An 898,268-nucleotide genomic window follows, 5' to 3' on the forward strand; every position below is an offset into this window, starting at 1 on the left:
CAGTGGTGGTTCGACTCCCAGCGGGCCAGCAGACTGGTCGCGACGATCGTCGACAGCGCCAGCGCCGCCTGCCGCTGGCCGGTCGTCATCGTCGAGTACCGGCTCATCGGCAGGAGCGCGCCGAGCAGAGCGACCAGGTACTCCTCTGGCCGGATCGGCCAATGCTCCTGACTGCACCCTGTCGCGATGTCACGCATGCGCGCTGAGATCCCTGCGGTGCGCGCGAGATTTCCAGTCAGCTCCGAAGCCTCACCAGCGAGGAGCCCGTCGCTGCCGATGCTCATCAGTGGACTGGAGGAGAACCACACCAGCATCGACTCGTACTCTTCGTCGGTCCATTCGAAGACCTGGCACAGCGCGCTGGCCTCGATCATCGCGAGGTCCTTGCACACGTGGCCGTAGTGGGCGCTCTCGAAGTCGATCAGAACAGTACGCGGCCGCTTCTGAGCGTCGACATCGGTGCACAAGATGTTGTCGAGATGAAGGTCGCCATGGCACAGCGAGAGCAACGTGTCGAAGTCACGGAGTCCAGAGCTGAGGGAGTCCAGCAGCCAGGAGAGCTCCCCGGTTCCGAGCTCGGCGACCTCGCTGGCAAGCCAGGCCGGATCTATCCAGCGATCAACCCCCAGCACGTTCGCGGGTCGATCGAGATCCCCGGCGCAGCGGATCGGCGGGGCGATCCACTTCTCCTTCATGAGTTCCATCCCGAGGTCGCTCCCCGAGGCGACGACCCTGGCGATCTCGGTCTCCGCCCAGTTACGCGGAGATTGCTTGTCGAAGACCGGCGCCGGACGAAGCACCGGATACTCCGCGCGAAGATCGATCCGGTCCCGGCGAACATGCGCGAGCCATGGCTTCAAGGACACCAGCGACAGGCGGCCGACCGTGTCGCTCACCAGCGCGGACTCGTCGGTCGAAGAAATCCACTCCCGCAAGGTCAGCGGATTGTCCTCTTCGTTGAAGACATACGAGGTCTGAATCGCCCGCAGCGGACTCCCGTCCTCGCCGAGGTACATGTCCATCGGATGCGCGACGCACTCGCTGGGACGATAGCTCTGATGGAGTCGCCGGGCGTAGGCGTCGAAGTTGCGCACCTCGCGGGTGATCTTGTCCCGATCGTCGATCTTGAGAATCGCGAAGGGACCGTACCGGTTACTCAGGAGGTACGTCGGGACTCGCCGCCCGCGGAACAGGTTGCCGTGGACGGTGATCACGTCGCCAGGGGCGAGCCCCTGAGCGGCGGCTGCCCGAAGTACCGGACTCGGAACCATCAGGCGGCCGAACGAGTCGCTGGTGATGAGACTGCCACGCAAGGCGGTGTCCGCGGTCCCTTGCCACGGGTTCGACGCGACGCGTACCCGATCGACCCGGCTGAGCAGGTCGGTGAGGCCCTTCTCCCAGTAGTCCAGGCTGAGATCGCCGGCATTCTCCGAGGAGGCCTGATAGATGAACCGCAGCATCCAGCCCGCGCGCGCCGCGTCCCACCCACAGACCGATGCCAGGGCGTAGCACCCACCTTCAGCCTCCGGCCCCGCCTGCCACCCACTCAACAGCATCTCCGACCAATCCTCGCGATCGGCTCGTTTGAGACCGCGGAACGCCGGCGCGTCGTCACTCTGGATCCGACCGTCGTAGTAGCTGTCGGACGGGCTCGAGGGATTGGGACCGGCCAGCATCAAGTACGTGCCCACGGCCGCCAGAACCCAGTTGCGCATATAGACGAACCGGCCCAGCACAACCGGCGTCACGTTCGATGCGATGCGCACCACGGCCTCGGCCGAATCCAGCAGGAGATCGCGATCGCCGTCGTCGTACCGGTGACTGATCAAGACACAACTGATGTACCCGAGGAGATCGATCTGCACCTGGGGCTGATTGGTGGCGAGGCCGTCCTCGCACTGCCAGAGCTCGTGGTTCAGCAGCGCCGAAGCGAGCCAGAACAGCCTCGCGCGGTCACCGCCGCCGACCTTGAACGCCATCGCCCGCGACTCGCGGGTGGCATTGACGAGATCCACTCTGCGGGCAGCAACTCCGCTTTCCTCGAAGATCGACGCAAGCACACGGCAGTCTTCTTCGAAGAGCTGGCCCAAGTCCCGCTCGATGATTCCGGAGCGACCCAACTCGATGTTCACGTAGGCTTTCAGGCTCGCCAGCACCCGAGCCACCGGCTCCGTCGTCGACCAGGACGGGAACAGGCCCCTCAGGAAGGTTCCGGCATCCATCGCTTCCGCCGCCGGCCTGCGATCCGTCGCGACCGATTCGTCAACCGCGACGCCGCCGGTGGTGTCGGTCCGTAGGTACTGCGACAAGATCTCGTCGAGACGGGACCACGGGGCGTCTTCGACGATCGGCGGCTCATCGAGGACCACGATGTCGGTTTCGTCGACACCCAGCGCGCGAAGATTGGCGAACGAGAACTTCGACGCCTTGAACATATGCGCCGGCATGTCACCAGATGGATATGATCCGGACAACACCGAATAGGCTGCCCGGAATAGCACGATCGCTCGCTGATCAGCTCCCTGTTCGCGAAAGTACGCACCGAGACCGTTGAGCCCGGCACTCATTCGATAGGCGACGCGATCGACATCTTTGTCCGGTCCGTAAGAAAGCAGAACGTTATAGGCAGACTTCACAACCCCCTTGTCTTCCATCGACTCGACATAGCGAGCCGCTGGATATTCGGACGGAAAAACAGATTTCGCCCATTCGACCCATACCTGTAGATCCATGGAATTTCCCCCCTACCCGCACAGGCGAGCAACATGCGGCCAAACTCACCCCCGGCCGCTTCCCCTTGGCCGGAACTGTAGCGGACCCGGTACCACTGAGCGAGATCACAGACACGGTCCGTCGACATTCGTCCATCAATGTGCGCTTGGCGAACGATCTGCCGAACCGACTTACGTCGAGACCTTGCGGTCGGTGACCGCCCCGTCGAGCAGACGGCGGGTTATCCGGCTCTCCTGTCCGATGTGTGGGTGATGATCAGCCCGATCCATGGATGTGCAACAGGCAACGGTGGGTGGGAACCTGCTATTGCCTGTCCCCAGTCACGAGCGCCTGTCCTCACACCCCCGCCGCCCCCGGCCCCTCGGCGGCCGCGCGCCGAGCAGACGGCGGGTTATCCGGGTTGGCGGCTGGAACGTCGAGTCGTGGATCGGGGCTGCGTTTGGTCGCCGAAATCCATGACTCGAGGAGCGTGAGCGCCTGCGGCACGGCGGTCGGAAGGTCGCCGGATCAGCTCAACCCGCCCACACATGCAGCATAAGAGCCGGATTTCCCCGGCAGTTGGTCAGTCGACGTTGACCGCGACGTACTTGATCTCCAGGTACTCGTCGATGCCGACGCTGCCGCCCTCGCGGCCGAGGCCGGACTGTTTGACGCCGCCGAACGGCGCGGCGGGGTTGGAGACGATGCCCTGGTTGAGGCCGATCATGCCGGCCTCGAGCCGTTCGGACACCCGGAGTGCGCGGCTCAGGTCCTTGGTGAACAGGTAGGACACCAGACCGAACTCGGTATCGTTCGCCATCCGCACGGCCTCGTCCTCGGTGTCGAACGCCGTCAGCGGCGCGACCGGCCCGAAGATCTCCTCCTTCTGCAGCCGGGCACTCCGCGGTACGTCGGCCAGTACCGTCGGCTGGAAGAAGTACCCGTTGCCCTGGGCAACCGCCCCGCCGGTCAGCGCGCGAGCGCCCTGCGCGATCGCGTCGGCGACCAGATCGGCCACCTTGTCCCGCTGCTTCCCGTCGATCAGCGGGCCGACGTCGACGCCGTCCTCGGTGCCACGGCCGACCTTCAGCCCGGACATCCGCTCAGTCAGCCGAGTCGCGAACTCGTCCATTACGGACGACTGCACGTAGATCCGGTTGGCCGCCGTACAGGCCTCGCCGCCGTTGCGCATCTTGGCCAGTATCGTGCCTTCGACAGCCTTGTCCAGATCCGCGTCCTCGAACACCAGCAGCGGCGCGTTCCCGCCGAGCTCCATGCTGGTCCGCAGCACCTGGTCCGACGCTTGCTCGAGCAGCTTGCGGCCGACCGGGGTCGAGCCGGTGAAGGAGAGCTTGCGGGCACGGCCGTCACGGATCAGCGGCTCCATCACGCCGCCCGCGTCGTGCGTGGTGACCACGTTGAGCACGCCGGCCGGGAGCCCGGCCTCGGTCATCAGCTCGGCCAGCTTGAGCATCGACAGCGGCGTCTGCGCGGCCGGCTTGATCACCATCGTGCAGCCGGCCGCGACCGCCGGGCCGATCTTGCGGGCACCCATCGCCGCGGGGAAGTTCCACGGAGTGATCAGCAGGCACGGGCCGACCGGCTGGCGCATCACCAGGAAGCGGCTCGCACCGTTCGGCGCGATCTGGTAGCCACCGTCGATCCGGACCGCTTCCTCGGCGAACCAGCGGAAGAACTCGGCCGCGTAGGCGATCTCGCCCTTGGACTCGGCGACCGGCTTGCCCATCTCGAGCGTCATCAGCAGCGCGAGATCGTCGGCCCGCTCGGTCATCAGCTCATAGGTACGCCGAAGGACCTCGCCACGTTCCCGCGGCGCCGTCGCGGCCCACTCGGCCTGTGCAGCGACCGCGGCGTCCAGAGCAGCCATACCGTCCGCCGGGCTTGCGTCGGCCACGTCGCAGAGCGTCGTACCGGTGGCCGGGTCCTCGACGGCGAGGGTCCGGCCGCCCTCGGCCGCCACCGACTTACCGCCGATGAACAACTCGGTCGGACACGCCTCGACGACTTCGCGCTCTCGTGACATGAGCCTGCCTCTCAACTAGTCGGCAGTACCCAGATTAGGCCGTGGCTATGAGGGGCGGTGCGGACCTCGGGACCGTGCGGACGACCCGGGTCAGAGCAGCCGCCACGTTGCGGAGGATGGATGACCGGATCAGTCCGTCGAAGGCCAACGGGACGAGCATGATCTCGTCCGCGGTCGTCGCGACGACCAGCTCGCCCAGCGCGGCCGCCACGGTCGCACGGGAGCCGACGATGTGCCCGGGATAGTCCAGCAGCCGTTCGGCCCGGCCGCGCTCGCGTCCGGTCAGCGGGGGCTCCAGCAACCCCATCAGCTCGCTCGGCGTCGCGCGTATCCCCGCAGTGGCCAGGCGTGTCTGCACCCGGATGTACTCGGCGAACCGGATGACCGCCTCCTCGTCCGAGTCCGCTGCCACTACTCCAACCGTCGCAGCAATGTACGGCCGCGTTTTCGGCCCGGTCGGCTCGAAGTGCTCGCGGTACGCCGCCATTGCAGCAGGTGTCGTCGCCGCCGCGCAGTGATGCGCGAGGAACACCGGCAATCCACGTGCGGCGGCTGTCATCGCAGCAGCCGGGCGATCGGCCAGCACGAACACAGGTGGTGGCTGTCCGGCCAGAGACAGGCGTACGTCGCCTACCGGCGCCCGTCCTGGCGTTCCATCGCGCAGGAAGCCGCACAGCTCGTCCAGCCGCTGCGGAAACGTGTCGCGCGCACCACCAGCAAGTGCAGCCGCCGTACTGGGTGCGACGGTGCTTTGATCTGCTACACCGAGGTCGATCCGACCCGGGTACGCCGCAGCGAGCGCAGCGAACTGTTCAGCAACTACCAGCGGTTGATGGTTGGTCAGAAGGAGCCCACCGGCTCCCACCCGGATACCGTCCGTGCGCGCAGCCAGAACGGCTGCGAGCACCGCCGGCGCGGCACCGCCGACACCTCGGACGCCGTGCTGCTCGCCGACCCAGAATCGGCGATATCCGAGGTCGTCGGCGGTCAGTGCCACCTCCGCGGTCTCCCGAAGCGCGGCCGCAGCCGACTGACCGGGCAGCTGCGGGACGACGTCCAGCACAGAGTGAGCCGAGACTGGCAGTCCGGGAGCGACAGGGGTGAACACGCGACCACAGTCGCAGCGGCGGTCCGGATCCCGCATGGGGATTCGACCCCCATCTTCCGGCAGTTATGCCCCCATCCGGAACACGTGGCCCGGCACCCGAATTTGGGTGTTCACAGCCCTTGCCGCAGCCCTTGCCACGCAGGCAGTGTTCCCGGCGTGCCGGCGGGCCGTCACCCCCTGGTCGTCACGCCGCGACAGGCACTGATTGCGGAGGAAATATGGGGGCTGACTACCCATGCCCGCACCCAGGGGGCGGTGGCAGCCTGAGCGCGTGCTCAACTCCGCGATCCGCACCGACCAGCCAGAGATCTGGTGGTCCGCGGGCCTGCGGCCGCACGAACTGATCCACGCCCTCACCCGGTCCGCACCGGCCTGGGCCGAGTACGTGGAACGCAGCATCTCTCTCCCACCGAGCGCGCCTGCCGCCGGTCGAGACCCTGCAGGGACCGGTGTCACCGGCGGCCACACTTCAGGTGGGGCGGCCGCGACAGCGGGTGGGTCCGGCACGGACTGGCGGCAGGCGCTTATGCGTTGCCTGGAGCCGCTGCTCGACTCGGCTCGCCAGGACCTCGCTGCGGCCGGTCACACCGGAGCCGTCGCCGAGGAGTTCCTGCAACGCCAGGGCCTCCGGCTGGTGCAGCTGGCCGCACGGACGCTGGTCCTGGAGCTCGCCCGGGCCCGGGACCGCGGCGAGCTGGCCGGTGACACTCCGGCCGCACGCTTCCTGGACTTCACCCACCGGCTCGTCGGAGGGAGCGAGCTGGCGGAGTTCCTGGCCGCCTACCCGGTGCTGGCCCGGGTCCTGAGCGAGTCGTGCCGACAGGGCGTCGAGGGACACCTCGAGCTGGTGGCACGGCTCGCCGAGGACCGCGAGTCGCTGATCCCCGGACTGCTGGACGGCAAGGACCCCGGAGCTCTGACCGCGATCGAGCCCGGTGGCGATCCGCACCGTGGCGGACGCAGCACCGCGATCCTCACCTTCGCGGACGGTCAGCGGGTGGTCTACAAGCCCCGGTCGCTCGAGCTGCACGGCCACTTCAACATGTTCGTGGATTGGCTGAACACGCGATCCGCGCTGGGCATCCGCACGGTGCGGCTACTCCCCCGCGACGGCTACGGCTGGCTGGAGTACGTCGTCCACGAGCCGTGTACCGATCTGGCCGGCGTACGGCGGTTCTACCACCGGCAAGGTGCGCTCCTTGCGTTGCTGTACGTGCTCGACGGCACGGACATGCACTTCGAGAACCTGATCGCAGCGGGCGACCAGCCGGTGCTGGTCGACGTAGAGACGCTGTTCCACCCCAGTCAGTTGCCGCTGAACGCATTGAGCCTCGACCCGGCGTACCGCTCGCTGGTCGGCTCGGTGTACCGCACTGCGCTGCTGCCGCTGCTCGTGGCGGGTGAACACGGTGTCGCGGACGTGTCCGGTCTCGGCGGAGACGACGGCTCGATTGCCCCGATGAGCGTGGTCGACTGGGCCGACGCCGGGCTGGACTCGATGCATCTGGTACGGCGTCCTGGACGGACGCAGAGTGCCGCCAACCGTCCGATGCTCGACGGGCAACTGATGGAGCCGCGCGATCACGAGATCGCTGTGCTCACAGGGTTCCGGGCCGTGTATGAGGCGATTGCCCGGCACCGCGACGAGTTCCTCGGACCGGACGGAATGCTGGCGCGGTGCGGTGCGGACCAGATCCGGTTCGTGCCTCGCAGCACCCGCCTTTACACGAGCTTGCTGGACGAGTCGACCCATCCGGACGCGCTGCGCGACGCGGCGGGCCGGAGTCAGCTGCTCGACCTGCTGTGGGATGCGGACGAGTCGCTGCACGCAATCGTTCCGTACGAGTTGGCCGACCTGTGGGCGGGCGACGTACCGCTGTTCACCGCGCAGCCGGACAGCCGGGACGTGTGGGCGTCCGACGGCACTCGCATCGCCGACGTCCTGGCCACGCAAGGTCTGGCCGCGGTCGAGGCGAAGATCGCGAGCCTCGACGACATCGACGAGCACCGCCAGACGTGGCTGATCTCCGCATCTCTCGCCACGCGCCCGGAGCCGATCACGCACGCCAGCACGACCGCGCGACCACACGTGGGAGCGACCGAACCGGACCCTGAGCAACTACTGTCCGCGGCCGCTGACATCGCCGACGAGATCATGGCGCAAGTGGTCAGCGACAAGGGCGGTGCGGCCAACTGGCTCGGCCTCGAACTGCTCGACGACCACCACTGGGCCGTACGTCAGATGGGCGCCGGCCTGTCCAACGGCTACACGGGTACGGCGCTCTTCCTCGCGCAGGTCGGCGTACTGACCGGCGCGAACAAGTACTGCGAGTTGGCCCGCGATGCGATCCGTCCGATCCCCCAACTGCTCGAGGCCCTGGCCGGCGACCCGGAGTCCGCCGAACTGGTCGGCCCCGGCTTCCACGGGCTCGGGGGCATCAGCTACGGGCTCGACCGGCTGTCTGCGCTCCTCAGCGACCCCGACCTCGCCAACTGGCTGGCCGCGTCGCTGGAGCTCAGTGAACGACTCGAACCGGACCCCACCGAATTCCCGTCGTACGCCGAAGGCGCGGCGGGCGGGCTGGCCGCAATGCAAGCAGTACAAGGCTTTCCGGCCGCCGGCCGGCTGGCCGAGCGCTACGCGAATCACCTGGTGACAACAGTCGAGAGCGGACTCCGTGGCCGAGTAGCAGCGGACCACGGCTTCGCTCGCGGCTTCCAGGGAATCGCGTGGTCGCTCGGCCAGTACGGCGTACCCGGCGACCGGTACCTGGACGCAGCGCGCACGGCGGCCGATCTGGATCGCCGCGACGGCCGCAGTGGGAACGGTGGACCTGGCTGGTGCTCCGGTGACGCGGGAACTGCGCTGGCGCGCGCCGCGACCGGTGTACCCGCGGACCTCGACGCCTACCTGAGGGCCGCAACAGAACGACCGGTGCTCGCAGACCTCAGTCTGTGCCATGGCGAGCTCGGCGCGGTGGAGTCACTCGTGTGGCTCGCCGGACGTGAGTACCCAACTGCAGAGGCGGCACGGCGACGTCGTGCCGGGTTGGTGCTCGCGGCAGTGCAGCAGTACGGACCGCAATGCGGGACACCCCGTGCCATACCGTCTCCAGGCCTGCTGACCGGTCTGGCAGGGATCGGCTACGGACTGCTCCGACTTGCGTTCCCCGAACGGGTTCCGTCCGTGCTGTTGCTCGAACCAACCACCGGGTCGAGGTGTGGCACAGCACCAAAGCCCACACTGTGACAAGGGGAACAGCATGACCGCCCAGCACCACGATGTTCAGTCAAACCTTCCGGCCGACGCGCACTGCCCGGAGCCGGAGCGCACCGACCCACTCGGCCCGATCACGTTGCCGAAGCGGACCAAGGTCGGCGTACGGGCGATGGTCCTCGCGGGGACCGTCGGCCTGAGCGCGTTCGCGGCCGCGGCCGTCGTCGCGGCGCCCGACAGCATCCCGTGGACGACGATCTAGGTCCAGGCGCCTACGAAACGTTTGACGGAGTGGCCGGCCGCTGTCCAGAAGCGGTCGGCCTCCCGTCGAACAACCTGCGCTGACAACCATCCGTCGTTACAGTTGGCAACCATGCAGACCCGCTCGCCGACTGTCGTCGGCAGAGACCTAGAGATCGAGAGCCTTGACCGCCTGCTGGCCGAAGCCCGCGGCGGTCACGGTGGTGCGATCTTCCTGGTCGGCGAGCCCGGAATCGGCAAGAGCCGATTGGCCGCGACAGCCACCGCCCAGGCCCTCGACGCCGGCATGACGACGCTGCGCGGACGGGTCGGCGCGATCGGGACGATGGTTGCGTTCCGCCCGTTCACGGAGGCCCTGCTCTCACTGATCCGGCGCGGCGAGATGCCCACGACGGAGAGCCTCGGTCCGTACCGGCAGGTTCTCGGCCGGCTGGTGCCGGACTGGGACGACGGCAGCGCACACGCCACCGCTGCGTCACCGGTCGTACTCGGTGAGGCAGTACTGCGGCTGCTTGCCCTGGCGGGCCGGGATCACGGTTGTCTGCTGGTACTCGAGGACCTGCACGGCTCCGACCCGGAGACGCTGGCCGTGATCGAGTACCTGCTCGACAACTTGGACGAGCAACCGATCGCACTGGTCGCGACGCTGCGGTCCGAGACCTGCGCGGCGTACGAACTGGCACAGCTGTCGGCACAGCGTGGTGCGGCCGAGCTGACCGAGCTGCACCCGCTCGGCCGGAGCGAAGTCGCGGAGCTCGCCGCGGGTTGTCTGGAGGTCGCGGTCAGCGGCGTACCCGAACAACTGGCGGATCAGTTGTGGAGCGACAGCGCCGGAATCCCTTTCATCGTCGAGGAACTGCTGCAGGAGGCGAGCCGCAGCGGCCAGCTGCTGTCCGGGCCGGACGGCAGCGTGCAGATCGTCGACGACCTGCAGACGAACGTCCCGCCCGCGGTGGTGCGCAGCATCAGCAGCCGTACGGCGCAGCTCGGGTCGCAGTCGCGCGACATCCTCGTGCTGGCCGCTGTGATCGGGCACCGGTTCCCACTGAGCGTCGTACGCACGGCGACGGGGACGGACGAACGTTTGCTGCTGGCAACGCTTCGGGCCGGTGTCGCAGCCCAGCTGGTCGGGCCGGACGAGCCGGCGCCGGACTGGTACGCGTTCCGGCATCCGCTGACCGCAGAATCGCTGCTCGCCGGTCTCACGCCGACCGAACGCTCCGCCTTGGCCAGTCGCTGCGCGGACGCGGTAGAGGAGCTGCATCCCGGTCTGCCGGGCGAGTGGTGCCCGATGGTCGCCGAGCTCGCCGAAACCGGTGGCGACCCGATCCGCGCCGGGCGGCTGTTCGCACTGGCCGGGCGCAGGTCGTTCGACGACGGCTCGACCGGGTCGGCGGCCAACCTGCTCGACCGCGCGAACAGCCTGCTCACCGCCGATCCCGACATCAGCCACCGGGCCGACGTTCTCGGTTCGCTGCTGCTCGCGCTGAGTGCGACCGGCCGCTTCGAGCACATCGCCGCGCATGCCGTGACCGTCGACGAGTTGGCGGACCGCAACCTCGACAGCCGCAAGGTCGCCGCGCTGCACGTCCAGCTCGCGAACGCCGAGATGATGGCCGGTCGCTGGTCGGCCGCGCTGGCCCACGTCACGACCGCCCGGTCCCTGCTCGGCAGCAACGCCGGCGACGCCGACCTCGCGCCGGTGGACGTCGTCGCGGCGAACCTCGAACTCGCCCGCACGAGTCCCGGCCGGCTCAAGGCCGCCACCGAGCTCGCCACCCGCGCGGCCGCGGCGGCCGAACGCGCGAAGCTGCCCGAGGTCGCCTGCGAGGCGCTGCAACTGCTGGGCATCCTGGCCCGCGAACACGACCTCGACGAGTCGATCGACTACTTCCACCGGGCGCGGCAGGTCGCCGAGGACCACGCGATGACGTTCCAGCGGGTCGTCTCGCACATCCTCCAGGCAGGCACCATCTGCCTCGCCGAAGGCAGCATCCTCGAGCTGGAGCGGGCCCGTCAGCAGGCGCTGCGGATCGGCGCCATCCCGTTGGTGTACGAGGTGGACGGGATCCTCGGCCAGCAGGCGATCCTGCGGTCCGAGTACACACGCGCCGCAGAGATCATCGACGAGTGTCTCGAGGTCACTCGCCGGCTGCGGATGGGCCGGTCGGCGACGTACTTCCTGGCCACCAAGGCGATCCTCGAGGCGCACCAGGGCCGGCGGTCGGCGATGGAGTCGACGCTGGGCGAGGTCGCGAACTGGGGTGGCGAGCGGGCGTCGTACGAGCTGCCGTACTCGTACGGCCTGGCGCGGGCGTTCTGCGCGCTCCTGGAGGAGAACCGCGAGCTGGCCGACTCCGAGATGGCACAGGCCCTCGCGTACGACGCTCAGAACCCGACCACGCTGCACACAGCCGGAAAGAACGGTCTGGGGTTGTTCCTCGGCGTACTGTCCGGCCGGAACGGCTGGGCGCACTTCGAGGTCGTCACCGCGACCGCTGCCAGTGGGATGCGGTGGAACAAGCAGTTCGTCCAGCTGGCTCATGCCGTTCTGCTCGGGCGGGACGGACAGGTGGACGCGGCGAACGCGATGGTGCTCGCGGCGACGGAGACCGCGTCGCTGTACCCGATGGCGCACCACCTCGGTCTGCGACTGGTGGCCGAGCCCGCCCACGCGGACGGGTGGGGTGAACCGGTCACGTGGTTGCGGCGGGCCGAGGACTACTTCCACAACGCCGACATCCAGGCAGTGGCGAGTGCGTGTCGCAGCCTGATGCGGCAACTCGGTGCGACAGTGTCACAGCGGCGGAGCGGTTCGGAACAGGTTCCGGCGTACCTCAGGCAGATGGGTATCACCACCCGTGAGTACGAGGTGTGCCGGCTGCTGGTGGACCGGATCGGGAACAAGTCGATCGCATCCCGGCTGCACATCTCGCCGCGAACCGTCGAGAAGCACGTGGCCAGCCTGATGACCAAGACGCAGCAACCGGACCGGGAGGCGCTCAGCAGTTTCGCCCGGACCGTACTTCAGGACTAAGTTGTCGACTCACCCACCGGTATCCGCCAGTCGGTGGGGTCAAATGGACAGTATTTACGAACGCTCGCTATCTATACTGTGCGGGTGGCAGGCAAGGGGTCGGACATGAGCAAGGGAACGGTCGGCGGCGGCGGTACGACGATGCTGCGGCGGATCAACGTGGCCGCGGTCCTGGACGCGGTACGCCGCTCCGCGCCCGCACCGTTGCGCGTCGCCGAGCTGGTCGAGCGCACCGGCCTGGCCAGACCGACGGTCGCCCAGGCCGTTGACGAGCTGCTCGACGCCGGCTGGCTGCAGCAACACGGCCCCGACTCCGCGGACCGCTCGCTCGGTCGCCCGGCCATCCGCGTCTCACTGCGTGGCCGCGCCGCACCGGTGCTCGGACTCGACGTCGGCCCGCACCGGGTCACCGTCGGCGTCTCGGACCTGGCCGGCCGCAAGCTCTCGCTGGTACGGCGCTCAGGACCCGGATGGACCGCGCAGCAGCTGCTCGGAGTCATCGGTGAGGTCATCAACGAGGCCCTGGCCGAGGCCGAGGTGCCGGCCGAGGACATCGCCGCCGTGGTCGCCGCGAGCCCGGGCATCGTCGACGAGCACACCGGCCGGGTCCAGCTGGTCCCGAGTGTGCCGGGCTGGTCGGCGATCGACCTGATCAAACACGTCCGCGGTCTGCTCGACTGCCCGGTCATGCTGGACAACGACGCCAACCTGGCCGCGCTGGCGATCGCCGCCGCACGCGGCGGGACCGGCACGCTGCTGGCGGTCCAGTGGGGTGAGCGGCTCGGTGCGGGCATCGTCATCGACGGCCGGTTGCACCGTGGCACCGGGGCGGCCGGTGAGATCGGCTTCATCGCCACCGACACGGACGACGTGATCAACCCGGAGGACAGCCGCGGCCCCTTGGAGCGTGCGGTCGGCTCGGAGGCGATCGCCGCGCTGGGTCGTCAGGCCGCGCTCGACAACCCGCAGTCGCGGCTGGCCGAGCTGGGTGGAGAGCAGCTGGACACGGCGGACGTGTTCGCCGCTGCGGCGGAGCGCGACCCGGTGGCGCAGGCCGTCGTACAGCAGGTCGCCCGGACGTTCGCACGCGCATTGGCGCCGTCCGTGCTCGTGCTGGACCCGACTGCGGTGGTGATCGGTGGCGGTGTCGCCCGCGCCGGCGCCGTACTGCTGGACGCCATCTCGGACCAGTTGCGCCTCCTGACGCTCAACCACCCGAAGCTGGAGCTCTCCGCCCTGGCCGAGGACGCCGTGGTCACCGGTGCCATGCGGATGGCGCTCGACGAGGTCTGGCAACGCAAGCTGCCAACTCCAGCGATGACCAGCACTACCTAGTCATCACTCATTGTGCAAGTCCACTACAGACGATTACTGCCACGACCGTTTCAGTGGAATGAGCGTAAAGCACTCCGGGCGCTGAGGGGAAGGGTCTACCGGCGGACTGCGGCGGCGATGGCGTCGGGGCGGTCGAGGTGGACCAGGTGCGCCGAGTCGGCCAGGACCTCGACCGTTCCACCCAAGGTGTCAGCCAGACGTTGCTGGCCGGCCAGCCAGCTGCCGGCGGTGAAGCGCGACGTACCGCCGGTCGCCACCAGGAGAGACGTCGGAGCGATTGCGCCGACCGGACCGGCGACCAGCTTGGCCACCTCTGCGGCCAGCTCCCAGCTGCCCGCGAGCTCGTCCCAGAACAGCAGCCACGACCTGTCCCCGCCGTACCGTGCCTTGGCCGTTGCTTTCGACAACAGGTCGTGGTTCGACGTGCTGCCGAGCCGCACGATCAACCGTCGTACCGCAGGACCGAGCAGCTGCGGTACGCCGATCCGCCCGAGGAACCGCGCCGCCGAGCGAGCCACCCGGTCACCACGCGTCCCGGGATAGAATGCACGCCACCCCGTCTCCGACGTGAGGCTGCTGTCGACCAGCACCAACCGGGCCACCTCGAGCGGCCGCGTCAGCGCCCAGCGCAGTGCGGCCAGTCCGCCGATCGAGTGCCCGATCAGTCCGATCTCCGCATCGGGCCGTACGCCGACTGCCGTCCGCAACGCGTCGACGTCCGAGGTGATCGACGTACGCCACGGATCGATGACGCGAACATCCTCGTCCGGGAGCAACTCGACAAGCCGGCTGAACTCCTCCGGAGTCTCAGCCAGCCCAGGCAACACGATCCACGTCACGGCCATCGAGATAAAGCGTGCCTCAGAGCTGGTAATACTGTCCCCAGCATTAAGCAGACGAGCGCGACAGAGACGCGTTGCAGGATGCCTGGGGCATCCAGTTCGTTGCCAGTGAGGACGTCGCTCCCGGTCTGCAGGCCGAGCCACGTCTGCGTTACTGCGACCGCTCCGGCCAGTACGGCGACCGCCTTGCCCCACGGACCGCCCCAGCCGCTCTTGCGGAGTACGAGGACCGCGAAGACGCCCATGGCGATGCTGCCGAGACCTGCGAGGGTCGAGGTCACCTCATGGAGCACCAGCGCCACTCCGACCTGGCCGTTCGCCTCTGCCGCTCGGCACGCCGCACTGGCCGACGGTGCACAGTCCATCGGCGAGAACGAGTCGAACAACGTGCCGAGCCCGAAAACCGTCGTACTGATCAGCAGACCGGTCAGCTCCCACTGCGACCGCGCCGCCGGCCTGGCCAGCAGTACGGCGACCAGCAGCAACACGCCCGTAGCCAGGTCCATCCCGCGCGCGTAGAGACTCGTGGACTGGTCCCGCGCCCCCAGCTCGCTGAGGAACGAACTGTGGACGTCCAGCGGGAATCCGGCCGCCACCTCGAGCAGCAGGCTGCAGTACAGCACGCCGGCGGCAAGCATCAGATTGCGGATCAGGCGGTAAGGGACGGCGACCATGCACAACACCGTCGCATGTCAACCAAAGTCTTGACTGTGGCGTCAGCTGTACCGTCGAGGTAGTGCTAGGTCGACCGAAGTCGCAGCGAACTAGTGGGATGATCGGCTGGTGCGGTCGGAACAAGCAGCAGTGATCCCGGTGTGGCAGCACCGGGCCGCGGTCTGGGTGGGCCGCGTCGTCGTGCTTGCCTCGGTGTGGTCCTTCATCGCCATCCCGCTGCACGTGGGCGCGCCGAAGTTCGTCAAGCACGTCGATTTCGCGTTCGACTTCGTCGGCATCCCGGCCGGGCACACGATCTTCTCCGCCGTCTACCTCGCGGTGGTCGGCAGCGCGCTGCTGCGCGGCAAGCGCGCCGCCCTGCTCTGGGTGCTGTGGGTCTTCGAGGCGCTCTGGTTCCTCGCACAGGTCGCCGGGATCGCGTTCACCAGCGTCCGGTTGGCCAACCCGACGGACGCGGACCTGCTCCGCGACTTCGGTCCGGCCAGCGTGCAGGATCTCGAGTGGGGCATCGTCCAGGCGGTCGTGGTCGCCGCGATCGTCGCGCTGTTGTGGACGATCCGCGGCGCCTTCCCGGCCCGGCTCGCGCCCGGAAGCCGGCGGCTCGCGGTCGGCGCACTGGTGTTCGGCATGCTGATCTCGATCGCGGTCAGCGTCACCCTCACCCAGATCTTCCCGCGCACGCTCAGCGGGCAACGGCAGAAGATCGGCTGGGCGGTGATCGCCGCGCTCGGCCAGTCGCGCAGCAAGATGGGCGGTCACGAGGGCCACGGCTGGATCGGCCTGACCGTCGGCGCGATCTCGGCGGCCTCGCTGGTGCTGGCGTTCTGGATCTTCCTCCGCTCGGTCCAGCGGGTCCGGTACCTGACCCAGCCCGAGGAACTCGAGGTACGGCGCCTGCTCCTGCTGCACGGCGAGCGGGACTCCCTCGGGTACTTCGCCACCCGCCGGGACAAGGCGGTCGTGTTCGCACCCGGCAACGACGCCGCGATCGCGTACCGGGTGGTCAACGGCGTCAGCCTGGCCAGTGGCGATCCGCTCGGCGACCCGGTCGCCTGGCCGGCGGCGATCCAGCGCTGGCTCGCCGAAGCCCGTACGTACGGCTGGTCCCCGGCGGTGCTGTCGGCGAGCGAGGAGGCGGCGCAGGCGTACGTCGACGCCGGCCTCCGCGCACTGTCGATGGGCGACGAGGCGATCATCGACGTCGCGGACTTCACCCTCGAAGGCCGCACGATGCGACCGGTCCGCCAGGCCGTGACGCGGGTCCAGCGGGCCGGGTACCACGCCGAGGTCGTGCGGCACGGAGACCTGTCTCCGGAGACGCTGGCGCGGTACGTCCACCTTGCGGAGAAGTGGCGCGGCGCGCGGACCGAGCGCGGGTTCTCGATGGCGCTCGGGCGGCTCGGCGATCCGGCCGACTCGCGCTGCGTGATGGTGATCGCCCGGGACGCCGACGGCGTCGTCCGCGGGCTGTTGTCGTTCGCCCCGTGGGGTGTCCGGGGCGTGTCGCTGGATCTGATGCGGCGCGATCCCGAGTCCGTGAACGGGTTGATGGAGTTCATGGTGACCTCGCTGATCGACGCCTGCGGCGACCTCGGCGTACACCGGATCTCGCTGAACTTCGCGATGTTCCGGGAGATCTTCAGCGACGCCGAGCGGGTCGGCGCGGGACCGGTACTGCGACTCACGAACGCGTTGCTGACCGCGGGATCACGCTTCTGGCAGCTGGAGAGCCTGTACCAGTCGAACGAGAAGTACTTGCCGCGCTGGTCGCCCCGGTTGATGTGCTACTCGCGAGGCGCTTCGCTCGCGCAGGTGGTGCTGGCAGCCGGTACCGCGGAGGGCTTCCTGCCGGCGCCGCGGCCGTGGACCCGCGTCGACAGTGTCGAGGCAGCGGAGCGGCACGCGATCATGGCCGCGGACGGTCGCGCGTTCGCAACCGCCGTACACGAGCAGGAAGAGGAGTTGCTGAGGCCGGCGTTGCCGACGCGGAAGCTCACCGAGCAGGAGCAGATCCGGCGTACCAAGCTCGCCGAGCTCGTTGCTGCGGGCATCGATCCGTACCCGGTCGAGGTGCCGCGGACGGAGACGCTGGAACAGGTCCGGGAGCTGTACCCGAACCTGCCGCCGGACCATCACACCGGGCACACGGCGTCCGTGACCGGCCGGGTGCTGCGGATGCGGAGCCACGGCGGCCTCGCGTTCGCGCAGCTGCAGGACGGGCTCACGCAGCTGCAGGTGATGCTGACGGCCGAGTCCTGTGGCGACGTGCCGCTGGACCAATGGCAGCGACTTGTCGACATCGGCGATCACGTGAGCGTCACCGGCGAGGTCGTCACGAGCCGCCGGGGTGAGCTGTCGATCGCCGCGACGTCTTGGGTGATGGCGGCGAAGTGCCTGCATCCGCTGCCCGACAAGCGGAAGGGATTCACCGACCCCGAGGCGCGGGTCCGGCAGCGCCACCTCGACCTGGTGATGAACCCGGAGTCGCTGCGGATGATGCAGCAACGCAGTGCCGCAGTACGGGCCCTGCGCAACGGTTTCGAGACGCGTGGGTTCATCGAGGTCGAGACGCCGATGCTGCAGGCGGTGCACGGCGGTGCGAACGCGCGGCCGTTCGTCACGCACATCAACGCCTACGACACCGAGCTGTTCCTGCGGATCGCGCCGGAGCTGTACCTGAAGCGGCTGAGTGTCGGCGGGATGGGCAAGATCTTCGAGCTGAACCGGAACTTCCGCAACGAGGGCGCCGACGCGACCCACAACCCGGAGTTCACCTCGGTCGAGGCCTACCAGCCGTACGCCGACTACCACGTGATGCGTGAGCTCACCCGGGAGCTGCTGATCGAGGCCGCGACCGCGGTGCACGGCAAGCCCGTCGTACGCCGGGACGGCGAGGAGATCGACATCTCGGGCGAGTGGCCGGTCGTCACCGTCCACGACGCTGTCGGCCGGGCCGCCGGTACGGCGATCGACTCGGAGACGCCCGCGGACCAGCTCCGGGAGTTGTGCGCGGAGCACGGCGTCCACACGACGTTCGAGATGACGGCCGGCGAACTCGTCCTGGAGCTGTACGACGAGCTCGTCGAGCCGAACACCACGCTGCCGACGTTCTACACCGACTTCCCGCTCGAGACGTCCCCGCTGACCCGCAACCACCGCACGAATCCACGGCTCGCCGAGCGCTGGGACCTGGTCGCGTTCGGGGCCGAGATCGGTACGGCGTACTCCGAGCTCGTCGACCCGGTCGAGCAGCGCCGCCGGCTCACCGAACAGTCCTTGAAGGCCGCCGCCGGCGACCCCGAGGCGATGTCGCTGGACGAGGACTTCCTGTCGGCGCTCGAGTACGCGATGCCTCCGACCGGCGGTCTGGGCATCGGCGTCGACCGGGTCATGATGATGCTCACCGGTCAGAACATCCGCAGCACACTGGCGTTCCCGTTCGTCCGTCCCACACCACGGGACTGATGCCTTACCCTTGACCCTCACGGGTTGGGGAACCTGGGGGGTTGGGGTGGGGATGAAGTGCTGGGTTGCGCTCTGTGCCGGGGTGGGTCTGGTTGCGGGTTGCGGTGCGGAACCGGAGCCTGCGCCAAGTCCTGTCGCGACTTCTTCCAGTAGTGCCGCGCCCGCGCCGGCGTCATCGGTGCCGGCTGCGGGACCGTTGAGTGCTGTGGGCTATCAGGCCGAGCTGACCCGGATCGACCAGGTGCTGGCCGGGCCGGCGCGGGCGCTGACCCGGGTCCGGACGGCCGAGGGTCTGAGCGAGGCGGTGAGCACGCTTGCGGAGTCGCTCAACACGGTCGCGATCCGGCTGTCCGCGCTGACGGTGACGTCCCGGCTGACCGGCGTACATGCGCTGCTGCAGGAGCGCCTCGGTGTGGCGGCGACGCGGCTGACGAGCTCGGTGGAGAAGACCGAGGAGGACGCGCGCTGCGGTGGTACGGCGTACACGTCGCAGAAGGTGCAGCGGCAGTTGCGTGCTGACCTCAGCACCGCGCTCGTGCAGTTGCAGCGGCTCAAGCTGACGTTCGGCCGGACGCTGCCCGACCCCGGGCGTGCGCCGGAGCAGGTGCAACCCGACAACGGCGAGATCCTGGTACGGCGTGATCCGGAGGGGATGGGCCGGCTCAAGATCACCAACGGTACGACGAAGGACGTCGCGATCTCGATCATCAGCGACGGCAAGCCACCGGGTGCGCCACAGGTGATGGTGTACCTGCGGGCGACGCAGTCCGCGACCGTCAACCGGATCGGCGGCGCGTACCGCCTCTACTTCAAGAGCGGCACGGACTGGGACGCGGAGCGCCGCAAGTTCCGTTCGGACTGCTCGTTCAAGAAGTTCGACCAGACCTTCGGCAAGAACCAGGCCTGGCAGATCAACCTGCAACCCCGCCCAGGCGGCAACGCCGCCACCACCGAGGTCGAGGCGTACTAGAGGCCGAGCTTGTCGAGCAGGCCGCCGATGATGCCGCCGAGGAGTCCGGGGTCGTCCGGGTCGTCGGGCGGCGGCGGTGGCGGGGTCGGGGTGGTGGTTGGCGGCGCGGTGGTGGTCGGCTTCGTGGGGGGCGCGGTCGGAGTGGTCGACGCGGTCGGGCGGCTCGTCGGGCGGCTCGTCGGCGCGGTGGTCGCGTTGGTGGGGGGCGGCGCGGTCGGGACCGTCGGAGGTCGCTTGGTCGCGGGCGGGGCCGTGGGTTCGGTGGTCTCGACGACCTGCGGCGTCGCCGTCCCGGGGACGAGCGTCGGGTACGGCGTACTGGCGACGCCGACCGGAACCTGCGTCTCTCCCGGCTTGGTTGCTGTCGGCAACGGCGTCGCAACGGCACTGGGTGTCACCGAGGGGGTGGCGGCCGGCGCCGGGGTGGTCCGGGGCGGGAGTCCAGGGATGTTCTGCGTCGGCTCGCCGGGCTGCGGGCCGGCGATCGGCGCGGCCGGCTTCGGTCCGCCGCCGGGCAGTGGCAGGAACCCGGCGCCGATCCGCGGGCCGCCGAGAAGGGCGATGAAGACCAGCACGAGGTAGCCGAGCACCAGGACACCGGCGCCGGCGGCAGCCTGGCGACGACGCCGCGGTTTCTGCCAGGGCGGGCGGCGGGAAGCCGTGACAGACATCGGATTCACAAGACTCGGAGAGTATCGGTTGATGAGTCGTTTCAAACAGCCCTTGGAAGAAATTCCACGTCAAACAGAAACGTTTCGGGAATTCTGTGCCACTTACGCAGCCGTAGGAATGCAGTGCGTTAGCTGATCAGTCAGAGCAAGGCCTGGAGGCCGATCACGGACAACAGTCGGAGTTTCTCGGCGGCCTCGGTGTTCGGGGCGGCGGTGTAGACGACGATGCGCAGGTCGCTGCCCGGGACCGCGAGCACGTCACAGTCGATGTCGAAGGTGCCGACCTCCGGGTGCCGGATCGTCTTCCGCTCACTCTGGTGGAAGCCGACCAGCGGCTGGTCCCACAGTTGCGCGAAGTCGACGTACCCGGCGCGAAGTTCCTCGATCAACGCCCGGAGGTCCGCGTCACGGGGGTACCGGGAGAGGGACGCACGCAGGTCGGTGACCATCGCGTTCCGGAAGTTCTGCTGCTGCTCCGGCGTCATGACGATGCGGTCGCCCGGCTCCACGAAATGCTTGTAGATGATGTTCCGCCGCCGCCCGTGCGACTGCGAGGGGTCGCCGATCAGCGCCGCGAACAGCGGGTTCCAGGTGATCATCGTCCAGGCGGCGTCACAGACGCACAGTGGCGCGCCCTCCAGTTGGTCCACGATCCGCTGCACACCTGGCGGGATGTACGCCGACACTTGTCCGGGCGACGGCTCGACCTCGCCGGCGAGCACGAACAGATGGTTGCGCTCGGCATCGGACAACCGGAGCGCGCGGGCCAGCGCGGTCAGTACCTGGGCCGACGGTGAGTCCGACCTGCCCTGCTCCAGCCGGACGATGTAGTCGACCGACAGCCCGGCGAGGTGCGCCAGCTCCTCGCGCCGCAGCCCCGGCGCCCGCCGCTTCCCACCGCAAGGCAGCCCGACCTCCGAAGGCGTGACCCGATCACGCCACGCGTGCAACGTCCTGCCGAGCTCGCCCATGTCCTCCAGTATTCCGGGCGGGACGCATTTCAGCCTGGTACTGCCATTCCCAGGGTGACTAGCATTCGATGACGTTGACGGCCAGGCCGCCGCGGGACGTCTCCTTGTACTTGATCTTCATGTCGGCGCCGGTCTCGCGCATGGTCTTGATGACCTTGTCGAGGGTGACCACGTGGACGCCGTCACCGTGCATCGCCATCCGGCTCGCGTTGATCGCCTTCACCGACGCCATCGCGTTCCGCTCGATGCACGGGATCTGCACCAGCCCGCCGACCGGGTCGCAGGTCAGGCCGAGGTTGTGCTCCATCGCGATCTCGGCGGCGTTCTCGACCTGTTCCGGCGTACCGCCGAGCACCTCGCACAGCCCGGCGGCGGCCATCGAGCAGGCCGACCCGACCTCGCCCTGGCAGCCGACCTCGGCACCGGAGATCGACGCGTTCTCCTTGTAGAGCACGCCGATCGCTGCGGCGGCCAGTAGGAACCGGACCACGCCGTCCTCGGTCGCCCCTGGCACGAAGCGCCGGTAGTAGTGCAGTACGGCGGGAATGATGCCGGCGGCACCATTCGTCGGGGCGGTGACGATCCGGCCGCCGGACGCGTTCTGCTCGTTGACCGCGAGCGCGAACAGGTTGACCCAGTCCATCACCTTGAGGGGATCGACCGACCACGGGTCCTGGCTGAGCTTCTTGTGCAGGGCGTGGGCCCGGCGCGGCACCTTGAGGCCGCCGGGCAGGATGCCCTCGGTCTCGCAGCCCTCGCGGACGCAGTCCTGCATCACCTGCCAGATGTGCAGCAGCCCGTCCCGGACCTCGTCCTCGGTCCGCCAGGCGAGCTCGTTCGCGAGCATCACCTCGCCGATCGACAGCTGCGACTCGCGACACCGCTCGAGCAGCTCCGCGCCGGTGGTGAACGGGTACTTCAGCGGGGTCGTGTCCGGCACGATCCGGTCCCCCGCGGCGGCGGTCTCGTCGACGACGAATCCGCCGCCGACCGAGTAGTAGGTGCGCTCCCGCAGTACCGCGTTGTCCGCGTCGCGGGCGACGAACATCATCCCGTTCGGGTGGTACGGGAGCGCCTTGCGGCGGTGCATGAGCAGGTCGGTGTTCTCGTCGAAGGCGATCTCGTGGGTGCCGGCCAGCAGGATGCGGCCGCGTTCGCGGATCGTCTCGACACGGGCGTCGACCGAGTGCGTGACAACGGTCTCCGGGTCAGCGCCCTCGAGGCCGAGCAGGACGGCCTTGTTGCTGCCGTGCCCGTGCCCGGTGGCGCCGAGCGAGCCGAAGAGCTGGGCCTCGACGGTCGTCGTCGCGGCCAGCAGGCCGTCGTCGGCGAGGCCGAGTGCGAAGGTGCGGGCGGCGCGCATCGGTCCCACGGTGTGGGAGCTCGACGGGCCGATCCCGATACTGAACAGGTCGAAGACACTGATCGCCATCGTGTGGAGGTTCCTTCCGGTCGTCGTTGACCGTTTGGTGTCCTCCCCGCTCTGTCAGGCGGATGCCTTCCAGAGGTGCCTCGCCCGCGCGGTGAAGGTGCCTGAGAGATTCTTGGGGAGAGTTGCTCCTACGGCGCCCGGTTCGTGTCCGGGTCTCTCCCGCACGGGTTCATGCGGCTGTTGAATTCACTGACGTTGTGGACGGTACGGCGGTCTCCGGGCCGGCGTCAATCCGGCCCGTGCGGACTGCCCAGATCTCGAAGAACCAGGTGAACAGCGGGGGAATGCTGGCTGCCAGCGCGGCCAACGTGACCGGCCAGGACCACCGCAACGGGCCGCGCACGGCCAGCACGGTGACCACGTAGGCGATGAAGATGCCGCCGTGGATCGGGCCGAAGATCTTGACCCCGATCTCGTTGTCGGACAGCACGTACTTGAACAGCATCCCGATCAGCAGTCCGGTCCACGAGATCGCCTCGGCGATCGCCACCGTCCGGAACCACGCCGCATGTTTGGTACTCATCAAGGCCCGACCCTAACAAGTCCCCCAAGCCGTGCTCCGGGTCGCACGGGGGCGGCTCCCTGATGCCTGCAGCAAGCGATTGCCGAAGGATCGGCGGCATGACGTTCACCCAGCGCGCCGTCACCGGCGCCGTACTGCTCGGCGTCGCGGCCGCCGGGCTGACCACGCTCCCAACAGCAACAGCAACAGCAACAGCAACCACGAACCGGGTGCAGTGGACCGACTGCAAACCCGAGGGCAAGGACGACCCGACCGAGGTTCTCGGCTCGCAGTGCGCGACGCTCCGGTTGCCGATCGACTGGCGCGATCCCGGCGGTCCCACCTTCGACCTCGCGATCGCCCGCCGTACGGCGAAGGTGCCGAGCGAACGCGTCGGCGTCCTCGTGTTCGGACCAGGCGGTCCTGGCGACTCGGGAGTCGACCGGATCAAGACCGGGATCGACCGGTTCAGCACGGACGTGCAGGACCGCTTCGACATCGTCAGCTTCGACCCGCGCGGTGTGGCGCGCAGCAACCCGGTGCGCTGCTCGGCCGAGCTCCTCAACAAGCAGCCGTCGCCGATCATCAAGAGCGCGGCCGAGTTCACCTCCACGATCACCTACAACCGGCAGCTGGCCACGGACTGCCGGGAGCACACCGGGCCGCTGTACGACCACATCGACACCTGGCAGACGGTGCGCGACGTCGACGCGGTACGGCGAGCGCTCGGCGAGTCCACGATCTCCTTCCACGGCAGCTCGTACGGGACGCTGCTCGGAGCGCAGTACGCCGAGACGTATCCGAACCGGGTCCGCGCGATGGTGCTCGAGAGCGTGAGCGACCACAGCTCGTCCACGACACGGGACTTCCTCGACGATCAGGCGGCCGCGGTACAGGACTCGTTCGACGAGTTCGTGAAGTGGTGCGACGCCACGACGACCTGTGCACTGCACGGTCGCGACATCCACGCTCTCTGGGCGGATCTGCTCGCGAAGTCGCCTGACCCGTTCACGCTGAGCTTCGCCGTGTTCCGGGCGCTCTACCAACCGCAGTGGTCCGCGCTGGCCGAGATGCTGAAGGCGGGCGGCACTCCCCCGAAGCAGGTGCAGACGGGAGTCGCGCCGTACCCGCTGGCGGTGTTCTGTCAGGACTGGAATCTGCCTGTGCGCAGCTACCGCGAGTACGCCGGACATCTCCAGCGGCTCGCACGGAACAACCAGGACCTGCGCTACCCCGGTCAGCTGATGGCTGTGTCCATCTGCCTCGGCTCACCGCCCGCGAACAACCCGCAGCACCAGCTGAAGGTCCGTGGGCTCAAGACGCCTGTGCTGCTCGCCAACGCGATCCACGACCCGGCCACCGGCTACATGTGGGCGCAGAGCGTGGAGCGTCAGCTCGGACGGTACGGCGTACTGCTGACGTACGAGGGCTGGGGACACGGGAGCTACACGAAGAGCCCGTGCATGAAGAGCACGATCGACAACTACCTGATCGCACGGGACGTACCGAAGCGCGGCAGCAGCTGTGCCGCCGTACAACCCGCCGGGTGACGGGTCAGACCGGTACGCCGGTCACTTCGAGCACCCGGTCGAGCTGATCACCCCGAACCAGCCGGCCAGACATCAGCCGGAGCTCGGCGCAGGCGCTCTCCAGCGCCTGCGTCTGGGTCCGGCAGTTGTCGACGAACCAGAACGGATCGTCCGGTTGCGGATCGTCGGCGTCGTCGATGTCGGCGTACCAGTGCCGGCTTCCGCAGTACATGACTCGCACTCGTAGGTTCATGCTGACTACTCCCCGTACCCGGGACCCTGGGTCCCCCCTGGACCCAGTCCGGGGCCGACTCGGCTGGCGCGGGCTCCGCGGCCCCCCACTGCCACGCGCCGAGCCGAGTTCGACCCTCCCCCGACCTGTACATCGTCGGGGAGCGACGAACGTTACTGTTCGTGACTGGTAATTTTGATTACCGCCCGCTGAGGTGGGACTTGGTCCACTGCTCGAGGCCGTCGGTGGTGATCGGGAGGTCCTCGGTGAGGATCTCCAGCCGGTCCTCGTGGACGACGACGTTGTCCTCGATCCGGATGCCGATACCGCGCAGCTCCGGCGGGACGGTCTCGTCGTTCGGGTGGAAGTACAGCCCCGGCTCGACCGCGAGCGCCATACCGGCCTCGATGGTGCCGGCGAAGTACGCCTCCGGCCGGGACGCGTCGCAGTCGTGCACGTCGAGGCCGATGTAGTGACCGGTCCCGCAGACGATGTACCGGCGGTGCTGCTGCCCGTCCGGGCCGAGCAGCTCGTCGAGCGAGACGTCGAGCACACCCCAGTCCCGCAGTCCTTCGGCCAGCACCCGCAGCGCTTCGTACTGGAAGGCGCGGTACGGCGCTCCCACCTTGACCGCCTCCAGCGAGGCGAGCTGTGCCTTGTGCACCAGGTCGTGCACCTGCCGCTGCGCCGCGGAGTACTCGCCGCTGGCCGGGAAGGTACGGGTCACGTCGGCGGTGTAGAGCGTGCGGGTCTCGACGCCGGCGTCCAGCAGGATCACGTCGCCCTCGTTCACGGCGCCGTCGTTGCGGACCCAGTGCAGCACCGGCGCGTGGTTGCCAGCAGCAACGATCGACGCGTACCCGACACCGTTGCCCGCGGTCCGCGCGCGCCGGTCGAAGGTGCCCTGCAGCCAGCGCTCGCCGCCGCCGCGGATCGCCTCCGGCAGCTCCCGCGCCACGTCGCCGAACGCGAGCACGCTCGCCGCGACGGCTTCACGCAGCTGGTCGAGCTCCCAGTCGTCCTTGATCCGGCGCAGCTCGGCGAGCGTCTGCCGCAGCGCGTTGCCGTCGGTGGGCGACGTCCGTACCAAGGCGTCCAGCATCGGCTCGACACCGGGCACCGACAGCATGAACGGGACCGCGCCCCGGACCGCCGCGGGCAGCTCCTCGATCGGGCGGCAGGCGATCTGCAGCGCGTCCGACCAATCCTTCAGCCCCGGCACCGGGCCGATCCACAGCTCGCCGTCGCGGGCGTTCGAGAAGAAGTCCGCCTCGTCCGGCCCGGCCGTCTCGCGAAGGTAGAGCGTCGCGTCGCCGTCCGCCGAGATGACCAGGACGGAGCCCTCGGCCTGGCAACCGGTCAGCCAGACGAAGTCGCTGTCGGCGCGGAACTGGTAGTCGGTGTCGTTCGACCGGACCGGCGCACGACCGGCCGCGAGCGCGATCCGGCGTCCCGGCAGCGCGGCGGCGAGCTTGCGCCGATGCTCCGCAGCGGCCTCGGCGAGCCCTTCCGGCACCGACACCGAGCGGTCGACCGGCCCCCAGCCACGCGAGACGAACTCCCGGAATCCCTTGGCGTCGATAGGACGGTAGGACTTCGGCGTCTGGTCGGTCCGGGCGTCATCGGTCATGAGCTGAGCTCCCCTTTGCAGCTGACGTTGTCAACTCATCAACTCAGGTTGTCCTGGGCGCGCGCAAGCCCTTATCTCGGAACGCCGCGAGGATGCCCTGTTCAGAGTCGAGCAGGTATTGGTGCAGGTCGGCAGCGGCCTGCTCGTACTTGCGGGCCTCGAGCAGCTCGAACAGCCCGCGGTTGCGCGCGATGTACGGCTCGTGCAGCTCGCGCGGAGTCGCGATCACATGGAAGAGGAGTCGCAGCTCTGCGAGCAGCCGGCCGGTCATCGCGTCCATCCGTGCGCTGTCGGCGAGCCCGATCAGGTGCTGGTGGAAGCGCATGTTCGCCGTACCGACAGCCGGCCAGCGGTCGGCGCTCGCGGCGGCCTCGGCAGCTTCGACATCGTCGTGCAGGGGGTCGAGCCGGCCGGCCGGGAGCTCCGGATCACGGTCCGCCAGACCGCGTACGACGTCCACTTCGAGGACGCGCCGCAGCCGGTACAGGTCGATCACGTCGTGCTCGTCCAGCTCCGGCACGAAGACGCCCCGGTGCAGCTTGTAGACGAGCAGACCCTCGTGAGTCAGCAGCCGGAAGGCCTCGCGCAGTGTGTTCCGACTGACCTCCAGGACCTCGGTCAGCTCGACCTCGGAGAGCTGCGCGCCGGGCGGCAACGCGCCTTCGGTGATACTGCGGCGCAGGATGTCCGCGGCGCGCTCGGCCGAACTGCTCCGGTCCAGTCGCGCGACGTCGGCCGCGACGGTCCGCAGCCACGCCTGTCGCCCAACGTCCGATCCAGTGTCCTCGGCCCCACCCGTACTCATGTCCGCATCATCTCAGCTGGGCAGGAAAAGTGGAACAAGCCTCTTGCAGGATTGTTCAACAATCCCTACGCTCGGGGCCAGGAGGTGGCACATGGACCTCAACGCGGACATGGGTGAAGGATTCGGCTCCTGGTCGATGGGCGACGACTCGGCGCTGCTCGATGTCGTCACCAGTGCGAACGTGGCCTGCGGCTTCCACGCCGGCGACCCGTCGATCATGCGCCGGGTGACGGCCGAGGCGGTCGAGCGCGGCGTCGCGATCGGTGCGCATGTCGGGTACGCCGACAAGGCCGGCTTCGGGCGCCGGTTCGTGGACATCGAGCCCGCCGCGCTGCGCGACGAGGTGGTGTACCAGATCGGCGCGTTGGACGCCTTCGCCCGGATCGCGGGCGATCGGGTCAGGTACGTGAAGCCGCACGGGGCGCTGTACAACACGATCGGCCACCACAAGGAGCAGGCCGCCGCGGTCGTCGCGGCTGTCGCGGAGTACGACAAGACCCTTCCGGTGCTGGGGCTCCCTGGCTCGGAGTGGCTCCGGCTCGCGGCCGAGGCCGGTCTGACCGCGGTGCATGAGGCCTTTGCGGACCGCGCGTACACGCCGGAAGGCACGTTGGTGTCCCGGCGCGACGCCGGTTCGGTGCTGCATGACGCGGACGAGATCGCGTCCCGCTGTACGGCGATGGCGACCGGGCAGCCGATCCGCGACATCGCGGGTGGCTCGCTGCTGGTCGACGCGGCGTCGATCTGTGTGCACGGCGACACTCCGGGAGCTGTGGAGATCGCCCGCCGGGTGCGTGGCGCGGTGGAGGGAGCGGGCGTGACCTTGCGCCCGTTCACCGGCTGATGCGACTTCTCCCCTCGGGTGATCGGGCGTTGCTGGTCGAGCTCGACGATCTCGACGAGGTGCTCGGGTACTACACGGCGCTGACCGCGGATCCGCCGGCGGACGTCGTCGACGTCGTACCGGCCGCGCGCACCGTGCTGGTCACGACGTCGGGCAGTCTCGACGTACTGTCTCGAGCTCTGCGCGCGGTGACCCCGATCGCCGGGGCGCAGACGTCGGGCGACCTGATCGAGATCCCGGTCGTCTACGACGGCGAGGATCTGCCGGACGTGGCGCAGCTGCTCGGATGCACGGCGGCCGAGGTGGTCGCCCGTCATACGGGGGACGAGTGGACGGTGGCGTTCTGCGGGTTCGCGCCCGGGTTCGGGTACCTGACGTCGGCCGGCTCGTGGGACATCCCGCGGCGGGAGTCGCCGCGGACGAAGGTGCCGACGGGCGCCGTCGCGCTTGCGGGAGAATTCAGCGGCGTGTATCCCCGTGAGTCACCGGGCGGGTGGCAGTTGATCGGCCGTACCTCGGTGCGGATCTTCGACTCCTCCCGGGAACCCGCCGCGCTGTTCCACCCCGGGCGCCGGGTCCGGTTCGTCGACGCGGGTCGTGGATGAGCAGCCTGACCGTTCTCGAACCGGGGCCCTTGGCAACGATCCAGGACCGGGGACGATCCGGCCAGGCGGCGCTCGGCGTACCGGCGTCGGGTGCTTGCGACCGGTCCGCCTACGCACTTGCCAACCGGCTGGTCGGCAATCCTGACGGTGCGGCCGCGATCGAGGTGACGTACGGCGGTCTGGTGGTGCACGCCGACACCGATCTCGTGATCGCGATCACCGGAGCGCCGTGCACCGGCGTACCGCTCAATGCGCCGACCACGCTGCGCGCGGGTCAGGTCTTGCGTCTTGGCGCACCGTCGAGCGGACTGCGGACGTACGTCGCCGTCCGCGGCGGCATCGACGTACCCGCAGTGCTCGGCTCCCGCTCCACTGACTTGTTGTCCGGTCTCGGGCCGGCGCCGCTCGTCGCGAATCAGACGCTGCCGGTCGGCTCGTCGGTCGAACCGATGCCCGGCGTGGACCTCGCTCCCGTCGCGCATCCGGCCGACGGGACGGTCGTACTGCGGGTTACGCCGGGACCGCGACGCGACTGGTTCACCGACGCGGGATGGGCGTCGCTCGTGTCGCAGCTTTATCAGGTGAGCAGCAACAGCAACCGCGTCGGCGTACGGCTCGACGGGGAGCCGCTCGAACGCGCCTGCACCGGCGAACTCGCCAGCGAAGGCATGACGAGCGGCGCCATCCAGATCCCGCCGTCCGGTACGCCGGTCATCTTCCTCGCGGACCATCCAGTCACCGGCGGGTATCCGGTCATCGCGTACATCGCCTCGGCGGACCTGGACGCGTGTGCCCAGGTCCGCCCCGGCCAACCGGTGCGGCTGCTCAGTTCGTAGTCCGCCTGCGCATCTCGTCGGCGAACGTGTCCTGGGCGATGCGCATCTTGGCGGCCTCTTCGGGGTCCCCGAACAGGGCCGGGATGGTGCTCGGGTCGACGTCGTCGACGTGGGTCTGCAGCCACCAGATGTTGCCCAGCGGGTCCCTCACCCGGCCGCCGCGGTCGCCGGTGATCCCGGAGGACATCAACTCGGTCACCACGGTCGCACCGGCATCGATCGCCCGCTGGTAGGTCCGCTCGACGTCGTCGACGTACACGCTCAGGAAGCTCGGGGTGTCCGGCCACTCCGGAGCCGCGTCGAACGTCATCAGGACCGATCCGCCGACGGTGATCTCGGCGTGCCCGACCGTGCCGTCCTGGTTCGGGAACCGTCCGCTCGTGCGGACCTCGAAGGTCTGCTCGACGAATTCCAAGAACTTGTCGGCACCCTTCACCACGACGTACGGCGTGATCGTCGACTTACCGCCTGGGATCTGCTCTGTTGTCATTCCTCCAGTCTGGACGAGGTAGCGGACAGGTTCTGTCCTATACGCTTTTGAACCGGCGAAGGTACTCCGTTGGCGTCGCGCCGAGGTGACGGGCGAACGCACGGCGCAGGGTCTCGTCGCTGCCGAGCCCGCTGAGACGGGCGGCCGCGGTGATGCTGTGCCCGTCGAGCAGGAGCTGCTGCGCACGGTCCAGCCGCACGCGTTCGACCCAGCGGCCAGGCGTGGTGCGGAACTCGCTCTGGAACAAGCGGGTCAGGTGACGCGGGCTGACCGCGGCCGCGGCGGCAAGGTTCGGCAGCGTGTGGTCGCCGGCGGGATCTGCAACGACTGTGTCGGCGATCGTGCGCATCAGCTCGCTCCGTGCCGGCGGAGTCGCCATCGCGGTCGAGAACTGCGACTGCCCTCCCGGGCGCTGCATGAACACCACGAGCTCACGCGCCACCGCTCTGGCCGTGTCGGCGCCGTGGTCCGCTTCGACCAGGGCGAGCGTGAGGTCAATGCCGGCACTGATCCCGGCCGAGGTCACGTACCGCCCGTCGGTGATGTGCAGCGCATCCGGAACAACCTCGACCTTCGGGTACTGCCGAGCCATCGCCGCCGCATGCCGCCAGTGCGTCGTCGCCCGCCGCCCGTCCAGCAGACCGAGAGCGGCCAGCACGAACGCCCCACTACAGACCGACGCGACCCTTCCGGCCTTCGCCGCCAGTGCCGCCGTTACGTCCAGCACCGCGCTCGGCACCTCATCCACGAGGTGATCGGCTCCAGCCACGACAGCTGTGTCAATCACCCCGGCTTCTTTCGGAGTGATCGTCCCGGCCAGCATCAACCCCGACGCAGCAGTCACCTGGCCACCCACCGCAGACACGAGCATCGTCTCGTACTGCCCGTTCCCCACCTGGTTCGCCTGGTGGAGCACCTCGAGCGGCCCGGTGACGTCGAGCAGCGTCACGCCGTCGTACACGACGAACGCGACCCGGCGGCGTGTCCGAATCTGTGGTTCATGTGGCGATAAGGACATGGCACCAGCGTAGCGATTCCCGCGAACCTGGAACCACTGAGCCCAGCGTTGCCACTGTGAAAGGACCACCATGACCGAGGAGATCGCCGGCATCCGGATCCCCGACAGCACGCTCGCCCGGGACGCGACCGAACTCGTCCGCGAGGCCGCGTCATCGCTGCTCTTCGACCACTCCCGGCGCGTGTACCTGTTCGGATCGCTCCGCGGCCAGGAACAGGGCCTCGAGTTCGACCCCGAACTGCTGTACGTCGGCGCGATGTTCCACGACCTCGGTCTGACCGAGCGCTACCGCCGTCCCGACCAGCGCTTCGAGATCGACGGCGCCGACGAGGCCCGCCGGTTCCTCCAGCGGCACGGCATCACCGGCGACGCCGCCGACCGCGTGTGGACGGCAATCGCCCTGCACACCACCCCGGAGATCCCGCTGCACCTGCCCGCCGAGATCGCCCTCGTCACCCGCGGCGTCGAACTCGACGTCCTCGGCCTCGGGTACGACGCCATCACCGAGGCGCAACGCAACGCCGTCATCGACGCCCACCCGCGCCCCGACTTCAAGAACCGCATCCTCGAGGCGTTCGCCGAAGGCATCCAGGACCGCCCGGCGACCACCTTCGGCAACGTCAAGGCGGACGTTCTGGAACACTTCGTGCCCGGCTTCCACCGCACGGATTTCGTGGACGTCATCAAGAACTCCTCCTGGCCCGAGTAGCCCGGGGGTTCCTTGTCCAGGAGGCCGGGGACGGGCCAGGATGGGCGGTATGACGGAGAGTTCTGGAACGCCAGGCATCGACAGCACAGTTCCCCCGAGCGGCACCGGATGCGTTGAGTGTCTGCAGGTCGACGGCTGGTGGTTCCACCTCCGCCGGTGCGCGCAGTGCGGTCACATCGGCTGCTGCGACTCCTCCCCCGCCCAGCACGCGTCCGGTCACGCCGACAAGACCGGCCACCAGATCGTCCGCAGCTTCGAGCCCGGCGAGGACTGGTTCTGGCACTACGGCGAGTCCCAGTACTACGACGGCCCCACCCTCGCCCCGCCGATCTCCCGCCCCGAAACCCAGCCGGTCCCCGGCGGCAACGTCCCCACCAACTGGCAATCCCAACTCCACCGCTGACCCGCGCGAGCTGGGCCTAGAGGACGAAGCCGGTAGGGAACGGGTCGTCGGGGTCGAGGAGGTAGTTGGCGGTGCCGGTGATCCAGGCTCGGCCGGTGACTGTGGGGACTACGGCGGGGTGCGGACCGACGGTGGTTTCTTCGATCAGGCGGCCGGTGAAGCGGGTGCCGATGAAGGACTCGTTGACGAAGTCGGTGTCGAGGGCGAGCTCGCCGCGGGCGTGGAGCTGAGCCATCCGGGCCGACGTACCGGTGCCGCACGGCGAACGGTCGAACCAGCCGGGGTGGATCGCCATCGCGTTCCGCGAGTCGGCGCCGTCGAGACCGGGCGCGGTGAACTGCACGTGCTTACAGCCGTTGATCCCGGGATCGAGCGGATGCACCGGACGGTCGGTGGCGTTGATCGCGTCCATGATGTCCAGCCCGGCCTTCAGGATGCGGTCCTTCTCGGCCCGGTCGAACGGGATCCCGAGCTGCTCCAGCGGCAGGATCGCGTAGAAGTTCCCGCCGTACGCCATGTCATAGGTGACGCGCCCCAGCCCGGGCACCTCGACCGACGCGTCCAGAGCATGCGAGTACGACGGAACGTTGCGCAAGGTCACGTGCTCGGCGCGACCGTTGCTCACGGCAACGTCCACGACGACGAGGCCGGCGGGCGTGTCGAGCCGGACCTCGGTCACCGGCTCCGTCACCTCGACCATGCCGGACTCGACCAGCACGGTCGCGACCCCGATCGTGCCGTGCCCACACATCGGCAGCAGTCCGGAGACCTCGATGTACAGCACGCCCCAGTCCGCGTCGGCCCGCGTCGGCGGTTGCAGGATCGCGCCGCTCATCGCGGCATGGCCGCGCGGCTCGTTCATCAGGAACAACCGCAGGTCGTCCAGGTGCTTGATGAAGTACTCGCGCCGCTCGGCCATCGTCGCACCGGGGACCACGCCGACCCCGCCGGTGACGACGCGGGTCGGCATGCCCTCGGTGTGCGAGTCGATCGCGGTGATGGTCCGGACGGACCTCATCCCTGCGCTCCACCGCTCAGGGATTCCACTGCCTTCTTCATGTCCTGCTCCAACTGCGCGACGTGCTCGGGAACCAGCGGCCCGCGCGGCGGTCGGCACGGTCCACCGAACCGGCCGACGTAGTCCATGCCGTACTTGATCGCCTGGACGAACTCGGTGCGCGAATCCCACCGGAACGCGGCGACCAGCGGCTCGTACAACGCGCGGGCCTCCTCCAGCTTGCCCTGCGTGGCGAGCTCGAACAACTGAACGGATTCCTTCGGGAACACGTTCGGGAAGCCGGCGAACCAGCCGGTCGCGCCCATCAGCAGCGCTTCGAGGGTCAGGTCGTCGGCGCCGGCGATCACGGCCAGGTCCGGCGCCAGCTCGCGGATCTCCAGGATCCGCCGGACGTCGCCGGAGAACTCCTTCACCGCGACGATGTTCTCGATCTGCGCGATCTCCGCGAGCAGGTCCGGGGTCAGGTCGACCTTGGTGTCGAGCGGGTTGTTGTAGACCATCACCGGCAGTCCGGCCTTCGCGACCTCGGTGAAGTGCGCGATCACCTCGCCCCGGTTCGCGCGGTACATCGTCGGCGGCAGGCAGAGAACACCGTCCGCACCGTCCTCGGCGGCCTTCTCCGCCCAGGCGCGGGCCTGGTGGGAACCGACCCCGTGGACGCCGATCACCACGACACCGTCGTCACCGACAGCCTCGATCGCGGTCTTCGCCACGGCGCGGCGCTCGTCGTCGGAGAGCGACGAGTACTCACCGAGAGACCCGTTCGGCCCGACGCCACGGCAGCCGTTGTCGACCAGCCAGCGGCAGTGCTCGGCGTACTTGTCCAGATCCGGGCGCAGTCCCGCCGGCGCCGACGCGTCCTCGGCGTACGGCAGCGCGGTCGCGACGATCACGCCGTCCAGCTTCTCGCTCATTGTTCCTCCATGGTGTCCAGCACGGTTTCTGGTGATTCCGCGACCTCGGCGTCCGCCAGATCCCGCAGCCTCACTGGTACGGCGATCGGTCGTTTCATGCTTGGTTCCGGTACGTCGCCCGGCGCGGCCAGCAGGGCTGCGACGGTGCGCGAACACACCCGCCCCTGGCACATCCCGAGCCCTGCGCGGCTGCTCAGCTTCATCGCCCGCCCGTCGTTCAGCCCGCGCTCCTGCGCTGCGGCTTCGACCTGTCCGCGGGTCACTTCCTCACAGCGGCAGACGAGCGTGTCCGCAGTACTCCAGCTCTTCCACCCGTCCCTCACGGGATAAGCCCGAGCCAAAGCCGCGGCAAACCGCCGCCCCCGCTCAACAGCCCCCCGAACACTGGCAGTCCCAGCCGCGTCTGACCCGGCGAGGGCGTGGTGGGCGGCGGTGGTGCCGGCGAGGGTGCCTTCTGCGGCGGAGAGGGCGGCGCCGCCGATGCCGGTGAGTTCGCCGGCCGCGAAGACGCCGGGGGTGCTCGTCTGCTGGTCAGCGTCGACGGCCACGGCCGGGCTGCCGTCGGGGCCGGTGGTGATCGTGCAGCCGGCCGAGACGGCGAGCTCCAGGTTCGCGGTGAAGCCGAAGCCGACACAGACGGCATCGACGTCCACCCGGCGTTCGCTGCCACGGATCGGACGCCAATCGCTGTCCAGGCGGGCGATCGTGGCAGCCTCGACGTGGTCGGTGCCGTGCGCGGCGATCACGGTCCACCCGTGGCGGAGCGGGATGCGATGGCGGGCGAGCAACGCGCCGTACCCGAAGGCCTCGCGGAGCTTGCTCGGGGCAACTAATGGATCGCTGGACCAGCCCTTGCGGACTGTCGTCAGCGAGTTGGCTTCGAGGAGCGCGACGACGTGGGCGCCGACGCCGACCAACGACTCGGCCACCGGGAGCAGGAACGGGCCCGTGCCGGCGACAAGTACGCGGTGACCGACGGCAATCCGCTGCCCCTTGGCGAGTGCCTGCGCGGCACCGGCGGTGTAGACGCCCGGAAGATCCCAACCAGGGAAGGGAAGGACGCGATCGTAGGCGCCGGCGGCCAGGACGACAGATTGTGCGTCGATGGCGAACGGTTGCCGGCCGCTGGCGTCTGCAGGCCCGGTCTGAGCCCAGAGCCGGAGACCTTCGATTGCCCACACCGAGGTGTCGGGCAGGTACGTGATCCGCGGATGGCTGACGAGTCGGTCCCGCTGCTCGGCGAACACCTTCCACTCGTGCTGCAGCCGATCCGGCCGCCGAGCAGCAAACTCCGCCGGCAACTGCCGGTTGTACTGCCCCCCGACAGCCCGCCCGTTGTCCACAACAAGCACCTCGGCCCCGGCATCCCCCGCCGCAACCGCAGCCGCAACCCCCGCCGGCCCGGCCCCCACCACCACAACCTCAAAACCCCTGCGCCCCTGCTCCGCCACGGTTGCCGCTGGGGAGGAGGTTGTGGGGAGGGCTGCGCCAGTCTGAGTTGTGATGGCGTCGCCGGGGGTGATGGTGCGTTGGCAGGCTCGGACATCGGGGAGGCCGTTGACTGTGACCAGACAGTCCTGGCAGGCGCCGATTCCGCAGAAGATCCCGCGGGGGCGGTCGTGTACGCGGGTGGTTCGCCAGGTGTCGCGCCCGTTGGCCAGTAGTACGGCGGCCACCGTCTGACCCGCGTGGGCCGCGACCGGACGCCCGTCGACGGTCACGTCCACGGCCGTCGGCGTACCGATCTCGGCCGGGTCACCGGACCGCGGGCGAAGGTATCCACTCATGCGGCGATCACCGCCGGACGGTCGACCCGGAACGGAGTTGGGTCAAGGTGCGGCGTGAGGCCCAGAAACTGTTCGGTGATGAGGCGACCGGTCGAAGGAGCCAGACCGATGCCCGCACCCTCATGTCCGGTCGCGTGCCACAGCCCGTGCACGCGCGGATCCGCACCGATCACCGGCAGGTGATCCGGTGCGTACGGGCGAAATCCGCCGTACGTCCGCATCACCGGCACGTCGCCGAGGAACGGGAACAGGCCGACAGCCTTCCGCGCGAGCTCCCGCAGCACCCGGACGCGCACCGCGTCGTCGAACCCGATCCGCTCCCGACTCGATCCGATCAGCACCGTCCCGGCCCGCGTCGACTCGACCACGGTGGACGTCTGCAGGTCGGCGTCCCCGCTGCCGACCGCGCCGACGTAGTCCGCGTCGTACACCTTGTGGCGCACGCACTCCGGCAGCGGCGCCGTCACGAGGATCATCCCGCGCCGGGGCAGCACCTCGATCGGCGCGCCGGCCGCCGCACTGAACGCGCCCGCCCACGGTCCGCACGCATTGAGCACCGCACCACAAGCGATGTCGCCATCCGATGTGTCCACGCCGACTACGCGACCCCGAGACTGCCGGATCCCGAGCGCGGTGACCCCCGATCTCACTTCGCCACCGCGCTCGCGAACCGCCGCCAGCAACGCCGTTGCTGCCAGCACCGGCTGTACCTGCGCGTCGTCCGGGTAATGCACGCCGATCGTCACCCTTGGCGTGACCAACGGCTCGAGCTCGAAGACCTCCGCGGGCGTGATCACCCGCGCGGTGACCCCGGCCGCGCGCTGCTTCGCCGCGAACGCGATCAGCGGCTCCGGGTCACCGGTCGCCACCACGACGCCACCCTTCGCCTCCCATTCCACGTCGGCGACCCACTCGGGCAGCCGGCCGCGGACGATCTCCCACTCGGCCCGGGACGCGACGGCGAGCTCCAGCTCCGGCCCCGGCTCCTTGTCCGACACCAGCACGTTGCCCTCGCCGGACGCCGTCGTCCCTGCTGCCGGACCGTCGCGGTCGATCACCAGCACCCGCACGCCGGCCGCCGACAGCGCCTCCGCGCACGCGGCCCCGACCATGCCCGCGCCGACTACCACCACGTCGGGTGTCGCGGACCGGTGCATGGCGGGCCTCCTCGGCAGGCGTTCGCTAAAATGAACGATACCGAGCGTACGCGTGCTCCGGGCGACCGGTCAATGCACTCAACCGGACCTCATCCGGACCTTTCCCGGAACTATCCCGGCAGGTGCGGCCCGCCGGCCGCCGTCGGGTACACGTCCGGCGGGTACTCGAGCAGCAGCACCGACCGTACCGGCCCGTCCACGGCCTCGTACGAGTGCGGCCCGGCGGCCCGGAACGCCAGGTAGTCGCCGGGTCCGAGCTCCTCGATCTGCCCGTGAGCGTTGATCCGCAGGCATCCCGACAGGACAATGTGGTGCTCGGTCCCCGGATGACCGTCGGACTGCTGGACCGCCTCCGGCCGGATCTCCTGGTTGTAGATCTCGAACAGCCCGCCCGGGTGCTCCAGCCGCCGCAGCATCCGCAGGTCGATCGCGTCGCCGGACAGTACGTCGACATCCGCGGACCGCACGAGCACCACGTCGGAGGCCGGTGAATCGGCCAGCAGCGCCGACACCGGTACACCGAGAGCGTTCGACAAACTGAACACTGTCTCGATCGTCGGGTTGCCCGCGCCGGACTCGAGCTGTGACAGCGTGCCCTTCGCGATCCCGGACCGCCGGGCGAGTTCGGACAGCGAGATGCCCTGTTCGTCCCGCCGCGCCCGCAGGTTCGTCCCGAGAAGTTTTCCCGCACCCATCGCCGTCACAGCCCGGAGCATGCCACATCGAGGCGGAGAGGGCGTCTGAGAACCCTGCGCCGTAGCGAGCAGGTGCTCGGCGGAGTGCCTCGGTGTGCTGGAGGGAAGGGTTCGATGCGGAGCATCGTTCCCTTTCCTCCAGTGCAGCGAGGTGCCCGCCGAGTGCCGCGCAGTAGGCGCAGGGTTCTCAGACGCCCTCTAAACTTCGGATCCGTTGTGCGCATCAACCTCATGAGAGGAATGGTGACGATGATCTACCCGAAGCTCCTGCGAGGCCTCCCGGCCCTCGTTCTGCCCTTGTCCCTGCTAGTTGCCCCGAGCTCTGCGACAGCCGCACCGACTGCGACCGCCTGCACGATGGACCTCGGTTCCGTGACCAGCCAAGGCGTCGTTCAATACCGCACCGTGACCGCCACCCAGCCCCTGTCCGTCTCCGCGGTCCAGCGGCAGGTCGAGGTCTTCGCCCCCGGCGAGGCCCGCCTGAGCACGATCTGGAACTGGAGCCGCAACCTGCCGTCGCTGGAGTCCGGCATCGTGGTCAAGAACACAGGTGTCATCGGACAGGCGTCGTACAACTCCAACACCGCCGAGCCGGCGGACCCGACGTTCACCCAGGTGAGCGCCGGCTGGGGCGCGTACTCGGCCATCGGCCTGTCGGTCGACGATGAGCGCCGTACGGCGCGGAACCAGTTCTACGGGCTCAGCAACGGGACGGTGCGCCGCTGGGTCATCAACTCGTTCGGCTGGACCCCGACCGGTCAGACCGGTGGCTTCAGCGCCGTGAAGACGTGGGCGTTGCTGGGCCAGTCCACGACGTACGACACGTTCCTGGCCACGACCCGTGGCGGCGCGCTGTTCACGGTCCGGCTGCCACTGACCAAGACGATGACGCCGGTCGTCAAGCAGGTCCGTTCGGGCACCTGGCAGGCGTTCGACTACCTGATCGCCCAGCGATGCGGCCAGGTGAGCACGCTCCTGACCGCGATCGACAAGGACACCGGCGCCGCGTACCTGTACGCGATGAGCCACGCGAACGGCCCGTCGACGGTCATCAAACTGCTGGGCAAGCTCCCCGGCACGTACACCGATCCGATCTACTTCCTCCGCACCAACGGCACCTATCTGCGCGGCGAGTGATCACGGGATGACGCGGCGCCTGCGCAGGTCGGCGAAGATGCCGTAGAACATCTGCTCGGTGTCGACGTACTCGTGGAAGCCGGCCCGGCGTGACTTCGAGGCATCGGCGAAGAAGTCGTAGTCCCACCCGAACACGAAGTCGGCGAACGGCCAGGACGACACCTCGGCGAACGACGTCGAGGTCAGGCCGTGGGACACCTGCAACTGCTTCCAGACCGGCTCCTTGTCCGCCATCACGTCCTGCAGTGACAGCTGCAGCGGCGGCGCGACCTCCAGGTCGAACCAGGCGCCGAGCTTGGGCCACATCTCGCTCCAGCGGAACAGGTCGCCGTTCGTGATGTTGAACGCCTGATTCGCGGCCGCCGGCGCGGTCGCCGCCCAGACCGTTGCCTTCGCCAACAATCCGGCGTCGGTCAGTTCGAGCAACGAGTGGTACGCGCCGGGCTTGCCGGGGAAGCGCAGCGGTACGCCGAGGTCCTTCGACAGCGACGCATAGACGGCGATCGCGACCGCAAGGTTCATCGGGTTGCCGAGCGCGGACCCGCCTACCACGGACGGGCGCAACGCCGACCACGTCCACGCCTTGCCCTGCTGACGTTCCTCCAGGAAACGCTGCTGATCGACATTGAACTCCGGCGGCAGATGCGGCGGATCGTCCTCCCGGGCCGGCGTCTTGAACGGCCCGAGATGGGCGCCGTACACCTTGTAGCCCTGCATCAGGCTGACGTGCCGCAGTCCGCGCGCGACCGGCTCGATCGCGTCGACGACGTTGACCAGCATCGCGAGGTTCGGCGCGACGAGCTCGGCCCAGGTCGGCCGGTCCTGGTACGCGACGTAGAAGACGTGCGTCACATCGGTGAGCCCGGACAGTTTGTCCCGGGTGTCGTCCGGGTCCAGCAGATCGACGGCCACCTGCCGTACCCGCCCAGGTACGTCGGTACCGCCGCGACGCGACAGCCCGATCACCCTCCAGTCGGGCAGCGACGCCAGATGCTCCACCAGATTCGTCCCGATCACGCCTCGGGAACCGACCACCAACGCAACGTTCTCCATACCCAACAGCCTTGCTGACCTGCGGAGATAAAACCAACGCATAGTTTTCACCGAAGCCATAAGCTGAAGACATGGCAACGCTTCGGCAGCTCGAGTACCTCGTCACCGTGGTCGACCACGGCTCGTTCACGAAGGCCGCCGAGCTCCTGCACGTCACCCAGCCCGCGCTCTCCCACCAGATCCGGACTCTCGAACGTTCGGCCGGTGGACCGTTGCTCGAGCGACTCCCCCGCAGCGTCCGCCTCACGCCGACGGGCCGCGCGATGCTCCCACATGCCCGCGCCGCCCTGGCCGACGCGGAACGGGCTCGCTGCGCCGCCCGGCAAGCCGCCGGACTCGAGGTCGGCGAGCTGCAGATCGCGACGCTCTACTCGATCACCTTGGGCGTGCTGCCGGCCGCGCTCCGCGAGTGGCGACGCACCCGCCCGAACGTCGGCATCCGCCTGTTCGAGCACCGGCACACCGACGAGCTCGTCGACGCGATGAACGCCGGCGAAGCCGACCTCGCCGTCGGCCCCGAGCCGCCGAACTGGCCCGGTATCACGCGTGCGCTCGGCACCGAAGAACTCGTCGTCGTGGTCGCCGCCGACGATCCCGCAGCGACCGGAGACACCGTCAAGCTGCAGGATCTCGCGGACCGCTCCTGGGTTCACTACGCACCAGGTCACGGCCTCGCCGACGTCCTCGACAACGCTTGCGCACAAGCCGGATTCGAGCCGCGCATCGCCGTACGGACCGAACAGACCGCCGCCGCGCCCGCGCTGGCCGCAGCAGGCCTCGGCCCCGCATTGGTCCCCGACAACATCCTGCCGAAGGACTTCGACGGCCACATCCTGCATCCGGAGCCCGCAGTACGCCGGATGCTCACGGCGTACACGCGCGGTGAACCAGATCCGCTCGCCGCCGCGTTCATCGACGTACTGTTTCGATCCGCGGGCATCCGGGCACGCGAAGGTGATGCCTGACAAAGAGTCGGACGCCACAGTCCTCCTGGCCGGTACGGCGAATCTCGCGATCGCGATCGCGAAGATCGTCGCCGGTCTGCTCTCCGGCTCGACCGCGCTGCTCGCCGAGGCGGCGCACTCCGTCGCCGACACGCTGAATCAGGCGTTCCTGCTGACCGCGCTGCATCGCAGCCGTAAGCCTGCCGATGCGCGGCATCCCTTCGGCTACGGGATGGAACGGTACTTCTGGTCGCTGCTCGCCGCGGTCAGCATCCTGGTGCTCGGCGCCGGCTTCTCGATCACGGAAGGCGTTCGCTCGATCCTCGACCCGCAGCCGATCGCGGCGCCGCAGGTGATCTACCCGGTGCTCGCGATCTCGTTCCTGTTCGAGGGATCGTCCTGGCTGCGCGCCATCGTCCAGTTGCGGCGAGAGGCCCGCGAGGCGGGCATATCGATCCGCAAGCAGCTGCGCCTCGCCGAACCAGCCGTCAAGACGGTCGCCTTCGAGGACTCGGCCGCGCTGATCGGCCTGCTGATCGCCGCGGTCGGGGTCACCATGGCCGTCGTCACCGGCGAGCACATCTGGGACGGTGCGGCATCGATCGCGATCGGCGTACTGCTGATGGTGGTCGCGTTCACGCTCGGCCGCGACAACAAGGCGATGCTGATCGGGCGTGCGCTGCCGGCCGAGACCCGGCGCGGGCTCCGCGAGCTGATCGGCGGCACGCCGGGTATCGACGCAGTCGTCGAGCTGCTCACGTTGCAGTTGGCGCCGGACCAGGTCCTGGTGGTCGCGACCGTCGACCTGGACGACTCCGAGACCACCGGCGCCGCCGTCGAGCAGCTGGCCGAGCAGATCGACAGGGACGTGCGCGAGGCGTTCCCGATGGTGCGCCACCTCTATCTCGACCCGACCCCCGCGGACGTGCGTCAGCGTTCGTCGTGACCCCAGTTGGCGACGATGACGGCGATCGGCGGCAGTACGGCGGCGACTGCGCTCATCCCGACGGCTGCCGGGATCGAGAACAGGCGTACGACGAACCACGCCAGGATGATCAGCGTCAGGCAGCTGCCCATCAACAGGACGTAGAGCTTGCGATTGTCGTACCGGCGGGCCATGTCAGACCGTCAGCGGGAGCTTCCCCAGCGCGGTGACCAGCGGGGACAGCTCAGGTAGCTCGGCGGCATGCTCCAACGCAGACGTCAGTACGGCGTCGTGGGTCGGCTGGGCCTGGTCGAGCAGCTCGCGGCCGGCCTCGGTGACCTCTGTGTAGATGCCACGCCGGTCCGTCGGGCACAGGTACCGCTGCAGCAGCTTGCGGTCCTCCAGCCGGTTCACCAGGCGGGTGGTAGCGGACTGGCTGAGCACCACCGCGTTCGACAGCTGGTTCATCCGCAGGTGGTAGTCGTCCTGCCGCGCCAGCACGTCCAGCACGCTGTACTCACTCACCGACAGCCCGTGCTGCTTCTGCAGCGCGCGCTCCAGCTCGTCCTCGATCCGGGCGTGCAGCGCCGCCAGGGTCCGCCACCCCTGCGCCCGCGCCTCCGCGGCGCCATCCGGTAGTCCCACGACACCTCCACTTGAACTTCATGCTTGCATGCGCAATCATAGCGCTTGTGCAATAGCCCGCGTATGCAACTATCGCGCACGCCGGTAACAGTCATAAGACTACATTCGAGGGAGAGAAGAACCCATGCCCGCGGCCTTGCTCGCGCTCGCTATCGGAGCGTTCGGGATCGGGACTACCGAATTCGTCATCATGGGGCTGCTGCCCGAGGTCGCCACCGACTTCGGCATCAGCATCCCGTCCGCCGGACTGCTCATCTCCGGCTACGCGCTCGGCGTGGTGGTCGGCGCCCCGCTGCTCACCGCGATCGGCTCCAAGGTCTCCCGCAAGACCGTGCTGATCGCGCTGATGGGCGTCTTCATCGCCGGCAACCTGGTCTCCGCGGTCGCCCCGTCGTACGGCGTTCTGATGACCGGGCGGATCGTGGCGGCGCTGTCCCACGGCGCGTTCTTCGGCGTCGGGTCCGTGGTCGCGGCGTCGTTGGTCCCGAAGGCGAAGCAGGCGAGCGCGATCGCGCTGATGTTCACCGGGCTGACGGTCGCCAACGTGCTCGGCGTACCGGGTGGGACCGCGCTCGGCCAGCAGTTCGGCTGGCGGTCGACGTTCTGGGCGGTGACTGCGCTCGGTGTGATCGGGCTGCTCGGCATCGTGTTCCTGGTGCCGCGGCAGGACACTACGGAAGGTCCTGGGCTGCGTAGCGAGTTGGCGGTGTTCAAGAACCTGCAGGTATGGCTCGCGTTGGCGATGACCGCACTGGGCTTCGCTGGGGTGTTCGCATCCTTCACCTACATCGCACCGATGATGACCGAGGTCGCGGGCTTCTCCTCCGGTGCGGTGACCTGGCTGCTCGTGCTGTTCGGCGGTGGGCTCGTTGTAGGCAACCTGCTAGGTGGCAGAGCAGCGGACCGGTCGCTGATGCCGAGTCTGTACCTGATCCTGGCGCTACTGGCCGCCGTACTGGTCGTCTTCGTGTTCACTGCGCACGCCAAGCTCCCCTCTGCTGTGACGATCGCGCTCTTCGGTGCTGCTGGGTTCGCCACTGTCGCTCCGCTGCAGAAACGAGTAATGGACAAGGCGAAGGGCGCTCCGGCGCTGGCGTCCGCGGCCAACATCGCCGCGTTCAACCTCGGCAACGCTGCCGGCGCGTACCTCGGTGGACTCACCATCGAGCGCGGCCTCGGCTACACAGCGCCCAACTGGGTCGGCGCTGCGCTGGCTGTCGCCGGTCTGCTTGTCGCCCTCGTCTCCGGCCTGCTGGACCGCCGCCACCCCAGCCAGGCCCCTGCACTAGTACTTGAAGGAAGCCACTGATGATCCCCGCCGTGAAGCTCAACAACGACGTCGAGATGCCCCAGCTCGGGTACGGCGTCTTCCAGGTCCCGAACGACGAAACGGCTGCTGCCGTGACGCATGCGCTCGACGCCGGCTACCGCAGCATCGACACTGCGACGGCGTACCAGAACGAGGCAGGTGTCGGTCAGGCGCTCGCTGCGTCCGGAATCGCCCGGAGCGACCTGTTCATCACCACCAAGCTGTGGAACGCGGACCAGGGCTACGACTCCACACTGAAGGCTTTCGACCAGAGCCTGTCCCTGCTGGGCCTGGAGCACCTGGACCTGTACCTCATCCACTGGCCGACCCCGGCACGCGACCTGTACGTCGCCAGCTGGCGTGCACTGGAGCAGCTGTACGCCGACGGTCGCGTGCGCGCGATCGGCGTCTCCAACTTCCAGCCGGAGCACCTGGACCGTCTCGCGCAGTCCTCCCGCATCACCCCGGCCGTCAACCAGGTCGAGCTGCATCCGTACCTGCGGCAGGACGAGGTCCGCGCGTACGGCGCTGACTTCGGCATCCGTACCGAGGCCTGGAGCCCGCTGGCGAAGGGCGGCGCGCTGCTCAACGAGACCGTGGTCGCCAAGCTGGCAACGCTCTACGACCGCACGCCGGCCCAGATCGTCCTCCGCTGGCACCTGCAGCTCGGCAACGTCGTCATCCCGAAGTCCGTCACCCCGTCCCGCATCCGCGAGAACCTCGACGTCTTCGACTTCACCCTCACCGAAGACGACCTCACCACCATCAGCACCCTGCACCGCGGCGAACGCACCGGCCCGGACCCGGACACCTTCAACGTCGCCTAGCGAGTCTTGGGGACGGCAATCACCACGGCGTTGCTGAGGTAGCCCGTTCCGTCCCAGTCTTCGCAGGTGACGAGCACGAGCCGCCCCCGGACACCCTGGCTGAAGATCTGCTGGGCCTGCTTGGCCAGCGCCTTCTTGCGATAAATAGCCACCGCCGTGACGACGTACTCGATCGTCCCGTGCCGAGTCCTGACGGAGACCCTGTCACCCGCCCTCAGCCGGTCCAGGTCGTCGAATGCGCCTCCGCCGGTGTGCACGGTGTGACCGGTGATGACCGCGGAACCCTTGGTCGCTCCCGGCCGGGCACCATCGGACCACCAGCCGACCAGCCGCGGGTTCGACGGCGGGATGAGTGAACCACCACGGGCGCGGATCGAGAGCACGCGCGCGGACATCCCGAGGCTGGGTACTGACAGCGAGATCGGGTCCCCGGGCCGGACCCGCGCCGTACTCAGGACCTCCGCCGGGGGTGTTTCCTGCGGCGTGGTCGGCTGAGTAGTCGGCTCAAGGGTCTGCTGCGAGGTAGAGCCTGGAGACGGCGTCCGGCCCGGCACGACGGACGTCGTACCGGGCCGCTGCGTCGCTGAGGACGGGCCGGCAGCGGGCTGCTGCCGACCTTCGTCAGAGTTGTTCATCCTGATCTGGACGTAACCGCCGATCAGGAGGAGTACGACGCCGACCGCCAGCGCCGAGATCGTCAACCACGACGATCGGGCACGACCCTGGCGGCGGCGCTTGCCGGATATCTCAGGCAGAGTGCTGTCCGCGACGCTGCCGAGCCTTCAGGACACCGGCGAACACGAGCAGACCACCGAGGGTCAGCAAGGCAATACCCCAGATGCTCTGGCTGCTGGTGGTCGCGGACGCGTTCTTCATCCCACCGGACAGACCAGCGTCGACATCGGTCGGAACCCCGACTCCGGGAGTGCTCGCAGTACTGGTCGGGCTCACCGACGGCGTCTCGCTCGGGGACTCGCTTGGCGACTCCGAAACGGTGACGGTCGGCTCGGTCGTGGGCGGAGTCGTCGGCTCGGTGGTCGGCGGAGTCGTCGGTTCCGTCGTGGGCGGAGTCGTCGGCTCGGTGGTCGGCGGAGTCGTCGGTTCCGTAGTCGGCGGAGTCGTCGGCTCCGTCGTGGGCGGAGTCGTCGGCTCGGTGGTCGGCGGAGTCGTCGGCTCGGTGGTCGGCGGAGTCGTCGGCTCCGTGGTGGGCGGAGTCGTCGGCGTGGTGCCCTTTCCGACGCAGAAGTTGACGTGGCTCAGTCCGTAGAACGGGTGCTGCTTGTTCTTCTCGTTCACCGGCGGGTGCAGGTTCACACCGGCGACCTGGCCGCCCGGTCGGTAGTCGTAGAAGTTCGCGAAGTCGCCGCCCTTGACGATGGCACCGAGCACGGTGCCGCCGACGGCGGCGAAGTCGACAACCGTGTTGCCGGTCTGGTCACCCTCGTGGTCGGGGTCATCGACGAGCAACGGATGCACAGTGAGAGTCACCGTGACACCGTCCTTGGTCTGGACACCCGAGTTCGGCGGGTCGAACTTGATCTCGGTCGAGCCCGGCACAAGTTCGGCGCAGGTCGGGTTGTCCGGCTTCACGATGCCGTCGGCCGAGGCGGACGGGGCCATTGCGAGGGTGACACCACCCAGGGCGAGCGCTACCGCGCCGGCTCCGCCGAGTAACGCGATCACGCGTGAATTCTTGGAGCGCTCACGTGCGCCTGCCGAAATGTCTTTCACAGTCTCCCCTAGGTCTGAGGCCAGTCCTTCGCGACCAGCAGATCGCCCGTGGACCCGGAGCGGTGTCGCGCAGCAGGACCAGGCGGTACAAGCCATTCGTCGTTCCTGGGACCGGTCGAACCGGCCTCCCCCAATAGGAACTCGACCTTCGAGAGTGTCGTGATCCGGACCACCATGCGCAAGTCTCAGCGCCACGACTCGCCGTGTTCCTTACGTTTCGCGACACACCGTCGCCGAGAGGGCCGAAGAGTAGTTGCCGGTCGCTACTAAAACACTGTTTTAGGCTCTGAGACGCTGTATTCGCTATGCTCCGGCAGGTGGCGCGCGAAGCGGATCGGAAGACCGCGCTGGGATCGGTGTGGCTGCGAGAGCAACCAGCACCCGTCCGGGCACAGCTGAGCCGGGACGACATCGTCCTGACGGCGATCAAGGTGCTGGACCGCGAAGGTCTGGACGCGTTCTCGATGCGGGTGATGGCGGCTGAGTTGGGTACTGCCGCGACGTCCGCGCTGTACTGGCGGATCGCGACCAAGAACGACCTGCTCGAGCTCGTCGTCGACACGGTGCTCGGCGACGCACTGATATCGGCGGAGGGCGACTGGCGTGCGCAGGTGACTGCTGTCGTGCAGGCGGCGTACCAGGCGCTGTGGGAACACCCGTGGGCCGCGCAGTTGCTCCCGACGCACGCCGGGCTCGGGCCGAACTACCAGGCGCTGACCGAACGGGTGCAGTCGATCCTCACCGACGCCGGCTTCAAGGGCACCCACCTGGACTCGGCGGTGTCGGCGATCTTCCACTACCTGATCGGGTCGGCGGTGACCGACTCTGCCTGGCTGTCGGTGGTACGGCGCAGCGGCCTGAACGAACCGCGCTGGGCGGCCAGGTCGGCGGACCGGATGGGCGTCGACGCCGAGCACCTCGCCGCGTACCTCAACCGCGAGAGCACCGCCGGCCCGGAGGCTCGCTTCGCCTCCGGGCTGCGGGTGATCCTGGTCGGCCTCCGCCCGCGCCAGATCTCCTAGAGATCAGCGAATGCTGATGCCGGGTTCTCGAAGGCGTCGGCGACGAAGCGGAGGAACGCGGCCGCCGTACCGCCGTCGCACACGCGATGGTCGAACACCAGCGACAACTGGGTGAGCTTGCGGATCGCGAGCTCACCGTCGACCACCCACGGACGGTCGATGATCCGGCCGACGCCGAGGATCGCGACCTGCGGGTGGTTGATGATCGCCGCGCTGCCGTCGACCCCGAAGCTGCCGTAGTTGTTCAGCGTGAACGTCCCGGACGTCAGCTCCTGCTGAGTCAGCCGGCCGTCCCGCGCCGAGGCGGTCAACCGACGGATCTCGGCGTCCAGACCGCGCGTCGTCAGTGCGTGGGCGCCCGCGACCGCAGGGACCATGAGGCCACGATCCGTCTGCGCCGCGAGGCCGAGGTTCACGCCGTCGTACTGGACGAGTTCCTCGCGCTCGGTGTCGACGTACCCGTTGAGCTCCGGGTACTTGAGCAGTCCGGCGACCACGAAGCGCGCCATCAGCGCGAGCAGACCTGGTCCGGGATCTGTTGCCGATCGCAACGACTCGCGGAGGTCGACCAGAGCGGTCGCGTCCACGTCGACCCACGTCGTCGCCTCGGGGATCTCCGACCGGCTCCGGCTGAGCGTCGCGATCACAGCCTTACGGAACCCACTCATCGGAGTACGCCGCAACTCAGGCAACCCGGTCCGCGCCTCGAAACCCACGGCAACGGGCTGCGTTGGGACTGTCTGCGTGGTGGAGGGCTCCGTTTGCACGCGGCGTGCGATTTCCAGCTCCACGTCGCGGCGGACGATCAGGCCGTCGGGGCCTGAGCCCGTCAGTGCGCGCAGATCCACCTCGGCGTCGCGTGCCAACCGGCGTACCAGCGGGGAGATGACCAGCGGAACCCGCCTTTCCGGAACTTTTTCCGCAGCAGGCGCAACACTTGTTCCGGAAACCCGCGGCCGGCGCCGACGTCCGGCCCCGCCGGACTCGGTCGTCCCATACCCGACGAGCACATTCCCCGACCCGGCCCGCTCCTCAGCCCGGTACGCCGCCCCGTCCGGATCGCCCACCGTGATCAGCGGTTTCCCGACCGGCACCGTCGTACCGGCCTCGCCGTGCAGTTCCTCGATCACCCCGGCGTACGGACACGGCAGTTCGACGATCGACTTCGCGGTCTCGACCTCCGCGATCGGAGTGTCGACGGCGACCACATCGCCGACCTTCACCAGCCACCGGACGATCTCCGCCTCGGTCAGCCCTTCACCGAGGTCCGGGAGAAGGAACGTGTTCACGAGTCCTCCCACTGCAGGTCGTCGACCGCGTCGAGGATCCGGTCGACGCTCGGGAGCTGGTACTTCTCCAGCTTCGGCGGCGGGAACGGGATGTCGAACGCGGTCACCCGCCGTACCGGAGCGGCCAGCGAGTGGAAGCACTTCTCGGTGACCCGGGCAACGATCTCCGACGACACGCTGGCGAACCCACTCGCCTCGGCCACCACGACAGCCCGTCCGGTACGCCGTACCGCCGCGCACACCGTCTCGTCGTCGAACGGAACCACCGAGCGCAGATCCACCACGGTCAGCTGCCGCCCCTCGGCCGCTGCGACCTCGGCCGCCTCCAGCGCGACCGGAACGGCCGGACCGTAGGCGATCAACGTCGCGTCCGCACCGTCCCGGCGTACGACGGCGGTGCCGATTCCCGGCTGCAACTCGGTGAGGTCGACCTCTTCCTTGGCCCAGTAGAGCTTCTTCGGCTCCATGAACACGACCGGATCCGGGAACTCGATTGCCTTGCGCAACAATCCGTACGCGTCCGCGACCGTTGCCGGGGTCACCACGGTCAGCCCGGGCGTGTGCGCGAAGTAGCTCTCCGACGAGTCGCTGTGGTGCTCGACCCCGCCGATGCCGCCGCCGTACGGGATCCGGATCACCATCGGCAGCTGCACGCGGCCGCGGGTCCGGTTGCGCATCTTGGCGACGTGCGAGACGACCTGCTCGAACGCCGGGTACCCGAACGCGTCGAACTGCATCTCGACCACCGGGCGCATCCCGTTCATCGCCATCCCGACCGCCATGCCGACGATGCCGGCCTCGGCCAGCGGGGTGTCGAAGCACCGCTTGTCGCCGAACTCCGCGGTCAGCCCGTCGGTGATCCGGAAGACACCGCCGAGCGCGCCGACGTCCTCACCGAACATCACCACCGACTCGTCGGCCGTCATCGCGTCCCGCAGTGCCTGGTTGAGCGCCTGCGCCATCGAGATCTTCGTGTGCGTCATCAGGCCTCCTCACGGGCGAGCTCGTCGCGGAGGAACGCGGCCTGCTGCTGCAGCTGCTGCGTCTCCGCGGCATACAGGTGGGCGAACAGATCCGCCGGATCCACCTCCGGCTCCGGCATCAAACCGTCGCGCAATTGCGCGGCGACCTCCACTGCGCCGGCCTCAGCAGTCGCCCGAACGTCGTCGTCCAGCCAGCCCTGCTGCTCGAGGTACGTCGTGAGGCGCTCGATCGGATCGCGGTCCAGCCACGGGGTGACCTCGTCGTCCTGGCGGTACCGGGACGCGTCGTCGGCGTTGGTGTGGGCCTGCACGCGATAGGTGTGCGCCTCGATCAGCTGCGGACCCTCACCTGCACGTGCTTTCTTTACAGCCTGTCCAAGAACGGCGAGGAGGCCGGCGAGATCGTTCCCGTCGGCGCGTTCGCCCGGGATGCCGTACCCGATGCCCTTGTGTGCGAGGGACGGCGCGGCGCTCTGCCTGGCGAGCGGCACGGAGATCGCGTACTCGTTGTTCTGGATGAAGAACACGACCGGCGCCTGGAAGACCGCCGCGAAGTTGAGGGCCTCGTGGAAGTCGCCCTCGCTGGTGCCGCCGTCGCCGACGAGCGCCATCACGACCGTGTCCTCGCCCTTCAGCCGGGCCGCGTGCGCGACACCGACCGCGTGCGGGAGCTGGGTCGCGAGCGGGGTCGCCTGCGGCGCCACCTTGTGCTCGTACGGGTCGTAGCCCGAGTGCCAGTCGCCGCGGAGCAGCGTCAGCGTCTCGATCGGGTCGACGCCACGGCTCATGATCGACACCGAGTCGCGGTACGTCGGGAACAGCCAGTCGCCGTCACGCAGCACCATCGTCGCCGCGAGCTGACAGGCCTCCTGACCGAAGGACGACGGGTAGACGGCGAGGCGGCCCTGGCGGACCAATGCGCTCGCCTGGTCGTTGAACCGGCGGCCCCGGATCAACTGTGTGTAGCCGTCGAGCAGGGCTTCCTTGGTGGGCAGCCGGTACGACGGGTGGTCGTGCGGTACGCCGTTCTGATCGATCAGACAGACGGGTTCCGCGGAGGGGAGCAAATGCTCCTCGACGGTCATGGACCCTCCAGCGCAGGAGACGGACGGTAGCCACATCGTCGTCCCTTCTGGCCAAGTGGATCTATAGCTGGAATTATTGAGAGACGTTTGGCCTGGACCCGAGCCGAGGAGGTCGTGCGAATGTCCGACGAGGTGATCGTCCACCGGGCCGGTCCTGGACAGATTGTCGTCGCTCCGGCGCTCGACGAGATCGATCGGCAGATCATCGAGGCGCTCGGGCGGGACGGACGGCTGTCGATCCGGGCCCTCGCCGACGAGGTGCACATCTCCCGGGCGAACGCGTACGCGCGGGTCGAGCGGCTCACGAACACCGGCGTGATCACCGGTTTCACGGTCACCGTCGACCCGCTCAGACTCGGCCTGGCAACGTCGGCGTACGTCACGCTGAGTCTCCGCCAGAGCTCCTGGCGCACCCTCCGCAAGCAGCTCCAGGCGATCCCGGAGATCAAGCACATGGCGCTGGTCGGCGGCGACTTCGACGCGATCCTGCTGGTCCGCGCCGCCGACAACGAAGGCCTCCGCCGCCTCGTCCTGGAGAAGCTCCAGGCGATCCCCGAGGTCCTGGCGACCCGCACGGCGCTGATCTTCGAGGACGTCGGGACGCTCTAGCAGCCGCAGGACCTGCGCAGGATCAGTTCCGTCGGGACGGTCAGGGCCTCCATCGCGTCCTCACCGTCGATCAGCCGGCGGACGGCCTCGCGCGCCACCAGCTCGACAGGTTGGCGTACGACGGTCAGCGGCGGCCAGGTGTACTCCGTTTCAGGAGTGCCGTCGAAGGCTGCCACCGCCACGTCCTCCGGCACGCGGACACCGGCCTCGTGGAGTGCCCGCAGTACGCCGATCGCCTGCAGGTCGGAGCTGGCGAAGATCGCCGTGGGCTCGGCCTGCAGCAGGGTCTGGGCGGCGCGATAACCGCCCTCGCGGGAGAACGTCGCCCGCGCGATCGGCCCCTCGGGGAGGCCCGCGGCGGTCAGCGCGTCGCGCCAGCCGAGCTCGCGTTCGGGATGGCCAGCGCCGCCGATCACCAGGCCGATCACGCGATGCCCGTGCGAGATGAGGTGCTCGACACCTGTCCGAGCGCCCTCGCGGTACGCCGGCCGCACCGAGCTGACTGTCGGCAGCACCCGGTTGATCGCGATCACCGGGACCTCGACGTCGTCCAGCGACGGATCCGCGGTCGGCGCCACCAGGACGAGCCCGCTGACCTGGCGCGTGAGCAGCTCGGCGATCTTCGCCCGCTCGGTGACCGGATCCCCGTCGGCGCTCGTCTGCAGTACGACGTACCCGCGGGCCGCCGCCTCCCGGTCGATCGCCTTCGCGAGCTCCGCGAACAGCGGGTTGCCCCCGTCCGGGGTGATCAGCCCGAACGTCCGCGTCGTACCCATCCGCAACGCCCGCGCGGTCGCGTTCGGCCGGTACCCGAGCGCGCGGATCGCGTCGAGCACCCGCTCACGGGTCTCCGGGGCGACCTTCCGCGGGCCTTCGTTCACGACGTAGCTGACGACGGCCGTGCTGACTCCGGCGTACTCCGCCACGTCGTTGCGGGTCACCGGATCCTTGGGCATGCAGTGATGGTACGACGGTTGACCGGCCCGGAAAGCGATTGCTAGCGTCTGTGTCTACACGAGTAGAAGGAGTCCACCGTGGCCAGACGCTATGCAGTCGCCGGGACCGGTTCACGAGCGCAGTCGTACATCCGCGCGATCCTCCAGGAGCACCCCGAGGAGGCGGAGCTGGTCGCCCTGCTCGACCCGAACCCGGGCCGGCTGGCGTTCCACCAGGGCAAGCTGACCGAACTCGGCGGCCCCGAGCTCCCGCAGTACGGCGCCGACGACCTGGAGCGGATGGTCAAGGAGCGGGCCGTCGACCGCGTCGTCGTGACCAGCCCCGACTACACGCACGCGGCGGTCGTTTCGCGGCTGCTGCGGGCCGGCGCGGACGTGATCGTCGAGAAGCCGCTGACCATCGACGCGGACGGGACCCGGCAGATCGTCGACGCGATGAACGAGTCGGGCAAGTCCGTCGTCGTCACGTTCAACTACCGCTACTCACCGCGGAACAGCGCGCTGCGGCAGCTGATCCAGGACGGCGAGATCGGGCAGGTCACCAGCATCGAGTTCCAGTGGGTGCTCGACACCCGGCACGGCGCGGACTACTTCCGCCGCTGGCACCGCGAGAAGAAGAACTCCGGCGGCCTGCTGGTCCACAAGGCGTCCCACCACTTCGACCTGGTGAACTGGTGGATCGCATCGACGCCGACCCGCGTGTTCGCCTCCGGCGGGCTGGCCTTCTACGGCTCCGACAACGCGGCGGCCCGCGGCCTCGGTGAGCGTCCGGCGCGCGGCACGATCGACGGTTCCGCCGACGACCCGTGGCTGCTCGACCTGCGCACCGACGACACGAATCGGCAGCTGTACTACGAGAGCGAGAAGTACGACGGGTACCTGCGCGACCAGGACGTGTTCGCTCCGGGGATCACGATCGAGGACAACATGTCCGTGATCGCGGAGTACGCGAACGGCGCGCGACTGAGCTACTCACTGAACGCGCACTCGCCGTGGGAGGGGTACCGCGTTTCCGTCAACGGCACCCTCGGCCGCGCCGAGCTGGAAGTGGTCGAGCGGGCCGCGGTCGTCGACGACCAGATCGACCCGAGCTACCCGTCCGACCGCGTGATCGCCGGCGACGTCCGCACCAACGGCGAGCGGCTCGTCCTGCAGAAGCACTGGGCGCCGGCCGTCGAGGTCGAGATCCCCCGCGGCGAAGGCGGCCACGGCGGCGGCGACCGTCTGATCTACGCCGACCTCTTCGTCGGTCCCGGCGACGATCCGCTGCACCGCGCCGCCGACGTCAACGACGGTGTCCGCGCCGTCGCTGTCGGCATCGCGGCCAACCAGTCACTCGCCAGCGGCCAGCCGGTCGTCGTCGCCGACCTCAACCTCGGCGGCTGGAGCAAGTAGACGCTTGCGTCCGAAGATCTGTGGGTCAGAGCCCTCGGATCTTCGGACGCAAGAGAATTTGTGTCGGCGGAACTACCAGGCGGCGGGCTGGCCTGGGCGGTGCGTGCCGAAGGTCCATTCGTAGCCCTCGGGGTCGGCGACGCGGCAGCGGTAGTTGCCCCACTTGGACAGCTCGGGTTTCCAGACCACCTCCGCTCCGGCAGCGGTTGCCTTCGTGAAGACGGCGTCGACCTCGTCTTGCGTGTCGAAGGCGATGTACATTCCGTGGCCGACGGTTTCGCCCTTGCGGGCGGGCCTGTCGTAGCCCTCCTCGTCGGTGAACAGCGTGAACGCGACCCCGCCGTACCGCATCTCCGAGTGCATGATGCCGCCCTTGTCGTCCGGGACCTCCATCGTGGTCTCGAACCCGAATGCCTTCTCGAGCCAGCGGAGTGCGCCGGGGGCGTCGCGGTAGCCGAAGTACGCGTGGAACGTTGCCGTGTTGGTCATGCATCCAGCATTGCCGGGGTAGCGGACAGGCCGCGGCCGCTACTCAGGCGGCCTCTCGTCTTGCTGCTCGTTGGCGGCGGAACCAGATCGCTAGGGCGATGCAGGGCACCAGGAGTCCACCGACGCCCAGGACGAGGAAGTCCCATTCCGCTCCGATGTGGTCGACGAGCCAGGCGAAGTTCTGCCCGAAGAAGCCGGTGACGAAGGTCAGCGGGAGGAAGACCGTGGCCAGGATCGTGAGCTGCTCGATCGTCGCGTTCTGCCGGACGCTGACCTTGGTCTGCTCGACACCGATCACTGCCATGTTCGCCTCCAGGACGGTGGCGAGCAGGTCGCGCTGAGCGGCGACCTCTTCGTTCACCAGGACGAGGTGGTCGTGCACGTCCCGGAAGTACGGCAGCAGGTCGGTGTCGCGGGCGCCGCGCTCCAGGGTGGCTAGCACTGCTAGCAGCGGGTGTACGGCGCGGTAGAAGTCGGTCACCTCGCGGCGCAGGAAATAGATCCGCTCGGTCGGAGCGACCGAACCGGCGAACACCGTCCGCTCGACCTCCTCGATGTCCCGCTCCAGTTCGGCGACGACCGGGCCGTAGCCGTCGACGACCTGGTCGAGGATCGCCCAGAGCACCGAACTCGTGCCGCACTCCAACAGCTCGGGCCGCTGCTCGAGCCGGATCCGCGCCCCGTGCAGGTCACTGGCCACGCCCTGACGGACGGTGATCACGAACGCCGGCCCGACGAAGACGCTGACCTCGCCGAAGTCCACTTCCTCACGCTCGTCGTCGTACCGGGCGGTGCGCAGGATGACGAGGCGGACATCGCCCTCGTACGGCTCGACCTTGGGGCGGAGGTGAAACGTTTGCGCGTCCTCGACGGCCAGCTCGTGCAGGCCGAAACTCTCCCGGACCTCGGTGAGTTCCTCGGCGGTGGGCTCGTACATGCCCAGCCACACGAACCCGCCGGCCCGGCAACTCGCGGCGGCGTCGGCGACCGACATCGCCTCGACGTGCTGACGGCGTCCGTCCCGGTAGTAAGCGCAGTCGATGATCATGGTGACCTCCTCCCCTGATCGTCGTCTTTCCGGCCGCCGGGGCAACAGGGGCCGCGAGAGAAGCGGGGGTGAACTTCGGTTCCTGTCCAGGCCGTGAGAAATGCGGCCCGAGTTCCTGGTCCGGCCGCCGACGGTCGACAAGGATGAAGGCATGGGACTACCAGTCGTACTGATGCCAGGACCGATGCACGAAGCCGTCGCCGCCGGGTTGGACGGTCACTGCGAGCTGATCCGGCTCTGGGAGGAGAGCGACCCGGACGCCGTACTCGCGGCCCGCCGGGACGAGATCGTCGCCGTCGCCACGGGCGGTACGGCGATCGACGGCCCGTACCTCGACCGCCTGCCCGCGGTCCGCCTGGTCGCGAGCTTCGGCGTCGGCTACGACCGCATCGATGCGACCGCCGCCGCCGAGCGCGGTGTGGTGGTCACCAACACCCCTGGCGTTCTGGACGACGAGGTCGCCGACACCGCACTCGGTCTGCTGCTGATGACCGTCCGCGAACTAGGGCAGGCCGAGCGCTACCTCCGCGACGGCAAGTGGGCCGGCGGCGGACCGTACCCGTTGACCCGCGCAACCATGCACGGCCGCCGGATGGGCATCCTCGGCCTCGGCCGCATCGGCCAGGCGATCGCCGACCGCGTCCAGCCCTTCGGCATCACCGTTGCCTACCACAACCGCAGCCCGAAGGACGTCGAATACCAGTACTACCCGTCCCTCGTCGAGATGGCCGCCGACGTCGACATCCTGATGATCGTCATCCCCGGCGGCGACACCACCCGCCACCTCGTCAACGCCGAAGTACTCAAGGCCCTGGGCCCCGACGGCATCGTCATCAACGTGGCCCGTGGCACCGTCGTCGACGAACAGGCTCTGGTCGACGCCCTCCGCACCAACACCATCCACGCGGCCGGCCTGGACGTCTTCGAACACGAGCCGAAGGTCCACCCCGACCTCCTCACCCTCCCCAACGCCGTCCTCCTCCCCCACGTAGGCTCCGCCACCATCCCCACCCGAACCGCCATGGCCAACCTGGTAGTCCAAAACCTCACCACCTACCTGACAACAGGCGCCCCCGTAACCCCCGTCCCCGAATCCACCCACCTACTCGACTGACCAGACCGCCCGCCAAGGGGATGGGTTGGTGGAAATCGTTGGCTGGCGGGTCGTTCGGCGTCGTAGCCTGCGGTTGAGACGGCGGGAGGTGGATTGCTGTGTATGAGGTTGTGGTTCCGTTGGTGGTTCGGGATTTGACGGTTGCGGATTTGCCGGGGTTGGGGGAGCCGCCGACGAAGGTCGTTGCTATGGGCAAGGAGTTGGAGCGGGTTCCGGCTGGGGAGGCTGATTATCTTGCGGTTTGCGGGCCTTCGGGGCTGCCGATCGGGTTCGGTGCGGTGGATTACATGAAGCCTGCAGGTGGGGCGACGTTGAACCAGTTGTCGGTGGTGGAGGCGTTTCAGTCGTGTGGGGTCGGGACGATTCTCGTTCGTGCGCTGGAGGACCGGATCCGCGCGCGAGGGCTGCCGTTTGCGGAGTTGGGTGTGGATGATGCGCGCCCGCGGGCGCAGCGGTTGTACGAGCGGCTTGGGTACGTCGTGAGCGGGAGCGAGCTCGGTTCGTGGGACGAGGACGCGCCGGACGGATCCGTCAGGCGCTACGAAACGACCATCACCCTGTTGCGCAAACAGCTGTAGTCACAGCGAGATCGGGTGGCCGTACTGCGCGACGTACGACTCCTGGTTCGGGGTCAGCGGCGTTCGGTCGACAGCGGTTCGGTAGAAGATGTCGTTGTCCATCCACCAGCGCCAGGTGAACTCGGCGAACGAGTTGGCGACTACGACGTACCCGCTGGATACCTGTTGGTAGTACGCGGCGTCGTCGGGGTCGAGGGTGAAGCCGGCGGGGAACGTTGTGCCGACCACGGCGGAGGTTCCGTCGTCGCCGAGGTACAGGAACCAGTGGTAGACCCATTGGGAGTCCGAGATCAGGTGCAGGAGACGGCCGCCCTCGACTGCGACAGTGAAGTCGCCGAGGTCGAAGTACGAGTCGGTGGCACTTCTCAGGCGGTCGCGTAGCCCTTCGCCCAGGAAGCGCGCGAAGTCGTCGGGCACGGTCGCGCGGTCCCCGAGAAGATCAGCCACAGCATCAGTCGAGAGGTCCCTGACGGCATCTTCGGAGGCGACCGCCAGGTAGTCCTCGGGATGGCGGGGCGCGTCCCGTAGCCATTCGAGGTGGGCGACGTCGACGGGCGCGGGCGGGAGCTCGTGGTAGCCGACGTACGTGGCGAGGATCCGCTCCGGGGACGTGCCGGGAACTTGGATGGTCACCCACCGACGCGGCAACTGGGCCAGAAAAAGCACAGGCCTACCGTCCCACAGCGTTGTTACTGTTCCAGAATGTCTGCCCTGTTGCCGCGATCGACGCCCGCTGCGTCAGGCGTGTCGGCCCGTTCGATCGTCGAGCTGCTGGATCGCCTCGAAGCAGAAGCCGTCGAGTGTCACTCGATCATGGTCGTACGTCGCGGTCACGTCGTCGCGGAAGGCTGGTGGGCGCCGTACTCGGCCGAACGCCCGCACCTGCTGTACTCGCTGACCAAGTCGTTCACCTCGATCGCCGTGGGCCTCGCGATCACCGACGGGCTGCTCGCGCTGGACGATCGGGTGGTGGACGTGTTGCCCGACCACGTTCCGGAGGACATCTCGGAGCAGGGCCGCCGGATCACCGTTCACCACCTGCTGTCCATGACGGCCGGCCACGCCGAGGACAGCCTCGAAGAAGCCTGGCGACTGGAACCGGGCGATCTGGTGAAGGGCTTCCTCCGTACGCCGTTCGCCGCGCCGGAGGGAACCGAGCACACCTACGACAACTCGACCACGTTCATCCTGGCCCGGATGGTGGAACGGGTCACGGGCCGCGACCTCCGGGAACTGCTCGACGAACGCATCTTCCAGCCGATGGGCATCGACCACGCCGAATGGGACCAGGTGGCGAGCGGCGCCGCGTTCGGATTCCACGGACTGCACCTCACCACCGAGGCCGTCGCCGCCTTCGGTGAACTGCTGCTCCGCGGCGGCCTCTGGCACGACCGCCAACTCGTCCCGCGCGAATGGGTCGAGCTGGCGACCAGCCGGCACATCGACACGCTGCCCCTCCCGGACTCGTGGCAGAACCCCGACTTTCTGGGCGGGTACGGCTACCAGTTCTGGCAGTCGCGCCACGGCTACCACGGTTACGGCTCCTTCGGCCAGTACTGCGTGGTTGTGCCGTCCCACGATCTGGTGGTCGTCGTCACCGGCTCCATCGAGCAGGAAGACCCCCTACCCGGTCTCTTCTGGGAGTACCTGTTGCCCGGCCTGGATGACACGGGAAGCCCTCAGGACGACGATCTCCTCGCTGATCGGCTGCGGCAGCTGTCCTTGGCGCCGGTGCCGGGTTCGGCGGCCCCGGAACGTTCCGTCAAGGCGAGACTGGACGGCTCCGCGGAGGATTCGCCGCTGCCTGACGGAACCGCGGTGCTCGTCGATCCCCTGGACGGTGGATGGCGTCTGCGGCTCGGGTCGCTCCTCGACTTCGCGGTCGGCCACGGCCAATGGCGGGAGAGTTCGCCGCTCGGCCGCCCTGTCGTCGCGGCCGGCGCCTGGCAGGGCAACACGTTCGTCGCCGAGCTGTACGTCATCACCACCCCGCACCGAGTCCGGCTCGTGGTCGATGCAGGGACAGCGGTGGCAACGTGGAACATCGTGCCCCTGACCGGGCCCAATCTGGTGCTGCATGTGCAGTCGCCGCTGATGACCCGGCCCGACGTCTCCTAGGTCTCAGCGGGTCAGGAAGGTCTCTTCCGTGAGGTGGGCGAGCTTCGCGGGGTTCCGTACGGCGTAGAGGCCGGCGATCTTGCCGTCTTCTACGTGCAGGACGGTGACGGTGTCCACCTCGCCGGTGAAGCGAAGGATCAACGCGGGTTGCCCGTTGATCTGGGTGATTTCGAGGGAGCCTTCGGCGAGGCGTTCCACGGCCAGGGCGAGGAGGCGGGCGACCTTTTCGGCGCCGACGACCGGGCGTGGGAGGGCCTGGACCACGCCGCCGCCGTCGCCCAGGAAGACCACGTCGGGGGCGAGGATGTCGACCAGGCCCTGGATGTCGCCGGTGTTCACCGCACGCTGGAATGCCTTCAGGGCGTCGCGCGTCTCGTTGGCGGAGACAACGCCGCGCGGGCGGCGGGCGGCCACGTGGGAGCGGGCTCGGTGGGCTACCTGGCGAACGGCTTCGGGCGTCTTGTCGACGGCCTTGGCGATCTCGTCGTAGTCGAGACCGAACACCTCGCGGAGGACGAACACGGCGCGTTCGGTCGGCTTGAGCGTTTCGAGGACCAGCAGCATCGCCATCGAGACGCTGTCGGCGAGTTCGACGTCCTCGGCGACGTCCGGCGCGGTGAGCAGCGGTTCGGGAAGCCACGGGCCGACGTACGACTCCTTGCGGCGACCGAGGGTGCGGAGGCGCTGGAGGGCCTGGCGGCTGGCGATCCGGACCAGGTACGCGCGGTGGTCCTGCACCGTGTCGAGATCCACCTTGACCCAGCGCAGCCAGGTCTCCTGCAGGACGTCCTCGGCGTCCGCGGCCGAGCCGAGGAGTTCGTAGGCGACGGTGAACAGGAGGTTGCGATGGGCAACGAAGGCCTCGGTGGCCCGGTCCGTACCGGTCATGAGCTGGTCTCCTCGTCCGCGCGTCGGTCACCCACCAGACGCCGCTCGGCCGGATTCTGTGACATCTCCGGCTGTATGGCGCTCGTCACGTCCTGAAATCGTCACGGGAGTCGCGCCGGCGGCATCTCGTGTTCGTCCAGTAGATCCCATGAGTGAGGACGACGACGATGGAACCCCGTATCGACCTGATGCAGCACGAACTCGGCGGCAAGCTCGCGAAGCGCATGTTCGCGGTCCACATGCTCGTCCAGCAGACCGGCCTGCCGCCTGCGACCCAGAATCTGGTGATGCTGCGAGCCAGCCAGATCAACGGCTGCGGAAACTGCATCGACATGCACGCGAAGGAGGCCGCGGCCGAGGGAGAGACCGCGACCCGGCTGAACCTGGTCGCGGGCTGGCGGCACTCCACGGTCTTCACCGAGGAGGAGCAGGCCGCGCTGGCGATGACCGAGGAGGCGACCCGGCTCGCCGACGCGTCCGAAGGTGTCTCGGACGAGACCTGGGCCCGCGCAGCGAAGTACTACGACGAGAACCAGCTGATCGGGCTGGTCACGCTGATCGCCATGATCAACGCGTCCAACCGCATGGCCGTCACCCTCAACCAGCTCGGCGGCTCCTACGAACCGGGTCTGATGACCGCCGCGGTCGACGGCTGAACAACCGGGGTTACTGGGCGGAGGTCTTGTCCAGGTCCCAGATGCGCTCGGTCTCCCAGGCGTATTCCCAGGCTTGGATGTCGGGGGGCTCGATGCCCAGACCGGTCAGGATGGCGCAGACCTGTTCGCGGTGGTGGTTGGCGTGGTTGATCGCCTGGGCGACGAAGATGCCGACCCGGGTGCCGCGGGTCTCGTTGTCGACGATGATCACGCGTTCGACGTCGATCGGCTGGGTCAGGAAGTACTCCCAGAGGGCGCCGGCCTCGGCGTTCCAGGTGGCCAGGGTCTCCAGGTCGGTCGCCGGTTCGCTGTCGACGTACTCGAGGGGCCGGTCCGCGATCCGGCGCAGGTAGCTGCCGTCGCAGCGGACGATGTGGTCGAGGGTCGCGAGAATGCCGCCGTACGTGCCGACGCCGGTGATCTCGAGCTGCTCAGCGGTCAGGTTCTGGGCGATGCAGAACCTGATCAGGCTCCCGGTCGCCCAGTTGTTGTGCCGGATCGGGTCGTACAGCACGTCGTTGAGTCCCATACCGGACCAAGGTAGCCGCGCGACGCTCCCCGGGGACACCGAATTTCCCCGGGGAGCCGGGTGTCAGCTCGCGGCGATGTTGACCATCCAGTTGATGCCGAACCTGTCGGTGACCATGCCGAACTCGTCGCCCCACATCTGCTTCTCCAGCGGGACCGTCACCTTGCCGCCGTCGGCGGACAGCTTCTCGTAGTAGCCGCGCAGCTCGTCGCCTTCGCCGCTGAGGCTGATCGAGATGTTCTCGCCCGGGTTGTACGGCATGCCCTGCGGCGTGTCGGAGGCCATCAGGGTGAACCCGCTCGGGGTCTCCAGCTGGCTGTGCATCAGCTTCTCGTCGTCGTCCGGTCCGTGACCGGCGCCGAACTCCTTGAAGGTGTTCGAGGACAGATCGCCGCCGAAGACCCCCTGGTAGAACTCCATCGCCGCGCGCGCGTCGCCGTCGAACTGGATGTACGGATTGAGCCGAGATGCCATCGAACTGTCCTTCCCCCACATCGGCCGGACCCTCTGGCCCGACCCCATGGTCCGCACAGTAGACCCGGCCGCCGACAGTTCGCGACCCCCTGAAACCCACCGTGCGGTTAAGGTCTCGGCATGTTGCTGCGACACATCACGATCGATGCTGGAGACCCCTACAAGCTCGCGCAGTTCTGGAGCAGCGTGACTGGCTGGCCGGTGGCCGACGGGGACGAGCCGGGAGACGACGAGGTCCTGGTGCAGGCGCCGGCACCTGCTCCCGGGATGCTGTTCATCGCGGTCCCGGAAGGAAAGTCCGTGAAGAACCGGGTGCACCTCGACTGGGGCCCGACGGAGCGTACGCGGGACCAGGAGGTCGAGCGGATCCTGTCGCTCGGCGGCACGATCCACGAGGACCACCGGGTCCCGGACGGCCGCGGCTGGGTCACCATGAAGGACCTCGAAGGCAACGAGTTCTGCGTCGAACGCAGCGACGCGGAGCGCGCCGGCTGAGCTAGCCACCCGTCGTGATCGAACGCCCACGTCCCGTCACTCGCGATCACGTGTGACGGGGTCGGGTTCCGGCATGGCCGGAATCTATCCAGGATTTGGGTCTTCGGGGATCCTGGGGTGGGGAACCGGGGGGTTCGCTCCGGGGTGTTGGGGGGTAGGGGCATGCAGCGAAATCGGGGGTCACCGCGTCATGTCAGTGTAGGAAGACGGCGACGGAGGCTGGGGGACGTCGAGATGTTGCATCAGGTGGGGGAACGGCCGGGTCATGCACACCACAGGAAGCCGTCCGCGCTGCGGGCCTTCTTGGGGTCGGTCGTAGCGATCGTCGTGACGCTGCTCGTGGTGGCGTTGCTCGGTGGCGTGCTCGTCGTACTCGATCCGCGGTCGACCAGCGCCGACACCACGGTCGGCGGGTCGTACAGCGTTCCGTCGAGCGGGCCGGGGCGCTACGGATCGGGCACGCTCGGCCCGTGGCAGAAGCTGATCCACCGGATCAGTCCTGAGGACCAGATCCGCGAAGTGCTCGCCTTCGACGGGGTCTTCATGTTCGGCGACAGCATCGCCGTCCAGGACAGCAGCGCGCTCGAGCGGCTGCTGGCGGATCGCACCGGTGACTCGATCGCCTTCCACGACTGGTCCGGGCAGCCGGCGTCGGCGGCGGTCGACGCGCTCGAAGAGTGGTCGCGTAGCTACGGTCTGCCGCGGCGGATCGTGATCGCTGCCGGTACGAACGACATCTTCGACCCGCCCGCGTTCGAGGCACAGGTCGAGCGCGCGCTGCGGATCGCCGGGCCGGACCGGACGGTGTACTGGGTGAACGTGTACGTGGGGCGCGCCAAGGTGTCGGCCGCCGTACGGGATGCCGATCTCGCCAACAGCGCCTGGATCAACCAGCAACTGCAGGACGCGGCGTTCCGGCACCCGAACCTGCGGATCATCGACTGGTCCGGGTTCCTGACGTCCCAGCCGAACCGCCCGGCGCAGTACCTCCGCGACGGCGTCCACACCAGCCAGCCGGTCGGGGGCTCGGCCCGCAACGAACTGATCGCGGACGCCGTCCGAACTCGCTAGCCGACATGCCAACCTGAGGGCCGACCTCCGCGTGAACAGAGCTGAGGAGGTAGGCATGTTCATCAAACGCTGGTCGACCTCGGCCGCCGTCATCGTGGTCCTGACCGCATTCCTCCTGGCGCTGCTGCACCTCGAAGCCCCGGCCGCACACGCGAAGTCAGCCGCACCGGTCGTCAGCTCGGGAACCTACGGATCCGGCGCGCTCGGATCCTGGCAGGCGAACAACCGCGTGATCTCGAGCAGCGCGGAAGTCCGCCACGTCGTCGCGACCGACGGCGTGGTGCTTTTCGGTGACAGCATCGCCGTACAGGACGGCGCAGCGCTCGGCCGGCTCCTCCGACAACAACTGGGTACGTCGTTCGCGCAGTACAGCTGGGCCGGTCAACCGACGTCCGCCGCAGTCGACGCGATGGCAGCCTGGGCCCGCGAGTACGGCCTCCCGCGGCGGATCGTGATGGCGGTCGGGACCAACGACATCTTCGACCCGCCCGCGTTCGCGGCACAGGTCGAGCGCGCGCTCCGGATCGCCGGCCCGCAGCGGACCGTGTACTGGGTCGACGTACAGGTCTCCCGGACCGATGAGCCGCCCGCGGTCCAGGTCGCCGATCAGCGCAACAGCGAGTGGATCAACCTGCAACTGGCGCAGGCGGCACTGCGGCATCCGAACCTGCGGATCGTCCGTTGGGCCGAGTTCCTCGCGGCCCGTCCCGAGCGGCTGCACACCGACCTGCGCGACGGCCGGCACACGACCGTGCCAGACGGCCAGAACGCGCGGAACGCCCTGATTCTGCAGGCGATCCGGCCCAACTGACGCTGCCCTTCCGGGCAACCGGAACCGAAGTCGCCGATCCGCGCAACTTTTCGGACCGCTCGCGGCATCTATCAGGTAGAGGAACCAATCTGACCTCGGGGGGGAACCGACGGCGACGTACCTGACAGGAGCTGACCGGCAGATTTGATGCCGGGTGCAACCTTCGGCGACTCGCTCCGCGTTCTCTGAAGTACCGCGTTTCTGAAGTACCGCGACTCAGCGACACAACCACTTGACTCTGTCCCGGGGATCGCCCCACCCGAATTCAGGTCTAGGCCAGAATAGGCATGCCCTCAGGTATGCGGGGAGGACCAACGATGCCCGCGAGACATCTGCGCACGTCCAGTACGACGTTGCGACTCACGATCGCACTGCTCGTGAGCACCGCCGTACTCGGCGCCGTACTGATGATCCCGTGGGGCGGCTCCGAGCCGGAGGCCGCTCCGGATCCGACTGTCAGCCACACACCCGAGCCGCCGACCGCCCCGCCGGCGCCGGTGCGGCAGAACGTCTACACGTGCCCGGCGTACAGCGGGATCGACCACGCGAACCCGGTCGCCAATCTCTACAAGGACACGTTCACGTGGGGTACGACGCCGCCGACCAAGGTCGGTGACGGCAAGGGGAACATCAACTGGCGGATGAACCCGCCCAACAACCCCAGCTGGTACATGTGGCTGCACTCGCTTCGTTGGCTGGGGCAAGGAATCACCGCCGCCGCGGCCGGCGACAAGGCCGCACTGCAGCGGGTCAGCGCGATCACCCACGACTGGGTCAAGGACAACCCGTACTCGTGGAAGTCCGACGTCGGCGCGTACGAGTCGACGATGCACCGCACCAACGTGCTGATCTGTCTGCGCCAGGCGGTGCTGTCAGGGCTGCACGTCGCGAAGCTGCCGCTGACGTACGCGTGGCTGGACAAGGCGCTGATGGAGCACGCGTGGTTCCTGCAGAAGAACTACAGCGGCGACTGGAACCACGGCACCGACGAGAGCCTGGCGCTGTTCGGGATCGGGTGCACGCTGCAGCGCGACGATCTGAAGAAGATCGCGTCCGACCGGCTGACGAGTGCGATCAAGACGTCGATCGACACGCAGGGCTCGACGAACGAGCAGTCGACGGCGTACGCGCAGTTCAACTACGTGCTCTGGGGGCGGGCGATCGACGTACTGCGTAAGTGCGGCGTCGACCCCGGTACGACGATCACGGCGCGCCGGCGGGAACTCGCGAAATGGCTCGCGCTGGCGACCAACTCGCTCGGGAACCTGCCGCAGCTCGGCGACTCCGAGGTGGTGCGCACGGTGCCCGTCACCGGGACGGTCCTCGAGTACGCCGGTACGCGCGGAGCCCGCGGGATCCGGCCGACGCAGCGGATCGGGATCTTCGACGCCGGGTACATCTTCGGGCGGACCGGATGGGGCGAGACGCGGCCGTTCACGCAGGAGTCGACGTACAGCATCCGGTTCGGGCCGTCGCAGAAGCTGCACGGACACAACGACCACACGTCGATCACGTACACCTCGCGCGGGCGCGACATCCTGATCGACGGCGGGCACGCCGGGTACAAGGTGGACGACTGGCGGTTCTGGGCGAAGAGTCAGTTCGCGCACAACGAGATGGTCGTGAAGTCGGCGACCGGACACCCGGAGACCAAGCTGGTGCGGTCGTCGATCAAGGCGACGTCGGAGTTCTACGAGCTGCACGACTCACCGGGGGCCGGGATCGACCGGACGCGGGACGTGCTGGTGCTGAAGGATCCCGATCTGATGGTGGTGCTGGATCGCGGTTCGTCGGCTGCGGATCAGGAGTACTCGACGCTGTGGCACCTGCCGGCGGACCAGAAGGTGGTTGTCAGTGGCAACGACAGGGCGGTGGCGGCGCGGCCGGGTGACACGGTGAAGACGACGCTGCTGCAGATCCCGTTCCAGCAGCAGACGACGCCGATCGAGGTGACGACCGGGCAGCAGGACCCGATCCAGGGATGGCACTACACGACGATCGACAAGCGGCTGCCGTCGCCGGTGGTGAAGTTCAACCGGTCCGGGCAGAACGCGAGCATCCTGTCCGTGATCGCGCCGACCCGCACCAACGCGACGGTGTCGTACACGACGTCGATGCAGGGCTCGCGGATGGTCGTGAACCTGACGGTCGACGGCGTGACGACGGTGATCGGTATCGCGGCGGACGGGACGATGCAGCGGATCAAGTAGGTGGTGAACCGCCACGCAGGCAGAAGTCCCCTTTTAGCGCGGATTTCGTCGATTTTGACGGGTTATGCCTGCGTAGCGGTTCGCTTCGGGCCTACCGGCCTCCAGTCGCTTGGCGGGTCCTCGCCGACGCGGCCGTCGACGGCCTCGCGGATCAGGTCGGCGTGGCCGGTGTGGCGGCCGTACTCCTCGATCAGGTCGCAGACCAGGCGGCGGAGGCTGGCGTGCCGCCCGTCCGGCCAGGTGATGTCGGCCGGCTGGTCGAGCCCGCCGTCGGCGATCGCCGCCGTCAATGTCTCCCGGGACCGCGCGACCGCACCGTCCCACAGCGCGTACAGCTCAGCCGGCGTGTTGTCGACGGCAGAGTTGAACTCCCAGTCGTTGTCGTCGCGCCAGCCGTTCTCCAGCCACGGCCCGGCCATCGGCTTCCCGCGGAACTTCACGTCGAACATGTAGTCCTCGTTCGCCGCGAGATGCTTCATCAACCCGCCGAGCGTGATCGACGACGCCCCGATCCGCGTGTTCAACCCGTCCGCGTCCAGTTCGTCGACCTTGTACCGGAACGTCGTACGCAACCGGTCCAGCGCCCCGACCAGATGCTCGACATCACTCCCCGCCAACGGCGGCTCCCACCACGGCGAAACCCACGCATTCTCACTCATGGCAGCACGGTAGATCCGATTCCGGACGCTCTCCTTCCGGAACCTGCAATACTCGCCCGCATGCAGCGATACGCGGGCGTGATCGCACGGTACGACGGGATGGTCGCGGTGGTCCGAGAGCAGTACGAGGCCTGGGATGCGCCGTACTGGAACCTGCCGAGTGGAGCCGTCGAGGACGGGGAAACCCCGGCGGACGGCGCCGTGCGGGAGCTACGCGAGGAGTCGGGGCTGGTCGCCGCGGCGGGAGATCTCGAGCTGGTGTGGACGACGCGGACGACCGCTGACGGTCGCGTCACGTCGCGGTCCTGGAACTACGTCGTGGACGTGAGCGATCCCGCGTTCGCGGTCGACGATCCGGACGGGTCGGTGATGGAGGTTCGGTGGGTCCCGGTCGAGGACGCCGTACTGCTGCTGGGCAAGATGCCGTACCCGCCGATCGCCGTACCCGCGGTCGACTACCTGGCCTACGGCATCCGCGGGCGGGACTGGGGATTCACCCTCTACGGAGAGACCTGGAGCTGGGATCAGTGAGCCAGCCCGTGCGTTCGTAGATGTTGCGGTCGCCGAGCCAGTCACGATACTCGTCGTACGACGACGCGCCGGCGTCCAGCACCGCCTGGTACAGCCAGTAGCCCAGCGCGCGCTCGCCCCGGGTCACGGCCTCTTCTTTGATCGCGAGGATCGTGTCGCGCGCGGCCGGCGTCAGTACCTCTCGGAGCGCCTCGGCCAACGGTCCGCCGCCGAGGGCATCCGGGCCGAACACCCACATGTCGACGGTCCACGTTTCATCCGCCGTTTCGTACTCGAGCTTCCAGTACTGCCCCCGCTCGTGCCGATCGCGCGCGTCGAGATAGGTGATCCGCCGTACCTGCGGTAGCTCCGCCAGGATGCTCATCACCGCGAACCCGTCCGCGACGCGCGGTTCCTTCGAGCGGATCTCCAGATCGATGTCCGGCGCCACCACGAGCTCGATCCCGACCGAGCCGACGACGGTCACCTCGCCGTACGTGCTCCATCGCTCGATCAGGTCCAGGTCCCGCAGCAGCTCATGCGCCGTCTGCAGGCGGGCCTCGGCGCGGGCGGCGCGGGCTTGGGCGGTCATAGGGTTCGCCGTACGACGACGTTGCGTTTGGCCGTCGTACGGTCCTCGGCGTACGTCGTGAAGCCGGCGGCGAGGAACGTGCTCAGTACGCCGCGACCGGGATCGCCGGGCATCGCCTTCACCGGGTACGCCTCCACGATCCGCGCACCCGAACTCCGCGCATACTCAACGGCCGCGTCGACCATCGGCGACATCAGCCCTCGCCCGCGATACCCGCTCTTCACGAACAGGCAGTTGATCGCCCAGATCGTCTCGTCGTCCGGCTCGTCGATCGGCAGCGTCCGCGAGTGGACGATCGCGGAGTACTCCGTCCGCGGGGCGACGGCACACCAGATCGCCGGGCGGTCCTCGACGTACCCGATGAGGCCGACCGGGACGCCTGCCTCGACGAAACCCTCAAGCGCGGCGCGGTTCTCGGCGCTCCCGTTCGCGGCGACGGTTGACGCCGGCAGCCGGCGGGCCATGCACCAGCACCCCCGCGTCCCGCCGCTCGGCCCGAACAACTCGACCAGGTCGTCCCACCGCGCCTGGTCAACGGGGTACGCCTCCATCCGCGCATTCAACCATGATTGATGTCAGCAACCCTGTCGGATCCGGAGCTCGGCGTTCGTTGCAAGGGTGAGCGGCGGCCGGAAGAGGTCGTCAGGACAAAGGAGTGGTGAGATGCCGCGGTACCTGATCTCGTTCGAGAAGGGCTCGATGGACCACATCCCGGAGGAGGACTTCCCCGAGGTGGGCAAGGCCTCGCACGCGGTCTGTCAGGAAGCGAAGGACGCAGGCGTGTTCCGGTTCGGCGGCGGGTTGAGCTACGACGACGGCGACGTGGAACACGCGGTGGTCGGCACCGACGGACTGGTCACGGACGGCCCGTACCTGGAGGGCACGGAACTCATCGGCGGCTTCATGACCGTCGACGTCCCGACCCGCGAAGAGGCCCTGGCCTGGGCCGCCAAGATCGCCGCTGCCTGCCGGTGCCCTCAGGACGTCCGCAAGTTCCTGCACGACCCCGACCTGATCGAGTGATGCGCGGATAGGGTGGCCGACCATGAAGAGCGAGCTCGAGTCCGTCGCCTGGCCGCCGGACCCGATCAAGACCGAGCGCCTCGTGCTCCGCGAGCCCGAGGCGCGCGATCGTACGGCGATCATCGAGCTGCTCGCGTCTCCCGAGGTCGGCACGTACATCGGCGGCGCGCAGTCCCGCGAGGATCTCGAGCGAAACATCCCAGAGGCACCGCGGCGCCGTACCGGCCTGTTCGTGGTCGACCTCGACGGAGCGATGATCGGCACCGTCACCCTCGACCAACGCGACCCGAACCACCCGGACCAGGTTCGCCCGGAGCTCGCGTCGGTCGAACTCGGCTACCTGTTCCTCCCGTCCTCCTGGGGCCACGGCTACGCCGCCGAAGCCTGCGCAGCCGCCCTCACCTGGTTCGCCGCAGCCCGCCCCGGCGAGCCAGTGGTCCTCACCACCCAGTCCGCCAACCTCGCCTCGATGCGCCTGGCAACAAAACTCGGCTTCACCGAGGCAGCCCGCTACGAAGCCTGGGGTTCCGAGCAATGGCTGGGCCTCTGGACACCCCCGGCCCGCTGATCGACTGTCAGCGCCAGGGATCGCCCGGGGTCCGGGCGTAGCGCTGCCAGGTGTAGCGCCACGGGATGACGGCCGCGATGACGACGATGAAGGAGCAGTTGAACAGTACGTCGCGCGCTTCGGTGCTCAGGTCGTTGGCGATCAGGTGGGGAATCGCGACCGTACCGAGCCAGATGACCTTCCAGGCCACCTCGAACAGCAGGATCGGCAGCATCCGCACCGGGTATCTGAGCCCGAGGAACGCCAGCAACGACATGCCCGTCAGCAGACAGGCGACAACTCCTTCCATCACCGGCAGCGATCGAACGTCCTGGAACAGAACCGGCCACTTGACCAACGCCAGCCCTACCCCCATGAACGCGTAGCCGAGCCTCATGACGTTCATCCGCCGGACAGTCAGCTCCTGATCGCTCCGTGGGCTGGGCGTTCGTACGCGCGGTTCGTCGCGGCTGGCGGCGCTGCTTTGTGCACTCATGGCGTGTATTCCCTTCCTAGTGATGGTGGCGGGTCAGCAGGCGCCGGCGCAGCCGGGCTTCGGATCGAGCGATGGTGTGGTCATGCTCCAAGGCTGGCGCTGAGTCGGAGGTTCGGCTACGAAGGTTGCTGTTTGTGGGAAATGGGCGTCAGATGAGCGTGTGGAGGACACCTCAGCGGCGGAGATTGCCGCGGTGCTCGAGAGGGTCGGGGGACGGCTCAAGCGACTGCGCGCGCAGCGCAGGATGACCCTGGCCGAGGTTTCGACAGCGACGGGGATCTCGAAGAGCACGATGTCGCGGCTCGAGACCGGACAGCGGCGGCCGACCCTGGAACTGCTGCTGGCGTTGTCGCAGGTGTATCGGGTGCCGCTCGACGACCTCGTCGCCGCGCCGGTGCAGGGCGATCCGCGCATCCGCCTCAGGCCGGGTCGCGTCAAGGGCCGGACGGTGATCCCGCTGACGCAACATCCCGATGCCACGCAGGCGTGGAAGATCGTCATTCCGACCAGCAAAGTCACCCCGGAGGTCAGGGCCCACGAGGGCCACGAATGGATCTACGTGCTGTCCGGCCACCTGCGCCTCGTCGTCGGCAACGAGGACTGGGTGCTCGGACCCGGCGAGGTCGCCGAGTTCGGCACCGAACAGCCGCACTGGTTCGGCAGCACCGGCCACGAACCCGCGGAGATCCTCAGCATCTTCAGCCGCCCCGGCGAACGGATGAGTGTCCGGGGAACGACACCGCACGTTTAGCGCAGGTGGCTCAAGGTGTGCCGCCCGGAGCCGCGTCAGTGTCTGATGCCCTGAGCATGCGCTCAGAGCTCGGGTCGTCGGATGGGGACGGGACGGCGAGGACGGGATCGCTGCCGCCTTGGTCGAGGCGGAACGGCGGGTACACGTCGGTCATCAGGGCCGCATAGCCGGCGACCCGGAGAGCCCAGCGGTTCATTCCCAGGATCACGTCGTACAGCGATCGGGGGTATGCGCCGGTGAAGGCCAGGATGACGGCCGCGATGATCACCAGGATCCCAACGAGGCCGCCGCTGCCGCCGATGTTCCACTGCCAGTTGTCGGACCGGTTCGCAGCCCACATTCCACCGCCGACGAAGATGCCGACGATGATGTAGTGCGGGATCGCGAGCAGCCACCACTTCACCAGGACCAAGCCTCGGGACAGGCGCTCGGGGTAGTCGACCGACAGGTGCGCGGGATAGTCCTCGACCTCGGCCAGCGTGAACGGCGGGTACTGGTCGGTGCCGAGTGCTCCATAGGCGTAGTACGTCACGCGCCACGACCACCGCATCACGCCGACGTTGTAGTTGAAGATGCCGCGCGGATAGCGACCGGTGAACAGGATGGCGAAGAACGCCACGACCGAGGTGACCATGAAGCCGATCCACAAGAACAGCAACACGACGTAGTGCGGGATCACGAGGATCCACTTGACCAGCCAGAGCCACCTGGACGATTTCGGATCCGGCGCGGCGTTCACATGCACCGGGTATGCCACAGATGTTGTCATCAGAACCATCTCTCAAAGGGATTGCACAACGAATGAAGTCGCGGCCGTCTGCTTCTCACCGCAGAGGTAGCGGGGGTGTGTCCTTCGACCTCGGGAGAGCCCGTTCTGGCCGCAGACGTAGCCGAGCGCGATGCTGTGGTTCTGCCGCTTGACCACCGGATAGAGGGTGACCGCTCATGTTCGCCATGCGACTGAGCTCCCTTTGCAGGCAGCACAAGACCCCGGCGTCCATGTCCGCCGACGACGGACATGCCCGACACCCCCACCCACGTACGCCCCGTGCTCCTCACCATCCTCGGGTGATCAGTCCCTGTCAACGTTGCAATCAGCCGCTCGGGAGGATGCTCGGTGATGCCTGGTGCCTGCTGGTCATGGACAGAGTCGATCACGAGGCCCATGCTGAGGTCAGCGCGGTCAGATCTTGCTCAGTGATCTTCGAGTCGTCACAGCCTCGTGGCCGCGCCGGGGGCATCCGCATGGGGACCGGGAGCTTGTTCATCGTCTCCACCATGGCGTTGATGCTGTTCAGGCAGGTGATCGGCGGTGCCCGCTGATCGAAAGCCAGGCACGTAACGGCCCTTCAGGCACCGCGCCACCAGCATCGCAATCCAGCCGGCTATTGCCGCGCTCAGGAGTTGAGCACGATGAACGTCACCGCACCTTCACAACCAATCTTCCTACGCACCTGGCTGCTCTGGACCGTAGGCTTCCTCGCCTTCCCGATCGCAGGTATCGCGGGCGACCTGGCCGCGGGCCGCGTCAACGACCCGCTCGCCGCGTTGCTCGGTGGCGTGGTCACCGGCGCTGTCCTCGGCACCGGACAGGTGCTGGTCAGCCGCCGACGGCTCGACCCACGCCGATGGATACCGGCCACCGCGATCGGCATGGGCCTCGGGCTCCTGCTCGGCGCAGTAGTCGTCGACTACGGCACCTCGCTCGGCGAACTCGCGCTGATGGGCTTCCTCACCGGCATCGTCCTGGGCGCGGCGCAGACACTCGCGCTGCCGGCCCAGACCCACCGACGGTGGGCATGGGCCGCAGCCCTGCCGTTCCTGTGGGCGTTGGGCTGGACCGTCACCACCCTCGGCGGAATCAGCGTCGAAAACCAGTTCACGATCTACGGCGCTTACGGAGCCATCACCTTCTCCGCGCTGTCCGGCGTACTGCTCCACTACCTGCTGCCGTATCGCGCCGAGGCCGGCCCGGCTCCGACACAGCCACGGATCGAGACCAAGGCATGAGCACACCGCAGCACGTCATCTTCGGCACCGGCGCGATCGGCCTCGCACTGCTCGAGGCGCTACAGCTCCGCGGTGAGACCGCCCGGCTCGTCAACCGATCCGGGCACGCGCGTACCCGACGACATCGAAGTCGTCGGTGGTGACGCCCGCGACCCCGACTTCACAACAGCCGTCGCCAAGGGCGCCCGCGTCGTCTATCAGACGCTCAATCCGCCGTACCCCGAGTGGACCGCGCAATTCCCTGCGCTGCAGAACGGTGTGCTCGCCGCAGCGCAAGCCACCGGTGCGCTGCTTGTCAGCATGGAGAACGTCTACATGTACGGGCGTCCCGCCGGCCGCACCCTGACCGAAGATCGCGCGTACGACGCACACACCAGGAAAGGCCAGCTCCGGGGACGCATGGCACGCGAACTGCTCGCCGCCCACACAGCCGGCCGCGTCCAGGTCGCGATCGGCCGCGCATCCGACTACTTCGGACCTCGAGGCGGAGCGCAATCCAATCTCGGCGACCGCGTCTTCCCCGCCGCCCTGGCCGGCAAGACCGCCACTGTGCTCGGCGACCCCGACCAGCCACACACCTACACCTACATCCCCGACATCGGCGAAGCCCTCGCCGTACTTGGCGAACACCCCGACGCCCCCGGTCAGGTGTGGCACGTCCCGAACGACCCGGACACTCGCAGCACCCGACAGTTGGTCGACCTCGCCTACCAGTACGCCGGGCAACCCCGCACGAAGCTCCGCGCCATGCCACCGCTGATGCTCCGCGCTCTCGGCCTGTTCAATCCAACGATCCGGGAACTCACCGAAATGCAGTACCAGTTCGAGGAACCCTTCATCGTCGACAGCACCAAGATCGCCAACAAACTCGACGTACACGCCACACCGCTCGACCAAGCCCTCACCAAAACCCTCGCCACCTACCGCCCCTGACCACGACGCTCGCCCGGGTCCGTGTCGAGCTGTGGTTGGGTGGCGAGATGCCCGACGACGTGCATTTCACCGCCAAGTTCCCCACGAAACGGATGGCTGCCGACTGCTTGTTAACAGACCAGGCCGGCCGGTTGCTGGTGCTTCAGCCGCCCTGCAAGTCGACCTGGGACATCCCCGGCGGCATGGTCGAACGCGACGAATCGCCACGCCTCGCCGCCCAGCGCGAGGTCCGCGAGGAGATAGGTCTCTTGGTCGAGCCTGGCAGCCTGCTGGCGGTGGATTGGATACCGCAGTCAGGAGACTTCACGGAGATCGTCGCGTTTCTGTTCGACGGCGGGGTGCTCGCACCGGCCGACATCGACCGGATCGTGCTCCAGCCGACGGAGGTCATCTCCTCCAGGTTCGTCACCCTCGACGAGGCCAGGCACCTCCTCGACCCAGAACAGTTCGCACGCGTCGCCGCCGGTTTCAACAGCCGACGGACTGCGGAAGCCATCTACCTGGAGAACGGCGTTCCACCCGGCGTTGCGAGTGCCTCGGCAACCGTCGTACGCCAGGATCATGTTCATGGAGGTCAGTGCCCGGCTGACCCGCTGGATCAACCGCCAGTTTCCTGAGGGCAGCGCGGAGGGTCACAGCAGTCGGTCGACCAGGCCGTCGACGTAGTCCGGAGTGAGTGGGCCTATGCCGAGCAGGACTCGGACATACATCGGGGCCAGGATGTGGTCCACCACGCCTAACGCATCGGGTGCTTGCTCGCCGCGTTCGAGAGCGCGATCGAGCATGGACTGCAGTTGCCGGGTGCGTTCGGCAAGGAGGTCGTCACCCGCCCGCTGGCCTTGGTCACCGTGGCTGGACAGGGCGACAGCCAGGCGTAGCAACGCCAGACCGTCGGGTCCGGTGATCTCGCGGGCCACCTGGGCCGCGTAGGTGCGCAGGTCGCCGGCCAGGCTCCCGGTGTCGGGCATCGGCGACTGGGCGTTGAGGCGGGTGAGCGCCACGTCGGTGAGCAGGGTTGCCAGGTTGCCCCACCGGCGGTAGATGCTGCTGTCGGCCACACCCGCTCGGGCTGCGACGTCGCCAACGGTGAAGTTGCCGTAGCCGCGCTCGTTGATCAGGTCGGTGACGGCCTGGTGGACCTCCAAGCCGACGCGGGCGCTCCGCCCGCCAGGCCGCCGGGCCGGCTCTCGCTCGTTCATGACCTCACCTTAACGCAGTCGCGACTTGCGTTTGTGAGGGAACTCTCCCTACACTCGCCTAACGCAGCCACTGGCTGCTTTAGTGCGCCCTGAGGCCGACGGTCGTGGAGAGGCGCAACTGACGATTGAGAGGATCCCCATGGCTGCATCGCCTGCGGCCGTAGGCAGTCGACCGAACCGGTCCGTGCTGCTCACGGTGACCTGCCTGGGCCAATTCATGGTCCTGCTCGACAACACGATTGTTGGAGCAGCGCTGCCTGACATGCAGCACCGGCTGCACACTCAACTGACCGGTCTGCAGTGGATCGTCGACGCGTACGTACTGCTGGTCGCCATGCTGCTGCTGTCCGGCGGTGTCTTCGCCGACCGCTTCGGCCGTAAGCGCGTGTATCTGACCGGCGTCGCGGTGTTCACCGCCGCGTCGGTGGTGTGCAGCCTCGCGCCCTCGATCGGCTGGCTGGTCGCCGGCCGGGTACTGCAGGGCATCGGGGCCGCGGCGCTGAGCCCTGCATCGCTGGCCCTGCTCGCCGCCGCCTATCCCGTGCCGCAGGAACGCATCAAGGCGATCGGGCTGTGGGCTGGATTCAGCGGAGTCGGTCTGGCCGCAGGCCCCGTGGCCGGCGGCGTACTGACAGAGGCCTTCGGCTGGCCCTCCATCTTCCTGGTCAACCTGCCCATCGGCGTGGTCCTGCTGCTGGTCGGTCTGCGCAGCCTTGTAGAGGCCCGCAATCCGAGCGCCCCCGCGATCGATGTCCCAGGGACGGTGCTGTCCGTTCTGGGGGTGGGAGCGCTGACCTACGGGCTGATCGAGGGTGGCGCCCGCGGCTGGACGTCGCCGGTGATCCTGGGCAGCTTCACCGCCGCCGTGATCCTCCTCGCTGCCTTCGTCGCCGTCGAAGCGCGTCGTTCCGCTCCGATGCTGCCGCTGCGGCTGTTCCGGCAGCGGCTGTTCACCGTGTCCAACACCGCCATGGTCGTGGTGGGGTTCGCGCTGATGGGTTCGTCGTTCTTCTTCTCCCAGTTCTTCGTGTACGTCCAGGGCAGCTCGATCCTGCGCGCCGGCCTGCAGACCCTGCCGGCAACCCTCGCCATGGTGATCGTCAGCCCGTTCGCGGGCCGGCTCGCCGCCCGGTACGGCTTCCGCATCGTGGTTACCACCGGCCTGGCCCTGGCCGGCCTGGGACTGCTGGCGCTCGGCATGGTGCACGCCAATACCGGCTACGGCAACGTGTGGTGGCGGCTGGGAGTCGTCGGCATCGGCTTCGCCCTGACCATGTCCCCACTGACCGGAGCCGCCATCCAAGCAGTCAGCCCGCAGGAAGGGGGCCTCGCATCAGGCATCAGCAGCACCACGCGACAGATCGGCGCGGTGCTCGGCGTGGCCGTACTCGGAGCCATCGTCCGCACCCGGCAATCCGGCGGCGCCTCCTTCGAGACCGGCCTCAACAGCGCCTTCCTCGCGGCCGGCGCCGTCACGTTGGCCACCGCCGTATTCACCGGCCTGTGGCTGGCCAGGTCCAAACCCGCGGAAGGCTCCGCGGCACCGCAACGCTCCACCGATCCAGATGCGGTCACCACCTCGAACGAGGCGTCCGCGAACAGCCGCTGACGACGACGCCTGTGTCCCGGCCCGGCCGCCCGGGCGCTGCCTCCGCACGTCTACGTCTGCCCTGTGCCCGGCCACCTCGATCTCACATGTCGCGTTCGGCGGTGAGCCGTCCAGAGGCGACGGCGTCGACGAGGGATCGGTGGTCGCGCTGGTTCTGGTCAGCGTAGGCGGCGGCGAAGGCGGCGATGGCCCTGTCGAAGACGTCGGAGCCGCCGAGGTAGGTGGCGATCGCGATCCGGTCGCCGGAGCGGGCGTGCGCGCGGGCCAGCGTCCAGCCGCAGGCCTCGCCGTAGATCCGCATGCCGCGCGGTTTCATGGCCTCGATGGGCATGGAGTACTTCCAGTCCCGCAACTGCCGGACGTAGTAGTCGTGGGGCTTGCCGTCCAGCCCAGTCTTGGCCCGCTGCCAGCCCAGGAAGATGTCGCTGGCCGCCTGCATCAGCCGCTGGCCCGCGACCACCCGCTCCCCCTGGTTGGCGTACTTGCCGGCGCCGGTGAAACGGCGGAGCACGGATTCTTCGGCCTCCTTGACCTGCAGGAACAGCGGGTCGGAGCCGTCGCGGCCGAGCATCAAGATGATCCAGCAGCGGGTCCCGACGCTGCCCACGCCGACGACCTTGCGGGCCATGTCAGCGAACTCGTACTGCTCCAGCAGATACCGCCGGTCGGTTTCCAGCGTCCGCCGGTACTTGCCGATCAGGCCAGCGAGCGACGTCTGGAACGCGGCCACGTCCTGCGCCTCGGGTATCAGCTCATCGACCGGCACCAGCAGCGGCGGGTCCGAGACGATCCGTGGCCGGCCGCCGACCACCCGGCACAGCTTGGCCACCTCCTGCATGCTGTCCCTGGTCCGCGCCTTAGCCATGCCCTTGTCCCACATCTTGCGCTGCCGCGCCTTCATCTGCGAGTCGAACTCCGCCCGCAGCTCGTCCATATCCGCATGCGCATACCAGACATCCAGGTTGGTCATCTTGGCGAAGGCCCGCATCGCCTGCCGGTAGCTGGCCACCGCGGCCATCACCACCGCGCGGCGGTTCTTGCCGCCGAACCCGTTCTCCCGCCCGGCCACCTCCAGGCTGGCCGCCAGCCGCTTGACGTCCCATTCCCACGGCCCGGGTGTTGTCTCGTCAAAGTCATTGACGTCGAAGACCAGGCGGCGCTCCGCAGAACCGAAGATGCCGAAATTCGACAGGTGCGCATCCCCGCACGCCTGCACCGCCAGCCCGGACACCGGCGTGGTGGCCAGGTCGCTGGCCATCGGCAGCGCCGCGCCGCGGTAGAAGGTGAACGGGGAGACCATCATCCGCCCCCGCCGCACCGGTATCAGCTCCGGCACCCGCGAGGCCGCCTGCTCTTCCAGCAGCCCCACCGGGTCCGGCCGGCCCGGCCGCGGGTCGAACACCGCATGACTTTCCCGCGGCACCGCAGCCCGGGCTTCTTTACCCCGCGCAGCACGCTCCGCCGGGATCATCTCCTCCAGGCCCGACTCCAGCTGATACCGCAACCTGCCCCCGGGCGGGGCCCCCGCCGTCACAACACCCATCATCGGCTCCTCTCTACGCGCTGCGCGCCCGGCCAGCTGAGCTGCTCGAACACCTCGACGCCTGGTCCGAGGCGATCATCGACGCCGCAGCTGCGCAGTACAGCGGGAAGGCACCCGCCTGACGCTCACCGGTTCGGGGCACCGACCGCAGCCAACGGCGTACGCGATGTGCGCTCACGGTCTAGTCGGTCAGTTGCTCGAGCGCCACGACGGTCGCAAGCAGGAGTGTCTCGTCCTCGTCCGGGGCGATCTCTACTCCGTAGGTGTCGCGGACCCGGAACCAGCTCTTCGAGATGTGGGCGATCGTGTCGCCGTCGCGTTTGATCTCGTACTCGTGGTCGACGACGTTGCCGTGTGCCTTGAGATCCGGCCCGTCGTCGACGTCGATATCGAAGCGGTCCCGGATGCCGATCAGCGCCTTGTGGACTGTCGCGATCCGCTCGCCGCCGCGCTCGATGGCCCTGTGCATTCATTACGTGCCAGGCCGGCGGGACAGCGCCCGCGTCGCCGTAGAAGGTGAGCGGGGGACCCGGCACCCGGCCGAGCGCCTGGCGGACCGGCCTTCCTGGTCGACGCCGTCGCCTCAGGGCGGCTTGCTTCCGTGCCAAACATCGGTCACCTCCCGCCGGTCCTCACTGTGGCGACGCGGCTAGGACGTAGGAGCGGTGGCGGCTTGGTTGGCCTCCTCGAGATCGTCGTCGGAGACTGTGTGCGACTCCGCCGTACCGCCCAGCTCCGTCAGCTTGGCCGAGACGGCGTCCGCTTCGCTCACCGGCGCCAGCACCCCGACGGCGGCCTTGCCACCGGTGAGCTCGGATCCGAGACGTTCACGGTCGGCCTTGTCCATACCGAGGCCCTTGTGGTGCAGCGCACCGGCAAGTCCACCGCCGACCACTCCGACAGCGAGGCCGACCGGGGTGAACAAGGCCAGCGCCACACCGATGCCGGCCCCCTTGCCAGTGCTGCGTTTGCCGACCTTCTCGGTCTTGACCTCACCTTTCTCGTTCAGGACCAGAACGCCGACCGCATCCTTGCTGGCGAGCCCGGAGTCCTTGAGGGCCTGCGCCGCGGAATCCGCCGTGGCCTCGTTCGCGAATAGTGCCAACACAACAGTCTTGTTTCCCATGGGATTTCCTCTACAGGTGGTATGTCGCAGATCCGCGACATACCCGTTCTAGTCCGCCGGCCAGACGCACCGCCTCACCCCCGACGGACGATCCCGGACACGGCGGCCCGCCTACCGTCGTTCAGACCACCATTGGCAGCCGCCTACCCGCGCTTAGCGACCGACGAACACACCTTGCTGACGGCAGGCAAGCACTGCGACGCACGGTCAGGGGACGGGCCGATGAGTGACGACGCGGTTGCCATTGCACGAGTGAGCGCGGCCAACCGCGGGGACGCCCGACCAGCCAGGGCAATGTCCTCCGCCCGTCGCCGAGGTTCTCGCAGCCTGGCAATGAGGCGGTTCCCGTCACTGCGTGTTTGACTGGTCGGACGAACGTCTTTGTCTCCATCCTCATTGTGGTCGCGGTGACGGTCCTGGCCATCGCGGGCATGCTGGTCGTGCGCCGTCATGCGCCGGACGGTAGTTTTTTCCACGACGGCGACCGCGCGGCCGGCGTGTTCGGCGTACTGGCCACCGGTTTCGCGGTCCTGTCAGGCTTCGTGGTGTTCTTGGCCTTCTCCAGCTACGACACCGCCCGCAGCGGGTCGGAACAGGAGGCGCTGATCGTCTCCCAGCAGGTCGAGACCGCGCAGTTCTTCCCGGAACCTGCCCGCAGCGAGCTGACCAATGAGCTGGTCTGCTACGCCCGCTCGGTGGCCGGGGTCCAGTGGGATCGGATGCAGGCCGGCACGCTGGGCGAGGAGCTGAACCCCTGGGCCGGCGAGATGTTCCGTACGCTGCAGACGGTCAAGCCGAGCAGTGCGACCGAGCAGTCGGCCTTCGACATCTGGCTGAGCCAGCGGCAGGCTCGCGAGGAGGCCCGCCGCGACCGCTTGCACGGCGCCGTCGGGGTGATCCCGGCCCCGCTGTGGGTGGTGCTGTTCTTCGTGTCAGGTCTCATCCTTTTGTACATGCTTTTCTTCGCCGACAGCGGCGAACGGGCGGTGGTTCAGGCCCTGATGGCGGGCACGGTTGCCTCCGTCGTCACGTCGCTGCTCTTGCTGCTGGGAGCGCTCGACCAGCCGTTCCATGAGGGCTTCGGTGGCCTTCGTCCCGTGGCCATGCAGCGAACGCTGCGGATCATCGATGAGGAGCTCGTGGTGGCCAAGGAGAAGGTGTCTGCTCCGTGTGATGCCCGTGGGAACCCGCTGTAAGCGCCCGCGATGACCCACCTTGACCGAGAACCGCCGCCAGGTACACACGTGGGATGTTCATCAACGGGGTAGGGGCTGCTGGGCGAGCAGCACGACCGCGGCGAGCAGCATGACGCCGCCCACCGATGCGAGCACATAACGCACGCGCTTCTGCTTGAACGTCGTGCCGATGCCGACCAGGAAGAGCACAGTGGCCAACAGCAGCGTGATCCGAACGTATTTGTCTGCCGCGAGCCCGGCGTGGTCGCCACCCGCGGTGGCTTCCTCGGCCATCTTGTCGAGTGCCGCGGCCTTCGCCAAGTCAGGCTGCACGTACTCCTTCATGAATGTCGGGCCGGGTGGCGCCGAGGGGTTGGTGTCCGGATTGGTGGCCAGCCACGCGTCGAAGGCGACTCTGAATTGGGGGCGGAAGCGACGCTCGGCGATCGCTTCCTTCTCCTTGTTGCCCAGCGTGTAGGCGGTGAACCACGCGTCGAACGTGCTCGAGTCGAAGTTGCGCAGCTCCGCCGCGGTCGCCAGCGCCCGGTTCGCCTGGACCCGCAGCGACGACGCCTGGGCGAGGTCGAGCCGGGACTCTGTGCTCCATTTGGCGGCGGAGTAGCCGGCCCAGGCTGTCACGATCGTGACGACCGACAGCAGCACAGCCTCGATCACCGGGATCGCGCGGCCGATGGCCTCACGAGCCCCATCCTCGTGGTCGTGGTCACGAAGCTGCTTGGCCACCTCCGACGGCGACAGTCCCTCAGGCATGACTCGAGGGTCTCCCGTCACGCGCGAACGCGCATCCTCCGCAGTGAGCGACCCGGATGGTTCACTCAGGCCGAGCTCGGACGTGGGGATGAGGAAACCCCCGGGCGAGGAACTGCCCTCTGACCTGGGGGTTTGGTGGAGCCGCCTGTCGGAATCGAACCGACGACCTTCTCATTACGAGTCCGCTTCCGTGAGCGTCCACTCGCCGACGACCCCCGATCCTGAGCGCCAATTGTGTCCAGTGGTCGAGGGTCGTTGACGGCTGTCCAGGGCCATCCGGGGGCCTCTCGGGGGCCTCGCTGTCCGCGAGATTCAAAGTTGCCGCCGACCTGTCCACCACGGTCCAGACAATGCATCCGCGCACCCCGCTCTGAGCCTGAACTCCGCCCAGCTAGCGCCTGGTCGTCCACCCCGATCCACACCGTTTGTTAGCAAATCCGTTAGCAATCGGCCTACGGCTCAGTCAGCGTGAACCTTCCGTCAGGTGTCAGAGCAGTCACCAAAACGACCACCGTGCTGTCGTCTGGAAGGCGGAGATTGAAGGCCTCGTCCAGCTCGCAGAAGGCCGCGAGATCCGGACCTTCCTCAGTCCGCGCGAGCCGTCCTGTTGCCTGCCAGCCCTGCTCTCCTACCGCGATCGTCACCGATACCGGGAATGCGGCCAGACAGGTCAGGCTGTTCGCCCACCACTCAAGCCGCGCGGCGGTCGCCACTGATTCCATGTGGCGATCCTGGCATGACAGCCCGACGTGCCGCCATGACGCGGACCAGCTCATAGACCACGTTCTTTGTGTCTTCCCGTCTGCCGTTCAGCCCACGCGTAGCGCGATCAGGAGACGCCAGAGGGGCCAAGATGGAGCGCCCCGCTGGACGAACGATCTTGGCCCCTCTGGTGGCTCCTGATAGGTCCTGACTGGGCTGAGCGGCAGGCGGGAAGACGCACCCCGCCCCACACCGAACCGCCGGCCAAAATCGGACCGTCATCCCGGAGTCGTGAGGCCCCCGCCGGAGGCGTTTTGTTGCTCTAGAAAGACACCGAGAGCGGGCGCGGGCGGTGAACGGCCGGAGGGCGCATGCGCACGCCCGCGCCGCGCGCCGAAGGCGCGCCTTGATCCATAAGAGCCAAATTCGGCAGGGCGCTCGGGTCAGGCGGCGCGGATTGCCTCGGTGAGTTCGCCGATATGGGCGATCACAGCGTCGGCTCCTGCGGTAGCCAGATCGGCGGCCTTGCCGGGCTTGTTGGCGTAGCCGATGCTTGCAGCTCCGATCGCACGGGCGGCCTGCACGTCAGTGGCCTGGTCGCCGATGAGGGTGCAGGCGTCCGGTTCCACAGCTAGGGCCTGGGCGGCTCGCTCGATCAGGTGCGGGCTCGGCTTCATGAGGGCTGGATCGGATGGGTCGCGGGCCTCGATGTGCTGGACGAGACTGGTCAAGCCGACTCGATCGAGGTAGGCGCGCACCGATGCCCCAGTGTTGTTGCTGACGATCGCGAGTTGTCGGCCAGCGTCCCGGCAGGCTGTCAGGAAGGCTTCTACGCCCGGGGTTGGTGTAGCGCTCTCGACGGCTTTGATCTCGGCGGTCTGGAGGGCTTCCTCGACGTGGCGGCCCAGCTCGGGAGATACCTCGGCGGCAGCGCTCAGGAACTCGTGCGGGCTAGCGATCGCAGACATAGCCGACGGCAGTTCGCCGACCTGGTCGAGCGCGAGACCGCGCAACTCGTCGGTGATCTGCGACGCCGGATACCCGGCGAACACCGAGCACACCGGACCGTCGAAGTCGAGCAGGATGACAGGACTACGGCGCAGGGTGGCGGCCAATGCTTCGGCGGTCACGGCTCGTAGGTCCGACCGAGCGTGCCCCAGAGACTGTCAAACCAGCGTCGCGCCTGCTCGATGTACTGCGAACCGGTGGCCCGGTCGCCGTCAGTCACCGAGTGATGGAACAGGACAGTGTCCTTGCCCACGGCATCGAAGATCGACACGTCCTTGCTGCCGATCTTCACCTCACGCTCAACGACCGGGTAGAAGCCGAAGAACAGCTCCTCGTCGTTGATCAGGTACATCTTGAACATCATCGACAGCGGGATGACCCGGGTCTCGACCTCGGTCTTCTGGACCAGCCCCAGCTCGCCAAGTTCGCGGATCGACTCCGCAATGGCTCCGGCTGACCGGTGCGCGATCTCGGCCACGCGGGCTCGGACCGCAGGGTCGTCGCCGGGCTTCGACCCGGCACGCGATGGAACGGCGAGCGGCTGGGACAGGTCCGGCAGCAGCAGGCGAATGGTGACCGACTCCGGCGTGAGTCGTCCGCGCCGGATTCGTTCGATCGGCTCCTCCAGTGCACCGAGCAGGGTCTCACCGGTTAGGCCCGCAAAGTCGATGGTGACCCGCGTCCGTTCGAACGCCTTCTCGATGTGCGGGCGAAGACCGACCGCCTGGTCGGCCCGGTCGCGAACGTAGACCCCGCTGCCGACTCTCGACACGATCAGCCCCTCGTCGCGCAGAACCTTCAGCGCCTGCTGAATCGTCATCCGGGCAACGCCGTACTGAGTCGCGAGCTCCTGCTGTGAGGGCAGCTTCTCCCCCGCCGTGAACTTCTGCGTCAAGATCCCGGCGCGCAGCGCAGTGGCGACCTGCCGATACGGCGGGCGTGTGTCGTTCGGGTCTAGCTCCATGGCCCCCAGCGTAGTACCTGGCTAGCCAGCCTAGGAATTTATCTGTCCAAATACTTGACCTGACTAGCCAGGCTGGTTACCTTGGTCATATTCCAGCCTGGCTAGTCAGCCTAGGCGGCCTATACAGAGGAGTAACAGTCATGGCGATGCCGCGCAAGATCAAGATCGAGTTCGGTGAGGTCTTCCCGTACGGCGTGTTCGCGGTTTCGGAGGTCACGCAGGTGCGGGACTTCGAGCGGTCGACGCGTGAGCGTCCGGTGTACGCGATCGATGAGGAGACGGGGCTGTCGGTGTGGTCGGTCGACGTGATGGATGGTGACCGGGACGCCCGCAAGGCGGACCGTCAGGTGTCGATCAAGATCCTGGCCAAGCAGCAGCCGGTGCTGCCGCCTCAGCCGCAGGGGATGCCGTTCACGCCGGTCGAGTTCGAGGGCATGACGGCTACGCCGTACATCGCTGAGAACGGCAACCGCCCGCGTCTGGCGTGGTCGTTCAAAGCCATGGCGGTACGTGCGCCGAAGTCCGCTCAGGCTCCGAAGGCGGCCTGATCATGGGTGAGCCGATCAGGGTGTCGATGGACGTGCACTTCGACGGGAGCACGGGCCGGATCGAGTCGGCTCTGAAGCGGAGCGTGTACGGGCCGTACGTGACGATCACGGTCGGGGACGACGGCTACAACCGGGTCACGCTGTACTGCCACGACCTGGCGGCGTTGACGACGATGGTCGAGGCGATCGACCGGGCCCGTCAGAGTCTCACGGAGGTGCTGGGGTTCCTGCCGAGTGGTGAGCCGTGCGCGTACGCGGACGTGTTCGGCTCGATCGAGTGGAACGAGCACGACCACGACGAGTGCCTTGAGCACCTGGTCGATGAGCCGGTGCCGTACGCGCCGACTCAGCTCGGGGCGGCGTGATGACCGCGCTGTTCGCGACACGTCGGGATCTGGACGGCTGGGCTGATGCGCTCGGCGCACGGAACGACGACGAGGCGTCCGCGGAGCTGCACAAGCTGATGGGCCGGTTGCTCGACGGTCAGGACCGGGTCCGGAAGGTGGCGCGGTCGTTGTCGAAGGCACCGAACGACGAGGTGCGCCGGTCGCTGGCGCTCGCTCTGGGCCGGATCGATCTGGCCGTCCTGGTGGTCGGTGAGGCGCTGCGCGGGTTCGCAGTGCACGAGAGGGGTTGAGAGCCATGGCGATCACTGGAGTGGCTGGTAAGCGCCGGTTCCTGGATCTGTGGGCGCGGGCGCTCGGGGTCGGCAACGACCTGGAAGCAATGGCGAAGCTGCGGGCGGTGATGAACGAGCTGGACGACGCCCGTTCGCAGTTGCAGAAGACGACTCGGGTGCTGGCCAGCGTGCCGGACCCGGACGCCAATGTCGGCGCAACCGGTGCGATGGACGCACTGGAGTCGACCTGGCGGAACCTGCTGGCCGTCGAACGACGGTTCGCGAAGCACGAGAGGGGGCGCAAGTAGTCATGGGCAAGATCAAGACTGGTCGCGATGCTGCCGGAGGCGTTCCGGTGGTGCGCATGCTCGCCTCGCTGCTGCGCTACCCCGGCGTAATGGGTCCGCTGCTGCTGACCGGATTCACGGCCTGGTGGGGCCTGTCGCACACCTGGGCGCACATCATCGCCACAGGCATCGTGCTTGGGCTCGTGCTGGGGGTGTGGCGGCTGCGTCGACCGCAGTCGTTCCAGCGGCTGGTGTGGTGGCGGGTCAAGGCATGGTGGCGTCGCTGGTTCACCTACGCCCCGAACTGGTGGTGGTGGATGGGCCGGTTCGGGCTCTCGATCAAGACCGAGGTCCGGGGATGGATCGTGCGCCCCCGGATCATCAAAGTCAGGTCCAACGCGTCCACGGATTCTCTGCTGCTGGACCTCCCGGACGGGATTACGCCGGCGGATATCGCCGACTGTGTCGACAAGCTCCAGCACGCGACCCGTGCCCGCCGTGCGACAACTCGGCAGGCGGATCCGGGCCAGGTGTGGCTGGACCTGTACATGCGAGACCCGCTGGTGAAGACGATCCCCGCCGTACCCATCCCGGAGAGCCTGCGGGTGGAGGACCTGGACGGGCTGGTGATCGGGTACGCCGAGGACGGTTCCCCGTGGCGGCTGCGGGTCCGTGGCACTCACATCCTGGTTGCCGGGGGCACCGGCTCGGGCAAGGGCTCGGTGATCTGGTCGGTACTTCGGGCACTCACCCCGTTTATCCGGGCCGGGCTGGTCGTGGTCCACGCGATCGACCCCAAGGGCGGCATGGAACTCGACTTCGGACGGGACCTGTTCTACCGGTACGAGGCCGACGACTACGAAGACATGGTGCAGCTTCTCGAAACCGCTGCCGACGAGATGGACGACCGCGCCCGGTACCTGCGCGGCAGGGCACGCAAGTTCACCGCGTCACCGCAAACCCCGCTGGTCCTGGTTGTGGTGGACGAGCTGATGCAGCTCACGACTCTGCTGCCGGGTCCGGACGGGCGGCGCCAGATGGGCCGGGTCGAGACCGCGCTCGGACGCCTGCTGTCCAAGGGACGCGGCCCCGGCTACGCCGTCCTGGCAACCGTGGTCGAACCCACCAAGGACATCGTCACCTGGCGCGACATCTTCCCCGACCGCATCGCGCTCCGACTGGGCTCGTCCTCGCAGGTCGACATGGTGCTAGGGGAAGGCCAGCGCGATCTCGGAGCCGAAGCCGACAACATCGCGCTGTCGCTGCCGGGTGTCGGGTTCATCAAGGTCGAGAACTCGCCCGTCCCGATCCGGGTGCGCGCCGCCTACGTCACCGACGACGAGATCAAGGCCATGGCCCGCGAGTACCGGTCTCCGCACCACCTCCGCCCCGTCGACACAACCACCGCTGAGCTGGTTGACGTCGACGAGCTGGACCAAGCCGACGAGACGGGAGAGGCGGCATGAACCGGCAGCAGATCCCGGGCCAACTAGAACTCGTCTTCGACGCCGCGCCGGAGCTGACCGACGACCTACGCGCCGAGTTGACCGCGCACGTCGTCCCCGGCTGGCAGGCCATGGGCGCATGCCGCTCGACTGGCGATGACACGTGGTTCCCCGACGAGACCGACACAACCGGCAAGACGAACGCGGTCGACCGGTGCGGGTTCTGCCCCGTCCGCCGCTCCTGCCTCGCCTACGCCCTCTCCAGCGGCCAGGAGTACGGGGTCTGGGGCGGCACCACCGAACTGCAACGCAACGTCGTCGCCCGCGACCTGGTCGACGGCGCCCCGGTCGTAGACGCCCTGGACGGAGCGACGCTGCTGCCCGAATACCTGTGGAGGCAGGCGGCATGACGGTCCGGCTCCGCGTCTCGGGTGACCCCGACGAGATCGAGGTCATGGTCAAGGTCCTTGGCGTGGTGTTCGACCTCACCGGCTCTGGCCGCCTCTACCCCAACCACGGCTCGACGGGGGTCCGCGTCTACCTCACGGCGCGGATCCCCTGGGCCGGTGAACGAGAACAACCGCGCCGAGGAGATGGTCACGAATGATCTCGACCCTGGGCCAAGTCGCGCCCGACGTACTACACGACCTGGCCGTCCGCAACGGCGTCTGTGTCCGCCCCGTACTGTCCCGGCTGACCGACACCGCGACCGGTGAACAGCTCGTGATCCCGATCCCGTGCGGCTCGACTCAGGAACGCCAATGCCCGCCGTGCGCCGACCGCGCCCGCAAGCTCCGCATGCAACAGTGCCGCGAGGGCTGGCACCGAGACGACGAGGTCCCCGCGGCTTCGGATGACGACGCGGACGAGGACACCGGCAGCGAGGACGAAACCCCTTCAGACGTTGAAGAATCGGCCCGCCGTGTCCGGTCGACGCGTCGCCGCCAAGATGCCCCGGACCTGCCTCGGGTACCGATGGACAACCGCACAGTGGGTACGACGTTCACCGCTCCGGACGGACGCACCTACCGCCCGTCCATGTTCCTCACCCTGACGCTTCCGTCGTACGGCAAAGTCGGCCCAGACGGGACACCGCTCGACCCCGGCAGCTACGACTACCACCGGGCAGCGATGGACGCGCTGCACTTCCCCAAGCTCGTTGACCGGTTCTGGCAGAACCTGCGCCGCTGCGCCGGGTACAAGGTCCAGTACTTCGCCACCGTCGAAGCCCAACGCCGCCTCGCCCCGCACCTGCACGCCGCCGTCCGGGGCGTCATCCCCCGCCAGGTCGTCAAGGACGTGGTCGCCGCGACCTACCACCAACTGTGGTGGCCCCAGTGCACCGAACCCGCGTACACCGGGGACGACCTGCCCCGATGGGACGACTACGCCGGCGCTTTTCTGGACCCTCACACCGGGACACCGCTGCCCACCTGGGAACAGGCTCTCGACTCGATCGGAGACGACCTGGCCGCAACCCCGGCGCACGTGGTCAAGCTCGGAACCCAGCTCGATTACCAAGGCATCATCGCGGACGCTGACGACAAGGTCGGCAAGGCAATCGGGTACCTGACCAAGTACCTCGCGAAGTCCATCGCGGACACCTACGGCGACGACGACACGATCACCACCGCGCAAGCGATGCACCTCGACCGGCTGCACCGCGAGGTCCGCTGGCTGCCCTGCTCCCCAACCTGCTCCAACTGGCTCCGGTACGGCGTCCAGCCCAAAGACGCAGAAGCAGGCATGCGCCCCGGCTGGTGCCCATCCAAGGCCCACGACCGGCATCACCTCGGGTTGGGTGGCCGCCGCGTGCTCGTGTCGCGTCAGTGGACCGGCAAGACGCTCACCGACCACAAAGCGGACCGGGCCGAAGTCGTTCGGCAGACCCTCGCCATGGCCGGTGTCGATATGCCCGACACCGACCGCTACGCCACGACAACCCAGCTCGAGGACGGCATGCCCCGGTTCATCTGGACGCCGGTCGACCGCAACAACGACGACGACCTGCCCACTTGGCACGGCGTGCTCACACGCGGCATCAACGAACGCATCCGGTGGCGAACCCAGTACGAGCAGGCCAAACAACGCGCCAACGGACCACCCGCCGACGCCCGTTCGGCAACTGACACCGATGACGCTGCCAACTCGGCGGCATGACCTGGGAGACGACATGACCGACACAACCCTCTGGAACATCGATGAGGTAGCCGCCTACCTCCGTGTCCCGGTTCTCACCATCCGCTGGCTACGGCAAGAGGGGCGCTTCGCTCCGGCGATCAAGGTCGGTCGTCGGCTGGTGTGGGATGCGCGAGACATTGCCACCTGGTTGGAGTCGCAGCGGGAAGTCGAGGCGGCCTGATGAGCGTTCAGAGACGCCTCACCAAGTCGGGCGAGGTCCGCTACAAGGCACGTGTCAAGTGGCACGGTCGCGAAGTTGCGAGCCTCACCTTCGAGCGCAGGAAGGATGCCGTCAACTGGGAGCGAGAGCAGACCCGAAAGCTTCGCCTTGGCGTGTGGATCGACCCCAAGCGTGGGCAAGTCCCGCTCTCCGAGGTAGTCGACGACTGGCTCAAGTCACGGCAGTCTAAGAAGCGCCGTACCCGCGAGGCCGACGAGGCGGACTGGCGTCTCCACATCAAGCCACGATTCGGCAACCTCCCGATTGCTTCCATCACGTCCGGGGAGGTGTCGAGCTGGCTTGGCGACATGATCAAGAAGGGCGGCTCGGCAAGCAGCGTCACTCGCTATCTGAACACCCTCCGGTCGATCCTGAACTACGCCGTCGCAGACAGCCGGATCTCGGTCAACGTCGCGGCGGCTGTCGAGGTCCCAAGCGGTGGCCAGAGCAAGCGCGAGGGCATGTACCTCACTGTTCGGCAACTGGAGGATCTGGCAGCGGCTTGTCACGGCCCGTACGCCGAACTGGTCCTCGTGCTCGGCATGGGTGGTCTTCGCTGGGGTGAGCTGGCCGGACTGCAGGTAGGTGACCTCGTCCATGTCCCGGGTCGTGGGCTCCGACTGCAACGGGCAGTCCTGGCAAGCGGTGCAGGCGGGGAGTTGTTCACGGACTCCCTCAAGAACAAGCGCGCTCGGACTGTGCCGCTCATCTCCGACGTTGTCCCGATCGTCGATCGGTGGGCCACCGGAAAGGACCACTCCGACTGGCTGTTCAGCGCCCCTCGCGGCGGACCTCTCAGCGAGGGCAACTGGAAGCGCTCGGTTCGCTGGACGGCAGCCACCCGCGCGATCGGCGTTCCCGGGTTCCGGGTGCACGACCTGCGGCACACTGCTGCGTCCATCTGGCTGGCCGCTGGAGCTGACCCGAAGGTGGTTCAGCGCATCCTCGGGCACGCCACTGCCGCGATGACGATGGACCTCTACGGCCACCTGCTAGACGACAGCCTTTGGGACGCGGCGCAGAAGGTCACTGACCACACCGGGGGCCTCTCGGGGGCCTCGAACGGCTCCGCCGCCGAAACGACAGAACCCCCGGGTGAGGAAACTGCCCTCTGACCTGGGGGTTTGGTGGAGCCGCCTGTCGGAATCGAACCGACGACCTTCTCATTACGAGTGAGACGCTCTGCCGACTGAGCTAAGGCGGCGGGTGCCGAGGCAAGAGTGTAGCGGGAGGAGGGGGAGGATTCCGAATCGGATCCTTGGGGAGGGGTACGGCGGGGGCGGGGTGTGGTCGGGGTCACCCGGGGGACGCGTGGGGGCGAACGCGACGTACGCCGGAACCGGGATGGGCCGGCGTACCGGAACCTGTGCGGGGTTGGATGCGTCGGAGGGGCGTTGAATTAGCGCGGGGAATGATTGTTTTAGGAAATGCGTTGACTTCGTTGTAGGTGCTGGGTGAGACTAATTCCCGCAAGCCAAGACCCTGAGGAGAAGATCGTGTACAGGACGCAGATCGCGAACGAAGCCTGGCGGCCCGGCCGCATGGCTTTGTCGGCGTGCCTGCGATCTGTGAGCGACACCTTCTACCACCAGCTCAGCCTGTGCACGGGCGGCCCGCCTGGGTGATCTCCGACTGGGAGACCTCCAGGAGCCGTCTGAGCCGGGTACCGGCAGCAGGCGGCTCTTTTCTTTTGCCCGGCAACGGGATTGGTTTCACCGATGCATTCTTCCGGTATTCACGAATATCGGCACGCACAATGACAACTGGACATTCATCGCATTTCTCCCGGCCTGTCGAAGGGCCGGGAGAGGACCAGCTGTAGGCCAGTGGCCAGGCCACCTCATTTGGGTTGAGGAGATCGGAGGTTCGAGTCCTCCCAGCTGGACCAGGCGCCCGCAGGATGCTCAGCTACCGGCCGAGCGGGCGCCACAAGCGTGCCCTGCGACGGAAATCCGCAGTACATCCGGCGCAGGGCACCGAACGCCCGTGGCTCAACCGGACAGAGCGCCTGCCTACGAAGCAGGAGGATGCAGGTTCGAATCCTGCCGGGCGTGCTGTGTCCGAGGCAGAAGCGGGCGATGCGCCGGGACGTGACCCCGGAGGAAGCGGGTTCGAGCCCCGCCGGACACCCTCGAGTACGACGTGCTCACGGAGCGTACGTCGTACGCCCGCGGCTCTGGCCCAACTGGGAGAGGCGCCTGGCTTAGAACCAGGAGGTTCAGGGTTCGAATCCCTGGGGCCGCACACACTGACCGACACCGAATTCGCCGACCTGCTGACCGCGGGTCGGGCACACTGGAAGGGAGGAGGAACCACATGAGCGGTGTGATCGTTCTGAACGCCTCGTACGAGCAGCTGCACGTCGTATCGATCCCGCATGCCATCCGGATGCTCGTCCGGGAGGTCGCCGTCGTCGAGGAAGCGCACGACGGCGCCAGCATCGGACCGTTCCCCCTCCCCCGCGTCCTGCGTCTCGTCCGGTACGTCGTGATGAAGTGGCGCTACGCCTCCGGCCGGCTGCAGTACACGCGGGCCGGCGTACTGAAGCGCGACAAGTACACCTGCGCGTACTGCGGCCAGCTCGGCGCCACCACGATGGACCACGTGATTCCACGATCACGTGGCGGTCGAGGTGAGTGGCTGAACGCCGTCGCCGCGCACGCGGAGTGCAACGAGAAGAAGGGCTCGCGAACACCGGAAGAGGCCGGCATGCCACTGCGGTGGCAGCCGTGGGTCCCTTCCCGTGCCGAGATAGCGCTCTGACGCGACACCCACCGGTGTCGCCGACGAGCGCGATGCCAGGTGGGCGACGGTGACCCACCCTCGGTTCTGACCCGAGGTCCCGCAGGTTCGAGCCCTGCCCTGGCAGCTGTACGTCGTACTCAACGAGATCTGTCGGAGGAACTCCTGGACCACTCGTAAATCGGCCATGCTCGCCCGGCGCGACGCTGCAGCAGCCAAGGCAGAATCGCAGGCAGCACCCGCCGAAGCCTCTCACGGCCACGTATCGCCAGAATCGTCGTCGGCTTCCAGTTCTGCTTCCGGGCGGGCCGATAGTACAGATCGCCGCCGGTCAAGGTGTGCACCCGCTCAACGATGTCTGCGTCTGTGGACTCAAGATTGATCCGTCCGCCATAGCGCCTGCTGAGGCTGAAACTACCCTCGCCCTCGATGACACCCGCGACCCAAGCGGCCGCCGGGCCGGAGAGTTTTCTCGAAAGCGGAGACGTCGCAGGCCAGGACACCTGACGAAGAGTTTTGCAAGATGCCATCTGGACTCTGCGGCGATTCCCCATCAGAGGCCAGAGCAGCTTGGCGAGCGGTTCGAGATGTTCTCGGCGCTTCACCTGCCACCCGTAGGCCTGCTTGTGATGTGGTTGCCTGCTGGCGACAGCCCCTATGTACCCGACGCCCGTGATCCGTTCGATGCGCTCGAGTACGTCGAGGTCGGTCATCACAACTCGAAGCGTCGACGAGGACACCGAACTGGTGAAGGTCCCCTCACCCTCGACGAGGCCAGCGAGCCAGGCGAGGGCGGACTCGGACATTGCCCGCAGCGGCGGCTGCGGACCGCCGTTGGCACACGTGCGGCATCGCACGGCTCGGCGAGACTTCCGAGCACCGCACTCTGGGCACGGAGGAGATACAAGGCTCTGTTCATGACACGCCGAGCACTTCCATCCAGACCAGGAAGTGACGAAGACACCCCCGCACGACCTGCAGGTGCGTACCTCGGGTGTGGGAAGGCGACGACTCATACCACACAACTATCTGTCGCCACCGACAGTTTCTGGAGATACGGAACCCTTGAAAACAAGGCGGAATAAGCCGAGCTTCGGCCTAACGGCAGCCGTTTCGAAAACGGTCAGCCCCTCAGCGGGCGTGCAGGTTCGAGACCTGCTTCCGCCGCCAAACTACGAACGAGAGGATGGGGAGATGAACGTGGAGCTTCCAGTTGAGCTGAGTGGGGCCAAGAGCTCCACGCTCATGTGGGCGCAGGAGTACGACGTGGATGCGAAGGCGCTGCAGCAGCTGCGGAACATCGCGGCGCTGCCGTGGGTGCACGGGGTTCGGGTGATGCCGGACGTGCACCTCGGTAAGGGCGCGACCGTCGGGTCTGTGATCGCGATGTACCAGGCCGTGTCTCCAGCCGCGGTCGGGGTCGACATCGGGTGTGGGATGGAAGGTGTCCTGACCTCGCTGACGGCTTCGGATCTGCCGGACGACCTGTCGGCGATCCGGTCGCGGATCGAGGCCGCCGTACCTGTCGGTTTCCGGGCTCACGAGAACCAGGTCGGCGTACGTCGGCTCGGGCTGGACCCGCGTCCGTGGGACCGGCTGTGGGGCGAGTTCACGAGTCTGCACGACGGGGTGCAGGACCGGGAGCGCAAGGCCAAGCAGCAGATGGGGTCGCTGGGCGGTGGCAACCACTTCATCGAGGTGTGCCTCGACGACGAGGACCGCGTGTGGCTGATGCTGCACTCCGGTAGCCGGAACATCGGCAAGGAGCTCGCTGAGCGGCACATGCGGATCGCCCGGGACCTGCCGCACAACGCGGATCTTCCGGACCGTGACCTGGCGGTGTTCCTGTCCGGTACGCCGGAGATGGACGCATACCGTCGCGACCTCACGTGGGCCCAGGAGTACGCCGCCCGGAACCGGGCCGTCATGCTCGCGCTGGTGATGGACGCGGTGCGGGGATCGTTCGAGGTCGACGTACGGTTCGAGCAGCCGATCTCGTGCCACCACAACTATGTGGCCGAGGAGCACATCGACGGGCTCGACCTGCTCGTCACCCGCAAGGGTGCGATCCGGGCGGGGCGCGGGGACCTCGGGCTGATCCCGGGGTCGATGGGCACCGGTTCGTACGTCGTCCGCGGGCTCGGCTCAGAGCGCTCGTTCTACTCGGCCTCACACGGGGCAGGCCGGCGGATGAGCCGCAACGAGGCGAAGCGCCGGTTCACGGTCGACGACCTGGTCGCGCAGACGACCGGTGTCGAGTCCCGCAAGGACGCCGGGGTGATCGACGAGATCCCGGCCGCCTACAAGGACATCGACTCGGTCATCGCCGCCCAGTCCGACCTGGTCGAAGTCGTCGCCCATCTCAAGCAGGTCATCTGTGTGAAGGGGTGAACAGGTTCCTGTCATGGTCAGGGGACACGGCAGGGGCCTGCTGGTGAGGTCCGCCTGCTGGTAGGGGCAGCGGTTTGCTAAACCGTCGGTCGGCTTCGGGTCGGCTCGCGAGTTCGAATCTCGCTCTCACCGCTGGGCGGCCGGGAAAGACCGGCCGCCCTGCCAGGCCCCGTACGTGGTTGTTCGCAGCTCCGCACACCGCGGGTTTGGGTAGTTCTTCGGAAGCGGGAACACGTCGCCGAGACCTACGTTGATGTGATGACGGTACGCGAGCGACTGCTGCAAGGCCTGCCCGTCGACGAGCGGCGGATCGACGTCAACGACGTGTCGACAGTCGTTCTCGAGGGCGGGGACGGGCCGCCGCTCGTGCTCCTGCACGGCGGTATCGAGTGTGGCGGGGTCTACTGGGCGCCGGTGATCCCACGGCTCGCGGAGCTGCACCAGCTCGTCGTACCTGATGTGCCGGGACTCGGCGAGTCCGATCCGGTCGCTCGGTTGGACCAGGCGACCTTCAACGGCTGGCTGAATGCGCTGCTGGAGCTGACCTGCGATCAGCCGCCGACCTTGATCGCGCACTCGCTCGTCGGGACCTTGGCCGCACGATTCGCGGCGACTCATGGCGAGCAACTGCAACGGCTGGTGTTGTACGGCGTACCTGGGGTTGGCCCGTACCGGTTGCCGATCGGGCTGCAGGTGATCGCTGTCCGGTTCGCGCTGCGTCCGTCCGAGGCGAACATGGAGCGCTTCGAACGGTGGGCGTTCGCCGATCTCGATTCCGTACGACGCCGCACCCCGGACTGGATGCACGCCTTCAGCACCTACACGCGGAGCCGCGCCCACGTGCCGCACGTCAAGCGGACGATGCGCTACCTGGTCACCACCTGCACCACACAGGTCCATGACCAGATCGATGTCCCCACGACGCTGATCTGGGGTGCGAAGGACCGATTCGTACCGCTGCGCCTCGCCGAGGAGGCAGGCGCCAGGCTTGGGTGGCCGTTGCAGGTGATCGGCGACGCCGGGCACGTCCCGCACATCGAGCGGCCCGCCGCCTTCCTCGAGGGAGTCACACGGACACGCGGCTGACGAACATTCCGATCCCCGAAGCCAGCTTGGCCGGGATCGCGGTCGGCTTCGCGCTTGAGCGGGTACGACCGTGGCGAATCGGAAGACGACCTGCCGGATGGTCGCTCGTCGCCGCCGGAGGCTTGGTCATCGCGGGCTCGTTGCGAGCGGCACGAACCACCGATCTGTCCAGCCCCGACAGGCTCGTCACCAGTGGGCCGTATGCGCTGAGCCGGAATCCGATGTACGTCGGTTGGGCCTTGATGCAGCTGGGGATCGGGCTGATCACCGGGTCCGGCTGGGTGCTCGCGACATTGCCGGCCGTCGGGGCGGGATTGCACCGGGATGTGGTCCGGGAGGAACGCAGGCTGCAAGAGAGTTTCGGGGACGAGTACGAGCGCTACTCGGAGAGGGTCGGTCGCTACCTCCCGAGGCGATGAGCAGGAGCGCCGTCGTTGGAGGGGCGGGGCGGGCTGTAAACCCGTTGCCTTCGGGCCTAGCAGGTTCGAATCCTGCCTTCTGCACGCACGACACAACAGATATGACAAGAGAGGAGGACCGGCCATGGCCGACCTCAGGAACAGAAAGCGAGTGCCTGGCGGCAGGACCGGTGCTCCGGTCCAGCAGGGTCACTCGATGCGACGCGTGCTGCTTGCCTGCGGGCATGTGCAGCGCGACCGGATCGCGCACCGCGGGGATCACGTGTGGTGCGAGGCCGAATGCTCCGACTGGATCCGCGTGGTCTCAGTCCAGGAGTAGGAAAGTTCCCCCTGGTGACGGAATCTCGCCGGGCCCTCCGAAGGCTCGGTTCCTGGTTCGACTCCAGGCAGGGGGACTCAGGACAGCAGCGGGTCGAAGTGGACCGCCAGCGAGACAGCCGCCTCAGCGCGCGCGGACAGCACCCGCACCCGTGCGTCATCAAAAGTCATCGGCGAGTCCAGCGCGAGAAGCCGCCGGTGGCCGATCGTCGTACCGCGGGCGATCTCGCTCCAAGCACCATCGACCAAGGCGTCCACAGCGAAGGCTTCGACCTGCTGGCCCGCCGTGATGTCCTCGCGCAGGTCAAGCACGTTGACCTCACCCGGCAGCGCGACAGGAGTGTCGTAGTACTCCCGCACCGCAGCGCCGAAAGCGGCCAGCGCCTCCACATCCGGATCCGCGAACAGCCCGCGCCGATCAGGCGGGATGTTCAGCAGCAGTACGGCGTTCCGCCCGACCGACCTGCGATAGATGTCCAGGAGCTCCGGCAACGACTTCACCGCCGCGTCCTCGGACGCGTGGTAGAACCACCCGGGCCGGATCGACACGTCGACTTCAGCCGGATACCACCGCAACTCATCAGCCTGTGCCACCAACTCAGGCCCCGCAACATCAGCCGCCGTCTGCTCAGCCACCATCCGCCCGTCGACGAACGGTACGACGCTCCACTCGGTCTCCCGCGCGAATCCGTCCTCGTTGCCAACCCACCGTACGTCGGGCCCGCCGATCGCGATCGTCGCGTCCGGCGCGAGCCGCCGGATCAGGTCGAACCACGCGTCGTACGAGTAGCTCTGCGCACTGCTCGTCGGATTCGCCCCGTCCAGCCAGACCTCGGCGATCGGCCCGTACGACGTCAGCAGCTCGTGCAACTGCTGAAGGTAGAACCGGTTGTAGTCGTCCACGACGTACGAGAACTCACCGATCTGCGAAGCGACAGCAGGACTGCCGTTCCCGTAATACCCACCCGGCGCCTTCTCCTGATAGAGATCCGCCGGCGAGAGATACACCCCGAACCCGAGTCCACCCGCCTGGCAAGCAGCCGACAGCTCCGCGACGACATCGCCCCGATACGGCGACGCGGCAACGGTATGCGGCAGGTACTTGCTCGGCCACAAGCAGAATCCGTCATGGTGCTTGGCCGTCAGGATCACGCTCTTGAACCCCGCGGACGTCAGCGCGGCAACCCATTGCGAGCAGTCCAGCGACGACGGATCGAACACCGCCGGATCGTCGACGCCGGTCCCCCACTCCAGGTCGGTGAACGTGTTCGGCCCGAAGTGCACGAACGCGGTCAGCTCCTGCCGCTGCCACGCGACCTGCCGCGGCGACGGGCGTACGGCGGAGGCATCGATCACAGCAGCACCTTTCCAGGATTGAACAAGTTTCCAGGATCGAACGCGGCCTTGATCCGCCGATGCAGTTCGAGCCCGACCGGCCCGAGCTCGGTCTCCAGCCAGCGCGCCTTCAGCGTCCCGATCCCGTGCTCCCCGGTGATCGTCCCGCCGAGCCGCAGCCCCAGCTGCATCACCGCGCCGAACGCCTCCAGCGCCCGCGCCTCGGCCGCCGCGTCGGCGGGGTCGAAGACGACGGTCGGGTGCATGTTCCCGTCACCTACATGCCCAGGGCAACAAATCAGTACGTCGTACTTCGCGCCGATCTCCGCGATCCCACGCAGCAGCGTGATCAGCTGCGACCGTGGTACGGCGACGTCGTCGATCAGCGTCGTACCCAACGGCTCCAGCGCGGAGTTCACCAGCCGGCGCGCTTCGAGCAGCATCCGGGACTCTTCCACGTCGGACGCCTCGGCGACGTCGACCGCGCCGTGGGCCGTGCAGATCTCCGCGATCCGCGCGACGTCCTCGGCAGCGCGCGGACCCCGGTCGGACTGGGCGAGCAGCATCGAGCCAACGTCCTCCGGGAGACCCATGTCCCGGTAGTCCTGGATCGCCCGCAGGGTCGGCTGGTCCAGGAACTCGAGCAACGACGGACGCAGCCCCGAGGCCATCACGGCGGCAGCGGCCGCGATCCCGTCCTCGATGGACCGGAACGTCGCCGCCGCGGTCAACGCCGCCTCGGGCGCCGGGCGCAACTCCAGCGTCGCCTCGGTTACCACTCCGAGCGTGCCCTCGGACCCGACGATCAGCCGCGTGAGGTCGTACCCGGCGACGCCCTTCGCCGACCGCCGCCCGGTGCGCACCACCTCACCGGACGCCAGCACCACTTCGAGTCCGCGCACGAAGTCCGACGTCACGCCGTACTTCACACAGCACAACCCGCCCGCGTTCGTCGCGATGTTCCCGCCGATCGTCGACATCTCCCACGACGACGGGTCGGGCGGATAGAACAGGTCGCGCTCCAGCACGGCGCGCGACAACTGAGCGTTCACCACGCCCGGCTGGACCACGGCAACCTGGTCCTCGGCGGAGATCTCCAGGATCTGCGTCATCCGCGCAGTCGACAGCAACAAGCACCCGTCGATCGCGTTCGCAGCACCCGAAAGCCCAGTGCGAGCGCCCTGCGTCACGATCGGGACGCCGAGCTCAGACGCAGCCCGAACCACCTCGACGACCTCCGCGGTCGACGACGGACGCACGAGCGCCCGCGGCACCCCGGCGGTGCAGAACTTCGCGTGATCGTTGCGATGGCTGTCCAGTACGTCGGGATCGTCGACGACGGCGTCGTCTCCTAGGACCGACCGCAGTCGGTCCACGAGCTCATCCCTCATCTTGCTCCGCGAGCAGCCGCAGAATGAGCTCCGCCCGGCGGACGCGCTCCCGTCCGAGGGCTTCCGCAGTACCGCTCAGATGCGCCCCGACCGGGTAGATGTTCGGGGCGTTCCGCAGGCCCATCTTGAGGTACACCGGCGCCGCCACCCGCACGACCTCCGGTACGTCGTAGAAGCGGACGTGGCCGCCCTGGTCGTCGGGGACCTCGATGTACATGTCGATCGGGACCGTCGTGACCGAGCGGATCTCCGCGAGTACCGGCACCGGCAGGTCGGTCGACACGTTCAGGCTGGTTGCGCCGAGCCGCTCGTACAGCCGAGCAGTCGGTGCGTTCGGCAACGGCATCAACACCGAGGTCTTCAGCACCAGGTCCGCGGGCAGCTCGCCCTCGATCTTCAACTGGCCCAGGAGCTCGAGTACGCCGATGTCGCCGACCAGCAGGCTCCGTACGCCGAGTTCGACCGCGCGGAACGCGTCACACAACGACGCCGCCATCTGGTCGTTGCCCCGCGCAACACCACCGACCGCGGCCGACACCTTGGCCTGACCACCGATGTCCCACGCACCGCGCGGCCCGAGGAACAGGCACACCTCGACTCCCGAGGAGGCGCCGAGCGAGAGCATCTCCTCGATCTCGCCGTCGGTCAGCATCATCACGCCGCTGCCCTGGGAGACCCGGTCGATCGTGATACCCCGCGACTTGGCCTCCTCGAGCACCGCGGTCATCACCCGCGGCCCTTCACAGGAAGGGATCTCCACCTTGTACGGCGACCCGTCGGGGAAGGTGCGGGTCGACGTCCCGCCCGGCCGGAAGCCGCGATCGGCCAGCAGGGCACGTGCTTCGCGAAGGTTCATGTCTCGCTCCAAGGTCCGAGTCGCCCGGCCCGCGTCAGGTCCCGCGCCGTACCGGTGATCTCGAGGTCGAATCGTTCGGCCGCCTCGGTCAGCAGGGCCGGTGTCACCATCAACTCGTTCGGCGACAACGTGTCCCTGATCCGGGCCAGCCGGAGCTCGGACCAGTGCCGCCGTCCGCACATCGTCACGGCCGCGAGTACGGCGGCCTCGTCGTCCTCCATCACCATCGGCAACCGCGAACGCCGCGCACCGCCGGCGCCCGAGGTCAGTGCGTTCACGTAGCTCGCCTGCAGGTCGATCTGCTCCAGCAGCCGCGCCGGGATCACGTCCGCGAGGCCGAGCCCGGACGCGTTCCCGTGCGAGGCCGGCGACAGCGAATGCACGCTGATCGCGGCGATCGTCGGCGACTCGAACTCGGGGATCCCGTGCACCCAGCACCGGCCGATCACGTTGGTGTCCATCCCGGCGCCGGACTTGTCCTTGCCCAGCTCGTCGACGACCAGGACGTCGAGCTCGTCGAACGGCAGCCGTCCGAGCAGGCCACCAGCCCTTTGCAGCAAGGCGTTCTCGGCCGTATCGGCGATCCCGTCGGCCTCGACCAACTCCACCGCGGCGGTGTGTTCCAGAGCGTTCTCGAGGATCGCAAGCCCGCCGAGGATCTTGCCTTGTGCAACCACCATCCGGGCGGCGGCCTCGATGTTGGCGCCGAGCGACGGGATGCCGCCGGCGTGCAGGGAGGCGGCGCCCAGGTGGTTGCCGAGTCCGATCGCGAGGATCTTCGCGATCCCGCTCTCGATCGGGCCGTGGAAGTCGGTGTGCGGCTTGACCCGGTTCACCAGCAGTACGCCGTCGGCCTTCGCGGCGATCGCGTCGTGGTGGACCTCGGTGCCGTCCGGCAGGGTGCCGACGACCACGGTCTCCATCGTGGCTTCGATGGAGCAGCCAATGGTCTCCGGTGTGATGCCGAGGCCTTCGAGCATCTCCCGCTGGCCGTCGGCGGTTGCGCCGCCGTGCGAGCCCATCGCCGGGATCACGAACGGTGCGGCACCGGCGTCCCGGAGCCAGTCGACGGCCGCCTTCACCACCGGCACCAGGTCGTGAATCCCCCGGCTGCCCGCGGTCACCGCGATCCGGGCATCCGGCACGATCCGTCCCCGGAGCGGTTCGAGCGCCGCGCGCGCGTCGGCGTACGGGTCCGCCGACGTCGGCAGATCCGAGAGGATCCGCCGGATCGGCGTGACCTGCGGGAGGGTCCCGGACGGCCGCAGTCCCCGGATCGCTTCGAACGGCCCCCAACCGCGCTCCGAAGCTGACATCAGTGGCTCTGGCGGCCGACAGCGGAGCCCGTGCGGCCGACGAGGAAGTCCAGGTCGCAGCCTTGGTTCGCCTGGGTCACGTGGTCGACGTACAGCCGGGCCCAGCCGCGATCCGTCGGCGGCGTCGGCGGTTGCCAGTCGGCGCGCCGCTTCTCCAGCTCCTCGTCCGGTACGTCGAGATGCAGCCGCCGCGCCGGTACGTCGAGCTCGATCCAGTCCCCCGTCCGCACGAGCGCCAACGGCCCGCCGACAGCGGCCTCCGGCGTGACATGCAGTACGACGGTGCCGTACGCCGTACCGCTCATCCGCGCGTCCGAGATCCGCACCATGTCGTCGACGCCGATCTCGGCGAGCTTGCGCGGGATCGTCATGTTGCCGACCTCGGGCATCCCCGGGTACCCGCGCGGCCCAGCGTTCTGCAGGACCAGCACGGTGTCCTCGTCGACGTCGAGATCCGGGTCCTCGACCGCCTTGTCGTAGTCCTCGATGCTGCTGAACACCAGCGCCTTGCCGCGGTGCCGCGACAGTCGCTCGGACGCGGCCGACTGCTTGATGACCGCACCGTCCGGCGCGAGATTCCCCTTCAGTACGGCGGTTCCCGCACCACTGCCGAGCGGATCGCCGACCGGCCGGATCACGGCGTACGTCTCGCTGCCGGGAGCGGCACCGGGGTACGTCGCCTCGATCCGCTCGGCGTTCGCGACGTTCTCGCCGATCGTCTTGCCGGTGACTGTGATCGCGTCGGTCTTGAGCAGCGGCAGGATCTCCTTCAGCACCGCGGGCAGGCCGCCCGCGTAGTAGAAGTCCTCCATCAGGTACTTGCCCGACGGCTGCAGGTCGACCAGCCACGGGACGCCGCGCGCCCACTCGTCGATGTCGTCCAGCGTCACGTCGACGCCGACCCGGCCGGCGATCGCCAGCAGGTGGATGACGAAGTTCGTCGAGCCGCCGATCGCCGCGTTCGCCCGGACCGCGTTCGCGAAGGCGTCGCGGGTGAGGACGTCGCTGATCTTCAGGTCTTCCTTGACCATCTCGACGATCCGCTGCCCGGACTTCTGCGCGATCACGTACCGGCGGGAGTCGACCGCCGGGATCGCCGCGGACCCGGTCAGCTGCAGGCCGAGCGCCTCGGCCATGCAGGCCATCGTGGACGCCGTGCCCATCGTCATGCAGTGGCCGTTGCTGCGCGACTGGCCGGCCTCGGCCGCCGCGAAGTCCTCGGCCGACATCCGGCCGGCGTTGAGGTCCTGCGTGAAACGCCAGACCGCCGTACCGGATCCGATGTCGCAGCCGCGGAATTTGCCGTTCAACATGGGACCGCCGGTGACGACGACGGTCGGCAGGTCGACGCTGGCGGCGCCCATGATCGAGCCGGGCGTCGTCTTGTCGCAGCCGGTCAGCAGGACGACGCCGTCGATCGGATTGCCGCGCAGCGACTCCTCGACGTCCATGCTGAGCAGGTTGCGGAACAGCATCGCGGTCGGCCGCAGCAGCGTCTCGCCGAGCGACATCACCGGGAACTCCAACGGGAACCCGCCGGCCTGCCAGACCCCGCGCTTCACCGAGTCGGCGAGCCGGCGCAGGTGCGAGTTGCACGGGGTGAGCTCGGACCAGGTGTTGCAGATCCCGATCACCGGGCGCCCGTCGAACGCCTCCTCGGAGAAGCCCTGCGACTTCATCCAGGACCGGTGGATGAACCCGTTGCGGCCGTGCTCACCGAACCAGTGGTCGAAACTCCGCCGTCCGGTCGACGCCGGCGTCGATTCACCGGCCAGGACGTCACCCTCGGCCGGGTCGTTGGTCGGAGGTACATCAGTCATCGCGACACCTCACCTGTGGTCACGGTTCCGTTCACCCGGCGAGTGATTCCGGCCGGGTTCGAGTCCTTCAGTACGTCGGGCAGCACCGCATCGGGAGCGTCCTGGTACACGACCGGACGCTGGAACCGCCGCGCCGCGGTTACCCCGACGCTGGTGTGGATCGAGCCGACTGTCGACGGGAACGGACCGCCGTGATGCTGGGCCCACGACACCGCGACCCCGGTCGGCCAGCCGTTCCACAGCACGCGACCCGCACGAGCGGTCAGCAGCGGAAGCAGATCGCGTGCGAGCTCGGCGTCCGCGTCCTCCGCGTGCAACGTCGCGGTCAGGTTGCCGTCGAAAGCCTCGACGGCTGCGCGCAGCTCGTCGGGCGAGGAGTACTCGACGACGATCGAGACCGGACCGAAGCACTCCTCGAGGATCTCGTCGCGGCGGGCGAGCAGCTCGGTCACCGTGGTCTGCAGGAGGGTCGCACCGCCGGAGGCCCAGACGCGGACGCCGTCGACCTTCTCGAGCCGGTCGAGACCGGAAGTGAAGCCGTCCTTGATCCGGCCGTTCAGCATCGGTGCCTCGGCGACAGCGCCGGCCGCCTCGGACAGCTGCTCCTGCAGACCGTGGCCTGCCGGGAGGAAGAGCAGGCCGGGCTTGGTGCAGAACTGCCCGACGCCGAGCGTGAACGAGCCGACGTACCCGCTCGCGATGTCCTTGCCGCGGGCATCGATCGCGGCCTGCGTGACGAACACCGGGTTCAGGCTGCCGAGCTCGCCGTAGAACGGGATCGGCTCCGGGCGCGTCACCGCGATCTCGTGCAGCGCCTTGCCGGCAGGGACCGAACCAGTGAAGCCGGCGGCGGTGATCCGCGGGTCCTTGAGTGCCGTGACGCCGACGTCGAAGCCCGAGATCAGACCGAACGTCCCGTCCGGCGCACCGGCTGCCTTCAGAGCCTCGATCATCACCTCGGCGGTCCGGACGGACAGCTCCGGGTGGCCCGGGTGCGCCTTGACGATCACCGGGCAACCGGCCGCGAGCGCGGACGCGGTGTCGCCACCGCACACGCTGAACGCGAACGGGAAGTTGCTGGCGGCAAACACCAGCACCGGACCGAGCGGCACGAGGACACGGCGGAGGTCGGGACGCGGGACCGGCTTGGCCTGCGGGTCCAGGGTGTCGATCGTGACTTCCAGCAGCGAACCCTCTTCGAGAGCGTCCGCGAACATCCGCAGCTGGCCGGTGCTACGGGCGACCTCGCCGGTCAGCCGCGCCTGCGGCAGCGAGCTCTCGCGCATCGCGATCGGCACCAGCTCGCCAGAGGCTGCATCGAGCGCATCCGCGACAGCGCGGATCCACCCCGCCCGGACGGCGGGCTCCGACGTACCGAAGGCAGGCGCCGCCGCGGCCGCCGCTTCCAGGACCTGCTCGAGCTCGGCGGGGGTGGTGTCCTGCGTCATCGGATTCCCTCCAGGTTGTCGGTTGCGAGGAACCCGAACGGTTCCCGTCCTGCGGCCACGGTATTCGTGAGGGTGCCGACCTCGTCGATGGTGATCGTGATGACGTCACCCTCGGCCAGTGCGAAGTCCAGCTCCGGGACGATCCCGGTGCCGGTCGCGAGGATCACGCCGTCCGGGAAGTCGTTCGGCAGGAACAGTACGTCGATCAGGTCCTGGAGCTCGCGCACCAGCTTCTCGGTGGACGTCGTACCGCTGAACACCTCGTCGCCGCCGCGGCGGATCACCAGGTCGATCCCGAGCTTCTTGGGGTCCGCGACCTCCCAGACCGGCCGGATCCCCGAGGCCAGCGCACAACCGCCCGCGAACAGCTTCGCCTGCGGCACGTACAGCGGGTTGACGCCTTCGATCGACCGCGAGCTCATGTCGTTGCAGACCGTGAACCCGACGATCTCACCGTGGCTGTTGGCCACGACCGCCAGCTCCGGCTCAGGTACGTCGTGACCGGAGTCCGACCGGATCCCGACCGGCTCGCCGTCGACCACCACCCGCCAGGCCGGCGCCTTCTGGAAGAGCTCGGGCCGGTCGGCGGTGTAGACCTTGTCGTAGACCGACTGCTCGCTGCTCTCCTCCATCCGGGCGCCGCGCGAGCGCTCGTACGTCACGCCCGCGCACCACACCTCGCCGCGACCGTCGAGCGGCGGGAGGAACGTCAGCCCTGCGACGGGCAGCGTCTCGCCGGCCTTGTCCACCTCCGCCCGCAGCTCCTCCAGGGACAGCCGGAGCAGTTCGGCGAAACTGTTCACCCCCGGCAGCGGAGCCACCGCATCCACGGTGCGTACACCGGGGACAGGGCGGCCGTCGACAGGAGACAGATAACGGACCAGGTGCATGGACAAACCCTTCACATTGACGTACCGAGCAGACCACGGGTGATCTGGAAACCGACGTTGCCGGAGGCAACCGCCTTGGGGACGAGCCGGCGACCGGCGACCGCGGCGACGATGTCCAGCCCGATCCGCGCCTGTTCGGTCGCGTCACCGGTGGCCACCGCATCCAGGTCGTCGCCGTACGTCGCGACCGTCTCCGGGTCGTTGCTGAACTCGACGACCGGGACGAACCGCTGCGCCGACAGGGTGCCGCCCGCGACATGCGCCAGGATCTGCTGGACACCCGTCGCACCGAAACCGGTCGCGGTCTCCATCCAGTCCGTCCCCGGCATCCGCATCACGTGCCACCCCGGCTCCGCGAACCGCTGCCCGTGCGCGATCGTCGGGCCCACCGGGTCCGCCGATCCGAACGCCGCAGTACGAAATCCGTCGTGTGCCAGCAACGCGCCACGCGACGACAGTACGACGGAACCGCCGGAGCCGACGATCTCGCGGCCGATCAGCGCGAGCGCCTCGGCGGTCGCGTCCGAGAACGGACCGCGGGCCTCCAGCGCGATCGTCAGCGCCCCGAGATCACCGGACTGCGCGACCGGAGCCGGCAGGTCGAAGCTGCCGAACCAGTCCTTCACCCTGTCGCCGACGGCGTCGAGACCGCCGTCCCCCTGGATGCTCGCCCAGCCGAAACGGGACGGATCCGCGCCGGCCTCGACCAGCCGGGACCGGAAGTAGTCGTTGTGCGTCTTCTCGCAGCCGTGCTCGAGAAGCAGGGCCATCCGCGTGTTCGGGTGCAGGAGGTAGCCGAGCATGATCCGCGCGAACGTCTCCTCGGACGCCCCGCCGCTGCTGCCACAGCCCTCGGTGTGCGGGAGCGCGACCATCCGCGTGACGGCGTCACCGGCCCACCTCTCCAGCTCCGCCTGGGCCGCGATCCGCAGGGCGATCTGACCGGAGCAGAGGCTGGTCGGCAGGATCAGGGCGACGGCCTCAGGCACCAACCGGTCGTCGACACGCAACAATTCCGTGGGTGTCCGGCTCTCGGAGGTCAGGCCGCGATGTGGCAGTCCGTCGAGCGGAGCGTCGCGGTCCTCGAGCGGGAGGTCGGCGAGCTTGCGGCTCATCCGGCCGTCGGTGGTGATCGAGATGCCCTCACGCGGACCGGTCTGCTTCCAGTTCCGCCAGATCGACACCTGGCTGTGGCCGGCTCGCTCGCCTGCACTCTTCTCACCGGACGCGACGCGGACGACGAGGTCGAAGGTCTCCGCGGTCAGGTCGGCCATCGACGTACCGGTCAGGTACTTGCCGGCGTCGACGTCCATCTCGGCGTGCAACCGCTCGTACCGCGCGCTCGTGGTGACGAACTTCAGCGTCGGGACGAACGGGAAGTTGGTGATCGATCCGTTGCCGGTGGTGAAGAAGATCAGGTTGCAGCCGCTGCCGATCTGGCCGGCCACCGACTCGAGGTCGTTACCGGGGCTGTCCATGAAGATGTAGCCGTCGCCGGGCAGCGGTTCGCCGTAGTCGATCACGTGGTCGAGCCGGACCTCGCGCGGCAGCTTGCGGGCGGCGCCGATCGACTTCAGCACGATGTTATAGAGCCCGCGGTACACGTTGCCGCCGGACGGGTTGCCCTCGGCGGTGTGCCCGTGCCAGCCGACGCGTTCCTTGAACGACTTGATCGTGGCCAGGAAACGCTTGGCGGTCGCGAGGTCGCGGACGTTCTTCAGCACGTACGGCTCGGCGCCGATCAGTTCGTCGGTCTCCGCGAGCACCGCCGTACCGCCGTGCCGGATGACCTCCGCGCTGACCTGGCCGGCAAGCGGGTTGGCCGAGATCCCGGAGAAGGCGTCGGATCCGCCGCACTGCAGGGCGATCTTGAGGTCCGCGAGCGGGACCTCCTCGCGCTGCTGCGCGTCGACGATTGGCAGCCAGGGCTCGATCAGCGCACCGGCGGCCGTCAGGTCGTGCTCGAAGCCTGCGCTGCGGGTGAAGTACGCGTGCGGCACCTTGATCGAGGGGTAGCCGTTCTCGGCCAGGAAGTTCTTGATCGCCTCGCCGGAGACCACGTCGCCCTCGGTGTCGACGATCAGGACCGCGCTGACGTTCGGGTTCAGCGTGAAGCCGCCGAGCGTGGCGAGCAGGAAGTGCAGGTTGTTCGGGACCTCGTCCTCGCCGCCTTCGGTGTGCGCCACCGGTACGACGCCGTCGCCCGCGGCCGCACCGTCGAAGCGCCGCGCCAACTCGGTGACGAACCCGCTGCTGCGCGAACTGGTCGCCAGCAGTACGACGTGATTTCGCGTCCCGGCCGGGCCCTGCTCACGGGGGTAGCCGAGGAACGTGCCGGGCTGCTCGACGCTGGTCACCTGAGCGCCGAAGCTCAGCGCCGACTCGTCCAGCTCGAACGGGTCGAGCGGCTCGTTGGTCGCACTCGGCGCCTCGGGCAGGCCGTCCACACCGCGGGCAGTGACCGCGGCGAGGCTGGTCGGCGTACAGACGTAATCGCCGGGGACCAGGTCACGGGAGGCGCGCGCGAACGCGGTGTTCCACGAGGTCAGCGCGTCGCCGGTAACGACCGGCACGACCACGAAGCGGTGCCCTTCGAGCACGGTGTGCGGCAGCGTGATCGTCGTACCGTCGAGCTCGACCTCGGTGCCGGCGTCCAGCCGCCGCGAGGCGATCGCAACGTTGTCGCCGGGCTCGGGCAGGACGCCGATCTGTTCGAACCTCACCATCGTTCGTGCCTTCCCATAGCTTGCTCGAGCCGAAATCGTGCATGATGCATGATTACCAGTGTTACCCTGCCGAAACCGACCGGTGGGGTCAAGACCGCGACCAGATTCCGGAGACACCTATGAGCGAGCCAGTGGCACCGGTGGACCGGCGGCTGCTCCGGCGGCAGATGCTCGCCGACGACGTGTACGAGGCCATCAAGACGATGCTGATGGACCACGTCATCCGGCCCGGGGCGCGGATCTCGATCGACGGGCTCGCGCGGGAGTTCCAGGTGTCGTCGACGCCGGTGCGGGAGGCGCTGGCCCGGCTGGAGTCGGAAGGGCTGGCGGTCAAGGAGCCGTTGAAGGGTTATCGCGCGACTCCCCTCCTCTCGCTCGAGGAGTTCGACGATCTCTACCGGTTCCGGCTCCTGCTCGAGCCGTGGGCGGCCCGGCGGGCGGCCGAACTGATCGACGGCGAGGGGTGCGAGCGGCTGCGCGCCGAGCTCACGAACGCGGTCGAGCCGACGTCGATCGACTACGCCGGGTACAAGTCGCTCACCGCGCACGACAACCGCTTCCACTCGCTGATCGCCTCGCTGTCCGGGAGCGAGCAGGTTCGATCGGCTTTCGAGCGAACCCACTGCCACCTGCACATCTTCCGGTTGCACTACGACCGCGACATCGGCCCCGAGGTCCTCACCGAGCACCGCATGCTGGTCGAGGCGATCACCTCCGGCGATCCGGCCGCCGCCGAGTCCGCGATGACCCGGCACATCGAGAACTCGATGACCCTGCGGTTGCGCCGCATCTACGAATGACCCGCCGCCCCTTCCCGCTGGCGGTGCCACCGGAGCTGACGGCGTACATCCTCGACTTCCACTGGGACGTCGAACGGCTGCACGCCCTCGACCTGCCGACGGTCGATCTGCCGGTCGCCGACCTGGCGCACCATCTCGACCTGCCGTTCTGGGCGTACGACGACCGGCCCTTCCAGGTCACGCCCCGTCAGGTCGCCGCAGATCCGGTCACGTACCGGGCGCAGTACGAACGCACCCTCGCCGCCGACCTCCGCCACCCCATCGACGTCGTCCACCGCCCCGACGACCGCATCACCATCCTGGACGGCGTCCACCGCCTACTCCGAGCAGAACTCGACCACCACCCGACCATCCCCGCCCGAGTCCTCCCCTGGCCCGCCCTGGACCACATCGCCGTTTCGTCCTGAGACGTCACTCCAGCGGCGCGCCGCCGTACGAGACCTCATTGCCGTCCGGATCGAAGAAGGTCGCATGCCGTACGCCGTTGTCGTACGTCTCGCGTACGGCGGGCTCGAGGCCGCGCTCGGCGATCGCACCAAGCACCGCGTCGAAGTCCTCGACGAACAACGTGTGCTGCGCGTGGCCGGCATGCTCCGGGACGACCTCGATGTAGAGGTACTGGTGCTCGCCGACCTCCCACACCGCCTCGATGTCGTTGGGGAGAAAGCTCGGCGGCGCCCCCAGCAGCTTCTCGTACCAGGCAACCGCGGTCGCGTAGTCACTCACGGAGATCCCCGCAAACAGGTCCAGAGCCATACCGGAGCCTACCTAACGGCCACGGCACTACCTTCTGTCCTTAAGGTCGGGGCATGAAGGTGAATCGGCTGGACCATCTTGTGCTCACGGTGGCTGATCTGGACGTGAGCGTGGACTTCTATCAGCGGGTTCTGGGGATGGGAGCGGTGACGTTCAAGGGTGGGCGGCGGGCGCTCACCTTCGGGACGAGCAAGATCAACCTGCATCAGGTCGGCCACGAGTTCGAGCCCAAGGCTGCGCATCCGGGAGCAGGCACCGCAGATCTGTGCTTCATCGTGGACGAGTCGATCGACCAGGTGCGGGCCGAGCTGGTCGCGCACGGCGTCGAGATCGAGGAAGGCCCGGTCGAGCGCACTGGCGCGACCGGGCCGATCCTCAGCGTGTACTTCCGCGACCCCGACCGAAACCTGATCGAGGTCAGCAACTACCTCTAGACCGGGGCGTCGCCGTGGTCCGGGATCTCGAGCTGTACGCCGCCCTGCAGCGCGGACTGATGCGCGTAGATACCGGGCAGGGTGTAGCGGGCAGAGACCCAGGCGTTGATCGGCGGGAGGGTCTTGTCGGCGACCGCGCGGACGAAGTCGTCGGCGAGGAAGTGGTGTGAACCCTCGTGGCCGTTGTGCAGGCCGGCGAACTCCTCCGGGAGGCGGGAGCGGTCGTGGACCGGGGAGAGACCGGACCGGAACGCGTCCCGCAGCGCCGGGTCGACGTTCGCGAGGTCCGCGTCGTCGAGTGAGCTGCTCGGCTTCGTCTCCATCAGGTGGCTGACGTCCTCGACGCCTTCCTTGTTCTGCCACAGCGTCGTGGTCGCGAGCTGCTCGAAGCTGCCCTCGGTGCCGAACACCCGCAGCCGCGACTCCCGGATGTGCGACGGGTACCCGACCCGGCGCATCTCGTTCGTCCGCATGATCCCGCCGTCGGCGAGCTTGAACAGTGCGGTCGCGTTCGAGAAGTCGTTGTCGAACTGGCTGATCTCCTTGTCGAAGACGCCGTCACCGCGGTCGTCCTTGACGCCGATCGCCGACACGTGGGTGGCGTGCTGACCGGTCACCGACAGAACATTGCCGACCGCGTGCGTCGGGTAGAGCAGCGGCGGGAACGACGCGGTCTTCTTCCAGTCGTCGCCGCCGGAGTACTGGTACGCCGAGTAGAACCCGAGATCCATGTCGTGGACGTAGTCGCCCTCGCTGTAGAACACCCGGCCGAACTGGCCGTCCGCCAGCTTCTGCCGGCAGTACACCGAGGACGGGTAGTAGTGGCTCGTCTCACCCATCATGTAGGTGAGCCCGGTCTCCTTCACCAGTTCGATGATGCGCGCGATCTGGTCCGCCTCGATCGCCATCGGGACCGTGGAGTACACGTGCTTGCCGGCCTCGAGCGCCTTGATCGCCATCTCGCCGTGCAGCCACCGCTGCGTGAAGATCGCGACCGCGTCCACGTCCGACTCGAGCATCTCCTCGAACGACGCCGTCGTCACCGAGACGCCCTGCTTGGCGGCCATCTCCGCGGCCCGCTCCGGGATGACGTCGGTCAGCCGCACATCGGACACGTCCGGGTGCGCGGACCACAGCCGCAGGAACGAAGGGGCGAACTGGCCGGCTCCGACCACACCGATGCTGATTCCCATGCGGAAGAGCCAATCACACATTTATGTTCCACGGAAGAACATATTCAGACGTTGGAACGTGTGGCCCCACCCATCCCAGCGCACTTTGAGCACCCACCAACCATTTCCAGCCCGGCAAAACGGTTGGTGGGTGCTCAAAGTTGGGTGGTTAGGGGTGGGTGAGGAGGTGCGGGTTGTCGGTGGTGATGCCGTCGACGCGCAGGGCGGCGGCCTTGGCGAGGGTTTCCGCGTCGGGGACGGGCCAGGCGGTGACGGACAGGCCGTTGGTGTGGAGGTCGGCGACTGCCTCCGGGGTGAGGCCGGCGATGCCGCAGAGGGACCAGGTGGCGCCGGCTGCGCGGGTGCGGGTGATGACCTCGGCGGTGTCCGGCGTACGGCCGAAGATGTGGCCCGTGGTCACGTCCGGGCACGCCTCCCGGATGGCGAGCAGGATCCCTGGGTGGAACGACGTCACCAGGGTGCGCTCGGCCAGCGCCGGGTCCGACTTGAGCGACTGGGCGAGCAGCGGTACGGCGGCCTCGGCCTTGACCTCCGCCTGGAAACGTACGTCGATCGCCGCGACCGTCTCGGCCCACGTCGGGACCCGCTCGCCCTCCCCGGCGTCCAGGGCGCGGAGCTCGGCGAGCGTCAGCTCCTCGACCGCGCCCGAACCCGACGTGGTGCGGTCGACGGTGGCGTCGTGCATGATCACGAGCTCGCCGTCCGCGGTGACGCGGAGGTCGAGCTCGATCTCGTCGCAGCCGTCCGCGACCGCCCGCCGGAACGAGCGCAGCGTGTTCTCCGGTTCGGTCCCGAGTGCGCCCCGGTGGCCGGTGATGATCACAGAACCTTCTCCTCGTAGAGACGTTTGACCTCTTCGCCGATCGCCTCGAGCCGGCCCGCGACGGAGGCGAACACCTTCTTCGGCTGCGCGTTGTCGGCGTAGATCTGCTGCAGCCCGGTGTAGATCTGCACGTTCGCGTTCCGCCCGTACAGCCGGATCGCGTCCTGCTGCCGCGCGTTCTCCAGCTGCGCGATCGCGACGCCGTAGTTCGGCTGCTCCGCGATCAGCTTCTTCAGCTCGGCGTCCTCGCGGGCCTTGTTCACGACCGGAAGGTACCCGGTCTGCGTCGTCCACCACGCCGAGTTCTCCGGCAGCGCGAGGAACTGCAGGAACGTCGCCGCGGCCTGTTTCCGCTCGGTCGAGATGTTCCGCAGCATCCCGATCCCGCCGCCGCCGGTGGCGATCCCGGCCGCGACCTCCGACGGGATGAACCCGGCCCCGACCTTGAACTTGGCCTTGGACCCAATGGTCTTCATCGCACCGGTCGACTCCTGGATCACGCCGACCAGCCCGTTCGCGAAGTCCGTACTCGGGCTGCTCGCCATGTACGCCGCGCCGAGGTCGTGCACCATCTGCCGCTGCCACTCGCCCGCGGCGACCGCGCCGGCCTCGTCGATGGTGACGTCGAGCCCCTTGGAGTACGCGCCGCCGAACTGCCAGACGTTGCCCTGGAACTGCCAGTCGCCGTCGATCTTCGCGAACGCGATCGTCCGCAACGACCGCCCGCCGGACTGCACCTTCGCGAGTTCGGGAACCCACGACCGCAGCTCGCTCCAGGTCCGCGGCACCCGGTCCGGCAGCCCGGCCTTCGCGAACGCGTCCCGGTTGTAGTACATGATCGGCGTACTGCGGGCGAACGGAACGGCCCAGCTCTGCCCCTTCACGACGTACTCCCCGAACAGTTTCTCCTGGTAGACACCAGGCCCGAAACCGTCGGTGAAGTAGCCGTTCAACGGTTCGAGCGCGTCGTTCAGGAAGAACCGTTCCCAGGTGACGTCCGACAGTACGGCGAGATCGGGCGCCTGCTTCGCGACCAGCGCGGCCGCGACCTTTTGCGCCACGTCGTCGTAGCTGCCCTGGAACTGCACCTCGACGTACACGTCCTGCTGCGAGTCGTTGAACTTGGCAACGAGCTTGTCGACCGCCTTGCCGTTCACCCCGCCGTACGGCGACCAGAACACGACCCGCGTGCGGTTGGCGTACTGCTTCGGCACGGACCCGGCCGGCTGCGAGTAGATCGCATCCACCGAACGGTAGCCACAGCCCGCCAGCGTGGCGCCGGCCGCGAGCCCCAGGAACATCCTGCGCTTGAGCATGCTCATCCCTTCAGAGCTCCGGCCGTGATCCCACCGACGATGTAGCGCTGGGCGATCAGGAAGATCAGCAGCATCGGTGCGAGCACCAGCAACGTGCCGGCCATGATCGTTCCCCAGGCCGCGAGACCTTCCTCGTCCTTGAGGATCAGCAGCCCGACGGGCAGTGTCCGCATCGAGGCGGTGTTGGTGACGATCAGCGGCCAGACGAAGTTGTTCCACTCCTCGACCGCGGTGATCACCACGACGGTGATCAGCATCGGCCGCGACATCGGCAGGACGACGCGCCACAACGTACGCAGGTGTCCGGCGCCGTCGACCGCTGCCGCGTCCGTCACTTCCGTGGGCAGGGTGAGGAAGTGCTGCCGCATCAGGAACGTCGCGAACGCGGACCCGATACCGGGGATGATCAGGCCGGCGTAGGTGTTGATCCAGCCCAGGGTCGCCACGGTCAGGTAGTTCGGCAGCAGCGTCACGTGGCCGGGCACCATCATCGCGCCGAGCACCGCGAAGAACAGGATCTTCTTGAACGGGAACCGCAGGTAGGCGAAGGCGTACGCCGTCAGTACGGCGTTCACCACCTTCAACGCGGTCCCGATCACGGTGATGATCGTGGAGTTCAGGAAGAACCGGTCGAACGGCGCGGCCTTCCACGCCAGGCTGAAGTTCTCCCAGGTCAGGTGCGGCCACCAGGCGGGCGGCCACTGGTAGATCTGGGTCGGCTGCTTGAACGCCGTGGACAGCAACCAGTACAGCGGTCCGAGGAACACGGCCGCCACACCGATCAGTACGACGTACTGGATCGCACGTGTCTTCATCGGTAGTGCACCCGCCTCTCCATCACCCGGGCCTGCACGGTGGTGACGACCAGCAGGATGACGAACATGATGATCGACAGCGTCGCCGCGCGGCCCGCGTTGAACGCCTGGAAGCCCTCGTTGTAGATCGACCAGCTCAGCGTGGTGGTGGCATCACCAGGGCCGCCACCGGTCATCACCGCGATCACGTCGAACGCCTGGAAGGTGCCGATCACCGTGGTGATCAGCAGGAAGAAGGTGATCGGGGCCAGCAACGGGAGCTTGATCGACCGGAACCGCGTCCAGGTCGACGCGCCGTCGATCGCGGCCGCCTCGTCGAGCTCCTTCGGCAGACTCTGCAGGCCGGCCAGGTAGATCAGCGCGGCGAACCCGACGTTCTTCCACAGGTAGACGATGACCAGACCCGGCAGCGCCCAGTCGGAGTTGTTCATCCAGTCCGGCGGCTCGGCGCCGAACGGTTCGATCAGCGCCCGCATCAGGCCGTAACCGGGGTCGAAGATGAACGCCCAGATGGTCGCGACCGCGGCACCCGACAGGATGTGCGGCGCGAACGCGATCGTCCGGACCGCGCCGCGGCCCTTCAGCGGCAGGTTGAACAGGAACGCCAGCGCCAGCCCGATCACCAGGCTGCCGACCACGATCAGCCCGGTGAACACGACCGTGATCCACAGCGTCTTGTGGAACGCGGGGTCGGTCAGTGTCCGGCCGTAGTTGGCCAGACCCACGAACTTCGGGCGGGCCGCGATCATGTTCCAGTCGGTCAGGCTGAGGAACGCGTTGTAGATGATCGGCCAGTACGCGAAGACCGCGATCACCAGCAGGTTCGGCGCGACCAGCAACGCGAACAGCCCGTACTCGCGCCGTCTCCGGCGCTTCCGCTGATCATTGCCGTCAGCAATTGTTCGTTCGTCCGGATGGGTCCGGGCCGGCAGGTCAACTACCGTCACACCGACCTCCTTGTGAGTAGCTCGAGCAACGCAGCGGACACTAGGGGCGTGGACGCCAGGATGCCTTGTGGAAAAGCAGTTTCAGGTCCGCGGACGACGGTGGCGCCGGCCTCGCGGGCGATCAGCGCGCCGGCGGCGACGTCCCACGGCTGGATCAGGTGCTCGTAGTACGCGTCCGCCGTACCGTCGGCGACCGAGCACAGGTCGAGCGCGGCCGATCCGCCGCGGCGGATGTCGCGGACGACCGGCAGCAAGTCTTGCAGAAGCGCTGCCTGCTCGGCGCGGCGATCCGGGAGATACGAGAAGCCCGTGGCGACCAGAGCCGACTCCAGTGGTGCCTGTCGCAGCGGACCGAGGCGCCGGTCGTCACGGAAGGCGCCGGCATCACGTACGGCGGACCACGTCGTACCGGTCCGCGGTTGGTGAACCACGCCGGCGAGCGCACCGTTCTCGTCCTCGACGGCGATCGAGACGCTCCAGTCGAGGCGGCCGTAGAGGTAGTTGACCGTGCCGTCCAGGGGATCGATCACCCACGTCAGGCCGGTGCTCGAAGGGCGCGAAGCACCTTCTTCACCGAGGAGTCCGTCGCCGGGACGGGCCGCGGTCAGGCCGTCGACGATCAGCTTCTCGGACGCACGGTCGGCCGCGCTGACCGGGTCGTTGGCCGAGCTTTTGGTCTCGACACCGGCCGCGTCGATCGACAGACTCCGCTGACGGGCCAGGAGCTCCTCGCCCGCCGCGATCGCCAGCCGGACGGCCAGTTCGCGCAGGTCAACGAGGTTCGGAGCAGCGGACATGCCGGTGAAATTATCACTGAACGATGGTTACGTATAGAGAATGAGTGTGATTTTCTCACCGAAATCACATTCGTAGCTCAATCGTCATCGTCGTTCCGGAGCCGTACGCCGGTGACGCCGTCGAGATCGTCCAGCGCGAGCACCAGGTTCTGCAGCGGTGGGCGCCCGGAGAACCGCATCGACGCCCGGACCTGCGGTCGCGGCCCGTCCAGGTGCACCTCGGTCCCGAGCACCGACGCCTCGAATCCCATCGACGTAGCGGTCGCCAGGATCGCCCGCAGCACGCCGGCCCCGTCGTCGTACCGCACCGTGACGATGCGGCGGCGGTCCGGTGACGGCAGGAACCGGCCGAGCCGCGCGAACGGGCCGACGGCAACCAAATGCAGCACGGTCGCCGCGACCGCGAGGACCGGCATCCCGGCACCACAGGCCATGCCGATCGCGGCCGTCATCCAGATCGTGGCCGCCGTGGTCAGCCCACGGACCACGTCCCGGCGCATGAAGATCACGCCGGCGCCGAGGAAGCCGACACCGGACACGATCTGCGCCGCGATCCGGGACGGGTCGAGATTGACGTCGGTCCCGAGTACGGCGCTGAAGCCGAATCCGGAGACCAGGGTGAACAGTGCTGCTCCGGTGCCGACGAGCGTGTGCGTGCGCATACCGGCGCTCTTCTGCCGCACCTGACGCTCGATGCCGATCACCATCGACAGCACGAACGCGATCAGCAGCAGAAGCAGCTCGGTCCACGTAGTAGAGGTTGCGAGTTTCATGATCCCAATCCTGTGCCCCGCCTACGCGGAGACCAGTCCAGCGGGGTCCTTTCCGGCGAGGAAGGCGGCGACGGCCTCAGCGGCGATCGTGCCGGCGCGGTGGGCGGTCTGTCGCGTGGCGCCGGCCAGGTGCGGCGTCATCACGATGTTCGGCGCGGTCAGTAGCCGCGATCCCGCGGGCACCGGCTCGGACGGGAACACGTCGAACGCCGCCGCGCCCAACTGCCCCGACTCCAACGCGTCCACCGTCGCGTCGTAGTCGAGCAACCCGCCACGCGCTGTGTTCACCAGTACGGCGCCGCGCGGCATCGCAGCGATCTGCTTGGCACCGATCATCCCGCGGGTCTGATCGGTCAGCCGTGCATGCAGACTGACCACGTCCGACTGCCGCAGCAATTCGTCGAGCTCGACCAGTTCGATGCCCTCGGGTGCTTGTTCGACGTACGGATCGGCGACCAGGACGCGGGCGCCGAACGCCAGCATCACCCGGGCGACCCGCTGCCCGATCGCGCCGTACCCGACCAGGCCCACGGTCGACCCGTCGAGCTCGAGCCCGCACTCGTCGTACGCGTAGAGATCGGAGCGCCACTCGCCCTGCTCCAGCGTCCGCTGCAGGCGCGGAAGGTTGCGCAAGGCAGCCATCATCAGCGCGACCGCGTGCTCGGCGGCCGCCACCGCGTTCCGTCCGGGTGTCGACGCCACGGCGATCCCCCGCTCGGCCGCCGCGGCCACGTTCACGTTCACCGGACCGCCACGGCACACGACCAGGAAGCGCAGGTCGGGTGCGGCGTCCAGGACCCGCTCGGTGAATGGTCCCATCTGCGTGACCGCGAGCTCGACCCCGGCCAGTGCCTCGATCAGCTGGTCCTCCGCGTCGCTCGCCTCGTCCACCTCGGCAACCCGCCCGTACGGCGTCAGCGGCCAGGGCAGCGTGACCTCACGGAACTCGAACGCGACGTCCGGAATCGTGGAGAGCGCCGCGGCCAGCAGGTCGTTCCGCACGAAGTGGTCGCCGGCGAGCAGCGTCTTGACGGTTCTCATCAAACTCCTGTGAAGGTAGGTGCTGGGTCGGACCAGCGTGGGCGGGCCGACTCGATGCGGCGCAGGTAGTGGGCGTAGCCCTCGGCGTAGAAGGCAGCGCGGGCCGGGTCCGGGTCGACTTGGCGGGTCTCCGCGATCCACTCGGCTCCGGCGCTGTCCGGGTCGATCGCGCGCCGCGCGCAGATCACCGCACCCCGCGCGGCGACCTGTTCGGCCTCGGCGGTGTGCAACGGCGCGTTCAGTACGTCGGCGAGGATCTGGGTCCACTCGCTGCTCCGGGCGCCACCGCCGCACACGGTGACGCGACCGGTCCAGCCGGCCGCGTCGAGACAGTGGCGTGCGGCGTACGCGATGCCTTCGCAGGTCGCCCGGACCAGGTCGGCCGTCGTCGTGGACAGCGAGATGCCGTCGACCGTGCCGCGGGCGCGGGTGTCGACGAACGGGGCACGTTCGCCTGCCTCCGACAGATAGGGCAGGACCGTGACGCCGGACGCGCCGGGCGGGCTGTCCGCGAGCAGCGACGGCAGCTGGTCGGTGGTGACGCCAACGAGCGCGAGCACGCGGTCGAGGGCCGCCGTACCGACCATTGCCGGCATCGCGCGGAGCCAGACTCCCGGCGTCCAGGTGCCGAGGAACAGGCCGGCGGGCTCGCCGTCGACGGGCAGCTCTCGCGTGATGACTTGGCAGGCCAACGTCGTACCGACTGTCAGCAGGGCGTCGCCAGGCTCGGTCACGCCGGCGCCTGCCGCCGCGGCCGGAAGATCGTACGGACCAGCGGAGACGCGGGTGCCGGGCGCCATACCGGTCGAGTCGTCGCGCAGCTCACCTACTGGTCCGGCGGCGGCAACAGGCGCGAGCAGGTGGCGTACGTCGGACAGGCCCGTGGCCGCGAGCGCCTCCTCGTCGTAGCTACCGGTCCTTGGGTCGAGGAACGGTGCCGAGGCGTCCGACACGTCCGTCGCGCGGACGCCGGTGAGCGCCTGCATCACAACGTCCTTGCAGTACGCCGCCGTACCGGCGCGCTCGATCACGTCGGGTTCTTCCGCGAGGACGGCGGACAGCAGCGGGCCCGATGCGCCGGGGAACATGCGGTTGCCGGAACGCCGGAACACGTGTTCCGCGACCCCGTCCGCGGTCCACCGGTCGAGGATCGCGCTGCTGCGCGCGTCCAGCCACGAGATCGCGGGGCGGACCGCCGTACCGTCCGGATCGACCAGCCACAGGCCGTCGCCCTGCGCGGTGATCGCGAGGACATCGGGACGCGTTCCGACGGCGGCCGCCAGCTCCCCGACCACCTCGTTGACCGAAGCAACGATCTCGGCCGTCTCGTGCTCGAACCGCCCCGAACCGGGACGGACCAAACGCGTCGGTCGAGCGGCCTCGGCCACCGGACGGCCGCCGGCGTCGAACGCGACGGCCTTCGTGACGGTGGTACCTACGTCAACGCCGATGTCCATGCCCATGTCGGCACTGCCCCCTCCTAGAGTTTGGCGACCTCCACGGTGGCGCCGTGGTCGCGCAGCGGTTGGATCAGGTCCTTCGGGGTCTTCTCGTCGACGATGACGACGTCGAAGTCGGTCAGCGGAGCGAGCCGGTGCAGGGCGGTGCGCTGCAGCTTGGCGTGATCGACCAGCAGCACCTTGGTCCGCGCCGAGCGCAGCATGGCCCGCTTGACCAGGACGATCTCCTCCTCCTGGTGGAACGCGTGCGTCGACGACACCGCGGACACCGAGCAGAACAGCAGGTCGGCGTGCAGCGCTTCGACCGCCTCAGCGCACGGCATGCCGCCGAACGAGTCATGGGTCGCCGAGTAGATCCCGCCGAGCGCCAGCAGCGTGACGTCCCGCAGTTGCGCCAGCTTGGTGATCGCCGGCAGGAAGTTCGTTGCCACGGTCAACGGAGCGATGTCCTCGAACAGGTCGACCAGGGCCAGCGCACTGGTCGAGTCGTCGAGCATCACCGACATCCCCGGCTCGATCATCGCCCGCGCGTGCCGGGCGATCGCCGCCTTCTCCGCGTGCGCGGTGTTCAGCCGGTACGCGACGTTGCTCTCGAACACGCTGGTCGGCTGCGCGCTGACCCCGCCGCGGTACTTCCGGACCACGCCTTGGCGCTCGAGCTCGTCCAGGTCGCGGTGCACGGTCATCACGCTCACGCCGAACGCCTCGACCAGGTCGTTCGCCGAGACCGAGCCGTGCTTCACGACGTACGCCGCGATCTCGGCCTGCCGGCGCGCCGGACGACTCAGTTCGGTGGTGTCGCCGTCGACATCCGTAGTCATGCCAGGGTCTCCATTCGCACAGGAGGAACGTTGTACGCCTCGAGACCCACTGTGCCGTCCTGCCAGCGCAAACGCACCAGCGCCGCGGGACCGAGCGCAGGTAGCAGTCTGCGGTAGTCGTTCAGTCGCAGACCGAGCACCCTGCACACGAGCAACCGGATGAGCGTGTTGTGCGCGACCACGAGGACCTTCTGACCCTGGTGCCGCTGCCCGATCTCGTCGAAGACCTCGCGGACCCGATCGGCCGCCAGGGCCGGGTCCTCGCCGCCCGGGAAGTGGTCCCGTACCGGGTCGAGCTCGAACGCCTTGCCCACCGCCGGCGGCAGCTCACTGAGCATCTTGCCCTCGGCCGAACCGAAGTCGACCTCGCGCAACCGGGCGTCCAGCGTGGGCGTCAGGCCGAGCATCTCGGCGGCCGGCGTGATCGTCTGCCGGGCACGCAGCATCGGCGACGCCCACAGCGCATCGGGTGCATAGTCCGCGGCCCAGTCCTTGAGTTGCTGCGCCTGCCGTACGCCGACCTCGTCGATCGGGAGGTCCGTGGAACCGGTGTACCGGTTGCCGTGGTGCCATTCGGTCCGGCCGTGGCGGGCCAGCACGATCGTCGTTCTCATCCCCTGTACCCCCGGCGGTCGAGTTCGGCGACGAACTCGCCGTACAGATCGTCAAGTCGCTGGCCATCCAGTCGTTGGCCGCGCGGCTCGAGGACGTGGTCGACGCGGACCATCCGTCGCGCCGTCCCGGTGAGATCGGTCCCGCCGGACGCGGCCAGAACCGCCATCCCGTACGCCGGGTCCGGGACGGCGGGGAGCTCTACCGGTACGCCGAGGACGTCGGCGCGGAGCTGATTCCAGTACCCGGCCCGGGTGGCACCGCCGGTGAGCGAGACCGAGCGGACCGGTTCGGCACCGAGCGTCTCCAGGTGCTCGAACGCGAGTCGTTCGATGAACGCGACACCTTGCAGCACAGCGGCGTACGTCTGCAGGTCATCGGTGGTGGTGCCGAGTGTGAACCGTTCGGCTTGCGGCGCGACGAAGGGGAAGCGCTCGCCGGTTTTGGTGAGGGGGTAGATGACTGCACCGATCGGGTGGGCGGCACGATCCAAAGCGTCGAGGTCGGCACCGGGAAGCAGTTCGGTGAGTACGCCGGCGCCGGTGCTGGACGCGCCGCCCGGAAGCCAGCCACCGTCGGGATGACGGTGGCTGTAGACAGCTCCGGTGGGGTCGGTCAGCAACTCGGTGCTGACGCCTTTGATGACGAGCGTCGTGCCGAGGACCGAGTTCCACGCGCCAGGAGCGAGGGCGCCGGCGGCGATCTGGGCAGCGCAGCCGTCGGTCATGCCGGCGTAAACGGGTACGCCGTCCGGCGTGCGGCCGAGCTCGGTGCCGGGGCGGACGACCTCGGGGAACGCGGCGAGCGGGAGGCCGAGTTTGTCGAACGCAGCGGCCGGCCAGGCGTCGGCGATCAGGTCGTAGCCGGTCTTGAGGGCGTGGCTGGTGTCGGTCGCGACCGGGTGGCCGACGAGGTGCGCCGCGACGAAGTCGGCGCTGTGGACCACGCGGCGGTCGGCCAGGTCGAGATCGAGGATCTTCGGGAGCGCCCAGGTGGGTTGCATGCTGGTCGCCCAGCGATCCGGGTCGGCGTCCACGATGTGGTCGCGACGGGCGGCCGCGCGCGCGTCGTCGTACATCAGAGCCGGGGTGACGGGGCGGCCGGCGCGGTCGGTCAGCAGGAAGGTGCCGGAGGTGGAGCAGATCGCGATGCCGTCGAGCCCGGTCGTTCCGACCTCCGCGAGGACCGCGTCGACGGCGGTCAGCCAGGCCTGCGGGTCCTGCTCGTGACGGACGCCGTCACGATGGCTGGTGAGCGGACGCGTTGCACGGGACAGAACGTGACCCTTGGCATCGGCCAGCACGGCACGCACACTTTGCGTGCCGAGGTCGAGCCCGATCCAGCCCACGAAGCGCCTCCCAGGTGAGTGTTATCTACATTGATAACATAACACCAGAAGACGATAAGAACGCACCAGGCCCTTGACCGAAGACGGACAAAGAACAGCTCCCGCAAGCCGGTCGGCCGGCGGGAGCCAGTGGATTCAACGGTCGGTCAGGAGTGCATCAGAACCAGGGCCGGGTCGGCCGTGGCCAGCTGGAGCCGGCCGGCGTCGACAGCGCCGCACGCGCCGATCGGACCGCTGCTGCGGCGACCGTTGCGGTTGAGCCAGAAGCGCCACCCCGCCGGGGCCTCGGGCCAGGCCGGGTCGGGCGTCCAGCCGACCGGCGGACGCCAGCCGGCCGTCGGCGGCTGCGGCCACTGCGGTGGCGGGTTGAACTTGTGCACGAGCGGTCCCTCCGGATTCCCCAGCGATCCGCTGAGCGGAACTGTCTGACAGATCAACGATCTGGCACACCGAATGTCACGGATAAATCTTCGTAAAGTTTCATCGGTGTACGGGGACCCATCTCAGCACCGAAACAGCGTCTCGGCAACCGTTCTCTCAACCACCGGACTGCACGTGCATCGGCAGAGGCATTAGTTGCCTCCTCCACAGCTACACGCCAGTTGTCCACAGCAACCGCCTGTATATCCACAGCTCCAGCCTGTTATCCACAGGCGAATCTGTGGACATCCGGCCTGTTACTCGTCGTACAGGCGGTCGTGCACGCGGTGATGGTCGGTGAGGGACTGGGCGAGGGTGTGGCCGAGGGAGCGGTAGGCCTCGAAGTCCCATTCGTCGTAGAACTGATCGCCGGTGGTGCGGCGGGGGAAGTCGGCGTGCTCAGCGGCGTACTGCTCGAGGTCCCAGTCGAGATGGCCGGCGAGGACGGCCTTGACGAAGAAGATCTCGGTCTTGTACGGCTTCTCCTCGCCCTCCTCCAACGGGTGCGTCGCGATGCCGTAGGCCCACGCGCGATCGGCGCGGGACTTGCCGCCGCGGGCCATCGGGGCCGGGTCGAGGCTGATCTCGATGCCGTGGTCCATCCGGGCGGTGGCGATCGCCTCGGCGAGCGCGGTGAAGCGGTCCTCGGCGTCGTTCGAGGCGTCGATCGTGATCACCTGCGCGGGCTTGCGGCGGAGTGCCTCGACCAGGCCGAGATTGTCGTAGTGGCCGCCGTCGGTCACGTAGATCCGGCGTTCGTACATCGACGGCGACCCGACCGCCTCGTGCAGCAGCCGGTACGGGCCGGGCTTGTCGACCACGCTGCCGACGTACCGGCGTACCTTCGCGATGAAGCCGGTCCGGTCCGGGAAGGCCGGCTCGGCGCGGTTGTTCCAGTACGGGTTCGGCAGCCACACGCCGAGCCGTGCATTGAGTACGGCGAGCAACAGGCGCACTGGCCGCGTCCGGGCGTTCACCCGGCCGGTCAGCGGGCTGAACGCGGCACCGCTGATCGCCATCGCCGCCGGCACCGTGACCTCGCGCTTGAGTACGTCGGCCTCGCGCTCGTAGTCGGCTGTCTCGCGCCGGCCGCCGTCCGGCAGCGACCGGTCCCCGACGATCCCGATCTGCTCGGCGTCGAACACGAACGGCACGCAGTCACGCTGCGTCGGCACGAAGTCCGGGTCGTCGACGTTCGCGACGCCGGCGATGACGAGCTGCGGCCCGCCCTCGATCGGCTTCGCCCAGTCCGAGTACCGCAGCCGCAGGTGGTAGTCGAGTCCGACCGCGGCGCCGTTGTCCTGCCGCGTCACCAGGAACGCGCGCGACAGCCGCTCCCGGTAGAAGGAGTGCAGCGAGGTCCGGTTCGCATCGGTGAGCAGTTTGATCGCGAGTGCGATCGCGACCAGGATCAGCGCGACGTTCCAGTCCTCCTGGTACGTCACGTCGGTCGCGTAGCCGCCGGTCCAGCGCAGCAGCGCGATGACGGCGGCGATCACGATGATCGCGCTGGCCGCCCACGGTGCGAGCTTGGTCCGCGCGAACACCAGCAGCCGTGCGCGCAGTCCGGTCGCCGCCTTGCCTTCGACGGTCAGTCCGTTCCAGACCGCTTTGCCCAGGCCGATCAGGACGACGACCAGCGCGCCGAACGACGCGACACCCTGTTTCGTTGGGTCGACCAACGCCAGCAGCGCCGACGGCAGACTCGGTTGGTCGATGGATTCGCCGGGGATCTTCCCCAACAGATAAAGGCCTCCCGGCACGCCGAGCAGCAGGACGGCGACCGGTACGCCGTACCGAAGCGTCACGTTGCCGATCGTGGTGAGGATCGTGCGGACGAGGTCCGGCATCCGCGCCCAGCGGTCCCAGACCTTCTCGATCAGGAACATCAGCGCGCTCAGCGCGAGCAGGAACACGGACATGCCGACGAAGAACCAGGAATCGTTCGGCCGCCAGTCCACCTGGAGGCCGGACGTGATCACCTTCTGGTCGGCGAGGAACCACCCTAGGACCCAGGCGATCGCGCGCAGCGTGATGCCGATCAGCAGCAGATTCACCACCAGGCCGAACAGCACCGACATCGCCGCGCGGAACATCGCCCGGCCGCCGGACAAGAGGTAGCGGGTCTGCCGGCGCAGGCGGGCCAGCTCGGGTGATCCCGGCGAGAACGGATCGGCGCAGGTACGACGAAGTACGTGGAAGGCCGCGGCCATGTACCCGCCGCCGCTGACGCCGATGACGGTCGACGCCTTGTCGTACAGACCGCGCTCGCGCAGCAGCTGCAGCGCACCGAGGCAGAACGATGCCGAGCGGATCCCGCCGCCGGAACAGGTGATGACGAGGCGGCCGGCATCCTTGCCGTCACGCTTCGCGCGCCGGAACGTCGCGGGCGGCGTCGGCTCCACGCCGTACCACTTCCGCTGACCGAAGCGGCTCGTCGCGAACAGGCATACGGCGAGGATCAGTACGCCGGCGACGAACACGACCCGCATCAACCAGGTGAACCAGCCGGTGGAGAGGTCGGCGCACGGGGCGGAACCGAAGTCGCCCCAGAGGATCAGGTTCTCGGCGATGTCGAGGACGGCGGCGACCATGACGATCCAGGACCCCGCGGCCGCGACCCGCTTCCAGGACTGGAGGTTCAGGAACCTGACGTACTTGTACGCCCGGTACGCCGTGTACACGGCCGCCAGGACGAACGCCGAGTCGACGAGGATCGAGAGCCGGCCCGGTGCCTCGCAGCCGGACGCCGATCCGGCCGCTTCGTGGACCGCGGCGCGCATCGGCACCTGCACGATTGCGAGGACGATGGCGAGTTGGAGCGTCGTGGTGAAGGTCCGTCGGCGGCCGATCTGCTCGATCGTGGCGTCGCCCTTGGTGCCGTCCGAGTCCCCGAGCATCGCCCCATCATGCCGGGGCGTGGGGTCTAGGCGACCCGAGCGTGATCGTCTGCGCGGGTCTCGCTGATCCGGGGCGGTACGTCGCCGCCGGCGACCGCCTGGTCGAGCGCGGCGAGTTCGGTGCAGGCGAGGGCGATGGCCTCGGCCTGGGTGCGGCAGCCGTCGGCGTACCAGTAGGGGTCGTCGGGCTGCCGGTCGTCGGCGTCGTCGATGTCGGCGTACCAGCAATCGTGCCGGTAGTGCACGACCCGAACCTTGAGCTTCATGTGCGGTGAGACGCCATCACCCGGCACAAGGTTCCGGCAGCCGACCTTTCGACGTACATCGAATGGGTGCTGTACCCGGAACTTGGCGTTCTGACGTGTCGTCCCAGCCCTCGTCAGCACAACGAACCGACGAAAGGAACCCCCAATGGTCAACTGGGGAAGGAAGACCAGCCCGGCCCAGCAGCTCGAGTCCGCCCAGGAACAGCTCAAGGGCGCGAAGCAGCACCAGAAGGACCTCAGCGAGTTGCGCGGGATGCCGGGCTACAAGGAGGCCCTCAAGTCCAGCGCCGACAACATCAACAAGGCCCAGAAGGCCGTCAAGGCGGCGCAGAAGGCCGTGCAGAACGAGCGCTGACGCCGGGTCCGCGGGTGGCGGACCATTCGATCCCTGTTTGAACGGTTTACAACGATGGCAAACTCGTTCTACAAACCAGGGAGATGGTCCGCCACAGCCCGGAGGTGTCCGTCATGAGGTTCGTCCGCCCCGTCCTCTGCACACTGCTCGCCGTACTCCTGATCGGATCCGTCGCCGGTCCCGCTCCCGCTGTCGAACGCGAGGAGAATGCTGTGACGTCGCAGACGTTCCGCAACCCGGTGAATCCGTCCGCGGATCCGTCGCTGATGTTCTACAACGGCAGGTACTACGTCGCGACCACGCGCGGCGACCGGATCGGGATCTGGTCGTCGACCAGCCTGGCGACGCTGCTCGTGCAACCCGAGCAGGTGGTGTGGCGGGACTCGGACACCAGCCGCAACACGCAGATGTGGGCACCGGCGTTCCGGCATGTCGGAAACCGCTGGTACATCTACTACACGGCGTCCGACGGCGTGGACGCCAACCACCGGATGTACGTGCTCGAGTCGGCCGGCGACGACCCGCTCGGTCCGTACAGCTTCAAGGCGAAGATCGCGGACTTCGGTGAGTACGCGATCGACGGCGAGCCGATCACGGTCAACGGGCAGCAGTACTTCGTCTGGACCGGCCCGGGCCGCGGACAGGGCGGCCCGGCGCAGCTGTACATCGTCCGGATGAGCAACCCGTGGACCGCGACCGGCGACCGCGTCGCGATCCCGGCCGACGGTGGGTGTACCGAAGTACGGGAAGGGCCGACCCCGCTGTACGGCGCGACGCGCACCTTCCTGACCTACTCGACGTGCGACACCGGCAAACCGGACTACCAGCTGTGGATGAAGAGCATCGCGAACGGCGCCGACCCGATGGTCGCGGCGAACTGGGTGCAGCACCCCGGCCCGATCTTCTCCCGCAACGACGAGACCGGCGTCTGGGGTCCCGGACACCACTCGTTCTTCAAGTCACCGGACGGGACCGAGGACTGGATCGCGTACCACGGCAAGAACACCAGCACCTACACATACTCGTACCGCACGACGCGGGTGCAGAAGATCACCTGGAACGCCGACGGTACGCCGAACCTCGGCCGGCCGCTCGCCGCGGGCGCGACCCAGAACCTGCCGTCGGGCGACCCTGGTTCGGCGAACTACTGGATCAACGACACCGACGCGGCCGTCGCCTACACCGGCGCGTGGAGCTCCGGGTCCGGCTGCGGCAACCAGTGCTTCTGGGGCAACGACCACTGGAGCTGGGAGCCCAACGCGACCGCGACGATCCAGTTCACCGGCACCCGCGTGGCTCTGCTGAGCGTGGCGGACACCGGCAACGGGATCGCCGCCGTCTCGGTCGACGGCGGACCCGAGCAACGGATCGACTACTACAGCTCGATCCGCGTCGGCGAGCAGCTGATGTACATCAGCCCGGCCTTGCCGTCCGGCCCGCACACCCTGAAGGTGCGCGTGACCGGCGACAAGAACCCTGCGTCGACCAGTGCGGTCATCAGCCTCGACCGCATCGAGGTCTATTAGGCGAACGTCTTGACGACGGTCCGGCCGTTGACCATGCGGAGGTGGCCGTCATCGGTGAGCTGGAGGACGCTGCCGTCGCGGCGGGTCTCGTACATCCAGGTGATGTCGCCGAACTTGTTGTTGTTGTAGAACGCACCGTTCGGGCCGACCGACCCGTACGACTCCGGCTGGTTCTTCACGCCGGTGCTCCACAGCGTGGTGGTGCCGTTCTTCAGCAGCACCAGATTGCCGGTGGTCAGGAACTTCAGCGTGTAGATCCGGTTGACGGAGTACATGATCACTTCACGTCCGGCCGGGTCCGGGGCATGCAGCTGGCTCTGCGGCATCAGCGTGCCGATCACCATGTGCCGGTTCCAGTTGGCCTTGCCGCGGGTGTTGTAGATCGCCAGGTTCCCGGTGTCCGGCAGCACCAGCTTGGCGCCGGCACTCTTGATGCTCATCGACCAGATCTTCGTCCGGCCGTAGATCATCTGCAGCGTCCCGTCCGTGCCCATCACCAGCACGGACCCGGCGCGCCCGGTCCCGGAGCTCCACAACCGCCACGACACCCCGCGCTGGAACAGCTTTGCCTCCCCACGCGTATCCATGATCAGCGTGAAGACCCCGCTCCGTGACTTGATGTACTGCCCGGCCATCAACTTCTGACCCGGTAGCAGCGTGTCCGAGACCGCCACCGTCTTCGCCTCGGCCGGTGCGCTTCCCACCAGCACGGCCCCACCCAACAGTGCCCCGACGGCCAGGACCCCGGCCACCAGTCGACGTACCATTCCGCACCCCTAGTTCGCTCAGTGTCTTATCAGTAGAAGATCTTGACGACGGTCTTCCCGTTGACCATCCGGAGGTGGCCGTCGTCGGTCAGCTGGAGGACGCTACCGTCGCGACGGGTCTGGTAGAAGAAGGTCAGGTCCCCGAAGCCGTTCACGGTGCCGAACGAGCCGTCCGGGTTGACCCAGCCGGACGCGCCCGGGGCGTTCTTCACGCCGGTACTCCACAGGACGGTGGTGCCGTTCTTGTACAGCACCAGATTGCCGGTCGTCAGGAACTTCAGCGTGTAGATCCGGTTGACGGAGTACATGATGACCTCGTCCCAGACCGCGTCCGGGCCGGCGAGCTTGCTCTGCGGCATCAACGTCCCGACCACCATGTGCCGGTTCCAGTTGGCCTTGCCGCGGGTGTTGTAGATCGCCAGGTTCCCGGTGTCCGGCAGCACCAGCTTCGCGCCGGCACTCTTGATGCTCATCGACCAGATCTTCGTCCGGCCGTAGATGACCTGGAGCGTCCCGTCCGTGCCCATCATCAGCACCGAGTTCCGTCGCCAGGTGCCCGAGGCCCAGAGCGGATCCTTCACTCCGCGCTGGTACAGCTTGACGTCGCCGGCAGGCTGCACGATCAATGTGTAGACCCCGCTCCGCGACCGGATGTACTGCCCGGCCAGCAGCTTCTGACCCGGCAGCAGGGTGTCCGATACCGCCACCGCCTTCGCCTCGGCCTGGGTGCTCCCCACGACCGCGACCCCGCCCAACAGTGCCCCGACTGCGAGAACCCCGGCCCACAACCGACGTACCATGTCGATCCCCCCTCTGTTCGTTTGTGAGTGCTCAGTGTCCTAGGCGGAGAGGTCATCCCTTCAGACCGGAGGCGAATCCGCGGATCACGTAGCGCTGCAGGACGAGGAAGAGCAGCAGGATCGGGAGCGCCGCGAGGACCAGCCCGGCGGCCACCAGCCCGTAGTTGGACGTGTACTCGTTCACGAAGGCGAAGACGCGGACCGGGACGGTCTCCCGGCCGGATCCGCCGAGGTACAGCAGCGGGGTGAAGAAGTCGTTCCAGATGTGTACGGCGTTGAGGATGAGCACCGTGCCCGTGATCGGCCGCAGCAGCGGGAAGATCACGTGTGCGAACGCCTGCAGATGGGACGCGCCGTCGATCAGCGCCGCGTTGGTGTAATCGGCCGGCAGCGAGCGGATGAACCCGGTGTAGAGGAACACCGTGAACGGCAACTGGATGCCCGTGTAGAACAGGATCATCCCCTGGTAGGTGCCGAGCAGGCCCAGGTCGTTGACCATCTGGTAGAGCGGGATCATCCCGAGCTGGAACGGCAGGATGATGCCGACCAGGAACAGGATGTAGAGCGTGTAGCTCAGGCGCGTCGCCGTACGGGCCAGGAAGTACGCCGCCAGCGAGCCCAGCACGATGAGCACGAGGACACTGCTCACCGTGATCAGGGTGCTGTTCAGCAGCGCCGAGCCGAGTGACGCCGACTGCCATGCCTCCCCGAAGCTCCCCACCGACGGCGGATCCGGGAGCGACAGCGGCTTGTTGGCGATCTGGCCGGGGTCCTTGAAGGCCAGCGTCACCAAGGCGTAGACCGGGAAAAGGAAGGCGATGGCGGCCATCACCATGACGACTTCCAGCACGAAGGTACGGGGCTTGTATTTCATGCCGCGGTCTCCCTCGAACGCAGGTACCCGATCTGGATGAAGGACACGGCTGCGACGAAGATCGCCAGTACCAGCGCCACCGCGGTGCTGTAGCCGAACTTCCCGAAGACGAAGGCCTGTTTGTAGAGGACCGTCGACAGGGTGTCGGTCGCGTACCCCGGGCCGCCGTTCGTCATCGCGATGATCTGGGTGAACAACGTCAGGCCACCGACCGTGGACAGCATGAGGTTGATGGTCACGGCCGGTGCGAGCAACGGCCAGGTGATGTGCCGGAACCGGGCCACGGTGCCCGCACCGTCGACCATCGCGGACTCGTGCAGCTCGGCCGGGACACCCTCGAGACCGGCCAGGAAGATGACCATCGAGTACCCGGCGCACTGCCAGATCACGGTGAAGGCGACCGACCACAACGCGATCGACGGATTGCCCAGCCAGTCCTGCCGCAATCCGCCGAGACCGATCGCCCCGAGGGCCGCGTTCAACCCGGCGTCCGGCGCCGGGTTGTACACGTACTTCCACAGGAACGACACCATCACGGGACTCACCACGACGGGCGCGAAGAAGATCACCCGCAGCACCATCCGGCTCTTGATACCGGTGTGTACGCCGAGCGCCAGCAGCAACCCGATCCCGTTCTGTACGACGACGATCGCCACCGTGAGCAGCAACGTGTTGCGCAACGCACCGAGCGCCTGGTCGTCGTGGAACAACTCCTGGAAGTTGTCCAGCCCGACGAACGACCGCTGCGCCCCGACCCCGGACCAGTCCGTGAACGCCGACCCGGCCCCGGAAAACGCTGGATACAAGACAACCAACGCATAAATCAGCAACGCCGGCACCGCGAACAACCACGGCGGAGCGATCCCGCCGCCCCGTCGCCGCGGTGCCTTCACAGCGTCCCGCCGTACTGCCTGAGCTGTGACCGTCATGCGCTCTTCCGGTAGGCCTCGTCCATCTTCTTCAGGGCGGCCGGGACCGTGCTCTTGCCGCCGAGGAGCTCTTGTACGACGGCGAAGTGGGTCGGCTGTACCTCGGCGTTCGGCCAGCGCTGGTCCATGAACGGGACCGCCTTGTTGTCCTTCAGGTACGGGAGGAACGGCTTCAGCACCGGGTCGACCTTGGCGTCACCCTCGGAGTACAGCGGGACGCACGCGACGGCTTCGGCCCAGGCGTTGACGACGTCGGGCTGACCGCAGTACTCGATGAACTTCTTCGCCTGCTCGGCCTTCTTGCTCTTCGCGCTGACCGCGATGCCGACCACCACGCCGCCGGGGATCCAGTTGTCGGCGGCGACATCCGTGGCCGGGAACGGGAACATGCCCAGGTCGTCCGGCGTCGGCGACGCCTGGCGGAAGGCTTGCAGGACCGCCGACACCTGGACGGCCATCGCGGCCTTGCCGGTGCCGACCATCGAGGTGGCCTGCTCGTACGTCGTCCCGTTCGGGTTGTCGTTGAAGAAGCCCTTCTTCTGCAGCTCGAGGTACTTGTCCATCGCGTCCGCCCAGCCCGAGTCCGCGAAGGACGCGGTGCCGGCGGTCATCTTGTCGTCGAAGTCCGGCGTCTTGGCGTAGACCGTGCCCGGGACGAGCGCGTAGTCGATGAGCTGCGTGACCCACGGGGTCTGGGCGCCGAGCGCGATCGGCACGATGCCCTTCTTCTTCAGCTTGTCGCAGACCGACAGCAGTTCCGACCAGGTCGTCGGTACGTCGACGCCTGCGGTCGCGAACGCCTTCTTGTTGTAGATCGCGCCGAGCACGCTGGTGCCGGGCGAGAAGATGAACGTCTTGCCGTCGTTCTGGAACGCGCCCTTGAAACCGGTCGGGATCTTCTGCGTCCAGGACTGGCTGCTGAGGTCCGCGAGCAGGTTCGCCTTGCTCAGCTGGACCATCGACATCGCACTGCCGTTGCCCGGGTAGACCGCGTGCAGGTCCGGGGCGTTGCCGGCCGCGAGCTGCGCGCGGAGCGCGGTCTGCAGCTGGTCGGCCGGCGAGAACGAGAGGTTGAAGTCGAAGTCCGGGTTCGCCTTCTTGTAGTCGTCGAGCGCCTTCCGCAGACCGGCCTCCTGACTGCCGGCGCCGATCACCTTGAGGGGGCCGCCGGACGACGAACTGCCGTTGCCACCGCCGCAGGCCGACAACGCACCGGCCAGACCGGCGGTGACGGTCGCGCCGCCGACGAGTTGCAGGAGCCGCCTTCGGCTGACGGACCGATCGAGTGCCATGGTTCCTCCTGAGCGCCGAAGTACCGGCCAAGAATGTGAAGTAACCGAAAGATCGTGTTACTTTTGTCACGGGGACGCTACGTACGGCCCGGGAGGGTGTCAAGACCTCGTTGAAAGGATTCAGTCGGGACCGGTGTGAAAAGCGCTCCACCAGGGTTTTGGGGCCTTGCCCACCTCGCCTGAGAAGATGGCCCACGTGCGCGTGAGACGAGTCCTCCTGGCCGGCCTCCTGCTGCTGGCCCTGGCACTCGGCGCCGGCAGTGGCTACTACGCGGGCGACTACCTCGACACTCCGGAACCAACCGCCTCCGGCACTGCCGGCCCCCTCGGCGAAATCTCCCCCTCCCCCACGCCGACGCCGAACGAGCCCTCGATCCCGGTGAAGACCCCGGTCCCGAACAACCTGGAGCCCCTCGAGACCGGGCTGGACTACGCCAACCACACCTTCACCGTGAGCCCGAAGGACGCGGAGCCCGTTCAGCTCTCGGTCGAGACGCCACAGGGCTGGCGGATGGCCACCAGGGATCCGAAGCGCCCCGGCGAGGTCAAGTACCTCGACAAGCTCAGGGAACGCGGCGTCCGGGTCGAGGCGGTCGCGCCGGCCAAAGAGACTCCCAAGGACGAGATGGCCCAGCTCATCGTCGACCTCAAGAAGAGCCAGGCGCCGGAGAACGACGTCCGCATCTCCAGCCAGACCACCGACGTGATCACCGGCGACGACGGCGAGTCCCGCTCGGTCGCCACGCTGATCTACACCTTCATCCCGAACGAGACCCTGCGCTACGTGATCGTCCGCTGGATCGCGATCAACGGCGAACTCACCAACGTGGAGATGAGCATCACCGGCCTCCCCCAGGACGCCCCGGCCCTCGACGAGGTCCTGCAGCGGGCGACCGCCTCGGTCAGCGAGGTCGGCTGACCCTTTTCACAGAATCGTTACGTATCCGGTGCAACCTCTGCGGGGGCTGAGGTGTCTTCTGTTAGTAGAGCTCTGGGGAGGTGGGGCATGGCGGGGACAGTGAGTAGACGCGCGATGCTCGGCGCCGGTCTGCTGACGCTCGCGGGCGTAGGCGGAGCCGGAGGCTACGGCGTCGGCCTCTTCCTCACCAAGGAGCCAAGCGTCGCTGGTACGGCGGCACCGCTCGCGGTGGGTTCCACCCCGGGTACGACGCCTAGCCCGACGCCGACCCCGACCGGGCCGCCGCGCAAGGTCACCTACGACAAGTCGCCGGCTCTCGAGGCCGATGACCTGAGCTACGCGACCCGGACCTTCACGGTGACCGACATGTTCAAGTCGCGGATCTCGGTCCGTGTCCCGTCGAACTGGGAGTACACCAAGCAGAATCCGCCGAAGAGCGGACGGTTCACCGACCGGACCAAGAAGCGCTGGATCCGGATCGAAGCCGGCTTCACGATCTCGCGGCCTCCCGCCGACTCGCTGACAGCGCGCCTCAAGCAGCTCGCGGGCATCTCGGCGAGCCAAATGGTGAAGGTCATTTCACAGGACGTGGAAGCGAACTACGCCACGCTCGCCTACACCTACGTGCCGGACGAGGAACTCTCCCCCGAGGGCGTCCTGCGCTACGTCATCGTGCGCTGGGTCGCGGACCACAGCGGCAACTGCGCTGTCGAGATGAGCTCCACAGGCCTCCCCCAGGACAAAGACGCCTTGCTCGACATCCTCGACCACGCCACCGACAGCGTCGAACGCCGAGACACCCCGCTGTCGGGCTAGAGCAGCCCCACGAGCCCGCGGCGACCCGCGTCAGACAGGTGTACGGCGCGTTGGTGGGGCGGCGCCCCGAGACTGGGGACGATTACCCACCCACAACAGCCAGTTGCACTCCCCACCATCCCAGGGGCGGGATCCGCAGTGCTTGCCCGTCAGCACCTTGAGCGCAGGTCAACCAGAATTCGCCTCGAAAGACGGTTGATCGGTGCCCAAGGTGGTCAGAGCCGACTCCGGCCGGCGGGACGGAAGGCTCTGCGCGGCGCCGGATCGCCCGAGCGCGGAACCACGCGCAGGGTGCACATCGGCGCCGACTTCATCGGCGCCAATGTGGTCGCAGGCCTGATGAATCTGGTCGGTCTGGGCACGCTGCTCGCACTGACGCTCTACTTGCAGGAACACCTCCACCACAGCGCGCTGCAGGCCGGGCTGGAACTGATGCCGGTTCTTCTGCCGCTGGCGGTTCTGGGGCCTGTCTCCGGACGGGTCACGGCCCGGTTCGGCCCACGGCTTCCGATGTCGTTCGGCCTGGCGCTGGGCGCCATCGGGTCCTTCAGTCTGCTCGCCGTACAGCCCACCGGTCGGTACGCCGCGGTCGTCCCTGTCGAGGTCTGCCTCGGCATCGGCATGGGTTTCCTCACCGCAGCCGTGGTCAACGCCGCCGTCGCCGCCCTGCCTCCGGACCGCGCTGGTCTGGCCAGCGGCGTCAACAACACGGCACGGCAAGGCGTCGGCGCCGTCGGAGTGGCCCTCTACGGCACCGCTCTCAGCCACTCCACTCCCTTTACCGCCGGCCTCCACACCTTGGCCTGGTTGGGCGGCGCCCTGTGGGTGCTGGGCCTGGGAATCACCTGGCTCACCGTCGAGTAGTACAACGGCCTAGCTGCCGTGCAGGAAGGGCAGCAGCCAGGCGAGCGTCTCCTCCGGGGCCTCCTCGGGCAGGAAATGGCCGGAGGCGACCGGGCCGCCGGTGACGTCGTCGGCCCAGTTGCGCCAGATGTCGATCGGGTCGCCATACCAGCGCCCGACCGAGCCGTCCTGCTCCCAGAGGACCAGCGTCGGACACCTGAGTTGTTTCATCGCCTCGACCTGGAGCCTTGCGAGTTCTCGCATCGACTGGTTGCCGGAGGAGGTGCTGTCACCGAACCCGTTGAGGTCGGTCGCGACGACGCTGAACTCCCGGGCAAGCACCGGCGCGATCCGGTGCCACATGACGTGCGATTCCGGGAAGCCGTGCAGGAGCAGGAGCGGTGGTCCGTCGCCACCGCGGCTGCCGTGAATGGCGGCGCCGGGTACCGGTACGTCGAACTCGTGGAAGGACTCGATCACGAAGCACGACGTACCCAGGCGGCCGAGTCGTCAGTCGGCCGGCCAGATGGTGCGGAAGATGGTGGAGCGCAGCCGGTAGAACCTGCGGCGCGCGGACTGGAGCAGCGCCGGCGACGGCCGGAGCCGTTCGGTCGGTAGACGCATGGGGGACTTCCTCAGTCGGAGTACTGCACCGAATCGGCGATCTCCGTGGCTCGGTAGACATCCGATCCGGGTACGACCACCTGTACGAGTAGCGAGCCGCCGTCCCCGTGATCGACGACTCGTTGGAGGAGCACGATATCGGCACCGAAGCAGTCGGCGGACAACCGGTCGGTTACTGAGAGTTCACGAACCATGTGCGGCAGCGGAGTGCCTTCGGTGCCGCACTGCTTGCCGTCCGGGACCGCCAGCTTCGACTTCGACACTCCGATGAACACGCCCGGCGTCTTCCCCGACCAGTCCGGATCACGGCTGACGCGGAACGCCGGAGCACTGCCGGTGCCACCAGGTGCGGTCCAGTCCGACTGGGCCATCGACTGCGCCCAGGCCTCGGGCAGCGTCACCGAGAATTGGCCCTCTGAGACCTGGACCATCTTGCGGCCCGAGAGGTACCAGTGGCCGCCGTACCCGACGCCGCCGCCGACCACCAGCGCCAGCAGAGCCGCAACCACCCATCGCCCGCGCCGCCGCTTCCTGGGCGCCGCCGTCTCCACCGCGGCAGTCTCAGCCTCAGCGGCGTCGGTCTCGCTGGCGTCGGGCTCCACCGCGGCGCTCTCCACCGCGACGGTCTCAGCCTCCGCGGCCTCCGACGGCTCGGCCGGTTTCACGATCGTCGGCTGGTTCTCGTCGCTGAGCGCGGTCTTCGCGTCCAGGTCGTCGGACGCGACGATCACTGTCTCGCGGGTCGAGAGCGGGAAGTCGCGCGTGTTCTCGTCGAGCGCGCCCACGAGCTGCCGCGTGAACGACTGCACGTCCGGCCAGCGCTTCTCCCGGTCCGGGTCCAGCGCCCGGACGATCGCCGCGTCGACCTGACCCGGCAGCTCGAACCCGAGTGAGCTCGGCGGCGGCGCGACCTTGACCCGGCTCGCGGCGCCCAGCCCGTCGACCTGGTGCGGGGACCGCCCGGTCAGAGCGGCGTACGCGACCGCGCCCAGCGAGTACTGGTCGGCGCGCTGGTCCAGCCGCTCACCGAGCGCCTGCTCAGGAGCGACGTACGACGGGGTGCCGCCGGGCATCGTGATGCGGGAGACCTCGTCGAGGGACTTGCCCAGCCCGAGGTCGGACAGCACCGCCCGCTCGCCGTCGTCGGTGCTGCGGAACAGGACGTTCGCCGGTTTCACGTCGCGGTGCAGCAGGCCGCGCCGGTGCAGCGCCTGCAGGCCGCGGCCGACCTGGACCACCACGTCGACGGCGTCGGCCAGCTCCAGCGGCGCCTTCTTCAGGCGGTCGGCGAGCGTGCCGCGGTCGGCGTACGTGAGCACGAGGAACGGCCGGCCGTCCTCGAGTTCGCCGACGTCGTGCACCTGGACGACGTGCTCGGACTCGACGCGGCGCAGGAACCGGCCCTCCTCGAGGAACCGATGCCGGACCGAGTCGTCGTGCCCCCAGTTGTCGGCAAGCACCTTGATCGCCACCTCGGCGTCGAGCTGCTCGTCATGAGCGAGCCACACCGTGGCGAAACCACCCGAGCCCAGGCGTCGGCGCACGACGTATCGACCGAGTCTGGTTGGGACCCCCATACAGGGCATTATGGGTCATTGGAGTGTCCTTCACCGGGGACCGATCACGAGCAAAGGCGCAGATGAGCGAGAGCACCAGTCCGACCGACGACCTCGCCACCCTCGCGGAGCAGGCGCAGGCGGGCGACAAGAACGCGATGGACGACCTGCTGCGGCAGGTGTATCCGCGCGTCCTGCGGATCTGCCGCAGCGTCCTGCCGTACTCCGCCGACGCTGAGGACGCCGCTCAGGAGGCACTGCTCAACATCGCCACCAAGATCAACTCGTTCTCCGGTCGTAGCAGCTTCTCCACCTGGGTCCACTCCGTCGCGGCGAACTCCGCGCGCTCGACGTACCGCAAGCTGAAGCGCACCGCCCAGGCCGCGCATAACCCCGAGCAGATGGAGAGGCCGGACCCGCGCACCACGAGCGTGATCGCGGGCACCCGCCTGGATCTCCTGGAGGCCCTGGAAACGCTGGAGCGGGACCGCCCGCAGATGGTCACTCCGCTGGTGCTGCGCGACGTCTACGGCCTGTCCTACGAGGAGATCGCCGCCGTGGTCGGCGCCCCGCTGGGCACCGTCAAGTCCCGGATCCACGACGCCCGCGAGGTCGTCCGCCCGCTGCTGCGCCCCAAAGACTGACCTGACACCGGCATACCCTCGCGGTTATGACCGCCCGGGGGTTGCTGCACAACGGTGACTACCTGAAGCTGCTCACCGGTCAGACGATCAGCTCGATCGGCTCCTCGATGAGCTCGTTCGTGTTCACGCTGCTCGGCCTGGCGATCACCGGTTCCCCGGTGCAGGCAGGTCTCGTCGGTACGTCGGCCGCGCTCGGCGGGATCCTGGCGGCGTTGCCGGGCGGCGCGCTGGCGGACCGGTGGAGCCGACGCAAGATCCTGATCGGGTACAGCCTGCTCGGCAGCGTCCTGTTCGGCTCGGTGGCCGTCGTGGGCTGGCTCGGCCACCTGACCCTCCCGCACCTCATGGTCGTCGGCCTGGTCAACGGCGCGGGCTACGGCTTGTTCATGCCCGCCGAGACCGGCGCGCTCCGGCAGATCGTCCCGCCGGAGGACCTCGGCACCGCGCTCGCCGCCGCCCACGGCCGGCAGAACCTGGCGCAGTTGGCAGGAGCGCCCCTCGGCGGCCTGCTCTACTCGATCGGCCGGGCGATCCCGATCGCGGTGGACGCGGTCTCGTACCTGGTGATGGCGATCATGCTCACCACCATCCGGCACCCACTGCCCGCCACGAAGCCCGAAGGCGGCGCGCACGAGCCGATGCTGAAGGCGATCCGTACCGGGTTGACCTGGCTGTTCCGCCAGCGCGACCTGCGGACGATCGCGATCGTCGCGACGCTGCTGAACTTCGCGGCGAACGGGACGATCCTGGTGCTGATCCTGAGCATGCAGCAGCGCGGCGTACCGGCCTCCGTGATCGGCCTGCTGGAGACGGCGATGGGGGTCGGCGGCCTGATGGGCGCGTTCGCGGCGCCCAAGCTGCTGGGCAGGTTCACCACCGGCCGGATCACGATCGTCGGCGCCTGGATCATCACGGTCACGTTCGCGGGTACAGCGGCGAGCACGCGACCCGTCGTACTGATCCTGCTTCCGGCACTGGCGATCTTCCTGCTGCCCGCACTGAACTCCGGCCTGTTCGGCTATCAGATGCTGATCACGCCGGACCACCTGCAGGGGCGGGCGCAGAGTGCGTTCATGTTCCTGTCCAACGGCGCGGCCCCGCTGGCCCCGTTCCTCGGTGGCCTGTTCCTGGAAACGCTCGGCGCGCGGGGCGCTCTGCTGATCTTCGGCGGGCTGCTCGCGATCGGCTCCGTACTGCTCACGATCAGTCGGCCGATCCGCTCGATCCCGTTGCTCTCCGAGGTCGAGGCGGCCTGATTCGGGGTCTCCCGTTCCGGGCCTGGGTGTGCTCAGATGGGGACCATGAAGAAGCTCATCAACGACCCGGCCGATGTTGTGAGTGAAGCGCTGCAGGGGATGGCGGCGGCGCACCCGGACCGGCTCCGGGTGGACCTGGAGAACCGGATCGTCTACCGCAAGGACGCGCCGAGACCCGGCAAGGTCGGGCTGATCTCCGGCGGCGGGTCGGGGCACGAGCCGATGCACGGCGGGTTCGTCGGGCTCGGGATGCTGGACGCGGCCTGCGCCGGTGAGGTGTTCACCTCCCCGGTGCCGGACCAGATGATGGCCGCGACCAAGGCGGTCGACGCGGGCGCCGGCGTACTGCACATCGTGAAGAACTACACCGGCGACGTGATGAACTTCGAGATGGCCGCCGAACTGGCCGCCGCCGACGCCGGCACCGAGGTGCTGTCGGTGGTGACGAACGACGACGTCGCCGTGCAGGACAGCCTCTACACGGCCGGTCGCCGAGGCGTCGGCGTGACCGTGCTGCTGGAGAAGATCGTCGGTGCGGCCGCCGAGGAGGGCCGCCCGCTGCAGGAGGTCGCGGACCTCGCGAAGCGCGTCAACGACAACGGCCGCAGCATGGGTATGGCGCTGACGTCGTGCACCGTCCCGGCCGCCGGCAAACCGACGTTCGAACTGGCCGAGAACGAGATGGAGGTCGGCATCGGCATCCACGGCGAGCCCGGCCGGCAGCGGCTGCCGCTGGCTCCGGCGCGCGACGTCGCCGCGATGCTCGTCGACCCGGTGGTCTCGGATCTTCCTTACCAGCAAGGCGATTCGGTGATCGCGTTCGTCAACGGCATGGGCGGTACGCCGCTGCTCGAGCTGTACCTGATGTACAACGAGGTCGCCCAGCTCCTCGACCGCGCGGGCATCACGGTTGCCCGCTCGCTGGTCGGCAACTACATCACCTCGCTGGAGATGGCCGGCTGCTCGGTCACGCTCCTGAAGGTGGACGACGACCTGGTACGTCTCTGGGACGCCCCGGTGAACACCCCCGGCCTACGCTGGGGCGCGTGAGCATGGGAGTCGATTCATTCGTCAGCTGGTTGCGTGATGTCGCTGTTTCGCTGCACGACAACGCGGCGTACCTGACCGAACTGGACTCGGCCATCGGGGATGCCGATCACGGCGCGAACATGGATCGCGGGTTCCAGGCGGTGGTCGGGGTGCTGGACGAGACGTCGTTCGACAGCGCCGACGAGCTGCTGAAGAAGGCCGGGATGACGTTGGTCAGCAAGGTCGGCGGGGCGAGCGGGCCGCTGTACGGGACGTTCTTCCTGCGGTTCGGGACCGCGCTCGCCGGGGCCGACCTGACGCCGGAGACGATCGGGAAGGGACTGCACGCCGGGGTCGAAGGGGTCCTTGCCCGCGGCAAGGCGGAGCTCGGCGACAAGACCATGTACGACGCCTGGGCGCCGGCACTGGAGGCGTACGACGCCGCGGTGGCGGGCGGATCAGACCTCGGTACGGCGCTCACTGCTGCCGCCGAGGCCGCGGCGAAGGGCCGGGACGCGACGATCCCGCTGGTCGCACGGAAGGGCCGCGCGAGCTACCTGGGTGAACGCAGCGCCGGCCATCAGGATCCCGGCGCGACGAGTACGACGCTGATCTTGGAGTCCGCTGCCCGAACGCTGCCATGATCGGGATCGTGGTGGTGTCGCACAGCCGCGCGCTGGCTGATGCGGCGGTCGGGCTCGCCGCGGAGATGGTTGCCGAGGACAAGCGCCCGGTGATCGCGGTCGCCGCGGGGCTGGACGCGACGACGTTCGGGACCGACGCGATGGCGGTCTCGGAAGCTCTTGGTGCCGCCGACAGTCCGGATGGCGTGCTGGTGCTGCTCGATCTGGGCAGCGCGGTGCTGAGCGCCGAGATGGCGCTGGAGTTCGTCGATCCCGAGCTGGCCGCCCGGGTGCGGCTGACAAGTGCGCCGCTGGTGGAGGGCCTGGTGGCTGCGGTTGTCACCGCGTCGACCGATGCGTCCTTGGATGCGGTTGCTGCGGAGGCCGAGCGAGGGCTGGCCGGTAAGCAGGATCACCTCGGCGTCGCCACCACCGAGACTGCTCCGGTTGTTGAGGCCGATCGCACCGTCGAGCTGGTTGTCGGCAACGAGCACGGCCTGCATGCCCGGCCGGCGGCGCGGTTGGTGGGGCTGGTCAACGGCTTCGACGCGGTCGTGGCGCTCACCGACCTGGACACCGGCAAGGGGCCTGTCGACGCGGGCAGCTTGAGCATGGTGGCGACGCTGAACGCCCAGCAGGGCCACCGATTGCGGGTGGGTGCGAGCGGCCAGCAGGCGGCCGAGGCGCTGGCGGCAGTCGAGGAACTGGCGAAACAGAACTTCGGCGACGGCTTCCCGGAGCTCGCTCCGGCGGGGTCGCAGCCGATTGGCTCAGCTCCTGGTGGGTCCGGGCTGGACGTGGCGATCGGGCCGGCCGTCCTCGCGGGGGCTCAGATCGAACTCGGTGATTATGTTGCCGGGGACAACGAGCTTGGCCGGCTGGACGACGCGCTCGCGACCGCGGGTGACCAGCTCCGTGAACTGCGGGACCTGCACGGCGACATCTTCGCGGCACATCTCGCCTTGCTGGGCGATCGCAAGGTGCTCGACGACGTACGAGGTTCGATCGCGGCAGGCGCATCGGCGCCGGCTGCGTGGCAGCAGGTGTACGGCGCGCTGGCGACTGCGTTCGAAGGGCTCGACGACGAGTACCAGCGCGAGCGAGCGCAGGACGTCCGCGCCGTACGCGATCGGGTACTGCGATTGCTCGTCGGAGTGACCGAAAAGGCGCCGACGGAGGGCATCCTCGTCGTACCGGAGCTGGATGCGGCGACTGCTGCCACTCTCGACGCGACGCGGATCGCGGGGATCGCCGTGCGGGCGGCGGGGACGACCGGGCACGGGGTGATCGTGGCTCGGTCGCGAGGGATTCCGTTGATCACCGGGATCGGGAACGTCGAGGTGCCGCCGGGTGCAGTCGTTTCCTTCGACGCCCGGACCGGCTCGTTCGAGGTCGCGCCCGACGAGGACCGGGTCCGCGCGACGATCACGGAGCGCGAGGGCGAGCGTTCGATCGCGATCGAGGACGCGGACCGGCCCGCCACCACCCGCGACGGTCGGACGATCGATGTGCTCGTGAACGTGGGCGTGATCCAGGATGCCGTCGACGCGCGCGGAGCGGACGGGTCCGGGCTGGTGCGCACCGAGGTGCTCTTCGGGGATCGCCGTACGGCGCCGACCGTCGATGAGCAGGTCGACGCGTTCCGCGCCATCGCACAGGCCCTCGGCGGCAAGCCGATCACGATCCGGACCTGGGACATCGGCGGCGACAAGCCGCTCCCGTTCCTCCCGCAGGACCGCGAGGCGAACCCGTTCCTCGGCGAACGCGGCCTCCGGGTCTTCCGCCGCCGCCCCGAACTGCTCCGCGATCAGCTCGAAGCGGTCCGGCGTACGGCGGCCGAGACGCCGGTGCACGTGATGTTCCCGATGGTGACGACCGCCGACGAGGTCGCGTGGGCGTTGCAGGAACTCGGCCCGCGGGACGGTCTCGAGGTCGGCATCATGGTCGAGGTCCCCGCAGCGGCGCTGCGCGTCGGCAGTCTCGCGACGGAGCTCGACTTCGTCAGCATCGGCACCAACGACCTCACGCAGTACACGACCGCTGCCGACCGGACCAACGCCGCCGTCGCACCGCTCGCCGACGGTCTCGATCCCGCCGTACTCCAGCTGATCGACCATGTCGTCCGCAACGCCGGTGTCCGCGTCGCGGTCTGCGGCGATCTGGCTAGCGACCCACAGGCCGCCGTACTGCTTGCTGCCCTCGGTGTCACCGAACTGAGCGCTGTCGGACCACAGGTGCCGTTGGTGAAGGCCCAGCTACGGCAGGCCGACCTGGGACGGGTCGACACTGCCGCTGTGCTGGCGGCTCGCGACGCGGCTCAGGTGCGCGGGCTGCTGTAGTAGCGCAGCTCTACCAGGTTGAAGCCGGAGGTGCGCTCTGGCTTGGCGGGGAGCGTGTAGCTCTCGCCGGGTTCGACGTAGGTGACGTCCGGGCTCGCCAGGTCCAGGTCGACGACCAGGGCCGGGTAGGCGCCGGTGCGCCAGGTGTACGACTCGCCGGCCTCAGGGGTGACGTGCTGGACGCGTACGTCGTCCTCGTCGACGACCACCTTGGCGGGGATCTCACCGGCCTCTTCGAAGCTGGACTCGGCGGGGACGCCGGCAACGCCGAAGTACGGGTCGCCGGAGGCCTCCTCGCCGAGGTCGAGCACCTCGATGAGGCGGTTGAGGTACAGCGCGTCGCCGTCGTTGGTGAGCATGTGCACCGGCGACACAGGCCGGTAGACCGAGCCGCCGACCGTCTCGCTCAGCTGTCGCGCCGGGCTGCCGTCCAGCCAGTCCATGTGGCAGGGCGAGGTCGAGAGGCACAGGACGACGTACGGGTTGTGGTGCAGGTGCCAGCCCTGGGCCTCGCCGGGCTGCAGCGACACCTCCCAGACGCGCACGCGTGAGTTCTTCAGCAGCACGCGGGTCCCGATCTCACCGAGCACGACCTCCGTGCCGTCAGGGGCGGTGACAGTAGTACCGGCGGTCATGCAGTCTCCTCAATTGGTCGTTCCATCGCGACACCGGCGAGCGTGGTGCCGTCCGGCATCGGTAGCTGGGCGGGCTCCACCTCGGTGAAGCCAAAAGCCTTGTAGAGCGGTACGCCGGGCAGCGTCGACATGAGTGCGAGGCGGGTGAACCCCTCCGCCCGCGCTGCGTCGGTGCAAGCGGTCAGGATCGCCCGGCCGAGTCCACGCCGCGTCCAGTCCGCGCGGACGAACATCGCCCTGATCCGGGCCGGCTCGGTCGCCGGGTCGAGCAGCCGTTCGTCCGCTCCCGCCGTACTCGCATTGAACAGCTTGTTCCGCCTGCTCCACCCACCACAGGCGACGACCTCACGACCCGCCTCCAGCACGTAGTAGGTGCCGTCGTCGATCAGTGCGGTGTCCAGCGTGGTGATGTGCTCGGCCGCGCTGGCTGTCTGTACGGCGTCGTAGTACGCCGGGAACTGCGTCTCCACCGCAGCCCGAGCCAACCCGGCCACCGCAGGCCCGTCGGCCGCCACCGCCAACCGCAATACAGCGTCCACACCCACAGGCTAGTTCACTCCGAACGGCGCTTCTTGGCCCAGTCTCGATACGCCAAGAACATGTTGCCTGCCGTCACCACGAGGAGAACCAGCAGCAAGACTGCACTGGGGTTCGTCAGGATGATGACGCCTGCGAACAGCAGCCCGGCGGCGAGGATCTTCGCCAGGCTCACGACCAACTCGCGGTCCGTCCGTGCCGGCGCAGCCGCGAACTTCGCCGCAGGCTCCGGACGGGGCTGTGGACGTCGCCGCACCGCAGCTGCTGCAGAACTCGGTACTCCAGACACTGGCTGACGTCGCCTGCCGCTTCCGCCGAACTTCCAGGCCAAGGCACCGACGGCAACGATGACGAACAGCACCGCAGTGGACAGATCCGCCTGCCCGGACACGATGGACCCACCGATGAACAAGCCCACGATCAGAACCGGCAGCAGCATCCAGCCGATCAGCGTCCACCCTGCCCGCCGTGCCTCCCTCGGGTCCGACTGGGGTTGCCGGGGCCGGATCGTTTCGGCCACGGTCGCTGCGAAGAGCTTTCCCATGGTTCTGAGTGGCGAGTTGGTGAGGTCCAGCATCACGCCCAGGCGGCCGGTGCCGGCCTCGGTCAGTTCGTAGTCGTCGGGGCCGTCGTCCTGCAGGCGCCGTACGACGAACCCCTCACGGATCAGCGTGTCCAGGGAGGCCTGGACCCGTTGGTTGCTCGCACCGGTACGGCGGACCAGCTCCGCCTGGGTCAACGGCGCGAACCGTAGGTGCTCCAGGAGCATGTGCTCCAACGCCGGATCGTTCCCCACAGGTTCCCCCCTCGACTGGCCCCAGCCTGATTCTCTCAGGTACTCGTGGTCATCGAACCCACACAGAAAGCTGCAGGAAGCTGCAATCTCGGTGCGGTGAAATGGGTGGACGGGCTGGTGGACATCTACCGGGTATGACGCTGATACCGATCGAGGCTCGGAGTGGGCCGGTGAGTGAGGGAGTCGTGCACGACCCACCACCAAATGCGCGCCGGGAGCGGTTCGAGCAGGTCTTCGCGACGCATCGGGAGGCGGTGCTCGGGTACCTGCGCCGCCGGACCGACAGCGGCCACGACGCGGCCGACCTGCTCGCCGACACGTTCCTGGTCGCCTGGCGCCGGCTGGACGACGTACCGCTCGACCCACAGACCAGACCATGGCTGTACGGCGTAGCGCGCCGGGTACTCGCCAACCACCGCCGCGGTGAGGGCCGCCGGCACGCATTGGCGACCAAGCTCCGTGGCGAGCTCAGCGACGCCGAACCGGCACACCCGCTGCTGGAGGACACTCCCGCGGCACGTGCCTTCCGCGCATTGCCGGAACAGGACCGGGAACTGCTGTCGCTGGTCGCGTGGGAGGAGCTCGACACGGGCCAGATAGCCACAGTCCTCGGCATCTCACGCAACGCCGTACGCATCAGGCTGCACCGCGCCCGGAAGCGGTTCGCCAAGTTGCTCACCGCCCCACTCGCGAACCGCATCGTGGTCGCTCTCAGCACTGAGTCCACCCTGAAAGAAGGGGTTTCCCATGAAGACGCATGACATCGACGCCGCTGTCCGCGGCCTCAACCCGCACCAGTCCACTGACAGCGTCTCGGACAACGCCTGGAGTGACCTTGCGGACGCCGTCACCACAGACGAGTCGGCTCCGGTAGTACGGCCCCTACGCCGCTCACAGCCCCGCCGGCTCGTGCTGGCCGCCGCCTGCACGTTGCTGATCGGCGGTGTGGTCGCGGCGACCGTGGTCAACCGCCCGGACCAGAACCAGCCGCAGGCGCTGTCGTTCACCGAACGCGGCGACAAGCTGATCGTTCGGGTGGTCGACCCGAACGCGGACCCGAAGCGCTACAACGCCGAGTTCAGGAAGATGGGCCTGGACGTGACGGTCCTGAGCGTCCCGGTGAGCCCGCCGTGGGTCGGCAGGATGATCAGCTTCAGCGGGCGCAACGACAAGGACATGGGCCAGCTCAGAATGCTGGAGCCGGGCGAGCAGTGCAACGGAACGCTGAACGCCTCGGACCCGGGCTGCCAGGAGGGTGTCGAGCTGCCGAAGAACTACGACGGCAAGACCGAGATCCAGTTCGGCCGCGTGGCGAAGCAGGGCGAGCTCTACGTCCACACCTCGTCGTCGGCGACGGACAAGGGTGAGGTGCTGGCCGGGCTGACGGTGAAGAACAAGACCATCGATCAGGTGCTGCCGCTGGTCAGGTCCCGCGGTGTCCGCGAGATCGAGTACCTGACCAGCGACGGCCCCAACCACGAGTCGGTGAAGTCCCCGCCCGGCAACTGGTACGTCGACGACGCCTCCGCGTTCGCCGAGGGCGAGGTCTCCTTGTTCGTCAGCCCGACGCCCGTCAAGTAGCTAGGAGCTGGAGCAAGCCTCCGGAGTACGTCGGACGCAGTACGGCCTCCACCCGGACGTACTGCGTCCGCATCGGTGTGAAGGTCGTCGTGTTGAGCCGGTCCACCGCCACGTCGTACGGCGTGGTGTTCTGGACCGGCTGCCACGTCTCACCGTCCAGCCACAGCACCTGCCAGGACTGCGGGACACGACACTGACCGGAGCCTGTGTCGTCGAACCAGTACGCCGAAACCTCGGACAGCTCCCGTACCGAGCGTAGGTCGTACTCGATCCATTCCGTCGTACCGCGGCGGTCCCACCAGGTGAAGCGCGGAATCGACGTGTCTGCAGAGGATTCCGGCGTACGGCCGGAATCTGGTGCCTCGAGCGAGTCACCGTCGTTCACGTGGGACGCGGTGATCCTGGTGCGGTAGCTCCACTCCTTGCCGTCTGCAGCGACCTGTGGGAACGACGTGACCCGCAGGCGGGCCGCACCCATCGGTATGAGGGTCACGGTCTCCACAGGTTCGTCTGACTGCGCTGGCCCCGGCTGGAGCAGTCCGACCACGTCCTCGGTGTCTGTCTCCCACTGCGGGATCCGCCGGGCCAGTGTGGTCAGTGCGAGCGGCACTCCGTCCGTGGTGAACGGGTTGTCGCCCGCCTCCCGTCGTACGACGTCGAAGGACGCGTCAGCGACCAGACCGTAGTTCCACGGCGATTCCGTGTAGACCGAGAGCTCCGGCCACTCGTCGGTACCGCCGATGCGCTCGTAGCGTTCGTCGATCTGCAGCGAGTAGGTCAGCGGGCCGCGATCGACCGACACCGAGTGCTGGTTGTCGTCCCACACCCGCGTCGTGGTGCGCATCGGCAGTGTGAGCTCGACGCGATCACCTGTGTGCCAGGTGCGGTCCAGCTTCATCCAGTCACCAGACGTCTGCACCGTCTGTCCGTTGACCTTCACCGTGACGTCCTGCGCCCATCCAGGACGCCTTAGGTAGAAGGGGAATCGGACCGGTCGCTGCGTCTGCACCGTGAACGCAATGGTGTCCGAGAACGGGTACTCCGTGTCCTGGACGACACTGACCGTCTCACCCGCTCCGACCGTCGCAGTCACCTTGCTGGCGGCGTACATCGACGCAGCGAGGCCGTTGTCCGTAGTGGCCAGCCAGAGCTCCTGCACGTAGTACGGCCAGCCCATGCCGTAGTTGTGCGGGCAGCAGCGGTACTGGTGTACGCCGTACTTGAAGGACTGCATCGCGAACGGGTTCTGGAACTGCCCGTGCTTCCGCCGGTCGTCGAGCTGCACGCTGTTGGCACAGGTGATGTAGTGCATGACCTGCTGCTGCGGGTCGTACGACGCCGGCAGCGAGTTGAACGCCAGCTCCTCACATCTGTCCGTCCACGCGACGTCACCGGTGAAGCGGGTGAGCAGCTCGCAGCTGTGCATCAACTCGACGATCCCGCACGTCTCGAACCCCTGACGCGGGTCACCGAACCCGGGTCGCGAGTTCTCGTCCCCAGCGAATCCACCACCTGGGAACTGGCCGTACAGCCCCATGACCGTCGCATAGTTCCGGTACGTCGCTTCTCGATGCTTGGCGTCTCCGGACAGCAGCCAGTACTGCAACGGCTCCCGGAAACCCTGCGCCAGGTTGACGTTGTGCCAGTTGGGAATGCCGTTGACGTAGTCCGCGGACCCGCTGTGCATCTTCGTCACCAGGTCGAGCAGCCACTGCTCCCCGGTGCGGTTGTAGAGCCAGTACGCGCTGTCGATGTTGTCGCCCCAGCGGAACGCACCCCACGACCGGTTGAACACCTCCGGCGGCTGCGTGTTCTGGAACCGCAGGTACTTCGTCATGAACGGAATGACCCGCTCGTCACCGGAGTACTCGTACCAGGACCGGAACGCGGCCAGCAGCGGCATGCCCGGCCAGAAGTCCGGACCGTTCTCCAGGGAGGTCCGCAGCCGCTCCGGACCGAACCACCCGTCGGCCGCTTGTGTCGCGAGGATCCCGTCCATCCACCGCTGTGTCCGGGTCAGTACGCCGCTGTCTCCGGTGACGTACCCGAGGTCGCCGAAGCCACGGAGCCAGTACGGCAGCTCCTCCCAGGCTCCCAGCGCCGGGTCGACCCAGCCGTTGGTCTCGTAGACCAGGAAGTCCGAGATCTCGTCGTACCGGCCGCAGAGCCCGTCGACCTGCAGCGCGAGTTGCTGCGCGAGCCAGCCGCGCGGCTCGATCGCACCGGGCGGGAGTTTCTGGAACGGGACCGGCCGGAGCGGGGCGCGCTGCGGGACGTAGTGCCCGCCGCGGCCGGCCGGTGGTCCGGACGGTCGGGCGGCGTCGGCAGGGGCCGGGTCGATGGCAGTCACGACTGCCGCCGCGGCGAGGGAGACAGCAAGGAAGTCACGTCGGGGCATTCCTTCTGGAGTGGGTTCGGGCATGGCGAGGCCTTTCGCGTGACGGGGGCGGACATCACTGTGACGGAAAGACCGCACACGTTTTCCGTCGTTGACAACGTAGGACTGACACCCGTGCCGGTCAAGATCAAACCGCAGGTCAGAAAGGTCTCCGAGTGGCTCCTGATACGCTTCGCCGAACGACCGGAAGGAAACAGGAATGAACAGGCCAGGCGTGCGGATGGTGGACGTCGCCGCGCTCGCCGGGGTGTCCGCCGGCACCGCGTCGAAGGCCCTCAGCAACACCGGCCAGCTGAGCCAGGAGACCAGGGACCGGGTACGCCGGGCCGCAGCGACGCTCGGGTTCACGCCCGATGCCCGTGGCCGCGCGCTCTCGTCCGGCCGGACGTACACCGTGGCGCTGCTGACCACCGACAGCTCGGGCCGCTTCAGCATCCCGATCATGCGCGGCGTCGAGGACGTGCTCAGCGCGGGCGAGCTGGCGACTGTCCTCTGTGACACCCGCGACGACCCGCTGCGCGAGCAGACCTACCTGCGTTCCCTTGTCGCGCGCGGCGTCGACGGCATCGTCGTCACCGGCCGCCGGACCGAGCCCCGGGCGCGCATCGACGTACCGCTGCCGGTTGTCTACGCGCTGGCCGCCTCGACCGACCCGGCGGACGCCTCGGTGATCGTCGACGACGCGGCCGGCGCCGCCGCCACCATCACCCACCTGCTCCGCCTCGGCCGCACTCGCATCGCCCACATCACCGGTCCCGCCCACCACCGCTCCGCCGCCGAACGCGCCCAAGCCGTCGCCACAACAGCGGGCACTGCTCTCTGCGGTGAGCCGCTCTACGGCGACTGGAGCGAACGCTGGGGCCGCCAAGCCACCGATCTGGTACTGCGTCAGCACCCGGACGCGATCAGCTGTGGCAGCGACCAGATCGCCCGCGGTGTCTGCGATCGCCTCCGCGAACTCGGCCACTCGGTACCCGAGGACATCGCGGTCACCGGCTACGACAACTGGCCCGTCATGGCGCTCGCCAGCCGCCCGCCCCTCACCAGCGTCGACCTCCGCCTGGAAGATCTCGGCCGCCGCGCCGCCACGCTCCTACTGGAAGCAATCGCCGGCAAACCACACCACGGCGTACTGGAACTCCCCACGCAGCTGATCACGCGTGAGTCGACCCTAGGAACCTGACTCCCGCCGCGGCTTAGAGGCCCACCGATACGCGTACGCGACCCAAACCACCGCGGGTACGCCGAAGATCGCCGCCGCGATCTCCCGCCCGAACACCAGGAACAACAACCCCGCCAGCACGAACGGCACCGCCAACCACACGGCTCCAGCGAACGCGGCCCACCGCCACTTCCCCGGCTTCCGCGCCGGCGGCGTGTACAACGAGGACACCGGCAACCCAGCCAAGGCGGGCTCCAACTCCCCATGCGTCGCCGCGGTGTTCAGCAGGTCGACCCGCCGATGCAACTCGCCTTCGTCCAACCGCCCGATCGCGAACTGCTCGGCCAACTCGTCCGAGACGACCCGCCGATCCTCGTCGGTCAATCGGATCGTGGCCATCCGCCGCCGAGCCGCCACGACCCGAGCTTCCTGCCCCGCAGCCGCAGCCATCCCCACCAGATCGGACGGCTTCACCGGTCGCCGCTCCGCCATCCGCCTCACCTCACACTCGTCCCTCCGAGTGTGCCAGACGTCCCGGAAGGCGTCTTCTGACGCCGCATCGGGCGCACTTGGTTGCCGGGTCCGGCAGAGACGCTGATCACAGATCCGGCACTCAACGTCGCGGCGCCACCGAGTCATCTCTGATCTCGACGGGCCGAACGGAGCCCCTTGACGATGGAGACGAGAACCATGAAGAAGACCCTCACCGCTCGCGTTCTGGCCGGCGCTGCGATCATCGGCGCCGCGGCGCTGGTCCTCGGGATCGCGCCGAGCGATGCCGCCGTTCCGGCCCGGACCGCCGCCGTCACCGCGCACGCCAAGCCGGCGCTCAAGCCGGCGAGCCTGCACTTCAGCTACAAGTGCTGGGGCCGCGGGAGCCACTGCAACGTCGCGGTCTACGCGCCGACGGGCTGGAAGTTCACCCAGCTCAGCCGGGAGCAGGCGAAGTTCACCGACAGCTCGAACACGTGGATGCTGCGCGTGAACGGCGGCCTCGGCGGCAAGGTCAGCACGAGCCGCGCCGCCGACCAGCGGGTCCACGCCCTGCACGGCGTCGCCGGCTTCAAGCTGAAGTACCGCGGCAACGGCAGCACGCCGTCGAAGGTCGGCTGGGACGCGCCGCGCGTCGCCTACACGCAGATCACCTACACCTACCGCGACGGCGCCCGCGGTCAGCGGTGGGTCGCCACCCGCTTCGTCGACACCTACGAGAACGGCCGCCGCGCGTACATCGAGATCACGGTCGCCGGTCGTCCCCAGGACCAGGCCGGACTCACCAAGGTGCTGACCGAGGCGACCCAGCGGGTGGCGCTGGTCGGCTGACATCCGCACCGCAGCGAACCACGGACAGGTGACCCGGGCACCAGCGGCGCCCGGGTCACACAACCGTCAGTTGAGGACGGAGGGCAGGGTTGCCGTCCAGGCCTCGCGCAGCTCGGTCAGCGGGACCTCGAACTGGTCCTGGACGTCGAGGGTGTCGCCGGTGATGACGCCGATCTTCGCGTGCGGGAAGCGGCGGGCGGTGCACATGTCGGTGAACCGCACCTCCTCGGTCCGCGGTACGGCGACGACCGCGCGGCCGGCCGACTCCGCGAACAGGAACAGGAACGGGTCGAGCCCGTCCGGCGCCCACACCCGCGCGCCGACGCCGCCACGCAGCGCGGACTCGACCAGCGTCTGGGCGACGCCGCCGTCGCTGATGTCGTGCGCCGCGTCGATCAGCCCGTCGCGGGACGCGTTGATCAGGATGTCGGCCAGCTGCTGCTCCGCCGCCAGGTCGACCGCCGGCGGCCGCCCGCCGAGGTGCCCGTGGACGACGTTCGCCCACTCGGACCCGGACAGCTCCTCCTCGGTCTCACCGAGCAGGTACAGCTGGTGGCCCTCCATCTCGGCCGTGAAACCGATCGGCGTACGGCGGGTGACGTCGTCGATCACGCCGAGCACACCGACCACCGGGGTCGGCAGGATCGCGGTCTCGCCGGTCTGGTTGTAGAACGACACGTTCCCACCGGTGACCGGGATGCCGAGCTCCTTGCAGCCGTCGACCAGGCCGCGGATCGCCTCGGTGAACTGCCACATCACGGCCGGGTCCTCCGGGGAGCCGAAGTTCAGGCAGTCGGTGACCGCGACCGGGCGAGCGCCGGTGGTCGCGACGTTCCGGAACGACTCGGCGAGCGCCAGCTTGGCGCCGGTGTACGGGTCGAGCTTCGCGAACCGGCCGTTGCAGTCGGTCGACACCGCGACGCCAAGGCCGCTGGTCTCGTCGACCCGGATCATCCCGCTGTCCTCGGGCTGCGCGAGCACCGAGTTGCCGAGCACGTACCGGTCGTACTGGTCCGTCACCCAGGACTTGTCACACAGGTTCGGCGAGGCGACCAGCTGCAGCAGCGTGTCCCGCAGCTCCGCGCCACTGCTTGCCCGCGGCAACTTCTCGGCGCCGTCCGCCTGCAGCTCGTCCTGCCAGGACGGCCGCTCGTACGGGCGGTTGTACACCGGACCCTCGTGCGCGACGGTCTCCGGCAGTACGTCGACGACCCGCTCGCCGTGCCAGTCGATCTCCAGCCGCCCGGTGTCGGTCACCTCACCGATCACGTCGGCCTGGACGTCCCACTTGGCGCAGATCTTCAGGAACGCCTCGACGTTCTCGGGGGTGACGCAGGCCATCATGCGTTCCTGCGACTCACTCATCAGGATCTCTTCGGGCGACAGCGAGGCATCCCGCAGCGGCACCTTGTCCAGCGACACCCGCATGCCACCGTCGCCCGCGCTGGCGAGCTCGGAGGTCGCACAGGACAGTCCGCCGCCGCCCAGGTCCTGGATGCCCTCGACGACGTTCGCGGCGAAGAGCTCGAGCGTGCACTCGATCAGCAGCTTCTCCATGAACGGGTCGCCGACCTGGACCGCCGGCCGCTTGGTCGGGCCGCCCTCCGCGAAGGTCTCCGACGCCAGCACCGACACTCCGCCGATACCGTCGCCGCCCGTCTTGGCGCCGTACAGGATCATCTGGTTGCCCACGCCGGTCGCGTTCGCGAGGTGCAGGTCCTCGTGCCGCATCACACCGACGCAGAGCGCGTTCACCAGCGGGTTGCCCAGGTACGTCGGGTCGAACACGACCTCGCCGCCGATGTTCGGCAGCCCGAGGCTGTTGCCGTAGCCGCCGACGCCCGACACGATCCCCGGCAGCACGCGCTTGGTGTCCGGAGCGTCCAGCGGGCCGAAGCGCAGCGGGTCCATCACCGCGACCGGGCGGGCGCCCATCGCGATGATGTCGCGGACGATGCCGCCGACCCCGGTCGCCGCACCCTGGTAGGGCTCGACGTACGACGGGTGGTTGTGCGACTCGACCTTGAACGTGACGGCGTACCCCTCGCCGATGTCGATGACGCCGGCGTTCTCACCGATACCGGCCAGCATCTTCCCGGCCGGCGTCTCCTGCGGGATCTCGCCGAAGCGCTTCAGGTGCACCTTGGACGACTTGTACGAGCAGTGCTCGCTCCACATCACCGAGTACATCGCCAGCTCGCAGCTGGTCGGGCGCCGCCCGAGGATGTCCCGGATCCGCTGGTACTCGTCCGGCTTCAGCCCGAGCTCAGCCCACGGCTGCTCGACGTCCGGGGTACTCGTGGCGTTGCTGACGGTGTCGGTCGACACTTTAGGACTCCTGCACTAGGTGGGACTCAGGTGAAACGGTAGCGGGCTGGTGGGAAGCCATCAGATGGGCCACCAGGAGGGGGACGGCGAAGCCGGTCATGATGGCGGGGAGGGCGACGCCGGCGTCGTTGAGGAGCATGCCGACGAGGCCGCAGGTGGACAGGGCCAGCAGGGTGGGGCGGACCATCGGGAGGCTGTCGTAGAAGGTGCGGTACGACTCGGACGGCACGCGGTGCGGCAGGAGCGTGCCCAGCATGCAGAGGACGACCGCGATGAGCATCGCCCAGCCGGCCGGACCGCTGAAGAACTGCACTGCCATCTGCAGCTTGCGGATCAGTACGTCGCTGACATCGCCGTCGAGGAGGCGGGCGACGAACGCGCCGAAGTGACTGCGCTGGTCCGGCGGACGCAGGTAGTCGAGGAAGGCGACCGCAGAAACAGCTAGTACGCCGGCCACGCCCACACCGATCAGTGCACGCAGTGAAATGCTCCCGCGCCACGTCAGCCAGGCCATGAGCAGTACGGCCGGGGTCAGCGCGATGATGCCGCCGAAGTCCGTCCCCCAGCCCGGTCTGCCGTCCACAACGATCGCAGCACCGCCGACGACCAGTACGGCGATCGCAGCCTGCACCCTGCTCTTGCTGATGAGCCTCTGCGCCGCGAAGCCCGCAGTGACGAGTGCTCCGACCGCCAGCGTCGCAAAGGTGGAGTTCCCGAAGCCGTAGAACCGTCCACCGATCACAGGCCCGTCAGCAAACATGCTGCCGACCTGCAGCGGCGTACCGAGCACACCGTCGACCAGCAGGATCAGGTACGCCGCTATCGCGAGGCCGAGGTACGCGTACTTCTTCAACACGACCTGTGCCACCAAAGCAGTCAGCGCACTGATCCCGATGATCACGCAGTACAAGGAGAACCCGGGTGACGGCCAGCGCCACCAGACGGTCAGTGTGGAGAGGAAGACTGCGAGGTAGAACCCGCCCTGCATCAGCAACGTGAACACCGCGGTACGTCGGGACGCGGGCGAGCGCCGGAACCAGAACCAGAGCAGCGCGAGCACCTCGGCCGCAACGATCGTCAGCGACACCGCGAACAGCATCGGCCGTGGCTGCTCGAACCGTTGGTTGGCGTCCAGCCGGTCCTCGATGACGGCCGCCGCATCGGTGTGACGGTCTCCGGTGAAGTGGATCTCGTTACCGTCCAGCGGAGCCGCGTCGGCGGAACCCGCCGGGTCGACATTCGCCGGAGTCCGGCCCTTGAGGACGGTCGCCGTCACGTCGGTGAGCTGGATGAGCCCCGGACGGCGAGTGCTGTCGCTGGTCAGCCAGCGCGGCCCGTTGTCCGGGGGCAACTGCATCGCGACCAGCGGCTCCTGATGCGCGTTCGCGAGCTCCTGGCTGACGCCGACCAGCAGGACCCAGCCGCCGGCCGCACGGGCCTGCGTAACCAGCTGAGCGACCTTCTCGCGCGCCTCGGCCCGTCCTTCACGTGGTGGCAGCGCACCGGCGTCGATGATCGCGTCCCCGCAGTCCGGCTTCGCCAACTGGGCGGGGTCGAACTCGGGCTGCCAGTGCCTGAGGGAGCCGTCCGTCCGGGCCAGTGCGACCGCAGCGCCCGGACCGAAGCCGCAGATGGAGTACCCGGTCTGGCCGAGGCGGCCGATCGGTGCACCCGTGTGGTGCTCGGCCTGGCGGTCGACGTACGTCTGCCAGTCGGCCACCTTGCCGTTGGTCACCGCGGGCAGGTCACCGCACGACTGGTCCGGAACACTTCCCCACGCCCGGGTGCCCGCGCTGATCGTCAGCCACCCGTCGATCGGACAGGTGTGCGGGCCGGCCGTCTTCACCGTGATCGAGCCCACGTGCGACTGGTTCACCAGCGCGGTCAGCTCCGGCGACGCCTTCACGTCGTTCCAGGTCAGTCCGGGTACGCCGATGACCACGACCTTCGCGAACAGGCCAGTGGGCTGCGCGGCCGCCGTACCGCTGCTCAGGAGCAGGACCGCCGCCGTGAGCAGCACGGCGCGGACCAGCCCGGTGAACCTCATCAGGAGGCGACGACGGCCTTCAGCACCGAGGTGAAGAAGCCCAGGCCGTCCGTGGTCGGGCCGGTGAGTGTCTCGACGGCGTGCTCCGGGTGCGGCATCAGGCCGACCACGTTGCCGCGCTCGTTGGTGATGCCGGCGATGTCGCGGTACGAGCCGTTCGGGTTGCCCAGGTAGCGGGCCACCACCCGGCCCTCACCCTCCAGCCGGTCCAGCGTCGCCTCGTCGGCGACGAACGAACCGTCCTGGTTCTTCAGCACGATGGTGATCTCGTGGTTGGCGTCGTAGTCGCTGGTCCACGCGGTGGTGTTGTTCTCGATCCGCAGCGTCTGGTCCTTGCAGACGAACTTGCGGTGGTGGTTCTTGATCAGCGCGCCGGGCAGCAGGTGCGACTCGCACAGCACCTGGAAGCCGTTGCAGATGCCGAGCACCGGCATCCCCTCGCCGGCCCGCTGGATGATGCTCTCCATCACCGGCGCGAACCGGGAGATGGCACCGGCCCGCAGGTAGTCGCCGTACGAGAATCCGCCGGGCAGGACGACCGCGTCCACGCCGTGCAGGTCCTCGTCGCCGTGCCAGAGCGCGACCGCCTCGGCGCCGGCCACCGCGGCCGCGCGGCGGGCGTCGGCGTCGTCCAGCGAGCCCGGGAAGGTGACGACCCCGATCTTCACTGCCCGTTCTCCACGTGCAGCGTGTAGTCCTCGATCACCGGGTTGGCCAGCAGCGTGTCGGCGGCCTTCCGGATCTCGGCGACCCGCTCCTCGGTCGCCTCACCGTCCAGGGTGATCTCGAAGCGCTTTCCCTGCCGGACGTCGGCCACGCCGTCGAAGCCGAGCCGGCCGAACGCGCCGTGCACCGCCTTGCCCTGCGGGTCGAGGATCTCGGGCTTGAGCATGACGTCGACGACAACGCGAGCCACTGACTACTCCAGGTTCGTTGCGGGGTGACGCCTGAATCCTACCGACCGCGCCGGGGATTGCCGCATCCTGGACTATTCACTCAGTACATACACGCGATGTATAGTTCTGGTCATGGCCACTGCTGAGCTCGTCCTCGGGCTGCTGTCCGCCGGCCCGGCGCACGGGTACGACGTGAAGCGGGGCCATGACGCCTGGTTCCCGGACAGCCGGCCGCTCGCCTTCGGACAGGTGTACACGACACTCGGGCGACTGGAGCGCGACGGACTGGTCGAGGTGATCGACAAGACCTCCGGCGGCGGGCCGGACCGGACCATCTACGCGCTGACGAGCAAGGGCCGCGACCACCTGAGCGACTGGCTCAACGACCCGGTGCCGCCGGCCTGGGGAAGTGCCGACGAGGTACTGCGGAAGCTCGTGGCGGCCATCCGGACCGGAGGCGACGCGGCAGGCTTCCTCGCCCGCCAGCGCGCCAGTCACCTGCGCCGGATCCGTGAGCTGCGGGAGACCCCGGCCGACGACGACCCGACCTCACCACTGGTCCGCGAGTACGTCGTGGCCCACCTCGACGCCGATCTGCGCTGGCTCGACAGCGCCCTGGACCGCATCTCCGAGCAGAGGGGGACTCGCTGATGAACGCCGCTCTCGAGCTGGAACGAATCGAGTACGCCTACCGACGCAACACAGCCCTCCGCGGCGTCAGCCTGCAACTCAAGCCGGGCGAAGTCGTGGCGGTGACAGGTGCGAGCGGATGCGGCAAGTCGACGCTGCTGCACTGCGCGGCCGGCATCCTCACTCCGGACGCCGGTGCCGTGCAGGTGGACGGCCAGGACCTGGCTGCTCTGCCGGAGGAGCAGCGTGCGGCGCTGCGGCGTACGAAGGTCGGCATCGTGCTGCAGTTCGGTCAGCTGGTGCCGGACCTGCCACTGGTCGACAACGTGGCGCTGCCGCTCCTGCTGGGTGGACATGAGCGTGGTGAGGCACACAAGGCCGCAATGAACTGGCTGGACCAGGTAGGCATCGCTGACGACGCCGATGCGGTTCCGGGCGAGCTGTCCGGCGGCCAGACACAGCGTGCTGCCGTAGCGCGCGCACTGGTCACCGGCCCGTCCGTAGTACTCGCCGACGAGCCCACGGGCAGCCTGGACAGTCGAGCCGGCCAGGAGCTGCTCGACGTACTGCTGGAGGCTGCCCGCTACCGAGGTGCCGCTCTGCTGATGGTGACGCACGACAACCTCGTGGCCGCGTCGGCAAACCGCGAGATCAGGCTGCGCGACGGCCTGATCCAGCACGAGGTGTCGCTCTGATGACACTCGAGACGCTGGTACAGCTGGCGCGCTCACGGACGCCGGCGGACCGCAGCCGGGTCCAGCTGGCCACAGCAGCGCTCGCACTCAGTGGAGCCCTCCTGCTCGGCGCACTGCGCATTGTCCGCCTGGGCAAAGGCGAGCTGAGCAACGATGTCTACAGCAACTACGTCGCCGAGAGCGGCCTCCGCTCCGGGCTGATCGCGATCCTGATCATCCTGGCCGCACTCACCGGAGGCCTGGCGGTCCAAGCCTTACGACTGGGTACGGCGGCCCGCGAACGGCGACTGACTGCGCTACGAATGGCAGGAGCCTCTCGGAAGCAGCTACGACAGCTGACCGTCACCGACGCGGCCATTGCTGGTCTGGCCGGTGGACTGCTCGCTGGGCCTGCCTACCTGGTCCTGAGCCTGCTGTTCGGCGCACTGCCCTTGATGGCCCGGGTCCTGCCCGGTGCAGAGCTGATGGACGCGGTCCTGTGGATTCCCGTCGTGGTGATGATGACGGCGGCCGGTGCGGTGATCGGAAGCCTCCTGCACCGCGACGGGCCCGTGTCGCGGCAACCACAGTCCGCGGCGCAGCGTCGTACCGGCATCATCGCTGGACCGGTACTGATCGCGCTCGGCCTGCTCACCTCGCCGTACATGGGGTACGTGGGCTCCACAATCGTGCTCGCCGGCCTGGCGCTGTTCTTCCTGAGCACCTCAGGAGTCTGGATCCGCGGGTTGGGGCGGCGGCTGCAGCGGTCCGGCGACCCGGCCAACCTGCTCACCGGCCTCCGGCTGGTGACCGACTCCCGGCCCGCCTCCCGGATCTGCATGCTGCTGGGGTGCTGCGGCTTCCTCGTCGGCACCATGGCGAACGGGATCGCGAGCGTCCAGGCCGACGCCGACGTGGGCGGTGCCCCCGTGTTCTACAACACCGGTTTCGGGCTGACGATCGCCGGGCTCGTCCTGGTCGCGCTGACCGCGATGGCCGCGCTGATCGTCGGTGTCGCGGACCAACTGGTCGACCAGCGTCGCCAGTTCGCCAGCCTGACCGCGCTGGGGGTGGACCTGCCGTTCCTCCGCCGGGTCATTCGCCGTCAACTGACCGTGGTTGCTGCTCCCGCACTGGCCGTCGGTCTGCTGTTCGGCACGGTGATCGGCATCAGCCGGGTAGCCGGCGGCGCGGTCGGGCCGTTCGAGCCCGGCACACTGCTGCTCGCGGCGATCCTGACGATCGCCGGCTGGCTACTCGGCCATCTCGGCGGCACCGCCGCCGGTTTTCTGCTTCGCAACCAACTGCGGGACGCACTCGATCCCGAGAATCTGAGGGCGGCCTGATGACCTCGACACCTTTGGCGGTCCGACCCGCGTTGCTGCTCGCGATGCCGAACCGGATCACACTGGTCCGGACCGTGATCGCGATGGCGCTCGCCACGTACGCGTTCTACACCGGCGAGCTGCTCTGGCTGGTGATCGGGTACGTCGCCTACTGGTTCGGCGACAGCCTCGACGGCTGGGTGGCTCGGCGCCGGAACGAGGAGTCGCTGTCCGGTGCGGTGTTCGACATCGTCTGCGACCGGGCCTGCTCGTTCCTGCTCGCGGCCGCGTTCATGGCGACGTACCCGGACACGATCGGGCCGCTGGCGATCTACCTGGCGCAGTTCGGCGTACTCGACACCATGCTGACGTTCTCGTTCCTGCTCTGGCCGTGGATGCTCAGCCCGAACTACTTCTACAAGGTGGACCGGCCGATCTACGTCTGGAACTGGTCCAAGCCGGCCAAGGCGATGAACACCGGCGCCGTGGTGGTCTCGCTGGTCGTCGCCGGCCAGACCGGCGCCCACTGGCTGCCGTACACCGTCGCGATCGCGGCCTGCGTGGTCAAGATCGTCTCGTCGTACCGGCTGGTCCAGATCCTCTGCGGACGCCAGGCCGCCACCCCGGGAGAGCCACGATCATGACCCGGTGTGACCCTGATCCCTCCCCCAACCGGGGCCGAGATCCGTGGCGGTGGCCGTGATCGCGCTTAGCCTCGAAGTTATGTGGGTGTGGCAACTGGTACTTGCGGTGGGCTTCGGGATCGGGTCCGCCGTCGTACCGTTCCTGAACGCCGAGGCGTACGTGCTCGGCGTCGGTGCCACCCACGCCCTGAACCCGCTGGTCGCCGCGAGCGGCGTCGCCGTCGGCCAGACCATCGGCAAGGTCGCGATGTTCCTTGCCGTCCGGTACCGCCCCGGCTACGCGGCCAGCAAGACCAAGGAACCGAAACCGGTCGACCTGGACACCCGCTGGGGCCGCATCGTCCAGCGCAACCGCGACCTCACCAAACGGCTTCTGGACGCGATGAGCGACAGCCGCTGGGGCATCCCGGTCACGTTGCTGAGCGCGTTCATCGGTGTCCCGCCGCTGTACGGCGTCGCGCTGATCGGCGGCGCCTCGCGGATGAAGACCGTCGTCTTCACGCTGTCGGTCCTGGCCGGTCGCGGCGGCCGCTTCATCCTGCTCGCGCTGGGCATCAGCGCCCTTTAGGCGTCGAACTTCCGCCCGGTCAGCTGCTCGTACGCCGCGATGTACGACGACCTGGTCCGCTCGATGATCTCGTCGGTCAACGGCGGCGGCGCCTCCCCGGACGTGCGGTCCCAACCGGACTCGAACTGCAGCCAGTCCCGGACGATCTGCTTGTCGTACGACGGCTGCTGCTTGCCCGGCGCCCACTCGTCGGCCGGCCAGAAGCGGCTCGAATCCGGGGTCAGCACCTCGTCGGCCAGGACGAGCGTCCCGTCCGCGCGGGCGCCGAACTCGAACTTCGTGTCCGCCAGGATGATGCCGCGCTCCTCGGCCATCGCCCGCGCCGTGGTGTAGATCCCGAGCGTGGCATCCCGCAGGGCAGCCGCCGTGTCCGCGCCGACGGTCGCGACCACCACGTCGTACGACACGTTCTCGTCGTGCTCGCCCAGCTCGGCCTTCGTGGCCGGCGTGAAGATCGGGGTGTCGAAGCGCGAACCCTCGACCAGGCCGCCCGGCAGCGAGATCCCGCAGACCGCGCCGGTGGCGTTGTAGTCGAGCAGGCCGGTGCCGCTCAGGTACCCGCGGACCACACACTCCACCGGATAGATCGCGAGCTTCTCGCACACCACGGCCCGTCCGGCGACCTCGGCCGGCACGTCCGTGGAGATGATGTGGTTCGGCACGTCCAGCTGCTCGAACCACCACAGGCTCATCGCGGTGAGCACCTTCCCCTTGTCGGGGATCACCGACTCCAGGACCCAGTCGAACGCGCTCATCCGGTCACTCGCGACCATCAGCAGGTCGCCGGACTCGAGCTCGTACAGGTCCCGGACCTTGCCGGAGTGGAGGTGCTTCGCACCGGGAATCTCAGGCGCCTGCGGAAGTGTGGTCACGGCCCCGATTGTTCCATCCGCCTACCTGCGGGCCCGCAGGGCCACCAGTTTCCCGCCGACGGCGAACAAGGCGTCACGGATCGTGCAGAGCACCGGGTTCTCGGTCTGGCCCAGGCGACCGACGCTGCGGGAGCGCTTCACCAGCTTGGTCGTCGCCGGCCGTCGTTCGGCGTCGTACGCCGTCAGCGCCGCCGACAGATCGCTGGTCCGTCCGAGGTGCCGGGCCAGCGCGCCGGCGTCCTCGATCGCGGAGCAGGCGCCGCGGCCCAGGTTCGGCGTCATCGCGTGCGCCGCGTCACCGAGCAGCACCACCCTGCCCTGCACGAAAGGCACCAGCGGCAACGTCAGGTCGTAGATGTCGTTCTGCAGGATCTTCTCGCTGCCCGCGATCAACCGCGGCAGCGGATCGTGCCAGCTCTCGAACACGGTCGGCTCGCTCTTGGTACCGGCCGGCCGGTTCGCGGTCCCGTACCAGTAGAACCGCCCGTCGATCAGCCGCGCGAACCCGAACAGTTGCCCGCGGCCCCAAGTCTCGCCACCGCCGTCGTCGAGATCCACGTCCGCGATCCCGCGGTACGCCGTGAACCCGGAGTACCGCGGCCCTGCGTACTGCGGATACAGCGCTCCACGCACCACGCTCCGGATCCCGTCGGCGGCCACCAGAAGCTCTGCCCGCAGCTCACCGTTGACCGTGACACCATCCACATCCTGCGTCACCGTCCGTACGTCGTACCCGGTCCGGACCGTTACCGCCGGACCGAACTCGGCCGTGATCAGGTCGTGGAGCTGCGCGCGATGGATCATCACCGGGAGCTCCATACCGAGATCGGCCGCGCCGACCACCCAACGGCCGTCGGGTTTACGCATCCCGGCCGGCTTGGCCTGCACCGACGCCTTCTCGACGCCCTTCACCCCGAGCTCCTCGAGTACGGCGACCGCCGACGGCCAGACCGAGATCCCGGCCCCAACCTCACCCAGCTCCGGAGCACGCTCCAGGACTGTGACCTGCCAGCCGCGCCGTTGCAGCGCGACAGCAGCGATGACCCCTCCGATACCCGCCCCGACCACGATCGCCGTACTCATGCCATCGACTCTACAGCTGTAGAGTTCGGCTGGGAAGTGCGAGACTGTGCGACGTGACAGGGCCTAAGCAGGTTCCGCGGGGTGCGGATCGGCAGGATGCCATTGCCGACGCCGCGATCCATCTCGTCGCGACCCGCGGGCTACGCGGGCTGACACACCGCGCCGTCGACGCCGAGGCGGGCCTGCCGCCGGGCTCCACGTCGTACTACCTGCGGACGCGGAACGCTCTGCTCACCGCGTGCGTGAGCCGGATGCTCACCCGGGACGTGGCCGGGATGCCGCCGGCCGGGGCGGATCCGGTCGAGCTGATGGTGGCGATGACGGCGGGACTCGCGCAGGATCGGCCGGACGATCTGGTGGCGCGGTACGAGTTGTCGCTGGAGGCGAGCCGTCAGCCGGAACTGCGGACCGCGATCGTCGAAGGCGGGCGGCAGTTGCGGACGATGCTCGCACAGTTGCTGGCCGGACTCGACGTACCCGATCCGGAGGCGGCGGCGTGGCCGGTCGCCGCGATGCTGGACGGACTGATGTACGACCGGGTCGCCGGGACCGGGACAACGCTCTCACCAGAAGCGTTCGAGGCCGCCGTACGACGCTCTGTCACGGCGCTGATCGCCGGGCTCAGAGACGGTCCGTGACCGCGACGAAGGTGAAGTAGCCGACACCGAGCAGCATGCCCACGTGGCCGAGGACGGACAGCCCGGCGCCGGAGCCCCAGGCGTCACTCTGCGCATCCTCGGAGTGCTTGCCGCCGCTCGGCAGCCAACGGGCCAGAAGCAACAATCCGATGACCGTCAGCAACCACCAACCGGCCAGCATGACCAGAGCGATCTCCCGCCGACCGGTGACCAGGGCAACGACCCAGCCGATCAGCGTGATCACTCCGACCACGGTGTGCAGCCGTATCAGCGTTGCGGAGTACCCGTGCCGGCCGGCGCCGTGACCGGTGCCGTCGACAACAGTCCCGCCGAGCCGGACGCGCGTGATCAGTACGACGACCGCCCCGAGGGCGGTCAGGAACCAAGTGACGTTCGACCATTCCACGCACCGATCCTTACCCCTCCCACCCCCCACGTGAACCATTCAGCGTGTCGTCCCACCCACCTCCCCCACCAACTTTGTGCACCCACCGCCCATTTTTCAGCGTCCGAAATGGTCGGTGGGTGCACAAAGTCTCTGCGTACGCGGGGGCGTACGGCGGGACGCCCGGCGGGCCTGAGTGTCCGCTCGGGGCCCGCCGGGCTGACTCGGTTCAGCTGGTTTGCGTTTGGCCCGGAACCTGCTGGGTTCCCTGGCCTTGCTGGGTTCCCTGACCTTGACCCTGGCCGGGGAGTGTGCCCTGCCCAGTGCCTTGGCCCGTGCCCTGGCCGGTGCCTTGGCCGTTGCCCTGGGGGAATCCGCCGCGCATTCCGCCGCCGGGGCCGCCGAACTGTCCCTGCTGGTTGCTGGTGCCGTCCCACGAGTGCCCGACCGCCATGCCGCCGAGGAAGGCCAGCACAGCAAGGATCGAACCGGCACCGGCCAGCACCAGATTGCTCGGCCGCCCACTGCCCTTCGCCACCTCGGACTGCTGTTCTGTCGGTTGCTGCGGCGCGGGCTGCTGGGCCGGCGGGGTCGTCGGGTTGTTCTGGGCGGCCTGCGCCGCCTGGAACTGGGCTTCTGCGGACTGTGTCATCTTCATGCTCCTGTTCCGGTGGAGAGGTCGTAGACGGTGGTGCTGCCGACGGTCTGGGACTGGAAGTTCTCACTGACCCAGGTGGCGATCTCGCTGGAAGTGCCGTTGCGGCCGCCCATCATCCCGCCGCCACTGCTCCCGATGAAGTAGTGGATCTTGCCCTGGGCAACCAGTTCCTTGAACTCGTCGAGCGACGGCGCCGGGTCGGTCCCGTTGAACCCGCCGATCGCCATGATCGGCTCGCCAGACGCGATCTGCAGCGGCGCGGCCCCGTTCGCGGTGAGTGCCGCGGCGGTCCAGGTGTACCCCTTCGCGCCCTGCTGCAGCAGCGTTATCAGCTCGCTGGAGACTCCGCTGATCCCGCCACCGCCGAGGAACCCGCCCATACCGCCACCACCAGGACCACCCTGCTGCTGCGTAGTACCGGTCCCGGGCTGCTGAGTACCAGTGCCAGGCGGCGTACCCATCCGGCCGCCGCCACCGAAGCCACCGCGTCCGCCCATGCCACCGGCCCCCGAGGGGCCGGCGGACGGCAGTGCACCGGCGTGCGCCGCACTGATCGTCTCGACCGAGTACGCCGTCGGCCCGGCCAGTGCGCTCACCGCGAGCAGTGTCGCCGCGAACAGCCCGGCTCGCCGAGCCGCCGTACGGTGCAACTTCAACTCAGGCAGCACCATCAGGAGCCCGGCCGCCACCACACCGGTCGCCAGAACGACCCAGCGCAACCACGGCTGCCACAACGGCGTCTGGTTCAGCAGTGCGAAGCTCCACCCGGCCGTCAGCAGGATTCCACCGGCCAACGTTGTCCGCGGCAACCATTCGGTACGCCGCTTCCAGAGCACCGCCATCGCCGCACCGATCAGTGCGCCGATCGCCGGAGCCAGCGCGATCATGTAGTAGCTGTGGATGATGCCCTGCATGTAGCTGAACACCAGACCGGTGACTACCAGCCAGCCACCCCACAGCAGCGCGAACGCCCGCTTCCGATCGGTCCGCGGCGCTTTGCCCGAGGCAACAACGAGCACGATCGTCGCGAGCAGAGCCGCCGGCAGCAGCCAAGCGATCTGCGAGGCGAACTCACCGCCGAACAGCCGCTGCACACCGGCCGCGCCGCCCCAGCCGGCGCCGCCCGTCCCGCCGCCGACCGAACCGGTCTCGTTGCCGTTCAACCGGCCGAGGCCGTTGTAGCCGAGGGTCAGTTCGAGAATGCTGTTCGTCGACGACCCGCCGATGTACGGACGTGACGAGGCCGGGATCAGCTCGACGATCGCGACCCACCAGCCGGCGCTCACGATCAGAGAAACCGTCGCCAGCACCAGGTGCACGAGACGCTTCCCGAACGCCGGCTTCCCGGCGACCAGGTACGCGATCCCGAACGCCGGCAGGATCAGGAACGCCTGCAGCATCTTCGTCAGGAACCCGAACCCGACCAGCGCACCGGCCAGTATCATCCAGCGCGCCGCGTGCTTGGTCGAGTCGATCGCCCGCGTCACTGCCCACGCACCGGCGCAGAGCAGCAGGATCAACAGCGCATCCGGGTTGTTGAACCGGAACATCAGTACGGCGACCGGCGTCATCGCGAGGATCGCTCCGGCCAGCAGGCCGGCGTTCGCGGAGAACCAGCGCCGTACGGACACGTACACGAAGCCGACGCTCGCGACGCCCATCAGCGCCTCGGGTACCAGCATGCTCCAGGTGTTGAATCCGAAGATCCGCCCCGACAGCCCCATCACCCACAGCGAGGCGGGGGTCTTGTCGACAGTGATGAAGCTGGAGGAGTCGAACGACCCGAAGAACCAGGCCTTCCAGCTCGTCGACCCGGCCTGCACCGCGGCGGCGTAGTACTCGTTCGCGTAGCCGTTCTTGGACAGGCCCCACAGGTACGCGATCGCGGTCAGCGCCAGCAGACCGCCGTACAGGACCTTGTCCCGGCCGAAGGTGAACTGCGTGGCGATCGCGCGAGGTCTTGTCGCCTCGACGGGATCGGACAGCGTTGCCATATCAGTTGCTCCGGGTGTTTTCGAGAACCGCCGGGGGTTCGAAGGAAGGGATGGTGGGTGCGTCGTCGTCGAAGACCCAGGCCTGGAAGAGGCTGAACCGGACGACGGTCGCGGCCAGGTTCGCGATGGTCAGGACGGTGATCTCCACCGCCTGGTGCGGCGCGGCGACCGCGGTGTGCAACAGCCAGAGCGACGCCGCGGTCAGGCTCCAGCCGATCCCGAAGGTGACCAGGCCGCGCAGGTGATGCCGCCAGCGGCCTTCCACGCCGCGGACGCCGAAGGTGATCCGCCGGTTGAGCGCGGTGTTGCCGACCGCGGTGATCAGCAGCGCCAGCAGGTTCGCCACCTGGGCCGGCATGCCCTGCCGCAGCACGAGATAGAGCAGCGCGTACGCCGCCGTACTCAGCACCCCGACCGCGCCGAACCGCAGGACCCGCGCGGCCATCGCGGTCCGCGGATCGAGGATGCGCGGCCGGCCGTACTTCTGCCGGATCGGCTCCAGGTCGAGGCGACTGCGCATCAGCCGGGCGATCCCCCGCAGGTCCTCGCCCACCGTCTTCGCGATTGCGACCCGGGAGTCCAGGTCGTCGACCCAGTCCACCGGTACTTCGTGGATCCGCAGCCCGGCCTGCTCCGCGAGCACCAGCAACTCGGTGTCGAAGAACCAGCTGGTGTCCTCCACCAGCGGCAGCAGTTCGCGGGCCACGTCGGCGCGGATCGCCTTGAACCCGCACTGCGCGTCGGAGAAGTGCGCGCTCAACGTTGCCCGTAGCAACAGGTTGTACGAGCGCGAGATGAACTCCCGCTTCGGCCGCCGGACCACCCGGGAGCCCTTCGCCAACCGGGTGCCGATGGCAACGTCACTGTGCCCGGCGAGCAGCGGCGCGACCAGCGGCAGCAGCGCGTTCAGGTGGGTGGACAGGTCGACGTCCATGTAGGCGAGCACCTCGGCGGTGCTTGCGGACCAGACCTGTTTCAGCGCGCGGCCGCGCCCGGACTGCTCGAGCCGGACCACCCGGACACCGGGCAGCTCGGCGGCGAGCAGCGTACCGATCTCATATGTCGCGTCCGTACTTCCGTTGTCCGCGATGCAGACCTCGGCCGGAAACGGGAAAGCGGTGTCGAGGAACTCCCGCAACCGTCTGATGTTCGGTCCGAGGTCGTTTTCCTCGTTCTTGACGGGTACGACGATCTCGACCCGAGGATGACCTGGAATCTGCATGTCACCGATGCTGGTCGGTGAACCTGAGTCAACCCCTGTGCGTGGCTGGCAACTTCCTGGGAGTCACCGCGTGCGACGGAGCCAGAGCAGGCCGAGCACAGGGAGGACGAGCGGCACGAAGCCGTACCCCTGCCCGAAGTGCGACCACACGGTCGCGTCCGGGAAGTCGTCCGGTACGGCGTAACTGAAGGCGCCGATCGCGATCACGCCGGCCAGCTCGATCGCGATCGCGGCCGTGGCGACCTTGCGCGACACCACGGTCGCCTTCGCCAGCGCGAACGTCGCGGCGCAATAGATGACCGCGGCAACGGCCGACAACAGGTACGCGATCGGGGCGTCACCGAACTTCGTCGCGATCTGTACGCCGGCCCGCGCGGTCGCGGCCAGCGCGAACACGCCGTACACCGCGATCAGGATCCGTCCGGGCCCGTGCTTCGTGGCCGCTGGATCGGTCACCTCAGACCGCCCACAGGTCGTGAAGGCGCAGCTCGAGGATCGGGATCACCAGGCAGGCGATGGCCAGCGCACCGGCACCCCACCGGCTGCTCTCGGCCAGCGCCCAGAACGCCCCGATCGGCAGGATGATCAGCGACCCGATCAGGTACCCGATGAAGAACGGCCCGGACACGTCCCGGTCGGTAGCGGCGTACTGCACGATCCCGACGACCAGTTGCGCGACCAGCCCGACCTCGACAACCCCGACCGCACCCAGCACAGTCCAGTCGATCCGCTTGTCCCGCGCCGCGAGCACGACGGCATACACCATCGCAGCCAGCGCCAACGCAACAAGACCCCAGGTAAGCGGTGCAAACACGAGTTAGAGGATGTCACCCGGGGTGTAAGCGGCTGCTTCCGGGTGGCGCTTGGCGAGTTCGTCGATCTTCGCGACGACGGCGCCGACCTGGGCGACGGCTGCGCCGGTGAAGGACAGGGGCTCGCCGACGATGCCGACGATCTGCTCCTCGGTGAGGCCGAGGCGACCGTCGGCGCCGAGGCGGTGGAACAGGTCGTTCGCCGCGAGGCCCTTGCGCAGGTCCAGCGCGGTGGCGACCGCGTGCTCCTTGATCACCTCGTGCGCGGTCTCCCGGCCGACACCGTTCTTCACCGCGGCCATCAGCACCTTGGTCGTGGTCAGGAACGGCAGGTACCGCTCGAGCTCCCGCGACACCACCGCCGGGTACACCCCGAACTCGTCCAGCACGGTCAGGAACGTCTCGAACAGCCCGTCCAGCGCGAAGAACGCGTCCGGCAGCGCGACCCGCCGTACGACGGAACAGAAGACGTCGCCCTCGTTCCACTGGTTGCCGGCCAGCTCGCCGGCCATCGACGCGTACCCGCGGAGGATGACCGCGAGACCGTTGACGCGCTCGCAGGACCGGGTGTTCATCTTGTGCGGCATCGCCGAGGAGCCGACCTGGCCCTCCTTGAAGCCTTCGGTGACCAGCTCGTGCCCGGCCATCAGCCGGATCGTGGTCGCCAGGCTCGACGGCCCCGCGGCCAGCTGCACCAGCGCGGACACGACCTCGTAGTCGAGCGACCGCGGGTACACCTGGCCGACGCTCGTCAGCGTGTGGCTGAACCCAAGGTGCTGGGCGATGTCCTGCTCCAGCTCCTCCAGCTTGGCCGGGTCACCCCCGAACAGGTCGAGCATGTCCTGCGACGTACCCACCGGACCCTTGATGCCGCGCAGCGGGTACCGCTCGATCAGCTCTTCGATCCGCGCGACCGCGACCAGCAGCTCGTCGGCGGCCGACGCGAACCGCTTGCCCAGCGTGGTCGCCTGCGCGGCCACGTTGTGCGAGCGCCCGGTCAGCACCAGCGCCGCGTGGTCGGCCGCCAGCTGGCCCAGCCGTACGGCGGTTGCCACCGCACGGTCCCGGACCAGTTCCAGGCCGGCGCGGATCTGGAGCTGCTCCACGTTCTCGGTCAGGTCACGACTCGTCATCCCCTTGTGGATGTGTTCGTGCCCGGCGAGCGCGCTGAACTCCTCGATCCGCGCCTTCACGTCATGTCGCGTGACCCGCTCGCGGTCCGCGATCGACGCCAGGTCGACCTGGTCGACCACTCGTTCATAGTCCTCGACGACCCCGTCCGGAACCGCGACCCCGAGCCGGCTCTGGGCCTTCAGTACGGCGACCCAGAGCTTCCGCTCGAGCACGATCTTGTGCTCCGGTGACCACAGCTCCGCCATCGACAGACTGGCGTAGCGCGCGGCGAGAACGTTGGGGATCCGGGGTTTGGTCACGAACCCCATTCTCCCAGACGGCGACTAGCTGACGGTCACCAGACCACAGAGCAGCGAACCGGACAGCGTGCACACCCGGTACGAGCCCGAGGGCAGGCCCTTCGGCATCGCCAGCGTGTACGGACCGGCGCCCGTGTACGACGGGATGCTCATCCCCATCTCACCCGTCATCCGGATCGCGTACGGCGTGGTCGCGTCGCCCGGGACCTTCGCCACCAGCGTGTACAGCGCCACCTCCGGCTTGGAGGCCGAGGACAGCGAGAACGTCACCGCGCGGAGCTGCTTGTCCGGGAACGAGGCGACGAACTGGCCGCCGGCGGTCTTGGTCAGCGTGGTCGCCGACTTCAGCCCCAGCGGGCCGGCCTTCTGGACCGGCGGCGCGGACGGCACCGACTCGACCGACGGCGGGACGACCTTGTTCGTGGGCACCGGGCTGTCGGCCACGGGCGCGTTCGAGGCCGGGCGGAGCGTCGGGACGATCGCGACGGCGCCGACCACAGCGGCCGCACCGATCACGGTCAGACCGGCGGTCCGGCGGCGCTTGCGGGTCTTGGCCGTGGTCAGAACGGAGTCGAAGTCTCCGGCGGACTCGGCGGCGCGGCGGTCGGCCAGCGCCTGCAGGTCCTCCTGCAGATCAGGCATGGTCGTCACTCCTCAACAGCAATGAATCGGACAGGGTGTCCCGGGCGCGGGACAGGCGCGATTTGACCGTGCCTTCCGCGATTCCGAGCGTGTCCGCCACCTGAGCCACGGTCAGGTCACAGACGTAATGGAGGACGACGACCTGCCGGGTCGGCATCGGCAGGCCGGCGAGAGCCTGCTCGAGATCACCGGTGTACCGGTCGGCGGGATCCGGGACGTGGTCGGCCGGCAGCCGGTGGAACAACTGCGTGAACCGATTGCCGTCCCGGTGCCTGTTCGCGGCCAGGCGCACGGCGACCAGGCGAACCCAGGCCTCCGGAGCGTCGTACCGCGACACCTTCTCCCAGCGGGGCACGAGCCGAACAAAAGCCTCCTGGACGATGTCCTCGGCCTCGGCACGTGACCCGGTCAGCAGCGAGATCACACCCACCAGCCGCGGCTGGTGGGCGCTGTAGAACTCTCGCAGCCCCTCCGTCTCCATACCCACCAACACCCCCGACCCGTCGATCCGGTTCCCTGTTTTCGCGATCAGTTTTCGTGACCCTATCCAAAGTCACTCTGTGTACATGAACAAGTTGACCACGTATGAGGCCGCTTGGCTGCTCGGCGGCGCACAACGAGCTGCACTGGTCATCTTCGTGGCGCTCGCCACCGATGGCCGGCTGGAGGTCGCGGACAAGCGGCAGCGGGTCAAGCTCGTTCGCTCCGAGGCGACGTACCCGGTCGAGGCGGCCGCGCTCGCGCTGGTCCCGGAGAGCGGTCTCGGCGTGGCGGACTTCCTCGCGCGGATCGCGGCGACCGGTGCGGTCAAGGACCTCGAGGCGGCCGTCCGTGCGAAGGGGCAGCTCCGGATGCTCCGCTGGTTCAGCCCGACGTACCGCGAACTGCTCGAACACCCCGGCACCGGCCTCCTGCGGGTCGCGGTGCTCGGCGTACCGGGGATCGAGGACGAGCGGCTGCGGGACATGTTCGAGCACCCGTTGCCGGGGATGCCGAAGATCGATCCGTTCAAGCCCGTGCGGGACAACACGATCGACGGCACGCTCGGCCCGACGACCGGCAGCGGGTACATCTGAGGTTCAGACGGTGATCTCGCCGCGCTCGGCCTTGAGGGCGATGTCGGTGCGGTGCTGGGAGCCCTTGATCCGGATCTGACCGACGGCTGCGTACGCGCGCTGGCGGGCCTCGGCGAGGTCCTTGCCGACGGCGCTCACCGCGAGGACGCGGCCGCCTGCCGTCACCAGTTCCTCGTCGTCGAGCGCCGTACCCGCGTGGAAGACGCGGACGTCGTCGCTCTCCGCCTGCTCGACGCCCGTGATCGCGTCGCCCTTGCGCGGGCTGGCCGGGTACTTCTTCGCGGCGACCACGACCGCGACCGACGACGCGTTCCGCCAGCTCAGGTCGCCGTGGTCGGTGAGCTTGCCGGTCGCGGCGGCGTACAGCAGGCCACCCAGCGGGGTCTTCAGCATCGGCAGCAGCGCCTGCGTCTCCGGATCACCGAAGCGGCAGTTGAACTCGATCACGCGCACACCACGCGACGTCAGCGCGAGACCGGCGTACAGCAGGCCGCTGAACGGCGTGCCGCGGTGCCGGAGCTCGTCGATCGTCGGTTGCAGGACGTTCTCGGTGATGTCGGCGACCAGGTCGTCCGGCGCCCACGGGAGCGGCGTGTAGGCGCCCATGCCGCCGGTGTTCGGGCCCTCGTCGTTGTCACCGAGGCGCTTGAAGTCCTGCGCCGGCTGCATCGGCAGCACGGTCGTACCGTCGGTGATCGCGAACAGCGACACCTCGGGGCCGTCCAGGAACTCCTCGATCAGCACCTGGTCGCACTCGGCCGCGTGTGCGAGCGCCTCCTCACGGTCCGAGGTGACGACCACGCCCTTACCCGCGGCGAGCCCGTCGTCCTTCACGACGTACGGCGGCCCGAACGCGTCGATCGCCGTCGCGGCCTCCTCCGGCGTCGTGCAGACGTACGCCCGTCCGGTCGGCACGCTCGCGGCGGCCATCACGTCCTTGGCGAACGCCTTCGAGCCCTCGATCTGCGCGGCCTCCCGGGACGGCCCGAAGACCGCGAACCCGGCGTCCCGCAGCGGGTCGGCCAGGCCGGCCACCAGCGGCGCCTCCGGTCCGACGACCACCAGATCGACGTCCAGCTCGCGCGCCAGCGCGACGACCGCGTCGTGGTCGGAGATGTCCACCGGACGGCAAACGATCGTTTGCCCGTCGTACGCCGGACGCAACACGGCAATGCCAGGGTTGCCCGGGGCCGCCACGACCTGCTCGACCTCCGGATCCTGGGCCAGCGCCCAGGCCAGAGCGTGCTCGCGGCCACCCGAGCCGATCACCAAGACCTTCACGGGCGATCAGCCTAGCGTGCCCTGGCGCTGGGGACCCCGGGCGGTGTAAGACTGCGCCCTTACTGGAGGTAAAGGATTGACTACAACAAGCTTGCCGGCGGGTGCCCGCCGCCGGCCGACACCGGCATCTCTGCTGTCCTGGCTGATGCTCGTGCCCTGCCTGGTGGTGTTCGCACTGTTCATCGTGTGGCCGCTCGGCAAGTCCGTCTCGCTGTCGTTGCACGGCTCCGACCTCTTCGGCCGGCCGGACGCGTACGTCGGGCTGCAGCATTACAAGGACATGCTCGGCTCGGCCGAGTTCCGGCACATCCTCTGGGTGACGTTCGCGTTCGTGCTGCTCACTGTGATCCCCGGCGTGCTCGGCGGTCTGGTCGTCGTGCTGCTGCTCGAACAGCACATCAAGGGCATCCGGATCTTCCGGACCGCGTTCGCGCTGCCGTTCGCGTTCTCGGTCGCCAGCGCCTCGGTCATCTTCGCCACCATCTACAACCCGGCGATCGGGCTCGCGAACGGTTTGCTCGGCCGGTTCGGCATCGATCGGATCGGGTGGCTGACCGACCCGTCCTGGGCGCTGATCAGCGTCGCCATCACCACGGTGTGGATGAGCATCGGGTACAACGTCCTGGTCCTGTCCGCGGGCATCGGCGCGATCCCGACCGAGATCAACGAGGCCGCCACGCTGGACGGCGCCGGCGGCTTCCGCGCGTCGCGGTACATCACGATCCCGCTGCTCGGCCCGCAACTGTTCTTCCTGATCGTCATCTCCACGATCCAGTCCCTGCAGGGCTTCGGGCAGATCAAGATCCTGACACCCGAGGGTGGGCCGGAGCAGTCGACCAAGACGCTCGTCTACTCGATCTACCACACCGCCTTCGCCAACAACGCCAGCGACTTCGGCGCCGCGTCGGCCCAGGCGATCGTGCTGCTGGTCATCCTGCTCGCCTGTACGGCGATCCAGTTCGGCGTCCTGGAGAGGCGGGTGCACTACAAGTGAGAACAGGTCGTGTTGTCACCTACGTGGTGCTGATCGGGGCCGCGCTCCTCGTGATCTTCCCGGTGTACTACGTCATCGCCGGATCGGTCATGTCACCCGGCCAGATCTCGTCGTACCCGCCGGATCTCTTCCCGCACGGGTTCTTCACCGGTAACTACAAGGGCGCGACGTCGTCGGGAACGCCGATCGGGCAGCAGTACCTGAATTCGGTCCTGCAGACGTCGATCATCACGCTGTCGCAGCTGATCACCAGCGTGCTGGCGGCGTACGCGTTCGTCTTCATGAAGATGTGGGGACGCACCCTGCTCTTCGGGCTCTTCCTGGCCACGCTGATGGTGCCGTGGGAGTCGATCGTGCTGCCGAACTACCTGACCATCACCAGCTGGGAGCTCGGCGGGCACGGACTGACCAAGACGTACGCCGGAACGATGATCGCGCTGGTGCTGCCGTTCCTGGCGAACGCGTTCGGGGTGTTCCTGCTCCGGCAGTCGTTCCTGCAGTTCCCGGTCGAACTGCGCGACGCGGCAACCATCGACGGCGCCGGGCACTGGCGGTTCCTCAGCCGGATCCTGCTGCCGCTGAACAAGCCGGCGCTGATGGCGGTCGGGCTGTACGTGTTCCTGTCCGCGTGGAACCAGTTCTTCTGGCCGTTGCTGATCGGCGACTCGGCGTCCCGCCGTACCTTGCAGATCGGCATCAGCCAGCTCAACGACGCGGAGGCCGCCGACCCGGGACTCATCCTGGCCGGCGTCACGCTGTCGATCCTGCCCACGCTGGCCATCGTGATCTTCGGCCAGCGCTTCATCGTCCGCGGGCTGACCGCGGGTGCGATTCGCTAGAAAGGTTGGTTCTCCATGAGATCCGTTCGACGTACGGCAGGTGCCGCGTCGCTGCTGGCGGTGCTGGCTCTGGTCGCCGCCGGCTGTGGTGGCTCCTCGGACTCCAAGGACTCCGCGAGCGGCGGGCAGGACGCGCCCGACGCCAGCGCGCTCGACAAGGCGAGCGGGGTCACAAAGGTCACCTTCTGGCACGGCATGAAGGGCGCGAACGGCGCGGCCGTCGACAAGCTGGTGAAGGCGTTCAACGCCGCGAACTCCGGCAAGATCGAGGTCACCGCGGTCTACCAGGGTGACTACGACGACACGATCACCAAGTACAAGACCTCGGTGCAGCAGGGCAACACGCCCTCCGTCGTACAGATCTACGACATCGGCTCGCGGTTCATGATCGACTCCAAGCAGACCGTGCCGGTGCAGAAGTTCGCCGACAAGGACGGCTACACGCTGGACTCGATCGAGCCGAACATCGCGAACTACTACTCGATCGACGCCCAGCTGAACTCGATGCCGTTCAACACGTCGATGCCGTTGCTGTACATCAACAAGGAAGCCTTCGTGAAGGCCGGCCTCGACCCGGCGAAGCCGCCGACGAACCTCGACGAGATCATGGCGGCGGCGAAGAAGCTGACCGTCAAGCAGGGCGGGAAGACCGTGCAGTACGGCTTCAACGCGGCGATCTACGGCTGGTTCGTCGAGCAGCTGATCGCCCAGTCCGGTACGACGTACTGCGACAACGACAACGGCCGCAAGGACCTCGCGACGAAGGTGAACTTCGCCGACGAGCAGGGCGTGAAGGTCGCGACCTGGTACCAGGAGATGGTCAAGCAGGGTCTGATGCCGAACACCGGCAAGAAGACCGACGACGCGCAGGCCGTCTTCAAGTCCGGTACGTCGGCGATGCACCTGGAGTCGACCGGTTCGCTGCGCGGCTACATCGATGCCGCGAAGGGCAAGTTCACGGTGATGACCGCGCCGTTCCCGCACCTCACGTCCGCGGACAGCGGCGGCCCGATCATCGGCGGCGCGTCGCTGTGGATCGATGGTCCCGGCCACTCCGACGCCGAGAAGCGCGCCTCGTGGGAGTTCGTGAAGTTCGCCTCCTCCCCCGCCCAGCAAGCCGCCTGGCACACCGGCACCGGCTACTTCCCCATCAACAAGAAGGCGCTGGACGAGCCGTCCGACAAGGCGTGGGTGGCGCAGTACCCGCAGTTCACCACCGCGATCACCCAACTCCACAACACCAAGCCGACCAACGCCTCCTCCGGCTGCATCCTCGGCGTCATGCCCCAGGCCCGCAAAGCCGCCGAAGACGGCCTGGAGAAAGCGGTCCTGGGCACCGACCCCGCCACCGCCATGAAGGCAGCCGCCGACTCCATCAAGCCCCAGATCGACCAGTACAACAAGACAGTCAAGAAGTAGCGCTTACGTACTGCAGCCGCCCGAGGACAAGCTCTTCGGGCGGCTGTCGTCATTTGCGCTGACTGAAGACAGGCCTGCTTTCCGCGCCTGCAACCAACTCGTCGTCGAGAACGCCGGTGTTCTGGCAGGCGGTCAGAAGCCACTGCCCGTCTTCTTTCGTCATGACCCACAGCGGCGTGCCCACGTCCGGACCATCGGGCGTCTGGTACACCTGGCGCACTTTGACCGCGGCGACGTCGGGGCGGATGAAGAGCACGTGCTCCAACTCGAACCTGACCGTCATGCCCTGCATCCCGCCGGGAAGCACCTGATGCGTGAAGGTCGAGATCGCCTCGAGGCCGAAGAGACGCTTGCCACCGCCCGTTGTCCAGATCGCATCCGTTCGGAACAGACCGAGGAACTCGTCGGGGAGCTCATTGTTCTGGGCGTGTTCGACCACAGAGATCACCTGCTCGATCGCTGCGATGTCGGCCTCGCGTGACGAGACGTCTGAAGTGTTCATGGGTTGATGGTGAAACATCAAGCAAACTTGAGGTCAAGACGTCGCAGGTATGGCGAGTACACCCGTTCCACCGCCTCGCGCACTTCCCCTTGTGGATAAGGGTTCTGGCCGCTGATCGATTTGAGCGAGACCGATTTGTGATCTAGAATAGAACGCATGTTCGAAGGCGACCTGGATGAGCTCGGCACCGCGGACCTGTTGGCCGCGGCGTCGGAGTACGGCCGGATCCAGGACCGGGCCGCGGTGCGGGTTCTGGAGGCGGCGCTGGTGTTTGCCGACCGGCACGCGGTGGTGTGGGGCGAGCCGCGGCCGGGCTACGAACAGATCCATGTGTATGGCGGTGACGGTTGTCCGGGGGTGGCGGAGTTCGCGCCGGTCGAGTTCGGCGCGGTGATGCGCATGTCGAGCGGTGCGGCCGCGGCGTTGATCGGGGAAGCGTTGGCGTTGCGGCATCGGCTGCCGAGGATCTGGGCCGCGGTGCTGGCCGGCGACGCTGTCGCGTGGCGGGCGCGCAAGATCGCGCACGCCTGCCTGGCGTTATCACTGGAGGCGGCCGCGATCGTCGACCGGCACGTCGTCGGGATCGTCGACACCGTCACGCCGGGTGCGCTGCAAAGGATCGTGAAGGCGGCGGTGTGGGAGGCCGACCCGGAAGCGGCGAAAGCCCAAGCGGAAGCGGCCGCCCGGACCCGGGGTGTGTTCGTGGCTCCGTCGGATGACCATGGCACGAAGCGGATCTGGGTCCGCGCCGCGGCCGGTGACGTGATCCGCTTCGACGCCACGATCGACGACCTGGCCCGCGCGTTGAAGACCCTGGCGACACCGACGACCTGGACCAGCGGCGCGCGAAGGCGATCGGCTGGATCTCCGACCCCGCAGCAGCCCACCAACTCCTCGAAGTCGCCCGCCACCTCGCCCGCACCCAGCCGGCCCACCCCCAGCCGGCAGACCCCACGCCAGCAGACGCCCAGCCCACCGACTCCCAGCCGACCCACGCCCGACGGACGCACGTCACCCCTGACGATGGGGCTGAGGACCGCGCAGAGGGCCGGGGTCACGGCGGCGACAACGGTGCGTACGACAGCGCGTCCGACGGTTGGGACGACGCTATGAATGACGGTCGGGATGACCGAGCGGACGACGGCGGGGATGACGGCGGGCACGACGGGGATGCGTTCACGCGGCTGGCCATGGCGGGCACGTTGCCGGGTCGGCTCGCGGCGATCAAGCGGGCGGCGTACAGCGACGGGCTCGGCGCGGGGAGCGGGCGGCGGAACCGGCACACCCTGTACGTGCACCTCACCGACCGGACGCTTGCCAGCGGCAACGGCGTGCTGCGGGTCGAGGAACTCGGGCCGCTGCTCGCAGGCCAGTTGACCGAGTTGCTCGGTCATGACCAGATCGTCGTGAAGCCCGTGATCGATCTTCAGGACCAGGTCAGTGTGCACAGTTACGAGATCCCGGACCGGATCCGCGAACGGGTGAGACTCCAGCACCCGACCGACATGTTCCCGTACAGCGGCGCCGAAGCCACCAGCCGGATGGATCAAGACCACATCACGCCGTACGACCGCACCGGTCCACCAGGACAAACGACCGCCGACAATCTCATACCGCTAGGCAGACTCCACCACCGCGCCAAGACCTTCGGCGGCTGGCGCAGCCGACGCCTGCCCACCGGCGCCGTCGACTGGACCAGCCCCCACGGATTCCGGTTCGTCGTCGACTACACCGGCACCCACCCGATGCCAACCACCTCCCACACGAGAGAACTCGAAGCGGTCGAGCGGCAGGCGGGACTGTCAGTGGGGGCTGAAAGGATGTGGCCATGGAACAGGTATTGAGTCGGCCGGAAGCGTCGGCGGCGATCCAGGACACTGGGTGGCGCTTCTTGCTGGGCACCTTGCGAACGTCGGTCCCGGTCGGGTCGTTGGCTCAGGCAATCGGCTTCGCAGCGGACGCTGTCGCGGTGTGCGGCGACGACGCCGACGCGCACCTTCGGGTCGATGCCCGCCCCGATCGGGTCGTGTTCACTCTGCAGTCGTTGGAGCACGCAGCGGTTACCACCCTGGATGTCGAGCTCGCGCTTCGGATCTCTGCTACCGCGGACAGGTCCGGATTACTGGCGGAGCCCGAAATCGGAACGGGGGCGCCGCGATCCGTCCAGATTCTGGAGATCGCGATTGATGCACTGGACATTGCCGGGATTCGGCCGTTCTGGAGGGCGGTGCTGGGTTACACCGGTGAGGCAGGTGCCGAGGGACCCGAGGATCCGCTCATCGACCCGTTCGGGCAGGACCCGGCCATCTGGTTCCAGCAGATGGACCAGCCGCGCCCGCAGCGCAATCGCATCCACTTCGACATCTGTGTTCCGCACGACGAAGCACCACGGCGCATCGAGGCCGCACTGGCAGCTGGGGGCCGACTTGTGTCCGCGACGCGTGCCCCCGCTTTCTGGGTGCTTGCCGACCTGGAGGGGAACGAAGTCTGCGTGACCACCTGGCAGGGCCGCGACGGCTGACCCTTCTTCCAACCTGCCGGTCTGGAACTGCAGGGAGTGCGACGTCAAAGGACCAGCTTCATACGCGGCGCAGACGTTCCTGCGCCACTGCCAGGCGTAGCATCCTCGGCTCCTCAGTAGTGCCAGAAGTAGCGACCGTCGGCGTTCCAGGTGACGGGGTCGGTGGTGCGGTTGGTGAAGGCCATGCCTAGGCCCTTGGCGATTTCGACTGTGCGGGTCAGTTGGAGGGCGTAGGGGTGCTGGTTGTCGTCCCACCACTGTTCGTACTGGGTGATGCAGGTTTGGTTCGAGTAGTACGGGTTGTTGCAGGGGTGGGGTGGGAGCCACTTCTGGAGGTGGCGGAAATGGACCGTGGTCGAGCCGTTGGGCGACTTGATGGTGCCGATGGCGTCCAGGCAGTAGCCGGCCGCCGGGATGGTCCACTTCACGTAGTGCTGGCGGCCGCCGTTGGGCGGGACGGGTTGCTGGTTGGTGCAGTTCGCGTCGCCGATGGTTTCGGTGGTGACGCGCTGGATCTGGGTGAGCGGGCGGCCGGCGCCGTCGTTGTAGCCGTCGAGGAGGACCCAGTCGCCGTCGTGGACGAAGTGCTCCGCGGACTTCGGCGGCCAGGCCTTCGGGTCGCCCCAGGAGATGTCGGACTCCGTCGTACTCAACGGAGTCCACGCCCACTGCCCGGCCGCCGTGCCGCCGGCGAAGTACTGCCCGGCCGACTTCTCGAACATCAGCGAGTACTGCGCATAGTTCTCCGTCGACGCGTCCGCGGTGCCGGGAACCAGCACCGCGGCCGCCGTCAAGCCGATCACCAAAGCGAGCTTCTTGAACACGGAGTGCAACTTTAGCCGAGCGCCTCGCGCAGCTTGGCGGCGAACTCGACCGGCTTGCCCGGCTGCCCGTACTCGTTGCCGAGGAAGCCACCGTGCCCGCTCGGGAACATGACCGGCGTCAGCCCGAGCCGCTCGGCGACGGCCTTTCCGCCACGACCCGCGAGCGCGTTGCCCGACTCCTCGCCGACCCCGACGACGATCCGGTCCGCTGCCTTGCCCAAGGCATCGAAGTCCGGCCGGTACGACGTACAGCCGCGCAGGTTCTGCCCGAGTAGGGCGTCGTCACGGGACCCGTCGTCGTCCACAGGCAGGCCGAACATCGCCGGATCCGGTGCGGGCTGCTGGGTGTAGTCGGCCGGAATCTCGCCCTCGAACGACACCAGGGTGATGAACTTCGCCATCCCGGCCCCCATGCCGTCGCGCTGGTACGTGTCGTACATGTCCGCGACCGCGGCCAGTGCGGCTTCGCTGTCCGGGAGGATCCCGGCGAGCGGCGGCTCGTGCGCGACCAGTGTGTGAATCAGGTCAGGGCGACGAGCAGTCAGGGCCAGCGCGTTCACTGCGCCGCCGCTGCTGGCGAAGATGTCCACGGGCCCGGCGTCCAGGTGCTCGATGAGCGCGGCGAGATCGGCAGCATGCTCGTCCGGCGACAGCTCACCCAGCTCACCGCTGCGCACGCTGCGCTCGACACCCCGCGGGTCGTACGTCACCACGGTGCGGTCCTCGAAGTGCGAGGCCAGGGTCGGGAATCCACTGGCACCCATCGGCGAGCCGATCATCAGCAGCACCGGCCGCTGCGCCAGGTCACCACGAACGTCGTAAGTCAGCGTCGCCCCCGGTACGTCGAGCGTCTGCGTCACAGGCTCCGGCATCACAGCACCTCCCGGTCCGGCCCACCCCCATTGGTCGGCCTCCTGACCGAGAGCCTAGGGCAGTCTGGTTAGCTGGTGGCATGACTGAGAAGCCAGAGATCGACTTTCCGGACGGGCCGCCGCCGGCGGATCTCGAGATCACCGACATCACCGTGGGCGACGGCGACGAGGCCAAGGCCGGTTCGCGCGTGAACGTGCACTACGTGGGCGTTGCCCACTCCACCGGCGAGGAGTTCGACGCGTCGTACAACCGCGGCGCCCCGCTGGCGTTCCAGCTCGGCGTGGGCCAGGTCATCCAGGGCTGGGACACCGGCGTCCAGGGCATGAAGGTCGGCGGCCGGCGCAAGCTCGTCATCCCGCCGCACCTCGGGTACGGCGACCGCGGCGCGGGCAGCGCGATCAAGCCCGGCGAGACCCTGATCTTCGTCGTCGACCTGATCAGCGTCAGCTGACGACCTACGCACCACGCCGGACACAGCAGCCGGCGGTGACCAGGAACTCCTGATCACCGCCGGCTGGTTCATTTCGTCACCGGATCGCGGCCGCCCGAATCACTTCCTGGCTGACCTTGTTCCCGGCGTCGTCGGTTGCCGTCGCCCGCAGCGAGATGTACGACGCACCCTTCGGCAGCCGTACGTTCGCCGACCAGTCGGCACCGGTCCGCGAGAGCGGAGCGGCCTGCCAGTTGGCGCCGTCGTCGTACGAGACCTCCAGCGTCGCGCCGTTGACCTTGCCCGCACCCTCGACGCCGGCGAGGTGGAACGCGGAGAGCCCGACGCGCTGCCAACTGCCACCCGCGAACGCGCCGTTCAGGTCCGTCGCCAGGTGGTAGTCGAGCTGGATCAGCGGCAGGTAGACCCAGTCGCTCGACTCGGTCGTCTGCGCCCGGAAGTCCCACGCGCTCGTCGTCTTCGTCCCGAGGCTCCACACCTCCGGCCGCGCGGTGTCCATCTCGAACCGGTAGTCCGCCCATCCGGTTGTCGCCGGTACGCCGGTCTGCACCGCCTGGAACGAGCTCTTCCGGACCAGCGTCCCGTTCTGGAACAGCCGCGTCTCCACCGTCGACTCGTCGTCCATCGCCCCAGTGACACCTTGGTCGCCGCTGCTCGTCGTCGGCACGTTCACCGCGAAGAAGTCACCGCTGCGGCGCGGGTTCCAGTACCCGGAGCCGACCCGCGGCCGGGCGGCCGGAGCGAACCACGAGTTCGTCTGCAGGCTCCGCGGCTTGTAGGTGTGCCGATCGCCCCGCTGCTCCCAGCCCCGCGGGTGGTTCGTCTGCTCGTACCAGTCGGTCCCCGCCTGCGTGGACACGTAGTCGATCCGCTGGGTCCCGAGGTGGATCGGCTCGGTCACCTGCAGGCACGGCGGCCAGAACCCGATCCGGCAGTCGGCGCGACTCTCGAATGCGAGCTCACCGGTCGGCCCGACGAACCGGTTGACGACCGTGGCCAGCTCCCCGGACCGCGGCGCGTACCGCAGGTCCGCCGGAAGCGCACCGGTGTAGGCCTTCACCAGGTCATACAGGTACGGCGGCGCCTCGGTACCCATCACCCGCAGCCGAACGTTGCCCCCGGCACCGATCCGCGCAACCAACGGTCCACCCTCGGCGGCCGTCAGCGAGTACACGGGCAGATCGGTCCCACCGGCGAGGTCGTAGTACTTGCCCGCGCCGTTGTTCACCACGACGAGCAACCGAGCTCCGGCGTCGCGAGCAGCAGTCGCCCGCGCGCTCGGCGTCACCACATCGCTCGCCGTCACGAACACGGCCTTCCCGCGAACGTCCTTGCCCACATAGTCCGCGGCCGCACCAGCACCGACGTACGCCGCAGTCAGCGTCGCCTTGCCGTCCCAGCGCTTCGAGCCGCGCTGCAGCAACGGGTGCAACTGCTTGAAGTCGACGCTCATCGACACCAGCGGCGACGTACGGCGCCAGCGGGACGAGAAGTCGTACACGCCACCGGCCACCGCGCCGGTCGGAGCGGCGTACACCTTGGTGACCACTGGCGTCGGCACGTACTGGCTGAGGAAGGTCGCGTAGTCGCCACCGATCCCGGAGTCGTGGTACCAGCCGGAGCGGCGATAGACGTCCTCACCCGGCAGCGGCGTGCTGAGCGTGATCGGGTTCGCCTTCTGCGCGTCGAGCGTGAGGTCGGTGTTCTTGCCGATCACGAGGTGCGGGTTGCCGACCAGCGCGACGCCGTCCTGCCCGTCGACCGGCAGCCAGGAGTACGCCGCGTACACGCCGGGCTCAAGGCGCTGCGTGGAGACGGTCCCGGTGGCGGGGTCGATCTCAAGCGTGCTGACGAACTGGTCGCCGTACTTGTACAGCGTCAGGAACCCGCCCGCAGGCTTGCCGTCACGCCCGGTCGCGTGCACGTTGAGGTCGTACCGCTCCCCCTCCATGACCAAGCCGACCGCGGTTTGCGCGATCTGCTTGCCGTCCTGCTCGGCGATCACGGTGCCCGAGTAGGTCAGGCCCGGCGTGGCCAGGTTCGGCGTCGCACTGACGGTGACCGAGGCGGTCCCGTTCGCGGGCACGGTGACCTGGGCCGAGCCGAGCGTGAACAGTCCGGCCGGCGCGGGCGTCGTACCGTCGCTGGTCACGTCCGTCGACAGGTCGAGCGTCGCCGGAGCGTCGCCGAGGTTCGTGTAGGTGATGGTCTGCTCGACCGGGGAGTCGTCGCCGTGCGGCCAGGTGTGGAGGCCGAAGTCGCGGGTCGCGGTCGCGTTGATCTTCCCGAAGGCGGCCGCCGGTACGTCGAGCCGACCGCCACCGACCTGGTACGCCGTCTCACCGGCGAGCGGCTTCGCGGTGCTGACCAGTGCGGCCTTGACCTGCTCGCCCGTCCAGTCGGGGTGCTTCTGGACGAGCAGCGCCGCGGCACCGGCGACGTGCGGCGTCGCCATCGACGTACCGCTGAGCGACTTGTAGGACCCGGTGCCCGAGGACTTCGCCGCGCGGGCCGCCAGAACGTCAACGCCCGGCGCCACGATCTCGGGCTTCACCGTCGCGTCGCCGAGGCGCGGGCCCATGTCCTGGAAGTACGCCCGCGCGTCGTCCTTGTCCACCGCGCCGACCGTGAGCGCGGACGCTGCCGCACCCGGCGAGCCGATCCCGCTGACCCGGCCATAATTGCCTGCGGCAATCACGAACAGCGCACCGGTCTCGGCGCTCAGCTCGTCGACCGCGAGCGCCATCGGGTCGGTTCCGTCGCTGGCCTCGGTGCTGCCGAGGCTCATGCTGACCACCTTGGCGCGGTGCGCGGCCCACTCCATTCCTTCGATGATCCAGGACTCGGCGCCGGAGCCGCTGTCGTTGAGCACCTTGCCGATCGCGAGCTGCGCGGCCGGCGCGACACCCTTCTCGACGCCGTTCGACGCGGCGCCGGTACCGGCGACCGTGGAGGCGACGTGGGTGCCGTGACCGTTGACGTCCTCAGTCGTCTCACCCGGGACGAAGCTCTTGGTTTCGGCGATCTGCCCCGCCACGTCGGGATGGGTCTGATCGATGCCGGTGTCGAGCACGGCGACCGTCGTACCGGTGCCGTCGAGGCCCTGGGCCCAGGCGTCCGGCGCGCCGACCTGGGCAACGCTCTCGGCCAGGCTGGCCTCGACCTTTCCGTCGAGGAACACCTTCTGAATCCCGGCGCCGAACTGGCCTGTGTTTGACGACAAAGAAGGCACCGCGGACCTAGCAGTGCTAGCGGTGATTCCGGACCAGAACTGCGAGGCCTCCGCCTTGTGCGCGGACAGGCCGAGGCCGCCGATGCTCTCCAGCGTGGCGCCACGGTCGGCGTGCTGCGGGGTCACCGCGGCGGCACGCAGGCCCGGGCGGTACTGCACGATCAGCGGGATCGACTTGACCGACGCATCGTCGTACCCCTGGTCGACGAGGGAGGTGACGTTGAAGAGTTCGGGGTCGAGACGGCCCGCGGCGAGGTACGGCAGCGCGACGTCCGGTACGACGTGCAGGTCGTCGCCGACCTGCTGGATCTGGACGCCTCCGGCGTTGCCGGCTGCCTGTTCGACGGCGGCCGTCGGCGGCCCGCCAGCCGTTTCGGTCAGGGTGACCACGTCGCCAGTGAGCAGCGTGACGCGGTGGGTCGATGGGGTGGGTGGCGCGGCATCAGGTACGGCGACGCCGTCGGCCTGCGATGGGGTCGTCGTGACCGCGGCGAGGGCCACGAGTACGGCGAGCCCACCGGCAACGGCGCGGGCGGATCGGGACATGGGCGGACCCTTCCTGGGGGATCTGCGGAACAGATGGCATGAACATGCCATGCCGCCGTAGACTGCCCAATGGCGGGATTGCGGCATGACATTTGTCCGCCACGCCGTACGTCACCGAAGGGCCCTCGAAGGAGCGCACGATGCTCGACGTGCTGGGATTGGATGCGATCGAGGAAGGCGCCTACCGGCGGCTGATCGCGCTGCCGTCGGAGTCGCTGGAGACCTTGGCCGCCGCGATGGAGGTCGAGGTCGCCGACGTCGCCGCTGCCCTCGACGGGCTCGAGGAGAAGGGCCTGGTGGCGCGGTCGACCGCGACGCCGGGCCATTTCGTCGCGTCCCCGCCGACGCTCGCGCTCGGGTCGCTGATCGTGCAACGCCAGGAGGAGATCCGGCGGGCGCAACTCGAGCTCGGGCGGCTCGCGGAGCAGTACCGGGGCGTGATGGCGGATCGCTCCGACACCGACGTGATCGAGGTGGTCCGCGGCACACAGGCCGTCGCGCAACGGTTCGGCCAGATGCAGCGTGGGGCGTCGGAGGAAGTACTGGCGCTGGTGAAGGCCTCGGTCGCGGTGGTATCCGCGGACGAGAACGTCGACGAGGATGCGGCGCTGGCTCGCGGCGTCACCTATCGGGTGGTCGTCGAGCGGGCGGCGTTCGCCAAACCCGGGTTCGTCGACCTGGTGGCCGAGTCGCTCAAGGCCGGCGAGCTGATCCGGGTGACCGGTGACCTTCCGCTCCGGCTGATCGTCGCCGACCGCTCACTCGCACTGTTGCCCTTGGCCCCCACCGCGGCGAACGCCGCCGGCGGCGCATTGCTCGTGCATCCGTCCGGACTGCTGGACGCGCTCCTGCATCTGTTCGACCTCGTCTGGGCGTCCGCCAACGAGGTGCTGCCCACCGCCGACGGCACCACCGAGCTCGCCGCCGAACGCCTCGACGACGTCGACGCCCGCATCCTCACCCTGCTGCTCGCAGGCCTCACCGACCACGCCATCGGCGGCCAGCTCGGTATGTCGCTACGCACGGTCCAGCGCCGGGTCAGCCAGCTCATGGACCGGGCGCAGGTCGTCACCCGCTTCCAACTGGGCCATGAAGCCTCTCGCCGCGGCTGGCTGGGCGTTTAATGATGGGGTAGTTGTACTCATCCGCCAGACGCGGCGGGCCGATTGACTGGTGGTATGAGTTTGACACGGTACGGCGCCCTGCTCGCGAAGGTGCTGCTGCTCGGGTTGTTGCTGTCGGCACTGATCTGGCCGGACCTCAGCGGGATCAAGGGGAAGGCGTCGACAGCCCGCCTGATCGTGTACCCGCTCGGCGGGATGATCCTGCCGCTGTGGTGGTGGGCGTACGGACGAACGCGGAGCAAGCTGCACCGCACGTTCCCTTGGCCCGCGGATCTGCTGATGACGCTGCCCTGGTTGATCGACCTGATCGGCAACCGGCTCAACCTGTTCGACACCGTCAGCTGGTGGGACGACGCGATGCACTTCATCCTGTGGGGCTTCCTCACCGCCGGCGTACTGCTGGCCTTCGCACCCCGCGACCTCTCGAGCGCCGTCACCACGTTCGTCGCCCTCGGTTTCGGAACGACCGCCGCTGTCGTCTGGGAGGTCGGTGAGTACGTCACCTTCGTCCGCGCGTCGCCCGAACTGCAGACCGCCTACACCGACACCCTGGGCGACCTGGCCCTCGGCACACTCGGCGCGCTGCTCGCCGGCCTGATCGTGAGCCGGGCACGTCGCGCACCGGTTACGTGAAACTCTAGGGGAACGGAGAAGGTTCAGTGCGTTTTGTGTTGGCAACCTGGGGATCGCGCGGAGACGTGGAACCGTTGGCGGGCCTTGCGGTGGCACTACAGGAGCTTGGCGCCGAGGCAACGGTCTGCGCGCCACCTGAGGAAGATTTCGAGGCCCTGCTGGAGCGCGCCGGCGTACCGATGGTGCCGCTCGGCCCGTCAGTGCGGTCAGTGGTGACGGCGCCGAAACCCGCATCGGGTCACCCTGCGTTCGCGCTGGCCCCACGGCTCGTCGCCGCACGGTTCGAGACGCTCTCTGCCGTAGCGCCAGGATGTGACGCGATCGTGGCGACCGGTCTGATGCCGGCTGGTGCACGGGACGTGGCCGACAAGCTCGGCATCGGCTACGTGCTCGCGGGCTTTCACCTGGGCGGGATTCCGTCGCAGCATTTCTCGCCCGGGGCACGACCGGGTATGCCGTCGCCGGCCGGCGAGACCGATCGGCGCGTGCTGTGGGAGCAGGATGCTCAGCGGGTGAACGAGTTGTACGGGCCGGCGCTGAACAGCCAGCGGGCCGCGATCGGACTGCCGCCGGTCGAGAACGTCCGCGACTACGTGTTCACCGATCACCCCTGGCTCGCGGCGGATCCGACTTTGTGCCCGTCGAAGGGCATGACGGATCTCGACGTCGTACAGACCGGCGCGTGGATCCTGCGTGACGACCGTCCGCTCCCGGACGAGCTGCAGGCGTTCCTCGAGGCCGGCGAGCCGCCGGTGTACGTCGGGTTCGGCAGTATGGCCGCACATGCGCCGAAGGACATCGCCCAGATGGCCATCGAGGCGTGCCGCGCTCACGGGCGCCGCATGCTGCTCAGCCGCGGCTGGGCCGAGCTCGCCGGCTACGGCGAGGACTGCTTCGTTGTCGGCGAGATCAACCAGCAGGCGCTGTTCCCGAGGGTCGCGGCGGTCGTGCTCCACGGCGGCGCGGGTACGACGACCACGGCCGCGCGAGCCGGCGTGCCACAGCTCGTCGTACCGCTGATCGCGGATCAGCCGTACTGGGCTTCCCGGGTCGCCGCACTGGGCATCGGCGCCGCACACGAGGGCTCCGCGCCGACCGTCGACTCCTTGTCCGGAGCACTCGGTGAAGCCTTGGCTCCGGAGGTCCAGGCGCGGGCCGCAACGGTGGCTGGTGCGATCAAGCTCGACGGTGCAACGGTCGCAGCGCAACTCCTTCTCGACGGTGCAACCACGGTGTCCTGACGACCCGTAGCTAGTCGACCGGACGGTGCAGGGCGTCGATCAGGTGGGTGACGACGGTGTCCGGCGAGCGGGTCCAGTCCGTGGTCAGGACGTGGTGGACTCGCCAGCCGGTGGTGGTCAGCGCGGTGGGGTGGGTGGTCAGCCGTTCCAGGAGAGTGTCGGCAGCGACTCTTTCGGGGGTGTCCACGAGGACCGCGAGGCGGTACCCGGTGTCTTCGGGAAGCTTCAAGGCGAGATCGCAGCGGAACACGGACTCCCCGACCGCGAGGTCGACCTCCACCCCGCGCGCCTCCAGGGCGGCCGCGAGTTGTTCGACGACAGGCGTCGGACGTGTGCCGACCGCCCGCGTGGCCCTCAGGCTGTACGACGTGAGCGCGGACTTCGCGGCGACCTGATCTCCTCGGGAGACGGCGGCGGCGTACCCGAGGAACCGTCGCAGCGTGTTCGCACCGTCGTTGTAGGTGTTGGTGATCGCGTCGGGCTCGATACTGCTGACGATGACCATGTGTTCGCGCGCCCGGCTGAAGATCACGTTCAGCCGCTTCTCGCCGCCCGACGTGTTGATCGGGCCGAAGTTCATCAGCATCCGGCCGTCGGGACCGGCCGCGTAGCAGACGCTCATCAGGATGATGTCGCGCTCGTCGCCCTGCACGTTCTCCAGGTTCTTCACGAACAACCCGGCGTCCTGCTCGCCGTGCGTCCGCACCTGCTCCGCCTCGTACAGCGCGGCGAACGCCGGATCGCGCTCCGCGAGCTCGTCCAGCGCCCGCTCGATCTCGCCCTGCTGCGCCTCGGAGAACGCGACGATCCCGAGACTCTTGCCGGTCCCCCGCACGAGCAACTCCTGCACCAGCGAAGCGATCCACCGCGCCTCGGCGGGATTGGTACGCCGGACGTACACCCCGTCGACGAGCCGAACCGCCGTGATGCTCCCGGCCAGCACGCTGTCGCACACCTCGGACAACGGTGAGTCGGCCCGCAGCGTCCACGGCGGCGCGGTGTTCGGCGGCAACCGGTCAGGAACCGTGGCCAGCTTGCCCTGGTAGAACGCCGCGTTGCTGAACGAGATCAACGCCTCAGAGCGACTCCGGTAGTGCCAGGTCAGCATCGTCGATGCCAGCCGCAACGCGCTGATCGAAAGGAAGCTGTCCTCGGTCAACGCGATCCCGACCTGTTCGGCGCCCTCGTCGTCCGCCTGCAGATCATCGGTTTCGCTCCGCACCCGGAAGTACGTCGTCGGCGGCAACTGCATCTGATCGCCGACGACGATCACCTGCGGCGCACGGTGCAGCGCCGGGATCGCCTCCTCCACAGGGATCTGGCTCGCCTCGTCGTACACCACGACGTCGAACGAAGTGGTCAACGGCAACGTGTCGGACACCGAGGACGGGCTCATCAACCACACCGGGCGCAGTACGGACACCACCTCGCCAGGCGCACCGGACGCGACGTCGCGGATCGACCGGTACCGCATCACCTTGCCGAACTCGTGCTCCAGCTCGCGCCGCCCGGTCGCGAACGCCTTCTTGCGTTCGCGGTCCTCCGGCGACATGCCGGTGACGCTGCGCTCGGAGTGGTCGACCTCGGCGAGGAACCGGCGCCGGACCTGCGCGACGACGACTTCCGCGTTGAGCGCGGTGAGGTCGTCGTACACCATGCTCAGCTCGCCGACGATCGCGTCGACGCGGTCCGAGGTCAGCTGCAACGGGGCAGCCGAGCGGGCACTCTCCCATTCCGCGGCACAAACGGCGTACTCGAGCTGGTCCGGGGTCGCATCCAACCGACGGAGAGCGGTGAGCGCGGAAGGCGTCAGCTCCCGAAGCTTGGGGCCGACGGCACGTACGACGGGACTCTCGGACGCCAGCCGATCGGCGAGCTTGCGGAGACCGTCGACCGTCAACGTGTCCCAGTGATCGGCGAACAGGTCCCTGGTGAGTTCCGAAGCGTCGTCGAGGGCATCCGCCAAGCGCGCGAGCTCGGCCGGGGCGCCGTCGTCGAGGACGAAACGCCAGTCCGGGATGCTCTTGCGGGCGGCGGCGAGTTGGTCGATCAGCTCGCGTGGATCATCTGCCGCCCACTGGTGGCGGGTCTGTTCGGTGTGTTCCGCGACGGCGGCCGAGGCGGATTGGGCGGCAACCAAGTCGGTGAGGATCTCGGTGACAGACGGCTGCACGGAGCGCGTCGTACTGTCGAAGCGGCTGCGGACAATGTTCTTCACGCGGCGCCAGTCGCCGCTGAGGAACGAGAACGCGCCGCCTTCCTTGCTCTGGGCAACCTTCAGCGCGGATCGTGCGTCGGCCCGCGCGAGCGGCTCCTTCCAGCCCGCAGCCTCCTTCCACGCGGCCCGTTCGGCGGCGACGAGCTTCTTCCGCTCCGCACCGGCGGCCGACAGTTCGCGAGCGGTCGCCGACCGCGGAACGATCGCCTCCACCTGGTCCAGCGCCGCCAACGGCTCCAGCAACCGTCCGAGGTGGGCCAGCCCGCGCACCTCCCGGACAGCCACGTCACTCGACGTAGACAGGGCGACCGCCACTGCATCCCACTTGGTGCGGAGCTCTCTGGCGGAGGTTGTCACGTCGGAGTCCCACCGGGCGAGGAAGGCGAGCGAGCTCCGCGCCAACACTCCACCGGTCGACGGATCGGCCGCCGCCAGCGCCTGAGCCACCTCCCGCACAGCTGCCTCAGCCGCAAACCACTCGTCCACAGCAGGCAGCTCGGATCCCTCAGGCGGGCTCCAGGCGTGATCGTGCAGCGAGGCGAGGCGGTTGACGAGGTCTCGGAGCCGCGGGCTGCCGGCCGCCAACTGGTTCTCGAAGGCATCCACAGTGGCCAGCAGGCGATCGACGCGCGCGACCAGCTCAGCACGCCGCTCGGTCAACGCATCCAGATCGTCCTCGGCCGACAGCCACGACTCGTACGTCTCCCGAAGACCGTGGATGAACGCCTTCTTGTCACCCTGCGAATCGTGGATCAGCGCACACAGGCCGTCCAACCGCCGACTCGCCAACCGCGCATGGACGACGTCCAGCGCAGCCCGCTTCTGACAGACGAACAGCACGCGTTTCCCGCGCGCAACGAAGTCCGCGATCAGGTTGGTGATCGTCTGCGACTTCCCCGTCCCCGGCGGTCCCTGGATCACGAAGCTCTCGCCCCGCCGCGCCCGTGCGATCGCCGCCACCTGTGACCCATCAGCAGGTACGACGAGATGCCGGTCGGCAGGCGGCAGCTCCGGCAGCGCACTTCCCACGGGTCGCGGTCGGTCCGAGAACAGCTGGTCGAACGACGCCGCGGACTCCCCGGTAGTCAGCAGTTCGTCGTAGTCGCGAACCAGCCCCAGCGTCCGGTAGTTGAAGTTCGCCAGCGACACCGCGCAGAGATCGACGTCCCAGGAGTACGGTCCGCCCTCGGTGTCGAGCGAGTACACGTCGGTCTCGAGCGCCCCCGGACGCCGCGGCTCAGCACCGAGCGCGATCCCGAGCGGCAGCGACTGTTGCGCGATCTGGGTCCGGAAGATCTGCACCCCGAGCGGCTGATAGTCCGTACGCCGGTACGAATACGGGTACTGCTTCCCGCCGAACCCGGTCGCCACGTTCCCATGCCGCCGCCGGTTGTACGTCCGCAGCCGCGTCATCGCCCGCTGCCGCACCAGGTCGATCCGCGGCTTCTCGCGCAGATGCAGCTGCAGCCCGGGCTCGGTCGCCTGGATCTCCTTCGCCAGCCGCTCGTGCAACTCCCGCAGCGCTCCAGGAGCCGACAAGTCGACAGTCTCCGGCAACGAGATCCCGTACAGCTGCCGCAGACTGCGCCGCAGCGTCGGATTGACCTCCGCGATCGGATCCGTGACCCGCAACGTGTACGAGTCCCGCACACCGCGCTTCTTGGTCAGCTCCACCTTCGCCAGCACCAACGGCGACGCGAGCCGCGTGTCCCGGTCGTTCTTCAGGTCGTGCCAGCGCAAGAACGCCGGCACCAGCCGCAGCTGGTCCTGCCCGTAGTCCGCACGATCCCGGCGCGCCGTGGAGATCAGCTTGTCCAGCGTGTTCGCGGCGTACGGCGCCTCGTCGTACCGGATCCACTTGCCCAGCGGCTGGGCCTTCTTCAGCAGGTGTTCCGCGATGTCGTCCCGCCAGGTGAACAGCTGCTCCGAGCGGATCGTCCGTACGTCGAGCATCAGCGGCACCGAGACCTCGGTGAGGTTCAGCGTCTGGGCGGTCGGGCGGAAGTTGATCAGCCGGTTCCGCCGGGAGAGGTCGAAGAGCCGGTCGCGGAGCGCACCGAGCACCGCCGTACGCCGGTCCGCGGCACCTTGGACGATCGCCTCGACGTCGAAGTCGAGCGGCTGGTCGCGGTAGTTCTCCAGCTGTTCGATCAGCGAATGGAGGTCCTGCGCGCGCCGGTGCCGATCGGACTCGACCATCTGCGCGGCGACCGAGACGATCACCGGGTGCAGGTCCGGATCCAGTCGATACAAGTTGCCGCGGGCATCGATCAGGGTCGCGACGTCGGCCGTCCTGGACAGGTCGAGACCGCAGCCGAGCGCGAGCAGCAACTGTCCCAGACTGAAGATGTCGGTGAGCTGATCGTGGTGCCCGACCACGTGCTCCCAGCTCTGCCACCCGGCCACCAGCGTCGGCGCCGCGATCGCGTCCGGAACCGGCTCGGGTACGACGGTGGTCTCCTGGCCGCCGCTGTCCCCCAGATCAAAGTCGGCCTGTCGATGCGCCACAACCTCAACAGCAGAAGGACGTTTCCCCTGCCGTGCATCGATCTCCTGGGTGGCCAGAGTCGGCCGGCCCGCATCCTCGGGCGCGAATCCCAGCCGGTTCTGCTCGTCGACCGCAATCCGATCCAGACCGCGCAACGGCGCGACCAACCCACGCTCGTGCACCGCCGCTGTCTCGTGGAACAGCGGCAGCACCGCCGCGAGCAACGCGTCGTTGCCCAGACCGCCCTGCGAGACGGCCAGCGCGACGAGATCCTCCGCGCTCATCCGACCACCTCCGCGGCGGCCTGCACGAAGCGTGCCCGTTCTTTGTCGCTCCACCCGAGCTCGTCGTCCGCGACATCGACATACCCAGGCAGTCCGGACCGTCGCGCGACAGCCAGCGACGCGATCAGACCGGCATCGCCGACCTCGGAATCAGCCGTGGCGAGATCGAGCAGCAGATAACACAGATAACGTTTCGTGGCCGCGGTCAACGGGCGTGGTCGCGGCAGTGGCGCTCCATCCACCGGCCGCACCGCCAACGGCTCGTCGAAGCGCACCGCTCCGCCAGGCACGCCGAGCGGTCCAGGCGGATCCGCGAAGCCGGCGGCCGCCGTGGCGATCGCATCGGTCCGCAGCCCGTCCGTGTGCGCAATCGCCGCGGCGAAGTCCCGACTCAGCTCACGCAACAGCACCGCGTCGAGTAGGTCCGGCGCGTCCACGTCGAGCGGACCGGTCACCAGTACCTCGACGTCCTCGCCGTCGAGCCAGTTCTTCAACGCCCACGCTCGTCCGACAGCCTCCGGGTGTGACGTCCCTCGACTGCCGGAGCGGAGATCCAGCGACTCCGCCTGCCGCAGGTACGCCGCGGGGTCCGCCGTACTCAGACCCGTCTCCAGCTTCAGCAACGCGCGGATCGCCGTACTCAGATCACCGCAGGCCGTCATCGCTCCCCGGTCCGCGAACAGCTCCGTCGCCAGCGACCAGCGCCGATGCGTCTCGAGGTACTGCGAGGGCGTCCGAGCGTCGCCCGCCGCCGCGTCAAGCAGCCGATCAACAGCGAGATACCCACCGTCCTCGGCCTGCCACAACAGTCGATGCGCCAACTCGTGCCCGATGACGGCCGTCAACTCGTCCTCGTCCAGCCGGTCGAGCAACGCCCCTTGGAAGAGGATCACCGCCTTGCCGGCCTGGTGGAGGTACGCCGCATTCGGCTCGCCACTCACCTGGTAGAAATCGACACCCTCGTCCAGCTCCAGCGCACGAACCGCCCGCTCCCCGGCCCGGAAGACATCCGGATGGACGTCGGCCTCCAAGCGGTACGCATTCCGCAGCAGGAGCTCGTCGAGCGACCCCTCCGGACCCCCGTGCAACGCCGCCCAGGCACGCTCGTCCACCTGACGGACAACCGCCAGGACAGACCGGTGATACCCGAGCGCTGACAACATGCTCGCCACCATAACCACCCCGACCGACGAATTCCTTCGGCCCTAGCGATCTGTAGGACGGCAGACCCCGTTGGCGGCTGCGCTGGCGGCCAGAGCTGCGGCCGCGGGGCTGTTCGTGGTCGGCGTGTCCTGCACCGACGTGTGCCGGCCGATCGGGACGACCATCGGCGTGCCGGCGACAGGATCCGGGACAACCTTGACCGCCAGCCCGAACACGTCCTGGACCACGTCCTCGGTGATCACTTGCGACGGGTTGCCCTCGGCAACGATCGCGCCGTCCTTCATCGCGATCAGGTGGTCACCGAACCGGCAGGCCTGGTTCAGGTCGTGCAGCACCAGCACGATCGTCCGGTCCTCCGACTTGTTCAGGTCGACCAGCAGATCGAGCACCTCGAACTGGTGCGTCAGGTCGAGGAACGTCGTCGGCTCGTCCAGCAGCAGGATGTCGGTCTCCTGCGCCAGCGCCATCGCGATCCACACCCGCTGCCGCTGACCGCCGGACAGCTCGTCGATCGGCCGGTCCGCGATCGACAGGACGTCGGTCGACGTCATCGCTTCTGCCACCGCTTCGTCATCGGAACGCGACCACTGCCGGATCCACCGCGTCCGCGGGTAGCGTCCGCGCCCGACCAGGTCCGCGACCGTGATCCCTTCCGGCGCCGTCGGGGACTGCGGCAACAGGCCGAGCTTGGTCGCCACCTCGCGCGTCGGGATCTGCTGGATGCTCTTCCCGTCCAGCAACACCGAGCCACGCGACGGCTTCAGCAACCGCGCCAGCGTCTTCAGCAGCGTCGACTTGCCGCAGGCGTTGGCGCCGACGATGACCGTGATCTTCCCGGTCGGGATCCGCACCGACAGGTCGTGGATGATCTCCCGCTGGTCGTAGCCGACCGCGAGACCGTCGGCTGCCAAGCTGTGTTCCACAGGGTTCTCCATCTTTCAGCCACCACTCCCGACACGGTTGGCCCGCGCCAGCAGGAACATCAGGTACGGCGCTCCGACCACGCCGGTCACCACTCCGACCGGCAATTGCGTCTCTCCGAACGCGTGCTGCGCGACCAGATCGGACAGCCCGACCACGAGCGCCCCGAGCAGGCCGGACGTGATCATCGCCGGCCCCGGCGACCGGGTCAGCCGGCGCGCGATCGGCGGCGCGACGAACGCCACGAACCCGATCGGCCCGGCCGCCGCCGTCGCCACCGCCGCCAGCAGTACGGCGACCACGATCAGTCCGAGCCGCGACACCTCGACCCGCAGCCCCAGCCCGTACGCCGTCTCGTCGCCGAGCTGCAGGATCCGCAGCTGCCGTACCAGGAACGCCATCACCGGCAGCAGGACGACGAACGTGACCGCCAGCGACCGTACGTTCGACCAGTCCCGCCCGTTCAGGCTCCCGGTCAGCCAGATCAGCGCCTGCTGCGCGATCTCCACCCGGGCCTTGGTCAGCAGGTACGACGTGATGCTGGTGGCGATCGCGCCGATGCCGATCCCGATCAGGATCAGCCGGTAACTCGACACCCCGTGCCGCCACGCCAGCACGTACATGATGAAGGCGGTCAGCACCGCGCCGACGATCGCGAACGCCGACACCGCGACCCCGGTGAGCCCGAGGGTGATGATCGCGAACACGGCGAACGCGCTGGCGCCGTACGTCACGCCGATGATGTCCGGGCTCGCCAGCGGGTTGCGGGCGATGCTCTGGAAGATCGCACCCGATAGACCCAGCGCCGTACCGACCAGCAGGCCGGTCAGCGCCCTGGGCAACCGCAGCCGGTTGACGATGAACTCGGTTGCCCGGTCGCCGCCGCCGAACAGGGTCTTCACCACGTCGATCACCGGGATCTTGAAGTCACCCAGCGACAGCGAGACACAGAAGGTCGCGAACACGGCAACAGCGAGGACGGCGATGACGACCAGTGAACGGGTCTTCCGGACCGCGCGCGCCCGGGCGATGACATGGACCGCTTCAGCGGTCATGGGGCCTCCCGTCCTGGACTGAGGAGCGGAGGGAGCGAAGCGACTGGAGCGACGAGGGAAGGACGGGAGTTACAGCCCCATGACCCGCCGCGACGGAGTCGCGGCATCAGAAGAGTCACAGGTCGGCCAGCTTTCGGCGGCGTACCAGGATGATGAAGAACGGGGCGCCCAGGACCGCGGTCACGATGCCGACCTGCAGTTCACCGGGCTGCGCGACAACGCGTCCGATCACGTCGGACCCGAGCAGCAGGATCGGCGCGAGCAACATCGAGTACGGCAGGATCCACCGGTAGTCCGGCCCTGTCACGAGCCGCGCCACGTGCGGAATGGTCAACCCGATGAACCCGATCGGACCCGCCGCCGCGGTCGCCGCACCACAGAGCAGCACGACGACCACAGCGACGAAGGCGCGGGCGAGTCCCACCCGCTGACCGAGTGACTTGGCCACGTCATCCCCCAGCGACAACGCGTTCAGCACTCGCCCGGAGAACAAGGCCAGCACGATCCCGATCAGGATGAACGGCGCCACCTGTTTCGCGATATCGGGGCCGCGGCCGGCGAACGATCCCACCGACCAGAACCGGAACTGGTCGAAGGTGTCGACGTCACCGATCAGCAACGCGGTCGTCAGCGACCCGAGCATCGCGGTCAGTGCCGCTCCGGCGAGCGCCAGCTTCACCGGCGTCGCACCCTCGCGCCCCATCGAACCGAGCAGGTAGACGGCGACCGACGCCGCGGCCGCGCCGAGAAAGGCCAGCCAGACGTACGCCGTCAACGACGACAACCCGAACCAGTAGATGCCCCCGACAACGAACAACGCGGCGCCGCCGTTCACACCGAGGATGCCCGGATCGGCCAGCGGGTTCCGGGTCACACCCTGCATCAGGGCCCCGGACAGACCGAGCGCGGCGCCGACCATCAGACCGATCAGCGTCCGCGGCACCCGCAGTGACCGGACGATCACGTGATCGGTGTCGGCCTCGTTGTAGTGCCGCAGGGCATCGATCACCGTGGACAACGGGATCTGCTTGGACCCGATCGCGATGCTGAGCAGCGACACGAGGACCAGCAGGACGACGCAACCGACCAGCCCGAGGACGAGGGTGGTCCGCCGGGTTCGGCGCGGGCGCGACGGGACAGCGGTCTCCGGGCCGGCTTCGACCATGGCAGTGGGCGGGGGCATTGGACTTTCGGGATCCTCTTAGGTAAGGCTAACCTCTAGATGCCTCAGAATAACCCGGGCGCCCTCGGGACCGCATCTGAGCCTCCCCTGCCAGAGTTTACGGAGAACCCACAGCATGACGACTGTGCTCGAGCGACCGATCGTTTTCGACTCGCTCCTGGCCACCGTGGCGGCCGTTGAGGACCTGAGCCCGCACCTGCGCCGCGTGACGTTCGTCGCACCGCGGATCGCGGAGGCGGTCACCGCCGGACCGGACCAGCGCATCAAGATCCTGCTCACTCCGCCCAACGGCAGTGCGATCAGACTGCCCTCCGGACCCGAGTGGTACGCCGACTGGTGCGCCCAGCCGGTCGACGAGCGCTTCATCATGCGGACCTACACCGTGCGGGCGCTCCGGCCGGAGGTGGCCGAGCTGGACGTCGAGTTCGTCCTGCACGGGGCCAACGGACCTGCGTCGGCCTGGGTCAGTGAAGCGGAGCTCGGCGACCAGGTGGGTCTCCTGCTGCCGTTCGCGGTCGACACGACCAGCACGAAGGGCCTGCTGCATTCCGGCGTCGACTACGTCCCGCCGGCGACCAGCGTGCGCCGGATCCTCGTAGCGGACGAGACGGCGTTGCCGGCACTGGCCGGGATCCTGGAGGAGCTGCCGGCCGCAGTACAGGCCACGGTGTTCGTCGCCGTACCGGATGCTGCTGACGTGCGGCCGCTGGCCGGCTCGGCCGAGGTCACGTGGGTGACTGAGGGCTCGTTGGTGGACGCGGTGAAGTCAGGAGCGCTGCCGTTCGACCCTGACTACGCGTGGGTCGCGGGCGAGTCGTCGATGATCAAAGAGGTACGCCGCCACCTCGTGAACGCTGTCGGGATGCCGAAGTCCGCGATCTCGTTCCAGGGCTACTGGAAGCGCGGCGAGGCGCACTGCTGATCCGGGAGAGCCGGAGGGCAGAGTTCCGGCCCTCCCGGAAGTTCCACTAGGACGGGTTCTCCGCGTGGGTCAGCGTCTCCCACGCGACGAACAGGTTGTTGGAGCCCGCCGGCCGGCGGGATTCGGTCAGCGCCTGGGTGTTCGCCATCGCGATCCCGAGGCGGGTGTGCAGCGCGTTGAAACCGACCTCGGTGATCGGTCCGAGCCCGCGGTTGAGCGTGCCCTTACAGAGCCACGACGGCACCGGCTCCAGGTTGCGTTCCCACTTCGACTGGAAGCCCAGCGCCTGCCGGAGCCGCTCACCGAACTCGGGGTACATGTCGATTCCCTGGATCCGCGCCGTCTCCAGCACGTGTGAGATCGACGAGATGCCGTAGCCGGTGTGGGTGAAGTCGCGGCAGGTCTCCTGAGTCAAGCCTGTCACGAACGTCCCCTGGCCCTGCCAGTAGCTGACGATCTTGTCGCGGGTGTTGAGGTTCTGGCTCGGCACCGTCTTCGGCAACGCGCCGTCGGACTCCAGATACACGTACGCCGGTACGCGCAGCCGGTAGAGCGCGATCGCCTTGTCGTAGATCGCCTTGTCCTCGAGGAACACCCCGATGCCCTGCAGTGCCTCGATCATGCTCAACTCCCAGTTCCCGTTGGAGTTCGAGCCGTTGATGATCTCGGGGACGTAGACGTTGCGGAGCATGGTGGCGAAGCGGCCGGAGTTCGGCCAGTTGCCGTACACGTGCTTGATGATCTCCGCGGCCTTCGGCCACGAGGACGCGGACCAGGCGGTCTGCAGGGGTGCGTTGCTGTTGGTGTGGTCCTGGATGGTCGCCGACCACGCATCCATCAACTGGATGGACTTCTGCGCGTAGCGGTCGTCGCGGGTGAGATACCAGAGCAGTGCGTCGGTGTACGCCGCGATGGCGTCCTCACGTTCGTCGGTGCAGCCGTAGTTCGGGTTCGAGTACGGGCCACACTCCACGACCGCGCGTGGTTTCGGCGTACGGGACAAGGAGGCGTATGCGCTGTTCTTCGCCTGGTTGAAGGCATTGGTCCACGGCTGCGCGCCGGCCTGCACCTTGGCGCGGACGAAGTCGAGCTGGGCCTGACTCGATCCGACACCGGGATGGATGAACGTCGCAGGTGCGTCGACTGATTGCGACGAGGCGGCTGCCGGACTGCTGAGGGTCCCGGCGACCAGCGCGGCACAGGCGGCGGCCAGGACGAAGGGCGTCTTTCGCATGGGCGGTGTCCTGTCTTCGGGGGCGGTAGGACAGCGGTTTCCACCGCAGTTTCACGACGCCCGACGACCGCGGTCAAGACCTCGCCGGTACCGGAACTTCCCTGGAACACAGCGCCCTTCTGTCCCATTTCCCATGGAACAAAAGGCGTTCCTGTCCCACTAGTGACCGAGCTGGCTGGTGATGCGTTCGACGACGATGCTCGTCGCGTAGCGCGTCGTACCCGGCGGCTCGACGTCGGTCCAGCCGCCGGTGTACTTCCGCGCAACCGCCTGCTCCAGCGCGAGCTCCGGATCCGGAACCAGGTCGTCGACCCGGCCCCGCAGCTCGACGTAGTACGTCGGCCGGGCCGGGTCGACGATCACCAGCGAGATCAACGGATTCCGCTGCAGGTTGCGCAGCTTCTGCCGCCCGTCCACCAGGCTGATGCGCACCCGCTCGCCGTCCCACAGGAACCACAGCGGCGTCACCTGCGGTTCGCCGCGTTTGCCGATCGTCCCCACCAGCGCAATCGCCGTCGAAGACAGCAGGTCATGAAACTCACCAGGAATCTCCACGGTGGCGAGAATAGGCTCAGTTGAGGGCGAGCTCACCGGCCTGGATGCCGGCCGCGTCCAGAAGGGCGGCGGCGGTGGTCGCTCCGATGCCGCCGAGCGGCTGGGCGCGGACCACCGCACGGGCGGCCGCACCGTCGAAGATCATCGTGAGCTGGACGGCCAGCGTGGACGGATCCTCCGCGCCGGCCTTCACCAGCTCGCGGTGGAAGAAGTCGGTGAGCTGCTGTTTGAAGTGCCGCGCCACCACCGACCCCGGGTGCTCGGGGTTCTTCAGCTCCACCGCCGTACTGACATAGGGGCAGCCGAGGTAGTTGCCCGCCGCAACGATGTCGTCCTGCCGCTCGAACACGGTGAGGATCCGCTCCCGCGGCGCACGGTCGTCCTCGGCCCCCGGATGCAGCAACGTCTGGTACGCCGGACCGCGGCTGGCCAGGCTCTCCGCGATCAGCTCGTCCTTCGACCGGAACAGCTGGTACATGGACTTCTTCGACACCCCCGCCGCCTTGCAGAGCGCGTCCACGCCGATGTTGACGCCGTCGCGGTAGAAGAGTTCGCCCGCGGCGTCCAGAAGCCGCTCACGGGGAGTTGCGGAAGTGCTCATGTCATCGAGGGTACCGGCTGGATTTGAAATCAGAAACCGATCGGTTTACGGTGATGGAAACAGATCGGTTTCCATCAAGGAGTTCCAGATGACCACACTCGAAGGCGCCGTTGTCCTGGTCACCGGCGGGCAGCGCGGGATCGGCAAGGCGATCGTCGACGACCTGCTCACCCGCGGCGCGGCCAAGGTCTACGCGACCGCCCGCAACCCCAGCCCGAGCACCGACCCGCGCGTCGTACCGCTGCCGCTCGAGATCACCGACCAGGCCTCGATCGACGCACTGGCCGCGGCCGCGCCGGACGTCACGGTGCTGATCAACAACGCCGGCGCGGGCTCGCCGGACAACTACCTCGACGCCCCGATCGAGGACGTCCGCGCGGTCTTCGAGGCGAACTTCTTCGGCCCGCTGCAGCTCACCCGGGCGTTCGTCCCGATCATCGAGCGCAACGGCGGCGGCCACATCCTGAACGCCCACTCGGCCCTGTCCTGGGTCGCCCGGCACGGCGCGTACTCCGCGACGAAGGCCGCGTTCTGGCTGCAGACCAACGCGATCCGGCTCGAGCTGCTGAACCGCGGCATCGGCGTCACCGGCCTGCACATGGGGTACGTCGACACCGATATGACGACCGCCGTGACCGCGCCGAAGTCCCGCCCCGAGGACATCGCCAAGCAGGCCCTCGACGGCATCGAGTCGGGCGCGCACGAGGTGCTTGCCGATGACACCGCCCGTGGCGCGAAGGCCTCGACAGCGCTCGACCTGACTGCCGTTTATCCCGAGCTAGCCGGCTGACACGTAGACGTCGCGGTCGCGGGTGTACTCCATGGCACCCGCGATCCCGTCGGCCACGTCGGCGCCGAGTTCGCGCTCGACGACGTACAGCGCCAGATCGATCCCCGCGGTGATGCCGCCCGCGGTGACGAGCGTGCCGTCGTCGACGACGCGGTTGGTCTTCAGCTCGGCGCCGAACGTCTGCAGCTCGGCCCACGCGCCACGGTTCGTCGTTGCCGCGCGACCCTTCACCAGGCCGGCCTCGGCGAGCAGCATCGAGCCGGTGCAGACCGAACCGATCCACTGCAGCGACGGCGCCAGCTCGGCGATCCGCGCCGGCACTTCGCCCCGACGCGCCTCGGCCCAGGCGCCCTTCTCCGCGCGATTCATCCAGCCACCACCCGGAACGAACAGCGCATCCGGCTGCCCGAGCCCCTCAGGCGCCTTGAACTGCAGGCCATGCAGCCCGGTCACCTCAGTCGGCCCGTCCAGGCCCACCAGCGCCATCTCGAACCCGGGCCGCCGCGAGGCGTGACTCCACACCTCGAACGGCCCCATCACGTCCATCTCGTCCACACCGTCGAACACCAGAATCTCGATCCGCATGCCTCAACCCAACTGGGGCGCGGCGACGGGAGCCAGTGGCCACGAGGCCGTGGTTCGCAAGATTCTGGCCACCTCTCGGCGCACGGTTGGCACCGCTGAGCGCTTGCTGCTCGCACCAGGGTCACCAGACCGCTACATCTGGTGGGGACATCCCGCCGCCCCTGGAGGTCCACCGTGAGACGTCCTGCCGCAGTTGTCACGACCCTTCTCGCCCTGTCCGCCGGTCTCGTCGTGACCGTCGTACCGACTCAGGCCGGTGCAGCAACCGGCTGCGATGCAGCGTCCGCCGGCTTCACACCGGTGCTGCAGCTCGACCTGCCCGAACGAGCCAACTACCTGAACACCACCCCGCCCTACAGCCTCGACCGGACCGCCGAGATCGGCTCCAACTTCGACCGTGTCGGCTACTGCCTGGAACTCGACGGGCAGTGGGTGTGGACGGCGATGGAACCGTTCAGCACCGACGCCCGCCGGATCGGTCTGCCGACCGGGCCGGGAGAGATCGTGCGCCAACGCGTCGGCGATCTCGACGTGCGATCCAACGTGCCCGGCGTGACCGAGGGCACGGGTCAGTCCGGCTACCTGGAGATGTGGCCGAACCAGTACGCGAAGACAGCGAGCGCCCAAGTGGCGAACGCGTCGGCGACCACGTACGACGCCGACGACAGCCCGACGACAACCCTCGGCTACGGCTCGTTCCAGGTCTCGCAGGTCGGGCCGACGCGGCCGTCGACCGTGCCCGCGAAGCCGGTGTTCGCGATCAACACCTTCACCCAGTCGGACACCAGCCTGCTGTCGCTCGGCATCGGCGCGAGGCCCACTGCCGATCCGGACTGGACGTTCGCCGACAACGCAGCGCAGTACACCCAACGCCGGCTGACGGCGTACGTCCGCACCTCGCTCGTCACACTGACCGAGTCGCCTCAGGACCGGCAGTTGGTGCCGCGCGACAGCAAGGGTGGCGCGACGGTGCCCGTCGCCGGCCGCATGACGGATCCACGGGTCAAGAGCGTGCAGTTGGCGGTGACCAGCAACGGCAAGACGGATCTCTACACCTCGGCGTCGAGGCAGTTCCGGTTCACGCCGCGGATCCGTGCGGGGTTGCACGAGTACACGTTCGAGCTGCGGGCGCTCGGTCGGGTGGTGGCTCGCCGCGAAGGCATCGTGTCCGGTGACGTGTACGTCGTCCAAGGGCAGTCGAACGCCGAAGCGTCGATGTACAACGGTGCCGCGAGTGGCGAGGAATCGCCGTACCTGCGCAGTTTCGGCAGTCCGGTCTCCGATCCGTCGATCTCCGCCGCGGACCGGGTCTGGGGTTACGCGACCGGCGACGTGTCCCGGCAGTCAGGTTCGGTCGGGCAGTGGGCGATCCGGATGGGCCGGCAGCTCGTCGACAAGTACAAGGTCCCGATCGCACTCATCAACGGTGCGCACGGCGGTCAGCCGATCAGCTTCTTCCAGCGCAACGACGCGAACCCCGACGACATCGCCACCAACTACGGCCGACTCCGGCAGCGTCTGACGGCCGCAGGCGTCATCGGCCACCTCCGCGGCGTTCTCTGGTACCAGGGCGAGTCCGACAACGACAACGCGGCCGTGCACGTCAGCGGCTTCACGTCACTCCTCCAGGACTGGCGCTCCGACTTCGGTACGACGCCGAAGTACTACGTCTACCAAGTCCGTACATCGCCCTGCAGCAACTCGACCAGTACAAGTCTGCGCGAGGCACAGCGCGAGATGGGTGACACGCTCGGCGTCACCGTGCTGTCGACCACAGGGCTGTCCGGCCATGACGGCTGCCACTACGCGTACGCCGGTGGCTACCGCGACATGGGCGACCACACGTACGCCGTACTGGCCCGCGACCTGTACGGCGGTCCATCCGCCGGCGTGGCTCCGCCGAACCCGCGCAGTGTCACGGCCAGTGGCTCACAGCTCACGGTCCAGCTGCGATCGGCCGATCCGCTCACCGTGGAGGAAGGTGTGGCTGCTGACTTCCGAGTGGATGGCGCTGCAGTCACCGTGACGTCTGTCGCTTACCAACCGGGCAAGCTGGTGCTGCAGCTGTCCGGTCCGCCAACAGGAGCGACTGCCCTCACCTACCAGGCTCATCTGCGTGCGGGTCCGTGGATCACGAACGCCATCGGCACGGGTCTACTGACTTTCACGCTGCCGATCGGCTGACCTCGGCGAAAAGGGCGGCCGGCTCACCGGCCGCCCTTGGTCTGATGTCGACGTACCGTAGAAGGCATGTCAGTGACAGGGGGGCCGCCTTCCACCCGCGAAGAGGAGGTGGAAGAGCGGGTCGGGCCGTACCGACTGATCCGACGGCTCGGACAGGGCGGCATGGGTGTCGTCTATCTGGCCGAGGGGCCCGAACACCAAGAGGTCGCGCTGAAGGTGCTGCGGTCGCACGTGGCGCACGACCCGATCGCGCGGGCCCGGTTGCAGCGCGAAGCGACCACGCTGCAGAAGGTGAACCACCCCGGTGTGGCCGGCATCCTCGACCACGACCTGGAGAGCGAGCGGCCCTACCTGGTGACCCGCTTCGTTCCTGGCCGCCCGCTGGACGAGCAGGTGGACGAGCGCGGACCGCTGACCCCGCGCAAGTGGCTCCCGCTGGCCGGCTGCCTCGCAGAGTCGCTCCAGGCGATCCACGCTGCCGGAGTGATCCACCGCGACCTCAAGCCCGGCAACGTGATGATGTGCAACGGCAAGCCGGTGATGATCGACTTCGGCATCGCACAGGCCGCCGACGACCTGCGACTCACCCAGACCGGTCTGGTGATCGGTACGCCGGGCTATCTGGCACCTGAGCTCATCGAGGGCGAGATGGTGTCGCAGTCCGCGGACTGGTGGGGCTGGGCGGCCACTGCGGCGTTCGCCGCGACCGGACGGCGACCGTTCGGCAAGGGACCGTTCGAGGCGGTGCTGGCCCGGGTCCACTCGGGACAGGCCGACCTGGACGGGCTGGACCCGCGACTGAAGTCACTGCTCGCCGCAGCGCTCTCACCGAACAAGGCCGATCGGCCTACGCAGGAAGAGATCATGACCGGCCTCAGCCGGTACGCCGAGGGTCGCGACGCGCTCCCGCCACGTGAGAATCAGACCGTGGCCGCCGTACCGCCGACCAAGCTGGTGACGAAGCTCATGCCGACCGAGGAGCCCGCGGTCGAGGAGCCGACGGGACCGACGCCGACCCAGGTGGCTCAGCTGGTTCCGCCGGTGATTCCGCCGCTGTCTGCGTTCACTCCGATCCGGGACAAGCTCCGGGACGCTGCCGCGAAGAAGCCGGTGGCGGAGGCACCTCCTGTACAGCCCGCGGGCTACTACGGTCCGTATGCGCCTGCGCCGTACCAGAGTGCGCCGCCGTACCAGAGTGGTCCTCCGGCGCCTTACCAGCAGCCTGCGCAGCCGGTGCCTGTCCCAGCTCAACCAGCGCAGCCGGTCAAGTCTCCGCCGACTGGTCGGCGTACTGCGGTCATCGTCGGCTTCATGCTCGCGCTCACCGGACTGGTCGCGCTGACTCCGGGGCTCGGCGCAGTTGTGGCCATCCTGCTGCTGGTGCTCGCCCGAACGGTGGACCGCTCGAGTACGGCGCTGATGCGGCGCCGCCAGGTCCGCGGCCGGGCGGGGAAGTCGGACGGCGTCATCGCGGCGGCCGCCAGCCCGCTGCAACTCGCGACCGCGGCCCTGATCACGCTGCCGTGCCTGATCCTGCCGCTGCTCACAGCGGTTGTTGTCGGCGGCATCGTCACCGCCGTGGCGGCCTCGACGTACGACCTCGACTGGCCGCCGCTGTCTGCTGTCGGGTTCGGGAGCGCTGCCCTCACGGCACTGTTCTGCTGCTGGTGGGGGCCGGGCGGCAGCTCATTGCGTCGTGGCGCACACATCGCAGCACGCAACGTCTTCCGCCCGCACTGGTTGTCCGCACTCGTCGCCGTCGTCCTGCTGGCCCTCGGCGGCCTGATGTTCTACAAGGCGACCCAGGGCGCCGGCGCCGACTGGGCGCGGTCTCCGATCCAGACGCCGAACATCGAGCGCCCGACGCTCGGCGACCTGCGCAACGCCCCGTTCATCCGGGACCTCCCCATCATCGGCAACTGACGACGGGGAGGTCCTCGGCTCAGCTCAGAGCTGGACGATCTGGCTGCGCTCCGGACCTACGCCGATGGCGGAGATACGGGCGCCGCTGAGGGACTCGACCGCGCGGACGTAGCTCTGCGCTTCCTTCGGCAGGTCCTCGAACGAGCGGCAGCCGGAGATGTCGTCCGACCAGCCGTCAAACTCTTCGTAGACCGGGACCGCGTGGTGGAAGTCGGTCTGGGTCATCGGCATCTCGTCGTGCCGGACGCCGTTCACGTCGTACGCGACGCAGACCGGGATCTTGTCCCGGCCGGTCAACGTGTCCAGCTTGGTGAGGACGAAGTCGGAGACGCCGTTCACGCGGGCGGCGTACCGGGCGATGACCGAGTCGTACCAGCCACACCGACGTGGGCGGCCGGTCGTCGTACCGAACTCGAAGCCCTGCTGCCGCAGCCACTCGCCGTCCGCGTCCAGCAGCTCGGTCGGGAACGGACCCTCGCCGACACGAGTGGTGTACGCCTTCACGACGGCCATCACGCGGTCGATCCGGGTCGGCGGGATGCCGGTGCCGGTGCAGGCACCCGCGGAGATCGCGTTCGAGGAGGTGACGAACGGGTACGTGCCGTGGTCGACGTCGAGCAGCGTGGCCTGACCGGCCTCCATCAGCACGGTCTTGCCGTCGTCGAGCGCCTTGTTCAGCAGCAGGCTGGTGTCGGCGACCATCGGCTTCAGGCGGTCGGCGTACCCGAGGAGCTCGTCGAGGACCTCGCGGATCTCGACAGCGCGCCGGTTGTAGACCTTCACCAGCAGCTGGTTCTTCTGCTCCAGCGCACCGGTGACCTTCTGCTCGAGGATCTTCTCGTCGTACAGGTCCTGGACCCGGATGCCGATCCGGTTCATCTTGTCGGCGTACGTCGGACCGATGCCACGGCCCGTCGTGCCGATCCGGCGGCTGCCGAGGAACCGCTCGGTGACCTTGTCGAGGGTCCGGTTGTACGGCGGGATCAGATGCGCGCTCGCACTGACCACCAGCCGCGACGTGTCCACTCCGCGCGCCTGCAGCGCGTCGAGCTCCTCGAACAGCACGTTGAGGTCGACCACGACCCCGTTGCCGATCACCGGGGTGACACCCGGTGTGAGGATGCCGCTCGGGAGCAGGTGCAGCGCATACTTCTCGGACCCGATCACGACCGTGTGGCCGGCGTTGTTACCGCCGTTGAACTTCACCACGTAGTCGATGACCTCGCCCGTGTTGCCGAGCAGATCGGTCGCCTTGCCTTTGCCCTCATCGCCCCACTGGGCGCCGACGAGCACGATTGCGGGCATCTCAGCCCTCCTGTGCTTTGAAACGGTGAAGCCCGGAGACGTTCACCGGACATTCATCCGGCAACGCATCCAGGCTCTTGCGACCAAATCCTACCGGACCGGGGCTCACTCGTTTCGGGCTTGTCCACAACTGTCCAGCGATCGTTTCAAGTCCCTGTTTCATCAGGTGACAGGTTGCCATTTTCCGTGATCGCGTGCACACTCTTAGTCAGCGGCCCGCCGAAACTGCCGCAGGGGACGGTTCCGGCGGGCCGCTGTCTCGTTCTCCGACGAGAACAGTCTCAGGCGCTGTCTCGTCCGACGCGGTGGCCGCGTCCTGGAGAACCTCGCGCACCTCGGCGAGGTCGACCTTCGTCGGGTTGACGACGACGACGATCTCAGGACCCCTGGCGTTCACCTGCGTGCTGTTCTGCGTGCTGTTGCACGGCGCCTACGAGGCTTACCAGCGGCGGCGGCTGGGTACTCGCAGGCGAGGGGAGAACAGCATGAACAGCAGCAGCGATCGGCCCCGCGAGGTAAGCGGTGAGGCGAAGAGGGCCGCAGCCAAGGCCGGTAACCATCCCGTGGTCGAGTGGGGGGCTCGCCTCGGCTACGGCGCGAGCGGCGTCCTGCACCTGCTGCTCGCCTACCTGACCGCACAGATCGCTCTCGGCGGCAGCGGACAGCAGGAGGCGAGTCAGTCGGGTGCGCTGGCGACACTCGCCGAGGAGCCGGTGGGACAGGGCCTGCTCTGGGTGGTCGCGGCTGGGTTCACCCTGCTCGCCCTCTGGCAGCTCACCGAGCTCGTCACCCGGCACGAGGCGTCCGACAAGGCGAAGGCCGGCGGCAAGCTCGTGGTGTACAGCGTGCTCGCCTGGACGGCCTTCACGTTCGCCTCGGGCGGGAGTACGTCGAGCGACCAGCAGACCAAGGAATTCACGGTAACCCTGATGGAGGCACCGGGTGGCCGGGTGCTCGTCGGTCTGGTCGGCGTCGCCATCATCGGCATCGCCGCCTACCACGTGCACAAGGGCTGGCGGGAACGGTTCCTCGGGGACCTGCAGGAGCACCCGGGTCGGTGGGTGGTCCTCGCCGCCAGGGTCGGCTACATCGGCAAGGGCATCGCACTGGCGGCTGTGGGCGTCCTCTTCATCACGGCAGCGATCCAGCACCGGGCGGGCAAGGCTGCCGGCCTGGACGGGGGGCTCCGATCGATGCGGGACCTGCCCGCCGGCACGGTCATCCTGCTCGCCATTGCGCTCGGCCTGGCGGCGTACGGCGTGTACTCCTTCGCGCGTGCCCGCTACGCGCGCGTCTGATCCTCCACATCGCCGCGACGCAGCCAGCACCAGGCCAGCAGGACCGCGACCGAGCCGTTGAGGATGGCCACCACCACGTCGCTGAGGAAATGCATGCCCCGGTAGAGCCGTGCCGTCCCGACGAGGAACGGGATCACCAGGCACACGCCGACCACCACGCTGCGGAGCACCGGGTTCGTGATCCGCAGGGCCATCAGCCCCAGCGTGAAGTACAGCGCGGTCGCGGCACCGGTGTGCCCGCTCGGGAAGCTGGAGGTCGGCGCCGAGACGTCCAGCTTCTCGACGTCGGGGCGCTCACGGGGGATGAGGAGCTGGGTGAAGAAGAAGACAATCCCCTGCAGGCTGATCGCGATGAGCGGCACGACCGCGAACCACCACTGCTTGGTCCGCCGCCAGACCAGCACGACCACGACCAGGCACACGCCGATGATGCTGACCGTCGCGCCCGTCCACGAGAAGAAGAGCGTGACCGCGTCACCGAACGCCGCGCGTGACGACTCCAAGCTCTTGCTGACGCTGTCCTCGGAGGCGCCCAGGTCCTTCAGCGGGCCGTCGGTGAGGAGCCAGCCCATCCCGACCACGACCAGCCACCACACCACGAGAGGGGCCAGTGCGCGGACCACCAGGTCACGGCCCGCCTCCTTGGCGGTGGGTCGGGACGTGTCGTCCTGCCAGCGGGTGAGGAACGCCATCAGTCTGGACCTTTCGTCGTGCTGCCGGTGGGGGTTGGCGGCCTCCAGCCCACAAAGCCCGCGTACGAGGCTGCTGTCAGCCCGCACCCGAGCAGCACTCCCGCCGTGACGTCGGACAGGAAGTGAGCGCCCACATACAGCCTGTCGGCACACGTCACGATCACCCAGACCGCGCCGAGACCGACCAGCAACCTCCGGAGACCGGTACCCACGAGGGGCCAGATCAGCAGCACGACCACGGTGACGACGATCGCGTTGTTGGTGGCGTGACCGGAGGGAAAGGAGAACCCGGCGTGCTGGGCGAACGGGTCGTCGATCTCGGGACGGGCACGGCGTACGAGAAGCTTGAGCACACCCGCGATGGCCCAGCCGGCGGCCATCGTCGCCAGCGCCCACCAGGCCCGCGTCCGAAGGTGCTTGCCGAACCAGACGTAGAGGCTCACCGGCAGGCCCAGGACCAGGTACATCACCCAGGGCTGGCTGATCACCTGCCACGTCTCGACGAACGACCGGAACCGCGGGTGGCCGCGGGTGTAGTCGGTTGCGGCGACGATGATGTCCTCGTCGAGCGTCACCAGCGGGTGGTACTTGGTGCGGACGAGGAACGCCAGCATAGCCAGCGGGACGGCGACGACAACCGCGTAGACGACCGCCCGCGTCAGCCGGCGCCAGGGGAAGACGGCGACGGGGTCCATGACGGCATCCTTGCACTGCCGGCCGCTCCCTCGGACGTTTTACGTGCCTACTGCAGCTCCTCCGGGCTCGCGGCCAGCCATTCCTTCACCCGGCGATCGGCCTCTTCCCGCGACACGTCCTCGACCTTCGTCAGGATCGCCCAGCGATGACCGAACGGGTCGATCACGGTGCCGAAGCGGTCGCCGGTCATGAAGGTCTGCACCTCCTCCACCGGCTTCGCCCCGGCCGCGACCGCCTTCGCGTACGTCGCGTCCACGTCCGGCACGTAGTGCACCAGCGACGAGTGCACCCACTCGCCGTTCGGCGCCTGCAACCCGATCTGCGGCATCTGGTCGCTCAACTGCAGCATCGAGTTCCCGAACTTCAGCTCCGCCTGACCGACCCGCCCGTCCGGCATGTCCTGCCGGCTGATCACCTCGGCTCCGAACACCGACTGGTAGAACTCGATCGCCTTCGGGCCGTCCGGCACGGCGAGGTACGGGGTCAGCGAGTGATAACCGTCGGGGATGGGGTTTACCGTGTTCGTCGTCATGACTCTTAGTCAACGCGGCGAGCGCCGTACCGGTCTTGTAAGAAAGCGACAGCCAGTGTGAGCACCTCACCGTCCGACAGCGAGAAGGGCATCCTGCATCCGCGGGAGCAGGCCCGGCACCGGACGCTGAGCCGGCTCGCCGCCGGGCCCGAGGTCGGCCGGTTCGTCGAGTGGTACTGGATCGTCGAGTGGGACCTGGACGAGCCGTACACGGCCGAGGTGCTGCCGTTCCCGAGTGTCAACGTGACGTTCGAGCAGCCGGGCGGCGCCTTCGTGAACGGGGTCTGCACCCGCAAGTTCGAGCGCGAGCTGCGCGGGCGCGGGCGCGCGTTCGGGGTGAAGTTCTGGGCCGGTGGGTTCGGTGCGGTGACCGGTCTGGACGTGGCGTCGTTCCGCGACCAGGTGCTGCCGTTGACAACGGTGTTCCCGGACGGCGATCGGCTGGCGGACCTGATGTTCGCGGCCGATTCCGACGTACGGCGTCGTGCCGTGTTCGAGGCGTTCTTGCGCGACCACCTCGCGCCGCCCGACCCGTCGTACGAGCTGGTCCGGGAGATCGTTTCAGCGATGGCGTCGGATCGTTCGGTGGCGCGGGTGGACCAGGTCACCGAACGGTTCGACGTACCGATCCGCACGCTACAGCGGCTCTTCCGGCGGTACGTCGGCGTGGGGCCGAAGTGGGTGCTGCGACGCTATCGGCTGCACGACGGCGCGGAACTGCTCGCCCAGGGCGAAGTCGCCGAGCTCGCGGAACTGTCCGCATCCCTCGGCTACTTCGACCAGGCCCACTTCTCCAAGGAGTTCAAGCAGCAGATCGGGCTGACGCCGGCCGAGTACGCGGCACGCGCCGCGGCCGAACGCCAGATCACCTACCGCTGAACTTCACGGTCATCGCCATCGCCGTTGCCGTCACCGCCGCTCCGAGTGCGACCGCGAAGCCGTACTGCGGGCTGTGCCCGTCGACGACCCAGCCGGCGAACGCCGAGCCCAGCGCCATACCTGCTGCGCCGCCCGAGTTCACCCAGGTGAAGGCCTGGGTCAGGACCGCGGAGTCGACGGCCGACTCGGTCAGCACCGCCGACAGGGTCTGGAACGGCGCGATCGCCAAGCCGGGAAGTGCCAAGGCGAACGCCGCGGTCAGCGGGCTGTGCACCGCGAGCAAGGGCAGACAGCTCACGGCCAGCCAGACGAAGGCGATGACGAACTGCGTCTCCGGAGCGGTCCGCCAGCGCCTCGCGCCGTACAGGAGTCCGGCGAACAGGCTCACCAGGCTGGTGATGCTGTAGAGCGGTCCGGCGAGGCCCGGCGTACCTCGTGCGACTGCGAACGCCGTGACAGAGACCTGCATGCTGCCGAAGAACAGGCCGATGCCGACGTTCGTCCCGACCAAGCCGACGAATCGCTTGTGCAGCAAGCGCTGGGAACTCTCGTGCTGACCGGACCTCCTCGGCGGCGGTGCAGTGCCCCGCTGCACTGCCAGCAGGAAGCCACCGGACAGCAGGAGACTCGTCGCAAGGACGGAACCTATCGCCGGACTGCTCGACGAGCTCACGATGCCGACCAGTCCAGGGCCGACCATGAAGGCGACGCCGACGCTGAACGCTTCCAAGGCGAACGCTGTGGACAGGAGCGGCGTGTCCCGGAGGGCGTGCGACCAGCGCGCCCCGGTCTGCGCACTCAGCTGCGGCAGCGATCCACCGGCGAGGACACCGGCCACGACGAGTGACCACAGCGACGCGTGCGAGACCGTGAGGCCGATGAGCAGCGCCATCGTCGTTGCGTGCGCCAGCAGCGTGACGGGCAACATCCGGGTCTGACCGAAACGGTCGATGAGCCGGGCGACCTGCGGTCCGGCGACCGCCTCGGCGACGGCGAAGCCGCCGGTGACGCTACCGGCCGCGGCGTACGAGCCGGTCGATCCGTGGACCAGCCAGACGATGCCGAGGCCGGTCATGGCGATCCCGATCCGGGCCGGGGCCGCCGCTAGGTAGAACTTCCACGCGCCAGGAGTACGCAGTACCGCTGCGTAGGTGTTGGCAGGCGCGTCTATCCGTCCGGTGAGAGCCGGCACGGTGAGACCTTCCGCTGCCCGAAGGGGCGGGGGACCCGACCGTGGGCGTCCAGCTTCGCCGGTCTGTCCGTCCGCCTAGAACCGTCCATGTTCGGCAGGAAGCGGGGACGCTCGCCCCCTGCCGGCACTGTCAACGGGCAGAAACCTTGATGGTTCAGGTTGACCGGAACATGGTACCGCCCTCGAGCACCGGCACCGAGTCGCTGCCGTCGACCTCAGCCGCGATCGCGACGTCCTCACCAAAGCCGTACTGCGTGAGCTCGCGCCCCCCGGCGCACTCGTGCAGGAGCGCGGGCAGCTCGTCCGCGACCGCGTCGTACGCCGCCACCGCCGCTCGTGCTTCCGGGGAGAGGTTGTCGCCCTGGAGCGCGCTCAGGAACCCGCCGGCTCCCCAGAGATCCTCGACCGCAGGCCGGAGCGACCCGTCCTTCCACCGCTCTCCTGCAGCGATCGCAACAACCTTGCGGCCGGCACCGTGCTTCTTGACCCAGCCCGCGGCGGCCCGCCGGTTGCGCAACGACACCGCCAGCACTGTCGCACCGCTGTCACTGAGCAGCTTGGCGATCGTCGAACCGTTCGGCGACGGCAGCACGAGCTTGGTGATTCCGGTCACTCGCCTGATCGACACCGGCGACAGACTGACGTCGTCGGGGCCTGCCTCGGAACGGCCGACGGCCAGCTTCGCGTCGTACTGCTCGGCGTACGTGACAGCCGTCTCGTCTCGCCATCGGTAGGGGTACACGTCGATCCCGAGGTCGGCCGCGACGGTCACCGCCGTCGTGAACGACAGCACGTCGACGACCGCGACGATGTCGCCGGCAACGACCCCGGCGCCCACCGGCCCCCACTCGAACCCGATGCCGAATCCGTCCTGCGCGTAAGGGCTGGTCACCCGGCAGATCATTCCGCCGGGCACCCAACCCCACAAGCAGGTTTCAGCTCAGAGCATCCGCCGCAGCCGGCGACGAGTCCCGCAGGAACGTGACACAGCGCTCGGCCTCGTCCTTCTCGTCGATGAGCGCCGCGGCCTTCCCGAGCGCCGCCAGCGCGCGCAGGAATCCACGGTTCGGCTCGTGCTCCCACGGCACCGGCCCGTGACCCTTCCACCCGTTCCGGCGGAGCAGGTCCAGGGCCCGGTGGTAGCCGGTGCGCGCGTAGGCGTACCCCTCGATCGTGCGCCCGCCCGCGAGCGCCCCCTCGGCGAGCACCGCCCAGGCCAGCGACGACGTCGGATACTTGGCCGCGACGTCCGCCGGAGCGGCCCCGTCGGCGAGTTCCGCCGCGGCCGGGTCGACCGGTAGTAGTGTCTCGGGTGGACCGGACAGCAGATTGTTCAATTCCATAAGCACATCTTCGCCGATCACGCAGCCGTACCGGCACGTGACCGTCTGGCGAAATCCGTTGACCGTTCACCCAGCGGCCACGGATGCTTGAGACCCTGCATCAACCGCCGTGGTTCCCAGCTACGGCCGGAAGGAGGCACCGGATGAGCGTCATAGTCCTGAACGCGTCGTACGAACCGCTGCACACCGTCTCGATCCAGCACGCCATCCGGATGCTGGTGCGGGAGGTCGCAGTGGTGGAAGAGTCGCACGGAGAGCGGACTATCGGCCCGTTTCCGGTCCCCCGAGTCCTCCGCCTGGTCCGGTACGTCGTGACGCACTGGCGCTACGCGGCCGGCCGGATGAAGTACAGCAAGCACGGCGTCCTGCGGCGGGACAAGTTCCGGTGCGCGTACTGCGGTCTCGAGAACGCCGACACCATGGACCACGTCCAACCCAGGTCCAGGGGCGGCCGCACCGAGTGGCTGAACGCCGTGGCCGCCCATGCCTCCTGCAACGAGCGGAAAGGCAACCGCACCCCGTCCGAGGCCGGCATGCCCCTCCTCTGGCAACCCTGGGTACCAACCCGCGCAGAGCTCGTCATAGACACATGACGGGCCTTTTTTATGCCCGCTTCCAGGCATCGGCTGCCCTCCGGACGCACCCTCGAGGTCACCACTGTCGCTGACCGCCCGGACCTCGCCCACGCCGATATCGACGTGGGCGACTGGCCGGCCTTCATGCGCCACAACCGCGTCTCCGAGGCCTACTTCGCCCAGACGGTCGAGACGTTCGCCGAGACCTGCCTGATCGCCACCTCCGACGGCAAGCCGGTCGGCGACGCCCACGCCGTCCAACTCTCCGGCGGCAACTTCCCCGCCGGAGGCTGGGAACAGTCGGTCGTCCGGGCGTTCACCGACGCCCGTCGCGGCGTCCAGCCCGACACCGCCTGCGCCCTGAACATCAGCGTCGCCCGGGATTTCCAGGGCGAGGGCGTCGCCGCCCTCCTCCTCGCCGCGCTCCGCGAGGCAGCCGCAGACCTTGGCCTCGACGCCCTCGATGCGCCCGTACGCCCGACGCACAAGCAGCTCGAGCCTTTGGTCGCGATGGACGACTACGCCTCCCGTACCCGCCCCGACGGTCTCCCCTTCGACCCGTGGCTGCGCACCCACGTTCGCGGCGGCGGCCGGATCGTCGGCGTCGCACCGGCATCGTGGGTGATTGCGGGATCCCTTGCCGAATGGCGTGCGTGGACCGGGCTTCCGTTCGGCCACAGCGGTCCCGTCGAGGTCCCAGGTGCGCTCGTGCCGGTGGATTGTGACGTCGTCGCCGATCGCGCGGTGTACGTCGAGCCGAACGTCTGGGTGCGGCACGAGTTCTCCACAGATTGAAAGTCGTGGGTCCGGACCGGGTCGGATCGCGGCACGTTCTTGGGCATGAATCCTCAACTTGCCGTGATGGCGTCGATCCGGGGTGGCGTGTTCACCCGGGCCGACGCACGCGCCTCTGGCTACCACGACGCTGACATCGACTCCCTGCTGCACTCCGGCTCCTGGCGACGGATCCGGCGCGGGACCTATGCCGCTCACCGTTCACTCATGCTCGTCACCGACGAGGTCCTCTACCTGCGCCGGATCTACGACGTCCTGCGCGCGAGCGGACCCGGCGTGTTCGCCAGCCATCAGTCGGCGGCGGCCCTGCACGCCTTGCCGGTCTGGGGTCTCGACCTGACCCGCGTCCACGTGACCGCCGCGGACGGTCGCTCCGGCCGGCTACGCGGCGTCCACCGGCACATCCGCGACCCAGTGGGGCCCGGCCTCCAACTGTGGAACAGGCTGCGCATGGCCTCTCCCGCCAGGGCGATCGCCGAGGTGGCCGCGACCGCACCACCCGCGCCGGCAGTCGTGCTCGCCGACGCCGCGATGTACGCCGGACTCGTCGACCGGCGCACGTTGAACCATGCGGTCACGCTGCTCGACCACGGCACCAAGCGAGCCTCCAGGGTGCTGGACCAACTCACCGGATCGGCCTCGATCGCCGAGTCCCGCCTGCGGTTCATCCTCGCCGGCGCCGGCCTCCCCGCACCCAGCCCGTCACCACCACCGGACTCCGAACCAGCCGATCCCGACGTCTCCGCAGCCGAAGGACTGTGGTTCCCCGACGAGCGCACGGTCGTCGAGTTCGAACCGCGTTTTCCCTTCTGGTGCGAGGAATTCGAGCCTTCCGTCGAGGAGCCGATCCCCGAGCCGGCCGCCGCCGACCCCGACGGGCCGCAACCCGTCGAGCACTGCTGGATCTCCTGGACCGACCTCGCCGACCCACCGACCGTGGCCGACCGCATCCGAACCACGTTCACCCGAGCCGCCCGGCGTACGGGAATCCGCCACTTCGACCTAGCCCGGATGTGACAGAAGGGCCCACCGCCGGTGGCGGTGAGCCCTTCGCAGACCCTCTACAGGAGGACCAGATGATGTCAGGCGTTCAGCGACGTACCCGTCGAGCGAAGGTCCTCGCACGCCTCGGCGACGCGCTTCGCCATACCTTCCTCGGCCGCCTTGCCCCACGCGCGCGGGTCGTAGGCCTTCTTGTTGCCGACCTCGCCGTCGACCTTCAGTACGCCGTCGTAGTTGGCGAACATGTGCCCCGCCGCCGGCCGGGTGAACGCGTACTGCGTGTCGGTGTCGACGTTCATCTTGATGACGCCGTTGTCGACCGCCGCCCGGATCTCCTCGAGCGTCGAGCCGGAGCCGCCGTGGAACACCAGATCGAACGGGCGCTCCTTGCCGACCTTGGCGCCGACCGCGTCCTGGATCTCCGCCAGGATCTCCGGCCGCAGCTTGACCGCGCCCGGCTTGTAGACGCCGTGCACGTTGCCGAAGGTCAGCGCGGTCAGGTAGCGGCCGTTGTCACCGGTGCCGAGCGCCTCGACCGTGGCCAGGCCGTCCTCGACGGTGGTGTAGAGCTTCTCGTTGATCTCGTTGGCGACGCCGTCCTCCTCGCCACCGACGACGCCGACCTCGATCTCCAGGACGATCTTCGCCGCGGCCGCCTGGGCCAGCAGCTCCTTGGCGATCTCCAGGTTCTCGGTCAGCGGCACCGCGGATCCGTCCCACATGTGCGACTGGAACAGCGGGTTCTCGCCCCGGGCGACGCGCTCGGCGGAGATCGCCAGCAGCGGCCGGACGAAGCCGTCGAGCTTGTCCTTCGGGCAGTGATCGGTGTGCAGCGCGATGTTCACCGGGTAGTTCTTGGCGACCTCGTGCGCGTAGGCGGCCAGGGCGACCGAGCCGGACACCATGTTCTTCACGGTGGAACCGGACAGGTAGTCGGCACCGCCGGTGGAGACCTGGACGATGCCGTCCGAGCCCGCCTCGGCGAAACCGCGGATCGCGGCGATCAGCGTCTGCGAGGAGCTGACGTTGATGGCCGGGTAGGCGAAGCGGTTCTGCTTGGCCTTGTCCAGCATCTCGGCGTAGACCTCAGGGGTTGCAATAGGCATGTCTCGCGGTACTCCTCACAACACAGTTCTTGTGGGTTCGGCTCCAGTATTGCTGCCGGGCACTTCGTCGGATCCGGCGGCCCACCTGCCGAACCGGCCCGGTGGCCGGGGAGCAATCGACAGGGATGTAGACCAGTTGATGAACAGGACAGGTCCAGTTCGTTGCGGCCCGATGACGACCGCGGGTCGAGCTCAGGCCGACCCGGTGCGCGGGCCGCGGGGGGTCAGGGCCATGTGCAGCCGGTAGCGGTCGGCGCGGTAGGCCGACCAGGACAGCTCGACGACCTTGCGGCCGGCGAAGGTGGTGCGCTCGAGGACCAGCAGGGGTGCCCGCCGGGCCACGCCGAGCACCCGGGCGACATGACCGTCGGCGTTGTCCGCCCGGACGGTCTGCTCACCGGAGGTGACGACGACGTCGTACTCACTGGCAAAGACGTCGTAGAGAGTGCCGAGCTCGCGGCCGAGCAGGCCGGGGAAGAGCGCGGACGGGTAGTAGCCGACCTCGTAGGCCATCGGCGACGCATCGGCCGTGCGGAGCCGCTCGACCCGGATCACCTTGGTGCCCTTCGCGACCCGCAGGCCCTTCGAGGTCTCGTCGGAGGCCTCGATCTCGCTGGCCGACAGCACCACGGTCCCGGGCTCCAGCCCACGGGCCCGCATCTCCCGGGAGAACGAGGTGAGGTGCAGCTGCGAGTCGACCTGCGGACCGGTGACGAAGGTCCCCTTGCCGTGCACCCGTTCCAGGGCGCCGGACTCGACCAGGTCGCTGATCGCCTGCCGGACGGTCACCCGGGAGACGTTCAGCTTGTCCACCAGGGCACGTTCGGAGGGGATCGGGTCCCCGGGATGCAGCTCGACGTCGATCAGCCGTTCCAGCACCGATCGGACCTGGGCCCGCTTCGTCGCCACCATGGAATCTCGATCCTCCAGACCTGGGCGGGTCTCGGGGGTGCCCCGGGACGCCGCTCACTGCTATCGTGCGCAGCATACCTGTTAAGACCAGATAGGACCAGTGATCGTAGTGGTGTCTGTCCCCGCCCAAGAGACCCGGATGGCGGCCGAGATCGCCGAGCAGCCGGCCGCGCTCGCCGCGACCTTCGAGCATGTTCTGCCGCTGCGGCACGACATCACCCGGCTGGCCGCCGGGCGCCGGAACGTGATCTTCGTGGCGCGCGGATCGTCCGACAACGCGGGGGTCTACGGCCGCTACCTGACCGAGATCCACGCGGGTCGGCAGGCGTCACTGGCCGCTCCTTCGGTAGCCACGTTGTACGGCGCGAACCTGGACCTCTCGAACTCGCTGGTGGTCGCGGTCAGCCAGTCCGGCGCGACCCAGGAGATCGTCGACACGGCCGAGTGGGCGAAGCGGAACGGCGCGGCGATCGTCGGCATCACGAACGACGGCAACAGCCCGCTGGCCTCGACGGCCGACGTCGCCCTGATCACGCAGGCGGGCCAGGAGCTCGCCGTACCGGCCACGAAGACGTACACGACGCAGCTGGCCGCGATCACGGTCGCCGTGGACGCGCTCGCGCCGCGGCCGGGGACGCTCGACGCCGACATCGCGCGGGTCCCGGACGCCGCGACCAAGATGCTGTCCGGGTCGGTCGAGGCGGCCGCCGACCTGCTGGCGGCGGCGCACGACGTGCTCGCGAGCGGTCGCGGACTGACGTTCGGCACGACGCTCGAGGTCGCACTGAAGCTCGAGGAGACCTGCCTGCAGCCGGTCCGCGGACTCTCGTACGCCGACCTGAAGCACGGCCCGATCGCGGTCGTCGACTCCGACCTGGTGACGATCCTGGTCGCGGCGGGCGAGGGTCCCGCGCTGCCCGGTATGACGGAGCTGGCCGGCATCGTCCGCGAGAAGGGCAGCAAGATCCTCGGCATCGGCGGCGACCCTACGTTCGCCTCCCGCTGCGACGTGAACCTGGCCGGTCCCGACCTCCCTGAAACGCTGGCGCCGCTCGCGCTGGTCATCCCGGCCCAACGCGCCATCGAGCTCCTGGCCCGCAAGCTCGGCCTCGACCCCGACGCCCCCCGCGGCCTCCGCAAGGTGACGCAAACCGACTGAACAAAGTGCTCACTCGGTGAGCACTTTGGGTGGAATCGTGGTGGTCATCAACCGGGGCAACACCTGAGAGAGGACCACCACGATGTTGCGAGGGCTTGCGACTGTCAGCTTCTACGCGGGCGACGTGAAGGCGGCGCGGCGCTGGTACGAGGAGTTGCTGGGGATCGAGGCGTACTACGCCGTGCCGTCCGCGGAGGAGCCGGCGTACGTCGAGTTCCGGTTCGGGGACTTCCAGTGCGAGCTGGGAATCATCGATGCCAAGTACGCGACCCACCAGGTCGGGCCGGTGGCGGCCGGGGCGATCGTCAACTGGCACGTCGACGACCTGGAGGGCACGCTCGCGCGGCTGCTCGAGCTCGGGGCGACGCTCAACGAGGGAATCGTTGAGCGAGGCAACAACACGGGCTTCCGCACCGCGTCGGTCGTCGACCCGTTCGGCAACCTCATCGGCATCATGAACAACCCGCACTACCTGCAGATTCTCGAAGAACTGAAGGCCTGACGGCGCGGGACGTTCAGAAGTCGATGCGCATGACCGCGCGGCGTTTGCCCGGCCGGCTCACCTCGACGAACCCGGCGTCGGCGAACGTGCCGAGAGTGCCGACCGATCCGCCGTCGACGAAGTCCGGGTAGCCCTCCACGGCGCGGGCACCGCGTTCACGGGCGAAGTCGGCGGCGGCTTGGGCGAGGGCGCGACTGATACCGCGGCGCCGGTAGCCGACGCGGGTGACGAAGCAGGTCACGGCCCACACCGTCGTGTCGGCCTTGTCCTCGTTGCGGTCCATCCAGGGGACGCGGTTGTCGCGGCGCAGCCTCGCGTGGTCGGCGCGCGACGCGACGGCGCACCAGCCGACGGGCTCGCCGTCGAGGTACGCGATCAGGCCGCTCGTGGTCTTGGCCTTCGGGTTGCCGCAGGCGGTCTGGTCGCGAAGCCGGGCGGCGAGTTCTTCGGGGCCTTCCGAGTCCCAGCTTTCCTTGGGCAGCATCCGGAAGCGTTGGCACGAGCAGCGCGAGGTGTCTCCTCTGGTACCGAAAACCGCCTTGAGGTCCTCGGCGGTCGCCTGGTTCGCCGGGACGATCGTGAGCTGTTCCGGGGCGATCGGTTCGCGGGAGCCTGAAGAACGAGGAACGGGCGTCCGCGGAGGTGCGGGGCGTGTCTCCCGCTCGGGCAGGGCGTCCAGCATGAGCCGGACGTCGACGGTGTCGCCTGCATCCAGTCCGTGCGGCTTGCGTACTGCGTCCTTCAGCGGGAGCACGTAGCTGCCGTCCTTCGGCCACAGCGAGGTCTTCCACTCGGTGCTGCCGATCCGGGCGCGAATCGGCAGCATTCCCCAGCCGTAGCTGGCAGCCGAGGCCACGGCCCGCAGCGCGTCGCCCTCCTCGTCGGGCACAGAGACGAAGTAGTACGGCGCCGGACCGCGCCACTCGATGACCTCGCCGCTGAAGGACTGCTCCATAGGTCAGATGCTAGGCCCGGTTCCGGACAGACCACTTCCGGATTCGGCGCCGAATTCTGGTCAATCAGAAGTTGCCGCGATGGGTGAGGGCGGTGGTGATCTGAGTCGCCGCTTGTCGAAGGTGCGGGAGGACCTCTTCGCAGAGGGACGTCGACGTCGAGCGGGAGGCGTGGGCCGAGACGTTGAGGGCAGCGATGATGCGACCACGGGAGTTGTGGATGGGCGCGGCGATGGAGCGGAGGCCGAGTTCGAGTTCCTGGTCGACGAGGGCGTAGCCGTCGGCGCGGGCCTGGGTGATGCTGGCGCGGAGGTCGTCCGGGGCCGTGATCGTGCGATCCGTGAGCGGGTCGGCCTGCAGGGTTTCGAGGTACGCCGTGAGGTCCTCGTCGGGCAAGGCGGAGAGGAGGACCCGGCCCATCGAGGTCGGGTACGCCGGCAGCCGGGCGCCGACCCCGAGGGCGACGGTCATGATCCGGCTGGTCGGCACGCGGGCGACGTACACGATGTCCGGGAGGTCGAGGGTCGCGATCGAGCAGGACTCGCGGGTCTTGGCGCTCAACTCCTCCATGAACGGGCCCGCGAGTTCGCCGAGGTCCAGGGAGGAGAGGTAGGCCCAGCCAAGAGCGAGGACGCGCGGAGTGAGGGAGAAGCGGCGGTTGTCGCTGCGTACGTAGCCGAGCTCCTCCAGCGTGAGCAGGATCCGGCGCGCAGTCGCGGGAGTGATGCCGACCGCACGGGCCACCTCACTGAGGGTCAGCGACGGCGCCTCGGTGGAGAACGCGCGGATCACCGCGAGGCCTCGCTCAAGACCCTGCAGAAACGTGCCTGTAGACGCGTCACCCGGCATCGGCTAGCCTGCTTTTCGTTGAAAGAAGAACTATTCGCTGAGCGAAATCCTAGCGGAGCTGCCGATGCCACGTCCAGCCGAGCCAACTGAAGCGCCGTCCGGCGCTGGGTTCGTGCACACGTTCCTGCCCGGGCGGGTGGTGTTCGGGGCCGGCACGCTCGACCGGGTCGCGACCGAGGTCGAAGCGCTCGGGGTACGGCGGGCGCTCGTGGTGGCGACGAACTCCGCGCGGGCAGCGGCCGACGTGGTCGCGGCGCAACTGGGTGACTTGTTCGCGGGCCGGATCGACGGTGTCGCGCAACACGTTCCCACCGAGGTCGCGGAGGGCGCGCGGGCGAAGGCACGCGAGGCCGGAGCTGACGCGGCCGTCGCCATCGGTGGCGGCTCGGCGATCGGGCTGGCCAAGGCAATCGCCCTCACCACCGAACGGGTGGTGATTCTTGCTGTGCCCACGACGTATGCAGGGTCTGAGATGACGCCGGTGTGGGGTGAGACGACAACTGGTCGCAAGAGCACCGGGACTGATCTGCGCGTACTGCCTCGGGTGGTTGTTTACGACCCGTTGTTGAGCCGCGGGTTGCCGTTGAAGGTGACGGCGGCGAGTGTGGCGAATGCGATCGCGCATTGCGTGGAGGCGGTCTGGACACCGAAGGCCGATCCGATCACCGAACTGACCGCGACAGAAGGACTGCGGTCGTTGAGCAGCGGATTGCGGGACGTGTTGCTCGCTCCCGACGATTTAGAGGCTCGAAGCAACCTTCTGTACGGCGCCTGCTTGGCAGGTTCAGCTTTGGCGACGGCCGGGACCGGCTTGCATCACAAGCTGTGCCACCTGCTGGGCGGCACCTACAACCTGCCGCACGCAGAGACCCACGCAGTGGTACTTCCTCAGGTTGCCCGCGTCAACGCTTCCTCAGTTCCACAAGCGAAAACGCGATTGGAAGCCGCCTTGGGCACAACAGACCTGGCAGGTGGATTGTTCGACCTGTTCCAGGCAGCGGGGGTGCCGACAAGTTTGCGGGAGCTGGGCATGACCGAGGCGCAGGTCGCGGAAGCCGCCGCGGCGTTCAAGCCGACGGACAACCCGATCCCGGTGACGGAGGACCTGGTGCGGGACATCCTGACCCGCGCCTGGTCCGGTACGCGACCTTGATGAGCGAGGAGACCGGATGGACCTGCAAGGAGATGATCTGACCGCAGCCGTGGTGGCCAGCTTCGGGGACAGCCCGAGCGACCGCTACCGGGAGGTGATGAGCGCCCTCGTGCGCCACCTGCACGCGTTCGCACGCGAGGTGGACCTCACCGAGGACGAGTACTTCACCGCGATCGACTTCCTGACCCGGACCGGTCAGATCTCGACCGGCACGCGACAGGAGTTCGTCCTGCTGGCCGACGTACTCGGGCTGTCGATGCTCACGGTCGGGCTGGGGAACCGGACGCCGCCCGGGGCCACGCAGTCCACTGTGTTCGGCCCGTTCTTCGTCGAGGGATCGCCCGAGGTACAGCTCGGTGGCGACATCTCGAACGGCGCTCCTGGACAGCCGTGCCTGGTGAGCGGGCGTGTCCTCAACACCAAGGGCGAACCGATCCCGCAGGCGCTCGTGGAGACCTGGCAGGCCGACGAGGACGGGTTCTACGACGTACAGAAGGAGCTCGACGGTCCACAGAACCGCGCCCATCTGACAACCGATGCCGACGGCAACTACCGGTTCTGGGCGGTCAGGCCGGTCGCCTATCCGATCCCCGATGACGGCCCGGTCGGCGAACTGCTCCGCGCAGGCGGTCGCGGCCCGATGCGCCCGGCGCACATCCACTTCATGGTCACGGCCCCTGGGTACAGCCGCCTGATCACGCATGTCTTCGCAGCGGGCGACGAATACCTCGACACCGACGCGGTGTTCGGCGTCAAGCATTCGCTCATCGCCGACTTCGCCGAACACCCGGCCGGCACCGAGGCGCCAGACGGCAGTACGCCGGAGCAGCCCTACTACACCGTCGACTACGACCTGGTGCTCGCCACCACCGAGGAGGCTCAGCAATGATCACCACAGACGTCCTCATCGTCGGTAGTGGCCCGGCCGGCGGTGCGGCCTCCCTCTTCCTGTCCACGTACGGCGTCGACAACATCGTCCTCACTCGGTACGGCTGGACCGCCAACACGCCCCGTGCACACATCACCAACCAACGCACAATCGAGTTGATGCGCGACGTCGGCATCGAGGACCAGGTCGTCGACAAGGGCACCGCCCACGACCTGATGGGCCAGACCGCGTTCTGCACCAGCCTGGCCGGCGAGGAGATCGGCCGGATCCGCACCTGGGGCACGCATCCACGCCGCCTGGCCGACTACACGGAGGCCAGTCCCTGCCTGCCCATGGATCTCCCCCAGACGCTCTTCGAGCCGATCCTGGTCAGCACAGCCGCCAGCCGCGGCGCGCGGCTCCGGTTCAACACCGAGTACCTGTCCCTGGAGCAGGACGACGACGGCGTCACCGCCACGGTGCGGGACCGGTTGAGCGACACGACGTACCAGATCCGCGCCAAGTACCTGATCGGTGCGGACGGCGGGCGGAGCAAGGTTGCCCAGGACATCGACCTGCCGATGGCCGGTGCGATGGACATCGAGGGCTCGATGAACATCGTGTTCGAGGCCGACCTGAGCCGGTACGTCGCGCATCGCCCGAGCGTTCTGTACTGGGTCCTCCAGCCCGGCGCGCAGATCGGCGGGATCGGCGCAGGCCTCGTCCGCATGGTCCGCCCGTGGAACGAGTGGCTGATCGTCTGGGGCTACGACATCAACCAGCCCGCCCCGGTGGTCGACGAGGCGATGGCGACCGAGATCGTCCACAACCTGGTCGGCGACGACACGATCGACGTGAAGCTGAAGGGTACGTCGGTCTGGAGCGTCAACCACATGTACGCCGAGAAGATCTCGAAGGGCCGCGTGTTCTGTATGGGTGACGCGATCCACCGGCATCCGCCGAGCAACGGTCTCGGCTCGAACACCTCGATCCAGGACGCGTACAACCTGGCCTGGAAACTCGCGCTGGTCCTCAAGGGCCAGGCCGCGCCCGAACTGCTGCAGAGCTACGACGCCGAGCGCGCCCCGATCGCGCGGCAGATCGTTGACCGCGCCAACAAGAGCCGCAACCAGTTCGGCCAGATCTTCCGGGCGCTCGGCATGACACCGGACGCTCCCGCCGGACGAACGATCGAGTCACGCAAGGACGACACCCCGGAGGGCGCAGCGCAGCGCGAGGAGCTGCGGAAGGCAATCGAGCTGAAGGACTACGAGTTCAACGCGCACGGTGTCGAGCTGGGGCAGCGCTACCGGTCGTCCGCCGTGGTCGACGACGGTACGCCCGAGCCGCCGTACGAGCGGGACCACGAGCTGTACTACCACCCGACAACCTGGCCCGGCGCCCGGATCCCGCACTGCTGGCTGACGCGCGGATCGGACACCCTCAGCACGCTGGACGTGGTCGGGAAGGGCCGCTTCACCCTGCTCACCGGCATCGGCGGCGACGCATGGGTGAAGGCGGCACAATCCGTGTCCGAGCAGCTCGGCGTACCGATCGAGCCGTTCGTGATCGGGCCGGGTCGTGAGCTGGACGACCTGTACGGCGACTGGGCGCGGGTGCGCGAGATCCCGGACGAGGGCTGTCTGCTCGTCCGGCCGGACGCGCACATCGCGTACCGCGCGTTCGACCAGCCCGACGATCCGACGGAAGCGCTCCGTCAGGCGATCGGTGCGGTGTTAGGCCGCTGACGAGGCGGCGGCCTCGCGGAGGATGCGGTCGAGGATCGCTGAGATCTCCGCGGTCTCGGCGTCCAGCAAGGTGATCAGCGCGACCCGCGAGGTCTCCGACCGCGCCTCCAGAGCTGCCGCGCTCAACGCACGCACCGTGCCCAGCTCGTGTATCAGTTCGTCCCACAGAGTGTTCATCAGCAAACCCCCATGTGTCCCGTCACCAACCCAGCGCGACGAGAAGCCTCACTTCTGTCTTACCGAGAACAACGGGCGCAAGCGGAGGAAGGTTACGGACTTGTCAACAATTCCCAGCTGTGGGCGGGGACGGGCGGGGTGTCTGCGAGCGGGAAACGCTGCTCCTGGTCCGAGATGTTCAGCAGCAGGAGGACCGATTGCTCGCCGTGGGTGCTGCGCAGCGCGAGCGACTCGTTGGTGAGATGCTCGACGGTCGTCCGCGCCCGGGTCAGCCACGGATGCCGCCGCCGTACGCCGATGAGTTCCTGGTGCAAGCGGTACGTCGGCAGGCCGTACGGCGCCAACTCGTTGGGCGACCCCGGGAACGCCGGCCGGATGGCGTCGTCCCCGCCGGCGCGGTCCTCCTTGAGACCCCGGAACGCCTGCTCGTCGCCGGAGTAGACGCTCGGTACGCCGGCGACCGTGAACAGGATCGCCAGCGCGTGGCCGAGGTGGCGTTCGTCCTCGAGCCGGGTCGCGAGGCGGGTCACGTCGTGGTTGCCGACGAACGTCTGCGGGACGAACGTGTCGAGCAGCGCGTTGTGCCGGCCGAGCGCGTACGAGAGCTCGTAGAAGTTGTGATCGTTGAGCGAACTCCAGATCGCCTTCCAGAGCTCGTACTGCGTGACGGAGTCGAGCCCGCTCTTCTCGACGTACGCGGCGTAGTCGCCGTGGATGACCTCACCGAAGTACCAGGTGTCGCGGTCCCGCGGCAGCACCTGGCGCCAGAACTCAGGCGGTACGGCGTACGCGACGTCCAGGCGCCACGCGTCGACACCGCGGTCGATCCAGAATCGCAGGACATCGCCGACGTACTGCGCGACGTCGGGGTTGCTGTGGTCGAGGGCGACGAGCTGCTCGTGACCCTCGAACGTGGCGAGGCCATCGGGTGTGCGCCGGAACCAGTCCGGATGGGCGAACGAGCTGGCGACGTGGTTGAAGACGCCGTCGAGCGCGACCCGGAGGCCGCGGGCGTGGGCCTCGGCGATCAGGTGGTCGAAGTCGGCCTCGTCACCCAGGCGCGGGTCGATCCGGAAGTGGTCGACGGTGTCGTAGCCGTGGGTTTCGGAGGCGAAGACGGGTCCGAGGAGGAGCCCGTTGCAGCCCAGGTCGATCGCGTAGTCGAGCCAGTTCTCCAGCTGCGGCAGGCGATGCACGACCGTCTGCTGAGCCGTCGGTTCGGCCGCGGTGAAGCCGAGCGGATAGATCTGCCACCAGATCGCGTGATCAGGCCACATATCGCCTCCTCAGAACCAGAGTAGGAAGTATCGCGATCAGGCATCCGATCACGGTGTCGATCAGGCGGTACCCGATCGTCGAGAGGCCCGGCGTACGGCCGAGGTCCATCAGGAGGACGACGAGCGGGGTCATGACAGTCGCGTAGGCCGCGTAGTTACGTTCCTTCAGCAGCGGTCGCAGCCCGGCGAGCACGCTGACCACCGCCACGATCGCCCACGACGGCGGCACCCAGAGTACGAGGGCGCCCCCGACGAGTACACCGGCGCAGGTGCCGAGACAGCGTTGTGTTGCCCGAAGCAACGATCCGCCGCGGCGCCGGACCACGATCACCACCGCGAGCGCGATCCAGTACGCCTTCTCCTGATGCCACCACACGCCGATCACCTCGGCCACCGCGAGCGCGGGCACCAGGCATACGGCGTACCGCCATCCCTCGAACCGATGCAGACTCCCCCACCAACGTCGCCACAGCTGTCCGTACGTCGGCACGCCGCCGGCCGGGGCACCCGGTGCCGAGAACGCAGCAGCCGCGAGCCCCAGCAGAATCGCCCACGCGACCCCGACCGCAAACCACCGAGCAACCTCCCAAGCGGCCCCGCCCAACCCGGTCGCCATCACCAGAAACGTGATGAACCGCGCCGTCGCGTCAGCCGTCCACCGACTGAATCCACCAACGACCGCCGCACCCGCAGCCAGCACCACCACCCCAACTGCGCCCACCCACCCCCGACCCCCCAACCACACCCCAACCAACGCGGCCGCCGTCACCACCACCCCCACGCGACTTTGTGCACGGGCCAACCACAAAGCGCGACTTTGAGCACCGACCAACCACGAAAACGGTCTGCGAATGGTTGGTGGGTGCACAAAGTTGGTGGCCAGGGCGCCGAGGGCGGCGAAGGAGGCGTGGGTCAGGTGGCCGGTGGTCACGCCGTACGTGATCGGGCCGGCCATCGCGAGGGCCGCGGTGACCAGCTGGGCCGGGACCACAGGTGTATCCCGGGACCAGTGGGCGACGTGGATGCTCATAGTAAGCTGACCTTAGCATTCTCAAGCGTCAGCGAGCTTAGGATAGTTAATGGAAGCTTATGAAACGGCTGTTGCGCTACGGCGGGCCAGCACGCGGTTGGCGTTGCGGCTGCGGGCCGAGCGGGTCGGGGACGGGCTGGGGAGCACAGGGGTCGCGGTGCTCGGGCAGTTGCATCGGCGTGGGGCACTGACGGCGAGCGAGATCGCCGCGGCCGAGCGCGTGCAGCCGCAGTCGTTGACGCGGGTGCTGGCGAGCCTCGAGGAGCAGCAGTTGATCTCGCGGCAGCAGGACACGCACGACCGGCGCCGGCACACGATCGAGCTGACCGATCGCGGGCGGCAGTTGCTCAAGGACCACATGAAGAGCTCGGATGACTGGCTCGCCGAAGCGATCGAAGAGCGCCTCAATCCCACCGAGCGCGCAGTACTCCAACTGGCGGCCGGGATCCTCGATCAGCTGCTCGACGGCTGACCGAACGTGTGCCGGCGGATCCAGGCGTGCATCGCGATCGCGGCCGCCGCGCTGGCGTTGATCGAGCGGGTCGAGCCGAACTGAGCGATGGAGAGCACGGACGTGCAGATCTGGTGCGCGTCGTCGGTGAGCCCAGGCCCCTCCTGACCGAAGAGCAGGACGCACTCCCGGGGCAGGTCGTAGGTCTCGAGCGGCACCGCGCCCGGCAGATTGTCGATGCCGATCACGGCCAGTGAACGCTCGGCGGCGTACGTCGCGAGGTCGGACAGCGCCGGCTGGTGGCGGACGTGCTGGTAGCGGTCGGTGACCATCGCGCCGCGGCGGTTCCACTTCCGGTTGCCGACGATGTGGACCTCCGACGCGAGGAACGCGTTCGCGGTCCGGACGACCGAGCCGATGTTCAGGTCGTGCTGCCAGTTCTCGATCGCGACGTGGAACGGGTTCCGCTGCCGGTCGAGGTCCTCGACGATCGCCTCGAGCTTCCAGTACCGGTACTTGTCCACGACATTGCGCCGATCCCCGGCCTCGAGCAGCTCCGGGTCCAGCCGCGGATCGTCCGGCCAGTCGCCCTCCCAGGGGCCGACGCCGATCTCGCTCGGGCCCACCATGTCCGCTCCCCGTACGTCGCTGATCAGCTCATGCACAGGTTGGGACGCTACCCTGTCCGCGTGCTTCCTCTTGTCGCGATGCTGATGCCGAACTGGATGGACCCGGAGTACCTCCTGCACTGGATGGGTAACTGGGCCCTCTGGGGCACGCTGCTGGTGGTGTTCATCGAGTGCGGGGTGCTGTTCCCGATCCTGCCCGGTGACTCGCTGCTGTTCGCCGTCGGCCTCTTCATCGCGCAAGGCTCCATCGACGTACCGCTCTGGCTGGCCTGTGTGCTGCTGACGATCGCCGCGTTCCTCGGCAACGTCTCCGGCTACTACATCGGCCGAGCCCTGGGTACGTCGTTGTTCCGCAATCCGAACGCCCGGTTCCTGAAACCGAAGTACATCGAGCAAACGCATGAGTTCTTCGAGCGTTACGGTCCGCGGGCCCTGGTGATGGCGCGCTTCGTGCCGATCGTCCGGACGTTCATCACGATCGTGGCCGGCGCCGGGAAGATGGACCCGAAGAAGTTCTTCCTCTGGACCGGGGTCGGCGCGGTGATCTGGGCACCGGGCATTACGCTGCTCGGCCACGCGCTCGGCAACGTCGAGTTCATCCACAAGAACCTCGAGGCCGCGCTGATCCTGCTGGTGCTGATCTCGCTGATCCCGATGGTGGTCGAGTATCTCCTGGCCCGCCGCCGCAACCGCAACAACAAGTCCGGCGACGCCCCGAAGCACGCCGCGCCCAAGCACCCGGTGAGCAACGGTCAGTGACCGAAAGGAAAGTGCGGCTCCGACCAAACCCAGTCGGTGCTGAGTAGCGACAGGTCGGCGGCCGCGACCGGTCCGGTCGGCAGCGGACCGACCACCTGACCGGAACCGAGTGAACAAGCCACCCGGATCCGGTCTGCCGCCTGGTACCAGACCAGCGCCCCCCGTGGCGCCGCCCCTTCACGGAGCAGGGCGTGGTGGTCGAGCCACCGAACCGCGTCGGCCGCGTCGTGCCAGCCGCTGTCGTGCGCATACCCGAAAGCCATCCGCTGGAACTTCAGCGGCCAGTCCAGCCAGGCCGCCGATCCGACGCGCTCCAACTGCCAATTGAGCGCCGCCTCGGTATCCCGCGGGTTTGCCACCCGCGGGACGTTCCCGCGTTCCACGACTACGTCCCCCCAGGCCATAGGTCCTCCCCGATCCCCCGTCCTCGGCCTACGTGCCGTGGCATGATCAGAATCCTGCCGAACCCGAATACACCCGCCGTACATTGACGCGTCAGCCGACCGCGGCCCCTGCGTCGAACCCGGCGAGCATGCGGCGGCACTCGGCTGCCGCCACGTCGTTCCCAGCCTGCTGCCACACGCGGGCAGCGCGTTCGAGAGTACGGCGGGCGTTGTCCAGGCTGCCCGTGGACAGATAGAGCTCACCGAGGTGCTGCGCCGCCTCGCCCTCGACGCTGCGATCGCCGAGCCGGTGGCCGATGTCCATCGCGTCCAGCAGGATCTTGCGCGCCGCGGCCACCTCACCGCGCTCCATCAGCGCCTGCCCGAGCAGCGCCCGGGTGTACGCCGCACAGTGGTCGTCACCCATCCCGTCGAAGATCGCGAGCGCCTTCCGGAGTTGCCGGACCGCCTCGTCGTGCCGCCCTTGATGGACGCGGAGGTCCGCGATCCGCCGCCGTACCTTCGCTTCCCGGTGGGCGTCGGCCCGCCGTACGGCGATCAGGAACGCCTGGGCCAGGAGACGCCGAGCCGTGACCAGGTCGCCGCGGACCAGGTAGACGTTCGCGGCCGCGGTCCGCGCCAGTGCCTCGGCGTTGGCGTTCCCGTCCTCGACGAACGCCTCGATCGCCTTCTCGTACTGCTCCAGGCCCTTGTCGCGCTCGCCGCGTTCCCGCAGCCAGGTGCCGAGCCCGACGGCGGCGACACCTTCACCGAGCCGGTCCCCGACCTCCGCGAAGGCCTGCGCGGCCGCGTCGAAGTGCCGGCGCGCGGTCTCCCAGTCGTCCTGGTAGACGGCGAGCTGGCCGAGGTTCCGGTGCATGATCGCTTCGCCGCGCCGGTCGCCACACGCGATCGCGCTGAGCAGTCCCTGCTGGTGCGAGCCGTTCCAGTCGTCGAACCCGGCCCGCAGGTCCAGGTACGGCCCCCAGGCTGCAGCGATCCGCCACGCGTGCTCGTGCAGCCCGTTCTGCGCCGCGGCGCGGATGGCCGGCACGAACGTACTGCGCTCACTGTCGAACCACGCGATCGCGTCGGTCTCGGTGAACGGCGACGGGTCCGGCGCCGTCAACGGGCCGGTGTGCTCCAGTACGCCGAAGTACTCGAAGGACAGACCGTTGTTGGCGCGCCGGATCTTGTTCAGGATCGCGTCGACCACAGCCTCGACGTCGCGGACCGCCTGCGCCTTCTGCTCGTCGTCGCCGACGCCGAGTGCGTGCAACCGCAGGAGGTCGTGGACGCGGTAGCGCGCCGTACCGCGGTGGTCGACCGAGCTGATCCGGACCAGGTTGACCTCGATCAGCCGATCCAGACTGCGTCGTACGGCGGCGGGTGACGCGACCGTCTCGAGCGCACGCGCGGAGAAGACGCCCACCGCGAAGTGACCGATCAGCCGGTACAGCCGGGCTTCCTCGGGGCTCAGCGCGCCGTAGCTCAGGTCGGCGCTGGATCGTACGGCGAGCTCACCGATGCTCAGCTCGTCCAGCCGCGACGTCTCGTCCCGCAACCGCCGCGCCAGCTCTCGTGCACTCAGATCGGGCCGCTGCGCCAGGCGGCTGCCGACGATCCGGATCGCCAGCGGCAGGTTCGCGCACGCCGCCAGGATCTCCTCCGCCTCGGGCGAGGACGGGTCGATCCGGCCGGTTCCGGCGACCGACGACAGCAGGAGGGCTGCCTCGCGGTCGTCGAACGTGTCGAGCGGCGTACTGTCCGCACCCGCCAGGTCCATCAGCCGGTTGCGACTCGTCACGACCACGGCCGACGCGCCGGTACCGGGCATCAGCGGAGTCACCTGACCTGCGGTGGCCACGTCGTCGAGGATGATCAGCACGCGGCGGCTGGCCAGTTCGGAGCGCAGCATCGCGGACCGCCGCTCCGGGTCGGTCGGGATCGCGTAGTCGGGCAGGTTCAGGCTGAGCAGCAGATCGGTCAGCGCGGCGGCCGGGTCGCGCGGGTGCGTCGCGCCGTGCATGTCCAGGTAGATCTGCCCGTCCGGGAAGTACTCCCGGACCAGGTGCCCGAGCCGAACGGCCAGCGAGGTCTTCCCCGTCCCCGGCGCACCGGAGATGACAGCGATCGGCGGCCGCACCGGGTCGCGGCCGCAGACCAGGTCGCGCAGCTGCTCCAGGAGCTCCTGCCGACCGCTGAAGTCGGCCAGGTCGAGCGGGAGCTGGCTCGGCGGCCGCAGCGGGTCGGTCAGCTCGGGTGCGGCCATCGGTCCGGGTTGGGCGGTCGGTCCCGGGCGGTCCGCCGTACGGTCCGCGGGGATGCCCGGGTTGGGCCAGTTGGCCGAGCGGCCGTTCTCGGCGCGGGCGCCGGCGGCCTCCAGTTCCGGACCTGGCTTGATGTCCAGCTCGTCGGCGAGCGTCTGCACTGCCTTCGCGTACGCCGCTCGAGCCTCACCCACTCGCCCCGCGGCAACCAGTGCGTCGACGAGGCGCCGCCAGAGCTGCTCGTCGTACGGGTCGTCGGTGAGGCGTGCACTCAGCAGTACGGCGGCGCCACTCACGTCGCCGTACTCGAGCCGCAGGTCCAGCAGGCTGTCGATGAGCCCGCGGTGCTGCGCCTCCAGGCGGGAGATCGAGCCCTCCCACGCTGCGGGCATCGGCAGGTCCTCGAGCGGGCGGCCGCGCCAGAGCGAGTACGCGTGGGACAGCACCTGCATGGCCTGCCGGCCGTCGCCCTGGTCGCGCAGGTGGCCGCCCTCGGCGAGCAGCGACTCGAACAGGCTGGCGTCGAGCTCGTCGACACCGACCTCGATGCTGTAGCCGGCGGCCGAGGTGTCGATCGGCGCGGGCAGTCCGGCATCCTGCAGCACGCCGCGGAGCGCACGGACATACGTCCGGATGTTCGCGGTGGCGGACCGCGGCGGGGCGTTCTCCCAGAGCGCGTCCGCGATCAGGTCGGTCGAGACGAACCGGTTCGGGTGCAGCAGCAGCGTGGCGAGCAGCTGGCGCGGTTTGGCGGCCTTGAGCGGCTGGCCCGGGACGTGAACGAGCCGCAGAGGTCCGAGGATTCCGTACCTCAGACTGTCCACTCGTCCGACCTCTCCACTCGGGAACCGACCTATCGTGGCATCCGGCTGTACGCCGCGTCTGTACCTTCCGTGAGGCCGATGTACGCCGGATGTATCTCAGTCCGGCACTGTTGACACAGGTACCGGGGGGAGGGCAGGCCCGGAGGTGGCGACTTGACCGCCGTCACACCGGGCCTGGCACTGGGAGAGAGTCCGGGATCGGGGGTCCTGGACTACGGGGAACCGGTGCCTACTGGCCACCGGTGAATGGCGGCTGTCCGTCCTGTGGCGCGGGGGAACCCGCAGGCGGCCCGCCCACCGGTGGCTCTCCCTGGTACTGCCCCGGCGCGGGGTACTGACCCTGGCCCGGCTGGCCCTGGTACGGCGGCTGCTGCGCGGGCTGCTGGTAGCCGCCCGGAATCTGCTGCTGCGGCGGGTAGTTGCCCTGGTCCCCCGGCATCTGCGGGTGGATCTGACCCGAGGACTGCGGCCCCGGCTGCATCTGCGGCGGCGCCTGCTCCCCGGCGACCGAGCCGATCGTGCCGAACGAGACCTGCGGTACCGCGCGGACCTGCTCGTCCTTGACCTCGAAGTAGCCGGCCTTCTCGAACTTGAAGCCGCCCGCGATCAGGTTCGACGGGAACGCCTCGATCCGGGTGTTGTAGTCGCCGACGTTCGCGTTGTAGAACCGGCGGCCGGCCGCGATCCGGTCCTCGGTGTCGGTCAGCTCGCGCTGCAGACCGAGGAAGTTCTGGTTCGACTGCAGCTGCGGGTACTGCTCGACCGAGATCATCATCTGACGCAGCGCGCCGGACAGCTGACCCTCCGCGGCGGCCCGCTGCTCCGGGTTGGAGGCCTGCACGTTCACCGCCTGGGTGCGCAGCCGGGCGACCTCCTCGAACACGTGCCGCTCGTGCGCGGCGTACGCGCGCACGGTCTCGACCAGGTTCGGGATCAGGTCGTACCGGCGGTGCAGCTCGACGTCGATCTGCCGCCACGACTCCTGGATCAGGTTCCGCTGCTTGACGAACCGGTTGTACGACGTGATCAGCATGATCGCCAGAATGACGATCACCGCGACGATCACGATGATGACCCAAACCATGACGAGCTCCCGAGAGTTGGCAGTGCTGGGAGCGACTCTACGGGTAGCCGGGTCCGCCCGCCGGGGGCTGCTGGCCGCGGGGGTCGACGCCTGCGTAGTCGCGCCAGACGTACGGCGGGACGTTCAGCGCGACCTGATCGAGCAGCCCGAGGCGGTTCAGCACCTCGTTCGGGTTGTGCGCGCCGTTGTCCCAGCCGACCAGCGAATTCCCCTCGAAGCGCCAGCCGATCTCGCCGCGGGCGAGCAGCATCTCCATCATCCGCGGCGTCACCACCGCGTGCCCGAACCGCTCGTCGTCGGCCTTGACCCGGAACGCGCGGTTGAACTGCTCGCTCTCGAACTGGATGTCCCGGAAACCGAGCGCGTTGGCCACCGCGCCGCCGAAGATTCCCTCGTGCGTCACCTCGAGGTGCGGCAGCGCGCCCGGCAGTTGCAGGACGACGACACCGAAGTTGTGGGTGGTGGTCCGTCGCTGACCTTTTCCGTTCGTGGTGTGGGTCTGGTAGCTGTAGTCGAAGGCAACCATCTGGTGACCGTTGAACGGACCCGACAGCACGTTCTTCACGCGCCGGTTGTCGCCGGTGCGGAACGGCGTACCGGCCCATTGACCGGCGAGCGAGTTGTTGACCGGCACGTACGACCAGCCGTACTGGGCGGCGAGACCGGCGAACATCTCCCGGCGCTTCTTCGCCCGGTAGATGTTGAAGTAGGCGAGACCTCCGCCGACCACGATCGCCAGCAGGATGAACAGAACCGTGCTGCTCTGCATCAGAGCCCCAGGTCCTCGAGACCGAACACGGAGCGGTACGCCAGACCCTCCGCCTCCACCCGCTCCTGGGCTCCGGTCGCTCGGTCCACGATCACCGCGACCGCGACCACCTCGGCCCCGGCCTCGCGCAACGCCTCGACCGCGGTCAGCACCGATCCGCCGGTCGTCGAGGTGTCCTCGACCGCGAGCACCCGGCGACCCTTCACGTCCGGTCCCTCGATCCGCCGCTGCAGACCGTGCGTCTTCTCGGCCTTGCGTACGACGAATGCGTCGAGCGTCCGCCCCTCCTGGGCCGCCGCGTGCAGCATCGACATCGCGACCGGGTCCGCGCCGAGCGTCAGTCCGCCGACAGCGTCGTACTCGAGGTCCTTGGTCAGCTCGAGCATCGCCGGGCCGATCAGCGGCGCCGCGGCCGCATCGAGCGTGATCCTGCGCAGGTCGACGTAATAGTCGGCTTCCTTACCCGACGCCAGCGTCACCCGGCCGTGCACGATCGCCTTGCTCTTGACCTGCTCCAGCAGTCCGTCCCGGTCGTAGCTCATGAGCCTTGAGCTTAGATCACGGGCGGGGCGCACCTACTTCTTAGTGACCTTGATCAACTGCCCGAAGGTGACGGAGCGGTCTGGGGAGTGGAAGAGGTCTTGGCAGGTGGTGAGGGTGATGATCGAACGGGTGGGCGTCTGGCTCTTGCCGGGGACGGGGTCGAGGACCCACGTGTCAGTCGGGGGGACGGTCAGGTCGCGCGGTGAGGAGTCCAGCTCGTAGGTGTAGACGGCTTCGGCGGTCTCGATGACGACCTGGTCGCCCTTGCGCAGGTCGAGGAGCTTCCGGAACGGGGAGCCGTGGGTGACGCGGTGGCCGGCGAGCGCGAAGTTGCCCGGCTGACCGGGCAGTTGGGTCTGGGGGTAGTGACCAATGCCGCGGGCCAGATCGTCGGCGTCGACGCCCTCCACGATCGGCTTCTCCCAGTCGTCGCCGAACTTCGGGATCCGGATCAGGAACAGCGGCTTCCCGGTCGCGGGCGTCGCGGTCGCGGACGGTGTTCGCCACTGTTCACGCAGTACGCCCTGGGCCTCGTCCATCTGCTGGTTCGAGACGACGCCGGTCCCGAAGTACTGCCAGCCGACCCACCCGAGCAGCCCGACCCCGACCACCAGGAACACGATCCCGGCTGCCCTGACTACTCCCCGCATGCGACCAGGGTATGTCGGGAGACATACCCTCGGTGTGCAGTTGGACTGCAAAGGCTGTGTACGACGTGTCGATGGACGGCGATGGTTGCCCGGGACGACGATGTGGGCATGAAGGCGCTCGTGAAGGCTGAGGCCAGGCCCGGTCTGTGGTTGCAGGACGTCCCGGAGCCGAAGATCGAGGCCGACGAGGTCCTGATCAAGGTGCTCCGTACCGGGTTGTGCGGCACCGATCTGCACATCCAGAGCTGGGACCACTGGGCGCAGAAGAACGTGCCGGTGCCGATGGTGACCGGGCACGAGTTCTGCGGTGAGGTGGTCGAGGTCGGTGTCGGCGTCCGTGACGTCGCGGTCGGCGACCTGGTCAGCGGTGAGGGACACCTGGTGTGCGGCCGCTGCCGCAACTGCCGGGCCGGACGTCGCCATCTGTGCATCAAGACGCGCGGCCTCGGCGTCCACGTGCCGGGTGCGTTCGCGGAGTACGTCGCCCTGCCGGCGATGAACGCGTGGGTACACAAGGACAAGGTCGACCTCGACGTCGCCGCGATCTTCGACCCGTTCGGCAACGCCGTACACACGGCCTTGTCCTTCCCGCTGGTCGGTGAGGACGTGCTGATCACCGGGGCCGGACCGATCGGCGTGATGGCCGCGGCGGTCGCGCTGCACGCCGGCGCGCGGAACGTGGTGATCACCGACCTGTCGGAGTACCGCCTCGACCTGGCGCGGAAGATCGGCGTGACCCGCGCGGTGAACGTCGCCGACGAGACGATCGCGCAGGCGCAGCAGAGCCTCGGGATGCGCGAGGGGTTCGACGTCGGGATGGAGATGTCCGGGCAGCCGGCCGCGCTGCGGGAGCTGCTGGCGAACATGACGCACGGCGGGAAGGTCGCGATGCTCGGCCTGCCGTCGGACGAGATCGCGATCGACTGGGGCACGGTGGTGCTCAACATGCTGACCATCAAGGGCATCTACGGCCGGGAGATGTTCGAGACCTGGTACTCGATGTCGGTGATGCTGGAGCGCGGGCTGGACCTGACGCCGGTGATCACCCACCGGTTCGGGTACGGCGACTTCGAGCAGGCCTTCGACGTGGCGCGCCAGGGGCAGTGCGGCAAGGTGATCATGGACTGGACGGCTGAGACGCTGGAGGAGAAGCACTGATGTTCGGGCGGATGCGGGACGACCTGACGACGGCCATCGGCGAGATCCGGGACGCCGGGCTCTACAAGTCCGAGCGGGTGATCACCTCACCCCAGCAGGCCTTGATCTCGGTTGCGTCGGGCAACGAAGTACTGAACTTCTGTGCGAACAACTACCTCGGACTGTCCGACCACCCGGACGTCGTCGCCGCGGCGAAGGAAGCCCTCGACCGGTGGGGCTTCGGCCTGTCCTCGGTGCGCTTCATCTGCGGCACCCAGCAGATCCACAAGGACCTCGAAGGTGCGCTGAGCAACTTCCTCGGGACCGAGGACACGATCCTCTACAGCTCCTGCTTCGACGCGAACGGCGGCCTCTTCGAGACGCTGCTCGGCGCGGAGGACGCGATCATCTCCGACGAGCTGAACCATGCCAGCATCATCGACGGCGTCCGGCTCTCGAAGGCCAAGCGCTACCGGTACAAGAACCGCGACATGGCCGACCTCGAGGCCCAGTTGAAGGACGCCGCCGACGCGCGGTACCGGCTGATCGCCACCGACGGCGTGTTCTCGATGGACGGGTACGTCGCCCCGCTCGACGAGATCTGCGACCTGGCCGAGCGGTACGACGCCCTGGTGATGGTCGACGACTCGCACGCGGTCGGTTTCGTCGGAGCGGACGGCGCCGGTACCCCGTCGCTGTTCGGCGTGAAGGACCGCGTCGACATCGTCACCGGCACCCTCGGCAAGGCCCTCGGCGGCGCGTCCGGCGGCTACGTGTCCGCCCGCCGCGAGATCGTCGAGTTGCTCCGACAGCGCTCCCGCCCGTACCTGTTCTCGAACTCGCTGGCGCCGTCCGTCACCGCCGCCTCGCTGAAGGCACTGGAGTTGATCGGCACCTCGAGCGACCTGCGGGACAAGCTCGCCGCCAACACCGCACTCTTCCGCACCAAGATGACCGAGGCCGGCTTCGACGTACTGCCCGGCGACCACCCGATCTCCCCGGTGATGATCGGCGACGCCGCCGAGGCCGGCCGCCTGGCCGACAAACTCCTCGACCTCGGCATCTACGTCATCGGCTTCTCGTACCCCGTCGTACCGCAGGGCAAGGCCCGTATCCGGGTGCAGCTCTCCGCGGCCCATTCCACCGAGGATGTGGAGCGCGCCATCGCTGCCTTCGCCGAAGCTCGCGCAGCCCTGGCGGGGTAGTTCGTCCGGTCGAGCCGGACGCCGCTAGGGTTGTCCGGTTCGCACTGGGTGAGGAGCTTTATGCGCCAGATGCTGGCCGTTGTCGGAGTACTGGGTTTGGCGTGTGTTGCCGGGTGTGGGGCGGATGGTGGACCGGCGGTCACGGCGCCTTCGCCTGCCTCCTCGAGTGCGCCGTCGGTGACTCCTTCGGAGCCGGCTGGGGCGTACGCGCCGCCGTCGCCGGCGCGGAGCGTTCCGGTCGTGCGGACGACACCGACGATGCCGATGCTGAGTCTTTCTGCTGCGGGGACGAAGTACCTGCAGATCACCCGGCCGTACAACGTCGCGCTCGAGCGGTTCGAGAAGGCAGCCAACGAGAACATGTCGCTGACGACCCTGCAGGCCAGGGCCAAGGCAGTGGCCGCGGCGAACCTCGCCGAGTACAGCGCACTGAGGTCGGTCGTCTGGCCCGCCAAGGTCTCGACGCAGATGCGGGCGCTGGCGAAGGCAGATGCCGCCGCCCGACCGCAGTGGCTCCTGGCCGCCGCGGCCGGCACCAAGTCCGAGATGGCCGACCACGTCCAACGCGCCACAGCCGCCGGCGGCAAGGCCCCCTCAACCCAGATCCGCCAACTCCTCGGCCTCCCCAAGTACGACGAGAAGGACTACAGCTGACGGCACCAACGATGGTACCGCCGTGGTACCGTCGATGTATGGCCATGAACCTGCGACTCCCGGCCGAAGTGGCAACAGCCCTTCAGGCGGAGGCGGAACGGACCGGTCAATCCCAGCAGCAGATCGTCCGGGACGCGCTCGGCCGTCGACTGCACCTGATCGACCACGAGGATCCGGCGGGTGAGCGCGAACGCGCCCGGGCCGCGCAGGCTGTGCAACCGGCTCGCGTCCCGTATCGCAAGGTGCGGCCGCGGCTTCGACTGCCGAAGGGAACCACCAGCCTCGACCTGCTCGGTCGGGACGACCGCTTCTGATGCGGGTCTACTTCGACAGCAGCGCGCTGATCAAGCGAGTCGTCGCCGAGGACGAATCCGACGACCTGGTGGACTTCCTCGACGCACACTACGAACAGGGCGATGTGCTCGCATCGTCCTCGCTCGCGTGGGTCGAGGTCTCGCGCGTCGTACTCGCACGAGTGCGGACGCCTGCCGACGCCGGTGAGCTGATCGACGGCGCGATGTCCGGTATCGACGAACGCCAGATGACGGCCGAGGTCGTCAGTGTCGCCCGGCGGATCGAGCCGCTCGTCCTGCGCGGCCTCGACGCACTGCATCTCGCAACGGCGGTGCTGATCGACGCGGACCTCGTTGTCACGTACGACGAACGCCTCGCAGACGCGTGCCGCCGCAACGTACTCGCCGTCGCGTCGCCGGGGCGTCGCTGACATTTGTCGGTGCGGCCGGGCAGGATGCGTGCATGGTGGTGATGAGTGGGCGGGCGGTCAATCGGGCGACGCTGGCGCGGCAGGTTCTGCTGGGTCGGGAAGCGGTGCCGGCGGTTGAGGTGGTGGGCCGGTTGGTGGGGATGCAGGGGCAGGAGGCCAAGCATCCGTACGTCGGGTTGTGGTCGCGGATCGACGGGTTCGCGGAATCCGAGCTGGATCAGGCGGTCCGGGAGCACGAGGTCGTACGGGCGACGCTGTTTCGGGGGACGTTGCATCTGGTGACTGCGGCGGACTACCTGCGGTTCCGGGTGACTGTGGCGCCGGTGCTCGAGGCGGGGTTGAAAGTGTTGGGCGAACGCGGCGCGGGCCTGGAGCCGGAGAAGGTGGTGGCTGCGGCGAAGAAGTTGCTGGCGAAGGAGCCGTTGACGTTCACCGAGGTGCGCGACGCGTTGCAGCAGCAGTTCCCGGACGTGAACGAGCGGGCGCTCGGGTTCTGCACGCGGATGCTGGTGCCGTTGGTGGTGTACCCAACAGACGTCCGCTGGTCCTGGACGGCGAACTCCAAGTTCACGCCGGCCGAGGAGTGGATCGGGAAGAAGCTCCACCAGCGTTCCGAGACCAAGGAACTGATCACCCGCTACCTGCAGGCGTTCGGTCCGGCCACGCCGGCGGACTTCCAGACCTGGTCCGGTTTGCAGAAAGCGAAGCCGTTGTTCGACGAGCTGGAGCTCGAGACGTTCACGGACGAGAACGGCAAGACGCTGTACGACGTACCGGATGCGCCGCGCCCCGATCCGGACACACCGGCGCCGGTGCGATTCCTGCCGGAGTTCGACAACGTGCTGCTGTCGCACGCGAAACGGGAGCGGATCATCGCCGACGAGCACAAGCCGGCCGTGTTCACGAAGAACCTCCGGGTCAAGGCGACGTACACCGTCGATGGCCTGGTCGCCGGGCTGTGGACGACCGAGAAGAAGCGCGGTGTGGCCACTCTCACGCTCACTCCGTTCGGCCGGATGCTGAAGAAGACGCAGGCAGAGCTGGAGCGGGAGGGCGACGGGCTGCTCCGGTTCATGGAGCCCGATGCCAAGTCCTACGAAATGGTTACTACCGGTTAATGAGGTTGTTGTCACACGTCAGATGACTGGGCCAGAAACCCTTTGCCGGGTGGAATGGGTAGATGAGTACAGTCCCCTCCATCACTCTGGACAACGGCGTCGAGATCCCGCAGCTGGGCCTGGGGGTCTGGCAGGTCGAGGACGGAACAGTCACCGATGTCGTGGCGTCGGCGTTCGAGACCGGCTACCGGCACATCGACACCGCAGCGATCTACGGCAACGAGACCGGCGTCGGCCGGGCGATCGCGGCGTCGGGCATCCCGCGTGACGAACTGTTCATCACCACCAAGCTGTGGAACTCCGAGCAGGGGTACGACAGCACGCTGAAGGCCTTCGACGCGAGCCTGGAAAAGCTCGGCCTCGAGTACGTCGACCTGTACCTGATCCACTGGCAGTCGCTGCAGCGGGACCTGTACGTCGACACCTGGAAGGCGTTCGAGCAGCTGTACGCGGACAAGCGGGTACGTGCGATCGGCGTCTCGAACTTCCACGAGCCCGCGCTGCGGCGGATCTTCGAGGAGACCACGATCCGGCCCGCGGTGAACCAGATCGAGCTGCACCCGGCGCTGCCGCAGGACGAGCTGCGCGCGTTCAACGCCGAGAACGACATCGTCACCGAGGCGTGGAGCCCGCTGGCGTCCGGCGAACTGCTGGCGAACCCGGCGCTCGCGACGATCGGCGCGAAGTACGGCAAGTCGGCGGCCCAGGTGATGATCCGCTGGCACCTGCAGCTCGGCAACGTGGTGATCCCGAAGACCGTCACGCCGAGCCGGATCAAGGAGAACTTCGAGGTCTTCGACTTCCGGCTGGACAACGACGACATGGCCGCGATCGCGGACCTGGAGACCGGCGTCCGCACCGGCGGCGACCCGGACGTCTTCGGCTAAACGAGGTCCAGGAAGCGCGCCAGGACGGGCGAGCGGTTGTCCGGCGACCAGGCTACGGAGAGTTGCCAAGGTGGTAGGTCGTCGGACAACTCGCGGTAGACGACCGTGTCCGGGTTGGACGGCGGGGTCGGGCCGATCAGCAGCGAGATGCCGAGCCCGGCCGCGACCAGCGACACGATCGTCTGTACATCGGCGGCCTCCTGCTCGATCCGCGGTGTGAACCCGACCGCCCGGCAGTATCCAACGATCGTGTCGTGCACCGCCGGCCCGCTCGGCCGCGAGTAGAACACGAACGGCTCCTCCGCGAGCTCGGTCAACCGCAGCCGTTTCCGCCGAGCCAGCCGATGCCTGGCCGGCAACGCCACCACCAACGAGTCCTCGGCAACCATCCGCGACGTCAACTTGGGCTCGAGCTGGACGACGGCACTCGCACCGCCCGGCGTACTTGGGCGAAGCAGTCCCACGTCGATCCGCCCGTCCCGCAGCGCCTCGGTCTGCCGCAGCGTCGTCCACGACTCCAGGTCCAGCACCACCTCGGGATACGCCCGCCGGAACGCGCCAAGCAGCCGCGGCAGCGCGTCGAACGTTGCCGACTGCACGAATCGCAGCCGCAACGTCCCCAGCTCGCCGCGCTGCGTCCGCTGCGCCGTGCGGACCGCCTCGTCCGACCGCCGCAGCAGGTCCTGCGCGTCGGCGAGGAAGGTCGCGCCCGCGGCCGTCAGCACGAACCGGCGCTTCACCCGGGCGAACAGCTCGACGCCCAGATCGTGTTCGAGCGCCGCGATCTGGCGACTCAGCGACGGCTGGGTCAGGTGCAGCCGCGTGGCCGCCCGCCCGACGTTCATCTCCTCGGCCACCACCACGAACGACCTGAGCTGGCGCAGTTCCATACCCACATCATGCACCAGACACATCAACTCCGCGCAGAACTTTCATTGGACGTATCAAGGCCCGGGTTCCTACTCTCGAAGGGTCGAAAGGAACCACCGTGCAATACATCCCGTTCTCGATGATCAAATCGATCCACGAGCAAACCCACTCTGCAATGCCGGACGCCCCGTTGCGTCCCTATGTCCCGAGACGCCACCCGATCCGCGACGCCGTACGCCGGTGGCGCGAGCTCCGCACGCCGGACCGTCCGGCCGTCGAACTGAAACTGATCCCCGGCGAGCTCAACGACGACCTGTGCCAAGCTGAGCTTCGTGATCGAGGTACGACGCCTGCGGGTGTTGCGCGCGCTTGCTGACCACGGGACTGTGACCGCGGCCGCCGAGGTGCTGCATCTGACGCCCTCGGCGGTCTCGCAGCAACTGGCCGCGCTGGAGTCCGAGGTCGGCCAGGAACTGCTCGAACGCCGCGGCCGCCGGGTCGCGATCACCTCGGCCGGCCGGCTGCTCCTCGCTCATGCCGACACCATCCTCGCCGAGGTCGAACGCGCCGAGGACGCGATGCGGCTGCACGCGAACGGCGCGAACGGCGAGGTCCGCGTCGTCGCCTTCTCGACCGCGATCACGCTGCTGGTCGCACCGGCGCTGACCAGGCTCCGCGAGACCAGCCCCGGCCTCGCCCTCGTCGTCCGCGACGCCGAGGGCCACCAGGGCATCACCCATCTGCTCGACGGCGACGCCGACCTCGCGATCGCCGTCGAGCACCGCGGCTCCCCACGGCACGACGACCAACGACTGGTCCGGATCCCGTTGTACGCCGAGCCGTTCGTCGCCGTACTGCCCCCGACGCACCCGGGCGCGGACCACGAAACGATCGAGCTGAGCATGCTCGCGAACGACGACTGGGTGATGACCGCACCCGGCAACCCGATCCGCGACGTCGTACTGCTCGCCTGTGAGCAGGCCGGTTTCCAGCCGCGGATCGTCCACCAGTCCGACGACTTCCGCGCCGTCGCGGCCCTGGTCGCGGCCGGTGGCGGCGTCTCGCTCGTCCCGCGCCTCGCCGTACCCGAGCCGACCCTCGCCTTGATCCGCCCACTCGCGGACCCCGCACCGACCCGCCGCGTGTACGCCGCCGTCCGCAACAGCCGAGCGGACCACCCCCTGATCACCGCAACCCTCGCCGTCCTCACAGAGGTCGCCGAGAAGCTGTAGTCAGTGGGAGATGACTACTCTCTACGGGACCCTGCAGCCGACGAGGCGGGACGGCGGCCGTCGAGCCCCACCGTCGACACGCGCGCGATGAGGGCCCGGGGCGTGAAGCGCGCGGCGACCATCAGGAGCTTGTAGCGGCGGCTCGGGATCGAGATCGCCTTGCCTCGCAGCAGGTCCTTCCAGGCCGCGGCGACCAGCTCGTCCGCGTCCAGCCACATGAACGACGGGATCATCGACTTGTCCATCCCCATCCGCTCGTGGAACTCGGTGTGCACGAACCCCGGGCACAACGCCATCACCGCAACACCCTGCGCGTGCAGCCCGGTCGCCAGTCCGGCGGAGAAGCTCGTCACCCAGGCCTTGTGCGCGCTGTAGATGTTCCGCTGCAGGAACCCGGCCACCGAGGACACGTTGATCACCGCACCCGAGCCACGCTCGATCATCGGAAGTACGGCGGCATGCGTCAGCCGCAGTACGACGCGAACCAGCAGATCGAGCTGCTTCTCCTCGACGTCGACCGGGTTCTCCCAGAACGGCTTCTTCTGCCCGAAGCCGGCGTTGTTCACCAGCAACTCGATCGGCCCGGTCCGGAACCGCTCCTCGACGCGCGCCAGATCGGCCGCGTCGGTCAGGTCGGCGGCCAGCACCTCGCACTCGACACCGTGCAGCCGCGTGATGTCGGCGGCGACCTCCTTGAGCCGCGCCTCGTCCCGCGACACCAGCACCAGGTCGTACCCCTCGAGCGCAAGCTTGTCCACGAACGCCCGGCCGATCCCGGTCGCAGGCCCGGTGACGAGCGCAGTCGGCATCGTGCAGTCCTCCCGTCGGTGACGCCCCCAGTGTGTCACTTACGCTGATCAGGTGCTGGCGGACATCGACACCTGGGTTCTGGACCTCGACAACACCTTGTACCCGGCCGACGTCGGACTGGCCGACCAGATGAACGTCCGGATCCGGGCGTACCTGTCCAACCTGTTCGAGACCGACGAAGCCGAGGCCCTTCGGTTGCAGGCACAGCTCGTCGCCGAGCACGGGACGACCCTGCGCGGCCTGATGAACACCCGGTCGATCGACCCGCACGACTACCTCGCGTGGGAGCACACGATCGACTACGCGGTCCTTCGTCCCGATCCGGTGCTGGCGGAAGTGCTCGGCGGATTGCCGGGGCGGCGGTACCTGTACACGAACGGCTCGGCGTACCACGCGGAGCAGGTGCTCGGACGCCTCGGACTGACCGAGTGCATCGACGGCGTCTTCGACATCCTCGCCGCCGACCTGGTCCCGAAGCCGTACGACGAGAGCCTGGACGCGTTCCTGGCGTCGTTCGGGGTCGACCCGGCGCGGGCCGCGATGTTCGACGATCTCGAGGTGAACCTGACCGGGCCGCACGAGCGCGGGATGACGACGGTCTGGGTGACCGGCGGGACGTCGTACGAGCAGCTCGCGGCCCGGCGCTGGCGAGCGGCGGACGTGCCCGGGTTCCTCCGGGCAAACATCTGATGAATCGCCACTACGGCTCGGCCGAACAGGCTGAGCATGACGAGATGTGACCAGAAGTGGTCTGAGGACTTACGCTTCGGGAGGAGGTGAGGGGATGGCTGCTACGGACAAGGCACTGGCCGGGTTGCGGCAGATGATCGCGTCCGGGGAGCTCGGGCCGGGGGCGAAGTTCCCGCCGGAGCCCGAGTTGTGCGACCACCTGGGCGTGTCCCGGAGCTCGCTGCGGGAGGCCGTGCGGTCGCTCGGCGCGCTCGGGGTGATCGAGTCCCGGCACGGCTCGGGCACGTACGTCTCCGCGCTGGACCCGGCCGCGATCATCGGCAGGTTCTCGCTGTCGGTCGAGCTGATCCCGCTCGAGGGAGTGCTCGAACTGCTGGAGGTACGCCGGGTGCTCGAGGCGCACGCCACCGCCGCCGCGGCCGCCCGCCAGGACCCCGAACTCGAAGCGAAGCTGAGCGCGGTCCTCGACCAGCTCGAGTCGACCACCGACGCGACCGAGATCCAGCACCTCGACGCCGAGTTCCACGGTCTGATCTGCGCGGCCGGCGGCAACCCGACCGTCACCGCGCTGACCGGCGTGATCCGCGGTCGCGGCGGCCATTACCGGATCTTCGAGCCCGGCGCCGACTTCGACGCGATCAAGCAGACCAGCGACCGGGGCCACCGCGCGATCCTGGCCGCGATCACCACCCGCGATCCCGCGGCCGCGGCCACCGCCGCCTCCGCCCACATCGCCCAGACCGAACTCTGGCTGCGCGCCCTCCGACCCGTCCCGCAACCGGCGCTGCCATGAGGTGGACCTTGCGGCCCGCGACGGCGAACGACCTCGAGGAACTCGTCGAGCTCCGGGCCGCCGCCATGCGCCCGGACCTCGAACGCCTCGGGCGGTACGACGACCATCGCGTCCGGCAACGCCTGCGGGACGGCTACGCACCCGAGCACACCCGGATCATCGAGGTCGACGGCGAGTTCGCCGGATCCATCAGCATGCGGCCGGCCGAGGACCGCCAGTGGCTCGAGCACTTCTATCTCGCCCCGCACCACCAGGGCCGCGGCGTCGGTTGCGCCGTACTGCGTTCCGTCCTGGACGAAGCCGGCGACGCGACGGTCGCACTGAACGTCCTGCAAGGCAGTCCGGCCCGGAAGCTGTACGAGCGCCACGGCTTCGTCACCGAGGCCGAGGATCCGGTCGACGTCTTCATGGTTCGTAAATTTCTCTGACCTGTCGAGCTCTTGCGCACCGCTCGTCGGGACGGCCCGCCGGAGTTGGACGTGCGGCTGCTCGGCGGCAATGACGGCGGCTGGACCGGTGCGACGTGGTGCGAGGACCGGCCCGCCGTCGTACCACCGCCGCCGCCGTCTCCGTGGAACTGACGGTTCCCCAGGCCATCACAATTACCCGATGCCGGCGCGCTCCGGCGTGGTCGCCTCCTGATCCGGCGATTGTGATGGCCTGGGGGTCCGGAACGCGGCCGTGAGGACGATCGCGCCGAGGAGGACGATCGCCGCGGCGACGCCGGCCGCGGTGTGCATGGAGTGAACGAAGGCGTCGTTCGCGAGTTGCACCAGGTCGGGGCGATGCAGCGCGCCGGCCGCGTGGCGGGTCGCCTCGGCCGACGTACCGATCGCTTCCTCGTTCGGCAGGCCGGTGAGCGCCGGGGCGATCCGGTGCTGGTACGTCGACGACACGACGGTCCCGAGTACGGCGACACCGAGCACGCTGCCCACCTGACGCAGAGCGTTGCTGACCGCGGAGCCTGCTCCGATCCGATCCATCGGGAGCGTCGCCATCACGGCCGCGGTCGTCGGCGCGACGGTCATGCCGATCGCGAGTCCGGCCAGGCCGCCGATGATCCCGATCACCACGAGCGACGTGCTGACGTCGTACGTGAGGTTGAGCGCGAAGCACACCGCGAGGGTGAGGACCGCCGTACCCGACACCTTCGCGACACCGAGACGCGCGGCCAGCCGGGCACCGAGCGGGGCGCCGACGATCACGCCCATTGCCCCGGGCAATGACATCAGGCCGGCGTCCAGCGCGCTCATGCCGCGGGCGCCCTGGAGGTAGAACGCGAGATAGAAGCCCTGCCCGGTGATGGTGAGGAAGACCGCCGCGAGCGAGAGGTTGCCCGCCGCGAACCGGCGATTGCGGAACAGGCGCGGGTCGAAGCTCGGCTCCGGTTCGCGCCATTCGGAGTACAGGAAGCCGGCGAGCAGCACGAGACCGGCGCCGATGCTTGCCCAGACCTGCCAACGATCCCAGCCGCCCTGGTGACCGCCTTCGATCAGTCCGTATGACAGGCCGAGCAGTCCGAGCGTGGACAGGCCGAGGCCGAGCGGGTCGAGCCGGCGGCGCTGCGGGCTGCGCGGGTTCGGGAGTACGACGGCCGCGCCGATCAGGCCGAACGCGACGATCGGCAGGTTGATCGTGAAGACCGAGCCCCACCAGAAGTGATCGATCAGCACCCCGCCGAGCACCGGCCCGACGGCGACGCCGACACCGGCCGACGACGACCAGATCGCGATCGCACCGGCCCTGCGCTCCGGCGGGAAGGTCCAGCCGATGATCGCCATCGACGTGGGCATGATCAGTGCGCCGCCGAGGCCCATGGTGGCGCGGGCGAGGATCAGGCCGACCGGATCGGTGGCCCACGCGGCCCAGGCCGAGGCGATGCCGAAGATCAGCAGGCCGAGCATCAGGACGGTCCGGTGCCCGTAGCGGTCACCGAGGGCGCCGGCCAGGAACAGGGCGGTGGCGAACAACAGCGAATAGATGCCGACGGCCCACTGCAGCTGGCCGGGCGTGGCGCCGAGACCCTGCACGGGGTCGGCGAGGCGTTCGAGAGCGATACCGAGGACGGTCGAGTCGATCCAGATCAGGACAGCCGAGACGACCAGGATCGCGAGGATGCGGCGCTGATGGATCTGACCTTGTGGGGGGTCGATCGTGGACACGAAGTCTCCTATGATTGACAGGACCCTGACGAGGTTTTCCATCGTCCTTGATTGACAGGAACCTGTCAATCTCCTTTTCGCGATACCGCGTGCCCTGGCGCGCGCCCGGCAGAATGTGGTGCATGGATCCCGACGACCCGACCGGCTGCGTCACCTTCCTCGTCCGGCACGCCTGGCTGAGCATGCGCTCGGCTCTGGCCGCCGCCCTGGACGAGCACGGGCTCTCGGTGCAGCAGTACGGCACGCTGCTCCTGGTGCGGGAGCTGCCCGGCCGCACCGTCGCCGAGGTCGGCCGCGAGGTCGGAACGGCGCGACAGTCCGCGAACGAACTGATCGCCGGGATGGAGCGCGCCGGCCTGGTCGAGCGCCGCCCGAACCCGAAGGACCGGCGCACCCAGCAGGTCCACCTCACCCCGGCCGGCGAACAACGACTGGCCGACGCGGCACCCGCCGTACGCAAGGTCGAGGCCGAGCTCGAGGCGTCGTTCAGCGCGGCCGATCGGGCCGCCGTACGGACCTGGCTCGGGCACATGATCGAGGCCGGCGAGGGTTAGGGCATTGGGAGACATGTCCTAGGGTCGAGGGCATGCGCGCACACGCTGAGCGGTTGACCGGCCTCGGTACGACGATCTTCGCCGAGATGTCCGCCCTCGCGGTGGCGACCGGGTCGATCAACCTCGGTCAGGGCTTCCCGGACCGCGACGGGCCGGACTCGCTGCTCGCGGACGCGATCGCGGCGATCCGGGCCGGCGCCAACCAGTACCCGCCGGCTCGCGGGGTGCCCGCGCTGCGGCAGGCGATCGTGGACCACCAGAAGCGCTTCTACGACCTCTCCTACGACCCGGACACGCAGGTCCTGGTCACCACCGGCGCGACCGAGGCGATCGCGGCCGCACTGCTCGCGTTCGTCGAGCCCGGTGACGAGGTGATCGCGCTCGAGCCGTACTACGACTCGTACGCTGCCGGGATCGCCTTCGCCGGCGGACGGCGCGTACCCGTGACGCTGCGCGCACCGTCGTACCGGCTGGACCTCGACGAACTGCGCGCCGCCGTCACGCCGCGGACGAAGGTGCTGCTGATCAACTCACCGCACAACCCGACCGGCATGGTCCTCAACGACGAGGAACTGCGCGGGATCCGCGACGTCGCCCTCGAACACGACCTGGTCGTCATCACGGACGAGGTGTACGAACACCTGGTGTACGACGGGACGCACCGGCCGCTGGCGTCGTACGACGGGATGGCGGACCGGACCGTGTCGATCAGCAGCGCCGGGAAGACGTTCGCGGTCACCGGATGGAAGATCGGGTGGGTCACCGGTTCGCCTTCGGTGGTGACGGCGGTGACCACCGCCAAGCAGTTCCTCACGTTCACCTCCGGCGCGCCCTTCCAGCCGGCCGTCGCGAACGCCCTTGCCCTAGGCAACGACTACTACGACGCACTGCGCGCCGACCTGCAGTCCCGCCGCGACCTGCTCGCAGACGGCCTGGCCGACCTGGGCTTCGAGGTCCACCGCCCCGCCGGCACCTACTTCATCACCACCGATATCCGCCCCCTCGGCCACACCGACGGCATCGAATTCTGCCGAATGCTCCCCCAACGAGCCGGCGTAGTAGCCATCCCCCACCAGGTCTTCTACGACAACCCCGAACCAGGCCGCCCCTTGGTCCGCTGGGCCTTCTGCAAACAACCCGAAGTCCTCACCGAGGCTTTGCTCCGCCTTCGGCAAATGTAAGACCCCGCCGGCGACGCAGCAGCGCCGTCCCCGGTCTACCATCGGTCACCACGCGGGGCCGGTGAATTGCGCGCTGTCACACGTGGTCTGTGGGGGATGCTGGATGGACGCACAGGGGCCCGGAGGGCTCACTCGACTCGCCGAGAGCCTCGGCGAACTGTGGCGGGAAGCTGTCGACTCGATCACTGAGTCGCGCTTGCGACACACCATCTCAAGACTTCCACCCGACGACGAATTCTCGAGCGTCTCCTTCGACACACTCTATTCAGCGCACCAGTCGGTGCTCTCGGACGCCGACCTCACCGAACAATCGTCGTACGAGCGCACAGCCGTGATGGGGGCCGCCGCGGCGTTCGGCGCATCAGCTCTCGTAACCGTTGTGCTGACGATCGGGATGGCGGGCACATTCCTCACCTGGGCACAGCACACGTGGGAGTCGACAAGCAAAGCAGACACCGACACACACGCAACTCGCTTCGTCGCCGAGCTGGTGGGGGCTTTGGACTGGCCGGGTCCGTGGCTTTCGCTGTTCCTGTTCGCCCTGCTGGCCGGACTGACATTTGCCGCGTGGACCGGTTACCGGATGCAGCTCGCGACACTCGACGACCGACTGAACACGTTGGCTCGACCTTTGCTGCGCGAGTTCGTCAACGTCAACGCCAATGTCACCGGAGCGCCGGCACTTGACGTAACGCGGGCACCGGGCCTGACGCAGATCAGCCCGATCGACCAACTTGTGGATCGCCCGGAGGTTCACCGCATCAGGCGTCTGATCACCGAGCTCGGCGCCAACTCGGTCGCCATCAGCGGTAGTCGCGGCAGCGGCAAGACCACCCTGCTCCGCAACATCACGCACGAGCCGGGGCGCTCCGCGAACGCCGCCGGGAAATGGTTGCAGATACATGTGGCTGCTCCGGTCGGATACGACTCACAAGACTTTCTGATCCACCTCTACATCCGGCTCTGCGAATCGGTGCGGAGCCATCTGCATTTCGGCCGTGGGGGAACAATTCCCTGGCTTTATCCGGTGCGCCGGTGCCTTCGGTTCGTCGTACGCTCGTTCCTGACACTCACGTTGATCGCAGTGATCCAGGAGTCGCTTGTATACCGCGCGCTGGATGCGAAGACACAGGCCGATCAAGTGATCTCTGCGATCCACAGATTTACCGTGCAACAGTTCGACCGCATCGGAATCGCGTTGCCGAGTGGATGGCTGCTGGGACTCCTGATCGCGGCACTGCTGGTCGCGAACGTGGTCTCGACGCAAATCGGGCGCCGTTCGCCGTACCACGGGGTGCTCCGCAGTCTGTGGGGTGGTGCGAACCCTCGAGAGCTCGCCGGCATCACCGACCGGAACCTTGCTCGCCTGCGCTTCCTTCAGACCACCAACTCGACCTGGTCCGGCTCCGTGAAGACGGGGAAGCTCGACCTGGGCTGGGGTCGCTCGCGACAACTGGCAGAGGTTCCCCTGTCGTTGCCCGAGCTGGTGGACTCGTACCGGAACTACGTGTCCCTCGTCGCGCAGTGGTGGCGGCCGAATGCGGGCGCCATAGCCATCGCGATCACCATCGACGAGATGGATCGCATCTCCGATCCCAGTCAGGCGGAGCGATTTCTCAACGACATCAAGGCCATCTTCAACATCCCGAGATGCGTGTACCTGGTTTCCGTGTCGGAGGACGCCTTGTCCGGGTTCGAGAGCCGAGTTGTGCACATGCGTACGGCGATGGACAGCTCATTCGACGAAGTCGTTCGGCTCCCACCGTTCACTCTCGAGCAGTCGCTTGACCTGATCCGCCGACGCGTCGTGGGGTTCCCTGATGTCTTCACCGCTCTGTGCCACTGCGTCTCGGGCGGGGTTCCGCGCGACCTGGTCCGGGCGGCGCGCAGCCTGGTCGAGCTGCGGCGTGACACAGAGGAGAACCAGCTGGTCCCACTGGCCAACGGGCTGGTGGATGCCGAGTTGGCTTCGCTGCGCCGCGGACTCACAGCAAGGCTTGCTCACGACGAGCGCGCCGCCACGGACCTGCTGCCTTATCTGGCAGGTGATCAGGAGCAACTGAGCAGCCAGGAGATCCTCGCCCAGGTCCTTGCGATCTCCAACGTCAGGACCGAGCAGCAGGACCTCGCGGACCGGCTCGCGGCGGGATTGCAGTACTTCGCGACGGTACTCGAGCTCTTCGAGGGATCAGTTGATCTCGTGGACAGTGCGATAGCGGAGCCAACAGGCTCACAACGGCTGCTGATCGACCAGCTCGCGCGGACGCGTGCCACCTTGCAGTTCGGTCCGACGCTTGCGATGGCACAGCTCGAGCAGCTACGAGGAAAGATTTCGTTGTAGGGCTAGGAAATCACTGCAGGAACTTGGCGAGGGTTTCGGAGTCGCGGGCTATAGCTGTGGTGTCGTCGTCGGCGGTGATGATGGGGCGTTGGATGAGGATGGGGTTGGTGACCATCGCCTCGATCCATTCGGGGCGGTGGGCTGCGTCGCGTGGGAGTTCACGCAGGGGTTTGGCGGCGGGTTCGTTGTGGCGGACCACGTCCCAGGGTTCGAGGTTGAGGCGGGTGAGGACGGCGGTCAGTTCTTCGACGGTGGGTGGGTCGTCGAGGTAGCGCCGTACGGTGTAGTCGATGCCGGCCTCGTCGAACGCCTTGGTGGCGGCTCGGCATTTCGAGCAGGCGGGGTTGATCCAGATCTCCACAAGGTCTCCTGGAGTCAGCGGTGGTTGAACCAGAGTCTGGTGGGGCGTTGGAGCATGAGGATCAGCAGGGTCGCGTGGACTGCGAGGCCGAGCAGGCTGGCCGGGAGGGACATGATCCCGCCTGCGATGCCCATGGCGGCGACGGCGATCAGCACGTACCGGGACCACGGGCGGCGCTTTCGGAGATACAGCGCGGGGACCAGGTAGACGACGGCGCACACCAGCGTGGCCGCGACCGCGACCGGGGTGTTGCCGCGGGAGCCGGTGAGTACTTCGGAGATCTGGTCGCCGGCCGAGGTGAGCGTGAGGCCCGCGAGGAGCAGGCACAGCGCGCCGAGCCCGATCGCGATCACCGAGGCGACAGTGACCTGCTTCGGCGTCGCCGGCTGGTAGCCGTACGTGTCCGGTACGCCACCGAACAGCCCGCTGTACGGCCCCGGCGCATCCCGCGGCGGCTCGTCACCACGCTGCCCAGTCATCCAACGTCCTTCCACGACCCCCGCCCCGATCCTCCCAGATCGGCCAAACAACGCGGCCCAAGCCGGCCCGGTCTGCATGACCGGGCCGGCTTGGGCGGCGAACGTCAGGAGGTGGCGCGCCTGCGGAGGAGGCTGGTGGCGCCGATTGCGACACCGAAGACCGCCAGGCCGGCGAGAAGGCGGATCCAGCTGCGGTCGCCTTCACCGGTGGCCCCGGCCAGCTTCAGCGAGTACGCCGTTGCGCCGGTCGCACCCTCGGGAGAACCGAAAGGCATCGACTCGGTCTTGGCGCGGTCGGCGGCGGCGGAAAGCAGGCTGTAGCGGCGGCCGAAGTCGCGTGCGGTGTCGGCGCCGTTCTTGGTCAGCACCTTCGCACCTTCCTTCGAGAGTCGGCCGGCGCCGTCGGGGATGGCGGGCGCTTGTTCGGTGGCGGTGGTGAGACCATCCGCCAGCTTGCCCGAACCCTCGGCCGCGGAGCCGATGCCGGTCGCCAGATCCTTGGAACCCTGCGCCAGCTGGTCCGAGCCGGTCTTGGCCTGGCCGACACCGTCGGCCAGTTTGCCGGTCCCGCCGGCCAGCAACCCGAGCCCGTTGCCGAGCTGCCCGGTGCCGTTCGCCAGCACGCCGGCACCCGCTTTGAGCTTGCCGGTGCCGGTGGACAGCGCACCCGCTCCGGTGTCGAGCTGGTCAGCGCCGTCCGACAGTTGGGTGAGGCCGGCCAGCAGCGTCTTACCACCTGCCTGGATCTGTCCGATGCCACCCTGCAGCCCGTTGACCCCACCACGCAGGGTCTTGCTGGCCGGCGTGTCCTTGGAAGTGCCGATGCCGCCCTGAACGCTGGCAACCACGCCTGACACCAGCTGAGTCACGCCGGCATCCACCGCCATGAGCCCCTGCATCAGACCGGGCTCCGAGTCCGGGCAGCCCGAGACCCGGTTGTCGAGCCCGCACTGCAGCTGCGCAATACCTGGTACGGCGCGCTGGGTCAGCCGGCCCTTCAGGTAAGCGAGCGCGACCTGCAGTTTTGCGGAATCCGGCAGCGGCTTGTCCAGATCGGGCACCGGGTCACCCATCGAGCCCATCTGGGCGATCACCGAGTCGAGGATCATCTTCTTGACCGGATTGGTCTCCGGCCCGACGTTCAGCGCCCCGGCCGGCCCGTTCAGCTGCGCGGCAGCGGCGCCGTAGCAAGCCTCGTCGTACGTTCCGACCGGCTTGCCCTTGCTGACCGCGGTGAGCGCGTCCGCCGCACAGTGCACGCCGCCGCGCATCTTGTCGATTCCCGGACCGGAGGCCGCGAGCTGCTTCTTCAGGCTCTCCAATCCGCCGAGCAGCGTTCCCTCGGCTCCGACCGAGCCGATCCCCGCGCGGAGCTGCGCCATGCCGTCGTGCAGGCCCTTCGCCTTGGTGGGCAGTTGGCCGATGCCGCCGTACATCTGACCGAGTCCGTCCTCGACGCTCTTCAGCCCGCCGCTGACCTTGTTCAGTCCGTCGATCAGGGCGGGAGCCTTGCCGGTGGCCTCGTCCAGGCCGGAGGCGAGTTTGCCGGTGCCGGTCTTCAGCCGGCCGGCACCTGCGGCGAGGTCCTTCGCGCCTTTCTGCAGCTCACCCGCGCCCTTGTCCAGCTTGTCCGCACCCTTGGCGGCCTCGCCGGTCTTCGTGCGTAGTCGAGATGCACCTGACTCGAGCTCAGCCAGGCCGTCGGCCAGCCGCGTCGCACCGCCGGAGAGCTTCGTGGCACCAGGCGCGGCCTGGTTGGCGAGGCCTTCGTTCAGGGTCTTCGCACCGGCGTTCAGCTGGAGCAGGCCGGAGAGCAGCTTCTGCGCGCCGTCGCGCAGCCGGATCAGGTTCGAGTCGAGCGTCGTGCCGCCCTCGACCAGGTCGGCGCCCTTCTCTGCGCCGCTCTGGTACCCGGAGACCGCGGTCTTGAACGTCGGGCTTTCCAGCGGGCTGACCGGCAACGCGGTCAGCTCGGCCTCGGGGACGATCGCGTCCTTGACCTCGGCCGCCCAGCCGAACTCCGCGGTCGCGGCACCGACGGGCGGGAACAACGTAGCGGTGAAGCTCAGCTTCGTACCGCCCTTGCCGTCGCCGGCCTTGTTCGCCTCGGCCGAGGTGACGTCAGCGAATTCGGGCGGCAGCACGGTCGTCAGCTGACCGACCATCGGAATGACGACGTCGGCCTCCTCGACGATCTGCTTGCCGTACCCATCGGTGATCGTCACCGACTCGGTCTTGGCCGAGGTGTTCTCCACGACGTAGTGCGCCTCCAGCCGACCCTTCTTGCCGACGACGTCACTGGGCTTGGACAGCTTCTTGCCGTTCAGGGTGTAGGTGACGGCGACCTTGATCGGCAGCTTCTTCCTGTCGAAGTCGCTGACGGTGCGAATCCGCTGCTCGCCGTTCACCGACAGGTCCACGGCCATCTTGCCGTCCTTGACCGAGAAGCCGCCGAAGCTGTCCAGGTTGCGCAGGCTGTCGGTCGACACCGGGTTGGCGAGCTTCACCTTTCCGGTGCCGACAAAGGCGAGTTGCTCGTAGATGCGGGCGCCTTCGACCTTGCCGCTGGGGTCGAGTCTGGCCTGAACAGTCTCGGTGTTGGTGACCGTGACGGGTCCGGCGGAGAGTGCACTCGACGCGGCCAGCGCCTGGGACGTCGACAGGACGAAAGCGGAGGGGACGGCGATGGCGACAGCCAGTCCCCGGGTGATGCGTCGGGCGGTCACGCACGGTCTCCTTCGGTCGAGGCAAGCTCACGGGTGTCGTCGGCGGGAACCCAGGCATCTTCTTCGGTCGGCTCGTCGGGTGGAACCTCGGAACGCTCAGCGGCCGGCGCCGGTCGCGTCCGCTGGAGCGAGGTCGCCAGGAACCCGATCCCGGCCGCCAGCAGCACGCCGGTGGCCGCCGACGGCGACTGGGCCAGGAAGGCCGGGCTGTCCGCGGTATAGGTCTCCTCGTACACGGCGACCATCGCGGCCGCGCCGAGCAGCAAGGTCCACAGCGGGATCCGGTCGGCCGAGCCGGCCGTGAACGCCACGCACACGGCCACCACGGCGACTGCCGCGACGGCCCGGCCGGACGCCGAGTCGGGAAGATAGAGCGCCCGTACGGCGAAGCCGAGCCAGGCGACGAACAGCCCGATCAAGAAGCCGGTCACGCGCATCGCCGGAGTGCGATCCTGCACCAGCCCCACCACACCGCCCAGTGCTCCGCCGACCAGTGCCGTGTGCTGCGTATCCAGACCGAGAGCTTCCCCGACCAGACACAACAGACCCGCGACGACGGCCAGCAGCGCACCGGATACCAGGGTGCTGCGCTGCATTGAGTCCTCCACTCGCTGTGGGACTCCGGGGACCCCCCGCCGGAAAATCCAAGTTTCATGTACTTGAACTACTGTTCAGTACTTTGCTGACGGACGTTCCTACCAAGCAGTAACCACTGGTTTCAAGAGCGGAGAGATACCGACTGCCAACTGCCGGAAGTTCAAGTGTTTGAAGGCATTCCCGGCCAATGCAAAAGCCGGGCCGGTCAAGGAGACCGGCCCGGCTCGAGCAGTGATCGTCAGGCAGCGACTTCCAGCGCGTCCTTCGACTCGTTGAGGGTTACCTTGACGGTTTCGCCGTCGCGGATGGTGCCGTTGAGCAGGCCGCGGGCGAGTTCGTCGCCGATCGCGGACTGGACCAGGCGGCGGAGCGGGCGGGCGCCGTACACCGGGTCGTACCCGGTCATCGCCAGCCACTCCATCGCACCCTCGTCGACGTCCAGCGTGATCCGCCGGTCGGTCAGCCGCCGCTGCAGCGCGGCGATCTGCAGGCCGACGATCTGCGTCAGCTCCTCGCTGCCGAGCGCGTCGAACAGCACGATCTCGTCGAGCCGGTTGATGAACTCCGGCTTGAACGACTGCCGCACCACGGCCATCACCTGGTCGCGCTTGGCCTTGTCGTCCAGCGACATGTCGGCCAGGTACGCCGAACCCAGGTTGCTGGTGAGGATCAGGATCACGTTGCGGAAGTCGACCGTACGACCCTGGCCGTCGGTCAGCCGCCCGTCGTCCAGCACCTGCAGCAGGATGTCGAAGACCTCGGGGTGCGCCTTCTCCACCTCGTCGAGCAGGATCACCGAGTACGGACGGCGGCGGACAGCCTCGGTCAGCTGGCCACCCTCCTCGTACCCGACGTACCCGGGCGGTGCGCCGACCAGCCGCGCGACGCTGTGCTTCTCGCCGTACTCCGACATGTCGATCCGGACCATCGCCCGCTCGTCGTCGAACAGGAAGTCCGCGAGCGCCTTCGCCAGCTCGGTCTTACCCACACCGGTCGGGCCGAGGAACAGGAACGAACCGGTCGGCCGGTCCGGGTCGGAGATGCCCGCGCGCGCTCGCCGTACGGCGTCGCTCACGGCCTTGACCGCCTCGCGCTGACCGATCAGCCGGTGCCCGAGCTCGTCCTCCATCCGGAGCAGCTTGCCGGTCTCGCCCTCGAGCAGCCGGCCGGTCGGGATGCCGGTCCACATCGCGATCACCTCGGCGATCTCGGTCGGCCCGACCTCCTCGTTCACCATCGCTTCGGGGCCTTCGGCAACCTCTGGCTCGGCGTCGGCCTCCTCGAGCTCCTTGGTGAGCTGCGGAATCTCGCCGTACAGGATCCGGGCCGCGGTCTCCAGGTCGCCGTCGCGCTGGGCACGCTCGGCCTGGCCGCGCAGCTCGTCGATGCGCTCCTTGATCTCACCGACGCGGTTCAGGCCGGACTTCTCCCGCTCCCAGCGGGCCTCCAGCGCGCGCAGCTCCTCCTCGCGGTCGGCGAGGTCGGCGCGCAGCCGCTCCAGCCGTTCCTGCGACGAGGCGTCGTCCTCGCGGGACAGCGCGAGCTCCTCCATCTTCAGCCGGTCGACGGTACGGCGCAGCGAGTCGATCTCGACCGGGGACGAGTCGATCTCCATCCGCAGCCGGGACGCGGCCTCGTCGACCAGGTCGATCGCCTTGTCGGGGAGCTGCCGGCCGCTGATGTAGCGGTTGGACAGCGTCGCCGCGGCGACCAGCGCGGAGTCGGAGATCGCGACCTTGTGGTGCGCCTCGTAGCGCTCCTTCAGGCCGCGCAGGATCGCGATCGAGTCCTCGACCGACGGCTCGCCGACGAACACCTGCTGGAAACGACGCTCCAACGCGGGGTCCTTCTCGATCCGCGTCCGGTACTCGTCCAGGGTGGTCGCACCGATCATCCGCAGCTCGCCACGCGCGAGCATCGGCTTCAGCATGTTGCCGGCGTCCATCGCGCCCTCGCCGGACGCACCGGCGCCGACGACGGTGTGCAACTCGTCGATGAACGTGATGATCTGACCGTCGGACTCCTTGATCTCGGTCAGCACCGCCTTCAGGCGCTCCTCGAACTCACCGCGGTACTTCGCACCCGCGACCATCGCGCCGAGGTCCAGGCTGATCAGCCGGCGGCCCCGCAGCGACTCGGGCACGTCGCCGGCCACGATCCGCTGGGCCAGCCCCTCGACGACGGCGGTCTTGCCGACGCCGGGCTCACCGATCAGGACCGGGTTGTTCTTGGTACGGCGGGACAGCACCTGGACGACGCGCCGGATCTCGGAGTCCCGCCCGATCACCGGGTCGAGGTGCCCTTCCTTGGCGCGATCGGTCAGGTCGACGCCGTACTTCTCCAGCGTCTTGGTGGTGCCCTCCGCCTCCGGCGAGGTGATCCGGCGGTTGCCGCGCATCTGGTCGAACGCCTGCAGCAACGCGTCCGGCGTCACGCCGAGCGCACTCTTCGCAGCTCCCTCGACGGTCGCGAGCGCGATCAGCAGGTGCTCGGTGGAGACGTACTCGTCCCCGAGCCCGAGGGCCCGCTGCTCCGCCTGATTCAGCACATCACCGGTTTTCCCTGACAGGCTCGGCGCCTGCACGCTGCCACCGCTCGCCTTCGGCAGCCGGCTCATCTGCTCGGCGGTCTTCCGGCGTACGGCGTCGAGGTCGCCGCCGGCCGCTTCGAGCAGGCCGATCGTCGTACCCTCGGGCTGCGCGAGCAGCGCGGACAGCAGGTGAATCGGTTCCACGGTCGGGTTGCCCGCCGCGGAGGTCTGACGGATCGCGACCGACAGGGTTTCCCGGGCCAGCGTCGTCAACCGCTGAACGTCCATCTAGTTTCAGCCTTCCAACTCAAGTAACAGGTCTTACCAGACACAACCTATCGAAACTTGAGTCCATTCCACTCAACTCTGGGAAATCCCAGGGATGAATCAGGGGACGCACCACCCTTTTCTCACAGACGGTGATCAGTGCTGGTAGGCGCCCGAGTCCCACTTGGTCAGGACTGTGAGGTCCTTGTCGGCGAGGTCACGGTCATAGCCGGACTGCTCGGCGCAGTCAATGACTAACGGCGACCCGCGGTCACCAGGCCCGCGTCGTACGCGAGGATCACCGCCTGGACGCGGTCCCGGAGGCCGGTCTTGGCGAGCATCCGGCTGACATGGGTCTTCACGGTGTGCTCGGTGAGGTGCAGTTCGGCGGCGATCTCCGCGTTGGAGTTGCCCTTGGCCACCAGAATCAGCACCTCCCGCTCCCGCGCGGTCAGTACGTCGAGTTGCCCGGCGACGTCGGGGTCCACGCGAGTCTCCGCGAACCGGTCGATCAGCCGGCGCGTCACCGGCGGCGCGAGCAGCGCATCACCGGCCGCGATCACCCGGACCGCGTTGATCAGCTCGTCCCGCGACGACCTCTTCAACAGGAATCCGCTGGCTCCGGCGCGCAAGGCGTCGTACACGTACTCGTCCAGGTCGAACGTGGTCAGGATCAGCACCTTCGGCCCGCCGGCCAGCTGCCGCGTGGCCTCGATCCCGTCCATCACGGGCATCCGGACATCCATCAGTACGACGGCCAGATCGAGGATCGCGGTCGACTGCCGGATCGCGTCCGCGCCGTCGACCGCCTGCGCGACCACCTCGATGTCCGGCTGCCCGTCGAGGATCGTCGCGATCCCGTCCCGCACCAGGTCCTGGTCGTCGACGACCATCACCTTGATCACGAGGCGCTCTCCGGGATCCAGGCGGTGATCCGCGTCCCGGCGCCGGGTGTGGAGTCGATCTCGAGCGAGCCGTGGTGGACGCGGACCCGCTCCCGCATCCCGGCCAGACCGTGCCGGCCGCGGCTGCCGACGGCGTCCGGATCGAAACCCACTCCGTCGTCCACGATCTCGACGGCGATCCACTGCACGCCGACGTTCACCGTCACCTGCACCCCCGTCGCCTTCGCGTGCCGCACAGCATTGGTCAGCGCTTCCTGGACCAGACGGTACGCCGTGAGTTGCTGACCCTCCGGCGGCGCGCTCACGTCGCCGGACAGCTCGAGCTCGATCGGCAACTGCTCGGACGTGACGTCCGCGACGAGCTGCCGCAACTCCGCGAGACCGGGCTGCGGAGTCAGCTGCGGATCCGGCACCCCATCGGCATCACGCAACGCCGACAACAGACGATCCAGCTCGCCGAGTGCCCGCCGGCCCGCATCGCCGATGCGCTGGAACCCCGCCAGTACGTCGTCCTCGCCCCGGCGTACCAGGTCCGGACCGGTCTCGGCCTGGATCACCATCAGGTTGACCGCGTGCGCGACGATGTCGTGCAGGTCCCGGGCGATGATCGAGCGCTCCGTCAGCACCACCTGCTCGGCCTCGCGCTCCCCCGCCTCCCGTTCGAGCTCCTTCTCGCGGCGCGCCGCCGCCCGGTTGCGCCGGTACAACCGGACCGCGATCCCCGCGCACAGCGGGACGAGCAGGATCAGCGACAGACTGACCGGCCACTGCCGATCGACCATCTCGTCGTAGATCGTGTTCCGCAGCCGGCCGTCGGGGTCCAGGTCGAACGGCTGCCGCCCGACCGTGGGGAACAGCAGGATCATCTGGCGGTATCTGATCAACTCCGCGATCGTCGGCAACGCCGCGAGTACGACGAGCGCGAGCGGCACCGACCAGGCCAGCGAGCGCGGCGCCGTACCGAGGGAGAACAAGGCGAGCGCCAGGGCGAGCATCAGCGACCAGACGATGTCGGTCTGCCAGTACGAGATCAGCGCGGCGAGCCCGATGACGGCGACCGGCACAGCCGGCCATCGACGGCGTACGGCAAGGGTCAACGGCGCGAACGCAAGCACGTACGGCATCCAGCCGGGGGCGCTCCACCAGTTCCCCGACTGGCGATCCGCGGCCAGCTCGACCATCGCCAGCGGCACAACGGCCGCTGCCGTCAGCACAAGCACGGGTCCCGCACCGGACTGCGGTCGTGCTGCGGCCAGCAGGTCCTCGACCCATCGCCCGGGGCTACGGCGCTGCGCGACGACGCCCTGTCGACGGCGCAGGACCATCACTGCGACGGCGTACAGCACGATGCCGACGGACAACCACCACGGCCAGTGCACAGCCTCGAGCCGGTCGTACGCCGCCTTCGACAGGCCGCCATTGGTCTCGGTCGAGCCGTCGGGCAGGGTGATGCGGCTGTACAACCACGGATAGACCTTCACGTTCAGCAGGCCGCGCTTGAGGTCGACGAGGACCGGAGCAGCCGCCAGTACGGCGGTAAGCACGAGGCCGGTGCCAGTGCCCCATCGGGTCGGTAGGACCCACACCGCGAGCAGGCAACCGGCAACGAGAGGCCAGGCGATTCCGCCGGAGAGCAGCGACACCACGTAGGTGCCGGCCAGCAGCCCACCCAGCGCCAGAGCCGGGTCGATCCGGCGGATCGCGATCAGCAACGGCGTCCAGGCAACGAAGACAGCCAGCCAGTCCGGGGCCCAGAACCAGTAGTCGGCCCGCTGGATCAGCCAGTACTCGACCGCCGCCCACGCAAGTAGCGCCAGCCCGGTGTCCAGCCGGCCGATCCGTGCGTCGGTCCCCGTCACGCCCACCATTCTGCTGGCAGAGCGGCTCGCAGCCGTCACTCTCAGGAGTGACACCCCGGTCAGCCGAAAGTGCGACTGCTTGCCGGTGGCAACGGGATCAGGCGGTGAACTCCGAGGCGCGGATCCGGTACACCTGCAGGTTCAGGTCGTAGTACTTGTCGGTCTCGCCGACCCACTCCATCCCGATCCGTCGCGCGGTCGCGATCGCGCGCTTGTTGGCCGGTCGCGCGACGGCGAACAGCTCGTCGACCTCGCCGTCGTCGAACGCCCAGCCCATCAACGCACGGCTGGCCTCGGTCGCGTACCCGAAACCCCAGGCGCTCGGCCGCAACTGCCAGCCGATCTCGAGATCCTCCTCGTACGGCGGGAGCAGACGGATCAGCAGTGCGCCGACGACCTCACCGTCGTCCCGGCGCGCGATCGCCCAGCGACCCGCGGGTACGACGAAGTTCGGCTGGGCCTCGATCCAGGACTGCAGGATCAACCGCATGGTCGCGGCGTCCGGCACCTTGTCGATGGCCGGTGACAGCCAGGGCGCCACGTCGGCGGAGCCAAAGATCTCCAGCGCGGCGTCGGCGTCGTCTTCCTCCCAGTCCCGGATCAGCAGCCGGTCCGTTTCCAGCTTCAGGGTCACCCCGCCAGGGTATGCGCTGCCCGCCGGAAGACAACAGGACCAGCGAGAGGCCGCAGGGCGGTCCTGGAACGGACCACCCTGCGGGGGTCGAAGAGCGCTGGGGGGTTAGCGCACCTTCGACTGTGGAGGCGTCGTGGGGGAACGACGACCTCCACCGGACCGGAGGCCCCGAGGGGGATCGGAACACTCCGGTGGTCAAGGAGATGTACGGCGGAGGATCAGCGAGGGCCGAGTTCCAGAGGCTGGGTGCGGATCCATCGCGTCGTCGTCTGTTGCCGGCCCATGGCGATCACGTCGCCGGCGGGACCGGCCGAGAAGACCCGGCTGGCGGCGGGACGCCGGGAGGCGCCGACACCGCGCTGGACTTCGGCCAGGAGCTGGTTGACCCGCTGACGCAGGTCCTCCACTTCCGACTGTAGCGCGAGGACGTGGCGAATTCCCGCGAGGTTGACGCCCTCTTCCTGGGACAGGTGCTGCACATAGCGCAGCCTCGCCACGTCGTACGCCGAGTACCGCCGGCCGCGGCCGGACGCCCGGCTCGGCACCACGAGGCCGAGCCGGTCGTACTGGCGCAACGTCTGCGGATGCATGCCGGCCAGCTGGGCCGCCACCGAGATCACGTAGATCGGGGTGCGGTCGTCCCAGGTCGGCACCTGGCTGAACGGGATGCCCATCACGCGCTCCCGAACAACCCGGCCCGCAGATCAGGCTGGTCCGACGCGGAGCTGAACTCCTGCAGCTTCTCCTTCTGCTCGTCGGTCAGCTCGTGCGGCACCTGCACTTCGAGCGTGAGCATCAGGTCGCCCTTGGTCCCGTCCCGACGGACCGATCCCTTACCGCGGACGCGCAGCTTGCTCCCGTTCGCCGTACCTGCAGGGATCCGGACCGTGACGGGCAGGCCGTCCAGGGTCGGAACCTTGATCTCGGCACCCAGCGCCGCCTCGGTGAAACTCACCGGGACGTTCAGCGTCAGGTGCTCGCCCTGCCGGCCGAAGATCCGGTGCGGCTTGACGTGCACGGTGACGTAGAGGTCGCCCGCGGGGCCACCCCGTTCGCCGGCCGCGCCCTTGCCCTTCAGCCGGATCCGCTGACCGTCCTGCACACCCGCGGGGATGCGGACCTGCATGGTCTTGCTCGACTGGCCGCGGCCGGAGCCGTGGCAGGTCTCGCACGGCTGGTCGACGACCAGACCGCGACCCTTGCACTCGGTGCACGGCTCGGTCATCGCGAACACGCCACCCTGCACCGAGGTCTGCATCCCCGTGCCCTCGCACTTCAGGCAGACCTTCGGCACAGTGCCGTACTTCGCACCGGTACCGCGACACGTCGCGCACGGCTCGTCGCTGGTCATCCGGAGCCCGACCGTGACACCGTTCACGGCCTCGGGGAACTCGATCGTCGCCTCGGTCTCGATGTCCTGGCCGCGCCGCGGACGCGCCGTCGTGGTGGTCGTGGGCCGCCCACCACCGCCGAACATGCCGCCCAGGATGTCGCCGAGCCCGCTGCCGCCGCCTTGGCCGCCGCGGTTGAACAGGTCCCCGACGTTGAAGTCGAAGCCACCGCCCTGACCGCTGCCGCTCGGCATCCGGAAACCGCCGCTGCCGAACAGCCGGCGTGCCTCGTCGTACTCCTTGCGCTTCTTCGGGTCGCCGACGACGTCGTACGCCTCGGAGACCTCCTTGAACTTGGCCTCCGCCTTGGTGTCCCCGGCGTTGGAGTCAGGGTGGTACTGCCGGGCCAGCTTGCGGTAGGCCTTCTTGATCTCGTCGGCCTCGGCGGTCTTGGAGACGCCGAGAACCTTGTAGAAGTCCTTCTCGATCCAGTCCTTCGTGCTCATCTGGCGCCTCCCCTCCCGTCGTACCGATTACTCCGCGGACTCGTCCGCGGCCTTGTCGTCATCAGTGCTCTCCACCGGCGCGTCGGCCTTCGCAGGCTCGCCCGGCAGTTGTTCGGTCGGCTCCGACACGGCCACTCGCGCCGCCCGCAGGATCCGCTCACCGTGCCGGTAGCCCGGCTGCATGATCATCGTCGCGGTCGGACCGTCGACCTCGTCGGAGTAGTTGTGCAGCAGGGCCTCGTGGATCCGCGGGTCGAAGGTGTCACCCTTCTCGCCGAACTTCACCAGGCCGAGCTTCTCGGTGACCCGCTCCAGCGACTCGGCGACAGCCTTGAACGCGCCGTCGAGCTCACCGGCTTCGCGGGCCCGGCCGACGTCGTCCAGGATCCCGAGCAGTTCGGAGAGCACCGTGCCGATCACCAGCTCGCGGGACGCTTCCCGCTCCCGGTCCACGCGGCGCTTGTAGTTCACGTACTCCGCCTGCAGTCGCTGCAGGTCCGCCGTACGCTCCGCGAGCGCCTCGGTCAGCAGAGCCTCCTGGGCCGACGGACCGATCAGATCGGACGGGTCCCGCGGCGGCTGTCCGCTAGGGGCCCCCGGCGCGGGAGCCGCGGACTGGTCCGCAGGCTCCCGCAGCTTGCCGGTTTCCGGGTCGATCCGGCGCTTGTCGCGGATGACGGGCTCGCCGTCACCGAACTCGCTGCCAGTCGGTCGATCCGTCACTTGTCCTCCGTCTTGTCCTGCGGCCGGTCCTCGTCCACGATCTCGGCGTCGACGACATCGTCGTCGTTGTTGCTGCTGGTCGCGTCCTCGGAGGTGGCGCCGTCGTCGGTCGAACCGCCGGCGGCCTGGGCGTTCGCGTACATCGCGGCACCCATCTTCTGGCTGGACTGGGCGAGCTTCTCCGAGGCGGCCTTGACCGCGTCGGCGTCGTCACCCTCGAGGGCCTTCTTCAGCTCGGCCACGCCGTCCTTGACCTCGGTCTTGACGTCGTCGGGAACCTTGTCCTCGTTCTCCTGCAGGAACTTCTCGGTCTGGTAGACCAGCGACTCCGCCTGGTTGCGGTTCTCCACCGCCTCACGGCGCTGCCGGTCCTCCTCGGCGTACTGCTCGGCGTCGCGGACCATCTGGTCGATGTCGGTCTTCGGCAGCGCGGAGCCACCCGTGACCGTCATCCGCTGCTCCTTGCCGGTGGCAAGGTCCTTGGCGTTCACGTGCACGATGCCGTTCGCGTCGATGTCGAAGGTGACCTCGATCTGCGGCACGTTCCGCGGCGCCGGCGGCAGGCCGGTCAGCTCGAAGTTGCCGAGCGACTTGTTGTCGCGGGCCATCTCGCGCTCGCCCTGGTACACCTGGATCATCACCGACGGCTGGTTGTCCTCGGCCGTGGTGAAGATCTCCGAGCCCTTGGTCGGGATCGTGGTGTTGCGCTCGATGATCTTGGTGAACACGCCGCCCTTGGTCTCGATACCGAGGCTCAGCGGGGTCACGTCGAGCAGCAGGACGTCCTTGACCTCACCCTTCAGCACACCGGCCTGCAGGGAGGCGCCGACCGCGACGACCTCGTCCGGGTTCACACCCTTGTTCGGGTCCTTGCCGCCGGTGAGCTCCTTGACCAACTCGGCGACCGCGGGCATCCGGGTCGAACCGCCGACCAGGATCACGTGGTCGATCTTGGCCACGTCGATACCGGCGTCCTTGATGACGGCCTTGAACGGGGCGCGGGCGCGCTCCAGCAGGTCGTTGGTCATCTTCTGGAACTCGGCCCGGGAGAGCTTCTCCTCCAGGTGCAGCGGACCGGACTCGGTCAGGCTCAGGTACGGCAGGTGGATCGTGGTCTCGGCCGCGGCGGACAGCTCGATCTTGGCCTTCTCGGCGGCCTCGGTGAGGCGCTGCATGGCCATCTTGTCGCCGGACAGGTCGGTGCCGTTCTTGTTCTTGAACTGGGTCACCAGCCACTGGACGATCCGCGCGTCCCAGTCGTCACCACCGAGGTGGTTGTCACCGCTGGTCGCCTTCACCTCGAAGACACCGTCGCCGATCTCCAGCAGCGAGACGTCGAACGTGCCGCCGCCGAGGTCGAAGACCAGGATGGTCTGCTCGGTGCCCTTGTCCAGGCCGTAGGCGAGCGCGGCCGCGGTCGGCTCGTTGACGATCCGGTGCACCTTCAGGCCCGCGATCTCGCCGGCCTCCTTGGTCGCCTGGCGCTGCGCGTCGGAGAAGTACGCCGGCACGGTGATGACCGCGTCGGTGACCTGCTCCCCGAGGTACGCCTCGGCGTCCCGCTTCAGCTTCTGCAGCACGAACGCGCTGATCTGCTGCGGGGTGAACTTCTTGCCGTCGATGTCGACGCTCCACGCCTCACCCATGTGACGCTTGACGGAGCGGATGGTGCGGTCGACGTTCGTGGTGGCCTGGCGCTTCGCCACCTCGCCGACCAGGACCTCGCCGTTCTTGGCGAAGGCCACCACCGAGGGCGTCGTGCGCGCTCCCTCGGCGTTGGGGATGACGGTGGGCTCGCCACCTTCCAGTACGGCGATGACGGAGTTCGTCGTACCGAGATCGATTCCGACCGCGCGGGCCATGCTTTACCTCCACGAAGTTGAGTGATGCAGACTCAATGTTGCCTGTTCGTCCGCCTCGGTTCAAATCCGTGACTGAACAAACTTGAGTTCACTAGGCTCAACATTGCACGACGGTCAGGTCATTCCCAAGGGCAGCCCCCGATTTCGGGGTCCCGGCCAGGGTGCGGCCAGGGAGACCCCTCCCGATGCAAACGTTTACCGTGCGATCCTGATCACTGTGAAACTCCGCCCGATGACCGCAGCCGACCTCGGCGCGGTTCTCGCGCTGAATGGCACCGCGGAAGGTCTTGTCGAACCCCTGAGCGCCGACCGGCTGGATTGGCTCCGGCTGATCGCCTCGCACGCCGTCGTCGTCGACCTGGACGACGTACCCGCGGGGTTCGTGCTCACGTTCACCCCGGGTTCGGCGTACGACGGGCTGGCGTTCGAGACGTTCACCCGGACATACGCCGATCGGTTCCTGCTCGTCGAGCGGATCGTGGTCGCCGCCGAGCACCGGCGTACCGGCATCGCGTCGGCGGTCTACCGCGCGATCGAACGGGCCGCCAAGCCGTTCGACCGCGCGGTCGCCTCCGTCCCCACCGACACGCCGGCGATCAGCTTCCACAACGCCCGCGGCTACGTGGAGGTCGGCAAGCAACGCCTCCCCAACGGAACCACGACCGCACTCCTGTCCAAGGAGCTGTCGGACTAGAGCTGGCGGATGTCGAGCAGCGCCCGCACCGGAAGGTCGTGCCGCAGGCGCGGATCGGTGAGGCCGTCGACAATGCAGGCCGCGCCGAGCCAGTGCGCGTCACAGTCCTCCACCAGGGCGCGCGCCGTCCGCGCGGTCGCACCGGTGTCGATCCAGTCGTCGACCATCAGCACCCGGTCCGCGGGCCGGATCAACTGCCGCCGGAACCCGAACACGACATGCCTGTCCTGGTAGTCGGGCCCGGTCGTCCGCCGTACCCACCGATCGCTGTCGACCGACGAGCCTGCGTGCTTCCGCATCTCGACAAACCCGACTCCCACCGCGGCCGCCGTCAACGCCCCGACCAACGACCCCCGCGACACGGGCCCGAGCACCACCGTCGGCACCTCGTCATACAGCCCCGCCAGCGCAGGCCCGATCCCCCGCAACAACTCCGCGTCCCGCCACCACCCAGTGACGTCCGCGTAACTACTTCAGACGCCCCGATCCGTCTGCCACCGAAACCCAGCCCGAAGCCGCTCCCGCACGCTGTCCATGCCCCCAGGATCCCGCACGCCCCGCGCTACGCGCACATGGTTTTGCGGACCGCCAGGCCATCACAATTGAACGTCCGCCGTCTGGTCACGCGGGCAGGGGCTCGCGGCAGCCAATTGTGATGGCCTGGGGATCCGCCTGTGGACAACGACCGACGCGACCCGCGCTCGGTGCGCCACCATGAGGACATGCCCGAGGTCGTCGACGTGCTGCTGCGACGGGAAGGCGTGGCGACGTTCGGGCAGCTGCGGGCGATCGCGTCCGGGAACGCAATTCGCGCCGCCCTGGCCGGCGGATCGATCCGCCGGATCGCGAAGGGCGTGTATGCGCTGCCGACTGCGCCCGATCCGATCGCGGCCGCCCGTGCCCAGGGCGGGCTGGTGTCGCATCTCAGCGCCGCGGTGCTTCACGGATTCGACGTACTGGAGCTGCCGGACAGACCCCAGATCACCGTTCCGCGCGGGCAACACCGACGGCTGAGCCCGGTGAAGTGCGAGCTGCACTGGGCCGACAACGTGCAGTCCGACGGTCCGTGCACCAGCAGGCTCCAGACGGTTCTGGACTGCGCGCGGACCTTGCCCTTCGCCGCCGGCCTCTCGATCGCAGACTCCGCACTCCGAGGTCGTTCCCTGGACCGCTCCCAGCTGATGGTCGCCGCCGCCGAGCTGAGCGGACCGGGCTGTCGAAGGGCGCGGCGGGTAGCGGCTGCCGCGGACGGGCGGGCCGAGTCGCCGCTCGAATCGGTCCTCCGCGCGATCCTGATCGAGGCGGGCATCATCGGGTTCGAGCCGCAGGTCGTCGTGCGCGACGGCACCTTCTCGGCTCGGATCGACCTGGCCAACCCGGCGCTGATGATCGCGCTCGAGGCCGACAGCTTCGCTCACCACGGGACTCGGACGGCGCTCGCCCGCGACTGCCGTCGGCACGTCAGCCTGACCGTTCGCGGCTGGCGGCTTCTGCGGTTCTCCTGGGAGGACGTGATGTTCGACCGCGAGTGGGTGGTCGCCGCGATCCGCGCGGCCATGGCCGGATCTGCAGGCCATCACAATGCTCCGGAGACGCGCCTGGGCACGCTGGGAGCGGTCGGCCAAGGGCAATTGTGATGGCGTGGGGGTTCGCCCCTACACCAGTCGTCCGCCGATGAAGGTTTGCGTTACCAGGGGGACGGCCGGGCGGTAGGCGAGGTGTAGGTAGGTGGGGGCGTCCAGGACGGCTAGGTTGGCTTGGGTGCCGGGGGTTAGGTGGCCTAGGTCGGGGCGGCGGAGGGAGGTGGCTCCGCCGGCGGTGGCTGACCAGAGGGCTTCGGCGGGGGTCATGTGCATTTCGCGGACTGCGAGCGCGATGCAGAAGGGCATGGAGGACGAGTAGCCGGAGCCGGGGTTGCAGTCGGTGGCGAGGGCTACGGTGACGCCGGCGTCCAGGAGGCGGCGGGCGTTCGGGTACGGCGACCTCGTGGAGAACTCGATCGCGGGAAGCAGCCCGGCGACGACTCCACTGGAGGCGAGGGCGTCCACGTCGGCATCGGTGAGATAGGTGCAGTGATCGGCTGAGGCCGCACCGACCTCGGCGGCGAGTTGGACGCCGGGGCCTTCGCCGAGCTGGTTGGCGTGTACGCGTGCCTGCAGGCCGCGCGCGATGCCGGCCTGGAGGATCGCCCGGCCTTGGTCCGCGTCGAACGCGCCGCGCTCCACGAAGACGTCGATCCACTTCGAGTGCTTCGCCGCCGCGTCGAGCATCGGCCCGGTCACGAGTGACACGTAGCCCGCCGGGTCGTCGGCGTAGTCGGCCGGTACGACGTGCGCGCCGAGGTACGTCGTCTCGTCGGTGAACTGCCGCGCGATCTGCAGCGCTCGCGCCTCGTCCGCGACCGTCAGCCCGTACCCGGACTTGATCTCGACGGTGGTCGTGCCCTGGCGGCGCATCTCCGCGACCAGCCGGGACACGTTCGCGGTCAGCTGTTCGTCGGTGGCCTCGCGGGTCGCCGCCACCGTGGTCCGGATGCCGCCGGCGGAGTACGGCGTACCGGTCATGCGGGCCGCGAACTCCTCGGCCCGGTCGCCGGCGAACACCAGGTGCGAGTGCGAGTCGACGAACCCCGGGATCACCGCCCGCCCGCCGAGGTCGACCGCGCTGTCGGCCGCCGGTGCCTCGCGCCGCGGCCCGACCCACGCGACGGTGCTCCCGTCGATCACGAGCGCCGCGTCGTGGAGCTCGCCGAGCAGCCCGCCGTGCGCAGGATCGTTGGTCACCAATGACCCGATACCGGTCAGCAGGAGCGAGCTCATGAGGTCACCGCCGCGATCGAGGTGGACAGGGCAGACGGTACGTCGATCGTCGAGTGCTTGCCCGCAGCAACCACCCGGCGACCGGAGACAACGACGTCGGTGACGTCCGAGGCCGTCGCGGCGAACACCGCCGTCTCCACGGTGCCGCCGGTGCCTGCTGAACGGACGCTGTCGAGGCGGACCGCGACGAGGTCGGCGCGGGCGCCGGGCGCGATCACCCCCGCGTCCTCGAAGCCGATCGAGCGGTGGCCGTCGACCGTTGCAGCCTTGAGGAGCTCCGCCGCCGACCAGTGACCGCGCTCCTGCGACGCCAGACGTTCGTCCAGCTCGACGGCTCGCATCTCCTCAAAAAGATCGATCACGGCGTGACTGTCCGAGCCGAGCGTCAACGGCGAACCCGCATCCCGCAGCTGCACCGACGGACCGATCCCGTCCGCGAGATCGCGCTCGGTGGTCGGGCAGAAGCAGGAGTACGTCGCGGAGCTCCCGAGCAGCCCGATGTCGACCGAGGTCAGATGCGTCGCATGCACCGCACTCGTCCGCCCGCTGAGGAATCCGGCCTCGTCGAGCACCTGCGCCGGGGTCCGGCCGTACGCCGCGAGGCAGGCCTCGTTCTCCGCGACCTGCTCGGACAGGTGGATATGGAGCGGTACGTCGGGAAACGCCGACGCGACCACTCCGAGCTGATCCTCCGGAACGCCGCGCACCGAATGCGCCGCCGCACCGATCACGACATCGTCCGCGCCGGCGAGCTGCGCGACCCGGGAGGCCCACGCCGTGGCGTCGCCGTCGCTGAAACGTTGCTGGACCTCGTTGAGCGGCTGGTCGATCCCGCCGGCGATGTAGCAGGTGTCGAGCAGCGCGATCCGGAGGCCGGCGTCACGAGCCGCCGCGATCAGCGCCGCACCCATGGCGTTCGCGTCGTCGTACCGACGCCCGCCGGGTGCGTGGTGCAGGTAGTGGAACTCGCCGACCGCGGTGATCCCGGCGAGCAGCATCTCGGCGTACACGGCCTTCGCGAGCTCGTAGCACGTCTCGGGGGTGAGCGCGGCGGCGACGGCGTACATCTGCTCGCGCCAGGTCCAGAACGTGCCGCGCTCGGTCTGCGTGCGGCCGCGGAGCGCCCTGTGGAACGCGTGACTGTGACAGTTCGCGAGCCCGGGAACGACGAGGCCGTTCAGCACCTGGGCGTCGCCGGGATCGACACCAGCCGCCACCGAAGCGAAGCGACCGTCGACCACCGACACCAGAACTCGTCCAGCGAGACCGTCAGGGAGGAGAGCGGTCTCGCACCAGTACGACGTCACTTCGCGAGGTCCTTCAGTACGGCGGCCAGCGCGTCGACGCCGGCCAGGCAGTCGTCCATCTCGGCGTACTCGGCCGGGGAATGCGAGATGCCCGTCGGGTTGCGGACGAACAGCATCGCGGTCGGGATCCCGGCGTCCGAGAACACGCCCGCGTCGTGCCCCGCGCCGGTCGGCAGCACCGGTGCGCCGTCGAGCACGTTCACCAGCCGGTCCCGCAGGCCGGCCGGGAAGTCGACGATCGGCGAGACGGACTCGGGTGTCACCTCGAGCGTCGTACCGTCCCGCTCAGCGCGTTCCGTCGCCTGCTTGGTGATTGCTGCGAGCAACGATTCGAGGGTGGCGGTGTCGGCGGCCCGGGCGTCGAGCCAGGCGGTGACCTGGGACGGTACGGCGTTCGTCCCGTTGGGCTCCACCGAGAGCCGGCCGAACGTTGCGCGGGCACCGGCGAGCCGGGCCTGCTTGTTGGCGGCGAGGGCGGTCATCGCGTACGTGAGCATCGGGTCGTGCCGATCCTCCATCAGCGTGGTCCCGGCATGGTTGGCCTCACCGCCGAACGTGAACCGGAAGCGCCCGTGCGGCCAGATCGAGCTGGCCACTCCCACCGGCGCGGTCAGTCCGCGCCCCTGCTCCACGTGCAGCTCGACGAACGTCCCCATCCGCCGCAGCAACGGCGAAGGACCGACTCGGGCCGGGTCAAGACCGGCCGTGTCCAACGCCTCCTCCAGCCCAACGCCGGCCCGATCCTTCAACTGCAGAGCCTTCTCGGCTGACAACACTCCGGCCGCGACCCGGGACCCCAGACAGGGCATCCCGAACCGCGACCCTTCTTCCTCCACGAACGCCCCGATGCCGATCGGCACACCGGGCTCGAACCCCTCTGCCCGCAGCTGATCCACAGCCGCCAGAGCCGACACAACACCGAGCGGCCCGTCGAACGCCCCGCCGTCGATCACGGAGTCGAGGTGGCTACCGGTGACCACACCAGGTCCGTCCGAGGCACCCCACCACGCGATGAGGTTGCCGATGCCGTCGGACTCGACCTGCAGGTTGCGGGCGGCGCACTGGTCCAGGAACCAGTGCGTCGCCTCGCGTTCGGTGGGAGACCAGCCGCCACGGGTGTAACCGCCGGTGTCGGGGCTACGGCCGATGGCGGACTCGTCGGCCCAGAGGGATTCGAAGCTCAAGACAGACTCACGACAGGGGGTTCTTCGACAGCCAGTCCTTGGCGACCGCGTCCGCGCTCTCCTTGCCGACGTCGATCCGCTTGACCAGGTCGGTCAGGGCGTCGGTGGTCAGCTTGGCGTCGACGGCGTTCAGCGTCGCCACAACGTCGTCGGACTTGTGGTCGGTCCGGATCAACGGAACGATGTTGTTCGGCGGCAGGATGTTCTCCGGGTCGTCGAGCTGCACGAGGCCCTGGTCCTTGATCACGGCCTGGGTGGTGAACAGGTTCGTCACCTGGATCTGGTTGTCGGTCAGCGCCTTGATGCTCAGCGGACCGCCCGCGTCCAGCGTCTTGTACTCCTTGAACTCGACGCCGTACTTCTCCTTCAGGCCCTTCAGACCCGCCGAGCGGACCTTGAACTCCGAGCTACCGCCCGCGACCAGGTCCTTGCCGACCGGCTTCAGGTCGGCCAGCGACTTCAGGCTGTACTTGTCCGCGGTCGCCTTGGTGACGACGATCGTGTCCTCGTCGGCGGCCGGCGACATGTCCAGCACCTCGAGCCCGGGTGTCAGCGCCTTCCTCAGCGCGTCGTACGCCTTGTCGGGGTCGGTCTCGGTGGAGTTCTTGTCGAAGTACGCCAGCGCGGCGCCGGTGTACTCCGGCACCAGGTCGACGGACCCGTCCTTGATGGCGGCCATGTAGGTCTCGCGGTTGCCGATGTTCGGCTTCTTCTTCACCTCGATGCCCTTGGCGGCCAGCGCCTGGCCGTAGATCTCCGCCAGCAGCTGGCTCTCGGAGAAGTCCGCGGACCCGACGGTGATGCTGGTCACCTTGGACGGCGCGGGCGAGTCTCCCGCCTTGTCGCTGCCGAGCTGGTCGCCCCCACCCCCACAACCGGCCAGGCCGAGGACAGCCACTCCGGCGATCGCAGTACGGATGAGTGTGGATCTCAACACGAGAGCCTCCAGTGTTCTCGTTCAGCCATCGACCGGTGCCGATGGATGTGTCTCAAGTTCATCAGGTTCATCGGACACTTCAGCCGATTTTCAGCCCTGGCGAGACGGTGATCCGCCCGATCAGCGCGAAGAGCGCGTCGAGGACGATGGCCAGGAGTGCCACCAGCAGTGCGCCGGTGAACATCTGCGGGAAGTCACGGAGCTTCAGCCCGTCGACCACGTAGCGGCCGAGGCCGCCGAGCGACACCAGCGCGGCGATCGTGGCCGTGGACACGATCTGCAGGGTGGCGCTGCGGATGCCGGAGATGATCAGCGGCATCCCGATCGGGATCTCCACCTTGGTGAGGATCTCGCGGCCGGTCATGCCCATCCCTCGCGCGGCGTCGATCGTGGCCGGGTCGACGCCCGAAAGACCGGCGTACGTCGAGGCCAGGATCGGCGGGATGCCCAGCGCGACCAGCGCGACCAGCACCGGCAGGAAGCCGATCTGATCGGTCAGCAGCACCGCGATCATCAGCAGCCCGAGGCTCGGCAGGGCGCGCGCGGCGTTGCCCAGGTTGATGGCCAGGAACGCACCGCGACGCGTGTGCCCGATCCGCAAGCCGATCGGCAAACCGATCACGACGGACAGTCCCAGCGCGGCGAACGTGTACCAGAGGTGCTCGAGGATCCGCGCCCAGATCCCCTCGTTGCCGGACCAGTTGAACGAGTCGGTCAGGTATTCCCACATGTCACGCCACCTCTCCCACGGGTGTCGCGACCCGCGCCCAGGGAGTCAGGATCCGCTGCAAACTGACCAGGATGAGGTCCGCGATCAGCGCCAGGGTCAGCGACAGCACCACGCCGACCACGACCGGGGTGAGGAAGTCCTTCTGGAAGCCCAGCGTGAACAGCTCCCCCAGTCCGCCGATCCCGATCACCGCGCCGACGCTCACCATCGAGATGTTCGCGACCGTGACGACCCGCAGACCGGTGAAGATGACCGGTACGGCGATCGGCAGGTCCACCGCGACCACCCGGTGCAAGGCGCCGTACCCGACCGCGATCGCCGACTGCCGGACGTCGGGCGGCACGGAGCGGAGTCCGTCGATCACGTTCCGGATCAGCAGCGACACCGTATAGATGGTCAGCGCCACGATGATGTTGACCGTGGACAGCACCTTGGTGCCGAGCACCGCCGGGATCACGATGAACAACGCGATCGACGGCAGCGAGTACAGGATGCCGCCGAACGCGATCAGCGGGTTCGCCAGCCAGGAGTAGCGCGTCGCGACGTACCCCAACGGCACCGAGATGATCAGCCCGAGGATGACCGGAACGATCGCCAGATAGAGGTGCTCACGCAACTGTTCCCAGATCAACCCGAGGTTGTCGCCGATCCAGGTCATGGGGCCTCCCGGTCTGGACTGAGGAGCGGAGGGAGCGAAGCGACCGGAGCGACGAGGGAAGACCGGGAGTTCCAGCCCCATGACCCGCCGCGACGGAGTCGCGGCATCAATACAGTCATGACCGGAGCGCCTCTGCAACCGTGGATTGGTCGATGACGCCGACGGCCTTGCCGTCGTCGTCCACGCAGACCCCGCAGCCCGTCGGCGAGGTCAGTACGGCGTCCAACGCCGCGCGCAGCGAATCACCGCGCTTGAAGACCGAGCCGACCGGGAGCAGCTCCTCGGACCCGTTCCGCCACCCGAGCGGTACGCCGTCCTGCAACGCCAACTCGTCCGGCAACGGCTGCACCGGCAGCGCCTCCGGGTGCACGAACGTCAGCGCGCGATAACCCCGGTCCTGCCCGACGAACCCGCGGACGAAGTCGTCGGCCGGGTTGGCGAGCAGTTCGGCCGGCGGCGCGAACTGGGCGAGCTTGCCGCCGACCCGCAGTACCGCGACGTTGTCCCCGAGCTTGATCGCCTCGTCGATGTCGTGGGTGACGAACACGATCGTCTTGCCGATGTCGCGCTGCAGCCGGAGCAGCTCCTCCTGCAGCTGGTGGCGGACGATCGGGTCGACCGCGCTGAACGGCTCGTCCATCAGCATGATCGCCGGATCGGCCGCCAGCGCACGGGCGACGCCGACTCGTTGCTGCTGGCCACCGGACAGCTGGGCCGGGTACCGCTCGGCCAGTTTGACGTCGAGGCCGACGCGTTCGAGCAGCTCCATCGCCGTACTGTGCGCCTTGCGCTTGTCCCAGCCGATCAGCTTCGGCACGGTCGCGACGTTGTCCACGACCGTCTTGTGCGGGAACAGGCCGGCGTTCTGGATCACGTACCCGATCCCGCGGCGCAGCGTCACGGCGTCCCGGCCGTTGATGTCGTCGCCGTCGATCGAGATGGTCCCGCTGGTCCGCTCGATGGTGCGGTTGATCATCCGCAGCGACGTGGTCTTGCCACAGCCGGACGGGCCGACGAACACGGTGATCTGGTTGCTCGGGATCCGCAGGGACAGTTTGTCGACGGCGACGGTGCCGTCCGGATACCGCTTGGTGACATCCTCGAACTCGATCATGGCGCCCTTTCGCGCTCGTCGTCTGCGAGATCCCCAACAGCCCAATCGACCCTAGCGGACCACGCGACCGATGCCACGTGATCGCACGGTTTCCCGGTCCGTGAGAAAGTGCACCGTAGCAATACAGATAACCACGGTCGCACTCTGCGATCAGCTCTCGCGCATCGGCACCCGCACACCGCGCTCGTCGGCGACCTCGACAGCCTTGTCGTAGCCGGCGTCGACGTGCCGGATCACACCCATCGCGGGGTCGTTGGTGAGCACCCGCTCCAGCTTCTGCCGGGCCAGGTCGGTGCCGTCGGCAACCGACACCTGACCGGCGTGGATGGACCGGCCGATCCCGACGCCGCCGCCGTGGTGGATCGACACCCAGGACGCACCGCTGGACACGTTCACCATGGCGTTCAGCAACGGCCAGTCCGCGATCGCGTCCGAGCCGTCCAGCATGCCTTCGGTCTCCCGGTACGGCGAGGCGACGCTGCCGGTGTCCAGGTGGTCGCGACCGATCACGATCGGCGCCTCGAGTTCACCGGAGGCAACCATCTCGTTGAACCGCAGCCCGGCCTTGTCGCGCTCGCCCTGGCCGAGCCAGCAGATCCGGGCCGGCAGACCCTGGAACGCGACCCGCTCGCCGGCCAGCTTGATCCACCGGCTCAGGTGCTCGTTGTCCGGGAACAGGTCCAGGATCGCCTGGTCCGTCTTCGCGATGTCCGCCGGGTTGCCGGACAGCGCCGCCCACCGGAACGGGCCCTTTCCTTCACAGAACAACGGCCGGATGTACGCCGGCACGAAGCCGGGGAACTCGAACGCGCGGCTGTAACCCGCCTTCCGCGCCTCGTCCCGGATCGAGTTGCCGTAGTCGAACACCTCGGCGCCCGCGTCCTGGAACCCGACCATCGCCTCGACGTGCCGCGCCATCGACTCCTGCGCCTGCTGGGTGAACCCGGCCGGGTCCTTCTCACGCGCCGTCACCCAGTCCTCGAACTCGACGCCGACGGGCAGGTACATCAACGGGTCGTGCGCCGAGGTCTGGTCGGTGACGATATCGATCGGCGCACCGCGCTTCAGCAGATCGGGCACGATCGTCGCGGCGTTGCCGAGCACACCGATCGACAACGGCCGCCGCGCCGCCTTCGCCTCTTCCGCCAGCCGCAGCGCCTCGTCGACGGACGACGCCCGTACGTCGAGGTAGCGGTGCTCGATGCGCCGGTCGATCCGGGAGGAGTCGACGTCGATACAGATCGCGACGCCGTCGTTCATCGTGACGGCCAGCGGCTGCGCGCCACCCATGCCGCCGAGGCCGGCGGTCAGCGTGATCGTCCCGGCGAGCGACCCGCCGAACTTCTTCTCCGCGACCGCGCCGAACGTCTCGTACGTGCCCTGCAGGATGCCCTGCGTGCCGATGTAGATCCACGACCCGGCCGTCATCTGGCCGTACATCGTGAGCCCCATCGCCTCGAGCTTGCGGAACTCCTCCCAGGTGGCCCAGTCGCCGACCAGGTTCGAGTTCGCGATCAGCACCCGCGGCGCCCACTCATGGGTCTGCATGACGCCGACCGGCTTGCCGGACTGCACCAGCATCGTCTCGTCGTCCTTCAGCGTGGTCAGGGTGCGGACCATCGCGTCGAACGAGTTCCAGTCGCGGGCGGCCTTGCCGGAACCGCCGTACACGACGAGTTCGTCAGGGTGCTCCGCGACCTCGGGGTCGAGGTTGTTCTGCAGCATCCGCAGCGCGGCTTCCTGCTGCCAGCCGCGGGCGGTCAGTGTGGTTCCGCGAGGCGCGCGAACGGGACGGGGTCCGGACATGGGTGATCCAGCCTTTCTAGGAGAGCGGGCCGGTGACGGCCTCGGCGGCGGTGACATAAGTGCCGTCGGCAACAAGGCGGACGGAGTGCTCGAGTTCGGGTGCGAGATGCCGGTCGGTGCCCGGACCCTCGACGTACTCCCGCAGGGCGGCCCGGACGGCGGCGGTGGCCGGTGCCGGGTCCAGCGGCGCGCGCAGGTCGAGCGCCCGCGCGGCCGTGAGGATCTCGATCGCCAGCACCCGCTGCAGGCCGTCGACAGACTTGCGCAGCTTGCGTGCGGCGGACCAGCCCATCGAGACGTGGTCCTCCTGCATTGCGCTGCTCGGGATCGAGTCGACGCTGGCGGGTACGGCGAGGCGCTTCAGCTCGGAGACGATCGCGGCCTGCGTGTACTGCGCGATCATGTGGCCGCTGTCCACGCCCGGGTCGTCGGCCAGGAACGCGTTCAGGCCGTGGTTGCGGGCGACGTCGAGGAAACGGTCGGTACGTCGTTCGCTGATGCTGGCGAGGTCCGCGACGGCGATCGCGAGGAAGTCGAGCACGTACCCGATCGGAGCGCCGTGGAAGTTGCCGTTGGACTCGACCCGACCGTCCGGGAGGACGACCGGGTTGTCGATCGCGGCGGCGAGCTCGTGGCCGGCGACGCTCGCGGCGTGCGCGGCGGTGTCGCGTGCGGCGCCGTGGACCTGCGGCGAACAGCGGAGGGAGTACGCGTCCTGCACCCGGTTGCAGTCCGGACCGCGATGGCTGGCGACGATCGCGCTGTCCTTGAGGATCGCGCGAAGGTTGGCGGCGGACGCGGCCTGGCCGGGATGCGGACGGAGGGCCTGCAGGTCCGCGGCGAACACCCGGTCGGTCCCGAGCTGCGCCTCGACGCTCATCGCGGCGGCGAGGTCGGCGGACTTGAACAGCCGGTCGAGATCGGCGAGCGCGAGGAGCAGCATGCCGAGCATGCCGTCGGTCCCGTTGATCAGCGCGAGGCCTTCCTTCTCCGCGAGCACGACCGGCGTGAGGCCGTGCTTCTGGAGGGCTTCGCCGGCGTCGAGAAGGTTGCCGTCGGCATCGCGGACCTTGCCTTCGCCCAGGATCGCGAGGGCGACATGGGACAGCGGGGCGAGGTCGCCCGAGCATCCGAGGCTGCCGTACTCGTGCACCACCGGAGTCAGGTGCGCGTTGAGCAGACCGGCGTACGCCTGGGCCGTCTCGACCTTCACACCGGTGCGGCCGGTGGCGAGGGTCGAGAGCCGGAGCAGGGCCAGCGCCCGGACGACCTCGGTCTCCACCTCGGGACCGGAGCCGGCCGCGTGCGAGCGGATCAGGCTGCGCTGCAGCTGCGCCCGGAGGTCCGGTGCGATGTGCCGCGTGGCGAGCGCGCCGAACCCGGTCGAGACCCCGTAGTGCGGGGTGTCCGCGTGGGCCAGCGCCTCGATCGCGGCGCGCGACTTCGCGATTTCCTCGAGGGCCTGGTCGTCGATCCGTACCTTTGCGCCGTACCGCGCGACCGCGACCACTTCGGCCGGGGTCAGCGGTCCGACGCCGACATCCACTGTGTGTTCCACCCGAACATTGCACCGCGCCGGATCGCTCCTGGACAGCAGCGCCGTACCACTATTCGTCTCGAATCTGAGACAGCCGTCGCGACCCTCGGTAGCCGTAGAGTCCTGCCATGGTGTTCGAGATCCGGACGGCGCGTCCGGAGGATGCGGTGGGGATCGCCCGGGTCTGGGCCGCGGCGATGCCACAACTGGTGAAGACCGCGCGAGCCATCGAACTGGAACTGAAGCACGGCGAGAGCCGTGAGGTGCTGATCGCCGTCGACGGGGCAGACGTGGTCGGGTACGCGAACATCTACCTGCCGCCGGCGGATGCCGAGGCGCCGCGGGTGCGGGTCACGATCCAGGTGCCGCCGGAGTACCGCAAGCGCGGGATCGGGAGTGCGTTGACGACCGCGATCACGAAGCGGTGCGCGGAGCTCGGCGCCGGGCGGTTGCTAGTGGTCGTGGGTGACGACTCGCAAACGTTCGCGACCAAGCGCGGGTTCACGATCGGGCGCCGGATGTCGCATTCCGCTGCCGACCTGACCGCGGCGCGCGAGCCGGTCGCACCGCCGCAGGGTCTGCGTGTGGCGACGTACGACGAACTTGATCCGCGGCAGTTGTACGACGCCGAGGTCCAGGTGCGTGACGACGATCCGAGCGGGCTGTCGGGCGGACCGGCGTACGAGGAATGGGTCCGTACGTCGTGGTCGAACCCGGACAACCGGTACGACCTGAGTGTCGCCGTACTGGACGGGGACCGGGTGCTGTCGTTCGTGACCACGACCGCGGATCCGGACCGGAAGATGATCTGGTCGAACCTGACCGGCACGATCCCCGCGGCGCGTGGCCGCGGGCTGGCGAAGGTGGTGAAGTCCGTGGCGCTCGCCCGCTCACGGGATGCCGGGTTCACGGTCGCTTCGACCGGGAACGACGCGGCGAACGAGCCGATGCTCGCGGTGAACCGGTGGCTCGGCTACCAGGAGACCGGGGGCGCGTGGACCGCGGAGAAGGCGCTGTGAAGCGGCTCGCGATCTCGCTGACGTTCTTCCTGGTGCTGGCGCTCGTCATCGGATATGTGCTGTCCGGGCCGTCGTTCATGGACTGGAGTGTGACCGGCGGGCTGTTCGCGGTCGCGGTCGCGGGCGAGGGCTTCCGGTACTGGCTGAGCCGGAGCCGCGCGAAGAAACGACAATCGTCCGGGATCTGAGGCAGGGCGGGGTTACGCTGCCGTTGTGAGCGGCAACGTTCCCGCCTCGACCCGTACCCTGCGGGTCCTGACGTTCCTGGCCACGCAGCCCGGTCCCGTACCGATGGAGCGCATCGCCTCCGCGGTCGGGTTGCCGCGCTCGTCGACGTACCACTTGCTGCGGGCAATGATCGATGAGGGGTTCGTCGTGCATCTGCCCGAGGAGAAGCGGTACGGGCTCGGGGTGGCGGCCTTCGAGATCGGGTCCGCGTACCTGCGGCACGATCCGCTCGAGCGGCTGGCGCGGCCGCTGCTCGCGCAGCTGGTGCACGAGGTGGGGCAGACGGCGCATCTCGGCGTACTGCACGGTCGGGAGCTGGTGTATCTGCTGAAGGAGCAGCCGCCGCGACCCGTCACGTTGGTGACCGATGTCGGCGTACGGCTGCCTGCCACGCTCACGGCGTCCGGTCGCGCGTTGCTGGCCGAGCTGCCGCCGGCTCAGGTACGGGCGTTGTTCCCGGCGCCGGAGTCCTTCGTACGGCGTACCGATCTGGGACCGCAGACGCTGACCCAACTGCGCCGCATCCTCGCCGACGAGAAACGCCAGGGCTTCGCCGTCGAGGACTCCTTCATCACCCCCGGCGTCGCCTCGGTCGCCAGCGCCGCCGTCGACCACGCCGGCCACCCGGTGGCCGCCATCAGCGTCACCTTCCGCACCGACGCGGTCCCCGCCACCGACCGCCCCCACCTGGCCCACAAAATCCGCCAAGCAGCCAAAGCCCTGACCCGCCGCCTCCACGGCTAGGGCGTCAGCGCTCTTCGCGGAAGTCGACGTGGGTGCGGAGTTTGGGGTCGTACTTGCGGATTACCAGGCGGTCGGGATTGTTCCGGCGGTTCTTGCGCGTTACATAGGTGGAGCCGGTACCCGCCGTACTGCGGAGCTTGACGATGGGGCGGAGGTCGTTGCGCTTGGCCATGCTGTCCTTTCTCGTACCAGTGACCCGTAGGATACTTTGTACTGGTTATCGTTTTCAACAAGACAGGAGAGCAGATGATTCCGGTGACCTTGCTGACGGGGCTCGACGACGGGTTCCGCGGCGCCGTCGCGGGGAATCTGCTGGCCGCCGCCCCGCGGGGCGTCCTGGTGGAGTACGACGTGAGCGCCCTGAGCACCGGCTCCGTCGTCCGGATCGCACGCACCGCCACCGGCGTGATCGACCGCGAGGTGATCACGATGGACCACCCGTGCGTCTCCTGCGCGCTGCGTGGATCGCTCGTCCAGCTGCTGGCGAGCATCGCCGCCGTCGAGCAGTACGACGTCGCGATCGTCAACGTCCCCACCGCCGGTGACACGCACGCGATCGCGACCGAGATCGACCACGACACCGATCTCCGCGTCGACGCGGTCATCACCACCGTCGACACGGCGACCGCAACCGCCGACCTCACCGGCGAGGAGCTGGTCCGGGAGCGCGGAATTCCGACCGCGGCGGAGGACGGCCGCGCGATCGCCGAGGTCGTCGTACGGCAGCTCGAGTACGCCGACGCAGCCGTCCTCACCACCGACGACGACAGGACCCGCGCGCTGATCCAGGCGATCAACCCGAGGCTCCTGGTCAAGACCAGTCCGGCCGGCCTGCTCGGCGTACGGCTGCATGTTCCCGGCGCCACCGTCGAGCCGGGCTCGATCGCGGCGCCGGTGGACGGACGAACCTTCGTCTGGCAGTCCGGCCGGCCGTTCCACCCCGAGCGGCTGTACGACGCCCTCGAGGACCTGGTCGCCGGCACGGCCCGCGGCCGCGGCACGCTCTGGATCGCGACCCAGCACCGCAGCCGGCTCAGCTGGGACAGCTTCGGCACGAACATCTCGATCGGCGTCCTCGGTCCATGGCTGGCCGACCTCCCGGCCGATCGCTGGGCGGGCGTCGGCCAGCAGCACCAGGCGCGGTCGGCCCTCGAGTGGCATCCCGAGCACGGCGACCGCGCGTCGTACCTCTCGCTGACCGGGGTCGACCTGGACGTCCGGGAATTACGCGAGCGCCTCGACGGTTGTGTCCTGCGTGCGGACGAAGCGGTCCACCCCCTGACCGATCCGTTCGCCGCCTACTTGGAAGGAAGTACCGCAGCATGAAGAAGGACATTCACCCCGACTACCGCCGGGTCGTCTTCCGGGACAAGTCCGGCGACTTCAGCTTCCTCACCGGTTCGACCCGCGAGAGCAACGAGACCATCGAGTGGCACGACGGGAACACCTACCCGGTCGTCGACGTCGAGATCTCGTCCGCGAGCCACCCGTTCTACACGGGCCAGCAGCGCGTGATGGACACTCAGGGCCGCGTGGAGAAGTTCAAGAAGCGCTACGGCCAGAAGTAACGCCGTACCCCCAACGGCCCGCTCGACCCTCGAGCGGGCCGTTGGCACGCCCAGGCGACATCTTTGGGCTCCCACCAACCGTTTCGGGCCGCCGAGAATGGTTGGTGGGTGCCCAAAGAGCGTCCGTCTCGGATTCGAGACGGGAAGGGGCGTGGGGTGCTGGGTGTGAGCGGGTGGGGCGGATCACACTGTGCGCATGGAGCCGGTTGAACTCACGGGCGCGGGGCTGTCGCCGTTGGAGGCGGTCGCGCTCGGGCAGCGGCGTACGGCGGTGCGGTTGAGCGACGACGCCCGGAAGCGGATGCACGAGTCGGCGCTGGTGGTGGCCGAGGTCGCGGGGCGGCGGCCGGTGTACGGGCGGACCACGGGCGTCGGGGCGAACCGGGACGTGCTGACGTCCGACCCGGAGCACGGGGCGCGGCTGCTCGGATCGCATTCCACCACCGGTACGACGTCGTTCCCGAAGGACGTCGTACGGCTCGGGCTCCTGATCCGGGTCAACCAGCTCGCGGCGGGCGGGTCCGGGCTCGACCCGGCGGTGGCCGACGCGATCGTTGGTCTGCTCAACGACGACGACCTGCCGGACCTGCACCGCGGTGGCGCGATCGGCACCGGTGACCTCGGCCCGCTCGCCGAACTCGGGCTCGCGCTCGGCGACGTCATCGACGGAACCAGCGCCCTCCCGCTGCTGTCCAGCAACGCGCTCACGCTCGCCGAGTGCTGCCTCGCGTACGTCGAGGCCGCCACGCTGATCAACGTCGTGCCGCTGGTCGGCGCCCTCTCCCACGTCGCACTGCGCGGCAACGCGGAGGTGTACGACGTCCGCGTCCATGAGGCCCGCCCGCAGCCGGGGCAGGTCCGGGTCGCCCGCCGGATGCGCGAACTGCTCGACGACCTGCCGATCAGGCCCGCCCGGGTCCAGGATCCGTTCGGATTAAGGGCTTTCGCGCAGGTCCTCGGCCCCGCTGTCGACCATGCCGATGCCTTGGGCAACAGTGTGCGGATCGACATCAACGCGGCCGCGGAGAACCCGCTGGTGAGCGGCGGCACCGTGCTGCACAACGGCAACTGGCACGCGATGCCGATCGCGCTCGCGCTGGACTCGCTGCGGCTCAGCCTGCACAGCGTCGCGACCCTCTCGACCACCCGGGTGGCGAACCTGGTCGACCCGGACTACACCGGCCTCAGCCGGTTCCTGGCCAGCGGCGCCGAGGCGAGCTCGGGCGTGATGATGATCGAGTACGTCGCCCACGACGCGCTCGCCGCGGTCCGGTCGTCGGCGCAGCCCGCGACTCTCGGTACGGCGACGCTGTCCCGCGGTGCCGAGTTGCACGCCAGCTTCGCGCCGCAAGCCGCCGTACTGACCAAGCAACTCCTCGACGCGCTCCGCGAAGTCCTCGCCAGCGAACTCGTCACCGCCGTCCGCGCGATCCGCCTGGCCGGCCTGACGCCGGTCGATCTCGCCCCGGCTGCCGTCGGACCATGGCTGACCGATGCCCTCGCGGCCCTGCCGAACGACCTGGCCGACCGATCACTGCGGGAGGACCTGGAGATCGCCCGCGGCGTGCTCACCCAGTGGGGCGACCGCCAGGTCGAACATCCCGCCGAATCCGGCTAGAGGCGGTTGTACGCCTTCAGTGTCCGTAGTGCGCCGACCGTGACGATGCCACGGTACTCGAGGGTGGCGGCCGGGCCCGGCGGTTCCCAGGTGATGGCCCAGCCGCCGTCGCCCTGCTGGTCCTCGATCAGGCGGTCGAGGTGGGCGTCGAGCTGAGCGTCGGTGAAGAGCGGGCGCCAGAAGCTGTCCGGAGTCGGCGCGAACTGCAGCGGAGTCACGCCGTACGTCGGATCCGCGGCGTCGGCGCGGTAGTGCCCGAGCTTGGGGAGCCACTCGCGGACGCGGTCGAAGTCGACGTCACCGGTGGACTCCAGGAACGCGGCCACCTCGAGCATGCCGTGAGCGTCCTCCGGGAACCCGTGCGCCACCTGGGCGGCGCACCAAGCGGCGGCCCGGTCGCGCCACGGGTGCTCGACGCCGAGCTGGTGCAGCCGGCCGACCAGACCCGCGGTGGGGTTGATGCCGGGTTGGTACGTCCACTCGGTGATGTGCTCGGCGCGGGGGTAGCCCTCCACTGCCGGACCGCACAACGGCACGGCACCGTCGGCCGTCGCGGTCCGGTCGAGCCAGTCCGCCGCCCGCCGGATCATCTCCTCGTCCCGGGCACCCGCCGCGAGCATCGTGTCGAACGCGACCTCGACGTCCAGCGGCAGACTGTCCGGACACCGCTTGTCCGGCTCCAGCCCCTGCCCGAACCCGCCGTCAGCGTTCTGGAACCCACGCAGCGCGTCGACCACCCCCTGCGGTTCAGCCCCCTCGAAAACCGCCGCGAAGAGCCGCCGCTCGAGCACCCGAGCGTCCCGCCGTACAAAGTCCCGACCTGCCGTGAAGATGTCCATACCCCCACCCTTCCCCATCCCCACACCCAGGTCTTGAACGAATCGGACAGGCTTCAGGGTTCGAAGCGGTAGCCCATTCCTGGTTCGGTGAGGAGGTGTTTCGGGCGGGCGGGGTCGGGTTCCAGTTTGCGGCGGAGCTGGGCCATGTAGAAGCGGAGGTTGCCGCTGGCGGTCTCGTAGCCGGGGCCCCAGACCTCGGTGAGGAGCTGGCGTTGGGACATCAGCTTGCCGGGGTTGCGGACCAGGACCTCCAGGAGGTGCCATTCGGTCGGCGTAAGGCGGATGTCCTCGCCGTTCTCCAGCGTGACGCGCTTCGCGGCCAGGTCGACGACGGCGCCGCCGACGGTCACGACCGGCTGGTCCTGGGCGATGTTGCTGCGCCGGAGTACGGCGCGCATCCGGGCCAGCAGTTCGTCGATCCCGAACGGCTTCGTCACGTAGTCGTCGGCGCCGGCGTCCAGCGCCTCGACCTTGTCGGTCTGGTCGGTCCGCCCGGACAGCACCAGGATCGGCGCGTCGGTCCAGCCGCGCAGTCCGCGGATCACGTCCACGCCGTCGAAGTCCGGCAGTCCGAGGTCGAGGATCACCAGCTCCGGCGGATGCTGCGCGGCGACCTTCAACGCCGACGTACCGGTGCCGGCCAGGTGCACCTCGTACCCCCGCGCCTTCAGGTTGATCTGCAACGCCCGCACGATCTGCGGCTCGTCATCAACCACCAAGACTCTGGTCATGCGGCCTCCCGGCCTGGACTGAGGAGCGGAGGGAGCGAAGCGACCGGAGCGACGAGGGAAGGCCGGGAGTTACAGCCGCATGACCCGCCGCGACGGAGTCGTGGCATCAATACAGTCACTCCTGCTCCGATCGTTCGCGGGCGCCCGGCACCGGCGCGTCAGGGCGGAGGGTGGCGGTCGGGATCGCGACCACCATGGTCAGTCCACCACCTGGGGTGTCCTCGGGCTGCAAGGTGCCGTGCATCGCCTCGGCGAGTCCCCGGGCCAGTGCGAGCCCGAGCCCGACACCGACCGTGTTGTCGGTATCCCCGAGCCGCTGGAACGGAGCGAACACCCGGTCCCGGTCCTGCCGCGGGATCCCCGGGCCGCGGTCGATCACCCGGATCTCCACGGTGTCGCCGAGCGCGCTCCCGGTGACCAGCGGCGCCCGGCCGACCGGTGAGTAGCGGATCGCGTTCGCCAGCAGGTTCGCGACCACGCGCTCCAGCAGGGCCGGGTCCGCTTCGACCAGCGGCAGCGTGTGCGGGATGTCGATCGTCACCCGATCGGCGTCGTCCCCCAGCTCGGACAGTGCGCCGGGGAGGATCTCGTCGAGCGCCATCGGACGGGTGAAGACCGGGAGTACGCCGGCTTGCAGGCGACTGAGGTCGAGCAGGTTGTCCACCAGCCGCGACAACCGGTCGAGCGACTCGTCCGCGGTCTCCAGCAGCTCGGCCCGCTCGGACTCGGTCCATTCGACATCGTCGCTGCGCAGGCTCGTCACCGACGCCTTCGCCGACGCCAGCGGGGATCTCAGGTCATGGCCGACGGCGCGAAGCAACGCCGTACGCAGCTTGTCGGCCTCGGCGAGCGGCTTCGCCTCGGCGGCCGCCTCACTCAACCGGGCCCGATCGACCAGCGCCGCCGCATGCGCCGCGAACGCCCCGACCAGCCTCCGCTCGTCCGCCTGCAGCTGATGTCCTTGCAGTACCAGCACCAGGTCGTCGCGGGCCGGGATCTCCGCGTCGGCCTCCTCCGGCCGGGTGCAGGTGAGCGACCCGGCCGAGGCCACCGGTCGCCACACCTCGGTCAGCTCGTCGTCGTCCACGCGCTCCATCAGGCACGCCCCGGTCATCCCGAAAGCCTCGCGGACCCGCTCCAGCAGGGCGGGCAGAGCTGTCTCGCCGCGCAGTACCGATCCGGCCAAGGTCGCCAGCGTCTCCGATTCCGCGGCCGCCCGGGCCGCTTGTCTGGTACGGCGGGCCGCGCGGTCGACGACCGTACTGACCATGGCCGCGACCAGGATGAAGATCAGCAACGCCAGCGCGTTGTTCAGCTCGGCGATCGTGAACGTCCGCTTCGGCGGCGTGAAGAACCAGTTCAGCACCAGCGACCCGGCGATCGCGGTCACCATCGCCGGCCACATCCCGCCGACCAGCGCCACCACCACGACGGCGAACAGGAACGCCAGCACGTTGCTGGTCAGGTTGAGCGTGTCGCCGCCGAGCCCGAGGACCAGCGCGAGCAGCGGCGGCAGCGCGACGGCCAGCACGAAGCCCTGGACCTTCCGCTTCCGGGACAGACTGCCCCGGAGCCTGGGCAACCTGCCGCGGCCCATCAGCGAGTGCGTGACGAGGTGTACGTCGATATCGCCGGAGTCGCGGATCGTCGTCGACCCGATGCCCGGTCCGGTGAGCAACGTCGACAGCCTGCTCCGGCGCGAGCCGCCGAGGACGAGCTGCGTGGCGTTCTCCGCCCGCGCGAAGGTCAGCAGCGCGGCCGGGATGTCGTCGCCGACCACCTGGTGGTAGGTGCCGCCAAGCTTCTCGACCAGGTTCCGCTGCTCGGCAAGCTTGCTCGGGTTCGCGCCGGTCAGCCCGTCGGACCGCGCGACATGGACGGCGAGCAGATCGCCGCCGGACGACCGCGCCGCGATCCGGGCGGCGCGCCGGATCAGCGTCTCGCCCTCGGGACCGCCGGTCAGCGCGACCACTACGCGCTCGCGGGCTTCCCAGGTGGAGTCGATGTCGTGCTCCGCGCGGTACTGCTGCAGACCGGCGTCCACCCGGTCCGCCAGCCAGAGCAGCGCGAGCTCCCGCAGCGCGGACAGGTTGCCGACCCGGAAATAGTTGCCCAGGGCAGCATCGATCTTGTCGGCGGCGTACACGTTCCCGTGCGCCATCCGCCGGCGCAGCGCCTCCGGCGTCATGTCGACGAGCTCGATCTGGTCCGCGGCCCGCACGACCCGGTCCGGGACCGTCTCCTGCTGCGGTACGCCGGTGATCTTCTCGACCACGTCGTTGATCGACTCGAGGTGCTGGATGTTGACCGCCGAGATCACGTCGATCCCGGCGGACAGCAGCTCCTCGATGTCCTGCCAGCGCTTCTCGTTCCGGCTGCCCGGCACGTTGGTGTGCGCCAGTTCGTCGACCAGCGCGACCTCCGGCCGCCGGGCAAGCACTGCGTCGAGGTCCATCTCGGTGAAGCTGGCGCCGCGGTAGTCGACGATCCGCCGCGGCACCGTCTCCAGGCCATCCAGCATCTCGTCGGTGTACTTGCGGCCGTGGGACTCCACAAAACCGACCGCGACATCGGTCCCCCGGGCGCGCCGGCGGCGGCCCTCGCCCAGCATCTTGTAGGTCTTCCCAACGCCGGGCGCGGCACCCAAGTAGATCCGCAGATGCCCGCGGCCGCTCTTGCTCATGCCTCCATGCTCTCAGCTCAGCCCAGCGCAGCCAGGGAGGCGTTGAGCTTGACCACGTTCACCCTGGGCTCCCCGAGGAACCCCAGGACCCGGCCCTCCGTGCTGTCCTTCACCAACTTCTGGACCTGTTCGACGCTTAGACCCCGCTCACGGGCGACCCGGTTGACCTGCAGAGCGGCGTACGCCGGGCTGATGTTCGGGTCGAGACCGCTCCCACTGGCCGTGACGGCGTCCGGCGGGACCTGGGAGGCGTCGACGCCCTCAAGCGCCGCGACCGCCTTGCGCCGCTCGTCGACCGCGGCGAGCAGGTCGGCGTTGTTCGGCCCGAGGTTCGAGCCGCCGCTGGCCTTCGCGTCGTAGTCGCTCGCGGACGGGCGGGTCTGGAACCACTTCGGGTCGGCGACCATGATCGCCTTGCCGTCGGAGTCCTTCTTCCCGCTGTCCATGGTGTACGTCTGGCCGATCAGGTCGGACGCCACCTCCTTGCCGTTCACCTTGATGATCGACCCGTTCGCGTTGCCGTGGAGCAGCGCCTGCGCGACGCCGGTCATCACCAGCGGGTAGACGATCCCGAGGATCGCCGTGAAGACGAGCAGCGCCCTGAGCGCCACTCCGAACTGCCGGACCGAGCCGGGCAGGTTGCTTGCCATGAACAACTACCTCTCAACGAAGCCCGGGGATCAAGGAGATCACCAGGTCCAGGAGTTTGATACCGACGAACGGGGTGATCAGACCGCCGACGCCGTAGATGAGCAGGTTGCGGCGCAGCATCGCGGAGGCCGACGACGGCTTGTACCGAACACCCCGCAGGGCGAGCGGTACGAGCGCCACGATGACGAGCGCGTTGAACACGATGGCGGACACGATCGCCGACTCCGGCGAGTGCAGCCCCATGATGTTCAGCTTGTCCAGCCCCGGGTACGCCGCCGCGAACAACGCCGGCAGGATCGCGAAGTACTTCGCCACGTCGTTCGCGATCGAGAACGTGGTCAGCGAACCGCGGGTGATCAGCAACTGCTTGCCGATCTCGACGATCTCGATCAGCTTGGTCGGGTTGGAGTCGAGGTCGACCATGTTGCCGGCTTCCTTGGCTGCCGACGTACCGCTGTTCATCGCCACGCCGACATCGGCCTGCGCCAGTGCCGGAGCGTCGTTGGTGCCGTCGCCGGTCATCGCGACCAGCCGGCCGCCCTCCTGCTCCTTCTTGATCAGCGCCATCTTGTCCTCGGGCGTCGCCTCGGCCAGGAAGTCGTCGACCCCGGCCTCCTCGGCGATCGCCTTCGCGGTCAGCGCGTTGTCGCCGGTGATCATCACGGTCCGGATGCCCATCGCGCGCATCTGGTCGAACCGCTCCCGCATCCCCGCCTTGACGACGTCCTTGAGGTGGATCACGCCGAGTGCGCGCGCCGTACCATCGATGCTCTCGGCAACGACCAGCGGCGTACCGCCGGAGGCCGAGATCCCGTCGACGATCTCGCCGAGCCGCGCGTCCGTCGTACCGCCGTGCTCGCCGATCCACGCGTTCACCGCACCTGCGGCGCCCTTGCGGACCTGCCGGTTGTCGACGTCCACGCCGCTCATCCGGGTCTGCGCGGTGAACTCCACGAAGGTTGCGTGCGGCAACTCTCCGGTGTGCCGCTCGCGCAGCCCGTAGCCGGTCTTCGCCAGTACGACGATCGACCGGCCCTCCGGCGTCTCGTCGGCGAGGCTGGACAGCTGCGCCGCGTCGGCGAGTTCGGTGTCGCTGACGCCCTGGACCGGGATGAACTCCGACGCCTGCCGGTTGCCCAGCGTGATGGTGCCGGTCTTGTCCAGCAGCAGGGTGTTCACGTCGCCCGCGGCCTCGACCGCGCGGCCGGACATCGCCAGTACGTTGCGCTGCACCAGCCGGTCCATGCCGGCGATGCCGATCGCGGACAGCAGCGCGCCGATCGTGGTCGGGATCAGGCAGACCAGCAAGGCCACCAGGATCACGATGCTCAGGTTCGTGTGCGCGTACGCCGCGAACGTCGGCAGCGTCACGGTCGCGATCAGGAACACGATCGTCAGGCTCGCCAGCAGGATGTTCAGGGCGATCTCGTTCGGCGTCTTCTGCCGGGATGCGCCTTCGACCAGCGCGATCATCCGGTCGATGAAGCTCTCACCGGGTTTGGTGGTGATCTTCACGACGATCCGGTCGGACAGCACCTTCGTACCGCCGGTGACCGCACTGCGGTCGCCACCGGACTCGCGGATCACCGGTGCCGACTCGCCGGTGATCGCCGACTCGTCGACACTCGCGACGCCCTCGACGACGTCACCGTCGCCGGGGATGATCTGACCGGCCTCGACGACGACCAGGTCGCCGAGCCGCAACTGGGTGGCCGGCACCTCTTCCTCGTCGCCGCTCGCGGTCAGCCGGCGCGCGGTGGTCTCGGTCTTGGCCCGGCGCAGCGTCTCGGCCTGGGCCTTGCCGCGGCCTTCGGCGACGGCCTCCGCGAGGTTCGCGAAGATCACCGTCAGCCAGAGCCAGACCACGATCCACCAGACGAACACGCTGGAGTCGGTGAAGGCCAGGATCGTGGATCCGGCCGCGCCCACCTCGACCACGAACATGACCGGGTTCTTCCACATCACCCGCGGATCGAGCTTGCGCAGCGCGTCCGGCAGCGACGTGAGCAACATCTTCGGGTCGAACAGACCCGACGACGTCTTCTTAGGGATAGCCGCCGATTTCTGGACGGGCGGCGTCGTCAGCGTGGTCACAGTCCCTCCGCGAGGGGTCCGAGAGTCAATGCGGGGAAGTAGGTCAGGCCGGTCACGATCAGGACGACACCGACGAGCATCGTGACGAACAGGGCCTTGTGGGTGGGCAGCGTGCCCTGGGTCACCGGGACCGGGTGCTGCCGCGCGAGTGAGCCGGCCAGGGCGAGCGCGAACACGATCGGTACGAACCGGCCGAGGAGCATCACCAGCCCGAGAGCCGTGTTGTAGAACGGGATGTTCGCGCTGATACCGGCGAACGCGCTCCCGTTGTTGTTACCGGCCGACGTGAAGGCGTACAGCACCTCCGAGAAGCCGTGCGGGCTGTCGGTGTTGAGGATCGAGGCGCGCGCCGTCGCCAGACCCATCGCGATCGAGGTTCCGACGAGGACCAGGGTCGGCGTCGTGAGGATGTAGAGCGACACCAGCTTCATCTCGCGCGCGGTGATCTTCTTCTTCAGGTACTCCGGCGTACGGCCGACCATCAGGCCCGCGACGAACACCGCGAGCACGGCCAGGATCAACATGCCGTACAACCCGGTCCCGGTACCGCCGGGCGTCACCTCGCCCAACATCATGTGGAACAGCGGCACGCCACCGCCGAGCGGGGTGAACGAGTCGTGCATCGAGTTGACCGCGCCGGTCGACGTACCCGTGGTCGAGACCGCGAACAGGGTCGACGCCCACTCGCCGAAGCGGGTCTCCTTGCCCTCCATCGCGGCCCCGGCGGCCCGGGTCGCGGAACCCGCGCCCTGGACCTCGAAGACCGTCGCGAGGACGACGAAGGCCGACCAGATGGTCGCCATGACGCCGAGGATCGCGTAGCCCTGCCGCTTGTCCTTCACCATCAGGCCGAAGGTCCGGGTCAGGCAGACCGGGATGACCAGCAGCAGGAAGATCTCGAACAGGTTGGACAACGGGTTCGGGTTCTCGAACGGGTGCGCGGAGTTGGCGTTGTAGTAGCCACCGCCGTTGGTGCCCAGCTCCTTGATGACCTCCTGGCTGGCGACGGTGCCGCCCGGGAGCGTCTGCGTCTGGCCGACCACCGAGGTGACCTCGTGACCACCGGAGAAGTTCTGTACGACGCCCATCGCGACCAGCGCCACAGTCCCGATCACGGCGATCGGCAGCAGCACCCGCAGTACGGTCCGGGTCAGGTCGACCCAGAAGTTGCCGAGCCGGTCCGTCTTCGACCGGGAGAAGCCGCGGATCAGGGCGATCGCGACCACGATGCCGACGGCCGCGGACAGGAAGTTCTGCACCGCGAGACCGGCGAACTGGACCAGGTGGCCCATGACCGCCTCGGGCACGTAGCTCTGCCAGTTCGTGTTCGACACGAACGACGCGGCCGTGTTGAACGCGAGCCCCGATTCCACGTTCGGCAGGCCGAGCGACAGCGGCAGCCAGTGCTGCAGCCGCTGGAGCAGGTACAGCAGGACGACGCTGAGCGCGGAGAACGCGATCAGCGAGCGGGCATAGACTGCCCAGGTCTGATCGACCTTCGAGTCGACGCCGAACAGTTTGTACGTCGCGCGCTCGATCCGCAGGTCCTTGTCGGACGTGTAGACCCGGGCCAGATAGCCGCCGAACGGGCGGTAGACAGCCGCCAGGCACGCGAGGAGAAGGCCGACCTGCAACAGGCCGGCTGCGGTGTCGGACATCAGAACCTCTCGGGGAAGACCAGGGCGGCGATCAGATAGAGGACCAGAGCAACGGCCACCACTAGGCCGGCGATGTTCTCGGCGCTCACAACTTCTCCACTCCACGCAACGCGAGCCAGACGGCCGCGAAGACAATGACGGTGACGGCGAGATAGATGACGTCAGCCACGACGACACCAACTCACGACGAAAGTGCACATGTCTTCACTGCACACCGTTGGCTGCCTGGTCAGGAGGGTTCTCGCAGGCCTCTCACACCCGCCGACACAGCTCTCACAGACTTCTCACATACTTACGCCTGGCATCCCACCGACAGCTGAGGGAAGAACACCCACGTGACTGAACTGAACACCCCCGCCCCCGCCGAGCAGTTCTTCTCCGCGGAGACCCGGACCGCCCTCGCCGAGGCGAGCCAAAAGCTCGCCGAACGGCTCCAGGCGCACACCGACGCCCTGCTCGCGATGACGGGCGACGAGGACCACAACACCCTGTTCGAGCACAACGCCGCGCTCGAAGGCGTGGTCGAGGACTGGAACGACGCGGTCTTCGGACACACCGGTACGTCGCCGTTGCTGCTGGACGACGCGGTCGACGACGAGGAAGACGAAGACGCCGAGCAGGACCAGGTGATCAGCGTGGTGTCGCGGTTCGACCTGCGCGTGTTCGACCTGGACGCGCTGCTCGAGGCCGGACGCGCCGCGCAGGAGCGGCATCCGGCCGAACTGGACGAGTCCGGTGACCGCGAGCCGGTGGACTCCGCCGAGCAGGCGATCTACGAGATCAGCCGTGAGGTCGGCGAGGCGTGGTTCGAGCTGCCCGGTATCGAGATGGTGGCCGGTGCCCGCGCGTACGTCGTACCCGAGCCGCCCTTCGAGCCGCTCGACGCGGACGCCGAGGACGTCGTCACCGAGCTCATCGCCCCGAACGGCGTAGCCACCCACGCCGAGACCTGGGCCTAGACCAGCAGTTCACCGTCCAGCACCGTGATCGCCTGGCCCTTCAGGTAGACGCGGTCGCCGGCCGGCACGACCTGGACAACACCGCCTCGGGCGGACGCCTGGTATCCGACCAGTTCGTCCCGCCCGAGGCGCTCGGCCCAGTACGGCGCCAGACTCGTGTGCGCGCTGCCCGTCACCGGATCCTCCGGGATCCCGCTCGCGGGCGCGAAGAACCGCGAGACGAAGTCGTACGCCGAACCCTGCGCCGTCACGATCACGCCGCGAAGGTTCTCCCGCTGCGTGATCGCAGCGATCCCGTCGTAGTCCGGCACCACCGCGCGCACCGTCGCCTCGTCGCGGACGACAACCAGCAGGTCACGGAGTTCGCCGGTGACGTAGACCTCCGCCGGCTCCGCCCTCAGCGCGACGCCGAGCCCGTCCGGAACCGGTACCTCGATCGGCCGGTTGACCGGAAAGTCCAGCGTGATCCCGTCGTCCGCGACGTCGGCCACCAGCACCCCACTCAGCGTCGCGAACGACGCCTTCCCGGACACCTTTCCGTCCGCCGCCAGCACATGGGCAGTCGCCAGCGTCGCGTGCCCGCAGAGCACCACTTCCTTCGTCGGCGTGAACCACCGCAGGTCCCACTCGGCCTCGGCGCCTGCCGACGGCCGGACGAATGCGGTCTCCGCGTGCTTCATCTCGGCTGCCACCGCTCGCATCCAGCCCTCGTCCGGCCAGTCCCCGGCCTCGAGCACACAGACACCCGCCGGATTCCCGGCGAAGGCTCGGTCAGCAAACGCATCAACCACGCGGATCCTCATGCACCCGACGCTAACCACTGCGGCAGCCCTCGTTCCATAACCACTTTCCGCCCGAGTGGCCATCGAACCGCTCCGCCGAACGACTTCTGGCCGGGTTGGGGAGGATGTCGTGCCGTTCTGGGCGCAGAATCCTCCCCAACCCGGGTAAGCGTTCAGTCGATGGGGCGGAGTTCGTCGGCGTACGAGACGGAGACTCGGCGCAGTACGCCGTCCTTGACCGAGTACTGGCCCATGCGCCACAGGGGCGGACTGTAGGCGTGGACGGTGACGCTGCCCTTGTCGAGGCCGACGACGCGGTGGATGTGGTCCGGGCCGAAGCCGTACACGTCGCCGGCTTCGATCTCGGTCTCGACCGACTCGACGCCGATGGCCAAGTTGTGCTCGACGAGCTTGCCGCGGGCGACCGCGACCGCGCCGGAGGACACGTCGTGGTCGTGCCAGCCGGTGTCGTTGACCGGGGTCCAGCAGATCAGCCAGACGTCGACGTTGGCGTCGCGGTGCAGCGAGGCGAAGACGCGCTCGTCGTCGCTGTAGGCGACCTTGTCCTCCCACAGGTGTGGCTGCGCCGCGAGGCCGCCGGCCAGCTCGGCCAGCTCGTCAGGGGTGAGATCACGTCCCGGAAGGTTGTCGAGCGACAGACAGTTGTTGAGCTCCACGAGCCGGCTGGCCTGGCGCGCCGGGACGTTGGGTACGTCGATTGGCTGAGCAGTCACTGCACTCCCCTCTCAGGAGTAGATGTACCGGAGCCGAAGAGCAGCCGGTGTGGATTGTCGTGGCGGATCACCGCGGTCGCGGCATCGCCTTGGCGGAGTTCGACGGTGTCGGCGTACGGCCGGTCGGTGCCGTGCACGACCTGGTCGATGCCGAGCACCCGCGCGACCGCGTCGATCCCTTGCGGGCCGTAGCTCGAGGTGTCGACGTACAGGTTCGGGTCGATGGTGCCGAGCCGGCCGCCGCGCGCGGCCAGCCGCTCGTGGTGCACGGGCGCGAGACCAGCGGCGGCAACGAAGCACAAGCGGAGATCCGGGTACGAGCGTCGCCCGCCGAAGGCATGCCACGCCCACCAGGCCGCCTGCAACTGCGCCGTGTAGTCGACGACCGGCGCCCACCACCCCGGCGCCTCGGTCGGTCGCGCCGTACCGGGGTGCACCAGGATCGGTCTGTTTGCCCGCTCGGCGACGCGCAGCAGCTCCGCCTGCGCCTCCCAACCGACGGGTGAAGCAAGCACATGTGCCGGCAGTTGCAGTCCCAGGAATCCCTTGTTCAGAAGGGATTCCAGCCCGGCAACATCAGGCTCGAGCAGATCGACGGAAGCCCACGCGCGGAACGGCTTCGGGAACTCCGCGGCCCCGTCGTGCCAGGCCGCGAGCAGCTCCGCATCCCCGAGCTCCTCGACACCGAGCGGACTCGACAGTGACACCGCGGCCAGCGTCGTACCGGAGTCCTGCTCCAGCGCGACCCGCTTGCCGAGCTCGTGCGCGGCAGGATCCACGTCGTACGGCGCCTCGCACGTGGTGTGCAGCGTCCAGCCGTCGAGGTACGGCGGCTCGCGGCGGGCCCGGAGCCGGTCGACGAAAGCTTCCGGCCAGAGGTGCTGGTGGACGTCGATCATCGGCCCCTCCCCTCGCCTGTTTGATCAGATTGAAGCGCTTCAGGATGATTAGAGTGAAGCGCTTCAATGGCCTGTCTGTCAAGTTTCTGTCCGCGGCGGCGGCTAGGGTCGTGGACATGTCCGGAACCAGCCGGAGGCCGACCCTCAAGGACATCGCCGCCGAGACCGGGCTCTCGATGGCCGCTGTGTCGTATGCACTGCGCGGCCTGCACGGCACACCCGAGACCCGGCAGCGGGTCCAGGACTCCGCCGACCGCCTCGGCTACCAGGCCGATCCGGTCGCCCGCGCGCTCGCCTCCGGCCGCAGCGGCTCCATCGGCGTGCTCTGCGCCTCGCTCGAGGACCTCTGGCAGCAACGCGTCGCGGCCGCGCTCGGCCGCGAGCTCCTCGCCCCGGACCGGAACGCCTGGATCATCGACTCGGCCGGCGACGCCGACCGTCAGCTCGAGCTCGCCCAGCACCTGGTCGACCACCGCGCCGACGCGATCGTGGTGATCCCGATCGACCCGGCCGCGAAGGCCTGGGCCGAGATCGCCCGGCAGGCGCCGGTGATCGCGATCGGCGACGCGCTGCCCGGCGCGAAGGCGAAGTCCGAGGTGATCCTGGACAACGAGTCCGGCGTGAGTACGGCGCTGCGCCGCCTGTCCGACGCCGGCCACCGGGACATCGCCGTACTGAGTCCGACCCGCCGCCTCGAAGTGGAGCGCCCCGCCGAGGGGATCGCTCAGCGCGTGGCGGCCGACCTCGGCCTGAAGATCAGCCTGCTGCAATGCCCGCACGACCTGGCCGGCGCGACCGCCGTCGCCCGGACGCTGCTCTCCGACACCGCGCGCCCGACCGGCATCCTCGCCCTCGCCGACTCGATGGCCTTCGGGGTGTACGCCGCCAGCCGCGAGCTCGGCCTGCGCATCCCGGACGACCTGTCGCTGCTCGGGTACGACGACCAGCCGATGTCCCAGCTGCTCACGCCGCCGCTGTCGACCTTCCACTGGCCCCTCGAAGACCTGGTCAGCCACGTCGTCTCCCGCGTGACGTCCGCCGTTGACACCAACCGCCGAGTCCGCCGGACCACGCTCACGCCGACCCTGATCGAGCGCGGCTCGGTCGCCGCCCCGCCCAACTGAGCGAGACGGCGACTTAAGCGCGACAGGTTCCACGCCCTCGAAACTAAACTAACCCACTAGACTTACTTCCCGTTGTCCATGATCCGGACAGCCGGCTCATCCCGCCCCACCTCAACGGTGCTCACGGTTTGATGCCGTTCAGGCCGACGGCGGTGGTGAGGATGCGGTCGCGCAGGGCGGCGGGGAGCTTCGGGAGGATGCTGCCGAGGGTGCGGGCCTCGGCTACGGCGTACCGGCGTTTGGGGCGGCGCGCTTCGACTGCGCGGACGATGACCTCGGCGACCTTGTCCACCGGACCGGGCAGACCTGGCTCGGCGGTTCACCGAGGTTCTCGGTTCGATCTGGCCGGCGCAGCACCCGAAGATCCACGCCGAGCTGAACAAGCTCGCCGTCGAGGGACTGGTCGAGGTCGAGAGCGAGGGACCGCGGCGACGGAAGGCGTACCGGATCACCGACGCCGGCGTGACCGAGGTGAAGCGCTGGCTGACCGAGGTCGACGTCGACCACACCATGCGGCTGCAACTGCTACTGCGGTCACTGTTCTTCTGGATGATGGACACCGACGAACTACAACGCCACCTCGAGTCGGAAGCGCAGTACTACCGCCAACTGGCCGACCAGTACCGCGACTACGCCGCCCGCAAGGACCGCGGCGAATTCGGCTACAGCGAACAGACCCAGTCGATCCGCGTCACGATCGAGGCCGGCGTCCGCCTCTACACAGCCCTGGCCGACTGGGCCGACTGGGCCCAAACAGTTCCCCCCGCCAAGCCCACCCCACCCCCCAAACCCTGACGCCCACACCCCAGCCACACACCCACCCCGCACCTACCGCGCCTGCCAACCGAAACACGAGGGGATATCCACTCGCGTTGTGGGTTCTCCCCTCGTACACCAGCAGAGAACCCACCACAGCAGGGGATATCCCCTCGCGTGAATGATCCCGCGGGTCGGTGGGTGGGTGGCGCGGGTGGGTCGGCGGCGCGGGTAAGTCGGTGGAGCGGGTGGGTAGCGCGGGGGGGAAATGCCGGAAGGCCGGTCGAGCGGGTGCTCGGCCGGCCTTCTCGGGGGGTACTGCGTTACTTGGTGCCGAAGACCTGGACTTCGGTCAGGTCGGTGAAGCTGCAACCGCTGGTGGTGCTGCCGGGGCAGGTGGTGGAGAAGTCCGGGACCTGCGGGCTGAGCATCCAGAAGCGCACGTACTGGACGCCGGTCGTGTTGCCGCTCGGGGTGAGCAGGTTGTACTTGCCCTGGTTGGCGGTGGTGAAGGTGCCCTCCTGAGCGGTCGCCCAGGTGGTGCCGTCGGCCGAGGTCTCGATCTTGTACTGGCCGGTCGACGCCGTGCCCGAGTCACCACAGGTGGCTGACGGGTCCACGTTGAACGAGCTGATGTTGACCTTCGCCGGCAGCTTGATGTCGACGTGCTTCGGGACCATCGTGCCCGTCGGCGTGCCGTTGTCGTCACCCGTGGTGCTGCCCCAACCGGTGCCCTGGGCGTTGTCGATCGCACCGCCCGGACCGCAACCGAAGTCGCTGTAGTCCGGACCGTTGAAGCCGGCAACCGTTCCGCCACCGGAGGAGGCGGCCCAGTTGCGGCGCGGAACGAAGTTCGCCTGAGCGCCGGCGCTGACCTTGACGGGCTGGACGAGCAGCTCGTAGCCCGGAGCGGACACGACGACCTTCGGGTAGGTGCCCGGCGCAACGCCGGTGATCGTGTACTTGCCGGTCGCGTCGGTCGAGCCCGCGTAGTCACCCGCGTAGCCGGAGGAGTGACCGCCGACGTACACGAGCGCGCCGGCCACCGGAGCACCGGTGTCCTTGTCCTTCACAGTGCCGGTGAGCGACGTGGTCGCACCTGTCGGCGGCTTGTGGAAGTCCTCGGCCGGGTAGGCGTCGCCGCCGTCGACGACACCGGCGTACCAGCCCATGCCGCGGTTGGCGAAGACGGTCCAGATGATGTCGGCGTTCTTGCCGCCGCTGGCGACCAGGTCGGCCTGGACGATCGCGTTGCGCATGTCGAGCATCGTCGGGTCGGCCGGCGACAGCTCCATCGCGCGGGTGATGATGCTCATCGAGTAGGCGCGACCGAACCGCTCGCGCAGGTCCCACAGGGTCTGGGCCCAGACCTCACCGGAGGAGTGCACCTCCGGCCCGCGGGAACCGATGGTCGGGAAGTCGCCGTACGTGTAGCCGCCCTTGGCGCCGTTCGCCTTGACGCAGTTCGGGCTCACGGCCTTCACGCGGCAGTCGATCGCCTGGGTACGGAACAGGTCGCCGTGCGAGACGTACTTGCCCTCGAGGACCTCACCAGCAGCGGTGGTGTCCTTCTCCAGGCCGTGCGAGACCAGGTAGTCCATCGCGTAGAAGTCGCTCCACGCCTCGCCCATCGAGCCGGCCTGGATGCTGTTCAGCGTCGAGTTGCCGGTGGCGTCGACGACCAGGCGGTTCGACAGACCGTGGGTGTACTCGTGGTACAGGATGCTGGCGTCGTTGGCGCCGCTGGCCGGGACCCACGGCTCCTGCTCGTCGGACTTGCCCGGCGAGTGCCACAGGTACATCTGCATGGTCGGCGAGGTGCCGTCCGGCGGCGTCGACATGTTCGCGTTGTCGTCGTGGTTGGCGTCGGGTCCGCCGTTCGCACCGGTGGCCGCACCGTCGAGGGCGTTCAGGTGCACCGGGTCGCCGCCCGCGGTGTCGAACGAGCCGGCCGCCGGGGTGAAGCTGATCGGCGCCTTCGCCAGCCAGTCGTGGAAGTTGCTCGCCAGGTAGAAAGCGTTCGTGACGTCCTGGTTCAGGTTGGTCTTCCAGGAGTCGGGCTTCGCCGGGTCCCAGGTGCAGATGAACGAGGTCGAGCAGAACGACGACGCGTTCGGGAAGCTGGTCAGCTTGTACTCGGCGCCGGTCTTGGTGCCGGGCACCTTGACCGTCTCACCGGCGTTCGGCTGGTTGTCGTCGTTGACGTCCGCGAAGGCGGCGACCGACGTACCTTCCAGGAGGGTCTTGGCGTTCTTCGGCAGCCACTTGTTGTAGATCAGGTTCTCGACCCGCTGCGTGCCGCCCTTCGCGGCGCCCGGGTAGTTGTCCTGCACCAGCGCGTCGCCGTTGCCCTCGCTGACCAGGTCCTTGCGGTACAGCGTGGCACCGGTCTGGGCGTCGACGACGTGGCTGTAGATCTTGGTGCCACCGGAGTTGGTGTAGGTCAGCCAGCCCTTACGGAGCCCGTCGGCGGTGTGGAACCACACCTCCTTGGCGGTGTCTCCGTTGCTCCACTTGGTGCTCACGCCGGACGTGGTCGCGGTCGCGGACTTCGTCGTACCACCGGCGTCCTGGATCGCGGCGCTACGGGCGCCCGCGGCGGTGACCTTCGGCGTCGCGACGGCGGACCGGCTCTGCGCGGCGGTGGCGAGGCCGGAGACCGGCGAGCCCATCACCGAGATCAGCTGGCCGTTCTTGGTGACGTTGGCCTTCAGGCCGTTGCCGAACACCTCGACGCCGTCGACGACCTGCGACCAGAAGATGTGGTGGGTGCCGAGATCGTCGACGTAGTCCTTGCGCAGCTTCAGCGTGCCGAGGTCGGCGTCGGAGAGCTTGAAGATCTCCGGGTGCGCCTTGACGTAGCCGAGGGCAACGTCCGTGGCCTTCTTCGCGCTCTTGCCGGTGAGGAAGCCGTTCAGCTTGGTGACCTGCGCCGGCGTGCCGGTGTTCGGGTCGACCTCGACGACGCCCTGAGTACCGAGCGAGTCGCGGTACTTCTTCGCGGCGGCCGTCTCCTTGCCCTCGACCTTCGCGGAGCGGGCATAGGTGGTACGGGCGTTCGGCGTCCGGGCGTCGAAGTTGCCCTTGCGGTCCTTACCGGCGCTCTGCTCGGCCTGCGCGGGTTTCTTGCCCTCGGCACCGGCGTTCTGAGCAGCGTCCGCGCCACCGCCGGCAGTCATGGCCAGCACGGTGGCGGCCGCGGAGACGGCTGAGACTGCTATGAGCCCCCGCCCTCTGCGTGATGTTGTCACAGCAAATCTCCATCAAGTTCGTGTTCGCGGGTCGCCCTCCACGCCCCGTCCCCGGGGGCCGACCTTAAGCCTGCGGAAGGGTCCGGGGAAGAGAAATCACCGGAATGTCGCGGAGTCGAGGGTTGTCCTTCGTGCTCGGAACAGTACCGCTAGTGACCGGAAGGTTGCACGTAGCCACGGACCGGTCACTAGCGGTGTCTCACAAGGTCAGAATGCTCCGGCGCCGTTCGGCGTACCGAGGCCGGTCGGACCGTCCCAACCGGCGCGGGCATTGCACCACTGGGTTGTCGGGCAGGAGCCGTTGCTGCCGCTCGTCACGTCGAACAGCGAACCCGGGTGGGCGTACGGCAACGCGTTCGCGTACCCGGCCGTGTTGCCGGACAGCGCGTAGACCGAGGCGATGATCGGCGCGGCCTCACTCGTACCGCCGAACTGCGCCCAGGTCGAGGCCGTCTTGCTCGTCGGGTAGTAGATCGCCATGCCGCCCTTGGACGGATCGGCCGCCGCGGACACGTCGGCCATCGCACGCTTCGAGCACCCGGTGTCGAACGACGACGCGCCACTCAGAGCGGTGTTGTACGTCGAGCAGCCCGAGCCGGCGCCGTCCCAGACGCTCTCGCTCCAGCCCCGAGTGTTGCTCGCGGCAACCAACGACGTACCGCCGACGGCCGTCGTGTACGACGAGGACGCCGGGTAGCTGCCGCCCTGGTAGCCGTCGTCACCGGTGGACGCGGTGACCGCGATGCCCGGGTGGTTGTAGTAGCTGCCGTACGTCGCGTCGGACGCGTCGCCACCGCCGTAGCTGTTGGAGATGGCAACGACGCCCGGCTGCTTGGACGCGGTCACGACCGCTGCGCCGAGGTCGGCGAAGCTCGCCGAGTTGGCCTGGACGACGACGATCTTCGCGTCCGGCGCGGCAGCCGACACCGCGTCGACGTCGAGCGCCTGCTCACCGGCCCAACCGACGTTGAACCGCGGCAGCGACGTACCGCCGGTCTGGTTGATGACCTTCAGGCAGCCGTTGGCCGTCGTACACGCCGACAGGCCGAACTGCGAGCGGTAGACGCCGAGGTCGCGCTCCAGGTTCGGATAGCCGTAGGCGTCGACGATCGCGACCGTCCGGCCGCCGGCGCTCAGGCCGTTCAGCTTGTAGGCGTCACGCAGGCCGGTCGGGGTCAGACCGGTCGCCGGCGGCGTGGTGGACGCGGGCGCAACGCCCTTGTCGTTCACCAGCTTGATCGCATTGCAGGCCGCGGTGTGAGCGGCCTTGGTCGCCGAGCAGACCTTGGCGGAATGCTTCCCGGCGGTGTAGGGGGTGGGCGCCGCGACGGCTCCCGATGCGCTCGAAACCGCTGCGGTCAGTCCGACGACGGCAAGTGCGCCGGCACTCAGGGCGGAGACGAGAATCCGTTGCCTCAACTGGACTCCTCGAGGTTGGGGCAGGCCTCCGCAGGTGGTCCCGTTCGGGCCGGAGGGCGGAGGCCGGCTTGATTTGGGGGTGATCGCATCGTGCGTCCGCCGGAGCACCGGAAGCCAGCGATCGGACCTCTGACAAATGTCATGGGCGGACCCATGACAACCACCCCGGCTGGACCAGAATTTGCGCGTGATCACAGGGTCACCGAGGGTGCGCCGGGCAGTGAAGGTTTCCCCCTGAGTTTCCGGGACGCCGACCCTTGACACGGTTTCAGCACCCGGGACTATGCTGCCGGGATCTCTGAGAAATCGATTTCCCTGCCTGGAGGTTTCCGTTATGGACCAGTCCGTGCTCACCAGGAGACGTTTCCTGCAGGCCACCGGAGGTACGGCGCTCGCCGCATCGCTGGCGGCCTGTGGAGGCGGCGGCAGTGGCGGCGGGGCGTCCACCAAGGAGCTGTCGTTCGTCTACATGGGGACGGCCGAGCAGCAGGCGACCTGGAACAAGCTGTTCGCGAAGTTCACCGAGCAGCACCCGGAGATCAAGCTCAAGGCCGAGGGCATCCCGCTGTCGAACTGGGGCGACTTCTTCAACAAGCTCTCCACCCGGATCGCCGGCGGCCAGGTGCCGGACGTCATCCAGATCGCCACCGAGGGCCAGCGGCTGTTCGCGTCCAAGGGCCTGCTCGCGCCGCTCGACGACTACATTGCCAAGGACAAAGCGACCATCGACGAGTACTACGGCGACATGGACCCGAACCTGATCGAGTGGGACAAGAAGTACGCCTCCACCGACGGCAAGACGTACTACCTGCCGGGCGAGTTCAACACGATGTGCATGTGGTACTCGAAGGACCTGTTCGCGAAGGCCGGCGTACCCGAGCCGACAGCCCGATGGACCTGGGACCAGTTCCGGTCCGCGTGTGAGCAGATCAAGGCGAAGACCGGCGCCTTCGGGTACGCCGCCGGCCCTGAGTACTTCGCGGCGATCATGCCGTGGCTGCTCACCAACGGGACCAGCAGCTTCAGCGAGGACTGGTCGAAGCCGACGTACGACGATCCCAAGGTGATCGAAGCGGCCGAGTTCAACCGCAAACTGGTGGCCGACAAGCTGTCACCGCCGCCCGGTGGAACCTTCGACGCGACGACGGCGGCCGCGCAGGGCAAGCTGGCGATGTTCGGCGGCGGACGCTGGCCGATCATCAGCATCCGGAACCTGAAGGCGACGCAGAAGATGGGCATCGTGCCGTGGCCGACCAAGGTCGAGCAGGGCTCGCCGGTCGGCTGGAACGGGTACCCGATCCTGAAGGCGTCGAAGAAGAAGGACGACGCCTGGACGTTCATCAAGTTCCTGATCTCGAAGGAAGGCTCGTCGACGTTCGCCCAGCTCGGCGGCACCATCGTCCCGGCGCGGAAGTCGATCGCGAACAGCCAGTCGTTCCTCGAGGACGCGCCGAAGGGTACGGAGTACCTCTACCAGGCACTGAGCTACGCGACCCCGATCCCGTCGCCGGACAAGGGCGCAGCGATCCAGAAGGCGATCGAGGACGGCTGGAAGCAGGTGCTGACCGGCAACGCCGCACCGGCCGACGCGCTCGGCAAGGCCCAGACCACGCTGGAGGGATTGGTCTGAAACCGCAGCGGAGGGACTGGCTCCCTGGCTACCTGTTCATCAGCCCAGCCATCCTGCTCTTCGTCGTCTTCGTCGCTGGACCTCTGGTCGCCGCCTTTGCGCTCAGCTTGTTCCACTGGGACTTGTTGAGTACGCCGGAATTCGCGGGCCTGGACAACTTCAAGCAACTCGTGACCGACGGCGCCACCGTGCGCGCCGTGATCAACACGTTCGTGTTCGCTCTCGCGTCGGTGGTCACCCATATCGGGATCGGGATGCTGCTCGCGCTCGGCGTCCACCGGACGATGACGCGCGGCACGAAGTACTTCGTCAGAACCGCCTATTTCTTCCCGTTCCTGGTGTCCTGGGCCGCGGTCGCGCTGATCTGGAAATACGTGCTGGATCCGGCGTTCGGCCTGGCGAACTACTACCTCTCGGCGACGACGAACTGGCTGGCCTCGCCGACGCTCGCGTTGCCGACGCTGATCGTTGTCGACTGGTGGCACACGATCGGGTACACGTTCATCATCCTGCTGGCCGGTCTGCAGACCGTGCCGGCGCAGCTGCACGAGGCGGCGCGGGTGGACGGCGCGAACGCGTGGTGGCGGTTCTGGAGCGTGACGCTGCCGGTGATGTCGCCGACGATCTTCTTCGCCACGGTGATCACGTTCATCGGCGCGTTCCAGATCTTCGACCCGATGGTGATCATGACCCAGGGCGGCCCGGACGGCGCGACCCGGAGCATCGTGCAGTACACGTACGAGAAGGGCTTCCAGTCCTTCGAGGTCGGGTACGCCGCGGCGCTGTCGCTGGTCCTGTTCGTCGTGATCATGATTGTCACCGGCCTCCAGTTCCGCCTCAGCCGACGGTGGGTGCACCAGTGAAGGGCAAGCTGCTCGACCTCGTGCTGGTGCTCGGCGGGGTGGTGATGATCGCGCCGCTGGTGTGGCTGGTCGTGAACGCCTTGTCGGAGCCGATCGACGCGTTCCAGTTGCCGCCGCGGTGGATTCCGCGACCGCCGACGCTGCAGAACTTCCAGCAGGTGCCGGACCTGATCCCGTTCGCGCAGATGGCATGGAACAGCCTGCAGATCGCGGTCATCACGACAGCCGGCGCACTGCTCACGAGTGCGCTCGCGGCGTACGCGTTCAACCGGCTGCGGTTCCCGGGACGGGACCAGATCTTCTCGGTTTTGCTAGCAGCGCTAGTCGTTCCGGTGCAGCTGACCGTCGTGCCGATCTTCATCATGATGCGCTGGCTGCATCTCGTGGACACGACGGTGGCGATCTGGTTGCCCGCGTTGGTCAACGTGTTCGGGATCTTCTTCCTGCGGCAGTACATCGCGTCGATCCCGCGGGAGCTGGACGAGGCGGCGATCATGGACGGTGCCGGCCACTTCTGGATCCTGTTCCGGGTGATCCTGCCGCTCGCGCGACCGGGGCTGACCGCGCTCGGGATCTTCGTCTTCGAGGCGTCCTGGAACAACTTCTTCTGGCCGTACATCTTCCTGTCGTCTCCGGAGAAGATGACGCTCCCGGTCGGCCTCGTGTCGCTGCAGGGCGCGGTCGGCGGCGGTCCGGCCGTCGTACTGTTCGCCGCGATCACACTGGTGGTGCTGCCGATCCTCGTCCTGTTCCTGATCTTCCAGCGCTCGTTCATCGCCTCCATCGCATCAACGGGACTCCGCGCATGACGCGCCGCCCCAGCCCCGCGTCCGATCGCCCCGCGTCCGATCGCCTCGCGTCCGATCGCCTCGGAGCCGACCGGCCAGGGGCCGACTGGTCGCCACCGCAGCCAGCCGAGTCCCATTTCCCTGGCATACCCACCAATTTCCCTGGCATACCCACCAAATTGGGGGTTCCTGAGCCTGAAAATGGGTCCGCAACCCCCAACTTGATGGGTCAGCCAGGCAAATTGGCTGGTCAGCCAGGCAAATTGGGGAGGACCGGGGGCGAGGGGGCCGGGGCCGCGGGTGGTGTTGCCGGCGCGGATGATCCGGTTGGTGCGGTCCGGGATCGGCTTCCTGTTGCGTTCGGTGCGCTTTGGGGCGAGCTGCCGCTCCTCGCCTCCGCCGGTATCCTGGTGTGTACGGCGGGGGCTCTCGTCGTCCTGCTCAGTCCGGGGCTGTCACCACTCAGCGTCCTACTCGCCGCACTCCTCATCTCACCTGTCTGGGGAGCAGTCATCGCGACCACGGACGCAGTCGTCTTGTGGGACCGCGGTGGTGTCGCAGTACTGCTCAAAAACCTGCGGAAGCACGCCTTTGCGGGTCTGGGGGTCGGGGTGGTGCCTGGTGTAGTGGCTGCGCTTGGACTGTTCAACTGGCAGCTGTACTCCGGGCCGGTCTTCGCGGTCCCGTTGGCGGTCAGTGGCTGTGCAAGCGTGCTGCTACTACTCGCCTCCTGCTACGCGTTCAGCCTGCGCGTCACCTCCGGACTGCGCGGCCAGACACTCTGGTTCACCGCGCTGCATCTGGTCGCCCGCGCCCCGCTGGTCCCACTCGGCGTACTCGCACTGGCTTTCGTGGCTCTGCTGCTCGGGACCTCGGTTACCGCCTCACTACTTCTGCTCGCTCCCGGTCCGGTGGCGTTGTTCGCCTCTGCCGGTACATGGACGGAGAAACATGCACTACACCGGTGACAACCTTCGACACTTCGCACTGCCGTTGGGAGGTCTCGGCACCGGCACCGTCGCGCTGGCCGGCAACGGCGCGCTGCGGCAGTGGCAGCTGCACAACATCGGCAACCACGAAGGGCATGTGCCGGACAGCTTCTTCGCGATCCGTCTCTCCCAGATCGAGCCGCCGCTCGACGAGATCCGCCTCCTCCAAGGACCGCCGCTGGAGCCCACCGACACCCCGCTGGTCACCGATGACGTGGTGCCGGCCGGTGAGCGGCGGCTGCACGCGGCGATCCCGTCAGTCGGCACGACCAAGGTGACCGCGACGTACCCCCGCGCACGCGTGGAGTACGAGACGGATCTGCCGGTTGAGATCAGCCTGGACGTGTTCAACCCGTTGGTGCCGTCGGACGCCGCGGTCAGCTCGCAGCCTGTCGTCGGGTTCACGTTCACGCTGCACAACCCGGGTGAGATCGCCGTGCACGGCAAGCTCGCAAGCGCGCTCCAGAACTCGATCGGCTGGGACGGCGTCACGCCTGTCGACGGCGTGTCCTGCAGCCTGTACGGCGGCAACACGAACCGCACCCGCCGCGCCGACGGCTGGACCTCACTCGTCCTCGAGAACACCAGCCTGCCCCTCGACCACCCCGGTTCCGGGCAGCTGGTGCTCGCGACCGACTCCGACGCGCTCGCTCACCCGCAATGGACCCGTCCGGAGGAATTCGTTGCCTTCCTCAACGGTCCCGTGACACCGGCGAGCGGTTCGAGCGCGCCCGGGACGACGTGGAACGGTGGGCTGGCAGTCCCGTTCAACCTCCAGCCAGGTGAGACCGCCAAGGTCCGGTTCCTCATCGCGTGGCACTTCCCGAACCGATATGTCGACTTCAACCAATTCGGCCCGCACCCGGAGTACGGTCACAGCCGCTTCTGGCTCGGCAACGCGTACACCCGTCGTACGCCGGACGCGGTCGCCGCAGCCGACCGCTTCATCGAGCACTGGCCCGAACTGGAAACACTGACGACCGCCTGGACAGAGGCGTTCGAGGAGAGCAGCCTGCCCGGCGAGGCCGGTTCACGGCTAGCAGCGCTAGCGGCCGACGTACGGAGTCCAACCGTCTTCCAGACCGCGGACGGCGACGTACTCGGGTTCGAAGGCGTGCTCGGCGCGTCCACCGCGATGTGGGGCGGCCGGTACGGCGGCTCGTGTCCACTGAACTGCACGCACGTGTGGAACTACGAGCAGACGCTCTCGCGCCTCTTCCCGTCGCTGGAGCAGAACATGCGTGACACCGAGTACGACGTCATGCAGGCACCGGAGGGGTACATCCCGCACCGGGTACGCGCACCGCTCTACGTGAAGCAGCTGTGGGACGTGGTGATCGGCGGACCGGAAGAGCCGGCACTGGACGGGATGCTGGGCAGTGTGTTGAAGACGTACCGCGAGGTGCGCCAGGGTGCCGGTCTGGACTGGCTGGGGCGACGCTGGCCTCAGGTGGTCCGATTGCTCGACCACATCCACAGCAAGTGGCTGCGGGACGGCGTACTGCGTGGCATCCAGCCCAGTACGCACGACATCGACCTGTGTGGTGTCAACTCGTTCATGGGCACGCTGTGGCTCGCTGCGCTGCGTGCGGCGGAGGAGATGGCGCTACTGCTCGGTGAGGACGCCAAGGAGTACCGCAGCCTGTTCGACGCGGGCAGCACGGCGTACGACGAACTGCTGTTCACAGGCGAGTACTACCGGCAGATCCTGGACCCGGACGAGACCCGTGACTTCCAGTGGGGCGACGGCTGCCTGGCCGACCAGCTCATCGGGCAGTGGTGGGCGCACCAGCTGGACCTCGGTTACCTGCTTCCGGAGGACCACGTGCGTACGGCGCTGCGCAACGTCGTACGGCACAACCTGCGGACCGGTTTCCGCGACTTCGACCACCCGTACCGCGTCTTCGCCGACGGCGACGACACCGGGCTCCTCATGTGCACCTGGCCGCACGGCGGTCGCCCCGACATCCCCACGCGGTACTGCGACGAGGTCTGGACCGGCTCGGAGTACCAGGTCGCCGCCCACTGCCTGTACGAAGGCCTCACCGATGAGGGCATGTCCATCCTGCAAGGCCTCTGGACCAGGTACGACGGAACCCGCCGCAACCCGTTCAACCCGATCGAATGCGGCGACCACTACATCCGCAACGCCGCCGGCTGGTCCGTCCTGGAAGCCCTCACCGGCTACCGCCACAACGCCCTCACCAAGACCATCACCTTCGCGCCCCTGGAACTCGCCCGCACCGACACCACCTGGCAATTCCCCTTCACCACCAACACCGGCTGGGCCACCGCCACCCATACCGCCACCACCCTCACCATCACCTGCGAAGCCGGCCACCTCGACCTCCGAACAGTCCACATCGACGGCACGCCGTACCAGATCGACGCCCCGATCCACCCCGGAAAACCCTTGGTGATCACGACAACCTGACGCCTACGGTCGAGACATGAACCTCGTCGAACGCGCACAGGCGTTGCAGGCCGAGGCCCAGCAACTCTTCACGCGACTGGACCTCGGCACCGCGTTCCCGTGGAAGCCGGTACTGATCGGCAGCGCACTGTCGGGCCTAATGGTCGACCGCGACCTGGACGTCATGTTCGACGCGCCCGACGCCACAAGCGCCACCATTCTCACCGGCCTGATCACCCTGGACCGCCGGGTCGAGTTGCGCAGCGTCGACTTTCGAGACGAGCGAGCCGACCGCCGCCCCACACCAGCCATCACCGACGAACGCTTCTACGCGGTCCTACACACCGACAACTGGAAAATCGACCTAACCTTCTGGCTACACGTGGTCGGACGACCGCACGTGCCAGACGCACTGCGACTGAAGCGGGCGAGCGCTGAGCAGCGGCAGCGAATCCTGAAGTTGAAGGACGCCAACCCCGAGCGAGACAGCTCAGCGATCTACGCCGCTGTACTTCATTGGAGTTAGTGCCACTTCGCTGGTCGGCTGTAGGCCCGTCCGCTGGTGGGGTCAACCACTGTTGGCGGCAGTTGGGCACCCGTCAGCTTGGACATCCCGATGCTGAACGAGGCGGGCATCAGGTTGCTGAGCTCAGCCGAGTACCGCTTCGGCGGAAACGCCGCCGCGAGGAACATCCCGGCGTTCAGGGTCCGAGCCGTTCGGATCGCCGGGGTGAGGTCGCTGTCCGCGCTGATGATCAAGGCCGCGTCCGTTGCGTGGATCGCCGCATCCGCGACCACTGCGGTCGCGATATTCACGTCCGTTTCCTTCTCCTCGTACTGAATCCATGACGCCGCGCACGCTCGACAGGTCCGCACCTTCTTCTGATACCGACCTTGAGTGATCTCGATCAGCCCAGGGTTCCGTGCCAAGAGCGCCGCCTGATAGCGGCCTTGGCGCGACGCCGCCGCCGGGTCATCGAGGACCGGCGCGGTGAAGTAGTGCACGCCGACGAGTGAGCTCCGTGGGCGTAGCAGCCGGGAAAGCTTCACCAGATCCAGCCAGAGCAGCCGCCGCCCAGAACGTTCTTTCAGGCCGTGATAGAGGTTGAACCCGTCGACATAGACGGTCAGACGTTCGGGCGTGAGAGGCGCGGTGTGCGACGGCATTGCAGGACAGTAGTCGTCCACAGCCGTTCAGCGCAGGTTGGACTCGACGGCCTGTGGATGACTATGATGTGGCTACCACGCCAAGGCCTCGCGGCTTTGGTCCAACGGCCTCCTTCGGGAGGCCGTTTTTGTTTGTGTGAAGGAAGAGTGCCGGCCGCCCGGCAACGCCACCGGACGGTCGGCACTCGATCAGAGGAGTCCTAGTTCTGCGGACTCTTTGTCGGTGAAGAGGCGGGAGCGGATCAGGAAGCGGACGCCCTCGGGGGCCTCCACCGAGAACCCGCTGCCTCGGCCTTTCACCACGTCGACGGTGAGTTGGGTGTGCTTCCAGTACTCGTACTGGTTCGCGGACATCCAGAAGCCGATCGGATCGTCTACCCCGTCGACGACCAGATCACCGAGATGCACGTCCGCCGACCCCGTGATGAATTCCCCGTCCGGGTAACACATCGGCGAGCTGCCGTCGCAGCAGCCACCGGACTGGTGGAACATCAGCGGACCGTGCATCCCGGTGAGGCGGCGGAGCCACTCCGCCGCCACGTCTGTCAGCAACACCTTCTCGACCATGGGCTCAGAAGAAGCCGAGCTTCGACGGGCTGTAGCTGACCAGCAGGTTCTTGGTCTGCTGGTAGTGGTCGAGCATCATCTTGTGGTTCTCCCGGCCGATGCCGGAGTTCTTGTACCCGCCGAACGCCGCGTGCGCGGGGTACGCGTGGTAGTTGTTCGTCCAGACCCGCCCGGCCTGGATCTCCCGGCCGGCCCGGTACGCCGTGTTGATGTCCCGCGACCAGACGCCCGCCCCGAGGCCGTACAGCGTGTCGTTGGCGATCTTCATCGCGTCGGCGTAGTCGTCGAACTTCGTCACCGCGACGACCGGGCCGAAGATCTCCTCCTGGAAGATCCGCATCTTGTTGTCGCCCTCGAAGACGGTCGGCTGGATGTAGTACCCGCCGGCGAGGTCGCCTTCCAGTTCCGCGCGAGCTCCACCGGTCACGACCCGAGCGCCCTCTTCGCGACCGATCGCGATGTAGGCGAGGATCTTCTCGTACTGGTCGTTGCTGGCCTGCGCGCCCATCATCGTGTCGGTGTCGAGCGGGTTGCCGAGCTTGATCGCCTGCGTCCGGGCCACCGCGTCGCCGAGGAACGAGTCGTAGATCGACGACTGGATCAGCGCCCGCGACGGGCAGGTGCAGACCTCGCCCTGGTTCAGCGCGAACATCGTGAAGCCCTCGAGCGCCTTGTCGTAGAAGTCGTCCCGGGACGACGCGACGTCGGCGAAGAACACGTTCGGGCTCTTGCCGCCGAGCTCGAGCGTCACCGGGATGATGTTCTCGGACGCGTACTGCATGATCAGCCGGCCGGTCGTGGTCTCACCAGTGAACGCGACCTTGGCGACTCTGTTGCTCGAGGCAAGCGGTTTGCCGGCCTCGACCCCGAAGCCGTTGACGACATTGAGTACGCCGGGCGGCAGCAGGTCGTGGATCAGTTCGAGCAGCACGTGGATCGAGGCCGGGGTCTGCTCGGCCGGCTTGAGGACGACGGCGTTGCCGGCCGCCAGCGCGGGCGCCAGCTTCCAGACCGCCATCAGGATCGGGAAGTTCCACGGGATGATCTGCCCGACCACGCCGAGCGGCTCGTGGAAGTGGTACGCGATCGTGTCGTCGTCGATCACCGACACCGAGCCCTCCTGGGCCCGCAGCGCGCCGGCGAAGTACCGGAAGTGGTCGATCGCCAGCGGCATGTCGGCGGCCAGCGTCTCGCGGACGGCCTTGCCGTTGTCCCAGGTCTCGGCGACCGCGAGCAGTTCGAGGTTGGCCTCGATCCGGTCGGCGATCTTGTTCAGGATGTTGGCCCGCTCGGCCGGCGACGTCCGTCCCCAGCCCGGCGCGGCACCGTGGGCGGCGTCGAGGGCGCGCTCGACGTCGTCCGCCGTACCGCGAGCGATCTCGGTGAAGGTCTCACCGGTGACGGGAGTGGGGTTCTCGAAGTACCCGCCCTTGACCGGCGGCACCCACTCGCCGCCGATGTAGTGGTCGTAGCGCGACTTGAACGCGACCGGGCTGCCATCCTGCCCAGGAGCTGCGAAGATCGTCATTGGTTCTCCTTCGGATACCCGACGTTGGACCGAAGGTAGGAGAATGAACGTTGCACCGACGTTGCAGCGCGGAGTGAGGCGGCATGGACGCACCGGATCAGGCCCGCCGGTTGAGTGAGTTGTACGACGAGGTGCTCGGCGGTGGCCGAGCCACGGCCGACCCGCGGCCGCTGGTCGCCGCTTCCTGGGAGCGCTCTCTCGCGGCCGCGGTGGATCCCGAGCTGGACGCGCCACCGGTGATCGTCGACCCGGACGTGGTCGCGGCGCTCCGCGAGAACCACCCGCTGCAGGCCGTCCTGCCGGTGCTCCGGCAGACGCTGACCACGATCGCCGACGAGGCGTCGCACATCATGATCATCACCGACGCGCAGGGGACGATCCTGTGGCGCGAGGGCTCGTCGGAGGTGAAACGCCAGGCCGACCGGATCGCGCTGTCCGAGGGTGCGGTCTGGTCGGAGGAGAAGATCGGGACGAACGGCATGGGTACGTCGCTCGCCGTCGGACAGCCGGTCCAGATCCACTCGGCCGAGCACCTGGTCCGCCGGATCCACGAATGGACCTGTGCCGCCGCGCCGGTCCACGATCCCGACACCGGCAAGCTGCTCGGCGCGGTCGACGTCTCCGGACCGCTGCGCACGGTCCACCCCGCGATGGTCGCCCTGGTGACCGCGGCGGCTCAGCTCGCCGAGGGACAGTTGAAGGTCCGGATGGCCGCCGCCGACGAGATGCTGCGGGCCCGCAACATGCGGCACCTGATGGCGCTCGGCGATGCGCCGGGCGCGTTGCTGACCCCGACCGGCCGCGTGCTCGCGGTCCAGCCGCTCGAATGGTTGCCCGACCGCCTCGTCGTACCGGACGGTGCCGACCGCATCGACCTCGGCGACGGACGGGAAGGACTGGTGGAGCGACTGGACGAGGGCTTCCTGCTCCGCATGCCCGGTACGCCGGTACGCCGTACGCGACCGTCGTTGCGGTTGAAGCTGCTCGGCTCGGGGCAGCCGATCGCGGTCGTCGGCGGCCGCGAGATCGCGCTGACGTTGCGGCGCGCCGAAGTACTCGCACTGTTACTACTGCAGCCGACCGGACTCACGGCCGAGCAGCTGATGCTCCAGTTGTACGGCGACGAAGGCAACCCGACGACGGTCCGCGCCGAGATGCACCGGCTGCGGAACCTGCTCGGCGGCGGAGTCCTCGACACCAAGCCGTACCGCATCATCGCCGACGTCACCGGCGACGTGACCGAAGTACAGGCAGCCCTCCGCCACGGCGATCTCACCAAGGCCCTCGACCTGTACACCGGCCCGCTGCTGACCCGCTCGGACGCACCCGCGCTGCGAGCCGAACGCGACGAGCTCGACGCCACCCTCCGCCGCGCCACGCTCGACGCCCACAACGCCGACCTGCTGTGGCAGTTCGCGCAGACCAGCACCGGCGCCGAGGACCTGGAAATCTTCGAGGCCCTCGCCGCCGGTCTACCAACAGACGACCCCCGCCGAGCAGCCGTCGCCGCCCGGCTCGCCAGACTCCTCGACTGAATTACTCGCGGCCGACGAGGATCCACATGTAGTCGCGGTTCTTGGTCGGGAAGGTGGCGGTCTTGTTGCTGACTTCCTTGGTCTTCTTGCAGTCGCTGGTGGTGTACTTCCAGCGCACGACCTGGACCCGCCAGGACTGCTTGAGCTGGTGCAGACGGCGTACCTTGTTGGCCGGAACCTCGGCTGTGTAGGACCAACTGTCGGTGACCGCGTGGGACTTCCCGACGGTCTTGGAGTACTTGTTCTGGATCTCGGCGATCACCAGCGGGATGCTCACCCCGAGGTCACCGGACCAGGCCGAGTTCGACTCCGAGGTGGCGGTCTTCTGGTAGGTGATCCGGCCGGGACCCTCCATCCAGTCGCTGTACAGGTTCGTGCCGACGTACACCTCGTGCCCGCCCCGGGTGTACCAGTTGACGGTGTTCGTGTCGCACTTCTTGGCCACGGCCGGCGCCGCGTTCGCGGCGGCCGGCACCACCAGACCGGTCGCGATCAGTACTCCAGCAGCGATTCCCCGACGAAGACGCATGGTTCTCTCCCACCGAAACCGATTGACAGGTACTGCGGTTGCAGTGGTAGGAAACTTACGGATTGGTCCACTACGGGCGCAACGAACCTTCTGTAACGCTGTGTGTCGATTTGGTGACAGCGGAATTCGCGGCGTGACGAGCCCTACACAGACATGACTGACGGGTAACCGACCAATAACATCGCTGGTATGCAGATCCTCGCCATCGTCGTCTCGCTCGCGATCGCCGCCGTCGGTATCGCGTTGTTCGGCAAGACGATCGGGCACATCGTGTCCGTCATCAAGCTGGGGCAGCCGACCACCGGTCGCACCGACAACCCTGGGCAGCGCTCCGTCACGCTCGCCAAGGAGACGCTCGGCCACACCCGGATGCTGCAGTGGAGCCACATCGGCGTCCTGCACTGGTTCGTCGCGTTCGGTTTCATCGGGCTGTTCCTCAGCCTCGTGACAGCGTTCGGGCAGCTGTTCGACCCACACTGGGTGCTGCCGGTGATCGGTCACTGGTTCGTGTTCGAGTGGGTCAGCGAGTTCCTGACGTGGACCGGCCTGGTCTCGATCATCGGGTTGATGGCGATCAGGCTGCGCAACCTGCCGCGGGGCGAGAAGGGCCGCTACAGCCGGTTCTTCGGATCCACCGCCTGGCAGGCGTACTACGTCGAGTACACGATCCTCGGTGTACTGATCTGCATCCTGCTGCTCCGCGGCCTCGAGTACGAACTCGGCGGCGGGACCAAGTTCCACTTCCCCAGCACGTTCTTCGTCGGCACCGGCCTGTTCGGCGGACTGTCCGAGCACGCGCTGGAGAACACCGTCTACCTGGTCGCGATGATCAAGATCGTGATCTCGTTCGCGTGGATGATCACGATCTCGCTGAACGCGACGATGGGCGTGGCCTGGCACCGGTTCACCGCCTGGCCCAACATCTGGTTCAAGCGCAAGGCCGACGGCGGTACGGCGCTCGGCGCGCTGCAGCCGATCAGCGTCAACGGTACTCCGATCGACTTCGAGAACATCGAAGAGCTCGACGAGGACGCGGCGCTCGGGGTCGGCAAGGTCGAGGACTTCACCTGGAAGGGCCTGCTCGACTTCACCACCTGCACCGAGTGCGGGCGGTGCCAGTCGCAGTGCCCGGCGTGGAACACCGACAAGCCGCTGTCGCCGAAGCTGATCATGATGGGGCTGCGCGAGCACGCGTACGCCAAGGCGCCGTACCTGCTGGCCGCCGATGACGATGCCCGCAAGTCGCTGCCGGAGCTGGTGCTCGCCGAGCAGGAGAAGCCGTTGGTCGGACCCGCGGATGTCGCGGTCATCGACGAGGAGGCGCTGTGGGCGTGCACCTCCTGCGGTGCGTGTGTGCAGCAGTGCCCGGTCGACATCGAGCACGTCGACGCGATCATGGACATGCGCCGGTACCAGGTGCTGATCGAGTCGTCCTTCCCGTCCGAGCTCAACGGGCTGTTCAAGGGCCTGGAGAACAAGGGCAACCCGTGGAACATGAACCCGTCCGGCCGGATGGACTGGGCCAAGGACCTGCCGTTCGAGGTCAAGCAGGTCGGTTCGGACGTCGAGTCGCTGGACGAGGTCGACTACCTGTTCTGGGTCGGCTGCGCCGGCGCCTTCGAGGACCGCGCGAAGAAGACCACGCAGGCGGTGGCTGAGCTGCTGAACATCGCGGGCGTGAGCTTCGCCGTACTGGGTGACGGCGAGACGTGTACGGGCGACCCGGCGCGGCGGTCCGGCAACGAGTTCGTGTTCCAGCAGCTCGCGATGCAGAACGCGGAGGTCTTCAAGGAGACCAACGTCCGCAAGGTCGTCTCGACCTGCGCGCACTGCTTCAACACACTGAAGAACGAGTACTCCCAGCTGGGCGTCGAGCTCGACGTCATCCACCACACCCAGCTGCTGAACCGGCTGGTCCGCGACGGCAAGCTGACCCCGGTCGCTACGGCCGACAGCTCGCTCAACGGCCAGAAGATCACGTACCACGACCCGTGCTACCTCGGCCGCCACAACCAGGTGTACGACGCCCCGCGCGAACTGCTCGACATCATCCCGGGCGCGGAGTACGCCGAGATGCCGCGGAACCAGACGAAGTCGTTCTGCTGCGGCGCCGGTGGCGCGCGGATGTGGATGGAGGAGAAGCTCGGCACCCGGATCAACCTGAACCGGACCACCGAGGCGGTCGAGACCGGCGCCGACAAGATCGCCACCGGCTGCCCGTTCTGCCGGGTGATGCTGTCCGACGGCCTCACCGCCAAGCAGGCCGACGGATCGGCCCGCGAGTCGGTCGAGGTCCAGGACGTCGCCCAGCTCCTTCTCGCTTCTGTAAAGCGTGGTGAAAGCTGACCTGCAACTAGCTGCAAAACTCTTCCTCCCCGGGTGGTCCAGACCATAAGATCCACCGTCTGAATCACCTGGGGAGGAAAACGCATCATGAAGTTCCGCGCCGTCGTGGCCACTGCGGCCGCCGTACCACTCGCCCTCGGCCTGGCCGCCTGCGGCGGAGAGCCCAAGGCCACCGGCTACAAGCCGACGACCCCGGCCGAGACACCGGCCGCATCGCAGCCGGTCGCCACCACCACGGTCGCACCGCCCAAGCCGGCACCGGTCGCCCATCTGAACCGGGCAACGTTCGTGTCTGCGATGACGTCGGCGGTCAGCAAGCAGAAGACCTGGCACACTGTCGGCACGATCACCGCCAACGGCTCGACCGTGATGACGATGGACGGCTACCAGACCACGAACCCGGTCGCGATGTCGATGGAGATGGCCGGTGCGGCGTTCCAGGGCAAGACCGCGAAGGTCATCCTGATCAAGAACACCGGGTACGTCTCGATTCCCGGCGTGACGCCGGCCGGGAAGTACAAGAAGTTCACGACCGGCCTGAACGACCAGCTGAGCGAGCTGGTCGAGGGCGGCGACCCGACCAAGATCTACAAGTCCTTCGACAAGAGCATGGTCGACCTCAAGTTCGTCCGCACCGAGACGATCGGTGGGCAGCAGCTCGACCGGTACGCCGTGACTGTGAACGCCGCGAAGGCGCTCGCTGCCCAGGGCAAGAAGGTCCCGGCGGGGATGCCGAAGACGCTGACCTACTCGATGTGGCTGGACAAGGCCCATCTGGTGCGGCGGATGACGTTCGACCTCAGCGGCGTCTCGATGGTGATGAACATGACCGACTACAACAAGCCGGTGAACATCACCGCGCCGCCGGCGAGCAAGATCGTGAAATAGGCCGGAATCGGTCATTTTCCCACCCTGTCGTGTGAACTTCTCGTAATCTCCCGTTACGGATGTGATCACCTCAGGATGATCGGGTGGGTGGGTGCCGATGCCGACTACACGACGCAACTTCCTTACTGTCAGCGGAGCAGCGGCGGCGCTCGCGCTGAGCGGCAGTCTTCCGGAGATCAAGACAGCCGCAGCGGGATGGACCGGCCGGGTCGACCGGCGGGATCCGTTCACGCTCGGTGTCGCGTCCGGCGATCCGTTGCCGGACGCGGTGGTGATCTGGACCCGGCTGGCCCCCGATCCACTCGCGCCGTTCGGCGGGATGGATCGGCGGCCGGTCGAGGTGCAGTGGCAGGTCGCGGAGGACGAGCAGTTCCGCCGGATCGTCCGCTCCGGCACGGCCAGAACCGGGCCCGAAGCGAGCCACTCGGTGCACGTCGACGTACGTGGACTGCGGCCTTGGCGGCATTACTGGTACCGCTTCCGCGTGAACGGGCAGCTCAGCCCGGTCGGTCGGACCAAGACCGCACCGGCGTACGACGCTGTCGTTCCTGAGCTGTCGCTCGCGTTCGCGTCCTGCCAGGCGTGGTGGGAGGGCTGGTACACGGCGTACGCCGACATGGCGAAGCGCGACCACGACGTGGTGTTCTTCCTCGGCGACTACATCTACGAGTTCGGGATCGACCGCGGCATCCGGCCGCATTCGAACGAGCCGTACATCACCCAGCAGACCGTGACGCTGGACGAGTACCGGCAGCGGTATGCGGCGTACAAGCTGGATCCGGATCTGCAGAGCGCGCACGCGAAGGCGCCGTGGATCGTGACGCTCGACGACCACGAGGTGGTCGACAACTGGGCCGACGAGGCGCATCCGAGTGCACCGCCGGCCCAGTTCCGGGTACGCCGGGCCAACGCGTTCCGGGCGTACTGGGAACACATGCCGCTGCGGCTCGCGCAACTGCCGAAGGGGCCGGACATGCAGCTGTACCGGCGGATCAGGTACGGGCGGCTCGCGGAGTTCAACGTGCTCGACACGCGTCAGTACCGGTCGGACCAGGCGTACGGCGACGGCACGAAAGCGCCCGGCCCGGAGACGGCCGATCCGGCGCGCACGATCACCGGCGACGCGCAGGAGAAGTGGCTGCTCGACGGCTGGGCGGCGGCGCAGACGCGCTGGAACGTGCTGGCGCACCAGACCGCGATCGCCCGGCTGGACACGAAGGACGGGCCGGAGGTGCTGGTCCCGATGGACACCTGGGACGGGTACGAGGCGTCGCGGAACCGCATCCTCGGCGGCGCCGCACAGCGGAAGGTCCGCAACCTGGTGTCGATCGCGGGCGACCTGCACCGCAGCGTGGCGTCGGACCTGAAGCTGGACTTCAACGACCCGGCGTCGGCGACGGTCGGCGCCGAGTTCGTCGGTACGTCGATCACGTCCGGGATCGACGGCGAGGACCTCGACGCCGGCGGTGCGACCTTGCTGCGGGAGAACCCGCACATGAAGTTCGGCAACTTCCAGCGCGGGTACGTCAGCTGCTCCATCACGCCGCAGCGGTGGATCTCCGACTACCGCGTCGTCGACAAGGTGTCCGTCCAGGGCGGCACCGTGAGCACTCGCGCCAAGCTCCTCGTCGAGGACGGCCGCCCCGGCATCGCGGAGGTACAGAAATGAGGATCCCCCGACAGACCGTCGTCGCGGCCGGCACCTTGCTGGCGGCCGCACTGCTCGGCTCCAGTTCGATGCCTGCAGCAACCTCTGACGTGGCGGTCGGCGTCGCCCCGGAGCAGCTGAGCGTGGTCGGACTCCCCTGCTTCCCCAGCACCCTCAACCTCACGATGACCAACACCGGCAGCCAGGACCGGTACGCCGACCTGACGCTCGAGCCGACCGGTCCGCTACAGCTGTCCCGGACCCTGTTCTCGTCGTGGCTGCCCGCCCTCGATCCCGATCAGCCCGTCTCCGCGCCGGTCGAGGTCCGCGTACCGCGCGACACCAAGCCGGGCTCGTACAACATCGGCGTCGAGGTCGACCGGAACCGCGTGACCGTTCCGGTGACCGTCGAGCCGCTGCCGTCGAAGGGCCCCGGTGACAACCTCGCGCTCGGCGAGCAGGCGACGGCGTCGTCCACCCACGGCAACTTCACCCTCTGCGGCGCCGTCGACGGCGACAAGGACCCAGAGCACTGGGACACCCTGACCGGCTGGAACGACGGCACCCGCGCGGCCTTCCCCGACACGTACGATGTCGCACTGTCGGCACCCGCCACCGTGAACCGGGTGGAGCTGTACACACTCGACTCGGCGAAGTACCCGGCACGGCTCAACGGTCTCCGCGACTGGGACGTCCAGGTGAAGGTCGGCGGTGCCTGGCAGACCGTCACCCAGGTCCGCGGCAACACCCTTGGCCACGTCACGTCGACGTTCGACCCCGTGCAGACGGATGCTGTACGCATCCTCTGCCTCGACGGCAACGACCACACCTACTCCCGCATCGTCGAACTCGAGGTCTACGGAACCTGATCCTTGCCTGAGTCAACCGTTTGAACCATGCCGACTCCCGAAGAAGTCGCGCGCGCGTTCGACCTGGGCACACCGGCCGGCGGCCTCGTCCATGTCCGACGCGGCGACGCGGACACCTGGCGACTCGACACCTCAACCGGACGCTATTTCGTCAAGGGCTACTTTCCGGCGGCGGGTGTGCACGTGACCGACCAACTGGCGGCCGCGATGGTCTTCGAGCGCCATGCACTCGCGGCCGGCATCGACATGCCGAAACCGATCCCGCCAACCGATCCTCTCCTCGGTTGGGTGGCCCGCATCGAGGATCGGCTGTTCCGGGTCTACCGATGGATCGACCACCAAACACCTGAGCCCGACATCTCGGCCTGGCTCGGCCGGACGATGCTGCAGGTCCATCAGTTGCAGCCGCTCGACCGGGCCGGCTTGCCTCAGTGGTGGCGGCACGCGGTGCAACCGCCAGAGACCTGGGAGGGCTGGTTCGCCGAAGCCCGGCATCGTGACGCCGCATGGGCGGGTCTGCAGGTCGACAGCCTTCCGCACGTCCTCGCGGTCAGCGCACGCATCGCGGAACTCTGCGACGTCGTACCGGACCTCGTGACAACTCATGGCGACTTCAAGATCCACAACGTCGTCATGTCTCCATCCGGCCCCGTGCTGGTGGACTGGGACAGCGTCCGGACCGACAGCGCGGCCCTCGAGGCAGGTCGGTCTGCGTACATCTTCGGAGGCGGAGAACCCAAGCAGGTCAAGAGAATCCTCACCGCGTACGTCGCGGCCGGTGGCGATCTCGGATGGGCCGGGGCGGACCTCTTCCTCAGCGTGGCGAGAAATGTCATCCAGGTTCTCGGCGAGCAGATCCGCGTCTCACTCGGAGAGACCACCGCAGCCCGATGGATGGGCGACCGCACGACAATCGAGACCACCATCGGCAGCACCCTGCGGGACCTTCCCGGCAAGCTCGACCACCTGCACCAGCTCGCAACGCAAACGCTCGATTAACCCTGCGCTGTCAAGCAGACCGTGGACGGATGCGAGGATCGGAGGGTGAGTACCGACAGTGCAGAGACGACGGCAGACATCGAGTTCACCATCGACTCGTGGGACGAGGTCGCCTACGACGAGCCGGACGACGGTCCGAAGCTGACCCGGGTCACCATCACGAAGACGTACGGCGGCGCACTCGAGGGCAAAGGGGTCACCGAGGTGCTGACCGCCCAGGGCGCCGAGGGCGCCGGATACGTGGCCTCGGAGCGGATCGAGGGGAAGCTCGACGGACGCCCCGGAACGTTCGTGATCCAGCACGGCGGCCTCGCCGAGGGCGACACGCAGTCGACGTTCGGCGCGATCGTGCCGGGCTCTGGCACAGGGGCACTGGCCGGGCTGTCGGGTCACGCCACCGAGGCGAGCCAAGGCATCCTGACCCTCAAATACCGGATGCCCTAGAGCCGCCCGATCACTGACAGAACCAGCGCGGCAAACGGAATGGTCAGTTGGTGGTGGGTGAGTTGTCCAACAGACCGAAGTGGCGCAACGTGCGCTCGGCAACCTCGTGCGGGCCGAGGTTGCCGGTGTCGATGACCAATTCGTCCAGGTCCGCGGCGTCGAGGCGGGCGGCGATCTCGTCGCAGCGCTCCAGGTGCCACTCCAACGCCGACCTCTGACTCGGGCTGTAGCGGCCCCGCAGTCGTTTCCTGGTGATGTCGGCATTCGCGGTGAGACGAACCATCCGCAGGGGGCTCTCGACTGCGGCCTCGTAGCGCTCTCGATCGGCTGCGGTACTGATCACCCCGCACATGACCAACTGCCGCGGGCCCACCGACCGATAGGACTTCCAAACCGCCGCGATGTTGTTTGCCTCGATCAGAGCATTGTCCTGATCAGCAGGCGGCCACGAGCGGTGGAACCAGTCGACGTCCATCAGGCTGAACGGCCTGCCGGCGTTCGCGAGCAGATCCCCGACATGCTCGAGCGTGGACGACTTGCCGACGCCGTACCCACCGTTCAGAAAGATCGTGTAACCGGACTGCGGCACGGTGAATCCTCCCTGGGACGAAAAACCCGCAGGCCAGAAACATGCCGCTGACCTGCGGGATCAGGCTCAGGGTTTGACGGCCAGAACTGCGCCGATCAGTCGACCCCAAGGGGTCACCTCTTCGGGCTCCAGGTCGGTCCGCCACTGGGCGGCAGGGACCAGTCCCGGCGGAAGGACCGTGAGGCCGTCCGGGAGGAGCGCGAGGATCTCCTCGTCGGAGCGCCAGCGACCGCGACCGATCGACCCCTGGACGAACTCCTGCAACTCGGCGCTGCGAGGGTCGTCCGCGCTGCGGAAGTGGCTGACGAAGAAGTAGCTGCCGGAGGGGACGCGGTCGTACCAGAAGCGGACCAGATCGGCCGGGTTCTCGTCATCGTTGAGGTGGTGCAGGATCGCGCTCAAGATGATGGCGACCGGCTGCTCGAAGTCAATCAGCGCGCGGGTGTCCGGGCTGTCGTAGATCGCCTTGGGGTCGCGGAGGTCGGCCTGGAAGACGACTGTGTTCGCGTTCTCGGCCAGCAGGGCGCGGCCGTGGGCCAGGACGATCGGGTCGTTGTCGACGTAGACCACCTTGGACTCGGGCGCGCGCCGCTGGGCGACCTGGTGGACGTTCTCCGCGGTCGGCAGGCCGCTGCCCAGGTCGAGGAACTGCCGGACCGGTGTGTTCTCCACGATCTCGCGGATCGCCCGGACGAGAACGCCGCGGTTGTCCTTCGCGAGCGCGTCGGAACCCGGCATCTGCGTCATGATCTGGTCGACGAGCGCGCGGTCGACGGCGAAGTTGTCCTTGCCACCGAGCATGTAGTCATAGGCGCGGGCGATGCTTGGCGTGCTCAGGTCGATACCGGGGATCGCGGCTTCTTCGCTGCCCTGGTTTACTTCTTCGGCCATTACGGCTGTCCCTCCGGTCCCTTGGCGTACTACTGCGGTCACTCTATGTCGAGCCTGCCCCGCCCGCACCGTCGAGGACGGTGAAGATCCTCCCCACCCCGGTTCATCGCACGCCGGCATTGAAGATCTCAGAACATTTGCCGGCCGGCCTGAATGGCATCCGCGGCTGAGAGACGCGACGAAGACTCCCTGAAACGTTGAACGCCAGGTCGGGAGCCAACCTCCGACCTGGCGTTTTCTCGTGGAGCGGGTGACGGGAATCGAACCCGCACTGTCAGCTTGGGAAGCTGATGTTCTGCCATTGAACTACACCCGCGCGGCCGGTCTCCCGACAGCGGTGAAGAGCATAGCCGATCCGGGGGCCCGCAACCACGCCGGGTCCGGGTGCCGGGCGCCCCCTCCGGACCTAACGTGGAACAGCCGGGTTGTTGCACTGTCAGCGGCTCGGGCCCGAATTCGGTGCCGAACGCATCGAAAAGAGCGGGGTGGACGGTTTGCACCGGGGGTTCTTGGGCAGTTTTTCACAAAGGGCACGTTCAGGACTGGGCAGGTTCGTGATCTTCTGGCAGATTAGAACGCGTTGCCGGGGGCAACATTCGACGCAACGTGAGGATGCGGTCCTCGCCGGGACCGGACAAGATGGTTGCGGGGCAACTGGATGAAGGGGTGAACGGTGGCAACTGACACAACTGACGCGGTGGACAACCTGGAGAAGGAACTCGTCACGTTGGCACGGCGGCTGCGCGGTCTGCAGCGGACGCTGTCCGACGAGGCGCACCCGGACCTGGAGCCGGCGCAGTACGCGTTGCTGAACCACGTGGAGGAGCTGGCACCGGTGCGGATGGCCGACCTGGTGGCAGCGCTCGAGGTGGACAAGGGACCGGTCAGCCGGGCCTGTGCGCGACTCGAGGAGGAGGGCCTGCTGAAGCGGGCCGCCGACAAGTCGGACGCGCGTGCGACCCTGCTGACGCTGACCGCGGCCGGAAAGCGCAAGCTGACCGCGGCCCGGAAGAAGCGGCACAAGGTGATCGAGGACCTGCTCAAGGACTGGTCGCCGGCGCAGGTGAAGACCTTCGCCACCCAGGTGTCGAAGTTCAACAAGCTGGCCAACTGAAGATAGTTGCCTCAGGCCCACGGTCTGGTGGTGTGCTCCCGCCGGGGAGCTGAGGGCTCCGGACGACTCACCACCAGGCGCGGGAAACGGGCCTGACCGGCAGCGCGAGCTGTGCGGACGAGCAGCACGCTGCTAACGTGCGACCGTGCTGCTCTCCGACCGTGACATCTTGGCCGAGCTCGACGCGAAGCGGGTCCAGCTGGATCCGTTCGATGCTGCGATGGTGCAGCCGTCGAGTGTCGACGTACGGCTGGACCGGTTCTTCCGGGTCTTCGAGAACCACCGGTATCCGCATATCGATCCGGCCGAGGAACAGCCCGATCTGACCCGGCTGGTCGAGCCCGAAGGCGGCGAGCCGTTCATCCTGCATCCCGGTGAGTTCGTCCTGGGATCGACGTACGAGCTCGTCACGCTCCCCGACGACGTCGCCGCCCGACTCGAGGGCAAGTCGTCGCTGGGCCGTCTCGGCCTGCTGACCCACTCCACCGCCGGCTTCATCGACCCGGGTTTCTCCGGCCACGTGACGCTCGAGCTGTCGAACGTCGCCACACTGCCGATCAAGCTCTGGCCCGGTATGAAGATCGGCCAGCTCTGCTTCTTCCGGCTGTCCTCCCCCGCCGAGCACCCGTACGGCTCGTCGAAGTACGGCTCCCGCTACCAGGGCCAGCGCGGCCCGACTCCGTCCCGCTCCTTCAAGAACTTCCACCGCACCGACGTCTGACAAACGAAGGGCCCCGGGATTTCCCGGGGCCCTTCGCGTCAGCTGTGTCAGGCAGTCGGCTTCATGACGATGCTGACCAACTGGATGTCGGTACTGCCGTAACCACTGCCCTTCGGCAGCTGCCCGAAGACGCCGCCGTACGGCGATACCGCGTCCGGGGACACCTGCGTGCCGTTGTAAAGGCTCATGTCGTTCCCGCCGGCAGACGTGCCGGGTGACTCGGAGGCGCCGCCTGACGGAGAATCACTGTCCGACGGGGAGCCACCGGACGTCGGGGAGCCCGAGGGCGTCTCGCCAGGCGACGGGTTGCTCGACGGGAGATCCTCGCCGGTCTTCGCGTCGAGCAGCACCGGCTGCTTCTCGGTCTGCACGTACACAACGCCGTGGAACGCCGCGGTCACGTTCGGCACGACCCGTCCTCCGGACTCACTGGTGTAGCCCCACGCCTTCTTGCCGGTCTCGTCGTCGAACCCGAAGATCTCCTGCGGACCGGTGGGCGCCTTCTCCCGGCAGACGACCGAGCTCGCCTGGTCCCAGGTGCACTCGTACCCACCGGAGTCCCGATCTTTCAGTCCGGGCGCCGACTTCACCACAGCGCCGGTCGACAGATCTACCGAGTAGAGCGAAGCGACCTGATCCATGGTGGCGCTCGAGTACAGCGTGCTGTAGAAGAAGCCGTGCTTGGCTCCGCCGGCGAGCGGCCGCACCTCGCCCTGCTTCAGCGGGATCTGCTTCGTGACCTTGCCGCTCGCACCGTCGACGAGGACTACCCCGGAATCGTTGGCATTCTGCTTGCTCTCGGGCTTCGCGCCCGCGACCACGCCGTTGTGCACGGCACCCGGCAGGATGTTCGGCAGCTCAGTACCCTTCTTGGTGCCGGGGTCCGCATACACCGTCGCCGTGGCGCCGCCGCTGGCCACACCGACGGCGACCTGGCCGGTCTCCGGGTCGTACTGGGCGTTCGAGATATGCAAGGCGCTTGACGTCACGGCGCTCATCGGCGTGGACACCTCGGCGAGCTTCTGACCGGACATGACGTCGATCCACTGGACCAGCACCAGGTCCTTCGGCTTCTGCGTGCCGTTGCCCTTGTCGGACTGTGCGTAGGCGACCACCGCAACGTCCTTGCCGTCGACCTTGACCGCCATCGGATCGGTGACACCGCTGACCGTGGTGGTCTCCGCCTCGGTCGACTTGATCTGCCAGAGCTTGTTCGGGTCCACGACGTCGTGGCCGGTGAGACCCCGGTAGTTCACGAACAGGGCCGCCTGGCCGACCATACCGACCTTGGTTTCGTCGTACATTTCCCGGCCCTCGTAGTCGGGCACCGGGTACGCCGCGGCGACACTGAACGCCTTGGGTGGGTCGAAGGTCGGGGCGGTCGGGGCCGACGGTGTGGCCGAGGTGGTGGACTGGCCGCCGTTGTTCTCGGAGCCCGAGTCGGACTTCTTGTCGTTGCCGCCGCAACCGGCTACCAGGATCAGGGCTGCGGTGACAGCTGTGGTTGCCACCATCGGACGCAACATCGTTGGTTTCTCTCCCAGGTCGCCGAGAATGATCGACTGAACGCTAGCAGTGTCCGCGGGTCCGCCCGGCGGTTATCCACAGGCATTGCACGAACCTGCAGCGCTCGGTGGTGCTAGCGGCGGCCGACGAGTCCGAGCTTCTCCAGTACGGCGCAGATCGCGGCGGCCGCGCCGTTCAGCGGTACGCCGTTCATCGGACGATCGAGAGTCCGGTCCCGCGGCGGTGGCGGGGCTGCGGCTCGGTCAGCGGCCGGGTGGCCGGCTCGGTCAGGCGGCGGGAGGCGGGCTCCAGCCGGTCGGCCAGCTTGCGCAGCGCACCCGCCAGGCCCTCCCGCGGGCTGGTCCGGGTCGTGTACTGGCGCCGCAGCGCCCGGGCCTCGGCGGCCTGCACCCGCTCGGCGATGCGGTAACGGGCAACTTCCTGCTGTTCGCTGATCATGGTCGTGCTCCCCTCGCGTAGTCCCCGTGCGATGAATCCCCGTGCCGGTTTTCGGCAGTGCTTCGCCCAGGTCCCGCCCGGAGGCGGGACCTCTGGCTCCCCTACATGAACCCAACGAACCCGACGAGGCCGATCCGACACGTGGGGTCGTACTTGGGTCAGACCTTGACGACGGTGATGTCGCCGGAGACGGTGCGGGCCCGCAGCATCAGGGCGGGCTCCCCCTCGGCCGGCTTCTGGCCGGGCTCGAGATCGCACCGGATCCGCCCGGTGACCGTCTTCAGGTCCAGGTACGTCGGAAGTCCGTCCGGGACCCCGATCTGTACGTCGCCGCGGGCCGTCTCGGCCTGGACGCTCGGCCCGTCGGCGATCTCGACCTTGACGTCGCCGGAGCCGGAGGTGGCGACCGAGTGGTCGCGGATCCGCTCGATGGTGATGTCACCCGAGCCGACCTTGACGGAGGTGGGACCGGCCGCGTCGCCGATCGTGACGTCGCCGGAGCCGGTGCTCAGGCCGAGCGCGTCGCCGGCCTCCTCGATGTCGATCGAGCCCGAGCCGGTGCCGGCCCGGACCGCGCCGGCGGCCGACTCGACCTTGACGTCACCGCTGCCGGTGTTGATGCCGAGCTCGTGCTCGACCCGGGTCAGCCGGACGTCGCCGGAGCCGGTCGCGAGTCGCGCGGAGCCGAGCGGCACCTGCGACACGATGTCGCCCGAGCCGGTCTTGACGCGGGCGTCGAGGACCGTGGAGGTGGCGATCCGGAGCGTGATCTCCGGGCCGCGGCGGACGTTGCGCGGGCTCTCGACGACGAGCTCGCCGTCGGTGACCTCGAAGACGATGCCGTCGTCGTCGCCGTCGACCTCCATCGAGACCACGGTGCCTTCGCCCTCGGGGTTGGGCCCGAGCTCGACCAGGCCGGAGCCGATCTCGATCCGGATCCGGTTGATCCGCTCGTTCTCGTCGTCGATGAACTGGGTGGCACTCCGCTCGCTCATTCTGCCCATCCCGTCAGTCGCTGGCCCGGGCCGTGTCCGCCACGGCGGCGTTCCTTGTCCTCGCGTCGCCGGTCCTTGTCCTCCCGGCGGCGGTCCCGGTCGTCACGGCGCCGGTCGCGCTCGAACCGGCCGCGGTCCTGGCCGAAGACGCCTTCCTCGCCGAAGACCCCGTCGGGGCCGAGCGGTCCGTTGGGACCCAGCGGGCCCTCCGGGCCGAACACCGGGCCACGCGGTGGGCGCGGCGGCCGGGGCGGGCGCGGGCCGCCGCGGCGGCGCTCGCTGAGCTCGGTCATCACGGTGCGCATCAGCCACGCGTTCGAGGAGATGCCCTCGGCGTCGGCGGCCTCGTCGACCTTGTTCTTGATCGACATCGGCAGCCGCAGCGTGATCCGCGCGGTCGGCTCGTCGGCGTCGAACACGAACTGCTCGTCCGCCTCGGCGTCGGTCTCGTCGTCGATGTCTTCTTCGATCTCGTCCGGACCGGTCAGCTGGCTGGGCGCCGGCGTGACCACGAACTCCGGGCGGCCGCCGGCCATCCGGAGCTCGACCGAACCCGGGGACAGCTCACGGCTGATCTCCCCGGCGGCGTCGGACAGGGCTGAGATGAGGGCCAGGCGGCCTGCGTCATCCAGCGTTGCCCCGAGGCGCTGTGCCACGGAGCGAGTTTGCTCGTCGGCCAGGGCGGTGGCGTTCTCAACGCTCCGCCGGACCGACTCGAGGTAGTGGTCAAGTTCCATGACAGCAAGTATGACGTCATCGTGACGTCACTGTCAACCCCCGTGATGTCATGTCGTCGTCAGATTGGCGTCAGAGGCACAATGGCGACCAGTCGTCGACAGGAGGAACCGTGTCCAGAGGAGTACTGATCACCGGTGCGTCGAGGGGTGTCGGCGCGGCCGCCGCGCGGACGTTCGCGGCCGCCGGCGACCGGGTCGTGCTGCACTGCCGCGGCGCCGTCGATCGCGCCGAGGAGGTCCGCGCCGGGCTGCCCGGTGAGGGCCACGCGGTGATCGCCGCGGACCTCGGCGATGCCGCCGCAATCCCTTCCCTGGTTGCGGAATCGGCCGCCGCACTAGGTCGCGTCGACGTGCTGGTGAACAACGCCGCGATGTTCGTCGACGAGCCGGTCGCGGGCTCCCGCCGGATCGGTCACCCGCTGGCGGAGACGTCGTACGACGAATGGGTCGCGACGTGGCGTCGTACGCTCGCCGTTAACCTCGAGGGTGCCGCGCACGTGACCTGGTGCGTGGCGCGGCAGATGCTCGACAAGGACCCCGCGGACGGCGTCCGGCGGGGCGCGATCGTCAACGTCGGGTCCCGCGGCGCCTACCGCGGTGAGCCCGATGTCCCGGCGTACGGCGCCTCTAAGGCCGGTCTGCACTCGCTCGGGCAGTCGTTGGCGGCATCACTGGCGCCACATGACATCACCGTGACGTCAATCGCGCCCGGTTTCATCGCCACCGACATGACCGAGACGTTCCTCGCGGGCCCCGGCGGCGACGCGATCCGGGCGCAGAGCCCGTTCGGCCGCGTCGCGACCGCCGAGGAGGTCGGGAACGCGATCTACTGGCTCGCCTCAGCCCAGGCGAACTGGGCGAGCGGCGCGGTCCTCGACTTCAACGGCGCGTCGTACCTGCACTGAGCTGACCGCCACGGCGGCGATCGTCCAGACCACCGCGAGGACGGCCATCGGGAACAGGTCGCCGTCCTCCTCGGTGAACAGCAGGATCAGCGAGAGGTTGACCGCGGCGTGGGCTGCGGTGGCGACGACGAGGTTGGTACGACGTGCGCCCCGCAGTACGGCGCCCATCACCACCGACAGCGCGGTCGCCATCACGACGAACAGACCCATGTACGCGAGCCCGTGCTCGAAACCGCCGATGTGCCAGAAGCCCCACAACATACCGACGACGAGCGAGGAACGCAGTACGGAGAACCGGGTCTGCAGGTACGGCTGCAAGTACGCGCGCCATCCGAGCTCCTCGCCCGCTGCGCCGACGATCATCGTGATCACCAGAACGCCGAACGGGAACGGCAAGCTCTCCGCCCGCCAGGTCCGGCCCGCGACGACATGCACGAGTACGGACACGAGCATTGCCGCCACGACGATGCCCACCACCAGTGCAGATCGCCCCGCCGCGACGCCCGCCGGCGTGAACCGTGCGTCGACCCGAGTGGTACGGCGGAACAGCAGGAACATCACGCCGACGCCGAGGGCCGGCGCGAACTGGACCAGCTGGATCAGGTCAGGACTCGGCCCGGTCGCCGTCTGCAGCGCGTTGAGGATCCCGCTGAAGACCATCGTGACCAGATAGAAGACCAGAACGCGCAGGAACACCGTCACTCCTGAGGTAGGGGGCGATCAGCAGGTCGAGCTGCTCGGTGAGGAACTCGGACAGCGAGCCCCAGCCGTTCACCGCCCAGACCTGGAGCGCGCCGTTGAAACAGACAAGGGTGTGCCGAGCCAGCGCCGGTACGTCGGTGTCCGCGCGGAGCTCACCGACTTCCACCGCGGCCCGGTAGAACGTGTCGCAGCTGTCGACGATCGCCGCGGAGTGCGCCAGCGCGTGCTGCCGGAACTCCGGATCCGCGACGTCGAGCTGGACGAAGCCGAGACCGTTGCCGAGCTCCTCGCGGCGCTTGATGTGCGCGACCGCCGACAGCGCGAAGTCCCGCAGCGTGGCGAGCGGGGAGGCGTTCCGGGCGGCGGCCTCCTCGGCCGCGAGCTTGACCATCAGCGGCGACCGCGCGGCGGACGCGAGCAGCAGACCACGCTTGGACCCGAACCGCTGCATCAGCGTCGGCGGCGCCAGTCCGACGCGGGAGCCGACCGCCGCGAGGGTCAGTTTCACCGGTCCGAGCTCGGCCAGGACCTGGCGAGTGGCATCCAGGATCGCGTCGTCGCTCACCAGCCGTGGCCGGGCCATCTCAGCGCCTCCGAGTTTGTGAATGGCCATTCGCTAATACACGAAATCGTAACAGATCCTTGTTGGCTCAGTTATTCAGTGACAACGGGTGAGCTTCCGGACACCTGGAGAGGGGTCCGGACCAGTGCACCCGCCGTCCGGTGCACCCGTCCGTGGGCCGGGCTCGTCGGACAACGGGAGCCTCTTCATGCGTTTCGCCCGCATCACCCTGGGTCTGCTGCTGGCATTGTCAGGCCTGCTCGCCGCCATCGCCGGGGCCGTCGCGGCCTTCTGGCTCGTCGGCCCGGACAACACGATCTCGACCCCCCGCCGCGAGCTCGCCAGTACGGGCCTCGCGGTCGTCACCGCACCGTCCCTCCTGGACCGCCACGGCCCGACGCTGCGCGTGAGCGCGTCGGGCGACAAGCCGCTGTTCATCGGCGTCGGGCAGGACCTGGACGTGCGCGACTACCTCTCGGGGACCGCGCACACCCGGCTGATCCAGTTCGATCCGCCGGCCACGTTCGGCACGCAGGAGCTGCGCGGCGACACCAAGAAGCTGACGCCACCCGGCCAGCTGGACTGGTGGGTCGCGCAGTCCGCGCCCGGCTCGCAGGCCGTCAGCTGGCCGATCCAGGACGGGCTGTACGACGTGGTCGTGATGAACGCGGACGGTACGCCCGCCGTCGGCGCGCAGGTCACGTTCGGGATCGAGGTGCACCGGCTGTTCGGCATCTGCCTGCTGGTGCTCGGAGCGGGCGTTGTGGTGCTCGCGCTCGGCCTGGCTCTGGTGCTGCGCCGTCGTCCGGTCGTGAAGGAGATCGCGGACACGACCGAGATCCCGGTCATCACGAACACCCGGATCCCGGTCCTCGTGACGACAGCCCCGGTCCAACGCGAGGAGGAGGAGAACGCACCGGCGTACCGCGTCTCTCCCTTCGCCCCCGACCGCGTCTCCCCGTTCGCCCCGCTCGCCGCCAAGGAAGAGCAGCCGGCGGCGGATCCAGCACCGGCCACCCCGGCTGCGGCGCAGGTCAGCCCGGCTCCGGTGACGGCGCCCGTTCGGCAGGTGCCTGTGCGGCCTGCGCCGGTTCGGCCGGCGGCTGCTGTGCCGGCGGCGCCGATGTTCATGTCGGCTGCTGCGGTCGCGCGGGCCAAGTCGCCCGCGCTCATCGGAGCGAGCGCCTCCCAGCGGTACGACGAGCCCGCGCAGACGACGTACGCCGAACCTGTCGAGGAGCCCGTCGACACTGTCGCGGAGGAGACTGTCCCGTTGGCGGCGTCGCCGGAGTTCGTGAAGAGCGACGAGGCGGTGCGGCGTACGGCGGCGCTCCTGGCCAGCGGTGCGATGTTGCTGACGGCAACCAGCTGCGGGCTGATGCCGCCGAAGAACACGATGACCGCGGCGGACTCCCGCCCGGCCGTCACACTCGCCGACGCGCAGGCCGTCGTCCAGCGGTACAACCAGCTCAACAACCAGGCGAACAAGACCCGGGACGGGAAGCTGTCCGAGACGATCGAGGGCAACCCGACTCTCGCGCAGACCCAGGCGGGCTTCCTGATCGGCCGGAAGCTCGACGCCGCGGGCAAGGACGTGTCGAAGCCGTTCAGCTACACCGACCCGGAGATCGGCGCGCCGCAGTTCGCGTCGTACCCGATGCGGTTCGTGGTCAGCTCCGGCGTCTCGAACGCGCCCGGCAACCGTCAGCTCGGCGTCTGGCAGCGGGAGAACGCCGGCAGCCCGTGGCTGCTGACGCACTCGGTCTACCCGCCGAAGGCCGTGGAGCTACCGTCGGTCGACGGGCTGCGCACCGCGAACGCGGACGACCTGAGCAAGCTCCAGGGCCGGCCCGAGGCGGTCACGAAGGACCTCGCGGCATACCTCACCGGTGGTAAGAACGCGCCGCAGTCGAAGCTGTTCACGCCGTCTCCCAGCCTGACCAACATGCTCGACCTGCGCGCGAAGTCCAAGGCCACCGACACCGCGGAGCCGTACATCGCCGACGTCACCGACGCGTTCGCGCCGTCCGGCGTCCCGCTGACGTTCATCACGGAGTCCGGCGACGCGCTGGTGTTCCTGTCGCTCACCGAGCGGTACCTGCAACGCGTCGAGCCGGGCTCGAACGCCTACTGGACCAGCGGCGAGGCGACCGCGTTCAGCAGCATGGTCAAGTACACCCAGACCCTGCACCAGGACTACCTGCACCAGGTCGCCGTAGTCATCCCGGCCAAGTCGACCGGCGACGCAGTACAGGTCCTGTCGATCGACCCTCAACTGGTAGGCGCCGGCGGCGCCTGACCGGACAGCAGCCACCGCCACCGCGGCTGCTCCGTCACCACACAAGCAGCCGCGAGGACGCTGACAACAACCGCCACGGCAGTCGGCCAGGCGAACCACGCGGCCACAACCGCGGCGACCAACTGCAGAAGCACCAGCAGGACGGTGACGAAACCGGGCACAGGTACGACGACGCGCGGCTTGTCGCCCCGCGTCTGGAAGACCGTCGGCAGGCCGATCAGGACGACGACCGAGGCGATCGCGAGCAGGACGGAATGCGGCGCGATCGCCCACGGCGTCGCGACCCAGGCGATGAGCTCGGTCGCGAACCGTAGGACAGCGGCGGGGCGGCTGTCGGGCGCCGTGGTGGTGGTCACGAGCCGAACGATCTCATGTCTTACTGAGCAGTCAGTGGTTGTCGAAGGATAGTTCCGACTGATTGACTTCGCTGGTTAGGTTTTCCCATCCGCCCGGGAGCACCAGTGGATCTCACCCGCCGTCGTTTGCTGTCCTTCGTCCCCGCGACCGCACTGCTGACCGCGGTCAACCCGGCCCCGGCCGCGCGCGCCGCCCTGGGTGCGGTGAACGCCGACCCCAGCCAGTTGCTGGCCAACGCGATCGCGATCTACGCCGGTACGGCGGAATCGAACGCGCGCCCCGACGTCGCCGCGAAGGTCACCGCGATCGACACCACCGCCCGTACCTGGCTGGCCGCCCTCGATCGCGCCGGCAGCGGCGAGCTGTTCGCAGGCCTCCCCCTCGGGACCAGCGATCCGAACCTGAGCTCGTCGTACCAGCACCTCTACGAGATCGCGCTCGCGTACCGGCGACCCGGACCGGTCTCGGACCTGCAGGGCAACGAGCAGGTGCGCGCGCGGATCGCGGAGAAGCTCGTCTGGCTGCACGACAGCTACTACGGCGACCAGTCGAAGGGGTACTACGGCAACTGGTTCACCTGGGAGATCGGCATCTCGACGTTCGTCTCGAAGACGCTCGCCCTGATCGACGCCCCGGCCGACCTGATCACGCGGTACGTCGCCTCGATGGACGCGTACCTGCGCAACGGCAAGGACGGCGACGTCGACCTCGACTCGCGCTTCCACACCGGCGCGAACCTCGTCGACATCACCGCGAACCGGGTCCTCCAAGGCGCCCTGCTGAACGACGACGCGCGCATCCGGAAAGCGCTGCAGGACCAGTTCACGGTGTTCGCGACGGTCGACCCGTACAACCTGCAGCACGGCGTCACCGACGGGTACTACGCGGACGGCTCCTTCATCCAGCACGCGTCGGTCGCCTACACAGGATCGTACGGAAAGGCCCTGCTCAGCAGGGTTGTGCAGACCATCAAGGTGCTCTCCGGGACGGAGTACGCGCAGAGTGACGACCTGGTCGGCGTGGTGCAGGGCTGGGTCGAGCACGGGTTCGCGCCGCTGATCTTCGAGGGCTGGATGATGGAGATCGTCAAGGGCCGCGCGGTGTCCCGGACAGGCACGGGGTACGACGACGTCGCGGTCATCGTGGAGGCGATCGTCGACCTCGCGGACTACGCGACCGGCGCGGATTCCCAGCGGCTGAAGGCGTTCGCGAAGTTCACCGCCCGGCCGACGATCAACGTGAACTCCTTTGTCTCACCAGTGAGCATCGGGCGTTTCGCGGACATCAAGAACGATCCCGCGATCGTCCCGGCCGACCTCAACCCGGCGGCGGGCACGACGGCGTTCAACGCGATGGACCGGACGGTGCATCGCAGGCCGGGGTACGCGTTCGCGCTGGCACGGAACTCGTCGCGGATCAGCAAGTACGAGTACATGAGCGGCGAGAACCTGATGCCGTGGTTCCAGGGCGACGGCGCGCACTACCTGTACCTCGCCGGTCAGGATCAGACGCAGTCCTTCGGCATCGACTACTTCACCACGGTGTCGCCGTACGCGCTGGGTGGCGTGACGGCGCCGGTCGAGACGCGCAAGTCGATCCCGGAGCTGTACGGGACGGCGTACTACGACAATCCGCCGACTTTCACCCCGTCGTCGGAGGCCCAGAACACCTACGTCTACTTCCCGGTCGGAACCAACGCGTACTCCGGCGGCGCGACGCTCGATGCGTACGGCGCGGTCGGCTGGGTGCAGTCGGACGACTTCGCGTACGCGTCGCGGGAGAGCCTGCCGGACGATTTCGTCGTCTACCAGAACGCGTCGGCGACCAAGTCGTGGTTCCTGCTCGACGACGAGATCGTCGTACTCGCAGCCGGTGTCGGCGACGCGACCCGCGCGGTGACGACCACCCTCGACACCCGCATCGCCGGCGCGACCGATCCCGTGACGATCAATGGGGTACGGCGTGACGGTCAGAACTGGACCGGGACCGGGGACCCGCGTTGGCTTCGCTACGCCAATGGCGCCGTGTCCGTCGGCTACTACTTCCTACAGCCGACCCAACTGTCGGTGGATCTCCAGACAGTCACCCGGAGCCGCCGGGTAGTGCGGACCTCCAACCCGGACACCGCGGTCACCAAGCAGGTGTTCGCGCTCACCGTCACCCAACCGGCCGGTGCGAAGCGCGCGCTCGCCTACGCATTGGTGCCCAACGCAACGGATTCGGCGTTGAAGTCGTACCAGCACGGCCGGATCGCGACGCTCTCGAACACCGTGAAAATGCAGGCGATCCAGCATCTCGGCCTGCGCCTGACGGCGGTCAACACGTTCACGCCCGGCCCGCACAACCTTCCGGGACTGGGCATCGACGGTCCGGCTTCACTGCTCATTCGCCGGCAGTCCTCGAGCGTGCAGGTCGCCGTTTCCGATCCGACGACGCAGCGCGACACCGTCACGGTCAATCTGCGGGCGCAGTACCTCAAGCCCGCGGCCCCCGTCGACGGGGTTCAGGTGACGCGAACGGTCACCGGGACGCGGCTGACGTTCGGCACGCGGCACACCTACGGCCGGAGCCTCGCGATCAAGCTTCTTCCAGCTTGGTGATCAGGGTCTGCAGGGTGCTGAGCGTCGTACGAAGGTCGTCGAGATCCACGGCCTTGGCGAGGTCGGTGGTCCACGGGCCCTGGGCGAGCGAGATCTGCCGGATCGCCCAGTAGCCGGCCTCGGTGCAGGCGAGCAGCTTGGCGCGGCGGTGGGCCGGGTTCGGACGGTACTCGGCAAGACCGCGTTCGACCAGCAGATCCGCGATCCGCTGCACGGCTTGCCTGCTGACACCCATCATCCGGCCGGCGTCGGCGACCGATCGCGGCTCGTCGAGGACGCCGCCGAGGACCTGCCACCAAGCCGCCGTGATCCCGCCGTTCGCCGCCATGCCCTGCGCGGCCTCCATCAGCCGCGCGTTCAGCCGGAAGGTGGCGAGGACGACGTCCGTCAACACCACACCACCCTCCGACCGCTTGCCGACCTCCGGCCATTCCGCACGGGGCGGAACGGCCGCCGTGCGTCCGGCCGATCCGGTCTGCGTCTGATCCTTCGACGTCATCCGACCAGGGTCGCGTAGGCAGCCGGGTCGGCGCGGTGGAACACGCCCTCGTACGCCTCCCGCTTCCGCTCGTCCGCGAGTTCGAGCCGCTCCATCACGGCCCGCGCGAACTGCACCGGCGAGTCCGGTCCGGCCGTGATCAGATCCCGGTCGACGACCGCGCGTGCATCGACGTACAGATCCGAACCCTGATACCCGGTCGCCTGCAGGTACTCCTTGGCCGCGCTCGTGTGCTTCCGCTCATCGAGCAGCCCGGCGCGAGCCAGCCCCGCCGTCGCTCCACAGATCGCCGCGACCGGTACGCCGGCATCGAGGAACTGCCCCGCCAGCTTCGCGAACGCCTCACTGCCGCCCACGTCCCACTGCCCCGACCCGGCAAGCACGAGCAGATCCCCCGCATCGGGCGCCACGTCCGCGATCGTCACGTCCGGCACGACCCGCATCCCGCCCATGGTCACCACCGACTCCAACGTCTCACCGACCGTCACCACATCCCACGGCACCCCGGTGAACCGCCCGGTCCGCAGCTCCACCACCAAATGCCCGATCTCCCAGTCCGCCAACGTGTCGTAGACCGCTACGTATGCTGTGCTCATAGACAGTATGTTGTCATGACGACAACATGTTGTCAATAGAGGATAGGTATCCCCACGCAGGCAAAACCCCGCCAAACGGCGCTTTCCGGCCCAGATCCAGGGGTTACGCCTGCTTGCAGGTACCGATCACGCGGGTGCCGGATGGTTTGAGTTTGAGGAGGATGGCGCCGGCCAGGGCTGTTGCGGTGGCGGTGAGGGCTAAGGCGTGGTGGATGTCGAGGGTGGCCAGGAGGTTCGTCGAGGCGATGAGAGGGACGGTTTGGGCCAGGGAGAGGAGGGATTGGAGGCGGGTCAGGTGTGATCTTGGTGTGCTGCGGACGAAGAGGGGCGCCAGGTGTGAGGTGAAGAGGCCGATGCCGACGCCTTGCGTGAGGGTCGCGCCGACTGCGGCCGGGACCGATGGTGCGAGGGCGAGGCTTGCGATCCCGAGTGCGGCGAGTAGGCAGCCGAGGCCTCCCGTCAGTTCGGCGCGGGTGAAGGTGCCGAAGCGTGCGACGAGGACTGTTACCAGCAGTCCGCCGGCGAGGTTCCCGGCCACCACGAAGCCTGCCTGCTTGGCTTCCCAGCCGTGTGAGCGGGCGAGCAGCGGGACGCAGAGCGATGTGACCGGCAGTACGAAGGCCGCGACCAGCGCGACGACCGCAAGGATCATCCGCAGGACGGGATCGCCGACGGCCACCCGGAGTCCGTCCACGGCGTCGCGGACCACCGACCGGCGGTCGCGTTGTGGTGTCACGTCGTACGGCGGTCTCAGCATCAGGAGCACCACGAACTGGACGGCGAACGTCAGGCCGTCGAGCAGGAGCGCCCCGACCAACCCGACCGTCGCGACGAGCAGACCGCTGATCGGTCCGCCCGCGAGGGTGATGAGCTGAGTGGCCGACGTACGCAATGCCATTGCTCTGGGCAACTGATCGTCGGGCACGAACAGCCGCGGAAGTACGCCGGCGGCCGGCAGCGCGAAGGCGTCGACGGTGCCGACGACGACCGACGTGGTCAGCAGCAGCTCGGCCGAGACTCCGCGGACGCCCACAGCGACAGCCAGCAGGAAGCAGCACGAGCCGACGATCGCGGTGCACGCGAGCAGGAGGCGGCGTGGACCGATGCGATCACCGAGGACGCCGCCGAGGAGGAGGAGTACGGCGCGCGGCAGGGTGAACCCGGTCAGCACCAACGCGGCGACCCGCGGGCCGATGCCCGTCGCGGCCCAGCCGAGCGCGAAGAACAGCGCGGTGTCCCCGAGAACCGAGAGTGTCGAACCTGCCAGCCAGCCGTAGTAGGACCGGTTCACCCATCCAGCCGGACGGGCATGACGAGGGTGGTGAACGTGCCCTGGTCGGCCGACCGGACGACGACCGGTCGGGCCGGCTCGCAGATCTCGAGCAGCACGTCCGGCCCGACACTCACCTCGAGCGCGGCCGCCAGCAGGCTCGCGGTGAACCCGATCCGCACCGCTCCGGTCCCGATCGCGTCGAGCTTCACCTCGTCGCCGATCCGCAGACTCTCCTGATCGATGTCAAAGGCAACGACATCCCGGCCGGCGAGCACGTCCAGCAAGCCCACGCGATCGACCACCACGCGGCATGCCGGCGGCGTCAGCCCGTCGAGGATCTGCCCGTACGCCGGATACTCCGCATCAACCGCCCGCAGTTCACGCGACTCGTCCCCTCGCACCAGTACCAGACCGCCGTTCAACTCCACCCGCACGACATCTCCCGCCGCAGCCCACCGACTCACCTCGGCCAGCTCGTCGGCCCGCACCAGCACCTGCGCCGCCGCCCCGTCGAACTCCACCGGCCGTACCGTCCGCACCGCCAACCGATACCGATCGGTCGCAACGAACGTAACCTCGTCCGGCGCCAGTTCAATGAGCACACAACTCAACGCCGGCCCCAGGTTGTCCTGCCCCGCTGGGGCTGCGGTGGGGGCTACTTGGCGGATTGCGCTGGCTAGTTCGGGGCCGCCCAGGACGGCTGTTGTTTGCTGGGAGAGGAGGTTGGTGAGGAGGCGAGTGGCGGCCGTTCGCGTGGCGGTGGACCTTGCTTCCAAGGTGCGGAGGTGCGAACGGACGATGTCCGCGACCTCATCGGGTGCCGCGTCCAGGGCCAGGCGGACGTCGGGCAATGGGAGGTCGATCTCGCGCAGGTCGCGGAGCAGTTGAGCTCGGGGTTGTTGCGACTTGTCGTAGTACCGGTAGCCGTTCGTCGCGTCGACCTCGGCGGGTGGGAGCAGACCGCAGTCGTCGTAGAACCGCAGCGCACTCGGCGCCAGTCCCACCAGCCGTGCGAACTCACTGATCGTCAGCCTCATGGCCCCGACCTTCATCCCTGCACCAACTCGAAGGTCAACTCCGGAACCGGCCCCACAGGCTGAGGGTCTTGCCGAAGCGTTCGCCGCGCATCCAGTCCAGGATGCTCTTCGCGACCCGCTCCGGCGAGACGTCCCCGCGCACCGACCGCGGTACGAGCTTGCGGATCTCGGCCGCGTCCGCGAGGGCCTCGTCGATCTGCGCGTCGGGCCAGCCACGGCGCGCCAGCCGCTTCCGCCGGACGGCGTCCGGACAGTCCAGGTGCAACCACCGGCCCTCGGGTAGCTCGGCCGGCTGCGCCGGGGACAGCAGCAGGACCGGTATGCCGGAGCGCCGGATCAGCTCGGTGATCCGCAGCCACAGCGCGTTGTACGCCGGCCAGATCGGCGCCGCCATCGGACTCGCGATGTCGATCCCGAGCAGCCGGCCGGCGTCGTCCAGCAGCTCGTCCATGTCCATCACGACCAGGTTCCCAGGGCTCAGCCGGACCAGCTCCGGCACGACCGTCGACTTCCCCGCCCCGGGCGCCCCCGTCACCACGAACAACCTCGTCATAGGGACTAGTGTGCGGTCACTGGACCAGGAGGCGCATCGGTGGTCGTGCCTCGCCGGATGTCGTCGGCAGTCCGCTCTGGCCGGGTGTGACCGAGCCGAGGACGCTCGAGTGCCCGGCGCCGGTGCAGCTCGGGACTGTTCCGCCGAGGCCGTGCACGGTGAGGAAGCCGAGTACGGCGAACGCGTACGCCTCCTTCGCCGCCGACGGTATCCCCAGCTCGTCGGTGGTCCGGACCGGAACGTCCAGCTCGTCCGCCAGCAGATGCATCAGCGCCGGGTTCTGGATCCCGCCACCCGACGCCACCACCTCGGTCCCGCCGTACCGCCGTACCGCGTCGGCAACGGTCCGCGCCGTCAGCGTGGTCACCGTGGCGACCAGGTCCTCCGCCGGGATCACCGGCAGCCCCTCCATCGCCTGCGCCAGGTACGCGAGGTTGAACAGCTCCTTCCCCGTCGACTTCGGCGCGGGCCGCTCGTAGTACGGCTCGGCCAGCAACCGGGCGAGCAGCTCCTCGTGCACCTGCCCGCGCGCCGCCATCACTCCGTCGGCGTCGAACGGCTGCCCGGTCAGCTCGGTCACCACGGCATCGATCAGCGCATTCGCCGGACCGGTGTCGAAGGCGATCGGTTCACCCTGGACGACGGTGATGTTCGCGATCCCGCCGAGATTCAGCGCCACCGGTACGCCGGGACGCCCGCGCAACCACAGCACGTCGATGATGCTGACCAGCGGCGCCCCCTGGCCGCCCGCCGCGACGTCCCGCGCCCGCAGGTCCGACACCACCGGTACGCCGGTCGCCTCCGCGATCCAGGCCGGCTGCCCGAGCTGCAGCGTCCCGCGCACCGACCCGTTGTCCACCCAGTGGAACACCGTCTGCCCGTGCGACACGATCAGGTCCGCGTACCCGCCGCAGAGCTGCTCGACCGCCTGCCGCGCCACCGCCGCGAACGACTGCCCGATCCCGGTGTCGAGCTTGCACACCTGCTCGACGGACGTGGACGCCGGCGGCAACGACGCGGCGACGGCGGCCCGCAGCTCGTCCGGGTACGGCTGACTCAGCATCCCGAGCGGCGTCAGCACCAACTGGTCGCCGTCCAGCCGCAGGTCCGCGGCGGCGGCGTCGATCGCGTCGTACGACGTCCCGGACATCAACCCGATCACTCGCATGTCAGTCTCGCAACTCCCGCCGGTAGTCGTCTCCTCGCAGTGTGAGCAATGCGATCACACTGACCGCACAGGTGACCACCACGTACCAGGCCGGAATGTCGACGTTCTTCGTCCGCTTGATCAACTCGGTGATGATCAGCCCGGCCGATCCTGAGAAGACCGCGTTCGACAGCGAGTACGCCAACCCGAGCCCGGTGTAGCGCGCACGGGTCGGGAACATCTCCGCCAGCATCGCCGGACCGGGTCCCGCCATCAGCCCCACGACGAGGCCGGCCACGAACACCGCGATCCCCTTGCCTGCGTTCCCCGACTCCTTGTCCTGCAGCAGGTTCATCAAGGGGAACGCGAGGACGACGACCAGCGCCGCGCCGGTCACCATCACCGGCCGCCGCCCGATCCGGTCGCTCAACCACCCGGCCGGGAGAATCGAGACCGCGAAACCGGTGTTCGCGAGCACGGTCGCGACCAAGGCCTGCTGAAACGTCGCGTTCAGCGTCGCCTGCAGGTACGACGGCATCACCACGAGGAACGTGTATCCGGCCGCGGACCAGCCCATCAGCCGGCCGATGCCGAGCGCGATCGCCTTGGCCACCTCACCGGTCGGGGCCGGTCGCGGCTGCTCCTGGACGCGCGCGAAGCTCGGCGTCTCGTCCAGCTTGAGCCGCAGCCACAACGCGACCAGACCGAGCGGCAAGGCCACCAGGAACGGCACCCGCCAGCCCCAGTCCGACAACGCTTCCTTGCTCAGCGTGGTCGCGAGAATCGCCGCGAGCCCGGCTCCCGCGAGCAGGCCGAGTGCGACCGTGAACGACTGCCAGGCGCCGTACAGGCCGCGCTTCGTCCGGGGCGCGAACTCGGTCATGATCGACACCGCGCCGCCGAACTCACCACCCGCCGACAGCCCCTGCAACCCCCGCACCAGCGTCAGCAACCACGGTGCGGCCGCGCCGACGCTCGCGTAGGTGGGCAGCAGACCGATCAGGGTGGTCGACAGCGTCATCAGCAGCAGCACGAGGATCAGCGTCGGCCGCCGCCCGATCCGGTCGCCGACCCGGCCGAAGATCGCGGCCCCGATCGGCCGGAAGAAGAACGCCAGCGCGAACGAGGCGTACGTCTTGATCAGACTCTCCGCGTCGCTGGTCGCCGTACTGCTGAAGAAGTTCGCGGCGATCACGGTGGCGAAGAAGCCGTAGGCCCCGAACTCGTACCACTCGACGAAGTTGCCGACCGTCCCGGCCAGCAACGACCGCCGTGTCCTGACGTCGGTCGCGACACTCATCCGAACCTTCTTTCGTAACTTTTTCCCGCCCGCCACAACCATCTTGGTCTATCTTTTCCTGATCCCGCGACCCCAGATGCAACCATCCAGGCACCGTCGGTGTTTTCCTGCGTAGCAGAGGAGGGTGGGTGGATGGCCACACGCGGGGACGACTTCGACGACTTCGTCCGCGGCAGCGCGACGCGGCTGCTGCGGACGGCGGTACTACTCACCGGCGACCGCGGTGCCGGCGAGGACCTGGTGCAGGAGACGTACGAAAAGATCTACGTCCACTGGCCGCGGATCCGGACCGGCGCCCCCGAGGCGTACGCCCGAAAGACCCTGACCAACCTGGCCGCCAACCGCTGGCGCACTCGGCGGCGCCGACCGGCCGAAGTGGCGCTGGCCGAGAACCACGACGAACCGACCCCGGACGACTCCGAGGCGTACGCCGTCCGCCAGCAACTGCTGCGCGCCCTGCAGGACCTCCCACCCAGGCAACGCGCCGCCATCGTGCTCCGCTATTACGACGACCTCACCGAGGCGCAGACCGCCGAGATCCTCGGCTGCTCCGTCGGCACCGTGAAGAGCCAGACCTCGCGCGCCCTGGACCGGCTCCGACTGATCACCGAACCCGCGATCCTGGAGGGACTGCGATGACCGAGACCCAGCTGCGACAGCGCCTGCGCGCCGGTGTCAATGACATCGATGCTCCGTCCGACCTGCTCGACCGCGCCCGCCTCGGCGGCGCCCGCCGGTTGCGCCGGCGCCGGATCACCGCACTCGCCGCAAGCTCGCTGGCCGTCGCCACGATCGCCGGTGCGACCTTCGCCGTACCGGCTGTTCGCGATCGTGCCGACCAGGCCCAGGTGGCCACGCCCACGCCGTGGACGGATCCGATCACGCCGAACCCGCTCGACCGCTACGCGCCCCTGATGAAGATGGAGACCGGCGGCAACCTTGCCGGGGACAGCGCCTATCTGGCGCAGGTTCTCGCGACCTGGCACTACACGCAGCGCAAGGAGCGCGGGCACCTCATAGATCCCGTTGCCGGAGACGTGTGGGCCAACCTGCGCGACGAACCGAGGATCTATTGGGCCGGGAACACCCCCGCCGGCCGGGTCGCGCTCATGGTGCAGCACTACCAAGTGCCTCGCCCGAGCTCGACTGTCACGCCCAAGGCGCCGCGCCCCACTGCCCAGTCCACGCCCAGCGGGATCCTCACCGTTGTCGCGATGGTGCGCGACGACAGCCAAGGCCGGCCGAAGGTCAGAGAGTTCGTGACGCCGTACGACGACCACAGCTTCCCCTACTTCACGATCCGGGATGCCGGGCAGACCAGTGCCTACTACGTCGTCGTGGGCATGGGGAAGCGGCTCGGCTGGGGTCTGTCGCACGACAAGCTCACTCCGATGGTCTTCAAGGACGGCGTTGCCGTGACGAAGATTCCCGCCGCGATCCTCGGCCGGGTGTACATCGACCCGCTCCCCGAGCGGTAGCCTGCTCACCCCTTGACACCGGGTTGTCACCGATCGATGATCGGTGTCGCTATACCGGTTTACCTCTTGTCGCCGCCTGCGTGCTCGGCCAGGCGGCGACGGGTACTTAACCGATATAGCGATACCGCCCATCGTGTGACGAGGAGTCGATCAGCTCATGAAGCGAAGGACCCTGTTGTCAGCCCTGGCCGCCGGAACCGCCGCGGCCGCCACCGGTGCCGCACTGCCCGCCGAGGCCGCGGACAAGCGCCGCCCGCGGGCGAAGACCGGACCGGTCACCGTCGCCTACATCGAGGTCAACGACCACAGCATGCTGAACGCCGGCAAGTACACACTGGCGACCAGCGGCGCACAGGTGATCGACGTCGCAGTGATCTTCGCGGCGAACATCAACTACGACGGCACGAAGGCCTACCTGTCCTTCAACCAGCAGGTCCAGAGCGTGCTGGACAACGTCGCCACGCAGGTCCGCCCGCTGCAGCAGAAGGGCATCAAGGTCCTGCTCTCGATCCTCGGCAACCACCAGGGCGCCGGCTTCGCGAACTTCCCGGACCAGGCGGCCGCCGAGGCCTTCGCCCAGGAACTCGCGGACGCGGTCAACCAGTACGGCCTGGACGGCATCGACTTCGACGACGAGTACGTCGAGTACGGCAACAACGGCACCGGCCAGCCGAACGACTTCTCGTTCGTGTACCTGGTCCAGGCGCTCCGCGCGAAGCTCCCGAACAAGCTCATCACGCTCTACGACATCGGCCCGGCCGCGGAGCGGCTCACGTACAACGGCCAGAGCATCGTCGACACCTTCGACTACGGCTGGAACCCGTACTACGGCACCTGGGGCGTCCCGTCCGCACCGAGCGCCAAGTCGCGCCAGTCCCCAGCCGCGGTCTCGTACACCGCCACCAGTTCCAGTACGGCGGCATCCCTCGCCCAACGCACCGTCAACGAGGGGTACGGCGTCTTCCTCACGTACAACCTCACCGAGTCGAACACCGCGTCGTACATGACCGCCTTCACCCAGAAGCTGTACGGCAGCGCCACGGTCTACAACCCTTAGACAAACGACGTGAAACGCCGCACCCTCGCCGCGTGGCGAGGGTGCGGGTACAACCTGATGGCCTGTCCGGCGAGGCTACTTGCTCTGGCCCTGGCCGCCCTTGCCCTTGCCACCGCCGCCGAAGCGCGACTTGACCTCGCCCAGCTCCTCCGGCGAGTCACCCCGGCCCTTGGCTCGGGTGATGTTCTTCGACGCCCCGGTCTGGCCGTTCGCGTCGGTCCGGCTGACGAGCCGTCCGAACTTCTTGACGTCCTCCCCCGCCTGCTGGCCGGCCGCTTCATCCCTGCTGCTGGTGTTGCCGCCCCGTGAAAGCCAGTTGGCCATATTGGTCTCCATTAGCGATCGGCGTCGGACCTGGCCTGACGCCACGATTGATTGCAGCGAAACATTCTCACAACATCAGGTCACGCCGAGGTTAGATCTCGTACTCCCAGCCCGGCTGCCAGTTGACGCCTTGGGCAACCAATTGCTCCATCGAACCTCGGTTGCCCAGCAGGTGCTCGAGGGACCAGCGGTTCGCCGAGTGGGCCACCACGAGCACCACTTGGTCGTCGTACCAGCGCTTGATGTCGGCGAGGAACGAGCGCGTCAGCTCGAGTACGTCGTCGTACGACTGGCCATCGGGGAACGGCGTACGGACGCGCTCGATCCGCGGTTCGAGCTCGGACCGCGGCGCGCCGTTCAGGGTGCCGTAGTTGCACTCGCGTAGCCGCCAGTCCTGGAAGTGCGGCACCGCCAGGCCGGCCAGTTCGACGGTCTGCACCGCGCGTCTCAGGTCGGAGCTGAACACGACGTCGACCTCGCGCCGCCGGATCCCCAGCTCGCGCGCCTCCTGACACCCCCGCTCGGACAGCTCACCCGGCAACCAACCGGTCGCGACGCCCGCCTCATTGTCGACTGTCGTCGAGTGAGTCTCGTAAATCAGCTTCATACCTCACAGTCAATCTCCCTTTGCCCTCGTTACCGGCGGGTATATACTCAAGTTACTGGCGAGTAAAGTTGGGGAGTGTCTGTGAGCGAGCGCAGCGAGCGAACAAATATGCACAGCGGCCCGGTGGCTCACGCCGCAGCCGAGCGAAGCGAGGTGGAGGCGTGAGCCACTACAAGTCGAATCTGCGGGACATCGAGTTCAACCTGCTCGAGGTGCTGGGCCGGGGCGACGTGCTCGGTCAGGGCCCGTACGCCGAGATGGACGTCGACACCGCCCGCGAGGTGCTCGCGGAGATCGACCGGCTGGCCAAGCACGAGCTGGCCGAGTCCTTCGCGGAGGCCGACCGGAACCCGCCGGTCTTCGACCCGGATGCCCATGAGGTCCGGATGCCGGAGGCGTTCAAGAAGAGCTACCACGCCTACATGGACGCGGAGTGGTTCAAGCTCGAGCTGCCGGCCGAGCTGGGCGGTCAGCCGACCCCGCCGTCGCTGCGCTGGGCCGCCGCCGAGCTGGTGCTGGGCGCCAACCCGCCGGTGCACATGTACGCCGCCGGCCCGAACTTCGCGCACGTGCTCTGGCGCAACGGGACCGAGCGGGACCAGAAGATCGCTCACCACATCATCGAGCGCGGCTGGGGCGCCACCATGGTGCTGACCGAGCCGGACGCCGGCTCCGACGTCGGCGCCGGGCGGACCAAGGCCACGCTGCAGGACGACGGCTCCTGGCACATCGAGGGCGTCAAGCGGTTCATCACCTCGGGCGAGCACGACATGACCGAGAACATCGTCCACCTGGTCCTCGCGCGACCGCAGGGCATCGAGGGTGTCGGCGGTCCTGGAACCAAGGGCCTGAGCCTCTTCGTGGTTCCGAAGTACGACTTCGACCTCGAGACCGGTGAGCTGACCGGCGAGCGCAACGGCGCCTTCGTCACGAACGTCGAGAAAAAGATGGGCATCAAGGTCTCCACGACCTGCGAGGTCACCTTCGGCGACGGCGTTCCGGCCAAGGGCTGGCTGCTCGGCGAGGTGCACGACGGCATCGCGCAGATGTTCCAGGTGATCGAGTACGCGCGGATGATGGTCGGCACCAAGGCGATCGCGACCCTGTCGACGGGCTACCTGAACGCGCTCGAGTACGCCAAGGAGCGGGTCCAGGGCGCCGACATGACGAACCCGGCCAAGGACGCGCCGCGGGTCACGATCACCCACCACCCCGACGTACGGCGTTCGCTGCTGACGCAGAAGGCCTACGCCGAGGCGCTGCGGGCGCTCGTGCTGTTCACGGCGACGTACCAGGACCGGGCCGAGCAGGCGCGGTACGCCGGTGAGCACGACACGCTCGCCGAGGGCGTCAACGACCTGCTGCTGCCGCTGGTGAAGGGCTACGGCTCGGAGAAGTCCTGGACGCTGCTCGGCACCGAGTCGCTGCAGACGTTCGGCGGCTCCGGCTTCCTGCAGGACTACCCGATCGAGCAGTACGTGCGGGACGCGAAGATCGACACGCTCTACGAGGGCACGACCGCCATCCAGGGCCAGGACCTGTTCTTCCGCAAGATCATCAAGGACCAGGGCAAGGCGCTCGGCCACCTCGCCGAGCAGGTGCAGGCGTTCGTCGCCTCCGAGGCCGGCAACGGGCGGCTGAAGGAGGAGCGCGGGCTGCTCGCGAAGGGCCTCGAGGACACCCAGAAGATCCTGGGCATCATGGGGCAGGCCCTGATGGCCGCCAACCCGCAGGCGGAGAACGGCGACCCGCGGAACGTCTACAAGGTCGGCCTGAACACCTCCCGGCTGCTGTTCGTCCTCGGCGACGTGGTCTGCTCCTGGCTGATGCTCCGGCAGGCCGAGGTCGCGCTGGAGAAGCTGGGCGGCGAGCTGTCCCCGGCCGACCAGGACTTCTACGCCGGCAAGGTCGCGGCGGCCCAGTGGTTCGTCCGCTCGACGATGCCGTCGGTCCGCGCCGAGCGGATCAAGGCCGAGCTCACCGACCTCGACGTGATGGACCTCCCGGAATCCGCTTTCTGATCCCGGTCTCCTCCGGCTCGGCCACTTGCGCGGGTCGAGCCGGAGGTTCGGGGCCGTCGGCAAGAATGCTCAGGACACCATCGGGGCATGAAATCGGCTGATCTGCCCCGGGTTGCCCCACGATCTGCCCTGTTGCGGAGCGTGGTGGTGTAGCAACGTTTCTGCCCTGAAACACCGTGACCCTGGCTTGGTCTCCCCTGTCCGAGCCAGGGTCGCGCCCAACTTGCCCTCCCACCCGGGTGGAACCAGTCGATGTGCGCTTGCGTCCGTGTGAATGTGTCCAGGCCCGGTCGTCGTACGCTGTCCGCGATGCCCGTCCGATTCCTCACCGCCCTGCTCGCGGCACTCGCGTTCCTCCCCGCCCTGCCGGCGCGTGCGGAGACGCCGGAGTTGCCCGACCGGATCGCCGCCGCCTGGCGAACCGATCACCTGTCCGTCGACGCGCGATTGGCGATCCCCGCGACCGAGCTGGACCGGATCCGCGGCGCGATGCGCACCGCGGGCCTCCCGGTGTACGTCGCGCTCGTGCCGCGGACGCCGTACCTGGCGAAGAACCGGCTCGACTGGCCGACCCTGCTGCACGCGCGAATCGGTGAACCGGGGCTGTATCTGGTCGCGCTCGTGGACGACAACTACTGGTCGACGACCGCGGAGCTGTACCGGCAGGGTGGGCTCCGGGGCCGCGACCTGACCAGCGTGCGGGCCGACGACAAGCAGCGCCTCGACCTCCTCTCGGATCGTCCGGCGCCGCAGGTCGTCCGCACGATCCAGCATGCGTCGACGGCGTACGACGGTCGCGCGCTACCGGCTGTCCCAGCCGCCGATCTGGAGCCGGAGCGCCCGCACCGCGGCCTCTCGGTGACCGACAAGTCGGACCGGGCCGTGTACGTCGGCCTCGGGATCGGCGGGTTCCTCGGATTCGTGCTGACTCTCGTGCTCGGGCTGCGGCGCCGTGGCAGGCCGAAGGGTTCGGGGGCGAGCAAGCCGGCGATCGAGCCGCGGAACGTACAGCTCAAGGCGGACGGGAAGATCAAGCAGGCCGAGCGGGCCCTTGCGCGACTGGACCGGCGTCGCAAAAAGACGACCCGGCAGCTGGATCAGCGCGACGACGCGTACCGCCGGCTCGACGCGGCGCGGACGCTGCGCGCGGACCAGCCGGAAGACGTCCTCGCTTCGGCCGGTGCGCTCGTGCTCGCCCGGCAGGCCGAGCGGATCGCGTCCGGTGCGGCCCTCCAGCCGCCGTGCTTCTTCAACCCGACACACAACCCCGGCACGGCGAAGGTCGAGTGGTCGGACGACGTCGAAGTACCCGCCTGCGAGTGGTGTGCGAGCGTCGTACGCCGGGGCGATACGCCAAGCGGTCTGCTGGTGCCGGCCAAGTCCGGGCTGCTCGGTCGCGACAAGCCGGTGCCGTACTGGACGCTCGACCCGGAGGACAGCCCCATGGTCGCCACCGGCTTCGGCGCGCTCTCCGACGACCTGGTCGACCGCATCACCGGCCGGAAGGAGGATGTCCGATGAGACGGCTCGTCCTGTTGCTGATGGCAACAATCGTCCTCCTGACCGGGACCGCGTGGGCGGCCACGCCGACCGATCCGCGGATCACCGCCGCGGTCGCGGCCTGGGCACACCAGAACCTGTACGTCGACCCGGACTTCACGTCGATTGCCGACCGCAACGAGACGCTGCAGGTGATCTCGAACGCGAAGGTGCCGGTGTTCGTGGCCGTCGTACCGACCGGCGCATGGTTCCCGGAGCAGGGCGACACCACGCTGCTCGCCGGCCGGCTGGCAGCCGCGAACGGCAAGCCGGGCGTGTACGTCGTGATGGACGGCGACCGCTCGTACGGCGTCGCGCACCAGCTCGGTGTGCGCGCGCCGTCGTGGACCTACGCGGACGGGCAAGAGACGCCGCTGAGCAAGCAGCTCTCGGAGTACCTCGAGGGCGTGCGGGAGTCGTCGTACAGCACGCCGAGGCCGGCCCGGACCGCGCCGCTGCCGCCCGAGCCGGAGGACTCGGCCCCGGTGGAGAAGTTCACCGTCGGCAAGGCGATCGGGAACGGCTTCGGCGGCACCGTCCTCGGCCTGATGGGCGGCGGCCTCCTCGGTGGAATCGTGTTGATCGTGGCGGCGCTCGCCCGCCCACGACGAAAGGGACGTGCGTGAAGGGCCGTTTTCTCCTTGCCTGCCTCGCGGCGGTGCTGACGCTGCTCGTTGCGGCTCCGGCCGAGGCCGGCACTGCGCGGACCCCCGCGGAGCGGGCGCAAGAGATCGCGACCGCGTTGAAGAAGGACCCCGTGTACATCGACCCGGCGTACAAGACGGCACTGCCGGCGACGCTGCTGGACGACCTGCGCACCAAGGCGAAGGCGCTCGGGTACCCGGTCTACACGGTCGTCCTGCCGCTGACCCCGAGCGACGAGTTCCAGGGCGAGGAGAACACGGCACTCACCCTCGTGATGGACGCGCTCCGGCTGCCAGGGCTGTACGTCGTGGTGGACGGCGGCAGCCGGTTCCCGTGGTACGAGACGCGGGACGTGTCGCAGGTCAGCGAGGAGAAGCTGCAGGCGGCGCGGACGCGCGCGCTGGCCGACTCGGGGTACGACGCGGGGCCGACCGAGGTGCTGGCCCGGATGTACGAGCTGCTCGCCCAACCGGGCATCCCGAAGACCTCGACGCGACCGCAGTCAAGTAGACCGTCCCGGAGCGACTCCGAGCCGGGCGGTCACGGGTGGATCGTGGCGCTGTCGATCGTCGGCGGTCTCGTCGTCCTGGTCGGTCTCGGTCTGCTGATCGGGCGGAGTCGGGGTTCGGGTGGCGGGCGGGAGAAGACGTTCCGGATCCCGCCGCACGTGGCCGCAACGGTGGCGGCCGAGCGGCGCCGGCGCCTGACCCAGGAGACGAACGCCGAGCTCACCAGGCTCGGCTCGGAACTCGCGGCGCTCCCGACCACAGAGGGCGCGGGGCTGGTTCACCAGCAGGCCGCGCTCGACGACCACGCCGCCGCGTCGAAGGTTCTCGACTCGTCGACGTCGAACCTCGTCGACCTGGTCGGCGCGATGGTGCTGCTCGACAAGGCACGGCGGGAGTACGACGCCGCGGTCGCAATCGCAGCCGACCGGAAGGTGGACGCCGTACCGGAGCTGTGTGCGTTCAACCCGCTGCACGGTCGCTCGTCCGGTCGGCCGACCAAGGTGGAGTCCGACGGCACCACGCTCACGCTGCCGCTGTGCAACGAGTGCCGGCAGGCCCTCAAGCGTCGTTCGGCGCCGGCGTCGCTGCCCGGCAAGGACGGGCCGTACTGGTACGAGGACTCGCTCTGGGCGCGGACCTTCTTCGGCACCACGGGCGACGATCTGGCCGCCGCTGTGTCCCGGGGCGAGCTGCGTCGATGAGAGGGCTTCCCTGAGAGCCGTTCAGGGGCGCGTCGGGGGATCTGCCGGATCCTGGGGACGGGTCCTGGAGCCTACTGTCGTTGCGACAACGTGGGTGGGCTCGAGAAGAGGCGGACGATGGCGGAGAACAAGCAGCTCGGCGTGATCCTGCTGGTGGCGGCGGCCGGGCTGGCGTTCTGGCAGTTCGGGGATCGGGACTCCGACGACACGCACAAGATCGACGACAAGGTCACCACCGTCCAGCTCGCCGGGGGACATTCCGACATCAAGATCACCGTGTCCGACGACGACAAGACCAGCGTGCGGGAGCAGCGCAAGTTCTGGTTCTGGAAGCACGGCGACGCGTACTCGGTGAACGACGGCGTACTCAAGCTGGACGGCGACTGCGGCTGGCAGTGCACCGCCGACTTCGAGGTGACCGTGCCGCGTGGCACCAAGGTCACCGGTGAGAACGGCAGCGGCGACCTCGAGATCGCCGGCGTGGCCGGGGTCGACGCGAAGTCCAACTCCGGCAAGGTCGAGCTCCGCGAGGTCACGGGCGACGTCAACCTCGATGTCACATCCGGCGACGTGTCCGTGCAGGACCTGACCGGCAAACTCGACGTCAAGGCCAACTCCGGCGACATCGAGGCCAAGGACCTGAGCGGCGGCGCGGTGGACGTCGAGACCACGTCCGGCGACATCGAGCTCGACCTGTCCGAGGCCAACGACATCCGCGCCAAGGGCACCAGCGGCGACATCGAGATCAGCGCCCCGACCGGCGCCTACAAGGTCACGACCGATACCAAGCACGGCGAGGTCGACGACAGCCTCGGCAACAACACGACCGCCGGCCACACCCTGACCGCGACCACCACCTCAGGCGACATCGAACTCCACAGCCACTGAGGAACTATTCCTTGATGTCGCGGTGGTGTTCCTCGACGACGCGGTATTCCTCTTCGATGGCTGGGTCGATGGCGTCGGTCTCCACCCGCCGGCGGCGGTTGGTGATGTAGAAGGAGAGCAGGATGCCGGCCAGGCCCGCGAGAAGCAGGATGTAGCCGACGACCTGCAGGTTCACGGCGTCCCAGGTGTCGCGGATGGCGAACGCGAAAACGGCGCCCACCACCATCAAAAAGATCCCCACACCGATGCTCATCGACGTCCTCGCTTCGCTCCGGGCGCCGATGAGACACGTGGCGCGCTGTGCCTTTTGATGCGCTCGCTTCGCTCGCCCATGGGAGCCTCCCAGTGAGTCCTTGTGCCCTACACCTTCGACGGTACCCCTCCGTCAAACAAGTTACTTACTGCCGGAGAGGACGAGTTCGACGCGGTTCGGGCCGTCGGGGGTGATCTGGACCGGGACGCCCCAGTCCTGGCGGTGCATGTGGCAGGCGGGGAACTCCACCTCGGCGGAGTCGTCGCACGACGCGGCCTGGACAGCTACGTGGAGGACCCCGGAGCCGGCGTGCGGGTCGATGACGAGACGGCGTACGAGGTCGGTGGAGTCGCCCGCACCCTCGCGGAGCAGGTTGTCCGGGGTGGAGGAAACCAGCAGCCGGGTGGACGGGCCGTAGCGGTCGTCGAGCTTCTGCCCCGGCGGCGGATTGAAGACGACCTCCAGCGTGACCTCTCCGGCGGCGAGATCCATCGGCGGGCGCTGGGTCCGCGTGCTGAACTCGTCAGCAGTCGCAGACGCACCGAGCGGGATCCGGGTCAGGCGGTGCGCAGCCGACTCGACGACGAGCAGCTCGTTGCCAATGACAACGGCCCCGCTCGGCTCGGCCAGCCCGGTGGCCATCGTCTCGACAGTCTCGGTTCGCGGGTCATAGCGACGTACGGCGCCGTTGTACGTGTCGGCGATCGCGACGGACCCATCCGGGAGGACCGTCACACCGAGCGGATGCTGCAACAGCGCCTCGCTCGCCTTGCCGTCGCGCAGCCCGAAGTCGAAGAGCCCGGTGCCGACGGCGGTGTGTACCTCGGCGTCGATCCACCGCAGCGCCGAGATCTCCGAATCGGCCAGCCACAGGCGTTCGCCGTCCGCCGCCAGCCCGCTCGTCTGTGCGAACCACGCGTCGCCGAGCGGCCCGTCCTTCAGCCCTTCGTTGGTCGTACCCGCCGCAACCGCGGTCTCCCCGGTGAACGGATCGAACGTCCACAGCTGGTGTACGCCGGCCATCGCGATCCACACCTTGTCGCCCCACCAGGCGACATCCCACGGCGAACTCAGTACGTCGGTCCCGTCGCCGTCCATCCATTGCTTGCCGGTGCCAACCAACGTCGTCACCTGCCCATCGGCGAGCGCCACCCCACGCAGCGCGTGGTTGACGGTGTCCGCAACCACCACGTCGTACCCGGCCTTCTCGGCCACGTCTGACGGAAGGACCACGAGTCCGTTCGGCTCGGAAAAGCTCGCCTCATCGGCGGTCCCGTCGGCGAAACCACGCTGCCCCGTTCCGATCCGGCGTACGACGGTGGTCGCGTCGGGGGCGAGCTCGACGAGGTTGTGGTTACCGGCGTCTGCGACCAGGAACCCGTTGTCCAGCGCAACGACCTTCGCCGGGAAGCGGAGATCCGACGGCTCGGGCGTCGGCGCGACGTACGGCGATCGGCCGCGCGTGAGGGTGCCGGCCTGTTCGTGCTGCACGATCAGCTCGGCCAGCAGCGCGTCCAGGGCGTGCTCGTGGCCTTCACCGGAGTACTGCGCGACGACGTACCCGTTGGGGTCCACCAGGACCAGCGTCGGCCAGGCGCGTGCGGTGTAGTTCTGCCAGGTGATCAGCTCCGGGTCGTCCAGCACCGGATGGCCGACCTCGTACCGCTCGACAGCGGACCGGACCGCGGCCTCCTCGCCCTCGTGCGCGAACTTGGGCGAATGCACCCCCACGATCACCAGCGCGTCGCCGTACTTCTCCTCCAACGGCCGCAACTCGTCCAGCACATGCAGACAGTTGATGCAGCAGAACGTCCAAAAATCCAGCAGCAGGAAGCGTCCACGGAAGTCCGCGAGCGACAACTCCCGCCCACCCGTGTTCAACCACCCACGACCCTTGAGCTCCGGCGCACGCACATGCATGTTCACCATTGTCCGCCGCGGCTCAACAGCTGCGGACACAGGCCCGGCGGGTGAGATCAGCGCGGCAGGATCAGCGTGTCGGTGAGGAGTTTTGCGGTTTTTCGCAGGGTTGCCGGGGACGACGAGAGGTCCGTGGCGAGGGTGTAAGGGGTGAGGGTCTCGCCGGGGCCTACCAGGCGGTGGCGGTGGGCGAGGAGCCAGACAATGGCTCGGGGCCAGGTCGAGAGGCGGGCCTTGGTCAGGAGGTCGGGGGCGTCGCGGACGAGGCGTTCGGCGATGTCGAAGGCGTCCGGCGCGTACGCCGTACCGAGGGTTTCGCCGGCCATCAGCCAGGCGTGCGGTGCGAGGACCGAGAGGGTGGCGGCTTGGTGGTTGTCCAGGCCGCGGAGGTCGGGCTGGGGCGGGGAGCCGAGGCCGGCCAGGGCTCGGTAAGCGTCTTCCAGGTCGTTGGTCGCGTCGTCGAGGAAGACCCGCTCGCCGGGCTTCGAGCCGACCGGGTCGATCATCGCGGCGGCTTCCAGGGCCGGTTGCCAGACGTCGACGGCGTCGATCGCCTCGTCGACGGTGTCCAGCGGCAGGTGGGTCCGGTCGCCGGCGAACTCGAGCCAGGCCTTCACGACCACCGGGACCGCGTCGAAATAGGTGCTGTCAGCAAGGACCTTGCGCGGCAACCAGTGCGCGAGGAAGAGCTCCACCAGTACACCGCTGACGCGCTGTGGACCGCCGACGGTGTGATCGACCGCGTGATCGATCCACAGCCGGGCGATGTCCGCAGCGTCGTCGGGCAGGCCAACGGCGTACTGCGACTCGAGGAACTCCTCGACCAGCTGCTCGCGCTGTCGTGTGGTCATCAGCGGGCGGATCGGCGGCCGGACCGGGCGCTCCGGCATCTGGGTCAACCGGTTCACCAGCAGGCCGGTGAAGAACTCGAAGTCCTCGCTGACCGGCGGATCGTCGTAGTCGCGGGTCTCGCCCAGCGCCTGCAGGATGATGCCGGCCGCGATCGGTGGGCGCACGGTCCGGATGGTCACCCGGCCGCCGCGCTCGTACGCCTCCAGGACACGGTCCACCGGCGGGCCGACGAACACGTCCTTGATGATCGCGCCGAGATTGTTGTCGATGAACACCACCACGGTGTGCGGATGCTGCTCGTCGTCGTAGTCGAGCACGACGCTCAGCCCGTCACCAGTGATGTCCTCGGACACGATCGCGCTGGTCAGCCGGAAACCGGCGATCCGGGTCACCCATTCCGGCACTTCGTCCTGCGTCCGCAACCGGGAGACATGCGCCCGCTGCAGCGGCAGCCGCCCGGCAGGGCCGACCGTCCGGGCCAGGCTCGTCAGCAGCACGAAGGACTCGAGGTCACGGCGCTCGCCGAGCACCCGCGCCGCGTCGGCCCAGAAGAATCGCTCCACCTCGCCGATCTCGTCCGGGAGCCCGGCCGGCCACAGCTGGTCGGCGAGCATCGCCGCCGAACGCGCCACCGACGCCTCGGCGATCACCGGATGCAGGGCGGCCGGCACCGAGGCCATGTCGAGGGCCAGCGTTTCCAGCAGGGTCTCCAGCACGGCGACGCTCGGCGTGGTGTCGACATCCACAGCCGCCGCCGGCACGGGCGGCTCGCCCGGGTCGGAGCCGACGAGCCGCAGATGGCTGCGCCGTCCGTCCCGTCCACTCGGAGACTTGGTCACCTCCGTGAGATTACCGTCCGCACCCCCTCCCCCGCAGTCCCGTCAGCGCGCCCTGTGGACAACCTCGCCGCACATCCTTGAGCACCCACCAACCGTTTCGCGAGTGGAAATGTGGTTGGTGGGTGCCCAAAGACGCCGCACAGGTCAGCCCTTGAGGGCGCCGGCCATCAGGCCGCCGATGAACCAGCGGCCCAGGAGGATGTAGACGAGCAGGGTCGGGAACGACGTGATGAGCGCGCCGGCCATGCTCGCCGCGTAGTCGACCTTCTGGCCGCCGGACAGTGCCGCCAGGCCCAGGGTCACCGGGCCGTTGTTCTGCTGGGTCAGGAACAACGCGAACAGGAAGTCGTTCCAGACCGAGGTGAACTGCCAGATCAGCGTCACCACGAACCCGGAGATCGAGATCGGCAGGATGATCCGGACGTAGGTCTGGATCAGGCCGGCGCCGTCCACCCGGGCCGACTCGATGATCTCGTTCGGGACGATCGTGGCGTAGTAGTTGCGGAAGATCAGCGTGCAGATCGGGATGCCGTAGATGCAGTGCGCGATGATCAGGGTCGGCACGCCCCGGGTGATGTCCAGCTCGGTGAACGTCGTCCGCAGCGGCAGCATCACCGCCTGGTACGGGATGAACATCCCGAACAGGATGAACGCGAACACGATGTTCGCGCCCGGGAACCGCCAGCGGGCCAGCACGAACCCGTTCGCGGACCCGATCAGCGACGAGATGATCGCGGCCGGGATCGCCAGCGACAGCGACCGGATCATGTACGGCTGGAGCACGTCCCAGGCCTTGCTCCACGGCTCCAGCGTCCAGGTCTTCGGCAGCGACCACTGGCTGGCGGCCGTGGTGTCGCCGGAGGTCTTGAAGCTCGTGACCAGTACGACGTACACCGGGATCAGCACGACCACCAGGAAGAGCAGCAGCAGGGCGTAGCGGATCGTCCGGCTGCGCCGCGTCGAACCGTCCGCGATCTGCCCGTGTTTTCGCGGCTTCTGCTGGACCGCGGCGGCGGCCCGCCCGGTCGCGGCGACTTCGGTGCTCATTCCTCACTCTCCTGCCGGACGGTGTAAGCGACGTACGGGATGACGAGTACGGCGACGACCGCGAGCATCACGATCGCGATCGCGGCCGACTTGGCCATGTCGCTGCGCAGCAGGGTGTTCCACATGTAGATCGCGGGCACCTCGGTCCGGAACTGGTTCGGCCCGGTGATCGCGTAGATCAGGTCGAACAGCTTCAGCGACATGTGCCCGAGAATGATCAACGCGGACAGCGCGATCGGTGACAGCTGCGGGAACAGCACGTACCGGTACAGCTTGAACTCCGACGCACCGTCCACCCGGGCCGCCTCGCGCAGCTCCGGCGGGATACCCCGGAAACCGGCCAGGAACAGCGCCATGATGTACCCCGACAGCTGCCAGACCGCGGGCATCGCGATGGACGCCATCGTCGTCCATCTGCTTCCGGCGGTCCACCACGGATTCTCCAGGAAGCTCAGATGGAGGATCTCGAACAACCGATTCAGGCCCCGCGCATCCTCGCCCTGAGAAGGGTTCAGCAGCCAGCCCCAGACCACGCCCGAGGCGATCATCGAGATCGCCATCGGGAACAGGTAGACCGACCGGAAGATCGACTCGCCGGGCACGCCCTTCTCCAGCAGCAGCGCCCAGAGCAGGCCGAAGATCAGCGTGCCCACGATGAACGCCACCGTGAGCACGCCGAGGTTCTTCAGCGAGTTGAGGAACCGGTCCTCACCGAACAGGTTCCCGTAGTTCTCGAACCCGACGTAGTTCGCCGGGCCCTTGCGAGCCGTGTGCCGGTCCGTCAGCGAGGTGTTGAAGGACCATGCGATCAGCCCGTAGACGAAGTACCCGAGCAGCAGCACGGTCGGCAGCAGCACCAGGGCACCAGGTCCCCAGGTACGAATTCTTCCGTGCACCTCTCAGTCCTCCCACGAGATTACGGTCCGCAACGCTGCGCTGAATTTCTTGGACACATCAGCTCGTCTTCATCGCGGTACCGAGCGCCGTCTGCAGCTTCGCGACGTCCTGGCTACCGCTGAACTGGCTGAGCGCCGACAGGATGTCGTTGTTCTGGCCGGCCGTGCACGCGGCACCGTGGGCGCAGGACGGGACGATCGTGTCCTTCTTCCAGTCCGCCATCGCCGACTGCTGGTACTTCGGGTAGTCGGCGGGGTCGGCGTCCGAGCGGGCCGGAATCGAGCCCTTCTTGGTGTTGAACGCCTTCTGGCCCTCGGCCGAACCAACCGTCTTCAGCCAGCACTTCGCACCGTCGGGGTCCGCGCCGTTGGTCGGCAGCGTGAACGAGTCCGCGAGGAACTGGAACGAGTCGCCCGTACCCGGGGCCGGCCAGTAGGTGTACGCCGTCTCCGGAACCTTGTTGGCCAGCTGCTGGGCGGCGACCCAGTCACCCATCAGGGTGTAACCGGCCTTGCCGGCGTTCACGTAGCCGAGCGAGTCCGACCAGTCGATCGCCTCGCGGTCTGCGTTGCTGAACGACAGCAGCGTCTTGTACTTGTTCAGCGCCGCGGTCACGTCGGCACCGGCCCAGTCCGTCTTGCCGTCCCAGAGACCTTTGAACTTGTCCGGGCCGAGCTCGGCCAGCAGCGTCGTCTCCACCAGCATCTCCTGGGCGAAGCCCTTGGACAGGCCCAGCGGCGCCGCCACACCGGCAGCCTTCAGCTTGGTCAGGTCGGCGATCCACGCGTCCACATTGGCCGGAGCCTTGGTGGCGTCGATGTTCGCCTTCTTCAGGACCGTCGGGTTCGTCCAGACCACGTTCGCCCGGTGGATGTTGGCCGGGATCGAGTAGATCTTGCCGTCGACGGTCAGGTTGTCGATCAGGTTCTGCGGGAAGGCCTTGTCCAGCCCGTAGTCCTTGTACAGCTGGCTGACGTCGTCGACCTGGCCGGCGTTGATGTAGTCCTTCAGCTCCGCACCCGCGTGGGCCTGGAACGTCGACGGCGGCTTACCCGCCTGCAGGTCGTTCGCCAGCACCTGCTTGGCGTTCGCGCCCGCGCCACCGGCAACAGCCGAGTTCACGAACTTGTAGTCCTTGCACTCCGTGCCGAACACGGACACCATGCCGTCCAGCCCGGCCTTCTCACCACCGTCGGCCCACCAGGTGAAGACAGTGACGTCCTTGTTCGCGGACGAGTCTCCGCCGCCGCTGTCGTCGCTGTTCCCGCAGGCGCTCACCGCGAGAAGACCCGCAGCACCCACCAGCGCCAGGGTCTTACTCAGACCACCACGCATGATTTCACTCTCCGATCAATAGATGGAGCCGCCTGTGACAACGATGCCCCCTTGACGGTGCAACTCTGGGACGGCGCGCAGCGGGTGTCAACGTTCCGCGCAGGCGCGTTGCGCAGCCGTGACCCCGTGCACCTTGACAGTGTGAGAGCGCGCACATTCCGGGTTCGACCGGCCTCTGCGCGCATTCGCGTTGCGCAAACGCTCAGGGCCGCAGCAGCACCTTGATGGCCCGCCGCTCGTGCATCGCGGTGTAGCCGTCGGCGACCTCGGCGAGCGGAATCTGCGCGTCGAAGACCTTGCCGGGATCGATTTCACCAGCGAGGACGTCGGCCATCAGGTCCGGCAGGTACGCGCGGCACGGCGCCGCCCCGCCGTTCAGGCCGACATTCCGCCCGAACATCGTCCCGATCGGCACCTCGACCCCGTGCGGTACGCCGACGAACCCGACCGTGGCCCCGGCCCGCGCGACGTCGAACGCGGTCGTCATCGACTGCTTCGTCCCGACACACTCGAGGACGGCGTCCGCCCCGACACCCTTGGTCAGTTCGAGTACGGCGTCCCGCGCCGCGTCGCCGCGTTCGGAAAGGATGTCCGTGGCACCGAATTCCTTCGCCAACTTCTGCCGTGGCTCATGCCGCGACAGGGCAACGACCCGCTCCGCACCCATCCGCGAGGCCGCGAGTACGCCGCAGAGCCCGACCGCACCGTCGCCCACGACAACCACCGTGTCACCGGCCTTCACGCGTGCCGACCGCGCCGCGTGCCATCCGGTGCCCATCACGTCGGACAGCGCGAGCAGTGACGGGACGAGCGAGTCGTCGGGCACCTCAGGCGTCGCGACCAGCGTGCCGTCGGCGTACGGAAGCTTCACGTACTCGCCCTGGCCGCCGTCCGCCTTGTCGCTGCCGTAGCCGACCCGGTTCTGGCAGGCGGTCTGGAAGCCGGCCTGGCAATGCGGGCAGGTGCCGTCGCTCACCACGAACGGCGCGACCACGAAGTCACCAGGCTTGACCGTGCGGACCTCGGACCCGATCTCCTCGACGATGCCGACGAACTCGTGCCCGATCGGCCGCGGCTGCTTGACCGGGTTCTCACCGCGGTACGGCCACAGGTCGGAGCCACAGATGCATGAGGCAACGACCTTGACCACCGCGTCCCCCGGTCCGTCGATCTTCGGGTCCGGACGATCTTCCAGCCGTACGTCGAACGCTCCATGGATCACTGTGGCTCGCATGGAGCCAGGCTAGATCAGGCCGGAACGGGCGCGGGCTCGACCCGCTTCGCGTCCCAGGCCAGCCACACGCAGGCGACCGCGAGGAGTACGCCGTGACCGATCCGCAGGGCGGGCGGGCCGAAGAACTGGGGCAGGAACAGCCCGAACCCGACCGCGAACAGGATCGCCGGCACGGTACGCAGCCGGATCGCGAGGATGATCGCGCCCGCTGCCATGGTCAGCAGACCGAGCCCGAACATCGTCATCGCGAACGGGTTGTAGCGCACGTCCTCGGCGAGGTCGAGGATGTTCGGCTGGTGGGCGATCGCGTGCAGGCCGAAGTCCTCGGCCCCGTAGTACGGCAGCGTCAGGCCGGCGCCGATCCAGAACACGGTGGCCGCCGTGCGGTCGAACTGCAGCAACGCGACCGCGACCACGATGAACCCGATCATCGCGCACAGGTGCGCGACCACCCACGCGGTGGCGCCCATCGCGGCTGCGGCGCCCGCCGTGGTCGTCTCGTCCTCCCACGGACGGAGGGCGGGATAGAGCAGGAACAGCACACCTGCAACGGAGAGCGGAATCCTCATGAGTCTTTCCTCAGGCTGGCGAGATACATCTGGATGAGTTGGTCGTAGGTACCGTCGAGGTCTTCGGGCAGGCCGAAGCCACCGCCGGACTCGATGGACGCGAAGCCGTGCACGAGCACCCGCAGGCGCCGGGTCGCATGCACTGCCGCCGGGCCCTCGAGCCCGTAACCGCGCAGCGTGGCGTACATGACGCTGACCAGCTTCGTGCCCGCCGCTTCCTGCACCGGATCGTGCAGCGGATCCATCGGCATCGCGGCGTACCGTTTCGGATGGGCGGCGACGTAGGAGCGGTAGGCGTGCATCAGCGCGATGACCGCCTCGTCACCGGCCATACCCAGGACGGTGGCGGTGAACTGCTCGGTCATGTCCTCCAGCACCCGCACACCGACGAGGGTCTTCAGCTCGCCGAGGCTCGCCACGTGCTTGTACAGCGACGGTGTGGCGACCCCGCAGCCCTGCGCGACGGCGGCGAGCGTGAGACCGTCCGGCCCGTGCTCGTCGACGATGCCCAGCGCAACCTCGACCACGGCAGCAGGCGTCAGGGACCCTTTTACGACCATAGCCAAGAGGCTAATGGCATTAGCCTACTGCGGTCAACCGGGTCAGATCGTCACGTAGCGTCCGCGCCGATGGACCAGGGCGGGTACGTCGTCGGCGGCGATCTCCACGTGGACGATCTCCAGGTGCACCTGTACGCCCCAGCCGAGCTCGGGCGGATCCTGGTCGACGAGCTTGCAGCCCACCCAGGCGCTGACACCGACCGGCGCCGGACCCCAGGCGGTGTCCGTCCAGTCGATCATCCGGAACGGTCCGCCCGGGGCCGGTGCGACGTACCCGAAGGCGTCGGCCAGCTGGCGGTGCGGTTCGCCGAGCAGCGACACCACCGCAGTCCTTGCCTCACACATCGTTTCCCACAGGTCCGACTCCGGGTCGATCATCCCGACCACGTACCCGGGCTCGCCGTCCGCGACGAGCATCGACGACACCGTGAGGCCGGCCCGCTCGCCGTCGTACGACGCTGTCCACAGGCCGACAGGTGACGGCAGCCGGCCGCGGAACCGCCGTACCGGACTCCGCTCGGACTCGGGCGGGAGGAACGGGTGGTCACCGTGAATGGTCACGGGGCCACGGTAACCCGCTCCGGAAGGGCGAAGGTTTCGATGGGCTGCAGGCTGAGGCCGCTGGACCCGCGGACCGTCTCGACCACGCCGTTGGCGTCGAACGTGAAGCGATACGACTCGCCGTACGAGCCGTAGCCGTTGCCGCCGGTGACGCGGAGCGTGTCGCCGTCCGCCTCGAGCTCCTGCGGCTCCTCCGCCGGGTTCGAGCCGGACGGGTCGGTCGCGTACAGGCGGCCGCCGATCACGACGAAGTCCGTGACACCCCACAGGTTGGCGAAGCGGCCGGTGAAGCGGGTCAGGTCGCCTTCACCGCGGTCCTTCGACTCGGCGAGGTCGAGGAGCCGGAAGAGACCTTCGGCGAACTGCGACGCGGGCCCGTCGATCGCGTTGGTCAGCACCGAGACGACGATCCGGTGCTCGGGATCGACGAGGGTCCTGGTGATGTGGCCCGGGTACCCGCCGCCGTGCCCGAACACCTCGCGGTCGCCGACCTTGTTCACCGCTAGCCCGAGGCCGTACCGCGCCTTCTCGTCCGCCCCGGTCGTCCACAGCGGGTGCTGCATCTCGCGCTTGGATTTGTCCGAAAGCAGCCGGTTGTCGCCGGGCAGGTGCGCGGAGAAGTACGTCACCAGGTCGCGCGCGTTGCCGAAGAACCCGGTCGCCGAGGCCAGCGCGCGGGTGTCGACGTGCTCGATCGGGACGCGAGTGTCGGCGTACGCCAGGGCGCTGTACCCGGCGGCGTACTCGGTCAGCCGGGCCGGGTCCAGCTCTGGGCCGAGACCGGACAGCCCGAGCTTGTCCACGATCGCGGTCTGGACATACGAGTTGTACGGCGTACCGCTCGCTGCCTCGACGACGAGTCCGAGCAGGCCGTAGCCGATGTTCGAGTACTTGAAGCGCTCGTTCTCCGCGATCACGGCCGACGACGCGTCCCGCAGTACGGCGAGCAACTGGTCGCGGTCCGGGAAGGCTGTGGACAACTGCCACCAGTTCGCGTCCAGGCTGTCCCGGGTCAGGCCGCCGGCGTGCGCGAGCAGCTCCCGTACGGTCCGCTCGCCGACCGGCGTACCGACGATCTCGGTGACGTGCTGCGACACCTTGTCGTCCAGCCGCAGCCGGCCCTGCTCGACCAGCTGGAAGATGGCGGTCCCGGTGAACGTCTTCGAGTGCGAGGCGATCCGGAACAGATGCTGCTCGGTCAGCGGTACGTCGTTCTCCACGTCCGCCAGCCCGTACGCCGCCGAGAACGCGATCGCGTCCTCGGCGTACACCGCGACCTGGACGCCCGGCACCCGCTGGTACCGCTGGTTGAACGCCAGCCAGCTGTCGTAGTAGGCGAGTGCCTCGGTCACGCTGTGTGTCACGGCGGTTCTCCTGGCGGATCGGCGGATGGAGTTTCTGTCATACCTTCCGCATCAGGGTCCGCTCAACGACGCTTCGGCAGCAACTTGAGCACCGCGAGTCCTACTGTCATTCCTTTGTGATCAGTGGATTGAATCAACGTGGCGGCGGGACTGGATGACCCGGAAGCGGCTCGCGACGTAGGCGCCGTCGGTGTACGTCGCGTTGGCCGCCGGGTTCGCCCCGGTGCCGTGGAAGTCGCTGAACGCGGCCGACTGGTTCACGAACACCTGGCCGGTCAGGTTCTCGGACAGCGCGACGCCCGCGTCGATGGCCGCGTCCCGGGCCTCGTCCAGGACCTTCGAGTCGATCGAATAGATCCCGGCCGTCATCGCGCCGCCGTCGGTGACCGTCGACCGGAACAAGTCGATCGACTGCGCGGTGTCGGCCGTCTTGACCAGGAACGACACCGGGCCGAAGCACTCGCGTCCGTACACGTCGGCGTCGTCGGCGTCGACCGCCACGAGCAGCGGCGTACGGACAACCGCGTCCGGGAACGCCGGGTGCTGGATCGCGCGGGACTCCAGCACCACCTCGCCGTACTCCGGGGCAAGGTCGAGGCGGCTGATCACGGCCTGGTTCACGATGCCGCCGAGGATCTCGACCGCGCGGGCGTCGTCGCCGAGCAGCTTGCCGATCGCCGTCGCGAGCGCGGCGCCGACCTCCTCGAAGGACTTGTGCCCCTCGTCGGTCTCGATCCCGCCGGCCGGGACGAACAGGTTCTGGGTGGTGGTGCACATCTGGCCGGAGTAGAGGGAGAGCGTGAAGGCCAGGTTGCCGGTCAGCGCCTTGAAGGAGTCGGTGGAGTCGATGATGACCGCGTTCACACCGGCCTTCTCGGTGAAGACGGTCGCCTGGGTCGCGTTCTGCTCCAGCCACTCGCCGAACTCGCTGCCGCCGGTGAAGTCGATCAGCTTCACCTCGGGCCGGGTCGCCAGCGGCTTGGCCAGGCCGTCGCCGGCGCGCTCGGTGGCCAGGGTGACCAGGTTCGGGTCGAAACCGGCCTCGGCGAGCACCTCACGGCAGACCTCGACGGTGATCGCCAGCGGCAGCACGGCCAACGGGTGCGGCTTGACGACGACCGCGTTGCCGGTGACCAGCGACGCGAACAGGCCGGGCCAGGAGTTCCAGGTCGGGAACGTGTTGCAGCCGATCACCAGCGCGACGCCGCGGCCGGTGACCGTGAACGTCTTCTCCATCCGGATCGGGTCGCCCTTGGCCGGCTTCTCCCAGTTCGCGGTCGCCGGGTAGCGGTTCATCTCCTCGTGCGCGTACGCGACTGCCTCCAGCGCCCGGTCCAGCGCATGCGCGCCGCCGGCCTGGAACGCCATCACGAACGCCTGACCACTGGTGTGCTGGACCGCGTTGGCGAGCTCGAAGATCCGCCGGTGCAGCCGGTCGAGAATCTCCAGCGCGACCCCGGTCCGCGCATCGATCCCGGCCCGACGCCAGTCCGGGAGCCCCTGCTGCGCCGCGGTCAGCAGCTCGTCCAGACCGTCCTCGACCACCCGCGGGTACGAGACGTCCATCGCGATCCCGTACGGCGACTGCTCGGTGACGACGGTGCCGCGCGATCCAGGGATCTCGAGCGCGTACGTCGTACCCAGATGGGCCTCGAAGGCCGCCTTGCCGTCAGCCGCCGCGGTCTCGCCGTACACCCGAGGGCTCGGTGACTCCGGGAACGCGGAGTGGTAGCCGCGGTCGTGGATCGCCTTCAGCGCACCGTTGAGGCGCTCGCGGTGGGAGGAGAGCAGGTCGGTGGTCATGAGGGCGATGTTACAGTCGTTGACGCGATTCGTACTAGGGTGTCACAAGCCTCTTCTCGATTGGGCAAGGTATGGACGACTTGGCGGCGCGCGTGGCGGCGGCGATGTGGGCGGAAGACACCGCCAGCGCCGGGCTGGGGATGCGGCTGGTGGCGGTCGGCGAGGGGACGGCGCGGCTCGAGATGCCGGTGCGCGCGGACATGGTCAACGGGCACGGGATCGCGCATGGTGGATTCGTGTTCAGTCTGGCCGACTCGGCGTTCGCGTTCGCCTGCAACTCGCGCAACCAGGTGACGGTCGCGCAGGCCTGCGACATCGTGTTCATCGCCCCGGCGCATCGCGGCGATCTGCTGGTCGCCGAGGCCCGGGAGCGGACGAGGTTCGGCCGGAACGCGATCTACGACATCACGGTCACCCGCGACGACGCGGTGATCGCCGAGTTCCGCGGCCGCAGCCGCCAACTGTCCGGAACCATTCTGGAGGAGTCATGATGCGCGAGGCGTTTCTGGTCGACGGGGTCCGCACTCCGATCGGGCGGTACGGCGGTGCGCTGTCGGCCGTCCGTCCCGACGACCTGGCCGCGCACGCGATCTCGTCGCTGCTGAACCGCACCGCGCTGGACCCGGCCCGGATCGACGACGTGATCCTCGGCTGCGCGAACCAGGCCGGCGAGGACAACCGGAACGTCGCGCGAATGGCGGTGCTGCTCGCCGGCCTGCCGGACTCGGTCCCGGGGACGACGATCAACCGGCTCTGCGGGTCGGGCCTCGACGCGGTCGCGTCCGCCGCCCGGTCGATCATTGCCGGGGACAACGACATCGTGGTGGCCGGCGGCGTGGAGTCGATGTCGCGGGCGCCGTTCGTGATGCCGAAGGCAACGACCGCGTTCTCCCGGCAGGCGGAGGTCTTCGACACCACGATCGGGTGGCGGTTCGTCAATCCGGCGTTGAAGGCGCAGTACGGGATCGACTCGATGCCGGAGACGGCCGAGAACGTCGCCGCGGAGTTCTCCATCTCTCGCGAGGACCAGGATCTGTTCGCGTTGCGCTCGCAGCAGCGGGCCGCCAAGGCGCAGGCCAACGGGCGGCTGGCCGAGGAGATCGTTGCGGTCGACGTGCCGGGCAAGCGCGGGGCGGTCACCGTTGTCGATACCGATGAGCATCCGCGCGAGACCTCGCTCGAAGCTCTTGCCGGTTTGAAGACTCCGTTCCGATCGCCCGGGACCGTGACCGCGGGGAACGCCTCGGGGGTCAACGACGGTGCGGCGGCGTTGCTGGTGATGAGCGGTGAGGCCGTGGAGAAGTACGGGATGACGCCGTTGGCACGGGTCGTGGGGACGGCCGCTGCCGGCGTACCGCCTCGGATCATGGGGATCGGGCCGGCGCCCGCGACGCGGAAGCTGCTCGATCGCACCGGGGTCGCGTTGTCCGACGTCGACGTGATCGAGTTGAACGAGGCGTTCGCGTCCCAGTCGCTCGCCGTACTGCGTGAGCTCGGTCTGCCCGACGACGCCGAGCACGTCAACCCGAACGGCGGCGCCATCGCCCTCGGCCACCCGCTGGGGATGTCCGGCGCCCGCCTCGCCCTCACCGCGGCCCTGGAGCTTCGCCACCGCGACGCCCGGTTCGCGCTGGCCACCATGTGCATCGGCGTCGGCCAGGGCATCGCGACCCTGCTTGCCCGTCCCTAGGCGAGGAGCCCTTCATGCTCGGTGAGGCTTGTCCTTCGGAGTTGCGTGACGCCGGCGAGCAGCTGTCGGTCGACGAACTCCGGGCCCGACAGCTGTCGTTGCTGCAGGCAACCGTACGGCGGGCTTACGAGAACGTCCCGCACTATCGTTCTGTTTTGGACGGCGTCGGATTCAAGCCTGACGATCTCCAGTCGCTCGCAGATCTCAGCCGGTTGCCGTTCACGGCGAAGAAGGATCTGCGCGACAACTACCCGTTCGGCATGTTCGCCGTACCGCGGACCGAGGTGGCACGGGTGCACGCGTCGTCCGGTACGACGGGGCGCCCGACGGTGGTCGGCTACACGAAGAACGACCTGGACAACTGGGCCGATCTGATGGCGCGATCGATCCGCGCGGCCGGTGGGCGCGCGGGGGACGTCTGCCATGTCGCCTACGGGTACGGCCTGTTCACCGGCGGGCTGGGTGCACACTACGGCGCCGAGCGGCTCGGGTGCACCGTCGTACCGGTCTCCGGCGGGATGACCGAACGGCAGGTGGACCTGATCCGCGACTTCGGCGCCCGGATCATCATGGTCACACCGTCGTACTTCCTCTCGATCGTCGACGAGATGGCGGCCCGCGGCCTCGATCCGCGGGACACGTCGCTGCGGATCGGGATCTTCGGCGCCGAACCGTGGACCGAGCAGATGCGCACCGAGGTCGAGGAACGCACCGGCATCCACGCCGTCGACATCTACGGCCTGTCCGAGGTGATGGGCCCCGGCGTCGCGCAGGAGTGCGTGGAGACCAAGGACGGCCTGCACATCTGGGAGGACCACTTCTATCCGGAGATCATCGACCCGGTCACCGGCGAAGTACTGCCCGACGGCTCCGAAGGCGAACTGGTCTTCACCACCCTGACCAAGGAAGCCTTCCCCGTACTGCGCTACCGCACCCGGGACCTGACCCGGTTGCTGCCCGGAACGGCCCGCCCCGGCCTGCGCCGCATGGAGAAGATCACCGGCCGCACCGACGACATGATGATCGTCCGCGGCGTCAACGTCTTCCCCACCCAGATCGAGGAACAGATCCTCCTGGTCGAAGGACTCACCCCGCACTACCTCTGCGTCCTCACCCGCCCCAACCGCCTCGACGAACTGACCGTCCAGGTCGAAGCCGCCCCCGGCCTCACCGACCACACCACCGCAGCCACCACCCTCGCCCACCGAATCAAGGACCGAGTAGGCGTAACCGCCACCGTTGAAGTGGTAGCCCCTCACGCCCTGGAACGCTCCCTCGGCAAGGCCAAACGGATCAAGGACAACCGCTAACGACAGGAGATAGTCGCCCTAGTGGCCGCGCTGCCGCCTGGACTGAGGCGGCGTGATCGCGGGGCGGACGACTACCTCCTGTCCTTAGAGCAGGACCTCGGTTTGGGTTTCGTGGGGGCGGGTCTTGCGGAAGGCGGGTGGGCGGATGTGGGGGCGAACCAAGGCCTCTACTTCGAAGTCCTCGAGGTTGAACTTGGTGGCGATCTCTCGGTAGGGCGCGCCGGTGCGGACCTGGGCGATGACGCCTTCTACCTGGACGTCGCCGACCATCGGGCGGCCGTAGGAGCGTTCGGGGTCCACGATCACGTCGATGTCGTGGTAGATCACCAGCCGCAGCGTTCCGGCGTACCCGTCATCGGACCAGCCGATCGCGGCTGAGCCGCGGCGCAGGACGCCGGGGAAGCCGCCCTGGCTGTCGCGGATCCGTTCCCAGCCCGGTTCGCGGCCCTCGGCGGCGATCTCTACCAGCAGGTCGCGGCCGTCGTGGGCGAGGCCCGACCAGGCCAGCGGATAGCGCCGCCCGGCCCGGGAGCGGAGGGCGACGGCGGCCTCGCCGATCGCGTGCAGGGACAGGCCGGTACGACGCAGGTGCCGGAGCATGTGCGTCTCGACCAGGCCGGCGAACGTGATCGTCGGCTCGCCGCGGCTCCCGCTGCTCGCCTCGAGCGCCCCCGACCGCAACCAGTCCCCGAGCGTCGTAGCCGGCAGCCCGAGATGCAGCGCGGCCTCAGCCCGCGTGTACAAGGGCAGGTCGAACCGTGGATCCACGTCTCACCCCTCAGCGAAGGCGGTCGCCGAACACCCCGAGCATGCCATCCCACCAGCCGACTTTGAGCACCCACCAACCACTTCCGGCCGCGGAAAATGGTTGGTGCGTGCCCAAAGTCGCGCTGCAGAGGCCCGAGGGCGGTAACCCGGTTACGTGCGGGCCGAGGGGTGGATAGGATGTCCGGCATCTGGCACGGGGTAGCGACAAGAGGTGTGATGAGGGAACCCTCCGTACGCCGTTATTCCGGGCGGTCAGTCGAGGAGTGGAAGGCCGCGCGCCGGGAACGGCTACTGGCTGCTGCGCTCGAACTCTTCGGGACCGAAGGATATCCGGCGACATCCGTGGAACGCCTGTGCACACAGGCGAAAGTGTCCACGCGGCACTTCTACCACGAGTTCCAGAACAAGGAAGCGGTGCTCCTCGCAGTCCATGCGCAAGTGATCGAGCTGGCGGTCCGGACCACCGGGGACGCACTCCGCCGGACCGCCGACCGGCCGGTCCGGGAGCGGACCACCGCGGCCGTCGACTCGTACCTGCGCACCATCATGGCCGACCTCCGGCGGGCCCGGATCTCGTTCGTCGAGGTGGTCGGCACCAGCCCGGCGGTCGAGGAGCAGCGGATCGCGTTCCGGGAGCTGCTGATCCGCAACGTCCAGGCCCTCGGCGACTCAGCGGTCGAGCGTGGTGAGATCAAGCGCAAGGACTTCCGGTTCCTCGCGCTGGCGTTCTTCGGCGCGGTGAACACCGTCGTCTACGACTGGATGCTCACCGACCCGAAGCCACCGGAGCAGAACGTCCAGCAGTCCCTCCGCGACCTCGCCGTCCAGCTGATCACGGCTTAGTCGGTGCTGTAGCGCTTTCGGAGTTCGGCGACGGCGTCGGCGCGGGTCAGGGCAGCACCTTCGCCGTACGCCGTCTCGTACGGTTCGTTGCCCAGGGCATCGCGCAGTCCGTCGACGAGACGCTGTACGTCGGCGTCCGGGATCGCCCGCGTGCCCTTGATCGCCGCCGCGAGGCCAAGCGTGCGAGCGGCCACCGCCAGCTCGGCGGTGCGCGTCCCGGCAGCCAGCACCAGCGCGTCGGTCGACGCCTCGAGGACGGCTGCCGCGACTGGCATGTCCTCGGTGCTGAGCGCCAGCCCGACCGCCTCCCGCCCGCGCCGCTGCGCTTCCTCGACCTCGCCGGTGGACGCATACATCCGGCTCAGCTGCGACAGGATTGACGCCTGTCCGTGCGGTGCCACGCGCTCCGCCGCGAGATCGAGCATCGAGTAGGCCCGCTCCGCAAGTTCCTTGGCCTCGTCGAAGTTGCCGGTGCGGTGCGCCAGTCGCGCCAGTCCGATGTATCCCATCGCCTGGCCGCCCTGGGATCCGGTCTCCTCGGACAGTCGCATGGCGCGCTCCAGATCGGCGCGGGCGCCGTCGTAGTCGCCCAGCTCGATCCGGCTCATCGCGCAGCCGCCGAGCAGTTGCGCGACGCCGTCCGTCGTACCGAGCTCCTCGACCAGCCGGAGCGCCTCGATCAATGACTCCAGGGCCTTGGCGTGCTCCCCGTTGTTGGCCTGATAGCCGGCGAGTCCGCGCAGCGCCATCGACGAACCGAAGCGGTCGCCGAGTTCGCGGAAGCCGTCGAGCGCGATGGTCAGGGTGGCTGCCATCTCGTCGACCTCCCCTTCGTTCTCGCGGAACATCGCGCTCGCCATCAGGCCCATGTTCCGGATCCAGGGATCCGGGTGCCGGGCCGCGGCCTCGAGCTCGGCGAAGCAGGTCGCCTTGTCCCGGCGGATCGCCGCCCACACCGCGTTGGTGAACAGGCCGATCCCGGCGTCGACGAGCAGCCGGTGCCGCCTGGTCATCCAGCGGACCGTGGCGAGTCCACGGATCATCTGCTGGAACGACCTGGCCGGGTCCGCCTCGCTGGACACCCGGCCGAGCGCGAGCAGGTACAGAGCCTCGGCCTTGTCCAGCGAAACACTCCTGCCCGGTACGGCGAGGGCCGCAGCCATCCAGCTCACCGCTTCGGCCGGGCGACCGCTCATCGTCCAGTACTCACCCAGTACGGCGACCATCTGGACGGCGACCCGCGCCGATCCGACGTCGATCGCCGTCCGGAGCGCGTCGATCAGGTTCTCGTTGTCGGCGGTCAACCGGGCGATCCACTCGATCTGCTCACCGGTCCGCAGCTTCGGTCGCGCCCTCCGCAGCATGCGGCTGAAGTACATGGTGTGCGCGTGCCGGAACCGGTCGTACTCACCCGAGGCCTTCAGCTGCTCGGCGCCGTACGCACGGACCGTCTCCAGCATCCGGTAGCGCACGGACCGTTCGTCGGCCGCGGCCTCGACGAGTGACTTGTCCACAAGGGATGCGAGGACACTGAGCACGGACTCGGCCGGGAGGCTCTCGTCGCTGCAGATCTGCTCGGCCGCATCGAGTGTTGCGCCACCGGAGAACAGTGAGAGTCGCCGAGCGACCGCCTGCTCGTCCGGATCGAGCAAGTCCCAGCTCCACTCCACGACCGCTCGTAGCGTTTGGTGGCGAGGCAGTGCGGTCCGGGAACCGCTGGTGAGCAGCCGGAACCGGTCCGCGAGCCGGTCCACGATCTGCGGTGGGTTGAGCGCCCGCAGCCGAGCTGCCGCGAGCTCGATCGCCAGAGGCATCCCGTCGAGCCGCCTGCAGATCTCGGCGACCGCGTCCCGGTTGGCGTCGGTCAGCTGGAAGTCAGGACGTACGGCGCGGGCACGGTCGACGAACAACTGCATCGCCGGGTACTCGTCGGCGGTCGAGTCCTCTGGAGGCAGACCGAGCGGACCGACCGGATGCAGGTGCTCACCGGGGATGCTCAACGGCTCGCGGCTGGTGGTCAGCACGCGGAGCCGTGGGCACGAGGCCAGCAGCGAGTCGACCATGCCGGCGACCTCTTGGACGAGGTGCTCGCAGTTGTCGAGGACGAGCAGGATCCGGCGGTCACCGATGACCTCGACAAGTCGCAGGGTTGCGGCCCGGCTGGTCGGAACGTGTTTCGGCGCCCCGAAAGGTGTCGCCGGCAGGTCGACGTACTCACTGGCGCCGAGCGTGGACAGCACCGCAGGCGCCACGTCGGCCGAGTCACCGAGTGGTGCGAGCTCTACGAACCAGATGCCGTCGCCGGACTGGCCTACGAGCGTCCTGCCGGTCTCTGTGGCCAGTCTGGTTTTGCCGGCGCCACCTGGTCCGACCATGGTCACCAGACGGGTCCCGTTGCTCAGCAGACGGGTCAGCTCCGCCACGTCCTCGCGGCGGCCGACGAAGCTGGTCAACGGCGCACGCAGGTTGCTGCGCGGCGCCGCTGGCGCTGGTACGGCGGCCGTCCTCGCAGTCGGGTCTACCGCGTCCCCACGCAGTACGGAGACATGCAGGTCGCGGAGGCGGGTGCCGGGGTCGGCTCCGAGTTCGTCAGCGAGCGTGGTCCGGACACGTTCGTACGCCGCCAACGCCTCCGCCTGGCGACCGTCGGCGTACAAGGAGCGGATGAGGAGTTCGTGCACGCGCTCGCGAAGCGGGTGGGTGACCGCGAGTTGTTCGAGGTCTGTGATCAGGTCGCGGGCGTGACCGCAGCTGACGGCGGCCTCGGCCTGGTCCTCCGCGGCGGCGAGGCGCAGTTCGGCCAGCCGGTCCGTCTCGACCGCCGCGAACGGGAGGTCGCGCAGGTCGGTGAGGGCGTCGCCGCGCCACAGCTTCTCGGCCTGCGTGAGGAGCGTGTGCGCCTGCTCCGGGTCGGACATGAGGAGCGCACGCCCCCGACGTACCAGCTCCTCGAACTGGAGGGCGTCGACGCAGTCCGGACCGATCGTCAGGGTGTAGCCCGCCGGACCGGACTGGACGGAGATGCTCGACTCGGTGGCCGGCAAGCTCGCCCGCAGCCGGGACACGAGCGACTGCAGAGCGTTCGCACTCGGGGCCTCACTGCCCCACAGCCCGTCGACCAGGGTCTCGACGCTGACCGGCCGGCCCGCGCTCAACGCGAGGCGCGCGAGCAGTCCGCGCAGGCGGACGCCCCGGATGTCGAGCGGAGTCCCATCGGCCGCCCACATCGCGAGAGGCCCAAGCACCGCTATGCGCACCCCACCAGCCTCGCACATCCGCCCGACCAAACACCCGTGCCTTTTGTCATCCGGCGGCTTAAGGTCAGGAGCCGTGACAGAAATCGCCGCGCAGACGCAGGTCGCGCTCTCCCGCATCGTCGCCGAACGTCAATCCAAGGGCCGGGTTCCCGGGGTGGTGGGCGCCGTCGCCCGCGCCGGGTCGCTCGCCTGGTCGACCGGGGTCGGGTCGGCCGACCTGGAGAATCCCGGCGTACCGCCGACCGCGGACTCCCAGTTCCTGATCGCGTCGCAGAGCAAGACGCTGACCGCGGTGACGATCATGGCGCTGCGTGACGAAGGCAAGCTCAGCCTCGACGACCCGATCGAGAAGCTGGTGCCGGACAGCAAGCACGAGGGCATCACCGTCCGGCAGATGCTCAGCCACGCCAGCGGGATGCAGCGCGAGCCGGTCGGCGACGTGTGGGACCTGATGAAGTTCCCGTCCCGCGAGGAACTGGTGCCGGGCTGGAACGCCGCGGAGCGGATCGGCAAGCCGCACCACCGGTTCCACTACTCGAACCTGGTGTTCTCGCTGCTCGGCGAGATCGTCGCGCGGATCGACGGGCGGTCCTGGTACGACGCGGTCAAGGCGCGGATCCTGGACCCGCTGGAGATGCGCCGTACGACGGTCGGGATGGACGGCGGGCCGGCGCAGACCGGGTACTACGTGCCGCCGTGGTCCGACGTACCGGTGCGGGAGCCGCTGCTCGACATCGGCGCGATGGACGCGTGCGGCGGGCTCGCGTCGACCGCGGAGGACCTGGCGAAGTGGGCGATGTTCATCGCGAACCCGGTCGACGAGGTGCTGTCGAAGGACACGGTGGACGAGATGTGCCAGGTGCAGATCATGGCCGACGTGGACCGTTGGCAGCTCGCGTTCGGGCTCGGGTTCATGCTGCTGCGCCGCGGCGACCGGCTGTTCGTCGGCCACGACGGCGGCATGCCCGGCCACATCACGTCGACGTTCGTCGACCGCGCGTCCGGTACGGCGGGGATCGCGCTGTTCGGCGCCACGTCGTCGCCGGCCCCCAGCGCGCTCGCCACCGACCTGATCATCAAGGTCCTCGAGGACGACCCGCTCCCGCCGGAGGCCTGGGTCCCCGGTGCGGAGGTCCCCGCCGAGCTCGCCGGCGTCCTCGGCACCTGGTTCACCGAAGGCTCGCCGTTCGTGTTCTCGGTGAAGAACGGCGTCCTCGAGGCCAAGTCCCCGGCCGCCGCCGAGTACCAGTCCCCCGCGGTCTTCGAACGCCTCTCCGAAGACACCTACCGCACCGCCTCCGGCCGCGAGACCGGCGAACTCCTCCGCATCACCCGCGACCCCTCCGGCACCCCCACAAAGTTGCACTGGGCAACGTACCTCTGCACCCGCCAACCCCTGTCCTTCGCCGACATCAACCCGGGCTAGACGACGCAGAAGTCGTTGCCTTCGGGGTCTTTTAGCCAGAGGTGGTCGAGGGTTGTGGAGTTGTCCATGGGGACCTCTTGGAACAGGGTGGCGCCAGCGGCTATCAGCGTGGCGGCTGTGGCGCGGATGCGTTGTTCGCGGACGTGCTGGGGTACGGCGCGGCCGCCGGCTACCTGGAGGTCCAGGTGCAGGCGGTTCTTGACCGTACGGGGCTCGGGGACCTTGAGGAACGAGATCTTCGGCAGGACGCCGTTCGGGTCGGAGATCGAGGCGCCGTCGTACCACTCGTCCTTGGGGACGTTCAGGTCGGTGAGCCAGTCCTCCCAGGTGTCCCAGCCCTCCGGCGGATCCGCCTCCGTGTAACCGAGCGCCGTACACCAGAAGCGCGCGACGAGGGCCGGATCGGCACAGTCGATGGTGAGCGTCCAGGTGGTCGTCATACCGACCACTCTGCCGCTCACCACCGACAATTTGCTCAGGTACGCCGGCGGTAGGCGCGGATCGCCAGCGGCGCGAAGACCGCGACCAGGCCGACCATCCAGGCCAGCGTGATCAGCAGCGGCTTCTGGAGCGCACCGCCGCCCATCAAGGCACGCTCGGTGTCGACCAGGTACGTGATCGGACTGACCTTGGTGAACGCCTGCAGGAAACCGGGCAGCGTGCTGGCCGGGACGAAGATGTTGCTGCCGAAGGTCAGCGGGAACATCACCAGGAAGGCGATGCCCTGCACACCTTGGGCGGTCTTCATGACCAGGCCGAGCCAGACCCAGATCCAGCACATCGACAGCGCGAACAGCAGCACGATCAGCATGCCCAGGAAGCCGTTACCGACCCCGTTGTCGAAGCGGAAACCGAGCACGAACCCGCTCGTCATCAGGATCACGATCGACAGCGAGTACCGGACCGCGTCCCCGAGGACTGCACCGATCAGCGGCGAGACCCGGGCGATCGGCAGGCTGCGGAACCGGTCGAAGACGCCCTTCGCGAAGTCGTCGTTCAGGCCGACCCCGGTGCCCATCGTCGCGAACACCACGGTCTGCACGAGCAGGCCGGGCAGCAGCGTCGGCAGGTAGCTGCGCCAGCCCCCGCCCCCGGCGATCGCGCCGCCGAACACGAACAGGAACAGCGCCAGGAAGATGATCGGCTGGAACGTCACGTCCGCCAGGGCTTCCGGGTTCTGCCGGATCCGGACGATGTTCCGCCAGGCGAGCGTCAGGCTCTGCTGTACCCAGGCGAACGGCCGTGACCGGTAGCCCGGGTGGGCAGCTGGTTCGAGAGTTGCGGTGCTCATCGGCTCGCTCCTTCCAGTACGGCGTCGGACTTCTTCTCTTCGGCGGTGTGCCCGGTCAGCGCCAGGAACACCTCGTCCAGGCTGGGCAACCGCAGCGACAGCTCGGTCACCGCGATCCCCGCCTCGTCCAGCCGCCGTACGACGACCGGCATCGACGAGCCGTCGCTGACCGGGACGCTCACCAACGTGTTCACCACGTCGACCGACGGCCGGGTACCGGTCGACTCGGCGACGATCGCGGCGACCCGCTCGAGGTGGGCCGGCTCGGCCGGGCGGACGTCCAGCGACTGCTTGCCGGCCTGCGCCTTCAGCTCGGCTGGCCGCCCGTTCGCGACCACGGCGCCCTTGTCGAACACCACGATCGAGTCGGCCAGCGCGTCGGCCTCTTCCAGGTACTGCGTGGTGAGCAGCACTGTGGTCCCGTCGAGCACCAGGTTGCGGACCGTCTCCCAGACGCCGTTGCGGGCATGCGGGTCCAGACCGGTCGTGGGCTCGTCCAGGTACAGGATGCTCGGGTTGCCGACCAGGCTCGAGGCCAGGTCGAGCCGGCGGCGCATACCGCCGGAGTACGTCTTCGCGATCCGGTCACCGGCGTCGACCAGCTCGAACCGCTCCAGCAGCTCGTCCGCCTTGGCGCGGGCCTGCGGCCGTGAGTAGCCGAGCAGGCGGCCGATCATGATCAGGTTGCGGCGGCCGGACATGTCCTCGTCGACACTCGCGTACTGCCCGGTGAGCCCGATGATGCTCCGGACCTTGCCGGCCTCGCGTACGACGTCGTACCCGCCGACGGTGGCGTGGCCGCTGTCCGGCCGGAGCAGCGTGCCGAGGATGCGGACCGCGGTCGTCTTGCCGGCGCCGTTCGGGCCGAGGACCCCGAGGACCGTGCCGGTCGGCACGCTCAGGTCGACGCCGGCAAGCGCGGTCGTACTGCCATATTTCTTGACCAGACCGACCGCCTCGATGGCGACCTGGTTCGTTGTGGTCATCGGTTCCTCCCAGATTCCTTCACTTCACTGGGACTACCGTGCCGCAGTGCCCTGGCACCGCTCTGGCACTCGGCTGTCAGGCCGTGACAGCTGATGCCAGGGCACGCCCCTGTGGTGCCAGTACGGTGTGGCTCTGTTTCGCGTTCGACGTGGAGGAGTGGCCCGTGCGACGTGGTGCTGTGCTGGGGGTCGCGGTGGCAGTCGTCGCCGCAGGGGCGATCGGGTACGTCGTGTTCAAGCCGGAGCCGTTCAAGGTCGCCGACTACGACCGCATGTGCGAGTCGCCACGCTCCTTCGAGGAAGCTGCGGCGTACCAGGGTCCGTCGCCGCATCCGATCGAGATCGTGAACGGAGGCGTTTCGCTGCCCAGCGACGACCCGGAGATCAGCACGTGGTTCCCGGAGGACCCGGCGGCGGTGCAACTCGTGAGCTGCATCAACCGGGTCGGCCAGGGCGGATTCGTCAAACGGTGCGAGTACACCGAGCAGAACGTGCCGAACGGTCCGGTGGTCCGCACCATCGACCTGTACCGCGGCACGTACACCGTGGCGGTGTTCGAGGCCCGGACGGGCAAGCGGCTCGGCGAGACCCGGGTCGACGGCGTTGGCTTCGTCGGCAACACGATGAAGGAGGACGCCGACCCCTGCCAGACGTTCCTCCGCACCACCCAGGACGCGAAGGGCCACAGCGAGCAGGAGGGCCGCCCGACCACGGGTCAGCTACGCAAGATCCTCGACCCGCACGTGCACAAGCAGGGTTAGCCTTTGAGCGGGACGATCTCGTTGGCGAGCAGTGCCTGGTAGGCCTCGGGGTTGTACCGCGCCAGGTTGCCGCGCGCCTTCCGCCGGTACTTGAGGATCTGCCGGGTGCCGATCGCCCACAGCACGTACTGGAACGCCAGCGCGAACTTGAAGTCGTCGATCGCCTGCGGCGCACCACCTGACGAAGCGTCGAGCAGTACGCCGACCATGCCGATGCAGATCAGGGTGGCGATGAACCCGCCGGTGTTGACCATCCCGTTGGCCGCACCGAACCGCGTTGTGGGGTTGAACGTCCGCGCGTAGTCCAGCCCGAGCATCGAGCCCGGACCGCCGGCCGCCTGTACGACGATGAGCGCCAGGAGCACCGGCAACGGCGCACGGCCCGGCCAGAGCAGTACGACGGTCCACATCACGACCGAGCCCGCGATCACCGCCAGCACGATCCACGACCGATAGAACGGGAACTTGGCGGCGTACCGCCCGACCAGCGGGCCGTAGCAGAGCCCTGCCAGCACAGGAATGATCAGCATGGCCGCAGCGGTCGTCGGCGCGAGGCCCTGTCCCTGCACGAGGAACGGGTAGCCCCAGAGCAGCCCGAACGTGCTGCCGGAGAAGCTGGTGGTGAAGTGCGTCCACAGACCGAGCCGCGTACCCGGCTCCTGCCAGGCACGGCGCAGGTTCCTCTTGACCTCGTGCAGCGGCTGCTTGGCCCGGCGGAGCGGTTCGTCGTACGGCGTGTCCTTGATCAGGAACAGCACGAGCAGACCGGCCAGGAGGCTCAGCACGCTCGCACTGGCGAACGTCGTCGTCCACCCGAAGGCGTGGAAGGCAGCGGCCATCGGCACGGTCGACATGATCGCTCCGAGACCACCGAGCATTCCGGTCGCCTGCGACATCACCGGCTGCCGTAACGCGGGGAACCAGGACATGACCACGCGCAGCACGCTGATGAAGACCAGTGCGTCGCCGACACCCAGTACGGCGCGTGCGGCGAGCGCAGCGGGGTACGAGTCGACCAGGCTGAACGCCGACTGCGCTACGAACAGCAGTCCGGACGCGGTGATCAGGAGGCGCTTGGAGCCGTACCTGTCGAGTAGTACGCCGACGGGGACCTGCATGGCGGCGTACACCGTGAGCTGTACGACGGTGAAGCTCGCCAGAGCGGATGCGGAGATGTCGAAGCGCTCTGCGGCCTGCAGGCCGGCGACGCTCATCGAGCCGCGGTGCAGCACTGTCACGAGGTACGTCAGGACAGCAGTGGCCCACACCGCCCAGGCTCGCCGTCCGCCCAGGGGGAAGAGGAGTTCGGTCACCGAGTGCCCCGCAGATCACTCGCGGCTTCGGCAATGTGTGCAACGACGAGCTCACGGAAGCGCTTGACGCTGTTGCCGCCGAGCGCGTCGATCATCTCCTGGTGCGCGGTGATGGACTTGTCCATCCGGACCGGCTGGACCTCGATCCCGGGCACGCCCATCCGGACCTGACGGTCCCGGAGGCTGTTGTAGAGCTTCGCCAGGATTTGGTTGCCAGCGGCATCGACGATCGCCTCGTGGAAGGCCCGGTCGGCCTCCAGGAAGCTCTTCGCGTCACCGGCCTTGCGGTGCGCGCGCATCTCGTCGACGCGCTCCGTCAGCGCCTCGATCAGCCGCTTGCGGCGCGGCCAGACCTTGGCAGCAGCGTGCGTCTCGATCAGCTCGCGGGCCTCGAGGACGTCGTCGATCTCCTGCGGCAGCACCGGGAGGACGAGGGCGCCGCGCTTCGGGTACAGCTTGACGAGGCCGGACTCCTCGAGGCGGAGCAGCGCCTCGCGCACCGGCGTACGGGAAACGCCGACGGCGGTCGCCAGCTCGCCCTCGGTGAGCAGCTCGCCGCCGGGATAGGCCCGATCCAGGATCGCGGCCTTCACATACGCGTACACGCGCTCGGCCGCGGGGATCTTCTCCACCCCCGGCGCAGCCTCGACGACCACGCGAGCGATCTCCGCGGTCTCGTCACCCAATATCAACGCATCCGGCACCTGCGCCGGGTCCCCGCCTGCCACTGAACTCCCACCCATACGACTCGTATCTCTGTTGTATCTATCTTACACACACTCAATCCACCGCTGGGCCCGGGTATTCCCCAGCTTGTCCACGAGTTATCCACAGGCGTATCCACAGGATGTGGGGAACAGGGTCCTGTCTGGTGATCCAGCGCCGTAGCGAGGAGGTGCTCGGTGCGGCGAGGTGCCGTGCCGAGTGCCCCGCAGTAGGCGTTTGATCACCAGACAGGACCTCAGCGTGATGCAGGGTTTCCCCTGCGTTGTGGATGAAGGACTCCGTGTGCCGCGAATCCGTCCTAAGGTCTCGGCATACCGGGCCCGTCCGCCCGGCCAGCCCTGAGGAGGCATCTTGTCCCGAACGTCCCGCCCCCGCCGACTGGCGGCCGGCCTCTCCGCCGCCGCCTTGGCGTGTGTGTCTCTGAGTGCCGCGACCACGGCGCACGCCGCCGCTCTCGACGACCCAGCTCCCGGCCCGCTGATGAACTATGTGGTGAACACGAAGGCCACGCCCGGTCACGTCCGGAAGACCGAGGACGCGGTGAAAGCGGCCGGCGGGACCGTCCTGGTCTCGTACGGGCAGCTCGGCGTGGTGATCGCGCAGTCGACGAACCCGGACTTCAAGACCGACGTCCGCACCAGTCGTGACGTCCAGTCCGTCGGCGCCACCCGGACCGCGGCGGTCAGCGAAGGCCCCGGCGGGCTGAACTCGAACGACCTCGCCGACGCGACCCCGGTCGCCGACCCGCGCGAGGGCGAGCAGTGGGACATGGTCCAGATCAAGGCAGACCAGGCGCACGCGGTCACCGACGGCTCCCGGAACGTGCTGGTCGGCATCAACGACAGCGGCGTCGACGACACCCACCCCGACCTCGCGCCGAACTTCGACGCGGCGGACTCCGTGAGCTGCGTGAACAACGGCGTACCGGACACCACCACGGGCGCCTGGCGCCCGACGACCAGCTCGCACGGCACGCACGTGGCCGGGACGGTCGCGGCAGCCCGGAACGGCATCGGGATCGTCGGGGTCGCACCCGGCGTACGGATCGCGTCCGTCAAGGTCGTGAACGACGCCGGCTACATCTACCCGGAGTACTCGATCTGCGGGATCGTTTGGGCCGCCCAGCACCGCATGGCCGTCACGAACCACAGCTACTTCATCGACCCGTACGAGTTCTGGTGCAAGGACAACGGGGACCAGGGCGCGGTGCAGGAAGCCGTACGGCGCGCGTACGCGTGGGCGACCGACCAGGGCACACTCTCGGTCGCGGCCGCCGGTAACTCGAACTACGACCTGTCCAACAAGACCACGGACAGCAACAGCCCGAACGACTCGACCGCCGTCACGCGGACGATCAACAACGACTGCCTCGACATGCCGACCGAACTCCCCGGCGTCATCACCGTCGCCAGCACCACCGTGGACCGCGTGAAGAGCAGCTTCTCCAACTTCGGCCTGAACAAGATCGACGTCGCCGCCCCCGGCAGCTCGATCCTGTCCACGGTCCCCGGCGGCTACGCCAAGTTCAGCGGTACGTCGATGGCATCGCCGCACGTCACCGGCATCGCGGCCCTGATGAAGTCCACCCACCCGTGGTGGGGCCCACGCGACATCGAGCGCGCCCTCCACCGCGAAGCCGACGACACCGCGTGCCCCACCACCCCAGACGCCCGCTGCACCGGCACCACCGCCAACAACGCCTTCTACGGCGAAGGCATCGCCGACGCCCTGGACGCCGTAACCCGCTGAACCGAGCGGGGGTCACCCGCCCGAGACCCCCGCTCACAGCACCGTGGTTCGCCGAGGAGACTGCGGTCAGCCCAACGCGGCCAACCCAGCACGCGACCCGCACCGGACTGGTCGGCCATGGCAACCAGCCTCTAGATGTACTCGGCCAAGAAGTTGATGACAGCTAGAGCCAGGGTGGGTCGTATCGGCTCACGTAGGCGCGTGCGCGTTCTGTCGGATCTGCCCAGTACTGGTGCGGTTGTCGATGCACGTGCTTTTCACAGAACTCCCGAAGGTCACTGCTGATCGTCTCCACCTCACGGACGGGGAGGCCCTCGAAGTCGCTGTTGACCTGCAGGAGTTCGGACTCAAGGTTCCAGCCCGACGCATCGAATACCCACGTGCCCCACCTCGCGTACACGTGAAGCGGATGCTCGAACTCACCCATGTACATCGCCGCCAAGGCGATCTCCTGATCGGGATAGAAATCCCTGCACGTCCAGGCCAGCACGTGGCACGCCCCACTCGAGAAGAAGGCCCGATCCGTTCGCTCCCAGGAGACTCGTTGATCTGCCCGCTCGATCGCGGTTCGTCGGAACACCCCAGACGCTGTCACTGTCACGAGCCGATGCTAGCGAAGCGCTCCCCGTCCGCTGTGAGGCTCGAGCGTTTGTCAGCCGTCCCAAGGCAGGCGGTGCATGAGTTCGTCGTACGTCGGTGTCATCCCTCGGGCTGCCATGATGCGCACCTTCTTCAGGTTCGCCAGTGACGATCGCGCAACTGTGGATAACCGCCGGGGACTGGGAACAGGCTATTGCGTGTTCCCAGTCTCCGGGGGTTATCGCAAGTCAGCCGAGGAGCTTGGGCTGGTCGATCGCAGCAAGAGTTGGTTGACGGGGGCTGGGAGAGACGGCACGATGTGTCGCGGCGTGGCCTGCGCCTTACCTTCGTTGATCGTCCCCAGCGCGGTCCGCTGTGAAAGCAAAGGGACCTTGGTCTCAGGTCGCTGTCGCTGGTCCTACCGTCTCGGGTCGACGGGTTCCGGTTCGGGTGCGCGATCTGTATCGAGATCAATTTTCCCGACCTGTTCTCGCAGTACCGCGAACTCGGTGTCGACTGCCTACTGCTGTCGGCCTATCCCGTCGACGAGGTATTCGAGGCCAAGGCCCGCGCCCACGCCTCGATCAACACTTACTGGGTCGCCATGGCGTTGCCCTCGCAGACCGCGCACCTGATGAACTCCGGTGTGATCGGTCCGGACGGTCGCTACCTCGCGCAGCTCGACGGCGGTGAGGGCGTTGTGTACGCCGACCTGAACCGGCCGGACTTCGCGATGTGGTTCGAGAAGGCCCGACCGTGGCGCGAACAGGCCATGGCCGGCGAGATCTACCGCAGCCGCGCAGTAGACGACCCACGAAGCACCGACCGCACCTGCCTGTAGACCTGGTCGTCGTCGAGTCGTGGTGATTGGCTCCGGCCCGGATCGCCGAGTCGTGGATCGAGGCTCGAATCTCCAGCCATATCCCACGACTCGGCGATCGAGGGGTGGCCTAGCCGGTGGTGATCAGGACTATGCCGGCGACTACTACGGCTGCGGCGGCGGCTCGTTTGGGGCCGAAGCGTTCGTGGAAGAAGATGGCGCCGATGATGGCGCCGAAGATGATGCTGGTTTCGCGGAGGGCGGCGATTGCGGCCAGGGTGCCGCGGGTCTGGGCCCAGAGGACGAGTCCGTAGGCGGCCATCGAGACGACGCCGCCGGCCAGCCCGGAGAGGATCGCTGGGCGGGGCAGGTTGAACGCCTGGCGCCCGCGCCAAAACAGGACCGCCAGCGGGACCGCGAACCCTTGCAGCATGAACACCCAGCCCATGTACGTCGCCACCGGCATCTTGTGTACGGCGAGCCCGTCGACGACCGTGTACGACGCGATCATCAGCCCCGTCCCGATCGCGGCGAACAGCGCCGGTACCTGTCCGCGCCCCGGGCGGCCGATGAACACGAGCGCGATCAGGCCGGCCGATACGAGTAGTACGCCGGCCAACTCGAGTACGGCCATGGTCTGGTGCAGTACGACGATGGACACCACGGCCACGACCCATGGCGACGTACCGCGGGCCAACGGGTACATCTGGCTGAACTGACCCAGCTGGTACGACGCCAGCAGCCCGCCGAGATACGCGAGATGCAGCAACGCGGACGCGATGATGTACCACCACGTCCCGGCCGGCGGCAGGCCCATCACCAGCACCGCGACGAGCCCGATCACGCCCGCCGCAAGCTCGAACAACGCCAACCCGGCAACCCGATCCGGCGCCCCATGAGCCATCGCATTCCACGTGGCATGCAGCACCGCCGCCCCAAGCACCACCAAGATCACGACCACCCCCACACCCTCTCACCACCCGCGCAAGAGGACAGGCGAATTTCAGCGTGGGGCTGGCAGTAAGCCGAGTGCTTGGAGGCTCCGGGCGGTTTCGAGGATGGTCGTTTCGGGGGGTCGGGGGGACCAGTTGAGGAGTTTGCGGGCTCGGTCGTTGTGGATGACGGGGCGGGGGAGGTCGGGGCCTGGGGCCTCCTCGGTCGGGGTGTTGGCGCCTAGATTGCGGTGGAGGAGTTGGGCGATCTCGAGGAAGCTGGTTGTGGAGCCGTTGGCGACGGCGAGGAAGCGGTTGCCTGCGGCATCGGGTTCGGCCATCGCGCGGATGTGCAGGTCGGCGACGTCGCGGACGTCGACGACTCCGAAGCGGGCGCGTGGCGCGACCTGCATCGTGCCGTCGAGCATCATCTTGATCAGTTGGGTCGAGGAGCGCAGGTCGGTGGTGAGCGTCGGCCCGAAGATCCCGGTCGGATTGACGACCACGAGTTCGGTGGCGGCGTCGCGCATCAGGTCCCAGGCGGCGCGCTCGGCGATCGCCTTCGAGCGTGGGTACGGCGCGAGCCCGGGCGTATCGGGATCGGTCCAGTCCTCCTCGGTGAACTCGGCCCCGGCCTTCGGCGTGTACCCGACCGCAGCAAACGACGACGTCAGTACGACGCGCCGCGCACCAGCGGCCTGTGCGGCACGCAGTACCCGCAGCGTTCCCTCACGCGCAGGCACGATCAGCTCGTCCGGATCATCCGGCTGTACGACGGGAATCGGCGAAGCGACATGGTGAATCTCAGGACAGCCATCCACCGCCGCGAGCCAGCCGTCGTCCGCCAACAGGTCGGCCTCGACGATTTCAAGACCCAAATCGTCCGCACCGCCACGGCGTACGGCGGCTCGCACGTCGCCGGAGCGTGAAGTCGAGCGCACCGTCGTACGGACCTCTTGTCCGTCGCGCAGGAGCCGCGAGATCAGGTGCGTCGCCAAGTATCCGGAACCGCCCGTGACCAGGATCACCGGAGCTCACCGACCACTCCGACGAGCCGCTCGATCGCCGCGGCCTCGGCGGTGTCGTCGCCGCGGTCGCGGGCGTCCCACAGCGCGGCCTTCTCCCGCAGATACTCGAGCCGCACGCGTTGCGCGGCGATCTCCTCCTCGATCCGTACGGCGTGCCGCAGCAGCAGGTCACGCTGCTCGGCTGCCGCCTCCCGGCCGCGGGCGCGGTTGGCGAGGTATGTGCGCATGTCGTCGATGCTCACGCCGGCCGCCCGCAGACAAGCCAACGCTTCGAGCGTGTCGACGTCCGTACTGCGGTAGCGGCGATGCCCGCTGCTCGTATCGCGGTCGATCGGACCGACCAGTCCGACGTCCTCGTAGTACCGCAGCGTCGGCTCGCTCAACCCACTCCGCCGCGCCACCTCTTGAATGGTGAAGCTCGTCATGCCCACCACGCTCACACACTTCAAGCGCTTGAGGTCAACGGTCGACTTTGCGGAACATTTCTGCCACCCAGCGCAACATTGTTTCCGCAAACCCCGCCAGCAGGCCCGGGTGGGTTCACCCGGGCCTGCGTGGGGGTCAGAACATCAGTGCGCGGGCTGGGTCTTCGAGGATGCCGGCTACGTCGGCGAGGAAGATGGAGCCCTTTTCGCCGTCGATCAGGCGGTGGTCGAAGGACAGCGCGAGCGTGGTGATCCAGCGCGGGACGATCTCGTCGTCCACCACCCACGGCTGCTTGCGGACCGCGCCGAAGGCGAGGATCGCGGCCTCGCCCGGGTTGATGATCGGCGTACCGGCGTCGACGCCGAACACGCCGACGTTGGTGATCGTGAACGAACCGCCGGCCTGGTCCGCCGGCTGCGTCTTGCCCTCGCGGGCGACCGCGACCAGGTCGTTCAGCGCCTTGCACAGGTCGGGCAAGGTGAGCGAGTCGGCGCCCTTGATGTTCGGGACGATCAGCCCACGCGGGGTGGCCGCGGCGATGCCGAGGTTGACCGCGCCCTTGTAGACGATCTCCTGCGCCTGCTCGTCCCAGGCCGCGTTGACGATCGGCGTACGCCGGGCCGCCAGCGTGACCGCCTTCGCGACGATCAGCAACGGCGAGACCCTCAGGTCCCGGAACGCCTTGTCCGACTTCAACCGCTCGACCAGCTCCATGGTGGCGCTGACGTCGACGGTGATCCACTCGGTCACATGCGGCGCGGTGAACGCACTGGCAACCATCGCCTGCGCCATCACCTTCTGCACACCCTTGACCGGTACGCGGGTGTCTTCCCGTCCGCTGACAACCGGAGCAGGTTCGTACGCCGGAACGTCCGCAACTGCCGGCGCCTCGACGTGACCCTCGACGTCGGCCCGCGTGATCACTCCACCCGGTCCGGTCGCCGTCACCACAGCCAGATCAATCCCCAGATCCTTGGCGAGCTTGCGCACCGGCGGCTTGGCGAGCACATGCACAGACCCGTTGCCCCCGGCAACCGGCGCAACTACCGGCTCAGGAACCGGTGCGGATACAGGAGCCGACGGGACAAGAACCTCAGCCACCGGAGTGGACGGTTTGCGTTGGCGGCGTTTGGCTTCGGTGGTTTTGGGGCCGTAGCCGACCAGGACCGCGGTGCGGCCGCCGGTCTCCTCCGGCTCGGGGATCGTCGGAACCAGATCCTCCGGCGAAGCTTCCGCCGACTCGGTCTGCACCGAGATGATCGGCGTACCGACGGGGACCGTCTCGCCCTCCGGCACGAGCAACTCGGTGACCACGCCCGCGAAGGGGACCGGGAGCTCGACCAGCGACTTCGCGGTCTCGATCTCGACGACGGTGTCGTTGAGCTTGACCGTGTCGCCGGGCTTGACCTTCCAGCTGACGATCTCGGCCTCGACCAGTCCTTCACCGACGTCGGGGAGGCGGAACTGCTGGATGCCCATCAGTACCCCATCACCCGGTCGACGCCGTCCAGCACCCGGTCGAGGTCCGGAAGGTAGTCGTCCTCCATCCGCGACGGCGGGTACGGAGTGTCGTACCCGGTGACCCGCAGTACGGGCGCCTCGAGGTGGTAGAAGCACTCCTCGGTCACCCGTGCCGCGATCTCCGACCCCGGTCCGAACGAGTACGGCGCCTCGTGCACCACGACCGCACGCCGCGTCTTCTTCACGGAGGCGAAGATCGTCGCCAGGTCGAAGGGCGCGATCGTTCGCAGGTCGATGACCTCCAGGTTGCGGCCGTCCTCGACCGCGGCCTCGGCCGCCTGCAGACAGGTCTTCACCATCGGGCCGTAGCAGAGCAGCGTCGCGTCGGTGCCCTCGCGGACCACCTTCGCCTTGTGCAGCGGCAGCGTGGGCGGCGTGGCCTCGTCCAGCTCGGCCTTCTCGTGGTACCGCCGCTTCGGCTCGAAGAACACGATCGGGTCGTCGGACTCGATCGCCTGCTGGATCATCCAGTACGCGTCGACCGGGTCGCCGCAGGAGATCACCTTGAGGCCCGGCACGTGCGCGAACAGCGTCTCCGGCGACTCCGAGTGGTGCTCGACCGCGCCGATGCCGCCGCCGTACGGGATCCGGATGACGATCGGCATCCTGATCTTGCCCATCGAGCGGTAGTGCATCTTCGCGACCTGGCTGATGATCTGGTCGTACGCCGGGAACACGAAGCCGTCGAACTGGATCTCACAGACCGGCCGGTACCCGCGCAACGCGAGCCCGACCGCGGTGCCGATGATCCCGGACTCGGCGAGCGGGGTGTCGATCACCCGGTCCTCGCCGAAGTCCTTCTGCAGTCCTTCGGTGACCCGGAAGACCCCGCCGAGCTTGCCGATGTCCTCGCCCATCACGAGGACCTTCGGGTCCTTCTCCATCGCGGCCCGGAGTCCGGCGTTGATGGCCTTGCCGAGTGTGATCTTGGTCATCGCTCAGCCCTCGCCTTCGAACGAAGCGGCGTACGCGATGAACTGGTCCCGCTGCTCGGCCAGTTGCGGCGTCTCGTCGACGTACACGTTCTGGAAGAAGTCGGACAGCACCGGGTCCGGCAGCGCGAGGCATCCGGCCCGCAGCTCGGCTGCGATCTTGTCGCCTTCGGCCTCGACCTCGTCGAAGAAGTCGTGGTCGACGGCGGCGTGCCGGCTCAGGTAGGCGTGCACGCGCTCGATCGGGTCCTTGAGCTTCCAGTGCTCGAGGTCCTCGTTCAGCCGGTACTTCGTCGGGTCGTCGGACGTGGTGTGCGCGCCCATCCGGTACGTGTACGCCTCGATCAGCGTCGGGCCGCTGCCCTCGCGGGCCCGCTTCAGGGCCTGCTGGGTGACGGCGTACGTCGCGAGTACGTCGTTGCCGTCGACGCGGACGCCGGGGAAGCCGAAGCCGGCAGCGCGCTGGTACAGCGGGATCCGGGTCTGCCGGTCGATCGGCTCCGAGATCGCCCACTGGTTGTTCTGGCAGAAGAACACCACCGGCGCGTTGAACACCGAGGCCCAGATGAACGCCTCGTTGACGTCACCCTGGCTGCTGGCGCCGTCACCGAAGTACGCGATCGTGGCCTCGCCGTTCTCGGCGTCGCCGATCGCGTGGTCGCGCTGCTGGCCCATCGCGTACCCGGTCGCGTGCAGCGTCTGCGCGCCGATCACGATCGTGTAGAGGTGGAAGTTGTTGTCCTTCGGGTCCCACGCGCCCTGGTCGACGCCGCGGAACAGGCCGAGCAGGTTCAGCGGGTTGACGCCCTGACAGAACGCGACGCCGTGCTCGCGGTACGTCGGGAAGACCATGTCCTTCTTGTTCAGAGCCCGACCGGAGCCGATCTGCGCGGCCTCCTGGCCGAGCAGTGACGCCCACAGCCCGAGCTCACCCTGGCGCTGCAGGGCGGTCGCCTCGGTGTCGATCCGGCGAACCAGGACCATGTCCCGGTAGAAGCCCTTGATCGTCTCGTCGTCCAGGTCGAACCTGTAGTCCGGATGCTCGACGCGCTCGCCTTCGGGCGTCAGGAGCTGGACGAACTCGACCTCCTCGGAGGCCTGGGGCGGACTGACCGGCGCCTCGTGGGGCGCGAACACTTCCGGGGCAGGGCCCGGCACCGACTCACTCACATGCACTCCTCGGGTTCGAGCGCGGGATCGCCGCGACCGCAACGTTGCACGGGGCCGGCCCGGTGCGCCGGATGAGGCTTTCGCAGGCTGGTCCGCGTGATTCCAGGGGTTGATGCACTGCTGGCAGTGGACCTCCTCACTGGTCTCACTCCCATCTTGCCGGACACCGTACCGACGAGGTGCCTGATTCGCTAACTGTCTGGACTCCGGCGGGTACGGCGGTACCGAAATCGGTCCTGCGGTGAGACACCAGTCCAACCACTGGTCCTATCGGCACGCTCATATTACAGAGATCGGGCGCCTCGACGGCAAGTGTCACAAATGGATCTCGACGTACCGCCGATTGGCTGGAATCCGTGGCTCGGTGGCCGGATACCGCCTTGCGCGGGAGTCGTCGCGAGCCATAGCGTAAGCATCGTTCCTGCAAAACACCCCTGACAGCCTCGAGGAGGTCCCGATGGCCGCGTCTGCTCCCGCCAGAGTGGTCGATACCGGTTCCCGGACGGCCTCGGGCGCGATGATCTGGACCGCCCTCGCGGTCGTGTACGTCGTCTGGGGCTCGACGTACCTCGCGATCCGGGTCGTGGTGGAGGCGGAGATCCCGCCGATGCTCGGGATGGCCACCCGCTTCCTCACCGCCGCCGCGCTGATGGCCGCCGGCCTGGCCGTCAAGTCGGGCTGGCAGCGGCTGCGGATCACCCGCCGCGAGGCGATCGGCGCGGCCACGGTCGGCATCCTGCTCCTTGCCTTCGGCAACGGCGCGGTGGCGATCGCGGAGCAGACGGTGCCGTCCGGACTGGCGGCGTTGCTGGTCGCCGCGATCCCGTTGTGGCTGATGCTGCTGCGGGTCGGCGGCGGTGAGCGGCCGCTGTCGATGACCTGGGTCGGCGTACTGATCGGGTTCGGCGGGGCGGCGCTGCTCGCGTTGTCAGGTGGCAACACGAGCGCGAAACCGCTCTCGGTGGCGATCCTCGTGGTCGGCACGATCTGCTGGGCGACTGGCTCGCGGTACGCGCCGCGGCTCGGCCTGCCGTGCGATCCCCTGGTGACGGCGCTCTACGAAATGGTCTTCGGCGGTACGGCGATGGTGTTGCTCGGCGTACTGCGGGGAGAGCCGGGGCGGCTGCACCTGGACCGGATCCACGGAAGCGGGTGGATCGCACTCGCGTATCTGGTGGTGTTCGGGTCGCTGCTCGCGTACACGGCGTACTCGTATCTGCTGGCGAACGCGCCGATCTCACTGGTGGGCACGTACGCGTACGTGAACCCGGCCGTCGCGGTGTTCCTCGGCTGGCTGATCCTGAGCGAGAGCCTGACCTGGCAGATCCTGCTCGGCGGCGCGGTGATCATCGTCGGCGTCGCGCTCGTCGTCACCTCCGAGCGCCGGCGCTCGTAGCGCCGGTACGAAAAGGAAAGACCCGGGCCCAAGGGACCCGGGTCTCCCACCGCTGCCGATGCGCGCGGCAGCGGGTCTGGCTGCCGGTCGCGCCGCGCCCCGAAAAACGCGGCACGAAACTTCGGCAATGGTTCCAACATATTCCGACGAATCGTGCTATTGCCAATTCGGCAGCCACCGAGCCCACCGAAACAATCTTCCGATTCAACGGGCTTCCGTCACCCGCGCTGACTCAACGACGTACCCGGAGCTCGGTTACGGGCGCTTCTGTATCAACTTCCACTCACTACCATTGCCGGCAAGTTGCCTGGTCAGCACAAGATTTGCTGCTCCGTCAGGGAACTCATCACCGGACTACTGTGCAGGCCTGTACCGCGAAAATAGTTGACGAAAAAGTTTGTAACCGCCTGTGCCAGGTGTCGTTAGCACTAAGACGAATCCGTCAAAACCCGAAAGGAAACCTGGCATAATGCAGGTAACTCGTAAGATCGTCGCCGCTGCAGCGGTGGCGACTGTCGCCACCCTCGGTCTGGCCACCGTCGTGAGCGCCAACGTTCTCGACGACGCCCAGCAGAAGGCTCAGGTCACCGGCCTGGCCGACGCGGTCTCCTCGGCCAGCAAGGGCTACGACGGCGGCCACGCGCGCTGGTGGGGCATGCACAAGGACGGCTCGCTGGTCGCCATCGACCGCAACGACCTCGGTGCCTTCCAGGCCTGCCACAACCTCGGTGCCGGCACCGGCATCGGCGGCACCGTGCCGGCCAACGACATCACCGGCATCGTGGGCTGGGGCAACGACGGCAACAGCGTGACCGCCGTCAAGACCTGCGAGCAGGAGAACGAGCAGAACCGCAAGTGGTACAAGGCCGACGGCAACGGTGTCGTCTCCGTGTCCGACAACAAGGTCGGTCCGTGGCAGGTCTGCCACAACCAGGTCGACATCACGGGCATCGGCGGCACTGTCCCGCTGTCGAACCCGACCGGCATCCTGGGCCTGGACAACGACGGCAACTCCGTCGACTCGCTCAAGACCTGCGAGCAGAGCAACGAGCAGAACAACTGACCCTCCCTGGTCAGTGATGCAGGACCCGAACCAGTCACCTCGGTGGATTGACTGACTCGGAGCAACAAACGCGGCGCCGGGAGCAAGCCTCACTCCTCCCGGCGCCGCTTCTTTATGCCCACGCCCCGGCAACCCGCTGATGTCAGAGGCTGCGGAGGTCTGTGCAGGTGCCGTTCGGGAGGTCTCGGGCCAGGAGGGACCAGATGCCGGTGGCCGCTGTCTCGGGGGTGGTGAGGGTGCCGGTGCGCTTGAGGTCGTGGAAGCGGGTTACGGCGGGGAAATCGGTCTCGTCGGTGGCGCGGATTTCGGATTGCATGGCGGTGTCCACGACGCCGGGGGCGACGGCGACGACGCGGCAGCCGTTGGGTGGTTGTTCCTGGCCTACGGTGCGGACCCAGTGCTCGACGGCGGCCTTGCCGGCGTTGTACGACGACCAGCCGGAGTACGCCGTTGTCGCGGCGCCGGAGGAGAGCATCACCAGGTGGCGCTCGCAGGTGAGATGCGCGGACGCCCGGAGGAACGCGGCCCCGAGGACCTGCGGTGCGGCCGAGTTCAGCAGGACCGCGCGGGTGTAGTCGTCCGGGTCCGCGCCGGCAGCCGGGCCGATCGGTGTGATCGTGCCGGCGTTGTGGATGAAGACCACGCGGTCACCGTCGTACGTCGACAGCTCGTCGGTGAAGTGCTCCGCGACGCGGGACCAGTCCGCGGGATCCGCCAGGTCCGCCTTGAAGTGTTCCGCCGTACCGCCGCGGCGTGAGATGTCGACGACCCGGGCGTCCGGGAACGGCACCGATGCGGCGAGCGCGGCGCCGATCCCGGCCGAGGCACCCGAGACCCAAACGAGAGCGCTCACCGGCGCCAGGTGCTGGCGACGCGCAGGAACAGGTCGTTGGCCTCGCGTTCGCCGATGGTGACGCGGACGCCTTCGCCGGGGAACGGGCGGACCGAGACGCCCTCGGCCTGGACAGCGTCGGCGAACCGGACGGTGTCGTCGCCGAGGTCGAGCCAGACGAAGTTCGTCTGCGACTCCGGAACGTCCCAGCCGGCAGCCTGCAGCGCGGAGACGACCCGCTGACGCTCCTCGACCAGCGCGTCGACCCGCTCCAACAGCTCCTCCTCGACCGCGAGGGATGCGATCGCGGCCGCCTGGGCCACGTAGCTGACTCCGAACGGGAGCGCGCACTTCCGGATCGCCGCGACGACGGTCGGATGACCGATCGCGTAGCCGACCCGGAACCCGGCCAGCCCGTAAGCCTTCGAGAACGTCCGCAGGACCAGCACGTTCGGCCGGTCGCGGTACAGCTCGACCCCGTCCACGACGTCGGTCTCCCGGACGAACTCGCGGTACGCCTCGTCGATCACGACCAGCACGTTCGACGGTACGGCGTCCAGGAACGCGAGCAGCTCGTCACGTCGTACCACCGGGCCGGTCGGGTTGTTCGGCGTACAGACCAGCACGACCTTGGTGCGGTCGGTGATCGCGGCCTCCATCGCCTTGAAGTCGTGGCGGGCCTCGGCGGTCAGCGGCACCTTGACCGACGTCGCGCCGGTCAGCTGGACCGCGATCGGGTACGCCTCGAACGAGCGCCAGGCGTACACGACCTCGTCGCCTTCCGTGACCGTCGCCTGCAGCAGGTGGTACAGCAGCGCGACCGACCCCGTTCCGACGGCGAGGTCGCTCACCGGTACGCCGAACCGGTCCGACAGCGCCTCGAGCAGGTCGACGGCACCCATGTCCGGGTACCGGTTCATCTGCGCGGCGGCCTCGGTCGCGGCGGCGAGCACGCCCGGAAGCGGCGGGTACGGGTTCTCGTTGCTGGAGAGTTTGTACGTCGGGCGACCGTCGGAGCGCTCCGGCGGACGGCCCGGCTTGTAAGCCGCGACATCGTCCAGGCAGGCGCGAAAGCGAACCTCGTTGTCAGGGGTCATGCCCGCAGGTTAGTCCTTACCCGCACCCCGGAACCACCCTCCCGGAAGCGACGTACAGCACGCCGTTTGACTCCGGAAACATCGAGCCTCAAACTGACTGATTGTCGGACAATCAGGGGATCGGGCAATAGACCCGAGCGTCGTCAGGAGGGTTCATGGGACAGCCGCTGGAGTGGGGTCGTCGCTATCTGATGGTCCGGCCGGACCACTTCCGGATCGACTATGTGATCAACCCGTACATGTCGACGCAGGACCAGCCGGACCCGGCGCTGACGCTCAAGCAGTGGGAGTCGCTGCGGCAGGCGATCGTGGACGCCGGCGGCGAGGTCGAGGTCCTCGCGCAGCGGGCCGACTCACCGGACATGGTGTACGCGATGAACCTCGGACTGGCCACCGCGGGCGGCCGCGCGATGCTCTCGCACATGCGGTTCGAGCCGCGCCGGAAGGAGTCGCTGAGCGCGGCCGAGTGGTTCACCGGGGCCGGGTTCCGGCTCGACCGGACCGGCGGTGAGGGCGTCGGGCCGCACTTCGAGTCCGGGGACGCGTTCGTGTTCGGCGACAGCCTGGTCGTCGGCTATGGGCCGCGGACCGAGGAAGCGGCGCTCAAGCACCTGGCGACCGAGTGGAACGTCCGGGTCCGCGGGCTGCGGATCGCCCACGAGGGGATGTACCACCTCGACCTGCCGTTCTGCCCGGTGGACAGCACGCACGCGATGATCTACCCGCCGGCGTTCGACGCCGCGAGCCAGGCCGAGCTGTCCGGGATCGTCCCGGACCCGATCGTGCTCACCGACGAGGAGGCGTTCGCGTTCAGCGCGAACTCGATCGTGGTCGGCGAGACGATCATCATGCCCGCGTGCTCGCCGCGGCTGCGCGACGTCTTCACGGGTCTCGGGCTGCGCGTCGTCGTACTGGACCTGTCGGAGTTCCACAAGGGCGGCGGCTCGATCCGGTGCCTGACGAACCCGCTGGACTTCCCGCTGTCCCTGATCAGCACTCCAGGCGGGGAGCTCGTCCTCCCCGCCTGACCTGCGGGTGGCCTACTTGCCGGTGGTCCAGATGACGTCGAGGGTATTGATGTCCCAGCCGTAGCCCTTGATCCACTGGAGGGCCTTCTTCTTGCCCTGGGAGCCGAAGACCTCGATGACGATCGAGATCGCCTCCGGGTTCGTCGGGTCGGTCCTGGACTTGGTGTACGTCGCCTCGAAGCCGTCGCCGACGTACGGGAGCTGGCTGATGATCGGGTACTTCTGCTTGATCCGGTTCTGGAACTCGTCGTACTTCCGGCCGGCCTCCTTCTCCAGCTCCTGCTCCTGCTCCGGGTTGTTCTTGGTCCACGCCCGGCCCTCGGCGCTGTTGGCGTACAGGTACATCTTGTAGCTCAGGCGGTCGTTGCCCGAGGTGAAGGTCTGGGTGTAGCTCTGGAAGCCACGCCGCGAACCCTCCAGGGTGTGCTCGCCCGCCTTGATCTTGATCTCGCCGTTGGCCGGGATCTCGTGGCCGTCCAGCTTCAGGGTCAGGTCGTTCGGAATCGACTGCACGGTCAGCGTCGTCTCCGATCCGCCGCCGCGGAACAGCACGACGCCGCCGACCAATATCAGGACGACCGCCAGTACGACGACGCCGATCATGAATGGCCGCCGGTTCTCGTCCAGCATTCGCTGCTCCTGTCCTTGCTCAGCTCGCCGGTTGCGGCGCGTTCTTCAGCCGGAAGACCCAGAACTGGCCGCCGACGTCGTACAGGTGACCGGCCTCCGGCACGTGACCGCCCAGGGAGCCCGAGGCGGAGTCGTACCCGCCGCCTTCCGCGCCCCAGGGCCCGACGTACAGGTAGGTGTGACCGGGCCCGTTCAGGATGTCACCCGGCTTCATGCCACCTGGCGGCACGGAATGCCAGTAGTCGTACTTCCCGGAGCTCTGCATGTAGTCGAACTGGACCCCGGTCGACACCTTCGGGAAGTCCGGGTCGGCACCGCTCATGCGCATCACGGTCGCGACGAAGCGCCCGCAGTCGCTGTAGGGGACGTAGCCGCTGGAGCCGTCGTTGTACTTCTCCATCGCCTCGACGAACTCCGGCTTCGCGATGCTCGCGTCGGTGCCGTCGTGACCGTCCTCGGGCCAGGCCAGGTTCTTCGCGACCTCGGCGATGTTGCCGCTGCCGGCACCGCACCCGCCGGTGGCCGCGTTCTGCGCGCCTCCCGACGCCGGCGCCCCACCGGCGAACTCGTCGAACACGTGCCGCGCGTTCGCCTTGCGATCGGCGTACGTCGGGTGGTTCGGGTTCTCGTGTCCGCCGAACCGCTCGAACTTGTCGCCGAACTCGTACGCAGCCTGCTCGACCGTTTTCGCCGATTTGATCGCTTGCCCGGCCGCCCCTTCGGCCAGCGGCCCGTCGCCGTTGAGCTGCTTGATCAGGAATTCCAGCTGGTAGCCCAGGGAGGCGATCTTCTCGTCCTGGACACCGGCGTCGCGGGACGGGTTGATCATCTTGCCGGCCGGTGTCCACTGCACGATGCCCCAGCCGAGTGGGGAGTTGACCACTTTGTCCGGCATGCTGACGACGCCCGGATCCGTGTTCTGCAGGCGAGCCGGCTCCACACTGGACTCGGCGATCATGTTGCCGACGATGCCCGCGGCCTGCTCCTTGGAGTAGCCGTTCTGGACGAAGAAGTTGAAGGCCTTCTGCTGGTTGTTGGACCCGGAGAGGTTGCCGTCGACGCAGCTGCACGCACCGCCGCTGTCCGAACTCTCGAGAACGAACGGGTTCTCGTCCGGCTTCGGGACGATAGACCACTTGTTGTTGTTCTCCTGGTCGGCCCACATCTCCCAGTGCACATGCGGGCCGACGAGTCCGATCGGGGCGCCCTCGGTGTCGGTACCCTCGTCGCCGGTGCCGGCGGTGCCGATCTGGTCGCCTCGCTTGACAAGGGCGCCGTTGCTGACGGTGACGGTCTTCAGGAACTTGTACCGCGTCTCGACGCTCTCGAGCTTGACCTCGTCCCCTTCCTTCGAGGCCATGCGGATCCGGACCTCGTCCTTCGAGGCCGTGACGACCTGGCCGTCGTGGGACGCGTAGACCTTGGCGTCCTCATCGACCTTGAAGTCGTAGCCCTGGTGAAAGATGCTCCAGTCGCCGTCGATCTCGTGCCGGTCGGTCGGCCACGCCATCATGGGCTTGTCCTGGGCGTGTTGCGCACACTGCGCCTCGGCCGAAGAGATACCGGCCAGCGAACTCAGCAGGAAGATGATCGCGAGAACGAGAGAGAACGCAAGCGCGAAAATACCTCCGAGGTAGTTGAGCGCTTTGTTGTTCCCCACCTTGTGCTCCTCGCTCCTTCGAGTGGACTCCCCGCGCCGGTCCGCGGGAAGGGGCGGCCACTAGGAAGAATGCTGCCCGAAAACCGGGTCATCATGTCGGGAGTTATCCACAGGCCGGGCTCCGGGGCCGGGTCGGGCGCGACAACGGACCGGGTCTGGACGAGAATCACATCATGTACGAACGGCTGCGGGTGGACCGCTCGACCACGGTGGACCGGGTGGTCGACGCGCTGCGCGCCGCCCTGTTCGCCGGTGATCTGGAGCCGGGTACGCCACTGCGTGAGCAGCCGCTCGCCGAGGCGCTCGGGGTCGCCCGGAGCACCATCCGCGAGGCGATGACGATGCTGGTCACCGAGGGCCTCGCGGTCCGCGAGCCGAACAAGGGCGTCAGTGTCGCGATCCTGCACCCCGACGCGGTGGCCGACATCTGCCGCGCCCGGTTCGTGCTCGAGTCCGCCGGGATCCGGGCCTGGTACGACGCCGACGAGGCGGCCCGGGAGCGGGTCCGGGAGGCGATGCGGGTGTTCGCCGCGACCGCCAAGGACGGCGCCGACCCCGAAGCCCTGACCGAGACCCACCTGGCCATCCACCGCAGCCTGGTCGCACTCACCGGCAGTGAGCGGCTGATTGCGACCGCCGACTCGGTCACCGGCGAGGCCAGGCTCGCGCTGGCCCGGGTGGACGCGCTGCGGCAGGACGCGCGCCAGCAGGTCGCGTCCCACCGCAAACTCGTCCGACTGCTCGAGCGGGGCGAGCTCGACGAGTGCGTCGAGGAGCTCCGTCGTCATCTCGCCGGCGCCGAGGAGTCCCTCCTCGAGGCGATCGCGATGCCGCCGGGCTGAGCCTCAGACCAGTCCGTCCGCCGTCACGTCGTACGTCTTCGAGCCGACCCGGAGGCCGGTCAGGCGGGCGTCCGGGTCGAGCGCCGCGACCTGTGGGCTCGCGGTCACGGTGCCGTCCAGGGCGACCTCGATGCCGAAGACGCCCTCCAGGACCAGGCTGACCCAGGCACCGGACGACGAGCAGGACCAGTCGATCAGGTACGGGAACTGCGGCGGCGACTTCCGCGCCCCACCGGCCATCGGCGGCTGTGCCTCCTCGACGAAGTGCGCCTGACCGCATGGGCCCTGGTTCGCGGACTTGGCGAGACCCGGAAGCCAGTCCAGCAGTACGTCGCCCCGCCCGAGCGCGAACAGTGCGCGCCCCGCGTCCGCCGGCCATGCCGGGTACGCACCGTTCCACTGGTGGTCCGGACGGACGCTGAACGCGGCATCCGCGTCGTACGGCGACAGCGCGCGCATCCACGTGGGCGTCTGCAACTCCCGCTGGAAGAACGACACCATCTCGGCGCACTGCGACTCGGACAGGTCGTCCGGGATCGTCGTACCGATGATGTTGAAGTCGTAGCAGTGCCGGACCGGGACGAGCGAGCCGTCGGGCTGCCGTGCGTGCCAGAACCCCTTGCCCTCGACGTACAGCTCGTTGACGTGACCTGCCTGCGCAGACGCCTCCTTGCGGAGCAGAGCAGCACGGTCCGCGTCGCCGGAGCGGTCTGCGATCTCAGCCGCTACCCGCATGCACCAGACGTTGGCGGCGTTGAAGCTGGCCACCTCGTGCACGTAGCTGCTGACGCACTCCATCAGGTTGTCGATGCCGCCGTAGTCGGCCAGCGCGTGCTCACCGCGCAGTTCGCGCCAGGCGGTCGCCCAGTCGTGCACGTGCTCCCCGACCGGCTTCGGACCGACGGAAACGTCCAGGAACGCCTCGTCCCCGGTGAAGCGCACGTAGTCGCGCACCAGCCGGGTCATGGCGAAGTCGTTCACGGAGTACCAGTAGCCGACCGGTCCGCCGGTCAGCCACTCGGTGCCGAAGTGCTTGTGCGTGTCCAGGTCGATCCAGTGCTCGATGTGCTTCCGCATCGGCTCCGGGTCCAGCAGCGCATGCGTCAGCGAGGACAGGCTGTAGTCCCAGATGAACGTCGTGGTCTGCCAGTACCGCGGCATCAACGTGTCGTACGTCCGCCCGAGCACACTGGCCGGGTTGTCCCGCCGGAACCAGATGACCCCGAGCACGCCCCACCAGTACAGCTTCTGCAACGCCTCGTTGGACGTCTCCAGCACGGGCAGCGACCCGCTGAACCCGTCGCTGGAAGGGTCGAACGCGTCGGCGAGCGCCATGTCCCACACGCCCTCCGCGACAGTGATCACCGCAGGTACGTCGGCCACGCACACGTCGAAGTGCTCCGTCGCCTCCTCCAGCGATCCGGCCAGCACATGCACATACCCGAGCTGCGCGCGCCCGGACGCATCCAGCTCGACAGTGGCCTCCAGCATCGACCGGTCGACCGTCGACGGCACGTCCAACCCCTGCAGGCTGACTGCCGAGCCAGACGCACCTGTGCCTACGACACGGCCGTCCACGGCCGACAAAGTGTTGGGCTCGGACGGCGGCTCCGGCCGCAGCCAGCCAGCACCTGACCGAGTGGCAGTGCTCTCCAGCGCAAACCCAAGCCGGACCGACCGCCCTGGTGTTCCCGACACCTCCAGCTGTACGACGACCGCGGGACGACCCGGTGCGCAAGCCGTGGTCGTCCGCAGCTCCAGCCCGTCGACAGTCGTGGACCGGACGACGCAGTCCGGCCGCCACACCACCTCGACCGTCCCGCCGTACGAGCGCGCCAGGCGCCCGTCGACGTACAGCTGCCCGGTGATGGTGTCGCCGTGCGAGTACGGCGGGAAGTTGACGCTCCTGATCGCCACGACGTCGTGGTCGACCTGCGCCGTACCCAGGAAGTTGGTCAGCCCGGGCGGGTTGAACATGTCGTCGTACGTGTGCGTGAGGACGTCGCTCGCCAAGTCGGCGGAACGCGGGATGGTCATGAGGGGTCGGCCCAATCGGTGTTCGGGAGCAGGGGGTACCAGTCCGGCCGGGCCGGATCGCGGTCGTAGGGGTACGGGCCGAGTTCGCGGAAGAGTTCGGCGTACTCGGCCAGCTTGTCGCGGTCCAGCTCGACGCCCAGGCCGGGCGCGTCCGGGACCGCGATCGCGCCGTCGACGTACGGAAGCTTGCCGCCGACAATGACGTCGTCACGCAGGTGGTGGTAGTGCGCGTCGGCGGCGAACGACAGGTTCGGTACGACGGCGCCGAGGTGCAGCATGGTCGCGAGCTGGATGCCGAGCTCTCCGGACGAGTGCACCGCGACTCCGAGCTGGAACGTCTCGCAGACGCCGGCCGCCTTGATGCACGGCCGGATACCGCCCCAGAACGTGGTGTCCAGCAGGATCACGTCGACCGCGGGGTCGCGGACGTTGGCGGCGAGCTGCTCGAAGTTCACCACGACGGTGTTCGTCGCGAGCGGGATCGGGGTGTTCTCGCGGACGCGACGCATCCCGTTCAGGCCCCAGGTCGGGTCCTCGAGGTAGTCGTTGTCGAGATCCTCGATCCCGCGGGCGAAGCGGATCGCCTCCTCGACGCTGAACGCGCCGTTCGGGTCGAACCGCACGCGGTGCCCCGGGAACGCCTCGGCCAGCGCGCGGAAGCACTCGCGTTCGTAGTCCGGCGGGAACACACCGCCCTTCAGCTTGTGCACGCTGAACCCGTGCTGGTCGACCAGCTCGCGGGCATGCGCGACCAACTGTTCCGCCGTACGGATCTCGCCCGTTCCGTCCTCGGCCGGATGCCGGAAGAACAGGTAGCTCGCGAAGGGCACGTGCGAGCGCACCTTCCCGCCCAGCAACGCATGCACGGGTACGCCGAGCTCCCGGCCCTGCAGGTCCAGGCAGGCGAATTCGATTGCCGCCAGCAACTGGGTGCGGTTGTTGTAGAGGCTCGCGGTCGGGTTGGCGAGCATCCAGCGCAGGGCCTCGGTGCGGGACGGGTCGTGGCCGACCAGGTACTCCTTCAGCCCCGCCACCGCGGCCTCGGCGCTCTGCCCGCCGCCGCCCATCTCGCCGAGGCCGATCAGCCCGTTGTCGGCCTCGACCTCCACGACAGTCCGCACGAAACGTCCCCAGTGCGCTCCGTTGCTGTGCCGCAGCGGCGCCTCCAACGGCATCGTCACCGTTGTCGCGCGTACGTCGACGATCTTCACTTCGCATCCTCCGGCAGTACGACGGCCAGCCCGGCGGTCAACCCGCCGTCGACCTTCACGTCCGCTCCTGTCACGAACGACGCGGCCGGGGAGGACAGGAAGTAGATGACCTCGGCAACCTCTCCCGGGGTCGCGACCCGCCCGAGCGGGTGCGAGCGTCCCCATTCGGCGACCACCTCATCCGTCGTACGGTCGCCGGCGAACTGCGCGGCCGACGTACGCAACATCGGCGTGTCCACCGACCCCGGGCAGACCGCGTTCACGCGGATCCCGTCCGGGGCGTGATCCACCGCCATCGCCCGTACGAGACTCAGCAAGGCGCCCTTACCCATCGAGTACGCCGCGACGCCTGTCTGCGCCGCATACGCCTGCACGGACGACACCACGACAACACTGCCGCCGCGCGACATCCGCGGGACGAACGCCTGGCACGCAAAGAACACGCCCCCGACGTTCACCGCCATCACCTCGTCGTAGACCGAGGCCGGCGTGTCGACAACTGTCCCGTACCGCTGAACTCCCGCGGCGCAGACGAGCGCGTCCACCGCGCCGACCTCGTCCGCGGCCGCCGCGAGGGCCTCACGGTCGGAGACGTCCACAACCACGCCGGTCACCTGATCGCCTAGGGCTGACAGCGCGTCCGCGTCCCGGTCCAGGGCTATCACCCGATCTCCGGCGGCGACGAAGCGTTCGACTGCACCTCGTCCGATGCCGGCGGCACCGCCGGTCACGACGACTGTGCGGCTACTCATATATGTCCTCTCAGAACTGGCCCAGGGCGAGGCCCCGGGAGAAGAAGCGTTGGGCGGCGAGGAAGAGGATGACCGTGGGCAGCGAGACGAGCAGGCCGCCGGCCAGGACGGTCGGAAGCGAGGCCCCGCCGTACGTGCTCTGCAGGCCGGTGAGGGCCGGCATGATCGGGCGGACGGAGTCGGACTGGCTCAGGGTCAGGCCGAGCAGCAGGTCGTTCCAGACGAAGGTCGCCTGCAGGATGAAGATCGCCGCCAGCGCCGACCCCGCCATCGGCAGGTAGATGCTGCGGAAGATCCGGAACAACCCGCCGCCGTCGACCACCGCGGCCTCGAACACGCTGCGCGCGATCCCGGTGAAGAAGTTCCGCATCACGAACGCCGAGAACGGCACGCTGATCGCGGTGTAGACGATGATCATCCCGGTCCGGGTGTCGTACAGCCCGGAGTTCGCGTACCCGGAGAACAACGGCATCAGGATCATCTGCAGCGGAAAGATCGTCCCGCCGAAGATGAACACGAACCACAGGAAGCCGCGCTTCAACCGCAGTACGACGATCGCGTACCCGGCCGCCGAGCCGATCAGCACCGCGAGCACCGGCGCGATCACGCTGTACATCGTGGTCGCGACCAACGTGTCCCCGAGTGCTGCCTTGCTCCACGCGTCACCGAAGTTTGCGAACAACGAGAACCCGGCCGGCTTCCACACGGTCTTCGCGTCGTACCCGTCGACGGACTTGGACGCGTTCACGACCAGCAGGTAGACCGGCGCAAGCCAGATCAGGCCCAGTACGACGAGGATTGCGGTCTTAACCTTGCTCACGCGAATCCCCCAACTGGTAACGGAGGTAGAGGATCGACGCGGCGAAGGTGACCAGGCTCAGGAACAGCGCGATCGCCGCACCCTGTCCGTAGTCGTTCAGCACGAACGTCTCCTTGTACATGGACAGTGCCAGCGTCTCGGACGACGTACCCGGGCCGCCTTGCGTCATCACCCACACCACGTCGAACGTCTTCAGGCTGCCGACGATCGAGAGCCCGATGACCACCGTGGTGATCGGCCGGAGCTGCGGCCAGAGGTGGTGACGGAACAGGCTGAGCCCCTCCGCGCCGTCCAGCCTCGCAGCCTCCAGAGGCTCAGCAGGGATCGACTGCAGGCCGACCACGAACAGCAGCGCGTTCACGCCGGCCGCCTGCCAGGTGACCGCCACGATCATCATCAGCGTGTTGCCGGGACCTGCCTGCAGCCAACCGGTGTGGGCACCCGGGAGCCCGAAGAACCCGAGTGCCTGACCCAGTGCGCCGTCCGGCTGCAGTACGAAGCCCCAGATGACACCAACGGCCACACCGGAGATCGCGTACGGCAGCAGGAACGGCAGCCGCAGCCACGTGCCCCACTTGTGCCCGTAGGTCAGTACGGCGACCAGCAGGCCGAGCGCCACGGGCAGGGTCACCATGCCGACCACCCACAGCAGTGTGTTGACCAGTGCCCCGATCAGATCGGGGTCGCTGAACATCGCCTTGTAGTTGGCCAGCCCGGACCACACCGGTGACGCGAGCCCGTCGTAGTCGGTGAAGCTGACGTACGTCGTCCACAGGAACGGCAGGTACAGCAGGAGTGCGACGACCGCTACAGCTGGTAGGCCGAACAGGGGCGCCTTTCGCGCCCCCGTCCGGTCAAGGGCCTGATTGCTCACTTCTGCTTGGCCCAGTACGCGTCCGCCTCGGCCTGGATCTTCTGCAGGCCCGGCATCGGGTCACCCGGCTTGGTCACGAACGCGCCGAACACCTCGAGTGCCTTGTTCGCAACCGGTACGGGCGTCGCCTCGAACCACCGGTTGATCAGTCGGTACCCGTCACCGCCGACGTCCTTGTTCAGCTTCGCCAGCCCCGGGTCCTTGACCTCGGCCTTCGGGTTGAACGACAGGTCGCCGCGGGAGTTCGCCCACGCGGTCTGCGCCTGCGGCGTGACCCACCAGTCGGTCCACTTCTTCACCGTCGACGCATGGTCACTGGCCGCGGCCGAGCAGACCGGTCCGGTCTCGAAGATCATCGACGTCTTCGGCAGGTCCGGGTTCACGTTCGGGATCACGAAGAAGTCGTAGTCGGTACCGGCCTTCATCTTCAGCGTGTTCAGGTTGCCGCTGAACCAGGTGCCGAAGTTGATCATCGCGACGTCGCCGTTCTTCAGCTGCGCCTGCGGCTCGGTCTTCGAGCCCGGGTCACTGAAGTACCCGGCGTCGATCATCTTCTTCCACTCGTTCATCACCTCGACCACACCCGGGTCGGTGTACTTTGCCTTACCGGCGGCGAGCGCGTCGTACAGGTCCGGGTCCTTGCCGGCCAGCAGCGTCTCGAACCAGACGAACGAGAACAGGATGTTGGTCTGGTAGAACGGCTTCACGCCGGCGGCCTTGACCTTGTCCGCCACCTGGGTCAGCTCGGCCCAGGTCTTCGGGGTCTGCGTGATGCCGGCCTTCTTGAAGACGGCCTTGTTGTAGTACATCACCCAGTAGCCGGCGTTCAGCGGGACGCAGTACTGCTTGTCGCCGTACGTGAAGTACTGCTTGAGCTGCTCGGGGATGTTGCCGTCAGCAATCGCCTTGGTCCACTGGTCCGTGGTCTCGGCAACGAGCTTCTGGTCCACCAGGTCCTGAAGTTCCTTGCCGGTGTGCCACGTGAACAGGTCCGCCTTCTCCTTGGTCCGGAACGAGGACCGGATGAACGCGGTGTACGTGTTCGAGTCGGAGTACCCGACCGGCTCCATACCGACGCCGATGTCCTTCTTGCTGGCCGCCCCGACCTGGGTGAACGCGTCCTTCCAGCCACCCTTGTCGTTGTAGAACTTCAGCGAGTCGACCGGCTTGTCCTCACCCTTGGCCGGCCCTGCCGTGCCGCCACCGCCTCCACAGGCGGAGAGTGCGAGCGCGCCGGCGATCACCAGGGCAGCCAGCGCCTTGCGGTTGGTGTTGCGTTGCATGTGATGCGTCCTTCCAGCTCAGGGATGCTGAAGTCGTTCGTTGATGACGGCCAGTACGCCGTCCAGGTGCTCGCGGGTGAGCAGTTCGGCCAGGTCCGCGTCGCCGGACCGGACCGCGTCGTAGATCGCGCGGTGCTCGTCCAGGTCCGCCTGCCGGTCACCGTGGATGTGCAGGATCTCCAGCTGCTCCCGGACGTTCACGACCGTGACCGACTCGACCACCTCGGCGAGCGTCGCGTTCCCGGACGCCTGGGCCAGTGAGCGGTGGAAGTCCATGTTCACTTCGGCCAGTTGCGCATGGTCGCCGGAAGCGATCAGCTCGGCCGCAGCGTCCAGGTCCTTGGCCATCTGCTCCAGCGCGACCTCTGCACGCGTCTGTGCCGCCAGTGCGGCAACGGGCGGCTCGATGAGGGCACGTGCCTGCAGAAGCTCCACCAACCGGTCCGGACTCGGTGCCAGCGCGAGGGGGTTGGCTAGAACCAGCCGGCCGACGTTCGGACCGACGTACACACCGGAACCGTGCCGGAGCTCGACAGCTCCGGTTGCCTCCAGTCGGCGCAGCGCCTCCCGGACAGTGGGTACGGCGACCTTGAACCGCTCCGCCAGCGACCGCACGGCCTCGAACTGATCACCCGGCGCCAGCTTCCGCTCCGCAATCAGGGCGAGCATCGACGTCGCCAGATCGTCCAGCAGACTCCGCCGTACGACGCCTCCCGTGGCGCTCACTTGGCCGCCGCCAGCGTGACCGAGACGAACCGCGGTCGGTAGATGCTCACGTCGCCGTACAGCTCGTCGCTGACCAGGCTGTTGACGTTGTAGCTCACCAGCAGCGAGGTACCGCGGCGCAGGTCCGGGTGGTCGTGGGAGTTGTACGTGATGATGTTCCCGCCCGTCTCGGGTGTCTGGTACAGCTCCACCGGCTTCACCCACGGACCTGTCGGCGAGCAGGAGAAGTACCCGAGGACGCGCTTGCTGAACAGCTCGTTGGTGTCGTGCGTGACCAGGAGGTAGCCGTCGCTCCAGCGGGTCACACTGTGCTCGTTGGCGACACCCTGGAGCACACGAGCGGAGGCGGTCTCGTCACTGGACCAGCCCGAGCCGGTCCAGTACTCCCACGACTTCGTGGTCAGGTCGTCGCCACGAACCCGTGCCACGTGCTGGTACTTCGCTGCGCCCAGGTCCTCGACGCCGTAGACGTACGTGTACCCGCGGTCGCGCAGCAGCCAGCCGGACCACTGCACGTTCGCACCCGACGGAATGGGAGTGAGGCTCTTCAGCTTGAACGTGGTGCTGTCGAACCGAGCCAGGTAGTTGCTGGCCCAGCGCCAGTCCCACTGGCCCGTCCCGGTCTTCTCGAAGCGCAGCGCGACCACGTCGAGGTCACGGCCGGCGTGGCTGGTCTGCGCTGCCCCGAACCAGTACCAGCCGTTGGACGGCGGCGGAACGAGAGCCGTCGGGTTGGTCGCCGTACCGCCGGTGACCGTCTTCAGCTTCGTGCCCTGCTGGATCACGAACGAGTTGTTGATGAACGGCGTCGTGGTCGGACGAGAGCCGTCCGGGTTCACCGGGCCGAGGAACGTGTCCGAGAAGACCCACGCCGTACGTCCGCCGGGGAGCGGCACGGAGTAGGTGCTGTCCGCACCCGTCCAGCCCTTCCCGGTGTCGCTGTAGGCGTTGAGCAACCCCTCGGGCGCGGCATGTGGAGTCGCCTGAGCGGTCCAGTCCGTCTGGACGGCAGCACAGGTGGAAGCGGCCGCAGGGACCGCGGGCACGCTCAGGCCCGCAGCCGTCAGGGACAACGCGAGAAGTACCCCAATGCGTCGTGACATGAAAATGATCAGATCACTTGGTCATTTTCGCTGTCAAGAGTCAGGGACGGATCAGGGCGCGTACGGACAGTGGTGTTACCCGTCGGATGGGAGGATCGAGGGCATGAAGAACTTGATCATCAGGTTGCTGGTCAACGCGGTCGCGCTGGCGGCGGCGAGCTGGCTCGTCTCCGGAATCACCCTGCAGGGCGCGACCACCGGCAAGCGCGTGCTGACGCTGCTGGTCGTGGCCGCGATCTTCGGTGTCGTGAACGCGATCGTGAAGCCCGTGGTGAAGCTGCTGTCGTTCCCGCTGCTGATCCTCACCCTGGGTCTGCTGACCTTCGTGATCAACGCGGCGATGCTGCTGCTGACGTCCTGGATCACCGGCAAGCTCGACGTCCAGTTCCACGTCGACGGCTTCTGGTCCGCGCTCTTCGGCGCCCTGATCATCAGCGTCGTCGGCATGATCCTGAACGCCGTCCTCCCGGAGAAGGCCGAAGTCCATTAGGGCATGGCTGCCGATGCCCTCAGTGCACGTCGAGATCGTCTGCACGGGGAACATCTGCCGGTCGCCGATGGGCGAGGTGGTGCTGCGCGCCAAGCTCGCCGAGGCCGGCCTCGACGACGTCGAGGTGACCAGCTCGGGCACCGGCGGCTGGCACGTCGGCGACCGGATGGACCCGCGCGCCGCGGCCGCACTGCGACGGCGCGGGTACGACGGCAGCGCACATCGGGCCCGTCGGTTCGAGCGCGCCTGGGACCGGGACCTCATCCTCGCGATGGACTCGGGGCACCTCGCGGAACTGAGCGGTACCGAGGCGCAGTTGTTCGCGCGCGACGACGTACCCGATCCGTACTACGGCGCGGACGAAGGCTTCGACGACGTCCTCGCACAGATCGAGAAGGCGGCCGACCAGTGGGTCGACCGCCTCCGAGATCAGGCCTGACCGATCTCCGACTTCAGCGTCACGAACCAGTCGGCGGCCGGGTCGAACTCCTTGCCGCCGGCGATCCGCGGGAACTCGATCGCGCGCAGCTCGTCGCCGCGGTCCTCGTCGTGGCCGACGACGCCGGACTCACCGCGCAGCGCCGCGTCGACCGCGTAGTCGGTGCACTCCTTGATCAGCGCGAGGTCGCGGTCGTTGGCCGCGGCCGAGCGGCTGAAGTACCCGCTCTTCTGCACCATCGTCTTCTCCGCACCGATCCGCTCGGCGAACTGCTTCGCGAACCAGGCCCCCGGGTTGATGGTGTCCAGCTTGACGTGCCCGAACGGGTCCCGGCCGACCTCCTCGCCGCGGGCCTCCATCTCGGCCACGATCGACGGTACGCCGGCACCCTCGGACAGAAAGATGTTGACGCAGTCCTCCTCGTCCATGACCTTCCGCAGCCGCTCCGCCTCGGCGTCCAGGTCGATCGTTGCCTCCGGCACGTACACGGCGTGCACCGACCAGCCGGCCTTGTCCAGGCCGATCCCCGGGTTCCACTCCTGCTCGTCGACCCACTGCTGGTACGCCTGAGCCGTTGCCGCGGTCAACCAGCCACAGTTCCGCCCCATGACCTCGTGGACGATCAGCATCCGCGGGTTCGAGGTGTGCTCGGCGATGATGTTGCGGGCGAACAGCGCGCCCTGCTCGGCGGCGGTCCACGCGCCCAGGCTCTGCCGGATCGGAATCACGTCGTTGTCGATGGTCTTCGGCAGGCCGACCACGGTCAGGTCGTAGTCGTGCTCGTGCAGGTACGCCGCGAGGTCGGCGGCGGTGGTGTTGGTGTCGTCACCGCCGATGGTGTGCAGTACGTCGACACCGTCCGCGACGAGCCGCTCGGCCGCGACCTGGAGGGCGTTCTGCCCGTCCTGGATCAGGCCGCGCTTGACCAGGTCGGCGGTGTTGGTCAGCTTCACCCGGCTGTTGCCGATCGGGCTGCCGCCGAACTTGTGCAGCACGGACGCCTGCTCCCGCACCTCCGGCGTCACGGTCAGGAACCGGCCGCTGAGCAGGCCGTGGTACCCGTTCAGGTAGGCGATGATCTCCACGTCGGGCGCCACGTCGGTGTAGCGCTCGATCAGCCCGCCGACGGCGGACGACAGGCAGGGCGCGAGCCCGCCGGCGGTGAGCAGGGCAACTCTGCGGACAGACTTGTCGGCAGCCATGAGCCAGGGTCCTTCCCGGAGACGAAATCGCCACCAGACTAGTGATGCAGACCACTCTCAGCGGTGGTTGGGGTTCATCCTGCGGACAGCGGCACACTGCGGGGCGGCACCGGGGTGGAGACGACGAACGAACTGGTGGTCTGGCCGTGCACCAGGAACTTGTCCAGCACGTCCTCCAGGGCGGCGATCTCGGCGACCTGGACGCGCATCAGGAAGCAGTCCTCGCCGGAGATCCGGTGGCACTCGACGACCTCCGGCGTACGGCCGGCCAGCTCGATGATCTTCGGGATCTGGTTGGGGCCGGGGCGCAGCCGCACCCAGGCGGCGACCGGACGGCCGAGTGCGGCCGGGTCGATGTCGATGCGGTACCCACGGATCACGCCGGACTCCTCCAGCCGCGCGACCCGCTCGCGCACCGTCGGCGTCGACACACCCAGCCGGCGGGCGAGCTCGGTGGTCCGTAACCGGGGATCGGCGCTCAACGCGTCCAGGATTCGAGTATTGAGGTCATCCAGCACAGGACTTCTCGTTTCGGTAAGCAAAACCGCCTCCTAGGCTCCGATCCGCCATGGATCCTCGCAGAACTCATTCCTACTCTAGTGAGAGTGACAACCCTTACAGAAGCTCCGACGCGAGCCAATCGTCTCGCGGCCGGCGCGGCCGCCGTCACGGTCGTCCTGTGGGCCTCGTCGTTCGTCGCCATCCGGCACCTCGGCACCGACATCTCTGCCGGCGCCCTGTCGCTGGCCCGGCTCGGGCTGGGCAGCATCTTCCTCGGCGCCCTCCTGCTGAAGCGGCCACGGCCCGCCGTGCGTCGATGGCCCACACAGCGCGACTGGCTGCCGCTGATCGCATGTGGCGTGCTCTGGTTCGGCGTCTACAACCTGGCGCTCAACGAGGCCGAGCGGCGGCTCGACGCCGGGACGGCGGCCATGCTCGTGCACATCGCCCCGCTGCTGATCGCCGTACTCGCCGGGGTCGGTCTCGGTGAGGGCTTCCCGCGGCAGCTGGTGATCGGCGGCCTGGTCGCGTTCGCCGGCATCGTCGTGATCGGTACGTCGACCTCGAGCGGCCGCGCCGAGACGTGGGGCGTCGTGCTCTGCGTCGTCGCCGCGATCTCGTACGCCGTCGGCGTGGTCACCCAGAAGCCGCTCCTGAGCCGACTGCCTGCCGCTGAGGTCACCTGGCTCGCCTGCACGATCGGAGCGGTCGTGTGCCTGCCGTTCGCACCCACTCTGGTCGACGAGGTCCGCTCCGCCGATGCGGCGACCATCTGGTGGATCGTCTACCTGGCTGCGTTCCCGACCGCGCTCGGCTTCACCACGTGGGCTTTTGCGCTCCGTCGTACGAGTGCCGGCCGGATGGGGGTCACCGTGTATGCGGTGCCGGTTGTCGCGATCGTGCTGGGCTGGCTGCTGCTCGGTGAGGCTCCGACCGTACTGGCGTTGGCCGGTGGGGCGCTGTGCCTGGCCGGGGTCGCTATCTCGAGGAGGACTGCATGAAGTTCGGTGTGTTCGTTCCGCAGGGCTGGCGGATGGATCTGGTGGAGCTGGCGGACCCGGTCGAGCAGTGGGAGGCCATGACCGCTGTAGCCAAGGCAGCCGACGCAGGTCCGTGGGACTCGATCTGGCTCTTCGACCACTTCCACACCGTCCCAGAGCCCGCCCGCGAGACTGTCTTCGAGATGTGGACGACTACGGCCGCCCTGGCGCGTGACACGTCGCGGGTGAACCTGGGTCAGCTGGTCGGCTGCAACGGGTACCGCAACCCGGCCCTGTTCGCCAAGATGGCCGCCACCGTCGACGTCGCCAGCCACGGCCGTATGTACGCCGGTATCGGTGCCGGCTGGTCGGAACACGAGTGGAAGGCGTACGGCTACCCGTGGACGAGCCAGAAGGAGCGGATGGGCTCGTTCGTCGAGTCGGTCGAGCTGCTGCACCGGCTGTGGACCGAGGACGACGTGGTGTTCCAGGGGCAGTACCACTCGGTCGACAAGCCGTACGTCGTCCCGCGGCGCAAACCCAAGCTCTGGATCGGTGGCGGGGGTGAACGCGTCACCCTGCGACTAGTTGCAAAGTACGGCGACGCCTGCAACTTCGGCACCGGCCGCGTCGACGTCATCGAGCAGAAGCTGGCGATCCTCCGGAAGCACTGCGAGGAGGTCGGCCGCGACTACGACGAGATCATCAAGTCGACCAGTCTGAACGTCTTCCCGATCGAGGCCGGCGCAGACCCGGTGGCCGCGACGGCCAAGGCGCGTGGACGGTACAGCCTGGAGGAGTTCTTGCAGATCGGCTCCGGCGGGACATCCCACGTGCTGGCAGACCTGGTCACGACGAAGCAGCTCAGCGAGCACGTGGAGCAGTTGGCCCAAGCGGGCATCGACTACGTGATCTCGTACATCCCTGGTGTCGCCTACGACCACGAGCCACTGCACCGGTTCGCGGAGGACGTCGTACCCCAGTTCAGCTGAGGCTGAGCGAGCGCAGGTGCTGGTGGATGCCGTCGTACGCCGTCACCTGCGGGAGTAGGCGCTTCGGGATCTTGGTGACCACGCTGTAGTTGGCGTCGACCACGTTCGCGAGCGGGACCTCGCTGACCTGGCTGAGCAGCTGGTACGCGTCCAGCTTGTCCAGTCCGTACAGGTCACCGAGCCAGCGCACCATGTCGACCTGGCCGGCCCGCCACGCGTCCTCGAGCGGCCTGCTCGACCCGACCACGGCCAGGTACTCGTCGTTCTCCAGCCGCGGCCAGACCGGCCCGGGCGTCTTGAGCAGGTCGACGATCAGTACGACGTTCATCGCGCCCTCGACCGCGGTACCGCAGGACTCGCCCTCGCCCTGTCGGTAGTGACCGTCGCCGACCGAGAACAGTGCCCCCTCGACGTTGACGTTCAGGTAGCAGGTGGTCCCTGCCCGCATCTCCGGCGTGTCCATGTTGCCGCCGAACGTGTCCGGCACCAGCGCCGAGCGGACCTCGCCGCCGGCCGGCGCCACCCCGACCGTGCCGAGCATCGGCTCCAGCGGCAGTGCGATCTCCAGGTCGCTCCCCTGCGCCTGGAACCCGACCGTCTGGCGAGCGCTGTCCACCTCGTAGATCCAGGTCCGCTCCGGCAGCGGGTCCTGCAGCGTCGCGGTCCGGTCGGTGCTGGTCAGGCCGCCGAAGAACGGGATGGTCGCCGACGCGCCCCAGCTCCGGGCCGGGGTCAGCTCGACGAAGTGCAGGACCAGCGTGTCGCCCGGCTCGGCGCCCTCGACGTAGAACGGTCCGGTCTGCGGGTTGACGAACGGCATCGTCAGCGAGGCGCTCGCGAGGTCCGCCGTACTGCGCAGGCTCCCGGCGAACGCGTCCTCGGTCCACAGGCGGAGCGCGGTACCGGGCTTCACCCGGCGTACCGGAGGCACCCCGCCGAAGGTCCAGGCGAAGTCGGCGGGCTCGGGCGTGAATTCCAGGACGTCCACGTCAGGCAACTTAAGGTGTCCAGGAGGTGTTGTGCGAGCGATCAGCGGGTTCTCAGGCGATTCTCACAGAAGCGACCTAGGCTCGGTGACGGAACTTCGAGCGAAGCGGGGCTGACGATGCGGGTACTGGTGGTGGACGACGACCGGGCGGTCCGGGACTCGTTGCGCCGTTCGCTGGAGTTCAACGACTTCGAGGTGGTGACGGCGTCCGACGGCGCCGAGGCGCTCGCGGTGATCGGCAACGTCGAGCCGGACGTCGTGGTGATGGACGTGATGATGCCGCGGCTGGACGGACTGGAGACCACCAAGGCCTTGCGGGCCGCGGGCAACAATGTGCCGATCCTGGTGCTGACCGCGCGGGACGCGGTCGCAGACCGGGTGGACGGCCTGGACGCCGGCGGCGACGACTACCTGACCAAGCCCTTCGCGCTGGAGGAGCTGCTGGCCCGGCTGCGCGCGCTGCTGCGCCGCAGCAGCACCCCCGGCGAGGGCGGCCAGCGCGGCGAGGTGCTGCAGTACGCCGACCTCGTGGTCGACGTCGACGCGCACGAGGTGCACCGCGGTGATGTGGCGATCCAGCTCACCCGGACCGAGTTCTCGCTGCTCGAGCTGCTGATCCGCAACCCGCGCCGGGTGCTGGAGCGCGCGGTCATCCTGGACGCGGTCTGGGGCTACGACTTCCCCACCACCGCGAACTCGCTCGAGGTCTACGTCGGCTATCTGCGCCGTAAGACCGAGGTCAACGGTCTGCCTCGCCTGATCCACACCGTCCGCGGCATCGGGTACGTCTTGAGGGACACGCCGCCGTGAGTGAGCAACACCCCGAGCAGTTCCCCTCGTACGCCGACCGTCCGCAGCAACCGCAGCAGCAGCCGACGCACTCCGGGCGGTCCGTTGCCAGTAGCAACGGCAATCGGGTTGCGGCGACCGCTGCCCGGACCCAGACCTGGTGGAAAGAGACGCTCCACAAGCTCACGCTGCACGCCCGCGTGACACTGCTCGCGGCGGTCGCGGTCGGTCTCGCGGTGGCGATCGTCAGCGTCGCGGCGTACATCACGGTGCGCCAGCAGATGTACCAGAACCTGGACGACAGCCTGATCCAGCGAGCCGGCCAGGCCGCGCAGAAGGGCGTCCTGACCAACCTCGACAACCTGCAGAAGGCCTCCGCCGACGCGTTCGGCCTCAGCGACATCCGCGTCGGAGTGCTGAGCGCGACCGGCGACAAGTACGCGCCGGTGAACAGTCCGCTGCCGCCGATGGGCGACGACGAGCTCCAGATCGCCCAGAACCAAGGCGACCAGGCCAGCCTGCGAACAGTCGGCGTACGCAACGGGGGCTCGCATTTCCGCGTGGTCGCCGTACCCGCTCGTTTCTGCCCGGTTCGCGAGCCCTGCAACTACGACGACGGTCTGTACCAGCCCGGCGCGCTGGTTGTGGCGCAGTCGTTGGGGCCGATCGATCAGACCCTGCACAACCTGGGGATCGTGCTGTGGGCGTTCGGGCTGATCGGCGTGATCGGCGCGGCGCTCGCGGGTAACGCCGTCGCGCGGTCCGGTCTGCGGCCGTTGGCACGGCTGACCGGAGCGGCCGAGCACGTCGCGCGGACCGAGGACCTGAAGCCGATCCCGGTGACCGGGACCGACGAGATCTCCCGGCTGGCGATGGCGTTCAACGCGATGCTCGGCGCGCTCGCTCAGTCCCGCGACCGGCAGCGCCGGCTCGTCGGCGACGCGGGCCACGAGCTGCGTACGCCGCTCACCAGCGTCCGCACGAACCTCGATCTCCTCGCTCAGGCGGACAAACGCGGCGGTCTCCGGCCCGAGGACAGGCAGCAACTGCTGGACGACGTACGCGCTCAGATGGACGAGCTGACGCAGCTGATCGGCGACCTGACCGAGCTGGCCCGCGACACCCCGCAGGTGCGGAACGCGGAGCTGATCGAGCTGTCCAACGTCGTCGAGGACGCCGTCATCAAGGTACGGCGACGCGCGCCCGGGCTGGAGTGGCACGTTCAGCTCACGCCGTTCCCGGTCTGGGGTGACGAGCGGCTGCTCGGACGTGCCGTCACGAACCTGCTCGACAACGCGGCGAAGTACAGCGTTCCTGAAGGTACGGAGCAGCGCAGCGACGGACAGCCGGTCGGGCACGTGACGGTCCGGCTGCTGGACGGCGTACTGACTGTGACCGACTCAGGGCCTGGGATCGCCGAAGCGGACCTGCCGCATGTGTTCGACCGCTTCTACCGCTCCAGTGAGGCCCGCGGCCGTCCTGGATCGGGTCTGGGCCTGGCGATCGTCAAGCACGCAGCGGAGCAGCACGGCGGCATGATCTACGCCCGCAACGTGCCCGGAGCCGGCGCGCAGTTCACACTCTGGCTACCGCACGCGGCGACGCAGACCCGGTAGGACACTGCAGCCCGCGGACGACGTTCGGGGGCTCGAGTCCTCGAGTCAGCCTTCCTCGTCCGATGCGCTGAGCTCGGCGTTGATCCGCATCGCCTCGGCCAGCTGATCTTCCAAGATGATGATCCGGCAGGCGGCTTCCAGTGACGTCCCGTTGTCGACCAGCTCGCGAGCGCGGGCGGCCAGTCGGAGCTGGTAGCGGGAATAGCGGCGATGTCCGCCGTCGGAGCGCTGCGGGGTAATCAGCTTCGCCTCGTCCAGGCTGCGCAGGAATCCAGGCGTGGCGCCGAGGAGCTCGGCGGCCCGTCCCATCGTGTAGGCGGGGAAATCCTCGTCGTCCAGGTTGGTCGCTGGTGTTTCAGGGTCTTCTGACATCATCTGCTCCGCTGGCTGGCCTGGGGTCATCGCACCTCCGTGTCGAGGGCCCCGGTGCCGAAGCACCGGGGCCCTGGGTTTGGATTGTCACCATCTACTGACCCTCGAGTCAGTTCTACTTCCGCGGTCCGCCTCGAAGGCCGGACGTCGCTGGGATCGCACAATGCGTAACCGAGAACCACCTTCCAATCACGATGGGACTGCGGTACCCGCCCGGCGAAACACAGCCACGGCGGGCGATCCTGATGATGTAATCCACTCCTCTTCTTCAGTGTTCCGACTTCTTGTCGCACCGGCCGATTACTGCGCCTTACCACTTCACTCTTGCTGGTACTGCGAACTACAGGTACTGCACTACGAACTCGTCGGCCGGGTTCTGCTGATCCTGCATGTACTGCTGAGCGGTCGTTGGCCGCCCACGTCAGCTTCTCTTGTTCTCTCTTGGCAACACCAGAGACTCTATCCAGTCGATGGGTGAATGTCTACTCTCGCCAACGCAGTATTTTGTCAGCGGCGAGTCAAGAGTCTTGCCGGCAGCGCTCCCCTTCAGAGGATCTTCATGGAGTTCTTCGGTCACTCCGAGGGGATCTTCAGGGCCCTCTCAGGTCCGGCCGACAAAGTACTTGCCATGACCGAGAACCAGCCGCAGCAGCCGCAGAACCAGCCCGGCCAGAACGCACAGGGACCGCAGGGGCCGGAGCGGACGCAGCAACTGCCGATGTACGGGCAGCATCAGCAGCAGCAGCACGCGCCGCAAGGTGGGCAGCCGCGGCTGGACTCGGGGCCGCAAGGGCAGCGGCCGGGACAGTACCCCGCGGGTGGGAGTGCTTATCCGCAGTTCGGGGCGCCGGGGACGCATCAGGGGACGTCTCCGGGCCCGAACTGGCCCGTCGGACCGCAGCCGGCCACGGCCACCGCGGTGAAGCCGAAGCGCCGCGGAGGGCTGGCCGCAGTGGCGCTCACCGCGCTGCTGGTCGGTGCCGCGAGCGGCGTCGGCGGCGCGGCCGTCTACTCGGCAACCAGCGACCACACCGCCAACACCCCCTCGGTGACCTCCCCGCTGAACGGCAACCAGGCGGCGCCCGTGTCGGCGCCGGACGGCTCGGTGCAGAGCGCCGCCTCGAAGGTGCTGCCGAGCGTGGTGAAGATCGCGGTCGCGACCTCGCAGGGCGAGGCGACCGGATCCGGCATCGTGATCAGCAAGGACGGCCTGATCGTCACCAACAACCACGTGGTCGCCGGCGCCGGGCAGGGCGCGAAGCTCTCCGTGATGCTGAACGACGGCCGCACCGTATCCGCGACGGTCAAGGGCACCGACCCGCTGACGGACCTCGCGGTGATCCACGCCGACGCGACCGACCTGACCCCGGCGACCCTCGGCCAGAGCGGCAAGCTCGCGGTCGGGCAGGGCGTGGTGGCGATCGGCTCGCCGTTCGGCCTGGAGGCGACCGTGACCAGCGGCATCGTCTCGGCGCTGAACCGCCCGGTGACGTCGGGCGACGAGCAGCAGGACAGTACGACGGTCTTCCCAGCAGTCCAGACGGACGCCGCGATCAATCCGGGGAACTCCGGCGGCGCCCTCATCGACCTCGCCGGCCAGGTGGTCGGTATCAACAGCGCGATCAAAACCGCCGGCGGATCGGGACAATCCGAAGGCGGGAACATCGGCCTGGGGTTCGCGATCCCGATCGACCAGGCCAAGCCGATCATCGACGAGCTGGTGGCCAAGGGCAAGGCCACTCATGCGCGGCTCGGTGTGACGGTCGGCGACGCGCAGTCCTCCGACGGGCTCACGAACGGAGCACGCCTCGGCGAGGTTACGTCCGGCGGTGCGGCGGACAAGGCCGGTCTGCAGTCAGGTGACGTAGTCACCGCTGTGGACGGTAAGGCGATCGCGTCAGGGGACGCGTTGGTCGCCGCGGTCCGTTCGCACCGCCCGGACGATCAGGTGACGCTCACCGTCACCCGCAACGGCAAGCCCCAGTCCATCAAGGCCACTCTCGGCTCCGACAACGGGAACCCGACCGGCTGACCGGACGTCTCACCAGTAGACCGGACTGCGCCGCCCACCGAGCGGCGCAGTCCGTTTTTTAATGCGCTGCGGCGCTCGGGTGGATTGGCTACCGTCCGGCTATGACACTTTCGCGGGAGAGGCCGCCGCTGGTTGCGGATGAGCGGACGCAGCTGGTGGGCTGGCTCGACCTGCAGCGGGCACTGGTGCGGTGGAAGCTGGAAGGACTGGCCGAAGCCGACGAGTACCGAGTCGCGCTGCCGGACTCCCCGTTGATGACACCGGCCGGGCTGGTGTCACACATGCGGTGGACCGAGCACTGCTGGTTCAACGTGCTGTTCCTGGGCGAGTCGTACGCGGACAACCCGCAGTTCCAGGAGGAGCCCGAGGACGCCGACATGCTGGTGACCGGCGTACCGCTGGCGCAGCTGCTGGACGAGTTCGAGGCGCAGTGCGCGCAGTCGAACGAGATCGTCGCCGCGCACTCGCTCGACGACGTCGGGAAGCATCCGGACTTCACGTCGGCCCAGGCGACGCTGCGGTGGATGCTGATCCACATGGTCGAGGAGACCGCGCGCCACGTCGGGCATCTCGACGCGATGCGTGAGCTGCTGGACGGCTACAAGGGGTATTACTAGAGCCTGTGGAGATTCATCGGGCGGATGATCGGTTCCGGACCGCGAGCGAGTGGCTGGAGTCGCGGCACTCGTTCTCGTTCGGGCCGCATTACGACCCGGCGAACGTCGGGTTCGGTTTCCTGCTCGCGCACAACGACGAGACAGTTGCCCCTGGCACCGGGTTCGGCACGCATCCGCACCAGGACCTGGAGATCGTCACCTGGGTACTGCGCGGCGCACTGGCTCACCGTGACTCGCAGGGGAACAGCGGCGAGGTGCACCCGGGACTCGCCCAACGGATGACCGCCGGCTCCGGCATCCAGCACTCGGAGTGGAACGACGGCCCGGATCCGGTGCACTACGTCCAGATGTGGGTCCGGCCCGATCGCCTCGACCTTCCACCGTCGTACGAGCAGACCGAGCTCGACCTCACCACCGGCGAACTCGTCCCGGTGGCGTCCGGCCTCGCCAAGCACGCGGCGTCCACCGCCATCCACCTCAACCAGCCTTCCGCCGGTATGTCGGTGGCCCGTTTGGCCCCGGGCGGCACGATCACACTGCCCGCGGCGGCGTACCTGCATCTCTTCGTCGCGACGGGTACGGCGGCCCTCGAGGGCGCGGGCGAGCTCGGTACCGCAGACGCCGTACGGCTGAACGGCTCCGACGGCGAACGCCTCACCGCCGGCCCGGACGGCGCCGAGCTGCTGGTCTGGGAGATGTACTAGTCGGTCTGTTCGCTCATCGTCCAGACGTGGCGCAGCGACTGGCCGGCCACACCCTCCGGGTTCTCGGCGAAACCCTCGACGAACTGGCTCATGTGTTGCTGCCAGCGCTGGTCGATCGGGTCGGTCCGCAGGTACGCGACCGCGGCCTCGAAGTCGTCGGTCACCACCAGATGGAAGAGGTCACGGCCGCTGCGCCAGATCGACCAGTCGCTGATCCCGGCGGTGTTCATCGCGGTGATCAGCTCCGGCCAGACGCGAGCGTGCTCGATCTCGTAGGCCTCTTCGGTACCGGGAATCAGGCGGCTGTGCAGAGCAAGGCGGGTCACAAAGGAGCAGAATACGCCCGGCGGCGCGACTCTGGAACGCGGTTCCAGAATCCGGGTCCGCCGATTCGCGCAGCGTCTCGCTCCCGATTCATCCACCCTCTGGCGCCAACTCCCGAGCGGGTACGCGCGTCGTACTTGGGTGGGTTGAGTAGTTTCGCCCTCGTGGTGTGGTGGCCACACGCCGAAGACTGTGCCCGGTGTCCATCCGTCGTCGTGCGAGAGTTGGGATTGTGAAGCGAACCACTGCGATCGTCTGCCTGAGTAGTCTGCTGATCACCGCTGGTTGTTCTGACAGCAAGTCCGGCGGCGGCGGTAAGTCCGGGAGCGACGAGCAGCAGGCGTCCGGGGCGGTCATCAAGCAGTTCGCCGACGCCTGGGTGAAGGCCTGGGCGCCGAACGGGAAGCCGGACGCCGCCGGGGCGCTCACCGACAACCCGACGGTCTTCGCCAAGCGGCTCGACGACGTCGACAGCGCGCTGGTCGCGAGCACCGTGACGGTCACCCCGCAGGGCGAACCGAAGTGCACCGACGGCAGCTGCACCCAGGACCTGGCCGTCGAGGCGCAGTTGCGCGGCATCGGCGCGATGAAATGGACCAGTACGGCGACCGCGGCGAAGACCGGCGACGCCTGGAAGGTCAAAGCCGCGGGCGACACGATCTACCCCGGCCTCGGCGACAGCAACTACCTCAAGCGGGTCCGTGCGCTGCCGGCCCGGGCCTCGATCCTGGACCGCAACGGCGTCGCCCTGACCGCGAACCGGCCGGTCGTGATCGTCGGCGTCGCCGCGGGCACCAAGGCCACGGCAGCGACGTACGCCGCGTTCACGAAGTACCTCGACGTCGACGGCGCGAAGCTCGCCGTGCGGGCGAAGGCCGCCCCGGCCGGGCAGTTCGTGGACGCGATCACGATCCGGGCCGAGGAGTGGGAGGCACTCCGGCCGACGATGAGCAAGCTGCCCGGGGTGCTGACGATGGGCGGCACGCAGTCGCTGCCGCCGACCTCGACTTTCGCCCGGTCACTCCTCGGCACCATGAAGACGGCGACCGACGAGACGCTGAAGAACGCCGGCCCGACCGCGTCGGCGCAGGACCAGGTCGGCACGACCGGCCTGCAGTACGCGTTCCAGCAGCAGCTCGCCGGTACGCCGGGCGGCACGGTCGCGCTGCGGGACGGCAAGACCAAGCTGACGGTCAAGAACGTCTTCAGCCAGAAGGGCGTCGCCGGCAAGCCGGTGAAGACCACTCTGGACACGAACATGCAGAAGGCCGCCGAGGCCGCGCTGGCGACCAGCAAGCTGCCGGCGTCGCTGGTCGCCGTCCAGGCGTCGACCGGTCAGATCCTCGCCGCGGCGAACGGGCCGCAGGTGGCCAGCTACAACCGCGCCTTCCAGGGCCGGTACGCACCGGGCTCGACCTTCAAGATCGTCACCTCGGCGGCGCTCCTGGGGAGTGGGCTGACCGCCGCGACGCCGCTGCCGTGCACGGACACCATCAACGTGTTCGGCAAGACGTTCAAGAACTACGACGCGCTGGCGGCGTACGGCAACGGCACGATGCAGCAGGCGTTCAACCAGTCCTGCAACACCGCGTTCATCTCGCAGCACGCGCGGCTGCCGAAGGACGGGATGACGAAGGCCGCGGCGATGTTCGGGATCGGACGGGACCTGAACCTGTCGATCTCGGCGTACGGCGGCCAGGTGCCGGCGCCGAAGGACGACGTCGAAGAGGCCGCGTCGATGATCGGCCAGGGAACGGTCACCGCGAGCCCGCTGGCGATCGCGCTGGTCGCGGCGACGGTCGACCACGGTACGGCGATGAAGCCGGTGCTCGTACCGGGCAAGGACGCCGCCGGTGCGGCCGCCTCCCCGTTGCCCGCGGCAACTGTCGCGGCGCTGCGGACGTTCATGCGCACCACGGTCACCGGCGGAACCGCGAAGGTGCTCGCCGGCAACGGGGCGGTCGCTGCCAAGACAGGTACCGCCGAGGTCGTCGCGAACGGCAAGGTGACCACCAACGCCTGGATGGCCGGCTACCGCGGTGACGTGGCGTTCGCGGTCATCGTGGAAGGCGGCGAGTCCGGCTCGCACACCGCCGGCCCGCTCCTGAAGAGCTTCCTCAGCAGCTTCAAATGAGGACTTCCTGAGAGTTCGCTGAAAGCGCGCCGTGGCGGGGAAATCGTCACTTAGGGTTGCCGGATGGAGAGCTTGGTTTGCCCGAAGTGCCGCGGCGCGATGCGGACGTACGAGCGCAGTGGGATCACCGTCGACCAGTGCGGTGACTGCCGCGGGATCTTCCTCGACCGGGGCGAGCTGGAGCGGCTCGTCGACGCCGAGGCGCGGTTCAACGCCCCGCAGCAGTCGCAGCCATCGCAGCAGCAGCCTCGGTACGAGGAGAAGCGGTACGAGGAGAAGAAGCGGTACGACGACGACCGGCGCTATGACAACGACCGGCGCGACGACGACCGGCGGTACGGGAACCAGTACCCGCACAAGAAGAAAAAGAAGTCGTTCCTCGAAGATCTCTTCGACTAACGGGCTCTTCGACTAACGGGCGATGATCGTGCCCTGGGCGATCGCGCACAGGGTCGACGTACCTGCGTCGTCGAGCGTCGTGAGCTCACAGGTGCACGTCGCCTGCCGCCTGCTCGCATACGCCACCTTCGCCTCGGCCCGGAGCATCGTGCCCTGGGCCGGGCGGAGGTAACTGATCGTGAAGCCACCGGTCAGCACGTCCGGGCCGAGCGCCGTACCGCCGGCGAACGTGAGGGCGTTGTCGGCCGCGTAGCTGAGTACGCCGCCGTGCAGGAAACCGTTCTGCTGCTGGAGATCCGGCCGGATGTCGAGCTCGAGCGTCGCGCCGCCATCGCCGAACGCCGTCACCCGAGCCCCGAGCAGCGCGCTGAACGGCTGCGCGGCCAACAGCTTCTGAGCCACCTCTAACGTCAGATCCGCCACCTGCGCACGATAGCCGATCCGGCCTCCGTCGAGTCGTGGGTTTGGGCGGTCAAATGCAGCCTCGATCCACGACTCGCGGTTTCGAGGGGCAACCAACCGCCACGACTCGGCGTGCCGCCGCACAGGAGGGGATATCCGTCTCTGTGTGTTGGCGTGTGGGACAGAAGAGCGGGATATCGTCAGCCTCGTGACCACGCCGCCGGTGCTGCTGCGCCCGATCACTGACAACGAGTATCCGAGCTGGATGGAGCGCGCTGCCGCATCGTTCGCGGCCGGCGTCGGACCTGCCCGCGGGCTGACCGAGGACGAGGCGCTCGCACTCGCGTACGAGCAGACCGAGAATCTCCTGCCCGAGGGCCCGGCCACCGATCAGCAACTGATCTGGATCGCGGTCGGGGACGACGGCGCGGTCGGCAGCCTGTGGATCAGCACCAAGTCGAAGGTGCCGTTCATCTACGGCATCGAGGTCGACCATGCCCATCGCGGCAAAGGCTACGGCCGGGCGATCATGCTGGCCGCCGAGGAGGAGTGCCGTCGCCTCGGCCACACCCAGCTGGACCTGAACGTCTTCGGCGACAACACCACCGCGATCGCCCTGTACGACGCACTCGGCTACACCGTCATCTCGCAGCAGATGCGCAAGGACCTCTGAAACCGAGTGGACGACGCTTTCCGTCCCGGCATACCGTGGTCGGTGGCAGCCGCACGTCGGAAGGACCCACAGGGAGCGATGTCGACACGTCGTCGAGATAAGGGTTGATATCCGTTCAACCCCCGCGGTCGGACCGGACCGCGTAGCCGGGACGGACCACAGCGTCCGCCTGGCCGATCTCACTTGGCGTGAGCGGCCTGCGCTCTGCGCGTTTGCGCGTGGACGCTGCCCGGTCCTGACACTCTCTCGAAAGCGGTGCTTTCACGTGACGCCTGTTCACGACCTGCCGCCGGTCATCGCGGCACACGATCTGACCAAGACCTACACCTTCCACCAGCAGCGCGCCGGCCTCGGTGGCGCGATGAAGGGCCTGGTACGACGCAAGTACGAGACCCGGCTCGCTGTCGATCGCATCTCGTTCTCCATCAACCGCGGCGAGGTCGTCGGACTGCTCGGCCCGAACGGCGCCGGCAAGACGACCACGCTGAAGATGCTGTCCGGCCTGCTGTACACCACCTCCGGCGACCTGCAGGTGCTCGACCACACGCCGTCGGACCGCAAGCACGACTACCTGCGCCGGATCGCGCTCGTCATGGGTCAGAAGACCATGCTGTGGTGGGACGTGCCGGCGATGGAAAGTCTCCTGCTGCACAAGGACATGTACGGCCTGTCCACTGCGGAGTTCGACCGGAACGTCGCCGAACTCGCCGAGCTGCTCGAGGTCGAGCACCTGCTGAACGTGCAGGTCCGCAAGACCTCGCTCGGTGAACGTATGAAGCTCGAACTGATGGCCGCGCTCGTCCATGGCCCGGAAATCCTGTTCCTGGACGAGCCGACGATCGGCCTGGACGTGGTCGCGAAGGCGCGGGTCCGCTCGTTCCTCGCCGACGTCAATCGTTTGCGCGGTACGACGATCCTGATCACCAGCCACGACATGGACGACATCGAGGCGCTCTGCTCGCGGGTGATGATCATCGACCACGGCCGCCTGCAGTTCGACGGCGGTCTCGATGATCTCGTCCGTACGGCGCAACCACGCAAGCTCGTGCGCGCGACGTACGCGACACCGGTCGAGGCCGACCGGCTGACCGGGCTGGAGGGCGTGAGCGCGGTCGAGGTGACCGGACCGACGGTGAAGCTCGAGGCGGATCGGGAGCGCGCCGGATCCGTGATGGAGCAGCTGACCCGGCTCGGGCCACTGGTCGACCTCGACGTCGCGGACGCCGACATCGAGGACATCATGCGCGACCTGTTCCTGCGCCGCAGCACGCTCGGGGACGCCTCGTGAACGCATTCGTCCGCAACCTCCGCGTCGTACGGCGGATGACGGCGGCCGATATCGCGCAGCAGTCCGTGTACCGCGGCGCGTGGATCATCTTCATGCTGGCGAACATCTGCATGCCGATCATCTCGCTGCTGATCTGGCGGACGGCGCTGGCGAGCGGCGCCCAGTTGCCGGTCGACGAGCGGTACGTCACGACGTACTTCGTGCTGCTCGGGTTCGTGACGATGGCGACGTCGTCCTGGATGGCCGGGTTCCTCGCCCAGGACATCCGGATGGGGAAGCTGTCCAGCTGGATGATCCGGCCGGCGTCGTTGCTGGCCGGATTCGTCGCGAACAACCTGTCGGAGAAGTTCCTCAAGCTGTTCGCGCTCGTGCCGATGATCGGCGTCGTGTGGTGGATCTTCCGCGACTCGATGAACATCCCGGCCGGCCCGGGGCGCTGGGCGCTGTTCGCGGTCAGCATCGTGCTCGGCGCGATGCTGGTGTTCACGATCGACATCCTGATCGCGTCGTTGGCGTTCTGGATGGACGACGTGAGTGCGCTGGTGCAGGCCCGCGTGATCATCGCGAGTGTGCTGTCCGGTGCCGTCGTACCGCTGGCGCTGATGCCGGAGTGGTCGCGGGGGTTCGTCGACCACCAGCCGTTCCGGTACACGGTGTCGTTCCCGGTCGAGATCGTCGCGGGTCAGCTGACCGGGAGCGAACTCCTTGCAGGGCTGGGATTCCAGCTCGGGTACGTCGTGGTGTTCGCGGCGATCGCCCGACTTGTCTGGGCCGCGGGGATCCGCGCGTACTCGGCGGTGGGCGCATGAGCACGCTGGATCGGACCTGGTGGCACAAGCAGTGGCGGCATGCGCGGTTGTGGCGGCGGTTCTTCGCCCAGGCGGTGGTTCGGGAAACTCATTTCCGTGCGCATTTCCTGACCACGCTGCTCGTCGGGCTGGTACAGCTCGGGCTGGGGATCGTGCCGACGTTGCTGCTGTTCGGGTTCACGGCTGAAGTGCACGGCTGGTCGCGGGCGGAGGTGATCGCGCTGGTCGGTGTGTTCCAGATCGTCACCGGGCTGATGGCGACGTTCGTCGCGCCGAACCTGAACCGGATGACGACGTACCTGACCGAAGGTGAGCTGGACGGCGTCCTGCTGCGGCCGGTGTCGAGCCAGTTCTACCTGACGCTGCGGTGGATCAACGTCGCGGAGCTCACGAACGTCGCCAGCGGCATCGCCGTCCTGGTGATCGGGCTGGTGCAGGCCGATCTCAGCCCCGGACCGGGGCAGGTCGTGCAGGCCGTCGTACTCGTCGGCACTGGACTGGTACTGCTCACCGCGGTGTGGTCAGCGATGTCGTTCCTCGCGTTCTGGCTGCAGTCGGTGAACCCGATCGGGTTCGTGTTCCTGAACCTGATGGAGGCCGGGCGGTATCCGCTGGTGTTCTTCCCGGTCGCGGTGCGGACGTTCCTGACGTTCGCGTTCCCGGTGGCATTCGCGACGACGTTCCCGGTGCGGGCGCTGGCCGGCGATCTCGGCTGGGGAACCGTGGCGCTCGGGGTCGGGCTCGCGGTGGTGGCGATGCTGCTGGTCCGCTTGGTGTGGCGGCGCGGGCTCCTGACGTACTCCAGTGCATCCAGCTGATGTGGTTACCTGTGAGCTATGAGCTGGTGGCTCCTGCACGCGGACATGGATCAGTTCATCGCGGCCGTCGAGATCCGGCGGCGGCCTGAGCTTCGTGGACTGCCTGTTGTGGTGGGTGGGTCCGGCGACCCGACCCAACCACGGCAGGTGGTCGCCACCGCGTCCTACGAGGCACGGGAGTACGGCGTGCATTCCGGGATGCCGGTGCGGGCGGCGTACAAGAAGTGCCCGGACGCCGTTTTCCTCCCGACGGACCCTGCCGCGTACGACGCGGCGTCGGCCGAGGTGATGGACACGCTGCGGTCCTTCCCGGTCGTCGTCGAGGTCTGGGGCTGGGACGAGTGCTTCGTCGGCGCCGAGACCGACGACCCGGAAGGGCTGGCGGCTCAGTTGCGGGCCGCCGTCGTGGAGCGGACCGGGCTGACCTGCTGCGTCGGCATCGGCGACAACAAGACCCGCGCCAAACTCGCGACCGGGTTCGCCAAGCACGAACGCTCGCACGCCGAACCCTTCGAGGGTGCCGGCCCCGCCACCGGGATCTACCGCCTCACCGCGGCCAACTGGCGCGAGGTGATGGACCACCGCCCGGTCCGCGACCTCTGGGGCATCGGCCCCCGGATGGAACGCAACCTCAACGAGCTCGCCGTCACCACCGTCGCCGAACTGGCCGCCGCCGACCTGGACGTGCTGAAGAAACGCTTCGGCCCGAAAATGGGCACCTGGTACGCCGCCTTGGGCCGCGGCCTCGGCGACACCGAGGTCACCGACGTACCCCGCGAACCCGTCTCCCGCAGCCACGAGGAAACCTTCCCCGAGGACCTCGCCGACCGCGCGGGCGTAGAACGCGAACTCCGCCGCATCGCCCTCGAGGTCACCCGCGAGGTCGTGGCCGAGGGCCGCACCATCCAACGCGTCTCGGTGAAGGTCCGCTTCATCAACTTCTACACCCCCATCAAAAGCCGCAAACTCAAGTCCCCCACCCAGGACCCCGAGGTCATCGCCACCACAGCCCTGGCCATCCTCGAAAAGTTCGACCTCAACCGCCCCATCCGCCTCCTCGGCGTCCGCGTCGAATTCGTCCCAATCAACGTCTGACCGACCCGCTATATAACTTTATTCGGAGAAGGTTATGTAAGGCTCTTGCGATGAATGTGGGGCTGGGTTGCGCTGATCCGGCGCGCCCCCTTCGACCGAGGTACCGCGGTCACCCACGTTTCCTCGAGTCGTGGATTTCGGCAGCCAAACGCAGCCGCGATCCACGACTCGACGTTCCAGCGGCCAACCAAACGCCACGACCCGACGCGATCCGCCTGTCGCGCCCACTCGTCACGTCGCGGGCGTTCTGCACACCGCAGTCCATCAGCGCCATTCAAGAGCCGGTGGGAAGCTCACCAGCCGGGGCGGCGGCGGGGTGACGGCGAGGAGTTGTTGGGGTGTGGGGACAGGCGCTGGTGACTGGGAACAGGTAATACCAGGTGCCGACCCACCACGCGAGGTGATCACCGTGCTGGACGAGTTCGCAACCCGCTCCGGCCGCCGCGGCTAGTCCCGTCGCTCAGCGGAGTTGGGCCAGAACCTTCGCCAGGGCGGCGTAGCTTTCATGGACGGCTTCGGGGTTGTTCAGGCGGTGGCGTTCGAGGCGGATTGCGGCTAGGTGGCGAGCCTCGTAGATGCGGGCTCGGTGGGCTGCGGCAGGTGAGAGGTCGAGAGCGCCGTACGACTCCCAGAATGACTCCCGTTCGTCGTGCTTTGCCTGGGCCATGCGGATGGTCCAGTCTGCGGCGGGGTCGCCGAATTCGGTGCGGTCGAAGTCGAGTACGCCGGAGATCACTGGTTCGGGGGCGTTCGCGTCGAGGAGGCAGTTGACCGTCCAGAGGTCGCCCGTCAGCAGCCGCGGCTCGCGTATCTCGTCCAGCGACGCGCGGCCCTTTGCAGCCAACTCGGCGGCCGTTCGCACGTCGGTGCCGTCGAAACCCGCTTGCTCCAGGTCGTCGGCGATCTGCGTGAACGATGCGATCACGACCTCACTCCAGGACGCATACGGCGGTCCGTCGACGCGGCCGAAGTGCGGTCCGCGTACGTCGTGCACGGTCCGGGTGATCGCGCCGATCTGGCGGAAGAACGTCGTACGGCCGGACCGTGGATACCGGCCGAGGTGCTCCGGTGCCGGGACGCCGGGCAGACAGGTCTGAATCATCCAATCCCGGTCGACGATTTCGTGACACCAGTCCACGGCCAACACCTGCGGCATCAGAGGCGCAATCGCTGCCAGCCAAGGAACGCTTGCATACTCGTTCCGCATCAAGTGCAGCTCGGACCCGAACTGCGCTTCCTCCTGCGGCGCCGCCCGCAGGATCACCGCATCGTCCCTCCCGGCCACCTCCACCCGGTAGACGCTGTTATAGCCGCCGAGCCCCAGCTCAACAGCCCGCACCACGTCAGAACCGAACGCCCGCCAGCAGATCGCCTCGATCTGCGTGGCGGTCAGGCCCCGCTGAAACGCATCCGGCCCACACTCGACCGCCCGAAGCTCCACCTGTCCGCCGATTCAGGTCAGGCGGTAGGTGCGGGTGGCCGTGGTGTTGAAGACGGCCTGCTGGTCGGATGCGGACAGTGTGGAGGTGAGGGTTTCCGCGGTGGCAACGACGTCGGCGTACGACGCGGCGAGGAGGCAGACCGGCCAGTCCGAGCCGAACATGACTCTGTCAGGGCCGAACGCTTCCAGGACGACGTCGGCGTACGGCTGGAGATCGGTGGGTTTCCAAGCGACCCAGTCGGCCTCGGTGACCATGCCGGAGAGTTTGCAGGTGACGTTGGGGAGGGCGGCCAGCTCGCGGAGTTCGGTGGCCCACGGGTCCAACGGCTCGCCGATCACGGGCTTGGAGATGTGGTCGACGACGAATGTGAGCTGCGGGAGGTTGCGGACGGTCTGGATCGCGGCGGGGAGGTGCGGCGTTTTCGTCAGGAGGTCGTACGCGAGGCCGGCCTCGGCAACGGCGGCAAGACCGCGCTGTACGTCGGGACGCAGCAGCCAGTCGTCATCAGGCTCGTCGTGGACCTGGTGGCGGATCGCCTTCAGGTACGAGCCGTCCGGACGGGCCTGGAGCGACGCCAGCGTGTCAGCCACGTCGGCAGCGGTCAGGTCGACCCAACCAACCACGCCCACCACCAGATCGTTGCCAGCGGCAATCTCCAGGAATTCGACTGTTTCCGCAACCAGGCCGACGGTTTGCACGAGCACGGTCGCACTCACGTCGGCGGCCGACGCGAGCGGCGCCAGGTCGGCGATCGAGAAGTTGCGCCGGATCGGATCCAGCTCCGGCCCGACCATCCACGACTGCTCGCGGACGGTCAGATCCCAGACATGGTGGTGAGCGTCGACTCTGCTCATGCTGGTGTGGTCCCTTCGCTCAGGCAACGCGCCGATCGTCGATGGCATCAGCATTCCAGTCGATCCCCAGACCGGGTACGTCGGGCGCGACCGCGTGCCCGTCGACGACGGTCATCTCGGACCGGGTGATCGCCCGCAGCTGTGGGATGTGCTCGACGTACCGCCCATTGGGTACGGCGGCCGTGAGGCTGACATGCAGCTCCATCAGGAAATGCGGGCACACCTCGAGGTTGAACGTCTCGGCCAGATGCGCCACCTTCAGCCACGGCGTGATCCCGCCGACGCGCGCCACATCCACCTGGACGATCCCGGCCCCGCCTGCGGCGACGTACTCCCGGAACTGCGAGACGGAGTACAGCGACTCCCCCACGGCGATCGGGATCGACGTGGACGCCGCCAGGTGCACGTGCCCCGTCAGATCGTCGGCCGGCAACGGCTCCTCGAACCAGGACAGGTCCACCGCCTCGAACGCGGCAGCACGCCGGCGAGCCTCGGGGTACGTCATCGACTGGTTGGCGTCGACCATGATGTCCAGCCCGGGCCCGACCGCGTCCCGAACCGCCCGCAGCCGCTCCACGTCCTCGTGCACGCGCGGCTTCCCGACCTTGAGCTTCACACCGGGCCAGCCGGCCTTCTGTGACGCCAGTGCGCCGGCGACCAGCTCATCCGTTGACAGGTGCAACCAGCCGCCCTCGGTGTCGTACAACGGCACCCGCTGCCGGTAGCCACCGGCCAGCCGCCACAGCGGCTCACTGGAGCGCAGGCACCGCAGATCCCACAGAGCGGTGTCAACCGACGCCAGAGCGAGTGAAGTGATCGCACCAACAGTCGTGGCATGCGTGGACCAGAACAGGTCGGACCAGATTGCCTCCACGTTGCGGGCGTCCACACCGACGAGCCGCGGCAGCAGGTGGTCCCGCAGCAATGCGAGCACGGCTGTGCCACCGGTGCCGATCGTGTACGAGTACCCGAGCCCGGTCAGCCCGTCGGATGTCGACAAGGAGACGAAGATCGTCTCCTGCTTCAGGAAGGCCTGGACGGCGTCGGTGCGGACCGTCTCGACCTCCAGGTCGACCAGGTACGCCTCGGCCCGGACAATCGCAGAGCTCACCGATTTCCTCCAAGATCCTATAGGATATTGCGTACCTGATGCTCCCGCTTCACACTGGACCCGTCAAGACGGACTGCGAGTCGGGCAGAATGAGCCCGGCATTGGAGTAACACAGCGTGGCGGAGCACAGTGCGGGAGGAGCGGGCGACAGTGACGGATGCGCACGTGGGCCTGGCGGGGCAGCTCGCCCGCCTGCCGCAGCGACAGGTGCTGAGTGACGACGTCTACGAGACGGTCAAGGGCCTGATCATGGACAGCGTGGTGGAGCCGGGCACCCGGTTGAACATCGATGCACTGACCCGTGAGCTGGGCATTTCACAGACCCCGATCCGGGAGTCGCTGGCCCGGCTGGAGTCCGACGGCCTGGTGATCAAGGAGCCGCTGCGCGGGTACCGGGTGTCGTCCCGGCTGACCCGCGACGAGTTCGACGACCTGTTCGAGTACCGCCTGCACATCGAGCCGTGGGCGGCCGGGCGCGCCGCCGAGCGGTCGGGCGCCGACGACCTGGCCCGGCTCAAGGCGGAGATGCTCAGCTACACCGACGTACCGGACCGTCCGTCGTACGAGAGCTACCGGGCGATGGCCGCGCACGACCAGCGGTTCCACGACCTGGTTCTGGAGCTGGCCGGCAACGAGACCGCGCGGCTGTCCTTCCAGCGGACACACTGCCACCTGCACCTGTTCCGGCTGTACTACGGTGGCGGCATCGCGACGAAGGCGTTGCGAGAGCACAAGGCAGTGGTGACCGCCGTCCGTAAGGGCGACCCGGAGGAGGCGGCCGCGGCGATGCGGTCGCACATCGAAGCCTCCCGCGCCCGGCTGCGGCCCATCTTCGACAAGAGCGATCCGTCCTAGGGAGATATCTGTGGAACTGCTGCGCCTCGGCGCGGTCGGCGAGGAGCGCCCGTACGTGCGCGCCGCCGACGGCACCGTTCACGACCTGAGCCCGCTCACCGGAGACATCGACGGCGCCTTCCTCGCCGCCGACGGCATCGCCCGGACCCGCGCCGCGCTCGAGGCCGGCGAGCTGCCGGTCGCCGACACCGAGGGCCTGCGGGTCGGCGCACCGATCGCACGTCCGAGCGCCGTGGTCTGCATCGGCCAGAACTACGCGGCGCACGCCGCCGAGTCGGGCGCCGAGCCGCCGAAGCAGCCGATCGTCTTCTTCAAGCACCCGAACACCGTCGTCGGCGCGTACGACGAGGTGCTGGTGCCGCGCGGCTCCACGAAGACCGACTGGGAGGTCGAGCTCGCGGTCGTCATCGGCAAGGAGGCACGGTACGTCGAGACCGACGAGGACGCGCTCGCGTGCATCGCCGGGTACGCCGTCTCGAACGACGTGTCCGAGCGGGCGTTCCAGATCGAGGTCTCCGGCGGCCAGTGGTCGAAGGGGAAGTGCTGCGAGACGTTCAACCCGCTCGGGCCTTCCTTGGTTCCGGCTGATGAGGTCTCCGACGTGCAGAACCTGCAGCTGAAGTCGTTCGTGAACGGCGAGCCGCGGCAGGACTCCAACACGCGGGACATGATCTTCTCGGTGGCGGCGCTCATCCGCGACCTCTCGCAGTACATGGTGCTGAGCCCCGGCGACATCGTGAACACCGGCACGCCGGAGGGTGTCGCGCTGTCCGGCCGGTTCCCGTACCTGTCGCCCGGCGACACGATGGAACTCGAGATCGAGGGCCTCGGCCGCCAGAAACAGTCCCTCGGCAAAGCCTGAAACTGTCCCCGGCCGGCTCTAGGGTCGGCCGGGTGACCGACTTCCTCGCCGATATCAGCAGCTCGTACGACAACGTCGCAATGTCGTACGCCGAACTCGTCGCGACCGGCGCCGACTGGGAAGACACGGCCTTCGACCTCCTCGCCGAGCTCCTTCCGAGCCACTCCAGGAACGTGCTGGATGTCGGGTGTGGTCCGGGCCGGACGACCGGTCTGCTGGCCGAGCGTGGGCTGCAGGTCGTCGGGATCGACCTCTCGCCCGGGATGATCGAGGTCGCCCGCCGCGACCACCCGGAGCTCAACTTTCGCGTCGGCTCCATGACCGCGCTCGACGCACCGGACGACTCGGTCGCCGGCGTCGTGTCGTGGTGGTCGATCATCCACCTCCCCCGCGACGTCGTCCCGCAGGCGTTCGCCGAGTTCCACCGTGTGCTCGCTCCGGGCGGCGTCCTGCTGATGGGATTCCATGTCGGCGAGGAATCGACGCACAAGACGTCCGGCTACGGCGGCCATCCGATGAACATCTACGTCCACCGCTGGACCGCCCGCGCCCTCACCGAGATCGCAGTCGCGGCGGGCTTCACGCCGTACCTTGACTCCGAAATCCCCGACGACCGGGTGCTGTTCCGCAAGTAACCTCTGCGCATGACTTCTCGCGTGCGTACGGTGACGTTCGATGCCCACAACCCTTACGAGATCGCCGGCTTCTGGCTGCAGGTCCTGAAGGCCGAGCGCCCTGACGACGACCACCCCGGCGACCCGTACGCCGCGGTCCCGACCGACGGCCTCACCGTCCTCTTCGAACAGAACAACGACGAGAAGGTCGTCAAGAACCGCGGCCACCTGGACCTCGAACCCGACGGCCCCCGCGACGAGGAAGTCGCCTGGCTCCTCACCCTCGGCGCGACCATCGCCCACGACCACCGCAACCCCGACGGCACCGGCTGGGTTGTCATGCACGACCCGGAAGGCAACGAATTCTGCGTCCTCCGCAGCGCCGCGGAACGCGCCGCCACCAGCTGAACGCTGACCCCGGGTGGTGTCAGGATCTGGCAGGCTCGAGGCTCACGCCTCGATCGGTGGGGTTTCGCCGGAGAGGGTGAGGCGCCATTCGTTGTCCCAGGCGTGGACGGTGACCTGGAAGCCGTCGCGTTCGGCGGTGGCTCGGTGGTGGCCGTTCTCGACCGGCGCGACGGCGGTTTGCCAGCCGCGGGCGGTCAGGGCTGCGACCGCGGCGGCGAGTTCGCCGGCCGGGTCGGTGACGGACGGGTCGCCGTTCTCGACGGTGATCGAGCAGATCGTGTCCGGACCGCTGCCGTCGGACAGTACTCCGGGGTTCACCGGGCCCACGTCGTGCGTGACCACGCCTTCGTAGCCGGGTACGGCGCCTGCCGCCGCAGCGAGGAGTTCCGCGCGGAGGAAGTCGCGAGCCTCGGTCAACGTCATCGTTCGGGTCCTTCCTGTGTGCGGGAGCGCCGGGTGCTGTCCAGGACGGTCTTCCTCGAAGGCGTCGAGGCGACCGTGCGCAGCCTCGCGAGCCCGTCGAACACTTTGGAGATCGGTACCGCCGCTTTCGACTGCCCGAGCGTACGCAACGGCCCTGCCCAGGACGTGCCCAGCAACCGACTCTCCTCGGCGGGCGTCGTGCGGGCCGCCAGCGTCACCGCGTCCAGGTCGCCGCGCACGATCCGGCCGACGTTGGTCATCGACTCGCTGTTCTTGTTGAAGTAGCCCATGTGCCCGGTGATCTGGATCTGGGAGTTGTCGGTCTCGATCCGCACGACGTCCGGAAAGGTCGCCGGATCCGGCCCGTGCTGTTCGGCGTACGACACGTAGTCCCCGCGCGATCGCGCCACCGCGAAGAGCTCGGTGCCAGGCGGAGTCATCTGCGCACCAGAGGTGATGCTCGGGTCGACGCCGGGACTGCCGGTCAACAGGTACCGGTGGGCGCGAGCACCCTCGAGCATCGCCCGGGAGACGGCCTGGGCGCCGTAGCTGTTCCCGATCAGTGTGACCTTGGCGCCCGGCGCCTTGACCACCGCGATCCCTTCCAGGGAACGGCACAGCAACGGCGCCGCCTCGCGGGCGCTCTTGGTCGACCTTCCCTCGGTCAGCCCCAGCGGCGCGTGATACCCGAGCCACACCACCGTCGCCGTACCCGGACCAGCTTCCTCGCCGATCTCCTTCGCCCGCACCGACTGAGAACGCACGCGCTCGAGGTCGTTGTTCATCCCCGGAACCAGTACGGCGATGTTGCGCGCCGTCCGCAGATCGCCTTGAACCTCGATCATCCGCCCCTGCCCCTCGGTCTCGACGAGCAGGAACTGCCGAGGTACGTCGACCTCGACACGTTTCCCGTCGGCGTCGACGTCGAGGCGCTTACGGGCCGGCTCGAGCATCTCGTTGAGCGTCAGTAGCCGCCGGCGCTGCGCGAGGGTCGCATCCCGGCTCTCGACCAACGCGTGCAGTCGCTGCTGCGCGGACTCCAGGATCAGGCGATTGGCGCGGTACCGCAGCTCGGGCGGTGCACCCTCCAACGGTCCGACCTGCTCAGGGCGGCTCTCCGCCAGGGCTGTCGCCACCTCGCTGGGCAGCGCTGTGAAGAAGGCGTCCACCTCGCCGACCGCGCGGTCGTGCGGCAGGTCCCGCACGCGCAGGATCAGCGCATCGAGATCCTCGGACATCCCTCACCTCACGAGACACTGGGACAAACGCTTGCCAGTGCATCGTAGGTGACGGTGCGAATCCTCCTACAGATCGTCGACGTACGGCGTCTGGCCGGTGAGGGTCAGGCGCCAGTCGGTGGTTTGGGCCGTGACGGTGAGGTCGTAGCCCTGACGGCGGGCGGTCAGTTCGTGACGGCCTTCGGCGGGCTCGGAGATGGTGACCTTCCAGCCGCGGGACTCGAGGGTTTCGGCGGCGAAGCCGATCTGCGCCTCGGGGTCGGGCGTGGTGGTGGGGTCGCCGGTCTCGACGGTGATCGTGCACACCGACTCCGGGCCGCTCTCGTCAGACAGCGCGCCCTGGCCGACAGGGCCGACGTCCTGGGTCACCGTCGGTGTCTGGCCGGGCACGACAGTCGCCGCCACCGCGAGGAGTTCCGAGCGGAGGTAATTGCGGGCTTCGGTCAAGGTCACGCTTCCGTGATACACCGTGCAGCCAAGGCTCGCGAGGACACGCCGCGTTTCGGTCTCAAGAAACGACCGGAGTCTCGCCGGTGAACGTTATCCGCCAGTCCGCGGACCAGGCGTGGACGGCGATGTCGAAGCCGTCGCGGGTGGCGGCAACCCGATAATGACCGCTCTCCGGAGGTAGGACGTCCGCGGTCCAGCCCCGGGCGCGCAACGCCGCGGCTGCGGCGTCGACGGCAGCCGCCGGGTCCGGCGCCTTCGGGTTGCCGGTCTCGATGGTGACTCTGGAGACGGTGGCCGTCCCGCGTCCGTCGAACAGTACGCCGGGATTCACCGGCCCCGGGTCGTGCGTCACGACCGGCCGCTGATCAGGTACGACGGCCTCCGCCACCGCCAGCAACTCGCTCCGCAGGAACTCACGCTCGCCTGTCATCGCTGCCGCCCTTCCGAGCCCCGTCCGGCACCGTTCGTCGGCCGCCCCGCAGCAGTCTGTCCGGCGGCGGCTCCGGCCGATTCCTTCGACGGTTTGGTGAGGGCTCCAACACCGTCGTACACCTTGGACGCCGCCCCGGCGACAGCGTTCAGTGCGCCACCCCACGACGTACCGAGGAAGAGCTTGGTCTCGGCGGATCGGCTCGTGTTCGTGGTCGTGATGTGCATCAGGTCGCCCCGGACCACGCGCCCGATGTTGCGCAGCGACTCACTGTTCGGCCGGTAGTACTCGTTGTGCCAGTGCACCGACACCGGGTCGTCGTCGACCCGCGGATCGCTGGTCGCCATCCGGACCGCGTCCGAGAAGTTCGCCGGATCCGGTCCGTGCCACTCGGTGTACGAGACGTAGTCTCCCGGGGCGCGCTCCGTGTACAGCCGGGTCGGCGGCTGCACGAAGTCGGCGGCCTCGTCGACGTACTTCGCGATTCCCGGCGAGCCCGTCATCACCAGCCGCTTCGGCCGGGCGCCCGCCATCACCGCCTGGGCGGCCACCTCGGTGCCGTACGAATGCGCGACCAGCGTGACGTCCGCGTCGTCGGCCTTCAGTTCGTCGACCTCGTTCATGAACTCCGCGAGCCGCGGCCCGGCCTCGATCGCCGCGTCCTTGCTCGCGGCCTGCACCAGGCCCTGCGGCGAGTCGTAGTCGAGCCACACCACGACCGCCGTACCCGGGCCGGCCTCCTGCTTGATCAGGTCGCCGCGGTCCGACTGCCCGCGGAACGTGTCCAGGCTGTTGCCCATCCCGGGAACCAGCACCGCGATGTTCTTCGCCGCCTGGAGATCACCGAGGACCTCGACCGCACGGCCCTGTCCCTCGGGGTCGACCAGGTAGAACTGCCGAGGCCGCTCGACCTCGATGACGTTGCCTTCGGCATCCACGTCGGTGACGGTGACCGGGGTGAGCAGTTCCTTGACGGTGTCCAGCCGCTTGAGCTGGTCATCACTCGCGGTGCCGGCGTCGGCCGCGGCCTGCAGCCGGTCGCGGGCCGCGACGAGCACGGCATGGTTGGCGCGGAACCGTTCGGCAAGCTGGTCGGACTCAGTCATCGTGACTCCCCGTGACAGCCGGTCACCTGGGCGTGCAACCGGGCCAATCGCAGTTTGTCAGGCCTAAGGGGTGAAGGCCAGTGACCAGTTGCCGGAGTGGTACGAGAGGTTGACCGTGGCCAGCGGGCGTACGTCGACGTGCCGCAGCGACTCCGCCGGCGCGTCGACGACGTACAGGACGATCGCGCGGACGATCGCCGGATGGACGACCGCCAGTGCGGAGCCGTGCTCCCGCGCCGCCAGATCGCCCAGCCAGTCGGCGACCCTGGCGAGCACGTCGTTCTCGGTCTCGCCGCCCGGCGTGGCAGTGTGCGGGCGCTCGAGCCACGCCGCCACCCGCGACGGCTCGGACGCGAGCAGTTCCTCCAGCCCGCGCCCGGTCCACTCGCCGTACTCACGGTCCCGCAGCGCCGGCTCCACCACCGGGTCGAGCCCGAGTACGGCGGCCGTGCGTACGGCGGCCTGCTCCGGGCCGGCGTACACAGCATGGGCGGACAGCTTCAGCTCACTGGCCGCCTCGACGCTCGCCGGATCCGGCTCGGTGTCACCACCGAGCACGAGTCCGCGCAACGCGGGCGTCAGGGCATGCGCGACCAGGGTCAGAGCCTGGGGTGGTGCGGTCAAGCGGCAGCCACCTTCGATCGGATCGGCCGGCGGTCCACCGCGACCGCATACCCGAATCCGAGCAGGAGCCACAGCGTCGCCTGCGTACCGAGCGAGGCGAACCGGAACTGCCACAGCAGCGTAGCGGGGAACGTCTCCGGAACCTCGTTGATCCGCGGCAGAATCAGGTACGCCGCCACCACGGTGACGACCAGCCCGACGACACCGCCCGCGAGCCGGGCGACCTCGCCGTACCGCGCGGCCCACCGGGACAGCGCGACACCGGCCCAGACCGCGAGCAGGCCGATCACCAGCGTCAGGAGATAGGTGACCGTACGGCGGGTGATCGTGTCCGGATCACCGACCGCAGGCGGGTTCGGCGGGTACTTGAGGAACGGGACCAGCACGATGCCGACGAAGCCCGCCGCGGCGAGTCCGAGCGCGGCGTACGCGTCGTTCCCGGTCCGGAGCTTGCGGCGGAGCAGCGTGAACGCGACGGCGAACAGTCCGCCGAGCGCAACGCCGTACAGGCTGGTCGCGAGGAACAAACCGGCCCGCTGGCCGTCACGGCTGACGAGCGGCTCTTCCTCTTCGGCGGCAGGCTCAGTGCTGTCGCCATGGTCATGGGTGTGCGCGTGACTGCCGGCCTCTTCGATCGCGATCGCCGCGTCGACACGCGGCTCGCCCAGCACATAGGCGAACGTTCCGGCCAACAGGCCGGCGAAGAGTCCGACGATCAATCCGCGCACCAGGAGCGATCCGAAGGTGCGCATCGTCTAGTGGCAGGGCACGCCGAGCAGATGGCGACCGTCGTGCATCAACTCGTGCAGGTACATCCCGGACCGGGACACCGCACCCTGGTCGAACCCGACCAGATACGCGAGCAGGAGCATCACACCGACGCTGAGCAGCGCGACAGCGAGAAGCTTGGGCGAGAGAGCCGGTACGGCGACCGACTGGGCAGGAGCTGCCATCTGAACTGAACCTCCTGGGGAAATGCGCGTTCCCTTAGAAAGGCTGCGAGTGCCCGAGCGTCCTGACTTACGAGCCGAAACTCGATCACAGTGGCGCGGCCGCGCCGGCTTCTCACCGGCTTCCCTCATGGCACCGCAGGTTGACCCTCGAACCGTAGGGGCCCGCCCACCCCCCGGTCAACGCACCACGGCGCGCCGGTGACCTATCCCACCTAACGCCGCGGGGCGCGGAATGCCGGGCGCCGAGCTGCTGCTCGCCCCTATCCTGGGGAGATGCCGTCCGCTCATCATTTGTTTGCGTTCGCTGTTACCGCGTTCATCATCATCGTTGTGCCTGGGCCGAGCGTGTTGTTCATTGTGGGGCGGGCGCTTGCGGTGGGGCGGCGGGAAGCCGTGTTGACGATGGTGGGGAACACGCTTGGCGCGGCGGTCTTGCTGGGTGGGATCTCGCTCGGGCTCGGGACGTTGATCGCCGCGAGTGCGGTGGCGCTGACCGTGGTGAAGCTCGTGGGAGCGGCGTACCTGATCTATCTCGGCGTGCAGGCGTTTCGCTCGCGGAAGTCGCTGGTCGAGGCGATGCGCGGTACGGCGAAGCCGAGCACTACCCGGCGGACCATCCGGCAGGGGTTCCTGGTCGGAGTGACGAATGCGAAGACGGCGGTGTTCTTCGCTGCCGTGCTGCCGCAGTTCGTCGACAAGGGGGCCAGTGCGCCGGCGTGGGCGCAGATTCTGGTGCTCGGGCTGATCTTCATCCTGATCGCGCTCTGCTCGGACAGCGTCTGGGCGTTCGTCGCCGGTACGGCGCGCGAGTGGTTCGCCCGCTCACCGCGCCGGCTCGAGCTGGTCGGAGGCACCGGCGGCCTGATGATCATCGGCCTCGGCGCGAGCATCGCGGTCACCGGCTCCAAGGAGTAGGCACGTGTGTGGGCGAACCGCGCTCATGTGCGGGCACAGTTCCTCCGAAACTGCATCTCGACAGTACGTATACGTCTGGTACGCGCCATCCGCGCGCCGGGCGGCGGACCGGATCCCGGACAGTGGACATATACGTACTGTCGACCTGCACAAGTCCGCGCCGTAGATCCTTAGGCGGTGGCGGTACGGCGGCCTGCTGGGACGCCGAGGAGTGCTAGTAGGGCCGGGAGGCCGAAGGCGATGAGGTAGGCCAGTACTGCGGAATGCGGTTCCATTGCTGCGAACAACGATCCGCCGATCGCGAGGATCGTTGCGGTTGACAACGAGTCGCTGAGCTGCAGGGCGGAGCTGTTGGCGCCCTGCTCGTCACGTTCGGAGTACTCCAGGACCAGCACCGACAGGGTCGGGAACACGGTCCCCATGCCCAGACCGGTCAGGCTCCAGCCGAGGATGCCGACCAGCACCGGGACGTCCGGGTTGAGCGTCAGCGCCGCAGTGACGATGCCGACCAGGATCGCGAGCATGCCGGCCTGCAGGAAGACCGCGTGGGAGAACGGCTGGTTCGGCCGGCCGCGGTACCAGGACGCGGCGGACCAGCTCAGTGCGCTGACCGTCAGTACGAGACCGGCGAACGCCGGCGACAGGCCACGTTCCCGCGTGAGCATCAACGGCAGGAACACCTCCGCGCCGAACCCGGACGCCGCCACCAACCCGCGCAGCGCGATCACCGACGGCAGCCCGCGCCCGAACGCGAACGTCCCGGACGGCAACAGCCGCGGTGCGAACGCGATCACCCCGGCCAGACCGACCACGAGCAGCACAATCTGTACGGCGCCACGCTGCTGCCCGCCGTAGTGCAGCAGTCCGACACCGACCGCGGCCGCGACTGCCCACAGCGCCCGCTTGTCCCACAGCTTCCCCGGGCGTACGTCGTACGCGCTCCCGCGGGCCAGTCCGGGACGCATCACCAGCGCTGCCGGGATTGCGATCACCGGTACGGCGAGGAAGACGATCCGCCAGTTCGTGTGCTCGACGATCAGGCCGGCGATCGCGGGACCGACGAGGGACGGTACGACCCAGCCGGTCGCGAACGCGGCGAAGATCCGCGGACGGAGGCGGGCCGGGTACAGCTGACCCACGACGACGTACAGCGCGACCGTGAGCAGGCCGGAGCCGAAGCCTTGGATGATCCGGCCCGCGACGAGGATCTCCATCGACGGCGCCAGGCCCGCGATCAACAGCCCGGCCAGGAACCACGCCGTACCGTGCCAGAGCGGACGGGTCGGGCCCTTCAGGTCGCTCCAGGTGCCGGAGACAACCATCGCGACCACACCGGAGGCGAGCGGGCCGCCGAACGCGAGCGCGTACAGGTTGAGGCCGTCGAGCGCCTGCGCAACGGTCGGCATCGCGGTCGCGACCGCCAGCGACTCGAACGCGACGAGGGTGATCAGCGCGACCATCCCGACGGTCAGTGCGCGGTACTGCGGTGAAAGGACGCCGCCTGTCTCAACGGTCGGCTCGGCAACGGTGGTCATGCCGACGACCATCGTTGCTCAAGTGCACTTTAAGTCAACTAGAGAACCGCAGCGAGAACGAGCGCCAGGATCGGCGGCACTGCTTGGGTGGCGGCGGCGCGGACCATGCGACGGTCGGAGGCGACGAGCACGATCCCCGCGCCGGCCATGCACGCGCAGGCGAAAAGCGCGATGGTGTGGCCCTTGTCGCCACCCCAGATCAGCCCGCCGAGCGCACCGATCGCCAGGAACAGGTTGTAGAAGCCCTGGTTGAACGCCCACGGCCGAGCAGTCTCGACCTCGGTGTCCTTCACCAGGAACCGCCGGTAGGTGCTGGGCTTCCGGAACAGCACGCTTTCCATGGCGAACACGACCACATGGAACACACCCGCGACACCAACGAAGATCTGCGCGATCACGCTCATGCCCGGAAGGTACCGCTACGCCCGCCAATCCGTGGCGAAGGCGCGCGCTGGGTTGTTCCGGAACACCGCGTCGGCGATGTCCGCACCGAAGTACCGCGTGATCCGCGGCCTGAGGTGCGTCAGCAGGTACGGCATCCCCGGGCCCTCTCCGGTCGCGGCCCGGGCGCGCGCCGTCGTGGTGTCGCCGCCGAGGAGCAGGCGGTCCGCGTACCCCGCGTCGATCAGCGCCGCGAGGCAATCGGTCAGCCGCGGATCGGTCGCGTTGTTGGCCCTCGACGGCCCGTCGAACGCCAACCATGCACCCCGCTGCGCCAGCTCGAGATGCACGCGATGATCGGGAAACCGGTTCAGATGCCCGAGAATCACGGCGGCCGGGTGTACGGTGAGCTCGTCGACGAGCAGATCGAGTACGGCGTCCGCGGCGGAACCGAGCTCGTGATGGATGGCGATCGGCGCGTTGGTCGCGTGATGAGCCTCGGCCGCTGCCCGCATCACGAGCTCGGCATGTACGTCGAGCACATGGAACCCGCCGGCCACCTTGATCAGCCCGGCGCGGACCTGGGTGTCACCGATGCCGGCCGTCAGCTCGCGGACGAAGATCTCGGCCAGCTGGTCCTGCACCTTGTCGACGTACCCGTCCGGGTAGTGCTCGCGCCGGTGCATACCGGTCGCGGCGACGATCGAAACGCCTGTGCTGGTGGAGATTCCGGGCAGGAGACCGGCTTGCCGGTTCAGTCCGTGCGGGGTCCATTGCACGATCGCCTGGCCGCCTGCTTCCGCAAACGCCCGTACCTCGGCGACCGCGGCGGCCTCGTCGTCCAGCTCCTGCCCCGGCAGCACAGCCGAGCGGAAGAACAGGTGGTCGTGCGCGTCGGTCACGCCGAGCGCTTCCGGCACGAGGTCGTCCAGGACCGTACGGATCCGCATCAGAGCCTCTCTGTCAGGTCACGGCACCAGCAAAGATACCGTCGGGTCAACCGCGGAGGGCGGTCAGTACGGCGAGGACCCGGCGGTTCACGTCGGCCGAGGGTTCCAGTTGGAGCTTGCGAAAGAGGTTTGCGCAGGTTGCCTCGACGGTGCGCTCGCTGATGTGGAGCTCTCCGGCGATGGACGAGTTGGATCGTCCCTCCGCCATCAGCGCCAGGATGTCTCGCTCCCGACTCGTGAGCTGGGTCAGGGGCGAGTCCGGACGCCTTCGCTGCATCAGCCGCGACACGATGGTCGGGTCGAGGACGCATTCGCCGTCGGCGACCCGCCGGAGTGCATCCACGAGTACGGCGATATCGGACACCCGCTCCTTGAGCAGATAGCCGACGCCACCGGGTTGATCCGCGAGAAGCCGGGATGCGTACCGGCTCTCGACGTACTGGCTCAGCACGACCACCGCCGTATCCGGGTAACGCTCGCGGATCCGACGAGCAGCCACCAGCCCTTCGTCGGTGTGGGTCGGCGGCATCCGGATGTCCACGATCGCGGCATCCGGCGTACCGAGTGCGACCAGGCGGAGCAGTTCGTCGGCATCAGCGGCCTCACCGATGACGTCGATGCCGGCGTCACCGAGCAGCCGTGCGAGGCCCGAGCGGATCAGCATGACATCGTCCGCGATCACGACTCGCATGGGATCACCGCCGTCACGACGTAGGCACCGGCCTCGGGATCAGACCAGGTGACCGCTCCCCCGACCGCACCGACCCGATCGCCGACCGCCGTGAGATCCGGTGTCCGGATGGTCGCGGACTCCGTCTCCACACTCACGGTCAGCGACTCCGCGACCTGGCGGACCTCGATCCGGCACCGTGTGGCAACAGACGGCTGTACGACGCTACCGACTGCGGCAGCGACGGTCGCATAGGCAGCCATCGCCACCTCCGTTGTCAGCGCGTCAGTGACCTGCATCGTGAGCTCCGCCGGTACGTCGGATGCCGCCACGAGCTCGACCAGAGCCTGCTCGAGACCCTCGTCGGCGAGCACGCTCGGAAACACCCCGTGCGCCAGCCGACGCAACTCGCTGAGAGCGTCGCCGACCTTGTTCTCCACCCTCTCGATCGTGATGCGCGTGTCGTGGTCGGCATCGGCGCGGGCAATGCGCAACTGGAGACCTACGCCGACCAGCCGTTGCTGCGCGCCGTCGTGCAGGTCGCGCTCGATCCGCCGGCGTTCGCCGTCCGATGCCGCGACGACCCGGCGCTGTGACGCGCGTACCTCTGCCAGTCGCGCTCGAGCGACCGTCGACAACTGTGCATTGTGAAGCGCCAACCGGGTCACCGGGGACAGGCCCGCGAGGATCTCCGCCGGGTCCACACTGCGAGCGACAACGAGCCGAACGGTCGGCTCCGAGCCGTCGGTCAGGACGACAGTTCGGTCTGGCTCAGGTGGGACCACAACGGCAGCGCCGGACGGGTCGAGCCACCGGTCCGCCCCGGGCACCGCGAACTGAACATCGACGACGGCGCCGCGCCGTACGGACTCTGCCGACAGACCGGCCACCACTCTCTCGACTGCGGCGCGGGTCCGCAGCACACCAAGGTGCAGCACGCACACCGCCGCTCCAACAGCGGCGACGGCCAAGGGTTCCAACGGGAGTCTGACGGCGGACAGCTCGATGCTCTCAAAGATCAGCCACCGTACGACGGTCAGCCCTCCGAGCGCCGTCAGAGCAGCCAGCGCCGCGCCGCTCACCAGCCGAGACGAACGGTTCATGAGAGTCGCGGCGACGGCCGATCCACCGATCACAACGATGCTGACGATTGCCGCTGTGGTGATCGCCATCGCGGCGCGGGTCCCGACCAGCTCGCCGAGGAGTGGGGAGACGTCGGCGCAGGTCTGGGTGCAGCCCGGATCGGCGAGGGGGTCATACGCGAGCACATGAACGCCGGCGGCAACGACGGCGATCCCCGCGATGACCATCACGAGCCGGTCCGCTCGTGGCTCTACTCGGGCCGGCCAGAGTAGAGCCGCCGCGGCGATCGCCGCCACGGCCAGCGGTGTCGTCGCGAGAGTAGCGGCGCGCAACGAGTCCGGCAGCCACTCCTGCGAGGCCCACAGCGGCAGGATCGCCGCAACGCCGGCCAGAGCGAGCGCTGCCGAGGCGCGGCCGCTGTGCGAGCGTGCGGCCCAGGCCCCTGCGACGGAGACGGTGGCGGCCACGGCGACGACCAGGATGTACCAGGCAGGCAGCCGCTGAAGCCGGGATGCGTTCGGATTCGCGAACGCGAACGGCAGGACGCAGACCACCACGACCGCGGCCGACAGCACCGTCGCGGACACAGCCAGGCCCGCACTGCGCGCCGCTACCACCGGACCTGCCCCGCCACCATGGTCACGCTTCTCATTGTGCGCTTGTGAAGTCACAGTTGGGTGCAGTGGTAGCCACATTCGATCCGCGTGCCAGCACGGTCGGCGGAAGAGTGCGCCACTCGTAGCGTCTGGAGTAGCGGACGTTACTCAGCGTCCAAATCTTCTGGACGTAGGGGGAGGAACCATGAACGGAGTGCGCAAACGCGGCCTCAGCTACGGCCTCGTCGGCATCATGCTGATGGCACCGCTTGGCTGTGGTGCGAAGGCTGTCGACAAGGCCGGCGGGGACAGCGCCGTACTGACGCTGGCCACCATCGACGACGTGAACAACAACGGTCAGTCGTTCGGCCCGCAGGCCTTTGTCGACAACCTCCGCACGGTGTCCGGCGGCCGGCTGAAGGTCCAGATCAAGAAGAACTACGGCGCGGGCGACGCAAAGGCTGAATCCGCCATCGTGAAGGCGATCGCGGCCGGTGAGATCGACGGTGGCTGGCCGTCGACGCGAGCGTTCGCAGGAGCCGGGATCACCAGTCTCCAGGCCGTCGAGGCGCCGATGACCATCACCAACTACGCCGCGGAGAAGCAACTGGTGACCGCACCGGTCGCCAAGACCCTGCTCGCCGGCCTGGACAGCACCGGAGTCGTCGGCCTCGGACTGGCAGTCGGACCGCTCCGCCGGCCGTTCGCCGCGAAGCAGCCGCTGCTCGGACCGGCTGACTGGACGGGTACGCCGTTCCGGACCTACAACTCGCCCGTGCAGGAGGAGGCCATCCGCGCGCTGGGCGGTACGCCGGTGAACTTCGGGATCGAGTGGGGCGGCGAGATCAAGGCCGGTCGCCTTCGCGGCGCCGAGTTCGACGTCCCGCAGTACGCCAAGACCGACACTGCTGTCGCGCCCCAGGTCACCGCCAATGTCGTGCTGTGGCCGAAGGTCTTCGTCCTGAGCTTCAGCCGGCAACGGTTCGATGCCCTCACCGACCAGCAGCGGAGCTGGATCCGGGATGCGGCGGAGCGGGCGACGAAGACCTCCGTCGACGCCAGCTACGAGGAGTCGACCATCGCCGGCGACATGTGTAGTGACGGCGTCCGTTTCATCAGCGCCACACCAGGTGAGGTCGCCGGCCTGCGCAGGAAACTGCAGCCCGTACTGGATCGGCTTGCAGCCGACCCGAAGAGCGGGCCGATGCTGAAGGAGATCCAGGCCATCGCGACGGCCAATCCGCTGGCTGACGTCCCGAACGTGCCGGAAGCCTGCCGGCAGACGGGTAAGGAAGCGCCTGCGCCCAAGATTCCTCAGGAGGTCTCCGCGCTGCCGAACGGTGTCTACCGGGTGGAAATCACCCTCGAGGACGTGCACGCAGCAGGTCTGGACAACTCGGACGGAACTTCGGGGACCTGGACTCTGACTGTGCGGAACGGGACGTTCGAGAGCCGCTGCCGGCCCATCGGCGATCCCGAGGATGACTGCGGTCACACCATCACCGACGGCCCGCTCGTCGTCGGCGATCTCCGCGGCACCGGTCACCAGGTCTGGCTCGTGCCGAAGGGAAAGGACCGGCCGTTCCACCTCATCTGGGCAGTCGACGGCAACAGTCTCACCTTCAGCCAAGCATCAAGCTCGTACCCGTCCGAGATGGACATCGAGCCGTACCAGAAGATCGGCTAGGACAGCCGACGCCGACACGGGACGGTGGCAGTCACCGTCGTACCGGCTCCGGGTGGACTCTCCACCCGGAGCCGGCCGTCGAGGACGGCCAATCGGTCGGACAGGCCGATCAGCCCCGACCCGGAAGCATCGGCTCCACCGCGCCCGTCGTCGGTGATGCTGACCTGCAGCACATCGCCGTACCGGCGTACGTCGATCTTGATCCGGCCGGCGCCGGCGTGCTTGGCCGCGTTGGCCAATGCCTCTGAACAGACGTAGAACAACGCGGTCTCGGCGTCGGCGTCACCGGCAGAGTCGTTGCCGTAGCCAACCACCACCTCGACCGGAGCTCGTGCGGCCAGGATTTGAAGGGCATCGCGTAGCCTCCCTTCCCCCAGCGTCGCGGGTGGAATGCCTGCCACCAGGTCGCCGATCTCTGCGATCGCGGTGGCGAGTTCTGCTTCCACAATGTCCAGCGCGGTCGCGGTCCCGACCTGTACGTCGGCCAGTTGGGCCTGGGCGTCGCTCAAGAGGGCCGCCACGTTCTGCCCCAGCTCTTCTGCCACCTCCTCGCGCTGACGGTCTGCGGCTGCGACGACGCGCGCACGCGCTGCCTCCAGTTCGCGCAGCCGGGCGAGCTGCTCGTCCTGGAGCCGGATGTTGGCCACCGCCAGCCGCACGGCTGTCTCGACCGCCCGGGCTGTGAGCGGATCCTCGAGCGCCGCCGACTGATGCGCAACGACAGCGACCGGTACGTCGGCCTCGCTCACCATGAGCAACTGCCGGTCTGCATGCCCACCGGCGAAGTCCTGCCAGCGGTGGACTCTGAGGCTCGGATCGCCGAGCGCCCCGCCGAGTACCGAGGCGAAGCCGTCAAGCCCGGTCAACGGTCGACTGACCAGGACCGCGTCGGCGAGCCGTCGCCGTACTCGGAGCGCCGACCAGTACGCGACGGGGAAGGTCACAGCGACCAGTCCGAGGACGACCTGGTAGTCAAGAAGGGCGAGCGCCGGATCGAACGATTCCTTGCTCTGGGCGAGCGACCAGCTGACGCCAAGTGTCACTGCCACCGCGCCGGCCGCCGCCACCGGATACCACCGAGCGCTCGGTGGGCGCATCGCGGCGCAGACGGCAACCAGAGCGAAGAGCAGAGCCACCCCGGGTTGCGGGACGAGGCCGAGAGCAACCACTCCCGCGAACGCGGCCACCAGCCAGGCGAATCGGCCGCGGATCAGGCCAGTCGGAAAGGCCACCAACGCCACCGCAAGCACCGCCTGATGCAGCGGGAGGGCCTGCACGAACACAGATCCGAGCAGCCAAGCACCGCCGACGACGGCAACCATCACTCGCTGACGAGCCGGCCCGGTGGGCAAGCCCCCAGCAAGGATGAAGGCGACACCGACAGCGATGTCCACAGCGGTCCGCCACCCGTCGACCTGCGATGCCAGGTCTGCCCGCACGGCCAGCATCACCAGCCCACCAGTTGCGACCACCCCAGCCGCGAGCCTGACCATGCCTCCGACTGTCGCCCGGCCGGCTTCCAACAGCAAGTGCAAGGCCCAGTCGGGGTGACTGGGCCTTGCAGTGGGTCAGCGGCTTCGGCGGGAGCTGCCGGCGCGCGAGCCTGCGGAGAACGCAGCGGCTCCGGCGGGACGGGCCGCTGATCCCGGAGTGCTCGTGCTGTAGCTCTTCGGGCCGCCCGAGCCGGCGCGGGACTTGGAGCGACCGGAGCTCCGCGAGCCACCGGACGCACGAGTCGCCTGGCCGGAACCCGTTTGGCTTGACCGCTTGCCAGTCGCCTGCTGAGCGGGGCCCGAAGCGCGCCGGCGGCGATTGCCTCGGCCCGATCCGCTGCCGCCCGAGCTCGCGACGCGTTCCTGCTGGACCGGCCTGGCCGTCGGCGCGACGAAGGCTCGTTCGCCCGGGGCCAGCTCGGACAGCAGCGGGTGGTCGGCGCCGAGCTTGGTGACCTTCGGCGCGATACCGGCCTTGCGGGTCAGGTCGCGGACGTCGCGAACCTGGTCGTCGGTCATGAGGGTGACTACGGTGCCTTCGGCTCCTGCGCGGGCCGTGCGGCCCGAGCGGTGCAGGTACGCCTTGTGCTCGATCGGCGGGTCGGCGTGGATCACCAGCGTCACGTTGTCGACGTGGATGCCACGGGCCGCGATGTCGGTGGCGACCAGCGTCTTCGCCGTACCGTCGGAGAAGGCCTCCAGGTTGCGCGTACGGGCGCCCTGGGACAGGTTGCCGTGCAACTCGACCGCGGGAACGCCTAGAGCGATTAGCTTCTTGGTGAGCGACTTGGCGCCGTACTTCGTCCTGGTGAACACCAGCGAGCGGCCCGGCGCGGCCGTCAGGTCGACGAGAACCGGGAGCCGGGTGTCGGGCTGGACGTGCAGGACGTGATGCGTCATCTGGGAGACCGGCGAGCGGGCCGAGTCGACGCTGTGCGTGACCGGGTCGGTCATGAAGCGCCGGACAAGAACGTCGACGCCGGCGTCCAGCGTGGCGGAGAACAGCAACCGCTGCGCTGTGGCAGGCGTTGCCTCGAGGATCCGGCGTACGGCGGGCAGGAACCCGAGGTCGGCCATGTGGTCGGCCTCGTCGAGCACGGTGATCTCGACCGCGCCGAGCTTCGCGTGACCGGCCTGGACATGGTCCTCGAGCCGTCCCGGGCAGGCGACGACGATGTCGGCGCCCTTGCGCAGGCCGGTGATCTGCGGGCCGTGACCGACACCGCCGAAGATCGTCATCGAGCGCAGGCCGAGCGTGTCGGCGAGCGGTGCGATCGAGGCCTGGATCTGGGTCGCGAGCTCGCGGGTCGGAGCGAGGATCAGCGCGCGCGGGTAGTTGGGGCGGCGCTTGGTGGTACTGGCCGCGAGCCGGGCGAGGACCGGCAGGACGAACGCGTAGGTCTTGCCCGATCCGGTCCGTCCGCGACCGAGAACATCCTTGCCGGCCAACGAATCCGGCAGCGTGGCGGCCTGGATCGGGAACGGCTTCTCTACCCCGGCCGCGGCCAGGGTGGCCACCAGCCGATCGGGTACGCCGAGCTCGGCGAAGCTGCGGTTGTCGGGGGCAACCGTTTCGGTCACCTCGTCATCGTTGCTGATGGCAACTTCGAGCTGCTGCTCGGCGACGGCGGGCTGCTGGTTGCGTGCGGCACCGGAACGGCGCCGGCGTCGCGGCCGTGACTGCCCGTCCCTGGCCGGCTGGTCGCCGGCGGGCTTGCGGGACTGGGAGGTGGATTGGTTGGACGTGGTTGTAGACGTGAGGCGGCGAGCCGCCATAGTGGTACTCCAAAAGTTCGGGGGTCGTCCTGCCCGGCGCGGCCGGTGGGCCGCGGCGCGTGGTGGTCGACTGCTGGCGCACAGTAGTTGCGCTCACCGGCCCGAGGCAGAACTGGGCGGGCCGTCCTCAGCAGTTTACGGCACAACTGGGCCGTTTCTTACGGGACGCTCGTCACACGGGTAGGTTCTGCACGTGACTGAACAGTTTCGGGTCGACCCGCCGACGGTCGCCGACGAGCGGGCAATGCTGCAGGGATACCTCGATTTCCATCGGGGGACGCTGCTGTGGAAGCTCTCCGGGCTCACCGATGAGCAGCTCGTCCAGCGCGCCGTGGACCCGTCCAGCATGTCGTTGATCGGACTCGTCCGGCACATGAGCGAGGTCGAGAAGTACTGGTTCCATCGCGCCCTGGCCGGCCACGACTCGCCCCCGAAGTACTGGAGTGCCGAGTTCCCCGACGGCGACTTCGACCATGTCGATCCGGCGATCGTCGCGGAGGACCTCGAGGACTTCCGCCAGATCGTCAAGACCTCGGACGCCCTGGCCGCGAACTACGCGCTGGCCGACACGTTCCTCCGCCCCGGCCAGGAACCGCCGCACTCGCTCCGCTACCTCTACATGCACATGATCCAGGAGTACGCCCGCCACAACGGCCACGCCGACCTCCTCCGCCAACGCCTGGACGGCGCCACCGGCGAGTAGGCCTTACGGCTTGATCGAGTTGATCAAGCCGACAATGTCGGTGGTCACGCCTCGGACGCCGGGGATGCGGGTCAGGCGGAGCAGACGGTCCACGAGCGGGACGGCGCGGTCGATCAGGGCGCGGCTTCGGCGGACGTCCTCGGACTGGTCGTGGACCCAGAACAGGACCACGCCCATCTGGAGCAGCCAGAGCAGTTCGGGGAGTTCGGCCTTGAGGTCGGCGGCCAACTTCAGGTCGGAGCCGTCGATGACGCGCCGGAAGATCTCGACACTCGCGTCCCTCGCCGGGCGGGATTCCTCGCTGAACGGCGACAGCGGACTGCGCGGATCGGCCGCCGTCTTGAAGAACGTGCCGGCGAACTCGTGGTACGGCGCGGACACGTCCAGCCAGGTCCGCAGTACGCCGGCCAACCGCGGCACGAACGCCTTCTCGGTCACGAGAATCGGCTCGACCGCCTCGCGGTGCTGGTCCTGCAGCAGGTCGTAGTACGCCTGCATGAGGTGGTCCTTGGAACCGTAGTAGTAGTACGCGTTCCCCACCGACACGCCGGCCTCGTTGGCGATCGCGCGCATCGTGGTCTTCCCGTACCCCTGCTCCCGGAACAACCGCAGCGCGGTCGACAGGATCAGCTCACGTGTCTGCTCACCCTTCGCGGTCGCACTGTCCGTCACACCCGTCAGCGTAATCACCTCCACTCAACCGCCGCAGCCCCGCCGCCGCTTGAACGATCGCCCGCGCCACCGGCCGCATCGCTGGACTCGCCAGCCGTACGGCGGTGTGCCGGTGTTCCCCCGTGGCCCACAGACACACGATCCAGGCGCGATCGCCGACGTACACCGACCCGTCGTCGGCGACCACCGTCACGTCCCGCAGCGTCGCGTCATGATCCAGCGCGGGGTAGAGCGCCCGCGCATCCGTCGACCCCGCCGCGACGAACCGCAGACGCACCACCCCGCCATACCCGTCCGGCGCCGGGTGCTGCGCCGCCAGCCAGTCCTTGAACCGGCGGCACATTCCGCAGTGGGCGTCGTACAGCACCGTCAACTCACGCACGGCCGGGCGGCCTTCAATATCCGTACCGGGCGGCCTGCTCGGTCATCGTGACCGGCTGGATGTTGTCGTTCGGCGGCACCGGCGGGCGGGTCATGCTGTCGAGCCGGCTGCGGGTGCGGATCTTGTTGAAGATCCACACGTTCGTCAGGTGCACCACGCCGAGCACCAGCATCACGATCCCGAGCTTCACGCTGAGCTGCTCGAACACCCCGCTCGCGTCCAGCACCGGGCTCCCGCTGCGCAGGAACAGCGTCACGAACCCGAGGTTGATCAGGTAGAAGCCGACCACCAGCAACCGGTTCACTGCGTCGGCGAAGTCGGCGTTCCCGTGGAAGACGTCGACCAGGAAGATCCGCCCGTTCCGGCTCAGCGTCCGCGCCACCCAGATCGTCAGCGGTACGGCGATCAGCAGGTAGACCAGGTACGTCGTGACTGTCATGTCCATCATGATCCCCACTTCTTGAACACGTTCAACTCTATCGGTCCTGACCGTACGCCGCTCTTTTGAACATGTTCAAGTCAGGTGTCACGTGATCTGGATCTCGTCTGGGTGAGAATGGCGACCATGACGACCTGGGTCTTCGACGGAACCGTTCTTCCCTCGGGCGACACCGCCCGCCTGACGTTCGGCCAGGACCCGTCCGGCGAGCGACTGCCCGGGCGGTACGCCGTACCGGGCCTGGTCGACTCGCATTGTCACCTGACGCTGGCGGGCGGCCCGAACGGACCGGTCCTGCGCGGCGCGGACTTCGCCGCCGAGCGACTCGGGGAGCTCGCCGACGCCGGGGTGAGCGCGGTCCGAGACGTCGGCGGCAACCGCGAGGTCACCCTCGAACTCGCCCGGACCGCGGACCCCGACCGCCCGCTGGTCCTCGCGGCCGGCCGATTCCTCGCCCCGAACGGCCGGTACTTCACCGACGCGTACGAGCCGGTCGCCCCGGAGGACCTGCTCACCGCGGTCGAGGCCGAGATCGCCGACGGCGCGACCTGGCTGAAACTGGTCGGCGACTTCCCCGAGGTCGGCCCGGACGGCCCGATCCGCGGCAGCAAGGTCGCGCCTTCGTACGACATCGAGGTCGTCGAGGCGATGGTCGAGCTGGCCCACTCACGCAACGTTCGCGTCGCGGCGCACGTCAACACCGACCACGTCAGCGAGCTGATCCGGGTCGGCATCGATTCGGTCGAGCACGGTACGGCGCTCACCGAGCAGGACCTGCAGGCGCTCGGCGCGCGGGGTGGTGCGTGGACGCCGACGCTCTGCGCCTCCGTCAGCCCGAGCCCGGACGAGACCCCGGAGCGCAAGGCGAAGCGCGAGGAGCGATCGGCGTACCTCGCGTCGGTCCTCCCGCTCGCCGAGCGGTACGGCGTCCGCGTGCTGACCGGATCCGACGCGGTCGGCACCGTCGCCGCCGAGATCGACCAGCTCGTCCGGCACGGGCTGACCGTGGAGCAGGCGATCACCGCGGCCTCGACCGGCGCGCAGGACTTCCTCGGTCTGAGCGGCGCCGGCAACCTCGTCACGTACGACGCGGATCCGCGCGAGCATCCCGGCGTACTCGCGACACCAGCTGCGGTCGTCCTCAACCAGCGGCGGATCTCGTGAAGGAGAAGGATCTCGACCGCTGGGTCGAAAGGTACCGGAAGGCGTGGGAGAGCAACGATCCCAAGGACATCGCCGCGCTCTGGACCGAGGACGCCGTCTGGTACCGGAGGCCGGACGAGGACCCGGTGACCGGCCGGGACGCGATCGTGGCGGTCTGGCTCGAGATCGCCGACGCGCCCGGCGAGACGACGTTCGAGTACGAGGTGCTCGGGTTCGGCGACGGCGTCGCGTTCGTCCGCGGCTGGACGACGTACCTGACCAATCCGCCGGGCGAGTTCAGCAACCTCTGGGTGATCCGGCTGGACAAGGACCGCGCCTACGAGTTCACCGAGTGGTGGATGGAAAAGCCGCGCTGAGCTAGGGTCGTGGACAGGCGCTCAGGGTGCCACCGGTCCGCGGGAAGGGCTCAGCCCACCTGGACGATCGCTGTGGTGTGGCACCAGTTCACCTCCTTTCTCGCCTGACGATGCGGACAGCAGGCTCGTAGAGAGGAGGTCGGCGATGCCGACCCGGAATCTTCCGAACGACCCGCACCTCGATCACCTGCGCGGTCAGGCCAAGACCCTGCTCAAAGGGGTCCGTGCCGGTGAGGGCGCAGCCCTCGCACTGGCCGCCGAGTTCCATCCCGTGGAGACACTGGCGGACGCGCAGCTGGTGATCGCGCGCAGCTACGGATTCCCCAGCTGGCCGCGGATCGTGCGGCACCTCGAGCTCGTGGACCGCTACAGCCGCTCACCCCACCGGCAACCCGTCGGTGGCCCGCTCGACACTCCCGAGCAACGGGCCGACGAGTTCCTCCGCCTCGCGACCTTGCACTACGGACAAGACGATCCAGCCCGCCAACAGTCAGCGCGAGACCTCCTGGAGCGTTACCCGGAGATTGCCCAGAGCAACATCCACACCCAGGTGGTGGCCGGCGACCTGAACGGCGTACGGGCGAACCTCGCGCAGGCGCGCACCGAAGGCGGACCGTACCGCTGGGAACCGCTCCTCTACCTCACGTACAACCGCCTCGACGCGCCGAACCAGGTCGAGATCGCCCGTCTCCTGATCGAAAACGGCGCCGACCCGAACGCGGGTTACCTCTGGCAGGGCATGCCGTCACCGTTCACCGCGCTCACCGGCGTCTTCGGCCGCGGCGAAGGCGATCAGCCACCGCACGCGCAGCGCGTCGAGCTGGCCCGGCTCCTCCTCGACGCCGGCGCCGACCCGAACGACAGCCAGACGATGTACAACTGCGGTCCCGGCTGTCCCCCGCCGTACGACGACGTGCACCTGGAGCTCCTGCTGGAGTACGGATTGGGCCGCGGCGACGGCGGCCCGTGGCACGAACGGATGACGACAGCACACCCGACCCCGCAGCAACTGCTCGAGGACGAACTGGTCTTCGCGTCCTCGGCCGGCCTGCTACACAGGGCCGAACTGGTACTTGCCCAAGGCACCGATCCGGAGGGCGTCGGAACCAGGCACCCGGTGTTCGGCGGCAATCGCCCGTACGAACTGGCCGCCGTACAAGGCCACGCCGAGATCGCGGAACTGCTCCGCGCTCGCGGCGCCGCGCCGTTGGACGAGATCCACGAGGTGTACGCCGCGGCGATGCGTGGTGAGACACCGGACATCGACGCCGACCTGGCCGCACGCGCGATCGCCCGCACCCCGCACCTTCCCGTTCGCGCGGCCGAGGTCGGGCGGGCGGTGGCGATGGAACCGTTGCAGCGTCTCGGGTACGACCTGAGCCGGATCTCGGGCGGTGCGGCGCCGATCCACCGCGCCGCGCTCAATGGTCATCTGGAGACGGTCAAGAAGCTGATCGAACTGGGCGCCGACCCGAACCTACGCGACCCCAACTACAACGGGAACGCGCTGGGCTGGGCCGAGCACAATCACCAGCAGGCAGTGATCGACTACCTCAAGGGCTTACCGCAAGGAACAGGAACGCACTGAACACCGCGAGGTGAACGGCGCCCTGCAGCAACGTCGCCCGGCCCGTCGAGAGGGTGAACATGCCGGTCACGACGGTCAGCGCGAACAGCACCAGCTCCTTGCCGCCCAGCCCGAGGATGAGCGGTCCGTCCAGCCAGATCGAGGCGATCGCGATCGCTGGGATGGTCAGACCGATGCTGGCGAGCGCTGAGCCGAGCGCCAGATTGACGCTGGTCTGGAGACGGTTCCGCAGTGCCGCGCGTACTGCGGCAACCGTCTCCGGCAGCAGCACGAGCAGCGCGATCACGACACCGACGACAGCCAGCGGCGCGCCGGCCGACTCCACCGCGGACTCGAGCTTCGGCGACACGGTCTTCGCGAGCCCGACCACCGAGATCAGGCAGACGAACAGCAGTCCGAGGCTCAGCAGCGCGGTCTTCCCGCTCGGTGCGGCCGCGTGGTGGTCCTCGTCCTCGTCGACGTCACCGTCCGGAGCGACCGGCAGGAAGTAGTCCCGGTGCCGGATCGTCTGGATGAACACGAACACGCCGTACAGCACCAGCGACGTGACACCCGCGAACGCCAGCTGCGCCGAGCTGAACCGCGGTCCCTCCGCGCTCGTCGTGAACGTCGGCAGCACCAAGCTCAGCGTGACCAGCGCGGTCGTCACCGAGAGCGCGGAGTACGACGCCTGCACCCGGAACCCCTGCACGCGATGCCGCAGCGAGCCGACGACGAGCGCCAGCCCGAGGATCCCGTTGCAGGTGATCATCACCGCGGCGAACACGGTGTCGCGGGCCAGCGACGCGGCCTTCTCGCCACCGGACGCCATCAGCGTGACGATCAGCGCGACCTCGATGATCGTCACGGCGAGCGCGAGGATCAGCGTGCCGAACGGTTCCCCGACGCGGTGCGCGACGACCTCCGCGTGATGCACGGCGGCGATCACCGCGGCACCGAGACCGAGACAGACCAGGATCAGCAGTACCGCACCGAGGTCGCGGTGCCAGGTGCCGAGCAGGACGACGAAGGCGAGCGGCGGCACGGCCAACGTCCAGCGCGGCAGCCCTTGGATCACGGAGTTTGTCATCCTCAAACAGCCTATCGGGAATCCCCCTTGGCAACCGGCGAACCCGTGGGTGATGCTTCTCGCAAGATGACTGTCGAAATCAGGAACGCGACCGCAGACGACTGGCCGGCCATCTGGCCGTTCTTCCGGGAGATCGTCACCGCGCGGGAGACGTACACGTACGACCCGGAGCTCACCGAGGAACAGGCCCGCGGGCTGTGGATGTCACCGTCCAGCTCGCCGCTCGCCCGGACCACCGTCGCGGTCGATGCCGACGGCACCGTTCTCGGCAGCGCGAACATGTACCCGAACCGCCCCGGTCCCGGCGCCCACGTGGCCAGCGCCAGCTTCATGGTCGACGGGAATGCGCGCGGCAAGGGCGTCGGTCGGCTGCTGTGCGAGGACATGATCGCGTGGGCCGGCCGCTCCGGGTTCCGCTCGATCCAGTTCAACGCAGTCGTCGAGACCAACGAACCCGCCGTACACCTCTGGCAGTCCCTCGGCTTCCGCATCGCCGGCACCGTCCCGGAGGCCTTCGACCACCCCAAACTCGGGTACGTCGGCCTGCATGTGATGTACCGCCCGCTCCCATGAGTCGCGCGCGCCGAATGTGGAAGGCCCTCGAGCCGTACCACGCGATCACGTACTTCTCTCCCGAGACGCGGAAGGCGACTGACGCGCTCGGACTGAAGGGCGGGTGGATGAGCTACTTCGGCTGCCGCGCCGCGCCTCTCGGCCCGGTCGGTCCGGAGATCGTGGCCGCCGGGTTCTACAACTTCCACCCGGCGATGGTCGCGCGATCATTGCCAGACGCGTGGAGCTACGCCACCCCGGCCCAACTCCTCGAGGCGCGTCTGACCGCTGTGGACAACGCCGTACGCCGGCTGTTCCCGGACTCTGATTTCGGGCGGGCGGCTGAGCTCGGGCGGCGTGCGGCGGAGATCGCACCGGTCGCGGGGCGGCCGATTGCGGCGGCCAACGCTGCGCTGGAGTGGCCGGACGAGCCGCACCTGGTGCTCTGGCAGGCGACCACGATCCTGCGGGAATCGCGGGGTGACGGGCATGTCGCAGCGCTCGTCGCCGCCGGCCTCAGCCCGTGCCAGGCGCTGGTGACGCTCTCCGCGGCGGGCGGACCGTCGAAGGAGGTCTTCCAGCTCAACCGGCGGTGGAGCGATGAGGAATGGTCGGCCGCCGAGGAGGACCTGCGCAGTCGTGGACTGCTGGACGCCGATGGAGGGCTCACCGAGAGCGGGCGCGCGGTGCGGCAGCAGGTGGAGGACACCACGGACTCATTGGCGGAACAGGGTTGGCGAGCGTTGGGTGACGAGCTGACCGTCGAGTTGCACGATCTCGTCCGTCCACTGAGCGCCGTACTGATGTCCGACGGGCTGATCCCGTCCGACAACCCGATGGCTATGCGCTGGGACTGACCCGGTCGGCCAGCGCGCGGAGCGATTTCGCCAGCTCTGCGCCGGTGGGTGCGCTGTCCGGGTCGAACATGCGCTGCGCGACGACGCCGAGGAGCATCGCCTGCAGGAGTGACCCGATCGCCTGGACCTCCTGCGGGTCGGCGTCGGGGGCGACTCCGCCGAACATGTGCGCCAGGCCTTCGCGGGCCTCGCCCTGCATCTTCGAGAGGTCCGACACCAGCTCGGGCATGCGCGCGCCGAGGCTGAGCACCTCGAACTGCGCCGTCCACAACGCCCGCAACCGAGGATTCGCCAGCCCGTCGACGATCCGTCCCCAGGTCGCGACGAACTGCTCGCCCGGCGCCCGCGCGGCCGCACGCGCCGGGTCTGCATCGCCGCCCGCGACCTCGGTGGCCCATTCGTTGATCAGGAGTTCGCGGAGGGCTTCGTTGAGGAGCGTTTCCTTCGAGCCGAAGTGGTACCCGATGGCCGCCAGGCTGACCCCGGCCGCGGTCGCGATGTCCCGCGCCGTCGTACGGCTGTAGCCCTTCTCCAGCAGACACGCCTTCGCGCCCTCGACCAGCGCTTCGCGGTTTCCCATGTCCGAGACTCTAACACAGCCGTCTCATACGATCGTCTTGCACATTTGTCTAAGACCGTCGTACAGTCGTCGCACCAACAACTTCTGGAGGGGTTCCGATGACGACGGTTCTGATTTCCGGTGCGAGCGTGGCGGGTCCGGCGCTGGCGTACTGGCTGCAGCGGTACGGGTACCGCCCGACGGTGGTCGAGCGGGCGCCGGCGCCGCGGCCCGGTGGGTACGCGGTCGACTTCCGCGGTGCGTCGATGACCGTGCTCGAGCGGATGGGCATCCTGTCCGCGGTCGAGGAGCGCGCCACCCGGATGGGCGCGATGACGTACGTGAAGGAGACCGGGAAGGTCACGGCGAAGACGTCACCCGCGGCGTTCAGCGGTGAGCTCGAGATCCTCCGCGGCGACCTCGTCGACATCCTGTACGAGCTGACCGCCGGCACGACGGAGTACATCTTCGACGACTCGATCGCCGCAGTGACCCAGGACGAGTCGGGCGTCGAAGTGGTGTTCGACAGCGGTACGACGCGACGGTTCGATCTCGTGATCGGCGCCGACGGGCTGCACTCGAACGTTCGGCGGCTGGCGTTCGGCGCGGAATCGTCGTACATCCACGACCTCGGCTACTACGCGTCGGTGTGCACGGTCGAGAACCACCTCGGCCTCGACCACACCGGGCAGATCTTCAACGTGCCGGGCAAGACCGTCGGGACCTACAGCGCACGCAGCAACACCGAGGCGAAGGCCCTGTTCTACTTCGCCTCCCCGGACCTGACCTACGACCGGCGCGACGCCACCGCCCAGAAGGCGATCGTCGAAGAGCAGTTCGCCGGCCTCGGGTGGGAGGTGCCGAAACTGCTCGACGGTTTGCGGACCGCGCCGGACTTCTACTTCGACTCGATCAGCCAGATCAAGCTCGACAGCTACTCGCGGGGACGGGTCGCCCTGGTCGGCGATGCCGGGTACTGCGCCTCGCCGCTGTCCGGGATGGGTACGAGTCTCGCGATCGTCGGTGCGTACGTGCTTGCCGGTGAACTGCACGCGGCCGGCGGCGATCACGTGCGGGCGTTCGCGGCGTACGACGTACGGATGAAGGGCTTCGTCGAGGCCTGTCAGCAGCAGGCGGTCGACGGGGCGCGGTGGTTCATCCCGGCGAGCAAGTGGTTCCTGAAGGTGCGCAACCTGACGTACCGGCTGATGCCGTACCTGCCGTGGCGGAACGTGATCCGGGAGATGTCGCTGAAGGTCGGGAACGCGATCGAGCTCACGACGTACGAAGGCCTGCCTCAGCAGCACGAAGTACCGCGGCCGTGAGCGCGTCGAGGACACCGGACTCGAGCTTCCAGTGCTGCCAGTACAGCGGTACGTCGATGTACTTGCCTGGAGCAACTTCCACCAGGCGGCCGGCGGCCAGCTCGGGTCCGGCCACCTGGTCCTCGATCATCCCCCAGCCGAGCCCGATCCGGACCGCTTCGTGGAACGGCGCGGACGCCGGGATCGCGTGCGACGGCGGATCCAGTTTCCGCCGGGTCACCTTGCGGACCAGCCGGTGCTGCAGGACGTCCTTCTCGTTGAACACGACCATCGGCGCCTCGGCGAGCGCTTCCGGCAGCGGCTTGCCGACCAGCCAGCGTTCGGCGTACTCCGGGGTGGCGAGCGGCAGGTACCGCATCTTTCCGAGCCGTACGACGCGGCAGCCCTGGACCGGTCGCGGGTCCGCGGTCACCGCGGCCAGGACCGTGCCGTTGCGGAGGTACTGCGCCGAGTGCTCCTCGTCCTCCTGGTGAACCAAGAACCTTGCGTGGTGGGTCCGGGACAGGTCGAGCATCGCGGGCAGGAACCAGTTGTTGAGCGAATCCGCGTTCACCGCGATCGGGATCCGCTGCGCGTCGACCGTGCCGCGGACGGCGGCGATCGCCTCCAGTTCGAGCAGCGAGACCTGGCGGGCGAGCCGGAGCAGGGCCGCACCCGCCGCGGTCGCCCGCGCCGGCTTGCCGCGCATCACCACGACCTGACCGAGCCTGCTCTCCAACGCCTTGATCCGTTGACTGACCGCGGACGGCGTCACACGCAGCCGCCGGGCAGCGGCATCGAAGCTGCCTTCGTCGAGGACGGCCACGAATGTCTCGAGCTGCACGGAGTCGAACTGCATGATGAAGCAATCCTAATGGTGCATCAGAATCTTTAGCTGGTTTGAAGCCGATCGACTGCCTACCGTCGAAGACATGCCCCTCCTCGCCGGCTTCGCCACGGCTTTGTCGCTGATCGTGGCGATCGGCGCCCAGAACGTGTTCGTCCTCCGCCAGGGTCTCCGCCGCGAGCACGTTCTCCCGGTGGTCCTGACCTGCGCGCTCTCCGACGCGCTCCTGATCGCCGGCGGCATCCTCGGCCTCGGCGCACTCCTCACCCGCAGCCAACTGGCCCTCGACATCGCCAAGTTCGGCGGCGCCGCCTTCCTTTACGCGTACGCGTTCCTCGCCGCGAAACGAGCCTTCAACCCCGGCGCGATGACGGCCGCCGACCACGGGCCGGCCGCCCTACGCAGCGTCGTACTCGCCTGCCTGGGCTTCACCTACCTCAACCCACACGTCTACCTCGACACCGTCGTACTCCTCGGCTCGCTCGCAAACCAACGAGGCACCGACGGCCGCTGGCTCTACGGCCTAGGAGCCGTCACCGCCAGCTTCACCTGGTTCTTCTCCCTGGGCTTCTTCTCCCGCAAGCTCTCCACCCTCTTCGCCCGCCCCCGCGCCTGGCAACTCCTGGACTCATCCATAGCCCTCCTCATGACCACCCTCGCCACCTGGATGCTCCTCTCCTGATATCCACAGCCCCAGATTTCTGCGGATCGTCGACTTTCGCCCGGTGTACGCTTGTTTGCAACACGGCCAGCCCCTCTGCCTCGAGGCACGGGCTGGTTTTCTTTTTCCTGGGGGACCCCGATGACCGCCTACACCAAGCCCCATCTCGCCTTCACCGACCAGGTCAGATTGCTGACCAGTTGGGTGGGTCTGTGATGAGTTCCGGTGTGGACGTGACGGTTCTGTGTGATGCGGTGGCGGTGTTTCCGGAGGGGCTGGCCGACGCGTTGCCTGGGTGGGGGGATGTCGAGGCGGAGTGGACTCGGCGGGTGATGCCGGGGAATGTTCGTGGGGATGGGTGGCTGCTGCATTTTCACAGCTATTTGGTGGTGTCTGAGTCGGGTGTGGTGTTGGTGGATGCGGGGGTTGGGCCGGCTGGTGGGGAGGCGGCCGAGTGGTTGGGGGTTGCGGGGCGGTTGCCTCAGTTGATGGGGCAGGTGGGGGTGGAGGCGGCGGACGTGGATGCGGTCGTGTTGACGCATGTGCATCTGGATCACGTGGGGTGGGTGTCCGACGGGATGCAGCCGGCGTTTCCGCAGGCGGAATACGTCGTACAGCGGGATGAGCTCGAGCATGTGCGCGGCGGGTCGACGTACTCGCACCGGATTCGGCCGATCGAGGATGCCGGGCAGCTGCGGGTGGTCGACGGGGAGGTCGCGCTGCGCGGGATGCGGTTGGTGCCTACGCCGGGACACACGCCTGGGCATCAGTCGGTGGTGACGGAGCGGGCGATCCTCGGTGGTGATGTGCTGGTGCATCCGGCGCAGGCGCGGTGGCCGGAGCTGACGTACGTGTACGAGCGGGACCCGGCGGTCGCCATCACCTCACGCCGCAACCTCCTCGCGCTGGCAGCCGCAACAGGCGTCCCCATCGCCGCCGCCCACCCACACGCACCCTTGTCGGCCGACGCCTCGCCCGTAGCTGTCCCGTCGGGTGGGAACGGAGTGTGCCCGCCGTACCGGCTTTAGCGGTAGCCGGTGGTGTCGGCGGGCTTGCCCGCGTGCTCGACCTCGACGATGTAGCGCCAGGCGTCGGGGCGGGAGCCGTCCAGGTCGGTGAAGTTGTAGACCTGGGCCAGTTCGCCGCTCGACGTGGACTTGCCGTTCCAGCGTCGTACGTCGGGGTCCGCCGCGAGGGCCGCCACGGCGCGGCCGACGTACGACGGGCTTTCAGAGATCGCGAAGTGCGGGATCCGTTCGGTCGCGTCCCGCCAGTTGTCCTCGCGGACGCCGAACCCTTCGAGCATCGCCTCGGACCGCAGCCAGCCGGGCGTGAGCAGTACGGCGGTTGCTTCGTACTTGTCCAACTCGTGCGCCAGCGCGAACGCGACCCGACCGACCGCACCCTTCGCGACGTCGTAGAAGAACGAGACGCGGTAGTTGTCGGCGTTGAACTCGCTGGTGCCGTCGGTCATCTCGATCACCAGGCCGCCGGGTGACTTGATCAGCAACGGCAACGCGTAGTGGCTGGTGATCACGTGCGTGTTCACGCCCAGCTGCAGCAACCGGAGACCGCTGTCGAGATCGCTCTCCCAGACGGTCTTGTCCCACTCAGGCTCACTGTGCTGACCCCAGATGTCGTTCACCAGGATGTGCAGCGCGCCCTGCTCGCGCTCGATCCGCTCGACGAGTTCACGGACCTGGACCGGATCCAGATGATCCACAGGTACGGCGATGCCGTGGCCGCCGGCCTTCTCGACCAGTTCCGCGGTCTCCTCGATTGTCTCCGGCCGATTCATCTCGGACCGCCGGTCCCGCGTGCTCCGACCGGTCACGTACACGGTCGCGCCGGCCGCGCCGAGCTCGACCGCGATTCCTCGTCCGGCTGCCCGGGTCGCCCCGGTGACCAGCGCCACCTTCCCCGCCAACGGCTTCATGCCGCCCTCCTTATCCATACGTTGTACGATTATGTACCATACGTCGTATGGTTAATGGCGGCAAGCGCTCCGGGCGGCCCCGCGCCGGGGAGGAGCGGCTGAGCCGGGACGCGATCCTGACCGCCGCGCTCGGGATCGTCGACGACGAGGGCATCGACGCGCTGACCATGCGACGGCTGGCGGCCACGCTGAAGGTCAACCCGATGTCGCTGTACCACCACCTGCCGAACAAGGCCGCCGTCCTCGCCGGTCTCGCGGAGCTCGTGTTCGCCGGCCTGGAACTCCCGGATCCGGGCGACGCCGTTCCGTGGGACGAGCAGCTCAAGCAGGCCGCCCGCGCCTACCGCGACGGTCTCCGACAGCACCCGAACCTTGCGCTCCAGGTGCTGTCGGACGCGTCCGCGGTGTCGGACGTCGTCGTGGTGACGATGGAGCCGTTCTACCGGGCCCTCGACCGGGCCGGCCTCGCACCGCGCGAGATCTTCGAGGCGGCGAACACCCTGATCGACTTCATCCACGGCTTCAGCCTCGGCGAGGCGTCGGTGCGCGCGGAGACGTTCGAGCTCGCCCCCGACCTGCTCACCCGGGTCCGCGCGCTGCCCGCGCACAAGGCCCCGACCCTGAGCCGGATCGTCAACGACCTCGGCGCGGACGGCCTCGCCTACGACTTCGACAGCGGCTTCGAGTCCGGACTGTCCACCTTGACCGCGGGTATCGCGGCGACGGTCCGCCGCCGGTAACGCGAGACCGCAACCCCGAGCAGGCACAGCAGACCACCGGCGTAGGCGAGCGGCGCCGGACTCTCGCCGAGCAGCAGCCAGCCGAGGAAGATCGTGATCGGTGGGACGAGGTACGTCGTGGCGCCCATCCGTCCCGCTGTCGTCCGAGCCAACGCGTAGGCCCAAGTGGTAAAGGCGATCGCCGTCGGGAACGCGCCGAGGAACACCACCCACCAGATCGTCGAAGGCCGCACCTCCCGGACCAGCGCGGGCCCGAACGGCAGGCAGGCAACGGCTCCGATCACGCACGACAACCAGGTCACCTCCAGCGCGGGCAGTCGTGCGAGCAGCGGCTTCTGCGACACGACTCCGATCGCGTACGCCGCTGCGGCCGCCAGGCAGAGCACAACTCCCCACGCCTCGGCGTCACCATCCGCAGACGACAGCCCGATCAACACGACCCCGCCGAACGCAACCGCGCTCCCGATCACCAACTGCCGCGGAAAGCCCTCCTTCAGCAACACCCCAGCCAGCAACGCGATCAGCAGCGGCCCGATGTTCACGAGCATCGCCGTCGTTCCTGCATCCAGGTGCCGCTCCGCCGCGTTCAGGGCGACGTTGTATGCGCCGAACCAGAGCAACCCGCACACCAGTAGGAGTTTCCAGTCTTCACGAGCCGGCCATCGCCGCGGCCGGGTGAACACGAAGATCCCCAGCAGCACACTGCCGACCAGCAGCCGCCCGAGCGACAGCGCGCCGGCTGACATCTCCTGGCCGACGTGGCGGATCGCGACGAACGCCGACGCCCACAACACCACCGTCACCGCGGCCGCGCCGGCGGCGAGCACACCCTGTTTCCTCATGCTTGTACAACGTCCTCGAAGCTCATGATGTGAGGCTAGGTATCGGACGCTTCGGCGCTCACCGAACTGCGCGGTGACGGCAGCGCGAACGGTACGACGAACGCCGTCAGCAGCACCGGGATCGTCAACGCCGCCACAAGGATCGACATCGTGAACCACACCGATCCGAGCGCGAACCCGCCGTACACCGCGATCGCGGAGACCTCCGCGAACAACCCGGACACCGACGTCACGGTCGCCCGCGCCGGGCCGGTGATCGCGTCCTGCAGGCGCGACTCGGATACCACGATCACCAGCTGCATGAGCCCGTACCCGAGCGCGATCGGCAGGAACCCCCACGCCGACCGGCTCAGCGATCCGGTCGCGATCAGTACCGCGGTCGCCGCGAGTGCCGTCGCGAAGAGTGCTGCAGGCAACGTGTACGCCCGCCCCGCGAGCGCACTGCCGATCGCCTGCGCCGCCACCGTTCCCGCGATCAGCAACGGGATCACGCTCGTCGCCGCGCCGGTCTCCCGGGCGAGCAACGGGAAGTACTCATCGAACGCGAGGAAGCCGCCGAGCAGCGCGACCAGTGCAACGGCCCGCCGGACCAGCCGACTCGTCAGCACCTCCGTCACGCCGGATCTCAGCATGTGCAGATAGTTGCCGAACGCCGCCCGCGTCCCCCGCTCGTCCGACTCCCGGGCGGCCTCCACTGGGCGCGCCTCGGGCAACGACCACGCAACGCCCGCCTGCGCCACACAGCTCAGCACGCTGACCACACCGGCCAACGTGTAACCGCCGAGGTTGAACAGCGGCATCGCCAGCGCGGTCGCGGCCAGGTTCATCACGAACGACGCGGATCGCGCGCGACCGAGCAGCGTCGGGTAGTGCTCCGTACGGTCCCGCGCGGCGAGTTCGTCGTACACGAACGCCTCGTAGGTCCCGGAGATCAGCGCCGACGACGTACCCCAGAGCACGAAGCCCAGGGCGAATCCGGCGTACGACGGGAGCGTGATCCAGGCGGCGTACCCGAGACCGCTAAGCAGCGCGCCGAGGATCAGCAGCTTGCGCCGCGAGTACGAGTCCGCCCAGGCGCCGGACGGCACCTCGAGGACGAACCCGGTCGCCGACCAGATGACGAACAACGTCGAGATCTGGGCAGCCGACAGCCCGTGGTCGTCGAAGAACAGCTGGTACAGCGGGTAGAGCGGGATGAAGTCCTGCAACGCCTCGAAGGCGACGATGCGGACCGACAACCCTCGGTCAGCGGGTCAGGGGTGCGGGCGCGGAAGTGTCATAGCGACGACGATACGGCATAAATCAGGCGCGGATCAGGGGAAATATCGGTCAGAGTAGAGCGATGGGAGACGTCAGCGAACGATTCTGGGCCAAGCTGCCTGACGGCAGCCGGGACGCCCTCGTGGACCGGTTGAGCCAGTCCGAGTTGCAGTCCGTCCTGCTGGACGTGACGCGTCAGCGCGCGGCCAAGGTGACGCCGGCGCGGCTCTTGCAGCGCTGGCGGCAGGACCGGTTCGTGCAACCGTCGACCATCGACCCGCGAGAGCTGGTGCAGACGCAGCAACGGTTGTGGGGGTTGCTCCCGGAGAAGTTCGACGGCGTGCAGCTGTCTCCGGTCACGCCGCTGGGCACATCGTCGGCGATCGCGACGATCAACCAGCACCAAGTGGTCAGCACGATCCGCGGTACCGAGGTCGCCAGCGATCCGACCAACGAGCTGGCGATCGAGGCCGCCGTACGACGTCGCGCCGGGCAGGACCGCGTACACCTGGCGGCCTGTCAGCGGGTGGTGCGCGCCCAGCCGTTCGACGGTCCGGGGATGTCCGCGCACTTCGAGCTGTTCGTGCTGGTGTCGAGCGCGCGGGACACCGGGTCGTGCCGGACCGAGGCCGAGTTGCTGATCGACCACCTGAGCTTCTGGCACGCCGTACTCGGCGACAAGGCCGAGCTCACGTTCACCGCCTTCACGGAGTCGGCAGTGCGCGACCGGATCGAGGACACGGTCCGTCCGGCGCTCGGTGTCGCGTTCACCGAGGACGCCGAGCGGACCAAGAGCGCGAGCTACTACGCCGGCACCGGGCTCGGCATCGACCGCGCCGGCGAAGGGCTGGGCGACGGCGGCTTCACCACGTGGACGGCCGACCTGCTCGGCGACGCAAAGGAACGCTGCCTGACGTCCTGCATCTCGACCGAACGCCTGACCGTCATCGGAGCTTGAGCAGGCCCGCGTCCGTCAGGCGGAAGCCGCACGCATCTTCGTAAAAGGCTTTGAGGTGCGGCTCGTAGTCGACATGCAGCCATTCACACCCGGCCTTGCGAGCCTCCTCGGCCGCGGTCAGCACGAGCTGCTTGCCGATCCCCTGTCGCCCGTGATCCGGGTGTACGGCGGTGTCCAGCACGAACGCGTGGGCACCGCCGTCCCAGCACACCTGCACGAACCCGATCAGCTGATCGTTGCTGAAGGCCCCTACCCAGGTCAGCGCCCACCGCTCCAGCCGCTCCGCCCACGGCTGCACGTCCGGTTCACCCTCGAACGCGGCAGCATGCAACGCGGACAACTCCGGATCATCGACCGGAAAACGTACGACGTACCTCACAGCATCACCACCGCAGCTTCGAGGCGAGCGTTCCACTCTCCACCCTCGCCGTCGGGCAGATCCGACATGCTCAGATACCCCTGCACCATCACCGACGGCAGCACCACGTCGAGCCCGTCAACCGCACCGTACGCCGTCAACGCTTCCGGCCACCGTGACGGTTCAACGGACGACACCAGGAACCACGCGAGATCCAGTACGCCGGGCGCCGCCGACACGTCCTCCCAGTCGAGCAACGCCACATGCCCGTCGGGCCCGGTCCGCATGTTCTGTGCGGATGCGTCGCCGTGAGCCAACGTCAGCTCCCCCGCCCGCGCTACGTCTGCCTCGGCCTGCAGCACTCTCCCGACCAGTCGCTCGCCGTACGCACGCACCGGCGCGGACAGATCGGACCGCCGCGCCAACGCCGGCCACGTGCGGTCGTAGAGCTCGGCCACCAGTTCGTCGCCTGCACCGGGCGCTCGCAGCCATGCCCACTCGTCGTGCGCTCGGCCGCGCCAGCGGTCGTGGAGTTCGCGTAGGGCCCGCGCACCGGCGTCAGGCTCGGCGCCCGGCGTCCAGTCGGACAGGTCTTCCAGGACGAGCAGCGTTCCGGAGGCATCGGACTCCGCCTGGTAGCAGTCCGGCACGCGGACGCCGACGATCGGCGCGATCTCGCGGTAGAACCGGACCTCGGACTCGAACATCTTCAGGACAGCCGGGATCGACCCCGGTGCGGCGGGCGCGCGGCGCTTGACATGGTTCGGCACCAGGTCAGGCTAGGTACATCGGCCGTCCGGCGTGACTGATTTTCTAGGCGACGAGCGTGTACGCCGTGGTCGGGCCGGAGTAGGCGCGCGGGCCGGACGGAATCCGGCGGGACGCGGGGTCCTCGACGCGGATCGCGGCGGTCTGGAGACGGATCGGCAGCGTGGACCGGACCGCGGTGGTCAGATCGAACTGCACCTCGGCGAGCAGGTCGGACAACTCCAAGTCCAACGCCCGGCAGATCGCGGCGAGGATCTCCGAGGACGGCTCCTTGCGGCCGCGCTCGATCTCGGACAGGTACGGCACCGATACTTGGGCCAGCTCGGCGAGCTCACGCAGGGTGATTCCCCGCTCGCGCCGCAGCCGGCGGAAAACGCTTCCGATCACCTGGCGTAGCAACACGTCTGGCCCTCCTCGCCTCCGGATCTCCTGTACCGAGTGTGCCACCCCAGGAAGGTCCACCGCCCCGAATCTGCCCTGAGCAGATTCCCCACACCGTTCTGCCCGCAGCAGAAACCCACTTTGAGCCCGCACCAACCATTTTCGCGGCCGAGATTTGGTTGGTGCGTGCTCAAAGACCGATTCAGGCGAGGGTGAGGGCTTGGGCTAGGTCGGCGGTGAGGTCTTCGGGGTCTTCTAGGCCGAGGCTCAGGCGGAGTAGGGCGTCGGTTGGTTTGGCCTCCGACGCGACCAGGCGGTGGGTCAGGGCGGCGGGGTGCTGGATGAGGGTGTCTACGCCGCCTAGTGAGACGGCGTGGGTGATGAGCTTCAGGCGGCTCGCCACCCGGGACGCCGCTTCGTAGCCGCCGCTGAGCGTGAACGCGAGGACCGCGCCCGGCCCCGCCTGCTGCCGTCCGATCAGCCCGGCCGGATCGGTCAGGCCCGGGTAGTGGACCCGCTCGACGGTCGGCTGCGCGGACAGCCAGTCCGCGACCTTGATGGCGGTCGCCTGCTGCGCCCGTACTCGAACAGGCAGCGTCTGCAGTCCCCGGTGCAGTTCGTACGCCGCCAACGGGTGCAGCAGGCCACCTGTCACAGCGCGGATCTGCCGAAGCCGGCCGACCCACTCCACGCCGGCCGCGACGACGCCACCCATCACGTCGCCATGACCGCCGAGGTACTTGGTTGCCGAGTGCAACACCAGGCTCGCCCCGTGCCGAGCCGGCTGCTGCAGGACCGGCGTCGCGAAGGTGTTGTCCACCAGGACCGGTACGTCGCCGGCCGCGGTCGCGACGTACGCGATGTCGACCAGGTCGACGGTCGGGTTCGCCGGGGTCTCGACGATCACCAGGCCGGTGTCCGGGCGGATCGCTCCGGCGACCTCGCTCGGCTCGGCGTAGGTGACAGTTGTCCCCAGGAGGCCTGTGGACAACAGGTGGTCGGTGCCGCCGTACAGGGGGCGTACGGCGACCACGTGTGGACGGCCCGCGGCGACAGTGGCGAGCAGGCACGCGGTGAGCGCGGCCATGCCGGACCCGAAGGCGACCGCGCCGTCGGTGTGCTCGAGCTCAGCGAGCGCGTTCTCGAAGCGCGCGACGGTCGGGTTCCACAGGCGCTGGTAAACGAGGCTCCCGCCGTCGGGGCCGCGGCCCTCCGCGAGTGCGTCGTACGACGCTCCGCCGGTGTGGACGTCGGGGAGCGGATAGGTGGTGGACAGATCGATCGGGGGGACGTGGACGCCGAGGGCGGCCAGGTCGTCGCGGCCGGCGTGGACGGACCGGGTGTCGAGTTGGGTCATCACTGCCTCCTCCACCTGTGGACAAGTGAGGAGACTGTGGAATCTTCTGCGAGGTTCACGCAATAGTTCCGAAGAAAATTCGTCCACAGGGTCATCCACACGCTGTGGATTCTGTGGATGAGCTCTACAGTGGAGGTATGCCGAAGGATCGTCGGAGCCCGGGACCGGCTCCGCGGCCGGTGCCTGAAGGGGTCGACGAAGTGGACCGGACGCTGGTCGGACTGCTGACCGCGGACGGCCGGATGCCGAACAACGCGCTCGCCGAGGCAGCCGGCATCGCGCCGTCGACGTGTCTGACCCGTGTCCGGTCACTCCGCGAGCGCGGGGTGATCCGCGGCTTCCACGCCGACGTGGACCTGGCCGCGCTGGGTCAGCCGCTGCAGGCGCTGATCGCGATCCGCATCGGCGCGCACTCCCGCGACGAGATCGACCGCTTCCGCACGAAGGTCCCCCGGCTCCCCGGGGTCCTGTCGCTGTTCCACGTCAGCGGCGCGAACGACTACCTGCTGCACGTCTCTGCGGCGACGCCGGACGCGCTGCGGGAGTTCGTGCTCGACCACCTGACCGCCGATCCAGCGGTCAGCCACGCGGAAACGAGCCTCATCTTCGAACACGTCCGCGGGACCCCGGACGCGCACCACTCACCAAAGTCACGAACGCCGGCAAGCTGACGCTCGAGCGACCCAGGGAACCGGTCGTTCGCGGGGGTTGGTGAGTGCCGCAGGATCAGCGCGGCTTCAGGCCCCAGGCCTCGGCGAGGAGCTCGAACGAGCGGCGGCGTTCCGCGGGGTTGTGGATGTTCGTGGTGATGATCAGCTCGTCGGCGCCGGCCGCGATGGCCTTGCGGCGGAGCTCGTCGGCGACCTGGTCCGGCGTACCGACAGTGACCAGGCCGGTCCAGTCCTCGATGGCCGCCTCTTCGGCCTCGGTCCACGGGTACTCGGCCGCTTCCTCGGGGGACGGGAGCGGGCCGGGGCGGCCGGAGCGGAGGCGGAGGGTGGAGAGCGCGTTGGCTCGGGCAAGTTGTGCGGCCCGTTCCTCGGTCTCGGCGACGATCGCGGCCAGCGCCAGGATCGCGTGCGGCCCGCCGTCGTGCTCGAGGCGCTGGTAGTTCGCCTTGTACTCCGAGATCACGCCGGCCGGATCGAGCGTCCCGAAGTGGCCGGCGTACGCGAACCCCGTCCCGAGGGCGGCGGCAGCCTGACCGCCGTACGTGCTGGACCCGAGGATCCACACCGGCGGCAGCGGTACGTCGTCCGGTTGCGCGCTGATCGGCGCGAACGGATGCCCTGCCGGGAACCCTTCGGCGTACGCGCGGAGTTCGGCGTACTGCTCGGTGAAGTCGTCCGCCCCGAGCGCCTCGCGGCTGCGGCGCAACGCGAGCGCCGTGCGCTGGTCCGTGCCCGGTGCCCGCCCGAGGCCGAGGTCGATGCGGTCCGGGTACAGCCCGCCGAGGACCCGGAACGTCTCGGCGACCTTGAGCGGGGAATGGTTCGGCAGCATGATTCCGCCGGATCCGACCCGGATCGTCGACGTCGCGGCCGCCACCGCCGCGATCATCACCTCGGGGCTGGTGCTCACCACGCTCGGGATGTTGTGATGCTCCGCCAGCCAGAACCGGTGATACCCGGCCGCCTCGGCGGTGCGGGCCAGTTCCAGCGTCTCGTGCAGCGCCTCCGACGGCCGCGTACCTGTCGGCACCGGCGAGAGATCGAGCACGGACAGGGGCATCGGTTCGGCGGTCACGTTTACAAGCCAACCATCGCCAGCGGCGGGCTATTCCGGACGGCCATGCAGGCAGAACTGCCGAATTCGGGAGGTTTCGGGGGCCCAAACAGGGGTTCTGCCTGCGGGGCGGTCCGCTAGCCCGGGTACGGCTGGTTGGCGCGGGCGTCGCGGAGAGAGCGTGCCCACCACGCGAGTTGGCGGAGCAGTGCAGCGGCGGCTGCGGTCGTGGTGGGATCGGCCGGTTCGCCCTCGGTGAAGTCCTCTTCGCGGAAGCCGAGGCTGTCGCGGATCGTCACCGCGTGCAGTTCGCCGAAGACGAGCCGGAGTTGCTCGGCCGCGCGAAGCCCGCCCGAGCGTCCGCCGTACACCACGAAGCCGACCGGTTTCGCGTACCAAGGCCGGCGTACGGCGTCGATCGCGGTCTTCACGTCGCCCGGGTACGCGTGGTTGTACTCCGCCGTGACGATCATCACGGCGTCGGCGTCCTCGATCCGCCCCGGCAACTCGGTGAGCGGCACCACACTCAGGTCGATCAGGTCCAGCTTGAACTCGTCCGCGCGCTCGACCTCCCGCGCGAACCACCGCGTGACCGCCGTCCCGAACCGCCCGGCGTCGAGGTTGCGCGTCAGCACGACGAGCCGCAGCGGATGAACTGTCACGACGAGTGACGCTAATACCTCAATAAGACTTGAGGTCAAACCGTCTCATCTACGGGCCGGTACCGGTGCGGACCGCAACCCCGCGATCGCCAGTCCCGCGACCACCAACGTCACGACCCCGAGCGGCCACCGCACCGCCGCGATCAGGATCTCGCCGAACAGCACCAGCATTCCGGCGCACAAGGCGGCCGCACCGATCGCCACACCGAACCCGGACCGCCTGCGACCGTTCAGCAAGCCGAGCGCGACCAGCGCGACAATCACCACGAACGCCGTCGGGAAGACACTGAAGATCGCCACATAGCCGTGCGGATCACAGGTCGGCTCGTCGCAGGGCATCGACAGCATCGTCACCGGCTGCAGGATCGCCGCGACCACGATCACCAGCATCCCGACCGCGTTGGCCGGCCAGAGCCAGGGCTTCGTCTTCACTCGACAGCCGACTGCTGGTCGGACGGCTGCTGGTCAGGTGGTGCGGCGGGTGGGGTGGTGGTTTCGAGGTTGGTCTGGGCAGCGTTCATGAGTGGAGTCTGGTCCCCCAGGACGCCGACGGTCTGCCAGGCGTTCGTGACCGCGGCGAGTTGCGGTGACTCGTCGCCGAAGAGATCGCGCGCCACGGCCTGGGTCACGGCGGCGAAGTCCTTGAAGCTGGCCGACGACGAGACGTTCCCCGACGTCAGCGTCGAGTACCAGATCTGGCCGGCGTCGTCGTACGCGTTCCCGCCGAGCTCCGCCGCGACCAGGTAGAACGCACGGTTCGGGATGCCCGAGTTGATGTGTACGCCGCCGTTGTCGTCGGCAGTGTCGACGTACCCGGACATGTCGGCCGGCTGCGGGTCCTTCCCAAGCCGCGGATCGTCGTACGCCGTCCCGGGCGCCTTCATCGACCGCAGCGCGATGCCCTGCACACCGGGCTGGAACAGTCCCGCCCCGATCAGCCAGTCGGCGTCCGCGGCACTCTGACCGAGGGCGTGCTGCTTCGCGAGCGACCCGAAGACATCCGAGATGCTCTCGTTCAGCGCGCCCGACTGGCCCTCGTACGCGAGATTCGCGGTGTACTGCGTGACGCCGTGGGTCAGCTCGTGGCCGGTGACATCGATCGACGCCGTGAAGTTCCCGAAGATCTCGCCGTCCCCGTCGCCGAACACCATCTGCGCGCCGTCCCAGAACGCGTTCGCGTAGCCGCGGTCGTAGTGGACCGTCGACGTGAGCACCAGGCCGGCGCCGTCGATCGAGTCGCGCCCGTAACACTCCTTGTACATCGTCCACGTCGCGCCGGTGCCGTCGTACGCCTGGTTCGTCGTCTGATCCGTAACCGGGTCGTCGCCCTCGGAACGAACCAGAGTGCCCGGCAGGTCGGTCCCGTTCTCCGCGTCGTACACCTTGCGCTGCCGGCCGCCCGCCGCTGCGGCCACGCGCTCACGACCGGCCGCGGGCCGCGTTCGCAGTACGGCGTCGTGCTGCAGGGACTGCCTGATCCGGGCACGAACGCTGGGGTCACCCGCGGATCGCTCGAGCTGCTCGAGCAGGTACGGCGGGACGATGGCGTGGAACACCACTACAGGAAAACCCGGGCACCGGATAAACTCAAGGATTTGTGGCTGCCGCCGGGAGAATTCCACAAATGCGGCTTGAACCAACGGCACGGATTTTAACACAAGGGACAGGAATTGCCGAATCCAGTCGATACCGAACAGGCCAACCTGATCACGTTCTACGCGGCGCTGGACGCCGAGCGGGAGCGCACCGACGCACGCGCCGACGACGAGCAGCTGGTCCACACCCGCAACGCCCAGGCGCTGCACCAGCGCGACGGCCGGATCCGTGACCTCAAGCTCCGGCAGGCCCGGCTGAACGCCGCCGAGGAGGGCCTGTACTTCGGCCGCCTGGACGCCGCCGACGGCGAGATCCTGCACCTCGGCCGGATCGGTCTGCACGACGAAGACTACGAACCCCTGCTGGTGGACTGGCGTGCACCGGCGGCGCGGCCGTTCTACATCGCGACCGCGGTGGCCAACCACGACGTCGTCCGCCGCCGGCACATCCAGACCCGGCTACGGCGCGTGGTCGACGTCCAGGACGAGCAGCTCGATCTCGGACGGGAGGCCGCCGACGCATCCAAGCCGGGCACCGGCGTGATCGGCGAGGCCGTGCTGATGAAGGCGCTGGAGGCCCGCCGGACCGGCCGGATGGAGTCGATCGTGCAGACGATCCAGGCCGATCAGGACCGGATCATCCGCTCCGAACTGCCCGGAATCCTGGTTGTCCAAGGTGGCCCGGGCACCGGAAAGACGGCAATCGCACTGCACCGGGCAGCATTTCTGTTGTACACGCATCGTGAACAACTGGAAAAGCGCGGAATTCTCGTTGTCGGGCCGAATGCGGCGTTCCTGCGGTTCATCGGCCAGGTGCTGCCGTCACTCGGTGAGGAAGGCGTCCGGCTCGTCACGATCGCCGAGTTGTTCCCGGGCGTGAACGCGACCCGCCCGGAGTCTCCGGAGAGCGCCGAGGTGAAGGGCCGGACGGTGATGGCCGACGCGATCGCGAAGGGGGTCACCGACCGGCAGTGGGTTCCCGAACGCCCGGTCCACGTGACCGTCGAACGCACCGAGCTCACCCTCGACCCTTCCGTGTGCGAGACAGTCCACGCACGAGTCCGCAACCGCAACCTCACCCACAACCAGGCGCGTCCGTTCGTCCTCAACGAGTTCACGGACCACCTCACCAATCAGTACGCCGAACTGATCGGCACCGACCCGCTCGACGGGGAGCAGTTGCTCGACGAGTACGACCTCGCCGAACTGCGCAGCGAGGTGCTCGCGGAGCCCGCCGTACAGGCGCTGCTCGAACAGCTCTGGCCGATGCTCAGTCCACAGCGGCTGCTGGAGGATCTGTACGGCGACGAGGACCGGCTCGCGTCCGCGGCGCCGCAGTTGTCCGCGCTGGATCGCGAACACCTGCTGCGGTACGGCGACGACTGGAGTCAGTCCGACGTACCGCTGCTGGACGAGGCGGCGGAACTGCTCGGTGACGACGGGTCCGAGGCCGCACGTGAGCGGGCCGCGCGGGCACGCGCAATCGCTTATGCACAAGGGGCTCTGGATGTGCTCGCCGGTTCTGGTTCGACCGACTTCGACGAGGACGACGAGGCGGAAATCCTTACTGCCAAGGACATTCTCGATGCCGAGGCGTTCGCCGAGCGGTACGAGGCGGACGACGACCGGACGCTCGCCGATCGCGCGGGCGCGGACCGGCGCTGGACGTACGGTCACGTGATCGTCGACGAGGCGCAGGAGCTGTCGCCGATGGCGTGGCGGGCGATCGCGCGGCGGTGCCCACTGCGGTCGATGACGGTGGTCGGTGACGTGGCGCAGACGAGTTCGATCGGCGGCGGTACGTCGTGGTCGTCCGCGCTCGATGAGACGTTCGGCGATCGTTGGCGGCTGGCGGAGCTGACGTTGAACTACCGCACGCCGGCCGAGGTCATGAAGCTCGCGCACGCCGTACTGCGCGAGGTCGACCCGTCGGCACGGGCGCCGCAATCGGTCCGCTCCACGGGCGTGAAACCGTGGCACGTCGACGTACCGGCGGCTGAACAGGCCCTGTACGTCTACAAGATGGCGGCCGAGGAGACGGCGTACGGCGAGGTCGGTGTGATCACGTCCCGCAGCCGGCTCGAGCTGATCCAGGAGGCCGTCGACGGACTGTCCGGCGTCACGGTCCTGACCGCCCGCGAAGCCAAGGGCCTCGAGTTCGACTCTGTCCTGGTGGTCGACCCGGACGGCATCGTCATCGAGTCTCCCCGCGGCCTCCGCGACCTCTACGTCTCCCTGACCCGCTGCACCCAACGCCTAGGAGTGGTCGGCGAACTACCCGACGTACTCGAGAGTTCGGCCGCCTGGAACACCGACCGCTGACGCCCTGTCGGCGGCACGCCCGCAGACTTACTGTCGAAGGATGAAGAAGCCGCTTCGGTGTCGGCTCCACCTGCACACGTGGACGACCGAGCACAACGAGGAAGGTCAGCGCTACCAGCTCTGTCGCGGCTGCGGGACGACTCGCGACAAGCTCACGCTGAACGATCACGGGTTCGGGGGCTAGTGATCCGCGCAGCACTTCTGTTGGTGCTGGAGTTCGAAGGGGATGAGGAGGTTGCCTGCGGACGGCTGGACCTGGAGGATCAGGCGTCCGTAGCGGCGGAGGGGGCGAAGGAAGTCGAGGGTGTCGATCAAGGTGTCGTCCTCGATCGGGATGCCGCCGATCGCTTCCAGGTGGTCGATACCGCAGCGGACGCGGAGTTCGGCGGCGGGCAGTACGCCGTGCGCCTGCTCGTGACCGGGCCAGCGGACCACGCGTCCCGCCGTACCCAGCGCTGCCTCGACCGCCGCGACGTACGCGCCGCGGACCAGGCGGCTCGGCCCGGCCAGCTCCGGCTCGGACGCGCCGGGTCGCGTGACCGCGAGCCCGACGTTGCGGTCGGCAACCATCGCGCGGATCGGCTCCGCGAGGTCCGCCGTACTCGTCAGTGAGACCGCGACATGCGGACGGTCGTCGCCCGACACCATGTGGGTGAGGGCGACGACCGGCTGGTCGACAGCATCGACGAGCGCGTAGACCAGGTGATCTGCCGCGGCCGTGTCCAAGCTGTCGGCATCGACCGCGACGATCACTTCGGCAGCACCCAGATCGGGTTGGTGTAGAACCACAGGTCGACCCACGGATCCGCGTCGCCGACCACGTCGAGCTTGGGACCGGCCGGGTCGACCGCCGCACCCAGGTACCCGGGCTGGCTCCGGTTCCCGTCGGTGCCGCGGACCCGCACGTACTGCGCTTCCTCGGCGCGACCGAGCGGGTACACGAGCTCGAACGTGCCGCGCTTGCCCGCGGTGTCCCACTGCTTGACGACCTTGGTGTTCGGCGCGGTCATCGTGTCCTTGTCGCCGACCGGTCCGGTGACCGAGCCCCGGATCACGTCGACCCGGTTGAGCGCCGGCACGAAGTTCGCCCAGTTCGGCACGGTCTGCGTGGTGATCCGTACGACGAGTTCGATCGCGCGGCCGTTCTGCACGATCAACGCGCCGCCGAGCGGTTCGCCGTACCGCTTGCCCACCTCGCGGACCTCGACCTCGACGCCCTTCACCAACGCGCCGTGGTCGACCCAGACGCGGCCGTGGCGCAAGCCCTCCATCACCGCGAGGTAGTCGCGGCGGTCGGCGCCGACATGGGTGCGGCTGTAGAAGCCCGGCCAGAAGTCGCTCGCGGTGGAGTTGACGGTGTTGCCGTAGACCGGGTCCATGTACCGACCGTCGCGGTCGAACTGCTCCTGGCTGGAGCCGTCGGGGCGGCGGGAGGTCTCGTTCCAGTTCACGTGCGAGTCGGAGTTCGCGGTGATCCACCACGGCTTGCCCTCGGCGAGCAGGCTGTCCCAGAGGCCGCCGACGGTCGCGGTCATCCAGTCGAAGCCGCCCCACGTGCGGTAGCTCTCGGCCGGGTAGCCGGGGAACGAGTTCGGGTTCGGGGCGTTGCCGTAGATACCGCGGGCATTGCCGGCGCCGATGCCCTTCGGGAGGCCGCCGGCCTGGTGACCGGGCGCGCCTTCGAAGCCGATCGCGATCCGTGGGTCGGCGTCGCGCCAGTTGCGGATCTCGTGCGGGCTGTCGATACCGTTGCGGGCCGGGTGGTTGGCGAGGAACAGTGCGTCCGCAACCCGGCGCTTGTCGACCTGCTGACCGAGCCACTGGATGCCGGACACCGCCAGCGCCTCGTTGGCCGGCGAGTTCGCGCTCGCGTTGTTCACGCTGCCGTCGTAGCCGTTCTCGAACTGCTTCAGTACGTCGACCTCGCGGCTGCCCGGCGCGACGAACACCGTGCCGTGCTCGGCCGCCGGAATGTTCCACTCCAGGCCCTGGAAGATCAGTGTGTCGCGCAGTTCGGCGCGGGCCGCCTTGATCTGCGGGTTGACCAGGTCGACACCGATCCGCGCATGCGTCGCGCCGCCGTGGTCCGTGATGACGAGCCAGTCCAGCCCGTACGCCGTGGCGTGGCGAGCCTGGTCGATGACGCGGTACATGCCGTCGGAGCTCAACTGCGTGTGGATGTGGTGATCGCCGGCCAGCCACACGTTCGGCCGGTTGCCGTGCCGGAAGATCCACCCGTCCTTGGGCGCCGTCGCCGCCGCGAACTGCGCACCCGTCACGGCGAGCGCCGCCGTACCCCCGAGAATCCCGGCCGACCGCAACAACCCCCGCCGCGAAACCTCCGCCGGCGACAGGTCACTGTCCGGCACCGACTCGTCCAACGCAGCTAGGGTCCCCTGATCGAGCTCAGCATTCGGATGATGGTGCCGATGCCCGTGACTGTGCCCGTGCTCATGATCATGCGAGTGCCCGTGACCGTGTGAGTGCCCCATCGACAGTCCTCTCCTGACGGAATCGCCGAGATCATCGCCTCCCCCCATGACCAAGAGATGTGCGCCGGATGAACAGAACCCAGGCCAGGCCATGGACAACGGAGAGTGACGAGGCTTGAATGGCGGGCGGGGGGGAATCATGAATGGAGCACCGTATACACGCACGCATTGTCACCGGCGGAACGATCGTGGTAACGCCACCTTGGCGGCTCTCGGGGGAGTGGCCGTCGGGATCATCCTGGTCCTGCTGGCCTGGCTTGTCGTGTTGATGACGAAGGACGACCCGGCGACACGGGCAGCGAGCACACCGCCGTCGACGCCGACCGCAGCAGCTCAGGCACCTGCCGTCTCGGCACCCTCGCCGACCGTGCCGAAGACCACCGCGCCGCCGCCGGTCAAGCGGACGTCGAGCTCGGCGCTCGGGGATGTGCGGTCGTTGCCGGCCGGGCTGTTCTGTCGCGATCTGAAGGCGAAGGGCTACAGCTACGTCGCGGCGGCGGACTACTGGCGGTTGCACGGGCAGCCGAATCAAATGGATGCCGACCGCAACGGAATTCCGTGCGAGACCGTGTATCCCCGCAGTGACGTCGCGGCGTACTGGAACGGGCGCGAGATCAGCGGCGTCGTGTTCTGGTCGGCGGGGCTGTACTGCCGGGACCTCGTCGCGCGAGGTGCCTCGTACTCCGAGGCCGTTCGGTACTGGTGGTACTACGGGATGCCGGACCGGATGGATGCGGACAAGAACGGCATACCGTGCGAAACCGTGTACTCAGCCGCGACCGTTAGCGCATTCTGGTACCTGTGACGCGACGTGCTTGGGTTGCTTTTCTGCTGGCAGTGGTGATCGTCGGCGGCGGCGGGTGGTTCGGATTGTCGGCGGCCGGCGTCTTCGACCGGGTGCAACCCGCCCCCGTAGCAAGTCCGCCGCGATCTACACCACCACAGTCGACAACGCCGGTGCCACAGCCGAGTGTGCGGACCCAGTCCAGTACGCCGGTGCAGTCGAGGACGTCGGTGGTGACAAGTAGTCCGTCGCAGGCTGTCGTCGTACGTCGGTATGTATTTCCCGTTGGCGGGTGCCGGGCGGATGCTTCGCAGAGTCACCATGACTACCCGGCGTCGGACATCTTCGCGCATGTCGGCTGTCTGTTCGTCGCGCCGGTTGACGGGCGGGTCGACGAGGTGACGCGGGTCGACTCGTGGGATTCGAAGACCAATCGAGGCGCTGACCGCGGTGGGCTGTCGGTTTCGGTGGTGGGGGCGGATGGCGTTCGGTACTACGGCTCCCACCTGTCGGCGATCCAACCCGGGATCTCACCAGGTGTGCAGGTGCGGGCGGGGCAATCTCTGGGACGGACCGGGAAGACAGGGAGCGCCCAAGGGACACCACCACACCTCCACTTCGGAATCAGTTGGCCGACAGGACCCAACACGTGGTGGATCCGGCGCGGGGCGGTCGCACCGCAGCAGTTCCTGAACAGCTGGCACCACGGCGGTCAACTGTCCCCCGTGGCGCTGGTCGCAGCGAGCCATCGGGCGTACGGCGCGGAGCACGGCTGCCGCTCATACTGCTGACCTCAGCGAGCGCGGCCCTCCCGGAGGGCGGCGATCGACTTCTCGATGCGGCGGGTGCGGGTGGCCTCGGTTTTGGCGGAGGTCACTTGGAGGGTGTGCCACTGGCGGTTGCTGTAGCTCAGGGTGTCCCAGAATGCTTTGGCCTCCGGGTCCGCGGCCAGGGCGGTTGCCAGCGGTTCGGGGATCTCGAGTTCGCGTGGAGCTGTGTCGAGTTCGACGTCGACCTCGAGTACATCGCCGGGCGTGACGCCGGCCTCGGTACGGCGGTCCGCGCTGAACCCGAGCAGGTACCGTCCGCCCATCCGCGCGATCGACGTACGGAACGTGTACCCGTTGACCGTGACGCTCACCTTCGGCCGGCCGCCGCCACCGAGCGACTCCACGACCGTGTCGGGCACCTCGAAGCCGGCGGTGTTCTTGCCGGTGGACAGCAGTTCCGCGGTGAACTTCATCTGTTCATCATGCGAGCCGAGCAGGTCATGTCGAGAGCCGGTCAGCAGTTCCGACGTACCGGGGTCAGTGTCAGGTGGAAGGGGAGATCGTGATTCTCAACAGCATGTTGCTCGGTAGTGCGGACGCGGAGCGGTTGAAGGCCTGGTACCGCGACGGGTTCCGGGCGAAGGTCGACGGGTACGGGAACCTGGACCTCGGCGGGTTCGGTCTGGTGATCGAGCAGCGCGACGACGTCGCCGCCAAGAACGCCGAACCGGGGCGGCACATCGTGAACTTCGCCGTCGACGACATCGAGGCGGCGGCCGCGCACCTGCGGACGCTCGACGTCGACTGGCTGGTGGACCCGGAAGATCGCGGGATCGGCTGGTTCGCGACGCTGATCGACCCGGACGGTAATTACGTGCAGCTCATCCAGATGAAACCGGAGTACTACGCGCAGAAGTGAAAAACGTTCGCACCGGACCTTGGGGGATCCGGTGCGAACGGGTTTTGTTTTGTCAGGCGCATTTACAGGGGAGAAAATGGCGGCAAGCGAGGGGCAGAACGCCCGCACTCGCTTGCCGCCGCGTGCCCTTGGAAGAGCACTGCACCGGTTCCTTCGGTTGGTCGAGGTGAGGCGACTCGACCTGGCGACGTTCCGCGTGGGTTGTCTGGTGAGGTACGGAACGCGAAAGGTACCGGAGGTTTTCTCAGCGGGGCGCTACGTCCCACATGCGCTCGCCGGGCAGGGGGTCGGGGAGCTTGTCGACGTTGGGCATCGGGTCGTTGGTGACCCGAAGACCGGCGAATCGACGGCTCATGGCGTCTGCGTACCGCTCGGCCAACGCCGGCTCGGCGTTGTAGTCGGCGATCACGTGCTCACCGAACCAGACACGCACGCGACGACGCGAAATGGTCTGGGTGGCGGTGGCGGTTGTCACTGGTCCTCCTGGCTGATACTTCGAGGGTGGACGGCCTGGAAAACGCGGGCGAGCGCGGTGTCGGTGCGCCGTGTTGTGTTCACCGTCACGTCACTTCCAACGGAGGACGCAGAGCCGAGGTCACGCCCGGATTCGGATTTTCTGGCCGGTCGCCAAAACTTTTTCGGACCCGCCAGGATCCAATTCTTTCGCCAGTTTGTTCGATTACTCGAACGGGCCGCGCACGGAGACGCCGCCGTCCAGCACGAGCTGCTGTCCGGTGATGTACGACGCCGCGTCGGAGGCCAGGCAGACGACTGCCCGGGCCACCTCGTCGGAGCGCCCGAACCGGCCGACCGGGATCTCCTCCACGACTCCGGCGTCGACTACCCCGTTGGCGACGGCGGTCGCGATCGCCCCGGCCGCGGCGACATTCATCCGGATCCCGTCCCGCGCGTACTCGGCGGCGACGGTGCGGGCCAGGCTGAGCAGGCCCGCCTTCATCACGCCGTACGCCGCCTGTTCGGGCGCGGCCATGAACCCGGTGACGGATCCGACGCTGACGATCGCGCCGCCGGTGCCCTGGTCGAGGAAGACGCGGAGCGCGGCGCGCACCGCGCGGGCGACGTACCGGAGGTTGACCTCGTAGATCGTGTCCCAGTCCTCGTCGGCCATCTCGTGCAGCTTCACCGCCGGCACGAACGCGACCTGCCCGCCGACGACGGTGACGAGTACGTCGAGTCCGCCGAGTTTCTCGACCGCGCCCGCGACCATCGCCTCGATATCGGCCGCCGAGCGGACGTCACCGGAGATCGGGTACGCCGTACCGCCGGCTGCTCGGACCGCGTCGGCGGCTTCTGCGGCGCGCTGCGGATCGAGGTCCGCGACCATCACCGCGGCCCCTTCGTTGCCGAAGGCTCCGGTCGTCGCCCGACCGATCCCGCCACCGCCGCCACCGATCACCAGCACTCGTTTCTGCATGGGCGGAGCGTAGATCACCGATGTCATGAGATTCACAGGGATTCCTCAGGAAAGACACGCCGAAGCTGTCGGAACGGCTCCGTACGCTGGGAGACGTGACCATCGAAGACGCTGGTATCAGGCCGCTCACCAACGGATCCACGGAGAGGGGATCCGAGGACAAGCCGGTCGTGGCGAATGCCCTCGTGGTGCCCGAGCGGGTCATCGGCGGCGTCGTACCGTCACCCGTTCGGCCTGGTCCGACGGGTATCGCTGCTGTCCAGACCGAGCACCTGATCAGTGACGTCGGCGACGCGCTCCGGCTGCTCGACGCGGTGGAACGCGTGCGCGGTCATGCGCACCCGCTGATCCTGGGTCTGCAGGAAGCGATCGGGATCAAGATGCCGGCCGCACTCGTGCTGAGCGCGATCGCGAACGGGCGCACCTCGGCGGACGAGGTCGCGAAGCAGGTCGGTATCACGACCGGCGAGGCGGAGCTGGCGATCGCCGACCTGGAAGCGCTCGGCATGGTCCGGACCACCCCCGACCTGACCGTCACGTCGCTGGGTCAGGCCCGCCTCTCCCAGCTCGACGGCCTCACCGTCCGGGTCCTCGACGTCATCACCGGCATCCTCGGCCCGACCGACGCCGCCCACCTGGTCCGCCTCCTGCACACCGTCGCCGACGGCCTCGAATCCGCCTCGGTAGCCGCCGCCGTAAACCCCACCCTCCCCCAGATCCTCCACAACTAGCCCGCACATTCCTGCCGGACCTCCCGCCCGCCCGAATGCGAGGGGATATCCCCTCGGGTTGGGGGTTCTCCCCTGGTATGCGAGGGGAGAACCCTGCACGCCAGGGGATATCCCGTCTTCTAGTGGTAGTTGCGGCGGTGGGGGCTAGGGAGGCGTGCTGGGGACTGGAGATAGGAAATACCAGGTCCCGAGCCTCCAGTACCTGTCTCACGTCCCCGGAATGGGGAAGCCGCCACCACATATCGGACGGTGGAGGCGGATGGTCGTCGGGGGTGTCGAGGATTGGGTGGTGGTGTCGACGTAGCTGGTGTCGAGTGAATGGAGGCATCAGATGCTGAAGGACAGCAAGGCGTTCAGTGGGTTTTCGGTGGATGATCTGCCGCGGGCGAAGGAGTTCTACGGCGAGACGCTGGGGATCGACGTCGGGGAAGAGAACGGGCTGTTGCGCCTGCGGACGGGTGGTGGGAACACGGTTCTCGTCTACCCGAAGGACAATCACGTGCCGGCGGAGTACACCACGCTCAACTTCCCGGTCGTCGATATCGAGGCGACGGTGCGGGAGCTGGTCGCGCGGGGCGTCGTGTTCGAGAGATACATCGACGAGCAGGACGAGCTCGGGATCAACCGCGGTGAGGGTCCGTTGATTGCCTGGTTCAAGGATCCGGCGGGGAACGTGCTGTCGATCATTCAGGAGTGAGGGATCGGGTCGTCGTACTGACCTAGGCGGCCCATGTAGCGAGTGCCGTTGATGTAGGGCCAGGCGTAGGCGGTGCAGCCGTGCAGGCCGAGGGTCTGCTGTTGCATGACCGGTGCCGGCTGGCCGGGGCCGGGGCACAGTTCGTGGCCGCGGCCGAGCCGGTGGCCGGTCTCGTGGTTGACCATGTACTGCCGGTACGTCGTCAGCGGCGCGCTGTAGTTCCGTACGCCGTGGGCCCATCGCGCCACGTTCAGCACGACCCGGTTCCCGATCCGGCAACTCGTGTACCGGTCCGGCGCGCCGCAGAGCAGGTCCCGCGTCGCGGGCGTGACCAGCATCAACGTGAAGTCGGGGCTCGTCCCCGGCCCGACCTGCTGGAACCGCCACAGCCCGTGCGACGCCCACCCCTGGATCCCGCCGTACGTCGCCCGCACGAACCGCGCGAACCCGCCGCGGTCGACGCCGGTGATCCCGCCCTCGATCGCGATCTGGAACCGCATCAGCTTCCCCGCCCGCCCGATCACCGCGGGATCACCCGGCAGTACGGCGTACGACCGCGTCCCCGCCACCGGGTACGAGATCACCTCCGGAGGCCGCTGCGAAGCCACTGACCGTGCCGGCTTCTGCACAGGCTGCGCCGACCGCGCCGACCGCGCCGACCGCGCCGGCTGGTCGGACTGGACCGACGCCGGTACGACGCCACGCCCCGGGTACCCGTGCCGGCCGAACGAGCCGGCAGGCAGCAGTACCCCGCCCGCGACCACCACGGCGATCGCGACGACAACGGTCCAGCGGCGCATCCGGTGAGCTCCTCCCAGCACGCCCGGGCGGGCGTGTCCTCACTCCCTTCTTGCCACTGTGCCCCGAAACCCTTCTCCGTCCACGGGTGGAGACCGAATTTCCACCTGCCGTTTTCTGACACACCCGTGTTAGTTTCGATCGAAGAAGCACACCTGTATCAAATAAGGAGCCTTCGATGAGACGCTGGACCGCAGGCATCGCAACCCTGCTGACCGCCGTAACCCCCGCGCTCACCGCCGCAGCACCCGCGACCGGTGTCGGGCGTACGGCGCCGGCGCCGCGGCTGACCGCCGATGTGAACCGCGACGGACTGCTGACCCCTGCCGACGACGCGGCCAAGTCGACCTGGACCGACGCCCGCGGCGCGATCTTCCTGCCCAACCTGGACGACGACGAACACCGCTGCACCGTCGACCCAGCGGATCTCGACGCACCCGGCCGCGCCGTCGACGACAAACTCGCCGCCTGCAACGATGCCGCCGACGACCACATCAACGGCCGCCGCGACACCGCCGACCTGGCACCACTCACAATCGATGCCCAACGCAACCTTTCGAACAACGCAACCGGCGCCGTCACGATCTCGCCGGCAGACAAGGCCCGCGTCTTCACCAACGGCCGCCCGATCAGCACACTGACCGCGCAAGACCTGCAACACGGCCTCAGGCTGCAACTCGAGGGCCGCGACATCGTCCGCAACCCCAAGCAGTGGGACGGCCAGATCACCGTGACCGTGTCGGTCACCGACCGCGGCCGCACCGGCACCGACGCAGTCCGGTTGCGAGTCGCCCCGCTCATGTTGCAGAACGATCTCCAGCGCGCACAGACCGTCCTGGCTGGTCAGCCCGCCGAGGGACAAGGCTGGTGGGGCGGCACCCCGCCGTACCAGGACGGCGTACCCGGCGAGTGGAAGCGATTCGCCGACACGTTGCGCAAGGCAACCAAGGTCCAGTTCGTGAAAGGTACGCCGAACGGCTGGAAGGACATGTGGTTGCAGGACACCTTCGAGCCCGCGACCGCGAGCATGCCGGCCGTCGGCGGCCCGCACACGATGCGCATCCTGATCCGCTCCGGCAACGTCTGGGAAGTCCCCGGCGCCGACACACCGCGCCCGGCCGGCCGGCTGCTGTACCGCGACCTGCGCGGACCCGACATCGGCATCGTGCAGCAGCTCGCCGACAAGGCCTCCCCCGGCCTCGACGACCTGCTGAACATGGGCGGCAACCTCGAGTCACTCCCGCCGTACGGCGGATATCCGCACGGACGGATCGTGTACGGGTCGGGCGAACGGCATCCCGATCCCGGGTTCATCACGATGGTGACGAGCCAGGGCTACCAGCCGCCGGTCGTGATCGACACGTCCTGGCTGATGGTCGGGCACGCGGACGAGACGACGCACGTGGTCCGCGCGAACAACGCCCGCGGCTGGACGCTGGCGGTCGCGGACCCTCGACTCGCCGCTCAACTGCTGCGCGACGTGCAACGCCAAGGCGGGGGCGGTCAACGACTGTTCGCGGACACCAACGCGAAGAACAAGCCGACGGTCGACGAACTGCTCAGCACCGGGCTCACCGACAACGAGGCCGCGGCCGAACACATCGACGACCAACTGAAGATCCTGCTGAAGGCCACCGGTCTCGACGAAGACGAACTGGTCCGGCTGCCGGTGTTCTTCACAAAAGTGCCCGGCTACGGATTGCTCAAGGCAATGACTCCGGGCCTGGTGAACGGGCTCTCGATCACCGATCGCCAGTTCGCGGCACCCGATCCGCACGGACCGCGGCTGCACGGCCGGGACGTCTTCCGGCAGGCGACCGAGCGTGCCCTCGCGCGCAACGGCGTACGCGTGCACTGGGTCGAGGACTTCTTCTGGGCACACCTCGGCGGCGGCGAGGTGCACTGCGCAACCAACGCGCTCCGCGACACGAGCAGTGCTAGGCCCTGGTGGTCCGGAAACGCAGGGTCGGGTACTTCGCCTCGATGAACCCGAGCCCACGGTAGAGCTCGATGCCGTAGTCGGTCGCGTGCAGTTCGACCTGACCGACGCCGGTCTCGTCCCGGAACCAGTCCATCAACGCGGCCACACAGGCCCGCGCGAGACCGCGCCGCCGGAATTCCGGTTCGGTGCTGACGTTGAACAGGTGGCCGCGAAGAGTGGTCAGGTCGTTCGGGCCTGGCGCGTGCACGTACACGTTGCCGGCCGCGGCCGCCACCACGCCGGCGCTCGGGTCGTCGACGACGTACGCCGCGAACGTGTCCGGGGAGGCCAACTGTCCGGTGAACCACTCGAGCGCGGTCGCCCGCCACGGGGCATCCGGTCCGCCGACGTCGGCGCCCATCGCGGCGAGCATCAACCCGCGTAAACGGACCAGCGACTCCGCGTCGTCAGGTTTGGCCCGTCGTACCTGAATGTCGGTCACTTGGTCGATCATGCCAACTTTTTGCCGACTCGGTGAATCGTAGGAGTCATGGCCCCGAGCAGAGCGACGCGCGGTACCCGGGCACGTCGGTCCAGCCCCCGGCGACGGTCCGCCTTCGCCGCGCTGACGATCGCCGTCCTCGGCGTGCTGCTCCCCGGTACGGCGTACCTCGTCGCCCGCCGGACCAAGCTCGGTTCGACGCTGATCGTGCTGAGCCTCGCGCTGTACGGCGGCGCGGCGTACGTCGGGCTGCGGAAGCGGGACGCGGTGATCTCGTGGGCGCTGAACCCGTCGGTGCTGAACTGGATGATCATCGGCCTGGCCGCGGTCGCACTCGTGTGGGTCGTCGTCCTGGTCACGTCGTACAAGATGCTGAGGCCGCTGACCGTCGGACCGGGATCCCGGATGCTCGGGGCGCTGGTGATCGGCGTGCTCTGTTTCGCGATGACGGTGAGTACGGCGACCGGCGCGCAGACGTTGATGGCCCAACGGAACCTGGTGACGAAGGTCTTCGGGGGTGATGAGTCGAAGAGCCAGACGCGGCCGACGATCACCCCGAAGAAGGACATCTGGCAGCAGTTGCCGCGGCTGAACATCCTGCTGCTCGGCGCGGACGACGGCGAGGGCCGCGGCGGGACGCGGACCGACACCGTGATGGTCGCGAGCATCGACACCAAGACCGGCAACACCTCGCTGATCTCGCTGACCCGGAACTTCATGCGGATGCCGTTCCCGGAGGACTCGCCGCTGCACAAGATCTACCCGACCGGGTTCTGGGATCCGAACGACCCGAAGGAGCAGCCGGAGTTCTACCTGGACGCCATGTACCGCAACATCCCGAGGCTGCATCCAGGCATCCTCGGCCCCTCGGACAACGAGGGCGCGGACATCCTCAAGGTGTCCGTCGGCGAGGCGCTGGGGCTGCAGATCCACTACTACGTGCAGATCAACCTGGCCGGGTTCGCGCAGCTGGTCGAGGCGCTCGGCGGGATCACGGTGAACATCAACTACCCGGTCCCGGTCGGCGGCAACGACGACAAGAAGATCCCGCCGAGCCGGTACCTCGAGCCGGGTCCGAACCGGCAGCTGAACGGCACCGACGCGCTGTGGTTCGCGCGCGGCCGGTACAAGGTCCCGACCGCGGACCTCGCCCGCCAGGCCCGGCAGCGCTGCACGATCAAGGCGATCGTCGAGCGCGCCACCCCGCAGAACGTGCTGACGAACTACGACGCGATCGCGAAGGCCGGCGAGCAGCTGATCCGCACCGACATCCCGCGGAACCAGCTGGGCGCGTTCGCCGCGCTGGGAGCGCGGGTGAAGACGGCGAAGATCACCAACGTCGACCTCGACAAGAAGAAGAACTTCCCGACCGGCAAGAACCCGAACTACGCCGGGATGCGCGAGATCGTGGCGCAGGCCCTCAACCCGGTCCGCCGTACGACGACCGCGCCGCGCAAGACCACCACGGTGCCGCCGTCCACCGCGGCCCAGCCCAAGACCACCACCAAGCCCGCCGCGGACGACCTGACGTCCGCCTGCGCCTACAACCCGGGCATGCCCGGTTAGGTCCGTCAGGCGTAGCGGACGCCGAGGCCGCCGTCGACGAGGAAGACCCTAGTCGGAGCCTCAGGACGCTACGGGCTGCTCTCGCGGTCCGGTCAGGATGCAGAACTCGTTGCCGTCCGGGTCGGCCATCGGGATCGCGGCCGCGCCCTCCTGGCCGCTCTCGAGCCGGGTCGCGCCGAGCGCGATCAGCCGCTCGACCTCGGCGTCGACGTCACCGTCGGCCGGCACGGTGAGGTCCCAGTGCAGCCGGTTCTTCGGTGCCTTCGGGCTGACCGGCCCCCCGCCCCACGCGACCTTCGGTCCGCCGGACGGCGCCTGGATCGCGGTCTCCTCGTCCTGGTCCCAGACCAGCGGCCAGTCGAGCGCCTTGCTCCAGAAGTACCCGACCGCCCGGGTGCCGTCCTGGGCCAGCTCCCCGAGGAACGCGGTGTCCGCGAGGAACTTGTTCCCCGCCTCGATCACACAGAACTCGTTGCCTTCCGGATCCGCGAGGACGATATGTCCTTCCTCCGGCTTCTGCCCGACCTCGAGGTGCCGGCCGCCGAGCTCGAGCGCCCTCGCCACCGTCTCCTGCTGCTGCTCAGGCGTTTGGCTGGTCAGGTGGAGGTGGGTCTGATTCGGGCGATCCTTCTCGACGTCACTGTGCAAGAACCGCAGCCGGAAACTGGTGTCGGCGTCGGGCAGCAACTCGTTGCCGTCGGCATGCTTCCAGCCGAGCACGCCGGCCCAGAACCGCGCCAGCCCAGCGGGATCCTTCGCGTCGAGCGACAGCGCATAGAGGTTGATGCTCATCGGATCTCCCAATCGGCCGGGGCTGCCACGGTATGGCGGGGCGGAGCGGCACCGCAAAGCAATTAGCGCACAGACGCTGCGGCGATCCGCGCGTGGCGATCGGCCTGATCCCGGGACATCGGCTGCCTGAGCAGGATCACCTGGTGATAGAGCGGCGCGGTCGCGGTGAGCAGGACCTGATGGGCATCGGTGTCGCTCGGGATCTCGCCGCGGGCAACAGCCCGGCTGACGACCAGGGCGGTGCGCGCGTAGCGGTCCTCCCAGAAGCGGGTGAGCGCGTCGGCGGCATCCGTCGTACGGAAGGAGGCTGCGATCATCGCCTGGGTGATGGACGGCCGAGTGGTGAGGGCGGCGTGGATCTCGCGGTTGACGGCGATCAGATCTCCTTCGAGCGAACCGGTGTCGGCCGGCTCCCACGAGTCGTCGGCGCCGGCTTCGAGCAGGTCGACCAGCAGGCCGGCCACCGTCTTCCAGCGCCGGTACAGCGTCGTCCGGTGTACGCCTGAACGCGCGGCGACCGCACCGATCGTGAGCCCGTCGTACCCGTGCTCGGCCAGCTCGGACTCGACCGCCGCGAGCACGTCCGACCGCACCCGGGCCGTCCGTCCTCCCGGCCTACTTGCGCGATCCCCAGCGATCATGGCATCATCCTAACGCAACGTCCGTCGCATTTAGGGAGTAGCCAGTGATCTTCTGACCCGCCGTTCGCCAACCACGAACCCGCGAGAGGTCAGGAGGATCCTCATGTCTACCCAGCTGTCCCTGCACGACGTCACCAAGTCCTACGATCACCGCCTGGTGCTCGACCAGGTCACCTGTGCCTTCCCGCCCGGGCAGGTCAGCGGCCTGATCGGCGAGAACGGTTCCGGCAAGTCGACGCTGCTGCGAATCCTGGCCGGTCTCGAGCAGGCCACGGACGGAACGGTGAGCGCCACCGGGAGCATCGGCTTCCTCGCGCAGGACAACCCGTTGCCGCTCGAGCTCGACGTACAGGCGCTGGCCGATCATGCGCTCGCCGACCTGCGCCGGATCGAGGCGCGGATGCGTTCGCTGGAAGGCTTGCTTGCCGACGGACACACCGACGTCCTGGACGAGTACGGCGAACTCCAGACGGTGTTCGAGATCCGCGAGGGGTACGACGCAGACGCCCGGTTCGCCCGCGCGACGTACGGCCTCGGGCTGTCCACGCTGCCCGGTGATCGGCGGTTGTCGGAACTGTCCGGAGGCGAGTTGGCGCGGTTGCACCTGGCCGCCGTACTCGCGTCGTCGCCGGAGGTCCTGCTGCTCGACGAGCCGACGAACCACCTGGACGTGTCGGCCGCCACCTGGCTGGAGGACCACCTGCGATCCCGGCGCGGTACGACGGTTGTCGTCTCGCACGACCGCGCGTTCCTGGAGCGAGTCGCCTCGACGCTGTTCGAGGTCGACGGCGACACGCACCGGGTCACGCGGTACGGCAACGGCTTCCAGGGCTACCTGCACGAGAAGGCGGCCGAGCGGGCGCGTCTCGAGCAGGCCCGGCAGCAGTGGGAGGACGACGTCGCGGAGATGCGCGTGACCGTCCGGACCACCGCCGACCGGGTCGCGTACGGGCGACCGATGAAGGACAACAACAAGCCCGCGTACGACCGGGCAACGGGTCGCGTCAACGAGGCGGAACGGAGCAAGATCCGCAACGCCAAGGAGCGCCTGCGCCGCCTGGAGGAAGACCCGCCGCCGGTCCCGGCGAAGCCGCTCCGGTTCAAGGCGTCGATCCGCACGACCGGCGCTCCGGCCGGGCTGGATGCGGTCAGCGTCGCGGTCGCGGACCGGCTCCTGCCGACGTCGCTCGACGTACCCGCTGGTGGTCGCGTGCTGATCACCGGACCGAACGGCGCCGGCAAGTCGACCCTCCTCGACGTCCTCGCCGGTGCGCTCCCGCCGGACTCCGGGTACGTCGATCGCCACGGACGGATCGGCTACCTGCAGCAGGAGGTGGCCGAGGCGCGACCGGACGAAACGTTGCGCGAGGCACTCGCACGGCATCCCGGCGCGGCCGCCCTGGGACTGTTCCGTCAGGACCAGTTGCAGACCCGAATCGGGGCGTTGTCGACCGGGCAACGCCGACGGCTCGCGTTGGCGCGAGTACTGACCACGCCGTACGACGTACTGCTGCTGGACGAGCCGACGAACCACCTGTCCCTCGTGCTGGTGGAGGAACTGGAGGCGGCGCTCGACCTGTACGCCGGCGCACTCGTCGTGGTCAGCCACGACCGCCGCTTCGTCTCCCGCTGGCGCGGCACCATCGTCGATCTTGAGGAGAACACCTATGTCAGTCAGTGAGTTCACGGTCGATGGCGCGCCGTACGGCGTTGTCGCGGCAGGCGGTGAGGTGTGGACGACGCTCGTCCACACCGGCCGCGTCGCGACCGTCTCGGGTCGCGTGTTCGACCTCGACGCACCCGAGTCCCGCCCGAGCGTGATCGTCGACGGTCCCGACGACGCCGTCTGGTTCACCCGCAACGGCGACGACCGGATCGGCCGGATCGGGTACGACGGTGCGGTGTCGGCGATCGAGCTCGCGGGCACGCCGTACGGACTGTGCGTCGGTCCCGACGGTGCCTTGTGGTGCACGTTGATGAGCATCGACGCGATCGGGCGGATCACGGCGGACGGCGACGTGTCGACGTACCCGATCGGTACGACGGGTGCGTTCCCCGGGATGATCACGACGTACGCGGGGGATCTGTGGTTCACGCTCAACCAGGCCAACGCGATCGGCCGGATGACTACCGGTGGCGAGGTCACGATGTATCCCCTGCCGACGCCCGCCGCGGGTCCGGTCGGCATCAGCGCGGGACCGGACGGCGTCTGGTTCACCGAACTGATGGCGAGCCAGGCGGGCCGGATCGGCGTCGACGGGTCGGTCTCCGAGTTCGTACTTCCGGCCGACTCGAAGCCGCACGCCGCGGCGGCAACACCTGATGGTGGTTGCTGGCTCACCCTGTGGGCGGCGGCCGAGCTGGTCCACATCGATGCCAAGGGCAACATCACCGAACAGGTCGCGTTCGGAGATGGGGCCGAACCACACGGCCTGTACGCCGATACGTCGGTGTGGGTCGCGCTGGAGAAGGGTTCCGTGGCTCACATCCAACCGGGCGGGTGAGGAGGTTCACTCGGTGGAGGGAGGACGCGGTGCACCGCGGAGGTGGACAGTGGTGATGTGAGCACGGTGGTGCAGGTTCGAGGGTCGGCGGCACGGGTACGGGACGTCGTCGCGGTCGGTCGCCCGGCGTTCTGGGTGGTCTCGATCGTGCCTTATTACACGGGGATTCTGCTCGCGACGCATCGGCTGATCCCGCCCTTCGAGGAATGGCCGCGGCTGATCGTCGGGGCGGTCGTGATGGGCCCGCTGGTCTGGCTAGCAGTGCTAGCGGTCAACGACGCGTACGACCTGCCGAGCGATCGGCTCAACCCGCGGAAGGCCAAGTCGCCGTTGCTCGACGGGCGAATCACGCTGAGAGCGGCGAAGCGACTGGCGTTCGCGGCGGCCGTAGCAGCGGTCGGATTGAGCCTGCACGTCGGGATCGTGTTCGCGCTGGGCGTCCTGCTCGCCGTACTCCTCGGCTACGCGTACTCCGTCCCACCAGTGCGGTTGAAGACCCGCGCCGGCTTCGACGTCGCCGTCAACGCCCTGGCCCTGGGTGCCTTCGGCCCGCTGGCCGGCTGGGCCGCGATCAACCCGGACCTGAGCGATTTCCCTTGGCTGATGGGCCTGCAGGGAACCCTCGCCGCGATCGGCCTCTACCTCCCCACCACCCTCGCCGACCTCGAAGCGGACCGCGCCGCCGGCTATCAGACCATCGCAGTCCGCTTCGGCGCCCACACGACGTACCTGATCGGGTACGCCGCCTGGATCGCAGCAGCCGCCCTGTCCGTAATCCTCGCCGCCACCAACACGATCATCCCCCGCAGCATGCTGCTCCTCGAGGTGGTGATGGTCCCGGTCCTGATAGCGGCCTACCGCAAACTCATCGGCCCCCACCAATCCTTCAAGGGCATCATCACCCTCGCCACCCTCTTCCTCCTCCCCTGCGCCACCTTCGCCCTCACCTACACCGGCGTGCTCTAGATGTACCCGGAGATCGAGCCATACGACCACGGCATGCTCGACGTGGGTGACGGACACCGCGTCTACTGGGAGGTCTGCGGCAACCCGGACGGCAAACCCGCGCTCATGATCCACGGCGGCCCGGGATCCGGTGCCGGTGCCTCGTGGCGCAGGTACTTCGATCCCACCAGGTACAAAGTGGTTCTCGTCGACCAGCGCAACTGCGGCCGCAGTACGCCGGACGCGGCCGAGCCGGACGTGGATCTCAGCACCAACACCACCTGGCACCTGATCTCGGACTTCGAGCGACTCCGCCGGCAGCTCGGGATCGGGAAGTGGCTGCTGCTCGGCGCGTCCCACGGCGCGACGCTCGGACTCGCGTACGCCGAGAAGCACCCGGAAGCCGTGTCCGAGATCGTGTTGTTCAGCGTCACGAACACCTCCCGCCGCGAGGTCGAATGGGTTACCCGGGACATGGGACGGATCTTCCCGGAGGAGTGGGAGCGGTTCCGGGACGGCGTACTGGAAGAAGATCGGGACGGCAACCTCCCGCTCGCCTACAGCCGCCTTCTGCACGACGCTGATCCAGCCGTACGGGAGAAGGCCGCACGGGACTGGTGCGACTGGGAGGAAACTCATGTGCGCACGCACCCCGACTGGCGGCCGGACTCCGCGTACGACGATCCCGTCTTCCGCCTGCGGTTCGCACGGCTCGTGACGCACTACTGGGGTCACGCGGCCTGGCTGGAAGAGGATGTTCTCGTGCGGGAGGCGGGAAAGCTGGCCGGGATCCCGGGGGTGCTGATCCATGGCCGACTCGACATCAGCGGTCCGCCCGACATCGCCTGGCGGATGGCTCGAGCCTGGCCGGATGCGGAGTTGCACCTCGTAGAGCAAGAGGGTCACGGTGCCGGCGGCCGACGTACCACGGAGCTGATCCTCGCCGCACTGGACCGTTTCGCATTACGGAGCTGACCGGATCGGACGGGTATGCACGTGCACGTGCACGGTGGGAAAAGATTTGATCACTGATCTTTACAGCGATGAAACGTTCATGAACTCTTGGGTCCCATGACTCTGACCCGCCCGGAGCTCGAGACCGTCTATGCCCTCAGTCGGTCCGACATCGCGCACTTCGCGCAGCACGGATTCGTGAAGCTGAAGAACGTGCTCAGTGCGGAGACGATCGCGGAGTACGAGGCGGAGATCACCGACAAGGTGATCGAGCTGAACACCCAGGAACAGCCCCTGGACGAGCGGGACACCTACGGCAAGGCGTTCCTGCAGGTCACGAACCTCTGGCAGGACAGCGAGCGGGTGCTGGAGTTCGTGTCCTCGCCGCGGCTCGCGCGGATCGCGGCGCAACTGCTCGGCGTGCAGTCGGTGCGGCTGTACCACGACCAGGCGCTCTACAAGGAGTCCGGCGGCGGAGTCACCCCGTGGCACGCGGACCAGTACTACTGGCCGTTCGCGACCGATCGTTGCGTGACGATCTGGATCCCGCTGCAGGAGACCCCGATGGAGATGGGGCCGCTGTCGTTCGCGGCCGGCAGTCACACGTTCGAGCACGGGCGGGACCTGCCGATCAGTGACGAGTCGGAGCGCGTGCTGCAGGACGCACTGGCGGAGCAGAACTTCCCGGAGATCTCCGAGCCGTACGAGCTCGGCGAGGTCAGCTACCACCTCGGCTGGACGTTCCATCACGCGCCGCCGAACAGCACCGACATCCCGCGCCGGGTGATGACGGTGATCTACGTCGACGCCGCGATGGAGATCTCGCCGCCGGCGAACGCGAACCAGGTGCTCGACCTGGCCAGCTGGATGCCCGGCAACCAGCCCGGCGAGACCATCTCCTCCCCGCTCAACCCGGTCCTCTACTGACCGGCCCCGCCCCGGCGCGGCTGATACTCGCGCGCCTTCTGTACCTATTGGTATGTACGATGCTGCCATGAACTCATCGATCAGCCGCGTAGTCGTCCTGGATCAGCACCTGCCGGAGGCGCTCCCGGTGCAGCGCGTCGAGGTCCGCCGGATCACGATCGACCCGCACACCGCGCTCGGCGCCCACGTCCACAACGGCCCCGTGTTCGGCAACATCGTGTCGGGGTCGGCCGTCTACCAGCAGGCCGAGGACGCCGAGCCGCAGGTCCTGCACCCCGGCGACGTGTTCTACGAGCCCGCCGTCGAGCGGATCGCCCGCTTCGACACCGAGGACGAGGGCGTCACCTTCCTCGCCTACTTCCCCTTGACCGCCGGCCAGGACGCAACCCTCGACCTGGTCTAGGACCGCCACGCAGGCAGAACCCGGCAAAACGGGGGTCAAAGCCCCGCGAAACGGCACTTCTGCCTGCGTAGCGGTACCCCTATAGCGCTCGTTTCTGCGGATAAATCGTCTCGCCCCGGGACAACTGCTCGACGTACAGCGCGACCCGCTTCGCTCGGGTTTCGGCGCGCTTCGCGCTGCTGACGCGGTGGACGACGGCGAACCGGTTGGCGCTGGTCAGGATCTCGAACATCGCCTGGGCCTTCGGTTCCGCGGCCAGCGCCGCCGCCAGATCGTCCGGGATCTCGAGCGCGCCAGCCCCGCCGTACGCGTTGTCCCAGCGGCCGTCGCCCTTCGCGCGCTCGACCTCGGCATGTCCGGCCGGGCGCATCCGGCCTTCCTGTTCCAGGCGCGCGATCAGGCCGACGTTCCGCTTCGACCACAGGCTCCGTTTTCGACGCGGCGTGTACCGCTGCACGAACGTCTGCTCGTCCCGGCCCCGCCGTTGCCCGTCGATCCACCCGTGACACAGGGCTTCCTCGAGTGCTTCGTCGTACGTCAGGCTCGTCGGGGATTTCACATTCTTCTTGGCCAGCACGAGCCAGACGCCATCGGATTCCTCGTGATGCTCGTGCAGCCAACTCAGCCAGGCGGCGGCATCCACGACGATCAGTTCTGCGGTCACGAGGCAGCCTCCCGATAGCGCGCAGCCAGCTGCGTCGCGGCATCCTTCAACTCTTGCGGTCCGACGAACTCCAGGTCGCACTCGAACATCCCGAACGTCGCGGCCAGACCGGTCCACGACCATCCGCTGAGGGCGAGCCGGCAACTCGTCGGCGTGAGCTCCTCGACCACGGCACCGTGGCCGGCCCATTGCGCGATGTCCGACGCCTTCGCCTGCAGGATCGCCTCACCACGGCAGGGATTGCGGTCCTGTCCCCGGAACTTGCTGGAGATGTACGTCGCCACGTCCGGCGCCGGCAGCTCGCGCGGTGTGAACCGTGGCCCGGTCGGTGTCTTCGGCGTCATCCGATCCACCCGGAACGTCCGCCAGTCGTTGCGATCCAGATCCCAGCCGACGAGGTACCAGCGCCCTCCCCACGTCACCAGATGATGCGGCTCGACCTTCCGCGGCGGCACCCATTCCTCTTCCGCGGCACGAGGTGCGGCGTAGTCGAACCGCAGTACTTCGTTTGCGCGGACCGCCGTACCGATCGCGATCAACTGCTCGGAGTCGACCGTCGTACGGCGGTTGGCGTAGCGGTCGACCGTGGTCACCTGCAGGGCGTCGACCCGTTGCCGCAACCGCGCCGGCATCACCTGACGAACCGTGGCCAGCGCCCGAAGTGCGCCCTCCTCGATCCCGGTGACCGTGGTCGTCGCCGTCTGCAAGGCGACCGCGACCGCGATCGCCTGATCGTCGTCGAACAGCAGCGGCGGCAGATCCGCGCCCGCATCCAGGCGGTAGCCGCCGTCAGGTCCTTTGGTCGCGCGCACGGGATACCCGAGGTCGCGCAGTCGGTCCACGTCCCGGCGGACGGTCCGCGGGCTGACTTCCAGGCGGTCGGCCAGCAGTTGGCCCGGCCAGTCGCGGCGGGCCTGAAGTAAGGAGAGCAGCGCGAGCAATCGGGCTGAGGTCTCGGACATGACTTCAGATTGCCATGAGTAGCGGCCAGAACCTGTCCTCTTTCACTGGAAATGTCTGTCGTAGAGACCCTGACCGAAGGAGAGATCGTGATCAGCACCCGAGCGCTCACCCGGGACTTCGTGGTGAGCCGTACCGAGACCGTGCACGCGGTCCGCGGCATCAGCCTCCACGTCGAACCCGGCGAACTGGTCGCCGTCCTCGGCCCGAACGGCGCCGGCAAGACCACCACGCTGCGCATGCTCACCACCTTGATCACACCGACCTCGGGCACCGCGACAGTCGCCGGGTTCGACGTGACCACGCAACCCAGCCAGGTCCGCCGCCGGATCGGGTACGTCGGACAGGGCAACGGCGCCGGTCACTCGCAACGGGTCGGCGACGAGCTCGTCGGGCAGGGCGTGATCTACGGACTCGACCGCCGTACGGCCAAGCTGCGGGCCGGCGAACTGCTCGAAGCCCTGGAGCTGAAGGACCTGGCCCAGCGCAAGGTGTCGGACCTGTCGGGCGGGCAGCGCCGGCGGCTCGACGTCGCGATGGGTCTGGTGCACGCACCGTCGCTGCTGTTCCTGGACGAACCGTCGACCGGCCTCGACCCGCAGAACCGGGCGAACCTGTGGGACCACATCCTGCGGATGCGCGAGCAGTACGCGATGACGATCGTGCTCACCACGCACTACCTGGACGAGGCCGACTCGATGGCCGAGCGGGTGGTCGTCGTGGACCACGGCGAGGTGATCGCCGACGACACCGCCGACGGGCTGAAGGCCACGCTGGCCGGCGACCGGCTCGCGGTAACCGTTGCTCCTGGCAACATCACACGGTTGAGCGAACTGGCCGGGAAGTTGCCCGGGGCCCGCGAAGTGATCGCCGTCGGCGACGAGGTGAGCGTCCGGGTCGCGGACGGACCGGCGGCGCTTCCCGAACTGGTCGCGGCCGCCCAGCGCGGCGGCGTGCCGATCGCGGCGGCGCAGGTGCACCGCCCGACCCTCGACGACGTGTTCCTCAACCTCACCGGCCGCAGCCTGCGCGAAGACTCGAACGGAAAGGCAGCCCGATGACCACCCTGACCCTGTCGGCAACCTCGACCCCGACCTCGACCCAGCCCTCCCGGAACCTGCTCCGCGACATCCGGATCGTGATGACGCGGGAACTCAAGCCGGTCCTGCGAGACCCGTTCAGCCTGCTGTTCGGGATGATCCAGCCGCTGATCTTCCTCGCCCTGTTCGGCCCGCTGCTGTCCGGATCGATGGGCGGCACGTTCGGCGACGGCGTGTGGCAGTGGTTCGTCCCGTCGATCCTGGTGATGACCACCCTGTTCGGTACGTCGACCACCGGGGCGAACCTGCTGTTCGAGTTCCAGACCGGTGCGCACGAGCGGATGCTGGTCACGCCGTTGTCCCGCTCCTCGTTGCTGATCGGCCGGGCACTGAAGGAGATGGTGCCGCTGTTCGGGCAGGCGGTGATCGTGATCGCGGTGATGACACCGTTCGCGTTCGACCTGCACCTCGGCGGCGCGCTGATCGGGCTGGCACTGCTGGCGGTCTTCGGCGTCGGGCTCGGTTCGTTCAGCTATGCGCTGGCGATTGCGGTCCGCAAGCAGGACTGGATGTTCTGGGTGGTGCAGCAGACGTTCCTGTTCCCGTTGATGATCCTGTCCGGGATGCTGCTGCCGCTCGAGACCGGTCCCGGCTGGATGCGGGTCGCCTCGAAGTTCAACCCGTTGTCGTACGTCGTGGACGCGGAGCGGACGCTGTTCTCGGGCGACGTACTGTCCAGCGCGGTGCTGTGGGGCTGGGTCGCGGCGATCGTGACGGCGGCGCTCGGACTGACCGTCGGCATCCGCGCGATGCTCCGCTCGGCCGATTGACCCAATTGCGTCACTGTCCCCGCTGGGCCGTTCTCAACGATGGAATTCACCTACGGTAGCGCTCAGATCACCCACCGCCCCCGAAGGAGATCTGATGAGGCCCCGCCCCGCCTTGTTCGCCGTACTGACTTCTCTGGCCGCCGCCGCGCTCGCCGCCTCGAGCGCGGTGGCGGCGCCGTTCCCGCAAGCCGACACCGCCAAGCGGGTGGTGGCCGCGACCGACACCGACGGCGACTCGCTCCCGGACACCTGGGAGACGAACGGGTACGACGCGAACGGTGACGGCGTCGTCGACGTGGACCTGCCCGGGATGGGCGCGAACCCGAAGAAGAAGGACCTGTTCGTCGAGATGGACTACATGGCCGGCCGGCTCACCACCACGGCCGGCCTCGACCGGATCGTCCAGGTCTTCGCGTCCGCCCCGGTCAGCAACCCCGACGGCAGCACGGGAATCAAGATCCACCTCGACGCCGGCTCCGCCCGCGGTACGGCGTACAACCTCGGCGGTGGCAACGAGGTCGCGTACGACGCCGACCTGAACCCGTCGGCGACCCAGACGAACGCGATCAAGACGGCCAACTTCGCGTCGGCCCGCAAGGCCGTCTTCCACTACATGATCTGGGGCGACAGCTACGACGGCGGTTGCAGCAGCGGCCAGGCCTTCAACATCCCGAACGACACGTTCATCGTCACGGTCGGCCCGAAGTGCAACTGGAACGCGACCGACGACATCAACGTGGGCACGTTCATCCACGAGCTCGGCCACAACATCGGCCTGAAGCACGGCGGCACCGACAACCTGAACTACAAGCCGAACTACCTGAGCGTGATGAACTACTCGTTCCAGCTCGGCGGTGTACTCAAGGCCGACGGCACCAAGTACTGGGGCTACTCGAGCGTCCAGCCGACCTCGATCAACGAGGCCCGGCCGGACGAGACCGTCGGCCTCGGCAGCCTGGGCGCCGGCTACCGGACGAGCTGGAAGTGCCCGAACGGCTCGACCAAGACGACGGCCGGCGCCGCCAACCAGCCGATCGACTGGAACTGCGACGGCGACACCACCGACACCACGACGGCCGCCGACATCAACGGCGACAAGACCACGTCGATCCTGATCGCCCAGAACAACTGGGCCAACATCGTCTTCGGCGGCGGCGCAGTCGGCGGCGGCAGCGAACTCCAGTCCAAGACTCCCGCCGCTGAACTCCAGGAACTCACCCACAACGAGTGGACCGAGATGCAACACCGCTGACCGCGATCCGCCTCCCCGCACCTCAGGTGGGCGGGGAGGCGGACCGCCAGCACTCATCAATTGCCCTCAGCGCGACCGGCTGAGCGTGCGCCCGCCCGCAATACCGCAATTGTGGAGTGCTGGGCGTCCGCAACTACCCAGCCCAAATCCCGGTCGCAGCGGTCTCGCGCGCCCAGTCGGTGAAGTCCCGGGGTGCGCGGCCGAGTACGCGCTCGACGCCGTCGGAGACGTACTCGGAGCGGTGGTTGCGGATGACGGTGAACAGGTCGCCTACGGCGCTGGCGTCTTCCGGGGTCAGGCCTTGCTCGGTCAGTTCGGCGACGTGGGCCTCGGGGTCGAGGTCCACGTACTTGATCGGGCGGCCGGTTGCGGTGGTCAGTTCGTCGGCGATCTCGGTCATCGTGAGGGTGCGTGGGCCGGAGATCGCGAGGGTCTGGCCGACGTACGACTCGTCGAGCAGAGCGGTGGTCATCACGTCGCCGACGTCGTCGGTGTCGATCCACGCCTCACCACCGGTGCCCGTGGACAGCCGGATCTCGCCGGCGAGGACGTGGTAGCGCAGGAAGTCTTCGCTGAAACCCTGCGCGAACCAGGCCGGCTGCACGATCGTCCAGTCCCGCCCGCTCGCCTTCACCACGTTCTCCAGCTCGAGCTGCCCGTCGTACACGGCGAAGTCGCGACCCGGACTGCCGACGCCGCGGCCCGACAGCAGCACCACGCGCCGCAGCCCGTCGGCCTGCTCGACGAACCTGCCGGCCTGCGCGAGTCCGGTCGGCCCGACCGGCGGCGCGAGGTACGCCGTGTCGGTGCCGCGGACCGCGTCCGCCCAGGTGCTCTCGTCGTACCAGTCGAACCGTCGCTCGCTGGAGCGGGACGCGAGCCGGTACGGGATGCCCCGCGCGTCGAGCTGCGCCGCGACGCGACGGCCGGTCTTGCCTTTGCCACTGAGGATCAGAATCGGGTTCATGGCTCTAGTCCACCGGAGCGCGGTGAGACAAACCATGGCCGTACGCCGCAATTCGATGTTCCGAACGCTCAGCCTGACGTAGGCTCGTCGCATGGACGTGCTCGACGAACTGCTGGCCGGGACCCGCGCACAGGACGGGGTGTTCAACCTGACGATCCTGGATCTGCCCTGGGCGCTGGAGATCCGGGACGAGGCGCCGCTGGCGCTCGCGACCCTGATCCGCGGCTCCGGCTGGGTGACCCGCGAGGGTCTCGAGCCGCAGCGGATGGAGCAGGGCGACGTCGCGATCGTCACCGGTCCGGAGCCGTACGTCGTCAGCGACAGCCTGACGACCGCACCGCAGCTTCGGATCCACCCCGGCGGCATCTGCGAACCGTTGCCCGGGGCACCGATCGACTACTCGGCCCGACTCGGCGTGCGGACGTACGGCGCCCGCAAGTCGGGTGAGGTGATGGTTGCCAGCGGCACCTACCAGGTGGCCGGCGACGTCAACCGGAGGCTCGTCACCGCACTCCCGCCGGTGCTTGTCGTACCGGCGGCCGAGGTAGCGGGATCGGTGATGGACATGATCACCAGCGAGATCCAGCGGGACGCCGCCGGTCAGCAGAGTGTGCTGGACCGGTGGCTCGACCTGGCGCTGATCACCACGCTGCGCGCGTGGTTCGCCCGGCCGGACTCGCACGCGCCGGGGTGGTACCAGGCGCAGACCGATCCGGTGGCGGGTACGGCGTTGCGCTTGCTGCACGAGGACCCGGCGTACCCGTGGAACGTCAGCGAGCTCGCGGATCGGGTCGGGATCTCGCGCGCATCGTTGGCCCGGCGATTCTCGGCGGTCGTCGGCGAGGCGCCGATGAGCTACCTGACCGGCTGGCGGATCACGCTCGCCGCGGATCAGCTGCGATCGACCCGGGACACCGTCGAGACGATCGCCCGGCGGGTCGGGTACGCGAACGCCTTCGCGTTGAGCGTTGCGTTCAAGCGGGTCCGGGGAGTCACGCCTACCGCGCATCGCCGGGCGGCGTGAAAGCTTCAACCGACGAGTTCAACGATACGATTGAGGCTCATGGGTCATGAAGAAATCCCGCTGAGCCTTGACGAGCTACGACAGCTGAGCCTGTGGACGGCCGACTGCGCCGAGCAGGCGCTGGCCCTGTTCGAGGCGGCGGCGCCGGGCGATCGGCGGGCGCGGGACGCGATCGAGGCAACCCGCGAGTTCGGTGCCGGAGGCAAGCGAACCAAGGCGATCCGGACCGCCGCGTGGGCGGCGCTCAAGGCAGCGGGCGAGCTGGACGCGGGCGGCCTCCACGGCCGCGAGCGGAAGGCCGCAGGGGCGGCTGCGCGGGCAGCAGTAGGTGCCGCTGGTTCGGCGTACCTGCATCCGTTCGCGGCGGCCACTCAGGTGAAGCACATCGTCGCGGCGGCGCAGTATGCGGCGTACGCGCAGGAGCTGGCGACCGGCGATCCGGCTGCCGCCGATGCGGTCATTCGGTGGGCAGTCGAACGCGTCCCGCCCACGGTCCGCGAGGTTCTCGCGCGCTACCCCGACGGCGCTCCCGGCCGCAGTCGGCTCGGTGAGCTGCACCGCCAACTGGAGGCTGAGCTCAGGCGACCGTCGACTTCATGAACGCGAGCGCCTGCGGCCACGCCAGCCGGAACGCGTCCGCGTTGACGTCCTTGTCGTGCCGGGACTTGTCCGAGAACCCGTGGTCTGCACCGGGGAAGTACTGCGTGAACGTCCCGCCGGCGGTCCGTGCCTGCAACACGGTCTGCAAGGTCTCGAAGTCCGCAGTGGGTACGGCGGTGTCCGCGCTCGGGTAGCTCACCAGCACCGGCGCCGTAACCCCGGCAGCCTCGGCAATTGCGTCGTACGTGTGATGCGGCGGCCGGTTCGACGGCACGGTCGGGTGGAAGGCGACGACGTTCGCCACCCGCTGGTCGCGCGCCCCGAGCAGGAAGGCGAACCGCCCGCCGAGGCACCATCCGATGACGCCGACCTTGTTGCACCCGAGCTCGTCGAACAGGTAGTCCAGCAACGCGCCCTGCTCGGTGAGAGCGGTGTCGTCGTCCATCTCCCGCAGCATCCCGCTGAGCTCTTCCCGGGTGGCGTTGTCGGTGCTGCGCCCCTTGAACGGATCCCACGCCAGCGCGGTGATCCCTTCCCCGGCCAACTCGTCGGCCCACTCCCGGATCTGCTCACCGATCCCCGTGATCATCGGCAGCAGCAACATGCCGGCCCGCCCGACCCGCGCGAGATAAGCGTCCTGCTCCCCAACCTTCACAGTCACACCCATGCGCGCATCTTATGGTCAGCTGACGCCGACCGTTTGGTGGTCCACCTCGATGACGCCGATGACGCGTTCCACGTCGCGGCCGTAGGGCTGGCCGATGTACTTCTGGGCGATCTGGTCGACGAGCTCCCAGCCCGCGTCGCCGTCGATCCACTCGACGACGCGACCGCGGACGATGACCGGCTCGTACGGGTTGTCGACCGGCGCGAGCGACAGCGCGACGCGGGGATCGCGGCGGACGTTGCGGGCCTTCTGGGAGTTCGGGCCGGTCAGGAAGATGATCTTGTCGTCGAGCAGGCTCACCCAGAGCGGGATGGAGTGCGGCGACCCGTCCGGCAGAACGGTGGCCAGGTGGGCGATGGACGTGCTCTCGACGGCGCTACGTACGGCGGGCTTCAACATGACTCTGCTCCTTCAGGCGGGTGGCGATGGGGTTAGCGGACGATCTCGTAGTGGAGGTGGGTGACGCCAGGGGCAGGCACGGCCTCGATCAAGTTCAGGCGGACGTGCTCGGGCAACTCCTGGAAGAAGGGCCGGCCGCCGCCGAGCAGGATCGGCACCTGATGCAGCACGATCTCGTCGACGAGCCCCGCCTGGAGTGCCGCGGTCGCGACACCGCCACCCATCAGACCGACGTCTTTCCCGCCGGCCAGGTCACGCGCCGCGGCGACCGCATCCTCGATGGTGTTGGCGAGAGTCTGTCGTTCGCTGATCTCCGCCACCGGGCCGTGGCTCACGACGACCAGCGAGGCCTTCGGGTGCGGGCTGCCGCCGCCGAAGTGGCCCGAGTCGTTGTACGTCTTGTGCCCGGCGATCACTGCGCCGACCCGGCCGGCGAGCGCGTCGAAGATCCGTGCGCTCGGTGCGCTCAGCTTGAAGCCGTCGAACACCTGGCTCGGCGTGTCACCGTCGAAGTACCAGTCGAACAGCATCGGCGCATCGCCGAGCCCGTGATCCGGACCGGAGCCGCGTCCGGTGATGTACCCGTCGACCGAGACTGCGAGGGCGCAGACGACCTTGCTCATCGTGTTCACCTTTCCTTGGAGTTCCTTGAAGGAACGCTAACATGATGGAGTTCCTTTAGGGAACCCTAAACGCTAGACTGGTGTCATGCAGCGAACGGACTTCAGTGAGATGGCGTGCTCGATCGCGCGCACGATGGACGTGATCGGCGAGCCATGGTCGCCGTTGATCCTGCGCGACGTCTGGGTCGGGTTCTCCCGGTTCGAGCAGCTCCAGGCGGACCTCGGAATCTCCCGCAAGGTGCTCACCGAGCGGCTGAACCACCTGGTCGACCGTGGCGTGCTGGAGCGTCGGCCGTACGACAAGCGGCCGCGGTACGAGTACGTGCTGACCGATCGCGGTCGCGAACTGCTCGACGTCCTGATGGTGATGGTTGCCTGGGGCGACAAATGGCTGGCCGGGGAAGCGGGACCGCCGGTCCTCTACCGGCACCACGCCTGCGGGGAGATCAGCCACGTCGACCTCGCCTGCGCCCACTGCGGCAAGCCGATGCACGCCGACGACATCGACATCCTCCCCGGCCCAGGCGCGGCGGCCTAGCTGCAGTACTGGCGGAACACCTCGAGGTCGCTGTCCACGCAGGCGATCCGGTCGAAACCCCAGGTGTCCACTCCCGGTCGATCGACCTCGAACATCACCCGGGCGGACATGTCCCGCAGGCCGCGGGCGAGAAGCGCGAACTCGAGGTGGTCGACGTCCAGGTCGTCGGCGCCGTACTCGTCGAGGAACTCCGCCAGCCGATCACCGTCGGCGGCTACCCACACGTCGTACTCACGGGGCCCGATCACGGCGTTCTCCCAGTCGAGGATCGCCGCCACCTCACCGTGGTTGTCGATCAAGACGTTCAACCCGTGGAGGTCTGTGTGGCACAGGACGTCGCGCACTGGTTTGAGCCGCGTTCGTACGTCGTCCAACCGCGCGATCGCCGCGGCGACCACGTCCGCCCGGTCCGCGATCCACGGGTGCTGCAGATTCCGCCCAAGGCTAGAGATGTGCGGCTCGCTGACGTCTGCGCGCGGCAGCGTCACCCGCAGCGGCGCCTCATGAACCTGCCGCAACGCCCGGGCCACCACACGCCAGTCGCTCCAGGCCGCCGTACGCCCTTCGATATAAGGGAAAACAGCGACGTTCTTCGCGGACAGCTCGCCCTGCAGCGTCCGCAACGGCTCCACTACCGGCAGCCCGAGAGCTCCCAACTCGGCCAGCTGCGAGAGCCCTGACGGCTCCTCGCCTTCCTTCCACACCTTCACGAACCATCGGCCGTCCGCCACCCAGCCGTCGGTGGCGAAGCCGCCGGGGTGCGGCTCCAGCGAGGAGACAGTCAGTCCGTAGTCGCGTTCGAGGTCCACACCCGCATCACATCACCTGCGCTGGGCGGCGAGCATCCGGATTACGGCGGCGTTCACCAGGATCAGGATCAGCGCCGAGAAGAGCAGGAGCGCGACCTGGGCCGGGAGGAGCGCGATGCCCAGGCCGATTGCGAGGACCGGGATCGCGAGTCCGGCGTACGCGATCAGGAAGAGGGCGGCGAGGACTTCGCCGCGGGAGGATGGGTCGGCGAGCGATGCAGCAGTCGCGACTGCGCCGCGGAAGACGAGGCCTACCCCCGCGCCGGCGACGACACCGCCGATGACGAAGAGGTACAGGTTCGGGATGAGACCGCCGACCGCCACGCCCACCAGGCCGACGGACATCGCGACCAGTCCGAGGCGGAGCTGAGCCGGGCGGCTGAGGCGGACGAAGACGGCCTGGCTCGCGGCGCCGGCGATGAAGACGGCGAACGTGACGACCCCGGCGAGCAGGCGGGACGTGTGGTGCAGGACGCCGGCCAGGAACGTCGGCGCCAGCGACGTGAAGAGACCGAAGATCGCGAACGCGGCGAAGGCACCGATCGCGGACGCGAAGAAGAGCGGACGCGCGGACGAGGGCAGCGCCACCCGCTGCGGCCGGTACGCCGGACGCTCCTCCAGCCGCTCCACGGTCTCCGGCACCAGCGCGATCCCCACCGCGCTGATCAGCAGCAGCACCAGGAAGATCTCGTACGGACGCTCCAGCGGCGACGACACGTACTGCGCCAGCAGTCCACCCACGAGCGGCCCGAACGCGAGCCCGCCGAGGTTCACCATGCTCGAGATCAGCGCCGACCGACTGGGGTCCTCACCGGGACGCGCGATCTGCCGTAGCTCGGACAGGTGCGCGGTCGCGGTCGCCGTCAGTACGCCGACGCCGACACCGCAGATGAACCGCGCCAGCAGCAGCCCGGGGACTTCCGGCCAGATCAGGAAGATCGCCGCCGACAACGCCTCTGCGAGTACTGCGAGCAACGCGACCCGCCGCCGCCCGAGCCAGTCGCTGACATGCCCCGCCAGGTACAGCGACGCCATCACCCCGACCGCGTAGCTCGCGAAGATCACCGTGATCACGTATGTCGGGAAGCCGTCGCGCTGCTGGTAGATCGCATAGAGCGGAGTCGGGATCGTCGAGAAGGCCATCGTGGTGAGGAAGGCCGCCGCGATCACCCAGAACCCCGGAGCATGAGCGAACCGGATCCGTACGCCGGCCCGCGAAGACGTCATGGTGGACATGTTTCCAGCGTGCCGCGCGCCATCTATCGAGTCCAACGAAAGTTCTTGCACGCTCTTATCGCCAAATCCGATAATTGATCCTGTGGACAGTCGCCAGCTGGAGTACTTCGTCGCCGTCGCCGAGGAGCTGAGTTTCACCCGCGCGGCGCACCGGCTGTTCACGGTGCAGTCCACGGTCTCGGCCGCCGTACGCGCTCTCGAGACGGATCTGAAGACGACTCTCTTCGATCGCTCGACCCGGCGCGTCGTGCTGTCAGCGACCGGGCAGGCGTTGCTGCCTGAGGCGAAGGCTGCGCTGGAGGCGTTGGACCGCGCGCGGGCCGCGGTCGAGGAGGCGTCGTCGGGGTTGCGCGGCAGCATCCGGATCGGGACGCTGGCCCGGCTCAGCCTGGTGAACATGGCCGAGCTGCTCGGCGCGTTCCATCGCAAGTACCCGCTGGTCGAGGTGCAGGTCGCGACGTCGCCGACCGGATCGACCGGCCTCGCGGACGACGTACGGCACGGTCGTCTGGACGTTGCGCTGCTCGGGCTGCCGCGTCCGGAGTTGTCCGGTCTCGAGGTCCGCGACATCGCCACGGTTCCGTTCGTGGCGCTCGTCCCGTCGTCGCATCCGCTCGCCGAGCGCGCCGGTATCGGACTCGACGAGCTCGCCACTGAGCGGTTCGTGGACATGCCAGCGGGTTTCGGGAACCGGAAGATGGTCGACCGGGCGTTCGACACGATCGGGATGCCCCGGCGGATCCAGGTCGAGGTGCCGGAACTGACCACGATCCCGGACTACGTTCGGGCCGGTCTCGGTGTCGGCGTCGTACCGGATCTCGAACTGGCCGAGGAGCCCGGCGTCGCCAAGCTGTCGATCACCGGCGCGGAGCTGACCTGGACGTTGTCCGTCGTGACGATCGCCGGACGGCGACCGAGCAGAGCGGTGACCGCCCTGCTCGATCTGATCGGCGACTCGACCCGCCCGGAAGGTCCGTACTTCTAAGCAGCCCAGATCTTCCAGTCGGGAAGTTCGTTGAAGCGGCGGAGCGCGGCGACCCCGCTGAGCCAGCCGAGCCAGGCGCCGTACGGCGGGTTGGACTCGTCGAACCCGCTCATCACGAAGGTCAGCCGGGTCTTCCCGTCGGACTCGGCGAGCTCCCAGGTGCTGATGCCGGCCGGACCCCAGTCCATCGACATCTTCTGACCCTCGACCAGGTCGACGATCTCCACGCCCGGGCCGGCGTCGAACCCGCCCATCGCGAACCGGCCGCCCTTCCGGAGGTCGATCTCGACCGGGTACCCGAACCACGCCGACGCCTTCTCGGCCTCGGTCAGCGACGAGTACACCTGCGCGACCGGCGCGTCGATCAGCGCCTCGCCCGCGAACACCGGCGAGGTGAAGTCCGGCCTGGTGGTGAGCTCGCGACCGTCGAGATGGTCGACGAGGTTCGCGAGCGCCAGCGACCAGAAGGTCTGCAGTACGCCGCGGATGTTCGCGCCGCTGATCGCGTCCGCGAAGTCGAAGCCGGTCTGCGACAGCTTGACCAGCGTCGCGTCGTCGCCGTCGGGTGTCAGCGTGATCTCGGTGGTCGTCTCCTCGCCGCCGAGCGTCCACGCCAGCGTCAGCGTACTTCCGTCGTACCCGAGGACTCGCTGGTGGGGCGCGTCGCCCTCGGGGATGTAGCGGCCCCAGAACTCGAACGTGCCGGGCAGGTCGACGGTCGAGTGCTCACCGAGCCAGAGGTTCAGGGCCTTCGGATCGGTCAGCGCCTGCCGGACGTCGTCGATGCCGACCTGGGCGCGCACTTGCAGGACAAGTGGTTCAGTCATTGGTTCGGTCTCCCTTGGGGTAGCAGGCCACCGCGAGCTTGAAGGCGTCGCCCTCGCTGCCGCCGTAGCGCTCGAAGAGGTCCTGCAGCGTGCCGCGCAGGTCCTCGAAGAACTCCCGCCGTCGGTCCGGTGGAACCCGGATCTCACCGGACACCCCGATGGACGGCAGCTCCGGAGCCGACCGATCCAGCGCGGCGATGTCGGTCTGGACCTCTTCCATCAGGTCCAGCACGTAGCCGAGGCTCAGCTCGTCGCGGGTCCGGCGGAGTCCGCCGATCCGGCCGACGAGCGTCGGGGACAGCCAGTACGAACGGGCCGTCGCCTGGTAGATACCCTCGCGGATCCCGCGCACCTTGCGCTCGTCCACCTGGGTCACCAGTCCCGCCTCGACGAGGCGCTTCACGTGGTAGTAGACGCGCTGCGGAGTCTGGCCGAGCTGCTCGGCCACGTCGCCACAGGTGGCCGGCTCCGCCAGCCGCCGCAGCACCTCGATCCGCTGCGGCTTGAACAGGGCCTCGGCCTGCTCGAGCTGCTCCAGATGCATCACGTCTCTCATCACACAAAAAAGTTTGTACGTAAAAAAGAATCTTGTCAATCAGTGGGATTTAGATCACCGGGGAATGTAAGTCGGCGGTTCGCGGTTCCAGCAGATGTTGGTGTCAAGGAAAGGAAGCGCGACATGGCAACTGTCTCGTTCAAGGGAGCCACCCGGGTCTACCCGGGCACCGACCTCGCTGCGGTCGACAAGCTCGACCTGGACATCGAGGACGGCGAGTTCATGGTGCTGGTCGGACCGTCCGGGTCCGGGAAGTCGACGGCACTGCGGATGCTGGCCGGGCTCGAAGAGGTGAACGAGGGCGCGATCTTCATCGGCGACCGGGACGTCACCAACGCCCCGCCGAAGGAACGCGACATCGCGATGGTGTTCCAGAACTACGCGCTGTACCCGCACATGTCGGTGGCCGACAACATGGGCTTCGCGCTGAAGATGCAGGGCATCCACAAGGACGACCGCGCCAAGCGAGTGCTGGAAGCCGCCAAGCTGCTCGGCCTGGAGGAGTACCTCGACCGCAAGCCGAAGGCACTGTCCGGCGGTCAGCGCCAGCGCGTCGCGATGGGCCGCGCGATCGTCCGTAACCCGCAGGTCTTCCTGATGGACGAGCCGCTGTCGAACCTCGACGCCAAGCTGCGGGTCCAGACCCGCACGCAGATCGCTGAGCTGCAGCACCGGCTCGGTGTCACGACGGTCTACGTCACCCACGACCAGGTCGAGGCCATGACGATGGGCGACCGGGTGGCCGTCCTTCGCGATGGCATGTTGCAGCAGGTCGACACCCCGCTGAACCTGTACGACAGGCCGCGGAACAAGTTCGTGGCCGGCTTCATCGGATCGCCCGCGATGAACCTGATCGAGGCCGAGATCGTCGAAGGTGGCGCGAAGGTCGGCGACTACGTGGTCCCGATCGCGCGCGACGTACTGGCCAAGGCCGGTGACGACAAGACGCTGACGCTCGGCGTCCGCCCAGAGGCGCTGCACCTCGCGGACGACGGTCTGCCGGTGAAGGTGTCGGTGATCGAGGAGCTGGGGTCGGACGCGTTCCTGTACGGGACCGCCGAGCACACCAGTGACCAGATCATCGCCCGGATCGGCACCCGGCTGCACAACGACAAGGGCACGGTCGTCCACTTGGCGCCGGACCCCGACAAGCTGCACCTCTTCTCCACGTCGACCGAGGACCGGCTTGTGTAGTTTGGCCCTGTGGGCCTTTGGATCAAGGACGCACCAGGAGTGATGGAGCTGCCGTCGGGTCGGCTCGTGCGCGGACGCGGTCTGCGGCACGGCTCGGCGGCAGAGCCGTTTCCGACGTACGGCGTGTATCTGCTCGGCAAGGAACCGCCGGACGTGCCGTGGGAGACGCACTGGATCAAGTGGCCGGACTTCCGGCTGCCGGTGGATCGCGCGCAGGCGTTGACGACCTTTCGCGCAGCGTTGGAGCAGACCGGGATCGGGCGGGTCGAGTTCGCCTGCGACGGCGGCCGGGGGCGGACCGGGACAGCGCTCGCGTGTCTCGCCGTACTGGACGGGCTGCCCGCGGATCAGGCGGTCGACTATGTACGACGGCATTACGACAAGCGGGCGGTGGAGACGCCGTGGCAGAAGCGGTACGTGCTAAATCTGTTGACCCGGAGTTGAGGGATCGCGTTGGGTCGAGGCGTGACGATCGAGCGGAGCAACCCCGACGGGCTGCATGCGACACCTGGGTATCACCACGTGACGCGGGTACAGGCGGACACCCTGATCTACCTTGCCGGGCAGTGCCCGTTGCAGGCGTCCGGTGAGTTGGCCGCGGGCGGTCTCCAAGGGCAGACCGCGCAGGTCATCGCGAACATTCTCACCGCGCTGAAGTCGGCGGGCGCCACGCCGGACAACGTCGTACGCACGGTGATCTACGTGGCCAGCTCGGATCGCGACGAGTTGGGCGCGGTGTGGACGCAGCTCAACGAGTCGCCGCTGGCGCCGGCCTTCACGACCGCGAGCACGCTGCTCGGCGTCGCCCAACTCGGCTTCACCGGCCAACTCGTCGAAATCGACGTGACGGCAGCCCTGTGATCGTTCCCGCCGAGGTCGTGGACTACGACCCGCGGTGGCCGCTCTGGTTCGCGGAGATCCGCGAGCGACTGACGCCGTACCTCACCGAGGTCCCGCACCTGTGCGAGCACGTCGGCAGCACCGCCGTACCCGGTCTGGCGGCGAAGCCGATCATTGACGTCGACGTCGTGGTTCCGTCACTCGAGCTGGTGCCGCTGGTGATCGGACGGCTCACGGAAGCCGGTTATCGCCACGAGGGCGACCAAGGGATCCCCGGCCGGGAGGCGTTCGGGCTGCCGCCGGACGCGGTCCACTACCACCATCTGTACGTCGTTGTTGAAGGCAACAAAGCTCACCGGGACCATGTGGTGCTGCGCGATCATCTGCGCGCGGACGCGGCCGATCGCGAGCGGTACGCGGCCCGCAAACACGAGCTGGCGCACCTGCTCACCACCGACCGCCCCGCCTACGTCTCAGGAAAAGGCGCTCTGGTCGAGGAGCTGATTGCTAAAGCTGGTGGTTCGCGTGCAGCCGACGGGTCGGGTCGTAGCGGCGCCTGAGCGCCACGAGCCGCTCGTAGTCGTCGTACGCCTCGGCCACCTCTTCGTCAGTGAGCTTCGCGAAGGTGAAGTTGAGGGCGCGGCCAACGGTTAATGGGGCCCAAGGTTCGAGCACCTCCCGTCCGGCGTCATCCTTGCCCGGTGTGAGGACGGTCAGCGAGTACGCCGCCTCGCGGTGACCGACCGCGTTCGGGATCTCCGGCTGCCGGGCGAGCGCGCCGCCGAGGTGCCGGATGCCGATCACGTGCATCCTCGACGCCCCCGGACCGGCGAGCTCGGGCAGCGTCTCGAGCGCATCGAGGTCCTTCAGCAGCACGTTGCGCGAGCTGTAACTGTCGGGGTGCTCCGGCTCCGCGAAGATCTGCCCCGAGTCGACGTACGGCAGCTCCCCCACCGTGTCGAGGACCGGCCTACCGATCGCCTGGAGCGGTTCGACCAGCTCCTCGCCGCGGTCGCCGAGGACCGCGAGCTGCACCTGCCCGATGTACTTGCCCCGCAGCGGCGCCGGCACCTGTGGGATGTTCGGGATCGGCAGGATCGCGATCGCCGACGTCACCTCCTCCGGCACGGACCTGGTCCATTCCCGCCAGACCTCCGGCACCGTCGGGTGCTCGGCGAGATCGAAGTACAGGCTGCCGCCGAACAGCGTCGGTACGTCGAAGAGGTCGACCTCGATTGACGTCACGACACCGAAGTTCCCACCACCGCCACGCAGCGCCCAGAACAGATCCGGGTCCTCCTCGGCGTTGCGCCGTACGCCGTCCGCGGTCACCACCTCGATCCGGCGGACGTGATCCGCGGCGTACCCGAACCGCCGGGCCATCAGCCCGAGCCCACCGCCGAGCGTGTACGAGATCGCGCCGACGCCGGGCGCGCTGCCGGAGAGCGGCGCGAGACCGTACGGCGCGGTCGCGTCGAGCACGTGCCGCCAGGTCGCGCCCGCCTCGATCCACGCCGTCTTGCGCTCCGCGTCGACCGTCACGCCGTTGAACCCACCGGTCGCGATCAGCACGCCACCGTCGAGCCCCTGCGTCAGGCCGTGCCCGGACGCCTGGACCGCGATCCGCAGGTCGTGGTCGATCGCATATCGGACCGCCTCCTCGACCTCGGCCATGCTCGTCACCGGAAAGATCGCCGCCGGCCGATGCGAGTCCCGCCGCTGGAACCCGAGCCGCGCCTCGTCGTACCCCGTACTAGTCGTCGTCAACATCATGCAGATCACGCTAGACACCCTTGCGGACACATCTTGTCCTCAAGGCATGATTTGTGGATGAGCGCTCGTAAAGAGATGCCCGGTCGGATGCTGCGGCTGCTCTCGCTGCTGCAGAGCCGCCGCGAGTGGTCCGGGCACGAGCTCGCCGACCGGCTCGGCGTCACGGAGCGCACGGTACGGCGGGACGTCGAACGGCTCCGGTCCCTCGACTACCCGGTGACCGGTACGACCGGTACTGCGGGCGGGTACCGACTCGGCTCCGGGACGCATCTGCCGCCGCTGCAGTTGGACGACGACGAGGCGATCGCCGTCGCGCTCGGACTGGTCGGCGCGGCCGGTGGCGGTGTGAGCGGGATGGCGGAGAGCTCGATGAGTGCGCTGGCCAAGCTGGAGCAGGTGCTGCCCGCGCGCCTCCGGCCCCAGCTCGCGGCGGTGGGTTCGGCAGCGGAGGCGATCCCGCGACCCGGCGTACCGCAGGTCGATCCGGACGTTCTCGCCGTACTAGCGCGGTGCTGCCGGAACCACGAGATCGTTGCCTTCGACTACCACGGCCGGCAGCGCGGTACGACGCGACGCCGGGTGGAGCCGCATCAGCTTCTGACGTTGTCGTGGCGGTGGTACCTGCTCGCGTTCGACCCCGAGCGCGACGACTGGCGGATCTTCCGCGTCGACCGGATCGCTGCCGTGACTCCTGTGTTGCACCGCTTCACGCCACGGGTGCTGGACGGGCCCTCGTACCTGCTCGAGTCGTTCGTGTCGGCGCAGTACGAGCACACGATCCAGCTGACGGTCGACGTACCCGCCTCCGAGGTGACCGCGACCTTCGAAGGTGTCGTCCGCGGCATCGTCGAACCGCTCAGCCCTTCGTCTTGCAAGGTCCGCTTCAGCGCGGACACCCCCGCCCTGCTGCTGACGCAGGTAGCCGCGATCGCGCACCTAGGCACCTTCACCGTCGACCAGGCGACACCGGAGACCGCCGCACTCATCACCGAGGCCGGCGAACGCCTCACGAACGCGTTCGCCGGGTTGCGCTAGGCAACAATCAGGCCGATACCGAGGGTCAGGACGCCGACCGCCAGCGACAGCGCGCCGAGCCAGAGGATCCACAGGAACTGGTTCGGTGCGGTGCGGTCCTTGCCGGCGGAGGACGCGAAGAAGCCGCCGGACATCAGGACCGCGGCGACCGGGATCCCGAGCCGGCCGACCCACAACCAGAAACCGCTCAGACCGGTCTGGTCGACGTACAGCAGTCCGACCAGGCTGAAGATCACGAGTACGCCGGCGTGGGCGTGGCCGGCCCGGGCGAACGACTTCTGGAATCCGGTCATCGGGACGTGACCGCGGACGATCTTGGTCATGAAGTAGCCGCCGAACTCGATCGTCACGACGGTGAGCAGAATGACGCCGGCGATGAGGCGGGATGCGTCGGTCATGCGTAGACCTCTTCTTTGACAGGCGCGGCTGCGCGGGAGGTGCGCGCTACCCAGAGGGCAACGGCGAGGTACAGGATCTGTTCGGGGATGCGCTGCCAGAGCGGGGTCGCCTCGCCGCCCGCGAACGGCACGTGCGCGACCGCGGCGTGGATGTTGGCCGGCAGCAGTCCGACAAAGAGTGCAGTCAGCGCGTACCCGGCCGGCTTACGGGTCTGGGTGATCACCAGGCCGGCGGCGCCGAGCAGTTCGAGTACGCCGGTGAGGTAGACGAGCGCGTCGGCGTACGGCAGGAACGGCGGGACCATCCGCACCATGTCGGCGTGGTTGGGCATCACCGTCACGCTCGCCGGGACGAAGTGCGCGCTCGCGGTCAGCACCAGCATCACCGCCATCGCGTGCGCCGCCGCGACCGGCCAGGTCGTGAACCGGCGGACGCCGAGCGCGCCCAGGGCCCGGAAGCCGACGGTCCCCAGGATCAGTACGAGCGGGATCATCCGACTCGCCTCCTTATGGATAGTTCAGGTATCCGCTTATGGATACTGATACTATCCATCACAGACAACAGGAAGGCAAGCGATGCGAATCGGGGAACTCAGCAAGGCCACCGACGTCCCGGTGCCGACGATCAAGTACTACCTGCGCGAAGGCCTGCTACCCGCCGGCGAACTCAGCAGCCCGAACCAGGCGTCCTACGGCGACACACACGTCCGCCGGCTCCGGCTGATCCGCGCACTGATCGAGCTCGCCCAAGTCCCGGTCGCCACCGTGAAGGAGATCCTCGAGTCACTCGACGCGGACGCCGAGCCCTTGCACGAACAGATCGGCCGCGCTCATCGCGCACTCACGCCGACCCGCCGCTTGTCCGCCTCCGACGACGCCCGGGCCGCCGCGACCACTCAGGTCACCGGCCTGATCGCCGACCGCGGCTGGTCCGTCGACCCCGAGGCACCCGCACTTGCCACGCTCATCGACACCGTCGCCGCGCTCCGCAGCCTCGGCCAGGACAACCTCGTCGCCCACCTCGACACCTACGCCGACGCGGTCGAACGCTTCACCCAGCTCGAGATCGATGCCGTCACCACGAACCCCACCCGCGACCAACTGGCCGAATCGGTTGTCATCGGCACCATCCTCGGCGAGACCCTGATCGCCTCCCTGCGCCTCCTCGCCCAGGAGTCCATCTCCGCAGAACGCTGGAAGAACCGCTAGCAGTCTCCGAGCAGCCCCGGGAGCAGCTTCGCCATCGCCTTGTGCAGAGCCCGGCGGTCGGTCTCGGTCAGCGGGTCGAAGACGAGTTGGCGGACCAGTTCGACATGTCCTGGCGCGGCCTTCACGAGTTCGGAGTACCCGTCGGAGGTGAGGATCGCGTTGGTGAACCGTCCGTCGTCCGGGTCGGGTTCACGCCGCACCAGGCCGCGGTTCTCCAGGCGGCGGATGAGGTGGGACAGCCGCGAGAGCTCGGAGTTGGCCAGGATCGCGAGGTGGCTCAGCCGCATCGTGTGATCGGGCTGGTCGGAGAGGCCGGCGAGAACGTAGTACTCCAGGAAGCTGAGGCCGGAGTCGCGTTGCAACTGCTCGCCGAGCTCCGCCGTGAGTAGAGCCATGACCAGCTGCAGCGTCTTCCAGGTCTCCAGCTCGTCGGCCGTCAGCCAGCGCGGCTCAGCCGTCTCCTTCCCCATGGCTGCAGCATAGCCATCGCAGCCATGACTTGAACGTTCACGTCAATCGTTCTATCGTTGCTGGTGACATGAACATTCAAGTCAATCCTCTGAAGGAGCCGTCGCCATGAACGTCGTCGTCTGGATCGTTTCCGGGCTGCTCGCCGCGATGTTCCTGATGTCCGGCGTCATGAAGGTGCCGGCCACGAAGGCGTCGCTGGCCGGCAATCCCCGGATGGGCTGGGCGGCCCCGTTCCCGATCGAACTGATCAAGGTCATCGGCGTCGCGGAGATCGCCGGCGCCGCCGGCCTGATCCTCCCCCGCGCCTTCGACCTCGCCACCTGGCTGGTCCCCACCGCAGCCGTCGGCCTGGCCGTCGTCATGATCGGCGCCATCATCACCCACGCCCGCCGCTCCGAACTCTCGAGCGTCGCCATCAACGCCGTACTACTCGCCCTAGCAGTCTTCGTAGCAGTCGAACGCTTCTGAACCCGTCACCGGTCGAGGAACGTGGTGAGCTCTGCGAGGTACTGCGGGCGGTTGTCGCGGCGTACCGAATGGCCGGCGCCGGCGACGTGTACCGCGCGGAACTCGCCGGCTGCGGCTTGAGCGCAGCGTTCGGCGTACTCGGCGGAGATCAGTGAGCCGCGTTCGGTATCGCCGTGGATCAGCAGTACCGGGCATGTGATCTCGGCCAACAGGTCGGTCAACGGGCCTGCCTCGCGAAACCGCAGACCGAACAACTGCGGGTTGACTTGGGCCTTCGACACGGCCCAGGGCTCGAGTTCGTCGGCGGCCCAGTCGGGGTCGTTGGATCGGCCCTGCGCGATTCGGGACGGTAGATCGAGTGCTCGGAGGTCCGCGAGCCAGCTCGGCTCGGACCACGGTTCGTCGTGTTGGTCGCCAGGCGCACCGGTCGGCGGGTCTTCCAGCACGACCGCACGGACCAGGTCCGGCCGCGACGCGGCCAGGTGGGCGGCCGCCATCGCACCCATCGAGTGGCCGACCACAACGATCCCGCCGTCACCGGGTTGGCTCGACAGCACGAGGGCCGCATCGTCGCGGTGCGCGTCATAGCGGATGGGTTCGTCCGGCAGCCCGGACTCGCCGTGCCCGCGGGCATCGATCGCGAGCGCCCGAACCCCAGGCAGCTCTCGGATCAGCGGTTCCCAGCACTGCGCAGAGTCCGAGAAGCCGTGCAGGAACGCGACCTCGGCCGCCGCCTCATCGGTCCGGTACCACGCCAGATGACCCGTCCTGCCTCGCACACCGAACATGGTTACCTTCCTGAGCCCATCACCCGTCGTGCGCCATGTCCACGAACCGTGAGTAGTGGCCCTGGAAGGCGACCACCACATCCGCGGTCGGCCCGTTTCGGTGCTTGGCGACGATGAAGTCCGCCTCACCGGGCCGGGTCGACTCGCGTTCGTACGCATCCTCGCGGTGCAACAGGATGACGACGTCGGCGTCCTGTTCGAGCGATCCCGATTCGCGGAGGTCGGAGGCCATGGGGCGTTTGTCGGAGCGTTGTTCGGAGCCTCGGTTGAGCTGACAGATAGCGACGACGGGGAGCTCGAGTTCCTTGGCGAGGAGCTTGATGGAGCGGGAGAACTCGGAGACTTCCAGCTGGCGGGACTCGACCTTCTTGCCGGACGTCATCAGCTGGAGGTAGTCGATGACGATCAGTTTGAGGTCGTGACGCTGTTTGAGGCGGCGGGCCTTGGCGCGGATCTCCATCATCGTCAGGTTCGGCGAGTCGTCGATGAACAGCGGGGCCTCGGAGACCTCGCCCATCTTGCGGGCCAGGCGGGCCCAGTCCTCGTCGGTCATCTTGCCGTTGCGCATGTGGTGCAGCGGGACCTTGGCCTCCGCCGACAGCAGTCGCATGGTGATCTCGTTGCGGCTCATCTCCAGCGAGAAGATGCACGAGGTCAGGCCGTGCTTGATCGAGCAGGACCGGGCGAAGTCCAGGCCGAGCGTCGAGTTGTGGGTCGGGATCATCGTCTTGCCGGCCAGGTACAGATGGTCGGCGTTGTCGACCTCGACGCAGCGCACCGGTACGCCGACGACCGGGTCGACCCACTCCACCCGCCGCTCGCCCTCACCGTGCAGCGCGGCCGGGAAGCCGTGCCCGGTGATCTGCCGCGGCGCCGACCCGGGGATCGGCGGTGTCAGTCCGGGACTCGCCGACATCGCCGTGTACAGGTCGGCGGTCGTGCAGACCACCGGGCGGCCGCCGTCCTCGACGCGCCACTGGTGCTCGGCGTCGGCGACGATCGTGCTGCCGTCGGAGAACGACAGCCGGAAGCACGGACGGTCCACCATCACCTCGGTCGCCGCGACCACGGTCGTCGGCAGCCCGTCGGCGTCCAGCAACTGGTCGCCGACCGCGACCTCGGCCATCGTGGTCCAGCCGGTGGGTGTCGGCAGCGGGGTGTCGAGCGCGAGCGCCTTCCCCATCGCGGGACGGGCGGCGACGATGATCATCTGGCCGGGGTGCAGGCCGTTGGTCAGCTCGTCCAGGTCGGTGAACCCGGTCGGTACGCCGACCATCGCGTCACCGCGGGAGTCGATCGCCTCGATCTCGTCGAGGGCGCCCTCCATGATGTCCTTCAGCGGGGCGTAGTCCTCGGCGGTGCGCTTCTCGGTGACCGAGTAGATCTCCGCCTGCGCCTCGTCGACGACGTCGTCGACCTCGCCCTCACCGGCGTACCCGAGCTGGACGATCTTCGTGCCGGCCTCGACCAGGCGGCGCAGGATCGCCTTCTCCCGGACGATGTGCGCGTAGTAGCTGGCGTTGGCCGCGAGCGGGACGGACGCGACCAGGGTGTGCACATACGGCGCGCCGCCGATCCGGGTCATCTCGCCGCGCTTGTTGAGCTCGGCCGCGACCGTGATCGCGTCGGCCGGCTCACCCCGTGCGTACAGGTCGGTGATCGCGTCGAAAACGGCCTCGTGCGCCGGCCGGTAGAAGTCCGTGCTGCGCAGATTCTCGATCACGTCGGCGATCGCATCCTTGCTCAGCATCATCGCGCCGAGCACACACTGCTCGGCCGCGAGATCCTGGGGAGGGGTGCGGTCGAAGCCCATCTCCGGACGCCGCTCTTCGTGGCCGCCGTCCTGGCCCCCGCGGAACTCCGCCACGCTCACTTCGTCCGACCTCCTCGTCCGCCCGCTGCCCAGCCACCGCCGGCCGGGTTCGAACACCTGATCGAACCCTAGCCAGGCCCACCGACAGTCTTCGGCGACAGGCCTCGCGACCGTACGCCCGTCACGTCACCAAAGGCCACTCGGTCGTCCACACCCCCTGTGGACGAACCGTGGATAACCCCCGGAAGGGGTGTGCACAGGTTGGGCACAACCCTGTGGATATCTGCGGACAAGAACCCACAACAGGTCCGTGACCTGCGGTTTCTCTAGTTCACAACTGTGGAGAAGAAAAAGTTTGAGACCAATTTCCGACGCGCCCGCGAGTCCTGAGTAACCTCGCTCCGGTGAGACGTGGACGATGGGTGGGCGAACAGGACCGGGAGATCCTCCGGCTGGCCGTCCCGGCGTTCTTCGCCCTGGTGTCGGAGCCGCTGATGCTGCTCGCGGACTCCGCGATCGTCGGTCACCTGGGCACCCCGCAGCTCGCCGCGCTCGGCATCGCCGGCACCATCCTGCAGACCCTCGTGGGCATCTGCGTCTTCCTCGCGTACGGCACCACGTCCGCGGTCGCCCGCCGGATCGGCGCCGGTGACCACAAGGGCGCGCTGGCCCAGGGCATCGACGGACTTTGGCTGGCGTTGCTCCTGGGCGTCGTACTCGCACTCCTCGGGCTGGCGCTCGCGCCGCAGGCCATCGCGGCGTTCGACCCGTCGCCGGAGGTGGCCGACCACGCGGTGACGTACCTGCGGATCTCCTGCTTCGGCATCCCGTCGATGCTGCTCCTGCTCGCCGCCACCGGCGTACTGCGGGGTCTGCAGGACACGAAGACCCCGATGGTCGTCGCGATCACCGCCAACCTCGCCAACATCGGACTGAACGTCCTGCTCGTGTACGGCCTCCATCTGGACATCGCGGGCTCCGCCATGGGTACGGCACTCGCGCAGACCGGCGCCGGTGTCGCGCTGGTCGTGGTGGTGGTCCGTGGCGCCCGCCGCGACGGCGCCAAGCTCCGCCCCGATCGTCCCGGGATCCTGGCCTCCGCGCAGATGGGCGTACCGCTCGTCGTCCGCACGCTGACGCTTCGCGCGGCGATCATTCTGCTCACGTTCGTCGCCACGGCCCTGGGGACGACGTCCGTCGCGGCCCACCAGGTCGCCTTCACGCTGTGGTCGTTCCTCGCACTCGCCCTCGACGCCATCGCGATCGCCGCGCAGGCGCTCACCGGCCGCGCCCTGGGCGCCGGCGACGTCGCGGGAACCCGCGCGATCACCCGCCGGATGATGTGGTGGGGCCTGTTCTCCGGCATGATCGGTGGCCTCGCGCTCTGGGGACTGCGTGACGTCTACGTCCCGTGGTTCACCACAGACCCCGAGGTACGTCGTACGCTCGCCGCCATCCTGATCGTGTCCGCGCTGTGGCAGCCGATCAACGGTGTCGTGTTCGTACTGGACGGCGTACTCATCGGCGCCGGGGACGGGCGGTACCTCGCTGCGGCCGGAATCGTCGCACTCGCGCTGTACGTCCCGCTGGCGCTGGCGGTGCTCTGGCTCGGCGGCGGGATCGTCGCGCTGTGGTGGGCGTTCGGCGGGTACATGCTGCTGCGATTCCTCACTTTGACCACGCGTGAGCGGCGCGACGCCTGGCTGGTCACCGGGGCTACCCGCTGACCCTGCGGTGCGGCATCGTGGAACAGAAGGAAAGGAGCGGCATGCCCGACACCGACGACGACCAGTCCGTCGAGCTCGTACCCGATCAACGGGAGCAGGGCGACGACGACACCGAGGCCGCAAGTGAGCGGCGGGCCGCCCAGGCACGGACTCAGGCCGACAAGAACCCGACCCACGACTTGGCGGAAGAAGAAGCAGAACGCCAGGAAGAGGCGGACGAGAAGGCCCGGCTGGACGAGGACGCGGAGGCGCGTGCGGAAGAGCTCGAGGAGCGTGCTGCCAAGGACCAGCAGGCGCTCGAGGAGCGACGCAGCCGCGAGGAGCTGCTCGATGCCACCGCGGAGACCTCTCGGGCGTTCCAGCTCGCATACGCCGACGAGGAGGCTCGCGACCGGTACCGGCAGTACGCCACGAACGACGTGCAGCGGGGCATCAGCGACCGCGCCCACGGCCGGCACGAGCTGGACGAGGCGGCAACACACCGCGACGAGGCCGGATCAGCAGGGCTGGTCGCGGAAGGCCGCCGGTACCAGAACGCCGCCACCATCGAGGAACGCAAGGCCGTCAGCGACGACAGCATCTCCCGCGAGTACGACGCCTCCGCGCGGGAGCACCGCCGCGAAGCACAGCCGAACCCGAGCGAGGCCGTCCGCAAACCACCGGAGGACACGCCCGAGGCCCAGCTCCCCCAGGCGCGCCGCCACGTCCGCGGTCCCGGCCGGGTCCGGAACAAGCAGGGCAAGGTCGTGAAGCCGAACCGGTCCAGCGAGCCGGACCTGGAGATCTAGGGCTGCAGGTTCTGGGTCTGGATGATTGCCAGGTTCGCCGCAACCAGCACGACGAAGCCGACACCGAGCAGCGGGTGCCTCAGGCTCCACAGGGCGGCACCCGCCAAGCCGAACACGAGGACCTTCACGGTCCAACGCAGTACCGGAGTCGTGTGCGCTGCGGTCGGTGCCGCGAACAGGCCCCATACGATCGCGGTGGCCAATGGCAGCGCCACCGCGAGCAGCCAGCGCACAAGCGTCGTACCGCCTGTGCGCCAGCCCCACCATGCGAAGATGCCTAGGGCAACCAGCTCGGCGAGGAACGCCAGCAGCAGGTTGCCCCACTTCCACATTTGCTAGATCCCGCGGATGTTCGGCTGCCGCTGGTCGAAGAACAGGCCGGCCGGCGGCTCCTGCACCGGGAGCGGCGGGATCGGGTAGTCGGTGTGCTGGTTGTTCCGGCAGGCGGCGAACGGGCCGTCCGGGTCCAGTAGCGACATCATGTGCGGGTCCGCGTGGTCACGCCACCAGACCGACATGCCGGTCGCCGGGTCCAGGCGCAGGTGCTCCCAGGCACGCCAGATCGAGTCCAGCCGGCTCAGCGCCTCCGCGTGCCGGTACCACTCGGGGCACCAGATGAACTGCTGCCCGAGCCGGCGCGTGTAGAGGTAGATGAGCCGGTCTTCCACGAACGCCGCGACGTGCGGGTAGAACAGCTCCTGCTCACCATCCACCGCGGTTGTCTCCCTCGTTCTGCTCCCAGACCGGTCGCTCCGGTCCACGCTGCGGAGGCGCCTGGGTGCTTGAAGCCACCCACGGGTTGTTGCTCACCGGAACGTTCGCAGCCGCTCCTGGATCGTACTTCGCCAGCGACGCCTTCACCGCACCGGCGTCCGGCCGGGTGAACCACGGGACCGTCTTCACCAGCGTGGCCGGGATCCCGGACGGGAACACGACCGCGCGGCCGGGCGGCATCGAGGCGAGGTCGGAGACCTCCATGATGTTGTGGCGCTGGACCTGCTGGCTGGTGCCGCGCTTGCCCTCGTTGTACGACACCGAGCTCGAGCTGATGTCGTAGTCGCCGATCATCTTGCTCAGGTTCTCGAGGAAGGACGAGTCGGCGGCGCCACCGCCGTACACCCGGATGTTGGCCGCGCCCCAGAGCTTCTGCATGCCGTGGTCGCCCCAGCACTCCTGACCCTGCGCCCAGGACTGCAGGATCGTCATCAGCACGATGCCGCGGGAACCGAAGTGCGAGTACAGGTCGGGGAGGTTCTTCCACCGGCACACGTTGGCGGCCTCGTCGAGTACGCCGACCAGCGGGCTGGGCATCCGGCCCATCGGGCAACCGCGGGCGAACTGCTCGGCGGCCTCCACGACGGCGACCGTGAGTGCGGTGACCAGCGGGCCCGCCGTACCGGCGCCTTCCTTGGACAGGCTGTACAGCGTGCCGCCCTGGCGGACGAACTCATGCGGGTTGAACTGCGGCCGGTTGTCGTTCGGGCCGTTCGGGATGACCCAGCGGGTCACCTTGCGGTTGACCAGGAACTGGGCGCTCTGCTGGGCCGTGCCATAGACACCGGCGCGCTGCTTGTCCGGCGCGTTGATGACGCCGGACAGGGCGTCAGCGGACAGCTGCAGACCGGGGGTGTTGCGCAGGATCCGCTCCGGCTCGTCGTTCCGCTGGTCGGCCAGCCAGCTGTAGACCTGAGTGATCGGCCGCTTGGCGACCGCGGCCGCGAGCAGCAGGCCGGCCAGCAGGTCCGTACCGGCGGCGTCGAAGAACGCGTCGGTCTGGGCACCCACCTGGCGCTGCGAGGCGACGAAGTGCTCTGCCAGCTCACGCGCCTTGGTCTCGTCGGTGATGTAGGTCAGCGGGTTCCACCACCAGTTCGGCGGCTCCTCGCAGACCTCCTGCGGGTCGAACACCCACAGCGGGCCCTTCTCCGAACGCGGCCCGCGGGTCGCGTCGACGATGTCCCGCTTGTTCGAGGTGGCGACGACGCAGCCGGGCGCGTCCAGGATCGCCGGCACCGCGCGCGACGTGGTCTTACCGGTTCGGGGACCCCAGATGTCGACGTGCATGTCTTCCCAGTTGCCGAAGACCTCGAGGTTGTCCCGGACGGTCCGGCCGATCAGGATGCCCGGACCCGCGTGCCCGGCGCCGAGCTGGTTCGCCTTCTCCTGCGCGCCTTCGCGGGTGAGCTTGTAGATCTCGGACCGCTTCGACATCAGCTGCGCCTGCCGGTCGACCCGGCCGATCGAGCGCTCCCGGTTCCGGAAGAACATCCACCCGCCGCCGACCAGGCCGAGCAGCACCACGATCTCGACGACCAGGATGCCGGTGGCCGCGCCGGACCACTCCAGGTTCCCCTTCGACAGGTCGACGATCGCGTCGAACGGGTTCCCGGGCGTCCGCGAGCCGTTGATCGCGGACGCGACCTTCAGCGCGCCCCACATCGAGAAGACCACCAGCGCGACCGCGCCGACGATCACGAAGATCAGGACGGCCTCGGGTGAGATCGCACCCGGGCCGGTGCTTTTCTTGCCCTGCGCCATGACTCGTCAGCTCCCCACGCGCGTGGTCGGATCGGGCGGCGGCAGCAGCATCGGGTCGTCCAGGCTGTACTCACCGACGACCTGCTCGGTGCCGTCCGGCGCGACCTCGACCTTCTGCGGCTTCCCGTCGTTGCCGGTCGTCCACAGCTTGTTGGTGTCGTTGATCTCGCGTTCGACGGAGGTGAGACCGACGTGCACCGGGATGCCCGGCCGGCCACCGACCTTGACCAGGAAGTTGCCTCGGCCGGGAGGAGCGGCCTCCTTGCCGGTGGCCGGGTCCCACGCGGGCGGGTCCTGCCAGCCGACGAGCATGTTCTGCTCCTCCATGGACATCGACACGACCTCGGTCAGGTTGTCCATCTCGGCGCGCGGCAGACCGCCGCAGATGACCATGCCGGAACGCTCGACGAAACCCTTCGCCTTCATCCGGTCCTCGGGGTTCGGCAGCGCGAGCAGGTCGGACATGGTGTGCGAGATCATCGCCATGCCGACACCGCGCTGCCGGTTCAGACGGGTCAGCGCGTCGACGCGGTCGACCAGACCGCTCCCGGCCCGCAGCACCCGCCACAGCTCGTCGAGGATGACGAAGTAGTGCCGCCGCGGCTCCAGTCCGGCGTCCGCGAGCGCCTGCGAGACCGCGACCGCGCCGAACCCGTACGACCAGCAGGCCAGCAGTACGGCGGCCTGCAGGCTGGTCTCGGAGTCGTCGACGTTGGACACGTCGAACACCACCGGACGGTCCATCTGGATCGGGTTGTCGGTCTGCTCGGAGAAGATCTCGCCCAGCCGGCCACCGCCGACCAGACCGATCAGCGATGCCTCCAGGCCCTCGGTGATCTGCCGATAGCGGTCCAGGCTGCCGCGGTCCAGGGCCACGTTGCGGACCCGGTCCGGGGCGTCCTGCACGACTTGCAGCAGGTCACGGAGTACCGGCGTACCTTGGAACCGCTCGTCGAGGACCTTGAGCGCCTCGTCGAGGATGGTCTCCTCGCGGTCGTTCGGGTTCTGGTTACGCATGATCGCGATGAGCGCCGAGACCATCGTCTGCCGACGGCCGTGGGCGTCCGCCTGGATCGCCTCGCGGGCCTTGCCGGTCAACCGGAGCGCGGCCTCGCGGGACTCGCCCGGGTCGAGCACGTTCAGGTGGCCACGACCACGGCCGAGCTGGATGACCTGCCCGCCGAGCGCCTCGATCAGGTCCTTGTAGTCCGGCTTGAGGTCACCGAGCACCAGCGGCATCACGCCGTACCCGGCCAGGCCGAGCGCCATCCGCCGGGTGATCGTCGACTTGCCCAGACCTGGCTTGCCGAGCACGAACATCGACGGGTTCGAGATCAGCTTGGCCCGCATGAACCAGCTGATCGGGTCGCAGCACATGGTCGCGCCGGAGAGGATGTTCCGGCCGATCGGCACGCCGACCATCGGGCTGCCGGTACCGGCCGCGAACGGCCACATTCCGCAGACCTGCACCGTCGTACCGCGCCACTCCTGCGGAGCCTGCAGGTACGTCGAGTAGCCGCCGCCCGGGCCGGGCCAGCCACGCGGCATCGGCCGCCTGCCGCGACGGGACGGATCGACCGGCTTCTTCTGCTTTTTGCTCACTGTGACTCCCCAGGTGCCACTGTGCTTTGGTCAATCATAGGGATTCCCGCAGTCCGGCCGGTATCGAAAGGTGGTTCTGCACCACGATGCCCAGCGGCAGCGCTGCGACGAATGCAGAATCCTGGGAGCCGAACGCCGGGCGCAGCAGAACTCGTGCGGTCGCGCCGAGGTTGTCGATCGCGGCGATCATGTCCGGGATCTGCTCGGCGCTCATCACCGTGCCGGTGACGACCATGCCGAAGTTCACCAGGCCGGCGCCGCGCGCCTCCTCCTGCGCGGACCGGTCGGCGGCCCGTGCCTCGGCCATGTTGCGCGCGGACGGCCGGGCGGACGCAGTGGCGCGGAACGACGCGTTGCGCTTGTCGGCCTCCACCATGCGGGCCGCCGTACCGGCGTCGAGCGGGCGGTAGAGCAGCGTCACGCGCTTGCGGTCGATGTCGGCGTGCGGCGCGACCAGCTGCGACAGCACCGACGAGAACACCTCACCGCGCGGTGCCTGCGACATCTGCCAGGTCACGGACCAGGCGGAGTCGTGGCGGTACTTGTCCCAGAACGCCTGGGTGGCGGCCGGGCCGACGTCGGTCCACTGCAGTTCGGGCGGCATGCCCTGGCCGCGCGCCTCGTCGATGAGCATCGCGGACGCCGGGTCGTACGCGATCCGGATCGCCTCGCACAGCTCCTGCGCACTGACCGGCCGCGCCGCACCGGCGCCGGTCGCGTTCAGGCTCTGGGTGAGCGCGGGCAGCCGGGCCGCGAGCTCGCGGCCCATGTCGTCTTCCTTGCGCCGCTTGCCGCTCCGGTCGGTGCCCTTGAAGGTCAACGCGACCCGGGCCGAGACCAGCGCCGAGCCCTCGGGGTAGCTCTGCACGACCTCGGTCAGCATCGCGCGGGCGATCGGCGGCGTCCCGTCCATCATGTTGTTGCCGACCTCACGGCGCAGCCGGATACCGGTGTCCGGTGCACTCTCCACCGTCACCGACGCGGCGACGATGCCCGGCTCGTGGCCGAGCGAGGCGAGCCACTGGCCCCAGTGCGCCACCCAGATGTCCACCTGCTCCTCGTCGACCAGCGAGGCGCCGTCGGGTTCGGCGTTGATGACGACGGTGAAGTGCCGGGTGCTCGGGTAGTACAGCAGCGCGAACGGCCGCCCGTAGGAGTCCTGGTACTCGCTCAGCTGGGAGGCTGCGGCGAGGCCGGGAAGCTGGAACTTGCCCCATGCGGTCCGGCCGAGCGGGCCGGAGCGGTAAACGTTGTGCTTAGCCATCTTTGCTCGTTGCCATCCAATGTGGGTCGAGAGCCGTTGCAGCGTGGAATGCCCGTGCTTGTCCTTCGTGATCAGCAGCCCGAGCGCCGCGCCCACGATCAGCAGGCTGACAAGAGCTGCCCTGATGCCGCCCACCATCGTTGCGATGACGACCAGCAGCAGGCCACCCATCATGATGCCGGTGCCGAGCATTCCCAGGCCGGCGATGCCCGCCGAAGCGGGCCTCCGCCAGTTGCCGTAGGTGCGAGGTGCGCGTCGTACGTTCTCAGCCGCTGCCACTTGGTCCGTCCGGTGGTGGTGGTGGTTGGTTGTTTCGGTCGTCGTCGCGGTAATCGTTGGCGCGGTCTCTCTCGCGGTTCAGGTCGCCGCCACCGCCGCTGCCGCTGGGGCCGCCGCCGTCACTGCCTCCCCCGCCACCGCCGCCGCTGCCTTGGGCGCCCGACTCGCCGCCGTCGCCCATGGCCTCGTTGCCGACCTCCTTGGCGCCGTCCGCAGCCGCCTTGCCGACCTTGTACGCGGCAATCGCGACGGCGACCGGTATGCCCACCCCGGTGGCGGCCGCACCACCGGCCGCGGCGCCACTGGCTGCGCCGCCTGCTGCTGCGCCACCGCCTGCCGCACCACCGGCCGCGCCGCCGGCTGCAGCGCCCTCGCCACCGGCCGCGGCACCTTCGGCTCCACCTGTCGCGCCACCGCCGCCACCGCTCGGGGCCTGCTGCGACGCCCGTCCGACGTTCTGTGCACCGGACGGACCGTCACCACCGCCGCCACCGCCGCCACCGCCGTCGTCCGCCCCTTGTTCAGCGCCCTTGCTCACCATGTCACCGGCCTTGTCGGCGCCGACCATCTTGGCTGCCATCATGCCGGCGCCGGCTCCACCCGCCGTCGCCCCGACCATCGGCACGATGAACCGCATCAGCGCCGGCATGGCGAACAAGGCGAGCACCAGCATCGTGAGACCGGTGACCACGTTCATCACCATGCTGCCGATGTCGTCCGGGTTGCTGGCGTCGTAGTGCAGCGGGTCGCCGTTGTCCGAGACCAGCCGGATCGCGGTCGCGTAGACGATCGCCGCCACCGGTTTGTACAGGATGAAGGCGAGCAGCCAGGCGATGATCTTCTTGAACCAGTTCCGGCCCATCTCGGTGTTCGTCGCGGCGGCCGCGATCGGCAGGACGCCGAGCAGCAGGACCAGCATGGCGCTGCGGACGACCATCAGCACGATCTGGATCAGGCTGGCGATCACGCAGAGGATGCCGACCGCGATCATGATCCCGATCAGCAGCGGTGAGCCGGCGATGCCGACGATCGCGGCGAAGCCCAGTACCGCGCCCATCTTCTCGCCGAAGGCCTGCGAGTCGCCGGAGCCGATGTTCTGGCAGCCGTCGACCCAGCCGGTGGTCTTCGAGTCGAGCGCGGAGCTGATGAGGCAACTGGAGAACATGTCGCCGGCGCTGATCAGCGCCTGGGCAACGGCGATCGAGAACGCCGCGGCCACCGCGAGCGTCATCAGCGAGCGGAGCAGTTCGCGGGCCGACTCGCCGCGCTGGGTCCAGGCCATCTGCACGGCGCCCACGATCAGGCCGATGGCGGCGATGAAGAGGGCGATGAACTGCGTGTGATCCCAGACCCACCCGACCGTGTCATTGGCCGGCGTGCCGTTTTCGTTCCCGACCGCAATGGTCGGCACATAGACCCAGAAGGTGGCGATCGTGCTCATCAGCGTTCCGACCGCCGAGCCGATGGCCTTGAGGATTGGCTCGAACACGAACTTCATCACCAGTTCCATGACGGGGGCGAAGACAACCTCGAGGGCCTTCTTCATCAGGTCGATCGCCCAGTCGATCACATCGAGCGGTATCACGTCAGGACGTCCTCGGTGAGACGAAGCGAAGGATGGCCGGCAGCGCGACGACTGCCACGATCATCAGCGTCACGCCCATGATGACCTTGAGGATGTGCGATGCACCTTCCGAACCCATCAGGCTGAACGCGGTGGCATAGATGATCGCCGCCACCGGTTTGTAGATGATGAACGACGCCAGCCAGGCGAGTGCACGCTTGAACCACATCATCCCCATTTCGGTGTTGGTCGCGGCCGCGGTCAGCGGAAGCATGCCGACCAGGAGCACGAGCATCCCGTAGCGGACGATCATCAGCGCCAGCTGGATGATGGCGGTGATCACCATCAGGATGCCGACGAAGATCACCAGCAACCAGCCGAACGGTTCGTCCATCACGTCGAGCAGGTTCTTCGCGTAGTTGTGGTCGTCCTTCTTCAGCGCCGAGTTGATGATCCAGGTCGAGAACCCGTCCGCGGCCGTGATCAGAGTGCCCGCGAAAGCCGTCGCGGCCCCCGTCACCACGACCAAGGTGATCAGCGATTTGAGGATGTCCCGAGCCGGCTCACCCCGGTGCGAGATCGCCATCTGGACAGCGCCGACGATGACCGCGAGCGCGGCGATGAACACCATGATGAATTGGGTGTGGGTCTGGATCCACAGGGCCGGGGTGTTCCCCTCGATGCTCGGAGTGGGGATGTAGACCCAGAGCAGGCCGACGGCCTTCATGACCGCCTCGACGGCATGGATGACGACGTTGGCGATCGCCTCGAAAATGAAGTCGAAGAACTTGCCGAAGGCCCACTCGAGCGCGGTCTGCAGGCCCTCCTTGAAGCAGTCGTCCCAGTCCCAGGGCCAGCCCGAGCATCCGAGGATGATCATGCCGCACCACTGAACCTGACGTAGCCGCTGAGACTGGTCAGGATGTCCGGCTCGACCGACCCGTTGAAGCTGCCGTCGGGCTGCAGCTCGACGTACCAGTCGCTGCGGTACCACCGCATGGTGACCGGCATCGCGCCGTAAGCCTTGCCGTTCAGATCGGCGACGACCTGGATGATCGTCCGGGTGGCGTTCGGCGGATAGTCGAGCACCTTGAAGCCGGCGAACTGGATGTCACCGGGCACGGTCGACGACGGCGTCTTGGCCGTCTGCCTTGCCTCGGCGATGGCCGCGTCCCGGCCTGGACCGGGATACACCCGGCTGTGTAGCGCGGCGATGCCGACCTCCGGGTTCTGGAGCTGGCCGAGCAGGACCATCGCAGCAAGCACCGCACCCGTGGGCGAATGCGCGAAGCACGAGCGCACACCGTTCGGGCTGGTGCTCGTGGGCCCGCTCGCTGCCTGGATGGGAATCAGCATCTTTCCCTCGAACTGCCACGAGACCGCGACCGGTGCGGCGATCCTGGGGATCGCCTGGCTCGGGTTCTTGGCGCGGCAGCCGCCGGTGGAACTGTTGGGCGGCGGCGGCGTGGTCCGCGTGGCGGTCGGTACTTCGGTCGGCGAGGCGGGTGGCGGCTGGTTCGACTCTTCTTCGGTGGGCTGTCCGGTAGGAACAGCCGTGCTCGGAGTCTGGCTGGGGTTGGCCGTCGGACTGTCCGAACGACCACCCAGCATGAACCAGACCACCAGGCAGATCAGCACTGCTCCGACGACGATCGCCGACGCGATGAAGCCACGTTCCTCGAGGAAGGTGGTCTTCTCGCCGTCGGAATCGTCGTCGGAGTCCGTGTTTCTGCTGAACAGTCCCACCTACGATCAGCCTCCGAGCAACTCGCCGTGCGCCCGCGTCACTTCAGGGCGTCGACGAGGGCGGTCGCCGCACCGATGACGATGCAGGCAGCCAGGACCCAACCGAGCCGGGCGGCGTGCTCGCCACCCTCGCCGCGACGCTGACCGATGGCCATCATGCCGCCGGCGATGATGATGCCGAGGGCACAGATCAGGTAGGCGATCCACTTGACCCAGCCGAGGACCTTGTTCAGGCCTTTCGTCACCTCTACGGGCGGCGCCTCCAGGGGCAGCGAGTTCGGAAGCTCGGTAACCAGGTGGTGAAGCAACATCATTGTCTTGGTGCCTTTCAGTACGGGGCGGGGTAGTCCGCTGGGTTTGACGCGCGAAGTGCGTAGATGGATTCAAGTACTTCGAAAACCTCGTCTGGCGTGTTGTCAGGCGTGGGAGCCTCCCCTCTGCGCCACTCCTCGATCCACGGGATGTCCCAGACCCTCGGAACACCTCCGCCGACGATGTCGGCGAAGTCGTCGAGCACGCGGGGCAGCCGGCCAGGAGCGTCCGCGATCAGCACCAGGCCGAGCACGGCGACACCCTGGACGACACCCGAGGCCCACTCGATCGCGGCTCGCTGCGCGGCGCGCAGACCGGACCCGTGGGTCCGGGCAACCAGGATCACCGGCGTCGGCACCGGCGGCGGCGGAATCGGCCAACGGTGGTTGGACGCCCGGGTCCCCGGCAGCAGGACCGACATCGTGGTCTCGCCGGAGCCGCCGTGGACACCGACCCACCACAGGGTGTCGGCAGCCGGAATCGCGAACTTGGGCAGGCGCTGATCCTCCGCGGGCGCCGGCACCCCGTGCTGGGGCGCGGACGGCCCCCGCGGGGTGATGTCCGGCTGAGCTGCGGGGCCTGGCTGCGGCTGCTGCGGGCCCGGAGACTGCTCTCGTGTCCACGGGTTCTGCGTCATGGCCCCTCCTCTCGCGGTTCGTCACAGGCTGTTGCCCACCGTATTCTCTCGCTTTCCGGGTGTACTTGCGTGACCCATCCACAGGCGAGGATGTTTCTACCCCCTTGTCGGGGTCAGTCGAGCCGACAGGCCCGCGTGGTTTCTGCATGCCCGGAATCCCCGGTATGCCCTCATGCGGGGGACATGCTAGAACGTGGACGCCGGAAGCTGATGAACGAGGGAGACCTGTGGCGGGAATGAGAGGACATCGTGGCTGAGAAGATCCCCTCCTGGCCGAAGGTCACGATCCGGCTGTACGACGACCACAACGCCGAGGTGAAGATCGCCGGGCGCAGTCACCCGGTCAACCACCACGATCCGCGACAGGCGGCGATCCAGCTCGTCGCCGAGCAGGCCGCCCAGCTGGGCCGCGCCGTGAAGGCGACCGCGGTCGAGGCCGACGGTGCCTCCTGGCCGCTGGTCATCCATCCGGACGGCCAGGTCGACGCGATCGACACCGACCCCCGCAAGGGCAAGAAGCCGATCTGGCCGATCGTGCTCGCGATGGCCGTGGCCGTCGTCCTGATCGCCGGTACGACGCTGTACATCACCGTCTTCAGCAAGCTCGGCGAAGGCAAGCCGCAGGTGACCGAGTCGCCCAAGCTGCCCGAGCTCCCCGGGCCGAACGTGCACCCGGACGAGTTCGCCCCCAAGACCCAGCCGACCGGCTACTCGACGCACGCGGGCTGGACGGTCGACCTCGCCGAGGACAGCACGCCGGCGATCAAGCCGGACGGCACCGAGGTCGCCATCCTGACGACCGACGAGAAGGTCGCCGTGTTCGATGCCAACGGCAAGGTGTTGTGGCAGGACAAGGTGCCGAAAGACGCCGAGAACCCGGTCTATACCACTATCGACGGCAAGCAGGTACTGGCGATCGCGACGCCGGACACCCTGTACTACTGGGCGGGCGGCGGCGCCGAGGCGAAGACGATCGAGTTGCCGGACAGCGCCAAGGTGCAGTTCTTCGGCAAGTCGCCGCTGGTCCTGCTGGGCGACGAGTCCGGGGCGATGGTGATCTCGGGCGGCGAGCTCAAGGCAGCGCCGGATCAGCCGCGGAGCTCCACGATCCTGCTCGCCGAAGGCGACCGCACGCTGATGGCGCAGTACCTCGGCCCGCTCTACTGGACGCAGCCAGGCAAGCAGATCCTCACCGTGAATCTGCAGCCACCAGGTGGCGCGGGGAAGCTCATCCAGGTGGTCTCGGCGAGCCCGGACTACGTCCAGGCCCTGTGGACCAACGCCAAGAACCCGGCGGAAGAGGCGATCCCGGCGGTGCACTCGACCGCGAGCGGCAAGATGGTCGCGAGCTGCGGAACGGTACGCAACGGCGACACCGACGGCTGGGACTGGGTCCCCGACCCGAACCGCAAGTTCGGTGCCTGGGGTGAGTGCCTGGTCAACCTCACCCTGACCAAGAACAACACCAGGCGGCTCCCGGGCTTCCAGCCCCTGTCGGTCAGCGGATCGATGCTCTACGGCACGATCAGCAGCAAGCTGTACGCCGTGTCGCCGAACTGGAACACCTACCCGATGAACGAGGGCACCACGCGGCCGTGGGGTGTTGTCGGCAAGCGCGCTGTCCTCGTGTACAACTCCGTCCTCTACGCATTGGATCCGGCGAAATGAACCGTCGAACGCGCCGCGCGGCGCGGGTCACGACCGCACTGATCGCCGTCGGCGTTCTGCTGGCGCCCTCCCAGGCGCTCGCCGACAGCGTCGAGCCGGAGCCGGTCGACTGGCCCAAGATCCAGCCGTCCAGTGGACAGGTGGCCGAGCCGCAGCCCGTCGACTGGCCGAAGCCCGCAAAGACCTGAGAGCGGTTCCGGCAACGACAAGGCCCGCGCCCCCCGACCGGGGAACGCGGGCCTTGAACGTTCAGGCAGAAATCAGCCGGCCGCGACCTCGAGGCGGACCGTGGCGGCCACCTCGGGGTGCAACTGGACGGCAACCTGGTGCTTGCCGGTGGTCTTGATCGGCGACGCGATCGCGATCGCGCGCTTCTCGACCAGCGGACCGCCGGCGGACTTGATCGCCGAGGCGATGTCGGCCGGGGTGACCGAACCGAACAGGCGGCCGGTGTCGCCGGCCTTGACGGCCAGGGTGACGGAGAGCTGCTCGAGCTGGTTCTTGACCTCGCTCGCGTGCTCCTTGCCCTGGATCGACCGGGCGTCACGCGCCCGCTTGATCGTCTGGATCTGCTTCTCGGCGCCGCGGGTCCAGCCGATGGCCAGGCCGCGCGGAACCAGGTAGTTACGGCCGTAGCCGTCCTTCACCTCGACGATGTCGCCGGGAGCCCCGAGGCCCTCGACCTCCTGAGACAGGATGAGCTTCATGGTCCGCGCCTCCCTCAGCGAGCGGTGCTCGTGTACGGCAGCAGGGCCACCTCACGAGCGTTCTTGATAGCGGTCGCGACATCGCGCTGGTGCTGCACGCAGTTCCCGGTCACCCGGCGGGCGCGGATCTTGCCGCGGTCCGAGATGAACTTGCGCAGCAGCGCGGTGTCCTTGTAATCGACGTACGTCGCCTTGTCCTTGCAGAAGCCGCAGACCTTCTTCTTCGGCTTCCGAATGATCTTGGCCATTGTGGTGCTCTCTTCCTACTTCCAGAGCCCGGCACGGATGCCGGAATGGTCACTAACGGAATTGCGGGCCGATCAGAACGGGGGCTCCTCCGTCGAGCCGCCGCCCTGGCTGGCCCAGGGGTCGTTCTGCGGGGCGGACTGGCCGCCACCGCCTTGTCCTGCACCTTGCGGGGTCGCCCAGGGGTCGTTCTGCGGGGCGCCACCCTGGCCGCCGCCGTAGTTACCGCCCTGGTTGCCGCCGCCCTGGCCGCCGCCACCCTGGTAGCCACCGCCACCCTGGTTGCCGCCGCCACCGAAACCGCCACCGTCGGAACGCGACGTCTTCGAGATCTTCAGCGTCGCGTACCGCATGCTGGCGCCGATCTCTTCGACATCACACTCGAACACGGTGCGCTTGTTCCCGTCGCGGTCGTCGTAGCTGCGCGCCTTCAGGCGCCCGTGCACGACGACCCGGGAACCGCGGGTCAGCGACTCCGCGACGTTCTCGGCGACCTGCCGCCACACGGCACACGAGATGAAGAGGGTTTCGCCGTCTTTCCACTCGTTGCTCTGCCGGTCCAGCGTCCGCGGAGTAGAGGCGATCGTGAAGTTCGCGACCGCGGCCCCGGACGGCGTGAACCGCAGCTCCGGATCACCTGTCAGGTTTCCGATCAGAGTGATGGGTGGTTCACCGGCCATGACAACTTCCTCCTGTACTGCAGACGATGGGTGGTGTGACGCCAGACCACCTGACGCCCGAGGTTCAGTGCTGGTCCGGCCGGATGACCTTGGTGCGCAGGATCGACTCGTTCAGCGTGAGCTGACGGTCGAGCTCCTTCACCACCGCCGGCTCGGCGGTCAGGTCGACGACGGCATAAATGCCTTCGGACTTCTTCTTCACGTCATAAGCAAGCTTGCGACGACCCCAGATGTCGAGCTTCTCGACCGTGCCACCTTCCTTGCGGACGATGTTCAGGTACTGGTCGATGGACGGCTCCACGGTGCGCTCATCGAGCTCCGGGTCGAGGATCACCATGACTTCATAACGACGCATGCGCGAACTCCACCTCCTTCGGACTTGGCGGCCACGGTCTCTCCGTGGCAGGAGGGCGATGCGGTCTGCTCCACGCCGGCACTTGCCGCCGACGCCAAGCAACGAGCCCGGTCGATGGACCGGGCCACGTCAAAGAGAATACCAGCGTTCGGACTGCCGACTGACCATATCCACAGGCCTGTTCCGGCCACTCCGCGTCATCGCGCCGCGACAGCGAGCTCAGATCGGCGCGTCACCAGCACAAGCAAAGGTACGACGAGAACGACCGACACGACCGCCAGGACCGGGAACCCGCCGAGCGTGAACAACCACGGCGACGAGGCCGTGGCGAGCGCGGCGACGGTCCAGATCGACGACTCCACGCGGCTCTCCAGCTCGGCCGATCCCAGCTGGGCGCTGCCGCCGAGGTAGCAGAGATTCCACGCGTACCCGAGCAGGAACAGCGCCGGCGTGAAGACCAGGCCGCTCCGGGTGACCAGTACCGCGGACACGAGCAGCCCGACCAGTCCCGCGAGCGTCACCACCCGCGGTCCGAAGCGGTCGATGCACCAACCGGTCAACGGAGACAGAGCGAACATCCCCAAGGTGTGGACAGACAGCATCACCCCCAGCAGCCCCAGCCCGTCGTGGTGCTGGTGCGTGTGCACAGGGACAGCTGTCATCACAGACACCATCACCAGGTGCCCCACGATCATCACCCCGGCCGCCAGCAACACAGGTCGCCCGCCGGACGCCTGACGGACCTGTGGTGAGGCGGTCGCGTTGGTACGCCGGATGTACGTCGACGCCACCAGCGCGGCGAAGACCGCGGCCAGAGCAAGCAGGAACGGACCTGCGATCGCCGGCAGGCCGAACCCGGAGGCGAACGATTGTGATGGCGCCATGAAGAACGGTCCGCCCGCTGCGCCGAGTGTGCTGGCCCAGACCACGGTGCTCATCGCACGTGCCCGTTGAGCAAGCGGTACGGCGTCTGCGGCGGCGTACCGCGAGAGCAGGCTCGCCGCGTTGCCCACACCAAGCAGGAACATGCCCACGAAGAGCAGTGCGACCGGTGCGCCGACAGCAGCGAGGACTGTGGACGCTCCGCCTGCGACGCCGACGCCGTACCCGGTCCGGAGAGCCTGTGCGCGTCCGAACCGGGATGTCCAACGGCCGACCGCCATGGCGCCGGCAGCGGTGCCCAGGACACCTGCGGTGTTGGGGAGCCCGGCCAGCGCCGGACCGAGGTCGTCGGCGATCTGGATGGCGCTCACCGCACTGGCGGCGACCATCGCAGCGTTCATCAGGGCGGCGGCGAGAACGACGGGGATCAGCATGCCTATAACGCTAGAAAGGCTGTTCGCTCCGATGAATGTCCGAAGCAAGGCGTCTGCCCTTGTGCACCGTCGATATCGAAGGTGTTCTGGACAGATGACCTTTCAGGAGCGCGAACTGGACTCCACCGACTGGCAGATCCTGGCTGCGCTGCAGTCCGACGGCCGGCTGTCGTTCAACCAGCTCGGCAAGCGGGTCAATCTCTCGCCGCCGGCGGTGGCGGACCGGGTACGACGCTTGGAGGAGGCCGGTGTGATCACCGGCTACCGCGCCGAGGTGGACCCGGGCAAGGCAGGCCAGCCGCTGTCCGCCTTCGTCCAGATGCGCTGTACGACGGGACGCTGCCTGCTCAAGACCACCCGCGCCGAGGACTTTCCCGAGGTCCTGGAGATCCACAAGCTGAGCGGCAACTCCTGCTCGATGCTGCGCGTCCGTGTCACCTCGATGCGCCACCTCGAAGGCCTCTTCGAACGCCTCGGCGAACACGGCGAGATGAACACCCACATCGTCCTGTCCACAGAATTCGAAGGCCGCCCCGTCCAGCCCCCACCCCCCGGCCAACGCAAGATAACCCGCTCCGCCGGCTGGTCGACCGACGCGGATTGAGCTGCTGAAGAGTTTGTCGGTGGGCGGTTCTAGGGTGGTGGGTATGACTGTGAAGCTTGGTGCGCATGTGGACCAGGAGGACCCGTTGGCCGAGGCGGCCGATCGGGGGGCTGACCTGGTGCAGTTCTTCCTGGGGAATCCGCAGGACTACAAGGCGCCCAAGCTCGCGTATGCCGACGGCGAGGCGGCGCTGAAGGAGCGGGCCGCGGCCGCGGGCGTCGACCTCTACGTGCACGCGCCGTACCGGTTGAACGTGGCGAACACGAACAACCGGATCCGGATCCCGAGCCGCAAGCTGTTGCAGCAGACGCTCGACAAGGCGGCCGAGATCGACGTCAAGGGCGTGATCGTGCACGGCGGGCACGTCGGCGACGAGGACGATCCGGAGGCCGGGTTCGACAACTGGCGTAAGTGCATCGAGCGCGCGGAGCTGCCGGTGCCGCTGCTGATCGAGAACACGGCCGGCGGTGAGAACGCGATGGCCCGGCAGCTGGAGCGGATCGCGCGGCTCTGGGACGCGGTGCAGTCGTCGGGCAACGACCGGCTGGAGAACGTCGGGTTCTGCCTGGACACGTGCCACTTCCACGCGGCCGGCGAGGAGCTGCCCACGATCGTCGAGCGGGTGCTGGCGATCACCGGGCGGATCGACCTGGTGCATGCGAACGGATCCCGCGACGAGTTCGGCTCGGGCGCGGACCGGCACAGCAACTTCGAGGACGGGCACATCGACCCGGCCGACATCGTCGCGGTCGTGCAGACCGCCGGCGCCCCGGTCGTCGTCGAGACCCCGAACGCCGACAACGGCCAGAAGGCCGACCTCGACTACCTGCGGGCGCACCTCACGTAGTCGGGGCCTTCGTCAGGCCGTGCAGCCAGTAGCTCACGGCCCAGGGAAGCAGGATCGCGAGCGCGGCGCTGTTGCTGGCCGGCACGAGCAGGCCGCAGATCACGACGGCCACGACGACGAGGGTGCTGACCTGGAACAGGTCGGCGGGGCCGACGACCTTGGTCCGCAGCGTGATGCGGTTCAGCGCGCAGGCGGCATACGCGGCGATGAGCGACAGCAGGCCCAGGATCGCCACCACCGCGCCGAGCCAGGCGAGGACGTTGTAACCGCCGTCGGCCTGGAGCATGCCGGACAGCAGGAACACACCGACCAGGACGGTCAACCAGGTGCTGGTCCACATCAGGCGGTCGACAGCACTCCGGGCCTTCTCGGGATCCGGCGTCGGCTCGGCCTCCTCCTCGTCGCCGAGGTCCTCGTCGTCCTTCTTGTCCTCGGGCTCGGCGACCGCCTCGACCCGTGCGGCCGCCTCGGTTTCTGCGACCGGCTCGGAGTCGGCGGCCGCGGCGGGCTTGGGGTCGGGGTCAGGGTGCACCATGGCAGCGACGGTAGCGCAGAATGAGGTTATGCAGACCTGGGCGGAGCGGTTCCCCGACCTGTTCGCACCGGGCTACTGGGAGTGGGGCGACCTCGACGTCCGGTACACCGTCGAGCAGCCACCGGACGAGCTGATCAGCAACGTCCACGTCGTCGGCCGGACCACCGGCGGAATCGTTGTCTGCACCAACGATCTGGGCTGGCGCTTCCTGCCCGGCGGAACCCGCGAACCGGGCGAGACGATCGAGGAGATCGTCCACCGCGAGTTGCTCGAGGAGGCCGGTGCCCGGCTGACCGGTCCACTCACCTGGCTGGGCGCGCACCGCGCCGACCACCGCCGCCCCGGACCGTACCGTCCACACCTCCCGCACCCGGTCTCGTACTGGGCGAACTACGTCGCGGACGTCGTCATCGAGCAGGAGCCGACGAACCCCGAGGACGGCGAACAGGTCACCGACGTACTGGTGTTGCCGCCGGACGAAGCGGCCGCGTACCTGGACGGGCAGCCCGAAGAAGTCGGCTCGATCGTCAGACTGGCTCAGGCAATGCAGCTGGTTTAGCCGCCCGCCAAGGCAGCAGTACGGCGCTCAGCGTGCAGCAGATGCCCGCGACCCACAGCGCTCCGCGCATCCCGACCACCGTCGCGAGCACACCGCCGAGCGCCATGAACGCAGGCTGCACGCACCGCGAACTGATCGACCACGACCCCACCACCCGCGCCATGAACCTGTCCTCGGTGACTTCCATGCGGTACGTCGCGAATGACGGGTTGAACGCACCTGCTCCCACCAGCAACCCCGTCTCCGCCACGGTGAGCAGCACGAACCCGCCCCACCCGTGCGGTGCCAGCGGGAAGAGGAGCAGCCACGGCGCCCGCAGTACGCCGAACACCAGCAGCATCCACTGCAGTCCGTACCGCCGGGTGAGCCGCGGCGCCATCCGCGCGCCGATCACCCCGCCGATGCAGGAGACACCGAGCATCACCCCGTAGCTCCACGCGGACAGCCCGAGATCCCGCAGTATGAAGACCGCCAGCAACGGCGACGTCATCATCACCGGCCCACCGAACAGCTGCGAGTTCCAGAACAGGATGCGCAGCCCGCGGTGCCGCAGGATGTACCGCCATCCGGCCGTGATGTCGCGCTTGCCCTCCCGCTTCACCGGCTCCGGCTCGGGTTGCTGGATCCGCCGGATACCGAGCGCCGATCCGAGGAACGAGACCGCGTCGACCGCCAGCGTGACGGTCGCACCGACCAGACTGACCAGCACACCGCCGACCGCCGGACCGATGCTCAGCGAGACCCAGTTCGTCTGCTCGAACCGGCTGTTCGCCTCCGCCCGCCCCTCGGCCGGCACCAGTGCCTTCAGATGCGCGCCACTCGCCGACTGGAACGCGATCGTACCGGCCGCTTGAAGGACGCCCGCAATACACAGATGCGCATATGTCAGTACGCCGAACGCCGCCGCGACCGGCACCGAGACCAGGCCGGCGAACCGCACCAGGTCGGACGCGATCATCACCGGCCGCTTCCGCCGCTGCTCGATGAAGTCGCCCATCGGCAGTGCGAGCGCCGCGCCGGCCACCGCGGACAACGCGGCGAGCATCGAGACCTGGAACGTGCTGGAGTCCAACGCGAGTACGGCGACCAACGGCAACGCGCCGAGCCCCACCGCCGATCCGAAGGCACTGACCGTGAACGCGACCCACAACCGACGGAAGTCCCGACCCAAAGACATCCCGCGATCGTAAGAGTCGGCGCCGACAGATTCAGCGCAGGTTCAGGCCGCCGTCGAGCAGGATGACTTCACCGGTCAGGTAGCTGTTGTGGACAACTGCCGAGATCAGGTCGGCGACGTCCGCCGGCTGGGCGGCGCGACGCATCGGGCTCGAGGTTTTCCACAGATCCTGCGCCTCGGTCCACGACTCGGTGAGTGGCGTATCGACGAGTCCGGGTGCGACCGCGTTGACACGTACGTCGGGTCCGAGCGCGGCAGCCAGCAGCTTCGTCACGTGGTTGAGCGCGGCCTTCGAGGCGGCGTACGCGATCGAGCTTCCCTTCGGTCGGACGCCTGCATGGCTTGTCACGTTGACGATGCAGCCGCCGTACTCGCGGAGCGTCGGGAGGGCCGCCGTACACAGCAGCCAGGGTGCGATCAGGTTCACGTCGAGCAGCTGCCGCCAGTCGGACGCGGTCAGTCCGTCCAGGTCTGCGTGTGGGACCGGCCAGCTGATGCCTGCGTTGTTCACGAGTACGTCGAGACGCCCGTGCTCGGCCACCACCTCCGGCACCAATGCCTGAGCGGCCGCGTCGTCAGCAAGATCGGCCTGGTGGTACGAGCCGCCGAGCTCTGCGGCCAACGACTCTCCGGCGGACCGGCTGGATCGCGAATGCACCGCGACGGTCATCCCGTCCGCGGCTAACCGCCGTACGGTCGCCGCTCCGATGCCGGACGCCGATCCGGTCACCAAAGCAACCTTCATGCGCGGTACCGGAGGCCGTCCATCAGCAGATCGAGCAGACGACCCGCCTGCTCGCGGTCGTCGGCGGCGGCACCACCGACGCCACCGATGCTGACCAGCATGTCCGAGGCCGAGATGTCCGACCGGATCTGGCCGGCCGCAGCACCCGCGTCGAGCAACGGCTGCACCGCACCGACAAGGAGCTCCAGGCTCTGCGCGTACGGGTTCGCACCCGACGCGAAGACCGCTCGGAGCGCGTCGGCCATGCCGCGCTTGCGGGCCATGTAGTCGATGAAGCGGTCCATCCACGCCCGCAGCGCCTGGTCCGGCGGTAGCTGCTCCAGCAGTTCCACGGACGCGTCGCAGACTGCGGCCAGCTCGTTCCGGTACGCCGCCTCGATCAGCAGCTCGCGGGTCGGGAAGTGCCGGTAGAGGGTGCCGATGCCGACCCCGGCGTCCTTCGCGATCCCTTCCAGCGTCGCCTCCAGACCGCATTTCGTGAACGCGCGAGCCGCGGCGGCCACGATCAGGTCCCGGTTCCGCTGGGCGTCCGCGCGCAGCGGACGCTCGCTGATGCCGGTCATTTCCCCCACCTCCCGTGACCCCACAACCTAGCGGACTTGATAACCGGAGGTGCCTCCGCTTAACTGGAATTACCGGAGGCTCCTCCGGTTAAAGCGTAGCTCGTAGAACAGGAACCGACCTGATGAGCAGGATCACCACTCCTTTCACGCATGACTCCACCGCGGCCGACGTCATCGCCGGCGTCGACCTGACCGGTCGCCGGGCCGTCGTCACCGGCGGCGCCTCCGGCATCGGCGTCGAGACCGCTCGCGCCCTGGCCACTGCCGGCGCCGAGGTCACCCTCGCCGTCCGGAACACCGCGGCCGGCGAACGCGTCGCTGCCCAGATCATCGAGACCACCGGCAACAACCACGTCTTCGTCGCACCGATCGAACTCGCCGACCGGGCCTCGGTGCGCGCCTTCGCCGCCACCTGGGACGGTCCGCTGCACATCCTGGTGAACAACGCCGGCGTGATGGCCGAGCCGCTGAACCGGACGCCGGAGGGTTGGGAGCACCAGTTCGCGACCAACCACCTCGGCCACTTCGGCCTCGCGCTCGGCCTGTACGACGCCCTCGCGGCAGCCGGGTCCGCGAGGATCGTGTCCGTCAGCTCCAGTGCGCATCACAACTCGGACGTCGTGTTCGAGGACATCCACTTCGAGAACAGGCCGTACGAGGAGTGGGCGTCGTACGGGCAGTCCAAGACGGCCAACATCCTGTTTGCAGTCGAGGCTGCCAAGCTCTGGGCGAGTGACGGCATCGTCGCCAACGCCTTGATGCCGGGCGGGATCCGGACCGCGTTGCAGCGGCACGTACCTGAGGACGTGCAGAGGGAGTGGGACCGCTTCGAGTGGAAGACCGTCGAGCAGGGCGCGTCGACGTCGGTCCTGTTGGCCGCTTCGCCGCTCGTCGACGGCGTCACCGGCCGCTACTTCGAGGACAACAACGAGGCGCTGCCGTTGACGGAAGGCGATCCGATGCACGGCGTCGCGGAGTACGCGCTCGATCCGGAGTCGGCCACTCGGTTGTGGGAGCTGTCGGAGAAGCTGCTCGCACAGGTTTGATCAGAAACCGGCTCAGCTACGGTTCATGTGGCTGGGCCGGTAACCTGACCCACCGTGAGTGACTTGAGCATTCGGACCATCTCCGCGGACGAGCACGCCGCCTACATCGCGGCCCAGCCGTCGGCGAGCTTCCTGCAGACCCCGGGCTGGGCGGCGGTGAAGAGCGAGTGGAAGGCGGAGTCACTCGGCTGGTACGAATCGGGAAACCCCGGCAACCTCGTCGGCGTCGGCCTGGTGCTGTACCGGCAGATGCCGAAGGTGAAGCGGTACCTCGCCTACCTGCCGGAAGGCCCGGTGATCGACTGGGACGCGATCGATCTGGGCAGCTACCTGCGCCCGCTGGCCGCCCACCTGCAGGAGCGCGGCGCGTTCGGCATCCGGATGGGTCCGCCGGTGGCAACCCGACGCTGGACCGCGCAGACGATCAAGGACGCGATCGCCGGCGGGCAGCAGCCGCGCCTCGGCGACGTCCGGCCGGACGTGATCGAGCCGTCCGGCGCCACCGTCGCCGACAAGCTCCGCAAGCTGGGCTGGAAATCACCCCGGCTCGCGGAAGGGTTCGCGGCCGGACAACCGCAGTACGTCTTCCAGGTGCCGCTGGCCGGCCGCACCCCGGAGGACCTGCTCAAGGGCATGAACCAGCTCTGGCGGCGCAACATCAAGAAGGCCGACAAGGCCGGCGTCGAGGTGACGCAGGGCGGGACCGAGGACATCAAGGCCTTCCATCAGCTGTACGTCGAGACCGCCGAGCGCGATCACTTCACGCCGCGGCCGCTGCCGTACTTCGAGAAGATGTACGCCGCGATGGCCAACCAGCCGGCCGATTGCTGTGACTTCCGGATCTACAACGCCCATCACGAGGGCGACCTGGTCGCATCGACGATCTGGGTCCGGGTCGGCGGTCACTCCTGGTACTCCTACGGTGCCAGCTCGACCGCCAAACGAGACGTCCGCGGATCGAACGCGATCCAGTGGCGCATGATGTCGGACGCGCTCGCGGCGGGCGCGTCCGTGTACGACCTACGGGGCATCACCGACACCTTGGACCCGAACGACCCGCACGTCGGGTTGATCCAGTTCAAGACCGGGACCGGCGGCGAAGCCGTCGAGTACGTCGGTGAGTGGGATCTGCCGTTGAACAAGGCGCTCTACACCGCATTCGACCTCTACATGAGACGGCGTTGACACCATGCCCCTAGTCCTGCACGTCGATTCCGATCGATGGCGTGATCACCTGCGTTCCACGTGGAACCCCGACATCGTCCCGGTCGCCAAGGGCAACGGGTACGGATTCGGCAACCACCGGCTGTTCGCAGAGGCCCGCGCACTCGGCGCGCGAACGGTCGCGGTCGGCACGTACTTCGAGGTTCCCGCGGATCCGCGCGAGGACGTCGTGGTGCTGTCGCCGTGGCGGCCGTTCCTCGAGGTGCCGCAGAGCAAGAACGTGATCCACACAGTCAGTCGGCTGGCCGATCTGGTCTCGATCCCGGCCGGCAGCCGGGTGCTGATCGAGGTGATGACCTCGATGCGCCGGCACGGTATCGGCGCCCGCGAACTGCGGCACACGATGCTGCTGAACGCGCTCGACCGGATCCGGTTCGAGGGCTGGTCGCTGCACTTCCCGATGGGCGCCGGCGGTACGTCGGCCAACCTCCGCGAGGCTCAGCAACTGGCGAAGGCAGCCCTCGACGTCCGCAAGGGCACGCTGTGGGTTTCGCACGTACCGGCACAGAAGCTGGCCGACATCGGCCCGGACGTGAAGCTCCGGATGGGCACCGGGCTGTGGCTCGGTGACCGCGGCGCGCTCTCGGTCCGAGCGACGGTCCTCGACGTCCACTCGGTCCGCCGCGGCGAGCGCGTCGGCTACCGGCAGCGCCGCGTCAGCGGCGACGGGCACATCCTGATCGTGTCCGGCGGTACGGCGCACGGCGTGGGACTGGAGGCACCGACCGCAGCGGCGAGCGTCCGGCAACGCGCGATCGCAATGGCCAAGGGCAGCCTGGACGCTGCCGGCATGGCACTGTCGCCGTTCACCATCGAGGGCAAGCAGCGCTGGTTCGCCGAACCGCCGCACATGCAAGCCAGCATGCTGTTCCTCCCGTCGTCGGTCGCCCCGCCCGCAGTGGGCGACGAGGTCGACCTCGACGTCCGCTACACCACCACGACGTTCGACAAGGTGTCGATGGATTGACTTCAGGTCCACCTGAAGTTGCAGCGTGGACTGTATGAGGTTTCTGGAGCGGATCGAGGAGCGGCCCGGGGCGGCGGAGTTGCGTGCGGCGTCGTACCGGATGGTGGCGCTGAAACGCGGCGCGACCTGCGTCGATGTCGCGTGCGGAGCGGGTCATGCGGTGGCCGAACTGGCGAAGAAGGGCCTGAAGGTGACCGGGATCGACGCCGATCCCGACGCCGTCGAGGCAGCCCGGGAGCGGGCGCCCGGGGCGACGTTTCACGTGGCACATTCCGATGAGCTGCCGCTCGAGGACGAGTCGATGGACGGCTACCGCGCGTTACGGCTGTTCCATCTGCTCGAGGATTCCGCTCCGACGGTGGCCGAGGCCTATCGAGTTCTGCGTCCCGGCGGGCGGATCGTGCTCGGCGGACAGGACTACGGCTTCGTCCTGATCGACAGCTCCGACCAGGACCTGACCGACGTGATCCGCCTCGGCCTCGAGTCGCGCACGGTGTCCCCACGCGCCACCCGAACGCTCCGCGACGTCCTCCTGGACGAGAACTTCCACGACGTCGAAGTCGCCGTACACACCGAGGTCGTCACGGACTACCGGGAGATGGCGCCACAACTCAAGTCGGCCTCGGACGCCGCGGTCGAGAAGGCGTTGATCACCCAGGAAGACGCCGACAGCTGGCTCGCCGAACAGTCCCGCCGCGGCCGCCGCGGCCGCTTCCTCGCCGTCATCCCCACACTTCTTGTCGGAGCACGCCGCTAGCGTGCGGTAGATGGACCACAAATACGCGTTGAAAGGCGTCGTACTGGACGCGCCCGACCCGCGAGCGCTCGGTGAGTTCTACAGCCGGGTGCTCGGTTGGGAGCTGAACGCCCACGACGACACGTGGGTCACGGCGACCGATCCAGACGGCACGACCGGCCTGTCGTTCCAGCTCGAGCCGAACTATCAGCCGCCCACCTGGCCGAGTCAGACCGACGTCCAGCAGATGCAGCTACACCTGGACATTCTGGTGGACGACCTGGAGTCGGCGCACCGGCGGGCGGTGGACGCCGGGGCGCGGCTGATGAAGTTCCAGCCACAGCCCGACGTCCGGGTGTACGCCGACCCGGCCGGTCACATCTTCTGCTTCTTCACCGCTTGAGGTGGCCCTGCCAGCGGACTGTTGGTAGGAGTGCGGCCGCGTCGACGCGGTCCTTGTTGGCGGAGACGATGTCGAACATCGACTCGATCAGCGTGTCCGAGAGCAGGTGCGGCTGGAGGCCGAGGCCGACCAGACCGGTGTGCTTGACGTTGTAGTAGTGCTCGGCCTGCTCGACCCGTGGGTTGTCCAGGTGCTCGACCTGGACCGGGCCGGGGAAGCACTCGGCGACCAAGCCGGCGAGCTGCGACACCGAGTAGCTCTCGGTCATCTGGTTGAAGACCCGGAACTCACCTGCGGCCGCCGGGTTCTCCACCGCGAGCCGGATGCACTCGACGGTGTCCCGGATGTCCAGGAACCCGCGGGTCTGCCCGCCGCTGCCGTAGACGGTCAGCGGCTCCCCGAGCACTGCCTGGATGACGAACCGGTTGAGCACCGTGCCGAACACGGCGTCGTAGTCGAACCGCGTCGCCAGCCGCGCGTCCTGCACGGTCTGGTCGGTCTGCTGCCCGTACACCACGCCCTGGTTGAGGTCGGTGACGCGCATCCCCCAGATCCGGCAGCCGAACTCGAGGTTGTGCGAGTCGTGCACCTTGCTGAGGTGGTAGAACGAGCCCGGCTTCTTCGGGTAGAGCATCCGGTCCTTGCGGCCGTTGTGCTCGACCTCCAGCCAGCCTTCCTCGATGTCGATGTTCGGCGTGCCGTACTCACCCATCGTGCCGAGCTTCACCAGGTGGATGTCCGGGTTGGTCTCGGCGATGGCGTACATCAGGTTCAGCGTGCCGACCACGTTGTTGTGCTGGGTGTAGACAGCGTGTTCGCGGTCGATCATCGAGTACGGCGCGGCGCGCTGCTCGGCGAAATGCACGATCGCGTCCGGCGCGAACTCCCGCACGACCCGGTAGACGAAGTCCGCGTCGAGCAGATCCCCGACGTACGCCGGGATCCGTCGGCCGGAGACCTCTTCCCAGGCCGCGACCCGACTTTCGAGATCCTCGATCGGGACCAGACTCTGGACGCCCAGCTCGCGGTCGTAACCACGCCGGGCCATGTTGTCGAGCACGGCCGTGTCATGGCCACGGTCGGAGAGGTGCAGTGCAGTCGGCCACCCTAGGTAGCCGTCACCGCCCAGGACGAGTACGCGCACGGCTCGGCCGCCTTCCGTCGGGAAACGTCGTCACAGTCCTTCCTATCCCGAGTACGCACTCCAGTAACGTGACCAGCCCCACCTATTCGCTGGTAATCGGCTGAGAATTTCCGGCGTACTGACGCCGGCTGGTGCGGGGGTGCAGAATAGGACGGGATGCGCGTACTCACCAAGGCCTATCTCTCCCGCAGCCGATTGTTGCTGTGGGCGAAGTACTCTGCGTCCTCCGTGATCGCCACCGTGGTCAGCCAGCTGGCGTTCGCTCTGTGCTACTGGTTCGGCACGGCGGCGATTGTCGCTAGCCTTGTCGCCTGGATCTCCGGCGTGGTGCCTAACTACCTGCTGAACCGTCGGTGGACCTGGGGCCGCACCGGGCAGAAGTTGCCGTACACAATCATCGTGGTCGCGTCGGCGGTTATCGCCGCGGTGGTCACGTCAGTGGCCGATCACTTGGTGCAGCCGATCGAGTCCCACGCGTGGCAGACGCTGCTGGTCACCGGGTCGTACCTCGCGACCTATGCGGTGCTGTTCATTGTGAAGTTCGTGCTTTTCGACCGGCTGGTGTTCGCCAAGACTGTTGCCGACCCCGTCGAAGCACGTACTCCCGTAGCCACGTAGTCGTCATCACCCGCCCGTAGTTCGCGCCGTACACGACACCCGGGCCCTTCTTGCTGCTCCCGTCGCCACGGCGGCGCATCGTCATCGGCAGCTCCACCACGCGGGCGCCGAGCGCGAGCGCGCCCAGCAGTAGCTCCGACGACTGGTACTGCGGTTCACGCAACGTCACCGCCGTCGCGAGCTCGGCCCGCATCGCGCGGAACCCGAACGACGTGTCGGTCAGCTTCTTGCGGGTCAGGATCGACGCGAGTACGGCGAACACCCGGACGCCGACCCAGCGCAGCCTGCTGTCAGCGTCCTCCGCGCCGAGGCGGCGCGATCCGGTGACGAAGTCGGCCCGGTCGAGCAGGATCGGCTCCATGAGGGTCTCCAGCTCGCCGTTGTCGTACTGACCGTCCGCGTCCGTTGTGACGATGTACTGCGCTCCGCCTTGTGCTGCCAGGTGGTACCCGAGCCGGAGCGCCGCGCCCTGACCACGGTTGCTCTGGGCAACACACACGTACGCCCCGTGCTCACGGGCGATTTCGGCCGTGTTGTCGGTCGCGCCATCGACAACGACCAGGACGTCGACCGGGAGGCCGGCGCAGGTCCGCGGCATGTCGGTGAGAACCTGACCGATGCCGCCGGCCTCGTTGTACGCAGCAATGACTACGACGACCGGCGCGAAGTTCGGCGTGTCCTTTATTGCTTCGGAATCCACTGCGTCTGGGAAGTCCGCCATCGCAGGTCGTGCCTGGTCCCTGCCGAGCAGAGCCCGGAGACCGATGGCACCTGCGAGCGGGAAGAACACCAGTCCGGGCAGCTGGTAGCGCCAGGAGAACTCGAACGCAGCTGAGCCGAGCAGGAGGATCACACCGGCCGCTACAGGGAACAGTGTGGCCGACCGGAGCTCTTTAGCCCGTGCTACTGCAGCAAGAGCGATCAGCACGCACAGTGCGAGCAGTGTGCCGGACGTGTAGCCGCCGTGGAGCTGGTAGGTGCGCAGAATGACCGCAGGTACGTGGGAGACGTGCGGCTCCGACCCTCCCCATTTCACTGCAGCCTTTGCGGTGTTGGGGTCTTCGAGGTTCGGGTAAGTCAGTTGGAACTGCCAACGGTCCAGCGGTACGTCGTCGGGTGAGGTAGCGCGTGTGGGCGCGAAACCTTTCGCGAAGTCCTTCAGCGCTGCCCACGTCACGTCCAGCGGCTGGTGCTTGATGACGAGGTGTGCGAACTCAGTCGCCAGTTGACGCTTCGTCGTACCGGGTGGAAGTGGGCCGGGCCAGTTCGGGTCGCCGTAGTGGTTGTGGGCGTAGCTGTCCACACCGAGGCGTTGGCCGAGCGGTTCCTTCGGGCAGAACAGCCGCGTGCCCTCGTCGAGCGGGAGCTTGTCGCAGTTGGCGACCGTGGCGGTCCGCCCGTACAGCACCTGGTTCTCGGCGCCGGTGAAACCCCAGCGGCCGGTCTCCGCGTGGTAGTAGCCGGCGTACGCGGCGAAGACGACACCGAATCCTGCGACGGCGGCAGCGGTACGGCGTACGACCTCCAGGCGACGTCCGCGCCAGGCGACTATCAGGCAGAGCACCACAGCAATCAGCAGGACCAGGCCTATCGCGCGGACCGTGAAGGCTGCGCCGACGAGCACACCGACGGCACCCGCCCGCCGCCAGCCCGGCGCGCCCTTGGCGAGGAGGAGCCAGAGAATCGCCACCAGGATCACGTCGAACGTGGTCTCGGCCATGATGTTCTGCTCGATCTGCACCTGGTACGCGTCGAGCAGAATCGGCGCGGCGGCCAACGCAGCCAGCCAGCGGTAGACAGTCAGCCTGCGGGCCAGTGCGTAAATCGCGACACCGAGAAGCAGGCCGGCGAGGTGCTGCACGATCACGACGAAGGTCAGTCCACCGATCGCCACCAGCGGGCCGAGCACGAAGTCGTACCCGATCGGGTTGAGCTGGTCAGGGCTCAGCTCGCCCATGTTGGTCAGGTACTGGACGGAGTCGGTGTAGATGATCGCGGGCCGGTACGCGACGGTCGCGAGGACGCGCAGTACCAGACCTGCCGCCAGGAAGACGGCAAGCAGCCAGTGCTTCCGCACTGTCCTTCGAAGCTTGCTCACTGGGTTTTGAAGTATTGCCACGTCTTGGCCAGGCCGTCTTCCAGCGTGACCGTCGGCCGGTAGCCGAGATCGTTGGTGATGTCCACGACCACGGCCGGCATCTCGCCCGCCGGCGCCTCGATGTGCTCGGCCGGCACCGGGCATCCGGTCACCGCCCGCACCGCGTCGATCATCTCCAGCACCGACACCGACCGCCCGGATCCGATGATCGCGCGCCCGTCGAACTTGCTGTCCAGCGCGAGCAGTACGCCGTTCACCACGTCGTCGATGAAGACCAGATCCCGCCGCTGCTTCCCGTCGCCGTACACCCGGACGCCGGTACCGCTCAACGCCGCCCGCATCATCCGCGGCACGAAGCTGTCCTTGTGCGACATCCCCGGCCCGTACACATTGGTGAACCGCAGCGCCGCGGTCGCCATCCCGTAACTCCCCGAGTACGCCGACAGCAACATCTCACCCGCCGCCTTCGTCGCGCCGTACGGCGTCAACGGCCGCAGCGGAAGGTCCGCCGTGATGGTCGACGTACCGACATCCCCCACCACCGCATTGGTCGACGCCAGCACGAACCGGTCCACACCACTCCCGCGGCTCAACTCCAGCAGGACCTGCGTGATCGTCACGTTCTGCGCAAAGGTCTGCATCGGCGCATCCACCGACCGCAACACCGACGTCAACGCCGCCAGATGCACCACCGCCGTAGGCCGCGTCTCGAACGCCGCAACACAGGTCTCCTGCTCCGCAAGATCCCCCGTCACCACATGCACCCCGTCATCCCACGAGGAATCCGGCGGCTCCCGATCCACCGCAGTAACCAACACCCCCCGCCCCCGCAGGACGGCCACCACGGCACGCCCGATGAACCCCGAGGCCCCGGTGACCAGCACACGTCCGTCCATACGCTCCAACCTACCCGCGCTCGTCTCAGGCCGAGAGCCCGGCGGCCACCTCTGCCCGGAGCGCGGGGATGAGTGCAGCGAGTTGCTCCAACTGGTCATACAGGCTGGGGAAGTCGAGAGCTGCCGGGCGGAGCACGAGGTGGCGTGCACCTGCGGCGAGATAGCGGGCGAGATCTCGCTGCACCTGTGCCGGCGTACCTGAGACCACGGCCTGAATCTTCTCGAGTTCCTCTGCCGGCAAGCCGTAGGTGGCTCGGGCGTACTCGTCGACAGAGTCCTCCCCGACGCGCACCGTGACGAACAGGGCGGGAGTGATGTCGTTCCCGTCACGACCCGCCTCCGTGGCGGCCAGTCGTACGTCAGCGAGACCGGCGCGGTAGTCCGCGGGATCGGGTGGATAGGGCAACCAGCCGTCGTACAGCCGGCCGGTTCGAGCCAGAGCCGCGGGAGTGGCACCGCCGAGCCAGATCGGCGGACCATCCGGACGGTACGGCGAGGTCGCCGGCGGCAGGTCGTCGAAGCGCAGAATCTCCCCGTGGTACGAGCGTTCACCGGCCCAGAGCGCTCGCCACAGCGAAACCGTCTCGTCGAGCCGGGCGAAGCGACGCTCCCAGGGCACCTCGGACAGCGCGTAGAACGGCCGCCCGAACCGCCCGGGGAACCCGGCGCCGACGGCAACGACCAGCCGGCCGCCGGAGAGCAGGTCGATCGAGGCCACCGACTGCGCGACCTGGACCGGTCGGCGCAGGAACGGGAGCAACGCGCCGGTCCCCAGCGTCACCTGCTCGGTCGCGGACGCGAGGGCGGCGAGCATGGTCAGCGCCTCGATCCGCGGACTGATCAACGAGTCGTTGACGAACAACGAGGAGAAGCCCAGCCGCTCGGCGCGCCGGGCGAACGCGATCAGTTCCCGCGGGTCGCCACCGCCCCACTGCGCCTGGCCGGTCGGGAGAAGGATGCCGATGTCCATGGGCAGGATGCTCCTGCGCCGCGGGCATCGCCACAATTCCCTGCCGGGAATGGCGATCCGACCGCCGGCGCGGCTATAACCAGTGCGTGGACTTCCCCGCCGCACTCCGTCAGCACCGCAGCCGGCGGCGTCTCAGCCAGCTCGAACTGGCCGTGCGGGCCGGTACCACCCAGCGGCACCTGAGCTTCCTCGAGTCCGGACGGTCCGCGCCCGGACGGAACCTGGTGGTCCGGCTGGCCGAGTCGCTCGAGCTGCCGCTGCGCGACTGCAACGAACTCCTGCTCACCGCCGGCTACGCCCCGGTGTCGCCCGAGCGCGGTCTGGAGGACCCCGACCTCGCGCCCGCCCGGGATGCGCTCGGACACATCCTGGACAGTCACCTGCCGTATCCCGCCCTGATCGTCGACCGCGCCGGTGACCTGATCGCCGCGAACGGCGCGTTCGGCCTGCTGACCGAGGGCGCGGACCCCGGCCTGACCGGCCTCGGGAAGAACGTGTACCGGCTCGCCCTGCATCCGGACGGCCTGGCGCCGCGGATCGGCAACCTCGCGGAGTGGGCCCGCCACATCCTCCATCGGCTCGATCGCGACTCGGCGTTGTACGCCGAACTCTCGTCGTACGTTCCACCGCCGGACCAGGGCAGCGCGACGCTCGGTTTCGCCGTACCGCTGGAACTGCGGACGTCGCGCGGTGACCTCCGGCTGATGACGACGGTCACCACGTTCGCCACCGCCGTTGACGTCACCCTCAGCGAGCTGAAGCTGGAGGCGTTCCTCCCCGTCGACTCACTGACCGCGGAGGCGCTCCGGCAGTTCACCGCCGGGTAGATTGTGGTCCGCGACTGTCGGCGACGAGGTCTTGACCAGGCGTGATCGACGGGAGACGATTCCCGCGAAACGCGGGCTGACAACCTTGTCATCGGGGCCGCGTGATCATTTCGGTGCGCGGTCGGCCGTGGAACCGGGCGGCCGTGTGCCCGGCCGTGCAAGGAGCGTAGATGGATCTCCGCCGCCCACTGGGGCTCGTCGCGTCGCTCGGGCTCGTTATGACAATGTCTACTGCCATGACGCCAGCGCATGCCGCGTCACCTGCTGCCTCAGAGCAGCCGGTGGTCAGCGGTTCGTCGTACTTCACCTCGTTCGAGCCCGGCCAGCCACAGCCGGGCTACACCGACGCCGTCGAGACCGGCCCGGACGGGAAGCCCCGCACCGACGGGGTGCGCGGCCCGACGCCGACCGGGATCGGCGGCAGCGAGATGGACAAGGTCACCAAGGTGACCGCGAACGGCGAGAACACCGGTGGCGGCGAGATCGCCACGAACGTCGCCGACGGTGACAAGTTCACCAAGTGGCTGGTGTTCGAGCCGACCGGCTGGCTGGTCTACCAGACCTCGGCCCCGGTGGTGATCAAGAAGTACGCGCTGACCTCGGCGAACGACGCGGACGGCCGCGACCCGCAGAACTGGACCATCTCCGGTTCGAACGACGGCACCACGTGGACCACGCTGGACACCCAGACCGGTCAGAGCTTCGAGAACCGGTTCCAGACCAAGGAGTACAGCTTCGCCAACGAAACGGCGTACAGCTACTTCAAGCTGGACATCACGCTGAACCACGGTGAGAACATCGTCCAGCTCGCCGACTGGTACCTGTCGAACGGCGCCCCGCTGCCGCCACCCGGTCCGGTCGCCGAGTCGCGTCTCGACTCCGGCCCGACCAGTGCCTACAACGCCCGCGCCCGCGTCGGCTTCACCGGCGTCAAGTCCTTCCGGTACGCCGGGCACCAGGACGCCGAAGGCCGTGGGTACACCTGGAACAAGGTGTCCGACGTCGACCTGAAGGTGGGCAAGGACACCCGCCTGTCGTACAAGATCTTCCCTGAGCACGTCGAGGGCGACCTCAGCTACCCGAGCACGTACGCGGCGCTCGACCTGGCGTTCTCCGACGGCACCTACCTGAGCGACCTGAAGGCCAAGGACCACCACGGCTTCGAGCTGAGCCCCCGCGGCCAGGGCGACTCCAAGGCGCTCTACACGAACCAGTGGAACAACATCGAGGCCGACCTCGGCAAGGTTGCCGCCGGCAAGACGATCACGCGGATCCTGGTCGGGTACGACAAGCCGTCCGGACCGGCCGAGTTCCGCGGCTGGATCGACGACGTCCGGATCGCCGCGGCGATCAACCCGGACCGCGCGGCGCAGAAGACCGCGGCCAAGCACCCGTCGGATCTCGCGCTGACAACCCGCGGCACGAACGCGACCGGCGGCTTCTCGCGGGGCAACAACTTCCCGGCCACCGCCGTACCGCACGGCTTCAACTTCTGGACGCCGGTGACGAACGCCGGGTCGACGTCCTGGCTGTACGACTACGCCAAGGGCAACAACGAGGCGAACAAGCCGACCATGCAGGCACTGTCGATCAGCCATGAGCCGAGCCCGTGGATGGGCGACCGGCAGACCTTCCAGGTGATGCCGTCAACGGCCGCCACGCCCACCGCGGACCGGAAGGTTCGCGCCTGGTCGTTCAGCCACGACAACGAGATCGCGCGTCCGTACTACTACGGCGTCACGTTCGACAACGGGAACGCGGCCGAGATCGCGCCTACCGACCACGCCGCGGTGCTGCGGTTCAGCTTCCCGGCCGGCAAGGCGTCGCTGATCTTCGACAACGTCAACAACAGCGGCGGGCTGACGCTCGACCCGGCAACCGGTGTGGTCACGGGGTACAGCGACATCAAGAGCGGCCTGTCCACCGGCGCCGGCCGCCTCTTCGTGTACGGCGTCGTGGACCAGAAGGTAATTGCCTCGGGCAAGCTGTCCGACGGCGGCGGCGCGAACGTCGGCGGCTACTACACGTTCGACGCCAAGACCACCCAGGTACAGCTGCGGCTCGCCACGTCGCTGATCGGCACCGAACAGGCCCGGAAGAACCTGGAACTGGAGCTTCCCGCGGGATCGAAGTTCAGCAAGGTCAAGGACGCCGCGCAGGCCGCGTGGGACACCAAACTACGCACGATCGAGGTCGAGGGCGCGACGGCCGACCAACTGACCACGCTGTACTCGAACCTCTACCGGCTGTTCCTCTACCCGAACAACGGCTCCGAGAACACTGGATCCAAAGACAAGCCGGTCATCACGTACGCGTCGCCGACCTCGCCGAAGGTGGGCACCGACACCCCGACCACGACCGGTTCGAAGATCGTGGCCGGTCAGACGTACGTGAACAACGGGTTCTGGGACACGTACCGCACGGTGTGGCCGGCGTACTCGCTGTTCGCCCAGGACGAGGCGGCGGATCTGGTCAACGGATTCGTCCAGCAGTACAAGGACGGCGGCTGGATCTCCCGCTGGTCCTCCCCCGGCTACGCGAACCTGATGGTCGGTACGTCGTCCGACGTCGCTTTCGCGGACGCCTACCTCAAGGGCATCAAGGGGATCGACGTCCAGGCGATGTACGACGCGGCGGTCAAGAACGCGTCCGTCGTACCGCCTTCGCAGAACGTCGGCCGCAAGGGCATGGACCTGTCCACGTTCAACGGCTACACGGCCAACACCACCGGTGAGGGCTTCAGCTGGTCGATGGACGGCTACATCAACGACTTCGGCATCGCGAACATGTCGAAGGCCCTGTACGACAAGGCGAAGAAGAACGACCCGCGCAAGCAGGAGTACCTGGACAACTACAAGTACTTCCTGAACCGGGCCCGCAACTACGTCACGCTCTACGACCCGACGGTGGGCTTCTTCCAGGGCAAGGGACCGGACGGTGTCTGGGGCTACTCCCCGAGCACCTTCGACCCGCGGGACTGGGGCCACGACTACACCGAGACGAACGCGTGGAACATGGCGTTCTCCACCCCGCAGGACGGGGCCGGCCTGGCCGCGATCTACGGCGGCCGCGACGGTCTGGCGAAGAAGCTCGACGAGTTCTTCAGTACGCCGGAAGACGCGCTGCACACCGGCGGGTACGGCGGCACGATCCACGAGATGCTCGAGGCGCGTGACGTCCGGATGGGGCAGTACGGCCATAGCAACCAGCCGTCGCACCACATCACCTACATGTACGACGTGGCGGGGCAGCCGTGGAAGACGCAGGCTCTCGTGCGTGAGGCGTTGTCGCGGTTGTACACCGGCTCGGAGATCGGGCAGGGGTACCCGGGCGACGAGGACAACGGCGAGATGTCGGCGTGGTACCTGTTCAGCTCGCTCGGCTTCTACCCGTTGCAGGTCGGTTCACCGTCGTACGCGATCGGCTCGCCGCTGTTCACCAAGGCGACGGTCCGGCTGGCGGGTGGCAAGAAGCTGGTGATCAGCGCACCGCAGAACTCGTCGAAGAACGTCTACGTGAAGAGCGTTCGCGTCAACGGCAAGAACTGGACCTCGACCGCGTTGCCGCACGACCTGATCGCGAACGGCGGCAAGATCGAGTTCGAGATGACCGACCAGCCGACCAAGTGGGGCACCGGCCGGAACGACGCCCCGCCGTCGATCACCAAGCCGGGCGAGGACCCGACGACCTGGCGGGACTCAACCTCCGACACCGGCGCGGTGATCGGTGCGGGTGGCACCGACGTCTCCGCGCTGATCGACAACGACTCGAAGACACAGGTCACGCTGACCGGTGCCCAGCCGGCGGTCACAGTCGCCCTGCCACAGGGTCGTCCGGTCGGCATGTACACGCTGACAAGCGGTGCGACCGGCACTGCTCCGTCGGCGTGGACGCTGGAGGGCTCGAACGACGGTACGACGTGGACGACAGTCGACCGCCGTACCGGGCAGAGCTGGCCGTGGGCGTCGTACACGAGGTCCTTCAGTATCAGCGGGCCCAAGGCGTACACGCAGTACCGGCTGGTGCTCACCCCGGCCGCGGGCGCCGACGGCGTCACGCTGTCCGAGATCGAGCTCCTCGGCACACTGAAGGGCGTCGAGACCGGGACCCACCCGAGTGACAAGCGCGTCGCCGAGACCAAGCCGAGCCCGACCCCGTCCCAGTCGATCGACCGCAACTACGGCTGATCATGACCCGAGGGCGGCGGCAGCTGCCGTCGCCCTCGCTGTGGTCCACCGTCGGAGCCTGCCCCTGAGAGGTTCCGACGGCGCATTTCATGGAAGTAAGGAGGGGTGGCGGTCCCCGCCCGGACTGCCACCCCTTCATCCTTATCGACGCTCGAACCCTCCCGAGGGTTGCCTCACCCCAGAACTGTCCACATGTCGGACAACGACAGGAACCAGACCAGGTTCACGGCCAGCACTCCGGCCGTCGCGGCGACCGCGAACATCCACCCGAGACCGGCCCGCAGCGCCAGCACGGGCAGCGCCAGCGCCGTCGCCACGCCCCCGAGCTGTACGGCGAACAGCGCGCCACCGCTCTCCACGGCGCAACTCACCCCGGTCGGCGGGCACAGCGGCGCACCGAACTGACGCATCAGCGCGTACACGACGCCTGCCATCACGCCGACGAAGACCGCCTGCAGGGCGACCCTGCCGATCGTCCGGGCTTCCATGGGACCACGGTAAGTAGCCGACGGGTGCAGCGCCTGAGCAGAACTACTCAGCCGGACCAGCGGCCGGTGAAGAATGCGGCGGCCCAGATGGCGGCCAGCGGTATCGCCACGGCGAGGTACAGGCGGCCGATCCACGGTCTGCGTCTGGCCAGGACCGCGAGCCCGATCCACAGCGGCCACATGAGCAGGGTGGCCCGGGTGAGTGAGTAGATCCAGAACGACGTACAGAACGCTCCGATCGTGGCAGCGACCCAGGCTGCCTCACCCCAGGACCGGCGCCAGAACAGCCAGGCGAGCAGCACCAGTGCGACGAACAGCGTGATCAGCTCGGCCCGGAACATCCAGGTCCAGTCGCTGCGGTCAGCCGGGAAATGGCCCTTGCTCGCGGCCTCGAAAGTGTGCATCAGCGAGATCCACGGCCAGGTGAACTCCCGCGCCCAGCCCTTCTCCTGCGCGTCCTGCCAGGCGAACCAGGAGCCGTGGATCTGCTTCAGGTACGCCATGAAGCCGAGCACCGGTACGGCGGGCAGCGCCAGCCACGGCAGCGACAACCAGTCCCGCTTCTTCGAGGTGACGAACTCGACGAGCAGCGCGAAGATCAGGAAGATCCCGGACACCCGCACCGTGGACGCCAGCGCGACGAAGACGGCGGCGCGGGCCCAGCGTCCCTGCCGTGCGGCGAGCCAGGCGGGGAACGCGAAGGCGCAGAACAGCGCCTCGGTGTACCCCGCCGCGAGGAAGACCCCGACGGGAGCGCCGTACCAGATCATGGCGGCGTTCGGGCCGATGCCCTTCAGCTCCGGGAACTCGTACTGCGCCAGGCGCGCGAGGTACACGCCCGCCACGGCGCTGGCGACTGCCGACACGACGATGCCGGCGGCAACGTAGCCGATGCCGGTGTAGCTGACCAGCCGGACCAGCAACGGGAAGCCCGGGAAGAACGCGGCCAGCGGCGCACCGGACGGCTCACCGTTGTTGTAGCCGAACTCAGCGACCGCCTTCAGGTGCCAGACGTCCCACTGCAACCAGGCCTTCCACACGTTCGGGTAGTCGCTGCCCCGGTTGAACATGAGCGGCGCAGAGAGCGACAGCACGAACAGCGCCACCCGGGTAACCAGCCACCACCCGAGCACCTCCCGCCCCAGCGGCGTCGGCATCCACCGCTGCCAGCCAACCCTGTCGACCCGAGCCCGCCGAGCCCGCCCCGGCCTGGGCTCCCCGGCAGCCGAGCGCTCAAACACGCCACCACCGCCACAAACCACAGTCCGCCCGAGTCACACGCCCATCGTCCCTCATCCGGGTTCCAGCCGCCGGAGCCCCAGCGGGCGCCTTCGCTACTGGCCCCCGCCTGGTGACCTCGGTGTGTCGGTTGGTTGCGTCGGTTCACCGGTTGGCAGCGTCGGGATGACCGGGGTCGTCGTCGTGCGGGTCGGCTTGGTCTTCGTCGGGGTGTTCGTCGGCTTGGTCGGCGTCGACGGAGGCGGAGTGCTCGGCGGCGGCGTACTCGGCGGCGGAGTGCTGGGCGGTGGCGTGTTCACCGGCGTACTCGGCGGCGGGGTGAACGTCGGGGTCGACGTGTCCTTGATCTGGTCCTTGTCCGGATCGTTGAAGTTGGCCTCGGGCACGCCGTCGAGGGCCGGCTTCATGAACGCCAGCCAGGTCTTCAGCGGCCAGTTGCCACCGAAGAACGCCGGGTCGTCGCTGTACGGGTCGAGGTCCGATTCACCGGTCGAGCCGGCCCGGTACAGCACGGAGGTGGACTCCTGGGGCGTGTAGCCCGTCCACCACGAGGTCAGGGTCGCCGAGCCGTCCTTACAGCCGTCGCACGCCGCGTTCTCCTTGCGGTCCTCGACCGCGACACCACCGGCGGTGCCGGTCTTGCCGGCTACCGCGCGGTCCAGGTCCTTGGCGCCGGTGCCGGTGCCCTTCTTGACCACGTTCTGCAGGGCGTAGTTCACCAGGTTGGCGATCTCCGGCGTGAAGGCCTGCTTCTGCTGCTTCATCACGCTCGCGTCCGACCACAGCACCTTGCCGTCCGGGCCGCGGACTTCCTTGATCACGTGCAGCGGCGTGTACTTGCCCTCGGCAGCGAACGTCGCGTAGGCGTTCGCCATGTCGACCGGCGATGCGTACGCATCCGGGCCGAGCACCGTAGCCGGTGCACTCCTGTCCTTCTCCAGCGTCTTCGACGCCGGGATGCCGGCCGCCTCGGCAGCGTCGACGACCTTGGCCGGGCCGTCCTCCATGTCGTTGTCGACGAGGTCGTAGAAGGCGGTGTTGATCGACTGCTCGGTCGCCTTCATCAAGGTGACGTCGCCGTAGTCGGTGCTGAGCTCGTTGCCGAACTTCTGGCCCTGGACCGTGATCGGGCTGTCGCCTTGGTAGATGTTCCAGAGCGACTTCCCGTCCTGCAGCGCCGCGGCCAGCGCGAACGGCTTGAACGACGAACCCGGTCGCGCCTTGGTCGTTGCCCAGTTCAACTGGCTCTTGAGGAAGTCCGGCCCGCCGTACATCGCCAGCAACTGACCGGTGCCCGGTTGTACGGCGGCCATCCCGACGTGCAGGCCGTTCTTCTTCTCAGGCAGCTCGTTCTGTGCGGCTTTCAGCATTTTGTTCTGCTGCTGGTAGTTGAAGGTGGTGGTCACCTTCAGGCCGCCGCCGGTGATCTCGTCCTCGTCGAACCCGCGCTGCGCCAGCTCCTTACGGGCCATGTCGAGCAGGAAGCCGTTCGGCCCCTTGTAGCGGCTGCTCTTCTTCCTCATCTCCTTCAAGCTCGGCAAGCTGTTGGCGTACTGCTTCTCCTGGGCCTCGGTGATCGTGCCCATCTGCTGCATGCCGTCGAGGACGTACTTGTAGCGTTCGATGATCCGTTGTTTCGTCCGCGGATCAGAGTCGGTGACGTCGAAGAGCGACGGGTTGTTCAGCACCGTTGCGAGGAGGGCGGCCTGCTGGACGGACAGCTTCTTCGGGTCCGGTTGCTTGAAGTAGACATCGCCGGCGGCCGCGATGCCGTACGCGCCCTGGCCGAAGTAGATCGTGTTCAGGTAACCCTCGAGCGTCTTGCTCTTGTCCTGCTGACGGCCGAGCTTGGTGGCGATGAACAGTTCCTTGAGCTTGCGGGAGACCGTCCGCTCCTGCGTCAGGTACATGATCTTCACGTACTGCTGCGTGATCGTCGAACCACCCTGCAACTGCTCACCGCGAGCGATGTTCACCGCCGCCCGGACCATGCCGCTCGGCGAGATGCCCGGGTTGGTCCAGAACGTCCGGTCCTCTGCCGCGATCACCGAGTCCTGGACGTGCTTCGGGATCTGCGCGAGCGGCACCGTGTGCCGGTTCTGCTCGAAGAACGACCCGAGCGGATTCCGCTGGTCGGCAAACGTCACCGTCGTGGTGTTCGTCGCGAACTCCTTGTTCGGGTCCGGGATCTTGGTCGTCTGGTAGACGACGAAGAAGGCCGCGACCGAAGCGATGATGCCAAGGAAGAGAAGTGCGGCGAGCCAGCCGAGCACCCGGAGCGCCCAGTGCTTCTTGCGCCGGGGCGGCGGGGCGGCCTTCCTACGAGCTTCACTCACTGTGCAATCCTCGACGATCTCGCTGAAGTCATTGCCCCACAGACTACGGTGGGTGTGGTAACAGGCCCGAATCCGCTCCGGATGCTAGCAAGCCGGTCCAGCCGGGTCCAAAGTCGGTGAAAACGGTTACCCCGTGACGTGCGGTGCGAGCAATGTCACGGCGATCAGCGCGGCCGGGAAACAGGCCAGGAACATCGTGAACGTGTAGCCCATGATGTCGCGGGCCTTGAGGCCGAGGATGGCGAGCGTCGGCAGCATCCAGAACGGTTGCAGCAGGTTCGCGCTGGCCTCGCCGAGGTCGTACACGACGACCATCCAGCCCGCGTCGACCTTCAGTTCGTTGGCGGCCTGCAGCACGTACGGCGCCTCGATCACCCACTTGCTGCCGCCGCTCGGGACGAAGATGCCGAGGATGCACGAGTAGATCGCGACCAGCGGCGGGAACAGGAACTGGTTGCTCGCCTGCACCATCCACCCGGCGAGGCGCGCGGAGATCCCGGTGTAGGCGATCATCCCGAAGATCCCGCCGTACAAGGGGAATTGGAGCAGTACGCCGGCCACCGCGGGTGCACCGTCGCGCACCGCACGCGCCATCCGCCACGGCCGCCAGTGCAGGAGCATTGCCAGTAGGAACAGGATCAGGTTGACGGTGTTGAGGTCCAGCGCGTTGAAGAAGCTCTTCCCACTGAAGTAGCGGACCAGGTAGATCGCACCGAGCAGCACGATCAGCAGACTGAACAGGGGCGAGTGCTCGAGCCAGTCGCCCGGCCTGCGAGTCTCGCCCTGCTGGCCGTTGCCCTGCTTCCCGTTGCCCTGCTGTCCGTTGTACGGCGACCCGCGGCCGATGAGCGGTTTGAGTTCGATCCCGATCTGCTCCGCGGTCCGCGCGTTGCCCCCGCCCGGCGCGATGAACCACGCCATCCCGACACCGACGGCGTACACGATCAACGTCGCCACGATCGCCTGCCAGGTGAAGATCGTGTCGCTGAGCGGGATGAGGCCGCTGGCGTGACCGCCGGCCTTGATCACCTCCTGCACCGGCGCCGGGCTGCTGCTCGCGCTCGCCACCTGCAGCGCCGCCGAACCGGACAACCCCTGCGCCCACACGGTCCCGAGCCCGAGGAACGCCATCGCACCGAGCGCGCGGTAGTCCGCCTTCGGCACGTTGCGCGCCACCTCTCGCGCCAGGATCGCCGCGAAGATCAGGCTGAAGGCCCAGTTCAGGTACGACGCCAGCATCGCGACCGCGGCGACGAACGCGACCGCCGTCCGCGGACTCTTCGGGATCCGGGCCAGCCGGGTGATCAACCGCGCGATCGGTCTGCTCGTGGCGACGGCGTACCCGCCGATGATGATCATCGCCATCTGCAGGGTGAACGTGATCAGCGACCAGAACCCGATGCCCCAGGCATCGATCAAGCCGAAGCCCTTGGTCGCGGCCGGGTCGTCGGGGCGCTTCAGCAGCGGCTCGCCGGTGACGAGCCCGAACAGCAGCACCACGAACGTGCCGACCAGGACGAACCCGAACGCGTCCGGCAGCCATTTCTCGGTGAACGCGGTGAACCTCAGCGCCAGCCGGGCGAGTGCACCCTCGGCTTCCACGTCGGACCTGGCGTGCTTCCCATGAATGTCGGTCATTACCGTCCGCTCCCAGGCTACGACGCTGAGTGTCATTCGATTAACGCAGATCGGCGTCTGACGTAACTGGATTCCTGGGCGTGCCGCTCGACGGAGGTGACAAAGGTCGTGTTTGTCAAGAGTTGTCCACAGGCCACCGGTCTGCTTACAGTGGCGGGGCGATGTATCGAGCCGATACATCAGGTCATGACAAACTAGACCGAGGGAGGTGGCTCATGGGAAACCGCAGTGGGGTCCTGGAGCTCGCCGTACTCGGTCTGCTGCACGAAGCGCCGATGCACGGCTACGAGCTCCGCAAGCGCGTCAACGCCCAGTTCGGCTGGGGACGCGTGCTGTCGTTCGGTTCGCTGTACCCGTGTCTGAAGGCGATGCTCCGCAACGGGCTGATCACAGCCGACCCCGGTACGCCGGAGTCGGGTCGCAGGCCCAAGATCGTGTACACGATCACCGCCGACGGCAAGGACTACTTCGCGCACGCGATGCACGAAGCCGGCCCGTCGGCCTGGGAGGACGACACGTTCGGCGTCCGCTTCTCGTTCTTCGGCCGGACCGATCCGGCCACCCGGTTGCGCATCCTCGAGGGCCGCAGGGCCCGGATGGAGGAGCGGCTGGCCAACTTCCGGGCGGCGATGAGCCGGACGGCGGAGCGGGTCGACGCCTACACCCTCGAGCTGCAACGGCACGGCCTGGAGTCGGCCGAGCGCGAGGTCCGCTGGCTGAACGAGCTGATCGACGGCGAGCGGCGGCAACAGCGGCCCCCTGACCAGCACCACCCGCCTACTCAAGGAGATTCCAGATGACCTCGATTCGCGTAGCGATCGTCGGCGTCGGCAACTGCGCAAGCTCGCTCGTCCAGGGCGTGCACTACTACCGTGACGCCAAGCCCGAAGAGCGCGTCCCCGGTCTGATGCACGTCCAGTTCGGCGACTACCACGTCCGGGACGTGGAGTTCGTGGCCGCGTTCGACGTCGACGGCAAGAAGGTCGGCCTGGACCTCGCCGACGCGATCGGCGCCAGCGAGAACAACACGATCAAGATCTGCGACGTGCCGCCGAGCGGCGTCACCGTGCAGCGCGGTCACACGCTGGACGGTCTCGGCAAGTACTACCGCGAGACGATCACCGAGTCCGACGCGGCGCCGGTCGATGTCGTTCAGGCTCTGAAGGACGCGCAGGTCGACGTCCTGGTCTGCTACCTGCCGGTCGGTTCGGAGCAGGCGGCGAAGTTCTACGCCCAGTGCGCGATCGACGCGAAGGTCGCGTTCGTGAACGCCCTGCCGGTGTTCATCGCCGGTACCAAGGAGTGGGCCGACAAGTTCACCGAGGCGGGCGTGCCGATCGTCGGCGACGACATCAAGTCGCAGATCGGCGCCACCATCACCCACCGCGTGCTGGCCAAGCTGTTCGAGGACCGCGGCGTCACCGTCGACCGGACCTACCAGCTGAACGTTGGCGGCAACATGGACTTCAAGAACATGCTGGAGCGCGACCGGCTGGAGTCCAAGAAGATCAGCAAGACCCAGTCCGTCACGTCGCAGCTGGTCAACGACATCGACCCGCGCAACGTCCACATCGGCCCGTCGGACTACGTGGCCTGGCTGGACGACCGCAAGTGGGCGTTCATCCGGCTCGAGGGCCGCAACTTCGGCGACGTACCGCTGTCGCTGGAGTACAAGCTCGAGGTCTGGGACTCGCCGAACTCGGCCGGCATCATCATCGACGCGATCCGCGCGGTGAAGATCGCCAAGGACCGCGGCATCGGCGGCCCGATCCTGTCCGCGTCGTCGTACTTCATGAAGTCGCCGCCGGAGCAGTACGCCGACGACGTCTGCCGCGACCTGGTGGAGAAGTTCATCCGCGGCGAAGTCGAGCGCTGACCTAGGCAGTAGGAACCGCCCCGACACCCATCGCGGGTGTCGGGGCGGCGTGCCATCATGACGCCGGATGACCGAGATCCGTGAGTACCGCGACACCGATGCCGCCGACTGGCTGCGCTGCCGTCTGCTGAGCTTCTTCGGCACCGAGTACTACGACGACGTCGTGACGCAGCGGAAGACGTTCGAGAACCCGGCCCACCGGCTCGTGGCCGTCGACGACGACACGGTGGTCGGACTGATGGACGTCGAGATCTTCACGGATCGCGCCACGATCGACGTACTCGCCGTACATCCCGATCACCAGCGCCGCGGGCTGGCCACGCAGTTGCTCAAGGCAGTTCTTCCTCGGCTTCAGGTCGACGTACTGGACGCTTGGACGCGCGGGGATGCGTCGGCGAACCACTGGTACCAGCGGTCGGGGTTCACGGAGAACTTCCGGTATCTCCATGTCTACAAGTCCTGGCAGGACGACGCCTCTGGTTTCGAGACGCCTGAGGGTCTGGGCCAGCCGGTGACAGCGTTCATGCATGCACCGATCGCACTCGAGGCCGCGATGCGTGAGCAGTTCTCGCGCGTGCACGTCTGCAGGCAGTACGTTCGATCGCTGTGAACATGCAGCTGTACGTCGGTTGCGCGCAGTGGACTCATGCCGCGTGGCCGCAGCCTTCCCGGGACAAGCTGCGTTCGTACGCCTCGTGGTGCAACGCGGTGGAGAGCAACACCACCTTCTACGCAACGCCGTCCACCTCGACTGTGGCTTCCTGGGCCGCGCAGACGCCGCCCGATTTCCGGTTCGTCGTGAAGTTGCCGCAGGTCATCACCCATGAACGCCGGCTCAGCAACGTCGACGCCGAACTCCGCGCGTTCCTCGCCGCGATCGAGCCGCTCGGCCCGCGCAACCACGCGGTCTGGATCCAGCTCCCGGCCGCGTTCGCGCCGACCGATCTCGGCGCCCTCGCCGCTTTCCTGCATCAGGCACCCCGCGAACACCGGTACGCCGTGGAGGTCCGGCACCGCGACTTCTTCGACGATCCCCGCGCTGCGGGCAACCTCGAACGCGTGCTCGCGCGGGCGAACGCGGAGTGGATCCCGTTCGACACCGGCACGCTCTTCGCCCGCCGCCCGACCAGCTTGGCCGAGCGCGACGCCTGGATGAAGAAGCCGCGGGTCGCCCGCCGCACCCGTGCCCTGACCGGCCATCCGATCGTCCGCTACATCGGGCGCGACTCCGTGGCCGAGACCGTCGAAGGCTGGGCGTACCTCGTCGAACTGGTCGTCACCTGGCTGTCCGAGGGCCGCTCCCCGACGATCTTCCTGCACACCCCCGACAACGTCGAAGCCCTCGACCTCGCCCGCCGCTTCCACGCAACCGTCGCCGCAGCCGTCCCCACCCTCGCACCCCTCCCCGAGCCCCTCGAATCCGAGCCCCCAACGCTCTTCTAATCCCCCGACCAACCGCACGCACCGCACCCGGCGTGCACGGCCGTGCGATCTGCAGCTCGACATGTAGTGCACCGGCGAGACGCCGTACGCACGGACACGTTCACGCTCAGGTGCACTACCCGGCCATCCGACACATCCTGTCCAGCTGCAGATCACCAGGCCGGCGCCGCCCGCGCTGGGACCCGTCGACCACCCACACATCAGTTACAAGAGCCGGTTATCCACAGTTCCAAAGTGGCCTGCAGATTCGGGGGCTGATCTCCGTATGTTCTCCGCCGACTTCACGACTCGGGAGGACATCTCATGGAGCATTCGATCGGTACGCCGACCAACGCAACCGCGCACGCACCACTCGACCCGCCGACTGCCGCAGCGCAGGCACGAGCTGAGCGGCAGGCCCGCGCCGACTGGCTGATCACCGAACTCAGCCGGCTCGCGGCGCAGGCCGAGGACCCGCACGACCGAGTGCGGCTTCGCCGCACCGCCGACTCTCTCACCCGGCTCGCTCTCGCGTTCCGCCCGTGACGACGACAGCGGTGGGGCCGCACCCGACCTCGGTCCTCGAGCTGTTCGCGGTGAGCGGGGAGACAGCTCGCGCGCTCGCCGGCGCGGACCGCTCCGCCTGGAACGGTCACATCATCGAGTCGTCCAGCGCGATGCTCGGCCTCGCCCACTGGGACGGCACCCTCTACCTCGACCGCGAGTCGATCGTCGATCCGCTCCGCCACCTCTACGAACACGCAGGCGCGAGACGTCCGACTCCGACACTCATCGCCTACCGCGAGTCCCTGGCCACCCTGCTCCACGAGCATGCGCATTTCCTCGGCCCGGACGACGCCACCCAGGAAGCAGCCCGCGAAGCCTTCACAAAACTCGGCAGCCGCCAGCTCGAGGAAGGCGTCACCGAAGCCTGGGCCCAGGACCACCTCGACGACTTCATCCACCGACTGGGCATCGACAAGGTTGCCCCTGGCATCGATTCCGTCCGCTCCAACGGGTACTACGCGGCGTTCGTCCCCGCCATCCGCGAACTCACCAGCGATCTGGACACCCGCAACGGCTTCCCACCCGGCGAAACCCTCAGCCTCCTCAACCGCCAAACCGCCGCCGGCCAGTTTCCGGTGCTGGTCGACCTCGTCTACAACTCCACCCGTCTCCCCGACCTCGAATCACCCGGCACCGACACCCGATCCCGCCTGGAGTCGATCCTCCGCTCCGGCCTCGCCCACCTCGAAACCTACGAACTCTCTCCCACGGACCTGGCCACCACCAACTCCCTCGCTACTGCCCATCAGATCCAGGCCCACCTCCACCAAGAGACCCACACCGCAGAAGCCACCTACGCCTCCAGCTCCCTCCAGCCCGACCCTTGCGTCCTCCCACCACCCGTCCCACTCCGCTGCGCACCAACTCCCCACCAATCAGCCCTCTCCGGCGTAGCACCACCAACCGCCACTCCGCTCGCCCGCACCCAACTCCATCCCCCTCACGCCAACCTCCGCCCAACCCGCAGGTCCCCCGCCACATCCCAAGCCAGATGACCGATTCCAAGACTCGGAGGCCGCCTCATGACAACCCTGTCCACCTGCCGGCGATCAGAAGCGTGCCGCGGTCAGAGGGTGCGTCGGTGGGATGAAGGTCGCGTGATGGCCGCTGGGGGTGAGGGTGTGTCCCAGGCGTTTGGGGAAGCGTGGGAGGAGCCAGCGTTCTTCGGTTCGCGCGGTGGGAAAGGCGCGGGCGATCTTGGTTTCGACGGCGTCGAGATCACGCAGGGTGCGGAGCCAGAAGGTGACGGCCAGGTTGGCCCGGTTGACCACCGAGCAGCACATCCGGGTCTCCGGCATCAGGGCGAGGCCGGCGCCGACCATCTCCAGCTGATGATGCGGCACGCTGAACCACACCATCACCGACGCGTTGTAGCCGACGAGGTTGTGGGCGAAGTCGACCCGCGTGCGGGCCCAGGGCGCGTGCAGGATCTGCCCGATCGCACGGGTGACAGTGGCGACGCTCCGGCCGATCTCGTCGGCGATCGAGGTCGCGGATCGGCGGACGTCGCCCGCGAGAGCGTTGATGACGAGCTCGTGCAGACGGGTCGGTACCGCGGGTGCGTCGATACCGGTCGCGGGAAAGGCCTGCAGAGCCCTGACCTGACGTTCGCTGAGGATGCCGGGCCGCCAGCTCGTTCCTTCCTTGAAGAACGTGCGGGTGAAATGGGTCCGGGTCCGCTGTACGCCGGGATCCGCAGCCAGCTCCGTGGCGACGTAGGCGTCGACCTCGGCGACCGACGGACAGGACAAGGTCAGAATCAGGTCGGGCCCGCCGGACGTGCACTCGACGGTCAGCACCGACGGTGTCTTCGCGATACCGGCGATGACGCTCTCGCGGCTGCCGGCGGCGCAGTAGACCTCGACCAGCGCGAGGACGCCGGTCAACGGGTGCACCGCGGAGTCGAGGCGGCCGTCCGGGCGGTCCGGTTCGCCCGGGCTCACCGCGAAGCACGAGCTCCAGACCAGGCCGGTGTCGGCGAGCCGGCTCCAGCGGCGCGACAGCGTCGACGCGTCACCGCCGACGATCGCCTCGAGCTGGGACCAGCTCGCGCGCGGGCGGTGCTGCAGGGCGTTAACCAGCAGGAAATCTACGTCGTCCACAACTCAAAATCTCTGCATGCGTCACGGCGGTCACGCAAGTTCCCTGCGATGTCATGACAAGGATTTGATCGATTACGCGGAGGGAGGAGCATCCTGAGTGCGCGGATGACAGTATCCAATGTCCAGAGCCAGAAATTCCGGTTCCGGACAGTGAGTTCTTCGACGCCCCACGGAGGATCGCTTGTCAGTTACGCCCCCTGTCACTGCGTCTACCCTGCTCCGGGTCGACGGCTTGCGGACCGAGTTCACGACCGACCAGGGTCCGGTCACGCCGGTGGACGGAGTCGGTTTCACCGTGGCGGCCGGGGAGACGTTGTGCCTGGTCGGCGAGTCCGGCAGCGGGAAGTCGGTCTCCGCGCTGTCGATCATGGGGCTGCTGGCCGGGAACGGCCGGGTCACCGAGGGCTCCGTGATGTTCGAGGGTCAGGATCTCGCCGGGCTGCCGGAGCCGGAGTTGCGTCGGATCCGCGGGCACGCGATCGCGATGATCTTCCAGGAGCCGATGACGTCGTTGAACCCGGTGCTGACCATCGGCGACCAGTTGGCCGAGACGATGATCCTGCATCTCGGGCTGACCAAGGCGGAGGCCCGCCAACGGGCGATCGAGCTGCTGGAGAAGGTCGGCATCCCGCGGGCGGGCGCGGTCGTCGACGACCATCCGCACCGGCTGTCCGGGGGTATGCGGCAGCGGGTGATGATCGCTATGGCGCTGAGCTGCCGGCCCAAGCTGATCATCGCGGACGAGCCGACGACGGCGCTGGACGTGACGATCCAGGCGCAGATCCTGCGGTTGATGCGGGAGCTGAGCGCGGAGACCGGCACGGCGACGATCTTCATCACCCACGACCTCGGCGTGGTCGCGGAGATGGCCGACCGGGTCGCGGTGATGTACGCCGGGCAGGTCGTCGAGGAGACCGACGTCTACACCCTGTTCGACCAGCCGAAGCACCCATACACGGTCGCCCTGCTGAAGTCGATCCCGCACATCACCACCCCGGCCGGGGATCGGCTCACCCCGATCTCCGGTTCCGTCCCGAGCCTGCTGCACCTACCGACCGGCTGCCGCTTCCGGGAGCGATGTCCACACGCGATGGACCGGTGTGCGACGGAGCTGCCGGAGCTCCGCCCGCTCGGCGGCGGCGTCGGCGAGGGCGAGCACTCGGTCCGCTGCTGGCTGTACGACGAAACCGGAACGGCGGTCCCGGCATGACGGCCGTGGAAGACGTCGGCCCCTTGCTGCAGGTGCGGGATCTCCGGCGGTACTACCCGATCCGCAAGGGTGTCATCGCCCGGACGGTCGGGCAGGTGCGCGCCGTCGACGGCGTGAGCTTCGACGTGTACCCGGGTGAAACGGTGGGCATCGTCGGCGAGTCCGGGTGCGGGAAGTCCACCACCGGACGTGCCGTCGTCCGGCTGGAGGCGCCGACCGCGGGCTCGGTGCTGTTCGACGGGACCGACATCGCGACGCTGTCGCCCGCGAGGATGCGGCGGTTGCGGACCGAGCTGCAGATGGTGTTCCAGGACCCGTACTCGTCGCTGAATCCGCAGATCCGGATCGGCGATCTGCTGGCCGAGCCGTTGATCGCGCACAAGCGTCTCGATCGCGCCGGCGCGCGGGCCAAGGCCGCCGAGATGCTGGCCACCGTCGGGCTCCCGAAGCTGTCCCTGGACCGCTACCCGCACGAGCTCTCCGGCGGGATGCGGCAACGGGTCGGCATCGCGCGGGCGCTGATGCTCGAACCCAGGCTGATCGTCTGCGACGAGCCGGTGTCCGCGCTCGACGTCTCGATCCAGGCCCAGGTCCTGAACCTGCTCAAGGACCTGCAGGGCGAGTTCGGCCTGACCTACGTGTTCATCAGCCACGGCCTCGGTGCGATCAAATACATCAGCGACCGGATCGTGGTGATGTACCTCGGCAAGGTGATGGAGACCGCGACCACCGCGGAGATCTTCGCCCGGCCGAGGCATCCGTACACCGAGATCCTGCTCGACGCCTACCCCGAACCCGACCCGCGGCTGCGCGACCGGGAACGGATCATCGTCGAAGGCGACGTACCGAGCCCGGCGAATCCTCCGCCCGGCTGCGTGTTCCATACCCGCTGCCCGTACGCACAGGACATCTGCCGGGCCGAGGCTCCGCCCCTGAACGCCGCGGGAGGTGCCAGGCATCAGGTGGCCTGTCACTTCCCGCTGGCCCAGGAGGCGAGCTGATGGTCTCCTACCTCATCCGGCGGATCCTGATCGGCATCCCGGTCCTGCTCGGCGTGACGCTGATCAACTTCCTGATCATCAACCTCGCGCCCGGCAGCCCGGCCGACCTGTACCTCTCCCCGACCGCGACCCCCGAGGACGTCGCCCGTACCGAGGCCGCGCTCGGGCTGGACAAGCCCGTCTTCGTCCAATACCTCAACTGGCTCACCCAACTGCTGCACGGCAACCTCGGCGTCTCGTTCCAGAACCGCGAGCCGGTCACCCAGCTGATCGCCGACCGGATCGGCCCGACCCTGCTGTTGATGGGTACGTCGCTCGTCGTCGCCTACCTGGTCGCGATCCCGATCGGGATCTTCGCGGCCCGGCGGCGCAACACGGCCGCCGATTACGGGGTCGTGGGGGCGTCGTTCCTCGGCATCTCGGTGCCGCACTTCTTCCTCGGCCTGGCGATGATCTACGTCTTCGCGCTCACCCTGGGCTGGTTCCCCACCGGCGGCATGGTGACCCTGGGACGCGGGGGCGGGTTCGCCGACCGGGTCTCGCATCTCGTGCTGCCGGTCGTCGTGCTCGCCACCGCGGTCGCGGCCGGCATGGTCCGGTACGTCCGGTCGAGCATGATCGACGCCTTCGGCCAGGACTACATCCGGACCGCGAAGGCGAAGGGTCTCGGCGCATCGGTCATCACCAACAAACATGCCTTGCGCAACGCACTGATCCCGGTCGTGACGGTGATCGGTGTCGATCTGTCCGCGCTGATCGGGGGCGCGATCGTGACCGAGCAGATCTTCCAGTGGCCCGGGATCGGACTGCTGACCATTCAGTCGATCGGTGCCCGCGACTACGCCGTACTGATGGGCATCAACCTGATTGCGGCGATCGCCGTGTTCACCGCCAACCTGCTCACCGACATCGCCTACGCGGTGGTGGACCCGAGGGTTGCCTATGCATAAGCGGCTCGAGCCCGAGACCGGCCAGTCGTCCACCCGGCTGATGATCCGGCGGTTCCGGCGGCACCGCTTGGCGGTCGCCGGGCTGGTGGTCGTCGTCCTGATGGTGCTGATGGCCGCGCTGGCGCCGCTCCTGGCGCCGCACGACCCGAACCGGATCTTCGACAAGTTCGAGTCGTCGCCGTCGGGCGAGCATCTGCTCGGCACCGACTCGGTCGGGCGGGACGTGCTCAGCCGGCTGATCTACGGCGCCCGGGTGTCGATGAGCGTCGGCGTCGGGGCAGTCGTCGTGTACGTCGTGATCGGCATCCTGCTCGGTCTGCTCGCCGGGTACTACGGCGGCTGGGTGGACCAGGTGATCATGCGGATCACCGACGTGTTCATGTCGTTCCCGTACTTCATGGTGATCCTGATCCTGGTCAGCGTGCTCGGGCCGAGCCTGCTCACCATCATCGTGGTGATCGGTGCGCTGGCCTGGCCGATGATCGGCCGGCTGGTCCGCGGCAGCGTGCTCTCGATCAAGGGCAGCGACTACGTCCAGGCCGCGGTCGCGCTGGGGTACCGCACGCCGCGGATCCTGTTCCGGCACATCCTGCCGAACGCGTTGTCCCCGATCGTCGTGAACGCGACGTTCGGCGTCGCACAGGCGATCATCCTCGAGTCCGGGCTGAGTTTCCTCGGGATGGGCGTCCGCCCGCCGGCGGCCAGCTGGGGCAACATGCTCAGCGAGGCGCAGTCGATCACCGTGCTGTCCAGCCAGCCGTGGATCTGGATCCCGCCGGGCCTGATGATCCTGCTCGCCGTGCTCGCGATCAACTTCGTCGGCGACGGCCTGCGCGACTCCATGGAGTCCCGATCCGAGACCTGAACCCATCCTTGTCGAGAAGGGACCCGCTATGTCTGCACGGACCACCTACCGGCTCGGCGCCGGACTGGCTGCCATCGGCCTGTTGCTGATACCGACCGCGTGCACGGGAAATGCCGGCAGCGGCGGGGGCGGCGGTGACACGCTGTACGTCGGCACGGTGAACCCGCCGGCCAGCTTCAACCCGATCAACCAGTCCGACGTCGGCGGCCAGTTCGCCGTACGGTTCGCGATGGACACGCTGCTGGACCAGCCGGAGCCGCTGAAGTTCGTGCCGAAGCTGGCCGAGTCGATGGAGAGCAAGGACAACAAGACCTTCACGGTGAAGTTGCACGCCGGCGCCAAGTGGAGCGACGGGCAGCCGATCACCGCGAAGGACGTGGTCTACACGATCAACCTGATCGCCAACCGGGACTCGCTCACCACGCTCGGCGGGAACGTCACCGCGCTCACCGGGGTCGATGCCACCGGCAAGCTTCCGAAGGGACAGACCGCCGTACCAGGGCTGACCGCGCCGGACGACACCACGGTCGTGTTCACCACGAAGACCCCGGTGGACCCGAACTACGTCAAGGAAATGATCGGCACCAAGGTGGTGATCATGCCCGAGCACGTGCTGGCGAAGACCACGCCGGCGCAGATCGACGACAGCAAGTTCGTGCAACTTCCCGACGTCACGAGCGGACCGTACAAGTTCACGAAGTACACCCAGAACGCCAGCATCGAGTACGCCGCCAACCCGGACTACTACGGCGGTGCGCCGAAGATCGCCAAGCTGATCATGAAGATCATGCCGGCCTCGAACCTGGCCGGTGAGCTGCAGACCGGGTCGATCATGATGAACTCCGGCGGCGGGATCGGGAACATCCCGTTCCAGGACCTGAAGACGGTCCAGGCGTTCAAGGACGTCAACACCAAGGTCAACCCGACGATCGGGTTCCAGACGATCCAGTTCAACGTGAAGACGTTCGCGGACCCGCGGCTGCGGGCGGGACTCGCGCACGCGATCAACCGCAAGCAGATCGTCGACGAGCTGCTGCTCGGCAACGGCGAGGTGATCGACGGCCCGTACACCAGCCAGAGCCCGTTCCTGGACAAGAACCTGAAGACCCTCAGCTACGACCCGGTACTGGCCAAGAAGCTGCTCACCGAGGCGGGCTGGGACTTCAGCCGGAAGATCAACTTCGTCGTACCGACCGGGAACAAGATCCGGGAGCGGTCGGCCGACATCCTGCTGCAGAACTTCAAGGCGATCGGCCTGAATGTCGTCCAGACCAACTACGACTTCCCGACCACCCTGGCCAAGGCGCGAGCGAAGGACCATGACATGGTGCTGATGGGTCTGACCTTCAACATCGACCCGGACGTGTCGAACATGTACTCGTCAACCGGTTCCTTCAACCTGACCGGGTACAACTCGCCGGAGAGCGACAAGCTGCTGCTGGCCGGCAAGTCCGAGGCGAAGCCGGAGGCCCGGCACCGGATCTACAACCAGTTGCAGGCGCTGTGGCAGGCTGACATGCCGGTCCTGACGCTGTACTCAGACCACGCCGTCGCCGCGACCAGCAAGTCCGTGGCGGTGGGCGGGGCGACCGCGTTCTGGCCGGGGACCGTGGCCAACGTCGGCCAATGGGCATTCGAAGGAGCGAACTGATGAGTCTCGTCGAGGAATCCACCGCGATCGCGCCCGGGCTGATCGAGCTGCGACGGGAGCTGCACCAGGTTCCTGAGGTCGGCCTCGACCTGCCGAAGACTCAGGCCCTGGTGCTCGACGCGGTGGCCGGGTTGCCGTTGGAGATCAGCACCGGCAAGGAGCTGACCTCCGTCGTCGGTGTGCTGCGCGGCGGTCGGCCCGGGCCGACGGTGCTGCTGCGGGGTGACATGGATGCGTTGCCGGTGGTGGAGGAGACCGGACTCGCGTACGCATCCGAGAACGGGAACATGCACGCCTGCGGCCACGACCTGCACACCACGGGACTCGTGGGAGCGGCGCAGCTGCTGAGTGCGCATCGCGAGGAGCTGAACGGGAACGTGATCTTCATGTTCCAGCCAGGCGAGGAAGGCCTCGGCGGTGCCGGGTACATGATCCGGGAGGGCCTGCTCGACGCCGCGGGCGACAAGCCGATCGCGGCGTACGCGTTGCACGTCTGGTCGCAGGCGGCGAAGGGGACGTTCCAGCTGCGTCCGGGCACGATCATGGCCAGTTCGAACCAATTGCACATCACGGTGCACGGCAAGGGCGGCCACGGGTCGTCGCCGGACCGGACGATCGACCCGGTGCCGGTGGTGGCGGAGCTGGTGCTCGCGCTGCAGACGTACGCGACGCGGCGGGTGAACGTGTTCGACCCGGTGGTGATCACGGTGACGCAGCTCGAGGCGGGCGTCGCGATCAACGTCATCCCGAACACGGCCCGCCTCGGCGCGACCGTGCGGACGCTGTCGGACGCGATGCTGGAGCAACTGACGCGCGAGCTGCCGGCACTGGCAGAGCGGATCGCGGCGGCGCACGGATGTACGGTCGACGCGCGGCTCGACCCGCAGTACCCGGTGACGGTGAACGACGCCGAGCGTACGGCGGAGACCGCGAGCATCCTCACCGACCTGTTCGGTGCGGAGCGGGTGCAGCAACTGGACAACCCGTTGATGGGCGCCGAGGACTTCTCGATGGTGCTGCGCGAGGTGCCGGGCACGTTCGTGATGGTCGGAGCCCGGCCGGACGACGTCTCCGAGGAGGAGGCCCCGTCGAACCATTCGAGCCTCGTCCGGTTCGACGACGCGGTCCTAGGCGACCAGGCGGCCGCCCTGGCCCAGCTGGCGGCCAAGCACCTGATCAGCTAGGCGGACCCGCCAGGTGCGAGTTGACCCGGTTGAGGAGCGCGAACAGCTGGTCGCGCTCCTCGCGGGTCAGCGGCGCCGTGATGTGGGCGTTCACGCCGGCGAGCACCTGATCCAGTTCGGCGAGCCGCCGTACGCCGGTGTCCGTGATCGTGATGACGTTGCGGCGCTTGTCGGACGGGTCCGGCGTACGACGGATCCAGCCGCCGTCCGCGAGCTCGTTCAGGACTGCGACGAGATCGCTCTTGTAGACGCGGGCGCGGCCGGCGAGTGCCGACTGGCTCGCCGGGCCGAACTCGGCGAGCGCGGCGAGCACCACGAAGTGGTCCTTGTGCGCGCCGACTGACCGGAGTGCGTCGCCGGAGGCGCGGGCGGTCTGGGCCGCCGTCAGCCCGACCAGGCGTGACAGCTGCGCCTTGATGCGCTCGGGCGTCTCCGCGCCACGGTCGAAACGCAGTTCCTCGCCGTCCTCCATGGCGTCAGCATACGCCGCTTGCGTTAGTCGGACTAACGATCTATATTCATTGGTAGAGCCAACGTTAGTCCAACTAACAATTCGAGGAGCCCGCTATGACTGCCACCGAAACCCTGATCCGCGAGCTCGCCGACCGCAGCGAACTGGCCGACCTGGTCGCCCGCCACAGCCTGTGGATCGACGAGCACCGGTACGACGAGAGCGACCGCCTGTTCACCGAGGACATCGAGGTCACGTCCCTCCGCGGTGCGGCCCACGGCCTGGAGGCACTGGTCGCGCTGGTGCGGAAAGGCCACGACGACTTCGCCCGCACCGTGCACAACAAGTCCAACCTGGTGATCGAGATCGACGGCGACACGGCCACCGTGCGGGCGCACGACCTCGCCGTGTTCGTCATCGACGACAAGCAGGAGGCGATCGCGGCCGGCATTCATCACTACCGCGCGCGCCGGACCGAGAAGGGCTGGCGCTTCGACCGGCTCGAGGTCGTCCCGGTCGCGCTGACCGGGTCGCTCGAACGCGCACTCTAGAAGGAGCCTGTGGCTGGTCGGTCCGCCAGAGGCCGACCAGCCACAGGGTTCAGGAGGGCGAAACTCCGAGGGTGTAGGCGCCGCGACTGCCGTACGTCGAGTAGCCCGTGTTCAGCGGATCGCCGTAGCCCACGTTGTCGATCCGCAGGTAATACGTACCCGGCTGAAGGCTGCCGCTAACACTCGCACCGAGACCCGTCGGCGTACCGGCGTCGCTCTGTCCGGATGCCGGGTCGTTCGAGGCAACGACCGCGCCGGAGCTGTCCAGCAGATCCAGCTTGATGTCGAGGTTGCCACCGCTCGGAGCGGAGCTCGCCGTCGCGGTGTAGTTGCCGGCAGCACTCACGTCGACCCGGTAGACGTCGGTGTCGTTCTCAGCCGCGATGACGCCGGACGCCGGCGTACCGACGGTCAGCGCGGCCGCGTCGCCGACGGTGTCACCGGCCTCGTCCGCGCGCAGTGCGAGCCCGTGTGAGCCGACGACCGCGTAGTCGTCTTCCTTGTTGTTCGCGTCGGCGTACTCGCCCTTGCTCCACTGGCTGATGCCGCGGTAGTACCCGACGCCCATGATCGGGGCCCACGCGCCGTGGCCCTGGTAGTACCCGACCGTCGACGTCCCGTCGTGCGAGAGGCCGACGTTGTGTCCGGCCTCGTGCGACGCTGCCTCGGCGAGGTTCTTCGCGCCGGTGCCGACGCCCTTCGTGAACACGAGCGCGGGCTGGTAGTAGTCGTGCTGGCTGGTGCTGTCGTACACGCCGACGTACGCGACACCGCCGCAACCGCACCCGGACTGGTACCAGGTGTCCGGATCGATCAGTACGCGCGTCCCGTACTGCTCGTCCGAGGCACCCGACCGGTCGATCGCGGACTGCGCCGGCTCCTGCGTCGTCACGTCCACGTCGAACGACGCGTAGTCCTCCGCGACCCGAGCCCACACCTCGTGGACGACGTCCTGCTCGGCCGTACTGAAGTTCGCCGGATCGCCGTCGGTGTCGTACGCCGAGACGTTGACGGGGTCGACGCCCTTCGACGCGTTCCACGCCGTACCGGTGATGGTGTGGCCGTCGAAGTCCAGGTAGATGACCCGGTTCGAGCCCGGCTTGCTGTGCAGCTCGAACGCCGGGCCGGCCGCGGCGGCAACGGCCGTACGCGCCCAGCGTGGCGACGCCTCGGGAGCCTTCTGCGCGGCCGTCAGACCGGGCTCGCGGAAGAACAGTTTGCTGTCGGCATCGAGCCACGCGGTCTTGTCGGTGGCAAGGATCTGCCGCAACTGGTCCGTCGGCAGGCCGTTGTGCGCGGCAACCTCGGCCAGCCGCGACTGGACCTTCCCGAGCGCCGAGCCACCGGCCAACGGCTGCGACAACAACTGGTCGATCGGTGTCTGCTGCGCATCGGCCTGGGTGCCGAGCGCGACAGCCAGACCTCCGAAAACAACAGCACCGGCACACGCAAGTGCGCCGGTGCGGCGGATTCTGTTCACTACGGGTTCCTCCTCACGTCCCCCCGCGGGCGGTTCCCCCCGAAAGACCCCGGGGCCGTCGATCTCGGTGGGATCGACGGCCCCGGGGCGGTCAAGAGGTGTCAGCCGGCGGTGACGCGGACGGTGTAGGCGCCGCGGCTGCCGTACGTCGAGTAGCCGGTGTTCAGCGGGCTGCCGTACCCGGTGTTCTCAATGCGCAGGTAGTAGCGGCCTGCCGCGACCTGACGGCTGAGGCTCGCGCTCAGCCCGGTCGGGGTGGCCGAGTTGGACTGCCCGGCGGCCGGGTCCGCGGTGGCGACGACACCACCCGACGAGTTCAGCAACTGGAGCTTGATGTCCAGGTCCGCGCCGGACGCGGCCGCGGAGGCCGCGAAGTTGAAGGTGCCGGCCGCGAGGTCGATCCGGAAGGTGTCGACGTCGGAGTCGTTGGCGTACACACCCTTCACGCTCGTCCCGAGCGTCAACGCGGTGGCATCCGACGTGCCGTTGCCGTGGTCGTCGGCCCGCAGCGCCAGCCCGTTCTGGCCGACCACCGCGAAGTCGTCTTCCTTGTTGTTCGCCCCGGTGTACTCGCCCTTGCTCCACTGGCTGATCGCCTTCGAGTACCCGACGCCCATGATCGGCGCCCAGGCGCCGTGGCCGGCGTAGTACCCGACGGACGCAGTGCCGTCATGCGAGAGGCCGACGTTGTGGCCCGCCTCGTGCGACGCTGCCTCGGCGATGTTCTTCGCCCCGGTCCCGACGCCCTTGGTGAAGACCAGAGCGGGCTGGTAGTACGAGTGCTGGCTGGTGTTGTCGTACACGCCGACGTACGCGACGCCGCCGCAACCGCACCCGGACTGGTACCAAGTGGTCGGGTCAATCAGCACCCGCGTCCCGTACTGCTGGTCGGACGCACCGGACCGCGTGATCGCCGCCGCGGTCGGCTGCTGCGTGGTCACGTCCACATCGAACGGCGCGTAGTCCTCCGCGACGCGAGCCCAGACATCGCGTACGACGTCCTGCTCCGCCGTACTCCAGTTACTGGTGTTTCCATCGGTGTCGTACGGCGTGACGTTCACGGTGGAAGGCTTGCCGTTGGTGTTCCACGCCGTACCGGTGATCGTGTGGCCGTCGAAGTCGAGGTAGATCACGCGGTTCGACCCGGGCTTGCTGTGCAACTCGAAGGCCGGACCGGTCGCGGCGGCGACCGCCTGCGTGGCCCAGCGGGGCGACGCCGCGGCTCCGGTCTTCCGCTCGGCGGCGGTGGCGACCGGCTCGCGGTAGAACAGCTTGCCGCCGCGGTCCAGCCAGGCCGTGCGGTCGCTCGCCAGGATCTGCCGCAGGTGGTCGGTGGACAACTTGTTCTGGTCGGCGATCTCGGCGAGCCGGGACTGGACGCGGCCGAGCGCGGCCTTGCCCTGCAGTTCCTGGCCGAGCAGTTGGTCGATGGGGAGCGGAGCGGGCTGCTGGGCGTCGGCCTGGTTACCGACGACAACGGCCAGAGCTCCGAAAACGACGGCACCGGCGCAGGCGAGGCCTGCGATGCGGCGGGTCTTGGGGCGGGGACGAGGGCGGGGGCGGTTTGGCATGGGGCGGGAACTCCTCAGGTACTCCGGCGTGCCTCACTTGACATACTCACGAGCGGTGTACGCGAACTCGCTGTGCGTAGCCTGCCCGAAAGCCCGCATCGCTGTATAGATTCGTCTCGGGATTTAACGTCGACTTGGGAGGGTCCCGATGCGCTTCATGATGGTTTTCAAGGCCAACGAAGAGTCCGAGGCAGGCCAGCCGCCGAGCGAGGAGAGCCTGACCGCGATGGGCCTGGTGATGGCCGAGATGGCGGAGAAGGGCGTCCTGCTCGCGGGCGACGGGCTGCTGCCGAGCTCGCACGGCTTCCGGCTGCAGCTGGATGAGGGGAAGCGCCGAGTGGTCGACGGTCCGTTCGCCGAGACCAAGGAGCTGATCGCCGGGTTCTGCCTGATCGAGGTCGCGTCCCGCGAGGAGGCGGTCGAGTGGGGCTGGCGCTGTATCGCGGCGGACGCCCTCGGCGCCGGCGACCCCGAGACCTCCGGGCTGCTGGAGATCCGGCCGGTTCCCACGGCCGAATTCTTCGGTGACAACTACACGGACGAGGCCCAGGACCGCAACGAACAGACGTTCAAGAAGGCCGCCGAGAACCTTCAGAAGAGCAACACCTGACGGATCGACGCACCGGCGGCCAGGTCGTCGAAGGCCTGATTGAGGTCGTCGAGCCCGACCGTCGCGGTCAGCAGCCGGTCGACGGGGAGGCGGCCGGCTCGGTAGAGGGCGACGTACCGCGGGATGTCGCGTGAGGGCACCGACGAGCCGAGGTACGAGCCCTTCACCGTGCGCTCCTCCGCGACCAGGCTGACCGCGGGAACGCTGAACGTCTGCGACGGATGCGGCAATCCGACGGTGACCGTGGTCCCGCCGCGGCGGGTGGCGGCGTACGCCTGCTCGAGCACTTTCGCGCTCCCGACCGTCTCGAACGCGTAGTCGGCGCCGCCGGCCGTCGCCGCACGCACCTGCTCGATCGCGTCGGCGTCGCGAGCGTCCACGACCGCGGTTGCGCCCAACTCCTGGGCTAGAGCGAGCTTCGACGGTACGACGTCCACGGCGACGATCGGATGCGCTCCGACGAGGACGGCGCCGAGCAGTGCGGACAGGCCGACACCGCCGAGGCCGAAGACCACCGCGCTGCGGCCGGCCCGAACCTGCGCCGTGTTCACGACTGCGCCTACGCCGGTCATGACTGCGCACCCGAACAGAGCGGCGATCTCGGGTGGCAGCGACGGATCGATCTTGACTGCCGAATGTGCGGAAATCACGGCGTGATCCGCAAACCCGGAAACGCCCAGATGGTGGTGCACGTCGGAGGGGCCAGTGCTCGACAGGCGGCGGTTGCCGCTCAGCAAGGTGCCGGCGGCGTTGGCGGCGGCGCCGGGTTCGCACAACGCGGCCCGGCCCTCAGCACAAGGGCCGCAACCACCGCACGCGGGCACAAAGGCACAAGCAACCACGTCGCCGACCGCAAACCCCGGCGCGTTCGACTCGACGACCGAACCCGTCGCCTCGTGGCCGAGGAGCATCGGCATGACGCGTGGCCGCGATCCGTCGATCACTGAGAGGTCCGAGTGGCACAACCCGGCCGCCCGGATCCGGACCAGCAACTCCCCCGGACCTGGCGGCGCGAGCTCCAGCTCTTCCACGTGCAGCGGCCGCGACTCGGCGTACGGCGCCGGCAGGCCCATCTCCCGCAGTACGGCGCCGCGCACGATCATCCCGTGATCCCTTCGAGGGCCGCGCGGATCCCGTCCGGCACCGGGACCGGCACGCGGTCCTGCCGCCCGACGAAGACGTGCACGAACCGGCCGGTCGCGGCCGGCTCGTCCGAGCCCTCACGGAACAAGGCGATCTCGTAGCGCACGCTGGAGTTGCCCAGCTGCCCGCACCGCAACCCGGCGTCGACGACGCCCGGGAACTCGAGCGGTTGCTTGAACGTGCACTGCGAGTCCACGCACAACCCGATCACGTCGCCGCGATGGATGTCGAGCCCACCGGACCGGATCAGGAAGTCGTTGATCACGGTGTCGAAGAAGCTGTAGTACTCGACGTTGTTGACGTGCCCGTAGACGTCGTTGTCCTTCCACCGCAGCGTGATCGCCAGGTGGTGCGGGTACCCGCTGCGGCTCACGGCTTGCGGCCGACACCCACCCACAGGCTGCACATGATGTCGGTGAACTCGCCCTTGTCGACCAGGCGCTGGGTCTCCTCGTCGGGGTACCAGCGGAACGGCGACACGACGCCGGGCCCGACCAGCTCGGTGCCCTCGAAGAACTCGGTGACCTCTTCCTTGCTGCGGACCTGCGCGTCGCCGCCGTCGGCCTTGTAGACCACCATCGCCCGCTCCCACAGGTCCGGCGCGAAGTCCGGGGTGCAGTGCGAGAAGATCAGCAGCGAGCCCGGGGCGAGCGGCTCGACCAGCTGACGGACCAGGTCGTACGGCTTCAGGGCGTCCGGCAGGTAGTGGAAGACGCCGACGATGCTGAGCGCGACCGGCTTGCTGAAGTCGATCAGTTCCTTGACCTCGTCGGACTGCAGGATCGCCTGCGGGTCGGTGACGTCGGCCTCGAGGTACGCCGTCCTGCCTTCCGGCTTGCTCACCAGCAACGCCCGCGAGTGCGCGAGCACGATCGGGTCGTTGTCGGCGTACACGACGTGCGCCGCCGGGGTGATCTCCTGGACGACCTCGTGCAGGTTCGGGCTGGTCGGGATGCCGGTGCCGACGTCGAGGAACTGCGTGATGCCCTGATCGGCGGCGTACCTCGCCGCGCGGTGCATCCACATCCGGTTCGACAGGGCGGCGGTGCGGAAGCCCGGGAAGGCCTGCAGCAAGTGCTCGGCAGCCTGCCGGTCGATCGCGAAGTTGTCCTTCCCGCCGAGGAAGTAGTCGTACACCCGGGCGCCGTGCGGGCGGTCGAGCTTCAACTGCTCGTACATCCGCGGGTCGACGTCGGCATCCTGCGATTCAGTCATGAAATTCCCATCCGCGCTGCGGCCCAGAACTGAGTAGCCATCGTAACCGGTGCACAACGGACCGTGACACCGGCATAACGACACTATCGCTCTTGGACGCCCTTGCCATCAGCTCCAGCGCGTCCGCCAACGGCCTTTACACAGGATTGAATTCCCGCCCTCCGTCGGGTCGTGGTGGACTACCCGAAAACGTGAGGGGACGACATGGGCGACGTGGTTCAGGGGCGGCAGACGGCGGTGTACGACGGGGACGTGGTCGTGTTCCTGATCGGGATGCGGGTCAACTCGCTGGTCAGGGTGCGGGAGTGGCTGCCGGTGGTGCGGGCGATGGGGCCGATGCTGCGGGAACTGATGAAGGACAAGGAGAGCGGGCTGCTCGGGTTCCGGACGCTGCCGACCTGGCGTGGGATCACCCTGATCCAGTACTGGGAGTCGGTGGAGAAGCTCCAGGCGTTCGCGAACGACACCGGCCGGACGCACCGGCCTGCCTGGGTCGAGTACTTCCGCAACTCGTTCAAGAGCGGCGCGGTCGGCATCTGGCACGAGACGTACGTCGTACCGGCCGGCAACACCGAGACCATCTACGGCAACATGCCTCTCCTCGGCCTCGGCAAGATCACCGGCGTCGAACCGGTCGGCAAACGAGGTGACACCGCAGCCGAGCGCCTGCACCAAACGGACTAGGCGTCCGCCAGGCCATCACAATTGCCCGGATCGCGACGGTGCAGGCGGGGGCAGGCGGGGGCAGGCGGCTCCGGCGACGATTGTGATGGCCTGGCCGTCCGGGTCTGCGGCTATACAGTGCAGGCGTGCGGTTCATGCGGGATTTGCGGACGTTGTTGCGGCGACGTGATTTCCGGCGGTTGTTTGCGGTTCGGCTGACGTCGCAGTGCGGGGACGGGGTCTTCCAGGTCGCCCTCGCGTCGTACGTGCTGTTCTCGCCGGAACGGGCGCCGGACGCTGCGGCGATCGCGGGCCTGTTCGCGGTGTCGCTGCTGCCGTATTCGATCCTCGGACCGTTCACCGGCGTACTGCTGGACCGCTGGTCGCGCCGCCAGATCCTGTTCGCCGCGAACCTGACCCGGGCCGCGCTCGTCATCGGCGTCGGCGCGATCGTCGCGGCCGGCAACGCGGGCGCACTGTTCTACCTCGCGGTACTGCTCACCCTCGGCGTCAACCGCTTCCTGCTCTCCGGCCTCTCCGCCGGCCTCCCGCACGTGGTCGAGCGCGGCGAACTGGTGATGGCCAACGCGGTCACGCCAACGAGTGGTACGGCGCTCTTCCTGATCGGCGGCGGGATCGGCGCCGGAGTGAAGCTGCTCGTCGACTCCGACCTGGTCGTCCTCGGGCTGACCGTTGTCATCTACACAGCCGCCGCCCTCCTCGCTCTCCGGCTGCGGCGCGACCAGCTCGGCCCGGACCTGAACGGCGACGAGCCCGGCATCGCCGAGGCACTCCGCACGATCGCAACCGGTCTCGTCGACGGAGGCAGGCATCTCCGCGAGCGCCGGCAGGCCGCGCTCGGTCTCGCCGCGATCGGATCGCTGCGGTTCTTCTTCGGGCTGCTGACGGTCGCGATGATCCTGCTGTACCGCAACTACTTCTACGGGCCCGGCGAGCTGGATCAGGCGTTCGGCGGACTCGCGATCGCGACCGGCGCGGTCGGCGTCGGCCTGTTCGTCGCCGCGCTGGTCACGCCGTGGGGCACTCGGGTGATGGCGCTGCGGCAGTGGATCACGCTGCTGTTCGCGGCCGCGGCGGTGGTGAGCGCCGTACCGATCGGGCTCTACACCCAGCCCGCGATGGTGGTCGGCGGGTTCCTGATCGGGTTCTGCGCGCAGGGCATCAAGATCAGCGTCGACACCCTCGTGCAGACCGGTGTCGACGACGTGTACCGCGGTCGGGTGTTCTCGCTGTACGACATGATCTTCAACGTCGGGCAGGTCTCCGCGGCCGCACTCGGCGCGGCGATCCTGCCCGACAGCGGGAAGTCCTACGCGGTGCTCGCGCTGATCGTGGTCGGCTTCGCGATCACCGCCGTGGTCTACTCACGTGCCTCGCAAGGCGGTGATCGGCTGGATGGCGGAGGCCTTCCAGGCGGGATAGGTGCCGGCGACCAGACCGATGAACGCACCCAGCAGGGGTGAACCGAACGCCAGCCGGTTGTCCAGGATCGGCGTCCAGTCGCGGACCCAGGACACGCCGACGGTCAGGATGACGCCGACCGCCGTACCGAGCAGGCCGCCGAGGAAGCCGACGATCACGCTCTCCACCAGGAACTGAACCGCGATGTGTCTTCGGGCCGCGCCGAGTGCTCTGCGCAGACCGATCTCCGAGATGCGTTCCAGGACGGACAGCAGCGTGACGTTCGCGATACCGAGACCGCCGACGAGCAACGCGACCGCGCCGAGCAGCAGGAACAACGCGTTCAGGTCGGACTCCACACCCTTCCGTACGGCGCCCTGCTTCGGTGGAGCGTCCACGGTCAACGTGCTCGGGTTGTTCGGCTCGATCGCGATCGGGGCCTGCTCCGCGATCAGTTGCGCGGCGCCGACCGCCGTACGGATCTCGACCGCGTCCGGGGACTCGAGGTTGTAGGCCTGCTTCGCCGTACCGTTCGGCATGATCACCGCGTCGTTCAGGTCGGCGCGGCCGGTGACCGAGTCGAGGATCCCGATCACCGTGTACGGCTCGTCGCCGATGAACACGGCCGGCTGCGCGTCGACCCGGTTGATACCGAGCCGCTCCGCCGCATGTTTGCCCAGGACAACCACCTTGTCGGCGCGCTGGTCGTGACCGTCGTCAAAGAACCGGCCGGTCTTGAGCACCGCGCGTACGGCGTCCCAGAGACCGGAGGACCCGGCCATCACCTGGAGGGCCTTGCCCGCACCGCCGTCCAGGCCGGTCACGTTCTCGACCAGGTCGTCACCGATCTCCAGGCTGCTGACGGTCCCGACCGCTTCCACGCCGTTCAGGCGCTTGATCCGGTCCGGCGCGTCCCACGGCAGCTGCGTCGCCGCCTCCCCTTCCTGCCCACCTTTGTCATCCGGCTGCACCACCACCCGGGTGGCTGCGGCCAGGTCGAATCGCTGCGTGATCTGCCCGGCCGCCGTCTGCCCGAGCCCGACCGTTCCCACCAGCGCCGCGACGCCGAGCACGGTGCCGAGCGTGGTGAGGATCAGTCGAGTCGGACGGGCGGCGACGCCGGCCAGCGCCTCGTCGAGCAGGTCTCGTACGGCGGGGCGTGACCTGAGCCGGCGTCGCCGGGAGGTGGACGGCCCGCCGGCGGGATCCGGGGGGCCTGCTTGGGTTACCACTTGAGGGTTCCGTCGACGATGCGGACCTGGCGTTGCGCCCGGCGGCTGACGTTGTCGTCGTGGGTGATGACAGCCAGCGTCATGCCCTCGGAATGCAGTTCGTCGAACACCTGCAGGATCGCCTCCGCGTTCGCCGTGTCCAGGTTTCCGGTCGGTTCGTCCGCGAGCAGCAGACTGGGCTCCGCGACGAGCGCCCGCGCGATCGCGACCCGCTGCCGTTCACCGCCGGAGAGCGTGGTCGGCGCGAACTCCATCCGGTGCGACAGCCCGACCCGGTCCAGCGCGACCCGCGCCCGCGCCATCCGTTGCCGTCGCGGCACTCCGACGTACACCATCGAGAGCGCCACGTTCTCCAGCACGGTGCGATGGTCGAGCAGATGGAACGACTGGAACACGAACCCGATCCGCTCCCCCCGCAGTACGGCGCGCCGGCGCTCGCGCAGGCTCATCGTGTCCACGCCGTCGAGCCGGTAGACCCCACCCGTTGGGTTGTCCAACAACCCGAGCAGATGCAGCAGCGTCGACTTCCCGGACCCGGACGGCCCGACGATCGACAGGTACTCCCCCTGCCCGATGGTCAGATCGACCCCGTTGATCGCCTGTACTTCGGGCGGCCCCGGAAAGAACCGCCGTACGCCGATCATCTCGACGACCGGCGCCGGCAACGCGACCGCGGTGCTCATCGTCCGACCACCACCTGGTCGGCCTCGGACAACTTCGCGTCGCCCTTCGGGGTGACCTGCGCGAACCCGTCCGCGGTCAGCCCGACCGTAACCGGGATGAGCTCCACCTTGCCGTTCCGCAGTACCTCGACCCGCGACGCACCGTCGGATCCGGACGACAGAGCAGCCACCGGTACGGCGAGCACCTTGCCGCTGGTGCTCTTGATCGGGATCGTCACCCGAACGTTCGCGTCCCGCAGCAGCGCCAGCTGGCTCGCGGTCAACGCGTTCGGCGCGACCACCACGTCGTACTGGTTCCCGTTCTTCGTGACCCGGCGGACCTTCCCGGCGACGGACACACTGTCACCGAGATCGAGGGTCGCCGCCATGCCTGCCTTCAGCCGCTGCGCGGTCTCCGCGTCGACCTTGACCGTGACGACCAGCGACGCACCGCTGGCCGACATCACCACGCCGTTCACCGTCCCGCCGCGCTCGACCTTCACGTCGTCGACACGGCGCGGCAGCGTCTTCACGTAGACCACTTCGGACACCGGCAGCGGCGTACCGGCCTTGAACTCGGCCTCGTTCTGAGCTTCCTGAGCGTCCGCGAGGTTCTCCTCCGCGTCGTCCACAGCACCTTGCTGCACCGACGTGTCTCCCTTGCCGCCGGCAGCAGCCTTCGCGGTCTTGGCCGCCTTGAGCTGCGACTGGGCCTGGCGGAGTTGCTTCTTCGCCGCGTCGACCTGCTTCTTCGACTGGTCGACGGCCTGCGTGACCTTCTCGTCCGGCGCGGGAGCTTCGTACCCGGCGTTCTCGTACAGCTCCTCCACCGCGGCCGACGTGTCGAGCGTGTACTCGTCGTCGACCGTCCCCGGGTCGTACCCGAGCCGGTCGAGTGTCTGCTCCAGCTGCAGCACGTCCGGTCCCTTGGACCCTGGCGAGAGCGTCCGATACATCGGCAGTACGCCGGCCAGTCCGATCACCGGCCGCCCGGTGATCTCGAGCAGCGCCTTGCCCTCGGTGATCGTCGACCCGACCGCCGGCACCTTCCCGGTGACGATCGGCGGTGTGGTCAGCCCGCTGGTCTCGACCCGGATGTTCACCGCGCCGTCGAACGACGCGTCGCCCCGGCCGACCACCTTGCTGGACAGCGCCTTCTTCGCCACCGGCACGGTGATCTGGGACGCCTTCGGTGCCGCGGTCTTCGCGGCAGCGTCCTCCGGCGAGCTGATCCGGCTGCCCGCGGCGACACCGACTCCTAGCGAGACGGTGGCGACCGCGGACACCCCGACCAGCACCCGGCGGCGGGACTTGGGCGAAGCGGTCACCGGTTCGCCGTCTCGTCGCGGTACGCCTCGAGCTCGGACTTGTGCTGGTCGACGAACTCCTTCTCGGCCGCGTACTGCACCTTCTTGTACGCGTCGTCGTACCCACTGGCCTTGCACTTCTGATCCGCCACCGCGAGGGCGATCTCGGACTTGCGCAGCTCGGACAGCTTCGCCGAGTCGACCTTGTCGAACGACGGCGGGCCAGTGATCGTCTTGGACGGACCGCCCTTCGTCGGCGGCTTGTTCCCGGTCAGCGTGTCGAGCTTCTGCTGGATCTGCTCACGCGGGTCGTCGACCTTCTTGAAACCGGAGTGCCCGGCGTCGGCCATGCAGTCGGACCAGGCGCTGGTGGCGTCCACCACGCGCTGGTCGGTGTCGATCCGCTTCTGCAACGCCTGGATGTCCTTGAACAGGCTGTCGAACTTCTTGAAGTCGATGTTCCGGTCCGCGCCGTCGCCGTAAACCTGCTTGATCGCCTTGCCGCGACAGCCCAGGTCCTGCTGACCGCTCGAACTCGGGCCGTCCTTGCCGCCCTCGATCACGACCGCGCCGTTGCCGTTCGCGTTCGGTCCGTTCAGCGCTTTGTCGTACGCCTTCTGCGCGGCCGCCGACAGCGCGCTGCGGATCTTGGTGTTCGGGTTCGAGTCGTCGTTTCCGGCCTTGGACCAGTCGATCGTGCTGATGCCGTACCCGTACTGCTCGGCGAACTTGTCCGGCGGCAGGTTGAACGCCTCGCTGAACTTGCTCTTCGCGTTCTGCTCCGGCGGTACGGCGACGTACTCGAAACCGGCCGCCTTCATGCAGGTGACGGTGGCGTCCTCGACCTTGCGCTGCTTGGCCAGATCCTCCTCGGTCGGTTGCTGAGCGCCCCCGGCCCGGACCGCCATCTTGAACCCGCCGCCGGACGAACTGACGAAGCCGTCGCCCATGTACTCCGCGAGCGGACTCTTGTCGCTCTGCTGATCGGACGCGACCGGCGCCTTGTCGTTCCCGCAGGCAGCCAGCGCCAGGACCGCCATCACCGTGAGCGCTGTTCGTGAGGTCTTCATGGCAGTGGAGCGTGCCGCCGCGGCCGTGAAGAACCTGTGAAGGTCCCGTTTGCACCCGATGCTCTCAGTCGATCTTCATCGGATTCTCATCAACTTCGGGGACATTGAGAGCTATGCCAGCCCGGATCTTGGTCGCCGAAGACGACCTCAAGCAGGCGGAGCTGATCCGGCGGTACCTCGAACGGGAAGGGCACCTGACTGTCGTCGTGCACGACGGCCGGGAAGCGATCGACGAGGCCCGCCGGCGCAGCCCGGACCTGCTGGTGCTCGACGTGATGATGCCGAAGGTCGACGGTCTCGACGTCTGCCGGGTGCTGCGCGCAGACGGCGACATCCCCATCATCATGCTCACCGCCCGCTCGACCGAGGACGATCTGCTGCTCGGGCTCGACCTGGGCGCGGACGACTACCTGACCAAGCCGTACAACCCGCGCGAACTGGTCGCGCGGGTCCGGTCGGTACTGCGTCGGACCCGCAGCCGCGCCGAGGGCGAGGTGTACCGCGTCGGCGATCTCGAGATCGACCCGAGCCGGCACGAGGTCCGGCTGACCGGGGAGCTGATCGAGCTGACACCGGCCGAGTTCAAGATCCTCGCCTGTCTGGCGGCGTCGCCGGGGCGGGCGTTCTCACGGCAGCAGTTGCTCGAGCACGCGTTCGGCTTCGACCACTACGTGTTCGACCGGACCGTCGACGTCCACGTGATGAATCTGCGGAAGAAGATCGAGCCGTCCTCGGGCGCACCGGCGTACCTGAAGACCGTGTACGGCGTGGGGTACAAACTCGCGGACAAGGCGGTGAGCCATGCGTCGTAGCGTGCTGGTCCGGTTCCTCGGGCTGTCGCTCGCGGTCGCGCTCGGAGCCGTGATCGCCACCGCGGTGATCGCGACCTACAGCACGACGGAGAAGCTGCAGGGCGAGATCGACGCGAACACGGGGCAACTGCAGGTCGACGGCGAGATCTACAGCCAGCTGTCGAAGTACGCCGCGGATCATCCGACCTGGTCGGGTGTGGACAAGCTTGTGCACGAGTTGGCCGACAAACTCGGCCGCCGGGTCGCGGTCACCGCCGACGACGGCTCGGTGATCGCGGACTCGGCCCGGATGCTCGGCGCCGCGCCGGAACTGCCATCGGTGCCGGCGGCAACCATCGATGTCCGGAACTCCGGTGGTGCGAAGTTGGCCGGGGTCTCGAGCGTGATGAATGTGTACACCGCCCGCAAGACCGTGGCGGCCGGCGCGGCAGGCGGGTTCGTGGCGACCGCGAACGCGATCCCGCCGTTCGTGGGAGCCCCCGACTGGGGGTTGACCGAGGAGGAGCAGCGGAACCAGGCAAAGCTCGCCCAGCAGGTAGCCGACTGCTACACCGCGAAGGGCAGGCCCGCGAGCATCGCGCAGACCGGCGGGGCGGTCCCGCAGGTGATGATCGAGTCGTCGCAGTCGCTCGCCGGCGCGCGCGTGATGGAGAAGCCCGGAGCCGCTGCCAAGGACGACACCTGTTACTCACCCGGACTGTACGCTCCGAGCGCCAAGGCCAAGATCGTCAACGACGACGAGGTCCGGCGCGCGGTCGCCTGCCTCGATGCCGCGAGCATCGACTACCAGGTCAACGACTTCGAGGGACTGAAGTCGATCGAGCCCAAGGCCAAGGGCGATTTCACGGACAAGTTCGTCGACTGCACCACCCAGGCCCGCGTCCAGGCGTTGACGCCGTACGTCGCTCCGCCCGCGAAGCTGTACCTCGGGGCGAAGAGCACGTTCAACGTCTTCTCCGGTGAAGGACTGCTGCGGACGGCGGCGACCGCGCTCGGTGTGCTGCTGATCGCGGCGCTGGTGATGTTCTTCGCCGGACGTCGTCTGGTGCGACCGATCGTGGCGTTGACGGGTGCGACGCAGCGGATGCGCAACGGGGACCACGCGGCGCGCGTGCCGGTGAGCGGGAAGGACGAGGTGGCGCGGCTCGGGCATGCGTTCAACGACATGGCCGAATCGATCCAGCGGCACGACTTCCAGCGCAAGGCGATGGTCAGCGATGTCGCGCACGAGTTGCGGACACCGTTGGCGAACATCAAGGGATACCTGGTCGCGTCCGAGGACGGCGTCGTACCGCTCGATCAGTCGCTCGTCACCTCACTGCTCGAGGAGACCGGGCTGCTGGAGCACTTGGTCGCCGACCTCCAGGACCTCGCCCTCGCCGACGCCGGCATGCTCCGCCTGCACCCGGCCGAGCGCGACCTCTCCGAGTTGGTCCAGCAGGTCGTCTCTGCGCACCGGCCCGCCGCCGACACCGCTGGGGTCACCCTCACCGCCGCGCTCGCCGGCTCTTCGCCCGCGGTCGTCGACGGCTCCCGGATCCGGCAGGCCCTCGGAAACCTGGTGTCGAACGCGATCCGCTACACGCCGACGGGCGGGCACGTCGTGGTCGGCGTACGGCCTGTGGAGTCTGGTGGCAGGGCGGGTTACAACCTGACGGTCACCGACAACGGCGCCGGCATCGCGCCGGAACACCTCCCGCACCTGTTCGACCGCTTCTACCGCGCCGACGTCTCCCGCACCCGCACCACCGGCGGCAGCGGCCTAGGCCTGGCCATCACCAAACACCTCACCGAAGCCCACCAAGGCCACATCACCGTCACCAGCAACCCCGGCACCGGCTCCACCTTCACCATCTGGCTCCCCGCAACCTCCGGCTAAGAGCGGCATTGCACCCTGAGCGCGGGCAGTGCACAGGCCATTTCGGCTCTTGCGACCGATGTGTGATCTGCAGCTCGACAGGATGTGTCGGGTGGACGGGTAGTGCACCTGAGCGTGAACGTGTCCGTGCGTACAGCGTCTCACCGGTGCACTACCTGTCCAGCTTGCACATCACACCGCCGCGAGCAGCCGTGCCGCCACCAACCCACACATCCGGCAGAGAGCCGGATATCCCCTGGTGTTGTGGGTTCTCCCCTCGCATACCAACGGAGAAGGCACAACGCCGTCGGATATCCCCTCCTGTGCGGAAGCTCTCGTCGTGCTCAGTCGGGGCCGGCCGGTGGGACGGCCCGCGCGAATGCACGCCGCGTGCGGTGCATGCGGCGGTGGTGGGGTGCGTGGGGTGCATGCGGTGGGGACTGGAGATAGGGGCTGGTGGGCGGAGACAGGGAATGTCGGGTTCCAGCACTCCACGGCCTGTCTCAAGTCCCCGGGTGCCGCCACCAACACCCACACATCGGACCGGAGAGCCGCCATTTCCTGTGCAGCGCCCCCGGTTGGGGTACGACGCCACCAGAGCCGACAAACCTAGACTCGGGGGCATGGCGGCGCGGAAGGCTCGGGTGGGGGACGTGCATGAGGTTGCCTCGGGCATGCCGCACGTCACCAAGTGGGAGCGGGACGACGGGACGGATCGGCCTGTGTATCAGGTGGGTGGGAAGTCCTTCGTGTTCTTCCGTACGCCGCGACCCGACGCGGTGGATCCGGTCAGCGGGGACAAGTACGACGACGTGATCATGATCTGGGTCGAGTCCGAGAACGAGAAGCTCGCGCTGCTGTCGGACGACTCGAACCCGTTCTTCTCCACCCCGCACTTCGACGGCCACCCATCGGTCCTCGTCCGGGCCAGTCAGCTGGGTGAACTCACCAAGCAGGAGCTGACCGAGATCATCCAGGACGCTTGGCTCTCCCGAGCCTCCAACAGGCGCGCAACGATGTGGCTGCGAGAGCACCGGTTGAGCTGATCGCGCTGCCACACTGAGCGTGTGAGCTCACCGCCCCCCGGCCCGAACTACAGCTGGCAGCCGCAACCGGGCGACTACAAGTCGGCGCCGACGTACGGGCAGCCGCCGCGGAAGAACCGCGCCGGGCTGATCATCGTGCTGATCGCCGCCCTCGTATTGGTTGCCCTCGGCGCGGTCGGCGTACTCGCCTACCGCCTGGTGATCGACCACCGCACCAGCGACCCCGAGCCCGGCAGCGCCGCCCCCGCACCGCGCTCCGCCGCCGGCAACCCGATGCCCACCACAACCACCCGACCAACCGCCGCGCACCCAACCACCGCACGCCCAACTGCTGTGCGCCCGACCACCGCGCGGCCGAGTGCAACGGGCCCAGTGGGTGCGAGCGATCTCGCGCGCCGTTTCGTCACCCAACTCAACGCCAACAACTCCAAGGGCGCAGCCGCCTTCGCTTGCGAGGGCTCAGAACAACTGATCCCGTTGCTGATGCGCACCCTGGTCGGCCCACCAACCAAGCTCACCACCGGCACTCCGGTCAGTCAGGCACCGACGTTCGTGATCCCCCTGTCCGGCACCTCCAAGGGCGCAGCCGTCACGGGAGTCCTGATCATCAGCAAGCTCGATCCGGCGCCCATGTGCGTCCGCGCCTTCCAAATCACCACCACCCACTAACCGCCCAGGGAGCGGGCTGTTTCGAGTAGGTCGGAGCCGGTGGGGAGGGTGGCGATGATGGGGGTGTCGAGGCCGTTCTCCACGTAGCGGTTGATGTGGGCCCGGCATTCGGCGGGGGTGCCGTGGACGATCAGGGCGTCGATGAGGTCTTCGGGGATGGCGGCCATGGCGGCGTTCCGGTCGCCGGCGGCCCAGGCGTCGCGCATCGGTTTCATCACTTCGGCGCGGCCGAGCCAGTCGTGGAAGGCGGCGTACCCGGGCACGGTCAGGTACGTCGCGATCAGGAAGCGGCCGATGTTGCGGGCCATCTCGGCGTCCTCGGTGACGCAGACGAAGAGGCGGGCGGCGAGTTCCTTGTCCGGACCGAGTTCCTCGCGGACCCGGCGTACGTCGTCCGCGGACAACCAGTTCGTGATCGCGCCGTCGGCCTCGCGCGCGGCCAGTCGCAGCATCTGCGGACGCAGCGCGGCGAGCATGATCGCGGGCGGTACGTCGGGCGCCTTCTCCAGCCGGAACCGCCGGATCGTGAAGCTGTCGAACTCCCCGTCGACCTTCTCCCCCGCGAACGCCTGCCGCAGGAACCGCAGTACGTCGCGGGTCCGCGCCAGCGGCGGGTCGTACGCGATCCCGTTCCACCCGGTCACGATCGTCTCCGACGACGCCCCGATCCCGAGCACGAACCGCCCCGGCGCGAGATCCGCCAACGCCGCGGCGCTCATCGCCAACGCCGCCGGCCCACGGGTGTGCACCGGTACGACGGCCGTCCCGAGCCGCAGCCGCTGGTCCCACTCGGACGCGAGCACCAGCGGCGTGAACGCATCCGCGCCGGCCACCTCCGCCGACCACAGATCCGTGTATCCCAACTCGTACAGCTCCGAGATCAGCGCGCGGTGATCACGCAACGGTACGCCGGTCAGCGGCACGGTCAGACCCCAGCGCATTCAGATCATCCTCTTCAGCAACGGGAGCGGCGCGAACCGCATCACCTGGGCGAGCGGCCACCACGGCCGCGCCGGAACGTACGCCTTCGCCTTCTCCGCCTCGATCGCGGCGACCATCGCGCGCACCCCCGGCTCGGTGTCGACGATGAACGGCGCGTGTGCGACCCGCTCGTTCATCTCGGACCGGATGTACCCGGGATAGATCGTGCTGACCTTGATCGGCTTGCCCAACAGCTCCAGCCGCAACCCTTCGCCGAGCGAGGCGAGCCCGGCCTTCGTCGCGGCGTACGTCGTGACCGTCTTCGGGAACCCGCGCAGCGCGGAGATCGACGCGATCAGCACCAGGTGGCCGGCGTTCCGCGCCCGGAACAACTCCATCGCCGCCTCGGCCTGGGCGAGCGCGCCGACGAAGTTGGTCAGCGCGGTGTCGCGGTTGGCGTCGAACCGGCCGGTGCCGAGCGGCGCGCCCTTGCCGAGACCAGCGTTCACAACGATCCGGTCCAGCGGCAGTTCGGCGTCGACCTCCCGGAACACCTTGAACACCTGGTCGTGATCGGTCACATCCAGGCTGTGGACAACGATCGTGGCCTGTGGACAACGCTCGGTCAGTTCGGCTTTGAGCGCGTCCAGCCGCTCGGTCCGGCGCGCGGTCAGCGCCAGGTTGTGGCCCTTCGCCGCGAACTGCCGGGCCATCTCGGCACCGAGGCCGGAACTGGCGCCGGTGATCAGGATGTTCCGTCGCATCGGCATCCCTATCTGTAGGTGAGCATCTCGGTGCCGTCGAGATGCCCGTGCTCGTTGTGGCTCACCACGGTCAGCCCGCGCGCCCCGGACAGCACCTTGGTGATCGCAGTGTTGATCGTCAACGGATTGAGTGTGAGCCACAGTCCGTCGCCGCCGGTCAGCAGCCGGCTCACCACGGACGTGATCGGCCCGCCGGACGTGAACACCACGGCCGTTCCACCCTTCCCGAGGCTCCCCGCGGTCCGGCGTATGGCGGCCTCGACGCGGTCCGCGAACGCCTGGAAGCTCTCCGTGTAGCCGTCCTCTTCGCGCACCCAGCGTTCCGTCGCGGCACTGAACATCTCCTGGAACGCGCGCTGCGGATTCCCCGTCCGCGCGAGGTCGGCCAGCATGACAGTGCGCCGCCGGTACGCCGGTTTGTGCGCGAGGATCACCTGCTCGTGGTCGAACTCGTCGAAGCCCGTGTCCACCTCGGCCCGATCCGACAGTCCGGCCGCCTCGAGCGCGAGCTGCGCCGTCCGCAGGTGCCGCGACATCGAACCCGTCACCACCAGGTCGGGCCGGACGCCCCGCGCGGCCAGCGCCTGACCGAGCACCACCGCTTGTCGCTCACCGAAGTCCGACAGCTTGTCGTAGTCGCGCGCACCGAACGATGCCTGCGCGTGCCGAATCAGATAGATGACAGCCACTCACGCCTGCCGCATGATCTTGCGGCAGCGCCGCTCGAGGAGATTCACCGGCAGCCAGAAGTTCTTGAACCGCGGGTTGCGGGTCTGCTTGTGGTGGTAGCGGTAGTAGATCTGCTGCGCGATCACCGCCAGCCGGAACAGCCCGAACACCTCGTAGAACGCCCAGTTCTCCGCCTCGAGGCCGGACCGCTTCACGTAGTACTCCACGATCTCGTCCCGCGTGAGCATGCCGGGCGCATCGGACGGCTGCAGCCGGAACCGGCGGAACGCCCAGTCGTCGTCGGCCTGCACCCAGTACGCGAGCGCACTCCCGAGATCCATCAACGGATCGCCTAGCGTTGCCAGCTCCCAGTCGAGTACGCCGACCACACGCAGCGGATCGTCCGGGGCCAGGACGACGTTGTCGAGCCGGAAGTCGTTGTGGATAACGCAGGTCCGCACATCGGCCGGCTGATGAGCGGCGAGCCACGCCATCACACGCTCGTAGCTCGGCACGTTCCACGTCTTCGCCTTGCGATACCGCCCGGACCAGCCCGTGACCTGGCGTTCGACGTACCCCGCGCCCCGGCCGAGATCGGACAGCCCGGCCGCCTCGGTGTCGACGGCGTGCAGCTCGGCGAGCGTGTCGATCAACGTGAAACCCAACTGCCGGGTCTGCACCGGAGTGAGGTCGACACCCAACGCGTGATGCCCGGGGATCGTCCCGACCACCCGCTCCATCACGTAGAACTCGGAGCCGACAATCGTTTCGTCCTTGCAGTGGGCAACCATCTCCGGGACGTACCGGAACACGGGCTTGAGGCCGGCCTGGATGCGGTACTCGCGGCCCATGTCGTGCGCGCTCTTCGCCTTCGTCCCCGCCGGTGGGCGACGCAGGATCAGGTCATGGCCGGGATACCTCAACAAGTACGTCAGGTTCGACGCCCCGCCGGAGAACTGTTTGACCTCGGGAAGTCCGTCCGGCAACGCGGTCTGCGCGCGCAGCCAGGTGTCGACCGCCGGGACGTCGAACGCGTCCTCCTCGCGGACCGCCCGCGCGCCATCACCCATCCTTGCCCTCGGCCCGCTGCCGTGCCCGCGCCGCGATCTTGCGCATCTGCCGGTCGTACAGAGGCCGGGCGAAACGCTTGGTGCGCCACGCCAGCGCGGCCGGGCGGTCGGGGATGATCAGGAACCGTTTCTTCTTGATTCCGTCGAGTACCGCGGCCGCGATGTCGTCGGCGGTCCGCGGTGACTTCTCGATCAGCTGTCGCGCGGTCGCGCCCATCGCACTGTCCGCACCGCGGATCGAGTCCGCGAGATTGGTCCGGAAGAACGACGGGCAGGCCACCGACACGCTCACGCCGTACGGATGGAGCTCGTGTGACAGCGTCTCGGAGAGCGCGACGACACCGGCCTTCACCGTGTTGTACGAGCTCATCATCGGCGGGTGCACGAGACCGGCGGCGGACGCGGTGTTGACGATCTGACCAGAGCGCTGCTGTTTGAAGAGCGGCACGAACGCGCGGCAGCCGCGGACCACGCCCATCAGGTTGATGTCGACGACCCGGTCCCATTCGTCGAGCGTCTCGACGTCGATCCGCCCGCCCGTCGCGATGCCGGCGTTGTTCACCAGGATGTCCAGGCCACCCCAGTTCTGCTCGCACCACGCGACCGCGGCGTCCCAGTCGTCCGGGCTGCGGACGTCGAGCTTCAGGTACGTCGTACCGCCGTCGGGACTGTCCTCGGCCAGGTCCGTGCTGAGCACCTGGTGGCCTTCAGCAACGAACCGCGCGACCAGCGCGGCACCGAGCCCGCTGGCCGCGCCGGTGACGAGGACCCGACTCACTTGGCCTCCTGAACTGCCGAGAGGTACGACGCGAGCTCGATCCTCGCGATCACCCCACGATGCACCTCGTCGGGCCCGTCGGCCAGTCGCAACGCGCGGGCGCTCGTCCACGCGGCCGCGAGCGGGAAGTCGTCGGACAACCCACCGCCGCCGTGCAACTGGATCGCCATGTCGATGACGTCCTGCGCCATCCGCGGTACGGCGACCTTGATCTGACTGACCTCGCTCAACGCGCCCACGAGCCCCTGCGTGTCCAGGAGGTACGCCGTCTGCAGGACGAGCAGCCGTGCCTGGTTGATCGCGATCCGCGCGTCCGCGATCCGCTCGCGGTTGCCGCCGAGGTTGACGAGCGGCTTCCCGAACGCGGTCCGGCTGGTGCCGCGCTGCAGAGCGAGCTCGAGTGCTTTCTCGGCCAGACCGATCAGCCGCATGCAGTGGTGCACGCGCCCGGGTCCAAGGCGGCCCTGGGCGATCTCGAACGCCTTGCCCGGTCCGACCAGGATGTTCGCGGCCGGCACGCGGACCTCGGTGAACGACACTTCGCCGTGGCCGTGCGGTTCGTCGTACCTGCTCATCGCGGGGAGCAGGCGCTCGACCTTCACGCCCGGGGTGTCGCGCGGGACGAGGACCATCGTGTGGCGCGCGTACCGGTGGGCGTCGGGATCGGTCAGGCCCATGAAGATCAGCAGCCGGCAGTCGGGGTGGCCGACGCCCGTGCTCCACCATTTGCGGCCGTTGATCACGACCTCGTCGCCGTCGAGGACGGCAGTTGCCTGCATGTTGGTGGCGTCGGAGGACGCGACGTCCGGCTCGGTCATGCAGAACGCGGAGCGGATCGTGCCGTCCAGCAGCGGTTCGAGCCAGCGCTTCTTCTGGTCGTCGTTGCCGTACCGGAGCAGGACCTCCATGTTCCCGGTGTCCGGCGCGTTGCAGTTGAAGATGTACGGCGCGATGAACGACCGGCCGGTCAGCTCGGCGATCGGGGCGTAGTCGAGGTTGCTGAGGCCCTCGCCGTACTGCTCGTTCCCTGGTTCCGCGGGCGGGAGGAACAGATTCCACAGGCCTGCGTCACGGGCTTTCGCCTGCAGGTCCTTGATCATCGGTTGCGGCTGCCACGGGTCACCGGCGGTGCGGATCGCGGTGTGCAGTTCTGCCTCGACCGGCTCGATCTCGGTGCGCAGGAAGGTCTCCACGCGCGCGATAAGATCCTGAGCCCGGGCCGAAGGTTCGAACCCCATCAAGACTCCTCCCTCTCGCCTTGACCGTAGCTCAGCCCCTAAGCAATGCTCAATGGCATGGATCACCGGATGTCAGCGGAGGACCGCAAGAAGCAACTGGTCAAAATCGGCCTGATGATGCTTCGCGACCAACCGATCCATGAGCTGTCCATCGACGCGATCGCCGGCGAGGCCGGAATCTCCCGCGGGCTGCTGTTCCACTACTTCCCGAGCAAGCGCGACTACTACCTCGCCGTCATCTCCGCGGCCGGCCGCCGCCTGCTCCGGGTCACGAAACCGGACGAGACGCTGGCGCCCGAGCAGCAGCTCCGCGAGATGCTGGTCCAGTTCGTCGCCTTCATCTCACGCCGCCGTGCCGCCTATATCTCGTTCGTCCGCGGTGCCGCCGGCGGCGACGACTTCGCGGTCAAGGTGTACGACGAGACGCGCGCAGGCCTGACGAAGCGCATCCTCACCTACCTGGGCACCCCCGAGATCGCCGACGAACCCACGTCCCGCGAGTACCTCCGCATCCACGCGTGGCTGTCGTACACCGAGGACCTCGCGATCGAATGGTCCGGCCTCCCCGAGTCCGACCGCCCGTACACCGCCGACGCCCTCATCGACCACTCGATCGAGGCCCTCCACCTCCTACGCAAGCTGTAGCTCGGCGCGGATGGAGGTGGGTTGGGGAGGATTCCTGCCCGATCCGGGTAGGTGATCCTCCCCAACCGCCGGCTCCGAGGGCGATCAGGCCGAGGGCGGCAGGAGTTCCGGTGCCAGTTGCGGGTCGTCCATCTCCGGGTCGAAGGGGAAGAGGGGGCGGCGTACGGCGTGGTGGCCGAGGCGGAGGAGGTCTTGGTCTACGCCGCCGGGGGTGAGGGCGAGGAGCCAGTCGGCGGCGAGGTTGTAGAGCTCTGGTTCCAGGTAGCCGATCTTGACGATGACCAGGTCGGTGGCCGCCGGGTCGAGGCCGAGGAGGGTGAAGTCGGCGAGGTGGTGGTACGGCTTGCGGCGGGTGGTGAGGATCGAGTGCAGACCACCGACCTGCACGACCGCGACGGTGCCGCCGACGGGATCCTCGGAGATCGAGAACACGGTGCCGGACAGTGCGACCGGACCGGCGGGACCGGAGTCGACCTTGCCGCCGGCGGTGACCTCGACCTGATTCCCGACGCCGGCCGCTACGCAGGCGGCGACTGCCTCGGCATCGGAGATGCTGGCGTGGATCGCGGTGGCCTTGCCTGAGGTCAGTTCCTCGATCGTGAGCAGCTGACCGAGCGTCCACGACGTATCACCCGCGCCACCGGCGGTCGGGTTGTCACCCGAGTCGCTGATCAGGAACGGGCGGGCATCACTCGCGAGCCCGGCCGTGACGCACTCGTGCAGCGTTCCGGTCGGCGCGACGAAGGCGAAGCCGTCGCGGGCGTCCCAGTAGGCCTTGGCCAACTCGGTGGCGCGCTCGGTGATCAGTGCGTGGTCGTCGCCGGTGACAACCACGGCCGCGCGACACCGCGGCTCGTCGGCCCACGCGTACCCGACCCAGACAGCGGCATCCAGTACGCCGGGCTCGTCCGCGATCTCGCCTACGCGCCGATAGATCGACTTGGCCGGCTCGAGCCGCGTCGACGTCTTCTCGCCCGGCAGCAGCACCGGCACCTGGACCCACGCCTTCCCCGGCTTCCCGAGTCCGGACCGCAGCCGCTCCACCAGGTTCCGCAGCGCCCGCTCGCGGCTCTCCATCGCGTCCTCGTGCGGCGCCATCCGGTAGCAGGTGATCAGATCGACCGCCGTACCGAGCTCGCGGGACACGTTCCCGTGTAGGTCCATCGACGCCGACATGAGTACGTCGGGACCGAGAACGGAACGGATCCGCGTGGCCAGGTCTGCCTCTGCGTCCTGCCGCCCGACGACGCTCATCGCGCCGTGGATGTCGAAGAACAACCCGTCCAACGGGCCGGCGTCCTCGAGGCGCGTGATGATCTCCGCGGACAGGTCGTCGTACACCTCCGGCAGCACCGCTCCGCCCGGAAGCGACCGCGCATGCAGCAGCGGGACCCACTCGATGCCCTGCGCCCAGTCCTTGCCGAGGAACTCGTACCGCTCCATCAGGTGGTCACCGCGCCGTACGTCGAAATCGGCGAGGCCGGCCCGGTGGGGCGAGAACGTGCTGGACTCGATGGCGATCCCGGCAATGCCGATCCGAAGGTTCATGTCTAAAACCTGCCACAACCGAGCCGTTTCGCGCACTGTCTATCTCTCGATCGTGGACACTCTCGGACCGGTCGAGCCCCGGACGACGAGCTCGGTTGCCAGCTCGACGTGCAGCGCCTCGACCTCGTGGCGTTCCAGCAGCCGGACCAGCAGGCTTACGGCCATCCGGCCCATCTCCTGCAACGGCTGGCGGACGGTGGTGAGCTGCGGGGTCGTCGCGCGGGCGAGGTCGATGTCGTCGAAGCCGGCGATCGAGAGGTCCCGCGGGACGGAGAGACCGCGTTCGGTCGCGGCCTGCAGCGCGCCGATCGCGGCCTTGTCGTTGAACGCGACCAGCGCCGTCGGCCGTGGATCGAGGTCGAGCAGCTCCCCGGCAGCTCGGTAACCGTGCGCCGTGGTCGGCTCCACGTGCCGGACCAGCGACGGATCGGGCAGGATGCCGACGTCCGCGAGCGCAGCCGAATGACCGCTCAGCCTCGCGTCAGCGGCGAGCCACTCGCGCGGTCCGGCGATCACACCGATCCGGGTGTGCCCGAGCCCTGTCAGGTACGCCGTGAGTTGCCGAGCGCCGGAGTGGTGAGCCGCGGACACGGACGGGATGTCACGAGGCAGCGCCGTACGAGGGTCGACGACGACGAACGGGAAGCGCCGCGAACTCAGCCGGACCAGGTCCTCGCGCGGCTCCGGCGGGAGGATCAGAATCGCGCCACCGATCCCGCGGCGGGACGCCAGGCTCGAGAGCGCCGGATCCTGCTGCGTGGCCTCGCCGGCATTGAGGACGACCTGCCTGCCGTGACGGTCCAGGGTCTCGGCGATCGACGACACGATCAGCCCGAAGTAGTCGGTCAGCACGTACGGGCAGCGCACGTAGACGGCTCCGTCGACGGGTTTCGCCGTACCGCCGCGCGGTGCGGGCGCACGCAGGCCGAGTTCCTCGACCGCCTGCTCGACGAGCTGCCGCGTCTCTGCCGCCACGCTGCCCTGCTGGTTGAGCACGCGGGACACCGTCGCGATCGACACCCCGGTCGCGGCCGCGACGTCCCGCACGGTCGCTCTATCGCGTGGCACTTGTTACATCCTTTTGTTTCACGCTCAGCACTCTAGCTCCACGCTCCCAGACCTTGACAGTCCTCGGCGGCGAGCGTTCTCTGTGGACGTTTGTTTCATCCAGAGGAGTGTGCGATGAGAACACCTGCCTTCGGCGTCGCTCTTGCTCTCGTGGTGGCGTCACTCACCGGACCCGCCCAGGCCCATCCCCCGACGACTCAGGTCAACGTCTGGGTCACCACGCCCGACCGCACCGAGCTGCTCCACGAGCGCGCACCGGTCTCGTTCCGTGACGGCGCGAGCGACCGGACCACGATCACGGTCGACCCGCGGACGACGTACCAGACCGTGGACGGCTTCGGCGCCTCGATCACGGACTCGTCGGCGAGTGTTCTGTACCGCCTCAGCCCGGCCGACCGCGAGCAGACGCTGCGCAAGCTGTTCGACCCGCGGCAGGGCATCGGCGTCAGCTTCCTGCGGCAGCCGGTCGGCTCGTCCGACTTCACGGCCGCGGCCGAGCACTACACGTACGACGACGTACCCGCCGGCCAGACCGACTTCGGGCTGCGGAACTTCAGCATCGCGCACGACCAGCAGCAGGTGCTGCCACTGCTCCGCCGCGCCAAGCAGCTCAACCCGGCGCTCAAGGTGATGGCGACGCCGTGGAGTCCGCCGGCGTGGATGAAGACCGGCGATTCTCTCGTCGGCGGACGGCTGAAGGACGACCCCAAGGTGTACGACGCTTACGCGCGTTACCTGGTGAAGTTCGTCCAGGCCTACACGCGGGCCGGCGTACCGATTGACTTCCTCTCGATCCAGAACGAGCCGCAGAACCGCAAGCCGAGCGCGTACCCGGGCACGGACCTGCCCGTCCGGCAGGAAGCAGCAGTGATCACCGCCCTGGGTCCACTGCTGCAGAAGGTCAGCCCGCGAACGAAGATCCTCGGGTACGACCACAACTGGACCACGCACCCCGGTGACATCGCCTCCACCCCGCCTGGTGAGGACCCGGAGACCGACTACCCGTACAAGCTGCTGCAGACCTCGGCGGCGAAGTGGATCGCGGGTACGGCGTACCACTGCTACTCCGGCGACCCGTCGAAGCAGACCGACCTGCACAAGGCGTTCCCGTCGAAGGGGATCTGGTTCACCGAGTGCTCCGGCTCGCACGGGCCGGACGACACCCCGCCGCAGATCTTCCGCGGCACGCTCACCTGGCACGCGCGCACGTTGATGCTCGGTACGACGCGCAACTGGGCGAAGTCGGTCGTCAACTGGAACATCGCACTCGACTCGACCGGCGGCCCGCACCTCGGCGGCTGCGACACCTGCACCGGCCTGGTCACGCTGCAGCCGGACGGGACGGTGTCGACGGATGCGGAGTACTACACGATCGGCCACCTGTCGAAGTTCGTGAAGCCGGGTGCGGTGCGGATCGGGAGTACGTCGTACGGGACGACCGGATGGAACGGGCAACTGATGTCGGCGGCGTTCCGCAATCCCGACGGCACGACGGCGCTCCTGGTGCACAACGAGAACGACGAGCCGCGGTCGTTCGCGGTGGCGGTCGGCGACGAGTCCTTCGAGTACGAGCTGCCGGGTGGATCGATCGCGACGTACACCTGGGGGCGGACGACGGCGGACGTGCCGCACGAGGTCTCGGCCGTGAGCGCTACGGCGAGCGTCAACGGAGCCGATGCGGGGTTGCTGATCGACGCGGACGGATCGACTGTGTGGCAGAGCAAGGCGGCGCAGGCTCCCGGTCAGTGGGTGCAGGTCGACCTGGGCAAGGCGCAGACGTTCCGTCAGGTCGCGTTGGACAGCGGCGGGAACCTCGGCGACTACGCGCACGGTCAGTCGGTTGCCGTCAGCAATGACGGGAACAGCTGGCGGACGGTCGCCGGCGGTACGTCGAGCAGCCAACTGACGACGATCGACCTACCGCCGACGCGAGCCCGCTACGTCCGGATCACGCAGACCGGCACCGCCGCCAACTGGTGGAGCCTCGCCGACGTGCGGCTCTACCGCTGAGCCTCGAGCCAGCACGCGACCGCGGCCGCCTGTTCGTTGCTCGCAGCAATGACCTGGAGGCCGACCGGAAGGCCGTCAGCCGGAATCGGCAGGCTGACGGCCGCGTGCCGGGTCAGGTTCGCCAGGCGGGTGTTGTTCATCAACTTCCGGCGGATGTCGAGGCCGCCGTCGGCCGCTGCGGTGATGAGCGGTGCGGTCGTCAGGACGGTCGGGGTCAGTACGGCGTCGACGTCGGCGAGGACTGCGTCCAGCGCGGCCACGATCCGGCCGGCATCGTCCTTCGCCCGCTCGTAGTCCGCGGGCTGCACCAATGCAGCCTCGAGCAGGCGGCGGCGGACATCGGGTTGATAGAGGTCTTGCGAGCGACCGCGGTGACTGGCCACCGCTTCGGGCCCTTGCAGGTTGGCTGCTGTGGAGTAGCTCTGGGACCAGTCGGGCAGCTGCACCTCCACGGCATCGAATGTATTCAAGGCAGCAGACCACGCACTGCTCACCGCAGGAGTCAGCCGGAGATACTCCGGGTTGGTCACGACACCGAGGCGGGGCTTACGCGGCGGCAAGAGAGCTACGCCTGCTAGCACGTTGAGCGCGTAGGCGGCATCTGACGCGGTTCTCGTGAGTACGCCGACATGGTCGAGGCTCTGGGACAGCGGGAACACCCGGTCGGTCGGCAGCGTGTTGTACGACGGTTTGAAGCCGACCACCCCGCACAGTGCAGCGGGGATGCGCACCGAGCCCGCGGTGTCCGTGCCGATCGCCAACGGCACCACGCCGGCTGCCACTGCAGCAGCTGATCCGGAGCTGGAGCCACCGGTCATCCGCGACAGGTCATGCGGGTTCCGGCACGGTCCGACGCGGTTCGACGTACCAAAGCAGCCGTAAGCGAACTCATGCGTGTGCGACAGTCCGATCACGATCGCACCGGCCGCACGCAACCGCCGTACGACCTCAGCGTCCTGCCGCCCGACCTCGTCCATGGAGGCGGACCCGCAGCGGTACGGCAGGCCTTCGACCTCGATGATTTCCTTCACCAGCACAGGTACGCCGGCCAGCGCACCGGTCCGGTCGTGAGCCACGGCCGCCTTCCGCGCACCGTCGACGTCCAGGTGCACGATCGCGTTCAGGTCCGCCACTTCGGTGGCCCGCGACAGCGCGTCCTCGACCAACCGCACCGGATCCAGCGCACCGTCCCGTACCCCGGCCGCGATCTCCTCCAACGTCCTCACTCGCCCATCAGACCACGGAGAGGAAACGGAAACAGGAGCGTCATGCCATCTTGCTACCGTCCGATGCATGGTGATCGAGGGAGTGACACTGCGACCGGCGCCGCCGACCGACGCGGAGGTGCTGGCCCTCACCACCGCGCAACAGGCCGAACTGGCGGCGATGTACGGCGAGGACCAGCCGCTGGTCGCACTGCACCCCGACATCGCGTTCACGGTGCTGACGCTGGACGAGACGCCGGTCGGCTGCGTCGGACTGCAGCCGGTCGCGCCCGGTCTCGGCGAGATCAAGCGGATGTACGTCGTCCCGTCCGCTCGCGGCTGGGGTCTGTCCCGCATGCTCCTCGAGGTGGTCGAGGAGCAGGCCCGGACGGCAGGTCTCGCCAGACTCCGCCTCGAGACCGGCACCAAGCAGGTCGAGGCAATCGCGCTCTACACCAACCACGGCTACCAGCCGACTCCGCCGTACCCGCCCTTCGAGAACGAGATCGCCTCCCTCTGCTACGCCAAGAACCTCTAGAGGTTCAGCACCAGGGCTTCGCCTTCGCGGTGGAAGCCTAGGTTCTTCAGGTATGGGGTGGAGTCGCGCATTCGGGGTGGAGCGATGACCTGGTGGAAGCCCTGGTCGGTGAAGACGTCGCTGCGGCGGTACACGAACTCGCCCGGCGTGAAGTCGCGGTACTTCGGCACCACGTAGTCGAGGTCGATCTGCGCGCGCCCGGTGCCAGCGTCGTGGGCGAGGACGACGCCGACGGTGCGGTCGCCGTGCTGGACCAGGAACGCGTACGGGCTCGCGGCGAGCGTGAAGCCGGGGTTGAACCGGGTGATGTCCTTCTGGTGCCGCTCCAGGATGTAGCCCAGGTACGCGTCGGCCGAGTTCACCGGGAGCACCTGGTACTCCGCCTCGTCGTGCCGGTGCCGGAGTAGTCGCCACAGATGTACGACGTTGATGACCGCGAGGACCGCGTTCATACCGACCATCGGCCACACGCCGACGACCGCGTTGAACCCGACCAGGATCACGCACCCGATCAGGTTCAGAAGCCGCAACCGCAGGATCCGGGTCTGCAACAACGACCACACAACAAGCGCGGATCCGCCCCACCCGATGATGCTCCACACGTCCACACCCGGAGACTAGTGCGAGTGAGCGATTTCCTGCTGCTGGACGGCGCCCCGTTACCGATGGTCGACCCGATGGTGCTGCGAGCAACGTCGTACGGTCACTTCACCTCGATGCAGGTCCGCGACGGTCGGGTCGACGGGCTGGATCTGCACTTCGAGCGTCTGGACCGCAGTACGCGCGAGGTGTTCGGCCAACCGCTCCCCGAGGACCGCGTCCGTGCCGACCTCCGCGCGGCGCTCGATCAGGCGGGCGTCGGCGACCTCTCGATCCGCGTGAACGTCTTCGCCGACGACGAGCTCCACCTCCTGACGCGAGTCGGCCCGCCGGTGGCTGCCGGCACCAGTCCGGTCCGCCTGCTCGCCTACCAGCACGAACGCGCCGTCCCGCACCTCAAGCACACCGGCACGTTCGACCTCACGTACTACGCCCACGCCGCCGAGCAGTCCGGGTACGACGACGCGGTCTTCCACACCGCGACGGGCGAGCTCTCCGAAGCCTCCATCTGGAACATCTGCTTCGCCCGCGGCCCGCACCTCATCTTCCCCACCGCACCAACCCTCCCCGGCATCCGCCAGCAACTCCTCCAACGTGGCCTCAAATCCTTCGAAACCACCCCGATCCCCCTCACCAACCTCCCGACGTACGACGCCGCCTACCTCACCAACTCCATCGACCCAGCCCTCTCCGTGGCGTCGATCACGACACCCACAGGCACCACGACATACGCCCCACACCCACCGTCGGCCACCACCATCACCAACGCCTACGCAAGCCTCCCCGCGCAGCCCATCTGACCGAACCGTCAGCTCTCGAGGTCCGCCTGCGCCGATTCATCCGCCTTCAACGACTGCCGGGTAGCGAGCAGCCGGTTGACCGGGACCTCCACCGTGAACGGGAGATCGACGCGGAGCACATCGGTCGAGCGAGCATGCACCACCGGCGAGCCGGACCTCAGGTCGAGGACGACGATCTCGGGGCCATCCGGCCCGAACTCGACGCGCCACATCCACTGGATGCCTGCCGCCGCGTACAACTGCGGCTTGAAGATCCGGTCCATGGCGGCGTTCGACGGTGAGACCACCTCGACCACCAGGTGCACATCCGCTGGGACCAGCGCTACGGAGTCCGTGAGCAGCGCCGACGACTGAGCGACGATGACGTCCGGCACCAGCAATCGTCCCGTGGTCAACTGGAAGTTGGTCGCCTCCACAACGTCGGCCTCGTCCGGCGCTGACTCGCGCAGGAACACAGATATCCGCCCAGCCACCAACTGATGTCGTGGTGCAGGCGCCGGTGTCACAAGCAAACTCCCGTCGATGATCTCGTAGCGCTGCCCGTCGTCGGGCAGGCCGGCGAGATCGGCCGTGGTCCACGGCCCGAAATGAGAGAGCGACTCGGTCATCGAGATACCTGCTTTCTGGGTGCTGGTCAGCACGCCCCGGCACACAAAGAGAATACGTGTTTCACACCTCGGATCGACGCGAAAACGCAGGCCTGTGGAAAACCCCGATCAGGCGCGGTCGGCCCACCAGCGGAGGAGTTCTTCTCGGGCTTCGGCTTCGCCTAGGGGGCCTTGGTCCAGGCGTAGTTCCATGAGGAATTTGTAGGCTTCGCCAACCTCGCGGCCGGGGGAGATTCCTAGGATCTGCATGATCTGGTTGCCGTCGAGGTCGGGGCGGAGGGCGTCGAGTTCCTCCTGCTCCTGCAGGCGCTCGATGCGGGCCTCGAGGTCGTCGTACGCGGCGCGGAGCGACTCCGCCTTGCGGCGGTTGCGGGTGGTGCAGTCGGCGCGGGTCAGGATGTGCAGCCGCTCGAGCTGGTCGCCGGCGTCCCGGACATAGCGGCGTACGGCGGAGTCCGTCCACTCACCCTCGCCGTACCCGTGGAAGCGCAGGTGCAGCTCGATCAGCTTGCTGATCTGCTCGATCTGCTCGTTGCTGAACCGCAGCGCCTTCATCCGCTTCCGGGCCAGCTTCGCCCCGACCACGTCGTGGTGGTGGAACGTCACCTTCCGCGCACCCTCGAACTTCAGCGTCTTCGGTTTCCCGATGTCGTGGATCAGTGCCGCGAACCGAACGACGAAATCGGGCGTCGGAACAGACAGACGAGATTCCAGATCGATGGCCTGATCGAGGACGGTGAGTGAGTGCTCGTACACATCCTTGTGCCGGTGGTGCTCGTCCTTCATCAGCTGCAGCGCCGGCAGCTCCGGCAGCACGTGCTCGACCAGCCCGGTCGAGACCAGCAGGTCGAGCCCGATCCGCGGGTGGTCGGCGCAGATCAGCTTCTCCAGCTCGTCGCGGACCCGCTCGGCGGACACGATCGTGATCCGGTCGGCCATCGCGGTCATCGCCGTCACCACGGCGGGGTCGGGTGTGAACCCGAGCTGCGCCGCGAACCGGGCCGCCCGCATCATCCGCAGCGGGTCGTCCGAGAACGAGTCCTCCGGCGTACCGGGGGTCCGGATCCGCTGGTGCGCGACGTCCTCCATCCCGCCGTACGGGTCGACGAACTGCCGCGACGGCAGCCGGACCGCCATCGCGTTCATCGCGAAGTCCCGGCGGGCCAGGTCGCCCTCCAGGCTGTCGCCGTACGACACCTCCGGCTTGCGCGAGGTGGGATCGTAGGTCTCGGACCTGTACGTCGTGACCTCCAGGACCCACTCGCCCTTCCGACTACCGATGGTGCCGAACGCCTTGCCGATGTCCCAGACATGGTCCGCCCAGCCGGACAGCAACCGCTCGATCACGTCCGGGTGCGCTGACGTGGTGAAGTCCAGATCCTTGCTCCCCCGGCCGAGGAGAATGTCCCGGACAGGACCGCCGACCAGGGCGATCTCGTGGCCTGCGTCGGCGAACCGGTGGCCCAGTTCGTCGACCACTGGAGCGAGTTCCAGCAGGGCCTGGACAGCTCGCCGCTGTGCGGCGGGCAACGATCCGGCGGAGCCTGACTGGTCGGCAAAGGGTGACACGGGGAACTAGGTTACGGTGACGGCGTGTTCAGACGGCGACTGAGGCTCTCCGCGGTGGCGGGAGCCTGCCTTGTGGTTGCTGCCTCGGCAGCGACTCTGGGCGCTCCGGCCGAGGCGGAGGCGGCGCCCGCCGACGAGCCGGCCGTCCAGGTCACCATCGACTCGTTCGGCCCAACCGCGCCGAAGCCCGGCGAGCCGGTCGTGATCAAGGGCCGGGTGACGAACACCAGCTCGGTGACGTTCGAGGAGCCGCAGGCCCTCGCATGTATCGACCGGACCCGCCTGGCCAGCACGGCCGCGCTGGACGCGATCTCCACCGAGCAGAACATCCCGATCAGCGAACGCGACAGCTGCCGCAACCTGACCAACGACGAGCAGACCTTCCAGCCGTTCGATCAGCCGCTGGCGCCTAAGGAAACGGTCGCGTTCACGCTGACCGTGCCTTGGAAGGAATGGCGGATCACCGACCACACCGGCGTGTACGTCGTCGGCGTCGCGTTCCGGGGGCAGCCGCCGAACAGCTCGCGGATCATGGCCGGCCGGGCCCGCACCCTGATGCCGGTGCTCGGCAAGGAGCCGTTGACCCGTCCGGTCAACACCGCCCTCGTCGTACCGCTGCGGCATCGCCCGACCCAGCTCGGCGGCAAGAACTTCGCGAACGAGTCGCTGGCCACGTCGCTGGCGCCGACCGGATCGCTCGGCCGGCTGCTCGCACTCGGCCGGCAGCACCAGGTCACCTGGCTGGTCGACCCGGCGATGCTCGACGAGATCCGGCAGCTGACCAAGGGGTACGTCGTCGTCGGCGAGAACGGCCAGACGACCGGCACCGGACAGGCCGTCGCGACCACCTGGCTCAGGGAGTTCGACGCCGGCCGGAGCCGCGGCAACCAGGTCGTGCTGCTGCCGTACGGCGACCCGGACGTCGCCAGCCTGCTGGACTCCGGCGACCCGCTGAAGAAGCTCGTCGGGCAGGCCCGCACGAAGACCGAGCGGTCCGGTGGCGAACTGGCCCCGGGCTTCACCAATGGGCTGTCGCTCGAGGGCGGCGCCGCCGCCGGTCGCTACCTGGCTGCTGCATCCACCGGTTTCGCCGGTGCCACTGCCGACGACCTGAACCTGGTCAGCAGCTCCTCGTGGTCGACGGCAAACCGCCCGGTGCTGACCACCAGCCCCGTGTACGACGTACTCACGCCGGAAGGCCCCGATCAGGCCGTCCGTACGGTGATCGCCAACTCGTCCCTGACCACCGGGGGCCCGGATCCAGAGACCGCCGAGAGCCCGCTCCAGGTCCGGCAACGGTTCGCGGCCGTCACCTCGCTGATCGCAGCCGGCGGTAAGGGCACCGCGTCCGTGGTCGTCGCGCCGCCCCGTGGCTGGGACAGCGACGGCCGCGCCACCGCTGCGCTCGCAGGCAGTCTGTCGCTGCCGTGGATCAAGGCCACCGACGTGGCCGGCGTAGTGGAGGCCAACCCGAGACCGCTGTCCACCAGGGCACCGGCCGCGGCGAAGTCGAACGGCGTACTGACCGAAACCCAGCTGGACAGCATCCGGCAGCTCGACGACGCGACCACCACGATGCAGGACCTGCTCGTCGACGGGAACGCGTTGCCGGAGGTGATGACGCAGGCGCTGCTGCGGTCCACCTCGTCCGGCTGGAACGGGTACCCGGAAGAGGCCCGGCGCTTCACCGCGATCGAGCTCGGCTCGGCCAACCAGCAGCTCGGGAAGGTGCACCTCGTGAACGCGAGCGTGGACCGCGGGCTGCGCAAGGAGATCAAGGTCAACCTGGCCGGCAGCAAGGGCACGTTCCCGCTGACGATCACCAACGACACCGACTGGTCGGTCCGGGTCGGCATCGTGGTCAGCTCGGCGAACCGGTCCGACCTGAAGATCAAGCCGCTGCAGACCGCCGTCCTCGGCCCCGGGCAGAAGTGGACGCCGCGGATCACCGCGAGCGCCGAGCAGAACGGTCTGATCCGCGCCAACGCGCAGGTGACCAACGCGGACGGCAGGCCGGTCGGCAAGCCCCAGGAGCTGCTGATCCAGGCCAGCCAGTACGGCAGCGTCGGCTGGATCCTGGTCGGCGCCGCGTGCGCCCTGCTGTTCGGTACGTCGTTCGTCCGCATCTATCGCCGGGTCCGCACCGAGCGCCGCAACACGGCCGCCGCGACCACCGGCGCCACCACGGACGCCGACCGCACCGCTGATCCCGCCCACGATCGCCCCGAGGCGAACGGCGTACCCGAAGCTCAAGCTCCGGATGCGTCCCTGAAAGAAGGAGTCGGTTCGAAGGATGGCTGACCGCACCCTGCGCTCCGCGGCGGTGATGGCAGCCGGAACGGTGCTGTCCCGCCTGCTCGGATTCATCCGGATCGCCCTGCTCGCGGCCGCCATCGGTACGGCGCTGCGCGGCGACATCTTCACCGCCGCGAACACGATCCCGAACAGCCTGTACATCCTGCTGGCCGGCGGCGTCTTCAACACCGTGCTGGTCCCGCAACTGGTGCGCGCGATCAAGAACCACGACGACGACGGCCAGGACTTCACGAACCGGATCCTGACGTTCGGCTTCGTCGTCCTCGCGGTCGTCACGGTGGCCTGTGTGCTGCTCGCGCCGGCGATCGCCGAGCTGTACCTGCCGAAGGAACTGCACGACCCGTCCCGGGCGACCGAGAAGGCGAACATGATCATGTTCGTCCGGCTCTGCCTGCCGCAGATCTTCTTCTACGGCGCGTTCGTCCTGGTCGGGCAGGTGCTGAACGCGCGCCGCCGGTTCGGTCCGATGATGTGGGCGCCGATCGCGAACAACATCGTCGCGTGCGCGTCGATCGTGGTCTTCCTGCTGATCTACCGGGTCGGCGACAACCCGCCGACGTACAGCCACGGCGAGGAACTGCTGCTCGGTCTCGGGCACACCGTGGGCATCGCCGTACAGCTGCTGGTGCTGCTGCCCTATCTGAAGGCGAGCGGGCACACCTACCGGCCGAAGTTCGGTCTCCGCGGAACTGGTCTGGGACACACTGCCCGATTGGGCATCTGGACAGTTTTCTTCGTCGCCGTGAACCAGGTGACGCTGGTCGTCGTCACCCAGCTCGCCATCGCCGGTAGCGCCTCGGACGACCCCGGCGCGAAGGCCGGTCTGTTCGCGTACAGCACCGCGATGCTGATCATCCTGGTGCCGCACGGCATCGTCACGGTCTCGCTCGCGACCGCGGCCCTGCCGCAGATGTCGGCGCTGGCGGCCGACGGCGACACCGCCGAGGTGGGACGGATGTCCGCCCGGTCGATCCGGCAGACGCTCGCGATCGTCGTACCGGCGGCGGCCGCGATGATCGCGTTCGCCTACCCGATCGTGACGATCATCGCCGGGTACGGCTCGGGCAAGAACAACCTGACGCTGATGTCCTACACGTTGATGACGCTGGCGCTCGGGATCGTGCCGTTCACCGTGCAGTACTTCCAGCTCCGCACGTTCTACGCCTTCGAGGACACCCGTACGCCGTTCTTCCTGCAGTGCGTGATCGCAGCGACGAACATCGCGGCGGCCGTGATCGGGGTCCGTGTGCTGCTGGACCAGGCGCACCTCCGGTTCAGCGGTGTGGTGCTCGGTGGGGCGTACGCGCTGGCGTACCTGGTCGCCGTACTGATCTCCCGGCCCGTCCTGCGGCGCAAGGTGCCGCGGGTCCCGGGCGCCGGGATCGGGCTGCCGATGCTCGCGATGGTGATCGCCGCGGTCGCCGGCGCCGGCGCGGGGCGCGTGGTGCTCTGGCTGCTGAACCTCGCGATCGACTGGTCCGGACCCCTCGGCGCCGTCCTCCAACTGGCCGTCGCGGCGGTCGTGATGCTGCCGGTGTACGCCGCCGTGGCGCGGGTACTCCGCATCCACGAGGTCAACGACGTGGTGTCCATGGTCACATCGAAGTTGCCGATCCGCCGCTGATCCGGACCGCTTGTGCATTAGTGCACCACCTGTCCGGTCAGTGGGGCACTACGATGGGGCTGCGATCAGGAGCCGGGTACATTGGAGGGCGAGAGACACCGTGTCGAACCAGACCGTGAGTCCTGGTGCCCTCCTGGCCGGGCGGTACCGGATCGCCGAGCTGCTCGCGGAGATCGACGGAGCCCGGGTATGGCGTGCCGTGGACGAGGTCCTCAGCCGCGCGGTCGTCGTCGACGTCCTGCCGGTCGGTGACCCGCGGACCAATCTGCTCTTCGACGCTGCCCGCCGGGCCGCCGCGGCGAACGACCCGCGCTTCCTGCGGGTCCTCGACTGCGACATGCACGACGGCGTGACGTACTGCGTTCGCGAGTGGGCGGGCGGCCGGACGCTGGAGCGGATGCTCGGCAGCGGACCGCTCACCGGACAGCAGGCGGGCTGGTTGGCCCGCGAGGTGTCCGAGGCCCTCGAGAACCTGCACCGCACCGGCTACGCGCACGGAGCGATCAGCCCGGCGACCGTGGTGATCACGGACGCGGGCGCGATCAAGGTCATCGGTGTCGCCACCGAGGCGGCCCTGCGGTCGTCCGGCGCCGGTTCGCCGGAAGAGGACGTCCATTCCCTCGGCCAGCTGCTCTACGCGTCGCTGACCGGCCGCTGGCCCGGTCCGGCTCCGGCCTGGGGACTGCAGCCCGCGCCCGTCGAGCACGGCCGGCTGCTGAGCCCGCGCCAGGTGCGCGCCGGCGTACCGCGCTCGCTGGACGACATCTGCGACCGCCTGCTCGGTGACCCGCCGCGGCACCACGCGCCGCCGATCACCAGCGCGGCCGGCCTGTCCGCGGCGCTGTCCGGCGTCGTCGGCAGCTCGCACGAGCCGCCGAACCAGATGGACGAGACCGTCCAGGTCGCCCGGCAGAACGGCAGCGTCGACGACGCCACCCAGGTGGTGCCGCAGGCCTCGCCGCCGGCGATCGACCCGACCCCGCAACCGGCGTACGGCGAGGAGCCGAACGGGTACCGCCCGCCGCAACCGGCGTACAACCAGGCCGCCGACACCCGTCCGGTACGTCGGCAGCCACCGCCGCCCTCGAACGGGAACGGCCGGCGCCGGCACGAGGAGCCGAAGGCTAAGGGCGGATGGGGCGGCCGGATCCTGATCCTGCTCGCGATCCTGGCCCTGCTGTCGGTGATCGCGATGGCGCAGTTCCTGCTCAAGGGCGCGATGAACAACGACCAGGGCAGCGGCGACGGTGGCTCGAAGAGCAGTGCCCCGCCGCAGACCAGCACCACCCCGTCGGCGACCACCGGCGGGAAGGCGGTGATCGCCGGCGCCAAGGACTTCGACCCGCCGCCGGGCGACAACGTGGAGCACCCCAAGGACGTCCCGAACACGTACGACGGCGACCCGAGTACGGTCTGGAAGACGCAGTCGTACAAGAAGCGGCCGAACCTCGGCGGCCTGAAGCCGGGCGTCGGCATCTACTACAACCTCGGCGCGAAGACCTCCGTCTCGAGCGTCGCGGTCGCGCTGGTGGGTGACGACACCAGCCTCCAGGTGCTGGTCCCGACCGGTGACACCACCAAGCCGCCGTCGTCGATCGACGGCTGGAAGGCGGTGGCGGCCAAGGAGGACCAGCCCGAGGGTACGGTGACCGTGACCCTGCCGGCCGGGACCCAGTCGCAGTACGTGCTGGTGTGGCTGACGAAGCTGCCGAAGGTGTCTGACGGTTATCAGGGCATCATCTCGGAGGTCACGATCCAGAAATGACCGCTCACGTGGACTCGGGCAATCCGCCGCCCCGGCCGGACGTCCCGCGCATCGGCGCGGGCGAGCCGGTGCCGCAGGGTGCGGTGCAGCCTGCCCCGACGAGCGGTCCGGTGAGCTACGACGAACTGGACGACCACGAGCTGCTGCGGATGCACGTGTCCGGCAACCCGGATTCGTTCGGGTTCCTGGTCAAGCGGCACCGGGACCGGATGTGGGCGGTCGCGATCCGCACCCTCGGTGAGCCCGAGGAGGCCGCGGACGCGCTCCAGGAGGCCTTCATCTCGGCGTTCCGGCGGGCCGACTCGTTCCGCGGGGACGCGAAGGTGACCACCTGGCTGCACCGGATCGTCGTGAACGCCTGCCTGGACCGGATCCGCCGCCGCCAGGTGCGCGCCGCGGACCCGCTGCCAGAGGACGAGGACCGCGCCGCCGAGCTGGCCGGGCCGGCCGAGGACGACCCGGCCGAGGTCCGGGAACGCCGGCTGGACGTGCTGCACGCACTGAAGCAGATCAACGAGGACCAGCGCGCCGCGCTGGTCCTGGTCGACATGGAGGGCTACTCGATCGAGGAGGCGGCCGCGATCCTCGACTGCGCCCCCGGCACGGTCAAGTCGCGCTGCGCCCGCGGTCGCGCCAAGCTGCTCCCGCTGTTGCGTCACTGGCAGACGACCCGGCAGTCCGACGTACCGGGGAAGTCCGCCACGGAAGCGGTGGGAACCGAATGAGCCGGTCCCCCGTCGTAGCGAAGTCGCCTGCCTCTGGCGACCGGACGACTGACGCCTTCGACCGGAGTTTTTCTATGACCACGCTGCGCACCTCCCGTGAGGAGGCGAGCCCCCATGACCGATCCCGGTCTGCCGACCAGTGAGCACCTCGAGCACCTGGACACGGACACGATCGCCGACCTGATCGAGAACCTGCTGCCTGCCCCCGAGGCGCACCGCGCTCGTGAGCATGTGAAGGCATGCCCTGAGTGCCAGCAGACATATGACGCCCTTCTGCAACTGACCACCGACCTGGCCGAAGAGGGCCGCAGCGACATCCCGATCCCGGCCGACGTCGCCGAGCACCTGGATGCGGTGATCGTGTCCGAGTCGGTGCTCCGCGCGTCCACGGTCGGCGTGCACTCGCTGGCTCAGATCCGCGAGGAGCCGCGCCGGCACCTGCCGAAGCTGCTCGGTGCGGCGGCCGGTGTGGTGCTGATCGCCGCACTCGGCGTCGGCGTGGTGATCGCCACCAAGGACCAGGCGACCGAGGGCGCCGCCTCCGCCGACCAGAACAGCCCGCCGGCCGACGCGGTGGCGGTCAGCACCAAGGACATCGGCCCGTCGACGAAGCGGTGGCTGGACCACACCCCGCATTCGATCCTGCACGGCTCGGCCGACGAGCAGTCGTGCGCCCGGTCGTTCGCGGTCGGCCACGCGAATTCGAACGTCCGGCTGGTCCAGCCCGCCAAGATCGACGGCAAGCGGGCCACGATCATCGGGCTGCAGGGTTCGGGGCCGGGTGAGATCCAGGTCTTCGCGGTCACTGGATGTAGCGTGCCGGGCGGCGTACCCAGCTCGTTCTTCGAGACCACGGTCACGCTGGGCAACCGCTGAGTCCACACGCCGTACGGCGATGCGGTAGCGCGGCCCCGCGATGGGTACCGTGGGAATGGTCGGCCTCTAGGATCCGTTGAGTACGACGTCACTGTCTCGACGACACCGAGGAACGCCTGTATGAGCGACTCCACCACAGTCCGCAACGTCATCATCGTCGGCTCCGGCCCGGCCGGTTACACCGCCGCGGTGTACGCCGCACGCGCGGCACTGGAGCCGTTGGTCTTCGAGGGCTCCGTCACCGCCGGTGGCGCGCTGATGAACACCACCGAGGTGGAGAACTTCCCGGGCTTCTCGCAGGGCATCATGGGCCCGGCGCTGATGGACGAGATGCGCACCCAGGCCGAGCGCTTCGGCGCCGAGCTGGTGGCCGACGACGTGACCAAGGTCGACCTGACCGGCGACATCAAGGTCGTCACCGACTCGGCCGGCACCGAGCACCGTGCCAAGGCCGTCATCCTGGCGATGGGTTCGGGCTACCGCAAGCTCGGCCTGTCCGACGAGGACCGGATGTCCGGGCACGGTGTGTCCTGGTGTGCGACCTGCGACGGCTTCTTCTTCCGTGACCACGAGATCGCGGTCGTCGGCGGCGGCGACTCCGCCGTCGAGGAGGCCACCTTCCTGACCAAGTTCGCGAAGAAGGTGCACCTGGTGCACCGCCGCGACGAGCTGCGGGCCTCGAAGATCATGGCCGACCGGGCGTACGCCAACGACAAGATCGAGTTCCAGTGGAACTCCGCGGTCGACAAGATCCACGGTGACGACAAGCTCACCCACCTGACCCTGAAGGACACCGTCACCGGCGAGACCCGGGAACTGCCGGCCACCGGCCTGTTCATCGCGATCGGCCACGACCCGCGCTCGGAGCTCGTCAAGGGCCAGGTCGACCTGGACGACGAGGGCTACGTGCTGGTCAAGGAGGGCAGCACCGAGACCAACCTGCGCGGTGTGTTCGCGGCCGGCGACCTGGTGGACCACACCTACCGGCAGGCGATCACCGCCGCCGGCACCGGCTGTGCGGCCGCCCTGGACGCCGAGCGCTACCTGGCCGCCCTGGAGGACGCCGAGCACGCGGCGGCCGCCACCGAGCCTGTCTCCGTCTGAACCTGAACCTCACACATCACTGAAGGAGTTACGCCCGTGGGCGAGAAGATGAACGCTGTCACCGACGCCGAGTTCGACCAGACCGTGCTGAAGAGCGACAAGCCGGTCCTGGTCGACTTCTGGGCCGAGTGGTGTGGCCCTTGCCGCCAGGTGTCCCCCATCCTGGAGGAGCTGGCGCAGGACCACAGCGACAAGATCACGTTCCTGAAGATGAACGTGGACGAGAACCCGGTTACCCCGAGCAACTACAGGGTCACCGGTATCCCTACGATCAACGTCTACGTGAACGGTGAGCTCGCCAAGTCCATCGTCGGCGCGAAGCCGAAGGCGGCACTGCTCAAGGAGCTCGCCGACTTCACTGCCTGAAGTTCCGCCACACCGGCAAGGAGTCACACCTGATGGAATCCCCGCACGGCGTGTACCGCATCGGCGACAGCGGTGAGGCGGTCGCTGAGATCGTCGGCAAGCTGCAAAGACTCGGGCTGCTGACCGGCGGCCACGACGTCTACGACGAAGCGACCGCGCACGCCGTCCGGGGATTCCAGCAGCAACGCGGGCTGATGATCGACGGGGTCGTCGGCCCGCAGACGTACCGGGCGATCGACGACGCACGCTGGCGGCTGGGCGACCGGCTGCTGACGTACGTCCCGTCGCACCCGATGAGTGGTGACGACGTGCTGAGCCTGCAGGCGAAACTGCAGGAGCTCGGGTTCGCGGTCGCCCGGATCGACGGGATCTTCGCCGCCGACACCCAGCGCGCGGTGACAGAGTTCCAGCGCAACATGGGTCTGCCGGCCGACGGCACCTGTGGGCCGTCGACGTTCAAGGCACTGCAGCGGATCCGGCCGATGGCGACCGGCGGCCGCCCGGACGCACTGCGCGCGCGGGAAGCCGTGCGCGCTGCCGGGCCGCGACTGTCCGGCAAGACCGTGGTGATCGACCCGGGTCACGGCGGCTTCGACTACGGCTGGGAGGGCTACGGCCTGCGCGAGTCCGACATCGCGTACGACCTGGCTGCCCGGATCGAGGGTCGGCTCGGCGCCACCGGCGTACGGGCGTATTTGTCGCGTGGCCGCGATCAGGGGCCGGACGAGCTGGAGCGGGCCGCGTTCGCGAACGAGACGGACGCGAACCTCTGCGTCTCGCTGCACACCGACGGGTCGATGAACCCGGCCGCGCAGGGCGTCGCGACGTACTTCTACGGCAACGACCTGCACGGTGCCACGTCGAGCGTCGGCGAGCAGTTCGCCGGCCTGGTGCAGCGCGAGATCGTCGCCCGCACCGACCTGCTTAACTGCCACACCCACGCCAAGACCTGGGACCTGCTCCGCCGGACCAAGATGCCCGCGGTGCGCCTCGAGATCGGGTACGTCACGAACCCGCACGACTCCGCCCGCCTGGCCGACCCGGCCTTCCGCGACGTGATCGCCGAGGCGATCGTGGTCGCCATCCAGCGCGTCTACCTCCCGCCGGACCAGGACGCCGCCACCGGCATGCTCCGCTTCGGCCAACTCACCGTCTGAGCTAGTCAGCGAGTAACGGGTCACCTACCGTTGGTTGTGACATTCCAACCTGGGGGTGGCAATGATCCGCTGGCTCAGTTGTCTCGGTCTGTTGGCAGTACTCCTCACACCATCACCCCCCGAGGCCGCCGGAGCCGCTGAGGCCGGCCGACTGGTCGCGATCACCGACCAGGACTACGACAACGCGTCGGCGGCCCGGATCCGGTTGATGGACCCGGCGGTCGCGAACTGGAACACCGCGGCCGCCCAGAAGTGGACCTGGTCCCCCACCAACAGCAACGGATTCTCCGGACTGACCAGCGCTTGGGGTCTACCGTCCGACGTGAAACTGCGGATGAAGAGCGGGGCGTACGTCGCTCTCGTGACGGACTCCCGTGGCCTCGCCGGACTGATCAGCTATCCGGCCGGTCAGCGGCTCTGGGCCACAAACGTTGGATCTGCCAACAACCCGCACAGCATCGAGCTCCTGCCCGACGGCAACGTTGCGGTGGCTGCGAGCACCGGTGGATTCGTCCGCATCTACAAGGCATCCCAAGGCTCGGCGTCGTACATCGCCTATCCGCTGCCGGACGCGCACGGCGTGCAGTGGGATCCCGCCCGGCAACTGCTCTGGGTTCTGGGTGGCAGCAAATTGGCCGGCCTGAAGCTCAGCGGAACACCAGCGAACCCGGTGATCACCGAAGGTCCGGTGATCACTCTGCCGACCGCCGGCGGCCACGATCTGACCCCGGTGCTGGAGAACCACGACCTGCTCTGGGTATCGACCGGCTCGACGGTCTATCAGGTCAGCAAGTCCGCCGAGGCTGTCGTCGCGTCGTTTGACCAGGCAGGCATCAAGAGCATCAGCAGCATGCCGAACGCCCAGCAGGTCAGGACGTCCCCAAAGGCCGGCTGCCGAACCACGTGGTGCACCGACACCGTGAACTTCGCCGTACCCGCGGCGACGCGGACCTTGACCGGTGCAGAGATCTACAAGGCCCGCGTCTGGAGCTCGCGCTACGAGTGACCTGCCTGTCGATTTCCGGAGGGGCCGTTCGTCAACTGGATGAGTTCGGTGATGACACCGGGCCTGTTCAGGGAGGGTTCATGGCACATCCAGTCGTCCATGCCGAGATCAGGTCGGCGGACCCCGACAAGACCCGGGAGTTCTTCGCGGAGTTGTTCGGATGGAAGGTCGCGTCCGAGGGCGCAGTTCCGGGATACACGTTCATCGACACCGGGGCCGAGGGCGGACCGTACGTCGCCATCAGTCCGCGGCAGAGCACTGAGGACGAGGTGCTGTTCTTCGTGGCCGTCGAGGACGTCGCAGCCACTCTTGCGCGTGCCGAGGGGCTGGGCGGACACATCGTCCAGCCGGCTCAGCACGTGCCAGGCACCAGCTTCGGTGTGTTCGCCGACGCGCAGGGCCACAAGATCGGAGTGGCCGCTACCGAATGATGGGCTACTCCTTTTCCAGCGCGATCCGCGGGAGGAGTCGCTCGAGGCTGCTCGGTAGCCACCAGGCGTGGTTGCCGAGTAGGCGGAGTACGGCTGGGACGATGATGCAGCGGATCAGGAGTGCGTCCAACAGGACGGCCGTTGCCAGGCCGAGGCCGAATTGCTTCAGCATCCGATCCGGGCTCAGCAGGAACGCGCCGAACACCACGATCATGATCGCGGCCGCCGCCGTGATCACGCTGCCCGTCGTCGCCAGCCCTTCGCGCACCGCGACCCGTGCATCCCCGGTACGCCGCCACTCCTCATGGATGCGCGACACCAGGAAGACCTCGTAGTCCATCGACAACCCGAACACGATCGCGAAGATCATCACCGGGACGAACGCCTCGATCGGCCCGGGCTGCGCACCGAACCAGCCCTGCTGGAACACCAGCGTGATCACCCCGAGCGAGGCGCCGATGCTGAGCAGATTGAGTGCGGCGGCCTTCAACGGGATCAGCACCGACCGGAACACCGCCATCAGCAGCAACGCCGACAGGCCCACCACGACCAGCACGAAGATCGGCAGCCGCTTGCTCACCGCAGCCGCGAAGTCGTCCGCGGCCGCTGTCGACCCACCGACCAGGTACGTCGCTCTGGTCTGTGACTCGAGCTTGGGCAAGGTGTCGTCGCGCAACCGCTGCACGAGGTCGCTCGTGGCCGCGTCCTGCGGCGCCGACTTCGGGAACGCCAACACCGTGGCGACCTTGCCGTCCGGTGTCACCTGCGGCGGCGTCACCGCGGCGATCCCGGGATCAGCGGCCAACGTCTGTCCGAGCGCCTGCGCCGCAGCCTGATCGCCCTCCGAAACCACGACGAGCGGACCGTTGAACCCAGGCCCGAACCCTTCCGCCAACAGGTCGTACGCCTTCCGGCTCGTCTTCGCCGGATCGTCCGTCCCCGCGTCCGCGAACCCGAGCCGCATCCCCAACGCGGGCAGCGACAACGCCACCAGCGCGAGAACCCCGAGCACCAGCGGCACCCACGGCCCACGCTGTACAACGCCGGCCAACTTCCGCCAGCCGTCGCCAGGGGTACGCCGCTGCTTCGCGGCATGCTTACGCACGCTCCGCTCGATCCGCTTCCCGAACAGCGTCAGCAACGACGGCAGCAACGTCACCGCCGCGAGCATCGTCATCAGCACGGTCAACGTGACACCGAGTGCAACGCCTTGCAGCGAACCGAGTCCCAACGCCAGCAGGCCGAGGAGCGCGATGACGACGGTGCAACCGGCGAACATCACCGAGCGGCCCGCGGTGTCCAAGGCAACGACCTTCGCGTCGGCCTCGCCCTTCAGCAACTCGTGGCGATAGCGCGAGAAGATCAGCAACGCATAGTCGATGCCGACGCCGAGCCCGACGAGCATCATCACCGGCGTCGTGTACTCCGGCACCGTGAACAGGTGCGACGCGAGCATCAGCAACGCGACCGTGCTGCCGACCGCGAACACCGCGGTCAACAACGGAAGTGTTGCCGCAAGCAACGACCCGAAGAGGAAGACCAGGATCACCAACGCAGCCAGGATTCCCGCACCCTCGGACGCGCCACCCGAACTCTCGGCAGCATTCCGCGCCAGATCCCCGCCGGCCTCGACCTGGAATCCGGGCCGCCCGAAGTCCTGGGCACGATGGATGATCGTCCGTACGTCGTCCACCGGCACGTCCGCCACCGCGACATCCAGCCCGACCGTCGCGTACGCCGTACGTCGATCTGTCGACATGGCGCCCGGACCGGCGAACGGGTCGGCGACCGAGGCGACGTGTGGCAGGCCCCGGACCACCGCCAGCATCGACGCGATCCGCGACTTCTCCGCATCGAGACCGCCGTCGGCCTGGAAGACGAGCTGGACCGACGCGGTGTCGCCCTTGGGCTGATGCGCCGTGAAGATGTCCGTCACCCGCTGGGAGTCGGTGTCCGGCAACGAGTTGTCGTTCTTGTAGTTGGCGCCGACCACCGTCGCCGCGGCGGTGACCGCGGCCAGCACGAGCACCCAGAGCAGGAGCGCGAGGCCGGCGTGCCGCATCGCCCACCCGGAGACCCGGTGCAGCAGACCAGGCCGGGTGGCTTGTCGGATCTGGGTGTCCACGGTCATGGAGAATCCTTGATAAGTAGGTTGGCTACATGTTGCCTCTCGACAGTAACAGACATATGAGTAGACTGGCTACATGAAGGCGGATGCGCTGCGTGGACACCTCGACCCGATGATCCTGGCGGTCGTCGAGCACGAACCACTGCACGGTTACGCGATCATGGAGGCGTTGCTGGAGCGCAGCGGCGGCGAGCTCGATCTGCCGACCGGCACGCTCTACCCGGCGCTCCGGCGCCTCGAGCGGGCCGGTTACCTGGCCAGCGAGTGGAGCACGGTCGGCGGGCGGAAACGCCGTACCTACCAGCTCACCAGTGCCGGTACGAAGATGCTTGCCTCAGGCAAGCAGGAGTGGGTGACGTTCCGCGCTGTGGTGGAAGGCGTGTTACGCCCGGGCCAGGCGTAGGCCGCGCGCCGCCTGCTGGCCGACCAGCACGAGCGGCAGCACCACGAAAGCGCCGACGACGCTGAGGTCGAGCAGACCGTTCGGATGCGGGCTGGTCAACGCCATCAGGACGCCGATCCCGCCGATCGCCACGGCGTTCGCGAGCGCGAAGAGCGTGGTCACTTTGGTCACGTGAGTCCGTACGAACGGGCTCCGCAGACCGATTCCGGCAGCAACGACCGCGAGAACCGCGCCGACCATGGCTATCGTGCCGACGTTCCGAACCAATGCCTGCAGGAGGTCGTTCAACGGGTTCGGATCGTCCGGGCCGCTGTTCCAGCTCCAGGCGCCCTCCCGCCACACGATCGGCTGGATGATCAACGCCGCGAACAGCAACACCGCCGTACGCCGGCTCTGGCTGACGGCGAGGTCCGCGCGATAGCCCGGCGCAACCTCCTCGAGTGTGCCGAACTCGGCCACTGCGTGCTTCTCTGCGTCGTACCTGCCCAGCCCGTCCGCCTCGAAAGCCTCGCTGGCGTCGGTCAGGTGGTCGCGGGCCTCGGCCAGCAGGTCCGCCTTGCGACGCCGGGGCCCCCAGAGCTCCTTGCTCAGGGCAGCGAGGTACGCGTCGATGGGCACCTCTCCAGTATGAGGAGGCTGCCGCCACCTCACGTCCGGGGTCCCACTGACTCACCCCTGAGCTTCGTACGCCGCCGTATGACGAAGAAGCCGACGTACCCGATCACCACCAGGACGAATCCGACCTTCTCCGCGGTCGGGGTCGCGCCGTCGGGCCACAGCCTGCCGTTGAGGTAGTGCTGGATGTACCCGCTCGTGTAGACGCTCTCGCCGCCCTGCCGGCGGAAGAACTTCTCGGTCGCGGTCACCGGGCAGCCGAAGTCGACCAGCACGATCACGAGGTTCCACACCACGATGCCGAGGTGGACCCAGATCAGCTTCGGCCAGCGCCACGCAAGGAACGCGCCGACCACGAAGAACAGCAGCAAGGCGCCGTGCACGATCATCACCACGTCGGCCAGCGCCCGCCAGACCATGCGGCTACTCCGGGCCTGATCTCAAGGCGTCCCGAACCGTCACCGGCCCGGTCGGGGCCTGCTCCGGCCGGATGGCGCCCATCAGGCGCTCGACGGCGGCCTCCATCTCGCTGCGCCAGGTGATCGCCGACCGCAGGTCCAGCCGCAGCCGCGGATTCCGCGGATGATCACGCACCACCCCGAAGCCCACCGCGCGCAGGAAGTCGGTCGGCCAGACACAGCCCGGCCCGTCCCACCGCGAGTCCCCGAACGCCTCCATTGCCCGGAATCCACGCTTCAGCACGTCCTTGGCGACCGCCTGGACCAGGATCTTCCCGAGCCCGAGGCCCAGGTACCGCGGCAGGATCCGTCCGGTCGCGAGGACGACGGCGTCCGAACTGACGGGTGCGGTCGGAAACGCCTGGATCCGGGGCAGGTACGTCCCCGGCGCGTACACCGCGTACCCGGCCGGCTCGTCGTCGACGTACAGCACGATCCCGGCGGTCCCCCAGTCGAGCAGCAACTGGGACAGCCAGGCTTCCTTCTCCAGCCCGGTGTCACCGTTACGGTCGGCCCGGCGCGCGGCCACCGGGTCGAGTTGCCAGAACACGCAGTCACGGCAGGGCACCGGCAGCTCACCGAGATTGGCGAGCGTCAGCGGTTCCACCCGTCGGGCCATCAGCGCATCCGATCGGCGGTACAGACTGTTAGCTTCGTCACGGTGCGTGCGGCCCGGACCGTCATCGGGCGGCTGGTTCGGCCGCCGGTTCGGGGACGGGGGACGGGGTCCGCGCGTCCGTGGTGCAGGTCGCCTCGGGAGCGACGTACCGCTGCTGCACCTTCCCTGCGGGTTGCCGCCTGAACAGCTCGCCGGCGAACCCCGCCAGCACACCCAGTACCAAGCCACCGAGCGTCCAGCCGGCTGTCCTGCCCACGCTCATCCTGATCCGCCTTCCGAGTCCACCTCTCAGGCCGCACCAGTCCGGCCGGCTGTCTCAACAGCCAGATTCCGGCATGGTCGAACCTGCCCCTATAAGGCATGGTAGTGAGAGGTCACGCCGATCCCCAGCCCCGACTGGGGTCTGTCGACGTAACCTGGTGACTTCCCCCTCGATCACCGTTGGAGTGGCCCCCGTGAGTGCTGACGTGCCCGATGTCCGGCAGACCCGTCTCGACAACTACGTCGAAGCGTATGCAGCCCGGACCAAGGGCATGACCGCATCGGAGATCAGAGCGCTGTTCTCGGTCGCCAGCCGGCCGGAGGTGGTGTCGCTCGCGGGCGGCATGCCGAACATCGGCGGTCTGCCGCTCGACGTGGTCGGCAGCGCGGTCCGCGACCTGGTGACCGACAGCGGCGCCACCGCTATGCAGTACGGCTCCGGCCAGGGCGACCCGACGCTGCGCGAACAGATCTGCGACATCATGCGGCTGGAGGGCATCGAGGCCCATCCGGACGACGTCGTGGTCACGGTCGGCAGCCAGCAGGCCGTCGACCTGGTGACGCGGGTGTTCTGCGATCCCGGCGACGTGGTCATCTGCGAGGCGCCGTCGTACGTCGGCGCGCTCGGCGTCTTCCGTGCGTACCAGTGCGAGGTCGTCCACGTGGCGATGGACGACGACGGCGTCGTACCGGAGGCGCTGGAGCAGGCGATCGCGTCGGTGCGCGCGGCCGGGAAGCGGATCAAGTTCTTCTACACGATCCCGAACTTCCACAACCCGGCCGGGGTTTCGCTGTCCGACGAGCGGCGGGCCCGGGTGCTGGAGATCTGCCAGCGGGCCGAGCTGCTGATCCTCGAGGACAACCCGTACGGGTTGCTCGGGTTCGAGGGTGAGCCGCAGAAGGCGCTGCGTGCGGAGGATCGCGAAGGCGTCATCTACCTCGGATCGTTCTCGAAGACGTTCGCGCCCGGGTTCCGGGTCGGCTGGGCGGTTGCGCCGCACGCCGTACGGGAGAAACTCGTGCTGGCACAGGAGTCCGCGACACTGTGCCCGCCGACGTTCAGTCAGCTCGCAATCTCGTCGTACCTGGTCCGGCATGACTGGATGGGCCAGGTGAAGCAGTTCCGGGAGATGTACCGCGAGCGCCGGGACGCGATGCTCGCGGCGCTGACGGAAAAGATGCCAGCGGCAACCACCTGGACGCGGCCGCGGGGTGGGTTCTACGTCTGGCTGACGTTGCCGGAAGGGCTGGACGCGAAGGCGATGCTGCCCCGGGCGGTCACGGCGCGGGTCGCGTACGTGCCCGGAACGGCCTTCTTCGCTGACGGTTTCGGCTCCCAGTGCATGCGGCTGTCGTACTGTCATCCGACGCCGGAGCGGATCACCGACGGCGTCGGCAGGCTCGCCGCGGTGATCAACGAGGAGCTCGAGCTCCGGCACACGTTCGGCCCGCTGACACCAGGCGCCGGCCACGGGTACGACGCTCCAGGGCCGGAACTGAGCTAGCTTCCGGTTCGCAAAGGTTGCGCAAGGGACCTACGGGCGGGCGGGGGTCCAGGATTCGGTAGGGGTACCGTTCGAGTGGGCCTCGGGACCGGCGACCGTGCCGGAGTCGCCCACGAGTGATCGGGATATTAGTGATGAGTGATCTGGGTCGAGTGCTGGTACTGGCAGGTGGACTGTCGCACGAGCGGGACGTCTCGCTGCGGTCCGGCCGCCGAGTGGCGGACGCCCTGCGCAGTGTCGGCGTGGAGGTCGAGCAGCGCGACGTCGACGCATCCCTGGTCGATCGTCTGCGCCAGGATCCCCCGGACGCGGTCTTCCCCGTCCTGCACGGCGTCACCGGCGAGGACGGCGCACTCCGCCAGGTCCTCGACCTGTACGGCGTTCCGTACGTCGGAGCCGACGCGGCCGCGTGCCGTACGGCGTTCGACAAGCCCGTGGCCGCGACAGTCGTCGGCGCCGCGGGACTGCACACGCCTGCGTCAGTCGTGCTCGGACACGACACGTTCCGCGAGCTGGGTGCCGCTGCGCTGATGGAAGCCGTGATCCAGCAGGTCGGGCTGCCGCTGGTCGTGAAGCCGGCGCGTGGCGGGTCTGCGCTGGGCGCGTCGATCGTGCGGTCGGCCGACGAGCTCCCGTCGGCGATGGTGAACTGCTACGCGTACGGGCCGGTCGCGTTGATCGAGCAGTACATCGACGGGACCGAGGTGGCCGTGACGGTTGTCGACGTCGGTGACGGGCCGCGGGCGTTGCCTGCCGTGGAGATCCGGCCGGACTCGGGCTTCTACGACTACGAGGCGCGTTACACGGCTGGCGCGACGCAGTTCGTCGTACCTGCTCGGCTGGAGCCGGAGGCCGCCGGCGCTTGCGCCGCAGCCGCCGTACAGGCACACCAGGCGTTGGGGCTGCGCGACCTGTCCAGGACTGACCTCGTGGTGGACGCGGCCGGCGTGCCGTGGTTCCTCGAGGTGAACGTAGCGCCGGGCATGACGGAGACGTCCCTCGTCCCACTGGCCGCCGAGGCAGCCGGGATCGAGCTCGGCGTCCTCTGCCGCGACCTGCTCGCCACCGCAGCAGCCCGCTGAGCCCCGGAACCACCCATGCCCGACCCCCAAGACCCGGCACCCGCCGTCCCCACGGACACGCCCGCTAGTGGGGGGTCTGGTCGGCCGCTGTGGCGGACTGTTCTGACGCCTCAGTGGTCCGGGCTCCTCGTGCTGGCCCTTGCGATCGCATCTGTCATGACGGTCATGGGCGTGTGGCAACTGAGCGTCTACCAATCGAAGACGGCCAACGCCACCGCCCAGCGCGCCGCCGCAGCTCCGGTCGAGCTGCAGTCGTTGTTCTCGATCGACGAGGGCCTACCGTCGAAGGCTGTCGGTCGGCGAGTGACCGTCGACGGCACCTGGGGCCCAGCCGCGGACCAGGTCCTGATCGCCGACCGCCTGCAGGACGGGCGGGCCGGACAGTGGGTCGTTTCACCGCTGAAGCTCTCCAGCACCGACGCTGTGATGATCGTCCGCGGATGGGTCGCTTCGCCTTCTGATCCGGCCGTCACGGCGCCCTCCGGCCCGGTGCGGTTGAGCGGGTCCGTGGTGGCGTCCGAGGCCGAGGACTCGTCGGACGACGCCGCCAAGGGACGAGTGCTGTCGTCGCTGCGGATCCCGACGATCGTGCACCTGGTGAACTACCGGGTGTACGACGCGTTCGTCGTACAGTCCGCCGTGGATTCAGGCGTCGTACCGTCACCCGCGCCGGCAATCGTCGCACCGCCCCCGCCACCCACGGACCACGCCGGTCTGCGCAACGTCGCCTACGCAGTCCAGTGGTGGATCTTCGCCGCCTTCACCCTGTGGATGTGGGCCCGCATGGTCCTGGACGCCCACCGCGAACCCGACCAAGGCCCATCAGCCGACCCCGGCACAGACGACCCCGGCACAGACGACCCGGCGGCAGGTGACTCGGGGACGGGTGACCGTGTCGGAGAGGCTGTGGAGTCAAGCGGTACCGTTTCAGCGTGACTTCCTCTGCCGACCCCGCCACCTCCGCCGGCGCGCAGCCGCTCACCCCGGCCGTCCGCGGCGCACTGACCCGCTACCGCGTGATCGCGTACGTGGTCGGCGTGATGCTGCTCCTGCTGCTGTTCGTAGCGATGCCGTTGAAGTACCTAGGCGACAACCCCGGCGCAATGAACGTGATCGGCCCCCTCCACGGCTTCCTGTACGTCGTGTACCTGCTCGGCACGTTCGACCTCTTCCGCCGAGTCCGCTGGTCCCTCCCCCGCCTCGTCCTGATGGCAGTCGCCGGCACGATCCCCTTCCTCTCGTTCTACGCCGAACGCAAAACCACCCACGAACTCCTCGGCCGCTAACCCCCACCGCACCGGGATCTCGCCCCGCATGCGTGCCTGAGTCGACCCGCTAGGCGCGCTACCTAGCGTGCGGTTGACGTGCGATTGGCGTGCCGTGACGTCTCCGCTGGACTCAACTCTCGACTCTCAGCTGTGCGGCCTCGCGGACAGCCAGCAGCGGGGTCAGCGCGCGTCGGATGGCTGACAGCGGCTCCGCGCCGGCAGGGTCGGTAGACGGCGGATCGCGCGCTCGGGCACGGATACTTCCCGGCGTTCAGCGGCTGCTGCGCCGGCAGGAGCGGGTCAGCGCGACGCGAACGGACGGCAGTGGCTCTGCGCCAGCGGGGATGGGCGCCGCCGGATCGCGGGTAGGGCACGGGGGCTGCCCGGGGCCGAGCCGCCCGCTGTGATGGCGAGGGTCGCGGTCACCGCCCCGAACCCAGGCGCCTCGGCTTGCCCGATCCGGCTTGTCCCCTGTATGGGTCCGCTCCGGTCACTGCCGGGCTGTTTCTCCACTGGCAGGTTGTATCCGGCCACCGGTCACATGACCCGCCATCCCTCCGCGCCAGCCACCAGCCGCCATCCGCAGCCATCCGCCGTCGGCCTGGGCGGGCTCCGCGCCGGTGCGCGACGAGAGTCCTAGGCGCAGGGTGGAAGCCCTGGCGTCTGGCGGCGATCCCGGAGGCGAGGCACAGGAAACCGGCACGAGGAATGGGAACCCGACGCGTGGGACAGGAACCGGACGCGTGGGACAGGAACCGGACGCGTGGGACAGGAACCGGACGCGTGGGACAGGAACCGGACGCGTGGGATGGGAGCCGGGGTCGAGGCACAGGAACCGGGCGCGCGGGCACGACGCCGATGATCGGCGCTGGAGACAGGAAGTGGTTGCTGGGGACCTGCTATTTCAGGTTCCTAGCAACCGTTTCCTGTCCCCACCCCCCAGCCAATGTCCTTTCGGAGCCACATCGCACCCCACCTACCGGTCGCAGTGGGGAGGCCGCCCCGACCGACTTGGCCACCTTTGCCGGCCGCGGTCGCTCACCCCGGTCGGCCCCGTCGAGGGGCTGTCAGCGACCGCCTCATCCGGGAATCCGCGCAATGTTTCACATGAAACATTGCCGCATGGGGCGACGTTGATTTGTCGACATATCTCTCTGGCGATCTATTGCAGTACTTCGCACTACGAACTAGCTCTGTGAGCGCGATCCTAAGCGCCCTCCTTGAACTTATATCCTTGTGATTCCCGACGCCACGGCCCCTGAGGGCCCCGCTCAGCAAGTCCGATCAGGCCCCACTGGGCCCTCAAATCAGCTACGCCGTACGGCGTAGTGGAGGCGGACGGCGCCGGCGGTGTCTGTCTGGGCCGAGAGCAACTGGAGTCGCGTCGGAGGCTCCCCGACTGCGAGTGGCGATCCGTCCATGATCGACGGCGTCCCGAGTCCTCCGACCAGGGCAGGTGCCAGGGTCACGTGCAGTTCGTCGATGAGGTCTGCCCGCAGCAGCGCACCGTTCAGGCCACCGCCCGCGGTCGACAGGATGCATCTGATGCCTAGTTCAGTGGCCATCGCGGACACCGCTCGGCTCAGCTCGACGCGCTCTTCGCCGACGACGAGGTAGCAGATGCGTTCGCGGCGGAGGTATCCGAGATAGTCGGCCGGCGTCGACCGCGCCACCAGGACCAGTGCGTCCCAGTTCTGATGCCTCTCCGTCCAGCGCACTCGTCCACGACTGTCGACGACGGTGAACCACATGTGCTCCGGCGACTGCTGTTCGATGACATCCGCCGGTAGGAAGTGGTTGTAGAGCCCATCCGCGTCACCGTCGTAGAAAGGCAGTTCATCGGGGATCTCGTCCTCGGCCACCAGGCTGCCGCTGCCCTCCAGGATGGCATTACAGCCATGCTGCCGCCTGACTACCTCAATGACGTCGATCGCGACCGAGTCCGGCGCCTCCGGCGTCATCGAACTCCACAGATCCGTGTTCGGCTGATGCATCAAGAGCGCATTCCGGGTGAGCGCGACCTTGCCGTCAACACTCGCCCCCACGCTGACCACCACGCGCGGTCGCTTCGGCACTGCGCCTCCCCTGGTTCGCTGGACGGTGGATGCCAGGTCTACCAGCGCACGCCGACAATTCGGCGGGCGTGCTGGGAACGGCACGATCCTGCCGAGGCCAAGCGCCCGGCGTCCGTCACGCTGGGCGGCCGGACCTACGAGCTGGGCAGCGACGGGCGCCTGCCTGCGGAGGTCATGATCTACCGCAGCCCCGCAGTGGGGGGATCCGGTGAGGTCAGGCGTCGGTGGGTTTGTTGGGGTCCATCAGACTGACGATGCGCTCCAGGTCGTCCACGGAGGCGAACTCGACGGTGATCTTGCCCTTGGTCTTTCCGAGGTCGACCTTGACGCGAGTCTCGAAGCGGTCGGAGAGGCGGTCGGCCAAGTCGATGAGGCGCGGTGCGACCGGCTTGTTCCGGCGGCGTGCCGGGGTGGGGTCCTCGGCGCTCATGTCGCCGAGCGCAACGATCTCCTCGACCGTCCGCACCGAGAGACCCTCGGCCACGATCCGCTGCGCGAGCCGCTCGATCGCGTCGCCACTCGGAAGACCGAGCAGCGCCCGCGCGTGGCCTGCCGACAGGACACCGGCCGCGACCCGGCGCTGAACGGAGGCCGGCAGCTTCAGCAGTCGCAGCGTGTTGGAGATCTGCGGCCGCGACCGCCCGATCCGCGTCGCGAGGACCTCCTGCGTGCACCCGAAGTCGTCGAGCATCTGCTGGTACGCCGCCGCTTCTTCCAGCGGGTTCAGCTGGCTCCGGTGCAGGTTCTCCAGGAGCGCGTCCCGCAGCATCGCGTCGTCCGACGTCTCCCGCACAATCGCCGGAATCGTCGTGAGGCCGGCCTGCTGCGTCGCGCGCCAGCGCCGCTCGCCCATGACGAGCTCGTACGTGTCGCCCTCGAGCCGACGTACGACGATCGGCTGCAGGAGGCCGATCTCCTTGACCGAGTGGACGAGTTCCTCCATCGCCTCCTCGTCGAAGACCGTCCGCGGCTGCTTCGGGTTCGGCGTGATCTTCTCGACGTCGATCTCCGCGAACGATGCCCCTGGCACCGCGGCCAACTCCGGCCCCTGCCGCTCCGTCGGCGTCGCCACCGGGGGTGCCCCCGGGATCGAGTTCGACTTGCTGCCGAGGGTCGTGGTGCCAGGCGCCGGCGAGCTGGGGATCAGCGCACCAAGTCCGCGTCCGAGTCGGGTGTTCATCGCGCTCCCTCGAGGTCGACATCCTGCTGAGCTACTGCTGGCCTACCACAACGCCTGCCGGACACCGTCACTCCCGTACCGGCCCCCGTGTCCCGTTTCACGTGAAACGGCACCATCTTCGTCAGGCGTTGTTCCGCATCGCGATCTCCCGGGACGCCTCCAGGTACGACAGTGCACCGGCCGAGGCCGGGTCGTACGCGAGCACGGTCTGCCCGTGGCTCGGAGCTTCCGAGATCCGCACCGAGCGCGGTACGGCGGTCCGCAGTACGGCGTCCTTGAAGTGGCCACGTACCTCGGCGGCGACCTCACCGGCCAGCTTCGTGCGGGCGTCGTACATGGTCAGCAGAATCGTGGAGACGTCGAGCCCGGGGTTCAGGTGCGACTTCACCATGTTGATGTGGCGGAGCAGTTGCGACAGGCCCTCCAGCGCGTAGTACTCGCTCTGGATCGGGACCAGCACCTCGCGCGCCGCGGTCAGCGCGTTCACCGTCAGCAGGCCGAGCGACGGCGGGCAGTCGATGAAGACGTAGTCGTACTTCTCGCCGGCAGCCTCGGTCTCGGCCAGGTAGGCCTCGAGCACGGTCTTCAGCCGGCTCTCCCGGGCCACCAGGCTGACGAGCTCGATCTCTGCGCCGGCCAGGTCGATCGTTGCCGGGATGACCTGGATCCCGGGGTGCTCCGCGCACGGCTGGATCAGCTTGCCGAGCGGCTCGCCTTCGATGACCGCCTCGTACACCCCCGGCGTACCTTCGGCATGGTCGATCCCCAGCGCCGTCGACGCGTTGCCCTGCGGGTCGAGGTCGATGACCAGGATCTTCGCGCCGTACAGAGCGAGGCCGGCTGCGACGTTCACCGTCGTCGTGGTCTTACCGACACCACCCTTCTGGTTGGCGACGACGAAGACTCGGGTCTGGGCGGGCAGCGGGAACTCGCGGCCCATCGTGCGTCCTTCATTCACCAGCAGGGTCCGTTCGGTCGCGGCGGCGATCGGAGTCTCTAGGAGTCGTCGCTGAAGCTCGTCCGACGTGGCCCGCGCGGCGATCTGTGCGGCAGTCATAGCGCCCATTCCAATAGGTGCGGGACTTGGCCCGAAGAGGATGTCTGTAGGGGTCGGGGCGGGTCTACCCCCAGCTCCGTCCACAGGCTTCTGTGGACGAATTCCCGTGTGCGAGGGCAGTTTCATGCGGTCGTCATCCCCAGCCGGTGGAGACTCCGAAAGGTCCGGCTCGACGTCCACCAGTGACGCCGAATCGGGCCCGGAACCATCATCCCGCATGTCCGGCGTTTCACGTGAAACGGACGCCGGATCGTCGGCCGCCGGACCGTCGAGACCGGCCGCCGCAGCGGCCCGGAGTCCCGAGGTGTCGATCGGCGGTGACAGGGGCGGCTGCTCGGCAGCCGGTGTCGAAGAGGTCTGTGCTGGGGCGGCGGGAGCGGGTTCTTGACTCACCACACGGACGGCGGAGTCCGGTTCGGTCGGCCAGCCGATGCCTTGTGACGACGTCGGCACGCCGGTGCTCTTCTCGGGCCATCCGAGGGCACGACTCACCAACCCGCTCACCTCCCGTGTCTTGCGTGCCGGGATCCCCCTGCAGCACGTCCGGCCACAATACTCACCACAGTCGTGGGGTTGGCCAGTTCCTCGCCGCCGAGTTGATGAATATGACAAAGCTCTGCGCCGAGCTTCATCAATTCGCGCTCTGAGGCGTCCAGTTCCTCCTCTGCAGACGCCCCTTTCATCGCCAGCATGAGTCCGCCCTCGACACACAGCGGCAGACACCACCTGGCCAACTTGCCCAACGGCGCGACCGCCCGAGAGGTCACCACGTCGTACGACGCCGGCGGCAGATCCTCGGCCCGCGCCCGGACGACGGTCGCGTTGTCGAGCTCGAGCAAGTCGACCGCCTCCTGGAGGAAGGTGGTACGTCGCAGCAGCGGCTCGACGAGATCCACCTGGAGGTCGGGCCGGACGATCGCGAGCACGATGCCCGGCAGGCCCGCACCGGTGCCGACGTCCGCGACCGATGACTCCTCCGGGATCAACCGCTCGATGACGGCACAGTTCAACAGGTGCCGATCCCAGAGCCGCGGTACCTCGCGCGGCCCGATCAGTCCTCGCAGCGTGCCCTCGGTCGCCAGCAACTCGGCGTACGCCGAAAGCGGCACCGCCGCCCGTGGAAACAGCTTGTCCACGAGCGGCGGTGTTTCACGTGAAACGTCGTTCACAGCATCACGGTCATGGCTGGACCACCACGCGGCGGCGGGGCTCCTCGCCCTCCGACTCCGACGTCAGGCCGGCGGCGGCCACGACGTCGTGCACGACCTTGCGCTCGAACGGCGTCATCGGGTCCAGCCGCACCGGGGTACCGGTTGCCTTCGCCTCCTCGACCGCCTTGCGGCCGACCTCTTCGAGCTCCGCCTTCCGGTTCGCTCGGTAGTTCGACACGTCGAGCATCAGCCGCGACCGCTCACCGGTCTCCCGGTACACGGCCAGCCGGGTCAGCTCCTGGAGCGCCTCCAGCACCTTGCCGTTCTCGCCGACCAGGTTGTTCAGCTCGGCGCCGACGATCGAGACCGCAGCCCGGTCGCCATCGATGTCCATGTCGATGTCGCCGTCGAGATCGGCGATGTCGAGCAACTCCTCGAGGTAGTCCGCCGCGATATCGCTCTCCGCCTCGAGCGCCTTCAGGCGGTCGTCGGCCGAGTTCGTACCGGCGGACTGCTCCGCCGTGTCGGTGTTCTGCATGCCGTCAGTCACGGCCACTCCTTCATAATGTCGGGATCCGCCTCACGGGGACCCGGGGCATTCACAGGCAAAAGGGGGACTCGGGGGGTACGCGGGTCAGCGCGAACCGCCGGAGCGCTTCTGCGCCGCCTTCTTCTGCGCAGCCGACTTCGCCGCGGGCTGGCGCTTCGCTCCCGTCCCCTTCTTGCCGGCCGGCTGCTTCTTGGCAGCACCGGCCTGAGTCTTCTTCGGCGTGTCCTGCGGCCGCGGAGTGTCCTCCGGAGCGGACGTCTGGCCGTTGTTCGAGGTGGTGGCGCCACCACCGGCGGGACCGGTGGTCCTGCGGTCGCTGCGCGACTGCCGCTTCGGCTGCTGTCGCTGCGCCGGACGACGGTCCGTCGTGTCGGTCTCGGTCGCCTCGCCGTCCGTGCCCGGAACGCCCTCGTCGGCCGAGCGGCCGTGCCGCAGGTTCTGCTCGCGCTTCCGGGCCTGCATGGCGTCGTACGCCGGAGTGCCCGGAGCGGGGTTGCGGCGGATCACGTAGAACTGCTGACCCATCGTCCACAGGTTGGAGACGAACCAGTAGATCAGCACACCGATCGGGAAGTTGAAGCCACCGATGAGGAAGAAGATCGGGAAGACGTACAGCATGATCTTCTGCATCTGCGCGGCCTGGCCGGTGAGGGCCTCCTTCGGCATGTTCTTGCGCATCAGCTGCAGCTGCGTCGTGAACATCGTGGCCGTCATCAAGATGATCAGCACGATCGCGACGACCTTGACGTTGGCGGCGCCGGGGCCGTTCGCCTTCAGGAAGGTCTGCGAGATCTCGGCCCCGAAGATCTTCGCGTGCTGCAGCGACTGGACGTGCGGGTCCATGATGCTGCTGTGCGTCTTACCCTTCGACGCGTAGTCGAGCACGCGGAACAGGGCCAGGAAGATCGGCGACTGCAGCAGCAGCGGCAGGCACGAGGAGAACGGGTTGGTCCCGGTCTCCTTGTACAGCTTCATCATTTCCTGACCGAGCTTCTCCCGGTCATGGCCGTACTTCTTCTGCAGCTCCTTCATCTTCGGCTGCAGCAGCTGCATGTTCCGGCTGGAGCGGATCTGCCGGACGAACAGCGGAATCAGCAGGGTCCGGATGACGATCGTCAGGCCGGCGATCGAGAGCGCCCAGGCCCAACCGCCGTTCGGGTCGAGCACCTGGCTGAGCAGCCAGTGCCACCCGACCAGCAGTGCCGATACGGCCCAGTACAGCGGCGTCATCACCGTGTTGAACAGGTCTACGATCCCGTCCCACACCGCGAGCCCGGGGATGGCCAGAAGAGTCACTCACACACCTCGCTGCACAGGCCCGGCGTCGGCTGACGGTCCGGGCTGGTTGGCGGAGAAAGACTCTCCGCGCTGGTCGACATCTCTGGGAGGAACGGGGTCGTAGCCTCCGGGGTTCCACGGGTGGCAGCGAAGGAGTCGTCTCCCCGCCAGCCAGCTACCGCGCACCGCACCGTGGCGTTCGACCGCTTCCAAGGCATACGCCGAACAACTCGGGTAGAACCTGCAGACCTGCCCGTACAGCGGACTGATCAACAGCCGGTACAACTTCAGGAAACCGATGATCCCGCTGCGCACGGGATTGACGCGCATCATGGCCGCAGCACCCGGCTCAGGGCGCCGTCGACATCGGCCGCGAGCTCGTCGTACGACGCCGCAGCGGACGACGGCAGTGCGCGAACGACGGTCAGGCTGCCGGCCGGGAGATCGGAGAGCCGCGTCGCCATGACAGCACGCAGACGGCGGTGGACCCGGTTCCGCAGAACCGCGTTGCCCACCGCCTTGTTCACAACGAATCCGACGCGCGCGGGGCCGGCTTCACCGGCCCGCGCCAGCACATGCAGAACCACCACGCGTCGCGCCGCGCGCCGTCCGGACCGGACGGCGCGACGGAAGTCGTCGGACCGGCGCAACCGGTTCGACGCGGGCAACACGAGGTGGTCACCGTCAAATGGGTCGCTCAGGCCGCGAGGCGCTGACGACCCTTGCCACGGCGGGCGGCGATGATCGCGCGGCCCGCACGGGTACGCATCCGAAGACGGAAGCCGTGCTTCTTGTGCCGACGACGGTTGTTCGGCTGGAACGTCCGCTTGCTCACTGGAATGACTCCGGTTACTCGAGAACACAAAATGTCGACAAATCCACTGATTGGATCTGTCCAAGGTGCCTGTCCTGCACACCGTCGGAGAACCAGAGAACGGTCCCGCAGGGAGCGCAGCACGAAACGGCCGGCTCAACACCGACCGATCCACGGTACGTGGCTCCTTGTGGACAGGTCAAACCAGGTATCCCCAGACTTTTCCACAGGCTTGTGGACAGGATAGTGGGCAACCGATCGGGCCAGTGTTCGTCACTGTCCGATCGGAACGACGACAGAGAGCGATTTCCAACCACGACTACGCTCCGGCGTCCACCCGACACGCCGCAGGTTGCCCCCAATTTGCTGTTCATAGCCTGTGGATGACGGCTTGTAGGTGCCTGCTCGGACTTGTTAGCGTCACTCCCTCACACCAGAGGTCCCACACCCCGCGATCGGTAACCAACCTGCTCCGGCGGTCGTTCACAACTGTGGACAACCGTGTGGACAGACTCCGCACGGTGGTCGGGTCGAACGGTCGCGCAGTCCGGGATCAACTCCGGATCGCGCCGGCCACCGCAGCGACGAAATTCGGGGAGCAACGCGTGGTCGAGGACCATTCCGCCAGTGCGGAATTCACACCGGTGGAATTCACGGCCGAGTACCGGGCGGAGTACGGCGCCGACGGCCGGCAGGATCTGCGGCCCGAGCCCGACGCCGACATCCGTCCCGAGCCCGACGCGAACTTCCGCACCGAGGTCCGGCCCGTGCCGGAGCCGCTGCCGCGCGCCGAGGCCGGACCGGCGACGCCACCGCAGCCGACACCACTGCAGCCGCCGGCACCGACGCCGGCTCCAACTCAAACGCCGACACCGCGGATGGACCCGGGCGACTATCTGAGCCCGTCGCTCCCGATCCCGATGCCCGAGCCGCCGGCCGCGGGGTACCGCCCTGCGCCGCCCACGGCTCCGTACGGCTACCGCTCCGAACTGGAGCGCGCGGCCACTGATCTTCCGTCCGGCCCCTCGCAGTCCGCGGCAGGTACGACGTACTTCGGTGCGGCGCCGGCCGTCAACCAGTACCCCGGTGCGAGCAACGCCTGGGGTACGGCGGATTGGGGTACTGGCGGCGGCAATGCACCAGGCGCGGTACCGATCGAGGGGGAGGCACGTGTGGACGACGCAGCCACCAACCAGTGGTCACCCGATAGCCGGCCAACGCAGGAGAGCGCGGCCGCGCACCCGACTACCGAACATCCTCCAGCCGAACTCCCACTGACCGAGCCCGCAACCCCAGAGCCGGCAACTGACCAGCTCTTCCCCGACGCGCAGCTCCCGGAGCAGCACACACAAGACCACCAGGTGCCGACACAGCAGGTGCCTGCTCAGCACGTGCCAGCCCAGCAAGCGCCCGCCGCGCAGACGTCTGACCAGCACACGCCTGACCAGCAGCCAGTTGAGCAGCAGCCGGGTGATCAGCCGCAGGCAGCCGAGCAGCAGCCGCGTGAGCAGCAGCCGGCTGAGCACAACGCACCCCAAGAGCACGTGACGCAGCAAGAGCACGTCTCCCAGCAGCACGCTCCGCAGGAGCACGTGTCCTCGCACGTCCCGCAGCAGCAGGTGCCGCAGCCGCCGGCTCAGCAGGCACCCCAGCAGCCGACTCCCCAGCAGCCCACTCAGCAACAGCCCACCCCGCAGCAGGCGGCGCCGCAGCACCCCGCGGCACAACAGCACGCGCCGCAGCAGCCCGCTCCCCAAACGCTTCCGCCAGCCGCGCCGACCTCTGTCCCTCAGGACTCAGCTCCTCAGCAGCCCACGTTCCAGCAGCCGGTCCAGCAGGCTTCACAGCACCCGCAGTACACCCAGCAACCGAGCCCGCAGCAGCCAGCTCCGCAACAGCAAGTCCCCCAGCCGCAGGCTCCGCAGCAACAAGCCCCGCAACAGCAGGCGCCCCAGCAGCAGGCCGCTCAGCAGCAGGTGCCGCAGCAAGGGCAGCCCCAGCAGGGCGTGCCGGCGGCGACGGATCTTGGGGAGGCTTGGGCACGGGTGCTTGCCGGTCTGCCGCCGAACCAGCGGGCCTGGCTGACCAACTCGCGTCCGGTGACGCTGCACGAGAGCACCGCGATCGTCGCCGTACCCGACGACTTCACCCGCGGTCAGCTCGAGACCCGGCTCCGTCCCGACCTGGAGCGAATCCTCACCGAGAGCTTCGGGCGCGACATCCGGATCGCCGTCACCGTCGACCCGTCGCTCGACCCGGAGCTCCGCGAACAGCAGGCGGCGCCGCAACCGCAGTACACCCAGCAGCCGGTGCAGCACCCGCAACAGCACTCCCAGCACGCACCACAACAGCAACCGATGCAGCAGCAGCCCATGCAGCCGCCGGTTCAGCAGCCACCCGCCGTACGTGAACCGCTCCGGACCGACGGCGCGTTCCAGCCGACGATCCAGTCCGCCCTGACGGACCCGGACAACCAGTTCAGCCAGCCGGCGCGGGCACCGCAGCAGTACCAGCAGCAGCCGCAGCAGTCCTCGTTCGGCCAGCCGCTCGGATCGGTCGCCCCACCGCCGAACGGCTCGACGCAGTCGGCCACCGAGGGACAGGGTGAAGCTCGGCTGAACCCGAAGTACACCTTCGAGACGTTCGTCATCGGTAGCTCGAACCGGTTCGCGCACGCCGCCGCGGTCGCTGTCGCCGAAGCGCCGGGCAAGGCGTACAACCCGCAGCTGATCTACGGCGACTCCGGTCTGGGCAAGACCCACCTGCTGCACGCGATCGGGCACTACGTCCGCAGTCTCTACACCGGCGCCCGCGTGCGGTACGTCTCCAGCGAAGAGTTCACCAACGACTTCATCAACGCGATCCGCGACGACAAGGCGTCCCAGTTCCAGCGCCGGTACCGCGACGTCGACGTACTGCTGATCGACGACATCCAGTTCCTGGAAGGCAAGATCCAGACCCAGGAAGAGTTCTTCCACACCTTCAACACGCTGCACAACGCGAACAAGCAGATCGTGATCAGCTCCGACCGCGCGCCGAAACGCCTGGAGGCGTTGGAGGACCGGCTGCGGAACCGGTTCGAGTGGGGCCTGATCACCGACATCCAGCCGCCCGACCTCGAGACCCGAATCGCGATCCTGCGGAAGAAGGCCGCGACCGAGCGGTTGACGGCGCCGCCGGAGGTGCTGGAGTTCATCGCGTCGAAGGTGCAGACCAACATCCGGGAGCTCGAGGGCGCCCTGATCCGGGTCACCGCGTTCGCCAGCCTGAACCGGCAACCGGTCGATCTGAGCCTCGCCGAGATCGTGCTGAAGGACCTGATCCCCGAAGGCAGCAAGCCCGAGGTGACCGCGAGCATGATCATGGGCCAGACCGCGTCGTACTTCGGTCTCTCGATCGACGACCTGTGCGGTTCGAGCCGCAGCCGGGTGCTCGTCACGGCCCGTCAGATCGCCATGTACCTGTGCCGCGAGCTGACCGATCTGTCGCTGCCGAAGATCGGTCAGCAGTTCGGCGGCCGCGACCACACGACGGTGATGCACGCCGAACGGAAGATCCGGCAACTGATGTCGGAGCGGCGCAGTGTCTTCAATCAGGTCACCGAACTGACCAACCGGATCAAGCACCAAGCCAAGCAGCAATAACCACACAGGCTGGGGATACAGCTGTGGAAAACTGTGGGTATGGCCGTGGAAAGGTCCGGTTGGGGTGTGGATTGGCTGTGGGGACAGATTTCGCCGTCCACGGCCGTCCCCAACACAAGCGAGCGTCGTCCACACGGCGTCCCCAGGGCAAAATGGTGTCTGACCTGGGAAGTCGGCGCTTTTCCACAGTATCCACCGGTGCGAAGAACACTATGGAATCTGTAGAGAGATCGAAGGCCACAAAACGATCGAGCGGCCCGATCTGGGGAAAACCCCGATCTCGCGCCGGCTTGCAGGACCTGTCAGGCTGTTCCCGTAACCCCGCGAGCAGCAGTTCGCGGGACAACCGGAACGACGCCGACGCGACCCGCCCGAAGCGCCACGTCAGGCCCGATGGGCGCACAGCACCTTTGTCCGTGGCAGGATTCGCCTGGCACACAGCCGAAACAGGAGGCACCCAGCGGTGAAGTTTCGCGTCGAGCGCGACGTACTGGCCGAGTCGGTGGCCTGGGCCGCGCGTAGTTTGCCCAGTCGTCCCAGCGTCCCGATCCTTGCCGGCCTTCTGGTCGAGGCCGAGGACGGGCAGATCACCCTGTCCGGCTTCGACTACGAGACCTCGGTCCGGGTGACAGTGCCCGCGCAGGTGGCCGACGCCGGCAAGTGCCTGATCTCCGGCCGGCTCGTCGCCGACATCTCCAAGAGTCTTCCGAACCAGCCCGTGGACTTCGCGGTGGACGGCGCGAAGGCACAGGTCACCTGTGGCAGTTCGCGCTTCACCCTCCAGACGCTTCCCACAGAGGAATATCCGGCCCTTCCGGAGCTTCCGGCGGCCAGCGGCACGGTGAAGGCCGATGTCTTCGCCCAGGCCGTCTCGCAGGTCGTGACCGCGGCCGGCCGCGAGGACACGCTGCCGGTGCTGACCGGTGTCCGGGTCGAGATCGAGGGCTCCACGATCTCCCTGCTGGCCACCGACCGCTACCGGTTGGCGATCCGCGAGCTGGAGTGGAACCCGCAGTCCCCCGATGCCTCGGCCGCCGCGCTGATTCCGGCCCGTGTGCTGTCCGAGACCGCGAAGGCGATGACCGGCTCGGACGTGATCGTCTCGCTGGCGGCGCCCGGCACCGGTGACGGCATCGTCGGCTTCGAGGGTGAGGTTGCCGGCGGCAGTCGCCGCGCGACCACCCGGCTGCTGGACGGCGAGTTCCCGAAGGTCCGTGGCATCATCCCGACCGACGCGGCGATCGCCACCCGGGTCCGGATCGACACCGCGACCCTCGTCGAGGCCGTCAAGCGCGTCGCACTCGTTGCTGAGCGCAATGCTCCGGTCCGGCTGACCTTCGAGGACGACACTGTCACGCTCGACGCCGGCAGCGGTGACGAGGCGCAGGCGTCCGAGTCGCTCGAGGCGCGGGTCGTCGGCGAGCCGGTGACCGTAGGCTTCAATCCGACGTACCTGCTCGACGGTCTCGGCGCGATCGGTACGCCGGTTGCGCACCTGGCCTTCACGCAGGCGACGAAGCCGGCCGAACTGACCGGTGTGGCGGACTTCGACGGCGAACCGAGAGCTGAGTTCCGCTACGTGTTGATGCCGGTCCGCCTGAACAGCTGAACACCAACAGAACAAGGGGATTCACGATGGAGCTCGGCCTTGTCGGTCTCGGCAAGATGGGCGGCAACATGCGCCAGCGGATCCGGAACGCGGGCCACACCGTGGTCGGGTTCGATCACAACCAGGACATCTCCGACTCCAAGGACCTGGCCGACATGGTCGGCAAGCTCACCGCGAGCGACCAGCCCAAGGTGGTCTGGATCATGGTCCCGGTGCAGGCGATCGACCCGGTCGTCACCGAGCTGGCCGAGTTGCTCTCCCCCGGCGACATCGTGATCGACGGCGGCAACAGCCGCTGGACCGACGACACCCGTCGTGCCGCCCAGCTCGCGGAGAAGGACATCCGCTTCGTCGACTGCGGCGTCTCCGGCGGTGTCTGGGGCCTGGAGAACGGCTACGCGCTGATGTGCGGCGGCGACAAGGACACGGTCGACACCGTGATGCCGATCTTCGAGGCGCTGAAGCCCGAGGGCGAGTTCGGTTTCGTGCACGCCGGCAAGGTCGGCGCCGGGCACTTCTCGAAGATGGTCCACAACGGCATCGAGTACGGGATCATGCAGGCGTACGCCGAGGGCTACGAGCTGCTCGAGGCGTCGGACATCGTCGACAACGTGCCGCAGGCGTTCCAGTCCTGGCGCGAGGGCACCGTGATCCGGTCCTGGCTGCTCGACCTGCTCGTGAACGCGCTCGACGACGACAACCACCTGGAGAAGATCAAGGGGTACGCCGACGACTCCGGTGAGGGCCGCTGGACCGTCGAGGCCGCGATCGACCTCGCCGTACCGACGCCGGCCATCGCCGCCGCGCTGTTCGCCCGGTTCGCGTCCCGGCAGGACGACTCGCCGGCGATGAAGGCGATCGCCGCGATGCGCAACCAGTTCGGTGGGCACGCGGTGAAGGGCGCCGAGGCAGCCGACCCGTCGTACGCGACACCGCCGATCAAGCACTGAGGTGTACGTCACCGCCCTGGGTCTGCTCGACTTCCGGTCCTACCAGCAGGCGGAGGTCCAGCTCACTCCGGGCGTGACGTCCTTCGTCGGGCCGAACGGCCACGGCAAGACCAACCTGGTCGAGGCGATCCACTACACCGCGACCCTCGGTTCACACCGGGTGGCGAACGACGCACCGCTGGTGCGGGCCGGCGCCACCCGCGCGATCGTCCGCACGGAGATCCGCAGCCAGTACGACCGCGACGTCGTGGTCGAGCTGGAAATCAATCCTGGGAAGGCAAATCGGGCTCGGGTCAACCGCTCGCCGGTGCCGCGGCCACGCGAAGTGCTCGGACTGCTCCGCACGGTGCTGTTCGCGCCGGAGGATCTCGCGCTGGTGAAGGGCGATCCGTCCGAGCGGCGGCGGTTCCTGGACGAGTTGCTGACGCTGCGAGCACCGCGGATGGCCGGCGTACGGCAGGACTACGACCGGGTGCTCAAGCAACGGAACTCGTTGCTCCGGAGCGCCTCGCAGGCCCGCCGGCAGAACCGCTCGAGTGCCGCCGAGAGCCAGTTGCGCACGCTCGAGGTCTGGGACTCGAACCTCGCGCGCGCCGGCTCCGAGCTGCTGGCGACCCGTCTGGAGTTGCTGGAGGCGCTGCGCCCGCTGGTGTCCAGCGCGTACGACGCTGTTGCCCGCGGCAAGGGTGACGCGCGGCTCGAGTACAAGTCGTCGGTGCTGCTCGAGCCCGGTGTGGTGTCGCGGGAGCAGCTCGAGGAGGTGCTGCTCGCGGCGGTGCGGGAGAAGCGGCAGGACGAGCTCGATCGTGGTGTGTCGCTGGTCGGTCCGCACCGCGACGACGTCGTACTCGGGCTCGGGGACTTGCCCGCGAAGGGGTATGCGAGTCACGGTGAGTCCTGGTCGTTCGCGCTCGCGCTGCGGCTGGCGTCGTACGACCTGCTGCGCGCGGACGGAGGTGAACCGGTGCTGATCCTCGACGATGTGTTCGCCGAGCTCGACACGCAGCGCCGGGACCGGCTGGCCGAGCTGGTCGCGCCGGCCGAGCAGGTCCTGGTGACCGCGGCGGTCGGCGCGGACGTGCCCGCTGAGCTGAGCGGGGCACGCTTCGAGGTGGGTGAGGGGGTGGTTCAGCGTGCCTGAACCCCCAGATTCCTCTGAGAGCGGCCCTGAGAGCGATGAAGCGATCGAGCCGGATCACGACAAGCAAGGGCTGGACCTGGCGAAGTCGCTGGCCGCCCGGCTGAAGCAGCAGGCGGCGAAGGGCGGCATCATGCCGGTCAAGCGCCGCCGGCGGCCGCGGTTCGGCGGCGCGCAGATCAGCAGCGCCCGCCCCGACGACCGCGACCCGCAACAGCTGACCAACACTCTCGGCCGGCTGATGCGCGACCAGGGCTGGGAGGTCGACGTCGCCGTCCACGGCGTGATGGCCCGCTGGCCGTCCATCGTCGGCCCGGAGATGGCCGAACACTGCAAGCCGGAGTCGTACGACGACACCGTGCTGACCGTCCGTACGTCGTCGACCGCGTGGAAGGTCCAGCTCGATCTGCTGGTCCCGCAACTACTCTTCCGGCTGAACGCCGAACTCGGCGAAGGAACCGTCTCCCAGGTGAAGGTCCTGGGCCCGAACACCTACACCTGGCGCAAGGGCCCCCGCACCGTCCGCGGCGGCCGCGGCCCCCGGGACACCTACGGATAACGGCCTGAGTTGCTGGGAGGACCCGGCCCTCCCCTAGGATCAGGCGCGATGCGTACGCTCGTTGACGGCTTTCGCGAGATGGTCCACCTGATCGGAGACACCTTCCGGCTCTGGTGGAAGAACCTCCTGCCCATGACCACCTGGTGGCTCGCCGGCTTTGTCGGGTTCACGGTCTGCGCGCAGGGCGCGATCTGGCTGGCGAAGCACCTGCACTCGAGTCTGGGCACCGGCCTGTTCGCGGTCGGCGTACTGCTGCAGATCACCGCGTCGGTCGGCATGATCCGGACCTGTGCGATGTCGCTCTACCGCTGGCGGGACGCGGCGAGCAACGAAGCCGAGGAGACATCCGACCCGACGCAGCGTGGCCTGCTCGAGTTGCTCGCAGTCACGTTGCTGCCACTGGTCGCGGTCTGGTCGGCGTGGGGCTTCTTCGACGAACAGGTCAGCCAGCTGAGCGCGACGTTCCTGGTACAGAACGGGATGCAGGCCGGCTCGTCGTTCTTCAAGCTCGGCAATCACAACTGGCACGGCTATCTGCCGGCGCTCGCCGTACTGCTGGTGCTGCGCCGGGTGTTCCAGGCCATCGACGACCGGTGGCCGAGCCGTCCGGTGAAGTTCGCCCAGGTCTGGGCCGAGGCCTTCTTCGTGCTGCTCACCTTCGTGATCACGCCGTTCGCGATCAGCCAGGGCAAGGAGTGGTTCAAGGACCGCAGCTTCTGGTACTGGTCACTGGACTGGTGGGACGGCCTCAAGGACTTCTTCGACAACATCCACATCCCGATCCCGGCCGGTATCGAGTTCCTCTGGGGCTTCTTCTGGGAGTCCCTCTGGCCGCTGTTCAAGCTGGGCGTCGCCGAGCCGCTGACGTGGCTGGCGATCACCACCGTGGTCTTCGGCCACCGAGTGCTGTCGAGTGGCGGTGTTCTCCGGGGAACGCGGCTGGAACGCCGACTCGGCGCGCACGCCGAGCAGCAGCAGGCGCCGCAACGCGGCCGGCTGGTCGGCCTGACCTACAAGGCCCCGGACCTGCTCCTGGCGGGCGTGCGGGAGAAGTTCTACCCTGCGATCAACGCGTTCCGCCTCCTGGTCCGGGTCGGACCGGTGTTCCTCGGCGTGGTCTGCCTCGTCTACACGTTCTGGCTGCTCGGTAACGACTGGGCGTTCGTGGTGTTCCAGCGGCTGCTCGGAATCCATGGGCAGCACTGGGGCCTGATGAACCATGAGATCGCCAACCTGATCCAGTCGCTGCTCTTCGAGCCGCTGCGGATCGCGCTCCTGGCCGCCGCCTTCGACCTGTGCATCTCGGTCGGCACCGAGCGTCGCGCCGAGGCGGCGGCGATCGCCGAGGCGAAGGCGCCGCCGGCGGTCAAGGAGCCGGCTCCCGCCAACGCCTGACCGCTGCCCGCGTCCCGTCAGGGAGTGATCAGCACCCGTCGGTGGATGTAGAAGTCCTCGACGGTCAGGCCGATCAGGTTCGGTACGTCGCTCTTCGGGACGACGTAGACCTTGGCGACCTTGCCCGGCTTGTCCATCGTGAACGGGTGGTCGTCGTCGCCGCAGAAGGTCGGCAGCGGATAACCCGTCGCCTGCGTGTCCTCCCAGATGTTGCCCTTGCTGTCGTGCAGCTTCGCCTCACAGCTGAATCCGCGGTCATCGAGCTGGAGACCCTTGCGCGGCGTCACCGTGAGCGTGGCCAGCACGTACGTCGACCCGGCCGGCGCGGCGAGATCGATCGCCTCGCCGTCCTCGTTCAGGATCGCGGTGTAGACCTTCAGCGAGTCAAGCTTCCACTCGATGGACTGGACCGTCACCGGGCCCTGGCTGACGACCTCGTCGATCCGGCCCTGTTTGTACAGGTCCTCGTCGTCGCTCAGATACGGGTGAACCACGGAGAACGTCCCCACGCCCAGCAGCGCGATCATCAAAGAGATCTGAACGACCAGCCGGCTCGCCCGGCTCGCAAGATTCACGACGCCACCCGGGTGACGTCGTCGTTGAGGACGTACTGGTCGACGGCGCCGTCGACCATCTGCTGGGCGATGGCCTCGGTCGGGACGCCCAGATCGACGCGGATCTCGGAGTTGTACACGTTGAAGAGCATCGACGGCTTGAGTCTCAGGGTGAGGCCCTTCAGGTCGGCCGGGTTGGCCTCGAACACGACAACGCCGGTGCTTGCGAAGCCGGCGTCGGGAAAGGCGATCCTGCTCTCGCTCGGGTCGCTCACCTTCTCGTACACGCTGCCGCCGTCGGTGATCAGCGTCGGGTTGAACGAATCGGGGTCCTTCACGCCGCGGACCGCATCCCATTCGACCGCCACGAAGACGCCGTTGGTCTCGAACGGCTTGTCGTCGTCACTCGCATCGGCGCTGACAATCGTCCGGGCGAACTTGATCCGGGTCACCTTCACCGTCGACCCGCTGCCCGCGTACTGGAGCGCCTCGCCGATGGTGCCGTGCACGACCTTCAGGTTCTGGTCCTCGCCGTACACGTGGTCGGGGCCGGCCAGCCGGGTCACCCCGCCGAGCAGGACGAACAGCAGGCCGACCAGGATGGTCGCGGGGCGGTAGAGCTTCATTCGTCCTTCCCGTCGTCGACAACAACGGTCGGCTTGAGCCGGACGACGGCGGTCGGGGTCTCGCCCTGCCAGTACGGTTTCTCGCTCAGTCCGAGTGAGCCGTTGTCGGCCTTGAAGTGCTCCCCCAGGACTCCGATCTCGACCATGTCCGCGGCGAAGTCCGGCGCGACCTTGAACTTGGTGCTGCACTCTTCCGGCGGCAGACCGTAGACCAACACCCAGTTCAGGCCGCCCTTGCAGTCACCGCCGTTGGAGTCGACCAGGTCCTCGCCCCCGCCCGGAACGAACACGAGCAGGTCGTTGGAGACCGACTCACTCGTCTGCTCCTCGGAGTCGATGTTCTTCGCGGTGAAGTACACCTTCAGCGTGGTCTCGGCCTCGCTGTACTCGGTCTTCGGCTTCCGGACGATCTCCGCCTTGGTGAAGTTGTACTCGAACCGGCCGGCCGTCACCGTCGCCGGAGCTTCCAGGGTCGGGACCGTGCGGCCCTTCTTCTCTTTCCAGCCGCCGGTGGCCAGAATCACCAGGGCTGCCGCCACGATGAGGGCGATCAGCAGCAACCAGATCCGCCGGTGCCGGTGAATCACCCGGTCGGCGATCATCGCATCGATGACCTCGTCGAGACTTTCCACGGCTGCGATCCTAAGGGGCGGCGGGGTGCGCGCCGGGCACCCGTCGTTCCCTGGCCGCCTCGAACGGGCCTGAGCGGTCTGGACCGGTGGGTGCCGGAACGGTCAGTGGCGAAACAGCCGGAGGCCACTGAGTGCCCGTGAGCGCTTTCTGGCCCCCCACCCGCGAGAGGGGACATGGAGATGAGGGAGAAAAGACGCCCTGAGGTGAGTTTCGGGCGGCTGGTGGCCGGTTCTGCTTCGCTCGACAGGTAGAATGGACGGAGTAGAGCGAGCCGCACCTCTGCCATCACCGTGGAGGGCGGCTCAACTGTGCCGCGATGCCTCGCGAACGCGGGGTCCGAGGAGGACAACCACCGGTGACCGACGAGCCGATCGAGATCGACGCCAACCAGTCCGCCGACCCCATCGGCCCCAGTGATACCGCCGCACCCGATCTGGACGAGATTCCGTCGATGCTCGTCGAGCGGGAGTACGACGCGAGCGCGATCCAGGTCCTGGAGGGGCTGGACGCGGTCCGGAAGCGCCCGGGTATGTACATCGGGTCCACCGGTGAGCGCGGTCTGCACCACCTTGTCACCGAGGTGGTCGACAACGCGGTCGACGAGGCGATGGCCGGGTACGGCGACCGGATCGTCGTCACCCTGCTGCCCGACGGCGCGGTCAGAGTCGAGGACAACGGCCGCGGCATCCCGGTCGACATCGTCGAGTCCGAGGGCAAGCCGGCCGTCACCGTCGTACTGACGGTCCTGCACGCCGGCGGCAAGTTCGGCGGCGGTGGCTACAAGGTGTCCGGTGGTCTGCACGGCGTCGGTGTGTCCGTCGTGAACGCGCTGTCCACGCGGCTCAAGGTCGACGTGAAGCTGAAGGGCAAGCTGTACACGCAGTCCTTCACACACGGCGTCCCGGACGAGGACCTCGCCGAGATCGGTACGTCGGAGTCGAACGGTACGACCGTGACGTTCTGGGCGGACCCGGACGTCTTCGAGACCACGACGTACTCGTACGAGACGCTGGCGACCCGGTTCCGCGAGATGGCCTTCCTGAACAAGGGCCTGGAGATCGTGATCCGGGACGAGCGGCCGGACCACACCGAGGACGGTCACCCGGTCGAGCAGGCCTTCAAGGCCGAGAACGGCCTGGTCGACTACGTGAAGTACCTGACCGGCATCCGCGAGACCGTGCACCGCGACGTGATCTCGTTCGAGGCCGCGGCCAACGGCGAGAACAGCATGAGCCTCGAGGTCGCGCTGCAGTGGAGCGGCTCGTTCCAGGAGTCCGTGCACACCTTCGCGAACGCGATCAACACGCACGAGGGCGGCACCCACGAAGAGGGCTTCCGGGCCGCTCTCACCTCGCTGGTCAACTCGTTCGGCGAGGACCAGGGCATGATCAAGAAGAAGGAGGACAGGCTCACCGGTGACGACATCCGGGAGGGCCTGACCGCGATCATCTCGGTCAAGCTCGCCGAGCCACAGTTCGAGGGTCAGACCAAGACCAAGCTCGGCAACACCGAGGTGAAGGGCTTCGTCCAGCGGGTCGTGAACGACAAGCTGGGCGCCTGGTTCGAGCAGAACCCGGCCGAGGGCCGCGAGATCATCCGCAAGGCGACCGCGGCGGCGAGCGCCCGGATCGCGGCCCGCAAGGCCCGCGACCTGGCCCGCAACCGCAAGGGCCTGCTGGGTGGCGGCGGCCTGCCGGGCAAGCTGGCCGACTGCCAGTCGACCAACCCGGAGGAGTGCGAGGTCTACATCGTCGAGGGTGACTCGGCGGGCGGCTCCGCGAAGGGCGGCCGGGACCCGAAGTTCCAGGCCATCCTGCCGATCCGGGGCAAGATCCTGAACGTCGAGAAGGCCCGGATCGACAAGGTCCTGCAGAACAACGAGGTCCAGGCGATCATCTCCGCGCTCGGCACCGGGATCCACGAGGACTTCGACGAGGAGAAGCTGCGGTACCACAAGATCGTGATCATGGCCGACGCCGACGTCGACGGCCAGCACATCCGGACGCTGCTGCTGACCCTGCTGTTCCGCTTCATGCGCCCGCTGATCGAGCTCGGTCACGTGTACGCCGCACAGCCGCCGCTGTACAAGATCCGCTGGAGCAACCAGCCCGACGAACTCGCGTACACCGACCGCGAGCGCGACGGACTGCTCGAGGCCGGCTACGAGGCGGGCAAGAAGCTGCCCAAGGAGAACCCGATCCAGCGCTACAAGGGTCTGGGCGAGATGAACGCGAACGAGCTGTGGGACACCACGATGGACCCGGCCAACCGGGTGCTGCTGCAGATCACGCTGGACGACGCGATCCGCGCCGACGAGACGTTCCAGACGCTGATGGGCGACGACATCGAGGCGCGGCGCAGTTTCATCCAGCGCAACGCCAAGGACGTCCGGTTCCTCGACATCTGATCTCGCTGCTGCTCACCGACGTACTGATTTGAACGGGACTTTTTCATGACCGAGACCCCCACCTCGCCAGGCCACGACCGGGTCGAGCCGCTCGACCTGCAGACCGAGATGCAGCAGTCGTACCTCGACTACGCGATGGCGGTCATCGTCGGCCGCGCGCTGCCCGAGGTCCGTGACGGCCTCAAGCCGGTGCACCGCCGCATCCTTTACGCGATGTACGACGGTGGCTACCGGCCGGACCGCGGCTTCAACAAGTGCTCCCGTGTCGTCGGTGACGTCATGGGTCAGTACCACCCGCACGGCGACTCGGCGATCTACGACACCCTGGTCCGGCTGGCGCAGCCGTGGGTGATGCGGGCGCCGCTGATCCAGGGCCAGGGCAACTTCGGGTCACCAGGCAACGACCCGGCCGCCGCCATGCGGTACACCGAGTGCCGGATGGCGCCGCTGGCGATGGAGATGGTCCGCGACATCGACCAGGAGACGGTCGACTTCCGGCCCAACTACGACGGCAAGTCGCAGGAGCCGGTGATCCTGCCGGCCCGCTTCCCGAACCTGCTGGTGAACGGCTCGTCCGGCATCGCGGTCGGCATGGCGACGAACATCCCGCCGCACAACCTGCGGGAGGTCGCGGCCGCGGTCGACTGGGCGCTGGAGCACCCGGAGGCGACCCGCGAGGAGCTGCTCGACGCCTGCCTGCAGTACATCAAAGGCCCGGACTTCCCGAACGGCGCGCTGATCGTCGGCTACAAGGGCATCGACGACGCCTACCGCACCGGCCGTGGCTCGGTCACGATGCGCGCGGTCGTCGACATCGAGGAAGACGCCAAGGGCCGGACCAGCCTGGTCGTCACCGAGCTGCCCTACATGGTCAACCCGGACAACCTGGCGCTGAAGATCGCCGAACTGGTGAACACCGGCAAGATGAGCGGCATCGCCGACATCCGTGACGACAGCTCGTCGCGAACCGGTCAGCGACTCGTCATCGTGCTGAAGCGGGACGCTCAGCCGCGCGTCGTACTGAACAACCTCTACAAGCACACGCCGCTGCAGGACACCTTCGGCTGCAACATGCTCGCGCTCGTCGACGGCGTACCGCGCACGCTCAGCGTGGACCTGTTCATCAGCCACTGGATCGACCACCAGATCGAGGTCATCCAGCGGCGCACCCGGTTCCGGCTGCGCGAGGCGGAGAAGAACGCGCACATCTACCGCGGGTACGTGAAGGCGCTGGACGCCCTCGACGAGGTGATCGCGCTGATCCGGCGCAGCCCCGACGTCGACGAGGCGCGGACCGGCCTGATCCAGCTGCTCGAGATCGACGAGATCCAGGCGCAGGCCATCCTGGACATGCAGCTGCGCCGGCTGGCGGCCCTGGAGCGGCAGAAGATCATCGAGCGGTTGCAGGAGCTCGAGGCGATCATCGCGGACCTCGAGGACATCCTGGCCAGCCCGGAGCGGCAGCGGTCGATCGTCAAGGACGAGCTCACCGAGATCGTCGACAAGTACGGCAACGAGCGTCGTACCGAGATCATCGCGGCCGACGGTGACCTCTCGGTGCAGGACCTGGTGCCGGACGAGGACGTCGTCGTCACGATCTCCCGTGGCGGCTACGCGAAGCGGACCAAGACCGACCTGTACCGGACCCAGAACCGTGGCGGCAAGGGCGTCCGCGGCGCCGCACTGCGGGCCGAGGACGAGATCAACCACTTCTTCGCCACCACGAACCACCACTGGATGCTGTTCTTCACCACCAAGGGCCGGGTCTACCGGGCCAAGGTCTGGCAGCTGCCGGAGTCGGCTCGTGACGCCAAGGGCTCGCATGTCGCCGGTCTGCTCTCGTTCCAGCCGGACGAGGAGATCGCCCAGGTGCTGACGCTGCGCGACTACGAGCAGTCCGACTACCTGGTGCTCGCGACCAAGAAGGGCCTGGTCAAGAAGACGGCCCTGCGCGACTACGACTCGGCGCGGCAGAGCGGCATCATCGCGGTCAACTTCCGCGAGGAGGACGACGAGCTGATCGGCGCCGACCTGGCCACCGCCGAGGACGACCTGCTGCTGGTGTCCCGGAAGGGCCAGTCGATCCGCTTCACCGCGAACGACGAGCAGCTGCGGCCGATGGGCCGGGCCACCTCCGGCGTCACCGGGATGAAGTTCCGGTCCGGCGACGAGGTGCTGTCGATGTCGGTGATCCGGGCAGGTGCGGACGAGGACACGCAGTTCGTTTTCACGGTCACCGATGCCGGGTACGCGAAGCGGTCGAAGGTCGCGGAGTACCGGCAGCAGGGCCGTGGCGGTCTCGGCATCAAGGCGGTCAAGCTGAACGACGAGCGCGGCTCGCTGGTCGGCGCGATCATCGTCGTCGACGAGGACCAGGTGCTGGCGATCAAGGCCAGCGGCCAGGTCGTCCGCAGCCGGGTTGACAGCGTCCCGGTCAAGGGCCGCGACACGATGGGCGTCCGGTTCGCCGGCGTTGGCGAGTCCGACGCGGTCGTCGCGATCGCCCGGAACACCGATCTGACCATCGTCGGGGAGGAATCGGAGGCGGCTGAGGAGGGTACTGTCGCTGAAGGTGCCCAGAATGTGGACGGAGCGACAACCGAATCCACCTCTGAGAGCGTCCAGAATGATGAAGAGCGTTCGACGGACGTGGACGGCGCGGCTACCGTCGAAGACGACGAAGCCGGCCAGGAGGGTGACTGATGACCAACCGCGCGAGGCCGACATGGCCTGAAGGTGCGGCCGACAGCTCCAACTCCCAGCGCGCTGCGCAGGGTGGGAAGCCGTCAGCTGCCCCGGCCAACCCGGCTTCCAACGGTCGTTCCAACGGCGTTCCCGGCGCCAACGGCCAGCAGCGGACCGGTACGCCGAACGGCCAGCGGCCGTCCGAGTACCGCCCGCAGGCACGCCCGGGCACTCCCGGTGTCACACCGGTGCGTCCGCAGCAGCCGGCCCCGAGTACTCCGGGCCGCCCGGAGCCGTGGTCGCCACCGTCGACCAGCACGCCGGCCGCCGGCACCCCGTCGTACGGCGGGACCGAGGCGAAGACCGAGTCGTTCGGCGACCGGATGAGCTCGGCGCGTCAGGCCGTCCTGGACAAGGCCGCCGCGGTGAAGGCCGACAAGTCGGACCGGGCCGACGCCAAGCAGGAGCGGCTCGCCGAGAAGGACGCCAAGACGTCGAGCCGGCCGCAGACGCGGAAGGCGCGGCTGCGGATGTCCCGGATCGACCCGTGGTCGGTGATGAAGACGGCGTTCCTGCTGGCGATCGCGTTCGGGATCGTGACCTGGGTCGCGGTCTTCATCGTCTGGTCCGCGATCGGCGCGGCCGGGGTGTTCGACAACATCAACTCCACGGTCCAGGAAGTCCTCGGTACGCCGGCGGGTGAGCCGTTCCGGGTCGAGAACTACGTCAACACCGGCAAGGTGATGGGCTTCACCACCCTGCTGGCGTGCGCTGACGTGCTGATCATCACGGCACTCGCGACCCTCGGATCGTTCCTCTACAACATCGCCGCCACGCTCCTCGGCGGCCTCGAAGTCACGCTGGCGTCGGAGGACTGACCCGGCACCTCCCGTTCCGGCCGGACCTGCTCCAGGCCCGGCCGGAACCGGTTTGGGAGTAGAGCACTTGGTGCGGTAATCTCTCCCGGGTTCGACACCGCAGTACGCGGGCCTATAGCTCAGACGGTTAGAGCGCTGCCCTGATAAGGCAGAGGTCACTGGTTCAAGTCCAGTTAGGCCCACCCTCACGTTGTTTTCGAAGCCACATCCGAGGAGTCTCCAGTGCTGAGAAAGATCCTGCTGGTGCTGCTGGCCGGCGTCGGTGGATACTTCGTGTACAAGAAGACCCAGCAGTCCCGCGCCGAGAAGGACCTCTGGGCCGAGGTAGCCGACCCGGTAACCCCGGGCCACTGACCACCCCACGGGGGCGTAGCTCAACTGGCAGAGCACTGCCTTTGCAAGGCAGGGGTTAGGGGTTCAAGTCCCCTCGTCTCCACCAACAGCCGGTTGCTCCTGAGCAACCGGCTTTCGTTTGTACGGCGGTCCGCCCGCCGCAGTGCGCAAAGGAATCGCGCTCAGCGCCTCGTCTCGTATCTGGTCATGACCACGCCGCCGGGAAACGTCCGCGTCTCCACCAGGTTCAGGTTCACCCAACTGTCCAGCGCGGTGAAGAACGGTGCGCCGCCGCCCACCAGCACCGGATGGGTGACGATCTCGTACTCGTCGACCAGCCCGGCCCGCATGGCCGCCCCAGCGAGCGTGGCGCCACCGACCCTCATCGGCTCGCCGTCGTCGGCCTTGAGTCGGCTGATCTCCGCTACAGCGTCGCCGGTGACCAGGCGGGTGTTCCAGTCGACCTTGTCGATCGTCGAGGAGAACACCACCTTCGGCGTGTCCCGCCAGTTCCGCGCGAACTCGATCTGCGCCGCGGTGGCGTCGGGCTGCTGGTCGCCGGTCGGCCAGTGGGAACTCATCGTCTCCCACAGCCTGCGCCCGTACATCAACAGCCCGATCGCCAACTCCTGGTCGAGCCACCACTGAAACAGCTCGTCGCTCGGCACGCCCCAGCTGATGTCGTCGCCCGGCGCGGCGACGTAGCCGTCCAGAGTCAGGTTCATGCCGTAGATCAGTTTCCGCATGGCGCCATGCCTTTCTGTCAGTCCGGCGGCCTTTCTCCGGCCGTCACCCCTACTACGAACGCCTCACTCCGGATCCGACAGGTCATTCGCAGTCGCGGATGTCACCGACAGTTGCAGCAGAACGGCCATGGGACGCATTGTCAGCGACGACCGGCCGTTCGGGTAGGTGCGGCGGTCTGCCGGAAGAGGCTGCGAGGCTGCCCGGTGAGTGCACGGTTGAAAGGCCGGCGGCTTCGGGCGGACCCAGGTACGGCGAGGGTTCTTCGCGACGGTTGCCGCATTCTGCACGACCCGGAGAATCTCTTCGGTGGCGCCCTCCGCGAATTGCTGGCTTAGGTGTGGGTGTTCCACTCGTAGTAGTCGGGTTCTGGGTCGGCTGGGAAGCGGACGGCGTTGATTGTTGTCATGCCGTTGAGCCAGGCTTTTGAGATTCTGTGGCCGCCGTCCATCAGGCCGCCGTCTGCGGACAGGATCACTGGGTAGCTGAGGTCGGCTTTCTGGATGCGGTCGGCGTGGCGAGCGACCATTCGGCAGGTGACCGGCGCGCCTCCGAACCAGCAATCCTCGTCGAATTCGCGGATTGCGTCGATCGGTACCGGTTCGACGGGAAGACCTTCGGACAACTTCCAGAGGCGTTCGGTCAGGTAGAAAGACCGGCCACCGGGCACAGCGCGTGAGTGCTTTTCAGGCATCGGGTGATTATCAACCCGTTGCTCCTCGGGCAGCATGCCCTTTACGCGTTCCGGACCCCCGGGATCGCCGTCAGTGGCGGAGCTGACCCATCCAGCGTCTTGCTTGGACCGGGCGGGTGAAGTGGATGACGTCAGCGTCTGCCAAGTCGGGGCGGGCGATCAGCGCGTGGCCCTCCTGATGGCGGGCTTGGCGGGATGCCCACGCCCATCTGAGGGGATGCTTGCCATCACGCCAAACGCTCAGCCCGCTGGGCCGGTGTGCTCCGTCAGGACGGCGAAACAACTCAATGCGGAGCGTTCGCCGCAGCACCCGCCACAACACCAGCAGTTTCGGGTAATCGAGAAAGATCACGGTGTCGGCTGCCCCGTAGATGAGATCGTCTTCGTAGTACGGCGCGCCGTCCAGGATCCAGAGCGGCTGACGGGCCAGCTCGCCGAGGGCTTCTCGATAGTCGCGCGAACCGGGCACGCCGAGTGCGTCCCGCTCAGTCAGAGGCAACCCAACGCGAGTGGCCAACTCCCTGGACAGGGTCGTTTTGCCACTGCCAGCACAACCAAAGACCACTACCCGCTCCACGCCCACCAGGATGGCACCGGAAGGCTCAAGTCCCCCCGTCTCGGCGGTGCGGCGCTGATGGCGTTGGAGCGCGCCGGCGTACCGCTCACTTCCCAACTCGTCGGGCGATTGCAGAACGTATCCACAGGCTTGCCCACAGCGGTGAACAAGTCAGTCCAGTGCGGCGGCCTTGCGCAGGAGGACTGAGCGTTCGGGTTGGTTCGTGCACAGGCGGGCGGCCAGCTCCAGTTCGGCGCGGGCCTCGGATTGTCGGCCGAGGCGGGTCAGGAGTTCACCACGCACGGTCGGGACCAGGTGTGAACCGGGGAGTCGGTCCAGGGCGATCAGCTCGTCGACGATGGCCAGGGCTTGGGCCGGGCCTGAGGCCATTGCTACAGCGACGGCTCGGTTGAGCTCGACCACCGGCGATGGCGCGACCCGGCCGAGCGCTTCGTAGAGCACCACGATCCGGTCCCAGTCGGTCTCCTCGACCGAGGGTGCCGACGCGTGGGCGGCGGCGATCGCGGCCTGCAGGCCGTAGGGGCCGAGGCCGCGGGTCGACGCCTTGACCAGCGCGGCCAGCCCACGGCGAATCGCCGACAAGTCCCACCGCCGCCGGTCCTGGTCCTCCAGCAGGACCGGCGAGCCGTCCTGGCTGGTCCGCGCCGGGAAGCGCGCGGCCGTCAGCTCGAACAACGCCAGCAGGCCGTGCACCTCCGGCTCGTCCGGCTGCAGCGCGGCCAGTGTGCGGGCCAGCCGGATCGCCTCGTACGCGACGTCGGGGCGGACCAACCGCTCGCCGGTCGTGGCCGTCGAACCCTCGGTGAAGATCACGTAGAGGACGCTGAGCACGCCGCCCAGTCGCTCCCGGCGCTCGTCGGCCGCCGGCAGTTCGAACGGCACCCCGGCCGCGGCGATCGTCTTCTTGCCCCGGGTGATGCGGGCCTGCACGGTCGGCACGGGTACGAGGAACGCGCGGGCGATCTCCTCGCTGGACAGGCCGCCGACCACGCGCAGAGTCAGCGCCACCCTGGACTCGCGGGAGAGCACCGGGTGGCAGCTGATGAACATCAGCGCCAGGACGTCGTCGTCGATCCTGTCCGGGTCGATCTCGTCGTCGACCACCGGGATGTTCGCCAGCAGCGCGTACCGATCCTTCAGTGCGGTACGGCGACGGATCGCGTCGATCGCCCGCCGCCGGGCCGTGGCCATCAGCCAGCCGGCCGGACTGGCCGGAGCGGCAACCGGCCACGACACCAGTGCCTCGGCCACCGCCTCCTGGGCCGCATCCTCGGCCAACCCGAAATCGCCGGTGAACCGGGTCAGCGCGGCGACGATCCGCGCCGACTCGATCCGCCAGACGGCCTCGACACCGGCCGCATCCATCAGCTCTGGCCGTTGCTCTCGCGGTAGGCGTCTTCCTTGACGAACTTCGCGCTGTCCTGCGGAACCTCGTCCTCGCCGGGCACCCGCCGGACCTCGATCTTGGACCCGGGGACCGCCGGGACCCGCTTGGCCCACTCGACCGCCTCCTGCTTCGAGGCGACATCGAGCAGGAAGTAGCCCCCGAACAGTTCCTTGGTCTCGCCGTACGGCCCGTCCGTGACGATCGGCGCCTCGCCGGTGAAGTGCACCACGACGCCCTGCGCCGGGTCGTCCAGCCCCTCGGCCGCGACGTACACCCCGGCCTTGTCCAGCTCCTCGATGAACTGGCGGGTCGTGGTCATCATCTCGTCGATGTTGGCCATCATGGCCGCGTTCGTCTCGTCGGTGCCCCGCATGATCAGCATGTACTGCGCCATTGTGTTCTCCTCGTCCGACGGGGCCGTCTCTCGACCCTCGCACCCCCAGGTCGAACGAGCGGCCGGCAGATCGACACGACCCCGAAGAAACTTCTCGCCGCGTCTCCAAGCATGCCGCACAAGATTGGTTGTGGGATGGTGTCGGATCAGGGCGTCGGCGTTCGTGGAGTTGGTGTGGCGGCCGTTCGGGTTGCTGCGCTGAGAGGAGACGACAGTGGCTGAGTATGTGATCGCGTTCAACGACGAGTGGGTGCCGGATCAGACGGCGGAGGACCTGCGGACGAAGAGTGCCGGTGGGATGGCGGTGATCGCGGAGATGCAGGAGGCCGGGGTCTTCGTCTTCAGCAACGGCGGGATCGATGCCTCCACCGCGATCTGCAGCGTCGAGGCGAAGGACGGGGAGCCGATCTTCAGCGACGGGCCGTACGTCGAAACCAAGGAGCACCTCGGTGGTTTCTGCGTCGTCGACGTACCGGACGACGAGACGGCGCGCTACTGGGCCGGCCGCCTGGCCGTCGTACTCAACTGGCCGCAGGAGATCCACCGCTTCCCCGGCCGCGAACGCCACAACCGCCCCACCGAAACGGCCTGAACCCCGCGAGTGGGCGAGCCATCCCGCTCGCCCACCCCGCGCGGCCGTCAGACAAACTCGCTGGTCAGATGGCTAGGCCGTAGGTAGGGTCGCCGGAATGTCGACCTGGAGTGTGCCTGAGCGGGTTGAGCCGCCGAACAATCCGGTCGACGAGCGGGCCGCGCTCGAAGATCGTCTCGAGTTCCAGCGCACGACGTTGCTGCTGAAGTGCGGCGGGCTGACGCCGGAACAACTCGTGCTGCGGTCGGTGCCGCCGTCCGCGATGTCGCTGCTCGGCCTGGTTCGGCATCTGTCCGGAGTCGAGGCCTGGTTCCATGAGTACGACGGCCAACCGGATCACCTGTACTTCTGGGACTACGTGCCCGGGGCAGCGAAGGGATTCGATGCCGACCCCTCGCGTGCCGCCGACGACCTGGCCAGCTATCAAGCGAGTGTCGCCCGGTCGCGTGCCGCCGTCGCAGGTCTCGGTCTCGACGCGATCAGCCCGGGTGAGGACTACACGCTGCGGTGGATCTACCTGCACCTGATCGAGGAGTACGCGCGCCACAACGGCCACGCGGACCTTCTCCGCGAGCGGATCGACGGCGCGACGGGCGAATAGCTGTCAGTTGGAGAAGGCCCAGGACGCCATCAGCGGGAACTCGGCCTGCCAGAAGGGGTCGCCGTGGTCTCCCTCGCGTTCGGTGATGACCACGTCTGCGTCGGCGTCGCGGAGGGCGTCGGCCCAGCGGGCGGCGTTCTCCATGAACCAAGGTTCCAGCGTGCCGGCCACCAGATAGACGCGTGGGAGTGGGCTCGGCATGACCTCCGGCGGACGGTACCCGCCGCCAGGTGAGGCGGCGAAGATCGAGCCGTAGATGTCAGGGTGGCGAACGCCCATGGCCAGGGCGAGTTCCGCGCTCGCCGATACGCCACACACCGCGGTCCGTTCGGCCGGCAACGCGACGCCGAAGCGGGATCGCACCCAGACGCGGACGTCCTCGACGAAGAACTTCTCGTGCGCCGCGAACCGTTCCTCGTTGAACGACGGTGAGTACTCCTCGATGCGCACCATCTCGTCCGCGTCGTCCGTACGGTACGCACCGACCACCATCGTCGGCGGTACGTCGGCCTGCTCGAGATCCCCGCCCCACTGCGTGATCAGTTGGCCGTCACCCGCGAACACGATGGCCTCGGGTGGATCCGCTGGTACGTAGACGGCCACCTGCCGTCCGCCGTCGTACTCGAAGGTCTCGGTGACGAGTTCTCCCATGGATCTCACCATTCCGGTGGGCAAAGCGTCGCGAGGGCTGCGTCGATCGGGTACAGATCGATCAGCGGCTCGCCTGGGTTCCACCAGACAGCCTCTGACATCTCGTCGTTCGGCGCGAACGGCCGGGGCGTGTCGACGTACCCGCGATAGATGGCCAGGAACTCCAGCCGGTCGTCGGGCGCGACCCGGATCTTCGCCACCCCGGCGAAGTCGAGCGAGTCCGCCCGCTGGCCACTCTCTTCGTCGAGTTCCCGTACGGCGGCCTCACGAGCCGACTCACCCGGATCGATCATGCCGCCGGGCAGCTCCCAGGCCCGATGGAACCGGTTGAAGACCATCAAGCACTTGTGGCCCGACCAGAGCACAACCAGTGAGGCGGTCAGCGGCACGGAGGGGTCCAGGCTGCTGAGGTCCGCTTCGTGGAGGCGGTCGAAGGTGAGGAGTGCTGAGCCGTCGGTGTTCTGGACCGGGAGGTCGTACATGGGGCACGAGTGTTGCAAGACTGGTGGGTGTGAGTGAAATGGATTTCAGTGGTTATCAGCAGGCGGCGGCGCGGACCGGGGGGCTGGTCGCGACCGATCATCCGATCGTGTACCCGACCTTGGGGCTGGTGAACGAGGCGGGCGAGGTCGCGGGCAAGGTGAAGAAGATCTTCCGGGATCGGCAGGGCGTGATCACCGACGCGGACCGGCAAGCGTTGACGCTCGAGCTGGGTGATGTGCTCTGGTACCTGTCCGAGCTGTGCACCAGGCTCGAGATCCGGCTCGAGGACGTTGCCGAGCACAACATCGCCAAGCTCGCCGACCGGGCGTCGCGCGGTGTCCTCGGAGGCGACGGCGACCTGCGCTGAGTTCAGGTCCGGAGTCTATTCGCCGGTCCTGCCGTCGAGGCATTCACGGAGCAGGTCCGCGTGACCGACATGGCGGGCGTACTCCTCGATCACGTGGGTGAGGACGAACCGGAGGTCGGAGTCGCCGAACTCCGGGTTGGGCTCGATGCGCGCGACATCTTCGGTGCCCTTGGCAAACAACTCCCGCGAGTCCTGACACGCTGCGAGGTAGTCCGCGTAGACGTCCTTCGCCGGCGTCGGGTCCGACTCGTCGAACCACTCGTCGCCGTCGTCGGTGACCCGCATCCGGTACTGGAAGAACCGCGGCGTCGTACCCGCGAGCTTGTGCTGAAGCCAGTACCGCTCGACGCCCTGCAGGTGGCGCATCAGGCTGAGCAGACTCAACTGGGACGCCGGCACCGCCCGCTGCCGCAACTGCGCGTCCGAGAGGCCCTCGCATTTCCACAGAAACGTCGCGCGGTGGTAGTCGAGGTTCGACGCGATGACGTCCTGCCAGGAGCCGGCGAGCACGCGCGCGGGCCGGACGATCTTCTCGATCACGATGTCGTTCATAACCGTACGTCGTCCGAGCCGCCCGCAGATCGACAAAACTAGTGCTCGATCAGGCCGCCTGCTTCGACGGGTGGGACGTGGCCGGTGGGTGGGTTGGACTGGGCCAGGGCGATGCCGATGTCGACCAGGGCGGCGCGGTGGAGCGCCGGGATGTCGGCGATCGGGGTCCAGACGGATTCGGCGGTCTCGCCGTTGGGTTCGGGGCGGGTGGTGCCGGCGGTGATCCGGACCGCGTAGAAGATGCCGATGTTCTGATGGTCGTCGGCCCCGGGACGACGGCGTACGGCGGCCGGAATGATGCGCGAGTCGACGCCCAGCAGCCGCTCGACGACCGACTCGTACCCGGTCTCCTCGGCCACTTCCCGCGTCACGGTGTCGAACGGATCCTCACAAGGCTCGACACCTCCACCCGGCAGAGTCCACCAACTCCCGTCGCCGTCCGGCGAGACGTACCGCGCCAGCAGCACCCGCCCGTCCTCAACACACACCGCGTACGCCGCCACCCGTCGACTCATCCCGCGACCCTAACCCGGCCGGATACCAGCGGTCAGGTGAGAAAACCTCACCCTGTGGACGCATCCGGCCAGGGGTTGGCCGGATCTGCGTACGGCGTCCGGAGGTGGTTGGCCGCTGTTAGGTTTCGACCCGGCGTGGTCAATAGATCACGCTGAGCAACCATCATTTCGGGAGAATTCGATGAAGAAACTTGCGGCACTGCTGGCCGGTCTGGTCGCGGCCGCCGGCGGCGTGTACGTCGTGGCAGCACCGGCGGCGAACGCGGACGACTGTGGAGGCACCTACACGATCGTGGTCGGCGGTACCGGCGACAACGACTCCAACGCGCCGTACTGGCAGGGGAACATCAGCCAGCGCGTCGGGTATCCGGCCCAGCCGATCGGCTACAACGCCCGGCAGGGTGTCAACGAGCTGAATCGGCTGATCCGGGATCACCGGAACGCGTGCCCGGGCCAGCACGTCAAGGCGGTCGGGTTCTCGCTCGGCGCCGCGGTGGTGCACACCTGGGTCACCGAGAACTGGCAGACCTTCGACAACGTCAACGCGGTGCTGATCGCCGATCCGAAGCGGGCCGCAGGTCCCGGCTCGGCCGGTGCCGCGGCACACCCGCTGGTGGCCCCGGTCGTCGGTGCGCCGCTGTCCGGCGCCGACAACTTCTTCGGCAACGTGCCGGTGCTGACGCTCTGCACCGACGACATCATCTGCGACGCCAACGCGTCCTCGGGTCTGCCCGGGTACCTGTGGGAAGGCAAGCACGGCAACTACAACTTCAACGTCGACGTCTACACCGACGACGCCCGCGGCCAGTGGTTCAACGGCGTCTACATCCCCTGACGTCCAGATCCCCTGACAGGGACCAGCGGGCTGCGGACATCCGGATGTCCGCAGCCCGCGTCGCCGAGGAATAGGTTCGGTACGGCGGGAGGTTGGGGCGGGTATGACAGTTGAGATCGGGGTCATTCTGCCGACGTCGTCGCCGGATCCGGCGCAGGCGATTCTCGGGGATGTGCGGGAGAGTGCGCGGTACGCCGAGGAGATCGGGCTGGACTCGGTGTGGTCGACGGATCACCTGATCGCGAGTGCGCCGATGCTGGACAGTTCCGTCGTACTGGCGACCGCGGCCGCGGTGACCGAGCGGATCACCGTCGGGTACAACGTGATGCTGCTGGCGTTGCGGCCGGTTGCGTGGGCGGCGAAGCAGATCAGCACGTTGCAGCAGCTGTCGAACAACCGTCTCGTGCTCGGTGTCGGGACCGGCAATCCTGCTCACGGTGACGTCGGCTGGCGGGCGGCCGGTGTCGAGTTCGCGGACCGCGGCCGGCTGACCGACGAGGCCCTCGCCGTACTCCCGGACCTGATCGCGGGCAAGCCCACGACACTCGCGCCGGACCTCGACGTGACGATCGCGCCCGGGTCGCCGGTGCCGCCGATCTTCGTGGCCGGGAACGGCGTACGGGCGTATCGGCGAGCGGCGGCGTACGCCGATGGATGGGCGACGATCGCGGCGTCGCCGGCCGAGGTGCGGACCAGCCTGGAGCGGATCAATGAACTTGCCGACGGCAAGCAGTTGAAGGCGACCGTGGTCGCGCCCCAGCTCGACGGCGATCCGCTCGAGCAACTCGCCGCGTACGAGGCGGCCGGCGTCGAGCGCATCATCCTGCCGCCCACCGGTGACTGGCACGACGACTACGACCAGGCTGCCGCACTGAAAGTGGGCTGACGAAAGCCGCACGGATTGGACCTGTCGAGGGTTCGCGTAGATGGGGAGACTGGATCTCATGTACGTTCCTGCGCACTTCGCCCCTGATGACGAGGCCGTTCTGGAGTTGCTCGCCCATCACGGGGCCGCGGATCTGGTGACGATGACGCCGGACGGGTTGACGGCCACGATGCTGCCGTTCGTCCACGATCGCGAGCGGAACGTGCTGCTCGGGCACCTGGCGCGGAACAACGAGCACTGGCGGCTTCCGGTGATCGGCGATGCGCTCGTGATCCTGCGCGGGCCCGATGCGTACGTCTCCCCGACCTGGTACGCCTCGAAGCGCGACCACGGCCGCGTCGTCCCGACCTGGAACTACATCACCGCTCACGTTCACGGAACGATGACCGTGTACGACGACCCCGCCTGGGTGGAGAACGTCGTACGGCGTTTGTCCGACCATCACGAGGCGGGCCGGGCGGAGCCGTGGTCGGTGGACGATGCGCCGGCGAAGTACGTCGCCGGGCAACTGCGGGCGATCGTCGGCGTGGAGATCGCGATCAAGCGGATCGAGGCCAAGTTCAAGCTCAGCCAGAACCGCCCGGCCGCGGACGTCGACGGTGTGATCGACGGACTGCGGGCCGATGGCGACGACCGGTCCGCCGCGGCCGTCGCGCACCACCGCAACTGACTTGACCTTGACCCATAGGGAAAGGTTTACGATTCCCGCCATGTCTGGAGTTGTCGTAGTGGGAGTAGGTCCCGGGATCGGTCTCGCGGTGGCGCGGCGGTTCGTCCGGGAGGGGATGAGCGCGGGGCTGATCGCGCGCTCGGAGGCGACGGTGAAGGCCGCGGCCGAGGAGCTCGGGAGTACCGGCGTACTGCCGGTCACGGCCGATGTGACGGACGAAGCCGGCCTCCGTGCCGCGCTCGATCAGGTGGTCGAGGCGTACGGCGTACCTGAGGTGGTCGTCTACAACGCCGCGCTGATCCAGCCGGACCGGATCGGTGACCTCACCGCGCAGCAGCATCTTGACGCGTTGGCGGTGAACGTGGTCGGCGCGATCACCACCGCAGCTCACCTCGCGCCCGCGATGGCCGAGCGGGGTAGCGGGTCGTTCCTGATCACCGGGGGTATGCCGCTGCCGAAGCCCGACTACGCGAGCCTGTCCCTCGGCAAGGCCGGCGTCCGCGCGGTCATCACTCTCCTCCATCAGCAGTACGGCGACGCCGGTGTCCACGCCGCGAGCGTCACTGTCAGCGGCGGCGTCTCCCCCGGCAGCGGCTGGGACCCGGACGACATCGCGAACCACTACTGGCGCCTGCACACCCAGACCCCGGCCGAATGGATCCACGAGATCGTCATCTGACCTCTTGTCGTATTGTTCAACAATCTCTATCGTGAGATCACCTGAGAGGGGGTCTCATGACGACGACTGCAACGCTCACTCCGGCCCAGGCACGGTCACTGTTCCGGGACGACTACAGCGGGCCGACCACCGGTTGGGCCGGCGGGTACACGCAGACCAACCTGATCGCAGTCCCCGCGGACTGGGCGTACGACGTGTTGCTGTTCTGCACGCGCAACCCCCAGGCCTGCCCCGTGCTCGATGTAAGTGATCCGGGCGAGCCGACCACGCGGCTTGCTCGGGGCGCGGACCTCCGGACCGATCTCCCGCAGTACCGGATCTGGAAGGACGGCGAGCTGGTGGCCGAGGTGGCGGATGCGACCGAAGTGTGGCGCGACGATCTGGTCGCGTTCTCGCTCGGATGCAGCTTCACGTTCGAGACCGCGCTCGCGGCCGAGGGAGTCCCGCTGCGGCACGTCGATCAGGGGCGGAACGTGGCGATGTACCTGACCGACCGCGAGTGCGAGCCTGCCGGCCGGCTGCACGGTCCGCTGGTGGTGTCGATGCGCCAGATTCCGGCCGACCGGGTCGACGACGCCGTGCGGATCACGCGAGCGATGCCGGCTGTGCACGGCGGGCCGGTGCATATCGGAGACCCGAGCGGGTTGGGGATCCCCGACCTCGCGCGGCCGGACTTCGGCGATCCGGTCGACGCGGCCGACGGCGACGTACCGGTCTTCTGGGCGTGCGGGGTGACTCCGCAGGCGGCACTGATGGCGTCCCGGCCGCCGTACGCGATCACGCACGCGCCCGGCTACATGTTCATCACCGACCGCCGCGACAGCGACTACCGCGTCTAGAGCAGCTTGCGCTTGAAGCCTTCGGCCACGGCGGCGGCGCGGTCGGAGACGTCGAGTTTGGCGTAGATGTTGAGCAGGTGCGTCTTGACCGTCGCCTCACTGATGAACAGGTGCCGCGCGGCCTCGCGGTTGGTGTTGCCGGCAGCAACCAACTGGAGGACCTCGAGTTCCCGCGGGCTGAGCAGGTCGGCGGCCGGTGGGGTACGGACGTGGTTCATCAGCGTGTTGGCGACCGAGGGCGCGAGCACCGACTGGCCGTCGGCGGCGGCGCGGACCGCGCGGAGGAGTTCGTCGCGCGGCGCGTCCTTGAGCAGGTACCCGGTAGCGCCGGCCTCGATCGCGGGGACGACGTACCCGTCGGTGTCGTACGTCGTCAGCACGAGCACCCTGGACCGTACGCCGCGCTCCGCCAACTGGCTGATCGCCGCGAGGCCGTTGACGCCGGGCATCTGCAGGTCCATCAGGATCACGTCCGGCTGCAGCGCCTCGGCCAGCCGGATCGCCTCGGCGCCGTCGCCCGCCTCGCCGACCACCTCGAACCCGGGATCGGCCGCGAACATCCCGCTCAGCCCGTCGCGGACGATCGGGTGGTCGTCGGCGATCAGCAACCGGATCATGCGCCCACTCCCGTCAACGGCACCGTCGCCGAGATCGCCGTACCGAAGCCTGGCTCGGACTCGACCTCCAGTGTCCCGTTCAGCGCCTCGACCCGCTGCCGCATCGCGACCAAGCCGAATCCACCCGACTCCGACGACGTGATCCGGTCCGGGTCGAAGCCGGCACCGTCGTCCCGGACGTCCAGCGCGACCTGCTTCTCCATGTAGGACAGCGTCACCCCCACGCGGGTCGCCTGCGCGTACTTCGCCACGTTCGCCAACGCCTCCTGAGTTGCCCGAAGCAGAGTCGACTCTGCTTCGGGCGTCAGCACCCGCGGCGTGCCGGTGGTGGCCAGCTGTACGTCGATCCCGTGCACCGCCGACCACCGCCGTACGACGTCCCCGATCGCCTCGCTCAGCGTCGCCGACTGCAGCGGCTGGGGACGGAGCGCGTGCACCGAGCGGCGTGCCTCGGTCAGACTCTCGCGGGCGAGCCCGACCGCGGTCGTCACGTGCCGGCGCCAGTCGGCGGCGTTCTCGGCGGCCTGGAGTTGGGCGACGATCCCGGTCAGCCCCTGTGCGAGGGTGTCGTGGATCTCGCGGGCCATCCGCTGCCGCTCGTCGATCACTCCGGCGTCGCGGGCCTGGGTCAGCAACTGCTCGTGCAGGTTCGCGTTCTCCGCGAGCGTGGCCTCGAGCCGGAGGTTGGTCTCGGTGAGCGCGTCGACGGCTTCCTTGCGCTGCCGGCTGAGCTCCTCGCCGCGGTGGCCGAGCCACGCGGCGAGACACATCCCGACCACGTTCACCCCGACCACGGCCGCGTAGCCGACCAGTCCGAGCACGTTCGTCTTCGGGATGTCGTACGCCTGCGCCGTACCGGCGATGACCGCGACGGCGCTGACGCCGAGCAGTTCGCCGGGCCACGGCAGCAGGACGAACGTGTAGAAGTAGCCGGCCGGGGTGAGGAAGCCGAACCACGGATCCCGCACCACCAGGACCGCGAGCAGGATGACGAAGCCGGTGACGAAGATCGCCATCGCGCGGACGTCGGTCCGCCGGGCCGGGCGGAGCGTGAACATGCCGAGCGTCCACAGCGCGATCAACGCGCACAGCACCAGGTCGACGGCCAGTGACTGGGGCTGATCCCGCTTGATGGGGATGGTGACTGCTGCGAGGCACGCGAGCAGCACGTACGGCACCACCGTCACCCGCAGCGGCCAAACCTGCTCGCCCATGTCACCCAGTGAACACCGAGCGAAGGTGCTTACCGTTGACCAGCAGCGCGACGCCGAGCAGCAGCAGTCCGCAGATGGCCTGCTCCCCCTTCATCCACAACGGGAACGTGCCGGGCAGCGCGATGATCACCACGATCGCGACCAGCATCGCCGCCGAGACGATCCGCAGCCGGAGGAAGCCCCGCCGCGAACCTCTCGCCGCGCTGCGCGCGAACAGGACGGTCAGCAGGGCACTGGCGACCACAATCGTCCCGCGGACCCAGACCGCGTCGTTGACCAAGGCGGCGTGGTGCCGCAGGGCGATGACGGCGACCAGTGTCAACACGCTGATCGCGAGGTAGCCGGCGACCAGCAGCTGCACGCTTCGCAACGCGGCCGTACTGCGGGGATGTCCGACGTTCACCGGGGTTGTCATACGACGACTCTCCCGCCCAACCTCGGGTCCGGGCATCGCCCGCTCAGCCCCACCTGCCTCCACCGATCGGTTGATGCAGGCACAAGATCGTTGCCCTGAGCACCTTCCTTCCGTGTCAGTTTGTGCACGGACTGTCACAGACTGTCACGACCGGTTTACGGCTGCGTGCAGATGTCCGGACAGGGCTGGCGGCAGTGGGAGCGGTCGGCTGATCGTCGATTGAGGAACACGCAGGCCAGAAGAGTTCGAGTCAGGTCGACCACGGGAGGGTCCGGACACGTGCTCGAGACTTATCGCGGAATCCCACACCTGTTGGACACCTGGCTCGTGCTGACCGGCATGACCCTGCCGATTGCCCTTTCCTCGTTCCGCCGCCCGGGCGACCTGGTTCCCCGGCTGGCCGCGTTCTGCCTGCCGGCCGCGTTCGCGCTGGTGATCGCGGCGACGCTCAGTCCGACGACGCATCGCCTCGGCCAGATCGGCGAGTGCGGCACGCACCTGACCACGACCGGCGGACTGACGTCGCTCCAAGGTCTGCTCAACGTCGTGCTGTTCGTGCCGGCCGCGGGCATGCTCACGCTGGCCAGCGGCCGCCCGGGCGACGGCATCGCCGCCGGGATCGGGATGTCGGCCGCGGTCGAGGCGGTGCAAGCGCTGCTGCCGCAACTCGGCAGGTCGTGCCAGCTGCACGACCTGATCGCGAACTCGCTTGGTGCCTTCTGCGGGGTCGGCCTGGCCGCCGGCCTCCAGACGCTGACCCGGAGCCTGGTCGCCCGGCCGGGCTTCCTGGTCGTCAGCCCGGCGGTGGTCGAGCACGCCGCGATGCTCGTCGTACGGCGTCCGCGGCATCCGGCCCGGCATCGGCGGGGAACTTTGGTCCCGGCCGGACGGCCGGCGAGATATCACAGTACGAATACACAGTTATCCGGATAGTTATCCACAGGCTGTGGATGGAACCGTGGATGACCGCCTGATCACCTGGGGATATCCACAAGCTCAGGGACGGACGTCGAGCCCAAGAGCGGCGGCCACGACCATCGCCTGGGTGACGTCGATACGGGCGTCCTTGAGGGTGACGGTCAGCGGATCGAGCGTCGACAGATCGGATCCGCGCAGGTCAGCGCCGGTGAAGTCGGCTTTCTGCAGGGACGCGCCGGACAGGTCGAGGTCCCGGAGCACGGCCTTCTGGGCCCGCAGGCCGGTCAGATCCGCCTCGCGCATCTTCACCCCGGTGAACTCGGCGCCTTTCAGATCCGCGCCGGGTAGACCGGTGAAAGACCAGTCACCGCCAGTCACCTTCATCAGGCTGTGGGCGCAGTCGTCGAACAGGCTGCCGACCAGCTTGCACCGGGTGAACGTCGTGTCGAACAGCGAACACCGGACGAACGTGCAGTTCACGAACGCGGCGTCGGTGTGCGTCGACGCGTTGAACCGGACCCCGCGGAAGGTGCACTCCTCGAACACCCCGGCGCGGTTCTCCACCTCGGTCAGGTCGGAGTCCACGAACAGCACCCGGCGGTACGTCTGCCCGGACGGGTCCGCGTCGTCCCAGTCACGGATCGTCGACTCGGTCTGCGCCGCCGGACGCCCGCCCACACGGTCAGCCATGACTCTCCCTCGCTCGATGAGTGCCCCACACTGCCACGCCGTGCCGACACTGTGATGCTGACGACGGAGAACGTACGGAGGACCGACAAATAACGACCGCACGATGGAGGGGTGACCGGAACAGAGCGGGTGATGGTGTTCGGCGCGGGAGGTTTCCTCGGCGCCAGGATCTGCGCGCTGCTCGCCGACCGGGGCATCGAGTACCGGGGGCTGAGCCGGACCCGGAGCGAGCCGTACCGGCGCTGCGACCTGGCCGCGATGCACCCGTACGCGCTGGACACCCAGATCGGGATGTACAAGCCGACCGTGATCGTCAACGCCGTCGGCGCCACACTCGGCGACCCGGCCGACCTGGTCCGGGCGAACGTGATCGCAGTCGAGGCCCTGCTCGGCTCGGTCCGCGACCACGCCGGCCATGCCCGGTTCGTCCAGCTCGGCTCCGCGGCGGAGTACGGCGGGGGTCCGCACGGCACCAGCCTGTCCGAGGAGAGCGCGCCGCGGCCGCTCGGTCCGTACGGGATCACCAAGCTCGCCGGATCGGAGCTTGTCCTCCGGGCGCAACGGGCGGGCGCGGATGCCGTCGTACTGCGGATCTTCGACGTGATCGGGCCGGGGGCACCGGACAGCACGCTGACCGGCCGGGTGATCCGGGATCTGCGGTCGCGACAGCTGATCGAGGTCGGGTCGCTGGACGTGTGGCGCGACTTCGTCGACGTCCGGGACGTGGCCGAGGCGGTGCTCGCGGTCGCGCTCGCGGACGGGAAGCTGCCGCCGGTGCTGAATGTCGGGACCGGCCGGGCGACGCTCGCGCGGGACGTCGCCGGGCAGTTGTTCGAGCTCAGCGGTCAGCCGGCGACGATCGTTGACGACACCGCGCAGGAGACCGCACTCGGCGCGCCGTGGCAGCAGGCCGACACGACCCTGATCGGGAACGCGCTCGGCTGGTCCCCCAAGATCGCCCTCGAACAGTCCCTCGCCGACAGTTGGGCCGAGCCGGTCTAGCACAATCGCCTTGTGGAAATCCGAGCTCTGAGTGACGCTGCGCCGGATCGGCGACCGCCCGCCGTCAACGAGGATCTCGTCCTGACCGGGCCCGACTTCGCCGTCGTACTAGACGGCGCCACCGCTCCGGCGGGCGTCGAGTCCGGCTGCCGGCACGACGTCCCTTGGCTCGTCATGCAGCTCGCGCAGCAGTTGGCGCCGCCGCTGCTCACGCGGTCGTCCGCGTCGCTGCCCGACCTGCTCGCCGACGCGATCATCGCGGTCCGCGCGACCCACGCGGACACCTGCGACGTCAGCAACCCCGACAGTCCGTCGTCCACGGTCTCGATGGTTCGGCTCCACCCGGACCACGTCGAGCATCTCGTCCTGGCCGACTCACCCGTCGTCGTGCGCTCGCCGGACGGGCAGATCACCGTCCACAGCGACGACCGGATCGAGCTTCTCCCGGAGCGGACCCTCGAGGCCGTACGCCGGTTGCGTAACCAGCCCGGCGGCTTCTGGGCGGCGAGCACCGAACCCCGAGCGGCGTACGAGGCAGTCGTCGGGAGCACGGATCGGGCCGACGTCGACGTGATCGCGATCCTGTCCGACGGCGCGTCCCGCTTCACCGAACGCTACGGGCACTCGTGGGACGAGCTGATCGACGTACTCACAACCGCAGGACCGCGCCAGCTGATCGACCTCGTGCGGGAACACGACGCCGCCGCCACCAAACCTGGCTGGAAGCGGTACGACGATGCGAGCGTCGTACTGCTTCAGGGGCCGTAGGTCGGGAAGCCCGGGCCGGGGTGCTGCTGGCGCGGGGCGTACTGCGGTGTCTGGGGCGGCGGCTGCACGAAATCCTGGACCGGCGGCCGCGGCGGAGCGAGCCGGGTCTGCTGCCAGCTGCCGATCTGGAGCATCAGGAGTGACGCCGTGACCGCCGCGACGACGAGCAGGACCGTCGCGACCGTGAACCCGATGTCGACGGCCAGCGCGACCCGGACCATGTAGTCCTGCAGGTCGTAGATGTCGACGTACGAGCCGTCCGCGTCGCTGCTGTCTGCCACCTGGACCAGCCGGACGATCCAGATGATGAACCCGATCACAGCGGCCGATCCACCGCCGACGATGATGACCCAGAAGCCGGTCCAGGACACCCACCACGTGTAGAGCAAGGCGCGGATCCGGCCGGATCGGGCGATACCGGGTTGGCCGGCCGGCTCGCTGGCGCGGGCGACGTCCTCGACGACCTGCAGCGGGTACCAGAACTGCACGATCGGGCAGATCCACGACCCGACGACCCACCCCGGCGACCGGCGGTGCGCGCCCTGGGTCGGGACGGTCGGGTTCGGGGCGAACGGCGAATAGAGGAAGTCGACGTTGTCGCGGGCGCGCCACAGCCAGATCAGGAACGCGATCCCGGTCCCGATCAGCAGGTAGCTGAACAGGTTGAGCAGCGGGCCGGTGCCGGTGATCGACTCGATGCCGCGCTGGATCTCCTCGTCGGACAGCAGCCCGTACACGAACCGCTTGACCTCGGAGTACGACCGCCAGAGCAGCACGCACTGGATCACGGCACCGAGCGCGGTCACTCCCATCAGCGCGATGCTGACGATCGCGAGCGCCCGCAACGGCCGGTACTGCGGCACCACCGGCATCGGCTGGTACGGCATCGGTTGATAAGGCCCCGGTCCCTGATACGGCCCCGGTCCTTGGTACGGCTGCGTCACCTTCTACCTCCCCGCAGCCAAGTTAACCCCACGACCGGAGCAGGGCGTGTGTCCCGGTCCCACGCCTACTGCGCGGCACTCGGCGGGCACCTCGCTGAACGGGAGCGAAGGGAACGATGACACCACATCGACCCCTCCGCTCCCGCTCACCGAGGCACTCCGCCGAGCACCTGCTCGCTACGGCGTGGGACCGGGACACACGCCCTACGCTGCGGCGAAAGCCTCCCGCACCGCAGGCAGCGCGAGTTCCCGGTCCGCCGCCGACAAGCCGATCCGCGTCCGCCGATCCAGTACGTCGTCCTCGGTCAGCGCCCCTTCGTGCCGGACGGCGAACTTCACCTCGGCGTACGTCGTCCGCAGGCCCGGCGCGATCGGATCCTGCAACTCGGGCGGGCCGGCGATCACCTGCGGCGCCTCCACGCCGTACCGCTGGACGAACCGCGCCGGTGCCCGGACCGCGGCCAGGTGCACGCGATCGGCCGCACCCACCAGCGGAATCCGGTGTGTCTCGCAGGAGCGCCGCACCTCGAGCGACGACTGCGCGAGCGCCTTGTCGAGCGCGTCCTGCGCCATCCGGCGATAGGTCGTGAGCTTGCCGCCGACGATCGTCACCACGCCGTCCGGGCTCGTGATCACCGCATGCCGCCGGGAGATGTCGGCGGTCTTGTCCTCGCCGTTGTGGTGGCCTGTGTCGAGCAGTGGCCGGAGCCCGGCGTACGTGCCGAGCAGGTCCGCGCGAGTCACCGGCTGCTGCACCGCGGAGCTGATCGTGTTGAGCAGGAAGTCGATCTCCGCGTCGGTCGCCTGCGGTACGTCGCTCACCGGGCCAGGCGCGTCCTCGTCGGTGAGGCCGACGTACACCCGGTCGTCGGGCGCCGGAATCGCCATCACCACGCGCCGCAGCTCCCCCGGCACCGGCACGGTGAGCACGGCGGACAGCCCGCCGAACACGGACTGCGGCAGCACCAGGTGGGTGCCGCGGCTCGGCCGGAGCTTGATGCCGGAGGCAACTTGATCCGCCCAGATCCCGGCCGCGTTGATCACCACCCGCGCGTCCACCGACCGCCGGTCCCCGGTCAGTTGGTCGACCAGGACCGCACCGCGGCCGGTGACCTCGGTGGCGGCGACATGGGTCAGGATGCGAGCGCCGTACTGCGCCGCGGTCCGGGCGATCGCCACGACCAGGCGCGCGTCGTCGTACAACTGCCCGTCCCAGGTCAGGAAGCCGCCGCGCATCCCCTCGGGCTTGAGCGTCGGCGCGTAGCGCAGGAGCTCGGCCGAGCTCACTCGGCGGGAGTGCGGCAGGTAGTCGTCGCTGGTCCGCGCGAAGGTGCGCAGTACGTCGCCACCGAGGAACGCCGATCGCAGGAGCGCGGCCTGCATGAACCTTGCCTGTGGCAACCACGGCGCGATCTGCGGGATCGGATGCACCAGATGCGGCGCGGTGGTCTTCATCAAGATGCCGCGCTCGACGGCGCTCTCGTACGCGATCCCGACATGCCCGGACGCGAGGTAGCGCAGGCCGCCGTGGATCAGCTTGGAGCTCCACCGGCTGGTCCCGAACGCCAGGTCGTGCTTCTCCACCAGGGCAACGGTCAGTCCGCGCGCGGCCGCGTCCAGCGCCACGCCGGCGCCGGTGACCCCGCCGCCGACGACGAGCACGTCGACCGCAGTCAGCGAATCGAGCTCACGGGAACGCCGCGCTGCATTCAGGCTCGCGTTGCCCACGCTGATCATGGCGTCAGGTACCTGGTGAGCATCACTCGCAGCTCCTCGTCGAGCTTCGGGTACTCGTCCTTCTCCGCCATCACCGGACCCGACACCGCCGACGCCAGCGAGACCAGGATGATCTGCCGCGCCAACCACACCGGATCGCCGTCGCGGATCGAGCCGTCGGCCTGCCCCTGGCGGATGCCTTCCTCGACCAGCGCGAGGTGCGCGACCGTGCTGCTGCCGCGGCGCTCCATCAGGTACGGCGTGAGGAACTCGGGGTCGAGCTCGACGATCTTCCGCATCAACGGGTGCACCCGGGTCTTCGCGACCACCTCGACGACACCCTCGACCAGGCGGGCCCGGCCGTCGGCGGCATCCGGCTGGAACGCGGACACCAGCGCGATCGTCCACTCCCGGGTCATCAACGCGGCGACCACGGCCTGCACGTTCGGCCAGCGCCGGTACAGGGTCGCGCGGGAGACTTCGGCGTGCCGGGCGATGTCGGCCATCGTCATCCGGCGCATCCCGATCGCGAGCAGCAGTTCGTACGCCGCGTCCAGGATCCGCTCCTCGCCGATCGCGTTCGCCGGCGTGGGACGGGTGCTGGTTTCCTGATCCGAGTCGCTGCTACGCTGAGACATCACACGTCAGAGTGTATCAGCGACTTTGCCATCCCGGAACTGTCGATGGGAGGTGGAAGCCAGGGGGTTCCACCTCCCATCGACGCTACCTCGCCGGACCACCCAAGGGGAGCCAGTGACCAACGAATCCGACCTCCCGGTGGTGCAACTCACGCCCGGCCGCTGGGGCGACCCCGCCCACCCGGTCGACCTCCCGACCGCCGCGGTCGACGCCCTCAAGCACCTGGGCGTACGGCGTACCGACGCCGAACCCGTCGAACCAGTCGACCGACCGGGGCTCACGGCCGACCAACTGTCGTTCTTGAGTCAGGTCGTAGGGAACGACCATGTGGCCTCGGACCTGGAGTCTCGCTGGGCGCACACCCGCGGCTACTCGACGACGGACTTGCTGAGGGACCGCGCAGGCGACACATCGGACATGCCGGACGCAGTCGTCTACCCCGCCTCCCACGACGAGGTGCAGGATCTGCTGGCCGGTTGCGCTGAGCAAGACCTCGCCGTCGTCCCATACTCCGGCGGTACGTCGGTTGTCGGCGGCCTCGCGCCCTCTCGCCGGTTCGTCACCGTGGACCTGCGGCGACTCGATCAACTGGTCGAGCTCGACGAGGTCTCGCGAACGGCCACCCTCCAGGCCGGCGTCCGCGGTCCAGCGGCCGAGGCGTTGCTGGCCGAGCGCGGCTACACGCTGGGGCACTTTCCGCAGTCCTACGAGGGTGCGTCGATCGGCGGCTACGCGGCGGCGCGGTCGAGCGGTCAGTCGTCCGCAGGGTACGGCCGGTTCGACCAGATGGTGGTGGGCGTGACGCTCGCGACTCCGCGCGGCACGATCGAGCTCGGACGTGCCCCGATGTCCGCGGCCGGCCCGGATCTGCGCCAGCTCGTGCTCGGGTCCGAGGGCGCGTTCGGGATCATCACGTCGGTCGTCGTACGGATCCGGCCGCGACCGACCGAGCGGCATTTCGAAGGTTGGCGGTTCGAGAGCTTCGACACTGGGCTGGCCGCCGTACGACGGCTCGCGCAGGACGGGCCGTTGCCGACGGTGCTCCGGCTGTCGGACGAGGTCGAGACCGCGGTGAACCTGGCCGACCCGGATGTCCTCGGCGGCGGATCCGGCGGTGTCCTCGCGATCATCGGCTTCGACGGCCCGTACAACCAGGCGACCGCGGACGTGCTGGCGGCCGCCGGCGGGACGAACCTCGGCGTGGAACCGGGTGAGCTGTGGCGGGTCGGTCGCTACCGGGCGCCGTACCTCCGTGATCCCCTGCTCGACGAGGGCGCGCTCGTCGAGACCCTCGAGACGGCCGCGTTCTGGTCGCGCATCCCGGCCCTGAAAGCAGCCGTCACCGAAGCGCTCGTCGGCGCGTTGGGCGCCACGCCGCCGCTGGTCCTCTGCCACATCTCCCACGTCTACGAGACCGGCGCCTCGCTCTACTTCACGGTGATCTGCGCGCAGTCCGACGATCCGATCGAGCAGTGGCGGACCGCGAAACGCGCCGCCAACCAGGCGATCGCCGACGCCGGCGGCACGATCTCCCACCACCACGGCGTCGGCACCGACCACCGCGACGCCTACGCCACCGAGATCGGCCCCTTGGCCGTCGAAACACTGCGCGCGGTCAAACAGACCCTCGACCCCGACAACGTGCTGAACCCAGGCATCCTGATCCCCGAAGACTGAGCCAGGTCCTGCTACCGCCATCGGTAACGCTTGACTTCAAGTTTGGTTGAGGTATGACGGTATCGGCATGACTCCTGAACCGTCCGACCGTCCTGTTGCTCTCATCACCGGCGCGTCCGCCGGCCTTGGGCTCGCACTCGCACACGGGCTGGCCGATCGCGGCTGGGCCCTCGTGATCGATGCCCGTGGCGCCGAGGCGCTCAAGGACGCCGCCGACGCACTGGCTGACCGCACCGACGTCGTACCGCTGGCCGGCGACGTCACCGACCCCGACCACCGCGCCGACCTGGTGGAGGCGATCACCGAGCTCGGTCGGCTCGACCTGCTCATCAACAACGCCAGCTACCTCGGGCAGAGCCCGCTGCAAGCACTTGCCGTGGCTGACCTCGACGAGCTCCGTCGTGTCTACGAGGTCGACGTACTCGCACCGATCGCACTCACCCAGGCCCTGCTTCCCGCACTCACCACAGCGTCCGGTGTGCTGATCAACATCAGCTCCGACGCCGCAGTAGAGGCCTACGAGACCTGGGGTGGCTACGGCTCCGCCAAGGCCGCACTTGACCATGCGACTCGGGTCTTGGCCGCCGAGCACCCAGCACTCGCGGTGTACGCCGTTGACCCGGGTGACCTGCGTACTGCGATGCACCAGGCAGCCTTCCCCGGTGAGGACATCTCCGACCGACCTGAGCCCGCAACCGTTGTACCGGCGTTCCTGCAGCTGCTGGACAGCCGGCCGGAAAGTGGCAGGTACCGGGCGGCTGAGTTCACGCCTGCGGTGGCCTCGTGATGGTGCACCCACACACCAGGTTCGACCTGCCGGAGGCGCTGAACGCCGGCGAACCACCGGAAGCCCGCGGACTCTCGCGGGACCACGTGAAGCTGCTGGTCGCGGAGGGGTCGACCGTCACGCACACCCGTTTCGACCGCATCGGTGAACACCTGCGGCCCGGCGACCTGCTGCTGGTGAACACGTCCACGACATTGCCCGCTGCCGTCGACAGCTCGTCGTACACCGTGCACTTCTCCACACCGCTCGACGACGGCACCTGGGTCGTCGAGCTACGCAACAGTGGCGCACCGATGTTCGACGGTACGGCGGGCGACCGGGTGGAGCTGCCGGAAGGCGCGCTGACGTTGCTGGCGCCGTACCAAGGCTCGCGTCGCCTGTGGATCGCCAAGCCGCCGGTGGCCGATGTGCTCGGGTACCTGCAGCGGCACGGGCGGCCTATTACCTACAACTACGTCGACAAGCGGTGGCCGTTGGCGTCGTACCAGACCGTCTTCGCTCGCGACCCGGGCAGTGCGGAGATGCCGAGCGCCGCCAGGCCTTTCAGCTTCGAGCTGGTGAGCCACCTGGCGTCGCAGGGCGTACTGATCGCACCGATCCTGCTGCACTGTGGCGTGTCCTCACTGGAGAGCCACGAGCCACCTCAACCCGAGCGGTACGACGTACCCGCGCACACGGCCCGCCTCGTCAACTGGGTCAAGGCCAACGGCGGACGGGTGATCGCTGTCGGCACCACCGCCGTACGCGCCATCGAATCAGCCACGACACCGGACGGCACCGTCACGCCGGCGCACAGCTGGACCGACCTGATCCTCGGCCCAGAACGCCCGCCGCACGTAGTCGACGGCCTGATCACCGGCTGGCACGCCCCCGAGGCCTCCCACCTGCTCCTCCTCGAGTCCGTAGCCGGCCCCGACCAGGTCCAACGCGCCTACGACGCCGCCGTTCAAGGGCGCTACCTCTGGCACGAGTTCGGCGACAGCTGCCTCATGCTGCGCTGACCATCCGGCTGCAGAGATCCCAGACCGCGACGCGGGCGCTGCAGTCAGGAGGCCTTGGCCGGCTGCTGCTTCTGCTGGGAGATGCGATTGCTGGTCTGAAGCGCCGTAACCGCACTCGGAGATTCCGGTGCGGCCGGCCGCACAACTTGATGCTCGTTACCGGGCCGGGCTCGCTTGTCCACTGCACGTGGGCTCATACCGATGTCCTAACCAGTCGGTCCCCCGTCGGGACGTCACTTGATTAGACGAGCCCGCCACCCCGGTTGTCATCAGCTTTTATCCAACTGAGCAAAAGTTGTGGCCTAGGCCGCTTGTCACTGCAGCCCCATGCGCCCCATGCGCTAGCGCGGTTCGAAGTACTTCCAGGTCTTGCCGTGATCGGTGCTGGTGATGGCCTGGTCGCCGTTGTACTGCATCCCGTAGACGAGATCGCCGACCACCGTCAGCTCGCCGAGGTCGGCCGGCGGTGTGAACGGCGCACCGGCGCCTGGTCGGAGTAGTTCGCGCCTCTTGCCCTGATAGAGCGCGAGCCCCGTACCGTTGTCGAAGGCAACGGGAGACTGCAGGTACTGCGTGTTGCGGGTGGCCACTGTCGTCCAGTGTTCGCCCCGGTCGGTGGACAATCGCAGCGGCACCTGGTCACCCGTCGTACCGGGCTTGCTGCCCGGTATCGCGACGATCGTCCTGCCGTCCGGGCTGACTCCGATCCGGCCGCCCATCCGACCCTGGCTGATGACGGAACGGCCCCAGGTCTTGCCACGGTCATCGGTCCAGAGGATGTTGCCGACGCCGCTGTTCCTGCCGCCGACCAGCCACCACCGTCCAGTGGTGTCGCGTTGGGGCTCGTAGGCGTTGTCGATCCCGGGGATCTTCACCTCCCGCAGAGTGCCGGTCTCCGGATTCAGCGCTCGCAGGGTGCCGTAGGCCAGCAGCACGTCGCCGTCGGCGAACTCGCTGGTCGGCGGAGCCCAGCGCAGCTTCTTCTCGACCCGGCCCTGATCCGTCAGGCCGACCATCACGGACTGGGCCCAGGTCGGATCGCTGCCCTTCATGCTCGTCGGCATCGACAGTGCCAGCACTTCGTCACCGGTCCGCAGCACGACGTACTGGTTCTTGCGCACCGGCGCGGTGGTCCGCACCCCGTCACGGCTCAGCACCGCGGCGTAGTTCCAGGTGTAGCCCGGTTGAGGTGAGGACCACACCGAGGCCCACCGCGTCGGTGTGGCGAACGCGATGCCGACGCCGCCCGACTTCTTGTCGCGGATCAGCTTCTCGGCCGCCTGATCGACCGGGATCGACGCCGGGGTGCCGGCGGCCGGCGGCTTCTCGGTACCGGTCACGTTCCCGAGCGGCAGAACGGCAGCCACGACTGCGACCGTCACCGCTGCAACGACTCCCGCGCCGGTCAGCGCTTGCCGACGGCGCCGGCGGCGGATGCCACGGCGCTCCAGAGCCTCGAAGGGCACCGGCTGAACGGTCTCCTGCGCGTCCCATGACAGCTCTTTCAGCTCAGACATGGTTGACCTCCTCGGCGTCGTCGGCGAACTCGTGGACCAGCGGAGCCAGGCGGGACCTGCCTCGGGACAGGCGAGCCTTGACTGTCCCCTCCGGAACACGCAGCTGTACGGCGATCTCACGCACCGGCAGATCGACGATGTGGTGCAGCACGATCGCCTCCCGCTGTTCGTAGGGGAGCTGCCGCAGGGCTTCGATCAAAGCGACCCGGTCCGCGGACAGCCCGGCCATCGTGGTCTCAGGGACACCTGCTCGGGAGAGCAACCCGTGGAATCGGGTCGCGCGGCGGTAGCGCCGCCGTACGACGTTCAGCGCGACTGTGCGCAGCCACGCCTCCGGGCTGTCGAGCTGGGCAAGCCGCCGAGGTTTCTCGACCGCCCGGACGAACGCCTCCTGGACGGCGTCCTCGGCCTCGCCCAGGTTCCCGCAGATCGCGAACAGCTGCCCGACCAACCGCCGGTAACACCCCTCGTACAGCTCGCGCACCGTGTCGCCGTCAGCCATCACCACTCCCCAGATCGGACCCTTTGCCTGCACGAGTCCTGGCGAGCGGATCCGGTTGCATCACCTCAGCGGCTGGGGCGTTCGAAGATGAGCTCCAGGCCGTCCTCTTCATCCCACTGTTCGCCGTTCTCGACGAAACCGAAGCCGGCGAGGGTGGCCAGCGATGCCTGGTTGGTGGGGCTGATCGTGGCCCGGACGGTCCGTACTGCGGGTTCGGCCGCCGCTCGTTCAAGAAGCGCGGTCACGATCGCCTTGGCGAAACCCTGGCGCCGGTACGGCGGGTCGACCGTGTAGCCGATCTCCACCATGCCGGCCTCGTCGGGCGGACCGTGGAAACCGGCATAGCCGACCACGATCCCGTCGGCCACGGCGAGCTTGACGAGCCACCCGAAGGTGCTGGGATCCCGGGTCAACTGATCGAGGCGGTACTGCCAGAGCCACATGGCTCTGTCGGTGAGGAACTCGTCGCCGAGTGGGAAGCCGAGCTCGGTCTGTGCCGCTGGACGGTCGCCGGCCAGCAGCGCGCTCAGCGCGGTGCTGGTCATCTCGACGAAACGCACCGTATGGGGGGAAGTAGTAGTCATCGCACTCATCTTCAGCCCCGGCGACCCGCCTGACGAACCATTAACCCGCTCGGTACGACGTAGCTAGGCGGCTTGTTTGTTGCGGCGGTGGTTGGAGAGTTGCAGGTAGATCCAGGCGACTGCGGCGCCTACTACGAAACCGCCGAGGTGGCCTTGCCAGGAGACGTTGGGGATGGCGAAGGACAGGAACGCGGTAACGGCGACGTACATGATGATCCAGGTGATGTCCTGGCCGCGGGCGCGGCTGATCACCAGGAGGGCGCCGACCAGGCCGAGGACCGCGCCGGAGGCGCCGAGGGTCGCGCCGCCGGGGGCCGACAGGAACCAGACCGCGACACTGCCGCCGAGCGCGGACAGCAGGTAGAGGACCGTGAACCGGAGCCGGCCGAGCATCTGTTCCAGTGGCGGACCGAGCTGCCAGAGCATGAACAGGTTCGAGAAGATGTGGAAGAACTGCACGTGCGTGAACGCCGACGTGAGCAGTCGCCACGGCTCGCTCTCGGTCAGCACCGGGACCATCACCAGGTCGCTGAGGAGCTGCGGGCTGCCGGTGCGGACCGCGATGAAGACGAGGACGTTCAGCGCCAGCAGCGTGTACGTGACGACCTGCTGGCTGCCGCCGCGCTGGATGCCGCCGAGCGACGTGCGGGTCCGCGGGACCGAGCGGACGCCCTCGTTGAAACAGTTCGGGCACTGGAAGCCGACGGAGGCACTGTTCATGCACGCCGGGCAGATCGGCCGGTCGCAGCGCTGGCAGCGCACCCCGGCGGGCCGATCCGGGTGCCGGTAGCAGACGGTCTCGGTCACGCGGGTTGCGTCCCTCCCATGGGAGAGCGGGACCGGGCGCGCGCCCGGCCCCGCTCCGAAAATCAGGCGTTCTTGCGCTCGACGACGACCTTGCTGATCACGATCGGCTCGAGCGGCCGGTCGCCGGGCGCCGTGTCGGCGGTGGCGATCGCGTCCACGACCTTCTTCGAGTCGTCGTCGGCGACCTCACCGAAGATCGTGTGCTTGCGGTTCAGGTGCGGCGTCGGGACCACGGTCACGAAGAACTGCGAACCGTTGGTGCCGTGGCCGAACTGGATGCCGGCGTTCGCCATCGCGAGCAGGTACGGACGGTCGAACTGGAGCTCCGGGTGGATCTCGTCGTCGAACTGGTACCCGGGCGTGCCGGTGCCGGTGCCGAGCGGGCAGCCGCCCTGGATCATGAACCCGTCGATCACGCGGTGGAAGCCGAGGCCGTCGTAGAACGGCTTCGTGACCTGCTGCCCGGTCTCCGGGTCGGTCCACTCCTTGGTGCCCTCGGCCAGGCCGACGAAGTTGCTCACCGTCTTCGGCGCGTGGTTGGGGAACAACCTGATGACGACGTCGCCCTTGTTCGTCTGCAGGGTCGCGTACAGCTCTTCGGCCACGGGAGTCACTCCTAGTCGGGTTACTACGGCTTACCCCACGATCCTGTCATGTCACTCCAAGAACCTTGGCATTGACGCGGATGTGTACGGAGAGTGCGGTGGGGGCACAGGGTTATCGGCTCGGGACGTCGTACGATGCAGATGAAGCCGGGTTTGTCCAGAGTCGTACCAGAAAGAGCCCATGTCGCCGATGGGCGGGAGAGCTGTCCGCGGGGCGGGCGGCACCGAGGAGGGAACCGTGGGTTTGAGGAAGTCCAAGGGCCGGGTCGAGGTCGCGAAGGACCGGGTCAGGCCACTCGCCGAGTCGGCGTCGGAGAAGTTCGGACCGGCCGTCGGCCAGGTCCGTGACCACCTCGGGCCGGCTGTGGGCACCGCACGGGAGAAGGTGTCGCCGTACGCCGAGAAAGCTGTCGAGCGGGGCGCGCACCTGGCCCACCAAGCGGTGGAGAAGGCCGGTCCGGTGCTCGACGACGCGCTCGCCAAGGTCGGTCCGGCCACCGAGCACGCAGCCGAGAAGGCCCGCGAGCGGCTGAACGACGACCTACTGCCGAAGGTGACCGCCGCACTGGCGACCTTGGCAGCCGCCGCCGAACCGGTCGTCGAGGAGACCGCCCGCCGGGGCAAGGCCACCAAGGCCGCGCTGAAGGGTGAGCTCGACGTGCCGAAGAAGAGCCACAAGCTCCGCAACGTGGTGCTGTTCCTGGGCCTCGGCGCGCTGGCCGCGGCAGCGGTGAAGAAGCTGCTGACGCCGCCGGAGCCGGCCTGGCAGTCCACTCCGACCAGCGGTCGCGACTACAGCTCCGCCCCGGCGGGTACGTCGTCGCGCCCGACCGACACCCCGTCGTCCAACGGCAAGACCGACGCCAAGCCGGAGGCCGACACCGCGAAGACCGACACCGCGAAGACCGACGCGCCCACGACCGAAGGCCCGACGACGGACGGTCCGAAGGCCGACGGTCCCAAGGCCGAGGCTCCGAAGGCGGAGGCCAAGCCGGAAGCGGCCAAGGACGAGGTGAAGGCCGCCTCGAACGGCGTCACGAAGAGGACCACCACCAGGAAGTCGACGGGCTCGGGCGAGTCCAAGCCCAGCGACTCCTGACACCACCGCAACGGCGAAGGTCCCGAACCCCGGCTGGGGTTCGGGACCTTCGTCTGTCCGGACGTCGCCTTGCGCGAACGACGTCAGTTGACCTGCGGGTCCGGGTCGTCGGACTTCGCGATCGTGTAGCGGCCGGCGGACAGCAGCTGGGTGGCGTACCGGTGCGTGATGCACGGGTAGGTGCCGCCGCAGCTCAGGCAGACCGCGTCGTTGCGGTGCAGCCAGGGAACGACCTTGAGCCGCCTGGTCCAGGTCAGTGGCTCCCGGTCCGGTGCGTGCATCTTCAGCGCCGCGCGCGCGGCGTTCTGGATCTCGGGGGCAGACCATTCCTCGGCGCTCTTGTTCATCAGGGCACTGAGGTCGGGGTGGTGGTGGTCAGTGGTGCGGGCTTTGTTCATTTATATGTGTCTTCCAAGGCAGGTGGGAGGACGCCTAATCGGGTGGTGGGGTGGGTTTGCGACCAGCACTGAATCACTCGCTTCAAACGTTAGTGCCCTTGCCTGGTCACCGCGCCTCGATAAGGCCCTGCCGAGTGTCAGATCTTCGTCAGGTCTCAGGTCCACAGGGTCTCGAGGGTGACCCGGGCCTCGAGTTCGAGCAGGTGCCGCTTGGTCGGGATGCCGCCGCCGAAGCCGACCATCTTGCCGCCGGCGCCGACCACCCGGTGGCAGGGCACGACGATCGCGATCGGGTTCCGGTTGCACGCCGTACCGACGGCACGTGCGGCGCCGATGTCGCCGACGATCTTCGCGACGTCGCCGTACGTCTGCATCTCGCCGTACGGGATCCGGGTGAGCTGGGTCCAGACCGCGCGCTCGAACTCGGAGCCGTTGCGGACCGACAGCGGCAGGGTGAACTCCTGGAGCTCGCCGGCGAAGTACGCCTTCAGTTGCTCGGCGGCCTCGGTCAGCAGCGGATCGGTCCCGAGCGGCCGGTCCGTGGCCCCGAAGTGCAGCCGGCAGAGCCCGGTCTCGTCCACCGCGAGCGTGAGGTCGCCGATCGGCGAGTCGACCACGGACCATTCCATACGCCCATCCTCCCTATCCCCACCGACAGTTTCTGGCAGGAATGCGCCACGGAGCGGCCGCAACCTGATGTTCTCGCCCGGTCACGCCCTGTTGTGCTATGTCTGATCCATGCCGAGCCGGGCGTCGCAAGTACCGCAGGGGCGGTGGTTCAGTTCCGAGCGGGCCATGGGTATCGGTGCGTCGATCCTGATCGGGGTCGTCACCGTCACCACGTGGTCGACCGCGTGGTCGGACTGGAACCTGTACCGGACCCGCAAGGTGTACGGCGGTGACCCGGACAAACTGGCCGAGGCGGACCTGATCTCCGGCTCGCTCGGAATCGTCGCCGCACTGGCGCTGGCGGCGGCCGCGGTGGTGTTCATCGTCTGGCTGTGGCGAGTCCGCTGGAACGCGGAGATGTTCTGCCGTGGCGCGCACCGGTTCACCCGCGGGTGGGTCCTCGGATGCTGGCTCGTCCCGGTGGTGAACCTCTGGTACCCGAAGCAGGTCGTCGACGACGTCGTCGCGGCCAGCGACCCGCGGACCGATCCGTTGATCCCGCTGCTGAAGGACGTTCCGGGCACGCACCTGGTCTGGGCCTGGTGGCTGACCTGGGTGGCCGGCCTGGTCACCGGGAACATCGTGCAAAGAGGCGTTCTCGTCGGCGCGTCGGAGCTCGGAGATCTGCGGACCAACGTCATACTGTCCTCCGTCTCGGCGCTGTTCACCACCGGCGCGGCGGTGCTCGCAGTCATCCTGATCCAGCGGATCGACGAGCTTCAGAGCATGCGTCCGTGGGTGCCGTGGTGGGCGGTCGGGACACCGCACAGTGGCTTCCAACCACCTGCGCGGTAAACCAAACCGTCACGCCCCGTCTTCTCCCTCGTTACCAATGGTGATGGGCGTACGAAAAGAACACGTTAAGTCGACACCCTCTGTGCTGGGGCCGACTGCCCTGGCCTACCTACTTCGTGGTATCAATGTGGCTCGGTCACGCGGGGGCAGGGCCAGGCAGAGACGCCGAACAGACGACGGAGTTCCAGCAACGCGAGGGACGCGAGACGTGAGCCACCCGCAGGCATTGATGACTGCTGTCGAGGATCAGGAAGAGTGGCAGCCGCACGCGGCTGAGGAGTTCCAGCAAGTCGGGACGGTCGGCAAGATCGCGATCGGACTGCTGGGCGCATCAACGGTCACCCACCTGCTGTCCACCTGGTCGGACTGGAACACGTACTCGGTGGTGCACCGCTATCTCGGCGGCATGCCGAACGTCGACGACGCGGATCTGAACCGCGCCGACGCGATCGCCAAGGTCACTGCGATCCCGAACGTGATCATCTCGGTCGCCGCCGCGGTCGTCTTCGTCATCTGGTTGTGGCGGGCCCGGGTCAACTCCGAGGTGTTCTGCCAGGCCGACCACCGCCGCAGCCACGGCTGGGTGCTGGCGAGCTGGTTCTGCCCCGGTCCGAACCTCTGGTACCCGAAGCAGATCGTCGACGACGTCTGGCTCGCCAGTGACCCGAAGACCCCCGTCTACAGCGACGACCTGCGCCGGTTCAGGACGCCGACCCTCACCTCTGTGTGGTGGGTCGCCTGGATCGGCGCTCTCGCGTTCGACGTGGTGGTCCGCCGGTTCCTGATGTGGATGGAAGCCACCGTCGGGTCGCTGCGCGGTATCGCCCTGGCCGGCACGGCGTCCCTCGTGCTGACCGTTGTCTCCGCGGTCGCCGCGACGATGGTGATCCGCAAGATCAACCACATGCAGACCACGCGCCAGTGGGTGCCGTGGTGGGACCAGGGCCCGAAGCTCAGCGCCGTTCCGTCGTACGAGGTGACGCAGGTTCCGTCGTACGCGAACGACGACACCGACGAGCAGCCGGCGATCTCCGAGCCGATCGCGGCCGGGCCCGCGCTGGGTCTGGTTCGCCAGCCGCAGTTGGAGATGGCCGGTGCCCCGCAGGCGGGCAGCCCGTTCGCTCCGACCCCGGCACCGCAGGCCCCGGCCGCCTACGCACCGGCCCCGCAGGCGCCCGCGCCGTACGCTCCCGCCCCGCAGACGCCGGCGCCGTACGCTCCGGCTGCCGAGCAGGCGCCCGTACAGAGCCCGTTCGCGCCGCAGAACTTCCCGGGTGACGGCGCTGCCGCCCCGGCCGCGTTCGCCGGTGGTCCGTCGGCCGACGATGCGCCGAAGTGGAGCCCGTTCGCCCCGGTTGCCGAGAACTGGCAGGACAACGACGCCGGTCCGGCGACCGAGCAGTTCAACCCGATCGAGACCTGGCGGGACGAGAAGCCGGTCGAGGAGACGACGTACGAGGCGCCGCAGCAGAGCTGGGAGGACTACCGGAGCTCGGTCACCGCGGACGTGCTCGGTACGACGAGCAGCTGGCGTGACGAGGCCACCCCGATGACCGTCGTACAGCCCGACCCGTACGCCTACCAGCCCGAGCCGGAACCGCAGCCCCAGCCGCAGCCGGCTGAGGAGCCGTGGGCGGCGCGCTACTCCGAGCCGTACTCGTACGAGTCCGACTACCTCACCTCAACGGCCTCCCCTGTGGAGGCGCAGACCGCACCCGAGCCTGAGCCCGCGCCTGTTGCGCGCGCCGGCCGCCGGGCCGCTCGGGTCGCGGTCGACAGCCCGTCGGCGATCCAGCCGGCGGTGACGAGTCACTCGACGCACGCTGTCGAGGCCGAGTCGCACGAGACCTACTCGTCGTACTCGGACCACAACGTCTACGGGCAGTCCGAGCACACGCAGCCGTCGTCGCACGTGTCCACGTCGTCCGGGTACTACGAGCCGGCGCCGGCCCCGAGCTACCAGGAGCAGGACGACTTCCTGACCCCGTCGAAGCCGCTCCCGCCGGTGCCGTCGTACGGTCCGGAGCCGACGTACTCCTCCGGTGACGGCTACTCGGGCCAGGAGACGTCGTACACCTCGGACTACTCGTCGTCGTACAACTCCGAGTCCTACAACTCGAGCAACTACGAGTACGACGCGTACGGCAACAACGGCGGCTCGGAGTACACGAGCAACGAGTCCTACGAGACCTACAGCCCGAACTACGCCACCGAGTCGTACGGGTCGCAGTACTCGCCGGAGCCGGAGCAGACCGAGTACCAGCAGCAGACGCCGTACGCCAACGAGCAGCAGCAGCCGACCGACCCGGAGCAGCCGACCAGTCCGCGGACCCAGCCGCGCCGTGGCCGCTGGATCTGATCAGATAGCTGTATGCGTCTAGGATTCGCCACCCTCGGTTGCCCCGGAGCCCCACTCGAAGACGTCCTGGCGCTTGCTCAGGGCAACAAGTTCACCGGTCTGGAGCTACGGGCCGCGCCGGACGAGTTCACGCACACCGGCCTTTCGGCGACGCAGCGCCGTGAGCTGCGGGCCCGGATCGAGGACGCCGGCCTGGAGGTCTTCGCGGTCAGCAGCTACGTGAAGCTCTGCGCGGTCGAGGAGCAGCCGCTCGAGGCGCATCTCGAACTCGCCGCCGACCTCGGCGCCCTCGGCGTCCGCGTGTTCCCCGGTGACGATCCCGGCGACGGTACGACGGAAGGCCCGAGCGCCGGGGAGATCCGCGCGCTCGATCGCGTGACGACCGCACCGAAGGACGTCCCGATCCTGCTGGAGACGCACGACTCGCACTCGACCGCCCGGCAGGTTGCAGCGTTCTGTGCGCTGCTCGACACCGACGTCCCCGGCCACAACGTGAAGGTACTCTGGGACACATCGCACACCTGGTCGCACGGCGAGACCCTGGCCGATTCGTTCGCCCTGCTGCGCCCGTGGCTCGAGCTCATCCAGTTCAAGCAGGCTGACTCGCAGCAGGACTTCCGCCCGGTCGCGATCGACGCCGGCGACTTCCCGATCCAGGAGCTGCTGACGGTGCTCGACGGCACCGACTACCCGCTCTCACTCGAGTGGGAGCTCAAGTGGCACCCACAGCTCCCCTCGCTGGCGGAAACCCTGCCCGCCGTTCACGCCTGGTTAAGCGTGCCGTAGGCGACGTGGCGCCGGCGAGGTCAAATAGCGGGCCAACGTCGGTCCGAGCCAGGCGACCACCTCGTCGTCGGGCATCGTCGCGATCGGCGGGAAGCCGAGGATGTACCGGCAGAGCGCGAAGCCGAGCACCTGACTCGCGACCAGACCGGCCCGTACGTCGGGTTGGTCGACTGCCTGCACCCGTAGCGTCGGCGCGAGCTGTGCCGCGAAGATTCCGCGCATGCGCTCGACCGCGACCTCGTTGGTGACCGCGGTCCGCAGCAACACCCGCAGGGAGTCGTCCGCCTCCCACCGCTCCAGGAAGTGCCGCGCCAGCACCTCCCCCAGCGATTCCAGCGGTACGTCGCCGATGTCCGGCAACCGGATGTCGAAGTCGGCTGCCGCCGCGAACAGCTTCTCCTTGCTGCCGTAGTACCGCATCACCATCGCCGGGTCGATGGCCGCGTCCGCCGCGATCGCCCGGATCGTCGCCCGCTCGTACCCGTCCGCGCCGAACCGCTCGCGCGCCGCCGCGAGGATCGCCGCCCTGGTCCGATCGGACTTCTTCTCCGCCATGCCTCCAGCATATGCCAACACCTGTTGACTTTTACCAGAGGCGGGCCTAGCGTAAAAGTCAACAGATGTTGATAAAAGGAGCGACGATGATTCCGCAGCAGGCAGAGGTTGTGGTGGTGGGCGCGGGTCCGGTGGGGCTTGCGGTGGCGGTCGGGCTTCGGCTGCACGGGCATGAGGTAGTGGTGGTCGACCAGCAGGCCGCGGGGGCGAACACCTCACGGGCCTGCGTGATCCACCCGCGGACGCTGGAGGTGCTGGAACAGCTCGGGGTCACCAAGCGGCTCGTCGACCTCGGCCTGGAGCTCGAGGACTTCGCGATCCGCGCCGACGACCGCAAGCTGATCCCGGTCGGCTTCGCGGACCTGCCGACCGACTACCCGTTCGTGACGATGATCCCCCAGCCGATCACCGAGCAGGTGCTGCTCGAACGGCTCGAGGAGCTCGGCGGCTCGGTGCTCCGTCCGTACGCCGCGACCGGCCTGACCCAGACCGCCGACGGTGCCGAGGTCACGCTCGACAGCGGCGACGTGATCAAGGCGCAGTACGTCGTGGCGGCCGACGGCATGAACAGCACCATCCGCGAACTCGCCGGCCTGCGGATGCCGGGCAACACTCTGCAGATCTCGTGCAGCCTGGTCGATGTCCGCGTCGACGGCGGCCTGCCGGTCGACGAGGTCGCGCTGTACTTCGCCTCCGCCGGACTGCTCGTGGTGGCGCCGCTGCCGGACGGAAGCTTCCGGCTGGTCGCGGAGATGCACGACGCACCGGAGCACCCCGATCTCGCCTACGCGCAGCGGTTGCTGGCCGACCGTGGTCCGCGGAAGGCGCACCCGAAGGTCACCGAGGTGGTCTGGGGTTCGCGGTTCCGGATCCACGAGCGGGTCGCCGACGCGTACCGCACGGGCCGCGTGCTGCTGGCCGGCGACGCCGCCCACACGCACAGCCCGGCCGGCGGCCAGGGCATGAACCTAGGCCTGCGCGACGCGGTCACCCTGGCGGACGCGCTGTCCGCCGCGCTGGCTGGAGACGAGTCGGGTCTCGACGCCTACGCCACGAATTGCCGCGCAGAGGCAGTCCGGGTCATCGGCCTGGCCCACCGCCTGACCCGTCTCGCGAACGTCCCCCGCGCGATCCGCCCGCTACGCAACGCCGTACTCAGCCTCGTCGGCCGAGTCAGCAAGACCCAGAACGGCCTCGCGAAACAACTAGCCGGCTTCCCAAACCGGTGACGTGTGAACCCACCCAGCCGCACAGCAACCCACCGGGCCTTGTGCGCAACAACCGACCATTTGCACAACAACCTGCGGGCTGCTCCGGGCAGAGCACGACCGACACCTCGCGCACGCGACCGGATATCCCCTCGCGTTGACGGTTCTCCCCTCGCACACCACCGGAGAACCCACTACGCGAGGGGATATCCGCTTCTTGTACCTGATCCGTGGGTGCTGTCCCAGAGCCGGCGACTGGGGGTTGGGGAGGATTGCTTCCCGGATCGGGCAGGAAATCCTCCCCACACGCCTCTGCTGGGTCGGCCAACCGGGGCCTGTGCGGAACGTCAGCCGGCCGTCGACTCGCGGATTTGCAAGGTGTGCGGGACGGTGAGGTCGCGGTGGGTGGATCCGCCGTTGCCGGCGATTCGGTCGAGGAGGAGGGCGACCGCGTTGTCGGCCAGCCATTCCTTGTCCGGTGAGATCGTGGTCAGGGACGGCGAGTGGTACCGGCCGTCCTCGATGTCGTCGAAGCCCACCACGGCGATGTCCTCCGGCACGCGCAGGCCCGCGTCGGCCAGCGTCCGTAGCGCGCCGAGGGCGAGCAGGTCGTTGAAGCAGAACACCGCGTCCGGCGGCTCCGGCAACGCCAGCAGTTCCCGCATCGACGCGGCCCCGTCGAGCCGGTGGTACCCGGTCGCGGCGAGCTCGAGCGCAGGGTCGTGCGGCATCCCGGCCGCCTTGAGCGCCTTCCGGTACCCCTTCCGCCGGACCGCGCCAGTACTCGTCCCGCCGACGCCGATCGCCGCGATCCGATGCCGGCCCAGTGAGAGCAGATGCGTGGTGGCGTCGTATGACGCCCGCACCGAGTCGACCGCGACGCGGTCGAACTGACCGCCGGCCGGTCGTTCGCCGAGCAGGACCAACGGCTTCCCGGTGTCAGCTGAGGTGAGCTTGGCCGGGGCGGTGGCGAGCGGGGAGAAGATGATGCCGTCGATCAACTGTCCACGCATGCCGTCCAGGACGAACCGTTCGGCGGCGGACTCGCCTTCGGTCTGGTCGATCAGCACGGTGATCCCACGACGCTTCGCGGCCCGGCTGATCGCCGCTCCGAGCTCGGCGAAGTACGGCGAGCCCATCTCCGGGATGGCCAGTGCGATGAAGTCCGAGCGGCCCTTGCGCAGCGACCGGGCGCTGACGTTCGGCTTGTAGTCCAGCGCGGCGATCGCGGCCTCGACCTTGGCCCGGGTGCGTGCCGTGATGTGCGGGTAGTCGTTGATCACGTTCGAGACGGTCTTCACCGACACACCGGCTCGCGCGGCCACGTCGCTCAGCCTCGTCGCCATCGGAGAACCTCCTGTCGCCGTCCCGTCGCCCGAGTGTGCCACGCCCAGCACCCCTCCCGCCCGCCCAGCCACCGCACCCAGCCACCGCACCCAGCCACCGCACCCAGCCACCGCACCCAGCACCCCATTTCGCTGGTCAACCCATCAGCTCGGGGGTTCGTGAGCCGTATTCAGGGTGTGGAACCCCCGAGTTGGTGGGTCGGCCAGGCAATTTGGTGGGTCTGCCAGGCAAATTCGGGTGAGGGGGTGAGGTCTTTACAGGGGGATATCAATCGTTGTAGACATCCACGTTAAACGTTGTAAACACTTCCAGGGAGGTCGAGGTGGCGCGTCTCGTCGTGGATCCGGCGTTCGTGGTCGGTGCGCTGGACCGCCGGCTCTTCGGCTCGTTCGTCGAGCACATGGGGCGTTGCGTCTACACCGGGATCTACGAGCCGGGGCATCCCACCGCCGACGCGGACGGCTTCCGGCAGGACGTGCTCGCGCTGGTCCGGGAGCTCGGCGTGACCGCGATCCGCTACCCCGGCGGGAACTTCGTCTCGAACTACGACTGGGAGGACGGCGTCGGGCCGAAGGACGCGCGGCCGCGGCGGCTCGACCTGGCCTGGCGGGCGATCGAGCCGAACCAGTTCGGCACCGACGAGTTCGTCGCCTGGTCGCGCAAGGCCGGCGTACAGCCCATCTGGGCGGTCAATCTCGGCACCCGCGGGATCCGCGAGGCCGTCGACCTGCTGGAGTACTGCAACCTGCCGGCCGGCACCGCGTTCGGCGATCGCCGGGTCGCGAACGGCAGCCCGGAGCCGCACGACATCCGGATCTGGTGCCTGGGCAACGAAATGGACGGCCCCTGGCAGATCGGCCACAAGACCGCCGAGGAGTACGCGCGGCTGGCCGAGGAGACCGCGAATGCGATGCGCCGCGTCGATCCCGGCCTCGAGCTGGTCGCCTGCGGATCGAGCAACGCCGCGATGCCGACGTTCGGCGACTGGGAACGCGTGGTCCTGGAGCGCACCTACGACCTGGTCGACCACATCAGCCTGCACGCGTACTACGAGCCGCACGACGGCGACCAGGCGAGTTTCCTGGCGGCCGCCGAGGAGATGGACCGGATGATCTCCGCGGTGATCGCGACCGCCGACCACGTGAAGGCGCTCATGCGCAGCGACAAGGAGCTGACGCTGTCCTTCGACGAGTGGAACGTCTGGTACCAGCAGCACTTTCCCGGCGAGCTCGGCCTGCCGATCCGCGAGGTCGGCCCGCTGATCGAGGACACCTACACGGTCGACGACGCGGTCGTCGTCGGCAGCCTGCTGATCACGCTGCTCCGGCACGCCGACCGGGTGAAGATCGCTTGCCTCGCGCAACTGGTGAACGTGATCGGCCCGATCCGCACCGAGCCCGGTGGGCGCGCGTGGCGGCAGACGATCTTCTACCCGTTCGCGTTGACCGCGCAGTACGCCGGTCCGACCGTGCTGCGGACCGCGATCGCCGGCGGCCCTGAGATCGACACGTCCGCCTTCGGCCGCATCCCGGCCCTCTGGAGCACAGCGACGTACGACGAGAACACCGGGGAGACTGCGATCTTCGTGGTGAACCGGAGTGAGACCGACAAGATCGATCTGGAAATCCCGGTGCCCGGACCCCGCCTCAACCAACACAGCATCCGGCACCTCGCCCTGTACGACGAGGACCGCTCCGCCGTGAACACGGCCGACGATCCGGACCGGGTCCAGCCCCGGGCCGTCGACGACACCGAGGTCGTCGACGGTGTCTGCCGTGCCACGCTGCCGCCCGCATCGTGGCACGTGATCCAGCTCAGCAGTTGATTCGAGAGGGGACCCGCCCGTGCCTTCGAAACGACTCCTTGCCGCAGTCCTGACTGTGGCTGCCGTCGCAGCCGGCACATCTGCTGCGACCGCCGCACCTGTGGTGACCACGACCAACGCGATCAGCTCCAGCTTCGCCGACACCTTCGCCGACCCGTCGATCATCCAGGGCCGCGACGGCTACTGGTACGCGTACGCCACCTCCGATCCACTGGTGGCGAACGGCGCGTTCGGCCTGATGCACATGGCCCGGACCAAGGACTTCAGCTCCTGGGAGTACCTCGGCACGGTCTTCAACGACCAGACCAAGCCGGCCTGGGCCGCGCCCGGCTCGTTCTTCTGGGCGCCGGACATCCGGTACCTCGACGGTCACTACGTCATGTACTTCACGGTCACCGACACCGCGGCCAACCCCGGTGGCGATCCCGCGATCGGTGTGGCCACCGCCCCGACCCCAGCGGGACCGTGGACCGCCACCGACGGCCCGGTCGTCGCCCCGAAACCGGACGGCAACGGCGGCTTCTTCGGCACCATCGACCCCGCGATGCTCACCGCCGCGGACGGCAAGCGCTACCTCTACTACGGCGGCTTCTACGGCGGCATCTCCGTCACCGAACTGAGCGCCGACGGCATGCACGCGGTCGGTGAGCCGACCCAGGTCACGATCGGCGACCGCTACGAGGGCTCGTACGTCGTCTACCGCGACGGCTGGTACTACTTCATGGGCTCGTCGATGAACTGCTGCGCCGGCCCGACCACCGGGTACTCCGTGTTCGCCGGACGCTCTCGCTCTCCACGCGGTCCATTCGTCGACGCTGACGGCGTCGCGCTCACCGACTCCCGCGTCGGCGGGACGACGGTCATCACGCAGAACGGCAACAAGTGGATCGGCCCCGGCCACCACGCGTTCATCACCGACGCGGCCGGCCAGGACCACATCGTCTACCACGCGATCGATCGCGGTACGCCGTGGTTGACGAACCCGTTCGGGATCAACCGGCGGCCGATGCTGATCGACAAGATCGACTGGATCAACGGCTGGCCCCGTACGCGCGCCGGCCTCGGCCCGTCCGAGGGCCCGGTCCCGGCCCCGACCACCGGCTCGTCCCTCGGCATCGACTCCACCGACCCGGCGTCGGGCGTCCAAGGTGCCACCAGGCAACCGGGCGACGCACTCGGCGGACCGACCGCGACCATCAACGGCGCAGCCGAGACTCGCGCCGCGGCGCCCGCCGGCTCGCTCCGAGTAGAAGCGGACGTTCGACTCGGCAGCTCCTTCACCACGGTCCTGGGCAATGAGGTCGTGGCGACGGTTGCGAACAATCGGGTGACGCTGACGGTCGGCCGCCGTACGACGTCGGCGAACCTGCCGCCCGACTTCGACCGCACCCAGTGGAACAACCTGTCCGTCCAGGTCTCCGGATCAACCGTGACAGCACGACTCAACGACGCGGGCCTCGGAGACGTCTATGCGGAGGCACGGCTGGAGGTGCCCGGGCTGAAACTCAGGTCGGCACCTGTGCGGTGGCTCGGGTCGGCAGAGGTGGACAACCTGACCGTCCGCCCGGTGGCGCGGCCGGTGACGAAGCCGGCCGACGTACCGCGGACTGGTGATCTGCTGTCCGGCGACGACTTCAACGGACCGCTTGGCGCTGACTGGTCGTGGATCCGTCAGGACGACAAGGCGACCGTTGCTGACGGCAAGTTGTCGTGGCCGTTGGAGAACGCCGACATGACCGGCTCGTCGAACAACGCCGGGTTGCTGCTGCACGCGACACCGGCCGGGAACAGTTGGATCGCGGAGACCAAACTGCACCTCGACACCGGGCAGGGCGACGTCCGCAACTACCAGCAGGCCGGCATGATCGCGTACCTGAACGACAGTGACTTCGCCCGGCTCGGCAGCGTGGCGATCTGGAAGACCCGGCAGACGGAGTACGGGCGGGAGCTCGTGGCGCGTCCGTCGGACGGTGCGACGTCGTACGGCGCGGCTGCGATCGGACGCTCGGCGCCGACGTTGTGGATGCGGCTCGCGTACCACCAGAACGCCGCCGGTGAGCACGTCTATCGCGCCGCCACGTCGGTGGACGGGAAGAACTGGACCTGGGGCGCGTCCTGGGTGCTCCCGGAAGCGGCTCGCATCGGTCTCTATGCACACGGCGAGTTCACCGGCGCGAACCCGCCGCCGGTCGCCACCTTCGACTACCTGAAGTTCTACGAAAGCAGATAATGGGATTCTCCAATCCGGTGTACGACGGCAGCTTCGCCGATCCGCAGATCATTGCGGTCGGCAACGACTACTACGCCTTCGCGACCAACGGTCCGCTGGGTAACGTGCAGACGCTGACCTCCCGCGACCTGGTGTCGTGGGAGCCGGTGGGTGACGCGCTGCCGTCGGTACCGGATTGGACGTCCCCGGGACGGATGTGGGCGCCGGAGGTCGCGGTCCACGCGGCCGACCGGTACGTCATGTACTACACGTCGCGGGACACCGCGGCGGATCGGCAGGCCGTCGGCGTCGCGGTGGCGTCCACCCCCACAGGTCCATATGTCGACAAATCGATGAAGCCGCTGATCAGCCAGGCCGACGAGGGCGGCTCGATCGACGCGTCACCGTTCCAGGACTCGTCCGGCCGGCGCTGGCTGTACTGGAAGAACGACGGCAACGCGATCGGTGTCGACACCTGGATCTACGTGTCCGAGCTGTCCGCGGACGGTCTGACACTGATCGGTCCGGTGCATCGGATGATCAGGCAGGACCTGCCGTGGGAGGGCAATCTGGTCGAAGCGCCGTACATGGTCGAGCGGAACGGGAAGTTCCACCTGTTCTACTCCGGCAACGCGTTCGACAAGGCGACGTACGCCGTCGGCCACGCGCTGTGCGAGTCGCCGATCGGTCCGTGCGTGAAGACCGGCGACCCCATCCTGAAGTCGAGCCCAGATGCTGCCGGGCCGGGACACAACATGGTGCTCGGCGACTGGTTCGTCTACCACGCGTGGGATCCCGCGCAGGTCGGCACCGATCCGAAGGGCCGCACCCTGTGGCTCTCGCACCTGACCTGGGACGGCGATACCCCGGTCGTCGAGCCACCACGCACCAGGAATCCATAACTTGTCCGGCCCCTCCCGCATCAAGGTCTGTGGAAGATCCAGATCCGGGAGAGAACATGAAACGACGCAGCACCTTCGCCTGCCTGGCCGGGACGGTCGCGCTGACCACGGCAGCCTTCGTGCCGACAGCTCACGCCGCGCCGCAGTCCACGACCGAGGCCTGCACGATGGGGCTCGGGTCGGTCGACGCCGCCGGTGCCCAGACCTCGTCCGGCGTGACCGCCGGTACGCCGCCGACGATGAAAGGTCCCACAGCGGTCGACGAGCCCGTCTTCCCGCCCGGCCAGGTCCGGCTGAGTTCCGTGTGGGAGATCGAACCCAACGTCGCCGGCTTCGACCGGTCCGGCTACGTCGTGCAGGGCGATGCGCTGTACCGCTATTTCTACAACCGCAGTTCCGGCGACGACATTGTCAAGCGGATCGGCGGCGGCTGGTCGAACTTCACCGCGCTCGAGGTCTCCCACTTCGAGGACACCAAGCGCAAGATCTCGCACTGGATGGCGTACGGGCTGCGCAGCGACGGCACGCTGTTCCGCTGGAACGGCGGGTGGGGCAGGGCCCAGTCGGTGCCCGGGTTCTCGTCGGTGAAGTCGATGGCGCTGATCAGCAAGACCGCGACGTACGACACCTTCCTCGCGAACACCCGCGGCGGTGCCCTCTACACGATCCGGATCCCGATCACGTCGCCGCTGAAGCCGATCGTGACGCGGGTGCGGACGAGCACCTGGCAGGGCTTCGAGGCGCTGGTCGCGGACAAGTGCGGCAACTACGGCACGTTGCTGCTCGGCATCGACAAGGACACCAAGAGCGGCTACCTGTACGCCGTCGGCCACACGAACGGTACGGCCACGGTGATCAACAGCCTGGGCAAGGTCGATGGGACCTTCCCGAATGCCCCCTACTACCGCTGGGGCGCGGTCTTCTACCTCGACCCGCTGAACGGAGACTGACGTGAAACGGATCTTCGCAGCCGTAGCCGGCGCGACCCTGGTCGCTGTGGCAGTCACGGCACCTACAGCCGAGGCCGCGACGGCTCAGTCATGCTCGCTTGCGCCGGGCTCCGTGCTCTCGAGCGGCGCACAGAACAACGGGGGCATCACGGTCGGCTGGCCGCCACGGAACGTCGGGCAGCCCGGTCCGATCTTCGGTGTGTTCGACCCCGGAGTGGTCCGGCTCAGTACGTCGTTCACGAGTGACGCGTACAGCTGGGGCGCCACCAACCACGGCTGGGTGGTGGAAGGCGACACGCTGTACTACCGCGAGTACACCATCGACCTCATGAACGAGATCATGCCCGACGGGCCGGCCGAGCTGCGGCCGGTGGGCGGCGGTTGGTCGAACTACAAGGCGGTTGAGGTATCCGAGTTCACCAACCGGACGACGGCGTACGGGCTGCGCGGCGACGGCACGCTGTTCCGGTGGAGCGCCGACCGCTGGCTGTGGAAGAAGACCGGATCCGCTCCCGGGTTCGCCGCGGTGCAGTCGATGGCGTTGATCAGCAAGACGTCGACGTACGACACCTTCCTGGCGAACACCCGTGGCGGTGCCCTCTACACGATTCGCATCCCGACCACGTCGCCGATGAAGCCGATCGTCAAGCCGGTGCGGACGGGAACCTGGCAGGGCTTCGAGAAGCTGGTCGCGAGCAAGTGCGGCAACTACGGGACGCTCCTGGTCGGTATCGACAAGGACACCCGGACGGCGCACTGGTATGCCGTCGGGCACGCGAACGGTACGGCGACCGTGATCAACCACCTGAGCGTTTCCGGGCCGAGCTTCAAAGATCCGGTCTACTTCCGCTGGGGCGGGACGCCCGGCATCGATCCGCTCAACGGCGACTGAGGATCCCGGTCAGGATCGTCAGGGCCCGGTGCAGGTCGGACGTCGACGGCGTCGCGTACCCGATCACGAGCCCTGGCGGTCCCGGCACGGTCCGGCGGTACTCGGACAGCGGCGCGACCACGACGCCGGCCTCGCGGGCCGCGGCCGCGATCCGCAGATCGTCGGCGTCGTCGGGAAGCAGTAGCGTGATGTGCAGCCCCGCGTCCTGGCCGACGATCTGACCGTACGGCGACAGCACCGCACAGGTGTGGGTACGACGGTCCGCGTACAGCCGGCGTCCGCGGCGTACGGCCTGGTCGAGGTACCCGTCGCGCAGCATGGCGAGCATGGCGGCCTGCATCGGCCAGCCGGGCCAGTCGCCGGAGTCGGCCCGGAACGTGGCGAGCCGATCCACCATCGCCTCGGACGCGACCAGCCAGCCGAGACGGAGCGCGGGACTCAAGGTCTTCGACAGCGTCCCGAGGTGGACGACCCGCTCCAGGTCCAGCTGGGCGAGAGCGGGCAGCGGCGCGACGTCGTACCGGAACTCGCTGTCGTAGTCGTCCTCGATCAGCAGGCTCCCGGTGCGGCGCGCCCACCGGACCAGTTCGTTGCGTCGGGCAACGGGCAGTCGGCCGCCCAGTGGATATTGGTGCGACGGCGTCACATAGACGGCCGCGGCGTCGGTCAGCGCGCCGACCTGCAGGCCGTCCTCGTCGACCGGGACGTCGACGATCTCGAGCCGGTGGTCGCGGGCGGCGACGACTGCGTTCAGGTACCCGGGGTCCTCGATCGCGATCCGGTCGCCGGGCTGCCGCGTGACCGTGAGCAGCAGCCGCAGCCCGTGGACGGTGCCGTTGGCGACGAGTACGTTCTCCGGGCCGCAGGCGATGCCGCGGACCCGAGCGACGTGGTCCGCGAGGGCGGCGCGCAGCGCGGGGAGCCCGGCCGCGTCGTCATACCCGCCCGGCGGCGACTGGGTGGACACCTCGCGCCACGCTCGCCGCCAGCCCGGGTCAGGCGTCGGGGCGATGTACGGGATGCCGGGGCGCAGCGTGAGGAGTTTCGCGTCGGCGTCAGGCAGGTGCTGCGTGCGTCGTCGTACGGCGGGTTGCAACGGGACGACGTCCGTGACGAAGGTGCCGGCGCCGGTCCGCCCCTCGATCCAGCCCTCGGCGTGCAGCTGGTCGTACGCCGCCTGCGTCACGGACCGCGAGACCCCGAGCTCCCGCGCGAGGTCGCGCGTGGACGGCAGCCGATGACCTGCCTGGAGCCGCCCGTCCAGCACCGCTGCACGGAACTGCTCCGCGAGTTGCAGGTGCAACGGCAGTCCGGCGGCCCGGTCGATCGTCAGCGGCAGCGAACTCTGCACCACATTAGGATCGCAGCATGGCCATGACCGCGGAGGACGTGTCTCGGTTCGAGCGGTCCAGGCGTCGACTCGAGGCCATCGCGTACCGTCTGCTCGGCTCGGCGAGCGAGGCCGAGGACGCCGTCCAGGAGACGTTCCTGCGCTGGCAGGCCACGGACATCGCCCGGATCGAGGTCCCCGAGGCGTGGCTGACGAAGGTGCTCACCAACCTCTGCCTCAACCAGCTCGCCTCCGCACGCGCGCGGCGGGAGACGTACGTCGGCCAGTGGCTGCCCGAGCCGCTGCTCGACGGCGACCCGATGCTCGGCCCGGCGGACACCGTGGAGCAGCGCGAGTCGGTGTCGTACGCCGTACTCACGCTGATGGAGCGCCTGTCGCCGAACGAGCGGGCGGTCTACGTACTGCGGGAGGCGTTCGACTACTCGCACCGGGAGATCGCCGAGATCCTCGAGATCAGCGAATCCGCCAGCCAGCAGAGCTTCCGCCGGGCCAAGCAGCACCTCGCGGACGGCCGGGCGCGCACCGCGGTCGACGAGGCCGTGGCGCGGCGGATCGTGGACGAGTTCCTGGCCGCCGCCACCAGCGGCCAGACGGACTCGATCGTGCGGCTGCTCACCGCCGACGCCGTCTCGATCGGCGACGGCGGCGGCAAGGTCCCGGCCCGGACCACCGCGGTCGAAGGCGCGCTCGCGGTCGCCCGCTTCCTGCGCGGCATGTTCAAACCGACCGAGGCGAAGCGCCTGTACGTCGGGGGTTCGGCGGAGGTCTACGCCTGGCCGGCCAACAGCGAACTCGCTCTCGTCGTGGTCGTCAACGGCGAGGTCATCGGTGTCATGTGCCTCGAGGTCGCTGCGGACGGTGTGACCGCCGTGCGCACCCAGGCAAACCCGGACAAACTGGCGCGCGCGACCGAACTGTTCGCCGCCTCCGACCACGGTGAACCGCTGATGACCATCCTGTGACCTGCTTCACATCGCCTACCTGTCATGAAACGGCGGGCTGCCCGGTTCAAAGGGCGACACCGCATCAGACAGGAGCACGGATATGAAGCACCGCATCGTAGTTCTCGGCGCCGGGTACTCCGGAGCCGTCGCCGCCGGCCGTGTCGCCGCCCGGCTGTACCGCGACGAGGTCAGCGTCACGCTCGTGAACGGCGAAAGCGACTTCGTGGAGCGGGTCCGCATGCACGAGGTGGCCACCGGCCGGGACCTCAAGCTGCGTCCGTTCGAGGAGATGTACGCCGGGACCGGCGTCGAGTTGAAGGTCGCGAAGGTCACCGGGGTGGACGTCGACCGCAAGACGGTCGCGCTCGACTCGGAAGAGCTCGAGTACGACACCCTCGTGTACGCGCTCGGCAGCCGCTGGAACCCGCAGGGCGTTCCGGGCGTCGCGGAGCACGCCTACGAGATCGCGAGTCGTCCCGGTGCACTTCGGCTGCGTGAGCGGCTGACGTCGCTGACCGCCGGACAGACCGTGACGGTTGTCGGTGGAGGCCTCACGGGCGTCGAGTTCGTGACCGAGCTCGCCGAGTCGCGGCCGGATCTCGACGTGGCGTTCGTCGTCCGCGGCGAGCTGGGCGACTGGCTGTCGCCCAAGGGACGCCGGCACCTCCGGAAGGTCCTCGACCGGCTCGGCATCACCGTGCACGAGAAGGCGGCCGTGACGCGGGTCGACGCGGATCAGCTGACGACAGCCGAGGGTGGAGCGATCCCCGCCGCGGTCACGGTGTGGACGGCGGGATTCGCCGTACACCCGATCGTCGAGGCGACCTCGCTGGAGGTCAGCGACACCGGGCGGATCGTGGTCGACGAGACCATGCGGTCCGTCTCGCACCCGGACGTGTACGCCGTCGGCGACGCGGCGTACGCGATGGGCTCGAAGAACAAGCCGCTGCGGATGTCGTGCGCCTCGGGGCAGCCGATGGCGTGGCAGGCCGCCGACTCCATCGCAGCCCGGTTGACCGGTGGCAAGCTCGGGCACGCGCCGCTGTTCTACTTCAACCAGTGCATCTCGCTGGGGCGCAAGGACGGGCTGATCCAGTACGTCACCACCGACGACCGCGCCGTCAACGCGACCCTGACGGGCCGGGTGGCCGCCGTCTACAAGGAGCTGATCTGCAAGGGCGCCGCGTGGGGCACCGAGAACCCGACGATGGGCCTGCCGACCCGGCGTCGCCACGTGATCAGCCAGCCCGTCCCGCTGCACGAATGGACTAGCTGATTCGAGCCGGAATGGCCCGTGCAGCCAGGCCACTCAGAGTCGAACCTAGTTACATGACCACTACGCCGTTGCAACCGACCGCCCGGACGTCCTTGCGCCGCTCGAAGGAACGCGCCGCCACCGAGCGGCAGGAGCTGTACGACGTACTGCTCGACGGCATGTTCTGCCACCTCGGCGTAGTGCTCGACGGCGATCCGCTCGTGCTGCCGACGGCGTACGGCGTGGACCTGGACCGCGGACCGGACGGGGAGCTGTACCTGCACGGCTCGGTCGCGGCCAGGAGCGTGGTCGCGGCCCCGCAGCAGACCGTGTGTGTCACCGTGACGCACACCGACGGTCTGGTGCTGGCCCGGTCCGCGTTCCACCACTCGGTGAACTACCGGTCCGCGGTCATCTTCGGCGTACCGCGGCTGATCACCGATCCGGACGAGAAGCTGCACGCCCTCAACCGGATCGTCGACCACCTCGTTCCCGGCCGGTCGGCCGCTGTCCGCTCGGCGAGCCGCAAGGAGCTCGCGAAGACCTCGGTGCTGGCGCTCTCCCTCACCGAGGCCTCGGTGAAGACCCGTTCCGGACCCGCCAACGACGACGAGGAGGACCTCGACCTGCCCTACTGGACAGGCGTGATCCCCCTCCAAGTCGTCGCCGGCGTACCGGAGAACAACCCCGACTGCGACCTCATGGTGCCCGCCCACGTCCGCAGCCGCGCGAACGTCCTGGGCGCACCCTCCTAGGCCACAGTCCCCTTGTTGTAGCTGGCCTGGGCCCAGAAGTACCCGACCACCGCGATCGCCACGCACCAGGCGGCGGCGAGCCAGCCGCTGCTGGCGTCCATCGGCGTACCCAGCAGCAGGTGGCGCAAGCTGTCGATGATCGGGGTGAACGGCTGGTACTCGGCGAACCAGCGGATGCCGCTCGGCATCGCCTCCAGCGGGATGAACGTGTTGCTCAGGAACGGCAGCAACAGGCTGATCGGCAGTACGACGTTGCTCGCGCCTTCCGGTGTCTTGCTGGTCAGCCCCAGCGCGATCGCGAACCAGGTCAGGCCGATGGTCAGCCCGATCAGCAGCACGGCGGCCAGCAGCCAGTCCCCGACCGACGCGTTCGGGCGGAACCCGATCAGGACCGCGAAGCCGACCACCAGGGCCAGGCTGACGCTCGTCACGAGCACGTTGCCCAGCACGTGCCCGGTCAGCACGGCCGGCCGGAAGATCGCCATCGTCCGGAACCTGGCCACGATGCCCTCGGACATGTCCATGCAGACGGCAACCGCGGGCGACATCGTCCCGGACGCGATCGACATCAGCAGGATGCCCGGGGTCAGGAAGTCGATGTAGTCGAAGCCTCCTGCGCCGCCGCCGAGCCCGGCCGAGAACGTGTCGCCGAAGACCAGACCGAACAGCAGGATCATGACCACCGGCATCCCGAGGGCACCGAGCGACAGGCCGGGATAGCGCTGGGCGTGCCGCAGGTTGCGGCGCAGCATGGTGCCGATGTCGGCCATCGGGCGGACGGTTGTGGTGGTACTCATCGTGCGGTCACCTCTTCGGACTTGGGCTGACCGGTGACGGCGAAGAACACGTCGTCCAGGTCGGGGGTGTGGACAGTCAGTTCGTCGACCTCGAGCGAGGCGTCGTCGATCCGGGCCAGCAGGTCGCGCAGCGCGTGCACGCTGCCGTCGTTCGGCACCTGCAGAACCAGTGCTTCGGGATTCGGCACGGCGGTCGGCAGCACCTGACCGGCGAGCGTGAACTCCTCCGGCGAGGTGAACCGCAGCCGGATGTGTCCGCCCGGCGCGAGCCGCTTCAGTTCTTCCGCCGTACCCTGGGCGACCAGTCGCCCGTGGTCGAGGACGGCGATCCGGTCGGCGAGCTGATCGGCTTCTTCCAGGTACTGCGTGGTGAGCAGGACCGTGACGCCGCCGGCGACCAGTTCGCGGATCAACGTCCACATGCGGTGCCGGCTGCGCGGGTCGAGACCGGTGGTCGGCTCGTCCAGGAAGATGATCTGCGGGCTGCCGACCAGCGTCATGGCCAGGTCGAGCCGGCGCTTCATACCGCCGGAGTACGTCGACGCGAGCTTCTTGCCGGCCTCCGCCAGGTCGAACTGTTCGAGCAGCTCGTCGGCCCGGCGGCGGGCCTCCTGCTTGCCGAGGTGGTGCAGATCGGCCATCAGGATGAGGTTCTCGCGGCCGGTCATCAGGCCGTCGACCGCGGAGAACTGGCCGGTGACGCCGATCGCGGCGCGGACCGCTTCGGGCGACTGGTGCAGGTCGTGGCCGGCCACCCGGATCTCGCCGGCGTCGGCGGCGACCAGGGTGGACAGGATCTGCACCGCGGTGGTCTTGCCGGCGCCGTTCGGGCCGAGCAGGGAAAAGATGGTGCCTTCGGCAACGTTCAGGTCGATGCCGTCGAGCACGAGTTTCTCGCCGTAGGACTTGCGCAGTCCGCGGACGTCGATCGCTGCTGACATGAGGGATCCTTGGGTGATTTCGGGCAGGGTGAACCTGACCCGGGACGGTTGACGGGTCTGCAGGAGGAAGATTTGGGCGTGCCTCACCACCCGAACGACCAGGTGCCGGCGTCCGGTGGTGGGGTGGGGTTCAGTTAGATGTCGAGATCCTCGACCGCCGGCTGATCGGCGGCCTCCTCGACTAGTTGATAAAGGTCCTCGGGGATCAGTTCGCGGAGTTCGTCGATGGTGTCCACGACGTGCAGGGTGGCCTCGCCCTGCGCCATGCTCCAGGACTGGTCGCTGCTCCAGTTGCCGACCCAGGAACGCCACCCGGTGAGGTAGCGCTCGTCGTCGGCGTTCTGCTTGAACTGGCTGCGGCGGTCCGCGTGCAGGACGAACTTGCCGGTCCGGCTGCGGTAGACCTTGAAGGCCTCGTACCCGGAACTGCTCGACCGGCCGCCTTCCGCGAGCAGTACGCCGGAGAACCGTTGCTTGCGGCCGGTGCCCCGGCCCACCCGCACGGTGATCTCCTCGTACCCCTCGAACCGGCCCTCCTCCATCTCGACGTACTTGCGCAGTGCGATCGAGATCGCCGAGGACAGGTTCCCGGCCAGTTCCTGGGCCCGCTTGTACAGCGGCAGGTCGTCGTCGGACACGTAGATCGTCTTGTTCGGCATCGCTTGTCTCCTCCTACGTAGAACTATACGCACATGGGTGCGCACATGTCTACGTATATCCCTACGTAGAAGGAGACGGCCGCGACGGGATCCGTCGCGGCCGCCTCCGGTGGCTGTCTACTTGGGTGAGTACAGCCAGGGGTGCTCGAGGTCGTAGAACGCCGGCTGGCCGGAGGAGAGGCTGTTCATCTCGTCCATCTCCGCCTGCAGTTCCGGCGGCACCTCTTTCCGCTCGCCTTCGCGGGCCTCGGCCTCGCTGGTGAAGAACATCGCCATCGTGTAGTCGCCGCTGCCGTACATGGCGACCTCGCTGCCGAGGATCTCGGGCCGGAACGCGGCCCATTCGTCGCGGTGCTGACCCATCAGTTCCCGCGCGCGGTCCGGGTTGCTGCCGGCGCCCTGCATCACCTGGACGAATCCGGCGGCGTCCGGGTCGCCGTGCGTGTCGAGGACCACGTCCTCCGTGTCGTGGAAGGTGGCTCCGTCGCTGAGCAGCGACGAGAACTCGTGCCACCACTTGTCCTGTGCCGGGCTGTCGCTGTTCCGCCGCGCGGCGTCGGCGGAGTCGAAACGAGCCAGTGCGATGAACTTGCCGTCCGCGGTGACACCGGCGGTGGTCCCCAGCCAGCCGGACGCCTCGGGCGCCAGTTCTTCCATCCACCGATCCATCGCCGTGTGTGCCTGCTCGGCGTCGGTGACCTTCCCCTGAATGACCTGAACGAACATCTGAGAACCTCCCCGTCTCGTGGATCGTTCTATGGCGCTCCCGACGTTACGCCCGGCCCGCACCCGAGTCGACGGCGTCAATCGTGACGATCCGCTGACGCCTCGTGGCGTGCGCCCGTCCGAGCATCAACAGACTCGCGAGCACACCGGTCGCGCCGAGGGCAGTCAGGCGTACGTCGGCATTCGACAGCCCGAAGACGAACCAGCACGAGAGCTCGCCGAGGACCAGCGCCCAGGTGCCCGGCGAGATCCCGGTCGGGCGTCCGGTTCGGTACGCCGTCCACAGCGACGGCGTCACCTGGACGATCGAGGCGGCGGCGAGCAGCGTGCCCAACCCGATGCGGCCGCCGACGATCGCGGCGACTGCGAGCAGTCCCGCCCAGCCCACGATCCAGCCGACGGCGCGTGGGTTCAGCGCGCCCCGGCGTACCAGCATCACCGAGAGGGTGCCGGCGAGTGTTGCCGCGGCGGTGGAGGGCAGGCTTGCGGTCCAGTAGCCGGACGCCATGAAGTAGCCGAACCAGGCTGCGTTGTTGATGCTCGTGAGTGTCGCCCAGGACCAGGAGACGCCGGCCGTGTCGCCGGTCCGGCGCAGCTTGAGGATCTGCGGAAGGTACTGCGGGATGCCGAAGCAGGTGGCGGCGATGGGTAGGAGGTCGAGCATGGCGCAAGATTACTGCTGAAACGTCGACGGATTCGTGCGACTTCATGCCGCCTGAATGCCTTGAGGGATAAGATCTTTGCTGTGGATGCCATTGATCGCAATATTCTTGCCGTGCTCCAGGAAGACGGCCGGCTGACCGTCACCGAACTCGCGCAGCGGGTCGGGGTGAGTGCCGCGCCGTGTCATCGGCGGTTGCGGGAGCTCGAGCGGGCCGGGGTGATCCGTGGATACCGCGCGGTCGTCGACGGGGCTGCGGTCGGGCACGGGTTCGAGGTGCTGCTGGCGGTGACGATGGACCGGGAGGAATCGGTCGCCGGGTTCGAGGCCGGGCTGGCCGAGATCGCCGAGGTGGTGCAGGCGGAGCGGCTGTTCGGGGAGCCGGACTACTTCGTCAGAGTGGTCACCGCGGACATCGCCGCGTTCCAGAAACTTCGCGACGAGCGGCTGGCGCGACTGCCCGGTGTGCAGCGGCTGACCTCCACAATCGTGATGAAGAAGGTCGTGGACAACCGGCCGCTGCCAACCTGAACGATGTGGAAACTGCCTCGCTCAAACCTGACTTATCCACAGATTTGAGCGAGTTTCGATCGCTTTCGGTGGAGAAGCGCCACTAATCCTGGGGATAACTCACCAGAATCGGTGTGCACAACTGGGGATACGGGTGTGGATAACTCCAGCGATCCGAGGGCGACGAAGGGTCTTGAGTCAGACGTTCGCGACATGTGTCCGGAGTGGGTGCTCGCCCTCGCGATGTGCAACGGGGTGAGGTGGTGTGGGGAGCATTACCCTCCCGAATCGGGCCGTTGCCCTCCCCAGTCGCAGTGGAAAGCCTCCCCGACCGGGGAAGGTTGGGGTCACTGTTCGTCGCTGAGGGACGACATCTCTCCCCGCGAGTTTGGTCCGATCAGCTGGCTGGATCCGTGGAGGTGGTCGGTCAGACCCACTGGGTGGAGACGACGAAGCCGACTGCGATCAGGCCCATGCCGATCAGCAGGTTCCAGTTGTTGAGGTCCTTCATCACCGGGATGTCGGTGCCGGCCACGTAGAAGACGACCAGCCAGGCGAGTCCGAGCAGCCAGCACGCCAGCATCAGCGGCGCGACCCACACGCGACTGGTGCTGCGTGGCTTCTTCGGGGTCTTCTCGGCCTTGACCTTCTCGGTCTTCTTCTTGTTGCGACTGCTCGACTCGGGCACGACTGAACTCCTTGTAAGGACGGACGCATAAGCTGACCGCGAGGACCTGGTGCGGGTCCGGTCCGGGTTAGCGTAGTGCAGAGAGCAATATGGAGATCACGGGTGCGTAGGTTGAGGCGGATTTCGCTGTGGCGCGTGGGTGCGCCGCTGGCGCTGCTGTGCGCCGGTCTGCTGTTCGCGACCAGCGCCACCAACGCCCGGGGTACCGACCTCCGACCCAGCCGTAACACTACGCTCGCGGGCCTCGTGGAGGAACAGAGCCGACGCAGCGCCAGCCTGGTCCGGCAGCACGCGGCCCTCACCCAGGACATCGAGAAGCTCCAGGCGCAGCAGGGGTCGATCGACCCGGCGCTGGCCAAGCAGCTCAAGGACCTGTCCGACGCGGTCGGCACCACGCCGGTCACCGGGCCGGGGCTGACCGTGACGCTGAAGGACGCGCCGTCCGAGGTCGTCAAGGAGAACCCGGACGTCGACGCCGACTGGCTGGTGATCCACCAGCAGGACATCCAGGCGGTGGTGAACGCGCTCTGGGCCGGCGGCGCGGACGCGATCTCGATCCAGAACCACCGAGTCATCTCCACCACCGGGATCAAGTGCGTCGGCAACTCCGTCGTACTGCACGGCGTCCCGTACCTCCCGCCGTACAAGATCACCGCGATCGGGGACCGGCGGAAGTTGCAGAAGGCGCTCGACGACTCGCAGTACATCGAGAACCTGCAGGACTACGTGGTGAAGTTCCAGCTCGGGTACGACGTGAAGAACGAGTCGTCGATCTCGATGCCGGCGTACGAGGGCACCCTGGACCTGCAGAGTGCGACTGTCCCCGGCTTCCCGCGGACTCCCTCGACAAGCCCGACCGTCACCGGGCGATAATGGACCGCATGCCGCGGATCCTTGTCGTCGACAACTACGACTCCTTCGTCTACAACCTGGTGCAGTACCTGCAGCAACTGCAGGCCGACACCACGGTGCTGCGCAACGACGAGGTCACCCCTGACCAGGCCGGTGAGTACGACGGTGTGCTGCTCTCCCCCGGCCCGGGTACGCCGGAAGAGGCCGGCGCCTGCGTCGACATCGTGAAGGAGAAGGGCCGCGAGGTCCCGATCTTCGGGGTGTGCCTCGGCCTGCAGGCGATCGGCGTCGCGTACGGCGGGGTCGTCGGCCGCGCGGACGAGCTGCTACACGGCAAAACCAGCCAGGTGTTCCACGAGGGCGCCGGCGTACTGTCCGGGCTCCCGTCGCCGTTCACCGCGACCCGGTACCACTCGCTGGCGATCGCGCAGGACAGCGTGCCGGACGAGCTCCAGGTGACCGCGCGGACCGAGGCCGGCGTGATCATGGCGGCGCGGCACCGCGACATCCCGGTCGAGGGCGTGCAGTTCCACCCGGAGTCGGTGCTGACCGAGGGCGGCCACCGGATGCTCGCGAACTGGCTCGAGATCTGCGGCGACCCCGACGCGGTCGCCCGCTCCGCCGGCCTGGCCCCGGTCGTCAGCTAGTCCGTAGAACTGAAGAACCCCCGGAGCAGCCGCTCCGGGGGTTCTGTCGTCTCAGCCGCCAGGGATCGTGATGGTCGGCGTCGTCGGTGTCGACGGCGGTGGCGTCTCCGTCTCGGTCGGAGTGCTCGGCGGTGGCGTCTCTTCCTGCAGCTTGTTCACCGTCAGCGTGATCAGCGAGCCCTTCGGCGCCTTGGTGCCGGCCTTCACGGACTGATTGAGGACAGTCCCCTCGGCCTGGTTCTGGTCGTTGCCGAACGTCTGCCCGACCCGGAAACCGGCCTGCTCGAGCGTCAGCTTCGCGTCGTCGAACGTCTGCGTGACGACATTCGGTACGTCGACGTTCGTCTTGCCGCTGGAGATCGTCAGGGTGAACTCCGTGCCGGCCGCGTAGGAGCCGTTCGGGTCCGGGCTGACCGCGAGCACGATGCCCTTCTTCTCCTCGCTGTCCTGCTCGACCGCCTTCTCCTTGACCTTGAACTGGCCCTTGGCGTCCTCGAGCGCGTTCCGCGCCTTCGACTCCGACATCCCGATCACGTTGGGCACCGGGAAGGCCGACTGCCCGGCGGACACCACGACGTTCACGGTCGAGCCCTGCTCCGCCTCGGTACCGCCGTCCGGCGTCTGCCGGATGATCAGGCCCCTGCCGACGGTGTCGCTCTTCTCCGACGTGGACTGGACCTTCAGGCCCTGGTCGCTGAGCAGCGTGGTCGCGGCGGCCAGCGACTTGAGCGTGACGTCGGGGACCTGGACCTTGGCGGGCGGGGTCGCGGAAGTCCCGCCCCCGCCGGCCTTGTCGTCCTTGTTCATGTTGGAGAACAGCGCGTACGCGCCGACCGCGATCGCGACGATCGCGAGACCGAGCAGAAAGTAGGCCAGGCCGCGGTTGCGGCGGGACCGTGCGTCCTGCGCCTCGTCCAGGTCGTCGTCGCCCGGGGGCAGCAGGTCGTTCGCCGAGGTCTGGTTGTACTGCTGGGTCGCGGCCGTCGGCGCCATCGCGGTCGGTGCCATCGACCGGGTCTCCGCGACCGCCGCCATCGGCGCGGTCACCTGCTGGCCGGCCAGCACCCGGTGGATGTCGGCGCGCATCTCGGACGCGCTCTGGTAGCGCTCCTCGCGGCTCTTCGCCAGCGCCTTCAGGACGACCGCGTCGACCTCCGGCGGGATGTCCGGGTCGAACGAGGACGGCGGCAGCGGCTGCTCCCGGACGTGCTGGTACGCCACCGACACCGGCGACTCGCCGACGAACGGCGGGCGGCCGGTGAGCAGTTCGTACAGCAGGCAGCCGGTCGAGTACAGGTCGGAGCGGGCGTCCACGGTCTCGCCGCGGGCCTGCTCCGGGGACAGGTACTGCGCGGTGCCGATCACGGCCGCGGTCTGGGTCATCGTGGAGGACGTGTCGGCGACCGCGCGGGCGATACCGAAGTCCATCACCTTGACCTGGCCCTGCGGGGTCAGCATCACGTTCCCGGGCTTGATGTCGCGGTGCACGATGCCGGCCCGGTGGCTGTAGTCGAGCGCCTCGAGGACGCCGGAGGTGATCTCCAGCGCGCGCTCCGGCATGATCTTGCGGCCCTCGCGGATCAGGTCCCGCAGCGTCTTACCGGTCACCAGCTCCATCACGATGTACGGAATGGTGACGCCGGAACCGTTCGGGTCCGGCTCCTCGCCGGTGTCGTACACCGACACGATCGTCGGGTGGTTCAGCGACGCGGCCGACTGGGCCTCGCGCCGGAACCGCGCCTGGAAGGTGGCGTCACTCGCGAGGTCGACGCGCAGCCGCTTGATCGCGACGCTCCGGCCGAGCCGGTTGTCGAGGCCCCTGCGGACCTCCGCCATGCCGCCGCGGCCGAGCGGTTCGCCTTCTTCGTACCGGCCGCCGACGAGACGTGCCTGCGATGTCATGACTCTGCCTTCCAACCTGTCTGCAGTAGACCCAAAACCCTCAACTTGCCCACGGTAGCGGCCGCCACACGCGGATCCCCGTTGGAAAGACGCGCTGTCATCGCATCATTCCGTATGGTGCTCATCGGCTGTTCATTGGCCCAGCACCGCCTCCATCACCTTCTTGGCGATCGGGGCCGCCAACGTGCCGCCCGCGATGTCGTTGCGCGGGATGTTCGCGTCCTCGATCAGCACCGCCACGGCCACCTTCGGGTCCTCGGCCGGCGCGAACGCGGTGAACCACGCGAACGGCGGGCGCTCCTTCGTGGTCTGCGCCGTACCGGTCTTGCCGGCTACCTGGACGCCGGAGATCCGCCCCGGCTTGCCGGTGCCGTTGTTCACGACATCGACCATCATCGCCGTCAACTGGCTCGCGACCTGCGGGGTGACCGCCTGGTGCAGCGACTCCGGCTTGGTCTCCGAGACCGTCTTCAGGTCCGGGGTCTTCACGTTCTGGACCAGGTACGGCTTCATCACCTCGCCCTTGTTCGCGATCCCGGCCGCCACCATCGCCATCTGCAGCGGGGTGGCCCGGACGTCGAACTGGCCGATCGCGGACTGCGCGGTCTGCGGCTCGTTCGGGTCGCCGGGGAACTGGCTGGTGGCCACACTCGGCAGCTCGCTCAGCGGCCGGGCGCCGAAGCCGAACTTCGCGGCCTGCTCGTTCAGCGCGTCCGCGCCGAGCGCCATGCCCACCGTGCCGAACGCGGTGTTGCAGGAGTAGCGCAACGCGATCGTCAGCGTCGCGCTGTTGCTGCCGCCGCAGTTCTTGCCGTCCTCGTTCACCAGCGGGACCGTGGTCTGCGGAAGCGGCAGCTCGGCCGGCGAGTTCACTTTGCTCTCCGGCGTGTACTTGCCACTGGACAGCGCGGCCGCCGCGGTGACCAGCTTGAACGTCGACCCGGGCGGGTACAGCTCCTGCACCGCCCGGTTCGACAGCGGCTTGTTCTTGTTGGCGTTCAGGCTCTTCCAGGCCGCGCTGACCTTCTCCGTGTCGTGCGAGGCGAGCTGGTTCGGGTCGTACGACGGCCGGCTGGCCATCGCCAGGATCCGCCCGGTCTTCGGCTCGATCGCGACCACCGCACCGGTCTTCCCGGCCAGGCCGTCGTACGCCGCCTGCTGGGCCGCTGCGTTCAGCGTCAGGGTCACGCTGCCGCCCTGCTGCGGACGGTTGCTGATCACGTCGATGATCCGGCGGAACGCCATCGACGGGTCCGATCCGTTCAGCTCGGCGTTCATCGTCAGTTCGATACCGCCGCGGCCGAACAGGTACGAGTAGAACCCGGTCACCGGGGCGTACACCTGGCCGTTCGCGTACGTCCGCTGGTACTTGAACCGGTCGCCGGACTCCTTGCTCTGCGCGACCGGCGTACTGCCGATCAGGATCGGGCCGCGGTTCACCGAGAACTGCGAGTCGCGGACCCGGTTGTTGTCGTTGCGGCCGTTGATCTCGTTCGCCCGGAAGGCCTGCAGGTACGTCGAGTTCGCCATCAGCGCGAGCATCAGGACGATCGCCGCCACGGCCAGTCGCCGGATCGCTGAGTTCATGCCTTCTGCACCGCCATCGCGATCGTTTCGTCGGAAACCGGAGCGGCCGGGGTCTGCGGCCGCCGGGCCTGGTCGCTGATCCGCAGCAGCAGCGCGATGATCGCCCAGTTGGCGACCAGCGACGTACCGCCGAGGGCCATGAACGGGGTGGCCAGACCGGTCAGCGGGATCAGCCCGGTGACGCCGCCGACGATCACGAACACCTGCAGCGCGAACGACATCGCCAGACCGGTCGCGATCAGCTTGCCGAAGATGTCCCGGCAGCCGAGCGCGGTCCGCAGGCCGCGCTCGATGATCAGCGTGTAGACCAGCAGGATCGCGATCAGCCCGGTCAGCCCGAGCTCCTCGGCGAACGAGGAGATGATCATGTCGCTGTTGGCGTACAGGGTGGCCTCCGGGTGGCCCTGGCCGAGGCCGCGGCCGAGGATGCCGCCCCAGGACTGACCCATCAGCCCGAGCTTCACCTGACCGCCGTCGATCGCCCACGGGTTCAGCCAATCGGTGACCCGGCGGTGCACGTGGCCGAACGTCATGTACGCGAAGTACGCGCCGCCGACGAACAGCAGACCACCGATGATCAGCCAGCCGGCCCGCTCGGTCGACACGTACAAGAGGAACAGGAACAGGCCGAAGAACAGCAGCGACGAACCGAGGTCGCTCTCGAACACCAGGACACCGAGGCTGACCGCCCAGGCGATCCCGATCGGGCCGAGGTCGCGGGCCCGCGGCAGGTCGAGCCCGAGGAACCGGTGCCCGGCCAGCGTCAGGACGTCGCGTTTCACCACCAGGTAGCCGGCGAAGAAGACAACCAGACAGATCTTCGCGAACTCACCGGGCTGGAAGGACATGCCGGCCAGCCGGATCCAGATCCGGGCGCCGTTCAGGTTCACGCCGAGGCCGGGGATCAGCGGCAGCACGAGCAGCACCAGACCGGCCAGGCCGGCGGTGTAGGTGAGCGCCTGCAGCCGGCGGTGATCTCTGATCACGAGGATGACGACCAGGAACAGCACGACGCCGACCGCGGTCCAGGTGATCTGCTGCGGCGCCGCGGGCCCCTTCGGGACCTTGCCCTTCGCCTCGGCGACAATGGCCAGGCCGAGGTCGATCCGGTGGATCATCGCGACGCCGAGGCCGTTCAGCAGCACGGCGCAGGGCAGCAGCACCGGGTCGGCGTACGGCGCCCGGTAGCGGAGCGCGAAGTGGGCGATCAGCGCGAGCAACCCGATCCCGGCCGCGTAGTACCCGGTGCTGGCCGGTACGGCGTTCTGCACCGTGATGCCGATGTTCACGTACGCGCCGACCGAGACCGCGATCGCGATCACGAGCAGCAGCAACTCCACCCCACGCCGGGTACGCGGGATGATCTGGATGACGGACGTGGAAGCGATGCTCATCGGACCCCGTCGCAGTCGTCGGGGTCGACCGGCGTGCTCGGCGACGCCGTACCGGTCGGGGCCGTCGACGCGGGCGGCGAGGAAACCGGCGGCTTCGAAACGGGCGGCGTCGACACCGGGGGCTTGGAGACCGGCGGCTTGCTCGACGGCACCGGCGTCGACGGTTTGGGAGTCGTGGTCGGCTTGGCAGCGCACTCGGCAGCGGTGTGCTGCAGCTCGGCCACAATCGAGCGCGCGCCGGGCAGGTTGTCCGCCTGGATGTTGGCCTCGACCTGCTCCCGGCTGTACGTCGGGAGCTTGTCGACCTGCAGCGTCTGGCGCTCGTACACCTTGGACAGCGACAACCCGGGAAGATCCGCCTCGATGCCCTTGAAGATCGCCACGTAGTCGCCGTCGGTGCCGACGTAGTACTGCTTCTGGGTCCAGCTGTACGCGAACCAGCCGCCGCCACCGATCAGGCCGAGAACGACGAGCAGTACGGCGATCCGCCGCAGCCACGCGAACCGCTTCGGCGGGCGCGGCGCGTACCGCAGCTCCTCCGGGTCGAGCCCGCCGCCGTGACCACCGCCGCCGTGACCGTCACCACCGCTGGTGCGGACCACGACCGTCGGCTCGCCGCGCCCGGTGCTGCCCTGCGCGAGCTCCGCGGCGGCACCGACCAGCTGCGGCTGGACGCCACTCGCGGGCTCGGTCTCGACGACGTCCGCGACGAGGACGGTGACGTTGTCGTTCGAGCCCGCCTCGAGCGCGTGCGTGATCAGGTCGACGACGACCGAGTCCGGCGTACCGGAGGCCATCGAGGCCGCGATCACCTCGTCGCTCACGTAGTCGGGCAGGCCGTCGCTGCACAGCATCAGCCGGTCGCCGGCCTGGACGTCGAGCATCTCCAGGTCCGGGTCGGAGTCCGGGCGGCCGTCGAGGACGCGCAGGATCAGGTTCCGGTGCGGGTGGGTGAAGGCCTCTTCCTGGGAGATCCGGCCCTCGTCGACCAGCGACTGCACGAAGGTGTGGTCGTGGCTCAGCTGGTACAGCTGCCCGTCCCGCAGCCGGTACGCGCGGGAGTCGCCCAGGTGCGCCAGACCGAGGCGCTTGCCGTCGAACATCAGCGCGGTGACCGTCGAGCCCATGCCTTCGCGCTCGGGGTCCTCCTCGACCAGCTCGGACAGGCGCTCGTTGGCCCGGTGCACCGCGCCGGCCAGCGCCTCGATCATGTCTTCGCCGCTGATCTCCGCGGTGTCCAGCCGCCGGATCACCTGGACCGCCGCCGCGCTGGCCACCTCACCGGCTGCCGCACCGCCCATCCCGTCGGCGAGCAGCAGCAGGTGTGGACCGGCGTACGCCGAGTCCTCGTTGTTGCGGCGTACTCGTCCGACGTCGGAGAGTGTGGCGTAGTCGAGCGACAGGGTCATCGAGGCAGGCCTACTTCGCGATGTTCAGCGTCGTCCGGCCGATCCGGATCGAACCGCCGATCTCGGCCGGGACCGGGCGGGTGACCCGCTGGCCGTCAAGGTACGTGCCGTTGGTGGAGCCGAGGTCCTCGACCCACCATTGGCCTTCGGACTGGAACACCCGAGCGTGCCGGGTGGAGGAGTAGTCGTCGTCGAGCCGGATCTGGCAGTCCGACCCGCGGCCGATGATCACCGGCTCGTCGCCCAGCGACGCACCGACCCCGGCCTGCGGGCCGTCCGCGATCGTCACCGATCCGGGCAGCCCCTTGCGCTTCTTGATCGGCTTCGCGGGCTTCGGCGTACGGGAGTTCTGCGGGACGGCGGCAGCCGCGGCCCGGCTGTCCACCTTCGCGCCGAACAGGTCGGACCTGATCACGGACAGCACCGCGAGGACGAACATCCACAACAGGGCCAGGAACCCCAGTTTGATCAGGGTCAGGGTCAGTTCCGACATGGACGGTCAGTCACCACCCGCTGCTCGGCGGCTGGGCCATCGGCTCGTCCGCGAGACGCAGCGTCATGGTCGTGTTGCCGATCCGGACCGTCGAGCCGTCCACCAGCTCGGCCTCGGTGGTCCGACGGCCGTTCACCAGCGTGCCGTTGGTGGAGCCGAGGTCGACCATGACGACCCGGATACCGCCCGGGCCCTCCGGCATCAGGCGGATCTCGGCGTGCCGCCGGGAGACACCAGGGTCGTTGATCTGGATGTCCGCGTCGGTGCCGCGGCCGAGCACCACGCCGGGCGGGTTCACCGGGCGGCGGCGGCCGTTCACCTCGAGCATCACCTGCGGGTGCCCGCGGCGCGGCGCCTGTTGCGGCGGCGGAGGCTGCTGGAACTGCTGCGGTGGCGGCGGCGGGGTCTGCACGACCGGCTCGTTCGGCGGCACGTAGGGCTCCTGCTGGTAGGGCTGGGGCTCGGCGGGGCGCCGCTGGGGCGTCCCGACCGTGGCGCTGACCACCCGGAACTTACCGGTCGGCAGCTCATCCTGCTGGACCAGCTCGATGTCGATCGGCCCGGAGAACGTGTACCGCTGGATGTCGGCGTGGTCCCGCAGCTCGTTGGCGAGCTCGTGGTTCAGGGTCCGGCCGTACGCGTTCAGCCGCTCGAAGTCGTCCGGACCCAGCTCGATGGTGAAGTGGTTCGGCACCAGCCGGCGGTCCCGGGACAGGATCCGCGCGGTGTTGTCGATCTCACGCTTGAGGGCGGCGGCCAGTTCGATCGGCTCGACGTCACCCTTGAAAGCGCGCGCGAAGACACCGCTCACAATGCCTTCCAGGCGTCGCTCGAAGCGCTGTAGCGGTCGCACGCCTCCTCCTCCACGGTCGGTACGCCATCAGATGTCCACCGGTCAGGCGGACACACCGGGTACGACGATCGATCGTATCGGGAGGTTCGACCTAACCCGCAATGTGAAGCACCGGCAGAACCCGTGCTACTGTTCCTTCTCGTCGCCAAGAGATGTATCAGGCGGCTGCGCGCGGGTGGCGGAATAGGCAGACGCGCACGGTTCAGGTCCGTGTGCCCGAAAGGGCGTGGGGGTTCAACTCCCCCCTCGCGCACAACGAAGTCCCGGTCGAGTCGACCGGGACTTTTGCGTTGCCTGGGCAACTTTCGTCCTTTCGGAGGAAGCTGCCCGGGTCTGCGGACAACCGCTGGGGCCGGTGAACAGGGTATTGCTGGCGCTCAGTCCCCAGTGGTTGTTCCCAGACTCCGACCATGAATCTGTGCGATGTACGTTATTCTGTACAGCGTGAAGACGATGAGTTTTACCGATACGCGCGCGAACCTGGCTGCTGCCCTCGACGCGGTCGAGAATGACGCGGAGGAATTGGTGATCACCCGCGCCGGGCATGAGCCTGTCGTCGTTGTCACGCTGGCGGAGTACGAGTCACTGAAGGAGACCGACTACCTGATGCGGTCGCCGGCCAACGCGAGGCGGTTGCGCGAGGCGATCGAGCAGGACAGGGCGGGCGACGGCACCATACGAGAATTGGCCGACCCCGACTCCGCCGATGACCAAGGCACGGCGGGTGGCGCTGCATGAAGGTCGTCTTCCTCGACCGCGGTTGGGAGGACTACCTGTGGTGGCAGGCCAACGATCGCAAGCTCCTCAAGCGGATCAACCAGTTGATCGAGGACATCGATCGCAATGGCCACGACGGCATCGGTAAGCCGGAGCCGCTACGGCACGAGTTCGCCGGCTACTGGTCGAGGCGCATCAACTCGGAGCACCGGCTCGTCTACCGGATCGCCGACGACGGAATCCACATCATCGCGTGCCACTACCACTACGGCCCCTGACAGGTACTCATCTCGGACGGCTCAGTCCGGGAGGTGATCGTCTGGGTCCACCGTCAGGGTGACGCGGACGGGCTGGGCCCGGTGGCAGAGTTTTGCGCATGGAGCAAGCGTTGGAGCTCGACGGGCTGACCAAGGTCTTCGGTGATGAGCGGGCAGTGGACGATCTCAGCCTGCAGGTGCCGGCTGGGTCGTTCTTCGGGGTGCTGGGGCCGAACGGGGCCGGGAAGACGACCTCCTTATCGATGGCGGTCGGGCTGTTGCGGCCGGACGGCGGTACGGCGCGGATCTTCGGGGTGGATGTCTGGCGGGAGCCGACTCGGGCGAAGGCGCTGGTCGGAGTGCTGCCGGACGGGCTCGGGATGCCCGAGCGGCTCACCGGGCGCGAGGTGCTGACTTACCTCGGTCTGTTGCGCGGACTGCCCGAGGACGAGGTCGCGCGGCGGGCTGCCGAGTTGCTGGAGGTGCTCGAGCTCGACCACGAGGACGACAAGCAGGTGATCGGCTATTCGACCGGGATGCGGAAGAAGCTCGGGCTCGCTGTCGCGCTGCTGCACGCGCCGCGGTTGCTGGTGCTGGACGAGCCGTTCGAGGCCGTCGACCCGGTGTCGGCGGCGACCATCCGGACCATCCTGCACCGGTTCATCGCCGGCGGCGGGTCGGTGGTGATGTCGAGCCACGTGATGGCGCTGGTCGAGCAGCTGTGTGATCGCGTCGCGGTGGTCGCGGGCGGGAAGGTCGTTGCCGCGGGCACCGTTGCGGAGGTGCAGGCCGGCGGCAGCCTGGAGGACGCGTTCGTGTCGCTGGTCGGTGCGTCGACCCGCGGCGCGGAGGGACTGACGTGGCTCTCGCACTGACGTACGGAACGTCGCGCACGCTGGTCCGGATGCGGTTGGTCGCGTTCCGGCATGCGCTCGAGGACCAGTTGCGGCGGTCGTGGATCGTCACGGGTGGGTTCGTCGGCCTGGCGCTCGCGGGCGGCACGCTCTGGGTCGCGGCGCGGGGCGATCAGGACGTACTGGTCGTCGTACTCGCGGTCTGGATGCTTGGCTGGGTGGTCGGGCCGCTGTTCGCGGGCGGTGGCGACGAGACGTTGAAGCCCGAGTACTTCACGATGATGCCGCTGCCGCCGCGCACACTCTCTACCGGTCTGCTGGTGGCTGCGCTGGCCGGTGTGGCACCTGTCATCAGCCTGATCGCATTGCTCAGCCTGGTCGTTGTGAGCGGGGGCGTCGCCGCGGCGCTGGTTGCGGTGCCTGCACTGTTGCTGCAGCTGCTCTGCTTCGTCCTCGCGTCCCGGCTCGCTGTCGCGGTGTACGGCGTACTGCTGCAGGTGCGGTCCGGTGCGGTGATCGCAGCGCTGGTCAACGCGTTCATCCTGGCGTTCACCGCGCAGGGCTGGGCGTTGATCGTCGCGTTCGTGTCGACGGACGTACAGGGCACTGTCGGCAAGGCGGCGCGCATTGCCCCGTCCGGCTGGGGTCTGGTGGCTGTAGACGCGGCTGGACGTGGCGACTGGCTCGAAGTGCTTGCTGCGCTGGCAGGGCTCGTGGTGCTTGCCGGACTGATGCTCCTCGCGTGGTCAGCCCTGCTGGTACGACGTACGACTGTCACTCGTGCCGGCCGGACGCCGAGGCGACTGCTGACGGCGAGAACACCTGAGGGTGCTGCGGCGGCCAAGGAGCTCCGGTCGTGGACACGCGACCTGCTCTACGGCCACCGAGCTGTGTTCGCCGTCGCCTACGGGCTGTTCTTCTGCATGATGCCGTTGGCGATCGGGATGAAGTCGATGCTGCCGTGGGCCGGTCCGGCTGCTGTGGTGATGGCTGGGTCGATGGCCGCCAACCTGTACGGCGCGGACGGTACGGCGTTCTGGACCACGCTGATGACGCCCGGCTCGAGCCGGGCGGACGTGCGGGCGCGGCAGCGGGCGTTCCTGCTGGTCTTCGGTCCGTCGACGCTGCTGATCACCCTGCTGCTCACCTGGTGGTCCGGCGACACCGGGGCCTGGCCACTGGTGCTGAGCGTGCTGCCTGCGCTGCTCGGTGGCGCAGCGGGCCTGGTGGTGGCGTGCTCGGTGTACGCCGCCGTACCGACGACCGATGCGCACAAGCGGTCCGGCAACCCGCTCAACTCGGGTGAGAACGAGGGCGAGACGATGGGCATCGTCTACGTGATGCTCGTGCTGGTCGCGACCACCTGTGCCCCGGCGCTGGTCATGGCGCTCTACACCGGCTGGTGGGGCGTGCCGGTCGGCGTCCTGTCCGGCGTACTCGCCTGGTGGTACTTCGGTCGCGTGGCGGCTCGCCGTCTCGACGCACGGGGTCCTGAGCTCCTCACGTTGCTCAGGCATGGCCGATCGCCCGCGGAGCAGGCCAAGAAGACCGCGGGGTTGGATGCGCTTCCCAAGTGGCGGCGTACGCTGGCCGGCTTCTGCCTCGGGTTCGCGGCGATCCCGTTGTTCCCGCAGGCCGTCGTACCGGCGGTCTTCAAGCTCACCGGCAATCACGACACCAAGTCATGGTTCCTGGCCCTCTACCAGGACGGCCCGTGGCAGTGGGTCGTGATCGTGCTGATGGCCGCGCTCGGGTTGTCGATGTATGCCTTCGGCGGGCTTACCTACTACCGCGCGAAGAAGCGCGCTCCGGACGGGTCGGTCGCGGTAGTCGCAGGGTAGGCGCGCCGCGATGCCTCGCGGCCCGAGCGTTGGGCGCGACGGTGCGGTGGTTGCGCAGCATCCAGATCGCCACGGCGGCCGCGGCGATCAGGCCGGCGATGCCGGCGTAGTCGGTCAAGCTCATCATGGGGTCTCTTCTCCAGGGCGGTGGTACTGGGCGGCTGGCGAGTTCCGCGGGCTTCTGACCGGAAAGTGACGGGCACTCAGCAGTGGCGTGATGGCCGGACGGTGTCATGGCTCATCAGTGCCAATAGGAAAGCGCTCGCTTCCCGATCGAAAACCCTGGTTAGGTGGTGCCCGGAGGTGGGGTGGATGCAGGAAGGCTCGTTGCTCGACGCGCGCGAGGAGCAGACCTACCGGCTGCTGGTCGGCCTGTCCGCCGCGCGGGCCGCCGAGCTCGCCGAGGTGGCCGAACTGCCGCAGCCGGAAGCCGACGAAGTGCTGCAGCGGTTGCAGGCCAAGGGCCTGGTGACGGCGCAGCCGGCCGACGATCCGGTGTTCCGGCCGTTGCCGCCGGACGTCGCCTTCGGTACGACGCTGCTCCGCCGCCAGGAGTCCCTCGAGGCGGCCCGCAAGACGGTGAGCGCGCTCAGCGAGGAGTTCCGGGCCAGTGTGAGCCGGCGCGACGCGCACCACCTGGTCGAGGTGATCGTCGGCGCCACCACGCTCCGCGAACGGCTGCGCGATCTGCAGAACTCGGCCCGCGAGGAGATCCTCTGGTTCTGCCGCGCGAACCCGCTGGCGATGCAGGGCGCCGAGAACACCGAGGAGTACGGCGCTTTGTCCCGCGGCGTCCGGTACCGCGCGATCTACGAGCGCGCACTGATCGAGACACCCGGTGAGCTGGACTCGATCGCCGAAGGCGTCAGTTGGGGCGAGGAGGCGCGGGTAGTGCCGACGCTGCCGGTCCGGATCGCGATCGTGGACCGGTCGACGGCCATCTGCCCACTGGTCCGTGACGACGAGCAGAGCATCGGTGAGCCGTCCGCCGCGATCATCAGCCGCGGCCAGCTCCTCGACGCGCTGCTGGCGCTCTTCGAGAGCTACTGGGAGCTGGGGACACCAGTGCGTCTGCAGTCCGAGGAGAAGCACGAAGACGGGGGCCTGGACGACTCCGAGCGACTCCTGCTCTCGCTGCTCGTAGGCGGCGTACCGGACAAGTCCATCGCCAACCAGCTAGGTATCAGCCGCCGCACCGTCCAACGCCGCCTCGACCGCCTCATGGCGCTGGCCGGTGTGGACACCCGCACCGGCCTGGCTTTCCAAGCCGCTAAACGCGATTGGCTGTAGCCAGGCCGGCGGGCTGCCGTACTACTTCACGCCGTACGCGCGGATCACGGTCTGCGTGACCTTCGCGCCGTTCGGGCCGGTTGCCTGCACCTTGAGGGACACCGTGTCGTGGGCGTTCGGGACGACGGCCAGGTAGTGGCCGACGGCACCGATCACCACGAGGCGCTGCCAGGTCTTGCCCTCGTCGAACGAGGACCAGGCCTGCAGTCCGGTTGCCCGGGGCGACTCGAAGCCGACCACGTGCGTCCGGGCACTCACCCTGCCGGTCAGGTCGACCGGGGCCTTGTAGTCGACCTGCTGCAGTGCAAGCGGCGTTGCCTTGTCGTCCGCCTGCTTGGCCGAGCGGAACTCCCAGGAGGTCTGCGTGCGCGTCCCCCAGTTCCACTCGCCTTCGGAGTCGATGCGCTCGGTGAACACGTCCAGCTTGTACGCCGCGTTCTCGCTGGAGGTGATCACGTCCTCCCACGCGTCCGGAAGCTCGGCCACGACCTGACCGTTGCGGGACAGCGTCGCCGAGTCCTTCGTGGCCTCACCGACCGTGTAGTGCCCAGCCGCGTCAACGAACGACGGGATGCGGAGCGAGAGCCGGTCGCCGGTGCGCGTGGACTGGATGCCAGGCGCAGCCGCCGGACGTACGACCGGACCGAACCACGTCTCGTCCGACGGACCGTTGCGGTAGCTACGCGGTACGGACGTCATACCTCCGGACAGCGGGTTCATCGTGTCCCACGTGTACAGGTGGTGCACCCGGTGCTGCCAGAGCGAGTCGCCCGACGTCACCCACTCCTCCCGGACCTTCGGCGTCTCGACGAACCGCTGGGAGTCGTTCCACGAGTACTCCTGCCACGGACGCCACCCGAACCGCTGCTCCTTGGCCCAGTTGAACCCGCCGTTGTCGGCGTACCGCGTGGTGATGCGGGCACTGTTCGCCGCAGTCACCTTGTAGACGATCTTCGCCGGGATGAAGCCGGACGAGACCTGCTGTACGTCGTACAGGTACGGGCTGGACGTGGTGAGCGTGAGGTCGATCGTCGCGTTGCCGCGCCGTACCCGGTCGACGAGCTTCTGACCGTCCCTGAACGTGGTCACCATCGCCGGGATCGGCTCCCGGTCACCGACCGGTCGCCAGACCGTCCACGCGCCCCAGTCGGCCGGCCGGATCAGGATGACCGCCGCCGCACCGGCTGCCGCGGCCGCCTTGATCTGCTCCCCCTCGTCGTCGGAGTCCAGCACCACCAGCGCGCCCTTCGCGTCCTGCAGCGAGGTCACGAGCCGGAAGCGCTTCTTGCCCTCGTACGACGGCGACTGGTGCAGCAGGTTGATGTCGAGCGGACCGGACACTCCGGGGATCGACGCCTGGACCATCGGCGCGACCAGCTGCCAGCGGGACGAGAACTCGAAGGTGCCATCCTTGACCGGCTTGGTCGGCGTCACGTTGACCTGCTTGACCGTGCTGAAATGCATGACCCCGTGGCTGATCGAACGCCCGTTGCCGTACTCACGGTGCACGTAGTAGCTCAGGATCGCCTGCTGCTCCGACGGCTTCGGCGTCTCGATCTGGATCGGGACGGCCTTCCGCGCGTCGATGACGATCTCGGTGTCCTTGCTGACCACGATGTTCGGGTCGGTGAACAGGCTCACCTGCTCGTCCTGCGGGTCGTAGTTCTCCACCAGCGAGTGCAGCAGGTACGTGCCTTCCTCGACCTCGGCGGTGAGCGCACCACCGTTCGGGATCCACGCCAGTACGTCGGAACGCGAGTTGTCGCCGAACAGCGAGATCACCGGGACACCGGTGGGCTGACCGTCCAGCCCGACCGCGCGCAGTGTGACCTTGTGCTTCGGGCCGGCCCGCAGCGCGCCGACCGCGGTGTGCGTGACGACACCGTCGGGGCCGGTGGCAACGATCCAGCCGCTGTACTGGCCGCGGCCGAGCTTGGCCGGGTCCAGCGTCAGCGGTACGTCGGCCGTGCCGTTGGCCGGGACCGTGACGGTCGCCGGCAGGCCGAAACCGTCGGTCACCGGCTGCTTGTCGTCGAGGTTCGTCACCTGGACGGACAGGTTCAGCGTGACCGCGCTGCCGGAGTCGTTCCGGTACGTGATGGTCCGCGTGCCCGCCTCCGCGGTCTGCAGGCCGAAGTCGGCGACACCGCTCGCGGTCACCTTCTGCGCGACGGCCCGGGTCAGGTCGACCCGACCGGCGCCCTGCGCGTACACGGTCTGCTCCGGCTGGGTCTTCGCGGTGCTGACCAGCGCGTTCTTCAGCTGGTCGGCCTTCCAGTCCGGGTGCTGCTGCGCGAGCAGTGCCGCTGCACCGGCGACGTGCGGCGTCGCCATCGACGTACCGGAGGCGGCTGTGTACAAGTTGTCCACAGGCTGGCCCATTGCCGTGCCGGCGGCCCGGGCGGCGATGATGTCCACACCCGGAGCGGTGATCTCCGGCTTCAGGCCGGCGTCACCGAGCCGCGGTCCACGACTGGAGAAGTCGGCGAGCTTGTCCTCGCGGTCCACGGCGCCGACCGTCAGCGCCGACGCCGCGGCGCCCGGCGTACCGACTGTCTCGTCCTGGCCCTCGTTGCCGGCCGCAACCACGAACAGCGTGCCGGTCTGCGCGGTGATGTCGTTGACCGCCTGGCTGAGCGGGTCGGTGCCGTCGGTGGCTTCGCCGCCGAGGCTCATGTTGACGACCTTCGCGCCCTCGGATGCGGCCCACTCCATCCCGGCGATGATCCAGGAGTCGTAGCCGTATCCGTCGTCGCCGAGCACCTTGCCGACCAGCAGGTCGGCCTTCGGCGCGACGCCCTTCCGGGTGCCGCCGGCGCCCGCGCCGGTGCCGGCGATGGTCGCGGCAACGTGCGTGCCGTGGCCGAAGTGGTCCTCGGTGCCGCTCGGGCTGCCGGAGAAGTCCTGGCTCTCCTTGACCTTGCCGTCCAGGTCCGGGTGCGTCGCGTCGACGCCGGTGTCCAGTACGGCGACCTGCACGCCGGAGCCCTCGTACCCGGCCTTCCAGGCGTCCGGCGCGCCGATCTGCGGGACGCTCTTGTCGAGCACCGGACGGACCTTGCCGTCCAGCCAGATCTTGGTGACGCCGCTGTTCAGCGAGCGGGTGCCGACGCCGGGCTTCAGAGATTTCCACAGCTCCGGCAGTTGGTCCTTCGCGGCGGTCAGGGCGCGGCCGCCGATCGACGGTAGTTGCCGTGTCGTCGTCGTACCGGCGAGGTTCTGCGCGGTCCGGACGCCCGGGGTGTCCTTGACGATGAGAGGGAGGCTCGCGGCCTCGCCGTACCCGTCGGCGATCAGCTCGTCGACGTCGAACAGGTCCACGTCCAGGACGCCGCTCGACACGAACGGTACGGCGTCGCTCGGCAGCACGCGGAGTCCGCCGTCGGCCTCGATCGTGTGGAACGAGACGCGTTCGCGCCCGGCTGCCGGGCGGACCGTGGCGGCCTTCTTGCCGGCGCCGGCGTCGGTCACTTCGACCACGTCACCGGTGATCAGCGTGACCGAGGACGTCTTGATCGCTGTGGATCCCGTGGGAGGGGCGGCGGCGGACGGGATCACCGTCGCCGCGCCGAGAGCAAGCACCGCCGCTGTGGTGAGCGCGGTGGCACGTCGGGGGGAGGACATAGGCGGAATTCTCCTTCGAGAGGTTTGGGGCAGGCACACCTCTTCTTCCGACTGAGTTTGCAATCACGTCACAGCAATCCGCCCTGTCCATCACTGCCGTCCCTGCGACATGGCGCAACCACGCCAGGCCCGGCACCATCTGAGGCATGAGCGCGAAGGCAGTTCGCAGGTGGGGATGGCTCGGGACCTTCGTGATCGGCGGCGCGCTCTACCTCGCCGTCCTGGCCGTGCTGACCGACACCGGGAACCCGAACCTGTTCCCGACGATGATCCTGCTCGGAGCACTCGTCGTACCGCTGACGTTCGTGACGTTCGCCGCCGGCCGGTCCGGGCGCTGGCTGATCGACGGGCCGACGCTGGGCGGCTGCCTGCTGTTCGGCGGTGTGGTCGGGGTCCTTGTCGCGGGCCTGCTCGAGTACGACGCGATGCGCCGGCTCGGGACGTTGCCGATGGTCGGGGTGGGGCTGATCGAGGAGGCGGCCAAGCTCGTCGTACCGGCGATCCTCGTGGTGTTCTTCGGGCACCGGTACCGGACGTCGATCGGGCGCGGGATCGTCATCGGGGTCGCGGTCGGCACCGGGTTCGCCGTACTGGAGACGATGGGCTACGCGTTCGTCGCGCTGCTGCAGTCCAACGGGAACGTCGGCGCGGCCGAGCAGACGCTGTTCATCCGCGGGCTGCTCTCCCCGGCCGGTCACGCGGCCTGGACCGGTCTGGCGTGCTGGGGCCTGTGGCGGTTCGTGCTCGAGCCGACCGGCAAGCGGTTCGCGGGCTTCCTCGGCATGTACGCGCTGGCCGTCGCGCTGCACTCCACCTGGGACGGTATCGGCGGCCGCATCACGTACGCCGTGGTCGGCGCGATCTCGATCGGCCTCCTGCTCTACGGCCTCCGGCGCGCCCAGCGCGCTGAGGTACCGGCTACGGTCTAGATCGTGCTGCCTGATTTCCGCCTGGAGACATACTTCGCGCGCTGGGAGTTCAGCGCGCGCTACCACCTGACCGCGTCCGACGCGCAGACGCTGCCGATGTCCGAACTGCTCGCGATGGCCGACGACGACGGCCGCGAGCGGTGGGCGTCGCTGGCGCTCGGCTACACGGAAACCCGGGGTCTGCCGGCGCTGCGCGAGGCGATCGCAGCGACGTACTCCGCGGCTCAGGCCGACGACGTCCTGTGCTTCGCGGGCGCCGAAGAGGCGATCTACCTGGCGATGCGAACGCTGCTCGAGCCCACGGACCACGCCGTCGTGCTGACCCCCAACTACCAGGCAGCAGAAACGATCCCGCTGTCGGTGTGTGAGGTGACCGGGGTGGCGTTGCGGCCAGGCGACGGTTGGGCACTCGACGTCGACGCGATAGCAGCCGCTCTGCGGCCGAACACCCGGCTGGTGTCGGTCAACTTCCCCAACAACCCGACCGGCGCGCTTCCCTCGCCGGACGCCTGGTCGCGACTCGTCCAGCTGTGCGACGAGCGCGGCATCATCCTGTTCTCCGACGAGGTCTACCGCGGCCTCGAAGCGGACCCATTGCCTCAGGCAACAGATCTTTCAGGTACGGCGATCTCCCTCAACGTGATGTCGAAGGCGTACGGGTTGCCGGGCCTGCGGATCGGGTGGGTCGTCTGCCGCGACCGTACCGTCCTGGATCGTCTCGAACGGGCGAAGCACTACACCACGATCTGCAACGCGGGGCCGAGTGAGGTCCTCGCGCTGATCGCACTGCGTGCCCGGGACCGCATCCTGGAGCGCAATCGGGGCGTCGTCGCGCGGAATCTGCCGATGTTCGAGGAGTTCTTCGGGCGCTATCCGGAGTTGTTCGAGTTCACCGCGCCGGATGGCGGATGTGTGTGCTATCCGCGCTACCTCGGCGCTGACGGTGTCGAGTCCATGTGCGCCGAACTGGTCGAGCACGCCGGCGTACTGCTGCTTCCGGCGAGCATCTACTCGTCCGAGCTGACCACGACCCCGACGGATCGCTTCCGGGTCGGGCTCGGCCGGAGTGGCCCGGATGAGGCTCTGGCGGTCTGGTCCGACTGGCTGGAGAAGCGGAGGTGAAGGTGATCAGCCGACGCGGGTCCAGGTCGGGCCGTCTGCGGTGTCTGTGACCTGAACGCCCAACCCGGTCAGCTCGGTACGCAGGGCGTCGGCACGGGCCCAGTCCCGAGCGGCCCGAGCGGCCTCGCGGTCCGCGACCAGCTGCTCGACTGCGGTCTCGTCGAGCTCCGGCAGACCGGTCGCAGCCGGCTCGACGTCCGCCGGGGTGAGCTGGCCGAACGGCAGCCCGAGTACGGCGGCGCACGCGGCCACGATCGCCCGCTGCCCTTGCTCGGACAGTGCCTGACCACGCAGCGAGTCCTGCAGCAACGCGAGGACGCGTGGTGTGTTGAGGTCCGAACTGATCGCGTCGTCGATCTGGTCGATCACCGCAACGGCCGCGGCGTCGTCACCGGCCGCCGCGCGAGCCTCGTCCGCCGTGGTCACGGGCGGCAGCTGACCGAGAGACGACGTACGGCGGACCAACCGGCGCAGCGTGGACTGGGCGCTGTCGAGTCCAGCCAGGGTGAACTCGAGTTGAGCGCGGTAGTGACCGCCGAGCAGGAACAGCCGGTACGCGAGCGGATGGAATCCCTGCTCGGCCAGGTCGCTGACGGTCAGGATGTGACCGGCCGACTTCGAGATCTTCGCCGAGCCGAGCTGCAGGAACTCGTTGTGCAGCCAGAACTTCACCCACGGCTGCCCGTCGCCGAGGTACGCCTCGCTCTGGGCGATCTCGTTGACGTGGTGCAACTGCCGGTGGTCCACACCGCCGGTGTGGATGTCGAAGTGCTCACCGAGCAGCAGCATGCTCATCACCGAGCACTCGAGGTGCCAGCCCGGCGCTCCCCAGCCCCACGGCGAGTTCCAGCGCATCGCCCGCAGCTGCCCCGGAGCCTCCGCGCGCCACAGCGCGAAGTCGGTCTTCGCCCGCCGGCCGGGCACTTCCTCGACGCGGGCGCCCTCGAGCTGCCCGCTCACGTCGATCAGGCCGAGCTGCCCGTACGTCGGGTCCTTCGACGTGTCGAAGTACAGCCCGGACTCGATCTCGTAGGTGAAGCCGCGCTCCACCAGGCGTTCCGCGAACGCGATCATCTGCTCGACGTACTGCGTGGCGCGCGGATAGTGCTGTGCGGGCAGGATGTTCAGCGCGGTCAGGTCGGCGAAGAACGCCTCGGTGTACATCGCCGCGATCTCCTCGACCGAGCGGCGTTCCCGGGCGGCCGCGACCTCGAGCTTGTCCTCGCCGAGCTCGGCCTCCGCGACCGCGTGGCCGACGTCGGTGATGTTGATGACGTGCTCGACCTGCAGCCCCTTCCAGAGCAGCGCCCGGCGCAAGGTGTCGGCGAACGTGTAGGCGCGCAGGTTGCCGATGTGCGCGTAGCTGTAGACCGTCGGACCACAGCTGTACAGCCGCACGATGCCGTCCGTGGCCGGCGAGAAGTCCTCGACGCGGCGTCCGAGTGAATTGAACAGCCGCAACGGCCTCAACACGGTCACTCGCGCGATGCTACCGGTCGGAGAGTGAGATGGCGCACGCGAGCCATGGACAATGCGTGCTGAAATGAGTACGGTCCGTAAACGGCGTCCGCCACGCCGACCTCGACGGTGAGGTGCTGCCCGCCAGTAGCGCCTCGCTGGTGCGTGGGCAGAGCAGGCTGCGGCTGTGCGTCTCGGCCTGATGGGGGCCCATTCACCCAGGTGGGGTGGTGAACGGCACTCACTCGTTCATCGCCCCACCGGTTCAACTCTTCATCAAGTGTTTGCACGCCGGAGGTTCATCGGCTCGGGAAGCTGGGCAGACTGACCTGCGTCCGGTCCCCAACCGCCCCTGGGAGTAGCCGTGTCCCGACTCTTGCGTCCGGCGCTGCTCGTCACCGCCGTACTGGCACTGCTCGGTTTCGGTATCACGCCGTCCAGTGCCGCCACCTCGATCACGGTCGCCACGGCGATCGGCCGCCAAGACGGTTCGACCGCTGCGGTCACCGGGTACGTGGTCGGTCAGCCGACCGCCACCAGCACCGTTGTCCGCAGCAACTTCCCGAACGACTACGCGCTGGCGCTCGCCGACTCGGCGTCCCAGACCAGTACGTCGTCGATGCTCTACGTCCAGATCCCGACCGCGTTCCGCGCGTCGTACGGACTGCAGAGCAACCCGAGCCTGCTCGGCAAGCAGATCACCGTCACCGGCTCGCTGGCGGCGTACTTCTCGCACCCCGGCCTGAAGAACGCGACCGCCTTCACCGGCGGTGGCGGCACGGACCCGGGCCCCGATCCGGGTGACTACTACGCCGGCGCCGAGGGCAAGACCGGGCCGGCGCTGAAGTCCGCGCTGCACACGATCATCTCGAGCCAGACGAAGCTCACGTACGACCAGGTCTGGGAGGCGCTGAAGGTCACCGACCAGGACCCGAACAACAGCAGCAACGTCATCGAGATCTACTCCGGCCGCTCGATCAGCAAGAGCCTCAACGGCGGCGACGCCGACGACTGGAACCGCGAGCACGTCTGGGCCAAGTCGCACGGCGACTTCGGCACCGCGACCGGTCCGGGCACCGACATCCACCACCTCCGCCCCGAGGACGTGACGGTGAACTCGGCCCGCGGCAACCTGGACTTCGACAACGGCGGTACGTCGGTCGCCCAGTGCACCGGCTGTACGGCGGACTCGGACTCGTTCGCGCCGCGTGCGGCCGTCCGTGGTGACGTCGCGCGGATGATCTTCTACATGGCCGTGCGGTACGAGGGCGACGACGGGTTCGCGAACCTCGAGCTGAACGACTCCGTCAGCAACGGCACCGCGCCGTACATCGGCAAGGTCTCGGTGCTGAAGGCCTGGGCCGCGGCCGACCCGCCGGACACGTTCGAGAAGAACCGCAACGAGGCGATCTACAGCCAGTTCCAGCACAACCGGAACCCGTTCATCGACCACCCGGAGTGGGTCGCCTCCATCTGGCCGTAAGGATCAGCGGTTCGGCTGTACGTCGTGCTTGGCGCCGAGGGCGGGCCGGTGGTCTACGGTCCGCCCTCCGCTCGTCGTCAGCTGCGCCTGCGGCCTGCCCGGCGCGGCGATGCCGGACAGCGCGGTGGACGTGCCGAGCCGGGTCTGTACCCAGTCCTGGAAGCCTGGGTCGGTGACGTGGATCCGGAAATCGGTGCGGGTCAGCAGGCCGCGTGAGATCAGCGCCTTGGACGCGTCGTCGAGGTCCCAGCGATCCGGACTCGCGGTCCGGGACGGGATCGGTACGCCGTGGGACCCGTGGGCCGCGGTCTTCGCGAGCAACGCCATCTCATGGTCCGAGCAGTTGCGCCAGGCGGCGGCGTACAGCGCCTGGGATCGCGTGTTCAGCCGGGAGGCCGCGGTCACGGCGACCTCGGTGGTGATGGTGTTCTCGCCGGGCTGAACGAGCTCGAGGGCTGCGCCGGCCAGCGTCCGCAACCTGCTCGGGTGCCCTTGGGCGCCTGCCACCAGTTTGTCCACGGCACCCGGCTCGCACCGGATCTGGGATTCGGACAGCGGCACGACGAGTGCCTTTCGCATCTCGTCGTCATTCATCGGCACCAGTTCGCGGACGTCGAGCTTCAGCTCGGTCTCCGTCCCGGAGCGACCACCTGATGCCGACAGCAGCCGGGACTCCATCTGGTTGCCGCCCGCTGTGATCAGGAACGCCGGCTTCCGGTTCTCGTGCAGGGTGGCCGACAGCCCGGTCAGGGCGGCCAGATCGCTGTCCGTCGCGGCGTCCAGGTTGTCGACCATCAGCACGATCGGCTCGCGGCGTGGCCCGGCCATCTTGCCGAGCTGTTCGCCGAGCTCGCTCAGGGTTCGACCGACGGAGTCCTTCGTGACGCCTTCCCAGGCCCGGTGGACGCCGATCTTCGGTCCGGGCGCGAGGCCGGCCCGGAGTTGCGCGGTGTTCATCGAGTTCTTGGTCCGGACTGCCATCCGGTTCAGGATCTCTTTCAGCTCCTTGACCTGGTCGGCCGGGTACCGCCGCTTGAAGGTGTCCAGCTGGTCCTGGACGGCGCGGATGATCCTGGCCTCCACCGACTCGCGTCTGGAAGCGCTGAAGCGGATCGTGATCCAGCCTTCCCGGTCGGCCAGAGCCTTGGTCCGGTTCAGCTCCTGGCTGGTGCCGATGCCGGGAGGTCCGGTGAACAGCACTGTGGTTCCGATGGGGAGTCGCTGGTCCAGCGAGATCGGCCGGCCGTGCTTGTCCTTGCGGTCGATCTCCTCGACGAGCTGACCGGACGTGCCGAACACCCTGTTGACCGCAGCCCGGTCCCCGGCCAGGTGCACCGGCGCCAGGTTGGCCGAAGGCCGGCCGACTTCGGGTCCGCGGGCCGGTGCCGGTGTCTGGTCGAGGTGCTGGTTGAGCCAGTCCCGGAGCCCCTTGTCGGGGATCGTCACGAGTTGGCCGTCATGCTCCCGGAGCATTCCGCGGGCGACCAGTTCCTGGCGCGCCCTGTCGACCTGCTGCCATTCGTCCGACAGCTCCGGACGGGTCTCGGGCGGCATGTACAGACCGTTCGTTCCCTGCGCCGCGACCCTGGCGAGGAGATCCTTCTGGGCGTGCGTGGTCTCCGGCTGGTTCCACTTGCTCTGGTAGCTGTGTTCCGTGTCCGTCCAGACCCTGACGGTCGCCGCTTCCGCAGCCGCCGCCGTGATCCCGCGCTCCGGGTCCCGCATCGCGACAGCGGCCAGGGCGAACTTCCGCAACTGGCTCGGGTTGCCGTTGGCGGCGCGGACCAGGACGTCGATGCCGCCGTACTCGTACGGGATCTCCGCGTCGTCGAGCGGCTTGGTCAGGGACACGGCCAGCTCCGCGTCGGACAGCGGCTCGAGCTCGCGGACACTGAACTGGTTGGTGATCGTGGTGGCGATACCGGACATCCGGCGGGACGCGTGCATCAGCGAACTCGTCGACTTCGTGCCGCCGGCGACGACCAGCCAGACGGGGCGATCCATTTCTTCGAGATGGATCGCCAGGTCGTTCACGCCCGCCTGATCGTGCTCCGACGCCGCATCGATCTTGTCGATCAGCACCAGGATCGGCTCGTTCTCGTGGCCGGCGATCCGGCCGAGCTCGTCGGCGAAGTCGTTCAGCGTGGTGCCGAGCTTGTCGTGCGCGGTGGTGTCCTTCTCGCGCTTACCGACGAACTCGACCGGAACGGGGCCGCCGCCGAGCCGCGCCTCCCACCCCCACCGGGTGTTGCGGCCGCTCTCGGTCAGGTCACGGACCGTCTTGCTGAGGCCGCGTACCTGGCGCTTGCCGAACCGGTCCTGCAGGTCGTCGAGCTTCTTCCGGAACGCGGTGGTCAGGTGGTGCTCGAGCGGGATGTTCTCGGAGGCGGTCACCCTGATCGTGGTCCAGCCGTGGAGTTCGGCCAGATCTTCCACCCGGTTCAGTTCGGTGGTCTTGCCCATACCGGGCGCGCCCTGGAAAAGGATCGCCTTGCTCTCCGGCAGCACGCCGCTCAACGAGAGCGGCGCACCGAGCTGGTCCCTGCGCGTGATCAGGTACGCCGGGTGCCCGTCCGCTCCGAAGACCTGGCTCATGGGGACAGCGTGCGGACCGTAGCGGTCCCCGACACCTTCGGTGAGTTACCTACCGGTTAACAGTCGGCTCCCGGAAGTTGAATCACGGGCTCGCGGCAACCGGTCTACACCCGGCGACCCGATCGCGCACACCTGAGCCGAAATGCTTGGAAGCGGCCTGTACCGCTGTCACGCTCAGTGCATGAGAATCGGACGAGTGCTCGCGGCGGCCCTCGCCGTACCCCTGGCCGGCCTGCTGCCCGTCGGTGCTGCGCAGGCCGACCCGGATCCGAATCTGACGATTTCTCAGGTCGTCCTGGGCCGCACCTCGGTCGCGGTGTCCGGCCTGAACACGTACCCGATCAACGTCACCGTCAAGGGCGGCTACAACTCCAGCGAGCCCGGGGACGCCGGCCTGGTGCTCAACGTCGTCCTGGAGCGCACCGGTGGCACCGGACCGCGGGACAGCATCGTGTCCGCCGACCTGAAGCGGACCGGCGGCACGGTCCAGAACGGGACCTGGACCGGCCGGCTCAACGTCGCGTCCACCGCGAACGGCACGTTCAAGGTCACCGGCGTGATGACCGGCCCGTACGGCGCTCCGGACCCGGGGACCCCGGTCGACCCGACGCCGTACTCGGGCCAGACGATCACGGTGAAGGGCACGAACCTGCCGAAGATCACCGCGTCCGTGAACCCGCGCGTGGTGCCGTGGGACAAGCCGTACTCCATCACCTGGGCGGTCACGAACACCGCGACCGGCAAGCCGTACGGCAGCCGGATCCCGATCGGCCTCGGCGTCGACACACCGTGCGCCGAGGGCGGCAGCCCGATGTACAAGACCGGGACGAACGGCCTGATCACCAAGTCGTACACGGCGTACGACGGCGGCGCGATGAATTGCGCGCACGTCTACGCCGACCCGTACTACGTCGCCGGCCAGTGGCTGTTCGTCGCGCATCCGGCAATCGTGTCCGCGGTGCCGTCGAAGACCAGCGCCCCGGTCGGGACCGTTGTCCCGGTCAACGGTTCGGTCTACCGCGTGGGTAGTTGCTCTGTGCAACTGCAGCGGCTGTACGGCGCCTCGCAGTGGCGGACTGTGAGCTCCGCGGCGGTGCGGCAGTCCGGCCGGTTCACCGTCAACGCGCAACCGTCGTACAAGGGCCTAATTCCGTACCGGGCCTACTTCCCGACCTGCCACAACATCGTCGCGGGCGTCAGCAAGACGTTCTACATCCGAGGAACCTGATGACGAGAAACCGAGTTCTCGCTGCGCTGCTCGCGGCACCGCTGCTGCTGGCCGTCTTCCCGGCCGCGGTGCAGGCTGCCCCCGACCCCGACCTCAAGATCGACTCGATCACGCTGAACAAGACCAGCGTCGCCGTCAGCGGACTCAACACCGTGCCGGTCACGGTGACGGTGAAGGGAACGTACGGCGCCGACACCAACACGCCGGTGAACGTGATCCTCGAGCGGACCGGCGGCACCGGCCAGGAGCGGGTGTTGTTCTCCACGAACCTGCCGCGGCTCACGAACGGTACTTGGAGCGGAGCGCTGCAGGTCCCGGCGACGGCGAACGGCACGTTCAAGGTGACCGGCGTACTGACCGGTCCGTTCTTCCCGGGCAGCGGGAGCATGACGGACCCGACGGCGTACGCCGGTCCGTCGCTCGCGGTCACGGGGACGCACCAGCCGAAGATCACCGCGTCGGTGTCCCCGAAGGTGGTGCCGTTCGGCTCGAAATTCTCGATCACCTGGGCGGTCACCGACGCGCAGACCGGCAAGCCGTACGGCAGCAAGGTCCGCGTCGTCCTCGGGACCGACAACACCTGCGCCGAGTACTTCGGCCCGGGGTACACGAACCTCACCAACACCAGCGGTGTGGTGACCAAGGCCTACCCGGCCTCGGACGCCGAATGGGTGAACTGCCTGCTGCTGCCGGGTAATCCGTCGTCGATCGGCGGACAGGGACTCAACGTCGCCCGGCCCGGCATCGTGACCGCGGCGCCGTCGAAGACCAGCGCACCGGTCGGCACGATCGTCCCGGTGAACGGCGTCGTCCAGGGCGCGCCGTCCGCCTGCAAGGTGTACCTGCAGCGGCTGTACGGCGCCACGCAGTGGAGGACGGTCAGCCCTGCGGGCAACATCCGGTCCTACAGCGGAAAGTTCACGCTGAACGCGCAACCGGCGTACAAGGGCCTGATCCCGTACCGCGTCTACTTCCCGAAGTGCTACAACTACCAGGCCGGCGTCAGCAAGGCCTTCTACATCCGGGGGCTGTGATCGTGAGACGCCTGCTGGCCGCACTGCTCGCGGCTCCGCTGGCGCTGCTCGTCGCGCCGACCGCAGCGCAGGCTGCGCCGGATCCGGACCTGCACATCGAGTCCGTGACACTGAACAAGACCGGCGTCGCGGTCAGCGGGCTCAACACCGTGCCGATCACGGTGACGGTGAAGGGGAACTACGACACCGGCTCGTCGACCGACGCGAAGGTGCCGGTCAACGTGATCCTCGAACGCACCGGCGGTACCGGCCAGCTGCGGCAGTTGTTCTCCACGAACCTGATCCGCAACGAGACGACCGGCACCTGGAGTGGACCGCTCAACGTCCCGTCGACAGCGAACGGCACCTTCAAGGTCACCGGCGTGATGACCGGCCCGTTCTTCCCGCCCAGCCCGCCGATGACCGACCCGACGCCGTACGCCGGTCCGTCGCTGGCGGTCACCGGGACGCACCAGCCGAAGATCACCGCGGTGGTGACGCCGAAGGTGGTGCCGTTCAACCAGCCGTACACGATCAAGTGGGCGGTCAGCGACGCGCAGACCGGCAAACCGTACGGCAGCCGGATCCGGGTCGCGCTCCAGACCAACAGCGGCTGCGTCGAGTACTTCGGGCCGAAGTACACGAACACGACCGACACCAACGGCGTCGTGACGAAGGCGTATCCGGGTGTGTCGATCACCCCCATCACCTGCCTGCTGCTTCCGGGCACTCCGGACGCGAACGGATGGCTCTCGTTCGTCCCGGCCCGGCCGGCCATCGTGTCCGCGGCGCCGTCGAAGACCAGCGCACCGGTCGGCACGATCGTCCCGGTCAACGGTTCGGTCATGGGCGGGCCGTTCAACTGCCCGGTCCAGCTGCAGCGCTTGTACGGCGCCTCGCAGTGGCGGACCGTCGGCTCCGCCGCGGTGCGGGCGTCCGGGCGGTTCACGCTCAACGCGCAACCCGCGTACAAGGGGCTGATCCCCTACCGGGTCTACTTCCCCGCCTGCCGTCCGTACGTCGCGGGCGTCAGCAAGGTGTTCTCCATCCGCGGAACCTGACCTGTTCGGGCGGGTGAGTTAGGCTTACTTAGGTTGACCTAACTTATCCGCCCGAGAGGACCGTGGTCGTGTGACCAGCCCCGCACCCCGCCGTAACCGCGTCTGCAAACGCGCTGTCGTCCTGAGGACCGAGCGGATCACCCCGCACATGATCCGGGTCGTGCTCACCTCCGACGACTTCGCCGACAACGGCTTCACCGACCACTACGTGAAGCTGCTGTTCTGCAAGGACGGCGTCGAGTACCCCGAGCCGCTGGACATGGGCGTGGTGCGGGAGACGTACCCGGCCGAGCAGTGGCCGACCATGCGGACCTACACCGTCCGGAGCTGGGACGAGGCGACGCGGGAGCTGACCATCGACTTCGTCCACCACGGCGACGAGGGCATCGCGGGTCCGTGGGCGGCGTCGGCGCAGCCTGGTGACGTGCTGTGGTTCAACGGCCCCGGCGGTGCGTACACGCCGGACGAAGCGGCCGACTGGCACCTGCTCGTGGGTGACGAAAGCGCGCTGCCGGCGATCGGCGCCGCGGTCGAGCAGCTGCCGCCGGGTGCGCGCGCGACCGTCCTGATCGAGGTAGCGGACGAGACCGAGGAGCAGAAGTTCGGCGGCTCGGGCGAGGCCGACGTGCAGTGGTTCCACCGCGCGACCGCCGACGGTGAGCGCGGCGACGGTCTGGTCGCGGCCGTCGAAGCTCTCGACTTCCCGGACGGTACGCCGCACGTGTTCGTGCACGGCGAGGCCGGCTTCGTGTTCCGGATCCGCAAGAACCTGTTCCAGACCCGTGGACTCAGCCGGGGCAACGTCTCGCTGTCCGGCTACTGGCGGATCGGCAAGAACGAGGACGGCTGGCAGGCGGAAAAGGCTGAAACCGCCCGCCAGCAATCTTCCTAGAGCCCTCGGATGTAGAACACCTGGCTGACGCCGGTCAGGTAGCGGCCGCACGCCGGGAAGTAGACCCGGTACGGGATCAGACCCTTGTACGCCGGCTGCGCGGACACTGTGTAGCGTCCGCTCAGCCGCACCTTCGCGGTGCTGACCTGCCTCCACTGCGAAGCGCCGTACAAGCGCTGCAGCAGGACCGGGCAGTTGATCGGCGGGCCGAGCACGCGGCCGTTGACCGGCACGACCGTGCCGACGGCTGCGCTCGCCTTGGACGGCACGGCCGACACGACGCCGGGCCGGATGACGAGGAGACCGAGGCCGGTGATGTCGAGCGGAGTGCTCTTGATCCGCAGGCAGTTGCCCCATTCGCCGTCACTGGACGGGTACGAGTGGGTGATCAGACCGGCGGTCGTCGTCAGCACGTTGACCCCGCCGGCTTCCTCGGCGCACTGGTTGTCGACGCCGAGCATGGCCCGGACGCGGGTGCCGTAGGGCTTACCGGTTGTGCGGTCGGTGATCGCCCAGGTGATCGTGTAGTTCGGGCCGAACGGCACTACCGCCGGTGTCACCTTGGCGGTGACCTTCGGCTGGTGCGTGCCGGTGATGGTCAGGGTCGGGCCGTCGACGGGTGTCGGGTCGGGCAGCATCCCGCCCGCTTGCCAGGTGAAGTACGGGCCGTACGAGACGCCGTACACCTTGTAGGTCCCGTTCGCGGTGGACGAGATGTGCACCGGGCCGGACCAGACCCCGTTCTGCACCGTGCCCGAGGTGCGTGGCAGATCGGTCGAGAGCAGCTCGGTCATCGGGCCGGTGCCACTGATCCGCTTGATGTACACGAGTAGTACCAGGTTGTTGTCGTCCGGGTTGGTCGTGTCGTACTTCGCCGCGACGGTCAGCTTCACCGGGACGGTGTTCAGTCCCGATACCGCGATCGTCGTTCGGTCAGCTGTGACGCTCGTGACCGTCAGTTTGGGATCCACCGCAGCATCAGCTGCTGTGATCCCAGTCCCCACCACTGCCGACGCCAAAAGCGCCGCAACCACTCTGTGCCCCCACATGTATGCAGAGTGACACTCTGTGAAGAACCTGACTAGACCTCAACTACCCCGGCGTTCGGTGAGTACGTCGATGAGCGTGCCGGCCTGGTTCGTCGGGAGGACCCAGTCCTCGCCGTTCGCCTGCAGAATCACGGCCGGGCCCTGGCTGGCGACCGCGTGGGTCACAGCGATCGGGAACCGCAGCCGCTCCGCACCCGAGAGCGAGAACTCGTATGTGCCGGTGATCGCGGTCAGCGGATAGGTGCGGAACTGGTGCGCGGCGCGCGGGACCGGGTGCGACTGGACGGTGACCGAGTCCGCGCCGACGAGGACCGCGGCGAGCGGGATGCCACGGAGCCGGAAGACCAGTTCGTACGGCGTACCGGCGAGCTCGGGGACGAACGGGACCAGCAGTGCACGGTCGGCCGCTCGCGCCAGGGCCAGTCCGCCGATGATCCCGAGGATCAGGCCGGGCAGCGCGAGGATCGCCGGCCACCAGACCCCGACTGCCAACGGGAACAGCGTCACTGTCAGACCGGTGAGACCGCCGAACAACCCTGCGACGCCGAGCCACCACCGCGGCTGGTACCGATGCCGCCGCCGCAGCACGAAGCCGATCACCAGCATCGCGACCGGCACCACACACCCGATCCACGCCGCCACTGGACCGGTCACGGCGATCAACGCGACCACCACCAGCAGGACGAGAGGAATCCCCAAGTACGTCGCCGCCACGATCCGCTGGACCCGCCGATGCCTGCTCTCCACGGCAAAACCCAAGCACATCTCCGCCGAAGCGCCTACTGGCGACCCGGCTTGCTGATCGCCTCAGCTCCGCTCGGTCGATTGCCCGGAGCGGCCTCGGGCCGAGCTCCCGCGCCGGGCGCCGGTAGTGCCTTCTGCTCGCGTGGTCCGGGCCGGCGCCTCGCTCGGATCGAGCCCGGCGACCCGCCGGGCCTCCTTCAACTCCGACGAGATCAGGGTCTGGGTCGGTCCGCCCGGTCGCTCCTCGGCGATGTGCTTGAACACCGGCACCATCTCGTCGGGCACTGGCTCGTACTTGCCGAGGTCCGGGTCGGTCAGCATCGACCGCTGGTTCCACGCGTTGGGCGGACACTTGGTGAAGTCGAGCTGGTAGTTGGACAGCTCGGAGACCTGCTGCATGAACACCTTGGCCGCCCGCCCGTTGCCCTCCCGGTGCGGATGAGCCTGGTTCACATAGGCGTGGACCTCCGCGGCCTTCTCCGCGAACTGGTCCAGGTCCATCGACGGCCAGTCGGCGGACTCGATCATCTTGGTGGCATCGGCCAGGTAGCGGTCGATCTGACCCAGAGGTGCGAAGCCGCCCGGACCGCTCTTGTGCAGCTCGACCGTCCGGCGCTGGCCGGCCCACTCGTAGACATCCTGGAAGAGGTGCGCGTGGATCGCCTGCACGTGCTGAGCGTCGTACGTCCGCGGGATCTCCACCTCGCCGGACTCCAGCTGGAGTTGGCGGCCCGCCGCCGCGGTGTACTCCTTGTCCTTCAGTTTGTCCTTGTCACGCTCGCCGAACTTGTTCTGCAGCGTGTCCTCGTGGGGCGGCGGGTAGGCATACGGGTCCTGTGCCATCGCTCAGCCCTGGTCCGCGGCGCGCCGACGGGCGGCCGCGTCGGCGCGGCGAAGGTACTCATCCTGGTCGATGACGCCGCGGGCGCGGTCGGCGAGGTTCTCGACGTCCTCGCGGTTCGGTTCCCAGCCTTCGTGCCAGGCGTTGGCGAAGGACTGCAGAACGGCACGCCGCTGCACGTCGTCGAGCGGGACGAACAGCTCGGGCCAGCGCTTCTCGATGTCCAGCTCGTCGGCCATGCCCCCAGTCTACGAAAATCCAGGTGCATCGACCTCGAATCACCTACTGTGCCGAGGGTGATCGAGATTCCCGCGAGGCTCGTCCGGAATCACAGCGAGAAAGCGCCCGACTGGTTGGCCGGGCTGCCCGCGGCGGTCGAGCGGTACGTCGGTGAGTGGCAGCTGGCCGTGTCCGGCGACCCGTTGAGCGGCGAGGCGTCGCTCATCCTCCCCGTCGCACGGCGGGACGGGACCGCGGCGATGCTCAAGCTGCAGAGCGTCAACGAGGAATCCGAGAGCGAGGCGCTGGCGCTGCGGACCTGGAACCACGACGACGTCGTCGAGGTGCTCGAGGACGATCCGGAAACGTCGACACTGCTGCTGGAACGGCTCGAACCGCGAACGCTGGACGACCATCCCGATCACGTCGAGGCGACCCTGATCCTGGCCGAGCTCCTGAACCACCTGAGCGCCGTACCCGCCCCACCCGGCATCCGCCACCTCGCGGACATCGCCGCCGGGATGATCGAGGACGCTCCCCGCGTGATCCCGATGCTGGCCGACCCGGCCGAACAGGCGTTGACCTGGCGGTACGTCGCGCAGGTGACCGAGCTGCTGCCGGAGCCCGGTGACCGCCTGCTGCACTGGGACCTGCACTACTACAACGTGATGGCCGCGAAACGGCAGCCGTGGTTGGTGATCGACCCGAAGCCACTCGCCGGCGACCCGGCGTTCGAACTCATGCCGGCGGTGTGGAACCGGTGGGACGATCTGGTGGCGACCGGCGACCTGTCGCAAGCGATCCGCGACCGGTTCGACCTCATGCTCGAGGTGACCGGCATCGACCGGGATCGTGCGCTCGGGTGGACGGCGGGGCGGATCCTGCAGAACGTGCTGTGGTTCACCGCCGATGGCGATACCCGGATCGAGGCGGAGCTGAAGGCGGTCTCGGATGCCCTGTTCGTGTGATTACATAATTACGTGACTACTCCGACGCTGTACGAGTGGGCCGGCGGGCACGAGGCGCTGCGCCGGCTGACCGAGGTGTTCTACAACCAGGTGCTCGAGGACCCGATCCTCGCACCGGTCTTCGCGCACATGAGCGAGAACCACCGCGAGCACGTGGCGATCTGGCTCGGTGAGGTGTTCCGCGGCCACAGCCGGTACACCGACGAGCTCGGGGGCTACCCGGCGATGCTGTCGCACCACCTGAACCTCGAGCTGACCGAGGAACAGCGGTCGCGCTGGGCCGCCCTGATCGCGAGCAGCGCCGACCCGGCCGGCCTCCCGGACGACCCGGAGTTCCGGTCAGCGTTCGTGGCGTACGTCGAGTGGGGCACACGGATCGCGCTGGCGAACTCCCAGCCCGGTGCGACCCCGCCACCGAAGGCACCTGTTCCGCACTGGGGCTGGGGCGAGGCGCCGCCGTACCAGCCCTGAGGTCAGGTACGCAGGGCCCAGGTCCGGCGGGGACGGGCGCTGCTTCGGCGAACTGCGGGTTGGGTAGAGTCCCGGTTCACGTTGTGTCTGCCGGCGGGGATGCGAGGGTTTACCTGTGACCGCTCAGCTCGAATACCCCGACCTTCAGGATTCCGACGCGCTGCTGTCCGTGCAGGGCCTGTGGAAAGTGTTCGGCCCGAAGGCCCAGCGGGTTCCGCGCCGGCCGGAGCTCGCGGCCCTCGATCGCACGGACCTGTACGCGAAGACCGGCTGTACGGCGGCAGTTCGCGACCTGAGCTTCGACGTCGCACCCGGTGAGGTGTTCGTCGTGATGGGGCTGTCCGGTTCGGGCAAGTCCACGCTGGTCCGGTGCCTGACCCGGCTGATCGAGCCGACCGCCGGGCGGCTGGTCTTCGAGGGTGAGGACCTGCGCGCCGCCGACGAGAAGCGGCTGCGTGCGCTGCGACGGAGCAAGTTCTCGATGGTGTTCCAGCACTTCGGGCTGCTGCCGCACCGCAAGGTGATCGACAACGTCTCGTACGGCCTGGAGATCCGCGGCGAGAGCAAGCCGGACCGGCGGCGCCGCGCCCAGGAGGTCATCGACCTGGTCGGTCTGTCCGGCAACGAGCACCTGTACCCCGAGCAGCTGTCCGGCGGCATGCAGCAGCGGGTCGGCCTGGCGCGGGCGCTCGCCAACGATCCCGACGTACTGCTGTTCGACGAGCCATTCTCCGCGCTCGACCCGCTGATCCGGCGCGAGATGCAGACCGAGGTCGTCCGGCTGCACCGCGAGGTCGGCAAGACGATGGTGTTCATCACGCACGACCTGTCCGAGGCCTTGAAGCTCGGCGACCGGATCCTGTTGATGCGCGACGGCGCTGCGGTCCAGCTCGGCACCGGCGACGAGCTGGTCGGAGCGCCGGCCGACGACTACGTGCGCGAGTTCGTCCGCGACGTCCAGCGGGCCGACGTACTGACCCTGCGCTGGATCGCCCGGCGACCGCGCGACGGCGAGCCGTTGGACGGACCCGAGCTCGGTCCGGACGTCCTGGTCCGCGAGGCGACCCGCCTCGTGCTGGAGGCCGACCGGCCGGTCAAGGTCGTCTCGAACGGCACACTGCTCGGTGTGATCGGCGACGAGGAGATCCTCGCCGTCGTCGCGGACAACTGATGGCCGCCATCACGAGCGACATGGAGGTCGAGGTACGTCGGCCTCGGCGCAGTGTGATCGTCGGCGTGCTGCTCGTCGTCTGGGTCGCGGCGTACTTCGTCCTGCGCGGAATCGACACGCTCGTCCTCGGCGGGCAGGAGACCACCCCGCTGCATCGCTGGCTGACCGAACACCGCGACGGCGTCGGTCAGGGCAACGTGTTCTTCGACGCGATCCGGATCGCGGTCGACCACTTCGTCGTACTGCTCCAGAACGTCATCTCGCAGCCGTCGTTCGACCGGCCGGTCCCGGTGATCGGGTGGCTCGGGGTGGTTGCGATCGCGGCGTACTGTGCGTGGGCGTTCGGCAACTGGAAGGTCGCCGTACTCACCGCTGCCGGGCTCGCCTTCGTCGGGTTGCAGGGGTTGTGGCAGGAGAGCATGGACACGCTCGCGCTGACCGTCGCGGCCGTGCTGCTGTCGTTGCTGGTGGCGATCCCGCTCGGAATCTGGGCCGGCTTGTCGGACCGGGCGTTCCGGGTCGCGACGCTGGTGCTCGACCTGATGCAGACGCTGCCCACGTTCGTGTACCTCGCGCCGTTGACGCTGTTCTTCGCGATCGGGCCGGCCGCGGCGACGATCGCCACGCTGATCTACGCTGCGCCGCCCGCGGTCCGGCTGACCGCGCACGCGATCCGCTCGGTGCCGCCGGAGAGTGTCGAGGCGGCGCGCTCGCTCGGCTCGACCCGTGGTCAGACCTTGCTGAAGGTCCTGCTGCCGATGTCGCGGTCGACCGTTGTCGTCGGCATCAACCAGACCATCATGGCGGCGCTCTCGATGGTGACCGTGGCCGCGCTGATCGACGCCCCGGGCCTCGGCCAGACCGTGCTGAAGGCGCTGCAGACGCTCGACGTCGGCGTCGCGTTCAACGCCGGTCTGGCGATCGTGGTGATCGCGATCGTCCTCGACCGGGTCACGACGGCGGCGGGCGACCGGCCGTGGCGTACGGCGAGTGTGCGGCGGAAGGTCCTGCTCGGCGTCGGCGCGCTCGCGGTGCTCGTCGCGATCTGGTTCTCCCGCACCTACGTGTGGGCGGCCGAGTTCCCGTCGGACGTCAACGTGGGCTCGCGGATCGCGGTGGTCGCCACGGACGTGACCAACTGGGTGCACAACGTCTTCGGCGGGTTCACGTACGGCCTGCGGGACGCGGTCACGATCGGTCTGCTGAACCCGCTCGAGGGGCTCCTGACCGGGTCGCCGTGGTGGCTCGTCAGCGCGGTCGTCGTCGCGTTGGCCGCCGTACTCGGAGGTTGGCGGGGCGCCGTCCCCGCGGCGGTGTGCCTCGTGTTGCTGGTGGCAACCGGCGTGTGGCAGGACAGCATGGTCACGCTGGCGTCGACGTTGCTCGCGACGGTCGTGGTCGTGGCCGTCGGGCTCGCGCTCGGCGTGTGGGCCGGGCGGAACCGTCGGGTCGACACCTGGATCCGGCCGGTGCTGGACGCGGGGCAGACGATGCCACCGTTCGTGTACCTGGTGCCGTTCCTGGCGTTGTTCGGGACCAGCCGGTTCACGGCGATCGCGGCCGCGGTGGTGTTCGCCGTACCGGTGACCACCAAGATCGTTGCGGATGGCATCAGGGCGGTGCCGGTCGCGACCGTCGAGGCGGCGAACTCGGTCGGGTCGAGCGCCTGGCAGGTGATCAGCAAGGTCCAGCTGCCGGTGGCCCGGCGGGCGATCACGCTCGCGGTCAACCAAGGGCTGATCTACGTGTTGTCGATGGTGGTCGTCGGCGGACTGGTCGGCGCGGGCGCGTTGGGGTACGACGTGGCCGCCGGCTTCGCGCAGAGCGAGCTGTACGGCAAGGGGCTGGCCGCTGGGCTGGCTATCGTCCTGCTGGGCGTCATGCTCGACCGCATCACCCAGGCGGCGGCCCGCCGTACTCAGAACTTCCAAAACAGAGGAGACAAGCGGTGAAGAAACTCCGGTACGCCGGTGTGCTGACGGCGGTCGCGCTCGCGCTGGCCGGGTGCGGTGGGGAGAAGGTCGGCGCGGACAAGCCGGCGGCCGGGGGGAAGGACTGCGGCACGTTCAACCTGACCGTGAGCCCGTGGGTCGGGTACGAGGCGAACGCCGCCGTGGTGGCGTACGTCGCGACCAAGGACCTCGGCTGCACGGTGGTGAAGAAGAACCTCAAGGAGGAGATCGCCTGGCAGGGCTTCTCCACCGGTGAGGTGGACGTGAACCTGGAGAACTGGGGCCACGAGGACCTGAAGAAGAAGTACATCACCACCGACAAGGTCGCGGTCGAGGCCGGCTCCACCGGGGTCAAAGGCGTGATCGGGTGGTACGTGCCGCCGTGGATGGCCGCGAAGTACCCGGACATCACGGACTGGAAGAACCTCAACAAGTACGCCGCTCTCTTCAAGACGTCGGAGTCCGGCGGCAAGGGGCAGCTGCTCGACGGCGACCCGTCGTACGTCACCAACGACGAGGCGCTGGTGAAGAACCTGGCGCTGAACTACAAGGTCGTGCAGAGCGGCAGCGAGACCGCGCTGATCCAGGCGTTCCGGGACGCGGAGAAGAACAAGCGGCCGCTGCTCGCGTACTTCTACGAGCCGCAGTGGTTCTTCAACGAGGTCAAGCTGGTGAAGATCAACCTGCCCGCGTACAAGGCCGGTTGCGACACGGATCCCGCGAAGGTGGCGTGCGACTACCCGCCGTACGACCTGGACAAGATCGTCTCGAAGAAGTTCGCCGACTCCGGCAGCCCGGCGTACGACCTGGTCAAGAACTTCAAGTGGACCAACGAGGACCAGAACGCCGTCGCCCGAATGATCGCCGTGGACAAGCTCACCCCTGACCAAGCGGCCGAGAAGTGGGTGAAGGACAACCAGTCCAAGGTCAACGCCTGGCTCGGGAAGTAGCTCTATCTACGTCGAAGCGTTCACCCGGTGGCAGCGGTACGCCGATCTGCTGACGTAGCGCTGCTGCTTCGGCGAGTAAGTCGAGGGCGCGGCCGGGATCCTCGGCCGCGCCGGCCAGCCCTTCGAGAGCGAGCGCGATCGCCCGCTGGTCACCGAACTGGCGGGCGAGCTCCAGGGCGCGCTGGTGCAGCGTGCGGGCCGTCATGAGGTCGCCGCGTTGTTCGGCGATGTAGCCGAGTTGGTTGCTGATGAACGCGATGCCGGGCCTGCCGCCGACCTGGGTCAGCCAGTCGAGCCACTTGGTGAAGTGTCGCTCGGCGTCGTCGAGGCGGCCCTGGCGGCGGGCGGTCAGGCCGAGGCCGACCTCGGCGTACTCCTCGGCCGACTTGTTGGACTGCTCGATCGCCAGCTGCCGGGCCCGCTCGTGCAGCTCGTCGGCTCGCGTGTAGTCGCCGGTCAGCAGCGCGATCCGGCCCAGGCCGGCGGTCCGGAACGAGACCTCCGCCCATAACCCGAGATCCTCCGCGCGCCGGATCGCGTCCTCCAGGTACGCCGTGGCGGTCGGATAGTCACCACTGATCTCGGCGGCCACGATCAGCGCGTACGTCGCCTGCAACCGGCCCCAGTCGTCGTCGAGCGCGTCGAACAGCTCGAGGCTGCGCAAACTGTCCTGTCGCATCGCGCCCAGGTCCGCGTGCACGATGTTCAGCTGCGACCGGGTGCTCAGTGCCGCCGCGAGACCCCACTGGTCGCCGCGTTCGGTGAACGCCTCGATCGTCCGGTTGATCCGGGTGAACAGCACCTCCGCATCGCCGTACGCCCATCGGGTCATGGTCAGGAACCAGAGCGCGTGCGGGTCGTCGCCGACGGCCCGCAACGCTTCCTCACCGGCTTCTGCGACATCGGTGGCCTCAGCGTCGGTCGCCGCCATGCCCGCCAGCCAGACCATGGCCTGCGCCCGGAGCGCAGGCTCCTGGTCGGGCAGTGCGAGCGCGGCGGCGAGGGTACGGCGTGCTTCGCCGAGCCGGCCGCGCAGGTACCGGTACCAGGCGAGCGCTGTCGCGAGCTCGAGTGAGGGCGGGGCGGCCCGGAAGTTCACCGCCTCCTGGTCGAGCCGCCGCAGCCACTCCCGCTGGCCGGGCCCGTGCAGGTCGGCCTGGCGCGCGAGCGCGAGGTAGTACGCCGCGTGCCGGCTCCGGACGGCTGGCTCCTCGCCGGCCTCGCTCAGCCGCTCCAGACTGTAGGCAGCGACAGACTCGAGCAGTCGATACCGGCCGCCGCTCGCCACCACCAGCGACTTGTCGACCAGCGCCAGCAGGAGGTGTTCGGGCAGATCGCTCACCTCGGCCGCAGCTTCCAGTGAGAACGTGCCGGCCTGGACCGCGAGTCTCCGGAGCATCTGGCGCTCCTCCTCGTCCAGCAGGTCCCAGCTCCAGTCGATCGTCGCCCGCAGCGTGCGCTGGCGTTCCGGACCACCCTTGCCACCGGTCAGCAACCGGAAGCGGTCGTCCAGACGCTTGGCCAGGCCTTGGACACCCAGAGCGCGCACGCGGGTCGCCGCCAGCTCCAATGCAAGCGGAATGCCGTCGAGCCGTTCGCAGATCGCGGTCACGTCGTCGGTGACACCGGCCCGGGCCCGGAACAGCTCTTCTGCGGCTGCTGCTGTCAGGGGCGGTACGTCGAGGACTCGTTCACCAGTTAGGCCGAGAGGCTCCCGGCTGGTCGCGAGTACGCGTAGACCGGGAGCTGCTGCGAGCAACCGACGTACCAGGTCTGCCAGGTCGAGGTGCTCGCAGTTGTCGAGGATGAGTAGGAGCTGCCTGCTGCTGAGTGAATCGAGCAGCCGCGGGAGGAGATCGGTTGACTCGTCGCGGAGACCTAGTGCGGTGGCCAGCGCGTCCAGTACGTCGTCCTGCTGCAGCGGAGCGAGCTCGACCAGACGCGCGTTGGTCGCGCCGCGGCCGAGTTCCAACGCCAGACGCGTCTTTCCGACACCACCAGGACCGACCAGCGTCAGCAGACGGTTCGCAGCCAGCTGCTGTTGTGCGTCGGCCAGCGTTTCGTCCCGGCCGATCAAATCGTTCAGCGGCTCCGGGAGTGAGATCGGGCGCCGGAGCTCGTGGCGGAGGATCGCCTGGTGCACTTCCTGCAGCTCCGGTCCGGGGTCGGCGCCGAGCTCTTCGGTCAGTGCCTTGCGAAGCTCGGCGTACCGGTCGAGCGCCTCGTGCTGGCGACCTGCCCGGTAGAGCGCCTTGAGGTGCACGGCGTGCAGTCGCTCGTCGAGTGGGCGCTGCTGGACCAGAGCGGTTGTCTGCTGCAGTACGTCGTCGCCGCGGTCGGACAGTTGCTCGATCGCCGTGAGGTACAGGTCCTCCAGGTGCTCGCGGGTCGCTCGGGCGAACTCGTGGTCGGCGTACGGCTGTCCACGCCACAGTGCGAGCGCTTCCCGTAGCCGACCCGTCCGAACGTGCTGCTCGAAGATGTTGCTGTCGACAACGTATGCGGTCAGCGTGTAGCCGGCCGGGCCGTGCTGGACGAGGCTGCGCGCGCCGGGCTCGGCACGGTCCAGTGTGGTGCGCAGTTGGGAGATGCGAGCCTGCAGCGTGCCGGTCGCGTTGCGAGGCGGCCGGGTGCCCCACAGGTCGTCGATCAGCCGGTCCGCACTGACCGGCCGGCCCTCGTTCGCCAGCAGGTCGAGGAGCAGCGTCCGGACCTTCGTGTCGGGTACGGCGACCGGTACGCCGGTGTCCGTCCGCACGAGCAGCGGACCGAGCACCCCGAAGTACATACCCGTAGTAAACCCGTAGCGGGTTCTTCGAGCATCGGGTGCATGAGTTCACGTGAAGCAGTGACAGTGATCGGGCTCGGTTCGATGGGGTCCACGATGGCCAGGACGTTCGTCGCGGCCGGCCATCCGACCACCGTCTGGAACCGGACGCCCGGTAAGGCGGACGGTCTGGGAGCGGTACCGGCGGCGACCGCGGCCGAGGCGGTGGCCGCGAGCAAAGTTGTGGTGATCAGTCAGGTCGACTACGGCGCGATGTTCGAGTCGCTGGCCGACGCGGACCTGCAGGGGCGGGTCCTGTTCAACCTCAGCTCGGACAGCCCGGAGCGGTTGCGGAAGGCGACTGAATGGGTGGCCGAGCGCGGCGGGACGTTGGTGACCGGCGGCATCATGGTGCCGCCACCGGGGATCGGCCAGCCCGGTTCGTACGTGTTCTACGCCGGGAGCGAGGAAGCGGTCGCCGCACACCAGCCGACGCTGGAGGTGCTCGGCCGGGTCGACCACGTCGGCACCGACCCCGGGCAGGCGATGCTCTACTACCAGGCCATGCTGAACATCTTCTGGGCCACGTTGATCAGCTACTTCTACTCGGCGACCCTGGTCGGCAATGCCGAACAGCTACGCCCGTACGTCGCGACGATGCTCACCGACCTGGCCGAGGACGGCCCGATGGGCTTCCTCCGCATCCTGACCACCGCGCTCGACACCGGCACGCACGAGGGCGGTGACAACAACCTCCACATGCAGGCCGTCGGAGCCGAGCACGTCGTACAGGCGTTCACCGAGGCGGGCCTCGACGTCACCGTGCCGGGTGCGGTGGCCGCACTGTTCGCCCGCGCAGACGCCGCAGGGTACGGCGCCGACGGCCTGAGCGCGCTGGTCGACCTGATCCGGAAGCCCAACTAGGCGGTGGTCAGTTTGCATTGGCCGTCGACGCAGTCGCGTTGGAGCTTGCCGCGGGAGATCGTTTCGATCAGGCCGATGACCCAGCAGGTCGGGCAGCCGCGGAAGGCCAGGAGGGTCACGGGAAGGAGCAGGAGGCTGACCGGCCCGATGGCCGGCAGCAGGGCGAAGGCGGCGATCAGGCTGCCGAAGCCGATGACGCCGCGAACCAGGTGCCGGGGCAGTGAGGTGCTGGCGAAGGTCATGTGGGAGCTCCCAGGGATTCGCGCACGGTGCTGCGGGCGCGGTGCAGACGGGACTTCATGGCAGGGACCGTGAGGCCGAGGGCCTTGGCGACCATCGGGCCGCTGTAGCCCTGGACGTCGCGGAGGATCAGGACGCTGCGCTGGTCGGCAGGCAGTTGCGCGATGGCCGCGGCAACTGCCTGCGCTTCCAGCTGGCGAAGCGCCTCGTCCTCCGCCGATGGGGCCGCCGTCTCGGGTGCCAGTGGCTGGTCCCGAAGTACGGCGCGCGCCCGGCGGAGGCACTCGTTGCGGATGATGCGGAACATCCACGACGTGAGGGCGCTCGTCGCGCGGAGCATGCCGATCTTGCGGTACAGGATGATCAGAGCCTCCTGCGCCGCGTCCTCGGCGTCCTCCGGCGTCGCGCACAGCGTCCGCGCGAACCGCCGTACGGTCGGATGCGAGTCCGCGACCAGCGCGGTGAGGGCGTCGACGTCGCCGTGCTGGGCGGCGCGGATCAGCTGTTCGTCGAGGTCAGCCACGGGCCCTCCGGCGCAGTACGACGACGCTGCAGGTGCCGAGCATCAGGACGGCGACGACGGCCGCGACGATCAGGGTGACGGTCATGGTGAGCTCCTTCATCGGGTGCGATTTCAGGAGTAAGAGGCACCGGCCGGGCGAAAGGATTCACGCTGAAGTGTGGTTGAGCTTGTACACACGGGCCAGGGGCAACTATCACGATCTTGGGGGGCAACGCCGATGACACGCCGGATTTCGGACAAAACCGGGTAAGTTCTGTCCCATGATCATCGTGACAGCTGCACTGAAGGGCGGGGTCGGGAAGACAACCACGTCGGTGTACTTGGCCGCGCTGGCATCTTCCAATCGTCGCACAGCCACTCTGATCGACGCCGATCCGCAGGGTAGCGCCGCGGACTGGATCGCGGAGTCCGAGGACGACCAACTGAACCGGATCGAGATCGCGGAGGCGCCGACCGAGCGCCTGCTGAGCAAGGCGGTGGACAAGGTCCCGCCGGAGGGTATCGGCATCGTCGACATGCCTCCGTCCCACGAGCGGATGCTCAACAAGGCGCTGGAACGGGCCCGGATCGTGATCCTGCCGACGCGGGTCGGCGGGGTCGAGACTCCCCGGGTCAAGGCGGTGCTGGAACTGGTTCCCGACCACATCCCGGTCGGCCTGGTGATCTGCTCGGCGCGCACCTACACCCGTTCGTACCAGGAAGCCATGCAGCAGTACGCAGAGGAGAACATCCCGGTCTGGGGCACCATCCCCGAGCGGGTCTCCATCACCGCGGGGCCGACCGGACCGCTCGCGGCCGACGGCCTCGAGTCCTACAAGAAGGTCTGGCGCAAGATCCTCGCCGCCGCTCGCAGCTGACGCTTCGCCGGTAGTGCTCCGTTCAGCGTTGGAGGGGTGGTTCGCCTCGAACGTACGAGCGGAGCACTGTGGCGGCCGCGCCGCGGGCCCAGTCGTCGAAGGTGTGGGAGCGGAGCATCAGCCGGCAGTCCCCGGCCGCTCCGAACGCATGCTCCGCGAACGCGCGCCGCATCCGCTCCTCGTACAGGTCGTACTCCGCGACACCCTCGCCGGCGATCATGACCAGCTCCGGCCCGACCAGGTTCACCATCGCGGCCAGCGCGGCACCGATCACCTCACCGGCCCGGTCGAACGCCTCGCGCGCCTGTTCGTTGCCCTCGTGCGCCAACTTGATCGCACCGGCCAGATCCAGGTCCGCCTGCCCGGTGGTCTCCCGCGTCCGCGTCAGGATCGCGTCCGACGACGCCACGGTCTCCACGCAACCGCGTCGGCCGCAGGTACACACCAGGTCGCCCGGCGCGAGTGGCAGGTGGCCGAGCTCGCCCGAGACGCCGTACGCGCCGGACACCACCTCGCCGTTGATGTAGAGCCCGCACCCGATACCCGAGCCGATCGTCACGACGGCGAACGAGTCCGCGTTGACCCCGGCACCGAACCAGTGCTCCGCCACGGTCAGCGCGCGGACGTCGTTCGACACGACGATCGGTACGCGGACCCGTTTGCCGAGCAGCTCCGCGACCGGGACGCTGCGCCAGCCCATCAGCGGTGAGTCCCGCACCACACCGTGAGCTGCGTCGACATCGCCCGACACCGCGATCCCGATCCCGGCGAGCGGACCGGCCACCGCCGTACCGGACTTGAGTGCGGCGATCAGGGCCTTCACCTGCCCGGCGATCTGCTCGATCACCGCCTCCGGGTCGGTGCTGTCCAGTTCCTCGTGCCGCACGTTGAGAATGCCGGCGGTGAAGTCGGTGGTGACACCGATCAGGCTCGTCGGCGTGACCTTGACGCCGATCACCGAGACGCTGCTCGGTACGACGGTCAGCGGGCTGACGGGCCGTCCGATCCCGAGCTGGCCGTCGCCGTCGGCCGGGGCTGCCTGATCGGTGACGAACCCCGTCTCGATCAGCGGCGCGACCGCCTTCGTCACGGCCGCCTGCGACAGCCCGGTCCGGCGCGCGATCTCCACCCGCGGGATCGGTCCCTGGGTCAGGATCTTGGTCAGCACCTCGACTCCCGCCGGAGTGGCCAACGGGAGTGGACGATGAGGACGCAGCGGCACGAGAACAACTTACCGGCGCGTCATGCCTCCGCGCCGGTTTCTGCCAGTGTTGGTGAGGCGAGTGCCCAGCGGATGGTTCGGGTGAGTCCGTCGCCGGCGGCCCGTACGACGGTCTGCTCGGCCAACGGGAGGTACGGAAGCCGCAGCGGCAGTCTGGTCCACCATGGCAGTAGCCCGACCGCAGCAGCCGTCAGTACGCCGTACGCGGGTCGTACGGCCCACGGCACCGGCGGGTGCACCAGCATGAAGCGGGCCGCCTGGCGCGCTTCCGTCGTACCGCGGAGCTCGGGCTGGTACTGCTTCAGCAGGTGCTGCAGCTCGGCCACCGTGGTCGGCGGGTCGATCACCCCGAGTTTGCCGGCCACGAGCGCCGCATCCTCGACGTACTGGTCCTGCTCAGCCGCAGTGAGCGGATGCGCGCCGTACCGCTGGTGTGCGGCGAGGAAGCTGTCCACCTCGGCCACGTGCACCCACTTGAGCAGGTGCGGGTCCGACGCCCGGTACTTCACCCCGTCCGGGCTGGTCCCGCGGACGCGCTCGTGTACGGACCTGACGTGGGCGATCGCCTCTTCGGCGTCCGGGATCGCGCCGTACGTCGTGATCGCCAGGAAGTAGCTGGTACGCCGCAGACGCCCCCACGGATCGCCCCGGTACCCGGAGTGCGCCGCCACGGCAGCCATTGCCAGCGGGTGTAGCGACTGCAGCAGCAACGCCCGAAGTCCTCCTGCGAACATCGACGCGTCCCCATGCACCCGCCGGATCGGGCTCTCCGGCGCGAACCAGCGCGGACCGGGAGTCTTGTGCACCCGGTCGCGCTCGGCGTGCGGATCCGGCCCCGCAACCTTCGTCAAGATCATCCGCGCGAGCCCGTCGCGCAGCGGGTTCAGCTGGCTGACTACCACACCACCACTAGACCACGTCGACGAAAATCGGGTTGGTGTAGAGCCAGGTATCGAGCCAGGGGTCGCCGTCGTTGTCCGGGTGCTGGATCGGCCCTGCCGGGTCGATCCGGCTGCCCAGGTACCCGGGCCCGTTCCGCCTGCCGTCGCTGCCGCGCACCCGGACGTAGTGCGACCGCTCCGCGCGTCCCAACGGGATGCGGACCTCGTACGTGCCCGACTTCCGCCGTACGTCGACCTGCTCGACCACCCTGGTGTCAGGAGCCTTCCAGCTGTCCCGGTCCGCGCTCGGACCGGTCACCACACCGCGGATGACGTCTACATGCGCCAGCTTCGGCAACAGGCCGTGATAGTTCGGCCGGGACGCACTAGTCACGGTGACGCGCAGTTCGAGCCGCTGCGACTTCTGGACGCGCAGCCGTCCGCCCAGCGTCGCACCACGCTGCCGTGAACCCACTGGTGCCAGTCGTACGTCGATACCGTCCACAAGCTGCCCGTGGTCCACCCACACGCGTCCGGCCCGCAGAGCGGCCATCACCTCGAGGTAGCCGTACCTGGTGACGCCGACGTGGGTCCTGCTGAACTGACCGGGCCAGAAGTCGCTGCCCGGCTGCGGTACGCCGGAGTCCGTCGGCGACGGCTTCCACCCGAGGCTGTCGAAGTTCTGCCCCTCCGGGAACTCCCCGTCCTTCCAGGTGTCCCAGATGGTCCGGTGGTTGTCGCTGTTGGAGGTGATCGAGAACAGCCGGCCTTCGGCGAGCATGCTGTCCCACAGACCGCCGACGGTCGCGGTCGCCCAGTCGAAGCCGCCGTACGTCCGGTAGGCGTCAGCCGGGTAGCCGGCGTAGCTGCCGGTTCCTGGTGCGTTGACGTACTCACCGCGCTGCGCGTGCGTCGACCCGCGGTACGCGACCCACGCCGGGTCCGCGTCGCCCTGGGAACCAGGTGCGCCTTCCATCCCGATACAGACACCGCTGTCCCGCCAGGCGCGCAGCTCGTGCGGCGCATCGATTCCGAGGCGCATCGGATGGTTGGCGAGCACCAGTACGTCGTCGACGTACCGCGCCTGCTTCTGCGCGGCCAGCCACTGCAGGGCCTTGACCGCATGCAGTTCGTTGTCCGGTGTGTCGGCCGAGCGGCTCGTCAGCTTGCCGTCGTACTCGCGCTCGAACTGCTGGAGCAACGAGACGTTGTTCGCGCCGGGGGCCACGAGGACGGTGCCGTGCTCGGCGGCCGGGATGTACCACTCGAGCCCCTGGAAGATCAGCATCCGCGGGTTCTCCGCACGAGCCTTCAGGACCTCGGCGTTCTCGGCCGCCGCGCCCTTGTCGGCATGCCCGAAGTTGCTGTGCTCGGTGAACGCCATCCAGTCCAGCCCGTACTGCGCACCGCGCTGCGCGAGCTGGCTGAAGTCGTACTTCGCGTCGTGACTGTACCTGCTGTGGACGTGATGGTCCCCGGCCAGATAGACGAGCTCAGGATCGCTGTCCGAGTACGCCGTACTCGCAGCCGCCTCCTGTGTCGTCACAGCGGCCGCCGCGAACCCTGCCCCGAGCAGCCCGGCACCGCGCATCAGGGTCCGACGCGACACCCCCTGCGGATCCAGCTCTTGATCCGGAACCTTCGGATCAGCCCACTCCGGTACCTGTTGCGTCGCCATGACGCGCAACCTTGCTGGTCCTGACAAACCAGGTCAAGGCTCCGAGTGACTCCTGGGTGAATGTTCGGCTTCGAGAAGGGAGTAGAGCACGGAATCGCGCCAGGCGCCGTTGGTGAAGACGTGGTCGCGGAGGTGGCCCTCGTAGGTGAAGCCGAGGCGCTTGACGACCGCGATCGACGCCTCGTTCTCGGGGCCGATCGCGGCCGTGACCCGGTGCCGGCCGAGGGCGCCGAAGGCGAAGCCCAGCAGCACCCGGGCCGCGTCCGTGGCGTAACCGTGGCCCCAGTGGTCCGCGCCGATCGCGTAGCCGAGCTTGGCGGTCCACGACCCGCTCGGCGCGATCCGGCCGAACCCGATCACGCGATCGTCGTTCGGCCGGGTCACGGCGAGCATGTAGTCGGGACGGTTCTCCTGCGTGGTCCGCGCCACGATGGCGGCCAGGCTCTGCTCGGCCTTGGCGCGGTCGTAGCTGTCGAACGCCATCCAGGTGGTGACCCGGTCGTCACCGGCGATGGCCAGATAGTCGTCGAGGTCGGTTGTCCGGAATTCCCGCAGTACAGTCAGCCGTCCGCTGAGCTCCTCCATCCGCGCAGGCTACCGGGGGTAGGTCTGCATCGGAGTCCGGGTGAAGGTCTCGATCTCCTCCTGAAGCTCGCGGGCGTCGTCGGCGCGACCGGACTGCCGCAGTGCCTGGTGGACCCGGCGGGCCGAGTGCACGACGCCGTTGATCCGGCGCTCGGTCGGAAGCGTCAGCACCGGGGCCAGCGCGTCCGCCGCGCCGTCCAGCTCACCGCTCGCGATCCGGGTGATCGCCATCGCGGCGTGGCTGCCGGCAGCGTCGCCGAACGCCCACTCCGGGTGGTTCTGGTCGGTGTACGCGTCGACGGCCTGGCTCGAGTACCGCTGGGCCTGCTCAACCTCACCGGGCAGCTGGGCGAGCGCGTCGGCGGCGTAGTACAGCTGCCGGTTGCGGCCGAAGGTGCACAAGCCGCCCATGTCGTCCAGGTCGTCGTTGTGGACCGAGTTCCACGCCTCTTCGGCGCGCTCCAGGGCGGCGCGGGTGGCCTCCGGGTTACCGAGCGCGGCCCAGGCGCGGGCCTCGCTGACCGGGAGCCAGACGCTGGTGGTGCTGTTGGCCTGCTCGGCGTACCCGGCGCCGAGCTGCGCGTACCGCACCGAGTCGTGCGGGTTGCCGGCCCAGTAGGAGACCAGGGACTGCAGGCCGCGCACCCAGGCGCGCAGGCCGTGGTGGTCGGCGTTGTCAGCACACATGAACGCGGTTCGCGCCTGGGTCAGCGCGGCGTGCGGGTTGCCGAGGTCGTGGGAGGCCTTGGCGAGCAGGCCGCCGGTGACGCCGGCAAGGAAGTACAGCTGGCGGTGGTGGTCCGGGCGCTGGCGGCTCTCCAGCAGGCCGAACACCAGGTCCTGCGTCTCGACCAGCTGGCCGAGGATCTCCGGGAGTGGACGCTGCGGGTACGCCTGGGCGGCGTGGCGTACGTCGTCGTACACCTGTTCCATGGCCTCGCTTCCGAGACCGGACTGGGCCGCGAGGGCAAATGCCCTCGCGCGGCTGGCAGCCATGTCGAGAACCTCCATCTCATTACCTGTCGTGATCCGTCCACTCGCGGCAGGTGCCGGCACCACCTGGGCGGCCTGTTCCGGCACGTACGGCGCGAGGAGTTCCTCGACCGGCTTGCCGAACAGACGTTGCAGGGTGCGCCGGGTCTGAGGAGTGGTCCCCGCACGCTCGCCCGATGCGAGGCGACGCAGGTGCCGCTCGGTGATGGTTCCACCCAGCTCGACGAACTCGGCGACGATCTCGGAGTAGGTCTGGTTCCGGCGCTGGATCAGGTGCGCCAGGACCGTCTTTGGCGCATACCTACTCGCCATCGTTCCTCCCGTTCACGTCAGTCAGACGTTGTCTCGACTTGTGCCCCACGACAAGGTGCTGTCCCCCAGATGTCCGCGAGAGGACCGGAAGAGGTCCGGCAAAGGTCCGGTCCAGGTCCTAGAGCGGTCACGTTGGGCTCGTGCACCATTACTGCCATGACAACCAGTAAGTCCAACTGGTTGCAAGGCCTGAGAGTTACGGGGTGAGAGTTGTGACCATCGCGGAAATGACGTCGAGGCAGCACCGGCGCAGAGTCCGGGTCTGGTTCGGCGAGCACGTGATCGCGCAGTACGTCGCGGAGGCGCCCCTGGCGGCCCGCTACGAACAAGCGATGCGGCGCCGTTTCGCCGGTCTCAAGGTCACCAACGATCTGCTCGGCCCGCTCGACCCGACCGACTGAAAGACCGCAGATTTCCGGGTCCTCCTCAGACCCGGTCTGCTGACCCTGGAGTCTCCTCACGTTCAGGGTCGGCGCTTGGAAGGTCCGTGGCACTCCTCAGTCCCGGACGAAACCCAAGGTGCGGTCCGGAGCACTCCTCAGCTCCGGACCGCACCGCCCTCCCGACCCGGCTGGGCTTGGCGGCTGAGTTCCCTGTATCGCCGCCGCCCAGCCGTTCCAACCCACCTCCTGGCCGACACCTCGGGCCAGGCAGGGCCGAGTGTCCTGGGCGGTAGGACACCGGAGGCTCCCGACACCTCACCGGGAACCTCCCCCTTGAGGTGGCTGGCTCCGAGTGTGAGCGCCGCGCCTGGGCGGTCACACTCGGAGCCTTTTCACGCCAGGTTGGCGGCCATCCGGCGGAGTACGCCGACCGTCGCCAGGTACTCCGAGTCCGAGATGCCGGCCGCGACCCGCCGCCGCTGCGCCTGAACCTTCGCGCTCAGCGCCTCCAGCGCGCGCTCACCGTCAGCCGTGAGCGTCTCGCCGGTCAGCCAGCCGCGCTCGACCAGCGGGTTCGTGACCGCGACGAGCTCTTCCACGCCGGACAGGAACGGCGAGAGCGCCTCGGCGACCGTCTCCCGTCCTGCCGCGGCGTTCAGCGCCTGCCATTGCCGACGTGTGAGGCCGTCGTCGGCGAGGACCTGCTCGAACGACTCCTCGAGCAGGCGGTCGACCTCCTTCAGCCACCAGCCGATAGGCTTGTTGTCATCCGACATATACATGTCAATGAGCATATAGTTGGAGTCAGGCATGGACAAGAGGGACCCGGTCGCCGAGGTCGAGGCGGCGATGATCGCGATCCGCCGGCGGCAGACCCGCCGTACGTTCGCCGTCCAGTCCGGCGGACCCGACCCGGTCCAGGAGGTCCTCGACGCCATCGAGGCGGCCGAGCCCGACCCGGTCGGCGTCAACGGCGTCGCCACCGCCCTCGGCGTCGACCAGCCCCGAGCCAGCAAACTCGTCGCCGCCGCAGTGACCGCAGGCCTCGTACGCCGAGAAGCCGACCAAGCCGACGGCCGCCGCACCAACCTGGTGCTGACACCCGCCGGAAGAGCCCAACTGGAAACAGTCCACACCCACCGCCGCACCCACTTCGCCGCCGCCATGTCGGAGTGGACCCCCGAAGAACGAACCGCCTTCGCAAGCCTCCTGACCCGCTTCCTCACCGCCCTGGACCGCTAGCTGTGATGCCCCAGGTCCGGTGGTCAGGAACTGAGGCAGCGAACAGGAACCGGAGGCGCTCGGCCAGCTCTTCGGAACATTTTTGGCTCTACGCGCCAATTTCTTTCCGGAAAGCAGCCGGATCGAGCGGTGGTGTGGTCAGATGTCCGCTTCTGGTCCGCTGCAGGCGCGCTCGGTTCCCGCCCAGGCGGTGGCGGTGATGCCGACCTCGACCTCCAGGCCGGACGCCCCCTCGTCGACCTCTTGCCGCCGGACTGCAGGGTTGGCTACGTAGACGGCGAACGGGGCGTCTGGTTGTACGTCGGGTTTGCCGGCGGCCCAGCCTTCTGCGTGGATCTCGCCGGCGTACTGCATGCCGAGGCGTTTCATGACGGCTTGGGATGCGGTGTTGACCTGTTCGGTCAATGCGATCACGGACGTCGCGTTCAGGGTGTTGAAGGCGTACTCGAGGCCGGCGCGGCCGATTTCGGTGGCGAGGCCGCGGCCGCGGGCGGACTCCACCAGGGCCCAGCCGAGTTCGAGGCCTGTCCAGTCGGGTCCTACCAGTGCGGCGATGGCCTCGGCGGTCGGCGTACCGGCGGGGATTCGGGACATTCCGCCCCGCCCGGCCAGCGCGCCGGTCGATCGCTCGTAGGCGATCCACTTGCCCACCGAGTCGCGGTCCCAGCCGGTCTGCTGTTCGACGGCACGCGCGGCTGCCTCCTCCGGTGACCACGACCCGTCGTACCACCGGGCCACCCACGGGTCCGCGTACAGCCGCACCAGGTCCGCCTCATGTCCGGGCAGTACCCCGTTCGGACCAGTGATCGGCTCCAACCGGAGGCGGTCCGTGAAACGCGTCCGGACCACATGCGCCACCAGCTCCCGCAGCCGCCGGTCGCCGTCGGTCCGGTTCGCCATCAGCAGGTCAAGGTCGCCCGGTCCGGCCCACGCGGACGCATCGTGCTTGCCGGCTTCGAGGCGCGGTCGGGTCAGGTCTCCGTCGACGGTGACGAGGTAGTCGACCTCCCGTCGTACCCGGCCCTCCCACTCCCATTCCCAGTCCGCGACAGTCCAGACGATGTCGCGGACCTTCCAGCCGGTCTCCTCCTCGACCTCCCGCGCCAGCGCCTCTTCAGGCGTCTCCCCCGCCTCCAGATGCCCACCGACGATGTCCCAGATCCCCGGCAACAACCGACGATCCGCCGTACGCCGCTGCAGGTAGACGCGATGTTGCTCGTCCCGGATCAAGGCACCAACACAGTCGACCGCACGCATGCCGCCAACCTAGCCCGCGCCCCGGTGCGACGCCGGTCAGCGCGATCCCCAGTCGATGTAGCGCGGTGCCGTCGGTAGCGACAGGATCTGTTGCGGGTGGCCACCGCCGTCGGCGCGGAGCTTGGTGAGTGCGAACGTCCCGCGATCCTCGAGGCGGTAGGTGATCCAGCGCCCATCGGGTGAGGACGAGCCGGTGAAGGCGTTGACCGCACCGCCGCTGAAGCGGGTCAGCAGCCGCAGCCCGGAGCCGTCCGGGCGGATCGTCGCCACGTTGGCCGACGTACCGGCCGGCTGGCGGTCGGCGTGCGTGATGATCGCGATCCGCGAGCTGTCCGGTGCCCAGTCGTGCTTGACGCCGACATCGAGCGAGTACGACGTCAGCTGCCGCAGACCCGACCCGTCGACGCGCATCCGGAACAGCGCCTGTTCGACCGCGCCGACCCTGACTCGGACGAACGTGATGTACCTGCCGTCGGAGACACGTTCGCATCGGTGTCGTAGCCGGCGCCCGGGAAGGGGTTCACCGTCAGTTGCCGGCGTCCGGTGCCGTCGGTCCGCATGATCGCGATCCCGTCCTCGGAGTCGAAAACGATCCGGCCGCTGCCGTCCTGACGCACGGTGAACAGTTGCACCCCGGCGCCCGCCTCCGCGGAGTACGCGATCCGGCCGTTGTCACCGGGAGCGGTTGCAACGAGACCGTCGAACAGGACTTCAACCGGTACGCCGAGCTGATCCGCCGTCCCGGTCACGCCGGAGTACTCGCGATGCACACTGCACCGGAGCCGCCGAGTCCTCGGCTGCACGAGATCCTGCGCCCGCTGGGGTACCGAACTGCTGGCGCTGATGAGCTAGCGGACCGGGTGTTCGGTGATTCGGTTCGGCATGAAGAGGACTGCGGCTACGAGGAGGAGGGCGGCTGCGGCGGCGCCGTAGTAGACGTCGTGGATGGCGGGGGCCAGGATCCCGGCGGGCACCTTCTCCAGATCCGCGTGGTCGTCCCCCAGCCGAGCCGCGACGACGCCGTTCGCGACCGCGCCGAAGACCGCGACCCCGACCGCACTGCCGACCGAGCGAGCGAACATGTTCGCCCCGGTCACCACACCGCGCGTCTGCCATTCGACCGACGACTGCGCCGCCACGACCGACGGTGACGCGGAGAACCCGAGCCCGATCCCGATGATGAAGCAGGCCGCAGCGAGGTGCAGTACGGCGCTCGTGGCGCTGACCGTGAGCAGCACACCGGATCCGAGTACGACGATGAGGGCGCCCATCGTCATTGTCGTACGGAAGCCCACGCGCAGGTAGATCCGCCCGGCGAGCGACGCCGCGATCGGCCAGCCCAGCGTCATCGCGGCGAGCGTGAACCCGGCGACGAGGGCCGACGTACCGAGGACGCTCTGGGCGAACAGCGGCACGTACGTCGACAGCCCGATCATCAGCAGCCCGATCAGCAACGCGGCCGAGTTCGCCGAGTTCAGGACCCGCTGGCCGAGCACCCACAGCGGCAGGATCGGCTCGGCCGCGCGCCGCTCGACCAGCACGAACACGACCAGCAGTACGACGGCCGCGGCCAGGATCACGACGCTCGTCGGCGAGTCCCAGGCCCACATCACGCCGCCCTCGAGCAACCCGAGCAGCAGCAGCGAACCGCCGATCGCGAGCAGGATCGCGCCGGCGTAGTCGATCCGGTGGCTGGTCTTCTCCGCCACCTTCTCCTCGAACCGGCGGACCAGCACCCAGGCGGCCGCCATCCCGAGCGGGATGTTCACGAAGAAGATCCACCGCCAGGAGATGAAGTCCGAGAACACGCCGCCGAGCGTCGGGCCGACGAACGACGAGATGCCCCAGACGCTGGCGATGTAGCCCTGCACCTTGGCCCGCTCCGCGACCGTGTAGATGTCGCCGACGATCGTCATCCCGATCGGCTGGATCGCGCCGGCGCCGAGCCCCTGGATCAGCCGGAACGCGATCAGCGCGGGCATGCTCCACGCGAACCCGCACAGCACCGACCCGAGCAGGAACAGCCCGACGCCGAACAGCATGATCGGCTTCCGCCCGCGCTGGTCCGCGAGCTTGCCGTAGATCGGCACCGACACGGCCTGCGCGAGCAGGTAGATCGAGAACAGCCAGGGGAACTGGGTGAACCCGCCGAGGTCGGCGACGACGGACGGTACGGCGGTGGCGAGGATCGTCGCGTCGATCGCGACCAGCCCGACGCTCAGCATCACGGCGAGCAGAATCGGGCCTCGCTCCGACCGAAGTCCGACACCCGTCCGGTCGATCCGCTCCGTAGTCATATCACCAACCAATGTATGTGAACCGACAACTATTCCCCTACCTACAGCCCGCCCACTGGACGTCCCCTGGTGTACGACGAAGCGGGACGGTCGAGTGCAAGACGAGAGCGGCGGAGGTACGACGCGCCCGGCCGGGACGGTGGGCTCACGGGCGGTTACGCTCCGGTGGGTGAGGATGCGGGCACTGCTGCGTGGCGTCGTGCTCGTGGTGACTGTCTCGCTCGCATTGGTGCTGCTGCCGATCGCGATCAACGTCGGCACCGGCGGCACCGCACCGGCCTTCCTCGAGCCGTACGTCGGCTGGGTTTGGCCGGCGATCGGGGTGCTCTGGGTCGTCGCGGTCCTGACCGCACTGTTCGAGGTTCGCGACCGCCGCCTGCCGACCATCTCCAACCGGGGTGCCGACCAGCCGCGCAACCGCCCCAACGCACTCGCCCGCATCGACCGGTACTTCTCCGAACGTCGCGCCGGCTCGCTCGCCGAGCGCACCCGCGTCGCCCTGGCCCTGGACGAGCACCCCGGCGTAGTAGTCCGCCCGTACGACCTGGTCGTCCAGCCACTCGACAGCGCACCGCGGCGCGTTCCGAACGAGGCCGACATCGCAGGTGTCTTCGACGAGCTCCAGGACTCGATGCTGATCCTCGGCGCACCTGGTGCCGGCAAGACCACCCTGCTCCTCGACCTCGCCCGGAACCTCGCCAAGAAAGCCCATGTCAACAAGGATCAGCCCATCCCTGTCCTGGTCGATCTAGCTGGTTGGACCGCGCAGTCGTCACACCGGAAGGACGACGACCCTGGTGACAGCCCAATAGTCGCGGGCTTCGTTCGCTGGCTGCTGTACGAGCTGAACGATCGCTACGGCATCCCACCCGCCGTCGGACGCACCTGGCTGAGCAACGGCGAGCTGACCCTCCTGCTCGACGGACTGGACGAGATCGCCGAGCCGAACCGTGGCAAGCTCGCACCGGTCCTGGAGGAGCTCCGCCGCAACTACCGGATCGGCCAGCTCGCAGTCACGTGCCGAACGAACGATTACGAACGCCTCCCCCACAAGCTGCAGCTCTTCGGCGCAGTACACATCAGACCGCTCACGAGAGAACAGGTCCTCGGCTACTTCAGCACTGTCGGACCAGCACTCGACGGTGCGCGCGCTGCGATCGAGCAGGACGACGCGCTCTGGGAGTTGGTCAACTCGCCACTGATGCTCAACGTGATGGTCCTGGCGTACCAGGGGCGAGCGCCCGAGGAGGTGGGCGCCCGTGGCGTCGCGGACCTACGCAGGGAGCTCTTCGACACCTACATCTGCGAAGTCCTCGCCCGAAACCGCCAGACCGCGAGACAGTACGACGCCAAGACCGCCGTACGGCGCCTGTGGTGTCTGGCCTGGTGGACTCGACGCCGTGCCGGCGACCGGACTGCCGTACCGCGCTGGATGGTGCCTGACGGGTGGTACGGGTTGTCGCTGCCTGAGGTGGACTACCTGACCCACGCGGTGTGCCTGCCTGCGCTGTTCGCTGCACTGACTGCCGGCGTGACGCTGGTGATGCTCGCGCAGTACGGCGTACTCGCCGGACTCGCAGTCGCGGGCGCTGCGCTGTTGCTCGTCCACCTCCTGCCACACCCCTGGCAGAAGCGCGAAGGGAGCGGACCGGACCGCATACCGCTCTTGGCCCTCATCCTGTTTGCAGGTACGGCGATAACTGTCACTGTGACTGTTGCCGCGCTCGGACTGGTCGAACTGCTCACTGCCAAGCCCGCACTCGTTGTCGAGGCCGCGGTGATCGCTGGAGCCTACGGTGTCGAGCTGATCGTGTTCCACGACAACCGGCGGCGGCTGCTGCTCGGCGTACGGCTGGCTGTGGTCGTGGGGGCGAGCTGGATCACCCTGAGCCTCGGTGACGCCACCGCGTTCGCCTGTGGGGTGGCGATCGGCCTCCTGGTTGCTCAGGCGATCCGGATGGTGAAGTCGCTGCCGACCGACCACCTCCCGACCACAGCCGACAAGGGGTGGCGGATGGACCCGTGGGTCGCTGGCGGAGCTGTTGCCGCGTTCCTGGTCGCACTGGTCCTTGGAGCGGACCTGGCATCGCCGCAACTGGAGGCGGTCGCCGGCATCGTTGTTGGCACGGTTGCAGCGAAGGCCTGGCGTCGCCGTCCGCCTGTCCTCGCCGGACCACTGTCCCGGCTGCTGCATGACTCGCTACTCCGCTGGACCGGGTACCTACCGTGGCACCGCCGAGCCTTCCTGCAGTACGCCGCCGACCGCCACGTACTGGCCCGCACCGGACGTGCGCAGTACTCGTTCATCCACCTCCTCGTCCGCGACCACCTGGCCGAGTGCACACCGGACGAACTCGCAGCAAAGGTCGACCGTCGCATCACAGAACGCACAGCGCGCACTCAAGCCGGTTCGTTCAGGGCGTAGCCGATCAGGCTGCTGCACAGGACCAACGCGATCAGTGTGCTGAGAGCCAGACGCAGTGAGGTGTGCTCCGCGATGGTGCCGAGGACCGGGGTCGCCACACCGCCGATGCTGACGGCGAGGCCGAGGGTCATGCCGCCTGCGGTGCCGACGCGTCCGGGGAGGAAGTCCTGGCCGAGCGTTACGTGCAACGAGAACGGGATCGACATCGCGATCGCAGTCGCCGCGAGGAAGCCGAAGAACGCTGGTCCGGGCACGAACACCAGGCAGGCGAGCGCCGGTACTGCGACGGCGTACGACGTCCGCAGCGTGCGGACCCGTCCGTAGCGGGTGGCGAGGCGGCCGCCGAGGAGCGTGCCGAGTGCACCCGCTGCGAAGAGGATGAACAGCGCGACGCCGCCGGTCGTCGTACCGCCGCCGACCCGCTGGCCGGCGTACAGCGCGATGAAGGTACCGAGGCCGACGAACACGATCGACCGGCAGATCATGATCAGCGACAACCGCAGGAACGACGGCCAGTCGTCCGTTCCTTCGCTGTGTCCGCGGCTGACTGCGACCGTGGCGCGCGAGCGGACCGCCCACGTGGTGATCGCGGCGCCGAACAGCGCGGGTGCGACGAGCAGTGGCGTCAGCGACAACCCGCCCGCGGCGATGATCGGTGTGACCAGGATCGGCGCCAGCGCGAACCCGACGTTCCCGCCGACCGAGAACCAGCTCATCCCGACGTGGCTGCCGCCGCTCACGACGCGGGCCATGCGGGCGGCCTCCGGGTGGTACGCCGCGACGCCGAGCCCGGACAGCGCAGCCGCCAACCACATGAGCCAGTAGGTCTGTCCGACCCCGAGGAGGGCGATGCCGAGACCGGCGGTGGTCATCGCGACCGGGATCAGCCAGGTGAGCGGGCGGCGATCGGTCAGTACGCCGAACACGGGCTGGACGACCGACGAGAGGAGCGTCGCGGCCAACGTGATGCCGGAGACCGCGACGTACCCGAGGCCGCGCTCGGCGACCAGGAACGGTACGAGCGCCGGAACGCAGCCCTGGTAGATGTCCACGCACGCGTGGCCGGTGGCCATCAGCCCGATCGGTCGAAGTCTCCGCACCCCTCGATCGTCACGGCCCGGCTTGTTGTCCGGCTTCCGATAAAATGCCAATTCATGCCGGAAACCCGCCAACGTCCCGCGACCACCGGCCACCGCCCGATCCACGCCGGTGGCGGGATCGAGCCGCACTGGCACGACCGCAACCAGATCGTGTACGCCGGCCGCGGCGTCCTCTCCGTCACCACCGACGCCGGCAGCTGGGTAGCCCCCGCCACCCGAGCCATCTGGATCCCAGCAGGCACCCTCCACCAACACCGCGCGTACGGCGAGACCACACTCCACACGGTAGGGCTGGAGGAGAACCCACTAGAACTAGACGCCCCGTCAGCCCTGGTAGTGAGCCCTCTCCTCCGAGAGCTGATCCTCACGTACACAGGTCCTGCAGAGAACCCACCTGATGAGTTGCAGCGCTTGCGTGCTGTCTTGCTTGATCAGTTGCGGCGGTCGCCTCAGCGACCCACCTATCTACCTACGCCACGTGATGCTCGGCTCGCAGCCGTTTGCGACCTGTTGCGCGAGAACCCCACGGAGGGCAGGACGCTGACGGAGCTCGGGCGGGAGGTTGGTGCGAGTGAGCGGACTCTCAGCCGGCTGTGCAGAACCGATCTGGGGATGACCTTCCCGCAGTGGCGGACTCAGCTGCGGTTGCACGAGGCGCTCCGGTTGCTCGCCGAACGAGAGTCAGTGACCCGTGTGGCTCACCGGACCGGCTGGGCGTCGACCAGTGCGTTCATCGACACTTTTCGGCGCGCCTTCGGTCACACACCCGGCTCACGTAGAGCCTGATCGAGGATGCGGCTCCACTGGCGGACAATGCCGCGCCGGCGCGCGCTGTCGTCGGTCAGTAGGTCGGCCAGCCCGAGACCGCGCGCCATGTCGAGCACGCCCTGCACGGTCTCCCGCACACCAGGCGTCCGCTCGCTGATGTCCAGCACCTCCAGCAGCGCCCGGTGCGCCTGCCGACCCACATGTGACTCCAGCCGCACGATCTGCTGCCGCAACGCGTCCTCTGTCGACGCAGCCACCCACAGGTGCAGTGCGGCCCGGAACAGCGGACCGGTGTACACGTCCGCCAGCATCCCGACGATCGCCTCGGTGCGCCCCGCCCCGCTCGGCAACGCAGCAGCCTGCGCGCGGATCTCCGCCAACCGCACCTCGGTCATGTACTCGACCGCCGCCGCGAACAGGTCCGCCCGTGTCGGGAAGTGATGCTGCGCCGCGCCCCGCGACACCCCGGCCCGCGCCGCGACGACCGACACTGTCGTCGCGGCGTACCCGACCTCGGCCAGCGACTCGACCGAGGCCTCCAGCAACCGCTGCCGCGTCGCCCGCGACCGGTCCTGCTGGGGTGTTTTGAGAACCTCACTCACGCGCGGCCTCACGAGCCCGCAGTTCCCGCCGCAGGATCTTCCCGGACGCGGCCTTCGGTACGGCGTCGATGAACTCCACCTGCCGGATCTTCTTGTACGGCGCCACCCGCGCGGCGACGTACTCCATGACATCGTCCGCCGTCAGCGTCACTCCCGGCATCGGCACCACGAACGCCTTCGGTATTTCGTTGCCGTCCGCATCGACCCCGATGACGGCCGCGTCCGCGATCCGGTCGTCGGTGAGCAGCACGGCCTCCAGTTCGGCGGGCGGCACCTGGTACCCGTGGTACTTGATCAGCTCCTTCACCCGGTCCACGACGTACAGGTATCCGCGCGCGTCCACCCGCCCGATGTCGCCGGTGTGTAACCAGCCGTCCGGGTCGATCGTCGCGTCCGTCTCCGCCTGCCGTCCGAGGTACCCCTTCATCACCTGCGGCCCGCGGATCCAGATCTCGCCCTCGTCCGTGTCGTTGCCGTCGGCCCCGACCAGTCGCATCTCGGTGGACGGGAACAGCTTCCCGACCGCACCCGGCGGCGGCTCCTGGTCGTCCTGCGGTACGGCGTGTGTGCCCGGCGACAACTCCGTCATCCCGTAGGCCTGCAGTACGGCGTGCAACCCGAGCCGCTTCGCGCACGCTTCGGCCAGCTCACCGTCCAACGGCGCCGCCGCGGACGTCACGTGCTTCAAAGCAGACAGGTCGACGCCGTCCACGGCCGGATGCTTCGCCAACGCCAGCACGATCGGCGGCGCGACGAACGCCCGCGTGATCCGCTGCTCGTCGAGCGTGGTCAGGAACTGCTGCAGCTCGAACTTCGGCAGCACGACGACCGTCGCGCCGAGCCGCAGCGGCAGGTTCATCAGCACCGACAGCCCGTAGATGTGGAAGAACGGCAGGATCGCGATGATCCGCTCCTGCTCGGCGAGCGTGATCATCACCTCCGCCTGGGAGATGTTCGTGGCGATGTTCCGGTGCGTGAGCATCACGCCCTTGGCCGCGCCGGTCGTCCCGCTCGAGTACGGAAGCACCGCGACGTCCACCGCCGGATCGATCGTCACCACCGGCTCCGGACCCGTGGACGCGAACAGCTCCTGCACCGACCGGTAGCCCTCGGCCTGGTCGCAGACGAGGATCTGCTCGACCCCGGTGCCCTCGATCGCCGCGGTCGCGACCGGCAGGAACGGCGAGATCGTCACCAGCAACTTCGCCTTCGAGTCGATCAACTGCTTGTGCAGCTCGTCCGCGGTGTAGAGCGCGTTCACCGTGGTCACGGTCGCGCCGGCGCGGGTGGCGCCGTAGAACACCACGGGGTACAGGATCGTGTTCGGGCTGTAGAGCGCGACCACGTCGCCGTGCCGGATGCCGAGCTCGGCCAGACCGGCTGCGACCCGCCGGGTCAGGTGGTCCAGCTGGGCGTAGCTGAGCTCCTTCCCGGTGACGCCGTCGACCATCGCCGGCCTGTCGCCGTACTCCTGGGCTCTGCCGAGCACGGCGTCGTGGATCGGTACGTCGAGCACCTCGACTGGCGGGAACTGACTCGTGATGATCATTGCCCCACTCCTTCTAGTACGACTTGGGCAGTCCGAGGCTGTGCTGTGCGACGAAGTTCAGGATCATCTCCCGGCTCACCGGTGCGATCCGCGTCGCGCGAGCGGCGGCGACCAGCGAGGCGACGCCGTACTCGACCGTCATACCGTTCCCGCCGAGCGATTGCACTGCCTGATCGGTCGCTCGTACGGCGACCTCGCCGGCGGCGTACTTCGCCATGTTCGCTGCCTCACCGGCTGCGAGATCTTCGCCCGCGTCATACAAAGCTGCGGCCTTCTGCAGCATCAGGCGGGCCAGTTCGAGCTCGATCTTGATCTGCGCAAGCGGGTGCGCGAGCCCCTGATGCGCGCCGATCGGAGCCCTCCAGACCTGCCGTTGTTTGACGTACGCCGTGGCCTTGTCCAGCGCGTGCCGGGCGATGCCGACCGCGAACGCGGACGCCATGATCCGCTCCGGGTTGAGGCCGGCGAACAGCTGCATCAGTGCCGCGTCCTCGGACCCGACGAGCGCTTCGCGCGGCAGCTGTACGTCGTCCAGGAACAACGCGTACTGCTTGTCCGGGCTGATCAGGTCCATTTCGATCTGCCGGAACTCCACGCCCGGTGCATCGATCGGCACGATGAAGAGCGCCGGCTTGAGCTTCCCGGTGCGAGCGTCCTCGGTGCGCCCGACGACCAGGATCGCCTTCGCTACGTCGAGTCCCGAGATGAACACCTTGCGCCCGGTCAGCGACCAGCCGTTCTCGGTACGGCGGGCCGTGGTGGTGATCTGGTGCGAGTTCGAGCCGGCGTCGGGTTCGGTGATCGCGAACGCCATGATCGTCGTACCGTCGGCGAGACCCGGGAGCCAGTGCTGCTTCTGCTCGTCGGTGCCGAAACGCGAGATCACGGTGCCGCAGATCGACGGTGACACGACCATCATCAGCAGCGGGCAGCCGGCCGCGCCGAGCTCCTCGAGGACGATCGACAGGTCGGCCATGCCGCCGCCTCCGCCGCCGTACTGTTCGGGAAGGTTCACGCCGAGGAACCCGAGTTTGCCGGCCTCCAGCCACAGTTCGGTGGTGTGACCGCCGGTACGAGCCTGCTGGTTGAACCACTCGTACCCGTACTTCTTACCCAGCTCGCCGACGACCTTCCGCAGCTCTGAGCGCTCTTCCGATTCGACGAAGCTCATGCTTCCTCCCCAACCACTACGAGTACGGCGCCGACTTCGACCTGTTGTCCTGCTTCCACCTTCAACTCACCGACGACCCCGTCCGCCGGAGCCGCGATCGTGTGTTCCATCTTCATCGCCTCCAGCCACAGCAGCGGCTGTCCTCGTTTCACCACGTCACCGACCGCGACGCCGACCCGGATCACGGTCCCCGGCATTGGCGCCACCAACGACCCGGCTGCGACCTGGTGAGCCGGATCCACGAACCGCTCCACTGGATGCAGCGCGACGCTCCCCAGCGACGAGTCCACACACGTGATCCCGTCGTACGCCGCCACGTCGAAGGACCGTCGTACGCCGTCCACCTCCAGCACCACCCGCTCTGGGCTGGTGTCCAGGAGCGTGATGTTGCCGTCGACAACCAAACCGTCACGGGTCAGCCGATAGGCAACCTCATGCTCTACGTCGCCCACGCGGTAGCTCTTGCGCTGCGGCTGCGACGCCAGGTTCCGCCACCCGCTTGGCACGCGCACCGGAGCCGCCCGCCCGGCCGCATCCGCCAGCGCGGCCGCCAACGCCGACACCTGCACCACCGCGTCATCGACCCCCGGCCCCACCCCGTGCTTGTCGAAGAACGCGGTGTCGGTGTCACCCGCGAGGAACGCCGGGTGCCGGAGGATCCACGTCAGCAACTCGCGGTTCGTCCCGACCCCGTGGATCGTTGCGCGTTCCAACGCCCCGGCGAGGTTTCGTGCGACCGCAGTGCGATCGGGACCGTAGGCGATCACCTTCGCCAGCATCGGGTCGTAGTACGGCGAAACCTCCGACCCGTCCTCCACCCCGGAGTCCACCCGCAGCTCACGTGTGCCGACCTGGAACGCATGTAGCGTCCCGGTCTGCGGGCGCCAGTCGTTCAACGGGTCCTCGGCGTACAGCCGAACCTCGATCGCATGCCCGACCGTCGGAGGCGGATCCACCCGCAGTCGTTCACCCGAGGCGACGTCGAACTGCAGTGCGACGAGATCCAGGCCCGTCGTCTCCTCCGTGACCGGGTGCTCGACCTGGAGGCGGGTGTTCATCTCGAGGAAGTAGAACGCGCCGTCCTCGTCGGCCAGGAACTCGACCGTCCCGGCGCCCACGTAGTTGATCGCCGCGGCCGCCTTCCGTGCCGCGTCGAACAGCTCCGCCCGCATCGACGGAATCCGTTCGACGAGCGGCGACGGGGCCTCCTCGACCACTTTCTGATGGCGGCGCTGGATCGAGCACTCGCGTTCGCCGACCGCCCAGATCGTGCCGTGCTGGTCGGCCATGACCTGCACCTCGATGTGCCGCCCGGTCGCCAGGTACCGCTCGCAGAACACGGTCCCGTCGCCGAACGCCGACAACGCCTCCGCCGAGGCCGCATCGATCTCCGCGGCGAGATCCTCCAGCCGCGACACCACCCGCATCCCACGCCCGCCACCGCCGGCCGACGCCTTCACCAGCACAGGTAGATCGGAAGCCGATACCTCGGCCGGTGTCAGCTCGGCGAGGACCGGCACCCCGGCCGCTGCCATCAGCTTCTTCGCCTCGATCTTCGACCCCATCGACGAGATCGCATCCACCGGCGGCCCGATCCAGGTCAGCCCCGCATCGATCACTCCCTGCGCGAACGCGGCGTTCTCGGACAGGAACCCGTAGCCCGGATGTACGGCGTCCGCGCCCGCCCTGCGCGCCGCCTCGACGATCAGTTCGCTGCGCAGATAGGTCTCGCCCGGAGCGTTCCCCGGCAGGTGTACGGCGGCATCCGCCTCGTCGACGTACGGCATCCGCGCATCGGCTGTCGAGTAGACCGCGACCGTGGACAGGCCGAGCGCACGAGCAGTCCGGAAGACCCGGCGAGCGATCTCGCCCCGGTTGGCGACGAGCACGGACTGGATCACGCGCGGCTCCTGAGTCATCGGGCTCACATCCGGAAGACACCGAAGGAGGATGTGCCCTCCACGGGTGCCGAGTGGATGGCGGACAGGCAGATGCCGAGGACGGTCCGGGTGTCACGGGGGTCGATCACGCCGTCGTCGTACAGGCGGCCGGACAGGAACATCGGCAGCGATTCCGCCTCGATCTGCCCCTCGACGTACGCCCGCATCTGCTGGTCGGCCTGCTCGTCGTACGGCTGCCCCTTCGCGTCGGCCGCCGCCCGCGCGACGATCGACAGTACGCCGGCCAACTGTTGCGGACCCATCACCGCCGACTTCGCCGACGGCCATGCGAACAGGAACCGCGGATCGAACGCCCGCCCGCACATCCCGTAGTGCCCGGCGCCGTACGACGCGCCCATCAGGATCGAGAGGTGCGGCACGCGAGAGTTGGAGACCGCGTTGATCATCTGCGCGCCGTGCTTGATGATCCCGCCCTGCTCGTACTCCTGCCCGACCATGTACCCGGTCGTGTTGTGCAGAAAGATCAGCGGCGTGTTCGCGCGATTCGCCAGCTGGATGAACTGCGCCGCCTTCTGCGACTCCTCGCTGAACAGCACCCCGCGCGCGTTCGCGAGAATCCCCACCGGGTACCCGTGCACCGACGCCCACCCGGTCGCCAGCGACGACCCGTACACCGGCTTGAACTCGTCGAACACCGACCCGTCCACCACGCGCGCGACCACGTCCCGCGGATCGAACGGGATCTTCAGGTCCCCCGGCACGATGTCGAGCAGGTCGTCCGCGTCATAGACAGGCTCGTCGTACGACGGCGTGGGGGCGGGGCCCTGCTTACGCCAGTTCAGCCGCGACACGATCTGCCGCCCGAGCCGGATCGCGTCCGGCTCGTCCACCGCGAAGTAGTCGGCCAGACCGGACTTGCGGGCGTGCATCGAGGCGCCGCCGAGCGACTCGTCGTCCGCGTCCTCGCCGGTCGCCATCTTCACCAGCGGCGGCCCGGCCAGGAACACCTTCGCGCCGCCGTCGACCATCACCACGTAGTCGCTCATGCCGGGGATGTACGCACCGCCCGCGGTCGAGTTGCCGAACACCAGCGCGATCGTTGGGATCCCTTCGGCCGACAACCGGGTCAGGTTCCGGAACATCGCGCCGCCGGGGATGAAGATCTCCTTCTGCGTCGGCAGATCCGCACCACCGGACTCGACCAGGCTGATCACCGGCAGCCGGTTCGCCCGGGCGATCTCATCGGCTCGCAACGCCTTCTTCAAGGTCCACGGATTGCTGGCGCCGCCCTTCACCGTGGGGTCGTTCGCGGTGATCAGGCACTCGACGCCCTCGACAACACCGATCCCCGTCACCAGGCTGGCACCGACCGTGAAGTCCGAACCCCAACCGGCCAGCGGCGACAGCTCGAGGAAGTACGAGTCCGGGTCGAGCAACAGCTCGATCCGCTCCCGCACCAGCAACTTGCCGCGTTTGTGGTGCCGCTCGACGTACTTCGGACCACCCCCTGCGAGCGCCTTCGCATGCTCGGCGTCCAGCCCAGCAAGCTTCTCCAGCATCACCTCACGGTTACTCATGCAGTGAACCCCAGTCGTTTGGAGGCAAGGCCGGTCAGGATCTCGGTAGTGCCGCCGCCGATCGCGAGAATCTTCTGGTCGCGGTACTGGCGCTCCACCTCGGCCTCCCGCATGTACCCGAGACCGCCGTGCAACTGCAGCGCCTGGTCGCAGACCCACTGCCCGGCCTCGACGGCGGTGTTCTTGGCGAAACACGTCTCGGCGATCACGTCGTCACCCGCCTCAGCCCGCCGCGCCACATCGTGCACATAGACCCGCGCCACGGAGATCCGCCGTGCCATCTCGGTCAACGTGTGCTGCACGTTCTGCCGCGAAATCAACGGCCGCCCGAACGTGTCCCGCTGACGGCACCACTCGACAGTCAGGTCGAGCGCCCGCTGCGCACCGGCGTACGCCTGCACCGCCAACGTCAATCGCTCGGCGACGAAGTTCACCGCGAGCTGCACAAAACCGGAGTCCTGAGCACCCACCAGGTTCTCGGCCGGCACGCGAACATCGGTGAACGACAGCTCAGCCGTGTCCGAGCAGAGCCAGCCCATCTTCTCCAGCTTCCGCGACACCGCGAACCCCGGCGTACCGCGCTCGATCACCAGCAAGCTGATCCCGTGCGCCCCAGCATCGCCAGTCCGAACAGCCGTCGTCACGAAGTCCGCGCGACAACCCGACGTGATGTAGGTCTTCGCTCCGTTGACGACGAACACGTCGCCCTCGCGCCGCGCCGTCGTACGGATCGACGCCACATCGGACCCACCACCAGGCTCCGTGATCGCCAGCGCGCCGATCAACTCACCGTCCAGCGTCGGACGGACCCACCGCTCGACGTGCTGTTCGTTGCCCCCAGCAATGATATGTGGAAGGGCGATGCCGCAGGTCAGCAGTGACGCGACCAACCCGCCGGAGCCGCCTGCGTAGTGCATCTCCTCGACCGCTCCGAGCGCGTCGAGCAACGACCCGCCGCCACCACCGACCTCCTCGGGGAACCCGACGCCCAGCAACCCCAGGGCACCCGCCTTCTTGTGCAACTCCCGCGGCAGCTCGCCGTCCCGCTCCCACTGATCCAGATGCGGCAACACTTCCGCCGTCATGAACCGCCGTACGGACTCGCGGAAGTCATTCACAGCAGCACCTCCGGTACGTCGACGTACCGCGACCGCAGCCACTCGCCGAGCGCCTTCGCCTGCGGATCGAACCGTGCCTGCGCCGCGACGCCCTCACCCAGCAGGCCCTCGACGACGAAGTTCACCGCCCACAGATTCGGAAGCAGGTACCGCGTGACGATCAGCGGCTGCGTCTCCGGGAGGAGCTCCTCGAAGAGCTCGACCGTGAGGGTGTGCGCGAGCCAGCGCCACGCCTTCTCGTCGCGGACCCACACGCCGACGTTCGCGTCGCCGCCCTTGTCGCCCGAGCGTGCGCCGGCGATCCGGCCGAGCGGGACCTCGCGGGTCCGCGGCGGTCCGCTCGAGAGTTGCAGCAGCGGCATCGGCGCCTCGATGTCGTCGACGGACTGCAGCTGCTGGGTTTCCCGAGCAGGTTCGATGACTTGCCGCGACCCGTCCGGCAGTACGACGACGTGGTCCACCTCGTGGATGTCGACGTACCCGGCGCGGAAGACGCCGTAGGGCGAACCGTCGCCGGGCGGTGCGGTGACGTGGAATCCCGGGTAGCTCGCGAGCGCCAGCTCGACCGCCGCGTTGCTGAACGCGCGGCCGACGACCTTCGGATCCGGATCCTTCGCCGCGCACCGGAGGAAGACGCTCGCCTCCTCCTCGGACTCGGCGTTCGGCTTCTCGGTCCAGGCCAGTGTCCACTTCAGCTCGGTCGGCCGTTTCGGCAACGCCTGCTCGAGCTGCCGCTGCACCAGCTCGGCCTTCTGCTCCAGTTGCAGCCCGGTGAGCACGAAGTCGACCTCGTTGCGGAAGCCGCCGACGCTGTTCAGCGAGACCTTGTACGTCGGCGGCGGGGCTTCACCGCGGACGCCGGAGATCCTGACGCGGTCGGGCCCGTCGTCGTCGAGCTCGATCGAATCGAGGCGCGTGGTGACATCCGGACCGGCGTACCGGGCGCCGGTGATCTCGTACAGGAGCTGCGCCTTGACCGTGTCGATCGTGACCGCGCCGCCGGTGTTGTCGTGCTTGGTGATCACGCTGCTACCGTCCGCGTGGATCTCCGCGATCGGGAACCCGGGCCGCCCGAAGTCCCGGATCTCGGTGAAGAACGCGTAGTTCCCGCCGGTCGCCTGGCAACCGCACTCGATCACATGCCCGGCGACGACGGCTCCGGCGAGTTCGTCGTACTGCGTCCGCTTCCAGGCGTGATGTGCGGCGGCCGGTCCGACGATCACCGAGGCGTCCGTGACACGACCGGTCACCACCACGTCGGCGCCCGCCTGCAAAGCCTCGGCGATACCCCACGCGCCGAGATAGGCGTTCGCAGTCAGCGGTTCGCCCAGCCTGAGCTCCTTTGCGCGGCCGAGCAGATCGTCGCCCTCGACGTACGCGATCTTCGGATGCAGCCCAAGCTTGTCGGCCAGCTCTTGGATCGCCTGCGCGAGCCCGGCCGGGTTGAGACCCCCTGCGTTGCTGACGATCTTCACGCCGCGATCGAGCGCCTCGCCGAGCCCGGTCTCCAGCTGCTTGAGGAACGTCCGCGCGTAGCCCAGCGCCGGGTCCTTCAGACGGTCGCGGCCGAGGATCAGCATCGTCAGCTCAGCCAGGTAATCCCCGGTCAGCACGTCGAGCGGCCCACCGGTCAGCATCTCCTGCACCGCGCTGAACCGGTCCCCGTAGAAGCCGGACGCGTTACCGATGCGGATCGGCTCAGTCATGTTGTCCTGCCTGACGACCCTTCCCGGGCAGGCCGGCGAAGGCCTGGATGATCTCCAGCCACTCCTCGGCGTCGGCGCCCTCAGCCCGCACGGCGAGGTCGTCCCGGTGCCGGCGTTGCGTGGCGAGCAGACAGAAGTCCAGCGCCGGCGCACTCACCCGCTGGGCGGAATCCTCCGGACCCCAGGTCCACACGTCGCCGTCCGGTCCGGTGAGTTCGACGCGGAACGGCTCGGTGGGCGGCTTGCGGTCGTTGAGCAGGTACGCGAAGTCGCGCGTGCGGACCGCGAGGTGGGCGACGTGCCGCAGTCGGTTGCTCGGCTGCCGTTGTACGCCGAGCGCGTCGAACACGTCCTGCCCGTGCGCCCAGGTCTCCATCAGCCGCGCGGTCGCCATTGACGTCGGGCTCATCGGCGGGCCGTACCACAGGACCTTCTCGCCGGCCGGCACCTTCTTCAGCGCCTCGGTGACCTCGGCCCGGGCCTCCCGCCAGTACGTCAGGAGTTGGTCCGGTGGCAGTGCGGCAGTCTCCTCGGCGCCGTCATCGACGTACGTCGTCGGACTCGCGGCCGCTGTCTGCAGCGACTCCTTGAACGCCTCGGGATCGGTCGCGGCGAGCTGCGTCGCCTCGTCGGTCCAGGCCAGGTGGGCGATCTGGTGCGCGATCGTCCAGCCCTCGGCCGGCGTCGGCGTCGACCACTCCCCAGCGGCCAACCCACCGACCAGCCGATCCAGCTCCGCACTCTCGGCCCACAGGTCCGCCAGCACTTCGTCCAGTTGCACGCTGCACTCCCTCGCGAGGGGCTCGTGCAGCCGAGCGTCCCACGCTCAGGAAAAAGAATCAAGCGTGCTTGTTTTTGGGAAAGCGGACCGCCACGCAGGCGCAAGTGCCCATTTGGTCGCTGAAACCGGCGGCTGCGGGACTTATGCCTGCGTGGCGGTTCACCGTCACCCATGCGGCGGAGGTTACTTCTTGCCACCGAGCCGAACGATCCGGGTAGCTGACTCGTCATGGTGATTACTTGCGTAGTCGGGTGATCACTAGGGTCGGGGCATGGATCTGAACAGCCCGATCAGCACGGTGGTGCCGTCTTTGGACGGACCGGTGTTGCAGGTGCTGGCCCAGGCCGAGGACGGCCTGTCGGGGCGGCAGATCCACAAGCTCGCCGGCTCCGGAAGCGTCGCCGGTGTGCGGCTCGTACTGCAGCGGCTGGCGGCGACCGGGCTGGTGCACGTGGACGATCTGGGCAACTCGTTGCTCTATCGCCTCAACCGCAAGCACCTGGTCGCCCCGATCGTCGAGCAGCTCGCGAACCTCCGCAGTACGTTGACCGCCCGGCTCGCCGACGAGATCAGCAGCTGGCGGATCCCGCCGGTGCACACGAGCGTGTACGGCGCGGTCGCGCGCGGTGACGGCGATCTCGACAGCGACGTCGACCTGCTGCTGATCCGTCCGGACCAGCACGAGGTCGAGGACGTGCTCTGGGAGGACCAGGTCGGCCGGCTGATGCAGACCGTCGTCGACCTCACCGGCAACCCCGCTCATGTCTTCGAACTGAGCCATACCGAGTTCTCGGACCACCTGGTCACCGAGGACCCGATCCTCAACGACTGGATGCAGCCGAGCATCCAGCTCACCGGCGTCCCGCTGACGACGCTCCTCAATGACCTCGATGCAGCCCTTCCCCGCTAACCGGAGCCTGTGGGTACGCTGCCGTCATCATTGTCAGGACTATCCACCCGGGACCACCCACATGACCCGCATCGCCATCGACGGCGGACAGTCAGCTCTCCGTCTTCGTGTCCTCCCGTCCCGCCGTACCGGCAACGGCCCCGGCTACACGCATGGACCGGACGCCGTCTCCAACCTCCTCGAGGCGATTCGCGCGGCCGCGTCCGAGGCCGAGCTGACCGGTCCGGTCGACGTTGTTGCTCTCGGCCTCACCGGCTACCCACAGGCGCATGGCGCTGCGGAACGGTTCGCGGCCGACGTCGGCGAGGTGCTGAACGCCGACGAAGTACGCCTCACCCAGGACATGGTCACCGCGCACGCCGGCGCGTTGCCGGACGGGTACGGCGTCGTGGTTGCCGCGGGTACTGGGCTCGTCTGTCTCGCGGTGGATCGCGACGGCACGTGGCGCAAGCTCGACGGGCACGGGTACCTGTTCGGCGACGCGGGGAGCGCGTTCGCGATCGGCCGCGCCGGACTGGTCGCCGTACAGCGTGCTCGGGACGGCCGTGGTCCGGTGACGAAGCTCGCGGACACCGCGCTCGATCCGGTCGCGCTGTACCGGTCGTCCACGCTGGTCGACGACGTGGCCCGCTTCGCGCCCGAAGTACTGCGGTGTGCGGCCGAAGGCGATCCGGTCGCGCTCGATCTCCTGGTCCACGCGGCCGGCGACATCGCCGAGACGATCGGCGCCGCGGTCGCCCAACTGGCCGGTGAGGGACCCGTACCGGTCGCCTGTGTCGGCGGCCTCTTCGACGGTGCGGGTGAGCAGTTGCTGACACCTGTCCGCGAGGCGCTGCCGTCGCGGGCCAAGCTGACGCCGGCCGCGGGCAACTCGCTCGACGGCGCGGAACGCCTCGCAAGCGGACCGCCAGGCACGTACGCCGACCTGATTGTCACGCACCATCGACAGCGCTGAGATGCGATCCTCGATAATTACGGTGTAGGCCGTTATCTTGACCATGCATCGTCCGATCAGTGCCGGTACGACAGCTGGAGACTTCACGTGAACGAACTCCTCCTGGCCGCGACGTCCCTCGACGTCACCCCGCCGCCCGGCCATCGGCTCGACGGGTACGCCGCCCGTGCCGGGCTCTCGACCGGTGCCGCGGACCCGCTCCGAGCCACCCTGATCTGGTTGTCCACCGAGGACGATCCGGGCGTGCTGTGGCTCACGCTGGATGCGATCGCGGCCGGGAGCGCGCTCTCATCGGAGCTCGCGGCGGCCGCCGGCGAAGCTGCCGGCATCCCGCCGTCGCATGTTGTGGTGTCCGCGTCGCACACCCACTCCGGGCCGTCCGGATGGACCGGTGAGATTCATCCCGTCATTCCGGCCGAGCGGGAACGGTCACTGGTCGACTCGCTGGTCGGTGCCGTGCGGGCGGCTGCGCTCGAGCAGCAGCCGGTGACGGCGAGCTGGCACTCGGTCGAGGTGATCGGCGTCGGTACGAACCGGCACCGCAAGAACGGTCCGCACGACAACACCGCCGGCATCCTCGCGCTGCACGGCGTGGACGGTTCCCTCGAGGCGGTGCTGCTGGACTTCGCGTGCCACCCGACGACGTACGGCCCGGAGAACCTGCAGTACTCGGCTGACTGGCCCGGAGCCGCGCGCGCTGCTCTCGCTCCCGCCGTGGTCGGTTTCCTGCAAGGAGCTGCGGGCGACGTCAGCCCCCGCTTCACTCGCCAGGGGCGCGGTGCCGCCGAGGTCACCCGGCTGGGCGGTCTGCTGGCGTCACGAGTCCGTGAGGCGCTGGCCACCCCTGGCCTGGAGCTACCTCAGTCCGCGCCGACCATCCGACGTACCACTCTGACCTTGCCGGTCCGGTCCGTCCCACCCGTCGACGAGTCCGAGAAACTCGTGTCCGCTGTGGAGAGCCGCGTCAACTTCGAGTCCCGCGTCAACGGGGCCGGCGATCCCTCGGGCCGCATCTCTGAGACCCGCCTCGAGGGCGCCCGCGGTCAGGCTCTGATGGCCGCCGCCAATCTCCCACCGGCCCTGGACCTCCCGGTCAGCACCGTGACGATGGGCGACGTGTGCTGGATCAACCTCCCGGTAGAACTCTTCGCCGTCCACGGCGCCTGCCTCCAGTCCGACAGCACGCACCCCATCACCCGCGTCATCGGCTACACCGACGGCTACTACGGCTACGTAGTAGACCCGTCCGCCGCCGAATCCGGCACCTACGAAGCCCTCATAACCTTCTTCGACCAACCCACCACCAACATCCTCCTCAACGAAACCGCCACCTTCGTCAACAGCTAGAGCACCAGCTCGGGTTGGAGCTTCTTGGCGGGCCAGACGCGCTGTTTGCGGGCGGCCAGGGTGGAGGCGGCCAGGGCGACTGCGAACCAGGCGGCTAGTGCGAGGAGGTCTCGGCCGAGGGAGGTGCCGGGGCCGCCGTACATGAGGTGACGGACGCCGTCGATGGCGTAGCTCATCGGCAGGACGTGGTGGAAGAAGTACAGGGGTTCGGGGATGGTCTGCCACGGGAACGTGCCGCCGGCGCTGACCAGTTGGACGACCATCAGGACCAGGCCGAGGAACTTGCCCACGGCGCCGAACCACGCCGACAGTGCGTGCAGGATCGCGACGAACGTGAACGACGTCAGGATCAGGAAGCCGACAGTCAGCCACGGGTGGGCGGCGTGGATGCCGAGGCCCAGGACGACGGCGACGAAGACGAGCGTGGCCTGGATCGCGCCGAAGAGCGCCGGAGGCAACCAGCCGCCGAGCGCGACGCGGAACGGCGACTGCAGTGCGGCGAGCGCACGCGGTGACAACGGCCGCACCAGCAGGAACAGGACGTACGCCCCGATCCAGCACGCCAGGCTGAGGAAGAACGGGGCCAGGCCGGCGCCGTAGCTGTCGGCCGTCGCCTGCGAGACGTTCTGTAGCGTGAGGGGTGCACCCAGGGTCTCGGCGACGGCCTTGCGCTGGTCAGCGGACGGGTTCGGGATCTGCTTCACGCCCTTCTGGAGACCGGTGTTCAGCTGCGTCGCACCGGTCTTCAGCTGGCCCACACCGGTCGCAAGGCTGTTCACACCGGTCAGCAACTGCCCCTGCCCGGTGACAGCCTGCTTCTCACCGGCAGCAAGCTTCTGCGCACCAGTCTGCAGCGTGCCCAGCCCGGTCTTCAGCTGCCCAGCACCCGTGCTGAGCTGATGCGCCCCACTCGACGCAGTGCTGATTCCACTCGTCAGAGCCGGCGTCGCCTTGGCCAGCGCGGACGCGCCGTTCGACACCTTCCGCGCACCGGTCGCGAGCTGATTGAGCTGCCCGGACGTCGACTGGATCTTCGTGTTCGCCTGTACGACGGGAGCACGCAACTTCGCCGTCTCGAGCAGAATCACCCTGATCTGGTGCTGGCTCAGCCCCTGCTGCTTCAACCGCGCGGCCAGCTGCGCGTCAAACGTCTTGAGGTCCTTCACCAACGTGCTGGACGCGGTCGCTACCTGCCGGCCCGTGCCGGCGATCTTCTCGTTGCCATCAGCAACCTGATCCGCTCCGGCCGCCAGCTGCTTCGTCTGCTTCGGCAGTGACGCAGTCTTCTCCTTCAACGTCCCCAGACCGTTGTCGAGCTTCGCAGCACCGGTCGCCAACGACGACGCACCCTGCGATGCCTGTGCTGTGCCGGCTGCCAACTGTGTCGCTCCTGCTGACAACTGCTTCTGCGCGGTGTTGAGCTGCGTAGCACCTGACTGCAGCTTCGTGACTCCGGTCGCCGCCGACGTCAGTCCGGTCTGCAGCTGGGCAGCACCAGCAGCCGCAGAACCGACCTGCTTGTGGATGGTGTTGTAGCCGGCCAGCAGCTGCGAGGCCGCGGTCTCACTCACCTGCGACGCGACAGTCTTGGTCACCTGCGCCACGACCTGGTTGGCGATCGTGTGCGCGATGTAGTTGTTGGCGTCGTTCGTCAGGAGTTCCAGCTCGGCCTGCCGGGGCGTGAAGTCCGCACTCGACGCCAGGTCGGACGAGAACGATTTCGGCAGCACCAGCGCGAACTCGTACTTCCCGTCCGATACGCCTTTCGTCGCGTCCGCGCGGTTCACCTGATGCCAGTCGAAGCTCTTCGACTTCACCAGTTCGTCCGCCACCTGCGGTCCGACGTTGAGCTTCTCGCCGGTCGCCAGCGTCGTACCCTCGTCCTCCACGACGACCGCGGTCGGGATCTTGTTCAGACGCCCGTACGGGTCGTGGTTCGCGTAGAGGTACAGGCCGCCGTACAGCACCGGCACCAGCAGCAGCGCGACCACGGCCAGCTTGGGCAGCCGCCCGGCCGTCAGACGCCGCAACTCACTCAGGGCCATCCGCAGCGCGGTCACGCCTCTGCCTCCTCTACTTCGTCAATCGGGTCTTCTTCGTCAATCGGGGTGACTGGCTCAACAGGAGCGACTGGAGCGACCTGCACCGGGTCGGGCTGGTCCGTCTCGCCCATCCGAGCGGCCTTGACGTCCAGCAACCGCGCTGACGCGTCAGCACACGTGATGATCACGCCGTACCCCTGCGCCGCCAGCCCGCGACCCAGCTCGTACCAGCCATGCGGATCGCCACCATGTCGATCCGGCATGGTCAGAATCACCACCTGTACGTCGGGGCGCGCAACCGTGAGCTCAGTGAGCAGCCTGGTCCGTACGGCGACTGGCAGGTGCTCGAACCGCTTGTCGGCGTGCTCTGCTGCGTCATGCTCGTTCAGCCACTCCAGCACGGCCTTACGCCCCGCCTTGCGGCCGGCGATCGCCAGTTCCTCGCCCACCACCGTCTGAACAGGCAAAGCGTCGTCCGGCTCAGTGATGCCGGGTGCGTCGACCACGGCGACGCGTCGTCGCAGCAGGGCCGGATCAGACTTGCCGTCGAACCGGACTCTCCCGGTGTCGGGCTTCAGCCGACCCGACAGACCCAGTGCCGCGGCAACGTGCCCTGCGCCCGGGTACCCGGTCAGGAGCACCACCTGATGATCTGCGACCGACACCGACGTGGCGTGCAGCATCGGTGCGTGCGGTCCACGCACACTGATCCCGGCGGCCTCGAGCTCCATCCTGCATCCCCGTTCAATACGGTTGTGTATTCAATACAGAACTGTATCCTACTCTTATGGAACCGCCCAAGCGCCGCCGCTCCAACACCCGGGCCCGACTTCTCGAGGGGGCGCTGGAGGTGTTCGCCGAGCGTGGGTTCCACGGCGCGTCGGTGGAGGACATCTGCGAGCGGGCCGGGTTCACCCGTGGTGCCTTCTACTCGAACTTCGGCTCCAAGGACGAGTTGGTCCTCGCCCTGTTCCAGGCCACGACCGATCGGCTCCTGGGGCAGATCGAGGCGCTGCTCCCCGATCTGGCGAATCAGCCCGGCACGCTGCTGGACGCCGTACTGGGGCTGCTCGACGAAACTGCGCCGGATCAGCGGCAGTGGCATCTGATCTCGGCCGAGTTCACGCTGCACGCGTTGCGCGACCCCGAGGCGGCGGAGGCGCTGAACAAGCAACGGGCGATGTTCCGCAAGAGCCTGACCCGGCTGGTCGAGCAGATCGCCGAGGCCGGCGGACTGGAGTTGACCGTGCCGGCGGAGCAGTTCGTGCGCATGGTGATGGCGCTGCACGAGGGCGCGCGCTCACAGAGCCTGCTCGAGCCACGGGAGGTCCCGGCCGGTTCGCTCGAGCACACGTTCCTGCCGATGGTCCTGGAAGCGGTCAGCCGACCTTCACGCTGACCGTGTGCAGGCCGGTCGACCCGTTCGGAGCGGGTGGCGCCGAGGACTCGACCTGTGGATTGCCCTTCGCGTCGAACGCCCGTACCTGCAACACATGCGTGCCGCCAGTCGCGTCCCACGTCCAGTGCCACTGCCGCCAGGTGTCGATCGACGGGTCCGTGGCCAGCGTGGCTTGTTGCCAAGGGCCCCCATCGACGCGGACCTCGACCTTCGAGACCCCGACATGCTGGTCCCAGGCGACGCCGGCGACGGTCACGCGTCCCGGTCCGACCTTCTTCCCCAGCGGGGTGTCGATCCGCGACGACAACTTGATCGGGCCGAGTGCCGACCAGCCGCGCGGCGTCCAGTACGCCTCGAACCGGTCGAACCGCGTCACCTCGATGTCCACCAGCCACTTCGTCGCCGACACGTAGCCGTACAGCCCGGGTACGACGATGCGTACCGGGAACCCGTGCTCCACCGGCAACGGCTCCCCGTTCATCGCGAACGCGAGCATCGCCTGCCGGTCGTCGAGCAGCGTCGGAAGCGGCGTACCGGCGGTGAATCCGTCCTTCGACGTCGACTGGATCGCGTCCGCGTCCTGTGCGGGACCAGCCTCCTCGAGCAGGTCCTTGAGCAGTACGCCGGACCACAACGCGTTCCCGATCAGGTCGCCGCCGACCTCGTTGCTCACACAGGTGAGCGTCACCCACTTGTGGATGACCTGGCGCTTCAGGAGATCGTCGAAGGACAGTTCGATCTCGTGATCGACCATGCCGTGGATGCGAAGCTTCCAGTCCGCGGGCACGATCTGCGGCACCGAGAGCGCGGTGTCGATGCGATAGAAGTCGTCATTCGCCGTGGCCCACGGTACGGCGCCGTCGGCCTGGACCCCGGCGGGCGGGTCGAGGGTCGGCGGCTGCGGAAGGTTGAGCTGTCTGCGGGCGTCCGCCACGGCAGCGCGGTTCCCGCCGACGACCTTGCCCAGCGCACCGATCGCCGCGGAGCCGATGGCGACACCGGCCGACAACTGCAGGAAGCCGCGGCGGCTGACGCCGTCGTCCGGGAAGTCCAGCAGCGGTTCGAGTCGGCGGCTGAACAGCCGAAGAATGATGAGTGCGGTCACGCCCGCGAGTGCCGACGGGAGGAACCCGGTCTGACCGGAGTCGGCGCGTGTCATGGCTGCCGCGACGGCGACGCCGGTCAAGGCGACCGTGATCAGGGCGCCCGCCCAATAGCGTCGTACGGCGAGGATCCCGCCGACTGCGGCGAGGGCCGCGACGACGATCAGGATGCCGGCTCGGAGTGCGGTCTTGTCGTGCGTCCCGAACCAGGAGATTGCGAGGTCCTTCAGCCACGGGGGTACGCGGTCGATGAACGCGGACCCGATCGCCACTACGGGCGTCTGCGGCGTACCGAGGAGCCCGGCTGCCACGCTGCCGACTGCCAGTCCGGCGAGGGCGGCGAGTACACCACCGACCGCCGCGCGCCAGCGGATTGCCTGACGCGCAGGTCCTCGCGGCGACTCCACGATCCCCGCACTGTTGCCGGGCTGCAGCTGGTCCGAGGCTTGCTTCACTTCTCAACCATTGCGCGATGGGGCGCCCGACACCAGTCGGGCGCCCCATCCGTTAGTCGCGGGTAATGCTCTTGTGTAGTTGTGAGGTTGGTCAGATTCGGTCGGGCGTGATCGGCCCGAGCCCCGGGCGGCCGTTCGGCCAGCGGCGGGCGTTGTCCCGCACTCGACGAAGCTTGCCGAGAACGACGTCCTGCTCGTCGGCCAACTGGGACATCCAGAGGCTGTCGATTTCGAGCAGGTGGTCCGGCAGTGCTTCGCGCAACCGCCGCTTTCCCTCCTCGGTCAGGACCGCGAACGAGCCGCGGGCGTCGTCGGGACAAGGCTCCCGGCGGACCAGTCCGAGGTTCTCGGCACGGTCGACCAGCCGGGTGATGCCGCCGGTGGTGACGGTCAACTCCCGGGCGAGGGAGGTAAGACGCTGCTTCTCCCCGTTGCTGCGGGCAAGCCGCAGCAACAGTTCGAACATTGCCATTTGCAGTCCACTGCGCTTCAGGGAATGGCGCATCAGGTGATCCAGCTCGGCTGCTGCTTCTCGCAGCAGGCCGTACGCCGTCAGCACGTTGCTTTCCCAGGGTTCGGCAGCGCGGGTGGGTTCTGCATCGGCGAGCGCTAGGGGCGAGCAAAGCGAAGGCGCGATGGTCATGCGCGGACTCTATTAGCTGACTAGGTCACTTCGCTACACGGGGTGACCTTTCGGCTACAGATCGACCCAGAACCGCAAGACCCTGAGCGTAACCGGGCGACTCTCGACAGATCCGGTCTAGAACGGTGAATTTCAGACTGCGGTGCCGCCGGATCGGTGGAAGGATAACCGTTCGCTCTCGCTGGGGAGGGTACGGGCAACAGTCCTTCTCGGCTACACCTTCTTCACCAAGATGATGCCGAGACACGCGAGCCCCGGGAGCTGAACTTCCGGGCCTGTGGATAACTTCCGCGGCAGTCCGGCGATTTTTGCGAGCCTTGATCCGTGAGGTTGTGGACCAACGGAGCGGGGAGTCGGATGAGCAAGGACAAGGACGAGAAGTCGCCGAACGGCGCTGGTTTCATCGCGGCCTGCATCGTCGTCGGTGCGGTCCTCATCTGCGGGATCGTGATCATCTTCGCGGGCGGCGGCCGCTCGACCCACGCGATCGCCGCGGCGCCGCAGCCGGTCGACGCCGCCTCGGCTCAGCCCACGGACGAGCCGGCCTCGGCGCCTGCGACACCGGACGCTGGTCCGGCACAGACCAACAGCTCCGGAGGCGAGCGGCGGACGGGTTCGTGCGGCCTTCCGGCCGGTGACCAGGCCGTTCCCGCCGAGACGCCGGCGGTCGACGGGTGGGAGGTCAGCCGGCGGGTCGTCGTACCGCGGTCCTCGACGTACGGACCGGGCACGACCGACTCCGACGGGTTCCGGCACTGCTTCGCGCATTCGCCGACCGGCGCCGTGTACGCGGCGTACAGCGCGATCGCGGCGATCGCGGACCAGAACAAGCTCGTCCCCACCGTGAAGAAGCTCATGGTTCCCGGGGCGGCGACCGACAGCCTGCTCCGCCAAGCCGGTAGGGACGAGTCTTCGAGCGGCACCTCGACGGTCCAGGTCGTCGGCTACCGGGTCATCGACGCCGGGCCGGATCGAGTGAGCCTCATGCTCGCCATGCCCGTCGAGTCCGTGTACATGAGCGCCAACCTGACCCTGGTCTGGCACCAGGGCGACTGGCGGCTCCAGCCGCCACCTCCCGGCGAGGCCGTCGGAGCCCCCTTCTCCCAGCACCGCGACCTGAGCGACTTCGTGAAGTGGAGTGGTATCTGATGTGCTCACCAATGGACATGAAGTGCCACGTCGTCGAAGGCGTCCAGTCCGCTGCCAGCAACTGGATCGACAACGTCAATCGGATCTCAACGGACTTCTTCTCGACGATCCTCAACTCGCTGGCGACCTTCTGGGTCAAGCCGGAGACCCCGGTCTCGCTCGCGACCTCCAGCGACGGCGGCCAGACCTGGACCGACAGCAAGACGGTCGCGTTCGTCCAGGGGCAGACCCTCAAGCTCACGCTGACGATCCTTGCCCTCGCGATCGTCATCGCCGGCATGCGGATGGCCTGGGAGCAACGAGCGAAGCCGGTCCAGGAGTTGCTCAAGGCGTTGTTGACCTTCGTCGTCGTCTGCGGGGCCGGGACGGCCACGGTGCAACTGCTGATCGCCTGGTCGGACGATTTCGCCCTGCAGGTCATCCACGCCGCCATCGGAGGCGACTCCTTCTCGTCGACGATGAAGGGCCTGCTGATGAATCCGTCCGAACACGGCAGCGGTGCGGGGATGACCTCGGTCCTGATGCTGATCCTCCTCGGCCAGATCGCGGCGTGGGCGTCGCTGATCCAGATCGTGTTGATGCTGATTCGATCGGCGATGCTGGTGCTGCTCGGGTCGACGCTGCCGCTCGCAGCGGCGGCGACCAACACCGAGGTCGGCAAGGCGTGGTTCAAGAAGTACTGCGCGTGGACGCTGGGCTTCATCGCCTACAAGCCCGCGGCGGCGCTCATCTACGCAGCCGCGATCAAGCTGAAGGAAGACAAGATGCTCGGCCAAGGCACCGGCCTGATGCAGTCCCTCACCGCCTTGATGATGATGCTGCTCGCCGTTCTCGCCATGCCGGCGCTGCTGCGCTTCGCGGTGCCACTCACCGCGGCCGTCGGGGGCGGGTCGGCCGGAATGGGTAGCACTGGTCCCGACACGGGTTCGCTGGCGTCGGGCGCGGTCAACGTCGGTTCGTCCGGCGGTGGTCGCGGCGGCAGTATCGGGGCGGCGTCGTCAGGCGGTGGTTCCGGGGCATCTGGGGCCGGGGCTTCGGGTGCGGGGGCGAGTGGTGCTGCGACGACTGGAGCCAAGGCGGCGGGGCTTGGTCCGGCTGGTGTTGCTGCGGCTGCTGCGCGCAAGGCTGCTGGTGCCTTCGCCGGGGCGGCATCGCACTCGGCGGGCGAAGCGGGTGGCGGCAGTTCGGGGGCGTCGATGCCTCGGTCGAGCGGCAGCCGGTCAGGCGGCGGCCGCGCCAACAGTCGAAGCTCCGGCGGACGGACCGGCCCCAGCCCGAGCCCCAAGGTCCCGGCCGGTTCCACTGCCGGTGGAGACACAGGACCCTCCGGCAACTGGTAATCACCGGATGGAAGCATGGCGGGCATGGGGCTGGAGCGGATTGCGTTGATTTCGGATGTGCACGGGAACCTGACGGCGTTGGAGGCGGTGCTCGCGGATATTGCGGGGCGTGGGATCGAGCGGGTGTTCAACCTCGGGGACTACGTGGGCAAGGGGCCGCGAGGGCAGGCGGTGGTGGACCGTTGCCAGGACGTCTGTGAGGTGAACATCCTCGGGAACTGGGATGACTTCCTGCCCGATCCCGAGCGTTCCGAGGACAGCGAAGGTCTGCGCTGGTGGAAGAACGAGCTCCGCGAAGACCAGTGGGCATGGTTGCGGGGGCTGCCGTTCTGCCACGACTTCCTGCTGAGCGGGCGGCAGGTCCGGCTGTTCCACGCGTCGTCGACGAGTGTTCATCACCGGATCGTTTTCGATCACGACGAAGCGCAGTACGACAGCTTCTTCGAGAACACCCCGGCGACCGGGGACGGACCGATACCGACGATCGTCGGGTACGCCGACATTCACGACCCGTTCTACGAGGAGGACCGCGGGCGGACGCTCTTCAACACCGGCTCGACCGGCAACAGCCTCGGTGATCCCACACCGGGGTACGTGATCCTCGAAGGGGTGATGGACTCACCCGATCCGGCGCCGCACTCGATCCAGTTTGTCCACGTCCCGTACGACGCGCACGCCGAACTGGCGATCGCCCGCGATCTCGGGATGCCGGAGCTCGACGGCTACGAGGCCGAGATCATCCGTGGCGTCTACCGCACGACCTTCTACGCCGGCCGGGATCCGCGGTACCACCGGCGTACGGCCTGATCGCGCTTGTCCCCAGGGTTATCCACAGCTGTGCATTGGGGGCTGTCAGCAACAATCTGCTCGGCGTTCACCTGCCGGTCACTTGACCAGCAGGGCCTCGGATCCGACCGGCTTGTAGCCGACCGCCAGGAAGGCACGCAGCGAGGCCGCGTTCCCCGGCGTGATCTGCGCCCAGATCGAGGCGTCCGGCGGGATCAACGCCCGGGCCGCCAACGCCAGCCGGCGGCCGTTCCCCTGACCTCGGGCGTCCGGTGGTACCTCGATCGCGCACTCCAGCCGCCCGGCCAGGCCGCGGCCGATCACCACGAGCCCGCCGTGCGCGTCGCCGTACACCTGGACGTCGTCGCGGTGCCGCCACGCGCGCTCGACCCGTGGATGGTCGTGGTCGGTGAGTTCGGTCAGGCCGGCAAGCGGCGCCGGGTCGGTGACTGCCGGGGCGAGCAGCATCGCGTCGATCGCGTTGACCCGGCGGCCGGTGAATTCCTCGAGCGCGGCGAGGAACGGCGGGTTCGTCGGCGCGAAAGGATCGCCGTCCGGGACCCGCTCCGCGACCCAGGCCGGGTCGACGTCCGCGGCGATCACGATGTGGCCGGTGAACGCGACCACGCACGACTCCCGCTCCGACGGCGCGGGTACGACGGTGAGCCCGAGATCCGGGGGCGGGAACACGCCGCGCTCGACGCCCCGCAGAATGTCAGCAAGAGATGTCATCACGAGCATTGTCGCGGAGACCCCGTGCCATGCTCGAGGAGGAGGCAGCACGATGCGCGAACCGCAGCTGGTGAAGGCCGAGGGACTGCCCGACCGGGTCACGATCTACGAGGTCGGGCCCCGCGACGGGCTGCAGAACGAGTCGGCGATCGTCGACGTCGCGGTCAAGGCCGAGTTCATCCGGCGACTGCTCGACGCGGGTCTGACGACGGTCGAGACGACGAGTTTCGTGCACCCGAAATGGGTCCCGCAGCTGGCCGATGCGGCCGAGCTGCTCGAACAGCTGGAGCTGCCGGAGGCGGTCCGCGCCCCGGTCCTGGTCCCGAACGAGCGCGGCCTCGACCGTGCGCTCGCGGCCGGTGTCCGTGAGATCGCGATCTTCGCGAGCGCGACCGAGACGTTCGCGGCGAAGAACCTCAACTCCACGCTCGACGACCAGTTCGCGATGTTCACGCCGACGATCCGGCGTGCGCTCGACGAGGGTCTGTCGGTGCGTGGATACGTGTCGATGTGTTACGGCGACCCGTGGGAGGGCGACGTACCGATCGACCAGGTGGTCAAGGTCGGCGCACGGCTGGTCGACCTCGGATGCCACGAACTGTCGCTCGGCGACACGATCGGCGTCGCGACGCCGGGCCAGGTGACTGCTCTGATCGCCGCCTTCGGTGCGGCCGGCGTGGGTGTGGACAAGCTGGCGGTGCATTTCCACGACACCTACGGGCAGGCGCTCGCCAACACCCTCACCGCGCTGCGCGACGGCGTGACCACGGTCGACAGCTCCGCCGGCGGGCTCGGAGGCTGCCCGTACGCCGAGAGCGCGACCGGCAACCTCGCCACCGAGGACCTCCTCTGGCAACTCAACGGCCTCGGCATCGAAACCGGCGTTGACCTGGAGAAACTCGTCACCACCAGCACCTGGATGGCCGAACAACTGGGCAAGCCCTCCGCAAGCCGAGTAGTCCAGGCCCTGGCCGGCTGAAAACTGTCGGTGGCGCCTGCCACCCTGGCTGGGTGAGTGCGCAGCGAGCTGAGCTCGGCGAGTTCTTGAAGGCTCGGAGGGCCCGGGTGGCGCCGGAGGATGTTGGCCTGCCGAGTGGCGGAAGGCGGCGTACGCCGGGGTTGCGGCGCGAAGAGTTGGCGCTGCTCGCCGGTGTCGGCGTGACTTGGTACACCTGGCTCGAGCAGGGGCGGCCGATCAACGCCAGCGGGCAGGTGCTGGACGCGGTCGCGAAGACGCTGCAGTTGACGCCGGTCGAGCGCGAGCACCTGTACCGGCTGGCCGAGGCGACGCCGGTGCGGTTGCCGACTATGTCGGGCTGCGCGAGCGAGTCCGTGTTCGACGAGATCGTGGATGCACTCGACCCGCTACCTGCGGTGATCACGAACACCCGCTTCGACATCATCCGCGCGAACCAGGCGTACCACGACCTGTTCCACGACTGGCACCAGCTGCCCTGCATCCACAAGAACCTGCTCTGGTGCATCGTCACCGAGCCCGCCGCCCGCGAGCAGTTGCTGAACTACGACACCGAGGTCCCGTATCTCGTCGGCCGCCTGCGCTCGGCGTACGGCGAACACGTCGGCGACCCGGACTGGGAGACCGACCTCGAGCGGCTGCGGTCGATCTGCCCCGAGTTCGCCCAGCTGTGGTCACGCCACGAGGTCGCCGCCTGTACGCCGCGCCTACGCCGGATCCTGAACCCGATCGCCGGCGAACTGCACCTCACCGTCACCGAGCTGGCAGTGTCGGCCCACCCCGACCTGGTCCTCTACGTCGAGACGCCGGCCGACGACGAAACCCGAGCCAAACTCCACCTGACCCGCAGGGAAGCTACTGCTCGATAGGCCTGCGGATGCGGCGGACCAGGCTCTTGTCCGCGAACTGACCGACGCGGTACGTCGTCCAGCCGTCGACGCCGGCGCCCACGGCACCACCGAGCAGCGGGATCCGGCGGGTGAAGGTCACCGCCATCCGCTTACCGCTGATCCGCCCGATCAGCTCCGCGACGACTTCGCCGGAGATCTGGCGATCCAGCTCCGGGTCGAACACCGGGGCGGTAGCGATCGCCAACGGAGACGAGACCAGGCTCGACTTCCGTAGCCGAGCCGTCACGCCGTCCTCACCGAGCAGGCAGGTGATCACCGCCGTACGGACCCGCGGATCGTCGAGGTCGTACCCGCGCAGGTGCGCGATCGCCGCGACCATCCGGCACTGGACGACCGCGAGACCGGTCAGGTTGGCCGGCAGCGCAATGGGCAGGGTGACGAGACCGCCGATGCTGGTGACGAACCCCTGCACCCCGGCGAGCCGGATGTGCTGGTCGATCACCGCCTCGATCGCGTCCGCCACGTCGCCGTCGCACCGCTCGAGCTTGGTGTCCGCGATCCGCTCCGCGCCCGGGAACCGCTGGTATCCGTCGATCGCGATCTCGAGGATCTGGCGCAACACACCGCCCGCTGCCGTCGGGGCGAACCGCTGGGCGGCGGGCGCGAGACTACTGGCGACGAACCTGGCTACTCCGGCCACGGTGCTCCTTCCCGCCCGGCCCCACGCGTCAGAACGCGGACGTGCTTCAACTGTACGTGGCTCCCCGGCCCCCGGCACTCGGGACAAACCCTAGGTGTGCCCTGGTGCAGGATGGTGTCGTGCCGATCGAACCTGACCCGTCCCAGTGGGACTTCCCGCCGGTCGGTGTGGCCGGGGCGAGTGACGTGGTCGCGGGCGGCGCGGACCTGGCGCCGGGGACGGTACTGGCGGCGTACCGGCGGGGGTTGTTTCCGATGCCGGACCACCGCGGTTCGGTGCTGTGGTGGTCGCCGGTCGACCGCGGTGTGATCGAGGTCGCCGGATACCGGCCGACCCGGTCGCTGCGGCGGGCCCGCGGGAAGTTCGAGATCCGGGTCGACACCGCGTTCGACCAGGTCATTCGCGCGTGTGCAGACCCGCGCCGCCCGGGTTCGTGGATCGACTCCGAGATCATCGCGTCGTACACCGAACTGCACCGGCTCGGCTGGGTGCACTCGGTCGAGGCATGGGACGGCGACGAGCTGGCCGGCGGGCTGTACGGCGTCGCAGTCGGTGGACTGTTCGCGGGCGAGTCGATGTTCCACCACAAGACCGACGGCTCGAAGGCGGCCGTCGCCGGCGCGATCGAGCTGCTGAGCGACGAGTACGCCGCCGACCGGGTCTTCGACATCCAGTGGGTCACCGATCATCTGGCCACGCTCGGCGCGGTCTCGATCCCGCGCGAGACCTATGTACGCCGTGTTTCGAAGGCGCTCGAGGTCCCGCTGCCGAAGGCGTTCAGCTGAGCCCTACGAAGGCCGCCATCTGCCGCGAGGCCGACGCGAAGAACTCGTCCGCCGGATCCATCGTCCCGACCAGCTGACCGAACAGTTCGAAGCTGAGCATCCCGAACAACTGCGTCCAAACGATCACGGTCCGCACCAGCACCGCCGGCGGCACGTCCGGAGCCAACGCGACCAGCACCTCGGTCTGCTGAGCCAACACTCCGGACGGTGCAGGTGCCTCTGGCGGCGTCACCAGTCGCCCCGAGGCCTGGGCGCGCTGCAACAACCCCAGCAACAACAACGGCACGCGGGACGCGGGCTGCACCGTGGTCTGCGGCGCCTGGTAACCGCTGATCGGGGAGCCGTAGATCAACGCGTACTCCTGCGGATTGGCCCGCGCCCAATCGCGCACCGCGGCATAGATCGCGATCCACTCGTCCACCGGATCGCCACCGGACGCCGCCGCCTCGGCCGCCTCGCCCAGAGCGTCGTACGCGTCGATGATGAGCGCGGTCAGCAGCTCGTCGCGGCTCGCGAAGTACCGGTACAGCGCCGACGACACCATCCCGAGCTCGCGGGAGATCGCTCGGAGCGACAGTGCCTCGGCGCCGACGGTGGCCAGCTGCTCCCGGGCAGCGGTCTTGATCTCCTCGGTCAGCTCGGCCCGGGCTCGTTCACGGGCGGTACGTCCGGCGTTCATGGAAGCCAGTGTGCCACAGAACCGAGAGCAGTGCTCTTGACAGTGAGCGGCGATCTGCTGTTCACTGATCACAACAGAGAGCACCGCTCTCGCAGAACAGTGAGGAACCACCGTGACCGAGTACAAGCAGACCTACGACAGCAAGCGCGTGATCACCGCCAACGAGGGCAGCATGCGGGTCTTCAACAAGATCGTCGCGCGGCTGACGAAGCTCGGTCTGAGCCTGATGGGCAGCCGGGTGCTCTCGGTCCAGGGCCGCAAGTCCGGCGAATGGCGCAGTACGCCGGTGAACCTGCTGGTGATCGACGGTCAGCGCTACCTGGTCGCGCCGCGCGGCCACACCCAGTGGGTCAAGAACCTCCGCGCCAGCGGCGAGGGCCGGCTGCAGCTCGGCGGCAAGGTCGAGACGTTCCGCGCCGAGGAGCTCCCCGACACCGACAAGCTCCCCGCGCTCCGGCTGTACCTGAAGAAATGGGCCTGGGAGGTCGGTGCGTTCTTCGGCGGCGACGTCTCGAAGAACTCCCCCGACGAGGTCCTCCACCACATCGCCCCCGGCGTGCCAGTCTTCAAGATCAGCTAGTGATATGCGGCCGCCTGGATCCGGTACAGGTCCGCGTAGTGACCGTCGAGCGCCATCAGTTCCTCGTGCGTCCCGGTCTCGACGACGTGAGCACCGTCCAGTACGACGATCAGGTCGGCCATCCGCACCGTGGAGAACCGATGTGAGACCAGGATCGTGATCCGTCCGTCAGAACTGTCCTTCGCCGCCGCTGCGTACCGCTCGAAGAGTGCGTGCTCGGTCTCGGCGTCCAAGGCGGCGGTCGGCTCGTCGAGCACCAGCAGCAGCGGCCGGTCCCGCATGAACCCGCGGGCCAGCGCGAGCTTCTGCCACTGCCCGAAGCTGATCTCGGCTCCGTCCGGCCAGGTCGAACCGAGCTGGGTGTCCAACCCCGACTCGAGCCGCTCCAGCACATCCTCCGCACCGGCCCGTCCGACAGCAGTGGTGACAGCCGGTACGTCGTCCAGTCGCGGCAGGTCGCCGAGTCCGACGCTGTGCGCCGCGCGGAACTCGAACCGGAAGAAGTCCTGGAACGCACCCGCGATCTTCGACCGCCACGCCTCGGCCGGGATCCGGTCCAACGGCCGATCGTCCAGCAGTACCCGCCCGCTGCTCGGCTCGTACAGCTTGCAGATCAGCTTCACCAACGTGGACTTGCCCGCACCGTTCTCACCGACGACCGCGATCACCTTGCCGGCCGGCAGCGAGAGGTCGACGTCCTCCAGTGCGGGCCGCGAAGCTCCGGCGTACGAGAACGACACCTTCTCCAGGTGGATGCCGTCGACGAGCCGTTCGGGCGCAGGCTGATCCGCTGTGCTGTCGAACGACGCCGCGTAGTTCTCCAGCCAGACCAGCCGCCGCGACCCGTCCAGCCAGATCCCCCGCAGGAACCCGATCTCGCCGACCGTCGCTCCGATGTACGCCGACAGCCGCGCACCGGCCGCCAGAATCAGCAGCACGTCACCGACCGAGCCATTCAGTCCCGAGGCGACGAACAGCACCGCGCCGACGTACGCCGCGCCGAAGATCGCCCACGCGATCCCGTGCCAGACCGCACTGGTCCAGCGGGCGGCGGCGATCGGTCCGTACCACTGCTCCCACTCGCGGCGACGTCCCGCGACGAGGTCGGGCCCGATGCCGATGACCCGGACCTCCTTGCCGGGAGCAGGTGTGGTCGCGGTCTTGAACAGGTGATCGGCCAGCCGGCTGTGCGGGGCCTGCTGCTCCTCCACCGCACGCTCGACGCCCGGTCGCCAACTGGAACTGACGACAGTCGGCAGCGCGAAGAGCAGCAGGAAGGCGAGAGCCGGATGGATCGACATGAGCAGAGCGACCGTCAACCCAAGCCGCAGGATCCAGCCGCAGGTGGAGAACAACGACATGTACATGTGGTCGAGCACGAAGACCTGTTTGCGCAGTACGGACAGCCGGTCCAGGTAGTCACGGCGTTCGTGATGCTCGATTGTGGCGACCGACGCCTGCAGCCTGGCGACGTGCGCCTCCAGCATGATCGTCACGCGGTCCCGGAACCGGCGTGAGATCCGTGTCGACACCGTCCGCAGGAACCAGGTCGCGGTCACCGACAACGCCAAACCGGTTGTCGCCAGCAGCGCGGCCTGCCGATCGCCGTCCAGTACGCCGTCGGCGAGGATCTTGAGCCACAGCGCGAGCAACGCGTCCGGCACCGCCGCCAGCAGTGTCATCAGGAACGCGGCGACGAGCAGCCAGGGCTCATGCTGGTACCCGAGCTTGCACAGGCGCCACATCGCCGGCAGTGCGCGCGGCAGGTCGTCAGAGCGTGTCATAGCTGAGCCCTTCCTCGTCGACCTCGGCCGTGAAGCGCTGGGCCTGCAGTTCGAACATCGTCCGGTACCGCCCGCCCAGCGCCATCAGTTCGTCGTGGCCTCCGAGCTCGACGACGCGGCCGTGCTCGAGGACGCAGATCCGGTCGGCGTGCCGGACTGTGGAGAACCGGTGCGAGATAAGGATCGTGGTGACGTCGCGGGTCGCGGTCAGGATCCGGTCGAAGATCGCCGCCTCACCGCGAACATCCAGCTGGGCGGTCGGTTCGTCGAGCAGTACGAGACCCGCGCCCTGCCGGACCGCGCACAGCGCTCGAGCCAGCGCGACGCGTTGCCATTGCCCACCCGAGAGATCGGTGCCGTCGCCGTACCCCGTCGCCAAGCGGGTGTCGAGATCCGCCAGGTCGTCGGCGCCCGCGTCCACCAGTGCGGCGCGGATGTCCGCCTCGGGCGCACCGGCCGGTGCGACGTTGTCCCGCAACGGCAACTCCAGCTTGAGGAAGTCCTGGAAGACAGCGGCGACGCGCGTCCGCCAGGCGTCGACGTCGAGGTCCCGCAGGTCGTTGCCGTCGACGCGGATGGTCCCGGAATCGGGGTCGTACAGCCGGCACAGCAACTTGGCCAGCGTGGTCTTGCCCGCGCCGTTCTGACCGACGACCGCGAGCGACGACCCGGCCGGGATCGTCAGGTTCAGCCCGTCGAAGATCGGACGCTCGGACTGTGGATAACTGAACCTCAGCCCTCGAAGCTCGATCTTGACCGCACCCCGGCCGGCCGAACCGTGCCCGGTGCTCAACGCGCCGGCCGGCGCCATCGCGGGCTCCAGCCGTTGTACGGCGGCGACCGGGGCCGCGGCGCCGTCCAACGCCCAGTTCAGCCCGCCGAACGCGATCATGCTGACCCCGATCGCGACCTGGGCGAACACCACCAGCCGGTCGAGCGGAAGCCGTCCGTCGATGGCCGCCGCCCCGAGCGCCCAGAACACGAGACCGTTGGCCACCACCACGATCAGCAGACTCCAGATCATCGGGCGTTCCCGCAGGCGCGTGGCGGCGTACTGCAGCTCGAACAGGCGCCGGCGTCGCTCGGTGAAGCGCCGTACGGTCCAGTCGGCGAGGCCGAACAGGCGCAGCTCCTTCGCCGCGTCCGGCGCGACCGCCAACTCGTACGCGTAGTTCGCGTGCCGCTGCGCTGACCGGACCTCAGCAGTGTTCCGGTCCTTCCAGACGCCACTCTCCCGGAGCAGCCAATGCGTCGCGAACCAGGCGGCGACGAGCACCAGCGGCGCCCACCAGGTGAATCCGAACAGCACCGCCGCGGACGCGATCCCCCCGACCAGCTCGACCAGACTCCCGGCGACGAAGTCGACGTTCAGGTACATCGGCGGCCCGGTCTGGCCGTGGTCGAACTCCCGGGCCACCGTCAGATCCTCATTCAGCGCGGGATCCTCGAGATGCCCGATCCCCGGCGGCCCGACGCAGGCCTTCGCAAGCGCGTCGTTCAGGTACGCCGACACTCGACTGCCCAGGTTGGCGCTGACGGCTTGATGCACCGGCGTCAGCACCTGCAGCAAGACGAACGTCGTACCCATCAAACCCAACGGCGCAGCCAGCGCCTCTCCATGCTGCACCGCCCCGACCAGCCACCCCATCGCAATCGCAAACACCGCCGGCAACGCGCCCCGAGCCACCAGAAGCACCCACCAAGCCGCAGCCAGCCCCCGATCCGCCCGCGGCAGCACACCAAAGAACCGCCACTCGGGCCGCTCACACAGTCGCCTCACCATCCCCTCACGATGGCACCCCCACCACCACAAGTCTTGAACGTTTGCCGGGTACTGGGGACAACCCCCGGGGACTGGGAACACGCAATTGCCTGTTCCCAGTCCCCACCGAGGGTGCCCAGTTCGGCGAGACGGCTGCGAAGATGGCGGGATGATCACTCCCGAGCAGCTGAATGCGGCGCCCAAGGTCTTGTTGCATGACCATTTGGATGGCGGGTTGCGGCCGGGGACGGTGGTTGAGTTGGCGGGGGAGATCGGGCATTCGTTGCCGCGGACGGATGCCGGTGAGCTCGGGGCCTGGTTTGTGGAGTCGGCGGACTCGGGGTCGCTGGAGCGGTATCTGGAGACGTTCGATCACACGGTTGCGGTGATGCAGACCGCTGAGGCGATCAAGCGGGTGGCCAGTGAGTGCGTGCAGGATCTCGCGGCGGACGGTGTGGTGTACGCCGAGGTCCGCTACGCCCCGGAGCAGCACCTGACCAAGGGGCTCAACCTCGAGCAGGTCGTGGATGCCGTCCGGGAAGGGTTCGAGCACGGGATGGCGGTTGCCGACCGGCCGATCGTGGCGCGGCAGTTGCTGACCGCGATGCGGCACAAAGCGCGCTCGATGGAGATCGCCGAGTTGGCGGTCGCGTACCGCGACGCGGGGGTGGTCGGGTTCGACATCGCCGGTGCCGAGGCGGGCTACCCGCCCACCCGGCACCTGGACGCGTTCGAGTACCTGCAGCGCGAGAACGCGCACTTCACCATTCACGCCGGCGAGGCGTTCGGGCTGCCGTCGATCTGGCAGGCGATCCAGTGGTGCGGCGCGGACCGGCTCGGTCACGGCGTACGGATCATCGACGACATCACGTACGACGACGCAGGTGAGAAGGCGGAGCTCGGGCGGCTCGCGGCGTACGTCCGGGACCGGCGGATCCCGCTGGAGATGTGCCCGAGCTCCAACCTGCAGACCGGTGCGGCCGACTCGATCGCGAACCACCCGATCGGTCTGCTCGCCAAGCTCCGCTTCCGGGTGACCGTCAACACCGACAACCGGTTGATGAGCGGTACGTCGATGAGCCGCGAGCTCGCCCTGCTCTCGGAAGCCTTCGGCTACGGCCTCCCCGACCTGCGCTGGTTCGCGATCAACGCGATGAAGTCCGCCTTCATCCCCTTCGACGAACGCCTCGCGTTGATCGACAACGTGATCAAGCCCTGGTACGCGTCAAACTGAGCGTTGATACGTGCGGAAGGCTCGGGTGGAGAGCCAGCCGACTATCAGGGTGAAGGCCAGTAGGTACAGGCAGTGCCGCGAGACAGATGACCAGTCGGGGTCGGCGGCGAGGGCCTGGCGGGCGGCGATGGTGGCCCAGTCGACCGGGTTGTAGCGGGCCGCGACGTTCACCCAGTGCGGTGCGACCGCCGGGTCGATCATGATCGACGACATGAACGTCAGCGGCAGCGACACGAACTGCGAGATACCGATCAGGGCCTCCTGCTGACGCGTGAGCAGCGCGACCGCGTTCGAGAGCGACCCGAACGCCGTACCGACGAGCATCGACGCGACGACCGTGACCAGGTAGCCGATGCTCCCGCCGTCGTACCGCGCGCCCGCGGCGATCCCGATCGCGAACACCAGGATCGTCTGGATCAACGTGGTCGTCGCGTTGCTGAGCAACTGTCCTGCCATCAGCCCGCCGCGGCTGACCGGTGACGCGAGCATCCGGTCCATCACGCCGCGCTCCATGTCCTGCACGAACGACGTACCGCTCCAGCCGCTCGTCATCAAAGCCGTCATCATCACGATCCCCGGCGTCAGGAACGCGATGTACGACGAGTCGCCGAACCCCGGGATGTCTACGACGCCCTGGAACAGCTGCCCGAACAACAGCAACCAGATCGCCGGCTGCACCAACGTGAACGCGATCAACGCCGGCTGCCGGTACGACGCCCGCGTCCACCGCCCGAAGATGAGGCCGGTGTGCGCAATCATGCCGCCTCCTCCGCCACGCGGAACGAGCGACCGGTGTGCTGCAGGTACACGTCGTCCAGCGACGGCCGCGACACCGTGACCGCGACCACTGGAATCGCCATGTCCTCAAGGGCTCCCAGCACAGCCGGTACGGCGGTTGCGCCGCGATCGACGCGTGCGCGCAGAGTGTTGCCTTCGACAACGATCTCGTCGATGCCGGCCAACTGGCCAAGCAGCACTCGCACCGAACCGTCGATGTCCGGATCGACGAGCTCGACATGTACTGAGTCGCCACGCAACGAGGCCTTTAGAGCCTCAGGTGTGCCTTCGGCGACGATCCGGCCATGGTCGACGATCGCGAGCTGCCCCGCCAGCCGGTCGGCCTCTTCCAGGTAATGCGTGGTCAGCAGCACGGTCAGGCCTTCTTGGCCGGACATCCGGACCACCTCGTTCCACAGGTCGGCGCGGGCCTCGGGGTCGAGTCCGGTGGTGGGCTCGTCGAGGAACAGCACCTTCGGCCGGTGGACCAGGCCGAGTGCGACGTCCAGCTTGCGCTGCATGCCGCCGGAGTACGTCTTCACCGGGCGACTGCCATGCTCCCCCAGCCCGAACCGCTCCAGCAGCTCACGCGCACGCTGCAACGACTCCTGGCGGGACAGGCCGAAGATGCGCCCGCTCAGCACCAGGTTCTCGAGACCGGTGGCCATCGGGTCCGAGCTGGACTTCTGCGGTACATAGCCGATCGAGCGCCGTACCTGGTCCGGTGCACGGTTGACGTCGTACCCGGCGACCAGCGCGCTGCCGGAGTCGGCCCGGGACAGTGTGGTGAGGATCTTGACGGTGGTGGACTTGCCCGCGCCGTTCGGCCCGAGCAGGCCGAGGACGACGCCCTCTCCGACGCTGACGGTCAGGCCGTCGAGCGCGCGGAGCGGTGGATTCTTGCGGCCGGCCGGGTACGTCTTGACCAGATCGACCGCTTCGACGGCATGCGTAGCCATCACATGACTCCCTAGTGTGCTGGGAGCCGGCCGTCAGCTGGCTATCCTGATGGTGTGCCCTTGGGTGCCAGGTCTTCGGACCGACTCGAGGAAACTGCGGCCCTGGACCCTGGTGTTGCCGCACCGTGGGTCGAGGGCCGTCTCTTTACTGGGCTTCTGGCGGTATCGCCTGCATCCAGGCGAACTCCTGCCCGAAGTACTTGACGGGATCCTTCAGTTGCTCGGCCGGACTGATGCCCTCCTCCAGGTAGAGCTTCCAGGCCTGACGCCAGAACCCGGCGCCGCTGAGCGCGTCCGTGCGGATCTCCTCCGCGAGCCGGTGGACGTACGCCGACTCAGCCCGCAGCAGCGCCAGCCGGAACTCCGACTCGACCCAGAAGATCCGCGGGAACTCCATCGAGGCCATCTGCTCGTGCGCCGCGGTGATCTCCGCGATCTCCGTGTCGACCGCCTTGAGCCGCTGCTCGAGCAGCTCGGCGGCGCGGTCGGGTGGCAGACCGGGGAGGTAGGCGAGACCGGCTTCGAGCGGGTGGTACTCGCGCGCCGGCGTACCGACGAGCTCGGTCAGCCAGTCGCCGAACTCGGCAGCGCCGGCCTCGGTGATCTGGTAGACGGTGCGCTCCGGCCGGTTGCCCTCGCGGACCGTCTCCAGCGCCTCGACGAAGCCGTGCTTCTCCAGCGCCGCGACGACCGAGTAGAGCGAGCCGTAGTTCACCTTGATGCTCTGGTCCTTGCCGCGGGCCCGGAGCATCGTCGAGATCTCGTACGGGTGCATCGGCCGCTCGCTCAGACTCCCGAGCACCGCGAACGCCAGCGGATTGGCCACCTTGCGCCGCGCCATGCGCCCCTCCTCGATCTCGATTACTCGAAATCGAGTATTAGTTCGTGAGTATCCGATGTCAAGTAGTCAGCCAGGCGAACGCGCGGGCCCCCAGCCCGCGGACCCGGAGGCCGGCGAGCGCGCGGTACGTCGGCTCCTCGACGTACTTCGTGAGCAGCCAGGCGAGCGCGATCACGCCGATCATCGCGCCCGCGATCTGCGTGAGCCGGCCCGCGCCGAGCTCCATCAGGCGGTACGCGATCAGGTAGCCGACCACCTGGTTGAGCAGGTACAGCCCGAACGAGATCCGCGCCAGGAACTGGATCGGCCGCCGGAACCGGGCGAGCACCGTCCAGTCCGGACCGCGCGCAGCCAGCGCGACGAGCACCAGCAACACCCCGATGCCCAGGGACGACGGCAGGTCCGAGGTGTGCGCGTGCTGCGCGAAGACGGTCGCTGCGAGCAGGGCGGCGAGATGCGCGACGCCGATTCGGCGCTGTGCCCACAGCCAGATCGCGATGCCGATCGCGAACAGTTGCAGGCGATGCAGGCCGAGGCCGTTCCACGCCTGCTGCACCCAGAACGGGCTGTGGCCGATGCGGTCGTTCCACTGCAGCACGACCGGGGCGATGATCATGATCCAGAGCAGCGTGGTGATCCGCTGCCCGAGGCCGCGCGGCCAGAGCAGTGCCGCGGCGCCGAACGCCATCAGCTGGAGCGGCAGCGTCCAGTACGAGCCGTCGATGAGCTGGACGCCCGGGTCGAACGACGCGGCCAGCGTCAGGTTGCTCCACAGGTCGCGGGGCGTCGGCAGCACCCAGTTGCTGGGTCCGAACCACACCACGACCAGGTAGGTGAACACGACGGCGATCAGGTACGGCGGGAGCACGCGACACACCCGCCGCCACAACCAGCGGTACGTCGAGCCCTTCCGGACCGTCACGCAGACGAAGTACGCGCTGATCACCAGCAGGATGCTGGCGCCGACCTGGAACGGGTACGGCCCGAACGGTGCGCCGAGCTCAGGGTGCAGGAACGGACCCATGTACGTCGTGTGCGTGAAAATCACTGCCAGTACCGCCAGGACGCGCACCACGTCCCAGCTCAGTCGGCGTTCGGTCCTGCCCAGGGGGCGGTCCGGCGTCGTCACAACCACTCCATCTACACATCGCTGTTACCCCCCTGTGACCTTAGGCAGAGCGTGGGGTGGCGATGCAAATCCGCACGGTGATGGATAGCTCACATCGGGCGGCTCAGAGCGGCTTGACCCAGCGTGACCACTCCGGCTGCGGTGCGTAGCCGGCGGTGGACCAGACGCGGTGCGCGGGGGCGTTGTCGTCGAGCACCATCGCGTCCGCGCGGGTTCCGCCGTACGTCAGGAAGCGGGCCTCGGCGCGGGTGACGAGTTCGCGGCCGATGCCCTGGCGGCGATGGGTCGGCGCGACCGCCAGGCGGTACAGGTGGCAGCGCCAGCCGTCCCAGCCGACGATGACCGAGCCGACGACAACCTCGTCGTCGACGGCAAGGATCAGCGCCTCCGGGTCGCGCTCGACCAGCCGCCGGACGGCGTCGGCCGAGTCCGGCGGGCGGTGCGAATCCTCGGCGGCGGTCGCCCAGAACGTCAGTACCGCGTCGATATCGGTCGCCGTGGCGTTGCGGTAGGCAACCATCAGCCGGTGGTCTGGAAGGTTCGGCGGTAGTCCTGTGGTGGCACGCCCACCACCCTACGGAAGTGGTGCCGCAGCAGTGCGGCCGTCCCGAATCCTGATTCGGTGGCGATCTGCTCGATACCCATCCGGGTCTGTTCGAGCAGGGTGCGAGCGCGCAGCACGCGTTGGGTGGTGACCCATTTGAGTGGCGTCGTACCGGTCTCGGCGACGAAGCGGCGGGCGAAGGTGCGCTCAGACATCTGCGCGCGCCGGGCCAGTGCGGGCACGGTGTGCTCGATGGTCAGGTTGTCGACCATCCAGTCGAGGACCTGCTGCAGGCTCTCCCCGGACGACTCCGGCACCGGTACCTCGACGTACTGCCGCTGGCCTCCGTCACGCTGCGGCGGGACCACCATCCGGCGGGCGATCCGGGTCGCGACCGCGCTGCCGAGCTCACGGCGTACCAAGTGCAGAGCGGCGTCGATCCCGGCTGCGGTGCCGGCGCTGGTGATGATGTTGCCGTCGTCGACGAACAGCACGTCCGGGTCGAGTTTCGCGGCCGGGAACTGGTCGTGGAACTTGTCGATGTAGCGCCAGTGCGTGGTGCAGGCCCGGCCCTCGAGCAGGCCGGCGGCACCGAGCACGAACGCGCCCGAGCAGACCGTCAGCAGGATCGCGCCGCGCGCCTCGGCCCGCCGGAGCGCGTCCAGGATCCGCTCGTCGTACGCGTGCCGCCAGGTGGTGGCCGGGATGCCGATCAGGTCGGCGTCCTCGAGCTCCTCGAGCCCGTACGGCGCGACCACCTGGGAGTGGCTGCTGGTCTCCATCGGGACGCCCGGCGTGGCCGCGCACACCTTGAAGTCGAAGGGCGGAACGCCGTCGTCGGTGCGGTCGATTCCGAAGACCTCGGCCAGGACGCCGAACTCGAACAGGGCGACGTCCTCCATCAGGACGACGGCGATTTTCTGCAGCATCTCGCCAGTATGGCAGTAATTTGTCGGACTATGTCAATAGTGCCACTAGTGGCAGGATCTAATAGATAGCATTATTACTGCCATGACCGGATACATCGTTCTCGTACTCATCGTGCTGGCCGTGATCGCGGCTCTGGAGATCAGCAACAGGCGCAACTCGACCGGGCCGGCCGCCGGTCCGCGGGGCGCCTGGATCGCCGACGATCGTGACGTGGCCCGGACCAAGCTCGACCTGCTCGCCCTCGGCGCAGCGGCTGAGCCCTTCAACCACAAGCCTGCTTCGACCACCGGGACCGTGCACAGCATCCGCACAGCCCGCCTGCACCACGGCCGTCACGCGGCCTGAGTGAGTTTTCGCCAGCTGGGGGCGGTCCCATTGGTGACCGCCCGCAGCGCCCCTTCGACCGGGCCGTAGCGGTAGCTGCTCAGCCACAGGTGGCTCAGGAGTAGCTGCAGGGTGAAGATGCCGACCGCGAAGCCCAGCGTCTCCAGCGGAGACACCTGACCCGCCAGTCCGAAGCCGACACCGGTGAAGATGAGCATGGTCGCCACTGACTGCCCCAGGTAGTTCGACAGCGCCATCCGCCCGGCCGGCGCGAGGAGTTCACGGATGTCCTCCCCGCGGTCGGAGTGCATGATCCGCAGCAGTGAAGCGACGTACGCCGCAGTCAGGAAGGGTGCTGTCATGACACTCATCAGCACCGCCCTGGTGTCGCCGTTGCCGCCGGACGCGTAGACGAGCCCGCCGGTGATGCCGATCGCGAAGCCGACCAGTTGGATGAGCCGCAGCAGCGCATCGGCCCCGTGGGTGTTCTGCAGCAGCCGCCGTCGACCGGCCACCATGCCGACCAGGAACGCGGCCAGCGTGGTCGGGCCCTGCACGGTCAGCAGCGACAGGCCGTACGTCGGGAGCGCGCGGACGTGCTCGCCGATGACGTCGCTGAACGACCCCGCCAGGTTCGCAGTCGTCTCCTGTGCGGCTGCTACTGCCGTGGTGGGGTCCATGAACTGAGTGCTGTCGACGAAGAGCGCAGCGACCGCCAGGGTGATGAAGAGGTACACGTAGATCCCGGCTGCGACCAGGAGCGCCGTACGGTCCTTCACTCGGCGCATGGCGAGCAAGACCAGGCCGATGATCGCGTAGACGCTCAGGATGTCGCCGGTGATCAGGAAGACCCCGTGCAGGGCACCGAGCGCGAACAGGCCGCCGAGCCGCCGCAACATCCGTGGTCGGAACGCTGCACCGGCTCGCTGAGCTGCCGCCATCTGCAACTGGAAGCTGTACCCGAACAGGAACGAGAACAGCAGGTAGAACTTCATGTCCACGAACGCCGACGACAGCCAGTGGACGGAGTGGTCGAGCCAGGAGTCGTACGCCGGGTTCTGCGCCAGGTGGATCGGGAAGCCGGAGGCGGCGAAGGTGATGTTCACGACCAAGATGCCCAGGAGGGCGAATCCCCGCAGCGCGTCGATGTCCTGAATACGCGTTCGATCGAGTACCTGGCTCATGCACTCCAGCACATCAGGGCAACCCCGAGTGCACAGTCACGCTGAATCCTCCTCGGGGGTGGACCTACCTCTACCCTCGACCGAGTGAGCGACTACCGCGAAGTGAACCGGGCCAACTGGGACGAGCGGGTGCCGGCGCACGTGGCGTCGCCCAGCTACCACGTGGACGACTTCCTGTCCGACCCGTCGTACCTCAGTGAGGTCGTCCGGTTCGACCGGCCGCGGCTCGGTGACGTCAGCGGGCTGCGCGGAGTACACCTGCAGTGCCACATCGGCACCGACACCGTGTCGCTGGCTCGGCTCGGGGCGCGGATGAGTGGGCTGGACTTCTCCGAGCCGGCCGTCGAGCAGGCTCGGTCACTGGCCACGCGGCTCGGGTTGTCGGTCGACTTCCACGTGGCTGATGCGTACGACGCGGTGCGGGTGCTGGGCGCGTCGGCGTATGACTTCGTCTACACCGGGATCGGGGCGCTGTGCTGGCTGCCGGACATCGACAGGTGGGCGCAGGTCGTCGCCGGGTTACTGAAGCCGGGCGGGCGGCTGTTCATCCGCGAGGGCCATCCGATGCTGTGGGCGCTGGACGCCGGACCGGAGGTCCCCGAGGTGCGATTCCCGTACTTCGAGACGGCCGAGCCGATCGTGTGGGAAGAGGGCGGGACCTACGTGCAGACCGAGGTCGAGTTCGCCACCACTGTCACGCACGAGTGGAACCACGGCCTCGGCGAGACCATCACCGCTGTCCAGAAGGCCGGTCTGGTGTTCGACTCGCTAACCGACCACGACAGTGCACCGTGGAACGCCCTCCCCGGTCTGATGACCGAGGACGCAGACGGTGAGTGGCGACTGACGGAGAATCCGCACCACCTGGCCGCCACCTACACCCTGCAGGCGCACAAACCCACTCAGTGAGCCCGGCGCTGCTGCACCTTCTGGACTGCCTGCTTGATTTTCTGCTGGTTTTCCGGCTTGCTCAGTTCGCGCTGCGCGACCTGAACCAACTTGGCCACCACAGCACCCTTGAGCATCGTCTTCACAAACCCCATCAGGGCCTCCCAATTCCGTTGCCCCCGAAACTACCGCCCCCCACAACCCTCCTCCATAGGTGATTCACCGGAACTGTCCCTGGCGTCAGGCACACTAGGAGGGTGCCTGAGTTGCCGGAGGTTGAGTCGCTGGCCGTGTTCTTGCGGGAGCGGGCCGTTGGGCATGCCTTCGTGCGGGCCGACATCACGGCGATCAGTGCGCTGAAAACCTACGACCCGCCGATCTCGGCGATGGTCGGGCTGCTGATCGACGACGTGCAGCGGCACGGGAAGTTTCTGGACTTCTCCGCTCAGGGCGTGCACCTGGTGATCCACCTGGCGCGGGCGGGCTGGCTGCGCTGGAAGGACGAGCAGTCGACCGGCCTGGTGCGCCCGGGCAAGGGCCCGATCGCGCTCCGGACCGTCCTGGACGACGGCTCCGGGTTCGACCTGACCGAGGCCGGGACCCAGAAGAAACTCGCGGTGTACGTCGTGCGCGACATCGCCGACGTCCCGGGGATCGCGCGGCTCGGGCCGGACCCGTTCACGCTGTCGCTCGAGGACTTCGGCGAGATCCTGAAACGTCAGGGCCGGGTCCAGCTCAAGGGCGTCCTGCGGAGCCAGTCCGTGATCGCCGGCATCGGCAACGCGTACTCCGACGAGATCCTGCACGTCGCGAAGATGAGCCCCTTCAAACCGGCGTCGAACCTGTCCGACGACGAGCTCGAGACGCTGTACGACGCGATGCGCGAAACCCTCAAGGACGCGGTCGACCGCTCCGCCGGCCTCGCCGTACAGGACCTGAAGTCGGAGAAGAAGTCGGGTCTGCGCGTGCACGGCCGCAAGGGCCAGAAGTGCCCGGTGTGCGGTGACATCGTCCGCGAGGTGAGCTTCGCCGACTCCTCCCTGCAGTACTGCGCGACCTGCCAGACCGGCGGCAAACCGCTGGCCGACCGAAGGTTGTCGAAGCTGCTCAAGTAGGTTCCCGCCCATGCGCAAGATCTACGTGGCAGCACACGTCTACATGATTCTCGGGCTGATCAGCGGCCTGTTCTACCGCGAGTTCACCAAGCTGAACGACTTCACCGGCGACTCGCAACTCAGCGTCGTCCACACGCACATCCTTGCGTTGGGCATGCTGTTCTTCCTGATCGTGCTCGCCCTCGAGAAGCTCTTCACCCTGACCGCGGGCACGCTGTTCACCGCGTTCTTCTGGGTCTACAACGCGGGCCTGGCGCTCACCATCGGGATGATGATTCTGCGCGGCGCGATGACGGTGCTCGGCCACCAGCCCGGCGCCGCCCTCGACGGCATCTCCGGCCTCGGCCACATCACCATCACCCTCGGCCTGATCTTCTTCTTCATCAACCTCGGCAGATGCCTGCCCGCCAACGAGAAGGCGGCCGGCTCAGAGATGCACGACGTACGGCGCTGACGCCGACCGGCGGCCCGCCTCGAGCTGCACCCGCAGCTCGTGCGCACCCGTCGGCCCCGCGATCCGGGTCGCCCATCCGACCGATCGGCCCGGATCGAGGCCGTCGAAGGCCCAGGCCTGCTTGCTCGCAGACCATCCCGGCGGCAGTGGCAGCTCGACCTCGCCGCGCGCAGGGGTCCGGCCGAAGTTCGTCACGACCACGGTGATCTCGTCGCGGCCGGGGTGGAGCGAGGCCAGCACCGTGCCGACCGGTGCGACGAGCACTCGCCGTACGCCGGTCGGCACGGTCAGCGGAACGACGCGGAGTTCCGGTATCGGGAACGGGCCGATCGTGGTCCGGGTCAGCTCGTGACCGGTCACGCCGTACCTGCGACCGGCCAACCGGATCTGGTACTGGCTGTCGGGATCGACCAGGCCGATGAAACGCACGGCGACATCGGCGGCGCGGCGGGCGACGAGGTGGGCCGGCGTACCGGTCGGAGTCAGGTCCCAGACACCGTCCGCGTTCGCGGTCACGGTGTCCGGCGGGACGATCCGCAGCTTGCCCTGTAGCGCGACGCGGACCACCGGTGGCTCACCGGCCTCCGGCAGCCGGACGACCAGATCGTCACCGTCACGGCGCCAGGTGAGGGCCTTGCCCGTGTGGTCCTCGACGACGTGCCGTGGCGTGGTGGCGAGGCCTGGCAGACGGACCTCGTGGTCCGGTGGCCGACGGGCGATGCGGAGCAGGAGGAGCTCACGACTCCGCAGGATCGCCTCGCCCCAGGGTTGCGGCTCGAACTCCCCCGGGATCCCCTGAATCAGTGCCACCGCAGCCTCCTTCGAGCCACGGTCCGAAATCCGCCGTCCGCTGTCAACGTGTTATCCGGACTCCGGGCAACCGCCTGCCCCCGGGTCTGACATGCTTGGGGGCATGTTCCGGAACCAGGAGATTCCTTCGGTCGTGGTGGCTGAGCTCGACGACGACCTGCTGACGGAGGCGTTCGTGCTCGACGTGCGGGAGCCGGACGAGTGGGACCGTGGGCACATCGAGGGCGCCACGCACATCCCCCTCGGCGAGCTGCAGGAGCGGGTCGGCGAGGTGCCGATGGACCAGAAGGTGCTCTGCGTGTGCGCGGTCGGCGGCCGGTCCGGCATGGCCACCCAGTTCCTGAACCAGCTCGGCCGCGAGGCGATCAACCTCGACGGCGGCATGCACGCCTGGCAGACCTCAGGCCGCCCGGTCAGCACGAACTGACACAGGTGCCGGCCTGGAGGTCAGCTCCGCCGTCCGGCCCAGTGGGGTACGCCACCGTCGGGCAGCGTCGCCTCGACGAGCCAGCCCGCGGCGGCCGGTCCCGCGACCAGCTGACCACCCAGGTCCTGCACGCGCTCGCGTAACCCAGCGAGACCGCGTCCGGTACCGGTCAGCAGCGGTCGTGCTTGCACCGCTGCACCGTTCTCCACACGCACGCTCAGGTCCCGGCCGGACCCGGTCACCACGACCCGGACCGCAGCACCGGGTGCGTACCGGAGCGCGTTCGTGAGGCTCTCCTGCACCACGCGGAACGCCGCGTGCGCCACCGGCGCCGACACCCCGTCGCGCGACCCTTCGAACCGGCACGACACGTCCAGCCCGTTCCGCGCCGCCCGGGTCACCACCTCCTCGATCAGCGACAGATCCGGGCCACCGACCTCGATCCCACCCAGCAGCTCGACGAGACGCCGCAGGTCGTCGTGCCCCTGCCGTGCCGACTCGGCCAGCCCCGCGAACACCTGCGACGTCCCGACCGGATCCCGATCGACCAGCCGCTGTCCGGCCGCCGCCTGGATCACCATCACGCTGATCGCATGCCCGACGATGTCGTGCAGTTCCGACGCGATCCGGGCCCGTTCGTGCCGTACGGCGAGCTCCGCGAACAGCTCGCGCTCCTCCTCGAGCTCGCGACCGCGCCGCGTCAGCTCCTCGGCCGACTCCCGGTGCAACCGCAGTACCGTGCCCGCGAGGAAGCTCGGCACGCTGAACATGATCAATGGCACCTCGCTGGTGTCGCCGAGGATCACCCACAGCACAACGAGGTACGCCGCCAACGTCCCCGCGGCGACCCAGGCCGACCACCCGGACCATCCCAACGCGGCGACCAGCGTCACCAGTGCGAGGATCGCGAACGCCGTGTCCGGAAACCACCCGTAGTCGGCCAGCACGGCCGGCACCAACCACAGCGCGGCACCGACGACGGCGACCACCCGCGGATGACTCCGCCACCACAACAGCGTCAGCCCGCCCGCCAGCAGCGCAGCCGTGAAGACGTTCCCGACCACCGTCGTCGGCCAGCCGTGGATCGCCGTCGGCAGGGCAATCACCGCGGCGACCATCACCACGATCCCCACTTGTTCGAGTCTGCGTACGGCGTTCATTGCGCTCAACCGACCACCGGAAGCTGAGCGACGGCACCCGCCCGGCCTTTGGTGACCTTCACGTCGACCGAACCACCCAGCAACTTCGCCCGTTCCCTGGCCCGGGCCACGGCTGCCTTCAGATCGGCAGCCTCGCCGACCTGCCCGTTCACGCGGATCTCGAGCGCGTCGGCCTCGAACCGGACCGTCACCACGATCGGCGCATCGGCCTGATCGGCCAGCGCCGTCACCAGATGCTCGACGATCCGGTACGCCGAAAGCTCCACCGTCGCAGGCAATGCCCGTGGGTCACCCGTCACGACCAGCTGCGAATGCGCCGTACGGAGCCGCGCGAGCAACGCGTCGAGATGGGCGACCGTCGGCGTCGGCGCGAACGCGACGTCGTCACCGCGCAGCAGCCCGACGATCTCCCGCATGTCGTCCAACGTCTGCCGGCTGCCCGACTCGATCGACTCCAGCACCGCCCGCGCCTCGGCGGGCGGCAGGCCGTCCGCGGACTCGGCGGCCGTGGTCAGGTCGGCGAGCCGCTCCTGCAGCAATCCGTCGAGCTGCCGCGAGAGTCGGGCCCGGTCGCCGGCAACGTCGAACGCTGCCCGCTCGTCCCGCAACTGCCGCAACTCCGCTTCCCGATTCGCCAGCTCCAGGTTCAGCGCCGTACGCCGACGAGCGGCCAGGCCGACCCCGAACACGATGCAGACGATCGGCAGCGCCAGGGCGATCGCGCCCGGGCCGGTGGTCGCGTCGATCACCAGCACGAGCACGGTCAGTACGACGCTGAGCCCGCAGACGATCCAGGCCGTTGCGCGCTTGCTCGCCATCCCCCCGAGGAACGCGAGCACGAACGCGAGCGGGAGACCCGCGCCGCAGCGCGTCACCCAGCCGAACAGGAAGACGTGCAGCGCCATCGCCAGCACGGACACCGTGGCGACGGCGACGATGCCTCGCCGCCACCACAGCACCGGAATCGTCGCTGCCGCGAAGACCGGGATCATCCAGAGCGAGTGCGAGCTCTGTGTGTGCGCCATCGATCCCTCCGCGATGGCGGCGCGCACCTGGGCGTCGGACATCTGGACGTTCTCCAGCATCAGCAGGACGCCGAGCACGGTGAGGCCGCCCGCGATCCCCCAGTCGCGAAGCTTGATACCCCTGAAGACCTCACTCATGACTCGGCTCCCCACCCCAGCAGCCCCGCTCAGGCGACCGTACGCGCCGGCGCCGATCCGGCGGTCTGCTGCTTCGTGACTCGATTCTGCACGAGCAGACCGGCCCCGTAGAAGAGCGCGATACCGGGCAGTGCGATGGGCAGCGCGCCCGCGACCGAGTCGATCGACGAGTCCCGGAACAGCGCCAGGAGCTGGACGATCACGATGCCCGCGAGGCCGATCGCGTGGTTGCGCCAGGCGCCGGCGAACCGGGCGACGGCGTACGCCAGTGCGAAGCTCAGCGGGAGGACGATGCCGCAGCGCGTCAGCCAGCCGAACGCGATCACGTGAGCCAGCGTGGTGATGGCCGTGATGGCGACGACTGCGAGCACGTTGCGCCGGCGCCACAGGATCGGCAAGGTGACCAGCAGGAACGCCGGCACCATCGCCCAGGTCGTCGTCGACACCGGGTGCGGCAGGCTGGTGTCCGCGGACCCGACGTTCTCGTACATCAACACCACACCCCCGGCCGTCATCAGGCCGGCCAGTACGTAGTCGAGGGGCCGGATGCCCTTGAAGATCTCGCTCATCGATCTGTCCTTTCGCTTCGGGTCCGTCTGAACCCCCATGTCGCGAAGGTAGATTCCGGCCGCTGTCGCCCACGTCTGGCGCAAGGACGATCCCCAGGACGGGTCGTCATCCGCGCGGATGACCCGGATCGTCCGCACGGATGACCGACGGACAGGCACAATCACCCTGTGGCCGAGAAGATCCGCGTCCTGGTGGCCGACGACCAGAGGCTCGTGCGTACCGGGTTCCGGGTGATCCTGGAGGCCGAGGGCGACATCGAGGTGGTCGCCGAGGCCGATACCGGCACGGAGGCGATCCGGCAGGCCCAGCTGACCGCGCCGGACGTGATCCTGATGGACATCCGGATGCCCGAGCTCGACGGGCTGTCCGCGACCGAGCAGATCCGCCGGCAGCCGGACCCGCCGACGATCATCGTGCTCACCACCTTCGACCAGAACGAGTACGTCTACCGCGCACTGCGGGCCGGTGCCGCCGGTTTTCTGCTCAAGGACAGCCCGTCGACCCGGCTGATCGCGGCCGTCCGCGCCGCGGCGACCGGTGACTCGCTGATCGAGCCGGCCATCACCCGGCGGCTGGTCGAGCGCTTTGCCGAGCCCGTCGTACCCCAGGGGTTGCCGGCCGAGCTCCAGGCGCTGACCGAGCGTGAGCTCGAGGTACTGCGGTTGATCGCGCGCGGACTGTCCAACGCGGAGATCGCGGCCGAACTCATGGTCGCCGACACGACCGTGAAGACGCACGTCGCCCGACTGCTGACCAAGCTCGGGGTCCGGGACCGGGTGCAAGCGGTCGTGGTCGCCTACGAGACTGGATTCGCCAACCGGCGCTGAACAACAGGTGAAAGACCTTCCGATTAGGGTCGGCGAGACGTTAGTTTGTCACAGCTGTCCGTCCGTTGGGGAGGCTCCTGTGTCGCTCGTTCGTGCTTTGACTACAGCTGTAGGCGTTGGCGGCCTGCTGGCCGGCGTACTCGTCGATCCGGCCCTCGCCCAGACCGACGGGATCACCGACGCCGCGATCGCCGAGACCGGCGTACTGACGTCACGCGACGACAGCCCGGTGGCGCCCGGCGTGAACTACACGTCGTTCGAGCGCCTGGACGCGAAGGGCTGGCAGCGCGGCGACATCCTCGACACCGACCTGGACAAGCACGGCGTGACCGTCGACCTGGTCAACAACGGCGGGAAGGTGTCAGGCGGTCAGCCGCTGAGCCAGCAACTCGCCCGCAAGGGTGCGATCGCCGGCGTGAACGGTGACTTCTTCGACATCAACGACACCACCGCGCCGCTCGGCGTCGGAGTCGAGCAGAGCGGCAAGCTGCTCAACGCGCCCGCCGCCGGCCACAACGACACCGCGGTGATCGGCAAGGACGGACTCGGCAAGATCGCCCAGCTGTTCCTGCAAGGTACGGCGACCGACGACGACGCCACCAAGCTCGAGCTGACCAACCTCAACTCGCCGACCGTCAACGCCGGCGGAATCGGCCTCTACACCCCGGAGTGGGGCGATGCGGCCCGGACCCGGACCGTGGACGGCCTGCCGACCGTGCGCGAAGTGATCCTTCGCGACGGTGTGGTCGTCTCCTCGGCCACCACTCCGGCCACCACCCCGTTGGCAGCAGGAGAGCAGGCGTTGATCGGCCGCGAGGCCGGCGCCGACGCGCTCGCCGCGTTCGAGGTCGGCGACAAGGTCGGCGTCGAGTACGGCCTGCGCCCGGACGCGGGTGAAGTGGCCGCCGCCGTCAGCGGCAACTACCAGCTCGCGAAGGACGGGAAGGTCCCGGACACCGTGCCGGACGCCGACCTCGCGCCGCGCACCGCGATCGGGTTCGACGCCGACGGCAGCCGGATGATCCTGCTCACCGTCGACGGCCGGGCCACCGGTTCGCGGGGTCTGTCGCTGAAGGAAATGGGCCAGCTGATGATCAGCCTCGGGGCTGACGACGCGCTCAACCTGGACGGCGGCGGCTCCTCGACGATGCTCGCCCGGACCCCGGGCAAGGTCGCGCCGGAGGTCGTGAACGACCCGTCCGACGGCGGCGAGCGGCTGATCCCGAACGGACTCGGCCTGGTCCCGGTCAAGGGCTCCGGCCAGCTCAAGGGCTTCCGCGTCGAGGCCGTCGGCACGTCCGAGGAGAGCCCCGACACCGACCTCTCCCGCAGCTCCCGCGTCCTCACCGGACTCAGCCGGGTCCTCAGCGCCACCGGCCACGACGAGACCTACGCGCCCGCGACCGGTACGCCGTTCTGGTACGCCGGCAGCAACGTCCGCGTCGACCAGCAAGGTGTGGTCACCGGCCGCCGCGCGGGCGACGCGATCGTCACCGCGACCCGTGGTGCGGCGAACGGAAGGTTCCCGATGACAGTCCTCGGTACGCCGACCCGCCTGGCGCCCTCGACCCGGCAGGTATCGCTCGCCGACTCCGCCGCCAAGGGCTTCTTCGAGGTCGACGGGTACGACGCCGACGGGTTCTCCACCTGGATCGAGCCGCGCGACGTCAAGCTCAGCTACGACCCGGCGCTGGTGAAGATCGTTGCGAAGGGCAATGGTTTCGAGGTCAACGCGGTGAGCAGCGAAGCCGTCTCGGCCGTGGTGACCGCGACCGTCGGCACGCTCAGCACGCAGCTCAGCATCACGGCCGGCCTGACCAGCACCGTGGTCGACGAGCTCGACGACGTCACCAAGTGGGCAGCGAACGCCGTACCGGCCGGTGCCGCGACGGCGACGCGGTCTGCTGCGGAAGGGCATGACGGCGGGCAGGCGATCGCGCTCGACTACTCGCTGACCGGCAGCACTGCCACGCGAGCGGCGTACCTCTCGCAGACGCCGCAACAGACGTTGCCGGGGCAGCCGCAGAAGCTCGGCGCCTGGGTGTACGGCGACGGCAAGGGAGCGTGGCTGCGCGCCAACGCGTACGACGCGGCAGGTGGTACGGCGCAGACGCTCAACCTGGCCCCGACGGTCGACTGGACCGGGTGGAAGTACGTCGAGGCGGACATCCCGCCCGGTCTGACGATGCCGCTGCGCTTCTGGCGGATCTACGTCGTTGAGACCTCGCCGACCCGGCAGTACGCGGGCCGGATCGTCGTCGACGACCTGACCGTCCGCAGCGCGCCGCCGGTGACGATGGACCCGCCGGCGAAGGTCATCGATCCGATGGTCGTGACCGACGGGACCGTGACCACGAGCGGCCGCTGGCGGTTCGCGGTGATGTCGGACGCGCAGTTCACCTCCGACGACCCGAACTCGGACTACGTGAAGCAGGCCCGCCGGACGATCCGCGAGGCGCTCGCGCAGAAGCCCGAGTTCCTGGTGATCAACGGCGACTTCGTGGACCGCGCGTTCGGTCCGGACATCGCGCTGGCCAAGCAGATCATCGACGAGGAGGTGGCCGGCAAGGTGCCGGTGCACTACGTGCCGGGCAACCACGAGACCTACGGGCCGGGCGACCTGTCCGAGTGGAAGAAGGTCTTCGGTAACGCGACCAGCACGTTCGACCACTTGGGTACTCGGTTCGTACTGCGGGACTCGTCGCTCGGATCGCTGCGCGCCGGAGGGTTCGACCAGATCCTCGATCTGCGCAAGCAGCTCGCCGACGCCGCGACGAACAAGTCGATCAAGAACGTCGTGGTGATGGCGCACCACCCGATCGACGACCCGTCGCCGACGCAGAACTCGCAGCTCGGGGACCGCAAGGAAGCCGCGATGATCGTGAAGTGGCTGGCCGACTTCCGCGCCTCGACCGGCAAGGGCGCGGCCTACATGGCGGCGCACGCGGGCACCTTCGCCGCGACCCGTACCGACGGCGTACTGCTCCCGCTGACCGGCAACTCCGGCAAGAGCCCCGCGGCCGCACCGGACGCCGGCGGCTTCACCGGGTGGGCGCTGGTCGGGATCGCGGCCCGCCCGTCGACGCAGCCGTGGTTCCAGGTGGAGCTCCGCCCGCACGTCGACTCCCTCGAGCTGACCGCGCCGGCTTCCCTGCGCCGCGGCCAGACCGGCACGGCGGCCGCAACCGTCGTACAGGAGAACCGGCGGATCCCCGTGGCGTTCCCGGTGTCGGCTGACTGGTGGGGTTCGTCCACGCTGCACATCGGCCCAGCAAAGACCGCCCCGTTCTGGGCAGTCGCCTCCTACGACCCGTCCACCGGCGTAGTGACTGCACTACGCCCTGGCACGGCCCAGCTGGGAGTAACGGTGAACGGGGTCTCCAAGAGCGCGACGCTGCAGGTCGGTTGGTAGCGTCGGCGGGGTGACTGACGTGGTGGTGCCGCAGCGGCTGCGGAGCGGGGACCGGGTTGCTGTGGTGGCGCCGTCGGGGCGCGTGGATGCTTCGCGGCTCGACGCCGGCGTGGTCCACCTCAGGTCCTGGGGACTTGAGGTGGACGTGATGCCGTCGGTGCTGGCCGGGCACGAGCGGTTCCAGTACCTGGCCGCCGACGACAAGGCACGGGCCGAGGACCTGCGGAACGCCTGGCTGGACCCGCGGTACGCCGCGGTGTTCTGCGCACGTGGCGGGTACGGCGTGCAGCGGATGCTCGAGTACGTCGACGTCGACGAGTTGGTCGCCGTACCGAAGTGGTTCGTCGGGTTCAGTGACATCACTGCGCTGCACGAGCCGCTGAATGCACGTGGTCTCGTCACTCTCCACGGGCCGATGGCTGCTGCTGTGGAGCAGCTGGACACAGATGCGGGGCGTGAGCGGCTGCGGGCACTCCTGTTCGAGCCGGAGACCGTCACGGACCTGCTGGCACCGGCCGGGGCACGCACCGTGGTGGACGGCGTCGCCGAGGGTCCGCTGCGTGGCGGCAACCTGGCGTTGCTGGCGGCAAGCATCGGTACGTCGACGTACGCGCCACCGGTGGGTGTCGTCGTACTCGAAGAGGTCAACGAGGAGGCGTACCAGGCGGACCGGCTGCTCACTCAGCTGCTGCGCGCCGGGTGGTTCGAGCAGGTGACCGGTCTCGTCATCGGTGACTTCAGCAAGGGCGGCGAGGGGCTCGACGACACCATCCGCGAGCGGCTCGAGCCACTCGGCGTACCGACGGTGGAGGGTGCGGCGATCGGACATGAGGCGCTGAACCTCGCCGTACCGCTGGGACTGCCGGTACGGCTTGACGCGACCGCCGCAACGCTCACGCCAGGTGGTCTCGCAGGAAGCTGAACGCCTGCGGGTAGGCGTCCAGGCGGTTCGTGAGCTTGGCCAGACCGTGGCCCTCGTCCGGGTACACCAGCAGCTGGCACGGTACGCCGCGCTTCGTCAGAGCGTCCGTGATCTGCTCTGCCTCCGACAACGGGACCCGTGGGTCGTTGGCGCCGTGGATGACGAACAGCGGCGCCCGGATGTCGTCGACGCGGCTGAGCGGACTCGCCGACTCCAGGAACTCCCGGTCCGTCGCCAGGTACCCGTACTCGCGCTCCCGCATCGACCGCCGGTAGTCCGAGGTGTTCTCCAGGAACGTCACCAGCGAAGCGATTCCGACGATGTCCACGCCGGCCGCCCACAGGTCCGGCTGGAACGCGACACCGGCCAGCACCATGTACCCGCCGTACGAACCGCCCCAGAGAACGGCGCGCTGCGGGTCGCCGTCGATCGTCGGCAGCCACGCGTTGATCGCGGCCAGGTCCTTCACCGAGTCCAGCCGCAACTGGCGGTCGTCCAGCGAGTACCAGCGCTTGCCGTAGCCGGCCGAACCGCGGACGTTCGGTACGACGACTGTGTGGCCCTCACCGGCCAGCGCCGAGATGATCGGGCTCCAGATCCGCATCGCGGCGCCTTCTGGACCGCCGTGCACGTGGACCACTGTGGACCCCAGGCTCGGACCGGTCGGCCGGAACACGAACACCGGCACCTGTTCCCCGTCGAACGACGGAACGCGCAGGCTCTCCGGGTGCTGCAGCTCGGCCGGAACCTCCACCGAGCGGATCGCCGTCAGTTCACCGCCCGGCACGAACCGGTACACGGTCGGCGGGACGACCGGGGAGTTGTAGGTGATCGCCGCGAACGAGCCGTCCGGCGACCAGATCGGATCCGGGGTGGCGTACAACAGGCCCGCGCAACCACCGGCGGGCAGGTCGAGCGCAGTGATCGCCGACCCGTCCTCCAACCGGTGCAACGCGAGAGTGACCTCCCCGTCCTCCAGTACGCCGACCAACAGGTGCTCGCCGTCCGGTGAGGGCCACCCGGCGAGGTCGCGGGCGTCGTCCACCAGTAGATCGCTCCACGCGGCTTCGCTCACGTCGTACCGGCGGATCGCCATCCGGTCGCGGTCGGCGTTGCTGGACACCAGGAACGCGGACGAGTCGGGCAGCCAGGCGACCGGACCCTGATCGTTGTGCGCGTCCTCCGCGGTGAGCTCGGTGACGGACCGGCTCGACGTGTCGAGCAGGAGCAGCTGCATCGAGTTCGCCGGGCTGCTCGCCTTCGAGAGCACGACCCACTTGTCGTCCGGCGACGGGTCGACGCCCATGACCCAGCCGCCGCCGTCGTACAGGACGGTCTCGCGGCCGGTCGCCAGGTCGTGGGTGACCAGGTCGAAGTCGACGCCGTTGCGGCGGTTCGTCGTGTAGAGAACACTGCCGGCGCGAGCCGCGACCAGGTGGTGGATGTACGCGGCGTCGTGGACCAGTGGGGTCAGTGTGGGCAGACCGGGTTCGTCGAGGTCGAGCAGCGAGAGCTGACCGCGCTCGTCGCCGCCGGTGTCGTGCTCGACGACCACGCGGCTGCTCCCCGGAACGAACCGGGCGCCGCGGCAGGTGTCGTCGAGGTCGGTGAGTGCACGCCAGGTCCCGTCCGGGTCGACCTCGTTGACCTGACGGGTGCCGGTGCCGTCGTACAGGACCAGCATGCGGCCCTCGTCGTCGACGTCCAGGGCCATGGTGGTGGGCAGAGAGAAGAGCGTCGTCAGCAGCACGCCTTCATCCTCACATGACGAGGGGGTGTCCGACGGTGCTCCGCCGGACACCCCCGCCCGTCAGCGGTCGCCGTGCCAGGAGTGCCAGAGCGCGGCGTACGCGCCTTGGGCGTCGACCAGTTCGTCGTGGCCGCCCAGCTCGACGATCTTGCCGTCCTCGACGACGGCGATCACGTCGGCGTCGTGCGCGGTGTGCAGCCGGTGCGCGATCGCCACCACGGTCCGGCCCTCCAGCACGGTCGCCAGCGACCGCTCCAGGTGCCGCGCCGCGCGCGGGTCCATCAACGAGGTCGCCTCGTCCAGGACCAGGGTGTGCGGGTCAGCAAGGACCAGACGCGCCAGCGCGACCTGCTGCGCTTGCGCCGGCGCCAGCGAGACCCCACCGGAGCCCACCTCGGTGTCCAGCCCGTCGTCGAACCCGGCCACCCAGCCGTCGGCGTCCACCGACCGCAGTGCCGCCCACAGGTCCGCGTCGGACGCATCCTGCTTGGCCAGCCGCAGGTTGTCCCGCACGCTGCCCACGAACACGTGGTGCTCTTGGTTGACCAGGGCAACGTGACTGCGCACCTGCTCAGCAGACATCCGGTCCAGCGCCGCACCACCCAAGGTGATGTCACCGACGCGTGGCGAGTAGATGCCGGCCAGCAACCGGCCCAGAGTCGACTTACCCGCACCAGACGGCCCGACGAGCGCCACGCGGGCACCTGGCTCGACCGTCAACGTGACCCCGTGCAGTACGTCGCGGCCCTCCAGGTACCCGAACCGCACGTCGTCGGCCAGCACCGTCCGCCCGTCCGGCTCGTCCTCGCTCGTCGTCGCGGCGGTCTCCACCTCACGGACGCCGACCAGCCGCGCCAACGACACCTGTGCCACCTGCAACTCGTCGTACCAGCGGATCATCATGTTGACCGGCTCGACGAGCATCTGGATGTACAGCGCACCTGTGGTCAGCGCACCGACGGTCAGCCAGCCCTGGATCGCGAAACCGCCACCGATGACCAGTACGGCGGCCAACGCGACCGTGTGGGTCATGTTGATCACCGGGAACAGGATCATCCGCAGGTACAGCGTGTACCGCTCCCAGGCGACCCACTGACCGATCCGGGTGTCGCCCAAGGCGATCCGGCGGCCACCGAGCCGGTGCGACTCGACAGTCCGGCCGGCGTCGACCGTCTCGGCCAGTGCCGACGCGACCGCGGCGTACCCCGCCGCCTCCGACCGGTACCCGGCTGGTGCGCGCCGGAAGTACCACCGGCCGCCGATGATCAGGATCGGCGCCGAGATCACCACTGCCACGGCCAGCGCCGGTGCGGTCACGATCAGCGCGCCGATCAGCAGCGACGCCCAGATGATCGCGATCGTCAGCTGCGGTACGGCATCGCGCATCGCGTGCGACAGCCGGTCGATGTCCGTGGTGATCCGGGACAGCAGGTCACCCGTCCCGGCACGCTCCAGCACGCCCGGCGGCAGCCCGACCGCACGGACCAGGAAGTCCTCACGCAGATCCGCGAGCATCTCCTCGCCGAGCACTGCACCGCGCAGGCGGGTCAGCCGCACGAACACCGTCTGCACCGCGAGGGCGATGACGAAGCCGATCACGACGTACGGCAGGTCCACGTCGGTGCGGCCCTCGGACAGCTTCTGCACGACGTTGCCGAGCAGCCACGGACCGATCATGCCGCTCAGCGCTGCCACCGTGTTGACCAGCGTCAGCCAGAGGAACTGGCGCCGGTGCCGGCGGAACAGCTCCTTGATGTAGGCACGGACGGTCGCGCCACTTGCCACCGGGAGCCGCACTACCTCCTGCGGCGCTGCCGGGTCGTACTCCGGGCGCTTCACGCGAACTCCTCGAACTTAGGTTCTTCTTCACGGGTCACCACGGCGCGGTACCGCGCGTTGGTGTGCAGCAGTTCGTGGTGCGTGCCGACCGCTTCGACGCGGCCCTCCGGCACGAACACGACCCGCTCCGCCCGGTCCAGCATCAGCGGACTGGACGTGAACACCACCGTGGTCCGGCCGGCGCGCAGCAACTGCAGACCGTCCGCGATGCGCGCCTCGGTGTGCGCGTCGACCGCACTGGTCGGCTCGTCGAGCACCAGCACCTGCGGGTCGACGTACAGCGAACGCGCCAACGCCACCCGCTGCCGCTGGCCACCGGACAGGGACCTGCCGCGCTCGGTCAGCACCGCGTTCATCGCGTCGGACTCACCAGCAGGCAGCGTCTGCCGCAGTACGTCGAGAATGTCCTCGCACTGCGCCGCATCCAGCGCCGTCTCGGGTGAGACCGCGCCACTGCCCGGTACGTCGAACAGCTCGCGCACCGTCCCCGACAACAGCACCGGGTCCTTGTCCTGCACGAGCACGACGGTGCGCGCGGACTCCAGCGGGATGTCGTCCAGCGGTACACCGTCGAGCAGGACGGACGCCTCGTCGCTAGCTGACGGGCTGTGGCCACCCAGCCGGTCGGCGAGCAGACCGCCTTCGTCCGGGTTGCCGCAGACGACCGCGGTGAAGCTTCCGGCCGGGACGTGCAGCCCGGTCACCGGGTCGAGCACGTCGCCCTCCGGCAACTGGGCCGCAGCGGTCCCCTTGGTCTCGTCGGTCCGCTGCAACGACAGCACACGCGCGGCCCGGCGCGCCGACACCTTCGAGAAGATGAACGCGCTCGCCGTCTCCTCGAACGTGTGCAGCGGCACCAGCATGAACGTGATGAAGCCGTACGTCGTGACCAGCTCGCCGACCGAGATGTGGCCGGACGTCACCAGCCGGACACCCATCCAGACGACGAGCACCAGGAACAGCCCGAACAGCAGCACCTGCAGGGCCGCGATCAGCGACCACATGCGCGCACTGCGGACCGCACTGCTCCGGTACTCCTGTGAGGCGTCGCGGTACCGCTCGAGGAACAGTTGCTCACCGCCGATACCGCGCAGCACGCGCAGACCGGCGACGGTGTCGGCGGCCAGCTCGGTCGCCCGGCCGCCCTTGGCCCGCTGCTCGTCCGCGCGGCGCTCCGCGGGACCCATCAGCGGGACGATCGAGAACGCGAGCACCGGTACGGCGACCGCGACCACCAGACCGAGCTGCGGTTCGTAGAACAGCAGGCCGATCACGACCGCGAAGCAGGTCAGCAGCGCGGCCACGAACCGGCCGAGGACCTCGACGAACCAGCCGATCTTCTCGACGTCGCCGCTGCTCACGGCGACCACCTCGCCGGCGGCGATCCGGCGGGTCAGCAGCGAGCCCAGCTCCGCGGCCTTGCGGAACAGCAGCTGCTGCAGGCGTGCCGCCGTACTGATCCAGTTGGTCACCACGGCTTTGTGGAAGTAGGAGTCGGCGCCGGCCTTGGCCGCGCCGAACGCCAGCAGGAGGGCACCGGCCAGCATCAGCTTGGGCCAGGACAGGTCGATCGCCGCCTGAACGGCGAGACCGACGGCGACCGGAGCGGCGGCGATGCCGCCGAAGTACACGAGTCCCCAGAACACTGCGAGGGCCTGCCCACGCAGTTGCTGGTGCTCCAGCCAGAGGATGAGTCGGAGGCCGGATCGGGTGTCCGGCACACCCGGATCGGCGAACGGGACAAGGCGCAAAGACATGACGTCTCACAAGGAGGCATAGAAGGGTTGAAAGAAGGCACCTGACCAGGCGAATGGATCAAGCCTAGGCGGCCCCGCCGACAGTCCGTCAAACCGTTTTCCCGGACACCCGGGAACCGTTTCCAGACCGGGTAGTAAAGTCTTCAACGGACGGAGGGAGCCGGGTGGAGGAGCTGACGCGGGGGCGGCGGCTGCTGGTGCTGGCGATCTGTTGCTCCAGCCTGTTCATCGTCGGTCTGGACTCGACGATCGTGAACCTGGCGCTGCCGGCGATCCGGTCCGAGTTCGGGGCCTCGGTCGCGAAGCTGCAGTGGACGATCGACGCCTACACGCTGGTGCTGGCCAGTCTGCTGATGGTCTCCGGGTCGACCGCGGACCGCGTCGGGAGGCGGCGGACGTTCCAGGTCGGGCTGGTGCTCTTCGGCATCGGGTCGTTGCTGTGCGGAGTCGCGTCGACCGTCGACCTGCTGATCGCGTTCCGGGTGCTGCAGGCCGTCGGCGGGTCGATGCTGAACCCGGTGGCGATGTCGATCATCGCCAACACGTTCACGAACCCGCGCGAGCGGGCGCAGGCGATCGGTGTCTGGGGCGGCGTGGTCGGGCTGAGCATGGCGGTCGGTCCGGTCGTCGGCGGGTCGCTCGTCGACGCTGCCGGGTGGCGGTTCATCTTCTGGATCAACGTGCCGGTTGCGGCCGCCGCCGTACTGATGACTGCCTTGTTCGTGCCCGAGTCGCGCGCCGCCGTGCCGCGGCGGATGGATCCGGTCGGGCAGGTGCTCGTCGTACTGCTGCTGGGCGGTCTGACGTACGGGATCATCGAGGGCCGGTCCGCCGGGTGGGGGTCTCCGCTGATCATCGGGTGCTTCGTCGTGTGCGTGGTGGCACTGGTGACCCTCGTGTACTACGAACGTCGTCGAGAGCAGCCGCTGCTGGAGCCACGGTTCTTCCGGAGTGCACCGTTCTCCGGTGCCACGCTGATCGCGGTGTGCGGGTTCTCGGCGCTGTCGGCGTTCCTGTTCCTCAACTCGCTCTACCTGCAGTCGGTGCGTGGTTTCACTGCGCTGCACGCCGGTCTGCTCACGCTGCCGATGGCTGCGATGACTGTGGTGTTCGCACCAGTCTCCGGTTGGCTGGTCGGCCACAGAGGTCCACGGGTGCCACTAGTGGTGGCGGGCACCATGCTGACCGTGTCCGGGCTGCTGCTGTCCCAGCTGACCACTACTACTGGCACTGTGCATCTGCTGATCAGCTACCTGGTCTTCGGACTCGGCTTCGGCATGCTGAACGCACCTATTACCAACGCGGCCGTCTCCGGCATGCCGCGAGCACAGGCGGGTGTCGCCGCAGCCATCGCCTCCACCAGCCGCCAGGTCGGCGCCTCACTGGGCGTTGCAGTCGCCGGCACCGTCCTCACTGCGCGCCTGGTCGGTTCTCTCGAGACCGGCTTCGTCAGCGCCGCCCTGCTCTGCTGGTACATCATCGCGGGCTGCGGAGTACTGGTGCTGGCGCTGGGGCTGATCACCACGTCCCGGTGGGCCCGTCGTACAGCGGAGGACCTCGTCAGGGCTGGATGATCTCGGCCCGGACCAGGGCCTTGAGCCGGCCGCGGAGGATCTTCTGGCGGCGCTCCTCGTCCGGGAACAGGTCCAGGTAGGCAGGGCCCTTGGCGGCGAGCAGGTCGTCGTCGAGGCGTCGTACCGTGCCGGCTGGGGCTCGGTGCGTCATAGCTGCCTGCACTGCTTCGCTGTCGATACCTGTGAGCAGTTCGGTGAGCTGCTCCTCCGTGGTGACGCCGAGGCGGAGCAGGATGCCCAGGATCCAGGCGTAGTGCGTGGTCTTCGCGTGCGGCGCGTCCGGGTAGCGGCGGGTCAGGTACGTCGTCAGCGTGGCCGTGGTCAGGTCCAGCGGCGCCTTGTCCGACGCGGTCGCCGCCAGCTCGCGGTACAGCCGGTCGATCTCGGTGAACTCGTTGTCGGCGAGCTCCATCAAAGCCGCGGCCAGCAGGAACCGGCGGTCGAACTCAGGCTTGCGCTCCGGCGGGATGTCCAGCTTGTACCGGATGTCGTGCTCGAACTCGGCCCACGCGTGCTGGACCGCCGTCCGGACCTGGATCTCCATCACCAGGTTCTTCAGTACGGCGTACTCCGGCAGCTCCCGGCGGTGATCGTTCAGCCGGACCAGGTAGTGCTTGCTGGCGTACCCGAAGACGCCCTGCGCCCGGGTGTGCGCGCCCATGTCGGTGTGCTCGACGATCTCGAACTCTTCCTCGATCACCTCGCAGACCCGGTCCACCGCCTCGACCAGGAACGTGATGACACGGGCCGCGACCAGGTCGGTGATCTGGTTCAGCGGGTCGTCGTACTTCGGCCGGGTGGGGTCGTCGGGATGCGGCTTCGACGCTTTCGCGAGGAACGACTCGGGGTCCTTCGCGCGCGCGGTCGCGGTCAGGTAGTTGATGCCTTCCTCTTCGCCGATCAGCTCGTTGATCAGCGACTCGAGCTTGCGCGCGCCGCCGACGTACTGCTGGTGCACCCGCTCGTACAACGCACCAGCCTGCGGAACCCACTCCACCATGCCGGAACCATAGTGGTCTTGAGGTCGCTCGTGGTGTCTATCGGTTTCTAGTGATTTCACTAGAAAGTCGTAGAGACCCATCGCGACACGCTCTGCTCCTTGATCGGTCAATCTACGGAAAACGCTAGACGGCCTCATACAGTGAAAGCATGGATCCGATCCGGAATCCCTATGCGCCCGGCGCCGGTCAGCGGCCGCCTGAGCTGGCCGGACGCGACACCGAGGTGCGGCAGTTCGAGGTGGTGCTCGAACGGGTCGCGGCAGGCAGACCGGAGCGGAGCCTGGTGCTCAGCGGTCTCCGGGGCGTCGGCAAGACGGTGCTGCTCAACACACTGCGCTCGCAGGCGATCAAGCGGGCATGGGGCACCGGGAAGATCGAGGCGCGACCGGACCAGAGCATCCGGCTGCCGATCGCGCAGGCGCTGCACACCGCGATGCGGGAGCTGGGGCACCGGCACCGCGACGACGAGAAGGTCGACCAGTTCAGCGCCGTACTGAAGGCCTTCGCGTTGCGGACGGCGGCGAACGACCGCAAGGGGATCCGCTGGCACCCGCCGGTGGACGTGGCCGCGGCGAAGGGCCGGGCCGACTCCGGTGACCTGGAGATGGACCTGATCGAGCTGTTCGCCGATGCCGCGGACCTGGCCGGTGACCTGACCGTCGGGGTCGGGCTGTTCATCGACGAGATGCAGGACATCAGTGCGGACGACCTGTCCGCACTGTGCGCCGCTTGTCACGAGATCTCGCAGCAAAGCGCGCCGCTGGTCGTCGTCGGCGCGGGACTGCCGCATCTGCCCGCCGTACTGTCCGCCAGCAAGTCGTACTCCGAGCGATTGTTCCGCTACATCCGTGTGGACCGCCTGGCGCGGGAGGCGTGCGACCGGGCGCTGATGGTGCCGGCAGAGAGCGAAGGCGTGCAGTACGACGAGGAGGCGCTGGACGAGCTGTACGCGCAGACGGACGGGTACCCGTACTTCGTGCAGGCCTTCGCGCACTCGACCTGGGACCACGCGCCGACCTCACCCATCACCATCAAGGACGTCGCCGTCGCGGGCCCCGAGGCGTCGGCCGAGCTGACCGTCGGCTTCTTCGGCTCCCGCTACGAACGCGCCACCCCCGCGGAACGCGAGTACATGCGCGCCATGGCCGAACTCGGCATCGGCGTCGACGACGGCTCCGTCCCCACCGCCGAAGTCGCCAGCACCCTCAACCGCAAACCCCAGTCCCTCTCCCCAGCCCGCGACGGCCTGATCAAGAAGGGCCTCGTCTTCTCCGCCGAACGCGGCACGGTCGCGTTCACCGTGCCGCATTTCGGAAAATTTCTGCGTACCAGGACGGCTTAACGAAACCGGGCTTTCGTGCCTCGGCAGGTATCGGTAGGGTCACGTGTCATGACCACCCGGCGGAGCGGCCAGCGCGGACCCACGTCTGGGCGGCGGCGGGGTGGGCGGCACAGTCGGCGGAAGTCGTACAAGGGGCAGTGGCTTGTGGTGACGGCGTTGGCGGTGCTGGGGACCGTCGTGGTGGCGCATCCGGATGTCGCGCACCGGAACAGCTTGGCGGCGCAGGCGGTTGCGGGAGTCAACGAGGTTGCTCAGGAAGCGCCCGTGACCTCGGTCACGCCCAAGGTGACACCGGTTCCCATTGCCACGCCGACGCAGAAGTTCACCACTCCGTTGCGACCGGCACCGACCCTGACGCGCAAGCCCAAGGGTGCGAAGCCGAACGTGCTCGTGTCGACCGGGAAGCTCGCCGTGGTGCCTGGGTTCAACAAGGCGACCGGTGTGCGCGACAAGATGACGTACCGCGTGGAGATCGAGCAAGGTGTGTCGGTGAACGGTGCCGCGGTCGCGGCCGCCATCCACAAGACGCTGACGGACCCGCGCGGCTGGCAGGCGGTGCACGAGGTGAGTTTCGAGCGGACGGACCGCGTCGACGCCGACCTCCGGATCATCCTCGCCACGCCGACCCTGACCGACAAGCTCTGTCTGCCGCTCGACACGGGCGGTGAGGTCTCCTGCCGCGTCGAGGACCGCGTCGTGCTCAACGCGAAGCGGTGGATCTACGCGATCCCGGCGTACAACGGGAAAGTCGACCTGTACCGCAGCTACCTGGTCAACCACGAGGTCGGCCATGCGCTCGGCCACGGCCACTCGACCTGCACGACCCCGAAGACCCCCGCGCCGGTGATGATGCAGCAGACCAAGGGTCTGGCCGGTTGCCTGCCGAACGCCTGGCCGACGATCAAGGCGACCTGAGAAACTGGGTACGACGGGAGGGAGTAACCGATGTCGTCACAGGACTTCCCGACGTACGGCAGGGACGAGCAGCCCGAGCAGCAGGGGCCCGGCGAGGAGCAGCACTTCGCTCCGCCCACGCCGTACGGCGGCGGCACGTACGGCGCCGGTCAGTCTGCCCCGCCGGAGCAGTTCCCGTACGCGCAGCCGCAGGCCTACGGAACGCAGCCACCGGCTCAGGGCAACCCGGCGTACCACCAGCCCCCGACCTACCGCCCCGGTGCACCGTACGGCGCCCCGGTGAGCCCGGAGCCGCATGAGCTCCCGAAGTACGGCCGCGAGGAGCACTCGCGTGACCCGCGTGCCGCTCGGGTCGTCGGCCTGGCCGCGTTCATCGCCGCGATCTACGGGCTGCTGGTCGTCTCTGTTCAGCGCGTCGCGCTCCGGGAGATCTCGCAGGCGCCAGGCTCGCCGCTCAACCACCCACTCCGTACTGACGTACTCGACGCGATCGGTCAGCTGCTGCTCGTGGTCGTCGGCACCGCCGCGCTGGTGATGTGGGTCCGCGACGTGATGGCCCGCCGCAAGGCCAGTCGCCGGCCTGACCCGGCCGAGCTGGCCGGTCTGCTCCTGGTCGCGGTCTCCGTCGTCCCGATCCTGGTCTGGCTGCTCATGGTGCTGTCCACAGGTCTGGGTGCCAGCGACGACGCGGTCCACCGGCTGCCCACGGCGTACGGCTGGGGTGGTTTCGGCCTGCTGATCCTCGCCGTCGGCCTCTTCCTCGGGTACCGCGAGCTGAAGCCCGACGTACCGAACCCGGTCGTCAAAGGCGCCCCGGCCAAGGCTCCCTGGGAGTGAACGCACCTGTCGTCCTCGTGCCCGGCCTGGGCCTCGGCCCGGAGTCGTACGCGCGGACGGTCGAGCACCTCGTCACGCCGTACCACGTGGTCACCTTGCCCGGGTACGGCGAACCGGCGGGCACCCGTGAGGACCTGCACCCCCGCGCCCTCGCGGTAACGCTGGCAGGGAAGATCCGCGAGCGGTCCGTGCTCGTCGGCCACTCGGCGAGCTGTCAGATCGTCGTCGAGATGGCGATCCGCTACCCCGAGCTCGCCCACGCGCTAGTTCTCGCCGCCCCGACCGGCGACGTCCGGCTGTCGAGCTGGGTCGACCGCGCGGTCAGGCTCGTCGGCTCCGCCATCCCGGACGCGCCGAAGCTGGTCCGGATCAGTCCCCAGTACGCCCGTACGACGCTGCCGTCGATCGCCCGCGCCGGCGAAGCGTCGAGGCACCACGACCTGGCTGCGGTCATGGCCCACGTCCAGGCGCCGGTGGTCCTCGTCCGCGGCCGGCACGACCTGCTGTGTACGGCGGAGTGGGTCGAACGGCTCGCCGAACTCAGCCACGGCGAGGCCCGCACGCTGGACTCCGGGGCCCACATGCCGGTCGTCACGAACGGCCCTGAGCTGGCCGCTCTCATAGAACGAGCGGCCGCTCTTCCGGAAAGTCGCTGACGAGTTAAACTCAGCAGCACAAACCTATGCGGGAGCTCGCACCGAGGATGCGCGGGCTGAGAGGGCGACAGCTGGGTCGCCGACCGCCTGAACCTGACCGGGTAATGCCGGCGTAGGGATTGGGGTCACTCATGACCGATACAGCTGTTCGTCCTGCCGGTACCACCGAGGCGCCGCTCGTCCTCACCACCGATGCGCCGCGCACGCTCGGCTTCTTCGACCAGTTCACGCTCTGGGGCAACTTCGGCATCTCGCTGTTCGGCCCGGTGACCGGTGCGCTGGTGGCGGCGTACACCGGCTCGCTCTGGCAGGGGCTGCTCGCGGTGGTCGTCGGCTGTGGCATCGGTGCGTTGGTGCTCGGTGGCGCGGCCGTGTTCGGGTCCCAAACGGGTGCGCCCGCGATGGCGAGCCTGCGGGGTCTGTTCGGCCGCCGTGGCTCGATCGTGCCGACCGTGCTGAACATCGCGCAGAACGTCGGCTGGGCGACGATGGAGATCATCGTCATCTCACAGGCCGCGGTCGCGGTCACGAGCGAGCGGTGGCGCTGGCTGTTCGTCGTACTCGCCGGAATCATCGCGACCGCGATGGCGGTCCGCCCGCTCGGCAGCGTGAAGATCCTGCGGAAGTTCATGGTCTGGCTGGTGCTGCTCGCGTCGGTGTACCTGTTCGTGCAGGTGCTCAGCAAGCCGGTGCACGCCCTGTCGCAGGACAGCGTGTTCGGCTTCTGGCCGGCGGTCGACCTCGCCGCTGCCGGTGTCGTGTCGTTCGCACCACTGGCCGCGGACTACACGCGGCACTCGCGGACCAACAAGGCCGCGTTCGCCGGCTCCTCGCTCGGCTACGGCCTGGCGGCGATCGCGTACTACGCGCTCGGTGTGGTCGCTGTGGCGACGCTGCAGACCAACAGCGAGGACGTGATCACCGCACTGGTCACGCTGCCCGCCGGTGCGATCGCGCTGTTGGTCCTGCTGGTGGACGAGGTCGACGAGGCGTACGCGAACGTCTACTCGACCACGATGGCCGCGCACAACCTGATCGGTCACATCGACCGGCGGTGGATCTCGGTCGCGATCGGCGTCCTCGCCACCGGCATCGCGCTGTTCATCAACCTGGGCAACTACACCCAGTTCCTGTACCTGATCGGCTCGGTCTTCATCCCGTTGTTCGCGGTCGCGATCGCGGACTTCTTCGTGGTCAGCAAGATGAAGTGGGACGTCTCCGGTACGGCGAAGTTCCGCTGGCAGCCGACCGCTGCCTGGCTGATCGGCTTCGTCGCGTACCAGTTGGTGAACCCTGGCACCGTCTCCGGCTGGTCCCCGTTCTGGACGAAGATCCAGCAGGCCGTCTTCAACGACCAACCGGTGCCGGGCTGGCTCGGCGCGACGTACACCTCGATCATCGTCTCGATGGTGGCCGCTGTGCTGCTCGGCCGGATCGGTCGCCGGCCTACCGCCTAGCGGTACTCGGGGTTCTCGAAGTCGAAGCGGCAGCCGGCGTCCCATTCGGAGCGCTGGTTGCCGTGGGCAGGGATCCCGCCGGCGTCCTTCAGGATCCTTGCCAGGTGCAACAGGTTCCAGGTCATGAACGTGGTGTTCCGGTTCGTGAAGTCGTTGTCCGGACCACCGGACCCTTCGTCGAGGTACGACGGCCCGGGGCCGGCCTCGCCGATCCAGCCGGCGTCCGCCTGCGGCGGGACCGTGTACCCGAGGTGCTGCAGCGAGTAGAGGACGTTCATCGCGCAGTGCTTCACGCCGTCCTCGTTCCCGGTGATCAGGCAGCCGCCGACGCGCCCGTAGTACGCGTACTGCCCGTGCTCGTTGAGGATCGACGAGTTGCCGTACAGGCGCTCGATCACCTGCTTGGTGACGGAGCTGTTGTCGCCCAGCCAGATCGGGCCGGCGATCACCAGGATGTCGGCGGCCATCACCTGCTCCTGGATCGCGGGCCACTCGTCCGTTGCCCAGCCGTGCTCGGTCATGTCCGGCCAGACGCCGGTCGCGATGTCGTGGTCCACGGCGCGGATCACGTCGACCCGTACGCCCTGTTTCTCCATGATCTGCCGGCTCACGTCCAGCAGGCCCTCGGTATTGCTGCGCTCAGGTGACCGTTTCAGCGTGCAGTTGATGAAAAGCGCGCGTAGGTCGTCGTACGTCGTCATGCTTTCAGTGTGTGTATGCACGCGGCGGCGGCGCGAGAGTACGGCGATTACCGCTCGCTTTCCGAACCGTGACTGGAACTGACCCGTGATCACCGTGATACTTGCGGTCATGCTGAACTCCGCACTGCGTAGTCGGGCCGAGTATGCGGAACTCGGTGCCGACGGACTGGCCGCGCGCACGTCGCCCGAGCGGGACGCGCTGATCGTCAAGGCGGTGCAGGAGCTGCTGGAGGGCCGCGAGACGGTGCTCGACCTGTGCTGCGGGTACGGCCGGATCGCGCTGCCGCTGCGCCGCGCCGGCAAGGTCGTGCGCGGCCTGGACATCTCGCCCAACCTGCTCGAGGCCGGCCGCGCCCGCGCCGCCGAGGAGGAGCTCGCGATCGACTGGGCGATCGGCTCGATGACCGATCTGCCGTACAAATGGGACTCGTTCGACGCGGTGATCTGCCTGTGGACGGCGTTCCACGAGCTGTTCGCCGAGGACGAGCAGATCTCCACGATCTGCGAGATCTCCCGGGTGCTGAAGCCCGGCGGCATCGCGATCATCGAGGGCCCGGTCTGGGGACCGGCGACCGCGGCCGAGATCGCCAACGGAATGCGTCAGGGCCCGGAGCACCGGATCGTCACCACTGAGCACGACGACGAGCACAGCAGCGTGCACTTCATCCACGACGAGATCAGCTACGGCAGGCTCTGCGCGGCCGCCGGAATCGACGACTTCAAGGTCTACAAACGTGACTGGGGCGGCCGTCGGCGGCTGATCCTGGAGATCCACCAACCGTCAACTTCCTGACATGTCAACAGGAGCAGATCCCCACTCCACATTGGGGATCTGCTCCTTATGCAACCGAGTGTAAATCCATTCTCGGCAATTCCGGAAAACTCAGCTTTTTGCTTCGAGATTCAGCAAGAATCGTTTTGCGTCCAACCCTCCGGCGTACCCGGTGAGCGCCCCGTTCGCGCCGACGACCCGGTGGCAGGGCAGTACGACGCAGACCGGGTTCGCGCCCAGCGCCGTACCGACAGCGCGGGCAGCCTTGGGCTTGTCGATGTCGGCGGCAACGGTTCCGTACGTCGTCGTCGCGCCGTACCTGGTGTGCGTCGGCAGGTCCGTGAGTACGAGGCGCTGGAACGGCGTCGCCAGTGCGAGGTCCACCTCCAGGTCGAAGGCGTGACGGCTGCCGGACAGGTATTCGTCGAGTTGTCGTCGTACGTCGTCCAGCGGGCGAGGCTGCCGTAGTACCCGCGGGGACACGGCCCGGGCGAGCCGCGTGGTCATCGTCTCCTCGTCGTCGAACGAGCTGGCGACGACCCGACCGTACGCAATCGCGAGCAGCATCGTCCCGATCGGGGTGTCGTGCAGCGTGTAGGCGACGTCGGCGTCGGGCAGGACGGGTGGTTTCAGGTCAGTGGTGCTGAGCCGGGTCAGCCGGCTCTCGAGATCAGTCATCGTGTACTCCGAGTTTCGTGCGCAGTGTCGCCAGCGCGTCGCTGACGAGCCGGCGCGACGCGGCGGGCGTGGTGTCCAGAGCGGCGGCCACGCCGTGGTGGTCCAGGTCGCCGACGTACTTGAGCGTGATCGCGAAGCGTTGCCGCTCCGGGAGTTCGTTGACCGCCCGCCACAGGTCGGGGTCCGGCCACACCGCGGCCTCCGGTCCGTCGACCGCGACCGGCGGCGCCTCGTCCAGCGGGCGCTGCGGTTTCCGTGCCCGGTGGACGTCGGTCGCGCACCGGGCGGTGATGGTGAGGAGCCAGCTGCGCAGGTTCTTCGCCGAGGTCAGCCCCGGGTACGCCGCATACGCCTTCTCCCAGGCGCGCTGCGCAACGTCGTCGCCGTCCTGGCCGGCCATCGCCCGCGCAAGCCTGGCGACGTCCAGCCAGTGCGCGTCGATCAGCGCCTGGAACGGCGGCAGCCCGACTTTCTCCCGAGTCATCACGTCAGTAGAACGCACCGACCGCCGATGGTGTGAGGGCAACTCGATGGCGTGTCGTCCCACCGGATGGTCGGTTTCGGACACCCGTCCCGGATGGCGAGATTGTCTAGTTTCTAGGTAGACATTGATGAGAAGGTAGCTGACATGACGACGACACTCCTCACCCGCCGTCGCGTCATCGATCTGCTGCGGACGGCGAGCGCCACCTGTCGGTGACGCGCGTTCTGCTGTCGCGCACTGCATGAGGCCCCGTCGCAGCCGGCCTCTGCCTCCTCGCCCGGTGTTCTAGCCGCCGGTCGTCCCTGCCCCGTGTTCCGAGGGAGAGACATGTCTGTACCTGCCCTGAATCGTCCTGCCCTGGCCGTTGTACCCGATCATGCAAGAATTTGCGCCGCGGAGCGGGTGGTAACCGCCGACATCTACCGCTCCGTGTTCCGTCGCCACGCCGCCGGCGTCGTGGTGATCACCGCGGACGCCGGCCACGGCCCGGTCGGCTTCACCGCGACCTCGCTGGTCTCGATCAGCCTGCTGCCGCCGCTGGTCTCGTTCGCGATCGCGACCAGCGCCTCCAGTTGGCCGACCGTGAGTACGGCGAGCAGCGTGGTGATCAACTTCCTGTCCGCCGACCAGCACGCGATCGCCGGCCGGTTCGCCACCAGCGGGATCGACCGGTTCGCCGGACCGACCCGCTGGTCGCGGCTGGCCACCGGCGAGCCCGCACTCGACGACGCCCCGAGCTTCCTGCGCGCGCAGATCGCGCACCGCTTCGCCGTCGGCGACCACTACCTGGTCGTCGCCCGCCTCGCCACCCACACCGAACGTCGTGAGCACGAGCCGCTGCTCTACCACGACGGCCGCTACGCGAAAGCACACCATGTCTAGAAAACGCCTTCTTTCCGCCCTGGCCCTGCTCGCGCTCGTCACCGGATGCAGCGGTAACGCGGCCGCCGACGACGCCGCCAAGCTCTCGCGGGACGCCCCGCTGCCCACCTCGGTCCCCGACGGCACGAAGATCGTGGTCGGCGACCCCGCCACCGAGGTCGCGCTGAAGCTGTCCGGCCAGCTCGACAAGGTCTCGAAGTTCGTCCAGTTCGCGAACCTGAGCGGCGGTCCGCAGACCACCGAGGCGTTCCGGGCGCACGCGCTCGACCTCGGTTCGGTCGCCGAGATCCCGCCGATCCACGCGACCTGGACCGGCCTGCAGGTGAAGATCGTCGCCTCCAAGTTCCGCAAGGACCCGCTGAACCACCCGATCTACCAGCTGGGCATCGCGCCGGGGGTCTCGGTCAAGACGCTGGGCGACCTGCGCGGGAAGAAGATCGCGTACAGCCCCGGCCAGGCGCAGGGCGCACTGGTCCTCAAGGTGCTGCAGAAGGCCGGCCTGACGAAGGACGACGTGAAGCTGGTCGAGCTGCCGAGCACGGGTGACGTGTACTCGAACGCGCTGTCCGGCAAGCAGGTCGACGTCGCCCCGATTGGCGGCGTACAGATCAAGCGCTACCTGACGAAGTACGGCAAGGACGGCGCGACGACGATCCCGCACGGTATCCGCGACGACGCCGGCCACCTGTACGTCGTGACCGAGTCGCTCGAGGACCCGGGCAAGGCGGCCGCGATCCGCGCGTACGTCGCCGCGTGGGGCGTCGCGCAGGACTGGATCGACAAGCACCCCAAGGAATGGATCCAGGGGTACTACGTGAAGGACCAGGGCCTGACCGAGGCCGACGGGCAGTGGCTCGTCGACAACGCCGGGCACCCGGACATCAGCGCCGACTGGAGCGACGCGATCGAGCGTCAGCAGCAGACCATCGAGCTGCTCGCCAAGGAGACCGGCAACAAGGTGATCCAGGCCAAGGACCTGTACGACCTGCGGTTCCAGACCGTCGCCGCGGACGCGATCAAGGGAGGCGCCAAATGAGTGCGACCACACTTCCCGGACTGCGGCCGCGCACGGCCTCGGCCCCCGTCGTACGGCGCCGGCGCCTCGGACCCGGGAAGCCGATCAGGTTCGGGGCCGCGATCGGGCCGGTGCTGCTGCTCGTGATCTGGAGCGTCGGATCGGCCACCGGTTGGATCGACCAACGAGTACTGTCCGCGCCGTGGACCGTGGTGACCACGGCCGGCGACCTGATCGCCGACGGCCGCCTGCAGTCGAACCTGTGGACGTCCGCGCAGCGGGCGCTGATCGGTCTCGCGCTCGGCATCGTGCTGGGCGTGCTCCTCGCGCTGATCTCCGGCCTGTCCCGGATCGGTGAGGCTGTCCTCGACGGGCCGATCCAGATCAAGCGCGCGATCCCGTCGCTGGCCCTGCTGCCGCTGCTGATCCTCTGGCTCGGCATCGGTGAGTCGATGAAGATCGTCACCATCCTGCTCGGGGTGTTCGTGCCGATCTACATCCACACCCACAACGGTCTGCGCACCATCGACAGCCGGTACGTCGAGCTCGCGCAGACGGTCGGGTTGTCGCAGTGGGAGTTCATCCGACGCGTGGTGCTGCCGGGCGCACTGCCGGGGTTCCTGCTCGGGCTGCGGTTCGCGGTCACAGGCGCATGGTTGTCCCTGGTCGTCGTCGAGCAGATCAACTCCACCAGCGGCATCGGCTACATGATGGAACTGGCCCGCACGTACGGGCAGACCGACATCATCATCGTCGGCCTGGTCGTGTACGGCATCCTCGGCCTGCTGTCCGACGCGGTCGTCCGCCTGATCCAGAGGAGGGCCCTGTCATGGCGCCGAACGCTGGCCTCCTGAGCGCGACCGTCCAGGTTCGCAACCTGGTACGCCGGTACGACGAGCGCGCCGTACTGGACGGGCTGGACCTGGACATCGCACCTGGTGAATTCGTTGCCCTGCTGGGAAAGAGCGGCTCCGGGAAGAGCACGCTGCTCCGGGCGCTGGCGGGTCTTGACCACGACGTGGAAGGGTCCGGGGAGCTCGCCGTACCCGCACAGGTCTCGGTTGTCTTCCAGGACTCCCGGTTGTTGCCGTGGGCAAGAGTATTGGACAACGTCGTGCTCGGGATCCCCCAGGCTGTGGAGCGGGGCCGCGAGAGTCTCGAAGAAGTCGGATTGGCCGGCCGGGAGAAGGCGTGGCCGAACGAGTTGTCCGGTGGTGAGCAGCAGCGGGTCGCGCTCGCGCGGTCGCTGGTGCGGGAGCCGGAGCTGTTGCTCGCCGACGAGCCGTTCGGTGCGTTGGACGCGCTGACCCGGTTGAAGATGCACGTGTTGCTGCGGAAGTTGTGCGCGGCGCACCAACCCGCCGTACTGCTGGTGACGCACGACGTCGACGAGGCGATCGTGCTGGCCGATCGGGTGATCGTGCTCGACGCCGGCCGGATCGTCGCCGAGGAGACCATTACGTTGCCGGCGCCGCGCAGTGCGGCCGATCCAGGATTCGCCGCGGTCCGCTCGCGGCTTCTCGACGCCTTGGGAGTTTCGGTATGAGTAGGCAGCTGCACCTGAACGCGTTCCTGATGAGCACCGGGCACCACGAGGCGTCCTGGCGGCTGCCGGAGAGCGATCCGTTCGCGAACACCTCGGTGGCGCACTACCAGGCCCTGGCACAGCTGGCCGAGCGTGGCAAGTTCGACTCGATCTTCTTCGCGGACTCGCCGGTGCTGTTCGGCAACGTCGGGCGGCGGCCGGCCGGTTCGCTGGAGCCGACGGTGCTGCTCACCGCGATCGCGGCCGCCACGTCCCGGATCGGGCTGATCGCCACCGCATCCACGACGTACAACGAGCCGTTCAACGTGGCGCGGCGGTTCGCCAGCGTGGACCACGTAAGCGGTGGGCGTGCGGGCTGGAACGTGGTGACCACCGCTGGTCCGGAGGCGGCGCGCAACTTCAACCTCGCCGATCAGCCGGCGCATGCGGAGCGGTACGACCGCGCGGCGGAGTTCCTCGAGGTCGCGTACAAGCTCTGGGACTCCTGGCAGGACGATGCCGCGATCGCGGACAAGGCCGAGGGCGTCTGGGCGGTCCAGGAGCGGGTGCAGCCGATCGACCACGTCGGCAGGCACTTCCAGGTTCGTGGGCCGCTGAACCTGCCGCGGTCGCCGCAGGGGCATCCGCTGATCGTCCAGGCCGGGTCGTCCGAGGATGGCAAGGGGCTGGCGGCGCGGTACGCCGAGGCGGTCTTCACCGCGCAACAGACGCTGGAGGACGCGCAGGACTTCTACCGGGACCTGAAGGCGCGTACGGCGGCCCTCGGGAGGGACCCGGAGACGATCAAGATCCTGCCGGGGATCGTGCCCGTGATCGGGTCCACGGTCGAGGAGGCCCAGCGCTTGGAGCGGCAGCTGGACGAGCTGATCCGGCCCGAGTACGCGCGGTTGCAGCTGGCGAAGACGCTGCGGGTGTCGCCGGAGGACCTGCCGTTCGATCAGCAGCTCCCTGCGGATCTCCCCGACGAGGATGAGATCGAGGGCGCGAAGAGCCGGTACACGCTGATCGTGACGCTCGCCCGGCGCGAGAACCTGACCGTTCGCGAGCTGATCGGCCGACTCGGCGGTGGGCGCGGGCACCGCACGTTCACGGGGACGCCGGAGCAGGTCGCGGACGCGATCCAGCACTGGTTCGAGGCCGGGGCGGCCGACGGCTTCAACGTGATGCCGCCGGTGCTCCCGTCCGGCCTCGCGACGTTCGTGGACGAGGTGATCCCGATCCTGCAGGCGCGCGGCCTGTTCCGGACCGAATACACCGGTACGACGCTGCGCGAGCACTACGGTCTGGCGCGGCCGGCAGGCCGGGCTCCTCAGTTACAGGAGGCGACTGCCTGAGGTCGTTGAGGGTCCCGTCAGGTGGCGGGACCCTCAACTCACCCGTACGACGAGCTTTCCGACCGCCTTGCCGTCCTGCATGATCCGGTGCGCCTCGCCGATCTCGTCCATCGTGAAGACGCGGTCGATCCGGATCGGGAGCTTGCCGGCCGCGACCAGGTCGACGTACCGCTGGAACGCGTCCGCGGGCAGGTCCGAGCTCTCGCCGCCGTACGCCGTCAGCCGGACACCGTTCGGGAGGTATCCGATCGGATAGAAGTCCGGAATCGTCCAGGAGTCGCTGAGCATTCCGGTAAAACACACCGTGCCGTGCACCGCGGTCGCCCGGAGCGTGTCCGGCAGGACATTCGTCCCGACGAGTTCGAGCGCCGCATGCACGCCGCTCGGAAGAATCTCCCGGACCTTCTGCGCAACGTTGGCGTCGTCAACGATCGGATGGTCGACGCCGAGTTCCCGCAGTACGTCGACGCGCTGCAGATTGCGCGTCGTCGAGAAGACGGTCAGCCCGTGTTCCTTCGCCAGTACGGCGGCTGCCACGCCGACGGACGACGTACCGCCGCGGACCAGCAGCGCCTGCCCCGGTTCGATCCCGAGGCCGGTGTGGAGCGAGCCGTGCGCAGTCTGCAGCATCTCCGGCAGCGCGCCGAGCGTGGCCCAGTCGAGGTCGGTCGTCACCGGGATCACCGACGAGGCCGGTACGACGGTGTACTCGGCGTACCCGCCGTCGTACTCGCGGCCCATCCCGCCCATCATCGCGACCACCTGCTGCCCCGGCGCGAACTCGCCGCCCGGCGCCAGGTCGACCGTCCCGGCCGCCTCGATCCCGGGGATCACCGGGAACCGCGCGTTCGTCGCGAGGCCCGCGCGGAGGTGGTACTCCGACCGGTTCAGGCCGAACGCCTCCACCTTGATCCGGACCCACCCGGGCGCGGGCTGAGGCACCGCGACCCGCCGTACCCGAAGCTCCTCCGGCTCCACCGGCCCGTCCAGCACGATCGCCCGCATGTCCATGGCGCCAATCATCACCCACCATGTGAAAGAGTTTCTTCCATGGGGAAGCTCCCACGGGTGGTCGCGCACCGCGGTGCCAGCGACGTAAACCCCGAACACACGCTGGCGGCGTACCAACGAGCGATCGATGTCGGCGCGGACGGACTGGAGTGCGACGTCCGGCTGACCGCCGACGGTCATCTGGTCTGCGTCCACGACCGCAGGATCGAGCGCACTTCGAACGGCCGTGGCGTGCTGTCCACGATGAGCCTCGAAGAGCTGGAGAAGTACGACTGGGGCTCGTGGAAGCGCCCGTGGGCCGAGCTCGACGACGAGGCCGAACTGCCCGGTCTCGACGTCCGGAAGGTGCTCACGCTCGACACGCTGCTCGCGACCGTGCGGGACGCGGGCCGGCCGGTCGAGCTGGCGATCGAGACCAAGCACCCGACCCGGTACGCCGGACTGGTCGAGCGGCGCCTGATCGAGGCGCTCGACCGCTACGGCTGGGCGCACCCGAAGGTCGGAACGGAGTCGCCGGCCAGGGTGATGAGCTTCTCCTGGCTCTCCCTGCGCCGGATGCGCACCGCGGCCCCCGGCCTGCGCACCGTCCTGCTGATGGACCGCGTCCCGCTGCGCTTCCGCGACGGCTCGCTACCCACCGGTGTTTCGTACGCCGGACCGAGCCTGGAGATCGTCAGCGCGCATCCGGAGTACGTCGATCGCGCGCACAAGCACGGGCATCAGGTCCACGTTTGGACCGTGAACGCCGAGAACGACATCCGGCACTGCCGTGAGATCGGCGTCGACGCGGTGATCAGCGACCGCCCGGACGTCGCGTTGCGGGTCCTTGCCGAGGGGGCAGAAGAGGTAGGACGTCGTACCTGACCTGCGGGTTTGTGACACACCGCGACGAATTTGTGTGGCTTGTGTCACGCAGGTATGGATACGTAGCGAGGCGAATGCGGGCGGTTATTGCAACGTTCAATACCGTCGATTTCGTCACGGTTTCCCAATGTTTAGGCGTGATCTTCGCTCGTCTATGTAACGGAATATCGGCGGGTGTTTTCCGGGCCGGGATCGGGGGGAGAAGTCCTTGTGGCTGAACCGATCATCGAGGAGACCCTGCTTGTCCTCTGCGACCCTGCCCGCCGACGTGAGCGTTGTGGACGTCGTACTGCCGCACGAAGTGTCCGCAGTAGCGGACGCCCGACGCCGTCTGGCGGCCTACCTGAAGCGCTATCGGGTGACCGAAGCTGCCTGTGACGATGCGCAGTTGGTGCTCTCGGAGCTGCTCTCCAACGCTATCCGGTACGCGCCTGCGCTGCCGGCCGGTGAGGTGCGGGCCGCGTGGTGGATCGACAGGGCCGGGATCCATGTCGAGGTGACCGACGGGCGCGGCGACACCGAGCCGCAGCGCATCGCCGACCCGCATCCGGAGTCGATCGGCGGCCGCGGCCTGGCCATCGTCGACGTCCTCACCTCCAGCTGGGGCGTCCGCACCGCCGCCCGCCACCGCACGGTCCACGCAATCGTCCCGAGCTAGTCCTCTCACCCACCAGCCGAGCTGAGCGGGTTGGCTCTGGGGTGGTGTGGGCTGCAAGACTGCGGGGTTATGGGAAAGAAGTCGCGGCAGCGCGCGAAGAACACGACGACGACCGTCACGCTCGACCCGGCCGATCTGGTGGATGTCGGACCGCGGGAACCCTGCCCGTGCGGTTCCGGCAAGCGGTTCAAGCAGTGCCACGGCAAGGACCGGGCACAGGCCGCCGACACCTTCGTGGTGCGGCCGTTCGAGGGGCTGCCGTCGGAGTGCGACCTGATCGCGTTCCGCGAGATCGTGCCGTCGGGCACGGTCCAGGTCGAGCTGGCCGGCCAAGAAATTGAGGCAGAGCACGCCGGCAAGGTGATCAACCTCGTCACCCTGCTGCCGATGGCGATGCCGGGTGTGGTGCGCGACGACGAGACGATCTGGATCGGCATGCAGACGCACGCCTCGTCCGGCGACCCGAGCCGCGACCTCGGCCACGCGATCACCACCGCGCTGCAGACCGAGCCGGGCCACCCGGTCCAGGTCGGCGACCTGATGAAGGACGGTCCGCGGCTGCAGGACCTGATCGACACCAGCAAGCCGATCGAGATCAAGGTCCACGAAGGCTTCGAGTACTGGGTCGGCGAGAACGTCGAGGACCCGACCGGTGAGGTCGCGGCCGGCCTGGAGCGCGCGAACGCCGCGGCGGCTCCGACGGTCCGGCTGGAGTCGGTCGAGGCGGCGTACTGGACGCAGATCGGCGACCGCATCTACCTGCGGTGGGTCATGCCGCACACCGAGGACACGCTGCTCGACGCGCTCGCCCGGCTGCACGCCGCCGGTGGATCCGCGCTCATCGACGGCAGCCGCCTGATCGGCTCCTTCCGCGCCCTCGGCGTCCTGGCGCCGGTCTGGGAGCTGCCCGCCGGCACCGAGGCCACCGACGTCGAGAAGCCCGCCGCCGACTTCGCCACCGCCCTCGAGAAGGCCCTCGCCACCGACGCGCCGCTGAGCACCGAGGAGCGCGCCGCCCGCGCCGGCCTCGCCAGCCGCCAGCTCACCATCCGCTGAACAGCTGAACAGCAGAACGCCCGGCTGAATCATCAGCCGGGCGTTCTGTTCACTCAGAGTGGTCTAGGCCATGATCGTTAAAATCCGCCCAGTACGTGGACGGCCCAAGTCCTGCTGACGGGGGAGCAACAGGGCCTGGGCCTAGCCATGAAGAGTACTCAGACCGGGGGCTCGGCACAAGCCCCGATTTCACTCCGCGTGTCGTTGGGCTCACGGGGTTGCGGGCGCCCGCAGTACCGGGCATGACATACACCGCGGTCCGCCACGCCCGGAGCCGAGCTCGGAGCCGGAGATCCGGATGACCTCGATCCCGGACTCCTCCAGTCGCGCATTGGTCTCGACGGTCCGCTCGTACGCGATGCAGACCCGCGGGGCGAGGGCCAGGGTGTTGTTCCCGTCGTCCCACTGCTCCCGCTCGGCCGTCACCGGGTCCAGGCCGGTGTCGATGCGGCGCAGCGTGTCGATGCCGAGCGCCTTCGCCGCCGCGACCAGGAACGGCTCGGGCTCTGCGACGTGCAGCTGGTCGCCGTCGGTCGTGACCGCGAGCGCCCGCATCTCCTCCGCCATGTTCGGGTACATCAGGACGGCGTCGGTGTCGACCATCGTGCAGACGGTGTCCAGGTGCATCGTCGCCCGCTGCTGAGCGATCGGTACGGCGAGAACGGTGTGCGCGAGGCCCTTCGTGAAGACCCGCCGCGCCAGCCGCTCCACACCGGCCGGTGTGGTCCGCTCCCCGACCCCGACCGCGAGTACGCCGGGACCGAGCGCGAGCACGTCCCCGCCCTCGACATGCTCCAGCTGGTGGTCGTACACCTTGTCGGCGCCCGCGAACCGCGGGTGGAACGTGTAGATCAGCTCGGTCAGCTGCGTCTCGCGCATCCGGGCCGGCATCGCCAGTGAGGTGACCGCGACCGAGTCCCGGATCCAGACGCTCGAGTCGCGGGTGAACAGCAGGTTCGGCAGGGGGTCGATCAGGAAGTCCTCGTGCGCCAGCAGCGACGTGACCAGCCCGCCCGCGTGCACCTCGTCGTTGCGTACGCCGGCCATCAGCGCCTCCGCCAGCCCGGCCGCATCCAGATCACCGAGCGACGCCCGCAGGTAGTCGCGCAGGGTGTCACCCAGGCGCAGGTCCTCCGTCGCGCCGGCGACCGCCTTGGCCCGGGCCTCGGGGTGGTTGAGCGACTCGGTCAGCAGCTCACCGAGGTACAGGACCTCGACGTCGCGGTCGCGGAGCGCCTGGGCGAACGCGTCGTGCTCGTCCTGCGCCCGGCCGACCCAGGGGATGCCGTCGAACAGCAGCTTGTCGTTGTTGCGCGGGGTGAGCCGCCGGAGCTCGTTGCCCGGCCGGTGCAGCATCACCGTCCGCAGCGGACCGACCTCACTGTCGACGCCGTACGCCGTACTGTCCTGTCGCGTCTCGGTCATCCGTCCGCCCTTCGCTTGGCCGTGCCCACCACGCTACGACAACCCGATCAATCTGTCTGATTGTCCGACAATATGCGTCGGATGGCCAATCGGGGTCAGGAGCGGACGCGGTCGTAGAGCAGGCAGAGGGCGCCGGACTCGGTCGGGGTCGAGTCGGTCAGCTTCCACGACGTGGCCGGCAGGCCGTCCTCGAACAGCCGGGCCCCGCCGCCGACCAGCTCGGGGTCGAGCGTGATGCTCAGCCGGTCGATCTCGTCGGCCGCCAGCAGTGCGCGGATCACGCTGGAGCTGGCCAGCACGATGATGTCGCCGCCGTTCTGGTCACGCAGGTGCTTGACGACATCAGCGGGCTCGCCGTCCGCGATCCGGGAGTTCTGCCACGGCGCCTCGGTCAGCGTCGTCGAGAAGACCACCTTCTCGGTCTCGTTCAGCCAGCGGGAGAAGGCCCGGTCCTGCGGCGCCGCGTTCTCGTCGTCGGCCACCGCCGGCCAGAAGCCGCCGAAGCCCTCGTAGTTCTTCCGGCCGAGCAGCGCCGTGGTGGCCGGCCCGGTCACCCGGATCATGTGGTCGCGGGCACCCTCGGTGATCGCATGCGGGACGATCCAGCTCATGTCGTAGTCGCCACCGGCGCCGTTCACCCGGCCGTCGAGCGAGAGCGAGATGTTGGCGGTCACTGTGCGGGTCATTTTCTTACCTCTTCCAGTCGTTTTTCCTGACACCGGAAATCCTGCCGCCGCTGCGACCCGGGAACATCTGCCACCTGGCCGATATCGATCGTCCCCTGGCCGACCCGTCGTACGAAAGGACGAGAATTCCGCGGGCAGCGGCTGCTGACGCGGTCGATCGGCTGGAGAGGAACTAGGCTGCGGTGCTGTGCCCGATGAAGACCAGTCCCCCGAACCGTTCGAGCGTGCCGTCGCCTGCGTGATCCCGGCGAAGGACGAGGCCGACCGGATCGCGGCGACCGTCGACGCGGTGCACAAGATCATCGGCGTCGACCTGGTCGTGGTCGTCGACGACGGCTCCACGGACGGTACGACGGAAGCGGCCGAGCGGGCCGGTGCGGTCGTCGTACGGCACGAGCGCAACCGCGGGAAGGCTGCCGCGATGGAGACCGGCGCGGCCGCCGTCGCGGAGCGGGACGGCGCCAGGCCGCGGCACCTGCTGTTCCTCGACGCCGACCTGACCGACACTGCGTCCGGAGCGGGTCCGCTGATCGAGCCGGTGCAGACCGGCCGCGCGGACATGACCATCGGGACGTTGCCGGCGCAGATCCGGGCCGACGGGTCGAAGGCCGGCGGGCACGGGTTCGTGGTCCGGCTGGCGCGGGCCGGGATCCAGGAGGCGACCGGCTGGGCGCCGGAGCAGCCGTTGTCCGGGCAGCGCTGCATCACTCGGGCCGCGTTCGACTCCGCCGTACCGCTGGCTGCCGGGTTCGGTGTCGAGACCGCGTTGACGATCGACCTGGGCCGGAAGGGTTTCCGGATCCTGGAGGTGCCGATCGAGGTCCGGCACCGCGCGACCGGGACGGATCTTCGCGGTCAGCTGCACCGCGCGAAGCAGTACCTGCACGTCCGGCGTGCGCTCGCCGCTCGCAGTGCGCTGCCCGCGGACGGTGGTGGGCCGTCGCTGCGCAGTCTTTTTCCGCGGAGACTGCGCAATGAGCACTGAGCTGGGCCTGAAGTACGGCCGTTGGGCTGTCGCTCTCTATCTGGCCTGTACGGCGCTGATCGTCGCGGTCGGTCTACTCGGTCCGTCCGTGGTCGTGCTGACCCTGACGAACAGGCATGCGTGGCTCCCGTCGTACTGGTTCGACACCAAGCCGAACGACTGGCTGGTGTCGGTGATGATCTACGTCGCGATCGCGCTCGGCGGGTACGGCGTTTTCCTTGCCACCAAGGCGTTGAAGCACGGCTGGGCGCCGCGCGTCGACCGATTGATTGCCTTGGGCATCGGTACGACGGCGGCGGTCACGCTGGTCCCGCCGATGGCGTCCGGGGACGTGCTGATCTACGCGGCGTACGGGCGGATCATGGCGCTCGGCGGCGACCCGTACACGGCGTCGCCGGCGGACACCATCCGGCTCGGGTACGACCCGGTGATCACCGCGACCGAGCGTCCGTGGCAGGGCGCGCGCAGCGTCTACGGGCCGATCGCGACCTGGATCCAGTGGCTGTCCTCGGTGATCGGTGGGAACTCCGCGCAGCTCACCGTGTGGATGCTGCAGTTGTCGGTCGCGATCGGCCTGGTCGTCACCGGGTTGCTGCTGGTCAAGCTGGTCGGCAAGGACCTGCCGGCCAAGCGGCGCGTGATCATGCTCAGCCTCGCCAACCCGCTGCTGCTGTGGTCGGTGCTGGCCGGTGCGCACAACGACGCGATCGCGGTGATGTTCGCGGTGATCGCGCTGGTGCTGTTCCGGCGGCACGTGTTCCTGGCCGGCATCCTGATCGGCGTCGCGGGCTGTACGAAGCTGTCGATCGGCCTGGTCGGCGTGGCGATGCTGTGGGCGCTGCGCGCCGACCGTCGTAGGTGCCTGTACTTCTGCGGTGGCGGCGCGATCGCGATGGGCGGTCTGTACGCGATCGTCGGGCTGCAGGCGTTCCAGCAGGCGCGGTCGCAGACGTCGTTCATCTCCACCGGCACGCCGCACAAGGTGCTGCTGAGCTTCTTCACCCTGTTCCTGCCGAACGGTCTGGTGCGGACCGTCCTGGCGATCCTCGCCTGGGTCGGCCTGATCGTGGTCGCGATCCTGCTGACGCAGGTGCTGCCGAAGTCGTTGGTGCCGCAAACGCATCCGGACGACCCGACGCCGGCCGCGATCCGGTACACCGCGATCTACGCGATCGCCTGGGTGCTGACCGCGATGTACTCGCTGCCCTGGTACGACGTGATCGCCTGGGCCGCCCTCGCCGCGGTCGCCGCGTCGAAGGTCGACGGCCTGATGGTCGTCCGTACGACGATGCTCGCGATCGCGTACGTCCCCGGGCGGGACCCGCACGCGCGCCAGGTCGCCTCGAGCCTGTCGGACTCCCTGGAGTTCTTCAGCGCGCGCCTCCGCGACACCATCTGCCCGGCGATCGAGCTGGCCGTCCTGATCGGCCTGATCGTCTGGGCCCGCCGCAACGGCGCCCAGTGGTGGCCGTACGACTGGCCCCGCCGCAAACAGAAGGCTGTCGCGGAGAACGCCGAAGCGCGCTAACTCCAGAGGTCGTGGCCGGCTGCGATCGCCTTGGCGAGGATCGACTTCACCGGCTTCTTCAGGACGTTCGCGGCCGCGGCCACGTCGTCGTACTCCGGCTGCACGTTGATCACCTGACCGCCGTACCGGGCGATCTTCACGTGGATCGACTGGCCCTCGACGTCGACGGTCGCGAACTCGCGGTCCGCGGCGTGCTTGCGGATCCCGAACTCACGCAGTCCGATCGCCGATGTCTCGGACAGGATCACTGCCCGGACCGTCTCGGCGTTCGCGCTGCCGACCAGGACCGACAGCGTGTGCGCCGGACGGCCCTTCTTCATCAGGATCGGGGTCAGCCACGCGTCGGCGGCGCCGGCCTCCATCAGCCGGGCCAGGACCTGCGGCCAGATCCGCGGGTCGAGGTCGTCGACGTTGGTCTCGTAGACGAGCTCGGTGGCCAATTCGTCGGCTGACGCACCGATCACCACGCGCAGGATGTTCGGCACCTCGACCGGGTCCCGGCCACCCGCTCCGACGCCGGTCTGCTCGATCCGCATCGGCGGCATCGGGCCGAACTCGTCCGCCAGGGTCGCCAGCAGGGCCGCGCCGGTCGGTGTCGTCATCTCGTACGGCGCCGGACCGCCGGTCACCGGTGCTTCGGCCTCGGACACCAGATGAAGGACCGCGGGACCCGGGATCGGGATGCCGCCGTGCTGACCGCGCACCTGACTCCCGCCGCCCAGCACGATCGTCGAGACGACGATGTGATCGAGGTCGAGGGAGACGGACGCGGCGGCGACGCCGACGATGTCCGCGATCGCGTCCAGTGCGCCGACTTCGTGGAAGTGCACGGTGTCCGGCTCCACCCCGTGAGCGGCAGCCTCCGCGCGGGCAAGACGCCCGAAAGTATCCAGCGCCCGCGCCCGAACCGCGTCGTCGAGCCGAGCCTCCTCGAGCAGCCGCCGAACCTCAGCCCAAGCCCGAGTCGGCCCATGCCCTCCGCCGCCACTGTGACCGTGACCGTGTCCGGCGTCCTCGTGACCGTGCCCATGCCCGTGTCCGGCGTCCGGGATGTTTTCCGGGTGGAGCTCGCCGTTGACCTTGACGCTGGCTTTGGTGGCGGCGATCTGATGACGAGCGGTCTGGGCGACGCTGACGGACAACGACGGGTCCACAGCAGCGACAGCCGCGTTCACCGCGTTCAGGTCGGCACCTGCCGACAGAAAAGCGCCCAGGAGCATGTCACCGGAGGCGCCGGCAGAGCAGTCGATCCAAGCGACTCTCATCAGGCCTCCTTCGTCTCGCGAGGAGTCGACTGGCGCGCGACGCGTGCCGCGAACACTCCGGCCCCGAACCCGTTGTCGATGTTCACAACCGTCACCCCAGGCGCGCACGAGTTCAGCATTCCGAGGAGCGCAGCCAGTCCACCGAACGAGGCGCCGTACCCAACTGACGTCGGCACCGCCACCAGCGGCACCCCGACCAGCCCGCCGACAACGCTCGGCAGCGCGCCCTCCATCCCCGCAACCACGATCAGGCAGTCCGCCGCGTCGAGCCGCTCCCGCTCCCCGAGGATCCGGTGCAGCCCGGCGACGCCCACGTCCGTGATGACATCCACCCCGGCCCCGAACACGCGAGCCGTGGTCGCCGCCTCAGCAGCCACCGGAGCGTCCGACGTACCGGCCGCCACGACAGCGACAGTTCCCCGCTGTGCCGGCGGTTCGCCGAGCACCGCCGTACGGCCGACCGGGTCCACCACGGTGTCCGGCAGCGCCGCGGTCACCGCCGCCTGGGCCTCGTCCGTCAACCGGGTCGCCAGTACGGCGTGACCGGGATGGGTGGCGTGCAGGGTCCGCAGCAGTTCCACGACCTGAGACGGCGTCTTGCCCGCGCCGTAGACGACTTCGGCGTCCCCGGTGCGCTCCAGCCGGTCGGTGTCGAGGCGCGCGTAGCCGAGGTCGTGGACGCCCGGTTGTGGGCCCTGATCAGGCAAATGTGTCACGCCGTGAATCTACGTTGCCCCGGCCCGAGGTACCGCATCCGTCCTCGACCATGCACGCTGTGCGATCACCTGAACACTCAGGCACAACACTCGATGCCTTAGGCTCTCGTGCTGTGTCTTCGACGTTAGCCGGTGCCTTCGGGGTCGCCGCCCTCTTCGTGGCGGTGCTTGCCCTGGTGTTCGCGATCCAGGCCCTCCGGGCCCGGACGGTCTCGTCGGACCACGGCTCACCGACCGCACTCCCCCAGCCGGAACCACAACCGGCCCAGCCGGAGGCCAAACCCGGCACCGTGAAGTCGGAGCTGCGCAAGCTCGGCAAGGACCTCGAAGTCACCCGCGGCGAACTGAAGGAAACCCTCCAGCACCTGGCCGTCGTCCGGTACGACGCCTTCGGCGAAACCGGCGGCAAGCTCTCCTGGTCGATGGCGATCCTCGACGACAACGGCGACGGCGTCGTCCTGACCTCGATCAACAGCCGCGCCGACGCCCGCACCTACGCCAAGGAAATCAAGTCCTTCACCAGCGAGTCCAAACTCTCCCCAGAAGAGGAAGAGGCCCTGGAAACCCTCCGCAAGGAGTCAGAGCAGCCCTAGGGTCCTAGCGGCGTTTGGGGACTCGGGCGGTCAGGGCGCCGGGTTCTATTTCGGTGGAGAGGGAGCGGCCGGGGCCGATCGGGTCGCCGTCGAGTTGGCGTTGGACGTCCACGGCGGCGACGAGCTCGACCTTGCGGCCGGTGAAGCGTTCCAGGTACATGTCGGTGCGGTTGGTGCGGGTCAGCAGCCGCCAGACGACGATCGGCCACTGGGTCACCCGCCGCGGCGCGATCACCACGACGTCCAGCAGCCCGTCGTCGGGGCGGGCGTCGGGCAGCAGGGGGATGTTGGCCTGCAGCATGCCGACGTTGCCGATCACGACCGTGCGGACGCGGCGTTCGATCGTCTCGGCGTCGTCGATGGTGATCTGGACGCGTACCGACGGGTGGTTGATGTTCTTCGCCGCCGACACCAGGTACGCGGTCCAGCCGATCTGCTTCTTCAGGTGCGGCGGGGCGTCGGACATGATCGCGGCGTCCAGCCCGAGCCCGGCCATCACCGCGAACCGGTCGGTGTCGAGCTCGTCACCGTGGACCCGGACCAGGTCGATCCGCCGGTCGCGTCCTTCGAGGATCCGCTCCAGCGCGTCGTCCAGGTCGAGCGGGATGTGCAGGTTGCGCGCCAGCAGGTTCCCGGTGCCGGCCGGGATCACGCCGACCGGAATCCCGGTGTGCGCGAGCGCCGAGCACACGACCCGGACCGTACCGTCGCCGCCCGCGACCAGCACCAGGTCGGACTCGTTCTCGATCGCCAGCTTCGCCATCGCGTTCCCGGCGTCGTCCACGCGGGTCTCCAGCCAGAGCGGATCGTCGTACCCACGGACCGCGAGTGCCCGGGTCACCTTCCTCCGGAACGCCACGCCGTCGCCGACCTTGATCGGATTCACGATGACCGACGCCCGTGGCGGAGCCGTCGTACCGTCGTCGTCCGACGGGGTACGCCGACGGCGCCGCCGCAGCCCCGGCCGGAGGCCGAAACCAATCGACGTCGCGGTCAGGATCGCCAGCCCGAGCGCCCAGCCGCCGAGTATGTCGGACACGTACTCGACGTTCAGCGCGATCCGGTCGGCCGACGCGATCCACACCACCGCGAGCACCGGCAGCAGCACCAGCAGCCGGAACCGCCGCCGCCAGCCCCGCACCGACGGCAGTACGACGCCGAGCGCGCCGGCCATCACGAACGCGGCCGTCGCGTGACCGGACACGTACGAGAACCCGCTGTTCTCGACCAGCATCAGCGCCGGCGGCTCCCGCTCGAAGATCGCCTTGACCGCCTGCACCAGGCCCAGCTCGGCGGCGGCGGACGTGATCAGCCAGATGGTCAGCAGCCGCGCCCGGCGATGCCACAGGTACGCCGCGACAACCAGGATCACCGCCCGCGACGTCCACGGCAGCACGACCGCCCCGACGACCTGCCAGAAGTCGACGACACTCTCGTGGGCGGCGCCGTACGACGCGGCACGCGCGGCGACCGACTGGTCCCAGCGAGCCAGCGGCGGCCACTCCCCGAACACGAGCACCGTGATCACCGTGAACGGCAACGCACCCAGCACGACCGTGAGCACACGTCCGATCGGAGTGGGTGGGTGGTGGTTCATGGCCCGCTCAGATCCCCCTAGATGGTCACGTGTACCTAGACCATCATCCCGAATAGACTTCGCCGGTTCTGACACGCCCCGATACCCTCAGGGTGTGATTGACGCGAAACTGCTCCGTGAGACCCCTGATGTCGTGCGCGCCGCCCTGACCAAGCGTGGCGAGAGTACGGACCTGGTCGACCAGATCCTGGTCGCCGACGGGGAGCGTCGATCGTCCATCTCCGCCTTCGAGGCGCTCCGGGCCGAGCAGAAGTCGCTCGGCAAGCAGGTCGCCCAGGCCAAGGGCGACGAGCGCACCGCGCTGCTGGAGCGCACCAAGACGCTGGCCGCCGAGGTGAAGGCCAACGAGGCCGCCGCGAACGACGCCGGCCGCCGCTTCGACGAGCTCGCCGCCGCCCTGCCGAACCTGGTCTCCGACGAGGCCCCGGTCGGCGGCGAGGACGACTTCGTCGTGGTGGAGGAGGTCGGCAAGCCGCGCGACTTCGCTGCCGAGGGCTTCGAGCCCCGCGACCACCTGGCGCTGGGCGAGCTGCTCGGCGCGATCGACATGGAACGCGGCGCGAAGATCAGCGGATCCCGGTTCTACTTCCTCAAGGGCGTCGGGATGCTGCTCCAGCTCGGCATGCTCCAGCTGGCCGTCCAGCAGGCGGTGGAGAACGGCTTCACCCCGATGATCACGCCGACGCTGGTCAAGCCCGAGGTGATGGGCGGCACCGGCTACCTGTCGGCGCACGACGACGTCTACCGGCTCGAGGACCCCGAGCTGTACCTGACCGGTACGTCGGAGGTCGCACTGGCCGGCTACCACATGGACGAGATCCTCGACCTGTCCAATGGCCCCGTCCGCTACGCGGGCTGGTCGTCCTGCTACCGCAAGGAAGCCGGCTCGCACGGGAAGGACACCCGCGGGATCATCCGTGTCCACCAGTTCGACAAGGTCGAGATGTTCTCCTACTGCAGCCTGGAGGAGGCCGCCGCGGAGCACCTGCGGCTGCTGGCCTGGGAGAAGGAGATGCTCGACAAGATGGAGCTGAGCTACCGGGTGATCGACACCGCGACCGGTGACCTGGGCGTCTCGGCGTACCGGAAGTTCGACTGCGAGGCGTGGGTGCCGACGCAGGGCCGGTACCGCGAGCTGACCTCGACGTCGAACTGCACGGACTTCCAGGCCCGCCGCCTGAACATCCGGCACCGGGACGCCGACGGCAAGACGCAGCCGGTCGCGACGCTGAACGGAACGCTGGCGACCACCCGCTGGATCGTCGCGATCCTGGAGACGCACCAGCTGGCCGACGGCTCGGTCCGGGTACCGACCGCGCTGCAGCCGTACGTCGGCGGCCGCGAGGTCCTCGAACCGGTGGCCAAATGACGGACGGACCACGGCCGACGGCCGTTGCCCTGGACATCGATGGCACGCTCATCGACCACGACGAGGGGATGTCGCCCGCAGTCGTCGACGCGGTTCGACGTACCGCAGCGCAGGTGCCCGTGATCCTGGCCACCGGCCGGGCCTGGTCGACCACCAGGCCGGTGGCCGAGCGGCTCGGCCTCCGGTCCGGCGGATTCGTTGTCTGCAGCAACGGTGCGCGCACGCTGCGCTACCCGGACGGCGAAGTCGTCGACGAGCGGACCTTCGACCCGTCGACGGTGATCACATCGGTGCGCAGGTACGCGCCCAACGCGCGGATGGCGGTCGAGGACCAGGACGGCAGCTACCTGGTCACCGCGCCGTTCCCGGACGGCGACCTCGGCGCGGACGCGCGGATCCGGGTGGTCGGCGACGACGAGCTCGCACCGCAACCCGTGACCCGCTTGATCATCCGGGACCCGGACCAGTCCGAGAGCGATTTCGTCCACCTGGCGGAACGCCTCGGCCTGCACGGTGTCAGCTATTTCGTGGGCTGGACCGCATGGCTGGACATCGCGCCCGAGGGTGTGGACAAGTCGACCGGCCTGAAGGTCGCGCTCGCACAGCACGACCTGGACCCGGCCGGCCTGCTGGCGATCGGTGACGGACGCAACGACATCGAGATGCTCACCTACGCGGGTCTCGGCATCGCGATGGACTCCGCCCCGGACGAGGTCAAGGTCGCCGCCGACGAGGTCACCAAGTCCGTCCAGGACGACGGCGTCGCCGCCGTACTCAACCGCTGGTTCTGAGGCAAGCCCTTTCGGTCAGAACCGAAAGGCTTGACAACTGGATTGCTCGAGGCAAGCGAAAGGCCCGGACGCCCTGTAATTACAGGGCGTCCGGGCCTTCGATCGTTCAGTCTCCGATAGTCCGCTGGCGGGCCGAGTATCGGATCAGGCCACTCGGCTGCTACCGGTGCGGCGTGGCTGGTGCTGCTGGTCGACGACGGTGTCGAACGCGTCCAGCACGGCGCCGACCTCGGGCCGCGGCCGCGGCGTCTTGGCTGCCGGGCTCTGGCCGCGACGGGCCCGCCGCAGGTGCCGCTTGACCGTCGACAGCGAGCAACCCAGCCGCATGGCCAGGGACTCCAGGCTGTCGTTCGGGTACTGCGTGCGCAGCCGCAGAACTTCTTCGTGGCTGACCGGACGGCGGGTGCCCCGCGCGCCGGCAAGCTGGTCGAAGTCGTCCGCCTGCACCTCGACGTCGAGCAGGTTGCGGATCGAACGCCGTTGTACAGCAGTGGTTCCGGCGACGAAGCCGCTCACGTCGTGCTCGGCGACGGCGCTGTACAGGCAGTCCGTGAAGAGCGGGCACGACGCGCAGAGCGTCTTGGCCTCGCGGACAAGCTGCTCGTACCGCTCCCTGGTACGACGGGTTGCGGACGCCGGCGGCGGCTCTTCCATCAGGCGGTGCTGAAAGATGTCGGAACGAGCGATGCAGCCGGTCATTGCTCCCTCCCCGTTGGAACATGTGTCGACAGCCGCTCGAGAGCTACTGCCCCCCGGCCCCGCTAGATTGGCGCTGTTGACGATCATCAAGGCTCCCCAAGTATCAAGACCCGAATGAACGAACGGTGAACGACGTTCGTTCGCACGGATCCGCTAGCTGATGGACCTGCGTACTTCGCCGGCCCACCGTGTCGTCCCGGGCGCGGGACGCACCGATCCATAACTGTTGACGTCGCTGCCGTGGTTTTGGTTGCAGCCAATTCCACAACAGTTTCTTCGACGCTTGTATGTGCTTCCGGAGGTGGGGCGGCATCAGTCGCGCTGATCCAGAACACGCTTACGACGCGAACGAACAGCCCCCGGTTCCCCGCCAGACCACCGCATGAAATCACGCACCAACGGGGTGGCGCAGGGGAACTTGCTGCCTTTGCAGCATCCTGCCGTAACGGTCTGATGACGTTGTCAAAAGCTCAATCAGATAAGTCAAAAAGACCTGAAGCCAACGTCGTACCGCTTGCGCCCGAGGCACTCGGAAGGGTAGTGCGCGACCGGCTCGTGCGTCGGCACTGTGGCGATATCGTTACCCGGTGACGGCCCCGCGAAACCCCCGCCTGATAGCCACCGATCTCGACGGAACGCTCGTCCGCAGTGACGGCACCGTGTCCGAGCGGACTCGCGCCGCGGTCCTCGCGGCACAGCAGGCCGGAAGTGTTTTCGTGATGGTCACCGCCCGGCCACCTCGCTGGCTGCACGACCTGTCGTACCTGGTCGGCGACCACGGTGTCGCGATTGTTGCCAACGGCTCCATTTTGTACGACGTCCTGCGCCGTAAGGCGATTCGGACCCGGTTGATCGACCCAGCGGTCGCACTCGACGTGGCGCAGGCGATCCGCGCGGCGATTCCGGACGTACAGTTCGCCATCGAGCGACCGGACCGCTACGGACAGGAACCGGTCTACCTGAATCGCTGGCCGAAACCGGACAACACGTTGATCGCCGCGGTGGAGGAACTGCTGGCGGAGCCGGCCGCGAAGCTGCTCGTCCGGCATCCGAGCATGCACTCCGACGAACTGCTCGGCCTGGTGAATCCGTTGGTGGGCCAACGAGTGACGGCCAGTCACAGTGGAGGTCACGGTTTGGTGGAGATTTCGGCGAGCGGGGTCTCGAAGGCCTCGATGCTGGCCGATTTCGCCGCCACACAAGGGATCTCGGCTGCTGAGACGATCGCCTTCGGTGACTCGGTCAACGATCTCCCGATGCTCGCCTGGGCCGGAACGTCGTACGGCGTCGCGAACGCGCATCCCGAAGTCCTCGCAATGGTGGACAAAACTGCCCCCGCAAACGACGAGGACGGCGTCGCCGCCGTCCTCGAGGAGTTCTTCCAGCCTTTGAAATAAGGCGTTACAAGTACATCCCGCCGCTGCCCGGGCCGTCGGTGTTGCCGGCCTGCGGCCCGCCGGGGAAGCCGGGGTGCTCTTCGCCGGGCAACTGCTGACCGCCCGGAAGCGCGCGGCGCATCTGCTCCAGCTGCTGACGCGCGGCCATCTGCTGCGCGAACAACGCCGTCTGGATGCCGTGGAACAAGCCTTCCAGCCAGCCCACCAGCTGCGCCTGCGCGATGCGCAGCTCGGCGTCGGTCGGAGTGCTGTCGTCGGTGAAGTCGAGGCTGAGACGCTCCAGCTCCTCGACCAGTTCCGGTGCGAGGCCGCTCTCGAGTTCCTTGATCGACGCCTCGTGGATCGCCCGCAACCGCGCCCGGGAAGCTTCGTCGAGCGGTGCCGACTTCACCTCTTCCAGCAGTTGCCGGATCATGTTGGCGACCCGCATCACCTTGGCCGGCTGCTCGACCAGCTCGGTCACGGAGCGCGGTTCGTTGTCGTGCTCGTCGTCGTCGGAGCGCGGCGGTCCCTCGACGGCCATGCCGTCCGGCCCGACGATCAGCACCTTGCCGTCTTCGGTGCGCGCCCCGGCCATCGGAATCTCCTGGCCCTCGCTGCTGCTCTCGCTCATCTGCCCATCCTAGGCCGGGGTCATCTTTGAGCCCCCACCAACCATCTCCGGCGTCGATTTCTGGTTGAGCGGTGCTCAAGGAGGGGAATCAGGTCGTGCGGGCGCGGTGGCGGCGTACGGCGTCCCGGTTGGCGCAGGCGGGGCTGCAGTAGCGCTGGCGTCCGGTGCGGGAAAGGTCGGCGTACACGTTGTCGCAGCCTTCGGTGGAGCAGCGGCCGAGCCGGGTGATGCCACGGCCGGCCAGGTGCAACGCCGTACCGGTGCTGATCAGGGTCGCGACCAGCCGCCCGACCGGCACGTTGTCCGGGCGGTAGTGCATGTGCCAGCCGTCGCCGGCGTGGTTGGTGAGCCGCGGATGCTCGGTGTACTTCGCGAGCATCGCGTTCACCAGGTCGACCCGCGCCTGCTCGTCCGGTGCGTCCACGACCCGCAGCCACTCGTCGAGCGCGATGCGTACCGCGGCCAGATCCGCGGCGGTGACGTGCCGCTCGCGCACGAGGCGGCTCTCGACGCCGCTCTCCTCGCACCGCTCGGCCAGCTCGTCCGGCGTGGTCGCCGGGCGGGTCACCAGGTTCACCGCGAGCAGGACCGCGTCCGCGCCGTAAGGGTTGAGATGCATAAGGCCATTACATCACGATGGATCCATGACCGACCTCCACCGCCATCGCTGGTCCGCGATCTCGAGCCACCACGTCAGTGAAGGGCTGGTCGTGTACCAGCGGTGTGCCTGTGGCCAATGGCGCATCACAAGCACACCGCCGTACCCCGTCGCCTACCCCGAGATCGCGTTAGTCGATGCGGCTGACCATCGGTAGACGGGATCGGGTGAGGAGCCAGGCGAGCAGACCGGCGAACAGTGGTACGACGACCACGATCCCGCCGATCTCCGCCCATGGGACCACGAAGTGCGGCGACCCGAACGCGGCGTGCGCCGTGTAGCCGTACAGCGCACCGACCCCCACGCCCAGCACGCAGCCCAGCTGTCCGAGCACCCACGCCTGCGCCGCCGCGAGCGACCGCCGTCGCCTCGGGGGCGCACCGATCGCCGCCAGCGTGGCCAGATCGGCCCGTCCCTCGGCAGCTGACAACGACACCGAGATCGCGACGCCGAGCAGTGTGACCACCGTCGCCGCGAGCAGGATCCCGATCAGGAAGAGCCGCCCCGGGCTCTGGTACCCCTTCTCGACCTGAAGCCCCTCGTCCGTCCCGAGCGTCCGGGCGACTGCGCCGAGCTCGTCCTTGGACGGCTCCCTCGTCAGTTCGAAATGCACCTCGCTGACACGGATCGTTCCCAGCTCGCGGGCCGCGTCCCGACTGATCAACGCGGTGTCCCGCAGGAACTGAACCGCGGGCGGGCGGCCGAACGACACGGCGTCGAGGTTCCGCAGGTAGTTCTGGTCGTCATCGTTGTGCATGGCAACCTTCTGTCCCGGGTCGAGCTTGACGTCCGGAACCACCACCTTGCCGTCCCGCAGCGCGGCGGCCGCCTTCTCGCCGTACTCCCCGAACCGGGCGATGAACGCCGGATCCGCCGCCTGGAGGCTGAATCCGTTCATCCCCTCGGAGTTCTCCGGCGTCGCGACCGCAAGGATCGGCAGGTAGCCGTACTGGTTGGGCTTCTGGTTCGGCAGCAGTACGTCGCCGAGCTCGTACTGCGTCCGCACCGGCAACTGACTGTCCAGTCCCGAGACGAGCGCCGGCGTGTACTTGATCTCACCCGGAACGCCTTGATTGACACGCAGTACGGCGTCACCGTGCCGACCGACTGCGATGTAGTTCGCGGCGTCGGCGGCAATCGAGTTGGACGCGGCGAACGCGACCGCGGCGGTGCCGGCGACGGCCATCATGATCGCGGCCGTCGCGGGACCCGTGCGATGCCGGTGCCGCGCGGCGTCGCGCATCGCCATCCGGCCGCTCAACGGCAGCGACCGCGCCAGGCCGGCGACCTTGGCGACCAGACTCGGCAGCATCCACACCAGTGCGGCGACGGACGCGGTGATGCCGAGCAGCACCAGCGCGATCGGACCGCTCGGCGTGGCGGTCGCCTGCTGACCCAGCGGCGAGTGCCGCGCCGACTTCAACGCCGCGGCGATCAGCGCGCTGCCTGCGAACACGGACACCAGCCCGGCCGCCAGCAGGACGACCGCGGCGATCCGGATCCGCGCCGCCTTCGCAGTCACGGTGAACCGGCCGGCCAGCGCAGCCATCGGCGCCTGCCGACCGGCACTGATCGCCGGTACGACGGCAGCGGCGAGTCCGGCGCCGAGACCGAGGACCGCGATCGCCACGATCGTGCCCCAGGGGATCTGCCACGCCGTGAAGATCGTGTCCGTCATCCGTTCCCAGACCGGCTTCGCGCTGAACACCGCGAGACCGGCGATCGCCAGTCCGCCGGCCACGCCGACCAGCCCGGCGAACAGACCTTGCGTCACGACGATCCGCCGGACGTCGCCCGGCGTACCTCCGGCGGCCATCACCAGACCGAGTTCGCGGGTCTGGCGGCGCGCGCCGACCGCGAACGCCGTACCGGCGAGCAGGACGATCTCGAGGATGCCGAAGCCGATCACCAGCGCCATCGCGGCGTACGGACCGATGTCGTCGGCGGTCGTGCCGTACGGGTCCGGCGGCGGATCGACGATGGTTGCTCGCGGCAAGAGAAACAGGCCGTTGTTGATCAGCTCGGTGCTGAGTTGGTTGAGATCAGCCGAGTCCGGCAGGTCGACGAGGTACTGGACCGTGCGAGTCGGATCGACTTCGTACAGCGTGGAGTCGGGCGTGGCGAAGATCGCCGGCGCGCTCTGCATGGTGAGCATCCGGGTGATGCCGACGACGGTGTACCTCTTGCCGGTCGTGCTCTCGACTGTGTCGGCCGAGCCGAGCTTCTCCGCGAGTGACGGCGAGATCGCGACCTCGTCGGCCTTCGCCGGCAGGCGGCCCTTGTCGAGCTTCACGGTTCCGGTCGTCAGCGGATTCGCGCCGTCGCCCGTGAGCAGCGTGACCGAGGTCTTCGACTCCGGGACACGGACCTCGACCATGCCGGAGTCGACGAACGGGCGGGCCAGCTTCGTCCCCGCCGGGAGCAGCGGGCTCGGGTCGAACGTGGACGGTGTGCGGACCGCTTTGTCGTGGCCCTCGGCCGGCGGCGGTTCGCCGTACGTCATCTCCTGGCCCGGCGGCACCTGGAGCTTGTCGTACTGCGTGACGTCGAGCCGGCCGTCCGCGCGGCCGATCGTGTTGGCGGCCAGCGTTTCGCCGCTCGGACTCGCGGACTTCAGCACGATGCCCAGCCATGTCGCAGCCAGCACCGGCAGGCCGATCAGCGCCGCGACGAGCAACGTGCGGCCGAGTGATCTTCGCGCCGTACGCCGGGCGATCCGCAGCGGCGCAGCCCACTTGCCCATCAGCGGCTCTCCTGCAGCAGCGCGTCCGCATCCGGCAGCGGGCCCGCTTGTCCTACCAGTACGCCGTCGCGCAGATACACCACGCGGTCCGCCCAAGCGGCGTGCCGGGCGTCGTGGGTGACGAGAACGCCGCCGATGCCGTGCTGGTCGCAGCGGTCCCGGAGCAGCCGCAGTACGGCCTCGCCGGTGTCGGAGTCGAGCGCGCCGGTCGGTTCGTCGGCGAGCAGCAGGCGGCGTTCGCCGACGATCGCGCGGGCGATCGCCACTCGTTGCCGTTGACCACCGGACATGTCGTCGGGGAAGCGGTCGGCGAGCTCCTCGATTCCCACCTCCTGCAGTGCGGTGACGGCGTGCTTGTAGGCAGCCCGGCTCCGCGTGCCGTCCAGCTCCAGCGGGAGCGCGACGTTCTCGGCCGCGGTCAGTGCGGGGATCAGGTTGAAGTCCTGGAACACGTAGCCGATCCGGCGCCGACGCAGCGCCGCCACGGCGTTCCGGCCGAGCGTGGTGAGATCGTTGCCGTCGACAAGCACCTCGCCTGCGGTCGGCTGGTCGAGACCGCCGGCGCAGGTGAGCAATGTCGACTTGCCGGACCCGGACGGGCCCATCACGGCGACCAGTTCCCCCGGCGCCACGGCCAGATCTACGCCCCGCAAGGCATGCACGGCCTGCTCACCTTGACCGTGCGTCCGCGTCAACTTCCGAATGTCGAGGATCATGAGCGCGCCTCCTGATCAGCCGGTACGTCGTACGTCTGGGGAGCGGGCCGTGGTTTGCCGCGGTGGCGTAACAGCATCGCCTCGCAGTGGTCGAGCCAGCGGATCTCGGCCTCGGCGCCGAAGATCATCGATTCGATGACCAGCTGCCAGGAGATCTCGCCCTCCGCGCTGTTGCGCTTCTGCCGGGTGAGCTCCTGCAGCGACTGCATGGTCGACATCCGCTGCCGCTGGACCACGGCGCTGACGTCGACGCCCGGCACCGCGAGCGCCAGGGCGAGCTTGATCGCGAGCTCGTCACGTGGGCGCGACTCCCGGGCGACCGGGGTCTGGAACCAGTTCGCGAGTTCGGTCCGCCCGGCGTCGGTGATCTCGTACATCGAGCGGCCGTCACCTTCCGACGACGCGGCCCGGACGAGGCCGTCGCGCTCGAGGCGCGTCAACGTCGTGTAGACCTGCCCGATGTTCAGCGGCCAGGTCGCCCCGGTGGCTGCCTCGAACTCACCGCGCAGCTGGTAGCCGTACTTCGGCTCGTCCTGGAGCAGCGCCAGCAATCCATGCCTGATCGACATAGATACTGAGTATGCATACCGAGTATGCGGCCGTCAATCCTCGCGGGTCAGGCGGCGTACCAGGCGGGCGGTGATCGCCTCCACGTCGTACGGGCGTCCGGTGCCCGGGGTCAGTTGGTCGAGGACCAGGCCGTCGATGGCGAAGTGCAGCAGGCGGATCTCCTCTGCGCCGCCTGGCAGGCCGGCGTTCGCGTTGAAGGCGACGTCGGCGTCGAAGCCTTGGCGGAGCGTGCGCGACAGGATCTCGTGCAGCCCGGGGCGGCGGGCCGCTTCGAGGCGGAGCTCGAGCAGGGCGAGCGTGATCTCCGGCCGACCGAGCAGGCGCTCGACGATGTAGTGCACGTAGTCCGTCATCAGTTCGAGGCCCGGCTCGCGGGCGGCGAGTGGTTCGAGGACGGCCTCGTCCGGAGCGAGGCGTTCGAAGATCCGCTCGCCGAGTGCGCCGAGCAGGGCGTCGCGGGTCTTGAAGTAGTTGGACGCCGTACCCGCCGGGAGTCCGGCGGCGGCGTCGACGGCTCGGTGCGTCAGGCCGCGAGCGCCGGCTTCCGCGAGCACGGCCAGGCCGGCGTCGGCCAGTTGGGTACGGCGTTCCGGATTCCGGGGCATGTTGACAATGCTAGCAGAGTTCCACTACAACTGTCGTACACAACAACAACAGCTGTAGTAGTCAGGAGATTCTATGCAACCCGCGGCATTCGGCGCGACCGTCGTCACCGACCACCCCTCGGAGGTCGCCGCCTTCTACACGCAGTACCTCGACCTGCAGATCGGGATCGATCTCGGCTGGTTCATCACGGTTCGCCGCGGCACGGCGGACTGGGAGCTCGCGATCATGGAGCGCGGCCACCCGACGATTCCGGCGGCGGTGTCGGCGCAGACCGAGAGCGCATGCGTCTTCGGCTTCATCGTCGACGACGCCGACAAGATCGCCGCCGCGCTCCGTGACGGCGGCGTGAAGCTGGAGGGCGACCCGAAGACCGAGGTCTTCGGCCAACGGCACTTCTTTGTCCGCGACCCGGCGGGCACCTGGATCGACGTGATCCAGCTGGTCGAGCCCGACCCGGAATGGGTCGCCGCCAACCTGCCTACAGAGTGAGCAGGACCTTGCCCAGCTGGGTGGACTGCTCCAGCGTCTCGTGAGCCTTCGCGACCTCGGCGAGCGGGAACGTGGAGTGCACGACCGGGCGGACCTTGTGCTCCGCGATCAGCGGCCAGACGTGGCCGACGACCTCGGCGATGATCCGGCCCTTGTCCGCCACCGAACGGAACCGCAGGCCGGTGGCGATCACCGATCCGCGCCGGCTGAGCAGCCGTCCGAGGTCCAGTTCGCCCTTCGCGCCGCCCTGCATCCCGATCACCACGAGCCGCCCGTCGTACGCGAGCGACTTCACGTTGTCGGTCAGGTACTTCGCGCCCATGATGTCGAGGATCACGTCGGCGCCCGCGCCGTGGGTCGCCTCGTTCACCACGGACGCCCACTCGGCTTCCTTGTAGTTGATCGCGACGTCCGCACCGAGCCGGGTGCAGAACTCCATCTTCTCCTTGCTGCCGACCGTGGTCAGCACCCGCGCGCCGTGCGCGACGCCGAGCTGGATCGCCATCGTGCCGATCCCGGACGAGCCGCCGTGCACGAGCAGGGTCTCGCCCGCCTTGAGGTGCGCGGTCATGAAGACGTTGGACCAGACGGTCGCGACGACCTCGGGCAGCGCGGCCGCGCTGACCAGGTCGAGACCGTGCGGCACGGGCATCACCTGCGGGGCGGGCACGACGACCTTCTCGGCGTACCCGCCGCCGGCGAGCAGCGCACAGCACTCGTCGCCGACCGACCAGTCCTCGACCTCGGCGCCGACCGCGGCGATCCGGCCGGACACCTCGAGGCCGATCGTGCCGGGAGCGCCTGGCGGCGGTGGGTAGAACCCCTGCCGCTGGAGCAGGTCGGCGCGGTTCACGCCGGCCGCGACGACGTCGATGACGACCTCGTCGACGGCCGGTTCCGGGTCGGGGATCTCGCCGATCCCGAGGAGGTCGATTCCGCCGGCACCATGAACCACGACAGCTCGCATGTTGCCCAACCTACCCTCAGCGCTCGACCAGTTTCGCCAGGTCGTTTGCGATGGAGTCGAGGTAAGTGGTCTCGCCTATCGACTGGAACCAGTCCCATAGTTCGAGCGAGTGATAGAGCCGGTAGAGGTCGACCCGGTCCTCCGGTACGGCGCCGTACCCGTCGGTGAGGCCGGCGAGCTTCTCGGGGTTGTCGCGGGCGGAGTACTGGATCGTCTTCGCCAGGTCGATGAGCGGATCGGCGGCGATCGCGTTCTCCACGTCGATGAACCCGTTCACCCGCCAGGTCGCGGGGTCCACGAGGATGTTGCCTTCGTGGAAGTCGTTGTGACACAGGACGGCTGCCGGGTTGTCCGCGAACAGGTGCGCGTGCTGTTCGACATGGGTGGTGATGTCGGCGTGCAGCTTCGGGTCACCGCCGAGCTGCTCGAACTCGTGCAGCTTCTTCGCGAACTGCCGTCGCATGTAGCTGTCGTTGTCCGGCAGCGGGTCGAGGATCTGAACGGTCAGATAGCCGTACGCCGGTTGCTCGATGCGGTGAACGCGCTGCAACAACTCGCCGAGCTGCGCGTACATCGCCCGCCAGTCGGGCGGCTCGGCCTCGGACAGTGGAACGCCGTCGACCTTCGACAGCATCGTGACGCCGTCGCCGACGTGCAGCACCCGTGGGATCGAGCCGGCGAGCTCCCGCTCAAGCATCCCGTAGACGTGCACTTCCTTGGCCTGCTTCCAGAGCCATTCCGGCGCGTAGACCTTCACGATCACCGGGTCGGCCGACGTGCGCACCTCGTACACGGTGCTCAACTGCCCGCCGGTGCGCTCCACGACCTCGCTGACGTCGAGCCCGGCGACGTCCCTCACCAGCTGCGCGACATCCATGCGTCGAACCTACGATCGCCGTCCAGCGGTTTTCAGTCGTCCAGGTCCGACCAGGTGTCGACGTCGTCGCCTGCGTGGGTCGGTTCGGTCCAGGCGAGGTCGAGGCCGGCGAGCGTCCGGCGTACCGACTTGTCTCTCGGGTCGCCTACGTCGTGGATCGCCTGCGCCAGCGCGGTACGCCGGTACGCGGTCGCGAGCTGCTGCTCCTGACCGTCGGTGTCGCGCAGACCGAACCCGTCGTGGTCTCCGAGGCCCGCAACGAGCGCCGTCACGTCGTCCTCGGTGATCCACGGCAGGTCACAACTCACCACGACGACAATCGGCGCGGTCCCATGCGCCAGTCCAGCCGCCAGACCCGCCACCGGTCCGCCCGACGGCGGGTCCTCCACAGTCCAGTCCACGGCCCGGTACGTCGTACGCACCGGGCCCACTACGACAGTCGAGGCGGCACCTGCTGTCGCCGTCAACACCCGATCCAGCAACGACATCCCGTCGAGCACGAGCATCGCCTTGTCCACCCCACCGAAGCGAGTGGACCCGCCCCCCGCCAGCACCACCACATCGAACTCCACCCCAGCAGTCTCGCATCTGGCCGGCCTCGGGTCCGTCGGCTTCAGTCCTTCGGAAGCAGCGCCTCCCGCCCGACCTCCGCCAGCGACAACCCGAACCCGCGCAGCGCGACGATCCGGTGCAGCTGTCGTACGCCGGCGGCGTCGTACTGCCGGTGCCCCGGAGCTGGTGCGCTCGCTGGGTTGCAGCAGCCTGCGGCACCATGGGGAGATGAGGATCGCCGTGGTGCAGACCGCCAGCAGCTACGACAAGGCCGCCAACCGGGACGCGGTCAGCCGTCTGGTCGCTGACGCCGCGCAGGGCGGGCCTGACCTTGTGGTGCTGCCGGAAGCGATGATGTCCGACTTCGCGGTCGAGGGGGAGTCGGTCGCGGAGGCCGCCGAGGCGCTCGACGGCGAGTTCGTCACGACCCTTCGGAAGGCTGCGGTCGAGCACGGCGTGGCGATCGTGGCCGGGATGTTCGAACGCAGCTGCGACGAGCATCGTCCGTACAACACACTCCTGGCTGTCAGCGCGGACGGCGTACTGCTCGGCGCCTACCGCAAGATCCACCTGTACGACGCGTTCGGGTACAAGGAGTCCGACCAGCTGACACCTGGTGACGTAGCTCCCGTTGTGGTGCAGGTCGGCGACCACTCGCTCGGTCTGATGACCTGCTACGACCTGCGCTTCCCAGAACTCTCTCGGGCGCTGGTCGACGCCGGCGCCGAGGTGCTCGTCGTTCCAGCCGCCTGGGTTCGCGGACCGCTCAAGGAGCACCACTGGACCACACTGCTCACTGCCCGTGCTGTGGAAAACACCTGCTACGTCGCAGCGGCTGCGCAGAACGGCAAGAAGTACTGCGGCCTCAGCCAGGTCGTCGACCCGCAGGGCATCGCACTGGCGTCCGTAGGCGAGTCGGACGGACATGCGTTCGCGGAGATCTCGGCCGAGCGGCTGGCCGAGGTACGCAAGCGCAACCCCTCCCTGCAGAACCGCCGGTACTCAGTCACGCCCCGTTGACCAGTGCGCGGACCGGCTGGTCCGAAAAACTGGCTGACCCGTTAGCCTCCTGGGCGTGGCGGATGGGTTTGATCTGGAGCATCACGGCGATCTCGAGGTCGGTGAGGGGCTGGTCGACCTCGCCGTCAACGTCCGCGCGGGCACACCCCCGCCCTGGTTGCTCGACGCCATCACGGCGAGCCTGACCGATCTGGCGGCGTACCCACGCCAGGACGCGGCCGTTGCCGCGGTCGCGCACCGGCATGGTGTCGCGCCGGACCGGGTGCTGCTGACCGCGGGGGCCGCGGAGGCGTTCGTCCTGATCGCGCGGGCGTTCCGGCCGCGGCATCCGGTCGTGGTTCATCCACAGTTCACCGAGCCCGAGGCGGCGTTGCGTTCGGCCGGCCACCTGGTCGACCGAGTGATCCTGCGGCCCGAGGACGGGTTCACGCTGGACCCGTCCGCCGTACCGGCCGACGCTGATCTCGTTGTCATTGGTAACCCCACCAACCCGACGTCGGTGCTGCACCGAGCCGACGACCTGCGCGAACTGGCGCGACCCGACCGGATCCTCGTCGTCGACGAGGCCTTCATGGACGCCGTACCCGGTGAACCCGAGTCGCTGGCCGGCGCGTCGATCCCCGGGCTCGTGGTGGTGCGGAGCCTGACGAAGACGTGGGGACTCGCGGGTTTGCGGGTCGGGTACGTCATCGCCGGCGCGGGTCTGATCGAGCAACTGGCCGCGGTACAGCCGCACTGGCCGGTGTCCACTCCTGCACTTGCGGCGGCAATTGCCTGCAGCAACGAGCGTGCCGTCGCGGAAGCGGCCCAGGCTGCGCTCGACATCGAACGCCAACGTGTCCATCTGCTTGACAACCTCGGAACGGTGAACGGACTTTCGACGTACGGCGTGGCGCGGGCCCCGTTCGTTCTCGTCCATGTACCGGGAGCGGCGGAAGTGCGGGAATCCCTGCGTGCACAGGGATTTGCGGTACGGCGAGGGGACACGTTCCCGGGTCTCGGGCCGGACTGGTTGCGGGTCGCCGTACGGCCTGAGGACGTGACCGACGGTTTCGTGAAGGTGCTGTCGGAGCTGCTGCCGCCTAATCGAGTTGGCGCTGTAACGCGCGGGGGGTTTAGCTGAGGTCCTCTTTGCGCACAAGATGACCAGTGCCCCGGTTGGTATTCCCCGGGCAACTTTCTGGCCGTTCGCGAAGGGAGCAGCACAATGGGTCTCAGCGATGACGACATGAACACCTCGTCCGAAGGTGGCACCGGCGAGTACGGAGGCTCGGACGGCGGTAACTCGAGCGAGGGCAACGACACCACGGCCGGCGGCTCGACCGCGGCTCCTGGCGGCGGGGGTAGCGGGTACGGCGAGGAGTCCTCCTCGGACGGCGGCGCCGATGGTGGTGCCGATGGTGGTGCCGATGGTGGTGCGGGCGGCGGCGAGGGGCCGGCCGACGGTGGCGCCTCGCCCGGCACTCAGGATGGTGGCGCTGACGGCGGGGCCGGCGAAGGCACGGCGGACGGTGGCGCGAACGAAGGTGGGACCGACGGCGGTGCTGACGGTGGCGCCGGTGGCGGCGGCTATGGCGAAGGCACTGCGGACGGTGGCGCGAACGAAGGCGGGACCGACGGCGGCGCAGACGGTGGCGCGGACGGTGGCGCCGGCGGGAACTCCGGAAGCTGGTGACCACCGTGCCGGAGGCCGGGCCGTTCCCGCAGAACAACCATCCGGCCGCGCAGTCGGCGGCCGATGGTGGTGAGCAGTTGCGAGACGACCGCCCGGCACTCCGGCGCTGTGTGGCCGGGGATCTGGACGAGTTCACCAACTCCTACTGGGGTTCGCGGGCACTCCTGTCCCACGGTCCCGACCTGCCCGCGCCGTACGACGACCTGTTCAGTCTCGACGCCGTGGACGAACTGCTGTCCCGCCGCGGCCTCCGGACGCCGTTCCTGCGGATCGCGAAGAACGGGTCGGTGGTCGGAGACAGTCAGTTCACCGGACCGGCCGGTGCCGGCGCGGAGATCGCGGACCAGGTACGAGACGACAAGGTGGCAGCGCTGTTCGCCAGCGGGCACACCGTCGTACTGCAGGCACTGCACCGGACCTGGCCGGCACTCGTCGACTTCTCCACTCAGCTGTCCGCGGACGCGGGTCACCCGGTGCAGATCAACGCCTACATCACCCCGGCCGAGTCGCAGGGGTTCTCCGCGCACTACGACGTACACGACGTGTTCGTACTGCAAGTGGCCGGCGAGAAGCACTGGACCGTGCACGAACCGGTCCATCTCGACCCGCTCCGCAACCAGCCATGGACCGACCACGCGCGGTCCGTTGAAGAGGCCGCACGCGAACAGGCACCGGTGATCGACGAGGTACTGAGGCCTGGCGATGCGCTGTACGTGCCCCGTGGCTTCTTGCACTCGGCCAAGGCACTGGGTGGTGTGAGCGCACACCTGACCGTCGGGCTGCACACGTTGACGCGCTACCTGCTTGTACAGGAGTTGGCCGCGCTAGCCGCGAATCAGGCGTCCCTGCGCACCGCACTGCCTCTCGGCTTCGACCCGGGCAACCCGGAGCACCTAGCCCAGGTCCTGCCGCAGGTGGTCGAGCTCTTCACGCGGGAGCTCCGGACGGCGACCCCGGACGCACTGGCCAACCGCCTCCGCCGCCGTACCTGGTCCAGCAACCGCCCAGCTCCGCTCCCACCGCTGGCACACGCCGCGTCCATCACCTCCCTCTCCGTCGGTACGACGGTCCGCCTCCGCGCAGGCCTCCGCTGCCGCCTCGTCCCCGGTGATCCGCTCGTTCTCCAACTCCCCGACCGAACCATCACCTTCCCGCCAGCCACGACCGCAGCCGTCACGGAACTCGTCTCGGGCGCGGACTGCAAGGTAGGAAACCTCCCGGGCCTCGACGACGCCGACCAACTCGTACTGGTGCGCCGCCTCCTCACCGAGGCAGTCGTAGTCGCCACCGCCCAGTAACCACCTGGTAGTTGAAGTCGGCAACAGTATTGTGAGGTGGTGTGGACAGCGGTGACGTCAGGTACCGACCGGAGACCGGCTGCGCAGCGCTAGCCGACCTCCGTCACGACTCCCTGACTGCAACCGCCCCGCCCGCCGAGCGCTGGCTCCTCATCGAGTCCCGCTCCGCCTGGCCCCGCCAGGCCCTGACCTCCCTTCGAAACAGCTCGTCCGGTGCCGAACTGGGTGATGTGGTTGCGCGGCGATGCCGCGAGCTGAGGATCCGGCCCGTACTGATCCGCCGGTACGGCCGCGTCGATCTGACTGTTCCCCGGCGATGGGGACTGGTCGACTGCCGCCCCGGGCGCGAACTCGTTCGCTGGGGCGCCCTGCCGACGGACGAACACCTCCTGGAGGTCCTCGCCGGCAAGGACTCGGGACTGGTGAGCAACGAGCCGGTCTACCTCGTGTGCGCGCACGGACGGCACGACGCGTGCTGCGCCGTACGCGGACGCCCGGTCGCCGCGGCGCTGGCTGCCGCGTACCCAGGACGCACCTGGGAATGCAGCCACATCGGCGGTGACCGATTCGCCGCGAATGTGGTCGTGCTGCCGCATGGCCTGTTCTACGGGCATGTCACACCAGCCCGCGCCGTCGAACTCGCCAAGCAGTACGACGAGGGCGCCGTCGTACCCGATCTCCTCCGTGGATCAGGTGCGTTCGTCCCGCCCGTCCAAGCCGCCCAGCACTTCGCCCGCGCCGCCGGTCACTCACCCGCGCTCGGCAACCTCCTCCCGCAAACCGTTGAAGTCCTCGGCGAGCACCGCTGGCGAATCCTCCTCGCATCCGCCAACGGCCTGATCACCGTCGAAGTCTCGGCACGCCTCGACACCGTCGACGCCCGCCTGACCTGCGCGGGTTCCTCTCCCGCCCAGATCCGACGCTTCGAACTCCACAGCCTGACTACCGCCTGACCGTGACCTGAAGAGTCAGGCCGAGTCTGCCGGGCGGTCCGAAGCGTGCTCGCCGTAGAACGCTGACTGGCGCGCCATGATGTCGCGCATGGGCGTGCCGCGAGGTACGCCGTACACCGTGCCGGGGAAGTCCAGGTCGCGCTGGGTCTGCCACAGCTCCTCGTGCCGGTCGGGGGAGAAGAGCTGGGCCGGGTCGCCGGCGGCGATCCATCCGATCGGGAGGACCGCGCCTGCTTCCAGCCGCGAGTTCACGTGCAGCACGCTGTTGATCCGGAGTTCCGCGCCTGCGCCGGCGACAGAACCGGGGAACAACGCGGCGCCCGTGGCGATGAAGACTTCGTCCTCGACCGTGGCGCCGTTGACATGTGCATGAGGACCTACCAGGACCGCGTCGCCGATGAGCGCGGGATGATCGGCCCGGCCGCGCACCAGGGCGTTCTCCATCACCACACTGTTCTCACCGAGCCGGATCTCGCCGTTCTCCGCCGTCAGCACCGCACCGTGCAGGACCCTGCTGCCTTCGCCGAGGACGACGGCACCGCAGAGCACGGCCGATGGGGCGACGTACGCGGATTCGGGCACGACCGGTCGACGGCCGCGATGTTCCAGCAGCATCTGCTGTCCTCTCGTCGCGTGATCACCTCGCTCCAGCTTGACCCAAGATCGGTTGTGCGGACTCTCCACAGCCCGGGTCCTCACAACCCGGGCGGCGGTGTCCTCCGGGCCGTCCACATCGAGGTGGCAGGCTCGGTCCGGCGGACAATCCGGGTGGAGAACCGCGAACTGAGCCAACATTAGAACAGATGTTCGATCAGATGCAACGCATCCTGACAGGTCAGGAACCGCCCACCCGGATCCGCTCAGATCCGCGCGGAGCTCAGCCGCGGAGCCATCCGGGCGAGCACATAGATCGTCAGGCTCGCAACCAGCGCGAGCGCCGCGAGCACCACCCACGGCAGCTCGTGATGCACCTCGAAGAGCTGCGCGAAGAACGCCGGCGCCAGCACGCTCGCGAAGGTGAACGAGTACTGCCAGTACGACAGATACTTTCCCCGCCCGACCGCGGGCGCGATCGCGGCCGACAGTGCATTGTTCGTCGCTGCGTGCAGTACGTCGGCGAACGCGTAGCAGGCCGTGGCCAGGACGAGCACCGGCACGACCCATCCAGCCGGGATATGCACCTGCAGCGCCATCAGCAGCGCCCAAACGGCGTACGTGATCCCAGCGACCACCATGACGTTCGTACGACGTCGCTGCTCCGTGTGCCGTACGACGAGCGTCTGACCGGTCGCCAACACGACAGCCGTTGCCGCGATCAGAACGCCGACCAGCCACTTCGGCACTGTCAGCGCTTCAGTGACATACACCGGTACGCCGACGCCGAGCATCATCGTGCACAGCGCCAGCAACGTGTTGGCGGCGATGAGTGCCAGGAATGTCTTGTCCTTGCGCAGCAACGGCGCCGGACCGGTGTCCTGGTCGGTCCGCTCGTGGTGCGACGGGTGCAGCCGCAGGAGCAGCAGGCCGGCGAGGTAGAACGTCACCGCGTTGAGGGCCATCGCGAACAGGAACGGTGCGTCCCCACCGATCGCCAACAGCCAACCGGCCACCAGAGCGCCGAGAGCGAGGCCACCGGCCTGCATCATCCCGCCGAGGCCGAACCACTTGTCCCGCTCGCCCTCATCGGCGACGTCCGCGAGCAGGCTGAAGATCGCCGACCAGAACACCCGCTGGCCGGTTGTCATGACCAGCGCGCACAGGAACAGCAGCCACATCGACCGCCCGAAGAAGAAGCCCGTGAACGCCAGGCCCTGAGCGAACTGCGCAGCCACGACAAGGTTCCGCGCCCCGACGCGGTCGATCACCAGACCCACAGCGGCGGGTGCCGCGATGGAGAACAGTGTCGCGACGGTCAGCAACACGCCGGCGGTCCCGAGCGGGATACCGGCGACCTTGTTGAAGAACAGCAACAGCAACGGCCCGGCGCAGCCGCCACCGAACGAGTCGATCGCCAGACCGGCCAGCAGTGGGACCCGACCGCGGACGTTCGGGAGGCCGAGTGACGCGGCTGCGGGCATGGCGGAGCGCTCCCATCGGGACAGTTTTGGCGGCTGGCGAACCGTAGCAAGCGCTCGCCAGTCCATTCCATCCGATTTCAGTCAGTCGCGCCCACGCGCCGTACCGAGACGTTCCGGAGTGGGCGCCAGGCGACCGCTGTCATCACCACCATCGCCACGAAGGCGATCGCGAACGGCGCGGCCAGACCGTACTGCTGCGCCAGTACGCCGCCCAGCGCGGAGCCGATCGCGGCACCGCCCACTGAGGCCAGCAGGTACACGCTGTTCACCCTGCCCATCAGAGCGTCCGGTGTGGCCAGTTGACGCGCTGTAGTCGACACGATGCCCCACACGACCGCGTGGACGCCGAACACGGCCATGGTCGCGCCAGCGACCCACGGGTTCCTGGTGAGCGCCAGGATGAGGTGGACCGTCGTCTCGATCACCAGTCCGGCGCGGAGGAGGGTCACGGACCCCACGCGCGGCTCCAGGAAGTGGTACGTCGGCATACCGAGCACACCGCCCACGGCACCGACCGACACGAGCAGACCGAACTGTGTCTCGCTCAGACCCAACTGCTCGCGCGCGAACAACACCCAGGTCGCGAAGGCGGCACAGAAGGTGATGTTCATGACCAGGATCGACAGGGCGAGCGTCCGTACGCCGGAGTGGCCCCAGAGCCAGCGGAATCCCTCACGCACCTCGTGCAACACGGCTGCACGAGTGGAGTGATCAGGCAGCGGTGGACGTATGGCGACGCGAGCGATCAGCGTGGCTGCGGCGGCAAACGTGACCGCGTTGAACACCAGCGGAATGCCGGCGCCCGCGGCGAACAGCAGCGCGCCCAGCGGTGGTCCGCCGAGTTGCTGGAGCACGGTGCCGCTGGCGAACAGCCGGGCGTTGGCCTTGCCGAGGTGATCCTTCGGTACGGCGCTGACCAGCAACGCACCGGATGCGTTGTCTGCCAGCGTTTCCGCCGTACCAAGGAGGAACAGTGCGAGGTAGACCGCCCAGAGCGGCGCGGCGTCGAGCAGTACGGCGAGACCGAGCGCGGCCAGAACGATCGCGCGAAAGGTGTCCGCGGCAACGATCATCAACCGGCGGTCGAGCCGGTCGACGAGGACGCCGCTGAACAGGGCGAAGAGCAGCCACGGCAACTGCTGGACGAAGGCGGCGGCACCGACCGCCGCAGGCTCACTGGTGATCGAGGCGACCAGCAACGGGCCGGCGGCGATCAGGGCGCCGTCGCCGAGGTTGGAGATGATCGCGGCCGGGAAGATCTTGCGGAAATCAGGTCCGAGCTCGGACGGGAACGCGTACGCACCGAGGGAACGCATAGGAACTCCTGAGGGCATGACGAAGCGATGGACGCCGGCTGTGCAGCCGGCCGGTTCGCCCGGTCAGAGCGTCAGCGCGCTGACCGGCCGGCGTGTGCGATGCCCTCGAACGACCGAGACATTGCTCCCACCTCCGTCCGTATCCCACCGCGGCGCCTCCGCCGCTGCGCAGACCATACCGTCCGGTCCCCGCCCCCGCACTCCGTTTCCCCCCACCCCACCTGCGCTATCCTCAACCCTCGGCGGCAACCGCCAGGAGGGTTCGCATAGCGGCCGAGTGCGCTGGTCTTGAAAACCGGTATGGCGGGTGACCGTCATCGTGGGTTCGAATCCCACACCCTCCGCTCAGTGAGCCAGAACGCGGCGGTGCATCAGCGGATGTCGTTAGCTGGTAGCAGACCAGGAACGTACCGGACTCAAGTGCCGTTCGTGTGTATATGACCAACCTCACGAGTGCGTACGAAGAGCTGGCAGACGCGTATCACGCGGCCGTCGACCCTGACGGGGTCGGCCTGCAAGATGAAACATTCGACGCATTGCTCGGTACCGTGCGCGGCCAGCGCGTCGCCGCGGTCGCCTGTGGCCAGGGCCGCGACGCACGGCGGCTGGCCGATCTCGGCGCCGAGGTTGTAGGCATCGACGCCTCGGAGACACTACTGGCCCACGCCCGCAGGCTGGAGCAGCAGACACCTCGCGGAATCGAGTACCTACACGATGATGCCCACGGTCTCCGCCAGGTCCCCGACGACGCGTTCGACGCAGTGGTGTGCCACATGGCATTGATGGATATCCCCGAGCTCGAGCCGACGGTGCGGTCGATCGCGCGGATCCTCAAGCCTGGCGGATGGTTCGTGGCGTCGATCATTCACCCGTGCTACAAGACCCCCGCAGACGGTGAGTTGATCGATCACGTTGATGGCTCGACGCGACGAATCACAGGTCGGTACTTCGACGAGGGGCCGTACAGCAGCGTCACGCGGTTGGAGATCCTGCCACGGGTCGTGTACCACCGGATGATGTCGACCTACATCAACACATTGGTGGCGGCGGGCCTGGCCGTCATGCGAATGGTCGAGCCCGTCGGCGATCGGCCGGTCTGGCAGGCGGTGCCTGGTCTGCTCTACTTCCGCTGCCAGAAGATCCTCGGCCCTACCGGAGTGCAGTACGCCAGTGGTGGTCTGGGAGCGTGATGCTGAGCGCGGCGACGAGCCAAGCGCGCTGCGTCGCGTCGAGCAGGGGCAGCGCGGCGCTGAAATCGATCTCGTCCTTCGGCAGTTGGTTCGTCGGCTTGGCCTTGTAGAACAGCTGGATTTCCGGAGCGAGGTACGGCCATCCCTCGCTGGTTTCCCTGGCGAGGTCTGCGACCGGCCTGCGTACTCGGGGATCGCGACGAGAGAACCAGTGATTGTCGTCGGTGTTGTCGAGCATGATCTGGAGCCGCCAAGGGCCCGATGGACTCTCACGACACCAGATGTCATGGACGTGCTGCGGTAGGACTTCACCCGCGGGCCATTGCCGGAGCTGCCCTGGCGGGTCCGCCGCCTGCACGTCCCATCCCGCCAGAATGTCATGCACGACGTGTTGATCCTCGCGGAGCAGAAGTACGTCGATGTCGCCATGGCCCCGGAGTTTGTGGCCGACGAACAGTTCGATTGCATAGCCGCCGGCGATCCACCAGGGCTTCCGCTCTCGTTGCTGATTCCACAGTTCTGCGACCTCGTAGGGCTGTAGCGGATCCCATGGACCAAGATGCGTCATCTACCGGCTCGTCAGCGGGTCTCGATGGTGTTGAGGTCGCGGGTGGCGAAGCGGTAGTGTTCCCAGCCCTCTTCGAGGACCACGTGTAGGCAGGACCGTGTGGTCTTGGGGTTGGAGTTGTGCGGGTTCTTGCGCGGGGTGTCCAGCTCCTCCGGGGTGACGGTGGCGAGGAAGTCGCGGACCATGGCGACGCGGCCGGCGTAGGCTTCGAGAACTTCGGCGTACGGCGGTTTGTCGGTCAGCGCGTCCGTGGCGCCGTACCTCAGGCCGAGAGGATGGAACTCCTCGCGTTCGAGGATCGAGCGGCCGAACCACAGGTCGATGGCGTGCACCAGGTGCCGCTGCGTCTCGGCGAACGACCACTCGCCGTCCACCGATATGTCGGCGGTGCCTTCCGGCATGCCCGCGACGCGTTCGACAGCCGACGCCCAGGTCTTCTCGAGGATGGCCCACGCGGCGCGGAGACCATCGGGGTCCTCGGCCCGCCGCGTCTCTCGGCCTGGAAAGCGGCGGTTCTGCTCGGCTTCGACGTACGCCGCAACCTCGACACCGTTGACCGTCAGGCTGCCCCCGGGCTCGGCTAGCCACGGCGCGTCGATGTCCGCGCCCTGGATGTCGACGCCGCGCATCACTGCGCCGGACAGATCGGACTCGACGAACCGAGCCCCGCGCAGGTTCGCCTCGAAGAACTCCGCCCCTTGCAAGTCGTCGGACTGCCCGAACTTCGCCATGCCATCTCCCTGGTTCGCTTGCGGTGCGCCGAGCCTAACCGTGACCTCCGACACAAAAGTCGTGCGCGGGCCGGGCGGCCCGTGGTGAGGTCGAGGGACAGACCGAGCGCGGCGGAGGGAACAGGTTGTGGACGTTCTGAGTGCGGCGGAACGAGTGGGCTTCACCAAGCGGGACCAGACGCGGTTCGAGGGCCTGGAGGTCGGCACCGACCCACAGTTGCCCGAGGACGCCGAGGAGTTGCTGGCGTACTGCGGTGTGCACCCGGCTGATCGTCACGCGATGCTGACGGCGCGTCCGGACCCGGACCGCGAACCGGAGTGGTGGGCGATCACGTGGGCGCTTGCAGGAGAGGTCGAGCGGCACCTGGATCTGGCACTGCCGCCCACCGGTTTCAGAGGCTGGCCGGCGGTGCCGAGAGATGCGACGGCGGTGGGACTGTTCGCCGCGGCATGGGCGTTGCTGGCCAACCTGCAGCGCGTGCGTGAGCTGCACGCGCAGCGGGGTGTGCCGGAGTCGGTGACTGTCTCTACGGTGGCGGCACTCGGTGGGGTGATGCAGACACACCGGCACGTCTTCGGCTGTGCCGGGGTCGGGCTGATGCCGCTGTGGAGTCCACCGCTGCGTTTCCGCGGTACCGACTACGAGATCGGCCGGCACGCGTTCACGCGCACTCAGTTGGGCATGGGCGATGGCGTGTCCGGCCACGTGCTGTCGATCCACATTCCACCGAGCGGCCGGCTCGATGCCCAGCAGTCAGCGGAGTCCGTCGCCACTGCAGTCGACTCGTTCAAGCGCTGGTACCCGGAGGAGCCGCTAGCGGGGCTCGTCTGTCATTCCTGGCTGCTGGACCCGCAACTGGGCGAGTACCTGCGCCCAGAGTCGAACATCATGCGTTTCCAGAGCCGTTTCGACATCCTCCCGCACCTGCAACCAGAGGACCCGACCGAGGGCGACCGTGAGCTGATGCGACTGGGACTGCACCTCCCAGTACCTGCCCACCAGCTGACCGACGAGGACCTCGACAAGGTCCCGCAGGACACCACGCTGCAAAGAGCGTTCGTCAAGCACCTGCGAGCTGGCGGGCACTGGTACCCGCGGACAGGCATGCTGAAGAGATGGAGCTGACGATTCCGGTTGGACAGGACGCGGTCTGGGCTGAGCATCTCGCCGGCGACGGTGTGCCGATAGTGCTGTTGCATCCGGGGATCGGGGACTCACGCGTGTGGGACCCCGTCGTGCCCGGGCTCAGCGGGCACCGGGTCGTTCGGTACGACGTCCGTGGGTACGGGCGTTCGCCCCAGCCGACAGGTGAGTTCTCGCTGCTCGGCGACCTCGAGACGGTCCTGGAGCAGCTGAACCTGGAGCACGTGCTGCTGGTCGGCTGCTCGATGGGCGGCGGTACGGCGCTCAACTTCACGCTGGCCCATCCGGACCGGGTCCACGGCCTGGTGCTGTTGTGTCCGGGCGTCAGCGGTTTCCCAATGCCCGAGGAGCCGGAGCTGGATGCGGAGTACGACGTACTCGCGGCTAAGCGGGATGTGGAGGGTCTGGTGCAGTTCGGGCTGCGGCACTGGGCTGCAGCGGGCTCTGATGACGCTGTGGCCGCACAGCTCCGCGCTGCTGTTCCAGCGTGGTTCGACCAGGGTGAGTACCTGAAGCCGGATCCGCCCGTCTACGACCGGCTGCAGGAGATCCAGGTGCCGTCGGTCGTCATGGTCGGTGACAAGGACCGGCCGATCCTCGCAGCCGTGGCCGGCGGCACTGCCGCGCGAATCCCCGGCTGCGAGTTCATCTGGCTACCTGGCGCCGACCACTTCCCGAGCCTCCGCGAACCCCAGCTGGTCACCGACACCATCCTGCGATTCGCGGGGGCATCACCGGCGGCTCGTCCAGCGGTCCAGTAGCGCTGCTGCTCGGCCACTGTCCACAGCCTCCCGGCACCGCTCGAAGCAGTCAGCCAACTGCTCCAGCCCGTCCTCCAGCGAGAGAGTCGCCAGCGCGGCCGCAGCGTTCAGCAGTACGACGTCCCGCATCGGACCGTGCTCTCCGTCAACCAGACCTCGCAAGAGCCGGGCGTTAAATGCAGCATCCCCACCACGCAGCTCCGCGAGAGAGGAGGGTCGGAGCCCCAGTGAGCGCGGGTCGAACACCACCTCCGATGCAGAACCGCCATGCACCACCCAGAGCCGCGAATAACCAGTAGTGGTGAGCTTGTCGAGCCCGTCGTCGCCGCGGGCGACCAGTGCAGACCGGCCCTGCTTGGCGAGCGCACTGGTGATCACAGGCAGCATGCGCTGGTTCGCTACGCCAACGAGTTGGTGTTGCGGGTTGGCCGGGTTCAGCAACGGTGCGAGCACGTTGAAGGCGGTGGGGACCGCCAGCTCACGCCGTACCACCGCAACTTGGCGGAGGGCTGGGTTGAAGCGTGGAGCGAAGAGGTAGGTCAGTCCGACCTCCGCAGCCATCTGGGCCGCGTCGGCAGCGGACAGATCGAGTGGAACGCCCAGGTGCTCGACCAGGTCGCCAGAACCGGCGGCTGATGACGAAGCCGCCCGCCCACCGTGCTTGACCACCGTGACACCAGTAGCGGCGACAACCACGGCTGCCATCGTCGAGATGTTCGCCGCGCCGGTCCGGTCGCCACCTGTCCCGACGATGTCCACGAACGGTCCGCTGATCCGCACCGGCGTCGCGTGCGAACGCAGTACGTCGGCCAGCCCGTTGAGCTCGTCCGCGGTCTCACCCTTCGCCCGCAGGGCGATCAGAAACCCGGAGATCTGGGACGGCGACGCCTCGCCGAGCACCAGTTGGTCCATCGCCCAGCCGGTGTCCGCCGTCGACAGGTCGGAGCCGGCCAGGAGCGCGGAGATCAGACCGGACCACGTCCGGAGCGTTGTTGCCATCGGCATTCCTCAGGGTGCTGGGCCGCCCACGAGGAGAACATGACAACGGCCGCCTCGCAGGAGACGGCCGGGTGGGTACGCGCGGATTCAGGCCGTCAGGTCGACGGCCCACCACATACTCGCGCGCTGGAACATGGCACCGACCTTAGCGCACCCGGATGTGGTCGACGACAAAGCTCGGGACATGGTCCTTCCCGGACTGCTCCGGGAAGTCGAAGACCGCGAGCATCAGCTGCAGCGGGTACGTCGGAGCGCCCTGGCAGCTGCGGATCGCGGTGCCGTCGACGGAGAACGTCGCCGTACCGCCGGACCACTCGACCGCGTACGTGTGGAAATCCCGTAGGTCGATCGGCAGCCGGACCGCCTCGAAGTCCTGCGGTACGGCGGGGTCGCGGATGGTCTTGAGACCCATGCCGACCGCAGCGGACTCACCGGGGACGAGCGCGTCGCCGAACACCTCCATGACGCAGATCTCGCCACAGCGGTCCGGCTGATCCTCCGGCCCGACCATCCAGAGCGACACCATGGAGCCCGGAGCGATGTCGGCCTTGGCGCGGAGTTCGACGTACCCACCGTCCGAGGTCAAGCCCCAGAACGGCTCCTGCTCCTCCCGAACGACCAGACCGTCACGGTACGGCTGCTGTCCGACCGTGCTGCCGACAGGCCCCGAGTAGCTGCCCGACTGGACGCCGGAGACCCGTAGGTCCGGCTGGTGATCGCCAGCGCACCAGAGGCCCTGCTCCACAGGGATGCTGAGCGTCAGACAGGAGTCGGCCAGCTGGTAGGTCGCAGCAGAGGCGGCGCGGGAGCTCCAGTGGGGTAAGTAGTACGGCGACCAGACCGACAGGTCCAGGGCCGGCGCGTCGAAGTCGTCCGCGAACACCGGGTCAGTCATGACCCCATGATCCGCTGATCGGGTGGCTTGTCACATCATGGTGGGCTGATCCGTCAGGGCACTGAGGAGGTAGCGGTGGACGAGCATGAGCAACTGGCGCGGCGGTTCGAGGAGAACCGTGGACACCTGCGTGCTGTCGCGTACCGGATGCTCGGATCGTTGCCTGAGGCCGAGGACGCCGTACAGGAGGCCTGGCTGCGGCTGAGCCGTACTGACGTGAGTGATGTCGGCAATCTGTCGGGCTGGCTGACCACTGTGGTGTCTCGCGTGTGTCTGGACATGCTGCGCAGCCGCAAGTCGCGGCGGGAGGACTCACTGGACACGTACGTGCCGGACCCGGTTATCGGCCGTGCGGACGGTGAACTGGGTCCGGAGGACGAGGTTGTCCAGGCGGATGCGATCGGGCTGGCGTTGCTTGTCGTACTGGAGACCCTGTCGCCGGCTGAGCGGCTGGCGTTCGTGCTGCACGACATGTTCGGCGTCGGGTTCGACGAGATCGCCACGATTGTGGACAAGTCGCCGGCCGCGACGCGTCAGCTGGCGAGTCGCGCGCGCCGGCGCGTCCAGGGCGCACCGGCGAGTGACGGGGACGTCAGCCGGCAGCGGGCCGTCGTGGAGGCGTTCATGGCCGCGTCGCGGGGCGGTGACTTCGAGGCGCTGCTAGCACTGCTGGATCCGGACGTGCTGCTGCGGGCGGACGCGGGCACGGCGAGCGCCGAGTTCGCCGGGCCGGCTGTGTCGAAGCTGGTCCGCGGCGCGAAGGCAGTCGTCGAGCAGGCGCTCATGTTCAGCCGCATGGCGCCGTACAACCAGCTGGTTCTGGTCAACGGCCTGCCCGGCGTGATGACGGTGGTCAACGACCGCTTGATGGGCGTCATGGCCGTCACCGTGACCGACGGCAAGATCACCCAGATCGACATCCTCGCCGACCTCGACCGCCTCGAGGTCATCCCGCTACCAGCCTGAGCATCCGCAGCGCCTGCGCCTCCGCGGTCCCCGGTGGATTGCGGTCGGCGCTCGGCCCGCCGGGCCCGATCAGTATCAGCCAGAACCCGGCCCACAGGCAGCGCGCTGCCCGGAAGCGTTCGGGGTCGACGGCGAACCGCCGTACCAACGGGGTCGGGTCGGTCTCTCGCCAGGACAGGTGCTCGACCAGGTTCGCCAGCTCGACGGTGCGATCACCAGACCCCGCGTCCTCGAAGTCGACGATGCGGACCCGCGCGCCGTCCCACAGGTAGTTGGTCAGGTTGGGGTCGCCGTGCGCAACCACAGGATCGTGTACGGCGGTCAGGTCGGGCGGCTCGTCGTCGAGCCAGGTACGGGCGGCCTCGGCAATCACGCCGTCGGTGTCGCGGAGCGCGACGAGTCCCGATCGGGTGCGGTCGACGAGCGCTTGCAGATCGATCGGGGCCAGATCGTCAGACGGGACCGACCAGAGTAACGAGAGAGCGTCGCCCAGAGCGGTGGTCTGGGCGGACGTGAGAGAGCCTCCGAGTGGTTCGCCGGGGACGACCGTCATCGTCAGCCACGGCGTGGGGTCTGTGGACAACTCGAGGGGAGTGGGCGCGAGGCCGGGTGCGGCGCGGGACAGCACGGTCAGCGCGGCGAATTCGCGGGCCGGCTCGTCGCGTGGCCACGACGCGTAGCGCTTGGTGAGGGTGCGTCCGGAGATCTCGACCGAGTGAGTCATCGAGAAAAGTTTGGCGGACGTGTCGATGATCGGCGATCTCCTTCGACGTATGGGCAGGAAGCGGATACGGCGAAGGAGCGGGATCAGATGTCTACGCAGGCGATTGCAGCGGTTGCCAGTGACCTCGTGGCGGGACTGCTGGGGGCGGGTTTCAACGGTGCCGTCCGGCTGCCCGGAGAGCCGGAGTACGACGAGCAGCGGCGTTCGGTGATCCCCTCGGTGGACTCGCGCCCGCTCGTGGTCGCCGAGGCGTACGGGCGGACCGACGTACAGGCAGCGGTGCGGACCGCCCGCGAGTACGGCGTACCGATCGCTGTGCAGGCGACCGGACACGGCACTCGGGTGCCTGCGGACGGCGGGATCCTGCTGAAGACAACACAGATGACCGGCGTACTGGTCGACCCGGAGCGCCGGATCGCCAAGGTCGCGCCGGGCGCCCGCTGGGGTGCGGTGCTGGATGCCGCGCGGCAGTTCGGGCTCGCACCGCTGTCCGGGTCGCACCGCGACGTCGGCGTCACCGGGTACACGCTGGGCGGTGGAGTGGGGTGGCTGGCCCGTAAGTACGGGTTCGCGGCCGACAGCGTGATCCGCGCCGAGGTCGTCACCGCCGACGGCCGCACCGTCACCGCGAGCGCCGAGCAGCACCCGGACCTGTTCTGGGCGATCCGCGGCGGCACCGGAAACTTCGGCATTGTCACCTCACTGGAGTTCCGCCTGTACCCGGTCCGCGAGGTCCACGCCGGCATCGTCTACTACGGCATCGACCGCGCCGCCGCGATCCTCCGCCGGTACCGCGACTGGACCGCCACGATCCCCAACGAACTCAGCACCGCGGTCGTCCTGACCCGCGTCCCCGGCACCGAGCAGCGCGCCGTCGCGATCAAGGTCCTGTACGCCGGACCGGCCGAGCTGGCCGAACACCTGCTGAAGCCGCTGTTCGAGGTCGCCGGTCCGCGCCTCGCCGGTGAGCTGCAGACGATCGAGTACGCCGACGCCGCGATGGGCGGCACGCCCGCTCGCCACCTCGACTTCCTGGACACGCTGACGGACGAGGTGATCGACGTGGTCACCGAACTCGAGGACGCGATGGTCGAGATCCGCCACTGGGGCGGCGCGATGGCCCACCCGGGTCCCGGCGCCGGACCGATCGGTCACCGTGAGGCGTCGTACTCAGTGATCATCGACCGCGAGGTCGTGGGCCTACCCACGTCGGGACGGACGTTCGTGAACTTCCTCGGCGACCCGGGATGCGCGGACACGGCGTACGACGCGGCGGACCTGGAGCGGCTGCGCGCGGTCAAGCGGGCCTACGACCCCACGAACTTCTTCCACCTGAACGCCAACATCAAGCCATAGAAAAACGGCCCGGGTCCCCGCCCCGGGCCGTTTTCCTTGCGTCGATCAGACCGTGCCGGAGTTTCCGTAGACGCTCACGTGCACGTGGTCGTAGTGGTTCGCGGTCGCGCCGCCGCGGTCCTCCATCGCGCGCCAGCCCTCGCTGCTGCGCTGGACCGTCCAGATGTGCTGCTGCCAGATCAGCTGGCTGACGCCGAGCTTCTTGTAGTTGGCCTTCAGCCAGTCCGCGACCTCTTGGCCCTCGGAGCCGCTGACCATGATGTCGAGCGCGCGGCCGCTGGAGTGCTCCGACCCGGAGTCGCCGGACCGCAGCCCGCCGTACGACGAGATGTCGGGGAACTTCGCGCAGATCGCCCGGTGCACCCGGATCGCGTCCTGGGTCAGGCCGTCCTCCACCGCCGAGCCGGACTCGCAGGCTGCCTGCGAGATCGCCCCGGACACAGTGGCGACCGGCTTGGTGGCGGACAGGTACTGCGACTTCACCCAGCGGGACTTGCCGTCGCTGACCACCTCGGCCCAGATGCCGTCGACCTTGCCGGAGACCGAGACCTTGGTGCCCTTCGGCAGCACGTCCAGCAGCAGGCCGGTCAGCGGCAGCGACCAGAGGTTCACGTCGGTGGTGGTGTACTTCGTGCCGGTGATCTTCGGCGGCGTCGCATTCGCGTTCAGGTCCTGCGTCGCGCGGGTCTTCGCCGAGGTCGGCTTCGGGATCGGCGCCTGCTTCTTGAGGTGCTTGGCGGTCGGGCTCGCCTTCGGCTTGGGCGCCGCGGTCGGAGTCGTCGACGTGATGCTGATCGGCGGACGCAGGGCGTCCCGGCTGATCGTTGCGTCGCGCGACAGCTGCAGGGACGAGCTGGCGATCGACGGGTCGAGCTGAACGTGCTGGCTGGGAAGTGCGGCGGCCGAACCGGTGGCAACCATCGCCACTGCCGCGCCCGGAATCGCTACCTTCACGAGACCTGGCTGGATCATCTTGGAGCGCGACTGTCGGTGCCGCGCCTGTCTATGCCGTCCTGCAGCCACTTGTAGAACCCAATCTGCCGAGACCAAAACGTTATCGACCGGAGGAGTCAAGCACACTTCGCCGCGCCGGTTCGAATCGGCCCCTACTCTTAACGCATTACGAACATCCACCGGCTGGCGTCAGACGTGATCTGCCCGCTATTCGGATGTGACCGTTCCGAGATCAAACGCTTGGTCGGCAGATCGCCGTCGTGATCGCGGTCGCCACGTGGTCGCCGTACCGCTCCGGGCTCCAGTCGCGGAGCAGGACGAGCAGCTCGTAGAGCTCGACGGAGATGTACGTCCACAGGACGTCGGCGACCTCGTCGACGGTGATGCCGGGGCGGAGGTCGCCGGTCTCGAGCAGGTGTCGGCCGAACATCGTCATCCCGATCAGCCGCTCGTCGAGCAACGTCTGCCAGGTCTCACGGAGCGTCTCGTCGCCGTGCCGCCCGTCGCGGATCAGGATCTGGACCCGGGCCGACCGCTGCTGGCGCTGCACGAGACCGTCGACGTACCTCCGGATCTTCTGCTGTACGTCGGGCTCGTCCTGGACCGCGCGCGCCTCGGGGCGCTCCGCGATCGGGACCGGCTCGTCGTCGCCGGCGATGACGAAGTCGAAGACGGCTTTCGCCAGTGCTGCTTTGGTGCCGAAGCCCTTGTAGATGCTCTCCGGTGAGACGCCGGCGCGGCGGGCGACCGCACTGATCGTGGTCGCCTGGAAGCCGTCCGCATCGAACAGTTCCTGTGCTGCGACCACGACATCGCGCCGCCGCAGCCGGGCCCGCTCGCGGCGCGAGGTCGCGTCGTAGTTCCTCTTGACTTCCGCCATCACCGATCCGATGCTTTGAGTACAGTCACACTGTATCTAATTATTGGGGGATCTGATGAGTACAACAACACAGGCCGGTGACATCGCCGTCCGCAGCATCCTGATCATGGCCGACGGGGAGCGGTCCGACTTCGACGCACTGATCCACCCGGAGGCGAGGAACCGGGAGGACGTGGTGGGGCCGGCGGATGGCCGGGTGCGGGGACCGGCCGCCTTCTACGCGACCGCGCAGTGGCTCCGCGGCGCCTTCGAGGGCCTGTCGTACGAGATCCACCATGTGGTTGCCGATGGCAACCTTGTCGCGGTGAACTCGACCATGAAGGGCCGGCACGTGGCGCCGTTCGTCACGTATGCCGTCGACGGTTCGGTGGACACGGTCTTCCCGCCGACCGGCAAGACGTTCGCGGCCACGCAGTCGCATTGGTTCCGGATCGAGGACGGCATGGTCGTCGACCACTGGGCGAACCGCGACGACCTCGGGCAGGCCGAGCAGCTCGGCTGGGTCCCGCCGACCCCGGCGTACCTGTTCCGGATGGCCCGCGCGAAGTCCCGTGCCAAACGCGCCGTCCGGGTGTGATCCACGGCGCGGCGCCCGCGGGGCGGTTGCTGGTTGACTGCGCGGGTGGGATTTCGGATCGAGGGCGGGGCGGTCGCGCGGCTGGTGATCGATCGCGCGGCGAAGCGGAACGCGCTGACCCGCGCGATGTGGGCGGCCCTGCCCGGGCTGCTCGCCGACCTGGCGAGTGACGACGAGGTCAAGGTCCTGCTGGTGACCGGCGAGGGCGCGAGCTTCTCCGCCGGTGCCGATATCCGCGAGTTGATCTCGGGTGCCGACCCGGCCGATCCGATGGCCGAGCTGCGGGCGTCCAACCTGCAGGCTCAGGTGGCGTTGCGGGAGTTCCCGAAGCCGACGATCGCGGTCGTCCGCGGTCACTGCATCGGCGGCGGCCTGGAGATCGCGGTGAACTGCGACTTCCGGTTCGCCGCGCGGGACGCGAGCTTCGGCGTCACACCGGCCCGGATCGGCGTCGTCTACCCGCCGGCCGCGATCAAGGTGCTGCTCGACCTGGTCGGTCCGGCGACCACGAAGTACCTGCTCTTCAGCGGTGAGCTGCTGACCGCGGACCGGGCCGAGCTGAAGGGCCTGGTCGACCGCGTGGAGGACGATCCGATGGCGGCGGCCGAGGCGTTCGCTGACACGCTCGTCTCCCGGTCGCAGTTGACGATCCGCTCGGCCAAGGAGTCGGTCAACGCGCTGCTGTCCGGCGAGGACGGAGACGCGGCAGCGGTACGGCGGTATCGCGAGACGATCGCCTCGGGTGAGCTCGCGGAAGGTATCGAGGCCTTCACACAGAAACGCTCACCGAAGTTCGTCTGGCATCCCCGATGAGATCAGGGTGCCGCGGAGCTCGACCCGATCGTCGACCGCGACAGAGACCCGGCCGGCGATCTCCTGCGCGTGCTGATCGTCGGGCGCGTCGATCAGGAAGAACCCGGCCAGTTGCTCCTTGGCCTCACCGAACGGGCCGTCGGTGACGACCTGCTGACCTTCCCGGATCTGCACGATCCGGCCGTCCTCCGGCGGCCGCAGCCCTTCCGAGCTGACCAGTTCACCAGACTCGGCGAGCTCCCGTTCGAGCCGCATCAACCGCTCCAGGGCCGCGTCGTCGTCCGCGGTCCACACCCGGTCGACGCTCCGAAAGATCATCACGACGTACTTCATGGGCCACACGGTAACCACCAGCGCCGACAGAACCCCGCGGATGTCCGCGGGGTTCTGGTGCGCGCGCCGATCAGTACCAGTGCCTTCGGCCGCCGACCGCGCGGCCGGTGGCTCCGAGAAGCCACAACACGGCTCCGACCAGGAGCAGCACGATGCCGATGGTCCACAGGATCGAGATGTTGAGCACGAACCCGAGGATCAGCAGAATCAGTCCGAGGACCAGCATGGAACCTCCTTCAACTGGGCCGCCTGACGGTGGCCACAGACGTCCGGTGCCCACGTCCAGGGGCCCGAACCTCCAACAGTCGTTTGAGCAGGAGACAGCCGGCGAGGCCGATCGCGAGGAAGATCCACACCGTCGCGAACGCGATTCGGTAGCCGTGGGTGAGGGCGACCGGCGTGATTCCCGACGTACTGGCAGTGGCTACGGCGGAGACTGCCGCGACGCCGACGGCTCCGCCGATCTGGAAGCTGGCGTTCTGCAGTCCGGACGCAACACCGGCGTCTTCGCCCGCGACGTCGCTCAGCGAGGCGATCGAGCCGGCGACCGTACCTGCGCCCAGTCCGGCACCGAAGATCGTCAGCCCCCAGAAGGCCAGCTCGAAGTACCCAGAGGTCGCGGTGAGCTGAGTCATCAACGTCGTACCTAGTCCTGCGACCAGTAGCGACACGAAGGCGACCCGTCGCGGTCCGACTCGAGTGACGAGGTGCTGACCGACTATGGACGCCACGACCGCGGCTGCTGCGAGTACGGCGGACATGAAGCCGTAGCGGATCGCTGACGCACCCAGTGCGAGCTGTGCGTACTGCGTGTAGACGAAGTTGAGTCCGAACGCTGCCAGCCCCCAGCTGATCGTGATGAGGTTGCCGCCGACGAGTGCGCGTGAGTGGAAGATCCGCAGCGGTACGAGCGGTGCAGCCGAGCGCTTCTCCACTGCTACGAACAGTGCGAACAGAGCCGCGGAAGCGAGCACCAGGAGCACGGTCCGCGTCGCCGACGACTCAGGTGCCTCAATGACGGCGTACACCAGGACGATGAGGGCTGCGGTGACGGCGATGGCACCGGCCACGTCGAACCCGCGGCGTCCCGGTCCGCGGCTGTCCAGCAGCAGTACGGGCGCCAGTACGACGACCAGCACGCAGACCGGCACGTTGATGAAGAAGATCCACTGCCAGCCGAGTCCGTCCGTGACAGGTCCGCCGACGAGCGAACCCGCCGTACCGCCGACCCCACTGGTCGCGCCCCAGATCCCCAGCGCCTTGTTGCGCTCCGGACCGGACGGGAACGTGGTCATGACGATCGACAAGGCACTCGGAGCCAGTACGGCGGCCGCCGCGCCTTGCAGCCCGCGTGCGAGGACCAGAGCGTCACCACTCCACGCGAAGCCACAGAGAAGAGAGGATCCCGCGAACAGCAGCAGTCCGGTTATGAAGACGCGCCGGCGACCCAGCAGGTCGGAGATCCGGCCGCCGAGCAGCAGGAGGCCGCCGAACATCAGCCCGTACCCGCTGGGCACCCACTGTGCGCCACCGGTCGAGAAGGTCAGCTCCCGCTCGATCGACGGTACGGCGACCAGCACGATCGACGCGTCCAGGATGATCATGAACCCGGTCAGACAGAGCAACGCCAGCGCGAACCAACGCTTCGAATGCGAAACCATCAGGCATCTCCAGTACGGCGGGACGCCCCGGCTGAGCGTCACTCGGTAGAGACGTCGGTGCCGACCGGGTGTACTTCGACATTCCGGATCTGTCGAAGTACGGCGTACCTGCTTCGACGTACCTGTTAACTGGGGGTCACAGCGGCCTCCACTCGGGACAGGATGGTGACTGTGAAGTACATGCTGCTGATCTACAGCAACGCCGAGAGCTGGGCGGGCCTGTCGGCCGAGCAACGCGACGGGCTGGCCGAGGCGCACGAGACGCTGTCGCGAGAGCTGACCGAGCAGGGCCTGCTGGTCAGTGCCGCCGGTCTGGCCGACCCGATCACCACACGGACCGTTCAGGTGCGTGACGACACCACGACCACGACGGACGGGCCGTACGCCGAGGCGAAGGAGCACCTGGCCGGGTTCTACCTGGTGGAGTGCGACGACATCGACCAGGCGATCGCGTACGCGGCCCGGATGCCGGACGCGGAGTACGTCGCGGTCGAGGTGCGACCGGTCATGGACACGTCTGGGCTAGAGATGTGAGTGGCTTCGAACTGCTGCTGCGGGAGCAGACGCCGCAGGTGCTCAGTGCGCTGGTCCGGCACTACGGTCACTTCGACCTGGCCGAGGAAGCGGTCCAGGAGGCTCTGCTCGCGGCCGCGCAGCAGTGGCCGACCGAGGGCGTGCCGGACAACCCCCGTGGCTGGCTGATCCGGGTCGGGTCGCGGCGGCTCACCGATCTGCTCCGCAGTGAGTCGGCCAGGCGCCGGCGTGAGGAGAACGCGGCACAGCTTGCCGCTCCGGAGGAGTTCGTCGCGTCAAGCCCGGAGATCGACGACCCGGGTGGTAGAGACGACACACTGACCCTGCTGTTCCTCTGCTGCCATCCGGCGTTGTCGGCGGCGTCGCAGATCGCACTGACCTTGCGTGCGGTCGGTGGTCTCACCACCGCACAGATCGCGGCCGCGTTCCTGGTGCCGGAGGCAACCATGGCGCAGCGGATCAGCCGGGCGAAGCGGAGCATCAAGCAGGCGGGCAGTTCGTTCGAGATGCCGCCGGAGGCGGAGCGGGACGAGCGGATGGGCGCCGTACTGCATGTCCTCTACCTGATCTTCAACGAGGGCTACACGGCGTCGTCAGGTACGTCGTTGCACAGTGCGGAGCTGACTACCGAGGCGATCCGGCTGGTGCGTGGCGTGCGGAAGCTGCTGCCGGACGACGGTGAGGTGGCGGGACTGCTGGCCCTGATGCTGCTGACCGACGCGCGGCGAGCGGCACGGACCGGTGCGGACGGGACACTGATCCCGCTGGCCGAGCAGGACCGCTCCAAGTGGAACCGGGCCGCCATCGTCGAGGGGGAGGCGATGGTGAGCGATGCGTTGTCGCGGACGCAGTTGGGGCCGTACCAGGTCCAGGCGGCGATCGCTGCGGTCCATGGCACGGCTGAGAGTGCTGACGACACGGACTGGCGGCAGATCGTCGCGCTGTACGACGTACTCGAGCAGCTGGTCGACAACCCGATGGTGAAGCTCAACCACGCGGTCGCAGTAGGTATGGCGGTCGGCCCCAAGGAGGGGCTCGCCGTACTCGAGCCACTTGAGGCGGACGACCGCATGAACCACCGGCTCGAGGCTGTCCGCGCGCATCTGCTCGAGATGTCCGGTGACGCCGCCGCTGCGCGGGAGAGCTACCTGCTGGCGGCCCGCCGTACGACGAGCATGCCGGAGCGGAACTACCTGCAGTCGAAGGCGGACCGGCTGACCTGAGGTCGCGTAGGTTGGATGTGTGGATCTCACCAGGGCCTCACTCCTCCGGGAGATGCTGACCGGCACCGAACTGGGTAGCCGGACCACGGAGTTCGGCTATGCGCTGCGACGCTTCACCACCAGGCGCAGCGGGCTGATGCTGTTCGGACCGGTCGACGACGAGCCCTGGCACCTGACCGCACACCTGGACGACGAGCTGCACCGGGCCGGCGTAGAGGACCTGCGGCCATCGCTGGTCCGCTGGGCGCCGCCCCCGGACGCACCACCGCACCTGGCGATCGGTCTGGACCGCCTGCGGGACGCAGGTCGTGGTGAGTCGTTGCTGGTGGTTGCCGAGGACGCACCGGCCGACACGTTGCTGGAACGGATCAGCGACGTACGGCGACGCGGTACGACGATCTTCAGTATCGGAAACGGCAATACCGAGCTAACGTCCCTTAGCCACGAAACGCTCGTACCCGAACTGCTGGTCCCGGACGGCTTCGGCTGGACGAGTCGATCGCTCGAGTACGAATACGACGAGCTGCAATCGGCGCTGACCGAGGTGGACTCGCAGACCGACGAGAGCTTCGAGACGGCCCAGCACCTGGTCAGCCTCGCCGCCGCAGACGAAGAGGCTGGCCGCTCCGGCTGGCGCCGCCGGCTCCGCAACGCCATCGAAAGACTCAGCGGCGAACCCGCCTGACAGAGCAGCGCGGCGGAGTTGGGTGTGGATCAGAAGGGTGGCGGGTCATCCGGAGACCGGCTGACAGAGTTGGGCGTGCCGGCGTGTGGGGTGATGGGGCCGCGGGCTGGTGGAACGGAGGTGTACCGGTGGCCTGTGGGCGCGGTGAGGGTCACTGAGCCGTCGGGGTGCGCGGTGCTCTTCCAGCCCCACGCCGGGGTGTCTTTGATGACGTGGTGGTACTCGCAGTAGGGCACCAGTCCGGTCAGGCTTGTCCGGCCGGATTGCTTGAACGGTGTGGCGTGGTCCCGGTCGCATTCACGCGAGGCGCGATTGCAGCCAGGCCAGGCGCAGACCGGGTGACGCGCCAACAGTGTCTCGGTGACCAACGCGCCAGGGTCGTGGCGGTGGGTGGATGCCTCGAGCACGCTGCCATTGACGGGGTCGGTGAGAAGTCGTCGCCAGGTGCCGTCACCCGCGATCCGGCGCGCCATATCCGCCGGAACAGGTCCGTACCCCGTCAGGTCGCAGGGGTCATCATCCACCCCGAGAAGGGTGGTTACCGGGATCAGGACTTCGATGTGGGGGCGTCGTCGGTGCTGGTCGGGTAGCCGGCGGCCGAGCCAGTCGAGACCGTTGTGCAGCATGTGCTCGAACACATCGGCTACCACGTCGGCCCGTCGCTGCTCGGCAGTCCGCTCGTCCCTCATCTGCTCACCAGGCTTCAAGCCGGCCGCGGTGGTGGTGTCGGCGATCGTGCTCGCCCCGAGTGTCGGGGTGTTCAGCTCGGTGGTGGTGTGCGCGGCGGTTCCAGTGCCTGTGGGCGCTCCGGGCATTCCGGGCATTCCGGGCATTCCGGGCCTTGTGCGGTCGCTGCCGGCAGTGCCCTCAGGAGCGTCGCTCGGGACGGGGGTGCCGCGTTTCGCGAGGTCGGCCATGGCTTGGACGACGACCCACATCTGCTGGATCTTGTCGGCGGTGTGCACGACCCACAGCCCGGCCATACCGTCGGCCAGGGGGACGATCTTGCAGGTGCGTTCGGTGACGGCGGCACGATGGCGGTCGGCGGCGTCCTGCGTGGTGTGTTTGGCGACCTGGCGGCGCAGAGAGGCGTTCAGGTTGGCGTGGGTCTGGCCCGGGGCGCGGCGCAGCACGTGTGCCTCGACGGCTTGCGCGGCGGTGTCCGGGAGGGCACGGGTGGCCTCGGAGATGGCCAGCGCCTTGGACCAGGTCAGGGCGCCACAGCGCAGTGCGGTATGGGTGGCCGGCAGGGTGCCGGTCAAATGGAGTGCTGTGTCGATGTGCCGGGCTGCGGTGTTGGTGGACAGTCGCAGTGCGGCGCCGACTTCTGCGGCCCAGGAGCGTTCGGGGTCGACCGGCCGGCCGGAGGAGTCGACCTGGGTGGGGCGGGGGATTTCGCGGGCTTGGGCCTTGCGTTGGCGGGAGAACGAGGCCATCGCGGCGGTCTTGATGGCTGCGGCCCAGGCTTCCATCCGGGCCGCGGCCTTCATCGCCTCGATCAGTGCGATCGGTGACTCGCACTGTGGCCGCAGCTCCTCCAATGCCGCTGCCAGCCCGGCTCCGGGCGGCAGGAAGACCCACGTCGGTGCCTTCAGCCGCAGCATCTCCCGCTCGGCCTCGTCCTGCTCGACCCCGGCCCATAGCTCCCACTCCAGCCCATCCACGCGCGACATCGGCGGCAGATCGTCGTACCAATCCTCCTCGCCCACATAGCGCGGAGGACGTGGATCACCAGGGTCAGGCAAGTCATCCGGCGGCACCAGCGCAGCCTCAATCCCGGCGAGTGCTTGCTCGCCGCGAAGCTGTTCGATCACCGCCGCCGTCATGGATCTATATTAGAACACCTGTTCGATTCAAGCAAGATGGCGAAACCGCCGAAGCGTCGCGATTCCGTTGTGAGAAAGGGAATCCTGGCGTCAGGCGTCGAGGTACAGGGCCGCGAGTCGCGGCAGGAGCGTCTGCAGATCGTCTTCGTCGTCGAAGTCGATCTCCTTGCCGGCGGGAAGGTCCGGGGTGTCCGGGGCGTCGCGGTCGACGGCCTTCCAGTACGCCGGCTCGTCGCCGGTCAGGTTCTTGTAGGCGTGACTGCCGACGTGCAGCATCCCTTCGCCGTCGAAGCCCTCGAACCCCTCCGGCCGGTCCTCGTCCACCACATCCGCGAGCGAGTCCGGATCGGTCAGCGCCGCGTCCCACACCTCCCGCCCTTGGGCGAGCAGCCAGCCCCGGAACGAGTCGAACCCGTCCTCCGAAGCGCCGGAGTTGATCAGGTACGCCGCCGCCCACAGATCCCACCGGTACGACTCGACCTGCAACCGCGCGAGCTCGGTCCCGAACCCGACGATCTCCTCGGCCTCCGCCGTACCCAGAACCTTGGTCAACGCGTCCGCAACCCCGTCCGGATCAGCCACGGTGTCATCCACCGAGGCACGCGCATCCTCGACCAGACCCCAGAACGAATCCCTGTCCACCCCCAAACCATCTCACCGACCCCGGGTCCAACGGGAGCGCTGATTGAGGATGATCTTCAGATAGATGGCTCAGGTGTTCCAGGCCGGCTACCGGCCAGGCTCGGAGACGGCTGTCCAGCACTTTCCGTGTCCAACGGATCATCGGGAGCGTCCGGGCGGAGCACGTCGCCGTCCTCGGGCTGCCGACGGGTCTCTTCGGACCCGGCTCCGTCGGCTGACGACAGTTCGGCTCCGTCCTGTGACGACAACGCGGTGGACGTCAGCGACGGTCGTTCGTCCGAGGTCTCCGGTACGTCGCGCATTCGCGGCGGCGCGGCCGTCCAGGCGCGCAGGTCCTGCACTATGTCGCCGTAGAAGGAGTTGATCGCGTTCTCCACCGAGTCGATGAACGAGCCGCGGCCCCGCCCGCGTTTGCTGCCGATCGGTGATCCGAGTGCGATCCGGAACGACCGCAGGTCCTTCTTCGGGTCCTCGATGAGCAAGGCCGGCTGCTGACGGACAGCACGCAGCAACTCCGCCGTACCAGCCCCCCGACCATGCATCACGAACGCTTCGACCCTCGTCGCGTCCGGTGCGTGCCGGAGCTGGCGCAGCAGCCAGTTGACGCGCGTAGTCGCCCGGCCGTCCCGCGGTGCGGCGATGTCGACGTGACAGGTGACAACCCCTGCGCGGAGGTCGGTCGTGACGACCAGCGGCCCCACCGCGTTCGGGATGTTGATCGCTCCTTCGAGGGTCCCCTGCGTACTCATCGACTGCACCAGCGACTGCGACCGCAGTGCAGGATCGGCCAGCTCCTTTCGGGACAGCGCCGGCGTGACCTCGTCACCGAGCTTCCGGCCGAGTTGAAGGCTTACGTACGTGAGGAGCGCATCGAACCGAGCAGCAACCTCGGGTGCGCACTTGTCGCCGGGACGGAGTGTGCCAGAGGCAACGGCTTCCCGGGTCGTCACCCACGAGGGGCCCATGTCGTCGAACTGGAGCGCTCCTGACCGCGGATGCTCGAGGTAACGGATCAGCTCACCGAGGATCCAAGCCTGATCAGGATCGGCGACTCCCCGATGTTCCTTCTGCAGCACGGCCTCCGCGAGGACCATCGACCAGGACCAGTGGTGCAACGCGACCCGCTTGAGCTTCCGCTTGTCGACCTTGGTCGGATGCAGCCCAGCGACGGCCGGCATCTCGTTCGAGATGGTGATGACAGCGTCGAATCCCTGCTCACGGGCGATGTCGAGGTAGGCCTCGAGTTGCTCCGCGTCGAGTGCGTTGACGCCGGTCTTCACCTCGACGAGCGCTGTCCATTCCTTCTGGCCGCGCCGCGAACGGAGAAGTCCGTCTGGATACAGGCGCCGCTCACCCAGGTAGAACGGCACCTCTATGTAGGTCTCCAGTTGTGCTGCCGGTGCTCCCAACGGCTGCGTCAGAACCCGCCCGAACTGGCGCACCGACGACATCACGGCGAGCAGAGCGGAAGTCGCCCGGCGCTCCTGTTCGTCGGCACCGTTGATTTGAGCACGCGCCCTACGCCTCTCGTTACGCAACGTGAAGGGGCGGCGAAATCTGGTCTCTACCAGACCTCGCCGAGTTGTTGGTGTTGTTCGGGGGTTAGGGACAGGTGGGCGCCCTCGAGGGCGGTGGTGAGGTAGTCGGGGGTGCTGATGCCGACGATGGGGGTGATGGCGGGGGTGCCTCCGGTCAGCCAGGCGAGGACTACTGCGGAGCGGGTGGTGTTGAGGGTGGTGGCGAGGTCGGTGAGGGCCTCTAGGCGGCGGGTGGTGCCGGGGTGGTCGAAGGCTGGGTCGATGGGGCGGTCGGCGCGGTTCTCGTAGGCGCCGGACATCAGCGGGCTGTAGGCGAACAGCTGCTGCTCGGGGTTGTTCTCTGCGTAGTCGAGGACCTCGTCGGTGATCCAGCCGAAGCGGTGGTCGTGGGCGTGGTCGCGGACGAACGGCCGGGGCTGCAGGTACGAGTAGCGCAGCTGCAGCGCGCTCGGAGCCATCACGCCCAGCTCACCCGCCAGACCGCGCATCCGCTCCGCCCGCCACAGTGCGTAGTTCGACAGCCCGAGGCGCCCGATGGTGCCGGCCGCAGCGTGCTTACCGAACGCAGCGACGGTCTCCTCCTGCGGAGTGGACCTGTCGTCGCGGTGTGCCCAGTAGAGGTCGATGTGGTCGACACCGAGGCGGCGGAGGGACGTCTCGAGCGCGGCGTCGATCGTCTGGGCGCCCAGGCCTTCCGAGTGCTCGGGGTAGCTGCCGGGCCAGAGCGGTTCGCACCCGACCTTGGTTGCCAGCTTGATCCGGGCCCGTACGCCGGGCCGCTGCGCGAGCCATCTCCCGAGCAGCTCCTCACTCTGTCCACCGTGTCCGCTCGGGTCCTGCCAGAACGCGTAGCAGTTCGCGGTGTCGATCCACTCCCCGCCAGCGTCCACGTATGCATCCAGCAACCGGAACGAGGTCTCCTCGTCGATCCGCGTCCCGTACTCCATCGCGCCCAGCGCAAGATTCAGCATGCGCAAGAGCCAACAAGCTGGAGCGCGGACTAGGTCAAGCCTGCGAACTCCCGCAGTACCGGAGCCAGCGTCGCGGGCTCGGTCCCGTGGTTCTCGCCGGGGATCGCCTTCAGCGTCGCGGTAGGCAGGTGCGCGGCTACGGCCTCGGCGCCGGCCGAGAGTGCGGGCCAGGTCTTGTCGCCGTGCAGCACCAACACGGGAACCTTCACGTCGGCCCAGCGGTCGGCAGGCAGCGGGTTACCGGACATCGTGGTCCCCATGATGCGGCCGTCGTACGAGATCGTGTGCGCGATCTCCTCGACCGGCGCCCAGTACGGCGACTGCTTCATGCCCGGGATCGCCTCCGCGGGCATCATTGCGGCCGCGGTCATGAAGAGCTCGGCGGCCTTGTCGCGCCGCCCCTCGGCGACGAACGCGTCGAGCTGCTCGACGTAGTCGGTCGGCAGCGGCGGCCGTACGTCGCCGACGACGACCGGCGGCTCGAACAGCGCCAGCCCGGCGATCGGCAGCCCTGCGGCCGCGGCATCGAGCGCCAGCAGGCTGCCGGACGACCAGCCGAACACGATGGCCGGCTGGCCTGCGTCCTCGATCAGCGCCGCGATGTCCTCGATCTCGCGCTGGATCGCGTACGGCGCGGTGTCGCCGCTCTCGCCGCGCCCGCGCCGGTCGTACACGTACGTCCGGAAACCGTCGCTCAGCAGCTTCCCGACCTCGGCGTTCAGCGGGTTCACGGCCCGGTGTGCGGTCGCCCCGTCGACCAGGATCAGCGGTCTGCCCTCGCCGTACGCCTCGAACGCGATCGTGGTGCCGTCGGCCGATGTCACGGTGCTCATGGTTCGTTCCCCTCTCCGTTAAGAACTAGACCGTACAGTACTCGTCAGAGAACTGGACTGTCTAGTATGATTTTCCGCATGGAGCAGGCAGAGATCGAGGGACGGACGCCCCGCAAACGCCGCGCGATCCTGGCCGCCGCGACCGAGGTGTTCCTCAGCCACGGGTACCTCGGCGCGAGCATGGACGAGGTGGCGGCCAAGGCCGGCGTCTCCAAACAGACCGTCTACAAGCAGTTCGAGAACAAGGAGCGCCTGTTCGCCGAGATCGTCCTCGGCACCAGCGACCAGCTGCTGGACGGCCTCCAGCAGGCGTACGTCGACACGCTCGAAGGTGCCGCCGACGCGCGCGAAGCCCTGCGTGCGTTGGCGCATCGCCTGCTCCAGAGCCTCACCGCCGACAGCGTCCTGCAGCTCCGCCGGCTCGTGATCGCCGAGGCGGACCGGTTCCCCGAGGTGTGCGGCGCCTGGTTCAACAGCGGCTTCGAGAAGTCCCTCGATGCGCTCGGGCAGGCGCTGAGTCGATTGAGCGATCGCGGTCTGCTGCGCGAGCTCGACGACCCGACGCTGGCGGCGTACCAGTTCGCCGGTCTGGTGATGTACAAGCCGATGAACCGCGCCATGTTCGCAGGCACCCGGCAGCGCCCGAAGCCCGGTGAGCTCGAGAAACTCGCCGACCAGGCAGCCGAGGTCTTTCTAGCGGCCTACGGCCTAGAGCGTTCCGCGCGTTGACGTGCGGACCACGAGCTCCGGCGTGAATGTCACGCGCTGGTGTTCGTGGTCCGGGTTCGACGACTCGTCCAGCAGCAACTCCGCGGCCGTCCGGCCGAGCAGCTGCCGCGGCTGACGTACTGACGTCAGCGGTACGGCGGCCGCCTCCGCGAACTCGATGTCGTCGTACCCGACGATCGCGAGATCCTCCGGAACGCGCAGTCCGAGACTCACGCACTGTTGCAGCAACCCCAACGCCAGCAGGTCGTTCGCGCAGAACGCGGCCGTCGGCCGGCGATCCGCCGGGAGTCCCGCAAGTCGTTGCCCTGCGCCCCTACCTTCGGCGACCGTGAGTGCACCGGTGGTCAACTCGATCAGGTTCGTGGTCGGTTTCCCGGCGGTCCGCAGTGCGCGGCGGGCGCCGTCGCGGCGGTCGATGACCTGCCCGATCGTGTTCGGCCCGCCGACGTACGCGATCCGCTCGTGGCCGAGCTCCAGCAGATGCGAGATCGCGAGCTCGCCGCCGAGTACGTCGTTCACCGCGACCGAGCAGTGCGAGGCGTCGTCGAGCGCACGGTCGACCACGACCACCGGCGTACCGCGCGACGGCAGCTTGCGCAGGCGGGACGAGTTCTGGTCGATCGGCGTGATCAGGATGCCCTGGACGCGTTGCTGCTCGAGCAGATCCAGGTACGCCGCCTCGCGGTCGGCGTCCTCGCTGCTGGTACAGAGGAACACCGAGAGGCCGGCCGCCTGCGCCGCCTCCTCGACGCCCTTCGCGACATCGGTGAAGAACGGGTTGCCGGCGTCGAGCATCACGTACGCCAGGATCCGGCTGGAGCCGGCCCGCAGTTGGCGCGCCGACTCGTTCCGGACGAAGCCGAGCGAGGCCATCGCGGCCTCGACCTTCGCCCGGGTCAGCGGACTGACCACCTCAGGACGGTTCAGGACGTTGGACACGGTCCCCAGCGAGACGCCGGCGGCCGCGGCGACGGCCTTCACCCCGGCCGCGTGCGGCTTCGGCGCGCGGCGTCGCCGGGTGCGCTCGGGCAGGGCTTCCGCATCGTCGACCGACACGAGAACCTCCCTCCGCACTTGAAACGTCTTAGCGGCCGCAGAATACCCGCTCCCTGCGGAGTCTCCGCAGTACCAGTCCGGGATCGGCCGCAAATCCCGGGCAGCCTCTTGACGGCCCCCAGCCCGCAAGCTTAGCGTCGGGGCACTCTCTTGAAACCTTTCATCCAAAACTCCTGGCCCGGGACGGAGGTGACCATGTCCGACGGTGCGCCGATCCTGCGGGTGCGAGAGGTGTCGAAGTCCTTCGGAGCGGTCGCCGCCGTCCGGGACGTCTCCTTCGACCTGTACGGCGGTGAGGCGCACGCCCTGGTCGGTGAGAACGGGGCCGGGAAGTCAACGATCGTGAACATGCTGGCCGGCGTGCACCGCCCGGACGCCGGAGCCATCGAGCTGGGCGGCCATCCGCAGGACCTGACTACCCCGGCCGACGCCAAGGCCGCCGGGATCGCCGTCATCTACCAGGAGCCGACGCTCTTCCCGGACCTGTCCGTCGCGGAGAACATCGCGATGGGCCGCCAGCCGCTGGGGCGTTTCAAAACCATCGACCGGGCCGCGATGGTCCGGCAGACCGCCCAGCTGTTCGCCCGGCTCGGCGTGTCGATCGATCCGAACCGTCCGGCCCGCGGCCTGTCGATCGCCGACCAGCAGCTGGTCGAGATCGCCAAGGCGCTGTCCGCCGACGCCCGCGTGGTCGTGATGGACGAGCCGACCGCGGCGCTGACCGGCGTCGAGGTCGAGCGCCTGTTCGCGGTCGCCCGCTCGCTGCGCGACGACGGCGCTGCGGTCATGTTCATCTCGCACCGGTTCGAGGAAGTCACCGCGCTCTGCCAGCGGGTCACGATCATGCGCGACGGCCGGCACGTCTCGACCGACCTGCTGAGCGACCTCACCGTCGACGGGATGGTCCGCAAGATGCTCGGCCGCGACCTCGGCGCCCTCTTCCCCAAGCAGGACGTCGAACCCGGCGCGGTCGCCGTCAGCGTCCGTAACCTGACCCGCGACCCGGTGTACGTCGACGTATCGTTCGACGTCCGCGCCGGCGAGATCGTTGCGCTGGCCGGCCTGGTCGGATCCGGCCGGTCCGAGGTCGTGCAGTCGATCTCCGGCGTCGATCCGCGCGACTCCGGCACGGTCGAAGTGGGCGGCAAGATCCTCCCGCCGGGTTCACCGAAGCGGGCGATGGCGGCCGGTGTCGCGCTCGTACCGGAGGATCGTCGCCAGCAGGGCCCGCCGACCGAGTTCACCGCCGCCAACATCGACCAGTTCAACTTCTGAGGGCGCCTTCGTGAATCGCTACTGCTTCTGCCTCCAGGTCCGCCCGGACCGCCTGGACGAGTACGTCGACCGGCACCGCGACGTCTGGCCTGACATGCAGGCCGCGCTGCGGGACTCGGGCTGGCACAACTACTCGCTCTTCCTCCGCGACGACGGCCTGCTGATCGGGTACGTCGAGTCCGAGGACCTGGAGGCGGCGCAGAAGGCGATGGCGGCGACCGATGTCAACACCCGCTGGCAAGCCCAGATGACCGAATTCTTCACAGGTATAGACGGCCGGCCGCCGGACGAGTCGTTCCTGCTGCTGCCCGAGATCTTCCATCTGAAAGAGGACCAACCATGACGACCGAAGCCGTGAAGGCCGCCCTCAGCCGCCAGGAGATCGAGCTGCCCTCGTGGGCGTTCGGGAACTCCGGCACCCGGTTCAAGGTGTTCAGCCAGCCCGGGGTGCCGCGGTCGCCGGAGGAGAAGATCGCCGACGCGGCCGTCGTCCACAGGTACACCGGGGTCGCGCCGAGCGTGGCGCTGCACATCCCCTGGGACAAGGTCGAGGACTACGGGGCGCTGGCGGCGTACGCCAAGGAGCAGGGTGTCCGGCTCGGGGCGATCAACAGCAACGTGTTCCAGGACGACGACTACAAGCTGGGCAGCGTCACCAACCCGGATCCCGCGGTCCGCCGGAAGGCCACCGACCACCTGCTCGAATGCGTCGACATCATGGACGCGACCGGGTCCCGCGACCTGAAGCTGTGGTTCTCCGACGGCACCAACTACCCCGGTCAGGACGACATCCAGGACCGTCAGGACCGGCTCGCGACCGCGCTGAGGGAGGTGTACGACCGGCTCGGTGACGACCAGCGGATGTTGCTCGAGTACAAGCTGTTCGA

At 68.4% G+C, this 898,268-nt stretch carries 903 protein-coding genes, 14 tRNA genes, 3 pseudogenes and 3 riboswitches (2 of these 923 running past the window's edge); of the genes and pseudogenes, 420 read left to right on the forward strand and 500 right to left on the reverse strand.

Going from position 1 to position 898,268, the window contains the following annotated elements:
* The 3 genes from E0H45_RS07850 to E0H45_RS07860 form a co-directional block, all read right to left on the reverse strand.
* On the reverse strand, positions 1-2,732 hold the 5' portion of the coding sequence (locus E0H45_RS07850; RefSeq protein ID WP_131335591.1) for a phosphotransferase. The gene continues 1 nt to the left of window position 1, outside the view; the window shows 2,732 of its 2,733 coding nt (coding positions 1-2,732); it begins with the start codon at positions 2,730-2,732; its stop codon straddles the left edge of the window (only 2 of its three bases are visible, at positions 1-2).
* A gap of 563 nt (positions 2,733-3,295) precedes the next feature.
* Complete coding sequence (locus tag E0H45_RS07855) at positions 3,296-4,756, reverse strand: NAD-dependent succinate-semialdehyde dehydrogenase (RefSeq protein WP_131335593.1); 1,461 nt, start codon at positions 4,754-4,756, stop codon at positions 3,296-3,298.
* A 34-nt stretch (positions 4,757-4,790) separates the two neighbouring features.
* On the reverse strand, positions 4,791-5,819 hold the full coding sequence (locus E0H45_RS07860) for an MsnO8 family LLM class oxidoreductase (protein ID WP_238154850.1): 1,029 nt from the start codon (positions 5,817-5,819) through the stop codon (positions 4,791-4,793).
* A 316-nt stretch (positions 5,820-6,135) separates the two neighbouring features.
* Between E0H45_RS07860 and E0H45_RS07865 the strand changes: the two genes are divergently transcribed.
* The 4 genes from E0H45_RS07865 (at position 6,136) to E0H45_RS07880 (ending at position 13,714) form a co-directional block, all read left to right on the forward strand.
* Entirely contained in the window at positions 6,136-9,114 is a 2,979-nt protein-coding gene (locus tag E0H45_RS07865; RefSeq protein ID WP_131335597.1) for a type 2 lanthipeptide synthetase LanM family protein, read from the forward strand.
* Positions 9,115-9,127: 13 nt separating this feature from the next.
* Positions 9,128-9,343, forward strand: coding sequence for a hypothetical protein (locus E0H45_RS07870; protein WP_131335599.1), 216 nt, complete (start codon positions 9,128-9,130; stop codon positions 9,341-9,343).
* A 111-nt stretch (positions 9,344-9,454) separates the two neighbouring features.
* Positions 9,455-12,379, forward strand: a complete 2,925-nt coding sequence (locus tag E0H45_RS07875; protein WP_131335601.1) for an ATP-binding protein — start codon at positions 9,455-9,457, stop codon at positions 12,377-12,379.
* 105 nt (positions 12,380-12,484) lie between these two features.
* Positions 12,485-13,714, forward strand: coding sequence for an ROK family transcriptional regulator (locus E0H45_RS07880; RefSeq protein WP_238154851.1), 1,230 nt, complete (start codon positions 12,485-12,487; stop codon positions 13,712-13,714).
* A gap of 95 nt (positions 13,715-13,809) precedes the next feature.
* Here E0H45_RS07880 and E0H45_RS07885 read toward each other — a convergent pair whose 3' ends face one another.
* Together E0H45_RS07885 and E0H45_RS07890 are read right to left on the reverse strand one after the other, a co-directional pair.
* Positions 13,810-14,559, reverse strand: a complete 750-nt coding sequence (locus E0H45_RS07885; protein WP_131335605.1) for an alpha/beta fold hydrolase — start codon at positions 14,557-14,559, stop codon at positions 13,810-13,812.
* Entirely contained in the window at positions 14,550-15,230 is a 681-nt protein-coding gene (locus tag E0H45_RS07890) for a DUF998 domain-containing protein (protein ID WP_131335607.1), read from the reverse strand. Before E0H45_RS07890 ends, E0H45_RS07885 begins: the two co-directional genes overlap by 10 nt.
* A 109-nt stretch (positions 15,231-15,339) precedes the next feature.
* Between E0H45_RS07890 and lysX the strand changes: the two genes are divergently transcribed.
* Together lysX and E0H45_RS07900 are read left to right on the forward strand one after the other, a co-directional pair.
* Complete coding sequence (lysX, locus tag E0H45_RS07895) at positions 15,340-18,696, forward strand: bifunctional lysylphosphatidylglycerol synthetase/lysine--tRNA ligase LysX (protein WP_131335609.1); 3,357 nt, start codon at positions 15,340-15,342, stop codon at positions 18,694-18,696.
* 205 nt (positions 18,697-18,901) lie between these two features.
* On the forward strand, positions 18,902-19,666 hold the full coding sequence (locus tag E0H45_RS07900; RefSeq protein ID WP_131335611.1) for a hypothetical protein: 765 nt from the start codon (positions 18,902-18,904) through the stop codon (positions 19,664-19,666).
* On the opposite strand, the gene E0H45_RS07905 is transcribed toward E0H45_RS07900, so the two are convergent.
* From E0H45_RS07905 to E0H45_RS07920, 4 genes are all read right to left on the reverse strand, one after another.
* Positions 19,663-20,337: a hypothetical protein gene (locus tag E0H45_RS07905; RefSeq protein WP_131335613.1), complete on the reverse strand. Its 675-nt coding sequence runs from the start codon at positions 20,335-20,337 to the stop codon at positions 19,663-19,665. The two genes, E0H45_RS07900 and E0H45_RS07905, sit on opposite strands and share 4 nt — an antisense overlap.
* A 140-nt stretch (positions 20,338-20,477) precedes the next feature.
* On the reverse strand, positions 20,478-21,308 hold the full coding sequence (locus E0H45_RS07910; protein WP_131335615.1) for a helix-turn-helix transcriptional regulator: 831 nt from the start codon (positions 21,306-21,308) through the stop codon (positions 20,478-20,480).
* A gap of 58 nt (positions 21,309-21,366) precedes the next feature.
* A complete protein-coding gene (locus E0H45_RS07915) occupies positions 21,367-22,740 on the reverse strand; it encodes an L-serine ammonia-lyase (protein ID WP_131335617.1) in 1,374 nt (457 codons plus the stop codon).
* A gap of 79 nt (positions 22,741-22,819) precedes the next feature.
* Positions 22,820-22,912, reverse strand: a riboswitch (glycine riboswitch).
* A complete protein-coding gene (locus E0H45_RS07920) occupies positions 22,910-23,263 on the reverse strand; it encodes a DUF3817 domain-containing protein (protein WP_131335619.1) in 354 nt (117 codons plus the stop codon). (Overlaps the previous riboswitch by 3 nt.)
* A gap of 98 nt (positions 23,264-23,361) precedes the next feature.
* Between E0H45_RS07920 and E0H45_RS07925 the strand changes: the two genes are divergently transcribed.
* Entirely contained in the window at positions 23,362-24,792 is a 1,431-nt protein-coding gene (locus E0H45_RS07925) for an alpha/beta fold hydrolase (RefSeq protein WP_131335621.1), read from the forward strand.
* Between the two features lie 4 nt (positions 24,793-24,796).
* Here E0H45_RS07925 and E0H45_RS07930 read toward each other — a convergent pair whose 3' ends face one another.
* The 3 genes from E0H45_RS07930 to E0H45_RS07940 all read right to left on the reverse strand — a co-directional run bounded on the left by E0H45_RS07930 (position 24,797) and on the right by E0H45_RS07940 (position 27,438).
* Positions 24,797-25,024: a hypothetical protein gene (locus E0H45_RS07930; RefSeq protein WP_131335623.1), complete on the reverse strand. Its 228-nt coding sequence runs from the start codon at positions 25,022-25,024 to the stop codon at positions 24,797-24,799.
* Between the two features lie 178 nt (positions 25,025-25,202).
* Complete coding sequence (locus E0H45_RS07935) at positions 25,203-26,633, reverse strand: aminopeptidase P family protein (protein ID WP_131335625.1); 1,431 nt, start codon at positions 26,631-26,633, stop codon at positions 25,203-25,205.
* 43 nt (positions 26,634-26,676) lie between these two features.
* Positions 26,677-27,438, reverse strand: a complete 762-nt coding sequence (locus tag E0H45_RS07940) for a GntR family transcriptional regulator (RefSeq protein ID WP_131335627.1) — start codon at positions 27,436-27,438, stop codon at positions 26,677-26,679.
* Positions 27,439-27,529: 91 nt separating this feature from the next.
* Between E0H45_RS07940 and E0H45_RS07945 the strand changes: the two genes are divergently transcribed.
* The 3 genes from E0H45_RS07945 to E0H45_RS07955 are packed head-to-tail and all read left to right on the forward strand — an operon-like array spanning position 27,530 to position 29,723.
* On the forward strand, positions 27,530-28,282 hold the full coding sequence (locus tag E0H45_RS07945) for a LamB/YcsF family protein (protein ID WP_131335629.1): 753 nt from the start codon (positions 27,530-27,532) through the stop codon (positions 28,280-28,282).
* Entirely contained in the window at positions 28,282-28,887 is a 606-nt protein-coding gene (locus E0H45_RS07950) for a 5-oxoprolinase subunit B family protein (protein ID WP_131335631.1), read from the forward strand. Before E0H45_RS07945 ends, E0H45_RS07950 begins: the two co-directional genes overlap by 1 nt.
* Entirely contained in the window at positions 28,884-29,723 is an 840-nt protein-coding gene (locus E0H45_RS07955) for a 5-oxoprolinase subunit C family protein (protein WP_131335633.1), read from the forward strand. The genes E0H45_RS07950 and E0H45_RS07955 overlap by 4 nt, the downstream gene beginning before the upstream one ends.
* On the opposite strand, the gene E0H45_RS07960 is transcribed toward E0H45_RS07955, so the two are convergent.
* Both E0H45_RS07960 and E0H45_RS07965 read right to left on the reverse strand, forming a co-directional pair.
* Entirely contained in the window at positions 29,713-30,213 is a 501-nt protein-coding gene (locus E0H45_RS07960; RefSeq protein WP_131335635.1) for a VOC family protein, read from the reverse strand. The two genes, E0H45_RS07955 and E0H45_RS07960, sit on opposite strands and share 11 nt — an antisense overlap.
* A gap of 37 nt (positions 30,214-30,250) precedes the next feature.
* Positions 30,251-31,231 (reverse strand): GlxA family transcriptional regulator, encoded by a 981-nt coding sequence (locus tag E0H45_RS07965; RefSeq protein WP_131335637.1) that lies wholly within the window; start codon positions 31,229-31,231, stop codon positions 30,251-30,253.
* A 70-nt stretch (positions 31,232-31,301) separates the two neighbouring features.
* On the opposite strand from E0H45_RS07965, the gene E0H45_RS07970 reads away from it, so the two are divergent.
* A complete protein-coding gene (locus E0H45_RS07970) occupies positions 31,302-31,940 on the forward strand; it encodes an HD domain-containing protein (RefSeq protein ID WP_131335639.1) in 639 nt (212 codons plus the stop codon).
* 49 nt (positions 31,941-31,989) lie between these two features.
* Positions 31,990-32,343 (forward strand): UBP-type zinc finger domain-containing protein, encoded by a 354-nt coding sequence (locus tag E0H45_RS07975; RefSeq protein ID WP_131335641.1) that lies wholly within the window; start codon positions 31,990-31,992, stop codon positions 32,341-32,343.
* A gap of 16 nt (positions 32,344-32,359) precedes the next feature.
* Here the strand turns inward: E0H45_RS07975 and E0H45_RS07980 are convergent, their stop codons facing one another.
* The 5 genes from E0H45_RS07980 to E0H45_RS08000 form a co-directional block, all read right to left on the reverse strand.
* Complete coding sequence (locus tag E0H45_RS07980; protein WP_131335643.1) at positions 32,360-33,361, reverse strand: proline racemase family protein; 1,002 nt, start codon at positions 33,359-33,361, stop codon at positions 32,360-32,362.
* Positions 33,358-34,275: a dihydrodipicolinate synthase family protein gene (locus tag E0H45_RS07985; protein ID WP_131335645.1), complete on the reverse strand. Its 918-nt coding sequence runs from the start codon at positions 34,273-34,275 to the stop codon at positions 33,358-33,360. The genes E0H45_RS07980 and E0H45_RS07985 overlap by 4 nt, the downstream gene beginning before the upstream one ends.
* Positions 34,272-36,062 carry a 2Fe-2S iron-sulfur cluster-binding protein gene (locus E0H45_RS07990; protein ID WP_131335647.1) on the reverse strand — a complete coding sequence of 597 codons (1,791 nt, stop codon included), beginning with the start codon at positions 36,060-36,062 and terminating at the stop codon, positions 34,272-34,274. The genes E0H45_RS07985 and E0H45_RS07990 overlap by 4 nt, the downstream gene beginning before the upstream one ends.
* Positions 36,059-37,219, reverse strand: coding sequence for an NAD(P)/FAD-dependent oxidoreductase (locus E0H45_RS07995; protein ID WP_131335649.1), 1,161 nt, complete (start codon positions 37,217-37,219; stop codon positions 36,059-36,061). The genes E0H45_RS07990 and E0H45_RS07995 overlap by 4 nt, the downstream gene beginning before the upstream one ends.
* 110 nt (positions 37,220-37,329) lie before the next feature.
* Positions 37,330-37,935, reverse strand: a complete 606-nt coding sequence (locus E0H45_RS08000) for a helix-turn-helix domain-containing protein (protein WP_131335651.1) — start codon at positions 37,933-37,935, stop codon at positions 37,330-37,332.
* A gap of 228 nt (positions 37,936-38,163) precedes the next feature.
* Here E0H45_RS08000 and E0H45_RS08005 point away from each other — a divergent pair, with 228 nt between their 5' ends.
* Positions 38,164-39,051 (forward strand): hypothetical protein, encoded by an 888-nt coding sequence (locus E0H45_RS08005; protein ID WP_131335652.1) that lies wholly within the window; start codon positions 38,164-38,166, stop codon positions 39,049-39,051.
* Here E0H45_RS08005 and E0H45_RS08010 read toward each other — a convergent pair whose 3' ends face one another.
* Entirely contained in the window at positions 39,052-40,104 is a 1,053-nt protein-coding gene (locus E0H45_RS08010; RefSeq protein ID WP_131335654.1) for an SDR family oxidoreductase, read from the reverse strand. It abuts the gene before it with no gap.
* Between the two features lie 71 nt (positions 40,105-40,175).
* On the opposite strand from E0H45_RS08010, the gene E0H45_RS08015 reads away from it, so the two are divergent.
* Together E0H45_RS08015 and E0H45_RS08020 are read left to right on the forward strand one after the other, a co-directional pair.
* Complete coding sequence (locus E0H45_RS08015) at positions 40,176-41,069, forward strand: LysR family transcriptional regulator (protein ID WP_131335656.1); 894 nt, start codon at positions 40,176-40,178, stop codon at positions 41,067-41,069.
* A complete protein-coding gene (locus tag E0H45_RS08020) occupies positions 41,062-41,994 on the forward strand; it encodes a cation diffusion facilitator family transporter (RefSeq protein ID WP_131335658.1) in 933 nt (310 codons plus the stop codon). Before E0H45_RS08015 ends, E0H45_RS08020 begins: the two co-directional genes overlap by 8 nt.
* Here the strand turns inward: E0H45_RS08020 and E0H45_RS08025 are convergent.
* Together E0H45_RS08025 and E0H45_RS08030 are read right to left on the reverse strand one after the other, a co-directional pair.
* Entirely contained in the window at positions 41,979-42,167 is a 189-nt protein-coding gene (locus E0H45_RS08025) for a DUF3099 domain-containing protein (protein ID WP_131335661.1), read from the reverse strand. The two genes, E0H45_RS08020 and E0H45_RS08025, sit on opposite strands and share 16 nt — an antisense overlap.
* Before the next feature lies 1 nt (position 42,168).
* A complete protein-coding gene (locus E0H45_RS08030; protein ID WP_131335663.1) occupies positions 42,169-42,618 on the reverse strand; it encodes a MarR family winged helix-turn-helix transcriptional regulator in 450 nt (149 codons plus the stop codon).
* 124 nt (positions 42,619-42,742) lie between these two features.
* On the opposite strand from E0H45_RS08030, the gene E0H45_RS08035 reads away from it, so the two are divergent.
* Positions 42,743-43,927 (forward strand): MFS transporter, encoded by a 1,185-nt coding sequence (locus tag E0H45_RS08035; RefSeq protein WP_131335665.1) that lies wholly within the window; start codon positions 42,743-42,745, stop codon positions 43,925-43,927.
* Positions 43,924-44,754, forward strand: a complete 831-nt coding sequence (locus E0H45_RS08040) for an aldo/keto reductase (protein ID WP_475009176.1) — start codon at positions 43,924-43,926, stop codon at positions 44,752-44,754. Before E0H45_RS08035 ends, E0H45_RS08040 begins: the two co-directional genes overlap by 4 nt.
* On the opposite strand, the gene E0H45_RS08045 is transcribed toward E0H45_RS08040, so the two are convergent.
* Both E0H45_RS08045 and E0H45_RS08050 read right to left on the reverse strand, forming a co-directional pair.
* Positions 44,751-45,455 carry a class F sortase gene (locus E0H45_RS08045; RefSeq protein WP_238154852.1) on the reverse strand — a complete coding sequence of 235 codons (705 nt, stop codon included), beginning with the start codon at positions 45,453-45,455 and terminating at the stop codon, positions 44,751-44,753. The two genes, E0H45_RS08040 and E0H45_RS08045, sit on opposite strands and share 4 nt — an antisense overlap.
* A gap of 46 nt (positions 45,456-45,501) precedes the next feature.
* Positions 45,502-46,437, reverse strand: a complete 936-nt coding sequence (locus E0H45_RS08050) for a hypothetical protein (RefSeq protein ID WP_238154853.1) — start codon at positions 46,435-46,437, stop codon at positions 45,502-45,504.
* 365 nt (positions 46,438-46,802) lie between these two features.
* Here E0H45_RS08050 and E0H45_RS08055 point away from each other — a divergent pair, with 365 nt between their 5' ends.
* Positions 46,803-47,507 carry a TetR/AcrR family transcriptional regulator gene (locus tag E0H45_RS08055; RefSeq protein WP_131335671.1) on the forward strand — a complete coding sequence of 235 codons (705 nt, stop codon included), beginning with the start codon at positions 46,803-46,805 and terminating at the stop codon, positions 47,505-47,507.
* Here E0H45_RS08055 and E0H45_RS08060 read toward each other — a convergent pair.
* Genes E0H45_RS08060 through E0H45_RS08070 form a run of 3 tightly spaced genes read right to left on the reverse strand, consistent with a single transcriptional unit; the run spans position 47,504 to position 50,864 of the window.
* Complete coding sequence (locus E0H45_RS08060; RefSeq protein WP_131335672.1) at positions 47,504-48,796, reverse strand: dihydrolipoamide acetyltransferase family protein; 1,293 nt, start codon at positions 48,794-48,796, stop codon at positions 47,504-47,506. The two genes, E0H45_RS08055 and E0H45_RS08060, sit on opposite strands and share 4 nt — an antisense overlap.
* Positions 48,793-49,779: an alpha-ketoacid dehydrogenase subunit beta gene (locus E0H45_RS08065; protein ID WP_131335674.1), complete on the reverse strand. Its 987-nt coding sequence runs from the start codon at positions 49,777-49,779 to the stop codon at positions 48,793-48,795. Before E0H45_RS08065 ends, E0H45_RS08060 begins: the two co-directional genes overlap by 4 nt.
* Positions 49,779-50,864, reverse strand: coding sequence for a thiamine pyrophosphate-dependent enzyme (locus E0H45_RS08070; RefSeq protein WP_131335676.1), 1,086 nt, complete (start codon positions 50,862-50,864; stop codon positions 49,779-49,781). The genes E0H45_RS08065 and E0H45_RS08070 overlap by 1 nt, the downstream gene beginning before the upstream one ends.
* 120 nt (positions 50,865-50,984) lie before the next feature.
* Between E0H45_RS08070 and E0H45_RS08075 the strand changes: the two genes are divergently transcribed.
* Positions 50,985-51,473: an Lrp/AsnC family transcriptional regulator gene (locus tag E0H45_RS08075; RefSeq protein ID WP_131335678.1), complete on the forward strand. Its 489-nt coding sequence runs from the start codon at positions 50,985-50,987 to the stop codon at positions 51,471-51,473.
* On the opposite strand, the gene E0H45_RS08080 is transcribed toward E0H45_RS08075, so the two are convergent.
* Positions 51,470-52,429 carry a LacI family DNA-binding transcriptional regulator gene (locus E0H45_RS08080; protein WP_131335680.1) on the reverse strand — a complete coding sequence of 320 codons (960 nt, stop codon included), beginning with the start codon at positions 52,427-52,429 and terminating at the stop codon, positions 51,470-51,472. The genes E0H45_RS08075 and E0H45_RS08080 overlap by 4 nt on opposite strands.
* A 78-nt stretch (positions 52,430-52,507) precedes the next feature.
* On the opposite strand from E0H45_RS08080, the gene E0H45_RS08085 reads away from it, so the two are divergent.
* Positions 52,508-53,824: a Gfo/Idh/MocA family protein gene (locus E0H45_RS08085; protein ID WP_131335682.1), complete on the forward strand. Its 1,317-nt coding sequence runs from the start codon at positions 52,508-52,510 to the stop codon at positions 53,822-53,824.
* A gap of 72 nt (positions 53,825-53,896) precedes the next feature.
* Here E0H45_RS08085 and E0H45_RS08090 read toward each other — a convergent pair whose 3' ends face one another.
* Entirely contained in the window at positions 53,897-54,313 is a 417-nt protein-coding gene (locus E0H45_RS08090) for a VOC family protein (RefSeq protein WP_131335684.1), read from the reverse strand.
* A gap of 43 nt (positions 54,314-54,356) precedes the next feature.
* On the reverse strand, positions 54,357-55,361 hold the full coding sequence (locus E0H45_RS08095) for a magnesium and cobalt transport protein CorA (protein ID WP_131335686.1): 1,005 nt from the start codon (positions 55,359-55,361) through the stop codon (positions 54,357-54,359).
* A gap of 151 nt (positions 55,362-55,512) precedes the next feature.
* On the opposite strand from E0H45_RS08095, the gene E0H45_RS08100 reads away from it, so the two are divergent.
* Both E0H45_RS08100 and E0H45_RS08105 read left to right on the forward strand, forming a co-directional pair.
* A complete protein-coding gene (locus E0H45_RS08100; RefSeq protein ID WP_131335688.1) occupies positions 55,513-56,475 on the forward strand; it encodes a 2-hydroxyacid dehydrogenase in 963 nt (320 codons plus the stop codon).
* 98 nt (positions 56,476-56,573) lie between these two features.
* Entirely contained in the window at positions 56,574-57,053 is a 480-nt protein-coding gene (locus E0H45_RS08105; protein WP_131335691.1) for a GNAT family N-acetyltransferase, read from the forward strand.
* Here E0H45_RS08105 and E0H45_RS08110 read toward each other — a convergent pair whose 3' ends face one another.
* Entirely contained in the window at positions 57,054-57,686 is a 633-nt protein-coding gene (locus E0H45_RS08110; RefSeq protein ID WP_131335693.1) for a hypothetical protein, read from the reverse strand.
* A 69-nt stretch (positions 57,687-57,755) separates the two neighbouring features.
* Here E0H45_RS08110 and E0H45_RS08115 point away from each other — a divergent pair, with 69 nt between their 5' ends.
* On the forward strand, positions 57,756-59,171 hold the full coding sequence (locus E0H45_RS08115; protein ID WP_202872225.1) for a serine hydrolase domain-containing protein: 1,416 nt from the start codon (positions 57,756-57,758) through the stop codon (positions 59,169-59,171).
* A gap of 3 nt (positions 59,172-59,174) precedes the next feature.
* Here E0H45_RS08115 and E0H45_RS08120 read toward each other — a convergent pair whose 3' ends face one another.
* A complete protein-coding gene (locus E0H45_RS08120) occupies positions 59,175-60,059 on the reverse strand; it encodes an RNA polymerase sigma-70 factor (protein ID WP_131335695.1) in 885 nt (294 codons plus the stop codon).
* A 167-nt stretch (positions 60,060-60,226) separates the two neighbouring features.
* On the opposite strand from E0H45_RS08120, the gene E0H45_RS08125 reads away from it, so the two are divergent.
* Positions 60,227-60,715 carry a carboxymuconolactone decarboxylase family protein gene (locus E0H45_RS08125; protein WP_131335697.1) on the forward strand — a complete coding sequence of 163 codons (489 nt, stop codon included), beginning with the start codon at positions 60,227-60,229 and terminating at the stop codon, positions 60,713-60,715.
* A 10-nt stretch (positions 60,716-60,725) separates the two neighbouring features.
* Here the strand turns inward: E0H45_RS08125 and E0H45_RS08130 are convergent, their stop codons facing one another.
* A complete protein-coding gene (locus E0H45_RS08130; protein ID WP_131335699.1) occupies positions 60,726-61,244 on the reverse strand; it encodes a DinB family protein in 519 nt (172 codons plus the stop codon).
* 63 nt (positions 61,245-61,307) lie between these two features.
* The gene (locus E0H45_RS08135; RefSeq protein ID WP_131335705.1) at positions 61,308-61,718 is read right to left on the reverse strand and encodes a VOC family protein; all 411 of its coding nucleotides are present in this window, start codon (positions 61,716-61,718) and stop codon (positions 61,308-61,310) included.
* Positions 61,719-61,838: 120 nt separating this feature from the next.
* Here E0H45_RS08135 and E0H45_RS42370 point away from each other — a divergent pair, with 120 nt between their 5' ends.
* The 4 genes from E0H45_RS42370 to E0H45_RS08155 all read left to right on the forward strand — a co-directional run bounded on the left by E0H45_RS42370 (position 61,839) and on the right by E0H45_RS08155 (position 66,305).
* Positions 61,839-62,213, forward strand: coding sequence for a VOC family protein (locus E0H45_RS42370; RefSeq protein ID WP_165546379.1), 375 nt, complete (start codon positions 61,839-61,841; stop codon positions 62,211-62,213).
* 246 nt (positions 62,214-62,459) lie between these two features.
* On the forward strand, positions 62,460-63,284 hold the full coding sequence (locus E0H45_RS08145; RefSeq protein ID WP_165546380.1) for an SGNH/GDSL hydrolase family protein: 825 nt from the start codon (positions 62,460-62,462) through the stop codon (positions 63,282-63,284).
* Positions 63,285-63,339: 55 nt separating this feature from the next.
* Positions 63,340-64,095 carry an SGNH/GDSL hydrolase family protein gene (locus tag E0H45_RS08150; RefSeq protein ID WP_238154854.1) on the forward strand — a complete coding sequence of 252 codons (756 nt, stop codon included), beginning with the start codon at positions 63,340-63,342 and terminating at the stop codon, positions 64,093-64,095.
* Positions 64,096-64,412: 317 nt separating this feature from the next.
* Positions 64,413-66,305, forward strand: coding sequence for a heparinase II/III domain-containing protein (locus E0H45_RS08155; protein ID WP_238154855.1), 1,893 nt, complete (start codon positions 64,413-64,415; stop codon positions 66,303-66,305).
* A 62-nt stretch (positions 66,306-66,367) separates the two neighbouring features.
* Here E0H45_RS08155 and E0H45_RS08160 read toward each other — a convergent pair whose 3' ends face one another.
* Positions 66,368-66,964, reverse strand: a complete 597-nt coding sequence (locus E0H45_RS08160; protein WP_131335713.1) for a mycothiol transferase — start codon at positions 66,962-66,964, stop codon at positions 66,368-66,370.
* Between the two features lie 60 nt (positions 66,965-67,024).
* On the opposite strand from E0H45_RS08160, the gene E0H45_RS08165 reads away from it, so the two are divergent.
* The gene (locus E0H45_RS08165) at positions 67,025-67,495 is read left to right on the forward strand and encodes an NUDIX hydrolase (protein ID WP_165546381.1); all 471 of its coding nucleotides are present in this window, start codon (positions 67,025-67,027) and stop codon (positions 67,493-67,495) included.
* Here E0H45_RS08165 and E0H45_RS08170 read toward each other — a convergent pair.
* Together E0H45_RS08170 and E0H45_RS08175 are read right to left on the reverse strand one after the other, a co-directional pair.
* Complete coding sequence (locus E0H45_RS08170) at positions 67,458-68,066, reverse strand: hypothetical protein (protein WP_131335717.1); 609 nt, start codon at positions 68,064-68,066, stop codon at positions 67,458-67,460. The two genes, E0H45_RS08165 and E0H45_RS08170, sit on opposite strands and share 38 nt — an antisense overlap.
* Positions 68,063-68,617 carry a GNAT family N-acetyltransferase gene (locus E0H45_RS08175; protein ID WP_131335719.1) on the reverse strand — a complete coding sequence of 185 codons (555 nt, stop codon included), beginning with the start codon at positions 68,615-68,617 and terminating at the stop codon, positions 68,063-68,065. The genes E0H45_RS08170 and E0H45_RS08175 overlap by 4 nt, the downstream gene beginning before the upstream one ends.
* A gap of 112 nt (positions 68,618-68,729) precedes the next feature.
* Between E0H45_RS08175 and E0H45_RS08180 the strand changes: the two genes are divergently transcribed.
* Together E0H45_RS08180 and E0H45_RS08185 are read left to right on the forward strand one after the other, a co-directional pair.
* Positions 68,730-69,089, forward strand: a complete 360-nt coding sequence (locus E0H45_RS08180) for a YciI family protein (RefSeq protein ID WP_131335721.1) — start codon at positions 68,730-68,732, stop codon at positions 69,087-69,089.
* Between the two features lie 22 nt (positions 69,090-69,111).
* A complete protein-coding gene (locus E0H45_RS08185) occupies positions 69,112-69,657 on the forward strand; it encodes a GNAT family N-acetyltransferase (RefSeq protein WP_131335723.1) in 546 nt (181 codons plus the stop codon).
* Between the two features lie 7 nt (positions 69,658-69,664).
* Here E0H45_RS08185 and E0H45_RS08190 read toward each other — a convergent pair whose 3' ends face one another.
* Positions 69,665-70,042, reverse strand: a complete 378-nt coding sequence (locus tag E0H45_RS08190) for a hypothetical protein (RefSeq protein WP_131335725.1) — start codon at positions 70,040-70,042, stop codon at positions 69,665-69,667.
* A gap of 250 nt (positions 70,043-70,292) precedes the next feature.
* On the opposite strand from E0H45_RS08190, the gene E0H45_RS08195 reads away from it, so the two are divergent.
* Positions 70,293-70,883, forward strand: a complete 591-nt coding sequence (locus E0H45_RS08195; RefSeq protein WP_131335727.1) for a helix-turn-helix domain-containing protein — start codon at positions 70,293-70,295, stop codon at positions 70,881-70,883.
* Positions 70,884-70,893: 10 nt separating this feature from the next.
* Here the strand turns inward: E0H45_RS08195 and E0H45_RS08200 are convergent, their stop codons facing one another.
* Positions 70,894-71,652, reverse strand: coding sequence for a DUF4389 domain-containing protein (locus tag E0H45_RS08200; protein WP_131335729.1), 759 nt, complete (start codon positions 71,650-71,652; stop codon positions 70,894-70,896).
* Between the two features lie 644 nt (positions 71,653-72,296).
* Here E0H45_RS08200 and E0H45_RS08205 point away from each other — a divergent pair.
* The 3 genes from E0H45_RS08205 (at position 72,297) to E0H45_RS08215 (ending at position 74,443) form a co-directional block, all read left to right on the forward strand.
* On the forward strand, positions 72,297-72,893 hold the full coding sequence (locus tag E0H45_RS08205; protein WP_131335731.1) for a hypothetical protein: 597 nt from the start codon (positions 72,297-72,299) through the stop codon (positions 72,891-72,893).
* A 72-nt stretch (positions 72,894-72,965) separates the two neighbouring features.
* Positions 72,966-73,826: an NAD-dependent epimerase/dehydratase family protein gene (locus E0H45_RS08210; protein WP_131335733.1), complete on the forward strand. Its 861-nt coding sequence runs from the start codon at positions 72,966-72,968 to the stop codon at positions 73,824-73,826.
* Positions 73,827-73,873: 47 nt separating this feature from the next.
* Complete coding sequence (locus E0H45_RS08215) at positions 73,874-74,443, forward strand: NUDIX domain-containing protein (protein ID WP_131335734.1); 570 nt, start codon at positions 73,874-73,876, stop codon at positions 74,441-74,443.
* Between the two features lie 15 nt (positions 74,444-74,458).
* Here the strand turns inward: E0H45_RS08215 and E0H45_RS08220 are convergent, their stop codons facing one another.
* A complete protein-coding gene (locus E0H45_RS08220; RefSeq protein WP_131335736.1) occupies positions 74,459-75,025 on the reverse strand; it encodes a TetR/AcrR family transcriptional regulator in 567 nt (188 codons plus the stop codon).
* Between the two features lie 139 nt (positions 75,026-75,164).
* Here E0H45_RS08220 and E0H45_RS08225 point away from each other — a divergent pair, with 139 nt between their 5' ends.
* On the forward strand, positions 75,165-76,634 hold the full coding sequence (locus E0H45_RS08225; protein WP_131335738.1) for an MFS transporter: 1,470 nt from the start codon (positions 75,165-75,167) through the stop codon (positions 76,632-76,634).
* Positions 76,635-76,716: 82 nt separating this feature from the next.
* Here the strand turns inward: E0H45_RS08225 and E0H45_RS08230 are convergent, their stop codons facing one another.
* The 3 genes from E0H45_RS08230 to E0H45_RS08240 all read right to left on the reverse strand — a co-directional run bounded on the left by E0H45_RS08230 (position 76,717) and on the right by E0H45_RS08240 (position 79,282).
* Positions 76,717-78,180, reverse strand: a complete 1,464-nt coding sequence (locus E0H45_RS08230) for a DUF2252 domain-containing protein (protein WP_238154856.1) — start codon at positions 78,178-78,180, stop codon at positions 76,717-76,719.
* A 178-nt stretch (positions 78,181-78,358) separates the two neighbouring features.
* Positions 78,359-78,646, reverse strand: coding sequence for an LURP-one-related/scramblase family protein (locus tag E0H45_RS08235; protein WP_131335740.1), 288 nt, complete (start codon positions 78,644-78,646; stop codon positions 78,359-78,361).
* Positions 78,647-78,826: 180 nt separating this feature from the next.
* Positions 78,827-79,282 (reverse strand): DUF1269 domain-containing protein, encoded by a 456-nt coding sequence (locus tag E0H45_RS08240; RefSeq protein WP_165546382.1) that lies wholly within the window; start codon positions 79,280-79,282, stop codon positions 78,827-78,829.
* Between the two features lie 419 nt (positions 79,283-79,701).
* Between E0H45_RS08240 and E0H45_RS08245 the strand changes: the two genes are divergently transcribed.
* Positions 79,702-80,499: a bestrophin-like domain gene (locus tag E0H45_RS08245; protein ID WP_131335744.1), complete on the forward strand. Its 798-nt coding sequence runs from the start codon at positions 79,702-79,704 to the stop codon at positions 80,497-80,499.
* A gap of 60 nt (positions 80,500-80,559) precedes the next feature.
* Here E0H45_RS08245 and E0H45_RS08250 read toward each other — a convergent pair whose 3' ends face one another.
* The 4 genes from E0H45_RS08250 to E0H45_RS08265 form a co-directional block, all read right to left on the reverse strand.
* Entirely contained in the window at positions 80,560-81,249 is a 690-nt protein-coding gene (locus E0H45_RS08250; protein WP_131335746.1) for a hypothetical protein, read from the reverse strand.
* 452 nt (positions 81,250-81,701) lie between these two features.
* Positions 81,702-81,971 (reverse strand): hypothetical protein, encoded by a 270-nt coding sequence (locus E0H45_RS08255; RefSeq protein WP_131335748.1) that lies wholly within the window; start codon positions 81,969-81,971, stop codon positions 81,702-81,704.
* 423 nt (positions 81,972-82,394) lie between these two features.
* Entirely contained in the window at positions 82,395-83,081 is a 687-nt protein-coding gene (locus E0H45_RS08260; protein ID WP_131335750.1) for an HAD family hydrolase, read from the reverse strand.
* Positions 83,078-83,923, reverse strand: coding sequence for a GntR family transcriptional regulator (locus E0H45_RS08265; protein WP_131335752.1), 846 nt, complete (start codon positions 83,921-83,923; stop codon positions 83,078-83,080). Before E0H45_RS08265 ends, E0H45_RS08260 begins: the two co-directional genes overlap by 4 nt.
* Before the next feature lie 140 nt (positions 83,924-84,063).
* Here E0H45_RS08265 and E0H45_RS08270 point away from each other — a divergent pair, with 140 nt between their 5' ends.
* From E0H45_RS08270 to E0H45_RS08310, 10 genes are read left to right on the forward strand one after another with little or no spacing between them, the layout of a single operon-like run.
* Complete coding sequence (locus tag E0H45_RS08270; RefSeq protein WP_131335754.1) at positions 84,064-84,471, forward strand: plasmid replication, integration and excision activator; 408 nt, start codon at positions 84,064-84,066, stop codon at positions 84,469-84,471.
* 2 nt (positions 84,472-84,473) lie between these two features.
* Entirely contained in the window at positions 84,474-84,836 is a 363-nt protein-coding gene (locus E0H45_RS08275) for a hypothetical protein (protein WP_131335756.1), read from the forward strand.
* Positions 84,836-85,108, forward strand: a complete 273-nt coding sequence (locus E0H45_RS08280; RefSeq protein WP_131335758.1) for a hypothetical protein — start codon at positions 84,836-84,838, stop codon at positions 85,106-85,108. The genes E0H45_RS08275 and E0H45_RS08280 overlap by 1 nt, the downstream gene beginning before the upstream one ends.
* Before the next feature lie 5 nt (positions 85,109-85,113).
* Positions 85,114-85,398: a hypothetical protein gene (locus E0H45_RS08285; RefSeq protein ID WP_131335760.1), complete on the forward strand. Its 285-nt coding sequence runs from the start codon at positions 85,114-85,116 to the stop codon at positions 85,396-85,398.
* A gap of 2 nt (positions 85,399-85,400) precedes the next feature.
* Positions 85,401-86,843 carry an FtsK/SpoIIIE domain-containing protein gene (locus E0H45_RS08290; protein WP_131335762.1) on the forward strand — a complete coding sequence of 481 codons (1,443 nt, stop codon included), beginning with the start codon at positions 85,401-85,403 and terminating at the stop codon, positions 86,841-86,843.
* Positions 86,840-87,232: a WhiB family transcriptional regulator gene (locus E0H45_RS42815; protein WP_238154857.1), complete on the forward strand. Its 393-nt coding sequence runs from the start codon at positions 86,840-86,842 to the stop codon at positions 87,230-87,232. Before E0H45_RS08290 ends, E0H45_RS42815 begins: the two co-directional genes overlap by 4 nt.
* Complete coding sequence (locus E0H45_RS42820; protein WP_202872226.1) at positions 87,229-87,429, forward strand: hypothetical protein; 201 nt, start codon at positions 87,229-87,231, stop codon at positions 87,427-87,429. The genes E0H45_RS42815 and E0H45_RS42820 overlap by 4 nt, the downstream gene beginning before the upstream one ends.
* Entirely contained in the window at positions 87,426-88,982 is a 1,557-nt protein-coding gene (locus E0H45_RS08300) for a replication initiator (protein WP_131335764.1), read from the forward strand. Before E0H45_RS42820 ends, E0H45_RS08300 begins: the two co-directional genes overlap by 4 nt.
* A 13-nt stretch (positions 88,983-88,995) precedes the next feature.
* On the forward strand, positions 88,996-89,184 hold the full coding sequence (locus E0H45_RS08305; protein WP_165546383.1) for a helix-turn-helix transcriptional regulator: 189 nt from the start codon (positions 88,996-88,998) through the stop codon (positions 89,182-89,184).
* The gene (locus E0H45_RS08310) at positions 89,184-90,338 is read left to right on the forward strand and encodes a tyrosine-type recombinase/integrase (RefSeq protein WP_131335768.1); all 1,155 of its coding nucleotides are present in this window, start codon (positions 89,184-89,186) and stop codon (positions 90,336-90,338) included. Before E0H45_RS08305 ends, E0H45_RS08310 begins: the two co-directional genes overlap by 1 nt.
* A 13-nt stretch (positions 90,339-90,351) precedes the next feature.
* Here E0H45_RS08310 and E0H45_RS08315 read toward each other — a convergent pair.
* Positions 90,352-90,427 (reverse strand) — tRNA-Thr (locus E0H45_RS08315).
* Between the two features lie 608 nt (positions 90,428-91,035).
* Between E0H45_RS08315 and E0H45_RS08320 the strand changes: the two genes are divergently transcribed.
* The 6 genes from E0H45_RS08320 (at position 91,036) to E0H45_RS42380 (ending at position 92,092) form a co-directional block, all read left to right on the forward strand.
* Positions 91,036-91,111: transfer RNA gene (locus tag E0H45_RS08320), tRNA-Pro, on the forward strand.
* A gap of 92 nt (positions 91,112-91,203) precedes the next feature.
* Positions 91,204-91,277: transfer RNA gene (locus E0H45_RS08325), tRNA-Arg, on the forward strand.
* A gap of 2 nt (positions 91,278-91,279) precedes the next feature.
* A tRNA-His gene (locus E0H45_RS42375) sits at positions 91,280-91,353 on the forward strand.
* A 40-nt stretch (positions 91,354-91,393) separates the two neighbouring features.
* Positions 91,394-91,467 (forward strand) — tRNA-Leu (locus tag E0H45_RS08330).
* A 72-nt stretch (positions 91,468-91,539) separates the two neighbouring features.
* Complete coding sequence (locus E0H45_RS08335) at positions 91,540-91,986, forward strand: HNH endonuclease (RefSeq protein WP_131335770.1); 447 nt, start codon at positions 91,540-91,542, stop codon at positions 91,984-91,986.
* 33 nt (positions 91,987-92,019) lie between these two features.
* Positions 92,020-92,092 (forward strand) — tRNA-Gln (locus E0H45_RS42380).
* A 13-nt stretch (positions 92,093-92,105) separates the two neighbouring features.
* Here the strand turns inward: E0H45_RS42380 and E0H45_RS08340 are convergent.
* Complete coding sequence (locus E0H45_RS08340) at positions 92,106-92,678, reverse strand: LAGLIDADG family homing endonuclease (protein WP_131335772.1); 573 nt, start codon at positions 92,676-92,678, stop codon at positions 92,106-92,108.
* A 362-nt stretch (positions 92,679-93,040) separates the two neighbouring features.
* Between E0H45_RS08340 and E0H45_RS08345 the strand changes: the two genes are divergently transcribed.
* From E0H45_RS08345 to E0H45_RS43615, 7 genes are all read left to right on the forward strand, one after another.
* Positions 93,041-93,135 (forward strand) — tRNA-Ser (locus E0H45_RS08345).
* Positions 93,136-93,159: 24 nt separating this feature from the next.
* A complete protein-coding gene (locus E0H45_RS08350; RefSeq protein WP_131335774.1) occupies positions 93,160-94,356 on the forward strand; it encodes an RtcB family protein in 1,197 nt (398 codons plus the stop codon).
* A 42-nt stretch (positions 94,357-94,398) separates the two neighbouring features.
* A tRNA-Ser gene (locus tag E0H45_RS08355) sits at positions 94,399-94,488 on the forward strand.
* Positions 94,489-94,614: 126 nt separating this feature from the next.
* The gene (locus tag E0H45_RS08360) at positions 94,615-95,442 is read left to right on the forward strand and encodes an alpha/beta fold hydrolase (RefSeq protein WP_131335776.1); all 828 of its coding nucleotides are present in this window, start codon (positions 94,615-94,617) and stop codon (positions 95,440-95,442) included.
* A gap of 140 nt (positions 95,443-95,582) precedes the next feature.
* Entirely contained in the window at positions 95,583-95,861 is a 279-nt protein-coding gene (locus E0H45_RS43765; protein ID WP_238154858.1) for a methyltransferase family protein, read from the forward strand.
* Positions 95,862-95,945 (forward strand) — tRNA-Tyr (locus E0H45_RS08370).
* A 112-nt stretch (positions 95,946-96,057) separates the two neighbouring features.
* Positions 96,058-96,180 carry a hypothetical protein gene (locus E0H45_RS43615; protein ID WP_272948948.1) on the forward strand — a complete coding sequence of 41 codons (123 nt, stop codon included), beginning with the start codon at positions 96,058-96,060 and terminating at the stop codon, positions 96,178-96,180.
* 77 nt (positions 96,181-96,257) lie between these two features.
* Here the strand turns inward: E0H45_RS43615 and E0H45_RS08380 are convergent, their stop codons facing one another.
* From E0H45_RS08380 to E0H45_RS08415, 8 genes are all read right to left on the reverse strand, one after another.
* Positions 96,258-97,535, reverse strand: coding sequence for an alpha-L-fucosidase (locus E0H45_RS08380; RefSeq protein ID WP_165546384.1), 1,278 nt, complete (start codon positions 97,533-97,535; stop codon positions 96,258-96,260).
* Positions 97,532-98,890 (reverse strand): FAD-binding oxidoreductase, encoded by a 1,359-nt coding sequence (locus E0H45_RS08385; RefSeq protein ID WP_238154859.1) that lies wholly within the window; start codon positions 98,888-98,890, stop codon positions 97,532-97,534. The genes E0H45_RS08380 and E0H45_RS08385 overlap by 4 nt, the downstream gene beginning before the upstream one ends.
* Positions 98,891-98,894: 4 nt before the next feature.
* The gene (locus E0H45_RS08390) at positions 98,895-99,761 is read right to left on the reverse strand and encodes a U32 family peptidase (protein ID WP_131335784.1); all 867 of its coding nucleotides are present in this window, start codon (positions 99,759-99,761) and stop codon (positions 98,895-98,897) included.
* On the reverse strand, positions 99,758-101,077 hold the full coding sequence (locus E0H45_RS08395) for a nickel pincer cofactor-dependent isomerase, group 22 (protein WP_131335786.1): 1,320 nt from the start codon (positions 101,075-101,077) through the stop codon (positions 99,758-99,760). The genes E0H45_RS08390 and E0H45_RS08395 overlap by 4 nt, the downstream gene beginning before the upstream one ends.
* Entirely contained in the window at positions 101,077-102,897 is a 1,821-nt protein-coding gene (locus E0H45_RS08400) for an IlvD/Edd family dehydratase (RefSeq protein ID WP_131335788.1), read from the reverse strand. The genes E0H45_RS08395 and E0H45_RS08400 overlap by 1 nt, the downstream gene beginning before the upstream one ends.
* Positions 102,894-104,345: an aldehyde dehydrogenase (NADP(+)) gene (locus E0H45_RS08405; RefSeq protein ID WP_131335790.1), complete on the reverse strand. Its 1,452-nt coding sequence runs from the start codon at positions 104,343-104,345 to the stop codon at positions 102,894-102,896. The genes E0H45_RS08400 and E0H45_RS08405 overlap by 4 nt, the downstream gene beginning before the upstream one ends.
* Positions 104,342-105,166 (reverse strand): fumarylacetoacetate hydrolase family protein, encoded by an 825-nt coding sequence (locus E0H45_RS08410; RefSeq protein WP_238154860.1) that lies wholly within the window; start codon positions 105,164-105,166, stop codon positions 104,342-104,344. Before E0H45_RS08410 ends, E0H45_RS08405 begins: the two co-directional genes overlap by 4 nt.
* Positions 105,167-105,246: 80 nt before the next feature.
* Positions 105,247-107,961 carry a UxaA family hydrolase gene (locus E0H45_RS08415; RefSeq protein WP_131335794.1) on the reverse strand — a complete coding sequence of 905 codons (2,715 nt, stop codon included), beginning with the start codon at positions 107,959-107,961 and terminating at the stop codon, positions 105,247-105,249.
* Between the two features lie 119 nt (positions 107,962-108,080).
* Between E0H45_RS08415 and E0H45_RS08420 the strand changes: the two genes are divergently transcribed.
* Complete coding sequence (locus tag E0H45_RS08420; RefSeq protein WP_131335796.1) at positions 108,081-108,761, forward strand: GntR family transcriptional regulator; 681 nt, start codon at positions 108,081-108,083, stop codon at positions 108,759-108,761.
* A complete protein-coding gene (locus E0H45_RS08425; RefSeq protein ID WP_131335798.1) occupies positions 108,758-109,168 on the forward strand; it encodes a ParB N-terminal domain-containing protein in 411 nt (136 codons plus the stop codon). Before E0H45_RS08420 ends, E0H45_RS08425 begins: the two co-directional genes overlap by 4 nt.
* 4 nt (positions 109,169-109,172) lie before the next feature.
* Here E0H45_RS08425 and E0H45_RS08430 read toward each other — a convergent pair whose 3' ends face one another.
* On the reverse strand, positions 109,173-109,487 hold the full coding sequence (locus E0H45_RS08430) for a VOC family protein (RefSeq protein ID WP_238154861.1): 315 nt from the start codon (positions 109,485-109,487) through the stop codon (positions 109,173-109,175).
* An 83-nt stretch (positions 109,488-109,570) separates the two neighbouring features.
* On the opposite strand from E0H45_RS08430, the gene E0H45_RS08435 reads away from it, so the two are divergent.
* The gene (locus E0H45_RS08435) at positions 109,571-109,951 is read left to right on the forward strand and encodes a VOC family protein (protein WP_131335802.1); all 381 of its coding nucleotides are present in this window, start codon (positions 109,571-109,573) and stop codon (positions 109,949-109,951) included.
* Here E0H45_RS08435 and E0H45_RS08440 read toward each other — a convergent pair.
* From E0H45_RS08440 to E0H45_RS08510, 15 genes are all read right to left on the reverse strand, one after another.
* The gene (locus tag E0H45_RS08440) at positions 109,948-111,144 is read right to left on the reverse strand and encodes a Gfo/Idh/MocA family protein (protein ID WP_131335804.1); all 1,197 of its coding nucleotides are present in this window, start codon (positions 111,142-111,144) and stop codon (positions 109,948-109,950) included. The genes E0H45_RS08435 and E0H45_RS08440 overlap by 4 nt on opposite strands.
* A 148-nt stretch (positions 111,145-111,292) precedes the next feature.
* A complete protein-coding gene (locus tag E0H45_RS08445; RefSeq protein WP_131335806.1) occupies positions 111,293-111,967 on the reverse strand; it encodes a glycerophosphodiester phosphodiesterase in 675 nt (224 codons plus the stop codon).
* Positions 111,964-113,283 carry an ABC transporter substrate-binding protein gene (locus E0H45_RS08450; RefSeq protein WP_165546385.1) on the reverse strand — a complete coding sequence of 440 codons (1,320 nt, stop codon included), beginning with the start codon at positions 113,281-113,283 and terminating at the stop codon, positions 111,964-111,966. The genes E0H45_RS08445 and E0H45_RS08450 overlap by 4 nt, the downstream gene beginning before the upstream one ends.
* A 2-nt stretch (positions 113,284-113,285) precedes the next feature.
* On the reverse strand, positions 113,286-114,098 hold the full coding sequence (locus E0H45_RS08455; RefSeq protein ID WP_130387921.1) for a carbohydrate ABC transporter permease: 813 nt from the start codon (positions 114,096-114,098) through the stop codon (positions 113,286-113,288).
* Entirely contained in the window at positions 114,095-115,045 is a 951-nt protein-coding gene (locus E0H45_RS08460; protein WP_238154862.1) for a carbohydrate ABC transporter permease, read from the reverse strand. Before E0H45_RS08460 ends, E0H45_RS08455 begins: the two co-directional genes overlap by 4 nt.
* Entirely contained in the window at positions 115,042-115,842 is an 801-nt protein-coding gene (locus E0H45_RS08465) for an inositol monophosphatase family protein (protein ID WP_131335811.1), read from the reverse strand. Before E0H45_RS08465 ends, E0H45_RS08460 begins: the two co-directional genes overlap by 4 nt.
* A 77-nt stretch (positions 115,843-115,919) precedes the next feature.
* The gene (locus E0H45_RS08470; protein ID WP_131335813.1) at positions 115,920-116,615 is read right to left on the reverse strand and encodes an MgtC/SapB family protein; all 696 of its coding nucleotides are present in this window, start codon (positions 116,613-116,615) and stop codon (positions 115,920-115,922) included.
* Positions 116,616-116,636: 21 nt separating this feature from the next.
* Positions 116,637-117,656 (reverse strand): 2-hydroxyacid dehydrogenase, encoded by a 1,020-nt coding sequence (locus E0H45_RS08475; protein ID WP_131335815.1) that lies wholly within the window; start codon positions 117,654-117,656, stop codon positions 116,637-116,639.
* Positions 117,656-119,119: an FGGY family carbohydrate kinase gene (locus tag E0H45_RS08480; protein WP_238154863.1), complete on the reverse strand. Its 1,464-nt coding sequence runs from the start codon at positions 119,117-119,119 to the stop codon at positions 117,656-117,658. Before E0H45_RS08480 ends, E0H45_RS08475 begins: the two co-directional genes overlap by 1 nt.
* Positions 119,120-119,136: 17 nt before the next feature.
* Complete coding sequence (locus E0H45_RS08485; protein WP_131335817.1) at positions 119,137-119,937, reverse strand: DeoR/GlpR family DNA-binding transcription regulator; 801 nt, start codon at positions 119,935-119,937, stop codon at positions 119,137-119,139.
* On the reverse strand, positions 119,934-120,551 hold the full coding sequence (locus E0H45_RS08490; protein ID WP_131335820.1) for a histidine phosphatase family protein: 618 nt from the start codon (positions 120,549-120,551) through the stop codon (positions 119,934-119,936). Before E0H45_RS08490 ends, E0H45_RS08485 begins: the two co-directional genes overlap by 4 nt.
* On the reverse strand, positions 120,548-121,897 hold the full coding sequence (locus tag E0H45_RS08495) for an FGGY-family carbohydrate kinase (RefSeq protein ID WP_131335822.1): 1,350 nt from the start codon (positions 121,895-121,897) through the stop codon (positions 120,548-120,550). Before E0H45_RS08495 ends, E0H45_RS08490 begins: the two co-directional genes overlap by 4 nt.
* Positions 121,898-122,043: 146 nt before the next feature.
* Positions 122,044-122,277: a hypothetical protein gene (locus E0H45_RS08500; protein ID WP_165546318.1), complete on the reverse strand. Its 234-nt coding sequence runs from the start codon at positions 122,275-122,277 to the stop codon at positions 122,044-122,046.
* A 297-nt stretch (positions 122,278-122,574) separates the two neighbouring features.
* A complete protein-coding gene (locus E0H45_RS08505) occupies positions 122,575-125,217 on the reverse strand; it encodes a patatin-like phospholipase domain-containing protein (RefSeq protein ID WP_131335826.1) in 2,643 nt (880 codons plus the stop codon).
* A 26-nt stretch (positions 125,218-125,243) separates the two neighbouring features.
* The gene (locus E0H45_RS08510; protein ID WP_131335828.1) at positions 125,244-125,483 is read right to left on the reverse strand and encodes a hypothetical protein; all 240 of its coding nucleotides are present in this window, start codon (positions 125,481-125,483) and stop codon (positions 125,244-125,246) included.
* 145 nt (positions 125,484-125,628) lie between these two features.
* Here E0H45_RS08510 and E0H45_RS08515 point away from each other — a divergent pair, with 145 nt between their 5' ends.
* On the forward strand, positions 125,629-125,838 hold the full coding sequence (locus tag E0H45_RS08515; RefSeq protein ID WP_131335830.1) for a hypothetical protein: 210 nt from the start codon (positions 125,629-125,631) through the stop codon (positions 125,836-125,838).
* Between the two features lie 113 nt (positions 125,839-125,951).
* Positions 125,952-127,364, forward strand: a complete 1,413-nt coding sequence (locus tag E0H45_RS08520; protein ID WP_131335832.1) for a family 43 glycosylhydrolase — start codon at positions 125,952-125,954, stop codon at positions 127,362-127,364.
* Here the strand turns inward: E0H45_RS08520 and E0H45_RS08525 are convergent.
* The 5 genes from E0H45_RS08525 to E0H45_RS08545 are packed head-to-tail and all read right to left on the reverse strand — an operon-like array spanning position 127,361 to position 132,026.
* Positions 127,361-128,131 carry a hypothetical protein gene (locus tag E0H45_RS08525; protein ID WP_131335834.1) on the reverse strand — a complete coding sequence of 257 codons (771 nt, stop codon included), beginning with the start codon at positions 128,129-128,131 and terminating at the stop codon, positions 127,361-127,363. The two genes, E0H45_RS08520 and E0H45_RS08525, sit on opposite strands and share 4 nt — an antisense overlap.
* A gap of 29 nt (positions 128,132-128,160) precedes the next feature.
* Positions 128,161-128,931 carry a hypothetical protein gene (locus E0H45_RS08530; RefSeq protein ID WP_131335836.1) on the reverse strand — a complete coding sequence of 257 codons (771 nt, stop codon included), beginning with the start codon at positions 128,929-128,931 and terminating at the stop codon, positions 128,161-128,163.
* Positions 128,932-128,983: 52 nt separating this feature from the next.
* A complete protein-coding gene (locus tag E0H45_RS08535) occupies positions 128,984-129,805 on the reverse strand; it encodes a carbohydrate ABC transporter permease (protein ID WP_131335838.1) in 822 nt (273 codons plus the stop codon).
* Positions 129,802-130,734, reverse strand: a complete 933-nt coding sequence (locus E0H45_RS08540) for a carbohydrate ABC transporter permease (protein ID WP_131335840.1) — start codon at positions 130,732-130,734, stop codon at positions 129,802-129,804. Before E0H45_RS08540 ends, E0H45_RS08535 begins: the two co-directional genes overlap by 4 nt.
* Positions 130,731-132,026, reverse strand: coding sequence for an ABC transporter substrate-binding protein (locus E0H45_RS08545; protein ID WP_131335842.1), 1,296 nt, complete (start codon positions 132,024-132,026; stop codon positions 130,731-130,733). The genes E0H45_RS08540 and E0H45_RS08545 overlap by 4 nt, the downstream gene beginning before the upstream one ends.
* Before the next feature lie 202 nt (positions 132,027-132,228).
* Between E0H45_RS08545 and E0H45_RS08550 the strand changes: the two genes are divergently transcribed.
* From E0H45_RS08550 to E0H45_RS08560, 3 genes are all read left to right on the forward strand, one after another.
* Positions 132,229-132,945: a hypothetical protein gene (locus E0H45_RS08550; protein ID WP_165546386.1), complete on the forward strand. Its 717-nt coding sequence runs from the start codon at positions 132,229-132,231 to the stop codon at positions 132,943-132,945.
* A gap of 87 nt (positions 132,946-133,032) precedes the next feature.
* The gene (locus tag E0H45_RS08555) at positions 133,033-133,761 is read left to right on the forward strand and encodes a hypothetical protein (protein ID WP_131335846.1); all 729 of its coding nucleotides are present in this window, start codon (positions 133,033-133,035) and stop codon (positions 133,759-133,761) included.
* A 291-nt stretch (positions 133,762-134,052) separates the two neighbouring features.
* Positions 134,053-134,625 (forward strand): MFS transporter, encoded by a 573-nt coding sequence (locus E0H45_RS08560; protein ID WP_131335848.1) that lies wholly within the window; start codon positions 134,053-134,055, stop codon positions 134,623-134,625.
* 9 nt (positions 134,626-134,634) lie between these two features.
* On the opposite strand, the gene E0H45_RS08565 is transcribed toward E0H45_RS08560, so the two are convergent.
* Positions 134,635-135,084, reverse strand: a complete 450-nt coding sequence (locus tag E0H45_RS08565; RefSeq protein ID WP_131335850.1) for an alpha/beta fold hydrolase — start codon at positions 135,082-135,084, stop codon at positions 134,635-134,637.
* A gap of 155 nt (positions 135,085-135,239) precedes the next feature.
* On the reverse strand, positions 135,240-136,772 hold the full coding sequence (locus E0H45_RS08570) for a serine/threonine-protein kinase (RefSeq protein WP_238154864.1): 1,533 nt from the start codon (positions 136,770-136,772) through the stop codon (positions 135,240-135,242).
* A 95-nt stretch (positions 136,773-136,867) separates the two neighbouring features.
* Between E0H45_RS08570 and E0H45_RS08575 the strand changes: the two genes are divergently transcribed.
* The 6 genes and pseudogenes from E0H45_RS08575 to E0H45_RS08595 all read left to right on the forward strand — a co-directional run bounded on the left by E0H45_RS08575 (position 136,868) and on the right by E0H45_RS08595 (position 142,675).
* Positions 136,868-137,428 carry an RNA polymerase sigma factor gene (locus E0H45_RS08575; RefSeq protein WP_131335854.1) on the forward strand — a complete coding sequence of 187 codons (561 nt, stop codon included), beginning with the start codon at positions 136,868-136,870 and terminating at the stop codon, positions 137,426-137,428.
* A gap of 26 nt (positions 137,429-137,454) precedes the next feature.
* Positions 137,455-138,684: an MFS transporter gene (locus tag E0H45_RS08580; RefSeq protein ID WP_131335856.1), complete on the forward strand. Its 1,230-nt coding sequence runs from the start codon at positions 137,455-137,457 to the stop codon at positions 138,682-138,684.
* A 45-nt stretch (positions 138,685-138,729) separates the two neighbouring features.
* Positions 138,730-139,734, forward strand: coding sequence for a dihydroxyacetone kinase subunit DhaK (gene dhaK, locus E0H45_RS08585; RefSeq protein WP_131335858.1), 1,005 nt, complete (start codon positions 138,730-138,732; stop codon positions 139,732-139,734).
* Between the two features lie 2 nt (positions 139,735-139,736).
* Complete coding sequence (gene dhaL / locus E0H45_RS08590; RefSeq protein ID WP_131337700.1) at positions 139,737-140,357, forward strand: dihydroxyacetone kinase subunit DhaL; 621 nt, start codon at positions 139,737-139,739, stop codon at positions 140,355-140,357.
* Positions 140,354-140,755: pseudogene (dhaM, locus tag E0H45_RS43770) on the forward strand (dihydroxyacetone kinase phosphoryl donor subunit DhaM); the annotation flags it as partial. The gene dhaL and the pseudogene dhaM, both read left to right, overlap by 4 nt.
* Before the next feature lie 54 nt (positions 140,756-140,809).
* Positions 140,810-142,675 carry an HPr family phosphocarrier protein gene (locus E0H45_RS08595; RefSeq protein ID WP_337590409.1) on the forward strand — a complete coding sequence of 622 codons (1,866 nt, stop codon included), beginning with the start codon at positions 140,810-140,812 and terminating at the stop codon, positions 142,673-142,675.
* On the opposite strand, the gene E0H45_RS08600 is transcribed toward E0H45_RS08595, so the two are convergent.
* The 3 genes from E0H45_RS08600 to E0H45_RS08610 are packed head-to-tail and all read right to left on the reverse strand — an operon-like array spanning position 142,654 to position 144,643.
* The gene (locus E0H45_RS08600; protein WP_131335862.1) at positions 142,654-143,310 is read right to left on the reverse strand and encodes a cupin domain-containing protein; all 657 of its coding nucleotides are present in this window, start codon (positions 143,308-143,310) and stop codon (positions 142,654-142,656) included. The two genes, E0H45_RS08595 and E0H45_RS08600, sit on opposite strands and share 22 nt — an antisense overlap.
* Positions 143,307-143,849, reverse strand: a complete 543-nt coding sequence (locus E0H45_RS08605; protein WP_202872228.1) for a GNAT family N-acetyltransferase — start codon at positions 143,847-143,849, stop codon at positions 143,307-143,309. Before E0H45_RS08605 ends, E0H45_RS08600 begins: the two co-directional genes overlap by 4 nt.
* Positions 143,850-143,863: 14 nt before the next feature.
* Positions 143,864-144,643, reverse strand: coding sequence for a MarR family transcriptional regulator (locus E0H45_RS08610; protein WP_131335866.1), 780 nt, complete (start codon positions 144,641-144,643; stop codon positions 143,864-143,866).
* Positions 144,644-144,813: 170 nt separating this feature from the next.
* On the opposite strand from E0H45_RS08610, the gene E0H45_RS08615 reads away from it, so the two are divergent.
* Both E0H45_RS08615 and E0H45_RS08620 read left to right on the forward strand, forming a co-directional pair.
* Positions 144,814-145,404: an RNA polymerase sigma factor gene (locus E0H45_RS08615; RefSeq protein WP_238154865.1), complete on the forward strand. Its 591-nt coding sequence runs from the start codon at positions 144,814-144,816 to the stop codon at positions 145,402-145,404.
* Positions 145,391-146,224, forward strand: a complete 834-nt coding sequence (locus tag E0H45_RS08620) for a hypothetical protein (protein WP_131335868.1) — start codon at positions 145,391-145,393, stop codon at positions 146,222-146,224. Before E0H45_RS08615 ends, E0H45_RS08620 begins: the two co-directional genes overlap by 14 nt.
* On the opposite strand, the gene E0H45_RS08625 is transcribed toward E0H45_RS08620, so the two are convergent.
* Positions 146,217-148,622, reverse strand: coding sequence for a beta-L-arabinofuranosidase domain-containing protein (locus E0H45_RS08625; protein ID WP_131335870.1), 2,406 nt, complete (start codon positions 148,620-148,622; stop codon positions 146,217-146,219). The genes E0H45_RS08620 and E0H45_RS08625 overlap by 8 nt on opposite strands.
* Positions 148,623-148,821: 199 nt before the next feature.
* Between E0H45_RS08625 and E0H45_RS08630 the strand changes: the two genes are divergently transcribed.
* Entirely contained in the window at positions 148,822-149,805 is a 984-nt protein-coding gene (locus tag E0H45_RS08630; RefSeq protein ID WP_131335872.1) for a LacI family DNA-binding transcriptional regulator, read from the forward strand.
* On the opposite strand, the gene E0H45_RS08635 is transcribed toward E0H45_RS08630, so the two are convergent.
* Positions 149,794-150,276 carry a DUF1707 SHOCT-like domain-containing protein gene (locus tag E0H45_RS08635; RefSeq protein ID WP_131335874.1) on the reverse strand — a complete coding sequence of 161 codons (483 nt, stop codon included), beginning with the start codon at positions 150,274-150,276 and terminating at the stop codon, positions 149,794-149,796. The genes E0H45_RS08630 and E0H45_RS08635 overlap by 12 nt on opposite strands.
* Positions 150,277-150,474: 198 nt before the next feature.
* Here E0H45_RS08635 and E0H45_RS08640 point away from each other — a divergent pair, with 198 nt between their 5' ends.
* Positions 150,475-151,107: a hypothetical protein gene (locus E0H45_RS08640; RefSeq protein WP_165546387.1), complete on the forward strand. Its 633-nt coding sequence runs from the start codon at positions 150,475-150,477 to the stop codon at positions 151,105-151,107.
* Between the two features lie 66 nt (positions 151,108-151,173).
* Here the strand turns inward: E0H45_RS08640 and purL are convergent, their stop codons facing one another.
* Genes purL through purS form a run of 4 tightly spaced genes read right to left on the reverse strand, consistent with a single transcriptional unit; the run spans position 151,174 to position 156,398 of the window.
* Complete coding sequence (gene purL / locus E0H45_RS08645; RefSeq protein ID WP_131335878.1) at positions 151,174-153,435, reverse strand: phosphoribosylformylglycinamidine synthase subunit PurL; 2,262 nt, start codon at positions 153,433-153,435, stop codon at positions 151,174-151,176.
* Position 153,436: 1 nt separating this feature from the next.
* A complete protein-coding gene (locus tag E0H45_RS08650) occupies positions 153,437-155,482 on the reverse strand; it encodes a DUF2339 domain-containing protein (protein ID WP_238154866.1) in 2,046 nt (681 codons plus the stop codon).
* Positions 155,482-156,150, reverse strand: coding sequence for a phosphoribosylformylglycinamidine synthase subunit PurQ (purQ, locus tag E0H45_RS08655; RefSeq protein ID WP_131335882.1), 669 nt, complete (start codon positions 156,148-156,150; stop codon positions 155,482-155,484). Before purQ ends, E0H45_RS08650 begins: the two co-directional genes overlap by 1 nt.
* The gene (gene purS / locus E0H45_RS08660) at positions 156,147-156,398 is read right to left on the reverse strand and encodes a phosphoribosylformylglycinamidine synthase subunit PurS (protein WP_130387955.1); all 252 of its coding nucleotides are present in this window, start codon (positions 156,396-156,398) and stop codon (positions 156,147-156,149) included. Before purS ends, purQ begins: the two co-directional genes overlap by 4 nt.
* Positions 156,399-156,510: 112 nt before the next feature.
* Here purS and E0H45_RS08665 point away from each other — a divergent pair, with 112 nt between their 5' ends.
* The 5 genes from E0H45_RS08665 to E0H45_RS08685 all read left to right on the forward strand — a co-directional run bounded on the left by E0H45_RS08665 (position 156,511) and on the right by E0H45_RS08685 (position 160,219).
* The gene (locus tag E0H45_RS08665; RefSeq protein WP_131335884.1) at positions 156,511-157,029 is read left to right on the forward strand and encodes a PadR family transcriptional regulator; all 519 of its coding nucleotides are present in this window, start codon (positions 156,511-156,513) and stop codon (positions 157,027-157,029) included.
* Entirely contained in the window at positions 157,029-157,703 is a 675-nt protein-coding gene (locus E0H45_RS08670) for an ABC transporter ATP-binding protein (protein ID WP_131335886.1), read from the forward strand. The genes E0H45_RS08665 and E0H45_RS08670 overlap by 1 nt, the downstream gene beginning before the upstream one ends.
* Positions 157,703-159,028 (forward strand): FtsX-like permease family protein, encoded by a 1,326-nt coding sequence (locus tag E0H45_RS08675; RefSeq protein ID WP_131335888.1) that lies wholly within the window; start codon positions 157,703-157,705, stop codon positions 159,026-159,028. Before E0H45_RS08670 ends, E0H45_RS08675 begins: the two co-directional genes overlap by 1 nt.
* Positions 159,028-159,651 (forward strand): CDP-alcohol phosphatidyltransferase family protein, encoded by a 624-nt coding sequence (locus E0H45_RS08680; RefSeq protein WP_131335890.1) that lies wholly within the window; start codon positions 159,028-159,030, stop codon positions 159,649-159,651. Before E0H45_RS08675 ends, E0H45_RS08680 begins: the two co-directional genes overlap by 1 nt.
* A gap of 79 nt (positions 159,652-159,730) precedes the next feature.
* Complete coding sequence (locus E0H45_RS08685) at positions 159,731-160,219, forward strand: hypothetical protein (protein ID WP_131335892.1); 489 nt, start codon at positions 159,731-159,733, stop codon at positions 160,217-160,219.
* Here the strand turns inward: E0H45_RS08685 and E0H45_RS08690 are convergent.
* Together E0H45_RS08690 and E0H45_RS08695 are read right to left on the reverse strand one after the other, a co-directional pair.
* Positions 160,216-161,091, reverse strand: a complete 876-nt coding sequence (locus E0H45_RS08690; RefSeq protein ID WP_131335894.1) for a phosphoribosylaminoimidazolesuccinocarboxamide synthase — start codon at positions 161,089-161,091, stop codon at positions 160,216-160,218. The genes E0H45_RS08685 and E0H45_RS08690 overlap by 4 nt on opposite strands.
* A gap of 21 nt (positions 161,092-161,112) precedes the next feature.
* Positions 161,113-162,174, reverse strand: a complete 1,062-nt coding sequence (locus E0H45_RS08695) for an FAD-dependent monooxygenase (protein ID WP_131335896.1) — start codon at positions 162,172-162,174, stop codon at positions 161,113-161,115.
* 53 nt (positions 162,175-162,227) lie between these two features.
* Between E0H45_RS08695 and E0H45_RS08700 the strand changes: the two genes are divergently transcribed.
* Entirely contained in the window at positions 162,228-162,812 is a 585-nt protein-coding gene (locus E0H45_RS08700; protein WP_131335898.1) for a TetR/AcrR family transcriptional regulator, read from the forward strand.
* On the opposite strand, the gene E0H45_RS08705 is transcribed toward E0H45_RS08700, so the two are convergent.
* The 9 genes from E0H45_RS08705 to E0H45_RS08745 all read right to left on the reverse strand — a co-directional run bounded on the left by E0H45_RS08705 (position 162,796) and on the right by E0H45_RS08745 (position 170,439).
* Positions 162,796-163,218 (reverse strand): hypothetical protein, encoded by a 423-nt coding sequence (locus E0H45_RS08705; RefSeq protein WP_131335900.1) that lies wholly within the window; start codon positions 163,216-163,218, stop codon positions 162,796-162,798. The two genes, E0H45_RS08700 and E0H45_RS08705, sit on opposite strands and share 17 nt — an antisense overlap.
* 208 nt (positions 163,219-163,426) lie before the next feature.
* A complete protein-coding gene (locus E0H45_RS08710) occupies positions 163,427-163,849 on the reverse strand; it encodes a hypothetical protein (protein ID WP_131335902.1) in 423 nt (140 codons plus the stop codon).
* Between the two features lie 2 nt (positions 163,850-163,851).
* Positions 163,852-165,849, reverse strand: coding sequence for a glycosyltransferase family 39 protein (locus tag E0H45_RS43620; protein ID WP_131335904.1), 1,998 nt, complete (start codon positions 165,847-165,849; stop codon positions 163,852-163,854).
* A 1-nt stretch (position 165,850) separates the two neighbouring features.
* Positions 165,851-167,071 (reverse strand): bifunctional glycosyltransferase family 2/GtrA family protein, encoded by a 1,221-nt coding sequence (locus tag E0H45_RS08720; RefSeq protein ID WP_131335906.1) that lies wholly within the window; start codon positions 167,069-167,071, stop codon positions 165,851-165,853.
* Positions 167,072-167,134: 63 nt separating this feature from the next.
* Entirely contained in the window at positions 167,135-167,527 is a 393-nt protein-coding gene (locus E0H45_RS08725) for a hypothetical protein (RefSeq protein WP_130387968.1), read from the reverse strand.
* Position 167,528: 1 nt separating this feature from the next.
* Positions 167,529-167,885 (reverse strand): hypothetical protein, encoded by a 357-nt coding sequence (locus E0H45_RS08730; RefSeq protein ID WP_131335908.1) that lies wholly within the window; start codon positions 167,883-167,885, stop codon positions 167,529-167,531.
* A gap of 3 nt (positions 167,886-167,888) precedes the next feature.
* The gene (gene purB, locus E0H45_RS08735; RefSeq protein ID WP_420323325.1) at positions 167,889-169,316 is read right to left on the reverse strand and encodes an adenylosuccinate lyase; all 1,428 of its coding nucleotides are present in this window, start codon (positions 169,314-169,316) and stop codon (positions 167,889-167,891) included.
* A gap of 24 nt (positions 169,317-169,340) precedes the next feature.
* The gene (locus tag E0H45_RS08740; RefSeq protein ID WP_131335912.1) at positions 169,341-169,958 is read right to left on the reverse strand and encodes a RodZ family helix-turn-helix domain-containing protein; all 618 of its coding nucleotides are present in this window, start codon (positions 169,956-169,958) and stop codon (positions 169,341-169,343) included.
* Entirely contained in the window at positions 169,951-170,439 is a 489-nt protein-coding gene (locus E0H45_RS08745) for a SigE family RNA polymerase sigma factor (RefSeq protein ID WP_131335914.1), read from the reverse strand. Before E0H45_RS08745 ends, E0H45_RS08740 begins: the two co-directional genes overlap by 8 nt.
* Positions 170,440-170,524: 85 nt before the next feature.
* Between E0H45_RS08745 and E0H45_RS08750 the strand changes: the two genes are divergently transcribed.
* Complete coding sequence (locus tag E0H45_RS08750) at positions 170,525-171,034, forward strand: TIGR04222 domain-containing membrane protein (RefSeq protein ID WP_131335916.1); 510 nt, start codon at positions 170,525-170,527, stop codon at positions 171,032-171,034.
* 3 nt (positions 171,035-171,037) lie between these two features.
* On the opposite strand, the gene purD is transcribed toward E0H45_RS08750, so the two are convergent.
* Positions 171,038-172,315 (reverse strand): phosphoribosylamine--glycine ligase, encoded by a 1,278-nt coding sequence (gene purD / locus E0H45_RS08755; protein ID WP_131335917.1) that lies wholly within the window; start codon positions 172,313-172,315, stop codon positions 171,038-171,040.
* A gap of 76 nt (positions 172,316-172,391) precedes the next feature.
* On the opposite strand from purD, the gene E0H45_RS08760 reads away from it, so the two are divergent.
* The 3 genes from E0H45_RS08760 to E0H45_RS08770 are packed head-to-tail and all read left to right on the forward strand — an operon-like array spanning position 172,392 to position 175,567.
* Entirely contained in the window at positions 172,392-173,309 is a 918-nt protein-coding gene (locus E0H45_RS08760; protein ID WP_238154867.1) for a carbohydrate ABC transporter permease, read from the forward strand.
* Complete coding sequence (locus tag E0H45_RS08765; RefSeq protein ID WP_131335919.1) at positions 173,306-174,148, forward strand: carbohydrate ABC transporter permease; 843 nt, start codon at positions 173,306-173,308, stop codon at positions 174,146-174,148. The genes E0H45_RS08760 and E0H45_RS08765 overlap by 4 nt, the downstream gene beginning before the upstream one ends.
* 15 nt (positions 174,149-174,163) lie before the next feature.
* On the forward strand, positions 174,164-175,567 hold the full coding sequence (locus E0H45_RS08770) for an ABC transporter substrate-binding protein (RefSeq protein ID WP_131335921.1): 1,404 nt from the start codon (positions 174,164-174,166) through the stop codon (positions 175,565-175,567).
* A gap of 49 nt (positions 175,568-175,616) precedes the next feature.
* Here E0H45_RS08770 and E0H45_RS08775 read toward each other — a convergent pair whose 3' ends face one another.
* Positions 175,617-176,069, reverse strand: coding sequence for an SgcJ/EcaC family oxidoreductase (locus E0H45_RS08775; protein ID WP_131335923.1), 453 nt, complete (start codon positions 176,067-176,069; stop codon positions 175,617-175,619).
* A gap of 156 nt (positions 176,070-176,225) precedes the next feature.
* Between E0H45_RS08775 and E0H45_RS08780 the strand changes: the two genes are divergently transcribed.
* From E0H45_RS08780 to E0H45_RS08790, 3 genes are read left to right on the forward strand one after another with little or no spacing between them, the layout of a single operon-like run.
* Positions 176,226-177,182, forward strand: a complete 957-nt coding sequence (locus E0H45_RS08780; protein ID WP_131335925.1) for a DUF222 domain-containing protein — start codon at positions 176,226-176,228, stop codon at positions 177,180-177,182.
* Complete coding sequence (locus tag E0H45_RS08785; protein ID WP_131335927.1) at positions 177,179-177,913, forward strand: HNH endonuclease signature motif containing protein; 735 nt, start codon at positions 177,179-177,181, stop codon at positions 177,911-177,913. Before E0H45_RS08780 ends, E0H45_RS08785 begins: the two co-directional genes overlap by 4 nt.
* Positions 177,898-178,590: a VOC family protein gene (locus E0H45_RS08790; protein WP_131337703.1), complete on the forward strand. Its 693-nt coding sequence runs from the start codon at positions 177,898-177,900 to the stop codon at positions 178,588-178,590. The genes E0H45_RS08785 and E0H45_RS08790 overlap by 16 nt, the downstream gene beginning before the upstream one ends.
* A 113-nt stretch (positions 178,591-178,703) precedes the next feature.
* Here E0H45_RS08790 and E0H45_RS08795 read toward each other — a convergent pair whose 3' ends face one another.
* On the reverse strand, positions 178,704-179,414 hold the full coding sequence (locus tag E0H45_RS08795; protein ID WP_131335929.1) for a hypothetical protein: 711 nt from the start codon (positions 179,412-179,414) through the stop codon (positions 178,704-178,706).
* Between the two features lie 11 nt (positions 179,415-179,425).
* Positions 179,426-180,286 (reverse strand): alpha/beta fold hydrolase, encoded by an 861-nt coding sequence (locus E0H45_RS08800; RefSeq protein WP_131335931.1) that lies wholly within the window; start codon positions 180,284-180,286, stop codon positions 179,426-179,428.
* 80 nt (positions 180,287-180,366) lie between these two features.
* On the opposite strand from E0H45_RS08800, the gene E0H45_RS08805 reads away from it, so the two are divergent.
* The gene (locus E0H45_RS08805) at positions 180,367-180,738 is read left to right on the forward strand and encodes an FKBP-type peptidyl-prolyl cis-trans isomerase (RefSeq protein WP_131335933.1); all 372 of its coding nucleotides are present in this window, start codon (positions 180,367-180,369) and stop codon (positions 180,736-180,738) included.
* Between the two features lie 76 nt (positions 180,739-180,814).
* On the opposite strand, the gene E0H45_RS08810 is transcribed toward E0H45_RS08805, so the two are convergent.
* Entirely contained in the window at positions 180,815-184,516 is a 3,702-nt protein-coding gene (locus tag E0H45_RS08810) for a S8 family serine peptidase (RefSeq protein ID WP_131335935.1), read from the reverse strand.
* A 140-nt stretch (positions 184,517-184,656) separates the two neighbouring features.
* Between E0H45_RS08810 and E0H45_RS08815 the strand changes: the two genes are divergently transcribed.
* From E0H45_RS08815 to E0H45_RS43625, 3 genes are all read left to right on the forward strand, one after another.
* Positions 184,657-185,640 (forward strand): helix-turn-helix domain-containing protein, encoded by a 984-nt coding sequence (locus tag E0H45_RS08815; RefSeq protein WP_131335937.1) that lies wholly within the window; start codon positions 184,657-184,659, stop codon positions 185,638-185,640.
* A gap of 54 nt (positions 185,641-185,694) precedes the next feature.
* Positions 185,695-186,273 (forward strand): DUF2238 domain-containing protein, encoded by a 579-nt coding sequence (locus E0H45_RS08820; RefSeq protein WP_131335939.1) that lies wholly within the window; start codon positions 185,695-185,697, stop codon positions 186,271-186,273.
* A gap of 65 nt (positions 186,274-186,338) precedes the next feature.
* Positions 186,339-187,514 carry a glycosyltransferase gene (locus E0H45_RS43625; RefSeq protein WP_272948950.1) on the forward strand — a complete coding sequence of 392 codons (1,176 nt, stop codon included), beginning with the start codon at positions 186,339-186,341 and terminating at the stop codon, positions 187,512-187,514.
* A gap of 10 nt (positions 187,515-187,524) precedes the next feature.
* Here the strand turns inward: E0H45_RS43625 and E0H45_RS08830 are convergent, their stop codons facing one another.
* From E0H45_RS08830 to E0H45_RS08850, 5 genes are all read right to left on the reverse strand, one after another.
* Entirely contained in the window at positions 187,525-192,504 is a 4,980-nt protein-coding gene (locus tag E0H45_RS08830) for an AAA domain-containing protein (protein ID WP_131335943.1), read from the reverse strand.
* Positions 192,501-193,667, reverse strand: a complete 1,167-nt coding sequence (locus tag E0H45_RS08835; protein ID WP_165546388.1) for a M48 family metalloprotease — start codon at positions 193,665-193,667, stop codon at positions 192,501-192,503. The genes E0H45_RS08830 and E0H45_RS08835 overlap by 4 nt, the downstream gene beginning before the upstream one ends.
* Positions 193,668-193,709: 42 nt before the next feature.
* Positions 193,710-194,603 carry an ABC transporter ATP-binding protein gene (locus tag E0H45_RS08840; RefSeq protein WP_131335947.1) on the reverse strand — a complete coding sequence of 298 codons (894 nt, stop codon included), beginning with the start codon at positions 194,601-194,603 and terminating at the stop codon, positions 193,710-193,712.
* Positions 194,604-194,606: 3 nt separating this feature from the next.
* A complete protein-coding gene (locus E0H45_RS08845) occupies positions 194,607-195,644 on the reverse strand; it encodes a FecCD family ABC transporter permease (protein WP_131335949.1) in 1,038 nt (345 codons plus the stop codon).
* Positions 195,645-195,759: 115 nt separating this feature from the next.
* Positions 195,760-196,827, reverse strand: a complete 1,068-nt coding sequence (locus tag E0H45_RS08850) for a FecCD family ABC transporter permease (protein WP_131335951.1) — start codon at positions 196,825-196,827, stop codon at positions 195,760-195,762.
* 115 nt (positions 196,828-196,942) lie between these two features.
* Here E0H45_RS08850 and E0H45_RS08855 point away from each other — a divergent pair, with 115 nt between their 5' ends.
* Entirely contained in the window at positions 196,943-197,749 is an 807-nt protein-coding gene (locus E0H45_RS08855; RefSeq protein WP_131335953.1) for a siderophore-interacting protein, read from the forward strand.
* Positions 197,750-197,795: 46 nt separating this feature from the next.
* On the opposite strand, the gene E0H45_RS08860 is transcribed toward E0H45_RS08855, so the two are convergent.
* The 3 genes from E0H45_RS08860 to E0H45_RS08870 all read right to left on the reverse strand — a co-directional run bounded on the left by E0H45_RS08860 (position 197,796) and on the right by E0H45_RS08870 (position 200,139).
* A complete protein-coding gene (locus tag E0H45_RS08860) occupies positions 197,796-198,983 on the reverse strand; it encodes an alginate lyase family protein (RefSeq protein ID WP_131335955.1) in 1,188 nt (395 codons plus the stop codon).
* Between the two features lie 159 nt (positions 198,984-199,142).
* The gene (locus E0H45_RS08865) at positions 199,143-199,538 is read right to left on the reverse strand and encodes a PPOX class F420-dependent oxidoreductase (protein ID WP_165546389.1); all 396 of its coding nucleotides are present in this window, start codon (positions 199,536-199,538) and stop codon (positions 199,143-199,145) included.
* Between the two features lie 16 nt (positions 199,539-199,554).
* On the reverse strand, positions 199,555-200,139 hold the full coding sequence (locus E0H45_RS08870; protein ID WP_131335959.1) for a TetR/AcrR family transcriptional regulator: 585 nt from the start codon (positions 200,137-200,139) through the stop codon (positions 199,555-199,557).
* Between the two features lie 88 nt (positions 200,140-200,227).
* On the opposite strand from E0H45_RS08870, the gene E0H45_RS08875 reads away from it, so the two are divergent.
* A complete protein-coding gene (locus E0H45_RS08875) occupies positions 200,228-200,929 on the forward strand; it encodes an SDR family oxidoreductase (protein WP_131335961.1) in 702 nt (233 codons plus the stop codon).
* Here E0H45_RS08875 and E0H45_RS08880 read toward each other — a convergent pair.
* Positions 200,918-201,514 carry a DJ-1/PfpI family protein gene (locus tag E0H45_RS08880; RefSeq protein WP_131335963.1) on the reverse strand — a complete coding sequence of 199 codons (597 nt, stop codon included), beginning with the start codon at positions 201,512-201,514 and terminating at the stop codon, positions 200,918-200,920. The genes E0H45_RS08875 and E0H45_RS08880 overlap by 12 nt on opposite strands.
* A gap of 174 nt (positions 201,515-201,688) precedes the next feature.
* On the opposite strand from E0H45_RS08880, the gene E0H45_RS08885 reads away from it, so the two are divergent.
* Entirely contained in the window at positions 201,689-203,698 is a 2,010-nt protein-coding gene (locus E0H45_RS08885) for a sialate O-acetylesterase (RefSeq protein WP_131335965.1), read from the forward strand.
* Positions 203,699-203,764: 66 nt separating this feature from the next.
* The gene (locus E0H45_RS08890; RefSeq protein ID WP_131335967.1) at positions 203,765-205,621 is read left to right on the forward strand and encodes a serine/threonine-protein kinase; all 1,857 of its coding nucleotides are present in this window, start codon (positions 203,765-203,767) and stop codon (positions 205,619-205,621) included.
* 24 nt (positions 205,622-205,645) lie between these two features.
* Here the strand turns inward: E0H45_RS08890 and E0H45_RS08895 are convergent, their stop codons facing one another.
* Positions 205,646-206,926, reverse strand: a complete 1,281-nt coding sequence (locus E0H45_RS08895) for an adenylosuccinate synthase (protein ID WP_131335969.1) — start codon at positions 206,924-206,926, stop codon at positions 205,646-205,648.
* Positions 206,927-207,134: 208 nt separating this feature from the next.
* Positions 207,135-207,323, reverse strand: coding sequence for a hypothetical protein (locus tag E0H45_RS08900; protein WP_131335971.1), 189 nt, complete (start codon positions 207,321-207,323; stop codon positions 207,135-207,137).
* 88 nt (positions 207,324-207,411) lie between these two features.
* Here E0H45_RS08900 and E0H45_RS08905 point away from each other — a divergent pair, with 88 nt between their 5' ends.
* Positions 207,412-208,224, forward strand: coding sequence for a DUF1206 domain-containing protein (locus tag E0H45_RS08905; protein WP_131335973.1), 813 nt, complete (start codon positions 207,412-207,414; stop codon positions 208,222-208,224).
* Here E0H45_RS08905 and E0H45_RS08910 read toward each other — a convergent pair.
* The 3 genes from E0H45_RS08910 to E0H45_RS08920 are packed head-to-tail and all read right to left on the reverse strand — an operon-like array spanning position 208,209 to position 210,144.
* A complete protein-coding gene (locus tag E0H45_RS08910) occupies positions 208,209-208,916 on the reverse strand; it encodes a phosphatase PAP2 family protein (protein WP_131335975.1) in 708 nt (235 codons plus the stop codon). The genes E0H45_RS08905 and E0H45_RS08910 overlap by 16 nt on opposite strands.
* Entirely contained in the window at positions 208,916-209,611 is a 696-nt protein-coding gene (locus tag E0H45_RS08915) for a phosphatase PAP2 family protein (RefSeq protein WP_131335977.1), read from the reverse strand. The genes E0H45_RS08910 and E0H45_RS08915 overlap by 1 nt, the downstream gene beginning before the upstream one ends.
* A 47-nt stretch (positions 209,612-209,658) precedes the next feature.
* On the reverse strand, positions 209,659-210,144 hold the full coding sequence (locus E0H45_RS08920; RefSeq protein WP_131335979.1) for a VOC family protein: 486 nt from the start codon (positions 210,142-210,144) through the stop codon (positions 209,659-209,661).
* 57 nt (positions 210,145-210,201) lie between these two features.
* On the opposite strand from E0H45_RS08920, the gene E0H45_RS08925 reads away from it, so the two are divergent.
* The gene (locus E0H45_RS08925; protein ID WP_131335981.1) at positions 210,202-211,023 is read left to right on the forward strand and encodes a helix-turn-helix transcriptional regulator; all 822 of its coding nucleotides are present in this window, start codon (positions 210,202-210,204) and stop codon (positions 211,021-211,023) included.
* On the opposite strand, the gene E0H45_RS08930 is transcribed toward E0H45_RS08925, so the two are convergent.
* From E0H45_RS08930 to E0H45_RS08940, 3 genes are all read right to left on the reverse strand, one after another.
* Positions 211,010-212,215 (reverse strand): MFS transporter, encoded by a 1,206-nt coding sequence (locus E0H45_RS08930; protein WP_131335983.1) that lies wholly within the window; start codon positions 212,213-212,215, stop codon positions 211,010-211,012. The genes E0H45_RS08925 and E0H45_RS08930 overlap by 14 nt on opposite strands.
* Before the next feature lie 154 nt (positions 212,216-212,369).
* Positions 212,370-213,107 carry a 2-phosphosulfolactate phosphatase gene (locus E0H45_RS08935; protein WP_202872229.1) on the reverse strand — a complete coding sequence of 246 codons (738 nt, stop codon included), beginning with the start codon at positions 213,105-213,107 and terminating at the stop codon, positions 212,370-212,372.
* A 43-nt stretch (positions 213,108-213,150) separates the two neighbouring features.
* Positions 213,151-213,558, reverse strand: coding sequence for a DUF3151 domain-containing protein (locus E0H45_RS08940; RefSeq protein ID WP_131335987.1), 408 nt, complete (start codon positions 213,556-213,558; stop codon positions 213,151-213,153).
* A 143-nt stretch (positions 213,559-213,701) separates the two neighbouring features.
* Here E0H45_RS08940 and E0H45_RS08945 point away from each other — a divergent pair, with 143 nt between their 5' ends.
* The 3 genes from E0H45_RS08945 to E0H45_RS08955 are packed head-to-tail and all read left to right on the forward strand — an operon-like array spanning position 213,702 to position 215,945.
* Entirely contained in the window at positions 213,702-214,151 is a 450-nt protein-coding gene (locus E0H45_RS08945; RefSeq protein ID WP_131335989.1) for an HNH endonuclease, read from the forward strand.
* A gap of 12 nt (positions 214,152-214,163) precedes the next feature.
* Positions 214,164-214,928 (forward strand): GNAT family N-acetyltransferase, encoded by a 765-nt coding sequence (locus E0H45_RS08950; RefSeq protein WP_131335991.1) that lies wholly within the window; start codon positions 214,164-214,166, stop codon positions 214,926-214,928.
* 45 nt (positions 214,929-214,973) lie between these two features.
* Positions 214,974-215,945: a type IV toxin-antitoxin system AbiEi family antitoxin domain-containing protein gene (locus E0H45_RS08955; protein ID WP_238154868.1), complete on the forward strand. Its 972-nt coding sequence runs from the start codon at positions 214,974-214,976 to the stop codon at positions 215,943-215,945.
* Between the two features lie 65 nt (positions 215,946-216,010).
* Here the strand turns inward: E0H45_RS08955 and fbaA are convergent, their stop codons facing one another.
* Both fbaA and E0H45_RS08965 read right to left on the reverse strand, forming a co-directional pair.
* Positions 216,011-217,036 (reverse strand): class II fructose-bisphosphate aldolase, encoded by a 1,026-nt coding sequence (gene fbaA / locus E0H45_RS08960; RefSeq protein WP_131335993.1) that lies wholly within the window; start codon positions 217,034-217,036, stop codon positions 216,011-216,013.
* 192 nt (positions 217,037-217,228) lie between these two features.
* Complete coding sequence (locus tag E0H45_RS08965) at positions 217,229-217,948, reverse strand: GntR family transcriptional regulator (protein ID WP_131335995.1); 720 nt, start codon at positions 217,946-217,948, stop codon at positions 217,229-217,231.
* Between the two features lie 139 nt (positions 217,949-218,087).
* On the opposite strand from E0H45_RS08965, the gene E0H45_RS08970 reads away from it, so the two are divergent.
* Positions 218,088-219,107, forward strand: coding sequence for an SIS domain-containing protein (locus tag E0H45_RS08970; RefSeq protein ID WP_131283776.1), 1,020 nt, complete (start codon positions 218,088-218,090; stop codon positions 219,105-219,107).
* Between the two features lie 82 nt (positions 219,108-219,189).
* Entirely contained in the window at positions 219,190-219,609 is a 420-nt protein-coding gene (locus tag E0H45_RS08975; protein WP_131335997.1) for a VOC family protein, read from the forward strand.
* Between the two features lie 13 nt (positions 219,610-219,622).
* On the opposite strand, the gene E0H45_RS08980 is transcribed toward E0H45_RS08975, so the two are convergent.
* On the reverse strand, positions 219,623-220,564 hold the full coding sequence (locus E0H45_RS08980; RefSeq protein ID WP_202872230.1) for a DUF1905 domain-containing protein: 942 nt from the start codon (positions 220,562-220,564) through the stop codon (positions 219,623-219,625).
* 64 nt (positions 220,565-220,628) lie between these two features.
* A complete protein-coding gene (locus tag E0H45_RS08985; protein WP_131335999.1) occupies positions 220,629-221,411 on the reverse strand; it encodes an IclR family transcriptional regulator domain-containing protein in 783 nt (260 codons plus the stop codon).
* Positions 221,412-221,475: 64 nt separating this feature from the next.
* Here E0H45_RS08985 and E0H45_RS08990 point away from each other — a divergent pair, with 64 nt between their 5' ends.
* The 3 genes from E0H45_RS08990 to E0H45_RS09000 are packed head-to-tail and all read left to right on the forward strand — an operon-like array spanning position 221,476 to position 225,180.
* On the forward strand, positions 221,476-222,564 hold the full coding sequence (locus E0H45_RS08990; protein WP_131336001.1) for a maleylacetate reductase: 1,089 nt from the start codon (positions 221,476-221,478) through the stop codon (positions 222,562-222,564).
* 16 nt (positions 222,565-222,580) lie between these two features.
* On the forward strand, positions 222,581-223,453 hold the full coding sequence (locus tag E0H45_RS08995) for an intradiol ring-cleavage dioxygenase (protein ID WP_131336003.1): 873 nt from the start codon (positions 222,581-222,583) through the stop codon (positions 223,451-223,453).
* On the forward strand, positions 223,450-225,180 hold the full coding sequence (locus E0H45_RS09000) for an FAD-dependent monooxygenase (RefSeq protein ID WP_131336005.1): 1,731 nt from the start codon (positions 223,450-223,452) through the stop codon (positions 225,178-225,180). Before E0H45_RS08995 ends, E0H45_RS09000 begins: the two co-directional genes overlap by 4 nt.
* On the opposite strand, the gene E0H45_RS09005 is transcribed toward E0H45_RS09000, so the two are convergent.
* From E0H45_RS09005 to E0H45_RS09015, 3 genes are all read right to left on the reverse strand, one after another.
* Complete coding sequence (locus E0H45_RS09005; protein ID WP_131336007.1) at positions 225,169-225,357, reverse strand: hypothetical protein; 189 nt, start codon at positions 225,355-225,357, stop codon at positions 225,169-225,171. The genes E0H45_RS09000 and E0H45_RS09005 overlap by 12 nt on opposite strands.
* 92 nt (positions 225,358-225,449) lie before the next feature.
* On the reverse strand, positions 225,450-226,634 hold the full coding sequence (locus E0H45_RS09010; protein ID WP_131336009.1) for an alpha-amylase family protein: 1,185 nt from the start codon (positions 226,632-226,634) through the stop codon (positions 225,450-225,452).
* Positions 226,624-227,355 carry an FUSC family protein gene (locus E0H45_RS09015; RefSeq protein ID WP_131336011.1) on the reverse strand — a complete coding sequence of 244 codons (732 nt, stop codon included), beginning with the start codon at positions 227,353-227,355 and terminating at the stop codon, positions 226,624-226,626. Before E0H45_RS09015 ends, E0H45_RS09010 begins: the two co-directional genes overlap by 11 nt.
* Before the next feature lie 358 nt (positions 227,356-227,713).
* Here E0H45_RS09015 and E0H45_RS09020 point away from each other — a divergent pair, with 358 nt between their 5' ends.
* Complete coding sequence (locus E0H45_RS09020) at positions 227,714-228,136, forward strand: MarR family winged helix-turn-helix transcriptional regulator (protein WP_131336013.1); 423 nt, start codon at positions 227,714-227,716, stop codon at positions 228,134-228,136.
* On the opposite strand, the gene E0H45_RS09025 is transcribed toward E0H45_RS09020, so the two are convergent.
* Positions 228,118-228,744: a TrmH family RNA methyltransferase gene (locus E0H45_RS09025; protein ID WP_131337706.1), complete on the reverse strand. Its 627-nt coding sequence runs from the start codon at positions 228,742-228,744 to the stop codon at positions 228,118-228,120. The two genes, E0H45_RS09020 and E0H45_RS09025, sit on opposite strands and share 19 nt — an antisense overlap.
* A gap of 60 nt (positions 228,745-228,804) precedes the next feature.
* On the opposite strand from E0H45_RS09025, the gene E0H45_RS09030 reads away from it, so the two are divergent.
* Entirely contained in the window at positions 228,805-229,503 is a 699-nt protein-coding gene (locus E0H45_RS09030) for a DedA family protein (RefSeq protein ID WP_238154869.1), read from the forward strand.
* Here E0H45_RS09030 and E0H45_RS09035 read toward each other — a convergent pair.
* The 6 genes from E0H45_RS09035 to E0H45_RS09060 form a co-directional block, all read right to left on the reverse strand.
* On the reverse strand, positions 229,497-229,907 hold the full coding sequence (locus E0H45_RS09035; protein WP_131336015.1) for a hypothetical protein: 411 nt from the start codon (positions 229,905-229,907) through the stop codon (positions 229,497-229,499). The two genes, E0H45_RS09030 and E0H45_RS09035, sit on opposite strands and share 7 nt — an antisense overlap.
* 91 nt (positions 229,908-229,998) lie before the next feature.
* Positions 229,999-232,980 carry an AfsR/SARP family transcriptional regulator gene (locus E0H45_RS09040; RefSeq protein ID WP_131336017.1) on the reverse strand — a complete coding sequence of 994 codons (2,982 nt, stop codon included), beginning with the start codon at positions 232,978-232,980 and terminating at the stop codon, positions 229,999-230,001.
* A gap of 229 nt (positions 232,981-233,209) precedes the next feature.
* The gene (locus tag E0H45_RS09045) at positions 233,210-234,064 is read right to left on the reverse strand and encodes a LemA family protein (RefSeq protein ID WP_131336019.1); all 855 of its coding nucleotides are present in this window, start codon (positions 234,062-234,064) and stop codon (positions 233,210-233,212) included.
* Positions 234,065-234,101: 37 nt separating this feature from the next.
* Positions 234,102-234,833 (reverse strand): DUF3137 domain-containing protein, encoded by a 732-nt coding sequence (locus E0H45_RS09050; protein WP_131336020.1) that lies wholly within the window; start codon positions 234,831-234,833, stop codon positions 234,102-234,104.
* Positions 234,833-235,375 carry an orotate phosphoribosyltransferase gene (gene pyrE, locus E0H45_RS09055; protein WP_131336021.1) on the reverse strand — a complete coding sequence of 181 codons (543 nt, stop codon included), beginning with the start codon at positions 235,373-235,375 and terminating at the stop codon, positions 234,833-234,835. Before pyrE ends, E0H45_RS09050 begins: the two co-directional genes overlap by 1 nt.
* Before the next feature lie 33 nt (positions 235,376-235,408).
* Positions 235,409-236,026, reverse strand: a complete 618-nt coding sequence (locus E0H45_RS09060) for a class E sortase (RefSeq protein ID WP_131336022.1) — start codon at positions 236,024-236,026, stop codon at positions 235,409-235,411.
* 108 nt (positions 236,027-236,134) lie between these two features.
* Between E0H45_RS09060 and tdh the strand changes: the two genes are divergently transcribed.
* The 7 genes from tdh to E0H45_RS09095 all read left to right on the forward strand — a co-directional run bounded on the left by tdh (position 236,135) and on the right by E0H45_RS09095 (position 241,751).
* A complete protein-coding gene (gene tdh, locus E0H45_RS09065; protein ID WP_131336023.1) occupies positions 236,135-237,184 on the forward strand; it encodes an L-threonine 3-dehydrogenase in 1,050 nt (349 codons plus the stop codon).
* Positions 237,184-238,368, forward strand: a complete 1,185-nt coding sequence (locus tag E0H45_RS09070; RefSeq protein WP_131336024.1) for a glycine C-acetyltransferase — start codon at positions 237,184-237,186, stop codon at positions 238,366-238,368. The genes tdh and E0H45_RS09070 overlap by 1 nt, the downstream gene beginning before the upstream one ends.
* 177 nt (positions 238,369-238,545) lie before the next feature.
* Positions 238,546-239,022, forward strand: coding sequence for a hypothetical protein (locus tag E0H45_RS09075; protein ID WP_131336025.1), 477 nt, complete (start codon positions 238,546-238,548; stop codon positions 239,020-239,022).
* Between the two features lie 38 nt (positions 239,023-239,060).
* Positions 239,061-239,336, forward strand: coding sequence for a ribbon-helix-helix protein, CopG family (locus tag E0H45_RS09080; RefSeq protein WP_131336026.1), 276 nt, complete (start codon positions 239,061-239,063; stop codon positions 239,334-239,336).
* A complete protein-coding gene (locus E0H45_RS09085; protein ID WP_131336028.1) occupies positions 239,336-239,746 on the forward strand; it encodes a type II toxin-antitoxin system VapC family toxin in 411 nt (136 codons plus the stop codon). Before E0H45_RS09080 ends, E0H45_RS09085 begins: the two co-directional genes overlap by 1 nt.
* A 32-nt stretch (positions 239,747-239,778) precedes the next feature.
* Entirely contained in the window at positions 239,779-240,864 is a 1,086-nt protein-coding gene (locus E0H45_RS09090) for a winged helix DNA-binding domain-containing protein (protein WP_131336030.1), read from the forward strand.
* 62 nt (positions 240,865-240,926) lie between these two features.
* Complete coding sequence (locus E0H45_RS09095; RefSeq protein ID WP_131336032.1) at positions 240,927-241,751, forward strand: aldo/keto reductase; 825 nt, start codon at positions 240,927-240,929, stop codon at positions 241,749-241,751.
* Here the strand turns inward: E0H45_RS09095 and E0H45_RS09100 are convergent.
* Complete coding sequence (locus tag E0H45_RS09100) at positions 241,748-242,641, reverse strand: LysR family transcriptional regulator (protein WP_165546390.1); 894 nt, start codon at positions 242,639-242,641, stop codon at positions 241,748-241,750. The genes E0H45_RS09095 and E0H45_RS09100 overlap by 4 nt on opposite strands.
* A 312-nt stretch (positions 242,642-242,953) precedes the next feature.
* On the opposite strand from E0H45_RS09100, the gene E0H45_RS09105 reads away from it, so the two are divergent.
* A complete protein-coding gene (locus E0H45_RS09105) occupies positions 242,954-243,853 on the forward strand; it encodes a LysR family transcriptional regulator (protein ID WP_131336039.1) in 900 nt (299 codons plus the stop codon).
* A 14-nt stretch (positions 243,854-243,867) separates the two neighbouring features.
* Here E0H45_RS09105 and E0H45_RS09110 read toward each other — a convergent pair whose 3' ends face one another.
* On the reverse strand, positions 243,868-244,662 hold the full coding sequence (locus E0H45_RS09110; RefSeq protein ID WP_131336041.1) for an SDR family NAD(P)-dependent oxidoreductase: 795 nt from the start codon (positions 244,660-244,662) through the stop codon (positions 243,868-243,870).
* Positions 244,663-244,714: 52 nt separating this feature from the next.
* Here E0H45_RS09110 and E0H45_RS09115 point away from each other — a divergent pair, with 52 nt between their 5' ends.
* The 4 genes from E0H45_RS09115 to E0H45_RS42385 all read left to right on the forward strand — a co-directional run bounded on the left by E0H45_RS09115 (position 244,715) and on the right by E0H45_RS42385 (position 246,727).
* The gene (locus E0H45_RS09115) at positions 244,715-245,353 is read left to right on the forward strand and encodes a pyrimidine 5'-nucleotidase (RefSeq protein WP_131336043.1); all 639 of its coding nucleotides are present in this window, start codon (positions 244,715-244,717) and stop codon (positions 245,351-245,353) included.
* Positions 245,354-245,447: 94 nt separating this feature from the next.
* A complete protein-coding gene (locus E0H45_RS09120; RefSeq protein WP_131336045.1) occupies positions 245,448-246,146 on the forward strand; it encodes a FadR/GntR family transcriptional regulator in 699 nt (232 codons plus the stop codon).
* On the forward strand, positions 246,143-246,574 hold the full coding sequence (locus tag E0H45_RS09125) for a GNAT family N-acetyltransferase (protein ID WP_131336046.1): 432 nt from the start codon (positions 246,143-246,145) through the stop codon (positions 246,572-246,574). Before E0H45_RS09120 ends, E0H45_RS09125 begins: the two co-directional genes overlap by 4 nt.
* 12 nt (positions 246,575-246,586) lie before the next feature.
* Positions 246,587-246,727 carry a hypothetical protein gene (locus E0H45_RS42385; protein WP_165546319.1) on the forward strand — a complete coding sequence of 47 codons (141 nt, stop codon included), beginning with the start codon at positions 246,587-246,589 and terminating at the stop codon, positions 246,725-246,727.
* Between the two features lie 21 nt (positions 246,728-246,748).
* Here the strand turns inward: E0H45_RS42385 and E0H45_RS09130 are convergent, their stop codons facing one another.
* Positions 246,749-248,308 carry an MFS transporter gene (locus E0H45_RS09130; RefSeq protein WP_202872231.1) on the reverse strand — a complete coding sequence of 520 codons (1,560 nt, stop codon included), beginning with the start codon at positions 248,306-248,308 and terminating at the stop codon, positions 246,749-246,751.
* Positions 248,309-248,430: 122 nt separating this feature from the next.
* Between E0H45_RS09130 and E0H45_RS09135 the strand changes: the two genes are divergently transcribed.
* From E0H45_RS09135 to E0H45_RS09145, 3 genes are all read left to right on the forward strand, one after another.
* Positions 248,431-248,862, forward strand: coding sequence for a MarR family winged helix-turn-helix transcriptional regulator (locus E0H45_RS09135; protein ID WP_131336048.1), 432 nt, complete (start codon positions 248,431-248,433; stop codon positions 248,860-248,862).
* A gap of 32 nt (positions 248,863-248,894) precedes the next feature.
* A complete protein-coding gene (locus tag E0H45_RS09140; protein WP_131336050.1) occupies positions 248,895-250,043 on the forward strand; it encodes a pyridoxal phosphate-dependent aminotransferase in 1,149 nt (382 codons plus the stop codon).
* A 103-nt stretch (positions 250,044-250,146) separates the two neighbouring features.
* Positions 250,147-252,384, forward strand: coding sequence for a hypothetical protein (locus tag E0H45_RS09145; RefSeq protein WP_131336052.1), 2,238 nt, complete (start codon positions 250,147-250,149; stop codon positions 252,382-252,384).
* A gap of 10 nt (positions 252,385-252,394) precedes the next feature.
* On the opposite strand, the gene E0H45_RS09150 is transcribed toward E0H45_RS09145, so the two are convergent.
* From E0H45_RS09150 to dnaK, 12 genes are all read right to left on the reverse strand, one after another.
* Positions 252,395-252,745, reverse strand: a complete 351-nt coding sequence (locus tag E0H45_RS09150; protein ID WP_131336054.1) for an ArsC/Spx/MgsR family protein — start codon at positions 252,743-252,745, stop codon at positions 252,395-252,397.
* A gap of 14 nt (positions 252,746-252,759) precedes the next feature.
* Positions 252,760-253,224 carry a hypothetical protein gene (locus E0H45_RS09155; RefSeq protein WP_131336056.1) on the reverse strand — a complete coding sequence of 155 codons (465 nt, stop codon included), beginning with the start codon at positions 253,222-253,224 and terminating at the stop codon, positions 252,760-252,762.
* Between the two features lie 104 nt (positions 253,225-253,328).
* On the reverse strand, positions 253,329-255,950 hold the full coding sequence (locus E0H45_RS09160) for a hypothetical protein (RefSeq protein WP_131336059.1): 2,622 nt from the start codon (positions 255,948-255,950) through the stop codon (positions 253,329-253,331).
* The gene (locus E0H45_RS09165) at positions 255,947-256,546 is read right to left on the reverse strand and encodes a hypothetical protein (protein ID WP_131336061.1); all 600 of its coding nucleotides are present in this window, start codon (positions 256,544-256,546) and stop codon (positions 255,947-255,949) included. The genes E0H45_RS09160 and E0H45_RS09165 overlap by 4 nt, the downstream gene beginning before the upstream one ends.
* Positions 256,547-256,785: 239 nt before the next feature.
* On the reverse strand, positions 256,786-259,365 hold the full coding sequence (gene clpB / locus E0H45_RS09170; RefSeq protein WP_131336063.1) for an ATP-dependent chaperone ClpB: 2,580 nt from the start codon (positions 259,363-259,365) through the stop codon (positions 256,786-256,788).
* Between the two features lie 233 nt (positions 259,366-259,598).
* The gene (locus E0H45_RS09175) at positions 259,599-260,249 is read right to left on the reverse strand and encodes a response regulator transcription factor (protein ID WP_165546391.1); all 651 of its coding nucleotides are present in this window, start codon (positions 260,247-260,249) and stop codon (positions 259,599-259,601) included.
* Complete coding sequence (locus tag E0H45_RS09180) at positions 260,246-262,108, reverse strand: sensor histidine kinase (RefSeq protein WP_165546392.1); 1,863 nt, start codon at positions 262,106-262,108, stop codon at positions 260,246-260,248. The genes E0H45_RS09175 and E0H45_RS09180 overlap by 4 nt, the downstream gene beginning before the upstream one ends.
* 97 nt (positions 262,109-262,205) lie before the next feature.
* On the reverse strand, positions 262,206-262,742 hold the full coding sequence (locus tag E0H45_RS09185) for a GNAT family N-acetyltransferase (protein WP_131336067.1): 537 nt from the start codon (positions 262,740-262,742) through the stop codon (positions 262,206-262,208).
* Between the two features lie 218 nt (positions 262,743-262,960).
* Positions 262,961-263,416 carry a heat shock protein transcriptional repressor HspR gene (locus E0H45_RS09190; RefSeq protein ID WP_130388053.1) on the reverse strand — a complete coding sequence of 152 codons (456 nt, stop codon included), beginning with the start codon at positions 263,414-263,416 and terminating at the stop codon, positions 262,961-262,963.
* Positions 263,416-264,579 carry a molecular chaperone DnaJ gene (gene dnaJ / locus E0H45_RS09195; RefSeq protein WP_131336069.1) on the reverse strand — a complete coding sequence of 388 codons (1,164 nt, stop codon included), beginning with the start codon at positions 264,577-264,579 and terminating at the stop codon, positions 263,416-263,418. The genes E0H45_RS09190 and dnaJ overlap by 1 nt, the downstream gene beginning before the upstream one ends.
* 27 nt (positions 264,580-264,606) lie before the next feature.
* Positions 264,607-265,302: a nucleotide exchange factor GrpE gene (gene grpE / locus E0H45_RS09200; protein WP_131336071.1), complete on the reverse strand. Its 696-nt coding sequence runs from the start codon at positions 265,300-265,302 to the stop codon at positions 264,607-264,609.
* Entirely contained in the window at positions 265,299-267,164 is a 1,866-nt protein-coding gene (dnaK, locus tag E0H45_RS09205) for a molecular chaperone DnaK (RefSeq protein WP_131336073.1), read from the reverse strand. Before dnaK ends, grpE begins: the two co-directional genes overlap by 4 nt.
* A gap of 232 nt (positions 267,165-267,396) precedes the next feature.
* Here dnaK and E0H45_RS09210 point away from each other — a divergent pair, with 232 nt between their 5' ends.
* Entirely contained in the window at positions 267,397-267,858 is a 462-nt protein-coding gene (locus tag E0H45_RS09210) for a GNAT family N-acetyltransferase (RefSeq protein ID WP_131336075.1), read from the forward strand.
* On the opposite strand, the gene E0H45_RS09215 is transcribed toward E0H45_RS09210, so the two are convergent.
* Positions 267,855-268,244 carry a phosphoribosyltransferase family protein gene (locus E0H45_RS09215; protein ID WP_272948968.1) on the reverse strand — a complete coding sequence of 130 codons (390 nt, stop codon included), beginning with the start codon at positions 268,242-268,244 and terminating at the stop codon, positions 267,855-267,857. The two genes, E0H45_RS09210 and E0H45_RS09215, sit on opposite strands and share 4 nt — an antisense overlap.
* A 336-nt stretch (positions 268,245-268,580) precedes the next feature.
* Here E0H45_RS09215 and E0H45_RS09220 point away from each other — a divergent pair, with 336 nt between their 5' ends.
* Positions 268,581-269,495 carry a DUF559 domain-containing protein gene (locus E0H45_RS09220; RefSeq protein WP_131336077.1) on the forward strand — a complete coding sequence of 305 codons (915 nt, stop codon included), beginning with the start codon at positions 268,581-268,583 and terminating at the stop codon, positions 269,493-269,495.
* An 18-nt stretch (positions 269,496-269,513) separates the two neighbouring features.
* Here the strand turns inward: E0H45_RS09220 and hutI are convergent, their stop codons facing one another.
* From hutI to hutH, 9 genes are all read right to left on the reverse strand, one after another.
* Positions 269,514-270,677 carry an imidazolonepropionase gene (gene hutI, locus E0H45_RS09225; protein WP_131336079.1) on the reverse strand — a complete coding sequence of 388 codons (1,164 nt, stop codon included), beginning with the start codon at positions 270,675-270,677 and terminating at the stop codon, positions 269,514-269,516.
* A complete protein-coding gene (locus E0H45_RS09230; RefSeq protein ID WP_131336081.1) occupies positions 270,674-271,984 on the reverse strand; it encodes a formimidoylglutamate deiminase in 1,311 nt (436 codons plus the stop codon). The genes hutI and E0H45_RS09230 overlap by 4 nt, the downstream gene beginning before the upstream one ends.
* Positions 271,981-273,168, reverse strand: a complete 1,188-nt coding sequence (locus E0H45_RS09235) for an allantoate amidohydrolase (protein WP_131336083.1) — start codon at positions 273,166-273,168, stop codon at positions 271,981-271,983. Before E0H45_RS09235 ends, E0H45_RS09230 begins: the two co-directional genes overlap by 4 nt.
* A gap of 7 nt (positions 273,169-273,175) precedes the next feature.
* On the reverse strand, positions 273,176-274,105 hold the full coding sequence (locus E0H45_RS09240) for an ABC transporter substrate-binding protein (protein ID WP_131336085.1): 930 nt from the start codon (positions 274,103-274,105) through the stop codon (positions 273,176-273,178).
* A gap of 79 nt (positions 274,106-274,184) precedes the next feature.
* Positions 274,185-274,835 (reverse strand): ABC transporter permease, encoded by a 651-nt coding sequence (locus E0H45_RS09245; RefSeq protein WP_131336087.1) that lies wholly within the window; start codon positions 274,833-274,835, stop codon positions 274,185-274,187.
* 1 nt (position 274,836) lies between these two features.
* On the reverse strand, positions 274,837-275,493 hold the full coding sequence (locus E0H45_RS09250; protein WP_131336089.1) for an ABC transporter permease: 657 nt from the start codon (positions 275,491-275,493) through the stop codon (positions 274,837-274,839).
* A 115-nt stretch (positions 275,494-275,608) separates the two neighbouring features.
* Positions 275,609-276,607: an ABC transporter ATP-binding protein gene (locus E0H45_RS09255; RefSeq protein WP_131336091.1), complete on the reverse strand. Its 999-nt coding sequence runs from the start codon at positions 276,605-276,607 to the stop codon at positions 275,609-275,611.
* A 150-nt stretch (positions 276,608-276,757) separates the two neighbouring features.
* A complete protein-coding gene (hutU, locus tag E0H45_RS09260; protein WP_131336093.1) occupies positions 276,758-278,413 on the reverse strand; it encodes a urocanate hydratase in 1,656 nt (551 codons plus the stop codon).
* A 16-nt stretch (positions 278,414-278,429) separates the two neighbouring features.
* Complete coding sequence (hutH, locus tag E0H45_RS09265) at positions 278,430-279,971, reverse strand: histidine ammonia-lyase (protein ID WP_131336095.1); 1,542 nt, start codon at positions 279,969-279,971, stop codon at positions 278,430-278,432.
* Between the two features lie 107 nt (positions 279,972-280,078).
* On the opposite strand from hutH, the gene E0H45_RS09270 reads away from it, so the two are divergent.
* From E0H45_RS09270 to E0H45_RS09280, 3 genes are read left to right on the forward strand one after another with little or no spacing between them, the layout of a single operon-like run.
* Positions 280,079-280,969 (forward strand): GNAT family N-acetyltransferase, encoded by an 891-nt coding sequence (locus tag E0H45_RS09270; protein ID WP_238154871.1) that lies wholly within the window; start codon positions 280,079-280,081, stop codon positions 280,967-280,969.
* Positions 280,966-281,157: a hypothetical protein gene (locus E0H45_RS09275; RefSeq protein ID WP_131336097.1), complete on the forward strand. Its 192-nt coding sequence runs from the start codon at positions 280,966-280,968 to the stop codon at positions 281,155-281,157. Before E0H45_RS09270 ends, E0H45_RS09275 begins: the two co-directional genes overlap by 4 nt.
* 25 nt (positions 281,158-281,182) lie before the next feature.
* Positions 281,183-281,941 carry an IclR family transcriptional regulator gene (locus E0H45_RS09280; protein ID WP_131336098.1) on the forward strand — a complete coding sequence of 253 codons (759 nt, stop codon included), beginning with the start codon at positions 281,183-281,185 and terminating at the stop codon, positions 281,939-281,941.
* 4 nt (positions 281,942-281,945) lie between these two features.
* Here the strand turns inward: E0H45_RS09280 and rpmG are convergent, their stop codons facing one another.
* Positions 281,946-282,113 carry a 50S ribosomal protein L33 gene (gene rpmG, locus E0H45_RS09285; protein WP_131336100.1) on the reverse strand — a complete coding sequence of 56 codons (168 nt, stop codon included), beginning with the start codon at positions 282,111-282,113 and terminating at the stop codon, positions 281,946-281,948.
* Positions 282,114-282,187: 74 nt separating this feature from the next.
* Here rpmG and E0H45_RS09290 point away from each other — a divergent pair, with 74 nt between their 5' ends.
* The 3 genes from E0H45_RS09290 (at position 282,188) to E0H45_RS09300 (ending at position 285,127) form a co-directional block, all read left to right on the forward strand.
* Positions 282,188-283,267, forward strand: coding sequence for a GTP-binding protein (locus E0H45_RS09290; RefSeq protein ID WP_131336102.1), 1,080 nt, complete (start codon positions 282,188-282,190; stop codon positions 283,265-283,267).
* Positions 283,264-283,509 (forward strand): type B 50S ribosomal protein L31, encoded by a 246-nt coding sequence (locus E0H45_RS09295; protein WP_131283877.1) that lies wholly within the window; start codon positions 283,264-283,266, stop codon positions 283,507-283,509. Before E0H45_RS09290 ends, E0H45_RS09295 begins: the two co-directional genes overlap by 4 nt.
* A gap of 196 nt (positions 283,510-283,705) precedes the next feature.
* Positions 283,706-285,127 carry an aromatic amino acid ammonia-lyase gene (locus tag E0H45_RS09300; RefSeq protein WP_131336104.1) on the forward strand — a complete coding sequence of 474 codons (1,422 nt, stop codon included), beginning with the start codon at positions 283,706-283,708 and terminating at the stop codon, positions 285,125-285,127.
* Here E0H45_RS09300 and E0H45_RS09305 read toward each other — a convergent pair.
* From E0H45_RS09305 to kdpF, 7 genes are all read right to left on the reverse strand, one after another.
* A complete protein-coding gene (locus tag E0H45_RS09305; RefSeq protein WP_131336106.1) occupies positions 285,124-285,966 on the reverse strand; it encodes a hypothetical protein in 843 nt (280 codons plus the stop codon). The genes E0H45_RS09300 and E0H45_RS09305 overlap by 4 nt on opposite strands.
* Positions 285,967-286,019: 53 nt before the next feature.
* Complete coding sequence (locus E0H45_RS09310) at positions 286,020-286,697, reverse strand: response regulator (protein WP_131336108.1); 678 nt, start codon at positions 286,695-286,697, stop codon at positions 286,020-286,022.
* 115 nt (positions 286,698-286,812) lie between these two features.
* Positions 286,813-289,380, reverse strand: a complete 2,568-nt coding sequence (locus E0H45_RS09315) for a sensor histidine kinase (protein ID WP_131336110.1) — start codon at positions 289,378-289,380, stop codon at positions 286,813-286,815.
* Positions 289,381-289,397: 17 nt separating this feature from the next.
* Positions 289,398-290,030: a K(+)-transporting ATPase subunit C gene (kdpC, locus tag E0H45_RS09320; RefSeq protein ID WP_131336112.1), complete on the reverse strand. Its 633-nt coding sequence runs from the start codon at positions 290,028-290,030 to the stop codon at positions 289,398-289,400.
* A 13-nt stretch (positions 290,031-290,043) separates the two neighbouring features.
* Positions 290,044-292,125 carry a potassium-transporting ATPase subunit KdpB gene (gene kdpB / locus E0H45_RS09325; RefSeq protein ID WP_131336114.1) on the reverse strand — a complete coding sequence of 694 codons (2,082 nt, stop codon included), beginning with the start codon at positions 292,123-292,125 and terminating at the stop codon, positions 290,044-290,046.
* Positions 292,122-293,783, reverse strand: a complete 1,662-nt coding sequence (gene kdpA, locus E0H45_RS09330; protein ID WP_131336116.1) for a potassium-transporting ATPase subunit KdpA — start codon at positions 293,781-293,783, stop codon at positions 292,122-292,124. Before kdpA ends, kdpB begins: the two co-directional genes overlap by 4 nt.
* Positions 293,783-293,872: a K(+)-transporting ATPase subunit F gene (gene kdpF, locus E0H45_RS09335; protein WP_131283897.1), complete on the reverse strand. Its 90-nt coding sequence runs from the start codon at positions 293,870-293,872 to the stop codon at positions 293,783-293,785. Before kdpF ends, kdpA begins: the two co-directional genes overlap by 1 nt.
* A gap of 246 nt (positions 293,873-294,118) precedes the next feature.
* On the opposite strand from kdpF, the gene E0H45_RS09340 reads away from it, so the two are divergent.
* Positions 294,119-294,742 carry a hypothetical protein gene (locus tag E0H45_RS09340; protein ID WP_131336118.1) on the forward strand — a complete coding sequence of 208 codons (624 nt, stop codon included), beginning with the start codon at positions 294,119-294,121 and terminating at the stop codon, positions 294,740-294,742.
* On the opposite strand, the gene E0H45_RS09345 is transcribed toward E0H45_RS09340, so the two are convergent.
* From E0H45_RS09345 to E0H45_RS09355, 3 genes are all read right to left on the reverse strand, one after another.
* Positions 294,739-295,545, reverse strand: coding sequence for a PhzF family phenazine biosynthesis protein (locus tag E0H45_RS09345; protein WP_131336120.1), 807 nt, complete (start codon positions 295,543-295,545; stop codon positions 294,739-294,741). The two genes, E0H45_RS09340 and E0H45_RS09345, sit on opposite strands and share 4 nt — an antisense overlap.
* 152 nt (positions 295,546-295,697) lie before the next feature.
* Positions 295,698-296,258, reverse strand: a complete 561-nt coding sequence (locus E0H45_RS09350) for a cysteine dioxygenase (RefSeq protein ID WP_131336122.1) — start codon at positions 296,256-296,258, stop codon at positions 295,698-295,700.
* Positions 296,255-297,157 carry an amidohydrolase family protein gene (locus E0H45_RS09355; RefSeq protein WP_131336124.1) on the reverse strand — a complete coding sequence of 301 codons (903 nt, stop codon included), beginning with the start codon at positions 297,155-297,157 and terminating at the stop codon, positions 296,255-296,257. The genes E0H45_RS09350 and E0H45_RS09355 overlap by 4 nt, the downstream gene beginning before the upstream one ends.
* Before the next feature lie 116 nt (positions 297,158-297,273).
* On the opposite strand from E0H45_RS09355, the gene E0H45_RS09360 reads away from it, so the two are divergent.
* Positions 297,274-298,281, forward strand: a complete 1,008-nt coding sequence (locus E0H45_RS09360; RefSeq protein WP_131336126.1) for a LacI family DNA-binding transcriptional regulator — start codon at positions 297,274-297,276, stop codon at positions 298,279-298,281.
* A gap of 121 nt (positions 298,282-298,402) precedes the next feature.
* On the opposite strand, the gene E0H45_RS42390 is transcribed toward E0H45_RS09360, so the two are convergent.
* Positions 298,403-298,573, reverse strand: coding sequence for a hypothetical protein (locus E0H45_RS42390; protein ID WP_165546393.1), 171 nt, complete (start codon positions 298,571-298,573; stop codon positions 298,403-298,405).
* Between the two features lie 14 nt (positions 298,574-298,587).
* Between E0H45_RS42390 and E0H45_RS09365 the strand changes: the two genes are divergently transcribed.
* Positions 298,588-299,076: a PadR family transcriptional regulator gene (locus E0H45_RS09365; RefSeq protein ID WP_131336128.1), complete on the forward strand. Its 489-nt coding sequence runs from the start codon at positions 298,588-298,590 to the stop codon at positions 299,074-299,076.
* A gap of 284 nt (positions 299,077-299,360) precedes the next feature.
* Here E0H45_RS09365 and E0H45_RS09370 read toward each other — a convergent pair whose 3' ends face one another.
* The gene (locus E0H45_RS09370) at positions 299,361-302,216 is read right to left on the reverse strand and encodes a M36 family metallopeptidase (protein ID WP_238154872.1); all 2,856 of its coding nucleotides are present in this window, start codon (positions 302,214-302,216) and stop codon (positions 299,361-299,363) included.
* 279 nt (positions 302,217-302,495) lie between these two features.
* Positions 302,496-303,707 carry a S53 family peptidase gene (locus E0H45_RS09375; protein WP_131336132.1) on the reverse strand — a complete coding sequence of 404 codons (1,212 nt, stop codon included), beginning with the start codon at positions 303,705-303,707 and terminating at the stop codon, positions 302,496-302,498.
* A gap of 334 nt (positions 303,708-304,041) precedes the next feature.
* Between E0H45_RS09375 and E0H45_RS09380 the strand changes: the two genes are divergently transcribed.
* The 6 genes from E0H45_RS09380 to E0H45_RS09405 all read left to right on the forward strand — a co-directional run bounded on the left by E0H45_RS09380 (position 304,042) and on the right by E0H45_RS09405 (position 310,916).
* Positions 304,042-305,337 carry an extracellular solute-binding protein gene (locus E0H45_RS09380; protein WP_131336134.1) on the forward strand — a complete coding sequence of 432 codons (1,296 nt, stop codon included), beginning with the start codon at positions 304,042-304,044 and terminating at the stop codon, positions 305,335-305,337.
* Between the two features lie 125 nt (positions 305,338-305,462).
* Positions 305,463-306,200 (forward strand): carbohydrate ABC transporter permease, encoded by a 738-nt coding sequence (locus E0H45_RS09385; RefSeq protein ID WP_238154873.1) that lies wholly within the window; start codon positions 305,463-305,465, stop codon positions 306,198-306,200.
* Positions 306,197-307,009, forward strand: coding sequence for a carbohydrate ABC transporter permease (locus tag E0H45_RS09390; protein ID WP_238154874.1), 813 nt, complete (start codon positions 306,197-306,199; stop codon positions 307,007-307,009). The genes E0H45_RS09385 and E0H45_RS09390 overlap by 4 nt, the downstream gene beginning before the upstream one ends.
* 242 nt (positions 307,010-307,251) lie before the next feature.
* Complete coding sequence (locus tag E0H45_RS09395) at positions 307,252-307,956, forward strand: hypothetical protein (RefSeq protein ID WP_131336136.1); 705 nt, start codon at positions 307,252-307,254, stop codon at positions 307,954-307,956.
* A complete protein-coding gene (locus E0H45_RS09400; protein ID WP_202872233.1) occupies positions 307,940-310,411 on the forward strand; it encodes a GH116 family glycosyl-hydrolase in 2,472 nt (823 codons plus the stop codon). The genes E0H45_RS09395 and E0H45_RS09400 overlap by 17 nt, the downstream gene beginning before the upstream one ends.
* A gap of 16 nt (positions 310,412-310,427) precedes the next feature.
* Complete coding sequence (locus E0H45_RS09405; RefSeq protein WP_131336138.1) at positions 310,428-310,916, forward strand: hypothetical protein; 489 nt, start codon at positions 310,428-310,430, stop codon at positions 310,914-310,916.
* Here E0H45_RS09405 and E0H45_RS09410 read toward each other — a convergent pair.
* The 3 genes from E0H45_RS09410 to adh form a co-directional block, all read right to left on the reverse strand.
* On the reverse strand, positions 310,913-311,557 hold the full coding sequence (locus E0H45_RS09410) for an NYN domain-containing protein (protein WP_131336140.1): 645 nt from the start codon (positions 311,555-311,557) through the stop codon (positions 310,913-310,915). The genes E0H45_RS09405 and E0H45_RS09410 overlap by 4 nt on opposite strands.
* A 189-nt stretch (positions 311,558-311,746) precedes the next feature.
* On the reverse strand, positions 311,747-312,124 hold the full coding sequence (locus E0H45_RS09415) for a DUF779 domain-containing protein (RefSeq protein ID WP_131336142.1): 378 nt from the start codon (positions 312,122-312,124) through the stop codon (positions 311,747-311,749).
* A 4-nt stretch (positions 312,125-312,128) separates the two neighbouring features.
* Complete coding sequence (gene adh / locus E0H45_RS09420; protein ID WP_131336144.1) at positions 312,129-313,652, reverse strand: aldehyde dehydrogenase; 1,524 nt, start codon at positions 313,650-313,652, stop codon at positions 312,129-312,131.
* An 83-nt stretch (positions 313,653-313,735) separates the two neighbouring features.
* Between adh and E0H45_RS09425 the strand changes: the two genes are divergently transcribed.
* A complete protein-coding gene (locus tag E0H45_RS09425; protein WP_131336146.1) occupies positions 313,736-315,187 on the forward strand; it encodes a GAF domain-containing protein in 1,452 nt (483 codons plus the stop codon).
* A gap of 1 nt (position 315,188) precedes the next feature.
* Here the strand turns inward: E0H45_RS09425 and E0H45_RS09430 are convergent, their stop codons facing one another.
* Positions 315,189-315,716 carry a hypothetical protein gene (locus tag E0H45_RS09430; RefSeq protein ID WP_131336148.1) on the reverse strand — a complete coding sequence of 176 codons (528 nt, stop codon included), beginning with the start codon at positions 315,714-315,716 and terminating at the stop codon, positions 315,189-315,191.
* A gap of 189 nt (positions 315,717-315,905) precedes the next feature.
* Here E0H45_RS09430 and E0H45_RS09435 point away from each other — a divergent pair, with 189 nt between their 5' ends.
* From E0H45_RS09435 to E0H45_RS09460, 6 genes are all read left to right on the forward strand, one after another.
* Positions 315,906-318,062, forward strand: coding sequence for a (Fe-S)-binding protein (locus tag E0H45_RS09435; RefSeq protein WP_131336150.1), 2,157 nt, complete (start codon positions 315,906-315,908; stop codon positions 318,060-318,062).
* 87 nt (positions 318,063-318,149) lie between these two features.
* Entirely contained in the window at positions 318,150-318,950 is an 801-nt protein-coding gene (locus E0H45_RS09440; protein WP_131336152.1) for a LolA-like protein, read from the forward strand.
* A gap of 97 nt (positions 318,951-319,047) precedes the next feature.
* Positions 319,048-320,619, forward strand: a complete 1,572-nt coding sequence (locus tag E0H45_RS09445) for an alkaline phosphatase D family protein (RefSeq protein ID WP_131336154.1) — start codon at positions 319,048-319,050, stop codon at positions 320,617-320,619.
* Positions 320,616-321,467 carry a galactose-binding domain-containing protein gene (locus E0H45_RS09450; RefSeq protein ID WP_202872235.1) on the forward strand — a complete coding sequence of 284 codons (852 nt, stop codon included), beginning with the start codon at positions 320,616-320,618 and terminating at the stop codon, positions 321,465-321,467. Before E0H45_RS09445 ends, E0H45_RS09450 begins: the two co-directional genes overlap by 4 nt.
* Before the next feature lie 27 nt (positions 321,468-321,494).
* Positions 321,495-322,466: a phosphotransferase enzyme family protein gene (locus tag E0H45_RS09455; RefSeq protein WP_131336156.1), complete on the forward strand. Its 972-nt coding sequence runs from the start codon at positions 321,495-321,497 to the stop codon at positions 322,464-322,466.
* Positions 322,467-322,511: 45 nt separating this feature from the next.
* A complete protein-coding gene (locus E0H45_RS09460) occupies positions 322,512-322,910 on the forward strand; it encodes a DUF3224 domain-containing protein (RefSeq protein ID WP_131336158.1) in 399 nt (132 codons plus the stop codon).
* 43 nt (positions 322,911-322,953) lie between these two features.
* On the opposite strand, the gene E0H45_RS09465 is transcribed toward E0H45_RS09460, so the two are convergent.
* The 3 genes from E0H45_RS09465 to E0H45_RS09475 form a co-directional block, all read right to left on the reverse strand.
* The gene (locus E0H45_RS09465) at positions 322,954-323,499 is read right to left on the reverse strand and encodes a hypothetical protein (protein ID WP_131336160.1); all 546 of its coding nucleotides are present in this window, start codon (positions 323,497-323,499) and stop codon (positions 322,954-322,956) included.
* A 66-nt stretch (positions 323,500-323,565) separates the two neighbouring features.
* Complete coding sequence (locus E0H45_RS09470; protein WP_131336162.1) at positions 323,566-324,390, reverse strand: SAM-dependent methyltransferase; 825 nt, start codon at positions 324,388-324,390, stop codon at positions 323,566-323,568.
* Positions 324,391-324,632: 242 nt separating this feature from the next.
* A tRNA-Gly gene (locus tag E0H45_RS09475) sits at positions 324,633-324,706 on the reverse strand.
* Between the two features lie 357 nt (positions 324,707-325,063).
* Here E0H45_RS09475 and E0H45_RS09480 point away from each other — a divergent pair.
* Positions 325,064-325,504 carry a MarR family winged helix-turn-helix transcriptional regulator gene (locus E0H45_RS09480; protein WP_130388106.1) on the forward strand — a complete coding sequence of 147 codons (441 nt, stop codon included), beginning with the start codon at positions 325,064-325,066 and terminating at the stop codon, positions 325,502-325,504.
* 145 nt (positions 325,505-325,649) lie between these two features.
* Positions 325,650-326,225: a dCTP deaminase gene (dcd, locus tag E0H45_RS09485; RefSeq protein ID WP_131336164.1), complete on the forward strand. Its 576-nt coding sequence runs from the start codon at positions 325,650-325,652 to the stop codon at positions 326,223-326,225.
* A gap of 47 nt (positions 326,226-326,272) precedes the next feature.
* Here dcd and E0H45_RS09490 read toward each other — a convergent pair whose 3' ends face one another.
* The 4 genes from E0H45_RS09490 to E0H45_RS42395 all read right to left on the reverse strand — a co-directional run bounded on the left by E0H45_RS09490 (position 326,273) and on the right by E0H45_RS42395 (position 329,922).
* Positions 326,273-327,739, reverse strand: a complete 1,467-nt coding sequence (locus E0H45_RS09490; RefSeq protein ID WP_131336166.1) for a hypothetical protein — start codon at positions 327,737-327,739, stop codon at positions 326,273-326,275.
* 202 nt (positions 327,740-327,941) lie between these two features.
* A complete protein-coding gene (locus E0H45_RS09495; RefSeq protein ID WP_131336168.1) occupies positions 327,942-328,190 on the reverse strand; it encodes a hypothetical protein in 249 nt (82 codons plus the stop codon).
* A 158-nt stretch (positions 328,191-328,348) separates the two neighbouring features.
* Entirely contained in the window at positions 328,349-329,185 is an 837-nt protein-coding gene (locus E0H45_RS09500) for a DUF4097 family beta strand repeat-containing protein (protein WP_238154875.1), read from the reverse strand.
* Positions 329,182-329,922: a hypothetical protein gene (locus E0H45_RS42395; RefSeq protein ID WP_165546394.1), complete on the reverse strand. Its 741-nt coding sequence runs from the start codon at positions 329,920-329,922 to the stop codon at positions 329,182-329,184. The genes E0H45_RS09500 and E0H45_RS42395 overlap by 4 nt, the downstream gene beginning before the upstream one ends.
* A 110-nt stretch (positions 329,923-330,032) precedes the next feature.
* Here E0H45_RS42395 and E0H45_RS09510 point away from each other — a divergent pair, with 110 nt between their 5' ends.
* A complete protein-coding gene (locus tag E0H45_RS09510) occupies positions 330,033-330,827 on the forward strand; it encodes an SDR family NAD(P)-dependent oxidoreductase (protein ID WP_238154876.1) in 795 nt (264 codons plus the stop codon).
* On the opposite strand, the gene E0H45_RS09515 is transcribed toward E0H45_RS09510, so the two are convergent.
* The gene (locus E0H45_RS09515) at positions 330,762-331,523 is read right to left on the reverse strand and encodes a CPBP family intramembrane glutamic endopeptidase (RefSeq protein WP_131336174.1); all 762 of its coding nucleotides are present in this window, start codon (positions 331,521-331,523) and stop codon (positions 330,762-330,764) included. The genes E0H45_RS09510 and E0H45_RS09515 overlap by 66 nt on opposite strands.
* Positions 331,432-332,112 carry a TetR/AcrR family transcriptional regulator gene (locus E0H45_RS09520; protein ID WP_131336176.1) on the reverse strand — a complete coding sequence of 227 codons (681 nt, stop codon included), beginning with the start codon at positions 332,110-332,112 and terminating at the stop codon, positions 331,432-331,434. The genes E0H45_RS09515 and E0H45_RS09520 overlap by 92 nt, the downstream gene beginning before the upstream one ends.
* A 187-nt stretch (positions 332,113-332,299) precedes the next feature.
* On the opposite strand from E0H45_RS09520, the gene E0H45_RS09525 reads away from it, so the two are divergent.
* The gene (locus tag E0H45_RS09525; RefSeq protein WP_131336178.1) at positions 332,300-334,390 is read left to right on the forward strand and encodes a DUF8094 domain-containing protein; all 2,091 of its coding nucleotides are present in this window, start codon (positions 332,300-332,302) and stop codon (positions 334,388-334,390) included.
* On the opposite strand, the gene E0H45_RS09530 is transcribed toward E0H45_RS09525, so the two are convergent.
* Positions 334,363-334,746, reverse strand: coding sequence for a hypothetical protein (locus E0H45_RS09530; RefSeq protein WP_202872236.1), 384 nt, complete (start codon positions 334,744-334,746; stop codon positions 334,363-334,365). The genes E0H45_RS09525 and E0H45_RS09530 overlap by 28 nt on opposite strands.
* Before the next feature lie 105 nt (positions 334,747-334,851).
* Here E0H45_RS09530 and E0H45_RS09535 point away from each other — a divergent pair, with 105 nt between their 5' ends.
* A complete protein-coding gene (locus tag E0H45_RS09535; RefSeq protein ID WP_131336182.1) occupies positions 334,852-337,347 on the forward strand; it encodes a polysaccharide lyase family 8 super-sandwich domain-containing protein in 2,496 nt (831 codons plus the stop codon).
* Here E0H45_RS09535 and E0H45_RS09540 read toward each other — a convergent pair.
* The 7 genes from E0H45_RS09540 to E0H45_RS09570 all read right to left on the reverse strand — a co-directional run bounded on the left by E0H45_RS09540 (position 337,325) and on the right by E0H45_RS09570 (position 343,752).
* Positions 337,325-337,846: a MarR family winged helix-turn-helix transcriptional regulator gene (locus E0H45_RS09540; RefSeq protein WP_131336184.1), complete on the reverse strand. Its 522-nt coding sequence runs from the start codon at positions 337,844-337,846 to the stop codon at positions 337,325-337,327. The genes E0H45_RS09535 and E0H45_RS09540 overlap by 23 nt on opposite strands.
* Entirely contained in the window at positions 337,843-338,442 is a 600-nt protein-coding gene (locus E0H45_RS09545; RefSeq protein WP_131336186.1) for a DJ-1/PfpI family protein, read from the reverse strand. The genes E0H45_RS09540 and E0H45_RS09545 overlap by 4 nt, the downstream gene beginning before the upstream one ends.
* Positions 338,443-338,545: 103 nt before the next feature.
* On the reverse strand, positions 338,546-339,733 hold the full coding sequence (locus E0H45_RS09550; RefSeq protein WP_165546395.1) for an MFS transporter: 1,188 nt from the start codon (positions 339,731-339,733) through the stop codon (positions 338,546-338,548).
* A complete protein-coding gene (locus E0H45_RS09555; protein ID WP_131336190.1) occupies positions 339,730-340,752 on the reverse strand; it encodes a DNA polymerase III subunit beta family protein in 1,023 nt (340 codons plus the stop codon). The genes E0H45_RS09550 and E0H45_RS09555 overlap by 4 nt, the downstream gene beginning before the upstream one ends.
* Before the next feature lie 34 nt (positions 340,753-340,786).
* Complete coding sequence (locus tag E0H45_RS09560; protein WP_238154877.1) at positions 340,787-341,305, reverse strand: P-loop nucleotide/nucleoside kinase family protein; 519 nt, start codon at positions 341,303-341,305, stop codon at positions 340,787-340,789.
* A 16-nt stretch (positions 341,306-341,321) separates the two neighbouring features.
* Positions 341,322-342,473 (reverse strand): anhydro-N-acetylmuramic acid kinase, encoded by a 1,152-nt coding sequence (locus tag E0H45_RS09565; protein ID WP_131336192.1) that lies wholly within the window; start codon positions 342,471-342,473, stop codon positions 341,322-341,324.
* 1 nt (position 342,474) lies between these two features.
* Complete coding sequence (locus E0H45_RS09570; RefSeq protein ID WP_131336194.1) at positions 342,475-343,752, reverse strand: MFS transporter; 1,278 nt, start codon at positions 343,750-343,752, stop codon at positions 342,475-342,477.
* A gap of 132 nt (positions 343,753-343,884) precedes the next feature.
* On the opposite strand from E0H45_RS09570, the gene E0H45_RS09575 reads away from it, so the two are divergent.
* From E0H45_RS09575 to E0H45_RS09585, 3 genes are all read left to right on the forward strand, one after another.
* A complete protein-coding gene (locus E0H45_RS09575) occupies positions 343,885-344,391 on the forward strand; it encodes a SigE family RNA polymerase sigma factor (protein ID WP_131336197.1) in 507 nt (168 codons plus the stop codon).
* Positions 344,388-345,230 carry a hypothetical protein gene (locus E0H45_RS09580; RefSeq protein WP_131336200.1) on the forward strand — a complete coding sequence of 281 codons (843 nt, stop codon included), beginning with the start codon at positions 344,388-344,390 and terminating at the stop codon, positions 345,228-345,230. Before E0H45_RS09575 ends, E0H45_RS09580 begins: the two co-directional genes overlap by 4 nt.
* A gap of 157 nt (positions 345,231-345,387) precedes the next feature.
* The gene (locus tag E0H45_RS09585; RefSeq protein WP_131336203.1) at positions 345,388-346,287 is read left to right on the forward strand and encodes an endo-beta-N-acetylglucosaminidase H; all 900 of its coding nucleotides are present in this window, start codon (positions 345,388-345,390) and stop codon (positions 346,285-346,287) included.
* Positions 346,288-346,362: 75 nt separating this feature from the next.
* Here E0H45_RS09585 and E0H45_RS09590 read toward each other — a convergent pair whose 3' ends face one another.
* On the reverse strand, positions 346,363-346,611 hold the full coding sequence (locus E0H45_RS09590; RefSeq protein WP_131336206.1) for a hypothetical protein: 249 nt from the start codon (positions 346,609-346,611) through the stop codon (positions 346,363-346,365).
* A 91-nt stretch (positions 346,612-346,702) separates the two neighbouring features.
* On the reverse strand, positions 346,703-347,218 hold the full coding sequence (locus E0H45_RS09595; RefSeq protein WP_131336209.1) for a histidine phosphatase family protein: 516 nt from the start codon (positions 347,216-347,218) through the stop codon (positions 346,703-346,705).
* Positions 347,219-347,379: 161 nt separating this feature from the next.
* Between E0H45_RS09595 and E0H45_RS09600 the strand changes: the two genes are divergently transcribed.
* The 5 genes from E0H45_RS09600 (at position 347,380) to E0H45_RS09620 (ending at position 353,521) form a co-directional block, all read left to right on the forward strand.
* Positions 347,380-349,239 (forward strand): acyl-CoA dehydrogenase, encoded by a 1,860-nt coding sequence (locus E0H45_RS09600; RefSeq protein ID WP_131336211.1) that lies wholly within the window; start codon positions 347,380-347,382, stop codon positions 349,237-349,239.
* 309 nt (positions 349,240-349,548) lie between these two features.
* Positions 349,549-350,760: a hypothetical protein gene (locus tag E0H45_RS09605; RefSeq protein WP_131336213.1), complete on the forward strand. Its 1,212-nt coding sequence runs from the start codon at positions 349,549-349,551 to the stop codon at positions 350,758-350,760.
* Positions 350,757-351,404 (forward strand): hypothetical protein, encoded by a 648-nt coding sequence (locus E0H45_RS09610; RefSeq protein ID WP_131336215.1) that lies wholly within the window; start codon positions 350,757-350,759, stop codon positions 351,402-351,404. Before E0H45_RS09605 ends, E0H45_RS09610 begins: the two co-directional genes overlap by 4 nt.
* A complete protein-coding gene (locus E0H45_RS09615) occupies positions 351,401-352,633 on the forward strand; it encodes a hypothetical protein (RefSeq protein ID WP_131336217.1) in 1,233 nt (410 codons plus the stop codon). Before E0H45_RS09610 ends, E0H45_RS09615 begins: the two co-directional genes overlap by 4 nt.
* 117 nt (positions 352,634-352,750) lie before the next feature.
* Positions 352,751-353,521: a DUF4097 family beta strand repeat-containing protein gene (locus tag E0H45_RS09620; RefSeq protein WP_131336219.1), complete on the forward strand. Its 771-nt coding sequence runs from the start codon at positions 352,751-352,753 to the stop codon at positions 353,519-353,521.
* Between the two features lie 4 nt (positions 353,522-353,525).
* Here E0H45_RS09620 and E0H45_RS09625 read toward each other — a convergent pair whose 3' ends face one another.
* From E0H45_RS09625 to paaN, 12 genes are all read right to left on the reverse strand, one after another.
* Positions 353,526-353,774, reverse strand: coding sequence for a DUF6458 family protein (locus tag E0H45_RS09625; protein ID WP_131336220.1), 249 nt, complete (start codon positions 353,772-353,774; stop codon positions 353,526-353,528).
* A 141-nt stretch (positions 353,775-353,915) separates the two neighbouring features.
* Complete coding sequence (locus E0H45_RS09630) at positions 353,916-355,694, reverse strand: NHL domain-containing thioredoxin family protein (RefSeq protein WP_131336222.1); 1,779 nt, start codon at positions 355,692-355,694, stop codon at positions 353,916-353,918.
* A 56-nt stretch (positions 355,695-355,750) separates the two neighbouring features.
* Positions 355,751-357,385, reverse strand: a complete 1,635-nt coding sequence (locus tag E0H45_RS09635; RefSeq protein ID WP_238154878.1) for a hypothetical protein — start codon at positions 357,383-357,385, stop codon at positions 355,751-355,753.
* Positions 357,386-357,529: 144 nt separating this feature from the next.
* Complete coding sequence (locus E0H45_RS09640; protein ID WP_131336224.1) at positions 357,530-358,432, reverse strand: carbohydrate ABC transporter permease; 903 nt, start codon at positions 358,430-358,432, stop codon at positions 357,530-357,532.
* Positions 358,429-359,328, reverse strand: coding sequence for a carbohydrate ABC transporter permease (locus E0H45_RS09645; RefSeq protein WP_131336226.1), 900 nt, complete (start codon positions 359,326-359,328; stop codon positions 358,429-358,431). Before E0H45_RS09645 ends, E0H45_RS09640 begins: the two co-directional genes overlap by 4 nt.
* A 58-nt stretch (positions 359,329-359,386) precedes the next feature.
* Entirely contained in the window at positions 359,387-360,664 is a 1,278-nt protein-coding gene (locus tag E0H45_RS09650; protein ID WP_131336228.1) for an ABC transporter substrate-binding protein, read from the reverse strand.
* Between the two features lie 202 nt (positions 360,665-360,866).
* Positions 360,867-361,898 carry a zinc-dependent alcohol dehydrogenase family protein gene (locus E0H45_RS09655; protein ID WP_131336230.1) on the reverse strand — a complete coding sequence of 344 codons (1,032 nt, stop codon included), beginning with the start codon at positions 361,896-361,898 and terminating at the stop codon, positions 360,867-360,869.
* A 14-nt stretch (positions 361,899-361,912) separates the two neighbouring features.
* Positions 361,913-362,467, reverse strand: coding sequence for a hypothetical protein (locus tag E0H45_RS09660; RefSeq protein WP_131336232.1), 555 nt, complete (start codon positions 362,465-362,467; stop codon positions 361,913-361,915).
* Positions 362,464-363,027: a TetR/AcrR family transcriptional regulator gene (locus tag E0H45_RS09665; protein WP_202872237.1), complete on the reverse strand. Its 564-nt coding sequence runs from the start codon at positions 363,025-363,027 to the stop codon at positions 362,464-362,466. The genes E0H45_RS09660 and E0H45_RS09665 overlap by 4 nt, the downstream gene beginning before the upstream one ends.
* A gap of 42 nt (positions 363,028-363,069) precedes the next feature.
* Positions 363,070-363,588 carry a flavin reductase family protein gene (locus tag E0H45_RS09670; RefSeq protein WP_131336234.1) on the reverse strand — a complete coding sequence of 173 codons (519 nt, stop codon included), beginning with the start codon at positions 363,586-363,588 and terminating at the stop codon, positions 363,070-363,072.
* Positions 363,585-364,952, reverse strand: coding sequence for a serine hydrolase domain-containing protein (locus E0H45_RS09675; protein WP_131336236.1), 1,368 nt, complete (start codon positions 364,950-364,952; stop codon positions 363,585-363,587). The genes E0H45_RS09670 and E0H45_RS09675 overlap by 4 nt, the downstream gene beginning before the upstream one ends.
* 120 nt (positions 364,953-365,072) lie before the next feature.
* Positions 365,073-366,755, reverse strand: coding sequence for a phenylacetic acid degradation protein PaaN (paaN, locus tag E0H45_RS09680; protein ID WP_131336238.1), 1,683 nt, complete (start codon positions 366,753-366,755; stop codon positions 365,073-365,075).
* Positions 366,756-366,826: 71 nt separating this feature from the next.
* On the opposite strand from paaN, the gene paaI reads away from it, so the two are divergent.
* Genes paaI through paaK form a run of 3 tightly spaced genes read left to right on the forward strand, consistent with a single transcriptional unit; the run spans position 366,827 to position 369,755 of the window.
* Complete coding sequence (gene paaI / locus E0H45_RS09685) at positions 366,827-367,246, forward strand: hydroxyphenylacetyl-CoA thioesterase PaaI (protein WP_131336240.1); 420 nt, start codon at positions 366,827-366,829, stop codon at positions 367,244-367,246.
* Positions 367,243-368,445 (forward strand): 3-oxoadipyl-CoA thiolase, encoded by a 1,203-nt coding sequence (gene pcaF, locus E0H45_RS09690; protein ID WP_272948951.1) that lies wholly within the window; start codon positions 367,243-367,245, stop codon positions 368,443-368,445. Before paaI ends, pcaF begins: the two co-directional genes overlap by 4 nt.
* Positions 368,446-368,459: 14 nt before the next feature.
* A complete protein-coding gene (paaK, locus tag E0H45_RS09695) occupies positions 368,460-369,755 on the forward strand; it encodes a phenylacetate--CoA ligase PaaK (protein ID WP_131336242.1) in 1,296 nt (431 codons plus the stop codon).
* Between the two features lie 84 nt (positions 369,756-369,839).
* On the opposite strand, the gene E0H45_RS09700 is transcribed toward paaK, so the two are convergent.
* The gene (locus E0H45_RS09700; protein WP_131336244.1) at positions 369,840-370,523 is read right to left on the reverse strand and encodes a hypothetical protein; all 684 of its coding nucleotides are present in this window, start codon (positions 370,521-370,523) and stop codon (positions 369,840-369,842) included.
* Positions 370,524-370,739: 216 nt separating this feature from the next.
* On the opposite strand from E0H45_RS09700, the gene E0H45_RS09705 reads away from it, so the two are divergent.
* Positions 370,740-371,366 carry a TetR/AcrR family transcriptional regulator gene (locus E0H45_RS09705; RefSeq protein ID WP_131336246.1) on the forward strand — a complete coding sequence of 209 codons (627 nt, stop codon included), beginning with the start codon at positions 370,740-370,742 and terminating at the stop codon, positions 371,364-371,366.
* On the opposite strand, the gene E0H45_RS09710 is transcribed toward E0H45_RS09705, so the two are convergent.
* On the reverse strand, positions 371,363-374,611 hold the full coding sequence (locus tag E0H45_RS09710; protein ID WP_165546396.1) for an AfsR/SARP family transcriptional regulator: 3,249 nt from the start codon (positions 374,609-374,611) through the stop codon (positions 371,363-371,365). The genes E0H45_RS09705 and E0H45_RS09710 overlap by 4 nt on opposite strands.
* Positions 374,612-374,696: 85 nt before the next feature.
* Between E0H45_RS09710 and E0H45_RS09715 the strand changes: the two genes are divergently transcribed.
* A complete protein-coding gene (locus E0H45_RS09715) occupies positions 374,697-376,049 on the forward strand; it encodes a serine hydrolase domain-containing protein (RefSeq protein WP_131336251.1) in 1,353 nt (450 codons plus the stop codon).
* Here the strand turns inward: E0H45_RS09715 and E0H45_RS09720 are convergent.
* From E0H45_RS09720 to E0H45_RS09730, 3 genes are read right to left on the reverse strand one after another with little or no spacing between them, the layout of a single operon-like run.
* Positions 376,046-376,489, reverse strand: coding sequence for a VOC family protein (locus E0H45_RS09720; protein WP_131336253.1), 444 nt, complete (start codon positions 376,487-376,489; stop codon positions 376,046-376,048). The two genes, E0H45_RS09715 and E0H45_RS09720, sit on opposite strands and share 4 nt — an antisense overlap.
* Before the next feature lie 35 nt (positions 376,490-376,524).
* Positions 376,525-377,340, reverse strand: a complete 816-nt coding sequence (locus E0H45_RS09725; protein WP_131336255.1) for an ABC transporter permease — start codon at positions 377,338-377,340, stop codon at positions 376,525-376,527.
* A complete protein-coding gene (locus E0H45_RS09730; RefSeq protein WP_131336257.1) occupies positions 377,337-378,326 on the reverse strand; it encodes an ATP-binding cassette domain-containing protein in 990 nt (329 codons plus the stop codon). Before E0H45_RS09730 ends, E0H45_RS09725 begins: the two co-directional genes overlap by 4 nt.
* Before the next feature lie 164 nt (positions 378,327-378,490).
* On the opposite strand from E0H45_RS09730, the gene E0H45_RS09735 reads away from it, so the two are divergent.
* The gene (locus E0H45_RS09735) at positions 378,491-379,087 is read left to right on the forward strand and encodes a hypothetical protein (protein WP_131336259.1); all 597 of its coding nucleotides are present in this window, start codon (positions 378,491-378,493) and stop codon (positions 379,085-379,087) included.
* Here E0H45_RS09735 and E0H45_RS09740 read toward each other — a convergent pair.
* Both E0H45_RS09740 and E0H45_RS09745 read right to left on the reverse strand, forming a co-directional pair.
* Complete coding sequence (locus E0H45_RS09740) at positions 379,084-380,400, reverse strand: MFS transporter (RefSeq protein ID WP_131336261.1); 1,317 nt, start codon at positions 380,398-380,400, stop codon at positions 379,084-379,086. The two genes, E0H45_RS09735 and E0H45_RS09740, sit on opposite strands and share 4 nt — an antisense overlap.
* Positions 380,397-381,128 carry a GntR family transcriptional regulator gene (locus tag E0H45_RS09745; protein ID WP_238154879.1) on the reverse strand — a complete coding sequence of 244 codons (732 nt, stop codon included), beginning with the start codon at positions 381,126-381,128 and terminating at the stop codon, positions 380,397-380,399. Before E0H45_RS09745 ends, E0H45_RS09740 begins: the two co-directional genes overlap by 4 nt.
* A gap of 349 nt (positions 381,129-381,477) precedes the next feature.
* On the opposite strand from E0H45_RS09745, the gene E0H45_RS09750 reads away from it, so the two are divergent.
* The gene (locus E0H45_RS09750) at positions 381,478-382,875 is read left to right on the forward strand and encodes a S8 family peptidase (protein ID WP_131336263.1); all 1,398 of its coding nucleotides are present in this window, start codon (positions 381,478-381,480) and stop codon (positions 382,873-382,875) included.
* Between the two features lie 163 nt (positions 382,876-383,038).
* On the opposite strand, the gene E0H45_RS09755 is transcribed toward E0H45_RS09750, so the two are convergent.
* Complete coding sequence (locus E0H45_RS09755) at positions 383,039-383,476, reverse strand: hypothetical protein (RefSeq protein WP_131336265.1); 438 nt, start codon at positions 383,474-383,476, stop codon at positions 383,039-383,041.
* A 462-nt stretch (positions 383,477-383,938) separates the two neighbouring features.
* Between E0H45_RS09755 and E0H45_RS09760 the strand changes: the two genes are divergently transcribed.
* Complete coding sequence (locus tag E0H45_RS09760) at positions 383,939-384,295, forward strand: hypothetical protein (protein ID WP_238154986.1); 357 nt, start codon at positions 383,939-383,941, stop codon at positions 384,293-384,295.
* A gap of 109 nt (positions 384,296-384,404) precedes the next feature.
* On the opposite strand, the gene E0H45_RS09765 is transcribed toward E0H45_RS09760, so the two are convergent.
* The 6 genes from E0H45_RS09765 to pdhA form a co-directional block, all read right to left on the reverse strand.
* Positions 384,405-385,235 carry an EamA family transporter gene (locus E0H45_RS09765; RefSeq protein WP_202872238.1) on the reverse strand — a complete coding sequence of 277 codons (831 nt, stop codon included), beginning with the start codon at positions 385,233-385,235 and terminating at the stop codon, positions 384,405-384,407.
* A 42-nt stretch (positions 385,236-385,277) separates the two neighbouring features.
* On the reverse strand, positions 385,278-386,234 hold the full coding sequence (locus E0H45_RS09770) for an NAD-dependent epimerase/dehydratase family protein (protein WP_202872239.1): 957 nt from the start codon (positions 386,232-386,234) through the stop codon (positions 385,278-385,280).
* Entirely contained in the window at positions 386,231-386,659 is a 429-nt protein-coding gene (locus E0H45_RS09775; protein ID WP_131336269.1) for a MerR family transcriptional regulator, read from the reverse strand. The genes E0H45_RS09770 and E0H45_RS09775 overlap by 4 nt, the downstream gene beginning before the upstream one ends.
* 136 nt (positions 386,660-386,795) lie before the next feature.
* A complete protein-coding gene (locus E0H45_RS09780) occupies positions 386,796-388,139 on the reverse strand; it encodes a dihydrolipoamide acetyltransferase family protein (RefSeq protein WP_131336271.1) in 1,344 nt (447 codons plus the stop codon).
* Positions 388,139-389,116: an alpha-ketoacid dehydrogenase subunit beta gene (locus tag E0H45_RS09785; RefSeq protein ID WP_131336273.1), complete on the reverse strand. Its 978-nt coding sequence runs from the start codon at positions 389,114-389,116 to the stop codon at positions 388,139-388,141. The genes E0H45_RS09780 and E0H45_RS09785 overlap by 1 nt, the downstream gene beginning before the upstream one ends.
* A gap of 3 nt (positions 389,117-389,119) precedes the next feature.
* On the reverse strand, positions 389,120-390,283 hold the full coding sequence (gene pdhA / locus E0H45_RS09790) for a pyruvate dehydrogenase (acetyl-transferring) E1 component subunit alpha (RefSeq protein WP_131336276.1): 1,164 nt from the start codon (positions 390,281-390,283) through the stop codon (positions 389,120-389,122).
* A gap of 457 nt (positions 390,284-390,740) precedes the next feature.
* Here pdhA and E0H45_RS09795 point away from each other — a divergent pair, with 457 nt between their 5' ends.
* Complete coding sequence (locus E0H45_RS09795; protein ID WP_131336278.1) at positions 390,741-391,679, forward strand: EamA family transporter; 939 nt, start codon at positions 390,741-390,743, stop codon at positions 391,677-391,679.
* Positions 391,680-392,148: 469 nt separating this feature from the next.
* Entirely contained in the window at positions 392,149-392,742 is a 594-nt protein-coding gene (locus E0H45_RS09800) for a hypothetical protein (RefSeq protein WP_131336280.1), read from the forward strand.
* A 142-nt stretch (positions 392,743-392,884) separates the two neighbouring features.
* Here the strand turns inward: E0H45_RS09800 and E0H45_RS09805 are convergent, their stop codons facing one another.
* Positions 392,885-393,595 carry an SDR family NAD(P)-dependent oxidoreductase gene (locus E0H45_RS09805; RefSeq protein WP_165546397.1) on the reverse strand — a complete coding sequence of 237 codons (711 nt, stop codon included), beginning with the start codon at positions 393,593-393,595 and terminating at the stop codon, positions 392,885-392,887.
* Entirely contained in the window at positions 393,592-394,671 is a 1,080-nt protein-coding gene (hisC, locus tag E0H45_RS09810; protein WP_131336284.1) for a histidinol-phosphate transaminase, read from the reverse strand. The genes E0H45_RS09805 and hisC overlap by 4 nt, the downstream gene beginning before the upstream one ends.
* A gap of 155 nt (positions 394,672-394,826) precedes the next feature.
* Here hisC and E0H45_RS09815 point away from each other — a divergent pair, with 155 nt between their 5' ends.
* The gene (locus E0H45_RS09815; protein WP_131336287.1) at positions 394,827-395,699 is read left to right on the forward strand and encodes a dimethylarginine dimethylaminohydrolase family protein; all 873 of its coding nucleotides are present in this window, start codon (positions 394,827-394,829) and stop codon (positions 395,697-395,699) included.
* Between the two features lie 12 nt (positions 395,700-395,711).
* Here E0H45_RS09815 and E0H45_RS09820 read toward each other — a convergent pair whose 3' ends face one another.
* Complete coding sequence (locus tag E0H45_RS09820; RefSeq protein WP_131336288.1) at positions 395,712-396,329, reverse strand: S-layer protein; 618 nt, start codon at positions 396,327-396,329, stop codon at positions 395,712-395,714.
* A gap of 19 nt (positions 396,330-396,348) precedes the next feature.
* A complete protein-coding gene (locus E0H45_RS09825) occupies positions 396,349-397,989 on the reverse strand; it encodes a phage tail tip lysozyme (protein ID WP_131336290.1) in 1,641 nt (546 codons plus the stop codon).
* A gap of 173 nt (positions 397,990-398,162) precedes the next feature.
* On the opposite strand from E0H45_RS09825, the gene E0H45_RS09830 reads away from it, so the two are divergent.
* A complete protein-coding gene (locus E0H45_RS09830; protein ID WP_131336292.1) occupies positions 398,163-398,831 on the forward strand; it encodes a GntR family transcriptional regulator in 669 nt (222 codons plus the stop codon).
* 3 nt (positions 398,832-398,834) lie between these two features.
* On the opposite strand, the gene E0H45_RS09835 is transcribed toward E0H45_RS09830, so the two are convergent.
* Genes E0H45_RS09835 through E0H45_RS09870 form a run of 8 tightly spaced genes read right to left on the reverse strand, consistent with a single transcriptional unit; the run spans position 398,835 to position 407,637 of the window.
* The gene (locus tag E0H45_RS09835; RefSeq protein WP_131336294.1) at positions 398,835-400,868 is read right to left on the reverse strand and encodes a glucosidase family protein; all 2,034 of its coding nucleotides are present in this window, start codon (positions 400,866-400,868) and stop codon (positions 398,835-398,837) included.
* Positions 400,865-402,079 carry an enolase C-terminal domain-like protein gene (locus tag E0H45_RS09840; protein WP_131336296.1) on the reverse strand — a complete coding sequence of 405 codons (1,215 nt, stop codon included), beginning with the start codon at positions 402,077-402,079 and terminating at the stop codon, positions 400,865-400,867. The genes E0H45_RS09835 and E0H45_RS09840 overlap by 4 nt, the downstream gene beginning before the upstream one ends.
* Positions 402,076-402,831, reverse strand: coding sequence for an SDR family NAD(P)-dependent oxidoreductase (locus E0H45_RS09845; RefSeq protein WP_131336298.1), 756 nt, complete (start codon positions 402,829-402,831; stop codon positions 402,076-402,078). Before E0H45_RS09845 ends, E0H45_RS09840 begins: the two co-directional genes overlap by 4 nt.
* Before the next feature lie 10 nt (positions 402,832-402,841).
* Positions 402,842-403,651 carry a carbohydrate ABC transporter permease gene (locus tag E0H45_RS09850; protein ID WP_131336300.1) on the reverse strand — a complete coding sequence of 270 codons (810 nt, stop codon included), beginning with the start codon at positions 403,649-403,651 and terminating at the stop codon, positions 402,842-402,844.
* Complete coding sequence (locus E0H45_RS09855; RefSeq protein WP_131336302.1) at positions 403,638-404,525, reverse strand: carbohydrate ABC transporter permease; 888 nt, start codon at positions 404,523-404,525, stop codon at positions 403,638-403,640. The genes E0H45_RS09850 and E0H45_RS09855 overlap by 14 nt, the downstream gene beginning before the upstream one ends.
* Complete coding sequence (locus tag E0H45_RS09860; RefSeq protein ID WP_131336304.1) at positions 404,522-405,808, reverse strand: ABC transporter substrate-binding protein; 1,287 nt, start codon at positions 405,806-405,808, stop codon at positions 404,522-404,524. Before E0H45_RS09860 ends, E0H45_RS09855 begins: the two co-directional genes overlap by 4 nt.
* A gap of 18 nt (positions 405,809-405,826) precedes the next feature.
* The gene (locus tag E0H45_RS09865; protein ID WP_202872240.1) at positions 405,827-406,534 is read right to left on the reverse strand and encodes a FadR/GntR family transcriptional regulator; all 708 of its coding nucleotides are present in this window, start codon (positions 406,532-406,534) and stop codon (positions 405,827-405,829) included.
* Positions 406,531-407,637, reverse strand: coding sequence for a DUF4185 domain-containing protein (locus tag E0H45_RS09870; protein WP_131336306.1), 1,107 nt, complete (start codon positions 407,635-407,637; stop codon positions 406,531-406,533). The genes E0H45_RS09865 and E0H45_RS09870 overlap by 4 nt, the downstream gene beginning before the upstream one ends.
* Positions 407,638-407,740: 103 nt before the next feature.
* Here E0H45_RS09870 and E0H45_RS09875 point away from each other — a divergent pair, with 103 nt between their 5' ends.
* Both E0H45_RS09875 and E0H45_RS09880 read left to right on the forward strand, forming a co-directional pair.
* Entirely contained in the window at positions 407,741-408,127 is a 387-nt protein-coding gene (locus E0H45_RS09875; RefSeq protein ID WP_131336308.1) for a phage holin family protein, read from the forward strand.
* Between the two features lie 13 nt (positions 408,128-408,140).
* On the forward strand, positions 408,141-408,566 hold the full coding sequence (locus E0H45_RS09880) for a low molecular weight protein-tyrosine-phosphatase (RefSeq protein WP_131336310.1): 426 nt from the start codon (positions 408,141-408,143) through the stop codon (positions 408,564-408,566).
* Here the strand turns inward: E0H45_RS09880 and E0H45_RS09885 are convergent.
* Positions 408,557-409,768 carry a pyrophosphate--fructose-6-phosphate 1-phosphotransferase gene (locus tag E0H45_RS09885; RefSeq protein ID WP_131336312.1) on the reverse strand — a complete coding sequence of 404 codons (1,212 nt, stop codon included), beginning with the start codon at positions 409,766-409,768 and terminating at the stop codon, positions 408,557-408,559. The two genes, E0H45_RS09880 and E0H45_RS09885, sit on opposite strands and share 10 nt — an antisense overlap.
* Positions 409,769-409,842: 74 nt before the next feature.
* Positions 409,843-410,286 (reverse strand): Lrp/AsnC family transcriptional regulator, encoded by a 444-nt coding sequence (locus E0H45_RS09890; RefSeq protein ID WP_131336314.1) that lies wholly within the window; start codon positions 410,284-410,286, stop codon positions 409,843-409,845.
* An 87-nt stretch (positions 410,287-410,373) separates the two neighbouring features.
* On the opposite strand from E0H45_RS09890, the gene E0H45_RS09895 reads away from it, so the two are divergent.
* Together E0H45_RS09895 and E0H45_RS09900 are read left to right on the forward strand one after the other, a co-directional pair.
* Positions 410,374-411,270 (forward strand): DMT family transporter, encoded by an 897-nt coding sequence (locus E0H45_RS09895; RefSeq protein ID WP_131336316.1) that lies wholly within the window; start codon positions 410,374-410,376, stop codon positions 411,268-411,270.
* Entirely contained in the window at positions 411,267-412,241 is a 975-nt protein-coding gene (locus E0H45_RS09900) for a TIGR03560 family F420-dependent LLM class oxidoreductase (RefSeq protein WP_131336318.1), read from the forward strand. Before E0H45_RS09895 ends, E0H45_RS09900 begins: the two co-directional genes overlap by 4 nt.
* Here E0H45_RS09900 and E0H45_RS09905 read toward each other — a convergent pair.
* The gene (locus E0H45_RS09905; protein WP_131336320.1) at positions 412,234-413,229 is read right to left on the reverse strand and encodes an acetamidase/formamidase family protein; all 996 of its coding nucleotides are present in this window, start codon (positions 413,227-413,229) and stop codon (positions 412,234-412,236) included. The genes E0H45_RS09900 and E0H45_RS09905 overlap by 8 nt on opposite strands.
* 117 nt (positions 413,230-413,346) lie before the next feature.
* Between E0H45_RS09905 and E0H45_RS09910 the strand changes: the two genes are divergently transcribed.
* Together E0H45_RS09910 and E0H45_RS09915 are read left to right on the forward strand one after the other, a co-directional pair.
* The gene (locus E0H45_RS09910; protein WP_130388186.1) at positions 413,347-414,039 is read left to right on the forward strand and encodes a response regulator transcription factor; all 693 of its coding nucleotides are present in this window, start codon (positions 413,347-413,349) and stop codon (positions 414,037-414,039) included.
* Positions 414,036-415,634 carry a sensor histidine kinase gene (locus E0H45_RS09915; protein ID WP_238154881.1) on the forward strand — a complete coding sequence of 533 codons (1,599 nt, stop codon included), beginning with the start codon at positions 414,036-414,038 and terminating at the stop codon, positions 415,632-415,634. The genes E0H45_RS09910 and E0H45_RS09915 overlap by 4 nt, the downstream gene beginning before the upstream one ends.
* Before the next feature lie 45 nt (positions 415,635-415,679).
* Here the strand turns inward: E0H45_RS09915 and E0H45_RS09920 are convergent, their stop codons facing one another.
* On the reverse strand, positions 415,680-416,009 hold the full coding sequence (locus E0H45_RS09920) for a MerR family transcriptional regulator (protein WP_202872242.1): 330 nt from the start codon (positions 416,007-416,009) through the stop codon (positions 415,680-415,682).
* Between the two features lie 625 nt (positions 416,010-416,634).
* Here E0H45_RS09920 and E0H45_RS09925 point away from each other — a divergent pair.
* The 3 genes from E0H45_RS09925 to E0H45_RS09935 all read left to right on the forward strand — a co-directional run bounded on the left by E0H45_RS09925 (position 416,635) and on the right by E0H45_RS09935 (position 419,359).
* Complete coding sequence (locus E0H45_RS09925) at positions 416,635-418,038, forward strand: S1C family serine protease (protein WP_131336322.1); 1,404 nt, start codon at positions 416,635-416,637, stop codon at positions 418,036-418,038.
* 101 nt (positions 418,039-418,139) lie between these two features.
* Entirely contained in the window at positions 418,140-418,655 is a 516-nt protein-coding gene (locus tag E0H45_RS09930; RefSeq protein ID WP_131336324.1) for a DinB family protein, read from the forward strand.
* 5 nt (positions 418,656-418,660) lie between these two features.
* A complete protein-coding gene (locus E0H45_RS09935) occupies positions 418,661-419,359 on the forward strand; it encodes a pirin family protein (RefSeq protein ID WP_131336326.1) in 699 nt (232 codons plus the stop codon).
* Here E0H45_RS09935 and E0H45_RS09940 read toward each other — a convergent pair.
* Positions 419,356-419,685, reverse strand: a complete 330-nt coding sequence (locus tag E0H45_RS09940; protein ID WP_131336328.1) for an L-rhamnose mutarotase — start codon at positions 419,683-419,685, stop codon at positions 419,356-419,358. The two genes, E0H45_RS09935 and E0H45_RS09940, sit on opposite strands and share 4 nt — an antisense overlap.
* A gap of 230 nt (positions 419,686-419,915) precedes the next feature.
* On the opposite strand from E0H45_RS09940, the gene E0H45_RS09945 reads away from it, so the two are divergent.
* Both E0H45_RS09945 and E0H45_RS09950 read left to right on the forward strand, forming a co-directional pair.
* The gene (locus tag E0H45_RS09945) at positions 419,916-421,817 is read left to right on the forward strand and encodes a penicillin-binding transpeptidase domain-containing protein (RefSeq protein ID WP_131336330.1); all 1,902 of its coding nucleotides are present in this window, start codon (positions 419,916-419,918) and stop codon (positions 421,815-421,817) included.
* A 63-nt stretch (positions 421,818-421,880) separates the two neighbouring features.
* Positions 421,881-422,216, forward strand: a complete 336-nt coding sequence (locus E0H45_RS09950) for a TFIIB-type zinc ribbon-containing protein (RefSeq protein ID WP_131336332.1) — start codon at positions 421,881-421,883, stop codon at positions 422,214-422,216.
* A gap of 12 nt (positions 422,217-422,228) precedes the next feature.
* On the opposite strand, the gene E0H45_RS09955 is transcribed toward E0H45_RS09950, so the two are convergent.
* Positions 422,229-422,639 carry a PaaI family thioesterase gene (locus tag E0H45_RS09955; protein ID WP_131336334.1) on the reverse strand — a complete coding sequence of 137 codons (411 nt, stop codon included), beginning with the start codon at positions 422,637-422,639 and terminating at the stop codon, positions 422,229-422,231.
* Positions 422,640-422,826: 187 nt separating this feature from the next.
* Here E0H45_RS09955 and E0H45_RS09960 point away from each other — a divergent pair, with 187 nt between their 5' ends.
* From E0H45_RS09960 to E0H45_RS09980, 5 genes are all read left to right on the forward strand, one after another.
* Positions 422,827-423,291, forward strand: a complete 465-nt coding sequence (locus E0H45_RS09960; RefSeq protein WP_238154882.1) for a GNAT family N-acetyltransferase — start codon at positions 422,827-422,829, stop codon at positions 423,289-423,291.
* 265 nt (positions 423,292-423,556) lie between these two features.
* Complete coding sequence (locus E0H45_RS09965; protein ID WP_131336336.1) at positions 423,557-424,579, forward strand: ABC transporter ATP-binding protein; 1,023 nt, start codon at positions 423,557-423,559, stop codon at positions 424,577-424,579.
* A complete protein-coding gene (locus E0H45_RS09970; protein WP_131336338.1) occupies positions 424,576-425,388 on the forward strand; it encodes an ABC transporter permease in 813 nt (270 codons plus the stop codon). Before E0H45_RS09965 ends, E0H45_RS09970 begins: the two co-directional genes overlap by 4 nt.
* Complete coding sequence (locus E0H45_RS09975) at positions 425,385-426,206, forward strand: ABC transporter permease (RefSeq protein WP_131336340.1); 822 nt, start codon at positions 425,385-425,387, stop codon at positions 426,204-426,206. The genes E0H45_RS09970 and E0H45_RS09975 overlap by 4 nt, the downstream gene beginning before the upstream one ends.
* A gap of 18 nt (positions 426,207-426,224) precedes the next feature.
* The gene (locus tag E0H45_RS09980) at positions 426,225-427,301 is read left to right on the forward strand and encodes a DNA polymerase IV (protein WP_131336342.1); all 1,077 of its coding nucleotides are present in this window, start codon (positions 426,225-426,227) and stop codon (positions 427,299-427,301) included.
* A gap of 460 nt (positions 427,302-427,761) precedes the next feature.
* On the opposite strand, the gene E0H45_RS09985 is transcribed toward E0H45_RS09980, so the two are convergent.
* From E0H45_RS09985 to E0H45_RS09995, 3 genes are read right to left on the reverse strand one after another with little or no spacing between them, the layout of a single operon-like run.
* Positions 427,762-428,742 (reverse strand): phosphotransferase family protein, encoded by a 981-nt coding sequence (locus E0H45_RS09985; RefSeq protein WP_131336344.1) that lies wholly within the window; start codon positions 428,740-428,742, stop codon positions 427,762-427,764.
* Positions 428,743-428,754: 12 nt separating this feature from the next.
* A complete protein-coding gene (locus E0H45_RS09990) occupies positions 428,755-429,597 on the reverse strand; it encodes an amidohydrolase family protein (protein WP_131336346.1) in 843 nt (280 codons plus the stop codon).
* 19 nt (positions 429,598-429,616) lie between these two features.
* On the reverse strand, positions 429,617-430,708 hold the full coding sequence (locus E0H45_RS09995) for a mandelate racemase/muconate lactonizing enzyme family protein (protein ID WP_238154883.1): 1,092 nt from the start codon (positions 430,706-430,708) through the stop codon (positions 429,617-429,619).
* A 150-nt stretch (positions 430,709-430,858) separates the two neighbouring features.
* Here E0H45_RS09995 and E0H45_RS10000 point away from each other — a divergent pair, with 150 nt between their 5' ends.
* From E0H45_RS10000 to E0H45_RS42400, 4 genes are read left to right on the forward strand one after another with little or no spacing between them, the layout of a single operon-like run.
* Positions 430,859-431,563: a GntR family transcriptional regulator gene (locus E0H45_RS10000; RefSeq protein ID WP_131336348.1), complete on the forward strand. Its 705-nt coding sequence runs from the start codon at positions 430,859-430,861 to the stop codon at positions 431,561-431,563.
* Between the two features lie 10 nt (positions 431,564-431,573).
* Complete coding sequence (locus E0H45_RS10005) at positions 431,574-432,425, forward strand: fumarylacetoacetate hydrolase family protein (RefSeq protein WP_131336350.1); 852 nt, start codon at positions 431,574-431,576, stop codon at positions 432,423-432,425.
* 32 nt (positions 432,426-432,457) lie between these two features.
* A complete protein-coding gene (locus tag E0H45_RS10010; RefSeq protein ID WP_131336352.1) occupies positions 432,458-433,060 on the forward strand; it encodes a class I SAM-dependent methyltransferase in 603 nt (200 codons plus the stop codon).
* Between the two features lie 9 nt (positions 433,061-433,069).
* Positions 433,070-433,447 (forward strand): VOC family protein, encoded by a 378-nt coding sequence (locus tag E0H45_RS42400; protein WP_165546398.1) that lies wholly within the window; start codon positions 433,070-433,072, stop codon positions 433,445-433,447.
* 42 nt (positions 433,448-433,489) lie between these two features.
* Here the strand turns inward: E0H45_RS42400 and E0H45_RS10020 are convergent, their stop codons facing one another.
* The 8 genes from E0H45_RS10020 to E0H45_RS10055 all read right to left on the reverse strand — a co-directional run bounded on the left by E0H45_RS10020 (position 433,490) and on the right by E0H45_RS10055 (position 438,671).
* Entirely contained in the window at positions 433,490-433,870 is a 381-nt protein-coding gene (locus E0H45_RS10020; RefSeq protein WP_238154884.1) for a hypothetical protein, read from the reverse strand.
* Positions 433,867-435,108: an alpha/beta hydrolase gene (locus E0H45_RS10025; RefSeq protein WP_131336356.1), complete on the reverse strand. Its 1,242-nt coding sequence runs from the start codon at positions 435,106-435,108 to the stop codon at positions 433,867-433,869. Before E0H45_RS10025 ends, E0H45_RS10020 begins: the two co-directional genes overlap by 4 nt.
* 66 nt (positions 435,109-435,174) lie before the next feature.
* Positions 435,175-435,561, reverse strand: coding sequence for a hypothetical protein (locus E0H45_RS10030; RefSeq protein WP_238154885.1), 387 nt, complete (start codon positions 435,559-435,561; stop codon positions 435,175-435,177).
* A gap of 55 nt (positions 435,562-435,616) precedes the next feature.
* Positions 435,617-435,988, reverse strand: a complete 372-nt coding sequence (locus E0H45_RS10035) for a hypothetical protein (protein ID WP_131336358.1) — start codon at positions 435,986-435,988, stop codon at positions 435,617-435,619.
* Positions 435,985-437,094, reverse strand: coding sequence for an alpha/beta hydrolase (locus E0H45_RS10040; RefSeq protein ID WP_131336360.1), 1,110 nt, complete (start codon positions 437,092-437,094; stop codon positions 435,985-435,987). Before E0H45_RS10040 ends, E0H45_RS10035 begins: the two co-directional genes overlap by 4 nt.
* Before the next feature lie 63 nt (positions 437,095-437,157).
* The gene (locus E0H45_RS10045) at positions 437,158-437,718 is read right to left on the reverse strand and encodes a histidine phosphatase family protein (RefSeq protein ID WP_131336362.1); all 561 of its coding nucleotides are present in this window, start codon (positions 437,716-437,718) and stop codon (positions 437,158-437,160) included.
* Positions 437,715-438,470, reverse strand: coding sequence for a CbtA family protein (locus E0H45_RS10050; RefSeq protein ID WP_131336364.1), 756 nt, complete (start codon positions 438,468-438,470; stop codon positions 437,715-437,717). Before E0H45_RS10050 ends, E0H45_RS10045 begins: the two co-directional genes overlap by 4 nt.
* Before the next feature lie 3 nt (positions 438,471-438,473).
* Positions 438,474-438,671 carry a CbtB domain-containing protein gene (locus E0H45_RS10055; RefSeq protein WP_131336366.1) on the reverse strand — a complete coding sequence of 66 codons (198 nt, stop codon included), beginning with the start codon at positions 438,669-438,671 and terminating at the stop codon, positions 438,474-438,476.
* 34 nt (positions 438,672-438,705) lie between these two features.
* Positions 438,706-438,834, reverse strand: a riboswitch (cobalamin riboswitch).
* A 110-nt stretch (positions 438,835-438,944) separates the two neighbouring features.
* Here E0H45_RS10055 and E0H45_RS10060 point away from each other — a divergent pair.
* A complete protein-coding gene (locus tag E0H45_RS10060) occupies positions 438,945-439,586 on the forward strand; it encodes a LysE family translocator (protein WP_131336368.1) in 642 nt (213 codons plus the stop codon).
* A gap of 170 nt (positions 439,587-439,756) precedes the next feature.
* On the opposite strand, the gene E0H45_RS10065 is transcribed toward E0H45_RS10060, so the two are convergent.
* The 5 genes from E0H45_RS10065 to E0H45_RS10085 are packed head-to-tail and all read right to left on the reverse strand — an operon-like array spanning position 439,757 to position 444,822.
* The gene (locus E0H45_RS10065; RefSeq protein ID WP_131336370.1) at positions 439,757-441,121 is read right to left on the reverse strand and encodes an MFS transporter; all 1,365 of its coding nucleotides are present in this window, start codon (positions 441,119-441,121) and stop codon (positions 439,757-439,759) included.
* Between the two features lie 38 nt (positions 441,122-441,159).
* Positions 441,160-441,525: a DUF1304 domain-containing protein gene (locus E0H45_RS10070; protein ID WP_131336373.1), complete on the reverse strand. Its 366-nt coding sequence runs from the start codon at positions 441,523-441,525 to the stop codon at positions 441,160-441,162.
* 15 nt (positions 441,526-441,540) lie between these two features.
* Positions 441,541-442,452, reverse strand: a complete 912-nt coding sequence (locus E0H45_RS10075; protein ID WP_131336375.1) for a phosphotriesterase family protein — start codon at positions 442,450-442,452, stop codon at positions 441,541-441,543.
* 46 nt (positions 442,453-442,498) lie between these two features.
* On the reverse strand, positions 442,499-443,143 hold the full coding sequence (locus E0H45_RS10080) for a response regulator transcription factor (protein ID WP_131336377.1): 645 nt from the start codon (positions 443,141-443,143) through the stop codon (positions 442,499-442,501).
* The gene (locus E0H45_RS10085) at positions 443,131-444,822 is read right to left on the reverse strand and encodes a sensor histidine kinase (protein ID WP_165546399.1); all 1,692 of its coding nucleotides are present in this window, start codon (positions 444,820-444,822) and stop codon (positions 443,131-443,133) included. Before E0H45_RS10085 ends, E0H45_RS10080 begins: the two co-directional genes overlap by 13 nt.
* Before the next feature lie 184 nt (positions 444,823-445,006).
* Here E0H45_RS10085 and E0H45_RS10090 point away from each other — a divergent pair, with 184 nt between their 5' ends.
* Positions 445,007-446,488 carry a TRAP transporter substrate-binding protein gene (locus tag E0H45_RS10090; RefSeq protein WP_131336379.1) on the forward strand — a complete coding sequence of 494 codons (1,482 nt, stop codon included), beginning with the start codon at positions 445,007-445,009 and terminating at the stop codon, positions 446,486-446,488.
* Here E0H45_RS10090 and E0H45_RS10095 read toward each other — a convergent pair.
* Entirely contained in the window at positions 446,485-447,981 is a 1,497-nt protein-coding gene (locus E0H45_RS10095; protein ID WP_131336380.1) for a sensor histidine kinase, read from the reverse strand. The genes E0H45_RS10090 and E0H45_RS10095 overlap by 4 nt on opposite strands.
* Positions 447,982-448,056: 75 nt before the next feature.
* A complete protein-coding gene (locus E0H45_RS10100; RefSeq protein ID WP_238154886.1) occupies positions 448,057-449,757 on the reverse strand; it encodes a DEAD/DEAH box helicase in 1,701 nt (566 codons plus the stop codon).
* Between the two features lie 193 nt (positions 449,758-449,950).
* Here E0H45_RS10100 and E0H45_RS10105 point away from each other — a divergent pair, with 193 nt between their 5' ends.
* Positions 449,951-450,460, forward strand: coding sequence for a DinB family protein (locus E0H45_RS10105; protein ID WP_131336381.1), 510 nt, complete (start codon positions 449,951-449,953; stop codon positions 450,458-450,460).
* 3 nt (positions 450,461-450,463) lie between these two features.
* Here the strand turns inward: E0H45_RS10105 and E0H45_RS10110 are convergent, their stop codons facing one another.
* The 3 genes from E0H45_RS10110 to E0H45_RS10120 are packed head-to-tail and all read right to left on the reverse strand — an operon-like array spanning position 450,464 to position 451,962.
* Complete coding sequence (locus E0H45_RS10110; RefSeq protein WP_131336382.1) at positions 450,464-451,132, reverse strand: TetR family transcriptional regulator; 669 nt, start codon at positions 451,130-451,132, stop codon at positions 450,464-450,466.
* The gene (locus E0H45_RS10115) at positions 451,104-451,514 is read right to left on the reverse strand and encodes a thiol-disulfide oxidoreductase DCC family protein (protein WP_131336384.1); all 411 of its coding nucleotides are present in this window, start codon (positions 451,512-451,514) and stop codon (positions 451,104-451,106) included. Before E0H45_RS10115 ends, E0H45_RS10110 begins: the two co-directional genes overlap by 29 nt.
* 13 nt (positions 451,515-451,527) lie before the next feature.
* Positions 451,528-451,962, reverse strand: coding sequence for a hypothetical protein (locus tag E0H45_RS10120; RefSeq protein WP_238154887.1), 435 nt, complete (start codon positions 451,960-451,962; stop codon positions 451,528-451,530).
* A 117-nt stretch (positions 451,963-452,079) separates the two neighbouring features.
* Here E0H45_RS10120 and E0H45_RS10125 point away from each other — a divergent pair, with 117 nt between their 5' ends.
* The 3 genes from E0H45_RS10125 to E0H45_RS10135 all read left to right on the forward strand — a co-directional run bounded on the left by E0H45_RS10125 (position 452,080) and on the right by E0H45_RS10135 (position 455,061).
* The gene (locus E0H45_RS10125; protein WP_131336386.1) at positions 452,080-453,117 is read left to right on the forward strand and encodes an amidohydrolase family protein; all 1,038 of its coding nucleotides are present in this window, start codon (positions 452,080-452,082) and stop codon (positions 453,115-453,117) included.
* The gene (locus tag E0H45_RS10130) at positions 453,114-453,473 is read left to right on the forward strand and encodes a YybH family protein (protein WP_131336388.1); all 360 of its coding nucleotides are present in this window, start codon (positions 453,114-453,116) and stop codon (positions 453,471-453,473) included. The genes E0H45_RS10125 and E0H45_RS10130 overlap by 4 nt, the downstream gene beginning before the upstream one ends.
* A 145-nt stretch (positions 453,474-453,618) precedes the next feature.
* A complete protein-coding gene (locus E0H45_RS10135) occupies positions 453,619-455,061 on the forward strand; it encodes an ankyrin repeat domain-containing protein (RefSeq protein WP_131336390.1) in 1,443 nt (480 codons plus the stop codon).
* On the opposite strand, the gene E0H45_RS10140 is transcribed toward E0H45_RS10135, so the two are convergent.
* Positions 455,027-456,130: a calcium:cation antiporter gene (locus tag E0H45_RS10140; RefSeq protein WP_131336392.1), complete on the reverse strand. Its 1,104-nt coding sequence runs from the start codon at positions 456,128-456,130 to the stop codon at positions 455,027-455,029. The two genes, E0H45_RS10135 and E0H45_RS10140, sit on opposite strands and share 35 nt — an antisense overlap.
* Before the next feature lie 66 nt (positions 456,131-456,196).
* Here E0H45_RS10140 and E0H45_RS10145 point away from each other — a divergent pair, with 66 nt between their 5' ends.
* Together E0H45_RS10145 and E0H45_RS10150 are read left to right on the forward strand one after the other, a co-directional pair.
* Positions 456,197-456,703, forward strand: a complete 507-nt coding sequence (locus E0H45_RS10145; RefSeq protein ID WP_131336394.1) for a GNAT family N-acetyltransferase — start codon at positions 456,197-456,199, stop codon at positions 456,701-456,703.
* The gene (locus E0H45_RS10150) at positions 456,700-457,539 is read left to right on the forward strand and encodes an SCO6745 family protein (RefSeq protein ID WP_131336396.1); all 840 of its coding nucleotides are present in this window, start codon (positions 456,700-456,702) and stop codon (positions 457,537-457,539) included. Before E0H45_RS10145 ends, E0H45_RS10150 begins: the two co-directional genes overlap by 4 nt.
* On the opposite strand, the gene E0H45_RS10155 is transcribed toward E0H45_RS10150, so the two are convergent.
* Complete coding sequence (locus tag E0H45_RS10155; protein ID WP_131336398.1) at positions 457,523-458,119, reverse strand: TetR/AcrR family transcriptional regulator; 597 nt, start codon at positions 458,117-458,119, stop codon at positions 457,523-457,525. The genes E0H45_RS10150 and E0H45_RS10155 overlap by 17 nt on opposite strands.
* Before the next feature lie 98 nt (positions 458,120-458,217).
* On the opposite strand from E0H45_RS10155, the gene E0H45_RS10160 reads away from it, so the two are divergent.
* A complete protein-coding gene (locus E0H45_RS10160; protein WP_131336400.1) occupies positions 458,218-459,423 on the forward strand; it encodes an FAD-dependent monooxygenase in 1,206 nt (401 codons plus the stop codon).
* Here the strand turns inward: E0H45_RS10160 and E0H45_RS10165 are convergent.
* Positions 459,374-460,261 (reverse strand): LysR family transcriptional regulator ArgP, encoded by an 888-nt coding sequence (locus E0H45_RS10165; protein ID WP_131336402.1) that lies wholly within the window; start codon positions 460,259-460,261, stop codon positions 459,374-459,376. The genes E0H45_RS10160 and E0H45_RS10165 overlap by 50 nt on opposite strands.
* A 73-nt stretch (positions 460,262-460,334) precedes the next feature.
* On the opposite strand from E0H45_RS10165, the gene E0H45_RS10170 reads away from it, so the two are divergent.
* Both E0H45_RS10170 and E0H45_RS10175 read left to right on the forward strand, forming a co-directional pair.
* The gene (locus tag E0H45_RS10170; RefSeq protein WP_131336404.1) at positions 460,335-460,931 is read left to right on the forward strand and encodes a LysE/ArgO family amino acid transporter; all 597 of its coding nucleotides are present in this window, start codon (positions 460,335-460,337) and stop codon (positions 460,929-460,931) included.
* Between the two features lie 311 nt (positions 460,932-461,242).
* A complete protein-coding gene (locus E0H45_RS10175) occupies positions 461,243-461,938 on the forward strand; it encodes an MBL fold metallo-hydrolase (protein WP_238154987.1) in 696 nt (231 codons plus the stop codon).
* Here the strand turns inward: E0H45_RS10175 and E0H45_RS10180 are convergent.
* Entirely contained in the window at positions 461,935-462,846 is a 912-nt protein-coding gene (locus E0H45_RS10180; RefSeq protein ID WP_131336406.1) for an SDR family oxidoreductase, read from the reverse strand. The two genes, E0H45_RS10175 and E0H45_RS10180, sit on opposite strands and share 4 nt — an antisense overlap.
* Before the next feature lie 47 nt (positions 462,847-462,893).
* On the opposite strand from E0H45_RS10180, the gene E0H45_RS10185 reads away from it, so the two are divergent.
* Entirely contained in the window at positions 462,894-463,586 is a 693-nt protein-coding gene (locus E0H45_RS10185; protein ID WP_131336408.1) for a TetR/AcrR family transcriptional regulator, read from the forward strand.
* On the opposite strand, the gene E0H45_RS10190 is transcribed toward E0H45_RS10185, so the two are convergent.
* Both E0H45_RS10190 and E0H45_RS10195 read right to left on the reverse strand, forming a co-directional pair.
* Positions 463,508-464,428: a DMT family transporter gene (locus E0H45_RS10190; RefSeq protein WP_131336410.1), complete on the reverse strand. Its 921-nt coding sequence runs from the start codon at positions 464,426-464,428 to the stop codon at positions 463,508-463,510. The two genes, E0H45_RS10185 and E0H45_RS10190, sit on opposite strands and share 79 nt — an antisense overlap.
* Before the next feature lie 35 nt (positions 464,429-464,463).
* The gene (locus E0H45_RS10195; RefSeq protein WP_202872244.1) at positions 464,464-465,666 is read right to left on the reverse strand and encodes an MFS transporter; all 1,203 of its coding nucleotides are present in this window, start codon (positions 465,664-465,666) and stop codon (positions 464,464-464,466) included.
* A gap of 104 nt (positions 465,667-465,770) precedes the next feature.
* On the opposite strand from E0H45_RS10195, the gene E0H45_RS10200 reads away from it, so the two are divergent.
* Complete coding sequence (locus E0H45_RS10200; protein ID WP_165546400.1) at positions 465,771-466,646, forward strand: hypothetical protein; 876 nt, start codon at positions 465,771-465,773, stop codon at positions 466,644-466,646.
* Here E0H45_RS10200 and E0H45_RS10205 read toward each other — a convergent pair.
* From E0H45_RS10205 to E0H45_RS10220, 4 genes are all read right to left on the reverse strand, one after another.
* Positions 466,633-467,025, reverse strand: a complete 393-nt coding sequence (locus E0H45_RS10205; RefSeq protein WP_131336412.1) for a GNAT family N-acetyltransferase — start codon at positions 467,023-467,025, stop codon at positions 466,633-466,635. The genes E0H45_RS10200 and E0H45_RS10205 overlap by 14 nt on opposite strands.
* Positions 467,022-467,774: a phosphotransferase family protein gene (locus tag E0H45_RS10210; RefSeq protein ID WP_131336414.1), complete on the reverse strand. Its 753-nt coding sequence runs from the start codon at positions 467,772-467,774 to the stop codon at positions 467,022-467,024. The genes E0H45_RS10205 and E0H45_RS10210 overlap by 4 nt, the downstream gene beginning before the upstream one ends.
* A 43-nt stretch (positions 467,775-467,817) precedes the next feature.
* The gene (locus E0H45_RS10215; RefSeq protein ID WP_131336416.1) at positions 467,818-468,174 is read right to left on the reverse strand and encodes a helix-turn-helix domain-containing protein; all 357 of its coding nucleotides are present in this window, start codon (positions 468,172-468,174) and stop codon (positions 467,818-467,820) included.
* Between the two features lie 181 nt (positions 468,175-468,355).
* Complete coding sequence (locus E0H45_RS10220) at positions 468,356-469,510, reverse strand: trans-sulfuration enzyme family protein (protein WP_131336417.1); 1,155 nt, start codon at positions 469,508-469,510, stop codon at positions 468,356-468,358.
* Positions 469,511-469,647: 137 nt separating this feature from the next.
* Here E0H45_RS10220 and E0H45_RS10225 point away from each other — a divergent pair, with 137 nt between their 5' ends.
* A complete protein-coding gene (locus E0H45_RS10225) occupies positions 469,648-470,181 on the forward strand; it encodes an Lrp/AsnC family transcriptional regulator (protein WP_131336419.1) in 534 nt (177 codons plus the stop codon).
* A gap of 55 nt (positions 470,182-470,236) precedes the next feature.
* On the opposite strand, the gene E0H45_RS10230 is transcribed toward E0H45_RS10225, so the two are convergent.
* The 4 genes from E0H45_RS10230 to E0H45_RS10245 all read right to left on the reverse strand — a co-directional run bounded on the left by E0H45_RS10230 (position 470,237) and on the right by E0H45_RS10245 (position 473,453).
* A complete protein-coding gene (locus tag E0H45_RS10230) occupies positions 470,237-471,256 on the reverse strand; it encodes an LLM class flavin-dependent oxidoreductase (protein ID WP_238154888.1) in 1,020 nt (339 codons plus the stop codon).
* A 116-nt stretch (positions 471,257-471,372) separates the two neighbouring features.
* Positions 471,373-471,897: an NADPH-dependent FMN reductase gene (locus tag E0H45_RS10235; protein WP_131336421.1), complete on the reverse strand. Its 525-nt coding sequence runs from the start codon at positions 471,895-471,897 to the stop codon at positions 471,373-471,375.
* A 45-nt stretch (positions 471,898-471,942) separates the two neighbouring features.
* Positions 471,943-472,329, reverse strand: coding sequence for a hypothetical protein (locus E0H45_RS10240; RefSeq protein ID WP_131336423.1), 387 nt, complete (start codon positions 472,327-472,329; stop codon positions 471,943-471,945).
* A complete protein-coding gene (locus E0H45_RS10245; RefSeq protein WP_131336425.1) occupies positions 472,326-473,453 on the reverse strand; it encodes a M4 family metallopeptidase in 1,128 nt (375 codons plus the stop codon). Before E0H45_RS10245 ends, E0H45_RS10240 begins: the two co-directional genes overlap by 4 nt.
* 114 nt (positions 473,454-473,567) lie before the next feature.
* Here E0H45_RS10245 and E0H45_RS10250 point away from each other — a divergent pair, with 114 nt between their 5' ends.
* Both E0H45_RS10250 and E0H45_RS42405 read left to right on the forward strand, forming a co-directional pair.
* On the forward strand, positions 473,568-475,814 hold the full coding sequence (locus E0H45_RS10250; protein WP_131336427.1) for a HelD family protein: 2,247 nt from the start codon (positions 473,568-473,570) through the stop codon (positions 475,812-475,814).
* 40 nt (positions 475,815-475,854) lie between these two features.
* Positions 475,855-475,998: a hypothetical protein gene (locus tag E0H45_RS42405; protein ID WP_165546401.1), complete on the forward strand. Its 144-nt coding sequence runs from the start codon at positions 475,855-475,857 to the stop codon at positions 475,996-475,998.
* Here the strand turns inward: E0H45_RS42405 and E0H45_RS10255 are convergent.
* A complete protein-coding gene (locus E0H45_RS10255; protein ID WP_131336429.1) occupies positions 475,995-476,567 on the reverse strand; it encodes a hypothetical protein in 573 nt (190 codons plus the stop codon). The genes E0H45_RS42405 and E0H45_RS10255 overlap by 4 nt on opposite strands.
* Positions 476,564-478,306, reverse strand: a complete 1,743-nt coding sequence (locus E0H45_RS10260) for a PHP domain-containing protein (RefSeq protein ID WP_131336431.1) — start codon at positions 478,304-478,306, stop codon at positions 476,564-476,566. Before E0H45_RS10260 ends, E0H45_RS10255 begins: the two co-directional genes overlap by 4 nt.
* Positions 478,307-478,508: 202 nt before the next feature.
* On the opposite strand from E0H45_RS10260, the gene E0H45_RS10265 reads away from it, so the two are divergent.
* The gene (locus tag E0H45_RS10265; RefSeq protein ID WP_131336433.1) at positions 478,509-479,111 is read left to right on the forward strand and encodes an excalibur calcium-binding domain-containing protein; all 603 of its coding nucleotides are present in this window, start codon (positions 478,509-478,511) and stop codon (positions 479,109-479,111) included.
* A 212-nt stretch (positions 479,112-479,323) separates the two neighbouring features.
* Positions 479,324-479,881, forward strand: coding sequence for a M23 family metallopeptidase (locus E0H45_RS43840; protein WP_420323331.1), 558 nt, complete (start codon positions 479,324-479,326; stop codon positions 479,879-479,881).
* Positions 479,882-479,883: 2 nt separating this feature from the next.
* Here the strand turns inward: E0H45_RS43840 and E0H45_RS10275 are convergent, their stop codons facing one another.
* Positions 479,884-480,333, reverse strand: coding sequence for a YdeI/OmpD-associated family protein (locus E0H45_RS10275; RefSeq protein ID WP_131336435.1), 450 nt, complete (start codon positions 480,331-480,333; stop codon positions 479,884-479,886).
* 89 nt (positions 480,334-480,422) lie between these two features.
* Here E0H45_RS10275 and E0H45_RS10280 point away from each other — a divergent pair, with 89 nt between their 5' ends.
* Positions 480,423-480,779 (forward strand): VOC family protein, encoded by a 357-nt coding sequence (locus E0H45_RS10280; RefSeq protein WP_238154890.1) that lies wholly within the window; start codon positions 480,423-480,425, stop codon positions 480,777-480,779.
* 244 nt (positions 480,780-481,023) lie between these two features.
* Here E0H45_RS10280 and E0H45_RS10285 read toward each other — a convergent pair whose 3' ends face one another.
* Together E0H45_RS10285 and E0H45_RS10290 are read right to left on the reverse strand one after the other, a co-directional pair.
* Positions 481,024-481,254 carry a hypothetical protein gene (locus E0H45_RS10285; protein ID WP_130386345.1) on the reverse strand — a complete coding sequence of 77 codons (231 nt, stop codon included), beginning with the start codon at positions 481,252-481,254 and terminating at the stop codon, positions 481,024-481,026.
* 204 nt (positions 481,255-481,458) lie between these two features.
* Positions 481,459-482,214, reverse strand: coding sequence for an SDR family NAD(P)-dependent oxidoreductase (locus E0H45_RS10290; protein WP_131336439.1), 756 nt, complete (start codon positions 482,212-482,214; stop codon positions 481,459-481,461).
* A 95-nt stretch (positions 482,215-482,309) separates the two neighbouring features.
* Here E0H45_RS10290 and E0H45_RS10295 point away from each other — a divergent pair, with 95 nt between their 5' ends.
* Together E0H45_RS10295 and E0H45_RS10300 are read left to right on the forward strand one after the other, a co-directional pair.
* The gene (locus E0H45_RS10295) at positions 482,310-482,945 is read left to right on the forward strand and encodes a MarR family transcriptional regulator (protein WP_238154891.1); all 636 of its coding nucleotides are present in this window, start codon (positions 482,310-482,312) and stop codon (positions 482,943-482,945) included.
* 331 nt (positions 482,946-483,276) lie between these two features.
* Positions 483,277-483,642 (forward strand): VOC family protein, encoded by a 366-nt coding sequence (locus E0H45_RS10300; protein WP_131336441.1) that lies wholly within the window; start codon positions 483,277-483,279, stop codon positions 483,640-483,642.
* On the opposite strand, the gene E0H45_RS10305 is transcribed toward E0H45_RS10300, so the two are convergent.
* Positions 483,633-484,442, reverse strand: a complete 810-nt coding sequence (locus E0H45_RS10305; RefSeq protein WP_131336443.1) for a DUF3152 domain-containing protein — start codon at positions 484,440-484,442, stop codon at positions 483,633-483,635. The genes E0H45_RS10300 and E0H45_RS10305 overlap by 10 nt on opposite strands.
* A gap of 176 nt (positions 484,443-484,618) precedes the next feature.
* Between E0H45_RS10305 and E0H45_RS10310 the strand changes: the two genes are divergently transcribed.
* A complete protein-coding gene (locus tag E0H45_RS10310; RefSeq protein WP_131336445.1) occupies positions 484,619-486,427 on the forward strand; it encodes a protein-arginine deiminase family protein in 1,809 nt (602 codons plus the stop codon).
* On the opposite strand, the gene E0H45_RS10315 is transcribed toward E0H45_RS10310, so the two are convergent.
* On the reverse strand, positions 486,378-486,863 hold the full coding sequence (locus tag E0H45_RS10315; RefSeq protein WP_238154892.1) for a GNAT family N-acetyltransferase: 486 nt from the start codon (positions 486,861-486,863) through the stop codon (positions 486,378-486,380). The two genes, E0H45_RS10310 and E0H45_RS10315, sit on opposite strands and share 50 nt — an antisense overlap.
* Before the next feature lie 48 nt (positions 486,864-486,911).
* On the opposite strand from E0H45_RS10315, the gene E0H45_RS10320 reads away from it, so the two are divergent.
* Positions 486,912-488,429 (forward strand): LCP family protein, encoded by a 1,518-nt coding sequence (locus E0H45_RS10320; RefSeq protein ID WP_131336449.1) that lies wholly within the window; start codon positions 486,912-486,914, stop codon positions 488,427-488,429.
* 60 nt (positions 488,430-488,489) lie between these two features.
* Here the strand turns inward: E0H45_RS10320 and E0H45_RS10325 are convergent, their stop codons facing one another.
* Together E0H45_RS10325 and E0H45_RS10330 are read right to left on the reverse strand one after the other, a co-directional pair.
* Entirely contained in the window at positions 488,490-489,221 is a 732-nt protein-coding gene (locus tag E0H45_RS10325; RefSeq protein ID WP_131336451.1) for a VOC family protein, read from the reverse strand.
* Positions 489,222-489,283: 62 nt separating this feature from the next.
* Positions 489,284-489,862, reverse strand: a complete 579-nt coding sequence (locus E0H45_RS10330) for a TetR/AcrR family transcriptional regulator (RefSeq protein WP_131336453.1) — start codon at positions 489,860-489,862, stop codon at positions 489,284-489,286.
* Positions 489,863-489,965: 103 nt separating this feature from the next.
* Here E0H45_RS10330 and E0H45_RS10335 point away from each other — a divergent pair, with 103 nt between their 5' ends.
* The 6 genes from E0H45_RS10335 (at position 489,966) to E0H45_RS10360 (ending at position 495,595) form a co-directional block, all read left to right on the forward strand.
* Positions 489,966-491,543: an ABC-F family ATP-binding cassette domain-containing protein gene (locus E0H45_RS10335; protein WP_131336455.1), complete on the forward strand. Its 1,578-nt coding sequence runs from the start codon at positions 489,966-489,968 to the stop codon at positions 491,541-491,543.
* The gene (locus E0H45_RS10340; protein WP_131336457.1) at positions 491,530-492,366 is read left to right on the forward strand and encodes a Vgb family protein; all 837 of its coding nucleotides are present in this window, start codon (positions 491,530-491,532) and stop codon (positions 492,364-492,366) included. Before E0H45_RS10335 ends, E0H45_RS10340 begins: the two co-directional genes overlap by 14 nt.
* A 57-nt stretch (positions 492,367-492,423) precedes the next feature.
* Positions 492,424-493,332: a UbiA prenyltransferase family protein gene (locus E0H45_RS10345; RefSeq protein ID WP_131336459.1), complete on the forward strand. Its 909-nt coding sequence runs from the start codon at positions 492,424-492,426 to the stop codon at positions 493,330-493,332.
* Positions 493,333-494,286 carry a prolyl aminopeptidase gene (pip, locus tag E0H45_RS10350; RefSeq protein ID WP_131336461.1) on the forward strand — a complete coding sequence of 318 codons (954 nt, stop codon included), beginning with the start codon at positions 493,333-493,335 and terminating at the stop codon, positions 494,284-494,286.
* Positions 494,287-494,382: 96 nt separating this feature from the next.
* Positions 494,383-495,192 carry a phytanoyl-CoA dioxygenase family protein gene (locus tag E0H45_RS10355; RefSeq protein ID WP_131336463.1) on the forward strand — a complete coding sequence of 270 codons (810 nt, stop codon included), beginning with the start codon at positions 494,383-494,385 and terminating at the stop codon, positions 495,190-495,192.
* A gap of 67 nt (positions 495,193-495,259) precedes the next feature.
* Positions 495,260-495,595, forward strand: a complete 336-nt coding sequence (locus tag E0H45_RS10360) for a cupin domain-containing protein (RefSeq protein WP_131336465.1) — start codon at positions 495,260-495,262, stop codon at positions 495,593-495,595.
* A 79-nt stretch (positions 495,596-495,674) separates the two neighbouring features.
* On the opposite strand, the gene E0H45_RS10365 is transcribed toward E0H45_RS10360, so the two are convergent.
* Together E0H45_RS10365 and E0H45_RS10370 are read right to left on the reverse strand one after the other, a co-directional pair.
* Positions 495,675-496,259 carry a YdeI/OmpD-associated family protein gene (locus tag E0H45_RS10365; RefSeq protein ID WP_131336467.1) on the reverse strand — a complete coding sequence of 195 codons (585 nt, stop codon included), beginning with the start codon at positions 496,257-496,259 and terminating at the stop codon, positions 495,675-495,677.
* A complete protein-coding gene (locus tag E0H45_RS10370; protein ID WP_131336469.1) occupies positions 496,256-497,221 on the reverse strand; it encodes a helix-turn-helix transcriptional regulator in 966 nt (321 codons plus the stop codon). The genes E0H45_RS10365 and E0H45_RS10370 overlap by 4 nt, the downstream gene beginning before the upstream one ends.
* An 87-nt stretch (positions 497,222-497,308) precedes the next feature.
* Here E0H45_RS10370 and E0H45_RS10375 point away from each other — a divergent pair, with 87 nt between their 5' ends.
* From E0H45_RS10375 to E0H45_RS10385, 3 genes are all read left to right on the forward strand, one after another.
* Positions 497,309-498,280 carry an ATP-binding cassette domain-containing protein gene (locus tag E0H45_RS10375; RefSeq protein ID WP_131336471.1) on the forward strand — a complete coding sequence of 324 codons (972 nt, stop codon included), beginning with the start codon at positions 497,309-497,311 and terminating at the stop codon, positions 498,278-498,280.
* A complete protein-coding gene (locus E0H45_RS10380) occupies positions 498,277-499,089 on the forward strand; it encodes an ABC transporter permease (RefSeq protein WP_131336473.1) in 813 nt (270 codons plus the stop codon). The genes E0H45_RS10375 and E0H45_RS10380 overlap by 4 nt, the downstream gene beginning before the upstream one ends.
* Positions 499,090-499,183: 94 nt before the next feature.
* Complete coding sequence (locus E0H45_RS10385; RefSeq protein WP_131336475.1) at positions 499,184-500,341, forward strand: zinc metalloprotease; 1,158 nt, start codon at positions 499,184-499,186, stop codon at positions 500,339-500,341.
* A 133-nt stretch (positions 500,342-500,474) separates the two neighbouring features.
* Here the strand turns inward: E0H45_RS10385 and E0H45_RS10390 are convergent, their stop codons facing one another.
* Positions 500,475-501,308, reverse strand: coding sequence for an NAD(P)H-binding protein (locus tag E0H45_RS10390; RefSeq protein ID WP_131336477.1), 834 nt, complete (start codon positions 501,306-501,308; stop codon positions 500,475-500,477).
* Between the two features lie 91 nt (positions 501,309-501,399).
* Between E0H45_RS10390 and E0H45_RS10395 the strand changes: the two genes are divergently transcribed.
* Entirely contained in the window at positions 501,400-502,332 is a 933-nt protein-coding gene (locus E0H45_RS10395) for an AraC family transcriptional regulator (protein ID WP_131336479.1), read from the forward strand.
* Positions 502,333-502,371: 39 nt separating this feature from the next.
* Positions 502,372-502,932: a putative immunity protein gene (locus E0H45_RS10400; RefSeq protein ID WP_131336481.1), complete on the forward strand. Its 561-nt coding sequence runs from the start codon at positions 502,372-502,374 to the stop codon at positions 502,930-502,932.
* On the opposite strand, the gene E0H45_RS10405 is transcribed toward E0H45_RS10400, so the two are convergent.
* The 3 genes from E0H45_RS10405 to E0H45_RS10415 are packed head-to-tail and all read right to left on the reverse strand — an operon-like array spanning position 502,910 to position 504,621.
* On the reverse strand, positions 502,910-503,599 hold the full coding sequence (locus E0H45_RS10405; protein ID WP_131336483.1) for a dienelactone hydrolase family protein: 690 nt from the start codon (positions 503,597-503,599) through the stop codon (positions 502,910-502,912). The two genes, E0H45_RS10400 and E0H45_RS10405, sit on opposite strands and share 23 nt — an antisense overlap.
* A gap of 15 nt (positions 503,600-503,614) precedes the next feature.
* Positions 503,615-503,998, reverse strand: coding sequence for a TIGR03618 family F420-dependent PPOX class oxidoreductase (locus E0H45_RS10410; RefSeq protein WP_131336485.1), 384 nt, complete (start codon positions 503,996-503,998; stop codon positions 503,615-503,617).
* Between the two features lie 32 nt (positions 503,999-504,030).
* Positions 504,031-504,621 carry a dihydrofolate reductase family protein gene (locus E0H45_RS10415; RefSeq protein ID WP_131336487.1) on the reverse strand — a complete coding sequence of 197 codons (591 nt, stop codon included), beginning with the start codon at positions 504,619-504,621 and terminating at the stop codon, positions 504,031-504,033.
* A gap of 85 nt (positions 504,622-504,706) precedes the next feature.
* Between E0H45_RS10415 and E0H45_RS10420 the strand changes: the two genes are divergently transcribed.
* Entirely contained in the window at positions 504,707-505,159 is a 453-nt protein-coding gene (locus E0H45_RS10420; protein ID WP_131336489.1) for a winged helix-turn-helix transcriptional regulator, read from the forward strand.
* On the opposite strand, the gene E0H45_RS10425 is transcribed toward E0H45_RS10420, so the two are convergent.
* Both E0H45_RS10425 and E0H45_RS10430 read right to left on the reverse strand, forming a co-directional pair.
* Complete coding sequence (locus tag E0H45_RS10425) at positions 505,156-505,968, reverse strand: phosphotransferase enzyme family protein (protein WP_131336491.1); 813 nt, start codon at positions 505,966-505,968, stop codon at positions 505,156-505,158. The two genes, E0H45_RS10420 and E0H45_RS10425, sit on opposite strands and share 4 nt — an antisense overlap.
* 12 nt (positions 505,969-505,980) lie before the next feature.
* Positions 505,981-507,204, reverse strand: a complete 1,224-nt coding sequence (locus tag E0H45_RS10430; RefSeq protein ID WP_131336493.1) for an MFS transporter — start codon at positions 507,202-507,204, stop codon at positions 505,981-505,983.
* A gap of 82 nt (positions 507,205-507,286) precedes the next feature.
* Between E0H45_RS10430 and E0H45_RS10435 the strand changes: the two genes are divergently transcribed.
* Positions 507,287-508,189, forward strand: coding sequence for a LysR family transcriptional regulator (locus E0H45_RS10435; protein ID WP_131336495.1), 903 nt, complete (start codon positions 507,287-507,289; stop codon positions 508,187-508,189).
* Here E0H45_RS10435 and E0H45_RS10440 read toward each other — a convergent pair.
* Positions 508,186-509,016: an SRPBCC family protein gene (locus E0H45_RS10440; RefSeq protein WP_131336497.1), complete on the reverse strand. Its 831-nt coding sequence runs from the start codon at positions 509,014-509,016 to the stop codon at positions 508,186-508,188. The two genes, E0H45_RS10435 and E0H45_RS10440, sit on opposite strands and share 4 nt — an antisense overlap.
* Positions 509,009-509,572 (reverse strand): ArsR/SmtB family transcription factor, encoded by a 564-nt coding sequence (locus tag E0H45_RS10445; RefSeq protein ID WP_130387133.1) that lies wholly within the window; start codon positions 509,570-509,572, stop codon positions 509,009-509,011. Before E0H45_RS10445 ends, E0H45_RS10440 begins: the two co-directional genes overlap by 8 nt.
* Positions 509,573-509,695: 123 nt before the next feature.
* Between E0H45_RS10445 and E0H45_RS10450 the strand changes: the two genes are divergently transcribed.
* The 4 genes from E0H45_RS10450 to E0H45_RS10465 are packed head-to-tail and all read left to right on the forward strand — an operon-like array spanning position 509,696 to position 512,166.
* Positions 509,696-510,766, forward strand: a complete 1,071-nt coding sequence (locus E0H45_RS10450; RefSeq protein ID WP_131336499.1) for an ABC transporter ATP-binding protein — start codon at positions 509,696-509,698, stop codon at positions 510,764-510,766.
* A 9-nt stretch (positions 510,767-510,775) separates the two neighbouring features.
* Positions 510,776-511,210, forward strand: a complete 435-nt coding sequence (locus E0H45_RS10455; RefSeq protein WP_238154893.1) for a protein-tyrosine phosphatase family protein — start codon at positions 510,776-510,778, stop codon at positions 511,208-511,210.
* Between the two features lie 21 nt (positions 511,211-511,231).
* On the forward strand, positions 511,232-511,627 hold the full coding sequence (locus E0H45_RS10460) for a RidA family protein (protein WP_131336501.1): 396 nt from the start codon (positions 511,232-511,234) through the stop codon (positions 511,625-511,627).
* On the forward strand, positions 511,624-512,166 hold the full coding sequence (locus tag E0H45_RS10465; protein ID WP_131336503.1) for a GrpB family protein: 543 nt from the start codon (positions 511,624-511,626) through the stop codon (positions 512,164-512,166). The genes E0H45_RS10460 and E0H45_RS10465 overlap by 4 nt, the downstream gene beginning before the upstream one ends.
* Here the strand turns inward: E0H45_RS10465 and E0H45_RS10470 are convergent.
* Positions 512,114-513,379: an FAD-binding oxidoreductase gene (locus tag E0H45_RS10470; protein ID WP_131336505.1), complete on the reverse strand. Its 1,266-nt coding sequence runs from the start codon at positions 513,377-513,379 to the stop codon at positions 512,114-512,116. The two genes, E0H45_RS10465 and E0H45_RS10470, sit on opposite strands and share 53 nt — an antisense overlap.
* Before the next feature lie 57 nt (positions 513,380-513,436).
* Here E0H45_RS10470 and E0H45_RS10475 point away from each other — a divergent pair, with 57 nt between their 5' ends.
* Positions 513,437-514,414, forward strand: a complete 978-nt coding sequence (locus E0H45_RS10475) for a helix-turn-helix transcriptional regulator (RefSeq protein WP_131336507.1) — start codon at positions 513,437-513,439, stop codon at positions 514,412-514,414.
* Here E0H45_RS10475 and E0H45_RS10480 read toward each other — a convergent pair.
* Together E0H45_RS10480 and E0H45_RS10485 are read right to left on the reverse strand one after the other, a co-directional pair.
* A complete protein-coding gene (locus E0H45_RS10480; protein WP_131336509.1) occupies positions 514,411-514,812 on the reverse strand; it encodes a hypothetical protein in 402 nt (133 codons plus the stop codon). The two genes, E0H45_RS10475 and E0H45_RS10480, sit on opposite strands and share 4 nt — an antisense overlap.
* The gene (locus E0H45_RS10485; protein WP_131336511.1) at positions 514,809-515,306 is read right to left on the reverse strand and encodes a DoxX family protein; all 498 of its coding nucleotides are present in this window, start codon (positions 515,304-515,306) and stop codon (positions 514,809-514,811) included. The genes E0H45_RS10480 and E0H45_RS10485 overlap by 4 nt, the downstream gene beginning before the upstream one ends.
* 82 nt (positions 515,307-515,388) lie before the next feature.
* On the opposite strand from E0H45_RS10485, the gene E0H45_RS10490 reads away from it, so the two are divergent.
* Positions 515,389-516,021, forward strand: coding sequence for a MerR family transcriptional regulator (locus tag E0H45_RS10490; protein ID WP_131336513.1), 633 nt, complete (start codon positions 515,389-515,391; stop codon positions 516,019-516,021).
* Here the strand turns inward: E0H45_RS10490 and E0H45_RS10495 are convergent.
* Complete coding sequence (locus E0H45_RS10495) at positions 516,018-516,491, reverse strand: MarR family winged helix-turn-helix transcriptional regulator (RefSeq protein WP_131336515.1); 474 nt, start codon at positions 516,489-516,491, stop codon at positions 516,018-516,020. The two genes, E0H45_RS10490 and E0H45_RS10495, sit on opposite strands and share 4 nt — an antisense overlap.
* 106 nt (positions 516,492-516,597) lie before the next feature.
* Between E0H45_RS10495 and E0H45_RS10500 the strand changes: the two genes are divergently transcribed.
* A complete protein-coding gene (locus E0H45_RS10500) occupies positions 516,598-516,960 on the forward strand; it encodes a DoxX family protein (RefSeq protein ID WP_131336517.1) in 363 nt (120 codons plus the stop codon).
* A 5-nt stretch (positions 516,961-516,965) separates the two neighbouring features.
* On the opposite strand, the gene E0H45_RS10505 is transcribed toward E0H45_RS10500, so the two are convergent.
* Positions 516,966-517,739 carry an alpha/beta fold hydrolase gene (locus tag E0H45_RS10505; RefSeq protein WP_165546402.1) on the reverse strand — a complete coding sequence of 258 codons (774 nt, stop codon included), beginning with the start codon at positions 517,737-517,739 and terminating at the stop codon, positions 516,966-516,968.
* A 28-nt stretch (positions 517,740-517,767) separates the two neighbouring features.
* The gene (gene dnaB / locus E0H45_RS10510) at positions 517,768-519,561 is read right to left on the reverse strand and encodes a replicative DNA helicase (RefSeq protein ID WP_131337737.1); all 1,794 of its coding nucleotides are present in this window, start codon (positions 519,559-519,561) and stop codon (positions 517,768-517,770) included.
* Positions 519,562-519,965: 404 nt separating this feature from the next.
* On the opposite strand from dnaB, the gene E0H45_RS10515 reads away from it, so the two are divergent.
* Together E0H45_RS10515 and E0H45_RS10520 are read left to right on the forward strand one after the other, a co-directional pair.
* Entirely contained in the window at positions 519,966-521,288 is a 1,323-nt protein-coding gene (locus E0H45_RS10515) for an MATE family efflux transporter (protein WP_238154895.1), read from the forward strand.
* A gap of 41 nt (positions 521,289-521,329) precedes the next feature.
* Positions 521,330-522,076, forward strand: a complete 747-nt coding sequence (locus E0H45_RS10520) for a hypothetical protein (protein ID WP_131336521.1) — start codon at positions 521,330-521,332, stop codon at positions 522,074-522,076.
* On the opposite strand, the gene E0H45_RS10525 is transcribed toward E0H45_RS10520, so the two are convergent.
* From E0H45_RS10525 to E0H45_RS10570, 10 genes are read right to left on the reverse strand one after another with little or no spacing between them, the layout of a single operon-like run.
* The gene (locus E0H45_RS10525) at positions 522,073-522,408 is read right to left on the reverse strand and encodes a YrdB family protein (RefSeq protein ID WP_131336523.1); all 336 of its coding nucleotides are present in this window, start codon (positions 522,406-522,408) and stop codon (positions 522,073-522,075) included. The two genes, E0H45_RS10520 and E0H45_RS10525, sit on opposite strands and share 4 nt — an antisense overlap.
* 3 nt (positions 522,409-522,411) lie before the next feature.
* Positions 522,412-522,789: a DUF4913 domain-containing protein gene (locus E0H45_RS10530; protein ID WP_130386388.1), complete on the reverse strand. Its 378-nt coding sequence runs from the start codon at positions 522,787-522,789 to the stop codon at positions 522,412-522,414.
* Positions 522,779-524,614 (reverse strand): type IV secretory system conjugative DNA transfer family protein, encoded by a 1,836-nt coding sequence (locus E0H45_RS10535; protein ID WP_131336525.1) that lies wholly within the window; start codon positions 524,612-524,614, stop codon positions 522,779-522,781. The genes E0H45_RS10530 and E0H45_RS10535 overlap by 11 nt, the downstream gene beginning before the upstream one ends.
* Positions 524,615-524,620: 6 nt before the next feature.
* On the reverse strand, positions 524,621-526,216 hold the full coding sequence (locus E0H45_RS10540) for an ATP/GTP-binding protein (RefSeq protein ID WP_238154896.1): 1,596 nt from the start codon (positions 526,214-526,216) through the stop codon (positions 524,621-524,623).
* 34 nt (positions 526,217-526,250) lie between these two features.
* A complete protein-coding gene (locus E0H45_RS10545; protein WP_202872247.1) occupies positions 526,251-527,759 on the reverse strand; it encodes an SCO6880 family protein in 1,509 nt (502 codons plus the stop codon).
* Positions 527,746-529,344: a TrbL/VirB6 family protein gene (locus E0H45_RS10550; protein WP_165546403.1), complete on the reverse strand. Its 1,599-nt coding sequence runs from the start codon at positions 529,342-529,344 to the stop codon at positions 527,746-527,748. Before E0H45_RS10550 ends, E0H45_RS10545 begins: the two co-directional genes overlap by 14 nt.
* Before the next feature lies 1 nt (position 529,345).
* A complete protein-coding gene (locus E0H45_RS10555; protein WP_131336527.1) occupies positions 529,346-530,203 on the reverse strand; it encodes a TrbL/VirB6 family protein in 858 nt (285 codons plus the stop codon).
* Positions 530,200-531,069: a DUF8175 domain-containg protein gene (locus E0H45_RS10560; protein ID WP_131336529.1), complete on the reverse strand. Its 870-nt coding sequence runs from the start codon at positions 531,067-531,069 to the stop codon at positions 530,200-530,202. The genes E0H45_RS10555 and E0H45_RS10560 overlap by 4 nt, the downstream gene beginning before the upstream one ends.
* 38 nt (positions 531,070-531,107) lie before the next feature.
* Complete coding sequence (locus E0H45_RS10565; protein WP_130386393.1) at positions 531,108-531,383, reverse strand: TrbC/VirB2 family protein; 276 nt, start codon at positions 531,381-531,383, stop codon at positions 531,108-531,110.
* 14 nt (positions 531,384-531,397) lie between these two features.
* Positions 531,398-532,018: a DUF6668 family protein gene (locus tag E0H45_RS10570; RefSeq protein WP_131336531.1), complete on the reverse strand. Its 621-nt coding sequence runs from the start codon at positions 532,016-532,018 to the stop codon at positions 531,398-531,400.
* Positions 532,019-532,267: 249 nt separating this feature from the next.
* Between E0H45_RS10570 and E0H45_RS10575 the strand changes: the two genes are divergently transcribed.
* Positions 532,268-533,686: a hypothetical protein gene (locus tag E0H45_RS10575; protein ID WP_131336533.1), complete on the forward strand. Its 1,419-nt coding sequence runs from the start codon at positions 532,268-532,270 to the stop codon at positions 533,684-533,686.
* Positions 533,683-533,874, forward strand: a complete 192-nt coding sequence (locus E0H45_RS10580) for a hypothetical protein (protein WP_131336535.1) — start codon at positions 533,683-533,685, stop codon at positions 533,872-533,874. Before E0H45_RS10575 ends, E0H45_RS10580 begins: the two co-directional genes overlap by 4 nt.
* Before the next feature lie 72 nt (positions 533,875-533,946).
* On the opposite strand, the gene rplI is transcribed toward E0H45_RS10580, so the two are convergent.
* The 5 genes from rplI to E0H45_RS10605 all read right to left on the reverse strand — a co-directional run bounded on the left by rplI (position 533,947) and on the right by E0H45_RS10605 (position 536,990).
* Entirely contained in the window at positions 533,947-534,393 is a 447-nt protein-coding gene (gene rplI / locus E0H45_RS10585) for a 50S ribosomal protein L9 (RefSeq protein WP_131336537.1), read from the reverse strand.
* Between the two features lie 14 nt (positions 534,394-534,407).
* Positions 534,408-534,641, reverse strand: coding sequence for a 30S ribosomal protein S18 (rpsR, locus tag E0H45_RS10590; protein WP_012924539.1), 234 nt, complete (start codon positions 534,639-534,641; stop codon positions 534,408-534,410).
* A gap of 72 nt (positions 534,642-534,713) precedes the next feature.
* Entirely contained in the window at positions 534,714-535,319 is a 606-nt protein-coding gene (locus E0H45_RS10595; protein WP_131336549.1) for a single-stranded DNA-binding protein, read from the reverse strand.
* A 64-nt stretch (positions 535,320-535,383) separates the two neighbouring features.
* Positions 535,384-535,674: a 30S ribosomal protein S6 gene (rpsF, locus tag E0H45_RS10600; protein ID WP_130386399.1), complete on the reverse strand. Its 291-nt coding sequence runs from the start codon at positions 535,672-535,674 to the stop codon at positions 535,384-535,386.
* Positions 535,675-535,871: 197 nt separating this feature from the next.
* Positions 535,872-536,990, reverse strand: coding sequence for an MFS transporter (locus tag E0H45_RS10605; protein WP_131336551.1), 1,119 nt, complete (start codon positions 536,988-536,990; stop codon positions 535,872-535,874).
* Between the two features lie 94 nt (positions 536,991-537,084).
* Between E0H45_RS10605 and E0H45_RS10610 the strand changes: the two genes are divergently transcribed.
* On the forward strand, positions 537,085-537,594 hold the full coding sequence (locus E0H45_RS10610) for an Lrp/AsnC family transcriptional regulator (RefSeq protein WP_131336553.1): 510 nt from the start codon (positions 537,085-537,087) through the stop codon (positions 537,592-537,594).
* Positions 537,595-537,637: 43 nt separating this feature from the next.
* Positions 537,638-538,441, forward strand: a complete 804-nt coding sequence (locus E0H45_RS10615) for a deoxyribonuclease IV (protein ID WP_131336555.1) — start codon at positions 537,638-537,640, stop codon at positions 538,439-538,441.
* Here E0H45_RS10615 and E0H45_RS10620 read toward each other — a convergent pair.
* A complete protein-coding gene (locus E0H45_RS10620) occupies positions 538,434-538,976 on the reverse strand; it encodes a hypothetical protein (protein ID WP_131336557.1) in 543 nt (180 codons plus the stop codon). The two genes, E0H45_RS10615 and E0H45_RS10620, sit on opposite strands and share 8 nt — an antisense overlap.
* Before the next feature lie 28 nt (positions 538,977-539,004).
* Here E0H45_RS10620 and E0H45_RS10625 point away from each other — a divergent pair, with 28 nt between their 5' ends.
* Positions 539,005-539,535: an NUDIX domain-containing protein gene (locus E0H45_RS10625; protein WP_130386404.1), complete on the forward strand. Its 531-nt coding sequence runs from the start codon at positions 539,005-539,007 to the stop codon at positions 539,533-539,535.
* On the opposite strand, the gene E0H45_RS10630 is transcribed toward E0H45_RS10625, so the two are convergent.
* From E0H45_RS10630 to E0H45_RS10640, 3 genes are read right to left on the reverse strand one after another with little or no spacing between them, the layout of a single operon-like run.
* The gene (locus E0H45_RS10630) at positions 539,504-540,712 is read right to left on the reverse strand and encodes an MFS transporter (protein WP_131336559.1); all 1,209 of its coding nucleotides are present in this window, start codon (positions 540,710-540,712) and stop codon (positions 539,504-539,506) included. The genes E0H45_RS10625 and E0H45_RS10630 overlap by 32 nt on opposite strands.
* Before the next feature lie 31 nt (positions 540,713-540,743).
* Positions 540,744-541,457 carry an SDR family NAD(P)-dependent oxidoreductase gene (locus tag E0H45_RS10635; protein WP_131336561.1) on the reverse strand — a complete coding sequence of 238 codons (714 nt, stop codon included), beginning with the start codon at positions 541,455-541,457 and terminating at the stop codon, positions 540,744-540,746.
* Positions 541,454-542,020 carry a TetR/AcrR family transcriptional regulator gene (locus E0H45_RS10640; RefSeq protein ID WP_131336563.1) on the reverse strand — a complete coding sequence of 189 codons (567 nt, stop codon included), beginning with the start codon at positions 542,018-542,020 and terminating at the stop codon, positions 541,454-541,456. The genes E0H45_RS10635 and E0H45_RS10640 overlap by 4 nt, the downstream gene beginning before the upstream one ends.
* A 122-nt stretch (positions 542,021-542,142) precedes the next feature.
* Here E0H45_RS10640 and E0H45_RS10645 point away from each other — a divergent pair, with 122 nt between their 5' ends.
* Genes E0H45_RS10645 through E0H45_RS10665 form a run of 5 tightly spaced genes read left to right on the forward strand, consistent with a single transcriptional unit; the run spans position 542,143 to position 546,396 of the window.
* Positions 542,143-543,066: an SDR family NAD(P)-dependent oxidoreductase gene (locus E0H45_RS10645; RefSeq protein WP_131336565.1), complete on the forward strand. Its 924-nt coding sequence runs from the start codon at positions 542,143-542,145 to the stop codon at positions 543,064-543,066.
* Positions 543,067-543,120: 54 nt separating this feature from the next.
* Positions 543,121-544,251 carry a lipid II:glycine glycyltransferase FemX gene (locus tag E0H45_RS10650; RefSeq protein WP_131336567.1) on the forward strand — a complete coding sequence of 377 codons (1,131 nt, stop codon included), beginning with the start codon at positions 543,121-543,123 and terminating at the stop codon, positions 544,249-544,251.
* A gap of 4 nt (positions 544,252-544,255) precedes the next feature.
* On the forward strand, positions 544,256-545,257 hold the full coding sequence (locus E0H45_RS10655; RefSeq protein WP_130386410.1) for an alanine racemase: 1,002 nt from the start codon (positions 544,256-544,258) through the stop codon (positions 545,255-545,257).
* A 34-nt stretch (positions 545,258-545,291) separates the two neighbouring features.
* Positions 545,292-546,014 (forward strand): methyltransferase domain-containing protein, encoded by a 723-nt coding sequence (locus E0H45_RS10660; protein WP_131336569.1) that lies wholly within the window; start codon positions 545,292-545,294, stop codon positions 546,012-546,014.
* Between the two features lie 10 nt (positions 546,015-546,024).
* Positions 546,025-546,396: a VOC family protein gene (locus E0H45_RS10665; RefSeq protein ID WP_131336571.1), complete on the forward strand. Its 372-nt coding sequence runs from the start codon at positions 546,025-546,027 to the stop codon at positions 546,394-546,396.
* Here E0H45_RS10665 and E0H45_RS10670 read toward each other — a convergent pair.
* Complete coding sequence (locus E0H45_RS10670; RefSeq protein ID WP_131336573.1) at positions 546,386-547,540, reverse strand: NAD-dependent epimerase/dehydratase family protein; 1,155 nt, start codon at positions 547,538-547,540, stop codon at positions 546,386-546,388. The genes E0H45_RS10665 and E0H45_RS10670 overlap by 11 nt on opposite strands.
* A 156-nt stretch (positions 547,541-547,696) precedes the next feature.
* On the opposite strand from E0H45_RS10670, the gene E0H45_RS10675 reads away from it, so the two are divergent.
* Positions 547,697-548,158: a GtrA family protein gene (locus tag E0H45_RS10675; RefSeq protein ID WP_131336575.1), complete on the forward strand. Its 462-nt coding sequence runs from the start codon at positions 547,697-547,699 to the stop codon at positions 548,156-548,158.
* Here E0H45_RS10675 and E0H45_RS10680 read toward each other — a convergent pair.
* From E0H45_RS10680 to E0H45_RS10690, 3 genes are read right to left on the reverse strand one after another with little or no spacing between them, the layout of a single operon-like run.
* On the reverse strand, positions 548,070-550,256 hold the full coding sequence (locus tag E0H45_RS10680) for a glycosyltransferase family 2 protein (RefSeq protein WP_131336577.1): 2,187 nt from the start codon (positions 550,254-550,256) through the stop codon (positions 548,070-548,072). The genes E0H45_RS10675 and E0H45_RS10680 overlap by 89 nt on opposite strands.
* Positions 550,253-551,152, reverse strand: a complete 900-nt coding sequence (locus E0H45_RS10685) for an NAD-dependent epimerase/dehydratase family protein (RefSeq protein WP_165546404.1) — start codon at positions 551,150-551,152, stop codon at positions 550,253-550,255. The genes E0H45_RS10680 and E0H45_RS10685 overlap by 4 nt, the downstream gene beginning before the upstream one ends.
* A gap of 25 nt (positions 551,153-551,177) precedes the next feature.
* Positions 551,178-552,122, reverse strand: a complete 945-nt coding sequence (locus tag E0H45_RS10690) for an LLM class flavin-dependent oxidoreductase (RefSeq protein ID WP_130386415.1) — start codon at positions 552,120-552,122, stop codon at positions 551,178-551,180.
* An 86-nt stretch (positions 552,123-552,208) separates the two neighbouring features.
* Between E0H45_RS10690 and E0H45_RS10695 the strand changes: the two genes are divergently transcribed.
* Together E0H45_RS10695 and E0H45_RS10700 are read left to right on the forward strand one after the other, a co-directional pair.
* A complete protein-coding gene (locus tag E0H45_RS10695) occupies positions 552,209-552,949 on the forward strand; it encodes a helix-turn-helix transcriptional regulator (protein ID WP_131336579.1) in 741 nt (246 codons plus the stop codon).
* Positions 552,950-553,185: 236 nt separating this feature from the next.
* On the forward strand, positions 553,186-557,136 hold the full coding sequence (locus tag E0H45_RS10700) for a GH92 family glycosyl hydrolase (RefSeq protein WP_238154897.1): 3,951 nt from the start codon (positions 553,186-553,188) through the stop codon (positions 557,134-557,136).
* 173 nt (positions 557,137-557,309) lie between these two features.
* Here E0H45_RS10700 and E0H45_RS10705 read toward each other — a convergent pair whose 3' ends face one another.
* From E0H45_RS10705 to E0H45_RS10720, 4 genes are all read right to left on the reverse strand, one after another.
* Positions 557,310-557,624: a hypothetical protein gene (locus tag E0H45_RS10705; RefSeq protein WP_131336584.1), complete on the reverse strand. Its 315-nt coding sequence runs from the start codon at positions 557,622-557,624 to the stop codon at positions 557,310-557,312.
* Positions 557,625-557,671: 47 nt separating this feature from the next.
* Positions 557,672-558,781 carry a mannosyltransferase family protein gene (locus E0H45_RS10710; protein ID WP_131336586.1) on the reverse strand — a complete coding sequence of 370 codons (1,110 nt, stop codon included), beginning with the start codon at positions 558,779-558,781 and terminating at the stop codon, positions 557,672-557,674.
* Positions 558,782-558,958: 177 nt separating this feature from the next.
* A complete protein-coding gene (locus E0H45_RS10715) occupies positions 558,959-561,199 on the reverse strand; it encodes a transglycosylase domain-containing protein (RefSeq protein ID WP_131336588.1) in 2,241 nt (746 codons plus the stop codon).
* A 126-nt stretch (positions 561,200-561,325) separates the two neighbouring features.
* Positions 561,326-562,837 (reverse strand): short-chain fatty acid transporter, encoded by a 1,512-nt coding sequence (locus E0H45_RS10720; protein WP_131336590.1) that lies wholly within the window; start codon positions 562,835-562,837, stop codon positions 561,326-561,328.
* 215 nt (positions 562,838-563,052) lie between these two features.
* On the opposite strand from E0H45_RS10720, the gene E0H45_RS10725 reads away from it, so the two are divergent.
* The 6 genes from E0H45_RS10725 (at position 563,053) to E0H45_RS10750 (ending at position 567,697) form a co-directional block, all read left to right on the forward strand.
* Positions 563,053-563,637: a PadR family transcriptional regulator gene (locus E0H45_RS10725; protein WP_131284360.1), complete on the forward strand. Its 585-nt coding sequence runs from the start codon at positions 563,053-563,055 to the stop codon at positions 563,635-563,637.
* Positions 563,634-564,713: an inositol-3-phosphate synthase gene (locus E0H45_RS10730; RefSeq protein WP_131336592.1), complete on the forward strand. Its 1,080-nt coding sequence runs from the start codon at positions 563,634-563,636 to the stop codon at positions 564,711-564,713. Before E0H45_RS10725 ends, E0H45_RS10730 begins: the two co-directional genes overlap by 4 nt.
* Positions 564,714-564,780: 67 nt before the next feature.
* Positions 564,781-565,323, forward strand: a complete 543-nt coding sequence (locus E0H45_RS10735) for a GNAT family N-acetyltransferase (RefSeq protein WP_131336594.1) — start codon at positions 564,781-564,783, stop codon at positions 565,321-565,323.
* 2 nt (positions 565,324-565,325) lie between these two features.
* Positions 565,326-566,156 carry a DUF72 domain-containing protein gene (locus tag E0H45_RS10740; RefSeq protein ID WP_131337742.1) on the forward strand — a complete coding sequence of 277 codons (831 nt, stop codon included), beginning with the start codon at positions 565,326-565,328 and terminating at the stop codon, positions 566,154-566,156.
* A 303-nt stretch (positions 566,157-566,459) separates the two neighbouring features.
* Positions 566,460-566,681 (forward strand): hypothetical protein, encoded by a 222-nt coding sequence (locus tag E0H45_RS10745; protein WP_131336596.1) that lies wholly within the window; start codon positions 566,460-566,462, stop codon positions 566,679-566,681.
* A complete protein-coding gene (locus E0H45_RS10750; protein ID WP_131336598.1) occupies positions 566,678-567,697 on the forward strand; it encodes a hypothetical protein in 1,020 nt (339 codons plus the stop codon). The genes E0H45_RS10745 and E0H45_RS10750 overlap by 4 nt, the downstream gene beginning before the upstream one ends.
* 54 nt (positions 567,698-567,751) lie before the next feature.
* Here the strand turns inward: E0H45_RS10750 and E0H45_RS10755 are convergent, their stop codons facing one another.
* A complete protein-coding gene (locus tag E0H45_RS10755) occupies positions 567,752-568,804 on the reverse strand; it encodes an Lrp/AsnC family transcriptional regulator (protein WP_131336599.1) in 1,053 nt (350 codons plus the stop codon).
* 232 nt (positions 568,805-569,036) lie between these two features.
* Here E0H45_RS10755 and E0H45_RS10760 point away from each other — a divergent pair, with 232 nt between their 5' ends.
* From E0H45_RS10760 to E0H45_RS10785, 6 genes are read left to right on the forward strand one after another with little or no spacing between them, the layout of a single operon-like run.
* Complete coding sequence (locus tag E0H45_RS10760) at positions 569,037-570,014, forward strand: ABC transporter ATP-binding protein (protein ID WP_238154898.1); 978 nt, start codon at positions 569,037-569,039, stop codon at positions 570,012-570,014.
* Positions 570,011-571,015, forward strand: a complete 1,005-nt coding sequence (locus E0H45_RS10765; protein ID WP_131336602.1) for an ABC transporter ATP-binding protein — start codon at positions 570,011-570,013, stop codon at positions 571,013-571,015. Before E0H45_RS10760 ends, E0H45_RS10765 begins: the two co-directional genes overlap by 4 nt.
* Entirely contained in the window at positions 571,015-571,965 is a 951-nt protein-coding gene (locus tag E0H45_RS10770) for an ABC transporter permease (RefSeq protein WP_131336604.1), read from the forward strand. Before E0H45_RS10765 ends, E0H45_RS10770 begins: the two co-directional genes overlap by 1 nt.
* Positions 571,958-572,830 (forward strand): oligopeptide ABC transporter permease, encoded by an 873-nt coding sequence (gene opp4C, locus E0H45_RS10775; RefSeq protein ID WP_131336606.1) that lies wholly within the window; start codon positions 571,958-571,960, stop codon positions 572,828-572,830. Before E0H45_RS10770 ends, opp4C begins: the two co-directional genes overlap by 8 nt.
* Positions 572,831-572,858: 28 nt before the next feature.
* A complete protein-coding gene (locus E0H45_RS10780; protein ID WP_131336608.1) occupies positions 572,859-574,481 on the forward strand; it encodes an ABC transporter substrate-binding protein in 1,623 nt (540 codons plus the stop codon).
* Entirely contained in the window at positions 574,481-575,665 is a 1,185-nt protein-coding gene (locus E0H45_RS10785; RefSeq protein WP_131336610.1) for a M20 metallopeptidase family protein, read from the forward strand. Before E0H45_RS10780 ends, E0H45_RS10785 begins: the two co-directional genes overlap by 1 nt.
* On the opposite strand, the gene E0H45_RS10790 is transcribed toward E0H45_RS10785, so the two are convergent.
* Positions 575,658-576,137 (reverse strand): MarR family winged helix-turn-helix transcriptional regulator, encoded by a 480-nt coding sequence (locus E0H45_RS10790; RefSeq protein WP_131336612.1) that lies wholly within the window; start codon positions 576,135-576,137, stop codon positions 575,658-575,660. The genes E0H45_RS10785 and E0H45_RS10790 overlap by 8 nt on opposite strands.
* 95 nt (positions 576,138-576,232) lie before the next feature.
* Here E0H45_RS10790 and E0H45_RS10795 point away from each other — a divergent pair, with 95 nt between their 5' ends.
* Positions 576,233-576,667 (forward strand): nuclear transport factor 2 family protein, encoded by a 435-nt coding sequence (locus tag E0H45_RS10795; RefSeq protein ID WP_131336614.1) that lies wholly within the window; start codon positions 576,233-576,235, stop codon positions 576,665-576,667.
* A gap of 49 nt (positions 576,668-576,716) precedes the next feature.
* Here the strand turns inward: E0H45_RS10795 and E0H45_RS10800 are convergent, their stop codons facing one another.
* A complete protein-coding gene (locus E0H45_RS10800) occupies positions 576,717-578,147 on the reverse strand; it encodes a pre-peptidase C-terminal domain-containing protein (RefSeq protein ID WP_238154899.1) in 1,431 nt (476 codons plus the stop codon).
* Between the two features lie 101 nt (positions 578,148-578,248).
* Positions 578,249-579,718: a pre-peptidase C-terminal domain-containing protein gene (locus E0H45_RS10805; protein ID WP_131336618.1), complete on the reverse strand. Its 1,470-nt coding sequence runs from the start codon at positions 579,716-579,718 to the stop codon at positions 578,249-578,251.
* A gap of 148 nt (positions 579,719-579,866) precedes the next feature.
* Here E0H45_RS10805 and E0H45_RS10810 point away from each other — a divergent pair, with 148 nt between their 5' ends.
* Positions 579,867-580,328: a YciI family protein gene (locus E0H45_RS10810; RefSeq protein WP_131336620.1), complete on the forward strand. Its 462-nt coding sequence runs from the start codon at positions 579,867-579,869 to the stop codon at positions 580,326-580,328.
* On the opposite strand, the gene E0H45_RS10815 is transcribed toward E0H45_RS10810, so the two are convergent.
* From E0H45_RS10815 to E0H45_RS10825, 3 genes are read right to left on the reverse strand one after another with little or no spacing between them, the layout of a single operon-like run.
* Positions 580,310-581,431, reverse strand: a complete 1,122-nt coding sequence (locus tag E0H45_RS10815) for a zinc-dependent alcohol dehydrogenase family protein (protein ID WP_131336621.1) — start codon at positions 581,429-581,431, stop codon at positions 580,310-580,312. The genes E0H45_RS10810 and E0H45_RS10815 overlap by 19 nt on opposite strands.
* Positions 581,428-581,844 carry an acyl-CoA thioesterase gene (locus E0H45_RS10820; protein ID WP_131336623.1) on the reverse strand — a complete coding sequence of 139 codons (417 nt, stop codon included), beginning with the start codon at positions 581,842-581,844 and terminating at the stop codon, positions 581,428-581,430. Before E0H45_RS10820 ends, E0H45_RS10815 begins: the two co-directional genes overlap by 4 nt.
* A complete protein-coding gene (locus tag E0H45_RS10825) occupies positions 581,841-582,686 on the reverse strand; it encodes an SAM-dependent methyltransferase (protein ID WP_238154900.1) in 846 nt (281 codons plus the stop codon). The genes E0H45_RS10820 and E0H45_RS10825 overlap by 4 nt, the downstream gene beginning before the upstream one ends.
* Positions 582,687-582,890: 204 nt before the next feature.
* Here E0H45_RS10825 and E0H45_RS10830 point away from each other — a divergent pair, with 204 nt between their 5' ends.
* Both E0H45_RS10830 and E0H45_RS10835 read left to right on the forward strand, forming a co-directional pair.
* Positions 582,891-583,370: a DUF4188 domain-containing protein gene (locus E0H45_RS10830; protein ID WP_131336625.1), complete on the forward strand. Its 480-nt coding sequence runs from the start codon at positions 582,891-582,893 to the stop codon at positions 583,368-583,370.
* Between the two features lie 134 nt (positions 583,371-583,504).
* Positions 583,505-584,833 (forward strand): MFS transporter, encoded by a 1,329-nt coding sequence (locus E0H45_RS10835; protein ID WP_238154989.1) that lies wholly within the window; start codon positions 583,505-583,507, stop codon positions 584,831-584,833.
* On the opposite strand, the gene E0H45_RS10840 is transcribed toward E0H45_RS10835, so the two are convergent.
* From E0H45_RS10840 to E0H45_RS10855, 4 genes are read right to left on the reverse strand one after another with little or no spacing between them, the layout of a single operon-like run.
* Positions 584,735-586,003 carry an ABC transporter permease gene (locus E0H45_RS10840; protein ID WP_131336630.1) on the reverse strand — a complete coding sequence of 423 codons (1,269 nt, stop codon included), beginning with the start codon at positions 586,001-586,003 and terminating at the stop codon, positions 584,735-584,737. The genes E0H45_RS10835 and E0H45_RS10840 overlap by 99 nt on opposite strands.
* The gene (locus E0H45_RS10845) at positions 585,997-586,686 is read right to left on the reverse strand and encodes an ABC transporter ATP-binding protein (protein WP_131336632.1); all 690 of its coding nucleotides are present in this window, start codon (positions 586,684-586,686) and stop codon (positions 585,997-585,999) included. The genes E0H45_RS10840 and E0H45_RS10845 overlap by 7 nt, the downstream gene beginning before the upstream one ends.
* A complete protein-coding gene (locus E0H45_RS10850; protein ID WP_131336634.1) occupies positions 586,683-587,993 on the reverse strand; it encodes a peptidoglycan-binding protein in 1,311 nt (436 codons plus the stop codon). Before E0H45_RS10850 ends, E0H45_RS10845 begins: the two co-directional genes overlap by 4 nt.
* The gene (locus E0H45_RS10855) at positions 587,990-589,042 is read right to left on the reverse strand and encodes a hypothetical protein (protein ID WP_131336636.1); all 1,053 of its coding nucleotides are present in this window, start codon (positions 589,040-589,042) and stop codon (positions 587,990-587,992) included. Before E0H45_RS10855 ends, E0H45_RS10850 begins: the two co-directional genes overlap by 4 nt.
* A 113-nt stretch (positions 589,043-589,155) precedes the next feature.
* On the opposite strand from E0H45_RS10855, the gene E0H45_RS10860 reads away from it, so the two are divergent.
* From E0H45_RS10860 to E0H45_RS10875, 4 genes are all read left to right on the forward strand, one after another.
* Positions 589,156-589,854 carry a response regulator transcription factor gene (locus E0H45_RS10860; RefSeq protein WP_131336638.1) on the forward strand — a complete coding sequence of 233 codons (699 nt, stop codon included), beginning with the start codon at positions 589,156-589,158 and terminating at the stop codon, positions 589,852-589,854.
* On the forward strand, positions 589,844-591,733 hold the full coding sequence (locus E0H45_RS10865; protein WP_131336640.1) for a sensor histidine kinase: 1,890 nt from the start codon (positions 589,844-589,846) through the stop codon (positions 591,731-591,733). The genes E0H45_RS10860 and E0H45_RS10865 overlap by 11 nt, the downstream gene beginning before the upstream one ends.
* A 602-nt stretch (positions 591,734-592,335) precedes the next feature.
* Positions 592,336-592,758 (forward strand): MmcQ/YjbR family DNA-binding protein, encoded by a 423-nt coding sequence (locus E0H45_RS10870; protein WP_131336642.1) that lies wholly within the window; start codon positions 592,336-592,338, stop codon positions 592,756-592,758.
* Positions 592,759-592,779: 21 nt separating this feature from the next.
* Complete coding sequence (locus tag E0H45_RS10875; RefSeq protein ID WP_131336644.1) at positions 592,780-593,427, forward strand: hypothetical protein; 648 nt, start codon at positions 592,780-592,782, stop codon at positions 593,425-593,427.
* On the opposite strand, the gene E0H45_RS42830 is transcribed toward E0H45_RS10875, so the two are convergent.
* From E0H45_RS42830 to E0H45_RS10905, 6 genes are read right to left on the reverse strand one after another with little or no spacing between them, the layout of a single operon-like run.
* Positions 593,424-594,368 carry an LLM class F420-dependent oxidoreductase gene (locus E0H45_RS42830; RefSeq protein ID WP_131336646.1) on the reverse strand — a complete coding sequence of 315 codons (945 nt, stop codon included), beginning with the start codon at positions 594,366-594,368 and terminating at the stop codon, positions 593,424-593,426. The two genes, E0H45_RS10875 and E0H45_RS42830, sit on opposite strands and share 4 nt — an antisense overlap.
* On the reverse strand, positions 594,369-595,112 hold the full coding sequence (locus E0H45_RS42835) for an SDR family oxidoreductase (RefSeq protein WP_202872248.1): 744 nt from the start codon (positions 595,110-595,112) through the stop codon (positions 594,369-594,371).
* 8 nt (positions 595,113-595,120) lie between these two features.
* Positions 595,121-595,801 carry a histidine phosphatase family protein gene (locus E0H45_RS10890; RefSeq protein WP_131336650.1) on the reverse strand — a complete coding sequence of 227 codons (681 nt, stop codon included), beginning with the start codon at positions 595,799-595,801 and terminating at the stop codon, positions 595,121-595,123.
* Positions 595,802-596,851, reverse strand: coding sequence for a phosphotransferase family protein (locus E0H45_RS10895; RefSeq protein ID WP_131336652.1), 1,050 nt, complete (start codon positions 596,849-596,851; stop codon positions 595,802-595,804).
* Positions 596,844-597,629 (reverse strand): SDR family NAD(P)-dependent oxidoreductase, encoded by a 786-nt coding sequence (locus tag E0H45_RS10900; protein WP_131336654.1) that lies wholly within the window; start codon positions 597,627-597,629, stop codon positions 596,844-596,846. Before E0H45_RS10900 ends, E0H45_RS10895 begins: the two co-directional genes overlap by 8 nt.
* Complete coding sequence (locus E0H45_RS10905; protein ID WP_131336656.1) at positions 597,626-598,867, reverse strand: acyl-CoA dehydrogenase family protein; 1,242 nt, start codon at positions 598,865-598,867, stop codon at positions 597,626-597,628. The genes E0H45_RS10900 and E0H45_RS10905 overlap by 4 nt, the downstream gene beginning before the upstream one ends.
* Before the next feature lie 69 nt (positions 598,868-598,936).
* On the opposite strand from E0H45_RS10905, the gene E0H45_RS10910 reads away from it, so the two are divergent.
* Positions 598,937-599,512 (forward strand): TetR/AcrR family transcriptional regulator, encoded by a 576-nt coding sequence (locus E0H45_RS10910; RefSeq protein ID WP_238154901.1) that lies wholly within the window; start codon positions 598,937-598,939, stop codon positions 599,510-599,512.
* An 84-nt stretch (positions 599,513-599,596) separates the two neighbouring features.
* Here E0H45_RS10910 and E0H45_RS10915 read toward each other — a convergent pair whose 3' ends face one another.
* Positions 599,597-601,060: a M81 family metallopeptidase gene (locus tag E0H45_RS10915; protein ID WP_131336658.1), complete on the reverse strand. Its 1,464-nt coding sequence runs from the start codon at positions 601,058-601,060 to the stop codon at positions 599,597-599,599.
* 39 nt (positions 601,061-601,099) lie between these two features.
* The gene (locus tag E0H45_RS10920; RefSeq protein ID WP_131336660.1) at positions 601,100-602,128 is read right to left on the reverse strand and encodes a LacI family DNA-binding transcriptional regulator; all 1,029 of its coding nucleotides are present in this window, start codon (positions 602,126-602,128) and stop codon (positions 601,100-601,102) included.
* Between the two features lie 114 nt (positions 602,129-602,242).
* Between E0H45_RS10920 and E0H45_RS10925 the strand changes: the two genes are divergently transcribed.
* Complete coding sequence (locus E0H45_RS10925) at positions 602,243-604,138, forward strand: discoidin domain-containing protein (RefSeq protein WP_131336662.1); 1,896 nt, start codon at positions 602,243-602,245, stop codon at positions 604,136-604,138.
* Here E0H45_RS10925 and E0H45_RS10930 read toward each other — a convergent pair.
* The gene (locus E0H45_RS10930; protein ID WP_131336664.1) at positions 604,129-605,364 is read right to left on the reverse strand and encodes an amidase; all 1,236 of its coding nucleotides are present in this window, start codon (positions 605,362-605,364) and stop codon (positions 604,129-604,131) included. The genes E0H45_RS10925 and E0H45_RS10930 overlap by 10 nt on opposite strands.
* 67 nt (positions 605,365-605,431) lie before the next feature.
* Here E0H45_RS10930 and E0H45_RS10935 point away from each other — a divergent pair, with 67 nt between their 5' ends.
* Positions 605,432-605,881: a GNAT family N-acetyltransferase gene (locus E0H45_RS10935; protein ID WP_131336666.1), complete on the forward strand. Its 450-nt coding sequence runs from the start codon at positions 605,432-605,434 to the stop codon at positions 605,879-605,881.
* Here E0H45_RS10935 and E0H45_RS10940 read toward each other — a convergent pair.
* Positions 605,878-606,489 (reverse strand): YgjV family protein, encoded by a 612-nt coding sequence (locus E0H45_RS10940; protein ID WP_131336668.1) that lies wholly within the window; start codon positions 606,487-606,489, stop codon positions 605,878-605,880. The two genes, E0H45_RS10935 and E0H45_RS10940, sit on opposite strands and share 4 nt — an antisense overlap.
* A gap of 18 nt (positions 606,490-606,507) precedes the next feature.
* Here E0H45_RS10940 and E0H45_RS10945 point away from each other — a divergent pair, with 18 nt between their 5' ends.
* Complete coding sequence (locus tag E0H45_RS10945; protein ID WP_131336670.1) at positions 606,508-607,281, forward strand: aminotransferase class IV; 774 nt, start codon at positions 606,508-606,510, stop codon at positions 607,279-607,281.
* Positions 607,282-607,289: 8 nt separating this feature from the next.
* On the opposite strand, the gene E0H45_RS10950 is transcribed toward E0H45_RS10945, so the two are convergent.
* Entirely contained in the window at positions 607,290-607,889 is a 600-nt protein-coding gene (locus E0H45_RS10950) for a Uma2 family endonuclease (protein ID WP_131336672.1), read from the reverse strand.
* A 108-nt stretch (positions 607,890-607,997) separates the two neighbouring features.
* Entirely contained in the window at positions 607,998-609,458 is a 1,461-nt protein-coding gene (locus tag E0H45_RS10955) for a CCA tRNA nucleotidyltransferase (protein ID WP_420323326.1), read from the reverse strand.
* Between the two features lie 24 nt (positions 609,459-609,482).
* On the opposite strand from E0H45_RS10955, the gene E0H45_RS10960 reads away from it, so the two are divergent.
* From E0H45_RS10960 to E0H45_RS11005, 10 genes are all read left to right on the forward strand, one after another.
* Positions 609,483-611,759, forward strand: a complete 2,277-nt coding sequence (locus E0H45_RS10960) for a DUF6049 family protein (RefSeq protein WP_131336674.1) — start codon at positions 609,483-609,485, stop codon at positions 611,757-611,759.
* Positions 611,752-613,398 carry a murein biosynthesis integral membrane protein MurJ gene (murJ, locus tag E0H45_RS10965; protein ID WP_131336676.1) on the forward strand — a complete coding sequence of 549 codons (1,647 nt, stop codon included), beginning with the start codon at positions 611,752-611,754 and terminating at the stop codon, positions 613,396-613,398. Before E0H45_RS10960 ends, murJ begins: the two co-directional genes overlap by 8 nt.
* 100 nt (positions 613,399-613,498) lie before the next feature.
* On the forward strand, positions 613,499-615,163 hold the full coding sequence (locus tag E0H45_RS10970; protein ID WP_131336678.1) for a protein kinase family protein: 1,665 nt from the start codon (positions 613,499-613,501) through the stop codon (positions 615,161-615,163).
* The gene (gene sigM, locus E0H45_RS10975; RefSeq protein WP_238154902.1) at positions 615,160-615,888 is read left to right on the forward strand and encodes an RNA polymerase sigma factor SigM; all 729 of its coding nucleotides are present in this window, start codon (positions 615,160-615,162) and stop codon (positions 615,886-615,888) included. Before E0H45_RS10970 ends, sigM begins: the two co-directional genes overlap by 4 nt.
* Before the next feature lie 114 nt (positions 615,889-616,002).
* Positions 616,003-616,764, forward strand: a complete 762-nt coding sequence (locus E0H45_RS10980) for an anti-sigma factor family protein (RefSeq protein WP_131336680.1) — start codon at positions 616,003-616,005, stop codon at positions 616,762-616,764.
* 120 nt (positions 616,765-616,884) lie between these two features.
* A complete protein-coding gene (gene trxB, locus E0H45_RS10985) occupies positions 616,885-617,868 on the forward strand; it encodes a thioredoxin-disulfide reductase (protein WP_131336681.1) in 984 nt (327 codons plus the stop codon).
* Positions 617,869-617,916: 48 nt separating this feature from the next.
* Complete coding sequence (gene trxA / locus E0H45_RS10990; RefSeq protein WP_202872325.1) at positions 617,917-618,234, forward strand: thioredoxin; 318 nt, start codon at positions 617,917-617,919, stop codon at positions 618,232-618,234.
* Positions 618,235-618,266: 32 nt separating this feature from the next.
* Positions 618,267-619,391 (forward strand): N-acetylmuramoyl-L-alanine amidase, encoded by a 1,125-nt coding sequence (locus E0H45_RS10995; RefSeq protein WP_131336685.1) that lies wholly within the window; start codon positions 618,267-618,269, stop codon positions 619,389-619,391.
* Positions 619,392-619,452: 61 nt separating this feature from the next.
* Entirely contained in the window at positions 619,453-620,397 is a 945-nt protein-coding gene (locus E0H45_RS11000) for a DUF6528 family protein (RefSeq protein WP_272948957.1), read from the forward strand.
* Positions 620,398-620,477: 80 nt separating this feature from the next.
* Positions 620,478-620,828 (forward strand): VOC family protein, encoded by a 351-nt coding sequence (locus E0H45_RS11005; protein ID WP_131336689.1) that lies wholly within the window; start codon positions 620,478-620,480, stop codon positions 620,826-620,828.
* A 4-nt stretch (positions 620,829-620,832) separates the two neighbouring features.
* Here E0H45_RS11005 and E0H45_RS11010 read toward each other — a convergent pair whose 3' ends face one another.
* Entirely contained in the window at positions 620,833-622,959 is a 2,127-nt protein-coding gene (locus E0H45_RS11010) for an MMPL family transporter (protein ID WP_131336691.1), read from the reverse strand.
* A gap of 73 nt (positions 622,960-623,032) precedes the next feature.
* Between E0H45_RS11010 and E0H45_RS11015 the strand changes: the two genes are divergently transcribed.
* The gene (locus E0H45_RS11015) at positions 623,033-623,359 is read left to right on the forward strand and encodes a PadR family transcriptional regulator (protein WP_130386477.1); all 327 of its coding nucleotides are present in this window, start codon (positions 623,033-623,035) and stop codon (positions 623,357-623,359) included.
* On the opposite strand, the gene E0H45_RS11020 is transcribed toward E0H45_RS11015, so the two are convergent.
* The 4 genes from E0H45_RS11020 to E0H45_RS11035 form a co-directional block, all read right to left on the reverse strand.
* On the reverse strand, positions 623,339-623,977 hold the full coding sequence (locus E0H45_RS11020; RefSeq protein ID WP_202872249.1) for a permease prefix domain 1-containing protein: 639 nt from the start codon (positions 623,975-623,977) through the stop codon (positions 623,339-623,341). The genes E0H45_RS11015 and E0H45_RS11020 overlap by 21 nt on opposite strands.
* Positions 623,978-624,006: 29 nt before the next feature.
* On the reverse strand, positions 624,007-624,393 hold the full coding sequence (locus E0H45_RS11025) for a DUF2784 domain-containing protein (RefSeq protein WP_131336695.1): 387 nt from the start codon (positions 624,391-624,393) through the stop codon (positions 624,007-624,009).
* 4 nt (positions 624,394-624,397) lie between these two features.
* Positions 624,398-625,051, reverse strand: coding sequence for a GNAT family N-acetyltransferase (locus E0H45_RS11030; protein ID WP_131336697.1), 654 nt, complete (start codon positions 625,049-625,051; stop codon positions 624,398-624,400).
* Between the two features lie 61 nt (positions 625,052-625,112).
* Positions 625,113-625,313 carry a hypothetical protein gene (locus E0H45_RS11035; protein WP_131336699.1) on the reverse strand — a complete coding sequence of 67 codons (201 nt, stop codon included), beginning with the start codon at positions 625,311-625,313 and terminating at the stop codon, positions 625,113-625,115.
* 193 nt (positions 625,314-625,506) lie between these two features.
* Here E0H45_RS11035 and E0H45_RS11040 point away from each other — a divergent pair, with 193 nt between their 5' ends.
* From E0H45_RS11040 to E0H45_RS11055, 4 genes are all read left to right on the forward strand, one after another.
* On the forward strand, positions 625,507-626,817 hold the full coding sequence (locus E0H45_RS11040) for an aminotransferase-like domain-containing protein (protein ID WP_131336701.1): 1,311 nt from the start codon (positions 625,507-625,509) through the stop codon (positions 626,815-626,817).
* A gap of 134 nt (positions 626,818-626,951) precedes the next feature.
* Positions 626,952-627,899: a D-alanine--D-alanine ligase family protein gene (locus E0H45_RS11045; protein WP_131336702.1), complete on the forward strand. Its 948-nt coding sequence runs from the start codon at positions 626,952-626,954 to the stop codon at positions 627,897-627,899.
* A 156-nt stretch (positions 627,900-628,055) separates the two neighbouring features.
* The gene (locus E0H45_RS11050; RefSeq protein WP_238154903.1) at positions 628,056-628,835 is read left to right on the forward strand and encodes an SURF1 family protein; all 780 of its coding nucleotides are present in this window, start codon (positions 628,056-628,058) and stop codon (positions 628,833-628,835) included.
* Positions 628,832-629,185, forward strand: coding sequence for a DUF3817 domain-containing protein (locus E0H45_RS11055; protein WP_131336704.1), 354 nt, complete (start codon positions 628,832-628,834; stop codon positions 629,183-629,185). The genes E0H45_RS11050 and E0H45_RS11055 overlap by 4 nt, the downstream gene beginning before the upstream one ends.
* 1,289 nt (positions 629,186-630,474) lie before the next feature.
* Here the strand turns inward: E0H45_RS11055 and E0H45_RS11060 are convergent.
* The 9 genes and pseudogenes from E0H45_RS11060 to rpmH all read right to left on the reverse strand — a co-directional run bounded on the left by E0H45_RS11060 (position 630,475) and on the right by rpmH (position 637,293).
* A complete protein-coding gene (locus E0H45_RS11060) occupies positions 630,475-631,242 on the reverse strand; it encodes a RibD family protein (RefSeq protein ID WP_165546405.1) in 768 nt (255 codons plus the stop codon).
* Between the two features lie 214 nt (positions 631,243-631,456).
* On the reverse strand, positions 631,457-632,422 hold the full coding sequence (locus tag E0H45_RS11065) for a ParB/RepB/Spo0J family partition protein (RefSeq protein ID WP_131336708.1): 966 nt from the start codon (positions 632,420-632,422) through the stop codon (positions 631,457-631,459).
* A gap of 121 nt (positions 632,423-632,543) precedes the next feature.
* Positions 632,544-633,479, reverse strand: a complete 936-nt coding sequence (locus E0H45_RS11070) for a ParA family protein (RefSeq protein ID WP_165546406.1) — start codon at positions 633,477-633,479, stop codon at positions 632,544-632,546.
* A gap of 500 nt (positions 633,480-633,979) precedes the next feature.
* Positions 633,980-634,648 carry a 16S rRNA (guanine(527)-N(7))-methyltransferase RsmG gene (gene rsmG, locus E0H45_RS11075; protein WP_131336710.1) on the reverse strand — a complete coding sequence of 223 codons (669 nt, stop codon included), beginning with the start codon at positions 634,646-634,648 and terminating at the stop codon, positions 633,980-633,982.
* A gap of 10 nt (positions 634,649-634,658) precedes the next feature.
* Positions 634,659-635,180, reverse strand: coding sequence for a Jag family protein (locus E0H45_RS11080; RefSeq protein WP_452236344.1), 522 nt, complete (start codon positions 635,178-635,180; stop codon positions 634,659-634,661).
* A gap of 306 nt (positions 635,181-635,486) precedes the next feature.
* Positions 635,487-636,410: pseudogene (yidC, locus tag E0H45_RS11085) on the reverse strand (membrane protein insertase YidC); the annotation flags it as partial.
* A gap of 66 nt (positions 636,411-636,476) precedes the next feature.
* Complete coding sequence (yidD, locus tag E0H45_RS11090; protein WP_337590404.1) at positions 636,477-636,791, reverse strand: membrane protein insertion efficiency factor YidD; 315 nt, start codon at positions 636,789-636,791, stop codon at positions 636,477-636,479.
* Complete coding sequence (rnpA, locus tag E0H45_RS11095; protein ID WP_131336714.1) at positions 636,788-637,129, reverse strand: ribonuclease P protein component; 342 nt, start codon at positions 637,127-637,129, stop codon at positions 636,788-636,790. The genes yidD and rnpA overlap by 4 nt, the downstream gene beginning before the upstream one ends.
* Positions 637,130-637,155: 26 nt before the next feature.
* The gene (rpmH, locus tag E0H45_RS11100) at positions 637,156-637,293 is read right to left on the reverse strand and encodes a 50S ribosomal protein L34 (protein ID WP_130386492.1); all 138 of its coding nucleotides are present in this window, start codon (positions 637,291-637,293) and stop codon (positions 637,156-637,158) included.
* Between the two features lie 2,036 nt (positions 637,294-639,329).
* Between rpmH and dnaA the strand changes: the two genes are divergently transcribed.
* From dnaA to E0H45_RS11130, 6 genes are all read left to right on the forward strand, one after another.
* On the forward strand, positions 639,330-640,916 hold the full coding sequence (gene dnaA, locus E0H45_RS11105) for a chromosomal replication initiator protein DnaA (protein ID WP_420323332.1): 1,587 nt from the start codon (positions 639,330-639,332) through the stop codon (positions 640,914-640,916).
* Between the two features lie 463 nt (positions 640,917-641,379).
* Positions 641,380-642,525 (forward strand): DNA polymerase III subunit beta, encoded by a 1,146-nt coding sequence (dnaN, locus tag E0H45_RS11110; RefSeq protein ID WP_131336716.1) that lies wholly within the window; start codon positions 641,380-641,382, stop codon positions 642,523-642,525.
* A 26-nt stretch (positions 642,526-642,551) separates the two neighbouring features.
* Positions 642,552-643,475: a phosphogluconate dehydrogenase (NAD(+)-dependent, decarboxylating) gene (gnd, locus tag E0H45_RS11115; RefSeq protein WP_131336718.1), complete on the forward strand. Its 924-nt coding sequence runs from the start codon at positions 642,552-642,554 to the stop codon at positions 643,473-643,475.
* Between the two features lies 1 nt (position 643,476).
* Positions 643,477-644,616 (forward strand): DNA replication/repair protein RecF, encoded by a 1,140-nt coding sequence (recF, locus tag E0H45_RS11120; RefSeq protein WP_131336720.1) that lies wholly within the window; start codon positions 643,477-643,479, stop codon positions 644,614-644,616.
* Complete coding sequence (locus E0H45_RS11125) at positions 644,609-645,172, forward strand: DciA family protein (protein WP_131336722.1); 564 nt, start codon at positions 644,609-644,611, stop codon at positions 645,170-645,172. The genes recF and E0H45_RS11125 overlap by 8 nt, the downstream gene beginning before the upstream one ends.
* Before the next feature lie 48 nt (positions 645,173-645,220).
* Positions 645,221-646,567 carry a hypothetical protein gene (locus E0H45_RS11130; RefSeq protein ID WP_131336724.1) on the forward strand — a complete coding sequence of 449 codons (1,347 nt, stop codon included), beginning with the start codon at positions 645,221-645,223 and terminating at the stop codon, positions 646,565-646,567.
* A gap of 17 nt (positions 646,568-646,584) precedes the next feature.
* On the opposite strand, the gene E0H45_RS11135 is transcribed toward E0H45_RS11130, so the two are convergent.
* From E0H45_RS11135 to E0H45_RS11145, 3 genes are read right to left on the reverse strand one after another with little or no spacing between them, the layout of a single operon-like run.
* Positions 646,585-647,142 carry a hypothetical protein gene (locus E0H45_RS11135; RefSeq protein ID WP_131336726.1) on the reverse strand — a complete coding sequence of 186 codons (558 nt, stop codon included), beginning with the start codon at positions 647,140-647,142 and terminating at the stop codon, positions 646,585-646,587.
* Positions 647,139-647,747 carry a hypothetical protein gene (locus E0H45_RS11140; RefSeq protein ID WP_131336728.1) on the reverse strand — a complete coding sequence of 203 codons (609 nt, stop codon included), beginning with the start codon at positions 647,745-647,747 and terminating at the stop codon, positions 647,139-647,141. Before E0H45_RS11140 ends, E0H45_RS11135 begins: the two co-directional genes overlap by 4 nt.
* A complete protein-coding gene (locus E0H45_RS11145) occupies positions 647,744-648,379 on the reverse strand; it encodes a hypothetical protein (protein WP_131336730.1) in 636 nt (211 codons plus the stop codon). Before E0H45_RS11145 ends, E0H45_RS11140 begins: the two co-directional genes overlap by 4 nt.
* Before the next feature lie 317 nt (positions 648,380-648,696).
* On the opposite strand from E0H45_RS11145, the gene gyrB reads away from it, so the two are divergent.
* The 6 genes from gyrB (at position 648,697) to E0H45_RS11170 (ending at position 654,789) form a co-directional block, all read left to right on the forward strand.
* Complete coding sequence (gene gyrB / locus E0H45_RS11150; RefSeq protein WP_165546407.1) at positions 648,697-650,787, forward strand: DNA topoisomerase (ATP-hydrolyzing) subunit B; 2,091 nt, start codon at positions 648,697-648,699, stop codon at positions 650,785-650,787.
* A gap of 108 nt (positions 650,788-650,895) precedes the next feature.
* Complete coding sequence (gene gyrA / locus E0H45_RS11155) at positions 650,896-653,490, forward strand: DNA gyrase subunit A (protein ID WP_475009177.1); 2,595 nt, start codon at positions 650,896-650,898, stop codon at positions 653,488-653,490.
* Positions 653,490-654,350: a DUF3566 domain-containing protein gene (locus E0H45_RS43190; protein WP_131336734.1), complete on the forward strand. Its 861-nt coding sequence runs from the start codon at positions 653,490-653,492 to the stop codon at positions 654,348-654,350. Before gyrA ends, E0H45_RS43190 begins: the two co-directional genes overlap by 1 nt.
* A 108-nt stretch (positions 654,351-654,458) precedes the next feature.
* Positions 654,459-654,532: transfer RNA gene (locus E0H45_RS11165), tRNA-Ile, on the forward strand.
* Between the two features lie 40 nt (positions 654,533-654,572).
* Positions 654,573-654,704, forward strand: coding sequence for a DLW-39 family protein (locus E0H45_RS43195; RefSeq protein ID WP_238150739.1), 132 nt, complete (start codon positions 654,573-654,575; stop codon positions 654,702-654,704).
* Between the two features lie 9 nt (positions 654,705-654,713).
* A tRNA-Ala gene (locus tag E0H45_RS11170) sits at positions 654,714-654,789 on the forward strand.
* A 76-nt stretch (positions 654,790-654,865) separates the two neighbouring features.
* Here E0H45_RS11170 and E0H45_RS11175 read toward each other — a convergent pair.
* The 5 genes from E0H45_RS11175 to E0H45_RS11195 form a co-directional block, all read right to left on the reverse strand.
* Positions 654,866-655,429, reverse strand: coding sequence for a dihydrofolate reductase family protein (locus tag E0H45_RS11175; protein WP_131336736.1), 564 nt, complete (start codon positions 655,427-655,429; stop codon positions 654,866-654,868).
* A 332-nt stretch (positions 655,430-655,761) separates the two neighbouring features.
* Entirely contained in the window at positions 655,762-656,121 is a 360-nt protein-coding gene (locus tag E0H45_RS11180) for a hypothetical protein (RefSeq protein WP_131336738.1), read from the reverse strand.
* A gap of 70 nt (positions 656,122-656,191) precedes the next feature.
* Entirely contained in the window at positions 656,192-656,698 is a 507-nt protein-coding gene (locus tag E0H45_RS11185) for a P-loop NTPase family protein (RefSeq protein ID WP_131336740.1), read from the reverse strand.
* 150 nt (positions 656,699-656,848) lie between these two features.
* Complete coding sequence (locus E0H45_RS11190) at positions 656,849-658,063, reverse strand: RNA polymerase sigma factor (protein ID WP_131336742.1); 1,215 nt, start codon at positions 658,061-658,063, stop codon at positions 656,849-656,851.
* Positions 658,063-658,479: a YciI family protein gene (locus E0H45_RS11195; RefSeq protein ID WP_131336744.1), complete on the reverse strand. Its 417-nt coding sequence runs from the start codon at positions 658,477-658,479 to the stop codon at positions 658,063-658,065. Before E0H45_RS11195 ends, E0H45_RS11190 begins: the two co-directional genes overlap by 1 nt.
* A gap of 214 nt (positions 658,480-658,693) precedes the next feature.
* On the opposite strand from E0H45_RS11195, the gene E0H45_RS11200 reads away from it, so the two are divergent.
* Together E0H45_RS11200 and E0H45_RS11205 are read left to right on the forward strand one after the other, a co-directional pair.
* Positions 658,694-659,071, forward strand: a complete 378-nt coding sequence (locus E0H45_RS11200) for a YciI family protein (protein ID WP_131336746.1) — start codon at positions 658,694-658,696, stop codon at positions 659,069-659,071.
* Positions 659,072-659,168: 97 nt separating this feature from the next.
* Positions 659,169-659,672 (forward strand): DinB family protein, encoded by a 504-nt coding sequence (locus tag E0H45_RS11205; protein WP_131336748.1) that lies wholly within the window; start codon positions 659,169-659,171, stop codon positions 659,670-659,672.
* A 3-nt stretch (positions 659,673-659,675) separates the two neighbouring features.
* Here E0H45_RS11205 and E0H45_RS11210 read toward each other — a convergent pair whose 3' ends face one another.
* Positions 659,676-660,323 (reverse strand): alpha/beta hydrolase-fold protein, encoded by a 648-nt coding sequence (locus E0H45_RS11210; protein ID WP_238154904.1) that lies wholly within the window; start codon positions 660,321-660,323, stop codon positions 659,676-659,678.
* A 5-nt stretch (positions 660,324-660,328) separates the two neighbouring features.
* Complete coding sequence (locus E0H45_RS11215) at positions 660,329-660,805, reverse strand: NUDIX hydrolase (protein WP_131336752.1); 477 nt, start codon at positions 660,803-660,805, stop codon at positions 660,329-660,331.
* Positions 660,806-660,843: 38 nt separating this feature from the next.
* On the opposite strand from E0H45_RS11215, the gene E0H45_RS11220 reads away from it, so the two are divergent.
* Positions 660,844-661,173, forward strand: a complete 330-nt coding sequence (locus E0H45_RS11220) for a nucleoside triphosphate pyrophosphohydrolase family protein (RefSeq protein WP_131337753.1) — start codon at positions 660,844-660,846, stop codon at positions 661,171-661,173.
* Positions 661,174-661,188: 15 nt separating this feature from the next.
* On the opposite strand, the gene E0H45_RS11225 is transcribed toward E0H45_RS11220, so the two are convergent.
* Together E0H45_RS11225 and E0H45_RS11230 are read right to left on the reverse strand one after the other, a co-directional pair.
* Positions 661,189-661,725, reverse strand: a complete 537-nt coding sequence (locus E0H45_RS11225; RefSeq protein ID WP_131336754.1) for a DinB family protein — start codon at positions 661,723-661,725, stop codon at positions 661,189-661,191.
* Between the two features lie 38 nt (positions 661,726-661,763).
* Positions 661,764-662,240 (reverse strand): NUDIX hydrolase, encoded by a 477-nt coding sequence (locus tag E0H45_RS11230; RefSeq protein WP_131336756.1) that lies wholly within the window; start codon positions 662,238-662,240, stop codon positions 661,764-661,766.
* Between the two features lie 181 nt (positions 662,241-662,421).
* Between E0H45_RS11230 and E0H45_RS11235 the strand changes: the two genes are divergently transcribed.
* The 5 genes from E0H45_RS11235 to E0H45_RS11255 all read left to right on the forward strand — a co-directional run bounded on the left by E0H45_RS11235 (position 662,422) and on the right by E0H45_RS11255 (position 666,149).
* Complete coding sequence (locus E0H45_RS11235; protein WP_131336758.1) at positions 662,422-663,075, forward strand: cutinase family protein; 654 nt, start codon at positions 662,422-662,424, stop codon at positions 663,073-663,075.
* A 103-nt stretch (positions 663,076-663,178) separates the two neighbouring features.
* Positions 663,179-663,961, forward strand: a complete 783-nt coding sequence (locus E0H45_RS11240; RefSeq protein ID WP_131336760.1) for an LLM class flavin-dependent oxidoreductase — start codon at positions 663,179-663,181, stop codon at positions 663,959-663,961.
* Positions 663,962-664,019: 58 nt separating this feature from the next.
* Positions 664,020-664,631: an FMN-binding negative transcriptional regulator gene (locus tag E0H45_RS11245; RefSeq protein ID WP_131336763.1), complete on the forward strand. Its 612-nt coding sequence runs from the start codon at positions 664,020-664,022 to the stop codon at positions 664,629-664,631.
* A 40-nt stretch (positions 664,632-664,671) separates the two neighbouring features.
* A complete protein-coding gene (locus E0H45_RS11250; RefSeq protein ID WP_131336765.1) occupies positions 664,672-665,310 on the forward strand; it encodes an SDR family oxidoreductase in 639 nt (212 codons plus the stop codon).
* Positions 665,311-665,366: 56 nt separating this feature from the next.
* Positions 665,367-666,149 (forward strand): putative hydro-lyase, encoded by a 783-nt coding sequence (locus E0H45_RS11255; RefSeq protein ID WP_131336767.1) that lies wholly within the window; start codon positions 665,367-665,369, stop codon positions 666,147-666,149.
* Here the strand turns inward: E0H45_RS11255 and E0H45_RS11260 are convergent.
* Genes E0H45_RS11260 through E0H45_RS11270 form a run of 3 tightly spaced genes read right to left on the reverse strand, consistent with a single transcriptional unit; the run spans position 666,146 to position 668,395 of the window.
* Positions 666,146-666,766, reverse strand: a complete 621-nt coding sequence (locus E0H45_RS11260; protein ID WP_131336770.1) for a response regulator — start codon at positions 666,764-666,766, stop codon at positions 666,146-666,148. The two genes, E0H45_RS11255 and E0H45_RS11260, sit on opposite strands and share 4 nt — an antisense overlap.
* Positions 666,763-667,980 carry a sensor histidine kinase gene (locus E0H45_RS11265; protein WP_131336772.1) on the reverse strand — a complete coding sequence of 406 codons (1,218 nt, stop codon included), beginning with the start codon at positions 667,978-667,980 and terminating at the stop codon, positions 666,763-666,765. The genes E0H45_RS11260 and E0H45_RS11265 overlap by 4 nt, the downstream gene beginning before the upstream one ends.
* Before the next feature lies 1 nt (position 667,981).
* On the reverse strand, positions 667,982-668,395 hold the full coding sequence (locus E0H45_RS11270; protein WP_202872252.1) for a hypothetical protein: 414 nt from the start codon (positions 668,393-668,395) through the stop codon (positions 667,982-667,984).
* 279 nt (positions 668,396-668,674) lie between these two features.
* Between E0H45_RS11270 and E0H45_RS11275 the strand changes: the two genes are divergently transcribed.
* Entirely contained in the window at positions 668,675-669,328 is a 654-nt protein-coding gene (locus E0H45_RS11275; protein WP_157996329.1) for a VanZ family protein, read from the forward strand.
* Between the two features lie 63 nt (positions 669,329-669,391).
* Here E0H45_RS11275 and E0H45_RS11280 read toward each other — a convergent pair whose 3' ends face one another.
* Complete coding sequence (locus E0H45_RS11280) at positions 669,392-670,003, reverse strand: pentapeptide repeat-containing protein (RefSeq protein WP_131336776.1); 612 nt, start codon at positions 670,001-670,003, stop codon at positions 669,392-669,394.
* A gap of 111 nt (positions 670,004-670,114) precedes the next feature.
* Here E0H45_RS11280 and E0H45_RS11285 point away from each other — a divergent pair, with 111 nt between their 5' ends.
* Positions 670,115-671,005, forward strand: coding sequence for an NAD-dependent epimerase/dehydratase family protein (locus tag E0H45_RS11285; RefSeq protein ID WP_238154905.1), 891 nt, complete (start codon positions 670,115-670,117; stop codon positions 671,003-671,005).
* A gap of 12 nt (positions 671,006-671,017) precedes the next feature.
* Entirely contained in the window at positions 671,018-671,773 is a 756-nt protein-coding gene (locus E0H45_RS11290; RefSeq protein ID WP_238154906.1) for a protein phosphatase 2C domain-containing protein, read from the forward strand.
* Here the strand turns inward: E0H45_RS11290 and E0H45_RS11295 are convergent.
* The 3 genes from E0H45_RS11295 to E0H45_RS11305 form a co-directional block, all read right to left on the reverse strand.
* Positions 671,761-672,717: a DUF4328 domain-containing protein gene (locus tag E0H45_RS11295; protein ID WP_131336778.1), complete on the reverse strand. Its 957-nt coding sequence runs from the start codon at positions 672,715-672,717 to the stop codon at positions 671,761-671,763. The two genes, E0H45_RS11290 and E0H45_RS11295, sit on opposite strands and share 13 nt — an antisense overlap.
* Before the next feature lie 204 nt (positions 672,718-672,921).
* Positions 672,922-674,454 (reverse strand): glycerol-3-phosphate dehydrogenase/oxidase, encoded by a 1,533-nt coding sequence (locus E0H45_RS11300; RefSeq protein ID WP_131336780.1) that lies wholly within the window; start codon positions 674,452-674,454, stop codon positions 672,922-672,924.
* The gene (locus E0H45_RS11305; protein ID WP_131337757.1) at positions 674,451-675,071 is read right to left on the reverse strand and encodes a TetR/AcrR family transcriptional regulator; all 621 of its coding nucleotides are present in this window, start codon (positions 675,069-675,071) and stop codon (positions 674,451-674,453) included. Before E0H45_RS11305 ends, E0H45_RS11300 begins: the two co-directional genes overlap by 4 nt.
* A 115-nt stretch (positions 675,072-675,186) precedes the next feature.
* Here E0H45_RS11305 and E0H45_RS11310 point away from each other — a divergent pair, with 115 nt between their 5' ends.
* The 3 genes from E0H45_RS11310 to E0H45_RS11320 all read left to right on the forward strand — a co-directional run bounded on the left by E0H45_RS11310 (position 675,187) and on the right by E0H45_RS11320 (position 678,537).
* On the forward strand, positions 675,187-676,749 hold the full coding sequence (locus tag E0H45_RS11310) for an FAD-binding oxidoreductase (protein ID WP_202872253.1): 1,563 nt from the start codon (positions 675,187-675,189) through the stop codon (positions 676,747-676,749).
* A gap of 67 nt (positions 676,750-676,816) precedes the next feature.
* Complete coding sequence (locus tag E0H45_RS11315) at positions 676,817-677,536, forward strand: SDR family NAD(P)-dependent oxidoreductase (protein WP_131336782.1); 720 nt, start codon at positions 676,817-676,819, stop codon at positions 677,534-677,536.
* Positions 677,536-678,537, forward strand: coding sequence for an S-adenosylmethionine:tRNA ribosyltransferase-isomerase (locus E0H45_RS11320; protein ID WP_131336784.1), 1,002 nt, complete (start codon positions 677,536-677,538; stop codon positions 678,535-678,537). The genes E0H45_RS11315 and E0H45_RS11320 overlap by 1 nt, the downstream gene beginning before the upstream one ends.
* Before the next feature lie 341 nt (positions 678,538-678,878).
* Here E0H45_RS11320 and E0H45_RS11325 read toward each other — a convergent pair whose 3' ends face one another.
* From E0H45_RS11325 to E0H45_RS11345, 5 genes are all read right to left on the reverse strand, one after another.
* Complete coding sequence (locus E0H45_RS11325) at positions 678,879-680,054, reverse strand: WD40/YVTN/BNR-like repeat-containing protein (RefSeq protein WP_131336786.1); 1,176 nt, start codon at positions 680,052-680,054, stop codon at positions 678,879-678,881.
* Positions 680,047-680,556: an RNA polymerase sigma factor gene (locus E0H45_RS11330; RefSeq protein ID WP_131336788.1), complete on the reverse strand. Its 510-nt coding sequence runs from the start codon at positions 680,554-680,556 to the stop codon at positions 680,047-680,049. Before E0H45_RS11330 ends, E0H45_RS11325 begins: the two co-directional genes overlap by 8 nt.
* Positions 680,557-680,621: 65 nt before the next feature.
* Positions 680,622-681,140: a GNAT family N-acetyltransferase gene (locus E0H45_RS11335; protein WP_131336790.1), complete on the reverse strand. Its 519-nt coding sequence runs from the start codon at positions 681,138-681,140 to the stop codon at positions 680,622-680,624.
* Between the two features lie 63 nt (positions 681,141-681,203).
* Positions 681,204-681,947, reverse strand: coding sequence for a rhomboid family intramembrane serine protease (locus tag E0H45_RS11340; RefSeq protein ID WP_131336792.1), 744 nt, complete (start codon positions 681,945-681,947; stop codon positions 681,204-681,206).
* Between the two features lie 62 nt (positions 681,948-682,009).
* Positions 682,010-682,552 (reverse strand): peptidylprolyl isomerase, encoded by a 543-nt coding sequence (locus E0H45_RS11345; RefSeq protein WP_131336794.1) that lies wholly within the window; start codon positions 682,550-682,552, stop codon positions 682,010-682,012.
* A 238-nt stretch (positions 682,553-682,790) separates the two neighbouring features.
* Between E0H45_RS11345 and E0H45_RS11350 the strand changes: the two genes are divergently transcribed.
* Positions 682,791-683,651, forward strand: a complete 861-nt coding sequence (locus E0H45_RS11350) for a hypothetical protein (RefSeq protein ID WP_131336796.1) — start codon at positions 682,791-682,793, stop codon at positions 683,649-683,651.
* An 83-nt stretch (positions 683,652-683,734) separates the two neighbouring features.
* Here the strand turns inward: E0H45_RS11350 and E0H45_RS11355 are convergent, their stop codons facing one another.
* Complete coding sequence (locus E0H45_RS11355) at positions 683,735-684,049, reverse strand: hypothetical protein (RefSeq protein WP_131336798.1); 315 nt, start codon at positions 684,047-684,049, stop codon at positions 683,735-683,737.
* Between the two features lie 155 nt (positions 684,050-684,204).
* On the reverse strand, positions 684,205-684,678 hold the full coding sequence (locus tag E0H45_RS11360) for a methylated-DNA--[protein]-cysteine S-methyltransferase (RefSeq protein ID WP_131336800.1): 474 nt from the start codon (positions 684,676-684,678) through the stop codon (positions 684,205-684,207).
* A gap of 109 nt (positions 684,679-684,787) precedes the next feature.
* On the opposite strand from E0H45_RS11360, the gene E0H45_RS11365 reads away from it, so the two are divergent.
* From E0H45_RS11365 to E0H45_RS11375, 3 genes are all read left to right on the forward strand, one after another.
* Entirely contained in the window at positions 684,788-685,513 is a 726-nt protein-coding gene (locus E0H45_RS11365) for a DUF4328 domain-containing protein (protein WP_131336802.1), read from the forward strand.
* Between the two features lie 229 nt (positions 685,514-685,742).
* A complete protein-coding gene (locus E0H45_RS11370; protein ID WP_238154907.1) occupies positions 685,743-687,872 on the forward strand; it encodes a DUF4328 domain-containing protein in 2,130 nt (709 codons plus the stop codon).
* A gap of 12 nt (positions 687,873-687,884) precedes the next feature.
* Positions 687,885-688,658 carry a sugar phosphate isomerase/epimerase family protein gene (locus E0H45_RS11375; protein WP_131336806.1) on the forward strand — a complete coding sequence of 258 codons (774 nt, stop codon included), beginning with the start codon at positions 687,885-687,887 and terminating at the stop codon, positions 688,656-688,658.
* Here E0H45_RS11375 and E0H45_RS11380 read toward each other — a convergent pair.
* A complete protein-coding gene (locus tag E0H45_RS11380) occupies positions 688,644-689,213 on the reverse strand; it encodes a TetR/AcrR family transcriptional regulator (RefSeq protein ID WP_131336809.1) in 570 nt (189 codons plus the stop codon). The two genes, E0H45_RS11375 and E0H45_RS11380, sit on opposite strands and share 15 nt — an antisense overlap.
* 86 nt (positions 689,214-689,299) lie before the next feature.
* Between E0H45_RS11380 and E0H45_RS11385 the strand changes: the two genes are divergently transcribed.
* Positions 689,300-690,442: an FAD-dependent oxidoreductase gene (locus tag E0H45_RS11385; RefSeq protein WP_131336811.1), complete on the forward strand. Its 1,143-nt coding sequence runs from the start codon at positions 689,300-689,302 to the stop codon at positions 690,440-690,442.
* Positions 690,443-690,768: 326 nt separating this feature from the next.
* Here E0H45_RS11385 and E0H45_RS11390 read toward each other — a convergent pair whose 3' ends face one another.
* The gene (locus E0H45_RS11390) at positions 690,769-691,767 is read right to left on the reverse strand and encodes a LacI family DNA-binding transcriptional regulator (RefSeq protein WP_131336813.1); all 999 of its coding nucleotides are present in this window, start codon (positions 691,765-691,767) and stop codon (positions 690,769-690,771) included.
* Between the two features lie 323 nt (positions 691,768-692,090).
* On the opposite strand from E0H45_RS11390, the gene arfA reads away from it, so the two are divergent.
* The 5 genes from arfA to E0H45_RS11415 are packed head-to-tail and all read left to right on the forward strand — an operon-like array spanning position 692,091 to position 698,546.
* Positions 692,091-693,593 (forward strand): arabinosylfuranosidase ArfA, encoded by a 1,503-nt coding sequence (gene arfA, locus E0H45_RS11395; protein ID WP_131336815.1) that lies wholly within the window; start codon positions 692,091-692,093, stop codon positions 693,591-693,593.
* A 19-nt stretch (positions 693,594-693,612) separates the two neighbouring features.
* The gene (locus E0H45_RS11400; protein ID WP_238154908.1) at positions 693,613-695,823 is read left to right on the forward strand and encodes a family 43 glycosylhydrolase; all 2,211 of its coding nucleotides are present in this window, start codon (positions 693,613-693,615) and stop codon (positions 695,821-695,823) included.
* Positions 695,823-696,704: a glycoside hydrolase family 43 protein gene (locus tag E0H45_RS11405; RefSeq protein WP_131336817.1), complete on the forward strand. Its 882-nt coding sequence runs from the start codon at positions 695,823-695,825 to the stop codon at positions 696,702-696,704. Before E0H45_RS11400 ends, E0H45_RS11405 begins: the two co-directional genes overlap by 1 nt.
* A gap of 56 nt (positions 696,705-696,760) precedes the next feature.
* The gene (locus E0H45_RS11410) at positions 696,761-697,654 is read left to right on the forward strand and encodes a hypothetical protein (protein ID WP_238154909.1); all 894 of its coding nucleotides are present in this window, start codon (positions 696,761-696,763) and stop codon (positions 697,652-697,654) included.
* A 1-nt stretch (position 697,655) separates the two neighbouring features.
* Positions 697,656-698,546, forward strand: coding sequence for a hypothetical protein (locus tag E0H45_RS11415; protein WP_238154910.1), 891 nt, complete (start codon positions 697,656-697,658; stop codon positions 698,544-698,546).
* Here the strand turns inward: E0H45_RS11415 and pdxR are convergent.
* Positions 698,533-699,897 carry a MocR-like pyridoxine biosynthesis transcription factor PdxR gene (gene pdxR, locus E0H45_RS11420; RefSeq protein WP_131336819.1) on the reverse strand — a complete coding sequence of 455 codons (1,365 nt, stop codon included), beginning with the start codon at positions 699,895-699,897 and terminating at the stop codon, positions 698,533-698,535. The two genes, E0H45_RS11415 and pdxR, sit on opposite strands and share 14 nt — an antisense overlap.
* A 17-nt stretch (positions 699,898-699,914) precedes the next feature.
* Here pdxR and sigJ (E0H45_RS11425) point away from each other — a divergent pair, with 17 nt between their 5' ends.
* The 3 genes from sigJ (E0H45_RS11425) (at position 699,915) to E0H45_RS11435 (ending at position 702,851) form a co-directional block, all read left to right on the forward strand.
* Positions 699,915-700,859: an RNA polymerase sigma factor SigJ gene (gene sigJ / locus E0H45_RS11425; RefSeq protein ID WP_131336821.1), complete on the forward strand. Its 945-nt coding sequence runs from the start codon at positions 699,915-699,917 to the stop codon at positions 700,857-700,859.
* Positions 700,860-700,941: 82 nt separating this feature from the next.
* Entirely contained in the window at positions 700,942-702,117 is a 1,176-nt protein-coding gene (locus E0H45_RS11430) for an NAD(P)/FAD-dependent oxidoreductase (protein ID WP_131336823.1), read from the forward strand.
* Positions 702,118-702,170: 53 nt separating this feature from the next.
* The gene (locus E0H45_RS11435; RefSeq protein ID WP_131336825.1) at positions 702,171-702,851 is read left to right on the forward strand and encodes a pyridoxamine 5'-phosphate oxidase family protein; all 681 of its coding nucleotides are present in this window, start codon (positions 702,171-702,173) and stop codon (positions 702,849-702,851) included.
* Here the strand turns inward: E0H45_RS11435 and E0H45_RS11440 are convergent.
* The 5 genes from E0H45_RS11440 to E0H45_RS11460 form a co-directional block, all read right to left on the reverse strand.
* A complete protein-coding gene (locus E0H45_RS11440) occupies positions 702,848-703,648 on the reverse strand; it encodes an ABC transporter permease (RefSeq protein WP_131336827.1) in 801 nt (266 codons plus the stop codon). The two genes, E0H45_RS11435 and E0H45_RS11440, sit on opposite strands and share 4 nt — an antisense overlap.
* Complete coding sequence (locus tag E0H45_RS11445; protein WP_131336829.1) at positions 703,645-704,589, reverse strand: ATP-binding cassette domain-containing protein; 945 nt, start codon at positions 704,587-704,589, stop codon at positions 703,645-703,647. Before E0H45_RS11445 ends, E0H45_RS11440 begins: the two co-directional genes overlap by 4 nt.
* Positions 704,590-704,723: 134 nt before the next feature.
* Entirely contained in the window at positions 704,724-705,248 is a 525-nt protein-coding gene (locus E0H45_RS11450) for an EXLDI protein (protein ID WP_131336831.1), read from the reverse strand.
* 117 nt (positions 705,249-705,365) lie between these two features.
* A complete protein-coding gene (locus tag E0H45_RS11455) occupies positions 705,366-705,974 on the reverse strand; it encodes a hypothetical protein (protein ID WP_131336833.1) in 609 nt (202 codons plus the stop codon).
* Positions 705,975-706,020: 46 nt separating this feature from the next.
* Entirely contained in the window at positions 706,021-706,638 is a 618-nt protein-coding gene (locus E0H45_RS11460) for a PQ-loop domain-containing transporter (RefSeq protein WP_131336835.1), read from the reverse strand.
* Between the two features lie 81 nt (positions 706,639-706,719).
* On the opposite strand from E0H45_RS11460, the gene E0H45_RS11465 reads away from it, so the two are divergent.
* A complete protein-coding gene (locus tag E0H45_RS11465; RefSeq protein ID WP_131336836.1) occupies positions 706,720-707,166 on the forward strand; it encodes an Lrp/AsnC family transcriptional regulator in 447 nt (148 codons plus the stop codon).
* A gap of 406 nt (positions 707,167-707,572) precedes the next feature.
* Here the strand turns inward: E0H45_RS11465 and E0H45_RS11470 are convergent, their stop codons facing one another.
* Positions 707,573-707,833 (reverse strand): cell division protein CrgA, encoded by a 261-nt coding sequence (locus tag E0H45_RS11470; RefSeq protein WP_131336838.1) that lies wholly within the window; start codon positions 707,831-707,833, stop codon positions 707,573-707,575.
* A 102-nt stretch (positions 707,834-707,935) separates the two neighbouring features.
* Here E0H45_RS11470 and E0H45_RS11475 point away from each other — a divergent pair, with 102 nt between their 5' ends.
* The gene (locus E0H45_RS11475; RefSeq protein ID WP_131336840.1) at positions 707,936-708,706 is read left to right on the forward strand and encodes a DUF881 domain-containing protein; all 771 of its coding nucleotides are present in this window, start codon (positions 707,936-707,938) and stop codon (positions 708,704-708,706) included.
* Positions 708,707-708,714: 8 nt separating this feature from the next.
* On the forward strand, positions 708,715-709,332 hold the full coding sequence (locus E0H45_RS11480; RefSeq protein WP_131336842.1) for an aminodeoxychorismate/anthranilate synthase component II: 618 nt from the start codon (positions 708,715-708,717) through the stop codon (positions 709,330-709,332).
* A 51-nt stretch (positions 709,333-709,383) separates the two neighbouring features.
* Here E0H45_RS11480 and pknB read toward each other — a convergent pair whose 3' ends face one another.
* The 6 genes from pknB to E0H45_RS11510 form a co-directional block, all read right to left on the reverse strand.
* On the reverse strand, positions 709,384-711,234 hold the full coding sequence (gene pknB / locus E0H45_RS11485) for a Stk1 family PASTA domain-containing Ser/Thr kinase (RefSeq protein ID WP_131336844.1): 1,851 nt from the start codon (positions 711,232-711,234) through the stop codon (positions 709,384-709,386).
* 132 nt (positions 711,235-711,366) lie between these two features.
* Complete coding sequence (locus tag E0H45_RS11490; protein WP_131336846.1) at positions 711,367-712,821, reverse strand: peptidoglycan D,D-transpeptidase FtsI family protein; 1,455 nt, start codon at positions 712,819-712,821, stop codon at positions 711,367-711,369.
* A complete protein-coding gene (locus E0H45_RS11495) occupies positions 712,818-714,215 on the reverse strand; it encodes an FtsW/RodA/SpoVE family cell cycle protein (RefSeq protein ID WP_131336848.1) in 1,398 nt (465 codons plus the stop codon). The genes E0H45_RS11490 and E0H45_RS11495 overlap by 4 nt, the downstream gene beginning before the upstream one ends.
* On the reverse strand, positions 714,212-715,624 hold the full coding sequence (locus E0H45_RS11500) for a PP2C family protein-serine/threonine phosphatase (protein ID WP_131336850.1): 1,413 nt from the start codon (positions 715,622-715,624) through the stop codon (positions 714,212-714,214). Before E0H45_RS11500 ends, E0H45_RS11495 begins: the two co-directional genes overlap by 4 nt.
* Positions 715,625-715,634: 10 nt before the next feature.
* The gene (locus tag E0H45_RS11505) at positions 715,635-716,117 is read right to left on the reverse strand and encodes an FHA domain-containing protein FhaB/FipA (protein WP_131336852.1); all 483 of its coding nucleotides are present in this window, start codon (positions 716,115-716,117) and stop codon (positions 715,635-715,637) included.
* Between the two features lie 10 nt (positions 716,118-716,127).
* Entirely contained in the window at positions 716,128-716,970 is an 843-nt protein-coding gene (locus E0H45_RS11510; protein ID WP_131336854.1) for an FhaA domain-containing protein, read from the reverse strand.
* Positions 716,971-717,139: 169 nt separating this feature from the next.
* On the opposite strand from E0H45_RS11510, the gene E0H45_RS11515 reads away from it, so the two are divergent.
* From E0H45_RS11515 to E0H45_RS11540, 6 genes are all read left to right on the forward strand, one after another.
* Positions 717,140-717,223 (forward strand) — tRNA-Leu (locus tag E0H45_RS11515).
* Between the two features lie 200 nt (positions 717,224-717,423).
* Positions 717,424-717,708: a type II toxin-antitoxin system Phd/YefM family antitoxin gene (locus E0H45_RS11520; protein WP_238154991.1), complete on the forward strand. Its 285-nt coding sequence runs from the start codon at positions 717,424-717,426 to the stop codon at positions 717,706-717,708.
* Positions 717,705-717,965, forward strand: a complete 261-nt coding sequence (locus tag E0H45_RS11525) for a Txe/YoeB family addiction module toxin (RefSeq protein WP_131336856.1) — start codon at positions 717,705-717,707, stop codon at positions 717,963-717,965. The genes E0H45_RS11520 and E0H45_RS11525 overlap by 4 nt, the downstream gene beginning before the upstream one ends.
* Positions 717,966-718,063: 98 nt before the next feature.
* The gene (locus tag E0H45_RS11530; protein WP_202872255.1) at positions 718,064-718,819 is read left to right on the forward strand and encodes an ABC transporter ATP-binding protein; all 756 of its coding nucleotides are present in this window, start codon (positions 718,064-718,066) and stop codon (positions 718,817-718,819) included.
* Positions 718,804-720,639 carry a hypothetical protein gene (locus tag E0H45_RS11535; protein WP_131336860.1) on the forward strand — a complete coding sequence of 612 codons (1,836 nt, stop codon included), beginning with the start codon at positions 718,804-718,806 and terminating at the stop codon, positions 720,637-720,639. The genes E0H45_RS11530 and E0H45_RS11535 overlap by 16 nt, the downstream gene beginning before the upstream one ends.
* Positions 720,640-720,951: 312 nt before the next feature.
* Complete coding sequence (locus tag E0H45_RS11540) at positions 720,952-721,929, forward strand: helix-turn-helix domain-containing protein (protein ID WP_131336862.1); 978 nt, start codon at positions 720,952-720,954, stop codon at positions 721,927-721,929.
* 21 nt (positions 721,930-721,950) lie between these two features.
* Here the strand turns inward: E0H45_RS11540 and E0H45_RS11545 are convergent, their stop codons facing one another.
* Positions 721,951-725,553, reverse strand: coding sequence for a S8 family serine peptidase (locus E0H45_RS11545; RefSeq protein WP_131336863.1), 3,603 nt, complete (start codon positions 725,551-725,553; stop codon positions 721,951-721,953).
* A gap of 146 nt (positions 725,554-725,699) precedes the next feature.
* On the opposite strand from E0H45_RS11545, the gene E0H45_RS11550 reads away from it, so the two are divergent.
* A complete protein-coding gene (locus E0H45_RS11550; protein ID WP_131336865.1) occupies positions 725,700-726,482 on the forward strand; it encodes a PrsW family intramembrane metalloprotease in 783 nt (260 codons plus the stop codon).
* Positions 726,483-726,485: 3 nt separating this feature from the next.
* Entirely contained in the window at positions 726,486-727,604 is a 1,119-nt protein-coding gene (locus E0H45_RS11555) for an aminotransferase class I/II-fold pyridoxal phosphate-dependent enzyme (protein WP_238154912.1), read from the forward strand.
* 6 nt (positions 727,605-727,610) lie between these two features.
* On the opposite strand, the gene cysS is transcribed toward E0H45_RS11555, so the two are convergent.
* Positions 727,611-729,083, reverse strand: a complete 1,473-nt coding sequence (cysS, locus tag E0H45_RS11560; protein WP_131336867.1) for a cysteine--tRNA ligase — start codon at positions 729,081-729,083, stop codon at positions 727,611-727,613.
* A 343-nt stretch (positions 729,084-729,426) separates the two neighbouring features.
* On the opposite strand from cysS, the gene E0H45_RS11565 reads away from it, so the two are divergent.
* Positions 729,427-730,545 (forward strand): endonuclease, encoded by a 1,119-nt coding sequence (locus E0H45_RS11565; RefSeq protein ID WP_238154913.1) that lies wholly within the window; start codon positions 729,427-729,429, stop codon positions 730,543-730,545.
* Positions 730,546-730,548: 3 nt separating this feature from the next.
* On the opposite strand, the gene E0H45_RS11570 is transcribed toward E0H45_RS11565, so the two are convergent.
* Positions 730,549-733,140: an AAA family ATPase gene (locus E0H45_RS11570; protein WP_131336869.1), complete on the reverse strand. Its 2,592-nt coding sequence runs from the start codon at positions 733,138-733,140 to the stop codon at positions 730,549-730,551.
* A 181-nt stretch (positions 733,141-733,321) separates the two neighbouring features.
* Between E0H45_RS11570 and E0H45_RS11575 the strand changes: the two genes are divergently transcribed.
* The 4 genes from E0H45_RS11575 to E0H45_RS11590 all read left to right on the forward strand — a co-directional run bounded on the left by E0H45_RS11575 (position 733,322) and on the right by E0H45_RS11590 (position 737,334).
* Complete coding sequence (locus E0H45_RS11575; RefSeq protein ID WP_131336871.1) at positions 733,322-734,368, forward strand: hypothetical protein; 1,047 nt, start codon at positions 733,322-733,324, stop codon at positions 734,366-734,368.
* Positions 734,368-735,402 carry a hypothetical protein gene (locus tag E0H45_RS11580; protein ID WP_131336873.1) on the forward strand — a complete coding sequence of 345 codons (1,035 nt, stop codon included), beginning with the start codon at positions 734,368-734,370 and terminating at the stop codon, positions 735,400-735,402. Before E0H45_RS11575 ends, E0H45_RS11580 begins: the two co-directional genes overlap by 1 nt.
* Before the next feature lie 2 nt (positions 735,403-735,404).
* Positions 735,405-736,442, forward strand: coding sequence for a hypothetical protein (locus tag E0H45_RS11585; protein ID WP_131336875.1), 1,038 nt, complete (start codon positions 735,405-735,407; stop codon positions 736,440-736,442).
* A gap of 70 nt (positions 736,443-736,512) precedes the next feature.
* Positions 736,513-737,334: a siderophore-interacting protein gene (locus E0H45_RS11590; RefSeq protein WP_131336877.1), complete on the forward strand. Its 822-nt coding sequence runs from the start codon at positions 736,513-736,515 to the stop codon at positions 737,332-737,334.
* Here the strand turns inward: E0H45_RS11590 and E0H45_RS11595 are convergent.
* From E0H45_RS11595 to E0H45_RS11610, 4 genes are all read right to left on the reverse strand, one after another.
* Positions 737,331-738,305, reverse strand: coding sequence for a hypothetical protein (locus E0H45_RS11595; RefSeq protein WP_131336879.1), 975 nt, complete (start codon positions 738,303-738,305; stop codon positions 737,331-737,333). The genes E0H45_RS11590 and E0H45_RS11595 overlap by 4 nt on opposite strands.
* Positions 738,306-738,422: 117 nt before the next feature.
* A complete protein-coding gene (locus E0H45_RS11600; RefSeq protein ID WP_131336881.1) occupies positions 738,423-739,130 on the reverse strand; it encodes a hypothetical protein in 708 nt (235 codons plus the stop codon).
* A 60-nt stretch (positions 739,131-739,190) separates the two neighbouring features.
* Positions 739,191-739,970, reverse strand: a complete 780-nt coding sequence (locus E0H45_RS11605; RefSeq protein ID WP_131336883.1) for a Fic/DOC family protein — start codon at positions 739,968-739,970, stop codon at positions 739,191-739,193.
* A gap of 3 nt (positions 739,971-739,973) precedes the next feature.
* Positions 739,974-740,207 carry an antitoxin VbhA family protein gene (locus E0H45_RS11610; RefSeq protein ID WP_131336885.1) on the reverse strand — a complete coding sequence of 78 codons (234 nt, stop codon included), beginning with the start codon at positions 740,205-740,207 and terminating at the stop codon, positions 739,974-739,976.
* A 27-nt stretch (positions 740,208-740,234) separates the two neighbouring features.
* Here E0H45_RS11610 and E0H45_RS11615 point away from each other — a divergent pair, with 27 nt between their 5' ends.
* The 5 genes from E0H45_RS11615 to E0H45_RS11635 all read left to right on the forward strand — a co-directional run bounded on the left by E0H45_RS11615 (position 740,235) and on the right by E0H45_RS11635 (position 745,699).
* Positions 740,235-741,155 carry an aminoglycoside phosphotransferase family protein gene (locus tag E0H45_RS11615; protein ID WP_420323333.1) on the forward strand — a complete coding sequence of 307 codons (921 nt, stop codon included), beginning with the start codon at positions 740,235-740,237 and terminating at the stop codon, positions 741,153-741,155.
* A 12-nt stretch (positions 741,156-741,167) separates the two neighbouring features.
* Complete coding sequence (locus tag E0H45_RS11620) at positions 741,168-741,626, forward strand: group II truncated hemoglobin (protein WP_131336889.1); 459 nt, start codon at positions 741,168-741,170, stop codon at positions 741,624-741,626.
* A 115-nt stretch (positions 741,627-741,741) separates the two neighbouring features.
* Positions 741,742-742,797, forward strand: coding sequence for a quaternary amine ABC transporter ATP-binding protein (locus E0H45_RS11625; RefSeq protein WP_131336891.1), 1,056 nt, complete (start codon positions 741,742-741,744; stop codon positions 742,795-742,797).
* On the forward strand, positions 742,797-744,749 hold the full coding sequence (locus E0H45_RS11630) for an ABC transporter permease subunit (RefSeq protein WP_131336893.1): 1,953 nt from the start codon (positions 742,797-742,799) through the stop codon (positions 744,747-744,749). The genes E0H45_RS11625 and E0H45_RS11630 overlap by 1 nt, the downstream gene beginning before the upstream one ends.
* Entirely contained in the window at positions 744,746-745,699 is a 954-nt protein-coding gene (locus E0H45_RS11635; RefSeq protein ID WP_131336895.1) for an ABC transporter substrate-binding protein, read from the forward strand. Before E0H45_RS11630 ends, E0H45_RS11635 begins: the two co-directional genes overlap by 4 nt.
* On the opposite strand, the gene E0H45_RS11640 is transcribed toward E0H45_RS11635, so the two are convergent.
* The gene (locus tag E0H45_RS11640; protein WP_131336897.1) at positions 745,677-748,487 is read right to left on the reverse strand and encodes an AfsR/SARP family transcriptional regulator; all 2,811 of its coding nucleotides are present in this window, start codon (positions 748,485-748,487) and stop codon (positions 745,677-745,679) included. The genes E0H45_RS11635 and E0H45_RS11640 overlap by 23 nt on opposite strands.
* Before the next feature lie 42 nt (positions 748,488-748,529).
* Between E0H45_RS11640 and E0H45_RS11645 the strand changes: the two genes are divergently transcribed.
* Positions 748,530-749,390 (forward strand): NAD(P)-dependent oxidoreductase, encoded by an 861-nt coding sequence (locus tag E0H45_RS11645; RefSeq protein ID WP_131336899.1) that lies wholly within the window; start codon positions 748,530-748,532, stop codon positions 749,388-749,390.
* Here the strand turns inward: E0H45_RS11645 and E0H45_RS11650 are convergent.
* Positions 749,387-749,632 carry a hypothetical protein gene (locus E0H45_RS11650; protein WP_131336901.1) on the reverse strand — a complete coding sequence of 82 codons (246 nt, stop codon included), beginning with the start codon at positions 749,630-749,632 and terminating at the stop codon, positions 749,387-749,389. The two genes, E0H45_RS11645 and E0H45_RS11650, sit on opposite strands and share 4 nt — an antisense overlap.
* The gene (locus tag E0H45_RS11655) at positions 749,629-750,153 is read right to left on the reverse strand and encodes an RNA polymerase sigma factor (protein WP_202872256.1); all 525 of its coding nucleotides are present in this window, start codon (positions 750,151-750,153) and stop codon (positions 749,629-749,631) included. The genes E0H45_RS11650 and E0H45_RS11655 overlap by 4 nt, the downstream gene beginning before the upstream one ends.
* Before the next feature lie 260 nt (positions 750,154-750,413).
* Between E0H45_RS11655 and E0H45_RS11660 the strand changes: the two genes are divergently transcribed.
* A complete protein-coding gene (locus E0H45_RS11660; RefSeq protein ID WP_131336903.1) occupies positions 750,414-751,010 on the forward strand; it encodes a ParA family protein in 597 nt (198 codons plus the stop codon).
* Positions 751,011-751,032: 22 nt separating this feature from the next.
* Here E0H45_RS11660 and E0H45_RS11665 read toward each other — a convergent pair whose 3' ends face one another.
* From E0H45_RS11665 to E0H45_RS11685, 5 genes are read right to left on the reverse strand one after another with little or no spacing between them, the layout of a single operon-like run.
* Positions 751,033-752,232, reverse strand: coding sequence for an ROK family transcriptional regulator (locus E0H45_RS11665; protein ID WP_131336905.1), 1,200 nt, complete (start codon positions 752,230-752,232; stop codon positions 751,033-751,035).
* Positions 752,233-752,252: 20 nt separating this feature from the next.
* Positions 752,253-753,134: an oxygenase MpaB family protein gene (locus E0H45_RS11670; protein WP_238154915.1), complete on the reverse strand. Its 882-nt coding sequence runs from the start codon at positions 753,132-753,134 to the stop codon at positions 752,253-752,255.
* A 7-nt stretch (positions 753,135-753,141) separates the two neighbouring features.
* Entirely contained in the window at positions 753,142-754,791 is a 1,650-nt protein-coding gene (locus E0H45_RS11675; protein ID WP_131336906.1) for a PHP domain-containing protein, read from the reverse strand.
* Positions 754,792-754,824: 33 nt separating this feature from the next.
* Positions 754,825-755,376 carry a GNAT family N-acetyltransferase gene (locus tag E0H45_RS11680; RefSeq protein WP_131336908.1) on the reverse strand — a complete coding sequence of 184 codons (552 nt, stop codon included), beginning with the start codon at positions 755,374-755,376 and terminating at the stop codon, positions 754,825-754,827.
* Between the two features lie 9 nt (positions 755,377-755,385).
* Positions 755,386-756,681 (reverse strand): NsdA family TPR-like regulatory protein, encoded by a 1,296-nt coding sequence (locus E0H45_RS11685; RefSeq protein WP_130386590.1) that lies wholly within the window; start codon positions 756,679-756,681, stop codon positions 755,386-755,388.
* Positions 756,682-756,908: 227 nt separating this feature from the next.
* On the opposite strand from E0H45_RS11685, the gene E0H45_RS42415 reads away from it, so the two are divergent.
* Positions 756,909-757,082, forward strand: coding sequence for a hypothetical protein (locus E0H45_RS42415; protein ID WP_165546409.1), 174 nt, complete (start codon positions 756,909-756,911; stop codon positions 757,080-757,082).
* A 374-nt stretch (positions 757,083-757,456) separates the two neighbouring features.
* Here E0H45_RS42415 and E0H45_RS11690 read toward each other — a convergent pair whose 3' ends face one another.
* Entirely contained in the window at positions 757,457-757,846 is a 390-nt protein-coding gene (locus tag E0H45_RS11690) for a hypothetical protein (RefSeq protein WP_202872257.1), read from the reverse strand.
* Positions 757,847-757,874: 28 nt separating this feature from the next.
* Here E0H45_RS11690 and E0H45_RS11695 point away from each other — a divergent pair, with 28 nt between their 5' ends.
* Positions 757,875-758,306 (forward strand): MarR family winged helix-turn-helix transcriptional regulator, encoded by a 432-nt coding sequence (locus E0H45_RS11695; protein WP_131336911.1) that lies wholly within the window; start codon positions 757,875-757,877, stop codon positions 758,304-758,306.
* A 138-nt stretch (positions 758,307-758,444) separates the two neighbouring features.
* Here the strand turns inward: E0H45_RS11695 and E0H45_RS11700 are convergent, their stop codons facing one another.
* The 4 genes from E0H45_RS11700 to E0H45_RS11715 form a co-directional block, all read right to left on the reverse strand.
* Positions 758,445-759,563 (reverse strand): GNAT family N-acetyltransferase, encoded by a 1,119-nt coding sequence (locus E0H45_RS11700; protein ID WP_131336913.1) that lies wholly within the window; start codon positions 759,561-759,563, stop codon positions 758,445-758,447.
* 36 nt (positions 759,564-759,599) lie between these two features.
* Positions 759,600-759,974 carry a TolB family protein gene (locus tag E0H45_RS11705; RefSeq protein WP_131336915.1) on the reverse strand — a complete coding sequence of 125 codons (375 nt, stop codon included), beginning with the start codon at positions 759,972-759,974 and terminating at the stop codon, positions 759,600-759,602.
* Positions 759,941-760,312 carry a hypothetical protein gene (locus E0H45_RS11710; protein WP_165546410.1) on the reverse strand — a complete coding sequence of 124 codons (372 nt, stop codon included), beginning with the start codon at positions 760,310-760,312 and terminating at the stop codon, positions 759,941-759,943. Before E0H45_RS11710 ends, E0H45_RS11705 begins: the two co-directional genes overlap by 34 nt.
* Before the next feature lie 99 nt (positions 760,313-760,411).
* Positions 760,412-761,860, reverse strand: a complete 1,449-nt coding sequence (locus E0H45_RS11715) for an MDR family MFS transporter (protein ID WP_131336919.1) — start codon at positions 761,858-761,860, stop codon at positions 760,412-760,414.
* 175 nt (positions 761,861-762,035) lie between these two features.
* Here E0H45_RS11715 and E0H45_RS11720 point away from each other — a divergent pair, with 175 nt between their 5' ends.
* Complete coding sequence (locus tag E0H45_RS11720; protein WP_238154992.1) at positions 762,036-764,285, forward strand: NACHT domain-containing protein; 2,250 nt, start codon at positions 762,036-762,038, stop codon at positions 764,283-764,285.
* Here E0H45_RS11720 and E0H45_RS11725 read toward each other — a convergent pair.
* Positions 764,261-765,385, reverse strand: coding sequence for an MFS transporter (locus tag E0H45_RS11725; RefSeq protein ID WP_238154916.1), 1,125 nt, complete (start codon positions 765,383-765,385; stop codon positions 764,261-764,263). The genes E0H45_RS11720 and E0H45_RS11725 overlap by 25 nt on opposite strands.
* A gap of 612 nt (positions 765,386-765,997) precedes the next feature.
* Here E0H45_RS11725 and E0H45_RS43200 point away from each other — a divergent pair.
* Complete coding sequence (locus E0H45_RS43200; protein WP_238154993.1) at positions 765,998-766,171, forward strand: helix-turn-helix domain-containing protein; 174 nt, start codon at positions 765,998-766,000, stop codon at positions 766,169-766,171.
* Here the strand turns inward: E0H45_RS43200 and E0H45_RS11735 are convergent.
* Genes E0H45_RS11735 through E0H45_RS11770 form a run of 8 tightly spaced genes read right to left on the reverse strand, consistent with a single transcriptional unit; the run spans position 766,144 to position 776,558 of the window.
* Positions 766,144-766,755, reverse strand: a complete 612-nt coding sequence (locus tag E0H45_RS11735) for a TetR/AcrR family transcriptional regulator (RefSeq protein ID WP_131336923.1) — start codon at positions 766,753-766,755, stop codon at positions 766,144-766,146. The two genes, E0H45_RS43200 and E0H45_RS11735, sit on opposite strands and share 28 nt — an antisense overlap.
* The gene (locus E0H45_RS11740) at positions 766,748-768,304 is read right to left on the reverse strand and encodes an AMP-binding protein (protein ID WP_131336925.1); all 1,557 of its coding nucleotides are present in this window, start codon (positions 768,302-768,304) and stop codon (positions 766,748-766,750) included. Before E0H45_RS11740 ends, E0H45_RS11735 begins: the two co-directional genes overlap by 8 nt.
* A gap of 13 nt (positions 768,305-768,317) precedes the next feature.
* On the reverse strand, positions 768,318-769,475 hold the full coding sequence (locus E0H45_RS11745) for an acyl-CoA dehydrogenase family protein (RefSeq protein ID WP_131336927.1): 1,158 nt from the start codon (positions 769,473-769,475) through the stop codon (positions 768,318-768,320).
* Positions 769,472-771,394 (reverse strand): acetyl/propionyl/methylcrotonyl-CoA carboxylase subunit alpha, encoded by a 1,923-nt coding sequence (locus tag E0H45_RS11750; RefSeq protein WP_202872258.1) that lies wholly within the window; start codon positions 771,392-771,394, stop codon positions 769,472-769,474. Before E0H45_RS11750 ends, E0H45_RS11745 begins: the two co-directional genes overlap by 4 nt.
* A gap of 5 nt (positions 771,395-771,399) precedes the next feature.
* Complete coding sequence (locus E0H45_RS11755; RefSeq protein WP_131336929.1) at positions 771,400-772,953, reverse strand: acyl-CoA carboxylase subunit beta; 1,554 nt, start codon at positions 772,951-772,953, stop codon at positions 771,400-771,402.
* A complete protein-coding gene (locus E0H45_RS11760; RefSeq protein WP_131336931.1) occupies positions 772,950-774,071 on the reverse strand; it encodes an acyl-CoA dehydrogenase family protein in 1,122 nt (373 codons plus the stop codon). Before E0H45_RS11760 ends, E0H45_RS11755 begins: the two co-directional genes overlap by 4 nt.
* A complete protein-coding gene (locus E0H45_RS11765) occupies positions 774,068-775,777 on the reverse strand; it encodes an acyclic terpene utilization AtuA family protein (RefSeq protein WP_131336933.1) in 1,710 nt (569 codons plus the stop codon). The genes E0H45_RS11760 and E0H45_RS11765 overlap by 4 nt, the downstream gene beginning before the upstream one ends.
* Positions 775,770-776,558: a TIGR03084 family metal-binding protein gene (locus E0H45_RS11770; RefSeq protein WP_131336935.1), complete on the reverse strand. Its 789-nt coding sequence runs from the start codon at positions 776,556-776,558 to the stop codon at positions 775,770-775,772. The genes E0H45_RS11765 and E0H45_RS11770 overlap by 8 nt, the downstream gene beginning before the upstream one ends.
* 271 nt (positions 776,559-776,829) lie before the next feature.
* Here E0H45_RS11770 and E0H45_RS11775 point away from each other — a divergent pair, with 271 nt between their 5' ends.
* The 3 genes from E0H45_RS11775 (at position 776,830) to E0H45_RS11785 (ending at position 779,770) form a co-directional block, all read left to right on the forward strand.
* Positions 776,830-777,468 (forward strand): hypothetical protein, encoded by a 639-nt coding sequence (locus tag E0H45_RS11775; RefSeq protein ID WP_131336937.1) that lies wholly within the window; start codon positions 776,830-776,832, stop codon positions 777,466-777,468.
* A 61-nt stretch (positions 777,469-777,529) separates the two neighbouring features.
* Positions 777,530-778,423 carry an N-acetylglucosamine kinase gene (locus E0H45_RS11780; protein ID WP_165546412.1) on the forward strand — a complete coding sequence of 298 codons (894 nt, stop codon included), beginning with the start codon at positions 777,530-777,532 and terminating at the stop codon, positions 778,421-778,423.
* Positions 778,424-778,510: 87 nt separating this feature from the next.
* Positions 778,511-779,770: a hypothetical protein gene (locus E0H45_RS11785; RefSeq protein WP_131336941.1), complete on the forward strand. Its 1,260-nt coding sequence runs from the start codon at positions 778,511-778,513 to the stop codon at positions 779,768-779,770.
* Here E0H45_RS11785 and E0H45_RS11790 read toward each other — a convergent pair.
* Positions 779,767-781,830 carry a YhgE/Pip family protein gene (locus E0H45_RS11790; protein ID WP_131336943.1) on the reverse strand — a complete coding sequence of 688 codons (2,064 nt, stop codon included), beginning with the start codon at positions 781,828-781,830 and terminating at the stop codon, positions 779,767-779,769. The two genes, E0H45_RS11785 and E0H45_RS11790, sit on opposite strands and share 4 nt — an antisense overlap.
* Positions 781,827-782,543 carry a P-loop NTPase family protein gene (locus E0H45_RS11795; RefSeq protein WP_131336945.1) on the reverse strand — a complete coding sequence of 239 codons (717 nt, stop codon included), beginning with the start codon at positions 782,541-782,543 and terminating at the stop codon, positions 781,827-781,829. The genes E0H45_RS11790 and E0H45_RS11795 overlap by 4 nt, the downstream gene beginning before the upstream one ends.
* A 56-nt stretch (positions 782,544-782,599) precedes the next feature.
* Between E0H45_RS11795 and E0H45_RS11800 the strand changes: the two genes are divergently transcribed.
* On the forward strand, positions 782,600-783,211 hold the full coding sequence (locus E0H45_RS11800) for a TetR/AcrR family transcriptional regulator (RefSeq protein ID WP_131336947.1): 612 nt from the start codon (positions 782,600-782,602) through the stop codon (positions 783,209-783,211).
* Here E0H45_RS11800 and E0H45_RS11805 read toward each other — a convergent pair.
* Positions 783,192-784,769 (reverse strand): molybdopterin-dependent oxidoreductase, encoded by a 1,578-nt coding sequence (locus tag E0H45_RS11805; RefSeq protein ID WP_238154917.1) that lies wholly within the window; start codon positions 784,767-784,769, stop codon positions 783,192-783,194. The genes E0H45_RS11800 and E0H45_RS11805 overlap by 20 nt on opposite strands.
* A 91-nt stretch (positions 784,770-784,860) precedes the next feature.
* Positions 784,861-785,412: a MarR family winged helix-turn-helix transcriptional regulator gene (locus E0H45_RS11810; protein ID WP_238154918.1), complete on the reverse strand. Its 552-nt coding sequence runs from the start codon at positions 785,410-785,412 to the stop codon at positions 784,861-784,863.
* A 357-nt stretch (positions 785,413-785,769) separates the two neighbouring features.
* On the opposite strand from E0H45_RS11810, the gene E0H45_RS11815 reads away from it, so the two are divergent.
* The 3 genes from E0H45_RS11815 to E0H45_RS11825 are packed head-to-tail and all read left to right on the forward strand — an operon-like array spanning position 785,770 to position 788,708.
* Positions 785,770-786,561, forward strand: a complete 792-nt coding sequence (locus E0H45_RS11815) for a DUF8175 domain-containg protein (protein ID WP_131336949.1) — start codon at positions 785,770-785,772, stop codon at positions 786,559-786,561.
* An 11-nt stretch (positions 786,562-786,572) separates the two neighbouring features.
* Positions 786,573-787,901: a TrbL/VirB6 family protein gene (locus E0H45_RS11820; protein ID WP_131336951.1), complete on the forward strand. Its 1,329-nt coding sequence runs from the start codon at positions 786,573-786,575 to the stop codon at positions 787,899-787,901.
* Between the two features lie 15 nt (positions 787,902-787,916).
* Positions 787,917-788,708, forward strand: a complete 792-nt coding sequence (locus E0H45_RS11825) for a metallophosphoesterase family protein (RefSeq protein WP_238154919.1) — start codon at positions 787,917-787,919, stop codon at positions 788,706-788,708.
* 78 nt (positions 788,709-788,786) lie between these two features.
* On the opposite strand, the gene E0H45_RS11830 is transcribed toward E0H45_RS11825, so the two are convergent.
* Complete coding sequence (locus E0H45_RS11830; protein WP_131336955.1) at positions 788,787-789,419, reverse strand: GNAT family N-acetyltransferase; 633 nt, start codon at positions 789,417-789,419, stop codon at positions 788,787-788,789.
* A 52-nt stretch (positions 789,420-789,471) separates the two neighbouring features.
* Here E0H45_RS11830 and E0H45_RS11835 point away from each other — a divergent pair, with 52 nt between their 5' ends.
* Entirely contained in the window at positions 789,472-790,398 is a 927-nt protein-coding gene (locus tag E0H45_RS11835; protein WP_131336957.1) for a hydroxymethylglutaryl-CoA lyase, read from the forward strand.
* Positions 790,399-790,430: 32 nt separating this feature from the next.
* Positions 790,431-791,264, forward strand: a complete 834-nt coding sequence (locus E0H45_RS11840; RefSeq protein WP_131336959.1) for a helix-turn-helix transcriptional regulator — start codon at positions 790,431-790,433, stop codon at positions 791,262-791,264.
* On the opposite strand, the gene E0H45_RS11845 is transcribed toward E0H45_RS11840, so the two are convergent.
* A complete protein-coding gene (locus E0H45_RS11845) occupies positions 791,251-791,946 on the reverse strand; it encodes an EcsC family protein (RefSeq protein ID WP_131336961.1) in 696 nt (231 codons plus the stop codon). The genes E0H45_RS11840 and E0H45_RS11845 overlap by 14 nt on opposite strands.
* A 119-nt stretch (positions 791,947-792,065) precedes the next feature.
* Here E0H45_RS11845 and aat point away from each other — a divergent pair, with 119 nt between their 5' ends.
* Positions 792,066-792,731, forward strand: coding sequence for a leucyl/phenylalanyl-tRNA--protein transferase (aat, locus tag E0H45_RS11850; RefSeq protein WP_131336963.1), 666 nt, complete (start codon positions 792,066-792,068; stop codon positions 792,729-792,731).
* Here the strand turns inward: aat and E0H45_RS11855 are convergent.
* Positions 792,724-793,410: a TetR/AcrR family transcriptional regulator gene (locus E0H45_RS11855; protein WP_131336965.1), complete on the reverse strand. Its 687-nt coding sequence runs from the start codon at positions 793,408-793,410 to the stop codon at positions 792,724-792,726. The two genes, aat and E0H45_RS11855, sit on opposite strands and share 8 nt — an antisense overlap.
* 112 nt (positions 793,411-793,522) lie before the next feature.
* Here E0H45_RS11855 and E0H45_RS11860 point away from each other — a divergent pair, with 112 nt between their 5' ends.
* Positions 793,523-793,990 (forward strand): nitroreductase family deazaflavin-dependent oxidoreductase, encoded by a 468-nt coding sequence (locus E0H45_RS11860; RefSeq protein ID WP_238154920.1) that lies wholly within the window; start codon positions 793,523-793,525, stop codon positions 793,988-793,990.
* On the opposite strand, the gene E0H45_RS11865 is transcribed toward E0H45_RS11860, so the two are convergent.
* Both E0H45_RS11865 and E0H45_RS11870 read right to left on the reverse strand, forming a co-directional pair.
* A complete protein-coding gene (locus E0H45_RS11865; protein WP_131336968.1) occupies positions 793,987-795,774 on the reverse strand; it encodes an ABC transporter ATP-binding protein in 1,788 nt (595 codons plus the stop codon). The genes E0H45_RS11860 and E0H45_RS11865 overlap by 4 nt on opposite strands.
* Positions 795,761-797,557 (reverse strand): ABC transporter ATP-binding protein, encoded by a 1,797-nt coding sequence (locus tag E0H45_RS11870; protein WP_131336970.1) that lies wholly within the window; start codon positions 797,555-797,557, stop codon positions 795,761-795,763. The genes E0H45_RS11865 and E0H45_RS11870 overlap by 14 nt, the downstream gene beginning before the upstream one ends.
* Before the next feature lie 148 nt (positions 797,558-797,705).
* Here E0H45_RS11870 and E0H45_RS11875 point away from each other — a divergent pair, with 148 nt between their 5' ends.
* A complete protein-coding gene (locus E0H45_RS11875; protein ID WP_131336972.1) occupies positions 797,706-798,770 on the forward strand; it encodes an adenosine deaminase in 1,065 nt (354 codons plus the stop codon).
* Here the strand turns inward: E0H45_RS11875 and E0H45_RS11880 are convergent.
* The 6 genes from E0H45_RS11880 to E0H45_RS11905 form a co-directional block, all read right to left on the reverse strand.
* Positions 798,762-799,529, reverse strand: coding sequence for an ABC transporter permease (locus E0H45_RS11880; protein ID WP_131336974.1), 768 nt, complete (start codon positions 799,527-799,529; stop codon positions 798,762-798,764). The two genes, E0H45_RS11875 and E0H45_RS11880, sit on opposite strands and share 9 nt — an antisense overlap.
* Entirely contained in the window at positions 799,526-800,506 is a 981-nt protein-coding gene (locus E0H45_RS11885; protein WP_131336976.1) for an ATP-binding cassette domain-containing protein, read from the reverse strand. The genes E0H45_RS11880 and E0H45_RS11885 overlap by 4 nt, the downstream gene beginning before the upstream one ends.
* A gap of 145 nt (positions 800,507-800,651) precedes the next feature.
* A complete protein-coding gene (locus E0H45_RS11890) occupies positions 800,652-801,347 on the reverse strand; it encodes a PadR family transcriptional regulator (protein WP_131336978.1) in 696 nt (231 codons plus the stop codon).
* 58 nt (positions 801,348-801,405) lie between these two features.
* Positions 801,406-802,476 (reverse strand): acyltransferase family protein, encoded by a 1,071-nt coding sequence (locus E0H45_RS11895; protein WP_165546413.1) that lies wholly within the window; start codon positions 802,474-802,476, stop codon positions 801,406-801,408.
* Between the two features lie 103 nt (positions 802,477-802,579).
* Positions 802,580-802,996 carry a GNAT family N-acetyltransferase gene (locus E0H45_RS11900; protein WP_131336982.1) on the reverse strand — a complete coding sequence of 139 codons (417 nt, stop codon included), beginning with the start codon at positions 802,994-802,996 and terminating at the stop codon, positions 802,580-802,582.
* Positions 802,996-803,949: a GlxA family transcriptional regulator gene (locus tag E0H45_RS11905; protein WP_131336984.1), complete on the reverse strand. Its 954-nt coding sequence runs from the start codon at positions 803,947-803,949 to the stop codon at positions 802,996-802,998. Before E0H45_RS11905 ends, E0H45_RS11900 begins: the two co-directional genes overlap by 1 nt.
* Positions 803,950-804,031: 82 nt before the next feature.
* Between E0H45_RS11905 and E0H45_RS11910 the strand changes: the two genes are divergently transcribed.
* Positions 804,032-804,295 (forward strand): hypothetical protein, encoded by a 264-nt coding sequence (locus E0H45_RS11910; RefSeq protein ID WP_131336986.1) that lies wholly within the window; start codon positions 804,032-804,034, stop codon positions 804,293-804,295.
* Here E0H45_RS11910 and E0H45_RS11915 read toward each other — a convergent pair.
* Complete coding sequence (locus E0H45_RS11915; RefSeq protein ID WP_131336988.1) at positions 804,283-805,458, reverse strand: DUF418 domain-containing protein; 1,176 nt, start codon at positions 805,456-805,458, stop codon at positions 804,283-804,285. The two genes, E0H45_RS11910 and E0H45_RS11915, sit on opposite strands and share 13 nt — an antisense overlap.
* A gap of 84 nt (positions 805,459-805,542) precedes the next feature.
* Here E0H45_RS11915 and E0H45_RS11920 point away from each other — a divergent pair, with 84 nt between their 5' ends.
* Positions 805,543-806,367 carry a class I SAM-dependent methyltransferase gene (locus E0H45_RS11920; RefSeq protein WP_131336990.1) on the forward strand — a complete coding sequence of 275 codons (825 nt, stop codon included), beginning with the start codon at positions 805,543-805,545 and terminating at the stop codon, positions 806,365-806,367.
* Here E0H45_RS11920 and E0H45_RS42420 read toward each other — a convergent pair.
* Positions 806,361-806,501, reverse strand: a complete 141-nt coding sequence (locus E0H45_RS42420; protein ID WP_165546414.1) for a hypothetical protein — start codon at positions 806,499-806,501, stop codon at positions 806,361-806,363. The genes E0H45_RS11920 and E0H45_RS42420 overlap by 7 nt on opposite strands.
* A gap of 102 nt (positions 806,502-806,603) precedes the next feature.
* On the opposite strand from E0H45_RS42420, the gene E0H45_RS11925 reads away from it, so the two are divergent.
* Both E0H45_RS11925 and E0H45_RS11930 read left to right on the forward strand, forming a co-directional pair.
* Positions 806,604-807,461, forward strand: a complete 858-nt coding sequence (locus tag E0H45_RS11925) for a DNA-formamidopyrimidine glycosylase family protein (RefSeq protein ID WP_131336992.1) — start codon at positions 806,604-806,606, stop codon at positions 807,459-807,461.
* Positions 807,462-807,471: 10 nt separating this feature from the next.
* Entirely contained in the window at positions 807,472-807,915 is a 444-nt protein-coding gene (locus E0H45_RS11930) for a DUF2871 domain-containing protein (protein WP_131336994.1), read from the forward strand.
* Here the strand turns inward: E0H45_RS11930 and E0H45_RS11935 are convergent.
* Positions 807,889-808,725: a hypothetical protein gene (locus E0H45_RS11935; RefSeq protein ID WP_131336996.1), complete on the reverse strand. Its 837-nt coding sequence runs from the start codon at positions 808,723-808,725 to the stop codon at positions 807,889-807,891. The genes E0H45_RS11930 and E0H45_RS11935 overlap by 27 nt on opposite strands.
* Positions 808,726-808,828: 103 nt before the next feature.
* Here E0H45_RS11935 and E0H45_RS11940 point away from each other — a divergent pair, with 103 nt between their 5' ends.
* Positions 808,829-809,152, forward strand: coding sequence for a rhodanese-like domain-containing protein (locus E0H45_RS11940; protein WP_131336998.1), 324 nt, complete (start codon positions 808,829-808,831; stop codon positions 809,150-809,152).
* Positions 809,153-809,172: 20 nt separating this feature from the next.
* On the opposite strand, the gene E0H45_RS11945 is transcribed toward E0H45_RS11940, so the two are convergent.
* Genes E0H45_RS11945 through E0H45_RS11955 form a run of 3 tightly spaced genes read right to left on the reverse strand, consistent with a single transcriptional unit; the run spans position 809,173 to position 812,044 of the window.
* Complete coding sequence (locus E0H45_RS11945) at positions 809,173-810,285, reverse strand: sensor histidine kinase (RefSeq protein ID WP_165546415.1); 1,113 nt, start codon at positions 810,283-810,285, stop codon at positions 809,173-809,175.
* 32 nt (positions 810,286-810,317) lie between these two features.
* On the reverse strand, positions 810,318-811,475 hold the full coding sequence (locus tag E0H45_RS11950; protein ID WP_131337002.1) for a sensor histidine kinase: 1,158 nt from the start codon (positions 811,473-811,475) through the stop codon (positions 810,318-810,320).
* A gap of 29 nt (positions 811,476-811,504) precedes the next feature.
* Positions 811,505-812,044 (reverse strand): hypothetical protein, encoded by a 540-nt coding sequence (locus E0H45_RS11955; protein WP_131337004.1) that lies wholly within the window; start codon positions 812,042-812,044, stop codon positions 811,505-811,507.
* A 168-nt stretch (positions 812,045-812,212) separates the two neighbouring features.
* Here E0H45_RS11955 and E0H45_RS11960 point away from each other — a divergent pair, with 168 nt between their 5' ends.
* From E0H45_RS11960 to E0H45_RS11970, 3 genes are all read left to right on the forward strand, one after another.
* Positions 812,213-812,872, forward strand: a complete 660-nt coding sequence (locus E0H45_RS11960; protein ID WP_131337006.1) for a response regulator — start codon at positions 812,213-812,215, stop codon at positions 812,870-812,872.
* A gap of 97 nt (positions 812,873-812,969) precedes the next feature.
* The gene (locus tag E0H45_RS11965; RefSeq protein ID WP_238154921.1) at positions 812,970-816,284 is read left to right on the forward strand and encodes a phosphodiester glycosidase family protein; all 3,315 of its coding nucleotides are present in this window, start codon (positions 812,970-812,972) and stop codon (positions 816,282-816,284) included.
* 10 nt (positions 816,285-816,294) lie between these two features.
* Complete coding sequence (locus E0H45_RS11970; RefSeq protein ID WP_131337010.1) at positions 816,295-817,206, forward strand: S66 peptidase family protein; 912 nt, start codon at positions 816,295-816,297, stop codon at positions 817,204-817,206.
* On the opposite strand, the gene E0H45_RS11975 is transcribed toward E0H45_RS11970, so the two are convergent.
* From E0H45_RS11975 to E0H45_RS11985, 3 genes are read right to left on the reverse strand one after another with little or no spacing between them, the layout of a single operon-like run.
* Positions 817,178-818,956: a S9 family peptidase gene (locus E0H45_RS11975; protein WP_238154922.1), complete on the reverse strand. Its 1,779-nt coding sequence runs from the start codon at positions 818,954-818,956 to the stop codon at positions 817,178-817,180. The two genes, E0H45_RS11970 and E0H45_RS11975, sit on opposite strands and share 29 nt — an antisense overlap.
* Before the next feature lie 60 nt (positions 818,957-819,016).
* Entirely contained in the window at positions 819,017-820,795 is a 1,779-nt protein-coding gene (locus E0H45_RS11980; RefSeq protein ID WP_131337012.1) for an ABC transporter ATP-binding protein, read from the reverse strand.
* Positions 820,792-822,552 carry an ABC transporter transmembrane domain-containing protein gene (locus tag E0H45_RS11985; RefSeq protein ID WP_131337014.1) on the reverse strand — a complete coding sequence of 587 codons (1,761 nt, stop codon included), beginning with the start codon at positions 822,550-822,552 and terminating at the stop codon, positions 820,792-820,794. Before E0H45_RS11985 ends, E0H45_RS11980 begins: the two co-directional genes overlap by 4 nt.
* Positions 822,553-822,716: 164 nt before the next feature.
* Here E0H45_RS11985 and E0H45_RS11990 point away from each other — a divergent pair, with 164 nt between their 5' ends.
* Entirely contained in the window at positions 822,717-824,126 is a 1,410-nt protein-coding gene (locus E0H45_RS11990) for an MFS transporter (RefSeq protein WP_131337016.1), read from the forward strand.
* On the opposite strand, the gene E0H45_RS11995 is transcribed toward E0H45_RS11990, so the two are convergent.
* Entirely contained in the window at positions 824,113-825,126 is a 1,014-nt protein-coding gene (locus tag E0H45_RS11995; RefSeq protein WP_131337018.1) for a GTP pyrophosphokinase, read from the reverse strand. The genes E0H45_RS11990 and E0H45_RS11995 overlap by 14 nt on opposite strands.
* Positions 825,127-825,275: 149 nt before the next feature.
* Between E0H45_RS11995 and E0H45_RS12000 the strand changes: the two genes are divergently transcribed.
* The 5 genes from E0H45_RS12000 (at position 825,276) to E0H45_RS12020 (ending at position 830,334) form a co-directional block, all read left to right on the forward strand.
* A complete protein-coding gene (locus tag E0H45_RS12000) occupies positions 825,276-826,469 on the forward strand; it encodes an ATP-binding protein (protein ID WP_131337019.1) in 1,194 nt (397 codons plus the stop codon).
* Between the two features lie 48 nt (positions 826,470-826,517).
* A complete protein-coding gene (locus E0H45_RS12005) occupies positions 826,518-827,384 on the forward strand; it encodes a DUF3152 domain-containing protein (protein WP_131337021.1) in 867 nt (288 codons plus the stop codon).
* 30 nt (positions 827,385-827,414) lie between these two features.
* Complete coding sequence (locus E0H45_RS12010) at positions 827,415-828,221, forward strand: hypothetical protein (RefSeq protein ID WP_131337023.1); 807 nt, start codon at positions 827,415-827,417, stop codon at positions 828,219-828,221.
* Positions 828,218-828,877 (forward strand): alpha/beta fold hydrolase, encoded by a 660-nt coding sequence (locus E0H45_RS12015; RefSeq protein WP_131337025.1) that lies wholly within the window; start codon positions 828,218-828,220, stop codon positions 828,875-828,877. The genes E0H45_RS12010 and E0H45_RS12015 overlap by 4 nt, the downstream gene beginning before the upstream one ends.
* Positions 828,878-828,895: 18 nt before the next feature.
* Positions 828,896-829,013: riboswitch (TPP riboswitch) on the forward strand.
* Entirely contained in the window at positions 829,009-830,334 is a 1,326-nt protein-coding gene (locus E0H45_RS12020) for a purine-cytosine permease family protein (RefSeq protein WP_131337027.1), read from the forward strand. Its footprint overlaps the riboswitch before it by 5 nt.
* On the opposite strand, the gene E0H45_RS12025 is transcribed toward E0H45_RS12020, so the two are convergent.
* Positions 830,331-831,035, reverse strand: coding sequence for a flavodoxin family protein (locus E0H45_RS12025; RefSeq protein WP_131337029.1), 705 nt, complete (start codon positions 831,033-831,035; stop codon positions 830,331-830,333). The genes E0H45_RS12020 and E0H45_RS12025 overlap by 4 nt on opposite strands.
* A gap of 109 nt (positions 831,036-831,144) precedes the next feature.
* Here E0H45_RS12025 and E0H45_RS12030 point away from each other — a divergent pair, with 109 nt between their 5' ends.
* On the forward strand, positions 831,145-831,828 hold the full coding sequence (locus E0H45_RS12030; protein ID WP_131337031.1) for a class I SAM-dependent methyltransferase: 684 nt from the start codon (positions 831,145-831,147) through the stop codon (positions 831,826-831,828).
* Between the two features lie 90 nt (positions 831,829-831,918).
* On the opposite strand, the gene E0H45_RS12035 is transcribed toward E0H45_RS12030, so the two are convergent.
* Together E0H45_RS12035 and E0H45_RS12040 are read right to left on the reverse strand one after the other, a co-directional pair.
* A complete protein-coding gene (locus tag E0H45_RS12035) occupies positions 831,919-832,485 on the reverse strand; it encodes a methylated-DNA--[protein]-cysteine S-methyltransferase (protein ID WP_131337033.1) in 567 nt (188 codons plus the stop codon).
* Positions 832,478-832,969 (reverse strand): RNA polymerase sigma factor, encoded by a 492-nt coding sequence (locus E0H45_RS12040; protein ID WP_131337035.1) that lies wholly within the window; start codon positions 832,967-832,969, stop codon positions 832,478-832,480. Before E0H45_RS12040 ends, E0H45_RS12035 begins: the two co-directional genes overlap by 8 nt.
* A 402-nt stretch (positions 832,970-833,371) precedes the next feature.
* Between E0H45_RS12040 and E0H45_RS12045 the strand changes: the two genes are divergently transcribed.
* The 5 genes from E0H45_RS12045 to E0H45_RS12065 are packed head-to-tail and all read left to right on the forward strand — an operon-like array spanning position 833,372 to position 837,746.
* Positions 833,372-833,851: a flavin reductase family protein gene (locus E0H45_RS12045; protein ID WP_238154923.1), complete on the forward strand. Its 480-nt coding sequence runs from the start codon at positions 833,372-833,374 to the stop codon at positions 833,849-833,851.
* Complete coding sequence (locus E0H45_RS12050) at positions 833,844-834,887, forward strand: ABC transporter substrate-binding protein (RefSeq protein WP_131337039.1); 1,044 nt, start codon at positions 833,844-833,846, stop codon at positions 834,885-834,887. The genes E0H45_RS12045 and E0H45_RS12050 overlap by 8 nt, the downstream gene beginning before the upstream one ends.
* On the forward strand, positions 834,884-835,720 hold the full coding sequence (locus E0H45_RS12055; RefSeq protein ID WP_131337040.1) for an ABC transporter permease: 837 nt from the start codon (positions 834,884-834,886) through the stop codon (positions 835,718-835,720). Before E0H45_RS12050 ends, E0H45_RS12055 begins: the two co-directional genes overlap by 4 nt.
* Positions 835,696-836,412: an ABC transporter ATP-binding protein gene (locus tag E0H45_RS12060; protein ID WP_131337043.1), complete on the forward strand. Its 717-nt coding sequence runs from the start codon at positions 835,696-835,698 to the stop codon at positions 836,410-836,412. The genes E0H45_RS12055 and E0H45_RS12060 overlap by 25 nt, the downstream gene beginning before the upstream one ends.
* The gene (locus E0H45_RS12065; protein WP_131337045.1) at positions 836,409-837,746 is read left to right on the forward strand and encodes an LLM class flavin-dependent oxidoreductase; all 1,338 of its coding nucleotides are present in this window, start codon (positions 836,409-836,411) and stop codon (positions 837,744-837,746) included. The genes E0H45_RS12060 and E0H45_RS12065 overlap by 4 nt, the downstream gene beginning before the upstream one ends.
* A 33-nt stretch (positions 837,747-837,779) precedes the next feature.
* Here the strand turns inward: E0H45_RS12065 and E0H45_RS12070 are convergent, their stop codons facing one another.
* On the reverse strand, positions 837,780-838,757 hold the full coding sequence (locus tag E0H45_RS12070) for a zinc-binding alcohol dehydrogenase family protein (protein ID WP_131337047.1): 978 nt from the start codon (positions 838,755-838,757) through the stop codon (positions 837,780-837,782).
* A 39-nt stretch (positions 838,758-838,796) separates the two neighbouring features.
* Between E0H45_RS12070 and E0H45_RS12075 the strand changes: the two genes are divergently transcribed.
* The 3 genes from E0H45_RS12075 (at position 838,797) to E0H45_RS12085 (ending at position 841,335) form a co-directional block, all read left to right on the forward strand.
* Positions 838,797-839,621 (forward strand): glycerophosphodiester phosphodiesterase, encoded by an 825-nt coding sequence (locus E0H45_RS12075; protein WP_131337049.1) that lies wholly within the window; start codon positions 838,797-838,799, stop codon positions 839,619-839,621.
* Positions 839,622-839,862: 241 nt separating this feature from the next.
* Entirely contained in the window at positions 839,863-840,279 is a 417-nt protein-coding gene (locus tag E0H45_RS12080; RefSeq protein WP_131337051.1) for an ATP-binding protein, read from the forward strand.
* A gap of 69 nt (positions 840,280-840,348) precedes the next feature.
* A complete protein-coding gene (locus E0H45_RS12085) occupies positions 840,349-841,335 on the forward strand; it encodes a DUF5926 family protein (RefSeq protein WP_131337053.1) in 987 nt (328 codons plus the stop codon).
* A 210-nt stretch (positions 841,336-841,545) separates the two neighbouring features.
* Here E0H45_RS12085 and E0H45_RS12090 read toward each other — a convergent pair whose 3' ends face one another.
* Positions 841,546-842,760 (reverse strand): arginine deiminase, encoded by a 1,215-nt coding sequence (locus E0H45_RS12090; RefSeq protein ID WP_131337055.1) that lies wholly within the window; start codon positions 842,758-842,760, stop codon positions 841,546-841,548.
* Positions 842,761-842,855: 95 nt separating this feature from the next.
* Complete coding sequence (locus E0H45_RS12095) at positions 842,856-843,446, reverse strand: dihydrofolate reductase family protein (protein ID WP_131337057.1); 591 nt, start codon at positions 843,444-843,446, stop codon at positions 842,856-842,858.
* A 187-nt stretch (positions 843,447-843,633) separates the two neighbouring features.
* Between E0H45_RS12095 and E0H45_RS12100 the strand changes: the two genes are divergently transcribed.
* Both E0H45_RS12100 and E0H45_RS12105 read left to right on the forward strand, forming a co-directional pair.
* Complete coding sequence (locus E0H45_RS12100) at positions 843,634-844,431, forward strand: glycosyltransferase family 2 protein (RefSeq protein WP_131337058.1); 798 nt, start codon at positions 843,634-843,636, stop codon at positions 844,429-844,431.
* Positions 844,421-845,959: an MptA/MptB family glycosyltransferase gene (locus E0H45_RS12105; RefSeq protein WP_131337060.1), complete on the forward strand. Its 1,539-nt coding sequence runs from the start codon at positions 844,421-844,423 to the stop codon at positions 845,957-845,959. Before E0H45_RS12100 ends, E0H45_RS12105 begins: the two co-directional genes overlap by 11 nt.
* On the opposite strand, the gene larC is transcribed toward E0H45_RS12105, so the two are convergent.
* Together larC and larB are read right to left on the reverse strand one after the other, a co-directional pair.
* A complete protein-coding gene (gene larC, locus E0H45_RS12110) occupies positions 845,956-847,224 on the reverse strand; it encodes a nickel pincer cofactor biosynthesis protein LarC (protein ID WP_131337062.1) in 1,269 nt (422 codons plus the stop codon). The two genes, E0H45_RS12105 and larC, sit on opposite strands and share 4 nt — an antisense overlap.
* Positions 847,224-847,940 carry a nickel pincer cofactor biosynthesis protein LarB gene (larB, locus tag E0H45_RS12115; RefSeq protein WP_131337064.1) on the reverse strand — a complete coding sequence of 239 codons (717 nt, stop codon included), beginning with the start codon at positions 847,938-847,940 and terminating at the stop codon, positions 847,224-847,226. Before larB ends, larC begins: the two co-directional genes overlap by 1 nt.
* A gap of 113 nt (positions 847,941-848,053) precedes the next feature.
* Between larB and E0H45_RS12120 the strand changes: the two genes are divergently transcribed.
* Positions 848,054-848,533: a DUF4446 family protein gene (locus E0H45_RS12120; RefSeq protein WP_238154924.1), complete on the forward strand. Its 480-nt coding sequence runs from the start codon at positions 848,054-848,056 to the stop codon at positions 848,531-848,533.
* 4 nt (positions 848,534-848,537) lie between these two features.
* Here E0H45_RS12120 and E0H45_RS12125 read toward each other — a convergent pair whose 3' ends face one another.
* Positions 848,538-850,097 carry a bifunctional phosphatase PAP2/diacylglycerol kinase family protein gene (locus tag E0H45_RS12125; protein ID WP_238154925.1) on the reverse strand — a complete coding sequence of 520 codons (1,560 nt, stop codon included), beginning with the start codon at positions 850,095-850,097 and terminating at the stop codon, positions 848,538-848,540.
* 127 nt (positions 850,098-850,224) lie between these two features.
* Here E0H45_RS12125 and serS point away from each other — a divergent pair, with 127 nt between their 5' ends.
* Both serS and E0H45_RS12135 read left to right on the forward strand, forming a co-directional pair.
* The gene (gene serS, locus E0H45_RS12130) at positions 850,225-851,499 is read left to right on the forward strand and encodes a serine--tRNA ligase (protein ID WP_131337069.1); all 1,275 of its coding nucleotides are present in this window, start codon (positions 850,225-850,227) and stop codon (positions 851,497-851,499) included.
* Positions 851,496-852,290, forward strand: coding sequence for an HAD family hydrolase (locus E0H45_RS12135; protein WP_131337070.1), 795 nt, complete (start codon positions 851,496-851,498; stop codon positions 852,288-852,290). The genes serS and E0H45_RS12135 overlap by 4 nt, the downstream gene beginning before the upstream one ends.
* Before the next feature lie 144 nt (positions 852,291-852,434).
* Here E0H45_RS12135 and E0H45_RS12140 read toward each other — a convergent pair whose 3' ends face one another.
* Complete coding sequence (locus E0H45_RS12140; protein ID WP_238150764.1) at positions 852,435-852,989, reverse strand: WhiB family transcriptional regulator; 555 nt, start codon at positions 852,987-852,989, stop codon at positions 852,435-852,437.
* A gap of 587 nt (positions 852,990-853,576) precedes the next feature.
* Here E0H45_RS12140 and E0H45_RS12145 point away from each other — a divergent pair.
* The gene (locus E0H45_RS12145) at positions 853,577-854,386 is read left to right on the forward strand and encodes an HAD family hydrolase (RefSeq protein ID WP_131337074.1); all 810 of its coding nucleotides are present in this window, start codon (positions 853,577-853,579) and stop codon (positions 854,384-854,386) included.
* 4 nt (positions 854,387-854,390) lie between these two features.
* Here the strand turns inward: E0H45_RS12145 and E0H45_RS12150 are convergent, their stop codons facing one another.
* From E0H45_RS12150 to E0H45_RS12175, 6 genes are all read right to left on the reverse strand, one after another.
* Positions 854,391-854,999 (reverse strand): proteasome activator, encoded by a 609-nt coding sequence (locus E0H45_RS12150; RefSeq protein ID WP_165546416.1) that lies wholly within the window; start codon positions 854,997-854,999, stop codon positions 854,391-854,393.
* Between the two features lie 88 nt (positions 855,000-855,087).
* Positions 855,088-855,618 (reverse strand): CGNR zinc finger domain-containing protein, encoded by a 531-nt coding sequence (locus E0H45_RS12155; protein ID WP_131337077.1) that lies wholly within the window; start codon positions 855,616-855,618, stop codon positions 855,088-855,090.
* A 169-nt stretch (positions 855,619-855,787) separates the two neighbouring features.
* Complete coding sequence (locus tag E0H45_RS12160) at positions 855,788-858,400, reverse strand: FtsX-like permease family protein (RefSeq protein WP_131337079.1); 2,613 nt, start codon at positions 858,398-858,400, stop codon at positions 855,788-855,790.
* Entirely contained in the window at positions 858,400-859,116 is a 717-nt protein-coding gene (locus tag E0H45_RS12165) for an ABC transporter ATP-binding protein (protein ID WP_131337081.1), read from the reverse strand. Before E0H45_RS12165 ends, E0H45_RS12160 begins: the two co-directional genes overlap by 1 nt.
* The gene (locus E0H45_RS12170) at positions 859,113-859,685 is read right to left on the reverse strand and encodes a PadR family transcriptional regulator (RefSeq protein WP_131337083.1); all 573 of its coding nucleotides are present in this window, start codon (positions 859,683-859,685) and stop codon (positions 859,113-859,115) included. The genes E0H45_RS12165 and E0H45_RS12170 overlap by 4 nt, the downstream gene beginning before the upstream one ends.
* 33 nt (positions 859,686-859,718) lie before the next feature.
* Entirely contained in the window at positions 859,719-860,291 is a 573-nt protein-coding gene (locus E0H45_RS12175) for a TetR/AcrR family transcriptional regulator (RefSeq protein ID WP_131337085.1), read from the reverse strand.
* A 73-nt stretch (positions 860,292-860,364) separates the two neighbouring features.
* Here E0H45_RS12175 and E0H45_RS12180 point away from each other — a divergent pair, with 73 nt between their 5' ends.
* Positions 860,365-860,781, forward strand: coding sequence for a VOC family protein (locus E0H45_RS12180; RefSeq protein WP_131337087.1), 417 nt, complete (start codon positions 860,365-860,367; stop codon positions 860,779-860,781).
* Here E0H45_RS12180 and E0H45_RS12185 read toward each other — a convergent pair.
* From E0H45_RS12185 to E0H45_RS43845, 4 genes and pseudogenes are all read right to left on the reverse strand, one after another.
* Complete coding sequence (locus tag E0H45_RS12185) at positions 860,771-861,748, reverse strand: NAD(P)H-quinone oxidoreductase (protein WP_131337089.1); 978 nt, start codon at positions 861,746-861,748, stop codon at positions 860,771-860,773. The genes E0H45_RS12180 and E0H45_RS12185 overlap by 11 nt on opposite strands.
* Positions 861,749-861,764: 16 nt before the next feature.
* Positions 861,765-862,625, reverse strand: a complete 861-nt coding sequence (locus E0H45_RS12190; RefSeq protein ID WP_131337091.1) for an aminoglycoside phosphotransferase family protein — start codon at positions 862,623-862,625, stop codon at positions 861,765-861,767.
* A 32-nt stretch (positions 862,626-862,657) separates the two neighbouring features.
* Entirely contained in the window at positions 862,658-863,197 is a 540-nt protein-coding gene (gene mobA / locus E0H45_RS12195; protein ID WP_238154926.1) for a molybdenum cofactor guanylyltransferase, read from the reverse strand.
* Between the two features lie 41 nt (positions 863,198-863,238).
* Positions 863,239-863,370, reverse strand: a pseudogene (locus E0H45_RS43845) (MerR family transcriptional regulator); the annotation flags it as partial.
* A gap of 35 nt (positions 863,371-863,405) precedes the next feature.
* Here E0H45_RS43845 and E0H45_RS12200 point away from each other — a divergent pair.
* The 5 genes from E0H45_RS12200 (at position 863,406) to E0H45_RS12220 (ending at position 868,123) form a co-directional block, all read left to right on the forward strand.
* Complete coding sequence (locus E0H45_RS12200; protein ID WP_131337096.1) at positions 863,406-864,197, forward strand: carbon-nitrogen hydrolase family protein; 792 nt, start codon at positions 863,406-863,408, stop codon at positions 864,195-864,197.
* A 55-nt stretch (positions 864,198-864,252) separates the two neighbouring features.
* Entirely contained in the window at positions 864,253-865,320 is a 1,068-nt protein-coding gene (gene cobC, locus E0H45_RS12205) for an Rv2231c family histidinol phosphate aminotransferase CobC (protein ID WP_238154927.1), read from the forward strand.
* Between the two features lie 84 nt (positions 865,321-865,404).
* A complete protein-coding gene (locus tag E0H45_RS12210) occupies positions 865,405-865,872 on the forward strand; it encodes a BatC protein (protein ID WP_131337100.1) in 468 nt (155 codons plus the stop codon).
* Entirely contained in the window at positions 865,869-867,170 is a 1,302-nt protein-coding gene (locus tag E0H45_RS12215; protein WP_238154928.1) for a cupin domain-containing protein, read from the forward strand. Before E0H45_RS12210 ends, E0H45_RS12215 begins: the two co-directional genes overlap by 4 nt.
* A 41-nt stretch (positions 867,171-867,211) precedes the next feature.
* Entirely contained in the window at positions 867,212-868,123 is a 912-nt protein-coding gene (locus tag E0H45_RS12220; protein ID WP_131337102.1) for a sucrase ferredoxin, read from the forward strand.
* A gap of 15 nt (positions 868,124-868,138) precedes the next feature.
* On the opposite strand, the gene E0H45_RS12225 is transcribed toward E0H45_RS12220, so the two are convergent.
* From E0H45_RS12225 to E0H45_RS12235, 3 genes are all read right to left on the reverse strand, one after another.
* Complete coding sequence (locus E0H45_RS12225; protein WP_131337103.1) at positions 868,139-868,738, reverse strand: gamma carbonic anhydrase family protein; 600 nt, start codon at positions 868,736-868,738, stop codon at positions 868,139-868,141.
* Between the two features lie 245 nt (positions 868,739-868,983).
* A complete protein-coding gene (locus E0H45_RS12230) occupies positions 868,984-870,201 on the reverse strand; it encodes an MFS transporter (protein WP_131337105.1) in 1,218 nt (405 codons plus the stop codon).
* 77 nt (positions 870,202-870,278) lie between these two features.
* A complete protein-coding gene (locus E0H45_RS12235) occupies positions 870,279-871,517 on the reverse strand; it encodes an MFS transporter (protein WP_131337107.1) in 1,239 nt (412 codons plus the stop codon).
* A gap of 255 nt (positions 871,518-871,772) precedes the next feature.
* Here E0H45_RS12235 and E0H45_RS12240 point away from each other — a divergent pair.
* Together E0H45_RS12240 and E0H45_RS12245 are read left to right on the forward strand one after the other, a co-directional pair.
* Positions 871,773-871,861, forward strand: a tRNA-Ser gene (locus E0H45_RS12240).
* 93 nt (positions 871,862-871,954) lie between these two features.
* Positions 871,955-872,707: a class I SAM-dependent methyltransferase gene (locus E0H45_RS12245; protein WP_131337109.1), complete on the forward strand. Its 753-nt coding sequence runs from the start codon at positions 871,955-871,957 to the stop codon at positions 872,705-872,707.
* On the opposite strand, the gene E0H45_RS12250 is transcribed toward E0H45_RS12245, so the two are convergent.
* Both E0H45_RS12250 and E0H45_RS12255 read right to left on the reverse strand, forming a co-directional pair.
* Positions 872,667-873,275, reverse strand: coding sequence for a nucleotidyltransferase domain-containing protein (locus tag E0H45_RS12250; protein WP_131337111.1), 609 nt, complete (start codon positions 873,273-873,275; stop codon positions 872,667-872,669). The two genes, E0H45_RS12245 and E0H45_RS12250, sit on opposite strands and share 41 nt — an antisense overlap.
* 11 nt (positions 873,276-873,286) lie before the next feature.
* Positions 873,287-874,006, reverse strand: a complete 720-nt coding sequence (locus E0H45_RS12255; RefSeq protein ID WP_131337113.1) for a DinB family protein — start codon at positions 874,004-874,006, stop codon at positions 873,287-873,289.
* 127 nt (positions 874,007-874,133) lie between these two features.
* Between E0H45_RS12255 and E0H45_RS12260 the strand changes: the two genes are divergently transcribed.
* Both E0H45_RS12260 and E0H45_RS12265 read left to right on the forward strand, forming a co-directional pair.
* Positions 874,134-875,132: an acyltransferase domain-containing protein gene (locus E0H45_RS12260; RefSeq protein ID WP_131337115.1), complete on the forward strand. Its 999-nt coding sequence runs from the start codon at positions 874,134-874,136 to the stop codon at positions 875,130-875,132.
* A complete protein-coding gene (locus E0H45_RS12265) occupies positions 875,123-875,911 on the forward strand; it encodes an alpha/beta fold hydrolase (protein WP_131337117.1) in 789 nt (262 codons plus the stop codon). The genes E0H45_RS12260 and E0H45_RS12265 overlap by 10 nt, the downstream gene beginning before the upstream one ends.
* Here the strand turns inward: E0H45_RS12265 and trpD are convergent.
* On the reverse strand, positions 875,882-876,910 hold the full coding sequence (gene trpD, locus E0H45_RS12270; protein ID WP_238154929.1) for an anthranilate phosphoribosyltransferase: 1,029 nt from the start codon (positions 876,908-876,910) through the stop codon (positions 875,882-875,884). The genes E0H45_RS12265 and trpD overlap by 30 nt on opposite strands.
* A gap of 145 nt (positions 876,911-877,055) precedes the next feature.
* Entirely contained in the window at positions 877,056-877,805 is a 750-nt protein-coding gene (locus E0H45_RS12275; protein ID WP_131337121.1) for a glycoside hydrolase family 16 protein, read from the reverse strand.
* Between the two features lie 75 nt (positions 877,806-877,880).
* Between E0H45_RS12275 and sigJ (E0H45_RS12280) the strand changes: the two genes are divergently transcribed.
* Positions 877,881-878,771, forward strand: coding sequence for an RNA polymerase sigma factor SigJ (gene sigJ, locus E0H45_RS12280; RefSeq protein WP_131337123.1), 891 nt, complete (start codon positions 877,881-877,883; stop codon positions 878,769-878,771).
* Here sigJ (E0H45_RS12280) and E0H45_RS12285 read toward each other — a convergent pair.
* Positions 878,752-879,495, reverse strand: a complete 744-nt coding sequence (locus tag E0H45_RS12285; RefSeq protein ID WP_131337125.1) for an aminoglycoside phosphotransferase family protein — start codon at positions 879,493-879,495, stop codon at positions 878,752-878,754. The two genes, sigJ (E0H45_RS12280) and E0H45_RS12285, sit on opposite strands and share 20 nt — an antisense overlap.
* An 87-nt stretch (positions 879,496-879,582) precedes the next feature.
* Here E0H45_RS12285 and E0H45_RS12290 point away from each other — a divergent pair, with 87 nt between their 5' ends.
* On the forward strand, positions 879,583-880,851 hold the full coding sequence (locus E0H45_RS12290; RefSeq protein ID WP_131337127.1) for an FAD-binding oxidoreductase: 1,269 nt from the start codon (positions 879,583-879,585) through the stop codon (positions 880,849-880,851).
* Between the two features lie 45 nt (positions 880,852-880,896).
* Here E0H45_RS12290 and E0H45_RS12295 read toward each other — a convergent pair whose 3' ends face one another.
* On the reverse strand, positions 880,897-881,805 hold the full coding sequence (locus tag E0H45_RS12295) for a VldE C-terminal domain-containing protein (RefSeq protein ID WP_238154930.1): 909 nt from the start codon (positions 881,803-881,805) through the stop codon (positions 880,897-880,899).
* A gap of 232 nt (positions 881,806-882,037) precedes the next feature.
* Complete coding sequence (locus tag E0H45_RS12300) at positions 882,038-882,685, reverse strand: TetR/AcrR family transcriptional regulator (RefSeq protein ID WP_131337131.1); 648 nt, start codon at positions 882,683-882,685, stop codon at positions 882,038-882,040.
* 55 nt (positions 882,686-882,740) lie between these two features.
* Here E0H45_RS12300 and E0H45_RS12305 point away from each other — a divergent pair, with 55 nt between their 5' ends.
* Both E0H45_RS12305 and E0H45_RS12310 read left to right on the forward strand, forming a co-directional pair.
* Positions 882,741-883,262 (forward strand): ester cyclase, encoded by a 522-nt coding sequence (locus tag E0H45_RS12305; protein ID WP_131337133.1) that lies wholly within the window; start codon positions 882,741-882,743, stop codon positions 883,260-883,262.
* A 45-nt stretch (positions 883,263-883,307) separates the two neighbouring features.
* Positions 883,308-884,075 (forward strand): enoyl-CoA hydratase/isomerase family protein, encoded by a 768-nt coding sequence (locus tag E0H45_RS12310; protein WP_202872260.1) that lies wholly within the window; start codon positions 883,308-883,310, stop codon positions 884,073-884,075.
* Here E0H45_RS12310 and E0H45_RS12315 read toward each other — a convergent pair.
* The 3 genes from E0H45_RS12315 to E0H45_RS12320 all read right to left on the reverse strand — a co-directional run bounded on the left by E0H45_RS12315 (position 884,046) and on the right by E0H45_RS12320 (position 886,069).
* Positions 884,046-884,408, reverse strand: a complete 363-nt coding sequence (locus tag E0H45_RS12315; protein ID WP_131337137.1) for a YciI family protein — start codon at positions 884,406-884,408, stop codon at positions 884,046-884,048. The two genes, E0H45_RS12310 and E0H45_RS12315, sit on opposite strands and share 30 nt — an antisense overlap.
* 70 nt (positions 884,409-884,478) lie before the next feature.
* Positions 884,479-884,634 (reverse strand): DUF6131 family protein, encoded by a 156-nt coding sequence (locus E0H45_RS42425; RefSeq protein ID WP_165546417.1) that lies wholly within the window; start codon positions 884,632-884,634, stop codon positions 884,479-884,481.
* A gap of 10 nt (positions 884,635-884,644) precedes the next feature.
* Entirely contained in the window at positions 884,645-886,069 is a 1,425-nt protein-coding gene (locus E0H45_RS12320) for an MFS transporter (RefSeq protein ID WP_131337139.1), read from the reverse strand.
* Between the two features lie 180 nt (positions 886,070-886,249).
* Between E0H45_RS12320 and E0H45_RS12325 the strand changes: the two genes are divergently transcribed.
* From E0H45_RS12325 to E0H45_RS12335, 3 genes are read left to right on the forward strand one after another with little or no spacing between them, the layout of a single operon-like run.
* On the forward strand, positions 886,250-886,603 hold the full coding sequence (locus E0H45_RS12325; protein ID WP_238154995.1) for a YciI family protein: 354 nt from the start codon (positions 886,250-886,252) through the stop codon (positions 886,601-886,603).
* A complete protein-coding gene (locus E0H45_RS12330) occupies positions 886,600-887,826 on the forward strand; it encodes an RNA polymerase sigma factor (protein WP_131337143.1) in 1,227 nt (408 codons plus the stop codon). The genes E0H45_RS12325 and E0H45_RS12330 overlap by 4 nt, the downstream gene beginning before the upstream one ends.
* 19 nt (positions 887,827-887,845) lie before the next feature.
* A complete protein-coding gene (locus tag E0H45_RS12335) occupies positions 887,846-888,511 on the forward strand; it encodes a hypothetical protein (RefSeq protein ID WP_131337145.1) in 666 nt (221 codons plus the stop codon).
* A gap of 29 nt (positions 888,512-888,540) precedes the next feature.
* Here E0H45_RS12335 and E0H45_RS12340 read toward each other — a convergent pair whose 3' ends face one another.
* The 5 genes from E0H45_RS12340 to E0H45_RS12360 form a co-directional block, all read right to left on the reverse strand.
* Positions 888,541-890,337, reverse strand: a complete 1,797-nt coding sequence (locus tag E0H45_RS12340) for an HNH endonuclease signature motif containing protein (protein WP_131337147.1) — start codon at positions 890,335-890,337, stop codon at positions 888,541-888,543.
* A gap of 90 nt (positions 890,338-890,427) precedes the next feature.
* A complete protein-coding gene (locus tag E0H45_RS12345) occupies positions 890,428-890,979 on the reverse strand; it encodes a DUF4240 domain-containing protein (protein WP_131337149.1) in 552 nt (183 codons plus the stop codon).
* A gap of 56 nt (positions 890,980-891,035) precedes the next feature.
* Positions 891,036-892,430: a hypothetical protein gene (locus E0H45_RS12350; protein WP_202872261.1), complete on the reverse strand. Its 1,395-nt coding sequence runs from the start codon at positions 892,428-892,430 to the stop codon at positions 891,036-891,038.
* Between the two features lie 113 nt (positions 892,431-892,543).
* On the reverse strand, positions 892,544-893,488 hold the full coding sequence (locus E0H45_RS12355; protein ID WP_202872262.1) for an aldo/keto reductase: 945 nt from the start codon (positions 893,486-893,488) through the stop codon (positions 892,544-892,546).
* A gap of 29 nt (positions 893,489-893,517) precedes the next feature.
* Positions 893,518-894,321 (reverse strand): alpha/beta fold hydrolase, encoded by an 804-nt coding sequence (locus E0H45_RS12360; protein ID WP_131337153.1) that lies wholly within the window; start codon positions 894,319-894,321, stop codon positions 893,518-893,520.
* Between the two features lie 78 nt (positions 894,322-894,399).
* On the opposite strand from E0H45_RS12360, the gene E0H45_RS12365 reads away from it, so the two are divergent.
* Positions 894,400-895,050 (forward strand): TetR/AcrR family transcriptional regulator, encoded by a 651-nt coding sequence (locus tag E0H45_RS12365; RefSeq protein ID WP_202872263.1) that lies wholly within the window; start codon positions 894,400-894,402, stop codon positions 895,048-895,050.
* Here the strand turns inward: E0H45_RS12365 and E0H45_RS12370 are convergent.
* On the reverse strand, positions 895,030-896,106 hold the full coding sequence (locus E0H45_RS12370) for a LacI family DNA-binding transcriptional regulator (RefSeq protein ID WP_238154931.1): 1,077 nt from the start codon (positions 896,104-896,106) through the stop codon (positions 895,030-895,032). The genes E0H45_RS12365 and E0H45_RS12370 overlap by 21 nt on opposite strands.
* Before the next feature lie 195 nt (positions 896,107-896,301).
* Here E0H45_RS12370 and E0H45_RS12375 point away from each other — a divergent pair, with 195 nt between their 5' ends.
* The 3 genes in view from E0H45_RS12375 to rhaI are tightly spaced (at most 10 nt apart) and all read left to right on the forward strand, a layout consistent with a single transcriptional unit that may run on beyond the window.
* The gene (locus E0H45_RS12375; protein ID WP_238154932.1) at positions 896,302-897,381 is read left to right on the forward strand and encodes a sugar ABC transporter ATP-binding protein; all 1,080 of its coding nucleotides are present in this window, start codon (positions 896,302-896,304) and stop codon (positions 897,379-897,381) included.
* 10 nt (positions 897,382-897,391) lie between these two features.
* Complete coding sequence (locus tag E0H45_RS12380; protein WP_131337157.1) at positions 897,392-897,724, forward strand: L-rhamnose mutarotase; 333 nt, start codon at positions 897,392-897,394, stop codon at positions 897,722-897,724.
* Positions 897,721-898,268: the 5' portion of an L-rhamnose isomerase gene (gene rhaI / locus E0H45_RS12385; protein WP_131337159.1), read on the forward strand. Its footprint extends 616 nt past the window's final position; only the first 548 of its 1,164 coding nucleotides appear in the window; its start codon is at positions 897,721-897,723; its stop codon lies beyond the right edge, outside the window. The genes E0H45_RS12380 and rhaI overlap by 4 nt, the downstream gene beginning before the upstream one ends.

Origin of the sequence: Kribbella soli (assembly GCF_004331345.1) — a bacterium.
Taxonomy (GTDB): Bacteria; Actinomycetota; Actinomycetes; order Propionibacteriales; family Kribbellaceae; genus Kribbella; species Kribbella soli.

Excerpts from the sequence above, each read along its gene's own strand:
- E0H45_RS12075 (WP_131337049.1), top strand. The coding sequence starts at position 838,797 with ATGGGGAAGCTCCCACGGGTGGTCGCGCACCGCGGTGCCAGCGACGTA.
- E0H45_RS08535 (WP_131335838.1), bottom strand. The coding sequence starts at position 129,805 with ATGAAATACAAGCCCCGTACCTTCGTGCTGGAAGTCGTCATGGTGATG.
- E0H45_RS10160 (WP_131336400.1), top strand. The coding sequence starts at position 458,218 with ATGACGACGGTTCTGATTTCCGGTGCGAGCGTGGCGGGTCCGGCGCTG.
- E0H45_RS11745 (WP_131336927.1), bottom strand. The coding sequence starts at position 769,475 with ATGAGCTTCGTCGAATCGGAAGAGCGCTCAGAGCTGCGGAAGGTCGTC.
- E0H45_RS10950 (WP_131336672.1), bottom strand. The coding sequence starts at position 607,889 with ATGACCGAGTCGCTCTCTCATTTCGGGCCGTGGACCACGGCCGATCTC.
- E0H45_RS08230 (WP_238154856.1), bottom strand. The coding sequence starts at position 78,180 with ATGATGGGTGTTGTGACGGCGGGGGCCCCGCCCGGGGGCAGGTTGCGG.
- E0H45_RS11930 (WP_131336994.1), top strand. The coding sequence starts at position 807,472 with ATGCGCAAGATCTACGTGGCAGCACACGTCTACATGATTCTCGGGCTG.
- E0H45_RS10470 (WP_131336505.1), bottom strand. The coding sequence starts at position 513,379 with ATGATGTTGACGACGACTAGTACGGGGTACGACGAGGCGCGGCTCGGG.
- E0H45_RS10180 (WP_131336406.1), bottom strand. The coding sequence starts at position 462,846 with ATGAAGCCGTTGGCGGGGAAGGTGGCGCTGGTCACCGGGGCGACCCGG.
- E0H45_RS11695 (WP_131336911.1), top strand. The coding sequence starts at position 757,875 with ATGGACAAGAGGGACCCGGTCGCCGAGGTCGAGGCGGCGATGATCGCG.
- E0H45_RS07920 (WP_131335619.1), bottom strand. The coding sequence starts at position 23,263 with ATGAGTACCAAACATGCGGCGTGGTTCCGGACGGTGGCGATCGCCGAG.
- E0H45_RS08480 (WP_238154863.1), bottom strand. The coding sequence starts at position 119,119 with ATGGGCATGGACATCGGCGTTGACGTAGGTACCACCGTCACGAAGGCC.
- E0H45_RS11455 (WP_131336833.1), bottom strand. The coding sequence starts at position 705,974 with ATGTTCGTTCAGGTCATTCAGGGGAAGGTCACCGACGCCGAGCAGGCA.
- E0H45_RS11025 (WP_131336695.1), bottom strand. The coding sequence starts at position 624,393 with ATGGTCTGGCGGGCGCTGGCCGACGTGGTGATGATCGTGCACGGCGCC.
- E0H45_RS10095 (WP_131336380.1), bottom strand. The coding sequence starts at position 447,981 with ATGGTCAGGCTCGCGGCTGGGGTGGTCGCAACTGGTGGGCTGGTGATG.
- E0H45_RS12375 (WP_238154932.1), top strand. The coding sequence starts at position 896,302 with ATGTCCGACGGTGCGCCGATCCTGCGGGTGCGAGAGGTGTCGAAGTCC.
- E0H45_RS09110 (WP_131336041.1), bottom strand. The coding sequence starts at position 244,662 with ATGCCGACTGCGCTCGTCACCGGGCCTGCGACCGGGATCGGCCGGGCG.
- E0H45_RS10710 (WP_131336586.1), bottom strand. The coding sequence starts at position 558,781 with ATGCCGACGCCGCTGGGGCGGGAGGTGCTCGGGTGGTGGCTGGTTACC.
- E0H45_RS10060 (WP_131336368.1), top strand. The coding sequence starts at position 438,945 with ATGCCGTCCGCTCATCATTTGTTTGCGTTCGCTGTTACCGCGTTCATC.
- E0H45_RS43190 (WP_131336734.1), top strand. The coding sequence starts at position 653,490 with ATGACCAACCGCGCGAGGCCGACATGGCCTGAAGGTGCGGCCGACAGC.
- E0H45_RS08525 (WP_131335834.1), bottom strand. The coding sequence starts at position 128,131 with ATGGTACGTCGACTGGTGGCCGGGGTCCTGGCCGTCGGGGCACTGTTG.
- E0H45_RS10785 (WP_131336610.1), top strand. The coding sequence starts at position 574,481 with ATGAGTCTCGTCGAGGAATCCACCGCGATCGCGCCCGGGCTGATCGAG.
- E0H45_RS10580 (WP_131336535.1), top strand. The coding sequence starts at position 533,683 with ATGAACCGTCGAACGCGCCGCGCGGCGCGGGTCACGACCGCACTGATC.
- E0H45_RS09785 (WP_131336273.1), bottom strand. The coding sequence starts at position 389,116 with ATGACCAAGATCACACTCGGCAAGGCCATCAACGCCGGACTCCGGGCC.
- E0H45_RS11000 (WP_272948957.1), top strand. The coding sequence starts at position 619,453 with ATGATCCGCTGGCTCAGTTGTCTCGGTCTGTTGGCAGTACTCCTCACA.
- E0H45_RS11545 (WP_131336863.1), bottom strand. The coding sequence starts at position 725,553 with ATGTCCTCCCCCCGACGTGCCACCGCGCTCACCACAGCGGCGGTGCTT.
- E0H45_RS11300 (WP_131336780.1), bottom strand. The coding sequence starts at position 674,454 with ATGATCAGCGTGGGCAACGCGAGCCTGAATGCAGCGCGGCGTTCCCGT.
- E0H45_RS11580 (WP_131336873.1), top strand. The coding sequence starts at position 734,368 with ATGACGAGAAACCGAGTTCTCGCTGCGCTGCTCGCGGCACCGCTGCTG.
- E0H45_RS10830 (WP_131336625.1), top strand. The coding sequence starts at position 582,891 with ATGGGCGACGTGGTTCAGGGGCGGCAGACGGCGGTGTACGACGGGGAC.
- E0H45_RS08190 (WP_131335725.1), bottom strand. The coding sequence starts at position 70,042 with ATGAACGTCATGAGGCTCGGCTACGCGTTCATGGGGGTAGGGCTGGCG.
- E0H45_RS08980 (WP_202872230.1), bottom strand. The coding sequence starts at position 220,564 with ATGGAGCAGTCCTTCAGCGGCGAGGTCATCGAGTGGCGCGGTCCGGCG.
- E0H45_RS09610 (WP_131336215.1), top strand. The coding sequence starts at position 350,757 with ATGAGACGGCTCGTCCTGTTGCTGATGGCAACAATCGTCCTCCTGACC.
- E0H45_RS08855 (WP_131335953.1), top strand. The coding sequence starts at position 196,943 with ATGACGACTGTGCTCGAGCGACCGATCGTTTTCGACTCGCTCCTGGCC.
- E0H45_RS11505 (WP_131336852.1), bottom strand. The coding sequence starts at position 716,117 with ATGTCGGAACTGACCCTGACCCTGATCAAACTGGGGTTCCTGGCCCTG.
- E0H45_RS07955 (WP_131335633.1), top strand. The coding sequence starts at position 28,884 with ATGAGCAGCCTGACCGTTCTCGAACCGGGGCCCTTGGCAACGATCCAG.
- E0H45_RS10400 (WP_131336481.1), top strand. The coding sequence starts at position 502,372 with ATGGGTCATGAAGAAATCCCGCTGAGCCTTGACGAGCTACGACAGCTG.
- E0H45_RS12140 (WP_238150764.1), bottom strand. The coding sequence starts at position 852,989 with ATGACCGGCTGCATCGCTCGTTCCGACATCTTTCAGCACCGCCTGATG.
- E0H45_RS11865 (WP_131336968.1), bottom strand. The coding sequence starts at position 795,774 with ATGACACGCTCTGACGACCTGCCGCGCGCACTGCCGGCGATGTGGCGC.
- E0H45_RS08955 (WP_238154868.1), top strand. The coding sequence starts at position 214,974 with ATGAATCCTCAACTTGCCGTGATGGCGTCGATCCGGGGTGGCGTGTTC.
- E0H45_RS11950 (WP_131337002.1), bottom strand. The coding sequence starts at position 811,475 with ATGAGTGAGGTCTTCAGGGGTATCAAGCTTCGCGACTGGGGGATCGCG.
- E0H45_RS09575 (WP_131336197.1), top strand. The coding sequence starts at position 343,885 with ATGGCCACACGCGGGGACGACTTCGACGACTTCGTCCGCGGCAGCGCG.
- E0H45_RS08840 (WP_131335947.1), bottom strand. The coding sequence starts at position 194,603 with ATGGAGAACCCTGTGGAACACAGCTTGGCAGCCGACGGTCTCGCGGTC.
- dnaK (WP_131336073.1), bottom strand. The coding sequence starts at position 267,164 with ATGGCCCGCGCGGTCGGAATCGATCTCGGTACGACGAACTCCGTCATC.
- rpmG (WP_131336100.1), bottom strand. The coding sequence starts at position 282,113 with ATGGCCAAGCGCAACGACCTCCGCCCCATCGTCAAGCTCCGCAGTACG.
- E0H45_RS10660 (WP_131336569.1), top strand. The coding sequence starts at position 545,292 with ATGAGGTTTCTGGAGCGGATCGAGGAGCGGCCCGGGGCGGCGGAGTTG.
- E0H45_RS10430 (WP_131336493.1), bottom strand. The coding sequence starts at position 507,204 with ATGTCCACCATGACGTCTTCGCGGGCCGGCGTACGGATCCGGTTCGCT.
- E0H45_RS08910 (WP_131335975.1), bottom strand. The coding sequence starts at position 208,916 with ATGGCGTTCCTCACCCGCTGGCAGGACGACACGTCCCGACCCACCGCC.
- E0H45_RS08875 (WP_131335961.1), top strand. The coding sequence starts at position 200,228 with ATGACCACACTCGAAGGCGCCGTTGTCCTGGTCACCGGCGGGCAGCGC.
- E0H45_RS12165 (WP_131337081.1), bottom strand. The coding sequence starts at position 859,116 with ATGATCCTCGACATTCGGAAGTTGACGCGGACGCACGGTCAAGGTGAG.
- E0H45_RS08175 (WP_131335719.1), bottom strand. The coding sequence starts at position 68,617 with ATGGAGGCGTACCCCGTTGACCAGGCGCGGTGGGACGACCTGGTCGAG.
- E0H45_RS12095 (WP_131337057.1), bottom strand. The coding sequence starts at position 843,446 with ATGACCCGCACAGTGACCGCCAACATCTCGCTCTCGCTCGACGGCCGG.
- E0H45_RS09725 (WP_131336255.1), bottom strand. The coding sequence starts at position 377,340 with ATGAGCACCGCAACTCTCGAACCAGCTGCCCACCCGGGCTACCGGTCA.
- E0H45_RS11405 (WP_131336817.1), top strand. The coding sequence starts at position 695,823 with ATGGGATTCTCCAATCCGGTGTACGACGGCAGCTTCGCCGATCCGCAG.
- E0H45_RS08025 (WP_131335661.1), bottom strand. The coding sequence starts at position 42,167 with ATGGCCCGCCGGTACGACAATCGCAAGCTCTACGTCCTGTTGATGGGC.
- E0H45_RS11500 (WP_131336850.1), bottom strand. The coding sequence starts at position 715,624 with ATGACCCTGTCGCTCGACTACGCCACACTCTCCGACGTCGGACGAGTA.
- E0H45_RS10485 (WP_131336511.1), bottom strand. The coding sequence starts at position 515,306 with ATGATCCCGCTCGTACTGATCCTGGGGACCGTCGGCTTCCGGGCCCTG.
- E0H45_RS08115 (WP_202872225.1), top strand. The coding sequence starts at position 57,756 with ATGTCTGCCCTGTTGCCGCGATCGACGCCCGCTGCGTCAGGCGTGTCG.
- E0H45_RS10445 (WP_130387133.1), bottom strand. The coding sequence starts at position 509,572 with ATGAGAGACGTGATGCATCTGGAGCAGCTCGAGCAGGCCGAGGCCCTG.
- E0H45_RS07880 (WP_238154851.1), top strand. The coding sequence starts at position 12,485 with ATGAGCAAGGGAACGGTCGGCGGCGGCGGTACGACGATGCTGCGGCGG.
- E0H45_RS10275 (WP_131336435.1), bottom strand. The coding sequence starts at position 480,333 with ATGAAGTTCACCGCGGAACTGCTGTCCACCGGCAAGAACACCGCCGGC.
- E0H45_RS10410 (WP_131336485.1), bottom strand. The coding sequence starts at position 503,998 with ATGTTGAAGCCCGCCGTACGTAGCGCCGTCGAGAGCACGTCCATCGCC.
- E0H45_RS11835 (WP_131336957.1), top strand. The coding sequence starts at position 789,472 with ATGCGCGAACCGCAGCTGGTGAAGGCCGAGGGACTGCCCGACCGGGTC.
- E0H45_RS09430 (WP_131336148.1), bottom strand. The coding sequence starts at position 315,716 with ATGCGTCTTCGTCGGGGAATCGCTGCTGGAGTACTGATCGCGACCGGT.
- E0H45_RS08810 (WP_131335935.1), bottom strand. The coding sequence starts at position 184,516 with ATGTCCCGATCCGCCCGCGCCGTTGCCGGTGGGCTCGCCGTACTCGTG.
- E0H45_RS09920 (WP_202872242.1), bottom strand. The coding sequence starts at position 416,009 with ATGATGTCAGAAGACCCTGAAACACCAGCGACCAACCTGGACGACGAG.
- E0H45_RS08990 (WP_131336001.1), top strand. The coding sequence starts at position 221,476 with ATGCCACGTCCAGCCGAGCCAACTGAAGCGCCGTCCGGCGCTGGGTTC.
- E0H45_RS12275 (WP_131337121.1), bottom strand. The coding sequence starts at position 877,805 with ATGACTGACCCGGTGTTCGCGGACGACTTCGACGCGCCGGCCCTGGAC.
- E0H45_RS11245 (WP_131336763.1), top strand. The coding sequence starts at position 664,020 with ATGTACGTTCCTGCGCACTTCGCCCCTGATGACGAGGCCGTTCTGGAG.
- E0H45_RS08740 (WP_131335912.1), bottom strand. The coding sequence starts at position 169,958 with ATGCCTGATCTGCAGGAGGACCTGCAGGCGCTGGCCGACCGCCGCGCC.
- E0H45_RS10565 (WP_130386393.1), bottom strand. The coding sequence starts at position 531,383 with ATGATGTTGCTTCACCACCTGGTTACCGAGCTTCCGAACTCGCTGCCC.
- E0H45_RS10340 (WP_131336457.1), top strand. The coding sequence starts at position 491,530 with ATGTCAGTCAGTGAGTTCACGGTCGATGGCGCGCCGTACGGCGTTGTC.
- E0H45_RS09775 (WP_131336269.1), bottom strand. The coding sequence starts at position 386,659 with ATGACGAGCTTCACCATTCAAGAGGTGGCGCGGCGGAGTGGGTTGAGC.
- E0H45_RS10835 (WP_238154989.1), top strand. The coding sequence starts at position 583,505 with ATGCGGGATTTGCGGACGTTGTTGCGGCGACGTGATTTCCGGCGGTTG.
- E0H45_RS09870 (WP_131336306.1), bottom strand. The coding sequence starts at position 407,637 with ATGTCACGACGCATTGGGGTACTTCTCGCGTTGTCCCTGACGGCTGCG.
- E0H45_RS09060 (WP_131336022.1), bottom strand. The coding sequence starts at position 236,026 with ATGCGGGGAGTAGTCAGGGCAGCCGGGATCGTGTTCCTGGTGGTCGGG.
- E0H45_RS10380 (WP_131336473.1), top strand. The coding sequence starts at position 498,277 with ATGACCACCCTGACCCTGTCGGCAACCTCGACCCCGACCTCGACCCAG.
- E0H45_RS08350 (WP_131335774.1), top strand. The coding sequence starts at position 93,160 with ATGAACGTGGAGCTTCCAGTTGAGCTGAGTGGGGCCAAGAGCTCCACG.
- E0H45_RS11675 (WP_131336906.1), bottom strand. The coding sequence starts at position 754,791 with ATGGCGACGCAACAGGTACCGGAGTGGGCTGATCCGAAGGTTCCGGAT.
- E0H45_RS12175 (WP_131337085.1), bottom strand. The coding sequence starts at position 860,291 with ATGCCCCGGAATCCGGAACGCCGTACCCAACTGGCCGACGCCGGCCTG.
- E0H45_RS10385 (WP_131336475.1), top strand. The coding sequence starts at position 499,184 with ATGAGGCCCCGCCCCGCCTTGTTCGCCGTACTGACTTCTCTGGCCGCC.
- E0H45_RS11650 (WP_131336901.1), bottom strand. The coding sequence starts at position 749,632 with ATGACCTTCGCCAGCACCTCACTGCCCCGGCACCTGGTTCGCGGCGTC.
- E0H45_RS11645 (WP_131336899.1), top strand. The coding sequence starts at position 748,530 with ATGAGTTCACGTGAAGCAGTGACAGTGATCGGGCTCGGTTCGATGGGG.
- E0H45_RS09730 (WP_131336257.1), bottom strand. The coding sequence starts at position 378,326 with ATGACCACAACGAACCAGGTCGCCATCGAGGCGGTCGGTCTGGTCAAG.
- E0H45_RS09045 (WP_131336019.1), bottom strand. The coding sequence starts at position 234,064 with ATGGTTTGGGTCATCATCGTGATCGTCGCGGTGATCGTCATTCTGGCG.
- larC (WP_131337062.1), bottom strand. The coding sequence starts at position 847,224 with ATGAGAGTCGCTTGGATCGACTGCTCTGCCGGCGCCTCCGGTGACATG.
- E0H45_RS08465 (WP_131335811.1), bottom strand. The coding sequence starts at position 115,842 with ATGTCCGCTGCTCCGAACCTCGTTGACCTGCGCGAACTGGCCGTCCGG.
- E0H45_RS09135 (WP_131336048.1), top strand. The coding sequence starts at position 248,431 with ATGGATCCCGACGACCCGACCGGCTGCGTCACCTTCCTCGTCCGGCAC.
- E0H45_RS12250 (WP_131337111.1), bottom strand. The coding sequence starts at position 873,275 with ATGACGCATCTTGGTCCATGGGATCCGCTACAGCCCTACGAGGTCGCA.
- E0H45_RS08780 (WP_131335925.1), top strand. The coding sequence starts at position 176,226 with ATGTTCGAAGGCGACCTGGATGAGCTCGGCACCGCGGACCTGTTGGCC.
- E0H45_RS12230 (WP_131337105.1), bottom strand. The coding sequence starts at position 870,201 with ATGCCCGCAGCCGCGTCACTCGGCCTCCCGAACGTCCGCGGTCGGGTC.
- E0H45_RS10895 (WP_131336652.1), bottom strand. The coding sequence starts at position 596,851 with ATGGGTGATGGCGCGCGGGCGGTCCGCGAGGAGGACGCGTTCGACGTC.
- E0H45_RS09070 (WP_131336024.1), top strand. The coding sequence starts at position 237,184 with ATGTTCGGGCGGATGCGGGACGACCTGACGACGGCCATCGGCGAGATC.
- sigJ (WP_131336821.1), top strand. The coding sequence starts at position 699,915 with ATGGCCATGACCGCGGAGGACGTGTCTCGGTTCGAGCGGTCCAGGCGT.
- E0H45_RS08165 (WP_165546381.1), top strand. The coding sequence starts at position 67,025 with ATGCAGCGATACGCGGGCGTGATCGCACGGTACGACGGGATGGTCGCG.
- E0H45_RS11270 (WP_202872252.1), bottom strand. The coding sequence starts at position 668,395 with ATGACAACCCCGGTGAACGTCGGACATCCCCGCAGTACGGCCGCGTTG.
- E0H45_RS09845 (WP_131336298.1), bottom strand. The coding sequence starts at position 402,831 with ATGAGTAGCCGCACAGTCGTCGTGACCGGCGGTGCCGCCGGCATCGGA.
- E0H45_RS07970 (WP_131335639.1), top strand. The coding sequence starts at position 31,302 with ATGACCGAGGAGATCGCCGGCATCCGGATCCCCGACAGCACGCTCGCC.
- dhaL (WP_131337700.1), top strand. The coding sequence starts at position 139,737 with ATGGGAGTCGATTCATTCGTCAGCTGGTTGCGTGATGTCGCTGTTTCG.
- E0H45_RS10155 (WP_131336398.1), bottom strand. The coding sequence starts at position 458,119 with ATGGGAAACCGCGAAGCGCTGGTCGAGGGCGCGAAGGCGTGTCTGCTG.
- E0H45_RS10150 (WP_131336396.1), top strand. The coding sequence starts at position 456,700 with ATGAGTCGCGCGCGCCGAATGTGGAAGGCCCTCGAGCCGTACCACGCG.
- E0H45_RS09620 (WP_131336219.1), top strand. The coding sequence starts at position 352,751 with ATGGCGGAGAACAAGCAGCTCGGCGTGATCCTGCTGGTGGCGGCGGCC.
- E0H45_RS10480 (WP_131336509.1), bottom strand. The coding sequence starts at position 514,812 with ATGACCGACGCATCCCGCCTCATCGCCGGCGTCATTCTGCTCACCGTC.
- E0H45_RS10335 (WP_131336455.1), top strand. The coding sequence starts at position 489,966 with ATGTCTACCCAGCTGTCCCTGCACGACGTCACCAAGTCCTACGATCAC.
- E0H45_RS08125 (WP_131335697.1), top strand. The coding sequence starts at position 60,227 with ATGGAACCCCGTATCGACCTGATGCAGCACGAACTCGGCGGCAAGCTC.
- E0H45_RS11820 (WP_131336951.1), top strand. The coding sequence starts at position 786,573 with ATGGACATGAAGTGCCACGTCGTCGAAGGCGTCCAGTCCGCTGCCAGC.
- E0H45_RS09025 (WP_131337706.1), bottom strand. The coding sequence starts at position 228,744 with ATGGTGGGCCCGAGCGAGATCGGCGTCGGCCCCTGGGAGGGCGACTGG.
- E0H45_RS08775 (WP_131335923.1), bottom strand. The coding sequence starts at position 176,069 with ATGAACACTTCAGACGTCTCGTCACGCGAGGCCGACATCGCAGCGATC.
- E0H45_RS09270 (WP_238154871.1), top strand. The coding sequence starts at position 280,079 with ATGGTGTTCGAGATCCGGACGGCGCGTCCGGAGGATGCGGTGGGGATC.
- E0H45_RS09245 (WP_131336087.1), bottom strand. The coding sequence starts at position 274,835 with ATGTGGGAATACCTGACCGACTCGTTCAACTGGTCCGGCAACGAGGGG.
- E0H45_RS11190 (WP_131336742.1), bottom strand. The coding sequence starts at position 658,063 with ATGGATGCGGCCGGTGTCGAGGCCGTCTGGCGGATCGAGTCGGCGCGG.
- E0H45_RS12010 (WP_131337023.1), top strand. The coding sequence starts at position 827,415 with ATGTCGTCACAGGACTTCCCGACGTACGGCAGGGACGAGCAGCCCGAG.
- E0H45_RS11765 (WP_131336933.1), bottom strand. The coding sequence starts at position 775,777 with ATGACTGAGCCGATCCGCATCGGTAACGCGTCCGGCTTCTACGGGGAC.
- E0H45_RS11855 (WP_131336965.1), bottom strand. The coding sequence starts at position 793,410 with ATGAACGCCGGACGTACCGCCCGTGAACGAGCCCGGGCCGAGCTGACC.
- E0H45_RS07945 (WP_131335629.1), top strand. The coding sequence starts at position 27,530 with ATGGACCTCAACGCGGACATGGGTGAAGGATTCGGCTCCTGGTCGATG.
- E0H45_RS11235 (WP_131336758.1), top strand. The coding sequence starts at position 662,422 with ATGAAGAAACTTGCGGCACTGCTGGCCGGTCTGGTCGCGGCCGCCGGC.
- E0H45_RS09500 (WP_238154875.1), bottom strand. The coding sequence starts at position 329,185 with ATGAGCGAGCGGAGTGCCACCCAGTTCATCGACGACGAGAACGAGCGG.
- rplI (WP_131336537.1), bottom strand. The coding sequence starts at position 534,393 with ATGAAGCTCATCCTGTCTCAGGAGGTCGAGGGCCTCGGGGCTCCCGGC.
- E0H45_RS10070 (WP_131336373.1), bottom strand. The coding sequence starts at position 441,525 with ATGAGCGTGATCGCGCAGATCTTCGTTGGTGTCGCGGGTGTGTTCCAT.
- E0H45_RS09095 (WP_131336032.1), top strand. The coding sequence starts at position 240,927 with ATGAGTACAGTCCCCTCCATCACTCTGGACAACGGCGTCGAGATCCCG.
- E0H45_RS09570 (WP_131336194.1), bottom strand. The coding sequence starts at position 343,752 with ATGAGTGTCGCGACCGACGTCAGGACACGGCGGTCGTTGCTGGCCGGG.
- E0H45_RS10825 (WP_238154900.1), bottom strand. The coding sequence starts at position 582,686 with ATGACTGAATCGCAGGATGCCGACGTCGACCCGCGGATGTACGAGCAG.
- E0H45_RS09000 (WP_131336005.1), top strand. The coding sequence starts at position 223,450 with ATGATCACCACAGACGTCCTCATCGTCGGTAGTGGCCCGGCCGGCGGT.
- E0H45_RS11255 (WP_131336767.1), top strand. The coding sequence starts at position 665,367 with ATGACGACGACTGCAACGCTCACTCCGGCCCAGGCACGGTCACTGTTC.
- E0H45_RS11900 (WP_131336982.1), bottom strand. The coding sequence starts at position 802,996 with ATGGTTGCCTACCGCAACGCCACGGCGACCGATATCGACGCGGTACTG.
- E0H45_RS10490 (WP_131336513.1), top strand. The coding sequence starts at position 515,389 with ATGCGAATCGGGGAACTCAGCAAGGCCACCGACGTCCCGGTGCCGACG.
- E0H45_RS10675 (WP_131336575.1), top strand. The coding sequence starts at position 547,697 with ATGCGCGTACTCACCAAGGCCTATCTCTCCCGCAGCCGATTGTTGCTG.
- E0H45_RS08150 (WP_238154854.1), top strand. The coding sequence starts at position 63,340 with ATGTTCATCAAACGCTGGTCGACCTCGGCCGCCGTCATCGTGGTCCTG.
- E0H45_RS08340 (WP_131335772.1), bottom strand. The coding sequence starts at position 92,678 with ATGACCGACCTCGACGTACTCGAGCGCATCGAACGGATCACGGGCGTC.
- E0H45_RS10915 (WP_131336658.1), bottom strand. The coding sequence starts at position 601,060 with ATGAACCTTCGGATCGGCATTGCCGGGATCGCCATCGAGTCCAGCACG.
- E0H45_RS08870 (WP_131335959.1), bottom strand. The coding sequence starts at position 200,139 with ATGAGCACTTCCGCAACTCCCCGTGAGCGGCTTCTGGACGCCGCGGGC.
- E0H45_RS10495 (WP_131336515.1), bottom strand. The coding sequence starts at position 516,491 with ATGGGGAAGGAGACGGCTGAGCCGCGCTGGCTGACGGCCGACGAGCTG.
- E0H45_RS07855 (WP_131335593.1), bottom strand. The coding sequence starts at position 4,756 with ATGTCACGAGAGCGCGAAGTCGTCGAGGCGTGTCCGACCGAGTTGTTC.
- E0H45_RS11915 (WP_131336988.1), bottom strand. The coding sequence starts at position 805,458 with ATGAGCCAGGTACTCGATCGAACGCGTATTCAGGACATCGACGCGCTG.
- E0H45_RS11540 (WP_131336862.1), top strand. The coding sequence starts at position 720,952 with ATGCAGGAAGGCTCGTTGCTCGACGCGCGCGAGGAGCAGACCTACCGG.
- E0H45_RS12150 (WP_165546416.1), bottom strand. The coding sequence starts at position 854,999 with ATGAGCGAGAGCAGCAGCGAGGGCCAGGAGATTCCGATGGCCGGGGCG.
- E0H45_RS11315 (WP_131336782.1), top strand. The coding sequence starts at position 676,817 with ATGACTCCTGAACCGTCCGACCGTCCTGTTGCTCTCATCACCGGCGCG.
- E0H45_RS09290 (WP_131336102.1), top strand. The coding sequence starts at position 282,188 with ATGATTCCGGTGACCTTGCTGACGGGGCTCGACGACGGGTTCCGCGGC.
- E0H45_RS11360 (WP_131336800.1), bottom strand. The coding sequence starts at position 684,678 with ATGGAATGGTCCGTGGTCGACTCGCCGATCGGCGACCTCACGCTCGCG.
- E0H45_RS08745 (WP_131335914.1), bottom strand. The coding sequence starts at position 170,439 with ATGGAGACGGAGGGGCTGCGAGAGTTCTACAGCGCCCACCAGCCGCGG.
- E0H45_RS10260 (WP_131336431.1), bottom strand. The coding sequence starts at position 478,306 with ATGGGGCACTCACACGGTCACGGGCACTCGCATGATCATGAGCACGGG.
- E0H45_RS09455 (WP_131336156.1), top strand. The coding sequence starts at position 321,495 with ATGCCGACTCCCGAAGAAGTCGCGCGCGCGTTCGACCTGGGCACACCG.
- E0H45_RS08285 (WP_131335760.1), top strand. The coding sequence starts at position 85,114 with ATGGCGATCACTGGAGTGGCTGGTAAGCGCCGGTTCCTGGATCTGTGG.
- E0H45_RS08310 (WP_131335768.1), top strand. The coding sequence starts at position 89,184 with ATGAGCGTTCAGAGACGCCTCACCAAGTCGGGCGAGGTCCGCTACAAG.
- E0H45_RS08985 (WP_131335999.1), bottom strand. The coding sequence starts at position 221,411 with ATGCCGGGTGACGCGTCTACAGGCACGTTTCTGCAGGGTCTTGAGCGA.
- E0H45_RS11495 (WP_131336848.1), bottom strand. The coding sequence starts at position 714,215 with ATGAGCATCGCTTCCACGTCCGTCATCCAGATCATCCCGCGTACCCGG.
- E0H45_RS12180 (WP_131337087.1), top strand. The coding sequence starts at position 860,365 with ATGCAACCCGCGGCATTCGGCGCGACCGTCGTCACCGACCACCCCTCG.
- pcaF (WP_272948951.1), top strand. The coding sequence starts at position 367,243 with ATGATGCGCGAGGCGTTTCTGGTCGACGGGGTCCGCACTCCGATCGGG.
- E0H45_RS08650 (WP_238154866.1), bottom strand. The coding sequence starts at position 155,482 with ATGAGGTTCACCGGGCTGGTCCGCGCCGTGCTGCTCACGGCGGCGGTC.
- E0H45_RS09470 (WP_131336162.1), bottom strand. The coding sequence starts at position 324,390 with ATGGCCGAAGAAGTAAACCAGGGCAGCGAAGAAGCCGCGATCCCCGGT.
- E0H45_RS11875 (WP_131336972.1), top strand. The coding sequence starts at position 797,706 with ATGATCACTCCCGAGCAGCTGAATGCGGCGCCCAAGGTCTTGTTGCAT.
- E0H45_RS11195 (WP_131336744.1), bottom strand. The coding sequence starts at position 658,479 with ATGGCGCAGTACATGCTGATCATGCGGGGCACCGACGAGACGAACGCG.
- E0H45_RS08490 (WP_131335820.1), bottom strand. The coding sequence starts at position 120,551 with ATGAGAACGACGATCGTGCTGGCCCGCCACGGCCGGACCGAATGGCAC.
- E0H45_RS42820 (WP_202872226.1), top strand. The coding sequence starts at position 87,229 with ATGACGGTCCGGCTCCGCGTCTCGGGTGACCCCGACGAGATCGAGGTC.
- E0H45_RS08155 (WP_238154855.1), top strand. The coding sequence starts at position 64,413 with ATGCCCGCGAGACATCTGCGCACGTCCAGTACGACGTTGCGACTCACG.
- E0H45_RS08000 (WP_131335651.1), bottom strand. The coding sequence starts at position 37,935 with ATGCTCCGGGCTGTGACGGCGATGGGTGCGGGAAAACTTCTCGGGACG.
- E0H45_RS11740 (WP_131336925.1), bottom strand. The coding sequence starts at position 768,304 with ATGATCATCACGAGTCAGTTCCCGCCAGTCGAGGTGCTCGACGTACCG.
- sigM (WP_238154902.1), top strand. The coding sequence starts at position 615,160 with ATGACCGCTCACGTGGACTCGGGCAATCCGCCGCCCCGGCCGGACGTC.
- E0H45_RS09145 (WP_131336052.1), top strand. The coding sequence starts at position 250,147 with ATGGACGCACAGGGGCCCGGAGGGCTCACTCGACTCGCCGAGAGCCTC.
- E0H45_RS11140 (WP_131336728.1), bottom strand. The coding sequence starts at position 647,747 with ATGAAGCTCTACCGCCCCGCGACCATCCTGGTCGGCCTGCTGTTCGTC.
- opp4C (WP_131336606.1), top strand. The coding sequence starts at position 571,958 with ATGCATAAGCGGCTCGAGCCCGAGACCGGCCAGTCGTCCACCCGGCTG.
- E0H45_RS08890 (WP_131335967.1), top strand. The coding sequence starts at position 203,765 with ATGTCAGTGACAGGGGGGCCGCCTTCCACCCGCGAAGAGGAGGTGGAA.
- E0H45_RS11335 (WP_131336790.1), bottom strand. The coding sequence starts at position 681,140 with ATGACTACTACTTCCCCCCATACGGTGCGTTTCGTCGAGATGACCAGC.
- E0H45_RS07905 (WP_131335613.1), bottom strand. The coding sequence starts at position 20,337 with ATGTCTGTCACGGCTTCCCGCCGCCCGCCCTGGCAGAAACCGCGGCGT.
- E0H45_RS12245 (WP_131337109.1), top strand. The coding sequence starts at position 871,955 with ATGACCAACCTCACGAGTGCGTACGAAGAGCTGGCAGACGCGTATCAC.
- E0H45_RS10310 (WP_131336445.1), top strand. The coding sequence starts at position 484,619 with ATGAGACGCTGGACCGCAGGCATCGCAACCCTGCTGACCGCCGTAACC.
- E0H45_RS42420 (WP_165546414.1), bottom strand. The coding sequence starts at position 806,501 with ATGGGGTTTGTGAAGACGATGCTCAAGGGTGCTGTGGTGGCCAAGTTG.
- E0H45_RS12030 (WP_131337031.1), top strand. The coding sequence starts at position 831,145 with ATGCTGAACTCCGCACTGCGTAGTCGGGCCGAGTATGCGGAACTCGGT.
- E0H45_RS08335 (WP_131335770.1), top strand. The coding sequence starts at position 91,540 with ATGAGCGGTGTGATCGTTCTGAACGCCTCGTACGAGCAGCTGCACGTC.
- E0H45_RS08185 (WP_131335723.1), top strand. The coding sequence starts at position 69,112 with ATGAAGAGCGAGCTCGAGTCCGTCGCCTGGCCGCCGGACCCGATCAAG.
- E0H45_RS12070 (WP_131337047.1), bottom strand. The coding sequence starts at position 838,757 with ATGGACATGCGGGCGATCGTGCTGGACGGGCCGGTGGAGCCGGAGGAG.
- E0H45_RS09310 (WP_131336108.1), bottom strand. The coding sequence starts at position 286,697 with ATGACCAGAGTCTTGGTGGTTGATGACGAGCCGCAGATCGTGCGGGCG.
- E0H45_RS08200 (WP_131335729.1), bottom strand. The coding sequence starts at position 71,652 with ATGACAACATCTGTGGCATACCCGGTGCATGTGAACGCCGCGCCGGAT.
- E0H45_RS10780 (WP_131336608.1), top strand. The coding sequence starts at position 572,859 with ATGTCTGCACGGACCACCTACCGGCTCGGCGCCGGACTGGCTGCCATC.
- E0H45_RS10905 (WP_131336656.1), bottom strand. The coding sequence starts at position 598,867 with ATGGGGTTCGAACCTTCGGCCCGGGCTCAGGATCTTATCGCGCGCGTG.
- E0H45_RS10845 (WP_131336632.1), bottom strand. The coding sequence starts at position 586,686 with ATGAGCACCGCGGTCGCGTTGCCGGCGCCGGTCGTCGAGATGATCGGC.
- E0H45_RS10770 (WP_131336604.1), top strand. The coding sequence starts at position 571,015 with ATGGTCTCCTACCTCATCCGGCGGATCCTGATCGGCATCCCGGTCCTG.
- E0H45_RS09930 (WP_131336324.1), top strand. The coding sequence starts at position 418,140 with ATGACACTTTCGCGGGAGAGGCCGCCGCTGGTTGCGGATGAGCGGACG.
- E0H45_RS09405 (WP_131336138.1), top strand. The coding sequence starts at position 310,428 with ATGAACCTCGTCGAACGCGCACAGGCGTTGCAGGCCGAGGCCCAGCAA.
- E0H45_RS09910 (WP_130388186.1), top strand. The coding sequence starts at position 413,347 with ATGCGGGTACTGGTGGTGGACGACGACCGGGCGGTCCGGGACTCGTTG.
- E0H45_RS07885 (WP_131335605.1), bottom strand. The coding sequence starts at position 14,559 with ATGGCCGTGACGTGGATCGTGTTGCCTGGGCTGGCTGAGACTCCGGAG.
- E0H45_RS08390 (WP_131335784.1), bottom strand. The coding sequence starts at position 99,761 with ATGAACCTTCGCGAAGCACGTGCCCTGCTGGCCGATCGCGGCTTCCGG.
- E0H45_RS11365 (WP_131336802.1), top strand. The coding sequence starts at position 684,788 with ATGCCGAGCCGGGCGTCGCAAGTACCGCAGGGGCGGTGGTTCAGTTCC.
- E0H45_RS07915 (WP_131335617.1), bottom strand. The coding sequence starts at position 22,740 with ATGGCGATCAGTGTCTTCGACCTGTTCAGTATCGGGATCGGCCCGTCG.
- E0H45_RS10450 (WP_131336499.1), top strand. The coding sequence starts at position 509,696 with ATGGCAACTGTCTCGTTCAAGGGAGCCACCCGGGTCTACCCGGGCACC.
- E0H45_RS10555 (WP_131336527.1), bottom strand. The coding sequence starts at position 530,203 with ATGATCATCCTCGGATGCTCGGGCTGGCCCTGGGACTGGGACGACTGC.
- E0H45_RS10135 (WP_131336390.1), top strand. The coding sequence starts at position 453,619 with ATGCCGACCCGGAATCTTCCGAACGACCCGCACCTCGATCACCTGCGC.
- E0H45_RS11795 (WP_131336945.1), bottom strand. The coding sequence starts at position 782,543 with ATGGAGCTCGAGGCCGCCGGGATCAGTGTGCGTGGACCGCACGCACCG.
- E0H45_RS10420 (WP_131336489.1), top strand. The coding sequence starts at position 504,707 with ATGCAGCGAACGGACTTCAGTGAGATGGCGTGCTCGATCGCGCGCACG.
- E0H45_RS08485 (WP_131335817.1), bottom strand. The coding sequence starts at position 119,937 with ATGACTACGGATGTCGACGGCGACACCACCGAACTGAGTCGTCCGGCG.
- E0H45_RS08120 (WP_131335695.1), bottom strand. The coding sequence starts at position 60,059 with ATGACCGGTACGGACCGGGCCACCGAGGCCTTCGTTGCCCATCGCAAC.
- E0H45_RS12190 (WP_131337091.1), bottom strand. The coding sequence starts at position 862,625 with ATGGATGTCGCGCAGCTGGTGAGGGACGTCGCCGGGCTCGACGTCAGC.
- E0H45_RS10185 (WP_131336408.1), top strand. The coding sequence starts at position 462,894 with ATGGTTAATGGCGGCAAGCGCTCCGGGCGGCCCCGCGCCGGGGAGGAG.
- fbaA (WP_131335993.1), bottom strand. The coding sequence starts at position 217,036 with ATGCCTATTGCAACCCCTGAGGTCTACGCCGAGATGCTGGACAAGGCC.
- E0H45_RS10810 (WP_131336620.1), top strand. The coding sequence starts at position 579,867 with ATGCGCTTCATGATGGTTTTCAAGGCCAACGAAGAGTCCGAGGCAGGC.
- E0H45_RS08965 (WP_131335995.1), bottom strand. The coding sequence starts at position 217,948 with ATGGTGGCGACGAAGCGGGCCCAGGTCCGATCGGTGCTGGAACGGCTG.
- E0H45_RS09800 (WP_131336280.1), top strand. The coding sequence starts at position 392,149 with ATGCAGGTAACTCGTAAGATCGTCGCCGCTGCAGCGGTGGCGACTGTC.
- E0H45_RS09830 (WP_131336292.1), top strand. The coding sequence starts at position 398,163 with ATGTACGAACGGCTGCGGGTGGACCGCTCGACCACGGTGGACCGGGTG.
- E0H45_RS09900 (WP_131336318.1), top strand. The coding sequence starts at position 411,267 with ATGAAGTTCGGTGTGTTCGTTCCGCAGGGCTGGCGGATGGATCTGGTG.
- E0H45_RS09980 (WP_131336342.1), top strand. The coding sequence starts at position 426,225 with ATGAGCTGGTGGCTCCTGCACGCGGACATGGATCAGTTCATCGCGGCC.
- paaI (WP_131336240.1), top strand. The coding sequence starts at position 366,827 with ATGGACGACTTGGCGGCGCGCGTGGCGGCGGCGATGTGGGCGGAAGAC.
- E0H45_RS10615 (WP_131336555.1), top strand. The coding sequence starts at position 537,638 with ATGACTGTGAAGCTTGGTGCGCATGTGGACCAGGAGGACCCGTTGGCC.
- E0H45_RS10355 (WP_131336463.1), top strand. The coding sequence starts at position 494,383 with ATGACTCTGACCCGCCCGGAGCTCGAGACCGTCTATGCCCTCAGTCGG.
- E0H45_RS12050 (WP_131337039.1), top strand. The coding sequence starts at position 833,844 with ATGTCTAGAAAACGCCTTCTTTCCGCCCTGGCCCTGCTCGCGCTCGTC.
- E0H45_RS10610 (WP_131336553.1), top strand. The coding sequence starts at position 537,085 with ATGACCTTTCAGGAGCGCGAACTGGACTCCACCGACTGGCAGATCCTG.
- E0H45_RS08215 (WP_131335734.1), top strand. The coding sequence starts at position 73,874 with ATGCCCGACGACGTGCATTTCACCGCCAAGTTCCCCACGAAACGGATG.
- hutI (WP_131336079.1), bottom strand. The coding sequence starts at position 270,677 with ATGAGCTCGCTCCTGCTGACCGGTATCGGGTCATTGGTGACCAACGAT.
- E0H45_RS11610 (WP_131336885.1), bottom strand. The coding sequence starts at position 740,207 with ATGGCCGACGAGCTGGACATCGAGAAGCGCTGGCCCGAGCTGTTCGTC.
- E0H45_RS42395 (WP_165546394.1), bottom strand. The coding sequence starts at position 329,922 with ATGGAACTTGACCACTACCTCGAGTCGGTCCGGCGGAGCGTTGAGAAC.
- E0H45_RS11390 (WP_131336813.1), bottom strand. The coding sequence starts at position 691,767 with ATGGCGACGAGGCTGAGCGACGTGGCCGCGCGAGCCGGTGTGTCGGTG.
- E0H45_RS08160 (WP_131335713.1), bottom strand. The coding sequence starts at position 66,964 with ATGAGTGAGAATGCGTGGGTTTCGCCGTGGTGGGAGCCGCCGTTGGCG.
- E0H45_RS10125 (WP_131336386.1), top strand. The coding sequence starts at position 452,080 with ATGACGACCTGGGTCTTCGACGGAACCGTTCTTCCCTCGGGCGACACC.
- E0H45_RS10630 (WP_131336559.1), bottom strand. The coding sequence starts at position 540,712 with ATGTCTTTGGGTCGGGACTTCCGTCGGTTGTGGGTCGCGTTCACGGTC.
- pyrE (WP_131336021.1), bottom strand. The coding sequence starts at position 235,375 with ATGAGCTACGACCGGGACGGACTGCTGGAGCAGGTCAAGAGCAAGGCG.
- E0H45_RS11575 (WP_131336871.1), top strand. The coding sequence starts at position 733,322 with ATGAGAATCGGACGAGTGCTCGCGGCGGCCCTCGCCGTACCCCTGGCC.
- E0H45_RS09560 (WP_238154877.1), bottom strand. The coding sequence starts at position 341,305 with ATGACGAGGTTGTTCGTGGTGACGGGGGCGCCCGGGGCGGGGAAGTCG.
- E0H45_RS11030 (WP_131336697.1), bottom strand. The coding sequence starts at position 625,051 with ATGGCCCGACGGGTGGAACCGCTGACGCTCGCCAATCTCGGTGAGCTG.
- E0H45_RS09975 (WP_131336340.1), top strand. The coding sequence starts at position 425,385 with ATGAGCACGCTGGATCGGACCTGGTGGCACAAGCAGTGGCGGCATGCG.
- E0H45_RS08135 (WP_131335705.1), bottom strand. The coding sequence starts at position 61,718 with ATGGCATCTCGGCTCAATCCGTACATCCAGTTCGACGGCGACGCGCGC.
- E0H45_RS11640 (WP_131336897.1), bottom strand. The coding sequence starts at position 748,487 with ATGTACTTCGGGGTGCTCGGTCCGCTGCTCGTGCGGACGGACACCGGC.
- E0H45_RS08915 (WP_131335977.1), bottom strand. The coding sequence starts at position 209,611 with ATGGACCCCGTCGCCGTCTTCCCCTGGCGCCGGCTGACGCGGGCGGTC.
- E0H45_RS11815 (WP_131336949.1), top strand. The coding sequence starts at position 785,770 with ATGAGCAAGGACAAGGACGAGAAGTCGCCGAACGGCGCTGGTTTCATC.
- E0H45_RS09345 (WP_131336120.1), bottom strand. The coding sequence starts at position 295,545 with ATGAGGATCCGCGTGGTTGATGCGTTTGCTGACCGAGCCTTCGCCGGG.
- E0H45_RS11890 (WP_131336978.1), bottom strand. The coding sequence starts at position 801,347 with ATGGCGCGGCGCAAGGTGGCCAATCCGCTGGCGTTCGCGGTGCTCGGG.
- E0H45_RS08555 (WP_131335846.1), top strand. The coding sequence starts at position 133,033 with ATGGCGGGGACAGTGAGTAGACGCGCGATGCTCGGCGCCGGTCTGCTG.
- E0H45_RS08235 (WP_131335740.1), bottom strand. The coding sequence starts at position 78,646 with ATGCACAGGGCCATCGAGCGCGGCGGCGAGCGGATCGCGACAGTCCAC.
- E0H45_RS08360 (WP_131335776.1), top strand. The coding sequence starts at position 94,615 with ATGACGGTACGCGAGCGACTGCTGCAAGGCCTGCCCGTCGACGAGCGG.
- E0H45_RS08945 (WP_131335989.1), top strand. The coding sequence starts at position 213,702 with ATGAGCGTCATAGTCCTGAACGCGTCGTACGAACCGCTGCACACCGTC.
- E0H45_RS10075 (WP_131336375.1), bottom strand. The coding sequence starts at position 442,452 with ATGCGGATCCGTACGGTCCTGGACGACCTCGTGCCGGAAGCGCTCGGC.
- E0H45_RS09665 (WP_202872237.1), bottom strand. The coding sequence starts at position 363,027 with ATGGTCGTAAAAGGGTCCCTGACGCCTGCTGCCGTGGTCGAGGTTGCG.
- E0H45_RS42400 (WP_165546398.1), top strand. The coding sequence starts at position 433,070 with ATGACTTCTCGCGTGCGTACGGTGACGTTCGATGCCCACAACCCTTAC.
- E0H45_RS11720 (WP_238154992.1), top strand. The coding sequence starts at position 762,036 with ATGCGGGCACTGCTGCGTGGCGTCGTGCTCGTGGTGACTGTCTCGCTC.
- E0H45_RS08625 (WP_131335870.1), bottom strand. The coding sequence starts at position 148,622 with ATGCCCCGACGTGACTTCCTTGCTGTCTCCCTCGCCGCGGCGGCAGTC.
- E0H45_RS10925 (WP_131336662.1), top strand. The coding sequence starts at position 602,243 with ATGAGAACACCTGCCTTCGGCGTCGCTCTTGCTCTCGTGGTGGCGTCA.
- E0H45_RS08895 (WP_131335969.1), bottom strand. The coding sequence starts at position 206,926 with ATGCCCGCAATCGTGCTCGTCGGCGCCCAGTGGGGCGATGAGGGCAAA.
- E0H45_RS08075 (WP_131335678.1), top strand. The coding sequence starts at position 50,985 with ATGTCCGACGAGGTGATCGTCCACCGGGCCGGTCCTGGACAGATTGTC.
- E0H45_RS11180 (WP_131336738.1), bottom strand. The coding sequence starts at position 656,121 with ATGCCTGAAAAGCACTCACGCGCTGTGCCCGGTGGCCGGTCTTTCTAC.
- E0H45_RS08400 (WP_131335788.1), bottom strand. The coding sequence starts at position 102,897 with ATGACTGATGTACCTCCGACCAACGACCCGGCCGAGGGTGACGTCCTG.
- E0H45_RS08540 (WP_131335840.1), bottom strand. The coding sequence starts at position 130,734 with ATGACGGTCACAGCTCAGGCAGTACGGCGGGACGCTGTGAAGGCACCG.
- E0H45_RS11035 (WP_131336699.1), bottom strand. The coding sequence starts at position 625,313 with ATGAGCGTGGGCAGGACAGCCGGCTGGACGCTCGGTGGCTTGGTACTG.
- E0H45_RS08220 (WP_131335736.1), bottom strand. The coding sequence starts at position 75,025 with ATGAACGAGCGAGAGCCGGCCCGGCGGCCTGGCGGGCGGAGCGCCCGC.
- E0H45_RS12135 (WP_131337070.1), top strand. The coding sequence starts at position 851,496 with ATGACGGACGGACCACGGCCGACGGCCGTTGCCCTGGACATCGATGGC.
- E0H45_RS11220 (WP_131337753.1), top strand. The coding sequence starts at position 660,844 with ATGGATTTCAGTGGTTATCAGCAGGCGGCGGCGCGGACCGGGGGGCTG.
- E0H45_RS09565 (WP_131336192.1), bottom strand. The coding sequence starts at position 342,473 with ATGCGAGTGATCGGGTTGATGTCCGGGACGTCGTACGACGCGATCGAC.
- E0H45_RS10290 (WP_131336439.1), bottom strand. The coding sequence starts at position 482,214 with ATGCAGAAACGAGTGCTGGTGATCGGTGGCGGCGGTGGCGGGATCGGT.
- E0H45_RS11260 (WP_131336770.1), bottom strand. The coding sequence starts at position 666,766 with ATGATCCGGTTGCTGATCGCCGACGACCACCCGATCGTCCGCGACGGG.
- E0H45_RS08750 (WP_131335916.1), top strand. The coding sequence starts at position 170,525 with ATGAACAAGTTGACCACGTATGAGGCCGCTTGGCTGCTCGGCGGCGCA.
- E0H45_RS42835 (WP_202872248.1), bottom strand. The coding sequence starts at position 595,112 with ATGCGACGGAACATCCTGATCACCGGCGCCAGTTCCGGCCTCGGTGCC.
- E0H45_RS08950 (WP_131335991.1), top strand. The coding sequence starts at position 214,164 with ATGCCCGCTTCCAGGCATCGGCTGCCCTCCGGACGCACCCTCGAGGTC.
- E0H45_RS08600 (WP_131335862.1), bottom strand. The coding sequence starts at position 143,310 with ATGACCGCCGGTACTACTGTCACCGCCCCTGACGGCACGGAGGTCGTG.
- E0H45_RS10035 (WP_131336358.1), bottom strand. The coding sequence starts at position 435,988 with ATGACAGGCGAGCGTGAGTTCCTGCGGAGCGAGTTGCTGGCGGTGGCG.
- E0H45_RS11660 (WP_131336903.1), top strand. The coding sequence starts at position 750,414 with ATGATCATCGTGACAGCTGCACTGAAGGGCGGGGTCGGGAAGACAACC.
- E0H45_RS08270 (WP_131335754.1), top strand. The coding sequence starts at position 84,064 with ATGGCGATGCCGCGCAAGATCAAGATCGAGTTCGGTGAGGTCTTCCCG.
- trxA (WP_202872325.1), top strand. The coding sequence starts at position 617,917 with ATGAACGCTGTCACCGACGCCGAGTTCGACCAGACCGTGCTGAAGAGC.
- E0H45_RS11550 (WP_131336865.1), top strand. The coding sequence starts at position 725,700 with ATGAGCGCGAAGGCAGTTCGCAGGTGGGGATGGCTCGGGACCTTCGTG.
- E0H45_RS09820 (WP_131336288.1), bottom strand. The coding sequence starts at position 396,329 with ATGCTGGACGAGAACCGGCGGCCATTCATGATCGGCGTCGTCGTACTG.
- E0H45_RS09780 (WP_131336271.1), bottom strand. The coding sequence starts at position 388,139 with ATGGGCATCCAGCAGTTCCGCCTCCCCGACGTCGGTGAAGGACTGGTC.
- E0H45_RS11010 (WP_131336691.1), bottom strand. The coding sequence starts at position 622,959 with ATGACCGTGGACACCCAGATCCGACAAGCCACCCGGCCTGGTCTGCTG.
- E0H45_RS10040 (WP_131336360.1), bottom strand. The coding sequence starts at position 437,094 with ATGACTGAGTCCGACCAGCTTGCCGAACGGTTCCGCGCCAACCATGCC.
- E0H45_RS08630 (WP_131335872.1), top strand. The coding sequence starts at position 148,822 with ATGAACAGGCCAGGCGTGCGGATGGTGGACGTCGCCGCGCTCGCCGGG.
- E0H45_RS08835 (WP_165546388.1), bottom strand. The coding sequence starts at position 193,667 with ATGTTGTCAGCGCTCGGGTATCACCGGTCTGTCCTGGCGGTTGTCCGT.
- E0H45_RS09125 (WP_131336046.1), top strand. The coding sequence starts at position 246,143 with ATGAGGTGGACCTTGCGGCCCGCGACGGCGAACGACCTCGAGGAACTC.
- E0H45_RS08685 (WP_131335892.1), top strand. The coding sequence starts at position 159,731 with ATGTGGGTGTGGCAACTGGTACTTGCGGTGGGCTTCGGGATCGGGTCC.
- E0H45_RS09005 (WP_131336007.1), bottom strand. The coding sequence starts at position 225,357 with ATGAACACTCTGTGGGACGAACTGATACACGAGCTGGGCACGGTGCGT.
- E0H45_RS09720 (WP_131336253.1), bottom strand. The coding sequence starts at position 376,489 with ATGACGACCACCTGGACGCTCACCATCGACTGTGCCGATCCGGCCCTC.
- E0H45_RS07940 (WP_131335627.1), bottom strand. The coding sequence starts at position 27,438 with ATGAGTACGGGTGGGGCCGAGGACACTGGATCGGACGTTGGGCGACAG.
- E0H45_RS10640 (WP_131336563.1), bottom strand. The coding sequence starts at position 542,020 with ATGACCGGCATCAGCGAGCGTCCGCTGCGCGCGGACGCCCAGCGGAAC.
- E0H45_RS08305 (WP_165546383.1), top strand. The coding sequence starts at position 88,996 with ATGACCGACACAACCCTCTGGAACATCGATGAGGTAGCCGCCTACCTC.
- E0H45_RS12225 (WP_131337103.1), bottom strand. The coding sequence starts at position 868,738 with ATGCTGCTGGAACATCGCGGCCGTCGACCGGTCGTGCCCGAATCCGCG.
- E0H45_RS08820 (WP_131335939.1), top strand. The coding sequence starts at position 185,695 with ATGAGTTTGACACGGTACGGCGCCCTGCTCGCGAAGGTGCTGCTGCTC.
- E0H45_RS11490 (WP_131336846.1), bottom strand. The coding sequence starts at position 712,821 with ATGAACTCAGCGATCCGGCGACTGGCCGTGGCGGCGATCGTCCTGATG.
- E0H45_RS08100 (WP_131335688.1), top strand. The coding sequence starts at position 55,513 with ATGGGACTACCAGTCGTACTGATGCCAGGACCGATGCACGAAGCCGTC.
- E0H45_RS07995 (WP_131335649.1), bottom strand. The coding sequence starts at position 37,219 with ATGCACCGGTCCGCGACACCCGACGTGGTGGTAGTCGGCGCGGGCATG.
- E0H45_RS11520 (WP_238154991.1), top strand. The coding sequence starts at position 717,424 with ATGAGTTTTACCGATACGCGCGCGAACCTGGCTGCTGCCCTCGACGCG.
- E0H45_RS08395 (WP_131335786.1), bottom strand. The coding sequence starts at position 101,077 with ATGTCAGCTTCGGAGCGCGGTTGGGGGCCGTTCGAAGCGATCCGGGGA.
- E0H45_RS08815 (WP_131335937.1), top strand. The coding sequence starts at position 184,657 with ATGCTCGACGTGCTGGGATTGGATGCGATCGAGGAAGGCGCCTACCGG.
- E0H45_RS12315 (WP_131337137.1), bottom strand. The coding sequence starts at position 884,408 with ATGAAGTACGTCGTGATGATCTTTCGGAGCGTCGACCGGGTGTGGACC.
- E0H45_RS08790 (WP_131337703.1), top strand. The coding sequence starts at position 177,898 with ATGGAACAGGTATTGAGTCGGCCGGAAGCGTCGGCGGCGATCCAGGAC.
- E0H45_RS08860 (WP_131335955.1), bottom strand. The coding sequence starts at position 198,983 with ATGCGAAAGACGCCCTTCGTCCTGGCCGCCGCCTGTGCCGCGCTGGTC.
- E0H45_RS10595 (WP_131336549.1), bottom strand. The coding sequence starts at position 535,319 with ATGGCCGGTGAACCACCCATCACTCTGATCGGAAACCTGACAGGTGAT.
- E0H45_RS10370 (WP_131336469.1), bottom strand. The coding sequence starts at position 497,221 with ATGTCCGAGACCTCAGCCCGATTGCTCGCGCTGCTCTCCTTACTTCAG.
- E0H45_RS09140 (WP_131336050.1), top strand. The coding sequence starts at position 248,895 with ATGCGCGCACACGCTGAGCGGTTGACCGGCCTCGGTACGACGATCTTC.
- E0H45_RS12160 (WP_131337079.1), bottom strand. The coding sequence starts at position 858,400 with ATGGGCAAGTGGGCTGCGCCGCTGCGGATCGCCCGGCGTACGGCGCGA.
- E0H45_RS10535 (WP_131336525.1), bottom strand. The coding sequence starts at position 524,614 with ATGGCGCAGGGCAAGAAAAGCACCGGCCCGGGTGCGATCTCACCCGAG.
- yidD (WP_337590404.1), bottom strand. The coding sequence starts at position 636,791 with ATGATGCGCGTCAATCCCGTGCGCAGCGGGATCATCGGTTTCCTGAAG.
- E0H45_RS09360 (WP_131336126.1), top strand. The coding sequence starts at position 297,274 with ATGTCCGGAACCAGCCGGAGGCCGACCCTCAAGGACATCGCCGCCGAG.
- E0H45_RS10605 (WP_131336551.1), bottom strand. The coding sequence starts at position 536,990 with ATGCTGATCCCCGTCGTTCTCGCCGCCGCCCTGATGAACGCTGCGATG.
- E0H45_RS12350 (WP_202872261.1), bottom strand. The coding sequence starts at position 892,430 with ATGTCGTCGGTGCGCCAGTTCGGGCGGGTTCTGACGCAGCCGTTGGGA.
- E0H45_RS08530 (WP_131335836.1), bottom strand. The coding sequence starts at position 128,931 with ATGGTACGTCGGTTGTGGGCCGGGGTTCTCGCAGTCGGGGCACTGTTG.
- E0H45_RS08265 (WP_131335752.1), bottom strand. The coding sequence starts at position 83,923 with ATGGAGCTAGACCCGAACGACACACGCCCGCCGTATCGGCAGGTCGCC.
- E0H45_RS08405 (WP_131335790.1), bottom strand. The coding sequence starts at position 104,345 with ATGACGCAGGACACCACCCCCGCCGAGCTCGAGCAGGTCCTGGAAGCG.
- E0H45_RS09650 (WP_131336228.1), bottom strand. The coding sequence starts at position 360,664 with ATGCGTGGTGGTCTGAGTAAGACCCTGGCGCTGGTGGGTGCTGCGGGT.
- E0H45_RS10690 (WP_130386415.1), bottom strand. The coding sequence starts at position 552,122 with ATGGACATCGGCATCCTTCTCCCGACCGGCCAGGCGCAGTGGGGCGGT.
- E0H45_RS09295 (WP_131283877.1), top strand. The coding sequence starts at position 283,264 with ATGAAGAAGGACATTCACCCCGACTACCGCCGGGTCGTCTTCCGGGAC.
- E0H45_RS11800 (WP_131336947.1), top strand. The coding sequence starts at position 782,600 with ATGGAACCGCCCAAGCGCCGCCGCTCCAACACCCGGGCCCGACTTCTC.
- E0H45_RS12340 (WP_131337147.1), bottom strand. The coding sequence starts at position 890,337 with ATGACGGCGGCGGTGATCGAACAGCTTCGCGGCGAGCAAGCACTCGCC.
- E0H45_RS10625 (WP_130386404.1), top strand. The coding sequence starts at position 539,005 with ATGCAGACCTGGGCGGAGCGGTTCCCCGACCTGTTCGCACCGGGCTAC.
- E0H45_RS10305 (WP_131336443.1), bottom strand. The coding sequence starts at position 484,442 with ATGCGCCGCTGGACCGTTGTCGTCGCGATCGCCGTGGTGGTCGCGGGC.
- E0H45_RS09165 (WP_131336061.1), bottom strand. The coding sequence starts at position 256,546 with ATGCAGCGCAGCACCCTGGTATCCGGTGCGCTGCTGGCCGTCGTCGCG.
- E0H45_RS09655 (WP_131336230.1), bottom strand. The coding sequence starts at position 361,898 with ATGCGAGCCACAGTGATCCATGGAGCGTTCGACGTACGGCTGGAAGAT.
- E0H45_RS08225 (WP_131335738.1), top strand. The coding sequence starts at position 75,165 with ATGGCTGCATCGCCTGCGGCCGTAGGCAGTCGACCGAACCGGTCCGTG.
- E0H45_RS08010 (WP_131335654.1), bottom strand. The coding sequence starts at position 40,104 with ATGGAGAACGTTGCGTTGGTGGTCGGTTCCCGAGGCGTGATCGGGACG.
- E0H45_RS09490 (WP_131336166.1), bottom strand. The coding sequence starts at position 327,739 with ATGGTGGCAACCACAGCTGTCACCGCAGCCCTGATCCTGGTAGCCGGT.
- E0H45_RS08510 (WP_131335828.1), bottom strand. The coding sequence starts at position 125,483 with ATGAAGCTCAAGGTTCGGGTCGTGCACTACCGGCACGATTGCTGGTAC.
- E0H45_RS10415 (WP_131336487.1), bottom strand. The coding sequence starts at position 504,621 with ATGAGCAAGGTCGTCTGCGCCCTCGCAGTCTCGGTCGACGGGTACATC.
- E0H45_RS08940 (WP_131335987.1), bottom strand. The coding sequence starts at position 213,558 with ATGGAATTGAACAATCTGCTGTCCGGTCCACCCGAGACACTACTACCG.
- E0H45_RS11690 (WP_202872257.1), bottom strand. The coding sequence starts at position 757,846 with ATGTATATGTCGGATGACAACAAGCCTATCGGCTGGTGGCTGAAGGAG.
- E0H45_RS09925 (WP_131336322.1), top strand. The coding sequence starts at position 416,635 with ATGACCGAGAACCAGCCGCAGCAGCCGCAGAACCAGCCCGGCCAGAAC.
- kdpC (WP_131336112.1), bottom strand. The coding sequence starts at position 290,030 with ATGGCAAGCAACCTGCCCGGCTCGGTCCGGCAGTTCGGAGTGGCGCTC.
- E0H45_RS08415 (WP_131335794.1), bottom strand. The coding sequence starts at position 107,961 with ATGGTGAGGTTCGAACAGATCGGCGTCCTGCCCGAGCCCGGCGACAAC.
- E0H45_RS12360 (WP_131337153.1), bottom strand. The coding sequence starts at position 894,321 with ATGAGCACCGTGACATCGGCCGACGGCACCACGATCGCGTTCGAGGCG.
- E0H45_RS10735 (WP_131336594.1), top strand. The coding sequence starts at position 564,781 with ATGACCGAGATCCGTGAGTACCGCGACACCGATGCCGCCGACTGGCTG.
- E0H45_RS07975 (WP_131335641.1), top strand. The coding sequence starts at position 31,990 with ATGACGGAGAGTTCTGGAACGCCAGGCATCGACAGCACAGTTCCCCCG.
- E0H45_RS10705 (WP_131336584.1), bottom strand. The coding sequence starts at position 557,624 with ATGGAAGCCCGGACGATCGGCAGGGTCGCCCTGCAGGCGGTCTTCGTC.
- E0H45_RS10910 (WP_238154901.1), top strand. The coding sequence starts at position 598,937 with ATGTCAGCGGAGGACCGCAAGAAGCAACTGGTCAAAATCGGCCTGATG.
- E0H45_RS09090 (WP_131336030.1), top strand. The coding sequence starts at position 239,779 with ATGGTGGTGATGAGTGGGCGGGCGGTCAATCGGGCGACGCTGGCGCGG.
- E0H45_RS11705 (WP_131336915.1), bottom strand. The coding sequence starts at position 759,974 with ATGCGCGTCGACGGGTCGGGTCTGCGGCAGCTGACGTCGTACTCGCTC.
- E0H45_RS09370 (WP_238154872.1), bottom strand. The coding sequence starts at position 302,216 with ATGACTGCCGGCGGTGGCGCGGACGCTGCTCAGAACGCCGGTGCCGAG.
- E0H45_RS08015 (WP_131335656.1), top strand. The coding sequence starts at position 40,176 with ATGGCAACGCTTCGGCAGCTCGAGTACCTCGTCACCGTGGTCGACCAC.
- dnaB (WP_131337737.1), bottom strand. The coding sequence starts at position 519,561 with ATGGGCTTCGACCGCACCCCTCCCCAGGATCTCGCGGCCGAGCAGTGT.
- E0H45_RS09590 (WP_131336206.1), bottom strand. The coding sequence starts at position 346,611 with ATGGCCAACTGGCTTTCACGGGGCGGCAACACCAGCAGCAGGGATGAA.
- E0H45_RS10090 (WP_131336379.1), top strand. The coding sequence starts at position 445,007 with ATGAACGGAGTGCGCAAACGCGGCCTCAGCTACGGCCTCGTCGGCATC.
- E0H45_RS11210 (WP_238154904.1), bottom strand. The coding sequence starts at position 660,323 with ATGGGAGAACTCGTCACCGAGACCTTCGAGTACGACGGCGGACGGCAG.
- E0H45_RS10805 (WP_131336618.1), bottom strand. The coding sequence starts at position 579,718 with ATGCCAAACCGCCCCCGCCCTCGTCCCCGCCCCAAGACCCGCCGCATC.
- E0H45_RS10935 (WP_131336666.1), top strand. The coding sequence starts at position 605,432 with ATGGTGATCGAGGGAGTGACACTGCGACCGGCGCCGCCGACCGACGCG.
- E0H45_RS10165 (WP_131336402.1), bottom strand. The coding sequence starts at position 460,261 with ATGCAGTTCGACTCCGTGCAGCTCGAGACATTCGTGGCCGTCCTCGAC.
- E0H45_RS09355 (WP_131336124.1), bottom strand. The coding sequence starts at position 297,157 with ATGATCGACGTCCACCAGCACCTCTGGCCGGAAGCTTTCGTCGACCGG.
- E0H45_RS08090 (WP_131335684.1), bottom strand. The coding sequence starts at position 54,313 with ATGACCAACACGGCAACGTTCCACGCGTACTTCGGCTACCGCGACGCC.
- E0H45_RS11630 (WP_131336893.1), top strand. The coding sequence starts at position 742,797 with ATGGCCGCCATCACGAGCGACATGGAGGTCGAGGTACGTCGGCCTCGG.
- E0H45_RS11810 (WP_238154918.1), bottom strand. The coding sequence starts at position 785,412 with ATGACCATCGCGCCTTCGCTTTGCTCGCCCCTAGCGCTCGCCGATGCA.
- E0H45_RS08170 (WP_131335717.1), bottom strand. The coding sequence starts at position 68,066 with ATGACCGCCCAAGCCCGCGCCGCCCGCGCCGAGGCCCGCCTGCAGACG.
- E0H45_RS11940 (WP_131336998.1), top strand. The coding sequence starts at position 808,829 with ATGTTCCGGAACCAGGAGATTCCTTCGGTCGTGGTGGCTGAGCTCGAC.
- E0H45_RS11240 (WP_131336760.1), top strand. The coding sequence starts at position 663,179 with ATGACAGTTGAGATCGGGGTCATTCTGCCGACGTCGTCGCCGGATCCG.
- E0H45_RS08905 (WP_131335973.1), top strand. The coding sequence starts at position 207,412 with ATGAACAGCAGCAGCGATCGGCCCCGCGAGGTAAGCGGTGAGGCGAAG.
- E0H45_RS11995 (WP_131337018.1), bottom strand. The coding sequence starts at position 825,126 with ATGGTGGAGTGGGTTCCGCAGGCTGGTGCGTTGTACGAGCGGGTGCAC.
- E0H45_RS09875 (WP_131336308.1), top strand. The coding sequence starts at position 407,741 with ATGAAGAACTTGATCATCAGGTTGCTGGTCAACGCGGTCGCGCTGGCG.
- pip (WP_131336461.1), top strand. The coding sequence starts at position 493,333 with ATGTACCCGGAGATCGAGCCATACGACCACGGCATGCTCGACGTGGGT.
- E0H45_RS09255 (WP_131336091.1), bottom strand. The coding sequence starts at position 276,607 with ATGATCGAGTTCGAGGATGTCACCAAGCGGTATCCGGACGGCACCGTC.
- E0H45_RS11570 (WP_131336869.1), bottom strand. The coding sequence starts at position 733,140 with ATGAGCCAGGTCTTCGGAGCGGACGGGCACCCGGCGTACCTGATCACG.
- E0H45_RS09050 (WP_131336020.1), bottom strand. The coding sequence starts at position 234,833 with ATGCAGAGCAGCACGGTTCTGTTCATCCTGCTGGCGATCGTGGTCGGC.
- dhaK (WP_131335858.1), top strand. The coding sequence starts at position 138,730 with ATGAAGAAGCTCATCAACGACCCGGCCGATGTTGTGAGTGAAGCGCTG.
- E0H45_RS08180 (WP_131335721.1), top strand. The coding sequence starts at position 68,730 with ATGCCGCGGTACCTGATCTCGTTCGAGAAGGGCTCGATGGACCACATC.
- hutU (WP_131336093.1), bottom strand. The coding sequence starts at position 278,413 with ATGTCCGGACCCCGTCCCGTTCGCGCGCCTCGCGGAACCACACTGACC.
- E0H45_RS08035 (WP_131335665.1), top strand. The coding sequence starts at position 42,743 with ATGCCCGCGGCCTTGCTCGCGCTCGCTATCGGAGCGTTCGGGATCGGG.
- E0H45_RS10360 (WP_131336465.1), top strand. The coding sequence starts at position 495,260 with ATGAACTCATCGATCAGCCGCGTAGTCGTCCTGGATCAGCACCTGCCG.
- E0H45_RS09835 (WP_131336294.1), bottom strand. The coding sequence starts at position 400,868 with ATGACCATCCCGCGTTCCGCCGACTTGGCGAGCGACGTCCTCACGCAC.
- E0H45_RS11880 (WP_131336974.1), bottom strand. The coding sequence starts at position 799,529 with ATGATTGCGCACACCGGCCTCATCTTCGGGCGGTGGACGCGGGCGTCG.
- E0H45_RS10025 (WP_131336356.1), bottom strand. The coding sequence starts at position 435,108 with ATGTCCGAGGATCTCGATGCGCTGATCCTGCGCGTGCGGGACCTGCCG.
- E0H45_RS07985 (WP_131335645.1), bottom strand. The coding sequence starts at position 34,275 with ATGAGCGAGAAGCTGGACGGCGTGATCGTCGCGACCGCGCTGCCGTAC.
- E0H45_RS11445 (WP_131336829.1), bottom strand. The coding sequence starts at position 704,589 with ATGTCAGCAGCGATCGACGTCCGCGGACTGCGCAAGTCCTACGGCGAG.
- E0H45_RS07875 (WP_131335601.1), top strand. The coding sequence starts at position 9,455 with ATGCAGACCCGCTCGCCGACTGTCGTCGGCAGAGACCTAGAGATCGAG.
- E0H45_RS12155 (WP_131337077.1), bottom strand. The coding sequence starts at position 855,618 with ATGCATCTCAACCCTTACGGCGCGGACGCGGTCCTGCTCGCGGTGAAC.
- E0H45_RS10730 (WP_131336592.1), top strand. The coding sequence starts at position 563,634 with ATGACCTCGATTCGCGTAGCGATCGTCGGCGTCGGCAACTGCGCAAGC.
- E0H45_RS11130 (WP_131336724.1), top strand. The coding sequence starts at position 645,221 with ATGCGTACGCTCGTTGACGGCTTTCGCGAGATGGTCCACCTGATCGGA.
- hisC (WP_131336284.1), bottom strand. The coding sequence starts at position 394,671 with ATGACCCCTGACAACGAGGTTCGCTTTCGCGCCTGCCTGGACGATGTC.
- E0H45_RS11280 (WP_131336776.1), bottom strand. The coding sequence starts at position 670,003 with ATGGCTGACCGTGTGGGCGGGCGTCCGGCGGCGCAGACCGAGTCGACG.
- E0H45_RS07930 (WP_131335623.1), bottom strand. The coding sequence starts at position 25,024 with ATGAACCTACGAGTGCGAGTCATGTACTGCGGAAGCCGGCACTGGTAC.
- E0H45_RS09885 (WP_131336312.1), bottom strand. The coding sequence starts at position 409,768 with ATGGCTGCCGACAAGTCTGTCCGCAGAGTTGCCCTGCTCACCGCCGGC.
- E0H45_RS08435 (WP_131335802.1), top strand. The coding sequence starts at position 109,571 with ATGAAGGTGAATCGGCTGGACCATCTTGTGCTCACGGTGGCTGATCTG.
- E0H45_RS10620 (WP_131336557.1), bottom strand. The coding sequence starts at position 538,976 with ATGGTGCACCCTGACCCCGACCCCAAGCCCGCCGCGGCCGCCGACTCC.
- E0H45_RS10685 (WP_165546404.1), bottom strand. The coding sequence starts at position 551,152 with ATGGACGGACGTGTGCTGGTCACCGGGGCCTCGGGGTTCATCGGGCGT.
- E0H45_RS10225 (WP_131336419.1), top strand. The coding sequence starts at position 469,648 with ATGCCGAAGGATCGTCGGAGCCCGGGACCGGCTCCGCGGCCGGTGCCT.
- E0H45_RS08250 (WP_131335746.1), bottom strand. The coding sequence starts at position 81,249 with ATGCCTGAGGGACTGTCGCCGTCGGAGGTGGCCAAGCAGCTTCGTGAC.
- E0H45_RS11530 (WP_202872255.1), top strand. The coding sequence starts at position 718,064 with ATGGAGCAAGCGTTGGAGCTCGACGGGCTGACCAAGGTCTTCGGTGAT.
- E0H45_RS11355 (WP_131336798.1), bottom strand. The coding sequence starts at position 684,049 with ATGAACAAAGCCCGCACCACTGACCACCACCACCCCGACCTCAGTGCC.
- E0H45_RS10860 (WP_131336638.1), top strand. The coding sequence starts at position 589,156 with ATGCCAGCCCGGATCTTGGTCGCCGAAGACGACCTCAAGCAGGCGGAG.
- rpsF (WP_130386399.1), bottom strand. The coding sequence starts at position 535,674 with ATGCGTCGTTATGAAGTCATGGTGATCCTCGACCCGGAGCTCGATGAG.
- E0H45_RS11430 (WP_131336823.1), top strand. The coding sequence starts at position 700,942 with ATGAAGCACCGCATCGTAGTTCTCGGCGCCGGGTACTCCGGAGCCGTC.
- E0H45_RS08800 (WP_131335931.1), bottom strand. The coding sequence starts at position 180,286 with ATGCCGGAGCCTGTGACGCAGACGCTCGACGTACCGGGGGCGACGCTG.
- E0H45_RS10655 (WP_130386410.1), top strand. The coding sequence starts at position 544,256 with ATGCCCCTAGTCCTGCACGTCGATTCCGATCGATGGCGTGATCACCTG.
- E0H45_RS12325 (WP_238154995.1), top strand. The coding sequence starts at position 886,250 with ATGCTGCTGATCTACAGCAACGCCGAGAGCTGGGCGGGCCTGTCGGCC.
- E0H45_RS10855 (WP_131336636.1), bottom strand. The coding sequence starts at position 589,042 with ATGAAGACCTCACGAACAGCGCTCACGGTGATGGCGGTCCTGGCGCTG.
- E0H45_RS11450 (WP_131336831.1), bottom strand. The coding sequence starts at position 705,248 with ATGCCGAACAAGACGATCTACGTGTCCGACGACGACCTGCCGCTGTAC.
- E0H45_RS09625 (WP_131336220.1), bottom strand. The coding sequence starts at position 353,774 with ATGAGCATCGGTGTGGGGATCTTTTTGATGGTGGTGGGCGCCGTTTTC.
- E0H45_RS09545 (WP_131336186.1), bottom strand. The coding sequence starts at position 338,442 with ATGAGCACAGCATACGTAGCGGTCTACGACACGTTGGCGGACTGGGAG.
- E0H45_RS10520 (WP_131336521.1), top strand. The coding sequence starts at position 521,330 with ATGCCCGACACCGACGACGACCAGTCCGTCGAGCTCGTACCCGATCAA.
- gyrA (WP_475009177.1), top strand. The coding sequence starts at position 650,896 with ATGCAGCAGTCGTACCTCGACTACGCGATGGCGGTCATCGTCGGCCGC.
- E0H45_RS09795 (WP_131336278.1), top strand. The coding sequence starts at position 390,741 with ATGGCCGCGTCTGCTCCCGCCAGAGTGGTCGATACCGGTTCCCGGACG.
- rpsR (WP_012924539.1), bottom strand. The coding sequence starts at position 534,641 with ATGGCCAAGATCATTCGGAAGCCGAAGAAGAAGGTCTGCGGCTTCTGC.
- E0H45_RS12105 (WP_131337060.1), top strand. The coding sequence starts at position 844,421 with ATGAGCACTGAGCTGGGCCTGAAGTACGGCCGTTGGGCTGTCGCTCTC.
- E0H45_RS09640 (WP_131336224.1), bottom strand. The coding sequence starts at position 358,432 with ATGAGCACCGAAGTCGCCGCGACCGGGCGGGCCGCCGCCGCGGTCCAG.
- E0H45_RS08995 (WP_131336003.1), top strand. The coding sequence starts at position 222,581 with ATGGACCTGCAAGGAGATGATCTGACCGCAGCCGTGGTGGCCAGCTTC.
- E0H45_RS08805 (WP_131335933.1), top strand. The coding sequence starts at position 180,367 with ATGACTGAGAAGCCAGAGATCGACTTTCCGGACGGGCCGCCGCCGGCG.
- E0H45_RS07950 (WP_131335631.1), top strand. The coding sequence starts at position 28,282 with ATGCGACTTCTCCCCTCGGGTGATCGGGCGTTGCTGGTCGAGCTCGAC.
- E0H45_RS11005 (WP_131336689.1), top strand. The coding sequence starts at position 620,478 with ATGGCACATCCAGTCGTCCATGCCGAGATCAGGTCGGCGGACCCCGAC.
- E0H45_RS11750 (WP_202872258.1), bottom strand. The coding sequence starts at position 771,394 with ATGACTCAGGAGCCGCGCGTGATCCAGTCCGTGCTCGTCGCCAACCGG.
- E0H45_RS08545 (WP_131335842.1), bottom strand. The coding sequence starts at position 132,026 with ATGGCACTCGATCGGTCCGTCAGCCGAAGGCGGCTCCTGCAACTCGTC.
- E0H45_RS10865 (WP_131336640.1), top strand. The coding sequence starts at position 589,844 with ATGCGTCGTAGCGTGCTGGTCCGGTTCCTCGGGCTGTCGCTCGCGGTC.
- E0H45_RS08520 (WP_131335832.1), top strand. The coding sequence starts at position 125,952 with ATGAGGTTCGTCCGCCCCGTCCTCTGCACACTGCTCGCCGTACTCCTG.
- E0H45_RS10175 (WP_238154987.1), top strand. The coding sequence starts at position 461,243 with ATGCCGGGGAATGTTCGTGGGGATGGGTGGCTGCTGCATTTTCACAGC.
- E0H45_RS08770 (WP_131335921.1), top strand. The coding sequence starts at position 174,164 with ATGAGATCCGTTCGACGTACGGCAGGTGCCGCGTCGCTGCTGGCGGTG.
- E0H45_RS08020 (WP_131335658.1), top strand. The coding sequence starts at position 41,062 with ATGCCTGACAAAGAGTCGGACGCCACAGTCCTCCTGGCCGGTACGGCG.
- E0H45_RS08300 (WP_131335764.1), top strand. The coding sequence starts at position 87,426 with ATGATCTCGACCCTGGGCCAAGTCGCGCCCGACGTACTACACGACCTG.
- E0H45_RS11905 (WP_131336984.1), bottom strand. The coding sequence starts at position 803,949 with ATGCTGCAGAAAATCGCCGTCGTCCTGATGGAGGACGTCGCCCTGTTC.
- E0H45_RS11205 (WP_131336748.1), top strand. The coding sequence starts at position 659,169 with ATGTCGACCTGGAGTGTGCCTGAGCGGGTTGAGCCGCCGAACAATCCG.
- E0H45_RS09410 (WP_131336140.1), bottom strand. The coding sequence starts at position 311,557 with ATGCCGTCGCACACCGCGCCTCTCACGCCCGAACGTCTGACCGTCTAT.
- E0H45_RS08620 (WP_131335868.1), top strand. The coding sequence starts at position 145,391 with ATGAAGACGCATGACATCGACGCCGCTGTCCGCGGCCTCAACCCGCAC.
- E0H45_RS10725 (WP_131284360.1), top strand. The coding sequence starts at position 563,053 with ATGGGAAACCGCAGTGGGGTCCTGGAGCTCGCCGTACTCGGTCTGCTG.
- E0H45_RS11065 (WP_131336708.1), bottom strand. The coding sequence starts at position 632,422 with ATGAACACCCGACTCGGACGCGGACTTGGTGCGCTGATCCCCAGCTCG.
- E0H45_RS08670 (WP_131335886.1), top strand. The coding sequence starts at position 157,029 with ATGAACGCCGCTCTCGAGCTGGAACGAATCGAGTACGCCTACCGACGC.
- E0H45_RS09010 (WP_131336009.1), bottom strand. The coding sequence starts at position 226,634 with ATGTGGCCTGATCACGCGATCTGGTGGCAGATCTATCCGCTCGGCTTC.
- E0H45_RS09630 (WP_131336222.1), bottom strand. The coding sequence starts at position 355,694 with ATGCATGTGCGTGCGCCGGAGCTCAAGGGTCGTGGGTGGTTGAACACG.
- E0H45_RS11830 (WP_131336955.1), bottom strand. The coding sequence starts at position 789,419 with ATGACATCTCTTGCTGACATTCTGCGGGGCGTCGAGCGCGGCGTGTTC.
- E0H45_RS12005 (WP_131337021.1), top strand. The coding sequence starts at position 826,518 with ATGACCACCCGGCGGAGCGGCCAGCGCGGACCCACGTCTGGGCGGCGG.
- E0H45_RS10815 (WP_131336621.1), bottom strand. The coding sequence starts at position 581,431 with ATGATCGTGCGCGGCGCCGTACTGCGGGAGATGGGCCTGCCGGCGCCG.
- E0H45_RS11385 (WP_131336811.1), top strand. The coding sequence starts at position 689,300 with ATGATTCCGCAGCAGGCAGAGGTTGTGGTGGTGGGCGCGGGTCCGGTG.
- E0H45_RS43620 (WP_131335904.1), bottom strand. The coding sequence starts at position 165,849 with ATGGCAACGCTGTCCGATCCCGTCGAGGCGACAAGACCTCGCGCGATC.
- E0H45_RS08680 (WP_131335890.1), top strand. The coding sequence starts at position 159,028 with ATGACCTCGACACCTTTGGCGGTCCGACCCGCGTTGCTGCTCGCGATG.
- E0H45_RS09495 (WP_131336168.1), bottom strand. The coding sequence starts at position 328,190 with ATGATCAGCGAACAGCAGGAAGTTGCCCGTTACCGCATCGCCGAGCGG.
- E0H45_RS09415 (WP_131336142.1), bottom strand. The coding sequence starts at position 312,124 with ATGGTCGAGAAGGTGTTGCTGACAGACGTGGCGGCGGAGTGGCTCCGC.
- E0H45_RS11700 (WP_131336913.1), bottom strand. The coding sequence starts at position 759,563 with ATGCGTGCGGTCGACTGTGTTGGTGCCTTGATCCGGGACGAGCAACAT.
- E0H45_RS12290 (WP_131337127.1), top strand. The coding sequence starts at position 879,583 with ATGTCTACGCAGGCGATTGCAGCGGTTGCCAGTGACCTCGTGGCGGGA.
- E0H45_RS08635 (WP_131335874.1), bottom strand. The coding sequence starts at position 150,276 with ATGGCGGAGCGGCGACCGGTGAAGCCGTCCGATCTGGTGGGGATGGCT.
- E0H45_RS08290 (WP_131335762.1), top strand. The coding sequence starts at position 85,401 with ATGGGCAAGATCAAGACTGGTCGCGATGCTGCCGGAGGCGTTCCGGTG.
- E0H45_RS42830 (WP_131336646.1), bottom strand. The coding sequence starts at position 594,368 with ATGCGCTGGGGTCTGACCGTGCCGCTGACCGGCGTACCGTTGCGTGAT.
- E0H45_RS10745 (WP_131336596.1), top strand. The coding sequence starts at position 566,460 with ATGGAGCATTCGATCGGTACGCCGACCAACGCAACCGCGCACGCACCA.
- murJ (WP_131336676.1), top strand. The coding sequence starts at position 611,752 with ATGGCTGACCGCACCCTGCGCTCCGCGGCGGTGATGGCAGCCGGAACG.
- E0H45_RS11045 (WP_131336702.1), top strand. The coding sequence starts at position 626,952 with ATGAGTGATCTGGGTCGAGTGCTGGTACTGGCAGGTGGACTGTCGCAC.
- E0H45_RS10740 (WP_131337742.1), top strand. The coding sequence starts at position 565,326 with ATGCAGCTGTACGTCGGTTGCGCGCAGTGGACTCATGCCGCGTGGCCG.
- E0H45_RS10440 (WP_131336497.1), bottom strand. The coding sequence starts at position 509,016 with ATGACTGAACCACTTGTCCTGCAAGTGCGCGCCCAGGTCGGCATCGAC.
- E0H45_RS12000 (WP_131337019.1), top strand. The coding sequence starts at position 825,276 with ATGGATCCGATCCGGAATCCCTATGCGCCCGGCGCCGGTCAGCGGCCG.
- E0H45_RS12020 (WP_131337027.1), top strand. The coding sequence starts at position 829,009 with ATGACCGATACAGCTGTTCGTCCTGCCGGTACCACCGAGGCGCCGCTC.
- E0H45_RS08455 (WP_130387921.1), bottom strand. The coding sequence starts at position 114,098 with ATGAAGACACGTGCGATCCAGTACGTCGTACTGATCGGTGTGGCGGCC.
- E0H45_RS09425 (WP_131336146.1), top strand. The coding sequence starts at position 313,736 with ATGGACGCACCGGATCAGGCCCGCCGGTTGAGTGAGTTGTACGACGAG.
- E0H45_RS09120 (WP_131336045.1), top strand. The coding sequence starts at position 245,448 with ATGGCTGCTACGGACAAGGCACTGGCCGGGTTGCGGCAGATGATCGCG.
- E0H45_RS12365 (WP_202872263.1), top strand. The coding sequence starts at position 894,400 with ATGGAGCAGGCAGAGATCGAGGGACGGACGCCCCGCAAACGCCGCGCG.
- E0H45_RS11435 (WP_131336825.1), top strand. The coding sequence starts at position 702,171 with ATGACCACTACGCCGTTGCAACCGACCGCCCGGACGTCCTTGCGCCGC.
- clpB (WP_131336063.1), bottom strand. The coding sequence starts at position 259,365 with ATGGACGTTCAGCGGTTGACGACGCTGGCCCGGGAAACCCTGTCGGTC.
- E0H45_RS11715 (WP_131336919.1), bottom strand. The coding sequence starts at position 761,860 with ATGACTACGGAGCGGATCGACCGGACGGGTGTCGGACTTCGGTCGGAG.
- E0H45_RS42425 (WP_165546417.1), bottom strand. The coding sequence starts at position 884,634 with ATGCTGGTCCTCGGACTGATTCTGCTGATCCTCGGGTTCGTGCTCAAC.
- E0H45_RS11250 (WP_131336765.1), top strand. The coding sequence starts at position 664,672 with ATGTCTGGAGTTGTCGTAGTGGGAGTAGGTCCCGGGATCGGTCTCGCG.
- E0H45_RS11780 (WP_165546412.1), top strand. The coding sequence starts at position 777,530 with ATGACCCGCATCGCCATCGACGGCGGACAGTCAGCTCTCCGTCTTCGT.
- E0H45_RS42370 (WP_165546379.1), top strand. The coding sequence starts at position 61,839 with ATGTTGCTGCGACACATCACGATCGATGCTGGAGACCCCTACAAGCTC.
- E0H45_RS11985 (WP_131337014.1), bottom strand. The coding sequence starts at position 822,552 with ATGTCTTTGCGCCTTGTCCCGTTCGCCGATCCGGGTGTGCCGGACACC.
- E0H45_RS07935 (WP_131335625.1), bottom strand. The coding sequence starts at position 26,633 with ATGACCGATGACGCCCGGACCGACCAGACGCCGAAGTCCTACCGTCCT.
- E0H45_RS09990 (WP_131336346.1), bottom strand. The coding sequence starts at position 429,597 with ATGAGCAGAGTCGACGCTCACCACCATGTCTGGGATCTGACCGTCCGC.
- E0H45_RS08130 (WP_131335699.1), bottom strand. The coding sequence starts at position 61,244 with ATGGGACTCAACGACGTGCTGTACGACCCGATCCGGCACAACAACTGG.
- E0H45_RS10570 (WP_131336531.1), bottom strand. The coding sequence starts at position 532,018 with ATGACGCAGAACCCGTGGACACGAGAGCAGTCTCCGGGCCCGCAGCAG.
- E0H45_RS08470 (WP_131335813.1), bottom strand. The coding sequence starts at position 116,615 with ATGAAACTCGCAACCTCTACTACGTGGACCGAGCTGCTTCTGCTGCTG.
- E0H45_RS08095 (WP_131335686.1), bottom strand. The coding sequence starts at position 55,361 with ATGATCATCGACTGCGCTTACTACCGGGACGGACGCCGTCAGCACGTC.
- E0H45_RS07990 (WP_131335647.1), bottom strand. The coding sequence starts at position 36,062 with ATGAGTGGATACCTTCGCCCGCGGTCCGGTGACCCGGCCGAGATCGGT.
- E0H45_RS12285 (WP_131337125.1), bottom strand. The coding sequence starts at position 879,495 with ATGACTCACTCGGTCGAGATCTCCGGACGCACCCTCACCAAGCGCTAC.
- E0H45_RS10020 (WP_238154884.1), bottom strand. The coding sequence starts at position 433,870 with ATGACGTTGACCGAGGCTCGCGACTTCCTCCGCGCGGAACTCCTCGCT.
- E0H45_RS12035 (WP_131337033.1), bottom strand. The coding sequence starts at position 832,485 with ATGACTGATCTCGAGAGCCGGCTGACCCGGCTCAGCACCACTGACCTG.
- E0H45_RS08515 (WP_131335830.1), top strand. The coding sequence starts at position 125,629 with ATGGTCAACTGGGGAAGGAAGACCAGCCCGGCCCAGCAGCTCGAGTCC.
- trpD (WP_238154929.1), bottom strand. The coding sequence starts at position 876,910 with ATGGCAACAACGCTCCGGACGTGGTCCGGTCTGATCTCCGCGCTCCTG.
- E0H45_RS10390 (WP_131336477.1), bottom strand. The coding sequence starts at position 501,308 with ATGAACCCGATTCTGATCCTCAGTGGCAAAGGCAAGACCGGCCGTCGC.
- E0H45_RS12065 (WP_131337045.1), top strand. The coding sequence starts at position 836,409 with ATGAGTAGGCAGCTGCACCTGAACGCGTTCCTGATGAGCACCGGGCAC.
- E0H45_RS10870 (WP_131336642.1), top strand. The coding sequence starts at position 592,336 with ATGGCGGCGCGGAAGGCTCGGGTGGGGGACGTGCATGAGGTTGCCTCG.
- E0H45_RS09555 (WP_131336190.1), bottom strand. The coding sequence starts at position 340,752 with ATGAGGCTGACGATCAGTGAGTTCGCACGGCTGGTGGGACTGGCGCCG.
- E0H45_RS10320 (WP_131336449.1), top strand. The coding sequence starts at position 486,912 with ATGGCCCCGAGCAGAGCGACGCGCGGTACCCGGGCACGTCGGTCCAGC.
- E0H45_RS10140 (WP_131336392.1), bottom strand. The coding sequence starts at position 456,130 with ATGACAAACTCCGTGATCCAAGGGCTGCCGCGCTGGACGTTGGCCGTG.
- dnaJ (WP_131336069.1), bottom strand. The coding sequence starts at position 264,579 with ATGAGCACGAAGGACTGGATCGAGAAGGACTTCTACAAGGTTCTCGGC.
- E0H45_RS12200 (WP_131337096.1), top strand. The coding sequence starts at position 863,406 with ATGAGGATCGCCGTGGTGCAGACCGCCAGCAGCTACGACAAGGCCGCC.
- E0H45_RS08070 (WP_131335676.1), bottom strand. The coding sequence starts at position 50,864 with ATGACCGTCGAGGAGCATTTGCTCCCCTCCGCGGAACCCGTCTGTCTG.
- tdh (WP_131336023.1), top strand. The coding sequence starts at position 236,135 with ATGAAGGCGCTCGTGAAGGCTGAGGCCAGGCCCGGTCTGTGGTTGCAG.
- E0H45_RS07960 (WP_131335635.1), bottom strand. The coding sequence starts at position 30,213 with ATGACAACAGAGCAGATCCCAGGCGGTAAGTCGACGATCACGCCGTAC.
- E0H45_RS11685 (WP_130386590.1), bottom strand. The coding sequence starts at position 756,681 with ATGGCGAGTAGGTATGCGCCAAAGACGGTCCTGGCGCACCTGATCCAG.
- E0H45_RS10645 (WP_131336565.1), top strand. The coding sequence starts at position 542,143 with ATGAGCAGGATCACCACTCCTTTCACGCATGACTCCACCGCGGCCGAC.
- E0H45_RS10720 (WP_131336590.1), bottom strand. The coding sequence starts at position 562,837 with ATGACCGACATTCATGGGAAGCACGCCAGGTCCGACGTGGAAGCCGAG.
- E0H45_RS11305 (WP_131337757.1), bottom strand. The coding sequence starts at position 675,071 with ATGTCTCAGCGTAGCAGCGACTCGGATCAGGAAACCAGCACCCGTCCC.
- E0H45_RS10330 (WP_131336453.1), bottom strand. The coding sequence starts at position 489,862 with ATGATCGCTGGGGATCGCGCAAGTAGGCCGGGAGGACGGACGGCCCGG.
- E0H45_RS09190 (WP_130388053.1), bottom strand. The coding sequence starts at position 263,416 with ATGGGCATCCCGTTCAGCCAGGTGCCGACCTGGGACGACCGCACCCCG.
- E0H45_RS12255 (WP_131337113.1), bottom strand. The coding sequence starts at position 874,006 with ATGGCGAAGTTCGGGCAGTCCGACGACTTGCAAGGGGCGGAGTTCTTC.
- E0H45_RS11480 (WP_131336842.1), top strand. The coding sequence starts at position 708,715 with ATGCCGCGGATCCTTGTCGTCGACAACTACGACTCCTTCGTCTACAAC.
- E0H45_RS11230 (WP_131336756.1), bottom strand. The coding sequence starts at position 662,240 with ATGAGTCGACGGGTGGCGGCGTACGCGGTGTGTGTTGAGGACGGGCGG.
- E0H45_RS08695 (WP_131335896.1), bottom strand. The coding sequence starts at position 162,174 with ATGAGTACGGCGATCGTGGTCGGGGCGGGTATCGGAGGGGTCATCGCT.
- E0H45_RS10995 (WP_131336685.1), top strand. The coding sequence starts at position 618,267 with ATGGAATCCCCGCACGGCGTGTACCGCATCGGCGACAGCGGTGAGGCG.
- E0H45_RS08785 (WP_131335927.1), top strand. The coding sequence starts at position 177,179 with ATGAATGACGGTCGGGATGACCGAGCGGACGACGGCGGGGATGACGGC.
- pknB (WP_131336844.1), bottom strand. The coding sequence starts at position 711,234 with ATGACATCGCAGGCACGTCTCGTCGGCGGCCGGTACGAAGAAGGCGAA.
- E0H45_RS10475 (WP_131336507.1), top strand. The coding sequence starts at position 513,437 with ATGAGCGCTCGTAAAGAGATGCCCGGTCGGATGCTGCGGCTGCTCTCG.
- E0H45_RS11215 (WP_131336752.1), bottom strand. The coding sequence starts at position 660,805 with ATGTACGACCTCCCGGTCCAGAACACCGACGGCTCAGCACTCCTCACC.
- E0H45_RS09315 (WP_131336110.1), bottom strand. The coding sequence starts at position 289,380 with ATGAGCAAGAGCGGCCGCGGGCATCTGCGGATCTACTTGGGTGCCGCG.
- kdpA (WP_131336116.1), bottom strand. The coding sequence starts at position 293,783 with ATGTCCGACACCGCAGCCGGCCTGTTGCAGGTCGGCCTTCTCCTCGCG.
- adh (WP_131336144.1), bottom strand. The coding sequence starts at position 313,652 with ATGACGATCTTCGCAGCTCCTGGGCAGGATGGCAGCCCGGTCGCGTTC.
- E0H45_RS10300 (WP_131336441.1), top strand. The coding sequence starts at position 483,277 with ATGCTGAAGGACAGCAAGGCGTTCAGTGGGTTTTCGGTGGATGATCTG.
- E0H45_RS12305 (WP_131337133.1), top strand. The coding sequence starts at position 882,741 with ATGAGTACAACAACACAGGCCGGTGACATCGCCGTCCGCAGCATCCTG.
- E0H45_RS09210 (WP_131336075.1), top strand. The coding sequence starts at position 267,397 with ATGACCGCAGCCGACCTCGGCGCGGTTCTCGCGCTGAATGGCACCGCG.
- E0H45_RS10170 (WP_131336404.1), top strand. The coding sequence starts at position 460,335 with ATGCCCCTCCTCGCCGGCTTCGCCACGGCTTTGTCGCTGATCGTGGCG.
- E0H45_RS12170 (WP_131337083.1), bottom strand. The coding sequence starts at position 859,685 with ATGTCGATCAGGCATGGATTGCTGGCGCTGCTCCAGGACGAGCCGAAG.
- E0H45_RS12060 (WP_131337043.1), top strand. The coding sequence starts at position 835,696 with ATGGCGCCGAACGCTGGCCTCCTGAGCGCGACCGTCCAGGTTCGCAAC.
- E0H45_RS43615 (WP_272948948.1), top strand. The coding sequence starts at position 96,058 with ATGCGACGCGTGCTGCTTGCCTGCGGGCATGTGCAGCGCGACCGGATC.
- E0H45_RS10120 (WP_238154887.1), bottom strand. The coding sequence starts at position 451,962 with ATGATGGACATGACAGTCACGACGTACCTGGTCTACCTGCTGATCGCC.
- E0H45_RS08850 (WP_131335951.1), bottom strand. The coding sequence starts at position 196,827 with ATGCCCCCGCCCACTGCCATGGTCGAAGCCGGCCCGGAGACCGCTGTC.
- E0H45_RS09445 (WP_131336154.1), top strand. The coding sequence starts at position 319,048 with ATGCCGACTACACGACGCAACTTCCTTACTGTCAGCGGAGCAGCGGCG.
- E0H45_RS12355 (WP_202872262.1), bottom strand. The coding sequence starts at position 893,488 with ATGCTGAATCTTGCGCTGGGCGCGATGGAGTACGGGACGCGGATCGAC.
- E0H45_RS10395 (WP_131336479.1), top strand. The coding sequence starts at position 501,400 with ATGGACGTGCTCGACGAACTGCTGGCCGGGACCCGCGCACAGGACGGG.
- E0H45_RS08005 (WP_131335652.1), top strand. The coding sequence starts at position 38,164 with ATGATCTACCCGAAGCTCCTGCGAGGCCTCCCGGCCCTCGTTCTGCCC.
- E0H45_RS08205 (WP_131335731.1), top strand. The coding sequence starts at position 72,297 with ATGAACGTCACCGCACCTTCACAACCAATCTTCCTACGCACCTGGCTG.
- E0H45_RS08505 (WP_131335826.1), bottom strand. The coding sequence starts at position 125,217 with ATGCTCGGGGACTCGGACGGCACCAAGGGCGACGCCACGATCGAGCAG.
- paaK (WP_131336242.1), top strand. The coding sequence starts at position 368,460 with ATGCTCGGTGAGGCTTGTCCTTCGGAGTTGCGTGACGCCGGCGAGCAG.
- E0H45_RS08080 (WP_131335680.1), bottom strand. The coding sequence starts at position 52,429 with ATGCCCAAGGATCCGGTGACCCGCAACGACGTGGCGGAGTACGCCGGA.
- E0H45_RS11225 (WP_131336754.1), bottom strand. The coding sequence starts at position 661,725 with ATGAACGACATCGTGATCGAGAAGATCGTCCGGCCCGCGCGCGTGCTC.
- E0H45_RS43200 (WP_238154993.1), top strand. The coding sequence starts at position 765,998 with ATGACCTTCCCGCAGTGGCGGACTCAGCTGCGGTTGCACGAGGCGCTC.
- E0H45_RS08920 (WP_131335979.1), bottom strand. The coding sequence starts at position 210,144 with ATGACGACGAACACGGTAAACCCCATCCCCGACGGTTATCACTCGCTG.
- E0H45_RS11050 (WP_238154903.1), top strand. The coding sequence starts at position 628,056 with ATGACGGTCATGGGCGTGTGGCAACTGAGCGTCTACCAATCGAAGACG.
- E0H45_RS08255 (WP_131335748.1), bottom strand. The coding sequence starts at position 81,971 with ATGGAATCAGTGGCGACCGCCGCGCGGCTTGAGTGGTGGGCGAACAGC.
- E0H45_RS09660 (WP_131336232.1), bottom strand. The coding sequence starts at position 362,467 with ATGAGGATTCCGCTCTCCGTTGCAGGTGTGCTGTTCCTGCTCTATCCC.
- E0H45_RS07890 (WP_131335607.1), bottom strand. The coding sequence starts at position 15,230 with ATGGTCGCCGTCCCTTACCGCCTGATCCGCAATCTGATGCTTGCCGCC.
- E0H45_RS09595 (WP_131336209.1), bottom strand. The coding sequence starts at position 347,218 with ATGAAGCTGATTTACGAGACTCACTCGACGACAGTCGACAATGAGGCG.
- gnd (WP_131336718.1), top strand. The coding sequence starts at position 642,552 with ATGGAGCTCGGCCTTGTCGGTCTCGGCAAGATGGGCGGCAACATGCGC.
- E0H45_RS08425 (WP_131335798.1), top strand. The coding sequence starts at position 108,758 with ATGACCCGCCGCCCCTTCCCGCTGGCGGTGCCACCGGAGCTGACGGCG.
- E0H45_RS09435 (WP_131336150.1), top strand. The coding sequence starts at position 315,906 with ATGCAGATCCTCGCCATCGTCGTCTCGCTCGCGATCGCCGCCGTCGGT.
- E0H45_RS11015 (WP_130386477.1), top strand. The coding sequence starts at position 623,033 with ATGAAGGCGGATGCGCTGCGTGGACACCTCGACCCGATGATCCTGGCG.
- E0H45_RS12300 (WP_131337131.1), bottom strand. The coding sequence starts at position 882,685 with ATGGCGGAAGTCAAGAGGAACTACGACGCGACCTCGCGCCGCGAGCGG.
- paaN (WP_131336238.1), bottom strand. The coding sequence starts at position 366,755 with ATGACCACCGACCTGCTCTCCTCCCACCGCGAGCGCCTCAACGGTGCG.
- E0H45_RS10790 (WP_131336612.1), bottom strand. The coding sequence starts at position 576,137 with ATGGAGGACGGCGAGGAACTGCGTTTCGACCGTGGCGCGGAGACGCCC.
- E0H45_RS12320 (WP_131337139.1), bottom strand. The coding sequence starts at position 886,069 with ATGGTTTCGCATTCGAAGCGTTGGTTCGCGCTGGCGTTGCTCTGTCTG.
- E0H45_RS10980 (WP_131336680.1), top strand. The coding sequence starts at position 616,003 with ATGACCGATCCCGGTCTGCCGACCAGTGAGCACCTCGAGCACCTGGAC.
- E0H45_RS08710 (WP_131335902.1), bottom strand. The coding sequence starts at position 163,849 with ATGACACAGTCCGCAGAAGCCCAGTTCCAGGCGGCGCAGGCCGCCCAG.
- E0H45_RS11265 (WP_131336772.1), bottom strand. The coding sequence starts at position 667,980 with ATGGGCGAGCAGGTTTGGCCGCTGCGGGTGACGGTGGTGCCGTACGTG.
- E0H45_RS09605 (WP_131336213.1), top strand. The coding sequence starts at position 349,549 with ATGCCCGTCCGATTCCTCACCGCCCTGCTCGCGGCACTCGCGTTCCTC.
- E0H45_RS09220 (WP_131336077.1), top strand. The coding sequence starts at position 268,581 with ATGCCCGAGGTCGTCGACGTGCTGCTGCGACGGGAAGGCGTGGCGACG.
- E0H45_RS12235 (WP_131337107.1), bottom strand. The coding sequence starts at position 871,517 with ATGCGTTCCCTCGGTGCGTACGCGTTCCCGTCCGAGCTCGGACCTGAT.
- E0H45_RS09035 (WP_131336015.1), bottom strand. The coding sequence starts at position 229,907 with ATGGCCTGGGGGGACGTAGTCGTGGAACGCGGGAACGTCCCGCGGGTG.
- E0H45_RS10220 (WP_131336417.1), bottom strand. The coding sequence starts at position 469,510 with ATGACCCAACTCGACACCCGGTCCGTCCACGCCGGCCGCGACGACCTG.
- E0H45_RS12055 (WP_131337040.1), top strand. The coding sequence starts at position 834,884 with ATGAGTGCGACCACACTTCCCGGACTGCGGCCGCGCACGGCCTCGGCC.
- E0H45_RS11525 (WP_131336856.1), top strand. The coding sequence starts at position 717,705 with ATGAAGGTCGTCTTCCTCGACCGCGGTTGGGAGGACTACCTGTGGTGG.
- E0H45_RS10635 (WP_131336561.1), bottom strand. The coding sequence starts at position 541,457 with ATGAAGGTTGCTTTGGTGACCGGATCGGCGTCCGGCATCGGAGCGGCG.
- E0H45_RS09815 (WP_131336287.1), top strand. The coding sequence starts at position 394,827 with ATGGGACAGCCGCTGGAGTGGGGTCGTCGCTATCTGATGGTCCGGCCG.
- E0H45_RS09860 (WP_131336304.1), bottom strand. The coding sequence starts at position 405,808 with ATGCAACGCAACACCAACCGCAAGGCGCTGGCTGCCCTGGTGATCGCC.
- E0H45_RS09085 (WP_131336028.1), top strand. The coding sequence starts at position 239,336 with ATGCGGGTCTACTTCGACAGCAGCGCGCTGATCAAGCGAGTCGTCGCC.
- E0H45_RS10765 (WP_131336602.1), top strand. The coding sequence starts at position 570,011 with ATGACGGCCGTGGAAGACGTCGGCCCCTTGCTGCAGGTGCGGGATCTC.
- E0H45_RS08065 (WP_131335674.1), bottom strand. The coding sequence starts at position 49,779 with ATGACGCACACGAAGATCTCGATGGCGCAGGCGCTCAACCAGGCACTG.
- E0H45_RS11175 (WP_131336736.1), bottom strand. The coding sequence starts at position 655,429 with ATGCGGAAACTGATCTACGGCATGAACCTGACTCTGGACGGCTACGTC.
- E0H45_RS11755 (WP_131336929.1), bottom strand. The coding sequence starts at position 772,953 with ATGAGTAACCGTGAGGTGATGCTGGAGAAGCTTGCTGGGCTGGACGCC.
- E0H45_RS09950 (WP_131336332.1), top strand. The coding sequence starts at position 421,881 with ATGGAGAGCTTGGTTTGCCCGAAGTGCCGCGGCGCGATGCGGACGTAC.
- E0H45_RS11605 (WP_131336883.1), bottom strand. The coding sequence starts at position 739,970 with ATGGCACAGGACCCGTATGCCTACCCGCCGCCCCACGAGGACACGCTG.
- E0H45_RS11440 (WP_131336827.1), bottom strand. The coding sequence starts at position 703,648 with ATGAGTACCACCACAACCGTCCGCCCGATGGCCGACATCGGCACCATG.
- E0H45_RS11320 (WP_131336784.1), top strand. The coding sequence starts at position 677,536 with ATGGTGCACCCACACACCAGGTTCGACCTGCCGGAGGCGCTGAACGCC.
- E0H45_RS11325 (WP_131336786.1), bottom strand. The coding sequence starts at position 680,054 with ATGTCTGAGCTGAAAGAGCTGTCATGGGACGCGCAGGAGACCGTTCAG.
- E0H45_RS10500 (WP_131336517.1), top strand. The coding sequence starts at position 516,598 with ATGAACGTCGTCGTCTGGATCGTTTCCGGGCTGCTCGCCGCGATGTTC.
- E0H45_RS10525 (WP_131336523.1), bottom strand. The coding sequence starts at position 522,408 with ATGTGGAAGTGGGGCAACCTGCTGCTGGCGTTCCTCGCCGAGCTGGTT.
- E0H45_RS10190 (WP_131336410.1), bottom strand. The coding sequence starts at position 464,428 with ATGAGGAAACAGGGTGTGCTCGCCGCCGGCGCGGCCGCGGTGACGGTG.
- E0H45_RS08845 (WP_131335949.1), bottom strand. The coding sequence starts at position 195,644 with ATGACCGCTGAAGCGGTCCATGTCATCGCCCGGGCGCGCGCGGTCCGG.
- E0H45_RS08880 (WP_131335963.1), bottom strand. The coding sequence starts at position 201,514 with ATGCGGATCGAGATTCTGGTGTTCGACGGTGTGGACGAGATGGACGTG.
- E0H45_RS09525 (WP_131336178.1), top strand. The coding sequence starts at position 332,300 with ATGCGTTTCGCCCGCATCACCCTGGGTCTGCTGCTGGCATTGTCAGGC.
- E0H45_RS08450 (WP_165546385.1), bottom strand. The coding sequence starts at position 113,283 with ATGCTCAAGCGCAGGATGTTCCTGGGGCTCGCGGCCGGCGCCACGCTG.
- E0H45_RS08970 (WP_131283776.1), top strand. The coding sequence starts at position 218,088 with ATGGCGGCCGAGATCGCCGAGCAGCCGGCCGCGCTCGCCGCGACCTTC.
- E0H45_RS08420 (WP_131335796.1), top strand. The coding sequence starts at position 108,081 with ATGAGCGAGCCAGTGGCACCGGTGGACCGGCGGCTGCTCCGGCGGCAG.
- E0H45_RS09250 (WP_131336089.1), bottom strand. The coding sequence starts at position 275,493 with ATGACCTGGATCGGCGACAACCTCGGGTTGATCTGGGAACAGTTGCGT.
- E0H45_RS09880 (WP_131336310.1), top strand. The coding sequence starts at position 408,141 with ATGCCCTCAGTGCACGTCGAGATCGTCTGCACGGGGAACATCTGCCGG.
- E0H45_RS07980 (WP_131335643.1), bottom strand. The coding sequence starts at position 33,361 with ATGAGGTCCGTCCGGACCATCACCGCGATCGACTCGCACACCGAGGGC.
- E0H45_RS09400 (WP_202872233.1), top strand. The coding sequence starts at position 307,940 with ATGCACTACACCGGTGACAACCTTCGACACTTCGCACTGCCGTTGGGA.
- E0H45_RS10050 (WP_131336364.1), bottom strand. The coding sequence starts at position 438,470 with ATGCGCACCTTCGGATCGCTCCTGGTGCGCGGATTGATCGTCGGACTC.
- E0H45_RS10065 (WP_131336370.1), bottom strand. The coding sequence starts at position 441,121 with ATGACCACCGTTGCCGAGCCGACCGTTGAGACAGGCGGCGTCCTTTCA.
- E0H45_RS10665 (WP_131336571.1), top strand. The coding sequence starts at position 546,025 with ATGGACCACAAATACGCGTTGAAAGGCGTCGTACTGGACGCGCCCGAC.
- E0H45_RS10055 (WP_131336366.1), bottom strand. The coding sequence starts at position 438,671 with ATGGCAGCTCCTGCCCAGTCGGTCGCCGTACCGGCTCTCTCGCCCAAG.
- E0H45_RS09305 (WP_131336106.1), bottom strand. The coding sequence starts at position 285,966 with ATGGACATCTTCACGGCAGGTCGGGACTTTGTACGGCGGGACGCTCGG.
- E0H45_RS10700 (WP_238154897.1), top strand. The coding sequence starts at position 553,186 with ATGACGCCAGCGCATGCCGCGTCACCTGCTGCCTCAGAGCAGCCGGTG.
- E0H45_RS09580 (WP_131336200.1), top strand. The coding sequence starts at position 344,388 with ATGACCGAGACCCAGCTGCGACAGCGCCTGCGCGCCGGTGTCAATGAC.
- E0H45_RS09155 (WP_131336056.1), bottom strand. The coding sequence starts at position 253,224 with ATGACTGGGCAGCGTGGTGACGAGCCGCCGCGGGATGCGCCGGGGCCG.
- E0H45_RS10100 (WP_238154886.1), bottom strand. The coding sequence starts at position 449,757 with ATGGCGGCTCGCCGCCTCACGTCTACAACCACGTCCAACCAATCCACC.
- E0H45_RS08675 (WP_131335888.1), top strand. The coding sequence starts at position 157,703 with ATGACACTCGAGACGCTGGTACAGCTGGCGCGCTCACGGACGCCGGCG.
- E0H45_RS09080 (WP_131336026.1), top strand. The coding sequence starts at position 239,061 with ATGGCCATGAACCTGCGACTCCCGGCCGAAGTGGCAACAGCCCTTCAG.
- E0H45_RS09380 (WP_131336134.1), top strand. The coding sequence starts at position 304,042 with ATGGACCAGTCCGTGCTCACCAGGAGACGTTTCCTGCAGGCCACCGGA.
- E0H45_RS07925 (WP_131335621.1), top strand. The coding sequence starts at position 23,362 with ATGACGTTCACCCAGCGCGCCGTCACCGGCGCCGTACTGCTCGGCGTC.
- gyrB (WP_165546407.1), top strand. The coding sequence starts at position 648,697 with ATGCCTCGCGAACGCGGGGTCCGAGGAGGACAACCACCGGTGACCGAC.
- trxB (WP_131336681.1), top strand. The coding sequence starts at position 616,885 with ATGAGCGACTCCACCACAGTCCGCAACGTCATCATCGTCGGCTCCGGC.
- E0H45_RS10145 (WP_131336394.1), top strand. The coding sequence starts at position 456,197 with ATGACTGTCGAAATCAGGAACGCGACCGCAGACGACTGGCCGGCCATC.
- E0H45_RS09300 (WP_131336104.1), top strand. The coding sequence starts at position 283,706 with ATGGAGCCGGTTGAACTCACGGGCGCGGGGCTGTCGCCGTTGGAGGCG.
- E0H45_RS11375 (WP_131336806.1), top strand. The coding sequence starts at position 687,885 with ATGCGTCTAGGATTCGCCACCCTCGGTTGCCCCGGAGCCCCACTCGAA.
- E0H45_RS11775 (WP_131336937.1), top strand. The coding sequence starts at position 776,830 with ATGGATCTGAACAGCCCGATCAGCACGGTGGTGCCGTCTTTGGACGGA.
- E0H45_RS11370 (WP_238154907.1), top strand. The coding sequence starts at position 685,743 with ATGACTGCTGTCGAGGATCAGGAAGAGTGGCAGCCGCACGCGGCTGAG.
- E0H45_RS07965 (WP_131335637.1), bottom strand. The coding sequence starts at position 31,231 with ATGTCCTTATCGCCACATGAACCACAGATTCGGACACGCCGCCGGGTC.
- E0H45_RS08665 (WP_131335884.1), top strand. The coding sequence starts at position 156,511 with ATGGCCACTGCTGAGCTCGTCCTCGGGCTGCTGTCCGCCGGCCCGGCG.
- E0H45_RS12025 (WP_131337029.1), bottom strand. The coding sequence starts at position 831,035 with ATGACGACGTACGACGACCTACGCGCGCTTTTCATCAACTGCACGCTG.
- E0H45_RS11910 (WP_131336986.1), top strand. The coding sequence starts at position 804,032 with ATGACCGGATACATCGTTCTCGTACTCATCGTGCTGGCCGTGATCGCG.
- E0H45_RS07870 (WP_131335599.1), top strand. The coding sequence starts at position 9,128 with ATGACCGCCCAGCACCACGATGTTCAGTCAAACCTTCCGGCCGACGCG.
- E0H45_RS11330 (WP_131336788.1), bottom strand. The coding sequence starts at position 680,556 with ATGGCTGACGGCGACACGGTGCGCGAGCTGTACGAGGGGTGTTACCGG.
- E0H45_RS08440 (WP_131335804.1), bottom strand. The coding sequence starts at position 111,144 with ATGGGAATCAGCATCGGTGTGGTCGGAGCCGGCCAGTTCGCCCCTTCG.
- E0H45_RS11870 (WP_131336970.1), bottom strand. The coding sequence starts at position 797,557 with ATGGTGAGGCGACTGTGTGAGCGGCCCGAGTGGCGGTTCTTTGGTGTG.
- E0H45_RS11460 (WP_131336835.1), bottom strand. The coding sequence starts at position 706,638 with ATGCTCGACCTCCTACCCATCGCCGCCACCTGCTTCGGCATCCCGCAG.
- E0H45_RS08575 (WP_131335854.1), top strand. The coding sequence starts at position 136,868 with ATGAGCGAGAGCACCAGTCCGACCGACGACCTCGCCACCCTCGCGGAG.
- E0H45_RS09100 (WP_165546390.1), bottom strand. The coding sequence starts at position 242,641 with ATGGAACTGCGCCAGCTCAGGTCGTTCGTGGTGGTGGCCGAGGAGATG.
- E0H45_RS09540 (WP_131336184.1), bottom strand. The coding sequence starts at position 337,846 with ATGACGTCGAAGGATCAGACGCAGACCGGATCGGCCGGACGCACGGCG.
- E0H45_RS10080 (WP_131336377.1), bottom strand. The coding sequence starts at position 443,143 with ATGCGAGTCGTGATCGCGGACGATGTCATGCTGATCCGCTCGGGCCTC.
- E0H45_RS11825 (WP_238154919.1), top strand. The coding sequence starts at position 787,917 with ATGGCGGGCATGGGGCTGGAGCGGATTGCGTTGATTTCGGATGTGCAC.
- E0H45_RS09520 (WP_131336176.1), bottom strand. The coding sequence starts at position 332,112 with ATGGCCCGGCCACGGCTGGTGAGCGACGACGCGATCCTGGATGCCACT.
- E0H45_RS09585 (WP_131336203.1), top strand. The coding sequence starts at position 345,388 with ATGAAGCGAAGGACCCTGTTGTCAGCCCTGGCCGCCGGAACCGCCGCG.
- E0H45_RS12085 (WP_131337053.1), top strand. The coding sequence starts at position 840,349 with ATGGGAAAGAAGTCGCGGCAGCGCGCGAAGAACACGACGACGACCGTC.
- E0H45_RS08275 (WP_131335756.1), top strand. The coding sequence starts at position 84,474 with ATGGGTGAGCCGATCAGGGTGTCGATGGACGTGCACTTCGACGGGAGC.
- E0H45_RS12185 (WP_131337089.1), bottom strand. The coding sequence starts at position 861,748 with ATGCGAGCTGTCGTGGTTCATGGTGCCGGCGGAATCGACCTCCTCGGG.
- E0H45_RS08830 (WP_131335943.1), bottom strand. The coding sequence starts at position 192,504 with ATGAGCGCGGAGGATCTCGTCGCGCTGGCCGTCTCGCAGGGCGGTCTG.
- E0H45_RS12210 (WP_131337100.1), top strand. The coding sequence starts at position 865,405 with ATGGGTCTCAGCGATGACGACATGAACACCTCGTCCGAAGGTGGCACC.
- E0H45_RS11410 (WP_238154909.1), top strand. The coding sequence starts at position 696,761 with ATGAAACGACGCAGCACCTTCGCCTGCCTGGCCGGGACGGTCGCGCTG.
- E0H45_RS10200 (WP_165546400.1), top strand. The coding sequence starts at position 465,771 with ATGGGAGACGTCAGCGAACGATTCTGGGCCAAGCTGCCTGACGGCAGC.
- E0H45_RS08580 (WP_131335856.1), top strand. The coding sequence starts at position 137,455 with ATGACCGCCCGGGGGTTGCTGCACAACGGTGACTACCTGAAGCTGCTC.
- E0H45_RS08720 (WP_131335906.1), bottom strand. The coding sequence starts at position 167,071 with ATGCAGATTCCAGGTCATCCTCGGGTCGAGATCGTCGTACCCGTCAAG.
- E0H45_RS42815 (WP_238154857.1), top strand. The coding sequence starts at position 86,840 with ATGAACCGGCAGCAGATCCCGGGCCAACTAGAACTCGTCTTCGACGCC.
- E0H45_RS11680 (WP_131336908.1), bottom strand. The coding sequence starts at position 755,376 with ATGGAGGAGCTCAGCGGACGGCTGACTGTACTGCGGGAATTCCGGACA.
- E0H45_RS09020 (WP_131336013.1), top strand. The coding sequence starts at position 227,714 with ATGGAAGCTTATGAAACGGCTGTTGCGCTACGGCGGGCCAGCACGCGG.
- E0H45_RS11070 (WP_165546406.1), bottom strand. The coding sequence starts at position 633,479 with ATGACTGCCGCACAGATCGCCGCGCGGGCCACGTCGGACGAGCTTCAG.
- E0H45_RS10795 (WP_131336614.1), top strand. The coding sequence starts at position 576,233 with ATGACTGCCACCGAAACCCTGATCCGCGAGCTCGCCGACCGCAGCGAA.
- E0H45_RS09450 (WP_202872235.1), top strand. The coding sequence starts at position 320,616 with ATGAGGATCCCCCGACAGACCGTCGTCGCGGCCGGCACCTTGCTGGCG.
- E0H45_RS11885 (WP_131336976.1), bottom strand. The coding sequence starts at position 800,506 with ATGGCTACGCATGCCGTCGAAGCGGTCGATCTGGTCAAGACGTACCCG.
- E0H45_RS07910 (WP_131335615.1), bottom strand. The coding sequence starts at position 21,308 with ATGGGCGAGCTCGGCAGGACGTTGCACGCGTGGCGTGATCGGGTCACG.
- E0H45_RS10405 (WP_131336483.1), bottom strand. The coding sequence starts at position 503,599 with ATGGGTGTGACTGTGAAGGTTGGGGAGCAGGACGCTTATCTCGCGCGG.
- E0H45_RS42405 (WP_165546401.1), top strand. The coding sequence starts at position 475,855 with ATGAAGAAGCCGCTTCGGTGTCGGCTCCACCTGCACACGTGGACGACC.
- E0H45_RS12090 (WP_131337055.1), bottom strand. The coding sequence starts at position 842,760 with ATGACCGAGACGCGACAGGACAGTACGGCGTACGGCGTCGACAGTGAG.
- E0H45_RS11380 (WP_131336809.1), bottom strand. The coding sequence starts at position 689,213 with ATGGCGGAGAAGAAGTCCGATCGGACCAGGGCGGCGATCCTCGCGGCG.
- E0H45_RS08280 (WP_131335758.1), top strand. The coding sequence starts at position 84,836 with ATGACCGCGCTGTTCGCGACACGTCGGGATCTGGACGGCTGGGCTGAT.
- E0H45_RS10325 (WP_131336451.1), bottom strand. The coding sequence starts at position 489,221 with ATGAGCATCAACCTCTATGCGCTGTCGCTCGACGCGAAGGATCCCGCT.
- E0H45_RS08475 (WP_131335815.1), bottom strand. The coding sequence starts at position 117,656 with ATGAGAACCGTCAAGACGCTGCTCGCCGGCGACCACTTCGTGCGGAAC.
- E0H45_RS08640 (WP_165546387.1), top strand. The coding sequence starts at position 150,475 with ATGAAGAAGACCCTCACCGCTCGCGTTCTGGCCGGCGCTGCGATCATC.
- E0H45_RS09705 (WP_131336246.1), top strand. The coding sequence starts at position 370,740 with ATGAGGGAACCCTCCGTACGCCGTTATTCCGGGCGGTCAGTCGAGGAG.
- E0H45_RS12265 (WP_131337117.1), top strand. The coding sequence starts at position 875,123 with ATGGAGCTGACGATTCCGGTTGGACAGGACGCGGTCTGGGCTGAGCAT.
- E0H45_RS08975 (WP_131335997.1), top strand. The coding sequence starts at position 219,190 with ATGTTGCGAGGGCTTGCGACTGTCAGCTTCTACGCGGGCGACGTGAAG.
- E0H45_RS11955 (WP_131337004.1), bottom strand. The coding sequence starts at position 812,044 with ATGAGCGAGATCTTCAAGGGCATCCGGCCCCTCGACTACGTACTGGCC.
- E0H45_RS09440 (WP_131336152.1), top strand. The coding sequence starts at position 318,150 with ATGAAGTTCCGCGCCGTCGTGGCCACTGCGGCCGCCGTACCACTCGCC.
- E0H45_RS42415 (WP_165546409.1), top strand. The coding sequence starts at position 756,909 with ATGACGTCGAGGCAGCACCGGCGCAGAGTCCGGGTCTGGTTCGGCGAG.
- E0H45_RS12040 (WP_131337035.1), bottom strand. The coding sequence starts at position 832,969 with ATGACTCGGGAGAAAGTCGGGCTGCCGCCGTTCCAGGCGCTGATCGAC.